575 protein-coding genes, 3 tRNA genes, 1 other RNA gene and 5 pseudogenes (1 of these 584 cut by a window edge) are annotated in these 653232 nt (G+C 71.7%); 368 read left to right on the forward strand and 216 right to left on the reverse strand.

Features of this window, described 5'->3' with window-relative positions; translation table 11 throughout:
- From cysS to HHX40_RS04740, 3 genes are all read left to right on the forward strand, one after another.
- Positions 1-404, forward strand: the 3' end of a protein-coding gene (gene cysS, locus HHX40_RS04730) for a cysteine--tRNA ligase (RefSeq protein ID WP_182874128.1). The gene continues 991 nt to the left of window position 1, outside the view; the window shows 404 of its 1395 coding nt (coding positions 992-1395); its start codon lies beyond the left edge, outside the window; it ends in the stop codon at positions 402-404.
- Between the two features lie 22 nt (positions 405-426).
- Positions 427-1386, forward strand: a complete 960-nt coding sequence (gene rlmB / locus HHX40_RS04735) for a 23S rRNA (guanosine(2251)-2'-O)-methyltransferase RlmB (protein WP_117410352.1) — start codon at positions 427-429, stop codon at positions 1384-1386.
- A gap of 50 nt (positions 1387-1436) precedes the next feature.
- Positions 1437-1512, forward strand: a tRNA-Thr gene (locus HHX40_RS04740).
- A gap of 163 nt (positions 1513-1675) precedes the next feature.
- Here the strand turns inward: HHX40_RS04740 and HHX40_RS04745 are convergent.
- Both HHX40_RS04745 and HHX40_RS04750 read right to left on the reverse strand, forming a co-directional pair.
- Entirely contained in the window at positions 1676-2584 is a 909-nt protein-coding gene (locus HHX40_RS04745) for a hypothetical protein (RefSeq protein WP_182879582.1), read from the reverse strand.
- A gap of 101 nt (positions 2585-2685) precedes the next feature.
- Positions 2686-3624, reverse strand: coding sequence for a hypothetical protein (locus HHX40_RS04750; protein ID WP_182879583.1), 939 nt, complete (start codon positions 3622-3624; stop codon positions 2686-2688).
- Between the two features lie 253 nt (positions 3625-3877).
- On the opposite strand from HHX40_RS04750, the gene HHX40_RS04755 reads away from it, so the two are divergent.
- The 4 genes from HHX40_RS04755 (at position 3878) to HHX40_RS36285 (ending at position 6721) form a co-directional block, all read left to right on the forward strand.
- The gene (locus HHX40_RS04755; RefSeq protein ID WP_259403321.1) at positions 3878-4774 is read left to right on the forward strand and encodes an NB-ARC domain-containing protein; all 897 of its coding nucleotides are present in this window, start codon (positions 3878-3880) and stop codon (positions 4772-4774) included.
- Positions 4753-5829 carry a tetratricopeptide repeat protein gene (locus HHX40_RS04760; protein WP_182879585.1) on the forward strand — a complete coding sequence of 359 codons (1077 nt, stop codon included), beginning with the start codon at positions 4753-4755 and terminating at the stop codon, positions 5827-5829. Before HHX40_RS04755 ends, HHX40_RS04760 begins: the two co-directional genes overlap by 22 nt.
- A 245-nt stretch (positions 5830-6074) precedes the next feature.
- Positions 6075-6578: an HAD family hydrolase gene (locus HHX40_RS04765; RefSeq protein WP_310737946.1), complete on the forward strand. Its 504-nt coding sequence runs from the start codon at positions 6075-6077 to the stop codon at positions 6576-6578.
- A complete protein-coding gene (locus tag HHX40_RS36285; RefSeq protein ID WP_259403292.1) occupies positions 6560-6721 on the forward strand; it encodes an HAD hydrolase-like protein in 162 nt (53 codons plus the stop codon). Before HHX40_RS04765 ends, HHX40_RS36285 begins: the two co-directional genes overlap by 19 nt.
- 373 nt (positions 6722-7094) lie before the next feature.
- On the opposite strand, the gene HHX40_RS04770 is transcribed toward HHX40_RS36285, so the two are convergent.
- The gene (locus HHX40_RS04770; protein ID WP_220498720.1) at positions 7095-10241 is read right to left on the reverse strand and encodes a hypothetical protein; all 3147 of its coding nucleotides are present in this window, start codon (positions 10239-10241) and stop codon (positions 7095-7097) included.
- A gap of 253 nt (positions 10242-10494) precedes the next feature.
- Between HHX40_RS04770 and HHX40_RS04775 the strand changes: the two genes are divergently transcribed.
- Entirely contained in the window at positions 10495-10674 is a 180-nt protein-coding gene (locus HHX40_RS04775) for a hypothetical protein (RefSeq protein ID WP_169949634.1), read from the forward strand.
- Between the two features lie 770 nt (positions 10675-11444).
- On the opposite strand, the gene HHX40_RS04780 is transcribed toward HHX40_RS04775, so the two are convergent.
- Entirely contained in the window at positions 11445-11927 is a 483-nt protein-coding gene (locus HHX40_RS04780; protein ID WP_220498721.1) for a DinB family protein, read from the reverse strand.
- Between the two features lie 539 nt (positions 11928-12466).
- On the opposite strand from HHX40_RS04780, the gene HHX40_RS04785 reads away from it, so the two are divergent.
- Complete coding sequence (locus tag HHX40_RS04785; RefSeq protein ID WP_182879587.1) at positions 12467-13288, forward strand: 5'-nucleotidase C-terminal domain-containing protein; 822 nt, start codon at positions 12467-12469, stop codon at positions 13286-13288.
- A gap of 88 nt (positions 13289-13376) precedes the next feature.
- On the opposite strand, the gene HHX40_RS04790 is transcribed toward HHX40_RS04785, so the two are convergent.
- On the reverse strand, positions 13377-13595 hold the full coding sequence (locus HHX40_RS04790) for a hypothetical protein (RefSeq protein WP_133306196.1): 219 nt from the start codon (positions 13593-13595) through the stop codon (positions 13377-13379).
- Positions 13596-13876: 281 nt separating this feature from the next.
- Positions 13877-14458, reverse strand: a complete 582-nt coding sequence (locus tag HHX40_RS04795; RefSeq protein ID WP_182879588.1) for a hypothetical protein — start codon at positions 14456-14458, stop codon at positions 13877-13879.
- 646 nt (positions 14459-15104) lie between these two features.
- Between HHX40_RS04795 and HHX40_RS36290 the strand changes: the two are divergent.
- A pseudogene (locus HHX40_RS36290) lies at positions 15105-16295 on the forward strand (ATP-binding protein); the annotation flags it as partial.
- 1731 nt (positions 16296-18026) lie between these two features.
- On the opposite strand, the gene HHX40_RS04805 reads toward HHX40_RS36290, so the two are convergent.
- From HHX40_RS04805 to HHX40_RS04820, 4 genes are all read right to left on the reverse strand, one after another.
- Positions 18027-18863 carry an ABC transporter permease gene (locus HHX40_RS04805; RefSeq protein ID WP_182879589.1) on the reverse strand — a complete coding sequence of 279 codons (837 nt, stop codon included), beginning with the start codon at positions 18861-18863 and terminating at the stop codon, positions 18027-18029.
- Positions 18860-19885: an ATP-binding cassette domain-containing protein gene (locus tag HHX40_RS04810; RefSeq protein ID WP_182879590.1), complete on the reverse strand. Its 1026-nt coding sequence runs from the start codon at positions 19883-19885 to the stop codon at positions 18860-18862. The genes HHX40_RS04805 and HHX40_RS04810 overlap by 4 nt, the downstream gene beginning before the upstream one ends.
- A gap of 98 nt (positions 19886-19983) precedes the next feature.
- Positions 19984-21834, reverse strand: a complete 1851-nt coding sequence (locus tag HHX40_RS04815; protein ID WP_182879591.1) for a flavin monoamine oxidase family protein — start codon at positions 21832-21834, stop codon at positions 19984-19986.
- A gap of 105 nt (positions 21835-21939) precedes the next feature.
- A complete protein-coding gene (locus tag HHX40_RS04820; RefSeq protein ID WP_182879592.1) occupies positions 21940-22488 on the reverse strand; it encodes a GNAT family N-acetyltransferase in 549 nt (182 codons plus the stop codon).
- Between the two features lie 572 nt (positions 22489-23060).
- Here HHX40_RS04820 and HHX40_RS04825 point away from each other — a divergent pair.
- Both HHX40_RS04825 and HHX40_RS04830 read left to right on the forward strand, forming a co-directional pair.
- Positions 23061-23993 carry a nitroreductase/quinone reductase family protein gene (locus HHX40_RS04825; protein WP_182879593.1) on the forward strand — a complete coding sequence of 311 codons (933 nt, stop codon included), beginning with the start codon at positions 23061-23063 and terminating at the stop codon, positions 23991-23993.
- A gap of 108 nt (positions 23994-24101) precedes the next feature.
- Positions 24102-25379: an MFS transporter gene (locus tag HHX40_RS04830; protein WP_220498722.1), complete on the forward strand. Its 1278-nt coding sequence runs from the start codon at positions 24102-24104 to the stop codon at positions 25377-25379.
- A 3-nt stretch (positions 25380-25382) separates the two neighbouring features.
- Here HHX40_RS04830 and HHX40_RS04835 read toward each other — a convergent pair whose 3' ends face one another.
- From HHX40_RS04835 to HHX40_RS04845, 3 genes are all read right to left on the reverse strand, one after another.
- Complete coding sequence (locus tag HHX40_RS04835) at positions 25383-26966, reverse strand: FAD-dependent monooxygenase (protein WP_182879595.1); 1584 nt, start codon at positions 26964-26966, stop codon at positions 25383-25385.
- Positions 26967-27189: 223 nt separating this feature from the next.
- On the reverse strand, positions 27190-27822 hold the full coding sequence (locus HHX40_RS04840) for a TetR family transcriptional regulator (RefSeq protein WP_310737947.1): 633 nt from the start codon (positions 27820-27822) through the stop codon (positions 27190-27192).
- A gap of 93 nt (positions 27823-27915) precedes the next feature.
- Complete coding sequence (locus HHX40_RS04845; RefSeq protein ID WP_182879597.1) at positions 27916-28137, reverse strand: EF-hand domain-containing protein; 222 nt, start codon at positions 28135-28137, stop codon at positions 27916-27918.
- A 178-nt stretch (positions 28138-28315) separates the two neighbouring features.
- Between HHX40_RS04845 and HHX40_RS04850 the strand changes: the two genes are divergently transcribed.
- From HHX40_RS04850 to HHX40_RS37550, 8 genes are all read left to right on the forward strand, one after another.
- Positions 28316-30184: a glycosyltransferase family 2 protein gene (locus HHX40_RS04850; RefSeq protein WP_182879598.1), complete on the forward strand. Its 1869-nt coding sequence runs from the start codon at positions 28316-28318 to the stop codon at positions 30182-30184.
- A 75-nt stretch (positions 30185-30259) separates the two neighbouring features.
- Positions 30260-31309: an energy-coupling factor ABC transporter permease gene (locus HHX40_RS04855; RefSeq protein ID WP_182879599.1), complete on the forward strand. Its 1050-nt coding sequence runs from the start codon at positions 30260-30262 to the stop codon at positions 31307-31309.
- A gap of 170 nt (positions 31310-31479) precedes the next feature.
- On the forward strand, positions 31480-32244 hold the full coding sequence (cbiQ, locus tag HHX40_RS04860; protein ID WP_182879600.1) for a cobalt ECF transporter T component CbiQ: 765 nt from the start codon (positions 31480-31482) through the stop codon (positions 32242-32244).
- Complete coding sequence (locus HHX40_RS04865) at positions 32241-32993, forward strand: energy-coupling factor ABC transporter ATP-binding protein (RefSeq protein ID WP_182879601.1); 753 nt, start codon at positions 32241-32243, stop codon at positions 32991-32993. Before cbiQ ends, HHX40_RS04865 begins: the two co-directional genes overlap by 4 nt.
- 38 nt (positions 32994-33031) lie before the next feature.
- Complete coding sequence (locus tag HHX40_RS04870; protein WP_111699955.1) at positions 33032-33376, forward strand: STAS domain-containing protein; 345 nt, start codon at positions 33032-33034, stop codon at positions 33374-33376.
- A 33-nt stretch (positions 33377-33409) separates the two neighbouring features.
- The gene (locus HHX40_RS04875; protein WP_111699954.1) at positions 33410-34189 is read left to right on the forward strand and encodes an SDR family NAD(P)-dependent oxidoreductase; all 780 of its coding nucleotides are present in this window, start codon (positions 33410-33412) and stop codon (positions 34187-34189) included.
- Between the two features lie 14 nt (positions 34190-34203).
- Positions 34204-35001, forward strand: coding sequence for a crotonase/enoyl-CoA hydratase family protein (locus tag HHX40_RS04880; RefSeq protein WP_220498724.1), 798 nt, complete (start codon positions 34204-34206; stop codon positions 34999-35001).
- A gap of 337 nt (positions 35002-35338) precedes the next feature.
- Positions 35339-36241 (forward strand): collagen-like protein, encoded by a 903-nt coding sequence (locus HHX40_RS37550; RefSeq protein ID WP_220498725.1) that lies wholly within the window; start codon positions 35339-35341, stop codon positions 36239-36241.
- 83 nt (positions 36242-36324) lie between these two features.
- Here the strand turns inward: HHX40_RS37550 and HHX40_RS04890 are convergent.
- Both HHX40_RS04890 and HHX40_RS04895 read right to left on the reverse strand, forming a co-directional pair.
- A pseudogene (locus HHX40_RS04890) lies at positions 36325-37212 on the reverse strand (SDR family oxidoreductase); the annotation flags it as partial.
- Positions 37213-37230: 18 nt separating this feature from the next.
- The gene (locus tag HHX40_RS04895; protein ID WP_182879602.1) at positions 37231-37833 is read right to left on the reverse strand and encodes a TetR/AcrR family transcriptional regulator; all 603 of its coding nucleotides are present in this window, start codon (positions 37831-37833) and stop codon (positions 37231-37233) included.
- 134 nt (positions 37834-37967) lie between these two features.
- On the opposite strand from HHX40_RS04895, the gene HHX40_RS04900 reads away from it, so the two are divergent.
- Entirely contained in the window at positions 37968-38588 is a 621-nt protein-coding gene (locus HHX40_RS04900; protein WP_220498726.1) for a rhomboid family intramembrane serine protease, read from the forward strand.
- 9 nt (positions 38589-38597) lie between these two features.
- On the opposite strand, the gene HHX40_RS04905 is transcribed toward HHX40_RS04900, so the two are convergent.
- From HHX40_RS04905 to serC, 3 genes are all read right to left on the reverse strand, one after another.
- Positions 38598-39278, reverse strand: coding sequence for a hypothetical protein (locus HHX40_RS04905; protein WP_182879603.1), 681 nt, complete (start codon positions 39276-39278; stop codon positions 38598-38600).
- Positions 39275-39841, reverse strand: coding sequence for an RNA polymerase sigma factor (locus HHX40_RS04910; RefSeq protein WP_182879604.1), 567 nt, complete (start codon positions 39839-39841; stop codon positions 39275-39277). Before HHX40_RS04910 ends, HHX40_RS04905 begins: the two co-directional genes overlap by 4 nt.
- A 152-nt stretch (positions 39842-39993) precedes the next feature.
- Positions 39994-41106: a phosphoserine transaminase gene (serC, locus tag HHX40_RS04915; RefSeq protein ID WP_182879605.1), complete on the reverse strand. Its 1113-nt coding sequence runs from the start codon at positions 41104-41106 to the stop codon at positions 39994-39996.
- A 281-nt stretch (positions 41107-41387) separates the two neighbouring features.
- Between serC and HHX40_RS04920 the strand changes: the two genes are divergently transcribed.
- Both HHX40_RS04920 and HHX40_RS04925 read left to right on the forward strand, forming a co-directional pair.
- The gene (locus HHX40_RS04920; RefSeq protein WP_182879606.1) at positions 41388-42572 is read left to right on the forward strand and encodes an RNA-guided endonuclease InsQ/TnpB family protein; all 1185 of its coding nucleotides are present in this window, start codon (positions 41388-41390) and stop codon (positions 42570-42572) included.
- A 98-nt stretch (positions 42573-42670) separates the two neighbouring features.
- Positions 42671-45421 carry an ABC transporter substrate-binding protein gene (locus HHX40_RS04925; protein WP_182879607.1) on the forward strand — a complete coding sequence of 917 codons (2751 nt, stop codon included), beginning with the start codon at positions 42671-42673 and terminating at the stop codon, positions 45419-45421.
- A gap of 92 nt (positions 45422-45513) precedes the next feature.
- Here HHX40_RS04925 and HHX40_RS04930 read toward each other — a convergent pair whose 3' ends face one another.
- Complete coding sequence (locus HHX40_RS04930; RefSeq protein WP_111699949.1) at positions 45514-46620, reverse strand: citrate synthase 2; 1107 nt, start codon at positions 46618-46620, stop codon at positions 45514-45516.
- A gap of 170 nt (positions 46621-46790) precedes the next feature.
- On the opposite strand from HHX40_RS04930, the gene pdxH reads away from it, so the two are divergent.
- Positions 46791-47435, forward strand: a complete 645-nt coding sequence (gene pdxH, locus HHX40_RS04935; protein WP_111699948.1) for a pyridoxamine 5'-phosphate oxidase — start codon at positions 46791-46793, stop codon at positions 47433-47435.
- Here the strand turns inward: pdxH and HHX40_RS04940 are convergent.
- Positions 47413-48054, reverse strand: a complete 642-nt coding sequence (locus tag HHX40_RS04940) for a UdgX family uracil-DNA binding protein (protein WP_182879608.1) — start codon at positions 48052-48054, stop codon at positions 47413-47415. The two genes, pdxH and HHX40_RS04940, sit on opposite strands and share 23 nt — an antisense overlap.
- A gap of 75 nt (positions 48055-48129) precedes the next feature.
- Here HHX40_RS04940 and HHX40_RS04945 point away from each other — a divergent pair, with 75 nt between their 5' ends.
- The 3 genes from HHX40_RS04945 (at position 48130) to HHX40_RS04955 (ending at position 51413) form a co-directional block, all read left to right on the forward strand.
- Complete coding sequence (locus HHX40_RS04945; protein WP_111699946.1) at positions 48130-48834, forward strand: metal-dependent transcriptional regulator; 705 nt, start codon at positions 48130-48132, stop codon at positions 48832-48834.
- A gap of 119 nt (positions 48835-48953) precedes the next feature.
- Entirely contained in the window at positions 48954-51176 is a 2223-nt protein-coding gene (locus HHX40_RS04950) for a SpoIIE family protein phosphatase (RefSeq protein ID WP_182879609.1), read from the forward strand.
- 75 nt (positions 51177-51251) lie between these two features.
- On the forward strand, positions 51252-51413 hold the full coding sequence (locus tag HHX40_RS04955) for a hypothetical protein (protein WP_165900601.1): 162 nt from the start codon (positions 51252-51254) through the stop codon (positions 51411-51413).
- Here HHX40_RS04955 and HHX40_RS04960 read toward each other — a convergent pair.
- Positions 51379-52116 (reverse strand): TetR/AcrR family transcriptional regulator C-terminal domain-containing protein, encoded by a 738-nt coding sequence (locus HHX40_RS04960; RefSeq protein ID WP_182879610.1) that lies wholly within the window; start codon positions 52114-52116, stop codon positions 51379-51381. The genes HHX40_RS04955 and HHX40_RS04960 overlap by 35 nt on opposite strands.
- Positions 52117-52189: 73 nt before the next feature.
- On the opposite strand from HHX40_RS04960, the gene HHX40_RS04965 reads away from it, so the two are divergent.
- Positions 52190-53716: an FAD-dependent oxidoreductase gene (locus HHX40_RS04965; RefSeq protein ID WP_182879611.1), complete on the forward strand. Its 1527-nt coding sequence runs from the start codon at positions 52190-52192 to the stop codon at positions 53714-53716.
- Here the strand turns inward: HHX40_RS04965 and HHX40_RS04970 are convergent.
- Positions 53713-54858 carry an acyl-CoA dehydrogenase family protein gene (locus HHX40_RS04970; protein WP_138460622.1) on the reverse strand — a complete coding sequence of 382 codons (1146 nt, stop codon included), beginning with the start codon at positions 54856-54858 and terminating at the stop codon, positions 53713-53715. The two genes, HHX40_RS04965 and HHX40_RS04970, sit on opposite strands and share 4 nt — an antisense overlap.
- Before the next feature lie 238 nt (positions 54859-55096).
- On the opposite strand from HHX40_RS04970, the gene HHX40_RS04975 reads away from it, so the two are divergent.
- Together HHX40_RS04975 and HHX40_RS04980 are read left to right on the forward strand one after the other, a co-directional pair.
- Entirely contained in the window at positions 55097-56491 is a 1395-nt protein-coding gene (locus HHX40_RS04975; RefSeq protein ID WP_182879612.1) for a hypothetical protein, read from the forward strand.
- 11 nt (positions 56492-56502) lie between these two features.
- Complete coding sequence (locus HHX40_RS04980; protein ID WP_182879613.1) at positions 56503-57510, forward strand: class F sortase; 1008 nt, start codon at positions 56503-56505, stop codon at positions 57508-57510.
- Between the two features lie 56 nt (positions 57511-57566).
- Here HHX40_RS04980 and HHX40_RS04985 read toward each other — a convergent pair whose 3' ends face one another.
- Positions 57567-58385 carry a hypothetical protein gene (locus tag HHX40_RS04985; protein ID WP_182879614.1) on the reverse strand — a complete coding sequence of 273 codons (819 nt, stop codon included), beginning with the start codon at positions 58383-58385 and terminating at the stop codon, positions 57567-57569.
- A gap of 151 nt (positions 58386-58536) precedes the next feature.
- Between HHX40_RS04985 and HHX40_RS04990 the strand changes: the two genes are divergently transcribed.
- The 6 genes from HHX40_RS04990 (at position 58537) to HHX40_RS05015 (ending at position 64881) form a co-directional block, all read left to right on the forward strand.
- The gene (locus HHX40_RS04990; RefSeq protein WP_182879615.1) at positions 58537-59715 is read left to right on the forward strand and encodes a hypothetical protein; all 1179 of its coding nucleotides are present in this window, start codon (positions 58537-58539) and stop codon (positions 59713-59715) included.
- Positions 59716-59871: 156 nt separating this feature from the next.
- On the forward strand, positions 59872-60780 hold the full coding sequence (locus HHX40_RS04995) for a hypothetical protein (RefSeq protein WP_182879616.1): 909 nt from the start codon (positions 59872-59874) through the stop codon (positions 60778-60780).
- A 9-nt stretch (positions 60781-60789) separates the two neighbouring features.
- Entirely contained in the window at positions 60790-61704 is a 915-nt protein-coding gene (locus HHX40_RS05000) for a class F sortase (protein ID WP_111699937.1), read from the forward strand.
- A gap of 81 nt (positions 61705-61785) precedes the next feature.
- Positions 61786-62853, forward strand: coding sequence for a hypothetical protein (locus HHX40_RS05005; RefSeq protein ID WP_182879617.1), 1068 nt, complete (start codon positions 61786-61788; stop codon positions 62851-62853).
- Positions 62854-62972: 119 nt separating this feature from the next.
- Entirely contained in the window at positions 62973-64118 is a 1146-nt protein-coding gene (locus HHX40_RS05010) for an acetyl-CoA C-acetyltransferase (protein ID WP_182879618.1), read from the forward strand.
- A gap of 601 nt (positions 64119-64719) precedes the next feature.
- Positions 64720-64881, forward strand: coding sequence for a hypothetical protein (locus HHX40_RS05015; RefSeq protein WP_167521443.1), 162 nt, complete (start codon positions 64720-64722; stop codon positions 64879-64881).
- A gap of 106 nt (positions 64882-64987) precedes the next feature.
- Here HHX40_RS05015 and HHX40_RS05020 read toward each other — a convergent pair whose 3' ends face one another.
- The 4 genes from HHX40_RS05020 to HHX40_RS05035 all read right to left on the reverse strand — a co-directional run bounded on the left by HHX40_RS05020 (position 64988) and on the right by HHX40_RS05035 (position 69810).
- The gene (locus HHX40_RS05020) at positions 64988-66865 is read right to left on the reverse strand and encodes an acyl-CoA dehydrogenase family protein (RefSeq protein WP_182879619.1); all 1878 of its coding nucleotides are present in this window, start codon (positions 66863-66865) and stop codon (positions 64988-64990) included.
- A gap of 40 nt (positions 66866-66905) precedes the next feature.
- Positions 66906-68291: a sensor histidine kinase gene (locus tag HHX40_RS05025; RefSeq protein ID WP_182874098.1), complete on the reverse strand. Its 1386-nt coding sequence runs from the start codon at positions 68289-68291 to the stop codon at positions 66906-66908.
- Positions 68291-68989: a response regulator transcription factor gene (locus HHX40_RS05030; protein ID WP_182879620.1), complete on the reverse strand. Its 699-nt coding sequence runs from the start codon at positions 68987-68989 to the stop codon at positions 68291-68293. Before HHX40_RS05030 ends, HHX40_RS05025 begins: the two co-directional genes overlap by 1 nt.
- 89 nt (positions 68990-69078) lie before the next feature.
- On the reverse strand, positions 69079-69810 hold the full coding sequence (locus HHX40_RS05035) for a class I SAM-dependent methyltransferase (protein ID WP_111699931.1): 732 nt from the start codon (positions 69808-69810) through the stop codon (positions 69079-69081).
- Positions 69811-70006: 196 nt separating this feature from the next.
- Between HHX40_RS05035 and HHX40_RS05040 the strand changes: the two genes are divergently transcribed.
- On the forward strand, positions 70007-70549 hold the full coding sequence (locus tag HHX40_RS05040; protein ID WP_182874097.1) for an RNA polymerase sigma factor: 543 nt from the start codon (positions 70007-70009) through the stop codon (positions 70547-70549).
- On the forward strand, positions 70533-71372 hold the full coding sequence (locus HHX40_RS05045) for a hypothetical protein (protein WP_182879621.1): 840 nt from the start codon (positions 70533-70535) through the stop codon (positions 71370-71372). Before HHX40_RS05040 ends, HHX40_RS05045 begins: the two co-directional genes overlap by 17 nt.
- A gap of 35 nt (positions 71373-71407) precedes the next feature.
- Here the strand turns inward: HHX40_RS05045 and HHX40_RS05050 are convergent, their stop codons facing one another.
- A complete protein-coding gene (locus HHX40_RS05050) occupies positions 71408-72802 on the reverse strand; it encodes a WD40 repeat domain-containing protein (RefSeq protein WP_182879622.1) in 1395 nt (464 codons plus the stop codon).
- 259 nt (positions 72803-73061) lie between these two features.
- Here HHX40_RS05050 and HHX40_RS05055 point away from each other — a divergent pair, with 259 nt between their 5' ends.
- Entirely contained in the window at positions 73062-73205 is a 144-nt protein-coding gene (locus tag HHX40_RS05055) for a hypothetical protein (protein WP_167521441.1), read from the forward strand.
- 23 nt (positions 73206-73228) lie between these two features.
- Here HHX40_RS05055 and HHX40_RS05060 read toward each other — a convergent pair whose 3' ends face one another.
- Entirely contained in the window at positions 73229-74248 is a 1020-nt protein-coding gene (locus HHX40_RS05060; RefSeq protein ID WP_182874093.1) for an adenosine deaminase, read from the reverse strand.
- Positions 74249-74321: 73 nt separating this feature from the next.
- Here HHX40_RS05060 and HHX40_RS05065 point away from each other — a divergent pair, with 73 nt between their 5' ends.
- From HHX40_RS05065 to HHX40_RS05075, 3 genes are all read left to right on the forward strand, one after another.
- Entirely contained in the window at positions 74322-74822 is a 501-nt protein-coding gene (locus tag HHX40_RS05065) for a SigE family RNA polymerase sigma factor (protein ID WP_111699927.1), read from the forward strand.
- On the forward strand, positions 74819-75835 hold the full coding sequence (locus HHX40_RS05070; protein WP_182879623.1) for a PASTA domain-containing protein: 1017 nt from the start codon (positions 74819-74821) through the stop codon (positions 75833-75835). Before HHX40_RS05065 ends, HHX40_RS05070 begins: the two co-directional genes overlap by 4 nt.
- A 156-nt stretch (positions 75836-75991) precedes the next feature.
- Positions 75992-77233, forward strand: a complete 1242-nt coding sequence (locus tag HHX40_RS05075) for an ATP-binding protein (RefSeq protein ID WP_220498727.1) — start codon at positions 75992-75994, stop codon at positions 77231-77233.
- A 111-nt stretch (positions 77234-77344) separates the two neighbouring features.
- Here HHX40_RS05075 and HHX40_RS05080 read toward each other — a convergent pair whose 3' ends face one another.
- The gene (locus HHX40_RS05080) at positions 77345-78550 is read right to left on the reverse strand and encodes a pyridoxal phosphate-dependent aminotransferase (protein ID WP_111699924.1); all 1206 of its coding nucleotides are present in this window, start codon (positions 78548-78550) and stop codon (positions 77345-77347) included.
- A 234-nt stretch (positions 78551-78784) separates the two neighbouring features.
- Between HHX40_RS05080 and HHX40_RS05085 the strand changes: the two genes are divergently transcribed.
- From HHX40_RS05085 to truA, 49 genes are all read left to right on the forward strand, one after another.
- A tRNA-Trp gene (locus HHX40_RS05085) sits at positions 78785-78857 on the forward strand.
- A 76-nt stretch (positions 78858-78933) separates the two neighbouring features.
- Complete coding sequence (secE, locus tag HHX40_RS05090) at positions 78934-79191, forward strand: preprotein translocase subunit SecE (RefSeq protein WP_111699923.1); 258 nt, start codon at positions 78934-78936, stop codon at positions 79189-79191.
- A 56-nt stretch (positions 79192-79247) separates the two neighbouring features.
- Positions 79248-80021: a transcription termination/antitermination protein NusG gene (nusG, locus tag HHX40_RS05095; RefSeq protein WP_111699922.1), complete on the forward strand. Its 774-nt coding sequence runs from the start codon at positions 79248-79250 to the stop codon at positions 80019-80021.
- 93 nt (positions 80022-80114) lie between these two features.
- Positions 80115-80546 carry a 50S ribosomal protein L11 gene (gene rplK / locus HHX40_RS05100; protein ID WP_182879624.1) on the forward strand — a complete coding sequence of 144 codons (432 nt, stop codon included), beginning with the start codon at positions 80115-80117 and terminating at the stop codon, positions 80544-80546.
- 74 nt (positions 80547-80620) lie between these two features.
- Positions 80621-81334, forward strand: coding sequence for a 50S ribosomal protein L1 (rplA, locus tag HHX40_RS05105; RefSeq protein ID WP_111699920.1), 714 nt, complete (start codon positions 80621-80623; stop codon positions 81332-81334).
- Positions 81335-81535: 201 nt separating this feature from the next.
- Entirely contained in the window at positions 81536-82375 is an 840-nt protein-coding gene (locus HHX40_RS05110) for an LppX_LprAFG lipoprotein (RefSeq protein WP_182874090.1), read from the forward strand.
- Between the two features lie 211 nt (positions 82376-82586).
- The gene (gene rplJ, locus HHX40_RS05115) at positions 82587-83111 is read left to right on the forward strand and encodes a 50S ribosomal protein L10 (RefSeq protein WP_111699918.1); all 525 of its coding nucleotides are present in this window, start codon (positions 82587-82589) and stop codon (positions 83109-83111) included.
- Between the two features lie 76 nt (positions 83112-83187).
- Positions 83188-83583, forward strand: a complete 396-nt coding sequence (gene rplL, locus HHX40_RS05120; RefSeq protein ID WP_111699917.1) for a 50S ribosomal protein L7/L12 — start codon at positions 83188-83190, stop codon at positions 83581-83583.
- Between the two features lie 188 nt (positions 83584-83771).
- Complete coding sequence (locus HHX40_RS05125) at positions 83772-84260, forward strand: hypothetical protein (RefSeq protein WP_182879625.1); 489 nt, start codon at positions 83772-83774, stop codon at positions 84258-84260.
- Positions 84257-84763 carry a hypothetical protein gene (locus HHX40_RS05130; RefSeq protein ID WP_310737948.1) on the forward strand — a complete coding sequence of 169 codons (507 nt, stop codon included), beginning with the start codon at positions 84257-84259 and terminating at the stop codon, positions 84761-84763. The genes HHX40_RS05125 and HHX40_RS05130 overlap by 4 nt, the downstream gene beginning before the upstream one ends.
- 422 nt (positions 84764-85185) lie before the next feature.
- On the forward strand, positions 85186-88659 hold the full coding sequence (gene rpoB / locus HHX40_RS05135; protein ID WP_182879626.1) for a DNA-directed RNA polymerase subunit beta: 3474 nt from the start codon (positions 85186-85188) through the stop codon (positions 88657-88659).
- A 19-nt stretch (positions 88660-88678) separates the two neighbouring features.
- Positions 88679-92554 (forward strand): DNA-directed RNA polymerase subunit beta', encoded by a 3876-nt coding sequence (locus HHX40_RS05140; protein WP_182874088.1) that lies wholly within the window; start codon positions 88679-88681, stop codon positions 92552-92554.
- Positions 92555-93070: 516 nt separating this feature from the next.
- Positions 93071-93445 (forward strand): 30S ribosomal protein S12, encoded by a 375-nt coding sequence (gene rpsL / locus HHX40_RS05145; RefSeq protein WP_030508316.1) that lies wholly within the window; start codon positions 93071-93073, stop codon positions 93443-93445.
- Between the two features lies 1 nt (position 93446).
- Entirely contained in the window at positions 93447-93917 is a 471-nt protein-coding gene (rpsG, locus tag HHX40_RS05150; RefSeq protein ID WP_030508317.1) for a 30S ribosomal protein S7, read from the forward strand.
- A gap of 84 nt (positions 93918-94001) precedes the next feature.
- Positions 94002-96050, forward strand: coding sequence for an elongation factor G (fusA, locus tag HHX40_RS05155; RefSeq protein WP_220498784.1), 2049 nt, complete (start codon positions 94002-94004; stop codon positions 96048-96050).
- Positions 96051-96147: 97 nt separating this feature from the next.
- On the forward strand, positions 96148-97341 hold the full coding sequence (gene tuf / locus HHX40_RS05160; protein ID WP_036328531.1) for an elongation factor Tu: 1194 nt from the start codon (positions 96148-96150) through the stop codon (positions 97339-97341).
- Between the two features lie 245 nt (positions 97342-97586).
- Positions 97587-97895 (forward strand): 30S ribosomal protein S10, encoded by a 309-nt coding sequence (gene rpsJ / locus HHX40_RS05165; protein WP_012887830.1) that lies wholly within the window; start codon positions 97587-97589, stop codon positions 97893-97895.
- Between the two features lie 13 nt (positions 97896-97908).
- Positions 97909-98565, forward strand: a complete 657-nt coding sequence (gene rplC, locus HHX40_RS05170) for a 50S ribosomal protein L3 (protein WP_111699911.1) — start codon at positions 97909-97911, stop codon at positions 98563-98565.
- Positions 98562-99212 carry a 50S ribosomal protein L4 gene (gene rplD, locus HHX40_RS05175; protein WP_111699910.1) on the forward strand — a complete coding sequence of 217 codons (651 nt, stop codon included), beginning with the start codon at positions 98562-98564 and terminating at the stop codon, positions 99210-99212. The genes rplC and rplD overlap by 4 nt, the downstream gene beginning before the upstream one ends.
- Positions 99212-99514, forward strand: a complete 303-nt coding sequence (gene rplW / locus HHX40_RS05180; protein ID WP_111699909.1) for a 50S ribosomal protein L23 — start codon at positions 99212-99214, stop codon at positions 99512-99514. The genes rplD and rplW overlap by 1 nt, the downstream gene beginning before the upstream one ends.
- Before the next feature lie 130 nt (positions 99515-99644).
- Positions 99645-100481 carry a 50S ribosomal protein L2 gene (rplB, locus tag HHX40_RS05185; RefSeq protein WP_111699908.1) on the forward strand — a complete coding sequence of 279 codons (837 nt, stop codon included), beginning with the start codon at positions 99645-99647 and terminating at the stop codon, positions 100479-100481.
- A gap of 11 nt (positions 100482-100492) precedes the next feature.
- A complete protein-coding gene (rpsS, locus tag HHX40_RS05190; protein ID WP_055506384.1) occupies positions 100493-100771 on the forward strand; it encodes a 30S ribosomal protein S19 in 279 nt (92 codons plus the stop codon).
- Between the two features lie 33 nt (positions 100772-100804).
- Positions 100805-101158, forward strand: coding sequence for a 50S ribosomal protein L22 (gene rplV / locus HHX40_RS05195; protein ID WP_111699907.1), 354 nt, complete (start codon positions 100805-100807; stop codon positions 101156-101158).
- On the forward strand, positions 101158-102006 hold the full coding sequence (gene rpsC / locus HHX40_RS05200; RefSeq protein ID WP_111699906.1) for a 30S ribosomal protein S3: 849 nt from the start codon (positions 101158-101160) through the stop codon (positions 102004-102006). The genes rplV and rpsC overlap by 1 nt, the downstream gene beginning before the upstream one ends.
- Positions 102007-102008: 2 nt before the next feature.
- Positions 102009-102428 carry a 50S ribosomal protein L16 gene (rplP, locus tag HHX40_RS05205; protein ID WP_030508327.1) on the forward strand — a complete coding sequence of 140 codons (420 nt, stop codon included), beginning with the start codon at positions 102009-102011 and terminating at the stop codon, positions 102426-102428.
- Positions 102428-102664, forward strand: a complete 237-nt coding sequence (gene rpmC, locus HHX40_RS05210; RefSeq protein ID WP_030508328.1) for a 50S ribosomal protein L29 — start codon at positions 102428-102430, stop codon at positions 102662-102664. The genes rplP and rpmC overlap by 1 nt, the downstream gene beginning before the upstream one ends.
- Positions 102657-102962, forward strand: coding sequence for a 30S ribosomal protein S17 (gene rpsQ, locus HHX40_RS05215; protein WP_111699905.1), 306 nt, complete (start codon positions 102657-102659; stop codon positions 102960-102962). Before rpmC ends, rpsQ begins: the two co-directional genes overlap by 8 nt.
- A 187-nt stretch (positions 102963-103149) precedes the next feature.
- Positions 103150-103518 carry a 50S ribosomal protein L14 gene (rplN, locus tag HHX40_RS05220; protein ID WP_030508330.1) on the forward strand — a complete coding sequence of 123 codons (369 nt, stop codon included), beginning with the start codon at positions 103150-103152 and terminating at the stop codon, positions 103516-103518.
- Between the two features lie 8 nt (positions 103519-103526).
- Complete coding sequence (gene rplX, locus HHX40_RS05225) at positions 103527-103826, forward strand: 50S ribosomal protein L24 (RefSeq protein WP_133305957.1); 300 nt, start codon at positions 103527-103529, stop codon at positions 103824-103826.
- A complete protein-coding gene (rplE, locus tag HHX40_RS05230; RefSeq protein ID WP_111699903.1) occupies positions 103826-104395 on the forward strand; it encodes a 50S ribosomal protein L5 in 570 nt (189 codons plus the stop codon). The genes rplX and rplE overlap by 1 nt, the downstream gene beginning before the upstream one ends.
- 2 nt (positions 104396-104397) lie before the next feature.
- Positions 104398-104583 carry a type Z 30S ribosomal protein S14 gene (locus tag HHX40_RS05235; RefSeq protein WP_030451489.1) on the forward strand — a complete coding sequence of 62 codons (186 nt, stop codon included), beginning with the start codon at positions 104398-104400 and terminating at the stop codon, positions 104581-104583.
- A gap of 111 nt (positions 104584-104694) precedes the next feature.
- Positions 104695-105093, forward strand: coding sequence for a 30S ribosomal protein S8 (gene rpsH, locus HHX40_RS05240; protein ID WP_111699902.1), 399 nt, complete (start codon positions 104695-104697; stop codon positions 105091-105093).
- Between the two features lie 18 nt (positions 105094-105111).
- Positions 105112-105654 (forward strand): 50S ribosomal protein L6, encoded by a 543-nt coding sequence (rplF, locus tag HHX40_RS05245; protein WP_111699901.1) that lies wholly within the window; start codon positions 105112-105114, stop codon positions 105652-105654.
- A gap of 2 nt (positions 105655-105656) precedes the next feature.
- On the forward strand, positions 105657-106040 hold the full coding sequence (gene rplR, locus HHX40_RS05250; RefSeq protein WP_111699900.1) for a 50S ribosomal protein L18: 384 nt from the start codon (positions 105657-105659) through the stop codon (positions 106038-106040).
- A gap of 64 nt (positions 106041-106104) precedes the next feature.
- Positions 106105-106737 carry a 30S ribosomal protein S5 gene (rpsE, locus tag HHX40_RS05255; protein ID WP_030508336.1) on the forward strand — a complete coding sequence of 211 codons (633 nt, stop codon included), beginning with the start codon at positions 106105-106107 and terminating at the stop codon, positions 106735-106737.
- 2 nt (positions 106738-106739) lie between these two features.
- The gene (gene rpmD, locus HHX40_RS05260) at positions 106740-106922 is read left to right on the forward strand and encodes a 50S ribosomal protein L30 (protein ID WP_111699899.1); all 183 of its coding nucleotides are present in this window, start codon (positions 106740-106742) and stop codon (positions 106920-106922) included.
- Positions 106923-106924: 2 nt separating this feature from the next.
- Entirely contained in the window at positions 106925-107380 is a 456-nt protein-coding gene (rplO, locus tag HHX40_RS05265) for a 50S ribosomal protein L15 (protein ID WP_111699898.1), read from the forward strand.
- A gap of 181 nt (positions 107381-107561) precedes the next feature.
- The gene (gene secY, locus HHX40_RS05270; RefSeq protein WP_138460501.1) at positions 107562-108869 is read left to right on the forward strand and encodes a preprotein translocase subunit SecY; all 1308 of its coding nucleotides are present in this window, start codon (positions 107562-107564) and stop codon (positions 108867-108869) included.
- Positions 108869-109522: an adenylate kinase gene (locus tag HHX40_RS05275; RefSeq protein WP_111699895.1), complete on the forward strand. Its 654-nt coding sequence runs from the start codon at positions 108869-108871 to the stop codon at positions 109520-109522. The genes secY and HHX40_RS05275 overlap by 1 nt, the downstream gene beginning before the upstream one ends.
- Before the next feature lie 86 nt (positions 109523-109608).
- Positions 109609-110451: a type I methionyl aminopeptidase gene (gene map / locus HHX40_RS05280; RefSeq protein ID WP_182879627.1), complete on the forward strand. Its 843-nt coding sequence runs from the start codon at positions 109609-109611 to the stop codon at positions 110449-110451.
- A 65-nt stretch (positions 110452-110516) separates the two neighbouring features.
- Positions 110517-110966, forward strand: coding sequence for a DUF1707 SHOCT-like domain-containing protein (locus HHX40_RS05285; RefSeq protein ID WP_182879628.1), 450 nt, complete (start codon positions 110517-110519; stop codon positions 110964-110966).
- 249 nt (positions 110967-111215) lie between these two features.
- Positions 111216-111437, forward strand: a complete 222-nt coding sequence (gene infA, locus HHX40_RS05290) for a translation initiation factor IF-1 (protein WP_030508344.1) — start codon at positions 111216-111218, stop codon at positions 111435-111437.
- A gap of 46 nt (positions 111438-111483) precedes the next feature.
- A complete protein-coding gene (gene rpmJ / locus HHX40_RS05295) occupies positions 111484-111597 on the forward strand; it encodes a 50S ribosomal protein L36 (RefSeq protein ID WP_003956441.1) in 114 nt (37 codons plus the stop codon).
- A gap of 224 nt (positions 111598-111821) precedes the next feature.
- Positions 111822-112202: a 30S ribosomal protein S13 gene (rpsM, locus tag HHX40_RS05300; RefSeq protein ID WP_111699893.1), complete on the forward strand. Its 381-nt coding sequence runs from the start codon at positions 111822-111824 to the stop codon at positions 112200-112202.
- 94 nt (positions 112203-112296) lie between these two features.
- Positions 112297-112701 carry a 30S ribosomal protein S11 gene (gene rpsK, locus HHX40_RS05305; RefSeq protein ID WP_020542285.1) on the forward strand — a complete coding sequence of 135 codons (405 nt, stop codon included), beginning with the start codon at positions 112297-112299 and terminating at the stop codon, positions 112699-112701.
- 20 nt (positions 112702-112721) lie between these two features.
- Entirely contained in the window at positions 112722-113348 is a 627-nt protein-coding gene (gene rpsD, locus HHX40_RS05310) for a 30S ribosomal protein S4 (RefSeq protein ID WP_111699892.1), read from the forward strand.
- Between the two features lie 157 nt (positions 113349-113505).
- A complete protein-coding gene (locus tag HHX40_RS05315) occupies positions 113506-114522 on the forward strand; it encodes a DNA-directed RNA polymerase subunit alpha (protein WP_030508347.1) in 1017 nt (338 codons plus the stop codon).
- A 146-nt stretch (positions 114523-114668) separates the two neighbouring features.
- Entirely contained in the window at positions 114669-115205 is a 537-nt protein-coding gene (rplQ, locus tag HHX40_RS05320) for a 50S ribosomal protein L17 (RefSeq protein ID WP_182879629.1), read from the forward strand.
- An 87-nt stretch (positions 115206-115292) separates the two neighbouring features.
- Complete coding sequence (truA, locus tag HHX40_RS05325) at positions 115293-116183, forward strand: tRNA pseudouridine(38-40) synthase TruA (protein ID WP_182879630.1); 891 nt, start codon at positions 115293-115295, stop codon at positions 116181-116183.
- Between the two features lie 8 nt (positions 116184-116191).
- Here truA and HHX40_RS05330 read toward each other — a convergent pair whose 3' ends face one another.
- From HHX40_RS05330 to HHX40_RS05340, 3 genes are all read right to left on the reverse strand, one after another.
- Positions 116192-119752, reverse strand: a complete 3561-nt coding sequence (locus tag HHX40_RS05330) for a hypothetical protein (protein WP_182879631.1) — start codon at positions 119750-119752, stop codon at positions 116192-116194.
- 106 nt (positions 119753-119858) lie between these two features.
- A complete protein-coding gene (locus HHX40_RS05335) occupies positions 119859-121052 on the reverse strand; it encodes a hypothetical protein (protein WP_182879632.1) in 1194 nt (397 codons plus the stop codon).
- Positions 121053-121093: 41 nt separating this feature from the next.
- Positions 121094-121822 carry a CAP domain-containing protein gene (locus HHX40_RS05340; RefSeq protein ID WP_111699886.1) on the reverse strand — a complete coding sequence of 243 codons (729 nt, stop codon included), beginning with the start codon at positions 121820-121822 and terminating at the stop codon, positions 121094-121096.
- A 338-nt stretch (positions 121823-122160) separates the two neighbouring features.
- On the opposite strand from HHX40_RS05340, the gene rplM reads away from it, so the two are divergent.
- The 3 genes from rplM to glmM are packed head-to-tail and all read left to right on the forward strand — an operon-like array spanning position 122161 to position 124543.
- Positions 122161-122604 carry a 50S ribosomal protein L13 gene (gene rplM / locus HHX40_RS05345; protein ID WP_111699885.1) on the forward strand — a complete coding sequence of 148 codons (444 nt, stop codon included), beginning with the start codon at positions 122161-122163 and terminating at the stop codon, positions 122602-122604.
- Positions 122605-122634: 30 nt separating this feature from the next.
- Complete coding sequence (gene rpsI, locus HHX40_RS05350; protein ID WP_111699884.1) at positions 122635-123156, forward strand: 30S ribosomal protein S9; 522 nt, start codon at positions 122635-122637, stop codon at positions 123154-123156.
- 1 nt (position 123157) lies between these two features.
- Positions 123158-124543, forward strand: coding sequence for a phosphoglucosamine mutase (gene glmM, locus HHX40_RS05355; RefSeq protein WP_111699883.1), 1386 nt, complete (start codon positions 123158-123160; stop codon positions 124541-124543).
- A gap of 171 nt (positions 124544-124714) precedes the next feature.
- Here the strand turns inward: glmM and HHX40_RS05360 are convergent, their stop codons facing one another.
- The 8 genes from HHX40_RS05360 to coaA form a co-directional block, all read right to left on the reverse strand.
- The gene (locus tag HHX40_RS05360; protein WP_182879633.1) at positions 124715-125182 is read right to left on the reverse strand and encodes a hypothetical protein; all 468 of its coding nucleotides are present in this window, start codon (positions 125180-125182) and stop codon (positions 124715-124717) included.
- A 2-nt stretch (positions 125183-125184) separates the two neighbouring features.
- The gene (locus HHX40_RS05365; protein ID WP_182879634.1) at positions 125185-126528 is read right to left on the reverse strand and encodes an AAA family ATPase; all 1344 of its coding nucleotides are present in this window, start codon (positions 126526-126528) and stop codon (positions 125185-125187) included.
- Between the two features lie 41 nt (positions 126529-126569).
- On the reverse strand, positions 126570-127286 hold the full coding sequence (locus HHX40_RS05370) for an ABC transporter permease (RefSeq protein WP_182879635.1): 717 nt from the start codon (positions 127284-127286) through the stop codon (positions 126570-126572).
- Complete coding sequence (locus HHX40_RS05375; protein ID WP_310737949.1) at positions 127283-128236, reverse strand: ABC transporter ATP-binding protein; 954 nt, start codon at positions 128234-128236, stop codon at positions 127283-127285. The genes HHX40_RS05370 and HHX40_RS05375 overlap by 4 nt, the downstream gene beginning before the upstream one ends.
- Positions 128233-129099: an ABC transporter permease subunit gene (locus tag HHX40_RS05380; RefSeq protein WP_111699879.1), complete on the reverse strand. Its 867-nt coding sequence runs from the start codon at positions 129097-129099 to the stop codon at positions 128233-128235. The genes HHX40_RS05375 and HHX40_RS05380 overlap by 4 nt, the downstream gene beginning before the upstream one ends.
- A complete protein-coding gene (locus HHX40_RS05385; RefSeq protein ID WP_111699878.1) occupies positions 129096-130037 on the reverse strand; it encodes an ABC transporter ATP-binding protein in 942 nt (313 codons plus the stop codon). Before HHX40_RS05385 ends, HHX40_RS05380 begins: the two co-directional genes overlap by 4 nt.
- A gap of 78 nt (positions 130038-130115) precedes the next feature.
- Positions 130116-131045: a DUF389 domain-containing protein gene (locus HHX40_RS05390; protein WP_182879636.1), complete on the reverse strand. Its 930-nt coding sequence runs from the start codon at positions 131043-131045 to the stop codon at positions 130116-130118.
- A 10-nt stretch (positions 131046-131055) separates the two neighbouring features.
- Complete coding sequence (gene coaA / locus HHX40_RS05395) at positions 131056-131979, reverse strand: type I pantothenate kinase (protein ID WP_310737950.1); 924 nt, start codon at positions 131977-131979, stop codon at positions 131056-131058.
- A gap of 124 nt (positions 131980-132103) precedes the next feature.
- Between coaA and HHX40_RS05400 the strand changes: the two genes are divergently transcribed.
- Positions 132104-132454, forward strand: a complete 351-nt coding sequence (locus HHX40_RS05400; protein ID WP_182879638.1) for a holo-ACP synthase — start codon at positions 132104-132106, stop codon at positions 132452-132454.
- A gap of 145 nt (positions 132455-132599) precedes the next feature.
- Here HHX40_RS05400 and HHX40_RS05405 read toward each other — a convergent pair whose 3' ends face one another.
- Positions 132600-133097 carry a MarR family winged helix-turn-helix transcriptional regulator gene (locus HHX40_RS05405; RefSeq protein ID WP_182879639.1) on the reverse strand — a complete coding sequence of 166 codons (498 nt, stop codon included), beginning with the start codon at positions 133095-133097 and terminating at the stop codon, positions 132600-132602.
- A gap of 92 nt (positions 133098-133189) precedes the next feature.
- On the opposite strand from HHX40_RS05405, the gene HHX40_RS05410 reads away from it, so the two are divergent.
- The 10 genes from HHX40_RS05410 to tsaD all read left to right on the forward strand — a co-directional run bounded on the left by HHX40_RS05410 (position 133190) and on the right by tsaD (position 142293).
- On the forward strand, positions 133190-134050 hold the full coding sequence (locus HHX40_RS05410; protein ID WP_182879640.1) for a haloalkane dehalogenase: 861 nt from the start codon (positions 133190-133192) through the stop codon (positions 134048-134050).
- Positions 134051-134165: 115 nt separating this feature from the next.
- Positions 134166-135689: an NAD(P)H-hydrate dehydratase gene (locus tag HHX40_RS05415; protein WP_182879641.1), complete on the forward strand. Its 1524-nt coding sequence runs from the start codon at positions 134166-134168 to the stop codon at positions 135687-135689.
- A gap of 52 nt (positions 135690-135741) precedes the next feature.
- The gene (gene alr, locus HHX40_RS05420) at positions 135742-136887 is read left to right on the forward strand and encodes an alanine racemase (RefSeq protein ID WP_182879642.1); all 1146 of its coding nucleotides are present in this window, start codon (positions 135742-135744) and stop codon (positions 136885-136887) included.
- 25 nt (positions 136888-136912) lie between these two features.
- A complete protein-coding gene (locus HHX40_RS05425) occupies positions 136913-137965 on the forward strand; it encodes an alpha/beta fold hydrolase (protein WP_182879643.1) in 1053 nt (350 codons plus the stop codon).
- 71 nt (positions 137966-138036) lie between these two features.
- A complete protein-coding gene (tsaE, locus tag HHX40_RS05430; protein WP_182879943.1) occupies positions 138037-138498 on the forward strand; it encodes a tRNA (adenosine(37)-N6)-threonylcarbamoyltransferase complex ATPase subunit type 1 TsaE in 462 nt (153 codons plus the stop codon).
- A gap of 237 nt (positions 138499-138735) precedes the next feature.
- Entirely contained in the window at positions 138736-139383 is a 648-nt protein-coding gene (locus tag HHX40_RS05435; RefSeq protein ID WP_182879644.1) for a hypothetical protein, read from the forward strand.
- Between the two features lie 2 nt (positions 139384-139385).
- On the forward strand, positions 139386-139940 hold the full coding sequence (locus HHX40_RS05440; RefSeq protein WP_111699868.1) for a class F sortase: 555 nt from the start codon (positions 139386-139388) through the stop codon (positions 139938-139940).
- 43 nt (positions 139941-139983) lie between these two features.
- On the forward strand, positions 139984-140706 hold the full coding sequence (tsaB, locus tag HHX40_RS05445; RefSeq protein WP_111699975.1) for a tRNA (adenosine(37)-N6)-threonylcarbamoyltransferase complex dimerization subunit type 1 TsaB: 723 nt from the start codon (positions 139984-139986) through the stop codon (positions 140704-140706).
- Between the two features lie 19 nt (positions 140707-140725).
- Positions 140726-141193 (forward strand): ribosomal protein S18-alanine N-acetyltransferase, encoded by a 468-nt coding sequence (gene rimI / locus HHX40_RS05450; protein ID WP_396699482.1) that lies wholly within the window; start codon positions 140726-140728, stop codon positions 141191-141193.
- Between the two features lie 65 nt (positions 141194-141258).
- Positions 141259-142293 (forward strand): tRNA (adenosine(37)-N6)-threonylcarbamoyltransferase complex transferase subunit TsaD, encoded by a 1035-nt coding sequence (tsaD, locus tag HHX40_RS05455; RefSeq protein WP_138460488.1) that lies wholly within the window; start codon positions 141259-141261, stop codon positions 142291-142293.
- Between the two features lie 12 nt (positions 142294-142305).
- On the opposite strand, the gene HHX40_RS05460 is transcribed toward tsaD, so the two are convergent.
- From HHX40_RS05460 to HHX40_RS05470, 3 genes are all read right to left on the reverse strand, one after another.
- Positions 142306-143148 carry a hypothetical protein gene (locus tag HHX40_RS05460; RefSeq protein ID WP_182879645.1) on the reverse strand — a complete coding sequence of 281 codons (843 nt, stop codon included), beginning with the start codon at positions 143146-143148 and terminating at the stop codon, positions 142306-142308.
- A 158-nt stretch (positions 143149-143306) separates the two neighbouring features.
- Positions 143307-144506 carry a class I SAM-dependent methyltransferase gene (locus HHX40_RS05465; protein ID WP_310737952.1) on the reverse strand — a complete coding sequence of 400 codons (1200 nt, stop codon included), beginning with the start codon at positions 144504-144506 and terminating at the stop codon, positions 143307-143309.
- A 33-nt stretch (positions 144507-144539) separates the two neighbouring features.
- Positions 144540-145127, reverse strand: a complete 588-nt coding sequence (locus HHX40_RS05470; protein WP_259403293.1) for a MarR family winged helix-turn-helix transcriptional regulator — start codon at positions 145125-145127, stop codon at positions 144540-144542.
- A 90-nt stretch (positions 145128-145217) separates the two neighbouring features.
- Between HHX40_RS05470 and HHX40_RS05475 the strand changes: the two genes are divergently transcribed.
- The 6 genes from HHX40_RS05475 to HHX40_RS05500 all read left to right on the forward strand — a co-directional run bounded on the left by HHX40_RS05475 (position 145218) and on the right by HHX40_RS05500 (position 150848).
- A complete protein-coding gene (locus HHX40_RS05475; protein WP_182879646.1) occupies positions 145218-146060 on the forward strand; it encodes an NAD-dependent epimerase/dehydratase family protein in 843 nt (280 codons plus the stop codon).
- A gap of 280 nt (positions 146061-146340) precedes the next feature.
- On the forward strand, positions 146341-146655 hold the full coding sequence (gene groES, locus HHX40_RS05480; RefSeq protein WP_111699864.1) for a co-chaperone GroES: 315 nt from the start codon (positions 146341-146343) through the stop codon (positions 146653-146655).
- A gap of 72 nt (positions 146656-146727) precedes the next feature.
- On the forward strand, positions 146728-148353 hold the full coding sequence (groL, locus tag HHX40_RS05485) for a chaperonin GroEL (protein ID WP_182879647.1): 1626 nt from the start codon (positions 146728-146730) through the stop codon (positions 148351-148353).
- 186 nt (positions 148354-148539) lie between these two features.
- Positions 148540-149700 (forward strand): hypothetical protein, encoded by a 1161-nt coding sequence (locus tag HHX40_RS05490; RefSeq protein ID WP_220498731.1) that lies wholly within the window; start codon positions 148540-148542, stop codon positions 149698-149700.
- A gap of 309 nt (positions 149701-150009) precedes the next feature.
- On the forward strand, positions 150010-150636 hold the full coding sequence (locus tag HHX40_RS05495; protein ID WP_111699861.1) for a sigma-70 family RNA polymerase sigma factor: 627 nt from the start codon (positions 150010-150012) through the stop codon (positions 150634-150636).
- The gene (locus HHX40_RS05500) at positions 150633-150848 is read left to right on the forward strand and encodes a hypothetical protein (protein ID WP_117408103.1); all 216 of its coding nucleotides are present in this window, start codon (positions 150633-150635) and stop codon (positions 150846-150848) included. The genes HHX40_RS05495 and HHX40_RS05500 overlap by 4 nt, the downstream gene beginning before the upstream one ends.
- Here HHX40_RS05500 and HHX40_RS05505 read toward each other — a convergent pair.
- Together HHX40_RS05505 and HHX40_RS05510 are read right to left on the reverse strand one after the other, a co-directional pair.
- Positions 150809-151186, reverse strand: coding sequence for a DUF5319 family protein (locus HHX40_RS05505; RefSeq protein ID WP_111699860.1), 378 nt, complete (start codon positions 151184-151186; stop codon positions 150809-150811). The two genes, HHX40_RS05500 and HHX40_RS05505, sit on opposite strands and share 40 nt — an antisense overlap.
- A gap of 108 nt (positions 151187-151294) precedes the next feature.
- Positions 151295-152299: a helix-turn-helix transcriptional regulator gene (locus HHX40_RS05510; protein ID WP_182879648.1), complete on the reverse strand. Its 1005-nt coding sequence runs from the start codon at positions 152297-152299 to the stop codon at positions 151295-151297.
- A 473-nt stretch (positions 152300-152772) separates the two neighbouring features.
- On the opposite strand from HHX40_RS05510, the gene guaB reads away from it, so the two are divergent.
- Together guaB and HHX40_RS05520 are read left to right on the forward strand one after the other, a co-directional pair.
- Positions 152773-154257, forward strand: coding sequence for an IMP dehydrogenase (gene guaB / locus HHX40_RS05515; protein ID WP_182874060.1), 1485 nt, complete (start codon positions 152773-152775; stop codon positions 154255-154257).
- 33 nt (positions 154258-154290) lie between these two features.
- Complete coding sequence (locus tag HHX40_RS05520; protein ID WP_138460483.1) at positions 154291-155406, forward strand: GuaB3 family IMP dehydrogenase-related protein; 1116 nt, start codon at positions 154291-154293, stop codon at positions 155404-155406.
- Positions 155407-155502: 96 nt separating this feature from the next.
- Here the strand turns inward: HHX40_RS05520 and nagA are convergent, their stop codons facing one another.
- Positions 155503-156636 carry an N-acetylglucosamine-6-phosphate deacetylase gene (nagA, locus tag HHX40_RS05525; protein WP_182879649.1) on the reverse strand — a complete coding sequence of 378 codons (1134 nt, stop codon included), beginning with the start codon at positions 156634-156636 and terminating at the stop codon, positions 155503-155505.
- A gap of 177 nt (positions 156637-156813) precedes the next feature.
- Here nagA and HHX40_RS05530 point away from each other — a divergent pair, with 177 nt between their 5' ends.
- Positions 156814-158571 (forward strand): glycerol-3-phosphate dehydrogenase/oxidase, encoded by a 1758-nt coding sequence (locus tag HHX40_RS05530; RefSeq protein WP_182874057.1) that lies wholly within the window; start codon positions 156814-156816, stop codon positions 158569-158571.
- Positions 158572-158576: 5 nt separating this feature from the next.
- On the opposite strand, the gene HHX40_RS05535 is transcribed toward HHX40_RS05530, so the two are convergent.
- Complete coding sequence (locus HHX40_RS05535; protein ID WP_182879650.1) at positions 158577-160547, reverse strand: beta-propeller domain-containing protein; 1971 nt, start codon at positions 160545-160547, stop codon at positions 158577-158579.
- 124 nt (positions 160548-160671) lie between these two features.
- On the opposite strand from HHX40_RS05535, the gene HHX40_RS05540 reads away from it, so the two are divergent.
- The 6 genes from HHX40_RS05540 to HHX40_RS05565 all read left to right on the forward strand — a co-directional run bounded on the left by HHX40_RS05540 (position 160672) and on the right by HHX40_RS05565 (position 168683).
- Entirely contained in the window at positions 160672-161247 is a 576-nt protein-coding gene (locus tag HHX40_RS05540; RefSeq protein ID WP_182879651.1) for a TetR/AcrR family transcriptional regulator, read from the forward strand.
- A gap of 88 nt (positions 161248-161335) precedes the next feature.
- Entirely contained in the window at positions 161336-162208 is an 873-nt protein-coding gene (locus tag HHX40_RS05545) for an alpha/beta fold hydrolase (protein ID WP_182879652.1), read from the forward strand.
- 143 nt (positions 162209-162351) lie between these two features.
- Positions 162352-163908 (forward strand): succinic semialdehyde dehydrogenase, encoded by a 1557-nt coding sequence (locus HHX40_RS05550; protein ID WP_182879653.1) that lies wholly within the window; start codon positions 162352-162354, stop codon positions 163906-163908.
- 14 nt (positions 163909-163922) lie between these two features.
- A complete protein-coding gene (locus HHX40_RS05555; RefSeq protein ID WP_182879654.1) occupies positions 163923-165641 on the forward strand; it encodes an FAD-dependent oxidoreductase in 1719 nt (572 codons plus the stop codon).
- A 169-nt stretch (positions 165642-165810) separates the two neighbouring features.
- On the forward strand, positions 165811-167358 hold the full coding sequence (gene guaA / locus HHX40_RS05560; protein WP_182874051.1) for a glutamine-hydrolyzing GMP synthase: 1548 nt from the start codon (positions 165811-165813) through the stop codon (positions 167356-167358).
- A 47-nt stretch (positions 167359-167405) separates the two neighbouring features.
- Complete coding sequence (locus HHX40_RS05565; protein ID WP_310737953.1) at positions 167406-168683, forward strand: acyltransferase; 1278 nt, start codon at positions 167406-167408, stop codon at positions 168681-168683.
- On the opposite strand, the gene HHX40_RS05570 is transcribed toward HHX40_RS05565, so the two are convergent.
- A complete protein-coding gene (locus HHX40_RS05570) occupies positions 168622-169365 on the reverse strand; it encodes a polysaccharide deacetylase family protein (RefSeq protein WP_182879655.1) in 744 nt (247 codons plus the stop codon). The two genes, HHX40_RS05565 and HHX40_RS05570, sit on opposite strands and share 62 nt — an antisense overlap.
- 218 nt (positions 169366-169583) lie before the next feature.
- Between HHX40_RS05570 and HHX40_RS05575 the strand changes: the two genes are divergently transcribed.
- The 5 genes from HHX40_RS05575 (at position 169584) to HHX40_RS05595 (ending at position 182104) form a co-directional block, all read left to right on the forward strand.
- The gene (locus HHX40_RS05575) at positions 169584-171548 is read left to right on the forward strand and encodes a glycosyl transferase family 2 (RefSeq protein ID WP_182879656.1); all 1965 of its coding nucleotides are present in this window, start codon (positions 169584-169586) and stop codon (positions 171546-171548) included.
- Positions 171545-173494: a glycosyltransferase gene (locus HHX40_RS05580; RefSeq protein ID WP_310737954.1), complete on the forward strand. Its 1950-nt coding sequence runs from the start codon at positions 171545-171547 to the stop codon at positions 173492-173494. The genes HHX40_RS05575 and HHX40_RS05580 overlap by 4 nt, the downstream gene beginning before the upstream one ends.
- On the forward strand, positions 173476-177303 hold the full coding sequence (locus HHX40_RS05585) for a bifunctional glycosyltransferase/CDP-glycerol:glycerophosphate glycerophosphotransferase (protein ID WP_182879658.1): 3828 nt from the start codon (positions 173476-173478) through the stop codon (positions 177301-177303). The genes HHX40_RS05580 and HHX40_RS05585 overlap by 19 nt, the downstream gene beginning before the upstream one ends.
- A 122-nt stretch (positions 177304-177425) precedes the next feature.
- Positions 177426-180551, forward strand: a complete 3126-nt coding sequence (locus HHX40_RS05590; protein ID WP_182879659.1) for a bifunctional glycosyltransferase/CDP-glycerol:glycerophosphate glycerophosphotransferase — start codon at positions 177426-177428, stop codon at positions 180549-180551.
- A complete protein-coding gene (locus HHX40_RS05595) occupies positions 180548-182104 on the forward strand; it encodes a hypothetical protein (protein WP_182879660.1) in 1557 nt (518 codons plus the stop codon). The genes HHX40_RS05590 and HHX40_RS05595 overlap by 4 nt, the downstream gene beginning before the upstream one ends.
- 31 nt (positions 182105-182135) lie before the next feature.
- On the opposite strand, the gene HHX40_RS05600 is transcribed toward HHX40_RS05595, so the two are convergent.
- Positions 182136-183725 carry a stealth family protein gene (locus tag HHX40_RS05600; RefSeq protein ID WP_182879661.1) on the reverse strand — a complete coding sequence of 530 codons (1590 nt, stop codon included), beginning with the start codon at positions 183723-183725 and terminating at the stop codon, positions 182136-182138.
- Between the two features lie 154 nt (positions 183726-183879).
- Here HHX40_RS05600 and HHX40_RS05605 point away from each other — a divergent pair, with 154 nt between their 5' ends.
- Together HHX40_RS05605 and HHX40_RS05610 are read left to right on the forward strand one after the other, a co-directional pair.
- Positions 183880-184761, forward strand: a complete 882-nt coding sequence (locus HHX40_RS05605) for a CDP-alcohol phosphatidyltransferase family protein (RefSeq protein WP_182879662.1) — start codon at positions 183880-183882, stop codon at positions 184759-184761.
- Between the two features lie 122 nt (positions 184762-184883).
- Entirely contained in the window at positions 184884-185924 is a 1041-nt protein-coding gene (locus HHX40_RS05610) for a sulfotransferase family protein (RefSeq protein ID WP_182879663.1), read from the forward strand.
- 35 nt (positions 185925-185959) lie between these two features.
- Here the strand turns inward: HHX40_RS05610 and HHX40_RS05615 are convergent, their stop codons facing one another.
- From HHX40_RS05615 to HHX40_RS05625, 3 genes are all read right to left on the reverse strand, one after another.
- A complete protein-coding gene (locus HHX40_RS05615) occupies positions 185960-187051 on the reverse strand; it encodes a LacI family DNA-binding transcriptional regulator (RefSeq protein ID WP_182879664.1) in 1092 nt (363 codons plus the stop codon).
- Positions 187052-187062: 11 nt separating this feature from the next.
- The gene (locus HHX40_RS05620; protein WP_182879665.1) at positions 187063-187962 is read right to left on the reverse strand and encodes a PfkB family carbohydrate kinase; all 900 of its coding nucleotides are present in this window, start codon (positions 187960-187962) and stop codon (positions 187063-187065) included.
- A gap of 72 nt (positions 187963-188034) precedes the next feature.
- Entirely contained in the window at positions 188035-189036 is a 1002-nt protein-coding gene (locus HHX40_RS05625; protein ID WP_182879666.1) for an SIS domain-containing protein, read from the reverse strand.
- 366 nt (positions 189037-189402) lie between these two features.
- On the opposite strand from HHX40_RS05625, the gene HHX40_RS05630 reads away from it, so the two are divergent.
- From HHX40_RS05630 to HHX40_RS05645, 4 genes are read left to right on the forward strand one after another with little or no spacing between them, the layout of a single operon-like run.
- Complete coding sequence (locus HHX40_RS05630; protein WP_182879667.1) at positions 189403-190728, forward strand: ABC transporter substrate-binding protein; 1326 nt, start codon at positions 189403-189405, stop codon at positions 190726-190728.
- Between the two features lie 25 nt (positions 190729-190753).
- Positions 190754-191632 carry a carbohydrate ABC transporter permease gene (locus HHX40_RS05635; RefSeq protein ID WP_182879668.1) on the forward strand — a complete coding sequence of 293 codons (879 nt, stop codon included), beginning with the start codon at positions 190754-190756 and terminating at the stop codon, positions 191630-191632.
- Positions 191629-192462: a carbohydrate ABC transporter permease gene (locus HHX40_RS05640; RefSeq protein WP_310737956.1), complete on the forward strand. Its 834-nt coding sequence runs from the start codon at positions 191629-191631 to the stop codon at positions 192460-192462. The genes HHX40_RS05635 and HHX40_RS05640 overlap by 4 nt, the downstream gene beginning before the upstream one ends.
- A 32-nt stretch (positions 192463-192494) precedes the next feature.
- Positions 192495-193340 carry a sugar phosphate isomerase/epimerase family protein gene (locus HHX40_RS05645; protein WP_182879670.1) on the forward strand — a complete coding sequence of 282 codons (846 nt, stop codon included), beginning with the start codon at positions 192495-192497 and terminating at the stop codon, positions 193338-193340.
- Between the two features lie 24 nt (positions 193341-193364).
- Here the strand turns inward: HHX40_RS05645 and HHX40_RS05650 are convergent, their stop codons facing one another.
- The 5 genes from HHX40_RS05650 to HHX40_RS05670 form a co-directional block, all read right to left on the reverse strand.
- The gene (locus tag HHX40_RS05650) at positions 193365-195992 is read right to left on the reverse strand and encodes an FtsX-like permease family protein (RefSeq protein WP_182879671.1); all 2628 of its coding nucleotides are present in this window, start codon (positions 195990-195992) and stop codon (positions 193365-193367) included.
- Entirely contained in the window at positions 195989-196708 is a 720-nt protein-coding gene (locus HHX40_RS05655; RefSeq protein WP_310737984.1) for an ABC transporter ATP-binding protein, read from the reverse strand. The genes HHX40_RS05650 and HHX40_RS05655 overlap by 4 nt, the downstream gene beginning before the upstream one ends.
- 59 nt (positions 196709-196767) lie before the next feature.
- The gene (locus HHX40_RS05660; protein WP_182879673.1) at positions 196768-197310 is read right to left on the reverse strand and encodes a PadR family transcriptional regulator; all 543 of its coding nucleotides are present in this window, start codon (positions 197308-197310) and stop codon (positions 196768-196770) included.
- A gap of 124 nt (positions 197311-197434) precedes the next feature.
- Complete coding sequence (locus HHX40_RS05665) at positions 197435-197653, reverse strand: hypothetical protein (protein ID WP_182879983.1); 219 nt, start codon at positions 197651-197653, stop codon at positions 197435-197437.
- Positions 197643-199550 carry a PspC domain-containing protein gene (locus tag HHX40_RS05670; protein WP_182879674.1) on the reverse strand — a complete coding sequence of 636 codons (1908 nt, stop codon included), beginning with the start codon at positions 199548-199550 and terminating at the stop codon, positions 197643-197645. The genes HHX40_RS05665 and HHX40_RS05670 overlap by 11 nt, the downstream gene beginning before the upstream one ends.
- 143 nt (positions 199551-199693) lie before the next feature.
- Here HHX40_RS05670 and HHX40_RS05675 point away from each other — a divergent pair, with 143 nt between their 5' ends.
- The 5 genes from HHX40_RS05675 (at position 199694) to HHX40_RS05695 (ending at position 204660) form a co-directional block, all read left to right on the forward strand.
- Positions 199694-200869: a PspC domain-containing protein gene (locus HHX40_RS05675; protein WP_396787660.1), complete on the forward strand. Its 1176-nt coding sequence runs from the start codon at positions 199694-199696 to the stop codon at positions 200867-200869.
- Positions 200866-201504, forward strand: a complete 639-nt coding sequence (locus HHX40_RS05680; RefSeq protein ID WP_111698424.1) for a response regulator — start codon at positions 200866-200868, stop codon at positions 201502-201504. Before HHX40_RS05675 ends, HHX40_RS05680 begins: the two co-directional genes overlap by 4 nt.
- Before the next feature lie 57 nt (positions 201505-201561).
- On the forward strand, positions 201562-203022 hold the full coding sequence (locus HHX40_RS05685) for a glutamate-cysteine ligase family protein (protein WP_111698422.1): 1461 nt from the start codon (positions 201562-201564) through the stop codon (positions 203020-203022).
- A gap of 57 nt (positions 203023-203079) precedes the next feature.
- The gene (locus HHX40_RS05690) at positions 203080-203763 is read left to right on the forward strand and encodes a neutral zinc metallopeptidase (RefSeq protein WP_182879676.1); all 684 of its coding nucleotides are present in this window, start codon (positions 203080-203082) and stop codon (positions 203761-203763) included.
- Between the two features lie 147 nt (positions 203764-203910).
- Positions 203911-204660 (forward strand): type II CAAX prenyl endopeptidase Rce1 family protein, encoded by a 750-nt coding sequence (locus HHX40_RS05695; RefSeq protein ID WP_182879677.1) that lies wholly within the window; start codon positions 203911-203913, stop codon positions 204658-204660.
- On the opposite strand, the gene HHX40_RS05700 is transcribed toward HHX40_RS05695, so the two are convergent.
- A complete protein-coding gene (locus HHX40_RS05700) occupies positions 204650-205384 on the reverse strand; it encodes a PIG-L deacetylase family protein (protein WP_220498733.1) in 735 nt (244 codons plus the stop codon). The two genes, HHX40_RS05695 and HHX40_RS05700, sit on opposite strands and share 11 nt — an antisense overlap.
- A gap of 104 nt (positions 205385-205488) precedes the next feature.
- On the opposite strand from HHX40_RS05700, the gene pcrA reads away from it, so the two are divergent.
- Complete coding sequence (gene pcrA, locus HHX40_RS05705; RefSeq protein ID WP_182879947.1) at positions 205489-207747, forward strand: DNA helicase PcrA; 2259 nt, start codon at positions 205489-205491, stop codon at positions 207745-207747.
- 69 nt (positions 207748-207816) lie between these two features.
- Here the strand turns inward: pcrA and HHX40_RS05710 are convergent, their stop codons facing one another.
- The gene (locus HHX40_RS05710) at positions 207817-208710 is read right to left on the reverse strand and encodes a hypothetical protein (protein ID WP_182879678.1); all 894 of its coding nucleotides are present in this window, start codon (positions 208708-208710) and stop codon (positions 207817-207819) included.
- A gap of 158 nt (positions 208711-208868) precedes the next feature.
- Between HHX40_RS05710 and HHX40_RS05715 the strand changes: the two genes are divergently transcribed.
- The 5 genes from HHX40_RS05715 (at position 208869) to HHX40_RS05735 (ending at position 213858) form a co-directional block, all read left to right on the forward strand.
- Positions 208869-209318, forward strand: a complete 450-nt coding sequence (locus tag HHX40_RS05715) for a MarR family transcriptional regulator (protein ID WP_182879679.1) — start codon at positions 208869-208871, stop codon at positions 209316-209318.
- Positions 209319-209397: 79 nt separating this feature from the next.
- The gene (locus tag HHX40_RS05720; protein ID WP_111698412.1) at positions 209398-209799 is read left to right on the forward strand and encodes a cobalamin B12-binding domain-containing protein; all 402 of its coding nucleotides are present in this window, start codon (positions 209398-209400) and stop codon (positions 209797-209799) included.
- Positions 209800-209955: 156 nt separating this feature from the next.
- Positions 209956-211137, forward strand: coding sequence for an ADP-forming succinate--CoA ligase subunit beta (gene sucC / locus HHX40_RS05725; RefSeq protein ID WP_182874024.1), 1182 nt, complete (start codon positions 209956-209958; stop codon positions 211135-211137).
- Positions 211137-212006, forward strand: coding sequence for a succinate--CoA ligase subunit alpha (sucD, locus tag HHX40_RS05730; protein WP_111698408.1), 870 nt, complete (start codon positions 211137-211139; stop codon positions 212004-212006). The genes sucC and sucD overlap by 1 nt, the downstream gene beginning before the upstream one ends.
- Before the next feature lie 220 nt (positions 212007-212226).
- A complete protein-coding gene (locus tag HHX40_RS05735) occupies positions 212227-213858 on the forward strand; it encodes a DUF6350 family protein (RefSeq protein WP_182879680.1) in 1632 nt (543 codons plus the stop codon).
- Positions 213859-213969: 111 nt separating this feature from the next.
- On the opposite strand, the gene HHX40_RS05740 is transcribed toward HHX40_RS05735, so the two are convergent.
- From HHX40_RS05740 to HHX40_RS05750, 3 genes are all read right to left on the reverse strand, one after another.
- A complete protein-coding gene (locus HHX40_RS05740) occupies positions 213970-214392 on the reverse strand; it encodes a MerR family transcriptional regulator (RefSeq protein WP_182879681.1) in 423 nt (140 codons plus the stop codon).
- Positions 214393-214709: 317 nt separating this feature from the next.
- Positions 214710-215726 carry an MDR family NADP-dependent oxidoreductase gene (locus HHX40_RS05745; RefSeq protein WP_182879682.1) on the reverse strand — a complete coding sequence of 339 codons (1017 nt, stop codon included), beginning with the start codon at positions 215724-215726 and terminating at the stop codon, positions 214710-214712.
- A gap of 122 nt (positions 215727-215848) precedes the next feature.
- Positions 215849-216253: a hypothetical protein gene (locus HHX40_RS05750; RefSeq protein ID WP_182879683.1), complete on the reverse strand. Its 405-nt coding sequence runs from the start codon at positions 216251-216253 to the stop codon at positions 215849-215851.
- Between the two features lie 165 nt (positions 216254-216418).
- Between HHX40_RS05750 and purN the strand changes: the two genes are divergently transcribed.
- The 7 genes from purN to HHX40_RS05785 all read left to right on the forward strand — a co-directional run bounded on the left by purN (position 216419) and on the right by HHX40_RS05785 (position 223223).
- Complete coding sequence (gene purN / locus HHX40_RS05755; protein WP_220498799.1) at positions 216419-217129, forward strand: phosphoribosylglycinamide formyltransferase; 711 nt, start codon at positions 216419-216421, stop codon at positions 217127-217129.
- A complete protein-coding gene (gene purH, locus HHX40_RS05760) occupies positions 217126-218667 on the forward strand; it encodes a bifunctional phosphoribosylaminoimidazolecarboxamide formyltransferase/IMP cyclohydrolase (protein WP_182879685.1) in 1542 nt (513 codons plus the stop codon). Before purN ends, purH begins: the two co-directional genes overlap by 4 nt.
- A 145-nt stretch (positions 218668-218812) precedes the next feature.
- A complete protein-coding gene (locus HHX40_RS05765; RefSeq protein ID WP_165900492.1) occupies positions 218813-218968 on the forward strand; it encodes a hypothetical protein in 156 nt (51 codons plus the stop codon).
- A 27-nt stretch (positions 218969-218995) separates the two neighbouring features.
- Entirely contained in the window at positions 218996-219841 is an 846-nt protein-coding gene (locus tag HHX40_RS05770) for a bifunctional methylenetetrahydrofolate dehydrogenase/methenyltetrahydrofolate cyclohydrolase (protein WP_111698398.1), read from the forward strand.
- Positions 219842-219965: 124 nt separating this feature from the next.
- Positions 219966-221738 carry a phosphatidylglycerol lysyltransferase domain-containing protein gene (locus tag HHX40_RS05775; protein ID WP_220498734.1) on the forward strand — a complete coding sequence of 591 codons (1773 nt, stop codon included), beginning with the start codon at positions 219966-219968 and terminating at the stop codon, positions 221736-221738.
- Positions 221739-222657: 919 nt separating this feature from the next.
- A complete protein-coding gene (locus HHX40_RS05780) occupies positions 222658-222906 on the forward strand; it encodes a hypothetical protein (RefSeq protein WP_182879686.1) in 249 nt (82 codons plus the stop codon).
- A 131-nt stretch (positions 222907-223037) separates the two neighbouring features.
- Positions 223038-223223 (forward strand): hypothetical protein, encoded by a 186-nt coding sequence (locus tag HHX40_RS05785; RefSeq protein WP_182879687.1) that lies wholly within the window; start codon positions 223038-223040, stop codon positions 223221-223223.
- 249 nt (positions 223224-223472) lie between these two features.
- Here the strand turns inward: HHX40_RS05785 and HHX40_RS05790 are convergent, their stop codons facing one another.
- The gene (locus tag HHX40_RS05790; protein ID WP_182879688.1) at positions 223473-224051 is read right to left on the reverse strand and encodes a hypothetical protein; all 579 of its coding nucleotides are present in this window, start codon (positions 224049-224051) and stop codon (positions 223473-223475) included.
- Between the two features lie 638 nt (positions 224052-224689).
- On the opposite strand from HHX40_RS05790, the gene HHX40_RS38115 reads away from it, so the two are divergent.
- On the forward strand, positions 224690-224941 hold the full coding sequence (locus HHX40_RS38115) for a phosphatidylglycerol lysyltransferase domain-containing protein (protein WP_396787659.1): 252 nt from the start codon (positions 224690-224692) through the stop codon (positions 224939-224941).
- Here HHX40_RS38115 and HHX40_RS05800 read toward each other — a convergent pair.
- Positions 224901-225452: a DinB family protein gene (locus HHX40_RS05800; protein ID WP_182879689.1), complete on the reverse strand. Its 552-nt coding sequence runs from the start codon at positions 225450-225452 to the stop codon at positions 224901-224903. The two genes, HHX40_RS38115 and HHX40_RS05800, sit on opposite strands and share 41 nt — an antisense overlap.
- Positions 225453-225547: 95 nt before the next feature.
- Here HHX40_RS05800 and HHX40_RS05805 point away from each other — a divergent pair, with 95 nt between their 5' ends.
- Positions 225548-226522 (forward strand): helix-turn-helix transcriptional regulator, encoded by a 975-nt coding sequence (locus HHX40_RS05805; RefSeq protein ID WP_182879690.1) that lies wholly within the window; start codon positions 225548-225550, stop codon positions 226520-226522.
- Positions 226523-226643: 121 nt separating this feature from the next.
- Here HHX40_RS05805 and HHX40_RS05810 read toward each other — a convergent pair whose 3' ends face one another.
- Complete coding sequence (locus tag HHX40_RS05810; protein WP_111698390.1) at positions 226644-227297, reverse strand: FHA domain-containing protein; 654 nt, start codon at positions 227295-227297, stop codon at positions 226644-226646.
- 180 nt (positions 227298-227477) lie between these two features.
- On the opposite strand from HHX40_RS05810, the gene HHX40_RS05815 reads away from it, so the two are divergent.
- The 5 genes from HHX40_RS05815 (at position 227478) to HHX40_RS05835 (ending at position 233916) form a co-directional block, all read left to right on the forward strand.
- Positions 227478-228653, forward strand: a complete 1176-nt coding sequence (locus HHX40_RS05815) for a citrate/2-methylcitrate synthase (protein ID WP_182879691.1) — start codon at positions 227478-227480, stop codon at positions 228651-228653.
- Positions 228654-228687: 34 nt separating this feature from the next.
- Positions 228688-228972 carry a DUF3017 domain-containing protein gene (locus HHX40_RS05820; RefSeq protein WP_182874016.1) on the forward strand — a complete coding sequence of 95 codons (285 nt, stop codon included), beginning with the start codon at positions 228688-228690 and terminating at the stop codon, positions 228970-228972.
- 107 nt (positions 228973-229079) lie between these two features.
- Positions 229080-230297: an NADP-dependent isocitrate dehydrogenase gene (locus HHX40_RS05825; protein WP_150930663.1), complete on the forward strand. Its 1218-nt coding sequence runs from the start codon at positions 229080-229082 to the stop codon at positions 230295-230297.
- Positions 230298-230543: 246 nt separating this feature from the next.
- The gene (locus HHX40_RS05830) at positions 230544-231290 is read left to right on the forward strand and encodes a YwqJ-related putative deaminase (protein WP_182879692.1); all 747 of its coding nucleotides are present in this window, start codon (positions 230544-230546) and stop codon (positions 231288-231290) included.
- A gap of 208 nt (positions 231291-231498) precedes the next feature.
- Entirely contained in the window at positions 231499-233916 is a 2418-nt protein-coding gene (locus tag HHX40_RS05835) for a serine/threonine-protein kinase (RefSeq protein WP_182879693.1), read from the forward strand.
- Between the two features lie 69 nt (positions 233917-233985).
- Here HHX40_RS05835 and HHX40_RS05840 read toward each other — a convergent pair whose 3' ends face one another.
- Positions 233986-234522: a PadR family transcriptional regulator gene (locus tag HHX40_RS05840; protein ID WP_182879694.1), complete on the reverse strand. Its 537-nt coding sequence runs from the start codon at positions 234520-234522 to the stop codon at positions 233986-233988.
- 55 nt (positions 234523-234577) lie between these two features.
- On the opposite strand from HHX40_RS05840, the gene HHX40_RS05845 reads away from it, so the two are divergent.
- Positions 234578-236008 carry an MDR family MFS transporter gene (locus HHX40_RS05845; protein WP_111698376.1) on the forward strand — a complete coding sequence of 477 codons (1431 nt, stop codon included), beginning with the start codon at positions 234578-234580 and terminating at the stop codon, positions 236006-236008.
- A 96-nt stretch (positions 236009-236104) separates the two neighbouring features.
- Positions 236105-236956, forward strand: coding sequence for a CARDB domain-containing protein (locus tag HHX40_RS05850; protein WP_182879695.1), 852 nt, complete (start codon positions 236105-236107; stop codon positions 236954-236956).
- Positions 236957-236996: 40 nt separating this feature from the next.
- Here the strand turns inward: HHX40_RS05850 and galE are convergent, their stop codons facing one another.
- A complete protein-coding gene (galE, locus tag HHX40_RS05855) occupies positions 236997-237950 on the reverse strand; it encodes a UDP-glucose 4-epimerase GalE (protein ID WP_182879696.1) in 954 nt (317 codons plus the stop codon).
- A 161-nt stretch (positions 237951-238111) separates the two neighbouring features.
- Between galE and HHX40_RS05860 the strand changes: the two genes are divergently transcribed.
- From HHX40_RS05860 to HHX40_RS05870, 3 genes are all read left to right on the forward strand, one after another.
- Positions 238112-239437 carry a hemolysin family protein gene (locus tag HHX40_RS05860; protein ID WP_182874010.1) on the forward strand — a complete coding sequence of 442 codons (1326 nt, stop codon included), beginning with the start codon at positions 238112-238114 and terminating at the stop codon, positions 239435-239437.
- A 62-nt stretch (positions 239438-239499) separates the two neighbouring features.
- Positions 239500-240513: a tryptophan--tRNA ligase gene (trpS, locus tag HHX40_RS05865; protein ID WP_182879697.1), complete on the forward strand. Its 1014-nt coding sequence runs from the start codon at positions 239500-239502 to the stop codon at positions 240511-240513.
- A gap of 55 nt (positions 240514-240568) precedes the next feature.
- Complete coding sequence (locus HHX40_RS05870) at positions 240569-241531, forward strand: YihY/virulence factor BrkB family protein (RefSeq protein WP_182879698.1); 963 nt, start codon at positions 240569-240571, stop codon at positions 241529-241531.
- Between the two features lie 10 nt (positions 241532-241541).
- On the opposite strand, the gene HHX40_RS05875 is transcribed toward HHX40_RS05870, so the two are convergent.
- A complete protein-coding gene (locus HHX40_RS05875; protein WP_182879699.1) occupies positions 241542-242147 on the reverse strand; it encodes a TetR/AcrR family transcriptional regulator in 606 nt (201 codons plus the stop codon).
- A gap of 122 nt (positions 242148-242269) precedes the next feature.
- Here HHX40_RS05875 and HHX40_RS05880 point away from each other — a divergent pair, with 122 nt between their 5' ends.
- Positions 242270-243130 carry an SDR family NAD(P)-dependent oxidoreductase gene (locus HHX40_RS05880; RefSeq protein WP_182879700.1) on the forward strand — a complete coding sequence of 287 codons (861 nt, stop codon included), beginning with the start codon at positions 242270-242272 and terminating at the stop codon, positions 243128-243130.
- A gap of 52 nt (positions 243131-243182) precedes the next feature.
- Here HHX40_RS05880 and HHX40_RS05885 read toward each other — a convergent pair whose 3' ends face one another.
- Positions 243183-244472, reverse strand: a complete 1290-nt coding sequence (locus HHX40_RS05885; protein ID WP_182879701.1) for a D-alanyl-D-alanine carboxypeptidase family protein — start codon at positions 244470-244472, stop codon at positions 243183-243185.
- Between the two features lie 93 nt (positions 244473-244565).
- On the opposite strand from HHX40_RS05885, the gene HHX40_RS05890 reads away from it, so the two are divergent.
- From HHX40_RS05890 to HHX40_RS05900, 3 genes are all read left to right on the forward strand, one after another.
- Positions 244566-244772, forward strand: a complete 207-nt coding sequence (locus tag HHX40_RS05890; protein ID WP_220498736.1) for an SCO4848 family membrane protein — start codon at positions 244566-244568, stop codon at positions 244770-244772.
- Between the two features lie 38 nt (positions 244773-244810).
- A complete protein-coding gene (locus HHX40_RS05895; RefSeq protein ID WP_182879702.1) occupies positions 244811-245983 on the forward strand; it encodes a glutamate--cysteine ligase in 1173 nt (390 codons plus the stop codon).
- Positions 245984-246225: 242 nt separating this feature from the next.
- The gene (locus tag HHX40_RS05900) at positions 246226-247467 is read left to right on the forward strand and encodes an amidohydrolase (protein ID WP_396775460.1); all 1242 of its coding nucleotides are present in this window, start codon (positions 246226-246228) and stop codon (positions 247465-247467) included.
- 102 nt (positions 247468-247569) lie between these two features.
- Here the strand turns inward: HHX40_RS05900 and HHX40_RS05905 are convergent, their stop codons facing one another.
- Together HHX40_RS05905 and HHX40_RS05910 are read right to left on the reverse strand one after the other, a co-directional pair.
- On the reverse strand, positions 247570-250686 hold the full coding sequence (locus HHX40_RS05905; protein ID WP_182879703.1) for an NB-ARC domain-containing protein: 3117 nt from the start codon (positions 250684-250686) through the stop codon (positions 247570-247572).
- Between the two features lie 166 nt (positions 250687-250852).
- On the reverse strand, positions 250853-251173 hold the full coding sequence (locus tag HHX40_RS05910) for a hypothetical protein (protein ID WP_182879704.1): 321 nt from the start codon (positions 251171-251173) through the stop codon (positions 250853-250855).
- A 519-nt stretch (positions 251174-251692) separates the two neighbouring features.
- Between HHX40_RS05910 and HHX40_RS05915 the strand changes: the two genes are divergently transcribed.
- The 6 genes from HHX40_RS05915 to HHX40_RS05940 all read left to right on the forward strand — a co-directional run bounded on the left by HHX40_RS05915 (position 251693) and on the right by HHX40_RS05940 (position 258487).
- Positions 251693-252718, forward strand: coding sequence for a BMP family lipoprotein (locus HHX40_RS05915; protein ID WP_165900500.1), 1026 nt, complete (start codon positions 251693-251695; stop codon positions 252716-252718).
- A gap of 102 nt (positions 252719-252820) precedes the next feature.
- Positions 252821-254356 (forward strand): ABC transporter ATP-binding protein, encoded by a 1536-nt coding sequence (locus HHX40_RS05920; protein WP_182879950.1) that lies wholly within the window; start codon positions 252821-252823, stop codon positions 254354-254356.
- Complete coding sequence (locus HHX40_RS05925; protein WP_182879705.1) at positions 254353-255483, forward strand: ABC transporter permease; 1131 nt, start codon at positions 254353-254355, stop codon at positions 255481-255483. The genes HHX40_RS05920 and HHX40_RS05925 overlap by 4 nt, the downstream gene beginning before the upstream one ends.
- A 49-nt stretch (positions 255484-255532) precedes the next feature.
- On the forward strand, positions 255533-256804 hold the full coding sequence (locus HHX40_RS05930; protein ID WP_182879706.1) for an ABC transporter permease: 1272 nt from the start codon (positions 255533-255535) through the stop codon (positions 256802-256804).
- Complete coding sequence (locus HHX40_RS05935) at positions 256801-257190, forward strand: cytidine deaminase (protein ID WP_111698348.1); 390 nt, start codon at positions 256801-256803, stop codon at positions 257188-257190. The genes HHX40_RS05930 and HHX40_RS05935 overlap by 4 nt, the downstream gene beginning before the upstream one ends.
- A 10-nt stretch (positions 257191-257200) precedes the next feature.
- Complete coding sequence (locus tag HHX40_RS05940; RefSeq protein ID WP_182879707.1) at positions 257201-258487, forward strand: thymidine phosphorylase; 1287 nt, start codon at positions 257201-257203, stop codon at positions 258485-258487.
- Between the two features lie 23 nt (positions 258488-258510).
- Here HHX40_RS05940 and HHX40_RS05945 read toward each other — a convergent pair whose 3' ends face one another.
- From HHX40_RS05945 to HHX40_RS36300, 3 genes are read right to left on the reverse strand one after another with little or no spacing between them, the layout of a single operon-like run.
- On the reverse strand, positions 258511-259140 hold the full coding sequence (locus HHX40_RS05945; protein WP_182879708.1) for a LysE family translocator: 630 nt from the start codon (positions 259138-259140) through the stop codon (positions 258511-258513).
- 51 nt (positions 259141-259191) lie between these two features.
- Positions 259192-259737, reverse strand: a complete 546-nt coding sequence (locus HHX40_RS05950; protein WP_220498737.1) for a helix-turn-helix domain-containing protein — start codon at positions 259735-259737, stop codon at positions 259192-259194.
- Positions 259738-259767: 30 nt separating this feature from the next.
- A complete protein-coding gene (locus HHX40_RS36300) occupies positions 259768-260364 on the reverse strand; it encodes an ArsR/SmtB family transcription factor (protein WP_259403296.1) in 597 nt (198 codons plus the stop codon).
- 50 nt (positions 260365-260414) lie between these two features.
- On the opposite strand from HHX40_RS36300, the gene HHX40_RS05960 reads away from it, so the two are divergent.
- Positions 260415-261119, forward strand: coding sequence for a hypothetical protein (locus HHX40_RS05960; protein ID WP_220498738.1), 705 nt, complete (start codon positions 260415-260417; stop codon positions 261117-261119).
- A 55-nt stretch (positions 261120-261174) separates the two neighbouring features.
- The gene (locus HHX40_RS05965) at positions 261175-261996 is read left to right on the forward strand and encodes a VOC family protein (protein WP_182879709.1); all 822 of its coding nucleotides are present in this window, start codon (positions 261175-261177) and stop codon (positions 261994-261996) included.
- Between the two features lie 18 nt (positions 261997-262014).
- On the opposite strand, the gene HHX40_RS05970 is transcribed toward HHX40_RS05965, so the two are convergent.
- Positions 262015-262488 (reverse strand): MarR family winged helix-turn-helix transcriptional regulator, encoded by a 474-nt coding sequence (locus tag HHX40_RS05970; RefSeq protein ID WP_182879710.1) that lies wholly within the window; start codon positions 262486-262488, stop codon positions 262015-262017.
- A gap of 102 nt (positions 262489-262590) precedes the next feature.
- Between HHX40_RS05970 and HHX40_RS05975 the strand changes: the two genes are divergently transcribed.
- The 5 genes from HHX40_RS05975 to HHX40_RS05995 all read left to right on the forward strand — a co-directional run bounded on the left by HHX40_RS05975 (position 262591) and on the right by HHX40_RS05995 (position 268477).
- Positions 262591-264006 (forward strand): MFS transporter, encoded by a 1416-nt coding sequence (locus HHX40_RS05975; protein ID WP_182879711.1) that lies wholly within the window; start codon positions 262591-262593, stop codon positions 264004-264006.
- Positions 264007-264085: 79 nt separating this feature from the next.
- Positions 264086-264439, forward strand: a complete 354-nt coding sequence (locus tag HHX40_RS05980; RefSeq protein WP_111698332.1) for a cupin domain-containing protein — start codon at positions 264086-264088, stop codon at positions 264437-264439.
- Between the two features lie 81 nt (positions 264440-264520).
- Entirely contained in the window at positions 264521-265609 is a 1089-nt protein-coding gene (locus HHX40_RS05985) for an adenosine deaminase (protein ID WP_182879712.1), read from the forward strand.
- Entirely contained in the window at positions 265606-266184 is a 579-nt protein-coding gene (locus tag HHX40_RS05990) for a PH domain-containing protein (protein ID WP_182879713.1), read from the forward strand. Before HHX40_RS05985 ends, HHX40_RS05990 begins: the two co-directional genes overlap by 4 nt.
- 118 nt (positions 266185-266302) lie before the next feature.
- On the forward strand, positions 266303-268477 hold the full coding sequence (locus HHX40_RS05995; RefSeq protein WP_220498739.1) for a sensor histidine kinase: 2175 nt from the start codon (positions 266303-266305) through the stop codon (positions 268475-268477).
- A 31-nt stretch (positions 268478-268508) separates the two neighbouring features.
- Here the strand turns inward: HHX40_RS05995 and HHX40_RS06000 are convergent, their stop codons facing one another.
- Positions 268509-269117, reverse strand: a complete 609-nt coding sequence (locus HHX40_RS06000) for a response regulator transcription factor (protein WP_182879714.1) — start codon at positions 269115-269117, stop codon at positions 268509-268511.
- Between the two features lie 98 nt (positions 269118-269215).
- On the opposite strand from HHX40_RS06000, the gene HHX40_RS06005 reads away from it, so the two are divergent.
- Positions 269216-269950, forward strand: a complete 735-nt coding sequence (locus tag HHX40_RS06005; protein ID WP_182879715.1) for an ABC transporter ATP-binding protein — start codon at positions 269216-269218, stop codon at positions 269948-269950.
- Entirely contained in the window at positions 269947-272337 is a 2391-nt protein-coding gene (locus tag HHX40_RS06010) for an ABC transporter permease (RefSeq protein WP_182879716.1), read from the forward strand. The genes HHX40_RS06005 and HHX40_RS06010 overlap by 4 nt, the downstream gene beginning before the upstream one ends.
- A gap of 164 nt (positions 272338-272501) precedes the next feature.
- On the opposite strand, the gene HHX40_RS06015 is transcribed toward HHX40_RS06010, so the two are convergent.
- The 3 genes from HHX40_RS06015 to HHX40_RS06025 form a co-directional block, all read right to left on the reverse strand.
- On the reverse strand, positions 272502-274136 hold the full coding sequence (locus HHX40_RS06015) for a phospho-sugar mutase (protein WP_138460434.1): 1635 nt from the start codon (positions 274134-274136) through the stop codon (positions 272502-272504).
- Between the two features lie 9 nt (positions 274137-274145).
- Positions 274146-274943 carry a purine-nucleoside phosphorylase gene (locus HHX40_RS06020; protein ID WP_396775474.1) on the reverse strand — a complete coding sequence of 266 codons (798 nt, stop codon included), beginning with the start codon at positions 274941-274943 and terminating at the stop codon, positions 274146-274148.
- An 83-nt stretch (positions 274944-275026) separates the two neighbouring features.
- On the reverse strand, positions 275027-275479 hold the full coding sequence (locus HHX40_RS06025; protein ID WP_138460432.1) for a gamma-glutamylcyclotransferase: 453 nt from the start codon (positions 275477-275479) through the stop codon (positions 275027-275029).
- Positions 275480-275618: 139 nt separating this feature from the next.
- Here HHX40_RS06025 and HHX40_RS06030 point away from each other — a divergent pair, with 139 nt between their 5' ends.
- Entirely contained in the window at positions 275619-277010 is a 1392-nt protein-coding gene (locus HHX40_RS06030; protein ID WP_182879717.1) for an NAD(P)H-quinone dehydrogenase, read from the forward strand.
- Between the two features lie 60 nt (positions 277011-277070).
- Here HHX40_RS06030 and HHX40_RS06035 read toward each other — a convergent pair whose 3' ends face one another.
- The 3 genes from HHX40_RS06035 to HHX40_RS06045 form a co-directional block, all read right to left on the reverse strand.
- Positions 277071-278357, reverse strand: a complete 1287-nt coding sequence (locus HHX40_RS06035; RefSeq protein ID WP_182879718.1) for a pentapeptide repeat-containing protein — start codon at positions 278355-278357, stop codon at positions 277071-277073.
- Positions 278358-278760: 403 nt separating this feature from the next.
- Entirely contained in the window at positions 278761-280164 is a 1404-nt protein-coding gene (locus HHX40_RS06040; RefSeq protein WP_182879952.1) for a hypothetical protein, read from the reverse strand.
- Positions 280165-280313: 149 nt separating this feature from the next.
- Positions 280314-282077: a biotin carboxylase N-terminal domain-containing protein gene (locus HHX40_RS06045; RefSeq protein WP_182879719.1), complete on the reverse strand. Its 1764-nt coding sequence runs from the start codon at positions 282075-282077 to the stop codon at positions 280314-280316.
- 322 nt (positions 282078-282399) lie between these two features.
- On the opposite strand from HHX40_RS06045, the gene HHX40_RS06050 reads away from it, so the two are divergent.
- Positions 282400-282672 carry a WXG100 family type VII secretion target gene (locus HHX40_RS06050; RefSeq protein ID WP_111698308.1) on the forward strand — a complete coding sequence of 91 codons (273 nt, stop codon included), beginning with the start codon at positions 282400-282402 and terminating at the stop codon, positions 282670-282672.
- 188 nt (positions 282673-282860) lie between these two features.
- Here HHX40_RS06050 and HHX40_RS06055 read toward each other — a convergent pair whose 3' ends face one another.
- Complete coding sequence (locus HHX40_RS06055; protein ID WP_182879720.1) at positions 282861-287789, reverse strand: FtsK/SpoIIIE domain-containing protein; 4929 nt, start codon at positions 287787-287789, stop codon at positions 282861-282863.
- 527 nt (positions 287790-288316) lie between these two features.
- Here HHX40_RS06055 and HHX40_RS06060 point away from each other — a divergent pair.
- The 13 genes from HHX40_RS06060 to HHX40_RS06115 all read left to right on the forward strand — a co-directional run bounded on the left by HHX40_RS06060 (position 288317) and on the right by HHX40_RS06115 (position 301042).
- Positions 288317-289000 (forward strand): hypothetical protein, encoded by a 684-nt coding sequence (locus HHX40_RS06060; RefSeq protein ID WP_182879721.1) that lies wholly within the window; start codon positions 288317-288319, stop codon positions 288998-289000.
- 1 nt (position 289001) lies between these two features.
- Entirely contained in the window at positions 289002-289805 is an 804-nt protein-coding gene (locus HHX40_RS06065; RefSeq protein ID WP_307801657.1) for a MinD/ParA family ATP-binding protein, read from the forward strand.
- Positions 289806-289869: 64 nt separating this feature from the next.
- Positions 289870-291189, forward strand: coding sequence for a CpaF family protein (locus tag HHX40_RS06070; protein WP_111698300.1), 1320 nt, complete (start codon positions 289870-289872; stop codon positions 291187-291189).
- Complete coding sequence (locus HHX40_RS06075) at positions 291186-292157, forward strand: type II secretion system F family protein (RefSeq protein ID WP_182879722.1); 972 nt, start codon at positions 291186-291188, stop codon at positions 292155-292157. Before HHX40_RS06070 ends, HHX40_RS06075 begins: the two co-directional genes overlap by 4 nt.
- Positions 292154-293212: a type II secretion system protein gene (locus HHX40_RS36305; protein ID WP_310737958.1), complete on the forward strand. Its 1059-nt coding sequence runs from the start codon at positions 292154-292156 to the stop codon at positions 293210-293212. The genes HHX40_RS06075 and HHX40_RS36305 overlap by 4 nt, the downstream gene beginning before the upstream one ends.
- Positions 293212-293463, forward strand: coding sequence for a hypothetical protein (locus HHX40_RS06085; protein WP_138460427.1), 252 nt, complete (start codon positions 293212-293214; stop codon positions 293461-293463). The genes HHX40_RS36305 and HHX40_RS06085 overlap by 1 nt, the downstream gene beginning before the upstream one ends.
- Positions 293464-293754: 291 nt before the next feature.
- The gene (locus HHX40_RS36310) at positions 293755-293886 is read left to right on the forward strand and encodes a hypothetical protein (RefSeq protein WP_259403298.1); all 132 of its coding nucleotides are present in this window, start codon (positions 293755-293757) and stop codon (positions 293884-293886) included.
- Positions 293883-294269 carry a TadE/TadG family type IV pilus assembly protein gene (locus tag HHX40_RS06090; protein WP_310737959.1) on the forward strand — a complete coding sequence of 129 codons (387 nt, stop codon included), beginning with the start codon at positions 293883-293885 and terminating at the stop codon, positions 294267-294269. Before HHX40_RS36310 ends, HHX40_RS06090 begins: the two co-directional genes overlap by 4 nt.
- Before the next feature lie 71 nt (positions 294270-294340).
- The gene (locus tag HHX40_RS06095) at positions 294341-294724 is read left to right on the forward strand and encodes a TadE/TadG family type IV pilus assembly protein (RefSeq protein ID WP_165900496.1); all 384 of its coding nucleotides are present in this window, start codon (positions 294341-294343) and stop codon (positions 294722-294724) included.
- Positions 294725-294990: 266 nt separating this feature from the next.
- A complete protein-coding gene (locus HHX40_RS06100) occupies positions 294991-295392 on the forward strand; it encodes a pilus assembly protein TadG-related protein (protein ID WP_182879723.1) in 402 nt (133 codons plus the stop codon).
- Complete coding sequence (locus HHX40_RS06105) at positions 295389-299264, forward strand: hypothetical protein (protein WP_182879724.1); 3876 nt, start codon at positions 295389-295391, stop codon at positions 299262-299264. The genes HHX40_RS06100 and HHX40_RS06105 overlap by 4 nt, the downstream gene beginning before the upstream one ends.
- Before the next feature lie 111 nt (positions 299265-299375).
- Complete coding sequence (locus HHX40_RS06110; RefSeq protein ID WP_182879725.1) at positions 299376-300053, forward strand: hypothetical protein; 678 nt, start codon at positions 299376-299378, stop codon at positions 300051-300053.
- Positions 300041-301042, forward strand: a complete 1002-nt coding sequence (locus HHX40_RS06115; RefSeq protein ID WP_396775483.1) for a hypothetical protein — start codon at positions 300041-300043, stop codon at positions 301040-301042. The genes HHX40_RS06110 and HHX40_RS06115 overlap by 13 nt, the downstream gene beginning before the upstream one ends.
- 61 nt (positions 301043-301103) lie before the next feature.
- Here the strand turns inward: HHX40_RS06115 and HHX40_RS06120 are convergent, their stop codons facing one another.
- From HHX40_RS06120 to HHX40_RS06140, 5 genes are all read right to left on the reverse strand, one after another.
- Entirely contained in the window at positions 301104-301601 is a 498-nt protein-coding gene (locus HHX40_RS06120) for a methylated-DNA--[protein]-cysteine S-methyltransferase (protein ID WP_138460610.1), read from the reverse strand.
- Complete coding sequence (locus HHX40_RS06125) at positions 301598-303262, reverse strand: DNA-3-methyladenine glycosylase 2 family protein (RefSeq protein ID WP_182879727.1); 1665 nt, start codon at positions 303260-303262, stop codon at positions 301598-301600. Before HHX40_RS06125 ends, HHX40_RS06120 begins: the two co-directional genes overlap by 4 nt.
- Positions 303263-303423: 161 nt before the next feature.
- Positions 303424-304359: an NYN domain-containing protein gene (locus HHX40_RS06130; RefSeq protein WP_111698282.1), complete on the reverse strand. Its 936-nt coding sequence runs from the start codon at positions 304357-304359 to the stop codon at positions 303424-303426.
- A 162-nt stretch (positions 304360-304521) separates the two neighbouring features.
- Positions 304522-304746 carry an acyl-CoA carboxylase epsilon subunit gene (locus HHX40_RS06135; RefSeq protein WP_182879728.1) on the reverse strand — a complete coding sequence of 75 codons (225 nt, stop codon included), beginning with the start codon at positions 304744-304746 and terminating at the stop codon, positions 304522-304524.
- Entirely contained in the window at positions 304743-306332 is a 1590-nt protein-coding gene (locus HHX40_RS06140; protein WP_111698458.1) for an acyl-CoA carboxylase subunit beta, read from the reverse strand. Before HHX40_RS06140 ends, HHX40_RS06135 begins: the two co-directional genes overlap by 4 nt.
- A gap of 269 nt (positions 306333-306601) precedes the next feature.
- On the opposite strand from HHX40_RS06140, the gene HHX40_RS06145 reads away from it, so the two are divergent.
- The 5 genes from HHX40_RS06145 to HHX40_RS06165 all read left to right on the forward strand — a co-directional run bounded on the left by HHX40_RS06145 (position 306602) and on the right by HHX40_RS06165 (position 312371).
- Positions 306602-307366 carry an ABC transporter ATP-binding protein gene (locus HHX40_RS06145; protein WP_111698278.1) on the forward strand — a complete coding sequence of 255 codons (765 nt, stop codon included), beginning with the start codon at positions 306602-306604 and terminating at the stop codon, positions 307364-307366.
- Positions 307342-307521 carry a hypothetical protein gene (locus tag HHX40_RS06150; protein ID WP_182879729.1) on the forward strand — a complete coding sequence of 60 codons (180 nt, stop codon included), beginning with the start codon at positions 307342-307344 and terminating at the stop codon, positions 307519-307521. Before HHX40_RS06145 ends, HHX40_RS06150 begins: the two co-directional genes overlap by 25 nt.
- Entirely contained in the window at positions 307518-309074 is a 1557-nt protein-coding gene (locus HHX40_RS06155) for a hypothetical protein (protein WP_182879730.1), read from the forward strand. Before HHX40_RS06150 ends, HHX40_RS06155 begins: the two co-directional genes overlap by 4 nt.
- A gap of 110 nt (positions 309075-309184) precedes the next feature.
- On the forward strand, positions 309185-309655 hold the full coding sequence (locus tag HHX40_RS06160; RefSeq protein WP_220498741.1) for a hypothetical protein: 471 nt from the start codon (positions 309185-309187) through the stop codon (positions 309653-309655).
- Between the two features lie 79 nt (positions 309656-309734).
- Positions 309735-312371: a phosphoenolpyruvate carboxylase gene (locus HHX40_RS06165; RefSeq protein WP_111698272.1), complete on the forward strand. Its 2637-nt coding sequence runs from the start codon at positions 309735-309737 to the stop codon at positions 312369-312371.
- An 84-nt stretch (positions 312372-312455) separates the two neighbouring features.
- On the opposite strand, the gene fdhD is transcribed toward HHX40_RS06165, so the two are convergent.
- The 3 genes from fdhD to HHX40_RS06180 form a co-directional block, all read right to left on the reverse strand.
- A complete protein-coding gene (gene fdhD / locus HHX40_RS06170) occupies positions 312456-313361 on the reverse strand; it encodes a formate dehydrogenase accessory sulfurtransferase FdhD (RefSeq protein ID WP_182879732.1) in 906 nt (301 codons plus the stop codon).
- A 62-nt stretch (positions 313362-313423) separates the two neighbouring features.
- Entirely contained in the window at positions 313424-314500 is a 1077-nt protein-coding gene (locus HHX40_RS06175; RefSeq protein ID WP_182879733.1) for a glycosyltransferase family 9 protein, read from the reverse strand.
- Complete coding sequence (locus HHX40_RS06180) at positions 314493-315791, reverse strand: glycosyltransferase family 4 protein (RefSeq protein ID WP_182879734.1); 1299 nt, start codon at positions 315789-315791, stop codon at positions 314493-314495. Before HHX40_RS06180 ends, HHX40_RS06175 begins: the two co-directional genes overlap by 8 nt.
- 310 nt (positions 315792-316101) lie before the next feature.
- Here HHX40_RS06180 and HHX40_RS06185 point away from each other — a divergent pair, with 310 nt between their 5' ends.
- The 9 genes from HHX40_RS06185 (at position 316102) to HHX40_RS06225 (ending at position 324130) form a co-directional block, all read left to right on the forward strand.
- Positions 316102-316926 carry a biotin--[acetyl-CoA-carboxylase] ligase gene (locus HHX40_RS06185; RefSeq protein WP_182879735.1) on the forward strand — a complete coding sequence of 275 codons (825 nt, stop codon included), beginning with the start codon at positions 316102-316104 and terminating at the stop codon, positions 316924-316926.
- A gap of 109 nt (positions 316927-317035) precedes the next feature.
- On the forward strand, positions 317036-317548 hold the full coding sequence (locus HHX40_RS06190; protein WP_111698262.1) for a PH domain-containing protein: 513 nt from the start codon (positions 317036-317038) through the stop codon (positions 317546-317548).
- Positions 317549-317585: 37 nt separating this feature from the next.
- Entirely contained in the window at positions 317586-318596 is a 1011-nt protein-coding gene (locus HHX40_RS06195; protein WP_310737960.1) for an adenylate/guanylate cyclase domain-containing protein, read from the forward strand.
- A gap of 10 nt (positions 318597-318606) precedes the next feature.
- A complete protein-coding gene (locus HHX40_RS06200) occupies positions 318607-319692 on the forward strand; it encodes an S-(hydroxymethyl)mycothiol dehydrogenase (RefSeq protein WP_111698454.1) in 1086 nt (361 codons plus the stop codon).
- A gap of 219 nt (positions 319693-319911) precedes the next feature.
- The gene (locus HHX40_RS06205; RefSeq protein ID WP_182879736.1) at positions 319912-321117 is read left to right on the forward strand and encodes an RNA-guided endonuclease InsQ/TnpB family protein; all 1206 of its coding nucleotides are present in this window, start codon (positions 319912-319914) and stop codon (positions 321115-321117) included.
- 89 nt (positions 321118-321206) lie between these two features.
- A complete protein-coding gene (locus HHX40_RS06210; protein ID WP_111698258.1) occupies positions 321207-321386 on the forward strand; it encodes a (2Fe-2S)-binding protein in 180 nt (59 codons plus the stop codon).
- A 13-nt stretch (positions 321387-321399) separates the two neighbouring features.
- The gene (gene bfr / locus HHX40_RS06215) at positions 321400-321882 is read left to right on the forward strand and encodes a bacterioferritin (protein WP_111698256.1); all 483 of its coding nucleotides are present in this window, start codon (positions 321400-321402) and stop codon (positions 321880-321882) included.
- A 274-nt stretch (positions 321883-322156) separates the two neighbouring features.
- Positions 322157-322825 (forward strand): response regulator transcription factor, encoded by a 669-nt coding sequence (locus HHX40_RS06220; protein WP_030451323.1) that lies wholly within the window; start codon positions 322157-322159, stop codon positions 322823-322825.
- A 36-nt stretch (positions 322826-322861) separates the two neighbouring features.
- Entirely contained in the window at positions 322862-324130 is a 1269-nt protein-coding gene (locus HHX40_RS06225; protein WP_182879737.1) for a HAMP domain-containing histidine kinase, read from the forward strand.
- 138 nt (positions 324131-324268) lie between these two features.
- On the opposite strand, the gene HHX40_RS06230 is transcribed toward HHX40_RS06225, so the two are convergent.
- Complete coding sequence (locus tag HHX40_RS06230) at positions 324269-324943, reverse strand: GtrA family protein (RefSeq protein WP_182879738.1); 675 nt, start codon at positions 324941-324943, stop codon at positions 324269-324271.
- Positions 324944-325181: 238 nt separating this feature from the next.
- Here HHX40_RS06230 and HHX40_RS06235 point away from each other — a divergent pair, with 238 nt between their 5' ends.
- From HHX40_RS06235 to purE, 3 genes are all read left to right on the forward strand, one after another.
- Positions 325182-326153 carry a hypothetical protein gene (locus HHX40_RS06235; RefSeq protein WP_182879739.1) on the forward strand — a complete coding sequence of 324 codons (972 nt, stop codon included), beginning with the start codon at positions 325182-325184 and terminating at the stop codon, positions 326151-326153.
- 123 nt (positions 326154-326276) lie between these two features.
- Positions 326277-327422 (forward strand): 5-(carboxyamino)imidazole ribonucleotide synthase, encoded by a 1146-nt coding sequence (locus tag HHX40_RS06240; protein ID WP_182873960.1) that lies wholly within the window; start codon positions 326277-326279, stop codon positions 327420-327422.
- On the forward strand, positions 327415-327942 hold the full coding sequence (gene purE, locus HHX40_RS06245) for a 5-(carboxyamino)imidazole ribonucleotide mutase (protein WP_182879740.1): 528 nt from the start codon (positions 327415-327417) through the stop codon (positions 327940-327942). Before HHX40_RS06240 ends, purE begins: the two co-directional genes overlap by 8 nt.
- Before the next feature lie 38 nt (positions 327943-327980).
- Here the strand turns inward: purE and HHX40_RS06250 are convergent, their stop codons facing one another.
- Positions 327981-329294 carry a UDP-glucose dehydrogenase family protein gene (locus HHX40_RS06250; protein ID WP_182879741.1) on the reverse strand — a complete coding sequence of 438 codons (1314 nt, stop codon included), beginning with the start codon at positions 329292-329294 and terminating at the stop codon, positions 327981-327983.
- A gap of 233 nt (positions 329295-329527) precedes the next feature.
- Between HHX40_RS06250 and HHX40_RS06255 the strand changes: the two genes are divergently transcribed.
- The 3 genes from HHX40_RS06255 (at position 329528) to HHX40_RS06265 (ending at position 333788) form a co-directional block, all read left to right on the forward strand.
- Positions 329528-330691, forward strand: a complete 1164-nt coding sequence (locus tag HHX40_RS06255; RefSeq protein ID WP_111698244.1) for an acyl-CoA dehydrogenase family protein — start codon at positions 329528-329530, stop codon at positions 330689-330691.
- 1473 nt (positions 330692-332164) lie between these two features.
- On the forward strand, positions 332165-332536 hold the full coding sequence (locus HHX40_RS06260; RefSeq protein ID WP_182879742.1) for a YciI family protein: 372 nt from the start codon (positions 332165-332167) through the stop codon (positions 332534-332536).
- A 25-nt stretch (positions 332537-332561) separates the two neighbouring features.
- Positions 332562-333788 (forward strand): RNA polymerase sigma factor, encoded by a 1227-nt coding sequence (locus HHX40_RS06265; protein ID WP_182879743.1) that lies wholly within the window; start codon positions 332562-332564, stop codon positions 333786-333788.
- A gap of 40 nt (positions 333789-333828) precedes the next feature.
- On the opposite strand, the gene HHX40_RS06270 is transcribed toward HHX40_RS06265, so the two are convergent.
- Complete coding sequence (locus HHX40_RS06270; protein WP_182879744.1) at positions 333829-335346, reverse strand: hypothetical protein; 1518 nt, start codon at positions 335344-335346, stop codon at positions 333829-333831.
- Positions 335347-335485: 139 nt separating this feature from the next.
- Between HHX40_RS06270 and HHX40_RS06275 the strand changes: the two genes are divergently transcribed.
- The 7 genes from HHX40_RS06275 (at position 335486) to HHX40_RS06305 (ending at position 344794) form a co-directional block, all read left to right on the forward strand.
- On the forward strand, positions 335486-336148 hold the full coding sequence (locus HHX40_RS06275) for a response regulator transcription factor (RefSeq protein ID WP_182879745.1): 663 nt from the start codon (positions 335486-335488) through the stop codon (positions 336146-336148).
- Positions 336145-337260: a sensor histidine kinase gene (locus HHX40_RS06280; RefSeq protein ID WP_182879746.1), complete on the forward strand. Its 1116-nt coding sequence runs from the start codon at positions 336145-336147 to the stop codon at positions 337258-337260. The genes HHX40_RS06275 and HHX40_RS06280 overlap by 4 nt, the downstream gene beginning before the upstream one ends.
- A gap of 96 nt (positions 337261-337356) precedes the next feature.
- Positions 337357-338490 carry a methyltransferase domain-containing protein gene (locus HHX40_RS06285; protein ID WP_182879747.1) on the forward strand — a complete coding sequence of 378 codons (1134 nt, stop codon included), beginning with the start codon at positions 337357-337359 and terminating at the stop codon, positions 338488-338490.
- 179 nt (positions 338491-338669) lie between these two features.
- Positions 338670-341138 carry a tetratricopeptide repeat protein gene (locus HHX40_RS06290; protein ID WP_182879748.1) on the forward strand — a complete coding sequence of 823 codons (2469 nt, stop codon included), beginning with the start codon at positions 338670-338672 and terminating at the stop codon, positions 341136-341138.
- A gap of 47 nt (positions 341139-341185) precedes the next feature.
- Complete coding sequence (locus HHX40_RS06295; protein ID WP_182879749.1) at positions 341186-342325, forward strand: winged helix DNA-binding domain-containing protein; 1140 nt, start codon at positions 341186-341188, stop codon at positions 342323-342325.
- A 55-nt stretch (positions 342326-342380) separates the two neighbouring features.
- Positions 342381-343328, forward strand: coding sequence for a hypothetical protein (locus HHX40_RS06300; RefSeq protein WP_182879750.1), 948 nt, complete (start codon positions 342381-342383; stop codon positions 343326-343328).
- Positions 343329-343510: 182 nt separating this feature from the next.
- Positions 343511-344794, forward strand: coding sequence for an AbrB family transcriptional regulator (locus HHX40_RS06305; RefSeq protein ID WP_182879751.1), 1284 nt, complete (start codon positions 343511-343513; stop codon positions 344792-344794).
- 57 nt (positions 344795-344851) lie between these two features.
- Here HHX40_RS06305 and HHX40_RS06310 read toward each other — a convergent pair whose 3' ends face one another.
- Together HHX40_RS06310 and HHX40_RS06315 are read right to left on the reverse strand one after the other, a co-directional pair.
- Positions 344852-345607, reverse strand: coding sequence for a hypothetical protein (locus tag HHX40_RS06310; RefSeq protein ID WP_182879752.1), 756 nt, complete (start codon positions 345605-345607; stop codon positions 344852-344854).
- A 239-nt stretch (positions 345608-345846) separates the two neighbouring features.
- Positions 345847-347361 (reverse strand): LCP family protein, encoded by a 1515-nt coding sequence (locus HHX40_RS06315; protein ID WP_182879753.1) that lies wholly within the window; start codon positions 347359-347361, stop codon positions 345847-345849.
- A 54-nt stretch (positions 347362-347415) separates the two neighbouring features.
- On the opposite strand from HHX40_RS06315, the gene HHX40_RS06320 reads away from it, so the two are divergent.
- The gene (locus tag HHX40_RS06320; protein WP_111701696.1) at positions 347416-348474 is read left to right on the forward strand and encodes a glycosyltransferase family 2 protein; all 1059 of its coding nucleotides are present in this window, start codon (positions 347416-347418) and stop codon (positions 348472-348474) included.
- Here the strand turns inward: HHX40_RS06320 and HHX40_RS06325 are convergent.
- The 3 genes from HHX40_RS06325 to HHX40_RS06335 are packed head-to-tail and all read right to left on the reverse strand — an operon-like array spanning position 348451 to position 352426.
- Positions 348451-349065, reverse strand: a complete 615-nt coding sequence (locus HHX40_RS06325) for a Uma2 family endonuclease (protein ID WP_182879754.1) — start codon at positions 349063-349065, stop codon at positions 348451-348453. The genes HHX40_RS06320 and HHX40_RS06325 overlap by 24 nt on opposite strands.
- Positions 349066-349107: 42 nt before the next feature.
- The gene (locus tag HHX40_RS06330; protein WP_182879755.1) at positions 349108-350985 is read right to left on the reverse strand and encodes a CDP-glycerol glycerophosphotransferase family protein; all 1878 of its coding nucleotides are present in this window, start codon (positions 350983-350985) and stop codon (positions 349108-349110) included.
- 34 nt (positions 350986-351019) lie between these two features.
- A complete protein-coding gene (locus HHX40_RS06335) occupies positions 351020-352426 on the reverse strand; it encodes a bifunctional cytidylyltransferase/SDR family oxidoreductase (RefSeq protein ID WP_182879756.1) in 1407 nt (468 codons plus the stop codon).
- Positions 352427-352596: 170 nt separating this feature from the next.
- Here HHX40_RS06335 and HHX40_RS06340 point away from each other — a divergent pair, with 170 nt between their 5' ends.
- The 6 genes from HHX40_RS06340 to HHX40_RS06365 all read left to right on the forward strand — a co-directional run bounded on the left by HHX40_RS06340 (position 352597) and on the right by HHX40_RS06365 (position 358753).
- Positions 352597-354162 carry a CDP-alcohol phosphatidyltransferase family protein gene (locus HHX40_RS06340; RefSeq protein WP_310737961.1) on the forward strand — a complete coding sequence of 522 codons (1566 nt, stop codon included), beginning with the start codon at positions 352597-352599 and terminating at the stop codon, positions 354160-354162.
- A 100-nt stretch (positions 354163-354262) separates the two neighbouring features.
- Positions 354263-354940 carry a DUF5941 domain-containing protein gene (locus HHX40_RS06345; RefSeq protein ID WP_220498743.1) on the forward strand — a complete coding sequence of 226 codons (678 nt, stop codon included), beginning with the start codon at positions 354263-354265 and terminating at the stop codon, positions 354938-354940.
- Between the two features lie 93 nt (positions 354941-355033).
- On the forward strand, positions 355034-355765 hold the full coding sequence (locus tag HHX40_RS06350; protein WP_182879758.1) for a sugar phosphate nucleotidyltransferase: 732 nt from the start codon (positions 355034-355036) through the stop codon (positions 355763-355765).
- Positions 355766-355809: 44 nt separating this feature from the next.
- A complete protein-coding gene (locus HHX40_RS06355; RefSeq protein ID WP_165900762.1) occupies positions 355810-356850 on the forward strand; it encodes an iron-containing alcohol dehydrogenase family protein in 1041 nt (346 codons plus the stop codon).
- Positions 356828-357586, forward strand: a complete 759-nt coding sequence (locus HHX40_RS06360) for a CDP-alcohol phosphatidyltransferase family protein (RefSeq protein WP_138460390.1) — start codon at positions 356828-356830, stop codon at positions 357584-357586. Before HHX40_RS06355 ends, HHX40_RS06360 begins: the two co-directional genes overlap by 23 nt.
- Before the next feature lie 285 nt (positions 357587-357871).
- The gene (locus HHX40_RS06365; protein ID WP_182879759.1) at positions 357872-358753 is read left to right on the forward strand and encodes a glycosyltransferase family 2 protein; all 882 of its coding nucleotides are present in this window, start codon (positions 357872-357874) and stop codon (positions 358751-358753) included.
- A 21-nt stretch (positions 358754-358774) separates the two neighbouring features.
- Here the strand turns inward: HHX40_RS06365 and HHX40_RS06370 are convergent, their stop codons facing one another.
- Complete coding sequence (locus HHX40_RS06370) at positions 358775-359524, reverse strand: acetoacetate decarboxylase family protein (protein WP_182879760.1); 750 nt, start codon at positions 359522-359524, stop codon at positions 358775-358777.
- A 362-nt stretch (positions 359525-359886) separates the two neighbouring features.
- Here HHX40_RS06370 and HHX40_RS06375 point away from each other — a divergent pair, with 362 nt between their 5' ends.
- Entirely contained in the window at positions 359887-361104 is a 1218-nt protein-coding gene (locus HHX40_RS06375) for an RNA polymerase sigma factor (protein ID WP_182879761.1), read from the forward strand.
- Positions 361105-361120: 16 nt separating this feature from the next.
- Here the strand turns inward: HHX40_RS06375 and HHX40_RS06380 are convergent, their stop codons facing one another.
- The 6 genes from HHX40_RS06380 to HHX40_RS06405 all read right to left on the reverse strand — a co-directional run bounded on the left by HHX40_RS06380 (position 361121) and on the right by HHX40_RS06405 (position 370120).
- On the reverse strand, positions 361121-362317 hold the full coding sequence (locus HHX40_RS06380; protein ID WP_182879762.1) for a glycosyltransferase: 1197 nt from the start codon (positions 362315-362317) through the stop codon (positions 361121-361123).
- An 86-nt stretch (positions 362318-362403) separates the two neighbouring features.
- The gene (locus HHX40_RS37555; RefSeq protein WP_182879763.1) at positions 362404-364695 is read right to left on the reverse strand and encodes an acyltransferase family protein; all 2292 of its coding nucleotides are present in this window, start codon (positions 364693-364695) and stop codon (positions 362404-362406) included.
- 238 nt (positions 364696-364933) lie between these two features.
- Positions 364934-367036, reverse strand: coding sequence for an LCP family protein (locus HHX40_RS06390; protein WP_182879764.1), 2103 nt, complete (start codon positions 367034-367036; stop codon positions 364934-364936).
- Positions 367037-367358: 322 nt separating this feature from the next.
- Positions 367359-369047 carry a phospholipid carrier-dependent glycosyltransferase gene (locus HHX40_RS06395; RefSeq protein ID WP_310737962.1) on the reverse strand — a complete coding sequence of 563 codons (1689 nt, stop codon included), beginning with the start codon at positions 369045-369047 and terminating at the stop codon, positions 367359-367361.
- Positions 369048-369413: 366 nt separating this feature from the next.
- Positions 369414-369746, reverse strand: a complete 333-nt coding sequence (locus tag HHX40_RS06400) for a helix-turn-helix domain-containing protein (protein WP_182879765.1) — start codon at positions 369744-369746, stop codon at positions 369414-369416.
- Positions 369743-370120 carry a type II toxin-antitoxin system RelE/ParE family toxin gene (locus tag HHX40_RS06405; RefSeq protein WP_182879766.1) on the reverse strand — a complete coding sequence of 126 codons (378 nt, stop codon included), beginning with the start codon at positions 370118-370120 and terminating at the stop codon, positions 369743-369745. Before HHX40_RS06405 ends, HHX40_RS06400 begins: the two co-directional genes overlap by 4 nt.
- 192 nt (positions 370121-370312) lie before the next feature.
- Between HHX40_RS06405 and HHX40_RS06410 the strand changes: the two genes are divergently transcribed.
- The 3 genes from HHX40_RS06410 to HHX40_RS06420 all read left to right on the forward strand — a co-directional run bounded on the left by HHX40_RS06410 (position 370313) and on the right by HHX40_RS06420 (position 374622).
- Positions 370313-372490, forward strand: a complete 2178-nt coding sequence (locus HHX40_RS06410) for a hypothetical protein (RefSeq protein ID WP_310737963.1) — start codon at positions 370313-370315, stop codon at positions 372488-372490.
- Positions 372491-372604: 114 nt separating this feature from the next.
- Positions 372605-373540, forward strand: a complete 936-nt coding sequence (locus tag HHX40_RS06415; RefSeq protein WP_310737964.1) for a glycosyltransferase family 2 protein — start codon at positions 372605-372607, stop codon at positions 373538-373540.
- A complete protein-coding gene (locus HHX40_RS06420; RefSeq protein ID WP_182879767.1) occupies positions 373537-374622 on the forward strand; it encodes a glycosyltransferase family 4 protein in 1086 nt (361 codons plus the stop codon). The genes HHX40_RS06415 and HHX40_RS06420 overlap by 4 nt, the downstream gene beginning before the upstream one ends.
- Before the next feature lie 133 nt (positions 374623-374755).
- Here the strand turns inward: HHX40_RS06420 and HHX40_RS06425 are convergent, their stop codons facing one another.
- Entirely contained in the window at positions 374756-375700 is a 945-nt protein-coding gene (locus HHX40_RS06425; RefSeq protein WP_310737965.1) for a lysylphosphatidylglycerol synthase transmembrane domain-containing protein, read from the reverse strand.
- 147 nt (positions 375701-375847) lie between these two features.
- On the opposite strand from HHX40_RS06425, the gene HHX40_RS06430 reads away from it, so the two are divergent.
- The 3 genes from HHX40_RS06430 (at position 375848) to HHX40_RS06440 (ending at position 378979) form a co-directional block, all read left to right on the forward strand.
- Positions 375848-376702 (forward strand): class I SAM-dependent methyltransferase, encoded by an 855-nt coding sequence (locus HHX40_RS06430; protein ID WP_310737966.1) that lies wholly within the window; start codon positions 375848-375850, stop codon positions 376700-376702.
- On the forward strand, positions 376699-377625 hold the full coding sequence (locus HHX40_RS06435) for a lysylphosphatidylglycerol synthase domain-containing protein (RefSeq protein WP_182879768.1): 927 nt from the start codon (positions 376699-376701) through the stop codon (positions 377623-377625). The genes HHX40_RS06430 and HHX40_RS06435 overlap by 4 nt, the downstream gene beginning before the upstream one ends.
- A 226-nt stretch (positions 377626-377851) precedes the next feature.
- Entirely contained in the window at positions 377852-378979 is a 1128-nt protein-coding gene (locus HHX40_RS06440) for a glycosyltransferase family 4 protein (RefSeq protein ID WP_182879769.1), read from the forward strand.
- Between the two features lie 114 nt (positions 378980-379093).
- Here the strand turns inward: HHX40_RS06440 and HHX40_RS06445 are convergent, their stop codons facing one another.
- The 5 genes from HHX40_RS06445 to HHX40_RS06465 all read right to left on the reverse strand — a co-directional run bounded on the left by HHX40_RS06445 (position 379094) and on the right by HHX40_RS06465 (position 390394).
- A complete protein-coding gene (locus tag HHX40_RS06445; protein WP_182879770.1) occupies positions 379094-379297 on the reverse strand; it encodes a hypothetical protein in 204 nt (67 codons plus the stop codon).
- Between the two features lie 31 nt (positions 379298-379328).
- On the reverse strand, positions 379329-379739 hold the full coding sequence (locus tag HHX40_RS06450) for a hypothetical protein (protein ID WP_182879771.1): 411 nt from the start codon (positions 379737-379739) through the stop codon (positions 379329-379331).
- 87 nt (positions 379740-379826) lie between these two features.
- Positions 379827-380090, reverse strand: a complete 264-nt coding sequence (locus HHX40_RS06455; protein WP_182879772.1) for a hypothetical protein — start codon at positions 380088-380090, stop codon at positions 379827-379829.
- Positions 380091-380099: 9 nt separating this feature from the next.
- Positions 380100-386963 (reverse strand): polymorphic toxin-type HINT domain-containing protein, encoded by a 6864-nt coding sequence (locus tag HHX40_RS37560; protein ID WP_182879773.1) that lies wholly within the window; start codon positions 386961-386963, stop codon positions 380100-380102.
- 86 nt (positions 386964-387049) lie between these two features.
- On the reverse strand, positions 387050-390394 hold the full coding sequence (locus HHX40_RS06465; RefSeq protein ID WP_182879774.1) for a LamG-like jellyroll fold domain-containing protein: 3345 nt from the start codon (positions 390392-390394) through the stop codon (positions 387050-387052).
- 535 nt (positions 390395-390929) lie between these two features.
- Between HHX40_RS06465 and HHX40_RS06470 the strand changes: the two genes are divergently transcribed.
- Positions 390930-392033, forward strand: a complete 1104-nt coding sequence (locus HHX40_RS06470; RefSeq protein ID WP_310737967.1) for an NDP-sugar synthase — start codon at positions 390930-390932, stop codon at positions 392031-392033.
- A 301-nt stretch (positions 392034-392334) separates the two neighbouring features.
- The gene (locus HHX40_RS36325) at positions 392335-393525 is read left to right on the forward strand and encodes a DNA-3-methyladenine glycosylase family protein (protein WP_259403299.1); all 1191 of its coding nucleotides are present in this window, start codon (positions 392335-392337) and stop codon (positions 393523-393525) included.
- A gap of 12 nt (positions 393526-393537) precedes the next feature.
- On the opposite strand, the gene HHX40_RS06485 is transcribed toward HHX40_RS36325, so the two are convergent.
- Positions 393538-393816, reverse strand: a complete 279-nt coding sequence (locus HHX40_RS06485) for a hypothetical protein (RefSeq protein WP_111701746.1) — start codon at positions 393814-393816, stop codon at positions 393538-393540.
- A 376-nt stretch (positions 393817-394192) separates the two neighbouring features.
- On the opposite strand from HHX40_RS06485, the gene HHX40_RS06490 reads away from it, so the two are divergent.
- Positions 394193-396985, forward strand: coding sequence for a bifunctional FO biosynthesis protein CofGH (locus HHX40_RS06490; protein WP_182879775.1), 2793 nt, complete (start codon positions 394193-394195; stop codon positions 396983-396985).
- Here the strand turns inward: HHX40_RS06490 and HHX40_RS06495 are convergent.
- A complete protein-coding gene (locus HHX40_RS06495; protein ID WP_182879776.1) occupies positions 396975-398342 on the reverse strand; it encodes a coenzyme F420-0:L-glutamate ligase in 1368 nt (455 codons plus the stop codon). The genes HHX40_RS06490 and HHX40_RS06495 overlap by 11 nt on opposite strands.
- A 42-nt stretch (positions 398343-398384) precedes the next feature.
- Positions 398385-399320, reverse strand: coding sequence for a 2-phospho-L-lactate transferase (cofD, locus tag HHX40_RS06500; protein ID WP_182879777.1), 936 nt, complete (start codon positions 399318-399320; stop codon positions 398385-398387).
- Positions 399321-399491: 171 nt separating this feature from the next.
- Here cofD and HHX40_RS06505 point away from each other — a divergent pair, with 171 nt between their 5' ends.
- From HHX40_RS06505 to HHX40_RS06520, 4 genes are all read left to right on the forward strand, one after another.
- Positions 399492-401954: a hypothetical protein gene (locus HHX40_RS06505; RefSeq protein ID WP_182879778.1), complete on the forward strand. Its 2463-nt coding sequence runs from the start codon at positions 399492-399494 to the stop codon at positions 401952-401954.
- Between the two features lie 192 nt (positions 401955-402146).
- On the forward strand, positions 402147-402404 hold the full coding sequence (locus tag HHX40_RS06510) for a WhiB family transcriptional regulator (RefSeq protein ID WP_111701756.1): 258 nt from the start codon (positions 402147-402149) through the stop codon (positions 402402-402404).
- 285 nt (positions 402405-402689) lie between these two features.
- On the forward strand, positions 402690-405626 hold the full coding sequence (locus tag HHX40_RS06515) for a glycosyltransferase family 2 protein (RefSeq protein WP_182879779.1): 2937 nt from the start codon (positions 402690-402692) through the stop codon (positions 405624-405626).
- Positions 405623-407101: a DUF5719 family protein gene (locus HHX40_RS06520; RefSeq protein WP_182879780.1), complete on the forward strand. Its 1479-nt coding sequence runs from the start codon at positions 405623-405625 to the stop codon at positions 407099-407101. Before HHX40_RS06515 ends, HHX40_RS06520 begins: the two co-directional genes overlap by 4 nt.
- 78 nt (positions 407102-407179) lie before the next feature.
- On the opposite strand, the gene HHX40_RS06525 is transcribed toward HHX40_RS06520, so the two are convergent.
- Positions 407180-407647: a metallopeptidase family protein gene (locus tag HHX40_RS06525; protein WP_111701770.1), complete on the reverse strand. Its 468-nt coding sequence runs from the start codon at positions 407645-407647 to the stop codon at positions 407180-407182.
- Positions 407648-407848: 201 nt separating this feature from the next.
- Here HHX40_RS06525 and HHX40_RS06530 point away from each other — a divergent pair, with 201 nt between their 5' ends.
- From HHX40_RS06530 to HHX40_RS06560, 7 genes are all read left to right on the forward strand, one after another.
- Entirely contained in the window at positions 407849-408214 is a 366-nt protein-coding gene (locus HHX40_RS06530) for a DUF3499 domain-containing protein (protein ID WP_111701772.1), read from the forward strand.
- Between the two features lie 120 nt (positions 408215-408334).
- Positions 408335-409690 (forward strand): phosphomannomutase/phosphoglucomutase, encoded by a 1356-nt coding sequence (locus HHX40_RS06535; protein ID WP_182879781.1) that lies wholly within the window; start codon positions 408335-408337, stop codon positions 409688-409690.
- Positions 409691-409694: 4 nt separating this feature from the next.
- Positions 409695-409868 (forward strand): Trm112 family protein, encoded by a 174-nt coding sequence (locus tag HHX40_RS06540; RefSeq protein ID WP_111701776.1) that lies wholly within the window; start codon positions 409695-409697, stop codon positions 409866-409868.
- Positions 409865-411010 (forward strand): SIS domain-containing protein, encoded by a 1146-nt coding sequence (locus HHX40_RS06545; RefSeq protein ID WP_182879782.1) that lies wholly within the window; start codon positions 409865-409867, stop codon positions 411008-411010. The genes HHX40_RS06540 and HHX40_RS06545 overlap by 4 nt, the downstream gene beginning before the upstream one ends.
- 43 nt (positions 411011-411053) lie before the next feature.
- Positions 411054-411995, forward strand: coding sequence for a cation diffusion facilitator family transporter (locus HHX40_RS06550; protein ID WP_182876950.1), 942 nt, complete (start codon positions 411054-411056; stop codon positions 411993-411995).
- A 133-nt stretch (positions 411996-412128) separates the two neighbouring features.
- Positions 412129-412725 carry a DUF6230 family protein gene (locus HHX40_RS06555; protein ID WP_182879783.1) on the forward strand — a complete coding sequence of 199 codons (597 nt, stop codon included), beginning with the start codon at positions 412129-412131 and terminating at the stop codon, positions 412723-412725.
- Between the two features lie 34 nt (positions 412726-412759).
- On the forward strand, positions 412760-414457 hold the full coding sequence (locus HHX40_RS06560; RefSeq protein WP_182879784.1) for a DUF6114 domain-containing protein: 1698 nt from the start codon (positions 412760-412762) through the stop codon (positions 414455-414457).
- A gap of 46 nt (positions 414458-414503) precedes the next feature.
- Here the strand turns inward: HHX40_RS06560 and HHX40_RS06565 are convergent, their stop codons facing one another.
- Positions 414504-414836, reverse strand: a complete 333-nt coding sequence (locus HHX40_RS06565; RefSeq protein WP_111701805.1) for a MerR family transcriptional regulator — start codon at positions 414834-414836, stop codon at positions 414504-414506.
- 172 nt (positions 414837-415008) lie between these two features.
- Here HHX40_RS06565 and ahcY point away from each other — a divergent pair, with 172 nt between their 5' ends.
- From ahcY to HHX40_RS06585, 4 genes are all read left to right on the forward strand, one after another.
- Complete coding sequence (gene ahcY, locus HHX40_RS06570; protein WP_182879785.1) at positions 415009-416436, forward strand: adenosylhomocysteinase; 1428 nt, start codon at positions 415009-415011, stop codon at positions 416434-416436.
- Between the two features lie 112 nt (positions 416437-416548).
- Positions 416549-417778, forward strand: coding sequence for an adenosylhomocysteinase (locus tag HHX40_RS06575; RefSeq protein ID WP_182879960.1), 1230 nt, complete (start codon positions 416549-416551; stop codon positions 417776-417778).
- A gap of 80 nt (positions 417779-417858) precedes the next feature.
- Positions 417859-419157, forward strand: coding sequence for a TIGR04013 family B12-binding domain/radical SAM domain-containing protein (locus HHX40_RS06580; RefSeq protein ID WP_182879786.1), 1299 nt, complete (start codon positions 417859-417861; stop codon positions 419155-419157).
- Between the two features lie 120 nt (positions 419158-419277).
- Positions 419278-420495, forward strand: a complete 1218-nt coding sequence (locus tag HHX40_RS06585; RefSeq protein ID WP_182879787.1) for a pentapeptide repeat-containing protein — start codon at positions 419278-419280, stop codon at positions 420493-420495.
- A gap of 177 nt (positions 420496-420672) precedes the next feature.
- Here the strand turns inward: HHX40_RS06585 and HHX40_RS06590 are convergent, their stop codons facing one another.
- Complete coding sequence (locus tag HHX40_RS06590; RefSeq protein WP_182879788.1) at positions 420673-421596, reverse strand: RDD family protein; 924 nt, start codon at positions 421594-421596, stop codon at positions 420673-420675.
- Between the two features lie 41 nt (positions 421597-421637).
- On the opposite strand from HHX40_RS06590, the gene HHX40_RS06595 reads away from it, so the two are divergent.
- Entirely contained in the window at positions 421638-422630 is a 993-nt protein-coding gene (locus HHX40_RS06595; protein ID WP_182879789.1) for a stage II sporulation protein M, read from the forward strand.
- A 4-nt stretch (positions 422631-422634) separates the two neighbouring features.
- Here the strand turns inward: HHX40_RS06595 and HHX40_RS06600 are convergent, their stop codons facing one another.
- The 5 genes from HHX40_RS06600 to HHX40_RS06620 form a co-directional block, all read right to left on the reverse strand.
- Complete coding sequence (locus HHX40_RS06600) at positions 422635-424116, reverse strand: DUF58 domain-containing protein (RefSeq protein ID WP_182879790.1); 1482 nt, start codon at positions 424114-424116, stop codon at positions 422635-422637.
- A 7-nt stretch (positions 424117-424123) separates the two neighbouring features.
- Positions 424124-425086, reverse strand: coding sequence for an AAA family ATPase (locus HHX40_RS06605; RefSeq protein ID WP_182879961.1), 963 nt, complete (start codon positions 425084-425086; stop codon positions 424124-424126).
- Between the two features lie 101 nt (positions 425087-425187).
- The gene (locus HHX40_RS06610) at positions 425188-426369 is read right to left on the reverse strand and encodes a DUF4350 domain-containing protein (RefSeq protein ID WP_182879791.1); all 1182 of its coding nucleotides are present in this window, start codon (positions 426367-426369) and stop codon (positions 425188-425190) included.
- 73 nt (positions 426370-426442) lie between these two features.
- Positions 426443-427102, reverse strand: a complete 660-nt coding sequence (locus tag HHX40_RS06615; protein WP_310737968.1) for a DUF4129 domain-containing protein — start codon at positions 427100-427102, stop codon at positions 426443-426445.
- Complete coding sequence (locus HHX40_RS06620) at positions 427099-428184, reverse strand: glycerophosphoryl diester phosphodiesterase membrane domain-containing protein (protein WP_259403300.1); 1086 nt, start codon at positions 428182-428184, stop codon at positions 427099-427101. The genes HHX40_RS06615 and HHX40_RS06620 overlap by 4 nt, the downstream gene beginning before the upstream one ends.
- 120 nt (positions 428185-428304) lie before the next feature.
- Between HHX40_RS06620 and HHX40_RS36330 the strand changes: the two genes are divergently transcribed.
- The 7 genes from HHX40_RS36330 to HHX40_RS06650 all read left to right on the forward strand — a co-directional run bounded on the left by HHX40_RS36330 (position 428305) and on the right by HHX40_RS06650 (position 436253).
- On the forward strand, positions 428305-428679 hold the full coding sequence (locus tag HHX40_RS36330; RefSeq protein WP_259403301.1) for a hypothetical protein: 375 nt from the start codon (positions 428305-428307) through the stop codon (positions 428677-428679).
- A gap of 353 nt (positions 428680-429032) precedes the next feature.
- On the forward strand, positions 429033-429710 hold the full coding sequence (gene mtrA / locus HHX40_RS06625) for an MtrAB system response regulator MtrA (RefSeq protein WP_117410294.1): 678 nt from the start codon (positions 429033-429035) through the stop codon (positions 429708-429710).
- A 15-nt stretch (positions 429711-429725) separates the two neighbouring features.
- Entirely contained in the window at positions 429726-431477 is a 1752-nt protein-coding gene (gene mtrB, locus HHX40_RS06630; protein WP_182879792.1) for an MtrAB system histidine kinase MtrB, read from the forward strand.
- Positions 431467-433239, forward strand: coding sequence for an LpqB family beta-propeller domain-containing protein (locus HHX40_RS06635; RefSeq protein WP_182879793.1), 1773 nt, complete (start codon positions 431467-431469; stop codon positions 433237-433239). The genes mtrB and HHX40_RS06635 overlap by 11 nt, the downstream gene beginning before the upstream one ends.
- A gap of 46 nt (positions 433240-433285) precedes the next feature.
- Positions 433286-434155, forward strand: a complete 870-nt coding sequence (locus HHX40_RS06640; RefSeq protein WP_182879794.1) for a ComF family protein — start codon at positions 433286-433288, stop codon at positions 434153-434155.
- A 526-nt stretch (positions 434156-434681) separates the two neighbouring features.
- Complete coding sequence (hpf, locus tag HHX40_RS06645; protein WP_182879795.1) at positions 434682-435359, forward strand: ribosome hibernation-promoting factor, HPF/YfiA family; 678 nt, start codon at positions 434682-434684, stop codon at positions 435357-435359.
- A gap of 189 nt (positions 435360-435548) precedes the next feature.
- Complete coding sequence (locus HHX40_RS06650) at positions 435549-436253, forward strand: response regulator (RefSeq protein WP_111701573.1); 705 nt, start codon at positions 435549-435551, stop codon at positions 436251-436253.
- A 13-nt stretch (positions 436254-436266) separates the two neighbouring features.
- Here HHX40_RS06650 and HHX40_RS06655 read toward each other — a convergent pair whose 3' ends face one another.
- The 3 genes from HHX40_RS06655 to HHX40_RS06665 all read right to left on the reverse strand — a co-directional run bounded on the left by HHX40_RS06655 (position 436267) and on the right by HHX40_RS06665 (position 439435).
- The gene (locus HHX40_RS06655) at positions 436267-437502 is read right to left on the reverse strand and encodes a pentapeptide repeat-containing protein (protein WP_182879796.1); all 1236 of its coding nucleotides are present in this window, start codon (positions 437500-437502) and stop codon (positions 436267-436269) included.
- A 360-nt stretch (positions 437503-437862) separates the two neighbouring features.
- Positions 437863-439068 (reverse strand): winged helix-turn-helix domain-containing protein, encoded by a 1206-nt coding sequence (locus tag HHX40_RS06660; protein WP_182879797.1) that lies wholly within the window; start codon positions 439066-439068, stop codon positions 437863-437865.
- Positions 439069-439162: 94 nt separating this feature from the next.
- Positions 439163-439435, reverse strand: coding sequence for an HGxxPAAW family protein (locus HHX40_RS06665; RefSeq protein ID WP_117410367.1), 273 nt, complete (start codon positions 439433-439435; stop codon positions 439163-439165).
- A gap of 220 nt (positions 439436-439655) precedes the next feature.
- Between HHX40_RS06665 and secA the strand changes: the two genes are divergently transcribed.
- On the forward strand, positions 439656-442457 hold the full coding sequence (secA, locus tag HHX40_RS06670) for a preprotein translocase subunit SecA (RefSeq protein ID WP_182879798.1): 2802 nt from the start codon (positions 439656-439658) through the stop codon (positions 442455-442457).
- Positions 442458-442547: 90 nt separating this feature from the next.
- Here the strand turns inward: secA and HHX40_RS06675 are convergent, their stop codons facing one another.
- The 3 genes from HHX40_RS06675 to HHX40_RS06685 form a co-directional block, all read right to left on the reverse strand.
- Positions 442548-443018 (reverse strand): Rv3235 family protein, encoded by a 471-nt coding sequence (locus tag HHX40_RS06675; protein ID WP_182879799.1) that lies wholly within the window; start codon positions 443016-443018, stop codon positions 442548-442550.
- A gap of 263 nt (positions 443019-443281) precedes the next feature.
- Positions 443282-444616 carry a PTS transporter subunit EIIC gene (locus tag HHX40_RS06680; protein WP_182879800.1) on the reverse strand — a complete coding sequence of 445 codons (1335 nt, stop codon included), beginning with the start codon at positions 444614-444616 and terminating at the stop codon, positions 443282-443284.
- A 186-nt stretch (positions 444617-444802) separates the two neighbouring features.
- Entirely contained in the window at positions 444803-445543 is a 741-nt protein-coding gene (locus HHX40_RS06685; RefSeq protein ID WP_182879801.1) for a GntR family transcriptional regulator, read from the reverse strand.
- 153 nt (positions 445544-445696) lie between these two features.
- Here HHX40_RS06685 and HHX40_RS06690 point away from each other — a divergent pair, with 153 nt between their 5' ends.
- The 12 genes from HHX40_RS06690 to HHX40_RS06745 all read left to right on the forward strand — a co-directional run bounded on the left by HHX40_RS06690 (position 445697) and on the right by HHX40_RS06745 (position 457859).
- Positions 445697-446731, forward strand: a complete 1035-nt coding sequence (locus HHX40_RS06690) for an SIS domain-containing protein (protein ID WP_117410362.1) — start codon at positions 445697-445699, stop codon at positions 446729-446731.
- 33 nt (positions 446732-446764) lie between these two features.
- A complete protein-coding gene (locus HHX40_RS06695; RefSeq protein WP_182879802.1) occupies positions 446765-447001 on the forward strand; it encodes a glucose PTS transporter subunit EIIB in 237 nt (78 codons plus the stop codon).
- A 103-nt stretch (positions 447002-447104) separates the two neighbouring features.
- On the forward strand, positions 447105-447551 hold the full coding sequence (locus HHX40_RS06700; RefSeq protein WP_182879803.1) for a PTS sugar transporter subunit IIA: 447 nt from the start codon (positions 447105-447107) through the stop codon (positions 447549-447551).
- A gap of 7 nt (positions 447552-447558) precedes the next feature.
- Positions 447559-448194, forward strand: coding sequence for an HAD family hydrolase (locus tag HHX40_RS06705; protein WP_182876931.1), 636 nt, complete (start codon positions 447559-447561; stop codon positions 448192-448194).
- A 26-nt stretch (positions 448195-448220) separates the two neighbouring features.
- A complete protein-coding gene (locus HHX40_RS06710) occupies positions 448221-448478 on the forward strand; it encodes an HPr family phosphocarrier protein (protein ID WP_117410359.1) in 258 nt (85 codons plus the stop codon).
- A gap of 184 nt (positions 448479-448662) precedes the next feature.
- Positions 448663-450354: a phosphoenolpyruvate--protein phosphotransferase gene (ptsP, locus tag HHX40_RS06715; protein WP_182879964.1), complete on the forward strand. Its 1692-nt coding sequence runs from the start codon at positions 448663-448665 to the stop codon at positions 450352-450354.
- A gap of 97 nt (positions 450355-450451) precedes the next feature.
- On the forward strand, positions 450452-451798 hold the full coding sequence (locus HHX40_RS06720; protein ID WP_310737969.1) for a glycoside hydrolase family 3 protein: 1347 nt from the start codon (positions 450452-450454) through the stop codon (positions 451796-451798).
- Between the two features lie 118 nt (positions 451799-451916).
- Positions 451917-452600 (forward strand): HAD family hydrolase, encoded by a 684-nt coding sequence (locus HHX40_RS06725; RefSeq protein WP_111699366.1) that lies wholly within the window; start codon positions 451917-451919, stop codon positions 452598-452600.
- Positions 452601-452661: 61 nt separating this feature from the next.
- Entirely contained in the window at positions 452662-453171 is a 510-nt protein-coding gene (locus tag HHX40_RS06730; RefSeq protein WP_182879804.1) for a DUF6912 family protein, read from the forward strand.
- Between the two features lie 50 nt (positions 453172-453221).
- Positions 453222-453854, forward strand: coding sequence for an HAD family hydrolase (locus HHX40_RS06735; protein WP_111699368.1), 633 nt, complete (start codon positions 453222-453224; stop codon positions 453852-453854).
- Positions 453855-453984: 130 nt separating this feature from the next.
- On the forward strand, positions 453985-454794 hold the full coding sequence (locus HHX40_RS06740) for an HAD family hydrolase (protein ID WP_182879805.1): 810 nt from the start codon (positions 453985-453987) through the stop codon (positions 454792-454794).
- A 146-nt stretch (positions 454795-454940) separates the two neighbouring features.
- Complete coding sequence (locus tag HHX40_RS06745; RefSeq protein WP_182879806.1) at positions 454941-457859, forward strand: DUF11 domain-containing protein; 2919 nt, start codon at positions 454941-454943, stop codon at positions 457857-457859.
- Between the two features lie 99 nt (positions 457860-457958).
- Here HHX40_RS06745 and HHX40_RS06750 read toward each other — a convergent pair whose 3' ends face one another.
- On the reverse strand, positions 457959-459524 hold the full coding sequence (locus HHX40_RS06750) for a penicillin-binding transpeptidase domain-containing protein (RefSeq protein ID WP_182879807.1): 1566 nt from the start codon (positions 459522-459524) through the stop codon (positions 457959-457961).
- Between the two features lie 108 nt (positions 459525-459632).
- On the opposite strand from HHX40_RS06750, the gene HHX40_RS06755 reads away from it, so the two are divergent.
- From HHX40_RS06755 to HHX40_RS06770, 4 genes are all read left to right on the forward strand, one after another.
- On the forward strand, positions 459633-460580 hold the full coding sequence (locus tag HHX40_RS06755) for a LysR family transcriptional regulator (protein ID WP_182879808.1): 948 nt from the start codon (positions 459633-459635) through the stop codon (positions 460578-460580).
- Positions 460577-461464, forward strand: a complete 888-nt coding sequence (locus HHX40_RS06760) for a serine hydrolase (protein ID WP_310737971.1) — start codon at positions 460577-460579, stop codon at positions 461462-461464. The genes HHX40_RS06755 and HHX40_RS06760 overlap by 4 nt, the downstream gene beginning before the upstream one ends.
- A 63-nt stretch (positions 461465-461527) precedes the next feature.
- A complete protein-coding gene (locus HHX40_RS06765; RefSeq protein ID WP_182879809.1) occupies positions 461528-463441 on the forward strand; it encodes an acetoacetate--CoA ligase in 1914 nt (637 codons plus the stop codon).
- Positions 463442-463511: 70 nt separating this feature from the next.
- Complete coding sequence (locus HHX40_RS06770) at positions 463512-464948, forward strand: AAA family ATPase (protein ID WP_182879810.1); 1437 nt, start codon at positions 463512-463514, stop codon at positions 464946-464948.
- Between the two features lie 11 nt (positions 464949-464959).
- On the opposite strand, the gene HHX40_RS06775 is transcribed toward HHX40_RS06770, so the two are convergent.
- On the reverse strand, positions 464960-465625 hold the full coding sequence (locus HHX40_RS06775) for a cyclase family protein (RefSeq protein WP_182879811.1): 666 nt from the start codon (positions 465623-465625) through the stop codon (positions 464960-464962).
- Positions 465622-466131, reverse strand: coding sequence for a winged helix-turn-helix transcriptional regulator (locus HHX40_RS06780; protein ID WP_182879812.1), 510 nt, complete (start codon positions 466129-466131; stop codon positions 465622-465624). The genes HHX40_RS06775 and HHX40_RS06780 overlap by 4 nt, the downstream gene beginning before the upstream one ends.
- 98 nt (positions 466132-466229) lie before the next feature.
- Here HHX40_RS06780 and HHX40_RS06785 point away from each other — a divergent pair, with 98 nt between their 5' ends.
- The 3 genes from HHX40_RS06785 (at position 466230) to HHX40_RS06795 (ending at position 471090) form a co-directional block, all read left to right on the forward strand.
- A complete protein-coding gene (locus HHX40_RS06785; protein ID WP_111699377.1) occupies positions 466230-466874 on the forward strand; it encodes a dihydrofolate reductase family protein in 645 nt (214 codons plus the stop codon).
- A 48-nt stretch (positions 466875-466922) separates the two neighbouring features.
- Positions 466923-467714: an alpha/beta fold hydrolase gene (locus HHX40_RS06790; RefSeq protein WP_182879813.1), complete on the forward strand. Its 792-nt coding sequence runs from the start codon at positions 466923-466925 to the stop codon at positions 467712-467714.
- A gap of 100 nt (positions 467715-467814) precedes the next feature.
- Positions 467815-471090: an ATP-binding protein gene (locus HHX40_RS06795; protein ID WP_182879814.1), complete on the forward strand. Its 3276-nt coding sequence runs from the start codon at positions 467815-467817 to the stop codon at positions 471088-471090.
- A 9-nt stretch (positions 471091-471099) separates the two neighbouring features.
- On the opposite strand, the gene HHX40_RS06800 is transcribed toward HHX40_RS06795, so the two are convergent.
- Together HHX40_RS06800 and HHX40_RS06805 are read right to left on the reverse strand one after the other, a co-directional pair.
- Positions 471100-471945 (reverse strand): ABC transporter permease, encoded by an 846-nt coding sequence (locus HHX40_RS06800; RefSeq protein ID WP_182879815.1) that lies wholly within the window; start codon positions 471943-471945, stop codon positions 471100-471102.
- A complete protein-coding gene (locus tag HHX40_RS06805; protein ID WP_182879816.1) occupies positions 471942-473093 on the reverse strand; it encodes an ATP-binding cassette domain-containing protein in 1152 nt (383 codons plus the stop codon). Before HHX40_RS06805 ends, HHX40_RS06800 begins: the two co-directional genes overlap by 4 nt.
- 192 nt (positions 473094-473285) lie before the next feature.
- Between HHX40_RS06805 and HHX40_RS06810 the strand changes: the two genes are divergently transcribed.
- Genes HHX40_RS06810 through HHX40_RS06825 form a run of 4 tightly spaced genes read left to right on the forward strand, consistent with a single transcriptional unit; the run spans position 473286 to position 476727 of the window.
- Positions 473286-474233, forward strand: a complete 948-nt coding sequence (locus HHX40_RS06810) for an ABC transporter ATP-binding protein (protein ID WP_182879817.1) — start codon at positions 473286-473288, stop codon at positions 474231-474233.
- Complete coding sequence (locus HHX40_RS06815) at positions 474230-474943, forward strand: ABC transporter permease (RefSeq protein WP_182879818.1); 714 nt, start codon at positions 474230-474232, stop codon at positions 474941-474943. The genes HHX40_RS06810 and HHX40_RS06815 overlap by 4 nt, the downstream gene beginning before the upstream one ends.
- A gap of 11 nt (positions 474944-474954) precedes the next feature.
- A complete protein-coding gene (locus tag HHX40_RS06820; RefSeq protein ID WP_220498748.1) occupies positions 474955-476091 on the forward strand; it encodes a sensor histidine kinase in 1137 nt (378 codons plus the stop codon).
- Positions 476092-476121: 30 nt separating this feature from the next.
- Entirely contained in the window at positions 476122-476727 is a 606-nt protein-coding gene (locus HHX40_RS06825; RefSeq protein ID WP_138460338.1) for a response regulator transcription factor, read from the forward strand.
- 33 nt (positions 476728-476760) lie between these two features.
- Here the strand turns inward: HHX40_RS06825 and HHX40_RS06830 are convergent, their stop codons facing one another.
- Positions 476761-477507 carry an NAD-dependent epimerase/dehydratase family protein gene (locus HHX40_RS06830; protein WP_182879819.1) on the reverse strand — a complete coding sequence of 249 codons (747 nt, stop codon included), beginning with the start codon at positions 477505-477507 and terminating at the stop codon, positions 476761-476763.
- Between the two features lie 168 nt (positions 477508-477675).
- Between HHX40_RS06830 and HHX40_RS06835 the strand changes: the two genes are divergently transcribed.
- From HHX40_RS06835 to hxlB, 10 genes are read left to right on the forward strand one after another with little or no spacing between them, the layout of a single operon-like run.
- Entirely contained in the window at positions 477676-478371 is a 696-nt protein-coding gene (locus tag HHX40_RS06835; RefSeq protein ID WP_182879820.1) for an isochorismatase family protein, read from the forward strand.
- A 3-nt stretch (positions 478372-478374) separates the two neighbouring features.
- Complete coding sequence (locus tag HHX40_RS06840) at positions 478375-479163, forward strand: ATP-binding cassette domain-containing protein (RefSeq protein ID WP_138460336.1); 789 nt, start codon at positions 478375-478377, stop codon at positions 479161-479163.
- Complete coding sequence (locus HHX40_RS06845; protein ID WP_182879821.1) at positions 479160-480185, forward strand: ABC transporter permease; 1026 nt, start codon at positions 479160-479162, stop codon at positions 480183-480185. Before HHX40_RS06840 ends, HHX40_RS06845 begins: the two co-directional genes overlap by 4 nt.
- A gap of 53 nt (positions 480186-480238) precedes the next feature.
- Positions 480239-481276, forward strand: a complete 1038-nt coding sequence (locus HHX40_RS06850; RefSeq protein ID WP_182879822.1) for an ABC transporter substrate-binding protein — start codon at positions 480239-480241, stop codon at positions 481274-481276.
- Positions 481277-481331: 55 nt separating this feature from the next.
- Complete coding sequence (locus HHX40_RS06855) at positions 481332-482069, forward strand: SDR family NAD(P)-dependent oxidoreductase (RefSeq protein WP_182879823.1); 738 nt, start codon at positions 481332-481334, stop codon at positions 482067-482069.
- Positions 482050-482892 carry an FCD domain-containing protein gene (locus HHX40_RS06860; protein WP_182879824.1) on the forward strand — a complete coding sequence of 281 codons (843 nt, stop codon included), beginning with the start codon at positions 482050-482052 and terminating at the stop codon, positions 482890-482892. Before HHX40_RS06855 ends, HHX40_RS06860 begins: the two co-directional genes overlap by 20 nt.
- A gap of 14 nt (positions 482893-482906) precedes the next feature.
- Entirely contained in the window at positions 482907-483299 is a 393-nt protein-coding gene (locus HHX40_RS06865) for a RidA family protein (RefSeq protein ID WP_208758896.1), read from the forward strand.
- Positions 483296-484678, forward strand: a complete 1383-nt coding sequence (locus tag HHX40_RS06870; RefSeq protein ID WP_182879826.1) for an amidohydrolase family protein — start codon at positions 483296-483298, stop codon at positions 484676-484678. The genes HHX40_RS06865 and HHX40_RS06870 overlap by 4 nt, the downstream gene beginning before the upstream one ends.
- A complete protein-coding gene (locus HHX40_RS06875) occupies positions 484675-485637 on the forward strand; it encodes a sugar kinase (protein WP_182879827.1) in 963 nt (320 codons plus the stop codon). Before HHX40_RS06870 ends, HHX40_RS06875 begins: the two co-directional genes overlap by 4 nt.
- Entirely contained in the window at positions 485634-486191 is a 558-nt protein-coding gene (hxlB, locus tag HHX40_RS06880) for a 6-phospho-3-hexuloisomerase (RefSeq protein ID WP_182879828.1), read from the forward strand. The genes HHX40_RS06875 and hxlB overlap by 4 nt, the downstream gene beginning before the upstream one ends.
- An 8-nt stretch (positions 486192-486199) precedes the next feature.
- On the opposite strand, the pseudogene HHX40_RS06885 reads toward hxlB, so the two are convergent.
- Positions 486200-486619 (reverse strand): annotated as a pseudogene (locus tag HHX40_RS06885) (DUF4328 domain-containing protein); the annotation flags it as partial.
- Positions 486620-486752: 133 nt separating this feature from the next.
- Between HHX40_RS06885 and HHX40_RS06890 the strand changes: the two are divergent.
- Entirely contained in the window at positions 486753-487565 is an 813-nt protein-coding gene (locus tag HHX40_RS06890) for an alpha/beta fold hydrolase (RefSeq protein ID WP_182879829.1), read from the forward strand.
- 17 nt (positions 487566-487582) lie between these two features.
- Here the strand turns inward: HHX40_RS06890 and HHX40_RS06895 are convergent, their stop codons facing one another.
- Both HHX40_RS06895 and HHX40_RS06900 read right to left on the reverse strand, forming a co-directional pair.
- Positions 487583-488107, reverse strand: coding sequence for a GNAT family N-acetyltransferase (locus HHX40_RS06895; protein WP_182879830.1), 525 nt, complete (start codon positions 488105-488107; stop codon positions 487583-487585).
- A gap of 45 nt (positions 488108-488152) precedes the next feature.
- Positions 488153-489010: a helix-turn-helix domain-containing protein gene (locus tag HHX40_RS06900; RefSeq protein WP_182879831.1), complete on the reverse strand. Its 858-nt coding sequence runs from the start codon at positions 489008-489010 to the stop codon at positions 488153-488155.
- Between the two features lie 127 nt (positions 489011-489137).
- Here HHX40_RS06900 and HHX40_RS06905 point away from each other — a divergent pair, with 127 nt between their 5' ends.
- Entirely contained in the window at positions 489138-489893 is a 756-nt protein-coding gene (locus HHX40_RS06905; protein ID WP_182879832.1) for an SDR family NAD(P)-dependent oxidoreductase, read from the forward strand.
- Between the two features lie 17 nt (positions 489894-489910).
- Here HHX40_RS06905 and HHX40_RS06910 read toward each other — a convergent pair whose 3' ends face one another.
- Entirely contained in the window at positions 489911-491440 is a 1530-nt protein-coding gene (locus HHX40_RS06910) for a carboxylesterase/lipase family protein (RefSeq protein ID WP_220498750.1), read from the reverse strand.
- Positions 491441-491600: 160 nt separating this feature from the next.
- On the opposite strand from HHX40_RS06910, the gene HHX40_RS06915 reads away from it, so the two are divergent.
- The 5 genes from HHX40_RS06915 to HHX40_RS06935 all read left to right on the forward strand — a co-directional run bounded on the left by HHX40_RS06915 (position 491601) and on the right by HHX40_RS06935 (position 494605).
- Entirely contained in the window at positions 491601-492014 is a 414-nt protein-coding gene (locus HHX40_RS06915) for a prevent-host-death protein (RefSeq protein ID WP_182879834.1), read from the forward strand.
- A gap of 109 nt (positions 492015-492123) precedes the next feature.
- On the forward strand, positions 492124-493011 hold the full coding sequence (locus tag HHX40_RS06920) for an SDR family oxidoreductase (RefSeq protein ID WP_182879835.1): 888 nt from the start codon (positions 492124-492126) through the stop codon (positions 493009-493011).
- 1 nt (position 493012) lies between these two features.
- Positions 493013-493408, forward strand: a complete 396-nt coding sequence (locus HHX40_RS06925) for an SgcJ/EcaC family oxidoreductase (protein ID WP_182879836.1) — start codon at positions 493013-493015, stop codon at positions 493406-493408.
- A 58-nt stretch (positions 493409-493466) separates the two neighbouring features.
- On the forward strand, positions 493467-494111 hold the full coding sequence (locus HHX40_RS36340) for a winged helix-turn-helix transcriptional regulator (RefSeq protein WP_182879837.1): 645 nt from the start codon (positions 493467-493469) through the stop codon (positions 494109-494111).
- The gene (locus tag HHX40_RS06935) at positions 494108-494605 is read left to right on the forward strand and encodes a DinB family protein (RefSeq protein ID WP_182879984.1); all 498 of its coding nucleotides are present in this window, start codon (positions 494108-494110) and stop codon (positions 494603-494605) included. Before HHX40_RS36340 ends, HHX40_RS06935 begins: the two co-directional genes overlap by 4 nt.
- Positions 494606-494622: 17 nt before the next feature.
- Here the strand turns inward: HHX40_RS06935 and HHX40_RS06940 are convergent, their stop codons facing one another.
- Complete coding sequence (locus tag HHX40_RS06940) at positions 494623-494970, reverse strand: hypothetical protein (RefSeq protein WP_259403304.1); 348 nt, start codon at positions 494968-494970, stop codon at positions 494623-494625.
- Positions 494967-495188, reverse strand: a complete 222-nt coding sequence (locus tag HHX40_RS06945; protein WP_182879838.1) for a hypothetical protein — start codon at positions 495186-495188, stop codon at positions 494967-494969. The genes HHX40_RS06940 and HHX40_RS06945 overlap by 4 nt, the downstream gene beginning before the upstream one ends.
- A gap of 190 nt (positions 495189-495378) precedes the next feature.
- Between HHX40_RS06945 and HHX40_RS06950 the strand changes: the two genes are divergently transcribed.
- The 7 genes from HHX40_RS06950 to HHX40_RS06980 all read left to right on the forward strand — a co-directional run bounded on the left by HHX40_RS06950 (position 495379) and on the right by HHX40_RS06980 (position 504304).
- Entirely contained in the window at positions 495379-496062 is a 684-nt protein-coding gene (locus HHX40_RS06950) for a hypothetical protein (RefSeq protein WP_310737973.1), read from the forward strand.
- Between the two features lie 140 nt (positions 496063-496202).
- Positions 496203-499289, forward strand: a complete 3087-nt coding sequence (locus HHX40_RS06955; protein ID WP_310737974.1) for a DUF3427 domain-containing protein — start codon at positions 496203-496205, stop codon at positions 499287-499289.
- Between the two features lie 1078 nt (positions 499290-500367).
- Positions 500368-501018 carry an NUDIX hydrolase gene (locus tag HHX40_RS06960; RefSeq protein WP_182879840.1) on the forward strand — a complete coding sequence of 217 codons (651 nt, stop codon included), beginning with the start codon at positions 500368-500370 and terminating at the stop codon, positions 501016-501018.
- On the forward strand, positions 501015-502118 hold the full coding sequence (locus HHX40_RS06965; protein ID WP_310737975.1) for a methyltransferase domain-containing protein: 1104 nt from the start codon (positions 501015-501017) through the stop codon (positions 502116-502118). The genes HHX40_RS06960 and HHX40_RS06965 overlap by 4 nt, the downstream gene beginning before the upstream one ends.
- Before the next feature lie 149 nt (positions 502119-502267).
- Positions 502268-502984 (forward strand): hypothetical protein, encoded by a 717-nt coding sequence (locus tag HHX40_RS06970; protein ID WP_220498752.1) that lies wholly within the window; start codon positions 502268-502270, stop codon positions 502982-502984.
- Positions 502981-503658 (forward strand): DUF4166 domain-containing protein, encoded by a 678-nt coding sequence (locus HHX40_RS06975; protein ID WP_182879841.1) that lies wholly within the window; start codon positions 502981-502983, stop codon positions 503656-503658. Before HHX40_RS06970 ends, HHX40_RS06975 begins: the two co-directional genes overlap by 4 nt.
- Positions 503659-503668: 10 nt before the next feature.
- Complete coding sequence (locus HHX40_RS06980) at positions 503669-504304, forward strand: TetR/AcrR family transcriptional regulator (RefSeq protein WP_182879842.1); 636 nt, start codon at positions 503669-503671, stop codon at positions 504302-504304.
- A gap of 1 nt (position 504305) precedes the next feature.
- Here the strand turns inward: HHX40_RS06980 and HHX40_RS06985 are convergent, their stop codons facing one another.
- From HHX40_RS06985 to HHX40_RS07000, 4 genes are all read right to left on the reverse strand, one after another.
- Positions 504306-506504 (reverse strand): glycoside hydrolase family 6 protein, encoded by a 2199-nt coding sequence (locus HHX40_RS06985; protein ID WP_182879843.1) that lies wholly within the window; start codon positions 506502-506504, stop codon positions 504306-504308.
- 225 nt (positions 506505-506729) lie between these two features.
- Complete coding sequence (locus HHX40_RS06990) at positions 506730-507296, reverse strand: hypothetical protein (protein ID WP_182879844.1); 567 nt, start codon at positions 507294-507296, stop codon at positions 506730-506732.
- A gap of 209 nt (positions 507297-507505) precedes the next feature.
- Positions 507506-508426, reverse strand: a complete 921-nt coding sequence (locus HHX40_RS06995; protein WP_182879845.1) for a hypothetical protein — start codon at positions 508424-508426, stop codon at positions 507506-507508.
- 88 nt (positions 508427-508514) lie between these two features.
- Positions 508515-509363, reverse strand: coding sequence for an NAD(P)H-binding protein (locus tag HHX40_RS07000; protein WP_182879846.1), 849 nt, complete (start codon positions 509361-509363; stop codon positions 508515-508517).
- A gap of 85 nt (positions 509364-509448) precedes the next feature.
- Here HHX40_RS07000 and HHX40_RS07005 point away from each other — a divergent pair, with 85 nt between their 5' ends.
- A complete protein-coding gene (locus HHX40_RS07005; protein WP_182879847.1) occupies positions 509449-510171 on the forward strand; it encodes a TetR/AcrR family transcriptional regulator in 723 nt (240 codons plus the stop codon).
- A gap of 702 nt (positions 510172-510873) precedes the next feature.
- Here HHX40_RS07005 and HHX40_RS07010 read toward each other — a convergent pair.
- Complete coding sequence (locus HHX40_RS07010) at positions 510874-512031, reverse strand: serine hydrolase domain-containing protein (RefSeq protein WP_182879848.1); 1158 nt, start codon at positions 512029-512031, stop codon at positions 510874-510876.
- Positions 512032-512076: 45 nt separating this feature from the next.
- Between HHX40_RS07010 and HHX40_RS07015 the strand changes: the two genes are divergently transcribed.
- Complete coding sequence (locus tag HHX40_RS07015; protein ID WP_182879849.1) at positions 512077-512649, forward strand: TetR/AcrR family transcriptional regulator; 573 nt, start codon at positions 512077-512079, stop codon at positions 512647-512649.
- Between the two features lie 7 nt (positions 512650-512656).
- Here HHX40_RS07015 and HHX40_RS07020 read toward each other — a convergent pair whose 3' ends face one another.
- The 5 genes from HHX40_RS07020 to HHX40_RS07040 form a co-directional block, all read right to left on the reverse strand.
- Complete coding sequence (locus HHX40_RS07020) at positions 512657-514129, reverse strand: FAD-binding oxidoreductase (RefSeq protein WP_182879850.1); 1473 nt, start codon at positions 514127-514129, stop codon at positions 512657-512659.
- A gap of 95 nt (positions 514130-514224) precedes the next feature.
- Positions 514225-515676 carry an NADH-ubiquinone oxidoreductase-F iron-sulfur binding region domain-containing protein gene (locus HHX40_RS07025; protein ID WP_310737976.1) on the reverse strand — a complete coding sequence of 484 codons (1452 nt, stop codon included), beginning with the start codon at positions 515674-515676 and terminating at the stop codon, positions 514225-514227.
- Positions 515673-516647: a hypothetical protein gene (locus HHX40_RS07030; protein ID WP_182879851.1), complete on the reverse strand. Its 975-nt coding sequence runs from the start codon at positions 516645-516647 to the stop codon at positions 515673-515675. The genes HHX40_RS07025 and HHX40_RS07030 overlap by 4 nt, the downstream gene beginning before the upstream one ends.
- Before the next feature lie 125 nt (positions 516648-516772).
- Positions 516773-517960, reverse strand: coding sequence for a DUF1996 domain-containing protein (locus tag HHX40_RS07035; protein ID WP_182879852.1), 1188 nt, complete (start codon positions 517958-517960; stop codon positions 516773-516775).
- An 11-nt stretch (positions 517961-517971) separates the two neighbouring features.
- Positions 517972-518562 carry a DUF4142 domain-containing protein gene (locus tag HHX40_RS07040; RefSeq protein ID WP_182879853.1) on the reverse strand — a complete coding sequence of 197 codons (591 nt, stop codon included), beginning with the start codon at positions 518560-518562 and terminating at the stop codon, positions 517972-517974.
- A gap of 123 nt (positions 518563-518685) precedes the next feature.
- Here HHX40_RS07040 and HHX40_RS07045 point away from each other — a divergent pair, with 123 nt between their 5' ends.
- Both HHX40_RS07045 and HHX40_RS07050 read left to right on the forward strand, forming a co-directional pair.
- A complete protein-coding gene (locus HHX40_RS07045) occupies positions 518686-519258 on the forward strand; it encodes a sigma-70 family RNA polymerase sigma factor (RefSeq protein ID WP_244301792.1) in 573 nt (190 codons plus the stop codon).
- Positions 519258-519455: a zf-HC2 domain-containing protein gene (locus HHX40_RS07050; RefSeq protein WP_111699420.1), complete on the forward strand. Its 198-nt coding sequence runs from the start codon at positions 519258-519260 to the stop codon at positions 519453-519455. Before HHX40_RS07045 ends, HHX40_RS07050 begins: the two co-directional genes overlap by 1 nt.
- Before the next feature lie 84 nt (positions 519456-519539).
- Here HHX40_RS07050 and HHX40_RS07055 read toward each other — a convergent pair whose 3' ends face one another.
- Positions 519540-520265: an ArsR/SmtB family transcription factor gene (locus tag HHX40_RS07055; protein WP_182879974.1), complete on the reverse strand. Its 726-nt coding sequence runs from the start codon at positions 520263-520265 to the stop codon at positions 519540-519542.
- Between the two features lie 186 nt (positions 520266-520451).
- On the opposite strand from HHX40_RS07055, the gene HHX40_RS07060 reads away from it, so the two are divergent.
- The 3 genes from HHX40_RS07060 to HHX40_RS07070 all read left to right on the forward strand — a co-directional run bounded on the left by HHX40_RS07060 (position 520452) and on the right by HHX40_RS07070 (position 527304).
- A complete protein-coding gene (locus HHX40_RS07060) occupies positions 520452-521375 on the forward strand; it encodes a DMT family transporter (protein ID WP_182879854.1) in 924 nt (307 codons plus the stop codon).
- 120 nt (positions 521376-521495) lie between these two features.
- The gene (locus HHX40_RS07065) at positions 521496-522317 is read left to right on the forward strand and encodes a tryptophan 2,3-dioxygenase (RefSeq protein WP_111699471.1); all 822 of its coding nucleotides are present in this window, start codon (positions 521496-521498) and stop codon (positions 522315-522317) included.
- 28 nt (positions 522318-522345) lie between these two features.
- Positions 522346-527304, forward strand: a complete 4959-nt coding sequence (locus HHX40_RS07070; RefSeq protein ID WP_182879855.1) for an NAD-glutamate dehydrogenase — start codon at positions 522346-522348, stop codon at positions 527302-527304.
- A gap of 15 nt (positions 527305-527319) precedes the next feature.
- On the opposite strand, the gene HHX40_RS07075 is transcribed toward HHX40_RS07070, so the two are convergent.
- Positions 527320-528432 (reverse strand): hypothetical protein, encoded by a 1113-nt coding sequence (locus tag HHX40_RS07075; protein ID WP_182879856.1) that lies wholly within the window; start codon positions 528430-528432, stop codon positions 527320-527322.
- Between the two features lie 83 nt (positions 528433-528515).
- Here HHX40_RS07075 and prfB point away from each other — a divergent pair, with 83 nt between their 5' ends.
- The gene (gene prfB / locus HHX40_RS07080; RefSeq protein WP_111699426.1) at positions 528516-529634 is read left to right on the forward strand and encodes a peptide chain release factor 2; all 1119 of its coding nucleotides are present in this window, start codon (positions 528516-528518) and stop codon (positions 529632-529634) included.
- Positions 529635-529645: 11 nt separating this feature from the next.
- On the opposite strand, the gene HHX40_RS07085 is transcribed toward prfB, so the two are convergent.
- Positions 529646-529837: a hypothetical protein gene (locus HHX40_RS07085; RefSeq protein WP_111699427.1), complete on the reverse strand. Its 192-nt coding sequence runs from the start codon at positions 529835-529837 to the stop codon at positions 529646-529648.
- A gap of 179 nt (positions 529838-530016) precedes the next feature.
- Between HHX40_RS07085 and ftsE the strand changes: the two genes are divergently transcribed.
- The 7 genes from ftsE (at position 530017) to HHX40_RS07115 (ending at position 537772) form a co-directional block, all read left to right on the forward strand.
- Positions 530017-530706, forward strand: coding sequence for a cell division ATP-binding protein FtsE (ftsE, locus tag HHX40_RS07090; RefSeq protein ID WP_111699428.1), 690 nt, complete (start codon positions 530017-530019; stop codon positions 530704-530706).
- A gap of 14 nt (positions 530707-530720) precedes the next feature.
- Entirely contained in the window at positions 530721-531620 is a 900-nt protein-coding gene (ftsX, locus tag HHX40_RS07095; RefSeq protein ID WP_111699429.1) for a permease-like cell division protein FtsX, read from the forward strand.
- A 66-nt stretch (positions 531621-531686) separates the two neighbouring features.
- Positions 531687-532169, forward strand: coding sequence for an SsrA-binding protein SmpB (gene smpB / locus HHX40_RS07100; RefSeq protein WP_111699430.1), 483 nt, complete (start codon positions 531687-531689; stop codon positions 532167-532169).
- A gap of 3 nt (positions 532170-532172) precedes the next feature.
- Positions 532173-534056, forward strand: a complete 1884-nt coding sequence (locus tag HHX40_RS07105; RefSeq protein ID WP_182879857.1) for a penicillin-binding transpeptidase domain-containing protein — start codon at positions 532173-532175, stop codon at positions 534054-534056.
- Positions 534057-534441: 385 nt separating this feature from the next.
- Positions 534442-534826, forward strand: a transfer-messenger RNA (tmRNA) gene (gene ssrA, locus HHX40_RS07110).
- A 181-nt stretch (positions 534827-535007) separates the two neighbouring features.
- Positions 535008-537128: an NACHT domain-containing protein gene (locus HHX40_RS35600; protein ID WP_220498755.1), complete on the forward strand. Its 2121-nt coding sequence runs from the start codon at positions 535008-535010 to the stop codon at positions 537126-537128.
- Between the two features lie 53 nt (positions 537129-537181).
- Complete coding sequence (locus tag HHX40_RS07115; protein WP_310737977.1) at positions 537182-537772, forward strand: GntR family transcriptional regulator; 591 nt, start codon at positions 537182-537184, stop codon at positions 537770-537772.
- Here the strand turns inward: HHX40_RS07115 and HHX40_RS07120 are convergent.
- Both HHX40_RS07120 and HHX40_RS07125 read right to left on the reverse strand, forming a co-directional pair.
- Complete coding sequence (locus HHX40_RS07120) at positions 537745-538788, reverse strand: adenosine deaminase (RefSeq protein ID WP_220498756.1); 1044 nt, start codon at positions 538786-538788, stop codon at positions 537745-537747. The genes HHX40_RS07115 and HHX40_RS07120 overlap by 28 nt on opposite strands.
- Before the next feature lie 80 nt (positions 538789-538868).
- The gene (locus tag HHX40_RS07125) at positions 538869-539948 is read right to left on the reverse strand and encodes a S1C family serine protease (RefSeq protein ID WP_182879859.1); all 1080 of its coding nucleotides are present in this window, start codon (positions 539946-539948) and stop codon (positions 538869-538871) included.
- A 136-nt stretch (positions 539949-540084) separates the two neighbouring features.
- Here HHX40_RS07125 and HHX40_RS07130 point away from each other — a divergent pair, with 136 nt between their 5' ends.
- The 6 genes and pseudogenes from HHX40_RS07130 to HHX40_RS36350 all read left to right on the forward strand — a co-directional run.
- Positions 540085-542376 carry an acyl-CoA dehydrogenase gene (locus tag HHX40_RS07130; RefSeq protein WP_182879860.1) on the forward strand — a complete coding sequence of 764 codons (2292 nt, stop codon included), beginning with the start codon at positions 540085-540087 and terminating at the stop codon, positions 542374-542376.
- Between the two features lie 35 nt (positions 542377-542411).
- Positions 542412-544160, forward strand: coding sequence for a hypothetical protein (locus tag HHX40_RS07135; protein ID WP_182879861.1), 1749 nt, complete (start codon positions 542412-542414; stop codon positions 544158-544160).
- Between the two features lie 11 nt (positions 544161-544171).
- On the forward strand, positions 544172-544300 hold the full coding sequence (locus HHX40_RS36345) for a hypothetical protein (RefSeq protein WP_259402704.1): 129 nt from the start codon (positions 544172-544174) through the stop codon (positions 544298-544300).
- A gap of 10 nt (positions 544301-544310) precedes the next feature.
- Positions 544311-545138: a glycosyltransferase gene (locus HHX40_RS07140; RefSeq protein ID WP_182879862.1), complete on the forward strand. Its 828-nt coding sequence runs from the start codon at positions 544311-544313 to the stop codon at positions 545136-545138.
- Positions 545116-546267 carry a glycosyltransferase family 4 protein gene (locus tag HHX40_RS07145; RefSeq protein ID WP_182879863.1) on the forward strand — a complete coding sequence of 384 codons (1152 nt, stop codon included), beginning with the start codon at positions 545116-545118 and terminating at the stop codon, positions 546265-546267. The genes HHX40_RS07140 and HHX40_RS07145 overlap by 23 nt, the downstream gene beginning before the upstream one ends.
- Positions 546268-546386: 119 nt before the next feature.
- Positions 546387-548342 (forward strand): annotated as a pseudogene (locus HHX40_RS36350) (alpha-(1->3)-arabinofuranosyltransferase family protein); the annotation flags it as partial.
- 2064 nt (positions 548343-550406) lie between these two features.
- Here the strand turns inward: HHX40_RS36350 and HHX40_RS36355 are convergent.
- On the reverse strand, positions 550407-551642 hold the full coding sequence (locus tag HHX40_RS36355; RefSeq protein WP_259403305.1) for an acyltransferase family protein: 1236 nt from the start codon (positions 551640-551642) through the stop codon (positions 550407-550409).
- A gap of 206 nt (positions 551643-551848) precedes the next feature.
- On the opposite strand from HHX40_RS36355, the gene HHX40_RS07155 reads away from it, so the two are divergent.
- Positions 551849-552790: a DUF3068 domain-containing protein gene (locus HHX40_RS07155; RefSeq protein ID WP_182876156.1), complete on the forward strand. Its 942-nt coding sequence runs from the start codon at positions 551849-551851 to the stop codon at positions 552788-552790.
- The gene (locus HHX40_RS07160) at positions 552787-553548 is read left to right on the forward strand and encodes an aspartate/glutamate racemase family protein (protein ID WP_182879865.1); all 762 of its coding nucleotides are present in this window, start codon (positions 552787-552789) and stop codon (positions 553546-553548) included. The genes HHX40_RS07155 and HHX40_RS07160 overlap by 4 nt, the downstream gene beginning before the upstream one ends.
- Positions 553549-553556: 8 nt before the next feature.
- Here HHX40_RS07160 and HHX40_RS07165 read toward each other — a convergent pair whose 3' ends face one another.
- Positions 553557-554714 (reverse strand): S1 family peptidase, encoded by a 1158-nt coding sequence (locus tag HHX40_RS07165; RefSeq protein ID WP_111699442.1) that lies wholly within the window; start codon positions 554712-554714, stop codon positions 553557-553559.
- Positions 554715-554829: 115 nt separating this feature from the next.
- The gene (locus HHX40_RS07170) at positions 554830-555789 is read right to left on the reverse strand and encodes a LysR family transcriptional regulator (protein ID WP_182879866.1); all 960 of its coding nucleotides are present in this window, start codon (positions 555787-555789) and stop codon (positions 554830-554832) included.
- Positions 555790-555938: 149 nt separating this feature from the next.
- Here HHX40_RS07170 and HHX40_RS07175 point away from each other — a divergent pair, with 149 nt between their 5' ends.
- Positions 555939-557168, forward strand: coding sequence for a damage-control phosphatase ARMT1 family protein (locus HHX40_RS07175; protein ID WP_182879867.1), 1230 nt, complete (start codon positions 555939-555941; stop codon positions 557166-557168).
- On the opposite strand, the gene HHX40_RS07180 is transcribed toward HHX40_RS07175, so the two are convergent.
- The 4 genes from HHX40_RS07180 to map (HHX40_RS07195) all read right to left on the reverse strand — a co-directional run bounded on the left by HHX40_RS07180 (position 557153) and on the right by map (HHX40_RS07195) (position 559961).
- Positions 557153-557605 carry a hypothetical protein gene (locus HHX40_RS07180; RefSeq protein WP_182879868.1) on the reverse strand — a complete coding sequence of 151 codons (453 nt, stop codon included), beginning with the start codon at positions 557603-557605 and terminating at the stop codon, positions 557153-557155. The two genes, HHX40_RS07175 and HHX40_RS07180, sit on opposite strands and share 16 nt — an antisense overlap.
- Positions 557602-558324 carry a VC0807 family protein gene (locus HHX40_RS07185; protein WP_220498757.1) on the reverse strand — a complete coding sequence of 241 codons (723 nt, stop codon included), beginning with the start codon at positions 558322-558324 and terminating at the stop codon, positions 557602-557604. Before HHX40_RS07185 ends, HHX40_RS07180 begins: the two co-directional genes overlap by 4 nt.
- Positions 558325-558456: 132 nt before the next feature.
- On the reverse strand, positions 558457-559095 hold the full coding sequence (locus tag HHX40_RS07190; protein ID WP_182879869.1) for a LysE family translocator: 639 nt from the start codon (positions 559093-559095) through the stop codon (positions 558457-558459).
- 98 nt (positions 559096-559193) lie between these two features.
- A complete protein-coding gene (map, locus tag HHX40_RS07195; RefSeq protein WP_182879870.1) occupies positions 559194-559961 on the reverse strand; it encodes a type I methionyl aminopeptidase in 768 nt (255 codons plus the stop codon).
- A gap of 67 nt (positions 559962-560028) precedes the next feature.
- Between map (HHX40_RS07195) and HHX40_RS07200 the strand changes: the two genes are divergently transcribed.
- Both HHX40_RS07200 and HHX40_RS07205 read left to right on the forward strand, forming a co-directional pair.
- Positions 560029-560307: a helix-turn-helix domain-containing protein gene (locus HHX40_RS07200; RefSeq protein WP_182879871.1), complete on the forward strand. Its 279-nt coding sequence runs from the start codon at positions 560029-560031 to the stop codon at positions 560305-560307.
- A gap of 169 nt (positions 560308-560476) precedes the next feature.
- Entirely contained in the window at positions 560477-561043 is a 567-nt protein-coding gene (locus HHX40_RS07205; RefSeq protein WP_182879872.1) for a hypothetical protein, read from the forward strand.
- Here the strand turns inward: HHX40_RS07205 and HHX40_RS07210 are convergent.
- Genes HHX40_RS07210 through HHX40_RS07220 form a run of 3 tightly spaced genes read right to left on the reverse strand, consistent with a single transcriptional unit; the run spans position 560947 to position 563425 of the window.
- Entirely contained in the window at positions 560947-561933 is a 987-nt protein-coding gene (locus HHX40_RS07210; RefSeq protein WP_182879873.1) for a LysR family transcriptional regulator, read from the reverse strand. The genes HHX40_RS07205 and HHX40_RS07210 overlap by 97 nt on opposite strands.
- On the reverse strand, positions 561930-562703 hold the full coding sequence (locus tag HHX40_RS07215) for a creatininase family protein (RefSeq protein WP_310737978.1): 774 nt from the start codon (positions 562701-562703) through the stop codon (positions 561930-561932). The genes HHX40_RS07210 and HHX40_RS07215 overlap by 4 nt, the downstream gene beginning before the upstream one ends.
- Positions 562700-563425: a GTP cyclohydrolase gene (locus HHX40_RS07220; protein ID WP_182879874.1), complete on the reverse strand. Its 726-nt coding sequence runs from the start codon at positions 563423-563425 to the stop codon at positions 562700-562702. The genes HHX40_RS07215 and HHX40_RS07220 overlap by 4 nt, the downstream gene beginning before the upstream one ends.
- A gap of 237 nt (positions 563426-563662) precedes the next feature.
- On the opposite strand from HHX40_RS07220, the gene HHX40_RS07225 reads away from it, so the two are divergent.
- From HHX40_RS07225 to HHX40_RS07235, 3 genes are all read left to right on the forward strand, one after another.
- Entirely contained in the window at positions 563663-566347 is a 2685-nt protein-coding gene (locus HHX40_RS07225) for an alpha-L-rhamnosidase (RefSeq protein ID WP_182879875.1), read from the forward strand.
- The gene (locus tag HHX40_RS07230; protein WP_182879876.1) at positions 566344-567786 is read left to right on the forward strand and encodes an FAD-dependent monooxygenase; all 1443 of its coding nucleotides are present in this window, start codon (positions 566344-566346) and stop codon (positions 567784-567786) included. The genes HHX40_RS07225 and HHX40_RS07230 overlap by 4 nt, the downstream gene beginning before the upstream one ends.
- Before the next feature lie 78 nt (positions 567787-567864).
- A complete protein-coding gene (locus HHX40_RS07235) occupies positions 567865-568812 on the forward strand; it encodes a threonine ammonia-lyase (RefSeq protein WP_182879877.1) in 948 nt (315 codons plus the stop codon).
- Between the two features lie 55 nt (positions 568813-568867).
- On the opposite strand, the gene HHX40_RS07240 is transcribed toward HHX40_RS07235, so the two are convergent.
- Together HHX40_RS07240 and HHX40_RS07245 are read right to left on the reverse strand one after the other, a co-directional pair.
- Entirely contained in the window at positions 568868-569620 is a 753-nt protein-coding gene (locus HHX40_RS07240; RefSeq protein WP_182879878.1) for a hypothetical protein, read from the reverse strand.
- A gap of 29 nt (positions 569621-569649) precedes the next feature.
- Positions 569650-571479 (reverse strand): substrate-binding and VWA domain-containing protein, encoded by a 1830-nt coding sequence (locus HHX40_RS07245; protein WP_182879879.1) that lies wholly within the window; start codon positions 571477-571479, stop codon positions 569650-569652.
- A 402-nt stretch (positions 571480-571881) separates the two neighbouring features.
- Here HHX40_RS07245 and HHX40_RS07250 point away from each other — a divergent pair, with 402 nt between their 5' ends.
- Together HHX40_RS07250 and HHX40_RS07255 are read left to right on the forward strand one after the other, a co-directional pair.
- Positions 571882-573258: a cellulose binding domain-containing protein gene (locus HHX40_RS07250; RefSeq protein WP_182879880.1), complete on the forward strand. Its 1377-nt coding sequence runs from the start codon at positions 571882-571884 to the stop codon at positions 573256-573258.
- A gap of 324 nt (positions 573259-573582) precedes the next feature.
- Entirely contained in the window at positions 573583-574872 is a 1290-nt protein-coding gene (locus HHX40_RS07255) for a pectate lyase (RefSeq protein WP_259403306.1), read from the forward strand.
- A gap of 127 nt (positions 574873-574999) precedes the next feature.
- On the opposite strand, the gene HHX40_RS07260 is transcribed toward HHX40_RS07255, so the two are convergent.
- Positions 575000-576352 (reverse strand): M20/M25/M40 family metallo-hydrolase, encoded by a 1353-nt coding sequence (locus HHX40_RS07260; protein WP_182879882.1) that lies wholly within the window; start codon positions 576350-576352, stop codon positions 575000-575002.
- 249 nt (positions 576353-576601) lie between these two features.
- On the opposite strand from HHX40_RS07260, the gene HHX40_RS07265 reads away from it, so the two are divergent.
- Together HHX40_RS07265 and ald are read left to right on the forward strand one after the other, a co-directional pair.
- Entirely contained in the window at positions 576602-577984 is a 1383-nt protein-coding gene (locus HHX40_RS07265) for an aspartate aminotransferase family protein (RefSeq protein ID WP_111699455.1), read from the forward strand.
- 67 nt (positions 577985-578051) lie between these two features.
- Positions 578052-579167, forward strand: a complete 1116-nt coding sequence (ald, locus tag HHX40_RS07270) for an alanine dehydrogenase (protein WP_182876138.1) — start codon at positions 578052-578054, stop codon at positions 579165-579167.
- A 32-nt stretch (positions 579168-579199) separates the two neighbouring features.
- Here the strand turns inward: ald and HHX40_RS07275 are convergent, their stop codons facing one another.
- The 4 genes from HHX40_RS07275 to HHX40_RS07290 all read right to left on the reverse strand — a co-directional run bounded on the left by HHX40_RS07275 (position 579200) and on the right by HHX40_RS07290 (position 583189).
- Positions 579200-580663, reverse strand: a complete 1464-nt coding sequence (locus tag HHX40_RS07275; protein WP_182879883.1) for a tetratricopeptide repeat protein — start codon at positions 580661-580663, stop codon at positions 579200-579202.
- A gap of 39 nt (positions 580664-580702) precedes the next feature.
- The gene (locus HHX40_RS07280) at positions 580703-581884 is read right to left on the reverse strand and encodes a sulfite exporter TauE/SafE family protein (RefSeq protein WP_182879884.1); all 1182 of its coding nucleotides are present in this window, start codon (positions 581882-581884) and stop codon (positions 580703-580705) included.
- Positions 581885-581886: 2 nt separating this feature from the next.
- Positions 581887-582087 carry a hypothetical protein gene (locus HHX40_RS07285; RefSeq protein WP_167521623.1) on the reverse strand — a complete coding sequence of 67 codons (201 nt, stop codon included), beginning with the start codon at positions 582085-582087 and terminating at the stop codon, positions 581887-581889.
- Between the two features lie 199 nt (positions 582088-582286).
- On the reverse strand, positions 582287-583189 hold the full coding sequence (locus tag HHX40_RS07290; protein ID WP_310737979.1) for a MurR/RpiR family transcriptional regulator: 903 nt from the start codon (positions 583187-583189) through the stop codon (positions 582287-582289).
- Positions 583190-583427: 238 nt separating this feature from the next.
- Between HHX40_RS07290 and HHX40_RS36360 the strand changes: the two genes are divergently transcribed.
- Entirely contained in the window at positions 583428-584816 is a 1389-nt protein-coding gene (locus HHX40_RS36360) for an anhydro-N-acetylmuramic acid kinase (protein WP_310737980.1), read from the forward strand.
- 20 nt (positions 584817-584836) lie between these two features.
- Here the strand turns inward: HHX40_RS36360 and HHX40_RS07305 are convergent, their stop codons facing one another.
- Genes HHX40_RS07305 through HHX40_RS07315 form a run of 3 tightly spaced genes read right to left on the reverse strand, consistent with a single transcriptional unit; the run spans position 584837 to position 587644 of the window.
- The gene (locus HHX40_RS07305) at positions 584837-585742 is read right to left on the reverse strand and encodes a MerR family transcriptional regulator (RefSeq protein WP_182879886.1); all 906 of its coding nucleotides are present in this window, start codon (positions 585740-585742) and stop codon (positions 584837-584839) included.
- 43 nt (positions 585743-585785) lie between these two features.
- Positions 585786-586451 (reverse strand): response regulator transcription factor, encoded by a 666-nt coding sequence (locus HHX40_RS07310; protein ID WP_182879887.1) that lies wholly within the window; start codon positions 586449-586451, stop codon positions 585786-585788.
- Positions 586448-587644, reverse strand: a complete 1197-nt coding sequence (locus HHX40_RS07315; protein ID WP_310737981.1) for a sensor histidine kinase — start codon at positions 587642-587644, stop codon at positions 586448-586450. Before HHX40_RS07315 ends, HHX40_RS07310 begins: the two co-directional genes overlap by 4 nt.
- A 171-nt stretch (positions 587645-587815) precedes the next feature.
- On the opposite strand from HHX40_RS07315, the gene ggt reads away from it, so the two are divergent.
- Positions 587816-589609 carry a gamma-glutamyltransferase gene (gene ggt / locus HHX40_RS07320; protein ID WP_182879888.1) on the forward strand — a complete coding sequence of 598 codons (1794 nt, stop codon included), beginning with the start codon at positions 587816-587818 and terminating at the stop codon, positions 589607-589609.
- Positions 589610-589830: 221 nt separating this feature from the next.
- Here ggt and HHX40_RS07325 read toward each other — a convergent pair whose 3' ends face one another.
- On the reverse strand, positions 589831-590181 hold the full coding sequence (locus HHX40_RS07325; RefSeq protein WP_182879889.1) for a hypothetical protein: 351 nt from the start codon (positions 590179-590181) through the stop codon (positions 589831-589833).
- Positions 590182-590649: 468 nt separating this feature from the next.
- A complete protein-coding gene (locus HHX40_RS07330; RefSeq protein ID WP_165900670.1) occupies positions 590650-590823 on the reverse strand; it encodes a hypothetical protein in 174 nt (57 codons plus the stop codon).
- A 158-nt stretch (positions 590824-590981) separates the two neighbouring features.
- Between HHX40_RS07330 and HHX40_RS07335 the strand changes: the two genes are divergently transcribed.
- Positions 590982-591779, forward strand: coding sequence for an SURF1 family protein (locus HHX40_RS07335; RefSeq protein WP_111700735.1), 798 nt, complete (start codon positions 590982-590984; stop codon positions 591777-591779).
- A 56-nt stretch (positions 591780-591835) separates the two neighbouring features.
- Positions 591836-592180: a DUF3817 domain-containing protein gene (locus HHX40_RS07340; protein WP_225311071.1), complete on the forward strand. Its 345-nt coding sequence runs from the start codon at positions 591836-591838 to the stop codon at positions 592178-592180.
- Between the two features lie 64 nt (positions 592181-592244).
- On the opposite strand, the gene HHX40_RS07345 is transcribed toward HHX40_RS07340, so the two are convergent.
- Together HHX40_RS07345 and HHX40_RS07350 are read right to left on the reverse strand one after the other, a co-directional pair.
- Complete coding sequence (locus HHX40_RS07345) at positions 592245-592439, reverse strand: hypothetical protein (protein WP_111700734.1); 195 nt, start codon at positions 592437-592439, stop codon at positions 592245-592247.
- Between the two features lie 98 nt (positions 592440-592537).
- Positions 592538-593131 carry a hemerythrin domain-containing protein gene (locus HHX40_RS07350; RefSeq protein ID WP_259403307.1) on the reverse strand — a complete coding sequence of 198 codons (594 nt, stop codon included), beginning with the start codon at positions 593129-593131 and terminating at the stop codon, positions 592538-592540.
- Between the two features lie 270 nt (positions 593132-593401).
- On the opposite strand from HHX40_RS07350, the gene HHX40_RS07355 reads away from it, so the two are divergent.
- Positions 593402-594091, forward strand: coding sequence for a response regulator transcription factor (locus HHX40_RS07355; protein ID WP_111700733.1), 690 nt, complete (start codon positions 593402-593404; stop codon positions 594089-594091).
- A gap of 28 nt (positions 594092-594119) precedes the next feature.
- Positions 594120-597761, forward strand: a complete 3642-nt coding sequence (locus HHX40_RS07360) for a DUF4153 domain-containing protein (RefSeq protein ID WP_182879890.1) — start codon at positions 594120-594122, stop codon at positions 597759-597761.
- Between the two features lie 184 nt (positions 597762-597945).
- Here the strand turns inward: HHX40_RS07360 and HHX40_RS07365 are convergent, their stop codons facing one another.
- Both HHX40_RS07365 and HHX40_RS07370 read right to left on the reverse strand, forming a co-directional pair.
- Positions 597946-598812: an alpha/beta fold hydrolase gene (locus tag HHX40_RS07365; protein WP_182879891.1), complete on the reverse strand. Its 867-nt coding sequence runs from the start codon at positions 598810-598812 to the stop codon at positions 597946-597948.
- A gap of 129 nt (positions 598813-598941) precedes the next feature.
- Complete coding sequence (locus tag HHX40_RS07370; protein WP_111700731.1) at positions 598942-599583, reverse strand: tetratricopeptide repeat protein; 642 nt, start codon at positions 599581-599583, stop codon at positions 598942-598944.
- Between the two features lie 110 nt (positions 599584-599693).
- On the opposite strand from HHX40_RS07370, the gene HHX40_RS07375 reads away from it, so the two are divergent.
- The gene (locus HHX40_RS07375) at positions 599694-600890 is read left to right on the forward strand and encodes a hypothetical protein (RefSeq protein WP_182879892.1); all 1197 of its coding nucleotides are present in this window, start codon (positions 599694-599696) and stop codon (positions 600888-600890) included.
- Between the two features lie 506 nt (positions 600891-601396).
- Here the strand turns inward: HHX40_RS07375 and HHX40_RS07380 are convergent.
- Positions 601397-601621 carry a hypothetical protein gene (locus tag HHX40_RS07380; protein WP_182879893.1) on the reverse strand — a complete coding sequence of 75 codons (225 nt, stop codon included), beginning with the start codon at positions 601619-601621 and terminating at the stop codon, positions 601397-601399.
- Positions 601622-601868: 247 nt separating this feature from the next.
- A complete protein-coding gene (locus tag HHX40_RS07385; protein ID WP_182879894.1) occupies positions 601869-602507 on the reverse strand; it encodes a TetR/AcrR family transcriptional regulator in 639 nt (212 codons plus the stop codon).
- A gap of 36 nt (positions 602508-602543) precedes the next feature.
- Between HHX40_RS07385 and HHX40_RS07390 the strand changes: the two genes are divergently transcribed.
- A complete protein-coding gene (locus HHX40_RS07390) occupies positions 602544-602882 on the forward strand; it encodes a rhodanese-like domain-containing protein (protein WP_182876126.1) in 339 nt (112 codons plus the stop codon).
- A 15-nt stretch (positions 602883-602897) separates the two neighbouring features.
- Here HHX40_RS07390 and HHX40_RS07395 read toward each other — a convergent pair whose 3' ends face one another.
- Entirely contained in the window at positions 602898-603893 is a 996-nt protein-coding gene (locus tag HHX40_RS07395; protein WP_182879895.1) for a LacI family DNA-binding transcriptional regulator, read from the reverse strand.
- Between the two features lie 92 nt (positions 603894-603985).
- The gene (locus HHX40_RS07400) at positions 603986-605368 is read right to left on the reverse strand and encodes a GH1 family beta-glucosidase (protein ID WP_182879896.1); all 1383 of its coding nucleotides are present in this window, start codon (positions 605366-605368) and stop codon (positions 603986-603988) included.
- A gap of 1201 nt (positions 605369-606569) precedes the next feature.
- Between HHX40_RS07400 and HHX40_RS38120 the strand changes: the two are divergent.
- Positions 606570-607586 (forward strand): annotated as a pseudogene (locus HHX40_RS38120) (glycosyl hydrolase); the annotation flags it as partial.
- A 74-nt stretch (positions 607587-607660) separates the two neighbouring features.
- Here the strand turns inward: HHX40_RS38120 and HHX40_RS38125 are convergent.
- On the reverse strand, positions 607661-608023 hold the full coding sequence (locus HHX40_RS38125) for a hypothetical protein (protein ID WP_396787661.1): 363 nt from the start codon (positions 608021-608023) through the stop codon (positions 607661-607663).
- On the opposite strand from HHX40_RS38125, the gene HHX40_RS38130 reads away from it, so the two are divergent.
- Positions 608004-608417 (forward strand): carbohydrate-binding protein, encoded by a 414-nt coding sequence (locus HHX40_RS38130; protein ID WP_396775627.1) that lies wholly within the window; start codon positions 608004-608006, stop codon positions 608415-608417. The two genes, HHX40_RS38125 and HHX40_RS38130, sit on opposite strands and share 20 nt — an antisense overlap.
- A 132-nt stretch (positions 608418-608549) precedes the next feature.
- Here HHX40_RS38130 and HHX40_RS07410 read toward each other — a convergent pair whose 3' ends face one another.
- Positions 608550-609497, reverse strand: a complete 948-nt coding sequence (locus tag HHX40_RS07410) for an AraC family transcriptional regulator (RefSeq protein WP_182879981.1) — start codon at positions 609495-609497, stop codon at positions 608550-608552.
- 81 nt (positions 609498-609578) lie between these two features.
- On the opposite strand from HHX40_RS07410, the gene HHX40_RS07415 reads away from it, so the two are divergent.
- Positions 609579-610091 carry a DUF1772 domain-containing protein gene (locus HHX40_RS07415; protein ID WP_182879898.1) on the forward strand — a complete coding sequence of 171 codons (513 nt, stop codon included), beginning with the start codon at positions 609579-609581 and terminating at the stop codon, positions 610089-610091.
- Positions 610092-610409: 318 nt separating this feature from the next.
- Positions 610410-611807 carry a glycoside hydrolase family 16 protein gene (locus HHX40_RS07420; RefSeq protein ID WP_182879899.1) on the forward strand — a complete coding sequence of 466 codons (1398 nt, stop codon included), beginning with the start codon at positions 610410-610412 and terminating at the stop codon, positions 611805-611807.
- Between the two features lie 46 nt (positions 611808-611853).
- On the opposite strand, the gene HHX40_RS07425 is transcribed toward HHX40_RS07420, so the two are convergent.
- Both HHX40_RS07425 and HHX40_RS07430 read right to left on the reverse strand, forming a co-directional pair.
- Positions 611854-612354 carry a DUF5666 domain-containing protein gene (locus HHX40_RS07425; RefSeq protein WP_182879900.1) on the reverse strand — a complete coding sequence of 167 codons (501 nt, stop codon included), beginning with the start codon at positions 612352-612354 and terminating at the stop codon, positions 611854-611856.
- 666 nt (positions 612355-613020) lie between these two features.
- Positions 613021-613410 carry a response regulator transcription factor gene (locus HHX40_RS07430; RefSeq protein ID WP_244302343.1) on the reverse strand — a complete coding sequence of 130 codons (390 nt, stop codon included), beginning with the start codon at positions 613408-613410 and terminating at the stop codon, positions 613021-613023.
- Positions 613411-613538: 128 nt separating this feature from the next.
- Between HHX40_RS07430 and HHX40_RS07435 the strand changes: the two genes are divergently transcribed.
- Positions 613539-613613: transfer RNA gene (locus HHX40_RS07435), tRNA-Arg, on the forward strand.
- A gap of 149 nt (positions 613614-613762) precedes the next feature.
- Here the strand turns inward: HHX40_RS07435 and HHX40_RS07440 are convergent.
- The 5 genes from HHX40_RS07440 to HHX40_RS07460 form a co-directional block, all read right to left on the reverse strand.
- Positions 613763-617542, reverse strand: a complete 3780-nt coding sequence (locus tag HHX40_RS07440; protein WP_310737982.1) for a type I polyketide synthase — start codon at positions 617540-617542, stop codon at positions 613763-613765.
- A 16-nt stretch (positions 617543-617558) separates the two neighbouring features.
- Positions 617559-618635, reverse strand: a complete 1077-nt coding sequence (locus HHX40_RS07445) for a ketoacyl-ACP synthase III family protein (RefSeq protein ID WP_182879902.1) — start codon at positions 618633-618635, stop codon at positions 617559-617561.
- 18 nt (positions 618636-618653) lie between these two features.
- Complete coding sequence (locus HHX40_RS07450; RefSeq protein ID WP_111700718.1) at positions 618654-618905, reverse strand: acyl carrier protein; 252 nt, start codon at positions 618903-618905, stop codon at positions 618654-618656.
- A complete protein-coding gene (locus HHX40_RS07455; RefSeq protein ID WP_244302346.1) occupies positions 618902-619954 on the reverse strand; it encodes a ketoacyl-ACP synthase III family protein in 1053 nt (350 codons plus the stop codon). Before HHX40_RS07455 ends, HHX40_RS07450 begins: the two co-directional genes overlap by 4 nt.
- Positions 619955-620309: 355 nt before the next feature.
- Positions 620310-621632 (reverse strand): cellulose binding domain-containing protein, encoded by a 1323-nt coding sequence (locus HHX40_RS07460; protein ID WP_138462654.1) that lies wholly within the window; start codon positions 621630-621632, stop codon positions 620310-620312.
- Between the two features lie 639 nt (positions 621633-622271).
- Here HHX40_RS07460 and HHX40_RS36365 point away from each other — a divergent pair.
- On the forward strand, positions 622272-622400 hold the full coding sequence (locus tag HHX40_RS36365) for a hypothetical protein (protein ID WP_259402696.1): 129 nt from the start codon (positions 622272-622274) through the stop codon (positions 622398-622400).
- On the opposite strand, the gene HHX40_RS07470 is transcribed toward HHX40_RS36365, so the two are convergent.
- A complete protein-coding gene (locus tag HHX40_RS07470; RefSeq protein WP_220498759.1) occupies positions 622391-622717 on the reverse strand; it encodes a dienelactone hydrolase family protein in 327 nt (108 codons plus the stop codon). The two genes, HHX40_RS36365 and HHX40_RS07470, sit on opposite strands and share 10 nt — an antisense overlap.
- A 260-nt stretch (positions 622718-622977) precedes the next feature.
- On the opposite strand from HHX40_RS07470, the gene HHX40_RS07475 reads away from it, so the two are divergent.
- Positions 622978-623391, forward strand: a complete 414-nt coding sequence (locus tag HHX40_RS07475) for an RNA-binding S4 domain-containing protein (protein ID WP_182879904.1) — start codon at positions 622978-622980, stop codon at positions 623389-623391.
- A gap of 33 nt (positions 623392-623424) precedes the next feature.
- On the opposite strand, the gene gap is transcribed toward HHX40_RS07475, so the two are convergent.
- From gap to HHX40_RS07490, 3 genes are all read right to left on the reverse strand, one after another.
- Entirely contained in the window at positions 623425-624423 is a 999-nt protein-coding gene (gene gap / locus HHX40_RS07480) for a type I glyceraldehyde-3-phosphate dehydrogenase (protein ID WP_182879905.1), read from the reverse strand.
- Between the two features lie 150 nt (positions 624424-624573).
- Positions 624574-625521, reverse strand: a complete 948-nt coding sequence (locus tag HHX40_RS07485; RefSeq protein WP_182879906.1) for a GlxA family transcriptional regulator — start codon at positions 625519-625521, stop codon at positions 624574-624576.
- A 101-nt stretch (positions 625522-625622) separates the two neighbouring features.
- On the reverse strand, positions 625623-626594 hold the full coding sequence (locus HHX40_RS07490; RefSeq protein ID WP_182879907.1) for a helix-turn-helix transcriptional regulator: 972 nt from the start codon (positions 626592-626594) through the stop codon (positions 625623-625625).
- 46 nt (positions 626595-626640) lie between these two features.
- On the opposite strand from HHX40_RS07490, the gene HHX40_RS07495 reads away from it, so the two are divergent.
- The 3 genes from HHX40_RS07495 (at position 626641) to HHX40_RS07505 (ending at position 627692) form a co-directional block, all read left to right on the forward strand.
- Positions 626641-626799 (forward strand): hypothetical protein, encoded by a 159-nt coding sequence (locus HHX40_RS07495; RefSeq protein ID WP_165900669.1) that lies wholly within the window; start codon positions 626641-626643, stop codon positions 626797-626799.
- Positions 626796-627248 carry a hypothetical protein gene (locus tag HHX40_RS07500; RefSeq protein ID WP_182879908.1) on the forward strand — a complete coding sequence of 151 codons (453 nt, stop codon included), beginning with the start codon at positions 626796-626798 and terminating at the stop codon, positions 627246-627248. The genes HHX40_RS07495 and HHX40_RS07500 overlap by 4 nt, the downstream gene beginning before the upstream one ends.
- 123 nt (positions 627249-627371) lie before the next feature.
- A complete protein-coding gene (locus HHX40_RS07505; protein ID WP_182879909.1) occupies positions 627372-627692 on the forward strand; it encodes an NUDIX domain-containing protein in 321 nt (106 codons plus the stop codon).
- 35 nt (positions 627693-627727) lie between these two features.
- Here HHX40_RS07505 and HHX40_RS07510 read toward each other — a convergent pair whose 3' ends face one another.
- A complete protein-coding gene (locus tag HHX40_RS07510; protein ID WP_182879910.1) occupies positions 627728-628291 on the reverse strand; it encodes an ArsR/SmtB family transcription factor in 564 nt (187 codons plus the stop codon).
- Between the two features lie 79 nt (positions 628292-628370).
- On the opposite strand from HHX40_RS07510, the gene HHX40_RS07515 reads away from it, so the two are divergent.
- Entirely contained in the window at positions 628371-629801 is a 1431-nt protein-coding gene (locus HHX40_RS07515) for an alpha/beta hydrolase family protein (RefSeq protein ID WP_182879911.1), read from the forward strand.
- Positions 629802-629814: 13 nt separating this feature from the next.
- Here the strand turns inward: HHX40_RS07515 and HHX40_RS07520 are convergent, their stop codons facing one another.
- From HHX40_RS07520 to HHX40_RS07585, 14 genes are all read right to left on the reverse strand, one after another.
- A complete protein-coding gene (locus HHX40_RS07520) occupies positions 629815-630231 on the reverse strand; it encodes a hypothetical protein (protein ID WP_182879912.1) in 417 nt (138 codons plus the stop codon).
- A gap of 79 nt (positions 630232-630310) precedes the next feature.
- Entirely contained in the window at positions 630311-631024 is a 714-nt protein-coding gene (locus HHX40_RS07525; RefSeq protein WP_182879913.1) for a TetR/AcrR family transcriptional regulator, read from the reverse strand.
- A 341-nt stretch (positions 631025-631365) separates the two neighbouring features.
- On the reverse strand, positions 631366-632202 hold the full coding sequence (locus HHX40_RS07530; protein ID WP_182879914.1) for a sulfurtransferase: 837 nt from the start codon (positions 632200-632202) through the stop codon (positions 631366-631368).
- A gap of 41 nt (positions 632203-632243) precedes the next feature.
- Positions 632244-633197, reverse strand: coding sequence for an amidohydrolase family protein (locus tag HHX40_RS07535; RefSeq protein WP_182879915.1), 954 nt, complete (start codon positions 633195-633197; stop codon positions 632244-632246).
- Between the two features lies 1 nt (position 633198).
- Entirely contained in the window at positions 633199-634536 is a 1338-nt protein-coding gene (locus HHX40_RS07540; RefSeq protein ID WP_182879916.1) for an LLM class flavin-dependent oxidoreductase, read from the reverse strand.
- Positions 634537-634588: 52 nt separating this feature from the next.
- Positions 634589-636028, reverse strand: coding sequence for an FAD-dependent oxidoreductase (locus tag HHX40_RS07545; protein ID WP_182879917.1), 1440 nt, complete (start codon positions 636026-636028; stop codon positions 634589-634591).
- A 27-nt stretch (positions 636029-636055) separates the two neighbouring features.
- Positions 636056-637063 carry an LLM class flavin-dependent oxidoreductase gene (locus HHX40_RS07550; protein WP_220498761.1) on the reverse strand — a complete coding sequence of 336 codons (1008 nt, stop codon included), beginning with the start codon at positions 637061-637063 and terminating at the stop codon, positions 636056-636058.
- A gap of 5 nt (positions 637064-637068) precedes the next feature.
- Positions 637069-638466, reverse strand: coding sequence for an NtaA/DmoA family FMN-dependent monooxygenase (locus HHX40_RS07555; RefSeq protein WP_182879918.1), 1398 nt, complete (start codon positions 638464-638466; stop codon positions 637069-637071).
- Complete coding sequence (locus tag HHX40_RS07560) at positions 638463-640019, reverse strand: MFS transporter (protein WP_182879919.1); 1557 nt, start codon at positions 640017-640019, stop codon at positions 638463-638465. The genes HHX40_RS07555 and HHX40_RS07560 overlap by 4 nt, the downstream gene beginning before the upstream one ends.
- Positions 640016-641086 carry an LLM class flavin-dependent oxidoreductase gene (locus HHX40_RS07565; protein ID WP_182879920.1) on the reverse strand — a complete coding sequence of 357 codons (1071 nt, stop codon included), beginning with the start codon at positions 641084-641086 and terminating at the stop codon, positions 640016-640018. The genes HHX40_RS07560 and HHX40_RS07565 overlap by 4 nt, the downstream gene beginning before the upstream one ends.
- A complete protein-coding gene (locus HHX40_RS07570) occupies positions 641083-642018 on the reverse strand; it encodes an ABC transporter permease (RefSeq protein ID WP_182879921.1) in 936 nt (311 codons plus the stop codon). The genes HHX40_RS07565 and HHX40_RS07570 overlap by 4 nt, the downstream gene beginning before the upstream one ends.
- A 10-nt stretch (positions 642019-642028) precedes the next feature.
- Complete coding sequence (locus tag HHX40_RS07575) at positions 642029-642880, reverse strand: ABC transporter ATP-binding protein (RefSeq protein WP_182879922.1); 852 nt, start codon at positions 642878-642880, stop codon at positions 642029-642031.
- 90 nt (positions 642881-642970) lie between these two features.
- Positions 642971-644089, reverse strand: coding sequence for an ABC transporter substrate-binding protein (locus HHX40_RS07580; protein WP_182879923.1), 1119 nt, complete (start codon positions 644087-644089; stop codon positions 642971-642973).
- Between the two features lie 432 nt (positions 644090-644521).
- Positions 644522-645028, reverse strand: a complete 507-nt coding sequence (locus HHX40_RS07585) for a flavin reductase family protein (RefSeq protein WP_310737983.1) — start codon at positions 645026-645028, stop codon at positions 644522-644524.
- A gap of 585 nt (positions 645029-645613) precedes the next feature.
- Here HHX40_RS07585 and HHX40_RS07590 point away from each other — a divergent pair.
- The 6 genes from HHX40_RS07590 to HHX40_RS07615 all read left to right on the forward strand — a co-directional run.
- Positions 645614-646645: a 3-oxoacyl-ACP synthase III family protein gene (locus tag HHX40_RS07590; protein WP_182879925.1), complete on the forward strand. Its 1032-nt coding sequence runs from the start codon at positions 645614-645616 to the stop codon at positions 646643-646645.
- The gene (locus tag HHX40_RS36370) at positions 646645-646875 is read left to right on the forward strand and encodes an acyl carrier protein (RefSeq protein ID WP_111700703.1); all 231 of its coding nucleotides are present in this window, start codon (positions 646645-646647) and stop codon (positions 646873-646875) included. Before HHX40_RS07590 ends, HHX40_RS36370 begins: the two co-directional genes overlap by 1 nt.
- Positions 646872-647627, forward strand: a complete 756-nt coding sequence (locus HHX40_RS37565; RefSeq protein ID WP_182879926.1) for a 2-oxo acid dehydrogenase subunit E2 — start codon at positions 646872-646874, stop codon at positions 647625-647627. The genes HHX40_RS36370 and HHX40_RS37565 overlap by 4 nt, the downstream gene beginning before the upstream one ends.
- A complete protein-coding gene (locus tag HHX40_RS07605; RefSeq protein ID WP_182879927.1) occupies positions 647624-648706 on the forward strand; it encodes an alpha/beta hydrolase in 1083 nt (360 codons plus the stop codon). The genes HHX40_RS37565 and HHX40_RS07605 overlap by 4 nt, the downstream gene beginning before the upstream one ends.
- Positions 648703-649473, forward strand: a complete 771-nt coding sequence (locus HHX40_RS07610) for a thioesterase II family protein (protein WP_182879928.1) — start codon at positions 648703-648705, stop codon at positions 649471-649473. The genes HHX40_RS07605 and HHX40_RS07610 overlap by 4 nt, the downstream gene beginning before the upstream one ends.
- Before the next feature lie 62 nt (positions 649474-649535).
- On the forward strand, positions 649536-653232 hold a 3697-nt coding region (locus HHX40_RS07615; RefSeq protein ID WP_182879929.1), incomplete at its 3' end, for a type I polyketide synthase.

Here is a 653232-nt window from a genome sequence, read left to right on the forward strand (position 1 = left end):
ACGACGTGGACGCCGCCGCGCCGCTGCCGCAGGCCTTCGTGGACGCACTGGACGACGACCTGAACGTCTCCCAGGCGCTCGCCGTGGTCCACGAGGTCGTCCGCGAGGGCAACGTCGCCCTGGCCCAGGGCAACAAGGAGCAGGTCGCCCGGCTGCTCGCCGAGACGCAGAACATGCTCGACGTGATCGGCCTCGACCCGAGGTCGGAGCAGTGGCGTACGACCGGCGACTCCGGGCTGCGGGAGGTCGTGGACGCGCTCGTGGCGGTGGCGCTGGAGCAGCGGCAGGCGGCCCGTGCCCGCAAGGACTACGCGGCGGCCGACGCGATCCGCGACCAGCTCGCCGCCGCGGGCATCGTGGTCGAGGACACCCCGCAGGGCCCGCGGTGGGAATTGGCACGCTGAACGTGGCCCTACGCTAGAGACCATGGCGGGTAGGGCTTCAGGGAAGCCGTCGAAGAAGCAGGGGCCTGCGAAGGGCTCGGGTGGCAAGGTTCGTCGCTCCCTGGAAGGCAGGGGAGCGACGCCGCCGGCGGAGATGCGGCACTGGTACAAGGACAAGGCGCGCGCCGAGCGGATCGAGCGGGAGTCCCGGGGCGGCGGCGCCTCGTCCTCGCGCACGCCGAGCCGTACGCGCAGGGACGACGCGCCCGAGGTCATCGGCGGGCGTAACCCGGTGGTCGAGGCGCTGCGGGCCGGCGTCCCCGCGAGCGCGCTGTACGTGGCGCAGCGGATCGACAGCGACGACCGGGTCCGCGAGGCCATCAAGATCGCGGCCGACCGCGGGATCGCGCTGCTGGAGGTCGGCCGCGACAGGCTCGACCGGCTGACCGAGAGCACCGTCCACCAGGGTGTCGGGCTGCAGATCCCGCCGTACGAGTACGCGCATCCCGAGCAGCTCGTGGAGCTGGCCAGGGACGCGGCCGAGGTGCCGCTGATCGTCGCCCTGGACGGCGTGACCGACCCCCGCAACCTCGGCGCCATCGCCCGCTCCGCGACCGCCTTCGGCGCACACGGGCTGCTCGTCCCGTCACGCCGCTCCGCGGGCGTCAGCGCGGGCGCCTGGAAGACCTCGGCGGGGACCCTCGCCACCCTGCCCGTCGCCCGCGCCTCGAACCTCACCCAGACGCTCCAGACGTACCGGGAGGAGGGCCTTTTCGTGGTCGGCCTCGACGGCACCGCCACGGTGGACATCGCCGACGTCGAGCTGGCCTCCGAACCGCTCGTCGTGGTCGTCGGGTCGGAGGGGAAGGGCCTGTCGCGCCTGGTCAGGGAGTCGTGCGACCAGATCGCCCGCATCCCCATGAACGCCGCCGCCGAGTCGCTGAACGCGGGCGTGGCCGCCGGGATCGCCCTCTACGAGGTCGCCCGCCACCGCCGCCGGTGATTCCGCCGTGACGGTACGGCCCCCGGCCCACTAAACTCGTCTGGTAGCAGGCCGCCTTAGCTCAATCGGCAGAGCATCTGTCTTGTAAACAGAAGGTCTGGGGTTCGATTCCCCAAGGCGGCTCCAGCTCAGAGGCCCCTTCCTGTACTTGGGAGGGGCCTCTGACGTCCCGTACAGCAGCGAGGTACAGCAACGTCCTCAGTCGCTACCGACGCCCTCGGGCTCGACCGACAGCAGGGGGTCAAACGAGGAGCACGTTGCCGGCTTCGGGTGATCGCGAGGGATCGACCTAGCCACTACTGGCGAACTCGTTCATGACCAGATCGATCGCCCTGGTTCGCCTAGCACTGGCCTGGGCGAAAGGAGCGGGGTTGTGCCCGTAGTACCGTGCGTAGCTCTGAGCAACAAGAGCGGATGCATCGACGGCCAACAGACCAGCGGCACCAATGCCAGAAAAATCAGGATCGACTGCGAGCAGCGGATCGGTCGGCGCGGAGACAATCGTGTCGTCCAGCATCCATGCACCGCTGTGGGTGACGCCGGAGGTCATCCGATACCAAGCCGGGCGATGCGGGAAGTACCTAGCCATAAGTGCGATGGCCTCCACCTTTGTGGACTCCCTGAGGCCGGTATGGGCGACTTCCAGTCTGCTCGGTCTCCCCTTGCCGTCTCGATGTACAGTAATTCCGGCCCGGGTGATGGTGTCGACAAACTTGTTTCGAATGCGCTCGGCGTCGGCCAAGGCTACGGACAGCTCAGGTTGATCCCGTACGATGTCGCGTAGCGCCGTTAGATTCGCCTCCTCACTCGCCATTCGCATGACCGCGGCCCTTACGGTGCGGACCTCGTACCCTACATCCGGATCGAGAAGGTACGCGACGCGTGTCGCGGCCTCGCAGGTAACCCGCGAGAGTGTCATGTGGGAGGAGATCGGGATCCATAGGGCCGCCCCTCGCAGGTGGTCCAGAACGTTGACCACGATCAGTCTGGCTTGTAACAGCGCCTCCTGATGGAGTCGACGCTGATGTGCCCTCATTGGGTGAGGCGTTGTCTTCCATGCAGCGCTCTCGATCTGAAACAAGATTCCCGGCTGAGGGGCTGTGGAGTAGTCTTCCAGCGCTTTGCGGAGCGCGCGAAATTCCTGCTGGAGGACCTTTCTGACGCGGGCGACCATAGCAGGGCCAGGGAATGTTTCCATGACCGGATGCTAGTGGGAACTTATGCCGGCAGTGCAGTTTCGTGAGCTTGCGTCCGCGGGTGCGGGTAAGCCACTCATAGGGAGATGGCACTGCCTCCAAATTAGACATGTGGTATCGGTTGTATGCAAGGCTCTACGACTTTCTTCCCGGTGGCGCCGGCAAGATTTATCAGTGGTGGCGGTGAGTCGGCGAGGTCGGTCGATGTCCTGCAAATCTGTCGAGTTTGAACCTCGTCCTTTCGTAGGTAGCTAATGGACCTGTCGGTGTCGTCGAGTGTTACGTAGAAGTCATCTTTCACCGCCACCGTGTATCCCAGGCGCATCCCGCCTTTCTTAAGTCTGATCTTCTCCATTGGAAGCCATGGGCGTCGCATAACCTCCGAAATTGCGGCCGTGTCATATCGTATATGGTACATATGGTTGACAAAGGAGAAGAAGAAGATGGAGATGGCTGCAGGTACGGCCATGAATAGTGCAGCGACGGTGGTGGCGGCAAGCACTCTGGTGACGGCGGCTGGTGCTTGCTCGTCAGAGTCGTATTCGCTGCTCTCTGGTGTAGTTGTCATGAGCTTGAATAGGCTAGGAATCCAATCGACCACAACGAGTAAGACAACGAGGCTGGTAAATATCACCACCTGTGCCTTCTCTGGCCATATATCTACTTTTGCTTTCCGGTCTCCAAGTAGGCTAGTGAATTCTGTAAGTCCGTGCCATCCGGCGTGCAGCGAATCGACTAATCCGGCATACACGGGCACGACTAGGAATGTTGCAAATAGGGAAACTGTGCAAAGGGTCCAGCGTCGCAGAATTAGTAGCGCGAGGCACATGATGGGAAAGAATGGCGGAATAATCGGAATGAGTGTGCCGAGCAGGGTGCCGGTGACTCCTCCCGATGAGGCGATTGCAACAGCCACCGACGGGTCGTAATTGGCAATTATGAGTAGCCGAATCGCAGAGGCGAACAACAGGAAAGCGGGGGAGAGGGCGAGTAGCTTGATCGAGTTCGACAAGCGCCGGGTTGTCATCTCTTCGGTTGCCATCTGTTGTCCTCTCGTGGCATGAGGCAAGCCCGATGATGACGACGTCCCGCATGCAGCGTTAGTTCCCGAGTGAGATGTCCCGGGTAGTCAAGCCGGGCTGCTTGTCATAGAGCTCAAAGAGGCGGTTCCCTTTCTACTATCAAGGGGACCGCCGCGCGCCAAAGGACTAGCTCCTTCAACAGGCGCTTCCACTATCAAGGCTCTGACCCAGGCGGTCGAGCGGGCCCAGCAGTTTGTTGGCCGTACACAGGAGCTGGAGCGGTTGCGAATGCTGCTGACCGGCGAGGAGACGCCGGTGGTGGTACGCCAGGTGGTGTACGGCATGGGCGGGGTGGGCAAGTCCGAGCTGGTCCGCCAGTACGCCCATATCTACCAGGACCGTTACCCGGTGGCATGGTGGATCACCGCCGACTCTCCGCGCGACCTGCAGCAGGGCCTGGCCGCCCTAGCCATGACGCTCCATCCGCCGGTCGGGCTGATCGGCGACGTCGAACAGGCGGCCACCTGGGCGATGGACTGGCTGCAGGCCCACCCCGGCTGGCTGGTGGTGCTGGACAACGTCGAAGAACTCGACGACGTCCGGCCGTACCTGAACCGGTTATCAGCCGGCCATTTGATGATCACCACCCGGCGAGACATCTGCTGGCCAGGCCTGACCTCCGTTGCCCTGCCAGTGCTGGACAGTACGCCCGCGCTGGAGCTGATGTGCGCGATCATCGGGCAGTCCCAGCGGCTCGGCCCTGCCCAGGTGACCGACTTGGAGATGATCGCGGCCGAGCTGGGGTATCTGCCACTGGCGCTGGAGCAGGCAGCGGCCTATATGCACCAGCAACGCTGCAGCTCTACCCGCTACCTGCGGCAACTGCGCGAGGAGCCTGCGCGGACGCACGCACGCTCCCCGCACGGCGGCGAGGCCGAGCGGATCATGGCCCGGCTGTGGCACCACCACCTGATAGCGCTACAGGACTATGACCGCCGTACCGACCTAGCCGCCGAGCACCTACTACGGGTACTGGCCTGCTACGCCCCGGCGACATCCCCCGCACCCTGCTCGGCGACCTTCCGCCCGGAGATCACCAGCCTGAGACCGGGAAGGAGGGTGAGCAGGAGTGGGATGAGGCGTTGGGGGTGCTGGCCTCCTACAGCATGATCACCCGGTCCGGGGTGGACGAAGCCGAGACGATCAGCATGCACCGGCTGTTCCAGTCCGTGATCCGCCACGGCCTGGACTACGACGACCCCCGCCAGAACGCCGCCCGCCGCACTGCCCTGACCTGGATGGGGCAGGGGTTACCTTCCGATCCGGCCTCCAACGTCAGCGGCTGGTCCATTTGGCGTGATCTGATGCCTCACATCGATGCTCTGGCCTCCTGTCACCGGCACGGAGCCGAGCCCCCGGAACTCGGCTCTGTCCTCAACCATGCCGCCCTCTTCGTCATGGTTCAGGGCCAGCATCAGCGCGCCTACAACCTCACCAAGCGGGCCATGGCCATTCTTGAGGCTGCCTACGGTCCCGACCACCCCCACGTTGCCGCTTGCCTGGGCAACCTTGCGGTCAGCTTCCGTGCTTTGGGGCGGCCGGGTGAGGCGGTGCCGTTGGAGCAGCGAGGGTTGATCATCACTGAGGCCGCCTACGGTCCCGACCATCCCGACGTCGCCATTCGGCTGGGCAACCTCGGGGGCAGCTTGCATGCTTTGGGGCGGCCGGGTGAGGCGGTGCCGTTGGAGCAGCGAGCGTTGATCATCACTGAGGCCGCCTACGGTCCCGACCATCCCGACGTCGCCATTCGGCTGGGCAACCTCGGGGGCAGCCTGCATGCTTCGGGGCGGCCGGGCGAAGCAGTACCACTGCTTGAACGGGCGTTGATCATTGCCGAGGCCGCTTACGGTCCCGACCATCCCGACGTCGCCATTCGGCTGGGCAACCTCGCGGCCAGCTTCCGTGCTTTGGGGCGGCCGGGTGAGGCGGTGCCGTTGGAGCAGCGAGGGTTGATCATCACTATGGCCGCCTACGGTCCCGACCACCCCGACGTCGCCACACTGCTGGGTAACCTCGCGGCCAGCTTCCGTGCTTTGGGGCGGCCGGGCGAAGCAGTACCACTGCTTGAACGGGCGTTGATCATCACTGAGGCCGCCTACGGTCCCGACCACCCCGACGTCGCCACACTGCAGAGTGTTCTGTCTCACCTGAGGGATACCGAATAGTTTTATCCTCGTGGAGCATGCGCGGAATGATCAAGAAAGGTTCTTGATTCCGTGTGCTGTGTTGCCAGGTCAAAGCGGAACATCGCCAGACAGACAATCGCTCTTCTAAAGCGGGTGCTCATAGGCTGCCGCGTGAACTGCGGTACTCGCGCCTGGCGGCCGCTGCTGACCCGGACCTGCTTGCCACTGGATCATCTGGATACCGTCTGCCGGTCTGCTCCACGGGGACTGGCTACGTTGTCCTCGTGCAACGACTTGCGCTTTTCGATCTGGACAACACCCTCATAGACCTAGACCAGGCCTTCCAGGTGTGGGTTGAGGAGTTCGCCGAGAAGTACCGGCTGGAGGCTGGTGCGGTCGACTGGCTGATCGGTCTTGACCGGGGCGGTTACCCACACCGAGAGGTGTTCTTCAGCAAGATCCGCGAGCGCCTCGCTCTGCCTGACTCGGTGGAGGAGTTGTGGGGTCGCTACCGGCAGCGGATGCCGCACCTCGTGTGTTGCCGGCCCAAAGTCCTGGGCGGGCTCGCTCGGCTACGCGCGTCCGGGTGGCGAGTTGCGATCGTCACCAACGGGACGGCGGACAACCAGCTTGGGAAGATCCAGCAGACAGGGCTGGCCGAGGCCGTCGACGGCTATGCGCTGTCGGGGCTGGAGGGCGTCCGTAAACCCAACGTCGGCCTGTTCGAGATCGCGGCCAAGCGTTGCGGCGTGGCTCTCGCCGAGGGTGGATGGTTGGTGACAACCTGACCGCTGACATAGCCGGCGGGCGAGCCGCGGGCCTCCGGACGGTCTGGATCGATCGAGGAACCTGGCCCGGAGTCGACCACCAGGCCGACCACGTGGTTACCGACGTACTGCAAGCCATCGAGATTCTTCAGCGCCACGGCTGATGTGACGACAACACTGACGACAACGTCGGCCACCATGACCGCGCATCGACATCCGAGCAGCACCCCCGACCTCGGCACAGACCGGGCGAGCAGGGCGATTGCTCCGCCTGAAAAGCGGAAGGCCACTGCCGCGTCGCTTCCGGTGCTCGGCCCTGGCGGCCCTGCGCTCCGGGTCGGCTTCGCACCGGATGACGTAGCGACTCGTTCCGGTGAGTGAAGCCCTCTGGCTGGCGCGTGTGAGCGAGCACTCCGACCGCTGCGCATATAACCGATCGCGCAAGTAGCACTACAGTTCAGGCCGATTGGTCGTGAAGCTGGCCATGAGATAGGCAGCGTTCGACCGGCACAGCTACACCCGAATGCTGACCTGTGGTTACTCCAAGTCCTCCCACCCCCAAGCGGCAGCGGCGTTTCCATTCGGTTCCCTTCCAAACCGAAACCGCCCCTGGTGATCAACTGTCTTAAGGAACACATCGAATAGCCCTGCGGCAGGAAGCTGCTCGGCCAGCGCGGCGGCCTGCTCGTCCGCTCCGGCCTCGTGCAACGCTCGCAGTAGGACGGTCACGGTGTTCGGGTCGTCCAGGGGGGCGTGGGCGGCGGCGCGGGCCAGCAGCGCGGCGGCCTGATCGTGCGCTCCGGCCTCGTGCAACGCTCGCAGTAGGACGGTCACGGTGTTCGGGTCGTCCAGGGGGGCGTGGGCGGCGGGGTCACGGGCCAGCAGCGCGGCGGCCTGATCGTGCGCTCCGGCCTCGTGCAACGCTCGCAGTAGGACGGTCACGGTGTTCGGGTCGTCCAGGGGGGCGTGGGCAGCGGCGCGGGCCAGCAGCGCGGCGGCCTGATCGTGCGCTCCGGCCTCGCGCAACGCTTGCACCAGGTCGGCCACGGCGTTCGGGTCGTCCAGGGGGGCGTGGGCAGCGGCGCGGGCCAGCAGCGCGGCGGCCTGCTCATCCGCTCCGGCCTCGTGCAACGCTCGCAGCAGGACGGTCACGGCGTTCGGGTCGTCCAGGGGGGCGTGGGCAGCGGCGCGGGCCAGCAGCGCGGCGGCCTGCTCGTCCGCTCCGGCCCGGCGCAACGCTCGCAGCAGGACGGTCACGGTGTTCGGATCGTCCAGGGGGGCGTGGGCAGCGGCGCGGGCCAGCAGCGCGGCGGCCTGATCGTGCGCTCCGGCCTCGTGCAACGCTTGCACCAGGTCGGCCACGGCGTTCGGGTCGTCCAGGGGGGCGTGGGCGGCGGGGTCACGGGCCAGCAGCGCGGCGGCCTGATCGTGCGCTCCGGCCTCGTGCAACGCTCGCAGCAGGACGGTCACGGCGTTCGGGTCGTCCAGGGGGGCGTGGGCAGCGGCGCGGGCCAGCAGCGCGGCGGCCTGCTCATCCGCTCCGGCCCGGCGCAACGCTCGCAGCAGGACGGTCACGGCGTTCGGATCGTCCAGGGGGGCGTGGGCAGCGGCGCGGGCCAGCAGCGCGGCGGCCTGCTCATCCGCTCCGGCCTCGCGCAACGCTTGCACCAGGTCGGCCACGGCGTAGGGGTTATCCAGGGGGGCGTGGGCAGCGGGGTCACGGGCCAGCAGCGCGGCGGCCTGCTCGTCCGCTCCGGCCTCGCGCAACGCTTGCACCAGGTCGGCCACGGCGTAGGGGTTATCCAGGGGGGCGTGGGCAGCGGCGCGGGCCAGCAGCGCGGCGGCCTGCTCATCCGCTCCGGCCTCGCGCAACGCTCGCAGCAGGACGGTCACGGCGTTCGGGTCGTCCAGGGGGGCGTGGGCAGCGGGGTCACGGGCCAGCAGCGCGGCGGCCTGCTCATCCGCTCCGGCCCCGCGCAACACCCGCAGCAGGAAGGCCACGGCGTTCGGATCGTTTAGGGCGGCGTGGTCGACCGCCCAGGTGGCAGGGCAGTGGTCGCCTGGGTGCAGGGCGTACAGGTTTCTGATGAGGGCGATGGCGGCGTACGGGTCTCCGTGGTCGGTGGACTTCTTGTGGAGTTGGGCGGCGTCGCGATACAGGCCGCGGGCCCGGGCGGCGTTGCCGAGCGCGGTGAGGTCGGTGGGGTGGGCGTGGGCGGCGGCTGCGGTCCAGAAGTCGATGGGGGGGATCTGGTCGGCGCGGTGGCGGCGGCCGTGCTGGTCCAGGTAATCGGTCAGCCGGTACAGCGGACCCGGCCGTGGCCGCGTGGCGGTGTGGTGGGCGGTCGGGCGGGTGCGCTGGTTGCGGGGGGTGCCTGGCTTGACCGGGACCAGAATGCCGGGGATGCCCTTACAAGGCCGGGTGACGTAGTCCAAGGCGCCTTGCAGCCAATCCTCGCCGGTTTGGTGCCACTGGGTGTCGGTGAGGTAGCCGGGTGCGGCGTCGGCCAGCAGCGCCAGCGGCAGATGCAGTCCGGCGCCGAGGCGGCGGGCGTCCATGGCGGCGTGGATCAGCTCTTTGGTGGCAGGCACGGCCTGGGCATAGCGGGACAGCAGGACTGGCACCCCCGCAAGGTACTGGGTGATCTGCCCATCCTCGGCGTGCTCGGCGGCCTCACCCAGGCGGGGATCTTCGCCGGCCAGGCCCGCCAGCGCATCCAGGGTGGCCCCGGTGAACGCATCCGGCACGCGGATGTCGTGTCCGTCCAGCAGCTCCCGAGCGTGGGCATGTGCATCAGGGTTGGTGCGGGTGCTCAGGGTGTCCCAGTGGTCCGGCCACAAGGTGGCAAGAATCAGTACCGGGCGGTGCTGCCGGTCGCGCAGCAGCTCGCGCAGGCCCGCGGCGACCTGCTCACCCACCTTCTCCGGCGCCAGGTACAACTGGGCCTCGTTCAGCCACACCACGGTGTACGGCGCGATGTTGTGGAGTTCGGCGAGGGCAGCGTCGGGGCGGGTGGGATCGATGGGATGCCACAGCCGCCACGGCTGGTCGAATTCCCGCAGCAGGGTGAGGGCTTCCCAGCAGGCGCGGGTCTTGCCGGTAGAGGACCCGCCGACCAGCACCGCGATACCGCTGGTCCCTGCGGCGGCGGCCGCCACCACCTCGCCCAGCGCCCGATCATGCTCGCGCGGGACGTACGCTGGAAGCTGGGGCAGACCGGCGATCGGAGCGTCAATCGCGTGGTGCACCTCCAAGTTGAACCGGAACGGATCGGTCACCTCGGAAAGCGGCCAGCCCGGCTGGAGCTGTTCCAGCACAGCCCGTCCCTGCGCGGCCTGCACCGCGGTACGCGTGCCGTCGGCGCGGCGTTCCGCCTCGGCCCGATGAACACCCCGCCACCGCTCCTCATCCAGCAGGGCGGCCACCGCGGGATCGCCGGCCAGCCCTGCCCGTTCGGCCTGCACCCGCACCGCACGCAGCACCGCCAGCAGTGAATCGATCTTCTGGGGGAAGTGCTTACCGCGCAGCCAGTTGCCGATCGTGGTCACCGTCACCCCGGCGGCCCTGGCCAGCGCGTGGTCTGAGGGCTGGTGGTTCAGCCAGTCGTTGCGGAAGGCAGCCAGCTGGGTGATCAGCGACGCGTAGTCCTCCTGGCCCGGTCCGGCCGCAGCGTGTGCCATCACGTCCCGTCCTCGTCCACTCGCCTGCGATACAGGGACGTCCGGGCAGGGTGTCCAATCCGCCCCCTGGACACTCGTCCGCAACGGCCCTTCCGGTGCCGTTCACTTTAAGCCCGCGAGCAGCCATCTCACCCCGATGTGTCCGACCTGCGATGTGACTCTTACTGGACGGCCCACTGGACAGCGAGCCTCGGCTTCATCCACCGGACCCTGGCACCCACAGGGCCGCTCACCCAATGACCTCGGGAGCCCTCGGATGAACCTGGCACAGATCCTGTCCCTGCTGCTGGCGGTGTCCATCGCGCTCAACATCGCGATCACCGCGTACCTGGTCGCCCGTGCCTCCGGCGTCGGTACCGCCCCGGCGATCCTCACTGGCGCCAGCGCCGGGGCAACCAGCCTCGGCCTCTACTTTGCCGCCGTCGCGGCCTACTAGTGACCAGGCCACTACCTACACCGGGAGAGGGCGGCCACAGAATTATCTTCCCGGGCTGGGTGATCCGAGAGACAACCATCGCACCTCGGCAACTGCAGTACAGCAGCGACGTACAGCAACAGCCCCTTGCACGATCACACCTCACCAACCCGCATCTATCGCCGGAGCAGGGCGGTGAGCCATCAACCAGGGACCTGCCCTTCCCTTGTAAACAGAAGGTCTGGGGTTCGATTCCCCAAGGCGGCTCTCGTACGGCAGGCCCCTGATCAGCGCACGCGCGGTCAGGGGCCTTGTGCTTTCGCGGCTCATCCGGTCTCTTCGGCGTCGCTGGGAGCCACCCTGGGAGCCACCCGCTTCCGTTGCCCCGGCAGAGCGCCGGAAATGGCCTCAGCATGCGGCCCGGAGGCCGGTCTCGGCCGCCGGCAGCTCGGGCCGCCCGCCGTACTCCGCCTGCATATGCCAGCACCGCATCATCGCGACCGGTTCACTGTGCTTGGGTCAAGAGGTACGTTTGCCGGCGGTCGCCGAGTTCGCCGATCTTCTTGCGTAGCACGCGCGCATCCCTCGTCGGGAGGACACGGATGACGGGGTCCAAGAACTCGTGAAGCTCCAGCGGATCTGGACAGCAGAGCATCTCCCGGTTGTCGGACTGAAAGTGTCCGCCGTGCTTGGTCGGTCGGGGTGGCCCGCTGGGGATTTCCGCCGAAACCGCTGTGCGCGAACGGGTCCGTCAAGGTTCCCGGGCAAGCCCTCGGGGAATCGCCCGCACCCTATCGAGGTCCGAGCCCCGTCTTCCCATCGATGAGCTCACGGACGATGTCGAGATGGCCGGCGTGGCGTGCGGTCTCCTCGATCATGTGGAGGACGATCCGGCGCAGGTCGGTGATCTCGGCGCCGAGCGGAGCGGGGTGACGTCCGCGCGGGGGCGTCGACAGTGGCATGGAGGCAAGGACCGCGTTGGACCGCTCGCACTGGTCGCGGTAGAACGCGAAGACCTCGGATGGCGGTCGCGGAGTGGTCAGTGGCACGTCGCCGTCGGGCCAGGACAGTGGCTCGGCGGAGCCGGTCGCGATCTCCTGGAACCAGTGCCGCTCGGCGTAGCCGAGATGCTCCACGAGACCCAGCGGCGTCCACTTCGAGGGCAGGAGAGGAGTCGTCAGGGCTTCGTCGTCCAGTCCCTCGATGATGGCGAGAACGCCGGCGCGTTGCGCCTCCAGGAACATCAGCAGTGTGTCCTTCTCACTGTCATCCATCGGGTCCTCACTCTCTCTGACCACCGGATGAAGGGTCGGCGAGAAACGCCGTGCGGCATCGTCATCGGCAGGTGTCGAACGGTAGCAAGCGAGACCGACATCCTTCAGGCACCGGCGTTCCGCGAAACTGGCTCTGGCCGCTTGGCCGGCAGTCCGGCCGCCCGCGGGTACCACGCCGGAGCCCTGACAGCCCGGTCGGTCGACCGTGACGCGATTACCCGCCACGGTCTCGCCGGGTGCCGTGCCGGTATTACCGGTTCATTCGGCGCGCGGAATTGTCGGTCGGCGTGGCTAGGGTCTGCTCGTCCTTGTCGTCATCGACAGATGGGAAGACTGTGGGATTACCCAGTAGGGCCGGGCGTCGGATCGGAGGGCTGGCGGGAATCGCGGTTCTGTCGGCCGGTGCTTTCGTTCCCGCCGCACAAGCCGCACCCCAGCGAGCATTCTCGGGTACGGCTTCCGCCCAATTCGCATCGGCCGAAAATCCGGTGCGGAAGCTCACCCTCTCATTCGAGCGAACCACTGCGTCGAAGTGTCCGGTGACCTTCAAGGTCTACGGGACCTTCGAAGGACTCCCTCCGGGCCTGCAACTCATTCAATACCGCATCGTCGGCACCGAGCAATGGAAGAACCTCAAATCCCCCATCAAGCACAACGGTAGTTTCACCGCCCTGCTCGCGACGCTCGACTGGGAATGGGACCCCGAGACACAGACGTCAGGACAGACGTCAGTCCAGATCGAGCTCAGGCAGCCCGACGGTCTCGTGTCCAACAAGCTCTACTACTTCGAGTGCGGCGTGGCCGGCGCGGACGAGACCTTCGGCGAGACCTCCGAGCCCATCGTCCGGACGCCCAGCGGCGGCCCGCTGGCCGAACTGGTCGCCGATGCCAACCTCGACGCGGTCCAGGCCCGGTCGGGCGCGGAGGCCGCCCTGGTCAGCAGGTACGGATTCCACCTGGACCTCGACGCGGGCCCGGTCACCTACGAGGAGGTGTTCGCGACGCTTCCGGCCGGGTTCGCGGTGGATGTGTGGGAGATCACCGGCGCCGCGCTGAAGTCCGTCCTCGCCTACCCGAATGCGCAGGGCTGGGTGCTCACGCCGTCGTCCTCGCTCCGCTACACGTTGGAGGGCGGCGCCGTCACCGAGTTGACGTTGAACGGCGTTCCGGTGGCCGACGACCAGGTCATCAGAATCGCGGCCAACTACGTCCTGGTGGGCGGCTACGAAGGTTTCCCCCGATGGCCCGGAGTCACCAACGTCTATCGCGGTGGCCCGGACGACAGAGGGGCCCTGGCCACCTATCTGGTGAAGAACTCGCCGGTCAGCGCACCGGCCGGCGACCGGGTCACCGTTCGATGAGCATCACGTGAACGAGCTGATCGCCGGGTGGAATTCGTTCCGCCCGGCGATCAGTGGACCCGAGCCGGTCGCGGCCGTGGAGGACCTTTTACGGGACGCTCCAGAGGAACCAGAAGTTGTACTGGTAATCGCAGTGGTACCAGCTCCACATGTGGTTCTGGACGCCGTAGTCCCCGTACCGGTAGCAGTCGGAGGAGTAGTAGTAGACGTTGCGAAGCGTATCGGCGTGCGCGGGGGCGGCGTTGGCGACGACCACCAGCCCACTGACCAAAGCGCCGGCGACGGCCAAAGATCTGAGTTTCCGCACTTACCCTCCTTGGAGTGGATGTCGTGCCGGACTTCCGCTGGAAGCATTGCAGTGCGGGTGATATCAGTACAGTTCATGTTCGCCGCCGTGGTTTCCCTGCGAGGCGACCTGCGGCGATACCGAGCATGCGCTGAAACTTTCCCTGCGAATCCTCCGTGGATCAACGTGGGGGCTGACGGTCCGCCGGCGCTCGCGCAGCCAGGCCGGTCACAGAACACCACGGGGCGGCCAACGCCGCTGAGAGCACTCTGAGGACCCGATGGAGTGGAGACGCAGGGCCTTCAATCCTGCTCCTTGTCCCACGTGACCACTTTCACTATCGGTGCCTCGTACAGATGGGGAAGCGGCAGCACATAGGCGATGCGGCCGTGCTGGGTCTCAATACAGAAGGCCTTGGACGAAGTCGACAGATTTGTGTATTCTCCATAATCCCTCTGTCCTGCGCCCTCTCGGCGAAGCAGGTCGACGCATTCACGGTAGGGATATTCTCTGGGCAGAATGTCGATGAGTGGAGTGCCTCGCACACCGTCTCCGAGGTGTAAAGACCGCTGATCGGTGAAATCGAGATCGAGAATGCCGTGGTCTCCCGTAACCACCATCGGGCTTTGGTCCAGATCCACCGACCCGGGCAGTCTGCTCACTCCGTCGTAGTAGACGGCGGGATCGCTGGTTTCCACGCGGGTGTCCGTTGCCGTGCGGCGAGGCGGCGAGGAGGGTGGCGTCTGCGACAGGGCATTCAGTGGGCCGGTGGCCGAAGAAGGGGTGGGCGGTGGCGCGGTGCCTGGCTCTTCGGGACCCAGGACAGCGATCACGATGGCGGCGGGAATGAACAATGCGGCCAGTAGACTGAGGAGAACTTTCACGCGTTGATTGCTTGCGAAAGCCCCGGCTATCCCCGCCAGAACGCCGGCGATTCCAATGGCGAGTGCGGACCACTCGGCTCTACCCACTGCGCCTCGCCTGATCTGTGGCCTGAGTCGATCAAACCAAGCTTAGGTGTGTCCCGCGGGTTGCAGAAGTTTCCGGGGAAAAGATGCCTCTTCGTGATGACACGCGGTTCTCGTCGAGCCCTCTCTTCGGCAGTGACTTCCACGCTTTCAGAGTCGCGACGGCACGTTCGCCGAGGGGTCGCGATATGCGGCAATGGTGGGGGAGGGCTACGACGAAGTCCTCCAGGTCGCCGCGAGATGCGCGCGGGCACGCTCGTCAAGGGGGGCTCGTCCGTAAGCTGAAGGTGTGTCCCCTGAACTCGTCCTGCTCGACGGCGTCCGCTGGCGGGGTGCGCGCGTGGTCGGCTTCCGTGCGCAGACCCTGCTGGCCGTGCTCGCCACGCACGGGCGTGCGGGGGTTCGTGACGAGCGCCTGATCGAGGAGCTGTGGCCTGAGGAGGCGCCGGCCAACCCGGCGAAGGCGCTGCAGGTGGTCGTCTCGCGGACCAGGGCGGCGACCCACGCCGATGTCGTGGTCCGGATTCCGCGTGGTTACCGGCTCGGGCTCACCGCCGACCAGGTGGACGCGCTGCTGCTCGCCGCGCTGGTGGAGCAGGCACGCGCCGCGCTGGGCGAAGGCGACGTGGCGCTCGCGCGCAGCCGCGCCGAAGAGGCGATCGATCTCGGGAAGAGCGGATCGGACGGCGCGACGGGCCCGCTGGCCGAGCTCAGGGGCGCCGCGGCTGGGTGGGCGGCAGAGGCGCGACGGGTGGCGGCGATCGCGCGCGGCCGGAGCGGCGCGCACGAGGGCGCGCTGCCGCTGCTGGAGGAGGCCGCCGCCGATCGGCCGCACGACGAGGAACTGCTCGCCTGCCTGCTGCGCAGTGAGGCCGCCGTACGGGGTGCCGCCGCCGCGCTGGAGCGCTATGAGCGGTATCGCGCGGCCGTGGTGGAGCGGCTCGGCGCGGAACCCGGGCCCGAGCTCACCCGCGTGTACGCCGAACTCCTCGTCGCCGACCGGCCGGTGCGTGAGGGCATCCTGTTCGACGGCTCCTCGCTGCTCGGCCGCGACGGCGACATCCGAGCCGTGCACGCCCTGTTGCGGACCAACCGGGTGGTCTCCATCATCGGCCCCGGAGGGCTGGGCAAGACGCGGCTGGCCCACATCGTCGGCAGGAACGCCGCGCAGCCCGTCGCGCACTTCGTCGAGCTCGTCGGCGTCTCCTCGCCGGAGGGCGTGGTGGGCGAGGTCGGCTCGGCGCTCGGGGTCCGTGACTCGGTCAGGGGGCGTCGTACCCTGACCGCCGAGCAGCGCTCCGACGTCCGCGCCCGCATCGCCCAGCATCTCGGCCAGGCCCCGGCGCTGCTCATCCTGGACAACTGTGAGCATGTGATCGAGGCCGTCGCCGACCTGGTGGGTTTCCTGACCGTGACGACCCGCGACCTGCGGGTGCTCACCACCTCGCGCGCCGCCCTGTCGATCCCGGCCGAGCGCGTCTATCCGCTCGGCGCGCTGCCGGCGCGTGACGCCGTCGAGTTGTTCCGCCAGCGCGCCACCGCCGCCCGCCCCGGCGTACGGATCGACGAAGGCGTGGCCGAAGAGATCGTCGCCCGCCTCGACGGGCTGCCGCTCGCGATCGAGCTCGCCGCGGCCAGGGTGCGGGTGATGTCGGTGGAGGAGATCGCGCGGCGGCTGGCGGACCGGTTCGCCCTGCTGCGCGGCGGGAACCGTACGGCCCCCGACCGGCACCAGACGCTGCTCGCGGTCATCGACTGGTCGTGGAACCTGCTGGACGAGCCGGAACGGCGGGCGCTCCGGTGGTTGTCGCTGTTCGGCGACGGCTTCACGCTGGCCACGGCCGAGCAGGTGCTCGGCCCGGACGCCCTGCACGTCCTGGCCGCGCTGACCGAGCAGTCGATGCTGAGCCTCTCCGAGACGACGTACGGTCTCCGTTACCGGATGCTGGAGACCGTCAGGGAGTTCGGGCGGATGCGGCTGAGGGAGGCGGGCGAGGAGGCGGACGCCCAGGCGGCGCAACGGGCCTGGGCGACGGCGTACGCCGTCGAGAACGGCAGTGCGATGTTCACCTCGGCGCAGTTCGCGGCGGTCGACGCGATGCGTGCGGAGGAGGGCAACCTCGCCGATCTGCTCCGGCAGGCACTCGGCGAGGCCGATCCGGTCGCGACGGTCCAGTTGCTGGCCGGCCTCGGGGCGCTGTGGTCGATCCGCGGTGAGCACTCCCGGCTCCTCGTCCACCTGGACGCGATCTGTGAGGTGGTCACCGCCTGGACGCCGCCCCCGCACCTCGTCGAGGTGACCAGGGGCGCCATGCTGATCACACTCATGAACAGCATGGTCACCGATCGGCGGGTGGACCCGGTACGTGACGTCATCCAGACGCTGCCCGTCGGCCCCACGACCGACCCCCGGCTGGCGGCGATGGCCACGGTGCTGTTCGCGTGTCATACGGGCGACGGGGCCGAGATACACCGTCGGCTGATGGAGCTGCGCCGGAGCCGCGACCGGCACGTCGCCTCCATGGCGACGCAGATGAGCGTCTACATCCTGGAGAACGCGGGAGACGTGACCGGGGCGATCGAGGCCGCCGAGCAGACCCTGACGATGCTGCCCGTGGACGACGGGCCGTGGCTCGCCGCGATCCTGCACGCCGCGCTCGCCCATCTGGTGATGCGGCGCGGCGATCACCGGGGGGCGGTCGAGCACGCGCGAACCGCCATTCCGGTGCTGCACCGGCTCGCAGCGACCGAGGACGAGACCCAGCTCCGTACGGTGCTGCTGGCCTCCGCCCTCGCCGGCGGCGATCTCGGCACCGCCGAGGCCGAGCTCGCCGAGATCACCAGGATCAACGCCAGAGAGGCGGTGCTCGGAGTGTCGGCGATCGCCTCGATGTGCTCGGCCGAGCTCGCCCTCACCCGCGGCGAGACGGCCGCCGCGCTCAGGGAGTATCGCCTGGCCGTCGAGCGGGCGCGTGACCTGCGCCTGCCGAAGAGCAACCAGCCGGCGGAGACGCCGTGGGTGATCATCGCGGTGTCGGTCGCCCTCACGGCGTACGCGCACCACGCGTCGCCGGAGGACGCCGGGTACGGCGAGACGCTGTTCTCCATCGCCCAGGGCTACAACCCGCTGGCCCTGGAGGGGTCCTTCTCCGACGCCTTGGGCCCTGCCCTGTGGAGCGTGGACGACCCCGCCTTCGACTACCCGCTGTGCGGCACGGTGCTCTTCGGGCTCGGCGCCTGGGGGCTGCTGCGGGGAGCGATGGCTCCCCGTGAGGCGATCGGATTGCTGGTGCTGGCCGAGCGGTTCACGTACCACAACAGCATGCCCAGCATGGCCATCGAGCTGATAGAGCCGTACGCGGAGCGGGCCGCGCCCGGGACGCTCGCCGCCGTCCGGGCCGAGTACGGCGATCGGCGCGGTGCGGACCTGCTCCCCGAGGCGCGGAGCCTCGTCGAGCAGGTCTTCGGCCGCGACGGACGAACGTCACATGTGCCGCTTGTAGCTGCGAACCGACAGCGGCGCGAAGATCGCGATGACGATGGCGCACGCGAGGAGCGTCCAGCCCACCTCTCCGCTGACGAGTGCGTGGTTGGCGAGGTCGCGGGTGGCCGTGACCAGGTGTGAGACCGGGTTGATCCGGACGAACGCGGCCAGCCAGCCGGGCAGGGTCTCGACCGGGACGAACGCGTTCGACAGGAACGTCAGCGGAAACAGGATCATCATCGAGATGCCCTGCACGGCCTGGGCGCTCCGGGCGATCGTGCCGACCCAGGTGAAGGCCCACGCCAGCGACCAGCCCGTGACGACCGCCAGCAGGATCGCGGCGAGCACTCCGGCCGGCCCGCCGTCCGGGCGGTAGCCCATCACCAGGCCCATGGCGAAGGTCAGCGTGGCCGCGATCGTGTAGCGCAGCAGGTCGGCGACCATCGGGCCGGCGAGCGGCGCGATCCGGGCGATCGGCAGCGACTTGAACCGGTCGAAGACGCCCTTCTCCATGTCCTCGCGGAGTTGGGTGCCCGTGGCCATGCACGTCGTCAGCACCGTCTGGGCGACGATGCCGGGGATCATCAGGGGAAGGTAGCTCGCCACGTCGCCGGCGATGGCGCCGCCGAAGATGAAGGCGAACATGGCCGTGAACAGGAGCGGCTGCAGCGCCACGTCGAAGAACTGCTCCGGGTTGCGGCGCATCTTCTTGAGCGCCCGCCACGCCATCATCAGGGTCTGGCTGAACGTGTCCCCGACGGAGACACGCGGCCGGGCTGCCGCCACGCGCTCGGCGGCCCGGACCACCTCGCGGGAGGGTGCGATCACGGTGCTCATCGGTTCTCCTTCTTGCCGTTCTCGGCGTCCCCGTCCGTCCCGTGGCCGGTGAGGGCCAGGAACACCTCGTCCAGGCTGGGCTTGTCCACGCTCACCGAGGTGATCGACACCCCGGCGGAGCGCAGCGCGATCAGTACGTCCGCGGCGAGGTCGGCCTGGTCGAGGGCGACGTTGAGGCGGCCCTTCTCCGGGCTGAGGACCGGCTCGGATCCGAGGACGCGCCGTACGACCTCCACGGCAGCGGGGACCTCGCCAGGGTCGGCGAGCAGCAACTGGAGGGTGGAGTCGCCGACGGCGGTCTTCAGCTCGTCGGGGGTGCCCTCGGCGACCTTGCGGCCGTGGTCGATGACGGCCACGCGATCGGCGAGCTGGTCGGCCTCGTCCAGATACTGCGTGGTCAGCAGCACCGTGCAGCCGTCGGCGACCAGACCGCGGATGGTGTCCCACATCTGGCCGCGCGTACGGGGATCGAGACCGGTGGTCGGCTCGTCGAGGAAGATCAGCGGTGGCCTGGTGATCAGGCTGGCCGCCAGGTCGAGACGCCGGCGCATGCCGCCGGAGAACTGTGAGATCGGTTTGTCGGCGGCGTCCTCCAGGCCGAACTGGCCGAGCAACTCGGTGGAGACGCTCCGGGCACGGGGCGCGGCGACGCCCTGCAGGCGGCTGAAGAGCCAGAGGTTCTCGCGGGCGGTCAGGTTCTCGTCGACCGACGCGTACTGCCCGGTGACGCCGACCAGCTGCCGGATCACGTGCGGGTTGCCGGCCACGTCGACCCCGAAGATCTCGGCACGGCCCTCGTCGATCTTCAGGAGGGTGGCCAGCATGCGCAGCGTCGTGGTCTTCCCGGCGCCGTTCGGGCCGAGCACGCCGAAGATCTCACCCGAACGCACGTCCAGGTCGATGCCGTCGACGGCGCGGTGCTCGCCGAACGTCTTCACGAGCCCTCTCACCCGCACGGCCAGATCGGTGCCCCCGGCCGCGGACGGGCCGCCCCCGGAAGGTCGGAATTCTGTGATGCTCATGGCATCACTCTCGGCGGCCCGGGTTTCACGGTGCCTTCGACCAGGTTTCACCGGTTGCCGCTGCCCTCACCCCGCCGGGGACACCGAAGGCGTACGGGTCAGGCGTTGACCTCCAGGGCCACGCGTACGGCCGACTCCAGGGCGCCCTCGATCCAGGAGTGCTTGAGCGAGGTGTGCTCCCCGGCGAAGTGCAGCGGGCCTTCGGGGACGGCGATGGCGGGGTGGATCTCGGTCATCTGGCCGGGGGTGAAGACCGCGGCCTCGCCGAAGGCATAGCGGTTGCGCATCCAGCTCTGGGTCTGGCCGTGGCCGGTGTAGAACTCCGCGATCCGGTCGCCGTGCACCTCCTGCAGCCCGCGCAGCGCGTAGCCGTACCGCTCCTCGTCGTCCATCGAGTCCCAGCGGGTCGCGTCGTCGGCCCACGAGTAGCTGGCCAGCACGACCCCGCCCTCACTGCCGGGCACCCGGTGCGAGGGGAAGTACATGAACCGGTTGGCGTTGTCGCAGACCGATCCGCCGCCCGTCACGTGGGTGACGGGCCCGGGGCGGTAACGGCCGCCGAGCTCGCGCTTCCAGTCCTCCTCGGTGAACTCCCACCACCGCCTGCCGAACTCCAGCAGCACCTTCGTCGCGGAGTCGTAGTGCAACTCCATGATCGAGCGGCGCTTGGCGTAGGACAGGGCCGGCGCGATCTCGACGTGGCGTAACGCGGAGAACGGCACCGTGATGATCGCGACGTCGCCCTCGAACGTCTCGTGCCGCCCCTGCCGGGTGAACTCGTCCTCGGTGCTGCCCGCCTCGCTGACGGTCGAGATCCGCACGCCCCGGCCGGAGGTGTCGATGCGCATGGCCCTGCGGTCCATGCGGATCTCGTCGCGCAGTCCGGGCTCCAGCGCGTACGGCAGCGATCCGCTGCCGCCGGCCATCTCCCAGTAGGTCACGCCGGGGTTGACGAGGCTGCGGGTGAGGAACGTGTGCATGAACGACAGCGGCAGGCGGGAGGTCAGGTTCTCCAGCGTGCCGATGGCGTCGATCGCCTCGTCGCCCAGCTTCGCGTGCTCCTTCAGGTAGGCGTACATCGAGTAGCCGTCGAAGTCGTGCAGCAGCCGGGCCCAGCCGTCGACCAGCTCCGGCAGCGGCTTGTCGACCCGGTCGCCGCCCCGGACCACGGAGAAGTAGTCTCTCGCCGGGTCAAGTGCCTCGTCGAGGATCCGGGCCGCGGTCCGGCTGTCCTTGAGCCCGAACGTGGCGTTGATCCTGCGCGGGTCCGCGGCGTACTCGTCCCGGCGCTGGGTGACGCCGTTCACGTGGACGAACGTGTGGTTCATCCGCGGCGGAGCGGTGAAGTCGCCCTTGGGCGGGGCGGACCGCCACACCTGTCCCTGCCGCGAGGTGTAGACGACCGGCGGCACCGGTCCCTTGGGCGGGACGCCGGGCGTCACGTCCACGTTGTAGAAGGGGCGGCGGGTGATCCCCAGCTTGTCGATCAGCGCCAGCGTCAGCGGATGGAAGTCGGGGATGCGCATCGCCCCCGCCTCGGCGTACTGGCGCCGGTCGCGGAACCCCGTGCGGAAGGTCTTGATCCGGCCGCCGATGCGGTTCCCGTTGGCCTCGATGACGGTGACCCGGTGCCCCGCCTGCTTGAGCAGCGTGGCGGCCACGAGGCCGGAGATGCCGGCCCCCACGACCAGCACCCTCTTGGACGTACGGGCCCGGGGGAGACCCTTGTCGATCAGCACCTGAAGGTACCGGTGCTTGAGGTCGGTGCCGTTCTCCTCCACGAGCAGGAGATCGCGCGCCACCCGAAGACAGGTCTGCCGGCGCTCTCCCGCGTACGGCGCCCGCGCCGCCGATGCGGGGGCGGCCGTGCCCAGGGACGGACTGACGACGGACGTCACCGCGCCCAGCCCGGCCAGCTTGGCGAATCCTCGCCGGTCGATTGTGACCACGAACTCCTCCTCCACGTGATGGTTGCGGAGAGTGAGTTTCGAAGTCGTGGCCGTGCGGCGACGCGCGACGCGCCGCGAAAAGGTAACTGGTGTCCCAGGAAATGGTCAGGCGCGGGTCAAGGGCGGCTCCTCGTCGAGCAGCCGTTCCCAGAAGATCTCGTCTCGCCACGCGCCGTCGACGAGGATGTGCGCGTGGGCGATCCCCCAGGGCCGGAAGCCGTTGGCGCGCAGCACGTGCTGCGAGGCGAGGTTCTCCAGCCGCGTGTGCGCCTCCGCGCGGCGCAGCCCGAGGTCCCGGCGCATCACCGCGAGGGTCTGGCCCACCGCTCGGGTCGCATGCCCTCGGCCCTGGCAGGCCGTCGCGACCCAGTAGCCGAGGAAGCCCTTGCCGAAGGGGCCACGCAGGATCGTGCTCACGGTCACCTGGCCGATCACCTCGCCTTCGGCCACGATGACGGCGGGCCACCGGTCGCCCCGGCGATGGTCGGCGAGCAGCCTCTCGATGCGGGCCCGCTGCCCGGCCGTGGTGTAGAACTCGTCGGGCTGCGCGGGCTCCCACTGCGCGTACGCCCGCCTGTCGCGGGCCCGATGCGCGGCGATGATCTCGGCGTCGTCCACCCGGACGAGCCGGATCGAGGTGGTCTGATCCGCCATGCGGTCTCCTTCTCCGAATCGAAACATTCTCCGCTTCCGCGTCCACGACGAGCCGGCGCTGGAACTGCGGGGCTGATCCGACCGCATTGACAGGGGGAGAACGGGCCGGTTCTAATGATCGGCGTGCCGCGTGGCGCCGATCAAATGGACGCTGCCCCAGGGAGGCAGCGGTAGGCCGATCGGCAGCCGGGCCGCACCTTCGTGAAGGGACCTCCGCTGTGAGTACACACTCCGCATCTCCCGCCTGACGCCGCGCTCCGTGCTCGCACGTCGCGGCTGAGCCGCCGCGCCCGTGTACGCCACGGGCGAGCGCACTCCCACGCCGCCGTCGGCCACGACCGCTCGTCCGCCGTCGTCCGCCGGTCTGTCGTTCGTGTGCCGCCGTTCGTGAGCCGTCGTTCCTCACGGTGAGCGCCGTGCCGTCGATCCGGTCCTTTTCCGGTCCTCTGACGTCCGGGAGTCTCCGCCTGCCGGCCTTTCCGCGCGCGGGTGTGCCCCGAGCGGCATGCCGGTACGCGCCGTCACCGCGCCCGTCTTCGTGTTCATTTTTTCGATCTCTTGGAGTTCATCCAGTGCCCGAATCGTTCAACCAGTCCGTCATCGACGAGTTCCGCGCCAACAGCGGCAGGGTCGGCGGCCCTTTCGAAGGCGGCGACCTGCTCCTGCTGACCACCGTCGGCGCGAAGTCGGGAAAGGAGCACACCGTTCCGCTCGGTTACGTCCGCGACGGCGACCTGCTGCTGGTCGTGGCGTCCGCGGGTGGCGCGCCACGCCACCCCGCCTGGTATCACAACCTGCTCGCGCGTCCGGCCGTACGGGTCGAGGTGGGAGAGGAGGTCTTCGACGCGATCGCGGTGCCGGCCGAGGGCGCGGCACGCGAGCGGTTGTTCGAGCGCGTCGTGCGGGTGGCCCCGGGATACGGCGACTACCAGGCGCGTACGGCCCGCACCCTGCCGGTCGTCGTGCTGGAGCGCCCGGAGGTGCCCGCCGAGGTGCCCGAGGACGTCACCACCATGGCGGGCAAGCTGCTGGAGATCCACGCCTGGCTGCGCGCCCAGCTCCGGCACGTACGGGAGGAGGCCGAGGCCCACTTCACCGCGCAGGCACACAGCGGGGCAGAGCGGGGCGACCTCGGGCTCGGGCTGCGGCTCAGGCAGCACTGCCTGGCGTTCTGCCAGGGGCTGGCGCTCCATCATCGGGGTGAGGACGCCGCGGTCTTTCCCACGCTCGCGGACCGGCATCCCCACCTGCGCGACGCCCTCGACCGTCTCGGCGAGCAGCATCAGGTGATCGCACGCGTCCAGGGGGAGCTGGTCGCCCTGCTGGACGGGATCGGCACGGCCGAACCCCGGCGGTTCATGGCGGAACTCGACCGTATGTCGGAGGAACTGCGGGCGCACCTGGACGACGAGGAGCGGTCGCTCCTCCCGGTCCTGGCGCTGATCCCGTTTCCGCCGGTGCCCGACGCGCCGCCGTTCCGTGCGCCGGCCGCGCTGGAGGACTGACGGTCGCGCCGCCCGAACGGCGGCTGCGTCGCTCCTCCCGCGCTCGGGGACCGTACGGTTCCCGAGCGCGGGTCCCCCGGCGTCGCTCAGTGCGGCAGCATGACGGAGGTGGAAGGGAAAGGATCACCGCTGTGGCGTGACCGGAACTTCATGGTCTTCTGGGGATCGCAGACGCTGTCGGTGGCGGGGGACTCGTTCGCCCTGATCGCCGTCCCGCTGCTCGTGCTGCACGTGACCGGGTCGGTGGCGCGGATGGGGCTGCTGACCGGCCTCGCGAGCGCGGCGTCGGTGGCGGCGGGGGTCTTCGCCGGGATCCTCGCCGACCGGCTGGACCGCAGGCGGCTGCTGATCTGGTGCGACCTCGCCAGGATGGCGTTGTACGGGATGGTGCCCGTCGCCTGGGCGTTCGGGCCGAAGATCTGGCTGCTCTACGTGGTTTTGCCGGCCGCCGAGGCGATCGGCATGGTCTTCCAGGTCACGTATGTCACGGTGGTGCGCAACCTGGTCGAGCCAGGCCGGATCACCGAAGCGAACGGGCGGCTCGGCGCCACGTCCGCCGCGGCGGGGATCGGCGGGCCTCTGCTGGCCGGGGTGGTCGCGGGCTGGGCCGGGCCGACGGCCGCGATCGCGGTCAACGCGGCCAGTTTCGGGATCTCCGCGCTCGGCGTAATGCTGATCAGGTTCGGGCGTCGGCCGTCAGCATCGGCCCCGGAGGTGTCGGGGGCGGGGGAGGCCGGCGAGGACCAGGAGCGCCAGGAGGCCCGGGGGCATTGGCGGGAGCTGCTCGCCGGGGCCCGCTTCCTGTGGCGGCAGCCGGTGCTGCGCGCCCTGACCGTGCTGCTGTCGTTCTTCATCTTCCTGACCCTCGGGCTGACCGACGTGCTGATCTATCACCTCAAGCACGACCTCGGCCGGTCGGACGGGGCCGTCGGAGCCGTGCTCGCGGTCGCCGCGCTCGGCACCGTCGCCGGTTCGCTCCTCGTCGGCCCCGTACGCCGCAGGCTGGGGTTCGGCGCGTCCTGGATCGGGGCGATCGCGGTCGCCGGGCTCGCCGTCGTGGGGCTCGGCGCGTCGGGCGGTGTCGTGGGGGCCGCGGTGGCGGCCGCGGTCTACCTCGGCTGTGTCAGCGTGGCCGGGATCGCCTCGATGTCGCTGCGTCAGCAGGTCACCCCCGACCACCTGCTCGGCAGGGTCACCTCCGCCTTCTGGACCATCCACTTCTCGCTCGGGCCGGCGGGGGCGGCCGTGCTGACCTGGGGCGCGCAGCGCCACGGGGTGGCGGTGGTCTGCCTGCTGGCGGGGGCGGCCTGCCTGCTGATCGCGCTCGCCGCGTTCTTCACCCCGATCCGGCAGCCGAACCCCGAGCTGTCCGGCGCCGCGGGCTGACGTTCACCCCTCTCGGCTCCCGGCGCTGGAAGAGGTGCCGGAAGGGGCGCCGAACGCGGCGGTCAGGGCCGCGCGCAGGGCGTCACGCTCCTTATCGCCAAGCCGGGGCGAGTCGGAGGCCCAGGCCACGTAGCAGTCGGGCCGCACGAGCAGCACGGCAGGGGCGTCCCGGTCCGCCTTGCCGGTGACGAGGTCGACGCGGTCGCGCCACCCCTCCAGCGCTCCGTCCAGCGCGGCGTCCGGCGCCGCGTCAGGCGTCAGGTTCAGGAGCAGCGGGCGGGCCGCCCTGGTCAGCTCGGCCAGCCGTACCGGGCCGGTCTCCGTCTCCAGCGTGAGATCGGGGGCGGGCCGGCCGGCGAGAGGGTGGTCCCCACCGAGGTCGTACCTGATGTCGGCGCCGGACATCATGTCGGCGATGTGCTTGATGGTCCGCTCGTCCCGCAGCAGCTCGGTGAACAGCACGCGCAGCGCGGTGACCTCCGGCCCGGGCGCGATCAGCGCCGACTGGGCCTGCGTGTGCATGACGACGCGCTCGGCGGCCGGCCGCCGCTCGGTCTCGTACGTGTCGAGCAGGCCGGGCGGCGCCCACCCGCGGATCTCGGCGGCCAGTTTCCAGCCCAGGTTGACCACGTCCTGGAGACCCAGATTGAGGCCGGGGCCGCCGATCGCGCTGTGCACGTGGGCGGCGTCGCCGGCCAGCAGCACGCGGCGGTCCCGGAACCGCTCCGCCAGGCGGGTGTTGCCGCCGCTCAGGCGGCGCAGCAGGTGCGGGCCGTCCCCCTCGGGCGGGCCGAACGGCAGGTCGGCGCCGAGCACCCGGCGTACGCTCTCCCGCAGTTCGTCGAGCGTCGGCGGCCGGTCGCCGCCGCCGTCCCGGTTCCACTCCGTGGTGTTCACGAGCGTTCCGGTGGGGAACGGCGCCCACACGAACAGGCCGTGATCGGTGCGGTGGTGCATGAACGGGGGGATCAGCCCGTAACCGGGTACGTTCAACCCGCCGGTGGCCGCGTCGACCAGCTCCACTGGCACGGTGACGTGCGCGCCGACGGAGACCGAGCCGTCCCTGGTCACTCCGGGAAAGCCGATGCCGCACAGCTTGCGGACGCGGCTGTGTCCGCCGTCCGCGCCGACGAGGAACCGGGTACGCAGCGTGTAGGGGCCATCGGGTCCGGTGACCTCCACCGTGACCCCGTCATCGTCCTGGGCGAGCCCCGTCAGCTCGTGGCCGCGGAGGATCTCCACGCCGAGTTCCCGGGCGCGCTCCTCCAGGACCTGCTCCACCCGGCGCTGCGGCACCGCCAGCCCGTACATCGGGTTGTCGTCGAGCCTGCTCAGCTCCAGGGGCAGCGCGCCGAAGACGAAGGCCGGGCTCGGCCGGGGCGGCTCGGCGCCGCCGCTGAGGCGCTCGTACAGGCCGCGCCGGTCGAGGGCCCGCACGACCTGGCCGACCAGCCCGTTGGCCCGGTTCTCCTTGGTGTTATCGGGCAGACGCTCCAGCACGATCGGCCGTACGCCGCCCAGGCTCAGCTCGCAGGCGAGCATCAGCCCGTTCGGCCCGGCTCCGGCGATCAGGACGTCGACGGTCATGGTGGTTCCTCCTGGTTTTCCGTGCATGACGAAGTTGTCGATTTCGGGCATGGCGCATCCACCGGGCGGCGCCGGTGTACGACGGTGCCCGCGGATCAGGGGATGGGGAACGGCCGGGCGGCGTGCCGGAGACACGGCACGTCACTCACCCCGAGTACGGCCGTTCCGGCGCTCCTGGAACTGGATCGGTGAGATCCGGCGGCCTGCGGATCTCCGGTGGCGACTACGACGATCGGGGTTCGGGCAGGCCGGCGGCGAGCAGGCCGAGCGCGTCCTCGACGAGTGGTCTGACAGGCACGGGCGGGTCGGCCCGCAACCACTGGTCCATCGCCACCCTGATCGCGGCCCCCGCCGCGCCCGCCACCAGGCGTGGGTAGAGGTCGTGGGCGATGTCGGTGCCGGTCCGCTCGGCGATCGCGGCGGCCAGTTCCTCCTCGGCGACGGCACTGGCCTTGAGCATCTCGCCCTGCAGCGAGGGTTCGTCGATCATGAGCCGGATGCCGGCCTGCCAATGCTGGTCCGGCCGCCGGTCGTCGTAGTCCGCACCCATCGCGAGCTGGGTGATCACAGCGCTCGTGATGGCCTCCCACAGGGGCTCCGACACCGGACGGCGGCGCAGCTCCTGCGCGATCAGGCGGGCGCGGTCGAGGTGCCTGGCGGCGATCGCCTCGCCCTTGCTGGAGAAGTAGTTGTTGAAGGTCCGCGGCGCCACCCCCGCGGCCGCCGCGATGTCCTCCACGCGAACGTTCTCCAGCCCGCGCTCCGCGACGAGCTTGATCGCCGCCCAGCTCAGCGCGATGCGCGTCTCCTGCTTCTTGCGCTCGCGCAGCCCCGGGCGCCCGTCATCCCCGCTCACACGGACCACCATACAACTAATTGCGCGCTACGCAAGGATGCGTAGCGCGCAATTTTGCGGAATATGCAATTTTCGGTGAGTGGCGCGGTCGGGTCAGTCGCGGGAGCCGGCCAGGCGGACGAACTCCTCCAGGGAGAACCGGCCGTCGGCGTCCACGTCGGCGTCCCGGTCCAGCGCGGCGATCGCCTCCGGCGGCAGGCCGGGGAAGTGGGAGAGCAGCTCCGCCTCGGTGATGAAGCCGTCGCCGTCGCGGTCGATCGCGTCGAATTCACGCTTAAGGGTCTCGAACCGCTCGTGGCTGAGCTCGTGAGTCACAGTGACCTGCCTTTGCCGTCAGTTGGCTGGAACTCCAGACAACCTATGCCGTGGCCTGCCAAAGATCGACGGCCGGTTCCCCTGCCGGGCCCGGTGACGCCGTCCCGGAGAGGCGTGACGCGCCGGGTGAGCGGCGCAGGCGCTGTTCGCGAGGGTCAGGGGCACATAATGAAAGGTGATGGACACGGAGAGTGATCGGCGCGTCGACCGGGGGGCCCGCGGGATGATCGACGTCAGCGTCGTCGTCCCGGCGTACAACTGCCGGGCGTCCCTCGACCGCTGCCTCACCTCGCTGCTGGTCCAGCGGGTCGCGAAGGAGATCGTCGTCGTGGACGGCGGGTCCCGCGACGGGACCCGCGAGCTGCTCGACCTCTACGCCGCCTGTCACCCGCGAGTGATCACCGTGATCCACGACCGGCACCCCTGCACTCCGGGCGCCGCCCGTAACAGAGGGCTCGCCCGCGCGGCCGGGCGGTACGTCTTCTTCTGCGACGCCGGGGACCGTCTCGCGCCGGACGCGCTGACGCCGCTGGTCGCCGCGGCCGACCGGAACGGCTCGGACGTCGTCGTCGGAAGGGTCTCCGGCGCTCGCGACGGGCTGCGGGACAGCGCCGACCGGGCCTCCTTAGCCGCGGTCTACGACGACCTGACGTGCTTCAAGCTCTTCCGCCGGGCCTTCCTGGAACGGCACGCCCTCCGCTTCGACGAGACGCAGCGGACCGGCGAGGACATGGCCTTCACCGTGCACGCCTACTGTCACGCCCGGGTCGTCTCCGTGGTGGCGGACCACGACTGCTACCACGCCGAGGCCACCGGAGCGGAGGGCGCGGGAACCGGAGACGCCGAGGCGGGGTGCGTGGCCGACCCCCTGACCCGGCTGCGCCTGGTCCGCACGCCCATCGAGGTGATGGCGCGGCACGTGCCGCCCGGCGCGCTGCGCGACCGGCTGCTCCTGCGGCATCTGCGCCGTGACGTGCTGGCCCGGCTGGGAGCGCCGTTCCTGGACGACGACGAGGCGGACCGCGAGAAGATCGCCGTCGAGGTGGCCGACATCTGCGGCCAGTGGCTGACGCCCGGTGTGCGGGCCGCCCTCGACGACATGGACGTCGCCAGGCTCGCCGCGCTCGACGACACCGCCCGTCTCGTACGGCTCGCGCGGGTCGAGGCCGCGCCGCTGCGCCACCGCCTGACCGATGTCTCCTGGCGCGGCGATCATCTGCTGGTCGGCGGACATGCCTGCCTGGCCGGACCACCCGCCGCCACCGCCGCCACCGCCACCGCACCGGGCGAGGGCGGCTTGGGCGGGGTGGTGGGGCTGCTGCTGCGTGAGCGCCTCTCCCGGGAGGAGCGGGCGCTTCCCGCGCTCCACGCCACCGGCTTCTTCACCGTCCTGATCGACGTGGCCGCGTTGCCGCCGGGCGTGTGGGACGTCCACGTGTTCGTCGAGTGCGAGGGCGTGCGCAGGCCGGCCCGGTTCGGCTCCAGCCGCGACCCGGGGGCCGGCGTCCCGGGCCCCCGTCTGGTGAACGGCGTCGCCGTGGTGCCCTTCCTCACCCGGTCGCACGGCCACCTGTCGATCGACGCCGGAGGGCACGCGGCCGGCGTCCCGGCCGCCGCACGGCTGACCCGGGTCCGCAGGCGGGCCCGGCGGCTGCTGGTCGAGGGGCACGTGCGGGTCGGCGAGGAGCCCGCCGCCCCGGCCGTACGGCACCTGGTGTGGCGTGAGCGCGGGCCGGGACGGGAGTACCGGGAGCGAGCGGTGGCCCTCTCATCAGAGGGGTTCGCGGCCGAGACGGACGTTCCACCGCCCGGCACCTGGGACGCCTACCTCGAACTCGACCTCGGCGGGCCGCCGGTGCGCCTCCCGGTCAAGGTGGAGGCCGCGATGGACGCGCCCGCCCGGACGATGCGGTGGTGGCGTGGCCCCCTGCGGTTGACGGCCAGGCCGTACGCGACGGCGGTCAACCGGCGGCTCAGCCTGTCGGTACGCGTGGACACCCCGCTGACCCTGGTCAATCGGGTGATCCGGGCCGTGCGCCGGCGCTAATTGCGAATTAGTTGCAACTACAACCCCGTGCTCTAAAGTGGACTTGAGGACTGCCCGTTTCAGAGGGGTTTGATCGTGCACGTACCCGATGGGTTTTTCGACGTTCCCGTGTCCGTCGGCGCCGGAGTCTTCGCGGCGGCCGGCGTGGCCGTGTGCCTGCGGGGCGCCCGCCGGGAGCTCGACGACCGCACCGCTCCCATGGCGGGCCTGGTGGCCGCGTTCGTCTTCGCGGCGCAGATGCTCAACTTCCCCGTCGCCGCGGGCACCAGCGGGCACCTGCTCGGCGGGGCGCTGGCCGCGATACTCGTCGGGCCGTACACCGCCGTGCTGTGCGTCGCGGTCGTGCTGCTCGTCCAGGGGTTCTTCTTCGCCGACGGCGGGCTGACCGCCCTCGGGGTCAACATCACGCTCATGGCGATCGTCACCTCGGTCGTCGGCTGGGCGGTGTTCCGGCTGGTCACCCGGACCGGCCCGCGCCGGCGCGGCACGCTGGTGGCCGCGTCGTTCCTCGCCGCGCTGGTCTCGGTGCCCGCCGCGGCGCTCGTCTTCACGGTCCTGTTCCGGCTCGGCGGCACCGCGCCGATCGACCTGGGCGCGGTGGCCGCCGCGATGGGCGGCGTACACGTGCTCATCGGGCTGGGGGAGGGCCTCATCACCGCGCTCACCGTGAGCAGCGTGCTGGCCGTACGGCCCGACCTCGTCTACGGCGCGCGCGGGACGGCCGGGCCACTGGTGCTGCGTACGGCCGAGGGGGAGGTCGAGGTCGGCGGGCGGTCCGCCGAGAAGCCCTCGGCGGGGATCGGGCTGCGTCCGGTCCTGGCGGGTGGCGCGATCGTGGCCGTGCTGCTGGCCGGCGTCGTGTCGTTCTACGCCTCCAGCGCCCCCGACGGGCTGGAGAAGGTGGCGTCCGACAAGGGGTTGAGCGCGCAGGAGAAGCCGCACGCGGCGGAGGACGCCCCGCTGGCCGGATACTCCGTGAGGGGCCTGAGCGACCAGCGGCTCTCCGGAGGGCTGGCCGGGGTCGCGGGCGTCGCGCTGACCGTGGCGGCCGGCGGCGGGGTGTTCTACGCCGTCCGGCGACGCAGGCGCCCGACCGGCGGGGTGTCGCCCGCGGGCGCTCCGTGAGCCCTTTCCGAGTGTCCCGTGAGCTCTTCCACGCCTCGCGAGCACCCGCGTGAGCCTCTCCGCGAGCCCTGCCGGCCCTCACGCGCGGCGGGCGGCGGCGGGTCGGCCATGATGGCGGTGTGAGTGCGAAGTGACAAGCGAAGTGATGGTGGCGAAGTGACGGGCGCCGGATGAGCGCCGGGCACCATCATCCGATCTACCGGCCCGCCGACACGCCCGTCCACCGGCTGCCGCCCCAGTGCAAGCTGGTGGCGGTCGTCGTGTTCGCGGTGTGCGTGGTCGCCACGCCGCGCGAGCGTTTCTGGGCGTTCGCCGTCCACGCGCTGCTGCTGGCCGCGGTCGCGGTGGTCGCGCGGGTGCCCGCGGGGGCGATCGCGCGGCGGATGGTGATCGAGGTGCCGTTCGTGCTGTTCGCCCTGGCGATCCCGGTGATCGGCACCGGTGAGCGGGTCCAGGTGCTCGGAGTGTCGCTCAGCCTCCCCGGCCTGTGGGCCGCCTGGAACATCCTGGCCAAGGCGACGCTGGGCGTGGTCGCCTCGATCCTGCTCGCGGCCACGACCGAGCCCCGGATGACGCTGCTCGGCGCCGAACGGCTGCGGCTGCCCCGGCTGCTCGTGCAGATCGCGACGTTCATGCTGCGCTACCTCGACGTGATCCTCGACCAGATGCGGCGCATGCGGGTCGCCCGCGAGTCGCGCGGATTCGTCGCCCGGGACCTGCGGCAGGCCCCGGTGCTGGCGAAGTCGGCCGGCGCCCTGTTCATCCGGGCGTACGAGCGGGGGGAGCGGGTCCACCTCGCGATGCTGAGCCGGGGCTACACCGGCGAGATGCCGACGATTAGGGATATATCGGCGTCTGGGCGAGACTGGGGGACGGCGGCTATCCTTCCCTGCCTCGCCGCGGCGACGGCCCTACTGGCGTGGAGCACCACATGACCTCCGGCAGCCCCTCGCTCGTGGTGAGCAGGCTCGCGTACGCCTATCCCGACGGGACGCAGGCGCTGTACGGCGTGGACCTGACGATCCGGCGGGGGGAGCGGGTGGCCCTCCTCGGCCCGAACGGCGCGGGCAAGACCACGCTGGTCATGCATCTCAACGGCATCCTCACCGCCGGGCACGGCACGGTGGAGGTGGGCGGCCTTCCGGTGCGCGCCGACACGCTGCGGGAGATCCGCCGCCGCGTCGGGCTGGTGTTCCAGGATCCCGACGACCAGCTCTTCATGCCGACCGTCCGCGAGGACGTCGCGTTCGGGCCGGCCAACCTCGGCCTGCGCGGCGCCGAACTCGACCGCCGCGTCCGTGCCGCCCTGGAGCGGGTCGGCATGCTCGACGCCCTCGACCGGCCGCCGCACCACCTGTCCTTCGGCCAGCGGCGCAGGGTGGCCGTGGCGACCGTGCTGGCGATGGAGCCGGAGATCCTCGTGCTCGACGAGCCCTCCTCCAACCTCGACCCCGCCTCGCGCCGGGAGCTCGCCGAAATCCTCAGAAGCCTGGACGTGACCGTGCTGATGGTCACCCACGACCTGCCGTACGCGCTGGAGCTGTGCGAGCGGTCGCTCGTCATGTCCGATGGGGTGATCGCCGCGGACGGGCCGACACACACGCTCCTCGCCGACGGGCGGCTGCTCGCCGACCATCGGCTCGAACTGCCGTACGGCTTCGCCGTGCCCGCTCACCCCGGGTGATGAATAAGTAAAGTGGGCGCAGCGGAGGAGGTCACACGTTGAAGCTGCGGCTCGCGCGCCAATCGCTCTCCAACGCCGTCGTGGTGGCCGTAGAGGGTGAGCTCGACCTGTTCACGGCGCCGTTCCTGCGCGACGAGGTGCGTGACGCCATAACGAACGACAACCCGACCCTCGTGCTCGACCTCGGCGAGCTGTCGTTCATGGACTCCAGCGGCCTGAGCGTGCTGATCGAGGCCTGGCGGCTGGCCACGAGCGAGGGCGGCGGGGTGAGCCTCGCCTCCCCGCAGCCGCCGGTCGCCCGCATCCTGCGCACGACCGGGCTGGACCGGCGGATCAAGGTCTATCCGGACGTCGATACCGCGATTTTGCGCCACCCCGAGTAGAACTTCATTCGGTTATCGCGTTAGGGTCCGGCTATGGATCTGAACGGAGCAGCAGCAATCATCTCGGGCGGCGCCAGCGGCCTCGGCGAGGCGACCGCCCGCGAGCTGGCCCGTGTCGGCGCGACCGTGGTCGTGGCCGACCTGAACGCGGAGCGCGGCAAGGCGCTGGCCGACGAGATCGGCGGCGTGTTCGCCCACACCGACGTGGCGGACGAGGCGTCGGTGCAGGCCGCGGTGGAGACGGCGGTCGCCACCGGGAAGCCGTTGCGCGCCGTGGTCAGCAGCGCGGGCATCGGCTGGGCCCAGCGCACCGTCGGGCGGGACGGCTCTCCGCACGATCTGGCGTCCTACCGCAAGGTGATCGACGTCAACCTGATCGGCACGTTCAACCTCATGCGCATCGGCGCGGCGGCCATGGCCAGGACCGAGCCGGCGGACGAGGACGGCGCCCGCGGCGTCGTGGTCAACACCGCGTCGGTGGCCGGCATCGAGGGCCAGACGGGCCAGGTCGCCTACTCCGCGTCCAAGGGCGGGATCATCGGCATGACCCTGCCCGCCGCCCGCGACCTCGCCGTGGTCGGCGTCCGCGTGCTGACGATCGCGCCGGGCATCATCGACACCCCCATCTACGGCAAGATCGGCGACCAGGACGCCGAGGCGTTCAAGGCCAAGCTGATCGGGCCGGTGGCGTTCCCGAAGCGGCTGGGCAAGGCGTCCGAGTTCGCCCACCTGGTCCGCACGCTGATCGAGAACGACTACATGAACGGCGAGGTCATCCGCTTCGACGGCGGCATCCGTTTCCAGCCCAAGTGACAGGTGAGGTCAGGTTGTCCGAGGTTGACTCCGGACCGGCCGCCGCGCCGGACGAGGTGCTCGTAGAGATCGTCGACGGCGGGGTGGCCGTCGTCACCATCAACCGGCCGAGGGTCAGGAACGCCGTGAACGGCGCGGTGGCGCGCGGCGTCGCGGCCGCCCTCGACGAGCTCGACGCCAGTCCCGAGGTGTCGGTGATCGTCCTGACCGGGGCCGGCGGCACGTTCTCGGCGGGCATGGACCTGAAGGGGTTCCTCACCGGCGACATGCCCACGGTCGAGGGCCGGGGCTTCGGCGGCATCACCGAGGCGCCGCCGAAGAAGCCGATCATCGCGGCCGTCGAGGGGTACGCGCTGGCAGGTGGGTTCGAGCTGGCGCTCGCCTGCGACATCGTCGTCGCCTCCGAGGACGCCAAGTTCGGCCTGCCGGAGCCCAGGCGCGGGCTCGTGGCCGCCGCGGGCGGGATCATGCGGCTGCCGCGCCGGATTCCGTACCACGTCGCGATGGAGATCGCGCTGACCGGAGAGCACTACCCGGCCACCCGGCTTTACGAGCTGGGGCTGGTCAACCGGGTCACCTACCCGGGCGAGGCCCTGCACGGCGCGCTCGAACTGGCCCGCACGATCGCCGCGAACGCGCCGCTGGCCCTCGCCGCGACCAAGCGGGTCGTCGTCGAGTCGGCCGACTGGTCCAGGGAGGAGATGTTCCGGAAGCAGGGCGAGATCATCGGCCCGGTCTTCACGTCCGGCGACGCGATGGAGGGCGCGGCGGCCTTCGCGGAGAAGCGCCCTCCCGTCTGGAAGGGCGAGTAGCCCCTGCTCCGGCACGTCACTCGGGGCGCTCCGCGCGGTGTCCGTTCCGGGCGCTTCGCGCGGGGGCGCCCCGAGCCGTTTCCCGGACCTGCCGCGACCGGTCGGCGGCGGCCCCGCTCGCTTCGACGGCGACCGGGGCCGGGACAGGTCCGGGACAGGTCCGGGACAGGTCCGGGACAGGTCCGGGACAGGTCCAGGACGGCCGTCCCGCCCCGGCCGGGACGTCTCCTAAACCTGGCGGCGGACGGCGCATCGCCCGCCGTGACGACGCGCCGATCCCCTCCGTCCGCCTAGGTTCCTCGTGTCGATCATGCGAACGAGGAGAGGGTGATGGGGCGTGCGAGCTGGTCGTAGTGCCTGGCTGGCGGCCGGGGCGGTGGCGGGGCTGCTCGTGGGCGGCGGGGGAATCGCCGTGGCCACGACGGTGGCGACGACCTCGCCGATTGTGGCCTGCGTGGGCTCTGACGGGGTCATGCGGGTGCCCCGGGGGGAGGAGGAGTCGGTCCAAGCCGGTACCGCGGGTGTGCAGGCCTCCGCCGGCACGTGTCCCGTCGAGTACCGGACCGTTTCCTGGAACGCCGCCGGACCCCAGGGCCCCACCGGACCGACCGGGCCCCAGGGGTCCGAGGGAGAGACCGGTCCGCAAGGGCCGCAGGGCCCGGCCGGTCCTCAGGGCCCCAAGGGGGACAAGGGCGAGCCGGGCGCGACGTACGGGAAGACCTACCTCGCGGAGAAGAGGTTCATCAGCACGCCCGGAACGTATGATGAGGTCGCGAGGATCCCCGAGTTGCCCGCTGGAAACTACGTCATCCAGGTCAGCGTCATCGTCGGTCCCCGAAGCAGTAAGGCGTCTGCTTTAGAGGCCGAGTGCGACGTTCACACGCCCGCCGGCACCACCTCCGCCTCGTCCCAATCCGGCAGTGCCGCGCCGGGCACGACGCTTCTGCTCGCGTTTCCGGCCACCGCCAAGCTGACCACCCCCAGCCCGGTGATCCTCAGCTGTATGGGTTACAGCACGGCCACTGACATCGCCGTGAGCGGCAAGCTGCTGGTGACCAGCGTGCCCGAGATCGTCACGACCTTGCGGACCGGCGCGCCGTCCGCCACCCCGTCGGCCCCTCCGACCGCCACGCCGACAGCTACCTCGACCGTCACGCCGTCCGCCACCCCGTCGGCCCCTCCGACCGTCACGCCGTCGGCTCCTCCGCCCGCCACGCCGACCGTCACACCGTCGCGCTGACGAAGCCGTAGGACGGCCTCAGCGCAGGCGGTGAGCCGCTCGACGGGAATCCCTCTCGTCCTCCGGCGGGCGAGAGCGAGATGTCAGAGGGGGTCACCGAGGGGGCCGTACTCCTCCTCCAGGGCGTCGGCCCAGTGGGCGGCCCAGTCCGGTTGGGTGCCGTCCACGTCGGTGAAGCCGTACTCCTTGTACAGCTCCCAGGTGGCCAGGGCGCGTCCGGTCTTGGCCATGACACCGGGGCCGGCGGCCAGGGCGGCGACGGCCCGGCCGAGGTACGCGGGGGTCTCGGAATAGGCGAAGTGCGGGTCCTCCGCCACCGCGTCCCGCCAGCCGGCCTCGGTCACGCCGAAGTGGTCCAGCACGGCCTCCGAGCGCAGGAAACCCGGCGTGAGGGCGACGGCCGCGACGCCGTACGGCTTCAGCTCGGCGGCCTGGGCGACGGCGAGCCGGATCACGGTGGACTTGGCGATGTCGTAGAAGAACGAGCCGCGATAGCGGGCGGTGTTGCCGTCGGTGACCTCCACGACCAGACCGCTCCTGCGCGCGACCATCAGCGGAAGCGCGAAGCGGCTCGTGACGACGTGGGTCTCCACCGCGCGGCGCAGCAGCCGCAGGCCGGTGTCGAGGTCCTGCTCCCACAGGGGATGCTCCCAGTCGGTCAGCGCGTCGCCGCCCCAGACCCCGTTGACCAGGATGTCGAGCCGGCCGTCCTGCTCGGCGACGATCCGGCCGACCAGGGCGCGCACCTCCTCGGGCTCGCTGTGGTCGGTGCGTACGACGATGCCGGTGCCGCCCGCCGCGGTGACGCGGGCGGCGGTCTCCTCGATGGTCTCGGGACGGTCCAGGTCCGAACGGCCGGCCGTGCCGCTGCGACCGGTGACGTAGACCGTGGCGCCGGCGGCCCCGAGCTCGACGGCGATACCGCGTCCGCCGCCCCGCGTGCCTCCCGCGACCAGCGCGATCTTCCCGGCGAGTGGGCTGGTTGTCGTTCATCGCTTCTCCTCGGTGCGGATGTGGGGCGACAGGAGGGTGGTGACCGCCCGCCGGAGCCGCTCCGCCAGGGCGCCCCGCCGGTCGAGGGCCCAGGTCAGACCGGTGCCGGTGATCAGCGCCTGGACGGACTCGGCCAGCGTGCCGGTGTCGGTGCCGGCGCGGAGTTCACCCTCGGCCACGGCCTCGTCCAGCAGGGCCAGGATCGCCTCGCGCTGCGCCTCGTGGACGACCAGGGCGTACTCGTGCAGCTGTGGATCGGTGAGGTCCATGCACAGGAACGCCAGGTGATTGGCGAAGCGCTCTGGTGTGTCCATGAGGGCCATCGACTCCTCGGCGAGCGCCGCCAGCGCCGCCAGCGGGGAGGGGCGCCCCTGCCGCGACAGCTCGTGGTGTGCTCGCGCCTCGTGCGCGGCCTGCCGCGCCAGTGCCACCAGCAGACCGCGCTTGGACCCGAAGCGCTGCACGAGGGTGCCGGGCACGAGCCCCACTTCGTCGGCGACCGCGGCGAGGGTCAGCCCGGCCGGACCCACCCGGCCGACGACCTCGGCCACCGCCCGCAGGATCACCGAATCGTCCACGCCCCGGGGGCGTCCCGCCATCGGCCCCTCCTCATTCATAAATGAACGTGCATTTATAAATACAGCCGATCGCCGTTCACCGCAACCCGCAGGCATGATCGGGGTGGTTCCGGGCAGTCCGCTCGTCCATGGGCGTGACTGCGTACGGTGAATCCATGAGTGTATCCGAGCCCGGGCTGCCCCCGTCCGGCCGGTCGATGCGGGAGCGCGCGTCCGAGCTGCTCACCGGCGCCCTCGGCAGCGCGATCCTGATGATCGTGCTCGTGTCGGCGATGTGGGCGATCGAGATCCTCGACTACGTCGAGAACAACAGACTCGACAGGTACGGCATCGTCGCCCACGAGCCGGACGGGCTGCCCGGGATCTTCTTCGCCCCGTTCCTGCACGCGGGCTTCGCCCACCTGATGGCCAACTCGGTGCCGCTGCTGATCCTGGGGTTCGTGGCGGCCATCCGGGGCATCGGCCGGTTCCTCGCCGCGAGCCTGATCGTCATCCTGGTCAGCGGCATGGGCGTCTGGCTCACCAGCCCGCCCGACACGCTCACGATCGGCGCGAGCGGCCTCGTCTTCGGCTACTTCGGCTACGTCGTGGCCCGGGGCCTGTTCGACCGCCGGGCTCTCGACATCGTCCTCGGCGTCGTGGTCGCCGTGCTGTACTACTCGATCCTGTGGGGGGCCCTGCCCACCCAGCCGGGCGTCTCCTGGCAGGGCCACCTGTTCGGCCTCATCGGCGGCGTGATCGCCGCCTGGCTGCTCCGCCGCCGGCGGGCCTACTGAGACGCGGGCTCAGGACCCGGGCGGCGGCCCGGCGGTCCCCATGTCGAACGCTCCGGGGTCGTCGACCACCCGGCAGGGCTTGACCGGGCCGTCCGTCAGGCGCCCGCTGAACTGCCAGGCCACTCCGGGGTGGGCGGTGTCCGGCGGCACCGGATTCTCGTTGATCTCGATCAGGACGATCTGCCCCGGCCCGATGAACCGGGGATAGATCGTGATGCCGTGCTCCGGCCGGATGGCCCGGGCCGAGGCCGACTTCTGCGCCTTCTTCCGGATCCGCGCCTGTACGGCCGGATCCTTGCTCGTCGCCTCCTCCTTGGAAAGGGACAGGTGGTCGCCCGCGACGACAGGGGTGCGTCGTTCGGCGCATCTCTTCCCGAGCGGCAGATAGGTGACGTCGGCCCGCACACCCATCTTCGCCAGGTCCCGCTCGACCTGGTCCGGGTCCCTGAACTCGTTGATCTGAAGGCTGATGGAGCCGTCGGGGTGCCTGGTCAGCGCGTACGCCGGGGTCTGCTGCCCGGCCACGAGCGGCACCGCGACAGCGGTTGCGGCGGCGACGGTGACCGCGGCGCCGGCCAGGAAGCGGGGCCGGAGGATCCGGCGCACGCCCGGCGCGCGCGCCCGGGCCTCCCGTGCCACGATCTCCGCCTTGAGCTCCGCGAGCAGCCTGTCCTCGAACGTGTCGTTCACTTCGTTCCTCCGATCAGCTCCATGACTCCGGGGACGCGCTGGATCCGCCGCCGGGCGCGGTGCAGCCTGACCCGGGCGGCGCCCTGCCCGATGCCGAGCGCGGCGGCGGCCTCGGCGGGGCTGAGCCCGTCCACCGCCACGAGTTCGAGCAGCGCGCGGTCGCCGTCCGGCAGATCGGCCATCGCCTCCAGCGCCAGGCGGGCCGGCGACTCGGCGTCGACGCGTTCCTCCAGGCGGGCGATGTCGTCGGCGTCGAGCAGGCGGCGGCCCGCGATCCGGCTGGTGGCCCGCAGCTCCCTCGCCGTACGGCGGCGCTGCGCCAGCACGGTGTTGCGCGCCACGCCGTACAGCCAGGCGATCTCGCTGCCCCGAGCCGGCCGGTAGGTGTGCGCCGAGTCGAGCACGGCGAGGAACACCTCGGCGGTGAGATCGGCCACCAGGTGCGGATCGGCCACCCGCCTGGCCAGGAACCGCGTCACGGCGTCGACATGCCGCCGGTAGAAGGTCTCGAAGGCGTCGGGATCTCGGGCGAAGTCCGCCGGACCGGTCTGTTCACGGCGCACCGGCGCTCCCCTCGGTCGTGTGGATCAACACACCCCTGCTTGGACGGAGCACTCCGTACCGTTACAAATTCGAGGAGAAAAGAAAAAGCCGACGGCCGGAGACCGTCGGCGAGAACGGCGGCCGCACGGGAGGCGGCCGCCGGGAAGAACCGTCAGAGGCGCTCGACCACGTAGTCGACGCAGACGGTCAGCGCCTCGACGTCGGCCGGGTCGACGGCCGGGAACATCGCGATACGCAGCTGGTTGCGGCCGAGCTTGCGGTACGGCTCGGTGTCCACGATGCCGTTGGCCCGCAGCACCTTCGCCACCGCCGCCGCGTCCACGGAGTCGTCGAAGTCGATCGTGCCGACGACGTTGGAGCGCTGCGCCGGGTCGGCCACGAACGGCGAGGTGTACGACGTCTTGTCGGCCCAGGTGTACAGGCGCGAGGCGGAGTCGGCCGAGCGGGCGGTGGTCCACCCGAGGCCACCCTGGCCGTTCATCCAGTCGAGCTGGTCGGCCAGCAGGAACAGCGTGGCGACCGCCGGCGTGTTGTAGGTCTGGTCCTTGACCGAGTTGTCGATCGCGGTCGGCAGGCTGAAGAACTCGGGGACGAACCGGCCGCTCTCGGCGATCTCCGTCACCCGGGCCAGCGCCTTCGGCGAGAACAGCGCGATCCACAGGCCGCCGTCGGAGGCGAAGCTCTTCTGCGGCGCGAAGTAGTAGACGTCGAAGTCCTCGGCGGCGACCGGCAGGCCGCCCGCGCCGCTGGTGGCGTCCACGAGGACGAGCGACCCGTCGTCACCCACGCGCTTGATGGGCATGGCGACGCCGGTGGAGGTCTCGTTGTGGGTGAGCGCGTAGACGTCCACGCCCTCCTCGGCGACCGGCAGCGGGTGGGTGCCCGGCTCCGATTTGATCACCGAGGGGTCGGCGAGCCAGGGGGCCTTCTTCGCGACCGTCGCGAACTTCGAGGAGAACTCACCGAAGTTCAGGTGCTGCGACTTCTCCCGGATCAGCCCGAAGGAGGCGATGTCCCAGAACGCCGTGGTGCCGCCGTTGCCGAGCACGACCTCGTAGCCCTCGGGGAGGGAGAACAGGTCGGTGAGGCCGGCGCGGACGCGGGCGACGAGGTTCTTGACGGGCTTCTGCCGGTGGGACGTGCCCATCACCTTCGCGCCTTCGCCGGCCAGGGCGGCGAGCTGCTCGGGGCGTACCTTCGAGGGCCCGCAGCCGAAACGGCCGTCGGCGGGCTTGATGTCAGCGGGAATCACGATGTCAGCCACGGTTCAAGCCTAGTGAGACCTGCGAATGCTCTAGACCATGGTCCGGATGATGAGACACCTCACGACCTCGGCAGCGGACCGTCGCTTGAGGCAACGGGGGCATGCCGTCCTTGACCGGGCTTGTCTTTTGGTCTCCCGCGGGCCCTTTCCTGTCTTCTCATCTTCCAGGCATTGGATGCCCGGTGCTGTGATACTGGTCGTGTGACTCGTCGAGTGCCTACCTCCCCCGGCATTCCGCTGTACTGCACCGCGGTACGGGCGCGCTCGTAGGGCGAGCGGCCGTGCGTAGGTCTTTCACGTTCCTGTTGCGCCCGACCCGCCATCAGCGCATTGCGCTCGTCGCGTGCCTGGAGGATCACCGGCAGCTCTACAACGCGGCGCTTGAGCACCGTCGTACGGCCTATCGGATGGCGGGGGTGAGTGTCGGGTACGGCGACCAGTCGGGGGAGCTGAAGCACATTCGCGCTGACGACCCTGATGGGCAGGGCCGGTGGTCGTTCTCCTCTCAGCAGGCCACTCTGCGCCGACTGGAAAGGGCGTTCGCGGCGTTCTTCCGCCGTGTCAAAGCCGGTGACAAGCCCGGCTTCCCGCGGTTCAAGGGCCGCGGGTGGTTCGGCACGGTGGAGTGGCCCAAGGACGGCGACGGCTGCCGGTGGGACTCCCAGCCTGAGCACCCGACGGCGACCTACGTCCGCCTGCAGGGCGTCGGCCACGTCCGCGTCCACCAGCACCGGCCCGTGCGCGGGCGGGTGAAGACGATCGCGGTGAAGCGGGAAGGCGACCGCTGGTACGTGGTCGTGGCGTGCGATGAGGTCCCCCCAGGACCTCTGCCGGCGACCGACGCGGCCGTGGGCCTCGATATGGGTGTGGCGTCCCTGGTCACCACCTCGGACGGGGAGCATCTGGCCAACCCGCGTCATCTGGCCGCGTCCGCTGACAAGCTGGCCGCCGCTCAGCGGGATCTCGCCCGTAAAAAGCGCGGCTCCCATCGCCGTCGAAAGACTGTGGCCAGGCTTTCCGCCCAGCATGCGAAGGTTCGCCGTCAGCGGCTGGACGGCGCGCACAAGGTTGCGCTCGGGCTGGTAGGAGCCTACGGCGTGATCGTGCATGAGGACCTGCGGATCGTGAACATGACCCGGTCGGCGTCCGGCACGATCGAGGCCCCTGGCCGGAACGTCGCCGCCAAAGCCGGGCTCAACCGCAGCATCCTGGACGCGGGTTGGGGGGTGTTCCTGCGTGTGCTCGCGTACAAGGCTGAAAGCGCCGGTCGCGAGCTGATCGCGGTGAACCCCGCCGACACCTCCCGCACGTGCGCCCGCTGCGGGCACGTCGCCAAGGAGAACCGCCACACCCAAGCCGAATTCGCCTGTACGGCCTGCGGGCATACCGCGCACGCCGACGTGAACGCGGCAACCAACATCCTCAGGGCAGGGCTTGCCCTTCGCGACGCCGTACAAGCGGCTTAGCGAGAAGCCGCTCCCTTCGGGGAGCGGAGGAGTCACGGTCGAGTTTCAGAAGCACGCACCACCCTGAAAACGGACTCCGCCTCCCGGGAGACATCCACGTGGCCGACGTGCACGGCGTCATCGAGAAACTCGTCCGCAGGCCGTTCTTCTGGTTGCCGGACCAGCCGCTTCCCCTGGTGTTCGTCGTCGAGCGGGACGGCGACGCGTTCGAGGCCGCGCGCCGTCTCGCCGCGCCGTTCGAGGACTGCCTCCCGTACGCGTCGGTGGCGGCCGGCCGGTACGGCACGCTGCACGAGCTCGTGGACGCGCTGGCCGGGGAGCAGGGGCAGCTCGGCCGGCCGGTGGGCGGCTCGTTCCTGCCGCCGCCGCGTTTCTCGCTGGTGCAGTTCGTGCTGTGGGCGCGCAGGCAGCGCGGCCTGCCGCCGGAGCCGGACCGCGGTGGAACGCCGCCCCCGCGCTGGCCCGACCCGCAGTCGCGGGGGAGCCTGGAGGAGTTCAAGGAGCGGCTCAAGCTCTGGCGGGGCGGCAGGCACGGCGGGCACCAGGGCCGCAGGACGGCGGCCGACTTCTTCGGGCGCGCGGCGACGACCTGGCTGCCGGTGGGCACCCTGGCCGCGGTCCTGCTGAGCACCCAGGTGGCCGGCGACCACGCGCCCTGGTGGCTGGACAGCGCGCCCGACCTGGTCGGCGTGCTCCCGTGGGCGCTCGGCCTGCTCGTCTTCGCGGCCGGCACGGTCGTCCAGGGGCTGCTGTCGGTCCGTGGATCGTTCTTCAACGGCTGGTTCCGGCGGCAGCCGTACCTGACCAGGAAGCCGTTCGAGCGGCTGTCGCAGTACGCGCTGCGGGTGGCGAGCGCGAGCGACGAGGACGCCGACCGGTTGCTGGTGCACGCGTTGTGCCAGGACCTCCACCAGGCGTACCAGAAGTGGATCATTCCGTGGCCGAGCTGGGGCCGCGGCCTGTACGGCCTGCTGGTCCTGGACGCCACCCTGCCGGGGTGCGCCAACGAGCGGTTCCTGCGCGTCCTGGAGGAGACCACCGAGGAGACCGGCCTCCTGCCGCCGATGCTGGTGCTGGCCGCGGTGCCGGAGTCGAAGGCCGCGGAGGCGAGGGCGGTCACGGGAGGCCGCCTGACGGAGTTGCCGGCGCTGGCCGACGCCTGGCGGGCCCGGGTGCGGCGGCAGGTGCCGCCGCTGCGCCTGCTGGCCGCCACGTCCGGCCCCGCGCCCGACGACGACCACCGGCCGCGGCTGCTGCCCAGCCGGATGCGGGCGATCGGGTACTGGTGCGTGATCGCGCTGCTCGTCGTCGGCCCGGTGACCCTGGCCTGGAGCATCTACCAGGACCAGAAGGCGCGCTGTGGCGGCCTGTCCTGGGCCGAGCTGGTCGGCGACGAGTGCGTCGGCGTCGTCAACGCGGACGGCCGGGCCCCCGAAGACGTCTTCGGCAGGAACATCGGCGCCGTCGTGAAGCGGATCGACGAGAACAACGCCGCCGCCCGGAACGTCGGAGCGTACGTGAACGTGGTCCTGTTCGGGGAGTACTCGATCAGGAGCCCGCGGCCGGACGGCGAGCCCGCCGAGCCCGGCGAGGACGCGCCGGAGGAGGACAGCAGGGTGTCCGGGGCGCTGGCCGAGCTGAAAGCCGTGGAGCAGTACCAGCGCACCGTCCGGAACGTTCCCCGCCTCCAGGTTCTGATCGCCAACGCCGGGACGGACTTCCGCCAGGGGCGCCGGGCCGCCCGGCTGGTCAGCAGGCTGGCGGCCGAGGACCCGCACACGCTCGGCGTCATCGGCTTCCCGCGCAGTGTCAAGGGCGTCGAAGAGGCGATCAGCGTGCTGCACCAGGCCAAGATCCCGATGCTCTCGACCACCGCGACCGCGGACGACCTGGGGTACGTGCCCGACGTCGCCGGCGCCGGCGAGATCGGGACGGCGCCCAGGCGGCCGTCCCCCTACTACTTCCGCATGGGCCCGACGAACTGGCGCGAGGCGCAGCTCGTCGCCCGGTTCATCCGCCGGACGCTGCTGCCCGGGAAGTCCTCGCCCACCGCGGTGATCGTCCAGGACCGGTCACCCGGCGACAGCTACACCAACAACCTCGCCCGCGACTACAAGGAGGCGGCCGGCGACCAGGGGATCGAGATCTCCGAGCGTGACGAGGTCTACTACACCGTGGACGGCGGCGGGATCGCCGAGGCGACGTCGGTCGCCTGCGGGCGCCATCCCGACGTGATCCTGTACGCGGGCCGGGCCACCGAGTTCCTCGGCTTCGTCGACGCCGTCGAGAAGTGCAGCGACGGCCAGGTCAAGGTGATCGCGGGGGACGACGTGATCAAGGTGGTCACCGACCATGGCAAGGAGATCGGCGACTACGGGCGCGTGCAGGTGTACTACGCCGCGCTCGCGAGCCGGGAACTGTGGCGGGATCCGTCGCGGGACCACGGCACGCAGCCGACCGGGTTCATCCAGGCCCTCTTCGGCCGGAACTCGACCGAGTCGGAGGACAACCTCATCCTGGGCTACGACGCGGTCGAACTCTTCTACGACTCGGCCAACCGGGCGTACCAGGGCAGGAGGCTGCCCAGCAGGGGAGACCTCCTCTACCGGCTCGCGCTCGTCTCGGGGCGGCTCGCCAGGAACGGTTCGAGCGGAGTGATCGACTTCGGCGGCCGGGAGGCCCACGACCCCGTGGACAAGACCATCGCGATCATGCGGGTGCAGGCCGGCGGCGGCGTGAAGGTGGCGGTCCGCTGCGGGCGCCTCAGCCTGCGGGAGTCCGCGCCGCCCGGCGGAGTCTGCGACCACCTTCCCGACGTGTACGGCGAGGACGGCGAGCCCCGCCGCTGAGCCCTGACGGTGAGCGGGGCGGGCGCGGGGGACGGCCGAGGGTGCGCGGCCCTCTCGGAAAGCCGCGGGCCCTCGGCAGCCCCTCGGGCGGCTCAGACCCTGCCGACGACCTCGCCGGCGCCGGGCACGTCGTTGATCGAGCGCTGCTTCGGGCCCACGTAGTTCGCGCTGGGGCGGACCAGCCTGCCCGTGCGCTTCTGCTCCAGGACGTGGGCGGCCCAGCCGGCGGTGCGGGCGCAGGTGAACATCGAGGTGAACATGTGCGACGGCACCTCGGCGAAGTCGAGGACGACCGCGGCCCAGTACTCCACGTTGGTGGCGAGAACCCGGTCGGGCTTGCGGGCGTGCAGCTCCTCCAGCGCGGCGGTCTCCAGCGCGGCGGCGACCTCGTAGCGCGGCGCGCCCAGTTCCTTCGCCGTACGGCGCAGGACGCGGGCACGCGGGTCCTCGGCCCGGTAGACCCGGTGGCCGAAGCCCATCAGGCGGTTGCCCTTGTCCAGCTCGCTCTGGACGTACTTGCGGGCGTCGCCCATCTGCTCGACGCCCTCGATCATGTGCAGCACCCGCGCCGGGGCGCCGCCGTGCAGCGGGCCGGACATCGCGCCGACCGCGCCCGACAGGGCGGCGGCGACGTCGGCGCCGGTGGAGGCGATCACGCGGGCGGTGAACGTCGAGGCGTTCATGCCGTGCTCCGCGGCGGACGTCCAGTACGCGTCGATGGCCTTGACGTGCTTGGGATCGGGCTCACCGCGCCAGCGGACCATGAAACGTTCAACGATGCTCTCGGCCTCGTCCACGCGCTTCTGCGGGACCATCGGCAGCCCCAGGCCGCGGGCCGACTGCGCGACGAACGACAGGGCCGTGACCGAGGCGCGTGCGAGATCGTCGCGGGCCTGGTCGTCGTCGATGTCGAGCAGCGGGCGGAAGCCGTACGCGGGCGCCAGCATGGCCAGCGCGCTCTGTACGTCTACTCGGATGTCGCCGGAATGGACGGGAACGGGGTACGGCTCCGCCGGGGGCAGACCCGGCTGGAACTTGTCGTCGACGAGCAGGCCCCAGACGTTCCCGAAGGAGACGTTGCCCACGAGTTCTTCGATGTCGACGCCCCGGTATCGCAGGGCGCCCCCTTCTTTGTCCGGTTCCGCGATCTCGGTCTCGAACGCCACCACGCCTTCGAGCCCGGGTTTGAAGTCGGACATTCTCGGCCGCCTCCCTCTCTTGTGAAGTCCAGAGCCTTGATGTCGAGATACCGGCGGGTCAATTTAACCCGCAGTGTGACGCTGTCGTGTCGCCGCCCCTCCCCCACGCCGTTCCCCCTGTTGGGGGCCACCGGGTGAGAAGTGCGCCGGGCGCGCGACAATACCTTTCCGTGGACAGCGCTTCGCACCTGCCCGGGCTCCGGCACAGCTACGAGGGTGAGCCCCTGCTCGAAACCGGCATGGCCGACGACCCGGTGACGCAGTTCGCGCTGTGGTTCGCGGACGCCGTCGCCGCGGGCCTGCCCGAACCGAATGCCATGGTCGTCGCCACCAGTTCCGCCGGTGGCCGTCCCTCCGCCCGCACCGTCCTCCTCAAGGGGTTCGACGAACGCGGGTTCGTCTTCTTCACCAACTACGAGTCTCGCAAGGGCCGCGACCTCGCCGAGAACCCGCGGGCCTGTCTGTTGTTCCCCTGGCATCCGATCCGGCGGCAGGTCCGCGTGGAGGGCCCGGTCACCCGGATCTCGCGCGAGGACAGCGCGGCCTACTTCCACTCCCGGCCGTACGGGTCGCGCATCGGCGCGTGGGCCTCCCGCCAGTCCGCCGTGGTGGAGTCGCGTGAACGGCTCGACGCCCGCTACCGGGAGCTGGCCGAGCGCTGGCCCGAGGACCCGCCGATGCCGGACTTCTGGGGCGGCTTCCGGGTGGCGCCCGCGGAGGTCGAGTTCTGGCAGGGTCAGACCGATCGCATGCACGACCGGCTCCGGTACCGGCTGGCGCGCGGCTCCTGGGTCATGGAGCGCCTGGCCCCATGACCCCGGAGGCGGCGGTGCGGGCCGCGACCGTGAGGTCGGCGAGGAAGCCCGCGTACGCCTCGTCCCGGTCGGGCGCGCGCAGGATCGCCGAGGGGTGGATCGTCGCGACGTAGTAGGCGCCCTCCCGGCGCGGGACCGGCTCGCCCCGGTGGCGGGTGACCCGGAAGTCCGGGCCCAGCAGGGCCCGGGCGGCGGTGGCGCCCAGCACCACGGTCACCTCCGGGTCCACCAGGCGCATCTCGGCCTCCAGCCACGGCCGGCAGGCGTTGATCTCCCCGACGGTCGGTTTCTGGTGGATCCGGCGTTTGCCGCGTAGCGTGAACTTGAAGTGCTTCACCGCGTTGGTGACGTACACGGCCTCGCGGTCGATGCCCGCCTCCTCCAGGGCCCGGTCCAGCACGCGGCCCGCGGGCCCGACGAACGGCGCGCCCTCGTGGTCCTCCTGGTCGCCCGGCTGCTCGCCGACCAGCATGAACCGCGCGTCCGGGACGCCCTCGCCGAAAACCGTCTGGGTGGCGTCGCGGTAGAGGTCGCAGCCTTCGCAGTGGCGCGCGGCCTCCCTGAGGGCGGGCAGACTGACCTCGTCAGGAAGGAATCGCTGGGCTCCGATGTTTCCCATCCTGGGTCGCTTCCCCAATAGGGTCGGCTGCGAACGCGGGGGAGGTCGTAGCATCGTTGTAGTAGTGGAGGAGCCTTGACCGCACATGGCCTGATCGACACGACGGAGATGTATCTCCGCACGATCTTCGAACTCGAAGAAGAAGGCATCGTGCCGCTCCGGGCCCGGATCGCCGAACGCCTGCAGCAGAGCGGCCCGACGGTCAGCCAGACGGTGGCGCGGATGGAACGCGACGGCCTGGTCAAGGTGCAGGGGGACAGACACCTCAGCATGACCGATCTCGGCCGTACGCTCGCGATCCGCGTGATGCGCAAGCACCGCCTGGCTGAGTGCCTGCTCACCCAGGTGATCGGCATGCCCTGGGAAGAGGTCCACATCGAGGCGTGCCGGTGGGAGCACGTGATGTCGGAGTCGGTGGAGACCCGGCTCGTCGGCCTGCTGCAGAACCCCCGGTTCTGCCCCCACGGCAATCCGATCCCCGGTCTCGACGAGCTGGGGGTGCCGCAGCCCGGTTCGGGCGGGGATGAGATGGTGTCTCCCATGGTGACCCTCGCGGGTCCGAGCGCCGTGCCCGTCGTCGTGCGGCGAATCAGCGAACAAGTGCAAAGCGACCCGGCTGTGATGCTTAAACTCAAGCAAGTTGGGATACAACCCGGACGCGAGGTGACGCTCGCGGCGAGCGACAACGGTGTACGGGTGACAGGTGATGGTGAGGTGGGTAGCACGACCGCGGACCTTCCGCGCGATGTGGCCTCTCACGTTTTCGTCACCAGACGATGACGGAAAGAGTTGTGCCTGGTTGAATCCCGTAGGGAGTCCTTCATTTCTCGCGACCCAGCCTTCGCAGGAGCGCCCGTGCCCGGCATAGCGAACCCGCCTCGTCAAGGGATGGTCGTGGCATGAGGCGCTGGGGAGACTTGTCACAGGACGCGGACGACCGCCTCACCGCCGGCTCCGTGCTGGACCACGCGGAGATGGCCGTGGTCGTGACCGACCGGTTCAGCAACGTCCTCTACTGGAACCCCTTCGCCGAGCGGTTGTTCGGCCGGGTGGGCGCGAATCCGGGCCGGGAGTCGCTGCGTACCCTCGGCATCTCCGACCACGACCACCCGCTCGCGGCCGACCTCGCCAAGCAGGTGCTGCGGGGCGGGGTGTGGGAGGGCACCTTCGACGTGGTCCGGGGCGACGGCACACTGATCTACGTACGCGCCCAGGCCGTGCCGCTGCGGCATCCCTCCGGCTCGATCACGGGCATCGTGATCACCGCGCGCGAGGCGATGCGCAGCAACGAGCGCGAGAAGGACCGCTTCGGCCTGCTGGAGCGGATCGGCGAACGGCTGGCGGGCTCCCTCTACGTCGAGGAGACGCTCAACCGGGTCGCGGAGTCGCTCGTCCCGCAGTTCGCCGACCACTGCTTCATCGAACTGGCCGAGGGCGACCGTCTGGTCCGCAAGGTCTCCACCCACGTGAGCGGCTGGACGCCGCCGCCGGGCTCCTGGCCGCCGGTGGGCGCGGAGATCGCCTACCCCCTCGGGCACTACGCCGACACCGCGCTGCGCCGCCAGGAGACGATCCTGGTCGAGGACTTCTCCCAGGTCAGCTATCCGGCGCCGAGCGAGGGCGAGGCCCGCCTGTTCGCCGAGATCGGGGTGACCTCCGCCATCGTCGCCCCCCTGTGCGTGCGCGGCGAGACGCTCGGGCTGATGTACCTGCTCCTGTCCAACCTCACGAACCGGCACTCGCCCCACTACGACACCTTCGACCGCGACTTCGTCGGCGCCATCGCCACCCGCGTCGCGCTCGCCGTCGACAACGCGCTGCTGTTCGAGGAGGAACGGCACACCGCCGAGTCGTTCCAGAAGCACCTGCTTCCGCGTGTGCTGCCGTCGTTCGACGGGCTGGAGATCGCCCACCGCTACTTCCCCGCCGCCCCGCTCGCCACCCACGGCCAGGGCATCCAGACCCAGGTGGGCGGCGACTGGTACGACGTGATCCCGCTGTCGGCGGGCCGGGTCGGCATCGTGATCGGCGACGTCGAGGGCCGGGGCGCCAAGGCCGCGGCGGTCATGGGCCAGCTCAGGGCCGCGCTGCGGGCCTTCGCCCAGGACGACAAGCCGCCCGCCGACATCCTCGCCCGGCTGGACGAGTGGACCCGCGTGGTCGCCTCGCCGGAGCACGACGACTTCGGCGCCGACATCACCAACCCGCCGATCGTCACCTGCCAGTACATGGTGTACGACGCCTGGTCGAGGCAGCTGTGGTTCGCCAACGCCGGGCACGCGCCGCCGCTGCTGCTCGTGGACGGCGAGGTCAGGGACCTGGAGATCACCGAGGTCGGCCAGCCGCTCGGGGTGCGGGCCAAGGGCATGCACGCCGACCTGGTCTACAAGGAGGAGACCCGAATCCTGCCGGCCGGGGCGACCCTGCTGCTCTACACCGACGGCCTGGTCGACCGCAGGCCGCCGCGCGACGCGGCCGCGGGTGCGTACGACGACGAGACGCTGACGGTCCTCCGCGAGAAACTGGCCAAGTCCTCGGGGGAGTCCGTCGAGCGCATCGCCGACCTCGCCACCGGCGCGGTCCCCGGCGAGATCGACGACGACATGGCCATCCTCGTCGTCCGCGCGGCCGGCACCGAACTTCAGTCGCAGGAGCGGACGTTCCCGGCGCAACCGATCATGGTGAGCGAGGCCCGGCGGATGGCGTCCGAGGCGTTCGAGGCGTGGCAGGTGCCCGAGGAACGCGCGGAGCTGGCCTGCCTGCTGGTCTCCGAGGTCGTGACCAACGTGGTCCTGCACGCCGCGAGCGCGGGCGTGCCACGCCGCGAGCTGGTGCTCGACGGCCCGCCGCTGCCGTTCGACGAGTCGTGGGACGTGCCGGGCTTCGAGGAGGAGATGGCCGGCGACAAGGAGTTCACCCTCCGGCTGCGCCGGGGCGGGGAGTCCGTCTGGGTGGAGGTCTTCGACCAGGACCTGCGCCTGCCGCGCATCCGCAGCGCGGGGGAGAACGACGAGGGCGGCCGCGGCCTCTACCTCGTGGACCAGCTCGCGCGGCGCTGGGGTTCCCGTCCGACCCGGGAAGGCAAGGCGGTTTGGTTCGAGATCCCCATCGGCGGCCGGTGACCGATCCGCATCGGCGGCCGGTCGCCCTCCGCGCTCGGCGCGCGCCGGCGCGGAAAGACGCGCATACTGATCGTCATGGACCCCGGACTCATCCTTCTGGTCTTCCTGGCGTTCCTGTTCGCGTGGCTGCTGAACAAGGTGCGCCGGTTCTTCCGGCTGGGCACGGTGGCCTACGCGGGGGTGATGATCGTCTTCGTGCTGGTCATGCTGCTCCTGTGGGGCCAGCAGCACCGCTGACGCACGTCGCGGCGACCCCCTCCAGCAGGCAGGCCAGCCCGAACTCGAACCGCTCGCCGTAGGTCTGGTCCCGGGCCTCGAGGACCCGCCGGGCGAACTGCGGGTAGGCGCCGCTCTCGATCACCTCGCGGATGTACGGGCCGACCCCGGCCCGCCACTGCTCCTCCGTCAGGCCGGTCCGGCGTTGCGCCTCCTGCTCGGCGGCTTCGCGGGAGACGGCTCCCGCCACGTAGTCGCCGACGAGGGCGACGACGCCGGCCGCCAGCGTGATGTCGGAGGTGAGCTGCCCGGCGGCGGCGAGCGCGTGCTCCATGCCGCGCAGGGAGTTCGGGCCGAGCGCGGGCCGGGTCGCCATCACCGCGCCGAGCCAGGGATGACGCAGAAGCGTCGCCCGATGCGCGCGCGCCATCGCCGCCAGGTCGGCCCGCCAGTCCCCGGTCAGCGGAGCGGGCTCCGTCTCGCCCGCGATCGCGTCGACCATCAGCTCCAGGAGCTCGTCCCGCCCGGCCACGTACCGGTAGAGCGAGGTCGTGCCCGAGCCGAGATCGGCGGCGACGCGCCGCATGGAGAGCGCGTCGAGCCCCTCGGCGTCGGCCAGCGCGATCGACGCCTCCACGATGCGCCCGACCGTCGGCGCCTGCCGCCGCGGCGTGGGCCGTTCCCGGCCCCACACCCGGCCTGGAAGTGAGCTCTCCGCACCCATGGCGCCCATCGTACCGGTGCGGGTACGGTGTTCCCATTACGGGAACGCCGTGCCCGAAACTGGAGGAGGGCCTATGCGTACGACAGAGGTGCTGGTCGTGGGAGGCGGCTCGGTGGGACTGGCCACGGCGGTCTTCCTGAGTCACCACGGAGTGAGGACGCTGCTGGTGGAGCGCGACGAGGGTCCGCGGTCGCACCCACGGGCCACGGGAATCGGCGTCCGGACGGTGGAGATGCTCCGGGAGACCGGCCTGGCCGGCGCGGTGGACGCGGTCGCCCTCGACTGGTCGGCGGGAGCCCTGGGCAAGGCGCGGGCGCGGACCCTGGCCGACCTGGCGGAGACCGCCCCGCCCGCGCCCGCCGTCCCCCGGCAGGTGCCCTACAGCCCCGCCGCGTTACGCGGCCCCTGCCCGCAGAACCGGCTGGATCCCGTACTGCTCGCCGCCGCCCGCGAGAATGGCGCGACCGTGTCGTACGGCACCGGGCTGGTCTCGTTCACCCAGGACGAGGAGGGCGTCACGGCCGTGCTGTCCACGGGAGAGCGGGTGCGGGCCCGCTACCTGGTGGCGGCCGACGGCGTCCGCAGTGAGGTCCGGGCCGCGCTGGGCATCGGCCTGACCGGTCCGGGCGCGCTCACGGAACCGGGGCAGAACATCTTGTTCCGCGCCGACCTGCGGGAACTGGTCCGCGGACGCCACTTCGTCGCCTGTGAGATCACCGATCCGGCCGCGCCGGGCATGCTCATCACGATCGACGGCGAGAAGGAGTGGGTGTTCCTCACCGGACTCGACCGGGAACCGGCCCCCGCGCTGATCCGCGCCGCGACCGGCGTGCCGGATCTGGACGTGGAGATCCTCAGCACGCTGGTCTGGCGGGTGCGGGCCCAGGTCGCGGAGCGGTTCGCCCAGGGGCGGGTGTTCCTGGCCGGAGACGCCGCGCACGCCGTGCCGCCGCTCGGCGCCTTCGGCCTCAACACGGGTGTCGCCGACGGGCACAACCTGGCCTGGAAGCTGGCCCTCGTGCTCCGCGGCGAGGCCGGCCCCGCGCTGCTCGGCACCTACGACGCCGAACGCCGGCCGGTGGCGTCGCTCACCATGGAGCAGGCGCTGGTGCGGATGTCCGACCCCGCCCTGCACTGGGGCCACGGCCCCGCCGCGGCGGAGGCGCGGGCGGCGGCGGGCGCTCTCAACGCCCCGGTCGTGCACCTCGGCCAGCGGTACGTCTCCGCGGCCGTGATCGACCCGCGGCCCGAACTGCCCTCGGCCGAGGACGTGGTCGCCTGCCTCGACGGTTCCCCCGGCTCGCGGATGCCGCACGCCTGGGTGTCCGAGGGCGTGTCCACTCTCGACCTCGTACGGTCGCGGTTCACCGTCTTCACCAGGCGGCCCGGCGAAGACCGCGACGAGGCGGGCGGCGCCGCGTGGCCGGCCGAGGCGGCCAGGCTCGGCCTGACCGCCCACGCCGTCGATCTGGCCGAGATCCCGCCGGGCGGCGCGCTGCTGGTGCGCCCCGACGGGTACGTCGCCTGGCGGGCGGAGGGCGGCCCCGAACGGCTCGGCGGCGTGCTCGACCGCCTGCTGGCCCGCGGGCGGGACGGCTAGAAGTCGAACGACCTGCCGATGATCTCCTTCATGATCTCGGTGGTGCCGCCGTAGATCGTCTGGACCCGGCTGTCCAGCCAGGCCTTGGCGACCGGATACTCCAGCATGTAGCCGTAGCCGCCGTGTAGCTGGACGCACCGGTCGACGACCTTGTTCTGCAGCTCGGTCGTCCACCACTTGGCCTTGGCCGCGTCCACCGCCGTCAGTTCCCCGGCGTTGAGCGCGCGCACGCACTTGTCCAGATAGTGGCGGGCGATGTCGACCTCGGTGGCCAGTTCGGCCAGCACGAACCGGGTGTTCTGGAACTTGCCGATGTTCCGGCCGAAGGCGGTGCGGTTGCGGCAGTACTCGATCGTCTCCTCCAGGACGGTCTCCGCCGCCGCCACGGCCGCGACCGCGATCGACAACCGCTCCTGCGGCAGGTTGTTCATCAGCTGGAAGAACCCCTGGCCCTCCTCGTCGCCGAGGAGGTTGGCCACCGGCACCCGGACGTTCTGGAAGAACAACTCGGCCGTGTCCTGGGCGTGCATGCCGACCTTCTCCAGGTTGCGGCCGCGGGTGAAGCCCTCCATGCCGCGCTCCACCATCAGCAGCGACGTGCCGCGGGCGCCCGCCGAGGGGTCGGTCTTGACGACGACCACGACGAGATCGGAGTTGATCCCGTTGGTGATGAAGGTCTTCTGCCCGTTCACCACGTAGTGGTCGCCCTCGCGGACGGCGGTGGTCCGGATGCCCTGCAGGTCGCTGCCGGCCCCCGGCTCGGTCATCCCGATCGCCGTGATCAGCTCGCCGGACGCGAAGCCCGGCAGCCACCGCTGCTTCTGCTCGTCGTTCGTGAGGTCGACCAGGTACGGCGCCATGATGTCGTTGTGCAGGCCGAAGCCCAGGCCCGTCGCGCCGACACGGATGATCTCCTCGACGATCACCGTGTTGTAGCGGAAGTCGGAGATGCCCGAGCCGCCGTACTCCTCCGGCACGGAGAATCCGAACATGCCCAGCTCACCGGCCTTCTTCCACACCTCGCGGGGGACGATGCCGTCCTTCTCCCACTGCGCGTGGTGGGGGACGACCTCACGGGCCATGAACTCACGGACGGTCTCACGGAAGAGGTCGTGCTCCTCGTCGAAGAGGTCTCGCCGCATCAGGTACGCCTCCGGGGCAGGATCGGTCAGCGGCACCAGAATACGATTCTGGTGGCGCCCCGGTCGATCCGCTCTCTCTCGTACGGCGGGTCACAACTCCGACAACATCGCCATAACGACCCCTTTGACCACTTCCGTACCTCTAAGATCTAGCTCGCGTTTGCTGTAGGCCCGCCAGGGCGCGGACCTTTGATCGGAGTATGTGGTGAAACGGTGGAGAGCGGGTCTCCCTAGGACCATGGCCGCCTTGGCCCTCGGCCTGGCCGGCACGGCGGCGATCGTCGTACCGGCGGTGACGGCCACGGCCAGTACCGCCGACCTCGTCGTCGACTACGCCTGTAACCAGGGCATCGCGGGGACGGGATCGGGCACGGTCTATCTCCGGACGAAGCTCACTGTTCCCACGACGCTGAACGTCAAGGATCCCCTCAACGTCGCCTGGAACCTGGCGTACCGGGACGCGACGCGTTTCGGGGCGCCCACCCTGCTGCCCAACGGCGGCAGGATCTACGTGACCGGAGAGGTCAACCTCAGCGACGGCTGGCAGGGACAGCTGCAGCCGGTGGGGAGCATCGACCAGACCGAGGCGATGAAGAAGGGCACCCCCCTCACCCTGCCGACCACGATCTCGGACTTCGCGTACACCACGAGGGCCGGCACGGTGACGGTCAAGCCGGGCAACCTCTATGTGGACTTCCGGCCGCCCGCCTCAGAGATCATGGTCAACGACGACGACCCCTCGATCACCTACAGCCCCGGCGACTGGAACAACGTCGACGACCGGCCGAGCGGGGACAACGACTACCACCTGGACTTCCACCGGACCACCAAGGCCGGCGCGTGGGCGTCGCTCACCTTCACCGGCACCGGGATCGAGTACGTCACGCAGCGGGACCGGCGCGCGGGACCGGTCGAGTTCTGGGTCGACAACCAGTTGGGGACGCCGCCGCGGGTCAACCCCTCCCGCAACGACGACGACACGATGGTGAACGACTCGAACGTCGGGGGCCAGACCCTGTGGAGCTTCAAGGGGCTCGACTACGGCCAGCACACGATCACCATCAAGAACGTCGAGGACAAGCGGACGCTGCTGGACGCCTTCCGCGTCATCACCGGTGAGCTGCCCGGCCCGCCGCCGCAGTACCGCGCCACGTGCACGCTCATCAGCGCTCCGGTCGCCGTGCAGGTGACCATCGGCGGCGGTGACACGCCGGGCAGTCCGTCTACGTCGCCTGACACGTCTCCGTCCGTTTCGCCGGACACCTCGCCGTCGACGTCGCCGAGCGGCACGCCTGACGGCAACAGCCCGTCGCCGTCTCCGTCGGTGTCGCCGAGCAAGACGCCGAGTTCTTCTCCGTCGGCGGCGGCGACGCAGAGCTATCTGACGAGCGTGATCGTGAAGGGCACCCCGTCGCCGACGGCGACGCGTACCGTGACGCTGACCGCGACGCCGACGGTGGCGCAGGTGGCGGTCACTCCGCAGGGCGGCGCGCAGACCGGTGAGGCTCCGGAGCGGATGGCCGCATCGGGCCCGCTCCTGCTCGGCTCCGGCGGCGCGCTACTGATGATCGGCGTGCTCAGCGGCGTGGCACTGCTGCGGCGCAGGGCGGCGCACGCGGGCGAGCGGGGCTGAGGAGGATGACGATGAACCCGACTCCTGAGGGCGGCGCCCCCGCCCAGGACCCACAGAGCGGCCAAGCCGCGCAGAAAGCGCAGAGCGGCCAAGCCGCGCAGAGCTCCCAGAGCGTGCCGGACGCGCAGGGCGGTACGGGCCCGCAGAGCGTCCAGGGGGACGCGGCGGGGAAGCGTAGGGGCCTTCCGCAGCCTGTTCTCGCGACGCTGCTCGTGGCCGGGTCGTTCGGCGGCATCGCCGCCGTGATGGCGGGCATGCTCGCCGTGCTCTCGCCCGGCGGCTCCCAGGACGCCGGTCAGACGCCGGGCGTGCAGTTGAACGTGCAGGACGCCGGAAGCGTGGCGTTGCTGCCTCCGACCGTAGGCCCGGGCGGGCCGGGCGTGCCGCTGACGGCGGCGAACGCGACCGCGCCGCCGCCGCAGCCCGCCATCCAGCCGATCGGCCCGCTGACCCTCACCACCACCACGGCCTCGTCGTCCTCCTCGCCGGTGTCCTCGTCCTCGAACACGGCGAAGACGAGCACGGCGAAGACGGCGACGGCGAAGAAGGTCACCGGCAGGCCGCTGAAGATCAGCATTCCGTCGATCGGCGTGAAGGCCGCCGTCGGCTCCGTGGGAGTGCAGAAGTCCGGCGCCATCCAGGCGCCGCCGCTGAGCAGGCCGAGCCTCACCGGGTGGTACCGCTTCGGGCCCGCCCCCGGCGACCAGGGGCCGGCGATCATCCTCGGGCACGTCAACACCCGTAAGGGCGCGGCGGTGTTCAGCCGCCTGCGCGAGCTCAAGCGCGGCAACAAGATCGCCGTACTGCGTGCGGACGGCAAGACGGCGATCTTCACGGTGGACGGGATCGAGCAGGTCAGCAAGTCGGCGTTCCCGACCAAGCGGGTCTACGGCAACACGATCACGTCCTCGCTGCGGCTGATCACCTGCGGCGGCGTCTTCAACGCCAAGCAGCACAGCTACACCGACAACATCGTCGTCTACGCCACGCTGACGGCGACCAAGGGCAAGGGCAAGTAAGCCCGAGTCCGCTCGCCCGTGAGGGGCGCCGTCGCGCCCCTCACTCCGGCGGGTGGTCAGCCCAGCCCGATCACCTCCTCGCCCTCCCGCGCCTCGCGCTCGGGCGGGTCGAACGGCTCGCGGCGTCCGGCCGCACGCGCGGCCCGGGCGGCGCGCTGGACCAGCAGTGTTCCGGCCACCGCCGCGAGGGCCACCACGACCAGCGCGTACGGCTGCCGCCAGGGCGGGGAGCCGCCGTCCGCGGCCGCGGCTCCGCTCGCCCGCATCGCCGCGGGTTGTGAGGACGGCGGCGCGAGTCCTGCCTGCCCGGCGGCCTGCGCGGTCGCCTGCCCGGCCTGCTGCTCGGGCGAGGAACCCGACGGGGTGGCGAACGGCGCACGGGCGGGGATCACGGTCGCCGCCTTCCAGGGGAACCCCGGCGGTTTCACCCGGCCCCAGTAGTCCGTGATCTCCGAACCGGCCTGCATCGCGTACTGCGGCGGGGCCGGCTTCAGCGTCCCCGGCACGGTGAGCGTCCCCACCTCGTAGGGCGCGAACTTGCCCTGCACGCCCTGCACCCGCCACCGCCCGGCCGGCACCGTGATCGTCGTCGCGTAGTGGGCGGGATCCGGCAACGGCGTCCCGCCGAAGCTCAGGGTCGTGCCGTCCTCTCCCGTCAGCAGCAGGCCGGTCGGCCCGAGCGCGCCGTAGTCGTCGTACGGATGCGTGCCGTGCTGCAGCACCCAGTAGCCGACCGTGTAGGACACACCGGGCCGCAGCGTCGCGGGCAGCGGATCGAGTTCGGTGACGGCCCAGAACCCCGCGCGGGCGTGTGCGGGCGGCGCCGCCACCAGGACCGCCGCCAGCGCGGCGAGTACCATGATCAGTCGTCTCATCTCAGTCAACCTCCGCCCTGCTTACCGCCGGAAGTCCGTGAGGGTTCCCTGAGAATTTCCTGACTTCCCGCTGCATGTGGTTATGGCGGTGGTCAACTCCTGGAAGACTGATGGCCAACCTGTACGCGACTGAGGTGGCGGGAGAGACGGCGTGGCCGACCCGAGCGTCCGGCAGCGGAGTGGCCGGCGACGAATCGCGGCGCGGGTGGCGGCGGGAGCGACGGCGGCGTTCGCGCTGATGACGTGGCCGGTGCTCGCGGCGAGCGAGACCAAGACCGTCCTCTACTCCTGCACCGCGATGGGCGGCGGCCAGGGGACCTACCCGGTGAGCGTGACCCTGCTCGGGCCCGACAGTCCGACGGTGGGCGGCAACGTCCCGGTCACCTGGCGGATGGCCCCCGCCACGACCGCCGAGGGGCAGACGCCGATGCTCGCGCCGACGGCCGTCGCGTCCGGCGACGCCGTGGCCGCGGAGGGCGTGATGAAGGTGACCGGCACCCCCGTGGTGAGCGGGTCTCCCTCGCCGTCCCCCAGCGCGAGTGCGAGTCCCAGTGCCAGTGCCAGTGCCAGCGCGAGTCCCAGTGCCAGTGCCAGTGCGAGCCCCAGCGTCAGTCCCAGCGCGACTCCGAGCCCGAGCCCGCCCGCCGGTGACACGGATCCGCAGGGAGGCACCGACACGACGCCGTCCCCGGACGAGTCGGATCCGGCGACGGGGTCCCTCGCCGCGGAAGGCGGCCGCACGCTGAGCCCTTCGGCCAGAGTGACCGCCGAGACGCCCGTGGCGGCGCAGGCCACCCTGTCGCCGATCCCCGATCTGGTCGTCACCCTGACCCCGACGGCCACCGGGGTCGTCGGCGTGGAGGCCGGCGACTTCACGCTGCGGCTGCTGCCGTCCGGGACCGGCACGGGAGCGGCGCTCTACACGTGCACCCTGCCGGCCTCCGCGGCCGGGGCCTCGCTCGCGCTCACCGTCGCCGCCTCGGCGTCGCCCTCCGCCTCTTCGTCCGCGTCGCCGAGCCCGTCGGACACCGATGACGACGACACGACCACGACGCCCAGCCCGGCCGAGACCACCACGACGACGGCGACCGCGACGGCGACGGTCACGCACACCGCCACGGCCAGGGCCACCACGACCGTCTCCCACACGGTGACCGCGCAGGTCAGGACGACCCCGGTCGGCGGCGCGCAGACGGGCGCGGGCGGCGACGCGGGCCCGGACGCCCGGGTCGTCGTGCTGACCGGCCTGCTGCTGATGGCCGCCTCCGCGGCCGGAGGCCTGCTGCTCCGCCGGCTCGGCCCGGGCGCGCGTCCGTACGGCGGGCGGTAGCGTGGAGTGACGCGGATATGACGAAAACATGACCAGGTTTGGGGAATCGGCGGCGAGGATGGGGCTTTTGTCCGTAAAATCTCTACCCTGTCGTGACCGTACTCTGGAATGCTGGTACGCCTGTTCATTCTGAGCACAAGTAGGGGAGAGAAGTCAGTGCTGAAGTCCAAGGCGCGGGGCCGTGTCGCCGGGAGGGCCGCCGCGGCCGGAGTAGTCAGCGCGGGCGTCCTCCTCGGCCTGACCGCGCTCGGCGCGCAGGCCGACGTGAAGACCGTCAGCTACACCTGCACCCCGTCGGCCACCGGGGCCACGCCCGTCAACCATGACTTCACCGTGTCGCTCACGGCGAACACGGCGGCGACCGGCACCCAGTACACGGCGACCCTGAGCATCGCGGCGGTCGCGCAGTCGCCGTTCCCGGCGCCGGTGGCGATCGAGAGCGGTGCGTCGATCCAGCTGCAGCCCAGCGTGGCGGCCACGGTGCTGCCCGCCACGGCGACCGCGGGCGTCTCCACGCCATCGCCGACCAACTCGGTGACCGCGAACGTGGCGGCCCAGGGGACGATGCCCCCGCTGCCGGTGGCGACGCTGACCGTCACCCCGTCCACCGGGGCCACGTCCGTCGCCCTCACGGCGAAGGACTTCACGATCAACATGCTCGCGCCCGCCGCGACGGGCACCGTCACGACGACGCCCACCCTGCTCTACAGGTGTGCGATCGCGTCTTCGGGCACCAACACGACGCCCGCGTCGGCGACGATCGCGGTGACGGCCTCCTCCAGCGCGACCCCCACTCCCAGCCCCTCCGCCACGCCGAGCGCGACGCCCACGCCGCGCGGTACCCGCACCGTGTACGAGACGGTCACCGCGAACACCGCGACCGACAAGGCGACGACCAGGCAGGAGCAGGTTCCCCACACGCCCGCGGGCGGCGCCGCCACCGGCGGCGGAGGAGACGCCGGCCCCGACGCGCGCCTGTTCGTGCTCACCGGCACCGCGCTGATGCTGGCGGCGGCGGGCGGCGGGCTCGTGCTCCGGACCCGGCGCAGGCCGGCGCGGCAGTAGGACGGTGCCATGACGACCCCGCCACCTGGACAGTACCCGCCGGGCCAGCCGTACGGCATGCCTCCCGGGCCGGGCGGTCAGGGGTACCCCCAGCCGGCCTACGGCCAGCCCGTCTTCCAGCCGGTCGTGCTGCCCCCCCAGATGCAGCCCGTACAGCAGCAGCCGCAGCCGCGGCAGGAGCCGCCCACGGGCGGCGCCGCGCAGACGGCCCGCCGTGTGCTGATCACTGCGGCCATCGTGGGGCTGGTCACCGTGCTCGTGGGTGTGGTGATCATGGTGAACCACCCGGACGAGTACGCCCCGTCGAGCCGTACGTCGCTGAAGATGGTGGTTCCGCAGAACGGCCTGGCTCCGTCGGTGGGTCCGGGCGGCGTGGGGCAGCCGCTGACGCAGGCGGTCGCGGGCGCCCCGGCGCCGTTGCCGAAGCTCCCGGCCGCCCCGGCCCTGCAGCCGTCCACGCCCAAGCGCCTGGTCATCCGGAAGATCGGCGTGAACGCGCCGATCAGCTCGGTCGGACTGGACCGCGCCGGCGCGATCCAGACCCCTCCGATCAACAACCACAACCTCGTCGGCTGGTACCGGGGCGGCCCGACCGTGGGAGAGGCCGGTCCGGCCGTCATGCTCGGCCACAAGGACACCGTCTCGCGCAGCGCCGTGTTCAGCCGCCTGCACGAGCTCGCGTACGGCGACACGATCGAGGTCCTCCGCATGGACGGGACGATCGCTGTCTTCACCGTGGGCGGCATCGAGCAGGCCGACAAGCAGACGTTCCCGACGAACCGGGTGTACGGCCAGGCCGCGGACGCCGAGCTCAGGCTGATCACCTGCGGCGGCTCGTACAACCGCACGACCGGTCACTACACCGACAACGTCATCGTCTACGCCCTGATGACCGGCACCCGCCTGGCGAAGTCGAAGTCCTGAACCGGGCGGCCCGCCGGAAAGGGTCGTGGAGAACGCCCCAGGAGGGCTATCGTCTCTTCGACCGATCATGAGGAGGGCCTTGTGGGCTGGTTGTCCAATCTCCTGCTCCCCGGCCGGCTGCGCACAGGCCCCACGGCACTGCTGCCCGCCCGGCCGGACCCGAAGACACTGCTGGCGATAGCGCAGCTCGCCGATCCCGAGGCGAGGCCGGACGGGGACGACGTCCTCGCGGGCGGCTCGCGCGTCCAGCCACCGATCGAGCTCGGCCCGGACCTCCTGGCCAAGCTCGGCGTCCCCGGCGAGGAGCCGCTCTGGGCGTGCCGGATCGCCGCCGACGGCCCGCTGCCGGTGGACTTCTTCGACAAGAGCCTGGCCGAGGGCATCGCGTACCGGCTGGGCGGCTGGTCGGTCTGCCAGGGCGAGCCGGTCGACCCCGCCGAGGAAGACGGCGGCGATCCGGTGGTCTACCTGCCGGCCGTACCGGAACCCGAGGAGGTCCTGCCGGTCCTGGCGGGGCTGCTCCACGCGGACGCCGTGGACGGTGCCAGGTGGCCGGAGGGCGAACTCGTCGACGGCGTCGTCCACGTCCCCGTGCGCCGGGGCAGGGTGGCCGACGTGTACGCGGACGACGACCTGGTGATCACGATCGAGGAGGGTCACCGCGTCCCGCCCGTCGCCCAGGCCCGCTGGCCGTACCTCACCGAGATCGCCGTCGCGAGAGTCTCGCCGGCCGGCCGTACGGAGGAGACGCGGCCCGCCGCCGAGGCGACCGGAGGCACGGAGGACACCGAGGACGCCGAGGACGCCGACGACACGGCCGCCGTCGCCTCCGGCGGCGAGGTTCCCGTCGCGCCGGGCGAGGAGACCGCGCGTCCCGAGGACGTGGATGATCCGGACGCCCTGGAGAGCGACGCCGCGGAGACCGGTGCTGTGGAAACCGGGGTGGTGGAAGGCGGCGTGGCGGAAGGCGGTGCCGGGCCCGGCGACGACGCGGTCGCCGTCGCGCGGGACGCGCTCGTCGGGCGGGCGGCGGTGGCACTGGAGATCGCGCAGCGGCTGCAGGGGATCGCCGCCGACAGCCGGGGCTTCCAGCTCGCCGAGCCCGCCGACGTGCTGCCCGGGGGATATGCCGGAACCCCGCTCGCCTGAACCCTGCCCACCTGAACCCCTGCTCACCTGAATCCTGCCTGTACCGCGCCTGCCCCGACGAAAGCTCTGGTGTAACCTCTCACTAACCGAACATTGCTCGGTTTTGCTCGGGAGGCACTGTGGCAGAGGCGTACATCGTCGGGGCGGTCCGCACTCCGGTCGGCAGGAAGAAGGGCGGGCTCTCCACGGTCCATCCGGTCGACCTCGCCGCGCACACGCTCTCCGCGCTGGTCGAACGCACCGGGGTCGACCCCGCCGCCGTCGACGACGTGATCATGGGCTGCGTGATGCAGTTCGGCCCGCAGTCCATGGACATCGCGCGCAACGCCTGGCTGAGCGCGGGACTGCCGGAGACGGTGGCCGGCGTCACGATCGACCGGCAGTGCGGATCGTCGCAGCAGGCCGTCCACTTCGCCGCGCAGGGCGTGCTGTCGGGCACCCAGGACCTGGTCGTGGCGGCCGGCGTGGAGTCGATGTCGATCGTCCCGATGGGGTCGAGCATCACGGCCGCCCTGGAGAAGGGCATGCCGTTCCCGTTCGGCGACAAGTGGGTCGAGCGGTACGGCACGCAGGAGATCTCCCAGTTCCGCGGGGCCGAGCTGATGTGCGAGAAGTGGGGCCTTACCCGGGAGGACCTGGAGGTCTACGCCTACGAGAGCCACCAGCGGGCGGCCAAGGCGATCGCGGGCGGCCACTTCAGGGAGCAGATCGCCCCGGTCGGCGACGTGGCCGACGACGAGGGGCCGCGGCCCGACACGACGCTGGAGAAGATGGCCGGGCTCAAGACGCTGCGTGAGGGCGGCCGGATCACCGCGGCCACCTCCTCGCAGATCTCCGACGGCTCCGGCGCGCTGCTCATCGCGTCCGATCGGGCGGTGCGCGAGCACGGACTCGTCCCGCGCGCCCGGATCGTCACCCTGGCGCTGGCCGGGGACGACCCCGTCTACATGCTGACGGCCCCGATCCCGGCCACCCGCAAGGCGCTGGACAGGGCCGGGCTGTCGATCGGGGACATGGACGTCATCGAGATCAACGAGGCCTTCGCCCCGGTGCCGCTGGCCTGGCTCAAGGAGATCGACGCCGACCCGGCCAGGACCAACCCCAACGGCGGCGCGATCGCCCTGGGACACCCGCTCGGCGGCACCGGCGCGATCCTCATGACCAAGCTCCTGCACGAACTGGAGCGCACCGGCGGCCGGTACGGCCTGCAGACGATGTGCGAGGGCGGCGGCCAGGCCAACGTCACCATCATCGAGCGACTCTGACCCAACGGGCCCGGCACGCCGGTGGAGCTCACCGTTGATCCATCGGTGCTCGTCTCGGTCCGAGGCGACCGCCGGGCGGCGAGAAGACGAAGGGCACTCCGGGCCGGCCGGAGTGCCCTTCGATGTGTGGACGGCCTACTTGGCCTTCGGGAGCCGCCGAGGCTGCCGTACGGGCCTCATGGGCGGCGCCGGGATCTGGCGCGGCGGGGGCGGGAAGGAACGCCTGGGCTGCGGAGTGCGCGGGTTCTGCTTGCCGCCGTCGCCGCTTCTGCCGGACACGCGAGTACGCATAAGGGATCTCCTGGTACGTCGAGACGCGGCACCGAGGTGCCGTCACTCAGCCGCCGCGTCGGATGGACAGGGCCGGAAAGCTGAGCGGATCAGCGTGGGCTGATCAGCGGTCGCCGTAGAGAATCCACATGCCGGTGACCCTAACAATGCGGCGCAACCGGGCACAAAGGATTTTTCGCGCGTCTAATCGTCACCAAGTGCGGGCCGCCGGCGTACAAGCGGAGTCCAAGTCGACTCCCAGATCATCCCAAGTCCGGTCGTGTCTACTCATATCCGTCAGAGAGACACAGTCCCACCAGGAGTGATTCCAGTGAAGTCCATCAAGCGCGCCGCCGCCGTCCTCGCCACCACGGCCGTGGCCGTCACCACCTTCGGCGTCCTGTCTGCCCCGGCGCACGCGATGCAGCCCGGTGACGGCTGGTACCGCTGCTACGTCTCGGGCTACGGCTGGATGTGGTGCTACAACGTGTGAGCCCATCCGGCTCATCCCCGCTCCACGGGCCCGGCCCCGTCCCGCAGTGTCGCGGGGCGGGGCCCGTCCCGTTCCCGGGCAAAGTCGTTCCGACGGGCCGAACGGCTCAGCCGATGCGGCGGTGCACGTCGTCGAACGTGGCCGGTCCGATGCGCTGCGAGGCGATCCACGGCCCTTCCAGCGACGGGTCCACGATCCCCTCCTCCATGAACGTGTACCGGCCGTCGAGCACCCGCCGGGCCAGCCGTACGTCCTCGGCGTCGGTGTTCTCCCACAGCCGGTCGAACAGCGCCTCGGCCCGCGTCCGGGCCTGATGGCAGAAGGTGTCGGCCAGTTCGTACGGCTTGAGCCCGAACTCGGCTGAGTCCTCCTGCGCGCGCACGCAGACCGCGGTGATCGCGAGCAGTTCCGCGCCGATGTCCACGATCCGCGCCAGGAACCCCTGCCGGTGCTCCAGCCGTCCCTGCCACCGGGACATCCCGTAGAACGTCGACCTCGCCAGCTTGCGGCTGGTCCGCTCCACGTACCGCAGGTGCCGGGCCAGCGGGCCGAACTCCGCGTACGACGTGGGCATCTGGCCCGGGCCGGTGACCAGGCCCGGCAGCCACTTGGCGTAGAAGGCGCCGGCCCGGGTGGCCGCCCGGCCCTTGGCCCGCAGGTCGGACTTCGGATCGATGAGTTCGCCCGCGACCGACAGGTGGGCGTCCACCGCCTCCCGGGCGATGAGCAGATGCATGATCTCGGTCGAGCCCTCGAAGATGCGGTTGATCCGCAGATCGCGCAGCATCTGCTCGACCGGCACGCCGCGCTCGCCGCGGGCGTGCAGCGACTCGGCGGTCTCGTAGCCGCGGCCGCCCCGCATCTGCACCAGGTCGTCCATCACCCGCCAGCCCATCTCCGAGCCGTAGAGCTTGGCCAGCGCCGCCTCGATGCGGATGTCGTTGCGCTCGTCGTCGGCCAGCCGGCCGACCAGGTCGACCACCGACTCCATCGCGTACGCGGTGGCGGAGATGAAGGCGACCTTCCGGGCGACGGCCTCGTGCTCGCCGACGGGGCGTCCCCACTGGACCCGCGCCCGGCCCCACTCCCGGGCGATCTTGGTGGCCCACTTCGCCGCGCCGACGCAGGTGGCGGGCAGGGAGAGGCGTCCGGTGTTCAGCGTGGTCAGGGCGATCTTCAGGCCCTGGCCCTCGCGGCCGATCAGGTTCTCGGCGGGCACGCGCACCTGGTGGAGGCGGGTCACGCCGTTCTCGATGCCGCGCAGCCCCATGAACGCGTTGCGGTGCTCGACGGTGATGCCGGGGGAGTCGGCCTCGACCACGAAGGCGGAGATCTTGGTGCCGGTGCGCGCCATCACGACCAGCAGGCCGGCCACGACGCCGTTGGTCGTCCACAGTTTGACGCCGTTGATCACATAGTCGTCGCCGTCCCGTATGGCGGTCGTCGACAGACGGGCGGGGTCGGAGCCGACGTCCGGCTCGGTCAGCAGGAACGCCGAGATCTCCCCGCGCGCGCATCTCGGCAGGAAGCGCCGCTTCTGCTCCTCGGTGCCGAACAGCCGCAGCGGCTGCGGCACCCCGATGGACTGGTGGGCCGAGAGCAGCGCGCTCAGCGCGGGGGAGCACGAGGTCACGAGGGCCAGCGCCCGGCAGTAGTACAGGTGGCTCAGCCCCAGCCCGCCGTACTCCTCCTCGATGGTCATCCCGAACGCGCCGATGGCCGCCAGGCCCTTGATCACCTCGTCCGGGATCACGGCGGTGCGCTCGATGAGCGCGGGATCGACCTTCTCCTGCAGGAACGTCCGCAGGACGCGCAGGAAGTGGTCTCCCTTCTTGATCTCCTCCTCGCTCAGGCGGGGAGCGGGGTGCACCAGGTCCAGCCGGAAGTCCCCGAGAAAGAGCTGCCTGCCGAAGCTCGGGCGGGTCCACTCCGTCTCGCGCGCCTGCTCGGCCACCTCCCTGGCCCTGGCGTAATCGGTCGTCATGGTCGACCTCCTCGGCGGTGAAGCGAGCTGTGCTCGTTAACTACCCGCCAGTAGCCTTTTGCACCACCGGGAGCCCGATATGTACGGCCGTGCCTCCGCCAGGGGAGGAGATGATCCGGCACCGGCCGCCGTGCGCCTCCACGATGGCCTTCACGATCGACAGGCCGAGCCCCGCGCCGCCCGACAGGTGGTCCTCCCCCCGCTGGAACCGGTCGAAGGCGCGCTCGGCCTGCTCCGGGCTCATGCCGGGGCCGGTGTCCGACACCTGGATCGTCACCGCGCCGGGGGCGCGCAGGATCCGTACGGTGGCCTTGGTGTCCTCGGGGGTGTGCGCCCGCACGTTGCCGAGCAGGTTCACCAGCACCTGGCGGATCCTGGCCTCGTCCACGACCGCGACCAGCGAGGAGGGAGCGTCCACGGTCACCGGGTACGCCGGGTCGAGGGCTGCCGAGTCGGCCGCGACCTCCCGGGCCAGCTGCGCCAGGTCGGTCTCGGCGAGGGCCAGGGCCGCGCCGCGGTCGAGCCGCGCGAGCTCCAGCATCTCGCCCACGAGGCGGCCCATGCGGTTGGCCTCGGCCTCGATCCTTCCCATGATCTTCGGAAGGTCCCCGGACGGGATCGCCCCCGCCCGGTACAGCTCGGCGTACCCGGAGATGGTCGACAGCGGGGTGCGCAGCTCGTGGGAGGCGTCGGCGGCGAAGCGGCGCACCCGGTCCTCCGACGCCTGGCGGTCCCGGAAGGCGTCCGCGATCCGGTCGAGCATCAGGTTGATCGCGGCGCCGAGCCTGCCCACCTCCGACGACCCCTCGGGCATGCGGGCCGACAGGTCGCCTCCCTCGGCCACCAGGTGGGCGGTCCGCGCCATCTTGCCCAGTGGAGCCAGACCACCGGCGATCAGCAGCCGCCCGCCGGCGGCCAGCAGCAGGATCAGCACCCCGCCGGTCGCCAGTTCGCTGACGAGAAGGTGGCGCACCGGGTCGTCGACCGCGTCCAGGGGCACCGCGACGACCATCAGCCGCAGGCCGCTCCGGGACAGCGCGGCCGCCGCGATCATCTCGTTCTCCCCGCCGGGATCGAGGTCGAAGGTGTCACCCTGCGCCGCGTACGCCAGCAGCCGGCTCCTGCCCAGCGCCTCGGCCAGCCCGGGGACCACCGCGGCGTTGTCGGCGTCGCCGCTGACCAGATGGGCCCTCCCGGCGGCCATGTCGTAGGCCGCGACGGCGTAGGTGGAGCCGGTGAGCGCCTGCGCCAGCGGGTCGTCCTCGACCACCCGCCGCGCCGCCGTGACCGTCGCCGCCTGCACCTGTCCCTCCAGGCGCGTACGCAGGTGCCCGCGCAGGACCACGACGCTGGCGAGGGAGAGCACGACGAGCAGGACGGCGCTGACGCCGAGCAGCCCGGCGAGCAGCCGCGTCCGCAGCGACATCACGAACCCTGGGGCGGGCGGAGCGCGTACCCGATGCCGCGCTGGGTGTGGATCAGCGGCGGCCCGAGCGGGTCGAGCTTGCGCCGCAGGTAGGAGATGTAGGTTTCGAGCACCTGGGAGCTCCCGCCGTAGCCCCAGACCTCCTCCAGGAGGCGCCTCTTGGTCAGCACCAGCCCGGCGTTGGCCATCAGGAACGCCAGCAGGCGGAACTCGGTCGGCGACAGGTCCACCGGCACGCCGCCGCGGCGCACCTCCCACCGCGCCTCGTCGAGCTCCAGGTCGGCCACCCGGAGGGTCGGTCCCTGTCCCCGCTCGGCCGCGGCGGGCACGGTCGTACGGCGCAGCACCGCACGGATCCGGGCGATCAGCGCCTCGACGGAGAAGGGCTTGGTCACGTAGTCGTCCCCGCCGAGGCCCAGCCCGCGCACGGTGTCGGCGACCGCGTCGCGGGCGGTGAGGAAGATCACCGGGGGGTGGACGCCGTCCACGCGGATCCGCCGGCACACCTCGAAGCCGTCGATGTCGGGCAGCATGACGTCGAGGACGACCAGGTCGGGCTGGTCCCTGCCGACCTCGTCGATCGCGGCCGCCCCGGTGCCGACGGCCGTCACCGTGAAACCGTGGAACCGGAGCGCGACTTCCACGATGTCTCTGATGTTCGGCTCGTCCTCCACGACGAGGATCCTGGTTTCACTCATTGGGGACCCATTGTGCAGGTCTACGTCCTTGGTCGCATTTCGCCGGTCGATTCCGAGACGCGAGCGACTTCCTTCAGGACGTGTGCGACTTATCGTGGCACGCGGGCGACGCAGAACACGGTCTGGCCGAACGGCGGGGTGACGAACCGCTCGATGAACCGGGTCACCGGCACCACGGTCCGGTCGTAGATCTTGACGAGCCGGGGGTCGGGGTAGCCCACGCCACCCCGCCGTACGGCCGCCCACCAGGCGATGCCGCCGAGGAAGTTGATCGGCTTGAGCACCTCGACGCCGAGGCCGGCGTCGGTGACCGTCTTGCGGAGCGTGGCCGGGGTGTAGCGGGTGACGTGCCCCACCTTGCGGTCGAAGTCCCCGTAAAGCTGCATGTAGCCCGGCACCCAGATGACGATCCGGCCGCCGGGGGCGGTCACCCTGGCCAGGGACCGCAGCGCCTCGGCGTCCTCCTCGATGTGTTCGAGGACGTTCATCATCACGACCGTGTCGACCGGTTCGTCCAGCGGAATCCGCGTCGGCAGGCCGAACTGCAGCACCGACACGTCGTCGCGGTCGGCGAACCGCTTCCGCAGCTGCTCCACGCAGTAGGGATCGAAGTCGCTCACCACGAGCCGGTCGAGACGCGGCAGGAACTGCTCCGCGAAGTGCCCGAGCCCCGAACCGATCTCCAGCAACGACCGCCCGACGTGCGGCGCGACCATGTCGAACTCGTACTGCCGGTAGTTCTTGGCCTCGTCGCCGCCGAGGTGGTTCTCCAGAGCCTCGTCGCCGGCGGCCGGCTGGACTACTCGGTCATACCCAGACATAGAATCCTCGTTTGCAGCGCTGACGATCGTGGAAAGTGTAGTGCCCGTCCTATCGGCCGGTATCCGCTTCGCGCGGGGGTGGGCCGGGACACGCTTCGGGGTTCTCGACGGTCTTTTCCCCGTAGTTCGTGGACGGATCATCCGTCCCCCCATAGTCTTCACCTTCCCGACGCCCCCCGAGTGACATTTCCCCCCGATGGACGACGACGAGGCTGTGACCCGCGCGCTGGCCGGTGATCTCGGCGCCTACGAGGTGCTGGTCACCCGCTACAGCACGATCGCGCACCGTACCGCGAGCCTGCTCGGCGCGGGCGACGAGGCCGAGGACGTCGTCCAGGAGGCCTTCGTCAAGGCGTTCCGCCATCTGCGGAGCTTCCGCAGGGACGCGTCGTTCCGCCCGTGGTTCCTGCGGATCGTGGCCAACGTGACCCACGACCTCACCCGGTCGCGTGGCCGCCGCTCCGACCTCGCCGTACGGCTGGGCCGGGAGCGGGAGCCGTACGAGCCGGACGACCCGGAGAGCGCGGCGATGGGCGCGGACGGCAGGAGCCGCCTGTACGAGGCGGTGCGGCGGTTGCCCGACGGGGAACGCGAAGCGGTGGTGTGCCGGTACTTCCTGCAGTTGTCCGAGGCGGAGACGGCCGAGGTCCTCGGCGTACGGCTCGGCACGGTGAAGTCGCGGACGTTCCGGGCCCTGCGACGCCTGCGGGAGGAGGTGGGCCGTGAGCATCTCGGATGACGGCCGTCCCGGCGACCCCGACATCCCGGAGACGCCGGACGCCCCCGACGCCTTGGACGGCCCTGAGACGACGGAGCCGGCGGAGACGACCGTGGAGGCGCTGGAGGAGCGGCTGCGGGCGCTCGGAGAGCACCTGGGCGCTTCCGGGCCGCCTCCCGCCGACGTGGCGCTCGCCGTCCGGGCCCGGCTGGAGAACGACGACGCGCCGATCCTGCCCACTCGCCGGATCGGTTGGCGGCCCAAGTGGTGGCTCAGGCGGCCGTCGCCGCGCCTCGCGGCCGCCCTGGTGGCGGTGCTGGTGGCGACCCTGCTCGGCGCGACCCCGCAGGGACGGGCCGCGGTGGTGTCGGTGCTCCGGTTCGCCGGGGTGGAGATCCACGTCGGCGGCGCAGGGCCGCTGCCGACGGGACTGCCCGGCCCGCTCCCCGGCGAGCGCCGGGTCACGCTGGCCGAGGCGCGGCGGGCCGTGCGGTTCCCCGTCGCCGTGCCGTCCGCGCTGGGCGAACCGGCCGACGTCCGCGTGGCCGACGGCGGCCGGGTCGTGACGCTGCTGTGGCCGGGCATCCGGCTCGACGAGTACGACGGGACGCTGGCCGTCGTCTGGCACAAGGAACTGGGCGAGCCGTGGCCGGAGCAGGTGGGCGCGGTCGGCGGCTGGTGGATCTCCCGGAACCACGGGGTGTCGTACGTCTCGGCGGAGGGCCGGGCGCGGGAGGAGCGGGTGGCCGGGCCCACGCTCATCTGGCAGCACGGCCTGGTCGGGCTGCGCCTTGAGGGCCCCGGCCGCGACGAGGCCGTGCGGATCGCCTCCTCCGTCCGCTGAAGCGGAACGCGCGGGGGAGCGGCGGAGGGGGCCGGCTATCGGCCGCCGCCGCGCTGCACCTGCCGCGACGGCCCGTCGCCCTCCGCTCCCGGCGCGGCTCCCAAGGCGGCGACCTCGCGCGCCAGCCGGTCACGATCCTCTCGTACGGCCGTGAGCCGGGCGCGCAGCCGGTCGGCGCGGCGGCGTGACAGGTGCGGCTCGGGCGTGGACTCGCCCCGCCACAGGCGCAGCGTCGCATCGGTGCCGCCGGTGGCCAGCAGGTGACCGTCGGGGTGGAAGGCCAGCGCGCGGACGGCGCCGCTGTGGGAGAGGGGCTCGCCGACCGGCCGGTGAGCGGACACATCCCACAGCCGCACGTCCCCGTCCTCCAGCCCGGCGGTGGCGAGCAGCCGGCCGTCGGGGTGGAAGGCCGGTTCGGAGACGAAGCCGATGTGTCCCATGAGCGGGGAGCAGACCGGTTCGCCCGTCATCACATCCCACAGCCGCACGGTCGCGTCGTTGCCGGTGGACACGAGCAGATGACCGTCCGGATGGAAGACCACCCCGGTGACCTCGCTCTTGTGCCCGACCAGAGGTCCGCCGACCGGTTCGCCGGTGATCACATCGAACAGCCGTACGGTCGCGTCGTTGCCCGCGGTCGCCAGCAGCCGGCCCTCCGGGTGGAAGGTCAGAGACCGGATGGCGAAGACCGGATGTCTGTGGCCCGTACGGACGTCGCCGGCGGGTCTGCCGGTGGTCACGTCCCACAGCCGCACGGTGTCGTCGCCTCCGCCGACGGCGATCAGTCGGCCGCCGGGGTGGAAAGCAACGGTCCGGTGGCCCGCGGAGTGGAGGGTCAGGGGGGCGCCGACCGGTTCGCCGGTGGTCACGTCCCACAGACGCAGCGCCGCGTCGCCCGCGGCCGCGAGAAGGTGTCCGTCCGGGTGGAAGGCCAGCTCGTGGACCCAGCCGTTGCGAGTGGTGAGGGGGTCGCCGAGAGGACTGCCGGTGGCCACGTCCCACAGTCGCACCGTCGCGTTCCTGCCCTCGGTGCGCGTGGCCAGGAGACGGCCGTCGGGATGGAACGCCACGCCGCCGATCGCTTCGGTATGAGGGAATGCGGTGCCGGTCGGCCGGTACGGCCCTCCGAGTCGCGCCGGGGCGCTCGTGCCCGCCGCCGCCGAGTCCGCTTCGTCGGCGGCGAGCCACAGGGCCTGGTACGCCTCCGGGTCGCCGTCCAGAGCCTCGACGACGAGTTCGAGCTGGCCGAGGCGCGGCAGCTTCCGGCAGTGAATCACCATGCCGACCGTGGTGTGGCTGAGCGCCTGGCCGGTCAGCCTGGCCAGCTCGCGGTAGCTGGGCCTGCCCCGGCGCCGGTACAGCTCCTGTAATCGGTCGCGCAGCGCGGCCAGCGCCTCCTCACCGGAGGTGGGTGACGAGTTCTCGGACATCGTGGACCGAGCATCCCAGACCATCGCACAACACACAGCGTTTAGCGTGACGCCACCGCCGCAGGACGTACGGCGCCTGTCAGGGGGCGTACGACTTCGTCCGGTGGTGTCAAAGATCGGCCGTAACCGTCAACGGGCCTCCGGCGTCTTTCACCCTGGGATCACCGCCGGATCACCGGCGGCCGGCTGTCGCCGCGCGGGCCCGCGGAATGACCGCCGGTCCCCGCGGCGCACGCCGCCTACCCGAAGGGATCCACCCATGACGATCCTGTCCCAGCTGACCGCCATCGGCGTCGCCGGCCTGTCGCTGCCGGCCGCTCTCACGGTGGTCTACCTGTTCTCCGCCGACTCCGCCCGCCGTGCCCGGGCCATGCGCGTGCTGCGACTGCTGCTGCGGCGCTGATGCCTCGGGCCGGATGGGGGAGGTCACGCGGGAGCGGCGAGCCAGGCGTCGATCTCGGCCAGGAGTTCCTTCCGGACCGGTTCGGGGGCGGCCGACGACCGGATGGACTGCCGGGCGAGCTCGGCGACCTCCGCGTCGGCGAAGCCGTACACCTCCCTGGCGAGCTCGTACTGCGGCAGCAGCCGGGCGCCGAACAGCAGCGGGTCGTCGGCGCCGAGCGCGATCGGCACTCCCGCCTCGAACAGCCGCCGCAGCGGCACGTCCTCGGGCCGCTCGGCGACCCCCAGCCCGACGTTCGACAGCGGGCACACCTCACAGGTGATCTGCCGGTCGGCCAGTCGTTCCATCAGCCGGGGCGACTCGGCCGCGCGCACCCCGTGCCCGATCCGGTCGGCGGCCAGCTCGTCGAGGCACTCGGCGACGCTCGCCGCCCCCAGCAGTTCGCCCCCGTGCGGTACGGCGAGCAGGCCCCCGCGCCTGGCGATGCGGAAGGCGTGCTCGAAGTCCCTGGCCCGGCCCCGCCGCTCGTCGTTGGACAGCCCGAAGCCCACCACGCCCCGGCCCTCGTACCGCACCGCGAGCCGGGCCAGCGTCCTGGCGTCGAGCATGTGCCGGGTGCGGTTGGCGGCCACGATCACCGCCATCCCGATCCCCGCCGCCCGCGCCGCCTTCTCCGTCGCGTCGAGCATCAGCTCCAGGGTCTCGGTCAGCCCGCCGAAACGCTGCGCGTACCCGGACGGGTCGACCTGGATCTCCAGCCAGCGTGAGCCTTCCCTGGCCTCGTCCTCGGCGGCCTCGCGCAGCAGCCGGTACACGTCCTCCGGGCGGCGCAGCACGGACCGCGCGATGTCGTACAGCCGCTGGAACCGGAACCAGCCCCGCTCGTCGGTCGCCCGCAGTTTCGGCGGCCAGTCCTGCACCAGCGCGTCGGGCAGGTGGACGCCTTGATCCCGGGCGAGCTCGATGAGCGTCGAGTGCCGCATCGAGCCGGTGAAGTGCAGGTGCAGGTGTGCCTTGGGGAGCGTTTCGAGTGGGCGTGCCATCTCCATATCCTGCCGTATCCGCTCTCAACCCGCCGCCGGGCTCGCGCGTTGTGGACGGGAGAAAGGGGAGCTCATGACCGATGAAGACGAGGCGGCCTTCGACGAGTTCCTGGCCGCGCGCAGCACCGCCCTCCTGCGCACCGCGATCCTCGTCTGCGGCGCCTCCGCCACCGACGCCGAGGACATGGTTCAGAGCGCGCTGGAGAAGGTCTACCGCCACTGGCCGCGCATCCGTCACGACAACCCGGAGGCGTACGCGCGGCGGGTCGTGGTGAACGGCGCGATCAGCAGGGCCAGGCGGCGCAGGGTGATCAAGGAGATCACCTTCGCCCAGCCGCCGGAGACGCCGGTGGAGTCGCCCGACCTCGGCCTGCGGGACGTGCTGGTCGCCGAACTCAGGAAACTGCCGGCCCGGATGCGGGCCGTACTGGTCCTCCGCTACTGGGAGGACCTGTCGGAGGCCGAGACCGCCGCGCTGCTCGGCTGCTCGGTCGGCACCGTCAAGAGCCAGGCCGCCCGCGGCCTCGCCCGCGTGCGGGCACGAATGGAGAACCTGGAAGGAGTGTCGGCATGAACGTCGAGGAGGCGCTGAGGGACGCGATGGCCGCGCGGGTCGCCGGTGTGCAAGCGCCGCCGTCCCTGGGCCAGTCGGTGCGGCGGCGCAGCCGCCGCACCGCCGTCCGGTTTCGTACGGCGGGAGCCGCCGTGCTCACCGCGGCGGTCGCGGTGGGGGTGCCCGTGGCGCTGACCGCCCAGCCCGGCACCGACCCGGTCGCCGGCGGCCTCGCCGGACCGGGGAGCGGGGCCGGTGCCGGCGTCACCTCTCAGGAGACGGCGACCCCGCCCGCGATCGGCTCCGGTGACACGGTCGCCGTACCCGAGGGCGTCGTCCCCGACGTGGTCGGCAAGAGCGCCGAGGACGTCATGACCCTCCTGGACGACGCCGGATACACGGTGCGGATGGTGAAGGTCGTCACCGGCGACGCCCCGGAGGGGACGGTCATCGCGCAGACGCCGTCCCCCGGGACGACCGCGCCCGCCGGGGCGGCGGTCACGATCACCGTTGCGACGACGGTCGTCTCGACGTCCGACACCGCGCCGGACGCGCAGACCTCGTGGACGCCGCAGGACCTCGGCGACCTCGGGGACGGCCGGACCCTCGGCGGCGTCCACGTCGGTTACCTGCCCAAGGACCTCGAATGGGGCAAGTGGTCCGGCAAGGACGGGTTCGGCACCGAGAGTTACACCACGAGCTGGGTGGAGCCGGGGCTTGAGCCCGGCGTGTACAGCGTCCAGATGATCGTCTACCGGAAGGCGGCGGCGAGCCTGTTCGCGAAGCGGCTGAGAGGCTACGCCGGGCAGGGCGCCAAGCCGGTCGACGTCGACGGAAAGAAGGCGTACCTGATCAGCCTGTCGGAGGGCGGCGACGAGATCAATGACGGGGGCACCCGGACGATCACGTGGACCCTCGCTCCCGGCGTCGGGATCGAGGTGATGATGAGCCCCGACTACGAGGCGAAGATCGGCCGGGCCGCGGCCGACCGGGAACTGCGGAAGATCGCCGCCGGCGTCGCTCTCGACCGCTGACACTCCGCCCCGCGACGCCTCCGGCCGGCTCTCCGAACCGGAGGCGTGGCCCACCCCCCGACTGGGTCATCGTCGCACCATGACGTGGGTCGAAGTTGTACTCAGAGCTGGGGGAGATTGGTACTGAGCACTGGGTCAAATTGGTAATGTGCCTGCGTGAGCCGTGATTCCTACATCCCGCGCATGGTGGATCCGATCATCGACGAACTCTTTCGGACGCTACCCGCGATCATGCTGGTCGGCCCGCGGGCCACGGGCAAGACCACCACGGCCGTCCGGCACGTCGAAACCGTGGTGCGGCTCGACCGGGACAGGGAGAACGCCGCCTTCCTCGCCGATCCGGATGCGGCCCTGGGACGGCTTGCGGAGCCGGTCCTGCTGGACGAGTGGCAGATCGTGCCGGACGTGCTCGGAGCGGTGAAGCGTGCGGTGGACGGCGACCACCGCCCGGGCCGATTCATCCTCACAGGCTCCGTATGGTCCGACTTCGGCGGCCGGACCTGGCCCGGCACGGGACGGGTGGTCCGCATCGACATGATGGGACTCGCGGTCAAGGAGCTTGAGCGCAACACGAGGAGACCCGCTTTCGCCGATCTGCTCGCGCAGGGACGGGTGCGGGAACTCGCCACACCGGCGCAGCCGCCCGATCTGGCCGACTATGTGGATCTGGCGTTGCGCAGCGGCTTCCCCGAGGCTCAGTGGATGCCGCCTTCGGTGCGGGCCCGGTGGCTGGACAGCTACATCGAGCAGACCTTGACGCGGGACATCGAGACACTCGACGGACGGCGCGACCCGGTCCGTCTCCGGGCTTACATGGAGGCGCTGGCTCTGAACACCGCCGGTGTGGTCACGGACAAGACGCTCTATGACGCGGCCGCCGTGAACGCCCGTACGGGAGAGGCGTATGAGCGCCTCCTCCGCGATCTCCTGGTCGCCGACAAGGTTCCCGCCTGGTTCAGCAATCGCCTGAAGCGGTTGATCCGCGGGTCCAAGCGCTATCTCGTCGACCCTGCACTGGTCGCGGCCCTGCTGCGGGTGGACGAACGAGCGATCCTCCGCGACGGCGATCTGCTCGGCCGGTTGCTCGACACCTTCGTGGTTCAGCAGCTGCGCGCGGAGGCGCCGGTCTGCGACAGCCGGCCCCGCATCTACCATCTGCGGCAGGACCAGGGACGGCACGAGGTCGACATCATCCTGGAGCTCGGCATGGGACGAGTGATCGGGATCGAGGTGAAGGCCGCCGCCGCTCCGCGGCACGACGACGCGAAGCACCTGCGGTGGTTGCGGGACGAACTGGGCGATCGCTTCGTGGCCGGTGTCGTGCTGCACACCGGTCCGCGTGTCATAGAGATGGACGAGAGAATCGTCGCGGCGCCCATCTGCGTCCTCTGGTCCTGAACGCGGCCACGGCGGTTCGACCGCAAGACGTTGTTTCACCTTGTCGCCGGCATGGCGAAGGCCCGGTCCCGCGTGGTGGGGGCCGGGCCTTCGTGCCGGATGGGCGAAGTGCTAGTGCGCCTCGGACAGCAGCTTGGCCAGCCGGCTGACGCCCTCGGCCAGGTCGTCGTCGCCCAGGGCGTAGGAGAGGCGGAAGTAGCCCGGGGTGCCGAAGGCCTCACCGGGCACCAGCGCGACCTCGGCCTCCTCCAGGATGAGCTCGGCCAGCTCGGCCGACGACGCCGGGCGCCTGCCGCGGATCTCCTTGCCGAGCAGCGCCTTCACCGACGGGTACGCGTAGAACGCGCCGAACGGCTCGGGGCAGACCACGCCGGGGATCTCGTTGAGCATCCGGACCATGGTCTGGCGGCGCCGGTCGAAGGCCGTGCGCATCTCGGCGACGGCCGACAGGTCGCCCGAGACCGCGGCGAGCGCGGCGGCCTGCGCGACGTTGGAGACGTTCGAGGTGGCGTGGGACTGCAGGTTGGTGGCCGCCTTGACCACGTCGGACGGGCCGATCAGCCAGCCCACCCGCCAGCCGGTCATCGCGTACGTCTTGGCCACGCCGTTCAGCACGACGACCCGGTCGCGCAGCTCCGGCACGGCGGTGGCGATGCTGGAGAACTCCGTCCCGCCGTAGACCAGGTGCTCGTAGATCTCGTCGGTGACGACCCACAGGCCCTTGTCCAGCGCCCAGCGGCCGATCTCCTCGACCTGGGCGGGGGAGTAGACGGCCCCCGTCGGGTTGGACGGCGACACGAACAGCAGCGCCTTCGTGCGGTCGGTCAGCTTCTCCTCGAACTGCTCGACCGAGGCGAGGTAGCCGGTCGTCTCGTCGGTGACCACGTCGACCTGGACGCCGCCCGCGAGCTTGATCGCCTCCGGGTACGTCGTCCAGTACGGCGCCACGACCAGCACCTCGTCACCGGGGTCGAGCAGGGTGGCGAACGCCTCGTAGACCGCCTGCTTGCCGCCGTTCGTCACCAGGACCTGGGCGGCCTCGACCCGGAACCCGCTGTCACGCAGCGTCTTGTCGGCGATCGCCTGCCGGAGCTCGGGCAGGCCCCCGGCGGGCGTGTACTTGTGGAACCTGGGGTTCCGGCACGCCTCGACGGCCGCCTCGACGATGTAGCCGGGAGTGGGGAAATCGGGCTCGCCGGCGCCGAAGCCGATGACCGGCCGACCGGCCGCCTTCATCGCCTTGGCCTTGGCGTCCACGGCCAGAGTCGCGGACTCGGAGATCGCGGATATGCGTGCGGAGATGCGAGGTCGGGTCATGCCTCCATCGTTCCAGACGCGCCGCGCGGTTTCGCATCCATATCCGGCCCGCGGGCGGGTCCGCACGGTAACTTTGGGTCCGAACCGGAGCGCTGCCGGGGCGTCTCCGGACGGCGTGCGAGCGTTCTGGTTCGACGGAGTGGTGATTCCCGCGTACACTTCACCGACTAGTGGGCCACGTGAGCAACGGACGGATGCGTCAACGCGTTTCTCGGGTATCGTGGTGCACGGCCTAGGGCACTAGCGCAATTGGTAGCGCACCGGTCTCCAAAACCGGCGGTTGGGGGTTCGAGTCCCTCGTGCCCTGCGGAGTGCGGTCCGCGCAACAATGGCGTGAAAGCGCGCCGCAAGCTGCGACGGACACGACGGATCAGGTGAGGACTGTGGCGATCGACACCCGCGGCGAGACCGCTGGAAAGCCCGGTAAGCCAACCGGCGAGAAGAAGGCAAGGCGTACCTCGCCCGCTCTGTTCTACCGGCAGGTCGTCGCCGAGTTGCGTAAGGTCATCTGGCCGAGGCGCACTGAGCTGATCTCTTACACGGTGGTCGTCCTGGTCTTCGTCGTGATTATGGTTGCGCTCGTTTTCGGGATCGACACCGTGCTGGGTAAGGCTGTGCTGTGGGTCTTCGGCGGATCCTGATCCGGCCCGAGACGTCGTAGCACGTCCACGACACCAAGCGAAGAAGGAAGAGTCCCGTGTCCGAGTCCCCGATGCCGGCCGACCGCTCCCATGACGAGCATGACGAGTGGGGCACCGAGCAGGACGAGGCCGTAGAAGAGGTCGAGGAGACCACGGCCGCCGACTCTGACGGCGGTGACGGCGGCGAAGACTCGGCCGAGGCCGCCGCGCAGGTCGACGAGGACGGCGACGTCCTCCCCGATGTCGACCCGGTCGAGGAGTTCAAGCGCCAGCTTCGCGGTCAGTTCGGCGAGTGGTACGTCATCCACTCCTACGCCGGTTACGAGAACCGCGTGAAGCAGAACATCGAGAGCCGTATCGGGTCCCTCAACATGGAGGACTTCATCTTCCAGGTCGAGGTGCCGACCCACACGATCACCGAGTTCAAGGGCGGCAAGAAGACTCCGATCAAGGAGCGGGTGCTTCCCGGCTACGTGCTGGTCCGGATGGAGCTGTCCGACGAGTCCTGGGCCGCCGTGCGCAACACGCCCGGTGTGACCGGCTTCGTCGGGCTGTCCAACAAGCCGAGCCCGCTGAACCTCGATGAGGTCGCCAAGCTGCTCGCCCCGGAGCCGTCCGAGGAAGTCAAGAAGGCCGCGGCCAAGACGACCACCGCGACCGTCGACTTCGAGGTCGGCGAGTCGGTCACCGTCATGGACGGGCCGTTCGCCACGCTGCCGGCCACGGTGAGCGAGATCAGTGCCGAGTCGCAGAAGCTCAAGGTCCTCGTCTCCATCTTCGGCCGGGAGACCCCGGTTGAGCTGTCGTTCAACCAGGTCTCGAAGATCTGACCGGCTCGCGTAGACTCGATAGCCGTCCTCACGCACGCCGTGTTCCGGCGTGCCGTGAGGCTTTTGTAGGACCAAGGACCCGGAGAAGGACTAATGCCTCCAAAGAAGAAAGTCGCGGCCCTGGTGAAGGTCCAGCTTCCCGCTGGCCAGGCCACCCCCGCGCCGCCGGTCGGTACCGCGCTCGGTCCGCACGGCGTCAACATCATGGACTTCGTCAAGCAGTACAACGCGGCGACGGAGTCCCAGCGGGGCAACATCATCCCCGTTGAGATCACCATCTTCGAAGACCGCAGCTTCACCTTCATCACGAAGACGCCGCCGGCGCCCGAGCTGATCAAGAAGGCCGCCGGTCTGCAGAAGGGCAGCGCGAACCCGCACAAGGACAAGGTGGGCAAGCTGACCCGCGAGCAGCTTCGCCAGATCGCCGAGACCAAGATGCAGGACCTCAACGCCAACGACGTCGAGGCCGCCGAGAAGATCATCGCCGGCACCGCCCGCTCCATGGGCATCACCATCGCCGACTGACTCTCACCGGCGAATTCGAACGCTGTGGGAGGGCCGATGCGCGGCCCGGACCACGATCTCCTTAGGAGTATGAAGTGAAGCGCAGCAAGAGCTGGAAGAACGCGGCGGCCGAGGTCGACCGCGCGGCCCTGTACGCCCCGCTGGACGGTGTGCGGCTGGCCAAGAAGACCGCGACCACGAAGTTCGACGCCACCGTCGAGGTGGCCCTGCGTCTGGGCGTCGACCCGCGCAAGGCCGACCAGATGGTCCGCGGCACCGTCAACCTCCCGCACGGCACCGGCAAGACCGCCCGGGTCCTGGTCTTCGCGACCGGTGACCGTGCCGAGGAGGCCCGCGCGGCGGGCGCCGACATCGTCGGCTCCGACGAGCTGATCGACGAGGTGTCGAAGGGCCGTCTGGACTTCGACGCCGTCGTCGCGACGCCGGACATGATGGGCAAGGTCGGCCGCCTGGGCCGCGTGCTCGGCCCCCGTGGCCTCATGCCGAACCCCAAGACCGGCACCGTGACGCCCGCCGTGGCCAAGGCCGTGACGGACATCAAGGGCGGCAAGATCGAGTTCCGCGTCGACCGGCACGCGAACCTGCACTTCATCATCGGCAAGGCGTCCTTCGACGACCGCCAGCTGGTGGAGAACTACGCCGCCGCGCTGGACGAGGTGCTTCGTCTCAAGCCGTCGGCCGCCAAGGGCCGCTACCTCAAGAAGGTCACCTTCACCACGTCCATGGGCCCCGGCATCCCGGTCGACCCGAACGTGACGCGGGCGATGACCGCCGAGATCGACGCCTGACCGTTCCACGACGGCCGGACAGGCCGCCGAGCCTGACAGAAGCCCCCGCCCGAGACATCGGGCGGGGGCTTCTGTCTGTCCATGCGCATGTGGAGGTTTTGTGCACATGTCATGAGGGTTGCGACAGGCGCGACGCACGGAGGGCGTTAGGCGAATAGGGTCAAGGGCAGGTAAAGGGGGAACCCAGAAAGGGATGGAAAAATGCGACGACTACTAGTGGCCGCGGGGGCGGTTGCCGCGATCACGGTCGCGGGATGCGGGACGACCGCGACTCCGTCTCTCGAGAACGTCACGCTCTCGGCGTCCGAGGTCCTGCAGCAGAGCGCGCAGAAGGCCGACGACGTCAACACGTACGCCGCGGATCTCGTGGTCAACGTCACCGACGCCAAGGGTGCCCAGGCGGGGGTCGTGCAGGGCACGATGCTCTACCAGAAGAGCCCGCAGGTCGCCACGGACATCAACCTGAGCCAGGTGTCGTTCAACGGCCAGAACCTGCCCGGCGGCGTGCGGGTCATCGTCGACGGCGAAGTGGCGTACGTCAAGGTCGACATGCTCAAGAACCTGCTGGGCGCCACCAAGCCGTGGATCAGGCTCGACCTGAAGCAGCTCGGCTCGCAGGCGGGCGTGGACGTCGACCAGTACCTCGCCCAGGCCCGGCAGTTCGACCTGAAGACCAGCACCGCGCTCCTCACGGCGTCCAAGGACGTCAAGTCGGTGGGCAGCGAGCAGGTCGGCGGAGTGGACACGACCCACTACGCGGGCACGTTCCCGGTGGACGAGGCGGTCAAGCAGCTGTCCGACGACCAGCGCTCGCAGCTGCGCGGCGAGCTGGCCGGCGCCAAGGACGTCAAGTTCGACGCGTGGATCGACGCCCAGGGCCTGCCGCGGAAGGTCGAGCTGAACGGCGGCAAGCCGGACGCCGGCGCGTTCAAGGCCACGGCGATGTTCAAGTCGTTCAACGAGCCGGTCTCCATCAAGGCGCCGGCGGCCGACCAGGTGGGCGAGCTGCCGCAGCGCGCCACCGCCGATTTGCCGTCCTGACGGTTGACAACGTAGTCTGTCTCCTGCCGAAGACCGCCGGTCGTCACCGGGCGTGCAGCCCGATGACTGAAGGATCCACGTGAGTGGACGGCCCGCGTAGGTGTGGAGACGCTTGAGGACGTATGACGTCTGCCCAAGCCCCGTGCGCCTGCGCCGGGGCTTGTCTGTTTTCCGAGGGCCTTCCGCCGGCGGCACATCTGGAAGGAGGCCCATGGCGAAGGCGGAGAAGAGCGTCGCGATCTCCGAGCTCAAGAGTGAGTTCGAAGGATCCAGCGCCGCCGTTCTGACCGAATACCGCGGTCTCACCGTCGCGCAGCTCAAGCAGCTGCGTGTTTCTCTCGGTGGGAATGCGAAGTTCGCCGTGGCGAAGAACACGCTGACCAAGATCGCGGCCAACAACGCCGGGATCACCGCTCTGGACGATCTGTTCCAGGGCCCGACCGCCATCGCGTTCGTCAAGGGCGACGTGGTGGAGGCGGCCAAGGGGCTGCGTGACTTCGCCAAGGCCAACCCCCTCCTGGTGATCAAGGGTGGCGTCGTCGACGGCAAGTCGATGACCCCCGACGAGATCACCAAGCTTGCCGACCTTGAGTCCCGTGAGGTGCTCCTCGCGAAGCTGGCCGGTGCGCTGAAGGCCAAGCAGTCCCAGGCTGCCGCCACCTTCGCCGCGCTGCCCACCACCATGGCTCGACTGGCCGAGGCTCTGCGCGCCAAGCGCGAAGAGGCCGGCGAGTAGGTCCGCGCAGCGGGCGGGGGAAGCGCGCACCGCGGTCCCCTTACACGTTTTCTGCTAGATCCACTGGAGGAACATCATGGCGAAGCTCAGCACCGACGAGCTGCTCGAGACCTTCAAGGAGATGACTCTCCTTGAGCTGTCCGACTTCGTGAAGGTCTTCGAGGAGACCTTCGACGTCAAGGCCGCCGCCCCGGTCGCCGTCGCCGCCGCCCCGGCCGCCGGTGGCGCCGGTGCCGCCGCCGAGGAGGCCGAGGAGCAGGACGAGTTCGACGTCATCCTCGAGGCCGCCGGCGACAAGAAGATCCAGGTCATCAAGGAGATCCGGGCCCTGACGAGCCTGGGCCTCAAGGAGGCCAAGGACCTCGTGGACGGCGCTCCGAAGCCCGTCTTCGACGGCAAGGTCAACAAGGAGCAGGCCGAGAAGGCGAAGGCCGCCCTGGAGGGCGCCGGCGCGACCGTCACGGTCAAGTAGTTCTCACGCTTCACCGAAGGGGCGGGTCCATCCAGGTGCCGGATGGGACCGCCCCTTTCGCGTGCCCGGACCCCTACGGAATCCAGACCCTATGGGCAGGGCGGGCCCGTTGATCTATGGTCGGGACGTAGGATCCGGCGCGACGTGATCAGGCCGAGACGGTCGGGTGCTGGGGGAGGTGGACGGGGATGCGGCGCGCGCTGACCGTCGGGCTCGTCCTCGTCGCGGTCGTGCTGGCCCTGGTGGTCCAGCGCCTCGCCGGGGCCCGTACGGAGGCCGAGGCGGCCGTGCAGGACCGGCAGATGGCGGTCCGGGCCGCCATGGCGCATGCCGTGAGCCTCATGACGATCGACCACCACCGCATCGACGACGACATCAAACGCGCGCTGGCCACCTCAACCGGCACGGAGAGGGCGCGCTACGCCGCGGGTCAGGCGGTCCTGAGGTCCGCCACGCTGAAGAACAAGGCCGTCCAGACGGGCGTCCTGCGGGCGTCCGCGCTCGCCTCCATCGCCGGAGACCGGCGTACGGCGCAGGTCCTCGTCGTCGCCGACGCGGTGATCCACTGGGAGGACGGCAGGAAGGCCGCCCCGGAGGAGCGCTTCTTCCGCTGGCGGATGGACGTGACCAAGGCGTCGGGTCTGTGGCTGGTCTCCCGGGCGGAGCTGGTGCAGTGAGGCGCCTGCTTCGGGCGCTGCCGGCGCTCGCCGCCGTGGGGCTGGCCGTCGCCGCCGTGTGGCTGCTGCTGGACCTGCGCCGTCTCCAGGCCGCCGACACGGCCGCCCGCGAGGCCCTCGCGGCAGCCCGGTCGTACGCCCCCGACATGCTGTCGTACGACTACCGTACGATCGACCGGGACATGGCGCGGGCGGGCGGCCACGCGACCGGGGAGCTGGCCGAGCACTACCGCACGCTCGCGGCGACGCTGGGCCCGGAGGCGCGGGAGCGGCGGACGGTCCAGCAGACCGTCGTGGCGGCCGCGGGCGTGGAGTCGGCGACGCCCGACGAGGTCCGCGTGCTGCTGTTCGTGAACATGGTCACGACACGGTCCGGCGGGGGCGAGGAAGAGCCGAAGCAGCAGGTCAGCCAGGGCAGGGCGCGTCTGGTGATGGTGACGCAGGGCGACGGCTGGCGGGCCTCCCGGCTGTCCACCCTGCTGGGGGACACGCCCGCCCCCTGAGCGCGTGGCTAAATTGTTAGCAAAGAAGGCGTTTGAGCCAGGGTTGTAGATGGGTATTCAAGGGCACGGCAGCGTAGACCCACGGTCAGCGTTGGGCCGTTCGCGTGACTGAGCGTTACCCGTCTCCGGTCCCGGGTAGGGACTGGATCCCCGGCGTTCGCTATGGTCCCGAGGGCGGGAAAACCCAGCGTGACCCCTGTCGGTTAGGCGAAATGTCGGCTCTCGGGCTTGACGTTTCGGCGCGGACGGGTGATGCTGCCAGCAACGTGGAGCGCAGAGCGAGAGCGGAGTGGACAGGTGTATGCCGATCGGCTACACTGCCCCTTTGCGCTGCCCTTTGACGACCGCTTCTCTGAGTAACCTCTGATCTTGGTCGTCTGGCGTGCGTGTAGTCAGTCCGCGAGCCCTCGGAAGGACATCTGTTGGCAGCCTCGCGCAACGCCTCCGCCGTACCCGCCGGTCCCCGTACCGTGTCGTTCGCACGAATCGAGGAGCCGCTCGAAGTACCCGACCTTCTCGCCCTGCAGACCGAGTCGTTCGACTGGTTGCTCGGGAACGAGAGATGGAAGGGCCGGGTCGAGGCGGCTCGCCAGGCCGGGCGCAAGGACGTTCCGGCCCAATCAGGTCTCGAAGAGATCTTCGAGGAGATCAGTCCGATCGAGGACTTCTCCGGAACCATGTCCCTGTCGTTCCGGGATCACAGGTTCGAGCCACCCAAGTACTCCGTAGATGAGTGCAAAGACAAGGACATGACCTACTCCGCCCCGATGTTCGTCACGGCGGAGTTCATCAATAACACGACAGGTGAGATCAAGAGCCAGACGGTGTTCATGGGCGACTTCCCGCTCATGACCTCGAAGGGCACCTTCATCATCAACGGCACCGAGCGCGTGGTGGTCTCGCAGCTCGTCCGGTCGCCGGGTGTCTACTTCGACCGCTCTGTGGACAAGACCTCTGACAAGGACCTGTTCGGCTGCCGGGTGATCCCGTCGCGCGGCGCGTGGCTCGAGTTCGAGATCGACAAGCGCGACAGCGTCGGTGTGCGCATCGACCGCAAGCGCAAGCAGCCGGTCACCGTGCTGCTGAAGGCGCTGGGCTGGACCAGCGACCAGATCCTGGAGCGTTTCGGCCAGTACGAGTCGATGCGGGCCACCCTGGAGAAGGACCACACCTCCGGCCAGGACGACGCGCTGCTCGACATCTACCGGAAGCTGCGGCCGGGCGAGCCGCCGACCAAGGAGTCGGCGCAGGCGCTGCTGGAGAACCTGTACTTCAACCACAAGCGCTACGACCTCGCCAAGGTCGGCCGCTACAAGATCAACAAGAAGCTGGGCGTCGGCTCCGACATCACCCAGGGCACGCTGACCGACGAGGACATCGTCGCGACCATCGAGTACATCGTCCGGCTGCACGCCGGCGAGGAGACGATGGGCGAGAACGGGTCGGTCGTCGTCGAGACCGACGACATCGACCACTTCGGCAACCGCCGTCTGCGCACGGTGGGCGAGCTCATCCAGAACCAGGTCCGGCTGGGCCTGGCCCGCATGGAGCGCGTCGTCCGCGAGCGCATGACGACCCAGGACGTCGAGGCGATCACGCCGCAGACCCTGATCAACATCCGCCCGGTCGTGGCGTCGATCAAGGAGTTCTTCGGCACCTCCCAGCTGTCGCAGTTCATGGACCAGACCAACCCGCTGGCCGGCCTGACGCACAAGCGGCGTCTGTCGGCCCTCGGTCCCGGTGGTCTGTCCCGTGAGCGGGCCGGCTTCGAGGTCCGCGACGTGCACCCCTCGCACTACGGCCGCATGTGCCCGATCGAGACGCCGGAAGGCCCGAACATCGGTCTGATCGGCTCGCTGTCGTCCTTCGGGCGGGTCAACTCGTTCGGCTTCGTCGAGACGCCGTACCGCCGGGTGGTGGACGGCCGCGTCACCTACGAGATCGACTACCTCACCGCCGACGAGGAGGACCGGCACGTCGTCGCCCAGGCCAACACGGTCCTGAACGCCGACGGCAGCTTCGCCGAGTCCCGGGTGCTCGCCCGCCGCAAGGGCGGCGAGTTCGAGGCCGTCCACCCGTCCGAGGTGGACTACATGGACGTCTCGCCGCGCCAGATGGTGTCGGTCGCGACCGCCATGATCCCGTTCCTCGAGCACGACGACGCCAACCGCGCGCTCATGGGCTCGAACATGCAGCGCCAGTCGGTGCCCCTGCTGAAGAGCGAGGCCCCGCTGGTCGGCACCGGCATGGAGTACCGCGCCGCCACCGACGCCGGTGACGTCATCAGCGCCGAGAAGGCCGGTGTGGTCGAGGAGGTCTCCGCCGACTACGTCACCGTGATGAACGACGACGGCACCCGTACGACGTACCGGGTCGCGAAGTTCAAGCGGTCGAACCAGGGCACCTGCTTCAACCAGAAGCCGATCGTGGCCGAGGGCGACCGGGTCGAGCAGGGCCAGGTCATCGCGGACGGTCCGTGCACCGACAACGGCGAGATGGCGCTCGGCAAGAACCTGCTCGTGGCGTTCATGCCGTGGGAGGGCCACAACTACGAGGACGCGATCATCCTGTCCCAGCGCCTGGTGCAGGACGACGTGCTCTCCTCGATCCACATCGAGGAGCACGAGGTCGACGCCCGCGACACCAAGCTGGGCCCCGAGGAGATCACGCGGGACATCCCCAACGCCTCCGAGGACGCGCTTGCCGACCTCGACGAGCGGGGCATCATCCGCATCGGCGCCGAGGTGGTGACCGGCGACATCCTCGTCGGGAAGGTCACCCCCAAGGGTGAGACGGAGCTGACCCCCGAGGAGCGCCTGCTTCGCGCGATCTTCGGTGAGAAGGCCCGCGAGGTCCGCGACACCTCCCTGAAGGTGCCGCACGGCGAGTCCGGCAAGGTCATCGGCGTCCGGGTGTTCAGCCGCGAGGAGGGCGACGAGCTTCCTCCGGGCGTGAACGAGCTGGTCCGCGTGTACGTGGCGCAGAAGCGCAAGATCACCGACGGCGACAAGCTCGCCGGCCGCCACGGCAACAAGGGCGTCATCTCCAAGATCCTTCCGGTGGAGGACATGCCGTTCCTGGAGGACGGCACCCCCGTCGACATCGTCCTCAACCCGCTGGGCGTGCCCGGCCGGATGAACGTCGGCCAGGTGCTGGAGACCCACCTCGGGTGGATCGCCGCCCGCGGATGGGACGTCAGCGGCATCGAGGAGGCCTGGGCCGAGCGCCTGCGCGAGAAGGACATGGACAGGGTCGAGCCCTGGACCAAGGTCGCCACGCCGGTGTTCGACGGCGCCCACGAGGAGGAGATCGTCGGCCTGCTCGACAGCACACTGCTCAACCGGGACGGCTCCCGCATGGTGGGGGAGAACGGCAAGGCCCGGCTCTTCGACGGCCGCTCCGGCGAGCCGTTCCCGCACCCGATCTCGGTCGGCTACATCTACATCCTCAAGCTGCTGCACCTGGTCGACGACAAGATCCACGCTCGCTCGACCGGCCCGTACTCGATGATCACCCAGCAGCCGCTGGGTGGTAAGGCGCAGTTCGGCGGCCAGCGCTTCGGCGAGATGGAGGTGTGGGCCCTCGAGGCCTACGGCGCGGCGTACGCCCTGCAGGAGCTGCTGACGATCAAGTCCGACGACGTCCTGGGCCGGGTGAAGGTCTACGAGGCCATCGTCAAGGGCGAGAACATCCCAGAGGCGGGCATTCCCGAGTCCTTCAAGGTTCTCATCAAGGAGATGCAGTCGCTCTGCCTGAACGTCGAGGTCCTTTCGAGCGACGGCATGTCGATCGAGATGAGGGACACCGACGAGGATGTCTTCCGCGCGGCAGAAGAGCTTGGCATCGACCTGTCCCGGCGTCCCCACGAGGGCGCGATGACCGTCGACGAGGTCTGATTCAAAAGGGGATTATCTAGTGCTCGACGTCAACTTCTTCGACGAGCTGCGCATCGGCCTCGCGACCGCCGACGACATCAGGCAGTGGTCGCACGGCGAGGTGAAGAAGCCGGAGACCATCAACTACCGCACCCTCAAGCCGGAAAAGGACGGGCTCTTCTGCGAGAAGATCTTCGGTCCGACCCGGGACTGGGAGTGCTACTGCGGTAAGTACAAGCGCGTCCGCTTCAAGGGCATCATCTGTGAGCGCTGTGGCGTCGAGGTCACGCGCGCCAAGGTGCGCCGTGAGCGGATGGGCCACATCGAGCTGGCCGCCCCGGTCACCCACATCTGGTACTTCAAGGGCGTCCCGTCGCGCCTCGGTTACCTGCTCGACCTGGCCCCGAAGGACCTGGAGAAGGTCATCTACTTCGCGGCCTACATGATCACGCATGTCGACAACGAGATGCGTGACCGCGACCTGCCGTCGCTGGAGGCGAAGATCTCCGTCGAGCGGCAGCACGTCGAGCAGCGCCGTGACGCCGACATCGAGGCCCGCCAGAAGAAGCTCGAGGCCGACCTGGCCGAGCTGGAGGCCTCCGGCGCCAAGGGCGACGCCCGCCGCAAGGTGCGCGAGGGCGCCGACCGTGAGATGCGCCAGCTCCGCGACCGGGCCCAGCGCGAGCTGGACCGGCTGGAGGAGGTCTGGAGCCGCTTCAAGAACCTCAAGGTCCAGGACCTGGAGGGCGACGAGCTGCTCTACCGCGAGATGCGCGACCGGTTCGGCCGCTACTTCCGCGGTGGCATGGGCGCCCAGGCCATCCAGGAGCGGCTTGGCGGCTTCGACCTGGAAGCCGAGGCGGAGAACCTGCGGGAGACCATCCGCAGCGGCAAGGGCCAGAAGAAGGCCCGCGCCCTCAAGCGGCTCAAGGTCGTCGCGGCGTTCCTCAACACCCGCAACTCGCCGAGCGGCATGGTCCTCGACTGCATCCCGGTGATCCCGCCGGACCTGCGGCCGATGGTCCAGCTCGACGGTGGCCGCTTCGCCACCTCGGACCTGAACGACCTGTACCGCCGGGTCATCAACCGGAACAACCGGCTCAAGCGTCTGCTCGACCTCGGCGCGCCCGAGATCATCGTGAACAACGAGAAGCGGATGCTCCAGGAGGCCGTCGACGCCCTGTTCGACAACGGCCGCCGCGGCCGTCCGGTCACCGGTCCCGGCAACCGCCCGCTGAAGTCCCTGAGCGACATGCTGAAGGGCAAGCAGGGCCGTTTCCGGCAGAACCTGCTCGGCAAGCGCGTCGACTACTCCGGCCGTTCGGTCATCGTCGTCGGCCCGCAGCTCAGGCTGCACCAGTGCGGCCTGCCCAAGCAGATGGCGCTGGAGCTGTTCAAGCCGTTCGTGATGAAGCGCCTGGTCGATCTCAACCACGCGCAGAACATCAAGTCCGCCAAGCGGATGGTCGAGCGGTCCAAGCCGGTCGTGTGGGACGTGCTGGAAGAGGTCATCACCGAGCACCCGGTGCTGCTCAACCGCGCGCCCACGCTGCACCGCCTGGGCATCCAGGCCTTCGAGCCGCAGCTGGTCGAGGGCAAGGCCATCCAGATCCACCCGCTCGTCTGCACCGCGTTCAACGCGGACTTCGACGGCGACCAGATGGCGGTGCACCTGCCGCTGTCGGCCGAGGCCCAGGCCGAGGCGCGGATCCTGATGCTGTCCACCAACAACATCCTCAAGCCGGCGGACGGCAAGCCGGTGACGATGCCCACCCAGGACATGGTCATCGGTCTGTACTGGCTGACCACCGAGAAGGAGGGCGGCCAGGGCGAGGGCCGGGTGTTCACCACCGTGTCGGAGGCCCTCATGGCCCATGACCGGCACGAGCTGGACATCCAGGCCAAGATCCAGGTGCGGCTCAAGGACGTTCCGCCGCCGCGCGGCTGGGAGGCCCCGGAGGGCTGGGAGGCCGGCGACGCGATCCGGCTGGAGACCACGCTGGGCCGGTGCCTGTTCAACCAGACGCTGCCCGCCAACTACCCCTTCGTGAACTACCAGGTCGGCAAGAAGCAGCTCTCGGCGATCGTCAACGAGCTGGCCGAGCGGTACCCGAAGGTGGACGTGGCCAACGCGCTCGACGCGCTGAAGGACGCCGGCTTCCATTGGGCGACCCGCGCCGGTGTCACGATCTCCATCGAGGACGTCGTGGCGCCGCCGAACAAGGCCGCCATCATGGAGTCGTACGAGCGGCGCGCCGACAAGGTCCAGCGGGAGTACGACCGTGGTCTGATCACCGACGAGGAGCGCCGTCAGGAGCTCATCGAGATCTGGACCCACGCGACGGCGGACGTCGAGACCGACATGGTCAACGCGTTCCCGGCGACCAACCCGGTCTGGATGATGGTCAACTCCGGCGCCCGCGGCAACCGCATGCAGGTGCGGCAGATCGCCGGCATCCGCGGCCTGGTGTCCAACACCAAGGGCGAGACGATCCCGCGGCCGATCAAGTCCTCCTTCCGCGAGGGCCTGTCGGTGCTGGAGTACTTCATCTCGACCCACGGCCAGCGGAAGGGTCTGGCGGACACCGCCCTGCGGACCGCCGACTCCGGCTACCTGACGCGTCGTCTCGTCGACGTCGCCCAGGACGTCATCGTCCGCGAGATCGACTGCGGCACCGACCGCGCCGTCCCGCTGCACGTGGGCGAGCGCGACTCCCAGGGCGCCCTGGTCAAGGCCGAGAACGCCGAGAGCAACGTGCACGGCCGCATCCTGGCCGAGGACGTCGAGGTGGACGGCAAGCTCGTCGCCGCGGCGGGTGTCGACATCAACGACGACACCGTCACCGCGCTGGTCAACGCCGGCATCGAGACGGTCCGGACCCGCAGCACGCTGGTCTGCGAGGCCAAGATCGGTGTCTGCGCGACCTGCTACGGCCGCTCGCTGGCCACCGGCAAGCTCGTGGACGTCGGCGAGGCCGTCGGCATCATCGCGGCCCAGTCGATCGGTGAGCCCGGCACCCAGCTGACCATGCGTACCTTCCACACCGGTGGTGTGGCGGGCGCGGACATCACCCATGGTCTGCCGCGTGTCCAGGAGCTCTTCGAGGCGCGCATCCCCAAGGGTGTCGCCCCGATCAGCGAGGTCGCGGGCCGGGTGCGGATCGACGAGACCGACAAGACCCGCAAGATCGTCATCACTCCGGACGACGGCTCCGAGGAGATCGCGTACCCGGTCTCGATGCGGTCGCGGCTGCTGGTCTCCGAGGGACAGCGCGTGGACGTCGGTCAGCTGCTGATCGCCGGTGCGCGCAACCCGAACGAGGTCCTGCGGATCCTCGGCCCGCGGGCCGTCCAGCTCCACCTCGTGGACGAGGTGCAGCAGGTCTACCGCTCGCAGGGTGTGTCGATCCACGACAAGCACATCGAGGTCATCGTCCGGCAGATGCTCAAGCGCGTGAACGTGCTCGAGTCGGGCGACACCGAGCTGCTGCCCGGCGAGCTGGTCGAGCGGCCGCGCTTCGAGGCGATGAACCGGCAGACCGTGGCGGAGGGCGGCCAGCCGGCCTCCGGCCGTCCGGTCCTGATGGGCATCACCAAGGCCTCGCTGGCCACCGAGTCCTGGCTGTCGGCGGCGTCCTTCCAGGAGACGACGCGAGTCCTCACCGACGCGGCGATCCACGCCAAGTCGGACTCGCTGCTCGGCCTCAAGGAGAACGTCATCATCGGTAAGCTCATCCCGGCCGGTACGGGCATGCCCCAGTACCGCAACATCCGGGTGGAGCCCACCGAGGAGGCCAAGGCCGCGATGTACACGGTCGGCGGCTACGACGGCTCCGCCGCGGACTACACCTTCGGCTCCGGCAGCGGCGAGGCCGTCCCGCTGGAGGAGTACGACTTCGGCCAGTACGGCCGCTGAGTCCCGGACGGCTGAGTCCCGAACGCCGAACCGCCCGGAGAGCACCCGCTCTCCGGGCGGTTCGGCGTTTCCCGCTCAGGTGGCGTGGGGTGGGCGGAAATGGCGAGGGGAGGGGTGGTGGGCGAGTACACTCTTCCCGAGCCCTCTGGCTGTCTGCCACCAGGCAGGCGGCGGGAACCATGACACGGACCCGACGATCCGGCGGCGGTCGTTTTGACGACTTGCGAACCGCTGGGTAGTCTTTTCCTTCGTGCCCATGGGTTCGTGGGCTCGCATGCGTGCGCTTGACAGCCGTTCTCTCATGTGAGAGGCGGGCGGGGGCGCCGTGTGAATCCTCCAGATCGACCGGGTCTGTCCGGGTGTGGGGCGCGCAGAGCGCGACACGCCCGAGCGCGTGGGTCGGCGGGGATGAAAAATCCGCAGGTCATGACACCGGCAGCACCTGCAAACCCGTGAGGGGCGGCATCGCCAGGATCGGGACGACGTATCACCGGCTAGGCACGAAACGGAGACGCGGTGCCCACCATTCAGCAGTTGGTCCGCAAGGGCCGGCAGGACAAGGTCAGCAAGACCAAGACTCCTGCCCTCAAGGGGAGCCCGCAGCGGCGCGGCGTTTGCACCCGCGTTTACACGACCACCCCCAAGAAGCCCAACTCGGCGCTGCGCAAGGTGGCCCGTGTTCGGCTCACCAACGGCATCGAGGTCACGGCTTACATCCCTGGGGTGGGTCACAACCTCCAGGAGCACTCGATGGTGCTCGTGCGTGGTGGTCGTGTGAAGGACCTGCCGGGTGTTCGCTACAAGATCATCCGTGGTTCGCTGGACACCCAGGCCGTCCGCAACCGCAAGCAGGCCCGCAGCCGTTACGGCGCGAAGAAGGAGAAGAGCTGACATGCCGCGCAAGGGTTCCCCTGGCCGCCGCCAGCTGGTCGCTGACCCGGTGCACAACTCGCCGCTGGTCACCGCGCTCATCAACAAGGTTCTCCTGGACGGCAAGCGCTCCCTCGCGCAGTCGATCGTCTACGGCGCTCTCGAGGGCTGCAAGGACAAGACCGGCAACGACCCGGTCGTCACCCTGAAGCGCGCTCTCGACAACGTCCGGCCGACGCTCGAGGTGAAGAGCCGCCGCGTCGGTGGCGCCACCTACCAGGTGCCCGTCGAGGTGAAGGCCTCGCGCAGCACCACGCTGGCCCTGCGGTGGCTCGTCCAGTACTCCCGGGCGCGCCGCGAGAAGACCATGACCGAGCGGCTCATGAACGAGCTTCTCGACGCGAGCAACGGCCTCGGCGCCAGCGTCAAGCGGCGCGAGGACACGCACAAGATGGCCGAGTCCAACAAGGCCTTCGCCCACTACCGCTGGTAGTGAGCACCGACGACGAGTTAAGGACGCGAAGAAGTGGCCACCACGACCGCTCTTGACCTGGCCAGGGTCCGCAACATCGGGATCATGGCCCATATCGACGCGGGCAAGACCACGACGACTGAGCGCATCCTGTTCTACACCGGCATCAACTACAAGATCGGTGAAGTCCATGAGGGCGCTGCCACCATGGACTGGATGGAGCAGGAGCAGGAGCGCGGCATCACCATCACCTCCGCCGCGACCACCTGCAGCTGGCTTGATCACACGATCAACATCATCGACACGCCCGGACACGTGGACTTCACCATCGAGGTCGAGCGGTCGCTGCGTGTTCTCGACGGCGCGGTCGCGGTGTTCGACGGCGTCGCCGGCGTGGAGCCGCAGTCCGAGACGGTGTGGCGTCAGGCCGACCGCTACGGTGTGCCCCGCATCTGCTTCGTGAACAAGATGGACCGGGTCGGTGCGGAGTTCCACCGCTGCGTCGACATGATGATCAGCCGGCTGGGCTCCAGCCCGGCGGTCATCCAGCTTCCCTGGGGCGTCGAGGCCGACTTCAAGGGCGTCATCGACCTGGTGAAGATGAAGGGCCTGCTCTGGAGCGCCGAGGCGGCCAAGGGCGAGATGTACGACACCGTCGACATCCCGGCCGACCACGCCGACGCGGCCCGCGAGTGGCGCGACAAGCTGGTCGAGACGGTCGCCGAGAACGACGACGAGCTCATGGAGCTCTTCCTGGAGGGTGTCGAGCCCACCGAGGAGCAGCTCGTCGCGGCCATCCGCCGGGCGACGGTCGCCGGCGCGATCAACCCGGTCCTGTGTGGCACCGCGTTCAAGAACAAGGGCGTGCAGCCCCTGCTCGACGCGATCGTCGCCTACCTCCCCGCCCCCACCGACATCCCGGCCTTCAAGGGCCACGCGGTGGGCAAGGAGGAGGAGATCGTCGAGCGTCACGCGGACCCGAACGAGCCCTTCGCGGCGCTGGCGTTCAAGATCATGAGCGACCCGCACCTGGGCAAGCTCACCTACATCCGCGTCTACTCCGGAACGCTCGAGACCGGCACCACCGTGGTGAACTCGGTCAAGGGCAAGAAGGAGCGGATCGGCAAGATCTACCAGATGCACGCGAACAAGCGCGAGGAGCGCCCGTCCGCGACCGCTGGTCAGATCGTGGCCGTCATGGGCCTGAAGGACACCACCACCGGCGACACTCTGTCGGACCCGGTCAAGCAGGTCGTCCTCGAGTCGATGACGTTCCCCGCGCCGGTCATCAACGTCGCGATCGAGCCCAAGACCAAGGGCGACCAGGAGAAGCTGGGCACCGCGATCCAGCGGCTGGCCGAGGAGGACCCGTCCTTCCAGGTCCGCCGGGACGAGGAGACCGGCCAGACGGTCATCTGGGGTATGGGCGAGCTCCACCTGGAGATCCTCGTCGACCGGATGCGCCGCGAGTTCAAGGTCGAGGCGAACGTCGGCCGCCCGCAGGTCGCCTACCGCGAGACCATCCGCCGCAAGGTGGAGAAGGTCGAGTACACGCACAAGAAGCAGACCGGTGGTTCCGGCCAGTTCGCTCGCGTGATCATCAACCTGGAGCCGCTGGGCGAGGGCAACGACGGCTACGAGTTCGAGAACAAGGTCACCGGTGGCCGCATCCCGCGGGAGTACATCCCGTCGGTGGACGCGGGCGCGCAGGAGGCGGCCGAGTTCGGCGTGCTCGCCGGCTACCCGATGGTCGGAGTGAAGGTCACGCTCCAGGACGGCGCCTTCCACGAGGTCGACTCGTCGGAAATGGCGTTCAAGATTGCCGGCTCGATGGCCTTCAAGGAGGCCGCGCGCAAGGCGGACGCTGTACTCCTCGAGCCGATGATGGCCGTCGAGGTCACCACGCCCGAGGACTACATGGGAGACGTCATCGGCGACCTCAACGGTCGTCGCGGACAGATCCAGGCGATGGACGAACGGTCCGGCGCCCGTGTCATCAAGGCGCTTGTGCCGCTGTCTGAGATGTTCGGCTACGTGGGCGACCTGCGCAGCCGCACCCAGGGGCGGGCGAGCTACAGCATGCAGTTCGACTCCTACTCGGAGGTGCCCCCGGGCATCGCCAAGGAGATCGTCGCGAAGGCTCGGGGCGAATAGTTCCGCTCGGTGCACGGCGGGGGGAGCGATCCCTCCGCCGCGCACAGCCTGAGTTGCAGGACGCAAGTCAAGTCAGAATCTCTAAGGAGACAGACCAGTGGCCAAGGCCAAGTTCGAGCGGAACAAGCCGCACGTGAACATCGGCACCATTGGGCACATCGACCACGGCAAGACCACTCTGACCGCGGCGATCACCAAGGTGCTTCACGACCGTTTTCCGCAGCTCAACGAGGCGACCCCGTTCGACAAGATCGACAAGGCGCCCGAGGAGAAGGCCCGCGGAATCACCATCTCCATCGCGCACGTCGAGTACCAGACCGAGAAGCGCCACTACGCCCACGTGGACTGCCCCGGTCACGCCGACTACGTGAAGAACATGATCACCGGTGCCGCCCAGATGGACGGCGCGATCCTGGTGGTCGCCGCGACCGACGGCCCGATGCCGCAGACGAAGGAGCACGTCCTCCTGGCCCGCCAGGTCGGCGTTCCCTACATCGTCGTGGCCCTCAACAAGGCCGACATGGTCGACGACGAGGAGATCCTGGAGCTCGTCGAGCTCGAGGTCCGCGAGCTGCTGTCCGCCCAGGAGTTCCCGGGCGACGACCTGCCGGTCGTGCGCGTGTCCGCTCTCAAGGCCCTCGAGGGCGACGAGAAGTGGGGCGACTCCATCATCGAGCTCATGAACGCCGTGGACGAGAACGTCCCCGAGCCGGTTCGTGACACCGACAAGCCGTTCCTCATGCCGATCGAGGACGTGTTCTCGATCACCGGTCGCGGCACCGTCGTCACCGGTCGTATCGAGCGCGGTGTCGTCAAGGTCAACGAGACCGTCGACATCATCGGCATCAAGGAGAAGAGCACCACGACCACCGTCACCGGTGTCGAGATGTTCCGCAAGCTCCTCGACGAGGGCCAGGCCGGTGACAACGTCGGTCTGCTCCTCCGTGGCATCAAGCGCGAGGACGTCGAGCGCGGCCAGTGTGTCATCAAGCCGGGCACGACGACCCCGCACACCGAGTTCGAGGCGCAGGTCTACATCCTGTCCAAGGACGAGGGCGGCCGCCACACGCCGTTCTTCAACAACTACCGGCCGCAGTTCTACTTCCGTACCACGGACGTGACCGGTGTCGTGAACCTGCCGGAGGGCACCGAGATGGTCATGCCCGGTGACAACACCGAGATGACCGTCCAGCTCATCCAGCCGATCGCGATGGAGGAGGGCCTCAAGTTCGCGATCCGCGAGGGTGGCCGCACCGTCGGCGCCGGCCGTGTGACGAAGATCATCAAGTAGTAGCACCGCTGGGTGGCGGTCGGGCCCGTGAGGGCCTGACCGCCGCACCACGGAGGGGCCGGAAACGGCCCCCCACGGACGACGAGACCGTGATCTCGCAGTGCTTTCGGCCGCACTTCGACCGAAGCCACTGCCAGATCACGGAACACCGGACAAATTCCGGGGCGTCGGTCGCGTGGAAACGACCTGCGGCACCAGGCCGCGTGAAGCTTTATAGGACGACAGCGAAGGACACCGAGGCCATTATGGCGGGACAGAAGATCCGCATCCGGCTCAAGGCGTATGACCACGAGGTCATCGACAGCTCGGCCAAGAAGATCGTCGAGACGGTGACGCGGACCGGCGCCAAGGTCGCTGGCCCGGTGCCGCTGCCGACCGAGAAGAACGTGTACTGCGTCATCCGGTCGCCGCACAAGTACAAGGACAGCCGCGAGCACTTTGAGATGCGTACGCACAAGCGGCTGATTGACATCATCGACCCGACGCCGAAGACGGTCGACTCGCTCATGCGTCTCGACCTTCCTGCCGGTGTCGACATCTCGATCAAGCTCTAAGGAACGCACTGACATGGCTAAGCAGATCAAGGGCGTCCTGGGCAAGAAGCTCGGCATGACCCAGGTCTTCGACGAGACGAACCGGGTGATCCCGGTCACCGTCGTCGAGGCCGGTCCGTGCGTGGTGACCCGGGTCCGCACTCCGGAGAAGGACGGCTACTCCGCCGTTCAGCTCGGCTACGGGCAGATCGACCCTCGTAAGGTCAACAAGCCCCTGGGCGACTACCTCCGCAAGCACGACATCACGCCGCGCCGCTACTTCGCCGAGGTCCGCACCGACGACGCCTCCGAGTACACGCTCGGCCAGGAGATCCTCGCCGACGCCTTCGAGGCCGGGCAGTACGTCGACGTCACCGGCAAGAGCAAGGGCAAGGGCTTCGCCGGTGTCATGAAGCGCCACAACTTCCGCGGTCTCGGCGCCTCGCACGGTACCCAGCGCAAGCACCGCTCCCCGGGTTCCATCGGCGGATGCGCCACCCCGGGCCGCGTCTTCAAGGGCCTGCGCATGGCCGGCCGGATGGGCAACGTGCGCACGACGGTCCAGAGCCTCAAGGTGCACGCCGTGGACGCCGAGAAGGGCCTCATCCTGATCAAGGGTGCGATCCCCGGCGCCAACGGCAGCCTGGTTCTCCTCCGCACCGCCGCCAAGAAGGGGGTTGCTGCCAAGTGACCACGACCATCGACGTCCTCGACGCCAGCGGCGCCAAGGCGGGGACCGTCGACCTCCCCGAGGAGGTCTTCGGCGCCAAGGTCAACGTCCCGCTGATCCACCAGGTGGTCGTCGCCCAGCTCGCCGCGCGCCGGCAGGGCACCCACGCCACCAAGACCCGCGGCAACGTCTCCGGCGGCGGCAAGAAGCCGTACCGGCAGAAGGGCACCGGCCGCGCGCGCCAGGGTTCGACCCGCGCTCCGCAGTTCGCCGGTGGCGGCGTCGTCCACGGCCCGCAGCCGCGCTCGTACGAGCAGCGGACGCCCAAGAAGATGAAGGCGGCGGCCCTGAAGGGCGCGCTGTCCGACCGCGCCGGCGGCGGCCGCGTCCACGTGGTGAGCGGTCTGGTCACGGGTGACACGCCCGGGACCCGCGCCGCCCTGGAGGCGCTGCGGAAGATCACGCAGGCCCGCAGCGTTCTCGTCGTGGTGGACGAGAACGACGAGCTCACCTGGCTCAGCCTGCGCAACGCCCCCGAGGTCCACCTGCTGGACTCGGGGCAGCTCAACACCTACGACGTGCTCTGCCACGACGACGTGGTCTTCACCCGTGAGGCCTACGACCAGGTCGTGGCGCGTCTGGCGAACAGCGGGAAGGAAGAGGCCTGATGCAGAAGATCGCCGACCCGCGTGACATCATCCTCAAGCCGATCGTCTCCGAGAAGAGCTACGGCCTGATCGATGAGCACAACAAGTACACGTTCCTGGTGCGCAAGGGTGCCAACAAGACGCAGGTGAAGATCGCCGTTGAGCAGATCTTCGGCGTCAAGGTGACCGGCGTGAACACGATCAACCGCCAGGGAAAGCGCAAGCGGACCAAGTACGGCTACGGCCAGCGCCCCACCACCAAGCGCGCGATCGTGAGCCTGGCCGAGGGTGAGCGGATCGACATCTTCGGTCAGATCGGCTAGCACCTGCCGCAGCGGGGAGAGGGGCCCCTCGCCATCGTGCGAGGGACCGGCCCCGAGGAAGAGAGCACCGGGGGGACCGCCGTGAGGCGGACCCCGACCGGTACGAACCGACGAAGGATGAACGAAAAAGATGGGCATCCGTAAGTACAAGCCGACGACTCCGGGTCGGCGCGGCGCGAGCGTCTCGGACTTCGCCGAGATCACGCGCAGCACGCCGGAGAAGTCGCTGCTTGCCCCACTGCACAGCAAGGGCGGCCGCAACGTCCACGGCCGGGTGACCGCCCGGCACCAGGGAGGCGGGCACAAGCGCGCCTACCGGATCATCGACTTCCGCCGCCACGACAAGGACGGGATCCCGGCCAAGGTCGCGCACATCGAGTACGACCCGAACCGCACCTCCCGCATCGCGCTGCTGCACTACGCCGACGGCGAGAAGCGCTACATCCTCGCCCCGGCCGGCCTCAAGCAGGGTGACCAGGTCGAGAACGGCCCCACGGCCGACATCAAGCCGGGCAACTGCCTGCCGCTGCGCAACATCCCGACCGGTACCTTCATCCACGCGGTGGAGCTTCGCCCCGGTGGCGGTGCCAAGCTCGGTCGCAGCGCCGGCGCGCAGATCCAGCTGCTCGCCAAGGAGGGCATGTACGCCACGCTGCGTATGCCGTCCGGAGAAATGCGCCAGGTCGACGTGCGATGCCGGGCCTCGGTGGGCCAGGTGGGCAACGCCGAGCAGTCCAACATCAACATCGGTAAGGCCGGCCGTAACCGCTGGAAGGGCAAGCGCCCCACGGTCCGCGGTGTCGCCATGAACCCGGTCGACCACCCGCACGGTGGTGGTGAGGGCAAGACCTCCGGTGGTCGCCACCCGGTGAACCCGAAGGGCAAGCCCGAGGGCCGCACGCGCCAGCCGAACAAGCCGAGCGACCGGCTGATCATCCGTCGTCGGAGCAAGAGGAAGAAGCGGTAGGAGCAGCCGATATGCCACGTAGTCTTAAGAAGGGTCCCTTCGTGGACGACCACCTGCAGAAGAAGGTGGACGCCCAGAACGAGAAGGGCACCAAGAACGTCATCAAGACGTGGTCGCGGCGCTCCATGATCGTGCCCGACATGATCGGCCACACGATCGCCGTGCACGACGGCCGTAAGCACGTCCCGGTGTTCGTCACCGACTCGATGATCGGTCACAAGCTCGGTGAGTTCGCCCCCACGCGGACGTTCCGCAGCCACGTCAAGGAAGACCGCCGCAGCCGGCGGTAAGCGCCTTCAAGCCAGCAGTTAGAGGAGAAAGCGATGGAAGCCAGGGCACAGGCGCGGTTCGCGCGCCACACGCCCCGGAAGGCCCGCCGTGTGGTGGACCTCATTCGCGGGCTGCCCGCTTCGGAGGCGCAGGCCGTGCTGCAGTTCGCTCCCCAGTCGGCGAGCGAGACCGTCTACAAGGTGCTCTCGAGCGCGATCGCGAACGCTGAGCACAATTTCAAGCTCGACCGGGAGACGCTCTTCGTGAGCCGCGCGTGGGTCGACGAGGGGCCGACCCTCAAGCGTTTCCGCCCGCGCGCCCAGGGTCGTGCCTATCGGATCAACAAGCGGACCAGCCACATCACCGTGATCGTGGAGTCCCGCGAGCCGAAGGGAAGGACCCGCTAGTGGGCCAGAAGGTTAACCCGCACGGGTTCCGCCTCGGCATCACGACCGACTTCAAGAGCCGGTGGTACGCCGACAAGCTGTACAAGTCGTACGTCGCCGAGGACGTGGCGATCCGTCGCATGCTGCAGAAGGGCATGGAGCGGGCCGGCATCTCCAAGGTCGAGATCGAGCGCACGACCGACCGCGTCCAGGTCGACATCCACACCGCCCGGCCGGGCATCGTCATCGGCCGCCGCGGCGCCGAGGCCGACCGCATCCGCGGCGACCTGGAGAAGCTGACCAAGAAGCAGGTCCAGCTGAACATCCTCGAGGTGAAGAACCCCGAGATCGACGCGCAGCTCGTCGCGCAGGGCGTGGCCGAGCAGCTGTCCAGCCGCGTCTCGTTCCGCCGGGCCATGCGTAAGGCCATGCAGTCCGCCATGAAGAGCGGCGCCAAGGGCATCCGGGTGCAGTGCGCCGGCCGTCTGGGCGGCGCCGAGATGTCCCGCTCGGAGTTCTACCGCGAGGGCCGCGTGCCCCTGCACACGCTCCGCGCGGACGTCGACTACGGCTTCTACGAGGCCCGTACCACCTTCGGCCGTATCGGCGTGAAGGTGTGGATCTACAAGGGCGAGGCTCCGACCAGCCGTTCCGAGCGGGAGGCGGCCGCGGCCGGCGCCCGTGCGGGCCAGCGTCGTGAGCGCGACGACCGTCGTGGTGGCGCGGGCGACCGTCCCCGTCGCGGTGGCGGCGACCGTCCCCGTCGTGGCGGTGCCGGTCGTCCCGACCGCGCACCCAGGACCGAGGCGGCCGCGCAGGCCGCCCCCGAGACCGGCCCGGCGGAGCAGCCGGGTGCTGAAGGGAGCTGACCATGCTGATCCCGCGCAGGGTCAAGCACCGCAAGCAGCACCGGCCCGACCGCAGCGGCGCCGCCAAGGGCGGCACCAGGGTCGTCTTCGGCGAGTTCGGCATCCAGGCGCTTGAGCACAGCTACGTGACCAACCGCCAGATCGAGGCCGCGCGTATCGCCATGACCCGGCACATCCGCCGTGGCGGCAAGGTGTGGATCAACATCTTCCCGGACCGCCCCCTCACGAAGAAGCCGGCCGAGACCCGCATGGGTTCCGGTAAGGGCTCTCCGGAGTGGTGGATCGCCAATGTCAAGCCCGGCCGTGTCATGTTCGAGCTTTCCGGCGTCGCCGAGCCCGTGGCCCGCGAGGCCATGCGGCGCGCGATGCACAAGCTCCCCATGAAGTGCCGTTTCGTCAAGCGTGAAGTGGGTGAGGCGTGATGGCTAAGGGTCTGACCGCCGCGGAGCTGCGTGTCGAGGACCAGGAGGTCCTGGTCCAGAAGCTGAAGGAAGCCAAGGAGGAGCTGTTCAACCTCCGCTTCCAGTCGGCGACGGGGCAGTTGGAGAGCCACGGGCGGCTGCGCGCCGTCCGCCGCGAGATCGCCCGTATCTACACCGTGATGCGCGAGCGTGAGCTCGGCATCGTCACGGTCGAGAAGGAGCCGAGCGATGTCTGAAGCAACCGAGACCCAGACCACCGACGCGAGCACCGACGCCACCGTGGCGCGGAACTACCGCAAGACCCGTGAGGGCCTGGTCGTCAGCGACAAGATGGACAAGACCGTCGTCGTCGCCGTCGAGGACCGCGTCAAGCACCCGCTGTACGGCAAGGTCATCCGTCGGACGACCAAGTACAAGGCCCACGACGAGCAGAACGTCTGCGGCGTCGGCGACCGCGTCCTCCTGATGGAGACCCGGCCGCTGTCCGCCACCAAGCGGTGGCGGGTCGTGGAGATCCTCGAGAAGGCCAAGTAACACACACAGACGCGCCTCGTGGGGGGTGGGAGACCACCCCCCACGACGGTGTCCAAGGGGCGGGGCCGTCCATCGGCCCGGTCCGCCCGCGGCGGCGGTCACAGGCTGTCGCCGGGGGAAAAAGACCACATCGGGTTCGGCCAGGCTCACCACAGGGTGAGAACCGGCACGACACACAGGAGTAGACGTGATCCAGCAGGAGTCGCGGCTCAAGGTCGCCGACAACACGGGTGCCAAGGAGATTCTCTGCATCCGCGTGCTCGGCGGCTCGGGTCGGCGCTACGCGGGAATCGGCGACATCATCGTGGGCACGGTGAAGGACGCCATTCCCGGCGGAGGCGTTAAGAAAGGCGACGTTGTCAAGGCTGTCGTGGTGCGCACCGTGAAGGAGCGCCGCCGCCCCGACGGCTCCTACATCCGCTTCGACGAGAACGCCGCGGTCATCATCAAGGACAGCGGCGACCCGCGGGGCACCCGCATCTTCGGCCCGGTGGGCCGTGAACTGCGCGACAAGAAGTTCATGCGCATCATCTCGCTCGCGCCGGAGGTGCTGTGATGCCGAAGCTGCACGTGAAGAAGGGCGACCTCGTCCAGGTCATCGCCGGCAAGGACAAGGGCGCCAAGGGCCGGATCATCGCCGCGTACCCCGACAGGGAGCGCGTGGTGGTCGAGGGCGTCAACATGATCAAGAAGCACTCCAAGGTCACCAACCAGGGACCGCGCGGCGCCAAGGAAGGCGGCGTGCAGACCATGGAGGCTCCCATCCACGTGAGCAACGTCAAGAAGCTCAAGGATGACGAGAAGAAGCCCGAGAAGAAGGCCGCCGCGAAGGGCGACGCCGAGGCGACGGGTGAGGACAGCTGATGACCGCCACGACTGAAGAGCGCACCGTTCCGCGCCTCAAGCAGCGCTACCGCGAAGAGATCATCGCGAAGCTGCGCGAGGAGTTCGGCATCGAGAACATCATGCTGGTGCCCACGATCACCAAGATCAAGGTGAACATGGGCGTCGGCGAGGCCGCTCGCGACTCGAAGCTCATCGAGGGCGCCGTGCGCGACCTGACCGCGATCACCGGCCAGAAGCCGGCCGTCGCCCGCGCCCGCAAGTCCATCGCGCAGTTCAAGCTGCGCGAGGGCATGCCGATCGGCGCGCACGTCACGCTGCGCGGCGACCGCATGTGGGAGTTCCTCGACCGTCTGCTGTCCCTGGCGCTGCCGCGTATCCGGGACTTCCGGGGCCTGTCGCCGAAGCAGTTCGACGGCAACGGCAACTACACCTTCGGTCTCACGGAGCAGGTCATGTTCCACGAGGTCGACCAGGACAAGGTGGACCGGCAGCGGGGCATGGACATCACGGTCGTGACCACCGCGAAGAACGACGAGCAGGGCCGGGCGCTGCTGAAGCTCCTCGGTTTCCCCTTCAAGGAGGCCTGATCATGGCGAAGACGTCGCTGAAGGTCAAGGCAGCGCGGAAGCAGAAGTTCGAGGTCCGGGCGTACACTCGGTGTTCGCGCTGCGGCCGTCCCCGCGCTGTCTACCGCAAGTTCGGGCTCTGCCGCGTGTGCTTCCGCGAGATGGCGCACCGGGGCGAGCTGCCCGGCATCACCAAGTCCAGCTGGTAAGCCCTCGCGGGCCAGCCGTACAGAAGTCTTATCAACCGGGCGCTGACCACAGCGCCCACGACCGCACCGAAGGTCCCATCGGGGAAACCGCGGTGAGGAAGGCCACCGGCCATGACGATGACCGACCCGATCGCAGACATGCTGACGCGTCTGCGGAACGCGAACTCGGCCTATCACGACACCGTGAGCATGCCTTACTCGAAGATCAAGGCACACATCGCGGAGATCCTCCAGCAGGAGGGCTACATCCAGGGCTGGAGCGTCGAGGACGCGAAGGTTGGCAAGAACCTCGTGATGGAGCTGAAGTTCGGCCCCACCCGCGAGCGCTCCATCGCCGGCCTGCGCCGGGTGTCGAAGCCCGGTCTGCGGGTCTACGCAAAGAAGGACAACCTGCCCCGCGTTCTGGGCGGTCTGGGCGTCGCGATCATCTCGACGTCCGGCGGTCTCATGACGGACCGGCAGGCGAGCAAGCGTGGAGTGGGCGGGGAAGTCCTCGCCTACGTCTGGTAACGAGGGGAGGAACCCAGCATGTCGCGAATCGGACGGCTGCCCATCCCCGTACCGGCGGGTGTCGACATCACGATCGACGGCCGGGCGGTCCAGGTCAAGGGACCCAAGGGCACGCTCACGCACACGGTCGCCGAGCCCATCGAGGTCTCGCGCGGTGAGGACGGCAACATCGCCGTCTCCCGCCCGAACGACGAGAACCGGGTCCGGGCGCTGCACGGTCTGTCCCGCACGCTCATCGCCAACATGGTGGCGGGTGTCACGCAGGGCTACACGAAGACGCTGGAGATCGTCGGCGTCGGTTATCGCGTCGCGGCCAAGGGCCCGACGCAGCTGGAGTTCTCGCTTGGCTTCAGCCACCCGGTGATCATCGACGCTCCCGAGGGCGTCACCTTCCGCGTCGAGAGGCCGACCCTGTTCCACGTGGACGGCATCGACAAGCAGAAGGTCGGCGAGGTCGCCGCCAACATCAGGAAGCTGCGCAAGCCGGACCCGTACAAGGGCAAGGGCGTGCGCTACCAGGGCGAGGTTGTCCGCCGCAAGGTCGGAAAGGCTGGTAAGTAGGCATGGCTGGAAAGACTGCGTTCGGCAAGCACACGGCCGCCCGCACGGTCTCCCGGGCCCGCCGTCACAACCGCGTCCGCAAGAACGTGTTCGGCACCACCGAGCGTCCGCGTCTGGTCGTCAACCGGTCCACGCGTCACCTGTTCGTGCAGATCGTCGACGACACCCAGGGTCACACGCTGGTGAGCGCGTCCACCATGGACGTCTCGCTGCGCGGGTCCGAGGGTGACAAGACCGAGAAGGCGAAGAAGGTCGGCGAGCTTCTCGCTCAGCGGGCCAAGAGCGCCGGGATCACCGCCGTCGTGTTCGACCGCGGTGGCAACCGCTACGCGGGGCGCATCGCCGCTCTCGCGGACAGCGCCCGTGAAGGCGGGCTGGAGTTCTGATGGCTCCGGTCCGGAGGCCGCGACCGGCGGCCCGTCCCAAGAGCAACGAGAAGAGGAACCACTGATGGCTGCAGCTCCGCGTCGCGGTGCCGGCGGCGGTGGCGAGCGGCGTGACCGTCGTGATGACCGCCGCGGTGGCGCCGCAGACAAGGGCGTCTCGTACATCGAGCGCGTCGTAAAGATCAACCGTGTGGCCAAGGTCGTCCAGGGCGGCCGGCGCTTCAGCTTCACCGCGCTGGTCATCGTCGGCGACGGCAACGGCCTCGTCGGGGTCGGCTACGGCAAGGCCAAGGAGGTGCCCGCGGCGATCGCCAAGGGCGTCGAGGAGGCCAAGAAGCACTTCTTCAAGGTCCCGCGGATCCAGGGCACGATCCCGCACCCGGTGCAGGGCGAGGACGCCGCCGGCGTCGTCCTCCTGCGTCCGGCCTCGCCCGGTACGGGTGTCATCGCGGGTGGTCCGGTGCGCGCGGTCCTGGAGTGCGCCGGGATCCACGACGTGCTGTCCAAGTCGCTCGGCTCGGACAACCCGATCAACATCGTGCACGCCACCGTGGCGGCTCTGAAGGGCCTCAGCAGGCCCGAGGAGATCGCCGCCCGCCGTGGCCTGCCGATCGAGGACGTCGCTCCCAAGGCGATGCTCAAGGCCCGCGCGGAGGGTCTCGCCGAGGCCGCGGCGGCCGCCAAGGCGGTGAGCTGACGATGGCACGGCTGAGGATCACTCAGACCCGGTCCAAGATCGGTGGCCAGCAGAACCAGCGTGACTCGCTGCGTTCGCTGGGCCTGAAGCGAATCGGCGACGTCGTCGTCAAGGAGGACCGCCCGGAGATCCGGGGCATGGTCGCCAAGGTGTCGCACCTCGTCGAGGTTGAGGAGGTCGACTAGTCATGACCGAGAACGCTCCGCTCAAGATCCACGACCTCCGTCCTGCCCCCGGCGCCAACAAGGCCAAGACCCGCAAGGGCCGCGGCGAGGCGTCCAAGGGCAAGACGGCCGGCCGCGGCACCAAGGGCACCAGGGCCCGCACCTCCGTGATGCCGGGCTTCGAGGGTGGCCAGGTTCCGCTCCAGCGGCGGCTGCCGAAGCTGAAGGGCTTCTCCAACTCCCTGTTCAAGACGACCTACCAGGTCGTCAACCTGGACAGGCTCGGGGAGCTGTTCCCCCAGGGCGGCGACGTCACGCTCGACGACCTGGTGGCCAAGGGCGCGGTTCGCAAGAACCAGCCCGTGAAGGTGCTGGGCACCGGTGACATCTCCGTGGCGGTGAACGTGCAGGCGCACGCCTTCTCCGCCAGCGCGAAGGAGAAGATCGCCGCGGCCGGTGGCTCGGTTTCCGAGCTGTAGGCATGAGGCTGCACGAGGCGCGGAGGTTCGTTATGAGCCTCCGCGCCCGTAGTGCGTTAGAGTTCGCCTGGCACACGGCTCCGACCGTGGCCGAACAAGCTCTTTGGCAAGAAGTTTCGTCGATGGACGCCTCGCGGGCCATCGCCGACCGTTACCGCGTCACAGGCGCGCAGGAGGGACCGTGCTGACCGCGATTACCCGGGCTTTCCGGACGCCGGACCTGCGCAAGAAGCTGCTCTTCACTTTGGGCATCATCGCGCTGTTCCGGCTGGGCTCGGTGCTTCCCACTCCGGGCGTCAACGCCCAGAACGTCGCCCTGTGTCTCGACCAGGCCCAGGCAGGGGACGCCGGCAACATCTACGGGATGGTGCAGCTGTTCAGCGGCGGAGCCCTGCTGAAACTTTCAGTCTTCGCACTGGGCATCATGCCCTACATCACCGCCAGCATCATCCTGCAACTGCTGACCGTGGTCATCCCGCGGCTCGAGGCCCTGAAGAAGGAGGGCCAGGCGGGCACCGCGAAGATCACGCAGTACACGCGGTACCTGACCATCGGGCTCGCGGTGCTGCAGTCGACCGCGTTCATCGCGCTGGCCCGCAGCGGGCAGCTCTTCCCGAGCTGCAAGGAGCAGGTCCTCCTCAGCCAGGAGATCTTCCCCCTCGTGACCATGGTCATCACGATGACCGCCGGTACCGCGGTGATCATGTGGCTGGGCGAGCTCGTGACCGACCGGGGCGTCGGCAACGGCATGTCGATCCTGATCTTCACTCAGGTCATCGCCGTCTTCCCGTCCGAGCTGATCAACATCTACCGGCTCAGCCCGTTCAAGTTCGTCGTGGTGATGGTCGTCGGTGTCGTGATGATCGGCGTCGTCGTCTTCATCGAGCAGGCGCAGCGCCGCATCCCGGTGCAGTACGCCAAGCGGATGGTCGGCCGCAGGATGTACGGCGGCACCTCGACCTACATCCCGCTCAAGGTGAACCAGGCCGGCATCATCCCGGTCATCTTCGCCTCGTCGCTGCTGTACCTTCCGCAGCTCCTGGTGACGCTGTTCGGCAACAGCAGCCAGCCGAACGCGGTGATCGAGTGGCTGGCCCAGAACATGGTGCGGGGCGACCACCCGATCTACATGACCGTGTTCTTCCTGCTGATCATCTTCTTCACGTACTTCTACGTGTCCATCACTTTCAACCCCCCGGAAGTGGCTGACAACATGAAGAAGTACGGTGGGTTCATCCCGGGCATCCGTCCGGGCCGGCCGACCGCCGAGTACCTCAACTACGTGCTCACGCGGCTCACGGCCGCCGGCGCTCCGTATCTGGGTGTCATCTCGCTCATCCCGATCATCGCGCTGGCGGTGGCCGGAGCGAGCCAGAACTTCCCGTTCGGAGGGACCAGCATTCTGATCATGGTTGGTGTGGGTCTGGACACGGTCAAGCAGATCGAGAGCCAGCTCCAGCAGCGCAACTACGAGGGCTTCCTGAGATAGTGCGCGTCGTCCTGGTAGGGCCCCCCGGAGCGGGTAAGGGGACGCAGGCCCAGTTCATCGCATCGCACCTGTCGATCCCGAAAATCTCGACAGGCGACATCTTCCGTGCCAACGTCTCCGGCGGCACGGAGCTCGGCAGGCTCGCCAAGGAGTACATGGACCGCGGCGACCTCGTCCCCGACGAGGTGACGGTCGCCATGGTCCGTGACCGGCTCTCCGAGGACGACGCCAAGGAGGGCTTCCTCCTCGACGGCTTCCCCCGCAACGTGCCCCAGGCCGAGGTCCTCAAGAAGATGCTGGCGGAGTTCGGCACCACGCTGGACGTCGTCCTCAACCTGGTCGTCGAGGACGACGAGGTCGTACGGCGCCTGGCGGGCCGCCGCACCTGCCGCTCCTGCGGGAAGGTGTGGCACCTGGTGTTCGACCCGCCCGCCGCGGAGGGCGTCTGCGACGCCTGCGGGGGCGAGCTCTTCCAGCGGGACGACGACCGCGAGGAGACCATCAGGCGGCGCCTGGAGGTCTACCAGGAGCAGACGGCGCCACTGATCTCCTTCTACGCCGACGAGGGCATCCTCCAGGGCGTCGACGCGACCGGCCCGGTCGAGGAGATCACGCAACGGGCGATGTCGGCGCTGCGGCGGTTCGCCGACTGAGTCGTTACCACGGCCGGGAACGCCACCCCACATCATGGGGTGGCGTTCAGGCTTATATGGGACAATTTCGAGAGGGGGTGCGTTACGTGTTCAAGAAGAACAGACACGGCATTCAACTCAAGAGCGCCGCGCAGGTGGAGAAGATGCGGGCGGCCGGCCTGGTCGTCGCCCGTACGCTCGAGCTGCTGCGGACGACCGTGCAGCCCGGCATGACGCCGCTGGATCTCGACGTCGTCGCCGAGGAGGCCATCCGGAACGAGGGCGCGATCCCGTCGTTCAAGGGCTACCACGGCTTTCCCGCCACGATCTGCGCCTCGGTGAACGACGAGGTCGTCCACGGCATCCCCACCGACCGCCGCAAGCTCCGCGAGGGCGACATCATCTCCATCGACTGCGGCGCGATCCTCGACGGGTGGCACGGCGACTCCGCGATCACCGTGGGGATCGGAGCGGTCGACCCGGCGCTGACCGAGCTCATGCGGGTGACCGAGGAGGCCATGTGGCGCGGCATCGCCGCCCTGCGGGTCGGCGGGCACCTGTCCGACATCGGCTTCCAGGTCGAGCGCTACGTGCGCTCCCAGGGCCGCTACGGCATCCCCCAGGAGTACGGCGGGCACGGGATCGGCACGGAGATGCACATGGACCCGTGGGTGGCCAACCACGGCCGTCCCGGGCGCGGTCCCAAGTTCGAGGCGGGCATGTGCTTCGCGATCGAGCCGATGGTGAACCTCGGCACCGACAGGACCCGGGTGCTCGACGACGACTGGACGGTCGTCACCATCGACGGCAAGCCCTCCGCCCACTTCGAGCACAGCGTCGCGGTGACGGAGGACGGCCCGCTCGTGCTCACCGCGCTCGACGGCGGCGCCTCGCGGTTCCCCCGGGCGGAGGCAGGGGTTACCCCAGAGACCGGAGACACCACTCCCTGATCGGCCCGCCGGGACGGCGCGTGAACCATAATGGGGCGTAACGTTCCGATGACCGGGAGATGGTGATGGCGGCTACGCCCGAGATGCGGGCTTCGGACGGCGACCGGGACCGGGTCGCCGCGGCTCTGCGGGAGCACGTGGCCGAGGGCAGGCTCAGCGTCGAGGAGTTCAACGATCGGCTTGAGCAGCTCTACCGGAGCCGCACGTACGGCGAACTGGCCACGCTGACCGCCGACCTGCCCGAGATCGACCTGCACCGCCTGCCCGCCGCGGCGGCGGAGAGCGACAGGCCCCTGCCCGCCCGGCGTGACGATAAGGCGCGGACCGCGCTGAAGGCGGCGTGGGCCGGCTGGGCGGGGATCACCGCCGTGAACTGGATGGTCTGGCTGACCATCGGGGTCACCTCGGGGCACTTCGTCTATCCCTGGCCGCTCTGGGTCATGGGCCCGTGGGGGACCGTCCTCCTCGCCGGCACTCTCATCGGCGTCGCCGCGAAGCCCCGGCGGCGTCGCTGATCCACGCCCGGCGTCCCGCCGGGCATTGGCCGTACGCCCTCGCCGGGGTACGCTGTGATCTGGTTGTGTCGGGACCCCTGCCGTCGTTTCGCATTTCGGCCCGGGTTGTCGTACACTCCTTTGTCGGTTCACTATGACCTTTCGCGCTCAGGCGACCTGGCTGGTCGCCGCTCTCTGGAAGCGCCCGAAGGTCGCGGCTGCTTAGTGTTCCGAAGCCTCTGACGATCCGATCAGCGAAACGCGAGGGCCATGGCCAAGAAAGACGGCGCCATCGAGATTGAGGGCACTGTTATTGAGTCGCTCCCGAACGCGATGTTCCGGGTGCAGCTCGACAACGGTCACAAGGTCCTGGCCCACATCAGCGGGCGGATGCGGATGCACTACATCCGAATCCTTCCCGATGACCGGGTGGTCGTGGAACTGAGCCCCTACGACCTCAGCCGTGGGCGGATCGTCTACCGGTACAAGTAGGCCCCTCCGTCTGTGGACGGGCCCGTATGCGGAACGAATAAGGACTATGAAGGTCAAGCCGAGCGTCAAGAAGATCTGCGACAAGTGCAAGGTGATCCGCCGGCACGGTCGCGTCATGGTGATCTGCGACAACCTGCGCCACAAGCAGCGCCAGGGCTGAGTTTCCGCTCAGACACGTCGCCACCAGGCCCGCAGGTGAGTCCGTCCACGTGACGGGCTCGACCCGCGTGAGGGCCGAACACTGTAGTCGCGTCTCGCACCCGCGCAGGCGGCGAAAGCCGTACCACGTGGGAGACCCCCGGTCGGAGGCCGGGGCCCTCGCCCGGGCATGGGAGGGGAAGCGAGGCGTAAGACCTCCGCCACATCGAAGGAGAATGCCCGACCATGGCTCGCCTGGTTGGCGTCGACCTCCCCCGCGACAAGCGGCTGGAGATCGCTCTCACCTACATTTTCGGAATCGGCCGCACCCGCGCCAAGGAGATCCTTGACGCGACCGGAATCAGCCCCGATCTGCGCGTCCACCAGCTCACGGACGCCGAGATCATCCCGATGCGTGACTACATCGAGGCGAACTACAAGATCGAGGGTGACCTCCGGCGCGAGGTCCAGGCCGACATCCGGCGCAAGATCGAGATCGGCTGTTACCAGGGCATCCGGCACCGCAAGGGCCTGCCCGTCCACGGTCAGCGGACGCAGACGAACGCGCGCACCCGCAAGGGCAAGAAGAAGACCGTCGCCGGCAAGAAGAAGCCCGGCAAGAAGTAGTCCTTAGGCCCCGGCCCGAGGATCTCGCCGGTGACACCGGTTGGAAGGTCCAGGGGATGGGGCAAGCAGCCACATTCCAGGAGACAGCGCTTAAATGCCGCCGAAGAGCCGCCAGGGCGCACCGAAGAAGGTGCGCCGCAAGGAAAAGAAGAACGTCGCTCACGGGCACGCCCACATCAAGAGCACGTTCAACAACACGATCGTTTCGATCACCGACCCGAACGGGAACGTGATCTCCTGGGCCAGCGCCGGCCACGTCGGGTTCAAGGGCTCCCGCAAGTCCACCCCGTTCGCCGCGCAGATGGCGGCCGAGAACGCCGCCCGCCGCGCCATGGAGCACGGCATGCGGAAGGTCGACGTCTTCGTCAAGGGCCCCGGTTCCGGCCGTGAGACCGCGATCCGTTCGCTGCAGGCGACCGGCCTCGAGGTCGGGTCCATCCAGGACGTGACCCCGGTCCCGCACAACGGCTGCCGTCCGCCCAAGCGCCGCCGCGTCTGAGCTCAGGAGAGTAGAGAGAAATGGCTCGTTACACGGGTCCGGACTGCAAGCTCTGCCGTCGTGAGAAGACGAAGCTCTTCCTCAAGGGCAAGAAGTGCGAGTCCGCGAAGTGCCCCATCGAGATCCGCCCGTACCCGCCGGGTGAGCACGGCCGCGGCCGTCCCAAGGAGTCGGAGTACCAGCTCCAGCTCCGTGAGAAGCAGAAGACCCGCCGGATCTACGGCGTCCTCGAGAAGCAGTTCCACAACTACTACGAGGAAGCCAACCGCAAGGCCGGCAAGACGGGTGAGAACCTCCTCCAGATCCTGGAGAGCCGTCTCGACAACGTGGTCTACCGCGCCGGCTTCGCCGAGTCGCGGGACGCGGCCCGCCAGCAGGTGCGCCACGGCCACTTCCTCGTGAACGGCAAGAAGGTCGACATCCCGTCGTACCGCGTGCGCGAGCACGACATCATCGAGGTCCGCGAGAAGTCGCGCAACCTGCTCCCGTACGAGGTGGCCCGCGCGACCGCCGGCGACAAGACCGTCCCGGCCTGGCTGGGCGCCTCCGCCGAGAACCTGCGCGTCCTCGTGCACCAGCTCCCGGTCCGCCAGCAGATCGACACGCTGGTCCAGGAGCAGCTCATCGTCGAGCTCTACTCGAAGTAACAGAGCCCGGCGACCTCGTGACGCCGTACGGCCCGGCGCATTCCCGGCCGTACGGCATCATTGGTTGTAGGCGAGCGGCGTCAAATAGCGGGCGTCGCCGTAACCGAGGGACCCCTCGTTCGGAGCGACACGGGGGATCCCGGTCAGGAGTAACCACATGCTCATCGCACAGCGCCCGAGCCTCCAGGAGGAGTCGCTCGAGGAGCACCGGTCCAGGTTCATCATCGAGCCGCTGGAGCCGGGCTTCGGCTACACCATCGGCAACTCGCTGCGGCGCACGCTGCTGTCCTCCATCCCGGGGGCGGCCGTCACCAGCATCCGCATCGAGGGCGTGCTGCACGAGTTCTCGACCGTGCCCGGGGTCAAGGAAGACGTCACCGACATCATCCTGAACCTCAAGTCGCTGGTCGTCTCCTCCGAGCACGACGAGCCCGTGGTGATGTACCTGCGCAAGCAGGGTCCCGGTGAGGTGACCGCCGCCGACATCGCGCCGCCGGCCGGTGTCGAGGTGCACAACCCCGACCTGCACATCGCCACGCTGAACGGCAAGGCGAAGCTGGAGATGGAGCTGACCGTCGAGCGCGGTCGCGGCTACGTCTCCGCCGCGCAGAACAAGCAGCCGGGCCAGGAGATCGGGCGGATTCCGATCGACTCGATCTACTCCCCGGTCCTCAAGGTCACCTACAAGGTCGAGGCCACCCGTGTCGAGCAGCGCACGGACTTCGACCGCCTGATCCTCGACGTCGAGACCAAGCCGTCCATGAAGCCCCGCGACGCGGTGGCCTCGGCCGGCAAGACCCTGGTCGAGCTGTTCGGCCTGGCTCGCGAGCTCAACGTCGAGGCCGAGGGCATCGACATCGGCCCGTCGCCGACGGACGCCGCCCTGGCGGCCGACCTGGCGCTGCCGATCGAGGAGCTCAACCTCACGGTTCGCTCCTACAACTGCCTCAAGCGCGAGGGCATCCACACCGTGGGTGAGCTCGTCGCCCGCAGCGAGCAGGACCTGCTGGACATCCGCAACTTCGGCGCCAAGTCGATCGAAGAGGTCAAGCAGAAGCTGCACGAGATGGGCCTCGCTCTCAAGGACTCCCCGCCCGGGTTCGACCCCTCCGCCGTGGCCGGCGGCGGGTACGACGACGAGGACGGCGGATTCATCGAGACCGAGCAGTACTGATCGCTCGTCTTCGAGCAGCGGCACCACCGTTTCGTGCCGCCCCGCGAGGCGGCACGAAACGGCGATGACAGTCACGACCGGCACGCCGGTTGGCCCGACCCCGGTACCTGACACGGCCGGGGCGGGTTATCCATGAGGAGCATGAAATGCCCAAGCCCACCAAGGGCCCCCGCTTCGGCGGCAGCCCGGCCCACGAGCGGCTGATCCTGGCGAACCTCGCCACCGCGCTGTTCGAGAACGGCCGGGTGCGTACCACCGAGGCCAAGGCGAAGCGCCTCCGCCCGCTCGCCGAGAAGCTGATCACCAAGGCGAAGAAGGGCGACATCCACAACCGTCGCCAGGTGCTGACGGTCGTCCGCGACAAGGGCGTCCTCCACCACCTCTTCACCGAGATCGCGCCGACGTTCGCCGAGCGTCCCGGTGGCTACACCCGGATCACCAAGCTCGGCCCGCGCAAGGGCGACGCCGCTCCCATGGCGATCATCGAGCTGGTGACCGAGCAGCTGAACCCGGTGCGGACCAGCCGTACGGCTCCGGCCGCGCAGGCCGCGCCCGCCGCCGCTCCGGTGGAGGCGGAAGCCGAGGAGACGCCCGCGGCGCAGGACGAGGCCGCCGAGGCTCCCGAGGCCGCCGCCGAGTCGTCGGAGGAGACGGCCCAGGGTGAGAAGAAGGACGAGGCCTGATCCCACAGGCTCCGTGAGCGGGCTCAGTTTCCCTTCCGGGGGACGCTGGGCCCGTTCTTCGTTTTCCGGACCGGTACGAGGGATGTCGTGGAGCGAGAACTACGGCTGAGGCTGGACCTCGGCTACGACGGCACCGATTTCTCGGGATGGGCCCGGCAGCCGGGGCGGCGGACCGTGCAGGGGGAGATCGAGGACGCGCTCGGCCGGATCCTGCGCCTGGACCCCGCGCCGTCGCTGACCGTCGCGGGCCGCACCGACGCGGGCGTCCACGCGCGGGGACAGGTGGCGCACGTCGACGTGCCGCTCGCCGCGACCGTGGCGTTCGCGTCCGGGCGCGAGCCCGCCCCCGAGGACCCGGAGGAGGCGTGGCGTGAGCGCGGCGCTGAGCTGCTCGCTGCGCTGACGCGGCGGCTGGCCGGTGTCCTGCCCCCCGATGTGCGGGTTCACGCCGTGAGCGTGGCACCCGAGGGCTTCGACGCCCGTTTCTCCGCGCTGTCCCGCCGGTACGGCTACCGTGTCGGCGACGCGCCGGGCGGGGTCGACCCGCTGCGGCGGCGCGAGGTGCTCTGGTACGCCCGGCCGCTCGACGTCGGCCTGCTGAACGCCGCCGCCGCCCACCTGCTGGGGGAGCACGACTTCGCCGCGTTCTGCCGGAGGCGGGAGGGCGCGACCACCATCCGCGAGCTGCAGCGTCTCGACTGGGTCAGGGGCGAGGACGGGATCCTGCTCGCCACCGTGGTCGCCGACGCCTTCTGCCACTCGATGGTCCGGGCGCTGGTCGGCTCGCTGCTGACTGTGGGGGAGGGCAGGCGGCCCGTCGGGTGGCCCGGCGAGGTGCTGGCGAGAGCCGTGCGGGACTCCGGGGTGCACGTCGCGCCCGCGCACGGGCTGACGCTGGAGGAGGTGCGCTACCCGGAGCCCGGGGAGCTGGCCCGGCGCGCCGCAGCCACGCGCCGGGTACGTACGCCGACCGCCTGAAGCCGGGCTCAGCGGGTGGCGCGCTTCTGGATGATTTTGGTCATGTGGTCGCGGAAGGCGCCGCTGATCGGGCCGAGGTCCTTGTCCTTGGCGTCCGGCGTGTGGCCGTCGGCGTAGGTGGCGTAGCTGAAGGCGATGTAGCGTCCCCAGACCGTCGCCGCCGCGTAGCCGCCGGAGATCGTGACCTTGTCGGCCCCGCTCGCCTGCGTGCCGTTCAGGCCGCGGAACCAGACGTTGGCGCCGAGGTTCTTCTCCCGGTCCGCCGTGAGCGCCGCCACCTTGCTGGGCAGCACCGCGATCCCCGCGGTGATCGCGTAGTCGCGCTTGCCGTCCACGTACGTGGCCCTGAGCACCCGCCGGCACTGCTGTTCGGTGAGGGCGGTGGCGAACGCGCCCGTGGCCGCCTTACCGCAGTCGTCGGTCACGTCGATCTTGACGCGACGGTAGGTGCGTCCGTCCAGCGTCACCTTCTCGTCGGGGAACGCCTCGCCGGGCTTGATTGTCCGGGGGTCGGTCTGCTCCGTGTCCAGGATGGTGGAGGCGGCCGCCGTGCTCGGCTGCGGCGCGACGGAGGACGGAGCGGTGCCGCTTGGCGCCGTGCGGGGCGGCGGGCCGCTGTCCGGCTCGCCCGCGTACGCGAAGTAGGCCGCGGTGCCGATCGCGCCCACGACGACCGCCGCGCCGGCGATCATCAGGATCCGCTTGACCTTCCCGCCCTGGGCGGGAGGGGTGGTGGACCCGAGCGTCGCGGGCAGCGCGCCGCCGGGGGCGGCCGGGGCCGGTCCGAAGCCGGGGGGAGGGGCGGGCCTGCCCGCCTTGGCCGGGGTCACCGGCGTGAACGCGAACGGGGTCTCGCCGTTCGGCTGAGTGGAGGAGCCGGTTGTAGGGGAGGTCGTTGGCATCTGTCCTGAATCGGTGTCGGGGGAGGCCGCCCGCGGAGCGTCGCCGGTCTCGGACGGGCTCGCGGGCGGCGCGTCGTATGGTGCCGTGCCGGGGTCCGGCGCGGCGGGCGGAGCGTCCCCAGGGGACGTTCCGGACGGTGCGTAGCCCGGAGGCAGGCCCGGGAGCTGGCCGGGGATCTGGCCCGGGAGGTGGTTCGGCGCCTGGCCGGGCGGCTGCGACGGCGGGGCGTAGGGGCCCTCGGGGGACGGCGGTGGCACCGGCCACGTCCCCTCCTGAGGGGAGGGCGGCGGGCCGCCGTAGGGGCCACCCTGGTCGTGGTTCGTGACGCCCTGGTCGTGGTGCGCGACCTGCGGGCCGGGCTCGTACGGTCCGCCCGGCACCTGGAACCCCTCGATCGGGGTCACCGCCTGGGCGATCTCCGCGCCGAAGCCCGCGGGCGGCCCGCCCGGAAGGGCGTACGGGTTCGGTGCGGCACCCGCGCCGTCGTCGGAGGCTCCGGGCGGCAGGGTGCCATGGGGGCCTTCGGAGGACGGCCGGTCGCCGGCGCGTTCGGGGTACGGCGTGGGATGCGAGGCGTCCCCGCCGCCCGAGGCGGAGCCCGGATCACCGGGCAGGGTGACAGCGCCCTCCGCCGAGTGACCCGCCGCGTCGTCCGCCGGGCCGTCCGAGTGGCCGGGGGCGTCGCCTGGTCCGGCGGCGTGGTGCTGGTCGCTCGGCCCGCCGGAGTGCCGACCGGCCCGTCCGCCCAGCTCGCCGGGCACTTCGGCCTGCTCACCGGAAGAGCCGCCGGACCGCTCGCCAGAAGCGCTGGTCTGGTCACCCGAACCGCCGGTTCGCTCGGTGACGGCGGAGGCGCCGGTCGATCCGCTCCCGCCGCTCCGGTCACCGCTTTGATCGCGGTCGTGGCCGCCTGACGGGTCGTTTTCGCCGCTTTCATGAGAGCCGCGGTAGACGCTTGAGGGCGGCCACGAGGTCCCGGCCCGGCCCTCGCCCTGGGGATCGGGCTCACCCGGCAGCCTCGGCGGCCACACGGGTATGTCACCGGGCTCCCCGGGGCGGACGGGCGCGGCGGAGGAGGCGTGGGCCTCGCCGTACGCGTCGCCCGGCTCGTCCGGTGCCGGGAGCGCGTCGCCGGGACGCGTGGGCATGGGGGCGGCCGGCGTGTCCCGGGGCGGCGAGGGGACGGGTGCGGCGCCGCCGCTGACGTCCTGCGCCGGTTCCGCCGGTTGCGCCTGCCGAGAGTCGGCCGGGTGGGCCGGATGAGAGGTCGCGCTCCGGGCTCCCGGCTGACCGGGGTCTCCGGGCGTCCATGTCGCGTCCTCCGCCGGCTGCTCCTCTGCAGGGCCCGGCGCCCACGCGGCGAACGACGGCACCCCGGGTGAGGGCTCGTCGGATCGCGGGGCCTCCGGCGGGTACGCCTGCGTCCCGTCCGGGCCCACCTGCCGCCACCAGGGCGCCTGGGACTCCTGCGGCGGCTGCCACGACGACGGGGGCTGTGCCTCCTGCGAAGGCTGCCATTCGGGGGTGCCGGGGTTCTGCTGGGGTGGGACCGGACCGGGGTGGGCCGCCTGCTGCCAAGGAGGTGTGCCCCCGCCCTGCGCGGGAGGCTGCCAGGCCGGTGGCCCGCCCTGGACGGGAGGCTGCCACGGGGGTGTGCCGCCGCTCTGCTGCCACGGCGGCAGGTCCGCCCCCGGCGCGGGCTGCCGCGGGACCCAGCCGAGGTCCGGCTCCGGGTGCGGCGCCGCCGGACTGCCCGCGTACGGCCCCATCCGCGGATCCGTCTGCGGGCCCGTCTGTGGGCCGGGGTGCGGGTCCGGGTGTTGGCCCGCGTACGGACCGCCGGGACCGGGGCGGCCCAGGTCCTCCTCGGCGTCGCCCGGGCGGCGCGGCGGGGGGAGAGCCCCGGCGTCCGGCTGAGGACCGGGCGGGACATGCCGAATACCGGGCAGGCCGGGCTGTGGGCCGGGAAGACCGGGCTGCGCCCCCGGCGGAAGAGGGTGCGCACCGTACGGGCCGGACTGTCCGCCCGGCTGCGGGCCCGGATGAGGGCCGGGCGGAAGCGGGTGAGCGCCGGGCGGGGCGGGCTGGGGGCCGGGCGAGCTGTGCGGGCCGGGAGGGACGGGGTGAGCGCCGGGCTGGGGGCCCGGTGGAGCGGAGTAAGCACCGGGCGGCCCGGGAGGAGCGGAGTAAGCACCGGGCGGCCCGGGAGGAGCGGAGTAGGCACCGGGCGGGCCGGGAGGGGCGGAGTAAGCGCCCGGAGGGGCGGAGTGAGCACCCGGCGGGGGCGGATAGGCGCCCTGCGGGGGCACGCCCCCACTCTCGGCCGGTGGGGCGTCATGCGCCGGGATGGCCCTGAACCTGTTCGTGTTCTCCGGGTCGTCATCGTCGTAGCCGTCCGGCGCCCGCAGGCCGCCCTGGAAGCCGTACCGGGTGGGATAGGGAACGGTCGGCGGCGTCCACGGGTTCGCCTCGCCCGCCGCCTGGGCGGCGTCGGGCGCCCAGGCGGTGTCCTCGTCCGGCTGCGGCCGGCCGTGGCCGGGCGGCGTCGTCTGCCCGAAGCTCGGCGGTGGCGTCGCGGGTGCCGTCGCCGAGCCCTCGGCGTCCGCCTCGCTGTGCGCCCACGCCGTGTCATGTTCGTGCTCGGAACCGGAATCCTTGCCACGCATAGCCGGAAGCGTAACGGCGCGGACCCGATCGGCGTGCCTCCATGGGTGTTTCGGTCTGCCTCCCCGGCCATGCCCGCGCCGCGCTCACCTCAGTGAACGTGTCGTCTCAGCTGGGGCCGCCGGTGAGCGCACGCGTGTCGAGGGCAGGGTAAACAGACGCGTCGGTGACGTCCGTCGCCGCCTGGTACAGCTTTTTGAGCTCGCTCTTGGTGGGTTTGTGGCCGTCCTTGAACTGGAACCACAACAGCACCGCGTAGTGCCCGTAAGTCCAGCCTCCCGCGGACGCCTCGCCGCTGCCGAGGTGCTTGGTGGCCTCGTCCTTGCCGGGGAGCGGCTTGAGGAAGTCCTTGCGTTCGTCGCCGGCTCCGGCGGAGGCGACCTTCTTCGCCATCGCCGAGGTCCTGAGGTTGGCGACCCCCACGGTGCCGATGATCGTGCCCTTGGCGTCCGCGAAGCTCGCGCGCAGCAACTGCGTGCAGCCGCCCGTCTTGAGCGCCTTGGTGATCTTCTCGCCGGTGACGCCGTCCGCGCACTTCTTCTCCTTGCGCGTCACCGTGCGGATGTACACCCGCTTGTTGTTGACCGGTTTCGGCTTGCCGAAGACCTCTCGCAGCGACAGCGGGCTCTTGTCGGTCGCCCGCGAGGCCGCGTAGCCGTACTTGGTCATCGGACGGTCGGACACGAGCGGTGCGGGACGGGCCGCGGGGCCCGGGTCCGGCGCAGGCGGCTCCTCGTTGTGGGCGGCGTACCACAGGCCGGTGAGGAGCGCGCCGATCAGGGCCAGCAGGGCGAGTCCGAGCACCCAGGGACGACGCCATAGGGGACCGCGGTCGTCGGGGTCCCACTGGGGCTCCGGCGGGGGCGCCACTCGCGGCATGGGGGCCTCACGCCGCATCTCCCGGTTCTCCTGGTCCGGGTCCGGGCCGATCTCGCTCGCCCAAGGCGTGCTCCCGGCGTCGTACCGCCCGCCCGGCCCGCCCGGCCCGCCCGGACCTGCCTCCCGCGGTCCGGCCTCCCGGGGCGCGGCGTACGGCGACTGGTCGCGGCCGGAGTACGGCGAAGACTCCCGTCCTCCGTACGGAGGCTGCTCGCGGTTCCCGTAAGGGGGTTGCTCCCGCCCCGCGCTCGTGGGCTGCTCGCGGTTCCCGTACGGAGGCTGCTCGCCGCCGTAGGGCGCCTCGCGGCGGGAGGGGGAGCGGGGCGAGTCGTCCCCGGCCCCGTACGGCGGCAGGTCCCGCCTGCGGGGATCGGGGGGGAAGTGCGGCTGGCGAGGTGGTTGCTGGTCGCCGGGATAACCCATGGCGCTGAGATTAGTCGGCGATCTGGACAGATGAGGAAGGGTCAGGAATAACCGAAGTCCTCGGTCCACCAGGGGCCTCCGGGGCCCGCGCTCACGCCGACCCCGGTCGCGACCAGGCGGCAGTTGAGCAGTGTGGCGCGGTCCGTGGGCCCGGCCATCCAGCCGCGTACGACCTGCTCGGCGGTGTCGTAGCCGCGCGCGATCGTCTCGGCCCCGCCGTCGCGGTAACCCGCGGCGCCCATGCGGTCCCAGGGGGTGGCTCCCCCCGGCGAGGTGTGCCGGAACCGGTTGCCCGCCGCCATCTCCTCCGAGTGCGCCCGGGCGGATCCGACCAGGCGGGGGTCCACGCGCAGCGGCCGGCATCCGTGCCTGCGGCGCTCGACGTTCACCAGGCGCACGAGCTCGGCCTCCATCGAGGCGAAGCGCATCGGGTCCCCGCCGTAGGAGCCGCCTTCCCCGCCTGTCTCCGGGGTGAGCGTGGTGTACGACGAGCCGCCGCCGGAGCCGCCGATCATGGTCGACGGCCGGTCCCGCCGGGACCTGGGCACCGGAGTCGTCTCAGTGGTCACCTGGGGCGCCTCGGTGCGCCGCACGTGATCGAGGGGCGGCCGGTCCCGCCGCGCCGGCGCGAGGGCCTCCACACGGGGGGACGGCGGCCCCGGGTGCGACTCGCGAAGGTAGACGCTCCCGGCGCGGTCCGCGGCGGCGGTCACCCGGCCGATGACGACGCCGGTGAGAAGAACGGCGACGGCGCATGCCAGCAAACCCATCTGAGTCACCCGGAAGGGGCCCCGAAGGGTATTCCTTTTGTGAGGGGTCTGCCACATGCCGCAGCCAAATATAGGGACCTGCGGTATGGGGGAAGAAGGGGCGCGTGGGGATGGATTTGATGAACGTTCAATTGTGTCGTTCCAGACACCCCCTCCCGCCGTCGTTTTGACCACGCGGAACGAGGGCGGTAGTCTGCGAGTTCGTTGTGTGTGGATCGGTCTGCCCGCAGACCGGTGCACGGCGCGTCCGGCGTCTTCTCCCGTACATGTGGAGACGGAGGTTGTCGCCGTGCCTGCGCAACCTACCGAGAGTTCACATTCCGACAGAAGGCACTGCCGTGCGCACGTTCTCACCGAAGCCCAACGACGTCGAACGTCAGTGGTACGTCATCGACGCGACCGACGTCGTGCTCGGCCGGCTGGCCAGTCAGGTGGCGACCCTGCTCCGCGGGAAGCACAAGCCGATCTTCGCCCCGCATGTCGACACGGGTGACTTCGTCATCGTCATCAACGCCGGCAAGGTCGCTCTCAGCGGCAACAAGCTGGAGCAGAAGAAGGCGTACCGCCACTCGGGTTACCCCGGCGGTCTGCGCGCCGTCAGCTACGGCGAGCTGATGGAGAAGCGTCCCGACCGGGCCGTCGAGAAGGCCGTCCGGGGCATGCTTCCCAAGAACTCCCTGGGCCGGAAGATGGCCAAGAAGCTGAAGGTCTACGCCGGTGCCGAGCACCCGCACCAGGCCCAGCAGCCCGTGCCCTTCCAGATCACCCAGATCGCCCAGTAATCGCGAGCCAGGAAAGTTAAGAGGAGAACCGTGGCCGAGCCCACCGGTATCGAGACGCTCGTCGAGGGCGAGCCGGAAGACTACTCCCCGGAGGAGTTCCCCTCCGAGTACACCACCGAGTCGGCCCCCGCAGGCGAGGGCGCCGCGCGCAAGCCCGTCACCACGGGCAACTCGTACGGCACCGGCCGCCGCAAGGAGGCCATCGCCCGGGTCCGCATCGTGCCGGGCACCGGCAAGTGGACCATCAACGGCCGCTCGCTGGAGAACTACTTCCCGAACAAGGTGCACCAGCAGCTCGTCAACGAGCCGTTCGTCGTCCTCGGGGCCGAGGACGCGTTCGACGTCATCGCCCGCATCGACGGCGGTGGCGTGACCGGCCAGGCCGGCGCCCTGCGCATGGGCCTGTCCCGCGCGCTCGCCATCCTGGACGCCGAGGTCAACCGCCCGCCGCTGAAGAAGGCCGGCTTCCTCACCCGTGACGCCCGCGCCACGGAGCGGAAGAAGTACGGCCTCAAGAAGGCCCGCAAGGCTCCGCAGTACAGCAAGCGCTAACGTGTCGCGGGAGCCCGTAGGCGCCTCCTCCGGGGGGCGCCTCTTCGGCACCGACGGGGTACGTGGGGTCGCCGGGCGCGACCTCACCGCGGAACTGGCCATGGATCTGTCCGTGGCCGCCGCGCACGTGCTCGGAGACGCCGGGGCTTTTCACGCCAGTGTCGGGCGGCGCGGCCGCCCGATCGCCGTCGTAGGCCGGGACCCGCGGGCTTCAGGAGAGTTCCTGGAGGCCGCCGTGGTCGCCGGCCTCGCGTCATCCGGCGTGGACGTCCTGCGACTCGGTGTGCTGCCCACCCCGGCGGTCGCGTACCTGACCAACGCCCTGGGCGCCGACCTCGGCGTCATGCTCTCGGCGTCGCACAACCCCGCGCCCGACAACGGCATCAAGTTCTTCACGCGGGGCGGCTACAAGCTGCCCGACGCGGTGGAGAACGAGATCGAGCAGCGGCTCGGGGAGAAGTGGGACCGCCCGGTGGGCCCGGCCGTGGGCCGGGTCCGGGAGGCGTACGGCGAGGCGGACAGGTATGTCTCACACCTGCTGACCACCCTGCCCCACCGTCTCGACGGGTTGCGGATCGTCGTCGACTGCGCGCACGGCGCGGCGCACATGGTCGCCCCGGAGGCGCTGCTGCGCGCGGGCGCGGCCGTGGAGACCATCGGCGCCGCACCCGACGGGCTGAACATCAACGACGGTGTGGGCTCGACCCACCTGACTCCTCTGCGGGAGGCCGTCGTCGAACGCGGCGCCGACCTCGGCATCGCCTACGACGGCGACGCCGACCGCTGCCTCGCGGTGACCGCCGAGGGCGAGGAGATCGACGGCGACCAGATCATGGCGATCCTGGCCCTGGCGATGCACGCCGACGGCCGCCTCGCCAAGGACACGGTCGTCGCCACGGTGATGTCCAACCTCGGGTTCAAGATCGCTCTGCGGGAGGCCGGCCTGTCCGTGGTGGAGACCACGGTCGGTGACCGGTACGTCCTGGAGGCGATGCAGGACGGCGGCTACAACCTCGGCGGCGAGCAGTCCGGTCATGTGATCATGCTGGATCACGCCACGACCGGCGACGGCCTGCTCACCTCGCTGCACCTGATGGCGGAGGTGGCACGGCAGGGCCGCTCTCTCGGCGAACTGGCGTCGGTGATGACGAAGCTGCCGCAGGTGCTCGTCAACGTGCGGGACGTGGCCAAGTCCAAGGCCTCGGCGCCCGAGCTGCGGGCGGCCGTCGCGGAGGCGGAGGCCGGGCTCGGCGAGACCGGCCGGGTGCTCATCCGGCCGAGCGGCACCGAGCCCATGATCCGGGTCATGGTCGAGGCCGCGTCGCAGGACCAGGCCAGTACCGTGGCGGACCGCCTCGCGCGGGTCGTCCGAGAGGTCTGCGGCTGACCCCTGCCGACCCTGCCGGTGCGTAAGGCGCGCTGACGCGCCTGACACCACGACACTCCGAGGGCTCCGCCAGGCACCCGCCCGGCGGGGTCCTCGGCGCATTCCGTCGCTGCTCGACGAGTCCCCTTCTCACACACGGCACGCCGATGTCGGCACTGTCCGCGTCTGAAGTTACTCGTGCGCTTTGAGCTGCCCGTCCAGCGTCCAAATCCCGACCTCGACGCCGGTCACGCGTCGCCTGTACATCTCCCGCTCGGTCAGGATGCACAGATCGCCGAGGCCGAGCCCGCGCATCGCGTGGTCGGCGAGCCCGATCCCCGTACCGCCGCCTCCGAGGAGTTCGCGCAGAAAGGGCTCGCCCCACTCCACGATGTGCAGCACCCAAGGTGCCTCGCGTCGGATGACCAGGTCGAGGAGAGCGTGCAGCTTCTTCGCCCGATCCCGCCGGTCGTGGCCGTTCCCGAGTTGCGCGATGTGGTTGCCCGTCTCGATGACCGCCGTGACGGGCAGGATGAGATCACACTGGCGTCGCTTGAGCAGCAGCTCTTCCGCGATCTCACGCTGATGCTGGTTCTTGCCCGGTACGTCGAGGAGGTTGCAGAGGATCGACGTGTCCACGAACTCCACGCGCCGCGCCATGATCACCCGATCCCCATGAGACGGTCGAACTCGGAGAAGTCGTCGCGACGCCGCTCGCCCAGCAATCCCGCGGTGACGACGGAGCCGAGGTCTCCCTGGGCCATCAGCCGCGGGTATCCGTCCAGCTCGGGCAGGGGTGTGAGCGTCGACTCCTGTGTCTCGCGGTCCCGGGAACAGACGATGACGGACTTGTGGTCCTCGGCGGACAGTCCCGACAGCAGTGCGGGACTGTGCGTGGTGAACAACACCTGCGCTCCGTCGTCCTTGACCGCCCTGCGTACGAGTTGGAGGGCCTTGCCGGCCTGTGACGGATGCAGCCCGTTCTCCAGTTCCTCGATGACCACGGTCACAGGGCGCTCGCGGTCCGGCATGCCGCCGAGATCCACGTCCCGGCCACGAGTGATCAGGGTTGTCGCGATGGCCATGAAGCGCAGCAGGCCGTCGCTCATCTCTCTGGCGGGGGTGACGGCACGGCCCTCCCGCAGCGCGAGCATGACGTCGTTCAACTCGGACCGGATGACCTCGATGCCGGTGACCTCGTGCTCGACGAGATCCCGGACGAGACCGACCAACTGGGCGAACTGCGCGGGATCGCGTTCCGCCATCTGGCCGATCAAGGCCGAGAGGTTCTCTCCTGTACGCCGCAGCCGCACGTCACGCCCAGGTACGTACTGCCGCATGAGATGAGGGACGGGATCAAGGTGGAACACGCCCTGGAGTGCCTCGATCATGTCCTCGGCCGCTTGGACCACATGCCTTTCCGTCTCGGTGTCCTGCGTCAGGCGGAGCGGAAGCTGGGCCGTGAGCAGCCGGGTGGAGCGGAAGGCGGACGCGCGGTCGCGCCCACGGGTACCCCGGTACCAGGTGGCCTCGATGCTGCCGCCTCCCGGCGTGGGCTGACGGGTTTTGAGGAGATTGTGCGGGACGTTGGCGGTGGGATCTTTCGTAGTGCGGAGCTTGCCGGACACCCCGGACAGCGTCTCGTTGACGATTCCGGGTTCCGGCCTCACCTGAACAGTGAGGTCGAGGTCGATGACGACGTAGCCGTTTCCCGTGCGCTCAGGCGATACGACGCTGCAACCAAGACGGAACCGGTCCGCGCCATGAGGGGGGCATCCCTCGATGCCCCCGCGGAGCGGGCCCTCGTCGCCACGCCGGCTGTCGAGAGCGTCGACGAGGTCCGCGCCCGCGGCAAGCCGGGAGAGCACTTCCAGCCCGTCGAGGGCGTTCGACTTTCCGCTGCTGTTCCGCCCGATGAGCACGGTCATGCCGCCCATCCGCAGTACCGAATCGCTGCGGAAGGACTTGAACTCGATCAGGCGAAGTTGCGCCAGGCGCGGTGTCATGCGTCCCACCGTAGCGACAACGAGGGGCGTCGGCCGTGTGGTCAGTCGTCGCCGGTGAGGGAGAGGGAGCGCAGGCGCTGGCCGGTCCACAGGACGGCCCCGGCGGTGACGATGACCATGGCCGGTACGGCGAAGCCCAGCGTCACCTCGGTGGAGAAGAAGGCCGAGGAGGAGATCTGGTCGGCGAGCGACTGGGCCCACTGCTGGATGGAGAACTTGCGCGCTCCGGGCACGTAGCCGCCGACGACGCCCTCCCAGACGAGGGCGTAGATCACGCCGATCGCGACCGCGTGCCGGGTGAGCACGCCCAGCAGCAGGAACACCGCCGCGTACGCGACCCCGCCGAACAGCGCCCCGAGCGTGAACCCGGTCGCGACGCCCGACTCCGTGCCGGTCAGGAGGTAGGCGGCGGCGAACGTGGAGACCGCCGCGAAGACCGCGATGAGGGAGGCCGCGACCACGAACTTCGTCACGGCGATCACCGGGCGGGAGATCGGCTTGGACAGCAGGTGGATGATCGTGCCGTCCTCGATCTCCGGGGCGATGACGCCCGTCCCGCCGATCAGACCGAGCAGCGGCAGCATCGTGCCGATCGCGAAGGTCTTCATCAGCGTCACCGCCGTCTGCTCGGACTCGCCGTTCAGGAGCCTGAGCAGCGCGGCGATCGCGACGAGCGCCACCGGCAGCAGCACCAGCAGCCAGATCCGCTTGCGTCCGAGCATGGCCCGGTACGTGATGTCGGCCACCACCGTGTTCATCGGGCGCTCCCGGAGATGAGGTAGGAGAAGACGCTTTCCAGGTCCTCGTCGGTGGGGGAGACCTGCCACAGGTGGACGTCGAGGTCGCGGGCGGTCCGGGGCAGCAGCGCGGTGAAGCGCGCGAAGTCGGTGACCTGCACCTCGATGCCCTGCTCCGTCAGCGATACGGCGCTGGAGGACAGATCGGCGATGAGCGCGGCGGCGAGCCGCCGGTCGTCGCTCGATCTGACCCGGAACCGGTGCGGCCGGTCGGCCATGCGCCGCCGGATCTCCCGGTAGTCCCCTGACGCGGCGTGCCGTCCGGCGACCAGGACCTCGATGTGGTGGGCCACCCGCTCGACCTCTTCGAGGATGTGCGAGCTGAACAGGATCGTCCGGCCCTCCTCGCCCATCCGGCGGACGAGGTCCATCAGGTGGAGCCGCTGCCGCGGGTCCATGCCGTTGAACGGCTCGTCCAGCAGCAGCACCTGCGGGTCGTGGACGAGGGCCGCGGCGACCTTCACGCGCTGCCGCATGCCCTTGGAGTACGTCTCGATGCGGCGGCCGGAGGCGTCCGTCATCTCCACCAGGTCGAGGGCCCGGCGGGCCGCGTCCGCGGGGGACGGCAGGCCGTGCAGCCGGGCCGCCGACAGCACGAACTGCCGGCCGGTGAGGAAGCCGTACACGGCCTCCTTCTCGGGCACCAGGCCGATCTGCCGGTAGATGTCGTGGTTATGCCAGATCTGTCGGCCGTCGAGGGTCGCCGTGCCGTTCGACGGCGCGAGGAACCCGGCCATCATGTGCAGCAGCGTCGACTTCCCGGCGCCGTTCGGGCCGAGCAGGCCGGTGACCCCGGGCCCGATCGTCATCGTGACGTCGTTGACCGCGACGACGTTGCCGTACCAGCGGGAGACCTGGGCGAGTTCCAGCACGCCCTGGCGGGTGGTCACGGGGGGACTCGTGGTGGTCACGACGCCGCCTTCCGGTAGCGCAGGAGGACGCCCGTCACGGCCAGGGCGATCACGGCCAGCAGGATCAGGCACGAGGCGACGCCCGGGGGATATCCCTCGCCGGTCGCCGGATCGGTGCCGAACAGCGCCGACTGGACGGCGTCGACGAGGAAGAACGGGTTGAGGAGCAGGGCCCAGGGGGCCACGTCGTCCCGGCCGGTCGAGGCGAGCACGGCGTAGAAGAGCCCGGAGACGGCGGCGGTGAACATGTAGAACGCGATCACCACGGCGACCCCGAGGCCGCGGCGCGGGGTGAACGACGCCAGCGCGACGCCCAGGGCGGCCAGCAGCACCGCGCGCAGGACCGTGCCGCCCAGCGCGCCGAGGAAGTCGCCCGTGTGCAGCGGCATCGGCATGTCGATCAGCATCTCGCCGACGAACTCGATCGTGATCGGGAGCGCCATCAGGCAGAACAGCGCGACCGCCAGCGCGGCCAGCTTCGCCACGACGTAGTCGTTCACGGTCAGCGGGCGGGAGAGGTACAGCGGCAGCACGCGGAACCGCAGGTCCGGCGCGACCAGGTACGGCGCCTGCGCGGCCAGGAAGACGGCGATCACCGCCTGCATGAAGACGGCGTACTGCGAATAGGGCATGACGAACTGCTTGGCGAGCGCCATCACACCGATCGACACGACCGTCGGCATCAGCATGATCGCGGCCAGCAGCAGCGGCATGATCTTGGCGCGGATCGTGCGGCCGAGCCCGAACACGCCGCGCAGGCTCTGCACGCCGAGGGCGAGCGTCGCCCGGCCGCGCCCGAGCCGTACGCCGTCGTAGTGGCGGTATCCGATGTCGTGGATGACCGCCGTCGGCTCGATCGTCATGCCACCGGCTCCTTGGCTGTGGACTCCTTGAAGACGTCCTCGATGCGGCCCCGGCGCTGCTCCAGCCGCAGGAGGCTGAGGCCGAGGTCGCTGACGGCGTCACGGACCGCGTCGTAGGTGCGGCCGGGGTCGTCGGGCGACACCTGCACCGTCAGCAGCCTGCCCTGCACCGCCACCGTCTCGCCGCCGCCCGTGAGGCGGTCGGCCAGTTGCCGCTGGCCCTCCTCGACCTCCACCGCGATCGTCTGCTCGGCCCGGGTGAACTCCCGGATCGCCGAGGAGCGCAGCAGCCGCCCCCCGTCGATGACGATCACGTGGTCGCACACCCGCTCGAGCTCGCCGAGCAGGTGGGAGGTGACCAGGACGCTGATGCCGAACTCGGTGCCGACCCGCCGGATCAGCGCCAGCATGTCGTCGCGGCCCTGCGGGTCGAGCCCGTTGGTGGGCTCGTCGAGGAAGACGAGCCGAGGGTCGTGGACGAGGGCCTGGGCGAGCTTGACGCGCTGCCGCATGCCGGTGGAGTAACCCCCCATCGGGCGGTAGCGCTCCTCGTCCAGCCCGACGTGGCGCAGCGTGTCCGCGGCGCGCTCGCGGGCCGCGGTGCGCGGCAGGCCGGACATCTGGGCCATGTGGACCACGAACTCGGTCGCCGAGATGTCCGGGGGCAGGCAGTCGTGCTCGGGCATGTAGCCCACGGTCCGCCGGATCTCCAGGCCCTGGGTGGCCGTGTCCAGGCCCAGCACCGAGGCGCTTCCCGAGGTGGGCGGCACCAGGCCGAGCAGGATCTTGATCAGGGTGGACTTGCCCGCGCCGTTGGCGCCGACCAGGCCGGTCACGCCGGTCCCGGCCGCGACGGTGAGGTGGTCGAGCGCCGTGACGCGGGGGAACCGCTTGGTCAGCCCCTCGGTCGCGAAGCAGGGAGTCGCGCTCGCTGTCATGACTGGCACCCTATCCGGCGGGGTGGCCGCCGGGCCTCCGTCTGATGGAGGAGCCGATCTACGTCTCAGGTATGCCTGTCACGCGCGACTTCCGCCGTACCGGGTCCACAGGCGGCGCTGGAGGAACAGCGTCAGCGTCCCGGCGACGACCATCCCGGCGATGTTGACGACGAGCTGCAGCGCCGACCCGCCGACGTCGTCCCAGCGGCCCAGCGCGAGGGCCGCCGCCATGTAGCCCGCCGCCGGGACGGTGGTGACCGAGATGAAGACGCCGACCAGGGCGGACGACTTGCCCGCGGTGATCGACAGCACGCCGGCGGCCCCGGCGAGCAGCGCCACGATGAACGACCACCGGTCGGGCTTGACGATGAAGTGCACCTCGTCGTTGTGCCGGAGCATGTCCGGGGTGATCATGCCGATCCCGCGCGAGACCAGCGCGCAGGCCAGGGTGACGGCGGTCGCGACCGCGAAACCGACCGCGAGCGTGCGGACCGCCGCGCCGATGAGCGGCCAGTGGCGGCCGAGCAGGCCGAAGGAGACCGCCGCCACCGCGCCGAACTCCGGGCCGAGGACCATGGCGCCGACGATGAGGATCTGCGAGGGGATGAGCACGCCGATGGCCGCCAGTTGCGTGGCGATGGTGAGGAACGCCAGGAAGGCCCAGGTGATGCGGCTGTCGAGGGCGACCCGCGCCTCGAACTGGTCCCACACCACCGCGTCGTCGCCTTCGCCGGGCGCCCGTTCCTCCGCCTCGACGGCTCCACGGGAGATCGACAGCTCGATCTCCTCCGCCGTGATCGAACCGTCCTCCTCCAGGCCGAGCGCCTTGAGGTCCTCGATGACGGCGTTGGCGGCCTCCCTGGCGACGTCGGCGAGGACCACGTCGCCCTCCGGCCGCCGGGCCGCCTTGGCCAGGACCACCACGTTGGTGACGCCCGGCGCGCGGTCGAGCGCCTCGACGACCCGGTCCGTACGCTCATAAGGGGCGATCACCCGCAGATGCAGCATCGGACGATTATCAGGTACGGCGGAGCCGTACGTGGGTGACCGAGTGGTCGGAGCCCTTGTGGAGGATCAGGCCGGCCCGCTCGCGCGTCGGCGCGATGTTCTCCACCAGGTTGCGCTCGTTGATGTCCCGCCAGACGTTCTCGGCGAACGTGGTCGCCTCCTCGTGCGAGAGCGCCGCGATGTGCCGGAAGTAGGACTTCGGGTCGGCGAAGGCCGTACGGCGCAGTTTGTGGAAGCGCTCGACGTACCAGGTGCGGATGTCCTCCATCCGGGCGTCCACGTAGATGGAGAAGTCGAAGTAGTCGTAGACGGCGAGGGCGTCCGGCGGCGCGGGCTGCAGGACGTTGAGCCCCTCCACGATCAGGATGTCCGGCCGGTCCACGATGTGGGTCGCGCCGGGCACGATGTCGTACTCCAGGTGGCTGTAGACGGGCGCCTCGACCGAGGGACGGCCCGCCTTCACGTCGGCCACGAAGCCCACCAGCGCCCGCCGGTCGTAGCTCTCCGGGAAGCCCTTGCGGTGCATGATGCCGCGCTCCTCCAGCACCTTGTTGGGGTGGAGGAAGCTGTCGGTGGTGATCAGGTCGACGCGGGGGTGCTCGGGCCAGCGGGCGAGCAGCGCGTGCAGCAGCCGCGCCGTGGTCGACTTGCCGACCGCGACGCTGCCGGCGATGCCCAGCACGTACGGCGGGGGCGCGTCGTGCTCGCCGAGGAACGCGCCGACGGCGGCGCCGCGCTGCCGCGAACCGGTGAAGTGCAGGTTGAGCAGCCGGGTGAGCGGCAGGTACACGTCGGTGACCTCGGACAGGTCGATCGGGTCGTGGACGCCGCGCAGCTCCCGCAGCTCCGCCTCGGTGAGCGTGAGCGGAGTGTTCCTGCGCAGGTCACGCCATTGCTCCCGGCTGAGCTCGACGTACGGGTCCCCATCTGCCACGTCGGCAAGCGTAGCCACGGCCGTGCACCGCGTCCGCGCGGGGTCGTGCACAGGCTGTGGACAAAAATCGATGGATTACTTTCGCGCGTGACGGGGAAAGAACGATGCCCCGTACGCTGGCGGGGTGATCGTGGGCATCGGGGTGGACGTGGTCGACGTCGCGCGTCTGCGCGCGGCGCTGGATCGTACGCCCGGCCTGCGGCGCCGCCTGTTCACCGAGGCCGAGGCCGTCCTGCCGCCGGAGTCGCTGGCGGCGCGGTTCGCCGCCAAGGAGGCGGTCGCCAAGGCGCTCGGAGGACCGCCGGGCCTGGGGCACCTGGACGCGGAGGTGGTGCGCGGCGCGCACGGCCGTCCCGAGGTGCGGCTCACCGGCAGGGCCGCCGAAGTGGCGCGCGGCCTCGGCGTGCGCCGCTGGCACGTCTCCCTGTCGCACGACGGCGGCATGGCCGTCGCCTACGTGATCGCCGAGTCCTGAGCGCGAGCCCCGCGGAAGCCAGGCGCGCGAAGCCCCGGCCGGGAGCAATGCCCAGGAGTTTTGAGCGGTTGTGCCGAGCGGTTGCGCCGAGCGGAGGTCCTGAACAGGAGCCCTGAGCGGGAGCCTGAGGCCTCTCGCGGCTCCGTCACCCGTCCCGGCGCCCGTGGTGGTCCACCAGACGGGCGAGCAGCCCGGCGAGCTGGTCGCGTTCGGGCCGGCTGAGAGGGGCCAGCACCACGTCTTCGAGTTCGGTGATCAGCTCGTCGAGCCGGACGAAGCGGGCGCGTCCCCGCTCGGTCACCGTGATGACGTTGCGGCGCCGGTCGCCGGGGTCCGGCGCACGCTCCACCAGGCCCCGATCGGTCAGTTCGTTGATGACGGCGACCAGGTCGCTGCGGTAGATGCCGGTGCGGCGGCTCAGTTCGGCCTGGCTGGCCGGGCCGGACTCCTCCAGCGTCGCGAGCACGGCGTAGTGCCACTTGCGGGCGTCGGCGGCGGCGAGCCCTTCGTTGACGAGCCGGTCCGAGTGCGTCGCCGCCAGCGACAGAAGGCGGGTCGGCAGGCTCCGCAACCGGGCGGGTCCGGTCCTCCCGTCCATGGGCGGGGCCGTGGGGGAGGCCGGATCGGGCTCGCTGCTGCTCATGCGGCCATCCTACCGATTGTGTTAGTCCGACTAACGGTTTAATCTGTTCGTGTAACTAACGTTAGTCAGACGAACGAAGCCTGAGGATCTCCATGCCTTCGATCAAGGTGCTCGATTCGGAGATGTACTTCGAGGAGACCGGCAGTGGTGCTCCCGTCGTCTTCCTGCACGGCAACCCCTCCTCGTCCCACCTGTGGCGCGAGGTCCTGCCCCGGATCCGCGCCGGCGCCCGCCTGCTCGCCCCCGACCTCATCGGCATGGGCCGCTCGGGCAAGCCCGCTGTGCCGTACCGGTTCGCGGACCACGCCCGTTACCTCGACGCGTGGTTCGAGCGGCTGGGGCTGGAGGACGTGATCCTCGTCGGGCACGACTGGGGTGGGTCGCTCGCCTTCGACTGGGCGGCCCGCCACCCTGGCCGCGTCCGCGGCGTCGCCTTCTTCGAGACGATCGTGCGGCCGATGTCGTGGAGCGAGCTCGGCGAGGCGCCCCGCGCCCGCGCGGAGACCATCCGCGGCCCCGGGGGCGAGTCGCTGGTGCTCGACCGGAACTTCTTGGTGGAGACCGCCTTCACCGGAGGAGTGCTGACGCCCCTCGACGTGGAGGAGATGCGGCCCTACCTGGAGCCCTATCCCACGCGGGAGAGCCGCCGCCCGCTGCTGGAGTGGGCGCGCTCGATGCCGCTCGACGGCGAGCCGGCCGACGTCGCCGAGCGCGTCGAGAAGTACGGAGGGTGGCTCGCGAGCAGCCACGACGTCCCCAAGCTGCTGCTCACCTTCGACTCCTCCCCGACCCTGCTCATCGGGCCGGAGACGGCCGCGTGGTGTGCGGAGAACATCGCGGGGCTGGAGGTCGAGCACTGCGGCCCGGCCGGCCATCACGCGCCGGAGGACCGGCCCGAGGCCATCGCCGCGGCGATCGGCGCATGGGCCGAGCGGCATGGCCTGACCGTCTGAGAGACCGCCGCCCGTGCGGTGGCGGCCCGTCCCCCTGTCCGTGCCCGCCGTCCCGGGCGTGCGGTGGCTCGCCCGGTGATCGCGATCGGGGTCGCGGGAGGCTACGGTCGGACGCATGCGGACCGCCTACACCTCCGACCAGATCCGGACCGCCGAGACGGCGCTGATGGCGGGGCTCCCCGAGGGGACCCTCATGAGCCGGGCCGCCGCCGGGCTCGCCATGGTCTGCGCCAACCTGCTCCAGGGCGTGCGCGGCCGGGTGTACGGCTCCCACGTGGCGCTGCTGGCCGGCGGTGGGGACAACGGCGGCGACACCCTGTACGCCGGGGCCCGCCTGGCGAGCAGGGGAGCCCGGGTGGAGGCCGTGCTGGCCGGCTCACGCGCCCACGAGGGCGGCCTCGCCGCGCTGCTCGCGGCCGGCGGCCGGGCGCGCCCCTTCGACGCCGCGCGGGCCGGTGACCTGCTCGCGCGGGCCGACATCGTGCTCGACGGCCTCGTCGGCATCGGGGGCGGCGGGGCGCTGCGGGAGCCGTACGGCACGCTCGCCGAGCTGACCGCCGGGGCCGCCGGTCTCGTCGTGGCGGTCGACGTGCCGAGCGGGGTGGACGCGAGCAGCGGACGGGTCGAGGGACCGGCGGTCCGCGCACACCTGACGGTGACGTTCGGGGCCTACAAGGCCGGTCTGCTCGTCGATCCGGGTGCCTCCCACGCGGGATCGGTCGAGCTCGTGGACATCGGCCTCGGGCCGCACCTGCCGGACCCCGAGGTGGCCGCGCCGACCGCCGACGACGTGGCCGGTCTGCTGCCCCGGCCGGGCGCGGAGAGCGACAAGTACCGCCGGGGGGTCGTCGGGATCGCCGCGGGCAGCGACACGTACACGGGAGCCGCCGTGCTCTCGGCCGGCGGCGCGGTGCGTGCCGGCGCGGGCATGGTCCGCTTCGCGAGCACGGCCGAGCCGGTGCGGCTGGTCAGGGCCCGCTGGCCCGAGGCGGTCACGACCGTGCTGGACCCCTCGGCGCCGGAGGGCCTGCTGGACGAGGTGGGCAGGGTGCAGGCGTGGGTGCTCGGGCCCGGGCTCGGCACCGGCCCTGAGGCGCACGCCGTGGCCCGCGCCGTGCTCGCGGCCGACGTGCCGGTGCTGGTGGACGCCGACGGGCTCACGCTGGTCGCCAAGGACCGGACGCTGCTGCGCAGGACCGCCCCCACGGTGCTGACGCCGCACGCCGGCGAGCTGTCGCGGCTGCTCGGCGTGCCGAGGGAGCGCATCGAGGCCGCGCGGCTCGACCACGTGCGGCGGGCCGCCGCGGAGCTGGGGGCGACGGTGCTGCTGAAGGGCTCCACCACCCTCGTCGCGGAGGAGCACCGGCCGGTGCGGGTCAACACCACCGGGACGCCCTGGCTCGCCACAGGCGGCACCGGCGACGTCCTGTCCGGGATCACGGGCGCCCTGCTCGCCGCCGGCCTGTCCGGATACGACGCGGCCTCGTGCGGCGCGTACGTCCACGGCCTGGCCGCGCGCATCGCCGCCAGGGGCGGCGCCGCGGGCGGATACGGCGGAGGCGACGGGAGGCGCGGGGAGGCTCCGATCGCCGCCCTCGACGTCGCCGAGGCGATCCCCGAGGCCCTGCGCATGCTCTGACGTGCGGTGTCCATCGGCGCATCCACCCGGGTCCACCTGACACACTGGGAAAATGAGCTTCTCGACGGCGGGTGCGGCCACCCCGGCTGAGGCACGGGTCGATCTGTCCGCGATCAGGCACAACGTGCGGCTGCTGGCCGAGCGTGCGGGCGGCGCCGAGATGATGGCCGTGGTCAAGGCCGACGCGTACGGGCACGGCCTGGTGCCGGTCGCGGAGGCGTGCCTGGAGGCGGGCGCGGCCCGGCTCGGCACCGCCTTCGTGCGCGAGGCGCTGGCGCTGCGCGAGGCGGGGATCACGGCGCCGGTCATGTCGTGGCTCATCACACCGGGCGAGCCGCTGGACGCGGCGCTGCTCGCGGACGTCGACCTGTCCGCCGGCGCCCCCTGGGTCGTGGACGAGATCGTCGCGGCCGCCCGCCGGACGGGGCGCACCGCCCGGGTGCACCTGAAGATCGACACCGGCATCTCCCGGGGCGGCGCCACCGTCGCCGACTGGCCATGGCTGGTCGAGCACGCCCTCGCCGCGCGGGCGAGCGGCGCCGTCGAGATCGCGGGCGTCTGGTCGCACCTCGCGTGCGCGGACATCCCCGGCCATCCCTCCGTCGACGCCCAGCTCGCCGCGTTCGACGAGGCGCTCGCCGTCGCGGACAAGGCCGGGGTGCCGGGCGACGCCGTCCGGCACATCGCCAACTCCGCCGCGGCCGTCACGCTGCCGCAGGCGAGGTACGACATGGTCCGCCCCGGCATCGCGATCTACGGGCTGAGCCCGATCCCCGAGCTGGGCGACTTCGGGCTCCGGCCCGCGATGACCCTCACGGCCAGGCTCGCGAGCGTGAAGCGGGTCACCCCCGGGACGGGCGTGTCGTACGGGCACCTGTACGTCACCGACCGGTGGACCACGCTTGGCCTCGTTCCTCTCGGGTATGCGGACGGCATCCTGCGAAACGGGACCAACCGGGCGGAGGTACTCGCGGCGGGCCGGCGGCGGCGAATCGCCGGCCGGGTGTGCATGGACCAGTTCGTCATCGACCTCGGCGACGACGCGGCGGAATCGGGGGACGAAGTGATCCTTTTCGGCCCCGGCGACGACGGTGAGCCGACTTGTCAGGAGTGGGCGGATTCCCTGGGCACGATTACTCATGAGATCGTGACGAGGATCGGATCCCGCGTGCCTCGCGTCCACACGGACGGACGCTGAGCATGCGGCTGCGAGGAGGGCAGGCATGAGCACACGTCGCAAGGTCGGGATCGCCGGCGCGGTCTTCGGCGCGGCGTCGGCGGGGGTGGCGGCGGCCACGCTCGCCAAGAGGTACGCCGTGGGCCGCATCCGCCTACGGCCCGACCTGGAGGCGGGCGAGCCCTTCGGCGAGCTGCGCGGACGGCCGGTGACGCTCACCACCTCCGACGGTGTCCAGATCCACGCCGAGATCGACGGTGTGGAGGACGCACCGCTGACCGTGGTGCTGTGCCACGGCTACTGCCTGTCCTCCGACTCCTGGCACTACCAGCGGCGCGTCCTGCGCGACTCCTACCGCCTGGTGATGTGGGACCAGCGCTGCCACGGGCTGTCGGCCCGCGCGCCCGCGAGCGACTGCACGATCGAGCGGCTCGGCGAGGACCTCGCGCTGGTGCTCGACGAGCTCGTCCCCGGGCCCTGCGTGGTGGTCGGCCACTCGATGGGCGGCATGACGATCATGGCCCTGGCGGAGCGGCAGCCGGAGCTGTTCGGCGACAAGATCCGCGGTGTGTCGCTGATCGCGACCTCGGCCGGCAAGCTCGCCGAGCTCACCCTGGGCCTGCCCGCCCTGGTCTCCAAGATGGTCAACCTCGCGGTGCCGCCCGCCGTCTCGGTCATGCGCCGGAGCGGCGCGCTCGTCGACCGCGGCCGGCAGGCCGGCACCGACCTGTCGTTCCTCGCGCTGCGCCACCTCGCGTTCGGCGACTCCAGGAGCGTCAGCCCGACCGTCGTGGACTTCGTCGAGTCGATGATCCGGGCCACGCCCTCCGAGGTGATCGCGGACTTCTATCCGGCGCTCATGTCGCACGACAAGCTGACCGCGCTCGACGTGCTGAACAAGGTGCCGACCGCCATAATCGTCGGTGACCGCGACTGGCTGACGCCGCTCGACCACAGCAGGGCGATCGCGGCCGCCGTGCCGACCGCGCAGCTCACCACGGTGCCGGAGACCTCGCATCTCGTGCAGCTCGAACGGCCCGACGCCGTGAACGAGGCGCTGCGCGAGCTGCTGAAGCGAGCAGAGAGGGGGAACGCGTGACCACGGGTGAGTCCCAGGCCGACGAGGTCCGGACCGCTGGGTCCGGGGCCGCTGGATTCCGGGCCGATGGGATCCGGCCCGCCGAGTTCCGGGCCGCGACCGCCGAGGAGACGCGGACGCTGGGCGCGCGGCTGTCCGCGCTGCTCGGGCCGGGAGACCTGGTCGTGCTGAGCGGGCCGCTCGGCGCGGGGAAGACCACCCTGGTGCAGGGCCTCGCGGAGGGCCTCAAGGTGCGCGGGCCGATCACCTCGCCCACCTTCGTGATCGCCAGGGTCCACCCGTCCCTGTCGGGCGGGCCGGCGCTGGTGCACGTGGACGCCTACCGGCTCGGCGGCTTCCCCGAGGTGGACGACCTCGATCTCGACGCCTCGCTGGAGGAGTCGGTCACCGTGGTCGAGTGGGGCGAGGGCCTGGTCGAGGGGTTGTCGGAGGACCGCCTGGAGGTCCACATCGAGCGCGGCGACGAGGGCGAGGAGCGGCTCGTACGGCTGTCCGGCGTGGGCCCGCGGTGGTCCGCCGTCTCCCTCGCCTGAGCCGCCTCCGCCGAGCGCGGCCGTTCTCGCCACAAACGACCGCAACCCAGACTCTGACGTGCGACAAGGACGCCCGGGGACAAGCCGGGCGTCGCCCGTGCACGATTCAGACCGGTCCGCCGCGCAGTCCTTGACGCCCGTCCGCGATCCTGTGGATCATCGGGGCGACGGAAGATCCTCGGTCATGAATCGGTCAGGATTTTCTGGGTAAGGGACCTGGGTGGAAGAGGTGTGCCGTTGAGCAGGGTCACGCAGGTCGCCGTCGCGGGAGCCCTCATGGTCGGGGCGATGGGCTGCACCGCGCAGGCCTCGGTGCAGGCCGAACCGACCATGACGCTGACCCCGGCCCTGCCGACGCCGCTCGTCTCGATCGCGCGGCAGGACGTTCGGGTGACGATCGAGCCGAAGCGGATCACCGGAGGCGCGACCAGGAGCGTCCGCGTCACCGCCCGCTGCCCCCTGTCGGAGGGCGGTCCCGAATACCGCGCGACCGCGCGTTCCGACGCGTTCACGGGGCTCGTCACGCTGGTGCCGCCGCCGGCGAAGTCCGGCACCCCGGCCTCGGCCACCGCCATGCCGCTGGTGACCGGCAGCGCCACCGTACGGTCCGGCGCGAAGCCGGGCGGATACCGCGTGCAGGTCCGCTGCGAGGCCACCAATGACGTCGGCGAGGCGTCGTTCCGGATCGTCGCGCCGCAGGACGAGCCCGACCGCACCGAGGACCACACGAGGATTCCCACCAGGGCCCCGCACGCGGGCGGCGGCGGCACGGCCGTCGGAGGCCCCGAGGACGCGTCCGGCCCGCCGGTGGGCGTCACCGTCGTCGTGCTGCTGGCCGCGCTCGGCGTCGGCGTCGGGGTGGCCCGCAGGCGCTCCGGAGCCTGACGTTGGCGCTGTCCACCCGGGGGGTGATCGTCGCCGGGGTGGTCACCGGGCTCGTCTTCGCCGTGATCACCGGGGGCGGGGACACGGGCGACCAGGCGGAGGTCAGGACCTCCGTCGTCCCCAAGCGGATCGACATCCCGGCGCTGCGCCTCAAGGCGCCGCTGATGAAGCTCGGCCTCTCCGACGAGGGCGACGTGGAGCTGCCGCCGTTCGACAAGCCGGCCACGGCGGGCTGGTACACCGGCAGCGCCGTGCCGGGCGACCCCGGCGCCTCCGTGATCATCGGCCATGTGGACACCAAGACCGCTCCCGCCGTCTTCTACCGCCTGCGCGACCTGCGTGAGGGCGCGGTCGTCAAGGTGGTGCGCAGCGACGGCAAGACCGCCTCCTACCGCGTGGACTCCGTGGAGCGCGTGCCCAAGAACGACTTCCCGGCCGAGCGCGTCTACACCGAGGACGGCCTGCGCCTGATCACCTGCGGCGGCGACTTCGACTGGAAACAGCACGAGTACCGCGACAACGTCATCGTCTACGCCTCCCTGGTCCGCTCCGCCTGACGGGTGTCCGGGCGCCTGCGCAGAGCGACTACGCTTGACCTTCGTGCTTGTCTTGGCCTTCGACACCGCCACTCCCGCCGTCACCGCCGCGCTGCACGACGGCGAGCGAGTGGTGGCAGAGTCGACGACGATCGACGCGCGGCGGCACGGGGAGCTTCTCGCGCCCGCCGTCGAGCAGGTCCTGAGTGAGTCAGGGGCGACGCTCAGGGACGTCACCGCCATCGTCGCGGGGACCGGGCCCGGGCCGTACACCGGCCTGCGGGTCGGCCTGATGACGGCGACGGCGCTGGCGCTGACCGCGGGCGTCCCGGCGTTCGGGGTGTGCACGCTCGACGCCCTCGCGTACGCCGTGGAGGAGAGCGGGCCCTTCCTGGTCGCGACCGACGCGCGCCGCAAGGAGGTCTTCTGGGCCCGGTACGGCGACCCGCGCACGCGGCTCGACGGGCCGCGCGTGGACCGGCCGCACGACCTGCCCGGCGAACTGCCGGTGATCGGCGCGGGCGGCGCCATGTACGCGGACGTCATCGGCGCCGACCGGACACGCGGTCCGCTGCACCCGTCGGCCGGAGCGCTCGCGGCCCTGGCGGCCGGGCGCCTCGCCACGCTGAGCGAGGAGGAGGCGGCCGAGATCGCCCGCGTGCCCGAGGGGCGCGTCGACTCCGTCGAGAAGGCGCGGGAGCTCTCCGTGCTCGGCCCGCCGCGGCCCATCTACCTGCGGCGTCCCGACGCGCAGGTGCCCGGCGCGCCGAAGCGGGTGACGGCGTGACCCGCGCCGGGAGAACGCCGTGAGGCAGGCGGAGGCCGTCCTGCGTCAGATGACCGCCGAGGACCTGCCCGCCGTCATGGAGATCGAGCGGACCACGTTCCCGGCGGACGCCTGGAGCGAGGCCATGATGCGGGGCGAGCTGCGCGACCAGCCGCGCACCCGGCACTACCTCGTCGCCGAGGTGGACGGGCGCGTCGTGGGGTACGCCGGGCTCGCGGTGGCGGCCGACCAGGCGGACGTGCAGACGATCGCCGTCCTCGCCGCGCACCGCCGCGCCGGCGTCGGCGCCGCGCTGATGGACGGGCTGCTCGCCGAGGCGGCGCGGCGCGGCGCGACCTCGGTGTTCCTTGAGGTGCGGGCGGACAACCCCCCGGCACAGGCGATGTACGAGCGGTTCGGCTTCCGCCGCCTCGGCCTGCGAAGGCGCTACTACGAGGACGGTACGGACGCCATCACGATGACGAAGGACCTTGCGACCAGCGAGTGATCCGGCGAGGCGCGCCGGTGTCCGGACTGCGGAGCGGGCGGGGAAAAATAAAGGGAGCGGTCATTATGGGGCGCGACGAGCCGATCGTGCTGGGGATCGAGACGTCCTGCGACGAGACGGGCGTGGGCATCGTCCGCGGCCACACGCTGCTGGCCAACACCATCGCCTCCAGCATGGACGAACACGCCCGGTTCGGCGGGGTGGTGCCCGAGGTGGCCTCACGGGCGCACCTGGAGGCGATGACGCCGACGGTCGAGAGCGCGCTGACCGCCGCCGGGCTGCGGTTCTCCGACATCGACGCGGTCGCCGTGACGGCGGGCCCGGGTCTCGCGGGGGCGCTGCTGGTCGGCGTGGCCGCCGCCAAGGCGTACGCGCTGGGCCTCGGCGTCCCGCTCTACGGGGTGAACCACCTCGCCGCGCACGTCGCCGTCGACCAGCTCGAACACGGACCGCTGCCCAAGCCCGCGATCGCGCTGCTGGTGTCGGGCGGGCACTCCTCGCTGCTCCTCGTGCCGGACGTCGCGCAGGACGTGATCTCGCTCGGCTCGACCGTGGACGACGCGGCGGGCGAGGCGTTCGACAAGGTGGCCCGGGTGCTGGGACTGCCGTTCCCCGGCGGGCCGTACATCGACCGGGCGGCCCGCGAGGGCTCGGGCTCGGCGATGGCCTTCCCGCGCGGCAAGTACGACGACGGCACGCTCGACTTCTCCTTCTCCGGCCTGAAGACGGCCGTCGCCCGGTGGGTCGAGGCCCGCGAGGCGTCGGGCGAGCCGGTGCCGGTGGCCGACGTCGCCGCGTCCTTCCAGGAGGCGGTCGTGGACGTGCTCACCCGTAAGGCGCTGCAGGCGTGTGCCCGCTACGACGTGAAGGACCTGCTGATCGGGGGTGGCGTGGCGGCCAACTCGCGGCTGCGGGCGCTGGCCCAGGAGCGCTGCGACGCGGCGGGGGTGCGCCTGCGGGTGCCGCGGCCGGGCCTGTGCACGGACAACGGCGCGATGGTGGCGGCGCTCGGCGCCGACCTGGTCGCGGCCGGAGCCTCGCCCTCGACGCTGCGGATCCCGGCCGACTCGTCCCTCCCGATCACCGTCGTCCACGTCTGAGAGACGGCGGGGTCAGTCGGTGCGGTCGCGGGTGTGACCGTGGGCGGGGCCGTGAGCAGAGCTGTGAGCGGGCCGTAGCAGGACCTCCGCGAGCGCCAGCATGGTCTCCTCCAGCGCGGCCAGCCGGCGGGCCACGTCGCCGTGTGCGGGCTCCATGGCGCGGGTGACCGCGTCCGAGACGGTCTCGGCGATCTGCTCGCGGTCGGGCCTGCTCCGCACCGCCTCCGCGAGCGGCGCCACCGCCCCCGCCGTGAGGGTGAGGTCGGCGTTCATGCCCGCCAGGGTCGTGCTCGTCTCGTCCACGCTCGCGGCGACGTCTCCCACTCCGGCGCTCAGCCCGGCCACGGTGGCGGTCACGCCGTCCAGCCGCTCGATCACCACGGCCTCCAGCCGTTCGGTCCGCTCGGTGAGCGAGGTGAGGGCCTTGTCGAGCCGGGTGAAGCGCCCGGCGGCCGCCTCCATGCCGCCCTGGAACTTGCCGAGCCGGTGCGCGAACTCCGTCATCCGGTCGGCCAGCCCCTGCGTCCGGCCGCCGGCCTCCTCCACGTGGCCGCGCAGCAGTTCCACGTGCCGGGCGAGACCTTCGGCCCAGGCCGGCGGCCGGGCCGCCAGGTCGTCGAGCCGTTGCGTGATCGCCTCCAGCGCCGCGCCGAGGCCGCCGAGCTCACGCTCGCGCACCTCGCGGAGCAGCCATTCCATGCCCTCAAGCCGCTGGCGGATGTCGTCGAGCGCGGCGCCCTGCGTCCGCTGCTCGTAGACGTGGTCCTGGGCCGCCCGGGCGAGCAGTTCGCGCATCCGGTCGGAGATGGCGGTCTGGCTGCCCGCCTGGAGGAGGTTGTGGCTGGAATGCTCCACCGAGAATGCTCCTTCAGCTCGCCGAAACGTGGGTTCAGCCCGGTCTCGCGCAGACGAACGAGCAGGCGGCACTGCCCGACGGCCAACTTTAGGCCCTGACCCGCAGCCGTCAGGCGTGGACTGAGAAAGGCGATGATTGCCGGTGAATTGCCGGGAGTTCAGCCTTTCTGGCTGGTCACAGGCTGACAAAGCAGCGCGAAGGGCCGGTCCTCGATCCGGGTGAGCACTATCACCACGGACTCGTTCCCGGACAGCCGCAGGTCCTTCCGCAGGCGTTCGACGTCGACCGCGGATCCGCGTTTCTTGATCGTCGCCGTGCCGACGCCCCGCTCGCGCAGCGCGGCGCGCAGCCGTTTGAGCGAGAACGGCATCACGTCGGTGACCTCGTAACACGCCGCCCACGGCGTGGGCACGAGGCGATCGCCGGTGATGTAGGCGATGCGCGGATCGACGAGGTGGCCCGACACGAGGGCCGCCACCTCGGCGACCAGGTGCGCCCGTACGGCGGCGCCGTCGGGCTCGTAGAGATACCGGCTCACCGGCCCGGTCTCCGCCTCCGCGCCCGAGGCCGTGAGGGTGGCGCCGGAGGGCAGCAGGGTGGCGCGGCGGCCGCCCGTGCCCATCCCGGTCCAGATGGCCGCCTCCTTCACCTCGCCCCGGTACGACACCCATTCGGCCTCGGCGCCCTCCGGGATGAACTCGTACGGAATGCCGGGGGCCGTCTTCAGGCAGGCGGCCCGAGCCCGGGCGACCAGGTCGAGCACCACCGGCCACGCGGGGGAGTAGGCCATCGGGTCGAACGTCCGTCCTCTCGCCCCCCTCCTGGCCGGGTCGGCGAACAGCAGGTCGTACCCCGCCGGGCCGGCCGCCGCGGCGTCCGCCGTACGCACGGTCACCAGGGAGGACAGGCCGAGCGCCGCCACGTTGGCACGGGCGATCTCCACGGTCAGCGGGTCGAGGTCCAGCGCGTCCACCCCGCATCCCGCGCGGGCCAGCGCGAGCAGGTCGCCGCCGATGCCGCAGCAGACGTCGAGCACGCCCGGCCCCACTCCGGCCGCGCCGATCCCGGCGGCGCCGATCCTGGCGGCGCGGTGGGCGGCGACCTCGGGCCGCGTGGCCTGCTCGAGTCCGTGCGGGGTGAAGTACATGACGGCGGCGTCGGCGCCGAACTTCGCTTCGGCACGCCGCCGCAGCGACGCCTGGGTGAGCGCCGCGGCGGTGAGCTCGGGGGAGTGGGATCGGCGCAGCGCGCTCGCGGCCGCCACCGGGTCCGCGCCGTCGGCGAGGATTCTCACGGCGTCGTCCAGGGCCCCGCGTCCGGCGGGGGCGAGCAGCATGCGGAAGGCTTCCAGGTCCACGCTCGCGACGCTATCGCCCGCGGCCGGTGCTCATCAGCAGGTGCGTACGTCGCCGAGGGAGGCGAGCAGCTTGCAGAGCAGGCCGGACAGTTGCTCCCGGTCCTCCGGAGTGAGACCGGCGAGCAGCCGGTCCTCGTTGGCCACGTGGCCCTCCAGCAACTCGTCGACCATCGCGTGGCCCCGGTCCGTGAGGGTGATCAGGACCATGCGGCGGTTCGACGGCGAGACCTCCCGATGCACCAGGCCCTTGGCGGTGAGGCGGTCCACCCGGTTGGTGAGGGCCGCCGAGCTCACCATCGCGGCTGCGGCGAGGTCGCCCATGCAGAGCCGGTGCTCGAAGTTGGCGCGGAAAAGGGTGGCGAGCACGTCGAACTCCCACGGCTCCAGGTCGTACCGGGCGAAGTGCTCCTTGACGCCCTTCTCCAGCAGGCGGGACGCCCGGGAGATCCGCCCGGCGACGCCCATCGCCGAACAGTCCACGTCCGGACGCACCCGGGCCCAGCCGCTGAGGATCTGGTCGACGGCGTCGTTCACAGTGTCGTTCCTGGTGGTGCCGTTCATGAGGTTGTCGTCCATGATGCGCGCGGCCGAAGGTCCACCCGCCGCTCCTCCTCGTCTCATCGTAACGCTTACTTCGACGTTGAAATGTCGACCCCTCCTAAGCTAACCTCCGATCGAAAAGTCAGACGTCGAAATTTTAGAGGTGAAACGATGAAGGTTCTGGTTCTCGGCGCGACGGGGTACATCGGGTCGGCGCTCGCGGAGCGGCTCTCCGAGCACGGGCACGACGTGGTGGCGCTGGTCCGGCCGAAGCCGCGCGAGGTCGCCCTGCCCGGCGAGGTGCGCCACGGCGACCTCCATGAGCCCGAGACGCTCGCGAAGGCGGTGACCTCCGACATCGACGTCGTCGTCCACGCCGCGAACCCCGTCGGGGACGAGGCGGTGGACGTCGCCGCGATCGAGGCGCTGGCCGGCGGCGGCGCGCGACTGGTCTACATCAGCGGCGTGTGGGTGCTCGGCGCCACCACCGAGGCGGCGGACGAGAACGCCCCGGTGGACCCGATCGCCCTGTCCGGCTACCGGCCGCGGGTGGAGAGGCTCGTGCTGGACGGGGGCGGAGTCGTCGTCCGGCCCGGCGTCGTCTACGGCCGGGGCGCGGGAATCCCCGCCCTGCTCGCCGCCCCCGGCGGGGAGGACGGCAGGTACGTCCACGCGGGCGGCCCGGCGCCGACCTGGTCGACCGTGCACGTGGACGACCTGGCGGACCTGATCGTGCTCGCGATCGAGAAGGCCGCGCCGGGCAGCCTCTTCCACGCGGTCGCCGAGGAGGCGGTGAGCGTCGCCGACGCCGCCGCGGCCGCCGGCCGCAGCGGGAAGGCCGTGCCGTGGCCGATCGACGAGGCGAGCGAGGTGCTCGGCCGCCCGTTCGCCGAGGGCCTCGCCCTGAGCCAGGTGGTGAGCGGCGACCTCGCGAGGAAGGACCTCGGCTGGAGCCCCAGCAGGCCCGGCCTCGTCGACGAGGTCCGCTCCGGTTCGTACGCCACCCGCGCCTGACCGGCCCGCGGGCCGGAGTCGCCACCGTAGGGCCCGGGGGTCGCGGTGGTGACGCGCAGGCGGCGGAGGGCTGAACGGGGGCTCTCGGACGCGTTGCCGGGAGGTGGGTCTGACCTGCGGGGCGGGTTCGTGTTGACTGTCACGCGCCACTTGCATACTGTTTCGTGTTGGCACTCTGCCATTGAGAGTGCCAACAGCGACGAGACAGGTCTGACACCCGCGACGGCAGGCCGCTGGTCGCCTCTTCAGCTCATTCATCGCAATCTGAAGGGGAGGTCCGATCGTGACGACCGCCACCAAGGTTCCCGTTAAGCCGCTCGGCGACCGCATCGTGGTCCAGCCGCTTGAGGCCGAGCAGACCACCGCCTCCGGCCTGGTCATCCCGGACACCGCCAAGGAGAAGCCGCAGGAGGGCCGCGTGCTCGCCGTGGGCCCGGGCAACTGGGACGAGGACGGCGAGAAGCGCATTCCGCTCGACGTCAAGGAGGGCGACGTCGTCCTCTACAGCAAGTACGGCGGCACCGAGGTCAAGTACGGCGGCGAGGAGTACCTGGTGCTCTCGGCTCGCGACGTGCTCGCCATCATCGAGAAGTAGTAGGCCGCGCAAGCCATGAGGAGCCCCGGGTCCACGTACCCGGGGCTCCGACGTGCTCACAAGGAGACCTGAATGCCGAAGATCCTGGAGTTCGAAGAGGACGCGCGGCGCGCTCTCGAGCGTGGTGTGAACGCTCTCGCCGACGCCGTCAAGGTGACCCTCGGCCCGCGCGGCCGCAACGTCGTCATCGACAAGAAGTTCGGTGCCCCGACGATCACGAACGACGGTGTCACCATCGCTCGCGAGGTCGAGCTGGAGAAGCCGTACGAGAACCTGGGCGCCCAGCTCGCCAAGGAGGTGGCGACCAAGACCAACGACATCGCGGGTGACGGCACCACCACCGCGACCGTCCTGGCCCAGGCCATGGTCCGCGAGGGCCTGCGCAACGTGGCGGCCGGCGCGCAGCCGCTGTCGCTCAAGCGCGGCATCGACAAGGCCGCGCAGGCCGTCAGCGAGCGGCTGCTCGGCAGCGCCCGCCACGTCGAGGACAAGAAGGAGATCGCCAACGTCGCGACGATCTCCGCGCAGGACGCAAAGATCGGCGGTTTGATCGCCGAGGCCTTCGACAAGGTGGGCAAGGACGGTGTCATCACCGTCGAGGAGTCCAACGCGATGGGCCTGGAGCTGGAGTTCACCGAGGGTCTCCAGTTCGACAAGGGCTACCTGTCGCACTACATGGTCACCGACCCCGAGCGCATGGAGTCGGTGCTCGAGGAGCCGTACGTCCTGATCCACCAGGGCAAGATCTCCTCCATCGCGGACTTCCTCCCGCTGCTGGAGAAGGTCGCCCAGACCAAGCGGCAGCTTCTGGTCATCGCCGAGGACGTCGAGGGCGAGGCCCTGGCCGTCCTGGTGACCAACAAGATCCGCGGCACCTTCACCTCCGTCGCCGTCAAGGCTCCGGGCTTCGGCGACCGCCGCAAGGCCATGCTGCAGGACATCGCCACCCTCACGGGCGGCCAGGTCGTCAGCGAGGAGATCGGCCTGAAGCTGGAGCACGTGGGCCTGGAGGTCCTCGGCACGGCCCGCCGCGTCGTGGTCAACAAGGACACCACCACGGTCGTCGACGGCGCCGGTGACGCCCAGGCGATCGAGGACCGCATCCGCGAGATCAAGATCGCGATCGAGCAGTCCGACTCCGACTGGGACCGCGAGAAGCTCCAGGAGCGCCTCGCCAAGCTCGCCGGCGGTGTCTGCGTGCTGCGTGTCGGCGCCGCGACCGAGGTGGAGCTGAAGGAGAAGAAGCACCGCCTTGAGGACGCGATCTCCGCGACCCGCGCCGCGATCGAGGAGGGCATCGTCTCCGGTGGCGGCTCCGCGCTCGTGCACGTGTCCAAGGAGCTCGACAACCTCGGCCTGACCGGCGACGAGGCCACCGGCGTCTCGATCGTCCGCAAGGCCCTGGTCGAGCCGGCGCGCTGGATCGCCGAGAACGCGGGCCTGGAGGGGTACGTCGTCACGACGAAGATCGCCGCGCTGAACGCCGGCGAGGGTCTGAACGCCGCCACCGGCGAGTACGGCGACCTGGTGGCCCAGGGCGTCATCGACCCCGTCAAGGTGACCCGCTCGGCCGTGCAGAACGCCGCGTCCATCGCCGGCATGCTGCTGACCACCGAGGCCCTCGTCGTGGACAAGCCCGAGGAGGAGGCTCCGGCCGCCGGCGGCGGCCACGGCCACGGCCACGGTCACGGCCACTGATCGACGGCTTGATCGACGGTCGCTGATCGAAGGCGATCGATCGGGAGCCGCTCGGCAGAGTCGACCGATCGAATCGGCAACCGCGCCCCGCGCCGCCCTCACGGGTGGACCGCGGGGCGCGCGCTTTCTCCGGGAGTTTCCCCGAAACCACCTATCTGCCGAATCTGGGTCAATACGATCGTCGGCGTGCGATTCGGACGCAGGACTCTTGCCGCCGCGCTGGTGCCGGGTGCCGGTCTCTCCATTCGCGGGGCGACGTTGGCCGGAGTGACGCTGGCCGGAGTGACGCTGGCCGGGCTGACCCTGGCCGGGGTGACGGCTCCGCCCGCCGTCGCGGAATCCGTACCGGCGCAGGCGGCGAGTCTCGGGGGAACGCAGGCGGGGAGCCTCAGAGGAAAGGTGCCCGTGCCGCCCGATGCGCGGCCCGCGGACGTCTCGCGCCCCACCACCGTCGTCGGCCGGGGCACGCCCGCGAGCTGCACCTCCCAGGCCTTCGTCAGGGCCGTCGCCCGCGGCGGCGTCATCACCTTCTCCTGCGGCCCCCGCCCGATGACCATCAGGCTCACCGCCACGGCGAAGGTCCGCAACACCAGCGCCCGCGTCGTCGTCGACGGCGGCGGGAAGGTGACGCTCAGCGGCGCGGGCAGACGGCGCATCCTCTACATGAACACCTGTGACCGGGCCCAGGTGTGGACGACCTCGCACTGCGACGACCAGCGGACACCCGCGCTGACCCTGCAGAACCTGACGTTCGCCGACGGCGACTCCACCGGCGAGAGGACCGACGGCGGCGGTGGCGGCGCGGTCTTCGCCCGCGGCGGCAGGCTCACGGTGGTCAACTCGCGGTTCGTCCGCAACCGCTGTGACCGCACCGGCCCCGACCTCGGCGGCGCGGCGATCCGCGTGCTCGACCAGTGGCACGACCTGCCGGTGTACGTCGCGGGCAGCACCTTCGAGAACGGCGTGTGCTCGAACGGGGGAGCGCTGAGCGGCATCGGCGTGTCCTGGCAGATCCTCAACAGCGTCTTCATCGGGAACCGGGCGGTCGGACGCGGCGCCAACCCGGCCAAGGCCGGAACCCCTGGTGGCGGCAACGGCGGGGCCGTGTACGCGGACGGCAACAGGTACACCATCCGGATCGCCGGCTCGCTGATGACCGGCAACCACGCCAACGAGGGTGGCGGGGCGGTGTTCTTCGTCAGCAACGACCGCAGCGGCACGCTGCGCATCGAGCACTCGACGCTGCGCCGCAACGTCAGCGGGCAGTTCGAGACGCGCGGCTTCCCCGGCGTCTTCTACCTCGGCGCCGGCGGTGCGCCCAGGGTGGTCTCCTCCACCCTCCGATGAGGGCCGGCGCCCGAGAGGGGGCGCGGTCTATACCGGCGGCGTACGCGCCGGCTCCCCGGCGGGGGCGCGCCCGGCCGGTGCGGTCCATACCGGTGGCGTACGTGCCGGAGGCGCCGCGCGGCAATAGGCAGACGCCGCATACTTCTTATTACCTGTCAAGGCATCCGGTATATATCTCTCGTTTTGGTCATTCTGGTTGGAATGTTCCAACGGTCGCGTGGTCGATTGATTACAAAGGGTTATCGCCGCGTCAATGTGACCAATCCGTAGCCGTTAACCATGACGACATGAACGATCGCGGCGGGCATCATGCCTAACGTGACCGAGGGATGCGTCGCCGACGCCGCAACTGGGGTAAGGCTTGCGACGAGATCGGATGAGTCCGACCTCAGGGAACTGACCAGCCTTGCCGTACAAGGAGATCGCACCGCGATCGAATCACTGCTGGGACAACTGCGCCCGATGGTGGTCCGGTACTGCAGGGCCCGGCTGGGGAGGGTCTCCGGTCAGTACCACATCGCCGACGACGTGGCGCAGGAGGTGTGCATCGCGGTGCTGTCGGCGCTGCCACGCTACCGCGACATGGGCCGCCCCTTCGCCTCGTTCGTGTTCGGCATCGCTTCGCACAAGGTGGCGGACGCGTTGCGCAGTTCGGTGCGCTCCGCGGTGCCGACGCAGGACCTGCCGGACGGGCCCGACGAGGGCCCGGGGCCGGAGGAGACCGTCGTGCGCTACATCGAGGCGCAGCACGCACGGGACCTGCTGGCCCGGCTTCCGGACACCCAGCGCGAGCTTCTCATCCTGCGGGTCGTCTCGGGCCTTTCCGCCGAGGAGACGGGTAATGTACTCGGCATGACCCCTGGTGCCGTCCGGGTCGCGCAGCATCGTGCGCTCGCCAGGCTCCGGCAGCTGGCCGAGCTGGAGTCGATTGCGTGACCATGAAACGTCGTCGTACGGCGGGCCTTCCCGGGTCGTACGGCGATGCCGACATGGAGGGCGACGTAACGCGGACGGACGCCCTCCTCGACGCCCTCGCCCGCCGGGAGGCCCTGAGCGGGACCGACGCGGCCCTCCGGCTGCTCGGCGCCCTGGTCGCCGACGTGGACAGTCAGCGGCTCTCCTCCGTGTCGATCACGCCGTCCACGTAGCCCCGGGCGTACTCCCAGCTCACGTAGTCGGACGGATCGGGCTGGAAGGCGGGCTCGTGGACCTGCGGCCGGCCGTTGTCGATCATCTGGCGCAGGTTGCCGCGCAGTAGGTCCCAGTCGAAGTAGTGCTGCTCGCCGCACTCGGGGCAGTCGAGGACCAGCCCGAGCACGCCCTGGGGTTCGAGCAGGGAACGGAAGACCTCCACGTCGGCGAGATCGGTCAGTGCCTCGTCGCGCTCGGCGAGCGTCAGCGGTTCCACGTCGTCAGCCGACCCGAGCTCCGCCGCGGGGTCGTCAGGGTCATCCGCGAACGGGTCGCGGGGGACGTCTTCCAGCACGCATCCCACCTTATGACCACGGCCCCCTCCAGGAGCGAAAGTGCGCCTCATCTGCTCGTCAGGCCCTTCGCTCCGGCAGCGTGCCTCGCGGCGGGGTCCGCGGCCGGGTCACAGCCAGCCGCGGCGGGCCGCCTCGACCCCCGCGTGGAAGCGGGACTGGGCGCCCAGCTCCGCCATCGCCTCGGCGAATCTGGCCCGTACCGTGCGTACTGACACGCCGAGACAGCGGGCGACGGCGTCGTCGGACAGCCCCTGCGCGGCGAGTCGCAGCACCTGCCGGGCGCCGTTGTGCGGGGAGATCGGGGCGGCCCGGGCCCACAGCTCCCCGAACAGCGCCCGCAGGGCTCCGGCAGCAGCCGGGGCGCGGACGACGCAGCAGTTGTAGGCGTTGTCGGGCAGGGGAACGCCCCACTGGGCGGGCAGCCAGACGGTGCCGTCGCCGAGCGCGAGGAACCAGCTCGGCACCTCGTCGAGCGCGCGCAGATTCGCCCCCGCCGCCGTGAACCGTTCATACATCTCCCGTACGGCGGGAGACGACAGAGCGGCGTGCGGGACGATCGCACGCAGCCGCACGACGCCGTCCGCGGCGGCCCGGATCCACTGCGCGCTGTGGGCGTCGGCGAAGCGCACCACGGTGCGGTGGTCCGGGACCGCCATGACCAGATCGGCGGGAGGCGCCTGCAGCGCGTGGCCGATGACGCTCTCGTAGAGCGCGTCGGCGCCGCTGACCGGCTCGACCGGCAACCCCCCGCCCCGCCAGTCGCGCCCGGTGTCGTAGTGGCGGGTCAGGCGCCCGGCCGCCGCGATCATCTCGTCGAGCCGCCGGCTCTCCCGCGCCATGCGGTCCAGCCGCTCGGTGACCAGCCGCCCGATCACGGCGGCGGGATGCCGCGCGACGACCTCCTCCCGCCACCGGTCGACCGCGCCGAGCCGTACGAGGGCGTCGAGGGCGTCGAGCACGTCGGCGGCGGGCCGGTCGACGGCCTCGGCGAGCTCGGCCGGGGTGGCCCGGTGGAGGCGGAGCGCGGCCGCGTAGAGGGCCGCCTGGCCGGGGGAGAGCCCGAGGCTTTCGAATGGGCCGGTCCGCGGGGTGGCGTTTCCCGTCGTACTCATGCTCGCTCCGTCGGTGGTCGCACTGGCCGGAAGCGCGAACCCCCCGCTCACATCCCCGTCACGCCTCGGGCCGTGAGAATAGCCCGGCCTTTTCGTGTTGTCCGTTCCGTTCGCACATTCGGCATCACCGCGCCCGATTGTTTATGTATGAATGCGATGGTTTGTATTTGTTCCGGGTGGATCTTCGAAATAGCGGGGAATGCATCTTTGTGCAGTTGCAACTTGCGACATTGCGCATGGACGCTGCGTGACGCATCCTTAACGCAGCGTTAACCGGAACGCCGCCTCGGCCGGGCGCGGAGGGGGGCTCGACGAGCGCGGCGGGCGGGACGCGCCCTGAGTGGGGGGACCGGGATCCGGTCCCCCCACTTTTTGTGCCGTCCCCCTTGACAGGTGTGCCCGGTGCGGTTTGGGGCGGCCACTAGACTGACCTCGGGTCTGGCGAGGGATCCAGGGCAGGAGGGTGCAGTCAGATGGCCAAGTTCACCGAACCGGGACTCACGTTCGACGACGTGCTCCTCGTTCCCGCCTATTCGGACCTGCAGCCGGGCGAGGCCGACACGACGACCCGGCTGTCCCGGAACGTCACGCTGCGCATCCCGCTGGTCTCGGCCGCGATGGACACGGTCACCGAGGCGCGCATGGCGGTCGCCATGGCGCGGCAGGGCGGGATCGGCATACTGCACCGCAACCTCTCCATCGAGGAGCAGGCGCAGCAGGTCGACCTGGTCAAGCGGTCGGAGGCGGGAATGGTGACCAACCCCGTCACCTGCTCCCCCGAGGACACCCTCGCCGACGTCGAACGGCTGTGCGCGACCTACCGGATCTCCGGCGTCCCGGTCACCGACGCGGACGGCGTGCTCGTGGGCATCGTCACCAACCGCGACATGCGCTTCGAGAGCGACCAGGGCAAGGCCGTGCGCGACGTCATGACCCCGATGCCGCTGGTGACGGCTCCGGTGGGCGTCGACCGCGAGGAGGCCTTCCGGCTGCTGCGGCAGAACAAGGTCGAGAAGCTCCCCCTCGTGGACGAGGCGGGCCGCCTCCAGGGCCTGATCACGGTCAAGGACTTCACCAAGAGCGAGCAGTACCCGCTCGCCACCAAGGACGCCGACGGGCGCCTCATGGTCGGCGCCGCGGTGGGCGTTGCGGGCGACGCCGAGGAGCGCGCGATGGCTCTCATCGAGGCGGGCGCCGACGTCATCATCGTCGACACGGCGCACGGGCACTCGCGCGGCGTGTGCGACATGATCGCCAAGGTCAAGGCCAACAACGGGCGGGTCGACGTCATCGGCGGCAACGTGGCCACCCGCGCGGGGGCGCAGGCGCTGGTCGACGCGGGCGCCGACGCCGTCAAGGTGGGCGTGGGGCCCGGCTCGATCTGCACCACCCGGGTCGTCGCGGGTGTGGGCGCGCCCCAGCTCACCGCGATCTACGAGGCGGCGCTGGCCTGCGGCCCGGCCGGCATCCCGGTGATCGGCGACGGCGGCCTGCAGTACTCGGGCGACATCGCCAAGGCGCTGGCCGCCGGGGCCGACACGGTCATGCTGGGCTCGCTGCTCGCCGGCTGCGAGGAGTCACCCGGCGAGCTGATCTTCATCAACGGCAAGCAGTTCAAGTCGTACCGCGGCATGGGCTCGCTCGGCGCGGTGCGCAACCGCGAGCGCGGCGGCGCGTCGTTCAGCAAGGACCGGTACGCGCAGGCCGACGTGTCCGGTGAGGACAAGTACATCCCCGAGGGCATCGAGGGCCAGGTGCCCTACCGCGGCCCGGCCGCGGCGGTGGCCCACCAGCTCGTCGGCGGCCTCCGGCAGGGCATGTGGTACACCGGCTCCCGGACGATCGAGGAGCTGCACGAGAAGGCGCAGCTCATGCCGATCACGATGGCCGGGCTCAAGGAGAGCCACCCGCATGACATCCAGATGACGGTCGAGGCCCCGAACTACCATCGGCGATAGGCCAGTACCGGAAGAAACGGAAGAAAAGGCGATATGACACAGGAGATCGGGCGCGGCAAGAGCGGGCGACGGGGCTACGCGCTGGACGAGATCGGCATCGTGCCCTCCCGGCGCACCCGCGACCCGGAGGAGGTGTCGATCTCCTGGCAGATCGACGCCTACCGCTTCGACTCTCCGCTCGTGGCGAGCCCGATGGACAGCGTCGTGTCGCCCGCGACGGCGATCGAGATCGGCCGCCTGGGCGGCCTCGGCGTGCTCGACCTGGAAGGGCTCTGGACCCGCTACGAGGACCCGGCGCCGCTGCTGGAGGAGGTCGCCACCCTCGACCGGGCCGCCGCGACCAGGCGGCTGCAGGAGATCTACACGGCGCCGATCAAGGACGAGCTGATCGGCCGCCGGATCGAGGAGATCCGCGCCGGGGGCGTCACCACCGCCGTACGGCTGTCGCCCCAGCGGACGGTGCAGCACCACAAGGCCGTCATCGACGCGGGCGTGGACATCTTCGTCATCCGTGGCACGACCGTCTCCGCCGAGCACGTGTCCGGCCGGGCCGAGCCGCTCAACCTCAAGCAGTTCATCTACGAACTCGACGTCCCGGTGATCGTGGGCGGCTGCGCGACGTACACCGCCGCGCTGCACCTCATGCGGACCGGCGCGGCCGGCGTGCTGGTCGGCTTCGGCGGCGGCGCCTCGCACACCACCCGCAACGTGCTCGGCGTGGTCGTGCCGATGGCCACCGCGATCTCCGACGTCGCGGCGGCCCGCCGCGACTACATGGACGAGTCGGGCGGCCGGTACGTCCACGTCGTCGCCGACGGCGGCATGGGCGGCTCCGGCGACATCGCCAAGGCCATCGCCTGCGGCGCCGACGCCGTGATGGTGGGCTCCCCGCTCGCCCGGGCCAGCGAGGCCCCCGGCCGCGGCTTCCACTGGGGTTCGGAGGCCCACCACCCCGAGCTTCCGCGCGGCAAGCGGGTCGAGTTCGGCACGATCGGCACGCTGCGGGAGATCCTGCACGGCCCGTCGTCGCTGGCCGACGGCTCGATGAACCTGCTCGGCGCGCTGCGGCGCACGATGGCCACGGCCGGATACTCCGACCTCAAGGAGTTCCAGCGCGTCGAGGTCGTCGTCGCGCCGCCCCAGCGCTGAGCCGTCGCCAGGGAGGGCCGGGCCGCAGAGCGGCCCGGCCCTCGGCTTCTCCACACTCGACCAGGGCCGGGGCCCCGCGTTCAGGGGTGGGCTCGGTCAGGGGCGGCGGACCCAGACGCCGCGCTTCATGACACCCGCGACGCCCAGGTCCTCGTCGAGCACGACGAGGTCGGCGTATCTGCCGACGGTGATCGAGCCGGTCTCGCCGTCCAGGCCGAGGACCCGGGCGGGGGTGAGGGAGGCCATCCGGGCGGCGTCCACGAGCGAGCGCCCGACCTCCCGCACCGTACGGCGGAACGCCACGTCCATGGTGAGCGTGCTCCCGGCGATCGCCCCTCCCTCGGCGAGGCGGGCCACGCCGTCCTTCACGTCCACCGTCATCGGGCCGAGCGGATAGCGTCCGTCGCCCATGCCCGCCGCCGCCATCGCGTCGGTGATCAGCGCGGTGCGGTCCGCGCCCGCGGCGTCCATGGCCAGGCGCAGCATGGCCGGATGGACGTGGACGCCGTCGTTGATCAGTTCGACCGTCACCCGCTCGTCCTGCAGCAGCGCCGCGACCGGCCCGGGCGCGCGGTGGCCCAGCGGCGGCAACGCGTTGTAGAGGTGGGTCGCCACGGTCGCGCCCGCCTCGACGCCGTCGAGCGTCTGCTCGTAGGTGGCGTCGCTGTGGCCGAGCGCGGCGACGACGCCCTCGGCGACGGCCTCCCTCACCACGTCGAGCGCGCTCGGCAGTTCCGGCGCGATCGTCAGCATCCGGACATGGCCCCGCCCGGCCTTCACCAGCGCCCGGAACTCCGCCACGTCGGGCTCGCGCAGCAGCGTGGGCTCGTGCGCGCCGCAGCGCGACCTCGCGATGTACGGCCCCTCGAAGTGGATGCCGGCGACGAGACCCTGCTCGCACAGGTCGGCGAGCACCGACGCGGCCCGGGCGAGCGTGCCGGGCGCGGCGGTGACCAGGCTGGCCACGAGGGTGGTCGAGCCGCGGCTCAGATGGAGAGCGGCGGCCTCGGCGGCGGTCTCCGGGTCGCCGTCCGGGAAGCTCCCGCCCGCGCCGCCGTGGCTGTGGATGTCCACGAAGCCGGGGACGACCGTGCGCCCGCCCAGGCCGTGCCCGTCGCGAGGCGCCTGCCCGCGCCCGATGTGGGTGATCCTGCCGTCCTCGATGGTGAGCCAGCCGTCGTGGACGCCGTCGGGAGTGACGACACGGGCATCGGAGAGAGTCACGCTCATGCCGCCCATCCTTCCGCGTACGGCCCGCGCCCGCCGCGCGGGGTGTCTACCGCATGGGCTGGGGTCCCCGGCTTCTCGGTAGATCCTTCAGAAGGGTGGGACATAGGGGGATTCCGGGGTAACTACCGGCGGGTAGATTTACCACGGCAGAGGCGAAGGGCGTACAGAGGGAGCCCTATGACGGCGAGGATGGGGACGGGGCGGCTCGGCCCGGAGGAACGGACCGCCGCCCTGGCGCGGATGGCGGCGCAGGAACTCGACGTGGTCGTGATCGGCGGCGGGGTGGTCGGGGCGGGCGTCGCGCTCGACGCCGCGACCCGCGGGCTCTCGGTGGGGCTGGTGGAGGCGCGCGACTTCGCCTCCGGCACGTCGTCGCGGTCCTCCAAACTGATCCACGGCGGGCTCCGCTATCTGGAGCAGCTCAACTTCGACCTGGTCAGAGAGGCACTGAGGGAACGGTCCCTGCTGCTGAGGCGGATCGCGCCGCACCTGGTCAGGCCGGTGCCGTTCCTGTTCCCGCTCACGCACCAGGGCTGGGAGCGGCCGTACATCGGTGCCGGGCTCGTCCTGTACGACACGCTGGGGCTCTCCTTCGGGCTCACCCGGGGGGTGCCCGGCCACCGTCACCTCACCCGGCGCCAGGCGCTGCGGGTCGCCCCCTCGCTGCGCAGGTCGGCGTTCACCGGGGCCGTGCAGTACTGGGACGCCCAGGTCGACGACGCCCGCTTCGTGATGACGATGCTGCGCACCGCCGCGACGTACGGCGCGCACGTCGCCTCGCGGGTGCAGGCCGTGGGGTTCCTGCGCGAGGGGGAGCGGGTCACCGGGGTGCGCGTGTGCGATCTGGAGACGGGCGCGGAGTTCGACGTGCGCGCCCGCCAGGTCGTCAACGCCACCGGCGTCTGGACCGACGACATCCAGCAGCTCGTCGGCGGCCGGGGGCAGATCCACGTGCGCGCGTCCAAGGGAATCCACCTCGTGGTGCCGCGCGACCGCATCCACTCGCTCAGCGGGCTGATCATGCGTACGGAGAAGTCCGTGCTGTTCGTCATCCCGTGGGGCCGGCACTGGATCGTCGGGACCACCGACACCCGCTGGACGCTCGACAAGGCCCACCCGGCTGCCTCCCGCACGGACATCGACTATCTGCTCGACCGGGTCAACTCGGTCCTATCGGTGCCGCTGACCAGGGACGACGTCGAGGGCGTGTACGCCGGGCTGCGCCCGCTGCTGGCCGGGGAGTCCGAGGAGACCAGCAAGCTCTCGCGCGAGCACGTCGTCACCCACCCCGTGGCCGGGCTCGTCATGGTGGCGGGCGGCAAGTTCACGACGTACCGCGTCATGGCGGCGGACGCCGTGGACGCGGTCGCGCACGGGCTCGACCAGCGCGTCCCGCCGTCGTGCACCGACCAGGTGCCGCTCGCCGGGGCGGAGGGCTACCAGGCCCTGTGGAACTCCCGCCACCGCCTGGCGCGGTCATCCGGGCTGCACGTGGCCCGGATCGAGCACCTGCTGGAGCGGTACGGCTCGCTGATCGACGAGGTGCTGGCGCTCGTCGAGCAGGACCCCTCGCTGGGCCGCCCGCTCGACGGCGCGGACGACTACCTGCGCGCGGAGATCGTGTACGCCGCCACGCACGAGGGCGCCGGGCACCTCAACGACGCGCTGACCCGGCGCACCCGCATCTCGATCGAGACCTTCCATCGGGGGACCGCCGTCGCCCAGGAGGCCGCCGAGCTCATGGCCGGCCCGCTCGGCTGGGACGCCGATCAGGTCAAGCGGGAGGTCGAGTACTACACCAAGCGGGTCGAGGCGGAGCGGGCCTCCCAGGAGCAGGACACCGACCAGGAGGCCGATGCGATCCGCCTCGGCGCGCCGGAGATCGTCCCCGTCGCGCCTCCGCGCGACCTCGCGAAGGCGCCCGGGACCGCCTGACTTCCTCAGGAGAAGGGAACCCACGCCCGGTCGGCCAGGGTGGCGGCGTCGCTGACCTTGAGGCCGGCGCCGGAGAGGGTCCACAGGTCGTCACCGATGACGAGGGAACGGCGGATGCCCTGGCCGTCGGGGGCGAAGCCCTTCTTCGCGGCGGGCTTCGGATGGGTCACGACGCCCAGCTCGGTGATCGCCCGGTCGCCGACCCGCAGCGCGAGGGCGGCGGTCTCCGTGATCTCGCCGCCGGCCCAGCTCTGCAGCGGGAGCACGGCCAGCCCGGTGGCGGGCCAGTAGAGGAAGGCGTGCGGGTCCCACTCGGCCTCCGAGCCGGAGTCCTTCCGGTGGAACCGCGACAGCACCGCGGGCGCGGCCGGGTCGGCGACGTCGAACAGCGAGATCTGGGTGCCGAGCGCCCGGCCCGCCTCGCTCGCCTCCTGGCCGATGCCGATGAGCCGTCCCTCGCCCGCCGGGTGGAGATAGGCGGAGAAACCGGTGATCTTGAGTTCGCCCGTCACCTTCGGCGCGGCCGGATCCCGCAGGTCCAGCGCGTACAGCGGGTCGGTCTGACGGAAGGTCACGACGTAGCCGAGAGCGTCCATGAACCGCACCGAGTAGATCCGCTCGCCCCTGCCGAGTCCCGTCACCGAGCCGGTCGGGGCGAGAGTGCCGGCGTCGAGCACGTACACGCCGCTCTCGCTCGTGCTCGGGCTCGCGCCGAACACCTCGGCGCCGCTGGTCGTCGCCACCCGCAGACGGCCCTCGTACTCCGACAGGGAGTACTGGTTCAGCAGCCGTCCCGGCACCGAACCCGACGTGACGTAACGCGGCGCGCCGGGGCCGGAGACGTCGAAGCGGTGCACCTCCGTACGCTCGGGCGGCGCGGTGGGCGTGGGAGCGGCCCCCGAGGCTTCCGCCCCTGAGGTCTCCGGGACCGGCACCACGTCGATCGGGCGGGCCGTCCACCACTGCGGATTGCTGGTGACGTAGAGGCTGCCCGCCGTCCCGTACACCGTGTCGCCGTCGGCCGCGACCGCGATCGGTGACGTCGAACCGAACGGCGCGGCGGCGGCCAGGTCGATCGTGTGGACGGTCAGCATCGAGGTGCCGGTGAAGCTGTCGGGGTGGCTGATCCGGTCACAGCCGACCCGCTCGGTGCGGCCCGCGCCGCCGGTCTCGCCGCCGCCCGTCTCGATCTCGTACGACGGCAGCCACGCGTCGGCGGGGGCGGCCAGCACGGCCCGGCGGTTGGCGTCGAGCATCTCCCGCTCCGACGCGCCCTCCTTCGGCACCGGAAGGGCGATCTCCGGCTGGGACCGGACGACGAGCCGCACCATGGAGCCGGACTGCCGGGCGTCGACGTGCTGCCCGTGCGCGGTCATCGCGGCGAGGACGCGCGGCTCGCCGGACAGGTCCACGAGCACGTACCTCGGGCCGCCGGGACCGACCCGGGCCGCGGCCTTCGCCCCGAACGGGATCACCCCGCCCTGGAACAGCACGAGCGCGCGGTCGCCGTGGACCAGCAGATCGGCCTCGGCCCACGCCTGGTCGCCGGCGACGAGCCGCAGCGTCCCGGTGACCCGCCGGGTCCGTGCGTCCACGACGCGCAGCACGCCGCCGGTGACCGTGATCACCCGGTCGCCGTCGGTCTTGACCAGGTCGGGCTCGTCCACGCCCGCCTCGTGCGTGTTGGTGGTGGAGAACGACTGCTCGGGCGTCGCCTGCTTCGCCGCGCTCGCGTCCTCGCGGGCCGCGAAGAGCATGGCGTCGCCGAAGCCCCAGGGCGTCACGTTCCGCGCGGCGGCCCGGCGCAGCCCGTCCGTCATCTCGGCGCAGTCCGTGTACGAGACGAGCCGCACCTTTCCGGTCAGGTCCACCGGAGACGGCGGGGGGTCCTGCGTCGTACGGCCGCCCGCGTAGCCCGTGACTCCCGTCGCGAGCAGGGCGGCGAGCACGCCCGCCGTACGGATCGATGTCCTCATGTCCCCTAGACGGATCACGTCCGGCCCCGGTTCGACGGGCCGAAACCGCTTCCTCCGGCTTGGGCCCCAAGCTATAGTCTAGGGCTATTAGGAAATCAGCTAGGAAGAGAAGGGTGGCGGGCGTATGGCACGGGCCGGGCTGACGGCGGACCGCGTGACGCTCACCGGCGCCGAACTGGCGGACGAGGTCGGGCTCGAGCACGTGACCATGTCGGCCGTGGCGCGGCGGCTCGGGGTGAAGGACGCCAGCCTCTACGCGCACGTCCGCAGCCTGGAGGACCTGCGCGGGCGGATCGCGCTGCTGGCGGCGGACGAGAAGACCGTCCGCATCGCGGAGGCGATCGCCGGGCGGGCCGGCAAGGACGCGCTGGTGGCGTACGCGAACGCCTGGCGCGAGTACGCCCGCGACCACCCGGGCCGCTACACGGCGACGCAGATCCCGATACAGATCGATCCCGAGCTCGTGGCCCGGGCCTCCGGCCCGCGGCGCGCCGTCGAGCTGACCTACAGCATGCTGCGGGCCTACGCGCTGGACGAACCCGACCTGACCGACGCGGTCCGGCTGATGCGCAGCACGTTCCACGGCTTCACCAGCCTTGAGGCCGCGGGCGGGTTCGCGCACAGCCGCCCGGCGGAGGACTCCTGGGTCCGCTGTCTCGACGCCCTGCACACCCTTCTGACGCACTGGCCCCCCTCCTGACCACCGGCCCCCGTCCTGACCACCCACTCCCGTCCCAGCCACCGGCCCCCGTCCTGGCCACCGGCCCGGACGCGACGAAGGAGCCCGTATGACCAGCCCGACCATCGGCCACCTGCGCGTGGACGGGGCCACCCTGCACTACGAGGTGCGCGGCGAGGGCCCGCTCCTGCTGCTGATCCCCGGCGGCACGGGCGGCGCCGCCTCCTTCGACGGCGTCGCCGACGACCTGGCCACCGGCTACACGGTCGTGTCCTACGACCCGCGCGGCCTGTCCCGCAGTCCGCTCGACGACCCGGAGGCCGAGCAGCGGGTCGCGCAGCACGCCGACGACGCGTTCCGGCTGCTGGAACTGCTGTCTCCGGACGCGCCCGCCCGCGTGGCCGGCTGCAGTTCCGGCGCGATCGTCGCGCTGCACCTGCTGACCACCCATCCCGAGCGGGTCGGACGCGTGGTGGCGCACGAGCCGCCGGTGGTGGAGGTGCTGCCGGACGCCGCCGAGCACCGGGCGCTGCTCGCCCGCGTGAGGGACACCTTCCAGCGGGAGGGACTGATGCCCGCGGCCGCGGTGTTCGCGGCCGGTCTCAGGCGGCCCGGTGCCGACTCCGCCGACCCCGACACAGCCGCCGTGGACGCCCCCGTCGACCCCCCGAAGCCCGCCGAGCTGCCACCTGAGGCGGCGGCCCGGGTCGAGCGGACGATGGCGGACATGCCCTACTTCCTCGGGCGTATCGTGCCGAGCTTCATGGCCTACACCCCGGACGTGGACCGCCTGGAGGCCCTGTCCGACCGGCTCGTGCTCGCGGCCGGGGCGGACTCGGCCGGCGAGCTTCCCTACCGTCCCGCCGCCTTCCTGGCCGAGCGGTTCGGCACGCCGCTCGTCCACTTCCCCGGCGGGCACACCGGCCTCAGCACCCACCCCGCCGAGTTCGGCGAGCGGCTCCGCGAGGTGCTGGACGCCTGAATCCCGCACGAATCTTCCGCGATCACCCGCCGGCCGACGGGCGGGTGATCGTACGGACGGATCCGGGCGCCGGACCTCCGCCGCAGCGTGCGGGTCATTACCTACCGGTAGCCAGAGGCGGTCCTCCGGAATATTCTTCCGGCATGGGTGCCATGAATCGGCTGCTCGACGCGGCCATGGTCGAGCGGATTCTCACACACGTCTCCTCCGAGGGTAAGACGCGGGAGATCTTCGCGCCCTTCACCGGCGAGCTCCTCGCCGAGGTCCCGATCTCGGCGCCCGAGGACGTCCGCGCGGCGTACGACAGGGCCCGGGCGGCGCAGGAGGCGTGGGCGGCGCTGCCGGTCCGTGAGCGGATCAAGCCCTTCCTGCGGCTGCACGACGCGATACTCGACCGCCGCAGTGAGCTGCTCGACGTCGTGCAGTGGGAGACCGGGAAGGCGCGCCGGCACGCGTACGAGGAGCTCCTCGACGTGGCGGGCTGCGCGCTCTACTTCGCACGGCGCGCCCCCGGCCTGCTGGAGCCGCAGGGCAGGCAGGGCATCTTCCCGATCGCCACGCGGGCGGCCGAGCTGCGTCACCCCAAGGGCGTGGTCGCGGTGATCAGCCCGTGGAACTATCCCCTGGCCCTGGGGGTGACCGACGTGGTGCCCGCGCTGATCGCGGGCAACGCCGTCGTCCACAAGCCGGACACGCAGACGCCGCTGTCCGCGCTGTGGACCATCGACCTGCTGGCCGAGCTGGGCATGCCGCGCGACATCTGGCAGGTCGTGCTGGGCGACCCGGAGGACGTCGGCGATCCGCTGCTGGACGGCGCGGACTACGTCGCGTTCACCGGCTCCACGCGCGGCGGGCGCAGGATCGCCGAGGAGGCGGCCAGGCGGCTGATCGGCTGCTCGCTGGAGCTCGGCGGCAAGAACCCGATGGTCGTGCTGGACGACGCCGACCTCGACGTGGCCGCCCAGGGTGCGATCAGGGCCTGCTTCACCAACGCCGGGCAGCTCTGTATCGCCATGGAGCGGCTGTACGTGCACGAGTCGGTCGCCGACCCCTTCCGCGACAAGTTCGTTCGGGCGGCGGAGAACATGAAGATCGGCGCCGGTCTCGACTGGGACGTCCAGATGGGCTCGCTCACCCACCGGCGGCAGGTCGACGCGGTCTCCGCGCACGTCGCCGACGCGGTCGCCAAGGGCGCGACCGTGCTGACCGGCGGCCGGCCCCGCCCCGACCTCGGCCCGCTGTTCTACGAGCCGACGATCCTGGAGGGCGTCACCGAGGACATGGCCGTCTGCCGGGACGAGACGTTCGGGCCGGTCGTGTCGCTCTACCGCTTCAGGGACGAGGACGAGGCGGTCCACGCGGCCAACGACACGGCGTACGGGCTGAACGCGTCGATCTGGACCGGGGACGTCGCGCGGGGCCGCCGGCTCGCGGCCCGGATCAAGGCGGGCACCGTCAACATCAACGAGGGGTACGCCTCGGCGTACGCGTCCTACGACGCGCCTATGGGCGGGATGAAGTCGTCCGGCCTCGGCCGCCGCCACGGCTCGGAGGGCCTGCTGAAGTACACCGAGGTGCAGACGGTGGCCAGCCAGGCCACCTGGCTGGGCTTCGAGCCGATCCTCGGCATGACCTACGAGAGGTACGCCGACACGCTCGCCGGGTTGCTCAAGACCATGAAGCGCCTGCACCTCAAGTGAGAAAGGGCAGGGCGTTGGACTACGACGTGGCGGTGATCGGGTCGGGGTTCGGCGGGAGCGTGGCCGCGCTGCGGCTCAGCGAGAAGGGCTACACGGTCGGCGTCCTGGAAGCCGGCCGGAGGTTCGACGAGACGACCCTGCCGAAGACCTCCTGGCGGGTCAGGGACTTCCTGTGGGCTCCCGCGCTCGGGCTCAGGGGCATCCAGCGCATCCACGTCCTGCGCGGGACGAACGGCGTGATGGTGCTGGCCGGCGCCGGGGTCGGCGGCGGCTCGCTCGTCTACGCCAACACCCTCTACCAGCCGCTCGATCCGTTCTTCCGCGATCCCCAGTGGGCGCACATCACCGACTGGAAGGCCGAGCTCGGGCCGTACTACGACCAGGCCAGGCGGATGCTCGGCGTGGTGGAGAACCCGACCGTCACCGCCGCCGACGAGGTCATGCGGAAGGTCGCCGAGCGGATGGGCGTCGGCCACACCTTCCGCCTCGCCCCCGTCGGGGTGTTCTTCGGCGAGCCCGGGGCCGAGGTCGACGATCCCTACTTCGGCGGCGTGGGACCGCGCCGCCGCGGCTGCGTCGAGTGCGGCGAGTGCATGACCGGCTGCCGCCACGGCGCCAAGAACATGCTGACCAAGAACTACCTCCACCTGGCCGAGAAGGCCGGGGCGAGGGTCCACCCGGAGACCACGGTGACCGGCGTGCGCCCGATCGAGGGCGGCTACGCGATCACGGTGCGGCGAACCGGCCCGTTCGGGCGCACCCGTACCCTGACCGCCGCGCAGGTGGTCTTCGCCGCCGGGACGTACGGCACCCAGCACCTGCTGCACCGGCTCAGGGCGACCACGCTGCCGCGTATCTCCCCCCGGCTCGGCGCGCTGACCAGGACGAACTCCGAGGCCCTGCTCGGGTTCGAGCGGCCGGACACCAAGGGTGTGAAGCTCAACCGGGGCGTGGCGATCACCTCCTCGATCCACCCCGACGCCGAGACGCACATCGAGCCGGTCCGGTACGGCGACGGCTCCAACGCGATGGGCCTGCTGCGCACGCTGCTGGTCGACGGCGGCGGCCGGGCCCCACGCTGGCTGGGGTTCCTCGGGGCGGCGCTGCGCCGCCCGCACCTGCTGCTCCGGCTGTTCAACCACCGCAGGTGGTCGGAGCGCGCGGTGATCGCCCTGGTGATGCAGGCCAAGGACAACTCGATCACGCTCTCGCTCAGGGGCGGCAGGCTCAGGGCGGGTCCGGGCCACGGCGAGCCCAACCCCACCTGGATTCCCGCGGGGCACCGGGCCGTGCGCCTCGCGGCCGAGGAGATCGGCGGCCTGCCGGGCGGCTCCTGGCTCGACCTCTTCGACATCCCGGCGACCGCGCACTTCCTCGGCGGCTGCGCGATCGGCGACTCGCCCGAGACCGGGGTCGTCGACCCCTACCACCGCGTCTACGGGTACGAGGGCCTGCACGTCGTGGACGGCTCGGCCGTCTCGGCCAACCTCGGCGTGAACCCCTCGCTGACGATCACCGCCCAGGCCGAGCGGGCGATGGCGCTGTGGCCCAACAAGGGCGAGCCCGACCCGCGTCCCGCCCCCGGCTCGCCGTACCGGCGGGTCGCGCCGGTGCGGCCGGTCAGGCCGGTGGTGCCCGCCGCCGCGCCGGGCGCCCTCCGCCTGCCGATCGCTGGCGTCACCCACGGCGGCGTCACCCAGGGCGGCGAGGTCCCGCGCGACGGCACGTCCTGACCCACCTCTCCGCGGCCGGATGCCGCCGCCTGCCGGGGACGGCGTACCCCCCGGCGCGGACGGCGGGCGTGGGAGGGGTGAGCGCGGGCGGGGCGGGCGCGGGCGGGGCGCGTCACCGCGCCGATAGACTGGCGTCACCGCCTCGCAGCCTTCTTGGGGGTCCCTTCCAGTGTCCGACTTCGACACCGTCCTCGTCGTGGACTTCGGCGCGCAGTACGCGCAGCTGATCGCGCGACGGGTGCGTGAGTGCCACGTCTACTCCGAGATCGTCCCTTCGACGATGCCGGTCTCCGAGATGCTGGAGAGGAAGCCCAAGGCGATCATCCTGTCCGGCGGCCCATCGTCGGTGTACGCCGAGGGCGCCCCGCCCGTGCCGGACGGCCTGTTCGAGACCGGGGTGCCGACCTTCGGCATCTGCTACGGCTTCCAGGCCATGGCCAGGGCCCTCGGCGGCGAGGTCGCCAAGACCGGCGCCGCCGAGTTCGGCGGGACCTCGCTCGAGGTCCTCAGGGAGGGCCTGCTGTTCGCCGGGCTGCCCGTGGCGCAGACGGTCTGGATGTCGCACGGCGACTCGGTGGTCGGCGCTCCGGCCGGGTTCACCGTCACCGCCGCCACCTCCGCCACCCCGGTCGCCGCGATGGAGGACCCCTCCCGCGGCCTGTACGGCGTGCAGTTCCACCCCGAGGTGCTGCACTCCGAGCACGGGCAGCAGGTGCTCAAGCACTTCCTGGAGGCGGCCGGCTGCCGCCCCTCGTGGACCATGCTCAACATCGTCGAAGACGCCGTGGAGGCCGTGCGCGCCCAGGTGGGCGACGGCCGGGCGGTCTGCGGCCTGTCGGGCGGCGTCGACTCCGCCGTGGCCGCCGCGATCGTCCAGCGGGCCATCGGTGATCGGCTGACCTGCGTCTTCGTCGACCACGGCCTGCTGCGCAAGGGCGAGGCCGAGCAGGTCGAGCGCGACTTCGTCGAGGCCACCGGCGTCAAACTGCGGGTCGTGGACGCCTCCGAGCGCTTCCTCAAGGCACTGTCGGGCGTGACCGACCCCGAGGAGAAGCGCAAGATCATCGGCCGGGAGTTCATCCGGGTCTTCGAGGACGAGGCCCGCGCGATCATCGCCGACGGGCCGGTGGACTTCCTCGTGCAGGGCACCCTCTATCCGGACGTCGTGGAGTCGGGCGGCGGCACCGGAACCGCCAACATCAAGTCCCACCACAACGTCGGCGGGCTCCCCGACGACCTGAAGTTCCAGCTGGTCGAGCCGTTGCGCACGCTGTTCAAGGACGAGGTGCGGCGGGCCGGCGAGGAGCTCGGCCTGCCCCCGGCGATGGTCTGGCGACAGCCGTTCCCCGGGCCCGGCCTCGGCATCCGGATCATCGGCGAGGTCACCCGCGAGCGCCTCGACCTGCTGCGCGAGGCCGACGCCATCGCCCGTGAGGAGCTGACCCGCGCCGGTCTCGACCGCGACATCTGGCAGTGCCCGGTCGTACTGCTGGCCGACGTCCGCTCGGTCGGCGTACAGGGCGACGGCCGCACCTACGGCCATCCGGTCGTGCTGCGCCCGGTGACCTCCGAGGACGCGATGACCGCCGACTGGTCGCGGGTGCCGTACGACGTACTGGCCCGCATCTCCACCCGGATCACCAACGAGGTGCGGGAGGTCAACCGGGTGGTGCTCGACGTGACGAGCAAGCCGCCGGGCACCATTGAATGGGAGTGACCGGTAATAACCGGTGTGAATCCGGCGCGGCCGGATAGTGTGGCGCGGTGACTGCCACAGAGCGCGAGACCCCGCGGCCCGGCACCACGCCACCGCTGCACCCTGCGCAACGCCCTGCCGAAAAGGCCGCCGAACGCCCCGCCGGGGCGGGTCGGCTGGCCTGGCTGGACGCGCTGCGCGGGATCGGGGCGATGGCGGTGGTCGCCGAGCACGCGCTGCCCTGGGTGATGCCGTCGCTCCGCCCCTACTGGTTCAGCCTCGGCATGTACGGCGTGCTGGTCTTCTTCCTGGTCAGCGGGTACATCATCCCCGCGTCCCTGGAGAAGAGGGGCGACGTGGGCGCGTTCTGGATCAGCCGGGTCTTCCGCCTCTATCCGCTCTATCTGCTGGTGATCGCTCTCGTGCTGGTCATGGCGATCTGGGTGCCGGTACGCCAGGAGGTGCCCCGCCACCCCTCCGCCGTGGCGGCGCACCTGAGCATGCTGCTCGACGTCGTCCACGTCGGCGCCGTCGCCGACCCGATGTGGACGCTGTCGTACGAGATGGTGTTCTACCTGCTGGTGACCGCGTTGTTCGCGGGCGGGTTGCACCGGCGCAGCGGGGCGCTGGCGATCGTCTTCGGGGTGGTCGCGGTCGTCGCCGGACTGGTGCTCTCGGCGCCGCTGCTGCCGGGTCACTGGCCGGCCGTCGCGGCCTGCGTGGTCTTCGTCGCGGGCCTGGCCTGCCTGATCATCGGCCGGTTCCGCACGGCCGCGGCGTACGCGCTGGGCCTGATGGCGCTCGTGCTGCTGCTGTTCGGCAGCTTCGTGCCGTGGTTCGGCGCGGCCATCCTCGCGGTGATGTTCACGGGGACCGCGCTGTACCGCTGGGAGCGGGGCACGGCCGGGCTCGGCCCGGTCGTGGCCGCGGCGGTCCTCGTGGCCGCCGCGCCCGTGTGGTCGGTGCAGGCCGGCTGGTGGTGGGTGCAGCCCGACGTGTGGATCACCACGATCGTGCTCGCCGGGGTGACGTTCGCGATCGGCATGGCGCTGCGCGGCAGACGCGTACCCGGCGTGCTGACCTGGCTCGGCCTGATCAGCTATTCGGTGTACCTGCTGCACCATCCGCTGCTGAGGTATCTCAACGCGCTCGTCGGTGACCTGAAGTCGGTGACCGACCCCGGCCGGGCGGCCATCACGCTCGGCTACCTCGCCGGGACGCTCACGCTGAGCTGGCTGACCTACCGCTTCGTGGAGTCGCCGGCCCAGCGCCTGGGCCGGCGGTTCACTCGACGGTCATCGTCATCGAGTCACGCGTCGGGTCGGGATATACCTGTCCCGGGATGAGCTCCTCGCCCTCCAGCAGGGTGGACACGGTCACGAAGTGGTAGCCCTGCGCGGTCAGCTCCTTGAGCACCTTCGGCATCGACTCCACGGTCTCTTTGACCGTCTCGTGCATCAGGACGACCTCGCCCTCCCCGGCGATCTCCAGGGCGCGTGAGGTGAGGAAGTCCACGTTCCGGTAGTCCTTGATGTAGTCCTTCGTGGCGGTCGTGCCCGGGATCTGGATGAGCCCGAACTTGGCGGTGAGCTCCTCCACGCCGCCGTTGCGCAGCCCGCCGGGCGCGCGGAAGACCACCGGCGCCTTCCCGGTCGTCTTCGTGATCAGCCGCTGGGTGTCGCCGATCTTCTTGTTGATCTCGGCGTACGTGAGCTCGGTCAGATACCTGCCGTCCCACGAGTGGTTGCCGATCTCGTGACCGGCCTTGGCGATGGCCTGGGTGAGCTTCGGGTGCTTCTTCACCTCGGAGCCGATCAGGAAGAACGTGGCCTTCGCCTTGTACGTGGCGAGGGTCTTCAGCAGTGTCTGGTTGTACTGCCCCGGACCATCGTCGAAGGTCAGGGCGATGCACTTGTGGGTCGCGCAGAACGGCTCACGGGCCGCGCGAGCATGGGCGGGGGCGGGGAGGGCGGCGGCCGTCGCGAGGGCGCACGCGACCGCGAGGGGGATCAGACGACGTACGGCCATGGGGGTACTCCTCGGGAATCTACAACGCGGCATCGTAACGCGTCTCGTGCCACTTCCTCCGTTGCAGTCCGATTACGTCTCGTGTGAGAACCCCGCGCCGGGACCCGGCGGGAGGATTAAACCTTCGGCCAAGGAAGGGACTAAGGCGGCACCCGCACGGGTGCGGTTCGCGATGCTGGGCCGGTCGGATGAGGAACCGCGCAGCGTGAGGAGGGCGGGTGAGGCGAGCCGCCACCCGGTCGGCGTGGGGGACGTGGATCGGGTTCGAATCCTGTCCGTCGCTGCTCGGCCGCCTCGTCGAGGGCTTCTCCGGCCCGTGGACGCCGCTGGAGCACCTTCCCGTCCCCGCGTCCGCGCAGGAGACCGTGCCCGCGCAGGAGACCGTGCCCGCACAGGAGACGGCGTCCCTGGGGGAGGCAGCGTCCGTGCGGGGGACGGTGCCCGTGCCGGAGACCGCGCCCTCCCAGCAGACGGCGTCCGTGCGGGGGCCAGCGTCCGTGCGGGGGACGGTGTCCGTGCCGGAGACCGGGCCCGTGCGGGAGACGGGGTGCGTGGTGCTCGCGGCACGGTCCCCGGCCGACCTGCGCAGGGCCGTGCCGCTGCGGGTCCTGCTGCCGCGGGCGCCGCGCGTGCGGATCGCCGTCGCGGACGTGCCGCCCTGGGCGGGCCGGCCGCTGCCGGCCGCCGGGCAGGCCCCCTGCTGGCGCCTGCTGACCGGGCTGCGGGTCGCCCGCCGCGGGCGCGGCTGGCACCTGGAGGCCGCCTTCTCCGAGCCCGTCGCCGCCGGGGAGATCCTGGCCCACGTCGCGTACGGCCTCTTCGGCGCGGCCGGGACCACCACGCCCGTGGCCGGGCTGGCGGGCGCGGGCGCGGCCGACTGGCGGCCCGGCGACGCCAACGCCACCCTCGCGCCCGCCGACGGCCCGGTGCCGGACCGCCGCGACGCCCCCGGCTGCGATGTGCTGGTGCGCGTCGGCGCCTCCCGCGTCCCGCCGGTGGACGAGGCCGTCGTCAACCCGATCGGGTTCCGGCCGCACCCCGAGGAGGGAGTCGCGGAGCTCACGCCGCACCGGGACGGGTTCGCCGTCACCTGCGGCCCCACCACTCTCGTACGGCTGCCGCCCGGCGGGCGCGTCACGGACGTGGACGTCGCCCGCCTGCGCGACGTCCGGGGGGTCGCGGTGCCGGCCTCTGCCGGGCCCGCGTCCGCCGGGCCCGCACCGGTCGTGGCGCGCGTCGTGGCCGCGCTGGCGGCCGCCGGGATCCCGGTGCTCGCCGAGCCCGACCCGGCGCGTGACGAGGCGCTGGGCCCTCCGCTCACCGCCGCCCTCGCCGCCGTGACCCCCGAGGCGCTCGCGTCCGACCTGCGCCGGGAGGAGATCAGCATCCGGCTGCGCAGGACCGCGCTGCGCGAGCACGGCTCGGTCGCATGCTGGCGGCGGCTCGCCGCGGACGCCGGCCTGTCCGTGCCGCCGGCACCACGGGTGTCGATCCTGCTCTGCACCCGCCGCCCGGAGATGCTCCCGTTCGCGTTCGAGCAGATGGAGCGCCAGCGCGGCGTGACGGCCGAACTGATCGTGGGGCTCCACGGCTTCACCGCGCGGGAGGCGCCGCTTCCCCGTACGCCGCTGCCGGTCACCGTGATCGAGGCGCCCGCGACGACACCGTTCGGCGAGGTCCTGAACCGGATGGCGGCCGCCGCGTCCGGGTCGTACCTCGCGAAGGTGGACGACGACGACTGGTACGGCCCCGACCACCTCGCCGATCTCCTGCTCGCCCGGCTCTACAGCGGCGCCGACCTGGTCGGGTCGGCCGCGGAGTTCGTCTACCTGGAGCAACTCGACGTGACGATCAGGCGGTGCATCGGCACCGAGCGCTTCGCGCCGCTGGTGGCCGGGGGGACGATGCTGGTCACCCGGGCCGCGTTCGAGGCGGCCGGCGGCTTCCGGCCGCTGCCGAGGACGGTCGACGGCCAGCTTCTGCAGGCCGTCGAGGCGGCGGGCGGCCGCATCTACCGCACCCACGGGTTCGGCTACGTGCTGCGCCGCCGCAGCGCGTACGGCCACACCTGGCGCCAGCCGGTGCAGTCGTTCCTCGCGTCCTACCAGGAGCAGTGGCGCGGGCTGGTCTTCAACGGACTGATGAAGGACGGTGCCCAATGGCGGGCGGAGGTGAGGACGTGACGGGGGGCGTGCGCATCCCGCTCAACGACTACGGGGTGCTCGGGCAGCCGCCCGCGCCGGGGGAGTGGACCCCCACGCTCACGGTGAGCGTGGTCATCCCCGCCCACCGCGCGGAGCACACGCTGCCGCTGACCCTGGCGAGCCTGGCCCGGCAGACCTACCCGGCCCACCTGACGGAGGTCGTGGTGGTGGACGACGGCGAGCGGCCCGCGCCGCCGCCCTCCGTCTCGTCCACTGCCTCGTCCACCGGCCGCCCCTCCACCGCGCCCTGCGCTGGGCCCTCGCCCGACGCCTGGCCCGTGTCCTCCGCCTGGCCGGTGTCCTCCGCAGGGCCCGTGCCGGAGCGGCTGCGGGTGGTCCGCCCGCGCGACGGGGCGTGGGGGAGGGCGAGCGCCTGCGCGGCTGGGGCGGAGGCGGCCGAGGGCCAGGTGATCCTCTATCTCGACGCCGACCTCGTGCTGTTCCCCGAGCACGTCGAGGCCCAGATGCGCTGGCACCACCTCGCGGACCACCTGGTCGTGCTCGGGCACCTGAGGTTCGTGCCGGGCCTGGACGAGATCCCGGCGAGCGAGGTGCTCGCCGCCGTCGAGGCGGGCACGGTGGACAAGCTGTTCGCCGAGGAGGACACCACCCCGCAGTGGACCGAGGGGCGCTGGGACCAGACCGACGACCTGCGCGCGGCGGGCTTCACCGCGTTCTCCGTCATGGTCGGGGCCACGGCGTCGCTGCCCGCGGCGCTGCTGCGGGCCGCCGGGGGTCTGGACGCGTCGCTCGTCCTCGGGGAGGACACCGAACTGGGCTACCGGCTCGCCCAGGCGGGGGCCGTCTTCGTGCCCGACCGCCGGGCCCGGTGCTGGCACCTCGGCCGCTCGACGGTGATGCGCCGCGAGCCGGAGGTGAAGCGGCACAACTGGCCCTACCTGGCCGAACGCGTGCCCGTCTTCCGCTGGCTGCGCAGGCATCCCCACCGCACCTACCTCGTGCCGTACGTCGAGGTCGTGGTCGACGCGGAGGACGCCTCGTTCGAGGAGGTCAGGGCGACGGTCGACGGCGTGCTCGCGGGGCGTCTGCCGGACGTGCGGGTGACCGTGACCGGGCCGTGGGGCCGGCTCCGCGGCGGGCGGCGGGACCCGCTCGGGGATCCGTCGCTCGACCTGCGCCTGATGCTGGCCTGCTACGAGGGCGAGCCCCGGGTCCGGTTCCGGGAGACCGTGCCGGACGACTGCTTCCCGGTGCCGTTCCGCTTCCACTGCCCGCCGGGCTGGGTCCCGTCGCGCGGCACCATCGGGGCGGTCGTCAAGCACGCCGACCGGCAGCGGCTAGGGATCGTCTCCCTCGCCCTGGACGAACGGGAGGACGGCGAGGTCGTCCACGCCCGGCTGGAGCGCACGGCCGCCGTCACCCGCGCCCGCCGCTGCGCCCGGCCGGGAGACGACCTCGACGACCTCATTCACGAGATGTTCGGCACGGTGTGGGACGCCGGCGACAAGTGGGGGCTCCTTCCCGCGGAGAGCGCGGCGAGTGCGGGGAGCGTCGATGGCGCCGGTGGTGCCGGGAGCACGGGGAAGGCCGGGGGCACCGCCCCACCTGGTCCGGGCCGCGCCTGGACGGGTGGTTCCGGTGCCTCGCCGGGTGCCGGGGGCAGTTCCGGCCGTTCCGGGGCGGGCCCTTCCGGGTCCGGTCGTCCGGGGTCCGAAGGTTCCTGGGCCGGTCGTCTCGGGCTCCGCCGTTCCGGGTCCGGCCGTTCCGGGTCCGGTCGTTCGAAGTCGGGCGGTTCGGGGTCCGGTCGTTCGGCGTCCGAAGGGTCCTGGGCCGGTCGTCTCGGGGGCCGTCGTTTCGGGGCCCGTCGTTTCGGGGCACGGCCGCTGCGCCGCACCGCCCGCCTGCTGCGCCGGCGCCTGCGCGCCCTCGTGCGAAAGGACCGCCCGTGCCCCGCATCAGTGTGATCGTTCCGATCTACGACGTGGAACCGTACCTCGCCGCCTGCCTGGCCTCGGTCGCCGCGCAGACCTGGGAGGACGTCGAGGTCGTCATGGTCGACGACGGATCGCCCGACGGCAGCGCCGGCATCGCCGCCGGATTCGCCGCGAGGGACGCGCGGTTCCGGCTGGTCCGGCAGGCCAACGCCGGGCTCGGCGCGGCGCGCAACACGGGGGTGCGCCACGCGACCGGGGACCACCTCATGTTCCTCGACAGCGACGACCTGCTGCCCGCGCACGCCCTCGAATACCTCCTGGCGTCCCTTGAGCGGACCGGGTCCGACCTCGCCACCGGCAACGTGCTGCGGCTGGACGGCCGGGGCGCCCGCCAGTCGGCCATGCACCGGCCCGTCTTCGCCGACGCGGCGGACGCCACCCACATCACGCGCAGGCACGCGCTGCTGCGCGACCGGCTGGTCACCAACAAGCTCTGGCGCCGGTCGTTCTGGGACGCTCACGGCTTCGCCTTTCCCGAGGGCGTGCTGTACGAGGACATCGCGGTGGCGTTGCGCGCCCACTTCCTGGCGCGGTCGGTCGACGTGCTGCCCGCCCCGGTCTACCTCTGGCGGCGGCGCGAGGCCGGCGGCCCCTCGGCGACTCCTTCGACCGCTCCTTCGATCACGCAGGACAAGACCCGGGCCGGGCATCTGGAGGGCCGGTTCGCCGCCGTCACCGAGGTGCGCCGTTTCCTCAGCGAGCACAACTTCACCGCGCACATCCACGCCTGGGACCACGCCGTTCTCGACGCAGACCTGACGAACTTCCTGGACGTGCTCGACCAGGGGTCCCCCGCCTTCCAGCACCACTTCCTCGACCTCGCCGGCCGCTATCTCGACGAGGTGGCGCAGTGCGTCCTCGACGACCTGCCCGCCCTGCGGCGGGTGGAGTGGCACCTGGTGCGGGAACGCCGCCTGGCCGACCTGCTGGACGTCCTCGCCTGGGACCGGGAGGTGGAGCCCGACCGGCGGCTCGTCCGCAGGATGGGCGGTTACCACCTGAACGTCCCCCTCACTCGCGACCCTGTGCGCGACTCCGCGCGCGTCATCCCGGCCGCCGTCACCAGGGCCCGGGACGAACTCGTCCCCCGGCACCGCATCGACGCGATCCGGTGGGAGGACGGCGCGCTCGTGGTCGAGGGCCGCACGGCTCCGCCGTACCTCCGGCCGACCCGGCGCATCCACCAGCAGGTCTTCGCCGCGCTCGTCCACGAACGGACCGGCCGCCGGATCCGGGTCCCGGCCGCCGTGACCAGGGCCCGGGTGTCGGCGAAGGGCGCGGAACGGGACTGGGGCGGTTTCCGGATCACGATCGACCCCGCGGCGCTCGCCCGGCCCGGCAGGCTCGGACGGTGGCACGTCGAGCTCCGGGTCCTCCACCGGGGCGTCGTCCGGCGCGGGCGGCTCTCCGATCCGCGCGCCTCCGCGGCCATGGCGGAGGAGGCGGGCTACCGGAGCGCCGGCCCCGACCACTACGTCGCGCCGCTGCTCGGCGAGACGGGCGACCTGGTCCTGCTAGCCGGACGGGAGACCGCTCGGGTGGTCACCGGCGAGGTACGCGACGGCCGCCTGCGGCTGGTGGGACACGTCGTCAACGACCTCGGCCCGTGCCCGGTGCTCCAGGTCACCCGGCGCCCCGGAGGCGTTCCCCGCACGTACCCCGTGAACGTCGACCGGCGCACGTTCGAGGCCGTGGTCGATCTGCGCGACCTGCTGCCCGCGTCCCGCCATGCGGTGCCGCCGGAGGTCGCCGTGCCGTACACGTGCTGGGAGGTCGAGGTGCGGGCCGCGGGAGGTGAGGCGACGCCGGTGACCGTCGCCGACGACGTGCCCCTCGGCCGGTACGGCCTGGCCGGCCGGGAGATCGTCGTGTTCCGTGACCGGACCGGCGGCCTGGTGCTGCGCGACCAGCCCATGGCGGCCTACGCCGACCTCGCCGAGTGGCTGCCCGCCGGGCGAGGAGGAGGGGGCGAACTGCTCGTCGAGGGCGGGTTCGCCGTGCCGCACGAGGTGTCCGCGCTGGTGGTGACCGCGCTCGACCCCGTACTCACCGGGTACGGCGAGTGGTCGCTGCCGATCGAGGGTTCCGGAACCCGGTTCCGCGCGCGGCTCACGCCCGAGGAGGTCGCCGGCCCGGCCGGGCGGCTGCCGCTGCCACGCGGGCGGTACGCGCTGTCGGTCCGCGCCCGCCCGGTTCCGGACCCTCAGGCGTCGGCCGGGGCCTCCGGACGGCCGGGTTCGCCGGAGCCGCTGGGGCCACTTGCGCCGGTCGTGCCGGTCGTGCCGCTGAGGCCGATCGCGCCCCTGGAACCGACAGTGCCTGGAGAGCCTCTGGGGCCGATCGAGCGGGCCGAGCCGGTGGACCTGCCCCTGGAGTTCGACACCGACGTGCCGGCGATCCACCAGACGGCCCGGCGTACGTTCGGGATCGTCGTGCCGGGTCCGGGTCGTGCCGTGCTGACGGTCAGCGGCGACCTGACCGCCGACGAGCGGGGAAAGAAGGCCCAGCGGACGCTGCGCACGCGGACGTACCCGCAGATGCGGGGACGGCCGCTGCGGGAGGCCGTCCTGTTCGAGGGGGGAGGCGGCACGCGTTTCGGCGGCAGCCCGAGGGCGGTCTGCGAGGAACTGCGGCGGCGCGGGACGGACCTGCCGTTGCTGTGGAGCGTGCGGGATGGTCAGGTCGCCCTCCCGGACGACGTCGAACCGGTGCGGACGCTGGGACGGGAGCACTACGAGGCCCTCGCCCGATGCCGCTACATCGTCACCGACGCGCCGCTGCCCGCCTGGTTCGAGCGCAGGCCGGGTCAGGTGGTGATCCAGACCTGGCAGGGCCCGGTGACCACCCTCGCTCTCGCCACGCCCGCCGCCGCGCCCCCCGCCGAGCGACCGCTCGGCGCCGTGAGTTGCGCGGCCGACGCCGGGGACGGCGTCGCGGGCTCCGGACGGAGGGCCTGTGCCGACGACTCCGTGGCTACTCGGGGGGACGGCGTCGCCCACGCGACCGGATGGCCGCCCGGTGCGGAGGACGGCCCCGCAGGTGACTTCGGGGCGGACCAGTGGACCTACCTCGTCAGCCCGGGTCCCTGGTGGACGCCGTGGCTGCGGCGGACGTCCGGCTTCGAGGGGGAGGTCCTGGAGACCGGCCTGCCGGGTGACGACCTGCTGGCCGGCCCCGGCGCCCGCGAACGCGCCGCCGAGGTGCGGTGCCGTCTCGGCCTGCGGGAGGGCCGTACGGCCGTGCTGTACGTGCCGGGGGAGCACGTCGCGCTCGACCACGCCCGCCTCGCCGCCGCCCTTCCGGACGACTGCGTACTGCTGGTCCGCGGGCCGTCGCCGGCCGACGCCCGGCCCTTCGCCCGTTCTCACGCGCGCTCCTCAGGTGGCTCTCCCATCGGGTCCTCCGGTGGGGCCACCGATCCCGGACGGGGGTCGTGGGGAGAGGCAGCCGGTGTCGTGGACGTCACCGGCCATCCGGATCCGCAGGAGTTGTTCCTCGCCGCCGACGTCCTGGTGACCGGGGACGTCGCGGCGATGGTCGAGTTCGCGGTCACGGGGCGTCCGATGCTCCTCCACCCCGGCGCGCCACACGACCTGTGCCTCCATCCGGAGGCGCCGGGCCCGACGCTGCGCGGCGCCGACGAGGTGGCCGAGGCGCTCACCCGCCTGGACGAGATCGCCGACAAGCACCGGGACGCGCTCGGCGCGTTCCTCCGCAGGTACCGTCCCGCGATCGACGGGCACGCCGCCGCCCGGCTCGTGGACCTCGTGTTCCGCTGAGCGCGGCGGTGGCGGCATCCGGCGCCCGTCGATCGGCCGGATGGTCAAGGATCTGCCAAGGAACCGTAAGGCAATCGAGATCGGCGGGGTGTCGCCTCGCCGCGCCTCGGCATCCTGACGGCGTGACAGCGCCTCCCAGGCTCTCGGTGGTCGTCCCGCTGCACGGCGGGGAGGAACACGCCGAGGAGTGCCTCAAGTCCCTGCACGACCAGACTCTCGACGACATCGAGGTGATCCTCTCCGGGCGGCCGGAAGGTCTGCGGGCCCCCGGCCCGCGGTTCACGCTTCTCGCGCTCGGCGACGGCGGCGACGACCCGGGCGCGGCTCGCAACGCGGGCGCGGCCTTCGCCACCGGCCGCTATCTCGCCTTCGCCGACCCCGGCTCCGTCGTCCCCGCCGACGCCTACCGCACGCTGGTCGACGCCCTCGACCACACCGGCTCCGACCTCGCCTGCGGCAGGATCCGCTGCTGGAGCCCGTACGCGTCCGGCGGGGCCGCCACAGGCCCGGAAACGGGACGTACGACCGGTTCCGCGACGGGCTCGGGGACGGGCGCGACGGCGCCGGGGGCGTTCTCGGCGGCGGGATCGGCAGCGGGGTCGGCGGCGCGGTTGCGTACGCACATCACCCGGCACCCGAAGCTGCTGGACGACCCGCGGGCGGGCGGCACGGTGTTCCGCAGGGAGTTCTGGAACCGGCACCGGTTCGCCTTCCCCGAGGGGCTGGGTGAGGACTTCCCGGTGACGATCCCCGCGCACGTGCTGTCCTCCTCCGCCGACGTGCTCGGCGACGTGGTGTGCCTCACCCGGGGGCCCCGGCCGCAGGCCGACCCGCTGCGCCGCCTGCGGGCGATGCTCGACGTCGCCGACCTGCTCGCCCGGCACGCCCCGAGCCTGCGGACGACGTACGACCTGCGCCTCGCGGAGGGGCCCGACCTCGCGGCGGTGCTGCGCGCGGCTCCCGGGCGGCTTCCGGCGGGGCTCGCCGACGCGCTGGCCCGGCTCGACCGGGAGGCGATGGAGCGGCTGCCGGTTCTGAGGCGGCTGCAGATCTTCCTGGCCGCCCACGGCATGACCGGGGAACTGGCGGAGCTGCACCGGTTCGCGGAGTCGGAGATCAGGCACCGGGGAGTGCTCCGGCGCGGGCTGGTCCGCCGCCGCTGGTATCTCGACTATCCCTTCCGCCGTGATCCGCGGGTGCCGCGCTCGCTGTTCGACGCGACCTGCGACCTGCGGCTGACCGCCCGCGCCGACGACGTACGGCCGTCGGGCGGCGGGCTCCTGCTGACCGGCCACGCGTACATCGCCCACCTGGACAGCGGGCACAGCCGGACGGAGCTGTGGCTCCAGCGGGGGGAGGAGCGGATCGCCCTGCCCGTACGGCGGGTCCGCCGCCCCGACGTGACGGCCGACTCCCGCCAGTCGGTCGTGTGCCACGACGACTCCGGCTTCGTCACCGAGATCGACCTGGACGAGCTCCGCGCGGCCTCGGCGTCCGGAACCGGTCGATGGACGTTGCACGCCATGGTCCGGGCGCGGGGCGTGACCAGGGCCGGAAGGGCGACCGGTGCCCCCGGCGAGCGCGTCTTCGACGTCGCGGGCGTGCGGGTCTCCCTCACGTACGAGCGGGGCCTCACCCTCACGGCCGGTGCGGCCGCCGATGACGGCCGGCCCGCCGGTCCGGGCGCCCGGACCGGCGCGGGCGGGCCCGGAGGCCCGGGCGTGCCGGGTGACGGCCCGCTCGCCGACCCCGGCGTGGTGCATGTCGGCGCCGTGCGCTGGACGGACGCGGGGGAACCGGTCCTGGAGGGGCCGGGCCGGTTCCCCGGCGGCCGGATCACCCTCGACCGCGGCGCCGAACACCACTCCTGGCCGGTCCGCCAGGACGAGGGCGGATGGACGGCCGTCATCGGCAGGACGGCTGACGGGCTGCCGCTGGCCGGCGGCACCTGGCGCGTGCTCGCCGGGGACGAGCGCGTCCGGCTCTGCCCGGACCTGATCGCCGACCCGCCCCGGCCGCATGTCGCCGGGCTGCACGAGGTCTCCTTCCGTACGGCCCGCGACGGCGCGCTCAGCCTCGTGGTGCGCCCGGCCCTCGGCCCGCACGAACGAGGGCCGTACGCCACGCGCAGGCGCCTGGCCGCGGCCCGGTCCCGGGCGAGCGGCCGGACCGGCGGACGCGCGAAACTGCGGAACGCGGCCGTCTTCGACAGCTACGGCGGCGGCCAGTACTCGTGCAACCCCCGGGCGGTCTCCGAGGAACTGTCGCGCCGTCACCCCGACGTCGAGATCGTCTGGGTCACCAGGGACGGGCAGTTCACGGTGCCCCCGGGCGTACGCCTGGTCCTGCACGGCTCACGCGAGCACGAGGAGGCGCTGAGCACCAGCCGCTTCGTCGTGGCCAACCGGCGTACGCAGCCGGGGTGGTACCACAAGCCGCGTGGCCAGACCGTCGTGCAGACGTGGCACGGCACGCCGCTCAAGCGCCTGGGGCTCGACCTGGAGGGCATGCCGTACGCGCGGCAGGCGCCGCGGGCGGAGCTGACCCGGCAGGTGGCGACCTGGGACCTGCTGCTGTCGCCGAGCCCGTTCGCGACCACCGCGCTGCGCCGCGCGTTCGGCTACGCGGGGGAGGTCCTGGAGTCGGGTTACCCCCGCAACGACGTGCTGTTCGACCCCGTGCGCGCCCGGGCCGTCCGGCGGCGGCTGGGCGTGCCGGACGACCGGCGGGTCGTCCTCTACGCGCCCACGTGGCGGGACGACGAGCCGGAGGGCGCCGGTCGGCTCGCCCTGGACCTCACCCGGGCCGCCCGGGCGCTGGACGACGACGACCTGCTGCTCGTACGGGCCCACTATCTGGTGGCGCGGCACCTGGCGATCCCCGAGGGCCTCGGCCATCGGGTCCGCGACGTCTCGAAATTTCCGGATATGGCCGATCTGCTGGCGGCCGCGGACGTGCTGGTCACCGACTACTCGTCGGCGATGTTCGACTTCGCCTGCACCGGGAGGCCGATGGTGTTCTTCGCCCCCGACCTGGAGCGCTACCGGGACGAGGTACGCGGCTTCTACCTCGATTTCGAGGCCGTGGCCCCCGGGCCGGTCGTCAGGACCGGTGCGGACCTGCTCGACGTGCTGCGATACGGCGACCTCGGGCCGTTCTCGGCGCGTTATGCGGAGTTCGCCCAGCGGTTCTGCCCCTGGGACGACGGCCACGCCTCGGCGCGCGTGGTCGCGCGCATGCTGCCGTGAACGGGCGAGTGCGATGGCCGGATGCCGTCACCGGGGTTCCGGCCGCGCTTGCGCTCGCCGCCGGGCTGTGGGACCTCGGCGGCCCGCCGCTGTGGCGCGACGAGGCGGCCACCGTGAGCGCCGCCGTCCGCACCCTCGCGCAGATGACCCACCTGCTGCAGTCGGTCGACGCCGTCCACGGCCTCTACTACGGGCTGATGCACATGGTCGTCGGCGTCTCCGGCACGGCCGAGGCGGCGCTGCGGCTGCCGTCGGTCCTCGCGGGGGCGCTGGCCGCCGCCGGGACCGGCGCGCTCGGCCGCGCGCTCGGCCTTCCCCGGGCGGGCCTGTACGCCGGGTCGCTCCTGGCCCTCATGCCGATCTTCTCCCGATACGTCCAGGAGGCGCGGCCGTACCCGATGACGACGGCCGCGGCCGTCGGCGTGACGCTGCTGCTCCTGCGCGTGCTGCGGTCGCCCACCCCGGCGGCGCTGGCCGGATACGCGCTGGCGCTGACCGCCCTCGCCTACCTCAACCTCTTCGCGTTCCTGATCGTGGGGGCCCACGGCGTGGTCGTGGTCCTGTCGCGGGGACCGCTCGCGCGATGGGCCTGTGCGACTGCGGCGTCGGCGGCGGCCGTGGCGCCGCTGGCCTGGCTCGGCTCCCGGCAGGGCGGGCAGGTGAGCTGGATCCGCCGGCCCGAGGCGGCCGACGTGGGGCGGCTCGCCGTCCAGATGTTCGGGGACCTCGGCACGACGGCCCCGCCGCCCCGGCCGGGCCTCGCCCCACCGGCGCCGCTCGGCGCCGCCGCGCTCACGGCGCTCGGAGTCGCCCCGCTGGCCTGGGCCCTCGCACTCCTCGGCCTCGTCCTCGGCCTGGCCGGCGGCCTCCGCGCCACACGGGCCGCCCACGCTGCCCTGGTGCGGGTGACCCTGCCGTGGCTGCTCTTTCCCGCGACGGTGCTGCTGGCGGCGTCCTGGGCCGCTCATCCCGTCTACGTCTTCCGGTACGTCTTCTGCTGCGTTCCCGCGGCGGCGCTGCTGGCCGGTGCGGGGATCGCCGCGATGCCCACCGGCGTGGCCGTCGCCGCGCTGGCGGCCTGGATCGGGTTGTCGGTGCCGGGGCAACTCGCCACGCGCGGGCCGGACGGCAGGCAGGACGACCCGCGCCCGGTCCTGGCGCTGCTCGCCTCCGCCGCGCGGCCGGGAGACGGGGTGCTGTTCGTGCCCCCGAAGGTCAGGAAGTACGCCACGGTCTACCCGTCCGTCTTCGGCGGGCTGGACGACGTCGCGCTGGCCCGGTCGCCGGAGCGGGACGGCAGCTTCGCGGGCCGTGAGGTCGGCCCGCGGCTGCTGGCCGCCCGCATCTCGGGGCTGCGCACGCTCTGGGTCGTCGGCCACACCGGCAAGGCGGGCCTGGCCGGTCGCCGGCTCGACGTGGTGACCCGCGCGTTCGTCCCGGCCGGGCGCCGGACCTTCCGCGGCCTGTACGCCGAGAGGTACGAGGCGCGCGACGAGACCCGGGCGAACGGCCTCGGCGCGAGCGGCGGGAGAGACGGCCGGGGCGGAAGGTGACGGCGGCGGGAGGCGGCAGGGGCCGCCGGGCTCACCGCTCGAAGGGCGCCGGGGTCGGGAAGTAGGCCTCCAGGAACCGCGCCAGCAGCGCGTCCTGCTCGTCGTCGGTCGGCGACGTGTCGTTCAGGCAGAACACGTCGTGCCTGCGCCGGGCGAGCATGCGGCGCAGCCGGGCGGGCGTCTTGGGCAGGGAGAGATCCACGTACGTGTAGTCGACCTGGCCGGGGACCGCTCGCCCGCTGAGGTAGCCGTAGTAGTGCGCCAGCGAGGACACCACCGAGATGTCCCGCGACGTGCGGAACCTGCTGCGGGCCGTCGCCTGGAACTCGGCGGCGAACCGCTCCTCGATCTCGTACATGAGCGACCTGCGCAGCGCGTACGGCACGTGCTTCAGCTTCTGCGTGATCGTGCGGCCGCTGAGGTCCTCCAGGATCCGCCGGTTGTTCATCCCGGCCGCGTGGACCGGGGACTCCTCGGTCTCCGGCAGGCCGAAGGGCACGTGGACCGTGCTGGGGAAGAACCGGGTGATCCCGTTGCCCTCGAAGAACGTCCGCGGCGCCAGCGGCCGGCCCAGGAAGAAGTCGTCGTTGAAGTACAGGAAGTGCTCGCTGAGCCCTTCGATGTGGTGAAGCTGGGTCTCGATGGCGTGCGAGTTGAACACCGGCAGCACCGACGGATCGGTGAAGATCTCCTTGTGGTCGACCACCGACACCATCGGGTGGGTGGTGTCGAGCCACGGGGGCGTCTGGCCGTCGGTGACGATCCATATCCGGTTGATCCAGGGGGCGTACATCAGCAGGGAGCGCAGCGAGTAGCGGAGCTCGTCCCTGCTGGTGAACCGCGCCTCGGTGGTCGCCATCTCGCTGAGCGGGCCGCCGACGCGCCGCGCCTCCTCGCGCTGCGCCTGGTCGCGGCGGGCCCGCCAGGCGGGGTCTGCGCCGTCCACCCACGTGTAGACGGCGTCGATCGGGAAGTCGATGTCGTCGAGCAGCCGCCGGAGGAACTCCGGCCGCGTCAGGTAGGAGCGGGCGCGGCGGGCCGGGCACGCGAGCGGCAGGAACAGCTCCTCGCCGCCCTCCGCCACCGGGCCGCCGGCCGGGACGCGGTCGCACGCCGGGTTGGGCCGCGGCCCGACCAGGTCGTCGCCCTCACGGGCCCAGAACTCCAGGTCGAGGCCGCTCTCGGGGCCGAGCGTGAGCGTCCGCGACGGGCTGGCGAAGTACATGGCCAGCCGCACGACCCTGGCGTCGCCGAGCAGCGGCGCGGCCCGCCGCACCGGGCGCATCCGCCCCGCGTCCGCCTGGGCCCGCGCCCCCGGCCTGCCGTACGGCTGGCGCGCCGCGAACAGCGGGTGGACCCCGGCGGCGAGCGCGGCGAGCGTGCGGTCGCGGTCCTCCTCGGGCACCGCGACCACCGGCGGGCGGTCGGGCAGCGGGCGCACGCAGAAGTACGGCACCGCGGCCTCGGCCAGCAGGGCGCAGACCACGTCCAGCGTCTCGCGCTGGGCCTGCAGCGGGCTCGCGTCGGCCCGGATGAGCGCGGTCTTCGGTGTGGGCTCCACGGCCGGCAGCCGCCCGCGCAACCGCCCCTGCAGCCGCCGGTACAACGTGACAACGGGCATGGTCTCCCCCTCGGACACGCACTGTAACGGATCGGCCACCGGATTGGGGGATGGTTTACCTACTTCGGGTGGCGGTCAAGAAGTGGCAACGAGATGCCCTCTCTGTTACAGAAGAGCAGGCGAACGGCTACCGCTTGTAGTCATTGTTGCCTGCATGGGGGGCTTCACGCTGAACGACATACTCGCGACGCGCAAGCCGAGGGACTCGTGGTGGACCGTCTTCATGGTCGATCCGCTCGCCTGCCGACTCGCGCTGCTCGCGGCCAACCACACCTCTGTCACGCCGAACGGCCTGACCAGGCTGTCCATGCTGGTCGGCTTCGCCTCGGCGGCCGCCTTCGCGGAGGGCATGCTCGTCGCCGGGGCGGCGCTGTTCTACCTGAGCTTCACGGTCGACTGCATGGACGGGAAGATCGCCCGGCTGAAGGGCACGGGGACGCCCTTCGGGCTGTGGCTCGACTACGTCGGCGACCGGGTGCGGGTGGTCTGCTGCGCCTTCGGCTGGGGGTTCGGGGAGTACTCCCGCTCGGGAGACCCGGAGTTCGTGCTCGCCGCGGTGGGCGTCGTCGTGCTCGACCTGTTCCGCTACATCAACGGCCCGCAGCTCAAGCGGGTCAAGGACGCCACCCGCGCACTGGTCGAGTCGCGCCTGGACGGCCAGTGCGTCCTCGCCGAGAGCGTGCTGCGCGCCCGGCCGCGCAGCGAGCTCGAACGGGCCGCCGGCGAGGCCGCGTCCGGGGACGGCGCCACGGTCGTCGACCTGCAGAAGGCGTTCCACGCCCGCTTCCCCTGGTACGACCGGTTCCGGGTCTTCCTGGTGCGGCGGCGGGTGCGGACCCACGTGATGAGCGGCATCGAGTTCCACGCCGCGGTCTTCGTCGTGGGCCCGCTGCTCGGGGCCCGGGCCCTGGTGCCGGTCTCCGTCGTGGCCGGGGGGCTGCTGCTGGTCTTCGAGATGAGCCTCGTCTACCGCGTCTGGCTGGCGGCCCGCCAGGTGCCGACCACCGCCGCGGAGCGCGAGAAGATCATGGTCTGACCGGCCCCGGCGGCCGGCTCCACACGTTCGCACGGCACGCGCCGTGGGACCCGCGTCACGGACCCGCCCGGGGGAGGGCGGCGGCCGTACGACTGGCAACTTCTTCACGGGGGATTGATCTCATGCATTCGGACAGGCCTGTCTTCGTCGTCGGCTGCCCGCGCTCCGGCACCACCATGCTCCAGCTCATGCTGCACTCGCACCCGCGCGTCGCCGTGCCGCCGGAGACGCGGTTCCTCGTCCCGGCCTACTTCTCCCGCCGCGCGTACGGGGACATGCGGCTGGCCGACAACCGGCGCCGCCTGGCGGGCTGGATCGCCGAGGGCCGGACCACCAAGTTCCACGAGCTCGGGCTGAGCCGGCCCGACTTCGTCCAGGCGGCCATGCTCGGCCCGGGCAGCTTCGGCTCGGTCATCGGCATGGTCTTCAAGTGCTACGCCGAGCGCTTCGGCAAGCCGCGCTGGGGCGACAAGCGGCCCAGCTACTACCGGCACGTCGAGATGCTCATGCGGATGTTCCCCGACGCGCAGTTCGTCCACCTCGTCCGGGACGGCCGCGACTGCGTGGCCTCGCTGAAGCAGATGCCCTGGTACAAGGAGGACGCCGTGCACGCGATGGCCAACTGGGCCGAGGCCGTCGACTTCGGCCGGCGGAACGCGCGCAAGCTGCCGGACGGCACCTTCTACGAGCTGCGCTACGAGGACCTCACCGCCGACCCGGAGACCGAGCTCAAGAAGCTGTGCGTGTTCCTCGGCGAGGACTACGACCCGGCGATGTGCGAGCCCCGCCACGTGGCTGAGCTGGCCGTTCCCAGGCACAAGGTGTGGCACAGCAACACGCACGAGGAGGTCACCACCGCCCACTCCGGCAAGTGGGCCGCCCGGCTGGAGTCATGGGAGATCTCGCTGTGCGAGGAGGTGCTGGGCGAGCGGCTCACCGCGTACGGCTACGAGCTGAGCGGCGCGCGCAGGGCCGACCGCGACCACGTCGGCGCGTACAAGGCGGCGGTGAGCAAGCGCCGCGCGGCGCGGCAGCGCAAGTACAACCGCGACCGGCTCACCCGGCTGCGGGAGCCGGGGCCGATCGCCGCCCTGCTGACCGAGGGCCAGCGGCGGCTCGCCGGGCTGCCCCAGCAGCGCACCCCCGAACTGCTCCGCGCCTGATCCCCTGAGGTGGCGGCGGGATCACGGCGCCGGGATCACGGGGGAGGGGCGACGGAGGCGCGCTCGACGAGGCGTGAGCGCAGCGTGTGCGTCTCCCGGACCGGCTCGACGCCCCGGATGCCGTCGAGGAGCACCTGGGCCGCCTTCGCGCCGAGGTCGTGCACGGGCTGCTCGATCATCGTGAGCGGGGGGTCCATGACCGCCGCCCACGCGCTGTCGTCGAACCCGATCAGGGCGACGTCGCGCGGGTAGGCGAGGCCGGCGGCCCGCAGCGCGCGCAGGGCCCCGGTGACCGCCTCGGTCTCCGTGCAGAACAGCGCGGTGATGCGGTCGGGCAGGGCGAGCATGCGGGCGACCTCCTCGGTGACCCGCTCCTCCACCTTGCGGCCGACCATCACCAGGCCGGGATCGAAGGGGATCCGCGCGTCGTCCAGCGCGTCCAGGTACCCGCGCAGGCGCTCGCCGTCGGTCCACAGGTTGCGGGACGCGGCCTCCAGCAGTTCGCGGCGGGTCGCGGGCGGCCGCTCCATGGGCGGTCCCCACACGAAGCCGATCCGCCGGTGCCCCGCCGCGATCAGCCGCTCGACCGCCTCGCGCGCCGCGTCGCGGTTGTCGATGACGACCGCGTCGAGGTCGAGCGACGGGACGGCCCGGTCGACCAGGACGACGGGAACGCCGCGGTTCAGGGCCTCCTTGATGTGGCCGACGTCCCGGCCGCCGACGGCGGCGGACGCGATGATCATGCCGTCGACGCGCTTGTCGATCAGCACGTTCACGGCGGCGACCTCCTCGTCGAGGTCCTCGTACGTGCTCAGCACGATGGTGTCGAAGCCCCCGGCCCGTGAGGCGTCGCAGATGCCGCGCACCACCCCGGCGAAGAAGGGGTTGCCGATGTCGGCGACGATCACCCCGATGGTGTGGCTCACGCCCGTCGACATGCTGCGGGCGAGCGCGTTGGCGCGGTAGCCGAGCTTGTCGGCCGCCGCGAGCACGCGCTCCCGCAACTCGGGACTGACGTGCCCGTAACCGCCGAGCGTGCGGGCGGCGGTCGCCCGTCCGACGCCGGCCTCGGCGGCCACCTCGGAGATCGTCGGCCGGCCGGCGGCCTGGCCCCGGTCAGTCGGCATGGCCGGAGTCCTCACTTCTCGCGATCACCAGATGACCACATGCTAGCGACGGCGGGCCGCCCGTGGCCGAAGGCGCCTTCGACCAGGCACTGGTCGTGGGCCGAGCGCGCGCCGGCGCGCAGGGCGCCCGCGATCGCGTCCGGTCCCGGCGCGGCCCCGGCCCGCCAGCCGGCGCGCAGCAGGTGGACCACGAACCCGGCGAGGAAGGCGTCGCCGCAGCCCATGGTGTCGACCATCAGGCCGGGCTCGGCCACCCGCTGCGCGGGGGCGGCGAGCGTGACCCGGCCGTCGTGCGCGATCGCCCCCTCCTCGCCCCGGGTGGCGAGCGCGAGCCCCGCGCCCCGCCGTACGACGTCGGCGAGCAGCGCGCGGGTGGCGGCCTCGTCGAGGTGCGAGCACGACAGCAGCACCAGGTCGGCGTGCGGGCAGATCCGGTCGAGGTAGGCCGGGGTGCGGAACTCGTCCTCGCTGGACAGGTCGTAGCTCACCAGCGTGTCCAGCCCGGCCAGCTTCGGCAGTTCGCTCTCCGCGGCGGAGTACACGCTGGAGTGCACCAGGTCGAAGGAGGCGGCGTACCGCAGGAGGGCGTCGCCGAGGACGATCGGCTCCCTGGTCGTGACGCCGCCGCCGTTGAAGCCGACGAAGATCCGGTCGCCGTCGTCCACGCGCAGGGTCGAGACGCCGCTCTCCCCGGGCCGTACGACGCAGCGGTCGATCGCGACGCCCTGGGCGGCGATCGACGCGCGCAGGAAGTCGCCGAAGTCGTCGTCGCCGAACACGCCCAGGTAGGCGGCGTCGAGGCCGAGGCGATGGGCGTAGACGGCCACGTTCACGCTGTTGCCGCCGGGGTACTCGATGCCGCGGTCGACGAACCGGTCGACGACGTTGTCGCCGAAGCCGAGGACTCTCATGGACGTGCTCCTGAGGGGCGGGCCCCCGCGCGTGCACGGCGCACGGCGGAGGCCCGGGACGGGGAATGACGGTCAGTAGTCCATGACGCGGTAGTAGCGGCGCAGTTCGAGGGAGTGGTCGCGCACCCGCTCCAGGTGCTTGCTCACGCGGCCCGTCGCCACGTCGTGGACCAGCGGACCGAGCAGGCCGCGGAACTCGGGGCTGATCCCGTCGAGCGGGTAGTCCTTGGTGTCGAAGACCGTGACGTCCTTGGAGATGCGCCTGGCGAAGTTCGCCGCGCGCTCGGTGAGCCCCCGCCCCTCGTCCTCGCCCTGGAACACGATGACGCTGGTGTCCGCTTCGAGCAGTTCGAGCGAGCCGTGGAAGAACTCGGCGCTGTGCACCCGCGTGGTGCGCAGCCACTGCATCTCCTCCAGGACGCACATGGAGTACAGATAGGTGTACGCCCACAGGTTGCCGCCGCCGACGAGGAAGTAGTAGCCGGTGTCCTTGTGGTCGTCGGCGAACTTCTCGGCGACCGGCTCGGCCTGCTTCGCCACCTCCAGCAGGATCTGCGGGAGCCTGTCGAGCTCGGCGGCGAGCTTCTCGTAGCCCTCGAACTCGCCCCGCCGGGACAGCAGCCGGGTCATGAAGACCAGCATCTGCGGGTCGAACGGCCACGCCTTGGGCTCGGTGAGCAGCACCGTGTCCACGTTCCGCGCGACGGGCGAGTCGGGGTAGCCCGTAATGCCGACCGTGTGGACGCCCCTGGCCTTGCAGTAGTCGATGGCCCGCACGGTGTCGTCGGTCGTGCCGGAGGCCGAGGTGAAGACCGCCACCGAGCGCTCGCCGAGCGCCGCCTCGCCCGCGGCGATGAGCTCCGCGGCGATGACCGCGCGCACGTCGAAGGTGGACCGCTGCCGCGCCAGCCGCTCGTACGGCCACATCTGCGCGTAGGTGCCGCCGGCGCCGACCAGGTAGAGGTTGTCGAATCCCTCGTCCACGAGCCGATCGACGAGTTCCTCGATCTGGGGCCGCAACGCCACCGCGCTCGCCATCTGGGAGAGGAATTCCGGCTCGTTGAATCCGAGCATGCTTCGCGTCCTTTCGGGATTGCCCGCGGACCGGGGCGCCATCCTGCCTGATACCGGTCTCACGCAGAAGGTGACGCTGGCACACCTGCTGGGCGGGAGTCAACACCGGGGTGGATTCTCATCGCTGGTAAGGCTGTGATCTGCTGTTTTGTCGGTATCGAAGAGGCCGGCCGACACTCGGGAGGAAAAATGTTCCCGTTGAGGTCTGGTACCGGTATCACATGCTCTGTACAGTCACCCGTCATTGAACGGGTCGTGCCGGCGGCGCGTCCCGGCGGATCTCGGGTGCCCAGGCACCGGCGGTCCCTCCTCTCCCGAAGAGATCCAGACAGGACCTCGAGAAGACCCCCGAGAGAAAGGAAGCCCATGCGCCCTCGTGCACTGACGGCGTTCGCGGCGCTCGCCGGGACGTCGGTGCTCGTCCTGACCGGCTGCACCGGCGGCGGGCAGGCGGACCAGGCTCCCGCGGCCGACGCCGCCGCCAGCCCCGAGTACTCGGGCACGCTGAGCATCCTCACGAAGTTCGCCGGAGAGCCCCTTGAGCCGTACTTCGAGGACCTGGCCGCGGAGTACGAGAAGCTCCATCCCGGCGTGAAGATCCAGCTCATCCAGGAGACCGACCAGAGCATCAAGGACAAGACCAAGACGCTCACGGCCTCGAACGCCCTGCCCGACGTCTACTTCACGTGGACCGGCAACTGGGCCGAGAACTTCGTCCGCGGCGGCCGGGCGGCCGACCTCACCGGCGTGATCGGCCCCGGCACGGACTGGGGCAAGACCTTCAGCCCCGGCGCGCTGTCGGCCTTCGCCTACGACGGCAAGAACTACGGCATCCCGCTCTACGGCAACGGCAAGTTCATGGGCTACAACAAGGCCGCGTTCGCCAAGGCCGGGGTCCAGGTGCCGAAGACGTTCGAGGAGCTCGTCGGAAGCTGCGCGGCGCTGCGGAAGGCCGGGTACGAGCCGATCTCCTTCGGCAACAAGGACGGCTGGCCCGCCCTGCACTACCTGCAGCAGCTCTTCGCGTACGACGTGCCGACGGCCGCCTTCGAGGCGGACCTCAAGCCCGCGACGGCCAAGCTCGACGACCCCGGCTACACGAAGGCCCTCGGCCGGTTCAAGACCCTGGTCGACACCTGCACCGACACCAAGAGCGGCACCAACGGCGTGCTCTACACCTCCGCGCAGGAGGCGTTCGCCGACGGCAAGTCCGCGATGTACTACCAGGAGATCCTGGAGTTCGACAACGAGACGGCCAAGGGAAAGCTCGCCACCGACGACTTCGGGATCTTCCAGCTTCCGGCGCCGCAGGGGGCGGCCGGCGACCCGTCGATCGTCGAGGGCTCTCCCGAGGGCTACCTCGTCAACGCCGCCTCGCCGCGCATCCCCCTCGCCATCGACTTCATGAAGTTCGTCACGAGCACGAAGAACGCGCAGACGCTCTCGTCGCCGCCGTACGGCCAGCCCAGCACGGTCGTCGGAGCCGTCACACCCGAGACCTCCAGCAAGGCGGTCTTCGAGGGCATCGAGCTCGTCAACAAGTCGCCGAAGCTGGCCGCGTGGCTCGACACGGTCACCGTCCCCGAGGTCGCCGACGCGTGGCTGTCCGGCGGCGAGGCGCTGATCACCGGGAGCAAGACCCCCGAGCAGGTGCTCGACAGCGTGCGCCAGGCCTCGGCGTCGGCGAAGTAGCCGGGAGGACGGGCCGGTGCGCGCCATGAGCAGACGGGCCGCCGGGCTCGCGTGGGCGGTCCCCGCCCTCGTGCTGGTCGGGGTGTTCGTGTACTTCCCGCTGGTGGAGAACTTCGGGTTCAGCACGCTCAAGTGGGACATCTTCAGCGGGAGCCAGAAGTACGTCGGGCTCGCCAACTACGGCAAGCTCGTGGACGACCCGGTCTTCTGGAAGTCGCTCGGCAACAACGTGCTGTACGCGGTGGTGTCGATCGCGTTCCAGGTGTTCGGCTCTCTCGTGCTCGCGGCGCTCATCGAGGGTGTGCGCAGCGAGCGGTGGCAGCGCGCCCTGCGGGCCGTCTACTTCATCCCCAGCGCGATCTCGCTCACCGTCGCCGGCCTGCTCTTCTACTTCATCTACGAGCCCAACCTCGGGCTGCTCAACCACCTGCTGCAGGGGGTCGGCCTCGACGGGCTCCGGCACGCGTGGCTGGGCGAGGAGAGCACGGCCATGCCGGCGATCGTCGCGATGAGCCAGTGGCAGGGCTTCGGCTACTCGACCCTGCTGTTCGCGGTCGCGATCCAGCGCATCCCGCGCGAGATCTACCAGGCCGCGGAGATCGACGGCACCGGACCCGTCCGCCGGTTCTTCCACGTGACCCTTCCCCTGGTACGCGAGATGACCGGCGTGATGATCATGATCACGATCTCGGGGGCGTTCCAGGTGTTCAACGAGGTCATGGTGATGACCGGCGGCGGGCCGGACAACTCGACCCAGGTGCTGGGCACCTGGCTGTACCGCAGCGGCTTCGTCCGCAACGACTTCGGCTACGCGGCCGCGATCGCGACGGTCATCTTCGTGGTCACGCTCGCCATCGCCGTCGCACAACTGTGGGTCGCCCGCAGGAGAAGGGTGGAGTGGTGAGTCGGGCCGGCTTCCTCGGGGTGATCGCCCGCCTGCTGCTGTGGGCGTTCCTGCTCTGCCTCGCCGTGGTGGTGGTCTATCCGTTGCTGTGGATGCTGGTCAACGGGTTCAAGACCAACAGCGAGATCTTCGGCAACCCCTTCGCGCTGCCCTCCCACTGGAGCTTCGACAGCTACCAGAAGGCGTGGAACCGCGGGGTCAGCGACTACCTCACCACCAGCATCCTGGTCACGGTGACGTCGACCGTCGCCACGGTCTTCGTCAGCGCGTGGGCGGCGTACGGGCTGACCCGGGTGGACATCCCGTTCGGCAAGGCGGTCACCGGCCTGATCCTGGGCGGGCTGATGCTCGCCCCGAGCGTGGCGCTGGTCCCGCTGGTCAAGATGTTCCAGTCGATGGGGTTGTACAACAGCTTCTGGGCGCTGCTCATCCTCTACACGGCCTTCCGGGTGCCGTTCACCACGTTCCTCATCCGGGCGTACATGCTGGACCTGCCGCGCGAGGTGGACGAGGCGGCCGAGATGGACGGCTGCGGGCGGTGGACCGCGTTCTGGCGGATCACCCTCCCGATGTGCAAGCCGATCCTCGTCTCGACGGTCCTGCTGCACATCCTGTTCGCCTGGAACGAGTACCTCTTCGCGATGGTGTTCACCAGCGGCGCCGGCGTGCAGACTCTTCCCGTCGGCCTGATGAGCCTGATGAGCAAGCACGGCACCGAGTTCCCCGTCGTCTTCGCCGGCATGACGATCGCCGCCGTCCCGGTGGTGCTGCTGTTCTTCGTAGGCCAGCGGTACATCGTCAAGGGCCTCGCCGACGGAGTCGGAAAATGACCTCGCGACCTTCCCCTGCGACAGGAGAGCCGATGTCCTTCCCGCGGATCACCGGATCGAACTTCTCCTACCAGCACCTGCCGTTCGACCGGTTCCTCGACGACGCCGCCGATCTCGGCCGCGAGGAGGTGGAGCTGTGGGGCGTCGCCCCGCACTTCCACGTGCCGTGGGTGAGCGACGCCGAGGCCCGGGCCGTACGCCGCCGGGTCGAGTCACGCGGCCTGCGGGTGCGCTGTCTCACCCCCGAACAGGTGATGTACCCCGTCAACATCGCCTCGCCGGACACCCGGCTGCGCGCGGCCAGCATCGCGATGTTCCGCCGCGCCGCCGAGCTGTGCGCCGAACTCGGCGCCGGACTGCTGCTGCTGACGCCCGGCCGCGGCTTCGAGGACGAGCCGGTGGAGACCGGCCTGCGCCGGTCCGCCGACGCGCTCGCCGAGATCGCCGCGTACGCCGCCGGTTTCGGGGTGACGTGCGTGCTCGAACCGCTGCAGCGGGTGGAGTCGAACCTCCTGAACGACTCCCGCGCGCTCGCCCGCATGCTGGACGAGGTCGGCGCGCCGAACCTGGGCGCCGTGCTCGACACGGTCGGCATGGCGGTCGCGGGGGAGAGCGTCGACGACTACTTCGACGCGCTCGGCGGCCGCGTCCGCCACGTCCACCTCATCGACGGCCGCCCGGCCGGGCACCTCGCGTGGGGCGACGGCGAGCTGCCGCTCGCCGGCTACCTCGCCGCGTTCGAGCGCCGGGGGTACGACGGCCACATGACGTTCGAGCTGTTCGGCGACGGCACCTACGCCTTCGCCCCCCGCCCCGTCGTCGAACGCTGCCTCGCCGCCGTACGCGACGCGCTCACCCCCGGCGCGCCACGCGCGTAGCGGCGCGGCTGCCCCGGCGCCGGGTCACGTCACCCTGCGCCGGGGGAGCGGCAGGCGCGACCGGGTGAACACGGCGCCGCCGAGCGCGGCCAGCAGCGGCAGCCCCACGACGAGCACGGCGATGAGTGACCACGGGACCGTGAGCAGGAGCGCCGGCGGCCGCGGGTGTACGACCACGGGCACCCCGTCGGGCCGCACCATCATCGTCGGCCGGTACAGCCCGGACGGCGCCCGGGTCGCGGCGGCGCCGGGCGGCAGACCGGCGAGCACTCCGACGGTCGTGCCGAGCAGCGCGATCACCAGGGCCTGACCGGCGACGACGGCCCGCTTCGTCCGCGGAGCCGCCCCCACCGCGGCCATCGTCTCCAGGTCGGGCCGCGCCTCGGCGGCGGCCAGCGCGGTCGCGACGAAGGTCATCCCCAGCACCAGCACGGCGGCCGCCACGGCGAGCACGAGCAGGGCCACCGAGTCGTCCACGGGACCGCGCGGCGTCTCCAGCCTGACCATCGCGTGGGGCGTGATCGCCTCCACGGTCGCGGCGATCCGGTCCGCCGACGCCTGTGACATCCGGTAGTCCGCGGGGTTCACCGCGAGGAGGGTGGTGACGGTGCCGTAACCCGTCTTCTCGACCGCCTCGGGCGCGACGACCACACGCGCCCAGCCCTGCCCCGTGGGCCGCACCCCGACGGCCGGCAGGGAGATCGATGCGGGTTCGTTCAGGGGTCGCGCGTCCTGCCGCATCACATCCGCTCTGATCCTGCCCTTCCGGATGGTGGCGGGATTGAGCACCACGGCTTTGCCCGCACGGAGCGCCGCGACCGCCTCCGGGTCCTCGCGGCCGAGCGCGTAACGCAGCAGGCCCTCGTCTCCGGTCAGCAGCCCGCCGTTCCAGCCCTCTATGAAGTAGACCTGCTGGTTCTCCGGCCCTGCCGGAGCCGGCAGGGCCACGCCGAGCGGCACGCCGGTCTTCGTCGCGAGAGCCCGTCCTTCCACCAGCGGCACGCCCGCCGGCAGTTCACGCACCACAGCGGCGCGGACGCGGTCCCACAGCTGCGGAGTGAGGTCGGCCGCCGAGATCTGGAGTGATCCCGCCGGCCCCTGCGGCAGGCCACGCAGGAACGAATGAGGGCTGACGGCCGCGGCCCGCCAGGCCACGCCTGTCGCGGTGAGCACCACGACCGTGGTCATCACCGCGGCGACGGCGGGCACCGTACGGCCCCTGTTGCGTACGGCGTCCCTGACGGCGAAGCGGAGCGGCAGGGGGAGCCGGGCGGCGGCCCGGCCCACGGCTCGGACGAGGGCCGGCACCAGGGCCACCAGCCCGAGCTGGGTGAGCAGCGCCGAGGCGGCGATCCAGTGGAGGCCCTGCCGGGTGCTCACCGCCGTCGCCGTGAGGCCCGCCATGACGAGCACCGCTCCGAGCAGCGGCCGGCCCGCGCGGTCTCGGCGCCGCTCGCGCCTGCCGGACAGCACGGCCGCGGCGTCCGTACGGCCCGCGCCGACGGCGGGGGCGAGCGCGGCCAGCACCCCGGCGGCGACCCCGAGCACCGCGACCAGCGCGACCGAGATCCAGGGGACGGTGAACGGGCCCGCCAGGGCCTTCATCCACAGTTCGAGGCCGGGCATCGCGAGCGGCACCGCCGCGATGCCGAGCGCGACCCCGGCAAGGGCCCCGGCGACGCCGAAGAGCAGACCGTCGGCCAGCGCGATCAGCCGCAGCTGCGCCGGGGAGCCGCCCTGGGCGGCGACGAGCGCGAACTCGCGGGCCCGTCGTCGCCGCCCGACCGCGAAGGCCGGCCCGGCCGCGAGGACGACCTGCAGCAGTGCGATCCCGGTCCACGGGAGCACCGGCAGCGTGGAGGAGTCGATCTTCAGGTCGAACCGCGTCTCCCGCGAGGCGCTGTCGGCGACGGCCTGGCTCACGACCACGAGACCACGCGCGTTGAGCCGGCGGACGTCCGGCCACGACAGCGGACGCGGCGCCTCCACGAGCCAGCCGTGCGTCATTTGCTGGGGATCGGCGGGCCCGAAGGCGGAATCGGGCAGACTGCCAGGGAAGACGACAACATCGGGCCTCGCCGGAGCGAACAGGGCGACGCCGACGATCCGGAGCGGATGTCGTTCCTCCGTGGCCAGGAGCGTCACGCCCGGCCTGGTCTGCTCGTCCAGCAGCTGGGCGGAGATGACGGCCTCGCCGGGAGCGGCGGGAAGCCTGCCGCGCACGAGCCGGAAGGTGCCCTGGGACATCGGGTCGCGCAGATCCACCTGCCGGACGAATCCCATCTCGTACCCTCCCGGGGCGAGATAACGGAGGAACTGCTGCGACGCCGGGATCAGGCGGCTGCCGGGGATGAGGCCGGCGATCTCCGCCTGGGTGTACGGTGTCGTCTTCGCGCCGTTCTCCAGGGGATCGGTCCCTCCCCACGCGTTCTGGCTGAGGCCGCTCCACTCGCGGGCGCCCCGCACCACGGCGTCGGCCCGGCCGAACGGGTACTGGCTGGGTGACATCTCGTACACGGTGGCGAACGTGGTCAGCACGAAGGTGACGACGGCGACGGGCAGCGCGAGCATCGCGAGGATCAGCGCGCTGCGCCCCTTCGAGCGCCAGGCGGTGCGGCGCGAGATCCGCAGCGCGGCGCGCAGGCCTCTCATCGGGCGCTCACCACGCCCATGCCGTCGGCCCCGTCCGTCCCCTGGGCGTCGGAGGAGTCGGTGATCCGCCCGTCCCGGAGGAAGACGACGCGGTCGGCCCAGGCGGCGTACCTCGGCTCGTGGGTGACCAGCAGCACGGCGGCCCCCGCGTCGGCGCGCTGCCGGAGCACCTGGATGATCTCGTCGCCCGCCCGGGTGTCGAGCGCCCCGGTGGGCTCGTCCGCGAGGAGCAGGCGGCGCTCCCCGACCAGCGCCCTGGCGATGGCGGCCCGCTGGCGCTGCCCGCCCGACAGGTCGTCGGGGAACCGGTCGCCCATGTCCGCGAGGCCGACCTCGTCCAGCACCCGCAGGGCCGCACGCCGGGCCTTCGCCGTGGACACGCCGTCCAGCTCACGCGGCAGCGCGACGTTCTCGGCCACCGTCAGCGACGGGATGAGGTTGAGATCCTGGAACACGTAGCCCGCACTCCTGCGGCGCAGTTCCGCGAGCCGCTTGGGCGGCAGATCCCGCAGTTCGCGGCCTTCGAGGAGGACGGACCCCTCGGTCGGCCGGTCGAGCCCGCCCGCCAGGTTGAGCAGGGTGGACTTGCCGGACCCGGACGGGCCCATGACGGCGACCAGCTCACCGGCCCGTACGTCGAGGCTGACGCCCCGCAGGGCGGGTACGGCGTGCGGCCCCTCGCCGTGGACGCGGACGACGCCCGCGAGGCGGACGATCGGCTCGCCGTCCGGGCGGGGTAACTGGTCCGCTGGGGACGCGGACGGCTCACGCTCGGTCACGTGGTCTCCTTGGCTGGGCTGGAGTCGGAGGGGCCGCCGAGGACGGCTTCGCAGTGGTCGAGCCAGCGCTGCTCGGCCTCGGCCTGGAAGATCATCGAATCGAGGACCAGGCGCTGCGCGGTCTCGGCGGACGCGTCGAAGCCCCGCTTGGCGCGCGTGAGCTCCTGCAGGGTCCGCATCGTCGAGGACCGCTGCGCCTGGACGACCGCCGCCACGTCCACGCCGGGGGTGGTGGCGGCCATGGCGAGCTTGACGACGAGTTCGTCGCGGGGCCGGTCGGCCCGGGAGACGGGTTTGGCGAACCACCTGTCGAGTTCGCCGTGGCCGTCGGGGGTGATGGCGTATCGGACGCGGCCCTGCTCGTCCTCCCCGGCGCGGGACACGAGGCCGTCCCGCTCCAGGCGGGACAGCGTCGTGTAGACCTGCCCGATGTTGAGCGGGCAGGTGTCGGCGGTGGACGCCTCGAACTCGGTCTTGAGCTGGTAGCCGTAGCGCGGGCCCTGACTCAGCAGGGCGAGCAGGCCGTGTCGTACGGACATGAATACTCAGTATGCATACTGAGTATGCTTCTGGCGAGCGGATCCCCGAATCGGCAGTGAAATACCTCGACCCCGGGCGGGAGGTCCGGCCCGGGGTCGACGAGGTGAGGTCAGCGGGAGGGGGTCAGCGGCGGATGGCCTTGGCGAGGATCGCGATGAAGGCCGCGAACCCCAGCCCTCCGACGAGCAGGGGAGCCATCACGACCGCGTCGGGGTCGGGCCCGGTCAGGTAGCGGATGCCCATGCCGATGAACAGCAGGCCCGAGAGCAGGCACATCCAGCTCGTACGGTGCACCCGGCGCGGGCGCCCGGCACGAGGATCGGTGTGGTGGTCAGGCAGCACGGCGCACCTCCACGTCACCGACGCCCGCCTTCACGTGCAGTTCGATCGTGGCCGCGTCGCCCTTGGCGGGCGTCTCGGGCTCCAGGACGCGGTCGAACCGCACGTTGGTGCCGTCCTCGACCGTGTGGTCGATCCGCACCTCGCCCAGCTTCGTGAAGCCGTACACCTCGATCCGCGCGGTGGGCGGGACGATCACCGTGAGCTGGCCCAGCGACACCGAGGCGTCGAACCTCAGCCGGGCGCCCGACTTCAGCGGGACGTCGCTCAGGTCGAGCTTGCCCTCGCCGATGCCCAGTTCGTAGGTGCTGGGCGACCGCACGGCGGTGACGGGATGCCAGACGTAGCTGCCGACCTTGCGGGGAATGCCGTTGACCGTCGTGCTTCCCACCAGCACGAGGGCCACGATCGTGCCGGCGGCGACCAGCCCGCCGCCTCGCCCGAACCAGGCGGCGACGAGCAGGCCCGCGCCGATCGTGACGAGCACCGCCCCGCCGACGACCGGGAGGCCGACCGAGCCGGTGCCGGTCCGTTGCATGGTGACCATGATCCCTCCAACGATCAGGGCGAGGCATATCGTGAGGCCGCTGACGAACGACCGGGGACGCTTGGGCTTCCTGGGCCGCGGCGGCGGGGCCACGGGCGGCCCGTACGGGCCCGCCGCGTAGGGCGTGGCGAGCGGCCGGTACGGCTCCCGCATCGTGTACGGGCCGTGGGGCGCGAAAGGCTCGCCCGCGCCGTACCCCTGCGATCCGCCGGTTCCGTACCCCTGACCGGCGGCCCGGCCCGGCGCCTGGCCGGGTGAGCCGAGGTCGCCCCGCGCGCTCGCCCGCGCCTCGCGGGCCAGGTCCGACAGCCGCCGGTACCCGTCCGCGGCCCGAGGCGGCGGTACGGGGCCCCCGCCCGCGCCGAAGCCGTGTGGCCCGGAGTCGCGCGGGCCGGGGTTGTGTGTGGCGGAGTCGCGTAGGCCGGAGTCGTGTAGGCCGGGCCCCGGGGCGCCCGGTCCGGACAGCGGGGCCGTGCCGGCCGGAGTCTCGAAGGCCCGGGTCGGCGGGTCGCCGTCGGCCCGGGCCGCGGAACCCGCGCCATGCTCGGCGTCCACGTCGCGCACGGGCTCCGTCACGGTGTCCCCCGTGGGCTCCGTCACAGGCTCTGACACGGGCGCCGACGTGGTGTCCCGCACCTGTTCCGTCACCGTTTCCCGCGTGGGCTCCGACGCGAACCGGCGGACGGCGGTGTCCTGGGCACTGTTCTCAGCGGCATCCTCGGGGGTCGCGCTCGCGGACGGCTCGGGCCCCCGCCCGGCCGTCTGCGGGCCGTACGTTCCGGGCATCGCCGTCGTCTCGGCCGGCTGGGGCGCCGGGGCGTACGGCTCCTGCGCGAAGGGGGCGAACGGCGCGAACCCGGGGGTGGACCGGGTCATGCCGCGCCGGCCGGTCGCCCGTTCCGGCATCGACCTGGCCATGGTGAGCAGGTCGACGCCCCGGGCGTGCGCGGCCATCAGCACGATGGCCAGCAGCGTGCCGACGACGATCGTGCCGCGGTTGATGCCGCCCGAGGCCACGTTGATGATCAGCCCGAACGCGAAGACCGCCGCCAGCAACGCGAGCACGGTCTCGGCGTCGAACATCCGCCGGGTCCACTGCTCCAGGTGGCCGGGACCGCCGTCCGGCCGGCGCATCAGCAGGAACGCCGCGACGTACAGCATGACGCCGATGCCGGAGGCGAGGACCAGCACCGCGAACCCGACCCGGAAGAGCACCGGGTCCATGCCCGTGTACCTGCCGAGGCCCGCGCACACGCCTGTGATCACGCGGCCGTCGCGGTGGCGGCTCAGCACCCTCTCGGGTTCTGGCTGGCCGGCGGGGTCGGGAGCGGGAGCGGATGGCGCCTCGGTCATGGTCCCATCCTGGCCGGGTCCGCCGCGGCCCTGCCATCGGGGGAACCCCTGAGCCGTCCCCGAGTCCCCAGGGACCGCATCAGGGCATGCCCTGATGCGCCCATGCTCCCTGACGTGTGACGATGCTTTCCGAGATGTCTGAGATGCCTAACGCCCCCGTGGCGTTCCCCCGGATGGTCCGGCCCGTGTCGGGCCGGGTGGTCGCGGGCGTCGCCCAGGGCGCCGCCGCCCAGCTGCGGCTCGACCCCGTCGTGCTGCGCCTCGCCTTCGTGCTGCTCACCGTCGTCGACGGGCTGGGCCTCGTGGCGTACGCCGCGCTGTGGATGTTCACCCCCAAGGAGGAGGTGGAGGGCCGCGAGCCCGCCCGCGAGTGGGGACAGCTCGCGGCGTACGGCGTGCTGTGGCTGACGCTCGGGGCCTTCGCCTGGCTGACCGGCGCGTCCAGCGGCGGGTTCGGCACCTGGCCGATCGCCGTGGGCGGCATCGGCGCGCTGATCCTGTGGCAGCAGGCCGACCCGGGACGCCGGCAGCGCTGGATGTCCGGAGCGGTCAAGCAGGTCAGCACGACCTGGGTCCGCACGGGCATCGGCGCGCTCCTCGTCGTCGTGGGCGCGATCGGCTTTCTCGCCGCGAGCGGTGAGCTGGCCAAGGCGAAGACCGGGCTGGTCTTCACCGCGGTGGTCGTCGGCGGCATGCTCATGATCGCCGCGCCCTGGCTCGCCTCGCTCGTCAAGGAGCTCCAGCGGGAGCGCACCGAGCGCATCAGACAGGAGGAGCGGGCCGAGGTGGCCGCCCACGTCCACGACTCGGTGCTGCACACGCTGACCCTCATCCAGCGCAACGCCCACGACGCGCGGGAGGTGGCCAGGCTCGCCCGCTCGCAGGAGCGGGAGCTGCGCAACTGGCTCTACCAGCCCAAGCAGGACGCCGACGCGACCCTCGCCGCCGCCGTACGCCGGGTCGCGGCGGAGGAGGAGGACGCCCACGGCGTGCAGATCGAGGTCGTCTGCGTGGGCGACTGCGAGCTGACCGAGAACATGGCGGCCCTGCTCCACGCCGCCCGGCAGGCGATGGTCAACGCGTGCAAATACAGTGGGTCTCCGGTCGTCTCCGTCTACGCCGAGGTCGAGCCCGACGAGGTGACGGTGTTCGTCCGGGACCGGGGCAAGGGCTTCGTGCTCGACGACGTCCCCGGTGACCGGATGGGCATCCGCCAGTCGATCATCGGCAGGATGGAGCGCAACGGCGGAAGCGCCCGGGTCAGGACCGAGCCCGGCGACGGAACCGAGGTCATGCTGACCATGAAGAGGGAATCATGAAGACCGTACGCGTGCTGATCGTCGACGACCACCGGCTGTTCCGGTCCGGCGTACGGGCCGAGCTGGGCCCGTCGATCCAGGTCATCGGCGAGGCCGAGGACGTCGAGTCGGCGGTCTCGGCGATCGCCGAACTGGCGCCCGACGTGGTGCTGCTCGACGTGCACATGCCGGGCGGCGGCGGTCAGGAGGTGCTCCGGCGCGTGCTCGGCTCGGGATCGCAGGTGCGCTTCCTCGCGCTGTCGGTGTCGGACGCCGCCGAGGACGTGATCGGGGTCATCCGGGGCGGCGCCCGGGGCTACGTGACCAAGACGATCAGCGGCGCCGAGCTGACCGACGCGATCGTCCGGGTGTCGGAGGGCGACGCGGTGTTCTCCCCGCGGCTGGCCGGGTTCGTGCTCGACGCGTTCGCCTCGACCGAGGCGCCGCCCATCGATCCCGAGCTCGACTCGCTCACCCAGCGGGAGCGTGAGGTGCTGCGGCTGATCGCGCGCGGCTACGCGTACAAGGAGATCGCCAAGGAGCTGTTCATCTCGGTGAAGACCGTCGAGACCCACGTGTCGAGCGTGCTGCGCAAGCTGCAGCTCTCCAACCGGCACGAGCTGTCGCGGTGGGCCACCGCCAGACGCCTGGTCTGACCCTGTCCGTGTCGGCCCGTCTGGTGTGATCGCCCCTCGGCGTGCGACGCTTCGGGCATGGGCCGTGACGTACCCTCCGTGTCCTTCACCCGGGAGGACCGCCGTCGCTACCGGGAGAAGGTCAAGCTGTCGCTGGAGATCCTCGCGGAGATGCTGCGGGGGTCGCGGTTCGAGTTCGAGCGGCCGCTGATGGGCATGGAGATCGAGCTGAACCTGGTCGACGCCCGGGGCGAGCCGGCCATGAAGAACGCCGAGGTCCTGGCCGCCATCGCCGAGCCCGACTGGGCCACCGAGCTGGGCCAGTTCAACGTCGAGATCAACGTCCCGCCGCAGGTGCTGTCCGGCGACGGCAGCCGGCTGCTGGAGGAGTCCGTACGGCGCCGTCTCAACCGCGGGCAGGAGCGGGCCGCCCGCGTCGGCGGGCAGCTCATGCTGGTCGGCATCCTGCCGACCCTGCGCGAGTCCGACGTCAGCGAGGGCACGCTGTCGGCCAACCCGCGCTACAAGCTGCTCAACGAGCAGATCTTCGCCGCCCGCGGCGAGGACCTGCACCTCCACATCGAGGGCGTCGACCTGCTCGACACCTACGCCGACAGCATCACGCCCGAGGCGGCGTGCACGAGCGTCCAGCTCCACCTGCAGGTGAGCCCGGAGAAGTTCGCCGACCACTGGAACGCGGCCCAGGTCATCGCGGGCCCGCAGGTGGCGGTCGCGGCCAACTCGCCCTTCCTGTTCGGCAAGGAGCTGTGGCGGGAGACCAGGATCAGCCTGTTCGAGCAGGCCACCGACACCCGTCCCGAGGAGCTGAAGGCCCAGGGCGTGCGGCCCCGGGTGTGGTTCGGGGAGCGGTGGATCACCTCGGTCTTCGATCTGTTCGAGGAGAACGTCCGCTACTTCCCCGCGTTGCTGCCGCTGTGCGAGGAGGAGGACCCGAGGCAGGTCCTGGACGGCGGCGGAGTGCCCGGGCTGCACGAGCTCCGGCTGCACAACGGCACCGTCTACCGCTGGAACCGGCCCGTCTACGACGTGGCCGGCGGCGTCCCGCACCTGCGGGTGGAGAACCGGGTGTTGCCGGCCGGGCCGACCGTCGCGGACATCGCCGCCAACGCGGCCTTCTACTACGGGCTCATGCGGGTGCTCCCGTCGGCCGAACGGCCCGTGTGGACGCGCATGTCCTTCGCCGCGGCCGAGGACAACCTCCGCAACGCCGCGCGGTACGGCCTCGACGCCCGCCTGTACTGGCCGGGACTGGGGGAGGTGCCCGCCGCCGAGCTGATCCTGCGGAGGCTGCTGCCCCTCGCCTATCACGGGCTGGACCTGTGGGAGGTCGACCCGGTCCAGCGCGACCGGCTGCTCGGCATCATCGAGCGGCGCTGCGTGACCGGCCGTACGGGGGCGGACTGGCAGGTCAGGACGGCCCGGGCGCTCGGCGGGGACCACGAGGCACTGCGCCGGATGACCCTGCGGTACCTGGACCACATGCACACCAACGAGCCCGTCCACCTCTGGAGTGTGTGACCACTAAGGGCGGGTTTTAGCGAAATTTTTCCCCATATTTGGGGTAGCAGTAGTGGAATGACCCGTCGAGCGTTCGCCGCGTTCTTCCTCCTGGTGACCCTGGTCGCGTCCTGCGGCACGCTCGCCGGGTCGCCTCCGCCGGACCGCGCGCAGCAGGGCGACGCCCGGGCGACGCCGTGCAAGGGCACCGGCGACGACTTCCCCGGCGACGTGAAGCTCGCCCGGTGCCTCACGGAGTGGTTCTGGGCGAACCGCTTCGGCCAGAGTGGGGAGACCTACCGCCCGATCACCCGCTTCGTCGCGTACGAGGGGAACGACGGTCCCGACTGCGGCGGGCAGCCGGCCGTGCCGGAGAACGCCTTCTACTGCCCGTACGGGCACTTCGTCGCCTACGACGCCGCCTGGCTGAAGGCGATGTACGACCGGATGGGCGACGGCGCGGTCTACGTGGTGATCCCGCATGAACTGGGGCACGCGGTCCAGGCCCAGCTCGTGGACGACTTCCGCTACAACGTGCAGCGGGAGCTTCAGGCCGACTGCTACGCGGGCGCCACGCTCGGCGGCCTCATCCAGGCGCGGGCGCTGCGGGCCGAGGAGGGCGACGAGGAGGAACTGCTCGTCAACCTCGAAGCGGCCGGCGACCCCACCGACGCCTGGTGGGCGCCCGACGCGCACGGCACGCCGCAGCAGCGGCAGGGGTATTTCGCCCAGGGCTACAACGAGGGCGTGGGGGCCTGCTGATCCCCATGGACCGTCGTGTACGGGCATGCCGGCCGGCCTACGGTGAGGCGGAGCACGATGCGGCGTGGCGGGCGGAGCGTGGCGGGTCACAGTGGCGATGCGGCGTGATGTGATGGCGGGGCACGTGCGAAGGCGGTGGAGGACGGCGTGAGACGGACGATCGCGACGGGTCTCGGCGTGCTCGCCGCGGCGAACCTGCTCAACAACCGCGTCGCCCGGCGCTGGGCCCCGGTGACGTCCGCCGCCGCGACCGGCGCGCTCCTGCTGATCGCCCGGCGGGCCGGGCTGACCCGGCATGAGCTGGGCTTCCGGGACGCCCGCGCGGGCGTCGCGACGGGCGGGGCGCTCGCCGCCGCCGTCGCCGCGGGGTACGCGGCCGGGGTGGCGCTGCCCCGGACCCGGCCGTTGTTCCACGACCAGCGGGCACTGTCTCTGTCGCGTCGCCGGGTGCTGGAGGAGGCCCTGGTCCAGGTGCCCTTCGGGACCGTGCTGCTGGAGGAGGTCGGTTTCCGCGGCGTGCTCCCGGCCCTGCTCGGCCGGGTCCTGCCCGCGCGTACGGCGGTCGCCGCCTCGGCCGCGCTGTTCGGGGTGTGGCACGTGCTGCCCGCGCTCGACATGGCGCGGGCCAACCCCGCCCTCGGACGCCTGGCGGCGGGGGAGGACCCCGCCCTGGGGGACGGCCGCCGGGGCGGTGCGGAGGCGGGGCGGCTGGTGGCGGGGACGGTGGCGTCCACCGCGCTGGCGGGGCTGGTGTTCCACGGGCTCCGCCACCGCGCCGGTCTGCTCGCCCCCGCGCTGCTGCACGTGGCGACGAACTCCCTCGGTTACGCCGCCGCCCGGGCCGCCCGCCGCCTGGACGACCGCAGCGCCGGCCCCGCCGCCCTACTCAGGCGGTGACGACCCGCTGGAACGCCTCGGCGTACGAACCCTCGGGGAGGCCCGCGGCGGCGGCGTTGGCGGAGAGCCAGCCCTTGATCATGCCGTCCAGGTCGGGGATGTGCGCGGTCTGGCTCTCGTGGGCGCGCAGGGCGGCGACCTTCCGGTCCACCGTGGAGGTCACGTCGACGTAGTGGTTCACGGCCATCCCGCCGCTCAGCCAGACCTCGCGCACCGTCCAGGCCTCCAGGCCCTCGTCGGTGAGCAGTTCGGGGAAGGCGTACGGGTTGCGGGCGTCGGGATAGACCGCGTCGAGGGTGGCGCCGCCGACGGCCCGGTGGTCGGGGTGGCTCGGCCCGAGCCGCTCGTAGTTGCGGTCGGGGGTCGAGGTGACGACCAGGTCCGGCCGGACCTGGCGGATCACCCGCGTGATGTCGCGGCGCAGGCCGAGCGTCTGCTCGACCATCCCGTCCTGGTATCCCAGGAAGCGCAGGTCGCCGACGCCCACGCACTTGGCCGCCGCCGTCTGCTCGGCCCGGCGCAGCGCCGCCATGCCGCCGTTGTCCACCAGACGGTCGAATCCGCCCGCGTCGCCATCGGTGACCAGGCAGTACACGACCTCGGCCCCCGCCTCGGTCAGCCTGGCGACCGTTCCCGCCCCGCCGAAGTCGATGTCGTCGGGGTGCGCGACGACGACCAGCACTTTGCGGATTTCCGCCTCGTCCAGCACGGGCAACCTCCTCATGGTCCGGCAATTACCTTAATCGGGCCTTGCCGGGTGAGTGGGCTCCGGATGTCGGTGGGCGGTCATACCCTAGGGACGTGTCCATCGGAGCCGCCACCCATCCCTTGCTCGACGGCCTCAACCCGCAGCAGCGGGACGCCGTGACCCACCAGGGCAGCCCCCTGCTGATCGTCGCGGGGGCGGGCTCCGGGAAGACCCGGGTGCTGACCCACCGCATCGCCTACCTGCTGGCGGAACGCGGCGTCCAGCCGGGGGAGATCCTCGCGATCACCTTCACCAACAAGGCCGCCCGCGAGATGAAGGAGCGGGTCGACAAGCTGATCGGCCCGAGGTCCAGGGCGATGTGGGTGATGACGTTCCACAGCGCCTGCGTGCGGATCCTGCGGCGCGAGGCCAAGCGGCTGGGCTTCTCCTCCAGCTTCTCGATCTACGACCAGGCCGACTCCCAGCGGCTCATGGCGATGGTCTGCCGCGAGCTCGACCTCGATCCCAAGCGCTATCCGCCGCGGTCGTTCTCGGCCCAGGTCAGCAACTTCAAGAACGAGCTGATCGACTACGAGACGGCGGCCGACCGGGCGTCGACGCACCTGGAGCGCACGCTCGCCGAGGCGTACCGCACCTACCAGCGGCGGCTCACCGAGGCCGGCGCGATGGACTTCGACGACCTGATCATGCTGACGGTCACGTTGTTCCAGCTCTTCCCCGAGGTGGCCGAGCACTACCGGCGCAGGTTCCGGCACGTGATGGTCGACGAGTACCAGGACACCAACCACGCGCAGTACACGCTGATCCGCGAGCTGGTCGGGCGGCCCGAGGTGCGCACCGCCGACGGAGACGTGGTGCGCGAGGGCGTCGAGCCCGCCGAACTGGTCGTCGTCGGCGACGCCGACCAGTCGATCTACGCCTTCCGCGGCGCGACGATCCGCAACATCCTGGAGTTCGAGCGCGACTACCCGGACGCCCGGACGATCCTGCTGGAGCAGAACTACCGCTCCACGCAGACGATCCTGAACGCCGCCAACTCGGTCATCTCCCGCAACGAGGGCCGCAAGCCGAAGAACCTGTGGTCCGACCAGGGCGCGGGATCGAAGATCATCGGTTACGCGGCCGACAACGAGCACGACGAGGCCATGTTCGTCGCGCAGGAGATCGACCGGCTCTGCGACGACCACGACGTCACGCCGGGCGACGTGGCGATCTTCTACCGCACGAACGCCGCATCCCGCGTCTTCGAGGAGATCTTCATCCGCACCGGCCTGCCGTACAAGGTCGTGGGCGGGGTGCGGTTCTACGAGCGCAAGGAGGTCAAGGACCTGCTCGCCTACCTGCGGGTCCTGGCCAACCCGAACGACACGGTGTCGCTGCGGCGGGTCCTCAACGTGCCCAAGCGCGGCATCGGCGACCGGGCCGAGGCGATGGTCGAGGCGTTCGCGAACCGGGAGCGCATCGGCTTCTGGGAGGGACTGCGCCGGGCCGGCGAGGCTCCGGGGCTGGCCACCCGGTCGCTCAACGCGATCAGGGACTTCGTCGCGATGCTGGAGGAGTTGCGGGCCAAGGAGCTTCCGCTCTCCGACCTCGCGGAGGAGGTGCTCCGCGTCACCGGCTACCGCACGGAGCTGGAGACCTCGGGCGATCCGCAGGACGAGAGCCGGCTGGAGAACCTCAACGAGCTGATCTCGGTGGCCGCCGAGTTCGAGGAGGCCAACCCGGAGGGCACGCTCGTCGACTTCCTGGAGCAGGTCTCGCTGGTCGCCGACGCCGACCAGATCCCGGGCGGGAACGCGGGGGTCGTCCCCCCGGGCGATCGCGCTCCCGAGACCGGTGAGCACGGCGGGGTGGTCACGCTGATGACCCTGCACACCGCCAAGGGCCTGGAGTTCCCCGTGGTGTTCCTCACGGGCATGGAGGACGGGGTCTTCCCCCACATGCGCTCGCTGAGCGACCCGAAGGAACTGGAGGAGGAGCGCAGGCTGGCGTACGTCGGCATCACCCGGGCCAAGCAGCGGCTCTACCTGTCCCGCTCGGCGGTGCGGTCCTCGTGGGGGGCGCCGTCCTTCAACCCGGCCTCGCGCTTCCTGTCAGAGGTGCCGGGCGACCTGGTCGAGTGGCGCGGCGACCCCGGCAAGACCGCCTGGTCCGCCGCGACCTCCCGCCCCTCCGCCCGTACGGCGCCGGCGCCCAAGGCGGGCGGCCGTCAGATGCCGAGCCTGTCGCCCGGCGACCGCGTCACCCACGACAGCTTCGGGCTGGGCACGGTCGTCAGCGTGGACGGCGTCGCCGAGAAGACCCGAGTGAAGATCGACTTCGGTGGGGACGGGGAGAAGACCCTGCTGCTCGCCTACGCGCCCATCGAGAAGCTCTGAGCGGCGGCAGGGAGCCCCTGAGCGGCGGACGGGCGGGGAGCCCGGCCGCCGCGGGCGTCCATACGCGGATCAGTCGCCCAGGTCGATGACCTGCGGCAGGTCCGGCACGCTGCCGTCGATGTCCGAGGTGCTGGCGACCTGGTCCTTCGGCGGCGCCTTCACCGTGACCTTCCCGCCCCAGCCGCCGTAGGCGGTCGTGCTGCTCATCTCGATGCCGATGCTCGTCTTCTTGACCTTCAAGGTCGTCGTCAACGAGCTGGACACCTTGCGGACGAGCTGGTCCCCGCCGATCCACAGCCTCCAGCTGATCACGCCCTTCGACATGCTGGAGGGCAGGCCCTTGCGCAGCGACGGCACCGCCGCGGCGAGCTGCTTCACCGTGATCGTGCCCCGGTAGAGCGTGGTCCGCGCGCCGTTGACGACACCGCCCGCGCCCTTGGCCTTGGTGGTCGCGAGGACCGCCTGGAGGGCACGCGGGTCGAGCGGGTTGACGAAGCCGCCGAGGCCGGTCAGCGCCGCGTCCGGGTCCTGCCCGGGCAGGCGCAGCCACGACTTGCCGTCGGGCAGCAGGTCCGCGTAGATGCCTCCGGAGACGTACGACGTCCGGCCGACGGTGATGGTCCGCATCGGGTCGTTGAGGCCCTTGAGCTCGTCGTCGTCGCCCAGCCCGCCACCGTAGTTGGTCTTGGTCGTGAGGTCGGAGGACGCGACCCCGGACCGGCCGAACCCGACGACGCCCTTCGCGCCGGACTTGATGTCGATCAGGCCGCCGTAGTTCAACCTGGCGGACGAGACGACGCGTACGCCACGGCCGGGAACGAACTGCTTCTTGAGCGCCGCCACCGGGTTCGCGGGCCGCGCCCGGCTTCCCGTGGGGGTCTGCGCATGGGCGGGGGCGGCGACGACGGGCGCGACGAGCGCGGCCGTCGCGGCGCACGCCAGCGCCATGAATGCTCGCTTCACGTGGGGTTCCTCCCGTAAGTGCCCTTGATCATCAAGAGCGGCCCGGGAATCCTCGTGGTTCATGATCACGAAAAAGTCACGGAAATCTAGATTTCCTATGAAATGGCAGATGAAGAGCGGGTATGCGGGGTGATTATTATTTCGGGCGAATAATTCGCATGCGAAAGGAACGCATGGAGGAGAGGCCGGCCGTCGAGGAGATCTCCCGGCTCTATCCTGCCGTCCACCGGTGTCTCCGGATGTCCGGGCAGTCGGTGGGCGAGGGCGACGTCACGGCGCGCATGGCGTCGGTCCTGCGCCGTCTGGTCGCCCACGGCCCGCTCACGGTGGGCGAACTGGCCGGGCAGTTGCGGCTGTCCATGGCCGCGACGACCGAACTCGTCGACCGTGTCGAGGACCGGGGCCTCGTGGTGCGGGCCCGCGACCGGCGCGACCGCCGGCGGGTCTTCGTCAGCGTCACCGACACCGGCCACGCCGCCGCCCTGACCGCCCTGCCGCGGGAGGAGGACCCGCTGGCGCGGGCCGTACGGGCCATGACCCCGGGGGAGCGGCAGGGGCTCGTCGACGGCCTGCGCGCGCTGCTGCGCGCGGCGCGGGCGGACGGCTGAGCCGCGCCGCGGCGGGCAGGGGAGCGTTCGCCGTCCCGGCGGTTACGCTTCGGGCAGCGGCACCATCTGGGAGGTCTTCATGGCAGGCAGGATTCGGGTCGTCGTCGCCAAGCCGGGGCTCGACGGGCACGACCGCGGCGTCAAGGTCGTGGCGCGGGCGTTGCGGGACGCGGGCATGGAGGTCGTCTACACCGGGCTGCACCAGACGCCGGAGCAGATCGTCCGGACGGCGATCCAGGAGGACGCGGCGGCCATCGGGCTGTCCATCCTGTCGGGCGCCCACATGACGCTCTTCGCCCGGCTCTTCGAGGTGCTGCGCGAGGAGGACGCCGAGGACATCGTCGTGTTCGGCGGCGGCATCATCCCCGAGGCCGACATCCCCGAGCTGGAGCGGATGGGGGTGGCGCGGATATTCACGCCGGGCTCCACGACACAGGAGATCGTGGACTGGGTCCGTTCTGCGGTTCCCGCCACCGTTTAGGCATTTTGCCCAACCTTGCCGTAATCGAGGGTTGAAGGCAAGGCTCCGGGTGACCCGATGACAAGGCCATGCTCGCGCGGGGACTAGGCTTCTTGCGCGGAATAGCCGGGCGGGACGACGGCGCCCGGCCTCGGACATCAAAAGGGACGGACCCTCGTGGACCTGTTCGAACATCAGGCGAAGGAGCTCTTCGCGGAGTACGGCATCGCGGTGCCGCGCGGAATCGTGGCGCACACCGCGGATGAGGCGCGGGCGGCTGCCGAGCAGCTCACCGGACGCGTTGTCGTCAAGGCCCAGGTCAAGACCGGCGGGCGCGGCAAGGCCGGCGGCGTGAAGGTGGCCGACGACGCCGCCGACGCGTACGACAAGGCGACGCGGATCCTCGGCATGGACATCAAGGGCCACACGGTCCACAAGGTCCTGATCGAGGAGGCCAGCCAGATCGCGGAGGAGTACTACTTCTCCTTCCTCCTCGACCGTGCCAACCGTACGTTCCTCGCGATCTGCTCCGCCTCCGGCGGCATGGACATCGAGGAGGTCGCGCACACCGCGCCGGAGAAGGTGGCGAAGGTGCCGGTCAGCCCGCTGACCGGCGTCGACCGCGCCAGGGCCCGCGAGATCGCGGTGGCCGGCGGCCTGCCGCAGCAGGCGCTGGACGGCGCCGCCGAGCTGATCGAGAAGCTCTGGGCCGTCTTCGTGGACGAGGACGCCTCGCTCGTCGAGGTCAACCCCATGATCCTGTCGGCCGACGGGCAGGTGAAGGCGCTCGACGGCAAGGTCACCCTCGACGACAACGCGGACTTCCGCCAGGCGGAGCACGTGACGTACGTCGACAAGGCCGCGGAGGACCCGCTGGAGGCCCGGGCCAAGGAGAAGCACCTCAACTACGTAAAGCTGGACGGCGACGTCGGCATCATCGGCAACGGCGCCGGCCTGGTCATGTCCACGCTGGACGTCGTGGCGTACGCGGGCGAGGAGTTCCCCGGGCGGCCCAAGCCGGCCAACTTCCTCGACATCGGCGGCGGGGCCTCGGCCGAGGTCATGGCGAACGGGCTGGAGATCATCCTGTCCGACCCGTCGGTGAAGTCGGTCTTCGTGAACGTCTTCGGCGGCATCACCGCCTGCGACGCGGTCGCCAACGGCATCGTCTCGGCCTTCAAGCTGCTGGAGAGCCGTGGCGAGGAAGTGACCCACCCGCTCGTCGTCCGTCTGGACGGCAACAACGCCGCTCTCGGGCGGCAGATCCTGGCCGACGCCGCGCTCCCGCGCGTCGAGCTGGTCGACACGATGGACGAAGCGGCCAAGCGCGCCGCCGAGCTCGCCGCGGTAGGTGCGTAATGGCTATCTGGCTCACCGAGAACAGCAAGATCATCGTTCAGGGCATGACCGGCGGTGAGGGCACCAAGCACACCCGCCGCATGCTCGCCGCCGGGGTGAACGTCGTGGGCGGCGTCAACGCCCGCAAGGCCGGCGTCACGCACGAGGGCCTGCCGGTCTTTGGCACCGTCAAGGAGGCCATGGAGCAGACGGGCGCGGACGTCTCCGTCGTCTTCGTGCCCCCGGCGCACACCAAGGCGGCCGTCCGTGAGGCCATCGACGCCGAGATCCCGCTGTGCGTGGTCATCACCGAGGGCGTGCCGGTCCACGACACCACCGAGTTCTGGGCCTACGCCGTCTCCAAGGGCAACAAGACCCGCATCATCGGGCCGAACTGCCCCGGCATCGCCTCGCCCGGCGCGTCCAACGCCGGGATCATTCCGGCCGACATCACCACCAAGGGCCGCGTGGGCCTGGTGTCGAAGTCGGGCACGCTGACCTACCAGCTCATGTACGAGCTGCGCGACATCGGCTTCTCCACCTGCGTCGGCATCGGCGGCGACCCGGTCATCGGCACGACCCACATCGACGCGCTCCAGGCGTTCCAGGACGACCCGGAGACCGACGCGATCGTGATGATCGGCGAGATCGGCGGCGACGCCGAGGAGCGGGCCGCGGCCTACATCGACGAGCACGTCACCAAGCCCGTCGTCGCCTACGTCGCCGGGTTCACCGCGCCCGAGGGCAAGACGATGGGCCACGCCGGCGCGATCGTGTCCGGCTCCGCCGGCACCGCCCAGGCCAAGAAGGAGGCCCTGGAGAAGGTCGGCGTCCGTGTCGGCCGCACTCCCAGCGAGACCGCCCGCCTCATGCGCGAGCTCATGTCGTGACCAAGGGGTCGTGACGGGCGGGCCGCCGGGTCTTCAGGGGTTCCGGCGGCCCAGCCGGTCTCCCGGCGCCGTTCGTGACCTCACGCCTCCGGCGTGAGGTCACGACGCGTATGAGGGGGGAGTCGCCGCGGGCGGCGACTGCAAGATCATCCCATTTCGAGCGGGGGTGAACGGCGTGGCGACGTGGAGAGCGGCGGCCGCGCTGGGATGATGAGGTAGCGTGACGGGACTTCTCGATCAAATCAGGACCGGTCCCCGCGCCGTCCTCGGTCGCGGTGGCGCCGGCGACGACGAGGAGAGCCGCCGTCCGCTTCCCGTCTCCGGCATGCTGGCCGCGTTCTGGACGCTCGGCGTCGGCATCGCCGTGCTCACCACGCTCACGCTCATCGGCTGGATGGCCGCCCCCCGGGGGCCCTTCGGCGAGGGCCTGCCCGGCGTGTTCCGCACCGCCTGCCAGCTCTGGCTGGCCGCCCACCACGCCGGATTCGCGATCCCCGGCGGCCGGGTGGGCCTGCTGCCCATCGGGCTCATGATCCTGCCCGGCGCGCTGCTCTACCGGGCGGGCCTGTGGATGGCACGCGACGCCGACCTGCGGTTGAGGATGCCGGCCCGGCTGCCGAAGGGCACCCCCCGCGACGTCGAGAACGCCCGCCGCCGCGCCCAGCTCGTGCTCATCGCCCAGGCCGGCATCTCGCTGGCCGCGCCGTACGCGCTGCTCGCCGGGGTGATCGCCCTGGTGTCGCGCAACGAGATCATGCAGCCGTTCCCGGGGGAGGCGCTCGTCAGCCACCTGCTGCTGGCCTTCGTCACGGGATCGGTGGCCACCGCCCGCACGATCGGGCCGTGGCGGTCGATGCTGCGCCTGCTGCCCGAGCGGCCGCGCTCGCTCGTCGCGGGTACGGCCGTCGCGACCGCGCTGCTCCTCACGGCCGGGGCGGTGCTCGTCCTCGTGGCCGTGGCGATGAACTTCACCCGGATCCAGCAGATGTCGGAGGTGCTCAGCCCCGGCCTGGTCGGCGGTGGGCTGCTCCTGCTCCTGGAGGTCCTCTACTTCTTCAACGCCGTGATCTGGGGAATGGCGTACATCGCGGGACCCGGCTTCGCGGTGGGCGCGGGCACGCTGGTCGCGCCCACCGGGGTCAAGCTGAGCGCGGTTCCCATGCTGCCGCTGCTCGGCGCGCTGCCGCCGTCCGGCACCGCGCCCCCGTGGGTCATGTCGGTGATCGCGGTGCCGTTCGCCGCGGGGGCGGTCGCGGGCGTGGTGACGGCCCGCGTCGCGCCGACCCCCTCGATCGAGGCCGCGCCGCTGTGGGGCTTCGTCTGCGGAATCACCAGCGGGCTCGCGGCGGGGACGCTCGCGGCGCTGTCGGGCGGGCCGCTCGGCGGGGCCGGGCTGGCCGCCGTGGGGCCCTCCCCCTGGGAGGTGGCGCTGTCGGTCGCGCTGGAGGTCGGCGTGGCCGCCGGAATCTCGGCCGGCATCGCCAACTGGTGGCTGATCTCCCGGCGGCCGGCGACCCCGCCGGAGCCGGTCAGGAAGGCCGGCGCCGTGATCGCCAAGGCGGCCGGGAAGGTGCGACCGGCCCGGGGCGCCCATCTCCCGGGCCACTGGCTGGACGCCACCGAGGCGGAGACCCAGCCGATCCCCGTGATCAGGGACGACTGGACCGACGAGCACGCCGCGGCGACCGCGGAGACGTTCGACGACATGACCGCCCGGCGGGGCCGGCCGGAGCCGCCGCGCAAACCGCCCGCCGGCGCCGCCCCGAAGCCGCGTACGGACATCGTCGACGAGACCGACGACCGCGGGGGTCACGTCATCTACGTCGACCCCTACGCCTGGGACCGCGACTGACGACCCACCGGCCGGCCGGCGGCGGGACGCGCCTGACGGACGACAGCCCGCCGTCGGAGGGCCGGGCCAGGGAGTGCTCGCCCATGCCTCCGGCCGCGCCCACGAGCGTCTTCACGGGCTCGGGCAGACCAGGGTCTCGGGTATGGGCCCGGCCACGGTTTCGGGTGCTGCGCCCGGCTCGGGGACGCTCGAGGCGAGGCGGTCCCGCAGCCGGGTCAGGCGGCCGATCTCGTCGTTCAGTGCGGCGATGCGGCGCTGGACGACCCCCGTGCCGCCCGTGCAGCCGGGGGAGCCGTACGGCGGGAGGGTGTCGCCCTCCAGCAGGTCCAGGCGGTCGGCGCAGCCGGCGACGTCCTCGACGGTCAGGCCGAGGGCGAGCAACTGGCGGACCAGGCGGATGCGGGCGATCTCACGCGGGCCGTACTCCCGCTGGCCCGACGCCGTGCGCGGCGGGAGGAGCAGCCCACGCTGCTCGTAGAAGCGCAGGGCGCGCGGAGTGGTCCCCGTCGCCGCCGCGGCGTCGCCGATCCGCATGCCCGTCCCGCCTCCGCCTTCACGCCCTGCCGTGGCCACACCGTCACGGCCACATCGTCGCGGGCGCATCCTCGCGGGCGCATCGTCACGGGCGCATCGCCCTGACGCACCGCTCCGGCCGCACCGCACCGCTCCGGCCGCACCGCTTCGACCGCACCGCTTCGACCGCACTGTTCCGGCCGCCTCGTTCTGGCCGCGCTCGTGTGGTCGTTTTGCCGCAGTCATCACGATCGCACCTCTACGGCCGTATCACCACTGTCGCGCGCTCCCGGCCTGCCGGGACCCGCCGTCTTCGGCCGCGTTGTTCACGGCGTCGTTCACGGCTCCACGACGACGGTGCCGACGTGTCGTCCGTCGAAGAGCTCACGCAGTGCCAGCGGTGCGCGGTCGATGCCCGGGATCCGCGTGTGCGGAAAGGAGATGGACCCCGAGCGGAGCCAGGCGCCGAAGCGCTCCCTCCACTCCGCGGTGGTCGCCGCGTCGACGCCGGTCAGGCCGCGAAGGGTGATGTTCCCGAGGATGAGCCGGAAGGTGTCCAGCTCCACGGGAGCGGTTGCGCCGGTGGACGCCGCCGACAGCTGCGTGGCCAGGGTCCCGACCAGGACGAGACGGGCTCCCGGCCGTGCCGCGTCGGCCGCCGCACGGAGCTGCTCGCCGCCGACGTTGTCGACGACCACGTCGATGCCGTCGGGCGCGGCCTCGGCCAGCCGCGCGCCGATCGGACCGTCGCCACGGAGGACGACCGCGTCGTAGCCGAGCTCGGCGGTCATGCGCTCGGCCTTCGCGGCCGAGCCGGTGCTGCCGATCACGCGCGCCGCGCCCAGCAGGCGGGCGATCTGGCCCGCGAGCGACCCGACGCCTCCGGCGCCCCCGCTGACGAACACGGTCTCTCCCGGGCGCAGGCCCGCGATCCGCGTCAGGGCCGCGTACGCCGTGGCCCCCGGAGCGAGGTAGGCGGCGGGATCGGGCAGGGCGCCGTCCAGCGGCTCGGAGTCGGGGACCACGGCGTACTCGCGCCAGCCCTGGAAGTGCGAGACCAGGTCGCCCGGCCGCAGGCTCGCGCCGTCCCCGGCCGTGACGACCTCGCCGACAGCGGGGCCGAACAGCGTGTCCCCCGGCCGCAGGGGCGGAAAGGGCGCGCCCGGCACGCCCCCGGCCGTCAACGTGCGCAGCGCCGGAAAGACCTGGAAGCAGCGGTTGCGCACCAGGACCTCACCGGCTCCCGGCACAGGCGTCGGGACCTCCACGACGGCCAGGTGCTCGGGGCCGGGCAGACCGGACGGAACCTCGGTGAGCCGGATCTCCCGTACGGTGCCGGGCGGTGTCTCGGACATGGGCTTCTCCTCGCGCGACGACGTGAGCGGCCGTGCGGCCCCGCCGCACGCCGCCGCGACGGTAAACCCTGACCCGTACGTCAAGGGCAAACCGGAGGAACCCGGCCCCCGGCGAGGGGCCGTCAGGCGGGGGCGGGGACGGAGGCGGGCCAGGCCATGCCGAGCTTGTCCTCGAAGGCCCGCATGAGCTGGTCGGAGCACTGCTGCTGGGCGGCCACCGTGCCCGCGCCCTTGCGGCACTCGGTGTAGGCGTTGAGCTCCGCCGAGAAGTAGAGCTGGAAGGCCGTCGTGACGGCGCCCAGGACGAACGCGAGTGTCGACAGCACCACGGCGCCGGTCGCCATGCCAATGCCCTGCCGTGCGCGGTTCAGCAGGCGGAGATCGCGGACGGCCACGATGAACGCGAAAACCGACAGCGCCAGCCCCGCGGGCGGCAGCAGCAGGGTGAAGACCATGGCCGTGACGGCCAGGGCCAGCGCCCTGCGTCCTCCCGTCGCCGGGGCCGAAGTCTCAAGGGATGTTGTCACGGTCTCCTCGCCTCGCGTTCGCATAGCCCGTCGTGAATCCTGATGGCCGGCGCCCGATACGCTTTAGCTGCGTCGAGGGCCCACCCTCCACGCGCGACCATCTCTAAGGAACCATCTCCCGGTAATCACCTGCAAAACGAAGCCAGCTCACGAAGGAGTTCCGCCCTGTCCTTCCGGCTCGTGGTCCTCGTCTCGGGATCGGGGACCAACCTGCAAGCGCTGCTCGACGCCGCCTCCGACGACGCGTACGGCGCGACGGTGGTGGCCGTCGGAGCCGACCGCGACGACATCGAGGGCCTGGCGCGGGCCGGGCGCGCGGGCGTCCCCACGTTCGTCGAGAGGGTGGGCGACCACCCAACCCGGGAGGAATGGGACGAGAGCCTGGCGGAGCGCATCGCCGGGCACCGGCCCGACCTCGTGGTCTCCGCCGGGTTCATGAAGATCCTCGGTCCTCGCGTGCTGGCCGCGTTCCCGGTCGTCAACACCCACCCGGCGCTGCTGCCCTCCTTCCCGGGCGCCCACGCGGTGCGCGACGCGCTCGCGTACGGCGTCCGCGTCACCGGCTGCACCGTGCACCTGGTCGACGCGGGCGTGGACACCGGGCCGGTGATCGCCCAGGAGGCGGTGCCGGTGCGGGAGGGCGACGACGAGGAGTCGCTGCACGAGCGGATCAAGACCGTCGAGCGCGGCCTCCTCGTCGAGATGGTCGGCCGGATGGCCCGCGAGGGCTGGACCACGACCGGGCGGACCGTACGCCTGGGGACGGCGCGAGCCGCGGGACAGGCCGCCGCCGCGCGGCGCCCGGCGCCCGTCGCAGAACCGGCTCCGGCACAGGACCGGACACAGGGCACGACATCAGGAAGGACCACGAAGTGACCCGCATCGCCATCCGCCGTGCGCTCATCACCGTTTACGACAAGACGGGTCTGGAAGACCTGGCGCGGGGGCTTGAGGCCGCGGGCGTGGAGATCGTGTCGACCGGCGGCACCGCCGCCGCGATCGCCTCCTACGGCGTGCCGGTCACCAGAGTGGAGTCGCTCACCGGCTTCCCCGAGTGCCTGGACGGCCGGGTCAAGACCCTCCACCCGCGGGTGCACGCCGGTCTGCTCGCCGACGGCGGCAACCCCTCGCACGTCAAGCAGCTGGAGGAGCTGGAGATCGAGCAGTTCCAGCTCGCGGTGGTAAACCTCTACCCGTTCGCCGCCACGGTCGCCTCCGGCGCCTCGGACGCCGAATGCGTCGAGCAGATCGACATCGGCGGCCCCGCGATGATCCGGGCCGCCGCCAAGAACCACGGCACGGTGGCCGTGGTCGTCGACCCCGCGGCGTACGGCGACGTGCTGGCCGCGGCCGCGGAGGGCGGCTTCACGCTGACCGAGCGCAGGAGGCTCGCCGCCACGGCCTACGCGCACACCGCCGCGTACGACGTCGCGGTGGCGTCGTGGTTCGGCAACGTGTACGCCCCCGAGGGCGAGTGGCCGTCGTTCATGGGCGCGGCGTGGAAGCGCAAGGCGGCCCTGCGGTACGGCGAGAACCCGCACCAGGGAGCCGCGCTCTACACCGGCGGCACGGACGGCCTGGCCAACGCCGAGCAGCTCCACGGCAAGGAGATGTCCTACAACAACTACGTGGACGCCGACGCCGCCTGGCGGGCCGCCTGGGACTTCGCCGAGCCGGCCGTCGCCATCATCAAGCACGCCAACCCCTGCGGCATCGCCGTGGGCGCCGACGTGGCCGAGGCGCACCGCAAGGCGCACGAGTGCGACCCGGTCTCGGCGTACGGCGGGGTGATCGCGGTGAACCGCGAGGTGACCCGTGAGCTGGCCGAGCAGATCGCGCCGATCTTCACGGAGGTCGTGGTGGCGCCGTCGTTCGCGGCGGACGCGCTGGAGATCCTGCGGGAGAAGAAGAACATCCGGCTGCTCGCCTGCCCGTCGGGGCCGGCGAACGCCGCGGAGTTCCGCCGCGTCGACGGCGGCCTCCTCGTGCAGACGGTCGACCGGGTGGACGCCCCCGGCGACGACCCGTCCGGCTGGGAGCTCAGGGCCGGCGAGCCGGCCTCGCCCGAGGTGCTGGCCGACCTCGCCTTCGCCTGGCGGGCCTGCCGTTCGGTGAAGTCCAACGCGATCCTCCTCGCGACCGGCGGCGCGACCGTCGGCGTCGGGATGGGCCAGGTCAACCGGGTCGACTCGGCCCGGCTGGCGGTCGCGCGGGCCGGTGAGCGCGCGGCCGGATCGGTCGGGGCCTCCGACGCGTACTTCCCCTTCCCGGACGGCCTTCAGGTGCTGACCGAGGCGGGGGTGAAGGCGATCGTGGAGCCGGGCGGATCGATCCGCGACGACCAGGTCATCGAGGCCGCCAAGGAGGCGGGCATCACGCTCTACTTCACCGGCACCCGCCACTTCTTCCACTGACCGGACCACGGTCAGCGGGGGCGTGACGCGATCGGAGGGGCACTCGGGGGACAGAAAGGGCGGAAACGGCACGATCACCCTTGTGGTGCGGTTAGCCTGAAACGCCCCACTCTTCTTCCCCCGGAGTCCCTCCATGCCCGTTGACATGCTCACGACTTCTTTCGCCCTGATGAACGGCGTGTGGAACAGCCCCCTCGCGCTGCTGCCCATCGCGGTCCTGGCCGCGTACTTCGGGTGGAAGATCGTGGAGTTCATCCCTCTCACCCGCCGGATCATCGAGCGCCGCGAGGGGGCTCAGTAGAACCACCTGGACGAACTGGGGAGTGCGATGACCGCGCGGCTTCTGGACGGCAAGGCGACCGCCGCCACGATCAAGGGTGAACTGGCGGAGCGGGTGAAGGCCCTGGCGAACCGGGGCATCACCCCCGGGCTGGGCACGATCCTGGTCGGTGAGGACCCGGGCAGTCAGATCTACGTCGCGGGCAAGCACCGCGACTGCGCGGAGGTCGGCATCACCTCCATCCGGAAGGACCTTCCGGACACCGCCACCCAGGCCGATGTGGAGGCCGCGGTTGACGAGCTGAACGCCGACCCGGCCTGCACGGGCTACATCGTCCAGCTTCCGCTGCCGCGTCACCTGGACACCCAGGCGCTCATCGAGCGGATGGACCCGGCCAAGGACGCCGACGGCCTCCACCCGGTCAACCTGGGCAGGCTCGTCCACATGGTCGACGCCCCGCTGCCGTGCACCCCGCGCGGCATCGTGGTGCTGCTCCAGCGGTACGGCGTGCCGATCAAGGGTGCCGAGGTCGTCGTCGTCGGCCGGGGCATCACCGTGGGCCGGCCGCTGGGCCTGCTGCTCACCCGGCGCGCGGAGAACGCCACCGTGACGCTCTGCCACACCGGCACCCAGGACCTGGCGTCCCACGTGCGCCGGGCGGACATCGTCGTCGCGGCGGCCGGGGTGCCCCACCTGGTGACCGCGGAGATGGTCAAGCCGGGCGCGGCCGTGCTCGACGTGGGCGTGTCCCGGGTCGACGGGAAGATCGCCGGAGACGTGGCCCCCGACGTCCGCGAGGTGGCGGGTTTCGTCGCCCCCAACCCCGGCGGGGTGGGGCCGATGACCCGGGCCATGCTGCTGGCCAACGTCGTTGAGGCCGCCGAGCGGCAGTGACGGCACCGGCCGGCCCGGGTGGCCGGCGTGGTCCGGGCGGCGCGGTCCGGGTGACGTAAGGACCCGGGCAAGGATCGGAATCACGCCGCTTCGCGGGCGCTGGCGTCACCTATCCTCACATATCGTGAGTGTTCGGACGCACTCCGTACATGCGAGGATCGCGCGTCCCTGGGTGCCCGCGGCGGCGGGCCGGGCCGCGCTGCTGATCGGGGCCCTGGACATCGTCAACGGCGTCGTCCCGCGGTTCCGTACGAGCAGGATCAGCGAGATCGCCGGGATTCTGCCGGGCAGTGTCACCACGCTGGCCGAAACGGCCTCTCTCCTGGTCGGAATCCTGCTGATCATGCTGGCCCACGCCCTCAGGCGGCGTAAGGCGAGGGCCTGGCGGGCGGTGGTGGTGCTGCTGCCCGTGGGCGCCGTCCTGGAGGCGCTGCGCTGGCGGCACCCCCTCGCCGCGTCGGTCTCGCTGCTGCTGTTCGGGGTGCTGCTGCTGAGCAGGGCGGAGTTCTACGCCCTGCCCGACCCACGCTCCCGCTGGCGCGCCCTGGGCAACCTGATCGTGCTCGGCGCGTTCGACGTCGTGATCGGATGGGTGCTGGTCGCCGCGCACGCCCGTGACGTTGGGCTCGGCCCGGGCGACCGGCTGCGGCAGGTCGTCCTCGGCCTCGCGGGTGTGGACGGTCCCGTCGGCTACGCCTCGGCGCACGCCGGCGCCCTGGTGTCGTCCTCGCTCGCCGGGCTCGGCGCCCTCACCGCCGTCACGACCATCCACCTCGCGCTGCGGCCGGAGCGCCCGGCCGCCGCGCTCACCCCCGGCGACGAGCGGCGCCTCAGGGCCATGCTCGACCAGTGGGGCGGGCAGGACTCGCTCGGCTACTTCGCGCTCCGCAGGGACAAGAGCGTGATCTTCTCGCCCAGCGGCAAGGCGGCCGTGACGTACCGCGTCGTGGCCGGGGTGATGCTGGCGAGCGGCGACCCGCTCGGCGACGCCGAGGCCTGGCCGGGGGCCATCCGCCGCTTCCTGGAGGAGGCCGGGCGGCACGCCTGGATCCCGGCCGTGATCGGCTGTGGCGAGAGCGGGGGCGAGGCGTGGACCCGGGAAGGCGGTCTCGGCGCGCTGGAACTCGGCGACGAGGCGGTCGTCGAGGTGGCCGGATTCACCCTGGAGGGCCGGGCCATGCGCAACGTGCGGCAGATGGTCCACCGGGTGGAGCGTCTCGGCTACACCTGTCACGTACGGCGGGCCGGTGACCTGACCGAGGCCGAGCGGGACCGCATCCATGCCGCGGCGGTCTCCTGGCGCGGCACCACGGCCGAGCGCGGCTTCTCGATGGCACTGGGCCGGTTCGGCGATCCCGCCGACGCCGGCTGCGTGGTGGTGACGGCCCACGGCCCGGCGCAGGCGTCACCTCCCGCCGCCGGCGCCAGGCCCAGGGGCGGGGAGGAGACGGGGGACGTCCGGGCCGTGCTGCACTTCGTCCCGTGGGGACGCGACGGGCTGTCGCTCGACCTCATGCGCCGTGACCTGCGGGCCGATCCCGGTCTGAACGAGTTCCTGATCGTGAGGGCCCTGGAGGCGGCGCCGGAGCTCGGGGTGACCAGGGTGTCCCTCAACTTCGCGGTGTTCCGGGCCGCGCTGGCGCGGGGGGAGCGGCTGGGCGCGGGGCCGGTGTCACGGGCCTGGCGCGGTGTCCTCGTCTTCCTGTCCCGCTGGTTCCAGATCGACTCGTTGTACCGGTTCAACGCCAAGTTCCGGCCGGTGTGGGAGCCGCGGTTCCTGGTCTTCCCCGCGTCGCGCGACCTGCCGCGCATCGGCGTCGCGGCGCTCAGGGCCGAGGCGTTCCTGACCCCGCCACGCCTCCGCTGGCGGAGCCTCCCGCTGCGAAGCCGGCGCTGACGTCGCCCGCTGGGGCCTCAGCTCAGTGCTTGGCCGTCAGGCCGCGTACCTTCCGTCGCAGCCGCTCGGCCTCCTGCCGAGGAATCTCCCCTTCCGCCGGTCTCACCGCTCATGATCAGCCGAAGTTCTCCTTGGCGTAGTCGGTACGCCTGGCCTCGCACCTGGAAATTGCAGACCGCACGCGACAGTCCTCGTAGGCCGCTGTAGCTGCTCTGCAGATATCGGCTTTTGCGGTGACCCCCCAGCTGTTCCGGGAGATCTCATACTCCGCGTTGCCTTCGATGCAAATGTGGCGAGGTATCTCATTATTGCCTGACCGGCGACTTCGGCATGCTTCATAGACGGGGCTGGCATCACTACAGAGATCGCCACTTCCGCGCAAAATGCACACTCTATATACTGTCGCCGCCTCACAGTATGGCTTCGGCCGGTCGGAGAGCAGGCAGTTGACAAAACTATCGGAGACATCCCCCGCGGCCTTGGCGCAGGTATTTCCATCGAGTACTACGGAGTCGGCACGTCGACAATCCGAGATAAAAGATCTCCGATCGTCGTCGATGGATTTGTAGCTGCCGCAATCGCCATTCCTGAATCCGGTTCCGCGGCATGCCTCGTAGTCGTCCATCTTTTTGCACAAATCATCGCGCGCGTTATCCGCGCAGAACTCGAAGGAATCGCCATCCGCCCTTGGGTTGAAGCCGGCCGCGCTTCCCAGGGCCGTGATGCCGACATCGCGGGAAGAACCGGTGTCCCCCGTCCTTCCCGGAGCAACCGGGCCATGGTCGCCAGCGCGGGATCTCGAGGTGGGGTCGATCCCGTTAGGCGAGCATGCGCCGACGAGGGTGACCAGTATGAGGCTGACGCATTGGAGCACTCGGGACCCTCGATGACTTCGTCTAGCTCTCAACGGTTCATCCGCTTGGCCGACGCGCTCGAGCCGGACATGGTCAACCTGGCCGACCGCAACTTCTTCTCGATGGCCCGCTGGATCTGCTTCGCCGCGACCGGCGCACAGCTGAGCTGGCGGGTGAAGCACGGCACGACGTTGCTGCCGGCCAAGCGCCTTCGCCGGCAGCGGGCCAGCTCCTACCGATACGGACCGTGTAGATCGCTGTTGAGGCTCGTTCTGTCCGTCGTTCCGCAGCAGTGCGCGGTCCGGTTCCCATAAAGGCAGCGTCGCAGAGGATCGATTCCCGGCGGCGGCCGTCATCCCAAGGCCCGGATCGTCACCCTCACCCATGGCGCGACCCGGCGGCAACTGGCTGCCGCCGTTTGGTACGGCTGCACGAGTCGGACGCGATGCTCACCCGGCGGCGCAAACAGATGGACGACCGGTGCCTTGCGCGGCTGCCCGACACCATCGCCCGTCTGGTCGAATTCGACGTGATCGGCACCGACACCGGCGGTAAGACCAAGACCAAGCTTTGCAATCTCTACGATCATCGGCCGAGGGCAGGCGCGATCGTCGCAAAAACCGGCTCATGAATGGAAACGTGTGGGTGGTTACTCATGATCTTCTTTCGAATAGTGCAAGGATAAGTGAGAGAAGCACCAAATCAGTTCCACCGACTAGCACCGGAATGGCATAGGGCGCAGCTTCCGGAAGAGCCTTTGTCATCCTTATGGCGGAAGAGAAGCAGAGTAGGACTCCAGTTATCCCAATTGATCTGCGAACCCACCTCATACTATCGAACCCTTCGCTCTTGAAATGGGAACCCTTCGCGGGGATGTCTCCTATTGGGATTTTATGGATATGCAGGGAGCCCAATGGCACTTTCCATACTCAATCACGATTCCATGGCCCGCTTTGTTAGCGCCACCGACGGCAGCGGCGCCAGCACCGGCAAGCGCACCAATAACGCCACACACCGCCGAGGCCGGAATGCCGATCACGCTGTCGATACCAGCAACGGTGCATGCACCTGCGCCCACGGCTGTCCAGGAAAGAACGGTGAGAAGCATGTTTGTATCCTGGTTGCTAAGGTACTGCCTACATTTGTCATTTCCGGCGAGAGCCTTTGCCGGCTCGTCGGTCGGGGTGCGCTGCTTTTCTACCGGCAGGGCACCGTCCGGACGCTTTCCGTCGTTCTCCGGCCGCGGCCCCGCAATCCGCATATCCCTCGGCTCGGTCAAGGACGCATCGACGAGGTGCGGCAGCCCCTGTGCCGAGCCGGACTGCTGAATCGGCGGGGCGTCTGCTGAGCCCGAACCGACGTTTGGCAGGTTCAGGAAAACGCGCAGAGGAGACACGGGCGCCGGGTAGGCCGGAAGCTGTAACGTTCCAGGAAGAAGCGTGACTGTCAGGATCGCCATGAAACGCACCAGCCACCGGGCCAGGCCCTGCTTTCCCAGGCCGAACCGACTCCGTCGCACCCCGTCCACCTCCGTCAGCGCACAGCGGACTGTGCGCATGGCGTCCACACGAAGCGAGCGTCATGGACGGCTGCGCGACACTGGAACGATCTTCAGTAAAACGATCACAACGTATAAGCGAGTGGCTTCGATGTAAAGAAAATATAAAATGTGACCTAAACCACATCACGCAACGTGTTCTTGTGATCGTTCTGAGCTAGCATTTTTGTCCCTGTCGCAATGTTTAGGAATGGGACTTCAGGTGCTGCGGGGTTAAGACCGCATTCGTCCTGTAGCACGACGACAGCCAAGGCATTTTTTACTGCAGAGGTCAGAGTTCCGTGTGCATACACCTGTCACGTACGGCGGGCCGGTGATCTGACCGAGGCCGAGCGGGACCGCATCCACACCGCGGCCGTCTCCTGGCGCGGCGCCACGGCCGAGTGCGGCTTCTCGATGGCGCTGGGCCGGTTCGGAGATCCCGCCGACGCCGGCTGTGTGGTGGTGACGGCCCACGACCCGGCGCAGGCGTCACCCCCGGCCGCCGGGGCCAGGTCCGGAGGTGGGGAGGAGACAGCGGGCATCCGGGCCGCGCTGGCGTGGGGCCGGTGTCACGGGCCTGGCGCGGTGTCCTCGTCTTCCTGTCCCGCTGGTTCCAGATCGACTCGCTGTACCGGTTCAACGCCAAGTTCCGGCCGGTGTGGGAGCCGCGGTTCCTGGTCTTCCCCACGTCGCGTGACCTGCCGCGCATCGGCGTCGCGGCGCTCAGAGCCGAGGCGTTCCTGCCCCCGCCCCGGGTTCGCCGGGAGGTCAGCCCATGCTCTTGGCGCCGTCGAGGGACTCGCGGATGATGTCGGCGTGGCCCGCGTGCTGGGCGGTCTCGGCCATGACGTGCATCAGCACCCGACGGGCCGACCACGACGTGCCGGGCTCGTGCCACGGGGCCTTCGGCAGCGGCTGGGCGGCGTCCAGGTCGGGCAGGCCGGCGACCAGCTCGTCGGTCCGGCGGGCGACCTCGGCGTAGTCGGCCAGCACACCGGCCAGCGTCTCGCCGGGCAGCAGCCGGAACTCGTCGGCCCTCCGGGCCCAGTCGGCCTCGGTCATGGCGGTGAAGTCACCCATGGCCGACGGGCCCTCCAGGATGAAGCGTGCCCAGGTCCGTTCGACCGAGGTGACGTGCTTGATCAGCCCGCCCAGGCACAGTTCGCTGGCGGTGGTCCGCCGCCCGGCCTGCTCGTCGGTGAGGTCGCGGGTGGTGAAGCGCAGGAAGTGCCGCTGCTTGGCCAGCATCGCCAGCAGGTCCGCGCGCTCGCCGGTGAGGTCGCGGGTGGTCGGCTCGCCGACGGTCGTGGTCTCGCTCATGGTTCTCCGCCTTCGCTGTCCTGTATGGCCGGTCAGAACCCACGCTAGGCGGCACAACGGTCACTTTCTGACCTCAATTGCGGAAGAATCATGGCATGGCGAATACCAGCGAGCGGACGCTGCGGCTGCTGTCGCTGCTGCAGACCCATCGGTACTGGCCAGGCGCCGAACTGGCCGAACGGCTGGGGGTCTCGGTCCGCACGCTGCGCCGGGACGTCGACCGGCTGCGGGAACTGGGCTATCCGGTCGAGGCGCAGCGCGGCGTGGACGGCGGCTATCAGCTCGCCGCCGGCGCGGCACTGCCGCCACTGGTGATCGACGACGACGAGGCGGTGGCCCTGGCCCTGGGACTGCAGGCCGCCGCGCAGGGCGCGGTGGAGGGCATCGCCGAGTCCTCGGTGCGGGCGCTGGCCAAGGTGGTGCAGGTGATGCCGGCCCGGCTGCGACGCCGGATCGACGCGCTGCGCGCGATGACCGTGCCCGCCGGCTGGGACGGCCCGGTCAGGGCGGGCGTCGACCCGGGCGTGCTCACCACGGTCGCGCTGGCGTGCCGGGACGACGAACAGCTCCGCTTCTCCTACACCGCCTCCGACGGCAGGCACACCGAGCGGCACGTCGAACCCCATCGGCTGGTCTGTCTCGGCCGCCGCTGGTACCTGGTCGCCTACGACCTCGTCCGGCACGACTGGCGCAGCTTCCGGCTCGACCGGCTCACCGCGCCCCACCACACCGGTTCCCGGTTCCGGCCCCGGGAACTGCCCGCCGCCGACGCCGCCGAGTTCGTGCGGGCCGGCCGGGACAACCTGCCCCGGCCGTACCGGGTGGAGGTCCTGGTCGACGCCCCGGCCGTGACCGTGCGTGAACGGATCGGCAGATGGAGCATGATCGAGGAAATCGACGACGAGCACTGCCGGATGCGGATGACGGCGGACTCCCTGGACTGGCCGGCCCTGGCGCTGGGCGTGGTCGGCGCCGATTTCCGCGTCATCCATCCGCCCGAACTGATCGACCGAATCCATGAGTGGGGAGCCCGGTTCAACCGGTGCGAGAAAACTCTTCCCTCGTCTTAGCCCATTCGCTCATAAATCACTTTTTGTCACCATCGGGTGCCGGCGCCGACCGGTTGGGAACGCTCCACCGGCCGCGAGGGATGGACGGCTTCCACTTCCACGCGGCCGGTGTGTCACCGGTTCAGGAGGCCCGGCGGCCTACGGGGGCGCGTTGCGGCTCCTGCTCGGCCGGGCCGCTCGCGCGCTGCGGCGGCACGACCGGCGTGGGCCGCACGAGGCCGAGGGCGACGACCTCGTTGGCCAGCCTGGTCCGCCGGTTGGTGCCCTCCGGGATGCGGAACTTCTGGTAGAGCCGCAGCAGATGCTGCTTGACCGCCGCCTCGGTGACCACCAGGTCGTCGGCGATCTCCCGGGCCGTGGCCGGCGCCACGAACGCCTCGTCCGACAGGGCGGGGCGGCACAGCGAGGTGAGCACGTCGACCTCGCGGCGGGTCAGTTCCGGCGCGGCGGCGCGGCGCAGTTCGACCTCGGGCGCGAGGTCCTCACGCGGGATCCCGCCGACCCGGGCCCGGGCGGCGCCGAAGGAGACGACGTCGCCGTCGTCCAGCACCCTCCGGGCGATCGGCCTGCCGTTCACCCGTGTGCCGTTGCGGGACAGGCCCAGGTCCACGACGTACAGGTAGGGCCCGCGACGCACGAATTCGGCGTGCAGCCGTGACACGCTCGGATCCGCCAGCCGGATGTCCGCGCCCCGGCCGCGACCGATCGTGGTGACGTCGGGGCGCAGCGGTACCACCTCGCCGCTGTCCTCGATCCGTATGAACGGCCCCTCCACGGCAGTTCCTCCCCAGGTAGCCCGCCGTTACTTTCTCTATAGATGCGGCTTACCCACCCGTGGCGAGGGGGAATCGCCTTTGCCATAAGCAGAATCTCCCCTGAAATCGATCTGGGCCTTTGAGGGGCTTCTTCCCTGCTCACGGGTAGACTTCGGGCGGAGATAAGCGGAGGAAATACTATGAAGCAGACTTCCTCGGACGGGGGGGACTTGGGGGGTGGAACCCCCCGAGAGGTTGCAGACAAGCCCACCAAAGGACTCGCCGATGTCGTCGCCGCGTCCACAGCGCTGAGCGACATCGACGGCAAGGCGGGCCGGCTCTTCTACCGTGGCTACGACATCCACGACCTGGCCGGCCGCACCACCTTCGAGGAGACCGCCCACCTGCTCCAGCGCGGGTCGCTGCCGTCCCGCGCCCAGCTCGCCGACTACGGCGCGGAACTGGCGCGTGGCCGCACCCTGGGCACGCTCGTCGAGCGCGACATCCCCGAGATCGCCGAGAGGCAGGCGCCCATGGAGGCGCTGCGGACGCTGGTCTCCCTGGCCGGTGCGGACGATCCGGACAAGGATTCCAACGCCCCCGAGGCCAACCTGCGCAAGGCCGCGCGGCTGACGGCCCAGCAGCCGATCCTGGTCGCCCGCTACCACGCGGCGCGGACCGGGGCGACGCTGCCCGAGATCGATCCCGAGCTGAGCATCGCCGGGAACTTCCTGCTCCAGATCACCGGCCGGCGCCCCGAGGGGCGCGCCGCCGAGATCTTCGACACCTGTCTCGTGCTGCACGCCGACCACACCATGAACGCCTCGACGTTCGCCGCCCGGGTGTGCGCCGCAACGCTGTCCGACATGCACTCGGCCATCGTCGCCGCCATCGGCACGCTCAAGGGGCCCCTGCACGGAGGGGCGAACGAGCAGGTCATGCGTACGCTGGAAGAGCTGGACCCGCGCGGCGTCGCCCAGGCCGTACGGGACAGACTGGCGGCGGGCGAGAAGATCATGGGATTCGGGCACCGCGTCTACAAGACGGAGGACCCCCGGGCGACGCACCTGCGGCGGATGTCGGAGGAGCTGGCCGAGGCCTCCGGCGACGACACCTACTACCGGATGTCCCGGGAGATGGAGGAGGTCGTCCTCGCGGAGAAGCACCTGTACCCGAACGTTGACTTCTACGCGGCCACCGTCTACCACTACCTGGGCATCCCGACGGATCTGTTCACTCCCGTGTTCTCGGTCAGCCGGATGTCGGGGTGGACCGCCCACGTGATCGAGCAGCACGCCGACAACCGGCTGATCCGGCCCGACAGCGAGTACATCGGTGAGCGCGACCAGAAATGGGCGCCCATCGGTGAGCGCTGACATGGAGGACCGCGGTGGCAGGCATGGGAGAGACGTGAGAACGGGCGAGAGCACGGCCTGGGGGTCGTACCTGGTGGTGGCGGCCGGCGTGGCCGCCGGACTGGGCGCGATCGGGCTGGGGGCGCCGGTGTCGACCGGCGGAGTGGTGATGGGAGGCGCCTTCCTCGCCGGGTCCGTCACCCGGCTGGCGACGTCGGACCGGCGGGCGGGTGCGCTCGCGGTCCGCGGCAGGCGGACCGACGCGATCACGCTGGCGGCGTTCGGCGTGGCGCTCGTGGCCGGCTCGCTGCTCATGCTGCTGCGCCTGCACGACTCGTAGGAACGCGACCTCGTCGCGGGCTTACCACACCCGTCCGATAGCCTCAACGGCCAGTGAGCCTCAAAAAGGACGTGCTGGCCAGTCAGACCAGAAGGGGAACCCCACGCATGCCCAAGATCAAGGTAGCGGGCCCTGTCGTCGAGCTCGACGGCGACGAGATGACCCGGATCATCTGGCAGTTCATCAAGGACCAGCTGATCCTTCCCTACCTCGACGTCGACCTGAAGTACTACGACCTCGGCATTGAGCACCGCGACGCCACCGACGACCAGGTCACGATCGACGCCGCCAACGCCATCAAGCAGTACGGCGTGGGCGTCAAGTGCGCGACGATCACGCCGGACGAGGCGCGGGTCGAGGAGTTCGGCCTGAAGAAGATGTGGAGGTCCCCGAACGGGACGATCCGCAACATCCTCGGCGGTGTCATCTTCCGTGAGCCGATCATCATGTCGAACGTCCCCCGGTTGGTGCCCGGCTGGACCAAGCCGATCGTCGTCGGCCGTCACGCCTTCGGCGACCAATACCGCGCGACCGACCTCAAGGTGCCGGGCGAGGGCACCTTGACGTTGACCTTCACCCCGAAGGACGGCGGCGAGCCGATCGAGCTCAACGTCTTCGACTTCCCCGGCTCCGGCGTCGCCCTGGCGATGTACAACCTGGACGAGTCGATCCGCGACTTCGCCCGTGCCTCGATGCGGTACGGCCTCAACCGCGGCTACCCGGTCTACCTGTCGACCAAGAACACCATCCTCAAGGCGTACGACGGCCGGTTCAAGGACATCTTCGCCGAGGTGTACGAGAGCGAGTTCAAGGCCGACTTCGAAGCCGCCGGGATCACCTACGAGCACCGGCTGATCGACGACATGGTGGCCGCCTCCCTCAAGTGGGAGGGCGGGTACGTCTGGGCCTGCAAGAACTACGACGGCGACGTCCAGTCGGACACCGTGGCCCAGGGCTTCGGCTCGCTCGGCCTGATGACCAGCGTGCTGATGACCCCCGACGGCCGCACCGTCGAGGCCGAGGCCGCGCACGGCACGGTGACCCGGCACTACCGCCAGCACCAGCAGGGCAAGCCGACGTCCACGAACCCGATCGCCTCGATCTTCGCCTGGACCCGCGGCCTGCAGCACCGCGGCAAGCTCGACAACCAGCCCGAGGTGATCGACTTCGCCGAGAAGCTGGAGCAGGTCTGTGTCGAGACCGTCGAGGGCGGCCAGATGACCAAGGACCTCGCGCTCCTGGTCGGCGGCGACGCCGAGTGGCTGACCACGCAGGACTTCCTCGCGGCTCTCGACGAGAACCTCAAGAAGAAGATGTCCGCCTAGCGGCCTGGTATGGAGAATCGGCCTCTGCCCGCGGTTCCACCGTCGGGGCGGAGGCCGATTCGCGTCCATGGGCCGTCCATGGGCCGTCACGCCCTTCTCCGGGAGACGTCCTCCGCCGCGCCGGACAACCGCGGGTACGCCGGCAATCGGATCCGGATCGCCCGGCAATCCGACGCCGACGGCTTCCGGCGACTCTGGTCGAGGGCCGGGCCACCACAGGCGAAGACCCTCGACGAAGGAAGCGCGATGGCAGAGACGACGCACGCCTCACACAACCCCGCCGAAGAAGCGGTGCCCACGACGAAGGTCAAGGAGTGGGCCAGCAAGGCCCGCATCGAGCTCGGCCAGTGGCTCAGGACGGCGACGATCGGCAGCGACGTCAAGGCGGCCGCCGAGGAGGTGTGGAAGAGGCTCGGCGCGCTGGAGAGCGCCCTCGTGAGCCAGACGAAATCCGAGGCGGAGGCGCGTGCGGCCTTCGTCACGTGGGTCTACGAGAACGACTGGAACGGCGGCTTCACGTGGTACCTGGAGGAGAAGGCCAGGGTGGTCGCCGAGGCGAACAGGCTCGAGGCCGAGCAGGCCATCCAGCGTTTCATCGCCAAGGCCCGTACGGAGGCCCAGAGGGCGACCAGGACGCAGGGCGGGCTGGGCACGGTGGTCGCCGGTCTGGCCGACCTCGGCACGCAGCAGACCTTCACCGGAACGAGCGGCGCGTACCCCTACCTCGCCCGGACGGAGAAGCATCCGGTCATGGAGGAGATCCTCGCCAAGGTCGGCCAGGGCGAGGAGTGGACGGTGGACAACTGCGCCGAGGTCGACGCGATGAACAAGTACCTCTACAAGATCAAGGCGCGGGTCCTGAGCGACGTCCAGGGCAAGAACCTGTACTTCCACGCCGAGACGTGGAACTGGGACAAGAAGGTGTGGCAGCCCCGCAAGGCCTGCGGCAACTGCGACAAGTGGCTGAAGACCATCGGAGCGCGCCGCGTCTGACCCGGCCGCCGCTCGCCCGCCGCCCGGCAGGAGGGGGAGCCGCCCGGAGACATTCCGGGCGGCCCTTTTCCGTCACTTGGGGATGGGGACCGCTCGCCGCATTGTCACGACTTCCTGACGTCACGGCGTGGTATCGGGAACCGGAAGCGCCGCGCGGGGGCCGTAAAGTTCTGCTGGCCGGTACTTTGCCGAATCGTGGGGAACGGGGATGCCGCAGATCGCGCCGCTCCAACCGGGGGACCCGACCCGGCTCGGTGCCTTCGTGCTGTCCGGCCGTCTCGGCGAGGGCGGCCAGGGCGTGGTCTACCTCGGCGAGGACCAGGCGGGTGAGCAGGCCGCGGTGAAGCTGCTGCACGTGAAGTTCAGCGGCGACGCGGTCGCCAGGTCCCGTTTCGCCCGGGAGTTGCGGGCCGCCCAGCGGGTGGCGAGTTTCTGCACCGCGCGGGTCATGGCGGCCGACCTGGAGGGCGACACGCCGTACATCGCGAGCGAGTTCATCGACGGGCGGTCGCTGCGCGAGACGGTCGAGGAGCGGGGGACGGTGACGGGCTCGGCGCTGGAGCGCCTGGCCGTCGGCACGGCCACCGCGCTCACCGCCATCCACCAGGCGGGGATCGTCCACCGCGACTTCAAGCCCGACAACGTGCTGCTCGCCGTCGACGGGCCCCGGGTGGTCGACTTCGGCATCGCCCGCATCCTCGACTCGACCGCGACGATCACCAGCCGGGCGATCGGCACGCCCGCCTACATGGCTCCCGAGCAGATCTCCGGAGGCAAGGTCGGGCCCCCCGCCGACGTCTTCTCGTGGGCCTCGACGATCGCGTACGCCGCGACCGGCACGGTCGTCTTCGGCGGTGACTCGATCGCGGCCGTGCTCAACCGCATCCTGAACCACGACATCGACACCTCGGCGCTGCCCGAGCCGCTCGCGGGGGTGGTGCGGGCGTGCCTGCGCAAGTCGCCGGACGAGCGCCCGACCGCCGACCAGATCCTGCTGCGCCTGCTCGGCCGTACGGCGTCGGACGACGCGTCCACGACGGTGCTCTCCGAGGGCGCCGCGCACGCGGCCGATCCCGCGGCCAGGCCCTTCGCCGGACGCGCGGCCCCTCATCCCGGCGGTCAGCACGGCGGCTCGTACGGCGGGCAGCACGGCGGGTCCGGCGGCGACGCCCGAAGCGGCCCGCACCGGTTCACGGGGGCGGCCGGCAGCGGCCCGCGCGACTCCGCCGGCGGAGCCCGGTACGGCCCTCCCAGCGGTGCCCACAACGCGGCCCACAACGCGGCCCACAATCCGGTCCGCGACACGGCTCACGATCCGGCCCGCAACCCGGCCCGTAACGCGGCGCGCGACGCGGCCTGGAGCGACCGCTACGAGGACGCCACGGGCCCCGTGGTGAGCGTGGGGACCTGGGACACCGAGGCGGCCCGTGCGTTCCTGTCGCCCGCGGTCAGCACCGACGTGCGCGCGGGTGGGGACGTGGGTGCCGCCGTCCCCGCGGGCGGGCCCGCGAAGACCGGACCGCACGGATCAGGGCCGCACGGATCAGGGCCGCATAGATCAGAGCCGCATAGATCAGAGCCGCACGGATCAGGGCCCCAGGGTTCGGGGCCGCACGGGTTGGGTCCGCACGGATCAGAGCCGTACGGATCAGGGCCGCACGGCGGGGGGCGGGTGGAGCCGCACGATCCCGGGCCGGCGCCGTCCCGGCGGTCCCGGCGCAGGAACCTCCTGATCGCCGCGTGCGCGGCCGTGCTCGCCGTCCTGGCCGGCGGGGGCGTGCTCGTCGCGAACGGGATCGGCCTCCTCCCGGGGGCCGGCGGCGAGACCGGCGAGGCGGGAACCTCGTCGTCGAGCGGCCCCCGGCCCGGCCACACGTTCACTTCCGTGCTCGACAAGGTGGCGCGCACCGGGCGGCTCACCATCGGCGTACGCGGAGACCTGCCGGGCGTCGCCCTGCAGCAGGGAACGGGACCCAGCGGGTTCGAGGTCGACCTCGCCACGTACATCGCCAGGCGTCTCAAGGTCCCCGCGAGCGGGATCACCTTCCACCGGATCGGCGTCGGCGAACGGGTGCGGGCCCTGGCCGACGGCGTGGTGGACATGGTCGTCGCGACGTACTCCTACGACGACAACCGCGACGACGCCGTCACCTTCGCGGGCCCGTACTACACGGCCCACGCCGACCTGCTGGTGCTCGCCGGCTCGCGGGTCAGGAGGCTCGACGACCTCGCCGGCCGCCGGATGTGCGCGCCCGCCGGGAGCGCGACGGCCCGCCTCGTCGCGGGCAGGGTGGACGTCGAGCAGGTCCCGGCCGGCAACTACGCGGAGTGCATGAACCTGCTGACCAGCGGAAAGGTCGACGCGGTCCCCGGAGACGACCTGATCATCGCGGGCTTCGCGAACAGGGAGACGGGCCTGAAGCTGTCGGTGCTCGGCGTGCGGCTGCGAGACCAGCGGTACGCCGTCGGCCTGCCCAGGAAGGACCTGCGCACCTGCGCGGCCGTCGAGGGCGCGATCCAGGACCTGTACGACGACGGCACGATGCGGAGCCTGCTGCGCAAGCACTTCGGCAACGTCGACTTCGACTCCGAACGGAAGGCCCCGGCCCCGCTCTCCTGCCGCTGAGTCCCGCCCGCCGCACGTCGGCCGTCAGGACTGCGCGCTTCGGGACCGCGCGCTTCGGGACTGCGCGCTTCAGGACCGGGCCTGGACCTCGGCGATGGCGTCGTCCGCCCACTGGAGCACCATGCGGGTCTGCCGGATCCCGAGGTCCAGGGCGAGATTGCCGAACTTGACCCGCGCCGTCCCCTCCGGGATGGGCGCCGAGTGCTTGGCCGTCCAGAGCGCTTCCAGCTGCGCCAGCTTCTGTTCCGAGTGGGCCCGCAACCGCTCCAGCACGGCCACCGCCTCCGGCGCTTCGAGCAGCGGGACGAGGAACGCCTGCAGCGCGACCTCGCTGCGCGCCGGGCCCGTGGGATCGTGGCCGAGCAGCCATTCGCGCAGCTCGGCGCGGCCCTCCGCGGTGATCGTGTAGATCTTGCGGCCCCGGGCGCCCTCCGCCTCGACCGTCACCAGCCCGTCCGACGCCATCTTGGCGAGCTCCGGATAGATCTGGCTGTGGCCGGCCTGCCAGACGTGGGCCACGGACTTCTCGAACGATTTGGCCAGGTCGTAGCCGCTCGCCGAGCCGTACGCAGTCAGCAGGCCGAGGAGAGCGATGCGCAGGGACATGCCCCCACTATACCTCCGTATTGACATGTAAGCACTGACATGTCACCTTCGACACATGCGATCCAAGAACGGACTCCTCCTCTTCGCCGTGCTGGGCGGCATGTTCCTCGCGATGCTCGACCAGACGATCGTCGGCACCGCGCTGCCCAGGATCGTCGGCGAGCTCGGCGGCACCGGCCTCTACACCTGGGTGGTCACCGCCTATCTGCTGACCTCGACCATCACGGTCCCGCTGTACGGCCGGCTGTCCGACGCGTACGGCCGCAAGCCGCTCCTGCTGGTGGGGGTGGCGCTGTTCCTGCTCGGCTCGATCCTGTCGGGCGCCGCGCAGAGCATGGCGCAGCTCATCGCCTTCCGCGGCCTGCAGGGCCTGGGCGCGGGCGCGCTGCTGCCGCTGTCGCTCGCGCTGGTGGTCGACCTGTTCCCGCCGGAGCGCGGCGGGCGCGTGCAGGGCGCCCTCGGCGGGGTCATGGCGCTGAGCTACCTCGCCGGGCCGTTCCTCGGCGGCCTGTTCACCGACCACGCGAGCTGGCGCTGGGCCTTCTACGTGAACGTGCCGATCGGCGCCGTCCTGGTGGCGATCATCGTGTGGCGGCTGCCGCACCGGCCGGGGCACGGCGGGGCGCGGCCCGACTACCTCGGCATCGCCGTCTTCAGCGCCGCGATCAGCGCGCTGCTCGTCGGGCTGACCGAGAAGGGCGTCGACGGCCACACCTGGACGAGCGGGCCGGTGATCGGGCCGATCGCCGCGTCGCTCGCGCTGCTCGTGGTCTTCGTCGCGGTCGAGCGCCGGGCGGAGCAGCCCATCGTGCCGCTCCATCTCTTCGCGAACCGAACCTACTCGCTGGTCAACGTCGCCTCGTTCTTCACCGCGTTCTGCATGTACGCGGGAGTGGTCTTCCTGCCGCGCTACTTCCAGGAGTCGCGCGGCCTCAGCGCCACCTCCTCCGGGCTGCACATCTACCCGCTGATGCTGGCGATGGTGGCCGGCAGCGCGGTGACCGGCGCGCTCATCTCCCGCACCGGCCGCTACAAGCCCTGGCTCGTCGCCGCGACGGTTCTCCTGGTGGCGGGCACGACGTTGTGCGCGAACCTCGCCGTCGGCACCTCGGAGCCGCTGCTCGTCGTCTGGATGGCGCTGATCGGCCTCGGGATGGGGCCCATGCTCTCGGGCCTGACGGTGGCGATCCAGAGGTCCGTGCCGTCCCGGTACGTCGGCACGGCCAGCGCGAACCTGACGTTCTTCCGGCAGATCGGCGGCTCGGTCGCACTGGCCGTCGCGGGCACGGCGTACGCGTCGGTGGTGACCCGGGAGGCGCCGGCGCACGGCCTGCCCGCCGCGCACGCCGCCGCGACCGCGACGGTGATCCCCTGGCTCGGGGTCGCGGGCGCGGTGGTCGCGCTCCTCGCGCTCGCGCTGCTGCCCAACCGCGACCTGCGGCTCGACCGGTCCGCGGCACCGCGGGAGGACCTGGTCACGGCGTGAGATCACCCCGCCCCGGCGGGGCCGCGCGCGGCGTGTCGGGCGGTCGCGGGGACCGCCCGGACGATTGAATTGATCTCACGCTTTCGGGGGAGCAGCATGGGTCGCAGGGTCGTCACGGGTTTGGTCTGTGTCTTCGTCGCCGGAACGCCGCACCCGGCGCTCGCCGCGCCGGGGGCGGCGCCGGCGCAGGGCCGGTGGGGGACCGCCGATCTCATGGTCGGGATCACCGCGTCGCCGAAGGTGGCGCAACCCGGGCAGCCGCTGACCTACCACGTCAGCGTGCACAACCAGGGCCCGGGAGACGCGGTGCTGCCGACGCTGCGGGTCCGGCTGCCCCGCGACTTCCAGATCCTGAACGTCGGCGTGGCCGAGTGCGGGCCCGGCTCCGCCCGTAACGAGGTGGTCTGCCGGTCCTCCGACGACGTCCTGCCCGGCGGCTCGGGGGACATGACGATCACGGGCATGATCCGGCCGGGCGCGCACGGACCCCTCCGCGCGCGGGCCGACCTGACCTCCGAGGTGCTGGACGACGACGAGACCGACAACACGGCCGAGACGGTGACCAGGGTCGACGAGGGCGCCGACCTGGCCATGCGGTTCAGCTCCTCCACCCGGTACACCCGTCCCGGGCACTGGTTCGCCGTACGGGCGGAGGTGCGCAACCGGGGGCCCCGGGTCGTCCGGGACGCCTACGTGTTCTTCCAGCCGCAGGAGGCCCGGCTCCTGTCGGCGACCGGGGCGCGCTGCCACCGGAACCGCCAGTTCGTCGGCTGCTCGCTGCCGCCGATCAGGTCGGGGTCGCGGGGGCTGCTCAAGCTGGTCTTCCGGGTGCCGTCCCGGGCCTCGCACGCCGTGGCGACGATGGCCACCGTCTACTCGCGCCGGTTCGGCGACCGCCGCCCGGCCAACAACCAGGCCAGCATGCGCGTGGCCCTGCGCCGCGCCTGACCGGCCGTCCGAGCCGTCGCCGCCCGCCGGCCCAGTCGGCTCAGGCGGGCTTGGCGCAGGAGGCCCAGGCGTCGGAGACCATGTCGCGCAGGGAGCCGTGCGCCTGCTTCCAGCCGAGCTCGCGCTGGATCTTCTCCGGCGACGCGACCAGGACGGCCGGGTCGCCGGGGCGGCGCGGGGCGGTGGTCACCGGGATGGGGTGCCCGGTCACCTCCCGGCACACCTCGACGACCTCCTTCACCGAGAAGCCGGTGCCGCTGCCCAGGTTGTAGATCCGGTGCTCCCCGGGCGCGCAGGCGTCCAGGGCGAGCAGGTGGGCCACCGCGAGATCCGTGACGTGGACGTAGTCGCGGACGCAGGTGCCGTCCGGGGTGGGGTAGTCGGTGCCGAACACGCTCACCGACTCCCGCTCGCCGAGCGCCACCTTCAGGATGTTGGGGATCAGATGGGTCTCGACCGCGTGCCGTTCGCGATACTCGCCGTACGCTCCGGCCACGTTGAAGTAGCGCAGGCTGACCGCGCCCAGGCCGTACAGGCCGGCGAAGGCGGTCAGCGCGGTGTCCACGGCGAGCTTGGACGCGCCGTAGGGGTTGCCGGGCCGGGTCGGGTCGGTCTCCACGATGGGCGTGCGCTCCGGCTCGCCGTACGTCGCGGCGGTGGAGGAGAAGACGATCCGGTCCACCCCCGTGCGCCGCATGGCGTCGAGCAGCGCCAGCGTGCCGCCGAGGTTGTTCGACCAGTACAGGCCGGGCCGCTCCACCGACTCGCCCACCAGCGACTTGGCGGCGAAGTGGAGCACGGCGTCGAACCCCTCGGAGAGCACCCCCGCGGCCTCGGTGATCGACGCCTGCACGAACGAGGCGCCGGGCGGCACCGCGTCGGCGTGCCCGGTCGACAGGTCGTCGAGCACCGTGACCTCGTGCCCGCGCTCAAGGAGTTGCGCCGCCACGACGCTGCCGATGTACCCGGCTCCACCAGTAACCAGCAGCTTCACTGTTTACTCCTGTTCAAAAGTGTTTGATTATGTAGGCCCGGGACCTAGCTTACGCGCTTCCCCTGAGGAGCGGGTTAAATGCCACCAGTACCGCAATCTCTGCGAGCCGCGGAGATCGCGGCGACCGGCCGGCATGCCTGACACCCGAACGGACAACTGACGTGAGCAACGTCGCGGTGACCATCGCCCTGGTCCTCATATTCATCCTGATCGGCGGGTTCTTCGCGGCGGCCGAGATGGCGATGGTCTCCCTGCGGGAGAGCCAGATCCGCCGTCTGAGCCGCGAGGGACGCCGCGGCGCGCGGGTGCAGAAGCTCGCCCGCGACCCCAACCGCTTCCTGTCCGCCATCCAGGTCGGCGTGACGGTGGCGACCGTGCTGTCGGCCGCCCTCGGCGCCGACGCGCTGGGCCCGGAGTTCGCCCCGGTCCTGGAGGGGTGGGGCCTGCGGCCGGACGTGGCCGCGCCCGCCGCCTTCGTGACGGTCACGCTCGCCATCTCGTACGTCACGCTCGTGCTCGGCGAGCTCGCGCCCAAGCGGCTCGGCCGTCAGCGGGCGGAGAGCCTGTCGCTCATGACCGCCCCGCTGCTCGACCGGATCGCCACGCTGTCGCGGCCGGTGATCTGGGTGCTGTCGAAGTCGACCAACGGCATCGTACGGCTGGTGGGCGGCAACCCGTCCGCCGACAGGGCGGCCATGACGACCGAGGAACTGCGCGACATGGTCGTGGGGCACAAGGAACTCACGCAGGACGAGCGCGACGTGATCGCCGAGGTGTTCGCGGCGGGCAAGCGCCAGCTCAGGGAGGTCATGCTGCCCCGCACCGAGGTCGAGTTCATGGCCGCGGACACGCCGCTCGCCGAGGCCGCGGTGCTCGCCGCCGCCATGCCGCACTCCCGTTTCCCGGTCTACCGCGACACCTACGACGACGTCATCGGGTTCGTCCACGTACGGGACCTGCTCGACCCGGTCAGGACCGGGCGGCTGGAGCCGATCAGCGAGGTCGTGCCGATCCGGCCGGTCAAGCTCGTGCCGGCCAGCAAGCGGGTGCTCGCCACGCTCGCCGAGATGCGCGACGAGGGCCACCACCTCGCCATCGTGGTGGACGAGTACGGCGGCACCGACGGCATCGTGACGCTGGAGGACCTGGTCGAGGAGCTCGTCGGCGACATCCGCGACGAGTACGACGAGAGCGGCGACGCCGTACGGGTGATCGCCGGTGACGTGGAGGTCGACGGGTTGGTCAACCTGGACGAGTTCCACGCGCAGACGGCGGTGCGGCTGCCCGGCGGGCCGTACGAGACGCTGGGGGGCTACGTCATGGCCTTCCTCGGTCACCTGCCGCAGCGCGGCGAGGTCGCGGAGGCGCCGGGCGTCACGCTGACCGTGACCGAGATGGACGGCCGCCGGGTCTCCCGCGTCCGCGTCACCCGCAATCCCCCCGCGGAGGAGGGCTCCGCCGAAGAGCCCCCGGCCGCGACCGTCTGACGTCCGTCCGGGGCCCGGCGCGCGTGTCGCGGGCAGCCCGGGAGTCCTGACAGAATTGCCCCATGGCTCTCGCTCGCGTCCTGTCCGGCATCCAGCCCACCGCCGACTCGTTCCACCTGGGGAACTACCTCGGTGCCGTCCGGCAGTACGTCGCGTTGCAGGACACCCACGAGGCCTTCTTCTTCATCGCCGACCTGCACGCGCTGACGGTCTCCCCGAAGCCGGAGGAGCTGCGCCGCCGCACCAGGGTCGCCGCCGCCCAGCTCTTCGGGGCGGGCCTCGACCCGGAGCGCGCCTCGGTGTTCGCGCAGAGCCACGTACGCGAGCACAGCGAGCTCGCCTGGTACCTCATCTGCCAGACCGGCATGGGCGAGGCCGGGCGGATGACCCAGTTCAAGGACAAGTCCGCCAGGTACGGCGAGAGCTCGGCCGGAGTCGGCCTGTTCACCTACCCGATCCTCCAGGCGGCCGACATCCTGATCTACCAGGCCGACCAGGTGCCGGTGGGCGTGGACCAGAAGCAGCACCTGGAGCTCAGCCGCGACCTCGCGCAGCGCTTCAACAGCCGCTACGGCCCGACCTTCAAGGTGCCGAACCCCTACATCCTCAAGGAGGTCGAGAAGATCACTGACCTCCAGGACCCGACCGCGAAGATGTCCAAGTCGTCGTCGAGCCCGCAGGGCATCATCGACGTCCTGGAGGAGCCGAACGCGCTGCGCAAGAAGATCATGCGTGCGGTGACCGACACCGGCAGCGAGGTCGTCGCCGACGAGGAGAACAAGCCGGGCGTCACCAACCTGCTGCGGATCCAGTCCGCGCTGACCGGCACGCCGATCCCCGAGCTGGAGGCCCGGTTCGCCGGGCAGGGCTACGGCACCTTCAAGAAGGAGGTCGCCGAGGCGGTCATCGAGACGTTCGCCCCGATCCGCGAGCGTACGGAGAAGCTGCTGGCCGACGAGGCCGAGCTCGACCGGCTGCTGGTCGCGGGCGCGGCCCGGGCCCGGGCGGTGGCCCGCGAGACGATGGCCCAGGTGCGCGAGCGCCTCGGCCTGCTGCCGTCCCCGCCCCTCGACTGACCGGCAGGCCCGCGTGAGCAGGCATCGAGCCCGCTCCGCGGGGTAGACAACCGCGATGAGGTTGGGGATCGTCGAGCAGGTCACCCGGCGGGTGGACGCGGTCAAGGCGACGGGCCGAGTGTGGATCGAGCGCAACCGGATCCGCTTCCGCGCGCTCGACCACCTCATCCGGACCGTGCAGCGCTACCAGGTGCAGACGGGCGACCGGCTGGCCGGCGCCATCACCTACTTCGCGTTCCTGTCGTTCTTCCCGCTGATCGCCCTGGCCTTCGCGCTGTTCGGGTACGTCGTGACGATCCGCCCGGACGCGCTCGCCACGCTCACGGAGGCGATCAACAGCCAGCTTCCCGGGCTCGCCGGGCAGCTGCACATCGACCAGCTCGCCGGTGCGCGGGCGCGGGCCGGGCTCATCGGCCTGCTCGGCCTGCTCTATGCCGGCCTGGGCGCGATGGACGCGCTGCGCGGGGCCCTGCGCACCGTCTGGATGACCTGCGAGCCGCCGCTCAACTACTTCGTCGGCAAGCTGCGCGACCTCGTCGCGCTCGTGCTCATGGGTGTCGTCCTGCTCGCCTCGGTGATCGCGAGCGGCTTCGCCACCGGGGCCACGAACACGGTCGCCGGCTGGCTCGGCCTCGGCTCCTCACCGCTCGCCGGTCTCGGCGTCTGGCTCGCCGGGGTGGCCGCGAGCCTCGTCGCCGACCTGCTGCTCTTCCTGGTCATCCTCGGCTGGCTGGCCAAACCGGGGCAGCCGTTCCTCGTCGTGCTCAAGGGCGCGCTGCTGGGCGCGGTCGGATTCGGGGTGCTCAAGCAGCTCGCCGCGCTGATCCTCTCCAGCACCCTGCACAACCCCGTGTACGGCACGTTCGCGGTGGTCGTGGGGTTGCTGCTGTGGATCAACCTGTCGGCCCGGGTGATCCTCTACGCCGCCGCGTGGACGGCGACGGCCACCCTCGGCCCGCCTCCCGAGCCCACTCCGCTTCCCTCGCCCGCGACCACCCCCACCACCGGTCCCGCGTGACCGCGCGCCTCTAACGCGGGCGCAACCCCTTGAGCGCGGTCTCCACGACCGTGTCGGCGTACTCGGGAGTGAGCGGGCCGCTGCGCTGGAGCCACCGGTTGAGCAGCGGTCCCCACAGCATCTCGATCGCGACGTCCAGGTCCAGGTCGCCGGAGAGCTGCCCGGCCCGCTGCGCGCTGCGCAGCCGCTGCTTCTTGAGCTCCTTCATCGGCCGGTCGAGCCGTTCGGCGTACGCCGCGGCGAGCGCGGGGTCGTGCGGGATCTCCGTGTTGAGCGCGCGCATGGGCTCGTCGTACCGCGGGTCGTTCAGCTCGGCGACCGTGGCGCGCAGGACCGTCTTCAGGTCGGCCTCCAGGTCGCCGGTGTCGGGCAGCGCCGGCGAATCGCCCTCGCCCTCGCTGAGCATCAGGAACGCGTCGAAGAGGACCGCTCCCTTGGAGGGCCACCAGCGGTAGATGGTCTGTTTGCCGACCCCGGCCCGGGCGGCGATCCCCTCGATGCTCAGCTTCGCGTAGCCGACCTCGCCGACGAGTTCGAACGCCGCGGTGAGGATCGCCCGCCGTGAGGCCTCGCTGCGGCGTCTCGTGGCGGGAGTCGTGCCGTGCTGTGCCGTCATGCCGCCGAACCTACCAAAACTGAGACGAGACGGTCCGTCTTGACATGTTTCCGATGCGACGTCACCATGGCTTGAACGAGACGAGACGTTTCGTCCAGTATCGAAAATCCGATTGGAGTCGCATGCGTACGACGACCGACGATTCGGGCCGGGTCTGGTTCATCACCGGTGCGGGACGGGGCCTCGGCCGGGCGTTCACCCGGGCCGCGCTCGACAACGGCGACCGCGTGGTGGCCGCGACCCGGACCGTCGCGCCGCTGGAGGACCTGGCCGCCGGGCACGAGGACAGGCTGTTCGTGCACCCTCTGGACGTCACCGACCGCGCGGCGGTCTTCGCCGCGGTCGCCCGGGCGGCCGAACGCTTCGGCCGGCTCGACGTCGTGGTGAACAACGCCGGGATCATGTCCATGGGGATGATCGAGGAGTTCACCGAGGCCGAGGCCCGGGCCCAGATGGAGACCAACTTCTTCGGCGCGTTGTGGGTCGGTCAGGCCGTAATGCCCCGCCTGCGGGCCCAGCGGTCCGGGCACATCGTGCAGATCTCCAGCATCGGAGCGCTCGGCGGCTTCCCCACCACGGGGTTGTACAGCGCGAGCAAGTTCGCTCTGGAGGGGATGAGCGAGGCTCTGGCGATGGAGGCCGCGCGGTTCGGGGTCAGGGTCACCATCGTCGAGCCCGGCGGCTACTGGACCAACCTCTACAGCGGCATGACCGCGACCACGCCGATCCCTGACTACGCACCCCTGCGGGCGGAGCTGGAGAAGCAGTGGGCCGAGGGATCGGTGGACAGCGACCCCCGGCTGGCCGCCGAGGCCGTGCTGAGGCTCGTCGGCAGCGACGAGCCGCCGCTGCGGCTGCTGCTGGGCGGCACGGCCTACGACCTGGCCTTCGACGTCTCCCGCCGGCGGATGGAGACCTGGGCCCGGTGGGAGGAGGTCAGCCGCGCCGCCGAGCACGCCATCCCCGCCCCTCCCGCTGTCTGACGGGCGCCGTTCGACGGGCGCCGTTCGACGGGCGCCGTCCGGCAGGGGCCGTCTAGCCGGCGGTGTCGCCGGGGGTCCTCCGGCGGCGGCGCAGGGCGTACGCGCCGCCGAGGGCGAGCGCCGCCAGCGCGCCGCCGCCGGCGAGCAGGGGGACGGCCATCCCCGAGCCGCCCGCGGCAGGCTCCTTGCCCGCCACCCGGCGCGCGTCACCGCCCGAGCCGTCCGCCGCGCCGGGCGTCCGCGTGGGCCGTACGGCCAGGGCGGACGACGAGGGCGCGGGGTCGGGCACCGGTTTGACCAGTTCGCCGATGGGGGTGACCCGGCTGCGCGCGGCGAAGCCCCAGTCGAGCAGCTTGGAGACCTCCTCCCAGAAGCCGCCGGGGTGATGCATGATCACGACGATGATCGTGTGGCCGTCGCGGCGGGCCGCGCCCACGAAGCTGCCGAGAGCCTTCGACGTCCAGCCGTTCTTCACGCCGAGCATGCCCTTGTAACGCCCGAGCAGCCGGTTGTGGTTGGCCATCTCGTAGTAGGCGGGCGCCGGGGACTCGCTGGGGTCGGAGTCGTCGTGGTGCTTCTTCTTCTTTTTCTTGCCGTAGTCCTTCGGCGCCGGGAACTTGGCGACCTTCGTGCTGATGTACTCGCGGAAGGCCGGCATCGCCAGCCCGGCCCTGGCGATGAGGGCGAGGTCGTACGCCGAGCTGCGCTGGCCGGGGGCGTCCAGGCCGTTCGGCGTCTTGGCCACCGTGTCGTACGCCTGGAGTTTGCGCGCCTGTCTGTTCATGTCGGCGAGCGTCCTGGGCAGGCCGCCGTTGGCCTCGGCGAGCGCGACCGCGGCGTCGTTGGCGGAGACCATGAGGAGGGCCCGCATGAGGTCGTCGATCTTGTAGATCGGTTCGGGGACGATCCCGACGGCGCTGCCCTCGACGTTGCAGGCCTTCTCGCTCGGCTTGATCTTGCGATTCTTGTCCAGCCTGGGGATCAGCGTCACGGCCGTGAGCGTCTTCAGGGTGCTCGCCGGCAGATAGCGCCCGTGCGGGTCCTTCGCCGCGAGCACCGCGCCGGTGTCCGTGTCGGCGACGAGGTAGGCGGAGGACTCGGTCTTGGGCGGCGCCTTGAAACCGTCCGGCGCGATGACGCCGTGACCGGCCAGCCGTTCCCCGCCGACGGTGGCGGCCCCCGCCGTTCCGGTGGTCCCGGCGGCCGCGGTCCCGCTCGCCTGCGGGGCCGGTGGACTCGGCACGGCACGCGTTCCGGCGGCGGGAGAGGCGCCGAGCAGCGCCGTCGTCAGCAGCCCCGCCGTCGCCCCGGCCGCGGTGAGGGCCCGTAGGTTCGTCCCCATAGGTGGCTCAGCCTAGCCTCGACTGTTTTCGCATGAAGCGACATATGCCCCATAGACCTCGGGGCCACGCGGAGAGCCGTCGATACTGTGAGCATGACGAGACGTGTCTCCGCCTTTCTCGTGGCGCTCGCCGCGTTCATGATCTTCGAGTGGATCAACCTGGGCTTCAACCTCGCCGACGGGCACAAGACGTCCTTCTACGTCGTCCACGGGGTGCTGATCGCGGTGAACATCCTCCTGGCGCTGACGCTCGCGGCCGTGGGCGTGCGGGGATGGATGAGGGGTAGGGCTGACCTCTGACGACGTTGTCCGGCACGACCAAGTGATGGAGGCAAGCGGTGACGATCGAGTTCAATCCCTCGCGGGGTGCGACGCTCGGGGTGGAGTGGGAGCTTCAGCTCGTCGACACGCACACGCGGCATCTGCGCCAGGACGCGAGGGACGTGCTCGCCGCGGTCCCCGACCTCAGTGAGGGCCAGCGGCCCAAGGCGATGCACGAGCTGATGCAGTCGCAGGTCGAGATCATCACCGACGTCTGCCACACGGTCGCGGAGGCCGTACAGGATCTGCGCAAGAGCATCGGCCGGCTGACCGAGGCGGTCGAGCCGCGCGGCATCGCGCTCGCCTGCACCGGGACCCACGCGATCAGCGACTGGCGGGACGCCGTCTACGCGCCCAACCAGCGGTACGTCGAACTGGTCGAGGAGATGCAATGGCTCGCCTGGCGCATCCAGACCTTCGGCGTGCACGTCCACGTGGGCGTCCGGGACCGGGACAAGGTCATCCCGATCGTCAACGCCCTCGCGGCGTACCTCCCGCACTTCCTGGCGCTCACCTCCTCCAGCCCCTACTGGGGCGGGCAGGACACCGGGCTGGCGTCGAGCCGGGCCATCGTCTTCGGCTCGCTGCCCACCGCCGGGCCGCCGCACCTGCTGGCCGACTGGGCCGAGTTCGAGGAGTACATGGACACGCTGATCAAGGCGGGCACGATCCGCAGCATCAAGGAGGTGTGGTGGGACATCCGGCCGCACCCCGACTTCGGCACGATCGAGATCCGGATGTTCGACGGCATCCCCACGCCGCGCGAGGTCGGCATGGTCGCCGCGCTGTCCCAGTGCCTCGTGCAGCAGTTCGACCAGCAGATCGACCGGGGCTACACGCTGCCGCATCCGGCGGCGTGGGTGGTGCGTGACAACAAGTGGCGCGCGACGCGGTATGGTCTCGACGCGGACGTGATCACCGACGACCATGGCTCCACGGCGCCGATGCGCGACGTATTGTATGAACTTCAGCGCGAACTCGAACCGGTCGCCGAGCGGCTCGGCTGTGCCGAGGAACTGGCGGTCGTGACCGACGTGCTGGAACAGGGAAGCTCCTCCGAGCGCCAGCGGGCGATCCTCGCCGACGGAGGGAGCCTCCAGGACGTGGTCGATGCCACGATCATCGAGCTCGCCGAGGACAGGTTCGTGACGTCGAACCCCAACCGCGACGCCGGACATTCGGGCTCCTGAAGGGGTACGCCTGAGATGTACCGGGAAACTTCGCCGCAGTTCTGACAACAGGCGGTGACCGGTGTAAATACTGGGCAATCCGCCGTATCAAGGGGCCGCGGCATGGAAGGATTGTGAATGAAGGGTCGGTGGAGGCGAGACACGCCCGCTCGACCCTTCTGGGCTTTTTCATGACTTTTAGTGATCATATGGACGATCCGATGACCCGTGGCCGGGACGGCTCACCGGAGAAGGGAAGACCCGTGGCCACCTCATCGAAGCTCGCTACGCCGGACGCGGCCGTGCCGGGAAGTGCCGACCTGGCCGGGCAACTGGCGGACTTCCTTCGCGAGCACAACGATGAGCTGATCGAGTTCCGGCGCGATCTGCACGCGCATCCGGAGATCGCCTTCAGCGAGCATCGCACGACGGAGAAGATCGCCGAGCGCATGACCGACGCCGGTCTCACGCCGCACCCGCTGTCCCGCGGGACCGGCCTGTGGGTGGACCTCGGCCGGGGCGAAGGGCCGACGATCGCCCTGCGCGCCGACATCGACGCGCTGCCGATGGAGGACGAGAAGGACGTCCCCTATCGCTCCACGAACCCGAACGCCTGCCACGCCTGCGGCCACGACGTGCACACCACCATGGTCGTCGGCGCGGGGCTGTTCCTGGCGTCGCAGGCCGACGCGGGCGCGCTGCCCGGCCGGGTACGGCTGATCTTCCAGCCCGCCGAGGAGGTGGCGAGCGGCGCCCTGGAGGTCATGCGCGACGGCGGCCTGAACGACGTCGACCGCATCTTCGCGCTGCACTGCGACCCGCGCCTCGACGCCGGTCACGTCGGCCTGCGCACCGGCCCGATCACCGGGTCCTGCGACAGCCTGCGCATCCGGGTGGCCGGCCCCGGCGGGCACACCGCCCGGCCCCACCTGACCGTGGACCTCGTCTACGCGCTCAGCAAGATCGTCACCGAGCTGCCGGCCGCGCTGTCGCGGCGCGTGGACCCCCGGTCCAGCCTCAGCCTCGTGTGGGGCCAGATCTCGGCCGGGTCCGTGGCCAACGCGATCCCGGACGTCGGCATGGCCCAGGGCACGGTCAGGTCCCTGGACGAGGAGGCCTGGCACCAGGCCCCCGACCTCGTCAAGGCGCTGCTCGACTCGGTCGCCTGCGCGTACGGCGTGGACGCCGAGATCGACTACCGGCGCGGCACGCCGCCCACGGTGAACGAGGCCACCAGCATCCAGATGCTGCACGACGCGGTCACCCAGATCATCGGCGAGGGCAGGGCCGTGCCCACCCCGCAGAGCCTCGGCGGCGAGGACTTCTCCTGGTACCTCGAATCGGTGCCCGGCGCGCTCGCCCGGCTCGGCACCCGGCCGCCGGGTGTCGTGGACGAGGTCGACCTCCACCGGCCGCAGTTCGACGTGGACGAGCGCGCCATCGGCGTCGGCGTCAAGGTGCTCGCCGCCACCGCGCTCACCGCCCTGTGGGGCGGCAACCGCTGACACGTCGAGGCGGTGCGTGCCGGGTCCCGACCTGCCGCACCGCCCGGGTTCTCGCTTGACGCCTCCGCGCCGCCGGGGCCTTCGCGCCCTCGGCGTCGGTGGTCACGTGTAGCGCAGCAAGTAGGCGCCCGCACCGCCGCCGGTGGCAAGGAGGCCACCCCCGGGATGCCACGCGATTCCCGTTACCGGCCCGGCGACGCGTAACGCGGCGAGGCACGCCGCGGTGGTCACGTCCCACACACGTACGGTGCCGTCGTTGCTCGCGCTGGCCAGGACGGCGCCGTCCGGAGAGAACGCGCACCGGTCGACCCAACTCGTGTGCCCGCGAAGGACGGCGCGGGGAGCGGCGGCCGCCAGGTCCCACAGGATGATCGTCCCGTCGTCGCTGGAACTGGCGATCATCGATCCGGCCGGTGCGAACGCACACCCGTTCACGACGTCCGTATGGCCTTCGAGAACCATCTCCGGTCGGCCGTCACGCCACACGCGCACAGTGCCGTCGTTGCCGCCACTGATCACACGTGCGCCGTCGGGGGAGAACGCGCAGTCGTTCACACGGTCGGCGTGGCCCCGCAGCACCGTGAGCACCTCGCCGTCCCGTGCCCGCCACAGCCGGACCGTTCGATCGTCGCTCGGCGTCGCGAGCAGTCTTCCATCGGGAGAGAACCGGCAGCCGTTGACGCCTTCGGTATGGCCCGTGAGTTCGACCTCCGGCGAGCCGGAGCGCCACAGCCGCGCGATGCCGTCCGAACTGGACGTCGCCAGCACTGCGCTGTCAGGGGAGAAGGCGCACCCGTTGACCCGGCCCCCATGGCCGGAGAGGGACGCCACCTCTACGCCGTCCTCGATGCGCAGCACGCGTGCGGTGAGGTCATCGCTCGCGGTGGCCAGCAAGCGGCCGTCGGGGGAGAACGCGCACCCGCGGACCCAGGCCCGTTGTGCCGACAGGACCGACGAGGTGCCGTCGGCGGTGCGCCAGATCCGCGCCGTCCCGTCATAGGCCGCGGTGGCCATCAGCCCGCCGTCACGCGAGAACGCGCATCGCCGGATCCAGGCGGTGTGCCCAGACCAGACCTGGAGCTGCACACCGTCGCGCCACAGCCGCACCGTCTCGTCGTGACCGGTCGTCGCGAGCCTTCCGTCCGGCGCGAACTGGCAGTCCGTGACGAAGCCCCGATGTCCGGTCAGCACTCCGGCCGAGGAACCGTCGCGGGTGTCCCACAGTCGCACCGTCGAGTCCGCACCGACAGTCGCCAGCAGTCCGTCGGCGGAGAACGAACATCCCTGCACCCGGTCGGTGTGGCCGTGCAGCCTCATGAGCAGGCGTCGGTCGCGAACGGACCAGAGCCGCACGATCCGATCGTGTCCCGCGGTCGCGAGCAGCATGCCGTCGGGAGAGAAGGCACAACAGGTGACGGGCCCCGCGTGGCTCATCAGCACCGCCACGCAGGCGCCGTCCGGGACCGACCACAGCCGCGCGGAGCCGTCCGTGCTCACGGTCGCAAGTAGCGTGGCGTCCGGAGAGAAAGCGCAGTCGCCGACCAGCCCGCCGTGGCCCACCAGGATTTCTTGGGGCGTGGCGTCGCTCACTCGCCAGAGCCGTACGGTGTGGTCGTCGCCTCCCGTGGCCAGCAGCGTGCCGTCGGGGGAGAACGCGCATGTCCAGACGCCGCCGCTGTGTCCTTCCAGCACTCCTCGCGCCGTCCCGTCCGGTGTGTGCCAGAGCCGGACCGTCTGATCGTCACTGGAGGTGGCCAGCAGCGTGCCGTCCGGTGAGAAGGCACAGTCGGTGACTCCGCCGGTGTGGCCGACGGACGCCTCCCAGTCGGGTAACGGCCACGCCGGCTCCAGGCGTGGGCGCGGCAGGGTGCGGCGGTAGGCCGAATACACCTCTTCGAGCCCTTCGACGCCCCGCACGCGGCTGGCCAGAGTGGCGCCGATCGCAGTGGCGGGGTCGATGGGGCCGAACAACCGTGCGACCGGTGCCAGCACCGACCGGAGAGCTTTCGCGGCGGGTGTGGCACCGAGTTCGAGATCGGTCAGCGCGCCGACGAGCGACCTCTGGTGCAGCGTCTTCGCCGCCACCCACCGTAGATCGCTCACGGGTTCGATCGGCAGGCCCGCCTTGTGCACGTGGTAGGGCAGGAACCGCCACAGGTACTCGGCCTCGGCGGGGAGGTCCCACCACTTGTCGCCGACCAGCCGTTCGACACCCCGGACCAGCCGGACGTGCACCGACGCCTCGTCTGTGAGGCAGGTTCTCAGGTAGCTCCGGATCACGTCGTGGAGCAGTAGACGTGGGCCGGGCGCATCGAGCCGGTAGTCCGCGATCAGCCCGACGCTCGTGAGCTCCTCACAGGCCGCCTCCACGTCACCTGGCCACAGCAAGGAGAGGACGGTCAACGGAATCGGCACGTCCTCCGGGAAGATCGCGAGATCCAGACAGCGTGCCCGTCCGGAAGGCGACAACAGCCCCAGGCTCGCCTCCACGGTGGCGGCGACCGCCTGGGCGCGGTCATCCGGCCGGGATGGGTCCAGCGCGGCGGGACCCTGCGCGGTCAGGCGTCCCAGCACCCAGTCGACGGCTTCGGCGCTCGCCTCACCGCGAGCCGTCCGGCGCCGCAGCACGCTGTTGACCAGCCCCAGGAGCACCGGCCACCGGCCGCACGCGGCCGCCAGCGCGTCGGCCCGCTCTGCCGGGAAGTCGGTGATTCCCTGGGTGATCACCAGCCTCGCCTGCTCCGGGGACATGACGTCCACCAGGAAGCGTGCCGCGGCGGGGGGCAGCAGATCCGGGACGCGGGTCGTGACCAGCCTCGTGCACCTTCCGCCACCTACCCGGAACGGCCGCAGTTGCGATTCGTGCCAGACGTCGTCCAGGACCAGCAACAGGGGATCCCGCTCATCCAGCAGTCGTCCCAGTTCCGCGCCTGCGATCAGTGGATCGGCGATCGAGGGCCGCCGTCCCGACACCACGAACGCCAGATCGTTGATCCGCTCGGCGAGCGCGGCGTCGCGGGTCTCCTGGCCGATCGTCAGCCACAGCAGGCCGCCGCGGTAGAAGTCGTACACCTCCGGGCGGTGACACGCCCAGGCCGCGAGGGTGGTCTTGCCGAAGCCGCCCGCTCCGTGCAGCGCGGTGGACAGCCCGATCTCCTGTGCGTCGGCCGCGAGCAGGGTCTCCAGCAGCACATCTCCCACCTCGGGCCGTTCGATCACGTGGTCGAGCGGAGGCGCCATCCATGGCCGAGTGGCGGGCGCTGCGGGACCGATCAACTGGCCGACCTGAACGACATTACCGACAATGACGCCGGAAATCTCGTTCCTGATCTGCGGCGGCTCGGACACCTGATTGATATCGTCCGGTATCTTTCCCCGTTCTCGTTCAGTCGAAGGTTATTCCGCCATGGATTTCGCGGGCCTGGACGACGTTCTTCGCCTGGCCCGTGAAGGAGTTCACGACCGCGTTGTTCTGTGCCTGAACCCACAGAGCGTGGCAGTCCCGCTTGAACGCGGGGTCGCGGGCGAACTCGGCGTCGATCACCTCGGCTGCCTGTTCCTCGTCGTCGAGGACCGCCGGTCTGTCGCGGAAACGCCTGCGGATCCGGCCGATGAGGGTGGCGAGAGCGTCACCCGCTGATTCGCCGGTACGTGTCGCGAGGCCGGTCGCCACGGCGCCGGCGATCGCCACGGTGATGGGATCCAATGAAACCTCCGTGGTTCCGGACCGCAAGTCGGGGCTGCACCCTCCATGATGAGCGAGAAAAGGGAGACAGAAAAGCATCCGATGCCGGCTTGGTCGCCTCTGCCATGGCCGTCGCGGCTGCTTCAACCATGGTGGGCGAAGCGCGCGCGGGACCTTGTTCATCGGTGGCCGGAGGGCCTACGGCGATGATTCTCCGCGCACCGGTCCGGGCCGCAGGACCATGGCCCCGGCGCTCCGCCAAGGTCGGCACGGGCGTGGGCATCCGGGCGGCCCGGGTGCGAGATCGTTCATGGGGAGGTAACGGTTCCCCCGGCTAAGTCGCTGGTCACAGCCCGGACTGGGCTCAATAACGGACATGTTGCGGAGTGGTATGCGGGTTTGGTCTATGCAGGTCAAACAACTATCTTCCGTGCAGGGTTGCCGTGCGTTCCTGCGTGCGTGCGACGAGGGACGGCGGGGAACGGAAGGGGAGTCAACATCTTGCTCCGCAATCGAGTTAGCAGACTGGCCGCCGCCACCATGGGTGGCGCCTTGCTCATGGCCGCCGCCGCGTGTGGGGGCGGCGACGACACCACCACCGGAGCCACGGCCGGCGCGTCCTCCGCGCCCGCCGCCGCCGGCGCGAAGGTGGGCATGGCGTACGACATCGGCGGCCGCGGCGACGGTTCGTTCAACGACGCCGCCGCCAGGGGCCTCGACCAGGCCGAGTCGGAGCTGAAGATCGAGAAGAAGGAACTGGAGGCGACGGCGGGGGAGACCGACGCCCAGAAGGAGGAGCGGCTGCGCCTGCTCGCCAACGGCGGGTACAACCCGGTCATCGCGGTGGGCTTCGTCTACTCGGGCCCCTTGGTGAAGGTCGCCAAGGAGTTCCCCGACGTCAAGTTCGCCATCGTCGACGACGACGCCGCCAAGGCCGACAACATCACCAACCTGATGTTCGCCGAGGAGCAGGGGTCGTTCCTCGTCGGCGCCGCGGCGGCGCTGAAGTCCGAGAAGGGCAACATCGGCTTCGTGGGCGGCGTCGACGTGCCGCTGATCCACAAGTTCGAGGCGGGCTTCGAGGCCGGCGCGAAGGCCGTCAAGCCGGACATCAAGATCCAGACCAAGTACCTCACCCAGCCCCCGGACTTCGGCGGCTTCGGCGACCCGGCCAAGGGCAAGACCGCCGCGACGGGCATGTACGACGCCGGCGCGGACGTGGTCTACCAGGCGGCCGGCGGCTCCGGCGGGGGCGTGTTCGAGGCGGCCAAGGCCGCCAAGGCGATGGCGATCGGGGTCGACTCCGACCAGGCGGCCCTCCCGGCGTACGCCGACTTCAAGGACGTGATCATGACGTCCATGATCAAGAAGGTCGACGTGGCCGTCTTCGACTTCCTGAAGAACTTCACCTCCGGCACGGTCAAGGCCGGTCCGGCCATCTACGACCTCAAGGCCGGCGGCGTCGACTACTCCACGACCGGCGGCAAGATCGACGACATCAAGCCGAAGATCGACGAGTACAAGCAGAAGATCATCAGCGGCGAGATCTCGGTTCCGAGCTCCTGACCTGCGCAATCAAGGGGCCCGGTGGCACCCGCCCCGGGCCCTTTTGTTCTACTCTGACTACCACTTGACCGTCATCGGGCACTCCGCGAGGAGGAGGCCGCCATTACCGTCGCCACCGCTACGGCACCCGCAGTAGAGCTCTCCGGGATCACCAAGAGGTTCCCGGGAGTCGTCGCCAACAGCGACATCCACCTCCGCGTCGCCCGAGGGCACATCCACGCCATCGTCGGCGAGAACGGCGCGGGCAAGTCCACGCTCATGAAGATCCTCTACGGGATGCAGCGGCCCGACGAGGGCGAGATCCGCGTCGACGGGTTACCCGTGGGGTTCCACACTCCCGCCGACGCCATCTCCGCCGGCATCGGGATGGTCCACCAGCACTTCATGCTGGCCGACAACCTGACCGTCCTGGAGAACGTGGTGCTCGGCAGCGAGCCCCGCCGAGGCGGGGTCGCCCTCGACTTCGCCGCCGCGCGCAGGAAGATCAAGGACATCTCCGACGCGTACGGCCTGGGCGTGCGCCCCGACGTGCCGGTGGAGGAGCTGGGGGTCGGCGACCGCCAGCGGGTGGAGATCCTGAAGGTGCTCTACCGGGGCGCCCGCATCCTGATCCTGGACGAGCCGACCGCCGTGCTCGTGCCGCACGAGGTGGACGAGCTGTTCGACAACCTGCGCGGCCTGGTCCGCGAGGGACTGACGATCCTGTTCATCTCCCACAAGCTGGACGAGGTGCTGCGGGTCGCCGACGCCATCACCGTCATCCGGCGCGGCACCACGGTCGCGACCGTGGACCCGAAGGACGTCACCTCCCGCAAGCTCGCCGAGCTCATGGTCGGCAGCGCGCTGCCCAGCCCCGAGACCCGCGAGTCGACCGTCACCGACGTCGTCGCCCTGTCCGTACGCGACCTGACCGTGCGCACCGGCGACGGGCGGCCGGTGGTCGAGAACGTGAGCTTCGACATCCGCAAGGGCGAGGTGCTCGGCATCGCGGGCGTCGAGGGCAACGGCCAGGCGGAACTGGTCGAGGCGATCATGGGCATGCGCCCCTGCGAGGTGGCCGCGCTCACCCTCGGCGGCACCGACATCTCCCAGTGGCCGACGCTCAGACGGCGCGCGGGCGGGATCGGCTACATCCCCGAGGACCGCCACCGGCACGGCCTGCTGCTGGAGTCCCCGCTGTGGGAGAACCGCATCCTCGGTCACCAGACGCGCAGGCCGAACGTCAGGGGGCCCTGGATCGACCGCGCGGGCGCGCGGGCCGACACCCGGCGGATCGTCGAGGACTACGACGTCCGCACCCCCGGGATCGACGTGGACGCCGCCGCGCTGTCCGGCGGCAACCAGCAGAAGCTGATCGTCGGCCGCGAGATGAGCGGTGACCCCGTGCTGCTCATCGCCAGCCATCCCACCCGCGGCGTCGACATCGGCGCGCAGGCGGCGATCTGGGACCACCTGCGCACCGCGCGCGCAGCCGGGCTGGCCGTGCTGCTGATCTCCGCGGACCTGGACGAGCTGATCGGGCTGTCCGACACGCTCAAGGTGATCCTGCGCGGCAGGATCGTCGCCGACGTCGATCCCGCGAACGTGACGCCCGAGCAACTGGGCTCGGCGATGACCGGCGCCGGGGAGGGCGTATGAACGGCTTCCTCGACCGGGTGCTCGGCCGGGTCCGGCTGGGCGGCTGGCTCGCCGTGGCCGCGCCGGTCGTCGCGGTCGTCTTCGCGGTGCTGATCACCTCGGTGGTCCTGCTCGTCGCCGGCAAGGAGCCGGTGGAGGCGTTCACCACGCTCGCGGACTACGGCACCCAGCCGCGGTCGATGGTCATGATCCTCAACACCGGGGTCATGTACTACATCTCCGCGCTCGCGGTGGCCGTCGGCTTCCGGATGAACCTCTTCAACATCGGCGTGGACGGCCAGTACCGCCTCGCGGCCGTGATCGCGGCCGGGCTCGGCGGCGCCGCCGTCGTCCCCGGTGTGCTGAACATCGTCCTCGTGGTCGTCGCCGCGGTGGTCGTCGGGGCGCTGTGGGCCGCCATCGCCGGCCTGCTCCGGGTCTACCGGGGCGTGAGCGAGGTCATCTCGACCATCATGCTGAACGCGATCGCCACGGGCCTCGGGTCCTGGCTGGTCAGCGAGCACTTCGGCGTGCTGACCGGCAACGACCTCGGCACCCGGCCGATCCCCGACGACGCGCACGTGCCCGGCATCCCGCTCGTCGCGGGCACGCCGGTGCTGGTCAACGGGTTCATCGTGGTCGCGATCCTGCTCGGCGCCGCGTACTGGGTCGTGCTCAACCGCACCCGGTTCGGCTTCGAGCTGCGGGCGACCGGCAAGTCCGAGTCGGCCGCGGTTGCCAGCGGGGTCGGCGTGAAGAAGATGATCGTCGTCACGATGGTCATGTCGGGGGCGATCGCCGGCCTGATCGGCATGCCGGAGCTGCTCGGCGCCTCCTACAAGTACAGCAACAACTTCCCCGCCGGCCTCGGCTTCACCGGCATCGCGATCGCCCTGCTCGGCCGCAACAGCCCGGTCGGCATGGCGGTCGGCGCGCTGCTGTGGAGCTTCCTGGACAACTCGTCGAACCAGCTCCAGCTGCTCGACATCTCCAAGGAGATCGTCCAGATCATGCAGGGCGTCGTCGTGCTCTCCGTGATCATCGCGTACGAGCTGGTCCACCGGTACCGGCTCGTGGCGGAGCAGCGCCGGGTGAGCCGCCAGCTCGCCGCCCCGGTGGAGCCGCCCAGGGCGGAGGCGGCGGTATGAGCGGGCGAATCGGTCAACGCGGCGCGGCGGACGGAACTGAGGAGACGGCATGACGGCGACGGACCTTCCGGTCGAGCGCCCGGTCGAGACGCCTCCGGCGCGGCGGTTCCGGCTGTCGGCGCCGGTGCTCCTGCTCGGGCTGGCCGGGCTGGTGGTGCTGCTGTCGGTCGCGCGCCTGGTGACCGGGGCGAACGACATCACGTCGGCGGGCACGGTCAGCGCCGCGCTCGGCCTCGCCGTGCCGATCGGCCTCGCGGGGCTCGGCGGCCTGTGGTCGGAGCGGGCCGGCGTGGTCAACATCGGCCTCGAAGGCATGATGGTGCTCGGCACGTGGTTCGGCGCCTGGGGCGCGCTCCAGTTCCACAGCCCGTGGGCGGGCGTGCTCGCCGGCGCGATCGGCGGGGCGCTGGGCGCGGCGATCCACGCGGTCGCGACGGTGACCTTCGGCGTCGACCACATCATCTCCGGCGTCGCGATCAACATCGTCGGCGTCGGCGTCACACAGTACCTGTCCCAGCTCGTCTTCAACGGCATGCCGGGCGGCGGCACCAAGAACTCCCCGCCGCTGCCGAAGATGGGCACGGTGAGCCTGGGCTTCCTCGACGACCCGCTGCGTACCGTCGAGGCGAACCACTGGTTCGTGCTGTCCGACTTCGCGGGCGTGCTGCGGGGCATCACCCAGGGCGTGTCCTGGTTCACGATCCTGGCGATCCTGCTGGTCCCGCTGTCGCTCTACATCCTGTGGCGCACGCCCTTCGGGCTGCGCCTGCGGGCGTGCGGCGAGCGGCCGGTCGCGGCCGAGTCGCTTGGTGTGAACGTCTACCTCTACAAGTGGGCCGCGGTGCTCGTCTCCGGCCTGCTCGCCGGGCTCGGCGGCGCGTTCCTGTCGCTGGTGGCCGCCGGCATCTACCGGGACGGCCAGACGGGCGGGCGCGGCTACATCGGCCTCGCCGCCATGATCTTCGGCAACTGGCGGCCGGGCGGGCTCGCCGGGGGCGCCGCGCTGTTCGGCTACACCGACGCGCTCCAGCTCCGCCAGGGCGGCATCTCGGTGCACGCGCTGCTGCTGGTCGTCGCGCTCCTGCTCGCCGCCGTGGCGGTCTACCAGCTCGTACGGCAGCGGCGGGCAGTCGCGGCGCTCGTCACCGGCGTCGTGGCGATCGCGGTGTTCGCGGTCTTCGCCCTGACGGACACCGTTCCGGAGCAGTTCACCTCGTTCACCCCCCACCTGACCACGCTGCTGGTGTTGTCGCTGGCATCGCAGCGGCTGCGGATGCCGGCGGCCGACGGCGTCCCGTACCGAAGGGGGCAGGCGAAATGACCATCGACTGGGAGGCGCTGCGCGAGGCGGCCCGCGAGGCCATGACCCACGCGTACGCGCCGTACTCGAAGTTCCCGGTGGGCGCGGCGGCGCTGGCCGACGACGGCCGCACCGTCACCGGCTGCAACGTGGAGAACGCGTCGTACGGCATCGGGCTGTGCGCCGAGTGCGGGCTCGTCTCGGCGCTGCACGCGAGCGGCGGCGGCCGGCTGGTGGCCTTCACCTGCGTGGACGGCCACGGCGAGCTGCTGATGCCGTGCGGGCGCTGCCGCCAGCTGCTGTTCGAGCACGGCGGCGCCGATCTGCTGGTGGAGACGCCCGACGGGCCGATGCGGATGGCGGACTTCCTGCCGTTCGCCTTCGGGCCAGACGACCTTTCGCGATAAAGGGGGAAACGTGGGGTTCGACGCGATCGAGGTCATCGTCGCCAAGCGGGACCGCGGCGAGCTGTCGGCCGCCCAGATCGACTGGGTGATCGACGCGTACACGCGCGGCGAGGTGGCCGACGAGCAGATGTCGGCGCTGCTGATGGCGATCCTGCTGAACGGCATGAACCGCAGGGAGATCGCGGACTGGACCCAGGCCATGATCAGGTCGGGGGAGCGGATGGACTGGTCCGCCCTCGACCGGCCCACCGCCGACAAGCACTCCACCGGCGGGGTCGGGGACAAGATCACTCTCCCGCTGGCCCCGCTGGTCGCCGCGTGCGGCGCGTACGTGCCGCAGCTGTCCGGGCGTGGCCTCGGGCACAGCGGCGGCACGCTGGACAAGCTGGAGTCGATCCCCGGCTGGCGGGCGTCCCTGTCCAACGAGGAGATGCTCGGCGTGATCCACTCGGCCGGCGCGGTCGTGTGCGCGGCGGGCGCGGGCCTCGCGCCCGCCGACCGCAAGCTCTACGCGCTGCGCGACGTCACCGGCACGGTCGAGTCGATCCCGCTGATCGCCTCCTCGATCATGTCGAAGAAGATCGCCGAGGGCACGGGCTCGCTGGTGCTCGACGTGAAGGCCGGCTCGGGCGCGTTCATGAAGACCGTGGACGACGCCCGGGAGCTCGCCCGGACGATGGTCGAGCTCGGCACCGACGCCGGGGTGCGCACGGTCGCCCTGCTTACCGCGATGGACCGGCCGCTCGGCCTGAAGGTCGGCAACGCGCTGGAGGTGGAGGAGGCCGTCGAGGTGCTCGCCGGCGGCGGCCCGGCCGACGTGGTCGAGCTCACCGTGCGGCTGGCCGAGGAGATGCTGGAGGCGGCCGCCGTGCCGGGCGCCCGGGATCCCGAGCAGGCGCTCAAGGACGGTTCGGCGATGGACGCCTGGCGGCGCATGATCGGCGCCCAGGGCGGCGACCCGGACGCGCCGCTGCCGAAGGCCGCCGAGTCGGCCGTGGTGACCGCTCCCGCCTCGGGCACGCTGGTCACGCTCGACGCGCTCAAGGTCGGCGTGGCGGCCTGGCGGCTCGGCGCCGGACGGGCCCGCAAGGAGGACCCGGTGTCGGCGGGCGCGGGCATCGTCCTGCACGCCAAGCCCGGCGACGAGGTCCGGGCCGGCGCCCCGCTGATGACCCTGTACGCCGACGAGGCCGGCCGGTTCGACCGGGCCCTCCAGGCGCTCGACGGCGCGTACGAGATCGGCGTGGACGGCGGCGCGGACCTGCTGCCCCTGGTCATCGACCGCGTCACCGCCTGACCTCCCGCGCGTTCCGGCCCGGCTCAGCGGGGGATGAGCAGCGCGCCCATGCCGACGAACAGGCCGCCGGTGAGCAGGTCGAGCCTCTTCCTCAGCCGCCCGTAGCCCCTGGTGATCCACGGGCTGCCGGCCAGGAAGGCCACAGCGGAGAACCAGGCGAACGCGACGGCCAGCATCGCGCCGAGCGTGACCGTTCGCATGACGAGGTTCGCGTGGTGCGGGAGCAGGCTGGCGAACAGGGCGCCGAAGAAGACCAGAGCCTTCGGGTTGGCGAGGTTGGTCAGCAGCCCGGCGCGCCACTCGCGCAGTCTGCCCGGACGGCGCGCGGCGATGGCCGGCGGCTCGTCGTCGGCCTGGGGCGACCGCTTGCGGGCGGCGCGGATGGTCGCGACGCCGAACGCGACGAGGAACAGCGCGCCGGCGACGCGGGCGGCGGTGTAGAGCCACTCGAACCGCTGGACGAGCATGGTGACGCCGAACAGACCGGCGACCGCCCACACCCCGATGCCGGTGACGACGCCCGCGGCCACGCGTACGCCGCTGCGCCGTGACCCGCCGGCCGAGTGTCTGAGCACGATGAGGAAGTCGGGGCCCGGGCTCATCACGACCAGGATCCAGACGCCGAGCAGGGGGAGTATCGGCAACCACGACATGGGCTGGTCCTTCCTGGCCGGTCTGGCCGGCCGTGGGGGGATTCGATCGGCTCAGCCGGTCACGGGCGAGGCGATGACGACCGTGACGTCCGCCGGGCCGTCGCCGGTGCTGTAACGGTGCGGGCGGTCGCCGGCGAAGGCCAGCAGGTCGCCCGGCGCGAGGAGGCGGGGGTCGTCGGCCGGCCCGGCCGTGACCTCGCCCGCGGCGACCAGCAGGTGTTCGACGGTGCCGGGGGCGTGCGGGATGCCGTCGAGGTCGGTGCGCGGGGGCATGCGCAGCCGCCACAGCTCCAGGCTGTGCCCGCTGCCGATGCGGCGCAGCAGTTCGCGTGTCGGACCGTCGGCGGCCGCGAGCGTCGAGGGCAGGTGGACGGGACCGGCGTCGGTGTCCCTGGTCAGCAGGTCGGTCAGGGGAATGTGCAGGGCCAGGGCGACGGCTTCCAGCGTCTCGATCGTCGGATTGCCGGTGCCCGCCTCCAGGCTGGACAGCGTCGCCTTGCCGAGACCGGCCCGGCGGGCGAGCTCGGCCGCGCTCATCCCGCGCTGCTGCCGGCGCAGCCGGATCTGCGCACCGATCGCCGCCGCCGCCCCGCTCACGATGTCATTCTGAAAAGAACCATACGTTCATTATAACGAACGATAATCCGTGTCGGTCTCGGCGAGCGCGTCGCCGAGGGGCGTGCGGTAGTACAGGACGGACCGCCCGGCGCGGCGGCGCCGTACGAGACCGGCGTCGAGCAGCACCCTGAGGTGGCGGCCGACGGACCCGAGCGGCCGGCCGGTGAGCGCCACGAGGTGGGTGGTGCTCTTCGGCGCGGCGAGCAGCACGAGCACCCGCGCCCTCGCCGGTCCGAGCAGCCTGCCCAGCGCCTCGGGCGCCGCCGGGCCGCCGGGCTCCGCCAGTGCGCCGGAGCAGGGGTAGACCAGGGCGTAGCTGTCGGCGCTGAGCATGTTCGGCGCGTCCTTCTCCCAGGTGCTCGGGGCGGTGGCGCTGATGTCGGCGGCCGACCGGCTGCCCCCGCGCGCCGCGATGACGGGCCTGGCGCTGGTGTTCTGCGGCGGCACGGTCGCGCTCGCCGTACCCGGCCTGCCGCTGTGGGCGCTGTTCGCCGTCGTCCTCGGCATGGGGCTCGCCGCGTCCCTCGGCAGCGGGGTCAGGTTCGGGCTGCTCAACGAGATCCTGCCGAGGGACGGATACCTGCTGGGCCGTTCGGTGCTCAACATGTCGGCCGGCGTCCAGCAGATCGCGGGTTTCGCCGCCGGGGGGCGTGCTCGTGACCGCCCTCTCCCCGCGCGGCACCCTGCTCGTGGGGGCGGGGCTGGACCTCGCCGCCGCCCTCGTCGCCCGATGGGGGCTCGCCGCCCGTCCGCCCCGGGCACAGGGACGGCCCTCGCCCGCCGAGACGTGGCGGACCAACCGTAGGCTGTGGTCGTCGCCGGCGCGCCGTCGTCTCTACCTGGCCCTGTGGGTGCCCAACGGACTGATCGTCGGCTGCGAGTCGCTGTACGTCGCCTATGATCCGCGGCACGCCGGGACGCTGTTCGCCTCCGCCGCCGCGGGGATGCTCGCGGGAGACACCCTGCTGGGGCGGTTCGTCCCGAAGCGGTGGCGCGAGCGGCTGAGCGCTCCGCTGCGGCTGCTGCTGGCCGTGCCGTACCTGGTCTTCCTCCTGCACCCCGCCCTGCCGCTCGCGGTCGCGGCCGTGGGGCTCGCCTCGGCCGGATACTCGGCCGGCCTGCTTCTCCAGGAACGCCTCATGGCCGTCACGCCCGAGGAGATGAGCGGGCAGGCGCTGGGGCTGCAGTCGTCCGGCACGATGACCATGCAGGGGGTTGGCGCCGCGATCGCCGGTTCCGTCGCCCAGCTCACCTCGGCCTCGGCCGCCATGGCCGCCATGGCCGCGGTCTCCGTCGCGGTCACGCTGACCCTGGCGCCCGGCCTGCGTCCGGAGAGATATGGGAAAGTCTCATGTGCGTAGAGATCAGGGCTTCGTGACCGGCGGTGCCGGGGCAGGCCGTGACGGAGGGAGGCACGTGTCCAGGGACATCCGGCATGTCGAGATCGGCGTCGCCGATCTGGCCCGTTCGCTCGACTTCTACCGGAGCCTGCTGGACCTCGCCGAGGTGGAGGGCCCCGCGGGAGAGGCGGGGGTGGCCTGGCTGACGGCGGGTCCCGTGCTGCTCAAGCTCGTCGAGACGGGCGACGGCGACCTCGGCGGCTGGGTGAACGACGACCTCCAGCGCGGCATCCGGCACATCGGCTTCAAGGTCGGGGACGTCGACCTGCGGGCCGAGCGCGTACGCGACGCCGGGGTGCCCTTCACGCTCCCGCCGCTCGACGCGGTCGGCGGCGTGCGCATCGCGTTCTTCCAGGACCCGGACGGCACGCACCTGGAGATCACCGACAACTACCTGCGGTATCACCGCGTCGCCTCGCCCGAACTCGCCGAACGCGAACGGCTGGCCACCCTGAGCAGGCCGCGTACGGCGCCGCCGGTTTTCGACCATGTGGCGGTCACGTCGGGAGGGCTCGACGCCGCGCTGGCCTTCTACCGCGACACCCTCGGGTACGAGGTGATCGGCCAGATCACCCAGGACCAGGATCCCCGGGGCTTCCTGATCACCTACCTGCTGGCGGGGCCTGCCGTACTGGAGGTGTTCACGTTCACCGCGGCGACGACGCCGAGTCCCTGGACGGCCGACCCCGGCCGGCGCGGCTTCCGGCACGTCGCCCTCGCCGTGGACGACCCCGGGAGGGAGGCCGGGAGGCTGGTCGCGTCCGGCGCCCGGGTCGCGGGGGACGGACTGCTCGTCGACCCGGACGGCGTCCCGTTGGCCCTCGCGGGCACCGCCTGACCGACCCGCCCGTGACGGTCAGGCCTGGCGGGAGGTCGCGTCCTCCGGAGCGGCGTCCTCGGCCAATTTCGCGCAGCCGGCGTCGACGAGGTGCGGGAACAGGTGCGCGGACAGAACCGCTCTGTGGGTGGGGGTCGCCTCGGCGTGCCGGCGGCGGCCCTCCTCGGTGATATGCACGAACACTCCGCGCCGGTCCGCCTCGCACAGGGCGCGGGCGACCAGTCCTTCGCGTTCCAGCCGTGCGATGAGGCGGGAGAGCGCGCTCTGGCTCAGGTGGACCTGGTCGGCGAGCCCCTGCACGCGGAACTTGACCTCGCCCGGCTCCTGGCAGGACGACCGGCCCTCCGCGAGGCGCTCCAGCACCTCGAACTCGCTCACTCCGAGCCCGTGCTTGTCGCTGAGCTCGCGCTCCAGGACGCATGACACCTCGGCGTGACGGGCGAGCAGCGCGCGCCAGGCCATGACCACGAAATCGGTGTCGGTGTCGTTCATGCGAGACCGCCTTTCTGCGCGCGACCATACCACCCACGCAAACTACATGCAACAACATTAAATGCTTGTGCATTGAATGCGCGTGCATGTAAGTTCTGGCCCATGATTTCCTCCACCAAGGACGAGCGCTGGGGGGCCCGCCTGTGGGGTGCCCTCACGGTGCTCTGCGCCGTCGTGTTCCTCGACGCCCTCGACGTGTCGATGGTCGGGGTGGCGCTTCCGTCCATCCAGGCCGATCTCGGGATGACCACCACCTCGCTGCAGTGGGTGGTGAGCGGTTACGTGCTGGGGTACGGCGGTCTGCTGCTGCTCGGGGGCCGGACCGCCGACCTGCTCGGCCGTCGCCGGGTGTTCCTGTCGGCCCTGGTCCTCTTCGCCGTCGCCTCGCTGCTCGGCGGGCTGATGAGCGACGGGACGCTGTTGATCGCGGCCCGTTTCGCGAAGGGCGTCAGCGCCGCGTTCACCGCGCCGGCCGCGTTGTCCATCATCACCACGACCTTCGCCGAAGGACCCGCCCGCAACCGGGCGCTGAGCATCTTCACCGCCTCCGGCGCCAGCGGCTTCTCACTCGGGCTGGTGCTGTCCGGCGTGCTCACCGAGATCGGATGGCGCTGGACGTTCCTCATGCCCGTACCGGTGGCCATCATCGCGCTGGTGGCCGGGGCGCGCCTGCTGGAGCGGAGCGATGAGCGCGGGGAGGGCGGCCACGACCTCCTCGGCGCCGTGACCATCACGGCCGCGATGCTGCTCATGGTCTTCGCCGTGGTCGAGGCGCCCAAGGTGAGCGTGGCGCGCACCGTGGTGTCGCTGGCGGCGTCCGCCGCCCTGGTCGGCCTGTTCGTCCGGCTGGAGTGGAGGGTGCGGCACCCGCTGGTCCGGCTCGGCATCCTGCGCTCCGCACCGCTCGTCCGGGCCAACGTCGGGCTGGTCATCCTGTTCGGCTCGTACGTCGGCTTCCAGTTCGTGGCGATGCAGTACTTCCAGAACCTGCTGGGCTGGAGCGCCCTGACGACCGCGCTGGCGTTCCTTCCGGCCGGACTGCTGGTCGCGGTCGGCTCGACCACGATGGGCAGGCTCGCCGACCGCTTCGGCACCGCGCGCCTCATCGTGGTGGGGTCGGTCGCGCTGCTCGCGGGCTACGCGGTGTTCCTGCGGGTGGACCTGCACCCCGGCCTGTTCACGATGGTGCTGCCCGGCATGCTCCTGCTGGGCGTCGCGTTCGCGCTGTCCTTCCCCTCGCTCAACATCCAGGCGACCGCCGGGGTCGACGACGAGGAGCAGGGGCTCGCCTCCGGGCTGCTGAACACCTCCGGGCAGGTCGGCGGCGCGGTGGTGCTGGCGATCGTCACGGCCGTCCTCACCGCGGGGGCGGACGGCGGTGACCCGATCACCCGGTTCCGCGCCGCGATCCTGGTCTCGGCCGGGTTCGCCCTCGCCGGCCTGGCGGTCGCCGTCTCGGGGCTCCGGTTCCGGCGGCCGGTCGAGGCCAGGGAGGAACCGGTGCCGGAACTCGTCTGACCACCTCGCCGCTGCGAGCCCGGGGGAGCGTGGGCCCCCGGGCTCGTGGCGGGCGCCGCCCACTGCGACACTGGTCGGCATGGTCAGGAAGATCGAGGGACCCACCCGGGTGCCGGTGCCGGGCGGGAAGGTCATCGACGAGTACGTCGGCCGCGTCAACAGCGGCGACGAACAGGTCTCCATCGCCCACATGGTGGCGCCCGCGGGCTGGAGCGAGCCCGCGCAGGCCCCCGCGTTCGCCGAGTACACGCTCGTCCTCAAGGGGTCGGTCGTCGTGGAGCACGAGGGCGGGACGACCGTCGTGGAGGCGGGCCAGGCGTTCGCCAGCGAGCCGGGAGAGAAGATCCGCTACAGCGCCGGGCCGTCCGGCGCCGAGTACGTGGCGGTCTGCCTGCCCGCGTTCTCCCCGGACACCGCCAACCGCGAGGACTGAGCGTCGGCGGATCTCGCCAGGCCGCCCGATCCGGGTCCGTGGATAGGATTGCCGGATGTACGACCGCGGTGAGGAGGGCGAATGAACGAGTTGCCCACTCTGGAGGAGATCCGCAGGGTGCCCAAGGTGCTCCTGCACGACCATCTCGACGGCGGGCTGCGGGCCGGGACGATCGTGGAGCTCGCCCGGGAGTGCGGACACGAACTGCCCACGTACGACCCGGACAAGCTGGGGGCCTGGTTCAGGGAGGCGGCGGACTCGGGGTCGCTGGAGCGTTACCTGGAGACGTTCGCCCACACGGTCGGGGTCATGCAGACCCGTGCCGGGCTGGTCAGGGTGGCCGCCGAGTGCGCCGAGGACCTGGCGGACGACGGCGTGATCTACGCCGAGGTCCGTTTCGCGCCGGAACAGCACACCTCACAGGGCCTGTCGCTGGACGAGGTCGTGGAGGCCGTGCTGGAGGGGTTCCGGCTCGGCTCGGCCGCACCGGACGGCGGCACGCGCATCAGGGTCGGCACGCTGCTCACCGCGATGCGCCACCAGGCGCGCTCGATGGAGATCGCCGAGCTCGCCGTACGCTACCGGGACCTCGGCGTGGTCGGGTTCGACATCGCGGGCGCGGAGGCCGGATATCCGCCCACACGGCACCTGGACGCCTTCGAGTACCTCCAGCGGGAGAACGCCCACTTCACGATCCACGCGGGGGAGGCCTTCGGACTGCCGTCGATCTGGCAGGCCATCCAGTGGTGCGGCGCCGACCGGCTGGGCCACGGGGTGCGGATCATCGACGACATCACGGTGCCGGCGGACGGCGAGGCCAAGCTCGGCAGGCTCGCGGCCTACGTCCGCGACAAGCGCATCCCGCTGGAGATGTGCCCGACCTCCAACCTGCAGACCGGGGCCGCCCCGTCGATCGCCGAACACCCGATCGGCCTGCTGCGCCGCCTGTACTTCCGCGTGACGGTCAACACCGACAACCGGCTGATGAGCGGCACCAGCGTGTCGCGGGAGTTCGCGGAGCTGGTGGACGCCTTCGGCTACGGCTGGGACGACCTGCAGTGGTTCACCGTCAACGCGATGAAGTCGGCGTTCATCCCGTTCGACGAGCGGCTCGCGCTGATCAACGACGTGATCAAGCCCGCCTTCGCACGGATGCGGCAGGGCGCGTGAAGCCGCAGGTCTACCGGTCCAAGCTGGCCTGGATCTTCGGGTGGGCCTGGCTGGTGTTCGCCGCCTGGAACACCTGGGACCTGATCGCCCACGGCCGGATGCCCAGCGCGCTGATCGCGGGGGCGGTGCTCGGCGTCATCACGGCGCTGGTCTTCGTCATGGCGCTGCGGCCCGCCATCCTCGCCGAGGAGGGCGGGGTCCGCGTCCGCAACGTGCTCAGGAACGCCTACATCCCCTGGAACGCCGTCGACGACCTCTCGGTCACCAGCGCCATCGTGATCGAGTCGGGCGGGACGGCCGTACGCTGCTGGACACCGCAGGCCACGGCGCGGGAGCGGGCCAGGGCCGCCGGGCAGGCCGTCAAGGCGGCCTCGTCGAAGGACCGCGTCGAGCGGGCCACGGCGGCCGTGGGCGGGCGCACCCACGCCGACTGGGTGGCCCAGCAGCTTGAGGAGATGAGCAGGTCGCGCCGGCAGACGTCCACCGGCGAGACCCGGGTCACCTGGTCGCCCTCCGCCCTGGCCGTCCTGGCAGCCGCGCTCGCGCTGGTCGTGGCCGCCGTCGTCCTCTCCTGATCAGGAGGCGGGGAGCGGGGGCGGAGCACGCACCGCGGCCTGGCGCGCGCCGCGTCATGCCCGTGCGACGCCGGGGTGGTCGTCGTTTGCCGAAGGGGTCCGAGTGCGTCTGGCGCGGATGATCGTCGTCGTTGTGCTGGCCGCGCTCGCGAGCGTCTACGTGGTCGCGGGCGCGCCGATCGCGCTGGCGGTGTTCGGCGTGCAGGTCCTCTACCTGCTGAAGTTCAGGAAGTGGTGGCTGCTCGCCGCGCAGGCCGCCCTCGTCTACACGGCGAGCGTCGCCGGCGGCGTCTCCACCGGGATCCTGGGCTTCCTGGCCGGTGCGCTGCTGCTGACCAGTGCCCATCGTGATACCGCACGCGTGCTCGCGCCGCTGGTGGTGGCGAGCGCGGCGCTGATCGACGCCGCCCGCGGCGGGGCGACGGCCGACGCGACGATCACCGTGGTGCTGGTCGCGCTGGTCGTCTTCGGTCTCACCCGGCTCGTGGAGCGCGCGGGCGAGATGCACGCCGCCCGGCTCTCGCTGGCCGCCGCGGCCGTGGGCGCCGAGCGGCTGCGCCTGGCGGCCGAGCTCAACGACGGCCTCGGGCGGAGCCTGGAGGTGATCGTCGACGGCGGCCGCCGCGCGCTGGCGGAACCCGACGGCGCGGCCGAGGTGCTGGCTTCGGTGACCGCCACCGCGCGTGCGGCACTGGCCGACGCCCGCGCCGCCTCCGCGAACTACCGCGCCACGTCCCTCGCTCCCGAGCTGGTCACGGCGAGGGCGATGCTCGACGCCGCGGGAGTCGCCGTCGAGGTGCGCGGCGGCCACACCGAGCCTCTCGGCCCCGGTGGGGCGCTGTTGGCGAGTGTGCTGCGCGAGGCCGTCACCGACGTGCTGAGGCGGGGCACCGCCCGGCTGTGCGTCATCGAGACGAGCGAGCAGGGAGACAAGGTGCGGCTGCGTGTCGTCGACGACGGCCACCGCACCGCCGAGGGCCCCGACTTCGACGGGCTCCGGCTGGAGGAGGCGGGCGGCACCCTCGCCACCGGTCTGTCCCCCACGGGACGATTCGTGGTGGAGGCGACGCTTCCCCGCAGTCCTTCCATCGAGGCGCCGCCGGGCGAGACGGGCGCCGGCGACGCCCGTGCTCCGGAATCGTCGGCGGAGGGAGAGCGGCGCCGGTTCCTGCCGAGGTTCGCCGGCGACGCGTCGTACGCAGTGTCGGTCACGGTGCTCGCGGCCGTCCTGGTGGGCTTCAGCGTCAAGGCGCTGCTCCAGCTCTCCGGCGCCCTCGTGGTCCCGGCCGCGGCGTGCCTCGCCGTGATCGTCGTCATGCAGCTCCGTTCCGTGAACGGGCGTCACATGGTGGCGCTCGGGGTGATGGCGGTCCTCACGTACGCGCCTGTTCCGGTCTTCGGGCCCGTCTGGCTCGGAGCGGCGGGCTTCCTCGCCGGGCCGGTCCTGCTCGCGTTCCCCCGGCGGGCCGCGTGGCCGGCGGCGGCGGCGATCGTGGCGAGCGTCGCCGGGGCCGGGATGCTGTTCGGCCTGCCCGCCCCCGTCCTCGCCAACAGCACGATCAGCGCGCTCGTCACCGGGCTGGTGGTCTACGCCCTGCTCCGCCTGGCCCAGATCGTGAAGGAGCTCCAAGCCGCGAGGGAGAGCCTGGCCCGCTCCGCGATCGTCGAGGAGCGTCTGCGCGCCGCCCGCGACCTGCACGACCTGCTCGGGCACTCCCTGGCCGCGATCCTGCTGACCTGTGAGCTGGCCCGCCGCCTGGAGAGCCCGCGGGAGCGGATCGAGGAGATCGTCGCCATGGCGGAGGGCGCGCGGGCGGACCTGCGTTCGGTGTCGGGCGAGCAGCGGGAGCTGTCCCTGGCCGCCGAGGTGGAGTCGGCGCGCACGGTGCTGTCGGCCGCCGGGATCCGGGTGACCGTGGAGCCGGTCGAGCCGGACCTGCCCGCCGAGGTCGAGACCGTGCTGGGCACCGTGCTCAGGGAGGCCGTGACGAACGTGCTCAGGCACAGCGAGGCCCGCCACTGCGCGATCACGATGCGCGCCGACGAGAGCGGGCTGCGGCTGCGGGTGCGCAACGACGGCGCGCGGCCGGGGGAGACACGGCGGGGGTCGTCGGGCATCGGCAACCTGACCACCCGCCTCGCGGCCCTGGACGGCCGGCTGACCTCGCACGCCGACGGCGACCGGTTCACGCTGGACGCCTGCGTGCCCCACCGGGCGCCGCTGCCCGCGCGAATCCGGATCGAGCCGCGCCCCTGGATCGAGCCGCGCCCCTGGATCGAGCCGCGCCCTTAGATCGAGCCGCGCCCCTGGATCGAGCCGGCCGCTAGATCCAGCCGGCTTCGGTGGCGATGCGCACGGCGTCGGTCCGGTTGCGGGCGTTGAGCTTGGTCACGATCACGGTGAGGTAGTTGCGCACCGTGCCCGCGGCCAGGTGGAGCCGCGCGGCGATGTCCGTGGCGTCCGCGCCGGCGGCGGCCAGGCGCAGCACGTCGGCCTCGCGTGGGGTGAGCGGGTTGTCCGCCAGGTCCCAGGCGGTGACCGCGAGCGAGGGGTCGAGCACCCGTTCCCCGGCCGCGACCTTGCGGATGGCGGTCACCAGTTCGTCCGGCGGCGCCGTCTTCAGCACGAATCCGGCGACACCCGAGCCGAGGGCGCGGCGCAGGTGTCCCGGCTTGCCGTACGCCGTCAGCATCAGAGCGCGGCAGGCGGGCAGGCGCGTGCGGAGCTCGGCCGCGGCCGCCAGGCCGTCGAGCCTGCCGGGCATGTCGATGTCGAGGACGGCGACGTCGGGTCGGTGGACCAGCGCGGCGGCCAGGGCGGCCTCTCCGGACTCCACGGTCGCGACGATCTCCAGGTCCTCCTCCAGCCCGAGCAGGGCGGCGAGGGCGCTCCTGATGACGTGCTGGTCCTCGGCAAGGAGTACGCGAATCACGCGGATATGTCTACCAGTGTCCGGATCATGATGAGGTCATGGGCAGGAGGTGAGGCCGTCTCTGGGACGCGTGACCGCTGATCAGCAGGCTTGAGCACATGACAGAGGTGCTCCGCCTTGACGCGGTCAGCAAGGTGTACGGGAAGGGACAGGGCGCGGTCGCGGCCCTGCGTGAGGTCTCGGTGAACATCCCCGGCGGGAGCTTCACCGCCGTGATGGGGCCGTCGGGTTCGGGCAAGAGCACGTTCCTGCACTGCGCGGCGGGGCTGGACACGCCCTCCTCCGGCTCCGTGCGGCTGGGCGGCACGGAGCTGTCCGGCATGGACGAGACCCGGTTGACGGAGCTGCGCAGGCAGCGGATCGGCTTCGTGTTCCAGGCGTTCAACCTGGTCTCGTCCCTGACCGTGCTGGAGAACATCACGCTCCCGATGCGGCTGGCCGGGGTGCGGGCCGACCGGGCCTGGCTTGAGGAGATCGTCGGGCGGGTGGGGCTGGCGGGCCGGACCGGGCACCGCCCCGCCCAGCTGTCCGGCGGGCAGCAGCAGCGGGTGGCCATCGCCAGGGCGCTGGTGACCCGGCCGCAGGTGGTCTTCGGCGACGAGCCGACGGGCGCGCTCGACACGATGACGGCCCGTGACGTGCTCCGGCTGCTGCGGGAGGTGGTGGACGGCCTCGGCCAGACCGTGGTGATGGTCACCCACGACCCGGTGGCGGCCTCCTACGCCGACACCGTCCTGTTCCTCGCCGACGGCCGGATCGTGGACGCGATGACCGGGCCGAGCTCCGAGAGGGTCGCCGAGCGCATGACGAGGCTGGGGGCGTACGCGGCATGATCACCGGACTCGCACTGAAGACCCTGCGGCACCGCGGGGCGGCGTTCGCGGGGGCGTTCGTGGCGCTGGTGTGCGCCGCCGCGCTGGTCTGCGCGTGCCTGATGCTGCTGGAGACCGGCCTGCGGGGCGGAGTAGCGCCGGAGCGCTACGCGGGCGCGCCGCTGATCGTCGCGGGCGACCAGAACGTCCACGAGACCGTGGCCGCGTCCTCCGGGAAGGTCAAGACGAAGGCCAAGCCGCTGTCGGAGCGGGTCTGGATCCCCGAGGCGACGGCCGCGCGGCTGCGCGGCCTGCCGGGCGTCTCCGAGGTGCTGACCGAGGTGACGTTTCCCGTGAACGGGCACGCTCTCGGGCACGGGTGGGAGTCTGCGGGGCTCACGCCGTTCACCGTCGCGCGGGGACGCCCGCCGCGTGAGAACCGCGAGGTGGTCGTGGACGCCCGCTCCGGCCTGTCCGTCGGCGCTGCTCTCGATGTCCGAGGCGAGGCGTACCGGGTCGTGGGGGTCACGGCGCAGGCCCTGCCGAGCCAGGACACGGTGTTCTTCTCGACGGCCGAGGCACGCCGGCTGGCCGGGCGCCCGGGGCGGGTGACCGCGATCGGCGTGTTCCCCCGCGTGGATGTCTCGCCGGTGCTGACCGACCGTCTCGTGGCCTACACCGGGGACGGGCGCGGCACCGTGGAGTTCCTCGACGCGGAGCAGGCGCGGGTGCGGCTGATCAGCCTGGGCGGCGCCCTCGGCGGCACGTCCCTGCTGGTGGCGATCCTCGTCGTGACCGGCACCTCCGCCCTCGCGGTCCAGCAGCGACGGCGCGAGATCGCCCTCCTCCGCGCGGTCGCCGCCACGCCCGGGCAGGTACGCAGGCTGCTGGGCGGCGAGGCGCTGCTGGTCGGCCTGGTCGCCGGCGTCGTCGGATCGGCGGCCGGTGCCGGTCTCGGGTTCTGGCTGCGCGGCCGGTTCGTCGAGCTGGGCGCCATGCCGGAGAACCTGCGTCTGGTCATCAGCCCGTTCCCGGCGGCGGCCGCCCTGCTCGCCGCCGTGGTGGCGGCCTGGGCCGCGACCCGCCTGTCGGTCCGCCGGATCGCGCGGATCCGTCCCGTCGAGGCGCTCGGCGAGGCCGCCATGGGCGGGGGCGGCCTGCCCCTCGGCCGGTCGGTCGCGGGCGTCCTGTGCGTCGCCGGCGGGATCGCGCTGACGCTGGTGCTGTCGGGACTGGAGACCGAGGCGGCGTCGAGCCCCGTGACGATGCTGACCGCGCTCGTCTGGACGACGGCCGTCACCCTGCTCGGGCCGGTGCTCGCCCGCGTCGCGACCACCCTGCTCGGCGTCGCGCTGCGCGCCTCCCGCGCCGGGCACCTGGCCGCGCGCAACCTGCGGACGGACCCGGGACGGATGGCCTCCGTGATGGCGCCGCTCACCCTTCTGGTGGCCTTGACCTGCACCATCCTGTTCACCCAGACCACGATGGGACACGCGCCGGCCGCGCAGGCCGCCGCCGGTTCCCACGCCGACTACACGGTGAGCGGCGCGACGGCGGACGCGGTGCGCCGCGTGCCGGGCGTGACCGCTGTCACTTCGGTGGTGCGCACCTCCGTGCGCGTCGGGCTGGACAAGTACGGCGCGCAGGGCGTCGACGGCGGCGAGCGGCCGATCGGTCAGGCCGTGGACCTGGGAGTCGTGTCCGGCTCGCTCGACGGATTCGGCGCCCGGTCGGCAGCGCTGAGCGAGTCGGCGGCGTCCAGGCTCGGGCTGTCGACCGGCGAGACGGTCAGGCTCACCCTGGGCGACGGCACCCCGGCGGAGCTGAAGGTCGTGGCGATCTACTCGCGCGGCCTCGGGTTCGGCGACCTGACCCTCCCGTACGCGCTGGTGGCCGGCCATGTCGACGATTCCTCGGGCACCCTGCTCGTCGAGGCGCCCTCGGTCCGGCGTGAGGCCCTGGCGGCTGTGGCGCCGGTGGTGTCGCCGACGGAGGGGACCGGGACGCGGGCGCCGAACGCCGAGGTCGACTACGTGGCCATGGGCCTGATCATCGCGTTCGGCGCGATCGCCGTGGTCAACACGCTGGCCATGTCCACCATGGACCGGTCGCGGGAGCTGGCCCTGCTCCGCCTGGTCGGCGCGACGCGGCGGCAGGTGCTGCGCATGCTCCGCCTGGAGACCCTGACCGCGCTGGTCGTCTCGGTGCTCGCCGGTACCGGCATCGCGCTGGTCACGCTGTCGGCCTTCGGCAGGGGGATGACCGGGTCGGCCGTGCCGTACGTCCCCCTGGCCGGCTACGCGCTGGTGATCGCCGCCGTGGCCGCGCTCGCCCTGGTCGCGACGAGCCTCCCCGCGCGTCTCGCCCTGCGCGCCCGCCCGGCCGAGACCATCGGCGCCCGCCAGTAGCCGGGCCGCCGACAACCCCCGGCCCCTGCGCCCACCGGCCCCACCGGCGGAGGCGCCGGTGGGGGTCACGTCGCAGGGGCCGTCCGACGTGCTGCTCGTGCGGAACCCGCGCGGCCCGGTCACCGGTGCGCGGCCGGCCCGGGACACGAGTGGCGCGGAGCCTTTCAGAGGGCCAGGGCGGTGGCGAGGTCCTGTTTCAGGGCCTCCAGGTCCGCGGCGGCCCGTGCCCTCGCCTCCGCGACGTCCTCGTCCCCGACCGGCACGACGACCTCCAGGTAGCACTTGAGCTTGGGCTCGGTGCCGCTGGGCCGGACGATGACCCGGGCGTCGCCGGAGAGGCGGTAGCGCAGGCCGTCGGTCGGCGGCAGCCCGGCCACCCCTCGCGACAGGTCCTCGGCCGACTCCACCGCCCGGCCCGCCAGCCGCGCCGGAGGATTGGCCCGCAGGCGCTCCATCGCCTTCGCGATCAGCGACAGGTCCTCGACCCGGACCGACAGCTGGGTGGTCGCGTGCAGGCCGTACCGGCGGGCCTGGTCGTCCAGCAGGTCGAGCAGCGAGCGGCCCTCCCGCCTGGCCGCGGCGGCCATCCCGGCGACGGCGAGCGCGGCCCCGACGCCGTCCTTGTCGTGGACCGGCAGGCCCGCATCCGACCCGACGCTGTAGCCCAGCGCCTCCTCGTACCCGAAGACGAGCCCCGGCCCAGTCTTCATGATCCACTTGAAGCCCGTCAGCGTCTCGGCGTGCCGCACGCCGTGATCGGCGGCGATCTTCGCGAGCAGCGAGGACGACACGATCGACGTGGCGACCAGCCGGTCGCCGCCCGAGGTGTGCCGCAGCACGTGCTCGGCGAGCAGCCCGCCCACCTCGTCGCCGGTCAGCATCCGGTAGCCGCCGCCGGGCAGCGGCGTGCCGACCGCGCACCGGTCGGCGTCCGGGTCGTTCGCCAGGACGAGGTCGGCGCGGGTGGCGGCGGCGAGTTCGAGCGCGAGGTCCATCGCGCCCGGCTCCTCGGGGTTCGGGAACGCCACGGTGGGGAAGTTCGGGTCGGGCATGGCCTGCCGGCCGACCATGACCGGCACCTCGAAGCCCGCCGCGCGGAACGCCTCGGACACGGTCGCACCGCCGACGCCGTGCAGCGGGGTGTACGCGACCGAGATCGCGCGTGCGTCGCCCAGCGGCAGCGCCGTCAGCGCCCGCAGGTACGGCGTGACGATGTCGTCGTGGCCGAGGGTCGTCCAGGCGTCGCCCAGCGGGAGGGCGTCCACCGGGCCGGTCGCGTCGATGGCGGCCGAGATGTCCTGGTCGATCGGCGGGACGATCTGCGCGCCGTCGCCCCAGTAGACCTTGTAACCGTTGTCCTGGGGAGGGTTGTGCGAGGCGGTGACCATCACGCCCGCGTCCGCGCCGAGGTGGCGGACGGCGAACGCCAGCACCGGCGTCGGCCACCTCCCGGCCATGACCGACGCGCGCAGCCCGGCCCCCGTCAGCACGCGGGCCGTGTCGGCGGCGAACACGTCGGACTTGTGCCGCCCGTCGTAGCCGATCACGACGTGGCGTCCCGGTCCGAGCACGCGGGCCAGCCCGGCGGCGGCCCGCATCACGGTCACCCGGTTCATCCGGTTCGGTCCGGCTCCCAGCGCGCCGCGCAGGCCCGCCGTGCCGAACTCCAGCTTGGCGCCGAAGCGGTCCTCCAGTGCGTCGAGATCCTGCCGGTCCAGGATCGCGTCGAGTTCCGCCCGCGTGTCGGGGTCGGGGTCCTGGTCACGCCATTCGCGGGCGAGCCGTACGAGATCGGTCACGGGTGCTCCCTACAGCTTGTCGACGACCTGGGCGAGCAGGACGCCCATCCGGGCGGCGGTGGCGCGGCCGACCTCCAGGACCTCCTCGTGGTTGAGCGGCTCGTCCGCCAGGCCCGCGCCGGGGTTGGTGACCAGGGAGATCCCGAGCACCTCGGCCCCGGCCTCCCGGGCGGCGATCGCCTCCAGCACGGTCGACATGCCCACCAGGTCGCCGCCGAGCGTGCGCAGCATGCGGATCTCCGCGGGCGTCTCGTACGTCGGGCCGCGGAAGGCCACGTACACGCCCTCGGCCAGTGAGGGGTCCACCTCGCGGGCGAGGTCCCGCAGCCGCCTGGAGTACACCTCGGTCAGGTCCACGAACGTCGCGCCGACGAGCGGGTTGCTCCCGGTCAGGTTGATGTGGTCGGCGATGAGCACGGGGTCGCCGACCTTCTGGGTCTCCGGGCGCAGCCCGCCAGCCGCGTTGGTCAGCACGACCGTGCGCACCCCGGCCGCGACGGCCGTACGGACGCCGTGCACCACCGGGTCCACGCCGCGCCCCTCGTACAGGTGCGTGCGCCCCAGGAAGATCAGCCCGTTGAGCCCGGCCGCCGTCCGCACCGCGCGTACCGTGCCGGCGTGCCCGGCGACCGCGGGCGGGGTGAACCCGGGCAGCTTCGTCACCGGGAGTTCGGCGACCGTCTCGCCGATCGCGTCCGCGGCCGGCACCCATCCCGAGCCCATGACGAGGGCGGCGTCGAAGGAGGGGATGCCGGTGAGGTTCCTCAACGTGGTCGCGGCCTCGGCCGCCAGGTCATAAGGGGTCACTTTGCTGAGCGTACAGAAGGGCATGACTGAGTCCGGCGGCTCCACCTGCCGTTCTGTCGCTCGGGTCGCCGCCGCGGACGGAATCAGTCGCCGAGGGACTTGCAGGGGCGGTTGCGCAGCCCCGTGACGTAGTCGTCGGGAGCCCCCGCCTTCTCCGCGGCGTCGGCGAGGATGCCGATGTAGCGCGCCGAGGGCAGGCCGCCCTCGTAGGAGTCGAGCACGTGCGACCAGGCGAGCACGTCGCCCTCCAGGGTCGCGACGCGGAGCCGCACCTTGCGGTAGAGGCCGAGGTCGGTGCCCGTCCACCGGTCGAGGGACGGCTCGTCCCACTCCGGCACGTCGTACAGGACCACGAATACCTGCTCGTCGGCATCCTCGACTATCGTGGCGAGAGCGCCCTCCCAGCTGACGTCCTCGCCGCCGAAGGTGAGCCGCCAGCCCGGGAGCCACCCCGTTCCTCGCATGGGCGAGTGGGGCGCCCACTCCGCCATCTGCTTGGGGTCCATGTTGCTGCCGTAGGCCGCGTAAACAGGCACGGCACCCAAGCCTAATCCAAGATCGCCGAAGTTGGACGGGTAGCGCGCGCATGGGGTGTGGCGAGAGAAATACGAGTAGTTGACCCGTTACGCGGCCCTCGCCGGGAATACGTAGCCAGGATGCGGGACAATGGAGCATGTGACAAGGATCGTGATCATCGGTGGCGGCCCCGGCGGATACGAGGCGGCCCTGGTCGCCGCGCAACTGGGGGCGCGGGTCACCGTGGTGGAGGAGGAAGGGCCCGGCGGGGCGTGCGTTCTCACCGACTGCGTGCCGTCCAAGACCCTGATCGCCACCTCCGCCCGCAAGCAGGCGCTCCTCGACGCGGCCTCCGTGGGGGTCCGCTTCGACGGCGGCCTCGACGGTGACGCGGGCGGCGTCGCCGTGGACATGATCGACGTGAACAAGCGCGTCAAGGAACTGGCGCTGGCGCAGTCCGGCGACATCGCCGCCCGGCTGGCCGCCGAGGGCGTCGAGGTCATCCGCGCCCGCGGCCGGCTGGTCGATCCCCAGGTGGTCCGCGCGGGCGACCGTACGATCCGGGCCGACGTGGTCATCGTGGCCACCGGCGCCCACCCCCGGGTGCTGCCCGGGGCAGAGCCGGACGGCGAGCGCATCCTCAGCTGGCGGCAGCTCTACGACCTGGAGGAGCTGCCGGGGCACCTGATCGTGGTCGGCTCCGGCGTCACCGGCGCGGAGTTCGCCGGCGCCTACCAGTCGCTGGGGTCGGAGGTCACGCTGGTCTCCTCCCGCGACCGGATGATGCCCAACGAGGACGCCGACGCGGCCGAGGTGCTCGAAGAGGTCTACCGGCGGCGCGGCATGAACGTCATGGGCCGTTCGCGGGCCGCCTCAGTCAAGCGCACCGAGCACGGGGTCGTCGTCACGCTGGAGGACGGCCGCACGGCCGAGGGCACCCACTGTCTGATGACCGTCGGCATGGTGCCCAACACCTCCGGGCTCGGCCTGGAGGACAACGGCGTGCGGCTCGACCGGGGCGGCTTCATCGAGGTCGACAAGGTCTCCAGGACCTCCGCCCCGGGCGTGTACGCCGCGGGCGACTGCACGGGCGTCCTGATGCTCGCCTCGGTCGCCGCCATGCAGGGCAGGATCGCGGTCTGGCACGCGCTCGGCGAGGCCGTGCAGCCGATCCGGCTGGCCACGGTCGCCTCGAACATCTTCACCGACCCCGAGATCGCCGCGGTGGGTATCTCGCAGCGGCAGATCGAGTCAGGCGAGATCGAGGCGAACGTGGTCAAGCTGCCGCTAGCCACCAACGCCCGGGCCAAGATGCAGGGCTTCAACGACGGTTTCGTCAAGCTGTTCTGCCGGCCCAACACCGGCATCGTGCTCGGCGGCGTCGTGGTCGCCCCGCGCGCCTCGGAGCTGATCCTCGCGGTGTCGGTGGCCGTGCAGCACCGCCTGACCGTGGACCAGCTCGCCCACACGTTCGCCGTCTATCCGTCGCTGTCCGGCTCGATCACCGAGGCGGCCCGCCGCCTCATGTCGCCCCTGACCGCCGGCATCTGACCGGTCCGGCACCTGACCGGCCTGGGGTCTGAGCGGCCCGGCGTCTGAGCGCGTCGAGGCTCAGTGGCTTCCGCCCGTGTGGGGCAGCCGGGACCGCACCTGCCGCAGGGCCTCCCGTCCCCGCGCCACGGTCACGCCCGCCGCCCGCAGCTCGTACGGCGTGCGGGCGAGGCCGAGCGCCTGCTTGGCCGCCTCGTAGGCGTCGAGTGCCGCCCGCCACTCCTGCGACGGGCCGCTGATCTGGTTGATCTTCATCTCGAAGTCGAGGGCGTCGATCTCCTCGCCGAAGCGGGTCACGTCCTCCTCGGCCGCGTGCCTGACCACCGCCATCTCCGCCGCGAAGCGCTGCCTGCGCCGGTGCGCGACGCCCCACATGCCCAGCGTCAGGATCAGCCCGAGCCCGCTCACGACGACCAGGATCACCGCCGGTGACGGGCCCCGCGTGCCGCCCGGGCGCACGGTGGGATCGTCGCCGGTGTCGTCGCGTACGACGTCGTCCACGCCGACTTGGGCGTCCTCTTCCGCATCGCCGGTCCGGCCGGGCGCCACGGCGTCGTCCGGCAGGTTCACGGGCGTGCCGCGGGCGCCGGTGAGGTTCACGTCGCTCGCCTGGATGAAGGACGCCTTGCCGACGTCGGCTCCCCGGAAGTCGGCGCCGTCCAGCTCGGCCTGGGTGAACTCCGCCTCCGACAGGTCCGCGTTCCTGAGCACGGCGTGCTCCAGGTGGGCCTGGCCGAGCTTGGCCCCGCCGGCCTTGGCCCGGGTGAGGTCGGCCTTGCGGGCCTTGGCCTGGCCGAGCGTCACGTCTCTGAGGTCCGCGTCCACGAGCGTGGCGTCGGTGAGGTCGGCCTGCGTGAGCACGGCCCGGGTGAGGACGGCGCCCGTCAGGTCGGCGTGCGGGAACTCGGCCTGGACGGCGTCCGCGTCGGTGAGGATCGCTCCGCGCAGGTCCGCCTTCCTCGCCCGCAACTGACCGAGGTCCGCGTCGGACAGGTCGGCCCCGCGCAGGTCGGCGTAGTCGAGATGGACCTGGCCGAGGTCGGCCTCCTTCAGCGACGCCTTGCGGAGGACGGCTCCGGTCAGGTCCTTGGCGGTGAGATCCACCCCGTCGAGCTTGGCGCCGGTGAGGTCGGCGCACCGCAGGTTGGCGGGGAGGGTGCCGCCCTCGGTGAGGTCCCTGCCCCGGAGCTTGACGCCGCTGCCCGGCGTGCACGGCGCACCCGTCGCCGTCGCACCAGCCGCGTACGGAACGGGTGCGGCGTCCGCCGGGGACGGGAAGAGGGCCGCGAGCAGGAAGGCGAGCGACAGGACCTGGACGGCGACGAAGAGGGGGACGAAACGGCGCAAGGGGGGCCTCCTGGGGGAACGCCCCGAGTCTCCCACGCGCTCTTTACGTCCGCTTGCAAGTCGCTGACGGTGTCTCACGGGCGACGACGGCCGCTTCGACTCGGGCGGGACGCGGGTTCATGCCACGATAATCGCCGGGCGGGCGACGAGGCGAGCGAGCTGACTCGACGCCGGTTCATCCAGTTCTGCGCCGAACTATTGGAGCGCCGCCGACTACTACGCCACCCAGACTCCCACCGTGGTTCCCACCCCGGTGGGGCTGGGGATCAACTCGAAGGCGATCAGGAATTTCGACCGGTTGCACATCCATATGGCACGGCTTCCCGGACGTCTCCGACGACGAAGGGGGCGGACCGTCGTGGTCCGCCCCCTTCCGAGGTCGTGTCCGATGTCGCGTCAGGCGTTACCAGTCGCCGCCGCCGCCGAAGTCTCCTCCGCCGAAGTCGCTGCCGCCGCCCCAGTCGCCACCGCCACCGAAGTCGCCGCCACCGCCGCCGCCCCAGTCGCCGCCGCCCCAGTCGTTGCCGCCGCCGGACTCGACGCCCGCCGCGTATCCGGAGTCGTAGCCGGCGCCGTAGCCGCCGTAGCCCCAGCCGCCGAAGGCGTTGCCGAGCATGGTGCCGACGAGCATGCCGGTCAGCAGGTCGCCGCCGAAGCCGCCGTAGTAGCCGTACGCGTAGGGCTGGTAGGCGGGCCCGGCGTCCCAGTAGGGCCTGCGGTGGCCGTTCACCACGACCTCGCGCATCTGCGGGTCGAAGCCGCGCTCCACCGCCTCGGCGTCGGCCGCGCAGGCGGGGACGTCGCGCACCGCGCCGCCGGGGGGCGCCCAGCGGACGTTGCGCACCGACGGGCCGTGCTGGGGGTTGAAGAAGCACGGCGGGAGCCGCTCGGGCAGCGGCTGGTTGTTCACCCGCGCCTTGACGCACGCCAGCGCGTAGCGGCCGTCCTCCAGCGTCGAGGTCACCGTACGCAGGTCCTCGGGCCGCTTGATCCCGTCCAGCTCGGTCTTGGCCCGCTCGTAGGAGTCGAGCGCGCGCTGCCAGTCGCCCGTCGTCTCCGCCTGCGGGAGCATCTTGACGTCGACGTCGAGCGCGGTGATCTCCTCACCGAACTTGGTGACGTCCTCCTCGACCGTCTGCTTGACGGCGGCCAGCTCGGCGGCCTCGCGCTCCTCGCGCTTGCGCTTGTTGCGGCGTCCGATGATCCACAAACCGGCACCTCCCACTACGGCCACGCCCAGGATGCCGACGAGCACGCCCGAGCCGCCTCCACCACCGACGGTGGAACCAGTGCCCCGGGCGCCCTTCACATCACCCTCGTGCACCAGGTTCACCCGGTTGACGAAGTCCTGCATGCCGCTGACCACGTCGCTGTTGGCGTTGGTGGACAGCCGGGCCAGCGCTCCCGCGGCGTTCTTCGGCAGGTCGTTGGAGCCGGCGAACAGGCTCATGCCGTCCAGCAGGACCACGGTCGCCCGCGACCGCCCGGCCTTGTCGAGCTCGGTCATCAGCTGCGGGATGTACGTACTCACCTGGGCCGTGGTCACGGTGCCGTCCGGGAGCGCGACCATGTAGATCTTGGCCTTCGAGTCCTCCAGCTCCTTGCGGATCTTGCTCTGCTGGTCGGTCGAGAGCGGCGACCCGGGCTGGACGAAGAGCGGATTACTGCTGTTCTTCCATGACGCCACGACCGTGGCCGGGTCCGGCGGAGCCGCCGCGTTCGCGGCCGGAGCGAGCGCGAGCGAGATGAAGAGCCCGGCGAACAGAGCCGCCAGGGCGGCCCCTGCCCGTCCGAGCGGTGATTTCATGGTCACGGCTTATGCCTCCTTCGCCCTACTGGACGAACGGCAGGGCGCGATGGTTCCTCCACAGGAAACTATCGTTCCCCATCGCCGCACCACACCGCACGGTCACCGTGCGGTCGTCACCCGGCTCCGCGCCGTGATCGCGGGCCGGGTCAGGCGTCCTTGATCTCGCAGAGCGCGGTCCCGGCGGTGACCGTCTGGCCGACGGCGGCCGCCAGGCCGGTGACCGTGCCGCCCTTGTGCGCGGTCAGCGGCTGCTCCATCTTCATCGCCTCCAGGACGATGACCGTGTCGCCGGGCTCGACGGTGTCCCCGTCGGCGACGACGACCTTCACGATCGTGCCCTGCATCGGGCTGACGAGCGCGTCGCCGCTCGCCGCGGCCTTCTTCGCGCCGCTCCCGCCGGACCGCCTGGGCGCCGCCTTCCTGGGCTCGGGGCGGTCCGCCCCGAGGCCGGACGAACCCAGCCCCGCTGGCAGCACGACCTCCAGTCGCTTGCCGCCGACCTCGACCGTGATCCGCTCGCGTCCCGCCGGCTCGCCGGAGGCCTCCGCCGTCGCCTCGTACGGCGGGATGTCGTTGACGAACTCGGTCTCGATCCACCGGGTGTGGACGGAGAAGGGCTCGCCGACGAAGGCGGGGTCCTCCACCACGGCCCGGTGGAACGGCAGCACGGTCGGCATGCCGCCGATCTCGTACTCGGCCAGCGCCCGCCGCGCCCGCTCCAGCGCCTGCCGGCGGGTGGCCCCGGTCACGATCAGCTTGGCCACGAGCGAGTCGAACGCCTGCGGGACGCTCATTCCGGTCTCGTAGCCGCCGTCCAGGCGTACGCCCGGCCCGGACGGGACGCGCATCGAGGTCAGCGTGCCGGGCGCGGGCAGGAAGTTGCGGCCCGCGTCCTCCGCGTTGATCCGGAACTCGATCGAGTGGCCGCGCAGCACCGGGTCGTCGTACCCCAGCGGCTCGCCGTCGGCGATGCGGAACATCTCGCGGACGAGGTCGATGCCGGAGACCTCCTCGGTCACCGGGTGCTCGACCTGGAGCCGGGTGTTGACCTCCAGGAAGGAGATCGTGCCGTCCTGGCCGACGAGGAACTCGCAGGTGCCGGCGCCGACGTACCCCGCCTCGCGCAGGATGGCCTTCGACGACGAGTAGAGGAGGTCGAGCTGCTCGTCGGTGAGGAACGGCGCCGGGGCCTCCTCCACGAGCTTCTGGTGACGGCGCTGGAGCGAGCAGTCGCGGGTGCTGACGACGACCACGTTGCCGTGCCGGTCGGCCAGGCACTGGGTCTCGACGTGGCGCGGCCGGTCGAGGTAGCGCTCGACGAAGCACTCGCCGCGCCCGAAGGCGGTCACCGCCTCACGTACGGCCGACTCGTAGAGGTCGGGGATCTCCTCCATCGTCCGGGCGACCTTGAGCCCGCGGCCGCCGCCGCCGAAGGCGGCCTTGATGGCGATCGGCAGGCCGTGCCGCCCGGCGAACTCGACCACCTCGTCCACACCGGACACCGGGTCGGGGGTGCCCGCCACGAGCGGGGCGCCGACGCGCTGCGCGATGTGCCGGGCCTGGACCTTGTCGCCGAGGGCGTCGATCGCCGAGGGCGGCGGGCCGATCCAGATCAGACCGGCGTCGAGCACGGCCTGGGCGAAGGCCGCGTTCTCGGCGAGGAAGCCGTAGCCGGGATGGACGGCGTCCGCGCCGGTCTTCGCCGCCACCGCCAGGATCTTGGCGATGTCGAGGTACGTCTCCGCGGGGCTCTGCCCGCCGAGCGCGTGCGCCTCGTCGGCCACCCGCACGTGCAACGCGTCCAGATCCTGGTCGGCGTACACCGCCACGCTGGCCAGGCCGGCGTCCCGGCACGCCCGGGCGATCCGTACGGCGATTTCGCCACGATTGGCGATCAGGACCTTTTGCACCGGGATGTCCCTTCCCTTCAGCGCTCGCGAACCCTGCCTGGGAGTGTAGAGGTGCCGCCTCGTCGCCGGGGGCCCCAGGGGCACCCCTGACCTACGCCGGGCAGGGATTTTCAGGGGGCGCCGGAGTCGTCCCCCTTCGGAGGGCGCGTGGCCGCACAGGCTCCCGGCGGGCCTCCTGGCAAGGCCCGGCCCAAGAGGAATAACTACCAGAAAAGCCACATTCTCCTGGCCTTCCGATATAGCCGCTCGGCATAAGGTCTTCACAGGATTGACATGCGTTTTACGGTGAGGGCGGCCCCTTTGTCGATGGAGGAGTGACTGAATGAGTAACAGCTTGCTCGGCGGCGACCCCGCGGAGATGCAGGGCATGGCCGCGCAGTTCAGCCAGCAGGCGGACCAGGTTCGCACCACGATGGCCGCCCTCGACCGTGAGGCGGCCAAGGTCGGCACCGCCTGGACCGGCCCCGGCGCGCAGCGCTTCCACGACGCCTGGCAGAGCTACCGCACGGCGTTCCAGCGAATGGCGGAAGAGCTCAACGAGGCCTCCCGGGTCATCACCACCTACCGCGGCAACATCGAGTCCGCCACCCGCTGACGAAATCCGCGCGATCTCTCGCCGGGCGCCTCGGCTGACGAGGCGTCCGGCGATTCGCGAAAAAGGACGGCCTTCGGGCCAGGAAAGACCTGAAATGCCGTCCTCGTCACACCGCCGGACGCCGCCCACGCGGCGTCCGGCACGACGTCGGGCACAGGGTCGGGAACAGGGTCACGCACGGCACGGGGTCACTGGGGGACGGCGCACTGGATAGGGGTCGCGGTGCCCGAGATGACCAGCAGGCCCCGCCCGGGAGGCCCGCCCACGGCGCCACGAGGCAGCCGCACGGTGAACAGGTCCCCGTCGGCCGGGCTCTGCACGTTGAGCAGCAGCCCGGTCCTGCCCTTGCGCGCCTCGGCCGCGAAGCCCCGGTAGGCCGTCGCCAGGTCGCCGGTGGCCCCCGCGACGAGCAGGCCGTGCTCGCCGTCCCGGCCGGTGCGCAGGATCTCGTCCAGGGCCAGCCCGAGCGGCGAGTCGGGCGAGATCAGTTCCGCGTCGTCCACGACCACCACATAACGCTCGTGCCCGGCGACCAGGGCCAGCGGATCGAGCGCGCCGGGCAGGCCGCCGAACTCGTCGGCGCCGCCCCCGGTCACGCTTCTGGCGTTGCCGTCCAGCACGGCGAGCACTCCGGATGCCCCGGCGAGGTCGCGCAGCGGGCTGCGGCGCGGGGTCACGACGAGCACCGGCGTGCCCCGGGCAAGCAGTGAGCGTGCCGCCGTGACCAGCGTGGACGACCTGCCCGAGCGGGGTGGTCCGGCGATCACCGCCGCCGGGCCCTGGCCCTGCAGGTCCACGCCCAGTGGCGCGAGCGCGTCGCCTCCCGCGCCGAGCAGCGCCCACAGCGCCGACGGCGGCTCGAACGCCGGAGCGAGGTCCATCGCCTGCTCCGCCGTGATGCGCATCGGCAGGGCGTCCACCCTCAGCGGGGGCTCCGACGGCCAGACCCAGGCACGGCCCGCCTCCCCGTCGTCCGTCCCGCCGCCGGTCCCGCCGCTCGTCGTGCCCCCGGTCGTGCCCCCGAACCTGGCCGCGGTCGTACGGGCGAGATCCTGCAGGACCGCCACCTGCGCGGGGCCGGAGGGGTCGTCGCCCAGCAGCGCGACCTGGCTCTCCACCAGGCCGTGGTCGCCGACCGACAGGGCCCGGCCCGGCGGCATGGAGGTCGGCAGGTTGCGTACGGGCAGCCCGGCGAGTCCGTAGTCGGCGGGATCGGCGAGCCGGAGCACCAGCCGGTCGTCGAAGACGGTGGAGATCTGCCCGATCAGGCCCGACCGGTCGGCGGTGACCACGGCGCGCAGCCCCACGGCCGGTCCCTCCCGCAGCAGTTGCAGCAACGCGTCGACCAGCCGCCCGTAGTCGTAGTTCTCGAACGCCGCGACGTACCCCTCCCAGCGGTCCAGCAGCAGCACCATCCAGGGCAGCGCCCCCACGCCCGAACGGTCCCGGGCCGTCAGCGGCCTGGTGTCGGTCCGGGACCTGGCGGCGGCCCGCGCCTCGGCGAGCGAGGCGTACCCCGCCTCGGCCAGCAGGTGCTGACGGCGCCCGACCTCCGCGCGTAGCCGGGTCAGCAGGCGCTCCACCCGGTCCATCTGGTCGCGCGTCACCACGGCGCCGCAGTGCGGCAGCGCGACGAGCGGCAGCAGCGCGCCCGACCCGCAGTCGACGGCGTGGACGTGCACGTCCTCGGGGGAGGCGCCGGCCGCGATCGACCCCGCGATCGTCCGCAGCGCGCTGGACCTGCCGCTGCGCGCGCCGCCCGCGATCAGCAGGTGACCGCCGTGGCGCGGGTCGAGCGCGAGCGCCCGCCGGCCCTGCCGCCAGGGCAGGTCCGTCACGCCGAACGGCAGCGGCGGCACCTCCTCGATCCCCGGCCGGTACGGCGGCGCCGATGCCAGCGCCCCGCCGTCGAGCGGGTCGCTCCCGGAGCCGGTCTCCCCGGCGCCCCCCTCGTACCTCACCGACGACCCCGACCGTCCGGCGGCCGCGGCCTCGACGTCGAGCACGACCCGGTCCGGCAGGGGCGGCAGCCAGGGACTGGGCTGGCGGGGCAGCCCGTTCCCGGCCTCCAGCAGCGCGTCCACGAGCAGGGCCAGGTCGGTGCCGCTCCCCGCCTGGGCGGGCGGGGCGGGCAGGGGATGGCCGAGCGCGGGCCAGGGCAGGTCGAGCACCCGCACGTCCTCGGCGCCGCCGTCGGCCGCGCCGTTGCCGCGGACCCGGGCATGGGGGGTCCGCCCGCCGATCCTGGCCGTCTGCACGGCGACCGGCGTGGCCGAGCCCGCCCGCACGTAGCAGCGGCCCGGCGTAGCCCGGGAGATGTGCGCGGCGTCCGGCACGTCGATGACGTCCCCGGACTCACGGGCGTCGGTCACCCGCAGCGCGATCCTGAGCGAGGTGTTGGCCTGGATGTCGGCGGTGACCACGCCGCCCGGCCGCTGGGTGGCGAGGATCAGGTGGATGCCGAGTGAACGGCCCCGGCGGGCGATGTCGACCAGGCCGTCCACGAAGTCGGGCAGCTCCGCCACCAGCGCGGCGAACTCGTCGATGATCAGGACGAGCCGGGGCAGCGGCGGCAGGTCCCTCTTGCTGCCGGCGCTCTCCGGCACCGGCGCGGCGAAGATCCCGCCGCCGCGCGTCCGCCGGACGCCGCCGCTGCCGAGGACCCAGGTGGCCCCCCGCGACCGCTGGTAGTCCTCGATGTCCTTGGCCCCCGCGTCGAGCAGCAGGCGCTCCCTGCGCCGGATCTCGGCGGCCAGCGACGACAGGGCCCGCTGGGTCAGGTGGCCGTCGAGGTCGCTCACCATGCCGACCGTGTGCGGGAGCCGTACGCACTCCTTGAAGGCGGCGCCGCCCTTGTAGTCGATCAGCACGAACGTCATCTCGTCGGGCCGGTTGACCACGGCGAGCGAGCAGATCAGGGTCTGCAGCAGTTCCGACTTGCCCGCGCCGGTCGTGCCCGCGACCAGGGCGTGCGGGCCGTCCCTGCTCAGGTCCACCTCGAACGGCCCCTCCGGCCCCACGCCGATCAGGGCCCGGGTCGTACGGCCCTGCCGCTCCGCGAGGGCGGCGGGGTCGGGCGAGACGTCCAGCAGGTCGAGCAGGCGGACCGCGTCGGGCAGGGCGGCCGAGGGGTCCTCGCGGCTGACGTCACGCAGCGGGGCGAGCGCGCGGGCCAGGCGCTCGGCCCAGGACGGCGAGACCCGGTCGGCGCGGATGCCCGTGATCGGGTCGAGGCCGCCGCCGTGGAGCCGTACGCCACCGGCGGGGTCGCAGGACACGACCGTCGCGCACTCCTCGGGCAGCAGCCGCTCGTCGTCGTCGATCGCGATCGTGTAGACCCCCGCCCGGGGTCCCTGCCGCAGCACCTGCGGCATGCCGGGCAGGCCGCGCAGCACCTGCGCGCCGTCGAGCACGACGAGCACGTCGAACGGCCGCTCGTCGTAGGTCGTGAAGGCCGGCTCGGCGGACCGGTTCCCGCCTCCGCGCCCCAGGTCGTCCCAGCCGGCCGGGCCGCCCGACAGGCGGGCGCCGCGTGGCGCCCCCGGGTAGGGGCCGGAGCCGTTCTCGCTGTCGAGGCGTTCGGCGACCAGGGCGGTGAGTTCGGCGACACGGCGCGCGGCGGCCTCGGGGTCGGCGCCGACGAGCGCGGCGCAGTCGGACGACAGGGCGCCCCCGCGGGCGGCGTCCGGGGCGCAGTGCGGCAGCCAGCGGACCCAGCTCCACTGCTCGGCGCCGTCGGCGTTGGCCGACAGCACCACGACGGCCAGGTCGCGCGGGCTGTGCAGGGCGGCGGCCTGGCCGACGAGCCACCGGGCGCAGCCGAGGGCCACCTCCCGCGGCCCGGTCAGGCCCGCGACGCCGAGGCGGCGCATGACGAGCGCGACCGGCACGTCGTGGCAGACGGGCGGCTCCCGCCGGGCCGCGTCGGGGGGAGTGCCGGTCTCCGGCTCGAACTCCAGGTCGGCGGGCAGGTCGGCCAGCCCTATCCGCAGCCGCAGCGCGTCCTGGTCGTGCACGCGGCGCTCCCAGAGGCGGCGGCGCGGCCCGGTCGCGGTGAGCAGCACCTCGGCGGGGTCGGGAGCGCCCTGGCGGCGGGCCTCCTCGTCCTGCCGCACCGCGCGGGCCACCTCCGCCTCGAAGGCGGCCATCCGCTCGCGGTACGCCTTGATCGCCTGGCGGTGCTTCTTCCTGCCGTGCCTGCGGTCGCTCACCCACTGGCCGATCATGATGAGCGGCGTCATGAACGCGATCAGCAGGTAGTACCACGTGTGCGTGACGAGGGCCATGACCACCCCGAGGACGGCCGGCAGCATCGCGGCCAGCAGCTGCAGCCGCATGCCCTCGCCCCGCTTCGGCTCGGCCGGGACCGTGAACCGCCGCTGCCGCTCGGGCCGCTGCAGGCGCGGCGGCCGGTTGTAGGCGAGCCCGCCGTCCTGCAGCGCGTCGAGGTGAGCGTCCGGGGGCCGCACGGGGCCCAGGGAGAGCACGGAGCCGCCGCAGGAGAGCATGCCGCCCGCGGGCCACTCGACCGCCCCGGTGACCGGTTCGCCCTCCAGCCGGGCGACCGGTTCGCCGCCGGGGGCGGACGCCGGTCCGGCGGGCTCCACGGTGGCCGTTCCGAGGGCGAGCCTGACGACCAGTGCGACCGGCGGCATCCGGGGGTCGGGCACGGAGATGGCGCAGGCGGGATCGGCGCCGACCGTGTGCGCGCCGAGCCCGATCCGGTGGACCACCCCCGCGCCGGGCCCGCCCACCACGCGCAACTCCGCCGGGCCGCCGGGCTCCTCGGTGACCGTGGCGGCCGCGGCGTGACCGTCCAGGGCCACCAGGTCGCCGTCGCGCAGCAGGCCGAACACGACCGCGTCGGGGTCGAGCGGCCGGCCGTCCACCCAGAGCCTCGTCTCCTGGCCGACGGCGGGCCTGGCGGGCCGGTCCCGGTCCATGTCGTACGGCGCGCGGGCGCGCGGCAGCCGTACGACGTTGGCGGGCCGGGCGGACGCGCCCTCCAGCATGGCGGTGAGCGCGCCGGTGAGGGCGGCGACCGTGGCGGTCCCTTCTCCCTCGACCAGCACGTCCCGGCGGCCGTGCTCGGTGACCACGGTGAGCGTAACCCGCATGCGCAGACTCCCAGACGGCGGTGGTGCGGCGGAGAACTCCGGAAAGCGTTTCATCCCGGGGCGGTCCCGTGAAGATCTTTCCCGAGGTCCGCTCCGGTGCCGCCTCGGGTCCGGGCGCTCTCCCGCGGGACACCGTAGCCGCGCGCCCGCCGCTCATCTGGGCGTTTCCCGGAATAGGTAAAAGCGTCTGTCATCCGGCGTACGTGTGACGGACCGGGAGACATGCCCGGCGCGGACCCGGCCGCGCTTCCCGAGATGCGGCTGTGAACCATGCGACAAGTGGGGAAGAAGTGGTCAGTTACTATCACGAAATGTCGGGATAGTAAAGCCTTGTGTCGATATGGCGATAGATCGACTCCCGTTGACAGGCGTATTCCTAACGGATAAGCATGGGTCGCCACTTCGCGCCACTTATGGCGGCGGGAGCTGGCCATAATGGAGTGAATTCGGAGCAACGGTAAGACCGTAATTACAATCAAGCGGCCCGAAAACAGAAGGGGCGCCGTCATCCTGGGGGTCCCCCACCCATGAGGATCAGCGAGAAGACGCCGCAGGACGCTCGCGCGGCGGCCCGGCCCGGCCTGTCCGGACCGGCCTCCCGCAAACTGCCCGTCCCGCCGAGGGAGCGCAAGCCCGCCCTCGCCGCGCTCGCCGTCCTCCTCATCCTGGGCGGCGCGCTGGCCACCACCCTTCTGGTCATGCGCAGCGGCGACCGCGTCTCCGCCGTGCAGATCACCCAGCAGGTGGGCGCCGGGCAGCGCATCCCGGCATCGGCCCTCAGAGAGGTGCAGATCGCCGACACCGGCATCGACTACGTCGCCTACCGCTACAAGGACGAGGTGGCCAAGACGTACGCCGCGGTGACGCTGTTGCCGGGCACGCTGCTCACCCAGCAGATGACTTCGAATTCGAGCGACCAGGTCGGGCCGGGCAAGGCCAAGGTCGGCCTCTCGCTCAAGGCGGGACAGATGCCCGGCGACCTCAGGTGGAGCGAGATCGTCCAGGTGGTCTACGTGCCCACGGCCGGCCGCGGCTCCGTCACCGCCCAGCAGAAGGTGCTGACCACCGCCGCCCGCGTGGAGAGCATCTCCTCCGGACGGTCCGGCGGCGGGCTGGTCACGATCGTCGTCGACACCACGATCGCGCCGACCATCGCCCAGTACGCCTCCAGTGGGGAGATCGCCCTCATCTCGCTTCCGGGGGTCAAGTGACGTGGCGCTGATCGTGCTCGCGGCCGACAAGGGGGCGCCCGGTGTGACCACCGCGGCGACGGCCCTCGGCGCGGTGTGGCCCCGCCCGGTGCTGCTGGCCGAGTGCGACCCGTCCGGCGGCGACCTCGCCTACCGCCTGCCCGGGGCCGACGGGAGCGTGCTCAACCCCGGCCGCGGCCTGCTCAGCCTCGGCGCGGTCGCGCGGCGCGGGCTCCACACCGATCTCGTGTACGAGCACACGCAGAAGCTCGTCGGCGGTCTCGACGTGCTGGCCGGGCTGACCAGCGGCGAGCAGGCGGCGGGCCTCACCTGGCTGTGGGGGCCGCTCGGCCGGGCGTTCGCCGCCCTGCCGCAGGCCGACGTGCTCGCCGACTGCGGCCGCCTCGGGTTGCACGCCCCCATCAACGACCTCATGGCCGAGGCCGACCTGGTGGTGCTGTTCACGCGGGCCAGCCTCGACCACGTCGCCCACCTGCGCGAGCGGCTGTCGCTGCTCGGCCGCAAGGCCGGCGTCGTCGTCATCGCCGACCCCCGGTCGTACCGCACGTCGCTGGAGGAGATCCGGCGCATCGTGTCCGGCTGGGACGTCGCCTTCGTCGGCGGCCTGGCGCACGACCCGAAGGGCGCCGAACTGCTGCGCGGCCAGTGGGGCGGCAAACTCGACCGCAGCATGCTGATCCGTACGGCGCGGGAGCTGGCCACCCGCCTCGCCACGCACCTCGCGGGCGGCGAGGACGATTCGCAGGCGGCGCGGCGGCAGCCGGGCGGCCGGTTCACGCGACGGGCCCCGGAGGTGCGGTCATGATCGCGCGGACCGCCGGGCACGCCGGGCGGACCGGACGCTCCCGCGGGCCGGGCGAGGGGGCGGCATGAACGCCCAGCGGCGGACCGTGGACCACGGCCTGGTGAAGCGGTTCCGGCAGGAGGTCGGCGACCGTCTGGCGCACCAGCGGCGGCTGGACCAGGCGAGCGGCCTGCCGCCCATGTCGGGGGAGGACGAACGGCAGTTCGCCCGGGCGCTGATCGCCCAGGTGCTGGAGGAGTTCGCGCGCGGCGAGATCGGCGTGGGGCGCACGCCGCCGACCGCCGAGGAGGAGGAGGCGCTCGCGGCGGGCATCCACGCCGCGCTCTTCGGCGTCGGCCGCCTCCAGCCGCTGCTGGACGACCCCGAGGTCGAGAACATCGACATCAACGGGTGCGACCGGGTGTTCGTCAGCTACGCCGACGGCCAGGAGATCATGCACGATCCCGTCGCGGAGTCCGACGAGGAGCTGGTCGAGCTGATCCAGATCCTCGCGGCCTACTCGGGCCTCTCGTCGCGGCCCTTCGACACCGCGAACCCGCAGCTCGACCTGCGCCTGCCGGACGGCTCGCGGCTCTCGGCGGTCATGGACGTCACCGTGCGGCCCGCGCTGTCGATCCGCCGGTCCCGCCTCGGCAAGGTCTTCCTCTCCGACCTCGTCGGGAACGGCACGCTCACCCCCGAGGTGGGCAGGTTCCTCACGGCCGCGGTCGCGGCGCGCAAGAACATCATGCTCGCCGGGTCGACGAACGCCGGGAAGACGACGCTGCTGCGGGCGCTGGCCAACGAGATCCCGCCGACCGAGCGGCTCATCACGGTGGAACGCGCCCTTGAGCTGGGGCTGGACCAGTTCCCCGAGCTGCACCCGAACGTGGTGGCCTTCGAGCACCGCCTGCCCAACTCCGAGGGGCAGGGGGAGATCACGATGGCCGAGCTGGTGCGCCGCTCGCTGCGCATGAACCCCTCCCGGGTGATCGTGGGCGAGGTGCTCGGCGACGAGATCGTCACGATGCTGAACGCGATGACCCAGGGCAACGACGGGTCGCTGTCGACGATCCACGCCAACTCCAGCATGGAGGTGTTCAACCGCATCGCGACCTACGCGCTGCAGGCCGTGGAGCGGCTGCCCATCGAGGCCACCCACATGCTCATCGCCGGGGCCATCGACTTCGTGGTGTTCATCGAGAAGCGCAACGACTACCACCGGGGCGGCACGCTGCGCCGCTACGTGTCCAGCGTGCGCGAGGTCACCGGCTGCGACGGCCGGGTGCTGTCCTCGGAGGTGTTCGCGATGGCGGGCGGCTACGTGGTGCCGCACGCCCCGATCTCCTGCGCGGACGAACTGGCCGCCCACGGCTACGACCCGGCGATGGGAGCGTGGCGATGAGCGGCCTGCTGCCCGTGCCCCCGGACCTGCTCGACCCGCTGGTGCTGCTGCCCGGCGCCATGGCCGGCGGCGGGATCTTCCTGCTCGCCCTGGCCCTGTACGGCGTGCGTCCCCGGCCCGCCGCCCCCGACGGCAGGGCGAAGCGGACGGCGCTGCTGCGCACGCTGTCCACCAGGCTGGCGGTCGCCCTGATCACGGGGGTGCTGGTCCTGGTGGTGACGGGGTGGCCGGTCATCGCGGCAGGCGCCGTACTGCTGGTCATCGCCTGGCGCGGACTCACCGGCGGCGCGGCGGAGGAGCGGGCCGCGATGAAGCGGCTGGAGGGCCTGGCGGCCTGGACCGAGTCGCTGCGGGACACGATCGCCGGCGCGGCCGGCCTGGAGCAGGCCATCCCCTCGTCGATCCGGGCCGCGTCGCCGACGCTGCAACCCCATCTGCGGTCGATGGTCGACCGCCTGCACATGAGGATGCCGCTCTCCGACGCGCTGCGGATCTTCGCCGACGAGCTGGACGACACCTCGGCCGACCTCGTCGTGGCGGCGCTGATCCTCAACTCCCGGCTGCGCGGGCCGGGCCTGCGCGACGTGCTGTCGGCCCTGGCGGTCTCCGCCCGCGAGGAGCTGGACATGCGCCGCCGGGTCGAGGCCGAGCGCAGGTCCACCCGCAAGAGCGTGCAGATCGTCGTCGGCACCGCCCTCGTCTTCGCCGGCGCGCTCGTCGTGTTCAACCGGTCCTACGTGGAGGAGTACAACTCCGTGCTCGGCCAGGCCGTGCTGGTCATCGTGGCCGGCCTGTTCGGCGCGGGCTTCGCGTGGATGCGGCGGCTCGCCCGCTTCGACAAGCCCGCCCGGATCCTCGCCCCGCACCCCCGGGCCGAGATCTCTCCACCGCAGACCCGCTCCCAGACGCGGCCGGTCCCCACCGGAGGAACCGCCGGTGGTCTCGCGGCCGAAGGGAGGACGCCGTGATCAACACCGTGCTCGCCGGGGTGGTGCTCGGGCTCGGGATCTTCCTGCTGCTGCGGGCGCTGTTCCCGCCCCGGCCCGGCCTGCTCGCCCGGCTCGCCGCGCTCGACCAGGCCCGCGACGGCACGGGCGTGCCGCGGGCTCCCCTGATCGCGCCGGAGGAGGACGTCAGCGAGTTCCGCCGTACGCTCGGCGTCCGGCTCGCCCGGTTCTACGAGAGCCGCGGCTGGGAGGCGCGCTCGGTCAAGGCCGACCTCGCGCTGCTCGGCAGGTCGTTCGAGGGCTTCCTGGCGACGAAGCTGCTGCTGGGCGTCTCCGGCTTGCTGGCGTTTCCGCTGCTCGTCGGCTGGCTGGCGCTGATGGAGTGGGGGGTCTCGCTGCAGGTGCCGCTGTGGTCGGCCCTGATCGTCTGCGTGATCTTCTTCCTGCTGCCCGACGTGCAGCTCAAGCGGGACGCCGCCGTACGGCGCCGGGACTTCCGGCACGCGGTCGGGGCCTTCCTCGACCTCGTGGCGATGAACCTCGCGGGTGGCCGGGGCGTCCCGGAGGCGCTGATGATGGCGGTCTCCGTCGGCAGCCCCGCCGCCACGCCCGGCGCGCTCAACGGGACGCTGAACGGCGCTTCGAGCGGCGCGGTCGCCGGCACCTCGACCGGCATCGTGAGCGGCGGTGTGAGCGGTGGGGCGAGTGGCGCCGGGAACGCGGCCGGGCCCGCCCCCGGCGCGAACTGGGCCATGGAGCGCATCCGCGAGGCACTGGCGAACGCCCGGATCGTCGGCATCACCCCGTGGCAGGCGCTCGGCCAGCTCGGCGACGAGATCAACGTCGACGAGCTGCGCGACCTCTCGGCCGCCCTCGGGCTGGTCGCCGACGACGGCGCCAAGGTGCGCTCGTCACTCACCGCACGGGCCGCCACCCTGCGCCGCCGCGAACTCGCGGAGGTCGAGGGCAAGGCGGGCGAGCGGTCCCAGTCCATGCTCGTCGCCCAGCTCCTGCTGTGCGCGGGTTTTGTGATCTTCCTTACCTTTCCGGCAGCCATGAAGATGTTGGGGGCCTGATGCTCTGGTTTCACTATCTGGTCGCCGTGCTCCACGTACGGCTCGACCGCGCCAGGACCGCTCCGTCCAGGGGTGCCTCGGCGGTCGAATGGGTGATCATCACCGCCATCATCGCCGGGGTCGCGCTCGGCCTGGCGACGCTGATCAAGTCGGTGGTCGAGGGACGGCAGGCCGACATCCAGAACAGCTTCGGCGGCGGTGGCGGCGGTGGCGGTGGCGGTGGCGGCGGTGGTGCCGGCGGCGGCGGGTGACCAGGGTGCAGGGCGGACGCGGCCGCGTGCCACGCGGCCCCTGTCCCTGGCGTGCCACTGAGCCGTGCGGGCCCGGTCCCGGACGGCTCGTTGACCTGTCGTGCGGCTCCGATCCCGGACGGAGTGACATCGAGCTGTGCGGTGGCGAGTTGTGCGGTGGCGGGCTGTGCGGGTCCGTACCCGGGCGGCACTGTGGCGGGTCGTGCGGTGGCGGGTTGTGCGGTGGCGGGTCGTGCGGGTCCGTACCCGGGCGGCGTGGCGGCGGGCCATGCGGCTCCGTTCCCTGGTCGCGTGCCGAAGGACCCCACGGCTCCGTGCCGCGGCGGCAGGGCGAGCGGCGTGCTGAGCGGGGCGCTGAGCGGCGCGGCGAGTGGGGCGCTGAGCGGCGCGGCGAGCGGCGTGGTGAGCGGGGCGCGACGGTGATCGAGCTCGCCATCCTGATGCCGATCGTGCTGGTGGTCGTCTTCCTGATCGTCCAGGTCGCGCTCTGGTTCCACGGCCGTCAGGTCGCCGACGCCGCCGCGCGGGAGGGCGCGCGCGTCGCCAGGACGGCGGGCTCCTCCGACGGCTGGCAGGACGCCGCGGAGGGCAAGGCCCGGCAGATCGTGCAGGCGATCGGCCCGCAACTGCTGCGCGACGCCGAGGCGAAGGCCTGGGAGCAGGGCGACCAGCGGGGCATCGAGGTCACCGGCGACGCCGTACTGGTGGTGCCGCTGCTGCCCGAGATGGCCATCCACATCACCTCGCGCTTCGGCGGGCCCGTCGAGTGCTTCCGCCCGGACGACGGCTCGGAGGGGTGCGAATGACGCTCCGCTCCACCCCGGCCCCAGGACTCGCCCGGGCTCCACGTCTCGCCAGGAAAGGAGAGAGGGGCTCGATGACGGCCGAGACGGTCATGCTCGCCCCGCTCTTCCTGCTGTTCCTGCTGTTCCTGGTCGCGGCGGGCCGGATCGTGGAGGCGCAGGGAGAGGTCAACGGGGCGGCGCGTGACGCCGCGCGGGCCGCCTCGGTGCAGCGCACGCGGTCGGAGGCCGAGTCGGCCGCCAAGGAGGCCGCCGAATCGGCCCTCTCCGGCGAGTGCTCCCCGGAGGTCGACATGTCGGGCACCGAGTGGGAGATGAGCACCGACGACCATCTCGCGGTCGTCCGCGCCACCGTTACCTGCGAGCTCGATCTGGCCGTCCTCGGCTTCGGCGCGGCCAAGCGGATGTCGGGCACCTCGGTCGTGCCGCTGGAGCGGTTCCGGAGGGTGCAGGAATGATCCCTCTTTCCCGCCCCGCCGCCCCGCCGGCCGCCGCCCTCGCGCCAGGCGTTGTTCCGGCGCCGAATGCCGCGTCGGCACCGGCCGTCGCCGCATCGGCTGTCGCCTCGGCATCCGGCCGTGCCCCGGCATCGTGCTCCACTTCGGCACCGGCTTCCGGCCCGGCGCCGGGCGCCGCCCTGCGGCCGGGATCACCGGGTGGAGGCGCGCGTCGTGCACACCGGACACGCCGGGCCGTACGGCATAGAGCGGCGGAGCGGGGCTCCATGTCGGTGTTCGTGGTCCTGTTCTCAGGGGCGGTGTTCCTGCTGGCCGGGTTGCTCGTCGACGGCGGGGCGGCCATCAACGCCCGGCTGAAGGCGGCCGACATCGCCGAGCAGGCCGCCCGCGCCGCCGCCGACCAGATCGACGAGGAGACCCTGCGGGCCTCCGGCCAGGTGCGCCTGCTCGCCGACGACGGCGCGGTGTGCGGCCGGGCCGAGGAGATCACCACGGGCCGCGACGCGGAGGGCGTACGCATGACCGACTGCACGGTGGGTGGTGGCCAGGCGGAGGTGACGGTGGGGGTGGCGGTCCACTGGGACGCCTTCTTCCTGTCCGCGCTCGGCTTCGCCGGCTCCGACATGGAGGCCGAGGCCACGGCCGCACCGGATCCGGGGGAGGAATGACGGACAGGTCCACACCGCAGGGCCGGCACTCCGCCCGCGAAGCCGCAGGGCAGACACAGGGGCAGACCCAGGCGCAGACGCAGTGGCCGGACCGCGCCGCCGCGCCGTCGCGCGGCGTGCCCGGCCGTACGGGCTACGCTCCCGGCCAGTCGTCCAGCCACGCTCCCGGCCAGTCGTCCGGCCATGCTCCCGGCCAGTCGTCCGGTCAGGCTCCCGGCCAGTCGTCCGGCCACGCTCCCGGCGAGTCGTCCGGCCACGCTCCCGGCCCGTCGTCCGGCCACGCTCCCGGCCAGGACTACTACCAGGCCGTCCGTCAGGACCCCGGCCGGGGACCGCGACCGCGTCCCGAGGGCATGCCGTCCGTGCTGGCACCACAGCGGGCCCCTGAGCACTGGCGCGACGACCGGACGGCGCGGCCGCGGCCCAGGCGCGGGGCGAAGGACGTGTTCGCCGGCATCGGGGCGTTCATCGCGCTCGTGGGCCTGGTGGGCGGCGTGCCGTACGCGCTGCTGAGGCTGGCCGGGCCGCCGATCAGCGGCGACCTGCTGAACCTCGATCTGTTCACCGACCACGTCGGCCCGGAAACGGTCATCGCGATCCTGGTCCTGCTGGTGTGGCTGGCCTGGTTGCAGTTGTTCCTGTGCGTGGTCGTCGAGGTGTACGCGGGACTGCGCCGGGTCGGCATGCCGGCCCGCGTGCCGTTGTCGGGCGGCACCCAGGCGCTCGCGAACCGCCTCGTCGGCGCCGTCCTGCTGCTGTTCACGGCGACCGCCGCGGTGGTGCCCATCGCCCGCGCGGGCGCGCCCGTCGTGATCAAGCCGCAGACGGTCGCCGCCGCCACCGTGTTGTCCGCGCCGGTGCCCCAGACCGAAGCGGACCGGCCGGCCCTGCACGCCAGGGAGGTCAAGAAGGTCTACGTGGTGCAGCCCCCGCACGGGCGTCACCACGAGAGCCTGTGGGAGATCGCGGACAAGTGCCTGGGTGACGGGCGCCGCTATCCGGAGATCTACCAGCTGAACCAGCACAAGGAGCAGCCCGACGGCAGTCGCCTCCACATGGCCGACCTCATCCGCCCCGGCTGGGTGCTCGACATGCCGGACGACGCGAGGAACGTCCACGTCGTGCCCGTCGACGAGGACCGGCCGGAGATCCTTGGGGAGCACCGGAACGCCCCCGCAGAACTCGACGGCACCACCCGTTACGGCGGCGGCGCTGGGGAGACGGACACCAAGGGCGACGTCCGCGCGCATCCCCGCCCCACTCCCCACCACACGGCCGGCGGCGCCCAGGAGCGCTCGCACGCCACGCCCGACCCGCGCGCCTCGGCCGGCGGAACCGGTTCCCACGGCAGCTCGGCCGGTGGCGAAAGGGACACGACGCTGCCGGACCAGGGCTCGGGAGACACCCCGGCCGGGCCGGGCGGGAACGTGCGGCACACTCCGCCGACGGCCGGGCCCGCCACCCCGAGGCCGGAGGGCACTCAGCATCAGGGCGACGCACGGCACGAGCCCGGCAGGGTGACCCCTCAGCCGGGCAAGCCGGGGGTCGTGCTGCCACCGCCCGCGATGCCGCAGGATCCCACCGCCGCGCACTCGCCGGGTCACAGCGGCAAGGCCACCACGCCGGACGCGCACGCCACCGGCAAGGCCTCGACGCCGGACGCGCACGCGACGGCCGAGGGGTCACGGACGCCACGGCCGATCACGACCACCACCGCCCAGCCGGCCGCCGTGGGAGAGGCACGACCCACCGAGCACCCGAGCGAGCAGGCATCCGGGCGAGCGGCCGACCAGCCCGGCGCGGGGTCCGCGCGGGAGGAGGGGCAGCCTCGGACGCATGTCCGGCCCGTCGCCGAGGCCACGGCGCCCGGTCACCACGCAACCGCGTCCCCGTCCGCCTCGTCGTCCGCCCCCTCGCCCGGTCCGACGGCCGACGCCCACGGCGCACCCGCCGCGGCGGCCGGCGACCACGACGGAAGCGGGCCCGAAAAGGACGGGCCCGGTGAGGACGGGCAGCGGGGCGGGCCGGTGCTCGCCGACTACCTCGCGGCGTCGTCACTGGCGGCGGCCGGGCTGCTGGCCCTGCTCGGCCGCAGGCGGCGGGAGCAACTGTGGCGCAGGGCGTTCGGGCGGCGGATCGCACGGCCACGCGGAGACGCCGCCGAGGCCGAGGTCGCCATCCGCCTCGGCGCCGACGCCCCCGGCAGCCGGATGCTCGACATCGGCCTGCGGCTGCTCGGCCGCCTGCTGGCCGACTCCGGCAGGCGGCCGCCCACCATCTACGCCGTCCACCTGTCCAGCCGGGGCCTCGACCTGTGGATCCACCCGGCCGAGCAGGACGCGCCCGAGCCGTGGGAGGCCTGCGACGGCGGGCAGGTCTGGCGGCTCCCGGCCCACGAGGGGCGCCGCATCGACGAGCACGCGCTCGCCGGGGTGCCCGCGCCCTACCCCGGACTGGTCTCGCTCGGCACCGGTCAGGGCGGCCGGGTCCTGGTCGACCTGGAGGCCGCCCACGGCATCATCGCGATCACCGGCGCGCACACCGTCGCCGCCCTGTCCGCGCTCGCCGTGGAACTCGCCACCAACCGCTGGTCCGACGACATGCGCCTCACGCTCGTCGGCTTCGGCGAGGAACTCGCCCTGCTCGCGCCCGAGCGGATCAGGACGGCGGGCAGCCTGGCCGAGGTGCTGCCCGAGTTCGAGGAGCGCGGCCGGCACGACGGCGACGTGCTCACCGGCCGTGTGCACAGCCGGGTGGCCGATCCCGCCTACACCCCGCACTACCTGCTGTCGGCCATCCGGCCCGACGAGGACGAGGCGCGCCGGCTGGCCCTGCTCGGCAAGGGCACCCGTACGGCGACCGGCTTCGTGATCGCGGGCGCGGTGCCGCACGCCACCTGGAAGTGGGACATCACCGACGGCGGGCGGACCCGCGTCGACGCCCTGGGCCTGGACATCGAGGCACACCTGCTGCCGCGCAGGCACTACGACGCGGTGGTCGGCCTGTTCCGGACGGCGCTGCGGCAGGAGAGCGAGCCGCTCACCCCCGTGACGGAGCGGCTCAGCGAGGAGCCGCCGGCCATCGAGGTGCGCGTCCTCGGCCCGATCGAGATCAGCCCGGTGAATCCGCTCGAAGAGGGCCGGGCCGCCCTCGCCCACGAACTCGTCGTCTACCTCGCCACGCATCCCGACGGCGTGCATCCGGTCGTCCTGGCCGGGGTGCTGTGGCCGCGCGGCGTGCAGACCGCGGTCCGCGACGCCACCATCGCCCGGGTCGCCGAATGGCTCGGCCGCGACTCCGAGGGGCGTCCCCATCTCTTCGCCGACCGGTCCGGGCGGTTGCGGCTCGGGCCGGAGATCCGTACGGACTGGCGGTTGTTCCAGGACCTCGTACGGCAGGCGAGCGAGTGGGCCGGGACGTCCTCCTCGGGCGAGGTCGAGGAGGACCTGCTGAACCGGGCGTTGCGGCTGGTGCGCGGGCCGCTGCTGAGCGGCAGGCCGCCGGACCGGTACGCCTGGCTGGCGGCCGACCCGCTGGAGTACGACGTGACGGCCTGGGTGGCGGACGCGGCGCACCAACTGTGCGAGATCAGGCTGCGGCGCGACGACCCGTACGGCGCGGTCGCGGCGGCCCGCGCCGGGTTGCTGCTCGCGGCCGACGACGAGGGGTTGTGGCGTGACCTGCTCCGCGCCTCGCACGCGACCGGGGAGCCGGTCCGGCTGCGGGCGGTCGTCGACGGCCTGGTGCGCCGCGCGGCCTCCCACCCCTACGGCGGTGGGATGGCCCCGGAGACCGAGGCGCTCATCGACGAGTTGCTGCCCGACTGGCGCCGCACCCTCTCACCCGATCTCCGAACCCAACGTCTCGCCTGAGCGGAGCGCCTGATGCCCGACCCATGCCGATTCGAGCATGACGCTGGATCATCACCGGCGACCCTTTCTAGGGTGGGACCGGCGGGGGATCGCGTACTGCGGAGGACCCCCTTGACGCGTCCGGGACTCGCCACGGCGGCGGCCACACTGCTCGTGTCGGCCTGCGCGCTGCTCACGTCGGCCTGCGCGGCGCCGGACGCGGACCACGGCTTCACCCCCGGTGGTGGCGCGGCCGCGCCCGCCGCGGCCGGTGCGGCGACCGGTGTGACAGGCGACGAGACGGGTGACGACGTGATCACGGCGGCGCCCGGCCTGCGGATCGAGATCGATTGGCCGCAGGGGCTCGACCCGGTGCGGTCGGCCGTGGTCAAGGCGTTCGCCGACGACTTCACCGCCCAGTGGCGGGCCGTCGGCACCCTCGGCGAGGACCGGTCGTACACCAAGGGGATCGACCCGGGGTCGTCGGCCTTCCGTGACGCCGACAAATGGGTTCACGGATTCCTCAAGGACAGGCAGTCGGCCCGGGGCGTCGCCAAGGTCTACTCCCTGACCGTGCCCGCGATCATGGGGCGAGGGGCCGAGGCGGACGCCTGCGTCGATCTGACCGGCGTACGGCTGACCGACCAGGAGGGCACCCCGCTGGCAGGTCAGCCCGCCTGGCTGAAACGCCCGCGTGCGGTCTTCCTGCAGACCGCCGGACTGCGCCGCGGGGACGACGGCGCCTGGCGAATCGCCATGTATCACCACGCGGACTATCCGGACGAGCGCGCTAAGGAGTGCCTCCGTTGACTACAAGACCGACAATCGCGGTGACGTCCCTGCTGGCGGGCGGCATGCTCGCGGTGCTCACGCCGCTTGCCACGCCGCCCGCCTCGGCGGACCCGGGCGCCGGGCCGCACGGCGAGGCCTTCCAGCACGGCAGGAAGGCCGGCGTCAAGCTCACCAACTCGAAGATCACGCTGTCCGGCAGCGGACTCAGGGGCAAGAGCGACGGCTACAAGATGCCCAATCCGTGCTGGTACGAGCCGAGCATGTCGGCGCAGGAGGCGCGTGACCTCAAGGTGCGGGAGAAGAAGGAGTCGGTGGAGACGGGCGGCGACTACCGGCCGGACCTCGGCGAGTTCTCGAGCAAACTCGACGAGAAGGGCTCGTGGTGGGGAGTCGGCTACAACGCGGGCGACCCCAAGGGAGAGGCGTGCGCGTCCGGGCGTGACCCGCTCGTGTGGGTGCCGGAGGGGGACACACCCGCCGGAGGCATCACGTTCGAGCAGCTCGCGCAGCTCGCCCGGGCCGCGCTGACCGTCCCCCAGCCGACGATCAAGCTGAGCCCGGACGCCAAGAGCTACGTGAACCTGGAGACATGGGTCTGGCTGGACCAAGCCAACCAGGCCCCCAGATCCGTCACCGCCACGCTGCCCGGGGTCATGTCCGCCACCGTCACGGCGACACCGGACAAGAACGGCATGACGATCAAGCCGGGGACGTCGCCCGACCGGGCCGACGTCATCACCACCGGCTGCGGCCAGACCGGCCATCCGTACGTCAAGGGTGGCGATTTCACCTGCGGGGTCCGCTACAAGCGCGCGTCGATCGACCAGCCGCGCAAGGTCTACACCCTCACCGTGACGACCACCTGGAACGTCGTCGGCAACGGCCAGAACCTCGGCGGCGGTGCGGTCGACCCGTTCATCTACGCGCCGCTCAACTACGCGCCGGTCCAGGTGAACGCCCAGCGCGACGTGCCCGTGGGGGAGGTCCAGAGCGTCGTCCAGAAGTGACCGGCCGCCCGGCTCACCGGGCGGCTCGTCAGGCCACTCGCTGGTCAGGCCACTCGGCCGGTCAGGCCACGCCGGACTCGTGGGCGAGCAGCCATTCCTTGACCGGCGTGCCGTAGTAGTAGCCGCCGTAGCCGCCGGTCGAGGGCAGCACACGGTGGCACGGCACGAACGGCGCGACGAGGTTCTGCGCGCAGGCCGACCCGGCGGCCCGCGCGGCGGTCCTCGGCAGTCCCGCCCGCTCGGCCAGCACGGCGTACGACACGGTGGTGCCGGCGGGCACGGCGCGCAGCGCCTCGTACAGGCGCTGCCTGGTGGGCGTGCCCGGCTGCCGGGCCGGGACCCGGTCGAGGGCGTCGATCTTCCCGTCGAGGTATTCGCGGACGGCCAGCGCCGCGTCGCCGAGGTCGTCCTCTCGCAGGGGGAGGGCCCGCAGCGACGGCGAGAGCCGCGCGTACATCTCGCGGGGATCGGCGGTGAAGCCCGCGGCGACGAGCGCGCCGTCGTGGGCCAGCAGGGCGAGAGGGCCCACCGGGGTGGGCACGATCTGCGTGAGGATCATCTGTTCGTCACGTCCATCTCGTGAGTACGAATCGTGGGCTGAGGCTGCGCGGCGTGGCTCCACAGGTGGACCGCCGCGTACGCGCGCCAGGGCCGCCACCCCTCGGTCTCGCCGGTCGTGATGCCGAGCCGGTCCATGGTCCTGCGCAACACGAGGTCGCCCTCGGGCCAGGCGTCCGGGTCGCGCAGCGCGCGCAGCGCGATGTAGCTCGCCGTCCACGGGCCGATGCCGGGGATCGCCAGCAGCCGGGCCGTGGTGTCGGCGGGGTCCCCGGCGCCGTCGAGGTCGATCTCGCCGGAGGCGACCCCCTCGGCCAGCGCCCTGATCGTGGCGGTCCTGCGGGTGGTGAGCCCGAGGCCGTCCAGATCGGCGTCCGCCAGCCGGTCGGCGGTGGGAAACAGCAGCGGGATCTCGTTCACCGCCTCCGGGGTGGGCTCCCGATCGGTGAGGGAGGACTTCCGGTGAGCGGTGGAAAGGTCCTGTTCCTCGTCGGCGCGGTTCCGGTCCGCGGTGGTGGTGTTCCGGGCGGCGGGGGGAGGGTTCTGCTCCGGGCCGGGGGCCTCTCCGCCCGGGCCGGCGGAGTTCGGGTCCGTGACGGCGGGGGTTCCGGCGCGGGTGGCGATGCGGCCGAGCAGCGTGCGGGCTCCGGCCACCGAGATCTGCTGCCCCACGACGGCGCGGACGGCCGCCTCGAACCCGTCGTACGCCCCCGGCACCCGCAGGCCCGGCCGGGCCTCGACCAGTGGCGCGAGCGACGTGCGGCCGAGGATCTCCCGCACCGCCCCCGGGTCGGCGTCCAGGTCGAGCAGCCGGCGGCACCGCGCCACCAGCGGCGACAGGCGGTGGGCCTCGGTGGTCCGCACCGTGAGCCTGACGTGGTCCGCGGTGGGCCGCAGGGTGATCGAGCCGCCCGGGACGGCTCGGGTGTACGCCGCGACGTCCGTGCCGGACCAGCGGACCGCCTCCACCCCCGGGATCGCCCGGGCGGCGAGGAAGCGCAGCACCGACTGCGCGTCGTACGGCTGCCGGTGGCCGAGCCGCAGGGTCAGGCCGCTCGCGGGGGAGCAGACGCCCCCGCCGCCGACCGGCCCGTTGCCTTTGCGCAGCTCGCCCGGCGCGAAGCCGTACGACTCCTTCATGGCCGCGTTGAACTGCCGTACGCTCCCGAACCCGGCGGCGAACGCGACGTCAGTGATCGGCAGAGTGGTCTCGGTGAGCAGTTGCTTGGCGAGCAGCAGCCGCCGGGTGCGGGCGACGGCGAGGGGTCCGGCGCCGAGTTCGGCGGCGAACAGGCGATGGAGATGGCGCTCGGTCACGTGCAGGCGCCGGGCCAGCCCGGCGACGCCGGAGTCGTCGGCGACGCCGTCGTCGATCAGCCGCAGCGCGCGTCCCACCAGGTCGGCGCGTACGTCCCAGCCGGGGTCACCCGGGCTGAGCTCCGGGCGGCAGCGGCGGCAGGGCCGGAATCCGGCGGCCTCGGCCGCGGCGGCGTGCCGGTAGAAGCGGACGTTTCCCCGTCCGGGCGTGCGCGCCGGGCAGATCGGGCGGCAGTAGATGCCGGTGGTCGTGACAGCCGTGTAGAAACGCCCGTCAAAACGGGAGTCCCGGGCGGACACGGCCAGGTAGCACGCGTCGAAGTCGAGCTGTCGTGTGGTGGTCACGCACACGACGTTATGCCCAGGCCACCGATGCGGGCTCGCGGAAATCGGACGTGGACGTCACACCGAATCATCAGGGCCGAACGCCCAGGAGTGGTCGCGCTCGCGCGAGGCCGGGCGGTGCGGCGCCGGGCCATGCTCTCGCGCGGGACGGGAGGTCGGCGTCACTTGCTGGAGATGCCGACCCCGAGGTCGAACTCGCGGTACACCCGGGCCCAGAAGCCGTCGCGCAGCCACACGCGCGCCTCGGGATAGGGCCGCAGGGAATGGCCGAGTTCCTTCTCGGCCTCGATGAGCAGTTCGGTGTCGATCACCGTGGGCAGGATCGGGCCGGGCAGCAGGTCGCGGATGTTGTCCCGGCCGCGGGTCAGTATCCATTTCTGCGCGACGTGCTCGCCGACCTCCTCCACGTGGGGCCGGCCCGGGCCCAGCTTGGAGGTCTGGCCGACCGGCGTCTTCGGCGGCATCGGCTTGGCGCGGCCCGCGAAGACCTGGGCGGGCGACGGCGCGGGCGTGACGGGCACCGGCACGGGAGCGCGGGTGAAGAACGGACGCAGGAAGTCGGCGCTCAGGATCTCGACGGTGTCCGACTCCCAGACGAGCCGTTCGGCCTGGTTCGTCCCGAACGGCGGCTCGACGCCCCACAGGTGGACGCGAACGCCGTACGCCTGGGCGGCCTCCACGGCGGGCACCATGTCCTCGTCACCGGCGATCAGCACGGTGTCGTTAACGGCGTGGTGCCGGGCGAGCGCCTCCAGGTCGCTGCGGATCTGCGCGTCCACACCCTTCTGCTGGCCACGGGCGTTCAGGTTGCCGAGCCGCACCTTGACCCAGGGCAGCTGGGCGATCACCCGCTGGTCCACGGTGGGCACCCGGTCGCGTGCGGCGTCGTACCAGTACACCCGCAGCAGTTCACCCGAGATGCGGTCCACAGCATGCTTCTGCAGCGACTGGATCAACTCGTCCGCGGCGACGCGGTACTCCTTACGCTCCTTGGCGCCTAAGAGAACTTCACCGGCAGCGGCGTAAAGGTAACCGACGTCCACCAGAACGGCATACTTTGCGGCGATCCCATGTGCGCTGAAGTCCGGGATGGCCATGGTGTCCTCCAGGACTCGTCACTAGATGATCAGGCGACTATATTCCCCCGCTTTCTAGATAGTCCCAACTCTTGGGCCAGTTGACACCCGGTTCCGTCGATGTAATCAGGCTGTGGTCCCCGGCTGATCCCCGGCTGATCCCCGGCTGATCCCGGCTGCCGGTCACCGGGCGCCGGGGAGGAAGGCGGAGCGCCACGCCCCCGGGCCGTGCCGCAGCGCCGGGCGCATGCCGCGCCCCGCGTACCTCCAGTTTCCGCTGGTGGCGGGCGGTGCCTCCCGTGGGGCGTGCGCCGACGCCCGGGCCAGCAGCGCGGCGAGCAGGGCGGCGGTCTCCTCGGGGGTGGCGTCCCCCCGGATGATCTCCAGGTACGGCTCGCGAGTGCTCACAGCGGGATGTTCCCATGCTTCTTCGGCGGCAGGGCGGCCCGCTTGTTGCGCAGTGCCCGCAGCGCGCGGACGATCTGGACCCGGGTGTCCGAGGGCCGGATCACCGCGTCCACGTAGCCGCGCTCGGCGGCCAGGTACGGGTTCGCCAGCGCGTCCTCGTACTCGGCGACGAAGTTCGCCCGCGCCGTGTCCGGGTCGTCGGCGGCGGCCAGTTCACGCCGGTAGAGGATGTTGACGGCGCCCTGCGCCCCCATCACCGCGATCTGGGCGGTGGGCCAGGCCAGGTTGACGTCCGCGCCGAGGTGCTTGGAACCCATGACGTCGTACGCCCCGCCGTACGCCTTGCGGGTGATGACGGTGACCAGCGGCACGGTCGCCTCGGCGTAGGCGTAGAGGAGCTTGGCGCCGCGCCGGATGATGCCGTTCCACTCCTGGTCGGTGCCCGGGAGGAAGCCCGGCACGTCGACGAAGGTCAGCACCGGGATGTTGAAGGCATCGCAGGTGCGGACGAACCGGGCGGCCTTTTCGGAGGCGGCGATGTCGAGCGTCCCGGCGTAGCTCATCGGCTGGTTGGCGACGACGCCCACCGAACGCCCCTCGACCCGGCCGAAGCCGACCAGGATGTTCGGCGCGAAGCCCGCGTGGATCTCCAGGAACTCCCCGTCGTCGAGGACGTGCTCGATCACCGTGTGCATGTCGTACGGCTGGTTGGCCGAGTCGGGGATCAGCGTGTCGAGCACGCGGTCGTCCTCGGTCGTCTCCAGGACCGCCTCCGCCTCGAAGGCCGGCGGGTCGTCCATGTTGTTGGACGGCAGGAACGACAGCAGCGCCCTGGCGAAGTCGAGGCAGTCCTGCTCGTCGGACGCCTCGTAGTGGGCGACGCCGCTCCGGGAGTTGTGCGTGTGGGCCCCGCCCAGCTCCTCGAACGTCACCTCCTCGCCGGTGACGGTCTTGATCACGTCCGGGCCGGTGATGAACATGTGCGACTTCTCCCGGACCATCAGCACGAAGTCGGTCAGCGCGGGGGAGTAGACCGCGCCACCGGCGCACGGGCCCATGATCAGCGAGATCTGCGGGATCACCCCGGAGGAGTGCACGTTGCGCTTGAAGATCTCCGCGTACAGGCCGAGGGAGACCACGCCCTCCTGGATGCGCGCGCCGCCCGAGTCGTTGATCCCGATCACCGGGCAGCCGGTCTTGAGCGCGTGGTCCATCACCTTGACGATCTTCTCGCCGAAGACCTCGCCCAGCGAGCCGCCGAACACGGTGAAGTCCTGCGCGAACACCGCGACCGGGCGGCCGTCCACCGTGCCGTACCCGGTCACGACCCCGTCGCCGTACGGGCGTTCGCGGTCCAGGCCGAAGGCGGTCGCCCGGTGCCTGGCCAGTTCGTCGAACTCCACGAACGAGCCCTCGTCGAGGAAGGCCGCGACCCGCTCGCGGGCCGTCATCTTTCCCTTGGCGTGCTGTTTCTCCACCGCCCGCGCGGAGCCTGCGTGGGCCGCCTCGCCGAGGCGCCGCTCCAGGTCGGCGATCTTGCCCGCGGTGGTGTGGATATCGATCTCGTGGGCGCGTTCCGCGCTCATCGTCACCTCGCCGTTCCTCGCATGCTCAGCGGGTCCCGCGATCCGGTCCGGGCCGCGTCGAATCCATGGCCGACAGGTTAACGAGACTCGCACCGCGAGGTCGCGCCGGGGCGCGGCCGGAAAGAGCCGGGGAGGAGTCCTGGAAGAGTCCTGGGCGGAGTCCCAGGAGGAACGGAGGCCGCGTGTCGTTCGTTCGGCCATACGACCGGGCCTTCGGAACCGGGCCTTCACGACCAGGCCGCACGACCATCGGCGGAGGAGGGGGCGCAATGGGTGACGCCGTACGCACGCAGGGCCTGTACAAGCGCTTCGGGCGGCAGGTGGCGGTCGGCGGGGTCGACCTGGTGGTGCCGGAGGGCGGTTTCGCCGGCCTGGTCGGCCCGAACGGCGCGGGCAAGACGACGACGCTGAGCATGATCACCGGGTTGCTGCGCCCCGACGGCGGGCGGATCGAGATCGACGGCCACGACGTGTGGGCCGATCCGGTCGCCGCCAAGGCGCGGATCGGCGTGCTGCCCGAGGGCCTGCGGCTGTTCGAACGGCTGTCCGGCCGCGAGTTGCTGCTGTACGGCGGCCAGTTGCGCGGCATCCCCCTGGACGAGGCCGGCAGGCGCGCCGACGAGCTGCTCAGGGTCATGGACCTGGTCGAGGCCCAGGACAAGCTGGTGGTCGACTACTCGACCGGCATGCGCAAGAAGATCGGCCTCGCCGCGGCGCTGCTGCACAACCCGCGCGTGCTGTTCCTCGACGAGCCGTTCGAGGGCGTCGACCCGGTCTCGGCCAACACCCTGGCCGAGGTGCTGCGCAGATACACCGCCTCGGGCTCCACCGTCGTCTTCTCCAGCCACGTGATGGACCTGGTCGAGCGGCTGTGCGACTGGGTGTCGGTGATGAACGGCGGGCTCGTCGTCGCGCAGGGCCCGCTCGACGACGTACGGCGGGGCCGCACCCTCAACGAGGCGTTCCTCGACCTCGTCGGCGCACGCGGAAACGGGGAGGAGGGCCTGTCGTGGCTGGGCACCTCGGCCTCCTGACCAAGCGGCCCACCGGCATCCTGACCGCGCGGCCCACCGGCGTCCTGACCGCCCAGCACGCGGGCCTCCTGACCGCCCAGCACGCGGGCCTCCTGACCGCCCAGCACGCGGGCCTCCTGACCGCGCGGCCCGTCGGACGGGAGAGCGCGTCATGACGTGGTTGTTCGTCCGGATGAAGCTCAGCCTCGTCCGCGGGGGTCTGCGCGGCGAGCCGGCCAGGCAGCTCGGGTTCGTCTTCTCGCTGCTCGCCGCCGTCGTCATGGCGGTCGCGGGGTTCGGGTTGTTCGCACTCGTACGGCTCGCGCCGCACGACGTCGCCCTCGACGTCGTGCCGGTGGCGTTCGCGATGTTCGCCGCCGGGTGGATCGTCGTGCCGCTGATGGCCTTCGGCCTGGACGAGACGCTCGACCCGGCCCGGCTGGCCCTGTTCCCGCTGACCACCCGGCAGCTCGCGACCGGACTGTTCGCCGCGTCCGTCGCCGGGCCGTGGCCGATCGCCTCGCTGGTCGCGCTCTCCGGCGGCGTGGTCGCGCTCGCCCGTGGGCCGGGCGGCGTGCTGCTCGGGGTGCCCGCGGTGGTCCTCCAGTTCGCCTTCTGCATCGTGGTCTCCCGCCTGGTGACCACCGCGTTGTCCGGCGCGCTGCGCACCCGGCGGGGACGCGACGTGCTCGCGGTCGCCGCCGTCTTCGGCGTGCTGCTCGCCCAGTTGCCTAACCTGCTGCTCAACCAGAGGCTCGCGGCCGACCCCGCGGGGATGCTGGCGTCGGCGGCGGACGTCCTGCGCTGGACGCCGCCCGGCCTGGCCGCGCACGCGATCGCCGACGGCGGGCTCGCCGGCGTGGCCGACGTGGTCGTCGTCGCGGTGACGGTGGTCGTGCTGGGATGGCTGTGGATCACCGCGCTGCGGCACGCGCTGGTGCGGCCCGACTCCTCCAACCAGGGCGGCGGGTCGGTGCGCCGGTCCTGGGCGGGCGGACTCCTGCCAGGCGGCATGATCGGCGCCGTCGTCGCCAAGGAGCTGAAGTACGCCCGGAGGGAACCGCGCGGCCGGGTGAACTGGATCATCGCGATCTTCGTGAGCGCGGTCGTCATGTTCTCCCTGCACGGGCCCGGCCTCTCGGCGGGCCCCACGTCCGCGATCGGCCCCGCCTGCCTGGCCGCCCTGGTGATCGGGCTGCAGTCGGCCAACTCCTTCGGCATCGACGGCAGGTCGCTGTGGATGAACGCGGTGGCCTTCGGCACCCCGCGCGACCTGCGCACCGACCTGGCCGGGCGGCACCTCGCCATGGCGGTCATCGCGGTGCCGCTGCTGGCGCTGGCGTCGCTGGCCGCCGCCCTGGTGGCGGGCGACGCCACCTGGGCCCCCGCCGCCGCGCTCACCGCGTGGGGCGTGCTCGGCGTCGGCATGGGAGTCGGCGCGCTCACCAGCGTGACCGTCCCGTACACCTATCCCGACCGGCTCAACGCCTTCAGCGGCGCCGCACCCGGGCAGGGCGGGCAGGCGTTCGTCTCGTCCTTCGCCACGATGCTCGCCGTCGCCGCGCTCGCGCTGCCCGTCGCGCTGCCGGTCCTGCTCGGCACGACCTGGGTCGCCGTGCTCGCGGTGCCGTACGGCGTGGCGGTCGCCTGGGCGGGCCGCCGGCTCGCGTCCGGCATCGGCTTCGCCCGGCTCCCCGAACTCCTCGCCGCCGTCTCCCGCCCCACCTGACTGCGTCTTCTGCCCTGTCTGTCACGTAACAGAGCGGTCGCGAAGTCCTTGCGGTGTTGCGGGCGTTATGGGCTGTCCCTATAACGGTCTGGACCGTTCTAAGGGGATGAATGATGCACGACCGCAGGCGGCTGGGCCGCGTGATCTGGGCGCCGCTGGCCGCGGCGGCGCTGAGCGGACTGGTCATCGGGGCGGTGGCGCGCCTCCTGATGCGGGGGATCACGCTGGCCATCGGCGGACTGACCGGTTTCTCCCTGGTGAGCACTTTGGCGATCATTGTCGTCTTCGTCGTCCTGGCCGTGCCCGCGGCGGTGACCGCGACCGCGCGCCCGGTGGTCAGGCACGCCGGCCGGTGGGTGACCACCGTGGTCACCGGGATGATGGCCGCGGGGACGGGGCTCAGCGACGCGAAGACGATCCTGCTGGCCGACGAGAGCCGGTTGACGACGATCGCCGTCCTGATCGTCGCCTTCGCCGCCGCCGTGGTGGCGCACGGCCTGCTCGCCCAGCACCTCACGCTCCGCTTCAGGCGGCTCCCGGCGGGCGACAGCACCCCCGCCGAGGCGCTCGGGGCAATCTGATCTGTCCCTTTTCAGTGGTCTAGTCCAATAAGTGAGACCGCCCTCGGGGCGCGATAAGTCATTCGCTAGCCTTCCAACCATGGCCGCCATCGCTCCTGCCGAACGACACAACGCCGTAGCGGAGATGCCGGATGAACTCCGCGCCGACGTGCGCCTCCTGGGTGGACTGCTGGGTCAGGTGATCGCCGAACACGGCGGCCCCGACCTCCTCGCCGACGTGGAACGGCTCCGGAAGGCGGTGATCGCGGCGCGCCGTCAGGAGACGACGGCCGACGAGGTCGCGGCCCTGGTCGCCGAATGGCCCGTCGACCGCGCCGTGCAGATCGCCCGCGCCTTCACCTGCTACTTCCACCTCGCCAACCTCGCCGAGGAGCACTACCGGGTCCGTACGCTCCGGCAGCGCGACAAGGACGACGTGCCGCTGCGCGAGTCGCTCGCCGAGGCCGTCCAGCGGCTGCGCGGGGACGACCGCCTCCAGGGACTGATCGACGGGCTGGAGTTCCGGCCGGTGCTGACCGCGCACCCGACCGAGGCGCGGCGGCGCGCGATCGTCACCGCCATCCAGCGGATCAGCGCGCAGCTCGACGCGTACAACCTGCCGGGACGGGGCGCCGCCGAGCGCGAGGAGGCCCACCGGCGGCTGCTGGAGGAGATCGACCTTCTCTGGCGGACCGCCCAGCTCCGGCACACCAAGCTCGACCCCCTGGACGAGGTCCGCACCGCGATGGCGGCGTTCGACGAGACGCTCTTCCGCACGGTGCCGCTGATCTACCGGTCGCTCGACGCGGCGCTCGGCCCGGGCACCGGGACGCGGGAGCCGCAGGCCAAGGCGTACATCCGCTACGGCAGCTGGATCGGCGGCGACCGCGACGGCAACCCCAACGTCACCGCCAAGGTGACCAGGGAGGCCATGCAGATCCAGGCCGAGCACGTGCTCATCGCGCTGGAGAACGCCACCACCAGGATCGGCAGGTCGCTGACCCTGGCCGCCGCCTACACGCCGCCGTCCGCCGACCTGCGCGCCGCGCTCGCCCAGGCCGAGGACGACCACCCCGACCTGGTGTCGGAGATGGCCACCCGCTCGCCGATGGAGCCGCACCGCCAGTGGCTGATGTTCGTGGCGGCCAGGATCGCCGCGACCCGCCGCCGCGACCTCGATCTCGCCTACCGCGCGCCGGCGGAGCTGCTCGCCGACCTGCGGCTCGCGCAGGACTCCCTGCGCGGCGCGGGCGCCGTACGGCAGGCGTACGGCGAGTTGCAGCACCTCGTCTGGCAGGTGGAGACGTTCGGGTTCCACCTGGCGGAGCTGGAGGTGCGCCAGCACTCGGCGGTCCACGCGGCGGCGCTGCAGGAGATCGCCTCCGGCACGCTGTCCGAGCGCACCGAGGAGGTCCTGGCCACGATCCGGGTGATCGGCTGGATCCAGGAGCGCTTCGGCGTGACCGCCTGCTCCCGGTACGTCGTCTCGTTCACCCGCTCGGCCGACGACATCGCCGCCGTGTACGAGCTCGCCCGGCACGCCCTGGGCGACCGCGCCCCGGTGCTCGACGTGGTTCCGCTGTTCGAGTCGGGCGAGGACCTCGACAACTCCACCAGGGTCCTGGAGGGCATGGCCGCGCTGGAGCCGGTGCGTAAGCGGCTCGCCGCCAACGGGCGGCGCATGGAGGTCATGCTCGGCTACTCCGACTCGGCCAAGGAACTCGGCCCGGCGGCGGCCACCCTGCGCCTCTACGACGCGCAGGCGGCGCTGACCGCGTGGGCGGCGGCCAACGACGTCCGGCTCACGCTCTTCCACGGCCGCGGCGGCGCGCTCGGCCGCGGCGGCGGCCCGGCCAACCGCGCCGTGCTCGCCCAGGCCCCGGGGTCGGTGGCCGGACGGTTCAAGGTCACCGAGCAGGGCGAGGTCATCTTCGCTCGGTACGGCCACTCGGCCATCGCCAAGCGCCACATCGAGCAGGTCACCAACGCCGTGCTGCTGGCGTCCACCTCGGCGGTGGAGTCGAGCACGGCCGAGGCGGCGGCCAAGTTCCGCCGGCTCGCCGACCTCGTCGCCTCGGCCTCCGAACGCGCGTACCGCGCGCTGACCGAGGCCCCGGGCTTCCCCGAGTGGTTCGCGCTGGTCAGTCCGCTGGAGGAGCTGGGCTCGCTGCGGCTCGGCTCCCGGCCCGCGCGGCGCGGTCTCGGCGCGCCCCGCTCGCTCGACGACCTGCGGGCCATCCCCTGGGTCTTCTCGTGGGCCCAGACCCGGGTCAACCTCCCCGGCTGGTACGGCCTGGGCAGCGGCCTGGCCGCCGTGGTCACCGACGGCGGGATGGCCGAACTGCGCGCGGCGTACCAGGAGTGGCCGCTGTTCGCCGCGATGCTGGACAACGCGGAGATGTCGCTGGCCAAGACCGACCGCGCCATCGCGTCGCGCTACCTGGGGCTGGGCGGGCGGAGCGACTTCGCCGAGCAGGTCCTGGAGGAGTACGACCTGACGAGGCGGCTGGTGCTGGAGGTGACCGGCCACGACCGCCTGCTGGAGAACCGGCGGGTCCTCTCGCGGGCCGTGCAGCTCCGCGATCCGTACGTGGACGCGCTCAGCCACCTGCAACTGCGCGCGCTGTCGGCGCTGCGGGCGTCCGGCGACCTGTCGGAGGAGGAGCGCGAGCGCCTCTCCACGCTGCTGCTGCTGAGCGTGAACGGCGTCGCCGCCGGCCTCCAGAACACCGGCTGACCGGCCGGTCCGGCGCGCGGGCGTGGTGAACGGACGCCCGCGCGCCGGTCGGCCTGCCGCGGCTTCGGCCGCGGCCGCGGGGTGTCACGGCGTGTCAGGGACCGGGACCGCCGGCTCCCGCTCGACGTCGATCCGCTCCGGGCAGGCGTAGACGTTGAAGCGCTCGTCGCGCAGGAACCCCACGAGCGTGACGCCGAACTCGCGGGCGAGGTCGACGGCGAGCGAGGAGGGCGCGGAGACGGCGCAGACGATCTGGATCCCGGCGCTCGCGGCCTTCTGCATGATCTCGTAGCTGACGCGGCCGCTGACCAGCAGGACGTGCCGGTCGAGGGGCAGCGTGCCGCCCATCAGCGCCCAGCCGACCAGCTTGTCGACCGCGTTGTGCCGCCCCACGTCCTCCCGTACGGCCAGGGGGGCGCCCTCAGGCGTGAACAGCCCGGCGGCGTGCAGCCCGCCCGTCCTGCCGAACACCCCCTGGGCCTCGCGCAGCCGGTCCGGCAGGGCGTACAGGGTCGCGGCGGACACGCCGACCGGCGGGCGGACGGCCGGCGCCGGGCAGCGGTCGCGCAGGGCGTCCAGGCTGGCCGTGCCGCAGACGCCGCACGCGCTCGACGTCAGGAAGTTCCGCTGGACAGCGGTCATGTCGGGCAGTTCGGGCGCGGTGAGCCGCACGGTCACGGTGTTGTAGCGCGCCTCGGGGTCCAGGTCCTCGTCCGTGCAGTAGCCGATGGCGGCGATGCCGCCGGGGCCGACGATCCCCTCGCCGTGCAGGAACCCCGCCGCGAGTTCGAAGTCCGCGCCCGGCGTCCGCATCGTGATCGCCACCGTACGGGCGTCGCCGCCCGCGGCCAGCAGCCGGATCTCCAGCGGTTCCTCGGTGGCGAGATCGTCCCGCCGGTCGCGTACGGCCGATCCCGACACCCTCCGGACGCGGAACCGCGTGACCGGCCCCGGACGGGCAGACAGCCCTTCCCCGCCGTCCCGTCGCATCTGCTTCCTCCTTGCCGGCATGGCTGCCGCTCTTTCCCGTACGCAGCCTGCCACGCCTCGTCTCAGGCGTCGCCCGCCGGGTGGCGCGCGGGCGGGCCGCCGCACAGGCGGGTCACGGCGCGGGCGACGGACGCCACGGAGACGTCGGCCATGCAGGCGGGGCCCGCCGGGGACAACGGGCACGCGGCGGTCCACCAGCACGGCTGTTCCGTGATCGCGACCGGCCTCCGGTGCGGGCACCCCGGCAGCCCCTGAAGGTCCGCCGCGCGGGTTCCGGCGACGCCGTACCTCTCGGCCCAGGTAGGGCCGAACAGCCCGACCGTGGCGGCGCCGGACGCGGCGGCGAGGCGCAGCGGGCCGGTGTCGCCGCCCACGACCACGGCGCCCCTTCGCGCCGCCGCGGCGAAGCACGCGGCGAGGCCCCGCAGGTCGCGTGGCGGCAGCACCGCCGCCTCCGGGCACGGAGGATCGAGCGCCGGACCGCGGGCCGTGGGCGGGTGCTCACGCGGCGCGTGGAGCGCGAGCAGGGGATGGCCCCGGCGGGCCAGCAGCGCGGCGAGTGCCCGCCAGTGCGCGGCGGGCCAGCGCTTCACGTCCATGCCCGCGTCGGTGACCAGCACGACCGGCGGGCGGGCCGCGGCAGGCGGGAGACACCGCCCGACCGTGCTCTCGCCGTCCGCGATCTCGTCCGCCGTCAGCCGCACGACCGGCCGCGTACGGAGGTCGTCCGGCCGCACCAGCCCTTCGGCGAGCAGGATCCGCAGGTACCGCTCACCGACCGGCTCATCGGCGGGCGGGCGACGCCACAGATCGGTGACGCACCGGGCGCCCGAGGCGGCGAGGAGATCGGGGATGCCGTCGTAGCGGGTGGTTGTGACGGCCAGGTCCGGGTGGCGGTCTGCGAGGGCCTCGGCTACGGCCTCCCGCTCGGCGCCCGCTTCGCCGTGGCGCGGGGTGAGCACCCGGGTGACGGCGGGGTCCTCGCGCAGCAGGGCGGCGCCGGGCTCGTGGGTGAGCACCCGCAGCGACGCCCCGGGGTTGCGGCGGGCCAGGGCGTGCACGGCGGGCAGCACCATGATCAGGTCGCCGATGCCGCCGAGGAGGTCGACGACCAGGATCTCCCGGTACGGCTCACCCATCGTGGCCGGGGAGATCTCGGCGCGGACCGGCGTACGAGGACCGGAGGCGGTGGGAGAGATCTCCGCGCGGGCCGATCAGGGCTTCGCACAGGGACTGGAGACGGCGGGGGAGGTCTGGGCGCGGGCCCGTCAGGGTCTCGTAGAGGGCGCGGTGAGCGGTGGCGACCTCCGGCCAGGAGTGGCGGGCGGCGAGCCGCCGGGCGGCCCCGCCCATCCGCCGCCGCAGGTCCGGATCGTCCAGCAGCGCGCCGACGGCACGCGCGACGGCGGCGGCGTCGCGGCGGGCCCGGATCACGGCGACGGCCTCCCCGAGGGGAAGCGCCGGGTCGGGTTCGTCCGGCATGGTGACCGCGACCGGCAGGCCGTGCGCCAGCATTGTCAGCAGCGCGCCGCTCTTGGTCGTGACCCCGGCGGTGAAGGGCAGCACGCCCGCGTCGGCCGCGTGCAGGAGCTCCGACACCCGGGAGGCGGGCAGGTGCCCGGTGAACGTCACCGTGTCCGCCACCCCGTGCCGCGCGGCCAGCGCCTCCAGTTCCGCGCGGAAGGCCCGCGCCTCCGCCTCGGGCAGCGCCTGGGACGTGAAGCCGCCCACGACCAGCAGGCGGAGCCCGGGACGGCCGGTGCGGAGCGCGGGCAGGGCCTCGACCAGCTGACGCACGCCCTTCACCGGGTGGACGAACCCGAAGAACGCGAGCAGCGGGTCGCCGGGCCGCACGCCGAGTTCGCGCCGCACCCGCGCGCGGGCCCGCGCGCCACCGCCGTGGTCGACCACGTTGGGCGCCAGCGGCACCTCCACCGCCGGTGTGCCGAGGCGGCCGTGGACCTGCCGGGCGTGGGCGGCGTTCGTCACGACCACGAGGGCGCTGGCGGGCACGAGCCGCCCGGTCTCCCGGTCCCACAGGCGGGCCCGCTCCAGCGGCCACCAGACGGCGTCCGGCACCCATGCGGGGGTCGCCCACCAGCCGTACTCGTGCAGGGTCGTCACCAGCGGCGTCCCGGCCGGCAGCAGGGGCGGGAGCAGTCCCGGCAGCCCGGAGAACCGGTAGGCCGAGGGGGCGAACTGCACGTGGACCACGTCGGGGCGCAGCCGCCGCACCCGCCGGGCCGCCGCCAGCGTCGCCGGCAGCCACTGCCGGGGGGAGCGGGCGTCCGGCGTGCCCACCGGCACCCCCACCGCGTCGACTCCGGCCCCGCCCAGCGCGCCGACGAGGCGCTCGACGTAGTCGCCGACGCCGTCGCGGTGCGCGGGCCCGGGACCGTGGACCACGGCCACGCGGATCCCCCTCGCCATGCTCACCTCCCCGGGCGGCGCGTGCCGTCACGGTGCCCGGCGCCTCTCCCCGGCAAACCCCCATCCACGCAGGTCACGGCCGGGTCCCGGATCCGCCGTACGGGCGCGGCGGCATCCCCCGCAGCCACCCATGGCCCCGCTGGAGTGGATTGGGGACCCGCGGGGAAAGTCTCGCCCGAACCCGCTCCAAGGCCGCCTGGGGGCGTTGTGAAGCCGCCCGGCGCCCCGCGATGGGGCCCGATCGGGGCCGTGGGCCGCCGATGTGGCTTCCCGGGGGCGGAGGCGGCCCCCCGGCCGATAGCCTGGACGCGTGCCCGACTCGCCGTACGCCGACCTCGATCGGCCCCCGCTGTCCGAGGCCGCGCTGACCAGGGCGCTGGTGCGCCCCGGCTCGCTCTGGTCGTCCGTACGCGTGGTCGAGCGGACCGGTTCCACCAACGCCGACCTCGCCAAGACCGTGCGGGACACCCCCGGCGAGGGCGCCGTGCTGGTCGCGGAGGCGCAGTTCGCGGGCCGTGGACGGCTCGGCCGCCCCTGGAGCGCGCCGCCGCGTTCGGGGCTGACGTTCTCGATGCTGCTGCGGCCGGAGGTGCCGCTCGCCCGGCAGGGCTGGCTGGCCCTGCTGGTGGGCCTCGCCGCCGCCTCGGCCGTACGGCGGATCGCGGAGGTCGACGTACGGCTGAAGTGGCCCAACGACCTCATGATCGGGGAGCGCAAGCTGGCCGGCATCCTGGCCGAGCGGGTGGACCAGGTGATCGTCATCGGCATGGGCCTCAACGTCTCGCTGCGCCGGGAGGAGCTGCCCGTCGAACGGGCCACGTCCCTCGCGGTGGAGAACGCCGCCTGCACCGACCGCGACCCGCTGCTGCGCGCGATCCTGCGGGAGGTCGAGTCGCACTACCGCGACTGGGTGGCGGCGGACGGCGACCCGGACGCCTCGGGCCTGCGCTCGGCCTATCTCGCCTGGTCGGCGACCGTGGGCCAGGACGTGCGGGTCGAACTGCCCGGCGAGCGGGTGATCACCGGCCGGGCCGCCGGCATCGACCCCGCGGGCCACCTGCTCGTCCGCGGCGAGGACGGGGAGCACTCCCTCAGCGCCGGCGACGTCGTCCACGTCAGGCCCGGATCTTCCTAGTGCCCCTCCCGCCGATCTTTGCCCCCGCCGCCCGGGCAATTCTCGGGAGCCGCGGCACTAGCCTGGCGAACGCATGCGAACGACCCGGGATCGTGTCACGATTTGCGCCATGGGTCTCCCGGATCACTATCTGGCCGAAGGCGAGCGGGTCGTTCTATCGTTCCATCCGCACTGGAAGCGGCTCATCCTGCCGGTTCTCGCCTTCGTCGTCGTCCTCGCCGCCGCCGTCGCGGCCTTCATCTTCATTCCCGGCGACTACGAGTACGCGGGGCTCGCCCGCGGCGCGGTGGCCGTGGTCGCCTTCGTGGCGCTGGTCCTGTGGACGCTCGTCCCCTACCTGCGCTGGGTGACGACCTCCTACACGCTGACCTCGCACCGCTTCGCCATCAGCACCGGAGTGCTGAACAAGTCGGAGGACGACATCCCGCTGGCCAAGGTCAGCAGCGTGAGCTCCGACCAGCGGTTCGTGGAGCGCATCCTGGGCTGTGGCACGCTCCGGGTCGAGTCGGCCTCGGAGAAGGGCGACATCGACTACCGCGACATCCCGCAGATCCAGCGCGTACGGCACGAGCTGTTCCGGCTGGTGGAGGACGCCGCCGACGGGAACATCGACGGGGACTAGCACGGTGCGGACCACGTGCCGTACGGGGGAGGGAGACGTGGAGACAAGCGGGCGGCCCGGCGCCGACGACATGCGGCGGCTGTTCCTGGGGCCGCCGCCGGTGTACACGCGGCGGCAGGTCGCCGAAGCGGCGGGGATCCCGCAGGACCTCGCCGCCCGGATCTGGCGGGCTCTGGGCTTCGCGACGTTCGCCGACGACGCGGTGGCGTTCACGGACGCCGACCTGGAGGCCCTGTACCGCATCCGCGACCTGCTGGACGCGGAGATGCTCGACGAGCGGTCCGTGATCCGGATGGCCCGCGCGCTCGGCCGCAACACCGCGCGGCTCGCGCAGTGGCAGGCCGAGATCATGGTGGACGCGCTGATCGAGCCCGGTGCGCGGGCGGGCGAGGAGCGGCTCCGGCAGGTGATGGACACGGTCAGCCGCCTGCTGCCCGACTTCGAGCGGACGCTGGTGCACGTCTGGCGCTCGCAGCTGGCCGCGACCGCGAGCCGGCTGGTCAGTCTCGCCGAGCCCGGCGAGCCGGGCGGGGACGCCTCCCCGACCCGCCCGAGGCTCGCGGTCGGGTTCGCCGACCTCGTCGCCTTCACCCGGGTGTCCCGGGAGCTGGACGAGCTGGCGCTGGCCGACCTGGTCGAGGGGTTCGAGTCGCGGGCCTCCGACGTGATCGCCGCCCACGACGGGCGGCTGGTGAAGACGCTCGGCGACGAGGTGCTCTTCACGGCCCCGGGCCCGCGCACCGCGGCCCTGATCGCGCTCGACCTGCTCGACGAGCTCAAGCGGGACGCCGAGGGGCCGGACGTGCGGGTCGGGGTGGCGTACGGCCCGGTGCTGCCCGCGATGGGCGACGTCTTCGGCACGACGGTGAACCTGGCGGCGCGGCTCACCGCCATCGCCCGGCCGGGCACGATCCTCGCCGACAGCGAGATGGCGGCCGCGCTCACCGGCGCGGCCGGTGTCGATCTCGTGAAACTGCGCCGCCGCCCCGCACGCGGGCTCGGCGTCGTGGAGCCGTATGTTCTGAGGAGATCCAGCAGAGAGAGTTGAGGTGCGGGGCATGCCGTACGAAGTCCAGGGCGTGGTGGCACGGGGCAAGGGAGAGGCGGTGACACTGGAGACGGTCGTCGTCCCGGACCCGGGGCCCGGCGAGGCGGTCGTGAACGTGCAGGCCTGCGGCGTCTGCCACACCGATCTCCACTACCGCGAGGGCGGCATCAACGACGAGTTCCCGTTCCTGCTGGGCCACGAGGCCGCGGGCGTCGTCGAGGCGGTCGGCGAGGGCGTGACCGAGGTCGCGCCCGGCGACTACGTCATCCTCAACTGGCGGGCGGTCTGCGGGCAGTGCCGGGCGTGCCTGCGGGGCCGGCCGTGGTACTGCTTCAACACCCACAACGCCGTCCAGAAGATGAGCCTGGCCGACGGCACCGTGCTCAGCCCGGCGCTCGGCATCGGGGCGTTCGCGGAGAAGACCCTGGTGGCCGCGGGACAGTGCACGAAGGTCGACCAGGCGGCCGCCCCGGCCGTCGCCGGTCTCCTCGGCTGCGGCGTGATGGCGGGCCTCGGCGCCGCGATCAACACCGGGGGCGTCACGCGCGGCGACTCGGTGGCGGTGATCGGCTGCGGCGGCGTGGGCAACGCGGCGATCCTCGGGTCGAACCTCGCCGGGGCGCGCACGATCATCGCGGTGGACGTCGACGACCGCAAGCTCGACTGGGCCCGCCGCTTCGGCGCCACCCACACGGTGAACTCGCGGGAGGCCGACGCGGTGGCGGCGATCCGCGACCTGACCGGTGGTTTCGGCGCCGACGTGGTGATCGAGGCGGTGGGCCGCCCGGAGACCTACAAGCAGGCCTTCTACGCCCGCGACCTGGCCGGGACCGTCGTGCTCGTCGGCGTGCCGACGCCCGAGATGACCCTCGAACTCCCCCTGCTCGACGTGTTCGGCCGCGGCGGCGCGCTCAAGTCCTCCTGGTACGGCGACTGCCTGCCCAGCCGCGACTTCCCGATGCTGATCGACCTCTACCTGCAGGGACGGCTCGACCTCGACGGGTTCGTCTCCGAGACCATCGCCCTCGACCAGGTCGAGGAGGCGTTCGGCAAGATGCACCGCGGGGAGGTGCTGCGCTCCGTCGTGGTGCTCTGACCTCTTCGGACGACGCCCGCCTCGGCGACAGGGGCGGCGTTCCGGCCCCCGGGTTCGCGGGTTCGCCGGTCGCCGCCCCTTTCTGTGCGCTGGATCACCGAAGTCTCGGAAAACGCCACGAGGGTCGGCCCGGCGAAGCCGGCGTGCCCCAGAGCGCCAAGCGCTCACCGCTTTCTCCTTTCGCCCACCTGTCGGGCAAGGAGCTGGCACGATGCGAACGTGCGTACGGCTTACAAGGTGCGGGTCTACCCCACCACCGAACAGGCAGCGGTGCTGAACCGTACTTTCGGCTGCGCACGCCTGGTTTGGAACACGGTCCTGGCCTGGCGGAAGGCCCGCTACGCCGAGGGCGTGAAGACCTCGTACGCGCAGACCGACCGGTATCTGACTGAGCTGAAGCGCGACGGCGTCCACGACTTCCTGTACGAGGTGTCCAGCGTTCCGCTGCAGCAGGTGCTGCGCCACCAGTACACGGCGTTCGTAAACTACTTCGCCGGACACGCCAAGCACCCGCGATTCAAGTCCCGCCACGGCCGCCAGTCCGCCACTTACACCCGCTCGGCCTTCCGCTGGCGTGACGGGCGGCTCCACCTGGCGAAGATGGACGGCCCGCTGGAGTTCTTGTGGTCCTGGCCCGGCATCGACCCGGCCACGATCGACCCGGCCACGGTGACCGTCTCCCGCGACCCCGACGGACGCTGGTACGCCTCACTGGCCGTGGAAACCACGGCAGAGACCGGAGCAGGGCCGCTGCCCGCCACCGGTAGCCATGCCGGGATCGACTTGGGTGTGACAGACTTCGCCGTCCTGTCCACCGGCGAGAAGATTCCCAACCCGCGTCACCTGGAACGGAAAGTTGAAAACCTGGCCCGCTACCAGAGGCGCATGGCCCGGAAACAGCGCGGATCGGCCAACCGGGCCAAGGCCAGGGCGAAGGTCGCCCGCGCCCATGCCAAGGTGCGTGACGCCCGCACCGACTTCCTGCACAAGACCAGCACCCGTCTGGTTCGCGAGCACGAACTGATCGTGATTGAGGATCTCAATGTCAGGGGCATGGTGCGGAACCGATCCCTGGCGCGGGCGATCTCCGATGCCGGATGGGGCGAGTTCCGCCGTCAACTTGAATACAAGTCCGTCCGGTACGGCCGCCAGCTGATCGTGATCGACCGCTGGTATCCGAGCTCGAAGACGTGCAGCGTGTGCGGGCACCTGCTCACCGCGCTGTCCCTATCCACCCGGCACTGGACGTGTCCGGGCTGCGGCACCCGGCACGACCGGGACGTCAACGCCGCCAAGAACATTCTGGCCGCTGGTCGAGCGGTGTCTGCCTGTGGAGCTGACGTAAGCCACTCCGGGTCCTCCCGGATGCGGTCGGCTGTGAAGCAGGAAGCCCGGCCTGTGAGGGTGGGAGTCCCCCGTTCTTAGGCGGGGATGAAGCCAAGTAGGCAAGCCTTACCAAAGTGGGTTATGTTAGGTATGCCTTACCTTGCTGATGATCCCGGAGAGGGCGACCCATGTACGTGTGCATCTGCCGCGCGGTCACCGAGAACGAGGTGCACGACTGCATCGCCGCGGGGGCGCGGACGGCGCGTCAGGTGCGGGACGCCACCGGCGCAGGGGGGGACTGCGCGTCATGCGTCCGGAAGATCTGTGCCATCCTGAAACGGTCAGACGACCTGGTCACCAGCGCATAGATCGAGGTACGCGATGCAGGGCGACAAGGAGATCATCGCGCTGCTCAACGAGCAGCTCACCTCCGAGCTCACCGCCATCAACCAATACTTCCTGCACGCCAAGCTGCAGGAGAACTGGGGATACACCAAGCTCGCCGCCCTGACGAGGGCGGAGTCGATAGACGAGATGCGGCACGCGGAGGAGCTCACCGACCGGATCCTCTTCTTAGAGGGCCTGCCGAACTACCAGAAGCTCAACACCCTCCACATCGGCCAGACCGTGAGGGAGCAGCTCCAGGCCGACCTGGAGCTTGAGGTGGAGGTGGTCAAGCGGCTGCGGCCGGGGATCGCCCTCATGCGGGAGCGGGGGGACATCACCTCCGCCACGTTGTTCGAGCGGATCCTCGCCGACGAGGAGCACCACATCGACTACCTGGAGACCGAGCTCGGCCTCCTGGAGAGTCTGGGCGAGCAGCTCTACCTCCAGCGGTACGCGGAGCCACCGTCGCCCGCCTGAGGCCGCCCGAAGCCCGGCCGACGACTCGGCCGAAACTCGCGAATTCAGATGGACAACGCCCGTCGACATCGGTTCGGCGGGCGTTTTTCATGTCGTTATCCGCCTTGATCCGAGGCTGTTCGAATTGGCGGAGAATGCCATGAAAGATCACGGCCCTTCCGTACTGACTATCCCGGATTTATCAGTGTTTGCCCAGGTCAATTGATGAGTCAACGACAAGTCAAACTGCGAGCTGTAGCCGGGAAACGATCGCTTAAGGTCCTACGATCGCACCATGACCTGCGTACTTCTCGCCGAGGATGACACCTCGATATCCGAGCCACTGGCGCGCGCACTGCGCCGGGAGGGCTATCAGGTGGAGGTGAGCCCGGATGGCCCGCAGGCCCTGGAGAGGGCCTTGTCGGGGGGCGTCGACCTGATTGTTCTCGACCTCGGCCTGCCGGAAATGGACGGGCTGGAGGTCGCGCGCCGCATTCGCGCGGAGGGACACGGGACTCCGGTCCTGATCCTCACCGCACGTGTCGACGAAGTCGACACCGTCGTCGGCCTCGACGCGGGGGCCGACGACTACGTGACCAAGCCGTTCCGGCTGGCGGAGTTGCTCGCCCGCGTGCGGGCGCTGCTCCGGCGCGGAACGTCGGAGACCCCGGTGGTGCAGGGCGTCCGCATCGACGCCGATTCCCGCCGGGCCTGGATGGGGGACAAGGAGCTGCATCTCACCACCAAGGAGTTCGACCTGCTGCGCGTGCTCGTACGGGACGCCGGCAAGGTCGTCACCCGCGAGCAGATCATGCGCGAGGTGTGGGACACCAACTGGTGGGGTTCGACCAAGACACTGGACATGCACATCTCCTGGCTGCGCCGGAAGCTGGGCGACGACGCGGCCAAGCCGCGCTACATCACCACCGTTCGTGGGGTCGGCTTCCGCTTCGAGCGCGAGTAGCGGCCGTGGGGCGGTTTCGGGGGAGGAGCTAGCCGCATGCGCCGGCGCCTGCTTGCCTCCATGCTGCTCGTCGCGGTGATCGCGGTCCTGCTGTTAGGCGTGCCCCTGGGCGTGGTCGTCGTACGGCTGATCAACGACGAGGCCGCCCAGGAGCTGCATGCGGAGGCGAACCGGCTGCTGATCGGGGTGGAGTATTCCGTCAGCCAGCAGCAGCCGATCAGTCCGGAGCAACTCGCACGGAACTACCCGGACAGATACCTCCAGGTGTACGTCCGCGGGAACCCGCCGATCATCGTCGGCACGCCTCCGCCGGAGGCCCGTGACCTGACCGAGGAGGCTCGCTCCGAGAACGGTTACGTGCGTGTCAGCCGCGACTCGGCCCAGGTCCAGCGGGAGACCCGGGCGCGGCTGGTGCTGATCATCGCGCTCGCGATCGCGGCGCTCGGCGCCGCGATCGCCCTGGCCACCGTGACCTCGCGCCGCCTGAGCCTGCCGCTCCAAGATCTCACCAGGATCGCGGAGCGGCTCGGCTCGGGCGACGCGAGGCCCAGCAGGCACCGCTACGGTGTTCCGGAGCTCGACCTCGTGGCGGAGGTGCTGGACCGCAGCGCGCTGCGGATCTCCGACCTGCTCGCCCGCGAGCGCGAGTTCGCCACCGACGCCTCCCACCAGCTGCGTACGCCGCTGACCGGGCTGACCATGCGCCTGGAGGAGATCGTCGCCGCGGCCGGGCAGCCCGAGGTGGTCCGCGAGGAGGGCGAGGCCGCCATCGTGCAGGTCGAGCGGCTGACGGCGGTTATCGACGAGTTGCTGGCCGCGGCCCGCAGGCAGCGCCACGCCCAGGCCGGGCCGCTCGACGTGGACGACGTGGTGGGCCAGCAGATCGTCGAGTGGGAGCCCGCGTTCCGCCGGGCACATCGGTCGCTGGTGCTGGCGGGGGACCGCGGCCTGCACGCACTCGGCACGACGGGCGGGCTCAGCCAGGTGCTGGCCACCCTGCTGGAGAACTCCCTGAAGCACGGCGGCGGCGTGCTGACGATCAACACGTCGAGTACGGGCAAGTCCGTGGTGATCGAGGTGGGCGACGAGGGTCCGGGTATCCCCGAGGCCCTCGGCCAGCGCGTCTTCGAGCGGAACGTGAGCGGCAGTGGTGGCACCGGCCTGGGGCTGACCCTCGCCCGGGCTCTCGTCGCCGCGGACGGCGGCAGGCTCGAACTCGTCAAGCGCCGCCCGGCGACCTTCGCCATCTTCCTGCGTCACGACCGCGACAACGACCGTCGCCGCGTGGTCTCCGGCCCGGCCTGACCGCGTCCGTACGCCTGGAGCGCGGGGCGGCTCCGGGCCGCGCGCTGAGCCGGAGCGGTGTGAAGCCGAGGACGGCGGACCCGGCCGGCCTGCGGCAGGCCGAGGTGCGGCGGGTCGAGCTGGAGAAGGGGAGACCGGTCAGCGGGCGGTGATCGGGTCGGGCTGCGCCGGGACGTCCGCCTTGACGGCCGCTCTCGCTCCCGCCTTCGCCCGGGCCTTCCTGCCGGTCTTCGCTCCGGTCTTCTGCGGGCCGGTCTTCGGAGGGCCGGTCTTCTCGGCTGCGGTCTTCTGGGGGCCGGTCTTCTGAGAGTCGGCCTTCGTGCCGGATGCGACCAGTGCCGCCCCGACGCCCACGGCGGGTCCTTCGCTCTCGACCGGCTCCGGGACCGCGAGGAACACCCACTTCTTGTACGACCAGAAGCGGAACAACGTGCCGATGACCACGCCGATGATCTGGGCGACGTTGTAGCTCAGCAGGTCGTGCATGCCGAGCGTGTAGGTCCGGAATCCGATGGTGATCATCGGGGGGATCAGCGCGATGCCGTTGAGCAGGAAGAAGAGGATGTACTCCCGCCTCAGGCCGCTCTGCTGGCGATGCCGGTAGGTCCAGAAGCGGTTGCCCGCGTAGGCGAAGGTGGTGGCGACGACCGTGGAGATGACCTTGGATTTCATCGGGCCGACGTCGAGGCCGAAGGTCAGCAGGTTGGCGCCGAAGAAGTCGATGACGAACGCGATCGCGCCCACCGCTCCGAACTTGATCAACTCATGGATGAGCGTGGCGAACCGCTCGTAGGCGCGTCGTAGAAACTGCACGTCCCGCTCGGTCCTTCCTGATCTGCGGCCTGGTCGGCGGCGAGGTCCTCTCAGGCTACCCGCCGGTGGCACAAACTAGGGTAGTAGCACAACCTCTCCCCGCTCCGCCGCAGGTCGCCGAAGAACATTTCATGGAAAATCCCGTCATCTGGTATTTGACGGCACTCTTCGCACTACGCTCTCGCCCCACTGGATCACTTCACGCGGGGCGTGCCGTTGTGGAGAGGGGGCCTTCAACGTGGTTCGTCGTACCTTCGGGGCTCGGCTGCCGAGCCGCGTCCTCCGCCGCCTCCTGCCTGCGGTCCTGCTCGCGGCCCTGCTCGCGGGGTGCGGAACCGAGGGCGCCCGGCAGACCCCGGCCGATCCCGGGGAGACCTCCCCGGCGACGGTCGAGATCGCCCGGGCCGACGCCGAGGCGGCCTTCGGCGGGCTCGGCGACCTCGCCCTGGCCTGGAAGGACGGCGACTGCGCCGGGATCGAGCGGTTCACGACGTGGGCGGAGAAGACGATCGGGAGCCGTGTCTGCGCGGCGGGCCGAAAGGATCGCTCCGCGCCCGGCCTCGGCACGTACGGGGATCCGGAGTTCCTGATCCCCGCGCATGAGGACGGCGAGGACGACCCCTGGTTCGCCGTCCTGGCCCGCAAGCCCACCCCGGCCTACTTCGTCTTCGTCCGCACGGACGGCGCGTGGCGGCTCGGCGCCGGGCCGATCCCGCTCTCGGGCGACGCGCCCGAGGCGGAGGGCGAGATCGTGGACGCCGCCTGGGTCGGGGCTCGGCTCGTGTCCACCCGGCACGTCGCGTTCCTGACCGATCCCGCGGGGGTGAGCGGGGTCCGCTTCGTCTCCGGCGACCCCATGCGCGACCTGCTCGGCGAACTGGTCCGGGCTCCCGGCAGGGTCCGTCCCGACCGCCTGTCCACCGACGTACGCATCGAGGGGCCGGCCCGCGCGCTGGCCCTGCCGGACGGCGGGGCCCTGGTGTTCCACGCGCTGCGCCTCGTCTTCACCCAGAAGCCCGGCCCGGGGCGCTCCTCCCTCACCCATCGGCGGTACGGCGCGTCCGACGTGCGCGCCTTCACCGGCGGCGCGCCGAAGACCGTGACGGGTGCGGAGATCGTGCTGCTCGCCACCAGGGTGGCCGGGGACAACAGGATGAGGACCGTGGGCATGCGCCGGGTCCTGGCCGACATCACCGAGGGCTCCGGCTGACGGGGCGGGCCGGCGGCGCGGACTGATCGGGCGGGCTGACGCCTGGGCCGTGGCGGGTTTACGCGCGGGCAATAGGTAGGCTGACCTGTCGTGAACAGCCCGAAGGATTCCCCTTCCCGGCCCGTGGCAGACCCTGTTGCGGGCCCCGTCGTAGGCATGGTCGGCGCGGGTCAGCTCGCCCGGATGACCCAGCAGGCCGCGATCGCGCTCGGCATCGAGTTGCGCGTGCTGGCGAACGCCCGCGACGAGAGCGCCGCCAAGGTCATCGTGGACACCCATCTGGGCGACTACCGCGACCTCGCCGACCTGCGGGAGTTCGCCAAGGGGTGCGACGCCGTCACCTTCGACCACGAGCACGTGCCGACCGGGCACATCCGGGCCCTGGCCGCCGACGGGCACGCCGTACACCCCGGCGCCGACGCGCTCGTCCACGCGCAGGACAAGGCGGTGATGCGCGAGCGGCTCACCGCGATCGGCGCGCCCTGTCCCGCCTGGGCCCGCGTCGACGACCTGGCCGGCGTCGAGGCGTTCGCCGCGGAGCACGGCTGGCCGGTGGTGCTGAAGGCGGTCCGCGGCGGGTACGACGGCCGGGGCGTGTGGGTCTGCTCGTCTCCGGAAGAGGCGCGAGCGGCGCTCGGCACCGGCGTGGACCTGATGGCCGAGGCGTTCGTCCCGTTCGAGCGGGAGATCGCCGTGCTGGTCGCCCGGTCGCCGCACGGCCAGGGCGTCAGCTACCCCGTCGTGGAGACGGTCCAGCAGGACGGGATCTGCGTCGAGGTCATCGCCCCCGCGCCGGGCCTCGGCGAGGAGGAGGCGGCGTACGCCCAGCGCGTCGCGCTCACCATCGCGCGCGACCTCGGCGTGACCGGGCTCCTCGCGGTCGAGATGTTCGTCACGAAGACCGGCCTCGTGGTCAACGAGCTGGCCATGCGCCCGCACAACAGCGGCCACTGGACGATCGAGGGCGCGCGTACGTCCCAGTTCGAGCAGCACCTGCGGGCCGTGCTGAACCTGCCGCTCGGGTCGCCGTCGATGACCGCGCCGGTCGTCGTCATGGCCAACCTGCTCGGCGGGCCCGACCCGGACGTGTACTCCCGGTACGAGCACGTGCTGGCCAACGACCCGGGCATCAAGATCCATTTCTATGGCAAGGACGTGCGGCCCGGCCGCAAGATCGGGCACGTCACGGCCCTCGGCACCGACCTCGACGAGGTGCGGGCCCGCGCCCACCACGCCGTCACCTGCCTGAGAGGACCCGTGGATGCCTGACGTCGGGATCGTCATGGGGAGCGACTCGGACTGGCCGGTGATGCGCCTGGCCGCCGAGGCGGTCGCCGAGTTCGGCGTGTCCTTCGAGGCCGACGTGGTCTCCGCGCACCGGATGCCGGCCGAGATGATCGAGTACGGCTCCCGCGCGGCCGGTCGCGGACTGAAGGTGATCATCGCCGGGGCGGGCGGCGCCGCCCACCTGCCGGGGATGCTGGCCTCCGTCACCCCGCTGCCGGTGATCGGCGTCCCGGTGCCGCTCAAGTATCTCGACGGGATGGACTCGCTGCTGTCGATCGTCCAGATGCCGGCCGGGGTGCCCGTGGCGACCGTCGCCGTCGGCGGCGCCCGGAACGCGGGACTGCTCGCCGTACGGATCCTGGCCGCGGCCGACGAGGGACTGCGGCGGCGGATGGAGGAGTTCCAGGCCGCCCTACGCGACCAGGCGCACGCCAAGGGCGAGCGCCTCCGCGCCGAGGCCGCCGCCCTTCACGGAGAGTCCGACCCCACACAGGGAGCCTGACCCTGTGCGGGGAGCCTGACGCTGTACGGGGAGCGTGATCAGGGGCGGCCGAGCGCCCGGTAGTCCCAGCCCGCGCCCCGCCACGTCTCCGCGTCGAGGGCGTTGCGGCCGTCGACGATGCTCCGGGCGGCGACGACCGCCCCCAGGTCCTCGGGGTCGAGCGCGACGAACTCCCGCCACTCGGTGAGCAGCAGCACGGCCTCGGCTCCGCTCGCGGCCTCCAGGGCCGACCCGGCGTACCCGAGGTGGGGATGGGCGGCCCGCGCGTTGGCCAGGGCCGCGGGGTCGTAGAGCGTCACCAGCCCGCCCTGCTCGGCGATCTTCACCGCGACGTACAGGGCGGGCGAGTCGCGGATGTCGTCGGAGTCGGGCTTGAAGGCCGCGCCCAGCACCGCCACCCTCCGGCCGTCGAACGAGCCGCCGAGGGCCTCAGCGGCGAGGCCGACCATCCGGGCGCGGCGCCGCAGGTTGATCTCGTCGACCTCCCGCAGGAAGGCGAGGGCGTGGCCGGCGCCCAGTTCGTCCGCCCGGGCGGTGAACGCCCTGATGTCCTTGGGCAGGCATCCGCCGCCGAAGCCGAGGCCGGGGTTGAGGTACCTGCCGCCGATCCGGTCGTCGTACGACAAGGCCGCCGACAACTGCGTGACGTCGCCGCCGGCGGCCTCGCAGACCTCCGCCATCGCGTTGATGAACGAGATCTTGGTGGCCAGGAACGCGTTCGCGGCCGACTTGACCAGTTCGGCCGTGGGGAAGTCGGTCACCACGATCGGCACCTCGCCGAGCGGGGCGTAGACGTCCCGCAGGATCTTCTCGGCCCGTTCGGAGGCCACTCCGAGCACGATCCGGTCCGGCTTGAGGGTGTCCTGCACGGCGAAGCCCTCGCGCAGGAATTCGGGGTTCCAGGCCAGCTCGGCCTGTGTGCCGGCGGGCGCGAGCCGTACGAGCTTCGCGGCCAGGCGCTCGGCGGTGCCGACGGGAACCGTCGACTTGCCCACGACCAGGCACTCTCGGTCCAGGTGGGGGGCCAGCGACTCGACGACCGCGTCGAGATAGGAGACGTCGGCGGCGCGCTCGCCCTTCTTCTGCGGCGTGCCCACGCAGACGAAGTGGACGTCGCCGAACTTCGCGACCTCCTCATAGGAGGTGGTGAAGCGCAGCCTGCCCGAGTCGAGGTTGCGGCGCAGGACCTCCTCGAGCCCGGGCTCGTGGATCGGCAGCTCGCCGCGCCGCAGTCGTTCGATCTTGCTCTCGTCCACGTCCAGACCGAGCACCTCGAAGCCCAGCTCCGCCATGCAGGCCGCGTGCGTGGCACCCAGGTAGCCGGTCCCCAGCACGGTGAGGCGGTACGGCACGGCAGGCTCCCCTCTTGCCGACTCTTCGTGATCTGGCATGGTACCGGCCCTGTCATCTGCCCGAGCAGCCACCTGGGCAAACCGCGGCCTTGGCCCCAACGGTACGGCCAAATGCCCAGGTGGTCGATGCGTCCCGGGCGCTTCGGGCATTACGGCCCCTGTCAGGGCACTCTGTCAGGAAGGCTGTTGTACCGACTGGTAACTTTCCAGTCGGACGTCCTAGTATCGGCGTCATGAGCTTCCCTCTCTACGCCCCCGCCGAGGAGCACGAGATGCTCCGGGAGACCGTCCGGGCCCTCGCCGACGAGAAGATCGCCCCGCGAGCCGCGGCGGCGGACGAGAACGAGGAGTTCCCCTGGGAGGTCTACAAGGACCTCGTCGCGGCCGACCTCCAGGCCGTGCACATCCCCGAGGCGTACGGCGGCGCGGGGGCCGACGCCCTGGCCACCGTGATCGTGATCGAGGAGGTCGCCCGCGCCTGCGCCTCGTCCTCCCTGATCCCTGCCGTCAACAAGCTGGGCACCGTGCCGCTGCTGCTGTCGGCGTCCGAGGACCTCAAGCAGCGCTACCTGCGGCCGGTCGCGGCCGGGGAGGCGATGTTCTCCTACGCCCTGTCGGAGCCGGAGGCCGGCTCCGACGCCGCCGCGATGAAGACCAGGGCCGAGCGCGACGGTGACCACTACGTGCTCAACGGCACCAAGATGTGGATCACCAATGCGGGCGTGTCGGAGTACTACACGGTCATGGCCGTGACCCACCCGTCGGCCGGAGCACGCGGCATCTCCGCGTTCGTGGTCGAGAAGGACGACGAGGGCGTCTCGTTCGGGCCGAAGGAGAAGAAGCTGGGCATCAAGGGCTCGCCCACGCGCCAGGTCATCCTGGAGAACGTGCGGATCCCCGAGTCCCGGATGATCGGCGAGCCGGGCACCGGCTTCAAGACCGCCCTCGCCACCCTGGACCACACCCGCATCACCATCGCCGCGCAGGCGCTCGGCATCGCCCAGGGCGCGCTGGACCACGCGATCGGGTACGTCAAGGAGCGCAAGCAGTTCGGCAAGCGGATCGCCGACTTCCAGGGCCTGCAGTTCATGGTCGCCGACATGGCGATGAAGCTGGAGGCCGCCCGCCAGCTCACCTACGCCGCCGCGGCCAAGTCGGAACTGGCCATGAACGGCACGCCGGTCAAGGACCTCACGTTCTTCTCCAGCGCCGCCAAGTGCGCCGCCTCCGACGCCGCCATGGAAATCACCACCGACGCCGTCCAGCTCCTCGGCGGGTACGGCTACACCCGCGACTTCCCCGTCGAGCGCATGATGCGCGACGCCAAGATCACCCAGATCTACGAGGGCACCAACCAGATCCAGCGCATGGTCATGGCCCGCCAGCTCCTCAAGTAGCCGAGGTGGGTCGGCTCGGCGCCTGGAGATCATGGTTCGAGCCTCAGGCTCCTCATGATCGGCTCGGGTGCCCATCTGGCGCTCGGCAGTAAGGACCGACCGGCCGGAGAAGGACAGCGAAGCGCGCCCCGCTCGATCAGAGCAAGGGACAAGAGGTATGGGACATGGCAAGGCCCCCCTGCGACGGCAGGGGGGCTGTTGCGCTCTATCGATCTTGCCACTTCTGCAGGCTGGACTAGATGTGGAGGTGCATGAGGTATTCGAGAACGGTGTGGATTGCGGGATCAATGGGGAGCAGATCCCGGACGTAACCGGCGACCAGCGAAATCACGAAGGCCACAAGGACGCGACCGATTTGCCTGCGGCCCCAGATTGCGAATTTCCGGATTCTCGTCCTGGTCGCGCGAACGCAACGAATTGCAGCCTTCCTGAGGCGATTAAACATTTCCACCCCCTTTCTTTTTGCCCAGCACTAAAAGTAGGCCACGGCCGGAAACTCGTCGAGCTCACGCTCCGCTGTCGGCGCCATAAATCGGCTGGATCGCGCGTCCCGGGGCGGCATCACGCAATGCGAGCCGGCGGCGGCCAGCGCAAATATGCCTGCCAAACTATTTTCAAGAAATTTCGAGGCCGTCGCGAGGCGCGGACACAAGATCGTAACTGTGGGTAACAATGATCAAGGCTGCGGCGCGAGTCCCTATCGGGTTGTGAAGGACGTCCGACTCGGAGAGGGGGCCGGCTGCCCAGGAGGCCGTGACTGCCGTAGATGCGGTCGGTTGTGGGTCGGTCCATCCATCCGGTGCCCTGATGGCACTTCAACCGGGATAAGCACACCCCTTGGGCGACTCTTCCAGTACGTCCGAAATCGTGCCGAGGCCCCGTCCATGCGATAGTGCGAGGAGGCGGGTGACCGCTACTCCGGCAAGCCGGCGCGTCTACCTGCTGATTTGTCAGCCAGTCCTCGACATGGAGGGTGGATTGAACCGGGTGTCATAGATAAGGCTTGTGATTCGTCCCGGTAAACGCCAACAGTTCTCTTTGGCCTGCCTGCGATCAGAAGACCCATCGCATTCGCCGACACAGCGAGTCATCGTGGAGCACAGGCGCTCGGACCGTTTCCAGGTTCGCCGATACCGCTCCGACTCGATCGATCGGGCGGATGCGTTCCGCCGAGAGTGCGGGATATTTCGCTACCAGGATCGGCCACAGTCGGAAAATTGATTCGCTTGTGTGGCAATAATAGATGGATTATCGGCTGACGTTGCCCCGGTTGTGGTGGACGGGTCGGCGTTTGCGGCTACGCGGCAGCGTGCCGGTCTTCTTCGGCGTCGTTTCGGCGTTCGTGCTCGGCAGATGGCGAAGTGATGCCGATGGGGTGGAAGATTTCTCCGGGGCCGTGTCGATCCGCGGGCCGCTCGTTCGACGTAGGGGTGCGAGGGCCGAGAGGCGGCCCCGCCGGACGAGGAGAACGCGATGTCGAAGTACCTGTTGATCATGCGGGGCACCGACGAGTCGAACGCGGCCATGATGGCCGACATCGAGGAGTTGATGGCCAGGACCCACCGCTTCATCGAGGAGACGGTCAAGGCCGGCGTTCTCCTCGCGGCGGAAGGGCTGGACGATCCGGCCCAGGGCGTCGTGGTCGACTTCAGCGGCGAGACCCCGGTGGTCACGGACGGGCCGTACGGCGAGACCAAGGAACTGTTCGGGGGTTTCTTCCTGCTCGACGTCGCCTCGAAAGAGGAGGCGGTCGAGTGGGCCAAGCGGGTCCCGGCGGCCCCCGGGTCGAAGATCGAGGTCCGGCGGGTGCCCGGGAGCGACGAGGTCCCGCAGGTCGGCGAGTGATCAACGAGAGCAGGGGCCGGATCTGATGGGTACGGCCGATGTCGAGGCCGTCTGGCGGATCGAGTCGGCGCGGATCGTCGCCGCGCTGACCCGGTTCACCGGCGATTTCGGGCTGGCCGAGGACGCGGCCCAGGAGGCGGTGGCCGAGGCGCTGGTGTCGTGGCCGCTCGCCGCTCCGGCGAATCCGGCCGGCTGGCTCATGGCCACGGCCCGGCGGCGGGCGATCGACGCGATCCGCCGCCGGACCGCCCTTCAGGACCGATACGCCCTGCTGGCGGCCGACTCGGCGGCTGAATCAGCGGTCGACGAGGAGATCGATCCCGACAGGATCGATGACGACGTGCTGGCGCTGATGTTCGTCAGCTGCCACCCGGTGCTCTCCCCGGAGGCCCGGGTGGCGCTGACCCTGCGCGTGGTCGGCGGCCTGTCCAGCGAGGAGATCGCCCGCGCGTTCCTCGTACCCGTGCCGACCGTGCAGGCCCGCATCACCCGGGGCAAGAAGACGATCGCGGCGGCCGGGGTGCCGTTCGAGCTGCCGCCGGCCGCCGAGCGCCGGGAGCGGCTGGGCGGCGTGCTCAGCGTCCTCTACGTGATCTTCACCGAGGGGTCGACGGCCACGTCGGGCGACCGGCTGCTGCGCCCCGACGTCGCGTACGAGGCGATCCGGCTCGCCCGCACCCTGGCCGCGCTGCAGCCGGACGAGCCGGAGGTGCACGGACTGCTGGCGTTGTGCGAGCTGACGGCCGCGCGTTTCCCGGCCCGGACCGGCCCGGACGGTTCGCCGGTCCTGCTCGACGAGCAGGACCGGCGGCGGTGGGACTTCTCGGCCATCCGCCGTGGGCTGGCCGCGCTGGCCAGGGCGTCGGTTCGCGGCCTCGGCCCCTACGGACTGCAGGCCGCCATCGCCGCCGTCCACGCGTCGGCGCCCTCGGTGGAAGCGACCGACTGGGACCGGATCGTGGTGCTCTACGAGGCGCTCGGCCGGGTCGCACCCTCGCCGGTGGTCGAGCTCAACCGGGCTGTCGCCGTCGCCATGGCCTCGGGCCCGGCGCAGGCTCTGGCCATCGTGGACGAGCTGATCGCCTCGGACCGGCTCCCCGGTTCGCATCTGGTCCCGACCGTACGCGGTGAGCTGCTGGCCCGGCTCGGACGGCGACCGGAAGCCCGCGCCGAGCTGGAGCTGGCCGCCCGGCTGTGCGCCAACCAGCGCGAACGCTCGGTGCTGCTGCGCAAGGCGGCCTCGCTGGGCTGACCGCTCCGGCTCCGCCGTCCGGTCCGGTGCTCTCGGGCCTTCAGGTGAGCGGACCCGGAGGTGGCACTTGTCCGCGGCGTACGGCTGTCGCCGCCACGAGGGCGAGGGCGGCGTATCCGCAGGTGACGGCCAAGCCCGCCCATGGTGGGAGCGGGTAGTAGCCTCCGAGCAGTGAAGGGATCACGTCCACGTGGGCGAAGGTGGGGACGCTCTGCGTGATCGCGAACCCGGCGGCCGGGGTGATCGTCAGCAGCCATGACGGCAGGCCCACGGTGGCCAGCAGGTAGGGCACGACGACCAGCGCGACGGCCAGCCCCACGGCGACGACGGTCCGTCTGACCAGCGCGGCGAGGCCCAGAGCCAGTACGGCGGCGGCCGCGGTCAGCGCCGCATAGCCGACGATCACCCGGAGTTCGGTGCTCAGGCGGATCGGCTGGACCGGGTTCTGGTGGGCACGCAGTATCGCCAGGCCTACGGGGACCACGACCCCTGCGGCCACCAGCCCCGCCGCGAACCCGACCGCGCCGACCACGACGGCCTTGGCCGCCAGCGGCCGCGCCGGCTGCGGCAGGGTCCTGACCTGAGCGCGCCGGTGCTCCGCCGTGAGGAACGTGACCGCCGCCACGAGCACCGGGATCAGTCCCAGGGCCCCGCCGGTCAGCATGAGGTCGGCGCGTACGCCGCCCTCCATCGTGGCGGGCCCGATGTCGCCGCCCCCGGTCACGACGAACCTGCCGCCCGACTCGACGGCCCCGCCCGGGTGGTGCGGCGTCCTGCCGTCGGCCTCCATGACGGCGCCGACGTCGTCGCGGCGCCACGGACCGTCGGCGCCCTGCAATGTGATCTGGTCGAAGGTGGCGGTGGCCTGGGCGAAGGCCTCTGCCGTCTTCCACAGCACCCCTGGCGAGGTGGCGAACAGCCCGATCTCGACCGTCTCGGGCAGTCCGGTCAGCGTGACCGTGCCGACCTCGGTCCACGTCCTGCCGTCGTCCGACTCGTAGCCGGTGACGGTCTCGCCCGACCTGGTCAGTCGCAGCCACCGCGGGCCGTCGTGAGGATCACCGGCCACGTCGTGGGTGTAGTCGTACTGCATCCGTACGCCGTGCTCTCCGGTGAGCATCACGGCGGCGTACGGTGTGCCCTGCGTGAGGCTCTGCCTGACCAGGAGCCCGGCCTTCGCCCACGGCACGACCCCCTCCTTGACGTTGCGCACCCCGGGGACGGCGTCCGGCATCCGCATCTGCCCGGTCAGGTCCGACACCCGGGCGGTGATGGCGCCGTTCCCCTTGAGCGGCTGGTGCACGAAGTAGTACTTGTCGCTGACCGCCGTGCCGTCGGGGCCCACCAGAGGCGCGGGGCAGGGGCCCTCGCCCTTCCCGGTCACGCACGTGCTGCGGACGCCCCCGGCGATCAGCAGTCCGAGCGACACGGTGACCAGCACGGAGGCCGCCATGGCGAGCACGCAGCCGCGCCTGGTGCGGAACCTGGTCCACTCCGCGTGCAGCACCTGGGGGAAACCGTCCTGCCGGCCGAGCCGGCGAGGCTTCAGTGGATTCATGGCGACGGTTGTACGGGGCACCCGGTTCCAGCCGGGTCGCGGCCGCCGCGACCCGGCTGCGACCGGGGAACTGGCATCGTGGAGACATGGCACCTCGACCCGGCCGCCCCGCCCGCCCGACGGCCGGCGGTGAGCGGCGGTGAGGGTCCTCGTCGTCGAAGACTTCGAGGTCCTCGCCCGCTCCATCGGAACCGGACTGCGCCGCGAGGGCATGGCCGTCGACGTCGTCCTGGACGGAACCGCCGCCCTCGACCGCCTGGCCGTCACCCGCTACGACGTGGTCATCCTCGACCGCGACCTGCCCGGTGTCCACGGGGACCAGATCTGCCGGCGACTCGCCAACAGTCGCTGCGAGACCCGCGTACTGATGCTCACCGCCTCCGGCACGATCGAGGACCGCGTCGACGGGCTCGGCCTCGGCGCCGACGACTACCTGCCGAAGCCGTTCGCGTTCGCGGAACTGGTCGCCCGCGTCCGCGCCCTGGCCCGCCGCGCCACCCCGCCGCTGCCGCCCACCCTGGCATGCGGCGACATCACCCTCGATCCCGCCCGCCGTGCCGCGTCCCGGGCGGGCCGGCGCCTCGACCTGAGCCCCAGGGAGTTCGCCCTGCTCGAATGCCTGCTCGCCGTACCCGGCCTGGTCATCTCCGCCGAGGAACTGCTCGAACGCGTGTGGGACGAGGCCGCCGACCCCTTCAGCAGCGCCGTCAAGCACACCATGCACCGGTTGAGGGTCAAACTCGGCGACCCGCCCGTGATCGAGACCATCCGCGAAGGCGGCTACCGCATCGGACCGGCATGACCTCCCGGCGACTCGCCAGAAGGTCCCTGCGGAAGAGGCTCGCACTCGTCTACGCGGCGGGCGTCTACGCCGCCGGAGTCCTGGTGCTCGTCTTCGTCGACCTCCCGCTCGCCGGCATCCAGGAGACCAGACCAGCGGGCCTGCCCGAACCGAGCACCGTCACCGAGACGGAGTCCGGGATCGGCCTGCCCCAACTCCTCACCGGGTCCGCCGTCGCCCTGGTCGTCCTGGTTCCCGTCGCCCTGGCCCTCGGCTGGTACGTCGCCGGCCGGTTCCTGGATCCGCTGCGCGCCATCACCGCCACGGCTCAAATCATCTCCGCAGGGAACCTCCACCGGCGCCTGGACCTCGGCGAGCCCACGGACGAGCTGACCGAACTCGGTCACACCCTGGACGACCTGTTCGCCCGGCTCGAAGCCTCCTTCGACGCCCAGCGTCACTTCGTCGCCAACGCCTCCCACGAGTTGCGCACCCCTCTCGCCGGCCTGCGCACCCTCCTCGAAGTCGCCCTCGCCGACCCCGACGCCGACGCCGGCACCCTGCGCTCGGCCTGCCAGGAGGCCCTCGCTCTGGGCGGATACCAGGAGCGGCTCGTCGAAGCGCTGCTCGCCCTGGCCACCAGCGAGCGCGGCGTCACCCGTTGGGACACCCTCGACCTCGCCGACGTCGCCGGAGGAGTGCTCGCCTCCCGCCGCGACCAGGCGACGCGGAGAGGCGTCGACCTCGTCTCCCACCTGACGCCCGCGGTGACGGCCGGAGACCCGGGACTGCTCGAAAGCCTCGTCGCCAACCTCGTCGACAACGCAATCCGCCACAACCACGCAGGCGGGCACGTGAAGGTCACGACGCGGACCTCCGGCACGCAGGTGGCCCTCACGGTCGTCAACAGCGGGCCGGTCGTCCCCGAGGACCAGATCCAGCGACTTTTCCAACCCTTCCAGAAACTGGCGCCCGAACGGCACGGCCGCGACGGGTACGGCCTCGGCCTCGCCATCGTCAGTGCCGTCACCCAGGCTCACCACGCCACCCTGGCCGCCCGCGCACGCCTTGAAGGAGGCCTGTCCATCACCGTGCGGTTCACGCACGGTTCTCCTCCAAGCCAGGGACAATGAGGGCGCCGGACCGGTCAAGGAGGGCGGGGACCGTGTGACGCCGGACCGGACCGCTTGTGACCCGCGCTTCCGCGACCCGGACACGACGAGGAAACGATGACCTGGGAACAGCACGCCGCACGGCTCGCCGCCGACGTCACCCGGCCCGCCTCGCGCTGGCGCGGGCCGGTGGCCACCACTCCGCGCCAGTTGTTCGTCCCGAGATGGTGGGAACACCGCGGCGGACTCTGGACGCTGCGGGACGGGCCGGCCGACGAGCGGGAATGGCTGAAGGCGGCCTTCTCCGACGTGTCGCTCGTGACCCGGGTCGGGTCGTCACACGCCGACCATGCCTCGGGCGAGGACCACCCGGCCGGACTGCCGACGTCGTCCTCGACTCTGCCCGGCCTGGCCGTGCGCATGTACCAGCACGCCGACATCCAGGACGGCGTCGACGTGCTCGACGTCGGTGTCGGCTCCGGGTACGGCGCCGCGTTGCTCACCCGGCGGCTCGGCGATCGGCACGTGACGAGCGTCGACCTGGACGCCTACCTGACCGAGGCCGCGACCGAGCGGCTCGACAGGATCGGCCTGCACCCGAGGGTCGTCACCTGTGACGCCACCGGGCCCCTGCCGGGGACGTTCGACCGCATCGCGGCCATGGTGTCCGTACGGCCGGTCCCGGCGAGCTGGCTGGCGGCGCTGCGTCCCGGTGGGCGCCTCGTCACCACGATCGCGAACACGATGATCATCATCGTCGCGGACAGGACCGGCGACGGCGGCGCCTTCGGGCGGGTGCAGTGGGATCGGGCGGGGTTCATGACGACCCGGCACGGCGAGGACTACCCGCCCGGGCTCAGCGCCAGGTTCGAGGAGATCCGCGACCAGGACGGCGAGGACGTCGGACGCGGCCGGTACCCGATGGTCGAGGTGATCGAGGCGTGGGAGCTCCGGTCGATGCTGGAGGTGACCGCTCCGGGCGTCTCGCACTGGTTCGAGGCGGGTGACGACGGCCGGCGGACGGCGTGGATGGTCCACGCGGACGGCTCCTGGGCGCGTGCCGAGGGCGTGCGCGACGAGGCCCCGCTCGTCCACCAGGGCGGGCCGCGGCGTCTTTGGGACATTCTCGACCAGATCCGCCATCAGTGGCTCGTCGACGGCAGCCTGCCCCTGTACGGGGCATGGGTCACCATCAGCCCTGACGGCGCGATCCGGCTGGAGCGCGGGCGGTGGCAGGCCACCATCGCCTGACCGGCCGCCCCGCTGTGAGCACCGCCCTCTTCGCGAATCCTGATATAGCCTCCGCAACGTGACCAAGGGCTGATTCGGGCGGTTATGCAAGTAATTCCCGCCAATTGCGGAGAAGGGCGCTCCGTTGCGATTTCTCATGAGTAGCCACACGTTTTCGGAGTGCGGTTCATCATGATTCCATGAGGCGCGGGTGGCGGACAGCGGGCGGAACGGTCGCGGGCCTCGCCCTGGTGGCGCTGGGAGTGCTGCTGTTCAGGGCCGGTCTTGACGACGCCGACAAGTGGGCCAGCGTCATCGGCGTGTTCGTGGGGCTGCTCGGCCTGGGCCTTTCCTGGTACGGCGTGGTGCTCAGCCGCCGCGCTCTGCGGTCCGACCGTCAGGCCACAGGAGTGCGCGTGACCGCGTCCGGGCCGCGGTCGATCGGCGCGCGAACCGCTGCCGCAAGTGTCTCCACCGGAGACGGCGCGCGCCACCACGTGGCAGCCGAGCACGGGGGACACGACCTCCCAGGGCGTACCGAGATCGAGGCATCGGGCGACAGGGCGGTGGCCGCCGAGCACATCTCCGGAGTAGTGACCACGGGCGATCGTTCACCCGTCGACAACCGGACGATCAGGCTGGAGCCGGGGACGCTGCGCGCTCCGGGCGAGGTGGACCTGCCGGCGAAGCTGACGAACGTCTCCGACGGCCCCGCCGCGGTGTTCGTCGGGCGGGAGAGCGCGCTGACCCTGCTCGACCACGAGCTGTCCGGGGACCGGGCGCGGGTGGTCATCGGCCAGGTGATCCACGGCCTGGGTGGTGTCGGCAAGACCGAACTGGCCCGCCAGTACGCCGCCGCCAACCGGGAGCGCTACCGGTTGACCTGGTGGATCACCGCCGAGAGCCCCGAGCGGGTCCAGGCCGGACTGACCGAGCTGGCCGAACGGCTGCACCCGCCGACGGTGCCGGCCCTGACCAGGGATCAGGCGGCCGACTGGGCGCGGGGGTGGCTGCAGGCCCATGAAGACTGGCTGCTGGTGCTCGACAACGTCGAGGATCCGGCGCATGTGCGAGACCTGCTGGGCCAGCTCCACACCGGGCACATCCTGGTCACCACGCGGCGGCTGGTGCGCTGGCCCGGCGGCGTACGGCCGCTCCCCCTGGAGGTGCTCGACAAGGTCGCGGCGACCGAGCTGATCGCGGCGGTGGGCGAGCGGGACCGGCCCGGCGATCGGCCCGCGATCGAGGCGATCGCCGCGGAGCTGGGGCATCTGCCGCTGGCGCTGGAACAGGCCGGCGCCTACATCCGCGAGTCCCGCATCAGCCCCGATGGGTATCTGTCCCTGTTGACGGCTCGTCCCGCGCACATGTACGCCGCACTTCCCGAGGGAGGAGAGGCCGAGCGGACCATCGCCCGGCTCTGGCGCGTCCACCTGGACACCATCGGCGAGCGCGATCCCTACGCGGTGCGTCTGCTGCGGGTGCTGGCCTGCTACGCCCCCGACGACATCCCCCGTGACGTCCTGGGCGGTGACGACGACAAGCCCATGGTGCTGGACGCGCTGCGGCTGCTGCACTCCTACAGCCTCGTCACGCTGACCGAGGACACCGTCTCCGTCCACCGGCTCGTGCAGGCGGTGGTCGCGGGCGAGGACCAGACGAGGCCGGCCCCAAAGGGTGGGTCCGCTCCGGACCTCGCGCTGGCCTGGCTGGCCGGCGCCTGGACGGCTTCGGCGAGGCTGTCCCCGTCCGACGGGCGCCTTCGCCGGCGGGTGTTGAGCCCTCATGTGGAGAACCTGGTCCGCCATCACTCCATTGGAGGCGAACCCTGGGAACACGACCAGATCTTCCGCGAGGCCGCCCGCCACGAACGCGACGAGGGCAACTACCGGCGCGCTCACACCTTCGCGTCCCACGCTCTGGCGATCGACAGGGCGACCCTGGGTGAGGAGCATCCGTACACGCTGGGCAGCCGGGGCAACCTCGCGGCGGTGCTGACCAGCCTGGGATGGCTGGAGGAGGCCGAGACCGAGAGCCGGGCGGTGCTGGAGGCGCACCGCCGGGTCCTCGGCGAGGAGCATCCGCACACGTTGAAGAGCCGAGGCATCCTCGCGACCGTGCTGCGCAGGCTGGGACGACTGGAGAAGGCCGAAGCCGAGCACCGGGCGGCGCTGGAGGTGCAGCGTCGCGTTCTGGGTGAGGAGCATCCGGACACGCTGGACAGCCGGAGCTCCCTCGCGATCGTGCTGCGCGGGCTGGGACGACTGGAGGAGGCCGAGGCCGAGCAACGGGCGGAGCTGGAGATCTGCCGCCGGGTTCGGGGCGAGGAGCACCCGGACACGTTGAAGAGCCGGGGCAATCTCGCGAACGTGCTGTGTGAGCGGGGGCGGTTGGAGGAGTCCGAGGCCGAGAATCGGGTGGTGCTGGAGGCGCAGCGCCGGGTTCTGGGAGAGGAGCACCCCGACACCCTCGCCGCCCGGGGCAACCTCGCCACCGTGCTGTGTGAGCGGGGGCGGTTGGAGGAGGCCGAGGCCGAGAATCGGGTGGTGCTGGAGGCGCAGCGCCGGGTTCTGGGCGAGGAGCACCCCGACACCCTCATCACGCGGGGCAACCTCGCGATCGTGCTGCGCAGGCTGGGACGGCCGGAGGAGGCCGAGGCGCTCTCGTAGAGCGCCGATCCGCGAGGGCGCGGGGTCCGTTACAGTCCTTGTGCACCATGACAATCACGGCACAGGACCTCAACCGCGCCACGCTCGCCCGGCAACTGCTGCTGCGGCGGGAGCCGGTCGGCATCGTCGACGCGGTCCGGCGCGTGGTCGCGCTACAGGCGCAGCAGCCCGCCTCACCGTACATCGCGTTGTGGAACCGGCTCGCCGCCTTCGACCCTGCCGACCTCGACGTGGCGTTCGCCGGGCGGGCGCTGGTCAAGGCGACGCTGATGCGGATCACGCTGCACGTGGTGCACGCCGACGACCACCCGACCATGCACACGGCCATGCAGCCGACGCTGCGCGGCGCGAGGCTCGGCGACCGCCGCTTCACAGAGAGCGGTCTCGGGGCCGCCGACGCCGACGCGCTCCTCCCGGATCTGCTGGAGTTCGCGGACCGCCCCCGCACCAACGCCGAGGTCCAGGCCTGGCTCGCCGAACGGCTCGCCGTCCCGCCGCAGGGCGTGTGGTGGGCGGTGCGGTCGTTCGCGCCGCTGCTGCACGTTCCGATGGGCGGGCCGTGGTCGTTCGGCCCACGGCCGTCGTACGTCGCGTCGGGGACGCCGCCGGCGCCGTACGACAGGGACCTGTCCGACAAGTACCTGCAGACGCTGGTCACCCGCTACCTGGAGGGCTTCGGTCCCGCGTCGGTGGCGGATGTGGCGCAGTTCGCCCTGGTGCAGCGGTCCAGGGTGCGCGGCGCGCTGGGTGCCCTCTCCGCCGTACTGGAGCGGGTGGAGGGGCCCGGCGGCGCGGAGTTGTACGACGTGCCGGGCGCGCCGCGGCCCGCCGCGGACACCCCCGCCCCTCCCCGGCTGATGGCCATGTGGGACAGCGTCCTGCTGGCGTACGCCGACCGGAGCCGCGTCCTCCCGCCGGAGTACCGCAGGCTCGTGATCCGGACGAACGGTGACGTGCTGCCGACGCTGCTGGTCGACGGGTACGTCGCGGGGGTGTGGCGCCAGGTCGAGGGCGGAATCGAGGCGACCGCCTTCCACCCGCTGCCGGCCGAGGCGTGGGAGGGGCTCGCCGAGGAGGCCCGGGCGCTGGTGGCGCTGCTGACCGGCCGCGACACCCGGCTCTACCGCGCCTACGACCGCTGGTGGGCCGACCTGCCCGCCGCAGAGGTGCGGGTTCTCCCCGGCTGAACCATCTCTTGCTTTCTGCATCCGAACGTCCGTGACGGTGTGCGAAGATGCCGGAATGCCGTACCGGGTACTCCTGGCCGCGGTCGTGACCGCCGCCCCACTCACGATCACTCCCCATGCCGAGGCCGCAGCGGCCAAGCCGGTGATCCGCTACGCCGGGCTCGGTTCCTGCCTGCAGAGCGACGGCGGCCGGCACGCGTGCGGGCCGTTGAAGCTGTGGCTGAGCAACGGACGCGTCGTCGCGCTCCCGGGCGCGCGCAGGACGGTGGGCGACGACGAGTACGTCGCCGCCGCCGTCGTCGCCGTCTCCCAGGACGGCGCCCAGGCGGCGTACTTCGGCGGGAAGGACGGCGTGCTCACGATCTGGACGGCCGCCACCGGCAGGGCGCGCGAGATCCCCCGGGTGACCTGGCCGGACGACCTCCAGATGAACGCGCTGACTCTCTCTCCGGGCGGGCGGTACGTCAGCATGCGCGGCGTCGACGCCTCCGAATGGGAGGTCGACCGAGTCGCCGACACGACCACCGGGAAGGTCTTCACCCTGCCCAGGGGATACCAGACCTGGGACTTCGGCCCCGACGGCAGACGGATGATGGCGGGGAACAACCGCACGGCGGTGCTCTACTCGACCGGCACGTGGTCGGTGAAGCTGCGGCGCTCCGTCTACATGCGGGGCGACCTCGGCCCCGACGGCGTCACCGTGGCCGCCACCAAGTGGACGAAGACCGGCAAGTCTGTTCGGAACATGGTCGTCACCCGCAACCTCGCCACCGGCAAGAAGAGCACGATCACCATCCGGCTCCGTACGGGGGAGGACGCTCTGCGGGCGCGCTGGGACAAGGCCGGTCACATCGACGTCCTGACCCGCTCCGACCGCCGGGTCGGCGGCGAGGAGCGCAGGCTCCACACCTGGTACCGGTTGAACCGCACGACGCACCGGTTGACGCGGATCGACTCCTTCGTGATCCCGTCCTCCGTGGGAGGCTACGTCCTCCCCACCTGACGGCCGGCACCGGACCATGTCCTCGCGGGTCCGGGCCATCGGCGGCCCCACGCGTCCCCGGCGTTTCTCCGCTCCCGCTGATGACGATAAGAACGGGCAATCCTCACCGTGGCATTGCCGGGTCATGCGGTGGCTTTACCCGCGATGCCGCATCGTTGAGAGTGCTCAGCGGTTCTCAATCCATGCCAATTCGGACAGACGGCTCTCGTGATCAGGCCTGTCCGGCCACCGGGGCGTCCTCCAGGAGCTCCCCGAGCGCGAGCCGTACGGTCCGGACCTGCCCGCGTCTCGTACGGGCGCTCCGCTGGCCGGCCGCGCTCGCGGCGGGGGGTCTCGCGGCCGAGGCGATGGGACAGCGGATCCCCGCGCCGCACCTGCTCGTGCCGATGGCGCTGGGCCTCTGCCTGGCCCTCACCGGCGTGATGCCCGACAAGGCGCCGCGGTGGGCGAACCGGGTGGCCCAGGCGCTCCTCGGGGTCCTGCTGGGCACGCACCTGAACCCGCACGCCCTGAGTGACACCGCCGGTGCGGTCGTCCCGCTCACCACCGTCACGGGAGCCGCCGTCGTCATGGGCGTCGGCGCGGCGGCGATCCTCGCCCGCCGCGCCGGGGTCGACCGGGCGAGCGCGACCCTGGGCATGGTGGCGGGGGGTTCCACCGCCGTGGTCGCCTCCGCCGAGGAGCTCGGCGCGGACACCCGGCTCGTCGCGTTCATGCAGTACTTACGGGTCGGCCTGGTCGCGGCCACCGCTCCGGTGATCATCGACTGGGTCGCCGGCGGAACGAGCGCGCGCGAGGCGCCGGTCGCCACCCGTGAGTGGGGGCGGTTCGTCGCGGGCGACCATCAGGGGGTGGGGCTCCTGCTCCTGGCGGCCGTCGCGGCCCTCGGCGTGTTCCTGGGCAGGAAGACGCGGCTGCCGTGCCCGGCGCTGCTCGGCCCGATGCTCCTCACCGCCGTGGGCACGGCGCTGGTCACGTTGACCGGCACGCTGACGGAGATCGTCCCGATGGACGCGCCGCCGGCGTACGCCCCGGCGGGCGCGCTGAGAACGGCCCTGTTCACCCTGGTCGGCCTCGACGTGGGCCTGCGTTTCACCCGGCACACGCTGCGCAGGGTGCGCTCGCTGCTGCCGGTACTCCTCGCCCTGACGGCGGTGGTGAGTGGGGGATGCGCCGTGCTGGCGGCCGGCCTGGCGCGGATCCTGGACATCCCGTTCTCCGACGCCTACCTGGCCACCACGCCCGGCGGGATCAACGCCGTGCTGACCACCGCCGTCGTCACCGACGCCGACGTGTCCCTGATCTCCGGCGTGCAGAGCTTCAGGCTCTTCCTCATGGCGCTGCTCGCGCCCCTGCTGGTCCGGTTCGCCCTGTCCGTGCTCCGCGGCCCCGCGCGGACCCGCCGGACCCCCGCGCCCGCGCCGCCCAGGGCACGGCTCACCTCCGCGAGGTCGGGCTCTCCGTGATGCCGCCTGATGCCGGGGGCGTCGGGTCAGTGGAGATCACGTCGGCTGTCAGTGATCTCAGGGTAAGGATGTGGACAGCAGTGAGACGAAACCGAGCAGGACCAGGAGGAAGACCAGGGCCGCCACGCCGTACACGACGTTCATCGCGACGGTCCCCGCGAGGGCGAAGGCGATCGCGGCCAGGACCTGCACGACGAACAGAAGCAGGTCGATCACGCCGAGGACGATCGCGACGACGAGGCGGACCAGGAACCACACGAATCCCAGCGGAGGCCAGTCGTGCATGGTGGAGTCGTCGTACGCCCATCGTGACCACGAGAACGGGCGGTGGAAGGTCGTCTGCCAGTACTCGGTCCACTTGTGGATGACACCGGTGCCCTTCTGGACGGGCACCCGTTCCGCTTTCTTGAATTCGATCGTCTTGGCGGTCCCCCGGAGGACTTCGATGACCACACGCTGGTCGTCGACCGAGAAGTCGGTGGTGCCGTCGACCACTGCGTGGAACGTTCCGGCGCCACTCTTGACCCGGTAGACGTCGTCGACCGAGGCCCGCTTGTCCCGGAAGATGACATAGATGGACCTGCCGCCGGTGTCGGGCAGGGGAAGGCCGGCGTTCAGTTCGATTTTGCCGACCGGTGTGACGAGGCCGACGTCGCCCTCCACGCCGACGTCCCCGTCCGACCATTTCAGTTTCACGGGCAGGACGGTCGGTTGAAAAGTGATCTCAGTGGTCTCGTCCGTGCAGGCGGCGGGGGCCGCGAGGATCATCAGTACCGCGATGACGCGCACCGCCAGCCGCAGGGGGTCTGACATGGGAGTGCTCCGTGGTCACGTCGCCGTTCGACATCTGTTGTCCGCGCACTCGTCGGTCGTCACCTTCGACGCGGACGATCGGCCCCGATTCCGTCGTCTTCATGGTTCGGTCGCCTGGTTCAACGTGCGGAGCGTTATGCGGGTTCCGAGAATTCCCGGAGGTGCGTTCAGTGCCGTCTGGTGTATGAGTTATCCACGAACCGGAATTCCGATGTGCCTTTCACCGGGGCCGGCGAGGGTCACTTTTTGCAGATGTTCTGGGTCGCGGTGCGGGCCGAGGGGGTCGCCACGGGCGTCGAGGCAGGGGCCCCGGTGGAGGACGCGGTGGGGGCCGCCGTCACGGTCACCTTCTTCACGTCGTGGTTCTTCTGGCCCACGACCACCTCGATGCCGGTCACGTCCGGCTGCTCGCGCAGTTCCGCTCCCGGGATGGCGGCGGCCACCGTACGGGCCGAGTCCTCGCGGCCGGGCGGGTAGCGCACGACCGTGTTCGCGAAGTCGCGGCGGGCCGTGTCGCCGGGGGGCGACGGCACCATGAACCCCGCCTCGACGAGCTTGGCCTTCGTGGCCGCGCCGAGGCCGGTGACGAGCGTGCCGTTGAGCACCTTGACAGAGATCCGCGCGGGCGGGATGGTGAGCGCCCCCGGCGAGGCCGCGGGACTCGCCGGGGCCGTGGGGGAGGCCGACGGCTTCGCGGACGCGGACGCCTTCGCCGACGGCTCCACGAGGGGCTGGTCGGCGTCGAGGCGCCGGAACAGCTCACGGGCGGCCGGCTTGTCCCACAGCACCGCCGACTCGCCCGTGGGCGAGCGGTAGTTCACGTCGGCCAGCGGCACGGTCGCGAACGACACGTCGTCGGTCGAGACGTCCCTGAACTGGCTGACCATGCCGAGCAGGTCCTTCTGCAGGGCCGGGTCCACCGTGAGCGTCTTGAACGTGGAGTCGAGGAACCCGGCGAGCTTGGCCGGGTTGGCCAGCGTGCCGCCGCTCAGCGCCTTGTCGAGCAGCGCCGAGACGACCTGCTGCTGCCGGTCGATGCGGTCGAGGTCGGACCGGGCCGTGGCCCTCGTGCGGGCGTACGCGAGCGCGTTGACCCCGTCCAGGGTGTACGTCCCCGGCCGCAGGTTGAGCTTCGTCTTGGAGTCGTCGATGGCCACCGGCGTGCAGACGGTGACGCCGCCGAGTGACTCCACCACGCCGATGAACCCGAGGACGTTCACCTCGACGTAGTGGTTGATGCGCAGGCCGGTCACCTGCTCCACCGTCTTGACGGTCAGCTTCGGCCCGCCGAACTGGTACGCGGAGTTGATTTTGTGGTCGCCCTTGCCGGGGATCGTCGTCCAGGTGTCTCTCGGCAGGCTGACGACGGTCACTCTGCTGTGGTCCTCCGACAGGTGGAGCACCATCATCGTGTCGGTGCGCTCGCCGACGTCGCGGCCGAGGTGGAGCTGGACCTGCTGGCGCCTGCTCAGGTTGTCGCGCCTGTCCACGCCGACGAGCAGGATGTTCATCGCGCCCCGTGACGAGGACTCGCTCGTGCCCGCGTCCACCGACTGGATGCGGTCGGAGGCGAAGTTGGGCACCGCCCACAGCACACCCGAGCCGACCAGCACGATCCCGGAGAGCGCGCCCGAGATGACCAGGGATCGGAGGTTGCTCCCGCGGCGGCGGGCGCGCTGTGTCGTCAGCCGCACTCCGCCGTACCCGTCGCCGCCTATACGGACGCCGGAGTCCTCCTGATCGTCGCCGGGCATTCCCGTCCTCCGGTTGCCGTCTCCACCCCTCCGTACAGTAGCGTGAGCGCCGCCATGAAGCCCTTTCCCGACTCGCGACAGTCGAGCCAGAATCCCGCGCGGAACTGGCCGCCGGTATCGGTGATCATGCCGGTGCTGAACGAGGAGCGGCACCTGCGCGACGCCGTCCGGCAGGTCCTCGAACAGGACTACGAGGGCCCTCTCGAGGTCGTCATCAGCGTGGGCCCGTCCCACGACCGCACCCAGGAGGTGGCCGACGCCATCGCGGCCGAGGACCGCCGCGTCGTCGTCGTGCCGAACCCCACCGGCCGCACGCCCAACGCGCTGAACGCCGCGATCGCCGCGTCCCGCAACCCGATCATCGCGCGGGTGGACGGGCACGCGATCCTGCCCCGCGACTACCTCCGTACGGCGGTTGAGACGCTGGAGCAGACCGGCGCCGACAACGTCGGCGGCATCATGGCCGCCGAGGGGATCACGCCGTTCGAGCAGGCGGTGGCCTGCGCCATGACCTCGAAGATCGGCGTGGGCAACGCCCGGTTCCATACGGGCGGGGAGGCCGGCCCGGCCGACACCGTCTACCTGGGCGTCTTCCGCCGCAGCGCGCTCGACCGGGTCGGCGGCTACGACGAGCACTTCCTGCGCGCGCAGGACTGGGAGATGAACCACCGCATCCGGGAGACCGGCGGGCTGGTGTGGTTCCAGCCGAGGATGCGTGTCACCTACCGTCCCCGGCCCAACGTGCGCGCCCTGGCCAAGCAGTACTTCCACTACGGCCGCTGGCGGCGGGTCGTCTCCCGCACCCACCAGGGCACGATCAACCTGCGTTACCTCGCCCCGCCCGCCGCCGTCGCGGCGATGGCGCTGGGCCTGGTGGTCTCGCCCGTGTTCTGGCCCGGCCTGCTCGTCCCTGGGGGCTACCTCGCGGCGATCGTCGCGGGCTCGGTCCTCACCGGCCGAGGGCTGCCCGGCGCCGCGCTCGTACGCCTTCCGGTGGTGTACGCCACCATGCACGTCTCCTGGGGGACGGGCTTCCTGACCAGCCCCCCGAAGCTCAGCAAGCCCCAGCCGCGTGCCGAGCGGGCGAGCCTAGACGACCTCTTCGAAGACTGAGGTGTCCAGCGTGCAGCCGATCGGGTGGGGGATGAGGATCTCCCGCCCGAACGGCACCGTCGAGGTCACCTGGTACCGCCCCTCCTTCGGGTCGCTGTAGACCGTGACCGACGCGGGCCGGGTCAGCGGATCCACGAGCAGGAACACCGGGACACCACCCCCGGCGTAGATCGCCGGCTTCTTGCCCCGGTCGTCCTCCGCGCTCCCCTTCGACACCACCTCGGCCACCAGCACCAGCCCCGAGGACAGCAGCTCACGCTCTTCCCACCGCGGGCAGCCCAGCGGCGCGAGCACGAGGTCGGGTACGACCGGTTCGTGCGTCCCGTCTAGGCACACGCCGACGTTCCCGGTGCACGCTTGCCATCGGCGTTCGTCCAGCAGCGGCAGGAACGCCTCGAACAGCAGCATCGCGGCCGACGCGTGTTCGAGAGCGTCCCGCCGGCGCGCGACCAGCCGTCCGTCGATGACTTCGACCAGCAGGCCGGGCAGCGGGGGCAGCGCGTCGAACAGCTCCCGAGGTGTCCTGGGTAGAGGCCGGTCGGGTACCGGTGCCAAAGCGGGGGCACAGGGGTCGGTGATGGTTACATCCATGTGACTGAAGGTAGCGATCCGCAAGCACTTCGTGGGCGGTGTTCAGTCGCGCACGGAGGGGGCGAGGGCTTCGAGGCCGAGGAGGCGGGCGCGTTCCTCGGCGCGGGCGGCGGCCCGCCGTACGGCCTCCTCGAAGCGGGCCAGCGGGTCCCGGTGGTCGGGGCCGAGCAGGTAGCCCCGCAGGGCGCGGCGGGCGCCGGCCATCTCGTCCTCTCCCGGGGCGTCCAGACGGCGCAGGACGTCCGGCAGCTCCGCCAGGTCCGGGCCGAGCAGGTAGGCCGCCCCGGCGGCCGGGTAGCGCTCGCGGAAGCGGTCCCCTGGCAGGGCGGCCACGTTCGTCACGACGTACGGCTTGCCGCTGGCGACGAAGTCCGACACCACGCTGGAGATGTCGGAGATCAGCACGTCGGCCTCGTTGAAGCAGTCGTACAGGGACGGCTCCCGGTCGGTCACGGCCAGGTGCGGGATGCCGGTCCGCTCGTCCAGCAGCGCCATGATCCGCCGGTGGGCGGCCCGGGCGGCCGGGGAGCGGTGGCCGGTCAGCGGGTGGGGCTTGTAGATCAGCCGCACCGGCTGCTCCAGGAGGGCGCGCACGATCGCGGGCCCCATCGCGACGAGCGAGCTGTGGAACACGTCGTCGCTCCACCCCTCCCACGTCGGCGCGTACAGGATGGTCCGGTACGGCGCCACGCCCTCGGCGTACGGGCTGGTGCGCCGGATCCCGGCGAGCTGGGGGCGGCCCACCTCCTCGACGGCCTCGTCCCGGACGCCCACCTGGGCGCGCAGGTAGCGGTCGCGCCCGGCGGGCCCGGCCACCCAGACCTCGTCGTACACCTTCGTGTACGGATTGAACGACGCCTCCTTGTCGCTGTCGCCGTGGCCGATGAACACGCTGCGGACGCCCGGCACCCGCAGCATGTGGATGTTGTTGCCGACGTTGGCGGGAAAAAGCGCGACCCGGGCGCCGTCCAGCGCGCGGAAGTTCATGAGGTCCACCGACGAGGGGATGCACACCACCGGCAGCGTCGTCGGGCCGAGGGCCGTGGCGAGCGACCGCTCGCGCAGCACCACCAGCGTCCTCGGCGTGATCCGCTCCAGCGTGCCGAGCCACATCGTGGCCTGGTAGGCGGCCGTGGCCGGGCCGGAGAAGTACATGACGACCTCGGGCCGGTAGGCGGCGACCCACTCGTCCACGGCCGACAGGACGCGCCGCCGGTCGCCCAGGTGGACGGCCCGCCGGGTGTGGACCAGCAGCGCGGCGGCCGCGGCGACCTCCAGCAGCACGGCGGCGGCGGCGCCCGCGGCCCCCGTCCAGCCGAGACCGGACGGCGTCAGGGCCGCCGCCGGCACGATCGCCAGCGCGTCGAGGTAGAGCAGGCGGGTGCCGCGCCAGGCGAGCAGCGCGCGGGGCGGCGGGGGCGGGATCGGCGGCTCCGCCAGGTGGATGTTGCGGGTCACCACCGGCGTCTGGTGGTGGACGCGGTCGAGCCGGCAGGCGAGCCAGGTCTGCGCGGCCCGCACGCCGTGGAACAGGAACAGCCCGGCCGCCAGCGCGGCGTACCACCACGGCCGCCCCGGCGCCACCCGTGCCAGCAGCACCACGGCGGCGGTCTCCCGCGCGAGGAAGCGGACCGTCGCGCCCAGATGGGCCCGGCTCAGCGCCGCCGCCGCCCGGCCGGGCAGCGCCGTCTCCGCGGCGTACGACAGCGGCGCGAGCACCGCGAAGGTCGCGGGCAGCGGCCAGACGGCCGCCAAGAGCAGGGCCGGGTACGACGCGAGCGTCAGCGCGGCGAGCGCCCCTCGGCGTCCCCCGGCCAGCCTCCGCAGGCCCCGGCCGTTCCCCGCGATCAGAGTCAGGCGCCGTGCGAGCAGCGTGAGCAGCGCCTCGGGGGCCGTGCGCCCCGTGATGTTTCCCCCCATGGGCGAGCGCCCGTCCCTCCGTACGTGGTTGCGGTCATCGGGTGAGCCGCACGTCCACGACCTGTCCCGTGAGGCGGGACAGCAGCACGTCGAGGCTGGTGCGGGCGACGGCGGCGGGGGAGAGAAGCGTTCCGGCGGGTTCGTCGCCGAACGCGCGCAGCCGCATGGGGGTGGCGGTGCGCTCGGGGTTGACGCAGTTGACGCGGACACCCTGGCAGGCCCACTCGTCGGCGAGCGCCTGGGTGAGGTTGACGACGGCGGCCTTGGTGGAGGAGTACAGGCTGTAGTCGGCCCGGCCGCGGGTGTGGGACGAGGACGTGTAGAGCAGCAGGTGGCCGTGGGTCTCCATCAGGTACTTCACCGCCGCGCGGGCGATGTTGACCGGGCCGAGGTAGTTGACGCCGATGGTCTCCTCGATCGTGTGCTGGCCGGCCTCGCCGAGCCTGCCCATGTGGAGCACGCCCGCCGTGTTGACGACGTGGTCGATTCGGCCGGTCGAGGCGTACACACGGGCGAGGGCGTCCTCTACGGCCGCGGCGTCCTCGACGCGCACGCCGTTCTCGCTGCGGGAGAAGGAGTGGACGCTCGCGCCGTAGCCCCTGGCGAGCGCGACGACGTCCGCGCCGATGCCGTAGCTGCCGCCGAAGACCACGACGGTGCGGCCCTCCAGCCCGGCGCGGTACTGCTCGTCGGTGAGCGCGGGCGCGGTGTTCTCGGCGAGCTGGAAGAGCTTGTCGGCCAGGTAGACGTCGACCGGGTGGGTGACCTTCATGTTGCGCTCGCTGCCGGGCACGATGTAGATCGGCACGTCGGGCAGGTAGCGCAGCACGACGCCGCAGTCGTCGGTCGTGGGCAGGGAGGGGAACTCGGGGTCGGCCAGGGCGCGCTCGTACGCCGCCCGGATCACCGACAGCCGGAAGCACTGCGGGGTCTGCCCGCGGCGCAACCGCGAGCGGTCGGGGATGTCACGGATGATCTCGCCGCGCGGGCCGGGCGCGGCCACGACGATCGTGTCGGAGGACGGGATCGCCACCTCCACCGCCTCGTAGCGGTCGAGGGCGGCCACGCACTCGCTGATGACGCGCGGCTCGATCAGCGGCCGGACCGCGTCGTGCAGCAGCACGTCGCACTCCCGCTCGCCCAGCGCGGACAGGGCCCGCCAGGTCGTCTCGGTACGGCTCGCGCCTCCTTCGAGCACCCGGGAGACCTTCGTGTAGCCGTTCCGCCTGATGAGCTCCTCGGCGTCCGTGACGAAGCCGGGGGTCATCAGGACGATCACCTCGTCGATCTCCGGATGGCCGTCGAACACGTCGAGGGTGTGCTCCAGGATCGTCTTTCCGGCGATCTTCAGAAGCTGTTTCGGGGTGTTCAGCCCCACGCGCTGGCCGACGCCGCCGGCCAGCACGACCCCCACCCTGCGCAGACGCGATTCCGCGATCATGATGTCCTCCCCGACAGCAGACCATACCCGTGCCGGAAGCCGGAGAAGGTGATTGCCACCTAGTGATCACTCGGTTACTTTGCGAGGTGAGCACGTGCGGCCGACGTGAGACGGGTTTCCATATGGGGGCGGATCCGAGCAAGCCCGGTACGGTACGGGACACACAGACGGTGGCGGTCGTCCTCGCGACCTCGCCGGCCGCCGGGCTGCCCTGCTCCGACGGCGCCCGGTCGGAGGGCAGCCTCCTGGAGCGGCTCGTCGCGCAGCTTCTCACCCTGCCGATCCGCGAGGTGCTGATCGTGGTGCGGAGCCAGGACGGCTGGGACGGCGAGCGAAGACAGATCGCGGCGCGCGGCCCCGGGCCGGAGACGGCGGGCGGGCGGCCGCCCGATCCGACGCGCGGGCGGGAGCGGGAGGTCGACAGCGGCCCGCGGCACCAGATCTGCGTGAGCGACGGCCTCGCCGAGGACCTGCGGATCGTGGCCAAGACCGCCCGCGCCTCGACCTCCCCGGTCGCCGTGCTGGCCGCCGACGTCGTGGCGCACACCGACGCGCTGGCCCTGCTGCTCGAACATCCCGCCCGCCCGACCGGCGCCATCGTCGCCGGCGGCGACCCCGCCCCGCTTCGGCCGCCCGTGCGTACGGAGTGGGGCCGCGTCGTGTCGGCGGGCACCTCCTTCCACGAGGTCGAGTGGGCCAACGGCACCTTCCGCGGCGTCCTGCAGGTCGGGGAGGCGCACCTGGCCGGTCTCGCCGACCTGGCCGAGGAGCTGGCCGACCTCGCCCAGCGCCGCCACCTCGGGCGGGTGGGCGACACCGAGGTGCCCGAGCTGCTGCTCACCGGGCTCGCCCGGGCGGGCGTCCCGGTGCACGCCGTCGCGCCCGGCGCGCTGCACTGCGGGCGGGTCGCGACCCGCCCGGCCGCCGAGCGGGCGGTGCGCGAGCTCGCCGACGTCGACGAGGCGCGGGCCCGGCTGGAGGCCGCCGTGAAGAGCGGAGACGGCTTCTTCACGACCTACTGCGTCAGCTCGTGGTCCCGCCACCTGATCCGGCCGGCCGTACGGCTCGGCCTGACGCCCAACTCGGTGACCGGCATCTCGGTCGCGTTCGCGCTCATCGCCGCCGTCTGGTTCTCCGACGGGCACCGGGCGGGGCTCGTCGTGGGGGCCGTCGCGCTCTACCTGTCGTTCGTGCTCGACTGCCTGGACGGCCAGGTCGCGCGGTACACGCGCCGGTTCTCCCCGCTCGGCGGCTGGCTCGACGCCATCTGCGACCGGATCAAGGAGTACGTGGTCTACGTCGGACTGGTGCTCGGGTACACGTCCGGCCCCGGGGAGTCCTGGCGGATCTGGGCCCTGGCCGTGGCCGCGCTGGTCCTGCAGACGATCCGGCACATGGTCGACTTCGCGTACGCCGGGGCGCTGGCCGACCGGGCGCGGGCGGCGGGCCTGCGGGCGGCGGCCCCGCGTTCGATGGCGGTGCCCTGGGACGAGGCCCCGGCGGCGGCCGCGGCCTCGGGCACCGGGTCGGTGCTGGCGCTGTCGCGGCGGCTCGACCGGGGCGTGGCCTACTGGCTGAAGAAGATGATCGTGCTGCCGATCGGGGAGCGGACCGCCCTGATCTGCGTCACGGCGGCGCTGTTCGACGCGCGGGTGACGTTCCTCGCGCTGCTCGGCTGGGGCGGGGTGGCGCTCGCCTACACGGCCGCCGGGCGGATGGCCAGGTCGTTCGCATGAGCGAGCGCAGCGAGCGAATCAGTGAACACAGCGCCCGGCGAGGTGCTGACCTGCGCGCCTCCGGCACGACCCTGCTCCAAGCCGAAGGCGAGGAGGTGGCATGAGCCGCCCCGCCGATGACGCCGCCCACGACGCCGCTCGGGAGGGCTCCGACGTGATCTCCGTACACATGACCCCGGTGCCGCGCAGCGTCGTGGTCGCCCAGCGTGACGACGGCCCGCTGTCGCGGGCGATGGGGCTGCTCGTCGCCGGGCAGCTGCCGCCCCTGCCGCCCGCGCTCGCGGGGGCGTTCGTGACCGCCGTGCTGCTGGTCCTCGGCATCGCGGGCGCCGACGACTTCGCGGTCTTCGCGCCCGCGGTCGCCCTGCTGCTCGCCGGGGCGGGCAGCGCACACCGGCACGACGGGCGGCTCGACTGGCTGGCGCCCCCGATCCTGCGCCTGACGGAGTACGGCTTCGTCGCCTCCGCCGGGTTCGCTCGCTCCGTGCCGCCCGTGATCACCTTCGCGCTGCTCGGCGCGATGGCCTTCCACCACTACGACATCGTCTACCGGGTGCGTCAGCACGTGTATCCGCCACCGTGGCTGGCCACGGCCGGGCTCGGCTGGGACGGCCGGATGCTGGTCGTCGCCCTGGCCGGCCTGCTCGACATGGTGGCTCCCGCGTTCGTCCTGCTCGCGCTCTACCTGTGGGGACTGTTCGGCTGGGAGAGCCTGACCTGCTGGCTGGCCGCCCCCCGTACGCCCGACCAGGCGGTGGAACCGGCTCCCCAGGATTAACGTCAGACCAACGGCGGATTACCCAAGTGCGGCCCCGGGCCAACTAACCTTTGGGGTTACTGTCTGACGCTCGACCTCAAGGAGTGCGGGAAATTGCTCGGAATGGTGCTGGCCGCCGGAGCCGGACGTCGTCTGCGGCCGTACACCGACACGCTGCCCAAGGCGCTGGTGCCGGTCGACGGTGAGACCACGATCCTCGACATCGCCCTGCGCAACCTGGCGGCCGTGGACCTGCGCGAGGTCGTGGTCATCGTCGGCTACCAGGCCCAGGCCGTACGGGAGCGCCAGGCCGACCTGGAGCGCCGTCACGGGGTGTCGCTGACGCTGGTGCACAACGACAAGGCCGAGGAGTGGAACAACGCGTACTCGCTGTGGTGCGCGCGTGACCACTTCTCGCAGGGCGCGCTGCTGGTCAACGGCGACACCGTCCACCCGGTGTCGGTGGAGCGGACCCTGCTGGCCGCCGAGGACACCTCCGACATCCTGCTCGCCGTGGACGACGTGAAGTCCCTGGCCGACGAGGAGATGAAGGTCACACTGGAGGACGGCCGGCTGAAGCGGATCACCAAGCTGATGGACCCCGCCGAGGCGTACGGCGAGTACATCGGCGCCACGCTGATCCGGCCCGGCGCGGCCGAGCGGCTGGCCGACGCGTTGCAGGCCACCTTCGAGCGGGACCCCCAGCTCTACTACGAGGACGGCTACCAGGAGATGGTCCGGCGCGGCGAGAACATCGCCGTCGCGCCGATCGGGAAGGTCGACTGGGTCGAGGTGGACAACCACGACGACCTGGCGAAGGCCCGCGAGATCGCGTGCCGTTACTGAGACGCGCGGCCTTCTGAGGAGTTCGCATGCCGATTCTGGCAAGGATGCTCCCCGCCCCCCTCACGATGGAGGTGCGGCGGGGCGCGATCGCGCAGCTCGGCACCCTGCTGGCCGACAGCAGGGTGGCCACCTCCGGCCGGGTCGCGGTCGCGGTCGGCGTGGGGCAGGGCGACCGGATCGCCGAGGTCATCGCGCCCTCGCTCGGTGAGGCCAAGGTGCTGCGGGTGGCGGACGGCACGGTCGACGCGGCCGTGTCGCTCGGCGCCGACCTGCGCAAGGGCAACTACGAGGCGGTGATCGGCGTCGGCGGCGGCAGGACCATCGACGCCACCAAGTACGCCGCGTCCCTGGCGGGCATCCCGATGGTCGCGGTGGCCACCAACCTCTCCCACGACGGGATCTGCTCCCCGGTCGCCTCGCTCGTGCACGAGGGCGGCAAGGGCTCGTTCGGGGTGCCCATGCCACTGGCGATCATGGTGGACCTGGAGTTCGTCCACGACGCCCCGCCCTCGCTCGTCCGGTCCGGGATCGGCGACGTGCTCAGCAACCTGTCGGCCATCGACGACTGGCAGCTCGGCAACGTCGAACGCGGCGAGCCCATCGACGGCCTCGCGATCTCGATGTCGCGCACGTCGGCCGAGGCGGTCCTGGGCAGGCAGGACTCGATCGAGTCGGACGCGTTCCTGACCGTGCTCGCGGAGGCGCTGATCCTCTCGGGCATGTCGATGGTCATCGCCGGGTCAAGTCGTCCGGCGAGTGGCGGCGATCATGAGATCCTTCATGCCGTGGACCAGCTTTTCCCCGGCACCTCCAACCACGGTGAGCTGGCCGGCATCGGCGCGGCGTTCTGCTACTTCCTCCGGGAGGACGCGCACCGGCTCGGCCAGGTGACCGGCTGCCTCAGACGGCACGACCTGCCGGTCGTGCCCGGCGACGTCGGCCTGACGACCGACCAGTTCACGGCCGCGGTGATGCTGGCCCCCAGCACCCGGCCCGGCCGCTACACCATCCTTGAGCACCTCCGGCTGTCGGAGCCCGAGGTCCGGGCGAGAGTTGAGGACTATGTCCGCGCCGTCGGTAGCTGAGCTTCGCGCGGTCGCCCAGCCGCAGACCACCATGGACCGCCGCAGCGGCGAGCACTGGGCAGGCCTGCTGTACATGCGGCGGCTGTCCATCTACGCCACGTGGCTGCTGGCGAAGACCCCCATCACCCCCAACCAGGTCACCGGGCTGATGATCCTGTGCGGGGTGGCGGCGGGAGCCGTCCTGGCCCTGCCGGGACTCTGGGCGGCGCTGGCCGCGGCCCTGCTGATCCAGATCTATCTGCTGCTCGACTGCTCGGACGGCGAGCTGGCCCGCTGGACCGGCCGCACCTCGATCACCGGGGTCTACCTCGACCGGGTCGGGCACTACTTCGCCGAGGCGGCGCTGCTGATCGGCCTGGGCTTCCGGGCGTCGGAGACGCTGCCCGACTGGTACACGGTCATGGGCGTCGCGGCGGCGCTGGGCGCGATCCTGATCAAGGCGGAGACCGACCTGGTCGACGTGGCCCGCGCCCGGTCCGGCCTGGTCGCGACCACCGAGGCGGCGGCGCAGCAGTTCGCCTCGCCGCGGCTCGCGCTGGCCCGCCGGGCCGCGGCGGCGCTGCGGTTCCACCGGGTGATCCAGGCCGTCGAGCTGTCACTGATCGTCGTGGCCGCGGCGGTGCTCGACAACTGGTTCTCCGCCACCCGGATCCTCATGGTCGCCTGCGTCGTCATCGCCGCGGTCCAGCTCGTGCTGCACCTGGTCAGCATCCTCGCGTCCCGGCGGCTCTCATGAGAGCGATCCTCAGGGGCGCGCCGCCGGTCTGGACGGAGGAGCGAGGAACGAGCGACGAGGGGGGTTCATGGCGCGCCTCCGGCACGACCGAGCGGACATGAGCGCCCCGATGGTGAGCGGGAGACACTGCCGGTCATCCGTACATCCGCGGTTGGGTGGGGGTTTGGTGGCAGTTCCGATACCCTTGTGCCACGGTAAACCAGGCAGCTCCCGGATCGCCCGGCCATACAGACTCGGTGAACATGAAGTCGTGTGCAGTGCGCCCAGCGTCGAGGCGATGACGCGGTGAAGATCTCCTGTGTCATCCTCACCATGGGCAACAGGATCGCCGAGCTCGACCGGGCCGTTGAGTCCGCGCTCACGCAGACCGACGGCGACATCGAGGTGGTCGTCGTCGGGAACGGCGCGGACGTGCCGGAGCTGACCGCCGCGCCGCCGACGGGCAGCTCGGCGACGATAAAGACGGTCCGGCTGGAGCACAACGCGGGCATCCCCGAGGGACGGAACCGGGGCGTGCAGGAGTGCTCCGGCGACATCGTCCTGTTCCTCGACGACGACGGCTGGTACGCCAACTCCAAGGTGGCCGCGCACGTCCGCGAGCGGTTCACGCACGAGCCCGACCTCGCGGTGATCTCCTTCCGGGTGATGGATCCCGAGGGCGGCCTGGTGCAGCGGCGCCACGTGCCCCGCCTGCGGGCCGGAGACCCCGAGCGCTCCTCCCCGGTGACGACCTTCCTGGGCGGCGCCTGCGCCATCCGCAAGTCGGCGTTCCTCCAGGTCGGCGGGTTGCCCGAGCGGTTCTTCTACGCCCACGAGGAGACCGACCTGGCCTGGCGGCTGCTCGGGGAGGGCTACCGCATCGAGTACGACGCCGAGACGGTGATGTACCACCCGCTGGTGCTGCCGAGCCGGCACACGGACTTCTACCGCCTGAACGCCCGCAACCGGGTGTGGCTGGCCCGCCGCAACCTGCCGTGGCCGCTCGCCACGCTCTACCTGCTCAACTGGATGGTGCTCACGCTCGTGCGGGAGCGGTCGCTGCCCGCGGTCAAGGCGTGGTTCGGCGGCTTCGTGGAGGGGCTGCGTGAACCGGCGGGAGAGCGCCGTCCGATGGCCTGGCGCACCGCCTGGCGCATGCTCCGCCTCGGCCGTCCCCCCATCGTCTGACGCCGCGCGCACGGCCGGGCGTCACGCCTGCCGCGGCTCCTCGAACGTCATCGACACGTGTTCGGCGGTGACCGTCAGCAGGGCCCGCCGGGGCAGCCCCAGCTCGCTCAGCTCCTTGGCGATCGGATGGTTGCCGAGCCGGACGAGCGCGCCGCCCGGCCGCCAGCGGATCCCCCTGGCGCGGGCGGCCCAGGAGACGCGCCGGGTCACCCCGTCGAGGTGGGTGTAGGCGTCCGGCACCGCGACGGACTTCCCGACCAGCGGCGCGGGGGCGGCCGGCATCCCCGGCCTGATCAGCAGGTCGACGACCATCCGGCCGTCCCTGCGCAGCACGCACCGCTTGTACGGCGAGCCGAGCCGCAGGTCGACGTCGGCCAGTTCCTTCGGGAAGCCCCAGATGCTCCGGCCCGCCTCCATCGTGAAGCCCTGGTCGACCGGGAGCCAGTGGACGAAGGCCCCCGATCCCGCCCCGCGCAGGTCCTTCAGACCGGCGAGCAGCCCGCGCCCCGGCGGGACGCCCGCGCCGGCCGGCCGTACGAGGAACATCACGCCGAACTCGTCGTAGGAGCCGAGGTCGGAGTCGTGGTAGCGGACGAACGCCAGCATGCACATGGCCTTGCCGGGCAGCACCTCGGTGACGTCCATCCCGGAGTACGCGAGGACCGCACGGGCGGCGTCGGCCCGCACCAGGTAGGCGGCGAGGCACATCGAGGCGTCGCGGACCTCCACCGGCATCTCGACCCGGCGCCCCTGCACGACATGGCTTGCCATGCCTCCAGTACAGCAAGCCCGGCCGCCGGAGGACAGTCGTACGGCGGCAAGGTTGTCCCAGATCGGATGTCGATACGCGGGGAGGCCGATCGTATAGAGGGTGAGGGCCGGCGCCCCGCCTGCCCGCCAGAGGAGGTACGGAAGACCATGAGGCACTATCTGCTGAGCACGTCGGCGGGCTGACGATCATCAGGGCGTCCGACCTCGACCAGGCGCTGGAGTGGGGCCGCAGGCTCGCGCGGGCGACCACGCTTCCGATCGAGGTGCGTCCGTTCGCGCACGTCGTGGGGGACGACGACGGCGGTGTCTGACCTGCCGTGCGGCGCGCGGGCCCGCGTCGGCCCTCCGCCGGGGCGAGGGCGATGACGGGGCCTCCCGACGTGGAACGGGTGTTCCGCGAGGAGTACGGCCGCGCCGTCGCGGTCCTGGTCCGCCACTTCGGCGACATCGACCTCGCCGAGGAGGCGGTCCAGGACGCCTTCGCGGAGGCGGCGCGGCGCTGGCCGCGGGACGGAACGCCGCCGCGCCCGGCCGGATGGATCGTCACGACCGCCCGCAACCGGATGATCGACCGCTTCCGGCGGGAGGCCACGCGGGAGGACAGGCAGGTGCGGGCCGCCCTGTCGCACCACCACGACGAACCGGACGAGGAGGGCGCGGTGCACGACGACCGGCTCCGGCTGATCTTCACCTGCTGTCATCCCGCACTCGCTCCCACCTCCCGGGTGGCGCTGACGCTGCGCCTGCTGGGCGGGCTCACCACGGCCGAGATCGCGCGGGCGTTCCTGGTCGCGGAGCCCGCCATGGCCCAGCGGCTGGTGCGGGCCAAGGCCAAGATCCGCGACGCCGGGATCCCGTACCGGGTCCCGCGCGAGGCCGACCTGCCGGACCGCCTCCGGGCCGTGCTGGCCGTCGTCTACCTGATCTTCAACGAGGGGCACACGGCGAGCGCGGGCGACCGGCTGGTCCGCGAGGATCTGTGCGCGGAGGCGATCCGCCTCGGGCGACTGCTGGCCGAGTCGATGCCCGACGAGCCGGAGGTCCTCGGCCTGCTCGCGCTCATGCTGCTCCTGCACGCGCGCCGGGCGGCCCGCACGACGCCGGACGGCGACCTCGTGCCGCTCGCCGCGCAGGACCGGAGCCGGTGGGACCACGCCCTCGTCGCCGAGGGTCAGAATCTCGTCCGGGCGTGCCTACGCCGCGACAGGCCGGGGCCGTACCAGATCCAGGCGGCGATCAACGCCGTCCACAGCGACGCGCCGTCCACCGCCGCCACGGACTGGCGGCAGATCCTCCACCTGTACGACCACCTGCTGGCGCTCACGCCGAACCCCGTCGTCGCGCTGAACCGCGCGGTCGTGGTGGCCGAGCTCGACGGTCCTCGCGCGGCCCTCGCCCTTCTGGAACCCCTGGACCTGGGCGGCTACCACGTCTTCCACGCCGTACGGGCCGATCTGTTGCGGCGGCTCGGCCGCACCGGGGAGGCGGCCCGCGCGTACGAGGCGGCGGCCGCCCGCAGCGGCAACGCCGCCGAGCGCGCCTTCCTCGAACGCCGCCGCCGGGAGCTCGGCGAGGAATGAGGCCGGAGCCGGCCCGTCAGGCGGGGACCGTGCGGCCGGGGGACAGGGCGGAGACGGGGCCGGGGGCCTCGGCCCACCGCTCCAGCAGGGCGACGAAGTCCCCGGCCACCGCGGGCCAGTGGTAGTGGTTGAGCGCCTCGACGTACCCCCGGGCACCCATCTCGGCCCGCCGCTCGGGGTCGTCGCGCAGGCGCAGCACCGCCCGCACCACCGCATCGGCCACCGAGTCGGACCCCGAGTCTGGCGCCGTGCCGGCCACCGGGTCCGCGACGGTGCCGGAAGTCGCGCCGGGCTCGCCGAAGGGGACGATCGTGCCGCAGTCGACCCGTCCCACCAGGGACGCCGCGTTCGGCAGCGGGGTCGTCACGACAGGGATGCCGCGCGCCATGTACTCGACGATCTTCGTAGGCGTCGACTGCCGGTAGTTCGGCAGGTCGTGCAGGAGGGACAGCCCGGCCAGGGCGCCCTCGGCCATCCGCAGGGCGTGCCGGTTGGGGACGTACCCGAACCAGTCGAGCACGCCCTCGCGCTGCGCGTCGCGCAGCATCGGGCGGACCGCGGCGTCGGCCGGCCCGATCAGGTCCAGGCGGATGCCGTACGGGCGCAGCCGCCGGGCGACCTCGATCATCTCGGCGGCGCCCCGCGCCGCGGAGATGTGCCCGACGTAGACGACGCGGGAGTCGCCGGGCGGCGGAGGCGGCGTCGGCGGCACGTACGTGTGGTTGGGCACCACGGGGTGCGGGCCGGGGAAGCGCGCCCGGTAGGCCTCCTCGGCGAGGATCAGGTGGAGGCGGCGCTCCGCCCGGCTCTCGATCGCCCGGATCAGCGGCGGCAGGACGCCGCGCAGCGGCCCCGGCAGGTACGACTTGGCGTCCAGCGCGGCGATCGTGTCCTCGTGGACGTCCCAGACCGTGGGCGGCCTCCTGCGCGGCAGGGTGAGCAGCAGCTCGATGTCGTGGACGAGCAGCAGGTCGGCGTCCCGCGTGGCCCTGCGCAGGGCCGAGGAGGACGCCCGCAGCGCCCTGCTCCGGTGCAGGCCCACCGCCCGGGGCACGTCGACGGCCCGGATCCCCGGCGAAGGAGTCACGTTGCAGTGCGTGAACGGCGCGACGAAGGTCACCTCGTGTCCCGCGTCGAGCAGCGCCCGGATCTGCCGGTGGGTGATCCGCGCGTCCTCCGGGTGATGCACGGTCGTGGCGACACATACCCTCATACAGGGAGGCTGGCCGCGCAGTCCGAAATGACCGGATGCCTCGGGTGAACCCTCCCCGAAATGCGGTTGAACTTCCCGTGCGGGCGCTACTTCGCCTGCACGCTCGGCCTGCGGTAGAGCCAGGTGAGCCGGGGCTCCAGCAGCCACTTGAACGCGGTGCGGGTGACCGGCAGGCACAGCAGGATGGCCAGGGCGAAGCTCGAGCACGCGATGGCCGCCACCCCGAGCGGGCCGTACAGCCAGGGCACGTCGAGCCAGCCCATCTCCTTGGCGATCATGACGGGCACGCCGTGCAGCAGGTAGCAGTAGAGCGTGCGGGTGCCGAGGTCGGTGAACCACGTCTGCCGCCGGGGGACCAGCGACATCACGGCCGCCGACATGGCCAGCGCGGCCACGAGCAGGCCCGTACGCAGGGCCATGCCCTTCCACCACACCAGGTGGAGGTCCTTGAAGCTGTTCTTGTAGTAGATCGGCCCGAGCTTGACGGAGTAGTTCTTCACGAGGAAGACGGCCACGCCCGCCGCGCCGAGCAGGACGAGCACCGACAGCACCCGCACCCAGCGCTGCTTGAGGAAGTCGAAGACCTCCGGCTTGAGCACGAGGCCGAGCACGAAGAACGGCAGCAGGCCGAAGAACCGGTCCATGCTGAAGTCGCCGGTCAGCTCGGAGAACCCGGCGAAGAGGTACACCGCGATCGAGATGACGAACGGGTAGCGCATGCGCTTCCACACCGGTGTGGACAGCCGCCAGAACAACAGCGCCAGCAGATACCAGTTCAGCCACGCCGGATCCATGATCGTGATGCTGAACTTGTGCCCGAAGGCGGTGCGCAGCAGGGCGTAGCCCACCTCGACGATCACGTACGGCACGAGGAACGTGTCGACCAGTTTGTTGGTCTTGGCGTTGGAGTTCCAGAAGTTCCTGGACAGGTAGCCGCTGATGATGACGAACAGCGGCATGTGGAAGACGTAGATGAACAAGTACGCGGCCCGGGACGAGTCGGCCGCGAGCGTCGGGACCAGCGCGTGCCCGATCGGCACCATGGCGATGCCGACGAACTTCACGTTGTCCAGGTAGGGATCGCGCGGCTTCCTGGCCCGGGGCGCGGGCTCCTGCTCGGGCTCGCCGCCCTCCATCCCGTCCTGCCGGTCCGTAGGCCGGGCGAAGGGGTCGGCGAACGGGTCGGCGGACCGGCTGGGCGCCTCGGCCCAGGCGGGCAGCGGAGCGCGCAGCGGCCTGCCGAGCGGGCCCGTCTGGCGGGGGTCCGGCACGCTGCCGTCCTGGGCGCGCCGCCAGGGGTCCCAGTCACCCGGGTCGCCCTCCGGGCCGGGCCACGGCGGGGCCGCCGGTGCCTCGGGCACGGGCGCGGCCTGGAAGGCGGCGGGCGCCGCCTGGGCGGCGGTGGGAGGCGTCCGGAAGTCGGTGAGCGGCGCCTGGAAGGCGGTGGGCGGGTCGTCGTCCGGGAACGGCCGCTCGCCGCGCCCGCCGGACGTGGTCCGCTGCGGGTACGGCGGGGCGCCGAAGGGATCGTCCGGCGGCGAGGAGAGCGCGGCGGTGCCGGTCGGCGGGGTGTCCAGGAACGGGTTCACGGACAGGTCGGGGCCGGCCTCAGGACCGGTCTCGGGGCCGCCGAAGGCCGGTGTGGGGAAGGCCGGTGCGGGAAAGGCGGGCGCCGGCGGCGTCCCGAAGACGTCGGTCTCGCCACTGCCGAAGGCCGGCGCGGGAAAGGCAGGAGGCGGGGAAGCGGGGCCGGGCGGAGCTCCGAAGACCTCGGTCTCGCCGCCGCCGAAGGCCGGTGCGGGGAAGGCGGGAGCCTCGCCGGGGGCGGGTGCGGGGGCGTCCGGGCCGGACGCGAGAGGCCGGCGGCCGGGCCCGCTCTGCCCCCGGCCGGGTCCGCTCTGTCCCCGGCCGGCGGAGAAGTAGTCGAATCCCGGGGCAGAGGGCGCGGACTCGGGGGGCGGCGCGCCCAGCCGGGCGGCCCCCGGCCTGCGCGGCTTGCGTACGGGCAGGGGCTGCTTCTCGTACGGCGCCTGGCCCGAGGGAGCGGCGCCTCCCGGACCCTGCTGCGCCCGCGGCGGCGCGTCTCCCGGCTGACCGTCCTCGTGGCGGCCGCGCACGGGCAGATCGGGGTCGCCCTCCGGGCGCGAGCCCGGGAAGCCGCCCTCGTGGCGGCCGTGAAGCGGCACGCCGGGCCGGTCCGCGTGGGGTCCCTGCTCCGGAGCGCCCGCGGCCGACGGATCCCGGCGGGCCGGACCGCCGTCCGGAGCGGGCCAGTCTCCGGTGATGCGGCCTATCACTCCGGTTGGGGCCTCTTCGGCGTCGTCGTCGACGCCTGGCGGGGAACCGGGAACCGGGGGATGACGGCGGGTGTCACTCACGGAGAAACGCTCAGCTATCTGTCGGGGGAGGCTCGGGGGACGGCCACGCCTCAGGGGCACCCGAGGCGTGCACCGCGTCCTTTCGGACACTAGCGAAGGCGCCCCGGCGCATCAGCCGAACGGGCGAACGGGGCGCGTTCGCCAGATCACCACCCTAACGTTCTTGGACACCTGTGTCGCCCCGGGGGCCGGACGTAACCCACGTGTATCCGTCGTGTCCGGCCCTCCGCGGCCGTTCCTAGCTGGAGCAGATGTCGGTGTCGGAGGTGACCGCGTTGTCCCCGACCTGGAGGGGAATCCGCACGCCCTTCCAGTCGGCGCCGATCACCAGCTGGACGATCGGCCCGCGCACCCGGCCCTTGGGCGCGTCCGGCGGCGGCGACGCCGGGGTGAACGGCGTGACCGGCCCGGTCGCCGCCTTGCCCGTCTCCGGGGAGACGGGGTTGAGCAGCTTGCCGATCAGGATCTTGGAGTAGTTCCAGCCCTGGCCGGTGTAACGGACCATGGTCTTGGGCTGGTCGCTGCCGTCGGGCTTCTTCGCGTCGCCGACGCCGACGACGTTGAAGCCGAGCCCGGTGAGCTCCTCGGCGACCTCCTTGGCCAGGCCGGACCTGTTGGTGCCGTTGAACACCTGCACCTTGACCTGCTGCGGCTTGGTGACCACCGGGCCGCTCGGCGAGGCGGTGGCGGACGCGGCCGGGCTCGCGGAGGCGGTGGGCGTCACCTCGGTGTCGTTCGCGATGGCCCGGAACAGGTTGCCGGCGGCCGGCTGCTTCCACTGCACGCGGTTCTTGTCGGCCGCGTACGGCTCCCACGGGACCGTGGTGGCCTTGAAGCCCTTGGCCGAGAGCTTCTGCGCGCTCGTCGCGATCTTGATGAGCTCCTCGGTGTTGAGCGCGTCGTCCATCGTGACGGACCGCGCCGCGGCGGCGATGAACTTCTGCAGTTTGCCCACGTCCCTGAGCAGCGCGCTGCTGGTCGCCTTCTTCACCACCTGGGAGATGAAGACCTGCTGGCGCTTGATGCGGGAGATGTCGCTGCCGTCGCCGATGTGCCGCAGCCGTACGTAGCCCAGCGCGGCCTCACCCATCACGACCTGCTTGCCGGCGGGGAGCGTGAGCTTCGAACTCTTGTCGTTGACCGCCTGCGGCAGGCAGATCTGGATGCCGCCGAGCGCGTTGACGATGTTCTTGAAGCCGGTGAAGTCCACCTTCATGAAGTGGTCGATGCGGATGTTGGTGAGGCTCTCGATCGTGCGGCGGGTGCAGATCATCCCGCCGTCGGAGAACGCGGAGTTGATCATCCCCGTGTGCGCGGGGATCAGCGTCTTGTTGCGGGAGTAGCAGGCGGGGATCAGCACCATCGAGTCGCGGGGGAAGCTCAGCAGCGTCGCCGCGTCCCGGTTGGGCGACACGTGCAGCAGCATGATCGTGTCGGTGCGCTCGCCGTCGTTGACCAGGTGCTGGCCGTACCTCTTGTTGTCGCCCGCGCGGGTGTCCGAGCCGACGAGCAGCACGTTGATCGCACCGGTCGGGCTCACGGGGCGGTTCTTGTCGAGCTCGTCGGTGGACGCGCCCCTGTTGATCAGGCCGAGCGTGCTCCGGTAGACCTTGTAGGCCGTCAGCGTGCCGATCACCAGCACGCAGGTCATCGCGATGCTGATCCAGCCGGCGATGCTCAGGCGCGACCGGCCGCCGCCCGGCCCGCGTCGCCGGGGCGGCTCGTCGTCCGGGGGCAGGCCGTCGCCGCCCGAGCCACGTCGTCCACGGTCGCCGCCGGACTCGCGCCGCCTGCGGCCGGCGTGTTCGACGGGTCCGCCGGGTCCGCCTGGCCCTGGCCCGGGTCCGCCGGGTCCAGTGGGAGAGGCGCTGTAAGCGGTCTCCTCGTCGCCGCGCCTGCGGCCCCGCCGCCCGGACGGCTCGCTCTCGTGGCCGTCACCGGCGGGGCGGCGGGTCTCGCGTACGGGTTCGTAACCAGGCTCGTAACCGGCCTCGTAGCCGGGCTGATGACCCGGCCCATAACCAGGGCCGTTACCCGGCTCGTGACGGGGCTCGGGGCGCTGGCCGGAGCGGCGGCGTCCACGGCCGCCCTCCTGCGCGTCGGGAGGAAGGCCGTCCTGCTGCCGCCTGCGCCCGCGCGGCATGTCCGCGTAGCCCGCGGGGTCGGCCGGCAGGTCGGCGTAGCCGGCGGGCACGGGAGCGGCCGCCGTCCGGCCGTCACGCGCCGGCGGGTGGAAGGCGCCGCCGTACGAGCCGTCGCCGGGGGGACCCCAGACCCTCTGGTCGGCGGAGGCGGGAGAAGGAGGCCCGGCGGGCGGGTTGACGCGCCTGCGCTCGCTCACCTCGGGCCCGCCCAGGAAGCGGCCGGACGAGTGGGCGAGAGGCGGACAGGGTCAACGTTTCGCTCGCACACTTGTCCTCCTTGCCTGGCGATCACAGGGCGCGCTCCGAGCGTAGGTCACGGGAGAGCCTGCGGGCGCCACGATTGGGAGGATCCAGGCCCGGCCTGCGCCGCGCCACTGCCCCCCATGATCCAGGGCCAGAGCATACTAAACACCGACATTTTGGGTATCAGAATCAGTTTGTCTTTACCCCGATTTGGTGTTCCCGAAGCTGTTCGAGCAGGTCACAACATCCTGGCGGCGCTTCCGAAGGGATGGCCGGTCACGCGCCCTCGCGGCCGCCTCGCGATGCCGGCGGGGCAGCCGAGGCGGCCGGCCGTGTGACGGCCAGCGCGGCGGCCAGGCAGGCGAGCGGCACCGCGGGCAGCGTGTAGCGGTAGTCGAACTGCGCCGTCGCGGCGGGAACGAGCAGCAGTGCCCAGGCCGTCGCCCAGGCGAGCCCCCAGCCCCCGGGTTCCGGGGCGCCCGGAGCCCTTCGGGCCGCTGTCGCCCGCCTCGCCGTCCATGCGGCGGGCGGCACCAGGAGGACGGCCAGCAGCGCGGCCCCGGGCAGCCACGCCACCCGCTGGTAGCCCCGCATCCAGCCCGCGAGCGGCTCGGAGATGCGGACGGTGAGCGGCCCCTGCTCGTAGCGCCGGGCGAACTCCTTGCCCACCAGCGCGGGATACCGGCCGGGCGGCGGCGGCACGGTCGCGGGAAAACGGTAGTAGCCGTAGGTGTCGGCGTCCGGGTAGACGGGCCGCCCGGGCGTGAACGACCGGCCCAGCTCGGTCAGGGTCGTACGGAGGTAGTCGAGCGGCTGGCTGCGGATCGCGAGCGAGGCGAACCTCCCGGCCAGCGTGTCGGTCTCCTTGGTGAACGTGATGCCGGGCAGCCGGACCAGGGGCGACGCGGCGTCCCAGATGTACTCCTGGGACACCGGGCGGGACGCGGGCGGCCGGGGATCGCACAGCACGGCGAGGTCGGCCGGCGGGTCCATCACCGCGCAGTCGGCGAACGACATCGTCCGGGCGTAGAGGAAGACGCCGTTCGAGCCGATGATCCCGAGCCGCTGGTGGCTCGCGTAGAACCAGCCCGCGTACGCGGCGACCGGCACGAGCGCGGTCACCAGGAAGGGCAGGACGATCGCGGCCACCACCCCGCCCGGCCGTACCGTGCTCGGCCGCGCCGTTCCTTCGGTCTCCGCCGTGGTCTCCGCTGTGGTCCCCGCCGCGGCGCCCGCCCGCCGCATGCCGTACGCGAGCAGGAACAGCGCGAAGACGGCGATCAGCGGGAGCCCGACGGTCCTGGTCAACGTGGCGGCGGCCAGCAGGAGGCCGAGCGCGGCGGACGCACGTGCCGTCAGCCGCCGGCGCATCGCCAGGCACACCGCCGCGACGAGCAGGAACGTGAACAGCGAGTCGGAGACGAGCAGGTGCTCCAGCTCGATCTGGTAGGCGTCGAGCAGCACCGGCGCACAGGCCAGGACGGCGGCCCACGCGCGGCCTCCGCGCCGCAGGACGGTCACGTAGACCATCACGCCGGCGAGCAGCCCCAGCACGTGCTGGACGGTCACCACCAGGGCGAAGCTGTGGAACGCCTCGAACAGCCGCAGGAACATCGAGTAACCCGCCGGCCGGACGAGGTCCGGCCTCGGCCGCATCGCGGTGACCACGTACGTGTAGGAGTCGGGGAACCACAGCGCGGGCCGGTAGCCGAGCACGGTCACCAGCCGCAGCAGCGCACCCAGCCCGAAGACCCCGAGAAACCACCGGTGCCGGCGCGCCCAGCCCGGGAGGTCCTCGCGCGCCCAGGCCATCGGACGCACCGGGTCCCGGGGGGCCGGCCGCCCGCGCCCCCAGCGCCGGAGCCGCTCACCCCACCCCGGACGCTCCTCACCCCAGAACGCCTCGTTCACGCCTACTGCGCCGGGCAGCGATTCAGCCGGTTCGCCCCGGAGCGGTCCGCTCACGCCTGCTGTGCTCGCGTCGGCTGTGAGCGACTCGGCCGGTTCGCCCGAGAGCGATCCCCCTCGTAGCGCCCCGCTCACGCGCGGTTCGCTCACGCCCGGTTCGCTCACGCACGGATCGCCGGGCGGCGATTCCTCTCGTCCGCTCGGGAGCGGTTCCGCGGGGAGCGGCTGCCTCGGGAGCCGCCCCCGCGCGGGAGACCCGCTCCCGCTGTCCGACACCTGCACTCGCCCCCCTGCCCGCTTCCCGGCGTACGCTACCGGAGTCGCCCGCAGTGCTCGGGCCTCAGCGCGGACCAGCGCACGCAGCGGAGCGGAACGGCGTCGCGCTCTCCTGGATCACACGTCTTACCGGTCGCAGTGGACGGTTCAGGCCACCTTCACGGTGTGATCGCCGAAGTCGGCCACGACGTCCAGTGTGCCGCCCAACGCGACGACATAGGCACGCAACGTGTCCAGCCCACCGATCTGGCCGTGCTCGATCTGGGACACACGCGCCTGAGAAATGCCCATGCGTTCGGCGAGGAGCTTCTGGGAGATGCCCAGGCGCTTGCGCATCTCGGCGAGCTGGGCGCCGCGCAACTCTGCCCGCAACTCTTCGCGGCTGGCCTCCCGAGCCGCCACCCGCTCGGGGGAGTCCCAATCAGGGGCGATCTCGCGGATCTTGGCCTTGGTGTCCGACCACTTCACGAACTCGGTCATCCCCGTTCCTCCTTCTCCTTCTCGGCACGGTATGCGGCGTACCGTGCCTCAGCCAACGGGATCGCTGTGCGATACCACCGGTTCCACTCCCCTGCCTTGTCACCGGCGACCAGCACGATCGCCTCCCGCGTGGGGTCGAAGACGAACAGCAGGCGGATCTCCGCCTCTCCGGGAACCCGTGGCCGTAGCTCTTTGAGGTTGTGCAGGACACGAGAGTGGTGGATCCGATCGACCAGCGGACGACCGAGTTTCGGACCTTGCACAGCGAGCTCGTCTAACGCTTCCTCGATCTTCTCCGCAGTGACTGGGTCGTTCTTGCATACGTCGAGGAACCAGGCGTTCACCTCGGCGTGCAGCGTGATCTCCCATGCCATACTGCCAATATAAGAGTTACTTATGTCATTCGACGCGTCAACAGCTCTGTGCGCCGCAGTCGTGTCTGTGGGCGACGGCGACGCGTGTGGTGGGGGACGGCGGGGAGAGGGCGTGTGCCGGGGCGGACCGATAGTCTCGGCTGCATTCCAGCGAACAGTCGTGGGCGTACGCGGCTGCCGGGCGGCGGTCCCGTGGACGGGGTGGCGGGCAAGGCGGCCGACGGGGTGGCAGGGAGGGCGGCGGGCAGGGTGCTCGCGGCCGTCTCCGTCGTGCCCGCGCTCGCGCTGTGCGGATGGCTGCTCGCCGGGCTGCCGCTGCTGCTGCTCGGCTGGTTCCGGCCGCTGCCGATGACGCTGCTGGGCGGTGGAGCGGCCGTCGTGCTGTGTGCGTACGGCCTGCGTCGCCTCCCCGGGGTCGCGACGGAGCACCGATGGCCGACGGCGGCCGTCCTCGCCGTGGCCCTCGGGTCGGGGGTCCTCAACGGGTTCCTGCACGGCGAGCAACTGATCGTCCGGCGCGATCCGGCGACGTACGCGCAGTACGCCGTCTGGCTGGCCCGGCACGGGTCGCTGCCGATCCCGGTGGGCGACTTCGGCGGCCCCGATCCCGCCCTGCGCTTCGGCAGCATGGGCTTCTACCTGGTCGACGGCGGGATCGTCCCCCAGTTCATGGCCGGACCGCCCATGATCCACGCGATCGGCCACTGGCTGGGCGGCGTGCCCGGCCTGCTGCTCGTGCCGCCTGTGCTGGGCGCGCTCGCGGTGCTCACCGTCGCGGGGACCGCGGCGCGGCTGGCGGGCCCGCGCTCGGCGCCCCTGGCGGCCCTCGTCTTCGCGGTCAGCCTGCCGGTCCTCTACACGTCCCGGACCACCTTCAGCGAGATCCCCTCCCTGATCCTGCTGTTCGGCGGGATGAACCTGCTGCTCGACGCGCGGACCCGGCTCCGGGCCACGCCCTCCCGCCCGGAGCCGGAGCCTGACGAAGAGCCGGCCGCGCCCGCGGGGCGGATGGGTCCGGGCTTCGTGCCCGCCGCCCTCGCGGGGCTGTCGTTCGGGCTGGCGCTGCTGGTCCGCATCGACGGCCTGCGTGACGTGCTGCCCGTCCTGGTCCTCGCCGGGGTGCTGGTCGCGCTGGCCAGGATCACCGGGAACCGGAGGGCGGAGGGCCGGCTCGGCGTGCCCCTCCTGCTGGGTCTGGCCGTCGGCGCGACGTGGGGCTTCACGGATGGCTACGTCCTCGCCCGGCCCTATCTCGCCTATCTGTCCGGTTCGCTCAAGCCCCTCCTGGCGATCTGCGCCGTCGTCGTGGTCCTCACGGCCGCCGGCGCCGCTCTCGCTCCGTGGCTCGCGTCGCGTACGCGGTCGTCCGTCCCCCGTGCCCGGTGGCTGCCCGGGGCCGCGGCGGCCCTCGTCGTGCTGGTCATGGCGGGCTTCGCCGTACGGCCGTGGGTGCAGACCGTGCGGCGCGTCGCGGTCACGCCCGAGGACCGGCTCACGTCGGAGTTCATCGAGAAGACGCAGATCGCCAACGGCCTGGCGCCCGACGGCTCACGGCTGTACTACGAACACTCCCTCGGCTGGCTGTTCTGGTACGTCGGCGTTCCCGTCGTCGTGCTCGCGACCGTCGCGGCGGCGGTGCTCGCCCACCGCCTGGTCAGGGGGCGCGAGTTCGCCTGGCTGCTGCCCCTCGCCGTGATCGGCTGGACGACGGTGACGACGCTCTGGCGTCCCGCGATCACCCCCGACCATCCCTTCGCCTCCCGCAGGCTGGTGCCGGTCGTCATTCCAGGCCTGGTGCTGCTGGCCGTCTGGGGGCTCCGCTGGCTCTCCGGACGGTTGCGGGAGCGGCTCGCGGGCGAGCCCGCAGGGCCGTTCGGGTGGTTCGCCGCCCGGCCGTGGCGCTCGCGGGCGGCCGCCGCGGCGGGAGCGCTGCTGCTGGTCGTGCCTCCCGCGATCACCTCGATCGGGACGGCGTTCACGCCGGTCAACCGGGGCGAGGCCGCGGCGGTGGCGGGCCTGTGCGGCGCGCTGCCGAAGGACGCCTCGGTGCTGATCGTGGAACGGGTCACGGGCGACCGCCTCACGCAGGTCGTGCGGGGCGAGTGCGGCCTGCCGGTGGCCCGGGTCGGCCACCCCCAGGGCTCCGACGTGCCGCGCCCCGCCGACGTGCTGCGCCTCACGGGAGCCGTCCGGCGTACCGGCCGGGTGCCCGTGCTGCTCGCGGCCGAGCCCGAACAGCTCATGGCGTACGGCCCGGCGAGCCGGGTGATGAGCCTGCGCACCCGGCAGGACGAGCGGTCGCTGGCCGACGCGCCCAACGGCACCTGGTCGCTCGGCATCGACGTCTGGACGACCGTTCCCACCGGATAGATCCAGGGTTCGGCGTGTGGACTCCCCTGTGACCGAGGAACCGCCCTCCGGCTCCGAGGCCGAGCGATTCGAAGTGAGACCGTCACTTGGCGGGGGAGAGTACCCTTGCCGGACGTGACCACGCCCGAGACCTCTGGAAGCGCCGTGACTCCCGCACAGACACCGTACGTCACGATTGTCCTGCCCTGTTACAACGAGCAGGACCACGTCGTCGACGAGGTCGAGCGTATCTCCGCCGCGATGGACGCCAGCGGTTACACGTACGAACTGCTCGCCGTGGACGACTGCTCCACGGACGAGACGCTCGCGCGCCTGCAGGAGGCGGCGCCGCGCTTCCCGAACATGCGGATCAGGGCGTTCCACCGCAACGGCGGGTCGGGCACCGTACGGCGGATCGGCAGCCAGGAGGCACGCGGCGAGATCGTCGTGTGGACCGACGCCGACATGAGCTACCCGAACGAGCGGATCCCCGAGCTGGTCCAGATCCTGGAGAAGGACCAGACGATCGACCAGGTCGTGGGCGCGCGGACCACCGAGGAGGGCTCGCACAAGTTCCTGCGGGTGCCCGCGAAGTGGTTCATCCGCAAGGTCGCCGAGCGGCTGGCCGGGCAGAAGATCCCCGACCTCAACTCGGGCCTGCGGGCCTTCCGCAAGTCGGTGGCCAAGCCGTACCTGCGGCTGCTGCCCCCCGGCTTCTCCTGCGTCACGACGATCACGCTGGCGTTCATGTCGAACCAGCACGACGTCTACTACCTGCCCATCGAGTACGCGAAGCGGGCCGGGAAGTCGAAGTTCAACTTCGTCTCCGACGCCTACCGCTACATCCTGCAGGTGCTGCGGATGATCATGTACTTCAACCCGCTCAAGGTGCTGATGCCGCCCGCGCTCTGGCTGGTCGGCATCGGCCTGGTCAAGGGCGTGTACGACATGATCAGCCACCTGGCCTTCTACCTCACCAGCAACACCGTCGTGACCTTCCTGTCCGGCATGCTGATCGGGGCGGTGGCCCTGCTGGCCGACCTGATCGTGCGATCCAGGGGTGACATTTGAGGATCGCGATCGTCGGCCCGACGTATCCGTACAAGGGCGGCGGGGCGCAGCACACCACCGAACTGGCCCACCGGCTGCGGGCGGCCGGGCACGACGTCGTCATCGAGTCGTGGCGGGCGCAGTACCCGTCCTTCCTGTATCCCGGGCAGCAGACGATCGACAGCCCGGAGGGCGAGCCGTACCCCGTCACCCGCCGTGACCTCGACTGGCGCAGGCCGGACGGCTGGGTCGCCTGCGGGCGGCGGCTGCGCGGGGCCGACCTCGTCGTGCTCGCGGTGCTCAGCCCGGTGCAGGTGCCCGCCTACCTGGGAATCCTGTACGGCCTGCGCCGCCGGGCCCGGGTCGTGGCACTGTGTCACAACGTGCTGCCGCACGAGAGCAAGCCGTACGACCGGCCGCTGGTGAAGGCGCTGCTGCGCCGGGTGGACGGCGTGCTCGCGCATTCGGAGCAGCAGGCGGACCTCGCCCGCGGGCTCACCGCGGCGCCGGTGCGGGTGGCCGCGCTCGCGCCGCACCTGCCCGCGCGCGGCGCCCGGACCGGCGAGGGCCGCGAGCCGTACGGAAGGCTGCTCTTCTTCGGCATCGTCCGGCCGTACAAGGGGCTCGACCTGCTGCTGGAGGCGCTCGCGCAGGTGCCGGACGTGCGGCTGACCGTGGCGGGCGAGTTCTGGGGCGGTCTGGAGGAGACCCGCGCCCTGATCGGCCGCCTCGGCCTGGCCGGACGGGTCGACCTGCGGCCGGGGTACGTGGCGGCCGACGACGTGCCGGGGCTGTTCTCCGAGGCGGACGCGCTGGTGCTGCCGTACCGTTCGGCGACGGCCAGCCAGAACGTCTGGCTCGGGCACGAGCACGGAGTGCCGGTGATCGCCACCCGGGTCGGGGCGCTGCCGGACAACGTCCGCGACGGCGTGGACGGCCTGCTGGTGGAGCCGGGCTCGGCCGGGGCGCTGGCCGAGGCGATCAAGAGGTTCTACGAGCCCGGGACCCCGGAACGGCTGCGGGCGGGCGTCGCGCCCATCGATCCGGAGCCGCACTGGGCCGTGTACCTGGACACCCTGCTCGCCGCCGCGCCGCCGGCCTGAGCGGCCAGGGGACTCGTCGCGACTGAGCCAGGAGGCGGCTCGGGGCCGGGCCGCGAAGCCTGCTCAGCGGGGGAGCCGTTCAGCGGGGCCGTGCGGCTCACTGGGCGCGGACGGCTCACTGGGCGCGGGCGGCTCATCGGGTGCGGGCGGAGAGGTCGCCCGGCGCTTCGGCGCGGACCCCGCGGGCGAGGAGGAAGCCGAGGCCGGCCCAGGTGACGTCGGCGAGGGTGAACATCACCCGGGACACCACGGCGACCACCAGGGCGCTGGGCGTGTCGAGCAGCGGGGCGAGCGCCACGACCATCGCGCCCTCCCGCACGCCGATCCCGGCCGGGACCACGACCGTGAGGATGCCGGTGGACCAGGCCAGCGCGTACGCCCCGGCCGCGATCGCGTAGAGGGACACGCCGCCGGGTCGCAGGCCGCCCACCAGCGCCCACAGGTGCACGCCGTACACGAGCCAGCCCGCCATCGTCCACGCGGCGGCCCTGGTCATGTCCGCCCCGCTGGGCACCCGGTCGAGCGGGTCCCGGCGGGCGACGCGGAGGGCGAGGTTGAGGCCCCAGGCCAGGACGCGCGGGTGGAGGCCGACGAGGATGAGCGGGACCAGCGCGAGCAGCCACCACGCCTCCCGCGCGATCTGCCCCGACAGCGTGGCCGCGGTGAGGGCGAGCGCGCAGCCCAGCGAGGTCACCAGCCCGAGGGCGGTGGCGCCGAACGTCCGCCGGGGCGGCGCCCCGTGGTCGCGCGCGAGTTCCATCATCGCGGCGAACGCCCAGACCGCGCCGGGGATGTACTTGCCGAGCTGGCCGACGAACAGCACCCGCGCGGCCACGCGCAGCGGCAGCGGGGAGCCGAGCCCGGCGAGGATGTCGCGCCAGGCGACCAGCATGAACGCCAGCCCGGCGAGCACGGCCAGGAACGAGACCCCGAGCGACCACCACGACAGCCGCTCCAGGGCGGCCCAGGTCTCCGTCCCGTTCCGGGCGAGGCCGTACGCCAGGAAGGCGAGGGCGGCCAGGGCGAGCAGCACGCGCGGCAGCGGGCCGGAGCGCAGGCGGTTCGGCAGGCGCGGCACGGGCACAGGGTACGGCCTGACGCTACCCGCGGGTAGGTCCGCCGCGCGGGTTGTCCACAGCGTGGGTTGATCGGCGACGGGGGCGGGGCGGGCACGGGTACTGTTGGGCAGCGTGGACGACCGTCAGGACGCGAGGGTGATCGACCGGTGAGCGGGGAACGCGCGGCCCAGCTGGAGTACTCCGAGTTCCAGGGCGCGATGCTCGACGAGGAGAAGCGCCGCCGCAAGGCCGCGAAGATCATCGCGGTGCTCGCGCACTTCCTCGGCAGGGACGCCGGCAAGCCCGAGGAGGCGTTGTCCGGGCTGACCGTCGGCGACGTGGGGTGCTCGGCCGGGTTCATCGCCGACGAACTGGCCGCCGCGGGCGCGCGCCGCACGCTCGGGCTCGACATCGACGTCCCCGGGCTGCGCAGGGCGGCCGACCGCTTCGGATCCCGGGTCGGGTTCGTCTGCGCGGACGGCTCCCGGTTGCCGCTGCCGGACGGCTCGGTCGACGTGCTGGTCTTCAACCACATCTACGAGCACGTCGTGGACCCCGACGCCGTGATCGCCGACATGCACCGGGTGCTGTCCGACGACGGCGTGCTCTACCTCGGCCTGGGCAACCGGCTCGGCGTGATGGAGCCGCACTACAAGCTGCCCTTCCTGTCGTACCTGCCGCCCGCCGCGGCCGACCGGTACGTGCGGGCGTCCGGCCGGGCCGACCACTACTACGAGCGCTTCCGCACCCGCCCGGGGTTGCGGCGGATGCTCGCGGACTTCCACGTGTGGGACTACACGTTCCCGGTGCTGGCCGCGCCCGAGCGGTTCGCGGGGGGCGAGCTGTTCCCCGGCGCCGTGGGCCGCGCCGCCAAGGCCACGCTGGAGCGCACCCCGCGCCCGGTGCTGCGGGCACTGCTGCCGGTCGTCCCCACCTATCTGTGGGTGGCCACCAAGACGCCCCGCCGTCCGCTCGGCGCGGCGCTTCCGCAGCCGCCGGAGCCGGTGCGCACGTCGCGATGAACCGCCGCAAGCTCGTACGCACGCTGTTCCTGCTGGTCGCCCTCGGCTTCGGGATCTGGGCCGTCGCGGGCCAGTGGAGCGCCGTGGCGGACGGCTTCGCCCGGCTGCACTGGGCGGCGCTCACCGGCTCCCTGGCGGCGGTGCTCGGCGCGCTGCTCGCGGGAATGCTGATGTGGCGGGCGCTGCTCGCCGACCTCGGCTCGCCGCTCGCGTTCACCGACGCGGCGAAGATCTTCTTCGTGGGCCAGCTCGGCAAGTACATCCCCGGGTCGGTGTGGCCGATGCTCGCGCAGATGGAGATGGGCCGCGACCACGGCGTGCCCCGCTCGCGGAGCGCGGCCGCCTTCTTCCTCACCTACCCGGTCTACCTGGGCACCGGCCTGCTGGTGTCCGCCGTCACGCTGCCGGTGCTCGCCGGGCAGTCGGTCGCCCGGTATGCCTGGCTCCTGCTGCTCGTGCCCGTGCTCGCCGCCGCCCTGCATCCCGCCGTGGTCAACCGGGTCATCGCCTTCGGGCTGCGACGGCTGCGCAGGGAGCCGCTCGAACGGCCGCTCTCGCGCCGCGGCCTGCTCGTCGCCTCGGGCTGGGCCCTGGCCGGCTGGGCGGCGTACGGCGTGCATCTGGCGCTGATCGTGCGGGGCCTCGGCGCGGAGGGGACGCCGGCCCTGGTCCTGAGCGTCGGCGCGTTCGCGCTCGCCTGGTGCCTGGGGTTCGTCTTCATCGTGGCGCCGGCCGGGGCGGGTGTGCGCGAGGCCGCGATGGTCGCGGCGCTCGCGCCCGTGCTCGACCGGCCTGCGGCCATCGCCGCCGCGCTGTGCTCCCGGCTGCTCGTGTCCCTCGGCGACCTGGTGTGCGCCGGGGCCGCCGGACTCGCCGCCCGCCGATCCACCCGTACGCGGGAGGAACCCGTCATCCGAGCCTGATTCCGTGGATTGGGTGCGGATTTGCGCATCCTGGAGGACAACCCCCATGTGATATCACTCACGTTTCGGGGGAGGCCGGAAATAGAGTGACAAGGGAGGGATGCTGGGCAGGCGTCCGTGCGTGGCGTGGGCCCGAGGGTCCCTGCCGGACACCTGCCGGAACAGCGGGACCGCGAGGACGGGGGGGAGCTCCGCCGGAGCGGGCCCAGTGAGGGGAGCGATTCACTTGACACCCCGAGTGCTCGTCGACGCCGCCGCCGTCCCCGCCGATCGCGGCGCCCTCATCAGGTATGTCGACGGTCTGGTCGCGGCCCTGCACGAGGCGGGCGCCGATCTCGCGCTGGTCTGCCAGCGCGCGGACGCCGAGCGGTACGCGGCGCTGGCGCCCGCGGCGCGGATCCTCTCCGGACCACCCGCGATCACCAACCGGGACAAGCGGCTGGCTTGGGAGCAGACGGGGCTGCCCGTCCTCGCCCGGCAGGCCGGGGCCCGGGTGATCCACGCCCCCTACTACTCCATCCCGCTGGGCTCCGGCCTGCCCACGGTGGTCACCGTCCACGACGCCACCTCGTTCACCGACCCCGACCTGCACGACCCCGTCAGGGCCTCGTTCTTCCGGTCGGCCACCCGTACGGCCGTCCGCCACGCCAACCGGGTGATCGTGCCGTCCAAGGCCACCCGGGACGAGTTGGTCCGGGTGCTCGCCGCCGACCCCACCCGGATCGACGTCGCCTACCACGGGGTCGACTCGGCGCTGTTCCACCCGCCGGCGCCCGAGGACGTGCGCCGGGTGGCGGGCCGCATCGGCCTGCACGGCCGGCCGTACGTCGCCTATCTGGGCGCGCTGGAGCCGCGTAAGAACGTGCCGAACCTGGTGACCGGCTTCGGCCGTGCGGTCGCGCACCTGTCCGACCCGCCCGCGCTGGTGCTGGCGGGCGGTCCGGCCTGGGACGAGGAGGTCGACGCCGCGGTGGCCGCGCTGCCGCCCCGGGTGAAGGTCGTGCGCCCCGGCTACCTGCCCTTCGCCGACCTGCCGGGCTTCCTCGGCGGTGCGCTCGCGGTCGCCTCGCCGTCGCGGTGCGAGGGGTTCGGGCTGCCGGTGCTGGAGGCGATGGCCTGCGGGGCGCCTGTGCTGACCACCCACCGGGCCTCGCTGCCGGAGGTGGGCGGCGACGCCGTGGTCTACACCGAACCCGACGCCGACAGCATCGCGCGAGCGCTGCGGGCCCTGCTGGAGTCGCCGGAACGGCGTGCGTCCCTGGCCGCGGCCGGAGTCACCCGTTCGCGCGAGTTCACCTGGAAGCACTCCGCCGAGGCCCACCTCGCCGCCTACCAACGCGCCGTCGAGGGTTAGCGCCACTCCGATCCGCCGGGATCCGATCGATGCTGATCCGCGCACCGCGCTCGCGCCGATGTCGGCTCTGTCTAGTGGACCGGCCCTTGACGCGGAGACCCCGCATCAATTCGTTCAGCTCATGGCCGGTGAAACGGTTGGCGCCCTGAGCTCCTGCGGCATGTCCCAGCCCGAGCGCATCATATTTTCCCAGTTACCGATCTCGACGTTGTCGATGGCGTCCGCGAGGCTGCTCAGCCGGGCCTGTTCCGCATACGGCTTTGACAAGGCGAGACCACGCGTCTCCTCCCAGATGTGCTTGGTGGCGTTCGGATTCACCCAGACCTCGGTTCCGGATGACGTCGTGAGATCAGGGTAGGCGGAGCACTGCCTCGATGAACTCGGCAGGGGGGAGATAGGAGTGCTTGTCGATGTAGTGCACGATGAGCGTCGGAGCTGAATACACAACGCCGTCCTTTGCGGCAACGTAAATTTCTCCGGTCCCCAACCAGGCATGTCCACTCCGGCTTCCCGGCACAGGGATCCTGATCGGTGATTCCTCCTCACAGAACTCGCAGTAGTGGAGTCCCCGCATGACATCCTGCGGGGTCGAGGCGAGGCGGTTGAGGATGGCAAGGACCGCGGGAGCGCATCGCCCCGTCTCAAACTCCCGGCCCCTGCCCAGCCATCCGAAGTTCAGCATCCTCACGCCGTTGTGAGGTGCGGGCTGATTCGCGTCCTTCCAGTAGGTGCACGGCGAGAGATCCTCGTACGTCGCCACTTATCTGACCTCCTGACTCCAAGCTCGGAGGGCACCTCTCCGCATATTCGGGACACTTCAGTCACCTTTCGGCCCGGGGATCCAGGCTCAGGTTTCCCTGCGGCCATCCAGGATCGCTCGCCATTGGTGTTCGATATCCGCATCTGGCACCAGTGGAGCAAAGTTCTCGTCGAACATTGAAACCATCTCACGAGACTCGACCATGGACAGCCCGATTGCTTCGCTGAGAACCCTCATCAGGTTGAGGGGAGTCAGTTTGAAGGATTCGTTCAGTGCGAGAAAGCTGAGTAAATCAATGAAACGGCATCCTTCCCGAATGCGCTGACGAACGTCAGCTGCAACGCCTTCCATTACAACCCCCTACCGTACGAAGCGGACCAGGACGTTCGTGTAGGCGCCCGGGTCGCCTACGACGTTCTGTACCTGGATATTCGTGAAGCCGTGCCGTGCCGCCATCTTGCCGGTGAAGGTATTTGCTGCAGCCTCTTCAAGGGGCATGCCACCTCGAACCATTTGATTGAATGTATTGAGGTTGCTCGGCATCGCGGGCACCCATTTTCCTTCGATCGCGGAAATGTTATTCACGCCGAAGTGGTTGACTGCGTCGTCGAACATTTGGGAACCACGCGGAGTTGTCGGGCCTTTTTCAATTGCCAGACTGAGGACTCCGTCCTTGGCGGTGGCCATTACCCCGCCTTCCGAACCTCCATAAAAGTTCGCGTACTCCCCACAAAGCCCACCGGTGTTGTGGACGAGTACCGGGGTGTTGCCGACCACCACATAGTAGGTGTGGAGGTCGGCAATGGTGAGGTTGTGGGCGTGCTGGTGGTGGGCGGTCCACTTCTTGATCGCGGTGATCTGGACGAGGGTGCCGGCGCTGGTGCGCAGCCACATGCCGGGCTTGAGGTTTCTGGCGTCGACCCAGGCGCGGCGGCCCGGGGCCCAGAAGGGGTGGCCGTCGGTGGCCGTGACCGTGCCGGTCTTCGTGCCGTCGGCGATGGCGATGCGCACGAGGTGTTTGTCGCCGTAGCCGTGGATCAGGGCGGTCACCGGGCGCGAGCCGGTCTCGCCGGTCTCCGGGTCGGTGCTCTTCACCCGGTCGCCGACCTGGACGTCCTCGATCGGCTTGGTGGATCCGTCCGCGAGCAGCACCGCCGTGCCCGGCACGAAGCTGTTGCACGCCGCGGGCGCCGAGCGGCCCTCGGCCGCGGCGGTGACCCGGCCGGCCCTCCCGCCCACGGCGGCGCGGATCGAGGGCGCCGCCGCCTTGACGGCGGCGCCGATCGCCCTGCCGATGCCGGCTCCGGCGAGGCCTTCCAGTGATCCGATGGCGGCGGATCTCAGGGCGTCGCCGACGCTGTGGATGTTGTCCTGCATCGCGTCGGAGACCAGATGGGCGGCGGCTCCGGCGAGCATGGCGCAGCCGACGGTGCCGGCTCCCGCCGTGACCGCCTCGCAGGCCAGGCCGACGCCGACGGCGACGATGGTGGAGACGATGACGGTCTTGTGTTCGGCGACCCACTGCCCGGCCGTGCTGACGGCCTTGCGGATGTGACAGCCGAAGTTCCACGTGCCGCAGGTGGGCTTGGGCGCGTGGTAGACCGGGGTCGCCGAGTAGTGGCCGACGGGCCGGTAGCTGGGGTGCGAGCGTATCGGGCGGTGGGCCTTGGCCGCCGCGACGTCCTGCTGCCAGCCCCGGTAGCCGCCGTTGCGGCCGTTGGCGTAGTCCTCCGGGATGAGGCCGTCGGGGTCGCTGGAGGTGACCGGCGAGTTGTTCGCGTACGCGTAGCCGTTCATCTGCTGCGGGTCGGCGACGTCGATCAGCGGGTCGACCGACAGGAACCGCCCGGCCGCCGCGTCGTACTCGCGGGCGCCGAGGTGGGTGAGCCCGGTGGAGGCGTCGATCGTCCCTCCGACGAAGCCCTTCTCGCCGGGCCAGGCGGTGGGGACGGTCCCCCGGGCCTGCCCGAACGGGTCGAAGCGGCGCAGCGTGACCGTCTGCGTCGACGCGTCGACCGCGGCGGTGGCGGTGCCCTGCGGGTCGGGGGCCAGCCAGGACAGGCCGGCCTTGGTCCGCACCGCGACCTGCGCCCCGCCGTGGCTGTAGTAGCGGGTGTAGGAGGCGGCCTGGGAGGCGGCGTCCAGGCGGACCTCCTGCCCGGGCAGATAGAGAGTGGTGCCGGCGGGGTCGCGGCGGATCAGCCGGTTGCCGTCGGCGTCGTACAGATAGGAGGTGGTTCTGCCCGCCTCGGTCACCTTGGCGAGGTGGCCTTCGGTGTCCCATTCGAGGGTCTGCTGCACGGCCCCGGCGGTGCGGCCGGTGGTGTTGCCGGCCGCGTCGTAGCCGTAACCGTCGCTCTGCCCGTCGTTCGGGCCGCCGGCCGTCGCGACTGTGCGCAGCGTGTGCGGCTGCGGCTGCCCGGCGGTGGGGAAGGTGGAGGTGCGGGTGACGTCCCCGCTCCCGCTGTGCCGCACCTCCCGCGTACGGTTGCCGGTCGCGTCGTAGCCGAACGACGACCAGTACGGCGCGGGCCCGCCCAGGACGGACGTGGACGGGGCGGCGGCGCAGTCCTCGGCGCCCTGTGCCCAGGCCTCGGTCAGCCGCCGCAGGTGGTCGTAGGTGAAGCACTGGACGTCGGGGGTCTGCCCGGACGGCTTGTCGGCGATCGAGGTGATGTTGCCGGCCGCGTCGTAGCCGTAGTTGAGGTCGCTGATCCCGACGGGGGCGGTCTCGCGCTGGGTGAGGACGCGGTTGAGGCGGTTGGTGCCCTCGTCGAAGTAGAAGTACCGCATCACCCGCTTGCCGGTGCTGCTCGTACGCAGCGTCTGCCACAGCGGCTGGGACAGCTTGGAATACTTGGTGTCGGTGACGTAGCTGGTCAGGCCGCTTGTGGTGACCGGGTTGCCGAGCTCGTCGTAGCCGTACAGCATGACCTCGCGCAGCATGCCGCCGGCCGCGGGAATCGCCGACCCCGACAGGGTGCCGTCGACGTTGTACGACGCGCCGTACTGGTAGCTCCCGGCCAGCTTGCCCTCCGCGGCCGGGACGACCACGGTGGTGGAGGTGGCGCGGTAGGCGTCGTCGTAGCTGTCGACCTTGGTCGTGTACGCCTGGCCGCCCGCGTAGCGGGTCGAGGCCACCGGCAGCCCCTTGACCGAGGTCCCGCTCGCCAGCGTGTCGTACGTCCAGTCGGCGAGCTTCGTGCCGGTGGGCGACCCGTCGTACCTGCCGGTCGGGCGGCCCAGCACGTCGTAGGTGTAGGCGAGGGTCCGGCCCCGCGCGTCGGTGCTGGAGGCGAGCTGGTCGAGGTCGTCGTACGTAAAGGTGGTGCGGCCCTTGTCGGGGTCGTCGGCGCGGACCCGCCGGCCGCGCGGGTCGTAGCCGTACGACCACTGGTTGCCCGCGGGGTCGGTCACCTTCGCGAGCTGCCCGCCCGGGGTGTAGGCGTAGCGGGTGGCGTCGTAGGCCCCGGTCGGGGTGGCGCCCTTGTACTGCCGCAGTTCGGTCGTCCGGCCGCGCGCGTCGGTGTAGGTGGTGGTCGCCGTGCCCCCGGCGGGCGGGGTGAGGTCGACGTGGTCGCCGCCGTACGCGGTGGTGGTCCGCCACTTCTCCACGTTGTGGACCAGGAAGATGGAAGCGGTCGGCCGTCCCGCGCCGTCGTACTGCGTCCGCGTCTGGCCGGGGATGTCGGCGTCGTTGCCCACCTCCCACAAGGTGGTGGCGGGGGCCTGGTCGTTGAAGTAGGGCTGGTTGGCCTTCACCGCCTGGCCGCGGCTGTCGTAGTAGGTGTCGGTGATCAAACGGCCGCCGCCGGGGGCGGGGGCCTGCGTCTGCCGCGCCCGCAGCAGCCCGTCGAACAGGGTGTGGCCGGTGGTGTAGGTGCCGTCGTTGCGGATCGTCTCGGTGGTCACCACGACCGGCTTGTCGGTGCGGACCAGATAGGAGTACTTCGCACTGGGCGAGGTGGAGTTGCTCGCCTTCGGCCGGGTCGGCAGCCACACCTGGCTCGTCCGGCCGAGCGCGTCGTACGTCACGTCGGTCCGCTTGCCGTTCGGGTCCACGACTCCGGTCGTGGCGCCCCACTCGGGGCGGATCTCCGTCGTGGTCACGTGACCGGCCGGGTTGGTCACGGTCGTCTTGGTGACCAGGCCCCCGGAGGCCGGGGTGTAGGCGGTGGTCGTCTTGTGCTGGGCCGCGTCGGCGACCTCGACCACCCGCCCGTACGCGTCGTACTTCGTGGTGGCGACGGTGACGTACGAGGGCGAGCCGTCGTAGCCGGCGAGCTTCTCGGTGGTGGTGACGTCGCCCTTCGTCGGTGCCGCGCCGAAGGCGAGATCGTCGTAGGACATGCGGGCGTCCGACAGCAGGTCCTTCGACCGGTCCGGCGTGACGGAGCAGGCCACCGAGACCGTCTCCACCCGGGCGAGCGTGTCGATGATCCACTTGCTGTCGTTGCGGGCGTACGTGTTGCGCACGCACTGGTCGTCGTCCGCGGTGGAGGTGTCGCCGAGGTCGTTCACCTGGGTGGCGAGCGCGTCGTTGTTGAAGGCGGTGGCGGTCTCGGTGCGGCGCCACCCGCCCGCGGTCAGCGCGGTGCGGGTCCGGGTCCTGGCCGTGTCGACCATGTAGGCGCGGCTGGTGCCCCAGGAGCGGACCCGGGTGGCGGTCGGGCCGCGCGTCCACGGGTCGGAGATGGTCCCCTCCAGGACCGTGCCGCCCGCGCGGGTGTAGGTGGTCGCCTCGCGGACGACGCCCTGCAGCCAGTCGTCGTCGGTGCTGGCCGTGCCCTCGGAGTCGGTCACACTCGCCGAGCGGGTGCCCGAGGAGGTCTTGTCGCCGTCCATGCCGCGGAAGTAGAGGTATTCGGTGAGCGACCGCTCCCCGTCCGGGTCGCCCTCGTAGACGCGGACCTTCTGGTACCCGCGCCACTGCGACCAGGTCTTGTACTTCTCCTTGGTCAGCCCGTCGTCGTCGTCGTAGTGCCAGGCCGCCGGGCCGACGTACTCGTAGCCCGTGGTGGTGAAGGGCGCGCCGCCGGTGCGGTCGATCTCGCTGACCTCGGTGACGACGTACTTGTGGAACCAGTCCTTGATGGGGTCGCTCGCGCCCTCGGGCGTCCAGTACTGCGGGAAGCACCGCTTGGTGTTGGCGTCCGGAGCCGGGGTCTGACCGGCCTCGCACTCCTCGCCCGAGTAGGTGACGGAGATCTGACCGCCGGTCTCGTTGGAGACGACGGTGATCCGCCGCTTGGTGAACGGCGGCAGGCCCTCGGTGCCGTCGACCCGGTTGTGCATCTGCGCGCCGCCGAACGTGACCGCGGGCAGGGCGGCGCTGCCGCCGGCCTTCCCGGTCTGCTGGACGGAGTCCAGCCACAGCGCGGGGTCGGTGCCGTCGCCCGCGCCCGGGAACAGGTGGGTCAGGGTCCAGGTGTCGACGTCGGCGTACGCGCTGCCGGACCAGATCTGCGTGGTGATCGAGGTGAGCCGCTTGCGCGACCAGAACGTCGGCGAGACCTTGCCGGTGCACGACTGCCCGGAGTCGCAGTTCTGGTCCATCGGCACGTCCGGCCAGTGTGCGGCGTTCGCGGTGGTGAACTTCGACGCGGCGCAGTCGAACGACGAGTCGGGCAGGCACCGCTCGGCCACACCGAAGGTCACGCGGGCCGGCGCGGAGGCGGAGAACAGGCTGTCGGACCGCTGCGCGTAGTCGATCCGGCTCGGATAGCCGCCGCGGTCGTAGGAGGTGGCGGTGGCCAGGTTGCGGGCGTAGTAGTTGGTCTCCTTGGCGTACCAGTAGGTGGCGGCGTTGCCGTTCGGATCGACGACGTAGTCGAGGTTCCACCGCCACGCTTGCCTGCACCAGGACGCGGCGTACGTCGAGCCGTGGCAGGGCTCGCCGGAGTCGTCGCCGAACACCGGGACCGTCCAGGTGGAGTCGGTCTCGGCCTTGCCGGACGCCCAGCCGGGCAGCCGGGCGAGCCCGAAGAAGTACTGCGTGCCGTCGGTGGTGGTGATCTTCCAGTGCTCGCCGTCGTCGTCGCCGTTGGTGGCGCCGGTGAGCTTCTCCACCTTGGCGGCGTCGTCGTTCTTCATCCGCCACACGCCGGTCGCGTCGTCGCGGATCAGCTCGCTCGCCTTGCCGCCCAGGGTGACGGTCGCGTTGTCGTACGCCCAGCACTGGTCGCCGGTCTTCGGCGTCACCCCGTCGTCGGCGCAGGACTTGTAGCGGCGCTCGACGAACCCGCCGGAGGTGAGGTCCCAGCCCTCGCCGATCCAGGAGGTCTGGTTGTTGGTGGAGGCGGTGCGCCCGTCCACACTGCCGGAGGAGTAGGACAGCGCGAGCTGCGGCATCGGCCCGCCCAGCCCCGGGGGCGTGCGCAGCGGGTACGACCAGGAGAACTCGCCCGTCGAGCCACCGCCCGACCAGGTCGCCGACGGCGACAGGGAGCTCGCGGTGAAGTCGCCCGACCCGCCCGAGGGGGCCGCCGTCAGCGCGTACACCGAGCCGCCCGCCGCGGCCGTCGCCGCGCCCGCCGCCGACGACGATCGCGCGGCGTCGTCACCGGCTGCGGGCGCGGCCTGGACGACGGCGGTGACCTTCCCGCCGTGGTTCTCGCTCGGGACGGGAGTCGCGGCCCGGCACGCGGGGGCGCCAGGGGTGGTCAGCGCGCAGGCGGGCAGCTGGACCAGCCGCAGCCGCGAGGCCCAGTCACCGCCGTAGGCGTCCGCGAAGCTCGAATAGTCCACCTCGAGGTCGGCCCGTCCGGCCGCCTGCTCGTCGGTGCGGGCGACCCGCACGACGACGCCGTCCACGCCGAGTCCGGCCGTCGCCTTGCGGTCGAGCACCTGCACGGCGACGGTGCCGGTCCCTGCGCCGGTCCCTGCGCCGCCGGCCTGATCGGCGGGCACGCCGACGGAGACGGGAAGATCGCCCGCGCGAGCCCTGCCGGTGCCGGAAGGGCGCACGGTGGCGGTGCCGGGCTCCGGCCAGGCGGCCGCACGTGCCCGCCACGCCGTGCCCGCCTCGGGGTCCTTCCCGGCGGGCCGCGCGCTCCCCGTACGGCCGGAGACCGAGGAGACGTCGCCGGGCCGGTGCGGGCCCTCCGGCGCCGCCTCCGCCGCGCGCGGCACCTGGAACAGGCCGAGCAGTAAGGCCGCCGCCACCGGCGCCGCGAGACGGGTGGTCCACCTGCGGGACAGGGGGACCACGGGTTTGCCGATCACTTCAGAGCCTCCGTGAGGACGGGCGGAGCCGGGAGAACGAGGGGAAGGAGCGCGGTCGTCACCGGCCGCGCCGGTCGGGGGAGTGGTCACGCGAGCCCCAGTGCGAGGCCGAGGATCTCCTCGTCGGTCAGGACGCCGGTGTAGACGTGGACGTCGTCCAGGTCGCCCGGCCAGTAGCCGGTGGCCGCGCCCGCCGATCGGGCCCGGCCCATCTGCAGCGCACCGGTGGAGTTCCAGGGCGAGCCGAACGCGGCGACGGCGACCTTCTGGCCGTTGACGTAGAGCCGCTGTTCCTGACGCGGGTAGTCGTACACGCCCGCCAGCAGCGTCCACTGCTCCAGGTCGACGGGGGCCAGCGCGGGGTCCGCGGCGGCGCTGAACAGGCTCGCCGTGTCGGTGTCGGCCCCCGGTACGTCGAACGACCACTTATCGGTGGCGCCGAAGACGCGGTAGCCGAGCGTGAAGGCGCTGCGGCGGGTGCCGTCCTGGCTCACGGCCGTCGCCGTCTGCCCCGCGCTGTCGAGCCGGACCCAGGCCACCGCGGTGAAGCTGCCGTCGGTCCGGGTGACGTACGCCGGTGTCGCGGCGTACTGGCCGGAACCCGGCAGCGCCAGGGCGTTGAGGTCGTGCCCGTCGGTGGTCCACCCGGCCCCGCCGGACAGGGTCGCGGCGCGCCCGGTGTGGCTGGTGGAGGTGGCGGCGGACGTGCCGGTTCCCTCGTCGAACCGCCACCGGCCCTGGTGCTGCGGCGGCCGGTTGACGAGGTCGGCCACCTCGGACGGGTAGACGATGCGGTCCCACACCCGGACCTCGTCGACGACTCCGCCGAAGTAGTTGCCGAGCACCCCGTCGATCTTCATGCGGCCGATCTCGAAGGCGCCGGTCGCGTTCCACGGCGTGGTGAAGGCCGGTTGGGACGACTGCAGCCGTCCGTTGACGTACAGGCGCAGCTGGGCCGCGGCCGGGTCGTACACGCCGACGAGGTGCTCCCAGGCGTTGAGCCGGGCGGGCGCGTCCGAGACCGCCTTGACCGGCGAGACGCCGTCCGCGTCGGAGGGGCGGCGGCCGAAGTTCCACTTCTTGTCGCCGTGGTTGTAGTAGAGCTGGAAGCCGGCGGCGCGGTTCCCCTCCTGGGCCGCGACCGTGTTGACGTGGGTGTCGTTGGTGACCTGCGCCCAGGCGGAGACGGTGAAGGCCTTGCCGGTGTCCAGCACGGGGCCGCTCGTCGCGAGGCGGCTGCCGGTGCCGTTCAGGTAGGCGGCCTTGACCGAACGGCCGCCGCCGAAGGACACGTCGGTCGCCGTCAGCGTCCTGCCGCCGACCGCGTCGGCGGCGGTGGCCGACGCGGCGGCCTCGTCCATCGTCCAGTGCGAGACCGGCCCGGCCGCCGTGAAGGAGACGTAGAACTGGTAGGCGGCGTACGGCCCGAGGTTGCCCGCCTGGTCGACCGGCCACACGTACACCGTGTTCAGCCAGTCGTGGGACGGGGCGATCTGCACGGTGGCGGCCCCGGACGACGCCTGCACCCGGCGGCGCGCCGTGATGTCGTCCACGGCGTAGTCGAAGGCGACCACATCTGGGTCGGCCGCGTTCCGCGTGAACGTGAAGGCGCCCGGGCGGCCGATTCCGTCGTGCCACAGGCTCGGATCGGCCGGCTCGTCCCCCGGATAGCGCGCCGAGGAGACACCGGGCAGTCCCGCGGGGACGGCGGTGTCGACCCGGAACTCGCACCAGGCGCTCCACGGCCCGCCGTCGGTCCCGTCGTACGCCCGGACGCGCCAGGAGTAGACGCCGCCCTCGGCCAGGCCGGACAGCGTCACCTTGTGCTCGACCGGGTCGACGGACGCCTTGTAGCCGGTGGTCTTGGTGTACAGGTCGCCCCAGGTGCCGGCCGAGGGGTTGTGGACGTTGACGTCGAACTCGGCCCGGACCCCGTCACCCGCCTTGTCCGGGTCGTAGATCTTCGCCTTCAGCGCCGGGGTCAGGGAGTTGACCGCGGGCCGCCCGGAGCCCGTCGCGCAGGGCGTGGCCGGGGCGGTGCCCATCGCGGCGGGCCGGCTGGGCACGCTGTTGTAGGTGACGACGAGCTTGGCGGTGTCCTGGTCGAATCCCTTCCAGCCGTAGTTGTCGGTCTCGTCTCCCGCGATCAGGCCGAGGGTGGTGTCGTCGAGCCCGCGCCCGGCCGTGCTGACCACCGCGTCCGTCGCGTCGAACTCGATCCCGCCGCTGTCGCACCCGCCGGGGGAGTAGCCCTTCGCGACGTTCAGCTCGTCCAGCTTCTGGTGCAGCGCCGGCTGCTTGGCCCAGGTGGTCGACTGGGAGATCGGCCCGGTGAACCACAACTGGACGGGCCGCGCGCTGCACGACCAGGACCAGGTCTCGGTGATCCGGAACGTCGCCTTGAGGATGTGCTTGTACGCCACGTGGTCGGTTCGCATCCGGTAGAACGAACGACGCTTCACCGAGCCGTTGTACGAGCCCGCCTCGGACCGGTGACTGGGATTCCAGCCGGTGTAGGAGCCGTCGGACGACACCATCGCCCAGCCGAGCCTCGACCCCGTCCACTCCGGATCGATGAAGACGGGAAACGTGGTCCCCGAGTCGGTCAGCATGGCCCGGTCCGGAGTGATCGAGATCGCCGACGAGGTCACCTCGGTGGGCATCGTCGCGCGCCTGCTCCCGCTTTCCGGGGCATCGGCGAACGACGCCTGCCGCCCCGCGGTGGCACCCGCGGCGGACGAGTCCCACATCTGCGGCGTGGGGGAGTGGAACACCACCGCCCCGCCCTCGGCGACCGCCTGGGCCGCCCCCTCCGCGCTCTCGCTGACCGCCACCCCCTTGGTTCCCAGGCCGAAGGTGATCGTGGCGAGCGCCGGGTTGGCCGCCGCCTGCGCGTCCTTCACGACGAGCACCTCGGAGAAGCCGGTGACCGAGGCCGTCACCCGCAGGTCGACCCCCGGCAGCACCTCCGGATATGTGGCCGACGCCCCCTCGATCTCCGGCGTCGGCAGCCTGCCCGGCCAGCTCATCGACAGCTCACGGCCCTGGTCGGAGATGGTCGCGAACGGACCGTCCCCGCCGCCCGACAGGGACAGGCCCACCGCCGTCGCCACCGGTGCGATCGTCCCGTCGGGCTCGGCCCGCAGCGTCGTGTCCACGGCGGCCCACCCGGCGCCCCGGCGGACCCGGACTGGCAACGGGCTCTGTTCGAGCGTGAACGTCCCGTCGCTGTTGGCGTACACGGTCCGGTTCTCCGTCCGCCGGTCGAGCACCTCGACGGGCTGCCCGGAGGTCCGGGCGGCGCGCAATGCGGCGGCTTCGTCCTGCTGCGCCGCCGGAACCGGCTCGGCGTACGCACGGCTCCCGGGCGTCAGCGGTGACAACGCGGCGGCGATCAGGACGAACGCGGGCATGGCACGGTGCAGCCTCAAGCGGTGCAGCCTCAAGCAGGACTCCAGGAAAAAGGAGGATGGCCCCGAATGGGGGTGAAAGAGGATTGGCGCGCCGATAGGGAGCTCCTGGCCGCGCCGACACATGTAATGCGCCGGTTAAGTGGTATGTCAAAACGTGTGGTGCCGATTGCTACTCGGGGGCGGATGTGCCGAAGTTCCGTCGCTTCGCCGTTTCCTGGCTCGACCAGCAGTGATGCGCTGCTGTGTGCGCGAGTGGCGGGGAATCGGAAACCGGCGGCAGGTTAGGGGTGTATGTCCGATCGGATATGCCGCCACGCCGCCGTGAGCGGGAGAGAAATGCGTGCCGGAACTCCGGGCTCCCGGCATGGGGCCGGCGATACGGTCGGCGAAAAGGGATTATGACGAGCTCATTTTCGGGCGTCCGTTTGTGGCCCTATGCGCCGTCCGGTTTGAGAGTTCGCGCTTGGAGATACCGCGCCTGCCAGGAAATATCCGGACAGCGGTGTGCGGCGGGACACCATACGGAGGTTCTGTCTAGGCTACTCTCGCGGCTGTGAGGGACAGTTCTGTGCGGTCGCCGGACGGTCTTGAGGCGATCCTTCTCGTGGGCGGCCAGGGCACGCGTCTCCGGCCGCTGACGCTCAGCACGCCGAAGCCGCTGCTGCCGACGGCCGGGGTGCCCTTCCTCGCCCACCAGCTGGCCAAGGCGCGGGCGTACGGGGTGCGCCGGGTGGTCTTCGCGACGTCCTACCGGGCCTCGATGTTCGCCGAGGCGTTCGGCGACGGGGCGGGGCTCGGCCTGGAGATCGTGTACGTGACCGAGGACACCCCGCTCGGGACCGGCGGCGCGATCCGCAACGCCGCGCGGGCCCTGACCTGCCCGCCCGAGGCGCCGGTGCTCGTGCTGAACGGCGACATCCTGTCGGGCCACGACATCGCCGCGCAGGTCGGCCTGCACGTCTCACGCGGGGCCGCGGTGACCCTCCATCTCACGGAGGTGGACGACCCGTCGAGGTTCGGCTGCGTGCCGACCGACGACGACGGCCGGGTCACCGCATTCCTGGAGAAGACGCCCAACCCCGTGACGAACCGGATCAACGCCGGCTGCTACGTGTTCCAGCGCTCCGTCATCGACACGATCCCCGAGGGCCAGGTGGTCTCGGTGGAACGGGAGACCTTCCCCGGCCTGATCGCGGCCGGTGAGCTGGTGCTCGGCTTCGCCGACGCGTCGTACTGGCTCGACGTGGGCACGCCCGCGGCGTTCGTGCGGGGCTCGGCCGATCTGGTGCTGGGCAAGCTCGGCTCGCCCGCCCTGCCCGGCCCGGTCGGGGAGCGGCTTCTGCTCGACGGGGCCGTCGTGTCGCCCGAGGCCAAGGTCACCGGCGGCACGGTCGTCGGCCCCCGGGCCACCGTCGAGGCGGGCGCCAGCGTGCGCGGCAGCGTGCTCTCCGAGGGCTGTCACGTCGCGTCCGGCGCGACCGTGGTGGACTCGGTCGTCGGCGTGGGCGCCCGCGTCGCCTCCGGCACAGTGCTGCGCGAGGTCGTGGTCGGCGACGGCGCGCTCATCGGCCCCGGCAACGAACTCACGGCCGGCATGCGCGTCTGGCCCGGGGTCACGCTGCCCGAGTGCGCCGTCCGCTTCTCCAGCGACGTGTGACATGACCGGTCCCGCTCCCACCCGCTCTCGGGGGGAGCGGCAGACTGGGCGGGTGGAGGCGAGCCGAATGCCCAGATCGTCCGCGCCCGGCGACGTGTCCGTCACGACGGGCGCCGCTCCGTCCTGCGCGGTCTCCACCGGCACCGCTCCTTCCGGCACCGTCACTCCAAGCGTGGCTTCTTCCGGCACCGCTTCTTCCGGCACCGCTTCTTCCGGCACCGTCACTTCGGGCGCGGCCACTTCCGGCTCCGTTCCTCCGGGCGTCGTTCCTTCCGGCGTGGCTTCGTCGGGTGTGGCTTCCATGGGGGTGGTCCATGCCGGTCGCGGCCAGGCGGCGCAGGCGCGCGAGCGGCGGTGGCGGCCGGCCGCGCCGGTCGACGTGGCGCTGACGCTGTCGCCGCACCGGCGCGGGGGAGGCGACCCCGCCTGGCGCCGTACGCCCGACGGCGCGTTCTGGCGCACCTCGCGAACCCCCGAAGGCCCCGGCACCCTCCGCGTGACGGGGAGCCGCGACGGCGAGATCCTCGGACAGGCGTGGGGCCCGGGGGCCGGGTGGCTCCTGGAGATGCTTCCCTCGATGCTGGGGGCCGACGACGACGTGGCCGGATTCGCCGCGTTGCTCGCGCGGCTCGCCCGCTCCGGCGATCCACGGCACGTCCGCGCCGCCGCGTTCGTCGCCGATCTGGCCGGCCGCGCCGGCGGGCTGCGGATCGGGCGCAGCCTGCGGGTCTTCGAGGCGCTCGCGCCCGCCGTCCTGGAGCAGAAGGTGGTCGGCAGGGAGGCGTGGCGGGCCTGGCGGTTCCTGCTGCGCCGGTACGGCGAGCCCGCTCCCGGCCCGGCCCCCGAGGGCATGTACGTCGTCCCGTCGCCGGAGGTGTGGCGTGTGGTCCCGTCCTGGGACTGGCACCGCGCCGGGGCGGAGGCCGTACGGGCCAGGACGATCGTCAACGCCGCACGCCACGCCGCGAAACTGGAGCGCACGACAGGAGTCCTGGGCGCGGTGGACGCACCGGACCCGGCACGGACACCTGACGCGACATCAGGCTCAGCGGGCACACCGGACGCGGCACAGGTCGCGGCACAGGTCGCGACGGGCGGGCGGGCTTCGGCGGGCGTGGAAGGCTCGACGGGTGTAGAGGGCTCGGCAGGTGTGACTGGCTCGGCGGGTGCGGAGAGCTCGGCGCGGGTGGAGGGCTCGGCGGAGGCGGACCGGCTGCTGCGGGCGCTGCCGGGGGTCGGCGTGTGGACCTCGGCCGAGGTGCGTCAGCGCGCCCACGGCGACCCGGACGCGCCGAGTGTGGGCGACTTCCACCTGCCCGGCATCGTCGGCTATGCCTTCACCGGCCGGAAGACCGACGACGACGGCATGCTCGAACTGCTGGAGCCGTTCCGCGGTCACCGCCACCGCGTGATCAAGTTGATCGAGCTCAGTGGGATCAGGCCCCCGGCCCGCGGCCCCCGCATGGCCGCACGCGACTACCGCTCCTTCTGAGCGCGCCGCCCGTCATCGGCCACCGGACCGGGACGACCCCAGGGTCTGGTTGATCCCGCAGTCGACCACGGTCGGCAGGCATCCGCCGTTCAGGGTGTTGAGGAATACGCTGTCGCCCGCCACCTGCTGGAGGCCGTTGACGGCGGAGCCGCTGTTGCCGCTGGGCGCGTTCACGTTGCGCCTGCCCGTGGACACCTGCCGGACAGGGCTGCCCATCTGGGGCGAGTTGGCCGCGTTCACGCCGGTCGTGACCTGCCAGGCGCCGCCCGGCCCGCCACGACCACGCCCCACCTGCCGCGCCCGCGTGCCTTCCCGCGCCTGCCCCGTTCCTCGGGCCCGCAACGCCTTCGCCGCTTCTCGCGCCCGTCGCGCACGCGGGGCGTCCCCGGGGAGCCGGCCGTGGCCACCGTGGCCCGTAGGGCGTCCGTGGCCTACGGGGTCGGTCACGGGTAGCGTCCGGGGCGCCGGTGCCGCGAAGGCCGGGGCCGCCGGCGGTCCCGGCGTACCGAGGACGAGCGTCACGACGAGCAGCCGCCGGATCGCTGCTGATCGGAAGTACACCACCGGCTGATACCCCGCCGCCCGGCAAGATCGAGCCGGCCGTGACCCAAGAGTTGGTCCGGAGGCGGCCGCGCCGTCCGTACCCAGTGCTCATAGGCTGCGGACTATGACGGCGAAGCGACCCCCGGACCTCGACGGCACCCCTTCGACCTCGGCCTCCGCCGGTTCGGCCACCTCCGGCTCGAACGCCGGCTCGGCCTCCGGCAGCGGGACACGCCGGGCGCTCGCGCGGGCCCGGGACGGCAAGACGCTCGACCTCGCCGAGACGGCGGTCCTGCTCCGCGCTCGCGGCGCCGACCTGGACGCGCTGCTCGCGTACGCCTCGCGGGTCCGGGACGCGGGCCTGGAGGCCGCCGGGCGGCCCGGCGTCGTCACCTACAGCCGCAAGGTGTTCATCCCGTTGACGCGGCTGTGCCGGGACAGATGCGGCTACTGCACGTTCGCCACCGCCCCGCACCGGCTGCCGGCCGCCTTCCTGTCGCCGGACGAGGTGCTGGAGATCGCCCGCCAGGGCGCGGCGATGGGCTGCAAGGAGGCGCTGTTCACCCTCGGCGACCGCCCCGAGGACCGGTGGCACCAGGCGCGCGAGTGGCTCGACGCGCACGGGTACGACGACACCCTCTCGTACGTCCGGGCGATGGCGATCCGCGTGCTGGAGGAGACCGGGCTGCTGCCGCACCTGAACCCCGGCGTGCTGACCTGGCGGGACCTCCAGCGGCTCAAGCCGGTCGCGCCGTCGATGGGCATGATGCTGGAGACCACCTCGCGGCGGCTGTTCACCGAGAAGGGCGAGGCCCACTACGGCTCACCTGACAAGGACCCCGCCGTACGGCTGCGCGTGCTGGAGGACGCCGGCCGCTCCAGCGTGCCGTTCACGACGGGCCTGCTGATCGGCATCGGCGAGACGATCGAGGAGCGGGCCGAGTCGATCTTCGCGATCCGCCGGGTGGCGCGGGAGTACGGCGGCGTCCAGGAGGTCATCGTCCAGAACTTCCGCGCCAAGCCCGACACGGCCATGCGCGGCATGCCCGACGCCGACCTGCACGAACTCGCCGCGACGATCGCGGTGACGCGGCTGGTGCTCGGGCCGAAGGTCCGCGTGCAGGCGCCGCCCAACCTGATCGGCGAGGAGTACGCCCTCATGCTGCGGGCGGGTGTGGACGACTGGGGCGGGGTCTCCCCGCTGACCCCCGACCACGTCAACCCCGAGCGGCCGTGGCCGCAGATCGACGATCTCGCCGCGCGGACCGCCGCCGCCGGATTCACGCTGCGCGAGCGCCTGACGATCTACCCGGAGTACGTGCTCGCGGGGGAGCCCTGGCTCGATCCCCGGCTCGCCGGGCACGTCGCGGCGCTGGCCGACCCCGCCACCGGGCTCGCCCGGGAGGGCGCCGTGCCGCGCGGCCGCCCCTGGCAGGAGCCCGACGGCGGCCTCGGAGGTCTCGTCACCGGCGGACGGGCCGATCTGCACACCGCCGTCGACGCCGAGGGCCGCGCGAGCGACCGCCGCGACGACTTCGACAGCGTGTACGGCGACTGGGACGCGCTGCGTGAGCGCCTGCCCGGCGGCGCACACACGGCCCCCGCCGACGGCTCATCCAGTGGTCATCCGTACGGCAGGGTGGACGGCGGCGTGCGGGAGGCGCTGCGGAGGGCGGAGACGGACCCGGCGCGGCTGACCGACGAGCAGGCGGTGGCGCTGCTCGGTCTCGCCGGGGACCAGACGGGCGCGGGCGCCGACGACGCGGGCCTGGACGAGCTGTGCCGGATCGCGGACGGGCTGCGCCGTGAGGCGGTGGGCGACGACGTGACCTACGTCGTCAACCGGAACATCAACTTCACCAACGTCTGCTACACCGGCTGCCGGTTCTGCGCGTTCGCCCAGCGGCGCACGGACGCCGACGCGTACACGCTGTCGCTGGGCGAGGTGGCCGACCGGGCGCGGGAGGCGTGGGACGCCGGGGCGACGGAGGTGTGCATGCAGGGCGGTATCCATCCCGACCTGCCGGGCACGGCCTACTTCGACATCGCCCGCGCCGTCAAGGAGCGCTGTCCCGAGATCCACGTGCACGCGTTCTCGCCGATGGAGGTCGTCAACGGCGCGAGCCGTACGAACCTGTCCGTGGAGGAGTGGCTGCACGCGGCGAGGGAGGCGGGGGTCGACTCGCTGCCCGGCACGGCGGCCGAGATCCTCGACGACGACGTCCGGTGGGTGCTGACCAAGGGCAAGCTGCCCACCAGGGAGTGGGTGGAGGTCATCACGACCGCCCACCGGGTCGGCATCCCGACGACCTCGACCATGATGTACGGCCACGTGGACACCCACGAGCACTGGGTGCGCCACATCCGGCTGATCCGGTCGATCCAGGAGGAGACGGGCGGGTTCAGCGAGTTCGTGCCGCTGCCGTTCGTCCACCACAGCGCCCCGATCTACCTGGCCGGGATCGCCCGGCCGGGGCCGACCGCGCGGGAGAACCGGGCCGTCCACGCGCTGGCGCGGATCATGCTGCACGGCGCGATCAGCAACATCCAGTGCTCCTGGGTGAAGCTGCGCGACGACCTGTGCCGGGACGTGCTCGCCGGCGGCGTGAACGACCTCGGCGGCACGCTCATGGAGGAGACGATCAGCAGGATGGCCGGCTCGGAGAACGGGTCCTACAAGACGATCAGCGAGATCGAGGCCATGGTCGCCCCGACCGGCCGCCCGCTCCGCCAGCGCACCACCGCGTACGGCCGGCCGAGCGAGGAGCGGACCGCGGCGGCCCGGCGCAGCGACGGGGTCTGCGGGTCGGTGCGAAGGCCGCTGCTCACGGTCACGCCCACGCCCGCGCGGACGGCACCCACGCCCACACCCACGCCCGCCGCCGGGTCCGGCCCGGAGACGGTGGTCAGCGGGTGACGTAGAAGTCGGCCGCGTCGCGGGGCGGGCGGTCCTTGGGCGGCGCGGCGGGGTGTCCGACGGCCACGGCGCCCATGGGGTCCCAGTCGCCTGGCAGGCCGAGCACCTCGCGCACCACCTCACGGCAGAACATCGTGGACGACACCCACGCCGAGCCCAGCCCCTCCACGGCGAGCTGGACCAGGAAGTTCTGCACGCCGGCGCCGGTGGCGACGACGAACATCTCCCGCTCGGCGGCGTTCCTGCGCTCGTCCCGGTAGGTGTGCGAGCCGTCCATGACCAGGCAGGGCACCGCCAGGTAGGGCGCGTTCCGCAGCACGTCGCCGCGCCGGATCCGGCGGGCGATCGACTCCTCGGAGAACCCGTCGGAGCGGAGGTCGGCGATCCAGGCGTCCCGCATCGCGTCGAGCAGTTCCGTACGCGCCCGCGGGGTCTCCAGCAGCACGAACCGCCACGGGGTGGTGTGGTGCGGGGCGGGCGCGGCGATCGCGGCGGCCACGGCCCGGCGCACCGCCGCCGGGTCGACCTCCCGCCCGGAGAACTCGCGGATCGTGCGGCGGGCGAAGACGACGTCGGCCGAGCCGTACCGGAACATGTCCTCGTCCGCGGGCCGGACGAGCGCCCGCCCGCCCGGCCCGTCCTCGCCGGTCACCAGGCCGCCCAGCCCGCGGACGACCGCCACCGGGACGCCGGACAGCTTGCCCTTCGCGAGGTCGCCCGCCGCCGCGATCTCGTCGGCCAGCGCGACCACCGTGGCGTTGAGCGGGTTGCCGTAGGCGTCGGCGCCGCCGCGCAGGTCGTCCAGGGGCCGTACGCCGGACGCGCCGATGGCGACGTCGGTGAGGCCGTGCCGCCAGGGCCGGCCGAACGTGTCGGAGACGATCACCCCGACCCGTACGCCGAGCCGGTCGCGCAGCCCGCGGCGGATCCGGCCCGCCGAGGCGTCCGGGTCCTCGGGGAGCAGCAGCACGGTGCCGGGGGCGGTGTTGGAGGCGTCCACGCCGGCCGCGGCCATGACGAAGCCGTGCCGCGTCTGCGCGATCACCGTGTCGCCGCGCCGCGCGACCACGCGCTGCGTCTCCTCCTCGATCGCGGCCGTACGGCTGTCGCGCGGCGGCGCTCCGCGCCCCGCCGCCGTCGCGCCTGGTGTGTGCGGGGGCGCTCCGCCGCCGTTCCACGCCGCACCGGCGCCGCTTCGGCGGATCCGGCCCTCGGCCTTGCTCACGATCTTGGAGGTCACGACCAGGATGTCGCCGTCCTCCAGGGCGGGCGCGGCCTCGGCCACGAGCAGCGCGATGTCGTCGCCGGGCGCGACCTCGGGCATGCCGGTGACGCCGCTTACGGTGATATGGGTCATGAACTGCCTCGATGCGTCGTGGATCGGGTCACGGGAGGGACGTCACCGGAGGGATTCGGCCAGGGCGAGGGCCGCGGCGGCGATGTCCCTTGTCGCGCCGGGGTCGCTCATCAGGAGCGGACGCGCCTCCACCGCCACGCCGTCGAGCGCGACTCCCTTGTCCTCCTCGGCGACCAGCCAGCCGTCGAGCAGCGCCGATCCGTACAGTTCGAGCACGGCCTGGGCGCTCGTCTCGACGCCGATCGCCGTCAGGCAGGCGTCGGCCATGCCGCGCACCGGAGCGCCGCCGATGATGGGGGAGACGCCGACGACCGTCTTGTCCTCCAGCGCCGCCCGGATGCCCGGGACCTGCAGGATCGTGCCGATGCTGACGACCGGGTTGGACGGCGGGAGGATCACGAGGTCGGCGTCGCGGATCGCGTCGAGCACCCCGGGGGCCGGGCGGGCCTCGTCGGCGCCGACGAGCACGATCTGCTCGGCCGGCACGGACGCGCGCAGCCGCACCCACCACTCCTGGAAGTGGACGGCCCGCCGGCCCGCGTCGTCGGCGATCACCACATGGGTCTCGGTGCGGTCGTCCGACATCGGCAGCAGCCGTACGCCGGGCCGCCATCGGTCGCACAGGGCCTCGGTCACCTGAGAGAGGGGATAACCGGCGGCCAGCATCTGGGTGCGGATGATGTGGGTGGCGAAGTCGCGGTCGCCGAGGCCGAACCACTGCGGCTCCATGCCGTACGCGGCGAGTTCCTCCTTCACCGTGAACGTTTCGCCGGCCCGGCCCCAGCCCTGCTCCTCGTTGATGCCGCCGCCCAGGGTGTACATGACGGTGTCGAGATCGGGGCATACCCGCAGCCCGAAAAGGGTGATGTCGTCGCCGGTGTTGCCGATGACGGTGATCTCCGAACCGGGCGCCGCAGCCTTGAGACCTCGGAGGAAGCGGGCGCCGCCGATACCTCCGGCGAGGGACACGATGCGCATGCCGCCAGTCTTCCATCGGGCGGCGGGCGGGCCTCCCACCCCACCCCACATACTGCGATAACCAGCGAAATGTAGTGTGTGTCTGGCTTGTGAGGTTCTTGGGACTGCCGACACTTAAGTCCAGCATGTGCAAAACTTCCCCGAGGGCCATCTGGACCGTTGGGGGTAGCTGTGCTGAAGGTCGATACCGACCGGCTCAGAGAGCCGGCCGCGTGGACGATGCTCGCGGTGGTGATCACAAGCGTTCTCGTGGGTGTCGCGCGGTTACTCATCAGCTCCTCCTCGCTCGGCGGCACGTTCGGCGTACGCGCGGCCACGAGCCTGCACACCCTCGCCTCCCCCCTGTCGACCGCGCTCGCGGCCGGCGCGGTGCTGCTCGTGGCCAAGGCGGGCGCCCCGACGCCCCGGGCCCGCCTGGTGGCGCTGGGCGCGGCCGGGTCGCTGGGCCTCGGCGTCGTCTTCGGCGTGATCGGCGTGCTGGGCGTCCTCGTGGGCGACCTACCGACCTTCCGCGACCGGTTCGAATACCTGATCACCGGCCTGCCGATGCTCGCTCTCGCCGTCTTCGGGGCGCTGTTCGCGATGAGCACGGCCGCCGCCCTCCAGTCCGCGCAGCGGCCCGCGGGCGACTTCTTCGGCCGGCGCGACGACGCCTATCCGCCCCGGCCGAACGTCCCGGCGCTGCCGCAGGGGTACGGCGACGCCCAGGGCCGCCCGTCGTCCTACGGACAGCCGCAGGCACAGGCACAGGGCGCCCCGGTCGTCAACGGCGCGGTTCCCAACGGCGTCGTTCCCAACGGCGCGGCCCACAACGGCGCGGTTCCCAACGGCGCGGCCCACAACGGCATGCCCGCCGACCGGCAGCAGGGCCCGGTTCAACACGGTTCCGGCGGGCCGGGTGAGCAGGGCCACGGTCCGCAGGCGTACGGCCAGCACGGTCCCGGCCAGCACGGTCCCGGTCAGCAGGGCCAGCACGGTCCGGGCCAGCACGGGCAGGGTCAGCAGCCGGTCGCCCACAACGTCCACGGCGAGCCCGACCAGGGCCGGCAGAACGGCGCGCAGGACCCCCACCACTCCGGCCAGCCGCCCTTCGGCGAGCACGTCGCTCAGCACGCGGGTCAGCACGCCGGGATGTCCGCGCCGGGCGGCGGCCCCGTCCAGGCCCCGGCGTACGGCGATCCCCAGACGCAGCAGGCCCAGCACGCCCAGCAGGCACCGGCGGCGCAGCAGGGTGGTCCCGCCCATCCCCAGCCCACGACGGCCGCGGAGCACCACTACGGCCAGGAGTCGTACGCTCCGCAGGACCGGCCGCACGCGTCCTACTCCCAGGAACGCGGCGGCCAGGGCGCCTTCGGCCAGGAGCGGCCGCAGGACGTCTACGGCCAGGAGCACCCGCGCGAGCCGTACGGCGCGGCTCCGGGGCAGGGCGACGCCTACGAGCCCCAGGCCGCTTACAACCCCGCCGCGACCGCCCCGCAGCCTCCGCTGTTCGGCCAGCCCGGCACACCGGCCGCTCCCCAGGGCCAGGCACAGGGTCAGGCGGCACAGTCCCAGGCGCAGGGCCGGCAGCCGTGGCAGGCCGAGCAGCAGGCCCGGTCGTCGATGCAGGACGTCCAGACCGGCGCGCACTACTCCGACTACGGCGCGCCGGGCCACCAGCAGGAGCAGCCCTCCACCGGCCAGTACGCGGGCCAGCCCGAGAGCGGGCGGTACGGCGGGCAGCCGGAGGCCGCCCCCTACGGCCGGCAGCCCGGCGGTGCCTCCTACGACCGGCAGCCCGAGGGCGGCTCCTACGGCCGGCACAGCGACAACGGCGGCTACGGTCAGCAGGGCGACAACGGAGCCTACGGTCAGCAGCCGGGCGGTGCCTCCCACGGCCACCAGGGCGACGGCGGCTCCTACGGCCGTCAGGGCGACAACGCCGCCTATGGTCAGCAGGGCGACAACGGAGCCTACGGCAGTCAGCCGGAGGCCCTCCCCGCGCACCAGCGCACCGACTACTCCGCGCCGCCGCAGGGCCCGGTGTTCGACCAGTACGGCTACGCCGGTCAGCAGAGCGAGACCGGCGGCTACGGCCGCTTCCCCAACCCGCCGGAAGGCCCCGGCTTCCCCCCGGCCGGCGCCGAAGGCAGGCCGTACGAGCCGGAGCAGCCGTACGGCCACTCCGGCTACTCCGGCTCCGAGTTCGCCCCGCAGCCCGCCGAGCACGCGGCGGGCGGCCCGGCCTTCGACGCTCCCCCCGCGTACGAGAGCCCGGCCGACCCGAGGGAACAGCAGCTCGCGCAGGCCTACCAGCAGGCGCAGAGCTACCAGAAGATCGCCCTGCCGGACCACCCCACCGGTCCGCAGGACCTGCCCGAGTACTACGACAACCCGCTCGGCCACCCCCAGAGCTCCGAGCCCGCGCCGTTCCAGGCCCCGCCGCCGGGCGCCGCCGAGCAGACCCTGCGCTTCGACCCCTCCGGCTACCGCGGTGACCCGCTCACCGACCCGCTCCGGAGGGAGGAGCCCATCGACCCGACGGCGATTTACACCCCCGACAGGTCGCAGGCAAAGTATGAGGAAGGTTCCGCCCCCGATCAGGCAGGCCGCGGAACCGACCCCAACCTCCCTTGGTATGGTTCCGAACGCTGACAGGACCGAACAACGGGGCATACGAACCGGGGCAAGCAGGTCTTTCCCCGGGTATCGTTATGCCGCTTGACGCCACACGCGCCACGCGCGTGTAATTACAGACATGTTGTTACGCCTTCCCAACGGTGGGTATGGGGCAGGCGTTTTTATGGGGGGCCTCATGTGGGCGGGCGAGCGACAGGGAGGTGTGCAATGACCGAGCTGGTCATGGCACAGGCGCTCGATGGTGAAGATCTTGGGTGGCAGGAACGCGCCCTGTGCGCGCAGACCGATCCTGAGGCGTTCTTTCCTGAGAAGGGCGGCTCCACCAGGGAAGCCAAGAAGGTGTGCCGTTCGTGCGAGGTTCGTGCGGAGTGCCTTGAGTACGCGCTTCAGCATGACGAGCGTTTCGGCATCTGGGGCGGTCTGTCCGAGCGCGAGCGACGCAAGATGAAGCGCCAGGCCGTCTGAGGACGCGAACGGGGCCGCGCGCTCGGCGCGCGGCCCCGCGTTCATGTCCGGCGGCGTTCGTCTGCAACATGATTGAGGTCGGGTAATGCCCGCGTACGGTCCTCCGAATGGTCCTCCGTACGGGGTCCGGCGGGGTTCGTTACCGGTGGTTCGTCCCGCGATCCGCGTCAGTGGGGTTTCTCCGAAGTTCGTGCTGACATCCTGTTTCGCCTGGATGTGATCGGGTGAGTCCGGGTTGCCGTATCGTGGTCGGCGCTCAGCCGTACGACCCCCTTAGGACTCGACGTGCACTCGGTGACCGCGATCGTCGTCGCTCACGACGGCGCCCGCTGGCTCAAGGAGACGCTGGCGGCGTTGCCGCGCCAGACCCGGCCTCTCGACCGTGTCGTCGGTGTCGACAACGGCAGCCGCGACGGCAGCGCGAAGCTGCTGACCGAGGCCTTCGGCTCACACAACGTGCTGACCATGCCGAGGTCCACCGGATTCGGCGAGGCCGTCCACGAGGTGCTGCGGCGGCTGCCGCCCGCGCCCGGCCAGGAGTGGGTCTGGCTGCTCCACGACGACTGCGCTCCCGACGCGAACGCGCTGCAGGCCCTGCTGTGGGCCGCCGAGCAGGACCCGAAGGCCGCGATCCTCGGCCCCAAGCTGCGTGACTGGCTCGACCGGCGGGTGCTGCTGGAGATGGGCGTGACCGTCAGCAGGTCCGGACGGCGCGACACCGGCCTGGAGCCGAGGGAGTACGACCAGGGCCAGCACGACGAGATCGCCGACGTCCTGTCGGTCTCCACGGCGGGCATGCTCATCCGCAGGGACGTCTGGGACGAGTTGTCCGGCCTCGACACCGGCCTGCCGCTGTTCCGCGACGACCTCGACCTGTGCTGGCGCGCCCGCGCGGCGGGACACCGCGTGCTCAACGTGAGCGACGCGGTGGCCTGGCACGCCGAGGCGTCCGCGCGGCGGCGCCGCCGCATCGCCACGAGCGAGGAGCACCCGCGCAGGCTCGACCGGCGCAACGGCCTGTTCGTCCTGATGGCGAACCTCCCGTTCGGCGCGTTCGCGCGATCGGTGGTGCGCAACGTCTTCGGGTCGGCGCTGCGGGCCCTGCTGTTCCTGCTGGCCAAGCAGCCGGCCAACGCCCTGGACGAACTGGCCGCGCTCGGCTCGGTCCTCGGCCATCCTTGGCGTCTGCTGCGGGCCCGCAAGGCGCGGAGGAACGGCAGGAAGCAGAGCTGGCCCGCGATCAGGCGCAAGCTCACCCCGCCAGGCGCCGCGCTGCGCCGGCTCGCCGACATGGTGCAGGGCTTCCTGGCCGGGACGGGCCCGGTCGACTCGGCGGGCCGCCACCACGCCGCCGCCGACACGGGGGAGGAGGACGGCGACGAACTGCTCACCGACTCCGGTGGCGTCCAGCGCCTGCTGAGCAGCCCCGGAGTGGTGCTCTGCCTGATCCTGGCCGCGATCACGCTGGCCGCCGAACGGACGCTGCTGCCGGACGGCCTGCTCGGCGGCGGCGCGCTGGTGCCGGTCACCGGCGGCGCGGCCGACCTCTGGCGGCTCTACGTCGAGGACCACCACGCCGCCGGGCTCGGCTCCGGCACCTGGGCTCCGCCGTACGTCGCCGTGCTGGCCGGCCTGTCGGCGCTCGCGCTCGGCAAGACGTGGCTGGTCGTCGGCGTGCTGCTGCTCGCCTGCGTGCCGCTGGCCGGGCTCTCGGCGTACGCCGCGACGAAGCGGATGATCCCCTACACCCCGGCGCGGGTCTGGCTGGCCGCCACCTACGCGCTGCTGCCGGTCACGACGGGCGTGGTGTCCGGCGGACGGCTCGGCACCGCGATCGTGATCGTGCTGCTGCCCGTCTACGCGGCGCTCGCCATCCGGGTGATGGCCGGGTCGAGCCGGGCCGCCTGGGGGTTCGGCCTGCTCCTGGCCGTGGGCACGGCCTTCGTCCCGCTCGTGTACGTGCTGGTGGCGATCCTCGGCGGCCTCGCCGCGGTGTCGTTCGGCGGCATCCGCAGGGGAGTCAGAAGATCGCTCGCGATCGGCCTCGGCACCCCGGTCGTCCTGCTGTTCCCCTGGCTGGTCCAGATCGCTCAGGAGCCGGGGCGCATCCTGCTGGAGTCCGGCCTGCACGATCCCCGGCTCTCCGACCCCCGGCTCGCCGCGGAGTCGCTGCTCATGCTGAGCCCCGGCGGCCCTGGCGTGCCGCCCGTGTGGGCGACGGCCGGCCTGGTCGCGGTGGCGCTGGCCGCCCTGCTGCTGCGGCGTCACCAGATGGTCGTCGCGATCGGCTGGGGCGTCATGCTCTTCGGCCTGCTGGTGGCGATCGTGGTCAGCCGGATCACCGTCCACGTGGGAGGGGTCATCGGGGAGGCCGCCGGAGGAGCCGTCCCCGTCTGGCCCGGCGTGCCGCTGGCGTTCGCGGCGACCGGTCTGCTGGTCGCGGCGGCGCACCCCGCGCACCGGATCACCGAGTTCCGCGCCGCCCGGGGGCTGCGCCGCCTGGGCGCGATGCTCATCGTCGTGGTCGCCTTCGCCACCCCGCTGGCCGCCGCCGGGCTGTGGGTCGCCCGGGGCGCGGACGGCCCGCTCCGGCACGACGTGACCGATCCCGTGCCGCTGCTCGCCGCGGTCGAGTCGGCGCCGGGAGAGGGCACGCTGCTGCTGCGGTCCAGGGGCGGCGAGGTCGGCTACACACTGCTGCCCGGCCGGGGGCCGCTGATCGGCGAGTCCGACCTAGAACCGCTGGGGGAGACGAGGACCCGCTTCGGGGCGGCGGTCGCCGGGCTCGCGTCCGGGCGGGGCGGCGAGTACGCGCGGACGCTCGCGTCCTTCGGCGTCCGCTTCGTGTCGGTGCCCGCCCCGGTGGACCCCGCGCTGCAACGGGCGCTCGACTCCGAGCCCGCCCTGGCCAGGAGGAGCCTGTCGGAGGCGGGCGGCCTGTGGCGCATGTCTGGTCAGGTCACGGTGCCGCCGCCCGCGGCGCCCGCGAGCGCCCTGCACCGTGGCTGGCTGTGGGCGCAGGGCGCGCTGCTCGTGCTCGTGCTCGTGCTGGCCTCGCCCGGCGCCCGTACGACGGAGCCCGACGGTGACTACGCCGACGCTCCGGCCGAGGAGGGGACGCGGGGCCGCCGCCGGGCCCGGGACGACAAGTCCCGGAACGACAGGGGCCGGGACGGCAAGGGCCGGAACGACAAGGGCAGGGAAGAAACGGTGCCCGCGTGAGACGACTGATCGAGAACCGCTTCGGCCTGCTCGCCCTCGTGCTGATCGCGTCGGGCGCGCTCTTCGGCGTGGCCTTCGTCAGCAGGCCCGCGCCGGTGACCCAGGTGCGGCCGCAGGCCGTCAGGGCGCCCGTCGAGTCGGTCACGGCCGTGTGTCCGGCTCCGGCGGGCAGCAGGGTGAGCGTGATCACCCCGCCCGGCGCCGGTGGACCCGGGAGTGCCACCCTGTCGGCGATCGCCGCACCGGACGCGAAGGGCACGGAGGGAAAGGACCCAACGGGGAAGGACCCGGGGGAGAAGGACGCCGTCATCGACCGGCCGGGCCTGCTGTGGCAGCGGGAGATCGCCTCCGGAGGCGGCCCTCTCATGGTCGACGCCACCGGCTCGATGGCCGCCGGGCTGGAGAGCGCGCAGACCGCCAGGGAGACCTCGGGCGCCCAGCGGGGCCTCGCCGGGGTGCGCTGCGTCGAGCCGGGCGCCGACACATGGTTCATCGGGCCGGGACCCGCCGCGGCCGAGATGACCCTCTACCTCGCCAACCCCGACTCCGCCCCGGCCGACATCACGTTCATGGTCTACTCGGGCGAGGGCCCGGTGCTGAGCGAGCGCGGCAACGGCGCGGTCGTCAAGCCCGGCGGGCACCGTGTGATCAGGCTGCGCGACCTGGCGCCGTCTCCGCTGATCATGGCGTTGCGGGTGAGCACCCGCAGCGGCCGGGTGGCCGCCGCCGTCAAGGCCGTGCTCGGGGAGGGCCGGGGCGCCGACTGGCTGCCCGTCGCCGCCGCCCCCGCCACCCGGGTCGTCGTCCCCGGCATCCCCGGCACCGCGGGGAAGCGCGAACTGTACGTCGCCGCGCCGGGGGAGCGCGACACGGTCGTACGGATCAAGGCGGTGCTGGAGGACGGCTCCTACGCGCTGAAGAACAAGGAGACGATCGAGGTCCCGGCCGGCTCGACGGCCTCACTCGACCTGTCCACCGGCATCGGCGGGCAGCCCGCCGCGCTGGTGCTGGAGTCGGACGTGCCGATCGTGGCGGGTCTGAAGATCACCGGAACCGGCACCCGGCAGGACGTCGCCTTCACTGCCGGCGCCGAATCCATCGATCTCGGCAGCGTCGTGGCGGACGCCCAGGCGACGGGAGGCAAGCAGGTCTCGCGGCTGGTGCTGTCGGCGCCCTTCGCCCCCGCCACCGTGGAGGTGCGGCTGCTGCCCGCCAAGGGAGAGGCGCCGGCCCCCATCGAGGTGAAGCTGGCCGCGGCCCACACCCAGGAGATCAGGCTCACGCCGCGTGGGAGCAAGGACGCCTTCAGCGTCGTCGTGCGTCCGCTGCCCGGCTCCGGCCAGGTGTACGGCGGCCGCGTCCTGGACGAGGCGACCAAGGACGGCCAGCTGGTCACCGCGCAGCCGCTCGCCGTGGGCCGCATCTGGGCCCTGGTGCCCCCGGCCGTCGACGCACCGGGAGTCGTCCTCCCCTGAGGCCCTCCCGAACGATCTCCCCGGAACGGCGGCGGTCCCGGCTCCCGGCACGGGGTCCCGGGCGGTCCCGGCGGTGTCTCAGTGGCGGTCGTCGTAGCCGGGGTCGATCGTCTCCGGCGTGAGGCCCAGCAGGCTCGCCACCTGCTCGACCACCACGTCCAGCACGAGCGTGCCGAGCGTGTCCCGGTCGCGGGCCCGCGCTTCGAGCGGCCTGCGATACAGGACGACGGTCGCGGGGTCGTCCCCGGAGGCCGAGTCCGCCCGTCCCAGCGGGATCGGGTCCGACGACAACCGGGCGGGGCCGTCCACCAGCTCGTCGGCCGGCGGCACCTCCTCGACGGCGAACTCGACGGACGCGAGCTGAGCGCCCCACCGGGGCTTGAGCCGGTCGACCGCGTCGAGCACCAGGTCGTCGAAACGCTCCCCGCGGGACTTGGCGATGGGAACGTGCGAGGGCGCGAGTGGGCCGCGCATCCCGCGACCGTGCCGGTCGCGCCGGCGTACCCGCCGCCGGGGGTCCGGCCTGTCACCGCTCCGATCGCTCACGGAGTCAGCTTAAGGCGTGACCGGCGTGATCCGAGGGACACCGCCTGAGCACCTTCCGCAGGTACGACGGACTGCGCGGCGTTGTGTCCGCTTTGCCCGGCAATCTCATGAGGACTTCTCAGAACGCTGAATTGTGGCGACACGCTCGATAAGAGCGGCGGGGTGGTGGCAATGTGAACGCGGACCGGATACGGTCCCTCCGTGAGCCCCGTCCGCAGCTGTTCCCGTACCGCCTGCAGGCAGCCTGCCGTCTTCACACTCACGTATGTCTACGCCGACTCGACCGCCGTACTCGGCCCTCTGGCGACGTACGTCGAGCCCCATTGCTACGACCTGTGCGCGGAGCACGCGGAACGGCTCACCGCGCCCAGGGGCTGGGAGGTCGTGCGCCTTCCGTCCGAGGCCGCGTCCCCGAGCGGAGACGACCTGGAGGCGCTGGCGAACGCGGTCCGCGAGGCCGCCCGCCCCGCCCCCGCCGCGGGAGAGCCGGTCGGCCAGGCGGTCGAGGTGGGACGCCGGGGCCATCTGCGCGTGCTCAAGTCGGCGCAGCCCAATCGGGAGCGCTGAGGAAGCGCGATCAGACCCCGCGCGACGAGATCGCGCGCACCGCGTTGGATCGCCCGTTGTGGGGGCAATCAGGCGCTATAGGCTCAGGTGCGAAGACTTAACGACTTTTAGGGGCGTGCAGTGGCCGACCTCAGCAGGATCTTCAAGGCGTACGACGTGCGCGGTGTGGTGCCCGACGAGCTCGACGAGGAGATCGCGGAGGCCGTAGGGGCGGCGTTCGTGGAGCTGACCGGTGCGACGTCGGTGGTGATGGCTCACGACATGCGCACCTCCTCCGGCCCGCTGGCCGCGGCGTTCGCGCGGGGCGCGACCTCCCGGGGGGCCGACGTCGTCAACGCCGGCCTCGGCTCGACCGACATGCTCTACTACGCCAGCGGCAGCCTGAACCTGCCGGGCGTGATGTTCACCGCGAGCCACAACCCGGCCAAGTACAACGGCATGAAGATGTGCCGCGCCGGGGCTGTTCCCGTGGGCACCGACACCGGGCTGCTGGAGATCCGCGACCGCGCGGCCGAGTTGCTCGACAGCGGGCTGGGCGGCACTCCCGGCGCGGGCACGGTGACGGAACGCAACCTGCTGGAGGGTTACGCCGCCCACCTCAAGACCCTGGTCGACCTGTCGGGCATCCGCCCGCTGAAGGTGGTCGTAGACGCCGGCAACGGGATGGGCGGCTACACGGTCCCCGAGGTCTTCAAGGGCCTGCCGATCGAGCTGACCCCGCTCTACTTCGAGCTCGACGGCAGCTTCCCCAACCACGAGGCCAACCCGATCGAGCCGGAGAACCTGCGCGACCTGCAGAAGGCGGTCGTCGCGCAGGGCGCCGACATCGGCATCGCCTTCGACGGCGACGCCGACCGCTGCTGGGTCATCGACGAGCGGGGCGAGTCGGTGCCGCCGTCCACGATCACGGCGCTGGTCGCGGTGCGCGAGCTGGCCAAGGACCCCGGCGCCACGGTCATCCACAACCTGATCACGTCGAAGGGCGTGCCGGAGATCGTCGCCGAGCACGGCGGCAGGCCGGTCCGCACCCGCGTCGGCCACTCGTTCATCAAGGCCGAGATGGCCCGCACCGGCGCGGTCTTCGGCGGCGAGCACTCGGCCCACTACTACTTCCGCGACTTCTGGTTCGCCGACTCCGGCATGCTGGCCGCGCTGCACGTGCTGGCCGCGCTGGGCGAGCAGGACCGGCCGCTCTCGGAGGTGCTCTCGCGCTACTCGCGCTACGCCGCCTCCGGAGAGATCAACAGCAGGGTCGAGGACCAGGCGGCGGCCCTGGCCCGAGTACGGGAGACCTTCGCGGCGCGGGAGGGTGTTACCTTCGACGAGCTGGACGGACTCACCGTCAGCGGTCCGGACTGGTGGTTCAACCTGCGTCCGTCGAACACCGAGCCGCTGCTGCGGCTCAACGCGGAGGCCTCGGACGAGGAGAAGGTCGCCGCCGTCCGCGACGAAGTGCTCGCCGTCGTAAGGAGCTGACGAGTTGAAGATCGACGACTGGCTGCTGGACATCCTCGCGTGCCCGGCGTGCAAGTCCCCCCTCCGCGCGGTGCCGGAGGCGGACGAGCTGGCGTGCTCCTCCGAGTCGTGCGGCCTGGTCTATCCGGTGCGTGACGACATCCCGGTCCTCCTCGTCGACGAGGCCCGCCGGGCATGACCGGCGCCGGTGGGGCCCGGTTCGAGCCCGACCGGCTCGACGACCAGGCGTACCTGGTGGAGGGCGACCCCTCCGGAGTGCTCCGCACGGTGGCCTCCTCGGCCGCCGAGGTGCGCACGGCGTACCGGGCGGCCGTGGAGAGCGGCCTCGCGCGGATCGGCCGCGACGGACGTCCGCGGGCGATCGTGGTGGCGGGCATGGGCGCGAGCGGGCTCGCCGGCGAGGTGCTCGAAGCGCTGTGCCGGTACGGAGCCCCGGGTCCGGTCGTGACGGTGCGCGGCTACCGGCTGCCCGGCTGGGTCGGCGCCGCCGATCTCGTCGTGGCCGTCTCCCGCTCGGGGACGACCGAGGAGACCGTCGCCGTGACCGCCGAGGCCGTACGGCGCGGCTGCGGGCTCGTCGGCGTGGGCGCGCCGGACACGCCGCTGGCGGCCCTGGTCGCGCGGGCCGGCGGGCCGTACGTGCCGGTCGGCGGGGTGGCCGGGCAGCCCGAGGCGACCCTGTGGTCGCTGATGGTGCCGCCGATCCTCGCGGCGGCGGCGTTCGGGCTGGTCTCGGTGGCCGAGGACGAGTTCGAGTCGGTCGCGAGGCGGCTGGAGGACCTCGCGCACCGCTGCCGCCCGTCGAGCGAGTCGTTCATCAACCCCGGCAAGACGCTGGCCATGGAGCTGGCCGGCACGGTCCCGGTCGTCTGGGGCACCTCTCCGGTGGCCGCGGTGGCGGCCCACCTCCTGGCCGCCCGGCTCGGCGCGTACGCGGGATATCCCGCGATCTGGGGTGAGCTGCCCGAGGCGGCGCACAACCAGATCGGGACGTTCGACGGCCCCCTCGCCGGGCGTGACATCTTCGCCGACCCGTTCGCCGACGAGCCGGGAGGCGGCCCGCGGCTCCGCCTGTTCCTGCTGCGTGACGTGGAGGAACACCCGCAGGTGACCAGGTCCCGCACCGCCGCCGTACGGATGGCCGAGGACCGCGGGGTTCCGGTGTCGGAGATCACGGCCGACGGCGTGCGCCCGCTGGAGCGGCTCGCCGCCCTGGCCGGGTTGGTCGACTACGCGACTGTCTACCTTGCTCTCGGGTACGGGATCGACCCGGCGTCGGTGGCCGTATCCACGGAACTCCGGGCCCGGATTTCCCAATAGGGGCACTAGGATCGCTTCGGCCGGTAGATATGAGGAGTTCAACGTGAGTGCGGGTGGCGGTACCAAGGCGATCCTCGCGGCGCTCGGCGCCAATCTGGCGATCGCGGTGGCGAAGTTCGTGGCGTTCCTCTTCACCGGGTCGTCGTCCATGCTCGCCGAGTCGGTCCACTCCGTGGCCGACTCCGGCAACCAGGCGCTGCTGATAGTGGGCGGCAAGCGGGCCGCCAAGCGGAGTACCCGCAAGCACCCGTTCGGCTACGGGCGCGAGCGGTACTTCTACGCCTTCGTCGTTGCGGTGGTGCTGTTCACGATCGGCGCGCTGTTCTCGCTGTACGAGGGCTGGCACAAGATCGCCGACCCGCATCCGGTGGAGTCGCCGCAGTGGGCGTTCGGCGTGCTGATCTTCGCGATCGTCGCCGAGGGGTTCTCGTTCCGTACGGCGATCAGGGAGTCGAGGGAGCACAAGGGCAAGGAGTCCTGGGTGTCCTTCATCCGGCGGGCCAAGGCGCCCGAGCTGCCCGTCGTGCTGCTGGAGGACTTCGGCGCGCTGCTCGGCCTGGTCTTCGCGCTGTTCGGCGTCGCGATGGCGGCGATCACCGGCAACGGCATGTGGGACGGCGTGGGCAGCCTCGTGATCGGCCTGCTGCTCGCGGTGATCGCGGTGATCCTGGCCGTCGAGACCAAGTCGCTGCTGATCGGCGAGAGCGCGACTCCCGAGGTGGAGAAGAAGATCTGCGCGGCGCTCGAGTCGGCTCCCGAGGTCAGCCGGGTGATCCACCTGCGCACCCTGCACCTCGGCCCCGAGGAGTTGCTGGTCGCCGCCAAGATCGCGGTGGAGCACGACGACACCGCGAGCGAGGTGGCCCGGGGTATCGACGAGGCCGAACGGCGCATCCGCGAGGCCGTGCCGATGGCCCGCGTGATCTACCTGGAGCCGGACCTCTACCGGGCCGACGCCGCCTCGGCGCAGCCCGCCGGCGCGTGATCGTCTTTTCGCCCGGCCACTTTCCCACTGCGCACCGTGATTGAAATGTGATCCTGAGTCACTTCAACCTCTGTGGTACCGATCGGTAACTTTACTTGGGTATCCGACCGGTTCCCCCCTCCGGAGGTGACTCATGATTCAGCAGGGACGCGTGCGCTGGAAACGGTTCGCGCTCGTCTTCGTACCCGCGCTCGCGGTCGCCTCCGTGCTCGTCGGCGCGACCGCCGAGGGCGCCATCGGCGCGTCGTTCGTGGTCTCGGGCGACACGTTCAAGGTCTCCGCCGACAAGCTGCAGGGCCAGGGCTTCGTGCAGTACGGCAGCGTCACCGAGAACAAGAAGGGCCAGAAGATCCCCGTCGCGGTCTCCGGCATCCGGAAGGCCACCCTGACGAACATGTGCCAGAGCGTCTTGATGAAGTCGCCGGTCGGTGCCGTGACGCTCCGGATCACCGCAGGGACCGGCAAGGACCCGGTCACCGCCGAGAACATGATCGTCGACGCCTCACAGATCCAGGGCAACGCGGTCTTCACCGAGATCGAGGCCGGTCGTGACGCCAGCACGCTCGACCAGGTGCCGGAGGCGCAGGGCGCCGCGGGCATGTTCGGCCAGCAGGCGAGCGCGGTCTCCATCGAGAACTTCCGGCAGGTCTCCTGGTCGGTCAACGCGGCGACCTTCAAGCTGCCGGGGCTGAAGCTGACCGTCGAACCCGGCGAGCACGAGTGCTTCTGATGCGGAGGCCGGTCGAATTCCCCGGCGGGCGGCGATGAACGGATCCTGGCGGAGGTCCAGGCCGTTCTGGGGCGGCCTGCTGGTGCTGGCCGCGGGCCTGGAACTGCTGAGCATCCCGTTCGTGACGAAGGCCCTGCCGCTCGTCATCCAGTCGGGCACGGTCGGGGCCACCTACCTCGTCGCGCTCGTGCTGGTCATCCTGGGCCTGATGATCTGGCTCCAGCCCGGCCAGCGGGCCTTCCTCGGCGTGGTCGCCGTGCTGGTCTCGATCGCGTCGTTCGTGTACGCCAACCTGGGCGGCTTCCTGATCGGCATGCTGCTCGGCCTCGTGGGAGGCGCGCTCGCGGTCGCCTGGGCTCCGGGGGAGACGGCCCCCCGCGTCTCCGGCACGGACGCCGAGCCCTCCGGCGCGGCCGCTCCGCCCGCGTCCGCCGGCGGAGAGATCACCTTCACCACCCGCCGGGTGGTCGGCCGCGACGAGCACCTGCGGCCGGCGGACGTCCAAACCGGCCCGCGGACCCAGCCCCAGCCGCCCGTCGCCGAGCCCGACCCGCGAACCGACACGCAGGCCGAAACGAGGACCGAGCCTCAGCCGCCCGCTGCGTCGCCCACTGGGCCGCCCGCCGGAGACGGCCCTCAGGTCCTCGTCGGCCGCGTCCGCCCCACCTCCGGCTCGGAGGCCGGTGCGGGCAGCGGGTCCTCCGCGGGTTCCTCCTCTCCCGCCGCTGCTCCCACCGATGACGGGCGGGCGGAGGAGACCAGGGCCCGCTCCGGCCCCGAGCACGCGGGCCCGGACGGCGGCCAGGGCGACGGAGCCTTGGACGGCGACAGCGGTGACGGGGGTGACGGGGGTGCGCGGGCGGGTGACGAAGGGAGCGGGGGTCCGGATGCGGGGCCGGGTCCGGGTCCGGCGGGCAGGGCGCTGGCCATCGCGATGCTGCCCGTCCTCCTGGTGACGGGGACGGGCGTGCCGCATGCGGACCCCGGCGTGTCCGCCCAGCGCGGCGCCGTGTCCCGCGCCGCTCCCGCGGCCGCTCAGGGCACGGTGTCCGATGCCGGACCCCGGGGCGGGTCCGACGCGGTTGCTCGCGCGGTGCCGAGCCTGCTTCCCGGTGCCGTGCCCAGCGCCGTCTCCGATGTCGTCCCGGACGTCGTGCCCACGGTCGTGCCCACCGATCTGCCGGGAGCCCTGGGATCGGCGAACCCGCTGGCCCCCCTCACCGGGGGGCGGTCCCGCTCGCCCGGCGCGTCGCCGTCCCCGGGCGAGGACGACCAGGAGGGCCAGGCCCCGTCCGCCGGATCCGCGGGCGGTCAGACGAGGGTGGCGGTCGAGCCCGCCGCCGTCCGCGCCCCCTCCCTCACCATGACCGGCATGAAGTTCACCGGGGTGGTGGAGATGCCCACCGCGACCGGCACGGTCAAGATGCTCCGCTTCACCATGCACAAGGCCGTGCTGGAGCGGCCCGTGCAGACCATGGGCTCGACGACCCTGGTCGGCAGCACCTTCACCTTCGAGGGCGACGTCGTGATCTGCACGACGAAGATGACCGCGAAACTCCTCGGCGTGCCCCAGCAGTTCACCGCCGAGCACCCGAACATCCTGGTCCGGGCGCTCAAGCTGGTGCCGTCCCTGAACGTCCCGCTGACGATGACCGACGTCGTCAGCGAGCAGCCGTACGTCACGGCCGACTCCCTGCGTGCGGACGATCTGCACCTGGTGGTCGGCGCCTGAGCCGCCGGCACTGAGCCGTCTGCAACCGGGATCGCCGCCGCCGAAGTCAACGGTGCCGCAGCAGCCGCAGGGCCTTCTCCTTCTCGAAGTCCAGCGCCCGGCGCGGCGCCTGGATGCGGCCGATGCGCACCCCGAGGTCCCGTACGGCCTGGGCCACCGCGGGCTCGGACAGCGCCCGGAGCGCGAAGGCCAGTTCCGCCGGCGAGACGTCGAAGCGGCGTTCCAGGTCCACCGCCTGCCGCACCGCCTCGATCTCGTCCGGGCCGAAGCGCCGGTGGGCGCCCCTGTCGCGTACGGGCGGCAGCAGGCCGAGCGCCTCGCGGTAGCGCAGCATGCGGGGGGACATGCCGAGCCGCCGTGCCGCCTCGGTGATGCGCATCATGCCTCCGGTCCACGTGCCCGGTCTCCCACGCTAGACAGTCCCGGAGCCTTCCGGCACCCGCGGACGGCCAAATCTCACATTCTTGTGTCAGGTTCGCGCTCTTGCGTATGCGTCCCGAGTCCCGCGACGCCTAAACTCGCACCGACAGACAACGGAGAGGGACACACTCATGGACTTCAAGGTCGCCGACCTTGCGCTCGCGGAGTTCGGCCGCAAAGAGATCCGCCTCGCGGAGCACGAGATGCCGGGCCTCATGGCGACCCGGGAGGAGTACGCCGCGGCGCAGCCGCTGCGGGGTGCGAAGATCATGGGCTCGCTGCACATGACGATCCAGACCGCCGTGCTGATCGAGACGCTGGTCGCGCTGGGCGCCGACGTCCGCTGGGTGAGCTGCAACATCTTCTCCACCCAGGACCACGCCGCCGCCGCGGTGGTCGTCGGCCCGGACGGCACGGCCGACAACCCCTCCGGCGTCCCGGTCTTCGCCTGGAAGGGCGAGACGCTGGAGGAGTACTGGTGGTGCACCGAGCAGGCGCTCCGCTGGCCCGACGGCTCCGGCCCCAACATGATCCTCGACGACGGCGGCGACGCCACGCTGCTGGTGCACAAGGGCGTGGAGTTCGAGAAGGCCGGCGCGGTCCCGGTCGCCGGTGAGGACGACCCCGAGGAGTGGGCGGTCATCCTCGACACCCTCCGCCGCACGGTCTCCGGGGACAACTGGTGGACCCGCGTCGCCGAGGACATCAAGGGCGTCACCGAGGAGACCACGACCGGCGTGCACCGCCTGTACGAGATGCACAAGACCGGCGCGCTCCTCTTCCCGGCCATCAACGTCAACGACTCGGTGACCAAGTCGAAGTTCGACAACAAGTACGGCTGCCGCCACTCGGTGATCGACGGTCTCAACCGCGCCACCGACGTGCTGATCGGCGGCAAGGTCGCCGTGGTCTGCGGGTACGGCGACGTGGGCAAGGGCTGCGCCGACGCGCTGCGCGGCCAGGGCGCCCGGGTCATCGTCACCGAGATCGACCCGATCTGCGCGCTCCAGGCGGCGATGGACGGCTTCCAGGTCACCACCCTGGAGGAGGTCGTCGGCATCGCGGACATCTTCGTCACCTGCACCGGCAACTACGGCATCATCACCGCCGAGCACATGTCGCGGATGAAGCACCAGGCGATCGTGTCCAACATCGGCCACTTCGACAACGAGATCGACATGGCCGGCCTGGGCCGCATCGACGGCATCAAGAGGATCAACATCAAGCCGCAGGTCGACGAGTGGGTGTTCCCCGACGGGCACTCGATCATCGTGCTCGCCGAGGGCAGGCTGATGAACCTCGGGTGCGCCACCGGCCACCCCTCGTTCGTCATGTCGAACTCGTTCACCAACCAGGTCATCGCGCAGATCGAGCTGTTCACGAAGACCGACGAGTACCCGACCGGCGTGTACGTGCTGCCCAAGCACCTCGACGAGAAGGTCGCCCGCCTCCACCTCGACGCGCTCGGCGTGAAGCTGACCACGCTGAGCAAGAAGCAGGCGGAGTACATCGGCGTCGACGTCGAGGGCCCGTACAAGCCGGACCACTACCGCTACTGACGGCGGGACGGCCGTGGGGGCGCCGCGCCCCCACGGCCCCTGAGAAAGCCCGCACGAAGGCTCGCACGGAAGCCTGCAAGAAAGACGGAGGGCCGGCGTGATCCAGCCGGACATGGCCGAGGCCGGGGAGCGGCGCATCGAGTGGGCGGCCCGGTCGATGCCGGTCCTCCAGGCCATCGGCGCCGGGTTCGGCGCCGACCGGCCGCTCGACGGCCTGCGTATCGCCGCCTGCCTGCACGTTACGGCCGAGACGGCCGTGCTCATGGGCGCGCTGCGGCAGGGCGGCGCCGAGATCGCCCTGGCGGCCTCGAACCCCCTGTCCACGCAGGACGACGTCGCGGCGGCGCTGGGGGAGTACGGCATCGCCGTGCACGCCCGCGCCGGGGTGGACAGGGCGGCCTACTACCGGCACATCAACCAGGCGCTGGACATCGAGCCGCACGTCGTCCTCGACGACGGCTGCGACCTCGTCAACATCCTGCACACCGAGCGGGTCGGGCTTCTCGACGGCGTGATGGGCGGCTGCGAGGAGACCACCACCGGGATCATCCGGCTGCGCCAGATGGCCTCGGAGGGCGCGCTGCGCTTCCCGGTCGTCGCGGTCAACGACACCCGGACGAAGCGGATGTTCGACAACCGCTACGGCACCGGCCAGTCGACGCTCGACGGCATCATGCGGGCCACCAACGTGCTGCTCGCGGGCCGCACCGTCGTCGTCGCGGGCTTCGGCTTCTGCGGCAGGGGAGTCGCGGAGCGGGCCAAGGGCCTCGGCGCGCGGGTCGTCGTCACCGAGATCGACCCGGTCAAGGCCCTCGACGCCGCCCTGCAGGGCTACGACGTACGGCCGATGAGCCTGGCCGCCGAGATCGGCGACGTGTTCGTGACCGTCACCGGCAACCGCGACGTCATCCGCGCCGAGCACCTGGCCGCCATGAAGGACGGCGCCATCCTCGCGAACGCGGGCCACTTCGACGTCGAGATCGACGTGCGGGCGCTGGAGGGGATGGCCCGGGAGGCGCGCTTCGGCATCAGGCCCAACACCGACGAGTACGTCCTGGAGGACGGCCGCAGGCTGCTCCTGCTCGCCGAGGGCCGCCTGGTGAACCTGACCGCCGCCGAGGGCCACCCGGCGGCGGTGATGGACATGTCGTTCTCCGCCCAGGCCCTCACCGTCGCCTGGCTGGTCGAGGAGCCGTCCCGGCTGCCGCCCGGCGTCCACGACGTCCCGGCCGGCATCGACGTGGAGGTGGCCCGCCTGAAGCTCGCCGCCGCCGGGATCTCGATCGACGCGCTCACCGCCGAGCAGGAGGAGTATCTCCACTCCTGGCGGCTCGGGTCCTGACCCGCTCCCCGCCCCGCCCGCGCCGCCTAGGGCGTGCCTCCCGGGCCCCTCGCAGGGCGCGCCGGCACTACCCTGCCAGGGTGAGTGTGGATGTGTCGGTGGTCGTCCGTTATCGCAAGGCCGTCACGTACGGCGTACACGCGCTGCTCGGCGCGCTGGAGACCGCCAGGGCGGAATGCGATCTGCGGTTCGGCGTCACGGCCGAGGAGACCGCCGCGCACATCGCGGCGAGCACCGCCGATCGTGTCCTGGTGCTGTGGTCGTTCTACTCCCCGGACGCCGAGGCGATGGCCGCCGAACTGGCCGCCGTACGCGCTCTCGCCGACGACCCGCGCGTGCTGCACATCGCGGGTGGCGTCCACGCGACCGCGGAACCCCAGCAGGTCATCGACGCAGGCTGGGACCTCGCCGCGATCGGCGAGGGCGAGACGACGATCGTCGCCCTGGTCGAGGCGCTGCGCACGGACGCGCCGCTCACCACCGTGCCCGGCCTGGCGGTGCGCGACGCGGACGGCATGGCGCTGCGCACGCCGCCGGCGCCGCAGTTGCCGCTGGACGCCTTCCCGTCCTTCCCCGACCGCCGCCGCGCCTTCGGGCCCATCGAGATCACCCGTGGCTGCGCGTACACCTGCCGGTTCTGCCAGACGCCCTTCATGTTCGGGGGCAGGTTCCGGCACCGCGGCGTGGCGAGCGTGCGGGAGCACGTCCGGCGGATGGCCGCGCACGGCCTGCGTGACGTCCGGTTCATCACCCCCACCTCGCTCTCGTACGGCACGCAGGGGCCGGATCCGGCGCTCGACGCCGTCGAGGAGCTGCTGGCGGGCGTGAAGGAGGAACTGCCCGCCGGTGGCCGGGTGTTCTTCGGCAGCTTCCCCTCCGAGATCCGGCCCGAGCACGTCACGCCGGAGGCGATGCGGCTGCTGAAGCGGTACGTGGCGAACGACAACATCATCATCGGCGCGCAGTCGGGCTCCGACCGGGTGCTGGCCGCCGCCGGTCGCGGTCACGGCGCAGAACCGGTCCGCGACGCCGTCCGCATCGCCGCCGAGTTCGGCTTCCGGCCGAACGTCGACTTCATCTTCGGGCTGCCCGGCGAGTCGGCCGAGGACCAGGAGGCGTCTCTGCGGCTGGCCGCCGACCTCGCCGACCTCGGGGCGCGCATTCACACCCACACGTTCATGCCGCTGCCCGGCACGCCGTGGCGGGACGCCGAACCCGCGTTCATCCCGCTGGCCACCATGCGCGAACTGGACCGGCTCGCGCAGCGCGGCGACGCCTACGGGCACTGGCGCAAGCAGGCCGAGCACGCCGCACGGCTGGCCGAGACGGCCAAGGCCTATCCGCGCCGCACCCGGCGCCGTCGCACCACCGACCAGTGACGTACTGACGCGCGGCCGGGACGACTGTTCCGGACGGCCGGGACCGGTCAGGGGCCGCGCCGGTAACGATCAGGCGTTGCACAGGGCAGGGACGGGCCAGGTGCGGCTGCAATGGGAGGTATGCCGTTACTGCCGCACCGCCGCGCAGCCCGTCCGCTGGACGACCCCGTGCCGGTTCCTCCGGCGTTGCGTCCTCCGCGGGCTGCTGCCTGGTGGATCGTGCTGGCCGTCCTCCTGGTCGGTGCCGCCGCCGGCGGCACCTTGTGGTGGCTGCTGGCCGACCTGGCCCACCAGTCCGCCGGGCAATCCGTTCCCGGGGCCGGTAGCGCACGGGGGGAGATACTGCGTACCGCGCTGGCCGCCGGCGCCGGAGTCGGCGCCGCCATCACCCTCGCGCTGGCCTTCCGGCGGCAGAACCATCAGGAGCTGCACAGCTTCATCACCGCCCGGCACGCCGAGCGGGTGGCCACCGCCACCGAGCACGACGCCGCCGAACGCCGGGTCACCGACCTGTACACCAAGGCCGCCGAACAACTCGGTCACGACAGAGCCGCCGTACGTCTGGCCGGCCTGTACGCCCTTGAGCGTCTCGCGCAGGACAACCCCCTCCACCGGCAGACCATCGTCAATGTCATCTGCGCCTATCTACGCATGCCCTACGCCGCGCCGGAATCGGCCTCGGCTCGCGAGAACGAACGCAGGGCGGCGTTGCTGGCGGCCCGACGCCGCTACCGGGCCGCCCGTCTCGGCGCCCTCGCCGTTCCTGATCACGCACCCCGGCAGGAGACCGACCGGGAAGGCGAACTGCAGGTCCGCCTCACCGCTCAGCGCGTCCTCGCCGAGCACCTGCGTGACGACCGCCCTCTCAGCACCTGGGACGAGTCCCCGCCCAGCCCTCGGTACTGGGAGGGCATGCGACTCGACCTGACCGGGGCCACCCTGATCGATTTCGAGCTCACCCGTGCCCGTTTAACCGGCAGTTTCGACGGAGTCACCTTCTCCGGAAGGGCCGGATTCGATCTCGTCACCTTCTCCGGGGACGCCGGATTCGACAGGGTGACCTTCACCGGGGATGCCGATTTCGCTCGGGCGATCTTCTCCGGGGAGGCCAGGTTCGGCGGGGCGGCGTTCTCCCGGGGCGCCGCGGCCGACGATCAGACCTTCTTCACGACCTGGCAGAGCGGCGAAGCCTTCTCCGAGGCCACATTCACCGGTGCGAGGGCCACGCCTACGCGCGACCACGTGTGGCCGGACGGGTGGCATCTGGAAGTGGGCCTCGACGGCACCGGCTTTCTGGTCGCCGACAGCGCGGCTGGAGAACCGAGCGGGAATACCTGATCGCCGACAACGCCGAACCAGCCCGGCGCCGCGACCGTGGCGGCCGGGACGACACGGAGGCGGGCACCGTCGGTGTGACCTCTCCCTCAACACACCGGCGGCGCCCGCCTCAACCCCACTGCAGGATGCCCCATGACCTGCAATTGCCACAGGTGCCCCCCAATCGCGGGTCTACACCTAAATCGGCGGAACAAATCCACCGGATGTCGTCGCAGACCCTTCCGGCGCCTCTCCCAGAGGCGCGGCAGGCGCGGGCGGCCGCACTCCCGCACCCTGGCTGACCAGGGGAGATTCCGCGTGCGTGCCGTACACGCGCGGGCCGTACCTCTGCGCGCCGTACCGCGCGCGATTCTCGCGAATCGCGGCGAGCCGCGCCTCCTCGCGGCGCCTGCGCTCGGCCAGCACAGCGGCCAGATAGGCGTACGGCGGGACGCCGGGCGGGGGCGGCGGCGCGATGCGGGCGCTCACCTGACCGGCCACCCGCATCCCCATCTCCTCCCGCATCGGCGGGCTGAGCTGGTGCCACCGGACGAGGTACTGCCGGGCGGTGGCGGCGAGTTCGCCGGACAGGCCGGAAAGCTCCAGCGTGGCCGCCCAGGACGCCAGAGCCGGCGGCATCTCGGGGGGCGGGGTCTCGCCCGGCCCGCGCTCACCGATGACAATCGTCCCGGCGAACACGTCGCCCAGGCGTTTGCCGCGCGGGTTCAGCAGCGAGGTGATGAGCGCCGGGGCGCCGAACAACGGCGTCCAGAACTCCAGGAACCCGGCGAGCCCGCGGAACAGCGCCTGCCGGAAGCGTTCCGGCCCGCCGTCGTCGCTCACCACCCGCAGGCCCAGCGCGAGCTTGCCCAGTGAGCGGCCCCGGGTGAGCGTCTCGGACGCGACCGGGTAGCCCACCGTGACGAGCACCGTGAACAGGATGAGCAGCGCGACGGACAGCGAGTCGTCGGTCAGCGACGAGGCGTGGGAGACCAGCACGGACGCCACGATGATCACGGTCCACTGCACGACGAAGTCGATCAGGAAGGCCAGGGCGCGGCTGGGCAGCTGGGCCACGCGGACCTCGACGACGACGGCCTCACCGGTCACGACTTCGGACACACTGCGCACCCTACTGCGCCGTGGTCGATAGGGTCCGATCCGTGGACATCGATGCGTTCGTCGCCGCGAGCAAGCCGTCCTGGGACCGGCTGGACGACCTCGTACGGCGGCGGCGCACGCTGCGCGGCGCGGAGATCGACGAACTGGTGGAGCTCTACCAGCAGGCGGCCACGCACCTGTCCATCGTCCGGTCGGCGTCGACCGACGCGCTGCTCGCCGGTCGCCTGTCGTCGCTGGTCGCGCGGGCGCGCTCGGCCGTCACCGGCGCCCACAGCCCGGCCTGGCGGGAGGTGGTCCGCTTCTTCACCGTGTCGTTCCCGGTCGTCGCCTACCGGGCCCGGCGCTGGTGGATCGGCGCCACGGTCGCCTCTCTCGTCGTGGCGTACGTCATGGGCGTGTGGGTGGCGACCGACCCGGCGGTGCAGGGCGTCGTCGGCACGCCGGAGGAGATCCGGCAGATCGTCGAGCACGACTTCGCCGACTACTACTCCGAGAACCCGGCGGCGTCCTTCGCCGGCCACGTGTGGCTCAACAACGCCTGGCTGTCCATGCAGGTGGTGGTGTCGGCGATCCTGCTCGGCCTGCCCATCCCGTGGATCCTGTGGCAGAACGCGGCCAACGTCGGGGTGCTCGGCGGCCTGATGCACGCCCACGACAGGGCCGACGTGTTCTGGGGGCTGATCCTGCCGCACGGCATGCTGGAACTCACCGCGGTGTTCCTGGCGGCGGGAGCGGGCATGCGGCTCGGCTGGACGGTCGTCGACCCCGGCCCGAGGCGGCGGGCGGAGGCGCTGGCCGAGCAGGGCAGGGCCGTGATGAGCGTCGCGCTCGGCCTGGTCGTGGTGCTGTTCGTCTCCGGGCTCATCGAGGCGGGGGTCACCCCTTCGGGCCTGCCGACCTGGGCGCGCATCGCCATCGGCGCGCTCGCGGAGGCGCTGTTCCTCACGTACGTCGTCGTCTTCGGCCGCCGGGCGGAGCGCCGGAACGAGACGGGGGACATCGAACGCGCCCCCGACCTGGCCCCCACGGCCTGACGGGTCACAGCCGGCCGGCGGCCTTGAGCGCGAGGTAGGCGTCGGCGAGCGCGGGGGCGATGTCCTCGGGCAGGGCGTCGACGACCTCCACACCCTGGCGGCGCAGCGTCGCCGTGACCTCGCGCCGCTCGCCGCGCAGCCGCTCCGCCGCCGCGGCGTCGTACACCGCCTCGGCGGTGCCCCGGCCCGCCGCCATCTCGGCCACCCGCGGATCGGCCACCGCGGCGACCAGGACCAGGTGACGCGCCGACAACCGCGGCAGCACGGGCAGCAGCCCTTCTTCCATGGCCGCCGTGTTCAGGTCGGTCAGCAGCACCACCAGGCAGCGGCGCCGGGCCCGGGACAGCACGGCCGCCGCCATCCCGGCCGCGTCGGACTCGACCAGCTCCGCCTCGATCGGCGCCATCGCGTTCACCATCGACGACAGCAGTTCGGTGCGTGACGCGCCGGACACCTGCGCCCGTACGGCCCGGTCGTAGGCGAGGAAGTCCACCCGGTCGCCGGCCCGCGCGGCGAGGGCGGCGAGGAGCAGCGCGGCGTCCATCGACCAGTCCAGCCGCGGCCATCCGGCGGCCCCCGAACCGGCACCCGAACCGGCCCCCGGACCTCGTGCCGGACCGGGCCCCGAACGGGTTTCCGGACCTCGTCCCGGGCCCGGCCCCGCGTCCGCCTCCGAGCCTGGCGCCCCGGAGTCCGCCCCGGAGTCCGGCGCGAAGCCCGGCCCGAAGCCCGGCCCGAAGCCCGGTGGCGCCGTCCCGATCCGGCCGGCCGAGGTGCGGCCGGTGTCGAGCACGATCAGCACGCGGCGGTCGCGCTCCGGCCGCCAGGTGCGCACGACGACGTCGCTGCGCCGGGCGCTCGCCCGCCAGTCGATGGAGCGGACGTCGTCGCCGACCACGTACTCGCGCAACGAGTCGAACTCGGTGCCCTGGCCGCGCACCAGCGCGGGGTGCCGTCCGTCCAGCTCGCGGAGGCGGGCCAGCCGCGCCGGCAGATGCCTGCGGCTGAGGAACGGCGGCAGCACCCGCACGGTCCACGGCGCCTCGAACGTCCGCTGCCGCGCCGCCAGGCCCAGCGGCCCGACCGAGCGCACCGTCACGGCCACCGCCTCCCGGTCACCCCTGCGTACGGGCGTGAGCGTCGTGACCAGCCGCCGACGCTCGCCGGGCGGCACGTCGAGCGCCTGCCGCCGCGGGGCGGCCCCGGCCGAGGGCTGCCAGGCGTCGCGCAGCACGCCCCGCAGCCGGCGCGGGCCGGGGTTGTCCACGACCAGCCCGATCACGAGCGACTGGCCGAGCCGTACGCGCCGGTCGCCGTCCCGGTGGAACCGCAGCCCGCGCACGCCGCCCGCGAGCAGCAGGTCGGCCGTCACGAGCGCGGTCAGCACCAGCGCGGCGGCCAGCACGACCAGGCCGGGCTCGGGGGCGAGGAGCACCACGATCGCGGCGAGGGCGGCGAGCAGTCCCGCGCGCCCGGTCAGCGCCACGCGGCCCTCACCGGGGCACCGGTACGGCCGAAAGGATGCCCTCCAGGATGCCGTCCGGGGTGGCGCCCTCCAGTTCGGCCTCCGGGCGCAGCCCCACGCGGTGCCGCAGGGCGGGCCGCGCGAGGGCCTTCACGTCGTCGGGAGTCACGTACGACCGGCCCGACAGCCAGGCCCAGGCCCGCGCGGCGGCGAGCAGCGCGGTGGCCCCGCGCGGCGAGACACCGAGCTGGAGCGAGGGCGACTGCCGGGTGGCCCGGGCGAGGTCCACGATGTAGCCGAGCACCTCCGGGCCCACGTGGACCTGGGCGACCGCCCGCCGTCCCGCCGCGAGGTCGGCCGCGGACGCCACCGCCCTGAGCTCCGACAGGTCGCGCGGGTCGAAGCCGAGCGCGTGCCGTTCGAGGACGGCGATCTCCTGCTCGCGCGGCGGCAGCGGCACGGTGAGCTTGAGCAGGAACCGGTCGAGCTGCGCCTCGGGAAGCTGGTAGGTGCCCTCGTACTCGACGGGGTTCTGCGTCGCCACGACGATGAACGGATCGGGCAGCGCGCGGGCCGCTCCCTCGACGCTCACCTGCCGTTCCTCCATCGCCTCCAGCAGGGCGGCCTGGGTCTTCGGCGGCGTGCGGTTGATCTCGTCGGCGAGCAGGAGGTTGGTGAAGATCGGCCCCTCACGGAACTCGAACTCCGCCGTCCGCGCGTCGTAGACCAGTGATCCCGTCACGTCGCCCGGCATCAGGTCGGGGGTGAACTGCACGCGCTTGAAGTCGAGTGAGAGCGTGGCCGACAGTGTGCGGACGAGCAGGGTCTTGGCCACTCCGGGCACGCCTTCGAGCAGCACGTGACCCCGGCAGAGCAGCGCGATGACCAGGCCGGTGACGACCGGGTCCTGGCCCACGACCGCCTTGCCGACCTCCGCGCGCAGCGCCGCCAGCGCCTCCCGCGCGGCGTCGGCCCCGGGAGGCGTCGGCAGCGGCGGAAGCGACGGGGCCGAGGGGCCCGACGGGGGCGGCGGCGAGCCGGCCGGGGGTACGGGGGACGACGCCGAGGGGGCGGCGCCCGGTCCGGGGGTGGTCACGAGTCTCGAACCTGCCTTTCCAGTGTGTCCAGGTGGGCGGCGAGGGCCACCAGCGCGGCGTCGTCGGCCGGTTCGGGGCCGCACAGCAGCGCCCGCACCGGTCCCGGGTCCTGTCCGGTTCGCGCCGCCGCGGCGTCGGCGACCTCCTCGGCCGTCGCCGTACGCGGCACGCCCAGGAGAGGGGCGAGCCGGTCGGCGGTGGCGGCCCGCATGGCGAGGGCGGCGCGGTCCCTGGCCCGGCGCGACCGGTAGAGCAGGCCCCGCCCCTCCACGGTCTCCGAGGCCCGTACGACCACGGGGAGGCGCTCGGTCACGACCGGACCGAGGCGGCGCCCCCGCCACAGGGCGGTCACGGCCACCGCGACGACGAGCTGGAAGACCGCCCAGTTGACGCCGCCCGGGATGAGGTCGCCGAGCGACCTGGCCGGTTCGCCGTCCGCCCCTGTGGCGCCGTCTCCGCCGTCGGCGGCGTCGGCGGGATCGTCGGGCCAGGTGAGCCAGACGAGCTTCGGCCGCGCGCCGGCCAGGTTCAGCGCGAGCGCCGCGTTGCCGTCGTCCGCGAGCCGCAGGTTGGTCAGGAACGACGCGTCGCCCAGCGCGGTCACGGTGTGGCCGTCCTCGGTGTAACGGACCAGCGTGTGGCCGTCGCCCGCCGGATAGCAGCCCGTGGACCCGGGCGGGCCGGAGAAGGAGAGTCCGCCGGTGTAGACGTCGCCGGCCCGCACGGCCTCCCGCAGCGCGCACCGGGGCGGCCGGGAGCGGGTGCGCTCGACGCCCTTCCTGTGCAGGCCCGCGGCGAGCACGTCGAGGTAGGACGCGTGCCCGGCGACGAGCCGGTCGCCGGGCGCCTCGGCCAGCCGGACGGCGGCGTCGTGGTCGTCGACCATGCTCGCCTCGGTGACCAGCAGCAGGGTTTCCGGCCCCGCGGCGGCCACCGCCGCGCCGGGCGTCTCCACCCGGACGACCTCCACCCCGTGCGCCTCCAGCAGCCGGGCGAGGGCGGCGCTCCCGCCGAGCGAGGTGTCGGCCGGGTCCAGGAGCCGCCCGGGGGGCCGGTCCGGCGCGAGCAACGCGGGCAGAGCCGCCGCGCCCAGCACGAGCAGCACCACCAGCGAGATCCAGGCCGCCTCCCGCCCCCGCCCCCGCCGCGCCCCGGTCGCGGTCGTGGGCGCGGTCACGGGGTCACGTCCGGCGCGAGCGTCATCGGTGCCGTCCTCGCCGTCCCCCGGCCTCGGAGGCTTGTGGTCGCGGTCATGCCGTCACGCCCGTGCGGGCCGATCGCAGGCGTTCGTCCAGGGCGGCGAGCGTCAGGTACCCCTCACGGGTGCCGTCTGCCTCGCCGTACGTGACGTCGTCGAACAGGCGTGCCGCCGCCCGCAGGTCCGCCGCGTGGGACGGCAGCGCCTGCCCGGCGGCCTCGGCGAGCTCCATCGCCGTACGCCCCGGCAGGGGGGCGACGACGGCGCGTTCCTCCAGGTCGCGGGCGACGGCGCGTAACCGCTCCCGGATGGCCCCGGCCCAGTCCTCCGCCGCCGCCAGACGTTCGGCCTCCGACCTGTGCTCGGCGGCCGTCCGCTCGCTCCGCCCGAACACGGCTCCCGGCTCCGTCCTCGCGGAGCCGGAGAAGCGGCGCAGGGCCCACAGGAGCAGCACGGCGAGGACGACCAGGACGACGACGATCACGACGAGCGACAGCGCGCCGCCTGTGCCCGTGCCGTCGCCGCTCATCAGGTCACCGATGAACTGGGAGAACTCCCGCCGCAACCGGTCGAACAACGGCTCGTGCTGGTAGCCCGCCCTCGACAGCTCGCGTGCCGCCTCGTCCGCGGCCTGGTCGCGGCCGATGTCGACGGGCGACGCGAAGAAGGAGGCGAGCGACGACGCGAGCGGCGCGAGCAGCACCGCCGTCACGCCTGGGGTCCGTACGGCGGGGTTCCGTAGTAGGGCGAGGCTCCGGGCGGGGTCCCGTAAGGCGGAGAGCCGGGGCCGGGCGCCGATCCCGTCGCGGCCGCGTGACTCGGGTGCCACAGGTCGTCGACGCCGGTGTGGACCCAGCCCTGCGACTGGTTCTGCGCGGCCGCCGTCTGCAGCACGAGGTCGAACGCCTCGGCCCGCATCCGCCTGTCCGCGTAGAGGAGCCCCGCCACGCCCGCCTGGAAGGGATAGGTGATCATGGAGGCGACGACGCTGCCCGCGGCCAGGAGGATCGTGGTGAGCACCGTGGCGGCGACCGTGCCGCCGCCGAACATCCCGAGCAGGGAACCGCCGATCGTGAACGGGACTCCCAGCACGCTGGAGGCGATGCCCACGAGCACGGCCGTGAGCACCAGGATGCCGAACACCCGCCAGCTGCCGCCCCTCACCAGCCGCCACGATCGGGCCATCGCGTCGGTGACGCCGCGGCCCTCCAGCACGACCGCGGGGGCCGCCAGCGAGAAGCGGGTGTAGAAGAAGGCGGCGTACGGGATGTAGGCCAGGACGAACAGCAGGCTGACGGCCACGAAGGCGCCCGCCGTCGCGTCGCCCAGCCCCAGGGCCACGAGCAGCGCGGCGAGTACGAGCACCGGCGCCATGAGGATGAGGGCCTGCAGCAGCGCCAGCCCCAGCAGGGCGAGCACCCGCGACCGCGCGAGCTGCCACGCCTCGCCCACCGTGATCCGGCCGCCGAACACGGCGCGGCCGAGCACCCGGGTGAGGATACCCGTGAGGATCGTGGTGCCCAGGAACGTCATGACATAGGTGATGATCGCGCCGATGTACTGCGCGGCCAGGCCGACGACCGGGAGCGCGGGCGAGGCGGCCGTCTCGTAGGAGCCGGAGCCGTAGCCGTCCAGCGCCGTCCCGAACATGCCGAGGCCGACCGCCTGGCCGAGCGCGCCGGGGATCGCGGTGACGGCCGCGACGATCGCCGACAGACCGAGCGTGGCCTTCGGGTTCGAGCGGATCAGCTTGATCGTGCCGTCGAAGATGTCGCCGAGCGTCAGCGGGCGCAACGGGATGATCCCCGGCCGCGGCGCGTCAGGCGGCCGGTGTCCGTATGGACCTTGCGCATAGGGACCCTGGGCGTAGGGACCCTGGCCGTAGGGGCCCTGGCCGTAGGGGCCAGACCCGTAGTGCGGCCCGCCCGCCTGCGGGCCCTGACCGTACGGTCCGTACTGGCCGTAACCGGGCTGGCCGGGCTGGCCGTACGGGCCGGGCTGGCCGTACGGGCCGGAAGGGCCGGGCTGGCCATACTGACCGGGCTGGCCATGCTGCTCATGGGACATGGGCTGGCCGTACGGGCCGGGTTGCGGACCGGGTTGCGGACCGGGTTGCGGACCGGGTTGCGGACCGGCCGGGCCTTCCTGGCCGCCGGGGGCGGCCCAGGACTCGCCCGTCCCGCCGGTCCCGGCGGCTCCGCCGTACGGCGGAGGTTGCTCGGCCGCCCAGCCGGAGGGCACGTCGGGGGAGGAGCCGGGGCCGTCTGTCATGTCCCAATCCTGGCATGATGTACGTGCGTGTGCCGCGCGATCACCAAGTGCCGCGACCGCCGGGTTGCCCGGCGGAGACGGGCAGGCGGGGCACCGGCGTCCCCTCGCGGGCGGAAGCGAGCCCCGGCGGGGGATGGCCGAAACCGGGGCGCGGGAGCACACTTGGAACGTGACCGCACCACGGGATTCCCCCCGGTGTGACCGCATCTGGTCAGATAATCGCGCGCTTGGTGTGCTGCGCCTAAACTCCATCCCGCCTAAACTCCAACCTCTGTCATGGTCGTGTAACACCCGAGTGGCGGCCACCGGTAGCCTGCGGGGGTACCTGTGACAAACGCCCAAATCTCCCAAACGCGTACGAATGAGGGGCCATGAAAGGTCGCGTGCTGGTCGTCGACGACGACGCCGCTCTCGCCGAGATGCTCGGCATCGTCTTGCGCGGGGAGGGTTTCGAACCGTCGTTCGTGTCCGACGGCGACAAGGCACTCGACGCCTTCCGGGACACCCGGCCGGACCTCGTCCTGCTCGACCTGATGCTCCCCGGCGCCGACGGCATAGACGTCTGCCGCCGCATCCGCGCCGAGTCCGGGGTCCCCATCGTCATGCTGACGGCCAAGAGCGACACGATCGACGTGGTCCTCGGCCTGGAGTCCGGCGCCGACGACTACATCGTCAAGCCGTTCAAGCCCAAGGAACTCGTCGCCCGGGTGCGCGCCCGCCTGCGCCGCACCGACGAGCCCACCCCCGAGATCCTCCAGATCGGCGACATCACGATCGACGTGGCCGGTCACTCGGTCAAGCGCGGCGAGGAGACCATCAACCTCACGCCGCTGGAGTTCGACCTGCTGGTCGCGCTGGCGCGCAAGCCCCGTCAGGTCTTCACCCGCGAGGTGCTGCTGGAGCAGGTCTGGGGCTACCGGCACGCCGCCGACACCCGCCTGGTGAACGTGCACGTCCAGCGCCTCCGCGCGAAGATCGAGAAGGACCCGGAGCGCCCGGAGATCGTCGTCACGGTGCGCGGGGTGGGCTACAAGGCCGGCCCCGCGTAGGCGCCCGCTCCGACCATGCCGGTACCCGCGAGAAAGTCCCGCCGCCGGACCCCTGGCCAGATCGCCCGTGGGGTCCGCAGACGCGCGCGCCGTCTCGCGGGCCGGCTGCGGGGCGTCTGGCGGCGCTCGCTCCAGCTCCGCGTCGTCACCAGCACGCTGGTGCTGTCGATGGCCGTCGTGGTCGTCCTCGGCGTGTTCCTGATGCAGTCGATCTACGCGTCGGTGCACAACGCCAGCGAGGTGTCCGCGGTCGCGGAGTCGCAGGCCAACAACGCCACCGCGAGCGGTTACCTGAGCCGGCTCTCCGACATCGGCGACGGCGGGCAGGACGGCTCGGCGCCCGGCCCGGTGGGCGATCCCGTCGACACGGCGGCCCAGGCGCTGGCGGACCGCTCCGGCGGCCGCTACGACGTCGTCATCTACAACACGAGCATGGTCGGGCAGGGCAGGGTCTCCAGCCAGATCGACCCGTCGAGCATCCCCGCCTCCCTCCGGGCGGACGTCAGGAACAGCGACGAGGACCACCCTCTGTGGCACCAGACCGTGACGGTGCGCTACATCGGCGCGAAGCAGCCCGGGCCCGCCCTGGTGGTCGGCGCCATGGTCAACGGGAGCTACGAGATCTACCACGTCTTCCCGCTGGGCGACGAGGAGAAGACGCTCCAGGCGGTCCAGCGGATGCTGATCGGCGCGGGCGCCGCGCTCGTGCTGCTGCTCGCGGGCGTCGCCTCGCTCGTCACCCGCCAGGTGGTCATCCCCGTACGGCTCGCGCGCCAGGCGGCGGAACGGCTGGCGGCCGGCCGCCTGGAGGAGCGGCTCAAGGTGCGCGGCGAGGACGACCTCGCCCGGCTGGCCACCTCGTTCAACGAGATGGCCTCCAACCTGGCGCTCAAGATCCACCAGCTGGAGGAGCTCTCCCAGGTGCAGCGCCAGTTCGTCTCCGACGTCTCGCACGAGCTGCGCACGCCGCTGACGACCGTCCGCATGGCCGCCGACCTGCTGTACGAGGGCCGCGAGGACTTCGACCCCTCGTCGGCGCGGGCGGCCGAGCTGATGCAGAACCAGCTCGAACGCTTCGAGTCCATGCTCGCCGACCTGCTGGAGATCAGCCGCTACGACGCCGGGGCCGCGACCCTCGACCTGGACCCCGTCGACATGCGCGACGTGGTGCTGCGCGCGGTGGGCGACTCCGAGACGCTGGCGGAACGGCAGGCCACCCGGTTCGAGCTGCGCCTGCCCAACGAGCCGTGCATGGCCGAGGTGGACAGCCGCAGGGTCGAGCGCATCCTGCGCAACCTGCTGTTCAACGCCATCGAGCACGGCGAGGGCCGGGACGTCGTCGTCACGCTCGGCGCCGACCGCGACGCCGTGGCCGTGGCCGTACGCGACCACGGGGTCGGCCTGAAGCCGGGCGAGGAGAACCTGGTCTTCGACCGCTTCTGGCGGGCCGATCCCTCACGTGCCCGCACCATCGGCGGCACGGGCCTCGGGCTGGCGATCTCGCGGGAGGACGCGATGCTGCACGGCGGCTGGCTCCAGGCGTGGGGCGCGGCCGGTGAGGGCAGCCAGTTCCGCCTGTCGCTGCCGCGCGTCGCGGGGACGCCGCTGCGCGGATCGCCGCTCCCGCTGGTCCCGCCGGAGGTGGAGATGCGGCGCACCTGGCGCAGCCACGCCACGCCGGTCCTCACCCCCGCCATCGGGGCGATCTCCGAGGCCGGGCCCCGTGTACGGGAGAGCGCCGAGGCGGGCGGTTTCGATGCGGACTGAGCGGCGCGCCGCGGTGACCCGCCGCCTCGCGGCGTTCGCGGGCGTGGTTCTCGTGCTGGCCGGCGGCGGGACGGCCTGTGCCACCGTGCCGACGAGCGGAGGCCCCCGGGTCGCCCAGGAGGACAAGAGCAAGGACACGCTCAGCGAGCCGTACGTGCGGATCATCGCGGAGCCGCCGAAGCCGGGCGCGCCGCCCGACGACATCGTCAAGGGCTTCCAGGCCGCCATGGCCTCCTTCGACGACGCCGAGCTGCGGGTCGCCAAGCAGTACCTCACCCCGGGCGCGTCCCAGCGCTGGAACCCGAGGCGGCAGACCCGCGTCTACGAGGGCAAGATCGAGCCGGACCGTACGCAGGACCTCGAACACGCCACCCGGACGACGGTGACGCTGAAGGGGACGAAGGTCGCCACGATCGACTCCGAGGGCAGGTACACCCCCGCGACCGGCGCTCTGGTCGAGCCGTTCACCCTGGTCAAGGTGGGCGCCGAGTGGCGGATCGACATCCCGCCGGACGCCCGCCTGCTGTCGAGCGACGACGTGCGGCGGGCCTACCGGCGGGTGGACCTCTACTACCCCCCGGCCACCCCGGCGACGGGGCTGGTGGCCGACCGGGTGTGGGTGCCCATCGAGCCCAGCAGAGGGGTGCCAGAGACACGGGTCCGCCGGCTGCTCGCCGGGCCGACCTCGTCGATCGCGAGCGCGGTGCGCAGCGCCTTCCCCGCCGGCACCGATCTCAACCGGATCTCCGTCGAGGGCGACACCGTCGTGGTCGACTTCACCTCGCAGGTGGACGCGGTGCCGTCCGACCGCCTCGACGCGCTGAAGGCGCAGCTCGTCTGGACGCTCGGCGACCTGGTCACCGGCCGCACGGTGGAGATCCGCGTCAACGGCGGCGGTTCCGGCGTCCGGTTCCGGCCCGCCGACTACGACGCCTACGACCCGAACGTGCTGACCGGTTCGCCGCAGGCCTACTACATGCAGGGCGGCAGGCTGCTGCAGTACAAGGAGAAGGGCGCCGGCACCCCCGTGCCGGGCGCGGCGGGCGAGCAGCCCGGGAAGTTCACCGAGCCGGCCGTCCTGACCCAGTATCCGATCCTGGTGGCGGCCCTGGTCAACGGTGACGGCGTCTACGTCGCGCCGATGACCGCGGGCAGCGCGTGGCAGCGGTGGATCGCCGGCAAGAACATGAGCCCGCCCTCCTGGGACCGGTACGGCGCCGTCTGGTCGGCCGAGAAGGTGAGTGCGCACGAGAGCCGGGTCTGGACGGCGGTCGCCGGCCAGCCGCGCAGGGTCGAGATCTCCGAGGAACTGTCGTACGGGCGCATCATCAAGCTGCGGGTCTCCCGCGACGGGGCCAGGGTCGCCGCCATCCTCGACGACGGGCTCGGCACCTCCGTGCGGATCGGCACGATTCTCCGTCTCGGCGAGCAGGTGCGGATCGAGGACGTGCGGACGCTCATCGACTCCCGCGACGACCAGCAGATCGAGGACATCGCCTGGCGGGACGCCACCGATCTGCTCGTGCTGTCCAAGGTCAAGAGCGGCCAGGAACTGACGCCGTGGTCGGTGATGGAGGGCAGGACGGACCCGGACGCCGGGCCGATCAAGCTGGATTCGAAGATCGACTCGATCGCCGCCGCCCCCGACCACGTCATCGCCGGAGCCGACGAGGGCCAGGTGATCAGCTACAGCACCGACAAGCAGGCCTGGAACCAGCTCGCCAAGGACGGCGCCACCACTCCCGTCTATCCCCTCGGCTGACCGGCCCGTCCGCCGGAATGTCGGTGGCGGGCGGGATGCTGGGCGCGTGGTGCCGGCGCTGCTCGATCTGATCCTCCCGCCCCGCTGCGCCGGATGCGGCGCGTGGGGCGCGGTGGCCTGCCCTTCCTGCCTGGCGAAGCTGCTCGGGGAGCCGGCCCCGCGGCCGCCGGACCCGGCGCCTCCCGGGCTGCCGGACTGCTGGTCGGCCACCGCCTACGAGGGCGCGGCCCGCCGGATGATCCTCGCCTGCAAGGAACGCGGCCGTACGGCTCTCGTGCCGGCCCTGGCCGCCTGCGTGGCGACCTGCGTCGCCGCCTGGCAGAACGAAGCCGAGGCGGAGGGGGAGCGCGCGGCGGGCCTGTCCGGCGCGGCCCTGTCCGGCGCGGGTCTGTCCGGTGGCGGCCGGGGCGGGGCCGGGGCAGGCGGGGATCGGGCAGGTGAGGGGGAGGCGGCCGTGACATGGCTGGTGCCGGTGCCGAGCGCCCGGGCCGCCGTCCGCCGCCGGGGTCACGACCCGGTGCGCGCCGTCGCGACGGCCGCCGTCCGCGAGCTGCGCGGGCGGGGCCGCGCCGCCGTGCTCGCGCCGCTGCTGCGGCAGCGCAGACGGGTGGCCGACCAGGCGGGCCTGGGCTCGCTGGAGCGGGCCGCCAACCTCTCCGGAGCCTTCGAGGTCGGGCATCGCGCCCTGGGGGCGCTGTGGCCGCCTCACAGCGGCACAGGGCGTGCTGTGGGGTTCCGGGTCGTCCTGGTGGACGACGTCGTCACGACCGGGGCGACGCTGGCGGAGGCGGCGCGGGCGCTGCGCGCGGCGGGCGTCACGCCGTCCGCGGCGGTGACGATCGCCGCCACCCCCAGGCGCGTCCCGTACGTCGCGACACGCCGGAAGCACCACATTCGCGATAATCACGGATGGTAAATCCTGAGGCAGGATCGCTCCTCGCCGCCGCGTAGGCGGACGAGACGGCGGATTCGGCGACCCACCTGCTCCAGAGAGGTGTGGACCCCGGATCGGCGGGGATTCCAGGAATATGACCGCGAGTTTTACAAGGGTGAGACGGCAACCCGGATCACGCAAAGTGATCGTCCGGCTCTCCTCTTGGCTGACATTCCTGTCGGCAGCGACTAGCGTTCAGACATGGCACCCGTCCGGGTCCGTGGTTGCGCCGGGCCGACTCCCTCGTGGGGTCCGGCCTGGCAAGCCGATGCCAGCCGCAGGCGAAACGGCCCACGTAAGGCGACTCTTGGTCGACCGATCACGGTGCGGCTTAGAGGTAAGTCCTGCCCTCCCGGGGGTCCAGATGTCCCCCGCAAGAGGAGAAGGGCAGTAGTGGCGACTGAGCCGCGAACCCCTCAGCAGGCGGATGTGGGGACGAAGACCAGGTCGGCCGGACGGGTGCTCCGTAAGCCGTGCACCGCAGTCGATGTGCGAAGGGAGGCTTTGCGTGGAAATCATCGTCAAGGGGCGGCACACCACAGTGAGTGACCGTTTCCGTGATCATGTGACGTCCAAGCTGGCCAGAATCCAACGACTGGACAACAAGCTCATCCAGGCCGATGTGGAGGTCTCCAAGGAGTCCAACCACCGGCAGAGCGGGCAACGCGAACGGGTGGAGCTCACCATCCACTCACGTGGCCCCGTCATCCGCGCCGAGGCGTGTGCGGACGACCGCTTCTCGGCGCTGGACATCGCCATCGGCAAGCTCGAAGAGCGGCTGAGGCGGCTCGCCGACCGCCGCAAGATCCACCACGGGAAGAACTGCCCGCCCTCGACGGCCGAGCTCACGGCGGTGATGGAGGACGCGCAGGGGGTGGTCCGCACCACCCGGGAGGAGCCCGGGCCGGTCGCGGAGGTCCAGGCGGTCGCCGAGTGGGAGCCGGAGCCGGAGCGGGTCGAGGATTCCGGGCCCATCGTGCCCATCGAGATGGACGGCGACGGACCGCTGATCGTACGCGAGAAGTTCCACAAGGCCGACCCCATGACGATCGACCAGGCGCTCCTGGAAATGGAGCTGGTGGGTCACGACTTCTACCTCTTCCGTGACAAGGAGGGGGGCCTGCCCAGCGTCGTCTACCGGCGGCGCGGCTACGACTACGGGCTCCTCAGGCTCGTCGAGCCCTGACACTGGTCGTCGCGCGGTCCCCGGCCGCTCCGGCCGGCGGGGCCGCGGTGCCCCGGCCCGGACGGACGCGGGCCGGGGCGCCGTGCGATCCCCTGTCGAGGGCCGGGCCGGCGCGACGAAGATCCCTAACACTCCGGAACCCGTGTAATGATGGCGATCCAGCGTCCTTGGCCCCCGCAAGGAGGTTCCGTGTCCCGACCCGACGAGGCGGCTCGAGCAGCCGGTAGAAGCGAGCCGATCCGTGTCCTGATCGTCGACGATCACGCACTGATCCGCCGCAGCCTGGAGCTCGCGCTGGCCGCGGAGGCGGACATCGAGGTGGTGGGCGAGGCGAGCGACGGCCAGGAGGCGGTGGAGCTCGCCGACCGGCTGATGCCGGACGTGGCGCTGATGGACGTCCGGATGCCGAAGCTGGACGGCATCGGAGCGACCCGGAAGATCAAGGAATCGGTGCCGAGCACCCGGATCATCATGCTGACGGTCAGCGACGAGGAGGAGGACCTCTTCGAGGCGATCAAGGCGGGTGCGACCGGCTATCTGCTCAAGGACGTCCAGATCGACGAGGTGCCCGACGCGGTGCGCGGGGTGCACGAGGGGCAGTCGCTGATTAACCCGGCCATGGCGGCCAAGCTGATCACCGAGTTCGCGAACATGAGCCGCAAGGAGGCCGAGCGGCCCCCGCAGCTTCCCGTTCCCCGCCTGACCGAGCGCGAGATGGAGGTCCTCCGCCTCGTGGCGAAGGGCATGAACAACCGCGAGATCGCCAAGGACCTGTTCATCTCCGAGAACACCGTGAAGAACCACGTGCGCAACATCCTGGAGAAGCTCCAGCTCCACTCGCGCATGGAGGCCGTGGTCTACGCCGTGCGCGAGCGCCTGCTGGAGATCACCTGAGCCTCGGCCGCGGTCAGAACCGTGTCGTGGCATCGACGACGGCCACGGTCCGAATCTCCTTCTCGGTCATCCCTCGCACGAACCTCAGGTCTGCGCCACGCAGTTGCGCGCCGGTCAGCCGCACCTTGGTCAGGTCCGCCTCGCACAGATCCGCGCCGAACAGGTACGCGCCGCGCAGGTCCGCGTGACTCAGGTCAGCGCCGCTCAGGTACGCCTGGACGAGCGCGCCGCGCAGGTCCGCGGAGCTCAGGTCCGCGCGGCGCAGATTCGCGCCGCCCACGTACGCGTCGCGCAGGTGGGCGCCGCTGAGGTCAGCGCCGCGCAGGTACGCGCTGCCCAGATTCACTTTGACCAGGTCCGCGCCGCGCAGATTCGCGCCGCGCAGGTTCGCGTTGACCAGGTCCGCGTCGCGCAGGTAGGCGCCGCTCAGGTCCGCGCCGCGCAGGTTGGCGTCGCTCAGGTTCGCGTTGCGCAGGTACGCGCCGCGCAGGTAGGTGCGAGGGAAACGGACCTGGGAGAAGTCGGTGGTCCCATCGCCGGTGGAGGGAGGGATGCCTTCGCTGTGGCCGGCGGCCAAGGCGGGGGCGATGGTCAGTGCCGCGAGCACGTCGGCCCCGGGCCTCATGATCGGGATCTCGGCGAGGGCGGAGAGGGTTTTCGCGGTGCACTGCTCAGGTGGTTTGCCCTTGCGGTCCTGTGGAGTGCAGGTGTCGTGGCCCCGGACGTAGGCGGCCAGGACGTTGCGGATGGTTTCGCGGTCGCGGGGGGAGTCGACCGTAAGGCGCTGCAGGGCGTAGATGCCGCCCAGGCGCACGTCCTGCTTGGATGAGCCGAGCTGTTCGACGGCCTTGGTGTAGCGGTCGGTGATCTGCCCCTGCTCCGCGGTCAGCTGGGCCTGGCGGGAGGTCTTCAGGGACTCGGCGGTGTACCGCAGGCCTTGAACGGTGAAGACCACGCCGCCGATGACGACCAGGCCGGTGGCGGCCTGGATCAGGGTGCTGCGGGCGGCGTTGACGGCCTCCACGCGCTCGACGACGCTCATCTGCCGGCGTTCGGCGGGCGTCAACGGGGCGGTCTCGCCGGCCAGGCGGCGGGCCAGCGGGCCGATCATGAATGCGATCCCCAAGCTGGCCGTGCCCGCCAAGGCCAGGCCGACAAGGGTCCAGCGCGCCCAGTTCGGACCCTGCAGCACCAAGGCCGCGGTGGAGCAGGCGCCGATCACGGCCATGGTCAGCAGCAGCCCGAGCACCCGAAGTAATCGGCGCCGAGGAGGTGCCGGGGCATCCTCTGCGGGACCCGATGTGCTCTCCGGCGCTGCCGCCGGCTGCGGCCCGGTAGGAGCTGCCGAGAGCGCGGGACGGGCGTGGTGGCGTACGCGGACGGCCATGGCCGCGCCGATGACCGCGGCCACGGCGATGACCGCGCGCGGCGGCACTCGGGAAGATCGGGACATGCCCCTATTGCACCGCTTGGGCAGGCAGTGCGCCGGAGAATCCGGCGGGCGGCCGCCAGGTGGATTCGGGCATGGCTCCAGGAGGCCTGGTCCTGCCGCATGAGCCGGTACTCGCCGGCACCGACCTCGGTCACTGTGGCCGGGCCGGCAGGCCGTTCAGCGCGGGTCGCGGGCCACGGCGGCGCGCAGCGGGGCCTCCAGTTCGGGCGTGCCGACGCGCTCCACCCGCACGCCGGTGCAGCCGACCCAGCTGGCGGCCTCCCACAGGGCGTCGCTCATCGCCTCCACGTCGCGGGCCCGTGCGCCCGGCTCGAAGCCGACCTGGCGGGCGACCAGGGTGGTGCCCTCGCGGGCCGGGTCGACCCGGCCGATGATCCGGCCGCCCGCGAGCACCGGCATCGCGAAGTAGCCGTGGACCCGCTTGTCCCTCGGCACGTAGGCCTCCAGCCGGTGGTTGAGGCCGAAGACGCGCTCGGCCCGCGCCCGCTCCCAGATCAGCGAGTCGAACGGCGACAGCGGCGTCGTGCGGTGCCGCCCGCGCGGCTCGCCGTCCAGCGCCGCGGGGTCGGCCCAGGCGTTGGGCCCGTCCGCGCCCGCGCCGCGCCGGACGGGCCAGCCCGACACCCGTACGGGCACGAGACCGGCCGCCCCGCTGAGCAGGGCCTCGTCGAGCAGGGCGGCGTGCGCGCCCCTGACGCGGGTGAAGTCGGCGAGGTCGGCCCGGGTGGCCACGCCCAGCGCGCGCCCGGCGATGCCGGTCAGCCGGGTCACGCACTCGGCGTCCGACAGGTCCAGGCCGAGCAGCTCCGCCGGGATCGCGCGCTCGGCGAGCTCGTAGACCCGCCGCCAGCCCACGCGGCGGGTGCAGACGACCTCGCCGATGTCGAGCAGCCACTCAATGGCGATCTTGGTGTCCGACCAGTCCCACCAGGGGCCACCGTTCTTGGCGCCGCCGATGTCGGCGGTGGTCAGCGGGCCGTCGGAGCGCACCTGCTCCAGCACCTTGTCCACCACGGGCGGCACCTCGTGCCACCGGAACCGCCGCTCCCGGAACGCGCGGCGGCGGAAGTCGTACAGCGGCCACTGCTCGACGGGCAGGACGCAGGCGGCGTGGCACCAGTACTCGAAGGCGCGGGCGGGGGTGTCCCAGTAGGCGCGCTCGACCGCGTCCCGGCCGACCGCGCCGAGCCTCGCGTACGCGACGAGCTCGTGGGAGCGGGCGAGGACGGAGATGGTGTCGAGCTGTACGGCACCGACGCGCCGCAGCATGGCGGGAACCCCGCCGGCGCGCGCGGCGGCGCCGAGGAAACCCTGGGCCCGGAGGATGATCCTGCGGGCCTCGTCGGCGGTCAGGTCGGTCACAGGAGGAGATGGTAGACGCGGTGACCGACAAAACGCCTACGGCGGTTCGGGGCCGGGCGGGCCGCTGAAAGCTTCAGCGGCCTCCTCTCCGGCTTCAGGAGCCGATGGACCGGTGCTCGAACGGGGAGTGGTGCTCCTGCACGTTGATCTCCCGGGGCGCGTCCACGATCACGTCCGAGAAGATGTCGAACGCGAGGGCGAGCAGCCCGCCCACGGCGCAGACGCCCGCGCCGATCCACACGAAGAGCCAGTTCGGGCCGAGGGTCAGCGCCACGCCCCCGATCGTGAAGCCGATGAGGATGATGCTGACGGCGAGCCATGATTTGGCGCTTCCCGCGTGGCTGCCCTGGTGTCCGCTCTGTGCCATACCCCGTTTTCTACCTGATGGGCCGGGCGGTCGGGACATCGGGGGAACCTTCTGGGCGGTTTTCTCCTTATGGGATAGGGGATTGTTGCGCGGCGCTCCGTCGTTTGAGGGTGGCTGTGTCTGGTGATGGAACCGCCTACGATGGTTAGCGGGGAAGTATGTCTCGTCCTCACACCCCGGTGGTCGACCGGGGTGAGACCTGCGAGGAGCTTTACTAAAAGTGCCAGCCATTCTCGACAAGATCCTTCGCGCCGGCGAAGGCAAGACTCTGCGGAAGCTCAAGCGCATCGCCGAGCAGGTCAACTCCATCGAAGAGGACTTCAAGAGCCTGTCCGACGCCGAGCTCCGCGCGCTGACCGCCGAGTACAAGCAGCGGCACGCCGACGGCGAGTCCCTCGACGACCTGATGCCGGAGGCCTTCGCGACCGTACGCGAGGCCGCCCGCCGGGTCCTCGGGCAGCGCCACTTCGACGTGCAGCTCATGGGCGGCGCCAACCTGCACATGGGCAACATCTCCGAGATGCGCACCGGTGAGGGCAAGACGCTCACCTGTACGCTCCCCGCCTACCTCAACGCGATCTCCGGCAAGGGCGTCCACGTCGTCACGGTCAACGACTACCTGGCCAAGCGCGACGCCGAGACGATGGGCCGCGTGCACCGCTTCCTGGGCCTGGAGGTCGGCGTCATCCTGGCCAACATGTCGCCGGACGAGCGCCGCAGGCAGTACAACGCCGACATCACGTACGGCACGAACAACGAGTTCGGCTTCGACTACCTGCGTGACAACATGGCGTGGTCCATGGAGGAGTGCGTCCAGCGCGGCCACAACTACGCCATCGTCGACGAGGTCGACTCGATCCTGATCGACGAGGCCCGCACCCCGCTCATCATCTCCGGCCCCGGTGAGCAGTCGGGCAAGTGGTACCAGGAGTTCGCCAAGATCGTGCCGAGGCTCCGCCGCGGCACCGAGGGCAAGGACGGCGAGGAGAGCACCGGCGACTACGTCGTCGACGAGAAGAAGCGCACGGTCGGCATCCTGGAAGCGGGCGTGGAGCGGGTCGAGGACTGGCTCGGCATCGACAACCTCTACAAGCCCGAGCACACCCACCTCGTGCAGTTCCTGAACAACGCGCTCAAGGCGAAGGAACTGTTCAAGAAGGACAAGGACTACATCGTCGTCGACGGCGAGGTCCTGATCGTCGACGAGTTCACCGGGCGCGTGCTGCACGGCCGCCGCTACAACGAGGGCATGCACCAGGCCATCGAGGCCAAGGAAGGCGTGAAGATCAAGGACGAGAACCAGACTCTCGCCACGATCACCCTCCAGAACTACTTCCGCCTGTACGAGAAGCTCGCGGGCATGACCGGTACGGCCGCGACCGAGGCGAACGAGTTCCACCAGACGTACAAGCTGGGCGTCGTCCCCATCCCGACCAACCGGCCGATGATCCGTCAGGACCAGGCCGACGTCGTCTACAAGACCGAGGACGCCAAGTTCCAGGCGTGCGTCGACGACATCAAGGCGCGCTACGAGCAGGGCCAGCCGGTCCTCGTCGGCACCACGAGCGTCGAGAAGTCCGAGAAGCTGTCGCGCATGCTCAAGCGCCAGGGCGTGCCGCACGAGGTGCTGAACGCCAAGAACCACGCCCGTGAGGCCGCCATCGTCGCGGAGGCGGGCCGCAAGGGCGCGGTCACCGTGGCCACCAACATGGCCGGTCGAGGCACCGACATCATGCTCGGCGGCAACCCCGAGTTCCGCGCCGACCTGGAGCTTCAGCAGCGCGGCCTGTCGCCGTCGGAGACGCCCGACGAGTACGAGAAGGCCTGGCCCGAGGCGCTGGAGAAGGCCAAGGAGGCCGTCAAGGCCGAGCACGAGCAGGTCGTCGAAGCCGGCGGGCTCTACGTGCTGGGCACCGAGCGGCACGAGTCGCGGCGCATCGACAACCAGCTGCGCGGCCGTTCCGGCCGTCAGGGCGACCCCGGTGAGTCGCGCTTCTACCTGTCGCTCGAAGACGACCTGATGCGCCTGTTCAACGCCGCCCGGGTCGAGATGATCATGACGCGGCTGAACATCCCGGACGACGTGCCGATCGAGTCGGGCATGGTGTCCAAGGCCATCGCGTCGGCCCAGCACCAGGTCGAGCAGCAGAACTTCGAGATCCGCAAGAACGTCCTGAAGTACGACGAGGTGATGAACCGCCAGCGCACGGTCATCTACGCCGAGCGGCGGCGGGTGCTGGAAGGCGCCGACCTGCACGAGCAGGTCCGGACCTTCGTCGTCGACGTGGTCGACGACTACGTCAAGGGCGCCACCGGCGAGGGCTTCGCCGAGGAGTGGGACCTCGACAAGCTGTGGAAGGCCTTCGGGCAGCTCTACCCCGTCTCCGTGACGGTTGAGCAGCTCGTCGAGGAGGCCGGTGGCGGCAAGGAGGACCTCGACGCCAAGTTCATCGCCGACAAGATCAAGGAAGACGCGCTCCAGGCGTACGACCGCCGCGAGGAGCAGCTCGGCCCCGAGGCGATGCGCGAGCTGGAGCGCCGGGTCATCCTCTCGGTGCTCGACCGCAAGTGGCGCGAGCACCTCTACGAGATGGACTACCTCCAGGAGGGCATCGGCATGCGCGCCTATGCCCAGAAGGACCCGCTGATCGAGTACCAGCGCGAGGGCTTCGAGATGTTCTCCGCGATGCTCGACGGCATCAAGGAGGAGTCGGTCGGCTACCTGTTCAACCTCGAGGTCGAGGTGCAGGCCAACCCGATCGTGGAGGAGAACGCCGAGGAGGACACGGCGCTGTCGGAGACCGGGTCGATCATCGCCAGGGCGCTGCGGCAGCCGTCGCGGCCCACCGAGATGGTCTACACCGCGCCCGGCGAGAGCGGCGACGTGGAGGTCAGCCGGGTCAAGTCGACCCCCGAGCAGCGTGCCGCGTACGGCGACGTCGAGCGCAACGCGCCCTGCCCCTGCGGCTCGGGCAAGAAGTTCAAGCGCTGCCACGGCGACCCGCGCAACCAGCAGGCCTGACCGCCGGGTGACCTGAGCTGAGGAGGACCCCGCCGGACATGTCCGGCGGGGTCCTCCCATGACCGGGCGTCGGGGCCGGGGGCAGGGGGGTCAGGCGGTCTCGAAGTCGGTGACCAGCCACTGCATGCCCTGCCGCTCCAGCCGCACGGCGAGCACGCGGCTGCGCGGCCCGCAGTTGACCAGCAGGCACATCTCGATGACCCCCTCCAGAGGCCGTTGCACGTGCGGGAGACCGGTCAGCGGCGGCCGCTCGGTGTCGATCATCTTTCCCGCCCGGACCAGCTCGCGGTAGGCCCGCTCGGTGAGCCGGCCGGCCACCGTCTCCGGCGGCCTGCGGCCCGCCAGGATCTCCGCCAGCGCCTGGCCGAGCCCGCGCAGGCGGCGCTCGTCGGTGAGGGAGCCCCCCGGCCGCCCGTACGGGTAGGACACGGGCGGCGCCGGGAGGGTCGCCGGGGCGAGGGCGAGCGCGCCGTAGGTGACCGGGCCGCCGTCCCGCTCGTCGTACGGAGGATCGGCCGGGGGGACGGACGCGAGCCGTGGCAGGGGGACGGGCTTGGGCATCGGGACTCCGCTCTCGCGCGCCGGGTTCTGACGCCTAATAGAGATTTCGGTCATCCCGCCTGATACCGGGGTCGCCAACTTTGCCGAGAGTCGCCGCCGTGTGCTGCCATTCGTCCAGGAAGATCCGGCCGAGCTGGGGGAACATCCCCTGTTACCGGAACATGACGGAGAACATTGAGGTCATCCGGAATCCGTGGAGAACGCGACAGGGGCGCCCGGGATCACCGGGCGCCCCTGCTTCCCCGCGAGGGGGACGTGACGCGTCAGGCGCGGGCGCGCGCCGTCTCGGCGCTCTCCCCGGAGTCCACATCGGGCTCGGGTTCCCGGCCGGGCGTCATGATGTTCAGCTTCTTGATGAGGAAGCTGAAGATCACGTAGTAGAGGACGAAGTAGACGACGCCGATCAGCATGATCAGCAAGAAGTTGTGCGTGTTGTCCTTGGACGCGTTGAGGCCGGCGTCGATCAAGCCCGCGGAGAACCCGAAGCCGAGGCGTCCGTCCAGGAACGCGACCAGGGCCATCGAGACGCCGGTGAGCAGCGCGTGCACCGCGAACAGCACCGGCGCCACGAAGATGAACGCGAACTCGATCGGCTCGGTGATGCCGGTGACGAAGGAGATCAGCGCCGAGGAGATCATGATGCCGCCGACGGTGGCGCGGCGGTGCGGCGGGGCGGCCCGCCACATCGCGATGGCGGCGGCCGGCAGGCCGAACATCATGACCGGGAAGAAGCCCGCCATGAACGCGCCGGCGCCGTCCTGCCCGGCGAAGTAGCAGTTCAGGTCGCCGGCGGCGTGGGTGGCCCCGACGGTGCACTCCGGCACGGTGAACCAGACGATCGAGTTGACGAAGTGGTGCAGGCCGAAGGGGATGAGGCCGCGGTTGACGACGCCGTAGATGCCCGCGCCGAGCGTGGAGTGGGTCGCCAGCCAGTCGCCGAAGTTGGTCAGGCCCTGCCCGATCGGCGGCCAGAGCAAGCCGAAGACGACGCCGAGGACGAGCCCGGCCAGCGCGGTGAGGATCGGCACGAAGCGGCGGCCGCCGAAGAAGGCCAGGTAGGCGGGCAGCTTCGTGCGGTAGTACCGCTGCCACAGGATGGCCGTGACGAGGCCCATGAGGATGCCGCCGAGCACTCCGGTCGGGTTGGCCGACGCCAGGTTGAGCGCCTCGGCGGGCTTGCCGTCCGCCCCCAGGACGGACTGCGCCACCTTCTTGTGCACCGCCGCGTCCGCGGCGGCGTCGAAGAACATCAGGTGGGTGACCCGGTCCCAGACGAGGTAGCCGACCACGGCCGCCAGGGCGGTCGAGCCGTCGGCCCGCCGGGCGAAGCCGACCGCGACACCCACCGCGAACAGCAGCGGCAGCGCGTCGAAGAGGGCGCCGCCCGCGCCGCCGATGACCTGTGCGATCTTGTCCAGGGTCGCGTTGTCCGTACGGCCGAGCAGGTCGTCCTGGCCGATCCGGAGGAGGAGCGCCGCGGCGGGCAGCGCCGCGATCGGAAGCATCAGGGAGCGGCCGATGCGGGAGAGTGCGGTCATCACCGCGTTCTGGCCCGAGGGTGCGGCCGGCAGGCCCGCGTCGGCGGAGGTGGAACTCATGGGCTGTTCCTCCAGGATGGGGGTAGCTGGTGCCCCTCCCGCCAATCTTTGCCCGTCGCGTCGCCCAGAGCGGCACCTCGCTGCGTTGTCGTCGTCGCTCGTAGCTCCGCTACGAGCTCCTCCTCCGCCTTGCGATGCACCACTCTGGACACCGCTCCTTTCGGGCAAATCTTGGCGGTCACGGCACTAGAGGCGTCTGGCCGGGGCTCCGAGGAGCGTCCGGAGTTGGTAGCGGTCGGCTCGGTAGGTCGAGACGCCGAGTTCGGCGCAGACCCCGCCGGCGAAGGACCGGCGCTGCAGCAGCAGCACGGCCCCGCCCCGGGGCAGTTTGAGCAGGTCGGCGTCGCTCGGATCGGCGACGCCGCCGTCGATGGTCAGCTCCCCGGCGTCCATCACGAGCGCGTAGCGCGACTCGAGCAGGGCGTACAGGGATCGTCCGGTCAGGTCGAACTCATCGAGTCCGGGCGCGAGCTTGACCGGGATGTGGGCCCGTTCGATGCTCAGCGGTTCCCCGTCCGCCGTACGCAGCCGCTCGATGAAGTGGACGGCGTCGCCCGGCTGGATGCCGAGCTGCCGCGCGAGGTGGGCACTGGCCCGGACCACCCGCCGGTCCAGGTCGCGGGAGCCCGGCTCCATGCCGCGCGCCCGCATGTCGTCGGTGAAGGAGGTGAGCTGGAGGGCCAGCTCGATCTTCGGCCGCGCCACGAACGTGCCCTTGCCCGGCACACGGTGCAGCCGCCCCTCGGACACCAGGTGGTCGACGGCCTGCCGTACCGTCATACGAGACAGGTCGAAGCGCTGGCTCAGGTCGCGTTCGGAGGGGATCGCCGCGCCGATCGGCAGCTCGTTGTTCTCGATGAGGTCGAGCAGGATCTCCCGTAGCTGGAAATACTTCGGCACCGGGCTGTCCGGATCGATCTCGGCCACTGATCCCTCCCCTCTCGCTCCGGATCGTGTGGATAAGTTAAGGTTCTTACTGGTCTAGTCCGGACTAGACCACAGCCGGGAAATATGTGTCAATGTATGGGCCGGCGACGGATCCATAACAGACAAATCTCGCCAAGCAGGGGATGATCACTGATGACGACCAGAATGCGCGGTGAGATCGCCGAGCAGCCCGCGGCGATCCGGGCGACGCTGGACGCCCTGCTCCCGCGGACCGGCGAGGTCGAGGCCGTCGCCCGCGGCACCCGGCACCTGCTCTTCGTCGCCCGCGGGACCTCGGACAACGCGGCGGTGTACGGCCGCTACCTGATCGAGGCGCGGACGGGCCGGATGGCCGCGCTGGGCGCCCCCTCGATCGCCACCACCTACCGCCGGAGACTCGACCTCGACGGCGTGCTGGCCGTGGGCCTGTCCCAGTCCGGCCGTACGGAGGAGATCGTCGAGACCCTCCAGTGGGCGAAGGACTGCGGCGCGCGGACCGTCGCCGTCACCAACGGCGGCGAGGACTCGCCGCTGGCCCAGGCGGCCGACCTCGCGCTGTGCACGCTCGCCGGCGAGGAGAAGGCCGTCCCGGCCACGAAGACCTACACGACCCAGCTCGCCGCGCTGGCCGTGCTCGCCATCGGCCTCGGCGCCGACGTCGACCCCGACGACCTGCGCCGGGTGCCGGACGCCGTGGAGAAGCTCGTCTCCGACCCCGGCGACCTAGACGCCGTGGTCGAGGGCCTGGCCGACAAGCCCGGCGTCGTCGTCTCCGGCCGCGGCCTGGCGTTCTCGACCGCCCTGGAGCTCGCGCTCAAGCTCAAGGAGGCGTGCTACCTGCACGCGATGGGCCTCTCGTACGCCGACCTGCTGCACGGCCCGATCGCGGTCGTGGACGCCGACACCCCGGCGATCCTGGTCGCGTCCGGACAGGGCCCCACACTCGCGGGCACCGTCGCGCTGGCCGAGCGGGTCACGGGCGCGGGCGCCGCCGCGTACGGCGTCGGGGGCGGCGAGCGGCTCGCCGCGGCCTCGACCGCCGCGCTGAACGGTCCGGACCTGCCCGAGTGGGTGGCGCCGTTGGGACTCATCGTCCCGGGGCAGTTGCTCACCGAGGCGCTCGCGCGCAGGCTCGGTATCGACCCCGATTCCCCCCGCGGTCTGAAGAAGGTCACCCAGACCGACTGAACGACGGACCGACCGAATACCAGGAGGACCCCCATGGCTGCAGACGCCGCGGCGATCATCGCCGGGCTCGGTGGCGCCGACAACATCATCGAGGTGGAGCCGTGCATCACGCGGCTGCGCACCGAGGTGCACGACGCGTCGAAGGTGAACCAGGCCGCGCTCAAGGCGGCCGGTGCCCACGGAGTGATGGCCGCGGGCAACGTCGTTCAGGTCGTGGTGGGCCCCGAGGCCGACACCATCGCCAGCGACATCGAGGACATCATCGGCTGAACCGGCAGGTCACGACGGGCCCGCCGGTCCCTCGCCCGTCCCTCACGGGTCTCCGGCGGCCCCTGCGTGACGCCTGCCCGGAACCTCAGGGAAGGGCGCTTCATTGACGACTGTTCTCGCCCCTGTCGCGGGGGCGGCCATCGGGCTGTCCGCCGTGCCCGATCCGGTGTTCTCCCAGGCGATGGTCGGCCCCGGCACCGCGATCGACCCCCGCAGGGAGCCCGTCGAGGCCCTGGCCCCGATCGACGGCACGATCGTGAAACTGCACCCCCACGCGTACGTCGTCGTGGGCGACGACGGCAGGGGCGTGCTGGTGCATCTCGGCATCGACACCGTCCAGCTCAAGGGGGAGGGCTTCCGCCTGCTCGCCGCCGAGGGCGACCGCGTACGGGCCGGTCAGCCGGTGGTGGCCTGGGACCCCGCGGTCGTGGAGGCGGGCGGCCGGTCACCGGTCTGCCCGGTGGTGGCGCTCGACGCGGTGCGGGACGCGGTCGGCGGGATCGCCGAGGGCAGCGTGAACGCGGGCGACGCGCTGTTCGAGTGGGCGTGAGGCCGTCGTGAAGGCCGCGCTCTTCGATCTCGACGGCACTTTGATCAACACCGAGATTCGCAGCCGGGCCCTGTGGCGGATGCTCCTGGACAGCCACGGGATCGCCCACGACGAGACGCTGCTGCGGCGCTTCATGGGCCGCCGCGGCTCCGACGTCATCCCCGAGGTGTTCCCCGACATGGACGCGCGGGCGCTGATGGACGAGATCTCCTCCTACTACGGCCATCCGGACCTGCCCGGCATCGTGCCCGTGCCGGGGGCGGCCGACCTGGTCCTGCGGGTCGCCGGGCACGGGTCGCCGCTCGCGCTGGTGACCTCGGCGGATCGGGACTGGGCGGTGGAACGGCTGACCGAGATCGGGGTCCTGGAGGTGGTCCGGACCATCGTGTCCGCCGAGGACGTGACCGTGGGCAAGCCCGATCCGTCCGGCTATCTTCTGGCCGCGGACCTCCTCGGGGTGGACCCCGCCGCGTGCGTGGTGTTCGAGGACTCGCTCGCGGGTATCGAGGCGGCCCAGGCGGCGGGTATGACCTGCGTCGCGGTGGCCACCACGCATCACCCGGATGAACTGTCGCATGCTGATCTGGTAATCCCAGACATGTCGGGTATTGACTGGCCTTTGACGGAACCACCCGCGGTCTAGACCACCGCGCGGAGTGAGGAGAAAACGTGGCCGAGCGCAGAGTCAGTGTCACGTCGGAGGTCGGGCTGCACGCCCGCCCGGCGGCGACGTTCGTGCAGACCGCGGCGAAGGCGTCGTTCGACGTCACCATCGCCAAGGCGGGCGGCGCGCCGGTGAGCGCGAAGAGCATCCTGTCGGTGCTGGCGCTCGACGTACGGCAGGGGGAGTCGATCGTCATCAGCGCGGAGGGCGAGGGGGCCGACGCGCTGCTCGACGAACTCGCCCAGATCGCCGCGGCCCCCTGACGCCGGCGGACGCGCGGTGAGCACACGGCGGACGCCGTCGGGCGGCGAGGCGACGGGCCCGGGGCCGCTCAGGGGAGCGGGCGACAGGGCGACCGGCTCGGGAGCGGGGGACGGGGTGACCGGTCCGGCGGCCCTCACAGGGGGCGGGGAGACGGGCCGGGAGGCGCCCGGCAGGGGAGGGACGGTGACCGGCCCGGGGTCGCTCACCGGCACGGCGGTCAGCCCCGGCGCCGGATACGGCCCGGCCCACGTGCTGGCGGGGGAGATCCCCGAGCCGGACAAGGAGTCGCGCCACGGCGGCGACGCCGCCGCCGAGCGGGCCCGCGCCGAGCGGGCGGTCGAGGAGGTGGCCGCCGACCTCGAGGCGCGCGGCGCCAGGGCGGGCGGGGAGGCCCAGGAGGTGCTCGGCGCGCAGGCGCTGATGGCCCGCGATCCCAGCCTGGCGGCGGAGGTGGGCGCGCTGATCGACCGGGGCGTGGCCGCCCCGCGCGCCGTCTTCGACGCCTTCGGCAAGTACCGCGACCTGCTCGCCGCGGCCGGAGGCTACCTCGCCGAGCGGGTGACCGACCTCGACGACATCCGCGACCGGACCATCGCCGTGCTCACCGGCCTGCCCATGCCCGGCGTGCCGGCGAGCGCCGCCGAGCCGTTCGTGCTCGTCGCCAGGGACCTCGCCCCGGCCGACACCGCGCTGCTGTCGAAGGACGTGGTCGCCGCGTTCGTCACCGAGCAGGGCGGGCCGACCAGCCACACCGCGATCCTCGCCCGCGCGATGGGCGTGCCCGCCGTCGTCGGCTGCGCGGGCGCCACCGCGATCGCCCCCGGCACCCCCGTGCTGGTGGACGGCGGCTCGGGTGAGGTGCTGCTCGCCCCCGGCCCGGACCGGGTCGCGGCGGCCCGCCGGGCCGTCGAGGCGCGGCGCGCGGCGCTGTCGGCGGCCGACGGCCCCGGCGCGACCGCCGACGGCCACCCCGTGCCGCTGCTCGCCAACATCGGCGGCCCGCGCGACCTGCCCGGCGCTCTCGAACACGGCGCCGAGGGCGTCGGTCTCTACCGCACCGAGTTCCTCTTCCTCGACCGCGCGTCGGCGCCGTCCGCGAACGAGCAGGAGGAGGCCTACCGCGCGGTGTTCGAGGCGTTCCCCCGCGGCCGGGTGGTGGTGCGCACGCTCGACTCCGGGGCCGACAAGCCGCTCGCGTTCCTGCCGCCGCCGGAGGAGGAGCCGAACCCGGCGCTCGGGGAACGCGGCCTGCGCATGTTCCGCCGCTACCCCGAGATCATGGCCGCCCAGCTCGGCGCGCTGGCCGCCGCCGCGGCGGGCACGTCCGCCAAGGTCCAGGTCATGGCGCCGATGGTGGCCACGGCCGAGGAGGCCGAGTGGTTCGCCGAGGCCTGCCGTACGGCGGGGCTGGACAGCGCGGGAATCATGATCGAGGTGCCGTCGGCGGCGCTGCGCGCGACGGACCTCATCCGGGCCGCCGACTTCTTCTCGATCGGCACCAACGACCTCACGCAGTACGCGCTCGCGGCCGACCGCCAGGTCAGCGCCGTCGCCGGGCTGCAGGACCCGTGGCATCCGGCGGTGCTCGACCTGATCGCCATGGCCGCCTCGGCCGCCTCCGAGGCGGGCAAGGGGTGCGGGGTCTGCGGCGAGGCGGCGGCCGATCCGGTGCTCGCCTGCGTGCTCGTCGGCATGGGGGTGACGTCGCTGTCGATGGGCGCTCCCGCGCTCCCGTGGGTGCGTGCGGCACTGGCCCGGCACACACTCGGCGAGTGCCGTTCCGCCGCCGCCGCGGCCCGGTCCGCCACCTCCGCGCGGGACGCCAAGGCCGCCGCCCGTGCGGTGCTGCCCGGCCTGGAGGACCTCGGGCTCTGATCCGTACGGCGTGGGCGGCGGGCGCCTCGTCCCGCCGCCCATACCGGTCCGCGAGCCGGTGGGTGAGCAGGCCGGAGGTGCGGTTACGGTAAAAGGCGTGCCAGGACTCAGACAAGGCGGGGTCATGCTCGCCGCCCTCCTCGTGGCCGGATGCTCGTCCGGAACCGGCGCCGTGGGCGCGCAGGCCTCGCGGGGCGCGGCCGCGCCGGTGTCCGCGTCCGCGGCGGCATCCTCCGCCGCCTCTGTCGCCGCCACCCCGGCCGCGTCGTCGTCGGAGGCGTCGGCGGAGGGGGCGTCGAAGGGGTTGGCCGAGCGGACGCTCGCCTCGATGAACCTGCGGGACAAGGTCGCGCAGCTGTTCACCGTCGTGGTGTGGGGCCCGAAGGCCGGAGGGCCGAGCAAGGAGAACCAGGCGCGGTACGGCGTGGCGACGCCGGCGGAGGTCGTGGAGAAGTTCCGGCCCGGCGGGGTGATCCTGTTCGACTGGGCGGGCAACGTGTCGGGGGCCGGGCAGGTGGCGGCGCTCACGACCGGCCTGCGCGAGGCGGCCCGCGAGGACGGCGGCGCGCCGCTCATGATCGGCGTGGACCAGGAGAACGGCATCGTCTCCCGGCTCCGCGCCCTGGTCACCAAGCTTCCCGGCGCGGCGCAGATCGGCGCGACCGGCCAGACCGCCAACGCGCGGGACGTCGCCCGGGTCACCGGTGAGGAACTCCGCGCCCTCGGCATCTCCCTCGACTTCGCCCCGGTCGCCGACGTCAACGTCAACCCCCGCAACCCGGTCATCGGGCCGCGCGCCTACGGCTCGGACCCGAAGAAGGTGGCGCCGATGGTCGGCGCGGCCGTCGACGGCTTCCACGCGGCGAAGGTGGCCTCCGTCGCCAAGCACTTCCCCGGCCACGGCGACACCTCCGTCGACAGCCACACCGGCCTCCCGGTCATCAAGCACACGATGTCCAAGTGGCGGACGCTGGACGCGCCGCCGTTCCGCACGGCCATCGCCCACGGCGTGGACGTCGTCATGTCGGCGCACGTGGTGATGCCGCAGCTGGACCCCTCGGGCGACCCGGCGACGCTGTCGCACCGCATCCTCACCGGCCTGCTCCGCGACGAACTCGGCTTCGGCGGCGTGATCAGCACGGACGCGCTGGACATGGCCGGGGTGCGCAAGAAGTACGGCGACAGCGAGGTGGTCGTGCGGGCGGTCCTCGCCGGGGCCGACATGCTCCTCATGCCGCCGAACCTCCCGAAGGCGTACGACGCCATCCTCAAGGCGGTCAGGTCGGGGCGGATCTCCGAAAGCAGGATCGACGAGTCGGTGCTGCGGATCCTGCGGCTGAAGGAGAGGCGCGGCCTCTTCGGGCCGATCCGCACCGACCCCGGCGCGTTGCGGTCCCCCGAGCACCTCAAGGTCGCCGCGCGCGTCTTCGCCCAGTCCCGCTGAGCCCTGCCGCCTGATCCCTGCCCGCCTGTGCCCCTGGCCGCCTGGTCCCGCGTGGGCTTGGGCGGGGCGGTCGCCGGGGGAGACCTATATTTGAGAGGCACGTCGGCTGGGAGGCGCGGTGCTCAAGGGTGTGCTGATCGACTGGGGCGGGGTTCTGACGACGAGCCTGACCGAGTCCATCGTGGAGTGGATCGAGGCCGACCGGATCGACCCCCGGCACTACCGGGAGGTCATGCGCGCGCTGGTCACCCAGGCCTACCAGGCCGGTGTCCAGTCAGGCGGAGAGAACCCGATCCACGCGCTGGAGCGCGGCGAGATCCCCATCTTCGACTTCGAGCGCGAGCTGGCCGCCCGCCTGGTCACCCTCGACGGCGGCCCGCCCGAGGCCGACGGCCTGCTGACCCGGATGTTCGCCGGGTTCCGGCCGGTCGAGGAGATGAACGAGATGCTGCGCCTGGCCCGCGTCGCGGGGCTGAGCACCTGCCTGGTGTCGAACTCGTGGGGCGACCACTACACGCGCGAGGGCTGGGAGGCCATCTTCGACGCGGTCGTCATCTCCGGCGAGGTCGGCATGCGCAAGCCGGAGGAGCGCATCTTCCACCACGCGCTCGGCCTGCTCGCGCTGGAGGCGGGGCAGTGTGTGTTCGTCGACGACATCGAGGCGAACATCACGGCGGCGCGGGCCCTCGGGCTGGTCGGCGTCCACCACACCGATCCCACGGCGACCATCGCCGAGATGGAGCGCCTGTTCGGCGTGCCGCTGCGCGCGGCACGCTCCGCGGAGCAGCCGCCCGGTCTGTAGATTCAGCCGCAGGGACGGGCCGGGGGTGTCCCGGCCGCACCGATATCGAGTCGAGGAACGCATGCGCGTGTATCTGCCGTCCACGCTGCCCGCGCTGGCGCGCGTCGTCGCCGCCGGTGAGCTGGGTCCGGCTCCGCTGACCGGCTTCGCGGTCACCCCCGCGTTGATCGAGTGGTACGCCTCGGGGGACACCGAGGAACTGGAGTACGTCGCGCTCACCGAGGCCGCCCGTGCCTCGCTGCGCCTGCTGGCCGCCGGCCCGGCGGCCGATGACGGAGAGGGCGCCGCACGGCGGGTGGTCCTCGCGGCCGAGGTGCCGGACGAGACCGTGAAGGTCGGGGCCGCCCTGGAGGAACGCGCCCGCGTCCGGGTGGTCGAGCCGGTCCCGCTGAAGCTGCTCGCCGCGGTGCACGTGGACGACCCGGCCGCGGTGCCGGACGTCGAGGCGGCGATCGCGGCGCTGCCCGCCGCCGACGGCGGGGACGACGACGCGCGGTTCGTCGTCGACGGAGTGGAGGACCACGAGCTGCTCTGGTACGCCACACAGGAGATCCCCGATCTGCTGAGCTGACCGGCGGCGTTCACGATTTCGTCACAGGCGCCGTCTAAGCTTGAGACGAGATGACACACATTGTTTGGGACTGGAACGGGACGCTCTTCCACGACGTCGACGCCGTCATCGGCGCGACCAACGAGCTCTTCCAGTCGTACGGCCTCGGTCCGTACGACGTGGAGGGCTTCCGCGAGGTCTACACCCGCCCGATCTGGGTGGCGTACGAGCGGATGCTCGGCCGGCCGCTGCGCGAGGGCGAGTGGGAGCTGCTCGACACGGGTTTCCACGAGCACTACCACCGGCTGATGGAGGTCTGCAATCTCGCCGAGGGCGCGCTGTCGAGCCTGCGCGCCTGGGACGAGTCGGGCCGCACGCAGTCGCTGCTGTCCATGTGGGGCCACGAGCGGCTGGTCCGGAAGGTCGGCGAGTTCGGCATCGACGGTCACTTCCGGCGGGTCGACGGGCTGCGCTCCGCGTCCGGGGGTCACAAGGCCGAGCACATGGTCGAGCACCTGCGCGCGCTGGGCATCGACTCGGCGAAGGTCGTCGTCATCGGCGACAGCGTGGACGACGCCCACGCCGCCCTGCACGTCGGCGCCCGCGCGGTCCTCTACACGGGCGGCATGACGCGGCGGTCCGACCTGGAGGGCGTCGGCGTCCCGGTGGTGGACTCGCTGGCCGACGCCCTCGACTTCGTCTGACGGCCGCCCGGGCTCACGCGTCCCGGCGGGCCTGGCGTTCCTCCACGTCGAGGAGCCGTCGAAGCCCGGCCCGCCTCCCGTCGGGCCGGTCCGGGTCGCGTACCCGCGGGCGCCGGATCGCACATTCGGTATGCCGGTGACGGCCTGCGGCATCGTCTGCCCCGCCCGTGGGCCGTACGCTGGGCACGATCCCCGACGCACCCCCCCCACGGAGGCCGCGATCAACCGCCTCGTTCTCTGGAACGTCGACCTCACGCTCGTCGACGTCGCCATCGTCACCCGCGACGCCTACGCGGCCGCCTTCCGGATGGTGACGGGACGGCCGCTGGTGAAACTCGCGCCGGCGGCGGGCCGCCCCGACTCCGAGATCGTCTTCGAGACCCTGGCCGTCAACGGCATCGCCGTCGAGGACCACCACCTGCCGAGGTTCCTCGACGCGCTGGCCGTCTGCTTCGCCGAACGGCGTGACCGTCTGACCAGGGAGGGGCGTGCGATGCCCGGGGCGCGGGACGCGCTCAAGGCCGTCTCCCGTCTCGACGGCGTCGTGCAGTCGGTGCTCACCGGGACCGTCAAGAGCAACGCCGTCCACAAGCTCAAGGCCTTCGGCCTGGACAAGTGGATCGACTTCGAGGTGGGCGGGTACGGCGAGGAGGTCTACCCGAAGGCCACCCTGCTGCAGGTCGCTCAGGGCCGGGCCAGGGAACGGCACGGCGCCGCCTTCACCGCGGGCAACACCGTGCTCGTCGGCGACTCCGCCCGCGACGTCCAGGCGGCGCGGATCGGCGGCGCGGCGATGATCGCCGTGGCCTCGGGCCGGTCCACCCCGGCCGAGCTGCACGAGGCGGGCGCCGACATCGTGCTGCCCGACCTCGCCAACTCCTCCGAGGTCGTCGCGGCCGTCGCCCGCCTGACCACCCCGGCCGGCCGTACGGGCCGCTGAGACGTCGACCTGTGCCGGTGCCCCGACACGACCCTGTCTCGGCGGAATGTTGGTGATCCGCGGAGTTAGGTGAGTATACGGATACTCTTGGCAGGCCTGATCACGCGATCGATCCTGAGCGCAAATCTCCTACGCAAGGATTCGCGATGATCAGTCGAATCTCAGCCGTCGCGGTGCTTCTCCTCGGGATGCTCGCGATGAACCTTGCCGGTGGAACCGCCCAAGCCGCCGGTACGCGCCCCTTCTCCGTCACCATCACCCATGTGGAGTGCGTGGACGACTGTGACGAGGAAGGGCTGGAGGCCGCGCTGGAAGGCCACGCCGATTTCTACGCCAAAGTGTGGATAAACGGGGTAAAACAGCCACCGGGTAGCAGCGACGACGACCCGTCCACCCCCATCATCGACAACAACGGAAGCATCGACCCGTTCTGGGTGGTGTCGACGCAGGTTCCCGACAGCGTGGTGAACGTGCCGGTCACCATCCAGATCTGGGACAGGGACGACAGCTCCGGCGACGACCTCGGCGACGCGAGCCCGCGCGACGACGACAACAACCTCGACTTCAGGGTCAGTTACTACAACGGCAAGTGGATCGACCACACCGGCCAGGAAGACCAGGTCAACTGGCCCCAGTCGTGTTCGACGGGGGACGGCGGAGACGACGACGAACCCCGCGTCAAGGTGTGCTTCGACGTCAGCACCGAGTCGACCAGCGGCGACTCCGACGGCGACTTCCTGCTCGACGGATGGGAGCGCAACGGCTACAACGCGGACGGCGACGGCACCGTGGACGTCGACCTCCCCGGCATGGGCGCCGACCCGCTGCGGAAGGACCTGTTCCTGGAGGTCGACTGCCTGGCCGCCGCCGACCACGACCACTGCCCGGCTCAGGGGGCGGTCCAATCGGTCGTCCAGGCGTTCGCCGACGCTCCCGTGGACAACGCCGACGGCACCAAGGGGCTCCAACTGCACGTCGACGTCGGCAACATGTTCCGCCAGGCCCCGGGAACCGCCACCACGGTGCCGCGTGCAGGGGCGGCGGCACCGGTGGGCACCTTCGGCAACTACGGAGGCGGCGGCGACCGGATCGCGGAGGCCGGCAACACGGTGGTCGACTGGGACGGAGCCGCCGGCAGGCCGGCGACGAACTTCTTCACCCTGAAGAACATGAACAAGGCCCGCGACCTCCTCTTCCGCTACGCGCTGTTCGTCCACCAGACCAACTACCGGTCCGCGGCCAACGACTGCACCAGCGGCTGGGCGAAGGGCATCCCCGGCGTGAACTTCATCGTCGCCCTGGGCGGCACGAACGCGGGGGGCGGCGCCTGCTGGGGCACCGACGCCGGCGGCCGTTCGGTCGGCACGCAGAACGAGCAGGCGGGCACGCTCATGCACGAGTTCGGCCACACCCTCGGCCTGCAGCACGGCGGCGGCGACAGCGTCAACAACAAGCCCAACTACCTGAGCCTCATGAACTACACCTTCCAGGACTGCAGCGTCCCGGCGTTCCCCGGAGTGGTCCCGGGAGGCTGTGACTACTCCCGCGTCGCCCTTTCGCCGCTCAACGAGGTGCTGCCGCCCGGCCTGGACGAGTGCGCGGGAATCGGCGTCGCCGGCGCGGGCGGCAACGACTGGGACGGCGGTGGACTGTCCGGCGCGACGTGCGGGCCGCCGCTGCCGACCGCCAACGTGTCCGCGAACATCAACGGCGACTTCAACGACGCGAACGGCAACGGCACCCAGGACCCCGGCGAGGCGGCCATCCTGGGAACACTGAACGGCTCAGAGGATTGGAACAGGATCTTCTACGGGTTCCGGACCATCGACGGTTTCCCGACGGCCGGCAGGCCCACCGAGGGCGAGCCCGACCCCGACGCCGTCCGCGACAACCGCGCGTTCCTCGCCCCGCTGGTCCGGCCGGAACCGGCCGTGGACACCACCGGCCCGGCAGGCGCCAACCCCGGTGACACCGTCGGCTACGACGCGAAGGTCGCCAACACGGGCCGCGGCCCGGCGCTCTCCACCGAGCTCACCGACGTCCGACCCGACGGTACGCGCGCCGTCTTCGACATCGGCCTGCTCCCCGTCGGAGCCGGTGCGACGCGCCACGTGAGCGTGGAGGTGCCGTGCACCGCCGAGGATGGCACGGTCCTGACCAACAGGGCCTCCGCCACGGCCAAGGACATGCTCGGCAATGCCTTCTCCGGCTCCGGCACGGTCACGACCACCGTGCACGCGCCGGTGCTCGCGGTGTCGAAGACCGCCACCCCGTCGGTCAACGCGGGCGAGGCGATCACCTACCGGATCACGTACGAGAACACGGGCAGCGGCGGCGCGGACGACGTGGTCGTCACCGACGTCCTCCCCGCCGGGGTGTACTACAGCAGGGCGCTGGACACGGGAGCCGGGCCCGCGCCCGAGGTGACCCTCAACGGGGACGGCACCCGCACCCTCGTCTGGCACGTGGGCGGAGTCGCCGGCGCCTCGGGCCGCAAGACGATCGAGTACACGGCCCGGCCGAGCCTGCTCGCCGCGCCGGGGAGCACGGTCGAGAACACGGCCCGGGTGACGTTCACCAACGCCAACGGCTGCACGTACGCGCCTGTGACCGCGTCGGCCACGACGAGGATCACCCAGGTGCCCGCGACGCGCGACCCGCTGAGCCAGGGGTACTGGAAGAACCATTCGCAGCAGTGGACGGGCGAGATCCTCGCCCGTATCCAGGCGACCGACCAGCGTTTTGAGAGGGCGGACGGCTCGACCGCAGACGGCGCTCTGTCGCCGGCCGAGGTCACGGCCGTCCTGACGGCGGGCGGCCCGCAGGTGAACATCCTGCGCACCCAGCTTCTCGCCGGCTACTTCAACCTGGCCACCCGGCGCGTCAACGCCGACACGACGGTCTCCTCGGCGGCGGGCCTCCGGAACGGCGTCCACACCGTACGTGACGCGGCTCTCTTCGCCGCCGGAACGCTCGCCCTTCCCGTATCGGGCAACGGGGACCGCTACGGCGACGCGATCCGGATCCTGGACGAGATCAACAACAACAGGAGCGAGGTGTACTGAACCACCCCGGCTCGCCTGCCGGGCCGAGAGGCCGGTTCCGACGATCGGAACCGGCCTTCCGGCCGCTGCGGAGGAGGTCGACGAGCGTACGGTCGTCGCTCAGAGCGCCCTGAGGAAGCGGGCGGCGACCGGGGCGGCGACCTCCGCGCCGGTGCCGCCGCCCTCGACCACCACCGCGAAGGCCAGGTCGCCCCTGTATCCGATGAACCACGAGTGGGTGGGCGGCTCGTCGTTCGACCCCGCCTCGCCCGACCCGGCCCCGCCCGAGCCGTACTCGGCCGTGCCGGTCTTGCCCGCGGCGCCCGGCGGGAAGGAGACACCGCTCGCCGTGCCCTCGCTGACCACGGCGGGCATCAGCCTCCGCAGCGCGGACACGACCGCCGGCTCCAGCCGGCGGGGAGGAGTGGCGTCCGGGACGAGCGACGCCGGGACCAGCCGGGGCTGGCGCCAGGTGCCCGCGGCGACGGCGCCCGCGACCGCGGCCATGTTCAGCGGGCTGGCCAGGACGCGCCCCTGGCCGATGGCGGCGGACGCGAGGTCGGTCTCGTCGCGCGGCGCGGGGAAGGCGGCGTCCACGGCGGGCACACCGATCTTGATGGTGGCGCCGAACCCGAAGTCGGCGGCCACCTTGGTCAGGCGGTCCGCGCCGAGGCGGTCCACCGCCATGGCGCCGAACGTGGTGTTGCACGAATGGGCGAAGGCGTCGACGAAGCGCAGCGTGCCGTAGTCGTGGTGCTCGGCGTTGTGGAACGGGAAGCCGCCGATCGTCTTCTCGGCGGGGCACTCGACGGTCTGGCCGGGCGTGACGCCACCGGCGACCAGGGCCGAGGCCGTCACCACCTTGAAGGTGGAGCCGGGCGGATACGCGCCGAGCAGGGCGCGGTTGTAGCCGCCTGGCTTGTTCACCACCGCGAGGACCTCGCCCGTGGACGGGCGCAGCGCGACGAGCGAGGCGGGTTTGTCCACGCCGTCCAGGGCCCGCGCCCCCGCCCGGTGCACCCGCAGGTCGAGCGTGGTCCGCAGCGGCTCGCCGGGCTTCGCCCCGCCTTCGGCGAGGGTGACGACCTTCGAGCCCGTCCGCGTGTCGACGAGGTCGGCCCGCGCGGACGCGGTGCCGTCCAGGCGGGAGCCGTACCGCGCGCGGAGTGCCTCCACGAGCTGCTGCACGGAGCCCGGAGCGTCCGGCGTGTCGATCCGGGTGCCGTCCGCGGCGGTCGTCGGGGCGCGCTCGGCGGGCACCGTGGTGAGCCTGGCCCGCACGCCACCGGTCAGCCGCGGGTGGACGGCCGCCGGGGTCCAGGCCACCTTCCAGGCGCGGTCGCTCTCGACCAGCCGCAGCCTGCCGTCGTACGCGATGGGCAGCGGGCCGGTGAGCCGTGCCCGGAACCGCACGGTCTCCTCCTGGACGTCCCTCACCTGGAATCGCTGCCCGGTCAGCTTGAGGTCGTCGTGGAAGCGGCGGTAGGTGCTCTCGAAAGAGGCCGGCGGGCCGGCGGTGAGTGCGCGCATCGCCGCGTAGTCCGAGCGTGACCAGGCCGCGAGGAAGTCCCGCGCGGTCTCCTCGGGTGAGCCCTTCGTCCGCAGCGCCCAGATGGTCGCCCCCGCGGCCACCACCGGAACGAGCACCCCCGCCGTGACGTACGGCCACCGCCTTCGCTCTCTCATGCGTCCCCCTTCGAGTCGAGTGCGCGTCAAGGGCAGCAGACCGGCCGGGAGTATGTCCAATATGGATATGAACGCGCTTCATGTGCGATTTGGATATGCTCCCAGCTCGTGGACCTTGTCCGGCATCTCGGCTACTTCCTCGTCGTGACGGAAGAGCTGCACTTCGGGAACGCGGCCGCGCGGCTGGGCATGGCCCAGCCGCCGCTGAGCCAGCGCATCAGGCGTCTGGAGGAGGAGCTGGGCATGCGCCTGTTCGAGCGGTCGAGCCGCCGGGTCGCGCTGACCGAAGCGGGCCGGCTGCTGGTGCCCGAGGCCCGTGAGATCGTCGCCAGGGTGGAGCGGATGCGCGACCTGATGACCGACCTGGCGCGCGGCGACGCGGCGGTCGTGCGTGCGGGCGTGCCCGCCGACCTGGGCGCACCCGTGCTCGCCGCGCTCATCGCGGGGTTCCGCGACCGCCGCCCCGACGTACGGCTGTCGCCCGCCGAGATGGGCACGGCCGCGCAGGTCGCCGCGTTGCTGGAGGGCAGGCTCGACGTCGGGCTGCTGCGGCATCCGGTCGCCGCGGACGGGCTCGCCTACGGGCCCGTGCTCGTCCGGCACCCGGGCGTCCTGCTGGCCGAGGACGACGAGCTCACCGCCTGGGCGACCGTGCACCTCGGCGACCTGGCCGGGCGGGAGCTGGTGCTGTTCCCCCGGGACGCCGAGCCCGGCCTGTACGACGACACGCTGGCCTCCTGCCGCCGCGGCGGATTCGTTCCTGCCGCGATCACCTGCACCGACCGCGCGGAGTTCGCCCTCGGCCTGGTCCTGTCCGGCACGGCCGTCGCGTTCGGCGCCCCCGCGGAGACGCCGGGGGTGGTGTGGCGGCCGCTCGCGGGCACGCCGCTGGCCTGGCGCTGCCTCCCGGCCTGGCGGGCCGAGCCGGGGCCGTACGTGCGAGACTTCACGGCCGTGGCCGTACGGGTGCTGAAGGAGAGCGCGGGCATGGTGGACGAGGGAGCGCCGCCCACGCCCCGTGTGGCGCCGCGCCCGGCGACCGGGTTCCTCGCGTGAGCCCCGGCGTGGATCCGCTGGAGCGCGTCTTCCGCAACGCCGGCGTCACCGGATGGCTGCACGCCGTCGACGTCGACGGCGGGCGCGAGGTGGGCCTGCGGGCCGGCGAGCCGGTGGTGCTCTCGTCGGTCTTCAAATTGCCCCTGCTGGTGGAACTGCACCGCCAGGCCGAGCGCGGGCTGCTCGACCTCGCCGGGCTCGTCCGCGTGCCGGCGGAGGGCCGTACGCGCGGGGGCACCGGGCTGGCGGCGATGCTGGACGACGCCACGCTGTCGCTGCGCGACCTGGCGTACCTGATGATGACGGTGAGCGACAACGCCGCGGCCGACGTGCTGCTGGCCCGGGTGGGCCGGGAGGCGGTCAACACGCTGCTCGACGGTCTCGGGCTCACGGAGACGCGGGTGGTGCACGACTGCCGCGACATGCTGACCAGCCTGTGGGAGGACGCGGGTGTGGCGGACCAGGCCGCCCTGATGCAGGCGTGCGCGGACCCCGAGGTGGTGGCACGGCTGCGCGCGCTCCATCCGGAGCGGAGCAACCGGAGCACGCCACGCGAGATGACCCGGCTGCTGGCCATGATCTGGCGGGACGAGGCGGCGGGCGCCGCCTCCTGCGCGGCGGTCCGCCGCCTCATGGCGCTGCAGGTGTGGCCGCACCGGCTGGCCTCGGGCTTCCCGTTCGACGACGTCGCGGTGAGCGGCAAGACGGGCACGCTGCCCACGCTCCGCAACGAGGTCGGGGTGGTCGAGTATCCCGACGGCGGGCGCTACGCCGTGGCGGTCTTCACCCGGTCGCTCAGCACGGCGCAGAACCAGCCGCGGGCCGACGCCGCGATCGGGGCCGCCGCCCGCATCGCGATCGACCAGCTCAGAACCCACATATGACAGGGGTGTTCTGTGTGGGCCGCGAGGGTGACACCTGGCCCGGGCATGGCGAAGATGGGGGGCATGGTCGAGGAAGGCGCTCTGCTCTGGGAACCCACGCCCGACGTCGTGCGTGCCGCCCGGATCACCCGGTACATGGAACGGCTGGGCCACACCGGTACGTACGAGGACGTGTGGAAGTGGTCGGTCGAGTCTCCGGCCGACTTCTGGACGTCCATCTGGGACTACTTCGGCGTGATCGGCACGCGTGGCGACGGGCCCGTCATCCGTGGAACGATGCCGGACGCCGAATGGTTCGCCGGCTCGGCCCTCAACTACGCCGAGAACGCGCTGCGCGGCCACCCCGGCCGTACGGCGGTGGTCTTCCGCGACGAGTCGGGCAGCCGCTGGCAGTACTCGCTGGGCGAGATCCGCGAGGAGGTCGCCCGGGTCCGGGCGGGGCTGGTGCGGCTCGGCGTCGGGCTCGGCGACCGGGTCGCGGCCTACGTCCCGAACATCCCCGAGGCGCTCATCGCCTTCCTCGCCACCGCCTCGCTCGGGGCGATCTGGTCCTCCTGCTCGCCGGACTTCGGCGCGCCCAGCGTGACCGACCGCTTCGCGCAGATCGAGCCGAAGGTGCTGATCGCGGTGGACGGCTACCGCTACGGCGGCAAGGCGTACGACCGGTCGGAGGTGGTGCGCGAGATCGCCGGGAAGCTGCCGACGCTGCGGGCGACCGTCTGGATCCCGCGGCTCGGCGCGGAGGCGCCCGACGGCGCGCCGAGCTGGGACGACCTGCGCGCCGAGTTCGCGCCGCTGGAGTTCGAGCGGGTGCCGTTCGGTCATCCGCTGTGGGTGCTCTACTCCTCGGGCACCACCGGCCTGCCCAAGCCGATCGTCCACGGCCACGGCGGGATCGTCCTGGAGCACCTCAAGTCGCTGTCCTTCCACCAGGACCTCGGCGAGGGGGACGTGTTCTTCTGGTACACCACCACCGGCTGGATGATGTGGAACTACCTCATCGGCGGCCTGCTGGCCGGCGCCACCGTCCTGCTGTACGACGGCAGCGCGGCCCATCCCGGCACCGAGGCCCTGTGGCGGCTCGCCGCCGAGGAGGGCGTGACCTACTTCGGCACCGGCGCGCCGTACATCGTCGCGTCCATGAAGGCCGGGCTGAAGCCGGAGGGCCTCGACCGGCTGCGCGGCATCGGCTCGACCGGCTCGCCGCTGCCGCCGGAGGGGTTCGCCTGGGTCTACTCCGAGGTCGGGCCCGGCGTGCAACTCGGCTCGTTCTCCGGCGGCACCGACGTGTGCACCGGGTTCGTCGGCCCGGTCCCGCTGCTGCCGATCCGGGCCGGCGTCATCCCGTGCCGCTGCCTGGGCGCGTCCGTCGAGTCGTTCGACCCCTCCGGGGCCTCGATCGTCGGTGAGGTGGGCGAACTCGTCATCACCCGGCCCATGCCGTCCATGCCGGTCATGTTCTGGAACGACCCCTCCGGCGACCGGTACCGGGAGTCGTACTTCGCCGACTATCCGGGCGTCTGGCGGCACGGCGACTGGATCAAGATCCTCCCCGACGGCGGCTGCGTCATCTACGGCCGGTCCGACTCCACCCTGAACCGCGGCGGGGTGCGCATGGGCACCAGCGAGTTCTACCGGGTCGTGGAGCGGTTCGAGGAGATCGCCGACAGCCTGGTCATCGACACCGGGCAACTCGGCCAGGAGGGCAGGCTGCTGCTCTTCGTCACGCTCGCCGACGACACGGCGCTGTCCGACGACCTGGTCTCCCGGCTGCGTACGGCCCTGCGCACCGAACTGTCGCCCCGGCACGTGCCCGACGAGATCCACGAGGTCCCCGGCATTCCCCGCACGCTGTCGGGCAAGAAGCTGGAGGTCCCCGTACGGAAGATCCTGCTCGGCACGCCCGTCGACCGGGCGGCCAACCGCGACGCCATGGCCAACCCCGAGGTCCTCTCCCACTTCGCGCCGGACCACTGAGATCGCCATCTGTATAAGTACACTTCTAAGAAGTCCACTTATAAGAAGCGCACTTATACCGAGAGGGGCCATGAAGCCCGCCCACATCTTCGACCGTGATCGCGAATGGGCCGCCCTCACCGCCTTCGCCGAGTCGCCGAGCCCGGAGATGCGGCTGGCGGTGGTGAGCGGCCGCCGCCGCCAGGGCAAGACGTTCCTCCTGCAGGCGCTCGCCGACGTCTACGGCGGCTTCTACTTCGTGGCCGTCGAGTCCACGTCGGCTGACGCGCTCCGGCAGTTCGGCACGGCCGTCGCGGCCTACCTGGGGGTGCCGGGCACGCTGGCGTTCGCCAACTGGGACGAGGCCGTCGTCCACCTGCTGGATCACTGCGGTGACCGGCTGATCGTCCTCGACGAGTTCCCGTACCTGACGAAGGCCGATCCCTCGATCCCCTCGATCCTCCAGCGGGAGATCGACGGGCGGGGCGCGCATCGGAGAACCGGGAGCCGGGTGCGCCTGGTGCTCGCCGGGTCCGCGATGTCGGTGATGGGGAGGCTGCTCGCCGGGCAGGCGCCGCTGCGCGGGCGGGCGTCGCTCGACCTGGTGGTGCAGCCCTTCGACCATCGGCTCGCCCGGCGGTTCTGGGGAATCGACGACCCCCGGCTCGCGCTCCAGGTGAACGCCATCGTGGGCGGGACGCCGGCGTACCGGACCGGCTTCGTCGACCACGAGGCACCGGGCGAGGATCTCGACGACTGGGTGGTCAGACGGGTGCTCGACCCCGCGGTGCCGCTCTTCCGCGAGGCCCGATACCTGCTGACGAACGAGATGGAGATCCGCGACGAGGCGCTCTACCACGCTGTCCTGGGCGCGATCGCGGCCGGGAACAACACGCGGGGCGGCATCGCGGGGCACATGGAGCGGAAGGCGACCGACATCGCCCATCCGCTCGCCGTGCTGGAGGACTGCCGGCTCATCCGCAAGGAGATCGACTCCATCCGCAAGCGCTCGCTCTACCGGGTCGCCGAGCCGCTCGTCACGTTCTACGAGGCGATCATGCGTCCGGCCTGGAGCCTGCTGGAGCGGGGATGGGCCGACCGGGTGTGGCGGGGCGCCGGAGCCAGGTTCGCGGCGCAGGTGGTGGGCCCGCACTTCGAGCACGTCTGCCGGGAGTTCGCGCTCGCCCACGACTGGGACGGCGAGTACGCCACCGAGGTCGCCGCGGGGATCGCCCCCGGCGGCGGCAGGGGGCAGAACATCGAGGTCGACGTGATCGCCCTCGCGCCGCAGGACGACCACCCGCGCCGGCTCCTGTCGGTCGGCGAGGCGAAGTGGTCACAGACCATGAACGTCGGCCACCTGAAGCGCCTGGCGCAGGCCAGGGACCAGCTGCACATGCGAGGGCTCGACACGCGCGACACGGTGCTCGCGCTCTACAGCGGCGCCGGTTTCGATCCCGCGCTCACCGAGGCCGCCGCCCGCGACCCCCGCGTCCTCCTGGTCGACCTGCCCATGCTGTACGCCTGAGGATAAGGAGGTCAGGGGACGAGGGCGTACGCGCGGACGGGAAACGTGCCCATGCCGGACACGGCGACGGGCGCCGCGTGGAGCCGGAACCCGGTCTGCGGCAGCCGTTCCAGTCCGCGCAGGTGCTCGATGATCGGAACGCCCGCGGTGAGCAGGGCGGTATGGGCCGGGCGGAGCCCGTCGGCCATGTCGTCGATGTTGACACTGTCGATGCCGACGACGGCCGGTTGCCGGTCGGCGAGCAGGGCGGCCGCGTCCGCCGTCAGGAAGGGATGCTCCGGGTCGCCGTACGCCGGGCTGCCCCAGTGCCTGTCCCAGCCCGTACGCAGCAGGACCGCGCGCCCCCTGACGTCGTGGCCCTCGAACGCGTCGACGCCGATGCCGCGCCGGTGGGATCCGGAGACGTCGATCAGCAGACCGGGGACGTCGACCAGCCGGGACAGGTCGATCTGGGCCAGGTCCTCGCCCTCCGCGAGCCGGTGGAACGGAGTGTCGAGGTACGTGCCGGTGTTCGCCACCATCGCGATGCGGCCGATCTGGAACTCGACGCCCGGGGCGTAACGGCCCCGGGAGTCCTCGCGCGCCAGGTGATCGGTGATCTCCGGTGCGGGCAGGCCCGGATAGGTGATCATGCCGTGCCGGACCACATGACTGAGTTCGACGACTTCGGATGTCATGTTTCCATTGTCGATGACGTCGCCAGGACCCGTTCGTACGCGTCCTGGAGTAGTTGGGACGCGCGGGGGCGGCCGGGGTCCGGGCGGGGGACGCCGAGGTGCGCCTCGCGTAGCTCGTCCATCAGGTCCTCCCAGAGGGGCGGGCCGCCTTCCTCCAGCAACCGCGCCCGGATGGCCAGCGCCGGTGTCGTCGGGAGATGGCGCAGGCCCCAGGAGCCGAGCGCGACCATGATCGGGACCGTCTGGATGCCCGCCTCGGTGAGACTGTAGGTCCCCCGTCGTCCGCGCCCCGCCTCCTCGTGGGTCAGGAGCCCCTTGGCGACGAGGGCCTTGAGGCGGCTGCTGAGGATGTTCGACGCGATCCCCTCCATGGAGTTGGCGAGCAGGTCGCGGAAGTGCCGGCGCCCACCGAAGATCACGTCGCGCAGCACGATGAGGCTCCACCTGTCTCCGAGCGCCTCCACCGATCCGTTGATCGGGCAGCCCGACCGGGGCTCGTCTCGCATCGCCGACCTCCAACTGGTTGCGTTTTACAATCACCCAGTCTACGCTCCTTCTTAGTGATTGCAATCCGCAATCACCTTTGGAGATCGGGAGATCAACCATGTCACGTGTCAGGGTGCACAACTTCGCCGTCTCCCTGGACGGCTTCGCCACCGGCGAGGGGCAGAGCCTCGACGAGCCGTTCGGCCACGCGGGCGAACGCCTGCACGAGTGGTTCTTCGAGACGCGGACCTTCCAGGCCATGCAGGGGAAGACCGGCGGGAGCACCGGGGTCGAGGACGCCATAGTCCGCACGTGGGACACGGGCATCGGGGCGGAGATCATGGGCCGCAACAAGTTCGGGCCGCAGCGGGGCCCGTGGGAGAACCACGACTGGAACGGCTGGTGGGGGCCGAACCCGCCGTTCCACACGCCGGTCTTCGTCCTGACCCACCACCCCCGGCCCTCCGTGGAGATGGAAGGGGGCACCACCTTCCACTTCGTCGACGCCACCCCCGAGGAGGCGCTGCGTCAGGCCCGCGAGGCGGCGGGCGGCCTCGACGTGCGCATCGGCGGCGGGCCGAGCACCGTCCGCCAGTTCCTGGCCGCGGACCTGGTCGACCACATGCACGTCGCCGTCGTCCCGATCGTCCTGGGCCGCGGCGAGCGCCTGTGGGACGGGCTGGAGGAACTCGAGAAGCGCTTCCGCGTCGAGTCGGTGTCCACTCCCAGCGGCGTCACGCACGTCACCTTCACCCGGCCGTAAGCCCCACTCCTGAACCCGACCGTGAGCCAACCCGAAAGGCCGGCAGACATGACCCAGACCATCACCTCCGAGGACGGCACAACCCTCGCCGTCGACACGATCGGCGAGGGCGCGCCGGTCATCCTGGTCGGCGGCGCGTTCAACGACCGCTCGACCGTGGCCGCGCTCGCCGCCGAACTCGCACCGGCGTTCACCGTGCTGACCTACGACCGGCGCGGCCGGGGGGCCAGTGACGACAGGAGCGAGGACTACCAGGTGGCGAACGAGGTCGCCGACCTGGCGGCCGTCATCGCGCACGCGGGCGGCCGGGCCTCGGTGTTCGGCCACTCCTCCGGCGCCATCCTTGTGCTTGAGGCGGCCGGGCGCGGGCTGCCGATCGACCGGGTCGCCGTCTACGAACCGCCGTACCACGCCGACGAGGACCAGCCGGGCCCGGCGGTCGGCGTATACGACCGGCTCAGGGAGCTGGTCGCGGCCGGGGACCGCGACGGCGCGACCGAACTGTTCCTCCGTGAGGCGGTCGGCGTCCCGGCCGAGGCGGTCGCCGGGATGAAGGCCGGCGAGGGGTGGGCGTTCATGGCGGACAAGGCCCCCAGCCTGCCGTACGACGTGCTGGTCACCGCGCCCTGGCAGGGGAGGCCGCACGAGCGGGTCGCCGGGGTCGGCGTGCCGGTGCTGGCGGTCTACGGCGACCAGCCCTCGCCCGGCCTCGCGAAGGCGACGGAGGCGGTCGCGGCGGCCCTCCCGGGCGCCGAACTGCGGGTGATGCCCGGGGAGGACCACGCGGTGCTGCAGCGGCCGGCCGCACTGGCGCGCATCCTGACGGAGTTCTTCGCCTGAGCGTCCGCGGCGCCGTACGGCCGAGGAGACGCGGTACCGTACGGCGAGAGATCCCCGGCGGCCGTGAATTGTCGGAGCGGGCGGATACCTTCGGAGCGGCATGCGAATCGATGGCGCGATCACCGGACTGCTCGGCAGGGAGCATCCTGCCGCGCTGCTGCGTGCCGAGATCGGACGTGCGGTCGCCAGCCACGGCGGCCTGGTGCTGGTCGCCGGTGAGGCCGGCATCGGCAAGACCACGCTCGTCGCCAGCGTGGCGGAGGAGGCCAGGCGCCTGGGCGCGCTCGTGCTCGGCGGGTCGTGCTGGGACTCCGACAGCGCGCCGGGCTACTGGCCCTGGGTGCAGGTCCTTCGCGGGCTGCGGCGCTGCGCCGCGCCGGGGGAGTGGGCGGCGGCCGAGGAGGCGGGGGGCACCGGCCTGTCCGCCCTGCTGGGAGAGTCGCCGGGGGCCGACGCGGCCGACGGCTTCCGGCTGTACGACGCGGTGACCAGCGCCCTGGTGTCGGTCTCGCAGAGCCGTCCCCTCGTGGTCGTCCTCGAAGACCTGCACTGGGCCGATCCCGCGACGCTCCGGCTGCTGGAGTTCGCGGCGCAGCACACCTGGTTCGAGCGGGTGCTGCTGGTCGGCACCTACCGTGACGTCGAGGTGGAGTCGCCGGATCACCCGCTGCGCCCTCTCGTGCTGCCGCTGACGGCGCGGGCGGCGACGATCACGCTCACCGGGCTGGGACGGGAGGAGGTCGGCGCGCTGATGACCCGCGCCGCCGGCCGGGAGCCGTCCGCCGATCTGGTCGCCGAGGTGCACCTGCGCACCGGCGGCAACCCGTTCTTCGTCGAGCAGACGGCGCGGCTGTGGAGCGGCGGCGGCTCCGTGACCGCCATCGCCCCCGGCGTCCGCGACACCCTGCTGCGCCGGCTGTCCCTGCTGCCCCGGCCGGTCATCGACCTGCTCACCACCGCCGCGGTGCTCGGCCGGGAGTTCCACCGCCAGGTGCTGGCCGCCGTCGCCGAGACCCCCGTTCCCCACCTGGAACGGCTGCTCGACCAGGCCGTGGCCGCCCGCCTCGTCGTTGAGCGCGGGGGAGACACGTTCGCGTTCGCCCACGACCTGGTCCGGCAGACGCTGTACGAATCGCTGTACGAGCCGCCGGACGGATCGCCGGGCGGGTCGCCGGAGGGGGGAGAGGCGCCCCGCCTGCACGCCGCGGTCGTCCGGGCCGTCGACGGGTCGCCCGGCCTGGCCGAGCACGTCCTGCCCGCGGACCTGGCCCGGCACGCCTACCTCGCGGGAGAGCGGATCGAGGTGTCCGTCGCGGTGGACCGGCTGCTCGCCGCCGCCCGGGGCGCCGCGGGCCGTCTGGCGGTCGAGGAGGCGATCGGGCACTACCGCAGGGCGCTGGAGCTCGCGGCGGCCGGTGAGCCGCGCAGGCGGGTCGTGATCGCGATCGACCTGGGCCGCGAGCTCGTCCAGGTCGACGACCACGAGGGCGGGCGGCGGGCCTTCGAGGAGGCGGCCGCCGTCGCCCGGGAGGCCGGCGACCCCGAGTTGCTGGCCCGCGTGGCGCTGGCCGTCCACGGCGCCTGCGGCGAGGCCGGCGACCTGTCCGGCGGCGACGGCCACCGGTTCGCCGCCGGCCTGCTGCGGGAGGCGCACGGCGCGCTGCTCGGGGAAGGCCGTGCGCCCGGCGAGGAGCTCTCCCCCGAGCGTCTCGCGCGGGAACTGGCCGTGCGGGTCGTGGTGCTGGCCAAGCGCGGCCAGGACGACGAGGCGCTGACCTTCGGCCTGTGGGCCTATCACGCCGCGATCTGGGGCCCGGGCACGGCGGCGCAGCGGGCGGAGCTCACCGGCGAGGTGCAGGCGCTGGCCCGGCGCACGGCCGACGTGGAGATGGAGAGCGTCGCCGCCGCCCTGCGCTGGGTGGCGCTCCTCGAACAGGGCGACCCGGGATATCTCGCCCAGTTCCGGGAGTTCGTCGTGCTCGGCCGCCGGAGCGACCTGCCCCGCATGGACATGGCCACGCTCGCCGACCGGAGCATCATCGCCGCGCTCACCGGCGACTTCGGCGAGGCGGAGAGCGTGCTCGACGAGCTCACCGGGTTCACCTGGCAGCACGGGCACGACCAGTTCGGTTACATGCTGCATCACCACCGCTGGGCCGTACGGCTGCTCCAGGGCAGGTTCGACGACCTCGACGAGGTGCACCGCGTGCTGCGCCGGAGCCGGCATCCCTGTCCGGGGCTGCTGGAGGGGATGACCGCGCTGCTGCGCGGCGACGGCGGCGCCGCGCTGCGTCACTATCGCGACGCGACGGCCGGGGGAGAGCCGTGCCCGCGCTCGGCCCGGCCCCTGTGGCTGCGGTTCCAGGCCATGATCGCGGCGTGGTCGCGCGATCCGCGGCTGTGCGACAAGGCCCGGGCCGATCTCGACCCGTACGCCGGCATCTGGGCGGTCTCGATGTACGGCTGGGACATCGGCGGCCCGATGGTCTTCTGGCGCGCCCTCGTCGACGCGGCGCAGGAGCGGTGGGACGAGGCGATCGAGGGGTTCACCGCCGCCCGGCGGTCCGCCGACCTCCTCCTCGCCCGCCCCTGGTCGGTCGAGGCGCGGGCGCATCTCGCGGAGGCGCTGCTGGCCCGGGGCCGTCCGGACGACGCGGAGTCGGCCGGCAAGCTGCTGGCCGACGTGGAGAACGAAGCGGACCGGCTCGGCATGCGGCACGTCGTGGAGCGCGCCCGCCGGGCGAGACGGCGCGCGTCCCCGTCCGCCCGCTCACCCGGCCGTACGTCGGGCGGTGCGCGGGACGGCACGCCCGGCCCCGTGCCCGGCGTGGGCGACGAGTTCCGGCGGGACGGCGCGGTCTGGACGCTGACGTTCGCCGGCCGCACCGTGCGCGTGCCCGATGCCAAGGGCCTGCGCGACCTCCACAGGCTGCTGAGCCACCCGGGGGCCGACCTGCCCGCCGTACTGCTCCTCGCCCCGGAGGGCGGCCGGATCGTCGTCGCCGCCCGGCGGCTGGGCGGCGACGCTGTCCTCGACGAGGAGGCCAAGGCCCGTTACCGGCACCGGCTCACCCTGCTCGACGAGGAGATCGACCAGGCCGTCGAGCGGGGCGACGACGGCAGGGCGGCGGAGTTCGACCGGGAGCGGGCGGCGCTGCTGGCGGAACTGCGCGCCGCCTCGGGGCTCGGCGGGCGCGACCGCCGCCTCGGCGACGAGGCCGAACGCGCCCGCAAGGCCGTCACCGCCCGGATCCGCGACGTCCTGCGCAAACTCGACGGGCTCCACCCCGCCCTGGCCGCCCATCTGCGCGGCGCCGTCTCCACCGGAGCGACCTGCCGGTACCAGCCCGATCACGAGATCGCCTGGCGGCTGTGACCCTCCGTCTCACCTGCGGTTGTACAGGCGCATGGTCAGCGCGCCGAAGACCGCGACACACACCGCGCCGCTGACCAGCACCCAGGTGATCTCCCCGGTGTCGGCGCCGCCCGCCATCAGCGAGCGGGCCGCGGTGACCAGGTGCGAGATGGGATTGACGCCCACGAACGCCTGCAGCCAGCCCGGCATCGTCTCCGGGTCGACGTAGACGTTGCTGAGGAAGGTGAGCGGGAAGAGCACCAGCATGCTGATGCCCATCACCGACTTCTCGCTGCGCAGCAGCAGGCCGAACATCGTCCAGACCCACGAGAACGCGAACGAGAAGGCCACCAGCAGGGCGATCGCGGCCACGACCCCGACGACGCCGCCCTGCGGGCGGAAGCCCAGCACCAGGCCGACCACGAGGATGACCGTCGCCGCCATGGTGTAGCGGAACATGTCGCCCAGCAGGTAGCCGACCATCGTGGACGGCCGCCAGATCGGCAGCGTGCGGAAGCGGTCGAAGACGCCCTTCTCGATGTCCTTGTTGACCTCGACCCCGGTGTACATCGTGATCATCACGACGCTCGTCACCATGATGCCCGGCAGCAGGAACTGCAGGTACTCGGTCGGCGAGCCCGCGAGCGCGCCGCCGAACAGGTAGGTGAACATCAGCGTCATCATGATCGGAAACGCGGTGACGTCGAAGAGCTGCTCGGGCACGTGCTTGATCTTCAGCATCGCCCGCCAGCCGAAGGTCATCGAGGCCGACAGGGCGCCGGGGCGCGGTGGGCGTGCCCCGGGGGCCAGGACCGCGCCCAGCGTCTCGGCCGCGGGAACGAAGGACGTGCCGGTCTCGGTGGTCGTGGCGCTCATACCGTCGTCTCCCGCGTCTCGTGCGTGTCGTGGTGCGTCTCGTGGATCTCGTGCGACCTGTGCCCGGCGGGCCTGCCGGGTCCGGCGGCGGGCCGGTCCGCCGGAGCGGAGCCGTGGTCCCCGGCGCCTGCCCCACCGCTTCCCCCGCCGCGTTCTCCGCCGTGCCCCTCGGCGCGTTCCCCGGCGGGCGCGCCGGTCAGCGCGAGGAACGCCTCGTCGAGGCTGGGCTGGCCGAGGGAGAAGTCGTCGACGACGATCCCGGCCGCGGCCAGCGACCCGAGGGCGCGGGAGGCCCGCTCGGCGCCCGCGTCCGCGTCCCCCGCCGCGACGCGGGCGGTCAGCGCCACGGGATCGGCCTCCAGATGGACGGCGGTGCCCAGTTCCCCGGCCAGCACGCGCTCGGCCGTCGGCCGCTGCGCGGGGTCGCGCAGCCGTACGTGGACCATGCCCGCGCCGACGGACGACTTCAGCTCGCCGGGGGTGCCCTCGGCGATGACCCGGCCGTGGTCGACGACCGCGATGCGCCCGGCCAGCCGGTCGGCCTCGTCGAGGTACTGCGTGGTGAGCAGCACGGTCGTGCCGTGGGCGACCACGATCCGGACGATGTCCCAGACCTGGTTGCGGCTGCGTGGGTCCAGGCCGGTCGTGGGCTCGTCCAGGAACAGCAGGTCGGGCGTGTTGAGGATGCTGGCCGCGATGTCCAGCCTCCTGCGCATGCCGCCCGAGTAGGTCTTGACCTGCCGGGCCGCCGCGTCGGTCAGCCCGAAGGCCTCCAGCAGCAGCGCGGCCCGGTCCCTGGCCGCGGCCTTCCGGTGACCGAGCAGCCGGCCGAGCAGGACGAGGTTCTCCGTGCCGGTCATCTCCTCGTCCACCGAGGCGTACTGGCCGGTCAGGCTCACCCGGGCGCGCACGGCGTCGGGTTCGCGCAGCACGTCGTGGCCGAAGACCCTCGCTTCACCGCCGTCCGGGCGCAGCAGGGTCGCCAGCATCTTGACCGCGGTCGTCTTGCCAGCCCCGTTGGGGCCGAGCACGCCGTACACGGTGCCCGCGGGCACCCTCAGGTCGAGCCCGTCCACGGCTCGGTTCTTGCCGAATATCTTGACCAGGCCCGATGTCTCTATCGCCAGGTCCGTCGTGCGGTCCCGCATGGTCTGTCGTCTCCGTTCCGTTCAGTCCTTCACGGAGGAGGCGCCAGATCCCGGTCACCCGGCCGCTAGATCCGATCTAGCGATCGGACGGTGCGACGTCCGGGGCAGGCGCGGCCGGCCGTGACATCTGTCGTGGCCGGGTCGTGACAGACGGCGGAGGTACGCGCCGGGGCGGCGGTGGAGGCTCGCCGTATGAACCTTCATCACGGCGCCCCCGCCCTGTCGGTCGCGGGGCTGCGCAAGGCGTACGGCGGGACCCGCGCGGTCGACGGGATCGACCTGGTCGTGGGCCCAGGAGAGGTGGTGGCCCTGCTCGGCCCCAACGGCGCGGGCAAGTCCACCACGATCGACATGATCGTCGGGCTGGTCCGTCCGGACGCCGGGCAGATCGCCGTGTTCGGCGCCTCTCCCCGCGAGGCGGTGCGAAGCGGCGTGATCGGCGTGATGTCGCAGGAGGGTGCGCTGCTCGACGACGTGACCGTGGGGGAGACCGTGACGCTGATCGCGTCCCTCCACCGGACACCGCCACCCGTCGAGGAAGCGCTGCGCCGTGCCGGGGTGGCGGACCTCGCCGACCGGCGGGCCGCGCGGCTGTCCGGCGGTCAGCGGCAGCGGGTCCGGTTCGCCATGGCGCTGGTGTCCGGCCCGGACCTGCTGGTGCTCGACGAGCCGACGGCGGCGATGGACGTCACGGCCCGGCGGGAGTTCTGGCGGTCGATGCACGCGTTCACCGGAACCGGCCGCACCGTGCTGTTCTCCACGCACTACCTGGAGGAGGCCGAGGCGTACGCGGACCGGGTCGTGCTGATGAACGCGGGCCGGATCGTGGCGGACGGCCCGGTGCCGGCGGTCATGGCCGAGGTGTCCGGCCGTACGGTGACGGCCGTCGTGCCCGGCGCCAACGCCGAGGACCTGGGCACGCTCCCCGGCGTGACGGCGGTGCACGTCCGCGAGGGCAGGGCCGAACTGCGCTGCGTCGACTCCGACCTGGTCGTGCGGGAACTGCTGGCCCGCCATCCGGACGCCCGGGACGTCGAGGTCGGCGCGCTGGGCCTGGAGGACGCGTTCCTGCGCCTCACCGGAGCGCCGACCGGAACGCCGATCGAGGCACGGGCCGAGGAGACGGAGGCCGCGCGATGACCGGGTATCTCGCGTTCGAGATCAGGCGGACGCTGCGGGACGCGAAGTTCCTGTTGTTCGCGGTCGCCCTGCCGGTGGGGCTGTACCTGCTGATGGCCGGCCGTTTCGCCGACCGCGGGGCTCCCGCGTCGTACGTCATGGGCGGTGTCGCGGCGTTCGGGGCGATGAAGGCGGCACTCGACACGGGTGCTCGCACGGCGGTGGAGCGCGACATCGGCTGGCAGCGCCAGTTGCGGCTGACCCCGCTCAGTGGCAGCGGCTATCTGCTGGCCAAGGGGTCGGTCGCGATGGTCGTGGCGCTGCCGCCGGTGGCGGGCGTGTCGCTCGTCGCCGCGCTGGCCGGCGGGGTGCACCTGTCTCCCGGCGGGTGGGTGTCGGCCGTGCTCGGCGTGTGGGCGGGCACGGTGCCGTTCGCCCTGCTCGGCCTGCTGATCGGCCAGCTCGCGACCGCCCGGAACCTGCAGGCGTACCAGGGGGCGGTGGTGCTGCTGCTCAGCTTCGTCGGCGGGCTGTTCATCCCGGTGAGCACGTTCCCGCGGGCGCTCGCGACGGTGGCCAGGGTCCTGCCGAGTTACTGGCTCGCGCAGGTCGGGCACGCCACCACCCTGGGCGGTGACACCTGGCGGGCCGCGCTGGTCCTGACGTCGTACGCGCTCGTGCTCGGCGCCGCCGTGGCCCTCCGGTATCGCCACGGCACCGCTCAGGCCTAGGGTGGACCGACGTGGGCGATCAGGATGATCAGGGCGTATGGGGGCGTTCGGCCTGGCCGATGTGGACCCCGGCCCGGCCGGTCTCCCGTGCGGCCCGCATCCGTGGCGTCGCCGTGCTGTCGCTCGTCCTGCTCTGGCTGCTGTGGGAGTCGCTGGGGTCGGGCCGGGTCTGGCCGGAGGCCCCGGCGGTGCGCGTCGCGCTCGGAGCCGTCACGCTCCTGTACGCGGTGGGCTGGCTCGGCGCCATGGTCGGCGGGGTCCGCCTGCCGCCCCGACGGCGGATCCCGCTCGTCGGAACGCTGTTCGCGCTGGCGGTCGTGGCGGCCCTGCTGCGCGACGGCCCGCTCCGCCTCGGCCACACGGGCGTGTTCGGCTTCGCGCTCGTCGTGGCGGTCTGGCTGCTCCCGGCGCGCTGGAGCGTGCTGCTCGGGCTGGTGACCCTGGCTCTCCAGGTGTCCCTCGGTCCCGTCGACTGGGGGCACGTGGGCGGGCTCGTCCCCGGGATCGTGATCCCGGTGGCCGTGACGCTGCTGATCCGGCTCGTCGTCCAGCTAGGCCAGGCCCACGAGGAGATCGCGGCGCTGGCCGCCGCGGCGGAGCGCGACCGGCTGGCCAGGGACCTCCATGACGTGCTCGGCCACAGCCTCACCACGATAACCGTGAAGAGCGGCCTGGCCCGCCGGGTGCTGGAGAGCGGCGGCGATCCGGAACGCGCGCTGGCCGAGTTGCGCGACGTCGAGCGGCTGTCCCGGCAGGCGCACGGCGAGGTGCGCCTGACCGTGTCGGGCCGCCGCCGGCCGTCCCTCGCGGCCGAGCTGGCGGGGGCTCGCGCCGCGCTGCGGGCCGCCGGGATCGGCGCCGTCCTCCCGCCGTCCGCCGACCACGTCAGGGCCGAACTGGCCGGGCCCTTCGCGTACGTCCTGAGGGAGGGGGTCACCAACGTGATCCGGCACAGCGGCGCGACCCGGTGCGAGGTGCTGCTCGGAGACGACTGGCTGGAGGTGCGCGACGACGGCCCCGGGCGGAACGCGGCGGAGCCGGGCAACGGGCTCTCCGGCCTGGCCGAACGGCTGCGTGCCGTCGGCGGGCGGATCGAGGCGGGCCCGCTGCCCGCGGGCGGCTTCCGGCTGCGGGCGAGCCGCGCGTGATCCGGGTGGGCGTGTGATCCGGGTGAGCGCATGATCAGGGTGTTGCTCGCCGACGACCAGGCGCTCGTGCGCGGCGCGCTAGCGGCGATGCTGGCGCTGGAGCCCGACATCGAGGTGGTGGCGCAGGTCGGCTCGGGTGAGGAGGTCGTCGACGCGGCCCGCCGCAGCCGGCCCGACGTGGCGTTGCTGGACGTGCAGATGCCCGGCAGGGACGGGCTGGCGGTCACCGCCGACCTGCGCGCCGCGCTCCCGTCCTGCCGGGTGGTGATCTGCACGACGTTCGGGCGGCCGGGCTACTTCGCCCGTGCGATGGAGAACGGCGCCTCGGGCTTCGTCGTGAAGGACGCGCCGCCCGAGCACCTGGTCGACACGGTGCGGCGGGTCCACGCGGGCCTGCGGGTGGTCGATCCCGCCCTGGCCGCCGAGTCGCTCGCCAGCGGGTCGAGCCCGCTGACCGCGCGGGAACGCGACGTCCTGCGCGCGGCCCGGCAGGGCGGCACCGTGGCGGAGATCGCCCGGAGCCTGCACCTGTCCGCCGGGACCGTACGCAACCACCTGTCCGCGGCCATCGGCAAGACGGGAGCGAGCACCCGCGCCGAGGCCGCGCTCATCGCCGACGAGCACGGCTGGCTCTGATTTCGCTCTGATCCGGCTTCGGGCGGCCCGCGGTCACCGCGGGAGAGGCGTGCTCGCGGGCCGGAACATCGCGGGGTTGCGCGACGCCCAGGCGAAGTAGGACGACGCCTGCTCGCGGAAGGGCCGGGGCCGCCAGGACAGCGTCCGCCGGGCCAGGGAGACGTCGCTCGCCGCGTCCCTGCCGAGGCGCGCGTCCGGATCGAGATCGAGCTCCAGGTCGGCGGCGTCCGGGGGGACGACCCGCACGAGCCCGTGCCCCGCGTGGTCCTCGGCGATCCGCAGCAGCTCGCCGAACGGGACGCGGCGGCCGGTGCCGAGGTTGTAGACGGCGCCGTCGGGGCCCGCTCCGTGGACGAGGAGCGCGAGCGCCTCGGCGGCGTCCTCGGCGTTCAGCCAGTCGAAGGACGCCCCCAGCGTGCGCCCGGTGACGCGGAGGGGCCGGCCGCGGACCAGGGCGGAGGCCAGCAGGAACGGCGCCGACATCAGGGCGCGGGTGCCGGTCGGGCGCTCCATCGGCCCGAACAGCTTCGCCGGGCGCACCGTCACGTGCGGCAGACCCGACAGTTCGCCGTAGCGGGCGACCACGCGTTCGGCGGCCGCCTTGCTCAGGCCGTAGAGCTCGCCCGGCGCGATAGGGCCCGACTCGGGCTGGGGGTCCAGGCCGGGCGTGCCGTCGCCGTAGACCGCGCAACTGCTGACGTAGACCAGCCGTCTCGGCGGCCGAGCGGCGGCCAGGACGGCCATCGCGAATCCCCCTCCACCGGTCAGCAGGACGTCCATCGCCGATCCTTTCCCTCACACCGCAAGTGTGTCAACTGTGACACACAAATCACCTTCCTGACCATGAAACCGCAGAACAGGTCATTTGATGTGTCGCTATTGACACACGCTTCCCGTGGGTGGCAGGGTCGGGGCCCACGGGCGAGAGCCGCCCGCGAGGAGGTTCGAGTGACCACTGTCAACGAGACGTACGCGCACAGCCTGGAGAACGCGGACCTGCGCGCCTTCTACGAGGCCGCCGGCTTCGCCGGGCGCGTCGGATGGGGCGAGCGGCCGGCGATCCTCGTGATCGACATGGCCGGGGCCTGGGCCGATCCCGAAGAGCGGATCGGCTCGGACCTGTCGGCGGTGTCCGACAGCATCGTCCGCATCCTGGAGGAGGGCCGCCGCGCGGGCCTGCCGATCATCTTCACCACCATGGCGTGGGACCCGAGCCTGGCCGAGATCGGCGAGGTGGTCCGCCGCAAGACGCCGCACAGCGAACTGATGCTGCACGGCACCGAGCGGGTCACGCTCCGGCCGGAGATGGGCCGCCGTCCCGAGGAGCCGCTCGTCGTCAAGCCGCGCGCCTCGGCGTTCTTCGGCACGTACGTGGACGCGATGCTGATCTCCGCCAAGGCCGACACGGTGATCGTGGTGGGATGCAGCACCAGCGGCTGCATCCGGGCGACCGCCGAGAGCGCGTTCAACCGGGGATTCCACGTCATCGTCCCGCGTGAGGCGGTCGGCGACCGGAGCCCCTCCGCGCACGCCGCCAACCTCTTCGACATCGACGCCCGCTACGGCGACGTGCTGCCCGAGGCCGAGGTGCTGGACCACCTGCGGTCGCTGCCCCAGACCCATCCCCGCGCCGCGGAGGAATGACCGATGACCGACCGGCAACCTCCGGTGCTGCGGGCCACCGGGCTCGCCAAGTCCTTCGGCCACGTGCAGGCGCTGCGGCACGGTGAGCTCACCGTGCACGCCGGGGAGGTGGTCGCGCTCGTCGGCGACAACGGCGCCGGCAAGAGCACGCTGATCTCCTGCATCTCCGGCGCCCATCTGCCGGACGCCGGCGAGGTGAGGGTGGACGACCGCCCGATGCCGCTCGGGTCGATCAAGGCCGCGATGGAGCACGGCATCGCCACGGTCTACCAGGGCCTGGCGATGGCCCCCGACCTGTCGGTGGCCGAGAACCTGTTCCTCTCCTGTGAGCTGCGCCGTCCCGGCCTGCTGGGACGGCTCGGCCTCCTGGACAAGAAGGCGATGCGCGAGCGCGCCTGGGAGCTCATGGACAGTCTCGGCATCACCACCCTCCAGGACGTGACCCTGCCCGTCGGCGACCTGTCCGGAGGACAGCGCCAGGTTGTCGCGGTCGCCCGCGCCGTCTCCCGCGCGGGGCGTCTGGTGATCATGGACGAGCCGACGGCGGCGCTCGGCGCCCGGCAGTCGCAGATGGTGATCGAGACCATCAGGGCGACCCGCGACCGCGGCCTCGGCGTGGTCCTCATCTCGCACGACCTGCCGAGGGTGCTGGAGGTCGCGGACCGGATCGTGGTCATGCGGCTGGGCCGGGTGGTGGCCGACCTTCCCGCGCGGGAGCTGAAGATCGGCCAGATCGTCGCGCTGATGCTCGGCGAGCAGAACGACCCACGTGAGGAGAGCCTGCCGGCATGACCGCGACGCAACCGACACTCCGGGCCCCGTCGAACCGCGCCCGCGCCGGCGCGCTGATGCGGTCCACCCCCGCCTACATCGTGGTCGCGCTGGTCGCGCTCGTCGTGGTCTTCACGATCATCTCGCCCGAAGGGCGCTTCCTGGACGCCACCAACCTGCAGGCGGTCGGGCGCAACAGCGCCGGGCTCGTCCTGCTGGCCGTCGGCCTGACCTTCGTCCTCGGCGCCGGGCACATCGACCTCAGCGTCGGCGCCACGCTCGTGCTGTCGTCGGTGGTCGCGGGCACCGTGGCCGTGGACATCGCCGGCCCACCGTCGGCCTCGGGGACCTTTCCCGGTGCCGGGCCCGCCATCGCCGTCGCGGCGCTCGCCGCGGTCGTCGTGGGAGGGATAGCGGGGCTGGTCAACGGGCTCCTGGTGACCAAACTGAAGGTCAACTCCTTCGTCGTCACGCTGGGCACGATGGGCGTGGCCACCGGCGCCGCACAGGTCCTCACGAACGGGTCGAACGTCGCCGGGATTCCGTCGGACGTCCAGACGTCCTTCGGGCTCAACTCGATCGCCGGGATCCCGCTCCCACTGGTGCTGGCGGTGGTGGTCGCCCTGGTGGCCGGCGTCGTCCTGTCGCAGACCAGCGCGGGCCGGCACGCCCTCGCCATCGGCTCCTCCTCCGACGGGGCCATGCGGGCGGGCGTCAACGTGCAGCGCAGCACGACCGCGGTCTTCGTCATCTCCGGGCTGATGGCCGGGATCGCCGGCTTCCTCGACATCACCCGGTTCGGCACGACGGCCATCTCCGGGCACGAGACGACCATGCTGCAGGCGCTGTCCGCCGTGATCATCGGCGGGACGAGCCTGTTCGGCGGACGCGCCTCGGTGCTGGGCTCGGTCCTCGCCACCTTCATCCCGACCATGCTGCTCGCCGGGTTCGTCATGGTCGGCGTCTCGTCCTTCTACCAGAACATCGCCATCGGCGCCGTTCTGATCATCGCTGTCTGGCTCGACCAGCTGCGCGGCAAGTAACCCCCCACCGAGATTCCCCTGCCGAGATACGCGCCGAAACACGGAGAACCACCATGAACGTACGCACCAGTGTGCTGGCCGCCGCCGCGCTGACGGCGATAGCCCTGACCTCCGCCGCCTGCGGCTCGTCCGGTGACACCGGCGCGGCGGGCGGCACGAGCGGCGCCACCGCCGAGCAGAAGTCCGGCCCCCTGCAGATCTCCCTTCTCACGACGTACAACGGCCTGCCCTTCTACACGGCGATGCAGTGCGGCGCGCAGGACGCGGCCAAGAAGCTGGGCGGCGACATCACGGTGAAGGCCGACGGGCCGTCGCGGGGCATGAACGCCGCCGACCAGACCCCGGTCCTCGAAGGGGTGGTCAACCGGCGCCCCGACGGCATGATCTTCGTACCGGCCGACCCGGCCGCGATGGTCGCGCCGATCAGGCTCGCGGTGAACGCTGGGATCCCGGTCGTCACCACCGACGCGACGCTGAACGAGAAGGTGGCCAAGGCGCAGTTCCGCGGGGACAACAACGCGGGCGGCGCGCTGGCGGCGGAGGAACTGCTCAAGCGGGCCAAGGGGCAGAGCGGGAAGGTGCTCGTGCTGGACACCCGGCCCGGCCTGCCGGTGACCAACGAGCGCGCCGAGGGGTTCGTCAAGGCGCTCAAGGACTCCGGCTCGAACCTGCAGATCCTCGGCACGCAGTACTACGAGGACGACCCGACCAAGGCGGCGACCATCGTGCAGAGCTCGCTGGGCGCCAACCCGGACATCGTCGGGATCTTCGCGACCTCCGAGTCGGGTGCGATGGGAGCCGTCTCCGGGCTCCAGGCCGCCAAGGTCGACAACGACAAGATGACCGTCATCGCGTACGACGCGGGCCCGACGCTGGTCTCGGCGCTGCGCGCCGGGACGCTCGACGCGCTCGTCGCGCAGGGCTCCTACACCCAGGGGTACGACGCGCTGACCCGGCTCGTCCAGGACATCCGCGGCGAGGTGCCGCAGGGGGCCGCCTTCGACAACGTGGTGCCGAACGCGATCGTCACCGCCGACAACGTCGACTCGCCGGAGATCAAGAAGCTGCTCTACCCCACAAGCTGCTCTTGATCGTGGCACTGTCGCTGTCGAACATCATCAACGCGAATTCAACGAGGGGATCGAGATGACGGCCGACCTTGCCGGGAAGGTGGTGGTGGTGACGGGCGCGGCCTCCGGGCTGGGCGCCGCGACCGTCCGCGACGTCCTGGAACACGGCGGGCGGGTGGTCGCCGTGGACCGGGCGCAGGACGTCAAGGCGCTCGCGGGAGACGGGGTGCTGCCCGTCGTCGCCGACGCCGCCGACGAGAGCCAGGTGCTGGACGCCGTACGCGCGGGGGAGGACACCTTCGGCCTGGTGAACGGCGCGGTCGCCTGCGCGGGGATCACCCGCGCCGGGACGGTCGACTCCATGAGCCTGGACACCTGGAACGAGGTGCTGCGGGTCAACCTGACCTCGGTCTTCCTGCTCGCGAAGGCCGCCGTCCCCGCGATGCGCCGGGCGGGCGGCGGCGCGCTGGTCGCGGTCGCCTCGCAGGTGGGGCTCGTGGGTTACCCGGAGAACGTCGCCTACTGCGCGGCGAAGGCCGGGGTGATCAACCTGGTCCGCGCGATGAGCGTCGACGCGCGCGACAGCGGCGTCCGCGCCGTGGCGGTCTGCCCCGGGCCCGTCGACACCCCGATGCTGCGCGAGGGCTTCGCGCAGACCGGGGAGGGGTACGACCTGGCGGCGTCGCGGGTGCCGCTGGGCCGCGTCGCCCGGCCGGAGGAGATCAGCGCCACGATCTGCTTCCTGCTGTCCGACGCGGCGGCCTTCGTCACCGGCACGGCATGGACGGTCGACGGTGGCTACACAGCGCAGTAACGCCGAGGCCGGCGACCCCCTGCAGGCCGGCCCCCACGCCTCCGTCCACGCCTCGCTGGAGCCGAGGGCCCTGGAGCTGCTCCGGGCCATCGCGAACTCGCCGGAACCGCTCGGCGCGCGGGAGCTCGGCCGCCGCATCGAGGCCGGCAACCGGCCGCTGAGCGAGTCGACGGTGAACCGGCTGCTGCGGCGGCTGGACGAGCAGGGCCTCACCCGTTCCATGGACGGCAGGGGACGGGTCGTGTCGGAGGCCGGGCGGGCGCTCGCGCAGCGGGCGGCGGCCGAGGTCACCTGGCACCAGCAGATCGGCTCCCTGGAGATCCGTACGGTGCAGGACGTGCGCGACCTGCTGGTCGCCCGGCGCGGCGTGGAACGCGAGATCGTCCGGGAGGCGGCGACGTCGGTCTCGGGCGAGGACGTCGAACGCCTGCAGTCGGTCATGGAGGAGTACGAGCGGTCCGTCCACACCGAGGAGCGGCGCCGCGACGTCTCCACCAACTTCCACAAGGCGCTCGCGTCGACGGTGGAGAACACGATGCTCCGCGCCGTCGCCATGGTCATCTTCGATCCCCGCTTCGACATGCTGGAGCACGTCCTCGACATGGTCACCGCCGGGCGCGGCACGACCATGCACTCCGTGCACGAGCACGAGGAGATCATGCGCGCCATCCGGGCCGGCGACCCGGACGCGGCGGAGGCGGCCATGGTCCGCCACATCAACCGCCTCATCGCCGACGCCAGTGCCGTGGTCGCCCCGTCCACGCGCCTGGCGATCGAACTGCTGCTCAAGAACCACAGCCCCGTCATCGGCGGCGGCACATGACCCTGGAGGAAACCGTGACCACTATCACCCCGATCATCACCGACGCCGCGGCGGCGCCGAGCGCGTCCTACTCCCAGGGCATCGTGGCCGGGCGCCTCGTCGTGACGGCGGGACAGGTCGGCCGCGACGCGGTGACCGGTGAACTGCCGGCCACGCTGGCCGGGCAGGTGGAGTCGGCCATCGCCAACCTCAAGGCCGTGCTCGCGGCGGCCGGGCTCGACCTGTCGCACGTGGTGAAGACGACCTGCTTCCTCACCCGGATCGAGGACTTCCCGGAGTTCGACGCCATCTACCGCAAGCACTTCTCCGACCCGCTGCCCGCGCGCAGCACGGTGGGCGTCGTGCTGGCCGGCGACCTGCTGTTCGAGATCGAGGCGTTGGCCGTCAAGCCCGAGGAAGTGGCATGAAGCCCGGTTTCGACCTGCTCATCCGCGGGGGTGAGGTCGTCAACGGCGACGCCCGGGCGGCACTGGACGTCGGCGTGGCCGGAGGGCGGATCGCCGCCCTCCTGGCGCCGGGTTCATCGGCCGCCGCCGAGCGGGAGATCGACGCGACCGGGCTGCTCGTCATGCCCGGCGGTATCGACACCCACACCCACGTCGCCTGGCCGTACGACGACACCGTCACGGTGGACGACTGGCACTCGGCGACCCGGGCCGCGGTGCTCGGCGGGACGACCACGATCATGGACTTCGTCCCGCCCGCCGAGGGCGGCCTGGCCGCGCGCTGCCGCGCCCGGGTCGAGGAGGCCGCCGCCGACGCGGTGATCGACTTCGGGTTCCACCCGATCCTCACGGGGTCCGACGCCCGGAACGTCGAGGACATCGGCAAGGTCATCGCCGAGGGCTTCACGTCGTTCAAGATGTACACGACGTACGAGGACCGGCGCGTCGACGACGGAGCCGCCTGGACGCTGATGCGGGCCATCGCCGCGAACGGCGGGCTGCCCGGCTTCCACGCCGAGAACCACGAGATCCTCACCAGCGCGCTGGACGACCAGGTCCGCTCCGGCCACCTCGGCCTGGCGGACTATCCCCACAGCCGGCCCGGGCTGGCCGAGGCCGAGACCATCCACATGGTGTCGATGTACGCCCGGCGGCTGAACACGCCGGTCTACATCTTCCACGTCTCCGGCTCCGACGCGCTCGACGCCGTACGCTTCGCGCGCCGCGCCGGGACGGTCGTCCACGCCGAGACCTGCACGCACTACCTCGCGCACGACGAGAGCGTGTTCACCGGCGAGGACGCGTGGCGCTTCGTCATCTCCCCGCCGATCCGCGGCGCGGCCGACCGGCTCGACCTGTGGTCGGGTATCGCGGACGGCACGGTCGTCTCCGTCGGCTCCGACCACTGCGCGTACGACACCTCCGCGAAGCGGGGCTGGGAGCACGACCACCGCCACATCCCGGCGGGCGCCCCCGGCATCGAGGCCCGTACGCCGGTGCTGTGGAACGAGGCCGTGAACGTGCGCCAGCTGGATCCGTGCCAGTTCGTCCAGGTCTCGGCGGAGCGCGCCGCGCGGGCGCTCGGGCTGTTCCCGCGCAAGGGCCGCGTGGCGGTCGGCGCCGACGCCGACCTCGTCCTGTGGGACCCGGCCCGCGCCTGGACCGGCGCCGACCTGCGGCCCGTCTCGCCCGCCACCTTCTCCCTGTACGAGCGGTCGAGCGGCACCGGGCTCGCCCGGCACGTCGTCGCCGGAGGCCGGCTGGTGGTCGAGGACGGGAACTTCGCGGGGGAGAGGGGCGCCGGACGGTTTCTTGCCCGCGCGCCGATGGCGCGGCCGTGAGCGCCCCCGACGTCGTCACGTACGGCGAGATCATGGGCAACTTCGTGGCCACCGAGGTGGGCCCGCTGGAGAAGGCGACGCTGTTCGAACGGCGGCTCGCGGGCTCCGAGCTGAACGTCGCGGTCGCGCTGGCGCGGCTCGGCCACCGGACCGGATACGTCGGCCGTGTGGGCGACGACCCGCTCGGGGACGCGGCCCGCGCCCGCCTGCGCGAGGAGGGCATCGACGACACGCACGTGCGCGCCGAGGACCACGCGGTCACCGGCATCCAGTTGAAGCAACGCGTGCTCGTCGGGGATCCCCGCTACGTGTACTACCGCCGCGGGTCGGCCGGGTCGCTGCTCGCGCCGTCCCCCGAGACGCTGGCCTACGTGGCGTCGGCCCGGCACCTGCACGCGACCGGCATCCCGCCCGCGCTGTCCGCGACGGCCCGCCGGTTCGCGTACGAGGCGATGGAGGCGGCGCGGGACGCCGGGGCGAGCGTCACCTTCGATCCGAACCTGCGTCCCACCCTCTGGCCGGACCACGGCGAGATGACGCGCCTCGTGGACGACCTGGCCACGCGGGCCCACTGGGTGCTGCCCGGCGTCGCGGAGGGCGAGGCGCTGACCGGGCGGCGCGAGCCGGAGGCCATCGCCGGTCACTACCTGTCGCGGGGGGCGCGCGGGGTCGCCGTCAAGCTCGGCGCGGCGGGGGCCATGCTGTTCACGCCTGAGGGGTCGTGGACCTGCCCGCCGTTCCGGGTCACCACGGTGGACACCATCGGGGCGGGCGACGGGTTCGCGGCCGGGTTCGTCAGCGGTCTGCTCGACGGTCTCGACGAGGAGCAGCGGCTCCGGCGCGCGTGCGCCGTGGGGGCGCTCGCCACCAGCAACAAGGGCGACAACGAAGGCATGCCCACCCGTGTGGAACTGGACGCCCTCCTCGCGGCGGACCGACCGGTGGAAGGAACGCGATGACCGCCCGCACTCTTCTCGACGTCGTCCAGACGGAGGTGGCCGGCGTCCTGGCCGAGGTCGACCCGGCCACGCTGGAAACGGCCGCCGACCTGCTGGACCACGCGCCGCGGATCTTCGTGGCGGGGGAGGGCAGGTCGGGCTACATGGCCAGGGCGTTCGCCATGCGCCTCGTGCACCTCGGCCGTACGGCGTACTTCGTCGGCGACACCTGCACGCCGTCGACCGGGCCGGGCGACCTGCTGGTCGCCGTCTCCGGGTCCGGCACGACGGCCGCCACCGTACGCGCGGCGCGGGCGGTGACCGACGGCGGCGGGGAGGTCCTCGCGGTCACCACCGCGCCGTCGTCGCCCCTCGCCACCGGCGCGCGGCACGTCCTGCACGTGCCCGCCGCCACCAAGCACCGGCGCGAGGGCGAGGCGGCCACCGTGCAGCCCCTGTCGAGCCTGTTCGACCAGTGCACGCACCTGCTGCTCGACTGTGTCTGCCTGGAGCTCGCCCGGCGGCACCACGTCACGGACGAGCAGGCGAGGCAGGCCCACGCGAACACCGAGTGATCAGGCTTCTAGACGGTGGACGGCATTGGCGCCGGGGCGGTCCTGCGCTCCTCCTGGAAGCGCGTGATCGACAGGACGACCGCGACTGCGAGGGCGGCCGTGACGACGTACGCGGCGTTGACGGCGATGTCGAACAGCGCGGCCTCGCGCATCTCCGGCAGTTCCTCGGCGTTCAGATATCTGCGGCCCGCTCCCTTGGCGACCCACATGCTGACCAGCCACGTCAGCCACCAGGCCCAGACCAGTCCGGAACGGCGGGCGGTCGCGAGGTTTCCGGTCTCCTCGACGGCGCCGGGCTTCGACGCCGTCCAGATGTCGTCGACGATCTGCTTGGGATACCACCAGCAGAGGATCGGGAAGCCCCATCCGAAGATCAGCCAGGGCCTGGCGCGCCGGTGCGGCCACGGGCTCAGCGTCTCGGCGTTCGTCCGGGGTACACGGAAGACTCCTCAAGAGGGATGAGGAATCATCATTCACCGCCGTACGAACGTGATCACCTGAATTTCCATTTCGTGATCACCTCTCTCGGTCGGGTTCTGGCGGGCTCCTTAGGGTGTGGTCATGGACGTGAAGATCAGCGGTGTTCCGGTGCACGTCGTGGAGCACGGCGACGGAATGCCGGTTCTGGCGTTGCACGGTGCGGGCGTGGACCATCGGGAGATGGCCGGCGCGCTGGAGCCCGTGTTCCGCGACCGGCCCGGTTATCGGCGCATTTATCCGGACCTGCCGGGAATGGGGCGCACCCCGTTGCCGGACTGGTTCCGTGGCTCCGACGACACCCTCGATGTCGTGCTCGGCTTGATCGACGCTCTTTTCGGCGACGAGCCGATCGCGGTCGTGGGTCACTCCTTCGGCGCGCACCTCGCGAGGGCCGTCGCCGACCGCCGACCGGAGCGGGTCGCCGGACTGGCGCTGATCTGTCCCATCGGTGAGGAGGCACGCGACGTGCCCGCGCACGCGGTGCTGCACGGCTCGGCCGGCGTGGCCGACGCGCTGAGCCCGGACGAGCAGGCCCAGTTCCGCGACTACTTCGTGGTGCGGACGCCCGCCATGGTGGAGCGGTTCCGGGAGTACGTGGCCCCGGCCCTGCCCCTCGTCGACGGCGACGGCCTGGAGCGGATCTCCGACCGATGGCGGCTGAGCGACGCTCCCGCGGAGACGCCCCCGTACACCGGCCCGGCGCTGATCCTCGCCGGGCGCCAGGACTCCACGGTGGGGTACGCCGGTCCGTGGGAGCTGGTGGAGCGGTATCCGCGGGCCACGTTCGCCGTCCTGGACCGCGCCGGTCACGCGCTGCCGCACGAGCAGCTCGGCCTGTTCACCGCCCTCGTCACGGAATGGCTCGACCGGGTGGACGAGCATCGCGCGGCCTGAGTGCGCCGACGCTCCGCTCATGGATCAGGCGGATACGGATCGCTTCGCAGCCTGCTGTACATCCAGCCGTCACGCCACTGACCGGCACGGAACTCCACCGCGCGCAGGACCCCCTCCAGCGTGAAGCCGGCCTTCTCGAGCGACTTCCGCTCCGCGATGTTCTCCGGATGGGTGGTCGCCTCGATGCGCTCGGCAGGGGTGTGAGTGAACAGGTAGTCGCACAGCATCGCCTGAGCGCGCCAGCCGATTCCACGCCCGCGCCAGTCCGGAAGCAAGGCGATCCCTATCTCCCAGTATCGGGAAACGCCGAAGCCTCGCGCCGACCAGCTCACCAAGCCCGCGGCCGTGTCGCCGGCTTCGACGACGAGCCTGCTGTCATCCTCGCCCAGGTACCCGTCCTTGGCGTAGCGCCGTGCCGGGGCCTGCGCGTCGCGGAACCCCGTCCAGTCCAGGCCGATCAACCCCGGCTCCGTGAGGAAGCGCCGGAACATGTCGAGATCGTCTTCTGTCACGGGCCGCAGTCGTACCTCAAGCGCGCTCACCCTGCCGCCTTCCCTCGATGCTCTCCGACACTAGCGCTGAGATCATCAGCCGCCGACGGCGCGAAGGGCTCCGGGGTGGCGGCCGGTGAGCCGGTCGAGCCTCGCGGCGGTGGCGTCGTCGGCGGGGAGATAGGCGATCAGGAGCTGGCTGTCGTCGTCGGACAGGCCGAGGGTCTCGTAGGACAGCCGCAGTTCGCCCTCCTGCGGATGCGTCAGCCGTTCGACGCCGGTGCGGCTCGGGCTGGATGGAGCCTTCAACCGGTCGGTGAAGGGGGCGCCCACCGCGAGGGTCAGCTCGTCGACGAGATGGCCGACGTGTGGGTCCTCCCGGCGAAGGCCCAGGCCGAGGTTGGCGATCCGCTCGTCGGCCACCCGTTCCCACTCCGGATAGGCGGCCCTGGCCCTCGGGTCGGCGAACAGGTAGCGCAGTAGATTGGCCGGTCGATGGTCCAGCAGCCCGATGGGACCGGTGAGCCGCTCGTAGCCGTCCGTGTGGGCGAGCACGTCACCGAGCCGGTTGATCACCAGCGCGGGGGCGGGTTCGAGCCGGTCGAGCAGCGCCCGGACGGTGGGGCGCACCGACTGCGCGGGCGGCCTCTGGCACACGCCGACCAGCCGGCCCGCGCCGTCGGCCGCCTTGTAGTGGTTCAGCAGGCGGAGGCGCTCGTCGGCGGACAGGCGCAACGCGTCGGCGAGAGCGGCGAGCACGGGCATCGAGGGGTGACGATCACGCCCCTGCTCAAGCCTGGTCAGGTATTCGACGCTGATCCCGGCGAGCGCGGCCAGTTCGGAACGGCGCAGGCCCGGAGTACGGCGCCGGCCGCCGCCGGGTAACCCGACCTCGGCGGGGGTGACGGCCTCGCGGCGGGCCCGCAGGAACTCGCCCAAACTGTTGTCGCTCACGATTCGCAGGCTACCGAGTGACCTCGGCTCCGATCGTGGCCCTGCCGGGGCCAGCCTCGGCCCGGCCTCCCTCCGACGGTCGCCGCCGCCGAATCCTTGGGTTTCCACTGTGATGAGGAGCGTCGAAATGGATCTGGGACTCACCGGCCGTACGGTCATCGTGACGGGAGCCTCCGGCGGTATCGGCCGCGAGATCGCCCGCGGGTTCGCCGCGGAAGGGGCCGACGTCGTGCTCACCTATCACCACTCCCAGGCGGGCGCGGAGCGGCTCGCCAAGGAGATCGGCGGACGCTCGCTCGTCGCGCCGTACGAACTGGACGACGACGAAGCGGCCCGCACTCTGGCCGAGACCGTGATCGAGTGGTCCGGCCGGATCGACGTGCTGGTCAACAACGCGGTGCACTGGGGCGCCACCGAGCCGGACGGAGACCACTCCTTCGAGGCCGTGTCCGACGAGAGGTGGCAGAAGACGATCAGGGCCAACGTCGAGGGCGCGCTCCGGCTCACCCGGGCGGTCGTCCCGTCGATGCGAGAGCGCGGCTGGGGCCGGCTGGTGCACATCTCCTCTGCTATCGCGGTCGACGGGATGCCCGGTGGTGAGTACTACGGCGCGGCCAAGGCGGCACTGCACGGTTTCAGCAGGTCCGCCGCGTTCGGGCTCGGCAAGGACGGCGACATCCTGTCCAACGTCGTCATGCCCGGCCTGACCAGGACGGAGACCAACGGCGCGATCGTCGAGCAGGCGGGCGGGCACTACAGCGCGCTGGCTCCGATCGGCCGCCTGCTCGACGCCGCCGAGGTCGCGAGCGCCGTCGTCTACCTGGGCTCCGCCGCCAACACCGGCATCACCGGACAAGCCGTCAAGGTCACCGGCGGAGCGTGAGCGCGGCAGCTCGTCTCCTACGGCGTGAGCAGCGGGAGCGCCGCGAAGGCGTGATCCTGCCACAGCAGCCGCGAGGCCTCCTCCGGATAGGCGGCGACCGTCGACGGCGTGTCGAAGAGCTGCGCGAGGCGGCGCTCGGCGTCGTACGGAGGCCAGCCGGGGTCGCCGTGCGCGGCGAAGGCCGTCCACGCCGTACGGAACCGCGCGGACAGCTCCTCCGCCGCCGGGGAGGGCGGGGTGCCGATCAGCATGGCGGGCTGTCCGCTGCTCAGGTTGCCGAACACGAGCGGCACGTCCAGGCCGTGGCAGGCACCGAGGGCGCCGCCCAGCCCCGGGGCGGGCCACGTCAGCTCGTAGAGGTGGGCCCGCCCGCCCCCGGCGATCTGCGCGTCGGCGAGGCGAAGGCTCGGCATGCGGAACAGCCAGTCCCCGTTGACCAGTTCGTACAGCTCCTCGTCGGTAGCGGCGGGGAACGCCTCCCGGTAGCGGCGCGCGCCGTCCGGGCCGGGGGCGAGCATGCGCAGGGCGGTCTCGGTCTGCTCGGATGTGACCTGGCCGAGCACGCCGTCGATCAGGCTGAACAACCGGTGCTCGTCACGCGTGTGCCCGACGAGAAGATCGACGTCCCGGGCCGTGCCGCCGGCCAGCGCCTGCCAGGGGGTCATCGGCAGGACGTCGCCGTCGACGACCGGTGCGAACGGGATCGGCCGGTGGGTGATCTGCCCCCAGCGCTCCCGCCACCGAGTTATCTTCGCCGAGATCGCGTCGCCCGCGGCGGGCAGCCGGGCCGGGTCCACCGCCGACATGCCGGACACCGTGGGCCGTACGCCCAGCTCGGCGGCGCAGGCGGCGGCGATGTCGGCGGCCAGCTCGGGGGAGAAGAACGTGCCCGGCACACTCTGCGCGACCGCCCGGCGGAAGAGCCCGGCGGCGCGCGGCATGGCGAGCAGCGCGGCGACCGATCCGCCGCCCGCCGACTCCCCGAAGACCGTGACCCGGTCCGGATCGCCGCCGAACGCCCGGATGTTGTCCCGCACCCACCTCAGGGCCACGACCTGGTCGAGCAGCCCCCGGTTGGCCGGAGCGCCGTCGATCAGGGCGAAACCCTCGATGCCGAGGCGGTAGTTGAGGGTGACGACCACGACTCCGCTCGCGGCCAGGCGCCCGGCGTCGTACCCCGGGAGGGCGGCGTTGCCCGATACATAACCACCGCCGGGGATCCACACCATCACCGGGAGCCCCGCCGCCGGGTCCGGTTCCGGCGTCCACACGTTGACCGTCAGCCAGTCGTCACCGGCGGTGTCCTGGGACCCGCCGAACAGGCCGGACTGCGGGGGCGGCGGGCCGTACGCGAGTGCTGGGCGCGCCCCGTCCCAGCCGCGCACGGGCTGCGGCGCGGCGAAACGCAGGGCCCCGGCCGGCGGTTCGGCGTACGGGATGCCGCGGAAGACCGCCAGCCCCGCCTCCCGGCCGCCGCGCAGGACGCCGGCCGCCGTGCGGACTTCCGGCTCGGACTCGTACGGCGTGCCAGACGCGGTGACGGCCACTTCGCGGCCTCCTCTCCGAACCTGCCCGGCCGAGCATCGCAACGCGCCCCACCCACCGGCAAACCATTTTGGAGAGTCCTCATGAGCCTGGAACCCACTCCGGCGTGGGCTTTCGTCGGATAGGCAAGTGCTTGATGCTGACGCTGAAGAGGGGACTGGCATGGGAGTGCATCTCGCTGGCTACAGGGAGGCCCTGGCCAGGCTCGGGGAGCTTCTTGACGCGGCCGAGCGGGGCCGGAGCGCGACCGTGCGCTGTGGTGATCGGACCGTCGCCGTGGTGGACGGTGAGCGCCTGCGACACGCCCTCGCTCGCATCTACCCGTCCAAGGTCCAGGTAGTGGCCGAGGAAAGTGGATGGTCGGCCTTCATCCCCGGCCTCCCGGTCGCGGCGGACGGATCGACGTTCGACGAGGCGATCGGCGAACTGCTCGACGTACTTCGGGAGTACGCCGAGGACTGGCAGGATCACCTGTCCGATGCCCCCGACCACCGGGACAACTGGGGCCTGATGCAGATGATCTGCCTGAGCAGCGACGCGCAGCTACGGCAGTGGCTGGTCGGGGTGTCTCCCTGACATAGCCATAGCCAGCCCATGAGGATCACGAGCACTACCGGCCCGTGACGCTATGCGCCTGGTATGAATTACTTGCTTTTCTGTAGTTATAAGTACTACCTTCGTAGTCATGATGCTTGTCACCGGAGCGACCGGGCTCAGCGGGTCGATCGTCGTCAGGGAGTTCGCTCGGCAGGGCATTCCCGTCCGAGCGCTGGTCAGGGACCCGGACAAGGCCCGGAAGCTCCACGGGCTGCCAGGGGTGGAAGTGGTCGAGGGCGACATGTTGCGCCCGGAGACCCTCACGGCCGCTCTGCGCGGCGTGGAGCGCGTGCTCCTGATCTCCTCGCCGAGGGAGCGGATGGTGGAGACGCAGTGCGCGTTCATCGACGCGGCCAGGGCCGCGGGCGTGCCGCACATCGTGAAGTACTCCGGCAAGGAGTCCGGCGTCGGGTTCGACCCCGGCAGCTTCACGGGGACGCGCGAGCACCTGGAGATCGAGCGTTACCTTGAGGCGTCCGGCCTGGTCTGGACCCACCTGCGCCCGAGCCAGTTCATGGAGTTCTACCTGCCCGGCACCTCCACCGGAGTGGATCCGCACCGGCGGGAGCTGCGTATGTCCATCGGCGACAGCAGGCTGTCGCCCGTCGCCATCGAGGACGTCGCCAGGGTCGCGGTCGCGCTGATGACCTCCGCCGGCCACGAGGGCAGGGCGTACGACATGACCGGCCCGGAGGCGCTGACGATGAAGGAGATCGTCGAGCACATCACAGAGGCGACGGGAACCGCCTTCCGCCATGTGGAGCTGCCCCTGGACGACAAGGTGCGCGAGTGGAGGGAGGCGGGGACGCCCGAGCCGTCCGTACAGATCCTGCGCGAGTTGCTGGCCGAACGGAAGCGGCGTCCCGAGTCCCACGTGCGGCTGGAGACCCATCGGGCCTTCGGGGTGCGGCCCACGAGCTTCGCCGAGTTCGCCCGCGACCACGCGGCGGCCTTCCTCGGGACTGTTGGAGGATGAGATGAGTTCGGACCTGCACGCCGAGGAGCGCGCCGTACGGGCCCTGTTCGCGGCGACGTCGGCCGCGTGGTCGGACGGCGACGGTGACGCGTTCGCCGGCCGGTACGCGCCGGACGCCAGCGTGATCCTGCCCGGGGTCCACCTGCAAGGTAGGGACGGCATCCGGTCGGCCATGGGCGCCGCCTTCGCGGGGCCGCTGAAGGGGTCGAGGCGCGTCCACACCCCGGAGAGCATCCGGTTCCTCGGCCCGGACGTGGCCCTCGTGGTCACGCGGAGCGCCACCGCGTTCGCGGGGGAGGAGGAGCCCCCGGCCGACCGGTGGGAACTGGCGACCTGGACGCTCATGCGGCACGGCGGCGAATGGTTGGTCGAGGCGTACCACAGCTCGCCCGGCTGACGCTGTACTGAACTACGGGAAAGCAAGCGTCCGCTCCGGGATGAGTAGGATGAGCGACGTGACTACGGCACGCACGTACGGCGACCCCTGTGCCGCCGCGCGCGCTCTCGACCTGCTCGGTGAGCGCTGGGCGCTGATGATCGTCCGGGACCTGCTTTTCGGCCCCAAGCGCTACAGCGACCTGCAGAGCGGCCTGCCCAACGCCAGTCCCACCGTGCTCTCGCAGCGGCTGCGCGATCTGGAGGAGGGCGGGGTGATCCGGCGGCGCAAGCTGGGCCCGCCGGCGCGCGCATGGGTCTACGAGCTCACCGAGTGGGGCCATGACCTGGAGCCGATCCTCGTCCACCTGGGCCGATGGGGCCGTCACTCTCCCCCGAAGGAGACGACGGCACCCCTGGGGACCGATTCCCTGATGCTCGCGATGAAGAGCCACCTCGATGCCGCCCGGTTGGGCGACCTCGACGCCACGTTCCTTGTCGACGTCGGGGAAGATGTCTTCACCCTCCGCGTGTCCGGCGGCGAACTCGCGATCCGCCGGGGCGAGCCGGACCGATGGGACGCGGCCCTGCGAGCCGATCCCGCCGCCCTCAAGACCCTGGTCATCGACGGGGCGCCGCCCGGCCAGGCCGGGGCGGAGATCACCGGCGACTGCGCGGCCCTCCAGCGACTGCTGGACGCCCTGCACCCGGGAGATCACACGTGAGCGCGTCGAGTGAGATTTCGTCCCTCCTGGGATACCTCAACTGGAAGCGGCGGCACGTCCTCGACATGGTGGACGGCCTGGGCGAGGCCGACCTCCGGCGCCCGGTCCTTCCGTCCGCCTGGACCCCGGCCGGCCTCGTCCGCCATCTCGCCGTCGACGTCGAGCGTTTCTGGTTCCGTGCGGTCTTCGGCGGCGACCCCGACGCGGTGGCCTCGCTCGCCACCCCAGCGGACGCATGGCAGGTGCCCGGCGACCGGCCCGCCTCGGAGGTGTTCGACCTCTATCGCAAGGAGATCGCGCACGCCGACGAGGTGATCGCCTCCAGCGCTCCGGACCAGGCGCCGCGCTGGTGGCCGGACTACCGCGACGACCAGCCGCCAAGCGACCTGCGTGACGCGATCCTCCACGTCCTCGTCGAGACGGCAACCCACGCCGGCCACCTTGACGCGGTCCGCGAACTGATCGACGGCAAGCAGTTCCTCGTCCTGGACTGACCGACCCAGCGATGGTTTTAACGAGCGCGGCCGAGCAGCAGCTCTGTCCACAGCGGGCGCATCCGCGCGTACGGCAGGCGTTCGGTCTCGCAGATCTTCGGCCGGTCACCGCTCCGGTCCCTACGGCGGACGAACAGCAGCCCGCCGGAGGCGCACAGTTCGTACGCCAGCGGCGAGCATTCGTCGCAGGTATGGGCGACGACCCGGACCGAGACACTGCGCCGGGTCTCGCGCATCCACGGGATCGCGACATGGCCGGGCTGCTCGGGAGCCACGTGCAGCCCTGGACAGGCGTCCTCGAACTGGCTGAGGGCTTTGAGCGCCTTGACGGCGGATGCTCGTAGGGCAGACGGCGGGGCGCTCATTGGGGCGGCAGCTCCGAAGCGAGTTGCTCTTGGTCGCGGAGTTGTTCACCGAGTTGGTGCGTGTCGTCCCCGTCGATCGTGTGGCTCAGCCCGTGGTCCAACTCCACGTCAGTGAGCTGCCGATTGCGTGTCGCCCAGAGGCGATCTGCGGAGCTTCGCCAGATTGTCCAGCCGGGGAACGCGGCCTGCAGTTCCTTCAATGTCGTCGTCGTACGCATGGCCACAGCGTGACGTTTGGTATTGGATCGTTTACACTCCGTTCTTGGGACGTGCGGGACGTTTTACGTTGCCGCTCAGATACGTCCTCAACGTCCTCCCGATTCGAGGTCGCGCGTGTCAAACGACTCTCTACGGCAAGCAATGACCGATGCGAGACTTACCGAAAGGGACCTCGCATTGCGGTGCGAGGTGGACATCAAGACGGTGTCCCGCTGGCTGGCTGACGAAGCGCGTGTCCCGCACCCGCGTCACCGGTGGGCGGCGGCCGATGCTCTGGGGGTGGATGAGTCCGTGTTATGGCCCGAGACGATACGGAACACAGTCAAGATCGGACCTGATCGGGAGATCGTCACGGTCTACCCCTACCGTTCCGCCTGTCCTAAGAGCGTGTGGCGGACGCTGATTGCTGAAGCACAGTCGCACATCACCATTGCCGGGTACACGAACTACTTTCTCTGGCTGGAACACCCCAACCTGGCCAAAGTTCTCAAGCGCAAGGCCGAGCAGGGCTGCAAGATCCGATTCCTGATCGGGGATCCCGACAGTGACGTGACCCGCCGCCGTGAGGACATCGAAGCGGTGCCCCTAACGGTGTCCACCCGCATCCGCATCACCCTTGCCGAACTGGAGCAACTCAAGGGTGTCTCCGGAATCGAGGCGCGTTTCGGAGACGAGCACATCGCCATGTCGGTGTTCCAGTTTGACGACGAGATGCTCGTCACCCCGCACTTGGCCAAGCTGGTCGGCCACGACTCGCCGATGCTGCACCTGAAGCGCTACCAGGACGACGGCCTCTACGACCGATTTGCATACCACGTGGACGAGCTGTGGTCGGCAGGCCGAGACATCTGGTCAGCAGCAAGTGCGGAGTGACACCGGCCGTGAGGTGCGACTTCGCTGAATCGGGATGAGCGGCAGCTTTGTGACCGTTGTGGCGAAATCTGGGCCGGCGTTTCAATACGATGATCGCTTGCGGTGCGCCTGTAGCGCAGACCTAGCCACAAGGACATGTAGTGGACGACGCCCTGATCCCTGGCCTGTACGACTCGCTGCTCACTGACAAGCTCACCAAAAGCGTCGAGGCGACGCGGCAGATGGGGCACCTCGTGGAGGTGTCCGAAGTTGACAAAGAAGAGGTGGCCCACCTGCTGGGCCGTTTCGTTGGCGAAACGGCAGCCCGAGCTTTGGCCATGCTGAAAGAGCCTCAAGAGCAGGTTGATTTGGTCAACCGGCTACTGAACCAGTTGACGGAGCCCGAGACCGTAGCAGATGGGCCGAACAGGCTGTTGTCGATCGTGCGAGCCAGTCCAGGCGCGAGTAGTCCAGTACGACCGTTGACCTCGCTGTCCGAAGCGGCCTTGCTGACTAACGCTCGCGAGGATCCCAACCTGGCGCATGAGTTGGCGGCTGAGTTAGTCAGTGCCACCCGCGTGGACCTCCTGTGTGCCTTCGTCAAGTGGTCGGGACTGCGAATCCTGGAACGCTCCCTCGCGGACCTGCAGCGCAGGGGTGTCCCTCTCAGAGTGATCACGACGACGTACATGGGTGCGACTGAGCGGCGTGCGCTGGACCGACTGGTGCGCGACTTTGGTGCCGAGGTGCGGATCAGTTACGAGCAGAACTCCACCCGCCTGCACGCCAAGGCATGGCTGCTGCGCCGGCAGACCGGCTTCGACACCGCCTACGTCGGCAGTTCCAATCTCTCCCGGGCGGCACTGCTGGACGGGCTCGAATGGAACGTACGGCTCTCGTCCGTGACGACGCCTCGGCTGCTGGACAAGTTCGAGGCGACCTTCGACTCCTACTGGAACCGGCCAGAGTTCGAGTCTTACGACCCGGCAGTTCACGGCGACCGGTTGGATGAGGCGCTGTCCCGATCAAAGGTGGGTCAGCAGCTTTTCGACATCCCCGCCTTGGTGCCGCATCCTTTTCATCACCAGCGGGAGATGCTGGAAGACCTGGACGTCGAGCGCAGTGTGCACGGTCGGCATCGAAACCTCCTCGTCGCGGCTACCGGCACCGGCAAGACGGTAGTAGCGGCTTTCGACTACCGTAACTTGCAGCAGCGGTTGGGCCGCCAGCCGTCACTGCTGTTCGTTGCGCACCGGCGCGAGATCCTGGCTCAGGCATTGCGCACGTACCGGCAGGTGCTGGCTGTGCCAGATTTCGGTGAGTTGCATGTGGGCGATGAGCGCTCGCGAGACTGGCGGCACGTCTTCGCCAGCGTACAGTCGCTCACCGCCATGGGGATCGAGTCGTTCGACCCTGAGCATTTCGACGTAGTCGTCATCGACGAGTTCCACCACGCCGCCGCTCGTACCTATCGACGGATCATCGATTACCTCAAGCCCAAGGAACTGTTGGGTCTCACCGCAACCCCTGAACGTGCCGATGGCACCTGGGTTCAGGACGAGTTCTTCGAGGGTCGGATTGCCTCAGAGTTGCGTCTGTGGGACGCACTGGATGCCGACTTGCTCTGCCCGTTCCACTACTTCGGTATCGCTGATGAAACCGACCTCACCAGCATCAAATGGTCGCGCGGCTCCTACGACAGCAATGCGCTCGACAACTTGTTCACTGGTGATGATGTCCGAGCCCGCCTGGTCTTCAATGCTCTGAACGACAAGGTTAGCAATCTCGCTACTGTGCGTGGCTTGGGCTTCTGCGTGTCAGTACGGCATGCCCGCTTCATGGCTGACTTCTTCACGAGGGCAGGGTTGCCCTCTCTTGCGGTGGACGGCTCCACCGATGATGCTTCCCGGAAGGCGGCACTGAGGGCGCTGCGGGATGGCGAGGTCCGGTTCCTCTTCGCGGTCGACCTGTTCAACGAGGGTCTGGACGTACCGGATGTAGATACTCTGCTGCTTCTACGGCCGACCGAGAGTGCAACCATCTTCCTCCAGCAGCTTGGCCGAGGGCTTCGTCGTACTCCGGACAAAGAGGTGCTGACAGTGCTGGACTTCGTCGGCCAGCACCGGAAGGAGTACCGTTTCGCTAACCGGTTCCAGGCATTGACCGGGTTCACTCGTGGCAGGCTAGACAAGCAGGTCAAAGACGAGTTCCCGCTGCTGCCGTCGGGCAGTCAGATTGTGCTGGACCGGGTGACCAAGGATCGGCTTCTCGCCGAGCTCAAGATTCATCTCGGCGCGACGGTGAGCACACTGACGCAGGAGATCCGTTCCTGTGCGGAGACGTCGCTTATCGCATATCTCGAAGAGATGGGGCGGGACATCGGCGACCTGTACCGCAACCGAAGGTACTGGACATCGCTCCTTCGTCGGGCCGGCCTGTTGCCCGAGTCTGGCTCGCCGCTAGAAGAGGCCCTTGGCCGGCGGGTCCGGGCGCTTCTGCACGTGGACGACCGTCGCCGTGGCGAAGCATACGCCCGACTCCTAAGCGCCGACGGCCTGCGCTACGCGGACTGCTCGTCTACGGACCAGGCCTTTGCGCGAATGCTGTGCTTTTCCTTCTGGCGTGACGGCGGGGACTTCTCTTCCTACGATGAGGCGCTGGACCGGCTGCGCGCAGAGCCCGTTCTGTGCGAGGAGATCCGGCAGGTTCTGACCTACGGCATGCACCGCCCGAGGCATGTGGCCCGACCGCTCGATCCGAGTGTTGGCGCGGTGCCACTCGCGGTCAACGCCCGTTACTCCACGGAGGAAGTGCTCGCCGCGATCGGATGGGCATCGCTTGGTGGGCTGGTGCCGTCCACAATGCGCGAGGGTGTTGCCTGGAGCCCTGCCACCCAGTGCGACGCACTATTCGTTACGCTACACAAGAACGAAAAGGAGTTCTCCCCTCAGACCATGTACCGGGACTACGCGCTCACCCCGCGTCTTTTCCACTGGGAGTCGCAGAACCGGACCAGTTCGCACTCCGCGACAGGTCTGCGCTACCGGAACCATGAGGCTGAGGGCAGCCACGTGCTCCTGTTCACCAGGGAGCGCAAGGAGAACGAGAGCGGCCACCCCGAACCCTTTGTCTTCCACGGCACTGCGCGATACGTGGAACATCGAGGCGAGCGTCCGATGGCTATCACCTGGAAACTCGATGAGGAAATGCCGGCGGACCTATTCCGCCGGGCTGCCATCGCGGGATAGCCCAGGCCACAGCCTCGCTGACCGCATGGGCCCCTGAATCTAACCGTGGCGGAGGGCGTCGAGAGCACGTTGGCATGTGGCGTGCCACACCTCGCCCCCTCTGTCCCGGGTCAGCACGCTCGCGATTACCGGCTCGTCGCAGGTGCGACCGTGCCAGGAGCAGCCGCCCTGGGCGGCGCGTTCACCCTTGTGCAGCCTTGCGTCATAAGGCCGCTCTTCCACGAGTTCGGTCGCCATCGCCCCTCCGGTACGTCGCTACTGAGATGTGTTGAGTCGGAACGACCGCATGTCGTTCGATCCAGATCATGCTCCAGCGGCGTCGCGAGTGCGCGTGTGAGATGCCGGCATCGCCATCTATCAGGAGAGCGAGAGGGTGAACGAATCGGTACAGAAGAACCCTGATCAGGGAACTTGGGCGGTCGCTTATATCGGCCTACTCTCGGGTTCGAGCGACTGCTCAAAACCGTGGAGGTGGCGTCCGGCCGCTCATAGGCTGGGGGCGGCATAGTCCTTCGACCGGCTCCGCCTCTGGCTGGCAACCGGGGCGCCTCCCGAGCGCTCCCTGTGGCAGGCCCTCGCCGAGGTGTGCGTACGCGTGCTCGTCACCGTCACCGTCACCGTCACCGCCTTCGCCGCCGCCGTGCTCGCCCTCAGCCTCGCGATGTGAGAACTCCCTCACCCTGACACGTCGGCACCGTTGATCTTCGCTTCCGGCGTGGCATGACGAGTCGCCGCAGGGGGTTGTAACCCTGGTCGAGCAGTTTGCTCAACCATGTTGCTGACGGCGTCGATAGGGGAGCATCCTGGCCAGGAGCACCAAGTGTGTGCGACCCGTTACTGTGCGCGTCGCTCGATGCTCATGATCCATGTCCGGCCTTCGTCTAAGGGGAATTGGCGCGATGCCTCGCCCAACGTCGTTGCGACTTCTCGTCCAGGAACGTCACTGGGACGATTGGGCGGTGTTCTGCAACCGCTTCGAGGAAGCGGCGCGCGTGCTCGCTCGGGAAACCGGCACTCCCCAGCTCGCGCGCACCACGGAGTGTGGCCAGTGATTCAAGGCGTGCCTGGACAAGTGACCTTGGACGCGGCGATCGCCGATGCTCGCCTCGCCGTGCTGGAGTTCGACGACGCTCGGGCCTGGCTGGATCGGGCCCGCCATGGGCCAATGGGGCCCCTCGCGGCGGAAGTCTGGGTGACCGATCCTTCCCTCAAGCACGTTCTGCTTGTGAGACATCGCTGGCGGGGATGGGTGCCTCCCGGAGGCAAGGTCGAGCCGGGGGAGATGCCCCGAGCCGCCGCGTCTCGTGAGCTCGCCGAGGAGACCGGCCTGCGGAACGAGCTGCTGCCGACGCCGGCAGCAGTGTCCGTACGTTCCTACCGTGCGGACTGGTCGCCGACGCTGGGCCTGTCGTATGTCGCGATCACCGACTGTGACGTACCTCTCCGAGGGCAGACCGGCCAGCCGCCGAAGTGGTTCGGGCTCGGTGACGAGTGGGAGAGCGTCTTCCCCGAGGACCGCGAGCGCATTCAGATGTACGTACGCCACCTGTCGGCCGAGCGCTCCGGACAGGCAGACGACGAGGTCCCCCTGAACGAAGGAGTTCACAGCATGCCGAAGCATGAGGGGCAGAAACCGTCGAGCAAGCCCTTCACGCCCGAGAAGCCGACGCCGGACGGCGACCGCCCCAACCCCGGCGGCGGTCAGCACGAGAAGCCCCAGGGCAAGTGACGAACAGCGCGCATCTGATCGCACAACTCCAGGGCCTCGACTCGCGATGGGCGGACGCCATGCGGGCGGTGCCGCGTCACCTCTTCATCCCCGACCAGGCGTGGTGCTCGCCTGACGCCAAGCCGGGCTATCTGATCGACCGGACCGCCGACCCGGACGGGTGGTTGGACGCCGTCTACTCGAACACGGCGATCGTCACCCAGCTTGACGACGGGACGACCGACCTGAGTGCGGGAAGCGGGGACTACACCTCGTCATGCTCCATGCCCAGCATCGTCGCGGCGGGCCTGGACCTGCTCGATCCCTACGACGGTGACGAAGTCCTGGAGATCGGTACGGGAACCGGCTGGACGGCGGGCCTGCTGGCCCATCGCCTCGGCGACGGCAACGTCACCAGTGTCGAGATAGATCAGGCCGTCCTCACCGCAGCGACCTCGAACCTCAAGAACGCCGGGCGTCTTCCCCGGCTCGTTCTGGGGGATGGGAGTGCCGGGTGGCCGGATGGCAAGCCCTATGACCGCGTTCACGTCACTTGCGGCGTCGATGAGGTGCCCCATGCCTGGGTCGAGCAGACGCGTCCGGCGGGCCTGATCGTTTTCCCCTGGATGCCTCGGTGGGAGGCCGGTCACCTGACCAGACTGACCGTGACCGGGGACGGCACGGCTGTGGGGAGGTTCTACCGCGGCTGTTCCTTCATGATGCTGCGGTCGCAACGACGGGGCGTACCAAAGGCGGCGGGCGACTATCGCGAGTCGTCGACCTACCTGGACCCCCGCCGGATCGTGCGCTCCTCGGTCGGTGCCGATGTGGTGGTCGCGGGCATGATTCCCGACCTGAACGGCCGGCACGCCGACGAGGACAACGGCGACTTCCACCTGTGGCTGTGGTCGGCCGACTCCGATGCTCAGGTGCACTACTCGCCTGAGTACAAGCGCGTGGCCGTTCTCCAGAGGGGGCCACGCGATCTCTGGAACGAACTTGAGGCCGCGTTCCTGTGGTGGGTCTCCTCCGGTTCCCCGGGCCGTGAGCGGTTCGGCCTGACCGTCACGCCGGAAGGTCAATACGTCTGGCTCGACTCCCCGGCGAACGTGATCGGGTAGGTGCCTTCGGAGCTGGGCGCGGCGGCAAGGCCGACGACCCTGCCGCCTTCGCCCTGGCGTAAGGGCGCCTTGACCAGGGAACTTGAGCGATTGCTCAAATCGGCCTACTCTCGCATTTGAGCGACTGCTCAAAACTGTGGAGGTGGCGTGTGGGTCGCTTCGTGTATGTGGAGTGCCGGGTCCGGGCGGACATGGGTGCTCTCTGGGAGCTGACGCAGACCCCTGACCAGCATCAGAGGTGGGATCTGCGGTTCAGCGAGATCGACTACCTGCCGCGTGCCGACGGCGAGTCGCAGTGGTTCCGGTACGCCGTACGGCTGCTGCCGGGCCTCGTTATCACCGGTGCCGGCGTCACGGCCGGGGACCGCCTCGACCCCGACGACAGGACGTCCGCGCTGCGCTTCGCCTCGGCGCATCCGCTGTCGCCGATCCGCTCGGGCTCCGGCTACTGGCGATACGTCCAGACCCCCGACGGTGTCCGCTTCCTCACCCGGTACGGCTATCGCCCCGGCTGGGGACGGACCGTGGACCTCGTCTTCCGGCCGCTCATCGGCTGGGCGACGGCATGGTCCTTCGACCGGCTCCGCCTCTGGCTGGAGACAGGAAGAACGCCCGAGCGCACCCTGTGGCAGGCCCTCGCCGAGGTGTGCGTACGCGTGCTCGTCACCGCCACGGCCACAGCACTGGCTCCGCCCGCAGCAGCCGTACTGGTCGCGGCGCTGGCGGTCCTCCTGCCGCCGCTGCCCGGAACCCCCGCGGCCCGCCGCTGCCTACGTCGCCCAACAAGCCGCCCAACCGGCTCAACCAGCCGCCCGCCCGAACCAATGGCGGCCAAAGCCCCGCTGCCCGAACTGGAGACGCGATGACCTCGATCTTCGAACGTACCCTCGGCGCCGACTTCGCCCGCCTGCACCCGCAGTTACGCCGCCGCTTCGGCGTCAGCGTGACCGGCGGGCGGGCCTGCGTCGGCACCGGAACGATGGACCACATCTGGCACGCCGCGTTCACCCGGCCGTTCCTGGCCCTGGGCACCAGGCGCAACATCCTGGTCCCCGAGCAGGGCCGGCGGGTGCCGTTCACCATCGAGAACTACCCGTACGTCGACTCCCACGGACGCGAGACCGTCACCTTCGTCCGCACCTTCGACCTGCCCCGCCGTCGGCGGCGGTTCGACGCCACGATGGTGTACGACCACGAGCGGCGCGGCATCGTCGACTATCTCGGCTCGCACCAGCACCTGGCGGTCGACCTGGACATGTCGGTGGACGAGCACGGGGGCCTCGTCATCCGGTCCGGCGAGTTCCGCCTGCACGAGGGGCTCGTCTCCTGCCGCCTCCCCGGCTCCGTGACCGGGACCGCCGTCGTCAGGGAGTCGTACGACGACGACGCCGGGCTGTTCCGCGTCGGCGTCACCGTCTCCAACGCGAAGCTCGGCCCGCTGTTCGGCTATTGGGGGACGTTCCGGGCGCGCTACGTCGACGTCGTGGAGCACGGTGTACCCGCTACGGTGAAGCCGCGGCGCGAAGAGGTACGCCGCTGAGGGAGTGACGATGGGCGACACCCGCACGAGGCTGCTCGAAGGAGCGCTGGAGACCCTGCGTACGCAGGGCATCGCGGGCGCCTCCGCGCGGGCCGTCGCCACCGCCGCCGGGGTCAACCAGGCGCTGGTCTTCTACCACTTCGGCACCGTCGACGACCTCCTCGCCGCGGCCCTGCGGTACGGCTCGGAGCAGCGGGTGACGGTCTACCGCGAGCGGTTCGCGGCCGTGACCTCGCTCCGCGAACTGCTCGACCTCGGCCGCTCGCTGCACGCCGAGGAGCGTGAAGCGGGGAACCTCGCCGTGCTCGCCCAGATGCTCGCGGGCAGCCAGATGGACGGCAAGCTCGCCCCCGCCACCGCCGCCGGCCTCGGCATGTGGGTCACCGAGGTCGAAGAGGTGCTCCAGAGGGTGCTGACCGGCACGCCGCTCGCCGAGTTCGTGGACGTCGCCGGGCTCGCCCGCGCCACCGCCGCCGCGTTCGTCGGTCTCGAACTGTACGAGGGGGTCGACGAGGACGGCGCGAAGCGCGCGTTCGACAGCCTGGAGCAGCTGGCCGGCCTGGTCGCGGCGCTGGACGACATGGGCCCGCTGGTCCGCCGTACGGTCCGGGCCCGGCTGCGCAAGGTCAACAGCACCGAGAAGTGAGTCAGCGCAGCGGGGGGACGGCGTTCTTGGCGCGGTCGAGGGCGAGGGCGGGCCACCAGGTGCCGCCGACCGGGTCCACCTGGTGCCACTCGGGGTCCTCGGGGCCCGGGCCGCCTCGGGTGCACTGGCCGTTCGACCGCTCGGGGGCGCGGAGCCACAGGAACGCGTCGGCCAGTTCGCCGCCGGTCTCGGTGGTCGGGCGGGGTCCCACGCCCACCCCCGGTGGATTGCACCACTTCTCCGGGTCGGCGTACCTGCCCTTCGGCGGTTTCCACCCGCCCCTGCCGTTCCGGCTGGTGTCGAGGACGAAGTGGGTCAGCGGCGCTCCGGCCGGCACCGCGCCGAGCTCCGCGCCGGTGCAGGCGCTCCCGGGGTCCTTCGTCTTCACATAAAGGCACAGGGACAGGTTCTCCCCATACCGCAGGAGCCGATCGGTCTCCTGGTAGTCCGAGGTGTTCAGGTAGAAGCCGTCCGCTCGCCCCACCCCGGCCTTCAGCAGCCGGTCGGCGATGTCGGCCATGCCCGGCCAGCCCTCGATGCCGCCGTCGAGATACACGGCCGTGTGCGGAAGCCTCCGCAGGCGGTTCACCGCGAAACCGAGCTCGCGATAGCGCTCGGCCGCCGCCGCCCTGCCCCCGGCCGGGCAACTGTCGGATCCCGGAATCCTGGTCAGGCTGTTCGGCTCCAGCACGACCACCGCCCGGCCCGAGCCGATCGCCTTCGCCACCACGTCGATCCAGGCGCGGTACGCCCGCTCGTCCGCTTCTCCCCACTGGGAGCAGTCCTTCCTCGGCACCTGGTCGGTCACGATCACCGCGACGGCGTGACGCGCGGTGGCCGCCCGCATGGCGGATGCGACCGTACGGCCGGCCTCGTCGGCGGGCATGTTCAGGTTCACGGGGTGCGGCACCGCCGCCAGGGCGCGCATCAGTGCGGCGTCGGCCTTCCTGCCCTGCGCGCTCCAGATGTTCGCCTGGCGCCGCGCGTCCGGGTCCGCCTGGTACGCGAACCGTACGCCGGGCTCGCGCAGCGGGTTTCCCTTGCCGGGGTCGCCGCCGCCGTCCGCCTGTGGCGCCTGTGACGCGGCCGGGGTGGAGGAACCGCCGGTCCGAGGTGCGGAGTCGTCTCCGGCCACCGCGGCGGAGCGCGTGGACGTCACCGAGGTCCCCGGGGAGGGCGGGTCGTCCCCGGTGAGCCGTACGGCGGCCACCGTCGCGATCACCGCCAGCCCGGCGATCCCGGCCGCGGCCCCGGCCACCAGCCCGCGACGGCTCCTCCGCCCGCCCGGCTGGGTGGTGACCCACGCCTCCGGCTCCGCCCGGGAGCCGGTGAGGGCGTCCAGGATCTCCTGCACGGTCGGCCGTACGGCCGGGTCCTTGGCCAGGGCGCGCTCGACCAGCGGACGCAGCGGCCCGTCTAAGCCGTCCAGTCTCGGCTCCCCGTTGATGACCTGGTTGAGCACGACCGGGAGCGGCCCGTTGCCGAACGGCGCCCGGCCGGTGCCCGCGTACGTGACCGTGCCCGCCCAGGCGAAGACGTCCGACGCGGGAGTGAGCGCGCGGCCGTCGAACTGCTCGGGCGACATGAACGCGGGCGTGCCCACGACCGCGCTGCTGTGCGTGCCGGTGTCGGTCACGTGGGCCACGCCGAAGTCGATGACCTTCGGCCCGATGGGGGAGAGCAGGACGTTGCCCGGCTTCAGGTCGCGGTGGATGATGCCCGCCGCGTGGACGGCCCGCAGCGCCGTCGCGACGCTGACCGCGAGCCCGTCCAGGCTGGAGCCGCGCAGCGGCCCGTCCCGTTCGACGGCCTCCCGGAGGGTCGGCCCGGGGACGTACTCGGTGACCAGGTAGACGGTCTCGCCGTCGACCTCCGCGTCCAGCACGGCGGCGGTGCAGAAGCGGGCCACCCGCTTGGCCGCCTCGACCTCGCGGCGGAACCGGCGGCGGAAGCCGGGGTCGGCGGCGATCGTGTGGTGGAGCAGTTTGACCGCCACCCGCGTGCCGTCCGGCGCCTCGCCGAGGTAGACGACGCCCATGCCGCCCTCGCCCAGCCTGCGCACCAGCCGGTACGGCCCGACCTCGCGCGGATCGCCCGTACGCAGGTCGGCGGGGTGCCGCGGGCCGGACGGCCACCCCAGGCCCGAGCCGTGCCCATCGCCATGCCCGTCCCCGGAAGCGTGTCCACCCGAACCGGGCAAGCCGGAACCGAGTAAGCCCGGAGCGGGTAAGCCGGAACCGGATAAGCCAGGGCCGGGCGAGCCGGGGCCGGGTAAGCCCCCCGCCTCGCTGCCGTCGTTCGTACCGGAATGCGACATCGCTCGCCCCCGCTGGGATGCCTCGGTCGGATCAGATCATCAAGGATCCTATTGACCACCGCCGAGCGGCAACTCCGGCTGATCGCGCCCCGCGATCGCCGAGAGGTGTCAGTGCACGCAGAGAGCGGACACGGTGACGTCGTAGATGTACCAGCTTCCGGTGGGAGCCGTGTACACGTTGGTCGCGCCGGTCGTCTGGTAGCCGGTGCAGTCGCCTCCGGCCGCGAGGATGGCGGCTCGGGCGGCCGCCGCGCCGTTCTGCACGGCCGCCGAGTAGGTGCTCGCCTCACCGCGCGCCGTCGCGGTGCGCGGCACGGTGTAGGACGGCGGTGGCGGCGCGGGAGCGCACAGGCCGGTCGCGGTCCCGCCGTACACGTAGCCGCCCCCGCTGGGCACGGTGTACGAGAGGGTCGCCGAGGAGGTCACGTTCGTGCAGACCTCCCCGAGCTGGGCGGCCGTCTGGGTGAGGGCGGTACGCGCGCTCGCCTGGGCCGCCGCCGAAGCCGACGACTGCGTCTGGCCCCATGCCGAGCCGGTCGCCGTCCGCCAGGTGTCGGCGTGGGCCGCCGCCGGGCTGAGGCCGATCCCGATGGCGACGAGCGCCACCGGTATCAGCAGTCGGCCGGCGAGCGAACCACGTCGGGATCGTCCGTACGGTTCATCGTGCTGAGCCATCCGCGCCTCCTGTGAGGGCCTGGTGAATAGCGACAGGGCGGGAAGCGATCCCCGCTTACGGGCACGATCTTGGGGCGCGAGGTCATCGTAGATTCGCCGTTCTCCGCTGACCATGCTCCGGCGGCGCAGGCCCTATCGACGCGCTGGTGGGCGGCCCCGGCCGGTGAAAGTTTCCCGATACGGTCCGCGTATTCCGGGCCCGGAACGGCTCACCCGGTCTGGTCGAGCTGCCGCCAGCGACCGGGGTCGTTGAGCCGTTGCAGCCGCAGCGCCTCGTCGTGATAACCCTTGCGCGCGTCGTCTTCGGCGCGGAAGGCCAGATCCTTGCCACGCGGCTCGGTCGCCGTCACGTACCAGTCGCCGTACTCGCAGCCGCTCGGCAGCCGGCCCAGGGTGATCTGGAACGACTTGGGTGGTTCCGCGGCGGCGAACTCCCACCGGGCCACCGGTTCGAGATCGGAACAGCTGGACAGCCAACCTGGGGGCAACTCCGTCTGCCGGGCTTGGGTCCGCCTGGCGGCCAGGCGCTTCAGCTCCTCCGGGGCGACCTGGAGGTACGCGGCCAGGGTGCGGGACGCCTTCGACAGCCCATACTCGGCGGACACGTCGCGCTCGATCTCGTCCCAGTGGGTGCCGACCACCGGTGCCAGCTCCAGGGCGTCGAGAGTGCCCGACATCAGTTCCGCACGGACCGGGAGGATGTCCTTGAGCCATCCCGCGCCGGTCTCGTGCAGGTTGAACAACTCGGAGTCCTCGGCGTACATGCGCAACCGCAGGAGCAGGTCGTCGTCGCTCGTCTCCACGCTCAAGCCTTCGAGTATGTTCCCGTGCGCGTACGGCGCGACCGCCTCCGCGGACAGCGCCGTGCCGGGGATCCGGAAGGCGACCGAACGGGGACCGACGTTTTCGAAGAAGAGCCAGGCGTCGAAGGTCCGCTCGACGAACTGCTCCATCTCCCGCGTGTAGTCCTCCCAATCCACGGACGCGGAGAACGAGGTCGCGGTCACGAGGGGCTGCCCGGGCAGCATCCGCAGCACCGACTGCGTGTTCTCGTCGAGAACGCGGTCGAGCACCACGGCCTCGACGTACTTGTAGTGACGACGTTCGTCCCGGTACTTGCGCCTGCCCATGTCCGCACTCCCTGGAAACGCTCGGTCCGACGTAATCTAATGATCACGCGAATCGAACGGGCGGAAACGGGCCGAATACGGCGGCCGGTCAGGGCGTGAGCGTGGCCGCGAGCACGTCGCGGAACGCCGTCGGCTTACGGCCGAGCACCTCACCGAGGGCCGTGCCGACCTCGGCGAACTCCCCCTGACGGCTGGCCTCGTACATGCCGAGCAGGAACCGTGCCTGCCCCTCGGGGACGCCGCGCGACACCACGCCGGTGATCCACTCGTCGTCGGGGACGGTGACGCGGGTGATCTCGCGTCCGGTCAGTTCGGAGGCGACGGCGGCGATGTCCGTGAGATCGAGCGCCTCGGGGCCGGTCAGCGGCGGCGTGATCCCGTCGAGCCCGCCCTCCTCGGTCAGCGCGACGGCGGCCGCCTCGGCCAGGTCGGCGTGGGCCGTCCAGGAGACCGGCCCGTCGGCGGGTGCGACGATCTGACCGTCCCGGAGCCCCTGGCCGATGACCTGGACGATGGTGTCCGCGTAGAAGCCGTTGCGCAACGCGGTGAACGGAACCCCGGACGCGCTCAGGTCCCGCTCCGTCTCGGCGTGGGCCGGCATCGGGAGGAAGGGAGAGGCCGGGTTCGCCCCCATGTGGCTGGTGTAGACGATCCGCTTGGCGCCCGCGGCCATGGCGGCCTCGATCGCCGTACGGTGCGGGGCGGCGTCCGCCGGGCCGGAGACGATAAGCACCCGCGCCGCGCCCTCGAACGCGTACGCCAGGCTCCCGGGGTCGTCGAAGTCGCCCTGCCGGACGCGTACGCCTCGATCCGCGAGGTCTTCGGCTTTACCGGGTTCGCGCACGCTGACGCCGATCCGTTCGGCGGGGACCCGCGTGAGCAGGTGCTCGACGACAAGGCGGCCAAGCTGACCGGTCGCTCCGGTGACGATGATCACGACATACTCCCGTGTTATCGGCGATATCGCCAGGAGGCTAACACTGGAAAAACATCGATAGCAACTCCTTGCTATCGTTGGAAGCATGAGTGATCCTGGGAGCGAGACGGCCGGCCGCGACAGGACGCGGACGCACATCGTGTCGGTCGCGGCGGGACTGCTCGCGAGTGGTGGCCGTGACGCCCTCTCGACCAGGGCGGTGGCCGCCGCGGCGGGCACCCAGGCTCCGACGATCTACCGCCTGTTCGGCGACAAGGAGGGCCTTCTCGACGCGGTCGCCGAGTTCGGCTTCACCTCATATCTGCGGGACAAGAAGGCCCGGCCGCCCGCCGGTGATCCGGTCGAGGAGTTCCGGGCCGGGTGGGACCTGCACGTCGGCTTCGGGCTGGCCAACCCCGCACTGTTCTCGCTCATGTACGGCGATCCCCAGCCGGGGCGTCGGTCGCCCGCCTCAGTCGTCGCCTTCCGCATGCTGGGAGAGCGCATCCGCGCGATCGCCGCCGCCGGACGACTGAAGGTCGCCGAGCGCCTGGCGGCCGACCTCGTGCACTCCGCCGGAACCGGCGTCGTCTTCACGTTGCTCGCCATGCCGGAGGAACGGCGTGACATGCGCCTGTCCGAGGTGGCCCGCGACGCGGCGATAGCCGCCATCACCACCGACGCCCCCGCCGTCGAGACCCCCGGGCCCGCGGCGGCGGCGATGGCGCTGCGCGCCACCCTGCCGGACGCCACGGCCCTCACGGACGGAGAACGCCACGTGCTCGGCGAATGGCTCGACCGCCTCGCCGCCGGGCCACCGACGAATTGATTCCCCGTTGCGGACTTCAATCTTCGGCCCTGCAGCCAGCCCGTAAACCGCTCATTCAAATCGCATACCAGCCCCTATGGATATCCCTCAAAAGCTGTGCTTACCATCAAGAAGCAAACACGGCACCGAGGGAGGCAACTAATGGGCCGTATCAAGAAGTTCGGCGTTTCGGCGGCCGCGATGACCGCGATCGCCGCCGCGACAGCGCTAATGTCGCCGACTGCTCCCGCCCTGGCGGCGCCCACCTGCAGCACCAGCGCGCAGATTGGCGTTGTCGGCGGCACCGGCTGGGCGACGTGCAGCGGGACCGGAGTGACTCAGACACGGGTCGTGCTCTTCTGTCAAGACAGTAGCGGTGGCTACACCACGGTTTACGGCCCTTGGGTTGCCAATTCCGTCAAATCAAATGCCAGATGCAGCAGCAGCTCATGGCCGATATCGGTCGGATATCAAACAATCTGAGCTGCGTCATGATCGTTCCGCGATCCGCGAGGTTCTTGGCTTTCCCGGATTCACGCATGCTGGCGCCGATCCGCGCGGCGGGTGACTCACGGAGCAGGCGCTCGATGACACGAGAGATACCCGGTCCGTGGCCCTGCTCACGCTGGACCGGCGTGATTTCCGGGCGGAGCCTCGCGTGGCGGAAGAGCCGCCGGGAACGTGCCTTCCGCGCGACCTCCGGGGTGTCGAGGCCGGGAACGATCAGCCGGACGCCGGCCGGCCGGTGAGTTTCTGGAGCGTGGCGGCGATCTGGATGTTGGTCTGGTAGTCGTCGCCCATGCGGACGATCACCGTCCGGGTGGCCGGTGACACCACCATGATCTGACCGTGCGCGCCCATCGCGGCGAGGTCCCGTCCGCCGTCGCTTCGCGGGAGGATCCACCAGCCGTTGCGGTATCCGACGGCGACGCCGGCGAAAGTGGTCACCGGTTCACGATTGCCCGGGTCGAGGCTGCGGTCCAGGAACGCCCGGGGCGCCACCTGCTGTCCGGCGACCCGGCCACCGTCGAGCAGGAGCCCGCCGATCCTGGCGAGATCACGGGCGGTCACCACGAGACCGCTCTCGTGGTAGGGGAAACCGTGGTCGTCGACGCACCATTCGGCGGGATACTCCGCGCCCAGATCGTCCCACAGGCGCTGCAGCGGCTGTCGCGTGAGGAACGTCCCGGTCAGCCGCCGGTACGCCAGGCCGACGAGGTTGGGCGCGTAGTCGTTGTAGGTGAACGGTCCCGGCGCGCTCGCGATCTCCGGCCGCCGGACGACGGTCCCGGCCAGGTCGGTCGCGTAGTAGACCGACGGATAGTCCCGGTTGACCCAGGGGAACGAGATGTCGTCGGAGAAGGCGATGCCCGAGCGCATGTCGACGAGATCGCCCAGCGTGACGGAGGAGAACCGGGCGTCCCTGGCGCGCAGTTCGGGAACGGCCTGGGTGACAGGCATGCCGAGACCTCTGATCGTGCCGTCCGCGACGGCCCGCGACACGAGCAACGAGATCACCGTCTTGGACACCGAGAACGCGGCGGCAGGGCGATCGGGCGCCCCGCCGTTGCCGTACCACTCGCACACCAGCCGGCCGTCGTGTACGACGACGATGCTCTGCGCCTTCTCGGTGGGCAGCGCGTCGCGGATCGGGCAGTCGCCGGTCGCCGGCCACGGCCGGGGCACGGCGGCCGCGTGCACCGAGGTGTGCTGTTTCCATTCGACGTCGGTGATGCCGGAGTCCTGGTGCGCCAGCACCCGCACGGCGTATGCGGCGTCGCCGTGGGCCATGATCAGCAGGAAGACCGCGACGAGTGTGACGACGGACAGGGGGAGGACCCAGGCGGTGTGCCGCGGCACGCGGCGGCCATGCGGTAGCACAGGGTAAGTATATGTCGTATACATTCAAGCGAGGGGAGGTGCCGGGTGCCACGCCCGAAGACGATCGACCGGGCGGCGATCCTGGGTGCCGCGCTCGACGTGGCCGACGCCGACGGAGTCGCGGCCGTGAGCATGCACGCGGTCGCCAGACGACTGGCGGTGACACCGATGGCGCTCTACCGGCACGTCGCCAACAAGGCCGATCTGCTGGACGGCATCGTCGAACTGCTGATGGCTGAGATCGTGCGGGACGTGCCGGCGCCGGGTCCGGCCGCCGGACGTGACGCCTGGCTGGACGCGCTCGTCCGGACGGCCGGCCGTGCGCGGGCGGTGGCGTCCCGGCACCCGGAGGCGTTCACCCTGCTGCTGAGCAGGCCGGCGGCCTCCGCGGCCGCGCGCGAGGTCCGCGCGCACATCCACGACCTGCTCCGTCAGGCGGGCGTCGGCGGTGACCACGTCGAGCGGCTCGAACGCATCGTCACCACCACGGTGCTCGGCATGGCGGCCGGGCAGGCGTCGCAGCGGTTCGCCCACCACCCGCCCGGCGTGCTCGACGAGGACGTACGCGCCCTGGCCACGTTCGTGACCGCCGGCATCGAGCCCTTCCGCATTCCGTAGCCCGTCGTCAGATGCCCTGGGGGAGGCGGAAGAGGCGGCCGGGGTCGTAGGCCGCCTTTACCTCGGCGAGGCGCGCGGCGTTCGCGCCGTAGTACTGCTGCCGCCAGTTGGTGAGTTCCGGGTCGACGTAGTTGACGTACGCGTGGTCGCCGAAGTGTGGCCGCATGGCGGCGTGGGCGGCGCGGGTCCAGGCGGCGGCGCCGGACTTGTGGGCGTAGTACTGCACGCTGAACAGCGCTTTGCGGTGCGGGAAGGCGGTCGCGTCCGGGCGGACCCGGGCGACGGCGCCGCCGAGCGCGTCGAGCAGCACCGAGTGCCGTCCCGGCGCGGCGACCTGGGCCAGCAGCGCCTTGATCCCGGCGGACGACAGCGGCGTGTAGGCGAAGTGCGACTTCGCGGTGAACGAGTCGCGGACGAGCCTTCCGCTCGGGTTCTGGCCGGGGAGCGTGCCGGGACGGTGGCACTGCGCCACCGTCAGCGACGAGCAGCCCGCCTCCACCATCATCGCGTGGTCGTACGCCGAGACCGCGACATAACGGGTCTTGGGCCCGGAGCCGACGCGGTCGACGAGCTTCTGCAGCAGGTTCTCGCACGCCGCCTTGCCGCCGAGGTAGAGGCCGCCGACCATCACGTCCGGGGACGGGTCGTGGTTCAGGTGGCAGTTGGACCACAGCGCGTCGGGCGCGGACGGCGCCCACGCCTGCCACGCCTTGAGCACGGCGGCCGCCTTCGACCAGGGCCAGTGCAGGAAGAACAGCGTCACCTGACGGGTGGCGTGCGTGCGGAACGTGAACGACGTCGCGACGCCGAAGTTGCCGCCGCCGCCACCCCGGGAGGCCCAGAACAGGTCCGGGTGCGCGGTCTCCGAGCAGGTCAGCGTCTTCCCGTCGGCTGTGACGATTTTCAGGGACTCCAGCACGTCGCAGGTCAGGCCGTACTGCCGCGACACCACCCCGATGCCGCCGCCCAGCGTGAGACCCGCCACGCCGACGGTCGGGCAGGAGCCAGCCGGGATGCTCACCCCGTGGGGGGCCAGCTTCGCGTACACGTCCACGAGCCGAGCGCCGGCGCCGACCGTGGCGTGGCCGCCCGCGTACGACACGCCGCTCATCCGCGACACGTCGACGACCAGCCCGGCGCCCGTGGACCAGCCCGCGTAGCTGTGGCCCCCCGACCGGGAGGTCACCGGCACGCCGAACCGCCGCGCGAACGCCAGGCACTCCGACACGTCGGCCGCCGTCGCGCAGTACGCCACCCCGGCCGGCCGTACGGAGTCGAAGGCCGCGTTGAACACGTGGCGCGCGTTGTCGTACGACGCGTCGCCCGGCCGGATCAGCTTGCCGTCCAGTCCCCGGCCGAGCGCGGACCAGTCGGCGGGACGGGGACCGGCGGCGGCGAACGCCGTGCCCGAGAAGGCGCCGGAGAAGGCGGCGGTTCCGGCGAGGGCCGAGACGCGAAGAAAGCTCCGTCTGTCGATCATGGTCGTACTCCCGAGGTGGTGATCTACCTCGTGAGACGCGTGCTGATCCGGTCTGGTTGGTTACAGTGTCATCACTTCGTCCCTCGTGTCGGGTCTCACTTCGCGCCGATCCGCAGGGCCAGCGCGGGGCACATCTCCACCGCCTTCTGCGCGTCGCCGAGCAGCCACGAGGGGACGCCGGTGTCCATGAACACCGGAAAGCCGTGGTGGTCCAGCTTGACCAGCTCCGGCACGAGATGCGCGCACAGGCCGTGGCCCTGGCAGCGGGTCCAGTCGACCATGAGCCGGACGTCCCGCGCCTCCTCCACGGGCAGGGGGAGCACGCCCTTCGTCTCCCGTCCGCAGCCGCCGTGGAAGCGGTGCTCCTCCACGTCGTCGGCGAACGCGTCCAGGGCCGACAGCACGAACCGGGCCGAGCCGTCCGGGTGGAAGCAGGCGCCCCGGCCCTTCACCGCGGCGGCCGCCCGGCGGACCGCCTCGGGGCCGTCCGGGTCGCCGTCCTGGAGCTGCCGGAAGGCCCGCGCGAGGTCGGGCAGGCCGAGACGGCACGGGCCGCACTGCCCGGCCGACTGCGCGGCGAGGTAGCCCGCCACGCGTGCGGTCTCGCCGAGCGGGCAGGTGTCCTCGCCCAGCACGACCACGATTCCCGCGCCCAGTTCGCCGCCCGCCTCCTTCGCGCCGCGCCGGGACAGGACCGTGCCGTACGCCGCCTCGGCGGACATCCAGGTGCCGTGGTATCCGCCGAGCAGCAGGCCGTCACCGATCTTCGCTTCGCACAGGGCCAGCACGTCGGCCAGCGGCACTCCGGGCGGGACCTCGACCACCGCCGGGGCGCCCACCGAGCCGCCGACCGTCAGCAGGATGGTCCCCGGCTCCTGCACCGTGCCCACCGCGGCGTACTCCTCCGGGCCCAGCTCGGCCAGCACGGCGAGCTGGGCGAAGGTCTCGGTGTTCGACAGCAGGGTCGGCAGGCCGTACACGCCGCTGTCACTGGAGCGGACCTTGCGGCCCGGCGGCAGCCCCATCTCGCCGTTGACGGCGCGGACGAGCGCGCCGCCCTCGCCGGAGATGAACCGCTCCTCGATCGCCACGACGCGTACAAGCCCGGTCAGGCCGCGCTCGGCCACGGCGGCGGTGACCGAGGCCTCGGCCAGCTCGCCCGCGCCGACCGCGACCACCACCTCGCGGGAGCCGAGCGCGCTGGCCGCGAGCAGGGCGCCCTCCAGCACCAGGTGCGGCGCCCGGGTGAGCAGGGTCTTGTCCTTCAGGCTCGCGGGCTCGCCCTCGGCGGCGTTCACCAGCACGACGGTCTCGCCGTCACGGGCGGACACGGCGCGCAGCTTGCGCGCGAACGGGAACGCGGCCCCGCCCCGGCCCCGCAGGTCCACCTCCTCGGCCATCGAGATGAGCGCGTCGACCGTCTGGCCCGGCAGCCGGTCGTGGTACTTGTGATGGGCGTTGAGGTCGAGCCTGCGATGCTCGTCGAGCCCGGCGGTCAGCCGGGACGGGCCGAGCCGCCGGACGTTGGAGACGCGGTAGGGAATCACACGATCCTCCGGAGGCGGGGTTCCTGGGGGGTGGGCGGAGCATCACTCAGGACGTCGTTCAGGACGTCGTGCGGGAGACCGCCTGAGACGTCCCGCAGGATGTAGCGGGGGACGTCGGGGGCGGCGGGATCGGTGCCGGTGCGGGCGAGGACGGCCACCTCGGGCCGCGTCTGCGGCCTGACCGGCCGCGCGGTTCGCTCGCCAGGGCGCCGGCTGTCCTCCTCGCGGACCGTACGGCGCCCGGTGCCGGTGGTGGTGACGGCGGCGGGGGCGGCGCTCCATTCGTCGGTCGCGGCCTGCCGGGCCGGCCGGGTGGCGGCCGCGAGGCGGATCAGCAGGGCGGCGCCGACCGCCGCCAGGCAGGCCACGTAGCTGAAGGTGACCCACGGCGCGGCGGCCCGGCCGGCGGTCAGGCCGTGCAGGATCGCCACCGGCCACGCGAGGTAGGCCAGGTCGTGCAGCCCCCGCCACAGCCAGGGCCGCTCCGCCTGGGCGAACCTGCCCCGCATGACGCCGGTCGCGACGATCACGATGAACAGGTCGGAGGCCACGACCCCCAGCGAGACGTACACGTTGGTGGACGGCACCACCGACCCGTACGGCGGCACCAGCCCGGCGGCGATCTTCATGCCGATGTGCACGATGAGGAAGCCGATGCCGAGCAGGGCCATGGCCCGATGGACGAGCTGCACGCGCACCCGCTGCGCGATGGGCAGGATCACGCGGTCGGTCGCCGCCAGGCCCAGGGCGACCGTGGTGGTGAGGCCGACCAGCGAGAAGACGCCGGCGTAGAACGTGAGGAACGACTGGGCCTCGGCCAGGAACGCCGAACCGCCGGACGTCCGGGTGGCGGCCAGCCCGCCGGTGATGACCACGGCGCCCACGACGCCGAGGCCCACGCGTACGCCGCGCCGTTCGAGGTCGAGGCCGGGATTCGGCCGGGTGTGCCGGGAAGCCCCTCTGTTGGGCACTGATTTCCTCCGTCGTACTGCCTGGGGGGTGTGGAGGCGCCGTTCCCCGCCCACTTGGGTGGGGCCCTCGGGTGGGGGTGGCCTGCGTGAGGACCGGGCGGGGAACGGCACGATCGGGGCGCGGCTCAGCAGCGCAGGCCGCGGTTGATGCAGGTGACCACCGACCGCATCAGCCGGTCGGGCATCACGTTCTCGAAGTCGGCGTGGTCGGTGATCGGGTTGTGCCGCTGCTCGGGGAAGCTGTCCACCGCGAACGACGGCCCGCCCGGCACCGAGTAGGCCAGGGTCATGCGCAGTTGCGGGATCGCCCGGGTGCCCGCCGGGCAGGTGCCGTTCCGGGCGGGGAAGACGACGTGCGTCCGGTGGTTGGCGCTGTCGGTGTTCTGGCCGTCCCAGCAGCTGGGGAAGTCGAGCACGCGCAGCACCAGGCTGCCCCGGGGACAGAGCGGATACTTTCCGGTCAGCCGGTTCGTGAAGCCGGTGCAGGTCCATTGGGCGCGGGCGTTGGCGCCGCCGTTGGTGGCCGCCTTCGCGTCCCCGGTGATGAGCCGGAGGAACCGGGGCATCGCCACGACCCTGCTGACCGGGTTGCCGCGGAACTGCAGCGTGACCGACCGGGCGAGGAGGATCGTGCCGACGTTGCCCTCGGCCGCGCCGCCCGGCTCCTCCGTGTGCCGCGCCGTCACGTCCTCCGCCGTCGAGTCCTCCGCTGTCACGTCCTGTGCCGTCGCGTCCTCCGCTGTCACGTCCTGTGCCGTCGCGTCCTCCGCTGTCACGTCCTGTGCCGTCGCGTTCTCGGCCGTCACGTCCTCTGCCGTCCCGTCCTGGACGTCGGAGGGGGAGGGAGAGGCGGACGGCTGGGCGCCGAGGCCCTGCCGGCTGCGCAGCACCGGCCAGAAGTACGTGGACCTGTCGCCGAGCCGGCAGGTCGTGCCGCCCGCGGCGAGGCTCTCGTCGGTGGAGGACCCGTTGGTCGTGAGGTTGCCGACGTAGTCGTGGACGTGGTGCGCGCCGTTCGACACCCCGGGCGCGACGATGTGGTTGTCGGAGTTGCGGTGGCCGTTCTCGTTGCGTCCGCAGCGGGAGGTGAACGAGCCGCGCCCGGCACGTACGCCGCCGTCGCCCGGCGGCACCCGCCGGATGTCGGCGAAGTCCTCCAGAGCCGGGCCGACGTCCTCGCACCCCGCGCCCTGGACGGACGGATCGCAGTGGTCGGCGAGGGCGGGCCGGACCCCACCGATCAGCGGGTTCAGCGGGCTCAGCGAGCCTCCGAGCAGCACGCCCGCCATGGCGAGAATGAGCCGTTTTCGCATGGATGCACCTTCTAGACGGTGGGGGTGGGGAGGGAGGAGTAGTCGACGAGACCCGTGCCTTCGAGCAGGGTCATGTGCTTCATCACGACGTCGACGGCCTGCCCGGCGAAGTCGCGGACCAGGCTGTTGCGGGTGCCCGCGCGGACCGCGGAGACGAAGGTGAACACCTTGCCGTGGGCGTTACGCAAGCGGTCCGCGAAGACGCGGTCGAACTCGGGGCCGCGTGCGGCGGCCATCTCGTCCAGCCACCCCCGCTGATCCGGGTTCGGCTGGTCCGGCAGCGGGACGCCGAGCTTGGCGGCGAGCTCTCGGACCTGCGCATCGAGTTTGGTGTGGTCCTCCACAAGGTGCCTGCCGACGTCCTTGACCTTCTCGCTGCCGGCCCGGTCCTGGGCCCAGCGCCCGGCGGGGATCTCCCAGAGCCCCGCCCAGCGCACCCTGACCAGCAGGTCGCGGTCGGCCGGGCTCAGCGGGCCGTAGGGGGTCTGCGTCCAGCCCGCCTGGGCCGACGACGCGCTCCTGGGGACGACCACGATCACCGTGACGGCCGCCGCGAAGAGGAAGACGCCGAGCACCAGGAGTTCCCCGAAACGGAACCGCATCGTGCCTCCTTTCGTGACCTTCGGTCGGAGGTACGCGGCGTCGCCGGGGGCGGTTCAGGACGTAGTCAGAAATAACTGGAGTTACGGATGTGGTGTACGAACAACTAACGCTGGTGCAAATATGTGGCCGTGCGTCGACAACTCGACAGCCGGTTCGTGCGTCTGGATTCCAATGACTACGACGACCCCGATCGAGAGGAACTCCTGATCAGGGAGCTTTACCGCGAGTTCGGCGGTCCGCTGCTGCGTCAGGTGCGCAAGACGACCGGCAACGACCTGCAATGGGCTGAGGATGTCGTCCAGGAGACGCTGGTGCGTGCCTGGCGCAACTCGGCGAAGCTGACATGGGAGCCCCACTTGCTGTGGGCGTGGCTCCTCACCGTCGCCCGCCGCATCGTGATCGACGGACGCCGCCGGCGCGGCGTCCGGCCCAGGGAGGTGGAGGCTCCCGAGGAGGACAGCCTTGCCGTGCCGGACGGCGCGGACCGCACGCTGGCGGCCATCGTGGTCGCGGACGCGCTGCGGAACCTGTCCGCCCAGCACCGGGAAGTTATCGAAGAGACATACTTACGCGACCGGACAGTAAGCCAAGCGGCCGAAGTTCTGGGCATCCCACCGGGTACCGTGAAGTCGAGGCTCTTTTACGCCCTGCGCGCACTTCGTACGGCCCTGAAGGAGAGGGGGGTGGCCAGCTGATGTCCGCGTCGTCGCCGCACTTCGACGTGGCAGCGTACGCCCTGGGAGTGCTGGACGACGACGAGGCCGAGGAGTTCGAGCGGCACCTCGACGACTGCGCGCCGTGCCGGGCGGAACTGCTGGAGACACAGGACCTGCCCGGCATGCTCGACGCCTTCAAGGACGGCTCCATCCCCTCGGAACGCACCATTCCCTGACCGGCCGGCTCCTGGCGTTCCGCCCGCCCCGGTCGGCGCCTCCCCCGTTAGCGCCTACCCCTGTCAGCCCTCGTCAGCTCCCGGTCAGCGCAGAGCCGCCGCCGGGAGGCCGAGCAGTTCCGCCAGCGCGCGTTCGCCTTCGGGGGTGACCTGGACGGCGCGGGTCGAGCCGATCCGCACGCACCACCCCGTCTCCAGCGCGTGGCGGCACAGCGCCGCTCCGGCGAGTCCCGCCAGGTGCGGCCTGCGCTCGGTCCAGTCGAGGCACCCGCGCGCCAGCGGGCGCCGGCCCGACGGGGCGAGGGGCGTTCCCAGGTCGGCGAACCAGCGCAGACCGGCGTCCGTGAGCGCGAAGCCGGTGTCCTGGCGCAACAACCCGCGTTCGGTCAACGCCTCCGTGACGGCGATGCCGAGCCGGCCCGCCAGGTGGTCGTAGCAGGTGCGGCCGCGCGCCAGCGCCCCGGCCGCGCTCGCGGCCCGCAGCGTACGCGGCCGGTCCGGCCGCCCGTGCCCGGGTGCGGCCTGCGCCGCGAGGTCCTCGATCAGGTGGGCCACCTGGGCGTCCGCCAGCCGTACGTAGCGGTGCCGGCCCTGCCGTTCCGCGGTGAGCAGCCCGCCCTCGACGAGCCGGTCGATGTGCGCGCTGGCGGTGGAGGGGGCCACTCCGGCGTGCCGGGCCAGCTCGCCCGCCGTCCAGGCCCGGCCGTCGAGCAGCGCCAGGCAGAACCGCGCCCGCGTCTCGTCGGCGAGGAGCGCGGCAAGCGCGGCCAGACCGGAGGTGACCCGCCCGGAAGACGGCGTGGACGGCATGATCGGCGTGGACGGCGTGGACGGCGTGGACGGCATGGCCCCAGGATGCGGCACCCACGTTGCGGTCGCGACCGAAGAGTCCGTGGCGACAGAGCCCGCGGCGACGCGACTGGGCGGAACGCCGGGCCGTCCGGCTCGCGGATAATTCGTTATGGGGCGAAACGTCCTGGTCCTAACGTTGGCCGGGTGAGAACCGAAACGCGCGTCGACCGCGGCCAAGAGCTCCACCGTCCCGCGGCTCGCGCCGCCCTCGCGGCCGCGGGGGTCACGGTCCTGTTGTGGGCTTCGGCCTTCGTCTCCATCCGCAGCGCCGGAGAGGCCTACTCTCCCGGAGCCCTGGCCCTGGGGCGGCTCCTCGCCGGGGCCCTCGTGCTGGGCGTGATCACGCTGGTCCGCCGGCCGGGGTGGCCGGCCCGTGCCGCCTGGCCGGGGATCGTCTGCTCGGGAATCCTCTGGTTCGGCGGCTACATGGTCCTGCTGAACTGGGGCGAGCGGGAGGTGGACGCGGGCACGGCGGCGCTGCTGGTCAACATCGGGCCGATCCTCATCGCGCTCCTCGGCGGCAGACTGCTCGGCGAGGGTCTGCCGCGCCCGCTGATCGTCGGCATGGCGGTGTCGTTCGCCGGCGCGGCGGTCGTCGGGCTCTCCATGTCCGGCGGCGGCCGTTCCTCCCTGCTCGGTGTGGTGCTGTGCCTGCTGGCCGCGGCGGCGTACGCGGGCGGGGTGGTCGTCCAGAAGCCGGCGCTCCGGCACGCGGGGGCGCTGCAGGTGACCACGTTCGGCTGCCTGATCGGGGCGGCGGCCTGCCTGCCCTTCGCGGGGGTCCTCGTCTCCGAGGCGGCGCGCGCCCCGCTGCCGGCGACGCTGAACATGCTCTATCTCGGCGTCGGCCCGACCGCCGTCGCCTTCACCACCTGGGCGTTCGCCCTGGCCCGTACGACGGCCGGCCGGATGGGCGCGACCACCTACCTCGTGCCCGCCCTGGTGGTGCTCATGTCGTGGCTGCTGCTCGACGAGGTTCCCGGCCCGCTCACGCTGGTCGGCGGGGCCCTCTGCCTGGTGGGGGTGGCCGTCTCCCGCCGCCCCGGCCGGGCACGGACCTCCAGCTAGGTCCGGTGCGCGCCGAGTTGACGTCTGTGATGTCATGGGGTGATATCGGGTGCGGTGGTGCCGGGCTTTCGGTCAATGGGGATCGGAAAAAGGGACGCGCCCATCGTGGAGGAGTGGCGCATGCCTGCGACGCCGTACGGCCGGGCCGGGTCCGGGGACGTGCTGCCCCCTCCGCGCAGCTTCGGCGAGGAGGGCGGGCGCCTGTCCTACGGCGGCTACCTCCGGCTGCCCGAGCTGCTCGCCCAGCAGGAGCAGCGGTCCGGGGCCAGCGACGAACTGCTGTTCATCACCGTCCACCAGGTCTACGAGCTGTGGTTCAAGCTCCTGCTGCACGAGCTGGAGCGGATCAGGGACGCGATGACCGAGGGCGCCCTGTGGCGGGCGAGGCACCTGTTCCGCCGGGTGCACGCGGTCGAGAAGGTCCTGGTCGACCAGGTCCAGGTGATGGAGACCATGACGCCGCAGGACTTCCTGGAGTTCCGGTCGGTGCTCGCTCCCGCGAGCGGCTTCCAGTCGGTGCAGTTCCGGGAGCTCGAGTTCCTGTCGGGGGCCAAGGACCCCTCGTACCTCGGTAGGCTGCGGGGCGCGGGCGACGCGGAAATCGCCAGGCTGCGGCGTCGGCTCGCCGAGCCCACGCTGTGGGATGCTTATCTCACCGCCCTCTCCCAGCGTGGCCTGCCGGTCTCCGACGAGGAGATCATGGACTCCCTGCTGGCCGTGGCCCGCGACCGGGGATCGCATGACGATCTGTGGGACCTGGCCGAGGATCTCCTCACCCACGACGAGACGACCGCCCTGTGGCGGATGCGACACGTACAGATGGTCGAGCGCCAAATCGGGACGAAATCCGGTACCGGCGGCTCGTCTGGGGCACCTTATCTCCGGGGGCGGACGCGTTTGCACTTCTTCCCCCTTCTATGGGAACTACGGGCCTGGCTTTGAAATCCTCACAAGGGAGTGAGTTAGCGACATGCCGCTCGAGATGGCGCTGAACCGGCAGGAATCGGATGAAGCGCTGGACGCGCTTCTCCGCACCGCCGCCGACACCTGCGCACACGCGCCGGGAGCGCCGCACGTGGACGGGGAGGACCCCCTGACCTTCCTGCGGCGGTACTACCGGAACGTTCCCCCCGAGGACCTGGCCGACCGCGACCCGGTGGACGTGTACGGGCCCGCGACGGCCCACCGCCACCTCGCGCAGAACCGCCCGCAGGGCCGCCCCCTGGTGCGCGTCTACACCCCCACCCTCGAAGAGTACGGCTGGGATCCGGGCCGTACGGTGATCCAGATCGTCACCGACGACATGCCGTTCCTGGTCGACTCGGTGACGACCGAGCTGGACCGGCACGAGATCGGCACGCACCTGCTCATCCACCCGCAGATTCGGGTGCGCCGGGACATGACCGGCAAGCTGCTCGGCCCGGACCAGGAGCACGTGACCGGGCAGATCATCCGCGAGTCGTGGATACACGTCGAGATCGACCGGCAGTCCGATCCCGCCGTGCTCAAGGAGCTGGAAAGCGACCTGCAGCGGGTCCTGCAGGACGTGCGCTGCGCGGTCGAGGACTTCGCCAAGATGCGGGCGCTCGCTGTGCGGACCGCCGACGATCTTTCGGCCGAGCCGCCGCCGCTCGACACCGCGCAGGTCGAGGACAGCATGGAGCTGCTGCGCTGGCTCGCCGACGGCCACTTCACGTTCCTCGGCTACCGGGAGTACCGGCTTGAGGACACCGACGGCGGCGCGGCGCTGCGCGCCCTGCCCGGCACCGGGCTCGGCATCCTGCGGGCCGACAAGGCCGGGTCGGACAGCTTCGCGGCCCTGCCGCCGGAGGTCCGCGCGAAGGCGCGGGAGAAACAGGCGCTGATCATCACCAAGGCCAACAGCCGGGCGACCGTCTACCGGCCCCACTACCTCGACTACATCGGGGTCAAGCAGTTCTCCCCCGAGGGCGAGGTGATCGGCGAGCGCCGGTTCCTCGGGCTATTCACCCATGTGGCGTACAACGAGTCGATCTCCCGCATCCCCGTCCTGCGGCGCAAGCTCGCGGAGGTGCTGGAGCGGGCCGGGCTGTCGCCCGACAGCCACGACGGCAAGGACCTCATCGAGATCCTGGAGACCTACCCCCGCGCCGAGCTCTTCCAGATCCCCGTGGACGAGCTGCTGCCGATCGCGCTCGGCGTGCTGCGGCTGCGCGAGCGCAAGCAGGTCAAGCTGTTCCTGCGCCGCGACGACTACGGCCGCTACATCTCCTGCATGATCTTCCTGCCGCGCGACCGCTACACCACCAAGGTCCGCCTGGACATGCAGCGGATCCTGCTCAAGGCCCTCGGCGGCACCTCGCTCGACTACAGCACCTCGATCGGCGAGTCGGCGCTGGCCCGGCTGCACGTGGTGATCCGCGGCGAGCGGGGCAGGCCGCTGGGCGAGACGCCGGTCGACCTGGAGGAGCTGGAGGCGCGGCTGGCCGCCACCACCCGCTCCTGGGAGGACGACCTCACCGACGCGATCAACGAGCTGTGCCCGGAGGAGGACGCGCCCGCGCTGCTGCGCCGGTACGGCGTCGCCTTCCCCGAGGGGTACAAGGCCGACTTCCCGGCCCGTACGGCGGTCGCCGACCTCAAGCGGCTGGAGGCGCTCGGCGACGAGCCGAACGCCATCGGCATGAACCTCTACGAGCCGTACGGCGCGGCGGAGGGGGAGCGCCGGTTCAAGGTGTACCGGCTGGGCGCGCCGATCTCCCTGTCGCGGGTGCTGCCGCTGCTCCAGCGCATGGGCGTCGAGGTGGTGGACGAGCGGCCGTACGAGATCGACCGCGACCACGACCCCGCCACCAAGGACGCCTGGATCTACGACTTCGGCCTGCGTTACACCCCTTCGGACGAGGTGCACCGCGACGAGTTCAAGCGGTTGTTCCAGGACGCGTTCGGCGTGCTGTGGCGCGGCGAGGTGGAGAACGACGGCTTCAACGCGCTCGTGCTGGCCGGCGGGCTGACCTGGGAGCAGGCCGAGATCCTGCGGGCGTACGCCAAGTATCTGCGGCAGGCCGGGAGCACGTTCAGCCAGTCGTACATCGAGCGGGTGCTGCGCGGCAACGTGCGGCTGGCCCGGCTGCTGGTGCGGCTCTTCGAGGCCAGGCTCGACCCCCGGCGGCCGGACGACGCCAGGCCGGAGGTCTGCGACGCGCTGACCGAGGAGATCCTCGCCTCGCTGGACGAGGTGGCCTCCCTCGACGAGGACCGCATCCTGCGGGCGTACCTGGAGATGATCCAGGCGACGCTGCGCACCAACGTCTTCCAGGCGGACCGTACGGACGGGCGGGACGCCGGGGCGGCCGGCAGCCAGTTCGTCACCGGCAGGCGCAAGCCGTACATCTCGCTGAAGTTCGACCCGCAGGCGATCAGCGTGCTGCCGCTGCCGCGGCCGAAGTACGAGATCTTCGTGTACTCGCCCCGGGTCGAGGGCGTGCACCTGCGCTTCGGCAAGGTCGCCCGCGGCGGCCTGCGCTGGTCGGACCGCATGGAGGACTTCCGCACGGAGATCCTCGGCCTGGTCAAGGCGCAGATGGTGAAGAACACCGTGATCGTGCCGACCGGGTCCAAGGGCGGATTCGTCGTCAAGAACCCGCCCCAGCTCAAAAACGGCGGGGGCGGCCGGGACGAGATGATGGCCGAGGGGGTGGCCTGCTACCGCCAGTTCATCTCCGGCCTGCTCGACCTGACCGACAACCTGGTCGCGGGGGAGGTCGTGCCGCCGCCCGACGTGGTGCGGCACGACGGCGACGACACCTATCTCGTGGTGGCCGCCGACAAGGGCACCGCGACGTTCTCCGACATCGCCAACGGGGTGGCCAAGGAGTACGGCTTCTGGCTCGGCGACGCCTTCGCCTCCGGCGGCTCGGTCGGCTACGACCACAAGGCCATGGGCATCACCGCCAAGGGCGCCTGGGAGTCGGTGAAGTACCACTTCCGCACGCTCGGGGTGGACGTGCAGACCACCGACTTCACCGTGGCCGGCATCGGCGACATGTCCGGCGACGTGTTCGGCAACGGCATGCTGCTGTCGGAGCACATCCGCCTCGTGGCGGCCTTCGACCACCGGCACGTCTTCGTCGACCCCGACCCCGACCCGGCGCGGAGCTTCGCCGAGCGGCTGCGCCTGTTCGGGCTGCCTCGGAGCTCGTGGGCCGACTACGACAGGTCGCTGATCTCGGCGGGCGGCGGCGTGTGGCCGCGCACCGCCAAGTCGATCCCCCTCTCCCCGCAGACGCGCGCCGCGCTCGGCCTGCCCCACGGCGTCACCGCGCTCGCCCCCAACGACCTGATCAACGCGATCCTGCGGGCCCCGGTCGACCTGCTGTGGAACGGCGGCATCGGCACGTACGTCAAGGCGTCGTCGGAGACCCACGCGGACGCCGGGGACAAGGCCAACGACGGGCTCCGGATCAACGCGGCCGACCTGCGCTGCAAGGTCGTGGGCGAGGGCGGCAACCTCGGCTTCACCCAGCGCGCCCGGATCGAGTTCGCGCTGAACGGCGGCCTGATCAACACCGACTTCATCGACAACTCGGCCGGCGTGGACACCTCCGACCACGAGGTCAACATCAAGATCCTGCTCGATCAGGTCGTCCGCGACGGCGAGATGACCGACAAGCAGCGCAACCTGCTCTTCCTCGACATGACCGACGAGGTCGGCCGGTTGGTGCTGGAGGACAACTACGCCCAGAACGTGGTGCTCGCGGCGGCCCGCGCCCAGGCGCCGGAGATGCTGCACATCCACTCCCGCTACCTGCGGAGGCTGGAGCGCGCCGGGCTGGTCAACCGGGAGCTGGAGTTCCTGCCGTCGGACAAGGTGCTCGCCGAGCGGCGCCAGGCCGGGCTTGGGCTGGCCAACCCCGAGTTCGCCGTGCTGCTGGCCTACACCAAGCTCGTCGTGGACGCGGAACTGCTGCAGTCGGACATCCCCGACGACCCGTCGCTCGCGTCGTGGCTGGTGTCGTACTTCCCCTCGGCGCTGCGCGACCGGCTCCGGCCGTACATGGACTCCCACCCGCTCCGCCGGGAGATCATCACGACCCGGATCGTGAACGACGTGGTGAACTTCGGCGGCACCAGCTTCGTCTTCCGGTTCGGCGAGGAGACCGGCGCCTCCGCGCCCGACATCGTGCGGGCCTACCTGGTCACCCGCGAGGTCTTCGACCTGCCGTCGTTCGTCCGGCAGGTCGAGGCGCTGGACAACGAGGTCGACACCGCGACCCAGCTCGCCATGCTGCTGGAGGGCCGCAAGCTGTCCGAGCGCGGCACCCGCTGGCTGCTCGGCAACCGCCGCCCCCCGCTCGACCTCGCCTCCACGGCGCGGCACTTCATCGACGGCGCGGGCGGCCTGCTGCCGCACCTGCCGAAGCTGCTGACCGGCCCCGACCTGGCGGCGTACGAGGAGCGCAGGGACTCCTTCACGGCCAGGGGCGTGCCCGGGGAGCTGGCCGAGCGGGTCGCGGCGATGGTGCCGGCCTACTCCACCTTCGACCTCGTGGAGATCGCGACGTACACCGGCAGGCCGGTGAGCGAGGTGGCCGAGGTCTACTTCGACCTGGCCGACCGGCTCCAGCTCGCCCGGCTGCGGGAGCGGGTGATCGCGCTGCCGCGCGACAGCCGGTGGAACTCGATGGCCAGGTCGGCGCTGCGCGACGACCTGTACGCCGCCCACGCCACGCTGACCCGGGACGTGCTGATCCACAGCCGGCCGGGCCTGTCGCCGGAGGAACGGCTGGCGAGCTGGACGGAGGCCAACCAGGCCGCGGTGACCCGGTCGCGGCAGACGCTGTCGGAGATCTGGGAGAGCGACACGTTCGACCTGGCGACGCTGTCGGTCGCGCTGCGCGCGGTGCGGACGCTGGTCTCCACCAGCAACCTGCCGCACGCGGAGGCGTAGCCTCCCGGTCCCGGGTCAGCGGTTGAAGCCGCCGGTGACGACGCCCTGGTAACCGACGACGTGCACGGGCGCGGTGGACGCCTTGGGCGGCACCGCGCTCACGTACTGCTGGGTCTCGACGATCTGCCGCTTCTGGTGGATCATGAGGTCCTTCGTGGGGCTCAGCAACCAGCGGGCCGCGGCGGGGACCGCCACCGGGCGGCCCTCGCTGCACTTCACCCCCTGGCCCTGGCCCGGCCCCTGCGCGCTGGTGATCCACGAGGACGTCCGGATCAGCGTGTACATCGTCAGCGCGCCGCCGTCCCGGGTGCGCAGCGCGAAGATCGGGTAGTTCGGCGCGGAGGCGAAGATCGACTCGTACGCCATGCAGTCGTCGGCCTTCGCCTTCGCCTTGGTCCTGCCGATCTCTTCGTAGAAGCCGGTGGTCTGCGGGCCGGGGGCGATCAGCCCGGAGGCGTATCCCTTGGGGCCCTCCTCGGCGACCGTCGCGTGCAGCGGGCCCATCAGGTTGGGACTGATCGCCACCGACGAGTCGCGCGACCCCAGGGCGATGGCGTACCCCTCCGCGTCGAGTTCGACCGCGGGCGGTTTCTCGCCGGGATTGAGCAGCGACGTGAAGCTGTTGCGCCACGGGCCGTCCTGGCCCTGCCGGACGAAGGTGAACACGCCGGTGCGGGCGCCGCCCGGCCCGCCGTGCCGTTCGGCGGTGGCCGCGAACCACTGGGCCGCGCCGCTCTGCCGGGGCACGAGCACCGTGCGGTGGTCCCAGTGGTAGCTGGCGGGCCGCCTGCCGCCCTGCGTACGGATCTCGGCGATCGTGATCGGGCGCTGGCCGTCCTGGGTGAGCTGGTACGCCCAGCGGTCGGCGTGGGCCGCCCTGAGCACCTCGTCGGTCTCCAGGAACGTGTCGAGCGCCCGTGAGGCGTCCTTCAGCGTCACCGTGGGCGGGCTCGGCGACGCCGAGGGCGAGGGGGACGGCGCGGGGCTCGCGCCACGCCCGTCGTGCCCGTCGCCCGGAACGGTGGAGACGGCCGCGGCAGGGGCCCGCGGCGGCTCCCCGCCCGAGCAGGCGAGGACCGTGGACGCCAGGAGGGCGAGGGCCAGCGCACTCCGAACGACCCCGTTCACGCCAGCCTCCCGATGCGATCGATGCACATGCTACCGAGGCGCGCTGCCTGACAGGGTCTCCGGTTCGCGTACCCTTTACAGACGTGGCAGTCATCGATCCAGCCGAAGAGATCAACGAGCTTGGCGGCACGCTGAGAGGCATCCAGGACGTGCTCGACCTCGACGCCCTGCGCAAGCAGATCGCCGAGTTGGAGGAGCAGGCTGCCGCGCCCGACCTGTGGAACGACCCCGACCAGGCCCAGCGCGTCACCAGCCGGCTCTCCCACATCCAGGCCGAGGTGAACCGCGTGGACGGCCTGAGCCGCCGTCTGGAGGACCTCCCGGTCCTGTTCGAGCTCGCGGCCGAGGAGGGCGACGAGGACGCGCTGGCCGAGGCCGACAAGGAACTCGCCGCGCTCAGGGCCGAGGTCGGCGCGCTGGAGGTGCGCACGCTCCTGGCGGGCGAGTACGACGCCCGCGAGGCCCTGGTGACCATCAACTCCCAGGCGGGCGGCGTCGACGCGGCCGACTGGGCGCAGATGCTGCTGCGGATGTACCTGCGGTGGGCCGAGCGCAAGGGCTACCCGGCGGAGGTCTACGAGACCTCCTACGCCGAGGAGGCCGGCATCAAGTCGGCGACCTTCACGGTCAAGGCCCCCTACGCGTACGGCACGCTCAGGGGCGAGCACGGCACCCACCGGCTGGTCCGGATCAGCCCGTTCGACAACCAGGGCCGCCGGCAGACCTCCTTCGCGGGCGTGGACGTCGTCCCGGTGGTCGAGCAGACCGACCACATCGACATCAACGAGGACGACCTGCGCATCGACGTCTACCGGTCGTCCGGGCCGGGCGGCCAGGGCGTCAACACGACCGACTCGGCCGTGCGGATCACCCACCTCCCGACCGGGATCGTGGTCTCCTGCCAGAACGAGCGGTCCCAGCTGCAGAACCGCGCGACGGCGATGGCCGTCCTCTCGGCCAAGCTGCTGGAGCGCAAGCGCCAGGAGGAGGCCGCGGCGATGAACGAGCTGCGCGGCGAGTCGACGACGTCATGGGGCACGCAGATCCGCAACTACGTGCTGCACCCGTACCAGATCGTGAAGGACCTGCGCACGGGGGTGGAGGCGGGCAACCCCTCCGCCGTGCTGGACGGCGACCTCGACGAGTTCATCGAGGGCGAGATCCGCTGGATGCGCCGCCAGGAAGCCGGCGACGCCCAGTAGAGACGGCGGTTCTAATAACCGCTGACGTGTCCGACCGTCGCGACCAGGGCGAGGACGAGGAGCACGATCAACGTGATGGTCAGGGGCGTCAGCCCCAGGAATCCGTGGTTGTGCAGCTTGGCGCGGCCTTCGCGGCAGACGGGGCAGCGGCCCTCCACCACGGGGCCCGCGCAGGCGGCGCAGATCAGATGTTCGCAGCTCATAGCAGCTTTACCGGCCCATCGCTCGAGGGCTAATCGTTTTGTTTCCGTTATGGACGTTCCATGCCAGTGTTACCCCTAGACTGGCCTTCGGCCAAACGGAACGTCGATCGACAGCAAAGTGACCGGCGACCCCCGTACCGGCCGTCCCACCCCCTAGACTGGCTAGCCGTGATGCGCCCGTGATCCATTTCGATAATGTCACCAAGGTCTACGCGAACCAAAACCGGCCCGCCCTCGACCACGTGAGCGTGGATGTCGACAAGGGCGAGTTCGTGTTCCTGGTCGGTCCGTCAGGGTCGGGGAAGTCCACCTTCCTCCGGCTGGTCCTGAAGGAGGAGCGGCCCAACTCCGGCTCGATCCACGTGGCCGGCAAGGATCTCGCGAAGTTGTCCAACTTCAAGGTGCCGCACCTGCGCCGCCGCATCGGCTGCGTGTTCCAGGACTTCCGGCTGCTGCCGAACAAGAACGTCTACGAGAACGTGGCGTTCGCCCTGGAGGTCATCGGCAAGCCGCGCCGGTTCATCCGCAAGGTCGTGCCGGAGGTCATCGAGCTCGTCGGCCTGGAGGGCAAGGCCCACCGGATGCCCGAGGAGCTGTCCGGCGGCGAGCAGCAGCGGGTCGCGATGGCCCGCGCGTTCGTCAACCGGCCGATGATCCTGCTCGCGGACGAGCCCACCGGAAACATCGACCCCGCCACGAGCATCGGCATCATGAAGGTGCTCGACCGAATCAACAGGACCGGCACGACCGTCCTCATGGCGACACACGACGCGGCGATCGTCGACTCCATGCGCAAGCGCGTGGTCGAGCTCGAGGACGGCAAGATCGTCCGCGACCAGTCGCGCGGCGTGTACGGCCAGGCGTATTAGGAGTAACTGGGACCATGCGGGCCAACTTCATCTTCTCCGAGGTCTGGATCGGCCTTCGGCGCAATCTCACGATGACCATCGCGGTGATCGTGACCGTGGCCGTCGGCATGGCGCTGCTGGGCGTCGGACTGATGATCAACTCTCAGGTCTCGAAGCTCACCGGCTTCTGGAGCGACAAGGTCGAGCTGTCGGTCTACCTGTGTGTGAAGGGCTCGCCCTTCGACGCGTGCAAGAACAAGGGCGCGGTCACGCAGGAGGAGAAGGGCAGCCTGGAGCAGACGATCCGGGGCCTGCCCGAGGTCGAGTCGGTGAAGTTCGAGACTCAGGCCGAGGCGTACAAGAACTGGCAGAACACCGAGAACAACACGCTGCTGCTGTCGGTGACCAAGGTCGAGGACATGCCGGAGTCCTTCCGGGTGAAGCTCAAGGACCCGGAGAAGGCGGCGGTCGTCGCGAGCAACCTCAAGGGGCAGCCCGGCGTCTCCAACGTCGTCAACGAACGCGACCTGCTCCAGTCGGTCTTCGGCTTCATGGACACCCTGCGCAACATGGCGCTCGGCATCGCGATCCTGATGGTCTTCGCGGCCACCCTGCTGATCGGCAACACCGTGCGGCTGTCGGCGTACAACCGCCGCAGGGAGACCGGGATCATGCGGCTGGTCGGCGCGTCCAACATCTACATCCAGCTTCCCTTCGTGATGGAGGGGTTGATCGCGGGCCTGATCGGCGGCGTCCTGTCCGGCGTCCTGCTGATCCTCGTCAAGATCTTCATCTTCGAGGAGATCCAGACGTACATGGTGGCGCCCCTCGGCTGGGACACCGTCGCCGGTGTGATCACCGGCACCATGGCCATCGGCGTGCTGATCTGTGTCTTCGCGTCGTTCGTCACGCTGCGCCGCTACCTGCGGGTGTGAGTTCCGCGGACCGCGTAGCTTCCCGTAGCTCGTTTTCGCCCTTCTCGGCGACGGTAGGCTCCCCTTATGCCACGTGAGACCGGGCGCAAGCTCATCGCCCAGAACAAGCGTGCCAGGCACGACTTCTTCATCGAGGACACCTACGAGGCCGGGCTCGTGCTGACCGGCACCGAGGTCAAGTCCCTGCGGGCGGGCAAGGCCAATCTGACCGACGGCTACGCCTCGGTCGAGGGCGGCGAGGCCTGGCTGATCAACGTGTACATCCCGGAGTACAGCCAGGGGACCTGGACCAACCACGCCGCCCGGCGCACCCGCAAGCTCCTGCTGAACCGCAAGGAGATCGGCAAGATCGACGCGACGCTCAAGGAGAAGGGCCTCACCCTGATCCCGCTGTCGATGTACTTCAAGGACGGCCGGGCGAAGATCGAGATCGGTATCGCCCGGGGCAAGAAGGACTACGACAAGCGCCAGACGCTGATGGAGAAGCAGGCCAGCCGGGAGATGTCGCGGGCGATGTCCAACGCCGTCCGCCGGCGGGGGGGCCGCTAGACCGTGCGCGCCAGAGTGGTACGGGCCGCGCTCGCCCTGGGGTTGACCGCGCCCTTGCTCACCGGCTGTTTCGAGGAGCCGTCGCCCCACGAGGCGGTGCGCGACTTCCTCGTCGGCTGGCAGACCGGGGACTACGCGGCCGCCGCACGGCGGGCCGACGGAGACCAGGCGGCCGTACGGAAGGCGCTGGAGGACGCCCGCCTCCAGCTGGACGCCGCCTCGGTCCGCTTCTCCCTCAAGGGGATCAGCCAGGACGGCGAGGCCGCGCAGGCCGCCTACCACGCCGAGGTGGACCTCGGGGAGAACAACCCCCTCTGGCAGTACGACGGCACCCTGCCCCTGCACCTGGCCGGCGGCCAGTGGAAGGTGCGGTGGTCGCCGAGCGTCATCCACCCGGACCTGCACGCCGGGCAGCGTCTCGCCGTCGCCACGGTCCCCAAGGGCCGCAGGCCCATCCTCGACCGCGCGGGCGAGCCCCTGCAGGACGAGACGATGCTGCACGTCGCGGGGGTCACCCCGGCCGAGGTCAAGGACCCAGCCCACCTGTGCGAGCAGTTGTCGAAGATCACCGGGTTCGCCCAGGACCGGCTGCTGAGCCGCATCCTGTCGTCGCCGCCGCAGGACTTCGTCCCGCTCGCGACGTTCGGCCGGACGAAGTTCGCCCAGCTCAAGTCCAAGCTGGAGGCCATCGGCGGGCTGCGGTTCGAGATCGACAACGCGCCGGTGGCGCCCAAGTCGCCGACGCAGATCGTCGGGGTCGTGACGGCCATCACCCCGGAGGCGGAGCAGCGGCTCGGCGGGCCGCAGCGGGCCGGCGACACCCTCGGGAGGGACGGCCTGCAGAAGGCCTACCAGGACCAGCTCACCGGCTCCACCGAGACCCGGGTCGTCATCCTGGACAACGCCACCGGGCGGCAGGTCAAGGAGCTCAAGGCGTGGCCCGGGCGGGAGAACGAGCCGGTCCGCACCACGATCGACAGCCGCCTGCAGAGCGCCGGCGACGCCGCCGTCGCGGGGTCCCGCCCGGCCGCTCTCGTTGCCGTCAAGGCGTCCACCGGCGAGGTGCTCGCCGTCTCCACCAACCAGCTTCACCAGGAGCGGGACGCGCTCGCGGGCAGGTACGCGGCCGGCACCGCCTTCTCGATCGTCGTGGCCGAAGGACTGCTCAGGTCGGGCCTCGACCCCAAGCAGAAGGTGCCGTGCAGCGCCGACCGGACGGTGGGCGGGGCGCGCTTCCAGCAGCCCGGTGTGGACGGAGTGACGGTCCCCAGCTTCCAGACCGACTTCGCCCAGGGCTGCGTCACCGCGCTCGCGTCGCTGGCCCGGCGGATCAACGGCCAGGCGATCAGCCGCAGCGCGCAGCAGTTCGGGATCGGCTCCGGCTGGAAGCTGCCGCTGCGGACCTTCAGCGGCTCGGTGCCCGCCGCCCAGGGCGACGCGGCGGTCGCGAAGATCATCGCCGGGCAGGGCGCCAAGGTGAGCCCGCTCGCGATGGCCCTGGTCGCGGGAGCCGTCAAGTCCGGCACCTGGCGCCCCCCGACACTGGTCACCTCGCCCGCCGCCCCCGACCCGGCGGTGGAGGAGGCGGGCGGGTCCGCCGCGGTCACGCCGGCCACGCTCGACCCGGCGGTCACGGCCAAACTGCGCACGCTGATGCGGGCCGGCGTCACCTCGGGCGCGGCGGCCCCCGCCACCGCCCCCGGCGAACCCGTGTACGGAGTGGCGGCCCAGGTGACCCAGGCGGAGAAGAAGGAGCGGACGAGGCTGTCGTGGTTCGTCGGCTGGCAGGGGGACGTGGCGCTCGCCGTCCTGGTGGAAAGCGGTGACCTTCAGGCCGCTCCGGCGGTCGCGGGAGGCTTCTTCCGGGGCGCCCAGCCGCAGACCTGAGACAGTGCCAGCCTGAGACAGTGCCGACCTGAGAAAAACCGGGGAGCGCGAGCAACCATTGGGGGCCTGACCGGCGTCTTTCAAGGTGACTGGGACCCGCTCGGGGGGTTGCGGGCCCAGTCGTCGTGATGAGGACAGGGCTCCATCTCGGGGGGAGCCCTGCCATCCGGACCGGCTCGACCCTGCCGGTCGGCCCCCGGGGCGCCGCGTCACGCCGCGCCCCGGGGGCCTCGGCGTCCCGGTGGGTCCCGGTGATGCGCGGCGGGTTCCGGCGGGAGGAATCGAAGTCGCGTCGCGGCTGTTGTCATGAGTAAGCTTGTGGCGCCGGGCCCTCGGGTCCGGCACGACAACCAGGCGGCTGGACGACCGTCCAGCTGTACGACCAGGGGGTGACCGGTTTCGACTTCGGCATTGCAAGTCAGGAGAAGCGGGTCGGGGACTGCGGACATAACCCCGTCAACACTGTGACCGCGACAATTAAGTGCCAATAAGAAGAGCACTGAGGTGAGCCAGGCTTCCCTGGCTCTCGCCGCCTAAGCAGCGAAAAACCTCTGTCAGCCCGGGAGTGCCTCCGGCCCGGAACTGACATCGCTAGGAGGCTCAACCGTCCGACCCGGTCACGGGGCCGTACGGGAAAACAAACAGTGACTGAGCCCGTCGGCGACTCGCCTGTGTGATCGCCGGGGCTGAGAAAAGCACAACAGGCTGCACCCGGAGAAGTCCTGTCTTGGTGTTGAAGGACGCGGGTTCGATTCCCGCCACCTCCACCCGGACACGAGGGCCCACGGCCGCGAGCGGATGCTCGCTCCCGTGGGCCTTCGCGTTGTCCGGGCGTCTTCTGCGATGGCCGGCCGTGTTTCGGGCAGCCGAATTGCCGCCCGGAGTATCCGGATGGTAACGGTTAGTGCCGATCGGCGGATCCGTCCACCAGGGGATCGCCATCATGTGCGGGTGAACCGGCGCAGATCGTGGATCGTGCTCCCGGCCGCCGCGCTCAGCGTGGCCGCCCTGGGCGCGGCCGTCGTCGTCGTGGTCAGGGCCGTGTCCTCGAAGGAGTCGCCGAACGTCGCCGACGCGGTGGCGGTCGCGCTGGCCGCCGTGACCTCGGGGGTGGCGGTGCTGGGATGGGCGCGGAACCGGGCCGCGCCCCGTGCGGCCCGTCCCGATCAGGTGTCCGCGGCCAAGGACACCCTCGTCGCCCTGGTGCGCAACGCGTGGCGGGCCGAATCGATGATCCGCGGACTGGAGCCCGACCCGATTCCGGTGGTCTGGCGGCTCACCGACGACACCGGCCTGCTGCACCACCGGCACCTGATCGGCGAGGGAAGCCTCGAAGGCGTCGGCAACGCGGTCGCGGAACTGGCCGATGACTTCCTGAAGCTCCGGCGGCGTCGTCTGGTCATCACCGGCGGTCCCGGCGCCGGCAAGACCACCCTGGCCATCCAGCTCCTGCTGGAACTGACGGGGAAGGGGCGCGACCCGGCCGACCCCGTGCCGGTGCTGCTCTCGCTGTCGAGCTGGGATCCCGCGGCCGAGGACCTGCACTCCTGGCTGACCAGGAGCCTGGAGCGCGACTACGAGGCCCTGGGCTCGGCGGAGTTCGGCTCCGGGGTCGCCCTCGAACTCGTCAGGGGCGGCCACATCCTGCCCGTCATGGACGGCCTGGACGAGTTGCCCCGCCCGCACCGGGCCGCGATCGTCAGGGCGCTCAACGCCTCACTGGACGCGGCCGAGTCGTACATCCTCACCAGCCGTACGGAGGAACTGGCCGAGGCCGTCGAGGACGCGAAGCAGCCGTTGCCGTCCGCGGCCGTCATCGCGCCGGCGCCGCTCACCCCGGCCGACGCCGAAGGGTACCTGCGCACCTGCCTGCCGCCGGCGCCCGGCCCGGTCTGGGAGAACGTCCTGGACGGCCTGCGTACCGGAGAGCTGAAGGGGTTGTCGCAACTGACGGCAGCCCCTCTCGGTCTGTGGCTCCTGCGCGCCGTCTACATCGACCCCCAGGCCGATCCGGCCCCGCTGACCGGGCGGCTGGGGCAGGATCCCGACGAACTGCGGGGCCATCTGTGGGACGGCCTGATCCCGGTGCTTCTCGCCGCGCGTTCGCCCGGTGCGTCGCCGACCGGCCGCGCCGGGCCGCCCGAACTGACGCCGAGGCATGTGTGGGACGCCGGCCAGATGCGCCGCCACCTGAGCTACCTGGCCCGTGTGCTCGGCAAGAACGGCACCCGCGACCTGGCCTGGTGGCGGCTGGGCGGGCTGGTGCTCGACGCCGACGAGCGCAGGCGGGCGGCCACCACCACCTGCCTGGTCGTCGGCGTGGTCTTCGGCATGGTCGCCGCGTACGCGGGCCGGCTCCATCCGCTGGTCACCCTTCCGGTGGGCTTCAGCGCGGGACTGGGGGTGATGACCACCACCCTGCGCGGATTCACCGGGACACCCGGTCACGTCAGCGTAGAGTTCCGCGGCAGGGTGCGGGATCTGGCCCGGCAGATCACGATCGTGCTCCTGCTCAGGATCCTGATCGGGATGGTCAGCGTCACCGGCGCGGCGCTCGTGGCGGAGACGCAGCCCGGACTCGCGTTGCAGGCCGGGATCTGGGCGGGCCTCGCGCTCGGCCCGGGCCTCGTGCTCATCCAGTGGATGCAGCAGCCCACCCCTCTCACGGCGGCGACCACGCCGTACCACGCCTGGCGGGCGAGCCGTACTCTCGCCGTCCTGTGCGCCGCGGTGCCGGGAGTCGGGGGCGGGGTGGTCACCGGCCTGGTGAGCGGGCTGGCGAACGGACCCTGGTTCGGGCTCAGGCTCGGCGTCCTGTCCGGAGCCTTCCTGGCGCTCGGGCTCGGGCTCACCATGCTCCGCCACAGCGCGTGGCCCGCCTACCTGATCACTACCCGGCACCTGGCCGAACAGGGGAAGTGCCCGAAAGACCTGATGGACTTCCTGGACGACGCGCACCGGCTGGGGCTGCTGCGGGTGGTCGGCCCGGTCTACCAGTTCCGCCACGCCGACCTGCAGGACCACCTCGCCGCCGGCACCCGGGTGCCCGCGCGGCCGCGCGGAGGGGCCTAGAGTCGTGGCGTGCGTGGGAGGAGTCCCACGTCAGGAGCCAGGAGGGGAAGCAGGTGGGGGAGCGGTTGGCAGAGCCGGGCGCGGAGCGTGCGGGGGAGCCGCGGGTGGTGGTGCGCAGGTCACTGCCGTCGCAGCCCGCCGTACGGGCCTCGGCCTCGCTGTTCCTGACCGAGGCCGAGCGGCAGGGGGTGCGGGCCGGCCGCACGATGCTGTACGTCGGGCCGGAGCCCGCGCCGGCGCATGTGGCGGCGGGCCTGCGGGTCGAGCCCGGGACGCCGGTGCTGGCCCGGCGCAAGCTGCTGCTCGCCGACGAGGTGCCGGTGCGGGTGGCCACCAGTTTCCTGCGGCTCGACCTGTTCGAGGGGACGCCACTGGTGGAGCCCGGCTTCCTGCGCCCCAGCCTTCAGGCGGCGATCGAGGGCCTGGGACACCGCTTCGGCCGGGCGGAGGAGCATCTGATCGCCCGGCCCGCGGAAGGGGAGGAGGCGGTCACGCTCGATCTCGGCCCCGGTGAATGGGTGGTCCGGATCGTGCGCGCCGCCTACTCGGCCGACGATCTCCCGATCCACGTGCTGGAGACCGTCTGCGCGGCCTCGCGACACATCTTCGAGATCACTCAGGTGAGCGGCGCCGACGAGTTCTGAGCGACGTAGGCGTCGATGTCCCTGAGCAGGGCGTGCTTGCCTACGTCGTCGAGGAAGGACGCCCGGACGGCTGTGCGCGCCAGGTCGGCCACCCCGTCGGCGTCCAGCGAGAGCAGTTCCGCCGCGACGGCGTACTCCTGGTTGAGATCGGTGCCGAACATGGGCGGGTCGTCGGTGTTGACCGTGACCGGCACCCCGGCCGCGACCAGCGCGGGCAGCGGGTGCCGCGCCAGGTCCGGTACGGCCCCCGTCCGGACGTTGGAGGTGAGGCAGACGTCCAGCGTGATCTGGTGCTCGGCCAGGTGCTCCAGCAGCGCCGGGTCCTGCACGCTGTGGATGCCGTGCTCGATCCGCTCCGCACCGAGATCCCGTACGGCGTCCCAGACGCACTGTGCGTCGGTGACCTCACCGGCGTGCGGCACCGAATGGAGCCCGGCGGCGCGGGCCGCGGCGAAGTGCGGTGCGAACAGCGCCCTGGGCACGCCGTTCTCCCCACCGCCGAGCCCGAAGCTCACCAGCCCGTCCGGCCGCTGGTCCAGTGCGAGGGAGAGCGTCTGGTCGGCGGCCGGGATCCCGAAGTCGCCGGGAATGTCGAAGCACCAGCGCAGCACGGTGCCGAAGTCCGTCTCGGCCCGGCGTCTGGCGTCCTCGATCACCTCGCAGAACTCCTCGGGTGCGAAGCCGCGGGCCAGATGGGGATACGGGGTGATCGTGAGCTCGGCATATCGCACCCGCTGGGCGGCCAGGTCGCCGCCGACGCCGTGGATGAGCGTCCACAGGTCCTCGGGCTTCCTGATGAGGTCCGCGACCTGCAGATAGACCTGGAGGAAATGAGCGAAGTCGCGGAAGTCGTAGAACTTCTCGACCAGGGCGGGATCGGCGGGCACGGGCGTCGAGCCTTCGTAGCGCGCCGCGAGGTCGGCCACGATGTGGGGTGACGCCGCGCCGACGTGGTGAACGTGCAGCTCTGCCTTGGGCAGCCCGGCGATGAACCGGGTCAGTTCGGGGGAGATCACGCCCCCGACCGTAACAACCGCGTGGAGGCTCGCTCCAAGGGATTTTCCGGTATCTCACACCACTTTGTCAGGATTGCGGCTTACTGCCCCGCGGGCAGTTCGCTGAGCACGGCCGAGACCGTGCTTCTGGTGCCGTCCGGGTGCAGGATCTCGACCCGCGTGCTGTCTCCCGGCCGGAGCGTGGCCATGATCTGCGACAGCGCGGTGGCGGTGGGGGTCGCGGTGCCGTTGACCCGCACGATCACGTCGCCGGGGCGGATGCCCGCCTTCTCCGCGCCGCCTCCTGGGGTCACCGAGCCGACCACCACGCCGATCGGGTCGCCGTTCGCGTCGACCGCGGTGCCGACCCGTACGCCGAGGGCGGCCCGGCGGGTGTTGACGACCCGGCCGTACCTGATGATCTGGCGGGCGACGTCGGTCGCGGTGTCGCTCGGGATCGCGAAGCCGAGGCCGGGCGCGGTGCCCTGCTGAGGGTCGACGGCGGCCAGCGTGGGGATGCCGATGACCTGCCCGGACAGGTCGACCAGGGCGCCACCGCTGTTGCCGGGGTTGATGGGCGCGGAGGTCTGCACGGCGTTGGTGATGGTCGCGGCTCCGCCGCCGGCGTGCCGTTCGCCTGTCACGGTGCGGCCGAGTGCCGACACGATGCCGTCGGTCACGCTGCCGGAGAAGCCGAGGGGGTTGCCCATGGCCAGCACGATCTGCCCGACCTTGAGGTTCGCGGAGCGGCCGAACGTCGCGGGTGTCAGCCCGTGGGCGTCCTCCACGCGGATCATCGCGAGGTCGCCCGCCGGATAGCTGCTCACGAGCCGGGCCTTTCTGGACTTGCCGCCGGTCGCCAGCGTCACCCGGAACTCCGTGGCGTTACCCACGACGTGGGCGTTCGTCAGGATGTGTCCCTCCGTGTCGTAGACGATGCCGGAGCCCAGCGCCTGCCCGGTGGTGATCTGCACGGTCGACGGAAGGACCTTCTTGATGACCTGCTCGTAGGCCGACTCGAGCTCCACCGCCCGCGTGGGCGCGAGTGGGGTGCTCGGCGCCGTCCCCGCCGGGGGCGGGGTGGTCTCGACGCCGGGGGTCCGCGGCGCGCACCCTCCGACGACCAGCGCCGCCACGGCCGTGCCGGCGGCCGTACGGAGGACCTTCCGTGAGAGCTGCATAGCCCCTGTCTACCTGCGGTGATCGTGGCCGCAAGGCGGCGCGCCGCCGTGCGGGCGGGTCATGACCGGCCCCGGACCCGTTGGCGAATATTCCTCTAGAATATGGTTCTACGCGGAGTCGAAGCTGGAGGATCACATGGCGATCGGGCTGAACGAGGAGCATGAGGCGCTCCGCGAGTCGGTGACCGGATGGGCCGAGCGGGCCGTGCCCGCCGACGTCGTACGGAACGTGGTCGGCGTCCTCGCCCAGCCGGGAGCCCGGCCTGGAGTTCGGCCTGGAGCCCAGCAGGGCGCGGAGCCGGGCGCCGAGCCGGGAGCGGAGGAGCGTCCCGCCTTCTGGCCCGCCCTCGCCGGCCAGGGGCTGCTCGGGCTGCACCTGCCCGAGGAGTACGGCGGCTCCGGCTACGGCCTGCTGGAGGCGGCGGTGGCGATCGAGGCGCTGTCGGAGCGGATGACGCCTGGCCCGATGGTGCCGACCATCCTCGCCGGCGCCGCGATCCTCGCCTCCGAGGCAAAGGCGCGGGCGGATGTGCTGCCCGGGCTCGCCGACGGGTCGCTGACCGGCGCGCTGGCCCTCGACAGCGAGATCACCGGAGAGATCACCGGTGAGGCGACCGGTGAGAGCGAGGGGGGCGGGCTCACGATCAGCGGAACCGCCGCGCACGTCCTCGGCGCGGGGGTGGCCGACGTGCTGGTGCTCCCGGTGACCACGAACACCGGGGAGGAGTGGGTGGCGATCGACGCCGCCCAGGCGAAGATCACAGTGGTCCGGCCGCTCGACCTCACCCGCGGCGTGGCCATGGTCGAGGTGTCCGGGCTCGAGGTGCCCGCCGAGCGTGTGCTGACCGGTCTGACCAGGAACGAGGTGCTCACGGCGGCCGCGATCGTCCTCGGCGCGGACGCGGCGGGGGTGGCCGCCTGGTGCGTCGCCGCCGCGGCCGACTACGCCAAGGTGCGGGTGCAGTTCGGCCGGCCGATCGGCCAGTTCCAGGGCGTCAAGCACAAGATCTCCCGCATGCTGGTGGCGTTGGAGCAGGCCCGCGCCACGGTCTGGGACGCCACCCGGGCCGAGGGCGCGGAGCGCGACTACGCCGCCGCGATCGCCGCGGTCATGGCGCCCGACGCCGCCGTGCAGTGCGCCAGGGACGCGATCCAGATCTTCGGGGGCATCGGCTACACCTTCGAGCACGACGCGCACCTGTACTACCGTCGCGCGCTGACGATCCGCGCGCTGCTCGGCGCGTCCTCCGAATGGTCCGATCGGGTGGCCGCGCTGGCGCTGAAGGGCGTCACCCGGGAGATGGAGATCGACCTGCCCGAGGAGTCGCGGCCGTTGCGCGAGGCGATCCGGGCGGAACTGGCCGGGATCGCCGCCCTGGAGGGCGCCGAGCAGAGGCGGGCCCTCGCGAGGGCCGGGTTCGTCATGCCGCACCTGCCCCGCCCCTGGGGCCGCGCGGCCTCACCGCTGGAGCAGGTGCTCATCCACCAGGAGGTCAGGGCGGCCGGGATCAGGCCACCCCAGATGATCATCGGTGCGTGGGTGGTGCCGTCGCTGGTCACGTACGGCACGCCGGAGCAGCAGGAGCGCTTCCTGCCCGCCACACTGAGCGGTGAGCTGGTCTGGTGCCAGCTGTTCTCCGAGCCCGAGGCGGGGTCCGACCTCGCCTCGCTGCAGATGAAGGCGGAGCGGGCCGAGGGTGGCTGGCGGCTCACCGGCCAGAAGATCTGGACCTCGGTCGCGCACGTCGCCGAGTGGGCCATCTGCATCGCGAGGTCCGACACCTCCAGGCCCAAGCACGACGGCATCACCTACTTCCTGGTGGACATGAAGGCGCCCGGAGTCACCGTACGGCCGCTGACCGAGATGACCGGGGAGAACCTGTTCAACGAGGTGTTCCTCGACGACGTCTTCGTGCCGGACGAGATGGTCGTCGGAGAGGTGAACGACGGCTGGCGGGTGGCCCGGAACACGTTGTCGAACGAGCGGGTCAGCCTGTCGTCCGGCTCGGGCGGCACCGGGGCGTCGGTGCCCGACCTGCTCGGCCTGGCGGGCCGGCTCGGCCGCGAGCTCACCCCCGCCGAACGGCAGGACCTCGCCGGGGTCGTCTGCGAGGCGCACTCCATCAACGCGTTGTCGTTGCGGGTGACCCTCAGGCAGCTCGCGGGCGACGAGCCGGGCGCCGACGCCTCGGTGCGCAAGCTGCTGTCCACCGCGCACGCCCAGCACGTGTCGGAGGCGGCGGTGTCGCTGATCGGCCCGGCCGCCGTCACCGCCGCCGACTGGAGGCTCGGCGACGCCGGCTACTGGAACCGGGCCGTGCTCGCCACCCGCGCGATGACGATCTACGGTGGCACGACCGAGGTGCAGCTGAACATCATCGCCGAGCGCCTGCTGGGCCTGCCCCGCGACCCCGAGCCGGGCAAGTAGTCCCCGTCGTCCGGCCGCTACTGGAACTGGGAGACATGTCTTTCTGGGACGCGGCCGGACGCCGCTGGCCGATCTGGGGCGGGTTGCTGGTCGGCGTGCTCGCTCTCGGCCCGGCGCTCGGGCCCGGGTTCACGCTGGCCTACGACCTCGTGTTCGTCCCGGAGCCGGGGTTCGGCGCGGCGGCCTTCGGGCTGTCCGGCACGCTGCCCCGCGCCGTCCCCAGCGACGCGCTGGTCGCGGCGCTCGGCCTCGTCCTGCCCGGAGCGCTGGTCCAGAAGGCCGTCCTGCTGGGGATCTTCGTGCTGGCCTGCTGCGGCATGGCGGCCCTGACCGAGCGGTGGCCGCCCACCGCGCGGGTGGCCGCCGCCGTGTTCTACACCTGGAACCCCTTCGTCGCCGAACGGCTGCTGCTCGGGCACTGGGCGCTGCTGCTGGGGTACGCGGGGCTGCCCTGGGTCGTACGCGCCGTGTCCGGCGGAGGGCGGCGGGCGATCGTGGTGGCGCTGCTGCCGGCGGCGGCCGGCGGCTTCATGGCGATGATCGTCACGCTCGTGACCGCCGCGCCCGTGGCGGCCTACGCGCGTGACAGGGCCCGCAACGGAACACCCTGGAGACCACTGCGCGTGTTCGCGGTGTCGTGGGTCGTGCTGAGCCTGCCCTGGCTGGTGCCGAGCCTGGTGCGGCCGGGAGGGGTGCCCGGCGACCCGGCGGGCGTCGACGCGTTCGCGGCCCGCGCGGACACGCCGTTCGGGGCGCTCGGCAGCCTCCTCGTGCTGTCCGGGATCTGGAACGCCGAGGCCGTGCCGCCGGGGTACGGCGCGACGCTGCCGCAGATCCTGCGCCTGGCGGCGGTCGTCGTGACGCTGACCGGTTTCGCCCTGGGGAGAGGGGTTCCGGCGCGGCCGGGTCTGGCGGTGGCGGCGGTGGCGGGGTTCGCAGTGGCCGCGCTGGGCGTCACCGAGGCGGGGCGGGCGGCCCTGCGCGTGCTGGTGACGCACTGGGCGGGGTTCGCCGTTCTCCGGGACGCCCAGCAGTACGTGGCTCCGCTCGCGCTGGCGCAGGCGCTCGGCCTCGGGGCGGTCGCGGCCCGCTTACGTGGGACACCGGTGAGTTCGGTGGCAGGTGTGGCGACGAGTGTGGTGGCGGCGGGAGCGCCGCTGCTGCTGCTCCCCACGCTGGCTTTGGGTGGTCTGGGCAGGCTCGCGGCGGTGCCGTACCCGCGGGATTTCGACGAGGTGCGTGCCCGGGTCGCCGCCGACCCCGTCCCGGGGGACGTGCTGCTGCTGCCGTGGGAGGCGTACCGCGCCTACGACTGGAACGCGCGGCGCTCGGTGCTCGACCCGCTGCCCCGATATCTGACCCGGCGGGTGGTGTGGAACGACATGGTGCGGGTGGGGGACGGAAGGAGAGACGGCGCGGGAGGCGGGGTGGTCGGCGCCGAGGACCCGCGTGCCCAGGCGCTGACGCCGCTGGTGCGCTCGGGGGCTCCGCTGACCGAGGGGTTGCGGCGGGCCGGATTCCGCTTCGTCGTGCTCGACGGCGACCGATCGAACTGGAACGAGTTCCACTCGCGGCTCCGGGGCGCCCGGCCCGTCTACACCGGCAGATACGCCGCGCTGTACGCAGTCGACGCCCCTGAGCAGGCGCCGGATACGGGCCCGCCGGCCTTCGTCGTTATCCTGGGCTGGTTTGTCTCTTTTTCGTATATCTACCTTATGGTAAGAGAATCTGGTTCTAGTGTCGTCAGGCGTCGATCGTCAGACGTCGGTGAAACGGTCGAGTGAGGAGCCCTTCCATGCGCGTGCTTCTGGCGGTGGCCGTCGGCGGTCTGCTCGCCGTGGGTGCCACGGTGGGCCTGGTCAACGTGGCCGACACGGCTCCGAGCCCGGTGAACAAACCCCTGTACAACTACGGCAGCCGCTGACCGCCCCGCCGTGCCCGCTTCCCAGCCTCGGCAGGAGGCCCGTCCCCTGCTGGAGATCGTGGTCCCCGCCCGCAACGAGGAGGCGCGGATCGCCAGGGGACTGACGGAGCTGTGCGAGAGACTCGCCGCGCTGCCGTACCCCGCGCGGATCGTCGTCGTGGACAACGCCAGCACCGACGCGACGCCGGACGTCGTGCGCGCACTGCCCCCGCGTACGACGCCGATCCGGCTGATCCGCTGTGAGACGCGCGGCAAGGGCGCGGCGGTCCGGGCCGGGCTGCTCGCCACCACCGCACCTCTCATCGGGTTCTGCGACGTGGACATGGCCACCGACCTCGCCGCCCTCGACACGGTGGTCCGGCTGCTCGGCGCCGGGCAGCCCGCGGTCATCGGCTCCCGCGCCGCGCCGGGCTCGGTCGTCGAGGCGCGGCACAGCCGGGTGCGCAGGCTGGGCGCCTGGGTCTTCCGGGCTCTGGCCCGCCGGGTCACCGGCCCCATCGGGGACACCCAGTGCGGGTTCAAGTTCTTCCACGGCGACCTCGGCCGCCGGGCCGCCCGGCGGCTGCGCACGACCGGATTCGCCTTCGACGTTGAACTGCTGGCCCACGTGCACCTGCTCGGGGCCGGCGTCCGGGAGATCCCGGTGGCCTGGAGGGACGTCGGCGGCTCGACGTTCTCGTGCTGGCGGCACAGCTGGGGGGTCTTCCTGCAGATCGCGGTCATCTGGGTCAGGACGCGGCCCGGCGGCCGCGCGGCCCGCCCCCGTCTCTCCCTGTCCTTTGATCACACAGCCTCCGATCACGCGTCATCCGATCATGCTTCCTCCGTCACCGCCTGACCCCTGCCGCGCCGGCCTGCGTGTCGCCCTCGTCAACTGGCGCGATCCCTGGCACGAGCGGGCTGGGGGCGCCGAGGCGTACGCCTGGGAGATCGGCAGGCGGCTCGCGGAGCGGGGGGCGGACCTCACGTTCCGCACCGCGCGCGGCCCCGGGCAGGCGGCCGCCGAGAGCGTGGCGGGGATCAGGATCGTCCGCGGTGGCGGCACCTACACCGTGTACGCCCGCGCGGCGGCGTGGCTGTGGCGTCACCGCCGCGAGTTCGACGTGGTGATCGACTGCCAGAACGGGATCCCGTTCTTCACCCCGCTGTTCGTGCCGCGGTCGGTGCGGGTGCTGTGCGTCGTGCACCACGTCCACGACGCGCAGTTCGGCGTGCACTTCCCCGGCTGGCTCGCCCGGCTGGGACGGTTCCTCGAAGGCCCGGCGGCCCGCCGGGTCTACCGGCGGCACCTCTGCGTGGCGGTCTCCCCGTCCACCGTCGAGGCCATGCGGCGCAGGCTCGCCTGGACGGGGCCGATCACCGTCGTGCCCAACGGCGGGCACCCGCCCCGGCAGGCCCGCCACGAACGGACCGAGTGGCCCTCCCTCGTCTGCGTGGGGAGGATGGTGCCCCACAAGCGGATGGAGCTCGTCGTCGGCCTCGCCGAGACGCTGCGCGCGGAGTGGCCGGATCTCACCGTCGACCTGGTCGGCCGGGGTCCCGAACTCGGGCGCCTCACCGCCCTGGTGGCCGAGCGCGGGCTCACCCACGTCGTACGGCTGCACGGGCACGTCCCGGAGGAGGAGAAGGAGCGGCTGGTCGGCCGGGCCTGGGCGCATCTGTCCGCGTCCCAGGGCGAGGGCTGGGGGCTGAGCGTGCTGGAGGCGGCGGCGCTCGGCGTGCCGACGGTCGCCTTCGACGTCGACGGCCTGCGCGACGCCGTACGCGACGGGCGTACGGGCTGGCTGGCGGGAGAGGGCCGGTCGCTGGCGAAGGTGACGTCGGAGGCGCTCGCGCTGCTGTCCGACCCCGCGCGGGCGGCCGACGTCGCGCGGGAGTGCCGCGCCTGGGCGGCCGGGTTCACCTGGGACCGCAGCGCCGCGATGTTCGCCGGGCTCCTGCCGGACGCGCCACGGAAGGGCCGATGAGCAGCCACCCGAGCAGCCACCCGAGCAGCCCCCCGGACAGCCCCCCGGACAGCCCCCCGAGCAGCCCCCCGAGCAGCCCTCCGGACGGCCCCCCGGACAGCCCCATGAGCGCCGCCCGGATGCGGAACCGGCTGCGTCTGCTGGCCGCCTCGCTCCTGCTCGTCGCGCTCGTGTTCCGCACCAGGCCCGGTGAGCTGCTGGCAGATACGAAGATCGACCTGACGGTCGCGCCCGCGGCGTTCCTCGGGCGGGCGCTCGGCCTGTGGGACCCGGCGCAGTTCGGCCAGTTGCAGAACCAGGTCTCCGGCTATCTCTTCCCGATGGGCCAGTTCTTCCTGGGCGGGAAGCTGCTCGAGCTCGACGGGTGGGTGGTCCAGCGGCTGTGGATGGCGTTGCTCGCCGTGACGGCCCTCACCGGGATGAACCGGCTCGCGGCCCGGCTCGGGATCGGGACGCCGGAGACCCGCCTCGTCGCCGCGCTCGCCTTCGCGCTGGCGCCCCGCGCGGTGTCCGACCTCGGGGTCCTGTCGGCCGAGGTGCAGCCGATGGCGCTGCTGCCCTGGATCCTGCTGCCTCTGGTCACCGCCGCGCGGGGCGGCAACCGGGTGGTCTGCGCGGCCCGCTCGGCGTTCGCGGTGGCGTTGTGCGGCGGGGTCAACGCGGTCGCGGTGGGCGCGGTCCTCGTCGTCCCGGTGCTGTTCGTCGCCACCCGCGACCGGAAGGTCCGGCGGGTGCGGCTGCTGGCCTGGTGGCTGGCGGGGGTGGCCGCGGCGACCCTGTGGTGGACCGTCCCGCTGCTGCTCATGGGCAGGTACGCGTTCTCGTTCCTGCCCTACACCGAGAGCGCGGCGACGACCACCCAGGTGACCTCGCTGCCGAACATCCTGCGCGGCACCGCGGACTGGGTGGCCTCGATCACGGGCGGTGCGGGCCCGGGAATGCCGGTCGGCTTCGAGCTCACGCACGCGACCTGGGCGGCCGTGGCGACGTGCCTGCTGGCCGCGATCGGGCTGGCCGGCGTGCTGCGGGCCGACGTCCCGCACCGGCTGTTCCTGACGCTGACGCTGCTCGCGGGCCTGCTCGTCATGTCGGCGGGTCACCTGGGCGCGCTGGAGTCGCCGCTCGCCCCGGCGGTCCGCGAGCTGATCGACGGTCCCCTCGCGCCGCTGCGGAACCTGCGCAAGTTCGACCCCGTGGTGCGTCTGCCGCTCGCCCTCGGCGTCGCCCACGCGCTCGCCGCCGTACGGCGTCCCGAATTCAGGGAACAGTTCAGGGCGCGGCTCCTCATGGCCGGAGTGGTGGCCGCGCTGGCGGGGATCACGCTGCCCGTCCTCCAGCTCGGGCTGGCCGGGCCGGGGACGTTCCGGGAGATCCCCGGCTACTGGCACGAGGCCGCCCGATGGCTGAACGGCCGGGCCGGCGACCAGGCGGTGCTGGCGCTGCCCGGGTCCGCGTTCGGGGAGTACACCTGGGGACGGCCGCTCGACGAGCCCATGCAGCAGCTGTTCACAGTGCGCTGGGCCGAGCGGCAGATCGGGGCGGCGGGCTCGACCGGGCTCACGAGGGTGCTCGACGCGGTGGACCGGCAGGTGGCCGCCGGGCGCGGGTCTCCGGGCCTGCGCGAGGTGCTGGCCCGCCTCGGCGTCCGGTTCCTCCTGGTGCGCAACGACCTGGACCGCCGCGCCATGGAGGGCACCCTTCCCGCCCGCGTGCACCAGGCGCTCGCCGACACCGGCGGCATCTCCAGGGTCGCCTCGTTCGGTCCCGACGTCGGGTCGAGCTGGGACATGGACGACGCCGTGCTGGGCCAGGACCCGGCCTACCCCGCGCTGGAGGTGTACGAGGTCGGCGGCGCCGCCGGCGTCGTCTCGCTGCTCCCGGCCGGTGACCTGATGCGCGTGTACGGCGCTCCGGAGGGGTTGCTCGACCTGGCCGACCACGGCCTGCTGAGCGGGCGGCCCACCGTGTTGAACGCGGACCCCGGCGACGCCCGTGAGGCCGTCGTCACCGACTCGCTGCGCCGCAGGCAGCGGCACTTCGGCACCATCCGGAGGGGCGTCTCGCCGACGCTCGCCGACGGGGAGTCGCCGCCGAGGACCGGGGTCGTGGACGACTACCTGGAGCCGGGCTGGGCGCCGTTCTCCGCCACCGCCGCCTACACCGGCATAGCGGGAGTGTCGGCCTCCTCGTCGGCCTCCGACCCGGGAACGATCGCCATGCCGCAGTCGCCCGGCCGTCTCCCGTACGCCGCACTCGACGGGAACCCCTGGACGATGTGGCGGTCGGGCGGCACGGACGGGCCGCTCGGCCAGTGGATCAGGATCGACTTCGAGCGGCCGCTGCGGCTCACCCGGATCGGGGTGCGGTTCGTCGCCGATCCGGTCCTCGGGCCGCCGCCCGTCCGGGTCGCCGTGGAGACCGCGGCCGGCCGCGTCGAGCAGGACCTCACGGATGTGTCGGGGACCGGTGACGCCCAGAGCCTGCGGGTGCCCGGCGGGCCGTCGTCCTGGCTGCGGCTACGCGTCCTGCGGCTGGCCGACCAGCCGGAGGACGCGTCCGGCACCCCCTTCGGCAGCTCGGTCGGCATCGCGGAGATCACCGTTCCCGGCCTCGCCCCCGGCCGGACGTACCGGTCGCCCGACGTGTCCGGGCGGACCGCCGGGACGTCCACGACGTACGTCATGACGCGGGCGGCGGGAGAGGAGCCGCCCTGCGTGCTCGGGCCGGTGCGGTGGCTGTGTCAGCCGTCGGCGGAGCGGCAGGGAGAGGAGGGCTACACCTTCGACCACACCGTCACCGTCCCCGCCGCGGGCTCTCCGACGTTGACCGGCCGGGCCGTGCTGCGGGACGCCGCCGCCGTCGACCGGTACGCGCGACTGACTGAATTTCCGCGGGTGAGCGGGTCGAGTGTGGCCGTCGACCAGCCGGTGGCGGCGGCCAGGTCGGCCTTCGACGGCGACGCGCGCACCACCTGGATCAGCGGCGAGAACGACCGCCATCCGGAGCTGTCGATCCGGTGGGCGAAGGCCAGGACGGTCGGCCGGATCGTCGTCCAGCGCCCCAGGGGAGCGCGCCCGTGGACGTCGGTGCTGCTCACGGCGGGCGACGGCAGCGTGCGCGGCGGCTGGCTCGACGACGAGGGCGAGGTGCGGTTCCGCCCGGTGAAGACCGACCGCCTGCGCATCCAGTTCTCCCCGGCGGCCCCGCCGCTGCAGGTCACCGACGTGCTGGTCGACGGGGTCCGGCCGCTGCCGGACATCGCCGGGGTTCCGTTCACGCTCGACTGCGGCTTCGGGCCCGCTCTGACGATCGGCGGCGAGCGGGTGGCGACCCGGGTCGAGGGCGTCTACGGTGATGTGCTGACCGGGCGCCCGCTGCGCTTCACCTCCTGCGGCGAGGTGCGCGTCGCCGCGGGCGCCAACCGGATCCGGGCCGTGCCGCTGGACCCGTTCCGGGTGGACTCCGTCGTGCTGGACCCCGCCGTACTGGACTCAACACCCGCCACCGTTTCGAAGCCCTCCGGAAGGGTCTCGGTCGAGTCCTGGGGCGCCTCGCGCCGCACGGTGTCCGTCGCGGCGGAGGCCGATGCCTACCTGGTGGTGGGGGAGAACTTCAACCCGGGCTGGACCGCGACCGTGGCGGGGCGCGCCCTGACGGCCGTGCGGATCGACGGCTGGCGGCAGGCGTGGCGGGTCCCCGCGGGCACGTCGGGGGTCGTCCGGCTCGACTACACGCCCGACCGGGTCTACCGCGTCGTGCTGGTCGCGGGCCTCGCCGGTCTGCTCCTGGTGGTGTGCCTCGCGACGCGTCCGATCCGGCTGCGCGTCCCCCGGGCCGTACGGACCCGGGCGGGGGCCGTGGACCGGCGGCTGCTGCCCGCGGCGGCGGCCGCGGCGGGGTGGTGGATCGCCGGTCCCGCGGGCCTCGCGGTGGTCACCGGCTGCGTTCTCGCCGCCCTGTGGGGAAGACCGGCGCTCGGCCGTCTCCTGCGGTCGCCGCTGCCGGCGGTGTCGCTGCCTGTGGTGTCGCTGTCGGTGGCGTCACTGCTCGTGCCCGCCGGAGTGCTGGCGACCCTCTCGTGGGGCGACTCCTGGCAGCAGCGGGCCGCGCAACTGCTCTGCCTTCCCGTCGTCGCGGCGCTACTGGTCGCGCTCGCGGCGCCCGCGGCGGCCGAGCCGAAGACCGAGTCGGCGGGCGGGCTGCTCGACGAGGAAGTGGCTCAGGACGGCGACCAGGACCGAGACGGGCACGACCACGAGCAGCACCGGCCAGAACCCGCCCGTTAGGGGCTTCATGTCCGCGAGCCGGTAGAGAGCGGCGATCACCAGCACGTGCCACAGGAACAGGCTGTAGGAGACACGGCCGAGGAAGCGCATCACCGGGTTGCCCAGGGCCCGGTCGGCGAAGCTCGCCCGTCCGTCCGAGAGCGCCAGGGGCGCGACGAGAAAGACCGCCGTGATCCCGTAGAGCGCGGTTTTGAAGCACGAGGCCCAGAACGTGTCCCCGCTCAGGGTCCTGGGGCCGGTCAGCTCGGTGCTGGCGACGACGAAGGTCAGCGCGGAGATCAGCCAGCAGGCGCCGGCGGAGGAGCCGAGCGCGCGGCACAGCACGCTCACCCGGCCGCTCGGCCGCGCCTGCGCCCAGGCGGCGAGCAGGGAGACGGCCATGCCCAGGGAGAACCACAGCAGGTAGCGCGGCAGGTGCATGCCCATCGTCGGCTTCCAGGCAGGCCAGAAGGTCAGGGCGATGTAGGCGAACGAGACCGAGCCGAGGAGGGCGAGCGCCACCAGGGCGCGGGAACCTCTCCGGTCCACGTCACCGTCCCGGCGCGTCGCGAGGTACGCGACCCCCGCGCCGAACAGCGGGAGCGCCAGGTAGAAGGTCGCCTCCACCGGGAGGGTCCACATCTGGTAGAGCCCCTCGGGGCCGGTCCCGGTCCACCACGGGTCGGGATCGTAGATCGAGAGCAGGCCGAGCCATTCGACCCACGTCCGCACCGAGCCCAGCCGCGCGGAGTGGAACGCGACCAGCCCGGCGATCACGGCCACCCAGTAGGCCGGAAGCACGCGGAGCGCACGCCGCCACAGGTAGACGCGTACGTCGGGGCGTCGCCCCGAGCCGAGGAGGGCGGCCGCCCAGGGGCGGTAGAGAAGCAGGCCGGAGAGCACGAAGAAGATCGCGACGCCCACGTCGCCGTGGGCGACGAGCCAGGAGAACTGCGTGTCCCCGTACATCTCCCCGGTGACCGAGGCGACGTGCAGCGTCAGCACGAGCAGCGCGGCGACCGCCCGGATTCCGTCGAGGGAGTTCAGATGACCGCCGTCGCCGGGGACCGGTCCCGCGGGCGTGTCGAGGTCGACCTGCGTGGCGGTCAAAACTGATCACTCCGGCACATAGGCGTACGATCGGCACACTGTATCTCAGGCCCGGCGCCGCAGACGTCCGTAAATAGAACGTGTTCTTATCGATTTGGCGGCCGTCGCTGGCGGCGGTCACGAGCCCGCACTACGATACGCGGGCCAACCAGACAAATTCGGCATAACAGGTTCCAGGCCGTACTGGGGAGATCCCGGAGGACTTGATGAGACGGACCGGTGGACTCGTTCTCCTCGCGCTGGGGGTGTTCTTCGTCGTGCTGGCTCCGCTGCTCCGCTTCTGGGCGGCGGACCGGCTCGTGCACGCGCCCGCGGACCAGGACAGCACGACGGAACTGAGCGCGCCGAACGCCCGTTACTTCAGCGTCGCCGACATGAAGGTCCTCACCGGGAACCTCGCCATCACCGTGACCACCCGCGGGGACACGGCGGAGTCGGCCGGCGACCACGTCGTGTGGGACCAGTTCACCAACGTCAACGACGTCACCAACGAACGCCGCGGCATCTCCTTCAGCCTGTTCCGCAGCGCCTTCAACAAGTACGACGGCACCGGGGTCAACTGCTGCCAGGTCAACGTGGACAAGACGCCGGTGCGGCTGCAGGGGCAGATCTTCCTGTTCCCCTTCGGGGTCGAGAAGAAGACCTACCCGGTCTACAACCCTGCCGCCAAGCAGGCCTTCCCGGCGGAGTTCGCCGGGGAGGAGGTGCTGGACGGGCTGCGGGTCTACCGGTTCGTGCAGAAGATCCCCCCGACGGTCACCGACACGCTCAAGGTGCCCGCCACCGTGCTCGGGATGAAGGGGAAGGGGGACAAGCAGGCCGAGCGCGTGTACGACGGCACGACCACCTTCTGGGTCGAGCCCGAGACCGGCCTGCCGGTGAAGCAGGAGCAGCGGCGCCACGAGGTGCTGAAGACCGGCGACGGCGTCGAGCGCACCCCCGCCCTCGTCGGCACCGCGACCTACACCCCGGAGACGGTCGGCTCGCTCGTCCGCACGGCCAGGGACAACATGAACCAGATCGCGCTGCTGAAGACCACGATCCCGCTGGTCTCGCTGATCGTCGGTCTCGCGTTCCTCCTCGTCGGAGGCTGGCTCATGCGGCCCGAGCGGCCGGAGCGGTTCGAGTATTCGGAGCAGCCGTCGTGAGGCATCTCGGCGTTCTCGCGCACAGCACGGGAGGAGCCGCCCTCTGCTTCCTCACGTTCTGCGAGGAGGGCTTCCACCGGACCGGCCGCAACGAGCATCCAGACATCACCCTGGACTACATCGCCTTCGGCTACAGCATGCCCGCCTGGGAGGCGGGGGACCACGCGACCGTCCGCGCCACCCTGGCCAGGAGCGCCGATCGGCTCGCGCGGGCCGGCGCCGACTTCTTCGTCTGCCCGGACAACACCGCCCACCTGGCTCTGGAGGCGCCGGGACCGGACCTGCCGCTGCCGGGCCTGCACATCGCCGAGGTCGTCGCGGACCAGGCGGCGGCCGAGGGGCGCACGCGCGTGGGCGTCCTGGGCACCAGGTTCACGATGGACGGCCCGCTGTATCCCCGTGCGCTCGCCGCCCGCGGGATCGCCGCCGAACTGCCGGACGCCGGTGACCGCGACCTGGTCGACAAGGTCATCTTCACGGAACTGGTGAACGGCGTGATCAGCGAGGCGTCGCGCCGGGAGTACCTCCGGGTCATCGAACGGCTGGCCGCCCGCGGCTGCGACGCGGTCGCCCTCGTCTGCACCGAGATCCCGTTGCTGATCACGCCCGAGGTCTCCGCCCTGCCGACCCTGGACTCGACCCGTCTGCTGGCCCGCGTGGCCTACGAGGTCGCCGTCGGCGAGCGGCCGATGCCCGTCTGGCGCGGCGGCGGAACGCGGGAAGGCTTCCCCGCCGGTCGGGCGGGGGAGCCTTCCTGAGCTGGTGATCAGCCGGTGACCAGGGTGAGGCCGTAGACGGAGAGGATCTCGTTGACGGGCTGGAAGTAGGTGGTGCCGCCGCTGGAGCAGTTGCCGGAGCCGCCGGAGGTCACGCCCTGGGCCTGGCTGCCGGAGATGAACGAGCCGCCGGAGTCGCCGGGCTCGGCGCAGACGTTGGTGCGGGTCAGCCCGCTGACCGTGCCCTGCGAGTAGCGGACGCTGGCGTTGAGCTGCTGCACGGTGCCGCAGTGCCAGCCGGTGGTCGAGCCGGACCGGCAGATCGAGGAGCCGACGGCGGCCACGGACGAGCCCTTCACGACGACGTTGCCGCCGCTGTAGTTGTTCACCCAGGGCCTGACGGTCCAGTTGCTGTTGACCGCGGCCCAGGAGTAGTCGTTGCCGGGGAACGAGTAGCCCTGGAAGGTGCCCATGAGGACGTGGTTGTAGCCGTACACGGTGCTGCCGGCGGTGGCGCAGTGCCCGGCGTCGACGAACCCGGGCGTGCTGCCCTTGCGCACGGAGAAGCCGATCGAGCAGCGGGCCGAGCTGCCGATGTAGTAGGCGTCGCCGCCGCGGACGTCGTAGAAGGTCTGCGGCGCCTCGCCCGACCGCTCGACGCGTACGGCCGACTTGTCGGCGCCGCTGGCCGCGACGAGCTTCTCGGCCGCGGCGGTGTCGGAGGCCAGCACGACCACGCTGTTGGTGCGCACGTCGACGTACCAGAGGGAGGCGGCGGAGGCGGGCGCGCCGGCGGCGGCCTTGTCCAGCGCGGCCGCGGTGGCGTCGAGGGCGCCCAGGTTGCGGGAGACGACCGTCGGCTGCGCGCCGGCGGACAGGATGGCGCCCGCCTTCGAGGCGTCGGTGGTGGCGACGATCAGACTGTCGGAGGTGACGCCGGAGACCCAGGATCCGGCGTAGGCGTCGCCGAGCGTGGCCCGGACCTTGGCGTCGGTGTTCATGGCCTTGGCCTCGTTGGCCAGGCGGGCGTTGGCCTGGTCGGCGCTGAGCCCGAGGTCGCGCTGCATCGCCTCGATCATGCCGGGCGACGGAGTGCCGATGGAAGAGGCGGAGGAGTTGCTCGGCTCGGCCAGGGCCGGGGTGGCGACCGTGGCGAGGGCCGTGACGGCCAGGGCGCATGCGGCGGTTACCGTGCGTCTGCGGAGCATGTGGGGCTCTCCTTGTCTTCGGGGGGTGCCGTCAACGTAACCGACCATCCGCGTCACGCGGATCTATCAGTTCGCCCCTATCACGGCGTTATGGAAAGCTCCTCCGCGAAGGATGTCACGGCACGGCACCATAGTCAGGATTGGTGACGAGCCAGTCCGCGTAGCGTGAGCTGCGCCTGACGGCGTCAGCGTACGCGGCTCGTGCCTGGGCCGCCACCACCGGCGCGGCCCGCGCGCCGATCGATCCCGAGTGCCAGCCGAGCAGGTGCCGCCAGCCCAGCGGAGCCCCCGCCAGCGGCATCATCACGAGTCCGGACGTGAGCTGGAACGTGGCCTGGCACAGGGCGACGGCCTTGCCGACGCCGACCAGGTGCAGGCAGGTGCCCACGTCCGTCTCGTAGATGGACTCGGGCACGAACCCGGCACGCGCGCAGGCGGTGGCGAAGCAGTCGGAGAAGCACCCGTCCCCCGGGGCCACCACCCAGCGCTCGTCGGCGAGGCGGGACAGCTCCAGTTCCTTCTCCCCGGCGAGGGGGTGCTCCTCGCCCAGGAGCACGAAGACCGGGTCCATGCCCACCGTGGTCCAGCTCATCGCGTCGGCCTGAGGCGGAGGGCTGTCGCCGCACCTGCCGAGGAGCACGAAGTCGAGCCGGCCGGCCGCGGCCAGCCCGGTCAGCTCGTCGGCCGACCAGGAGGTGCGGGTGGTGATCGGGATCCCGGGCTGCGCCGCGGTCAGCCGTTCGACGAGCCCGCCGAGTATGGGGCCGTGCGTGGCGCCGAGCCGGTAGCCGGGCAGTTTGACCGAGGTGTTGGCGAACCGTACGGCGTCCTCCTGGAGGTCGCGTACGGCGGGCAGCAGCACCCGCGCGCGGGCCAGCACCATCTCACCGAGGGGAGTGGGGCGGGCGCCGTTGCGGTCGCGTTCGAACAGCGGCCCTCCGAGTGAGCGTTCGATGCGTTTGAGCTGGGCGGTGAGGGATGGTTGGGCGAGGCCTAGCCGGGTGGCCGCCTTCGTGACGCTCCCGGCTTCGGCTACCGCGTGCACGATCCTGAGGTGGCGGATCTCCAGATCCATACCGGGAAACTACGGCGACAGTGGTATGGCCGCAATCCCACATTGTCATGAAATTTGACTTTAACGCGTGAGCAGAGGGGGCGGTGCGGCTCGTGCGGCGCCCTGCGCTTTACTGACGGTGGAGTGTCACGAGCGGGGGAGGACGCCGGATGAGCCGTGCCCTGGACGATGCCCGAGACGATGCCCGGGACGAGACGCCGGACGCCGCGCCGATCCTCGGCAACGTCCCGGGGTCGTACGCGCTGAGCGTGTTCCGGGAGCGGCATCCCGTCCTGATCAAGCAGGTCAGGGAGGCGTTGCCGTACACACCGGACCGGCGGCGCGCGCTCGACCGGCTCCTCGGCGAGGTCGAGCGCGACGTCATGGAGCCGCTGGAGCCGTCCGCGCACGACGGCGCCGCCTGGGCCGAGTGGGGCCGCGGCAAGATCGGCGGCCGCTGGGTCGACGCGCCGTTCCTGTGGGCCGAGAGCTACTTCTACCGGAAGCTGCTTGAGGCCACCGGATACTTCGGCGACGGCCCGTGGCGGGGGGTCGACCCGTTCGGCCCCCTGAAGCAGGCCGAGCTCGACGGGCCGGACGTGGACGGAGAGCTCGCCGCGCTCGACGAGACCGCCGCGCTGTCCCCGGACAAGCGGGCCGAGGCGCTCCTGCTCGGCTCACTCTGGGGCAACCGCGCGGACCTCTCCCACGGCGCCACAGGCGCCGGCGGCGGCGAGCGGGCCACCGGCCTGGTCGTGGACGACGGCCCCCTGCTCCGCGCGCTGCTCGGCGACCTGGCCCCGGCGAGGATCTGCCTGGTCGCCGACAACGCGGGGCGGGAGCTGCTGCCCGATCTCGTGCTGGCCGACCATCTCCTCGCCCACGGGCGGGCGAGCGAGGTCACGCTGCACGTCAAGCCGGTCCCCTACTTCGTGTCCGACGCCACGCCGTCCGACGTGCTCGCGTGCCTGCGGCGGCTCGCCGCGGCCCCCGGCCGGGCGGGGGAGGCCGGCGCCCGGCTCTGGGCGGCGACGGAGGACGGGCGGCTCACGCTGCGGGCGCATCCGTTCGCGTGCGCCCCGCTGCCGTACGCGGACATGCCGGACGACCTGCGCGGCGAGTTCGCGGCGGCCGACCTCACGATCATGAAGGGCGACCTGAACTACCGCAGGCTCACCGGTGACCGGATGTGGCCCCCGGCCACCCCGTTTGCCGCGGTCACCGGCTACTTCCCCGGTCCGGTCGTCGCGCTCCGCACGCTGAAGTCGGACGCGCTCGTCGGCGTGCCCGAGCACACCGTGGCCGAGCTGGACGCGACCGGCCGCTCCTGGCGTACCAGCGGCACCCACGCCATGATCCAGGGCCGCCGCGCTCACAAGGTGGGTCAGGAGGCGGCGTAGGCGGCGGCGAGCGCCCCGAAGACCTCCTTGGGCTCCCGGCGGCCGTCCTCCAGCACGCGGACCACCCCGTAGGAGGCCAGGTCGAGGTCCCGGCGCGGATCCGGGTGGTGCGGCAGGTCGTAGCCGGCGAAGGTGAACCAGAAGGCGGTGTCCACGCCCTCCTCCTCGAACACCGTGAGAAGTTCGCGCAGGTAGCGGACCTGCTCGCCCTCGTCGCGGAGGTAGTCGCCGTTCAGCCGGGGCGGCTGGGCCGTGTCGTCGACGATGGCCCACGCCATGCCGCCACGTGCGCCTGCCCCTGTGTAGGCGCACGTGCCGAACTCGGTGACGGCCACCGGCCTGCCGTGCCGGAACCGGGAGCGGAGATCCTCGCGGTAGGTGCCCGTGCGCCCGCCCGGGAGGAAACCGGTGTCGTAGTTGATGCCTCTGCCTCTCATCGCCCACTCCTGGCCTCGATGCCGACCATCCCCATGATCGGCCCGGAACCGAACGCGCCCGCGAGCACAAGCCCCAGCGCGATGGCGGCGATCAGCAGCACGTTGGACAGCCAGATCATCGTGGCGACCGGCAGCGTGAACGCGCCGGCCAGCCGGACCACGCACTCGGCGAGCAGCACGCCGCCCCAGATCGCGCTGAACCTCCGCTCGGCCCGGCGGAACCGGGCCGAGCCCTCCGCGAGCCGCTCCCAGGCCGCCTCCTTCGCCGCGTTCCCCTTCGTGACGAACGGGCGCATGCCCGCGGTCATCACCGGCCGCCGCGTGAACGCCGAGAGCAGGATCGCCAGTCTGAGCACTCCGCTGAGACCGGAGTCCTTGGCGATCATCATCCGGGCGTCGCCGGTGAGGAAGCTCAGCGCGATGCCCGCCACGTTGACCACGAGCGTCAGCGCGGCCATGCCGTTCAGGGTCCGTTCGCGGACGATCCCGGCGATCACCCGGACGGCCGGGATCACCCCGCTCACGGCGAGCGCGGCGACCTCGCTCAGCCCGAACGCGCCGTGCAGGACGTAGTAGCAGGCGAGCGGCGCGGCGATGTCCAGCGCCAGCGGGACGAGCATCCGGCGGAGGCCGCCCCTTCGCGGCTGGGCGGCGTCCGGCGAAGCGGCCGAAACGGCCGAAGCGGCCGGGAGGTCAGGGGAGGTCAGGGTCTGCGTCATCGGCGCGGCTCCTCCGGGGGTGGGCGCTGGTGTCTTCCTGCGCCTCAAGCCTCCCGGAACCCGGTTCCGCCGGACAGATTCGCCGATCCCGACTCCGGCAGTACAAATGTCCCGGGTCGTACGACCTGCGGGTCAGGCCTTCGCGCCGCCCTCGCGGGCCAGGGCGGCGACGACGCCGAGACCGAGGTAGACGACGCCGCTGCCCCGGTCGAGCCGCCGCCGGGCCCGCGCCGACGACCGCAGCCGCCCGGCCAGCACCGAGGCCAGCAGCGCGTACGTGCCGTCGCTGGCCATGCCGAGCGCCACCCAGACGGCCCCGAGCACCAGCACCTGCAGCGCCACCGGCCCGCGCGCGGGATCGACGAACTGCGGCAGGAACGCAAGGAAGAACATCGCGGTCTTCGGGTTGAGCACGTTGACCACGAACCCCTCGCCGAACAGGCGGCTGCGCGAGGCGACCATGACCTCGGCGGCCTCCGTCTCCGGCCGCCGCAGCAGCTTGCGTACGCCCAGGTAGACGAGGTAGGCGGCGCCGAGATACTTGACGACGGCGAACGCCGTGGCCGACGCGGCGAGCAGCGCGGTGATCCCCAGCGCGGCGGCGGCGATGTGCACCAGTGAGCCCGCGTGGACGCCGAGGACGGACACCAGCCCCGCCGTACGGCCCTGCGCGACGCTGCGGGTGACGATGTAGAGCACGGCGGGTCCCGGCACCACGAGCAGGGCGAGCGTGGCGGCGGCGAAGAGGGCGAGTGCGGGCAGCGTAGGCATGTCCGGATCGTACGGACGCCGCCCTCGTGCGGGCATCCCGATTTTTCGCGAGCGCCCGGTCAGAGTGCCCGGTCAGAGTGCCCGGCCAGGGCGCCCCGTCAGAGCAGGGTGAGCACCCGGGGGCCGTCCTCGGTGATCGCGATCGTGTGCTCCATGTGGGCGGCCCGGCTGCCGTCGGTGGTGTGCAACGTCCAGCCGTCCGCCGCCGTGAGGTAGCCGTCCCGGCCGCCGGCGATGAACATCGGCTCGATGGCCAGCGCCAGGCCGTGCCGCAGCGGATAACCCCGCCCGGGGCGGCCGTGGTTGGGCACCGGCGGGTCCTCGTGCATCCGGCGGCCGATGCCGTGGCCGCCGAAGTCCCTCGGCATGCCGTACCCGGCGTCGCGGGCGACCGCGTCGATCGCCGCGGAGATGTCCCCGATGCGGTTGCCGACGGTCGCGGCGGCGATCCCCGCGTCGAGCGCCCGCCGTGTCGTGTCGATCAGCTCCACGTCACCGGTGCGGGGAGTGCCGACGACGAAGGTGACGGCGGCGTCGGCCGTCCAGCCGTCCAGTTCCGCCCCGCAGTCCACGCCCACGACGTCCCCGTCACGCAGCCGGTAGTCGCCCGGGACGCCGTGCACGATGGCGTCGTTGACGGACACGCAGATCACCGCGGGGAACGGGCTCGGCGCGAAGTGCGGCCGGTAGCCGAGGAAGGGCGAACGCGCCCCCGCCTCGCGCAGCACCTCCCGAGCCGTCTCGTCCAGTTCCCTGAGCCGCATCCCGACGGCCGCCGTCCGGCGCGCGGCGTCGAGCGCGCGGGCGACGACGCGCCCCGCCTCCCGCATCGCGTCCAGCGCGGCGTCGGTCTTGATCTCCACCATGACGCACTCCTCCAAGTGACACCAATAACTATACCGGTATAAGTATCCCGGTATTAGTATCACAGTCATGGTGAGAGTGCCCCTGACCCCCGAGGAGCGGCAGCGGGGGGAGCGGTTCGGCGCCCTGCTCCGGCAGGCGCGTGGCGAACGCAGCATGATCGAGGTCGCCGCGGCGGCCGGGCTGTCGGCGGAGACGCTGCGCAAGATCGAGACCGGCCGCGCGCCGACCCCGGCCTTCTTCACGGTCGCCGCGCTCGCCGCCGCGCTGGGCCTGTCCCTGGACGAACTCGCCACCGCCTGTGCGGAAGGCCCGAACGCCGCGGCGGAGTTTCGCCGGGCCGGCTGAATCTTTCACCGGCCCGCGGCCGCGTCGCCCGGCCGCCTGCGACCGTCTCGGGCGGCGTTCGCCCAGGTGGACCGGCCCGGCGGCGCGCTGGGCGGCCGGTGGGACGAGAGCGCCAGGCCGCGGTTCCTGTACAGGCCGCGGAGAAGAAACGACGCTGGGAGCACCGCCGGTGATCGCCGGATGGTCCTGCGTCTTCCTCGTGGAGGTGTCGATGCGACTCGCCCCCGCCCGCCTGCGTCGTGCGGCCGTTCTCGCGGCCGTCGTGGCCACGGCGTCCGCCGCGGCCGGGCTCGCCGGTCCGGGTGCGGCCGTCGCCGCTCAGGGAACAATCTCCAGTTCCTCGTGGAGCCCGTCGCCGACCCCCACCGTCACCCCCACGCCGGGCGTCATCGTCTCGCCGTCGCACATCGCCGTGCCCGAGGGCGGCTCGGCCGTCATCCACGTACGGCTCAGCGGCCGGCCGTCGTACGGCTGGGTGACCGTCGACAGCGAGCGGCTGTCCGGTGACTCCGATCTGCTGATCGGCCCCCGGCTGCTCTTCCCCGCGGACACGTGGAGCACCTGGCAGACGCTCCTCGTCTTCGCGGAGGAGGACGCCGACTCGTCGAACGGCACCGCCACGTTCCTGTCCAAGATCAGTCAGCTGCCCGGCACCGGGACCGCCGTCTGGAGCGCCACGGAGCTGGACAACGACGGCCCCACGCCGTCCCCGGCGCCGTCGCCCGCGCCGAGCTGAGCCCGGAGCAGGGCGGCGACCAGGGCCGCCGTGGCGGGCGGGTCGGGCGGCTCGCCGTACGTGGCGGCGTGGACCCGGCGGGCCGGGCCCGGCAGCTCGGAGGTCAGCACGTCCGGATGACGATGGGCCGACAGCGCCAACCGGGGGAGGACCGCCACGCCCAGCCCGGCGGCGACCATCGCCTGCACGGCCACGTAGTCGTCCGTCGTGAACGAGACGCGCGGCTCGAAGCCCGCCTCGCCGCACAGCGCGAGCAGATGGGCGCGGCACCGCTCGCAGCCTGCGATCCAGGGGGCGTCGGCGTACGCCGCCAGGTCCGCGCCCAGTTCGCTTCCCGTGGCGGCCCCTGAAGAGACAAGGCCGGGAGTGACGAGCAGGCTCGGATCGTCGAGCAGGTGGACCAGCCGGACGCCGTCGTCCTCGGGGCCGGTCCCGCCGTACCGGAAGACGACGGCCACGTCGACCTCGCCCGCCCGCAGCAGGCGCAGCGCCTCGGGCGGCTCGGCCTCCATCAGGCGGAGGTCCAGCCCGGGATGCTCCCTGGCGAGCCGCTGGGCGGCGGCGGGGACGAACGTGCCCAGGGCCGAGGGGAAGGCGGCCAGCCGTACGCGCCCGGCCCGCAGCCCGACGTGCGCGGACAGCTCGGCGGACGCCGCGTCGAGGCGGCCGAGGATCTCGGCGCCGCGTTCGGCGAGCAGGCGGCCCGCCTCCGTCAGCCGGACGCCGCGCCCCACCCGCTGCACCAGCTTGGCGCCGGTCTCCGCCTCCAGCCGGGCGAGGTGGTGGCTCACCGACGACTGCGAGTAATGCAGCTCGTGGGCCGCCGCCGTCACCGTGCCCGCCCGGGCCAGCGCGACGAGGACACGCAGTCGTACGACGTCGATCGTCATCTGTCGGCCATGTCTGTCGGTCTCCTCGAACGCCTTCCGACGGGGTTGCCGGAAAGGTACGCCAGCAGGCGCCCGCATGACGAGCTGAGACTGTCGAGGATCACCCTGCCCTTCTCGGCGGACGCCGCGGAGGGTCGGCCGATCACCCCTTGCGGCGCGTAGGGCTCGATCCCGCGTAGGTGCAGCCCGGACCGCCACTCCTCGGTCTCCCAGTCGGCGGCCTCGTAGCCGGGGCGCACGAGATGAGGCGCGACGTGCAGAAGGAGCGAGACCTCGAACTCCCCGGCGTGCATGTCGGTCCTCCCCACCTCCGCCTGCAGTGCGGCCGCACGGCCGGCGGCCTCCAGGTCCGGGCCGGTCGGGAAGAGCACGACACGAGGGGCGTCCGCGTTCAGTTCCTGGGCGAGATTCGAGAGAACGTGATTCCCGCCGTGCCCGTTCACGATGACGAGTCCCGTCCATCCGTCCCGGTCCAGCGATTTCCAGATGTCCGAGACCACGGAGTGCAGGGTCGTCGCCTGGAGACTGAGCGTCCCCGGGAAAGCGGAGTGTTCGTGCGAGCACGAGATGGTGACGGGAGGGAGAGGAAACAGGTCGTAGTCCAGGCAGATCCGGTCGGCGATCGCCTGGGCGATCACGGTGTCGGTCGACAGGGGCAGGCACGGCCCGTGCTGTTCGAAGCTGCCGACCGGCAGGACGGCGACGCGGCTCCTGTCACGGCGCGCGTCCCCGGACGTCACGGCCGGAAGCGGGTGACGCGCGATTGTCACGAGGTCTCCGCCGTGCCGCCGAACGTGCCCCTGAAACTGTACGAATATCCCCGTGCCATCTTCGCGCTGACCTCCCCCGCGGCCTCATGGGAGAGCGGCCGATCGATTTCGGTGTACAGCGACACCTCGATTCCGGCCCGCGTCAGGGCCGAGCCCTTCTCCGGATTCCCGGACATCAGGCGGACTCGCCCGACGCCGAGGTGGAGCAGGACCCGGGCGGCCAGATCGTAGCGCCGGGCGTCCTCCTGGGCGCCCACCGCGAGGTTCCGCTGATAGGTGTCGCCGTCCTGCAGCAGGCTCCGTACCTTGTCGAAAAGGCCGATGCCCCGGCCTTCCTGACGCAGGTAGAAGATCATTCCATGCCCGTGCGCGACGATGTCCCGCCTCGCGGCGTCCAGTTGCCCGCCGCAGTCGCACCGGTCGCCCGAGAAGACATCCCCGAAAAGGCATTCCGAATGAATCCGGAAAGGCAGGTCGCCGGGCGGGAGGGCGGGCAGCATTCCTTTCGGCGGTGGCGGGGCCTCCGTGTAGAGCAGCAGAAGGTGATCGGTTCCGGTGTGCCCCTGGTCCGGATCATAGTCGCGTACGCAGGCCGCATACCAGGTGCGGTCCGCGATACGGAGAGCAATTGCATTCGAAATTCGAACGGGCGGGGGGTCCGGGTGTTCGCGACTGTCCGCCGGCCGCTCCATGTCCTGCAGATACCTGTTCATCCGCGGCATGTTAGGTGTGTCCTGCCAGGTCGTCAACGGCTCGCTTATCGGCCGGCGGCCGTTTCCCGCAGAAATATCCGCAGAATCTCCTGCTGAAATACCTGCAGAATCCAATTGGCGAGGCCTGCGTATTGGGAATGGGGGCGGCCTGTGCTAGCTTCCGTGCGGAACCCGATTTCCAGGCTCGTGGACGGTTCGTTTCAGCAAGTGCCTGCCCGTGACCGCTGTGCATTCTTTGGGAGCATCGTGCCGCTCCGGATCCATGACCTGAAGACCGACGCCCGCACCCTGCCGCTGGGCCTCGGCACCCCTGCCCCGGAGTTCTCCTGGCGGCTGAGCGCCGCTCGGGCGGATGTCCGGCAGACCGGCTACCTGATCCAGGTCGCCACCCGCGACGGATTCGACGACGGGGTGCTCTGGGACTCCGGCCGGATCGCCGATGACCGGCCGTTCGGCGCGGTCTACGCGGGGCCCGCGCTGGAGTCGGGCCGCCGCTACTTCTGGCGGGTGCGGGTGACCGACGACTCGGGCGCCCGCGGCGCGTGGAGTGAGCCGGCCTGGTTCGAGACGGCCATGCTGGATCCGTCCGGGTGGCGAGCCGGTTGGATCAGCGGCCCACCGGCTCCGCGTGGCGACGACGCCGTGCTTTACCTGCGAGGAAGGGCGGAACTGCCCGCGGAGGTGGTGAGGGGCCGGGCGTACGTGAGCGCGCTGGGCTGGTATCGCTTCTTCGTCAACGGCCAGGACGTCACGGGTGACGCCCTCGTGCCCCGCTGGACACCGCTCGACCACATCGTCGAATACCAGACGTACGACGTCACCGCGCACTTCCGGGCCGGCACCAACATCGTGGCGATGGCCGTCGGGGACGGGCGTTACCGCGGTCATCTGGGTGTCGCCGAGCGCCGCGCGGTCTACGGCGACCAACTGGCCGGCTTCGCGCAGATCGAGCTGGAACTGGCGGACGGCAGCAGCGTGGTCGTCGTCACCGACCGGAGCTGGCACGCCGGACCGGGGCGCATCCTGGGTTCGGATCCGAAATCGGGCGAGCGCGTCGACCTGCGCGTCCCCGATGCCGACTGGCTGACGGGCGAGCGGCCGCCGGTGCGGATGGGGCCGGCCCGGGTGCTCCCCACGGCGGCGCGCGGGCTGGTGGCCGAGGAGGTCGAGCGGGTCCGGCTGATCGACCGGCTCCCTCCCCGGCGGATCTGGCGCTCTCCCTCGGGCCGGCAACTGGTGGACTTCGGCCAGAACCTCGCCGGTGTCGCCCGCGTCCGGCTGGCCGGGCCCTCCGGCGTCCGGGTGCGGCTGACGTACAGCGAACTGCTCGCTCCCGACGGCGAACTCGACACCGGCTACGTGGTGCTCTACGGCACCGTCAGGGAGCAGCGCGACGAGGTGACGCTCGGCGGCGGGCGGAGCTGGTACCAGCCGTGGTTCACCACCCGGGGCTTCCGCTACCTGGAGATCGACGGCCTGGACCACGACGTGGCGCCGGACGACGTCGAAGCCCTCGTGCTGTCCACGGCGGTGCCCCAGACCGGCGTCTTCCACGCCTCGGACGAACGCCTGAACCGGCTCCACCGCAACGTCCTGTGGAGCGTGCGCGCCAACTTCGCCGACACCGCCACCGACTGCCCCACGCGGGAGCGATCCGGATACACCGGCGACGCCCAGGTGTTCGCCCCCACCGCCGCCACCCTGGTCGACGCGCACGCCTACCTGCGCCGTTACCTGCGCAACCTCGCACTGGAGCAGTTCGAGGACGGGCGGATCCCGCCGATGATCCCCAGCGAGACGTCCGTCTTCAGCGGTGGCCCTCCCGCCTTCGCCCGGGTCGTCCGCGGGTCCGTCGGCTGGGGCGACGCGAGCGTCCTGCTCCCCTGGACCCTCTATCGCTACTACGGCGACGAGCGCGTCCTCGAACGCCAGTACGGCTCCATGCGCCGCTGGATCGGCCACCTGGAACGCACCGCCCGCACCAGGGCGGGCTGGGCGCGCTGGTTCGGCAGGCGGGTGGGGCGCCACGAGAGGTTCGTTCTCGATTCGGGTGTCCACCTGGGAGAGTGGTTCAGGCCGAAGCACAGGACGGCCACTCAGCTCCGCCGCCTCCTGTTCGACCGCCCGGTCGTGGCCACGGCCTACTTCGCCCACTCCACGCGGCTGATGGCGCGGATCGCCGAGGTGCTGGGCCACGACACCGACGCCGCGCACTACGCCGAGCTGTCGCGGCGGGTGCGCACGGCCTGGCAGGCCGCCTTCGTCCGTCCCGACGGCCGCGTCGGCGCCGACGGGCAGGACGACTACGTCCGCGCCCTGGCGTTCGACCTGCTGGAGGAGGAGCGGCGCCCGGCCGCCTTCGCCCGTCTGGTGGAGCTCGTCCAGCGGGCCGGGGCGCATCCCGGCACCGGCCTCCTCAGCACGTCCATGCTGCTTCCCGTGCTCGCCGACGGCGGCCGCCCCGACCTGGCCTACGCCCTGCTCCTGCAGGACACGCCCCCCTCGTGGCTGGCACAGGTCGAACGCGGCGCGACCACCGTGTGGGAGACCTGGGAGGGATACGACAGGCACGGCAGGGGCACCCTGTCCCACAATCACTACGCCCACGGCGCGGTGGCGGGTTTCCTCACCGAACACATCGCAGGCCTGACACCCGACGAGCCCGGATACCGCGTCATCGGCGTCCGCCCGCTGGCCGGAGGCGGCCTCACCCATGCTTCCGCGACGGTGGAGACGCCGTACGGCGCCGCGTCCAGTTCCTGGCGGCGGGACGGCGGGACGGTCACGCTGGAGGTCACGATTCCCGCGGGCGCGACCGCCCGGGTGCGCCTGGGGGACGGCCGCCGCGAGCGGACCGGCTCCGGCACGCACTCCTTCACCTGGCAGGACGAGCAGCCGGCAGCGCCCGCCGTGACGGCGGGCCGCCGGTGAACCGGCCGTCCTCCGCTCCGGGCGCGAGTACCACGGACGTCGTCGTCGTGGGCGCCGGCCCGACGGGACTGACGCTCGCCATCGACCTGGTCCGCCGCGGTGTGGCCGTCCGGGTCCTGGACAAGAGGCCGGAGGGCTTCTCCGTCGGCACCCGCGGCAACGGACTGCAGCCACGCACCCTGGAGGTCTTCGACGACCTCGGCGTCATCGGCCCGATCCTGGAGACCGCCGGGGCGCATCCGCCCCTTCTCGTGTACGTCGGCAGGGTGCCGGTGTTCAGGAAGCACGCGCACAAGCCCGTGGCCCCGTCTCCCGCCGTGCCGTACCCGTCGGTCGTCATCCAGCCGCAGTGGCGTACGGAGCGGATCCTGCGCGACCGGCTGACCGAGCTCGGCGGGAAGGTGGACTACGGGACCGAGGTGACGGCGCTCACCCAGAACGCCGGCGAGGTCACCGCCGTCACGGGCTCCGGCGAGACGATCCGGTCCCGTTATCTCGTGGGCGCGGACGGCGGACGCAGCGTCGTCAGGAAGACGCTGCGCATCGGCTTCGCCGGGGAGACGCGCGAGGACACCCGCCTCGTACTGGGCGACGTCGAGGTCGGCGGGCTGCGCCGCGACGCCTGGCAGGTCTGGGTCAACCCGATCAGGAAGCAGGTGAGGGCCAGCGTGTGGCCGGTGCCCCATTCGGCCTGCTTCCGGTTCAGCGCGCCGATCACCCGGGACGAGACGCCGGATCTGACGCTCGCGGGGTTCCAGCGCCTGCTCAGAGAGCGGACCGGCCGCCGTGGTCTCACCGTCACCGGGCTCGCCGCCCCCTCGGTGTACCGGGTGGCCATCAGGCTCGCCGAGCGCTATCGCTCCGGTCGCGTGTTCATCGCCGGAGACGCCGCGCACGTGCACTCCCCGGCGGGCAGCCAGGGGCTGAACACCAGCGTGCAGGACGCCTACAACCTGGGCTGGAAGCTGGCCCGCGTACTGTCCGGAGCTCCCGAGTCGCTCCTCGGCACCTACGAGGCGGAACGGCGGCCGGTCGCGCGCCGGGCCCTCGGGCTGAGCACGGAACTGCTGGACGGCAGGAAGATCGAGCACGACGAGCGGACGAGCCAGCTGGACCTGTCCTACCGCGGCGGTCCGCTGGCGGCGGGCGCGCGGGGCGGTGACCGCGCTCCGGACGCGGCATGCGCGACCGCAGACGGCCGGCGGATCCGCCTCTTCGACGTGTTCCGCGGCCCTCAGCCCACCCTGCTGTGCCTGGGCGCCGGACCCGTACCCGGAGGAGTGCCCGCCTACCGGATCGGCCGGGACCTCCTCGACGAGGGCGGGCACATCCGCGCCGCCTACGGCGAGACCGGGTACGTCCTGGTGCGGCCCGACGGGTACATCGGGATCGACACGTCGTCCGTCGCCGAGCTCACCGGCTACCTCGCCGGGATCTGAACCCATCGATCCCGTCGATGGAATCATCGCGGAACATGAGTTGGACCTGACATCGGGCCGTGGGCCACGCTGGTACGCATGACAGGCATTCGCGACATTTTGGACGCCAGGCGGCTCATCGCCCACCAACTCCCCGAGACGCCCATGTGGTCCTATCCGGTGCTCAACGCGGCGGTCGGCGCGGAGGTGTACGTCAAGCACGAGAACGTGCAGCCCACGGGAGCGTTCAAGGTGCGCGGCGGCATCACGCTGCTGGCCCGGATGGCCGACCGCGGTCGCGGGGTCGTCACGTACTCCACCGGCAACCACGCCCAGTCGATCGCGTACGCGTCCCGCCTGTACGGCGTGCCCTGCGCGGTGCTGATGCCGGACAACCCGAACCCGGCCAAGGTGGCGGCGGTCGAGGCGCTCGGAGCGACCGTCGAGGTCCGGGGCGCGACGATGGTGGAGACCGCCGGGCACGCCCGCGATCTCGCCGAGCGCACCGGGCGCAGGCTGATCGGCCCGGCCGACGAGCCGGACATCATCGCCGGGGTCGGCACGCTCTACGCCGAGATGTTCGCCGCCCGGCCGGACCTGGACGCGGTGTTCGTGCCCGTGGGCAGCGGCACCGGAGCCGCGGCGGCGTGCCTGGCCGCGGCCGCGCTCGCGCCCGGCTGCCGGGTGATCGCCGTCCAGTCGGCGCAGGCCCCCGCCGCGCACGACTCGTGGCGGCTGAACGCCCTGGTGAACCGGCCGGTCAAGACCGTCGTGGAGGGCCTTGCCACGGGCTCGGCGTTCGCGACGCCCCAGGCCGTGATGCGGGACCGGCTGGACGATTTCGTCCTGGTCGGCGACGACGAGATCCTGCGGGCCCAGCGGATGCTGCTCGGCGAGGCCCACACGCTCGCCGAGGGAGCGGGAGCGGCCGCCCTGGCCGGGCTGCTGGCCCGGCGTGAGGAGTTCGCCGGGCGGCGGGTCGCCGTCGTCTGCACGGGCGGCAACGCGGGCCCGAAGGAACTCGCCCGCCTCCTCGCCGCCCTCTGAGCCGCCCTTCGCGCCGCCCTCTGAGCCGCCCTTCGCGCCGCCCTTTGAGCCTTCGTCAGGGGCCGAGGTCGCGGCGGGTCGCCTCCTCGACCTCGTGCAGGCTCTGCCGGGTGAGTTCGAGCTCGGTCGTCAGGTCGTGCAGCGCCTGGCCGCCGCCGTCCGCGCCGCCGGAGGTCGCGGTCATGGCGGAGATCTCGACGGCCCGCGCGACCAGGCCCTCCAGGCTGATGGCGCCGGACTCCAGCCGGGCCAGCACCCGCTCCCGCGCGCCCGACAGCCGGCCGTACACCTCACGCTGCGCGTCCAGCGCGGCGATCGACCGGTCGAGCTCGCCCGCGACCTCCTGACGTGCCGTACGGCGGGCCTGCGTGAGCCGGGCGCGTTCCTGGTCGAGGAAACGGGGGTCGAAACGGGCGAGGGCGGACCCGGTGACGGAGGCGTGCCCGGCCAGCCGCCGCAACGTGCCGACCGTGTCGTCCACCTGCGGGCGCATGTCCGCGATCCGGTCGAGCAGGATCTGCCCGCGCATCGAGCCGGCCAGGTCGGCGAACGACCCGGCGGCGCGCTCGGCCCGCCGCAGCCAGGCCTCCTCCACGCTGCCGCGTGCGACCGGCGGCTCCTGCGGTTCGGGGCGGCTCTCGTCTCCCGTGGACTGCCACGCGGAGGCGAAGGCCTTGGTGAGCCACACCGCCACGCCGGCGACGGCCGCCCCCGCCGGATGGACGTCGACCGCCCAGGCCGCGCCGGCGGCCGTGGCGCCCAGGAGCAGCGCCCAGGGGTCGCGCAGTTCCTCGGTGAAGCGGGACAAGGGGGCTCCCGGTCAGAAGTCGGAGATCGTCAGAAGTTGGAGATGACGGCGGTGAACACCTGGTCGATGCTCACGGGCTTGCGGGAATCGTAGGCCGCCGCGTCGGTGCTCTGCGAGATGCGCCGCAGCACGTCGAGGTCGGCGTCGCCGCCGTACGCGATGGTGAACATGCGCACCGTGTCCTGGCCGGTCTCCTGACGCAGCTGCGGCAGCAGGTCGTCGAGGGAGATCGAGTTATTGTCCTCGTTCTTGCCGTCGGTCAGGAACACGACCGCGTTGATGGCGTCGCCGCTCTGGTGCCGCAGCACCTCCTGGTACGACGCGAGGGCGGTGTCGTACAGGCCCGTGCCGCCGCTGGGGATCAGACCCTGGATGCGGCTCTTGAGGCGCGACTGGTTGTTCCTGCCCATGGGGACGAGCTCGCGGTAGTCCTTCTCGCCGTCCTGCTTGAGGGAGAACATCCACAGGCCGACGCGGTCGTTCGGGCCGAACTGGGGCAGCGCGTTGACCGCGGCCTGCTTCGCGAGGTCGAGCTTGGTCTTGCCGGTGCCGGAGACGTCGGCGCCCATCGAGCCGGAGACGTCCATCACCATCAGCACGTTGGCGGGCTTGCGCAGCTCCGCCCAGCTTCGCAGCATCCGGTCGAGCACCTGCGGGGTCGGAGTGCTCAGCGTGGTCGCCGGCTGCTTGGGGTCGAGGCCGTCGGCGGCCGTGATGTGGCCGGTCGGCTTGCCGTCGAACGACCGGAACGCGTACTTCGCGAACTCCTTCTGCTGGTCGGACGCCTTCAGGTACTTCAGGAAGTCGGCCGCCGCGGCCTTCTTCGCCGCGTCCGCCCAGGACAGCACGGCGTACGGATGGTCGGAGAAGAGCGTGCCCTCCTTGGGATAGATCGCCACCAGCGGGACCTTCGGCTTCGCGTGGTCGCCGAGCGTCTTCGGGTCGCCGGTCGGGTTGCCCTGGTTGTAGTCCCACACCGACTTCTCCTCCACGGTCACCGCGGAGATGTAGGACATGGCCGTTCCCGCGTCGTCGGCGCGCTGGAGGTTCGTCAGGAAGGTCAGCGTGGTGTCGCCGTAGTGCACGATGGACCGCTCGACGCCCTTGACGAAGTCGCGGGCCTTCGCCCCGGTGACGTCCCGCTCCGTGAGGTCGCCCGACAGCCCGGTGGCGGCGAAGTAGGCCCCGACGGTCGCGTTGAGGCCCGAGGTGGAGAAGTTCGGGTTCGTCTTGCCGAGGCGGAACCGGCCCCACTCGGGATGGTCGTACTTCGCCCAGCCCTTCGGGTCGTCGGCGAGATCGAGGACGTCCGACCAGCCGATCTTCTTCGACGGCCAGCCGAGCGCCTGCGCCATCGGCTTGGGCATCGCGATGACCAGCGGCGACTTGGCGATCGTGGGGTTGTCGGCGGAGGCCGGCGACTGCCGGTCGCCGCCCTCGACGCGGTGCCGCAGGAGGGCGACCCACCCGGCGGACGCGGGCGCCCACACGTCCGGCTTCGGCCCGTCCTGCCGCGCGTTCCAGCCGCGCGCCAGCGCCTGCATCGCGTCACCGGACGCCTTGGAGCTCACCACGACATCCACGCACCGGCCGTCCACCTCGTGGCCGCTGTAGCTTTTGGCCATCGTGCGGAGCAGTTCGGCCTTGTCGCTGGAGGCGGAGACGGTCAGGGTGATCCCGTCGTCCCCGCAGGCGCGTCCGGCCGAGTCGCCGCCCGCGTCGCCGCGGAAGGCTTTCCCGACGTCGGGCATCCCGCCGAACACCGTCTTCAGGCCGACGATGAGCGCTCCCGCCACGATGACCGCGACGATGAACGGGGCCACGCTGCGGCGGCGCTTCTGCTGCGGTGGGGGATACACGGATCTCCTTCATGTCAACGGGATACCGGTACTAATCCCGACGAACGGCGGATCACCTTAGTTGCCGATCATCTCGCCCCGCTAACACCGCGGTCATGTTCCCGTACGCGGCCGGGCGCGGCTTCGCGTCTCGAACCTGCAACTTTCAGGTGCGCGCTCCGGCCGATGAGGCCCCCTGTCAGGCAGTTCGCGGGATGCGGCCGCGCTGTCGAAGCGCTTCGTTGACCCGTCCCGTCCTCGTGGTTACGTTCACGCCACCACCACCCGTATGTAAACCGCATCCATGTAGCCGAACGAGGTCGCCGCCTGGGATCCGCGCGCCTCCTCTCGGCGCTGCCTGCTCGAACGCCGGTCGGCTGGACCGGTGTCCTCATCATCCTTGGGTCGAAAGGGGACAGGAAGATGTCCGTACGCAGACATCACGCGGCGTTGCTTGGAGCGGTCACCGCGGTGGCCGCGGCCGCCGCCGGGCTCCTCGGGGTGACCTCCTCGGCGGCGAACGCCGCCTCGGGCTGCCGGGTCGACTACAAGGTCGCCTCGCAGTGGGACGGCGGGTTCGTCGCGGACATCGCGATCACCAACCTCGGCGACCCGCTGTCCAACTGGACCCTCGGCTGGTCTTTCGGGGCCGGCCAGACGGTGAGCAGCGGCTGGGGCGCCACATACGCGCAGAGCGGCGCCGGTGTCACCGCGACGAACCTCTCCTACAACGGGTCGATCGGCACCGGTGGCAGCACCTCGATCGGCTTCCAGGGGACGTCGGGCTCGTCCAACCCCGTGCCCACCGCGTTCACCCTCAACGGAGTGTCCTGCACCGGCGGGGTCACCGGATCGCCGTCCGGCCAGCCCTCCCCGTCGCGTACCCCGTCACCCAGTCCATCGCCCAGTCCGTCGCCCAGTCCGTCGCCAAGCCCGTCCCAGACCCCGGGCGGCAACGGCGGCGGCCTGGTCGGCTGGGCCACTCAGAACGGCGGAACCACCGGCGGCGGGAACGCGGGCACGGTCACGGTCAGCAGCGCCTCGGCCCTGACGAGCGCGATCCAGGGGACCACCGCCTCCGTGGTCCGGGTGTCCGGCACGATCTCGTGCTCGGGCATGCTCAGGGTGGGGTCGAACAAGACGATCGTCGGCGCCTCCGGGGCCACGATCGTCGGCTGCGGCCTGAACGTGTCGGAGGCCAAGAACGTGATCATCCGGAACCTGATCTTCCGGGACTGGAGCGACGACGCGATCAACGTGCAGTACTCGACCAACGTGTGGATCGACCACAACACGCTGTCACACGGCTACGACGGCGCCATCGACGTCAAGCGGGCCAGCGACTTTGTGACCGTGTCGTGGAACCGCCTCTTCAACCACGACAAGACGATGCTGCTCGGTCACAGCGACGACAACGGCGCGGAGGACCGCGGGCACCTTCGGGTGACCTACCACCACAACTGGTTCGACGGGACCACCCAGCGGCATCCGCGCGTGCGTTTCGGCAACCCGGTGCATGTCTTCAACAACTACTACAACCGCAACAGCGGGTACGGCGTCGCCTCCACCGAGGGGGCGGGTGTGCTGGTCGAGGGCAACTACTTCGAGAACGTGCAGGATCCCTACCACCGCGGTGAGGGGTCGTCGGCCCCGGGCAACCTCGTGGCGCGCAACAACTACCTGGTCGGCTCGGGAAGCGGGGACGCCGGCGGCAGCGTGGCCTCCATCCCCTACTCCTACTCCCTCGACACCCCGTCGAGCGTCAAGTCCGTCGTCACGGCCGGCGCCGGCGCGCGCTGAGCCCTCCCGCACACCGGCCGCCGTCGTGTCCACGACGGCGGCCGGTGGTCGTTGCGGGAGCGCGCCCGCCGCTAGCGTCACACGTGTGTTTCATGAAACTTTCACCGCGATGGCCGCGGCACTTCGGCTCTCACCTGGTCAGACCCGCGGGCGGCCGGAGCGGGCGGTGAGATGCCCGGTGCGGTGCATTGACCCGTACCCGCGTGCTCCGTAACTTGAAGTCAGTTCCGATTCATGAATGTCGTTCACACTCATGAATTCCTCGTGGGACCAGGATTCATCCCCTCGGTCAGGGGTCCTGCACGACACGCAAGGAGCTCGGCCTTGAGAAGGAGCACCAGAAACGCAGCCGGGATGGCCGGCGCCGTCACCGGGATCGTCGCCCTGGTCAGCGGCGTCTTCACCGGCGTCTCCAACGCCGCACCCACCACCGGCGCCTACCGCATCGTCAACGGCGCCAGCGGCCTGTGCCTCACCGTCCCCGGCGACAGCGGCTCCGACGGCGTACAACTCACCGTCTCCGCCTGCACCGGCACGACCAACCAGACCTGGACCCTGTCCGCCCAAGGCAGCGGCGTCCGCCTCACCGCCGGCAACAGCGGCAAATGCGCCGGCGTCACCGGCGCCTCCACCTCCGCCGGCAAAGCCGTCCAACAGGAAACCTGCACCGGCGCCACCTCCCAAACCTGGGAACTCACCGCCTCCGGATCCACCTACCGCATCATCAACGCCAACAGCGACAAATGCCTCAACACCGCCGACAACTCCACCACCTCCGGCGCCCTCGTCCAGCAGAACTCCTGCGACTCGGTCGCCACCAAACAATGGACCCTCCAGCCCACCGGCTCCACCCCGAGCGGGACCCCCACCAGCACCCCGACCTCCACCCCCACGGGGACCCCCACGAGCAACCCGACGCCGCCGTCCGGCTGGCCGAGCGCGAACGGATCGCAGGCGGTCACCAGCACGATCAGCGTCTCCGGCACGATGGACGGCAACCTGAGGCGCTACTACGCGAGTGGCGCCATGGGTGACGGCGGGCAGAGCGAGAGCCAGAAGCCCATCTTCGAGCTGGCCAACGGCGCGACGCTCAAGAACGTGATCATCGGTTCTCCCGGCGCCGACGGCGTCCACTGCCTGGGCAGCTGCACCCTGCAGAACGTCTGGTGGGAGGACGTCGGCGAGGACGCCGCGACCCTGCTGGGCAGCTCGTCGTCGCAGGTCATGACCATCGACGGCGGTGGGGCGAGGAGCGCATCCGACAAGGTGTTCCAGCACAACGGGCCGGGCACCATGGTCATCAGGAACTTCCAGGTGGACAACTTCGGCAAGCTCTACCGCGCCTGCGGCAACTGCACGAACTCCTACCAGCGGCACGTGCAGATGTCGAACATCGTGGCGACCTACCCCGGCAAGGCGCTCGCGGGCATCAACACCAACTGGGGCGACACCGCGCGCTTCTCGAACATCACGATCAAGAACGACCCGAACCACAAGATGATCGTCTGCCTGAAGTACAAGGGCGTGCCCAAGGGCAGCGAGCCCACGGAGATCGGCAGCGGCGCCGACGGGACGAACTGCCTCTACAGCGCCTCAGACATCCACTACCAGTAGGACGTTCCGGCACATGCGAGGAGGCACGTGCGAGGGAATGCGAGGGAAACGGAAGGCCCGGCGGCCCCCCTCAGCCGCCGGGCCTTCCCGCACCCGCGCTACCGACCGTGGTCAGAAAGCGCCGTGGTCAGGAAGCGCCGTGCCAGCCGCCGTAGTCGGCGAGGAAGAGGGCCTCGGTGACGATGGTCCGCCGCAGTTCCTCCAGCACCAGCCGCTCGTTCGGGGCGTGGATCGAGGCGCCGTCGTCCTCCGCGCCGTACAGCAGGATCTCGGCCTGGGGGAACTGCCGGGCGAGGGCCGCGACCAGCGGGATCGACCCGCCCTGGCCGACCTGCCGCGGCGGCCGCCCGAACGCCCGCTCCAGCGCCCGCTCGGCGGCGTTCATGGCCGGGCCGCCCGGTTCGATCTGGAACCCGGAACCGGTGACGAAGTCGCCGAAGGAGACCTTGACGCCCCAGGGCGCGACCTTCTCCAGGAAGGCCATCACGTCGTCCAGCGCCTGCCTGGCGCTCCCGCTCGCCGGGATGCGGATCGTGACGCGGGCCCGGGCGACGGCCTGGACCGCGTTGATCGCGCCGCTCACGGTCGGCACGTCCAGCCCGGTCACCGTGATCGCGTACGACGCCCACAGGCGGTCGGCGAGTGAGCCGTCCCCGACGAGCGAGACGCCGTCGAGCACACCGGCGAGACCGCGGAACTCCTCCTCCGCAAGTGCCTCGCCGGGGAAGGCGCCGGGCTCCAGGCCCGGCACGCGTACGACGCCGTTGTCGTCGTGCATCGCGCTCAGCATGCGCATGAGCGCGGCCAGCGCGTCGGGGGCGGCGCCGCCGAAGGCGCCGCTGTGCAGGGCCTCGGCGAGCGTGCGGACCTCGATCGTGAACGCGGCCATGCCCCGCAGCGAGGTCGTGAGGGCGGGGTCACCCACCTCGGGGTTGCCGACGTCGGCGATGACCATGGCGTCCGCGCGCAGCAGTTCGGGGTTGGCCGCGACGAAGTCCTCCAGACGCTCCCCGGCGTACTCCTCCTGGCCCTCCACGATGACCTTCACGCCGACCGGGAACCGGCCGCCGAAGGCGCGCAGCGCGGCGACGTGCATGATGACGCCGCTCTTGTCGTCGGCGACGCCACGGCCGTACACGGCTCCGTCGACGATCGTGGGCTCGAAGGGCGGGGTGCGCCACAGGGCGAGGTCGCCCGAGGGCTGCACGTCGTAGTGCGCGTACAGCAGCACGGTCGGGGCGCCGTCGGGGGCGGGCGCCTCGGCGAACACGGCGGGGAAGCTGCCCTCGACCGGAATCTGCCTGACGTGGGGGAGACCGGCCGCGCGCAGCAGGCGCTCCACGAGCGCCGCGGCCTCCAGGACCGGGGCCTCGGAGTGGCCGGGGAACGCGACGGACGGGATGGCGACCAGGCGCTTGAGGTCCTCGACCGTCTGCGGCATGCCGGCTTCGACGGCGCGCTCGATCTCCTCAGGTGTCACGGCGTTCTCCCGATGTGCGTGGGTTTCGGTCGTTACGGCCGACCGATGGACCCCATTTGACCACACGGCCCGCCGGCCCTCCGCCGACGTCTCGACCGCCTCAATCTACCTTGACGGATTTCGTTGCCGTTACAACACGATGTCGCGGAATCCGAACTTCTTGCATAGTGAAGCCACGTAATCACTTGGCAAAACGCAGAAGCGGCGTGCACACTGTGGGCAGCACGGATCACTTCAGGGAAGGTTGCGATGACGCGCCCCGACGTTCTCAAGGCCGCACAGGACAATCTGTGGATGCACTTCACGCGCCACTCCTCCTACGAGGGAGGGGAGGTGCCCATGATCGTGCGGGGCGAGGGGGCCTACGTCTACGACATCCACGGCAAGCGCTACCTCGACGGCCTGGCCGGGCTGTTCGTGGTCCAGGTCGGGCACGGCCGCGCCGAGCTCGCCGAGGCCGCCGCACGGCAGGCCAAGGAACTGGCGTTCTTCCCGCTGTGGTCGTACGCGCATCCCCAGGCCGCCGAGCTCGCCGCCCGGCTCGCCGAGCTCACCCCCGGCGACCTCAACCGCGTCTTCTTCACCACCGGCGGCGGCGAGGCCGTCGAGTCGGCCTGGAAGCTGGCGAAGCAGTACTTCAAGATCAAGGGCAAGCCGCTGAAGACCAAGGTCGTCAGCCGGTCCATCGCCTACCACGGCACCCCGCAGGGCGCGTTGTCGATCACCGGCATCCCGGCGCTCAAGCAGATCTTCGAGCCGCTGGTCCCCGGCGCGATCAAGGCCCCCAACACGAACCTCTACCGCGCCGACGAGATCTCCGGCTTCCCCGGCCTGGAGAAGGACCCCGAGGCGTTCGGCCGCTGGGCCGCCGACCAGGTCGGCAAGGCCATCGAGATGGAGGGCCCGGACACCGTGGCCGCCGTCTTCGTCGAGCCGGTGCAGAACGCCGGCGGCTGCTTCCCGCCGCCCCCCGGATACTTCCAGCGCCTGCGCGAGATCTGCGACACCCACGACGTGCTGCTCGTCTCGGACGAGGTGATCTGCGCCTTCGGCCGGCTGGGCACGATGTTCGGCGGCCAGAAGTTCGACTACGTGCCGGACATCATCACCTGCGCCAAGGGTCTGACCAGCGGTTACTCGCCCATCGGGGCGATGATCGTCTCGGAGCGGCTGTTCGAGCCGTTCAAGCACGGCTCCGAGACCTTCGCGCACGGCTACACCTTCGGCGGTCACCCGGTGTCGGCCGCCGTCGCCCTGGCCAACCTCGACATCTTCGAGCGGGACGGCCTGCTCGAACACGTCACGGCCAACGAGCCGGTGTTCAGGGCCACTCTCGACCGGCTGCGGGACCTGCCGATCGTCGGCGACGTCCGCGGCTCCGGCTTCTTCTACGGCATCGAGCTGGTCAAGGACAAGTCCACCAAGCAGACCTTCAACGCCGAGGAGTCGGAGCGCCTGCTGCGCGGCTTCCTCTCGAAGGCGCTCTTCGACGCCGGCCTGTACTGCCGGGCGGACGACCGCGGGGACCCGGTCGTGCAGCTCGCCCCGCCGCTGATCTGCGGCCCCAAGGAGTTCGACGAGATCGAGTCGATCCTCCGTTCGGTGCTCACCGAGGCGTGGGCCCGCCTTTAGACCATCAAGCTCGTTCGGCCGGGTAGGGGGCGACCGTGACGAGTGACCGCCTGAAAGGACGTATTCCATGAAGATCGGTGTGCCCGCCGAGGTCAAGAACCACGAATACCGCGTCGCCGCCACCCCGGCCGGCGTCCACGAGCTCGTCCGTCACGGGCACGAGGTCAGCGTCCAGCGCGGCGCCGGTCTCGGCTCCCACATCACCGACGAGGAGTACCTGTCGGCCGGCGCCAAGCTCGTCGAGGGCGCCGACGAGGTGTGGGCCGAGTCGGAGATGATCCTCAAGGTCAAGGAGCCGATCGAGGAGGAGTACCACCGGCTCCGCGCGGACCAGATCCTGTTCACGTACCTGCACCTGGCCGCCTCCCGGCCCTGCACCGACGCGCTGCTCGCGGCCGGCACCACGGCCGTCGCGTACGAGACGGTCCAGGCGGGTAACACGCTGCCGCTGCTGGCCCCGATGTCGGAGGTCGCCGGGCGGCTCGCCCCGCAGGTCGGCGCGTACAACCTGATGCGGTTCAACGGCGGGCGCGGCGTGCTTCCCGGCGGCGTGCCCGGCGTGGCCCCGGCCAAGGTCGTCGTGATCGGCGGCGGCGTCTCCGGCCTCAACGCGGCGCAGATCGCCGTCGGCATGGGCGCGGACGTGACGATCCTCGACATCAACATCGACCGCCTCCGCTTCATCGACGCCATCTACCAGGGCCGGCTGAAGACGCTGGTCTCCACGCAGTACGCCGTCGAGCGGGCCGTGCTGGAGGCCGACCTGGTCATCGGCGCGGTGCTCATCCCGGGCGCGAAGGCCCCGACGCTCGTGTCCAACGAGCTGGTCTCCCGCATGAAGCCGGGCTCCGTGCTCGTCGACATCGCGATCGACCAGGGCGGATGCTTCGAGGACTCCCGGCCGACCACTCACGACGACCCGACGTTCCGCGTGCACGAATCGGTCTTCTACTGTGTCGCGAACATGCCGGGCTCGGTGGCCAACACCTCCACCTTCGCGCTCACCAACGCGACCCTGCCCTACGTCGTCAAGCTCGCCGACAAGGGCTGGCGGGACGCGCTGCGCGGCGACGAGGCGCTCGCGCTGGGCCTCAACACCCACGCCGGGGTGCTGACCAACGAGCCGGTCGCGGTCGCCCACGGCCTGTCGTACACGCCGGTCCCGGAGGTCATCGCCGCCTGACCGGCGTGCCGGGCGCGGCCGGGAAGTGGAGGTCAGCGCAGCCCGAAGTGGCCGCGCAGGTCCCGCGCGGTGCCGAGGACGTGCTCGACCTCGGCGGGAGTGGGCCACGGAGCCGTGCCGGGCCGCATCAGGGTGGCGCGCACCAGGCCGAGGTGCTCGATGGCGGCCAGGTGCAGCCCGCTCATCCGGGCGAGCAACTCCACCATGCCACCCACCACACCACCCGCAACGCCGCCCGCCGAGCCGCCGGTGCAGCCCTCCGTCAGGCCGCGGCTGAGCGACTCGCGCGCGACCAGGTCCCAGGTGCCGAGGATCTCGACCAGGGCGGCGGGCTCGGCCGCGGCGTCGCCGCGCCTGCGCGCCGCCGCCACCGCCAGCTCGGCCCGCGCCGCCTGCTCCGGCTCAGCCGGGCGGGTCCAGTACGGCGGGGGCGGGTCCAGCAGGCAGCCCTCGGTCTCCACGCAGCCGCCGGTCAGGGGCAGCACCTTCCGCAGCTCCGCCTGGGCGGCCTGGTGCCCGCGTTCTGCCGCCCGCCGGAACCAGTGACGTGCGCCCTTCAGGTCGTTGTGCTCGGAGACGAGCAGCGACCCGAACCGGTACGCCGCCTCTGGGTCGTCCGCCGCGGACCGCCCGAACCAGTGCGCCGCCGAGAGACGGTCGTCCAGCCGCAGGCAGACCAGCCCGGCCATCCGCGGTGCCTCCTGGCTGCCCGTGTGCGCGGCCCGCTCGAAGCAGGCGAGCGCCGTGCGCAGGTCGCCGCGGGTGAGCGCGAGATCGCCCAGCCGGAAGGCGGCGCCGGGGTGGTCGGCCCGGGCGGCGAGCCGGTAGAACCCCTCCGCGCCCTTCTCGTCGCGGGCCGTGTGCAGGAGCAGGGCCAGGTGATAGGCCGCTTCCGCGTGGCCGCCGCGCGCCGCGTACTCCCACCAGTGCGACGCCTCGGCCTCGTCGCCCGCCGTGTAGCCGAGGAAGCCGAGGTCGTGGGCGGACCGCAGGTCGCCGTCCAAGGCGGCCCTGAAGTGCCAGCACCGGGCGCCCATGCCGTCGCCCTGGTCCTCGCACAGCAGGGCCAGCCGCCGGGCCGCGTGCCGGGAACCGCTCTCGGCGGCCCGCTCGAACCACAGCCGCGCACCGGCCGTGTCGCCGCGCCGCTCCAGCAGTAACGAGGCGAGGTTGGTCGCGGCGTCCGCGTCTCCGGTGCCCGCGGCGGCCTCGAACCAGCCGACGGCCTCCTCGGTCGTGCCGTGCATCCGGTGCCAGAGCCCCAGGTTGTAGGCGCTGTCGACGTTGCCCGCCTGTGCCGCCCGTTCCCACCAGTGCCGGGCGCCCAGCCGGTCGTCGCGCTCCGCGCACAGCCGGCCCAGCCGGTGCGCCGCCTCGCGGTCGCCGTCACGGGCTCTGCCGAGCAGATCGGCCTCGCTCGGTTCCAGGGGTCCGGGGATGCGCGAGACCGGTATCCCGATCCACGCGGTCGTCTCCGCTGCTCCCACTAGTGTCATGCCAGACAGGGTGACACGTAACCGGGACGTCACGGAGCGTTATCGGGAAGACGTTGACGTCAAGGGACGCTCGAACTCGATGAAGCCCACGTACATCCCCATCCCGCAGGCGTAGCGCAGCCGTCCCTCCGGGCGGGCAGGCAGGCGCACCGTGCGCGCGCCTGTCACGGGGAGCACGACGTCGCGGCCGTCGACGGTGACGGCGCGGGTACAGCCGCGGTCGCCGGAGGTCCTGAAGACGATCTCGACGGGCCGTCCGGCGGTCGCGACGGCGACGCCGGGCCGGAAACCCCGGTCGGTCGCCCAGATCGTGAGCCGCTGGACCCCGTCCGCGCCGATCGACGCGCGGGCCGCCGCGGCGGCCGGGGACCCGATCTCCGGGAGCCAGCCGCCGAGCCGCAGCCCAGATCCGGCGGTGAACAGCCCGGCGGCCAGGGCCGCGACGCCCCCCAGGGCGGCGAGCCGGGTCGTGGCGAGCCCGCGCAGGAGCAGCCCGAGCGTGGCGAGGGCCGGAGCGGTGCCGAGGGCGAGCCCGGCGAGCACGGCGGCGCCGCCCGGCACGGAGCCCGTCGAGACGGCCACGACCTCCAGGCTCACCGTGACCCCGCAGGGCATCAGGATCGTGGCCAGGCCGAGCCCGGCCGCCCGCGCCGTGCTCGCGTGTGTCGTGCTCGCGTGTGCTGTGCTCGCCCGCGCCGTGCTCGTGTGCGTCGTGCTCGCGTGTGCCGTGTCCTGCGTGTCTCCGTCTGAGCAGCCGAGGTGGCCGGGCGGCGCGGCCGCGCATCCGGCCCGGCCGCGCCGGGCGAGCATCCGTACGGCGAGGGCGGTGACCGCGATCCCGGCGGCGACCAGCAGGGCCGCCCGGGTCTGCGGGCCGAGCCGCACGGCCGAACCGGCCAGGCCCAGCAGCGCCCCCAGGGCGGTGTGGGCGGCGAGCCGCCCGGTCAGGAACGCCGCCACCGCGGGCAGTGCGTCCCGAACGTCCCGGGTGGCACGGGCGGCACCGGTCGTACGGCTGGCACGGCCGGTTCCGGCGGTTACGGCGGTTCCGGCGGCGCCCGTGGCTCCGGGGGAGCCGGGGGAGCCGGGGGAGCCGGGGGAGCCGGGGGAGCCGGGGGAGACGAGGCCGATGAGAAGACCGCCCTGGACCGCGGCGCACGATGCCGTACCCGCGGCCAGACCGGCGACGAGACCCCCGGCGAACAGGGCGGCCGGGTTCACGGTCAGCCGGTGAGCGCCAGCTCGTCCAGCACGCCGGTCTTCGCGGCCTCGACGAGCGAACCGAGCTGGTCGAGACTCATCTCCACCCTCTGGCCGAAGTCGTCGGTGATCACGACACGGCGCTCGGCCGGGGCGGACACGTCCACGAACAGCTCGGGACAGCCACAACTGCAGTTGCCACAGAATCGGGCGATGGACTTCACGAGTCCTCCTCGTACGGCGGGGCCTTTGCTCGCAACGTAATGTGATCGAATGGACTCGGCCAGTAACAGTTCGCTGACCTGCCAGAGACAGGGCAGAGGCAGGGGAGAGACAACAGCGCCACGGCCGGCCCCGATGAAGGGGCCGAGCGAGCGGACGGGGTGAGCCGGCCGGGTGGGCCGGCGGGGTGACCGGAAGCGCTCAGGCCGTGCGAGCGCGGCGGTGGGCGTCGCCGAGGTAGTCGTCGAGCGCGACACGGGTCGCGCGGAGGGCGGCGTCCGAGGCGTCGAAGGTGCGCTGGGCGACGCCGACGAAGAGGCAGTCGACGATGAGCAGCTGGCTGATCCTGCTGGCGAGCGCGCCCGGGCGGAACGCCGACTCGCGCCCGGCCGAGATCAGGACGTGGCCGGCGAGCCCGGCCAGGGACGACCGCGGGTTGTTGGTGATCGCGACCACGGTCGCGCCGGCCCGGCGGGCGGCCCGCATCGGGCCCAGCACGTCAGGGGTCTCGCCGGTGCAGCTCACCCCGACGGCGACGTCGCCCTCGCGCAGCAGCGCGGCGCTGGTGAGCGCGAGATGCGCGTCGGTGAAGTGGTGGCCGGGCAGCCCTATGCGCAGCAGCTTCTGCACCATGTCCATGGCGACGAGGCCGGAGGCGCCGACCCCGTAGACGTCCACGCGGCGGGCGGCGGCGACGGCGTCCACCACCGAGGCGAGGTCGTCCGGGTCGAGCTGGGCCGCCGTGTCGGCGAGCGCCTGCGACTCGGCCCGCGTGACCTTCGCGATCACGTCGGTCAGCGGGTCGTCCGGGGAGAGGTCACCGGGGACGAGCCTTTCGGGGGTGTCCCTGGCCACGGCCGCCGCCAGGGCGAACCGCAGCTGCGAGTAGCCGGCGAAGCCCAGCGACCGCGCGGTCCGCACGATCGTCGCCTCGCTGATCCCCGAGATGGCGCTGACCTCGGTGATCGTGCTGCGGGCCACCGAGGCGGGGTCGTCGAGGATGAGGCGCGCGATCGTCTGGGCGGCGGGGGTGAGCGAGGGCAGCACCGCACGCACCGTCGCGATCGGGTTGACCGGCGCGGCGCCCTCGTTCTCGTTGGTCACGTCAGAGCCTCTCCTGTGCGCGATCAGCTTAGGACCCGCAGACTCACCCAGGCGCGACAACGGGCACCGGAAGCCCATATTCCGAGACATGTCCGCCGTGACGGGCACGGGTGACGCGTCCGAGTGAAGACCTCCTGGGGCAGATTACACGGCCATGACGCTTTCTTTTATCGCCGCTGATTCGCGGGGAGGTTTCCGCCATGGCCTGGCCGGTACAGGACGTGCGGGAGGTGGGCAGGTGCGGGTGCTCGGGCTGATCTCCGGGACCTCCCACGACGGGATCGACACCGCGCTCGTCGACTGGGCTCTGACCGGCGACGTGCTCACCGGCGTCGTGGAGGGGGTCGTCGAGCACACCGGCACGACACCGTACGCGCCCGAGGCGCGGGCCGCGATCCTGGCCGCGCTGCCGCCGCACACCACGGACATGGGCGCGGTCTGCCGGCTCGACACGCTGGTGGGCCGGGCGTTCGCCGAGGCGGCGGCGGGCTGCCCGCCCGCCGACCTCGTCTGCTCGCACGGGCAGACGTTGTACCACTGGGTGGAGGACGGCCGGGTGCGCGGCACGTTGCAGCTCGGCAAGGTCGCCTGGATCGCCGAACGGCTCGGCGTGCCGGTCGTGTCGGACCTGCGGGCCCGCGACGTGGCCGCGGGCGGGCAGGGCGCCCCGCTCGTGTCCGCCTTCGACCTGCCGCTGCTGGCCGGGCTGGCCGAGTCACCCGAGCAGGGAGAACCAGGCGAGTCACACGAGCCGGACGGACGGTCCGGACCGGTGGGGCGGCTCGGCGCTTTGAACCTCGGCGGCATCGCCAACCTCACCGTGGCGGCCGGCGTGAGCCGGCACGACCACGCCGAGAACCAGACCGGGAGCAGCGCAGAGAACCATGCCGTGAGCCGGGACGCGGACGACGCCGAGGACCGTGCAGCGAACCACGCCGGGAACCATGCCGTGAGCCGGGACGCGGACCACGCCGAGGACTCCACCGGGTGGGCGCTCGCCTATGACACGGGACCGGCCTCGGCGCTCATGGACGCGGCCGTGCTCGCCGCCACCGGCAGGCCGTACGACGAGGACGGCCGGCTGGCGGCGGCGGGGCGGGTCCACGACGGCCTGCTGGCCGAGTTGCTCGCCGAGCCGTACTACCACCGCCCCCCGCCCAAGACGACGGGCAAGGAACTGTTCCACGCGGGGTATCTCGACCGGGTGGCCGGGCCGTACGGGCTCGGCCTGCCCGACCTGACGGCGACGCTGGCCGCGCTCACCGCCGAGACGGTCGCGGCGGAGATCCGGCGGCACCGGCTGGGCACGGTGGTCGTCTCCGGCGGCGGCACGCGCAACCCGGTCCTGATGCGGGAGTTGCGCGTGCGGTCCGGCGGAGTGCGGCTGCTGCCGAGCGACCGCCTCGGCGTGCCGCCGGACGCCAAGGAGGCCGTCGCGTTCTCCTATCTCGGCTGGCTGACCGCGCACGGCCTGCCAGGCACCGTGCCCGCGTGCACGGGCGCGTCAGGGCCGCGGGTGCTGGGCTCACTCACCCCCGGCCGCGGCCCGCTCCGCCTGCCCGCTCCGCTCGCCGCGCCGCCCCGGATCATCCGCATGCGGACAGGCGGGCGCCGTCCCACGCGCTGACGGCCCTGCCGGGGCCCGCCTCAGCGTGCGGCGCGCAGCGCCGCGATGAACCACTCGAACGCCGGCACCGCGGGCGCGAACGGCGGCCGGTCGTTGAGCACGCCGAGCAGCTGCCAGTAACGCTCCACCCGGCGGTCGGTGAACCTCTCCAGCGCGTCGGCGAGCCGCGCGCGCTCGTCGGCGGACAGGCCGGGCCCGACCAGCCGGTCGACGATCTGCCCGCCCTCCGCCGACTCCGGGTCGATCCCCTGGTCCAGGGCCCGCCCGCCCTCGGTCAGGATCGCCTGCGAGTCATGCGGCACCGAAGGTTCGGCCTGACTGGTGGCCATCTGGCGCACCCGCTCCCGGAAGCCGGGGTCGGCGACCAGCCCGGCGAGCTCGATCCAGGCCTCCACCTGTTCGACGGTGGGCTCGTCCGGCAGCTCTTCGGGCAGCCCGCGCATCGACTGCGCGATCCCCGCGCCGGGCGCGGCGGGGTCGGTGCCGGCGAACACCTCCTCGACGAAGTCATCGACGATCCGCCGCCGCTCTCGTGCGGACAGCCGGGACAGTTCGTGCATCAGTCTCATCTCCTCAGCGGTGCAGTGGCCTTCCGCGACCGACCGCATGACGGCGCGCCGGGCCTGGAGGACGCGGATCTCCGCGTCGAGCACGGCGACGTGCGTCCGCGCCACCTCCGTCAGGCCCATCCGCCTCGTCACGACCCGCTCCACCGTGGGCAGGTCGAGCCCGAGGTCGCGCAGCGTACGCACCAGGTGCAGCCGGGCCACGGCCTGCGTGTCGTAGAGCCGGTAACCGCCCGCCGACCGGCCGGCCGCCGGGAGCACCCCGGCGTCCGACCAGAACCGGATCGTGCGAACCGGCACGCCGGTCAGGCGCGCCAGTTCCCCGATCGTGAGCGGATTCGACTCGCTGCGGTCGTTCACATCCACAGCCTGGACCCTCCAGTCGGTGGAGACTCAAGCCCTTTCACACGAGCCAGCCGGGCTTCACCAGACCCGACTCGTACGCGATGACGACGAGTTGCGCCCGGTCACGGGCGTGCAGTTTGGTCATCATGCGGCTGACGTGCGTCTTCGCCGTCGCGGGCGACATGTAGAGACGGGTGGCGATCTCGTCGTTCGTCATGCCGGCGCCCACGAGGGCGAGCACCTCCCGCTCCCGCTCGGTCAGCGGGGTGAGGCCGGTGGTGACGCCCGGTTCCTTGGCCCGGGCGGCGTACTCGGCGATGAGGCGGCGTGTCACACCGGGGGACAGCAGCGCGTCGCCACCGGCCACCACCCTGACCGCCTGGATGAGCTCGGCCGGCTCGGTGTCCTTGACCAGGAAGCCGCTCGCGCCGCCGCGCAGCGCCTCGAAGACGTACTCGTCCAGTTCGAACGTCGTGAGCATGATGATCTTCACGTCGGCGAGACCGGGGTCGCCGGCGATGCGGCGGGTGGCGGTCAGGCCGTCCGTGCCGGGCATCCTGATATCCATCAGCACCACGTCGGGGCGCAGGTCCCGGGTCAGCAGGACGGCCTGCTCGCCGTCGCCCGCCTCGCCCACGACGGTCATGCCCTCCTGCGCGTCGAGCAGGGCCCGGAACCCGGCCCGCACCAGGGCCTGGTCGTCGGCGAGCAGCACGCGGATCACTTCGGTTCCTCCGGTTCCGTGGACAGGGGTACTGATGGCGGGGGTGTCGGCGGCGTGGGTGCCGGCGGCAGGGGGAGGCGGGCCGCCACGCGGAAGCCGCCGCCCGGCCGGGGACCGGCCGACAGCGATCCGCCGAGCGCCGCCGCCCGCTCGCGCATGCCGGGGATGCCGTTGCCGCCCCCCAGCCCCGCCACCGCGCGCGCCGTCCCGGCGCCGTCGTCCTCGATCACCAGGCGCAGCTCCTCGGCGGCGTACGTGACGTTGATCGTCACGCGGGAGCCCGGCGCGTGCCGGGAGACGTTGGTGAGCGACTCCTGGACGATCCGGTAACCGGCCCGGTCGATGCCGGGGGGCAGCGGGCGCGGCTCCCCGGCGACCTCCACGGTCACGGGCAGGCCGCTGCCCGCGGCGAGGCCGTCGAGGTGGGCCATCCCGGCCGTGGGGGACCGCGGCGCGCCGTCCTTCAGCAGGCTGAGCACCCCGCGCATCTCGGTGAGCACGTCTCGCGACGCCTGCTTGATCGCGGTCAGCGCGGTGCGGGCCTGCTCCGGATGATCGTCCAGCAGGTGCAGCGCGGTGGACGCCTGCACGTGGATCAGCGAGATGTTGTGGGCGAGCACGTCGTGCAGCTCCTGGGCCATGGTCAGCCGTTCCTCGCTGGCCTGCCGTCTGGCCTCCTCGCGGGCCACCCGCCGGCGCTCGGCCAGGCGCTCGCGGCGCACCCGGTGCCACTCCGCGACGGTCAGCGTGAGCAGCAGGTACGCGGCCACCGCGGTGTGGTGGAAGAGCCCCGCCCGGTGGGGGATGAACCAGGTGGCGTAGGCGACCACGAACAGGAAGAACGCCCCCGACGCCGACCACGCCGCGCGGCGGTGCCCGTTCCCCACCGCGCTGACGATCACGATGATCGGGCTGAGGAACACCGGTCCGTACGCGTAGCCGAACAGCATGTAGACCGAGGTCGCGGTGAGCGTGACGACCAGCGCGACGACCGGGGCGCGGCGGCGCAGCGCGATGGCGCCCGGCCCGACCAGCAGCAACAGGCAGCCCCACCAGGTCAGCGGCACCCGACCGAGGTCCGGGTTGCGCAACTGCCAATACTGGGCGGCCACCGTCAGGAACACCTGGGCGATCCCGACGACGACCGGCAGAACGGGATCGACGCGGTGATACAAGTCGGAACGGGAGCGCACATCCGCACGCTAGGCCCTCCCCGCCGATGGTCGCATCCGACCGTGGCCGCATGGCCCCGTACGTCCGGGGGAGTAGCCGGGGCGGGCGTCCAAAAGTGGACATTCCCGCTTCGGTTTTACTCCGGTGAGTCATGCTGGAGTGATCGCTCACGTGGTGGAGGTGCCGGGCGCATGAGGAGTGTCGTCGTCACGTCGCTGGGAGTGCTCACGCTGGCAGGGCTGCTCGCCCCGCCCGCCCAGGCGGCTCCAGCCGTACACACGCCACCTCCGAAGGAGGTCAAACGGCCCGTCGCGGAGGGGTACGGCGGCGCGGTGGCCACCGTGGACCTCGACGCCAGCAAGGCCGCGCTCACGGTGCTGCGCCAGGGCGGCAACGCCATGGACGCGGCGGTGGCGGGAGCGGCCGCGCTCGGCGTGACCGAGCCCTACTCGGCCGGTCTCGCGGGCGGCGGCTTCCTCGTCTACTACGACGCGCGGCACCGGAAGGTGACCACGATCGACGGCCGCGAGACCGCCCCCCGGGCGATGACCTCGACGGCCCTGGAGGGCATCCCGTTCGCCGAGGCGGTCAGCAGCGGCCTGTCGGTGGGAGTGCCGGGGAGCGTCGCGCAGTGGGACCTGGCGCTGCGGAAGTACGGCACGATGTCGCTGCGGCAGGCGCTGCGTCCCGCGATCGAGATCGCGGACAGGGGCTTCGTCGTCGACCAGACGTTCTACGACCAGACCCAGCAGAACGCCGAACGGTTCGCCGACTTCACCTCGACCGCCGCGCTCTACCTGCCGGGCGGGCAGCCGCCGCCGGTCGGGTCGACCTTCCGCAACCCCGACCTCGCGCGCACCTACCGTGAGCTGGGCATTCGCGGCCCCGCCTGGCTGTACGGCGGTGACCTCGGCCGGGAGATCGTCGCCACGGTGAAGAAGCCGCCGGTGCGCGACGGCGCCACCCGGAACGTCCGGTCCGGGCTCATGGAGGTGGGCGATCTCAGGGCGTACCGCGCGCTCGAACGGCCGCCGACCAAGGTCACGTACAAGGGCCTGGACGTGTACGGCATGGCGCCGCCCTCCTCGGGCGGATCGACGGTGGGCGAGGCGCTCAACATCCTGGAGGCGCTGCCGAAGATCGGCCTGCACGAGTACCTGGAGGCCTCCCGGCTCGCCTTCGCCGACCGCAACGCCTACGTCGGCGACCCCGCGTACACGCGGGTGCCGCTCGGGGACCTGCTGTCGGACGGGTTCGCGAAGGAGCGCGCCTGCCTGATCGGCCCGCGGGCGATGCCGCACCCCGCCGCGCCCGGATCGCCCGACGGCTCCTACTCGGCCTGCGCCACTCCGACGACCCCTGCCGCCCCCGCGGCCTCGGCGCCGGAGGAGAAGAAGGAGGGCCCGGAGACCACCCACCTCGTGGTGACCGACCGCTGGGGCGACGTGGCGGCCTACAACATCACGATCGAGCAGACCGGCGGCAGCGGGATCGTGGTCCCGGGACGCGGCATCCTGCTCAACAACGAGCTGACCGACTTCACCTTCGGCCCGGCGCCCGGCGACCCCAACCTGCCCGCTCCCGGCAAGCGCCCGAGGTCGTCCATGGCCCCCACGATCGTGCTCAAGGACGGCAGCCCGCTGCTCGCCGTCGGTTCGCCCGGTGGCGCCACGATCATCACGACGGTGCTGCAGATCCTGGTCAACCGGCTCGACTTCGGCATGTCCCTGCCCGACGCCGTGGCCGCGCCGCGCGCCTCCCAGCGCAACAGCGCTGCCACCCAGGCCGAGCCCGCGTTCACCCAGCGGTACGGCGCGGAGCTGACGGCGCTCGGTCACACGCTGACGGACGTCCCCGGGCCCCCGGCGGGAGAGATCGGCGCGGCGACCGGCCTGGAGTTCCTCCGGAACGGCAGGGTCCAGGCCGTCGCCGAGCCCGCACGGCGGGGCGGAGGCAGCGCCCTCGTGGTCTCCACCCACCGCTGAACCACTGGGACAGGCACCACGGTCACCCGGCAAGCCCGTGCCGGCCCTACCTAGGGCACGGGCCGGCCGGGGCGGCGGGTGCGTCGAGACCCGACTGTCAGCAACGCTCGACAGCGAGTACTCCAGCCGAGCGTTGCGGTGAACTCCGCGCTCTCGTTGACGAGGAACTGTGACGTAACGAATCCCTGGATCGACAGAGCCGACGTTCTGCCCGCGGAGGATCAGACTCGCTCAAGCGGACGGACATGGACACCGGCCTCGTCGATCTCGTAGACGATCGCATGCTGTCGAGGGCCGGAGTCTTCCCACCCGGGGGTGTATCCGCCAGTCGCGTGGATTGCGGTGCGCAACCAGCTCCCGCCGATTGTGACGGTCTCATCGACGCTGTCGCATTCCACGGTGAGCTCGAACTGGACGGTATTGCCTGTCGCGTCGGAGCCGTAGGCGAAGTCCAGCAGCTTGTCATCACAGTCCTGCAGGTCGGCGAGCTCGTCGGCGATCGCGTCGACGATCTCACCAAGGTCGTCGATGTCGCCTCGTACCGATAACGAGGCCTTCATCGCATACTTCACCGAGCGTCTCCATTCCAGCAGCCTGTGCGCTTGAGCCATCCTCTTGCGTTGCGTTCGTAGTTGGGATCCGACGGGGTTAGGTGTACCCCGCGCTGATGCTTCCCGCACGGGCAACGCATCGAGAAGTATCGCTTACGTCTCGTGACCGTCCAGCCCTTGTCCTCGGCCTCTTTGAGGAGATCCTCCAGCTCCTTGACCTGGTGTTTGGGTCTCTGCGGCATATGCCCTGCTTCGCCTTCTCGATATTAAGAAGCTATTGCGGGGAAGCCTAGGGAGAGGTGTCTCGAGTTCGTGACGAAACCAAAATGTCTCGCCTTATGAGACGAGATGCTCATCTTTGAGCTACTGGGCAGTGTCCCGGCTGGTCCCAACGACTGGCGCATAAGAGCCTGGAGATTGGGACGTCGAGAACGACAGGCATGGTGAAGCCGCCGACGGGCGCGGTCGTCGGCGGCTGGTACAGGTATGTCAGCGAACCAGGAGGTACACCACTACGGCGAGGACGACGACGAGCGCCACGCCGACGGCGATCCACATCGGCAGGCGGGACGGCTGCTCCTTGGAGATCTCCGCGTCCTGCTGCTGAGCGAACACCCGGAAAGCCTGAGTGTTTCCGGCCGGGTCGATCTGAGGGTCGGACATGGCACGACTCTAGCGACACGTGTGGTCCCCTGGCTGCGATTTGTCGGATTTCGCGCTCTCCCGGTGCCGGGGCGCGGACGGACGGGCGTGCCCGCCGGTCGCCGGGTGACCACGGCGCGCGTGCGGGACCGCCGCGGGCGGCGGATAGCGTGGTAACCATGCTCCGCACCCTTCTGTCTCCCCGGCTGGTGGCCCTGCACCTGCTGGTCATCGGGGTGCTCGTGTCGTTCACGTTCCTCGGCCGCTGGCAGCTCGGCGTCTTCGAGTCGTCGGGCGCGCCGCGACGGGCCCCCGATCCCGCTCCGGTCGCCGTCACGCAACTGACCCAGGTCGGGCGGTACGTCGGCGTGGACGCCGTGGGCCGCAAGGTGACCGCGACGGGCGCCTACGACGCGGCGAACCAGCTCCTGGTGGCCGACCGGGTCGCCGACGTCGCCGCGCCCGGCGGGCGGGCCGCCCGGGGAGACGGATTCTGGCTGCTCACCCCGCTGCGGCTCGCGGACGGCACGGTCGTCCCGGTCGTACGCGGCTGGGTCTCCTCGGCCGGGGATCCCGCGACCGCCGTGCCGGAGGGCCCGGTCACGGTGAGCGGACGGCTGCGGCCCGCGGAGCAGACCGACGACGTGCAGCGCACCGGGCTGCTCCCGCGCGGCCAGGTGGCGACCGTTTCGACGGCGGAGCTGATCAACATGTGGCCCGACGCGCGGGTGCGGGACGGATTCGTCGTCGCCACCGCCCAGGAGCCGCCCTCCCGCGCGACGCCCGTGGCCGTACCCGCCCCGACCATCGGCGGTGGCCTGACCTGGCGGAACCTCGCCTACGCGCTCCAGTGGTGGGTCTTCGCGTTGTTCGCCGTCTACATGTGGTTCCACTTCGTCCGCGACACCCTGCGCGGGCGGCGGCAGGAGCCGGCGACGCCGGAGTCCGCGGGGCCGGCCGCGCCCATGGAGGCCTGACGCGCCCCGCTCCGGGCCCTGGGACCGGAACCGGCGGCCGGCACGGATATCGTGTGGTGACCGTTTCCCCAGCAGAGGTGTTGATCGACGTGGAGTCCGCGCTCAACTTCTACCGCGTCATGGCGTACGTCGTCGGCGTCATGCTGCTCGTGCTCTGTGTCGGCATGGTCGTCAAGTACGGCTTCGACAACGGCACGATGGTCGCGGTGGTCGGGCCGATCCACGGCTTCCTCTACATGGTCTACCTGGTGGCCGCGATCAACCTGGGCCTGATCAAGGCGCGCTGGTCGATCGGCTACCTGCTGCTCGTGCTCGTGTCGGGCACGATCCCGTTCCTGTCCTTCGTGCTGGAGCGCAGCGTCACCGAGCGCGTCCGCAGGACGATCGCCGCCACCTCGTGAGCGCGTGAAAGGTCCCGGCCGCATCCCGCACGGGGAGCGGCCGGGACCTTCCGGCGCCGGGGCCTCAGCCGCCGATCTGACGCCGCCGGATGCGCCGCAGGCGCGTCCGCTGTGACTCGTCGAGCATGAAGTAGGCGGCGACCGGGGCACCCAGCACGCCGAGCGTGATCAGCCAGGCCAGGATCGTCGGCACCGGCAGGATGAACACCAGCACGGCCACCACCGCCGCGCCCACGTAGTACTTGCCCAGTGGCGACATCGTCAGGCCTTTCGTGTGGATCCCCAGTGGGGGATCGTCCGCGTCGCCAGGACAACGCCCGGGGCGGGCGGCGAGTTCCGCACTGCCCGGCGGGGAGCTCAGCCCTCGCCGGACTCGGGCTTGCCCATCGCCTTGCGGATCAGGTCGCGGGCGCGATCCATGATCGCGAGTGGGGTGCCCATCAGGATGTTCTCGGCCGGTGAGGTGACCCCGGGGTGCGGGTGCGTGGGTGCCATGGCCTCCGCGGCCTTGACCCCCACGGCCATCGCCCTGCGCTGGCCCTCGGACGTGCACGCCTTCAGTTCGGAGAACTCATAGCGCTCCTCGGCGGCGGCGTGCGCGAACACGGCGGCCCTGAGCCTCTCCAGCTCCTGCGTGAACCCCGGCGCCGTCGCGTCCATCTCGTCGAGACGGCTGAGCAGTTCCTTCGCCTCTTCCTCCTCCTGCAGCCGGTTGTCCACGATCGCGTCCCCGCCGACCAGCTTGCGCCGGGCGAAGGGGTGGACGATCTCCTCCTCCGCCGTCTCATGTACGGCGAGCAGCCGGGCGAGACGGCTGAAGGCCTCCTTGCGCTCCTTCCCACGGCATCTGTCCACCTCGTCGAACAGCTCCCGGATGAGGGCGTGCTGCTGGATCAGGAGATCGATCACGTCGTTCTCCCGCATGGTCTCCGGCCTTGACTGGCGGTCCATAGCGCCTCCTTCCTGGTCATATCCGGGCTACCCGGAACCGGGACCCGAAACCACGACCGGCGGAATCGGCGCGGATGCCGCCGCAGGTCACGGGGGTGCGGGCACCTCGCCACGCCCGCCCGCCGCGGCGTGACGGGCCGCAAGGGGGATCCGCAGAGGTGCGCCGCAGGGGATCGCGGTGTGCGCCGCAGGGGATCCGCGGTGTGCGCTGCACGGGATCTGCACAGTCGCGGACGGCGCTTCTGCACAGGCGGGTCCTACGCTTCGTGCATGGCCTTCCCCCAGCAACGCCGTGTGCTCGTGGTCGAGGACGACCAGACCATCGCGAACGCCGTACGCCTCAGGCTCCTCGCGGAGGGCTTCGACGTGCGGGTGGCGGGCGACGGCGAGGGGGCGCTCGCGGCCTACGCCAAGGCCGAGCCCGACCTGGTGGTCCTCGACCGGCTGCTGCCCGGCCTGGACGGCCTGGAGGTCTGCCGCAGGATGCAGGCCGCCCGCCCGGTGCCGGTGCTCATGCTGACCGCGCTCGGTGAGGAGACCGACGTGCTGGTCGGCCTCGGCGTGGGCGCCGACGACTACATCACGAAGCCCTTCAGCATGCGGGAACTCGTCGCCCGCATCCACGCGCTGCTGCGACGGGTGGAGCGGGCCGGCCTGCTGGCCCAGGAGGAGACGGTGATCCGGATCGGCGACGTCGAGATCAACACCGCCGAGCGCCGCGTGTTCGTGCGCGGGACCGAGGCGCAGCTCACCCGGACCGAGTTCGACCTGCTGCGGCGCCTCGCCGAGCGTCCCGGCCAGGTCTTCGAGCGGGAGCGGCTGCTGTCGGACATCTGGGGCTTCTCCGAGGCCGCCGCTACCCGGACCGTGGACAGCCACATCCGCGCCCTGCGGCGCAAGCTCGGGTCCGAGGTCGTCCGCACCGTTCACGGCGTCGGTTACGCGCTCGTCCGCCCGTGACGCGCGCCGCGAAAGGGAGAGCCAGGCGATGAGGCCGCTCGACTTCCTCGGCCGGATCAAGGTCAAGCTCGGGATCGTGATCGTGCTCGCCGTGGTCGCGGCGTTCGTCGTGAACGAGGTGGGCATCAACTCCGGCCTGTCCCGCGATCTGAGGATCGCGATCGCCGTCGCACTAGCAATGATCATGGTCCAGCTCCTCGCCCGCGGCATGATCCGGCCGCTGCGCGAGATGGCGGCCGCCGCGCAGACGATCGCCAAGGGCCGGTACGGCCTGCGGGTGACGGCGACCTCCCGGGACGAGGTGGGCGAACTGGCCCGCGCCTTCAACGCGATGGCGGCCGACCTCGCGGAGGTCGACCGGCAGCGGCGCGACCTGGTGGCCAACGTCAGCCACGAGCTGCGCACCCCGATCGCCGGTCTGCAGGCGGTGCTGGAGAACGTCGTCGACGGCGTGTCGCCGCCCGACCTCGACACCCTGGGCACCGCCCTCGCCCAGACGCAGCGGCTGGGCCGTCTCGTGGCCCAGCTTCTCGACCTCTCGCGGCTCGACTCGGGGGCGCGCCTGATCGAGCCGGAGGACCTCGACCTCGCGTCGCTGTGCCGCCAGGCGGTCTCGGAGGCGTCGATCGCACGTGACGACGTGACCGTCGAGAGCGCGGTGCCGCCGGGGACCGTCCTCACCGCCGATCCGGCCCTGCTCGCGCAGGTGCTGGCCAACCTGCTCGACAACGCCGTACGGCACAGCCCTCCGGGCGGGAGGGTCCGGGTGGAGACGCGGGCCGCCGGGCCGGCCCTGGAGATCAGCGTGATCGACGACGGCCCCGGCATCCCGCCGGGGGAGCGGGCCCGGGTGTTCGAGCGCTTCTCCCGGCTCGACGCCGGGCGGGCCGCGGACGCGGGTGGCGCGGGGCTGGGCCTCGCGATCGCGAAGGAGATCGCCGAGTTGCACGGCGGGACGATCGGCGTGGCCGACCCGCCGCCGGTGAGAGACGGTCACGGACCGGCCGGGGGATGCCGGATGGTCGTCGCGCTGCCACGGCACCGGGAACCGGCGGCGGGCGAGGGCGTGGACGCGCCCGTCCACGCCGATGAGCGAAGGGGGACCATGAACTCCAGGCAGGCCCGCGGAGGCCGATCCGACGATCAGCGCGAGGGGACCGGTCTGCCCGCTCCACCCGCCGGGGGAATACGGGATGCCGGTACTCCGGCCGCGCCTCGGGACGCCGGGCTTCGGGACGGCGTGCTGCTGGAAGGGGGAGCGGAGCGCGGGGTGGCCGCAGCCGGTCGCGCGGAGCGGCATGGCGTGGTTCCGTCCGTGTCTGCGGACGCCGGGGTTCCGGAGGCCGGGCTTCGGGTCAGCGGGCTTGTGGACGGTGGCGCGGAGCACGGGGTGGTCGCGGGCGGTCGCGAGGAGCGGCACGGTGTGGTCTCGGCCGTGCCTGTGGACGCCGTGCCTGTGGACGCCGTGCTTGCGGAGGCCGGGGTTCCGGATGGCGAGCTTGTGGACGGTGGTGCGGAGTGGCACGGCGCGAGCCCGGCCGGTCACGCGGAGGGGCGCGGCGCTGTCCCGGCTGGGGTGCGAGGCACGCACCCCGAGGCGTCCGTGCCCCTGGCGCCAGCGCACCCTGTGCCTCCAGTGCGTCCGGTGAGTTCGGTGCGTCCGGCGGACGACTCCGCTCGTGAGCACGCGAGGGGCGACGCGAGGGGCAACGCGAGTGGCGGCACGCGGGACGACATGAAGGGCGTGGAGCGCGGGGAGGAGCACCGGCGGGGCGTCTCGGCGTCATGGGGAGAGGGGCGCGGGGGGCTCGCGGGTCCGCCAGTCAATCCACCCGCCAGTCCGCCCGTGAACTGGCCGTATGCCGCGCTCGCCCAGGCCCGGCACGGGCGGTCGGCCAGGGCGGCTCTCGGCGCGGGCCTCGGCATGGTGGGCGGCTTCCTCGCCGGGCTGATCGCGGCGGCCGTCCTCGGGGTGTACGGCGAGGGGTTGCTGGGAGCTGCCGCGATCCTGCTGTTCACCGTCGGAGGCGCGGCCGCGGGCGCCGCTTTCGGCTCGTCCCCGGTCCACCGGTACTCCGGGGCACCGCAGGGGCAGCCGCCGCAGGGCGAGAGGCGGCCGGGGGAGGCGCTGCGGGGCGAGAGACCGTGGGGGGAGACGCCGTGGAGCGAGGCGCCGGCGTACGTGCCGCCGCCGCTGTTCCCCCGGCCGGATCTGCCGGACGCGCCCCGGTGGTTGTTGCCGGCCGCCGGGGCGGCGGGCCTGGTCGCGGCCGTCGCCCTGCCGTACGCGTCGGCCGGGCTCGGTTCCGTGCTGACGGCGGTCGCGCTGGGGGCGGCGGCCTTCCCGGCGGTGCTGCCGCGGCGGCGCGGCCGGCTCACCCCGTGGACGGTGACCCTCGGCCTGCTGGCGTACGCGCTGGTCGCCGTGGCCCTCTTCCGCGACGCGGAATGGCTGGTCGCGCCGGTGCTGCTGGCCGCCTTCACCGTGGGGTCGCTCGCGCTGTCCGGCGGCGGGCGGGGCTGGCTCGGAGTGATCAGAGGAGGGATCTCGGTCGTCTTCGCGATGCTGCCGGTGCCGTGGTTCCTGGCCGGGCCCGTCAGGAACCTGGCGCGGCGTAGCCGCGTGCTGCCCACCCTGGTCGGCGCCGCCGTCACCGTCGTGCTCCTGGCCGTCTTCGGCCTGCTGTTCGCCTCGGCCGACGCCGTCTTCTCGGCGTTCGTCAGCGACCTGCTGCGGACGCCCGACTGGGCCTGGGACCTGCCGTACCGGATCTTCGTCTTCTGCGTGTTCGCCGTGCTGGCCGTGGCGGCGGTGCTGGTGGGCCTGCGTCCGGTGGCCGAGCCCACCCCGCCCGACCTGCGGATGTCCCTCGGCCGCCAGGTGTGGATGATCCCGCTGATCGGGCTGAACCTGCTGTTCGCGGCGTTCGTGACCGTGCAGATCACGGTGCTGTTCGGCGGAAGCCGCAGGGTGCTGTCGACGGCCGGCCTCACCTACGCCGAGTACGCCAGATCCGGCTTCTTCGAACTCGTCACGGTCAGCGTCTTCGTGCTCGGCATCGTCGCGGGCGCGGTAGCGCTGCTGCGCCGGCAGAGCCGGACCGATCGCCGGCTGCTGGCCGTGCTGCTCGGTCTGCTGTGCGCGTTCACGCTGGTCATCCTCGCGTCGGCGCTGCACCGCCTCGGCCTCTACACCGACGCGTACGGCCTGTCACGGCTGCGGGCCTCGGTGGAGGCGACGATCTGGTGGCTCGGCGCGGTGTTCGTGCTGGTGTCGGCGGCCGGGGCGGTCCGCCTGGCCGGCCGCGGCGCCGGATGGTTCTTCCGCGGGCTGGTGCTGCTCACCGGGGTGTCGCTGCTGGCGTTCGCGGTCTCGGACCCCGACGCGCGGGTGGCCGAGACCCAGCTCACGATCCGCGGCGTGGAGCGGCTCGACCATGGCTACCTGGGGGATCTCGGGGCGGAGGCCGTGCCGATCCTGGACAGGCTGCCCGAGCCCGACCGCAGTTGCGTGCTGCGGGACGTCGTGGCGGTCAACCGTCTCGACCGGCCGGACTCCTGGAACGACTGGAACCTCGCCCGCGCCCGCGCCCGCGAGGTGCTTGCGAAGCGGCCGGTCCTGCAAGGCGGCGACTGCCCGGCCCCCGACCGCGGATACGCCTACGACTGACACCACGCCCGACTGACACCGTGCTGACACCGTGCCCGAGTGACACCACGCCCAAATGACACCGTGCCCGAGTGACACCATGCCTGACCGACACCGTCCCCGTGGTGCGCGGGCCCGGCTCTGGCCGTGCTCAAGCCACGGCCTGACCGGGCCTGACCTGGCCCGGACGTGGCCCGGGCGTGGTTCAGCCGGCGAGGACCTCGCGCAGCGTGACGGCGAAGTTGTCGGGGTCGCCGGGCATGCCGAACGTGTCGTCGAGGAACCCGCCGTGGTTGCTGGGGAACGTCACGGGCTTGGAGCCGAGCCGCTCGGCGACCGCCACGCCCGCGCGGTACGCCAGCTGCCCCTCCGACTCGACGCCGACGCCCACGACGACGCGGGCCGGGGCCGCGCGCAGCGCCTCGAAGTCGGGCTCGTAGTGCGTGCAGGTCACAAGGTTCTGCGCGAACAGCGCGTCGTCGCGGGTGCCGTCGTCCTCGGCCGGCAGCCCGAACTCGGCCGGGTTCGGCCTGGGCTGGTCGGCGAAGTCGGCCGGGATCTCGCCCTGGTGGCCGACGACCGCGATGAACTTCACCATCGCCGGGCCGAAGCCCTCCTTGTCGTACGTTTGCCGGATGTCGGCCACGGCGGCGAGCGCCTGCTCCCGGTCGGGCAGCACCTGAGCGATGGGGGGCTCGTGCGCCACGAGCGTGCGCACCTGCTCCGGGTGCCGGGCCACGAGCGCGAGCCCGTTGACCGCGCCGCCGCTGCTGGCGAAGACGTCCACCGGGCCGCCGCCGAGCGCGTCGATCAGCCGGTGCAGGTCGTCGGCGTGCAGGTCGGGCGTCGACTCGGCGGCGCCGTCGGTCCGGGTGCTCCGCTCGATCCCGCGGGGGTCGTAGGTCACCACCGTACGATCCCGGAAGTGCCCTGCCAGGGCGTTGAACCCCCGGGCGTCCATCGGCGAGCCGATCATCAGCAGGATCGGCGCGTCACTCTGCCCGGCCTCCCGCACATCGTAGTGGAGAACGCAGCCGGGCAGTTCGAGGGTGTGCGTCCTGGGATCGGTCACGTGCTCGCTCCTCTTGGCAGGCGGGATCAGGCCGGCGGAAAGCGAGAGCTCTCCATCACCGTCGGTCACACCCTATATCGAACACTTCATCGAACGCAGCACGTGCGGCGAATCGGAGCGCCGCGGTCGTCAGAGGGCCGCGCGGGCCTCCGCGACCTGCCGCGCGACGCCCTCGGCGCCGCTCTCCTCCGCGAGCCGGGCCGCCTCGCCGAGCAGCCGCAGGGCGTCCTCCCCGCGGTTCTGCGCGGCGGCGATGTAGGCCAGCCCGACCAGGTTGGCGGCGACGCCCGGCTGGAAACCGATCTCCCGGCGCAGCCGCGCCGACTCCTCCAGGAGTTCCCGCGCCGGCTCCAGCCGTCCGGCCATGTGCTCGGCGACGCCCAGGTGCCTCAGCGCGTACGACATCGTCAGCGTGTCGCCGGTCGCCTCGGCGAGTTCGTACGACCGCCGCAACGCGGTCCCGGCCGCCTCGTGGTCGCGCCGTACGACCTGGTGGAAGCAGCCGATCCAGAAGAGCGCCTCGCCCTCGCCGCGCAGGTCGCCGAGCCGCCGGTAGAGATCGGCGGCCCGTTCGAACAAGTCCGGTTCGCGAGGGTCCTCCTCGCCGCCCTCCAGGGACCGCGCGTGGACGACCCGCCCCCGAGCCAGGGCGAGATCGGCCTCGACCGCGTCCAGTTCCCGGTCGGCCTCGGTGAGGGCCGAGGCGTCGCCGCCGAAGACCGCCCGCTCGTAGAGCGTGCCAGCCCGTTCGATTCGTGGGTCGCCGCTCATGCCCGATCCCCTCTGTGATCATCGGTGCGAGGGCGCGAGTCTACTCCCGGGACGGTGTCCAGTACGATCCACCGAGGTGGTCGGGAGAGGGCGAGGGGGGCCGCTGATCGATGGACAGCGCTCTGTACGTCTTCGTCGAGGACCTGCGCGCCGAGGGTGTGCGCGGGCTGCTCGACCGGGCCTCCGCGTACGGCGTTCGCGGCGTCGCGGTGGCCGCGGCCTACCACCAGGCCAGGGACGTCACCCCGCACGGCGCCACGCGGCTGACGCTGCGCCGCGACGGCGTCCACTTCCCCCCGCCGGAGGACCTGTTCGGCGGGCTGCGCCTGGCCCCGCCCGTGCAGCCGGGAGCGGAGGACCGGCCGATCGAGGAACTACGCGCGGCCTGCGCCGAACGGGGGCTGCGATTGCACGGCTGGGCCGTCTTCCTGCGCAACAGCGCGATCGGCCTGTCCCACCCCGACGTGACCGTGGAGAACTGCTTCGGTGATCGCGGCGCTCCGGCGGACCTGTGTCCCGCGCACCCCGACGTGCGGGCGTACGCGGTGGCGCTGGCCCGGGCCGTCGCCCGGCAGGGGGTGGACACGGTCGTGGCCGAGTCGCTGCACTTCGCGGCCTTCGGCTACGAGCGGTGCTCGGTGCCGCTCGGTCCGATGGACGCCTTCCTGTTCGGCCTGTGCTTCTGCCCCCACTGCATGAGCCGGGCCGCCGACCTCGGGGTGAACGCCGAGACGGCCAGGCAGGAGTGCGCGAGGATCGTCGGGGGCGTGCTGGACGGCGATCCCCCCGCGGAGGGCGAGGTCACGCGGGCGGCGCTGACGGCCTACGCCGGTCCGGAGGCGGTGGCGTACGCGCGGGCCCGCTCCGAGAGCGTCACCTCACTGGTGGGGGAGGTCGCCGCCGCCGTCACGGCGGAGGGCGCGCGGCTGACGTTCGCGGACGCGACGGGGGCGGCGAAGGGCTACGCCCACGGGCTGCCCTCGGCCGTCCTGGCCGCGCACGACTCCTGGCAGCTCGGGATCGACCTGGTGGCGCTCGGCGACCTCGTCCCGTCGTTCGCGGTCCTCGGCTACGCCCGGGATCCCGCCCGGATCGCCGACGACGTCGCCGCCTACCGCCGCTCGATCGGCAAGAACCCCGAACTGCGTGTCGTGCTGCGTCCGGGCGCCCCGGACACCGACTCGGCCGACCGGCTCGCCGCCAAGGTCCGCGCCGCCCGTACGGCCGGGGCCGGGGCCGTGGACTTCCACGCGTACGGCCTGGCCTCCTTCGACGCGCTCACCCGCATCACCGGCGCGCTCGCCTGAAGCCCGAGCCAAGGTGTCGCGTCCTCCGAACGCGGCCGGCGACAAGCCGCTCACCGCGGCGGTGATCTTCTCCGGACGGGTGCGGACCTACCTCAAGGGTCACGGTCGGCAGGCGAGAACGCCGGGCACGCGGCTGTACCGGTCGACCCAGCACGCGAGGTCGGCGTCGATGTAGCCGAGGCACTGCAGATGGTCTGGTGGTCGGCCTGCAGGTGGCGGTGGTGGATAGGGCAGTGGTGAGCGATCTTGTTGCGTAGCACGCGTAGGTGGTCGAGATAGCGGTGCAGTTCCCTGCGTCCGCCTCGATAGCCGGGGAAGGCCCGGTGCAGGGCCGTACGCCACAGGCGTTGGTCGTAGTTGTTGCCGGGGCCGAGCAGGGAGGCCCAGAAGCCGAAAGGCAGTTCGTTCTCGATCTGCTCGGGGGTGGCCGCGCGGCCTTGCCTACGCAGTAGATCGCGGGCCTCGCTGATCTTGCGCTGGGCGCCGAAGTGCAGGTCGGCCTCCTCTCACCAGTTGGTCCGCTGGAAAAGCCTCACCAGTTCACGGCTGAGGGCGCTGCGCAGCCCGACCTCCAGGTACTGCAGGGGGCCGTAGAACGCCGCGCAGATCTCGGTGTTCCAGCAGTGCAGGCGTAGTGCGGCTCTGGTCTGCCCGTCGCACAGCGCCTCGTACTCAGCGATACGGGCGACCGACAGCACCTCCCGCAGCCGCATGGCCTCGGCCTCCTCCATTTCGTGCCCGTGCCCCCTGTGCTACTGTGAGTGACATAAGCCCCGGTGTTGCCTCTGCTACGGTAAGCAGCCGGGGCACAGCTTTGCGTGAGCAAGGCTGCCATATCTGCCGCGCCGGATGGTGGGCAACGCATCATTCGCGGGCTCCGCGGCATGGACTCGCCGCTACACCCTGACCGTGGCACGTGAGCCGGGACCCGGAATCGAAGGCCCGTCATCCCCGGGCACGCCAAGCCCAAGCGGGGTGTTACGGCCGATCCGTGACCAGGGCGTCCGCGAGGACGGTCAGACCGGCGGCGACCCGCGCCGCGTCGCACTCGCGCAGCACGGCGGTGACGTGCTCGGCGGCGAGCGGGGCGAGCAGCGCGTGGGCGAGGTAGTCGGCGTCAGCGCCGGGACGTGCCTCGGCGAGCAGGATCGCCAGGTGGCGATGCCAGAAACGGTAGGCGCCGATGCGATACCTGGCTCCCGGGCTCGCGGTCTCGGAGACGCGGAGCAGATCGAGGTATTCGACGAGGTAGTCGGTGTAGGCCGCGACGAACGCCCGCACCCGATCGCCCGCCGGGGCGCCGGGCCCCAGCGGCGGCGGCCCGGACAGGATGCGCTCCTGCAGGTCCCGTTCCTTGTCGTCGAGCAGGGCGGCCACCAGGCCCGACTTGTCCCCGAATCGGCGGAACAGCGTGCCCTTGCCCACCCCGGCCTCCGCCGCCACCGCGTCCATCGAGACGGCCTCGACGCCGTGCTCGCGGAACAGCTTCGCCGCCGCCTCCTGCACCCGTAGCCGGTTGCGGGCGGCGTCCGCGCGTTCGCGGGGCGGGTCCGCCAGCAGAGAGGTGAGGTCCCTTGACGAACCGGACTGCGGTCCGGTAATTTCTGAGGCGTTCACACAAACGGACTGTAGTCCAGTTAATTGGAGGACGCAATGACCGCGCTCATCAGCAGGGACGAGCTCAAGGCCGCGATCGACGCCGGCGTCGTCACCGTCGTCGACGCGCTGGGCGGCGAGTACCACGCCCAGCAGCACCTCCCGGGAGCGATCCCGCTGACGGAGGCGGAGGTCGCCGAGCGGGCCGCCGAACTGCTCCCGGACAAGAACGCCCCGATCGTCACCTACTGCTCGAACCCCTCCTGCCCCAACAGCCAGGCCGTGGCCAACCGGCTGACCGCGCTCGGATACACCGACGTGCGCAAGTACCGGGAAGGCATCCAGGACTGGGTCGAGGCCGGCCTGCCGGTGGAGTCCCTGACCACGGCGTCCTGACCGGTCTCGGGGAGTTCAGGCGGAGTCGCGGACGACGAGCTCGGTGGGGAGGACCACGGACGTGGCCGGGCCGCCCCGGAGGAGGTCGAGCAGCAACCGGACCATCGCGGCGGCCTGCTCGCTGACCGGGTGCCTGATCGTGGTGAGCGGAGGCTCGGTGTAGCGGGCCGCCTCGATGTCGTCGAAGCCGACGACCGCCACGTCGTCCGGCACCCGGCGGCCCGCCTGGCGCAGGGCCTGCAGCGCCCCGATCGCCATGAGGTCGTTGGCCACGAACACGGCGTCGAGGTGCGGGTCGTCCTGGAGCAGGTGGCGCATGGCGACGGCGCCGGACTGCCGGGTGAAGTCGCCGACGGCGACGATCGAGCGGCGGTCGGAGTCGCGCAGCGCGTCGCGGTAACCCGTGAGCCGGTCCTGGCCGCCGATCATGTCCTGCGGGCCGGCGATGGTGGCGATGCGCCGCCGGCCGCTGTCCAGCAGGTGGCGCACCGCCTTCTCCGCGCCGCCCACGTTGTCGTTGTCCACGTACGGCAGGGGCACCGGGACGGCCGGCCTGCCGTACGAGACGACGGGGACGCCCATCCGCGCGAGTGCGGCGGGCAGCGGGTCGGCGCCGTGCATGGAGATCAGCATCACCCCGTCGACATGGCCGCCGGCGACATAGCGCTCGATCCTCGCGTGGCTCTTGGGAGAGCCGGCGAGCATCAGCACGACCTGCCTGTCGGCGGCCTCCAGCTCCAGGCTGGCCGACCGGATGACCGTGGAGAACATCGGGTCCTCGGAGAAGACCCGGGTGGGCGGCTCGGACACGACCAGCGCGACCGAGTCCGTCCGCTGGGTGACGAGGCTGCGCGCCGCCGAGTTGGGGACGTATCCCAGCTCGTCGACGGCGCGCATGACGGCATCCCTGATCTGCGGGGTCACCGTCAGCTGCCCGTTGACGACCCGGGAGACGGTCGCGCGGGACACTCCCGCCCGCGCCGCGACCGCCTCCAGCGTGGGTCGTTTCATGCGTCCCCCAGTCTCATGTGGTCCACAGTCTCATGTGGTCCACAGTCTCATGCGGTCCCCAGTCTCATGCGGCCCTCTGTTCCCTACGGCCCCTACAGCCCGTTGCGCTTGATGACCTCGCGATACCACAGCGCGCTGTCCTTGGGAACGCGCCGCTGGGTCTCGTAGTCGATGTACACGATGCCGAACCTCTTGTGGTAGCCGTAGGCCCACTCGAAATTGTCCAGCAGCGACCATACGAGATAACCCCTGAGGTCCGCTCCCGCGGCGATCGCGGCGTGCGCCGCCCGCAGGTGGCCGTCGAGGAAGGCGACGCGGTCGTCGTCGTGTACGGCGTCGCCGGTGGCGTGGTCGTCGAAGGCCGCGCCGTTCTCGGTGATGAGCAGCCCGACCTCGGGGTAGTCGCGCGACAGCCGTACGAGCAGGGTCTCCAGACCGGCCGGATCGATGGGCCAGCCCATCGCGGTCACCGGGCCGGGCGGCGGATCGAACCGGACGCCCTCGCTGCCGGGGAAGGGCGGGGCGGCCGGCTCGCCGGGCGCCGCCGACACGAAGGTCGGGTTGTAGTAGTTGACGCCCAGCAGGTCGATCGGCTGGTGGATGACGTCCAGGTCGCCGTCCTGGACGTGGTCGAGACCGCCGTGGCGCGCGGCGATCTCCAGCACCTCCTCCGGGTAGCGCCCCCGCAGGGCCGGGTCGAGGAACTGCCGGTTCAGCAGCCCGTCCACGACCCTCGCCTCGCTCTCGCCGCCGTCCGTCTGGATCACGGGCGAGAGGTTGAGGGTGAGCGCGATCTCGGCGGCGCCGGCCGCGCGCAGGGCCCGCGTCGCCAGTCCGTGGCCGAGCAGCAGGTGGTGGGCGGCGCGGAACGCGGCGGCCGGATCGCGTCTGCCCGGCGCGTGCACGCCGGAGCAGTAGCCGAGGAAGGCCGCGACCCACGGCTCGTTCAGCGTCGTCCAGGTCCGGACGCGGTCGCCGAGCCGCCCGTGGACGACCGCGGCGTAGTCGGCGAAGCGCGCGGCGGTGTCCCGTGCGGCCCACCCGCCGGCGTCCTCCAGGGTCTGCGGCAGGTCCCAGTGATACAGCGTCACGTAGGGCGTGATGCCGTGGGCGAGCAACTCGTCCACCAGGCGGTCGTAGAAGCCGAGACCGGCGGCGTTCACCGTGCCCGCGCCGGTGGGCATGACCCGCGGCCAGGCCACCGAGAAGCGGTAGGCCGCCAGGCCCAGGTCCGCCATCAGCCGGACGTCGTCGGCGTAGCGGTGGTAGTGGTCGCAGGCGACGTCGCCGGTGTGGCCGTCGGCGACGTTGCCCGGCGCCTTCGAGAACGTGTCCCAGATGGAGGGGGCCCTGCCGTCCTCGGCGGCGGCGCCCTCGATCTGGTAGGCGGCGGTGGCGGCTCCCCAGACGAAGCCGCCGGGGAACACCGGTCCCGGCGAACCGGCTCCCGGCGTGGTGGTGGTCTCCGTGGTCAACGCTTCACAGCTCCCTGCACGATTCCTCCTAGAGAGAGCGCTCTCGCACTCGTCGTGAAACTTTCCTCACGCGTTGACAGCCTATTTCAGCACGCCTAGCGTCAACCACGCTGAGAGCGCTTCCAGCAATGCTGCCGAGGTCGTTCCGCCGGGTCCCGGACCCGGGTTCCGCCTCCGCAGTCGTTGAACCCCCCAGCGGAGGTCGCCCATGCCGTCCCGTCCCCTCAGAACCCTTCCCCTCAGAACACTCGGTCTCGCGGTCCTGACCACCCTCGCCCTGTTCCTGCCCGTCCTCCCGGCCACGCCCGCCGGCGCCGCCGCCGTCCCCGTCGGGGCGGGCGGCTACACCACCGACCTGCCGGCCGGCGCGAGCGGGCCCGCCAACTCCGACGGAGCCCCGGTCACCCCCAAGGTCACCTCGAACGTCACCCGCAAGGTGCCCACCAACGACTGGTGGTCGTCGCTCGCCTTCCAGAGGTACGCCGGAAACCCGTACTCCGAGAACATGTACGGCCACCCGCTGGCCTTCCACGCGGTGGCCGGCGGGCTGGAGGTGAGCTATCCCACCACCCCGCTGATCAGCTCCGACGGGCGGCAGTACGAGTTCCCGCACGCCCGCGACCTCACGCTGGGCGTCACCGGCCTCAACTCGCCCGACACCAGGGTGGAGGACTGGTCCGACTGGACCGTCACGCCGTACTGGTCGGACGGCGCGCGCTCGCTCAGGGCCACCATCGGGCACGGCCTGCCGTACGTCTACGCGACGCCGAGCGGCGGCGACGCCCGGGTCGCGTTCGTGGCGACGCCGACGGTCTGGGCCGACCGGGGCAACGTCCTCGGCGTCACCGTGAACGGCCACCACTACGGGATCTTCGGGCCGTCCGGCACCGACTGGAGCCTCGGCGGCACGGTCGCGACCGACGCGCTCGGCGGGAGGAACTACTTCTCGGTCGCCGTGCTGCCCGACGCCTCCGCCTCGACGCTCGACCTGTTCGCCAAGTACGCGTTCAGCTTCGTCACGGGGACGAGGGTGACCTGGTCGTACGACGAGGCGGCGGCGCGGCTCACCACCACCTACACGGCGACGACGGCGGCCAAGGAGGGCACGCAGACCGGGACGCTGCTGGCGCTCTACCGCCACCAGTGGCTGGCCACGAGCAGCCCGCTGACGTCGTACGCGTACGTCTCGCCGCGCGGCACGATGAAGCTGCGTGAGGGCACGTCGTTCACCACCGCCCAGACCTTCCACGGCGTGCTGCCGTCGCTACCCGACCTCGGCGCGTACGACAGGACGAGGCTCGGCGACTACGTCAGGCAGGAGGCGAACGCCGCCGACCCGTGGAAGGGCGCGACCGACACCTACTGGACCGGCAAGGCGCTCGGCCGCCTCGCCCAGCTCGTGCCGATCGCCGACCAGCTCGGTGACACGGCCTCCCGCGACCGGCTGCTCGGGCTGCTCAAGGGCGAGCTGGAGAGCTGGTTCACGGCAGGGGGCGCCGAGCAGTTCCGTTACGACTCCACCTGGGGCGTGCTCACCGGCTACCCGGCCTCGTACGGCAGCGACACCGAGGTCAACGACCACCACTTCCACTACGGCTACTACCTGATGGCCGCCGCGACCGTGGCGAGGTACGACGCGGCCTGGGCGGCGAACTGGGCGCCGATGGCGAAGCTGCTGGCCGCCGACGCGAACAACTGGGACAGGTCGGAGACCCGGTTCCCGTTCCTGCGCAACTTCGACCCGTACGCCGGCAACGGCTGGGCGTCCGGGCACCAGGGCTTCGCGGCGGGCAACAACGAGGAGTCGTCGTCGGAGGCGATGAACTTCGCGGCCGGGGCGATCCTCCTCGGCGCGGCGACGGGCGACACCGCCCTGCGCGACCTCGGCGTCTACCTCCACACGACCCAGACGTCGGCCGTCGCGCAGTACTGGTTCGACAAGGACGACGCGGTCTTCCCGGCCGGGTTCCGGCACGACACGGCGGGCATGATCTGGGGCTCCGGCGCGGCGTACTCCACCTGGTGGACCGCCAACCCGGAGGAGATCCACGGGATCAACGTGCTGCCGGTCACCGGCGGATCGCTCTACCACGGGCTGTACCAGGCCGACGTGAAGCAGAACCTGGCCGAGATGGAGGCGGGCAACGGCGGCCCGGCGGTCGAGTGGAAGGACGTCATCTGGGAGTTCCGGGCGCTCGCCGACCCGGCCGCGGCCAAGAGCGCGTGGGACGCCGGATACACGATGCTGACGCCCGAGCCGGGGGAGTCGCTTGCGCACGTCTACCACTGGATCTACAACCTGGCCCGGATGGGGGTGGTCGACCCCGGCGTGACCGCCGACAGCCCGACCGCCGCCGTGTTCGTGAACGGCTCGGCGTGGACGTACGTCGCGCACAACTTCGGCTCGTCGGCCAGGGTCGTCACGTTCTCGGACGGCAGGACGCTGACCGTCCCGGCCCGGTCCACGGCGACCAGCGCGGGCACGTCCTCCTCCCCGTCCCCGTCACCGTCCGCATCACCGTCCCCGTCGCCCTCGCCTTCCCCGTCACGTTCGCCGTCTCCGTCGCCCTCTCCGTCGCCGTCGCCGTCTCCGTCGCCCTCTCCGTCGCCGTCGCCGTCTCCGTCGTCCGGCGGGGTGGACGCGCGCTCGACCATCCAGGCCGAGGCGTACCAGGCGCAGAGCGGCACGCAGGTGGAGACGACCCAGGACGCCGGCGGCGGGCAGAACGTCGCCTACATCGGCAACGGCGACTGGCTGCGCTACGACAACGTCGACTTCGGCTCGACGGCGGCGCGGCAGTTCAAGGCGCGGGTCGCCTCCGGGGCGGCGGGCGGGGCGAGCGGCCTGGTGCAGGTGCGGCTCGACAGCCTCACCGCGGCCCCGATCGGTGACTTCGCCGTCGGCAACACCGGCGGGTGGCAGAGCTGGCAGACGATCCCCGCGAACATCACGGGCGTCACCGGCAGGCACACCGTCTACCTCACCTTCAGCAGCGGCCAGCCGGCCGACTTCGTCAACCTCAACTGGTTCACGTTCGCCACGTCCTGACGAACGACCCGCGGTGGGCGGCACGTCCCGAGCGACGTGCCGCCCGCCCACGGCGCGCTTCCCCGGCGTCCCGGCGGCCCGAGGCGGCGGACGCCTGCGCAGGCCGGGGCAGGGATCTCCTCGCGGCCCTCCTCAACCGGCCGAGTGTCGCAGGCTCTCCCGGTACCGCTGAGGGCTCATGCCGTGTTCCCGCTTGAAGGCCGTGCTCAGCGCGAAGGCGGTGCCGTACCCCACCTGCCGGGCCACGGCCTCCAGCGTCGCGTCCGTCTCACGCAGCAGGTCGGCCGCCAGTGCCAGCCGCAGCCCGGTCAGGTAGGCCATCGGCGGCTCGCCGACCAGCCTCCCGAACCGCTGCGCCAGCGCGGCGCGGGAGACTCCCGCCCGGCCGGCCAGTTCGGCGACCGTCCAGGGCCGGGCCGGCTCGGCGTGCAGCATCCGCAGCACCGGCCCCACCACCGGGTCGCCGTGCGCCCGGTACCAGCCCGGGGCCTGCGCGTCCGGCCGGGAGAACCAGGCGCGCAGCACGGCGATCAGCAGCAGGTCGAGCAGGCGGTCGAGCACCACCTCCTGACCCGGTTCGTCCCTGCCGATCTCCCGGCCGAGCAGCGTGACGAGGGAGCCGTCCCAGGAGTCGCCGGGCAGCACCAGCAGCGTGGGCAGCGCCGCCAGCAGTCGCCGGGTGACCGCGCCGCGCGCCTGGTAGGCGCCGACGAGCATCACGGCCGAGCCGTCCGGGTCGTTGCCCCAGCCGCGCGTGCCCAGGTCCATCTCCGCCGACAGGCTTCGGCCGTCCGGGGTGGTGCAGACCTGCCCGGGATGGATCACGACCTGTGGCGGGGTCGCCGGGTCGTCGGCGACCGTGTAGGGGCCCGGTCCGCGCACGACCGCCACGTCGCCGGGTCCCACCCGTACGGTCCGGTCCCCGTCCGGGGTGATCCACGCCTGGTCGCGGAGCATCGCCACCAGGCACAGCGGCGCCTCGTCCCGGATCCGTACCGACCAGGGCGGGCTCAGCGTCGCCCGCAGCAGGAAGGCCCCGCGCGCCCGGGGCCCGTCGAGGAGGTCGGCGAGCGCGTCCATGGCCAGATCGTAGACGGCCACGTATGCGGACGAGCTTCTCGGCGATGTCGCCCGGCGCCGTCCGCCGATTGACTGATCACCATGACGACGACACCGGACATCCCGGTCGCTGTTCCGGCCGCCCTGTCCATGCTCATGACCGCCGGGATGGCGGGCACCTTCTTCGGCTTCTCGGTCGGTGTCATGCCGGGCCTGAACGCCGCGCCGGCCTCCTCGGCGATCGACGCGATGAACGCCGTCAACGCCAGGATCCAGAACCCGGTGTTCCTGGCGGCGTTCGTCCTCGCCCCGGTCGCCGCCGCCGCGGCGGGCGCCCTGCTGCTGACCCGCTCCGGTTCCGGCGCGGCCTGGCCCTTCTTCGCGGCCGCGGCGGTGTACGCCACCGGCGTGATCCTGCCGACGGCCGTGGTGAACGTGCCGATGAACGACGCCCTCGCCGCCGTGGCGGTCCACGGTGACCCGGCGGAGGCGGCCAGGATCTGGTCGGACTACGCGGCCCGGTGGACCACCTGGAACACCTTGCGGGCCGCGGCCGGCGCGGTCAGCCTGCTGCTGACGGGGTACGGCGCCTACCGCTGGGGACAGGGCTCCTGACAGGGCGCTTTCCCGTCCGTCGCGGCACCCCGATCCGGGCGGGCATCTGAGCAGAGAGCGCTCTCGCTTATCCGCCTTTATGGGCACCTTAAACGGGAGAGAACGCTCTCTCAGATTTCACAGATCCTCTTGACGCGAGTGAGATTCGAAGGGGACAGTGGCGCTCAAGTGGTCCGCGGTCGCGGTGCGCGGGCCCTCACGGCTCCTCGCCGGACGCCGCCGTCCGGCCGTACCGACGTGCATTCGTCTCCGCCCGTGAGGCCCACCCGCACCCCCCATCCCCTCGCCGCGACGACCGGACCGAGGAGAGAGGTACTCATGCGTGTGCTCCACTCCCCATGGCGGCGCTCGATCGTGGCGCTGCTCGCCGCCACCGCCGCGGTCGCGGCCCTCGCCGTACGGCCCGCCGACGCGTCGGTGCCCGCGACGCCCTCCGGCTGGTCGCTCGTCTGGTCCGACGACTTCAACGGTTCGTCGGGATCACTGCCGTCGTCCAGCAACTGGATCATCGACACCGGTCACGCGTACCCCGGAGGCCCGGGCAACTGGGGAACGGGTGAGATCCAGAACTACACGGCCGACCCGGCGAACCTCAGCCTGGACGGCGGCGGCAACCTGCGCATCACCCCGATCGGCAGCGGCCAGAACTGGACCTCCGCCCGCATCGAGACGCGCCGTTCCGACTTCAAGCCCGCCGACGGGCGCGTCCTGCGCATCGAGGGCCGCATCCAGATGCCGAACGTCACCGGCAACGCCGCCCTCGGCTACTGGCCGGCGTTCTGGGCCCTGGGCTCGCCGTACCGCGGCAATTACCAGAACTGGCCGTCCATCGGCGAGCTCGACATCATGGAGAACGTCAACGGCGTCAACGCCGTCTGGGGCACCCTCCACTGCGGCGTGAACCCCGGCGGGCCGTGCAACGAGACCAACGGCCTCGGCACGAACCGGGCCTGCCCCGGCTCGTCCTGCCAGTCGGCGTTCCACACCTACCGCTTCGAGTGGGACCGCAGCGTCAGCCCCAACCAGCTGCGGTGGTACGTCGACGGCCAGCAGTTCTTCAGCGTGAGCCAGAACCAGCTCGACGCGACGACCTGGTCGAACATGACGTCCCACTCCGGCTACTTCCTGCTGCTCAACGTGGCCGTCGGTGGCGGGTTCCCCAACGGGGTCGCGGGCTTCTCCACGCCCACCTCGGCCACCGTCTCCGGGCGGCCGATGCTCGTCGACTACGTCGCGGTCTGGCAGAGCGGCGGCGGGAGCGACCCGTCGCCGTCGGCCACCCCGAGCAGCCCGTCGGGTGGCGTGGACGCCCGTTCCACCATCCAGGCCGAGGCGTACCAGGCGCAGAGCGGCACGCAGCTCGAGGCGACCCAGGACGCCGGCGGCGGGCAGAACGTCGCCTACATCGGCAACGGCGACTGGCTGCGCTACGACAAGGTGAACTTCGGCTCGACGGCGGCGCGGCAGTTCAAGGCGCGGGTCGCGTCCGGCGCGGCGGCCGGCGTGAGCGGCCTGATCCAGGTGCGGCTCGACAGCCCGACGGCCACCCCGATCGGCGACTTCGCCGTCGGCAACACCGGCGGGTGGCAGAGCTGGCAGACCATCCCGGCCAACATCACGGGCGTCACCGGCACGCACACGGTCTACCTCACCTTCAGCAGCGGCCAGCCGGCCGACTTCGTCAACCTCAACTGGTTCACGTTCGCCACGTCTTGAGCCGTCCGGGCGGGGACCATGAGGGTCCCCGCCCGTGCTCGCCCTGTCAGCCGGTGGGCTGGACGGTGGCGGGTGACTCCGACTCGGTCGGCGTGGCGGGAGGGGAGCCGCCGGGCGACTGCCCCGGCGCCTCGCCCGGAGCGCCGGGAGCACCCGGAGCACCGGGCGGAGACGGCGCCCCCGGGCCGCCTCCGCCGTGACCCGGCAGCGGCGGCCGGCTGGCGTCCGCGATCAGGACCGCACGCGGGTTGTCACCCGGCGTGCCGATCACCCACACCTGGTCGCCCTGCTGGATGCCCTGCAGGCCCTTGTAGTCGGAGACGATCCTGGTCGACTCGTCCACGGCGTAGGCCCGGCCGCCGACGGAGATGGAGTCGCTCCGCACCGAGTCGACCGCGCCAGTCTGGCTCGTGAAGGTCTGGTAGTCGTCCTGGCCGGGCCGCCCGGGCTGCGGCTGTCCCTGCCGGAGCCAGGCGAGCTCCGCCAGGCCGAGCTGGCCTGCGCCGAACTGGATCGGGCCGGGCCGCTCCTGTTTCGCGTGTTCCACCTGACCAGCCTGGCCCGCTGGTACGGCACGGGACGGTGCGTGGTCGCCGGGAGCGTAGGCCGCGGCGAGGCCGGCACCGGTGGCGATCGTGAGCGCCGCGGCGACTCCGAGGAGAAGACGAGGCCGTTTTCCTCGCGGTGACGATGGCTTCTCCTCCGCGTTCCTGCGGAATTCGGGACTGGTCATCGGTTCGCTCCCTCCGCTCGGCCTCCAGGCGGCGCGGGCCACGCCGCCCTCGGGCGCGGCGCAGCGCGGTATGAAGTGGCCGGCGTGGCTCGGATATGCGCGGACATGGGCGGCTGTGCCCGTGGCGAAAGGTCGCGTGTCCGGTGTGTGCGGCCCGCACATGGCGCGACTGATCGCAGAGCGGCGCACGCGGTCTCGCCCAGAAGGGCTGCCCGGCACACCTGGCCGGGCCGCCCGCGATCCGTCCGGTCAGCCGCCGGTCTGCGCCGGTCGGCCCGCCCTCGGATCCCCTCGCCGCCCTACCCCGTCGAGTACGGCGGTCACCGCGTGATCGGTAAAGCCATCGTCCGGAGGCGATTGCCGGAATACGACCCGCAGCCGGCCGGCCCCGGCGAGCATGTGCATGATCGGCATCGGGCCGGCGGGCGGGCGTTCCTGAGGCCCGGCCTGATCAGCCCGAGGCCGTACATCTTGGTCGGGTCAGAGCGGTCTGGGACTCTCGACGAGGTCCCGTACGGTCTGGATCAGCTCGGCGGGGTCGAAGGGCTTGGTGAGATAGGCGTGCACACCGATGTCGAACCCCCGCCTGCGGTCGTCCTCCTGCGCGCGGGCCGTGATCAGCATGACCTTGATGTGCTGGGTGCTCGGATCCCGGCGGAGCCTGGTCGCCGTCTCCCAGCCGTCCATGCGCGGCATCATCACGTCGAGCGTGATGACGTCGGGGGCGACGTCGCCCACCCGGTCCAGGCAGTTCTGCCCGTCGTACGCGGTCTCGACCTCGAACCCCTCAAGGGTCAGGTTGACCGCGATGAGCTGCCGGATGACCTCGTCGTCATCCACCACCAGCACGCGTCCCAGAAGCTCACCCACGGGCGCCAAGTTAGCCAATGAGGAGGGGTGGGCGCGCGGTTTTCGCCGATCCGCCCGCCCCGGCGTCGAGACAGCCGTATTGGTGTGACGAACGGCCCTCAAGTGCTGGTAGCCTTGTTCCCGGTTGAGCCCCCTTAGCTCAGGGGATAGAGCACCGGCCTCCGGAGCCGGGAGCGCAAGTTCGAATCTTGCAGGGGGCACCACCCAAAGGCCAGGCCGGACTTCGTCCGACCTGGCCTTTCGTATCCCCGGCATACTGGCGGTTCCGCCACCCTGTGACGCCGTCCGACACCTGGCGACGACAGCCGGGCGGCCCGAGGGGATCGTCCCTCGGGCCGCCCGGCCGGCGGCCTCATCCCCCGATCGCGGGCATGCTCTCGGGAACGGTCTCCGCCGCCGCGTCCTGTTTCGAAGTCGAGAGAAGCTCCACCAGGTGATTCGCGATCGCGGAGATGGTGGGCTGCTGCCACAGCAGGGTCGTGGGGAGACGGCAGCCGAAGCGCTTCTCCAGGCGCCGCCGGACCATGACGGTCATCACCGAGTCCAGCCCCTGTTCGACAAGGGGACGCCGGATCGCCAGGTCCTCGGGGGCCAGCCTCATCACAGCCGCGATCTCCGCGCAGACCTCGGGCAGGACGCGCTCGTGCAGGACCTCGGGCGCCAGGCCGCCGAACGACTCCGCGGGCTGCCGGAAATCCTCCTCGTCCGGGGCGGGCGCGTCGATCACCGGATAGCGGAGCCCCGAGAGGTGTCCCACCACCCGGCCGTCCAGGTCGGCCACCAGCGCTCGCACGGTGTCGTCGGCGGCCGGGTCCACTGCCGCGTCGATGATCACCGTTGTGGGCGGCGTCCCGGTCAGCACCACCTCGTCGATGTGCACCACCATGCGCAGCACCGGATCGCCGGGGAACACGCAGGGCGCCACGGACATCGCCGCGTCCAGAGCCGAAGCCCAGCCCCCCGGTTTCTCGGTGCGGACCGTGGCCCGCAGCACGCCGTCTCCGCTCAGCAGCGTCTCGATCGTCCAGTCGAAGCCCGTCGAGGGCACGCCGACGGTGGCCAGCCGGTTGTGCACGAAGCCGGGGTCCATCGGGGTGAGACCACCGGCGTCCGGCAGCACGTCGGGCTTCACCTGTCCCGGAGCGGCCACGTCCGCGGTGACGTGCACCAGCCAGGCGGGTTCCGGCTCGTCGGGGCCGGCCGGCGTACGGGCCGCGAGCCGTATCGCCGGAGGCTCGTGCACGACCTGGATCTGCCTGCGCTGCGCGGTCATCAGCGGATGCATCATCTCCACGTCTGTGAGCGTGACGTCCTCGTCCTCGACCGCGTGCAGGAACGTGTTGACCAGCACGGCGGCGGGCACGATCTCGACCCCGTTGAGGGCGTGGCTGCCCGGGTAGGGCCGGTTGGCGTCCTCCAAGCAGGTCCGCCACACCCGGGTACGGCTGCCCGCGAGGCTGGTCCCGGCTCCGAGCAGGGTGTGAGAGTGCACGTCATGCCCTCGGTTGCCTTCCTCGTTGTAGGACTCGCGCCAGTGGCGGCGGTGCTGCCAGGCGTACGGCGGCAGATCGGTCAGGCCGCCGGACGGCTGCAGCCGGCTCCAGTCCACATCGACGCCGTGACAGTGCGCCGTGCCCACCGCGACGAGGAAGGTCTGTAGCTCCGGCTGGTTGCGGCGCAGTGACGTGCCGACGAAAACGTCCTCGAACCCGTTCTCCGAGAGCGTCTCGGTGACGGAGTGCGCGACCACGGGGTGGGGAGAGATCTCCAGGAACACACGGTAGCCGTCCTGCGCCGCAGCCGTCGTCGCCGCGGCCAGCCGCACGGGCTCCCGGAGGTTCGCCGCCCAGTACGCGCTGTCCAGGACGGGCGTGGACCGGGGGTCCGCCAGCGCGGTCGTGTACATGGGGATGCGGGGCGCGCCGAACGAGAGATCGGTGGTGGCGGCGGCCAGTTCGACGGCCAGAGGATCCATGTGCGGGCTGTGGAAGGCGACGTCCGACGCCACCCGCCGCACCACGATGCCCTCGGCCGGCCACTCGTTCACCACCACCTCGACCGCGGCGACGTCGCCGGCCAGCACGGTGGAGCCGGGCGCCGACGAGATCGCCGCCACCAGGTCGGTACGGCCGGCCAGCCTGTCGGCCGCCTCCTCGAAGGACAGGTCGACCATCACCATGGCCCCCTTGCCCTCGGCCTGACGCAGCAGCCGCGAGCGGCGGCAGATCAGGCGGGCGCCGTCGGCGACGGTCATCGCGCCGGCCGTCACCGCCGCCGCGATCTCACCGACGGAGTGGCCGATGACGGCCTTCGGAGCGACCCCGTACGCGTTCCACAGCCTGGCGAGGCCCAGCTGCATCACGAAGATCATGGTTTGCACGCGGTCGATCGTGTCGAGATCGCCGTCGGCCAGGACCTGCCGGGGAGAGAAGCCGATCTCCTCAGCGAAGATCGGCTCCACCTCGTCGACCAGGGACGCGAACTCCGGCACGGCGAGCAGCTCCCGCCCCATCCCGCGCCACTGGCATCCCTGCCCGGAGAAGACCCAGACCGGACCGGGACCGAGCTCGGGCAGCACGTCCCCGGTGAGGACGGCCTCGGCCGGCACGTCGTCCGCGAGTCTGCGCAGGCCGGCCGCGAGCTCGTCCCCGTCAGCCCCGATCACGACGGCGCGACGGGGCAGATGGGTGCGCCGCAGCGCCAGCGTGTGCCCCGCCGACGCCAGGTCGAGCCCTTTCTCGAAGTGGTCGGCGAGCCTGCCCGCGTACTGCCGCAGAGCCTGCTCCGACGCGGCCGACAGCGGGAACAGCCGCTCTCCCGTCTCCTCGTCCCGGGGCATCGGCTGGGCCGGAGGAGCCTGCTCCAGCACGATGTGCGCGACCGTGCCGCCGTACCCGAAGCTGGAGACGCCCGCCCGGCGGGGGTGGTCGCGCTCGGGCCAGGCCGACCGCTCGGTCACCACGCGAAGGCCCGAGGTCTCCCACGGGATGGCCGGGTTCGGGCTGTTCAGCACGCTCGGGGGGATCTCACCCCGGTCGAGGGCGAGCACCGCCTTGATGACGCCGGCGATGCCGGCGGCGCCTTCGAGGTGACCGATGTTGGACTTGACCGAGCCGATGAGGCACGGGTCGCCGGGAGGCCGCCGCGTGCCGTACACGGAGGAGAGCGCCCCCGCCTCCAGCGGGTCGCCGAGCCGGGTCCCGGTGCCGTGCGCCTCGATGTAGTCGACGGTGGACGGCTCGACGCCCGCCTGCCGGCAGGCCCGGATCATCACGTGTTCCTGAGCCTCCCCGCACGGCGCCATGATGCCGTTGGTGTGCCCGTCCTGGTTCACGGCGCTGCCGATGACGAGCGCGAGGATCCGGTCGCCGTCGCGCCGCGCGTCGGACAGCCGCTTGAGCACGACCACGCCGCAGCCCTCGCCGCGTCCGTAGCCGTCGGCCGAAGCGTCGAACGACTTGGACCGCCCGTCGGGGGCCAGGGCTCCGGCCGTGCCCAGCGTGAGGGTCTGGCCCGGGGAGACCAGCAGGTTGACGCCGCCGGCGAGGGCGACGTCGTTCTCGCCGAGCCGCAGACTCTGCGCGGCCAAGTGCAGCGCGACCAGCGACGCCGAGCAGGCGGTGTCGATCGCCATGCTGGGCCCGCGCAGGTCCAGGGAGTAGGAGATGCGGTTGGCGACGGCGCAGGTCGCGGCGCCGATCCCGGTCCACGCCTCGATCTGGGGCAGGTCCTCCAGGAGGCGGCCCCCGTAGTCGGCGGTGCAGACCCCCATGAACACCCCGGCGTCGGTGCCGGCCAGCTCGTGCGGCGGCAGGCCGGCGTTCTCCAGGGCCTCCCACGCGGTCTCCATCAGGATCCGCTGCTGCGGGTCCATCAACTCGGCCTCGCGGGGCGACAGGCCGAAGAACTCCGCGTCGAAGCCCTCGATGTCGCTCAGGAAGCTGCCGTGACGCACGGCGCCGCGCAGCGCGGCGGCGTATTCGGGGCTCCGGTTCTCGTACCGGCGCCAGCGTTCGGCGGGCAGCGATCGGGTCGTGTTCCGGCCGTCGCACAACAGGTCCCAGAACTCGTCCGGTGAGTGGGCGTCGCCGGGAAGACGGCATCCGATCCCGATCACCGCCACTGGTTCCACCCGGGCTCCGCGCGGACTATCGACCATCTGCGTTCATTTCCCTTCGATTTCCGACCCATTGAGGAAGATCGAGCATCTTGATCACGGCGCTGGAGACGGTCACTCCCGGCCCTGTGCCGAGCATCAGCATGTGGTCGCCGGGGCGCAGTTGCCCGGTCATGAGCAGGTGATCGAGGGAAAGGACCTGGTCGCTGGCCCCGCAGTGGCCGATGGTGCGGCCGTAATCCCAGGTCGAGCGTGACATGGGCAGGTCGAGCACGGCCATGCACCGCTGTTCGACGATCTCTTCGGAGTAGTTCATGAACGCCACCCGAGTGAGATCGCCGGCCTTGATTCCGCTCTCGTCCAGCGCGCGCTCGACGACCTCCATGAGGGCCCGCTGGATGTTGAACAGCGCCGAGGTGGCCTCGCCCTTGGGCATGACCTGCTGCCGGAACTGCTCGTTCCGGGCCGCGAAGCTGATCCGGCGCCCGACCGTGACGCCCGGGGGGAACAGGGGTTCGCTGCCCCGGTGCAGTTCCTCGGCCTCGGCCACTGTCGTGGTGCAGACCGACATCAGGCGCGCGAAACCCGCCTCCTTGGTGAGCACGAGCGCGCTGGCGGCGTCCCCGCCTATGTAGCCGGGGCCCATCCGCCACCGGTCCATCAGCGGCGTGCCGTAATTGTCGGAGGCGACCAGCAGGGCGGCCTGCCGACCGGGAGCGGCGCCCAGGTAGCCGGCCGCGAGTTCCAGGGCGATGAACATCCCGTTGCAGCCCTGCCGGATCTCGGTGGCCAGGACGTCCCCGCCGACCAGATGACGCTGCAGGTAGGAGTGCGGGGGCCAGCCGTCCGGTCCCTGGTGCCACGTCGAGGCGTACAGGAGGAGATCCAGGTCGGCCGGTGCCCGCCCGCTGCGCTTGAGCGCGCTCTGCGCCGCGTGCAGGGCCATCTCCGGAGCCGGCAGGTCACCGGCCACCGCCGTCCCCGCCAGGTTGTGCAGTTCGGCCTCTTCGGCCGGGTACCAGCCTTTGGCGACGGCCTTCTCGACACTGACGACGGTCCGCGGGAGGAAGGCTCCCACTCCGCTGATGTACGTGTCCGCCCACTGCATGACTCTGCCCTCGCTCCGCTAGACGGATTCGAGTTCTCTGACCATCGCCACGATGGTCAGGACGTCCTTGAAGTTCTCGGGGTCGAGCTTCGCGGCGGGGATCGGGACGCCGATGTCCCTCCGGAGGAAGTTCAGCAGCCGCGCCGTCCGCAGGGAGTCCAGGAGACCCGACTGAAGGAGCGGGGTCGTCTCGTCGACCTTGATGTCGTCGCCCTCCAGGACGAGGTTCTCCTGGATGTAGTCGATCAGCCTCTGGGTGATCTCGGTCATGCGCGTGCTCCTCTCTTGACGGGAGAGGTGGAAAGGACCCTGAACACCGCAGCGGCGACGGACGTTCCGGAGCCGAACCCGACCATGAGCAGGTGATCGCCGGCTACGAGTCCGCCGGTCGCGATCAGATGCTCGAAGGCGATGAACTGGTCCACCGCGCCGCAGTGGCCGACGCGCCGCCCGTAGTCCCAGGTGGTCTGGTCTTCGTCGACGCCCAGCCAGGACATCTGCCCGTCCAGGTCCTCGCGACGGCCGTGCGGGAACGCCACCCGTGTGATGTCGGCGAGTCCGATCCCAGCCTCGTCCAAGGTCTTTTCGACCTGTTGCATCATCGTTTTTTGAATCGTCAGGTGGATCCCGGTTCCCTGCCTCTGGAGCAGCCGCTGGCGGAACTCCTCGTGCCGGTCTCCGAAGCTCAGCCCCCTGCCGACGGTGGCGTCCGGGGGGAACAGGGGGTAGGCGCCGTCGTTGACCGCGTCGGCCTCCGGGATCACCGTCGCGTTCACCGACAGGAGCTCGGCCATGCCGTACTCCTTGCCGAGGAGGAGCGCGGCCGCGGCGTCGCCGATCAGCGCTCCGGGGGTCATCCGCCAGCGGTCCACCAGCGGGGTGCCGTGGTTGTCCGAGGAGACGACCATGGCCGTCTCCCGGTCGGCGTCGGCCTGCAGGTAGCTCGCCGCCAGCTCGAGCGAGCTGATCATCCCTACGCAGCCGCTCCGGATCTCGAACGCCGGCACGTTCCCGCCGAGGAGGTGCATCTGCAAGTAGTGCTGGGGCTGCCAACCGTTCGGGCCCTGGTGCCAGACCGACGGGTAGAGCAGAAGGTCGAGATCGCGCGGGGAGGACTCACCCCAGCGGTCGTACGCGTCCAGGACCGCGAGCCGCGCCATCTCGGGCGCGGGCATGTCGCCGGCCACCGCCGCGCCGATCTGCTGGAACTTCTCGGCCTCGTCGGCCGGGTACCAGCCCTCACGAACCGCCCGTTCGACGCTCACGCTGTCAGGCACATAGACGCCGAGGCTCCTGACGAACATGTTGGATGTACGCACACGTCCCCTAACTCATCGCCGATCCCGGACAACGGCCTTCGACAGGAGAAGGCGGCTTACCCGGTTTATTCGGGTCCCGGGATATCACGTGACTCCCGGCCGGTCACTGCAAGCGTGGAATAAGCCGGCGAGCCGCCACGGGCAAGGATAGGGGCGGCCCTCGGGTGAAGCAATATGAAAGCCCGCGATCTGGTCAGCGACATTACGTGATCGAGGCCGGACGGATCGTGTTTGAATTTGGACATCGCTTTTCCGCTTCACGTCGCGGTTTCCCGAATGCAATAGGCCGCGATCCGGACGGCGGGAGAACGACGCCGGGCCGTCGCCATTCGGCTCAGGCCCGGCGCGCGTCGTCTCAGGCGGGCACTGTCGTGCAGGCGATGTCGTTGAGTTTGAACTGGGCCGGAATGCCGTTCGTGCCGGTGAAGCTCGCCGTGAAGCCGAAGCTCTGACTGGAGCCGGGGCCGATGTAGGAGTTGTAGCCGAGGTCGCGTGCGGTCACCTGGGTGCCGGACTGGGTCACCGTGGCGCTCCAGGCGCTTGTGATCTGCTGGTTGCCCGGCCAGGTCCACGTCACGGTCCAGCCGTCGATGGGGGTCGTGCCGGTGTTCCTCATGGTCACACTGCCGTTGAAAGTGCCGCTCCCGGAGCCGCGGGCGTAGGTGACCTCGCAGGAGGTGCCCATTTTGAGCCCGCCGCGCAGGAAGGTGGCGAAGTTGGCCCAGGTGGGGTTCAACGTGCCGGTGCCGACGGTCTCGGTGCAGTCGGTGGTGGTGCGGACCGTCTGCGTGCCGTAGTGGGCAGGGTCCATGACCTGGGGCATCATGTGATCCGCTCCGGGCACCGAGATGAACGTGGCGTCGCCGCACTGGGCCTTGATCTTGTTGTAGAGAAGGACGCTCTGCCCGTGCGGCACCAGGAAGTCGGCCTGGCCGTGCAGGAACATCAGCGGCGGGTCGTTGCTGTCGACGTAGGTCATCGGATTGGCCTGGGCCACCGTGGCCGGGCAGGTCTGGATCGGGCAGCCGACCAGGAGGGATTCCGGGGAGGCGGGAGAGTTGTGGTCCAGCCCGCCGGTCGGCAGGTTCTGCGCGTTCATCTGCAGGAAGTCGGTCGGGCTGTAGAAGGCGAGTCCCACCTGCACGGCGCTGGAGACGCCGGTCGTGCCGATGGTGCCCTCCAGCGCCGCCACGCCGCCGGACAGGGTGGCCATCTCCGTCAGCCAGCCGCCCGAGGAGTCACCCATGATCGCGATGCGATTGGGGTCGATCTGGTACGTGGCGGCGTTCGCGCGCAGCCAGCGGATGGCCGCCTTGATGTCGTGCACCTGGGCCGGGAAGATCGCTTGAGCGCTGGACCGGACGCTGACGCCGGCCACGGCGAAGCCAAGAGGATTGAAGACGGCCGCGATCGCGTCCGCGCCGGTCTTGCCGTCGTCGCTCGACCACGCGGAGCCACTGTGCCAGATCAGCAGCGGCCGGGGCGTGATGCCGGTGGACGGCAGATATAGGTCCAGCATGTGCCCCCTGCTGCCGGCCGGCTGCGCGGGCGCGTAAGAGATATCAGTGATCACCTGCGCGGCGTGAGCCGGCGGCGCGAAGACCGCTGAGACACCGACGGCGGCCAGCATGGTCATCGCCATGCCGACGATCATTGCCTTGGTGATTCGAGCTTGCATGGTGCGACTCCGTTGGTCGGATGATCGCCGCGTCCGTGGTGGCCGTCCATGTCTCCTCCGGCGCCGGGGCGGCCGCGACCAGCACGCGACCGTAGCGCTGCGAGAACAACGTCCTGCTCGAGTGTCGCGGCTCACATCGATATGGGCGGGGCGACGATATGACACGTCGTGACGATGGTCAAAATTTTCGTTGTATCGCTCTAATCGAACAGGGAACGCGGCATAAATCGTGCTTTATGGACACGAAGTGCGATTAGAGTCTCAGATCACCTATGGCATGCACAGGCAGTCGGATACGTACCCACGAGGTCTTTCAAGGCCGCACCAGCCCCGAATTGACAACGGCAGAGATTGCCGGTAGTCCTCCGATCTCGGAGGCAACGGCGGCGTTACCGGCGGTAAACACCCGTGAAACATGTCTCGTTCCACGAGAAGGCCGGTGAAAGTTTCACGCTCTTCCCCGCGACCGAGCCGGACGTGACAATCTCTCTGGCGCGTAGTTGAGTGATAATGTCCACCGTCATGATCTCCCCAGTCGCAGGAGGACGAATGCGAAAGGCACGCGCTGTTCTCATCTCGGCCGTCATGGTCCTTGGAGTGTCGTCAACGATCGGCGCCACCCCGGCGCAAGCCGCAAGCTTGGTCGGCGCTTTCAGGGACTACTCGGAGTGCCAGCGAATCGGAAGCCACGGCGTCGCCCAGGGCTGGTGGGAGGGCTATTCGTGCGTGTGGGAGAGCCGGTACCGCTACTACTTCCTCTACACGTGACCCCGTGAAACGCACGTGCCCCCGGCCCTGAGGAGCCGACCCGGGGGCGCGTGCGCTCCAGTACACGCGGAGCCGCCGCTTGGAGAGACGACGATCTCGTGACGCACGTCGGTCTCGCGCAGCGCGTCCGCGATCTCTCGTTGCTGTCCGGAAGGGACGACGTGGTCGTTGTCTCCGACGGGGAAGAGCACATGCCCGATGATCCGCGAGGTCGGCGACAGCGTCGGCTCGAGTCGGCCGATCGGGATGTCGGTGGCCGGCAGCCGGCCGCCGTAGAAGACGGCCACCGCGGCGAGGGTCCTGTCACCTGGGCCCATGCGATAGACGCCCACATCCCCCGTGGCGCGGATGACGCAGGGGCTACCGGTAACCGTGGACCTGCCATGGAGGGGAATGGTGCTTCTTCGCGGCAGCGCGATTCCCCATGCCCGTCCTGCCACCCGTACGGAGTGCCGCATCGCCACCTTGTGTTTTGACGCCCGCTGACGGCTCGGCCGCCATCGACCTCGACGTGCCCAGCATCGACCAAGCCCGCGCTCGCACGTCGGCGGCGCGCCGGTCTCAGTAGAGTGGCGGGGTGCCGGGTGAGCAGGTGAGTGCGCGGGTGGACATCTGGATCTGGTCGGTACGGCTGACCAGGACCCGTTCGATCGCGTCCGACGCCTGCCGGGGCGGTCACGTCCGGGTCAACGGGGTGCGGGTCAAGCCCGCGCACGTCGTCCGGGCCGGCGACGAGGTCCGGCTGCGGCACGAGGGACGCGAACGCGTCGTGGTCGTCTCCCGCGTCATCACCAAGCGCGTCGGCGCCCCCGTGGCCGCCGAGTGCTACGTCGACAAGAGCCCTCCGCCCCCTCCGCGCGAAGAGGCCGTGACGGTGGCCGTCCGGGCTCGGGGCGCGGGACGTCCCACCAAACGCGAGCGCCGCAGCATCGACAGGCTGCTCGGGCGCCCGCCGGTGGAGGAGCGGGACCGCCGGCCACGGGGTGACTGACGTGAAGATCCGCGACTTGCGCGTACGGCGGACTCAGTCGCGGGCGAGCAACTCCAGTGTGTCGACGACCCGGTTCGAGAAGCCCCACTCGTTGTCGTACCAGGCCACCACCTTGACGTGCCTGCCCTCCACGCGGGTGAGGGCGGCGTCGAAGATCGCCGACGCCGGCTGGCCGGTGATGTCGCTGGAGACCAGCGGCTCGTCGGCGTAGTCGAGGATGCCCTTGAGCCTGCCGTCGGCGGCGGCGCGGTAGGCCGCGAGCACCTCGTCGCGGGTCACCTCGCGTGAGACGGTGGTGTTCAGCTCCACGATCGAACCCACCGGGACCGGCACGCGGATCGCGTCGCCCGACAGCTTGCCGTCGAGGTTCGGCAGCACCAGGCCGATGGCCTTGGCGGCCCCTGTGGTGGTGGGCACGATGTTCACGCCGGCCGCGCGGGCGCGACGCAGGTCGCGGTGCGGGCCGTCCTGCAGGTTCTGCTCCTGGGTGTAGGCGTGCACCGTGGTCATGAAGCCGTGCTCGATGCCGGCCAGGTCGTCGAGCACGGACGCCAGCGGAGCCAGCGCGTTCGTGGTGCACGAGGCGTTCGAGACGATCACGTGCTCGGCGGGGTCGTACGCCTCGGTGTTCACGCCGTAGGCGAGCGTGACGTCGGCGCCGTCGGAGGGGGCGCTCACCAGCACGCGCCTGGCGCCCGCGTCGATGTGCGCGCGGGCGGCACGCGCCGCGGTGAAGCGGCCGGTGGACTCGAGCACGAGGGCGACGCCGAGCTCGGCCCAGGGCAGCTTGGCGGGCTCGCGTTCCGCGAGCACCTGGATGCGGCGGCCGTCGACCACGAGGTCGGCGCCGTCGACCTCGACGGGGAGGCCGAGGCGGCCGAGCGCGCTGTCGTACTTGAGCAGGTGCGCGAGGGTCTCCGGGGCGGTGAGGTCGTTGACGGCGACCACTTCGAGGTCGTTGTCGCGTCCGAGCAGGGCGCGGAGGGTGTTGCGTCCGATGCGGCCGAATCCGTTGACGGCGATGCGGGTCATGGGCGTTCCTTTCGTTCCGCTCGTTCTGGGCTCCATGATCGGCGCTCGGACGCCGGGCCGACAGTGGCCCGAATGACAGCACGCGCAAGAATCAAGCCAGAAGTTTCGCCACCGTCCGCAAGGATCTCGCCACACCCTGCCCGACCGGGTTCAGGCCGAGAATGTGTGGCGGTACTCGGTCGGGGAGGTGCCGAGGATGCGCTGGAAGTGCAGGCGCAGGTTGGCGCCGGTGCCGAGCCCGACCCGGTCGGCGATCTGCTCCACGCCCAGATCGGTGCGTTCGAGCAGTTCGCGTGCCAGGTCCACGCGTGCCCGGAGCACCCACTGCATCGGCGTGTGGCCGGTGTCCTCCACGAACCGCCGGGAGAAGGTGCGCGCCGACACGCGGGCGTGGCGGGCGAGGGTCTCGAGGGTCAGCCGTTCGGACAGGTGCGCCAGGGCCCACTCCCGCGTGTTCGCGAACAGGTCGCCGAGCGGCTCGGGCACGCTGCGGGGAACGTACTGCGCCTGACCGCCGCTGCGATAGGGCGCCGCCACCAGCCGTCTCGCCACGTGGTTGGACAGCCCGACACCGTGGTCGCGCCGCACCAGGTGCAGGCACAGGTCGATGCCGGACGCCGCGCCCGCCGACGTCAGCACGTCGCCCTCGCCCACGAACAATACGTTCTCGTCCACCCGTACGAGCGGATGCTTGCCGGCGAGGGCCTTCGTGTAGTGCCAGTGGGTCGTCGCCCGCTTGCCGTCGAGCAGGCCCGCCGCCGCCAGCGCGAACGCCCCCGTCGAGATGGCGGCGAGCCGGGTTCCGCGCTCGTGGGCGGCCATGAGCGCGCCGAGGACAGCGGCCGGCGGCTCCGTGGTCGCCGGCTCACGATAGCCGGGGATGAAGACGGTGTCGGCGTGCTCGAAGGCGTCGAGGCCCTCGGCCACGTGATAGGAGAGGCCGTCGCCGCCGGTCACCAGTCCGGGCGCGGCGCCGCACACCCGCACCTCGTACGGCATGCTCGGCCGGTTGGAGAACACCTGCGCGGGGATGCCGACGTCGAGCGGTTTCGCGCCCTCCAGCACGAGCACGGCGACGCGATGGTTCTTCCGGCTCATCCGCCTCCTTCGGCTCTTCCACGGTCCGGCGCGTCCTCTCGCGCCGTGACCGTCGTGACCCCTACCGCAAGCATCCTGCCATCCGCTCGCTCGGGCACGCGTCACCGGTAGAGGACGGCCAGGGCCGCGGCGGTGTCCGCCAGCCTGCGCCGCAGTTCGGCGGGCTCCAGGACCTCCACCTCGGCGCCGAGCCTGAGGAACTCGGAGTGGGCGTGCGTCAGCGACTCGATCGGCACGGTGGCCCTGATCCAGCCGTCCGGGTCCGGGCCCTCGGCCGTGTCGTCCACGGCGGTCACCACGGCCGAGCTCATCGTCTCCCGCAGCCGCTCACACCCGTCCGGTGAGAGCCGGATCACCGCGTGCCCCTGGAACAGCCGCGACCGGAAGCCCGCCAGGTGCTCGCGCCAGTGCCCGGCCAGGTCGAAGCCCTCGGGGCGCTCGAACGTGTCGTCCGTGACCCGCAGCCGCAGGATCTGGGTGACCCGGTAGGTCCGCAGGGCGCCGTCACAGCGGGCCACGAGGTACCACTTCCCGCCTTTGAGCACCAGCCCGTACGGTTCCAGCCGGCGTTCGACCTCGGTGGGGGCGGCCCATCGCCGGTAGAGCACCTCGATGACGCGGCCGTTCCACACGGCCTCGGCGACGTCGGGCAGGTGCGGCACGTGGTCGCCGTCGTGGTACCAGCCGGGCGCGTCGAGGAGGAAGTGGTCCCGGATCCGCCTGACACCGTCCCGCAGGGCGGCGGGCAGCGCGGCCTCGATCTTGAGCTCGGCAGCCGCCGCGAGGGAGCCGAGCCCGAGTTCGGCGGCCGGTCCCGGCAGCGGGGCCAGGAACAGGGCCTCCGCCTCCCGCGGGGTCAGGCCGGTGAGCCGGGTGCGGAAGCCGTCCATCAGCCGGTATCCGCCCTCGTGTCCGGCCTCGCCGTACAACGGGATGCCGGCGGTGTGGAGCGACTCGACGTCGCGGTAGATCGTGCGGACGCTCACCTCCAGCTCTTCGGCGAGCTGGCGGGCCGTCAGGCGCCCCCGCGACTGGAGCAGCAGAAGGATGGACAACAGCCGGGACGCGCGCACATCCACTGACAATAGGTGTCAGTGGAGGGGCCGTACGGTCCCTGGCATGGCATTCATCCACAAGATCACGCGGCCGCTCGGCCCGATCGCGGCCGACGGCCGGTACCACGACGACCAGCGCGGGCGGGCGTCCGAGCCGGGGGACGGATCCCCTGACCGTGGCGACCACCTGGCCGGCGCCCGGCCGGAAGGGGCGGGACGGTGAACGACTTCGACTTCTTCGTCGGCACGTGGGACGTGGCCAACCGGAGGCTGCTGAAGCGGGGGGTCGGCAGCGACGAGTGGGAGGAGTTTCCCGGCCGCTGCGTCGCGTACGGCTTCTTCGACGGCGCGGGCAGCTTCGACACGCTCACGCTGCCCACCAAGGACTTCGACGGCGCGACGGTCCGGACGTACGACGCCGAGCGGGACGAGTGGTCCATCTACTGGATCAACAGCAGGCGCGGCCTGGATCCGGTCCCGGTCGTCGGCCGCTTCGTCGACGGGGTCGGCACCTTCTACACCGACGACACCGACGACGGCCGCCCGATCCGCGTCCGGTTCACCTGGTCGGGGATCACGCCGGACTCGTGCCACTGGGAGCAGGCCTTCTCCTACGACGGCGGCCAGACCTGGGAGACCAACTGGATCATGGACTCCACCCGCGTCGCGTGATGCCGGGCCACGACAGCCGAGTCCTCCGTGGGATCCTGGCCGGTGGTGGGTGAACCGCCTCCGCGTGAGGTTTGGAGATACGCCGGCGCCGGGACGTGCGCGGCTCGTAGTGTCGGAGCCGTCATGAGCGACTCCGCGTCATACCTGGCCTACGTCGCCTCCGTACCGCGCCTTCGTGCCGCGGCAGGCGCCTTGCTCCGAGACGACGAGGGACGGGTGCTTCTCGTGCACCCGGTCTACAAGGACAAGTGGGACATCCCCGGCGGAATCGTCGAGGCGGGGGAGTCCCCTGTCAGTGCTTTACTTCGGGAACTGCGGGAGGAGTTGGGCATCGCGCCGCCGGTGGGCCGGCTCGCATGTGTCGACTGGGTTCCACCGGCACCGCCGTGGGACGCCGGGCGTACCGCTTACCTGGAGGACGGCCTCATCCGCCCGCTCCCGTAGCCGGCCTTAAGCGCCGAGGCTGCCACGAGCACGAATCAGGATTCGTCGGCGGGGAAGGCGAACATCCGGACGTACATGGGCCGCGCCCCCGGCGGCGCGTCCTGTGCCCGGTGGCTGTACTTGAGCAGCAGCGCGATGTAGGCGTCGAAGAACTCGGCGAACTCCTCCTTGGTCATCCGGCCGAGACCGCGTGAACCCTTGGCCCAGTCGGGGTCGCGCCGGTACGCCTCGGGGAAGCGCTCCATGAGTGCCCGGTCCTCCTCGAAGCCGACGCGGTGGAACTCCTCCAGCACCGGGCGGTCCTCGGGCGCGAGCTGTCCGGGGGCCGGGGCGCGCATGTCGCGCGGGACCTCGGCCCTGCGCCACCACCGCTCCCGGCCGGTCGATCTCTCGGGGATCTCCTCGATGAAGCCGTACTTCTCCAGCTGGCGCAGGTGGTAGCTGGTCGTGCCGGTCTTCGCGCCGAGCAGCTCGCCGATCGTCGTGGAGGTGGCGGGCCCGTGGATGTTGAGGTGGCGCAGGATGAGGCGCCGCATGGGGTGGGCCAGAGCCTTGAGACGGCCCGGGTCGTCGAGCAGGAACGGCTCCTCGTCCTTCATGAGGATCACCCTAGTCCTCCAGAACGATATCTGCAGAGATGTCTTTGCCGAGACTTCTCTGCAGACTAGTTTCGGCAACATGCGTCGAATCGCCCTGGCCCTTGGCCTCGCTCTCACCCTGACGGCCGCCCCCGCAGTGGCCGCCGCCGCTCCACCGCCCTCCGCCGCCGGGGAGGCGGTCGCCGTTCCCGCCGACCTGACCGGAAGGGAGGTGAGTTTCGCGGGCGGCGGAGGCATCACTCTGCACGGCACCGTGCTGTCGCCCGTGAAGGCGTCGCGAGGGCGGCCAGGCGTGGTGCTCGTCCACGGGGCCGGCACCGGCACGCCACGCGCCAAACTCATGGGCGAGGCCGTGGAGTTCGCCCGCAGGGGCATGTCCGTGCTGGTCTACGACAAGAGGTCGGAGGGCTACTCGCTCTTCCGCCGCTCCTACTCGACACTCGCGGACGACGCGCTGGGCGCGGTGGCCACGCTGCGGTCGCAGCCGGGCGTGGACCCGGCGAAGGTGGGCGTCTGGGGGCTCAGCGAGGGCGGCTGGGTCGCGCCCCTGGCGGCCTCCCGCTCGCGGGACGTCGCGTTCGTCGTGGTCGTCGGCGCCAACGCGCTCACGCCGCTGCGGCAGCAGACCTGGGCCGTCGCCGCGGGCCTGCGCAAGGCGGGGGTGGCGGGGTCGCTGGTGGACCGGGCCGAGCCGAACCTCTACCGGACCATCGCCGACGGCGGCATGTTCCCCGAGCCCTGGTACGACCCCGAGCCGGCCCTCGCCGCGGTGCGGCAGCCGGTGCTCGCGATCTGGGGAGTCCATGACCTGCTGACCCCGCCGAAGGAGACCCCGCCGATCTTCGCGCGGGCGCTGGAGAAGGGCGGCAACCGGCACTACACGTTCCGGTTCTTCCCCGGGGCCGACCACGCCGCCCACCTCACGCCCGACGGCGGCGTCACCCGGCTGCCCGCCCTCGCTCCCGGGTACGCCGACCTGGTCGGCTCCTGGGTCCGCGAGGCCGTCTCGGGACGGCCGCCGCTGGCGAGCATCTCGGGCCCCGCACCCGAGCAGGCGACGCCGACCGTGCCGGTGGACCGTCCGGCGCCGTGGGAGTCGGCCTCGGCGCAGGCGGCCGTGACGCTGCTGCTGATCGCCGTCTTCGCCGCCTACCCGTTGACCGCCCTCGTCCGCCGGCTGCGCGGGCGGTCCCGTACGGCCCTGCCGGCCGCGCCGCGGGTGCTCAGCGCGGCCGGGCTGATCGCCTTGCTCGGGTCGTTCGCCTTCCTGTTCTACCTGCTCATGACCGGGGGCAAGCTGGCCGCGCCGGGACCCGTGCTGTTCGGCCGCCCGATCGTCTGGCTGGCCCTGCAGGCCCTGGCGCTGACCACGGTGGTCGCCGCCGTACGGACGGTCCGGGCGTGGCGGAGGGCCGGGGCGAGGAGTGAGCGGGTCCGCCTCGGCCTCCTGCTCGCCGGCGGCGTCGCCTTCCTCCCGTGGGCCCTCTACTGGGGCCTGCTGCTCCCGTGAGTGGCGGAGACGCTCAGCTCGTCAGCAGGCCGATTCCGAGGGAGAGCACCCCGGCGGCCAGGCACAGCGCGCCGATCCAGAGCAGGGCGATCAACCGGTTCGGGCGGGTGGTTCCCTGTCCCAGCGAGGACAGGAAGAAACCGGCGGACATCAGCACGGCGGCGGCCGGTACGCCGAGCCGGGCGATCCACAGCGGGACACCGCTCAGACCGGTGGCGTCGACGAAGAGCAGGCACACGAGCCCGAGGGTCACCAGCACCCCCGCGTGCGCGTGCCCGGCACGGGCGAATGCCTGCTGGAAGGGGGTCATCGACACCTGGCCGCGGACGATTCTGGAGAGGAACCATCCGCCGAACTCGATGGTCACGATGGTCAGCAGGACGACGCCCGCGATCCACCGGGTCTCCTGACTGAGCTGCAGGGGGGTCATGGCTCTCCTGTGGCAGAGGTTGCCGGTCGGGGGTCGGGGCCGCGTACGGCCCGAGGGGAGGAAGTGCCGCGGAGACCGGTCACCGGCCGGTGCCCAGCGCGGTCGCGGGAAGACCGAGCGTCCGCGCGAGATCGGCGAGTTCCGCCTCGAACAGCTCGCCCGCGTCGTCGCCGATGGCCCGGGTCAGGCCGAGCGACTCGACGCTGACCATGCCGTACAGCCGCAGCCAGCACCGGGTGAACGCGACCGCGGCCGAGGGGGAGGGGAGTTCCGTCTCCAGTTGTTCGAGGAGCCGCCGGGCCGGCCTCTCGGTCGCCGGGGAGGGCTGTCCGGGCGGCAGGGGTACGGGCCCGTAGTCGCGCCAGACGCCGGAGAAGACGTCCGCGAAGAGCCTGCCCACCTGACGTCGTGCCCGGCCGGCCGACGCGCCCTCGTCCGGCGAGGACACGAACCAGGAGAGGTGGAACTCCGCGCCGTGTCCGACGGCCCAGTTCCGCAGCGCCCTGCTGGCGGCGATGAGCCGGCCCGCCGTGTCGGCCGCGTCGACGTGATCGACGGCGCTGACGATGTGCTCGGTCAGCTCTTCCAGAACGGCCACGACGACCGCGTCCAGCAGGGTGCGGTGGCTGTCGAAGTAGCGATAAACCCCGGGAGGGGTCATGCCCATCTCGCGGGCGACCGCCCGGATCGTCAGCGCCTCGGCCCCCTGGTCCGTCAGGATGCCGCGGCTCACGGAGATCAGCTCACGCAAGGTGGCGTCACGCACTCGCTGACGCCGGAGCGAAACCGTCATCAAGCCCCCTCCACTGCTCGCACCTCTCTCCCCGGGTGGCCTGCGGGAGATCTGCAGTTTACACATGTTAACGCTTGCGTCTATCAATAGCGCAAGCGTCGCAGGGATACTATGGCTACTAGTGATCCGAACTGCCCCCGTCCGCAGTGGTCTGCGCCTACAGCTTCGCGAACAGCGGTCCTGGGACGTACGTCGTCCACGACTTCCCGTTCGGCACGATGCTGGACTGTCCGGGACCCACGCGCGTCCGGCCGAGGAGCCGCGGAGCGGAGAGGGCCGTCGGCGACGCGCGGGCGGACCCGGCCTGGCTGAACGTCTCCGCCGGGCCAGGTCCTGAGGGGTCAGCCCGGCTGGCCGCCCGTGGCGACTGGGCGGGCCGGGTCGGAGCTCCAGGCCGACCACGAGCCGGGGTAGAGCGCCGCGGTGACGCCGAGCTTGGCGAGGGCGAGGATGTCCAGCGTGGCGCCGACGCCGCCGCCGCAGTAGACGCCGACGGTGCGCTCGCCGGCGGCACCCAGGGCGGTGTACTCGGCCCGCAGGTCCTCGTCGCTCTTCAGGAGGCCGTCGGCGCCCAGGTTGCCGGCGCTCGGCCTGCTCAGTGCGCCGGGGATGTGGCCGCCGCCGTTCAGGCCGGTGTAGGCGGCGTCGGGGCGTGCGTCGAGGAGCACGCCGGAGCGGGCGAGCGCGGCGGCCTGGTCGGCGTCGAGTGTCGGCAGGGAGCCGGTTCTGACGGTGAGGTCGCCTTCGCGTTCCGCGGGGGCCTCTGTGACGAGTTCGCCGCCGGCCGCCTGCCACGCGTCGACGCCGCCGTCGAGGTAGCGCACGTCGGGGACCCCGGCCCACGTCAGCGTCCACCAGGCGCGTGCGGCGATGGCCGGGTTCTCCCGGGTGTACACGACGACGATCGAGTTCTCGTTGACGCCCCAGCGGCGTACCGACTCCTGGATCTGCCGCTCGCCCGGCAACGGGTTGTTGCCGGAACCCGGGTGGCGCGGGCCCGCGAGCTGTGAGATCAGTTCGACGACGTGCGCGCCTGGCAGCCGTCCCTGCTCGCCCTGCGCCGGGTCCAGCTCGCGCCGGATCTCCAGCAGGACGACGTCCCTGCCCTTGGCCAGCTTGCGCCGCAGCTTCTCCGCGGAGATCACCGGGGACCCGGCCTCGACGGGTGTCGCAGTCATCTGGTGTGCCTCGTGCTTTCTCTCGATGAGGGTGAGGGGATTCAGGCGGCCTCGACGGTCTTCGCGGCGCGCAGTTCGAAGAGCCGGCGGGCGTTGCCGGCGCGGATCCGCTCCTGCGTGGCGGCGTCGAACCCGGCGGTGTCGAGGGCGTCGCCGACCAGCTCGGCGGAGAGCGGGCGGCCCGGCCAGTCGCTGCCGACGATGATCCGGTCGACGCCGAGGACGTCGGCGTAGTAGCGGATGAGCCACGGGTTCAGCCGTGTGGTGTCGAAGTAGATGTTCGCGGGGGCGCCGTCCGCGGACTTCCGCCGGTACGCCGCCAGCTCCTCGGTGGCGAAGTACAGCGCGCCGCTGCCGAGAGCGGTGAACACCAGGTGCAGATCGGGCAGCCGGGCCGGCAGGTCGGCGTGGAGCGCCGACAGGAAGCCGACGCCGTTCTGCAGTCCGCGCCCGATCGAGTTGCCGGGGCGTCCGGCGGCCTTCACCAGCGCCTCCGCCTGCGGCGCGGCCACGGGGTGCACGAAGACCGGGACGCCGAGCGCGGCGGCCAGCTCCAGGGTCGGGAACGCCTCGGAGGAGCTGAGGAACCGTTCGTCGCGGGAGGAGTCGAGCACGATGCCGTGCAGGCCGAGCTCCTCGATCGCGTAGCGGGTCTGCTCCGCCCCGGCGTCGCCGGAGAACGCGTCGACCGTGGCGAGCCCGAGGAACACGTCGGGTCGCTCCCGGACGGCCTCGGCGAGGAACTCGTTCACCGAGTTGACCGCGGCCGTTTCGACCGGGCCGTCCAGGCCGAACAACTGCTCGACCGGTGCGCTGAGGGCGCGCAGGTCGACGCCGCCGTCGACGCTCTCCCTGGCCAGTCCCGGGAGGTTCTCCAGGAGCTCCTTGGGGAATCCGGCGACCGGGCGCGGACGCTCGCCGCCGGGCGCCTGCCAGCCCGGCGGGCGGTAGTGGGTGTGGATGTCGATGAGCCTGGCGTCGGCAAGGGTGGTCATGTCATCGCTCCGATCTCGCCGGTCGGCTCGGTGTGGGCAGGCCGTAGTGGCCGCGCAGCGTGGTCTCGGTGTATTCCTTGCGGTAGATCCCCTTCGCCTGCAGCAGGGGCACGACGTGGTCGACGAAGATCTCCAGGCCGCCGGGGAACGTCGGCGCCTTGTAGTTGAACCCGTCGGCGGCGCCGGTCGTGAACCACAGTTCGATGTCGTCGGCGACCTGCTCCGGCGTCCCGACGAACACGTAGTGACCGTGCGCCGCGATGTCCCACTCGATCACCTGGCGGGCGGTGAGGCGCGCCTCGACCGCTTTGGTACGCAGTGCCTCGACCCGGCTCCTGAACGTGCTGGTCGCGATCGAGTGCTCCCACAATGAGTCCGGGATCGGCTTGTCGAGATCGACGCCCGACACGTCGAGCCCGTCGCCGCGGGCGACCTCAGCGATCGCTCCCTCGATGTCGATCAGCTGGTTCAACTCGTCGAACGCGGCCCGCGCCGCGGCCTCGGTGCTGCCGACGACGGCGAGATAACCGGGCAGGACGTGGGCGTGCGCGGGGTCGCGCCCGGCCTCGGCCACTCGGCGCTTGAAGTCGCCGTAGAACTCACGGGCCGCCTCGATCGTCGGCTGTGCGGTGAAGATGGCGTCCGCGTGGCGGGCGCCCTGCGAGCGGCCGAAGTCGGAGTCGCCGGCGTGGAAGATGAGCGGTCGCCCCTGCGGGGAGCGGGGCACGTTGAACACCGCGTCGATCTGGAAGTGCCTGCCCTGGAAGGGCACGCGGTGGACCTTGCCCGGGTCCAGGAACACGCCGGTCTCCTGGTCGGCGATCACCGCGTCCGGCTCCCAGCTCTCCCAGAGCGCCTTGACGATCTGGATGAACTCCTCCGACCGCTCGTAGCGCAGGGAGTGCTCGGGGTGGGCGGACGGGCCGAAGTTGGCCGCGGTCGCGGCGTTGGAGCCGGTCACGGCGTTCCACCCGGCGCGGCCGCGGGTGAGCAGGTCGAGCGAGGCGATCTGCCGCGCCGTGTTGTACGGCTCGGAGTACGTCGTCGACACCGTCGCGGCCAGCCCAAGGTGGGTGGTGACCGCGCCGAGCACTCCCAGCAGCGTCATCGGCTCGGGCTTGGTCTGGCCCCCGGACGGCTGCACGGGGCCGAGGTTCGGTCCGTCGGCGAAGAACACCGCGTCGAACAGGCCGCGTTCGGCGGTCTTGGCCGTACGGATGTTGAAGTCGATGTCCCAGAGCTGGTGCGGGTCGACACCGGGGTGCCGCCACGCGGCCCGATGGTTGCCGTACCAGTTGCCGAACAGGTTCAGATGAAGTTCTCGGGTGTGATCGGTCATGGTCGTGTCGCAGTCTCCTCGGTGGGTCGTCGTCGGATCGCCGGCCGGCCGCTCAGCCGATCGCCGCCTTCGCGCCGGCGCCGGGACGCCAGACGGCGTGGGCGTAGTGCTCGGTGAAGGACTCCTCCGGGGCCGCCGTGGCGGGCGGCTTCGGCCGCTGCCGGTCGGCGAAGAAGAGGTCGCGGCCGATCGCCTCGACCAGGCGCGGCACGCCGGTGCGCAGGCTGGGGATGTCGCCGACGGGACGGCCGAAGCTCTGCGCCGCGGCGACGTTGAACACGTGGACGTCACGCAGCCACGGAGCCGAGCCGGGCACGCGTTCGGTGAACTCGTAGCCGCCGCCGAGATAGGGGTACGCGCCGAGGCTCTCGGACCGGAGCGCGGCCGGGGGCTCGTACACGTCCCGCCACAGCGCGATGTCCCCGGCGAGCCGCCCCAGCTCCGGGCGGGTGCGGGGGTCGTACTGGTAGCCGGTGCCGGCGATGACGAAGTCGAAGGCGTGGGTGCCGTCGGCCGCCTCGACGACGACTCTGCCGTCCTCTTCACGCACCGCCGTCCACGGCGCGTCGAAGTGCAGCCGCAGGTTCGGGAAGGCGACCGCGCGCAACACGGTGTCCAGCGGGCTGGTCGACCCCTTGCTGGTCAGGTTCCACCGGTTCTGCCAGCGCGCCTCGTCGGGCAGCAGGTGGAAGTTCTCCTGCGCGCCGGGGTTCGGCACGTTGCCGCCGGGGGGCTGGATGACCAGTTCGGCACGGTAGGAGAACACGTGCACCTCGCGGGCGCCGGACTCCAGCGCGACCGCGGCGGCGTCGAGCGCGGAGGTGGCGGCGCCGAGGACGCCGACCTCCTTGCCGGCCAGTCCGGCGAAGTCGATCTCGTCGCCGGTGTGGGCGTGGAGGTGCGCCGGCAGCCCTTCGAAGATCGCGGGGATGTACGGGCCGCCGGTCCCCTCGACACCGGTCGCGAGGACGAGCTTGCGCACCGACTCCGTGTGCCGTTGCCCGTCGACGTCCAGGTGCAGCCGCAGCAGCCCGTCGGCCGGCTCGACGTCCACGACCCTGGTCCGGTAGCGGACCTCCACGCCGACCTGCCGCTGGAACCACTCGACGTAGTCGGCCCAGTCGGTGCGGGCGATACGTCCGATGGCCCGGAACGCCTCCTCGCCGCGCAGGCCCTCGTACCAGGCCTGGAAGCCGATCGCCGGGTTGCCGAGCTCGGGGCCGGAACGGGTCTTCGGCGTGCGCAGCGTGTTCATCCGCGCACGGGTCCGCCACACCCCGGTGTTCGCCTGGTCGGCCGCCTCGATGACGGTGACCCTGGAGATGCCGGCGCGACGCAGCGCGTACGCGATGGTCACGCCGCTCTGCCCGCCGCCGATGATCGCGACGTCGTGGTCCACGCCCGGAGTCGGGGCGACCCAGTTGCCGGGGTCGGCGCCGAGCAACCGCAGCGACTCCTGTGCCGCGCGGTCGACGTCGTGGTGCTTGCTCATCGTGTCCTGCCTTCTACGCGGTGGGAATCAGGTGTGCGCGTAGGTCGCGCGCAGTGCGGGGAGGACGTGCTCCCCGAGAAGGTCGATCTGTTCGAGCATCTGGTCGACGGTGCCGCCGGGCTGGTCGATGGAGAACATCTGCCGCCGGTAGCCGCCGTACTGCTCCTGGAAGTGGGCGATCTTGTCGAGGACCTGGGCCGGGCTGCCCACGGTGAGCGCGCTGTGCCGGATCGCCTCCTCAAGCGTGTCGTAGGGCCACTTGGACAGGTCGTGGCGCTGCGCCTCGAACTCACGCAGCGCGTCCTGCGAGCGGAGCCCGACGTGCACCTTCGCCCCCGAGCCGACCGGCGCGGACTCCGCGGCGCCGTGCCCGTGGGCGGCGTAGCGCTCGCGGTAGTACCGGACGTGCGGCGCCGCCTGCTCCGCCGAGAAGAAGACGTAGTTGGCGAAGAAGCCGTCACCGTGGCGCGCGGTCTGCTCGACGAGCTCCCTGGTCCGGATCGAGGTCTGCCACACCAGCGGCAACCGGTCGGTCAGCGGCCGCGGGATGACGGTGAAGCCGTCCAGCGGCGGGCGGTACCTGCCCGTCCAGTCGACGACCTCCTCGCTCCACAGCCGCCGGAACAGCTCGTAGCGCTCCGACGCGATCGCGACGGTCTCCTCCGGGTCCAGGCCGTACCAGCGGTAGATCGCGGTGTCGACGCCACGGCCGAACATCAGGCCGAGGCGGCCGCCCGCCAGGTGCTGCACGGTCGCGTAGTCCTCGGCGAGCTTGACCGGGTCGTTGACGGTGATCAGCGAGACGGCGGTCGACAGCTGGATGGTCGAGGTCACCGCGGCGATGTGGCCGAGTACCACCGCCGGCGAGCTCACGGTCGCCGGGGGTTTGTGCGCCTCGCCCACGGCGAAGACGTCGAAGCCGGCCTGCTCCGCGCGCTGTGCGAGCGTCACCAGGCCCCGCAGGCGCTCGGTGACGGTCGCGCCCGCGGACGGGTCGCCGGCGAGGTTGCCGGTGCTGAAGATCCCGATCTCCACGGTGATCAGGCGGTCTTGGCGATGGCGGGCCGGCTGAAGTGCTCCCGGAACGTCGTGCTGGTGTAGGCCTTGCGGAACAGGCCGCGACGCTGGAGCTCCGGCACCACGAGGTCGACGAACGCGTCCAGCGAGCCCGGCTGGTACGGCGGGAAGACGACGACGCCGTCGAGCTTGCGGTCCTCGAAGTTCTCCTCGATCCAGTCGGCCACCTCCTGGCCGGAACCGACCACCGGCACCTGGTTGGCGGGACCGTTGGCGACGAAGTGGTCGAGGTCGGCGAGGGTGATGTCCTCGTCACCGAATCCGAGGAAGGCGTCCTTCACGATCCACGCGGAACCGGGGTTCACGGTGACGTCCACGACGTCCTTGACCTTGTCCTTCGGTCCCGCGTTGCCGAGGTCCACGCCCAGCACGCGCCCGAGCTCGCGCGCGTCGAACGGCACGACCGAGAGGTCCTGGATCTCGCGGAACCTCGCGTGGGCGGCCGATGACGTCTCGTCGACGTAGAACGTGATGCCGGGCAGCAGGTAGTAGGCGTCCGGGTCGCGGCCGTAGCCCGCGGCCAGCGCCTTCTGCGTCTGGTAGTACTCGGCCTGCTTGTCGGCGAAGGGGATGAAGCGGACGTCGGCGTACTTGGCGCCGAACTCGAACGACCGCTGGGAGGTGCCGGCCACGATCAGCGGCGGGCGGCGCTGCGGGGACGGCGGGATGTTCAGCGGCCCCTCGACGCTGAAGTGCCTGCCGCGGAAGGCGGTCGGCTGGATCTTGCCGAGGTCGAGGAACCGCCCGCCCTCCCGGTCGCCGACGTACCAGCCGTCCTGCCAGCCGTCCCACAGCGACCAGAGGATCTGGAGGAACTCCTCCGCGCGATCCCATCGGGCGTCGCCGTCGGGCTGCTCGTCGAAGCCGTAGTTGCGCGCCGCCTCGTCGCTGCGCCCGGTGACGATGTTGATCGCGGCTCGGCCCCGGCTGAGGTGATCGAGGGTGGCGGTCTGGCGGGCGACGTTGAACGGGTGCTGGTAGGTCGTGTTGAACGTCGAGACGAGCCCGATGTGCGTCGTCAGCGCGGCGACGTAGGCGTTCGCGGTGAAGCTGTCGAGCTTGAACAGGCCGTTCGGTGTCCAGTAGTGCTCGCCGTCGACCAGGTTCACGACGCCGTTGGCGGCGGCGTCGGCCGACCAGTTCTGCTTGCGGCCTCCCGGCTTGCCGGGAAGCCGGGAGGACTCGCCGTTGCCGAGGAAGAAGTAGTCGAACAGCCCTCGCTCGGCGGTCTGCGCCGTCGCCCGGTAGAAGTCCGGGTCGCCTTCGAGGACCTTGTGGTGGCGCCGGCGCCGCCAGCCCGTGCCGTGGCGCCCTTCGGGCCAGATGGAGTGTCCCAGCTTCACGTGCCGTCTCTCGCTCATGTACGTACTCCCGCTTCTCGTTGTTCTGCCGATCGATTCACTTGGTGTCCGGTAGGACCGGGCCCCCGGGCCCGCCGCGTCCGGACGAGGTCGGTCACGGTCGCCCCCACGGCGAGCGCGAAGAAGAGCCCGGCCGCGACCACGCCGGCGACGAGCGCGCTGTCGTAGGTGGACCGCCCCGCGTTCGTCAGCGCCCCCGCGTGCCCGTAGACCACGGCGTAGAAGGCCGCCGAGGTGGCCGCGACGCCGAGCGAGTTGCCGATGCGCTGGGTCAGGTGGCCGATCGAGGCGGCGAGGCTGCCCTTCTCGGCCGGCACGTCGCTCAGCAGCAGCACATGGTTGGGCGAGATCACCATGCCGCTGCCCAGCCCGTTGAGGATCTGCGCCACGGTGACCACCGCGATCGCGGGACGCGGCGCCAGGAGGTTCACGGCCAGGACGGAGACGAGGATCCCCGCGGCCGACGTGAACAGGCCGGTCAGCGTGATGACCCGGCCCCGGCGCAGCACGCGCCGCGCCGCCCAGCGCGCGCCGAAGGCGGAGGCCGCCGAGGACGGCAGCAGTACGAGAGCGGCGAGGAACGGCGAGAGCCCGAGCGCGAGCTGCAGGTACAGCATCAGCACGAGCCCCACCCCGGGTCCGGCGGCCAGCCACGACGCGGCGACGAGCAGCGCGTTCCGGTACGAACGGGTGCGCAGCAGTTCCCCGTCCAGCAGTGGAAGCAGGCCCCGCCTGAGGTAGCGGCGTTCCCAGCGCACGAACAGGACGGCGAAGACGGCGGCGGGGACGAGGGCCGACCACCGCGCCGCGCTGTCGCCCGGCAGGCCGGTGGTCAGCACGAGCGGACACAGCACCAGCAGCACGGTGACACCGAGAAGCACGGCGCCGATCGGGTCGAAGCTGCGGGTGACGGCCGTGACGACCGGCTGGGTCCTCGGCAGGTGGCGGGCACCTGCGGCGAACAGCGCGACCCCGATGGGGACGTTCATCAGGAAGACCCACCGCCAGCCGTGGTCCACGCCGCCCAGGGTCATGAGCAGGCCACCGACGCTGGGCCCGGACGCGGTCGCGACGGCGGTCATCACGCCGTAGGCGCCGAACGCCCGGCCCCGGTCGGCCCCGCCGAACAGCTGCTGGATCACCCCGATCGTCTGCGGCATCAGGATCCCGGCCGCGACGCCGAGCAGGACGCGTCCCGCGATCAGCGTCCACAGGTCCGCGGCGAGGCCGCAGGCGAGGCTGGCGGCGATGTACAGCAGCAGCCCGGCGCGGATCAGCCGGTGTCTGCGGCCCTGGTCGCCGAGGCGTCCGAAGGGCACGAGCGTGAGGCCGAACGCCACGACGTACCCCGCCGAGATGAGCTGCAGGCTCGTCGGGCCGACGTGCAGCGAGCGGGCGATCGCCGGCAGCGCCACGTTCGCGTCACTGATGCCGACCAGCAGGACGCCCGACAGGATCGACGCGATGTACAGGGCGCGCCACCGCGCCGCGTCGTCCATGTGCACGCTTTCGTCCGTGTGCGCGGTGCCGGCCGGCGCTGTCCCCGTACTCATCGCTCCGGCGCCCATCCGAGCCTCGGCGCCACCTCGGCCGCGATCCGCTCCAGGCCCTCCAGCGCGACGTCCACCGTGCGTTTCCGGCCGAGCCCGGCCGCGGCGTCCTCGATGATGTTGGTGACGGCGATGAGGTGGTCCACCTCGGGCAGCAGCGCGGCGTCGTTCAGGAGGGCCCGCGCCGTTTCCGGCGGCGAGCCGGTCGCGACGTTCATCGACGCGAGCACCTGGTCGTCGGTCAGCTCCCGGGGGTCGATCCCGTTGACCTTCGCGAGCCGGGCCCGGCCGGCCGTCAGGAACGGGTCCAGCGCCGCCCGCGCCGCCTCGTACGAGTTGGCGGGGTAGATCATCCGGATGCCGCCGAGCCGCGGCCGCAAACCGCCGGCCACCTCGGCCGGGGCCTCGGCCGGACCCGTCTCCGCCCACTGGGCGAGGTACGCGTCGATGATCGGCCGCTGCTGGGTCCGGGCGTCCAGGGTCGCGGTGCCGAACAACAGGCCGAGGCCGGTGAGCGCGGCACGACGGGCCGACGCGGCACTGCCCGCGGTGCGCCAGAGTCGGCGCGCCAGCGGCGTGCCGTCCACCGGCAGGGTCAGGCCGGTGCCGCGCAGCGGACGGCCCGCGAGGGCGTCCTGCAGCACGGCGAGGTTCTCGTCGAACAGCTCCGCCGCCCGGGCCGGGTCCCGGCCGAAGGCCGCGTACTTGTCGATGTTGGCGTTGCCGGTCCCGAGGCCGAGCTGCAGACGCCCCCGCGAGATCCCGTCCAGGGTGAGCGCGTCCTCGGCGAGCTGGACGGGATCGGTGAGCGGCAGCGTCACCACCGCGACGCCGAGCCCGATGCGTCCGGTCGCCGCGGCGACCGGCGCGAGGGAGATCAGCGGTGACGGAGCCGACCCCTCCTCTCCGCCGGCCAGCAGGTGCTGCGCCACGAACCCGACGTCGTAGCCGAGCTCCTCGGCCCCCGCGAACAGGCGGACGAGTTCCTCGTGCGCCTCCCCCCGTCCGGAGACGGAGCGCACGTGGGTGAAGAAGCCCAGCTTGAGCGGCTTGCGCGCGGGAAGGCTCACGCCTCACCCGCCTGGGTGCCGCGCCGCCACCGGGTGACCCGCTTCTCCAGCAACAGGAAGATCGCGTTGAACAGGTAGCCGATGACGGCGACCGTGAGCACGCCGGCGAGCAGCTGGCGCAGGTTGAAGTTCTGCTGGGCGAACATCAGGTAGTAGCCGATGCCGTCGTTCCCGGCGAGCATGCCGATGACGACCGCGAGGACCAGCGACATGCCCAGCGACTGCCGCATGCCGACGAGGATGTACGGCGTCGCGAACGGCAGGGCGATCTCCTTCTGGGTCTGCAGCCACGACAGGCGGTACGTCTGCGCGGTCTCGGCGAGGATCTTCGACACGCCGCGGGCGCCGGCGTAGGAATTGATGATCATGGGGAAGATGCCCCCGGTGAGGAACACGGCGATCTTCATCTGGTCGCCGAGCCCGAGGAACAGGATGTAGATGGGCAGGATCGCGGTGGCCGGCGTGAGCCGCAGGATCTCGACGAGCGGCTCGGACAGCCCCCAGATCACCCGCGACCGGCCCATCAGGAAGCCGATGCCGACGCCGAGCGGCACCGCGAGCGCCAGCGCCTCGGCCATCGTGCGCAGGGTGATCGACAGCTGCCGCAGCAGATCGCCCGTGGTCGCCTCCTGCCACCACGTCTCGACGATGCGGTCCGGCGAGGAGATGGTCGGGTCGTAGTGGATACCCGAGTAGGCCTGCCAGAAGACGACGATCAGGGCCACGAGCGTCCAGCCGGACGTGCGGCTGCGGAGGTAACGGCGCACGGTCCGGCGTACGGGGCCGACCGGCGTCAGCCCGCTCTCCGCGGGGGCCGCGCCGCCGGGCCCGGCGACGGTCTCTGGAATGGTCTCGGGGGTGGTGGCCTCGGGGACGGTCATGACGTCGGCCCGCGGGCCGGGCCTGAGTGGCGTTCCGGCGATGTCGGTCATGGCTGGTCCTTCACTCGGCGCCGACGACGAGGCTGAGCACCTCGCGGCGGAGGCGGAGATAGCGGGGGTCCTCGCGGAAGTCGACCTGCGTGCGCGGGTACGGGATGTCGACGGTGACGTCGCGTTCGATCCCCCCGCCCTTCTCACGGAGCACGATCACCCGCTGCGACAGGTAGAGGGCCTCTTCGATGTCGTGCGTGACGAACAGGACGGTGAGGCCGTGCTCCTTCCAGATCCGGAGCACGAGGTCCTGCAGTGTGTTGCGGCTGAGCGCGTCGACCGCGCTGAACGGCTCGTCGAGCAGCAGCAGTTCGGGACGCGCGGCGAGGGCGCGCGCGATCGCGACCCGCTGCTGCATGCCGCCGGACAGCTCGCTGGGGTAGCGCTCGAAGGTCCCCCCGAGCCCCACCTCGTCGAGGTGCTCCCGGATCAGCTCGTCCTCCTGCGCCTTGGAGGACACCCGGGAGGCGGAGGACACGCGGGAGGCGCCGTGCCCGTGCCGCAGCCCGAAGCGGACGTTGTCGCCGACCGTGCGCCACGGCAGCAGCGACTCGTTGTAGTTCTGGAAGACGTAGCGGGCGCTGTCGGGTGGTCCGTCCACCCGTTCGGCGCCGACGCGGATGGTGCCGGAGGTCGGCTTCTCCAGCCCGGCGACGAGGCGGAGGAGGGTGGACTTGCCGCAGCCGGAGCGCCCGACGACCGAGACGAAGGCGCCCCGCTCGATCGTCAGGCTCACCGGCGAGAGTCCGCGTACGACGTTCCCGTCGAGCGCGAGGTAGTCCTTGCCGGCGCCGTCGATGGTGATGACGCCCTTACGGACGTCACCGGTCAGGGTGGCTTCGGCCTCGAGTGCGCGTGTCATGTGAAGGCCTCACGAGGATGCGTTGCTGCTGGACGTTGCTTGTGGTGTCTCGGGGCGGCGGGCGCGTTCCCGGGCCCGCCGCCACCGTGCTCAGCTCGCGTTCGCGGGCGGCTGGATCAGCGCCGGCTCCGGCCGCAGCGCCGAGGGGAAGACCAGCTCGTGCAGGTCGACGCCCTTCTGGATCTTGTCCGGCGCGTACTGCAGGCCGAGCTCGTACCAGGACTGCGTGGCCTCGAAGTCGAACGGCCCCGGCTGCGTGTTCGTCAGCAGGTTGCCGACCTTCTGCGGGTCGCCGCCGGTGAGCTTCGCCAGGTCGATCTGCTGGTACTTGAGCAGGATCGGCTGCAGTTTCTCGGGCGTCAGCGTCTTGAACCAGACGTAGGAGGCGTGCAGCGCCTCGTCGAAGGCGTGGGCGATCGCCTGGTTCTCGGGCTTCTCCAGCCAGGCGCCGGTGGCCCAGAACGCCGCCGTCGTCGCCTTCAGGTTCGACCACTGCGACGAGTCGGGGTTGCCGAGAACCCGGAAGTCGTACGCACCCGGCTGTCCCTGGTTGGTGTAGGCCTGGTTCCACTGGCCGAAGAAGGCGTCGACCGACTTGCTCTCCAGCGCCTGCGGCGCGGCCGCCTGGGACTGGACGATCGAGTATTTGACCTGGTTCGGATCGACCCCGTTGGCCTTGAGGAAACCACGCAGGTTGACCGTGTGCTGCGGCACCGGAGGCAGGGCGATGGTCTTCCCGGCGAGGTCGGCGGGCGTCTGGATGGGGCCGTCCGCCTGGACGAGGATCGGGAACTGCTTGGCGTTGGTGTTGTTGTTGGCCACCAGCTTGAGGTTGAAGCCCTGCGCCTTGGCGTTGATGCCGGCGTAGAGATCCGCGTAGCCGATCTCACCGCTGCCCCCCTGCAGCGCCGCGAGCACCTGCGTGCCGTTGGCGAGCTGGTTCTCCTCGACGGACAGGCCGTACTTGGCGAAGAAGCCGTAGTCCCTGGCGAGTGCGACGTTGAAGGCGCCCGATGTGTTGATCACTTTGAGCTTGACCGGATGCGCGGGGTCCAGCGTGGGCACGGCGGCGGCGTTGCCGGCGGCGGCCGGTGCGGTGGAGCCGCCGCCGCTGCCGCTGCTGCCACCGCAGGCGGACAGGACGGTGGAGGCGGCGAGCAGGGCGATGCCGGGGGCGAGCCATCGGAGGCGCCGGCGATTCGTCGACACGGGAATTCCTTTCGGGGGGCGGTTGCGGGGAGAGATGTGGTGGGGCGGGGGCGGGGGCGTCGGTTCCCGGAAGCCGGCGGACGGTCTTCGGGCACGCCGCGCACGCACGGCAGCACGGCAGCACGGCAGCACGGCACGCCGACGAAGGGAGGTGGGCATGCGGCGGCGCGGCGCGCCGGCCCGCGATCCGTCAGCCGGGGCTCCCTCGGTGGGGGCTCCGTCGGTTGGGGATCGGGGTGTGCGGGCGGACCAGGCCGCCGGTGAGGATGTGCCCGAGGTTCCGCTCGGCGTCGGAAAAGATCGCGTACGGATCCCGGGCACACCGGACGGGCCGGCATCGACATGTTCACGATGCCGCCCGGTGACGGGGGGATGGGTGATGGGGTGGTCGTGCGAACGGATGGCCGGGATCTCCGGCCGCGGAACGGGCGCTCAGGAGTGGGGAGTGAACCGGCCGAAGCGGCCCTGGTGGTACAGCAGCGGCTGGCTGGCGCCGTGCACCGTGGCCTCGCAGACCAGGCCCACGACGAGCACGTGGTCGCCCACCTCGGCCGTCGTGTGCGGGAGACAGACCAGGTGCACCGACGCGTCGCTCAGAAGGGGCGCCCCGTAGGGACCGGGATGCCACCGGGTCGGCTCGGCGAAACGGTCGATGCCCTTGCGCGCGAATCTGACCGCGAGCTCGTCCTGGTCGCTGGTGAGCACGTTGACGGCGAAGTGTCCGGCTGAGCGCAGCCGGGGCCAGGTGCTCGACGACTGGTTCACATAGAAGGAGACCAGCGGCGGCTCCAGGCTCACCGAGGAGAACGACGTCGCGGTCAGGCCGATGGGGACCTCGTCGTCCTGGGCGGTGATCACTACGACACCGGCGGCGTGCGCCGCCAGCGCTCTGCGGAACCGTTCACCGTCCACGGCCCGCCCTGGCAGGGTCTCGGTCACCTTCCGGCTCCTTCCCTGCGGGGAGCCGTGGGTTTTGTGCCCTCTGACGTCATGATGCACATCGGATCTTCCCTCTCGCGGCCATGCCGCGGACGCCACCTCGTCACGTCGCGCGGGCTCCTGGGGAGCCGCGCGACGGTAAGCGGCACATGGGTGTTCACACATCGGTGGTCATGAAGGCGACCACGGCCTTGGATCTGTCGCTACGTGGAGAGGTGGAAGGACTCGGGTATCAGCAGCGATCTCGCCGAGTCGGACGGGCGGGATCAGCGACACTGCGCGCTGGCGACATGCCCGAAGTCAACGTGAGGGCGCCGGATCAGAGGTACATCCTGGCTCATAACGCCCAATCTAGATCTCCAGATGGTAGAAGTCAACATTTCCTACTTGGTTTACCGGGATATCTCCACGCGTCCTTCCTCACCTTTGATCTTGTTCGACCGATCTAGCACGCAATCGGGGGCTTAGGGCTGCTTTAGGAGTCGCTCTTAGCGTCTGAACCGTCCATCAGCAGTGCCGGGGCCGACGTCCCGATCCGCTGCGCGCAGGGCGCGGTGGCGCGGACGCGGCTCGTTGGAGGAGCGTATGGCGGAGACACCGGTACGACTTCTGTCGGTGGGAACGGCGTTGCCGGGACCTCCCATCGACACGGCCGCCCTTGCCGGGGCGTTCGGCATGGACCAGGTGTGGCGGCAGTGGGTCGACACGTTCATCGGCACACGGACGCGTCATCTCGCGGTCGACCTGTCCACCGGCGAACGGCGGGACAGCCTGGCCGACCTCGGCGAGCGCGCCGCCGTCCAGGCCCTCACTCGGGCCGGGATCTCCGCGGAGGAGATCGACGTGGTGGTGCTGGGCACCGCCACTCCCGACACGCTGATGCCGGCGACGGTGAACGTCGTCGCCGAGCGGCTCCGCATCGACGGCGTGCCGGCGTTCCAGCTCCAGTCGGGCTGCTCCGGCGCCGTGCAGACGTTCGACGTCGCGGCCTCGCTGCTGTCCACGGGCCGCTACCGCACCGCGCTCGTCGTCGGCGGCGACGTCATCGCCAAGCACTACGACGTCAAGGCCGACCTGACGGCACTGCCGCCCGACGAGCTGGTCAACTACGTGCTGTTCGGCGACGGGGCCGGGGCCGCCGTGCTGAGCACCGCGGGCCCTTCGGAGGCGCCGGTGCTCCGGTCGGTGCTCACCCGGCTGTCCGGCCTCGACCGCGCGCCCGGCCAGATCCTGCGCTGGTACGGCCTGGCCGACCGTGACGCGACCGAGGCCCCGGCCAGCGAGGACTACAAGGCCATCGAGGAGTTCGTTCCCGTCCTCGCCGAGGAGACGGCCGACGAGTTGCTGGACGACCTCGGCTGGGACCGCGCGGAGGTCGACTACCTGTTGCCCCCGCAGCTGTCCGTCGCGATGACCGGGAAGATCACCGCGCGGCTCGCCTTCCCCGCGGCCGAGGAGGTCTCCTGCGTCGCGGAGACCGGCAACAACGGCAACGCCCTGGTCTTCTTCCAGCTCGACCGCCTGCTGCCGCGGATGACGCGGCCGTCGCGGGCGATCGCGGTGGCCATCGAGTCGAGCAAGTGGATCAAGTCGGGCCTGGCCCTGGAGCGTGCCTGATGGCCGCGATCAGCAGGGAGGAGTTCGTGGACCTGCTCCAGGACGAGATCGGCCTGGCCGTCGGCGGCGACGACCTCGGCCGCGCCCTCGACGAGGTGCCCGGATGGGACTCGCTGCACCTGCTGACGATGCTCGTCCTGCTGGAGAAGCGGGTGCGCCGGCCGCTGTCGCTGCCCGACTTCCTCGAGGCCGCGAGCCTGGAGTCGGTCTACGAGCTGGTGAACCGATGACCGGCCGCCCGTTCCCCTCCCAGCGCAGGCACACCCTGTTCTTCCTCGACCAGATCCGCGACTTCTCCCCGGTCTTCCTCGACACCGAGGTGGACGCCACCGCGATCGTCGCGGGACGGGCGCGGGCGCACCAGGCGGGGGAGCGCCGTTCGGTCGTCTCCTACGTCGTGCACGCGGCCGCCGGGGTCCTGGCCAAGCACCCCGAGGCCAACTCCGCCATACACGGCCGGCTGGACCCGGTCGTCGCCTCCTTCGACACCGTGGCGGCCAAGGTCACCCTCGACAAGACCTGGGAGGGCCGCCGCGTCGTGCTCGCCACCGTGATCCCCGCGCTGGAGTCCGCGTCCCTGGCCGACGTACAGGCGCACCTGGACCGGGCGGCCGCCGCCGATCCCGGCACGGCCGAGGAGTTCGCCGGCATCCGCGCGCTGCGGAGACTGGCCTGGCAGGAGGCGCTCGACCGGTTCCGCGAGATGGCGGGGCTGCTCGACCGGCGGCCCGCCGTCACCGGCACGTTCAGCGTCACCTCGCTCGGCCATCGCGCCGTCGACGGCTTCCACTCGGTCGGCGGCACCACCGTGACCCTCGGCGTGGGCCGGATCGCCGACCGCCCGGTCGTCAGGGACGGCGCCGTGGTGGTCGCCCCCGTCATGCGGCTCTCGCTGGCCTTCGACCACCGCGTGATCGACGGCGCCGAGGCCGCCGACGTGCTCACCGAGATCAAGGAAGCGCTGGAGGCGTACGAGGAATGAACGACCTGACCGAGCTCAAGCGCTTCGTCGTGGCGCACGCGATCTCGCAGAACCTGCCGGCCGACCACTACGGCGCCCTGCTCGACCGCATCACCGCGGACGCGGGTGACGAGCCGGGCTCGTGGCCGTACGAGTGGATCCACGCCGGGGACGAGTGGGACGCCGCCGGCGAGACGGCCCTGGCCTGCCAGTACTACACGATGGGCCGCTTCCCGTACGTGGACGGCCCGGGCCGCAAGCGCGCGCTCGCCCGCTGCCTCGACGCCTTCGACCGGTGGCGGCGCGGGGTGCCGGGGCTGGAGCCCGTCGTCGTGGACGTGGACGGAGTCCCGGTGCGGGTGTGGGCCGCCGGCCTGTCCGCCGACGAGCCCCGGCCGCTGCTGGTCATGACCGGCGGCATCGTGAGCCCGAAGGAGCAGTGGGGGCCGGTGCTCCCGCAGATCGCGGCCTTCGGCATGGCCGGGGTCGTGGCCGACCTGCCCGGCGTCGGCGAGAGCCCGCTCCGGTACGGCCCGGACGCGTGGCGGCTCTTTCCGGCGATCCTCGACGCCCTGGAGGGACGGGCCGAGGTGCGCGAGACCTACCTGCTCGCGCTGAGCTTCAGCGGCCATGCCGCGATCACCGCCGCGCTGCGCGACCCCCGCGTGCGGGGTGTGGTCGCCAACGGCCCGCCCGTCCACGACTTCTTCACCGACGCCGCCTGGCAGGCCCGGGTGCCGAAGGTCACCCGCGACACTCTGGCCCACCTGGCGGGTGTGCCGCCGGAGGCGGTCTTCGCGCACGTGCGCGACTGGGCGCTCGACGACGCCGACCTGCGCGCGCTCACCGTGCCCCTCGCCGCGGTGACGGCGAAGCGGGACGAGATCATCCCTCCCGGCGACACCGAACGGCTGAAGCGCTCGGTGCGCGACCTGCGGCTGATGGAGCACGACGACGTGCACGGCGCCCCCTCCCACCTCGCGGAGACCCGCGTGTGGAGCCTGCTCGCGGTGCAGCGGATGCGGCCCGGCGCCGACCCGGGGGTGACCGCGTCGCTGGCCGCCGCCCTGGAGGCCGCCCGGGCGGGAGCGGCCGGGTGAACGCCCCTCTCGCCGGAGCGCGGGTGCGGGGCGACTGGCTGCGCGAGTTCGCTCCCGCCGCGCCCGGCGCCCCCCGCCTGGTCGTGTTCCCGCACGCCGGAGGCTCGGCCGGCTTCTTCATCCCGCTCGCGCGGGCGCTCGCCCCGCAGGTGCGCGTGCTGGCCGTGCAGTACCCCGGGCGCCTCGACCGGCGGCGCGAGCCGCCCGTCGAGGACGTGCGCGAGCTGGCCCGCAGGGTGGCGGACGTGCTCGCCCGGGAACCGGACGACGGCCCCCTCGCCTTCTTCGGGCACAGCATGGGCTCGCTGGTGGCGTTCGAGGCCGCGCTGCTCGGCGAGCGGGGCGCCGGCGCCGCGCCCGAGCGGCTGTTCGTCTCCGGCGGGCGGGCGCCCGCCCTCACCCGGGTGGACCCGGTGATCCTCCGGAACGACGCCGCGCTGCTGGAGGAGGCCCTGTTCCTCGGCGGCACCTCCCGGCAGGTGCTGGAGAGCGCGGACCTGCGGGAGCTCGTGCTGCCCCCGCTGCGCGCCGACTACCGGGCACTGCGTTCCTATCTGCCCGATCCCGGGGCGCGGGTCCGCTGCCCGGTCACCGCGCTGGTCGGAGACCGCGATCCGCGGGTGACCGTCGACCAGGCCGCCCGGTGGCGGGACCACACCGACGGCGGGTTCCGTCTCACGGTCCTGCCCGGCGGCCACTTCTACCTGACCCCGCGGCTGGAGGACGTCGCGGCGGCGGTACGGAACGGGCTCGCCGTACGGGCCTGACCCGCCTCCCCTCCCGCGCCGTCCGCGCCCGACCACGCTCATCCTGCTCACCATGACCGAGAGTGAGGCACGACGTGATCAGCCCCGACCCGCAGGTGTCCCGGCCCGTCGCGGTCGTCGGAGTCGCGTGCCGCCTGCCCGGCGCGCCGCACCCGGACGCCCTGTGGCGGCTGCTGGAGGAGGGCCGCTCGGCCGTCCGCGAGGTGCCCGGGGGCCGAGCGCCGTCCCCGCTCCTGGACGCCCTGGCCCGGGAGAACCCCGGCGTGCGGTACGGCGCCTACCTCGACGACATCGCCGGGTTCGACGCGGAGTTCTTCGGGATCTCCCCTCGCGAGGCCGCCGCCATGGACCCGCAGCAGCGGCTCGTCCTGGAACTGGCCTGGGAGGCGCTGGAGGACGCCGGCGTGCTGCCCGAGACGCTGCGCGACACCCCGACGGGCGTGTTCGTCGGGTCCATCGCCGACGAGTACGCCGCACTGTCGCGCCCCTCCGCGATCGGGCGGCACACTCTCACCGGCACCACCCGCGGGATCATCGCCAACCGCGTGTCGTACGTCTTCGGCCTGCGCGGGCCGAGCATCGCGGTCGACACCGCGCAGTCGTCGTCGCTGGTGGCCGTGCACCTCGCGGCCGAGAGCGTGCGGCGCGGCGAGTCGCGCCTGGCGCTCGCGGGCGGCGTCAACCTCATCGTCGACCCGGCCGGCACCGCGGCGGTCGCCCGGTTCGGCGGGCTGTCGCCCGACGGCCGGTGCCACACCTTCGACCGCCGGGCCAACGGCTACGTGCGGGGCGAGGGCGCCGGGCTGGTGCTGCTCAAGCCGCTGGACGCCGCGATCGAGGACGGCGACTCCGTCTACGCCGTGCTGCTCGGCGGCGCGGTCAACAACGACGGCGGCACCGACGGGCTCACCACCCCCAGCGCCGGCGCCCAGGCCGAGGTGCTCAGGCACGCCTGGGCGGCCGCCGGCGTCGCGCCCTCCGACCTGCAGTACGTCGAACTGCACGGCACCGGGACCCGGGTCGGCGACCCGGTGGAGGCGCGGGCCCTGGGTCTCGCCCGCCCCGGCGACGGGCCGGCCCTGCACGTCGGATCGGTGAAGACGAACATCGGACACCTGGAGGGCGCCGCCGGGATCGCCGGTCTGATCAAGACCGTGCTCAGCGTCGCCCGGCGGCGACTGCCCGCGAGCCTCAACTACGCCGAGCCGAACCCGGAGATCGACTTCGACGGCTGGGGCCTGTCCGTACGGGTCGCGGGCGGGGAGTGGCCCCGGGACGGCGCGCGGCTCGTCGCGGGCGTCAGTGCGTTCGGCATGGGCGGCACCAACTGCCACGTCGTGGTGGCAGAGCCACCCGCGGCGCCTCCGGCCGTCCCCGTGGCGCCTTTTGGCGCGCCCGTGGCGCCTCCGGCCGTGTCCGTGGCGCCTTCGGCCGCGCCCGGCACGCCGGAGGCCGCGTCGGCGCGCACCCCTCTCGTGCTGAGCGCGCGCACCGGTGCCGCCCTGCGGGACCAGGCCGCCCGGCTGCTCGACCTCGCCGCCGGGGGCGGCACGTCCGGCGGACAGGATCCTTCCGGCGCGGCTCGGGCCGCCGGCCTCGCCCGGAGCCTGGCCACCACGCGAACCGCCTTCGAGCACCGGGCGGCCGTCACTGGGGACGTGGCAGCGGGGCTGGCGGCGCTCGCCGAGGGCCGCCCCGCCGCCGGGCTCGTCACGGGCAAGGCCACCTCCGCTCCGGTCGCGGTGCTGTTCCCCGGCCAGGGCAGTCAGCGGCCGGGCATGGGCCGCCGGGTCCACCAGGATCACCCCGTCTGGCGGGCCGCGTTCGACGAGGCCGCCGCTGCGTTGAACGAGCGGCTGCCGCGTCCTCTGGAGGAGGTCGTCTGGGCGGAGCCGGACGGCGAGGACGCCCGGCTGCTCGACCGCACCGCCTTCACCCAGCCCGCGATCTTCGCGGTCGAGGTGGCGACCTTCCGCCTGCTGGAGTCGCTCGGAGTCGAGCCGTCCTTCGTCGCCGGCCACTCCATCGGCGAGGTGGCCGCCGCGCACGTCGCGGGCGTGCTCGACCTGTCGTCCGCCGCCGAGCTGATCACGGCACGGGGGCGGCTGATGGAGTCGCTGCCCTCCGGCGGCGGCATGCTCGCCGTCGGCGCGCCCGAGGAGGAGGTGCGGGGGCTGATCGCGGAGGTGGACGGCCTCGTGGTCGTCGCCGCGGTGAACGGTCCCCGGTCCGTGGTCGTCGCGGGGGAGGACCCGGCGCTCGACGCCGTCGCCGCCGTCGCCGTCGCGCGCGGCCACCGGACCCGGAGGCTCCAGGTGAGCCACGCCTTCCACTCGCCCCTGATGGACCCCGTGCTCGACGAGTTCCGTGCGGTGCTCGCGGGGCTCGCGTTCGGCCCGGCCCGCGTTCCGTTCGTGTCGACCGTGACCGGGGAACTCGCCGGCCCCGCCGACGCCGACACCCGTGCGGGTCTCTCGGCGGGCTACTGGGTGGACTACTGGGTGGAGCACGCCCGCCGTACGGTCCGCTTCGCCGACGGCCTGGACCGGTTGCGGGCGCTGGGCGCCGGAATCTTCGTGGAGGCGGGGCCGGGGACGGCCCTCAGCGCGGCCGGGCGGGAGGCGCTGGGCCCGGTGGCGCCGTTCGTGCCGGTCCTCGGCAAGGACGACGACCTGGACCTCGCCGTCGGGCGGCTGTTCACCGCCGGGGTGCGGCTCGACTGGGACGCCGTCTTCCCGCCGGGAAGCCCTCGCGTCCCGCTGCCCACCTACCCCTTCCAGCGCGAGCCCCACTGGCTGGCGCCGGCCGCCGCGGACGGGACCCCTCCGCCCGCTGTGTCCCCTGCCGCGCCCCTGGTCACGGCCCCGGTCGCGGCCCCCGTGCCGCCCGCCCACGCCGCCCGTACGGCGAACAGGGAAGGGCGGGTGATCGAGGAGGTGGCGGCCGTCCTCGGCTTCGCCGACCCCGGGCGCGTCGACCCCGAGGCGACGTTCAAGGACCTCGGCCTCGACTCGCTCGGCCTGGTAGAGCTGCGCGACCGCCTGAGCGCCGCCTTCGGCGCCGACCTCCCCGCCGCCGCGTTGTTCAGTCATCCCACTCCCGCCTCCATCGCCCGCCACCTCGCCGGGGAAGCCGAACAGGACGCCGCGCACGAGGCCGTACGGGACGTCGTGGCGGTGGACGACGACCCGGTGGTGATCGTGGGGATGGGGTGCCGGTTCCCGGGCGGGGTGGCCTCGCCGGAGGACCTGTGGGAGGTGGTGGCCAGTGGCGCGGACGTCACGGGTGACTTCCCCGACGACCGGGGCTGGGACCTCGACGCCCTCTTCGATCCCGACCCGGAACGGCCCGGCGCCTCCTATACGCGCCGGGGCGGCTTTCTCCGTGACGCGGGGGAGTTCGATCCGGCGTTCTTCGGGATGAGTCCGCGGGAGGCGCTGGCCACCGATCCGCAGCAGCGGTTGCTGCTGCAGGTGTCGTGGGAGGCGCTGGAGCGGGCCGGCATCGACCCGCTGTCGCTGAAGGAGACCCGCACCGGGGTGTTCGTCGGCGCGACCGCGTCGGACTACACGCCCCGCCTGCACGAGGGCGGCGGCGGGACCGACGGCTACCTCCTCACCGGGGGCAGCGTCAGCGTGGCGTCGGGGCGGATCGCGTATGTGCTGGGGTCGCGGGGTCCGGCGTTGACGGTGGATACGGCGTGTTCGTCGTCGTTGGTGGCGTTGGATCTGGCGGTGCGTGCGGTGCGGTCGGGGGAGT

It is taken from the genome of Microbispora sp. H10949 (genome assembly GCF_014161435.1).
GTDB lineage: Bacteria > Actinomycetota > Actinomycetes > Streptosporangiales > Streptosporangiaceae > Microbispora > Microbispora triticiradicis.

Excerpts from the sequence above, each read along its gene's own strand:
- rlmB (WP_117410352.1), top strand. The coding sequence starts at position 427 with ATGGCGGGTAGGGCTTCAGGGAAGCCGTCGAAGAAGCAGGGGCCTGCG.
- HHX40_RS04745 (WP_182879582.1), bottom strand. The coding sequence starts at position 2,584 with ATGGAAACATTCCCTGGCCCTGCTATGGTCGCCCGCGTCAGAAAGGTC.
- HHX40_RS04750 (WP_182879583.1), bottom strand. The coding sequence starts at position 3,624 with ATGGCAACCGAAGAGATGACAACCCGGCGCTTGTCGAACTCGATCAAG.
- HHX40_RS36285 (WP_259403292.1), top strand. The coding sequence starts at position 6,560 with ATGGTTGGTGACAACCTGACCGCTGACATAGCCGGCGGGCGAGCCGCG.
- HHX40_RS04775 (WP_169949634.1), top strand. The coding sequence starts at position 10,495 with ATGAACCTGGCACAGATCCTGTCCCTGCTGCTGGCGGTGTCCATCGCG.
- HHX40_RS04780 (WP_220498721.1), bottom strand. The coding sequence starts at position 11,927 with ATGGATGACAGTGAGAAGGACACACTGCTGATGTTCCTGGAGGCGCAA.
- HHX40_RS04805 (WP_182879589.1), bottom strand. The coding sequence starts at position 18,863 with ATGAGCACCGTGATCGCACCCTCCCGCGAGGTGGTCCGGGCCGCCGAG.
- HHX40_RS04810 (WP_182879590.1), bottom strand. The coding sequence starts at position 19,885 with ATGAGCATCACAGAATTCCGACCTTCCGGGGGCGGCCCGTCCGCGGCC.
- HHX40_RS04820 (WP_182879592.1), bottom strand. The coding sequence starts at position 22,488 with ATGGCGGATCAGACCACCTCGATCCGGCTCGTCCGGGTGGACGACGCC.
- HHX40_RS04835 (WP_182879595.1), bottom strand. The coding sequence starts at position 26,966 with ATGACCGTCGACGTCCTGATCGCCGGAGCCGGGCCGAACGGGCTGATG.
- HHX40_RS04850 (WP_182879598.1), top strand. The coding sequence starts at position 28,316 with ATGGACACGGAGAGTGATCGGCGCGTCGACCGGGGGGCCCGCGGGATG.
- cbiQ (WP_182879600.1), top strand. The coding sequence starts at position 31,480 with ATGAGCGCCGGGCACCATCATCCGATCTACCGGCCCGCCGACACGCCC.
- HHX40_RS04865 (WP_182879601.1), top strand. The coding sequence starts at position 32,241 with ATGACCTCCGGCAGCCCCTCGCTCGTGGTGAGCAGGCTCGCGTACGCC.
- HHX40_RS04875 (WP_111699954.1), top strand. The coding sequence starts at position 33,410 with ATGGATCTGAACGGAGCAGCAGCAATCATCTCGGGCGGCGCCAGCGGC.
- HHX40_RS04895 (WP_182879602.1), bottom strand. The coding sequence starts at position 37,833 with ATGGCGGGACGCCCCCGGGGCGTGGACGATTCGGTGATCCTGCGGGCG.
- HHX40_RS04900 (WP_220498726.1), top strand. The coding sequence starts at position 37,968 with ATGAGTGTATCCGAGCCCGGGCTGCCCCCGTCCGGCCGGTCGATGCGG.
- HHX40_RS04930 (WP_111699949.1), bottom strand. The coding sequence starts at position 46,620 with ATGTCCGACTTCAAACCCGGGCTCGAAGGCGTGGTGGCGTTCGAGACC.
- HHX40_RS04940 (WP_182879608.1), bottom strand. The coding sequence starts at position 48,054 with ATGGGAAACATCGGAGCCCAGCGATTCCTTCCTGACGAGGTCAGTCTG.
- HHX40_RS04950 (WP_182879609.1), top strand. The coding sequence starts at position 48,954 with ATGAGGCGCTGGGGAGACTTGTCACAGGACGCGGACGACCGCCTCACC.
- HHX40_RS04955 (WP_165900601.1), top strand. The coding sequence starts at position 51,252 with ATGGACCCCGGACTCATCCTTCTGGTCTTCCTGGCGTTCCTGTTCGCG.
- HHX40_RS04960 (WP_182879610.1), bottom strand. The coding sequence starts at position 52,116 with ATGGGTGCGGAGAGCTCACTTCCAGGCCGGGTGTGGGGCCGGGAACGG.
- HHX40_RS04965 (WP_182879611.1), top strand. The coding sequence starts at position 52,190 with ATGCGTACGACAGAGGTGCTGGTCGTGGGAGGCGGCTCGGTGGGACTG.
- HHX40_RS04970 (WP_138460622.1), bottom strand. The coding sequence starts at position 54,858 with ATGCGGCGAGACCTCTTCGACGAGGAGCACGACCTCTTCCGTGAGACC.
- HHX40_RS04975 (WP_182879612.1), top strand. The coding sequence starts at position 55,097 with ATGGCCGCCTTGGCCCTCGGCCTGGCCGGCACGGCGGCGATCGTCGTA.
- HHX40_RS04980 (WP_182879613.1), top strand. The coding sequence starts at position 56,503 with ATGAACCCGACTCCTGAGGGCGGCGCCCCCGCCCAGGACCCACAGAGC.
- HHX40_RS04985 (WP_182879614.1), bottom strand. The coding sequence starts at position 58,385 with ATGAGACGACTGATCATGGTACTCGCCGCGCTGGCGGCGGTCCTGGTG.
- HHX40_RS05000 (WP_111699937.1), top strand. The coding sequence starts at position 60,790 with ATGACGACCCCGCCACCTGGACAGTACCCGCCGGGCCAGCCGTACGGC.
- HHX40_RS05020 (WP_182879619.1), bottom strand. The coding sequence starts at position 66,865 with ATGACGACCGATTACGCCAGGGCCAGGGAGGTGGCCGAGCAGGCGCGC.
- HHX40_RS05025 (WP_182874098.1), bottom strand. The coding sequence starts at position 68,291 with ATGTCGCTGCGGACGCGGCTGCTCGCCGGGCTGCTCGGCGTCAGCGCC.
- HHX40_RS05030 (WP_182879620.1), bottom strand. The coding sequence starts at position 68,989 with ATGAGTGAAACCAGGATCCTCGTCGTGGAGGACGAGCCGAACATCAGA.
- HHX40_RS05035 (WP_111699931.1), bottom strand. The coding sequence starts at position 69,810 with ATGTCTGGGTATGACCGAGTAGTCCAGCCGGCCGCCGGCGACGAGGCT.
- HHX40_RS05040 (WP_182874097.1), top strand. The coding sequence starts at position 70,007 with ATGGACGACGACGAGGCTGTGACCCGCGCGCTGGCCGGTGATCTCGGC.
- HHX40_RS05050 (WP_182879622.1), bottom strand. The coding sequence starts at position 72,802 with ATGTCCGAGAACTCGTCACCCACCTCCGGTGAGGAGGCGCTGGCCGCG.
- HHX40_RS05055 (WP_167521441.1), top strand. The coding sequence starts at position 73,062 with ATGACGATCCTGTCCCAGCTGACCGCCATCGGCGTCGCCGGCCTGTCG.
- HHX40_RS05060 (WP_182874093.1), bottom strand. The coding sequence starts at position 74,248 with ATGGCACGCCCACTCGAAACGCTCCCCAAGGCACACCTGCACCTGCAC.
- HHX40_RS05065 (WP_111699927.1), top strand. The coding sequence starts at position 74,322 with ATGACCGATGAAGACGAGGCGGCCTTCGACGAGTTCCTGGCCGCGCGC.
- HHX40_RS05070 (WP_182879623.1), top strand. The coding sequence starts at position 74,819 with ATGAACGTCGAGGAGGCGCTGAGGGACGCGATGGCCGCGCGGGTCGCC.
- HHX40_RS05080 (WP_111699924.1), bottom strand. The coding sequence starts at position 78,550 with ATGACCCGACCTCGCATCTCCGCACGCATATCCGCGATCTCCGAGTCC.
- rplK (WP_182879624.1), top strand. The coding sequence starts at position 80,115 with ATGCCTCCAAAGAAGAAAGTCGCGGCCCTGGTGAAGGTCCAGCTTCCC.
- HHX40_RS05110 (WP_182874090.1), top strand. The coding sequence starts at position 81,536 with ATGCGACGACTACTAGTGGCCGCGGGGGCGGTTGCCGCGATCACGGTC.
- rplJ (WP_111699918.1), top strand. The coding sequence starts at position 82,587 with ATGGCGAAGGCGGAGAAGAGCGTCGCGATCTCCGAGCTCAAGAGTGAG.
- rplL (WP_111699917.1), top strand. The coding sequence starts at position 83,188 with ATGGCGAAGCTCAGCACCGACGAGCTGCTCGAGACCTTCAAGGAGATG.
- HHX40_RS05125 (WP_182879625.1), top strand. The coding sequence starts at position 83,772 with ATGCGGCGCGCGCTGACCGTCGGGCTCGTCCTCGTCGCGGTCGTGCTG.
- rpsG (WP_030508317.1), top strand. The coding sequence starts at position 93,447 with ATGCCGCGCAAGGGTTCCCCTGGCCGCCGCCAGCTGGTCGCTGACCCG.
- fusA (WP_220498784.1), top strand. The coding sequence starts at position 94,002 with ATGGCCCATATCGACGCGGGCAAGACCACGACGACTGAGCGCATCCTG.
- rpsJ (WP_012887830.1), top strand. The coding sequence starts at position 97,587 with ATGGCGGGACAGAAGATCCGCATCCGGCTCAAGGCGTATGACCACGAG.
- rplC (WP_111699911.1), top strand. The coding sequence starts at position 97,909 with ATGGCTAAGCAGATCAAGGGCGTCCTGGGCAAGAAGCTCGGCATGACC.
- rplW (WP_111699909.1), top strand. The coding sequence starts at position 99,212 with ATGCAGAAGATCGCCGACCCGCGTGACATCATCCTCAAGCCGATCGTC.
- rplB (WP_111699908.1), top strand. The coding sequence starts at position 99,645 with ATGGGCATCCGTAAGTACAAGCCGACGACTCCGGGTCGGCGCGGCGCG.
- rpsS (WP_055506384.1), top strand. The coding sequence starts at position 100,493 with ATGCCACGTAGTCTTAAGAAGGGTCCCTTCGTGGACGACCACCTGCAG.
- rplV (WP_111699907.1), top strand. The coding sequence starts at position 100,805 with ATGGAAGCCAGGGCACAGGCGCGGTTCGCGCGCCACACGCCCCGGAAG.
- rplP (WP_030508327.1), top strand. The coding sequence starts at position 102,009 with ATGCTGATCCCGCGCAGGGTCAAGCACCGCAAGCAGCACCGGCCCGAC.
- rpmC (WP_030508328.1), top strand. The coding sequence starts at position 102,428 with ATGGCTAAGGGTCTGACCGCCGCGGAGCTGCGTGTCGAGGACCAGGAG.
- rpsQ (WP_111699905.1), top strand. The coding sequence starts at position 102,657 with ATGTCTGAAGCAACCGAGACCCAGACCACCGACGCGAGCACCGACGCC.
- rplE (WP_111699903.1), top strand. The coding sequence starts at position 103,826 with ATGACCGCCACGACTGAAGAGCGCACCGTTCCGCGCCTCAAGCAGCGC.
- HHX40_RS05235 (WP_030451489.1), top strand. The coding sequence starts at position 104,398 with ATGGCGAAGACGTCGCTGAAGGTCAAGGCAGCGCGGAAGCAGAAGTTC.
- rpsH (WP_111699902.1), top strand. The coding sequence starts at position 104,695 with ATGACGATGACCGACCCGATCGCAGACATGCTGACGCGTCTGCGGAAC.
- rplF (WP_111699901.1), top strand. The coding sequence starts at position 105,112 with ATGTCGCGAATCGGACGGCTGCCCATCCCCGTACCGGCGGGTGTCGAC.
- rplR (WP_111699900.1), top strand. The coding sequence starts at position 105,657 with ATGGCTGGAAAGACTGCGTTCGGCAAGCACACGGCCGCCCGCACGGTC.
- rpsE (WP_030508336.1), top strand. The coding sequence starts at position 106,105 with ATGGCTGCAGCTCCGCGTCGCGGTGCCGGCGGCGGTGGCGAGCGGCGT.
- rpmD (WP_111699899.1), top strand. The coding sequence starts at position 106,740 with ATGGCACGGCTGAGGATCACTCAGACCCGGTCCAAGATCGGTGGCCAG.
- rplO (WP_111699898.1), top strand. The coding sequence starts at position 106,925 with ATGACCGAGAACGCTCCGCTCAAGATCCACGACCTCCGTCCTGCCCCC.
- HHX40_RS05285 (WP_182879628.1), top strand. The coding sequence starts at position 110,517 with ATGGCGGCTACGCCCGAGATGCGGGCTTCGGACGGCGACCGGGACCGG.
- infA (WP_030508344.1), top strand. The coding sequence starts at position 111,216 with ATGGCCAAGAAAGACGGCGCCATCGAGATTGAGGGCACTGTTATTGAG.
- rpmJ (WP_003956441.1), top strand. The coding sequence starts at position 111,484 with ATGAAGGTCAAGCCGAGCGTCAAGAAGATCTGCGACAAGTGCAAGGTG.
- rpsM (WP_111699893.1), top strand. The coding sequence starts at position 111,822 with ATGGCTCGCCTGGTTGGCGTCGACCTCCCCCGCGACAAGCGGCTGGAG.
- rpsK (WP_020542285.1), top strand. The coding sequence starts at position 112,297 with ATGCCGCCGAAGAGCCGCCAGGGCGCACCGAAGAAGGTGCGCCGCAAG.
- rpsD (WP_111699892.1), top strand. The coding sequence starts at position 112,722 with ATGGCTCGTTACACGGGTCCGGACTGCAAGCTCTGCCGTCGTGAGAAG.
- HHX40_RS05315 (WP_030508347.1), top strand. The coding sequence starts at position 113,506 with ATGCTCATCGCACAGCGCCCGAGCCTCCAGGAGGAGTCGCTCGAGGAG.
- rplQ (WP_182879629.1), top strand. The coding sequence starts at position 114,669 with ATGCCCAAGCCCACCAAGGGCCCCCGCTTCGGCGGCAGCCCGGCCCAC.
- HHX40_RS05330 (WP_182879631.1), bottom strand. The coding sequence starts at position 119,752 with ATGCGTGGCAAGGATTCCGGTTCCGAGCACGAACATGACACGGCGTGG.
- HHX40_RS05335 (WP_182879632.1), bottom strand. The coding sequence starts at position 121,052 with ATGGGTTATCCCGGCGACCAGCAACCACCTCGCCAGCCGCACTTCCCC.
- HHX40_RS05340 (WP_111699886.1), bottom strand. The coding sequence starts at position 121,822 with ATGGGTTTGCTGGCATGCGCCGTCGCCGTTCTTCTCACCGGCGTCGTC.
- HHX40_RS05360 (WP_182879633.1), bottom strand. The coding sequence starts at position 125,182 with ATGGCGCGGCGCGTGGAGTTCGTGGACACGTCGATCCTCTGCAACCTC.
- HHX40_RS05365 (WP_182879634.1), bottom strand. The coding sequence starts at position 126,528 with ATGACACCGCGCCTGGCGCAACTTCGCCTGATCGAGTTCAAGTCCTTC.
- HHX40_RS05370 (WP_182879635.1), bottom strand. The coding sequence starts at position 127,286 with ATGAACACGGTGGTGGCCGACATCACGTACCGGGCCATGCTCGGACGC.
- HHX40_RS05380 (WP_111699879.1), bottom strand. The coding sequence starts at position 129,099 with ATGACGATCGAGCCGACGGCGGTCATCCACGACATCGGATACCGCCAC.
- HHX40_RS05385 (WP_111699878.1), bottom strand. The coding sequence starts at position 130,037 with ATGACAGCGAGCGCGACTCCCTGCTTCGCGACCGAGGGGCTGACCAAG.
- HHX40_RS05390 (WP_182879636.1), bottom strand. The coding sequence starts at position 131,045 with ATGCTGCATCTGCGGGTGATCGCCCCTTATGAGCGTACGGACCGGGTC.
- HHX40_RS05405 (WP_182879639.1), bottom strand. The coding sequence starts at position 133,097 with ATGAGCAGCAGCGAGCCCGATCCGGCCTCCCCCACGGCCCCGCCCATG.
- HHX40_RS05410 (WP_182879640.1), top strand. The coding sequence starts at position 133,190 with ATGCCTTCGATCAAGGTGCTCGATTCGGAGATGTACTTCGAGGAGACC.
- HHX40_RS05415 (WP_182879641.1), top strand. The coding sequence starts at position 134,166 with ATGCGGACCGCCTACACCTCCGACCAGATCCGGACCGCCGAGACGGCG.
- alr (WP_182879642.1), top strand. The coding sequence starts at position 135,742 with ATGAGCTTCTCGACGGCGGGTGCGGCCACCCCGGCTGAGGCACGGGTC.
- HHX40_RS05425 (WP_182879643.1), top strand. The coding sequence starts at position 136,913 with ATGAGCACACGTCGCAAGGTCGGGATCGCCGGCGCGGTCTTCGGCGCG.
- tsaD (WP_138460488.1), top strand. The coding sequence starts at position 141,259 with ATGGGGCGCGACGAGCCGATCGTGCTGGGGATCGAGACGTCCTGCGAC.
- HHX40_RS05470 (WP_259403293.1), bottom strand. The coding sequence starts at position 145,127 with ATGAGACGAGGAGGAGCGGCGGGTGGACCTTCGGCCGCGCGCATCATG.
- HHX40_RS05475 (WP_182879646.1), top strand. The coding sequence starts at position 145,218 with ATGAAGGTTCTGGTTCTCGGCGCGACGGGGTACATCGGGTCGGCGCTC.
- groL (WP_182879647.1), top strand. The coding sequence starts at position 146,728 with ATGCCGAAGATCCTGGAGTTCGAAGAGGACGCGCGGCGCGCTCTCGAG.
- HHX40_RS05495 (WP_111699861.1), top strand. The coding sequence starts at position 150,010 with ATGCCTAACGTGACCGAGGGATGCGTCGCCGACGCCGCAACTGGGGTA.
- HHX40_RS05510 (WP_182879648.1), bottom strand. The coding sequence starts at position 152,299 with ATGAGTACGACGGGAAACGCCACCCCGCGGACCGGCCCATTCGAAAGC.
- guaB (WP_182874060.1), top strand. The coding sequence starts at position 152,773 with ATGGCCAAGTTCACCGAACCGGGACTCACGTTCGACGACGTGCTCCTC.
- HHX40_RS05520 (WP_138460483.1), top strand. The coding sequence starts at position 154,291 with ATGACACAGGAGATCGGGCGCGGCAAGAGCGGGCGACGGGGCTACGCG.
- nagA (WP_182879649.1), bottom strand. The coding sequence starts at position 156,636 with ATGAGCGTGACTCTCTCCGATGCCCGTGTCGTCACTCCCGACGGCGTC.
- HHX40_RS05530 (WP_182874057.1), top strand. The coding sequence starts at position 156,814 with ATGACGGCGAGGATGGGGACGGGGCGGCTCGGCCCGGAGGAACGGACC.
- HHX40_RS05535 (WP_182879650.1), bottom strand. The coding sequence starts at position 160,547 with ATGAGGACATCGATCCGTACGGCGGGCGTGCTCGCCGCCCTGCTCGCG.
- HHX40_RS05540 (WP_182879651.1), top strand. The coding sequence starts at position 160,672 with ATGGCACGGGCCGGGCTGACGGCGGACCGCGTGACGCTCACCGGCGCC.
- HHX40_RS05545 (WP_182879652.1), top strand. The coding sequence starts at position 161,336 with ATGACCAGCCCGACCATCGGCCACCTGCGCGTGGACGGGGCCACCCTG.
- HHX40_RS05550 (WP_182879653.1), top strand. The coding sequence starts at position 162,352 with ATGGGTGCCATGAATCGGCTGCTCGACGCGGCCATGGTCGAGCGGATT.
- HHX40_RS05570 (WP_182879655.1), bottom strand. The coding sequence starts at position 169,365 with ATGGCCGTACGTCGTCTGATCCCCCTCGCGGTCGCGTGCGCCCTCGCG.
- HHX40_RS05600 (WP_182879661.1), bottom strand. The coding sequence starts at position 183,725 with ATGCCCGTTGTCACGTTGTACCGGCGGCTGCAGGGGCGGTTGCGCGGG.
- HHX40_RS05605 (WP_182879662.1), top strand. The coding sequence starts at position 183,880 with ATGGGGGGCTTCACGCTGAACGACATACTCGCGACGCGCAAGCCGAGG.
- HHX40_RS05610 (WP_182879663.1), top strand. The coding sequence starts at position 184,884 with ATGCATTCGGACAGGCCTGTCTTCGTCGTCGGCTGCCCGCGCTCCGGC.
- HHX40_RS05615 (WP_182879664.1), bottom strand. The coding sequence starts at position 187,051 with ATGCCGACTGACCGGGGCCAGGCCGCCGGCCGGCCGACGATCTCCGAG.
- HHX40_RS05620 (WP_182879665.1), bottom strand. The coding sequence starts at position 187,962 with ATGAGAGTCCTCGGCTTCGGCGACAACGTCGTCGACCGGTTCGTCGAC.
- HHX40_RS05625 (WP_182879666.1), bottom strand. The coding sequence starts at position 189,036 with ATGCTCGGATTCAACGAGCCGGAATTCCTCTCCCAGATGGCGAGCGCG.
- HHX40_RS05630 (WP_182879667.1), top strand. The coding sequence starts at position 189,403 with ATGCGCCCTCGTGCACTGACGGCGTTCGCGGCGCTCGCCGGGACGTCG.
- HHX40_RS05635 (WP_182879668.1), top strand. The coding sequence starts at position 190,754 with ATGAGCAGACGGGCCGCCGGGCTCGCGTGGGCGGTCCCCGCCCTCGTG.
- HHX40_RS05645 (WP_182879670.1), top strand. The coding sequence starts at position 192,495 with ATGTCCTTCCCGCGGATCACCGGATCGAACTTCTCCTACCAGCACCTG.
- HHX40_RS05650 (WP_182879671.1), bottom strand. The coding sequence starts at position 195,992 with ATGAGAGGCCTGCGCGCCGCGCTGCGGATCTCGCGCCGCACCGCCTGG.
- HHX40_RS05660 (WP_182879673.1), bottom strand. The coding sequence starts at position 197,310 with ATGTCCGTACGACACGGCCTGCTCGCCCTGCTGAGTCAGGGCCCGCGC.
- HHX40_RS05670 (WP_182879674.1), bottom strand. The coding sequence starts at position 199,550 with ATGACCGAGGCGCCATCCGCTCCCGCTCCCGACCCCGCCGGCCAGCCA.
- HHX40_RS05675 (WP_396787660.1), top strand. The coding sequence starts at position 199,694 with ATGCCTAACGCCCCCGTGGCGTTCCCCCGGATGGTCCGGCCCGTGTCG.
- HHX40_RS05680 (WP_111698424.1), top strand. The coding sequence starts at position 200,866 with ATGAAGACCGTACGCGTGCTGATCGTCGACGACCACCGGCTGTTCCGG.
- HHX40_RS05685 (WP_111698422.1), top strand. The coding sequence starts at position 201,562 with ATGGGCCGTGACGTACCCTCCGTGTCCTTCACCCGGGAGGACCGCCGT.
- HHX40_RS05690 (WP_182879676.1), top strand. The coding sequence starts at position 203,080 with ATGACCCGTCGAGCGTTCGCCGCGTTCTTCCTCCTGGTGACCCTGGTC.
- HHX40_RS05700 (WP_220498733.1), bottom strand. The coding sequence starts at position 205,384 with ATGAGGAGGTTGCCCGTGCTGGACGAGGCGGAAATCCGCAAAGTGCTG.
- HHX40_RS05715 (WP_182879679.1), top strand. The coding sequence starts at position 208,869 with ATGCGAAAGGAACGCATGGAGGAGAGGCCGGCCGTCGAGGAGATCTCC.
- HHX40_RS05720 (WP_111698412.1), top strand. The coding sequence starts at position 209,398 with ATGGCAGGCAGGATTCGGGTCGTCGTCGCCAAGCCGGGGCTCGACGGG.
- sucD (WP_111698408.1), top strand. The coding sequence starts at position 211,137 with ATGGCTATCTGGCTCACCGAGAACAGCAAGATCATCGTTCAGGGCATG.
- HHX40_RS05740 (WP_182879681.1), bottom strand. The coding sequence starts at position 214,392 with ATGCGGATCGGCGACGCCGCGGCGGCGACGGGGACCACTCCGCGCGCC.
- HHX40_RS05745 (WP_182879682.1), bottom strand. The coding sequence starts at position 215,726 with ATGTCCGAGACACCGCCCGGCACCGTACGGGAGATCCGGCTCACCGAG.
- HHX40_RS05765 (WP_165900492.1), top strand. The coding sequence starts at position 218,813 with ATGCTCACGACTTCTTTCGCCCTGATGAACGGCGTGTGGAACAGCCCC.
- HHX40_RS05770 (WP_111698398.1), top strand. The coding sequence starts at position 218,996 with ATGACCGCGCGGCTTCTGGACGGCAAGGCGACCGCCGCCACGATCAAG.
- HHX40_RS05785 (WP_182879687.1), top strand. The coding sequence starts at position 223,038 with ATGCTCACCCGGCGGCGCAAACAGATGGACGACCGGTGCCTTGCGCGG.
- HHX40_RS05790 (WP_182879688.1), bottom strand. The coding sequence starts at position 224,051 with ATGGCGATCCTGACAGTCACGCTTCTTCCTGGAACGTTACAGCTTCCG.
- HHX40_RS05800 (WP_182879689.1), bottom strand. The coding sequence starts at position 225,452 with ATGAGCGAGACCACGACCGTCGGCGAGCCGACCACCCGCGACCTCACC.
- HHX40_RS05805 (WP_182879690.1), top strand. The coding sequence starts at position 225,548 with ATGGCGAATACCAGCGAGCGGACGCTGCGGCTGCTGTCGCTGCTGCAG.
- HHX40_RS05815 (WP_182879691.1), top strand. The coding sequence starts at position 227,478 with ATGAAGCAGACTTCCTCGGACGGGGGGGACTTGGGGGGTGGAACCCCC.
- HHX40_RS05825 (WP_150930663.1), top strand. The coding sequence starts at position 229,080 with ATGCCCAAGATCAAGGTAGCGGGCCCTGTCGTCGAGCTCGACGGCGAC.
- HHX40_RS05830 (WP_182879692.1), top strand. The coding sequence starts at position 230,544 with ATGGCAGAGACGACGCACGCCTCACACAACCCCGCCGAAGAAGCGGTG.
- HHX40_RS05835 (WP_182879693.1), top strand. The coding sequence starts at position 231,499 with ATGCCGCAGATCGCGCCGCTCCAACCGGGGGACCCGACCCGGCTCGGT.
- HHX40_RS05840 (WP_182879694.1), bottom strand. The coding sequence starts at position 234,522 with ATGTCCCTGCGCATCGCTCTCCTCGGCCTGCTGACTGCGTACGGCTCG.
- HHX40_RS05845 (WP_111698376.1), top strand. The coding sequence starts at position 234,578 with ATGCGATCCAAGAACGGACTCCTCCTCTTCGCCGTGCTGGGCGGCATG.
- HHX40_RS05850 (WP_182879695.1), top strand. The coding sequence starts at position 236,105 with ATGGGTCGCAGGGTCGTCACGGGTTTGGTCTGTGTCTTCGTCGCCGGA.
- trpS (WP_182879697.1), top strand. The coding sequence starts at position 239,500 with ATGGCTCTCGCTCGCGTCCTGTCCGGCATCCAGCCCACCGCCGACTCG.
- HHX40_RS05870 (WP_182879698.1), top strand. The coding sequence starts at position 240,569 with ATGAGGTTGGGGATCGTCGAGCAGGTCACCCGGCGGGTGGACGCGGTC.
- HHX40_RS05875 (WP_182879699.1), bottom strand. The coding sequence starts at position 242,147 with ATGACGGCACAGCACGGCACGACTCCCGCCACGAGACGCCGCAGCGAG.
- HHX40_RS05880 (WP_182879700.1), top strand. The coding sequence starts at position 242,270 with ATGCGTACGACGACCGACGATTCGGGCCGGGTCTGGTTCATCACCGGT.
- HHX40_RS05885 (WP_182879701.1), bottom strand. The coding sequence starts at position 244,472 with ATGGGGACGAACCTACGGGCCCTCACCGCGGCCGGGGCGACGGCGGGG.
- HHX40_RS05890 (WP_220498736.1), top strand. The coding sequence starts at position 244,566 with ATGACGAGACGTGTCTCCGCCTTTCTCGTGGCGCTCGCCGCGTTCATG.
- HHX40_RS05915 (WP_165900500.1), top strand. The coding sequence starts at position 251,693 with ATGGGTGGCGCCTTGCTCATGGCCGCCGCCGCGTGTGGGGGCGGCGAC.
- HHX40_RS05925 (WP_182879705.1), top strand. The coding sequence starts at position 254,353 with ATGAACGGCTTCCTCGACCGGGTGCTCGGCCGGGTCCGGCTGGGCGGC.
- HHX40_RS05930 (WP_182879706.1), top strand. The coding sequence starts at position 255,533 with ATGACGGCGACGGACCTTCCGGTCGAGCGCCCGGTCGAGACGCCTCCG.
- HHX40_RS05935 (WP_111698348.1), top strand. The coding sequence starts at position 256,801 with ATGACCATCGACTGGGAGGCGCTGCGCGAGGCGGCCCGCGAGGCCATG.
- HHX40_RS05945 (WP_182879708.1), bottom strand. The coding sequence starts at position 259,140 with ATGTCGTGGTTGCCGATACTCCCCCTGCTCGGCGTCTGGATCCTGGTC.
- HHX40_RS36300 (WP_259403296.1), bottom strand. The coding sequence starts at position 260,364 with ATGTTGAGCACCGAACGGCCCAGCAGGTATCCGTCCCTCGGCAGGATC.
- HHX40_RS05970 (WP_182879710.1), bottom strand. The coding sequence starts at position 262,488 with ATGAACGACACCGACACCGATTTCGTGGTCATGGCCTGGCGCGCGCTG.
- HHX40_RS05975 (WP_182879711.1), top strand. The coding sequence starts at position 262,591 with ATGATTTCCTCCACCAAGGACGAGCGCTGGGGGGCCCGCCTGTGGGGT.
- HHX40_RS05980 (WP_111698332.1), top strand. The coding sequence starts at position 264,086 with ATGGTCAGGAAGATCGAGGGACCCACCCGGGTGCCGGTGCCGGGCGGG.
- HHX40_RS05985 (WP_182879712.1), top strand. The coding sequence starts at position 264,521 with ATGAACGAGTTGCCCACTCTGGAGGAGATCCGCAGGGTGCCCAAGGTG.
- HHX40_RS05995 (WP_220498739.1), top strand. The coding sequence starts at position 266,303 with ATGATCGTCGTCGTTGTGCTGGCCGCGCTCGCGAGCGTCTACGTGGTC.
- HHX40_RS06005 (WP_182879715.1), top strand. The coding sequence starts at position 269,216 with ATGACAGAGGTGCTCCGCCTTGACGCGGTCAGCAAGGTGTACGGGAAG.
- HHX40_RS06010 (WP_182879716.1), top strand. The coding sequence starts at position 269,947 with ATGATCACCGGACTCGCACTGAAGACCCTGCGGCACCGCGGGGCGGCG.
- HHX40_RS06040 (WP_182879952.1), bottom strand. The coding sequence starts at position 280,164 with ATGAAATCACCGCTCGGACGGGCAGGGGCCGCCCTGGCGGCTCTGTTC.
- HHX40_RS06050 (WP_111698308.1), top strand. The coding sequence starts at position 282,400 with ATGAGTAACAGCTTGCTCGGCGGCGACCCCGCGGAGATGCAGGGCATG.
- HHX40_RS06055 (WP_182879720.1), bottom strand. The coding sequence starts at position 287,789 with ATGCGGGTTACGCTCACCGTGGTCACCGAGCACGGCCGCCGGGACGTG.
- HHX40_RS06060 (WP_182879721.1), top strand. The coding sequence starts at position 288,317 with ATGAGGATCAGCGAGAAGACGCCGCAGGACGCTCGCGCGGCGGCCCGG.
- HHX40_RS06070 (WP_111698300.1), top strand. The coding sequence starts at position 289,870 with ATGAACGCCCAGCGGCGGACCGTGGACCACGGCCTGGTGAAGCGGTTC.
- HHX40_RS06075 (WP_182879722.1), top strand. The coding sequence starts at position 291,186 with ATGAGCGGCCTGCTGCCCGTGCCCCCGGACCTGCTCGACCCGCTGGTG.
- HHX40_RS06085 (WP_138460427.1), top strand. The coding sequence starts at position 293,212 with ATGCTCTGGTTTCACTATCTGGTCGCCGTGCTCCACGTACGGCTCGAC.
- HHX40_RS06095 (WP_165900496.1), top strand. The coding sequence starts at position 294,341 with ATGACGGCCGAGACGGTCATGCTCGCCCCGCTCTTCCTGCTGTTCCTG.
- HHX40_RS06100 (WP_182879723.1), top strand. The coding sequence starts at position 294,991 with ATGTCGGTGTTCGTGGTCCTGTTCTCAGGGGCGGTGTTCCTGCTGGCC.
- HHX40_RS06105 (WP_182879724.1), top strand. The coding sequence starts at position 295,389 with ATGACGGACAGGTCCACACCGCAGGGCCGGCACTCCGCCCGCGAAGCC.
- HHX40_RS06120 (WP_138460610.1), bottom strand. The coding sequence starts at position 301,601 with ATGATCCTCACGCAGATCGTGCCCACCCCGGTGGGCCCTCTCGCCCTG.
- HHX40_RS06130 (WP_111698282.1), bottom strand. The coding sequence starts at position 304,359 with ATGGCCATCCCGGACTTCAGCGCACATGGGATCGCCGCAAAGTATGCC.
- HHX40_RS06140 (WP_111698458.1), bottom strand. The coding sequence starts at position 306,332 with ATGAGCGCGGAACGCGCCCACGAGATCGATATCCACACCACCGCGGGC.
- HHX40_RS06145 (WP_111698278.1), top strand. The coding sequence starts at position 306,602 with ATGGGTGACGCCGTACGCACGCAGGGCCTGTACAAGCGCTTCGGGCGG.
- HHX40_RS06155 (WP_182879730.1), top strand. The coding sequence starts at position 307,518 with ATGACGTGGTTGTTCGTCCGGATGAAGCTCAGCCTCGTCCGCGGGGGT.
- HHX40_RS06160 (WP_220498741.1), top strand. The coding sequence starts at position 309,185 with ATGATGCACGACCGCAGGCGGCTGGGCCGCGTGATCTGGGCGCCGCTG.
- HHX40_RS06165 (WP_111698272.1), top strand. The coding sequence starts at position 309,735 with ATGGCCGCCATCGCTCCTGCCGAACGACACAACGCCGTAGCGGAGATG.
- fdhD (WP_182879732.1), bottom strand. The coding sequence starts at position 313,361 with ATGCGACGGGACGGCGGGGAAGGGCTGTCTGCCCGTCCGGGGCCGGTC.
- HHX40_RS06175 (WP_182879733.1), bottom strand. The coding sequence starts at position 314,500 with ATGGGTGAGCCGTACCGGGAGATCCTGGTCGTCGACCTCCTCGGCGGC.
- HHX40_RS06180 (WP_182879734.1), bottom strand. The coding sequence starts at position 315,791 with ATGGCGAGGGGGATCCGCGTGGCCGTGGTCCACGGTCCCGGGCCCGCG.
- HHX40_RS06190 (WP_111698262.1), top strand. The coding sequence starts at position 317,036 with ATGGGTCTCCCGGATCACTATCTGGCCGAAGGCGAGCGGGTCGTTCTA.
- HHX40_RS06200 (WP_111698454.1), top strand. The coding sequence starts at position 318,607 with ATGCCGTACGAAGTCCAGGGCGTGGTGGCACGGGGCAAGGGAGAGGCG.
- HHX40_RS06210 (WP_111698258.1), top strand. The coding sequence starts at position 321,207 with ATGTACGTGTGCATCTGCCGCGCGGTCACCGAGAACGAGGTGCACGAC.
- bfr (WP_111698256.1), top strand. The coding sequence starts at position 321,400 with ATGCAGGGCGACAAGGAGATCATCGCGCTGCTCAACGAGCAGCTCACC.
- HHX40_RS06220 (WP_030451323.1), top strand. The coding sequence starts at position 322,157 with ATGACCTGCGTACTTCTCGCCGAGGATGACACCTCGATATCCGAGCCA.
- HHX40_RS06225 (WP_182879737.1), top strand. The coding sequence starts at position 322,862 with ATGCGCCGGCGCCTGCTTGCCTCCATGCTGCTCGTCGCGGTGATCGCG.
- purE (WP_182879740.1), top strand. The coding sequence starts at position 327,415 with ATGCCTGACGTCGGGATCGTCATGGGGAGCGACTCGGACTGGCCGGTG.
- HHX40_RS06255 (WP_111698244.1), top strand. The coding sequence starts at position 329,528 with ATGAGCTTCCCTCTCTACGCCCCCGCCGAGGAGCACGAGATGCTCCGG.
- HHX40_RS06260 (WP_182879742.1), top strand. The coding sequence starts at position 332,165 with ATGTCGAAGTACCTGTTGATCATGCGGGGCACCGACGAGTCGAACGCG.
- HHX40_RS06265 (WP_182879743.1), top strand. The coding sequence starts at position 332,562 with ATGGGTACGGCCGATGTCGAGGCCGTCTGGCGGATCGAGTCGGCGCGG.
- HHX40_RS06270 (WP_182879744.1), bottom strand. The coding sequence starts at position 335,346 with ATGAATCCACTGAAGCCTCGCCGGCTCGGCCGGCAGGACGGTTTCCCC.
- HHX40_RS06280 (WP_182879746.1), top strand. The coding sequence starts at position 336,145 with ATGACCTCCCGGCGACTCGCCAGAAGGTCCCTGCGGAAGAGGCTCGCA.
- HHX40_RS06285 (WP_182879747.1), top strand. The coding sequence starts at position 337,357 with ATGACCTGGGAACAGCACGCCGCACGGCTCGCCGCCGACGTCACCCGG.
- HHX40_RS06290 (WP_182879748.1), top strand. The coding sequence starts at position 338,670 with ATGAGGCGCGGGTGGCGGACAGCGGGCGGAACGGTCGCGGGCCTCGCC.
- HHX40_RS06295 (WP_182879749.1), top strand. The coding sequence starts at position 341,186 with ATGACAATCACGGCACAGGACCTCAACCGCGCCACGCTCGCCCGGCAA.
- HHX40_RS06300 (WP_182879750.1), top strand. The coding sequence starts at position 342,381 with ATGCCGTACCGGGTACTCCTGGCCGCGGTCGTGACCGCCGCCCCACTC.
- HHX40_RS06305 (WP_182879751.1), top strand. The coding sequence starts at position 343,511 with ATGCCAATTCGGACAGACGGCTCTCGTGATCAGGCCTGTCCGGCCACC.
- HHX40_RS06310 (WP_182879752.1), bottom strand. The coding sequence starts at position 345,607 with ATGTCAGACCCCCTGCGGCTGGCGGTGCGCGTCATCGCGGTACTGATG.
- HHX40_RS06315 (WP_182879753.1), bottom strand. The coding sequence starts at position 347,361 with ATGCCCGGCGACGATCAGGAGGACTCCGGCGTCCGTATAGGCGGCGAC.
- HHX40_RS06320 (WP_111701696.1), top strand. The coding sequence starts at position 347,416 with ATGAAGCCCTTTCCCGACTCGCGACAGTCGAGCCAGAATCCCGCGCGG.
- HHX40_RS06325 (WP_182879754.1), bottom strand. The coding sequence starts at position 349,065 with ATGGATGTAACCATCACCGACCCCTGTGCCCCCGCTTTGGCACCGGTA.
- HHX40_RS06330 (WP_182879755.1), bottom strand. The coding sequence starts at position 350,985 with ATGGGGGGAAACATCACGGGGCGCACGGCCCCCGAGGCGCTGCTCACG.
- HHX40_RS06335 (WP_182879756.1), bottom strand. The coding sequence starts at position 352,426 with ATGATCGCGGAATCGCGTCTGCGCAGGGTGGGGGTCGTGCTGGCCGGC.
- HHX40_RS06345 (WP_220498743.1), top strand. The coding sequence starts at position 354,263 with ATGAGCCGCCCCGCCGATGACGCCGCCCACGACGCCGCTCGGGAGGGC.
- HHX40_RS06355 (WP_165900762.1), top strand. The coding sequence starts at position 355,810 with ATGCTCCCCGCCCCCCTCACGATGGAGGTGCGGCGGGGCGCGATCGCG.
- HHX40_RS06360 (WP_138460390.1), top strand. The coding sequence starts at position 356,828 with ATGTCCGCGCCGTCGGTAGCTGAGCTTCGCGCGGTCGCCCAGCCGCAG.
- HHX40_RS06370 (WP_182879760.1), bottom strand. The coding sequence starts at position 359,524 with ATGGCAAGCCATGTCGTGCAGGGGCGCCGGGTCGAGATGCCGGTGGAG.
- HHX40_RS06375 (WP_182879761.1), top strand. The coding sequence starts at position 359,887 with ATGACGGGGCCTCCCGACGTGGAACGGGTGTTCCGCGAGGAGTACGGC.
- HHX40_RS06380 (WP_182879762.1), bottom strand. The coding sequence starts at position 362,317 with ATGAGGGTATGTGTCGCCACGACCGTGCATCACCCGGAGGACGCGCGG.
- HHX40_RS06400 (WP_182879765.1), bottom strand. The coding sequence starts at position 369,746 with ATGACCGAGTTCGTGAAGTGGTCGGACACCAAGGCCAAGATCCGCGAG.
- HHX40_RS06405 (WP_182879766.1), bottom strand. The coding sequence starts at position 370,120 with ATGGCATGGGAGATCACGCTGCACGCCGAGGTGAACGCCTGGTTCCTC.
- HHX40_RS06435 (WP_182879768.1), top strand. The coding sequence starts at position 376,699 with ATGAACCGCCGCAAGCTCGTACGCACGCTGTTCCTGCTGGTCGCCCTC.
- HHX40_RS06455 (WP_182879772.1), bottom strand. The coding sequence starts at position 380,090 with ATGGAAGGCGTTGCAGCTGACGTTCGTCAGCGCATTCGGGAAGGATGC.
- HHX40_RS36325 (WP_259403299.1), top strand. The coding sequence starts at position 392,335 with ATGGGGGTGGTCCATGCCGGTCGCGGCCAGGCGGCGCAGGCGCGCGAG.
- HHX40_RS06490 (WP_182879775.1), top strand. The coding sequence starts at position 394,193 with ATGACGGCGAAGCGACCCCCGGACCTCGACGGCACCCCTTCGACCTCG.
- HHX40_RS06495 (WP_182879776.1), bottom strand. The coding sequence starts at position 398,342 with ATGACCCATATCACCGTAAGCGGCGTCACCGGCATGCCCGAGGTCGCG.
- cofD (WP_182879777.1), bottom strand. The coding sequence starts at position 399,320 with ATGCGCATCGTGTCCCTCGCCGGAGGTATCGGCGGCGCCCGCTTCCTC.
- HHX40_RS06510 (WP_111701756.1), top strand. The coding sequence starts at position 402,147 with ATGACCGAGCTGGTCATGGCACAGGCGCTCGATGGTGAAGATCTTGGG.
- HHX40_RS06545 (WP_182879782.1), top strand. The coding sequence starts at position 409,865 with ATGACCGGCGCCGGTGGGGCCCGGTTCGAGCCCGACCGGCTCGACGAC.
- HHX40_RS06555 (WP_182879783.1), top strand. The coding sequence starts at position 412,129 with ATGATTCAGCAGGGACGCGTGCGCTGGAAACGGTTCGCGCTCGTCTTC.
- HHX40_RS06560 (WP_182879784.1), top strand. The coding sequence starts at position 412,760 with ATGAACGGATCCTGGCGGAGGTCCAGGCCGTTCTGGGGCGGCCTGCTG.
- HHX40_RS06565 (WP_111701805.1), bottom strand. The coding sequence starts at position 414,836 with ATGCGCATCACCGAGGCGGCACGGCGGCTCGGCATGTCCCCCCGCATG.
- ahcY (WP_182879785.1), top strand. The coding sequence starts at position 415,009 with ATGGACTTCAAGGTCGCCGACCTTGCGCTCGCGGAGTTCGGCCGCAAA.
- HHX40_RS06575 (WP_182879960.1), top strand. The coding sequence starts at position 416,549 with ATGGCCGAGGCCGGGGAGCGGCGCATCGAGTGGGCGGCCCGGTCGATG.
- HHX40_RS06585 (WP_182879787.1), top strand. The coding sequence starts at position 419,278 with ATGCCGTTACTGCCGCACCGCCGCGCAGCCCGTCCGCTGGACGACCCC.
- mtrA (WP_117410294.1), top strand. The coding sequence starts at position 429,033 with ATGAAAGGTCGCGTGCTGGTCGTCGACGACGACGCCGCTCTCGCCGAG.
- mtrB (WP_182879792.1), top strand. The coding sequence starts at position 429,726 with ATGCCGGTACCCGCGAGAAAGTCCCGCCGCCGGACCCCTGGCCAGATC.
- HHX40_RS06635 (WP_182879793.1), top strand. The coding sequence starts at position 431,467 with ATGCGGACTGAGCGGCGCGCCGCGGTGACCCGCCGCCTCGCGGCGTTC.
- HHX40_RS06665 (WP_117410367.1), bottom strand. The coding sequence starts at position 439,435 with ATGGCACAGAGCGGACACCAGGGCAGCCACGCGGGAAGCGCCAAATCA.
- HHX40_RS06675 (WP_182879799.1), bottom strand. The coding sequence starts at position 443,018 with ATGCCCAAGCCCGTCCCCCTGCCACGGCTCGCGTCCGTCCCCCCGGCC.
- HHX40_RS06680 (WP_182879800.1), bottom strand. The coding sequence starts at position 444,616 with ATGAGTTCCACCTCCGCCGACGCGGGCCTGCCGGCCGCACCCTCGGGC.
- HHX40_RS06690 (WP_117410362.1), top strand. The coding sequence starts at position 445,697 with ATGACGACCAGAATGCGCGGTGAGATCGCCGAGCAGCCCGCGGCGATC.
- HHX40_RS06695 (WP_182879802.1), top strand. The coding sequence starts at position 446,765 with ATGGCTGCAGACGCCGCGGCGATCATCGCCGGGCTCGGTGGCGCCGAC.
- HHX40_RS06730 (WP_182879804.1), top strand. The coding sequence starts at position 452,662 with ATGCGCGTGTATCTGCCGTCCACGCTGCCCGCGCTGGCGCGCGTCGTC.
- HHX40_RS06735 (WP_111699368.1), top strand. The coding sequence starts at position 453,222 with ATGACACACATTGTTTGGGACTGGAACGGGACGCTCTTCCACGACGTC.
- HHX40_RS06740 (WP_182879805.1), top strand. The coding sequence starts at position 453,985 with ATGCCGGTGACGGCCTGCGGCATCGTCTGCCCCGCCCGTGGGCCGTAC.
- HHX40_RS06745 (WP_182879806.1), top strand. The coding sequence starts at position 454,941 with ATGATCAGTCGAATCTCAGCCGTCGCGGTGCTTCTCCTCGGGATGCTC.
- HHX40_RS06750 (WP_182879807.1), bottom strand. The coding sequence starts at position 459,524 with ATGAGAGAGCGAAGGCGGTGGCCGTACGTCACGGCGGGGGTGCTCGTT.
- HHX40_RS06765 (WP_182879809.1), top strand. The coding sequence starts at position 461,528 with ATGGTCGAGGAAGGCGCTCTGCTCTGGGAACCCACGCCCGACGTCGTG.
- HHX40_RS06770 (WP_182879810.1), top strand. The coding sequence starts at position 463,512 with ATGAAGCCCGCCCACATCTTCGACCGTGATCGCGAATGGGCCGCCCTC.
- HHX40_RS06775 (WP_182879811.1), bottom strand. The coding sequence starts at position 465,625 with ATGACATCCGAAGTCGTCGAACTCAGTCATGTGGTCCGGCACGGCATG.
- HHX40_RS06780 (WP_182879812.1), bottom strand. The coding sequence starts at position 466,131 with ATGCGAGACGAGCCCCGGTCGGGCTGCCCGATCAACGGATCGGTGGAG.
- HHX40_RS06785 (WP_111699377.1), top strand. The coding sequence starts at position 466,230 with ATGTCACGTGTCAGGGTGCACAACTTCGCCGTCTCCCTGGACGGCTTC.
- HHX40_RS06790 (WP_182879813.1), top strand. The coding sequence starts at position 466,923 with ATGACCCAGACCATCACCTCCGAGGACGGCACAACCCTCGCCGTCGAC.
- HHX40_RS06795 (WP_182879814.1), top strand. The coding sequence starts at position 467,815 with ATGCGAATCGATGGCGCGATCACCGGACTGCTCGGCAGGGAGCATCCT.
- HHX40_RS06800 (WP_182879815.1), bottom strand. The coding sequence starts at position 471,945 with ATGAGCGCCACGACCACCGAGACCGGCACGTCCTTCGTTCCCGCGGCC.
- HHX40_RS06805 (WP_182879816.1), bottom strand. The coding sequence starts at position 473,093 with ATGCGGGACCGCACGACGGACCTGGCGATAGAGACATCGGGCCTGGTC.
- HHX40_RS06810 (WP_182879817.1), top strand. The coding sequence starts at position 473,286 with ATGAACCTTCATCACGGCGCCCCCGCCCTGTCGGTCGCGGGGCTGCGC.
- HHX40_RS06815 (WP_182879818.1), top strand. The coding sequence starts at position 474,230 with ATGACCGGGTATCTCGCGTTCGAGATCAGGCGGACGCTGCGGGACGCG.
- HHX40_RS06825 (WP_138460338.1), top strand. The coding sequence starts at position 476,122 with ATGATCAGGGTGTTGCTCGCCGACGACCAGGCGCTCGTGCGCGGCGCG.
- HHX40_RS06830 (WP_182879819.1), bottom strand. The coding sequence starts at position 477,507 with ATGGACGTCCTGCTGACCGGTGGAGGGGGATTCGCGATGGCCGTCCTG.
- HHX40_RS06840 (WP_138460336.1), top strand. The coding sequence starts at position 478,375 with ATGACCGACCGGCAACCTCCGGTGCTGCGGGCCACCGGGCTCGCCAAG.
- HHX40_RS06845 (WP_182879821.1), top strand. The coding sequence starts at position 479,160 with ATGACCGCGACGCAACCGACACTCCGGGCCCCGTCGAACCGCGCCCGC.
- HHX40_RS06850 (WP_182879822.1), top strand. The coding sequence starts at position 480,239 with ATGAACGTACGCACCAGTGTGCTGGCCGCCGCCGCGCTGACGGCGATA.
- HHX40_RS06855 (WP_182879823.1), top strand. The coding sequence starts at position 481,332 with ATGACGGCCGACCTTGCCGGGAAGGTGGTGGTGGTGACGGGCGCGGCC.
- HHX40_RS06870 (WP_182879826.1), top strand. The coding sequence starts at position 483,296 with ATGAAGCCCGGTTTCGACCTGCTCATCCGCGGGGGTGAGGTCGTCAAC.
- hxlB (WP_182879828.1), top strand. The coding sequence starts at position 485,634 with ATGACCGCCCGCACTCTTCTCGACGTCGTCCAGACGGAGGTGGCCGGC.
- HHX40_RS06890 (WP_182879829.1), top strand. The coding sequence starts at position 486,753 with ATGGACGTGAAGATCAGCGGTGTTCCGGTGCACGTCGTGGAGCACGGC.
- HHX40_RS06905 (WP_182879832.1), top strand. The coding sequence starts at position 489,138 with ATGGATCTGGGACTCACCGGCCGTACGGTCATCGTGACGGGAGCCTCC.
- HHX40_RS06915 (WP_182879834.1), top strand. The coding sequence starts at position 491,601 with ATGGGAGTGCATCTCGCTGGCTACAGGGAGGCCCTGGCCAGGCTCGGG.
- HHX40_RS06920 (WP_182879835.1), top strand. The coding sequence starts at position 492,124 with ATGATGCTTGTCACCGGAGCGACCGGGCTCAGCGGGTCGATCGTCGTC.
- HHX40_RS06925 (WP_182879836.1), top strand. The coding sequence starts at position 493,013 with ATGAGTTCGGACCTGCACGCCGAGGAGCGCGCCGTACGGGCCCTGTTC.
- HHX40_RS06940 (WP_259403304.1), bottom strand. The coding sequence starts at position 494,970 with ATGAGCGCCCCGCCGTCTGCCCTACGAGCATCCGCCGTCAAGGCGCTC.
- HHX40_RS06945 (WP_182879838.1), bottom strand. The coding sequence starts at position 495,188 with ATGCGTACGACGACGACATTGAAGGAACTGCAGGCCGCGTTCCCCGGC.
- HHX40_RS06975 (WP_182879841.1), top strand. The coding sequence starts at position 502,981 with ATGACCTCGATCTTCGAACGTACCCTCGGCGCCGACTTCGCCCGCCTG.
- HHX40_RS06980 (WP_182879842.1), top strand. The coding sequence starts at position 503,669 with ATGGGCGACACCCGCACGAGGCTGCTCGAAGGAGCGCTGGAGACCCTG.
- HHX40_RS06990 (WP_182879844.1), bottom strand. The coding sequence starts at position 507,296 with ATGGCTCAGCACGATGAACCGTACGGACGATCCCGACGTGGTTCGCTC.
- HHX40_RS06995 (WP_182879845.1), bottom strand. The coding sequence starts at position 508,426 with ATGGGCAGGCGCAAGTACCGGGACGAACGTCGTCACTACAAGTACGTC.
- HHX40_RS07005 (WP_182879847.1), top strand. The coding sequence starts at position 509,449 with ATGAGTGATCCTGGGAGCGAGACGGCCGGCCGCGACAGGACGCGGACG.
- HHX40_RS07020 (WP_182879850.1), bottom strand. The coding sequence starts at position 514,129 with ATGATCGACAGACGGAGCTTTCTTCGCGTCTCGGCCCTCGCCGGAACC.
- HHX40_RS07035 (WP_182879852.1), bottom strand. The coding sequence starts at position 517,960 with ATGCGAAAACGGCTCATTCTCGCCATGGCGGGCGTGCTGCTCGGAGGC.
- HHX40_RS07040 (WP_182879853.1), bottom strand. The coding sequence starts at position 518,562 with ATGCGGTTCCGTTTCGGGGAACTCCTGGTGCTCGGCGTCTTCCTCTTC.
- HHX40_RS07050 (WP_111699420.1), top strand. The coding sequence starts at position 519,258 with ATGTCCGCGTCGTCGCCGCACTTCGACGTGGCAGCGTACGCCCTGGGA.
- HHX40_RS07055 (WP_182879974.1), bottom strand. The coding sequence starts at position 520,265 with ATGCCGTCCACGCCGTCTTCCGGGCGGGTCACCTCCGGTCTGGCCGCG.
- HHX40_RS07065 (WP_111699471.1), top strand. The coding sequence starts at position 521,496 with ATGCCTGCGACGCCGTACGGCCGGGCCGGGTCCGGGGACGTGCTGCCC.
- HHX40_RS07070 (WP_182879855.1), top strand. The coding sequence starts at position 522,346 with ATGCCGCTCGAGATGGCGCTGAACCGGCAGGAATCGGATGAAGCGCTG.
- HHX40_RS07085 (WP_111699427.1), bottom strand. The coding sequence starts at position 529,837 with ATGAGCTGCGAACATCTGATCTGCGCCGCCTGCGCGGGCCCCGTGGTG.
- ftsX (WP_111699429.1), top strand. The coding sequence starts at position 530,721 with ATGCGGGCCAACTTCATCTTCTCCGAGGTCTGGATCGGCCTTCGGCGC.
- smpB (WP_111699430.1), top strand. The coding sequence starts at position 531,687 with ATGCCACGTGAGACCGGGCGCAAGCTCATCGCCCAGAACAAGCGTGCC.
- HHX40_RS07125 (WP_182879859.1), bottom strand. The coding sequence starts at position 539,948 with ATGCAGCTCTCACGGAAGGTCCTCCGTACGGCCGCCGGCACGGCCGTG.
- HHX40_RS07130 (WP_182879860.1), top strand. The coding sequence starts at position 540,085 with ATGGCGATCGGGCTGAACGAGGAGCATGAGGCGCTCCGCGAGTCGGTG.
- HHX40_RS07135 (WP_182879861.1), top strand. The coding sequence starts at position 542,412 with ATGTCTTTCTGGGACGCGGCCGGACGCCGCTGGCCGATCTGGGGCGGG.
- HHX40_RS36345 (WP_259402704.1), top strand. The coding sequence starts at position 544,172 with ATGCGCGTGCTTCTGGCGGTGGCCGTCGGCGGTCTGCTCGCCGTGGGT.
- HHX40_RS07145 (WP_182879863.1), top strand. The coding sequence starts at position 545,116 with ATGCTTCCTCCGTCACCGCCTGACCCCTGCCGCGCCGGCCTGCGTGTC.
- HHX40_RS07155 (WP_182876156.1), top strand. The coding sequence starts at position 551,849 with ATGAGACGGACCGGTGGACTCGTTCTCCTCGCGCTGGGGGTGTTCTTC.
- HHX40_RS07165 (WP_111699442.1), bottom strand. The coding sequence starts at position 554,714 with ATGCTCCGCAGACGCACGGTAACCGCCGCATGCGCCCTGGCCGTCACG.
- HHX40_RS07170 (WP_182879866.1), bottom strand. The coding sequence starts at position 555,789 with ATGGATCTGGAGATCCGCCACCTCAGGATCGTGCACGCGGTAGCCGAA.
- HHX40_RS07175 (WP_182879867.1), top strand. The coding sequence starts at position 555,939 with ATGAGCCGTGCCCTGGACGATGCCCGAGACGATGCCCGGGACGAGACG.
- HHX40_RS07180 (WP_182879868.1), bottom strand. The coding sequence starts at position 557,605 with ATGAGAGGCAGAGGCATCAACTACGACACCGGTTTCCTCCCGGGCGGG.
- HHX40_RS07185 (WP_220498757.1), bottom strand. The coding sequence starts at position 558,324 with ATGACGCAGACCCTGACCTCCCCTGACCTCCCGGCCGCTTCGGCCGTT.
- HHX40_RS07190 (WP_182879869.1), bottom strand. The coding sequence starts at position 559,095 with ATGCCTACGCTGCCCGCACTCGCCCTCTTCGCCGCCGCCACGCTCGCC.
- map (WP_182879870.1), bottom strand. The coding sequence starts at position 559,961 with ATGGTGGAGATCAAGACCGACGCCGCGCTGGACGCGATGCGGGAGGCG.
- HHX40_RS07200 (WP_182879871.1), top strand. The coding sequence starts at position 560,029 with ATGGTGAGAGTGCCCCTGACCCCCGAGGAGCGGCAGCGGGGGGAGCGG.
- HHX40_RS07210 (WP_182879873.1), bottom strand. The coding sequence starts at position 561,933 with ATGACGATCGACGTCGTACGACTGCGTGTCCTCGTCGCGCTGGCCCGG.
- HHX40_RS07220 (WP_182879874.1), bottom strand. The coding sequence starts at position 563,425 with ATGCCGCGGATGAACAGGTATCTGCAGGACATGGAGCGGCCGGCGGAC.
- HHX40_RS07235 (WP_182879877.1), top strand. The coding sequence starts at position 567,865 with ATGACAGGCATTCGCGACATTTTGGACGCCAGGCGGCTCATCGCCCAC.
- HHX40_RS07250 (WP_182879880.1), top strand. The coding sequence starts at position 571,882 with ATGTCCGTACGCAGACATCACGCGGCGTTGCTTGGAGCGGTCACCGCG.
- HHX40_RS07265 (WP_111699455.1), top strand. The coding sequence starts at position 576,602 with ATGACGCGCCCCGACGTTCTCAAGGCCGCACAGGACAATCTGTGGATG.
- ald (WP_182876138.1), top strand. The coding sequence starts at position 578,052 with ATGAAGATCGGTGTGCCCGCCGAGGTCAAGAACCACGAATACCGCGTC.
- HHX40_RS07275 (WP_182879883.1), bottom strand. The coding sequence starts at position 580,663 with ATGACACTAGTGGGAGCAGCGGAGACGACCGCGTGGATCGGGATACCG.
- ggt (WP_182879888.1), top strand. The coding sequence starts at position 587,816 with ATGAGGAGTGTCGTCGTCACGTCGCTGGGAGTGCTCACGCTGGCAGGG.
- HHX40_RS07330 (WP_165900670.1), bottom strand. The coding sequence starts at position 590,823 with ATGTCCGACCCTCAGATCGACCCGGCCGGAAACACTCAGGCTTTCCGG.
- HHX40_RS07335 (WP_111700735.1), top strand. The coding sequence starts at position 590,982 with ATGCTCCGCACCCTTCTGTCTCCCCGGCTGGTGGCCCTGCACCTGCTG.
- HHX40_RS07345 (WP_111700734.1), bottom strand. The coding sequence starts at position 592,439 with ATGTCGCCACTGGGCAAGTACTACGTGGGCGCGGCGGTGGTGGCCGTG.
- HHX40_RS07350 (WP_259403307.1), bottom strand. The coding sequence starts at position 593,131 with ATGGACCGCCAGTCAAGGCCGGAGACCATGCGGGAGAACGACGTGATC.
- HHX40_RS07355 (WP_111700733.1), top strand. The coding sequence starts at position 593,402 with ATGGCCTTCCCCCAGCAACGCCGTGTGCTCGTGGTCGAGGACGACCAG.
- HHX40_RS07360 (WP_182879890.1), top strand. The coding sequence starts at position 594,120 with ATGAGGCCGCTCGACTTCCTCGGCCGGATCAAGGTCAAGCTCGGGATC.
- HHX40_RS07370 (WP_111700731.1), bottom strand. The coding sequence starts at position 599,583 with ATGAGCGGCGACCCACGAATCGAACGGGCTGGCACGCTCTACGAGCGG.
- HHX40_RS07375 (WP_182879892.1), top strand. The coding sequence starts at position 599,694 with ATGGACAGCGCTCTGTACGTCTTCGTCGAGGACCTGCGCGCCGAGGGT.
- HHX40_RS07380 (WP_182879893.1), bottom strand. The coding sequence starts at position 601,621 with ATGGAGGAGGCCGAGGCCATGCGGCTGCGGGAGGTGCTGTCGGTCGCC.
- HHX40_RS07390 (WP_182876126.1), top strand. The coding sequence starts at position 602,544 with ATGACCGCGCTCATCAGCAGGGACGAGCTCAAGGCCGCGATCGACGCC.
- HHX40_RS07395 (WP_182879895.1), bottom strand. The coding sequence starts at position 603,893 with ATGAAACGACCCACGCTGGAGGCGGTCGCGGCGCGGGCGGGAGTGTCC.
- HHX40_RS38125 (WP_396787661.1), bottom strand. The coding sequence starts at position 608,023 with ATGGTCGAGCGCGCGTCCACCCCGCCGGACGACGGAGACGGCGACGGC.
- HHX40_RS07410 (WP_182879981.1), bottom strand. The coding sequence starts at position 609,497 with ATGGACGCGCTCGCCGACCTCCTCGACGGGCCCCGGGCGCGCGGGGCC.
- HHX40_RS07415 (WP_182879898.1), top strand. The coding sequence starts at position 609,579 with ATGACGACGACACCGGACATCCCGGTCGCTGTTCCGGCCGCCCTGTCC.
- HHX40_RS07420 (WP_182879899.1), top strand. The coding sequence starts at position 610,410 with ATGCGTGTGCTCCACTCCCCATGGCGGCGCTCGATCGTGGCGCTGCTC.
- HHX40_RS07445 (WP_182879902.1), bottom strand. The coding sequence starts at position 618,635 with ATGCAGTGGGCGGACACGTACATCAGCGGAGTGGGAGCCTTCCTCCCG.
- HHX40_RS07450 (WP_111700718.1), bottom strand. The coding sequence starts at position 618,905 with ATGACCGAGATCACCCAGAGGCTGATCGACTACATCCAGGAGAACCTC.
- HHX40_RS07460 (WP_138462654.1), bottom strand. The coding sequence starts at position 621,632 with ATGCAAGCTCGAATCACCAAGGCAATGATCGTCGGCATGGCGATGACC.
- HHX40_RS07470 (WP_220498759.1), bottom strand. The coding sequence starts at position 622,717 with ATGGGCCCAGGTGACAGGACCCTCGCCGCGGTGGCCGTCTTCTACGGC.
- gap (WP_182879905.1), bottom strand. The coding sequence starts at position 624,423 with ATGACCCGCATCGCCGTCAACGGATTCGGCCGCATCGGACGCAACACC.
- HHX40_RS07485 (WP_182879906.1), bottom strand. The coding sequence starts at position 625,521 with ATGAGCCGGAAGAACCATCGCGTCGCCGTGCTCGTGCTGGAGGGCGCG.
- HHX40_RS07495 (WP_165900669.1), top strand. The coding sequence starts at position 626,641 with ATGGCATTCATCCACAAGATCACGCGGCCGCTCGGCCCGATCGCGGCC.
- HHX40_RS07505 (WP_182879909.1), top strand. The coding sequence starts at position 627,372 with ATGAGCGACTCCGCGTCATACCTGGCCTACGTCGCCTCCGTACCGCGC.
- HHX40_RS07510 (WP_182879910.1), bottom strand. The coding sequence starts at position 628,291 with ATGAAGGACGAGGAGCCGTTCCTGCTCGACGACCCGGGCCGTCTCAAG.
- HHX40_RS07515 (WP_182879911.1), top strand. The coding sequence starts at position 628,371 with ATGCGTCGAATCGCCCTGGCCCTTGGCCTCGCTCTCACCCTGACGGCC.
- HHX40_RS07520 (WP_182879912.1), bottom strand. The coding sequence starts at position 630,231 with ATGACCCCCCTGCAGCTCAGTCAGGAGACCCGGTGGATCGCGGGCGTC.
- HHX40_RS07525 (WP_182879913.1), bottom strand. The coding sequence starts at position 631,024 with ATGACGGTTTCGCTCCGGCGTCAGCGAGTGCGTGACGCCACCTTGCGT.
- HHX40_RS07530 (WP_182879914.1), bottom strand. The coding sequence starts at position 632,202 with ATGACTGCGACACCCGTCGAGGCCGGGTCCCCGGTGATCTCCGCGGAG.
- HHX40_RS07535 (WP_182879915.1), bottom strand. The coding sequence starts at position 633,197 with ATGACCACCCTTGCCGACGCCAGGCTCATCGACATCCACACCCACTAC.
- HHX40_RS07540 (WP_182879916.1), bottom strand. The coding sequence starts at position 634,536 with ATGACCGATCACACCCGAGAACTTCATCTGAACCTGTTCGGCAACTGG.
- HHX40_RS07545 (WP_182879917.1), bottom strand. The coding sequence starts at position 636,028 with ATGAGCAAGCACCACGACGTCGACCGCGCGGCACAGGAGTCGCTGCGG.
- HHX40_RS07555 (WP_182879918.1), bottom strand. The coding sequence starts at position 638,466 with ATGAGCGAGAGACGGCACGTGAAGCTGGGACACTCCATCTGGCCCGAA.
- HHX40_RS07560 (WP_182879919.1), bottom strand. The coding sequence starts at position 640,019 with ATGAGTACGGGGACAGCGCCGGCCGGCACCGCGCACACGGACGAAAGC.
- HHX40_RS07570 (WP_182879921.1), bottom strand. The coding sequence starts at position 642,018 with ATGACCGACATCGCCGGAACGCCACTCAGGCCCGGCCCGCGGGCCGAC.
- HHX40_RS07575 (WP_182879922.1), bottom strand. The coding sequence starts at position 642,880 with ATGACACGCGCACTCGAGGCCGAAGCCACCCTGACCGGTGACGTCCGT.
- HHX40_RS07590 (WP_182879925.1), top strand. The coding sequence starts at position 645,614 with ATGGCGGAGACACCGGTACGACTTCTGTCGGTGGGAACGGCGTTGCCG.
- HHX40_RS36370 (WP_111700703.1), top strand. The coding sequence starts at position 646,645 with ATGGCCGCGATCAGCAGGGAGGAGTTCGTGGACCTGCTCCAGGACGAG.
- HHX40_RS37565 (WP_182879926.1), top strand. The coding sequence starts at position 646,872 with ATGACCGGCCGCCCGTTCCCCTCCCAGCGCAGGCACACCCTGTTCTTC.
- HHX40_RS07605 (WP_182879927.1), top strand. The coding sequence starts at position 647,624 with ATGAACGACCTGACCGAGCTCAAGCGCTTCGTCGTGGCGCACGCGATC.